Annotated in this window: 782 protein-coding genes, 7 tRNA genes, 3 rRNA genes, 20 pseudogenes and 2 riboswitches (2 of these 814 cut by a window edge); of the genes and pseudogenes, 440 read left to right on the top strand and 372 right to left on the bottom strand. The window is 71.9% G+C overall.

The annotated features are described in order from the left end of the window. From pknB to ABR738_RS20380, 6 genes are all read right to left on the bottom strand, one after another. Window positions 1-630, bottom strand: partial view of a Stk1 family PASTA domain-containing Ser/Thr kinase gene (gene pknB, locus ABR738_RS20405; RefSeq protein WP_350231424.1) — the start only. The gene continues 1401 nt to the left of window position 1, outside the view; the window shows 630 of its 2031 coding nt (coding positions 1-630); its start codon is at window positions 628-630; the stop codon falls past the left edge of the window. Between the two features lie 186 nt (window positions 631-816). Continuing rightward, window positions 817-2280 (bottom strand): penicillin-binding transpeptidase domain-containing protein, encoded by a 1464-nt coding sequence (locus ABR738_RS20400; protein WP_350231423.1) that lies wholly within the window; start codon window positions 2278-2280, stop codon window positions 817-819. Next, window positions 2277-3692: an FtsW/RodA/SpoVE family cell cycle protein gene (locus tag ABR738_RS20395; RefSeq protein ID WP_350231422.1), complete on the bottom strand. Its 1416-nt coding sequence runs from the start codon at window positions 3690-3692 to the stop codon at window positions 2277-2279. The genes ABR738_RS20400 and ABR738_RS20395 overlap by 4 nt, the downstream gene beginning before the upstream one ends. Before the next feature lie 26 nt (window positions 3693-3718). Then, window positions 3719-5200: a Stp1/IreP family PP2C-type Ser/Thr phosphatase gene (locus ABR738_RS20390; protein WP_350231421.1), complete on the bottom strand. Its 1482-nt coding sequence runs from the start codon at window positions 5198-5200 to the stop codon at window positions 3719-3721. 129 nt (window positions 5201-5329) lie between these two features. After that, window positions 5330-5863, bottom strand: coding sequence for an FHA domain-containing protein FhaB/FipA (locus ABR738_RS20385; RefSeq protein WP_350231420.1), 534 nt, complete (start codon window positions 5861-5863; stop codon window positions 5330-5332). 10 nt (window positions 5864-5873) lie between these two features. Continuing rightward, entirely contained in the window at window positions 5874-6740 is an 867-nt protein-coding gene (locus tag ABR738_RS20380) for an FHA domain-containing protein (RefSeq protein ID WP_350231419.1), read from the bottom strand. A 386-nt stretch (window positions 6741-7126) separates the two neighbouring features. Here ABR738_RS20380 and ABR738_RS20375 point away from each other — a divergent pair. The 4 genes from ABR738_RS20375 to ABR738_RS20360 all read left to right on the top strand — a co-directional run bounded on the left by ABR738_RS20375 (window position 7127) and on the right by ABR738_RS20360 (window position 10536). Beyond that, window positions 7127-7209, top strand: a tRNA-Leu gene (locus ABR738_RS20375). A gap of 460 nt (window positions 7210-7669) precedes the next feature. Then, window positions 7670-9142, top strand: coding sequence for a DUF2252 domain-containing protein (locus ABR738_RS20370; protein WP_350231418.1), 1473 nt, complete (start codon window positions 7670-7672; stop codon window positions 9140-9142). A gap of 78 nt (window positions 9143-9220) precedes the next feature. Next, window positions 9221-10147, top strand: a complete 927-nt coding sequence (locus tag ABR738_RS20365) for a J domain-containing protein (RefSeq protein WP_350231417.1) — start codon at window positions 9221-9223, stop codon at window positions 10145-10147. Window positions 10148-10191: 44 nt separating this feature from the next. Then, entirely contained in the window at window positions 10192-10536 is a 345-nt protein-coding gene (locus ABR738_RS20360; protein WP_350231416.1) for a rhodanese-like domain-containing protein, read from the top strand. 129 nt (window positions 10537-10665) lie between these two features. Here the strand turns inward: ABR738_RS20360 and ABR738_RS20355 are convergent, their stop codons facing one another. From ABR738_RS20355 to paaA, 6 genes are all read right to left on the bottom strand, one after another. Then, window positions 10666-11808 carry an acyl-CoA dehydrogenase family protein gene (locus ABR738_RS20355; RefSeq protein WP_350231415.1) on the bottom strand — a complete coding sequence of 381 codons (1143 nt, stop codon included), beginning with the start codon at window positions 11806-11808 and terminating at the stop codon, window positions 10666-10668. A gap of 187 nt (window positions 11809-11995) precedes the next feature. Further along, the gene (locus tag ABR738_RS20350) at window positions 11996-13048 is read right to left on the bottom strand and encodes a 2Fe-2S iron-sulfur cluster-binding protein (protein ID WP_350231414.1); all 1053 of its coding nucleotides are present in this window, start codon (window positions 13046-13048) and stop codon (window positions 11996-11998) included. Then, window positions 13049-13564 carry a 1,2-phenylacetyl-CoA epoxidase subunit PaaD gene (gene paaD / locus ABR738_RS20345; protein ID WP_350231413.1) on the bottom strand — a complete coding sequence of 172 codons (516 nt, stop codon included), beginning with the start codon at window positions 13562-13564 and terminating at the stop codon, window positions 13049-13051. Beyond that, on the bottom strand, window positions 13558-14277 hold the full coding sequence (gene paaC / locus ABR738_RS20340; RefSeq protein WP_350231412.1) for a 1,2-phenylacetyl-CoA epoxidase subunit PaaC: 720 nt from the start codon (window positions 14275-14277) through the stop codon (window positions 13558-13560). The genes paaD and paaC overlap by 7 nt, the downstream gene beginning before the upstream one ends. Beyond that, window positions 14274-14561, bottom strand: a complete 288-nt coding sequence (paaB, locus tag ABR738_RS20335) for a 1,2-phenylacetyl-CoA epoxidase subunit PaaB (protein WP_120722474.1) — start codon at window positions 14559-14561, stop codon at window positions 14274-14276. The genes paaC and paaB overlap by 4 nt, the downstream gene beginning before the upstream one ends. Then, window positions 14558-15649, bottom strand: a complete 1092-nt coding sequence (gene paaA, locus ABR738_RS20330) for a 1,2-phenylacetyl-CoA epoxidase subunit PaaA (protein WP_350231411.1) — start codon at window positions 15647-15649, stop codon at window positions 14558-14560. Before paaA ends, paaB begins: the two co-directional genes overlap by 4 nt. A gap of 558 nt (window positions 15650-16207) precedes the next feature. Between paaA and ABR738_RS20325 the strand changes: the two genes are divergently transcribed. From ABR738_RS20325 to ABR738_RS20315, 3 genes are all read left to right on the top strand, one after another. Next, window positions 16208-16831: a DUF5819 family protein gene (locus ABR738_RS20325; protein ID WP_502964117.1), complete on the top strand. Its 624-nt coding sequence runs from the start codon at window positions 16208-16210 to the stop codon at window positions 16829-16831. Between the two features lie 275 nt (window positions 16832-17106). Further along, a complete protein-coding gene (locus ABR738_RS20320; RefSeq protein WP_502964231.1) occupies window positions 17107-18255 on the top strand; it encodes an HTTM domain-containing protein in 1149 nt (382 codons plus the stop codon). After that, complete coding sequence (locus tag ABR738_RS20315; protein WP_350231409.1) at window positions 18252-18944, top strand: TrmH family RNA methyltransferase; 693 nt, start codon at window positions 18252-18254, stop codon at window positions 18942-18944. Before ABR738_RS20320 ends, ABR738_RS20315 begins: the two co-directional genes overlap by 4 nt. A 38-nt stretch (window positions 18945-18982) precedes the next feature. Here the strand turns inward: ABR738_RS20315 and paaN are convergent, their stop codons facing one another. Continuing rightward, window positions 18983-20647, bottom strand: coding sequence for a phenylacetic acid degradation protein PaaN (gene paaN, locus ABR738_RS20310; RefSeq protein WP_350231408.1), 1665 nt, complete (start codon window positions 20645-20647; stop codon window positions 18983-18985). Between the two features lie 199 nt (window positions 20648-20846). Between paaN and ABR738_RS20305 the strand changes: the two genes are divergently transcribed. Both ABR738_RS20305 and ABR738_RS20300 read left to right on the top strand, forming a co-directional pair. After that, window positions 20847-22391: a 3-hydroxyacyl-CoA dehydrogenase gene (locus ABR738_RS20305; RefSeq protein WP_350231407.1), complete on the top strand. Its 1545-nt coding sequence runs from the start codon at window positions 20847-20849 to the stop codon at window positions 22389-22391. Further along, window positions 22388-22981 (top strand): TetR/AcrR family transcriptional regulator, encoded by a 594-nt coding sequence (locus tag ABR738_RS20300; protein ID WP_350231406.1) that lies wholly within the window; start codon window positions 22388-22390, stop codon window positions 22979-22981. Before ABR738_RS20305 ends, ABR738_RS20300 begins: the two co-directional genes overlap by 4 nt. 83 nt (window positions 22982-23064) lie before the next feature. Here the strand turns inward: ABR738_RS20300 and ABR738_RS20295 are convergent, their stop codons facing one another. Next, window positions 23065-23553 (bottom strand): Lrp/AsnC family transcriptional regulator, encoded by a 489-nt coding sequence (locus ABR738_RS20295; protein WP_350231405.1) that lies wholly within the window; start codon window positions 23551-23553, stop codon window positions 23065-23067. A gap of 185 nt (window positions 23554-23738) precedes the next feature. On the opposite strand from ABR738_RS20295, the gene pdhA (ABR738_RS20290) reads away from it, so the two are divergent. From pdhA (ABR738_RS20290) to ABR738_RS20260, 7 genes are all read left to right on the top strand, one after another. After that, window positions 23739-24863 (top strand): pyruvate dehydrogenase (acetyl-transferring) E1 component subunit alpha, encoded by a 1125-nt coding sequence (gene pdhA / locus ABR738_RS20290; protein ID WP_350231404.1) that lies wholly within the window; start codon window positions 23739-23741, stop codon window positions 24861-24863. After that, window positions 24863-25888, top strand: coding sequence for an alpha-ketoacid dehydrogenase subunit beta (locus ABR738_RS20285; protein ID WP_350231403.1), 1026 nt, complete (start codon window positions 24863-24865; stop codon window positions 25886-25888). Before pdhA (ABR738_RS20290) ends, ABR738_RS20285 begins: the two co-directional genes overlap by 1 nt. Further along, window positions 25888-27288, top strand: a complete 1401-nt coding sequence (locus tag ABR738_RS20280; protein ID WP_350231402.1) for a dihydrolipoamide acetyltransferase family protein — start codon at window positions 25888-25890, stop codon at window positions 27286-27288. The genes ABR738_RS20285 and ABR738_RS20280 overlap by 1 nt, the downstream gene beginning before the upstream one ends. Window positions 27289-27355: 67 nt before the next feature. Next, window positions 27356-28309 carry an NTP transferase domain-containing protein gene (locus ABR738_RS20275; protein ID WP_350231401.1) on the top strand — a complete coding sequence of 318 codons (954 nt, stop codon included), beginning with the start codon at window positions 27356-27358 and terminating at the stop codon, window positions 28307-28309. Further along, a complete protein-coding gene (locus ABR738_RS20270; RefSeq protein ID WP_350231400.1) occupies window positions 28306-29724 on the top strand; it encodes a molybdopterin molybdotransferase MoeA in 1419 nt (472 codons plus the stop codon). Before ABR738_RS20275 ends, ABR738_RS20270 begins: the two co-directional genes overlap by 4 nt. Before the next feature lie 39 nt (window positions 29725-29763). Further along, a complete protein-coding gene (locus tag ABR738_RS20265) occupies window positions 29764-30852 on the top strand; it encodes a potassium channel family protein (protein ID WP_350231399.1) in 1089 nt (362 codons plus the stop codon). A gap of 45 nt (window positions 30853-30897) precedes the next feature. Then, the gene (locus ABR738_RS20260; protein WP_350231398.1) at window positions 30898-31878 is read left to right on the top strand and encodes an NAD(P)H-quinone oxidoreductase; all 981 of its coding nucleotides are present in this window, start codon (window positions 30898-30900) and stop codon (window positions 31876-31878) included. 122 nt (window positions 31879-32000) lie between these two features. On the opposite strand, the gene ABR738_RS20255 is transcribed toward ABR738_RS20260, so the two are convergent. The 3 genes from ABR738_RS20255 to ABR738_RS20245 form a co-directional block, all read right to left on the bottom strand. Then, complete coding sequence (locus ABR738_RS20255) at window positions 32001-32540, bottom strand: bacterial proteasome activator family protein (protein WP_323177967.1); 540 nt, start codon at window positions 32538-32540, stop codon at window positions 32001-32003. 172 nt (window positions 32541-32712) lie between these two features. Beyond that, entirely contained in the window at window positions 32713-33255 is a 543-nt protein-coding gene (locus ABR738_RS20250; RefSeq protein ID WP_350231397.1) for a hypothetical protein, read from the bottom strand. A gap of 224 nt (window positions 33256-33479) precedes the next feature. Beyond that, window positions 33480-35111, bottom strand: a complete 1632-nt coding sequence (locus ABR738_RS20245) for a protein kinase domain-containing protein (protein WP_350231396.1) — start codon at window positions 35109-35111, stop codon at window positions 33480-33482. A gap of 324 nt (window positions 35112-35435) precedes the next feature. Here ABR738_RS20245 and ABR738_RS20240 point away from each other — a divergent pair, with 324 nt between their 5' ends. After that, entirely contained in the window at window positions 35436-37148 is a 1713-nt protein-coding gene (locus ABR738_RS20240) for a protein kinase domain-containing protein (RefSeq protein WP_350231395.1), read from the top strand. Between the two features lie 13 nt (window positions 37149-37161). Here the strand turns inward: ABR738_RS20240 and ABR738_RS20235 are convergent, their stop codons facing one another. The 3 genes from ABR738_RS20235 to ABR738_RS20225 form a co-directional block, all read right to left on the bottom strand. Continuing rightward, window positions 37162-38175, bottom strand: a complete 1014-nt coding sequence (locus ABR738_RS20235; protein WP_350231394.1) for a phosphotransferase — start codon at window positions 38173-38175, stop codon at window positions 37162-37164. A 15-nt stretch (window positions 38176-38190) separates the two neighbouring features. Continuing rightward, window positions 38191-38610, bottom strand: coding sequence for a pyridoxamine 5'-phosphate oxidase family protein (locus ABR738_RS20230; protein ID WP_350231393.1), 420 nt, complete (start codon window positions 38608-38610; stop codon window positions 38191-38193). A 120-nt stretch (window positions 38611-38730) separates the two neighbouring features. Beyond that, window positions 38731-39393 (bottom strand): response regulator, encoded by a 663-nt coding sequence (locus ABR738_RS20225; RefSeq protein WP_350231392.1) that lies wholly within the window; start codon window positions 39391-39393, stop codon window positions 38731-38733. Window positions 39394-39778: 385 nt separating this feature from the next. Here ABR738_RS20225 and pdhA (ABR738_RS20220) point away from each other — a divergent pair, with 385 nt between their 5' ends. From pdhA (ABR738_RS20220) to ABR738_RS20195, 6 genes are all read left to right on the top strand, one after another. Next, window positions 39779-40933 carry a pyruvate dehydrogenase (acetyl-transferring) E1 component subunit alpha gene (gene pdhA, locus ABR738_RS20220; protein WP_350231391.1) on the top strand — a complete coding sequence of 385 codons (1155 nt, stop codon included), beginning with the start codon at window positions 39779-39781 and terminating at the stop codon, window positions 40931-40933. Between the two features lie 2 nt (window positions 40934-40935). Next, window positions 40936-41916 (top strand): alpha-ketoacid dehydrogenase subunit beta, encoded by a 981-nt coding sequence (locus ABR738_RS20215; RefSeq protein ID WP_350231390.1) that lies wholly within the window; start codon window positions 40936-40938, stop codon window positions 41914-41916. A gap of 10 nt (window positions 41917-41926) precedes the next feature. Beyond that, window positions 41927-43312, top strand: a complete 1386-nt coding sequence (locus tag ABR738_RS20210) for a dihydrolipoamide acetyltransferase family protein (protein WP_350231389.1) — start codon at window positions 41927-41929, stop codon at window positions 43310-43312. Window positions 43313-43535: 223 nt separating this feature from the next. Then, on the top strand, window positions 43536-44108 hold the full coding sequence (locus ABR738_RS20205; protein WP_350231388.1) for a hypothetical protein: 573 nt from the start codon (window positions 43536-43538) through the stop codon (window positions 44106-44108). Between the two features lie 82 nt (window positions 44109-44190). Next, window positions 44191-44853, top strand: a complete 663-nt coding sequence (locus ABR738_RS20200) for a GntR family transcriptional regulator (RefSeq protein ID WP_350231387.1) — start codon at window positions 44191-44193, stop codon at window positions 44851-44853. Further along, complete coding sequence (locus ABR738_RS20195) at window positions 44850-46148, top strand: MFS transporter (protein ID WP_350231386.1); 1299 nt, start codon at window positions 44850-44852, stop codon at window positions 46146-46148. The genes ABR738_RS20200 and ABR738_RS20195 overlap by 4 nt, the downstream gene beginning before the upstream one ends. Before the next feature lie 20 nt (window positions 46149-46168). On the opposite strand, the gene ABR738_RS20190 is transcribed toward ABR738_RS20195, so the two are convergent. After that, complete coding sequence (locus ABR738_RS20190) at window positions 46169-46993, bottom strand: maleylpyruvate isomerase family mycothiol-dependent enzyme (protein ID WP_350231385.1); 825 nt, start codon at window positions 46991-46993, stop codon at window positions 46169-46171. Window positions 46994-47158: 165 nt separating this feature from the next. Here ABR738_RS20190 and ABR738_RS20185 point away from each other — a divergent pair, with 165 nt between their 5' ends. Next, window positions 47159-47938: a carbon-nitrogen family hydrolase gene (locus ABR738_RS20185; RefSeq protein WP_350231384.1), complete on the top strand. Its 780-nt coding sequence runs from the start codon at window positions 47159-47161 to the stop codon at window positions 47936-47938. 275 nt (window positions 47939-48213) lie between these two features. Here ABR738_RS20185 and ABR738_RS20180 read toward each other — a convergent pair whose 3' ends face one another. Then, window positions 48214-48705 (bottom strand): LURP-one-related/scramblase family protein, encoded by a 492-nt coding sequence (locus ABR738_RS20180; protein ID WP_350231383.1) that lies wholly within the window; start codon window positions 48703-48705, stop codon window positions 48214-48216. A gap of 77 nt (window positions 48706-48782) precedes the next feature. Between ABR738_RS20180 and ABR738_RS20175 the strand changes: the two genes are divergently transcribed. After that, window positions 48783-50603 (top strand): NHL domain-containing thioredoxin family protein, encoded by a 1821-nt coding sequence (locus ABR738_RS20175; protein ID WP_350231382.1) that lies wholly within the window; start codon window positions 48783-48785, stop codon window positions 50601-50603. 27 nt (window positions 50604-50630) lie between these two features. Here ABR738_RS20175 and ABR738_RS20170 read toward each other — a convergent pair whose 3' ends face one another. The 6 genes from ABR738_RS20170 to ABR738_RS20145 form a co-directional block, all read right to left on the bottom strand. After that, window positions 50631-51401 (bottom strand): DUF4232 domain-containing protein, encoded by a 771-nt coding sequence (locus tag ABR738_RS20170; protein WP_350231381.1) that lies wholly within the window; start codon window positions 51399-51401, stop codon window positions 50631-50633. Between the two features lie 134 nt (window positions 51402-51535). Further along, window positions 51536-54214: an AfsR/SARP family transcriptional regulator gene (locus tag ABR738_RS20165; protein WP_350231380.1), complete on the bottom strand. Its 2679-nt coding sequence runs from the start codon at window positions 54212-54214 to the stop codon at window positions 51536-51538. A 240-nt stretch (window positions 54215-54454) separates the two neighbouring features. After that, on the bottom strand, window positions 54455-54676 hold the full coding sequence (locus tag ABR738_RS20160; RefSeq protein WP_350231379.1) for a DUF6458 family protein: 222 nt from the start codon (window positions 54674-54676) through the stop codon (window positions 54455-54457). A gap of 91 nt (window positions 54677-54767) precedes the next feature. Beyond that, a complete protein-coding gene (locus ABR738_RS20155) occupies window positions 54768-56063 on the bottom strand; it encodes a M18 family aminopeptidase (RefSeq protein ID WP_350231378.1) in 1296 nt (431 codons plus the stop codon). A 584-nt stretch (window positions 56064-56647) separates the two neighbouring features. Further along, window positions 56648-58483, bottom strand: coding sequence for an acyl-CoA dehydrogenase (locus ABR738_RS20150; RefSeq protein WP_350231377.1), 1836 nt, complete (start codon window positions 58481-58483; stop codon window positions 56648-56650). 114 nt (window positions 58484-58597) lie between these two features. Beyond that, window positions 58598-58870: a hypothetical protein gene (locus ABR738_RS20145; RefSeq protein ID WP_502964116.1), complete on the bottom strand. Its 273-nt coding sequence runs from the start codon at window positions 58868-58870 to the stop codon at window positions 58598-58600. 119 nt (window positions 58871-58989) lie between these two features. Here ABR738_RS20145 and ABR738_RS20140 point away from each other — a divergent pair, with 119 nt between their 5' ends. From ABR738_RS20140 to ABR738_RS20115, 6 genes are all read left to right on the top strand, one after another. Then, entirely contained in the window at window positions 58990-59835 is an 846-nt protein-coding gene (locus ABR738_RS20140) for a helix-turn-helix domain-containing protein (protein WP_350231376.1), read from the top strand. 71 nt (window positions 59836-59906) lie between these two features. Next, window positions 59907-60107 (top strand): DUF397 domain-containing protein, encoded by a 201-nt coding sequence (locus ABR738_RS20135; protein WP_350231375.1) that lies wholly within the window; start codon window positions 59907-59909, stop codon window positions 60105-60107. A gap of 44 nt (window positions 60108-60151) precedes the next feature. Next, a complete protein-coding gene (locus ABR738_RS20130) occupies window positions 60152-60613 on the top strand; it encodes an SseB family protein (protein ID WP_350231374.1) in 462 nt (153 codons plus the stop codon). A 195-nt stretch (window positions 60614-60808) separates the two neighbouring features. Beyond that, window positions 60809-61786: a pirin family protein gene (locus tag ABR738_RS20125; RefSeq protein WP_350231373.1), complete on the top strand. Its 978-nt coding sequence runs from the start codon at window positions 60809-60811 to the stop codon at window positions 61784-61786. A gap of 160 nt (window positions 61787-61946) precedes the next feature. Then, the gene (locus ABR738_RS20120; protein WP_350231372.1) at window positions 61947-62447 is read left to right on the top strand and encodes a GNAT family N-acetyltransferase; all 501 of its coding nucleotides are present in this window, start codon (window positions 61947-61949) and stop codon (window positions 62445-62447) included. Window positions 62448-62522: 75 nt separating this feature from the next. After that, window positions 62523-63668: an AI-2E family transporter gene (locus ABR738_RS20115; protein WP_502964115.1), complete on the top strand. Its 1146-nt coding sequence runs from the start codon at window positions 62523-62525 to the stop codon at window positions 63666-63668. Here ABR738_RS20115 and ABR738_RS20110 read toward each other — a convergent pair. Then, window positions 63614-65824 carry a SpoIIE family protein phosphatase gene (locus tag ABR738_RS20110; RefSeq protein ID WP_350231371.1) on the bottom strand — a complete coding sequence of 737 codons (2211 nt, stop codon included), beginning with the start codon at window positions 65822-65824 and terminating at the stop codon, window positions 63614-63616. The two genes, ABR738_RS20115 and ABR738_RS20110, sit on opposite strands and share 55 nt — an antisense overlap. Before the next feature lie 816 nt (window positions 65825-66640). On the opposite strand from ABR738_RS20110, the gene aspS reads away from it, so the two are divergent. Beyond that, complete coding sequence (aspS, locus tag ABR738_RS20105; RefSeq protein ID WP_350231370.1) at window positions 66641-68407, top strand: aspartate--tRNA ligase; 1767 nt, start codon at window positions 66641-66643, stop codon at window positions 68405-68407. Window positions 68408-68506: 99 nt separating this feature from the next. Here the strand turns inward: aspS and ABR738_RS20100 are convergent, their stop codons facing one another. After that, on the bottom strand, window positions 68507-69568 hold the full coding sequence (locus ABR738_RS20100) for an aldo/keto reductase (protein ID WP_350231369.1): 1062 nt from the start codon (window positions 69566-69568) through the stop codon (window positions 68507-68509). A 93-nt stretch (window positions 69569-69661) separates the two neighbouring features. Beyond that, window positions 69662-70470 (bottom strand): IS5 family transposase gene (locus ABR738_RS20095; RefSeq protein WP_502964114.1). Its coding sequence is split into 2 segments (ribosomal slippage): window positions 69662-70122 and window positions 70122-70470, totalling 810 coding nucleotides; the frame shifts between segments, so codons are not numbered across the junction. Window positions 70471-70563: 93 nt separating this feature from the next. Here ABR738_RS20095 and ABR738_RS20090 point away from each other — a divergent pair. Continuing rightward, entirely contained in the window at window positions 70564-71400 is an 837-nt protein-coding gene (locus tag ABR738_RS20090) for a helix-turn-helix domain-containing protein (protein ID WP_350231367.1), read from the top strand. A gap of 215 nt (window positions 71401-71615) precedes the next feature. Here ABR738_RS20090 and ABR738_RS20085 read toward each other — a convergent pair whose 3' ends face one another. From ABR738_RS20085 to ABR738_RS20070, 4 genes are all read right to left on the bottom strand, one after another. Then, a complete protein-coding gene (locus tag ABR738_RS20085) occupies window positions 71616-72125 on the bottom strand; it encodes a GNAT family N-acetyltransferase (protein WP_350234663.1) in 510 nt (169 codons plus the stop codon). 26 nt (window positions 72126-72151) lie between these two features. Next, window positions 72152-72862 carry a class I SAM-dependent methyltransferase gene (locus tag ABR738_RS20080; protein WP_350231366.1) on the bottom strand — a complete coding sequence of 237 codons (711 nt, stop codon included), beginning with the start codon at window positions 72860-72862 and terminating at the stop codon, window positions 72152-72154. 159 nt (window positions 72863-73021) lie between these two features. Then, window positions 73022-73654, bottom strand: coding sequence for a response regulator (locus tag ABR738_RS20075; RefSeq protein ID WP_350231365.1), 633 nt, complete (start codon window positions 73652-73654; stop codon window positions 73022-73024). Then, window positions 73654-74952 (bottom strand): sensor histidine kinase, encoded by a 1299-nt coding sequence (locus ABR738_RS20070; RefSeq protein WP_350231364.1) that lies wholly within the window; start codon window positions 74950-74952, stop codon window positions 73654-73656. The genes ABR738_RS20075 and ABR738_RS20070 overlap by 1 nt, the downstream gene beginning before the upstream one ends. 171 nt (window positions 74953-75123) lie before the next feature. Here ABR738_RS20070 and ABR738_RS20065 point away from each other — a divergent pair, with 171 nt between their 5' ends. Together ABR738_RS20065 and ABR738_RS20060 are read left to right on the top strand one after the other, a co-directional pair. Next, on the top strand, window positions 75124-75861 hold the full coding sequence (locus ABR738_RS20065) for an ABC transporter ATP-binding protein (RefSeq protein WP_350231363.1): 738 nt from the start codon (window positions 75124-75126) through the stop codon (window positions 75859-75861). After that, complete coding sequence (locus tag ABR738_RS20060) at window positions 75855-78311, top strand: ABC transporter permease (protein WP_350231362.1); 2457 nt, start codon at window positions 75855-75857, stop codon at window positions 78309-78311. The genes ABR738_RS20065 and ABR738_RS20060 overlap by 7 nt, the downstream gene beginning before the upstream one ends. Before the next feature lie 132 nt (window positions 78312-78443). Here the strand turns inward: ABR738_RS20060 and ABR738_RS20055 are convergent, their stop codons facing one another. The 8 genes from ABR738_RS20055 to ABR738_RS20020 are packed head-to-tail and all read right to left on the bottom strand — an operon-like array spanning window position 78444 to window position 87020. Continuing rightward, the gene (locus ABR738_RS20055) at window positions 78444-79739 is read right to left on the bottom strand and encodes an NADase-type glycan-binding domain-containing protein (RefSeq protein WP_350231361.1); all 1296 of its coding nucleotides are present in this window, start codon (window positions 79737-79739) and stop codon (window positions 78444-78446) included. A gap of 6 nt (window positions 79740-79745) precedes the next feature. Further along, window positions 79746-80312 carry a phage tail protein gene (locus ABR738_RS20050; RefSeq protein WP_350231360.1) on the bottom strand — a complete coding sequence of 189 codons (567 nt, stop codon included), beginning with the start codon at window positions 80310-80312 and terminating at the stop codon, window positions 79746-79748. Next, window positions 80309-82255 (bottom strand): putative baseplate assembly protein, encoded by a 1947-nt coding sequence (locus ABR738_RS20045; protein ID WP_350231359.1) that lies wholly within the window; start codon window positions 82253-82255, stop codon window positions 80309-80311. Before ABR738_RS20045 ends, ABR738_RS20050 begins: the two co-directional genes overlap by 4 nt. Further along, window positions 82255-82695 (bottom strand): GPW/gp25 family protein, encoded by a 441-nt coding sequence (locus ABR738_RS20040; protein ID WP_350231358.1) that lies wholly within the window; start codon window positions 82693-82695, stop codon window positions 82255-82257. Before ABR738_RS20040 ends, ABR738_RS20045 begins: the two co-directional genes overlap by 1 nt. Before the next feature lie 10 nt (window positions 82696-82705). After that, on the bottom strand, window positions 82706-84640 hold the full coding sequence (locus ABR738_RS20035; RefSeq protein ID WP_350231357.1) for a VgrG-related protein: 1935 nt from the start codon (window positions 84638-84640) through the stop codon (window positions 82706-82708). Continuing rightward, window positions 84637-85362, bottom strand: coding sequence for a CIS tube protein (locus tag ABR738_RS20030; protein ID WP_350231356.1), 726 nt, complete (start codon window positions 85360-85362; stop codon window positions 84637-84639). The genes ABR738_RS20035 and ABR738_RS20030 overlap by 4 nt, the downstream gene beginning before the upstream one ends. A gap of 2 nt (window positions 85363-85364) precedes the next feature. Next, window positions 85365-85802 (bottom strand): phage tail protein, encoded by a 438-nt coding sequence (locus tag ABR738_RS20025; protein WP_267058993.1) that lies wholly within the window; start codon window positions 85800-85802, stop codon window positions 85365-85367. A 48-nt stretch (window positions 85803-85850) separates the two neighbouring features. After that, window positions 85851-87020, bottom strand: coding sequence for a hypothetical protein (locus ABR738_RS20020; protein ID WP_350231355.1), 1170 nt, complete (start codon window positions 87018-87020; stop codon window positions 85851-85853). A gap of 250 nt (window positions 87021-87270) precedes the next feature. Here ABR738_RS20020 and ABR738_RS20015 point away from each other — a divergent pair, with 250 nt between their 5' ends. Continuing rightward, window positions 87271-88245, top strand: coding sequence for a hypothetical protein (locus ABR738_RS20015; RefSeq protein ID WP_350231354.1), 975 nt, complete (start codon window positions 87271-87273; stop codon window positions 88243-88245). Window positions 88246-88305: 60 nt separating this feature from the next. Beyond that, entirely contained in the window at window positions 88306-88908 is a 603-nt protein-coding gene (locus ABR738_RS20010; protein ID WP_350231353.1) for a hypothetical protein, read from the top strand. Window positions 88909-89648: 740 nt separating this feature from the next. Here ABR738_RS20010 and ABR738_RS20005 read toward each other — a convergent pair. From ABR738_RS20005 to ABR738_RS19985, 5 genes are all read right to left on the bottom strand, one after another. Then, window positions 89649-89807, bottom strand: a complete 159-nt coding sequence (locus ABR738_RS20005) for a DUF6760 family protein (protein WP_350231352.1) — start codon at window positions 89805-89807, stop codon at window positions 89649-89651. Beyond that, the gene (locus ABR738_RS20000; protein ID WP_350231351.1) at window positions 89804-90286 is read right to left on the bottom strand and encodes a hypothetical protein; all 483 of its coding nucleotides are present in this window, start codon (window positions 90284-90286) and stop codon (window positions 89804-89806) included. Before ABR738_RS20000 ends, ABR738_RS20005 begins: the two co-directional genes overlap by 4 nt. Then, the gene (locus tag ABR738_RS19995; RefSeq protein ID WP_350231350.1) at window positions 90286-90729 is read right to left on the bottom strand and encodes a phage tail protein; all 444 of its coding nucleotides are present in this window, start codon (window positions 90727-90729) and stop codon (window positions 90286-90288) included. Before ABR738_RS19995 ends, ABR738_RS20000 begins: the two co-directional genes overlap by 1 nt. A gap of 57 nt (window positions 90730-90786) precedes the next feature. Next, window positions 90787-92370: a phage tail sheath family protein gene (locus ABR738_RS19990; protein ID WP_350231349.1), complete on the bottom strand. Its 1584-nt coding sequence runs from the start codon at window positions 92368-92370 to the stop codon at window positions 90787-90789. 347 nt (window positions 92371-92717) lie between these two features. Then, a complete protein-coding gene (locus tag ABR738_RS19985) occupies window positions 92718-92879 on the bottom strand; it encodes a hypothetical protein (RefSeq protein WP_350231348.1) in 162 nt (53 codons plus the stop codon). Between the two features lie 466 nt (window positions 92880-93345). On the opposite strand from ABR738_RS19985, the gene ABR738_RS19980 reads away from it, so the two are divergent. From ABR738_RS19980 to ABR738_RS19970, 3 genes are all read left to right on the top strand, one after another. After that, window positions 93346-96858 (top strand): AfsR/SARP family transcriptional regulator, encoded by a 3513-nt coding sequence (locus ABR738_RS19980; RefSeq protein ID WP_350231347.1) that lies wholly within the window; start codon window positions 93346-93348, stop codon window positions 96856-96858. Between the two features lie 50 nt (window positions 96859-96908). After that, complete coding sequence (locus ABR738_RS19975; RefSeq protein ID WP_350231346.1) at window positions 96909-98501, top strand: peptidoglycan-binding protein; 1593 nt, start codon at window positions 96909-96911, stop codon at window positions 98499-98501. A 229-nt stretch (window positions 98502-98730) separates the two neighbouring features. Further along, window positions 98731-100161 (top strand): hypothetical protein, encoded by a 1431-nt coding sequence (locus ABR738_RS19970; RefSeq protein ID WP_350231345.1) that lies wholly within the window; start codon window positions 98731-98733, stop codon window positions 100159-100161. A gap of 912 nt (window positions 100162-101073) precedes the next feature. Here the strand turns inward: ABR738_RS19970 and ABR738_RS19965 are convergent. The 4 genes from ABR738_RS19965 to metG all read right to left on the bottom strand — a co-directional run bounded on the left by ABR738_RS19965 (window position 101074) and on the right by metG (window position 106619). Then, the gene (locus tag ABR738_RS19965) at window positions 101074-103089 is read right to left on the bottom strand and encodes an AAA family ATPase (RefSeq protein ID WP_350231344.1); all 2016 of its coding nucleotides are present in this window, start codon (window positions 103087-103089) and stop codon (window positions 101074-101076) included. Continuing rightward, complete coding sequence (locus ABR738_RS19960) at window positions 103086-103718, bottom strand: Pvc16 family protein (protein WP_350231343.1); 633 nt, start codon at window positions 103716-103718, stop codon at window positions 103086-103088. Before ABR738_RS19960 ends, ABR738_RS19965 begins: the two co-directional genes overlap by 4 nt. Before the next feature lie 65 nt (window positions 103719-103783). Beyond that, complete coding sequence (locus ABR738_RS19955; RefSeq protein ID WP_350231342.1) at window positions 103784-104461, bottom strand: helix-turn-helix transcriptional regulator; 678 nt, start codon at window positions 104459-104461, stop codon at window positions 103784-103786. A gap of 577 nt (window positions 104462-105038) precedes the next feature. Then, window positions 105039-106619: a methionine--tRNA ligase gene (metG, locus tag ABR738_RS19950; RefSeq protein ID WP_350231341.1), complete on the bottom strand. Its 1581-nt coding sequence runs from the start codon at window positions 106617-106619 to the stop codon at window positions 105039-105041. A gap of 308 nt (window positions 106620-106927) precedes the next feature. On the opposite strand from metG, the gene ABR738_RS19945 reads away from it, so the two are divergent. Beyond that, a complete protein-coding gene (locus ABR738_RS19945) occupies window positions 106928-107200 on the top strand; it encodes a hypothetical protein (protein ID WP_502964113.1) in 273 nt (90 codons plus the stop codon). Window positions 107201-107226: 26 nt separating this feature from the next. Here ABR738_RS19945 and ABR738_RS19940 read toward each other — a convergent pair whose 3' ends face one another. Beyond that, on the bottom strand, window positions 107227-107799 hold the full coding sequence (locus ABR738_RS19940; protein ID WP_350231340.1) for a GNAT family N-acetyltransferase: 573 nt from the start codon (window positions 107797-107799) through the stop codon (window positions 107227-107229). Between the two features lie 462 nt (window positions 107800-108261). Here ABR738_RS19940 and ABR738_RS19935 point away from each other — a divergent pair. Beyond that, a pseudogene (locus ABR738_RS19935) lies at window positions 108262-108438 on the top strand (transposase); the annotation flags it as partial. Window positions 108439-108646: 208 nt separating this feature from the next. Here the strand turns inward: ABR738_RS19935 and ABR738_RS19930 are convergent. After that, window positions 108647-109438 (bottom strand): SDR family NAD(P)-dependent oxidoreductase, encoded by a 792-nt coding sequence (locus tag ABR738_RS19930; RefSeq protein WP_350231339.1) that lies wholly within the window; start codon window positions 109436-109438, stop codon window positions 108647-108649. 109 nt (window positions 109439-109547) lie between these two features. Here ABR738_RS19930 and ABR738_RS19925 point away from each other — a divergent pair, with 109 nt between their 5' ends. After that, window positions 109548-110030, top strand: a complete 483-nt coding sequence (locus ABR738_RS19925; RefSeq protein ID WP_350231338.1) for a MarR family winged helix-turn-helix transcriptional regulator — start codon at window positions 109548-109550, stop codon at window positions 110028-110030. Between the two features lie 403 nt (window positions 110031-110433). On the opposite strand, the pseudogene ABR738_RS19920 reads toward ABR738_RS19925, so the two are convergent. The 3 genes and pseudogenes from ABR738_RS19920 to ABR738_RS19910 form a co-directional block, all read right to left on the bottom strand. Beyond that, window positions 110434-111106, bottom strand: a pseudogene (locus ABR738_RS19920) (NF041680 family putative transposase); the annotation flags it as partial. Further along, window positions 111104-111223: pseudogene (locus ABR738_RS19915) on the bottom strand (IS5/IS1182 family transposase); the annotation flags it as partial. The pseudogenes ABR738_RS19915 and ABR738_RS19920, both read right to left, overlap by 3 nt. A gap of 58 nt (window positions 111224-111281) precedes the next feature. Then, complete coding sequence (locus tag ABR738_RS19910) at window positions 111282-112733, bottom strand: VWA domain-containing protein (RefSeq protein WP_350231337.1); 1452 nt, start codon at window positions 112731-112733, stop codon at window positions 111282-111284. 452 nt (window positions 112734-113185) lie between these two features. Between ABR738_RS19910 and ABR738_RS19905 the strand changes: the two genes are divergently transcribed. Beyond that, the gene (locus tag ABR738_RS19905) at window positions 113186-114379 is read left to right on the top strand and encodes a M23 family metallopeptidase (protein ID WP_350231336.1); all 1194 of its coding nucleotides are present in this window, start codon (window positions 113186-113188) and stop codon (window positions 114377-114379) included. A gap of 541 nt (window positions 114380-114920) precedes the next feature. On the opposite strand, the gene ABR738_RS19900 is transcribed toward ABR738_RS19905, so the two are convergent. Beyond that, window positions 114921-115880, bottom strand: a complete 960-nt coding sequence (locus ABR738_RS19900; RefSeq protein ID WP_350231335.1) for a LysR family transcriptional regulator — start codon at window positions 115878-115880, stop codon at window positions 114921-114923. Window positions 115881-116121: 241 nt separating this feature from the next. Between ABR738_RS19900 and snpA the strand changes: the two genes are divergently transcribed. Then, on the top strand, window positions 116122-116778 hold the full coding sequence (gene snpA, locus ABR738_RS19895) for a snapalysin (protein WP_350231334.1): 657 nt from the start codon (window positions 116122-116124) through the stop codon (window positions 116776-116778). A gap of 20 nt (window positions 116779-116798) precedes the next feature. Beyond that, the gene (locus tag ABR738_RS19890) at window positions 116799-117017 is read left to right on the top strand and encodes a hypothetical protein (RefSeq protein WP_350231333.1); all 219 of its coding nucleotides are present in this window, start codon (window positions 116799-116801) and stop codon (window positions 117015-117017) included. Window positions 117018-117052: 35 nt separating this feature from the next. On the opposite strand, the gene ABR738_RS19885 is transcribed toward ABR738_RS19890, so the two are convergent. The 3 genes from ABR738_RS19885 to ABR738_RS19875 form a co-directional block, all read right to left on the bottom strand. Continuing rightward, entirely contained in the window at window positions 117053-119011 is a 1959-nt protein-coding gene (locus ABR738_RS19885) for an FUSC family protein (protein WP_350231332.1), read from the bottom strand. A gap of 182 nt (window positions 119012-119193) precedes the next feature. Then, complete coding sequence (locus ABR738_RS19880) at window positions 119194-120207, bottom strand: endonuclease/exonuclease/phosphatase family protein (RefSeq protein ID WP_350231331.1); 1014 nt, start codon at window positions 120205-120207, stop codon at window positions 119194-119196. A gap of 45 nt (window positions 120208-120252) precedes the next feature. Further along, window positions 120253-120612 carry a hypothetical protein gene (locus ABR738_RS19875; RefSeq protein ID WP_350231330.1) on the bottom strand — a complete coding sequence of 120 codons (360 nt, stop codon included), beginning with the start codon at window positions 120610-120612 and terminating at the stop codon, window positions 120253-120255. 152 nt (window positions 120613-120764) lie between these two features. Between ABR738_RS19875 and ABR738_RS19870 the strand changes: the two genes are divergently transcribed. From ABR738_RS19870 to ABR738_RS19860, 3 genes are all read left to right on the top strand, one after another. Beyond that, window positions 120765-121175 carry a hypothetical protein gene (locus ABR738_RS19870; protein WP_350231329.1) on the top strand — a complete coding sequence of 137 codons (411 nt, stop codon included), beginning with the start codon at window positions 120765-120767 and terminating at the stop codon, window positions 121173-121175. Between the two features lie 493 nt (window positions 121176-121668). Next, entirely contained in the window at window positions 121669-122694 is a 1026-nt protein-coding gene (trpS, locus tag ABR738_RS19865) for a tryptophan--tRNA ligase (protein ID WP_350234662.1), read from the top strand. A 127-nt stretch (window positions 122695-122821) separates the two neighbouring features. Then, a complete protein-coding gene (locus tag ABR738_RS19860; protein ID WP_350231328.1) occupies window positions 122822-123487 on the top strand; it encodes a transglycosylase SLT domain-containing protein in 666 nt (221 codons plus the stop codon). Between the two features lie 54 nt (window positions 123488-123541). Here the strand turns inward: ABR738_RS19860 and ABR738_RS19855 are convergent, their stop codons facing one another. Continuing rightward, complete coding sequence (locus tag ABR738_RS19855; RefSeq protein WP_502964230.1) at window positions 123542-124678, bottom strand: IS701 family transposase; 1137 nt, start codon at window positions 124676-124678, stop codon at window positions 123542-123544. An 857-nt stretch (window positions 124679-125535) separates the two neighbouring features. On the opposite strand from ABR738_RS19855, the gene ABR738_RS19850 reads away from it, so the two are divergent. Then, the gene (locus ABR738_RS19850) at window positions 125536-126540 is read left to right on the top strand and encodes a helix-turn-helix transcriptional regulator (protein WP_350231326.1); all 1005 of its coding nucleotides are present in this window, start codon (window positions 125536-125538) and stop codon (window positions 126538-126540) included. Between the two features lie 93 nt (window positions 126541-126633). Beyond that, on the top strand, window positions 126634-128121 hold the full coding sequence (locus ABR738_RS19845) for an MFS transporter (protein ID WP_350231325.1): 1488 nt from the start codon (window positions 126634-126636) through the stop codon (window positions 128119-128121). Here ABR738_RS19845 and ABR738_RS19840 read toward each other — a convergent pair. The 4 genes from ABR738_RS19840 to ABR738_RS19825 all read right to left on the bottom strand — a co-directional run bounded on the left by ABR738_RS19840 (window position 128105) and on the right by ABR738_RS19825 (window position 132039). After that, on the bottom strand, window positions 128105-129136 hold the full coding sequence (locus ABR738_RS19840; RefSeq protein WP_350231324.1) for a hypothetical protein: 1032 nt from the start codon (window positions 129134-129136) through the stop codon (window positions 128105-128107). The two genes, ABR738_RS19845 and ABR738_RS19840, sit on opposite strands and share 17 nt — an antisense overlap. After that, on the bottom strand, window positions 129133-130449 hold the full coding sequence (locus ABR738_RS19835) for an MFS transporter (RefSeq protein WP_350231323.1): 1317 nt from the start codon (window positions 130447-130449) through the stop codon (window positions 129133-129135). The genes ABR738_RS19840 and ABR738_RS19835 overlap by 4 nt, the downstream gene beginning before the upstream one ends. 366 nt (window positions 130450-130815) lie before the next feature. Continuing rightward, a complete protein-coding gene (locus ABR738_RS19830) occupies window positions 130816-131526 on the bottom strand; it encodes a helix-turn-helix domain-containing protein (RefSeq protein ID WP_350231322.1) in 711 nt (236 codons plus the stop codon). A 120-nt stretch (window positions 131527-131646) separates the two neighbouring features. Next, on the bottom strand, window positions 131647-132039 hold the full coding sequence (locus tag ABR738_RS19825; RefSeq protein ID WP_350231321.1) for an SH3 domain-containing protein: 393 nt from the start codon (window positions 132037-132039) through the stop codon (window positions 131647-131649). 691 nt (window positions 132040-132730) lie between these two features. On the opposite strand from ABR738_RS19825, the gene ABR738_RS19820 reads away from it, so the two are divergent. Then, entirely contained in the window at window positions 132731-134122 is a 1392-nt protein-coding gene (locus ABR738_RS19820; RefSeq protein WP_502964229.1) for an MFS transporter, read from the top strand. Window positions 134123-134181: 59 nt separating this feature from the next. On the opposite strand, the gene ABR738_RS19815 is transcribed toward ABR738_RS19820, so the two are convergent. Further along, window positions 134182-134679, bottom strand: a complete 498-nt coding sequence (locus ABR738_RS19815) for a hypothetical protein (protein WP_350231319.1) — start codon at window positions 134677-134679, stop codon at window positions 134182-134184. A 361-nt stretch (window positions 134680-135040) separates the two neighbouring features. Here ABR738_RS19815 and ABR738_RS19810 point away from each other — a divergent pair, with 361 nt between their 5' ends. The 3 genes from ABR738_RS19810 to ABR738_RS19800 all read left to right on the top strand — a co-directional run bounded on the left by ABR738_RS19810 (window position 135041) and on the right by ABR738_RS19800 (window position 138035). Beyond that, window positions 135041-135520: a hypothetical protein gene (locus tag ABR738_RS19810; RefSeq protein ID WP_350231318.1), complete on the top strand. Its 480-nt coding sequence runs from the start codon at window positions 135041-135043 to the stop codon at window positions 135518-135520. A 322-nt stretch (window positions 135521-135842) separates the two neighbouring features. Continuing rightward, window positions 135843-137225, top strand: a complete 1383-nt coding sequence (locus tag ABR738_RS19805; protein WP_350231317.1) for a sensor histidine kinase — start codon at window positions 135843-135845, stop codon at window positions 137223-137225. A gap of 66 nt (window positions 137226-137291) precedes the next feature. Next, window positions 137292-138035 carry a response regulator gene (locus ABR738_RS19800; RefSeq protein WP_350231316.1) on the top strand — a complete coding sequence of 248 codons (744 nt, stop codon included), beginning with the start codon at window positions 137292-137294 and terminating at the stop codon, window positions 138033-138035. A 20-nt stretch (window positions 138036-138055) separates the two neighbouring features. Here ABR738_RS19800 and ABR738_RS19795 read toward each other — a convergent pair whose 3' ends face one another. Further along, window positions 138056-138928 (bottom strand): lytic polysaccharide monooxygenase auxiliary activity family 9 protein, encoded by an 873-nt coding sequence (locus ABR738_RS19795; RefSeq protein ID WP_350231315.1) that lies wholly within the window; start codon window positions 138926-138928, stop codon window positions 138056-138058. 310 nt (window positions 138929-139238) lie between these two features. Next, window positions 139239-141146, bottom strand: coding sequence for a GTP-binding protein (locus ABR738_RS19790; RefSeq protein ID WP_350231314.1), 1908 nt, complete (start codon window positions 141144-141146; stop codon window positions 139239-139241). Window positions 141147-141534: 388 nt separating this feature from the next. Here ABR738_RS19790 and cbiE point away from each other — a divergent pair, with 388 nt between their 5' ends. Together cbiE and cobM are read left to right on the top strand one after the other, a co-directional pair. Continuing rightward, on the top strand, window positions 141535-142824 hold the full coding sequence (gene cbiE / locus ABR738_RS19785; protein ID WP_350231313.1) for a precorrin-6y C5,15-methyltransferase (decarboxylating) subunit CbiE: 1290 nt from the start codon (window positions 141535-141537) through the stop codon (window positions 142822-142824). Beyond that, window positions 142821-143564, top strand: a complete 744-nt coding sequence (gene cobM / locus ABR738_RS19780; RefSeq protein ID WP_350231312.1) for a precorrin-4 C(11)-methyltransferase — start codon at window positions 142821-142823, stop codon at window positions 143562-143564. Before cbiE ends, cobM begins: the two co-directional genes overlap by 4 nt. 522 nt (window positions 143565-144086) lie before the next feature. Here the strand turns inward: cobM and ABR738_RS19775 are convergent. Next, window positions 144087-145202: a cobalt-precorrin-5B (C(1))-methyltransferase gene (locus tag ABR738_RS19775; protein ID WP_350231311.1), complete on the bottom strand. Its 1116-nt coding sequence runs from the start codon at window positions 145200-145202 to the stop codon at window positions 144087-144089. Between the two features lie 77 nt (window positions 145203-145279). Between ABR738_RS19775 and ABR738_RS19770 the strand changes: the two genes are divergently transcribed. Next, window positions 145280-146053, top strand: a complete 774-nt coding sequence (locus ABR738_RS19770; protein WP_350231310.1) for a cobalt-precorrin-6A reductase — start codon at window positions 145280-145282, stop codon at window positions 146051-146053. Here ABR738_RS19770 and ABR738_RS19765 read toward each other — a convergent pair. Genes ABR738_RS19765 through ABR738_RS19755 form a run of 3 tightly spaced genes read right to left on the bottom strand, consistent with a single transcriptional unit; the run spans window position 146038 to window position 149542 of the window. Next, the gene (locus ABR738_RS19765; RefSeq protein ID WP_350231309.1) at window positions 146038-147543 is read right to left on the bottom strand and encodes a precorrin-2 C(20)-methyltransferase; all 1506 of its coding nucleotides are present in this window, start codon (window positions 147541-147543) and stop codon (window positions 146038-146040) included. The genes ABR738_RS19770 and ABR738_RS19765 overlap by 16 nt on opposite strands. Then, window positions 147540-148181, bottom strand: a complete 642-nt coding sequence (locus tag ABR738_RS19760) for a precorrin-8X methylmutase (protein WP_350231308.1) — start codon at window positions 148179-148181, stop codon at window positions 147540-147542. Before ABR738_RS19760 ends, ABR738_RS19765 begins: the two co-directional genes overlap by 4 nt. Next, entirely contained in the window at window positions 148178-149542 is a 1365-nt protein-coding gene (locus ABR738_RS19755) for a ferredoxin-like domain-containing protein (protein ID WP_502964112.1), read from the bottom strand. Before ABR738_RS19755 ends, ABR738_RS19760 begins: the two co-directional genes overlap by 4 nt. Window positions 149543-150228: 686 nt before the next feature. Continuing rightward, a riboswitch (cobalamin riboswitch) is annotated at window positions 150229-150333 on the top strand. Window positions 150334-150405: 72 nt separating this feature from the next. On the opposite strand from ABR738_RS19755, the gene cobN reads away from it, so the two are divergent. After that, window positions 150406-154050: a cobaltochelatase subunit CobN gene (gene cobN, locus ABR738_RS19750; RefSeq protein WP_350231306.1), complete on the top strand. Its 3645-nt coding sequence runs from the start codon at window positions 150406-150408 to the stop codon at window positions 154048-154050. Window positions 154051-154124: 74 nt separating this feature from the next. Here the strand turns inward: cobN and ABR738_RS19745 are convergent, their stop codons facing one another. After that, window positions 154125-155834 (bottom strand): sigma-70 family RNA polymerase sigma factor, encoded by a 1710-nt coding sequence (locus tag ABR738_RS19745; protein ID WP_502964111.1) that lies wholly within the window; start codon window positions 155832-155834, stop codon window positions 154125-154127. Between the two features lie 107 nt (window positions 155835-155941). Beyond that, on the bottom strand, window positions 155942-156943 hold the full coding sequence (locus ABR738_RS19740; RefSeq protein ID WP_350234661.1) for a GlxA family transcriptional regulator: 1002 nt from the start codon (window positions 156941-156943) through the stop codon (window positions 155942-155944). Between the two features lie 97 nt (window positions 156944-157040). Here ABR738_RS19740 and ABR738_RS19735 point away from each other — a divergent pair, with 97 nt between their 5' ends. Then, window positions 157041-157682: a cysteine hydrolase family protein gene (locus ABR738_RS19735; protein WP_350234660.1), complete on the top strand. Its 642-nt coding sequence runs from the start codon at window positions 157041-157043 to the stop codon at window positions 157680-157682. A gap of 223 nt (window positions 157683-157905) precedes the next feature. Then, on the top strand, window positions 157906-158967 hold the full coding sequence (locus tag ABR738_RS19730; RefSeq protein ID WP_350231304.1) for a Dyp-type peroxidase: 1062 nt from the start codon (window positions 157906-157908) through the stop codon (window positions 158965-158967). Window positions 158968-158983: 16 nt separating this feature from the next. Here the strand turns inward: ABR738_RS19730 and ABR738_RS19725 are convergent, their stop codons facing one another. From ABR738_RS19725 to ABR738_RS19705, 5 genes are read right to left on the bottom strand one after another with little or no spacing between them, the layout of a single operon-like run. After that, the gene (locus tag ABR738_RS19725; RefSeq protein WP_350231303.1) at window positions 158984-159967 is read right to left on the bottom strand and encodes an ABC transporter ATP-binding protein; all 984 of its coding nucleotides are present in this window, start codon (window positions 159965-159967) and stop codon (window positions 158984-158986) included. Then, window positions 159964-160977 (bottom strand): ABC transporter ATP-binding protein, encoded by a 1014-nt coding sequence (locus tag ABR738_RS19720; RefSeq protein ID WP_350231302.1) that lies wholly within the window; start codon window positions 160975-160977, stop codon window positions 159964-159966. The genes ABR738_RS19725 and ABR738_RS19720 overlap by 4 nt, the downstream gene beginning before the upstream one ends. Beyond that, a complete protein-coding gene (locus ABR738_RS19715; RefSeq protein WP_350231301.1) occupies window positions 160977-161963 on the bottom strand; it encodes an ABC transporter permease in 987 nt (328 codons plus the stop codon). Before ABR738_RS19715 ends, ABR738_RS19720 begins: the two co-directional genes overlap by 1 nt. Then, window positions 161960-162904 (bottom strand): ABC transporter permease, encoded by a 945-nt coding sequence (locus tag ABR738_RS19710; protein WP_350231300.1) that lies wholly within the window; start codon window positions 162902-162904, stop codon window positions 161960-161962. Before ABR738_RS19710 ends, ABR738_RS19715 begins: the two co-directional genes overlap by 4 nt. A 14-nt stretch (window positions 162905-162918) precedes the next feature. Further along, a complete protein-coding gene (locus ABR738_RS19705) occupies window positions 162919-164667 on the bottom strand; it encodes an ABC transporter substrate-binding protein (protein WP_350231299.1) in 1749 nt (582 codons plus the stop codon). 220 nt (window positions 164668-164887) lie between these two features. Here ABR738_RS19705 and ABR738_RS19700 point away from each other — a divergent pair. The 7 genes and pseudogenes from ABR738_RS19700 to ABR738_RS19670 form a co-directional block, all read left to right on the top strand. Beyond that, window positions 164888-165118: pseudogene (locus tag ABR738_RS19700) on the top strand (Scr1 family TA system antitoxin-like transcriptional regulator); the annotation flags it as partial. A gap of 62 nt (window positions 165119-165180) precedes the next feature. After that, window positions 165181-165495, top strand: a complete 315-nt coding sequence (locus ABR738_RS19695) for a DUF5753 domain-containing protein (RefSeq protein WP_350231298.1) — start codon at window positions 165181-165183, stop codon at window positions 165493-165495. Continuing rightward, window positions 165492-165701 carry a DUF397 domain-containing protein gene (locus ABR738_RS19690; RefSeq protein WP_350231297.1) on the top strand — a complete coding sequence of 70 codons (210 nt, stop codon included), beginning with the start codon at window positions 165492-165494 and terminating at the stop codon, window positions 165699-165701. Before ABR738_RS19695 ends, ABR738_RS19690 begins: the two co-directional genes overlap by 4 nt. Window positions 165702-165835: 134 nt before the next feature. Then, on the top strand, window positions 165836-166990 hold the full coding sequence (locus tag ABR738_RS19685) for an NAD(P)/FAD-dependent oxidoreductase (RefSeq protein WP_350231296.1): 1155 nt from the start codon (window positions 165836-165838) through the stop codon (window positions 166988-166990). A gap of 42 nt (window positions 166991-167032) precedes the next feature. Continuing rightward, a complete protein-coding gene (locus ABR738_RS19680) occupies window positions 167033-167347 on the top strand; it encodes a (2Fe-2S)-binding protein (protein ID WP_350234659.1) in 315 nt (104 codons plus the stop codon). Window positions 167348-167486: 139 nt separating this feature from the next. Then, entirely contained in the window at window positions 167487-168962 is a 1476-nt protein-coding gene (locus ABR738_RS19675) for an FAD/NAD(P)-dependent oxidoreductase (RefSeq protein ID WP_350231295.1), read from the top strand. Between the two features lie 79 nt (window positions 168963-169041). After that, on the top strand, window positions 169042-169749 hold the full coding sequence (locus tag ABR738_RS19670) for a GntR family transcriptional regulator (protein WP_350231294.1): 708 nt from the start codon (window positions 169042-169044) through the stop codon (window positions 169747-169749). Window positions 169750-169765: 16 nt separating this feature from the next. Here the strand turns inward: ABR738_RS19670 and ABR738_RS19665 are convergent, their stop codons facing one another. Then, a complete protein-coding gene (locus ABR738_RS19665; protein WP_350231293.1) occupies window positions 169766-171343 on the bottom strand; it encodes a UDP-glucose dehydrogenase family protein in 1578 nt (525 codons plus the stop codon). Between the two features lie 137 nt (window positions 171344-171480). Here ABR738_RS19665 and ABR738_RS19660 point away from each other — a divergent pair, with 137 nt between their 5' ends. After that, entirely contained in the window at window positions 171481-172815 is a 1335-nt protein-coding gene (locus ABR738_RS19660) for a helix-turn-helix domain-containing protein (RefSeq protein WP_350231292.1), read from the top strand. A 104-nt stretch (window positions 172816-172919) separates the two neighbouring features. Here the strand turns inward: ABR738_RS19660 and ABR738_RS19655 are convergent, their stop codons facing one another. The 4 genes from ABR738_RS19655 to ABR738_RS19640 form a co-directional block, all read right to left on the bottom strand. Next, window positions 172920-173795 carry an AraC family transcriptional regulator gene (locus ABR738_RS19655; protein WP_350234658.1) on the bottom strand — a complete coding sequence of 292 codons (876 nt, stop codon included), beginning with the start codon at window positions 173793-173795 and terminating at the stop codon, window positions 172920-172922. Between the two features lie 437 nt (window positions 173796-174232). Beyond that, entirely contained in the window at window positions 174233-174565 is a 333-nt protein-coding gene (locus tag ABR738_RS19650; protein ID WP_350231291.1) for a MerR family transcriptional regulator, read from the bottom strand. A 153-nt stretch (window positions 174566-174718) separates the two neighbouring features. After that, window positions 174719-175027: an SCO5918 family protein gene (locus ABR738_RS19645; RefSeq protein ID WP_350231290.1), complete on the bottom strand. Its 309-nt coding sequence runs from the start codon at window positions 175025-175027 to the stop codon at window positions 174719-174721. 395 nt (window positions 175028-175422) lie between these two features. Further along, window positions 175423-175626 (bottom strand): cold-shock protein, encoded by a 204-nt coding sequence (locus ABR738_RS19640; RefSeq protein ID WP_350231289.1) that lies wholly within the window; start codon window positions 175624-175626, stop codon window positions 175423-175425. A 377-nt stretch (window positions 175627-176003) separates the two neighbouring features. Between ABR738_RS19640 and ABR738_RS19635 the strand changes: the two genes are divergently transcribed. Next, window positions 176004-179159: an ATP-binding protein gene (locus tag ABR738_RS19635; protein ID WP_350231288.1), complete on the top strand. Its 3156-nt coding sequence runs from the start codon at window positions 176004-176006 to the stop codon at window positions 179157-179159. On the opposite strand, the gene ABR738_RS19630 is transcribed toward ABR738_RS19635, so the two are convergent. The 5 genes from ABR738_RS19630 to ABR738_RS19610 all read right to left on the bottom strand — a co-directional run bounded on the left by ABR738_RS19630 (window position 179137) and on the right by ABR738_RS19610 (window position 184311). Continuing rightward, a complete protein-coding gene (locus ABR738_RS19630; protein ID WP_350231287.1) occupies window positions 179137-179931 on the bottom strand; it encodes an ABC transporter permease in 795 nt (264 codons plus the stop codon). The genes ABR738_RS19635 and ABR738_RS19630 overlap by 23 nt on opposite strands. Continuing rightward, complete coding sequence (locus tag ABR738_RS19625; RefSeq protein ID WP_350231286.1) at window positions 179928-180938, bottom strand: ATP-binding cassette domain-containing protein; 1011 nt, start codon at window positions 180936-180938, stop codon at window positions 179928-179930. The genes ABR738_RS19630 and ABR738_RS19625 overlap by 4 nt, the downstream gene beginning before the upstream one ends. Window positions 180939-181277: 339 nt before the next feature. Beyond that, a complete protein-coding gene (gene menC / locus ABR738_RS19620; RefSeq protein WP_350234657.1) occupies window positions 181278-182381 on the bottom strand; it encodes an o-succinylbenzoate synthase in 1104 nt (367 codons plus the stop codon). A gap of 5 nt (window positions 182382-182386) precedes the next feature. Further along, window positions 182387-183190: a GNAT family N-acetyltransferase gene (locus tag ABR738_RS19615; protein ID WP_350231285.1), complete on the bottom strand. Its 804-nt coding sequence runs from the start codon at window positions 183188-183190 to the stop codon at window positions 182387-182389. 38 nt (window positions 183191-183228) lie between these two features. Further along, on the bottom strand, window positions 183229-184311 hold the full coding sequence (locus ABR738_RS19610; protein WP_350234656.1) for a M20 family metallopeptidase: 1083 nt from the start codon (window positions 184309-184311) through the stop codon (window positions 183229-183231). A 267-nt stretch (window positions 184312-184578) separates the two neighbouring features. On the opposite strand from ABR738_RS19610, the gene ABR738_RS19605 reads away from it, so the two are divergent. Continuing rightward, entirely contained in the window at window positions 184579-184959 is a 381-nt protein-coding gene (locus tag ABR738_RS19605; RefSeq protein WP_350231284.1) for a hypothetical protein, read from the top strand. Window positions 184960-185450: 491 nt separating this feature from the next. On the opposite strand, the gene ABR738_RS19600 is transcribed toward ABR738_RS19605, so the two are convergent. Then, a complete protein-coding gene (locus ABR738_RS19600) occupies window positions 185451-187085 on the bottom strand; it encodes a PucR family transcriptional regulator (protein ID WP_350231283.1) in 1635 nt (544 codons plus the stop codon). Between the two features lie 37 nt (window positions 187086-187122). Between ABR738_RS19600 and ABR738_RS19595 the strand changes: the two genes are divergently transcribed. Together ABR738_RS19595 and ABR738_RS19590 are read left to right on the top strand one after the other, a co-directional pair. Continuing rightward, entirely contained in the window at window positions 187123-187977 is an 855-nt protein-coding gene (locus ABR738_RS19595) for an MFS transporter (RefSeq protein ID WP_350231282.1), read from the top strand. 184 nt (window positions 187978-188161) lie between these two features. Continuing rightward, on the top strand, window positions 188162-189109 hold the full coding sequence (locus tag ABR738_RS19590) for a LysR family transcriptional regulator (protein WP_350231281.1): 948 nt from the start codon (window positions 188162-188164) through the stop codon (window positions 189107-189109). Here the strand turns inward: ABR738_RS19590 and ABR738_RS19585 are convergent. Beyond that, window positions 189099-189503 carry an arsenate reductase ArsC gene (locus ABR738_RS19585; RefSeq protein ID WP_350231280.1) on the bottom strand — a complete coding sequence of 135 codons (405 nt, stop codon included), beginning with the start codon at window positions 189501-189503 and terminating at the stop codon, window positions 189099-189101. The genes ABR738_RS19590 and ABR738_RS19585 overlap by 11 nt on opposite strands. Window positions 189504-189668: 165 nt before the next feature. On the opposite strand from ABR738_RS19585, the gene ABR738_RS19580 reads away from it, so the two are divergent. Both ABR738_RS19580 and arsB read left to right on the top strand, forming a co-directional pair. Further along, window positions 189669-189977, top strand: a complete 309-nt coding sequence (locus tag ABR738_RS19580; protein WP_350231279.1) for an ArsR/SmtB family transcription factor — start codon at window positions 189669-189671, stop codon at window positions 189975-189977. Then, complete coding sequence (arsB, locus tag ABR738_RS19575; RefSeq protein ID WP_350231278.1) at window positions 189974-191056, top strand: ACR3 family arsenite efflux transporter; 1083 nt, start codon at window positions 189974-189976, stop codon at window positions 191054-191056. Before ABR738_RS19580 ends, arsB begins: the two co-directional genes overlap by 4 nt. A gap of 116 nt (window positions 191057-191172) precedes the next feature. Here the strand turns inward: arsB and ABR738_RS19570 are convergent, their stop codons facing one another. The 17 genes from ABR738_RS19570 to ABR738_RS19490 form a co-directional block, all read right to left on the bottom strand. Beyond that, window positions 191173-192183: an NAD-dependent epimerase/dehydratase family protein gene (locus ABR738_RS19570; RefSeq protein ID WP_350231277.1), complete on the bottom strand. Its 1011-nt coding sequence runs from the start codon at window positions 192181-192183 to the stop codon at window positions 191173-191175. 7 nt (window positions 192184-192190) lie between these two features. Further along, window positions 192191-192379, bottom strand: coding sequence for a hypothetical protein (locus ABR738_RS19565; protein WP_350231276.1), 189 nt, complete (start codon window positions 192377-192379; stop codon window positions 192191-192193). A 52-nt stretch (window positions 192380-192431) separates the two neighbouring features. Then, window positions 192432-193565, bottom strand: a complete 1134-nt coding sequence (locus ABR738_RS19560; RefSeq protein ID WP_350231275.1) for a hypothetical protein — start codon at window positions 193563-193565, stop codon at window positions 192432-192434. Then, complete coding sequence (locus ABR738_RS19555) at window positions 193562-194263, bottom strand: HAD family hydrolase (RefSeq protein WP_350231274.1); 702 nt, start codon at window positions 194261-194263, stop codon at window positions 193562-193564. The genes ABR738_RS19560 and ABR738_RS19555 overlap by 4 nt, the downstream gene beginning before the upstream one ends. Continuing rightward, window positions 194256-195503 carry an ATP-grasp domain-containing protein gene (locus tag ABR738_RS19550; RefSeq protein WP_350231273.1) on the bottom strand — a complete coding sequence of 416 codons (1248 nt, stop codon included), beginning with the start codon at window positions 195501-195503 and terminating at the stop codon, window positions 194256-194258. Before ABR738_RS19550 ends, ABR738_RS19555 begins: the two co-directional genes overlap by 8 nt. A 177-nt stretch (window positions 195504-195680) precedes the next feature. After that, window positions 195681-198227, bottom strand: a complete 2547-nt coding sequence (locus ABR738_RS19545) for a non-ribosomal peptide synthetase (protein WP_350231272.1) — start codon at window positions 198225-198227, stop codon at window positions 195681-195683. Next, complete coding sequence (locus tag ABR738_RS19540; RefSeq protein WP_350231271.1) at window positions 198224-199846, bottom strand: AMP-binding protein; 1623 nt, start codon at window positions 199844-199846, stop codon at window positions 198224-198226. Before ABR738_RS19540 ends, ABR738_RS19545 begins: the two co-directional genes overlap by 4 nt. Continuing rightward, window positions 199825-201141: an enoyl-CoA hydratase/isomerase family protein gene (locus ABR738_RS19535; RefSeq protein ID WP_350231270.1), complete on the bottom strand. Its 1317-nt coding sequence runs from the start codon at window positions 201139-201141 to the stop codon at window positions 199825-199827. Before ABR738_RS19535 ends, ABR738_RS19540 begins: the two co-directional genes overlap by 22 nt. A 329-nt stretch (window positions 201142-201470) precedes the next feature. Continuing rightward, a complete protein-coding gene (locus tag ABR738_RS19530; protein WP_350231269.1) occupies window positions 201471-204734 on the bottom strand; it encodes a non-ribosomal peptide synthetase in 3264 nt (1087 codons plus the stop codon). Further along, entirely contained in the window at window positions 204731-205981 is a 1251-nt protein-coding gene (locus tag ABR738_RS19525; RefSeq protein WP_350231268.1) for an MFS transporter, read from the bottom strand. The genes ABR738_RS19530 and ABR738_RS19525 overlap by 4 nt, the downstream gene beginning before the upstream one ends. After that, the gene (locus tag ABR738_RS19520; RefSeq protein WP_350231267.1) at window positions 205974-210044 is read right to left on the bottom strand and encodes a non-ribosomal peptide synthetase; all 4071 of its coding nucleotides are present in this window, start codon (window positions 210042-210044) and stop codon (window positions 205974-205976) included. Before ABR738_RS19520 ends, ABR738_RS19525 begins: the two co-directional genes overlap by 8 nt. Next, the gene (locus tag ABR738_RS19515) at window positions 210041-211330 is read right to left on the bottom strand and encodes a MupA/Atu3671 family FMN-dependent luciferase-like monooxygenase (RefSeq protein ID WP_350231266.1); all 1290 of its coding nucleotides are present in this window, start codon (window positions 211328-211330) and stop codon (window positions 210041-210043) included. The genes ABR738_RS19520 and ABR738_RS19515 overlap by 4 nt, the downstream gene beginning before the upstream one ends. Further along, complete coding sequence (locus ABR738_RS19510) at window positions 211323-215957, bottom strand: type I polyketide synthase (protein WP_350231265.1); 4635 nt, start codon at window positions 215955-215957, stop codon at window positions 211323-211325. Before ABR738_RS19510 ends, ABR738_RS19515 begins: the two co-directional genes overlap by 8 nt. Then, entirely contained in the window at window positions 215954-217837 is a 1884-nt protein-coding gene (locus tag ABR738_RS19505; RefSeq protein ID WP_350231264.1) for an amino acid adenylation domain-containing protein, read from the bottom strand. The genes ABR738_RS19510 and ABR738_RS19505 overlap by 4 nt, the downstream gene beginning before the upstream one ends. Beyond that, window positions 217827-219482, bottom strand: a complete 1656-nt coding sequence (locus ABR738_RS19500; RefSeq protein ID WP_350231263.1) for a condensation domain-containing protein — start codon at window positions 219480-219482, stop codon at window positions 217827-217829. The genes ABR738_RS19505 and ABR738_RS19500 overlap by 11 nt, the downstream gene beginning before the upstream one ends. Then, the gene (locus ABR738_RS19495) at window positions 219479-220255 is read right to left on the bottom strand and encodes a thioesterase II family protein (RefSeq protein ID WP_350231262.1); all 777 of its coding nucleotides are present in this window, start codon (window positions 220253-220255) and stop codon (window positions 219479-219481) included. Before ABR738_RS19495 ends, ABR738_RS19500 begins: the two co-directional genes overlap by 4 nt. Window positions 220256-220257: 2 nt before the next feature. Further along, complete coding sequence (locus ABR738_RS19490) at window positions 220258-220872, bottom strand: NADPH-dependent FMN reductase (protein WP_350231261.1); 615 nt, start codon at window positions 220870-220872, stop codon at window positions 220258-220260. Between the two features lie 266 nt (window positions 220873-221138). On the opposite strand from ABR738_RS19490, the gene ABR738_RS19485 reads away from it, so the two are divergent. Beyond that, a complete protein-coding gene (locus tag ABR738_RS19485; protein ID WP_350231260.1) occupies window positions 221139-222188 on the top strand; it encodes an aspartate-semialdehyde dehydrogenase in 1050 nt (349 codons plus the stop codon). A gap of 312 nt (window positions 222189-222500) precedes the next feature. Here the strand turns inward: ABR738_RS19485 and ABR738_RS19480 are convergent, their stop codons facing one another. Then, window positions 222501-223523, bottom strand: a complete 1023-nt coding sequence (locus tag ABR738_RS19480; protein WP_350231259.1) for a LysR family transcriptional regulator — start codon at window positions 223521-223523, stop codon at window positions 222501-222503. 53 nt (window positions 223524-223576) lie between these two features. Continuing rightward, the gene (locus tag ABR738_RS19475; RefSeq protein WP_350231258.1) at window positions 223577-223753 is read right to left on the bottom strand and encodes a hypothetical protein; all 177 of its coding nucleotides are present in this window, start codon (window positions 223751-223753) and stop codon (window positions 223577-223579) included. A 296-nt stretch (window positions 223754-224049) separates the two neighbouring features. Here ABR738_RS19475 and ABR738_RS19470 point away from each other — a divergent pair, with 296 nt between their 5' ends. Next, entirely contained in the window at window positions 224050-224994 is a 945-nt protein-coding gene (locus ABR738_RS19470; RefSeq protein ID WP_350231257.1) for a helix-turn-helix domain-containing protein, read from the top strand. A gap of 648 nt (window positions 224995-225642) precedes the next feature. On the opposite strand, the gene ABR738_RS19465 is transcribed toward ABR738_RS19470, so the two are convergent. After that, entirely contained in the window at window positions 225643-225834 is a 192-nt protein-coding gene (locus ABR738_RS19465; protein WP_350231256.1) for an MbtH family protein, read from the bottom strand. Between the two features lie 239 nt (window positions 225835-226073). Here ABR738_RS19465 and ABR738_RS19460 point away from each other — a divergent pair. Next, a pseudogene (locus ABR738_RS19460) lies at window positions 226074-226622 on the top strand (flavoprotein); the annotation flags it as partial. Window positions 226623-226642: 20 nt separating this feature from the next. Here ABR738_RS19460 and ABR738_RS19455 read toward each other — a convergent pair. The 3 genes from ABR738_RS19455 to ABR738_RS19445 form a co-directional block, all read right to left on the bottom strand. Then, a complete protein-coding gene (locus ABR738_RS19455) occupies window positions 226643-227155 on the bottom strand; it encodes a VOC family protein (protein ID WP_350231255.1) in 513 nt (170 codons plus the stop codon). Window positions 227156-227235: 80 nt separating this feature from the next. Then, complete coding sequence (locus tag ABR738_RS19450; RefSeq protein WP_350231254.1) at window positions 227236-228348, bottom strand: carboxyvinyltransferase; 1113 nt, start codon at window positions 228346-228348, stop codon at window positions 227236-227238. A gap of 2 nt (window positions 228349-228350) precedes the next feature. Beyond that, window positions 228351-228788 carry an ATP-binding protein gene (locus tag ABR738_RS19445; RefSeq protein ID WP_350231253.1) on the bottom strand — a complete coding sequence of 146 codons (438 nt, stop codon included), beginning with the start codon at window positions 228786-228788 and terminating at the stop codon, window positions 228351-228353. 176 nt (window positions 228789-228964) lie between these two features. On the opposite strand from ABR738_RS19445, the pseudogene ABR738_RS19440 reads away from it, so the two are divergent. Further along, window positions 228965-230225, top strand: a pseudogene (locus tag ABR738_RS19440) (helix-turn-helix domain-containing protein). Next, window positions 230222-230779 carry a flavoprotein gene (locus tag ABR738_RS19435; protein WP_350231252.1) on the top strand — a complete coding sequence of 186 codons (558 nt, stop codon included), beginning with the start codon at window positions 230222-230224 and terminating at the stop codon, window positions 230777-230779. The pseudogene ABR738_RS19440 and the gene ABR738_RS19435 overlap by 4 nt, the downstream one beginning before the upstream one ends. 139 nt (window positions 230780-230918) lie before the next feature. Here ABR738_RS19435 and ABR738_RS19430 read toward each other — a convergent pair. Further along, window positions 230919-230992, bottom strand: a tRNA-Gly gene (locus ABR738_RS19430). Window positions 230993-231271: 279 nt separating this feature from the next. Between ABR738_RS19430 and ABR738_RS19425 the strand changes: the two genes are divergently transcribed. The 3 genes from ABR738_RS19425 (at window position 231272) to ABR738_RS19415 (ending at window position 232904) form a co-directional block, all read left to right on the top strand. Further along, complete coding sequence (locus ABR738_RS19425; protein WP_350234902.1) at window positions 231272-231457, top strand: hypothetical protein; 186 nt, start codon at window positions 231272-231274, stop codon at window positions 231455-231457. 362 nt (window positions 231458-231819) lie between these two features. Beyond that, window positions 231820-232395: a dCTP deaminase gene (gene dcd / locus ABR738_RS19420; protein WP_267058858.1), complete on the top strand. Its 576-nt coding sequence runs from the start codon at window positions 231820-231822 to the stop codon at window positions 232393-232395. Between the two features lie 2 nt (window positions 232396-232397). Continuing rightward, entirely contained in the window at window positions 232398-232904 is a 507-nt protein-coding gene (locus tag ABR738_RS19415; RefSeq protein WP_350231251.1) for a phosphoribosyltransferase, read from the top strand. A gap of 91 nt (window positions 232905-232995) precedes the next feature. Here ABR738_RS19415 and ABR738_RS19410 read toward each other — a convergent pair whose 3' ends face one another. After that, window positions 232996-233997 (bottom strand): YIP1 family protein, encoded by a 1002-nt coding sequence (locus ABR738_RS19410; protein WP_350231250.1) that lies wholly within the window; start codon window positions 233995-233997, stop codon window positions 232996-232998. Between the two features lie 206 nt (window positions 233998-234203). Next, window positions 234204-236495 (bottom strand): (Fe-S)-binding protein, encoded by a 2292-nt coding sequence (locus tag ABR738_RS19405; protein WP_350231249.1) that lies wholly within the window; start codon window positions 236493-236495, stop codon window positions 234204-234206. Window positions 236496-236743: 248 nt separating this feature from the next. On the opposite strand from ABR738_RS19405, the gene ABR738_RS19400 reads away from it, so the two are divergent. The 7 genes from ABR738_RS19400 to ABR738_RS19370 all read left to right on the top strand — a co-directional run bounded on the left by ABR738_RS19400 (window position 236744) and on the right by ABR738_RS19370 (window position 243902). After that, window positions 236744-237610: an NAD-dependent epimerase/dehydratase family protein gene (locus ABR738_RS19400; RefSeq protein ID WP_350231248.1), complete on the top strand. Its 867-nt coding sequence runs from the start codon at window positions 236744-236746 to the stop codon at window positions 237608-237610. 14 nt (window positions 237611-237624) lie between these two features. Next, the gene (locus tag ABR738_RS19395) at window positions 237625-238668 is read left to right on the top strand and encodes an MraY family glycosyltransferase (protein ID WP_350231247.1); all 1044 of its coding nucleotides are present in this window, start codon (window positions 237625-237627) and stop codon (window positions 238666-238668) included. Window positions 238669-238723: 55 nt separating this feature from the next. Next, window positions 238724-239494, top strand: a complete 771-nt coding sequence (locus tag ABR738_RS19390; RefSeq protein ID WP_350231246.1) for an FkbM family methyltransferase — start codon at window positions 238724-238726, stop codon at window positions 239492-239494. Between the two features lie 214 nt (window positions 239495-239708). Beyond that, window positions 239709-241562: a molecular chaperone DnaK gene (dnaK, locus tag ABR738_RS19385; RefSeq protein WP_350231245.1), complete on the top strand. Its 1854-nt coding sequence runs from the start codon at window positions 239709-239711 to the stop codon at window positions 241560-241562. Then, window positions 241562-242200, top strand: a complete 639-nt coding sequence (grpE, locus tag ABR738_RS19380) for a nucleotide exchange factor GrpE (protein ID WP_350231244.1) — start codon at window positions 241562-241564, stop codon at window positions 242198-242200. Before dnaK ends, grpE begins: the two co-directional genes overlap by 1 nt. Before the next feature lie 45 nt (window positions 242201-242245). Next, window positions 242246-243433, top strand: coding sequence for a molecular chaperone DnaJ (gene dnaJ, locus ABR738_RS19375; RefSeq protein WP_350231243.1), 1188 nt, complete (start codon window positions 242246-242248; stop codon window positions 243431-243433). Between the two features lies 1 nt (window position 243434). Continuing rightward, entirely contained in the window at window positions 243435-243902 is a 468-nt protein-coding gene (locus ABR738_RS19370; RefSeq protein ID WP_350231242.1) for a heat shock protein transcriptional repressor HspR, read from the top strand. 79 nt (window positions 243903-243981) lie between these two features. Here the strand turns inward: ABR738_RS19370 and ABR738_RS19365 are convergent, their stop codons facing one another. Beyond that, complete coding sequence (locus tag ABR738_RS19365) at window positions 243982-244881, bottom strand: helix-turn-helix transcriptional regulator (RefSeq protein ID WP_502964228.1); 900 nt, start codon at window positions 244879-244881, stop codon at window positions 243982-243984. Between the two features lie 248 nt (window positions 244882-245129). Here ABR738_RS19365 and ABR738_RS19360 point away from each other — a divergent pair, with 248 nt between their 5' ends. Together ABR738_RS19360 and ABR738_RS19355 are read left to right on the top strand one after the other, a co-directional pair. Continuing rightward, a complete protein-coding gene (locus tag ABR738_RS19360) occupies window positions 245130-245384 on the top strand; it encodes a 5'-nucleotidase (protein WP_350231240.1) in 255 nt (84 codons plus the stop codon). Further along, window positions 245381-245713, top strand: a complete 333-nt coding sequence (locus tag ABR738_RS19355) for a (2Fe-2S)-binding protein (RefSeq protein WP_350231239.1) — start codon at window positions 245381-245383, stop codon at window positions 245711-245713. The genes ABR738_RS19360 and ABR738_RS19355 overlap by 4 nt, the downstream gene beginning before the upstream one ends. A gap of 112 nt (window positions 245714-245825) precedes the next feature. Here the strand turns inward: ABR738_RS19355 and ABR738_RS19350 are convergent, their stop codons facing one another. Further along, window positions 245826-246236, bottom strand: a complete 411-nt coding sequence (locus ABR738_RS19350) for a pyridoxamine 5'-phosphate oxidase family protein (RefSeq protein ID WP_350231238.1) — start codon at window positions 246234-246236, stop codon at window positions 245826-245828. Window positions 246237-246367: 131 nt separating this feature from the next. On the opposite strand from ABR738_RS19350, the gene clpB reads away from it, so the two are divergent. Together clpB and ABR738_RS19340 are read left to right on the top strand one after the other, a co-directional pair. Continuing rightward, the gene (gene clpB, locus ABR738_RS19345) at window positions 246368-248971 is read left to right on the top strand and encodes an ATP-dependent chaperone ClpB (protein WP_350231237.1); all 2604 of its coding nucleotides are present in this window, start codon (window positions 246368-246370) and stop codon (window positions 248969-248971) included. 157 nt (window positions 248972-249128) lie between these two features. Next, a complete protein-coding gene (locus tag ABR738_RS19340; protein WP_350231236.1) occupies window positions 249129-249671 on the top strand; it encodes a type III secretion system chaperone family protein in 543 nt (180 codons plus the stop codon). A 16-nt stretch (window positions 249672-249687) separates the two neighbouring features. Here the strand turns inward: ABR738_RS19340 and ABR738_RS19335 are convergent, their stop codons facing one another. Further along, window positions 249688-250815, bottom strand: a complete 1128-nt coding sequence (locus ABR738_RS19335) for a glycosyltransferase family 39 protein (protein WP_350231235.1) — start codon at window positions 250813-250815, stop codon at window positions 249688-249690. A gap of 287 nt (window positions 250816-251102) precedes the next feature. Between ABR738_RS19335 and ABR738_RS19330 the strand changes: the two genes are divergently transcribed. Together ABR738_RS19330 and ABR738_RS19325 are read left to right on the top strand one after the other, a co-directional pair. Further along, a complete protein-coding gene (locus tag ABR738_RS19330; protein WP_350231234.1) occupies window positions 251103-251588 on the top strand; it encodes a prevent-host-death family protein in 486 nt (161 codons plus the stop codon). Then, a complete protein-coding gene (locus tag ABR738_RS19325) occupies window positions 251585-251935 on the top strand; it encodes a hypothetical protein (protein WP_350231233.1) in 351 nt (116 codons plus the stop codon). Before ABR738_RS19330 ends, ABR738_RS19325 begins: the two co-directional genes overlap by 4 nt. A gap of 71 nt (window positions 251936-252006) precedes the next feature. Here the strand turns inward: ABR738_RS19325 and ABR738_RS19320 are convergent, their stop codons facing one another. Further along, entirely contained in the window at window positions 252007-253197 is a 1191-nt protein-coding gene (locus ABR738_RS19320; RefSeq protein ID WP_350231232.1) for a pyridoxal phosphate-dependent aminotransferase, read from the bottom strand. Between the two features lie 111 nt (window positions 253198-253308). Between ABR738_RS19320 and ABR738_RS19315 the strand changes: the two genes are divergently transcribed. The 7 genes from ABR738_RS19315 (at window position 253309) to fbaA (ending at window position 260182) form a co-directional block, all read left to right on the top strand. After that, window positions 253309-253644: a hypothetical protein gene (locus ABR738_RS19315; RefSeq protein WP_350231231.1), complete on the top strand. Its 336-nt coding sequence runs from the start codon at window positions 253309-253311 to the stop codon at window positions 253642-253644. Window positions 253645-254118: 474 nt separating this feature from the next. Continuing rightward, window positions 254119-254643: a DUF2617 family protein gene (locus ABR738_RS19310; RefSeq protein WP_350231230.1), complete on the top strand. Its 525-nt coding sequence runs from the start codon at window positions 254119-254121 to the stop codon at window positions 254641-254643. A 167-nt stretch (window positions 254644-254810) separates the two neighbouring features. Continuing rightward, window positions 254811-256397, top strand: coding sequence for a polyamine aminopropyltransferase (locus ABR738_RS19305; protein ID WP_350231229.1), 1587 nt, complete (start codon window positions 254811-254813; stop codon window positions 256395-256397). A 199-nt stretch (window positions 256398-256596) separates the two neighbouring features. Next, window positions 256597-257505, top strand: coding sequence for an SRPBCC family protein (locus ABR738_RS19300; protein ID WP_350231228.1), 909 nt, complete (start codon window positions 256597-256599; stop codon window positions 257503-257505). A 121-nt stretch (window positions 257506-257626) separates the two neighbouring features. Further along, window positions 257627-258373, top strand: a complete 747-nt coding sequence (locus ABR738_RS19295; RefSeq protein WP_350234654.1) for an aldose epimerase family protein — start codon at window positions 257627-257629, stop codon at window positions 258371-258373. 23 nt (window positions 258374-258396) lie between these two features. Continuing rightward, window positions 258397-258945, top strand: a complete 549-nt coding sequence (gene pyrE / locus ABR738_RS19290) for an orotate phosphoribosyltransferase (RefSeq protein ID WP_350231227.1) — start codon at window positions 258397-258399, stop codon at window positions 258943-258945. Between the two features lie 214 nt (window positions 258946-259159). Continuing rightward, complete coding sequence (gene fbaA / locus ABR738_RS19285) at window positions 259160-260182, top strand: class II fructose-bisphosphate aldolase (protein WP_350231226.1); 1023 nt, start codon at window positions 259160-259162, stop codon at window positions 260180-260182. 467 nt (window positions 260183-260649) lie between these two features. On the opposite strand, the gene ABR738_RS19280 is transcribed toward fbaA, so the two are convergent. Further along, the gene (locus ABR738_RS19280; protein WP_350234653.1) at window positions 260650-262131 is read right to left on the bottom strand and encodes an MFS transporter; all 1482 of its coding nucleotides are present in this window, start codon (window positions 262129-262131) and stop codon (window positions 260650-260652) included. Window positions 262132-262801: 670 nt separating this feature from the next. Here ABR738_RS19280 and ABR738_RS19275 point away from each other — a divergent pair. The 5 genes from ABR738_RS19275 to ABR738_RS19255 all read left to right on the top strand — a co-directional run bounded on the left by ABR738_RS19275 (window position 262802) and on the right by ABR738_RS19255 (window position 267524). Next, window positions 262802-263215, top strand: coding sequence for a DUF3151 domain-containing protein (locus tag ABR738_RS19275; RefSeq protein WP_350231225.1), 414 nt, complete (start codon window positions 262802-262804; stop codon window positions 263213-263215). 345 nt (window positions 263216-263560) lie between these two features. Beyond that, entirely contained in the window at window positions 263561-264358 is a 798-nt protein-coding gene (locus tag ABR738_RS19270; RefSeq protein WP_350231224.1) for a DUF3152 domain-containing protein, read from the top strand. A 114-nt stretch (window positions 264359-264472) separates the two neighbouring features. Further along, window positions 264473-265321: a tryptophan 2,3-dioxygenase family protein gene (locus ABR738_RS19265; RefSeq protein WP_502964227.1), complete on the top strand. Its 849-nt coding sequence runs from the start codon at window positions 264473-264475 to the stop codon at window positions 265319-265321. A gap of 7 nt (window positions 265322-265328) precedes the next feature. Further along, window positions 265329-266564, top strand: a complete 1236-nt coding sequence (kynU, locus tag ABR738_RS19260) for a kynureninase (protein ID WP_350234651.1) — start codon at window positions 265329-265331, stop codon at window positions 266562-266564. Between the two features lie 90 nt (window positions 266565-266654). After that, window positions 266655-267524 carry an alpha/beta hydrolase family protein gene (locus ABR738_RS19255; RefSeq protein ID WP_350231222.1) on the top strand — a complete coding sequence of 290 codons (870 nt, stop codon included), beginning with the start codon at window positions 266655-266657 and terminating at the stop codon, window positions 267522-267524. A 67-nt stretch (window positions 267525-267591) separates the two neighbouring features. Here ABR738_RS19255 and ABR738_RS19250 read toward each other — a convergent pair whose 3' ends face one another. After that, window positions 267592-268788: a GDSL-type esterase/lipase family protein gene (locus ABR738_RS19250; RefSeq protein ID WP_502964110.1), complete on the bottom strand. Its 1197-nt coding sequence runs from the start codon at window positions 268786-268788 to the stop codon at window positions 267592-267594. 56 nt (window positions 268789-268844) lie between these two features. Then, window positions 268845-269414 (bottom strand): TetR/AcrR family transcriptional regulator, encoded by a 570-nt coding sequence (locus tag ABR738_RS19245; RefSeq protein WP_350231221.1) that lies wholly within the window; start codon window positions 269412-269414, stop codon window positions 268845-268847. A 141-nt stretch (window positions 269415-269555) separates the two neighbouring features. Here ABR738_RS19245 and ABR738_RS19240 point away from each other — a divergent pair, with 141 nt between their 5' ends. The 4 genes from ABR738_RS19240 to ABR738_RS19225 all read left to right on the top strand — a co-directional run bounded on the left by ABR738_RS19240 (window position 269556) and on the right by ABR738_RS19225 (window position 273523). Further along, window positions 269556-270053 (top strand): FBP domain-containing protein, encoded by a 498-nt coding sequence (locus ABR738_RS19240; protein WP_350231220.1) that lies wholly within the window; start codon window positions 269556-269558, stop codon window positions 270051-270053. Between the two features lie 197 nt (window positions 270054-270250). Further along, window positions 270251-271558 (top strand): sensor histidine kinase, encoded by a 1308-nt coding sequence (locus ABR738_RS19235; protein ID WP_350234649.1) that lies wholly within the window; start codon window positions 270251-270253, stop codon window positions 271556-271558. Further along, on the top strand, window positions 271555-272217 hold the full coding sequence (locus ABR738_RS19230; protein ID WP_350231219.1) for a response regulator: 663 nt from the start codon (window positions 271555-271557) through the stop codon (window positions 272215-272217). Before ABR738_RS19235 ends, ABR738_RS19230 begins: the two co-directional genes overlap by 4 nt. 85 nt (window positions 272218-272302) lie before the next feature. Next, a complete protein-coding gene (locus ABR738_RS19225) occupies window positions 272303-273523 on the top strand; it encodes a cytochrome P450 (protein ID WP_350231218.1) in 1221 nt (406 codons plus the stop codon). A 512-nt stretch (window positions 273524-274035) separates the two neighbouring features. On the opposite strand, the gene ABR738_RS19220 is transcribed toward ABR738_RS19225, so the two are convergent. Next, window positions 274036-274842, bottom strand: a complete 807-nt coding sequence (locus tag ABR738_RS19220; protein ID WP_350231217.1) for a diacylglycerol kinase catalytic domain-containing protein — start codon at window positions 274840-274842, stop codon at window positions 274036-274038. Between the two features lie 177 nt (window positions 274843-275019). Here ABR738_RS19220 and ABR738_RS19215 point away from each other — a divergent pair, with 177 nt between their 5' ends. After that, on the top strand, window positions 275020-276303 hold the full coding sequence (locus ABR738_RS19215) for an adenylosuccinate synthase (protein ID WP_350231216.1): 1284 nt from the start codon (window positions 275020-275022) through the stop codon (window positions 276301-276303). A 402-nt stretch (window positions 276304-276705) separates the two neighbouring features. Here the strand turns inward: ABR738_RS19215 and ABR738_RS19210 are convergent, their stop codons facing one another. The 3 genes from ABR738_RS19210 to ABR738_RS19200 are packed head-to-tail and all read right to left on the bottom strand — an operon-like array spanning window position 276706 to window position 278464. Continuing rightward, entirely contained in the window at window positions 276706-277281 is a 576-nt protein-coding gene (locus ABR738_RS19210; protein WP_350231215.1) for a GNAT family N-acetyltransferase, read from the bottom strand. Window positions 277282-277319: 38 nt separating this feature from the next. After that, window positions 277320-277631 (bottom strand): DUF397 domain-containing protein, encoded by a 312-nt coding sequence (locus ABR738_RS19205; protein ID WP_350231214.1) that lies wholly within the window; start codon window positions 277629-277631, stop codon window positions 277320-277322. After that, a complete protein-coding gene (locus ABR738_RS19200; protein WP_350231213.1) occupies window positions 277628-278464 on the bottom strand; it encodes a helix-turn-helix domain-containing protein in 837 nt (278 codons plus the stop codon). Before ABR738_RS19200 ends, ABR738_RS19205 begins: the two co-directional genes overlap by 4 nt. 156 nt (window positions 278465-278620) lie before the next feature. On the opposite strand from ABR738_RS19200, the gene ABR738_RS19195 reads away from it, so the two are divergent. From ABR738_RS19195 to ABR738_RS19185, 3 genes are all read left to right on the top strand, one after another. Then, the gene (locus tag ABR738_RS19195; RefSeq protein WP_502964109.1) at window positions 278621-279025 is read left to right on the top strand and encodes a hypothetical protein; all 405 of its coding nucleotides are present in this window, start codon (window positions 278621-278623) and stop codon (window positions 279023-279025) included. 193 nt (window positions 279026-279218) lie between these two features. Further along, complete coding sequence (locus ABR738_RS19190; protein ID WP_350231211.1) at window positions 279219-280367, top strand: SGNH/GDSL hydrolase family protein; 1149 nt, start codon at window positions 279219-279221, stop codon at window positions 280365-280367. 217 nt (window positions 280368-280584) lie between these two features. Continuing rightward, window positions 280585-282219, top strand: coding sequence for a serine/threonine-protein kinase (locus ABR738_RS19185; protein ID WP_350231210.1), 1635 nt, complete (start codon window positions 280585-280587; stop codon window positions 282217-282219). A 205-nt stretch (window positions 282220-282424) separates the two neighbouring features. Here the strand turns inward: ABR738_RS19185 and ABR738_RS19180 are convergent, their stop codons facing one another. Beyond that, the gene (locus ABR738_RS19180; protein ID WP_350231209.1) at window positions 282425-282940 is read right to left on the bottom strand and encodes a potassium channel family protein; all 516 of its coding nucleotides are present in this window, start codon (window positions 282938-282940) and stop codon (window positions 282425-282427) included. A 597-nt stretch (window positions 282941-283537) separates the two neighbouring features. Between ABR738_RS19180 and ABR738_RS19175 the strand changes: the two genes are divergently transcribed. From ABR738_RS19175 to ABR738_RS19160, 4 genes are all read left to right on the top strand, one after another. Beyond that, window positions 283538-284899, top strand: a complete 1362-nt coding sequence (locus ABR738_RS19175; RefSeq protein WP_350231208.1) for an aspartate aminotransferase family protein — start codon at window positions 283538-283540, stop codon at window positions 284897-284899. A gap of 123 nt (window positions 284900-285022) precedes the next feature. Next, window positions 285023-285694 carry a GntR family transcriptional regulator gene (locus ABR738_RS19170; RefSeq protein WP_350231207.1) on the top strand — a complete coding sequence of 224 codons (672 nt, stop codon included), beginning with the start codon at window positions 285023-285025 and terminating at the stop codon, window positions 285692-285694. A 2-nt stretch (window positions 285695-285696) separates the two neighbouring features. Continuing rightward, a complete protein-coding gene (locus ABR738_RS19165) occupies window positions 285697-288117 on the top strand; it encodes a glycosyltransferase (protein ID WP_350234648.1) in 2421 nt (806 codons plus the stop codon). 171 nt (window positions 288118-288288) lie between these two features. After that, window positions 288289-288939, top strand: coding sequence for a putative DNA-mimic protein (locus ABR738_RS19160; RefSeq protein ID WP_350231206.1), 651 nt, complete (start codon window positions 288289-288291; stop codon window positions 288937-288939). A gap of 47 nt (window positions 288940-288986) precedes the next feature. Here ABR738_RS19160 and ABR738_RS19155 read toward each other — a convergent pair whose 3' ends face one another. Next, entirely contained in the window at window positions 288987-289733 is a 747-nt protein-coding gene (locus ABR738_RS19155) for an SLATT domain-containing protein (protein WP_350231205.1), read from the bottom strand. 432 nt (window positions 289734-290165) lie between these two features. On the opposite strand from ABR738_RS19155, the gene ABR738_RS19150 reads away from it, so the two are divergent. The 3 genes from ABR738_RS19150 to ABR738_RS19140 all read left to right on the top strand — a co-directional run bounded on the left by ABR738_RS19150 (window position 290166) and on the right by ABR738_RS19140 (window position 291966). Further along, window positions 290166-290501, top strand: coding sequence for a YbaB/EbfC family nucleoid-associated protein (locus ABR738_RS19150; RefSeq protein ID WP_350231204.1), 336 nt, complete (start codon window positions 290166-290168; stop codon window positions 290499-290501). A 128-nt stretch (window positions 290502-290629) separates the two neighbouring features. Then, window positions 290630-291229, top strand: a complete 600-nt coding sequence (recR, locus tag ABR738_RS19145; RefSeq protein WP_350231203.1) for a recombination mediator RecR — start codon at window positions 290630-290632, stop codon at window positions 291227-291229. Window positions 291230-291306: 77 nt separating this feature from the next. Next, window positions 291307-291966, top strand: coding sequence for a DUF5063 domain-containing protein (locus ABR738_RS19140; RefSeq protein ID WP_350231202.1), 660 nt, complete (start codon window positions 291307-291309; stop codon window positions 291964-291966). A 33-nt stretch (window positions 291967-291999) separates the two neighbouring features. On the opposite strand, the gene ABR738_RS19135 is transcribed toward ABR738_RS19140, so the two are convergent. Further along, window positions 292000-292839 carry a helix-turn-helix transcriptional regulator gene (locus ABR738_RS19135; RefSeq protein ID WP_350231201.1) on the bottom strand — a complete coding sequence of 280 codons (840 nt, stop codon included), beginning with the start codon at window positions 292837-292839 and terminating at the stop codon, window positions 292000-292002. A 267-nt stretch (window positions 292840-293106) separates the two neighbouring features. Between ABR738_RS19135 and ABR738_RS19130 the strand changes: the two genes are divergently transcribed. The 5 genes from ABR738_RS19130 (at window position 293107) to ABR738_RS19110 (ending at window position 298479) form a co-directional block, all read left to right on the top strand. Further along, a complete protein-coding gene (locus ABR738_RS19130) occupies window positions 293107-293649 on the top strand; it encodes an RICIN domain-containing protein (RefSeq protein WP_350231200.1) in 543 nt (180 codons plus the stop codon). A gap of 294 nt (window positions 293650-293943) precedes the next feature. Beyond that, a complete protein-coding gene (locus ABR738_RS19125; protein WP_350231199.1) occupies window positions 293944-295224 on the top strand; it encodes an aspartate kinase in 1281 nt (426 codons plus the stop codon). After that, entirely contained in the window at window positions 295221-296279 is a 1059-nt protein-coding gene (locus tag ABR738_RS19120; protein ID WP_350231198.1) for an aspartate-semialdehyde dehydrogenase, read from the top strand. The genes ABR738_RS19125 and ABR738_RS19120 overlap by 4 nt, the downstream gene beginning before the upstream one ends. A 266-nt stretch (window positions 296280-296545) precedes the next feature. Next, window positions 296546-297214, top strand: coding sequence for a SigE family RNA polymerase sigma factor (locus tag ABR738_RS19115; RefSeq protein ID WP_502964108.1), 669 nt, complete (start codon window positions 296546-296548; stop codon window positions 297212-297214). Beyond that, window positions 297211-298479 carry a hypothetical protein gene (locus ABR738_RS19110; RefSeq protein ID WP_350231197.1) on the top strand — a complete coding sequence of 423 codons (1269 nt, stop codon included), beginning with the start codon at window positions 297211-297213 and terminating at the stop codon, window positions 298477-298479. The genes ABR738_RS19115 and ABR738_RS19110 overlap by 4 nt, the downstream gene beginning before the upstream one ends. Here ABR738_RS19110 and ABR738_RS19105 read toward each other — a convergent pair. The 8 genes from ABR738_RS19105 to tatA all read right to left on the bottom strand — a co-directional run bounded on the left by ABR738_RS19105 (window position 298428) and on the right by tatA (window position 306406). Next, window positions 298428-299276 (bottom strand): SURF1 family protein, encoded by an 849-nt coding sequence (locus tag ABR738_RS19105; RefSeq protein ID WP_350231196.1) that lies wholly within the window; start codon window positions 299274-299276, stop codon window positions 298428-298430. The genes ABR738_RS19110 and ABR738_RS19105 overlap by 52 nt on opposite strands. Window positions 299277-299869: 593 nt before the next feature. Next, entirely contained in the window at window positions 299870-301663 is a 1794-nt protein-coding gene (locus ABR738_RS19100) for a S9 family peptidase (RefSeq protein WP_350231195.1), read from the bottom strand. Between the two features lie 158 nt (window positions 301664-301821). Further along, window positions 301822-302274, bottom strand: a complete 453-nt coding sequence (locus tag ABR738_RS19095) for a hypothetical protein (protein ID WP_350231194.1) — start codon at window positions 302272-302274, stop codon at window positions 301822-301824. Continuing rightward, window positions 302271-302780: a hypothetical protein gene (locus ABR738_RS19090; RefSeq protein WP_350231193.1), complete on the bottom strand. Its 510-nt coding sequence runs from the start codon at window positions 302778-302780 to the stop codon at window positions 302271-302273. Before ABR738_RS19090 ends, ABR738_RS19095 begins: the two co-directional genes overlap by 4 nt. Before the next feature lie 27 nt (window positions 302781-302807). Then, on the bottom strand, window positions 302808-304115 hold the full coding sequence (locus tag ABR738_RS19085) for a hypothetical protein (protein ID WP_350231192.1): 1308 nt from the start codon (window positions 304113-304115) through the stop codon (window positions 302808-302810). A gap of 47 nt (window positions 304116-304162) precedes the next feature. Continuing rightward, a complete protein-coding gene (locus ABR738_RS19080; RefSeq protein WP_350231191.1) occupies window positions 304163-304585 on the bottom strand; it encodes a hypothetical protein in 423 nt (140 codons plus the stop codon). Window positions 304586-305154: 569 nt separating this feature from the next. Next, window positions 305155-306117, bottom strand: a complete 963-nt coding sequence (locus ABR738_RS19075; protein WP_350231190.1) for a threo-3-hydroxy-L-aspartate ammonia-lyase — start codon at window positions 306115-306117, stop codon at window positions 305155-305157. Window positions 306118-306154: 37 nt separating this feature from the next. Beyond that, entirely contained in the window at window positions 306155-306406 is a 252-nt protein-coding gene (gene tatA, locus ABR738_RS19070; protein WP_350231189.1) for a Sec-independent protein translocase subunit TatA, read from the bottom strand. A 172-nt stretch (window positions 306407-306578) separates the two neighbouring features. Between tatA and ABR738_RS19065 the strand changes: the two genes are divergently transcribed. The 3 genes from ABR738_RS19065 (at window position 306579) to ABR738_RS19055 (ending at window position 310430) form a co-directional block, all read left to right on the top strand. After that, complete coding sequence (locus ABR738_RS19065) at window positions 306579-308096, top strand: LCP family protein (RefSeq protein WP_350231188.1); 1518 nt, start codon at window positions 306579-306581, stop codon at window positions 308094-308096. Window positions 308097-308252: 156 nt separating this feature from the next. After that, window positions 308253-309776, top strand: coding sequence for an alkaline phosphatase (locus ABR738_RS19060; RefSeq protein WP_350231187.1), 1524 nt, complete (start codon window positions 308253-308255; stop codon window positions 309774-309776). A 93-nt stretch (window positions 309777-309869) separates the two neighbouring features. Further along, window positions 309870-310430 carry a hypothetical protein gene (locus ABR738_RS19055; RefSeq protein WP_350231186.1) on the top strand — a complete coding sequence of 187 codons (561 nt, stop codon included), beginning with the start codon at window positions 309870-309872 and terminating at the stop codon, window positions 310428-310430. A gap of 33 nt (window positions 310431-310463) precedes the next feature. On the opposite strand, the gene ABR738_RS19050 is transcribed toward ABR738_RS19055, so the two are convergent. The 4 genes from ABR738_RS19050 to ABR738_RS19035 all read right to left on the bottom strand — a co-directional run bounded on the left by ABR738_RS19050 (window position 310464) and on the right by ABR738_RS19035 (window position 314593). Next, window positions 310464-311555, bottom strand: a complete 1092-nt coding sequence (locus tag ABR738_RS19050) for a type III polyketide synthase (protein WP_350231185.1) — start codon at window positions 311553-311555, stop codon at window positions 310464-310466. Between the two features lie 29 nt (window positions 311556-311584). Next, entirely contained in the window at window positions 311585-312790 is a 1206-nt protein-coding gene (locus tag ABR738_RS19045; protein WP_350231184.1) for a cytochrome P450, read from the bottom strand. Window positions 312791-313316: 526 nt separating this feature from the next. After that, window positions 313317-313790: a molybdopterin-dependent oxidoreductase gene (locus ABR738_RS19040; protein WP_350231183.1), complete on the bottom strand. Its 474-nt coding sequence runs from the start codon at window positions 313788-313790 to the stop codon at window positions 313317-313319. Between the two features lie 134 nt (window positions 313791-313924). Beyond that, window positions 313925-314593, bottom strand: coding sequence for a helix-turn-helix transcriptional regulator (locus tag ABR738_RS19035; protein ID WP_350231182.1), 669 nt, complete (start codon window positions 314591-314593; stop codon window positions 313925-313927). A 134-nt stretch (window positions 314594-314727) separates the two neighbouring features. On the opposite strand from ABR738_RS19035, the gene ABR738_RS19030 reads away from it, so the two are divergent. Both ABR738_RS19030 and ABR738_RS19025 read left to right on the top strand, forming a co-directional pair. Further along, the gene (locus ABR738_RS19030; protein ID WP_350231181.1) at window positions 314728-315285 is read left to right on the top strand and encodes a hypothetical protein; all 558 of its coding nucleotides are present in this window, start codon (window positions 314728-314730) and stop codon (window positions 315283-315285) included. Between the two features lie 851 nt (window positions 315286-316136). Next, window positions 316137-318314 carry an NB-ARC domain-containing protein gene (locus tag ABR738_RS19025; RefSeq protein WP_350231180.1) on the top strand — a complete coding sequence of 726 codons (2178 nt, stop codon included), beginning with the start codon at window positions 316137-316139 and terminating at the stop codon, window positions 318312-318314. Here the strand turns inward: ABR738_RS19025 and ABR738_RS19020 are convergent. Beyond that, a complete protein-coding gene (locus ABR738_RS19020; protein ID WP_350231179.1) occupies window positions 318251-320101 on the bottom strand; it encodes a hypothetical protein in 1851 nt (616 codons plus the stop codon). The two genes, ABR738_RS19025 and ABR738_RS19020, sit on opposite strands and share 64 nt — an antisense overlap. A 693-nt stretch (window positions 320102-320794) precedes the next feature. Here ABR738_RS19020 and ABR738_RS19015 point away from each other — a divergent pair. Beyond that, window positions 320795-321109, top strand: a complete 315-nt coding sequence (locus tag ABR738_RS19015; RefSeq protein ID WP_350231178.1) for a hypothetical protein — start codon at window positions 320795-320797, stop codon at window positions 321107-321109. Window positions 321110-321618: 509 nt separating this feature from the next. Here ABR738_RS19015 and ABR738_RS19010 read toward each other — a convergent pair. Then, window positions 321619-321870: a hypothetical protein gene (locus ABR738_RS19010; protein ID WP_350231177.1), complete on the bottom strand. Its 252-nt coding sequence runs from the start codon at window positions 321868-321870 to the stop codon at window positions 321619-321621. Window positions 321871-322344: 474 nt separating this feature from the next. On the opposite strand from ABR738_RS19010, the gene ABR738_RS19005 reads away from it, so the two are divergent. Both ABR738_RS19005 and ABR738_RS19000 read left to right on the top strand, forming a co-directional pair. Beyond that, entirely contained in the window at window positions 322345-322566 is a 222-nt protein-coding gene (locus ABR738_RS19005; RefSeq protein WP_350231176.1) for a hypothetical protein, read from the top strand. A 148-nt stretch (window positions 322567-322714) separates the two neighbouring features. After that, window positions 322715-323557, top strand: coding sequence for a PE-PGRS family protein (locus ABR738_RS19000; protein ID WP_350231175.1), 843 nt, complete (start codon window positions 322715-322717; stop codon window positions 323555-323557). Here the strand turns inward: ABR738_RS19000 and ABR738_RS18995 are convergent. The 3 genes from ABR738_RS18995 to ABR738_RS18985 all read right to left on the bottom strand — a co-directional run bounded on the left by ABR738_RS18995 (window position 323487) and on the right by ABR738_RS18985 (window position 327546). Next, window positions 323487-325133 carry a PE-PGRS family protein gene (locus tag ABR738_RS18995; RefSeq protein ID WP_350231174.1) on the bottom strand — a complete coding sequence of 549 codons (1647 nt, stop codon included), beginning with the start codon at window positions 325131-325133 and terminating at the stop codon, window positions 323487-323489. The genes ABR738_RS19000 and ABR738_RS18995 overlap by 71 nt on opposite strands. 419 nt (window positions 325134-325552) lie before the next feature. Then, a complete protein-coding gene (locus ABR738_RS18990) occupies window positions 325553-326248 on the bottom strand; it encodes a DUF6009 family protein (protein ID WP_350234646.1) in 696 nt (231 codons plus the stop codon). Between the two features lie 452 nt (window positions 326249-326700). Then, window positions 326701-327546: an HNH endonuclease signature motif containing protein gene (locus ABR738_RS18985; RefSeq protein ID WP_350231173.1), complete on the bottom strand. Its 846-nt coding sequence runs from the start codon at window positions 327544-327546 to the stop codon at window positions 326701-326703. A 193-nt stretch (window positions 327547-327739) separates the two neighbouring features. Here ABR738_RS18985 and ABR738_RS18980 point away from each other — a divergent pair, with 193 nt between their 5' ends. Both ABR738_RS18980 and ABR738_RS18975 read left to right on the top strand, forming a co-directional pair. Continuing rightward, complete coding sequence (locus tag ABR738_RS18980; RefSeq protein ID WP_350231172.1) at window positions 327740-328186, top strand: GntR family transcriptional regulator; 447 nt, start codon at window positions 327740-327742, stop codon at window positions 328184-328186. A gap of 11 nt (window positions 328187-328197) precedes the next feature. Next, entirely contained in the window at window positions 328198-328767 is a 570-nt protein-coding gene (locus ABR738_RS18975) for an HD domain-containing protein (RefSeq protein WP_350231171.1), read from the top strand. Here ABR738_RS18975 and ABR738_RS18970 read toward each other — a convergent pair. Together ABR738_RS18970 and ABR738_RS18965 are read right to left on the bottom strand one after the other, a co-directional pair. Further along, window positions 328755-329228 (bottom strand): NUDIX domain-containing protein, encoded by a 474-nt coding sequence (locus tag ABR738_RS18970; protein WP_161244328.1) that lies wholly within the window; start codon window positions 329226-329228, stop codon window positions 328755-328757. The genes ABR738_RS18975 and ABR738_RS18970 overlap by 13 nt on opposite strands. After that, window positions 329225-329995, bottom strand: coding sequence for an XRE family transcriptional regulator (locus tag ABR738_RS18965; RefSeq protein WP_350231170.1), 771 nt, complete (start codon window positions 329993-329995; stop codon window positions 329225-329227). Before ABR738_RS18965 ends, ABR738_RS18970 begins: the two co-directional genes overlap by 4 nt. Window positions 329996-330540: 545 nt before the next feature. On the opposite strand from ABR738_RS18965, the gene ABR738_RS18960 reads away from it, so the two are divergent. The 17 genes and pseudogenes from ABR738_RS18960 (at window position 330541) to ABR738_RS18880 (ending at window position 342871) form a co-directional block, all read left to right on the top strand. After that, window positions 330541-331317 carry a DUF4097 family beta strand repeat-containing protein gene (locus tag ABR738_RS18960; protein ID WP_350231169.1) on the top strand — a complete coding sequence of 259 codons (777 nt, stop codon included), beginning with the start codon at window positions 330541-330543 and terminating at the stop codon, window positions 331315-331317. Between the two features lie 89 nt (window positions 331318-331406). Continuing rightward, on the top strand, window positions 331407-331724 hold the full coding sequence (locus tag ABR738_RS18955; protein WP_350231168.1) for a hypothetical protein: 318 nt from the start codon (window positions 331407-331409) through the stop codon (window positions 331722-331724). Then, window positions 331721-332374 (top strand): GGDEF domain-containing protein, encoded by a 654-nt coding sequence (locus ABR738_RS18950; protein ID WP_350231167.1) that lies wholly within the window; start codon window positions 331721-331723, stop codon window positions 332372-332374. The genes ABR738_RS18955 and ABR738_RS18950 overlap by 4 nt, the downstream gene beginning before the upstream one ends. Beyond that, complete coding sequence (locus ABR738_RS18945) at window positions 332371-333270, top strand: DUF2637 domain-containing protein (RefSeq protein ID WP_350231166.1); 900 nt, start codon at window positions 332371-332373, stop codon at window positions 333268-333270. Before ABR738_RS18950 ends, ABR738_RS18945 begins: the two co-directional genes overlap by 4 nt. Continuing rightward, the gene (locus ABR738_RS18940; RefSeq protein ID WP_350231165.1) at window positions 333270-333656 is read left to right on the top strand and encodes an RRQRL motif-containing zinc-binding protein; all 387 of its coding nucleotides are present in this window, start codon (window positions 333270-333272) and stop codon (window positions 333654-333656) included. The genes ABR738_RS18945 and ABR738_RS18940 overlap by 1 nt, the downstream gene beginning before the upstream one ends. 98 nt (window positions 333657-333754) lie before the next feature. Then, complete coding sequence (locus tag ABR738_RS18935; RefSeq protein WP_350231164.1) at window positions 333755-335956, top strand: cell division protein FtsK; 2202 nt, start codon at window positions 333755-333757, stop codon at window positions 335954-335956. A gap of 140 nt (window positions 335957-336096) precedes the next feature. Continuing rightward, window positions 336097-336348 carry a hypothetical protein gene (locus ABR738_RS18930; protein ID WP_350231163.1) on the top strand — a complete coding sequence of 84 codons (252 nt, stop codon included), beginning with the start codon at window positions 336097-336099 and terminating at the stop codon, window positions 336346-336348. 162 nt (window positions 336349-336510) lie between these two features. After that, a complete protein-coding gene (locus ABR738_RS18925; protein ID WP_350231162.1) occupies window positions 336511-336699 on the top strand; it encodes a hypothetical protein in 189 nt (62 codons plus the stop codon). Between the two features lie 10 nt (window positions 336700-336709). Beyond that, the gene (locus ABR738_RS18920) at window positions 336710-337315 is read left to right on the top strand and encodes a hypothetical protein (protein WP_350231161.1); all 606 of its coding nucleotides are present in this window, start codon (window positions 336710-336712) and stop codon (window positions 337313-337315) included. After that, window positions 337312-337596, top strand: coding sequence for a hypothetical protein (locus tag ABR738_RS18915; protein ID WP_350231160.1), 285 nt, complete (start codon window positions 337312-337314; stop codon window positions 337594-337596). The genes ABR738_RS18920 and ABR738_RS18915 overlap by 4 nt, the downstream gene beginning before the upstream one ends. Before the next feature lie 23 nt (window positions 337597-337619). Further along, window positions 337620-337895, top strand: coding sequence for a hypothetical protein (locus ABR738_RS18910; protein ID WP_350231159.1), 276 nt, complete (start codon window positions 337620-337622; stop codon window positions 337893-337895). Window positions 337896-337977: 82 nt separating this feature from the next. Next, a pseudogene (locus ABR738_RS18905) lies at window positions 337978-338403 on the top strand (DNA cytosine methyltransferase); the annotation flags it as partial. 606 nt (window positions 338404-339009) lie between these two features. Beyond that, window positions 339010-339204: a hypothetical protein gene (locus ABR738_RS18900; protein ID WP_350234901.1), complete on the top strand. Its 195-nt coding sequence runs from the start codon at window positions 339010-339012 to the stop codon at window positions 339202-339204. A gap of 104 nt (window positions 339205-339308) precedes the next feature. Continuing rightward, on the top strand, window positions 339309-340202 hold the full coding sequence (locus ABR738_RS18895) for a bifunctional DNA primase/polymerase (RefSeq protein ID WP_350234645.1): 894 nt from the start codon (window positions 339309-339311) through the stop codon (window positions 340200-340202). Between the two features lie 127 nt (window positions 340203-340329). Next, window positions 340330-341490, top strand: coding sequence for an AAA family ATPase (locus ABR738_RS18890; RefSeq protein ID WP_350231158.1), 1161 nt, complete (start codon window positions 340330-340332; stop codon window positions 341488-341490). Beyond that, complete coding sequence (locus ABR738_RS18885) at window positions 341487-341708, top strand: helix-turn-helix domain-containing protein (protein ID WP_350231157.1); 222 nt, start codon at window positions 341487-341489, stop codon at window positions 341706-341708. The genes ABR738_RS18890 and ABR738_RS18885 overlap by 4 nt, the downstream gene beginning before the upstream one ends. Continuing rightward, window positions 341705-342871, top strand: coding sequence for a tyrosine-type recombinase/integrase (locus ABR738_RS18880; protein WP_350231156.1), 1167 nt, complete (start codon window positions 341705-341707; stop codon window positions 342869-342871). The genes ABR738_RS18885 and ABR738_RS18880 overlap by 4 nt, the downstream gene beginning before the upstream one ends. 79 nt (window positions 342872-342950) lie before the next feature. Here ABR738_RS18880 and ABR738_RS18875 read toward each other — a convergent pair. Together ABR738_RS18875 and ABR738_RS18870 are read right to left on the bottom strand one after the other, a co-directional pair. Then, window positions 342951-343024: transfer RNA gene (locus ABR738_RS18875), tRNA-Pro, on the bottom strand. Window positions 343025-343248: 224 nt separating this feature from the next. After that, window positions 343249-344178, bottom strand: a complete 930-nt coding sequence (locus tag ABR738_RS18870) for a metallophosphoesterase (RefSeq protein WP_350231155.1) — start codon at window positions 344176-344178, stop codon at window positions 343249-343251. 88 nt (window positions 344179-344266) lie between these two features. On the opposite strand from ABR738_RS18870, the gene ABR738_RS18865 reads away from it, so the two are divergent. Next, the gene (locus tag ABR738_RS18865; RefSeq protein ID WP_350231154.1) at window positions 344267-344731 is read left to right on the top strand and encodes a GatB/YqeY domain-containing protein; all 465 of its coding nucleotides are present in this window, start codon (window positions 344267-344269) and stop codon (window positions 344729-344731) included. 106 nt (window positions 344732-344837) lie between these two features. Here the strand turns inward: ABR738_RS18865 and ABR738_RS18860 are convergent, their stop codons facing one another. Then, window positions 344838-347159 carry a transglycosylase domain-containing protein gene (locus tag ABR738_RS18860; protein ID WP_350231153.1) on the bottom strand — a complete coding sequence of 774 codons (2322 nt, stop codon included), beginning with the start codon at window positions 347157-347159 and terminating at the stop codon, window positions 344838-344840. Window positions 347160-347858: 699 nt separating this feature from the next. Here ABR738_RS18860 and ABR738_RS18855 point away from each other — a divergent pair. Then, window positions 347859-348263 carry a WhiB family transcriptional regulator gene (locus ABR738_RS18855; protein WP_350234644.1) on the top strand — a complete coding sequence of 135 codons (405 nt, stop codon included), beginning with the start codon at window positions 347859-347861 and terminating at the stop codon, window positions 348261-348263. A 162-nt stretch (window positions 348264-348425) separates the two neighbouring features. Here ABR738_RS18855 and bagB read toward each other — a convergent pair whose 3' ends face one another. Together bagB and bagA are read right to left on the bottom strand one after the other, a co-directional pair. Continuing rightward, the gene (gene bagB, locus ABR738_RS18850) at window positions 348426-349850 is read right to left on the bottom strand and encodes an ATPase BagB (protein WP_350231152.1); all 1425 of its coding nucleotides are present in this window, start codon (window positions 349848-349850) and stop codon (window positions 348426-348428) included. After that, entirely contained in the window at window positions 349847-350809 is a 963-nt protein-coding gene (gene bagA / locus ABR738_RS18845; RefSeq protein WP_350231151.1) for an ATPase BagA, read from the bottom strand. Before bagA ends, bagB begins: the two co-directional genes overlap by 4 nt. A gap of 135 nt (window positions 350810-350944) precedes the next feature. Between bagA and sp36 the strand changes: the two genes are divergently transcribed. The 4 genes from sp36 to ABR738_RS18825 all read left to right on the top strand — a co-directional run bounded on the left by sp36 (window position 350945) and on the right by ABR738_RS18825 (window position 353504). Next, window positions 350945-351106 (top strand): Sp36 family protein, encoded by a 162-nt coding sequence (gene sp36, locus ABR738_RS18840; RefSeq protein ID WP_003975360.1) that lies wholly within the window; start codon window positions 350945-350947, stop codon window positions 351104-351106. Beyond that, a complete protein-coding gene (locus tag ABR738_RS18835) occupies window positions 351103-351570 on the top strand; it encodes a RidA family protein (RefSeq protein WP_350231150.1) in 468 nt (155 codons plus the stop codon). Before sp36 ends, ABR738_RS18835 begins: the two co-directional genes overlap by 4 nt. A gap of 207 nt (window positions 351571-351777) precedes the next feature. Further along, window positions 351778-352677, top strand: a complete 900-nt coding sequence (locus tag ABR738_RS18830; RefSeq protein ID WP_350231149.1) for an NUDIX hydrolase — start codon at window positions 351778-351780, stop codon at window positions 352675-352677. Further along, complete coding sequence (locus ABR738_RS18825; protein WP_350231148.1) at window positions 352674-353504, top strand: MBL fold metallo-hydrolase; 831 nt, start codon at window positions 352674-352676, stop codon at window positions 353502-353504. Before ABR738_RS18830 ends, ABR738_RS18825 begins: the two co-directional genes overlap by 4 nt. Before the next feature lie 549 nt (window positions 353505-354053). Here the strand turns inward: ABR738_RS18825 and ABR738_RS18820 are convergent. Further along, window positions 354054-354728 carry a Crp/Fnr family transcriptional regulator gene (locus ABR738_RS18820; RefSeq protein WP_017947815.1) on the bottom strand — a complete coding sequence of 225 codons (675 nt, stop codon included), beginning with the start codon at window positions 354726-354728 and terminating at the stop codon, window positions 354054-354056. Between the two features lie 470 nt (window positions 354729-355198). Here ABR738_RS18820 and ABR738_RS18815 point away from each other — a divergent pair. The 5 genes and pseudogenes from ABR738_RS18815 to ABR738_RS18795 form a co-directional block, all read left to right on the top strand. Then, a pseudogene (locus tag ABR738_RS18815) lies at window positions 355199-355267 on the top strand (pentapeptide repeat-containing protein); the annotation flags it as partial. Window positions 355268-355353: 86 nt separating this feature from the next. Further along, window positions 355354-356532: an endonuclease III gene (gene nth, locus ABR738_RS18810; RefSeq protein WP_350231147.1), complete on the top strand. Its 1179-nt coding sequence runs from the start codon at window positions 355354-355356 to the stop codon at window positions 356530-356532. Between the two features lie 359 nt (window positions 356533-356891). After that, complete coding sequence (locus ABR738_RS18805) at window positions 356892-357548, top strand: NUDIX hydrolase (protein WP_350234643.1); 657 nt, start codon at window positions 356892-356894, stop codon at window positions 357546-357548. A gap of 13 nt (window positions 357549-357561) precedes the next feature. Continuing rightward, window positions 357562-358761 carry a MarP family serine protease gene (locus ABR738_RS18800; protein WP_350231146.1) on the top strand — a complete coding sequence of 400 codons (1200 nt, stop codon included), beginning with the start codon at window positions 357562-357564 and terminating at the stop codon, window positions 358759-358761. A gap of 122 nt (window positions 358762-358883) precedes the next feature. Beyond that, window positions 358884-360236 (top strand): 6-phospho-beta-glucosidase, encoded by a 1353-nt coding sequence (locus tag ABR738_RS18795; protein ID WP_350231145.1) that lies wholly within the window; start codon window positions 358884-358886, stop codon window positions 360234-360236. On the opposite strand, the gene ABR738_RS18790 is transcribed toward ABR738_RS18795, so the two are convergent. From ABR738_RS18790 to ABR738_RS18765, 6 genes are all read right to left on the bottom strand, one after another. Then, window positions 360233-360430, bottom strand: coding sequence for a hypothetical protein (locus ABR738_RS18790; protein WP_350231144.1), 198 nt, complete (start codon window positions 360428-360430; stop codon window positions 360233-360235). The two genes, ABR738_RS18795 and ABR738_RS18790, sit on opposite strands and share 4 nt — an antisense overlap. Before the next feature lie 115 nt (window positions 360431-360545). Next, window positions 360546-361493, bottom strand: coding sequence for an alpha/beta fold hydrolase (locus ABR738_RS18785; protein WP_350231143.1), 948 nt, complete (start codon window positions 361491-361493; stop codon window positions 360546-360548). Further along, the gene (locus ABR738_RS18780) at window positions 361490-361966 is read right to left on the bottom strand and encodes a phage holin family protein (RefSeq protein WP_350231142.1); all 477 of its coding nucleotides are present in this window, start codon (window positions 361964-361966) and stop codon (window positions 361490-361492) included. The genes ABR738_RS18785 and ABR738_RS18780 overlap by 4 nt, the downstream gene beginning before the upstream one ends. A 147-nt stretch (window positions 361967-362113) precedes the next feature. Further along, window positions 362114-363508, bottom strand: coding sequence for a Na+/H+ antiporter NhaA (nhaA, locus tag ABR738_RS18775; RefSeq protein WP_350231141.1), 1395 nt, complete (start codon window positions 363506-363508; stop codon window positions 362114-362116). A 240-nt stretch (window positions 363509-363748) separates the two neighbouring features. After that, the gene (gene acs, locus ABR738_RS18770; protein WP_350231140.1) at window positions 363749-365701 is read right to left on the bottom strand and encodes an acetate--CoA ligase; all 1953 of its coding nucleotides are present in this window, start codon (window positions 365699-365701) and stop codon (window positions 363749-363751) included. Window positions 365702-365895: 194 nt separating this feature from the next. Then, window positions 365896-368211: a SulP family inorganic anion transporter gene (locus ABR738_RS18765; protein WP_350231139.1), complete on the bottom strand. Its 2316-nt coding sequence runs from the start codon at window positions 368209-368211 to the stop codon at window positions 365896-365898. A 281-nt stretch (window positions 368212-368492) separates the two neighbouring features. Here ABR738_RS18765 and ABR738_RS18760 point away from each other — a divergent pair, with 281 nt between their 5' ends. Next, on the top strand, window positions 368493-369791 hold the full coding sequence (locus ABR738_RS18760) for a polysaccharide deacetylase family protein (protein WP_350231138.1): 1299 nt from the start codon (window positions 368493-368495) through the stop codon (window positions 369789-369791). On the opposite strand, the gene ABR738_RS18755 is transcribed toward ABR738_RS18760, so the two are convergent. Further along, window positions 369769-370767, bottom strand: coding sequence for an ATP-binding protein (locus ABR738_RS18755; RefSeq protein WP_350231137.1), 999 nt, complete (start codon window positions 370765-370767; stop codon window positions 369769-369771). The two genes, ABR738_RS18760 and ABR738_RS18755, sit on opposite strands and share 23 nt — an antisense overlap. Window positions 370768-370869: 102 nt before the next feature. Between ABR738_RS18755 and ABR738_RS18750 the strand changes: the two genes are divergently transcribed. Beyond that, window positions 370870-371688 (top strand): Fic family protein, encoded by an 819-nt coding sequence (locus ABR738_RS18750; RefSeq protein ID WP_350231136.1) that lies wholly within the window; start codon window positions 370870-370872, stop codon window positions 371686-371688. A gap of 532 nt (window positions 371689-372220) precedes the next feature. Here ABR738_RS18750 and ABR738_RS18745 read toward each other — a convergent pair. After that, a complete protein-coding gene (locus tag ABR738_RS18745) occupies window positions 372221-373054 on the bottom strand; it encodes an HAD-IB family hydrolase (protein WP_350231135.1) in 834 nt (277 codons plus the stop codon). 445 nt (window positions 373055-373499) lie between these two features. On the opposite strand from ABR738_RS18745, the gene ssd reads away from it, so the two are divergent. Further along, window positions 373500-374615, top strand: coding sequence for a septum site-determining protein Ssd (ssd, locus tag ABR738_RS18740; RefSeq protein ID WP_350231134.1), 1116 nt, complete (start codon window positions 373500-373502; stop codon window positions 374613-374615). A 98-nt stretch (window positions 374616-374713) separates the two neighbouring features. After that, a pseudogene (locus ABR738_RS18735) lies at window positions 374714-375556 on the top strand (TadA family conjugal transfer-associated ATPase); the annotation flags it as partial. A gap of 83 nt (window positions 375557-375639) precedes the next feature. Here the strand turns inward: ABR738_RS18735 and ABR738_RS18730 are convergent. After that, window positions 375640-376815 carry a methyltransferase domain-containing protein gene (locus ABR738_RS18730; RefSeq protein ID WP_502964107.1) on the bottom strand — a complete coding sequence of 392 codons (1176 nt, stop codon included), beginning with the start codon at window positions 376813-376815 and terminating at the stop codon, window positions 375640-375642. A gap of 269 nt (window positions 376816-377084) precedes the next feature. Further along, complete coding sequence (locus ABR738_RS18725) at window positions 377085-377297, bottom strand: hypothetical protein (protein WP_350231133.1); 213 nt, start codon at window positions 377295-377297, stop codon at window positions 377085-377087. A 784-nt stretch (window positions 377298-378081) separates the two neighbouring features. On the opposite strand from ABR738_RS18725, the gene ABR738_RS18720 reads away from it, so the two are divergent. Continuing rightward, window positions 378082-378912 (top strand): helix-turn-helix domain-containing protein, encoded by an 831-nt coding sequence (locus ABR738_RS18720; RefSeq protein ID WP_350231132.1) that lies wholly within the window; start codon window positions 378082-378084, stop codon window positions 378910-378912. After that, a complete protein-coding gene (locus ABR738_RS18715; protein WP_350231131.1) occupies window positions 378909-379121 on the top strand; it encodes a DUF397 domain-containing protein in 213 nt (70 codons plus the stop codon). Before ABR738_RS18720 ends, ABR738_RS18715 begins: the two co-directional genes overlap by 4 nt. A gap of 237 nt (window positions 379122-379358) precedes the next feature. On the opposite strand, the gene ABR738_RS18710 is transcribed toward ABR738_RS18715, so the two are convergent. The 4 genes from ABR738_RS18710 to ABR738_RS18695 all read right to left on the bottom strand — a co-directional run bounded on the left by ABR738_RS18710 (window position 379359) and on the right by ABR738_RS18695 (window position 384342). Beyond that, window positions 379359-379541, bottom strand: a complete 183-nt coding sequence (locus ABR738_RS18710) for a hypothetical protein (protein ID WP_350231130.1) — start codon at window positions 379539-379541, stop codon at window positions 379359-379361. After that, window positions 379538-379969: a hypothetical protein gene (locus ABR738_RS18705; protein ID WP_350231129.1), complete on the bottom strand. Its 432-nt coding sequence runs from the start codon at window positions 379967-379969 to the stop codon at window positions 379538-379540. The genes ABR738_RS18710 and ABR738_RS18705 overlap by 4 nt, the downstream gene beginning before the upstream one ends. A gap of 811 nt (window positions 379970-380780) precedes the next feature. After that, window positions 380781-382178: an HK97 family phage prohead protease gene (locus ABR738_RS18700; RefSeq protein ID WP_350231128.1), complete on the bottom strand. Its 1398-nt coding sequence runs from the start codon at window positions 382176-382178 to the stop codon at window positions 380781-380783. A gap of 571 nt (window positions 382179-382749) precedes the next feature. Further along, window positions 382750-384342, bottom strand: a complete 1593-nt coding sequence (locus ABR738_RS18695; protein ID WP_350231127.1) for a recombinase family protein — start codon at window positions 384340-384342, stop codon at window positions 382750-382752. Between the two features lie 49 nt (window positions 384343-384391). Here ABR738_RS18695 and ABR738_RS18690 point away from each other — a divergent pair. The 6 genes and pseudogenes from ABR738_RS18690 to ABR738_RS18665 form a co-directional block, all read left to right on the top strand. Further along, window positions 384392-384703: pseudogene (locus tag ABR738_RS18690) on the top strand (ATPase, T2SS/T4P/T4SS family); the annotation flags it as partial. Beyond that, on the top strand, window positions 384700-385635 hold the full coding sequence (locus ABR738_RS18685; RefSeq protein WP_350231126.1) for a type II secretion system F family protein: 936 nt from the start codon (window positions 384700-384702) through the stop codon (window positions 385633-385635). The pseudogene ABR738_RS18690 and the gene ABR738_RS18685, both read left to right, overlap by 4 nt. A gap of 38 nt (window positions 385636-385673) precedes the next feature. Next, window positions 385674-386435, top strand: coding sequence for a type II secretion system F family protein (locus ABR738_RS18680; protein WP_350231125.1), 762 nt, complete (start codon window positions 385674-385676; stop codon window positions 386433-386435). 321 nt (window positions 386436-386756) lie between these two features. Continuing rightward, the gene (locus ABR738_RS18675; RefSeq protein WP_350234641.1) at window positions 386757-386912 is read left to right on the top strand and encodes a DUF4244 domain-containing protein; all 156 of its coding nucleotides are present in this window, start codon (window positions 386757-386759) and stop codon (window positions 386910-386912) included. Window positions 386913-386958: 46 nt separating this feature from the next. Continuing rightward, window positions 386959-387288: a TadE family type IV pilus minor pilin gene (locus tag ABR738_RS18670; RefSeq protein ID WP_350231124.1), complete on the top strand. Its 330-nt coding sequence runs from the start codon at window positions 386959-386961 to the stop codon at window positions 387286-387288. Continuing rightward, window positions 387285-387743, top strand: a pseudogene (locus tag ABR738_RS18665) (Rv3654c family TadE-like protein); the annotation flags it as partial. The gene ABR738_RS18670 and the pseudogene ABR738_RS18665, both read left to right, overlap by 4 nt. A gap of 40 nt (window positions 387744-387783) precedes the next feature. On the opposite strand, the gene ABR738_RS18660 reads toward ABR738_RS18665, so the two are convergent. Beyond that, window positions 387784-390336, bottom strand: coding sequence for a DEAD/DEAH box helicase (locus ABR738_RS18660; protein WP_350231123.1), 2553 nt, complete (start codon window positions 390334-390336; stop codon window positions 387784-387786). A 79-nt stretch (window positions 390337-390415) separates the two neighbouring features. Between ABR738_RS18660 and ABR738_RS18655 the strand changes: the two genes are divergently transcribed. The 11 genes from ABR738_RS18655 (at window position 390416) to ABR738_RS18605 (ending at window position 407244) form a co-directional block, all read left to right on the top strand. After that, window positions 390416-390769 (top strand): STAS domain-containing protein, encoded by a 354-nt coding sequence (locus ABR738_RS18655; protein WP_053728100.1) that lies wholly within the window; start codon window positions 390416-390418, stop codon window positions 390767-390769. A 104-nt stretch (window positions 390770-390873) separates the two neighbouring features. Next, the gene (locus ABR738_RS18650) at window positions 390874-391320 is read left to right on the top strand and encodes an ATP-binding protein (RefSeq protein WP_350231122.1); all 447 of its coding nucleotides are present in this window, start codon (window positions 390874-390876) and stop codon (window positions 391318-391320) included. Between the two features lie 270 nt (window positions 391321-391590). Then, a complete protein-coding gene (locus ABR738_RS18645) occupies window positions 391591-393984 on the top strand; it encodes a sodium-translocating pyrophosphatase (RefSeq protein ID WP_350231121.1) in 2394 nt (797 codons plus the stop codon). A gap of 178 nt (window positions 393985-394162) precedes the next feature. After that, on the top strand, window positions 394163-394885 hold the full coding sequence (locus ABR738_RS18640; protein WP_350231120.1) for a small secreted protein: 723 nt from the start codon (window positions 394163-394165) through the stop codon (window positions 394883-394885). Window positions 394886-394982: 97 nt separating this feature from the next. Further along, window positions 394983-396482: a DUF7059 domain-containing protein gene (locus ABR738_RS18635; RefSeq protein ID WP_350231119.1), complete on the top strand. Its 1500-nt coding sequence runs from the start codon at window positions 394983-394985 to the stop codon at window positions 396480-396482. A gap of 363 nt (window positions 396483-396845) precedes the next feature. Then, window positions 396846-397073, top strand: a complete 228-nt coding sequence (locus tag ABR738_RS18630) for a hypothetical protein (RefSeq protein ID WP_350231118.1) — start codon at window positions 396846-396848, stop codon at window positions 397071-397073. 198 nt (window positions 397074-397271) lie between these two features. Beyond that, window positions 397272-400112: a type I DNA topoisomerase gene (gene topA / locus ABR738_RS18625; RefSeq protein ID WP_350231117.1), complete on the top strand. Its 2841-nt coding sequence runs from the start codon at window positions 397272-397274 to the stop codon at window positions 400110-400112. Between the two features lie 159 nt (window positions 400113-400271). Then, window positions 400272-403607: a dTMP kinase gene (gene tmk, locus ABR738_RS18620; protein ID WP_350231116.1), complete on the top strand. Its 3336-nt coding sequence runs from the start codon at window positions 400272-400274 to the stop codon at window positions 403605-403607. Between the two features lie 274 nt (window positions 403608-403881). Further along, window positions 403882-405087 (top strand): DNA polymerase III subunit delta', encoded by a 1206-nt coding sequence (locus ABR738_RS18615; RefSeq protein ID WP_350231115.1) that lies wholly within the window; start codon window positions 403882-403884, stop codon window positions 405085-405087. Between the two features lie 428 nt (window positions 405088-405515). Continuing rightward, window positions 405516-407075, top strand: a complete 1560-nt coding sequence (locus ABR738_RS18610; RefSeq protein ID WP_350231114.1) for an alpha/beta hydrolase — start codon at window positions 405516-405518, stop codon at window positions 407073-407075. Window positions 407076-407170: 95 nt separating this feature from the next. After that, a tRNA-Thr gene (locus ABR738_RS18605) sits at window positions 407171-407244 on the top strand. A 250-nt stretch (window positions 407245-407494) separates the two neighbouring features. On the opposite strand, the gene ABR738_RS18600 is transcribed toward ABR738_RS18605, so the two are convergent. From ABR738_RS18600 to ABR738_RS18590, 3 genes and pseudogenes are all read right to left on the bottom strand, one after another. Next, window positions 407495-407785 carry a hypothetical protein gene (locus tag ABR738_RS18600; protein WP_350231113.1) on the bottom strand — a complete coding sequence of 97 codons (291 nt, stop codon included), beginning with the start codon at window positions 407783-407785 and terminating at the stop codon, window positions 407495-407497. A 56-nt stretch (window positions 407786-407841) separates the two neighbouring features. After that, window positions 407842-408518 (bottom strand): annotated as a pseudogene (locus ABR738_RS18595) (UbiX family flavin prenyltransferase). Between the two features lie 78 nt (window positions 408519-408596). Beyond that, the gene (locus tag ABR738_RS18590; protein WP_350231112.1) at window positions 408597-409817 is read right to left on the bottom strand and encodes an alpha/beta hydrolase family protein; all 1221 of its coding nucleotides are present in this window, start codon (window positions 409815-409817) and stop codon (window positions 408597-408599) included. Window positions 409818-409925: 108 nt separating this feature from the next. Here ABR738_RS18590 and ABR738_RS18585 point away from each other — a divergent pair, with 108 nt between their 5' ends. Continuing rightward, the gene (locus tag ABR738_RS18585) at window positions 409926-410528 is read left to right on the top strand and encodes a TetR/AcrR family transcriptional regulator (RefSeq protein ID WP_350231111.1); all 603 of its coding nucleotides are present in this window, start codon (window positions 409926-409928) and stop codon (window positions 410526-410528) included. Between the two features lie 347 nt (window positions 410529-410875). Further along, entirely contained in the window at window positions 410876-411610 is a 735-nt protein-coding gene (locus ABR738_RS18580) for a hypothetical protein (protein WP_350231110.1), read from the top strand. A 381-nt stretch (window positions 411611-411991) separates the two neighbouring features. Here ABR738_RS18580 and ABR738_RS18575 read toward each other — a convergent pair whose 3' ends face one another. Next, on the bottom strand, window positions 411992-412969 hold the full coding sequence (locus ABR738_RS18575) for a LuxR family transcriptional regulator (RefSeq protein ID WP_350231109.1): 978 nt from the start codon (window positions 412967-412969) through the stop codon (window positions 411992-411994). A gap of 491 nt (window positions 412970-413460) precedes the next feature. Here ABR738_RS18575 and ABR738_RS18570 point away from each other — a divergent pair, with 491 nt between their 5' ends. The 3 genes from ABR738_RS18570 (at window position 413461) to ABR738_RS18560 (ending at window position 415389) form a co-directional block, all read left to right on the top strand. Then, the gene (locus ABR738_RS18570) at window positions 413461-413718 is read left to right on the top strand and encodes a hypothetical protein (RefSeq protein WP_350231108.1); all 258 of its coding nucleotides are present in this window, start codon (window positions 413461-413463) and stop codon (window positions 413716-413718) included. Window positions 413719-413747: 29 nt separating this feature from the next. Continuing rightward, complete coding sequence (locus ABR738_RS18565) at window positions 413748-414341, top strand: hypothetical protein (RefSeq protein WP_350231107.1); 594 nt, start codon at window positions 413748-413750, stop codon at window positions 414339-414341. Window positions 414342-414444: 103 nt separating this feature from the next. Continuing rightward, entirely contained in the window at window positions 414445-415389 is a 945-nt protein-coding gene (locus ABR738_RS18560; RefSeq protein WP_350231106.1) for a hypothetical protein, read from the top strand. A gap of 211 nt (window positions 415390-415600) precedes the next feature. Here the strand turns inward: ABR738_RS18560 and ABR738_RS18555 are convergent, their stop codons facing one another. From ABR738_RS18555 to ABR738_RS18480, 16 genes are all read right to left on the bottom strand, one after another. After that, window positions 415601-418330: an AAA family ATPase gene (locus ABR738_RS18555; protein WP_350231105.1), complete on the bottom strand. Its 2730-nt coding sequence runs from the start codon at window positions 418328-418330 to the stop codon at window positions 415601-415603. A 36-nt stretch (window positions 418331-418366) separates the two neighbouring features. After that, complete coding sequence (locus ABR738_RS18550; RefSeq protein WP_350231104.1) at window positions 418367-420394, bottom strand: carbamoyltransferase C-terminal domain-containing protein; 2028 nt, start codon at window positions 420392-420394, stop codon at window positions 418367-418369. A 75-nt stretch (window positions 420395-420469) separates the two neighbouring features. Next, window positions 420470-420802 (bottom strand): YciI family protein, encoded by a 333-nt coding sequence (locus tag ABR738_RS18545; RefSeq protein WP_350231103.1) that lies wholly within the window; start codon window positions 420800-420802, stop codon window positions 420470-420472. Between the two features lie 40 nt (window positions 420803-420842). Next, window positions 420843-423785 carry an NHLP bacteriocin export ABC transporter permease/ATPase subunit gene (locus ABR738_RS18540; protein WP_350231102.1) on the bottom strand — a complete coding sequence of 981 codons (2943 nt, stop codon included), beginning with the start codon at window positions 423783-423785 and terminating at the stop codon, window positions 420843-420845. A gap of 37 nt (window positions 423786-423822) precedes the next feature. After that, window positions 423823-426078, bottom strand: coding sequence for an NHLP family bacteriocin export ABC transporter peptidase/permease/ATPase subunit (locus ABR738_RS18535; RefSeq protein ID WP_350231101.1), 2256 nt, complete (start codon window positions 426076-426078; stop codon window positions 423823-423825). 9 nt (window positions 426079-426087) lie between these two features. Beyond that, window positions 426088-426900, bottom strand: a complete 813-nt coding sequence (locus tag ABR738_RS18530) for a biotin/lipoyl-containing protein (RefSeq protein WP_350231100.1) — start codon at window positions 426898-426900, stop codon at window positions 426088-426090. Then, window positions 426897-428462, bottom strand: coding sequence for a SagB family peptide dehydrogenase (locus tag ABR738_RS18525; RefSeq protein ID WP_350231099.1), 1566 nt, complete (start codon window positions 428460-428462; stop codon window positions 426897-426899). Before ABR738_RS18525 ends, ABR738_RS18530 begins: the two co-directional genes overlap by 4 nt. Beyond that, window positions 428444-430690, bottom strand: coding sequence for a TOMM precursor leader peptide-binding protein (locus ABR738_RS18520; protein ID WP_350231098.1), 2247 nt, complete (start codon window positions 430688-430690; stop codon window positions 428444-428446). The genes ABR738_RS18525 and ABR738_RS18520 overlap by 19 nt, the downstream gene beginning before the upstream one ends. Before the next feature lie 79 nt (window positions 430691-430769). Continuing rightward, window positions 430770-431519: a VOC family protein gene (locus ABR738_RS18515; RefSeq protein WP_350231097.1), complete on the bottom strand. Its 750-nt coding sequence runs from the start codon at window positions 431517-431519 to the stop codon at window positions 430770-430772. A gap of 157 nt (window positions 431520-431676) precedes the next feature. Then, window positions 431677-433065: an NAD(P)/FAD-dependent oxidoreductase gene (locus tag ABR738_RS18510; RefSeq protein ID WP_350231096.1), complete on the bottom strand. Its 1389-nt coding sequence runs from the start codon at window positions 433063-433065 to the stop codon at window positions 431677-431679. Between the two features lie 71 nt (window positions 433066-433136). Next, window positions 433137-434054: an alpha/beta fold hydrolase gene (locus ABR738_RS18505; protein ID WP_350231095.1), complete on the bottom strand. Its 918-nt coding sequence runs from the start codon at window positions 434052-434054 to the stop codon at window positions 433137-433139. An 86-nt stretch (window positions 434055-434140) separates the two neighbouring features. Then, window positions 434141-435145: a Rieske 2Fe-2S domain-containing protein gene (locus tag ABR738_RS18500; RefSeq protein WP_350231094.1), complete on the bottom strand. Its 1005-nt coding sequence runs from the start codon at window positions 435143-435145 to the stop codon at window positions 434141-434143. Further along, complete coding sequence (locus ABR738_RS18495; protein ID WP_350231093.1) at window positions 435142-436455, bottom strand: flavin monoamine oxidase family protein; 1314 nt, start codon at window positions 436453-436455, stop codon at window positions 435142-435144. The genes ABR738_RS18500 and ABR738_RS18495 overlap by 4 nt, the downstream gene beginning before the upstream one ends. Further along, complete coding sequence (locus ABR738_RS18490) at window positions 436445-437644, bottom strand: cytochrome P450 (RefSeq protein WP_350231092.1); 1200 nt, start codon at window positions 437642-437644, stop codon at window positions 436445-436447. Before ABR738_RS18490 ends, ABR738_RS18495 begins: the two co-directional genes overlap by 11 nt. Window position 437645: 1 nt before the next feature. Next, complete coding sequence (locus ABR738_RS18485) at window positions 437646-438521, bottom strand: ABC transporter permease (protein WP_350231091.1); 876 nt, start codon at window positions 438519-438521, stop codon at window positions 437646-437648. Further along, entirely contained in the window at window positions 438518-439459 is a 942-nt protein-coding gene (locus ABR738_RS18480) for an ABC transporter ATP-binding protein (protein WP_350231090.1), read from the bottom strand. The genes ABR738_RS18485 and ABR738_RS18480 overlap by 4 nt, the downstream gene beginning before the upstream one ends. Window positions 439460-439791: 332 nt before the next feature. Here ABR738_RS18480 and ABR738_RS18475 point away from each other — a divergent pair, with 332 nt between their 5' ends. Then, window positions 439792-441117, top strand: a complete 1326-nt coding sequence (locus tag ABR738_RS18475) for a cytochrome P450 (protein WP_350231089.1) — start codon at window positions 439792-439794, stop codon at window positions 441115-441117. Then, complete coding sequence (locus ABR738_RS18470) at window positions 441114-441974, top strand: class I SAM-dependent methyltransferase (protein WP_350231088.1); 861 nt, start codon at window positions 441114-441116, stop codon at window positions 441972-441974. The genes ABR738_RS18475 and ABR738_RS18470 overlap by 4 nt, the downstream gene beginning before the upstream one ends. A 98-nt stretch (window positions 441975-442072) precedes the next feature. On the opposite strand, the gene ABR738_RS18465 is transcribed toward ABR738_RS18470, so the two are convergent. Beyond that, the gene (locus ABR738_RS18465; protein WP_350231087.1) at window positions 442073-442258 is read right to left on the bottom strand and encodes a hypothetical protein; all 186 of its coding nucleotides are present in this window, start codon (window positions 442256-442258) and stop codon (window positions 442073-442075) included. A gap of 471 nt (window positions 442259-442729) precedes the next feature. On the opposite strand from ABR738_RS18465, the gene ABR738_RS18460 reads away from it, so the two are divergent. Beyond that, window positions 442730-443065, top strand: coding sequence for a hypothetical protein (locus ABR738_RS18460; protein ID WP_350231086.1), 336 nt, complete (start codon window positions 442730-442732; stop codon window positions 443063-443065). Window positions 443066-443160: 95 nt separating this feature from the next. Here ABR738_RS18460 and ABR738_RS18455 read toward each other — a convergent pair whose 3' ends face one another. The 4 genes from ABR738_RS18455 to ABR738_RS18440 all read right to left on the bottom strand — a co-directional run bounded on the left by ABR738_RS18455 (window position 443161) and on the right by ABR738_RS18440 (window position 449636). After that, window positions 443161-444447 carry an MFS transporter gene (locus ABR738_RS18455; RefSeq protein WP_350231085.1) on the bottom strand — a complete coding sequence of 429 codons (1287 nt, stop codon included), beginning with the start codon at window positions 444445-444447 and terminating at the stop codon, window positions 443161-443163. After that, window positions 444444-445910 carry a GH1 family beta-glucosidase gene (locus tag ABR738_RS18450; protein ID WP_350231084.1) on the bottom strand — a complete coding sequence of 489 codons (1467 nt, stop codon included), beginning with the start codon at window positions 445908-445910 and terminating at the stop codon, window positions 444444-444446. The genes ABR738_RS18455 and ABR738_RS18450 overlap by 4 nt, the downstream gene beginning before the upstream one ends. A 394-nt stretch (window positions 445911-446304) precedes the next feature. Continuing rightward, on the bottom strand, window positions 446305-448023 hold the full coding sequence (locus tag ABR738_RS18445; RefSeq protein WP_350231083.1) for a bifunctional 3'-5' exonuclease/DNA polymerase: 1719 nt from the start codon (window positions 448021-448023) through the stop codon (window positions 446305-446307). 290 nt (window positions 448024-448313) lie between these two features. After that, on the bottom strand, window positions 448314-449636 hold the full coding sequence (locus ABR738_RS18440) for a LuxR C-terminal-related transcriptional regulator (RefSeq protein WP_350231082.1): 1323 nt from the start codon (window positions 449634-449636) through the stop codon (window positions 448314-448316). Between the two features lie 151 nt (window positions 449637-449787). Here ABR738_RS18440 and ABR738_RS18435 point away from each other — a divergent pair, with 151 nt between their 5' ends. Then, complete coding sequence (locus ABR738_RS18435) at window positions 449788-450693, top strand: NADP-dependent oxidoreductase (protein WP_350231081.1); 906 nt, start codon at window positions 449788-449790, stop codon at window positions 450691-450693. Between the two features lie 70 nt (window positions 450694-450763). Here ABR738_RS18435 and ABR738_RS18430 read toward each other — a convergent pair whose 3' ends face one another. Next, window positions 450764-451444 (bottom strand): GDSL-type esterase/lipase family protein, encoded by a 681-nt coding sequence (locus ABR738_RS18430; protein ID WP_350231080.1) that lies wholly within the window; start codon window positions 451442-451444, stop codon window positions 450764-450766. A 97-nt stretch (window positions 451445-451541) separates the two neighbouring features. After that, window positions 451542-451757 carry a hypothetical protein gene (locus ABR738_RS18425; protein ID WP_350231079.1) on the bottom strand — a complete coding sequence of 72 codons (216 nt, stop codon included), beginning with the start codon at window positions 451755-451757 and terminating at the stop codon, window positions 451542-451544. A gap of 92 nt (window positions 451758-451849) precedes the next feature. Between ABR738_RS18425 and ABR738_RS18420 the strand changes: the two genes are divergently transcribed. Beyond that, window positions 451850-452371 (top strand): DUF6879 family protein, encoded by a 522-nt coding sequence (locus ABR738_RS18420; protein WP_350231078.1) that lies wholly within the window; start codon window positions 451850-451852, stop codon window positions 452369-452371. Window positions 452372-452411: 40 nt separating this feature from the next. Further along, window positions 452412-453221 carry a helix-turn-helix domain-containing protein gene (locus ABR738_RS18415; protein WP_350231077.1) on the top strand — a complete coding sequence of 270 codons (810 nt, stop codon included), beginning with the start codon at window positions 452412-452414 and terminating at the stop codon, window positions 453219-453221. Window positions 453222-453557: 336 nt separating this feature from the next. Here ABR738_RS18415 and ABR738_RS18410 read toward each other — a convergent pair whose 3' ends face one another. After that, window positions 453558-454130 carry a TetR/AcrR family transcriptional regulator gene (locus ABR738_RS18410; protein ID WP_350231076.1) on the bottom strand — a complete coding sequence of 191 codons (573 nt, stop codon included), beginning with the start codon at window positions 454128-454130 and terminating at the stop codon, window positions 453558-453560. A 65-nt stretch (window positions 454131-454195) separates the two neighbouring features. Between ABR738_RS18410 and ABR738_RS18405 the strand changes: the two genes are divergently transcribed. Together ABR738_RS18405 and ABR738_RS18400 are read left to right on the top strand one after the other, a co-directional pair. Next, window positions 454196-455167, top strand: a complete 972-nt coding sequence (locus ABR738_RS18405) for an SDR family NAD(P)-dependent oxidoreductase (RefSeq protein ID WP_350231075.1) — start codon at window positions 454196-454198, stop codon at window positions 455165-455167. Window positions 455168-455551: 384 nt separating this feature from the next. Further along, window positions 455552-456526, top strand: coding sequence for a TolB-like translocation protein (locus ABR738_RS18400; RefSeq protein WP_350231074.1), 975 nt, complete (start codon window positions 455552-455554; stop codon window positions 456524-456526). 111 nt (window positions 456527-456637) lie between these two features. Here the strand turns inward: ABR738_RS18400 and ABR738_RS18395 are convergent, their stop codons facing one another. Then, window positions 456638-457291, bottom strand: a complete 654-nt coding sequence (locus ABR738_RS18395; protein WP_350231073.1) for a DUF4360 domain-containing protein — start codon at window positions 457289-457291, stop codon at window positions 456638-456640. 502 nt (window positions 457292-457793) lie between these two features. Between ABR738_RS18395 and ABR738_RS18390 the strand changes: the two genes are divergently transcribed. Next, window positions 457794-458339 (top strand): EF-hand domain-containing protein, encoded by a 546-nt coding sequence (locus ABR738_RS18390; protein WP_350231072.1) that lies wholly within the window; start codon window positions 457794-457796, stop codon window positions 458337-458339. Window positions 458340-458393: 54 nt separating this feature from the next. Here the strand turns inward: ABR738_RS18390 and ABR738_RS18385 are convergent, their stop codons facing one another. The 3 genes from ABR738_RS18385 to ABR738_RS18375 form a co-directional block, all read right to left on the bottom strand. After that, window positions 458394-460034 (bottom strand): AMP-binding protein, encoded by a 1641-nt coding sequence (locus ABR738_RS18385; protein ID WP_350231071.1) that lies wholly within the window; start codon window positions 460032-460034, stop codon window positions 458394-458396. Further along, a complete protein-coding gene (locus ABR738_RS18380) occupies window positions 460031-461146 on the bottom strand; it encodes a cytochrome P450 (protein ID WP_350231070.1) in 1116 nt (371 codons plus the stop codon). The genes ABR738_RS18385 and ABR738_RS18380 overlap by 4 nt, the downstream gene beginning before the upstream one ends. An 83-nt stretch (window positions 461147-461229) precedes the next feature. After that, window positions 461230-461505, bottom strand: coding sequence for a phosphopantetheine-binding protein (locus ABR738_RS18375; RefSeq protein WP_350231069.1), 276 nt, complete (start codon window positions 461503-461505; stop codon window positions 461230-461232). An 89-nt stretch (window positions 461506-461594) separates the two neighbouring features. Here ABR738_RS18375 and ABR738_RS18370 point away from each other — a divergent pair, with 89 nt between their 5' ends. Continuing rightward, window positions 461595-462323: an SDR family oxidoreductase gene (locus ABR738_RS18370; RefSeq protein WP_350231068.1), complete on the top strand. Its 729-nt coding sequence runs from the start codon at window positions 461595-461597 to the stop codon at window positions 462321-462323. A 106-nt stretch (window positions 462324-462429) separates the two neighbouring features. Here ABR738_RS18370 and serC read toward each other — a convergent pair whose 3' ends face one another. The 7 genes from serC to ABR738_RS18335 all read right to left on the bottom strand — a co-directional run bounded on the left by serC (window position 462430) and on the right by ABR738_RS18335 (window position 469349). After that, window positions 462430-463548 (bottom strand): phosphoserine transaminase, encoded by a 1119-nt coding sequence (serC, locus tag ABR738_RS18365; protein ID WP_350231067.1) that lies wholly within the window; start codon window positions 463546-463548, stop codon window positions 462430-462432. A gap of 470 nt (window positions 463549-464018) precedes the next feature. After that, window positions 464019-465260, bottom strand: coding sequence for a cytochrome P450 family protein (locus ABR738_RS18360; RefSeq protein WP_350231066.1), 1242 nt, complete (start codon window positions 465258-465260; stop codon window positions 464019-464021). Then, window positions 465257-466486, bottom strand: a complete 1230-nt coding sequence (locus ABR738_RS18355) for a cytochrome P450 (protein WP_350231065.1) — start codon at window positions 466484-466486, stop codon at window positions 465257-465259. The genes ABR738_RS18360 and ABR738_RS18355 overlap by 4 nt, the downstream gene beginning before the upstream one ends. After that, entirely contained in the window at window positions 466483-467100 is a 618-nt protein-coding gene (locus ABR738_RS18350) for a GTP-binding protein (protein ID WP_350231064.1), read from the bottom strand. The genes ABR738_RS18355 and ABR738_RS18350 overlap by 4 nt, the downstream gene beginning before the upstream one ends. Next, window positions 467081-467428, bottom strand: coding sequence for a DUF742 domain-containing protein (locus ABR738_RS18345; protein WP_350231063.1), 348 nt, complete (start codon window positions 467426-467428; stop codon window positions 467081-467083). The genes ABR738_RS18350 and ABR738_RS18345 overlap by 20 nt, the downstream gene beginning before the upstream one ends. After that, window positions 467425-467826, bottom strand: a complete 402-nt coding sequence (locus tag ABR738_RS18340; protein ID WP_350231062.1) for a roadblock/LC7 domain-containing protein — start codon at window positions 467824-467826, stop codon at window positions 467425-467427. The genes ABR738_RS18345 and ABR738_RS18340 overlap by 4 nt, the downstream gene beginning before the upstream one ends. Next, window positions 467823-469349 carry a sensor histidine kinase gene (locus ABR738_RS18335; RefSeq protein WP_350231061.1) on the bottom strand — a complete coding sequence of 509 codons (1527 nt, stop codon included), beginning with the start codon at window positions 469347-469349 and terminating at the stop codon, window positions 467823-467825. The genes ABR738_RS18340 and ABR738_RS18335 overlap by 4 nt, the downstream gene beginning before the upstream one ends. 274 nt (window positions 469350-469623) lie before the next feature. Between ABR738_RS18335 and ABR738_RS18330 the strand changes: the two genes are divergently transcribed. Further along, complete coding sequence (locus ABR738_RS18330) at window positions 469624-472500, top strand: FAD-binding and (Fe-S)-binding domain-containing protein (RefSeq protein ID WP_350231060.1); 2877 nt, start codon at window positions 469624-469626, stop codon at window positions 472498-472500. A gap of 157 nt (window positions 472501-472657) precedes the next feature. Next, entirely contained in the window at window positions 472658-473608 is a 951-nt protein-coding gene (locus ABR738_RS18325) for an EamA family transporter (RefSeq protein ID WP_350231059.1), read from the top strand. Between the two features lie 658 nt (window positions 473609-474266). Here ABR738_RS18325 and ABR738_RS18320 read toward each other — a convergent pair. After that, on the bottom strand, window positions 474267-474968 hold the full coding sequence (locus ABR738_RS18320) for a DUF4232 domain-containing protein (RefSeq protein WP_350231058.1): 702 nt from the start codon (window positions 474966-474968) through the stop codon (window positions 474267-474269). A gap of 420 nt (window positions 474969-475388) precedes the next feature. Between ABR738_RS18320 and ABR738_RS18315 the strand changes: the two genes are divergently transcribed. From ABR738_RS18315 to ABR738_RS18280, 8 genes are all read left to right on the top strand, one after another. Continuing rightward, window positions 475389-476213 (top strand): TIGR03084 family metal-binding protein, encoded by an 825-nt coding sequence (locus tag ABR738_RS18315; protein ID WP_350231057.1) that lies wholly within the window; start codon window positions 475389-475391, stop codon window positions 476211-476213. Window positions 476214-476326: 113 nt separating this feature from the next. After that, window positions 476327-477976 (top strand): acyclic terpene utilization AtuA family protein, encoded by a 1650-nt coding sequence (locus ABR738_RS18310; RefSeq protein ID WP_502964226.1) that lies wholly within the window; start codon window positions 476327-476329, stop codon window positions 477974-477976. Between the two features lie 70 nt (window positions 477977-478046). Next, the gene (locus tag ABR738_RS18305; protein ID WP_350231055.1) at window positions 478047-479648 is read left to right on the top strand and encodes an acyl-CoA carboxylase subunit beta; all 1602 of its coding nucleotides are present in this window, start codon (window positions 478047-478049) and stop codon (window positions 479646-479648) included. Window positions 479649-479671: 23 nt separating this feature from the next. Then, window positions 479672-481558, top strand: coding sequence for an acetyl/propionyl/methylcrotonyl-CoA carboxylase subunit alpha (locus tag ABR738_RS18300; protein ID WP_350234640.1), 1887 nt, complete (start codon window positions 479672-479674; stop codon window positions 481556-481558). Beyond that, window positions 481555-482688 (top strand): acyl-CoA dehydrogenase family protein, encoded by a 1134-nt coding sequence (locus ABR738_RS18295; protein WP_350231054.1) that lies wholly within the window; start codon window positions 481555-481557, stop codon window positions 482686-482688. Before ABR738_RS18300 ends, ABR738_RS18295 begins: the two co-directional genes overlap by 4 nt. A gap of 108 nt (window positions 482689-482796) precedes the next feature. Continuing rightward, the gene (locus ABR738_RS18290; RefSeq protein WP_350231053.1) at window positions 482797-484599 is read left to right on the top strand and encodes an AMP-binding protein; all 1803 of its coding nucleotides are present in this window, start codon (window positions 482797-482799) and stop codon (window positions 484597-484599) included. Beyond that, complete coding sequence (locus tag ABR738_RS18285; protein WP_350231052.1) at window positions 484596-485330, top strand: enoyl-CoA hydratase family protein; 735 nt, start codon at window positions 484596-484598, stop codon at window positions 485328-485330. Before ABR738_RS18290 ends, ABR738_RS18285 begins: the two co-directional genes overlap by 4 nt. Further along, entirely contained in the window at window positions 485318-485989 is a 672-nt protein-coding gene (locus ABR738_RS18280) for a TetR/AcrR family transcriptional regulator (RefSeq protein ID WP_350231051.1), read from the top strand. Before ABR738_RS18285 ends, ABR738_RS18280 begins: the two co-directional genes overlap by 13 nt. Window positions 485990-486095: 106 nt before the next feature. Here ABR738_RS18280 and ABR738_RS18275 read toward each other — a convergent pair whose 3' ends face one another. Further along, complete coding sequence (locus ABR738_RS18275) at window positions 486096-486503, bottom strand: rodlin (RefSeq protein WP_350231050.1); 408 nt, start codon at window positions 486501-486503, stop codon at window positions 486096-486098. 169 nt (window positions 486504-486672) lie between these two features. Here ABR738_RS18275 and ABR738_RS18270 point away from each other — a divergent pair, with 169 nt between their 5' ends. Beyond that, window positions 486673-486867, top strand: a complete 195-nt coding sequence (locus ABR738_RS18270) for a hypothetical protein (RefSeq protein WP_350231049.1) — start codon at window positions 486673-486675, stop codon at window positions 486865-486867. 141 nt (window positions 486868-487008) lie between these two features. Here the strand turns inward: ABR738_RS18270 and ABR738_RS18265 are convergent, their stop codons facing one another. Further along, window positions 487009-487419 (bottom strand): rodlin, encoded by a 411-nt coding sequence (locus ABR738_RS18265; RefSeq protein WP_350231048.1) that lies wholly within the window; start codon window positions 487417-487419, stop codon window positions 487009-487011. A gap of 319 nt (window positions 487420-487738) precedes the next feature. Between ABR738_RS18265 and ABR738_RS18260 the strand changes: the two genes are divergently transcribed. The 4 genes from ABR738_RS18260 (at window position 487739) to ABR738_RS18245 (ending at window position 491546) form a co-directional block, all read left to right on the top strand. Then, window positions 487739-488149 (top strand): rodlin, encoded by a 411-nt coding sequence (locus tag ABR738_RS18260; protein ID WP_350231047.1) that lies wholly within the window; start codon window positions 487739-487741, stop codon window positions 488147-488149. Window positions 488150-488434: 285 nt separating this feature from the next. Beyond that, window positions 488435-488659, top strand: coding sequence for a chaplin (locus ABR738_RS18255; RefSeq protein WP_350234639.1), 225 nt, complete (start codon window positions 488435-488437; stop codon window positions 488657-488659). Between the two features lie 157 nt (window positions 488660-488816). Then, entirely contained in the window at window positions 488817-490040 is a 1224-nt protein-coding gene (locus tag ABR738_RS18250) for a chaplin (protein WP_350231046.1), read from the top strand. Between the two features lie 264 nt (window positions 490041-490304). Beyond that, entirely contained in the window at window positions 490305-491546 is a 1242-nt protein-coding gene (locus tag ABR738_RS18245) for a glycoside hydrolase family 26 protein (protein ID WP_350231045.1), read from the top strand. Here the strand turns inward: ABR738_RS18245 and ABR738_RS18240 are convergent. Genes ABR738_RS18240 through ABR738_RS18205 form a run of 8 tightly spaced genes read right to left on the bottom strand, consistent with a single transcriptional unit; the run spans window position 491532 to window position 500907 of the window. Further along, window positions 491532-492665, bottom strand: coding sequence for a GNAT family N-acetyltransferase (locus ABR738_RS18240; RefSeq protein WP_502964225.1), 1134 nt, complete (start codon window positions 492663-492665; stop codon window positions 491532-491534). The two genes, ABR738_RS18245 and ABR738_RS18240, sit on opposite strands and share 15 nt — an antisense overlap. Next, the gene (locus tag ABR738_RS18235; RefSeq protein WP_350231043.1) at window positions 492662-493327 is read right to left on the bottom strand and encodes a YveK family protein; all 666 of its coding nucleotides are present in this window, start codon (window positions 493325-493327) and stop codon (window positions 492662-492664) included. The genes ABR738_RS18240 and ABR738_RS18235 overlap by 4 nt, the downstream gene beginning before the upstream one ends. After that, window positions 493324-494550, bottom strand: coding sequence for a glycosyltransferase (locus tag ABR738_RS18230; RefSeq protein ID WP_350231042.1), 1227 nt, complete (start codon window positions 494548-494550; stop codon window positions 493324-493326). The genes ABR738_RS18235 and ABR738_RS18230 overlap by 4 nt, the downstream gene beginning before the upstream one ends. Then, entirely contained in the window at window positions 494547-495332 is a 786-nt protein-coding gene (locus tag ABR738_RS18225) for a polysaccharide deacetylase family protein (RefSeq protein ID WP_502964106.1), read from the bottom strand. Before ABR738_RS18225 ends, ABR738_RS18230 begins: the two co-directional genes overlap by 4 nt. Then, entirely contained in the window at window positions 495322-496938 is a 1617-nt protein-coding gene (gene murJ / locus ABR738_RS18220) for a murein biosynthesis integral membrane protein MurJ (protein WP_350231041.1), read from the bottom strand. Before murJ ends, ABR738_RS18225 begins: the two co-directional genes overlap by 11 nt. Then, window positions 496935-498254 (bottom strand): O-antigen ligase family protein, encoded by a 1320-nt coding sequence (locus ABR738_RS18215; protein ID WP_350231040.1) that lies wholly within the window; start codon window positions 498252-498254, stop codon window positions 496935-496937. Before ABR738_RS18215 ends, murJ begins: the two co-directional genes overlap by 4 nt. Before the next feature lie 2 nt (window positions 498255-498256). Then, complete coding sequence (locus ABR738_RS18210; RefSeq protein ID WP_350231039.1) at window positions 498257-499690, bottom strand: sugar transferase; 1434 nt, start codon at window positions 499688-499690, stop codon at window positions 498257-498259. A gap of 50 nt (window positions 499691-499740) precedes the next feature. After that, on the bottom strand, window positions 499741-500907 hold the full coding sequence (locus tag ABR738_RS18205) for a glycosyltransferase (RefSeq protein WP_350231038.1): 1167 nt from the start codon (window positions 500905-500907) through the stop codon (window positions 499741-499743). A 623-nt stretch (window positions 500908-501530) separates the two neighbouring features. Between ABR738_RS18205 and ABR738_RS18200 the strand changes: the two genes are divergently transcribed. From ABR738_RS18200 to ABR738_RS18170, 7 genes are all read left to right on the top strand, one after another. After that, window positions 501531-501770: a chaplin gene (locus ABR738_RS18200; protein WP_350231037.1), complete on the top strand. Its 240-nt coding sequence runs from the start codon at window positions 501531-501533 to the stop codon at window positions 501768-501770. A gap of 221 nt (window positions 501771-501991) precedes the next feature. Further along, complete coding sequence (locus ABR738_RS18195) at window positions 501992-502804, top strand: hypothetical protein (RefSeq protein WP_350231036.1); 813 nt, start codon at window positions 501992-501994, stop codon at window positions 502802-502804. A 273-nt stretch (window positions 502805-503077) separates the two neighbouring features. Beyond that, window positions 503078-503386, top strand: coding sequence for a hypothetical protein (locus tag ABR738_RS18190; protein ID WP_350231035.1), 309 nt, complete (start codon window positions 503078-503080; stop codon window positions 503384-503386). A gap of 300 nt (window positions 503387-503686) precedes the next feature. Continuing rightward, window positions 503687-504187 (top strand): DUF5949 family protein, encoded by a 501-nt coding sequence (locus tag ABR738_RS18185; protein ID WP_350231034.1) that lies wholly within the window; start codon window positions 503687-503689, stop codon window positions 504185-504187. A gap of 36 nt (window positions 504188-504223) precedes the next feature. Continuing rightward, window positions 504224-504874, top strand: a complete 651-nt coding sequence (locus tag ABR738_RS18180) for a vitamin K epoxide reductase family protein (RefSeq protein ID WP_350231033.1) — start codon at window positions 504224-504226, stop codon at window positions 504872-504874. Between the two features lie 375 nt (window positions 504875-505249). After that, window positions 505250-505789, top strand: a complete 540-nt coding sequence (locus ABR738_RS18175) for a tyrosinase family oxidase copper chaperone (protein WP_350231032.1) — start codon at window positions 505250-505252, stop codon at window positions 505787-505789. Then, a complete protein-coding gene (locus ABR738_RS18170) occupies window positions 505773-506642 on the top strand; it encodes a tyrosinase family protein (RefSeq protein ID WP_350231031.1) in 870 nt (289 codons plus the stop codon). The genes ABR738_RS18175 and ABR738_RS18170 overlap by 17 nt, the downstream gene beginning before the upstream one ends. Window positions 506643-506748: 106 nt before the next feature. On the opposite strand, the gene ABR738_RS18165 is transcribed toward ABR738_RS18170, so the two are convergent. From ABR738_RS18165 to ABR738_RS18140, 6 genes are all read right to left on the bottom strand, one after another. Beyond that, window positions 506749-507030, bottom strand: coding sequence for a chaplin (locus tag ABR738_RS18165; RefSeq protein ID WP_350231030.1), 282 nt, complete (start codon window positions 507028-507030; stop codon window positions 506749-506751). 54 nt (window positions 507031-507084) lie between these two features. Further along, window positions 507085-507432, bottom strand: coding sequence for a hypothetical protein (locus ABR738_RS18160; protein ID WP_350231029.1), 348 nt, complete (start codon window positions 507430-507432; stop codon window positions 507085-507087). A gap of 161 nt (window positions 507433-507593) precedes the next feature. Continuing rightward, window positions 507594-508550 (bottom strand): glycoside hydrolase family 26 protein, encoded by a 957-nt coding sequence (locus ABR738_RS18155; RefSeq protein ID WP_502964105.1) that lies wholly within the window; start codon window positions 508548-508550, stop codon window positions 507594-507596. Between the two features lie 71 nt (window positions 508551-508621). After that, window positions 508622-508876, bottom strand: a complete 255-nt coding sequence (locus ABR738_RS18150; RefSeq protein WP_350231028.1) for a hypothetical protein — start codon at window positions 508874-508876, stop codon at window positions 508622-508624. A 58-nt stretch (window positions 508877-508934) separates the two neighbouring features. Beyond that, entirely contained in the window at window positions 508935-510215 is a 1281-nt protein-coding gene (locus ABR738_RS18145; RefSeq protein WP_350231027.1) for a cytochrome P450, read from the bottom strand. An 83-nt stretch (window positions 510216-510298) separates the two neighbouring features. Continuing rightward, on the bottom strand, window positions 510299-510577 hold the full coding sequence (locus ABR738_RS18140) for a hypothetical protein (RefSeq protein ID WP_350231026.1): 279 nt from the start codon (window positions 510575-510577) through the stop codon (window positions 510299-510301). Window positions 510578-510742: 165 nt separating this feature from the next. On the opposite strand from ABR738_RS18140, the gene ABR738_RS18135 reads away from it, so the two are divergent. The 3 genes from ABR738_RS18135 to ABR738_RS18125 all read left to right on the top strand — a co-directional run bounded on the left by ABR738_RS18135 (window position 510743) and on the right by ABR738_RS18125 (window position 512492). Then, a complete protein-coding gene (locus tag ABR738_RS18135) occupies window positions 510743-511243 on the top strand; it encodes a hypothetical protein (RefSeq protein WP_350231025.1) in 501 nt (166 codons plus the stop codon). A 77-nt stretch (window positions 511244-511320) separates the two neighbouring features. After that, on the top strand, window positions 511321-511950 hold the full coding sequence (locus ABR738_RS18130) for a hypothetical protein (RefSeq protein WP_350231024.1): 630 nt from the start codon (window positions 511321-511323) through the stop codon (window positions 511948-511950). A 245-nt stretch (window positions 511951-512195) separates the two neighbouring features. After that, on the top strand, window positions 512196-512492 hold the full coding sequence (locus ABR738_RS18125; RefSeq protein WP_350231023.1) for a hypothetical protein: 297 nt from the start codon (window positions 512196-512198) through the stop codon (window positions 512490-512492). 100 nt (window positions 512493-512592) lie between these two features. Here the strand turns inward: ABR738_RS18125 and ABR738_RS18120 are convergent, their stop codons facing one another. Together ABR738_RS18120 and ABR738_RS18115 are read right to left on the bottom strand one after the other, a co-directional pair. Continuing rightward, window positions 512593-512817 (bottom strand): hypothetical protein, encoded by a 225-nt coding sequence (locus tag ABR738_RS18120; protein WP_350231022.1) that lies wholly within the window; start codon window positions 512815-512817, stop codon window positions 512593-512595. A 120-nt stretch (window positions 512818-512937) separates the two neighbouring features. Then, window positions 512938-514074 (bottom strand): citrate synthase 2, encoded by a 1137-nt coding sequence (locus ABR738_RS18115; protein ID WP_350231021.1) that lies wholly within the window; start codon window positions 514072-514074, stop codon window positions 512938-512940. 301 nt (window positions 514075-514375) lie between these two features. On the opposite strand from ABR738_RS18115, the gene pdxH reads away from it, so the two are divergent. Both pdxH and ABR738_RS18105 read left to right on the top strand, forming a co-directional pair. After that, window positions 514376-514999: a pyridoxamine 5'-phosphate oxidase gene (pdxH, locus tag ABR738_RS18110; RefSeq protein ID WP_350234636.1), complete on the top strand. Its 624-nt coding sequence runs from the start codon at window positions 514376-514378 to the stop codon at window positions 514997-514999. Window positions 515000-515457: 458 nt separating this feature from the next. Further along, window positions 515458-516819, top strand: coding sequence for a PAS domain-containing protein (locus tag ABR738_RS18105; RefSeq protein ID WP_350231020.1), 1362 nt, complete (start codon window positions 515458-515460; stop codon window positions 516817-516819). 339 nt (window positions 516820-517158) lie between these two features. On the opposite strand, the gene ABR738_RS18100 is transcribed toward ABR738_RS18105, so the two are convergent. Continuing rightward, the gene (locus tag ABR738_RS18100) at window positions 517159-517914 is read right to left on the bottom strand and encodes an SIS domain-containing protein (protein ID WP_350231019.1); all 756 of its coding nucleotides are present in this window, start codon (window positions 517912-517914) and stop codon (window positions 517159-517161) included. 212 nt (window positions 517915-518126) lie between these two features. On the opposite strand from ABR738_RS18100, the gene ABR738_RS18095 reads away from it, so the two are divergent. Together ABR738_RS18095 and ABR738_RS18090 are read left to right on the top strand one after the other, a co-directional pair. After that, the gene (locus ABR738_RS18095; protein WP_350231018.1) at window positions 518127-518819 is read left to right on the top strand and encodes an iron-dependent transcriptional repressor DtxR; all 693 of its coding nucleotides are present in this window, start codon (window positions 518127-518129) and stop codon (window positions 518817-518819) included. A 625-nt stretch (window positions 518820-519444) separates the two neighbouring features. Next, window positions 519445-520305 (top strand): alpha/beta fold hydrolase, encoded by an 861-nt coding sequence (locus ABR738_RS18090; protein ID WP_350231017.1) that lies wholly within the window; start codon window positions 519445-519447, stop codon window positions 520303-520305. Between the two features lie 685 nt (window positions 520306-520990). On the opposite strand, the gene ABR738_RS18085 is transcribed toward ABR738_RS18090, so the two are convergent. The 3 genes from ABR738_RS18085 to ABR738_RS18075 form a co-directional block, all read right to left on the bottom strand. Then, on the bottom strand, window positions 520991-522583 hold the full coding sequence (locus ABR738_RS18085) for a transporter (RefSeq protein ID WP_350231016.1): 1593 nt from the start codon (window positions 522581-522583) through the stop codon (window positions 520991-520993). Then, complete coding sequence (locus tag ABR738_RS18080) at window positions 522580-523404, bottom strand: ABC transporter ATP-binding protein (RefSeq protein WP_350231015.1); 825 nt, start codon at window positions 523402-523404, stop codon at window positions 522580-522582. The genes ABR738_RS18085 and ABR738_RS18080 overlap by 4 nt, the downstream gene beginning before the upstream one ends. A gap of 115 nt (window positions 523405-523519) precedes the next feature. Further along, window positions 523520-524227, bottom strand: coding sequence for a bifunctional DNA primase/polymerase (locus tag ABR738_RS18075; RefSeq protein WP_350234635.1), 708 nt, complete (start codon window positions 524225-524227; stop codon window positions 523520-523522). 259 nt (window positions 524228-524486) lie between these two features. Here ABR738_RS18075 and ABR738_RS18070 point away from each other — a divergent pair, with 259 nt between their 5' ends. Both ABR738_RS18070 and ABR738_RS18065 read left to right on the top strand, forming a co-directional pair. After that, entirely contained in the window at window positions 524487-525869 is a 1383-nt protein-coding gene (locus ABR738_RS18070; RefSeq protein WP_350231014.1) for an NsdA family TPR-like regulatory protein, read from the top strand. 112 nt (window positions 525870-525981) lie between these two features. Next, a complete protein-coding gene (locus tag ABR738_RS18065) occupies window positions 525982-527781 on the top strand; it encodes a hypothetical protein (RefSeq protein WP_350231013.1) in 1800 nt (599 codons plus the stop codon). Window positions 527782-527847: 66 nt separating this feature from the next. Here ABR738_RS18065 and ABR738_RS18060 read toward each other — a convergent pair whose 3' ends face one another. Continuing rightward, on the bottom strand, window positions 527848-529227 hold the full coding sequence (locus ABR738_RS18060; RefSeq protein ID WP_350231012.1) for an ABC transporter substrate-binding protein: 1380 nt from the start codon (window positions 529225-529227) through the stop codon (window positions 527848-527850). Between the two features lie 173 nt (window positions 529228-529400). Between ABR738_RS18060 and ABR738_RS18055 the strand changes: the two genes are divergently transcribed. Both ABR738_RS18055 and purU read left to right on the top strand, forming a co-directional pair. Then, a complete protein-coding gene (locus ABR738_RS18055) occupies window positions 529401-529847 on the top strand; it encodes an SCO4402 family protein (RefSeq protein ID WP_350234634.1) in 447 nt (148 codons plus the stop codon). 78 nt (window positions 529848-529925) lie between these two features. Continuing rightward, the gene (purU, locus tag ABR738_RS18050) at window positions 529926-530777 is read left to right on the top strand and encodes a formyltetrahydrofolate deformylase (protein WP_350231011.1); all 852 of its coding nucleotides are present in this window, start codon (window positions 529926-529928) and stop codon (window positions 530775-530777) included. 57 nt (window positions 530778-530834) lie between these two features. On the opposite strand, the gene ABR738_RS18045 is transcribed toward purU, so the two are convergent. Together ABR738_RS18045 and ABR738_RS18040 are read right to left on the bottom strand one after the other, a co-directional pair. Continuing rightward, entirely contained in the window at window positions 530835-532214 is a 1380-nt protein-coding gene (locus ABR738_RS18045; protein ID WP_350234633.1) for a zf-HC2 domain-containing protein, read from the bottom strand. Between the two features lie 8 nt (window positions 532215-532222). After that, window positions 532223-532801, bottom strand: coding sequence for a sigma-70 family RNA polymerase sigma factor (locus ABR738_RS18040; RefSeq protein ID WP_350231010.1), 579 nt, complete (start codon window positions 532799-532801; stop codon window positions 532223-532225). Between the two features lie 210 nt (window positions 532802-533011). Here ABR738_RS18040 and ABR738_RS18035 point away from each other — a divergent pair, with 210 nt between their 5' ends. Together ABR738_RS18035 and ABR738_RS18030 are read left to right on the top strand one after the other, a co-directional pair. After that, window positions 533012-533386 carry an STAS domain-containing protein gene (locus tag ABR738_RS18035; protein ID WP_350231009.1) on the top strand — a complete coding sequence of 125 codons (375 nt, stop codon included), beginning with the start codon at window positions 533012-533014 and terminating at the stop codon, window positions 533384-533386. A gap of 115 nt (window positions 533387-533501) precedes the next feature. Continuing rightward, on the top strand, window positions 533502-534050 hold the full coding sequence (locus ABR738_RS18030) for an EF-hand domain-containing protein (protein ID WP_350231008.1): 549 nt from the start codon (window positions 533502-533504) through the stop codon (window positions 534048-534050). Window positions 534051-534092: 42 nt separating this feature from the next. Here ABR738_RS18030 and ABR738_RS18025 read toward each other — a convergent pair whose 3' ends face one another. Together ABR738_RS18025 and ABR738_RS18020 are read right to left on the bottom strand one after the other, a co-directional pair. Further along, window positions 534093-535037, bottom strand: coding sequence for a phosphatidylinositol-specific phospholipase C (locus tag ABR738_RS18025; protein ID WP_350231007.1), 945 nt, complete (start codon window positions 535035-535037; stop codon window positions 534093-534095). A gap of 58 nt (window positions 535038-535095) precedes the next feature. Then, window positions 535096-536631, bottom strand: coding sequence for a class I adenylate-forming enzyme family protein (locus tag ABR738_RS18020; protein WP_350234631.1), 1536 nt, complete (start codon window positions 536629-536631; stop codon window positions 535096-535098). Between the two features lie 131 nt (window positions 536632-536762). Between ABR738_RS18020 and ABR738_RS18015 the strand changes: the two genes are divergently transcribed. From ABR738_RS18015 to ABR738_RS18000, 4 genes are all read left to right on the top strand, one after another. Next, window positions 536763-536885, top strand: a complete 123-nt coding sequence (locus tag ABR738_RS18015; protein WP_350231006.1) for a hypothetical protein — start codon at window positions 536763-536765, stop codon at window positions 536883-536885. Then, window positions 536885-538048, top strand: coding sequence for an acyl-CoA dehydrogenase family protein (locus ABR738_RS18010; RefSeq protein ID WP_350231005.1), 1164 nt, complete (start codon window positions 536885-536887; stop codon window positions 538046-538048). The genes ABR738_RS18015 and ABR738_RS18010 overlap by 1 nt, the downstream gene beginning before the upstream one ends. Next, on the top strand, window positions 538048-538905 hold the full coding sequence (locus ABR738_RS18005) for an acyl-CoA dehydrogenase family protein (RefSeq protein WP_350231004.1): 858 nt from the start codon (window positions 538048-538050) through the stop codon (window positions 538903-538905). Before ABR738_RS18010 ends, ABR738_RS18005 begins: the two co-directional genes overlap by 1 nt. A 437-nt stretch (window positions 538906-539342) precedes the next feature. Beyond that, the gene (locus ABR738_RS18000) at window positions 539343-539864 is read left to right on the top strand and encodes an ATP-binding protein (protein ID WP_350231003.1); all 522 of its coding nucleotides are present in this window, start codon (window positions 539343-539345) and stop codon (window positions 539862-539864) included. Window positions 539865-540137: 273 nt separating this feature from the next. On the opposite strand, the gene ABR738_RS17995 is transcribed toward ABR738_RS18000, so the two are convergent. Further along, window positions 540138-541064 carry a cyclase family protein gene (locus tag ABR738_RS17995; protein ID WP_350231002.1) on the bottom strand — a complete coding sequence of 309 codons (927 nt, stop codon included), beginning with the start codon at window positions 541062-541064 and terminating at the stop codon, window positions 540138-540140. 84 nt (window positions 541065-541148) lie between these two features. Between ABR738_RS17995 and ABR738_RS17990 the strand changes: the two genes are divergently transcribed. The 3 genes from ABR738_RS17990 (at window position 541149) to ABR738_RS17980 (ending at window position 544648) form a co-directional block, all read left to right on the top strand. After that, window positions 541149-542060 (top strand): SDR family NAD(P)-dependent oxidoreductase, encoded by a 912-nt coding sequence (locus ABR738_RS17990; protein WP_350231001.1) that lies wholly within the window; start codon window positions 541149-541151, stop codon window positions 542058-542060. A 336-nt stretch (window positions 542061-542396) separates the two neighbouring features. After that, entirely contained in the window at window positions 542397-543536 is a 1140-nt protein-coding gene (locus ABR738_RS17985; protein WP_350231000.1) for an acyl-CoA dehydrogenase family protein, read from the top strand. After that, on the top strand, window positions 543533-544648 hold the full coding sequence (locus tag ABR738_RS17980) for a Zn-dependent alcohol dehydrogenase (RefSeq protein ID WP_350230999.1): 1116 nt from the start codon (window positions 543533-543535) through the stop codon (window positions 544646-544648). The genes ABR738_RS17985 and ABR738_RS17980 overlap by 4 nt, the downstream gene beginning before the upstream one ends. Here ABR738_RS17980 and ABR738_RS17975 read toward each other — a convergent pair. Next, window positions 544612-545601 (bottom strand): GlxA family transcriptional regulator, encoded by a 990-nt coding sequence (locus tag ABR738_RS17975; protein ID WP_350230998.1) that lies wholly within the window; start codon window positions 545599-545601, stop codon window positions 544612-544614. The genes ABR738_RS17980 and ABR738_RS17975 overlap by 37 nt on opposite strands. 166 nt (window positions 545602-545767) lie before the next feature. On the opposite strand from ABR738_RS17975, the gene ABR738_RS17970 reads away from it, so the two are divergent. Both ABR738_RS17970 and ABR738_RS17965 read left to right on the top strand, forming a co-directional pair. Continuing rightward, complete coding sequence (locus ABR738_RS17970; RefSeq protein ID WP_350230997.1) at window positions 545768-547072, top strand: MFS transporter; 1305 nt, start codon at window positions 545768-545770, stop codon at window positions 547070-547072. A 524-nt stretch (window positions 547073-547596) separates the two neighbouring features. Beyond that, the gene (locus tag ABR738_RS17965) at window positions 547597-547872 is read left to right on the top strand and encodes a hypothetical protein (RefSeq protein WP_350230996.1); all 276 of its coding nucleotides are present in this window, start codon (window positions 547597-547599) and stop codon (window positions 547870-547872) included. Window positions 547873-547917: 45 nt separating this feature from the next. On the opposite strand, the gene ABR738_RS17960 is transcribed toward ABR738_RS17965, so the two are convergent. From ABR738_RS17960 to ABR738_RS17945, 4 genes are all read right to left on the bottom strand, one after another. Continuing rightward, window positions 547918-548508, bottom strand: a complete 591-nt coding sequence (locus ABR738_RS17960) for a flavin reductase family protein (RefSeq protein ID WP_350234630.1) — start codon at window positions 548506-548508, stop codon at window positions 547918-547920. A gap of 68 nt (window positions 548509-548576) precedes the next feature. Then, complete coding sequence (locus tag ABR738_RS17955) at window positions 548577-549386, bottom strand: enoyl-CoA hydratase/isomerase family protein (RefSeq protein ID WP_350230995.1); 810 nt, start codon at window positions 549384-549386, stop codon at window positions 548577-548579. Window positions 549387-549527: 141 nt separating this feature from the next. Next, window positions 549528-551753, bottom strand: a complete 2226-nt coding sequence (locus ABR738_RS17950; protein ID WP_350230994.1) for an acetate--CoA ligase family protein — start codon at window positions 551751-551753, stop codon at window positions 549528-549530. Between the two features lie 1119 nt (window positions 551754-552872). Further along, window positions 552873-554015 carry a flavin-containing monooxygenase gene (locus ABR738_RS17945; RefSeq protein WP_350230993.1) on the bottom strand — a complete coding sequence of 381 codons (1143 nt, stop codon included), beginning with the start codon at window positions 554013-554015 and terminating at the stop codon, window positions 552873-552875. Window positions 554016-554206: 191 nt separating this feature from the next. Here ABR738_RS17945 and ABR738_RS17940 point away from each other — a divergent pair, with 191 nt between their 5' ends. Together ABR738_RS17940 and ABR738_RS17935 are read left to right on the top strand one after the other, a co-directional pair. Continuing rightward, window positions 554207-554659 carry a DoxX family protein gene (locus ABR738_RS17940; protein ID WP_350230992.1) on the top strand — a complete coding sequence of 151 codons (453 nt, stop codon included), beginning with the start codon at window positions 554207-554209 and terminating at the stop codon, window positions 554657-554659. A 125-nt stretch (window positions 554660-554784) separates the two neighbouring features. After that, entirely contained in the window at window positions 554785-555180 is a 396-nt protein-coding gene (locus ABR738_RS17935) for a Zn-ribbon domain-containing OB-fold protein (RefSeq protein ID WP_350234629.1), read from the top strand. Between the two features lie 23 nt (window positions 555181-555203). Here the strand turns inward: ABR738_RS17935 and ABR738_RS17930 are convergent, their stop codons facing one another. The 3 genes from ABR738_RS17930 to ABR738_RS17920 all read right to left on the bottom strand — a co-directional run bounded on the left by ABR738_RS17930 (window position 555204) and on the right by ABR738_RS17920 (window position 557234). Then, a complete protein-coding gene (locus ABR738_RS17930; RefSeq protein WP_350230991.1) occupies window positions 555204-555860 on the bottom strand; it encodes a pyridoxine/pyridoxamine 5'-phosphate oxidase in 657 nt (218 codons plus the stop codon). Between the two features lie 153 nt (window positions 555861-556013). Then, a complete protein-coding gene (locus ABR738_RS17925; RefSeq protein ID WP_350230990.1) occupies window positions 556014-556673 on the bottom strand; it encodes a class I SAM-dependent methyltransferase in 660 nt (219 codons plus the stop codon). Between the two features lie 78 nt (window positions 556674-556751). Next, complete coding sequence (locus ABR738_RS17920; RefSeq protein WP_350230989.1) at window positions 556752-557234, bottom strand: hypothetical protein; 483 nt, start codon at window positions 557232-557234, stop codon at window positions 556752-556754. Between the two features lie 678 nt (window positions 557235-557912). Here ABR738_RS17920 and ABR738_RS17915 point away from each other — a divergent pair. Then, on the top strand, window positions 557913-559094 hold the full coding sequence (locus ABR738_RS17915; RefSeq protein ID WP_350230988.1) for a helix-turn-helix domain-containing protein: 1182 nt from the start codon (window positions 557913-557915) through the stop codon (window positions 559092-559094). Between the two features lie 131 nt (window positions 559095-559225). Here ABR738_RS17915 and ABR738_RS17910 read toward each other — a convergent pair whose 3' ends face one another. Next, window positions 559226-560473 (bottom strand): thiolase C-terminal domain-containing protein, encoded by a 1248-nt coding sequence (locus ABR738_RS17910; protein WP_502964104.1) that lies wholly within the window; start codon window positions 560471-560473, stop codon window positions 559226-559228. Window positions 560474-560613: 140 nt separating this feature from the next. On the opposite strand from ABR738_RS17910, the gene ABR738_RS17905 reads away from it, so the two are divergent. Both ABR738_RS17905 and ABR738_RS17900 read left to right on the top strand, forming a co-directional pair. After that, complete coding sequence (locus ABR738_RS17905; protein ID WP_350230986.1) at window positions 560614-561801, top strand: acyl-CoA dehydrogenase family protein; 1188 nt, start codon at window positions 560614-560616, stop codon at window positions 561799-561801. A 404-nt stretch (window positions 561802-562205) separates the two neighbouring features. Beyond that, the gene (locus ABR738_RS17900; protein WP_502964103.1) at window positions 562206-563693 is read left to right on the top strand and encodes an eCIS core domain-containing protein; all 1488 of its coding nucleotides are present in this window, start codon (window positions 562206-562208) and stop codon (window positions 563691-563693) included. A 36-nt stretch (window positions 563694-563729) separates the two neighbouring features. On the opposite strand, the pseudogene ABR738_RS37770 reads toward ABR738_RS17900, so the two are convergent. Next, window positions 563730-563948: pseudogene (locus ABR738_RS37770) on the bottom strand (IS701 family transposase); the annotation flags it as partial. On the opposite strand from ABR738_RS37770, the pseudogene ABR738_RS17895 reads away from it, so the two are divergent. Next, window positions 563942-564245 (top strand): annotated as a pseudogene (locus ABR738_RS17895) (transposase); the annotation flags it as partial. The pseudogenes ABR738_RS37770 and ABR738_RS17895 overlap by 7 nt on opposite strands. A gap of 374 nt (window positions 564246-564619) precedes the next feature. Here ABR738_RS17895 and ABR738_RS17890 read toward each other — a convergent pair. Next, entirely contained in the window at window positions 564620-565267 is a 648-nt protein-coding gene (locus ABR738_RS17890) for a TetR family transcriptional regulator (RefSeq protein WP_350230985.1), read from the bottom strand. A 349-nt stretch (window positions 565268-565616) separates the two neighbouring features. Here ABR738_RS17890 and kbpA point away from each other — a divergent pair, with 349 nt between their 5' ends. The 3 genes and pseudogenes from kbpA to ABR738_RS17875 all read left to right on the top strand — a co-directional run bounded on the left by kbpA (window position 565617) and on the right by ABR738_RS17875 (window position 569844). Further along, window positions 565617-566402 (top strand): AfsK-binding protein KbpA, encoded by a 786-nt coding sequence (gene kbpA / locus ABR738_RS17885; RefSeq protein WP_350230984.1) that lies wholly within the window; start codon window positions 565617-565619, stop codon window positions 566400-566402. 225 nt (window positions 566403-566627) lie between these two features. Further along, a pseudogene (afsK, locus tag ABR738_RS17880) lies at window positions 566628-569019 on the top strand (protein serine/threonine kinase AfsK). Window positions 569020-569052: 33 nt separating this feature from the next. Continuing rightward, a complete protein-coding gene (locus ABR738_RS17875) occupies window positions 569053-569844 on the top strand; it encodes a putative protein N(5)-glutamine methyltransferase (RefSeq protein ID WP_350230983.1) in 792 nt (263 codons plus the stop codon). A gap of 494 nt (window positions 569845-570338) precedes the next feature. Here ABR738_RS17875 and ABR738_RS17870 read toward each other — a convergent pair whose 3' ends face one another. Then, a complete protein-coding gene (locus tag ABR738_RS17870) occupies window positions 570339-570968 on the bottom strand; it encodes a hypothetical protein (protein WP_350230982.1) in 630 nt (209 codons plus the stop codon). 140 nt (window positions 570969-571108) lie between these two features. Between ABR738_RS17870 and ABR738_RS17865 the strand changes: the two genes are divergently transcribed. Beyond that, complete coding sequence (locus ABR738_RS17865; RefSeq protein ID WP_350230981.1) at window positions 571109-571636, top strand: hypothetical protein; 528 nt, start codon at window positions 571109-571111, stop codon at window positions 571634-571636. 71 nt (window positions 571637-571707) lie between these two features. On the opposite strand, the gene ABR738_RS17860 is transcribed toward ABR738_RS17865, so the two are convergent. The 3 genes from ABR738_RS17860 to ABR738_RS17850 are packed head-to-tail and all read right to left on the bottom strand — an operon-like array spanning window position 571708 to window position 574061. Beyond that, window positions 571708-572481 carry an enoyl-CoA hydratase/isomerase family protein gene (locus ABR738_RS17860; protein WP_350230980.1) on the bottom strand — a complete coding sequence of 258 codons (774 nt, stop codon included), beginning with the start codon at window positions 572479-572481 and terminating at the stop codon, window positions 571708-571710. Next, window positions 572478-572909, bottom strand: a complete 432-nt coding sequence (locus ABR738_RS17855) for a Zn-ribbon domain-containing OB-fold protein (protein WP_350230979.1) — start codon at window positions 572907-572909, stop codon at window positions 572478-572480. The genes ABR738_RS17860 and ABR738_RS17855 overlap by 4 nt, the downstream gene beginning before the upstream one ends. Window positions 572910-572912: 3 nt before the next feature. Continuing rightward, window positions 572913-574061, bottom strand: coding sequence for a lipid-transfer protein (locus ABR738_RS17850; protein ID WP_350230978.1), 1149 nt, complete (start codon window positions 574059-574061; stop codon window positions 572913-572915). Between the two features lie 90 nt (window positions 574062-574151). On the opposite strand from ABR738_RS17850, the gene ABR738_RS17845 reads away from it, so the two are divergent. Continuing rightward, window positions 574152-575732, top strand: a complete 1581-nt coding sequence (locus ABR738_RS17845) for a FadD3 family acyl-CoA ligase (protein ID WP_350230977.1) — start codon at window positions 574152-574154, stop codon at window positions 575730-575732. A 4-nt stretch (window positions 575733-575736) separates the two neighbouring features. On the opposite strand, the gene ABR738_RS17840 is transcribed toward ABR738_RS17845, so the two are convergent. The 5 genes from ABR738_RS17840 to afsR all read right to left on the bottom strand — a co-directional run bounded on the left by ABR738_RS17840 (window position 575737) and on the right by afsR (window position 580328). Continuing rightward, window positions 575737-576006: a hypothetical protein gene (locus ABR738_RS17840; protein WP_350230976.1), complete on the bottom strand. Its 270-nt coding sequence runs from the start codon at window positions 576004-576006 to the stop codon at window positions 575737-575739. Next, window positions 575999-576358, bottom strand: coding sequence for a hypothetical protein (locus ABR738_RS17835; protein ID WP_350230975.1), 360 nt, complete (start codon window positions 576356-576358; stop codon window positions 575999-576001). The genes ABR738_RS17840 and ABR738_RS17835 overlap by 8 nt, the downstream gene beginning before the upstream one ends. A 195-nt stretch (window positions 576359-576553) precedes the next feature. Then, window positions 576554-576709, bottom strand: a complete 156-nt coding sequence (locus ABR738_RS17830) for a hypothetical protein (protein WP_350230974.1) — start codon at window positions 576707-576709, stop codon at window positions 576554-576556. A gap of 194 nt (window positions 576710-576903) precedes the next feature. Then, entirely contained in the window at window positions 576904-577113 is a 210-nt protein-coding gene (locus ABR738_RS17825; RefSeq protein ID WP_350230973.1) for a hypothetical protein, read from the bottom strand. A 203-nt stretch (window positions 577114-577316) separates the two neighbouring features. After that, window positions 577317-580328 carry an SARP-family global regulator AfsR gene (gene afsR, locus ABR738_RS17820; RefSeq protein WP_350230972.1) on the bottom strand — a complete coding sequence of 1004 codons (3012 nt, stop codon included), beginning with the start codon at window positions 580326-580328 and terminating at the stop codon, window positions 577317-577319. A 228-nt stretch (window positions 580329-580556) separates the two neighbouring features. Between afsR and ABR738_RS17815 the strand changes: the two genes are divergently transcribed. Then, window positions 580557-581771: an amidohydrolase family protein gene (locus ABR738_RS17815; RefSeq protein WP_350230971.1), complete on the top strand. Its 1215-nt coding sequence runs from the start codon at window positions 580557-580559 to the stop codon at window positions 581769-581771. 73 nt (window positions 581772-581844) lie between these two features. Here ABR738_RS17815 and ABR738_RS17810 read toward each other — a convergent pair whose 3' ends face one another. From ABR738_RS17810 to ABR738_RS17800, 3 genes are read right to left on the bottom strand one after another with little or no spacing between them, the layout of a single operon-like run. Further along, window positions 581845-582117: a DUF397 domain-containing protein gene (locus tag ABR738_RS17810; protein ID WP_350230970.1), complete on the bottom strand. Its 273-nt coding sequence runs from the start codon at window positions 582115-582117 to the stop codon at window positions 581845-581847. 37 nt (window positions 582118-582154) lie between these two features. Beyond that, window positions 582155-582364 (bottom strand): DUF397 domain-containing protein, encoded by a 210-nt coding sequence (locus ABR738_RS17805; RefSeq protein WP_350230969.1) that lies wholly within the window; start codon window positions 582362-582364, stop codon window positions 582155-582157. Next, window positions 582361-583191 (bottom strand): helix-turn-helix domain-containing protein, encoded by an 831-nt coding sequence (locus ABR738_RS17800; protein ID WP_350230968.1) that lies wholly within the window; start codon window positions 583189-583191, stop codon window positions 582361-582363. Before ABR738_RS17800 ends, ABR738_RS17805 begins: the two co-directional genes overlap by 4 nt. 128 nt (window positions 583192-583319) lie before the next feature. Between ABR738_RS17800 and ABR738_RS17795 the strand changes: the two genes are divergently transcribed. From ABR738_RS17795 to ABR738_RS17750, 10 genes and pseudogenes are all read left to right on the top strand, one after another. Next, entirely contained in the window at window positions 583320-583850 is a 531-nt protein-coding gene (locus ABR738_RS17795; RefSeq protein ID WP_350230967.1) for an ATP-binding protein, read from the top strand. A gap of 154 nt (window positions 583851-584004) precedes the next feature. Beyond that, complete coding sequence (locus tag ABR738_RS17790) at window positions 584005-585102, top strand: FAD-dependent monooxygenase (protein WP_350230966.1); 1098 nt, start codon at window positions 584005-584007, stop codon at window positions 585100-585102. 24 nt (window positions 585103-585126) lie between these two features. Next, window positions 585127-585456 (top strand): annotated as a pseudogene (locus ABR738_RS17785) (PaaI family thioesterase); the annotation flags it as partial. Between the two features lie 191 nt (window positions 585457-585647). After that, window positions 585648-586259 (top strand): hypothetical protein, encoded by a 612-nt coding sequence (locus ABR738_RS17780; RefSeq protein ID WP_350230965.1) that lies wholly within the window; start codon window positions 585648-585650, stop codon window positions 586257-586259. 62 nt (window positions 586260-586321) lie between these two features. After that, on the top strand, window positions 586322-586735 hold the full coding sequence (locus ABR738_RS17775; protein ID WP_350230964.1) for a PaaI family thioesterase: 414 nt from the start codon (window positions 586322-586324) through the stop codon (window positions 586733-586735). A 137-nt stretch (window positions 586736-586872) separates the two neighbouring features. Further along, window positions 586873-587817, top strand: coding sequence for an LLM class F420-dependent oxidoreductase (locus ABR738_RS17770; RefSeq protein ID WP_350230963.1), 945 nt, complete (start codon window positions 586873-586875; stop codon window positions 587815-587817). A gap of 9 nt (window positions 587818-587826) precedes the next feature. After that, window positions 587827-588612, top strand: a complete 786-nt coding sequence (locus tag ABR738_RS17765; RefSeq protein WP_350230962.1) for an SDR family NAD(P)-dependent oxidoreductase — start codon at window positions 587827-587829, stop codon at window positions 588610-588612. A gap of 157 nt (window positions 588613-588769) precedes the next feature. Then, window positions 588770-589891, top strand: coding sequence for an LLM class flavin-dependent oxidoreductase (locus tag ABR738_RS17760; protein ID WP_350230961.1), 1122 nt, complete (start codon window positions 588770-588772; stop codon window positions 589889-589891). Between the two features lie 640 nt (window positions 589892-590531). Next, the gene (locus ABR738_RS17755; RefSeq protein ID WP_350230960.1) at window positions 590532-592271 is read left to right on the top strand and encodes an N-acyl-D-amino-acid deacylase family protein; all 1740 of its coding nucleotides are present in this window, start codon (window positions 590532-590534) and stop codon (window positions 592269-592271) included. Window positions 592272-592303: 32 nt separating this feature from the next. Continuing rightward, on the top strand, window positions 592304-593764 hold the full coding sequence (locus tag ABR738_RS17750) for an aldehyde dehydrogenase family protein (protein WP_350234627.1): 1461 nt from the start codon (window positions 592304-592306) through the stop codon (window positions 593762-593764). A gap of 43 nt (window positions 593765-593807) precedes the next feature. On the opposite strand, the gene ABR738_RS17745 is transcribed toward ABR738_RS17750, so the two are convergent. The 3 genes from ABR738_RS17745 to ABR738_RS17735 all read right to left on the bottom strand — a co-directional run bounded on the left by ABR738_RS17745 (window position 593808) and on the right by ABR738_RS17735 (window position 596445). Then, window positions 593808-594131: a putative quinol monooxygenase gene (locus ABR738_RS17745; protein ID WP_350230959.1), complete on the bottom strand. Its 324-nt coding sequence runs from the start codon at window positions 594129-594131 to the stop codon at window positions 593808-593810. Window positions 594132-594172: 41 nt separating this feature from the next. Then, entirely contained in the window at window positions 594173-594775 is a 603-nt protein-coding gene (locus ABR738_RS17740) for a Uma2 family endonuclease (RefSeq protein WP_350230958.1), read from the bottom strand. A gap of 134 nt (window positions 594776-594909) precedes the next feature. Beyond that, the gene (locus ABR738_RS17735) at window positions 594910-596445 is read right to left on the bottom strand and encodes a CehA/McbA family metallohydrolase (RefSeq protein ID WP_350230957.1); all 1536 of its coding nucleotides are present in this window, start codon (window positions 596443-596445) and stop codon (window positions 594910-594912) included. A 601-nt stretch (window positions 596446-597046) separates the two neighbouring features. Here ABR738_RS17735 and ABR738_RS17730 point away from each other — a divergent pair. After that, complete coding sequence (locus tag ABR738_RS17730) at window positions 597047-599641, top strand: bifunctional FO biosynthesis protein CofGH (protein ID WP_350230956.1); 2595 nt, start codon at window positions 597047-597049, stop codon at window positions 599639-599641. Between the two features lie 193 nt (window positions 599642-599834). Here the strand turns inward: ABR738_RS17730 and ABR738_RS17725 are convergent, their stop codons facing one another. Then, the gene (locus ABR738_RS17725; RefSeq protein ID WP_350230955.1) at window positions 599835-600227 is read right to left on the bottom strand and encodes a hypothetical protein; all 393 of its coding nucleotides are present in this window, start codon (window positions 600225-600227) and stop codon (window positions 599835-599837) included. Window positions 600228-600292: 65 nt separating this feature from the next. On the opposite strand from ABR738_RS17725, the gene ABR738_RS17720 reads away from it, so the two are divergent. Beyond that, window positions 600293-601066 (top strand): class I SAM-dependent methyltransferase, encoded by a 774-nt coding sequence (locus tag ABR738_RS17720; RefSeq protein WP_350230954.1) that lies wholly within the window; start codon window positions 600293-600295, stop codon window positions 601064-601066. Between the two features lie 82 nt (window positions 601067-601148). On the opposite strand, the gene ABR738_RS17715 is transcribed toward ABR738_RS17720, so the two are convergent. Further along, entirely contained in the window at window positions 601149-601622 is a 474-nt protein-coding gene (locus ABR738_RS17715) for a GNAT family N-acetyltransferase (RefSeq protein ID WP_350234626.1), read from the bottom strand. A gap of 166 nt (window positions 601623-601788) precedes the next feature. Here ABR738_RS17715 and ABR738_RS17710 point away from each other — a divergent pair, with 166 nt between their 5' ends. The 3 genes from ABR738_RS17710 to ABR738_RS17700 all read left to right on the top strand — a co-directional run bounded on the left by ABR738_RS17710 (window position 601789) and on the right by ABR738_RS17700 (window position 604381). Then, the gene (locus ABR738_RS17710; protein WP_350230953.1) at window positions 601789-602676 is read left to right on the top strand and encodes a transposase family protein; all 888 of its coding nucleotides are present in this window, start codon (window positions 601789-601791) and stop codon (window positions 602674-602676) included. A gap of 33 nt (window positions 602677-602709) precedes the next feature. Continuing rightward, window positions 602710-603828, top strand: coding sequence for an ADP-ribosylglycohydrolase family protein (locus ABR738_RS17705; RefSeq protein WP_350230952.1), 1119 nt, complete (start codon window positions 602710-602712; stop codon window positions 603826-603828). Between the two features lie 82 nt (window positions 603829-603910). Beyond that, window positions 603911-604381, top strand: coding sequence for a hypothetical protein (locus ABR738_RS17700; RefSeq protein ID WP_350230951.1), 471 nt, complete (start codon window positions 603911-603913; stop codon window positions 604379-604381). Window positions 604382-604456: 75 nt separating this feature from the next. Here the strand turns inward: ABR738_RS17700 and ABR738_RS17695 are convergent, their stop codons facing one another. Beyond that, window positions 604457-605239, bottom strand: a complete 783-nt coding sequence (locus ABR738_RS17695) for an SDR family oxidoreductase (RefSeq protein ID WP_350230950.1) — start codon at window positions 605237-605239, stop codon at window positions 604457-604459. An 81-nt stretch (window positions 605240-605320) separates the two neighbouring features. On the opposite strand from ABR738_RS17695, the gene ABR738_RS17690 reads away from it, so the two are divergent. Beyond that, entirely contained in the window at window positions 605321-606172 is an 852-nt protein-coding gene (locus tag ABR738_RS17690; RefSeq protein ID WP_350230949.1) for a hypothetical protein, read from the top strand. Window positions 606173-606296: 124 nt separating this feature from the next. Here the strand turns inward: ABR738_RS17690 and ABR738_RS17685 are convergent, their stop codons facing one another. The 3 genes from ABR738_RS17685 to ABR738_RS17675 form a co-directional block, all read right to left on the bottom strand. Then, on the bottom strand, window positions 606297-606500 hold the full coding sequence (locus ABR738_RS17685) for a DUF397 domain-containing protein (RefSeq protein ID WP_350230948.1): 204 nt from the start codon (window positions 606498-606500) through the stop codon (window positions 606297-606299). A gap of 195 nt (window positions 606501-606695) precedes the next feature. After that, window positions 606696-607565, bottom strand: a complete 870-nt coding sequence (locus ABR738_RS17680) for a helix-turn-helix domain-containing protein (RefSeq protein WP_350230947.1) — start codon at window positions 607563-607565, stop codon at window positions 606696-606698. A 336-nt stretch (window positions 607566-607901) separates the two neighbouring features. After that, complete coding sequence (locus ABR738_RS17675) at window positions 607902-608645, bottom strand: GOLPH3/VPS74 family protein (protein ID WP_350230946.1); 744 nt, start codon at window positions 608643-608645, stop codon at window positions 607902-607904. Between the two features lie 195 nt (window positions 608646-608840). On the opposite strand from ABR738_RS17675, the gene ABR738_RS17670 reads away from it, so the two are divergent. The 4 genes from ABR738_RS17670 to ABR738_RS17655 all read left to right on the top strand — a co-directional run bounded on the left by ABR738_RS17670 (window position 608841) and on the right by ABR738_RS17655 (window position 615353). Next, the gene (locus ABR738_RS17670) at window positions 608841-611576 is read left to right on the top strand and encodes a serine hydrolase (protein WP_350230945.1); all 2736 of its coding nucleotides are present in this window, start codon (window positions 608841-608843) and stop codon (window positions 611574-611576) included. 222 nt (window positions 611577-611798) lie between these two features. Then, window positions 611799-613763 carry a DUF8823 domain-containing protein gene (locus ABR738_RS17665; protein WP_350230944.1) on the top strand — a complete coding sequence of 655 codons (1965 nt, stop codon included), beginning with the start codon at window positions 611799-611801 and terminating at the stop codon, window positions 613761-613763. Window positions 613764-613820: 57 nt separating this feature from the next. Then, a complete protein-coding gene (locus ABR738_RS17660; protein WP_350230943.1) occupies window positions 613821-615032 on the top strand; it encodes a Shedu anti-phage system protein SduA domain-containing protein in 1212 nt (403 codons plus the stop codon). An 84-nt stretch (window positions 615033-615116) separates the two neighbouring features. Continuing rightward, window positions 615117-615353: a hypothetical protein gene (locus ABR738_RS17655; protein ID WP_350230942.1), complete on the top strand. Its 237-nt coding sequence runs from the start codon at window positions 615117-615119 to the stop codon at window positions 615351-615353. Window positions 615354-615462: 109 nt separating this feature from the next. On the opposite strand, the gene ABR738_RS17650 is transcribed toward ABR738_RS17655, so the two are convergent. From ABR738_RS17650 to ABR738_RS17640, 3 genes are all read right to left on the bottom strand, one after another. Further along, window positions 615463-615538 (bottom strand) — tRNA-Arg (locus ABR738_RS17650). Window positions 615539-615970: 432 nt separating this feature from the next. Then, window positions 615971-616918, bottom strand: coding sequence for a ScbA/BarX family gamma-butyrolactone biosynthesis protein (locus ABR738_RS17645; protein WP_350230941.1), 948 nt, complete (start codon window positions 616916-616918; stop codon window positions 615971-615973). Between the two features lie 749 nt (window positions 616919-617667). After that, window positions 617668-618324 (bottom strand): ScbR family autoregulator-binding transcription factor, encoded by a 657-nt coding sequence (locus tag ABR738_RS17640; protein ID WP_350230940.1) that lies wholly within the window; start codon window positions 618322-618324, stop codon window positions 617668-617670. A gap of 152 nt (window positions 618325-618476) precedes the next feature. Between ABR738_RS17640 and ABR738_RS17635 the strand changes: the two genes are divergently transcribed. Continuing rightward, window positions 618477-619370: an NAD(P)H-binding protein gene (locus ABR738_RS17635; RefSeq protein WP_350230939.1), complete on the top strand. Its 894-nt coding sequence runs from the start codon at window positions 618477-618479 to the stop codon at window positions 619368-619370. A gap of 27 nt (window positions 619371-619397) precedes the next feature. On the opposite strand, the gene ABR738_RS17630 is transcribed toward ABR738_RS17635, so the two are convergent. Continuing rightward, complete coding sequence (locus tag ABR738_RS17630) at window positions 619398-620612, bottom strand: sensor histidine kinase (RefSeq protein ID WP_350230938.1); 1215 nt, start codon at window positions 620610-620612, stop codon at window positions 619398-619400. Window positions 620613-621302: 690 nt separating this feature from the next. Further along, window positions 621303-622007: a ScbR family autoregulator-binding transcription factor gene (locus tag ABR738_RS17625; protein WP_350230937.1), complete on the bottom strand. Its 705-nt coding sequence runs from the start codon at window positions 622005-622007 to the stop codon at window positions 621303-621305. 455 nt (window positions 622008-622462) lie between these two features. On the opposite strand from ABR738_RS17625, the gene ABR738_RS17620 reads away from it, so the two are divergent. From ABR738_RS17620 to ABR738_RS17505, 24 genes and pseudogenes are all read left to right on the top strand, one after another. Beyond that, window positions 622463-623212, top strand: coding sequence for a response regulator transcription factor (locus tag ABR738_RS17620; RefSeq protein WP_350230936.1), 750 nt, complete (start codon window positions 622463-622465; stop codon window positions 623210-623212). Window positions 623213-623486: 274 nt separating this feature from the next. Further along, window positions 623487-624011: pseudogene (locus ABR738_RS17615) on the top strand (acyltransferase domain-containing protein); the annotation flags it as partial. Between the two features lie 136 nt (window positions 624012-624147). Then, a complete protein-coding gene (locus tag ABR738_RS17610; RefSeq protein ID WP_350230934.1) occupies window positions 624148-625902 on the top strand; it encodes an acetyl/propionyl/methylcrotonyl-CoA carboxylase subunit alpha in 1755 nt (584 codons plus the stop codon). Window positions 625903-626637: 735 nt separating this feature from the next. Continuing rightward, the gene (locus ABR738_RS17605; RefSeq protein WP_350230933.1) at window positions 626638-628113 is read left to right on the top strand and encodes an FAD-dependent monooxygenase; all 1476 of its coding nucleotides are present in this window, start codon (window positions 626638-626640) and stop codon (window positions 628111-628113) included. Between the two features lie 45 nt (window positions 628114-628158). Continuing rightward, window positions 628159-628812 carry a TetR/AcrR family transcriptional regulator gene (locus tag ABR738_RS17600; RefSeq protein ID WP_350230932.1) on the top strand — a complete coding sequence of 218 codons (654 nt, stop codon included), beginning with the start codon at window positions 628159-628161 and terminating at the stop codon, window positions 628810-628812. A 32-nt stretch (window positions 628813-628844) separates the two neighbouring features. Next, window positions 628845-629174, top strand: coding sequence for a TcmI family type II polyketide cyclase (locus ABR738_RS17595; RefSeq protein ID WP_350230931.1), 330 nt, complete (start codon window positions 628845-628847; stop codon window positions 629172-629174). 43 nt (window positions 629175-629217) lie between these two features. Beyond that, window positions 629218-630492 carry a beta-ketoacyl-[acyl-carrier-protein] synthase family protein gene (locus tag ABR738_RS17590; protein WP_350230930.1) on the top strand — a complete coding sequence of 425 codons (1275 nt, stop codon included), beginning with the start codon at window positions 629218-629220 and terminating at the stop codon, window positions 630490-630492. Beyond that, the gene (locus ABR738_RS17585) at window positions 630489-631706 is read left to right on the top strand and encodes a ketosynthase chain-length factor (protein WP_350230929.1); all 1218 of its coding nucleotides are present in this window, start codon (window positions 630489-630491) and stop codon (window positions 631704-631706) included. Before ABR738_RS17590 ends, ABR738_RS17585 begins: the two co-directional genes overlap by 4 nt. A 104-nt stretch (window positions 631707-631810) precedes the next feature. Beyond that, a complete protein-coding gene (locus ABR738_RS17580; RefSeq protein ID WP_350230928.1) occupies window positions 631811-632080 on the top strand; it encodes an acyl carrier protein in 270 nt (89 codons plus the stop codon). A gap of 111 nt (window positions 632081-632191) precedes the next feature. Further along, window positions 632192-632977, top strand: coding sequence for a 3-oxoacyl-ACP reductase FabG (fabG, locus tag ABR738_RS17575; protein WP_350230927.1), 786 nt, complete (start codon window positions 632192-632194; stop codon window positions 632975-632977). A 47-nt stretch (window positions 632978-633024) separates the two neighbouring features. Then, window positions 633025-633984, top strand: coding sequence for an aromatase/cyclase (locus ABR738_RS17570; protein ID WP_350230926.1), 960 nt, complete (start codon window positions 633025-633027; stop codon window positions 633982-633984). Between the two features lie 2 nt (window positions 633985-633986). Then, on the top strand, window positions 633987-636377 hold the full coding sequence (locus tag ABR738_RS17565; RefSeq protein WP_350230925.1) for an SDR family oxidoreductase: 2391 nt from the start codon (window positions 633987-633989) through the stop codon (window positions 636375-636377). Between the two features lie 105 nt (window positions 636378-636482). Next, window positions 636483-637904 carry an MFS transporter gene (locus ABR738_RS17560; RefSeq protein ID WP_350230924.1) on the top strand — a complete coding sequence of 474 codons (1422 nt, stop codon included), beginning with the start codon at window positions 636483-636485 and terminating at the stop codon, window positions 637902-637904. 5 nt (window positions 637905-637909) lie between these two features. Next, on the top strand, window positions 637910-638494 hold the full coding sequence (locus tag ABR738_RS17555; protein WP_350230923.1) for an NADPH-dependent FMN reductase: 585 nt from the start codon (window positions 637910-637912) through the stop codon (window positions 638492-638494). A gap of 71 nt (window positions 638495-638565) precedes the next feature. Beyond that, window positions 638566-638970 (top strand): acyl carrier protein, encoded by a 405-nt coding sequence (locus ABR738_RS17550; protein ID WP_350230922.1) that lies wholly within the window; start codon window positions 638566-638568, stop codon window positions 638968-638970. Further along, window positions 638967-639809, top strand: coding sequence for a 4'-phosphopantetheinyl transferase family protein (locus tag ABR738_RS17545; protein ID WP_350230921.1), 843 nt, complete (start codon window positions 638967-638969; stop codon window positions 639807-639809). Before ABR738_RS17550 ends, ABR738_RS17545 begins: the two co-directional genes overlap by 4 nt. Before the next feature lie 34 nt (window positions 639810-639843). Beyond that, complete coding sequence (locus ABR738_RS17540) at window positions 639844-641406, top strand: acyl-CoA carboxylase subunit beta (RefSeq protein WP_350230920.1); 1563 nt, start codon at window positions 639844-639846, stop codon at window positions 641404-641406. Between the two features lie 56 nt (window positions 641407-641462). Then, on the top strand, window positions 641463-642326 hold the full coding sequence (locus ABR738_RS17535) for an NAD(P)H-binding protein (RefSeq protein ID WP_350230919.1): 864 nt from the start codon (window positions 641463-641465) through the stop codon (window positions 642324-642326). Window positions 642327-642385: 59 nt separating this feature from the next. Further along, window positions 642386-643075 (top strand): hypothetical protein, encoded by a 690-nt coding sequence (locus ABR738_RS17530; RefSeq protein WP_350230918.1) that lies wholly within the window; start codon window positions 642386-642388, stop codon window positions 643073-643075. A gap of 5 nt (window positions 643076-643080) precedes the next feature. After that, the gene (locus ABR738_RS17525) at window positions 643081-643857 is read left to right on the top strand and encodes a methyltransferase domain-containing protein (protein WP_350230917.1); all 777 of its coding nucleotides are present in this window, start codon (window positions 643081-643083) and stop codon (window positions 643855-643857) included. A 40-nt stretch (window positions 643858-643897) separates the two neighbouring features. Then, window positions 643898-645532: an MFS transporter gene (locus tag ABR738_RS17520; RefSeq protein WP_350230916.1), complete on the top strand. Its 1635-nt coding sequence runs from the start codon at window positions 643898-643900 to the stop codon at window positions 645530-645532. Between the two features lie 11 nt (window positions 645533-645543). Then, on the top strand, window positions 645544-646176 hold the full coding sequence (locus tag ABR738_RS17515; protein WP_350230915.1) for a DsbA family oxidoreductase: 633 nt from the start codon (window positions 645544-645546) through the stop codon (window positions 646174-646176). A 138-nt stretch (window positions 646177-646314) separates the two neighbouring features. Beyond that, window positions 646315-646563, top strand: a complete 249-nt coding sequence (locus ABR738_RS17510) for an acyl-CoA carboxylase epsilon subunit (protein WP_350230914.1) — start codon at window positions 646315-646317, stop codon at window positions 646561-646563. Beyond that, on the top strand, window positions 646560-647030 hold the full coding sequence (locus ABR738_RS17505; RefSeq protein ID WP_350230913.1) for a nuclear transport factor 2 family protein: 471 nt from the start codon (window positions 646560-646562) through the stop codon (window positions 647028-647030). Before ABR738_RS17510 ends, ABR738_RS17505 begins: the two co-directional genes overlap by 4 nt. 94 nt (window positions 647031-647124) lie before the next feature. Here ABR738_RS17505 and ABR738_RS17500 read toward each other — a convergent pair whose 3' ends face one another. Next, window positions 647125-648003, bottom strand: coding sequence for an SCO6745 family protein (locus ABR738_RS17500; protein ID WP_502964224.1), 879 nt, complete (start codon window positions 648001-648003; stop codon window positions 647125-647127). Between the two features lie 229 nt (window positions 648004-648232). Between ABR738_RS17500 and ABR738_RS17495 the strand changes: the two genes are divergently transcribed. The 3 genes from ABR738_RS17495 to ABR738_RS17485 all read left to right on the top strand — a co-directional run bounded on the left by ABR738_RS17495 (window position 648233) and on the right by ABR738_RS17485 (window position 650999). Further along, on the top strand, window positions 648233-649228 hold the full coding sequence (locus ABR738_RS17495; protein WP_350230911.1) for an alpha/beta fold hydrolase: 996 nt from the start codon (window positions 648233-648235) through the stop codon (window positions 649226-649228). Window positions 649229-649429: 201 nt separating this feature from the next. Further along, window positions 649430-649585, top strand: a complete 156-nt coding sequence (locus ABR738_RS17490) for a hypothetical protein (RefSeq protein ID WP_350230910.1) — start codon at window positions 649430-649432, stop codon at window positions 649583-649585. Window positions 649586-649727: 142 nt separating this feature from the next. Next, entirely contained in the window at window positions 649728-650999 is a 1272-nt protein-coding gene (locus ABR738_RS17485) for an MFS transporter (RefSeq protein WP_350230909.1), read from the top strand. On the opposite strand, the gene ABR738_RS17480 is transcribed toward ABR738_RS17485, so the two are convergent. Continuing rightward, window positions 650927-652405 carry an FAD-dependent monooxygenase gene (locus ABR738_RS17480; RefSeq protein WP_350230908.1) on the bottom strand — a complete coding sequence of 493 codons (1479 nt, stop codon included), beginning with the start codon at window positions 652403-652405 and terminating at the stop codon, window positions 650927-650929. The two genes, ABR738_RS17485 and ABR738_RS17480, sit on opposite strands and share 73 nt — an antisense overlap. Before the next feature lie 371 nt (window positions 652406-652776). Here ABR738_RS17480 and ABR738_RS17475 point away from each other — a divergent pair, with 371 nt between their 5' ends. After that, window positions 652777-653847: an LCP family protein gene (locus tag ABR738_RS17475; protein ID WP_350230907.1), complete on the top strand. Its 1071-nt coding sequence runs from the start codon at window positions 652777-652779 to the stop codon at window positions 653845-653847. 115 nt (window positions 653848-653962) lie between these two features. Continuing rightward, window positions 653963-655663 (top strand): class I adenylate-forming enzyme family protein, encoded by a 1701-nt coding sequence (locus tag ABR738_RS17470; RefSeq protein ID WP_350234625.1) that lies wholly within the window; start codon window positions 653963-653965, stop codon window positions 655661-655663. A 63-nt stretch (window positions 655664-655726) separates the two neighbouring features. On the opposite strand, the gene ABR738_RS17465 is transcribed toward ABR738_RS17470, so the two are convergent. Continuing rightward, a complete protein-coding gene (locus tag ABR738_RS17465; protein WP_350234624.1) occupies window positions 655727-657034 on the bottom strand; it encodes a M6 family metalloprotease domain-containing protein in 1308 nt (435 codons plus the stop codon). A 315-nt stretch (window positions 657035-657349) separates the two neighbouring features. On the opposite strand from ABR738_RS17465, the gene ABR738_RS17460 reads away from it, so the two are divergent. After that, window positions 657350-658006 carry a TetR/AcrR family transcriptional regulator gene (locus ABR738_RS17460; RefSeq protein WP_350230906.1) on the top strand — a complete coding sequence of 219 codons (657 nt, stop codon included), beginning with the start codon at window positions 657350-657352 and terminating at the stop codon, window positions 658004-658006. A 96-nt stretch (window positions 658007-658102) separates the two neighbouring features. After that, window positions 658103-659647 carry an MFS transporter gene (locus ABR738_RS17455; protein WP_350230905.1) on the top strand — a complete coding sequence of 515 codons (1545 nt, stop codon included), beginning with the start codon at window positions 658103-658105 and terminating at the stop codon, window positions 659645-659647. A 55-nt stretch (window positions 659648-659702) separates the two neighbouring features. On the opposite strand, the gene ABR738_RS17450 is transcribed toward ABR738_RS17455, so the two are convergent. Then, the gene (locus ABR738_RS17450) at window positions 659703-660194 is read right to left on the bottom strand and encodes a MarR family winged helix-turn-helix transcriptional regulator (RefSeq protein WP_350230904.1); all 492 of its coding nucleotides are present in this window, start codon (window positions 660192-660194) and stop codon (window positions 659703-659705) included. 417 nt (window positions 660195-660611) lie between these two features. On the opposite strand from ABR738_RS17450, the gene ABR738_RS17445 reads away from it, so the two are divergent. Next, entirely contained in the window at window positions 660612-661637 is a 1026-nt protein-coding gene (locus tag ABR738_RS17445) for a sigma-70 family RNA polymerase sigma factor (RefSeq protein ID WP_350230903.1), read from the top strand. A 123-nt stretch (window positions 661638-661760) separates the two neighbouring features. On the opposite strand, the gene ABR738_RS17440 is transcribed toward ABR738_RS17445, so the two are convergent. Next, window positions 661761-662753: a helix-turn-helix transcriptional regulator gene (locus ABR738_RS17440; RefSeq protein ID WP_350230902.1), complete on the bottom strand. Its 993-nt coding sequence runs from the start codon at window positions 662751-662753 to the stop codon at window positions 661761-661763. A gap of 63 nt (window positions 662754-662816) precedes the next feature. Here ABR738_RS17440 and ABR738_RS17435 point away from each other — a divergent pair, with 63 nt between their 5' ends. From ABR738_RS17435 to pfkB, 3 genes are all read left to right on the top strand, one after another. Then, window positions 662817-664346, top strand: a complete 1530-nt coding sequence (locus tag ABR738_RS17435) for an MFS transporter (RefSeq protein WP_350230901.1) — start codon at window positions 662817-662819, stop codon at window positions 664344-664346. Between the two features lie 192 nt (window positions 664347-664538). Beyond that, a complete protein-coding gene (locus tag ABR738_RS17430) occupies window positions 664539-665300 on the top strand; it encodes a DeoR/GlpR family DNA-binding transcription regulator (RefSeq protein WP_350230900.1) in 762 nt (253 codons plus the stop codon). Further along, entirely contained in the window at window positions 665297-666247 is a 951-nt protein-coding gene (gene pfkB / locus ABR738_RS17425) for a 1-phosphofructokinase (RefSeq protein ID WP_350230899.1), read from the top strand. The genes ABR738_RS17430 and pfkB overlap by 4 nt, the downstream gene beginning before the upstream one ends. 113 nt (window positions 666248-666360) lie before the next feature. Here the strand turns inward: pfkB and ABR738_RS17420 are convergent, their stop codons facing one another. Further along, complete coding sequence (locus tag ABR738_RS17420; protein ID WP_350230898.1) at window positions 666361-666603, bottom strand: hypothetical protein; 243 nt, start codon at window positions 666601-666603, stop codon at window positions 666361-666363. Between the two features lie 131 nt (window positions 666604-666734). On the opposite strand from ABR738_RS17420, the gene ABR738_RS17415 reads away from it, so the two are divergent. Then, the gene (locus ABR738_RS17415) at window positions 666735-666989 is read left to right on the top strand and encodes a hypothetical protein (protein WP_350230897.1); all 255 of its coding nucleotides are present in this window, start codon (window positions 666735-666737) and stop codon (window positions 666987-666989) included. Window positions 666990-667029: 40 nt separating this feature from the next. Here ABR738_RS17415 and ABR738_RS17410 read toward each other — a convergent pair whose 3' ends face one another. The 4 genes from ABR738_RS17410 to ABR738_RS17395 form a co-directional block, all read right to left on the bottom strand. Continuing rightward, window positions 667030-668019, bottom strand: coding sequence for a DUF6227 family protein (locus ABR738_RS17410; RefSeq protein ID WP_350230896.1), 990 nt, complete (start codon window positions 668017-668019; stop codon window positions 667030-667032). Window positions 668020-668176: 157 nt separating this feature from the next. Next, window positions 668177-669475 (bottom strand): L,D-transpeptidase, encoded by a 1299-nt coding sequence (locus ABR738_RS17405; protein WP_350230895.1) that lies wholly within the window; start codon window positions 669473-669475, stop codon window positions 668177-668179. A gap of 112 nt (window positions 669476-669587) precedes the next feature. Then, window positions 669588-670631 carry a P1 family peptidase gene (locus ABR738_RS17400; protein ID WP_350230894.1) on the bottom strand — a complete coding sequence of 348 codons (1044 nt, stop codon included), beginning with the start codon at window positions 670629-670631 and terminating at the stop codon, window positions 669588-669590. Between the two features lie 47 nt (window positions 670632-670678). After that, window positions 670679-671716: a helix-turn-helix domain-containing protein gene (locus ABR738_RS17395; protein ID WP_350230893.1), complete on the bottom strand. Its 1038-nt coding sequence runs from the start codon at window positions 671714-671716 to the stop codon at window positions 670679-670681. A gap of 72 nt (window positions 671717-671788) precedes the next feature. On the opposite strand from ABR738_RS17395, the gene ABR738_RS17390 reads away from it, so the two are divergent. Both ABR738_RS17390 and ABR738_RS17385 read left to right on the top strand, forming a co-directional pair. Further along, a complete protein-coding gene (locus ABR738_RS17390) occupies window positions 671789-672052 on the top strand; it encodes a hypothetical protein (protein ID WP_350230892.1) in 264 nt (87 codons plus the stop codon). Further along, window positions 672052-672252: a hypothetical protein gene (locus ABR738_RS17385; protein WP_350230891.1), complete on the top strand. Its 201-nt coding sequence runs from the start codon at window positions 672052-672054 to the stop codon at window positions 672250-672252. The genes ABR738_RS17390 and ABR738_RS17385 overlap by 1 nt, the downstream gene beginning before the upstream one ends. On the opposite strand, the gene ABR738_RS17380 is transcribed toward ABR738_RS17385, so the two are convergent. The 3 genes from ABR738_RS17380 to ABR738_RS17370 all read right to left on the bottom strand — a co-directional run bounded on the left by ABR738_RS17380 (window position 672253) and on the right by ABR738_RS17370 (window position 674498). Next, window positions 672253-672840, bottom strand: coding sequence for a histidine phosphatase family protein (locus ABR738_RS17380; protein ID WP_350230890.1), 588 nt, complete (start codon window positions 672838-672840; stop codon window positions 672253-672255). Window positions 672841-672999: 159 nt separating this feature from the next. Then, window positions 673000-673281, bottom strand: coding sequence for a hypothetical protein (locus ABR738_RS17375; protein WP_350230889.1), 282 nt, complete (start codon window positions 673279-673281; stop codon window positions 673000-673002). A gap of 56 nt (window positions 673282-673337) precedes the next feature. After that, window positions 673338-674498, bottom strand: a complete 1161-nt coding sequence (locus tag ABR738_RS17370) for a low temperature requirement protein A (RefSeq protein WP_350230888.1) — start codon at window positions 674496-674498, stop codon at window positions 673338-673340. 577 nt (window positions 674499-675075) lie between these two features. Between ABR738_RS17370 and ABR738_RS17365 the strand changes: the two genes are divergently transcribed. The 8 genes from ABR738_RS17365 to ABR738_RS17330 all read left to right on the top strand — a co-directional run bounded on the left by ABR738_RS17365 (window position 675076) and on the right by ABR738_RS17330 (window position 681696). Next, entirely contained in the window at window positions 675076-675822 is a 747-nt protein-coding gene (locus ABR738_RS17365) for a DUF1838 family protein (protein WP_350230887.1), read from the top strand. Between the two features lie 159 nt (window positions 675823-675981). After that, window positions 675982-677109, top strand: coding sequence for an MFS transporter (locus tag ABR738_RS17360; protein WP_502964102.1), 1128 nt, complete (start codon window positions 675982-675984; stop codon window positions 677107-677109). Further along, on the top strand, window positions 677106-679406 hold the full coding sequence (locus tag ABR738_RS17355) for a molybdopterin oxidoreductase family protein (protein WP_350230886.1): 2301 nt from the start codon (window positions 677106-677108) through the stop codon (window positions 679404-679406). The genes ABR738_RS17360 and ABR738_RS17355 overlap by 4 nt, the downstream gene beginning before the upstream one ends. An 8-nt stretch (window positions 679407-679414) precedes the next feature. Further along, complete coding sequence (locus ABR738_RS17350) at window positions 679415-680071, top strand: 4Fe-4S dicluster domain-containing protein (RefSeq protein ID WP_350230885.1); 657 nt, start codon at window positions 679415-679417, stop codon at window positions 680069-680071. Then, a complete protein-coding gene (locus tag ABR738_RS17345) occupies window positions 680068-680721 on the top strand; it encodes a QcrA and Rieske domain-containing protein (RefSeq protein ID WP_350230884.1) in 654 nt (217 codons plus the stop codon). Before ABR738_RS17350 ends, ABR738_RS17345 begins: the two co-directional genes overlap by 4 nt. Beyond that, window positions 680718-681176, top strand: a complete 459-nt coding sequence (locus ABR738_RS17340) for a hypothetical protein (protein ID WP_350230883.1) — start codon at window positions 680718-680720, stop codon at window positions 681174-681176. The genes ABR738_RS17345 and ABR738_RS17340 overlap by 4 nt, the downstream gene beginning before the upstream one ends. A gap of 190 nt (window positions 681177-681366) precedes the next feature. Next, a complete protein-coding gene (locus tag ABR738_RS17335) occupies window positions 681367-681570 on the top strand; it encodes a hypothetical protein (RefSeq protein ID WP_350230882.1) in 204 nt (67 codons plus the stop codon). A 3-nt stretch (window positions 681571-681573) separates the two neighbouring features. Then, complete coding sequence (locus ABR738_RS17330) at window positions 681574-681696, top strand: hypothetical protein (protein WP_350230881.1); 123 nt, start codon at window positions 681574-681576, stop codon at window positions 681694-681696. Between the two features lie 70 nt (window positions 681697-681766). Here the strand turns inward: ABR738_RS17330 and mscL are convergent, their stop codons facing one another. From mscL to ABR738_RS17300, 6 genes are all read right to left on the bottom strand, one after another. Then, on the bottom strand, window positions 681767-682336 hold the full coding sequence (gene mscL / locus ABR738_RS17325; protein ID WP_350230880.1) for a large conductance mechanosensitive channel protein MscL: 570 nt from the start codon (window positions 682334-682336) through the stop codon (window positions 681767-681769). A gap of 123 nt (window positions 682337-682459) precedes the next feature. Then, a complete protein-coding gene (locus ABR738_RS17320; RefSeq protein WP_350230879.1) occupies window positions 682460-682963 on the bottom strand; it encodes a CpaB family protein in 504 nt (167 codons plus the stop codon). A gap of 592 nt (window positions 682964-683555) precedes the next feature. Beyond that, a complete protein-coding gene (locus ABR738_RS17315) occupies window positions 683556-684389 on the bottom strand; it encodes an S-methyl-5'-thioadenosine phosphorylase (protein WP_350230878.1) in 834 nt (277 codons plus the stop codon). Window positions 684390-684464: 75 nt separating this feature from the next. Then, window positions 684465-684776 carry an FmdB family zinc ribbon protein gene (locus tag ABR738_RS17310; protein ID WP_350230877.1) on the bottom strand — a complete coding sequence of 104 codons (312 nt, stop codon included), beginning with the start codon at window positions 684774-684776 and terminating at the stop codon, window positions 684465-684467. Window positions 684777-684844: 68 nt separating this feature from the next. After that, window positions 684845-686116 (bottom strand): MFS transporter, encoded by a 1272-nt coding sequence (locus ABR738_RS17305; protein WP_350230876.1) that lies wholly within the window; start codon window positions 686114-686116, stop codon window positions 684845-684847. 283 nt (window positions 686117-686399) lie between these two features. Further along, the gene (locus ABR738_RS17300; RefSeq protein WP_350230875.1) at window positions 686400-687986 is read right to left on the bottom strand and encodes a potassium/proton antiporter; all 1587 of its coding nucleotides are present in this window, start codon (window positions 687984-687986) and stop codon (window positions 686400-686402) included. Window positions 687987-688245: 259 nt separating this feature from the next. Here ABR738_RS17300 and ABR738_RS17295 point away from each other — a divergent pair, with 259 nt between their 5' ends. Then, window positions 688246-690999: a penicillin acylase family protein gene (locus tag ABR738_RS17295; RefSeq protein ID WP_350230874.1), complete on the top strand. Its 2754-nt coding sequence runs from the start codon at window positions 688246-688248 to the stop codon at window positions 690997-690999. A gap of 63 nt (window positions 691000-691062) precedes the next feature. Here ABR738_RS17295 and ABR738_RS17290 read toward each other — a convergent pair whose 3' ends face one another. After that, the gene (locus tag ABR738_RS17290; protein WP_350230873.1) at window positions 691063-691644 is read right to left on the bottom strand and encodes a 5-formyltetrahydrofolate cyclo-ligase; all 582 of its coding nucleotides are present in this window, start codon (window positions 691642-691644) and stop codon (window positions 691063-691065) included. A 104-nt stretch (window positions 691645-691748) separates the two neighbouring features. On the opposite strand from ABR738_RS17290, the gene galU reads away from it, so the two are divergent. From galU to ABR738_RS17255, 7 genes are all read left to right on the top strand, one after another. Then, window positions 691749-692651, top strand: a complete 903-nt coding sequence (gene galU / locus ABR738_RS17285; protein ID WP_350230872.1) for a UTP--glucose-1-phosphate uridylyltransferase GalU — start codon at window positions 691749-691751, stop codon at window positions 692649-692651. Between the two features lie 6 nt (window positions 692652-692657). Beyond that, a complete protein-coding gene (gene glp, locus ABR738_RS17280; RefSeq protein WP_350230871.1) occupies window positions 692658-693959 on the top strand; it encodes a molybdotransferase-like divisome protein Glp in 1302 nt (433 codons plus the stop codon). Between the two features lie 59 nt (window positions 693960-694018). Beyond that, window positions 694019-694516, top strand: coding sequence for a cyclic pyranopterin monophosphate synthase MoaC (gene moaC, locus ABR738_RS17275; RefSeq protein WP_350230870.1), 498 nt, complete (start codon window positions 694019-694021; stop codon window positions 694514-694516). Between the two features lie 89 nt (window positions 694517-694605). Then, entirely contained in the window at window positions 694606-695112 is a 507-nt protein-coding gene (locus ABR738_RS17270; protein WP_350234621.1) for a MogA/MoaB family molybdenum cofactor biosynthesis protein, read from the top strand. Beyond that, window positions 695109-695744 carry a GNAT family N-acetyltransferase gene (locus ABR738_RS17265; RefSeq protein ID WP_350234620.1) on the top strand — a complete coding sequence of 212 codons (636 nt, stop codon included), beginning with the start codon at window positions 695109-695111 and terminating at the stop codon, window positions 695742-695744. Before ABR738_RS17270 ends, ABR738_RS17265 begins: the two co-directional genes overlap by 4 nt. Before the next feature lie 296 nt (window positions 695745-696040). Next, window positions 696041-697195 (top strand): divisome protein SepX/GlpR, encoded by a 1155-nt coding sequence (gene sepX, locus ABR738_RS17260; RefSeq protein ID WP_350230869.1) that lies wholly within the window; start codon window positions 696041-696043, stop codon window positions 697193-697195. Between the two features lie 75 nt (window positions 697196-697270). Further along, window positions 697271-697344 (top strand) — tRNA-Ala (locus tag ABR738_RS17255). Between the two features lie 194 nt (window positions 697345-697538). Here ABR738_RS17255 and ABR738_RS17250 read toward each other — a convergent pair. Further along, complete coding sequence (locus tag ABR738_RS17250) at window positions 697539-698687, bottom strand: glycosyltransferase family 39 protein (RefSeq protein WP_350230868.1); 1149 nt, start codon at window positions 698685-698687, stop codon at window positions 697539-697541. An 893-nt stretch (window positions 698688-699580) separates the two neighbouring features. Between ABR738_RS17250 and ABR738_RS17245 the strand changes: the two genes are divergently transcribed. Then, window positions 699581-701011: a hypothetical protein gene (locus ABR738_RS17245; RefSeq protein WP_350230867.1), complete on the top strand. Its 1431-nt coding sequence runs from the start codon at window positions 699581-699583 to the stop codon at window positions 701009-701011. Between the two features lie 653 nt (window positions 701012-701664). Here the strand turns inward: ABR738_RS17245 and ABR738_RS17240 are convergent. Then, window positions 701665-701910: a DUF7848 domain-containing protein gene (locus tag ABR738_RS17240; protein ID WP_350230866.1), complete on the bottom strand. Its 246-nt coding sequence runs from the start codon at window positions 701908-701910 to the stop codon at window positions 701665-701667. Next, window positions 701898-702140 carry a hypothetical protein gene (locus ABR738_RS17235; RefSeq protein ID WP_350230865.1) on the bottom strand — a complete coding sequence of 81 codons (243 nt, stop codon included), beginning with the start codon at window positions 702138-702140 and terminating at the stop codon, window positions 701898-701900. The genes ABR738_RS17240 and ABR738_RS17235 overlap by 13 nt, the downstream gene beginning before the upstream one ends. A 280-nt stretch (window positions 702141-702420) precedes the next feature. Between ABR738_RS17235 and ABR738_RS17230 the strand changes: the two genes are divergently transcribed. Next, window positions 702421-703140: a DUF5919 domain-containing protein gene (locus tag ABR738_RS17230; protein ID WP_350234619.1), complete on the top strand. Its 720-nt coding sequence runs from the start codon at window positions 702421-702423 to the stop codon at window positions 703138-703140. A gap of 2 nt (window positions 703141-703142) precedes the next feature. Further along, on the top strand, window positions 703143-703613 hold the full coding sequence (locus ABR738_RS17225; RefSeq protein ID WP_350230864.1) for an NUDIX domain-containing protein: 471 nt from the start codon (window positions 703143-703145) through the stop codon (window positions 703611-703613). A 64-nt stretch (window positions 703614-703677) separates the two neighbouring features. On the opposite strand, the gene ABR738_RS17220 is transcribed toward ABR738_RS17225, so the two are convergent. Further along, window positions 703678-704163: a GNAT family N-acetyltransferase gene (locus ABR738_RS17220; protein ID WP_350230863.1), complete on the bottom strand. Its 486-nt coding sequence runs from the start codon at window positions 704161-704163 to the stop codon at window positions 703678-703680. Between the two features lie 59 nt (window positions 704164-704222). Between ABR738_RS17220 and ABR738_RS17215 the strand changes: the two genes are divergently transcribed. After that, complete coding sequence (locus tag ABR738_RS17215) at window positions 704223-705026, top strand: exodeoxyribonuclease III (RefSeq protein WP_350230862.1); 804 nt, start codon at window positions 704223-704225, stop codon at window positions 705024-705026. Between the two features lie 102 nt (window positions 705027-705128). Here ABR738_RS17215 and ABR738_RS17210 read toward each other — a convergent pair whose 3' ends face one another. Continuing rightward, window positions 705129-705755: a MerR family transcriptional regulator gene (locus ABR738_RS17210; RefSeq protein ID WP_350234618.1), complete on the bottom strand. Its 627-nt coding sequence runs from the start codon at window positions 705753-705755 to the stop codon at window positions 705129-705131. Window positions 705756-706067: 312 nt separating this feature from the next. Between ABR738_RS17210 and ABR738_RS17205 the strand changes: the two genes are divergently transcribed. Genes ABR738_RS17205 through ABR738_RS17195 form a run of 3 tightly spaced genes read left to right on the top strand, consistent with a single transcriptional unit; the run spans window position 706068 to window position 709518 of the window. Further along, window positions 706068-707687: a flavin-containing monooxygenase gene (locus tag ABR738_RS17205; protein ID WP_350230861.1), complete on the top strand. Its 1620-nt coding sequence runs from the start codon at window positions 706068-706070 to the stop codon at window positions 707685-707687. Continuing rightward, on the top strand, window positions 707684-708646 hold the full coding sequence (locus ABR738_RS17200; RefSeq protein WP_350230860.1) for an alpha/beta fold hydrolase: 963 nt from the start codon (window positions 707684-707686) through the stop codon (window positions 708644-708646). Before ABR738_RS17205 ends, ABR738_RS17200 begins: the two co-directional genes overlap by 4 nt. Next, on the top strand, window positions 708643-709518 hold the full coding sequence (locus ABR738_RS17195) for an SDR family oxidoreductase (protein ID WP_350230859.1): 876 nt from the start codon (window positions 708643-708645) through the stop codon (window positions 709516-709518). The genes ABR738_RS17200 and ABR738_RS17195 overlap by 4 nt, the downstream gene beginning before the upstream one ends. Before the next feature lie 401 nt (window positions 709519-709919). Here the strand turns inward: ABR738_RS17195 and ABR738_RS17190 are convergent, their stop codons facing one another. Further along, on the bottom strand, window positions 709920-713525 hold the full coding sequence (locus tag ABR738_RS17190; protein ID WP_350230858.1) for a S41 family peptidase: 3606 nt from the start codon (window positions 713523-713525) through the stop codon (window positions 709920-709922). Window positions 713526-713701: 176 nt separating this feature from the next. Between ABR738_RS17190 and ABR738_RS17185 the strand changes: the two genes are divergently transcribed. Further along, window positions 713702-714277 (top strand): TetR/AcrR family transcriptional regulator, encoded by a 576-nt coding sequence (locus tag ABR738_RS17185; protein ID WP_350230857.1) that lies wholly within the window; start codon window positions 713702-713704, stop codon window positions 714275-714277. A gap of 118 nt (window positions 714278-714395) precedes the next feature. Then, on the top strand, window positions 714396-716621 hold the full coding sequence (locus ABR738_RS17180) for an MMPL family transporter (RefSeq protein WP_350234617.1): 2226 nt from the start codon (window positions 714396-714398) through the stop codon (window positions 716619-716621). A gap of 144 nt (window positions 716622-716765) precedes the next feature. Here the strand turns inward: ABR738_RS17180 and ABR738_RS17175 are convergent, their stop codons facing one another. Further along, entirely contained in the window at window positions 716766-717170 is a 405-nt protein-coding gene (locus ABR738_RS17175; RefSeq protein WP_350230856.1) for an SsgA family sporulation/cell division regulator, read from the bottom strand. A gap of 219 nt (window positions 717171-717389) precedes the next feature. Between ABR738_RS17175 and ABR738_RS17170 the strand changes: the two genes are divergently transcribed. The 5 genes from ABR738_RS17170 (at window position 717390) to ABR738_RS17150 (ending at window position 722441) form a co-directional block, all read left to right on the top strand. Next, the gene (locus tag ABR738_RS17170) at window positions 717390-718475 is read left to right on the top strand and encodes an energy-coupling factor ABC transporter permease (RefSeq protein WP_350230855.1); all 1086 of its coding nucleotides are present in this window, start codon (window positions 717390-717392) and stop codon (window positions 718473-718475) included. A gap of 1 nt (window position 718476) precedes the next feature. Continuing rightward, on the top strand, window positions 718477-719238 hold the full coding sequence (cbiQ, locus tag ABR738_RS17165; protein ID WP_350230854.1) for a cobalt ECF transporter T component CbiQ: 762 nt from the start codon (window positions 718477-718479) through the stop codon (window positions 719236-719238). 95 nt (window positions 719239-719333) lie between these two features. Beyond that, window positions 719334-720074 carry an energy-coupling factor ABC transporter ATP-binding protein gene (locus tag ABR738_RS17160; protein ID WP_350230853.1) on the top strand — a complete coding sequence of 247 codons (741 nt, stop codon included), beginning with the start codon at window positions 719334-719336 and terminating at the stop codon, window positions 720072-720074. Window positions 720075-720429: 355 nt separating this feature from the next. Continuing rightward, window positions 720430-721635 (top strand): serine hydrolase domain-containing protein, encoded by a 1206-nt coding sequence (locus ABR738_RS17155; RefSeq protein WP_350230852.1) that lies wholly within the window; start codon window positions 720430-720432, stop codon window positions 721633-721635. Then, window positions 721632-722441, top strand: a complete 810-nt coding sequence (locus ABR738_RS17150) for an SDR family NAD(P)-dependent oxidoreductase (RefSeq protein WP_350230851.1) — start codon at window positions 721632-721634, stop codon at window positions 722439-722441. Before ABR738_RS17155 ends, ABR738_RS17150 begins: the two co-directional genes overlap by 4 nt. Before the next feature lie 97 nt (window positions 722442-722538). On the opposite strand, the gene ABR738_RS17145 is transcribed toward ABR738_RS17150, so the two are convergent. From ABR738_RS17145 to ABR738_RS17130, 4 genes are all read right to left on the bottom strand, one after another. Continuing rightward, window positions 722539-723825, bottom strand: coding sequence for an FAD-dependent oxidoreductase (locus ABR738_RS17145; RefSeq protein ID WP_350230850.1), 1287 nt, complete (start codon window positions 723823-723825; stop codon window positions 722539-722541). 46 nt (window positions 723826-723871) lie between these two features. Continuing rightward, complete coding sequence (locus ABR738_RS17140; RefSeq protein ID WP_350230849.1) at window positions 723872-724717, bottom strand: EamA family transporter; 846 nt, start codon at window positions 724715-724717, stop codon at window positions 723872-723874. A 105-nt stretch (window positions 724718-724822) separates the two neighbouring features. After that, the gene (locus ABR738_RS17135) at window positions 724823-726463 is read right to left on the bottom strand and encodes a penicillin-binding transpeptidase domain-containing protein (RefSeq protein ID WP_350230848.1); all 1641 of its coding nucleotides are present in this window, start codon (window positions 726461-726463) and stop codon (window positions 724823-724825) included. 134 nt (window positions 726464-726597) lie between these two features. Next, window positions 726598-728415 carry a dolichyl-phosphate-mannose--protein mannosyltransferase gene (locus tag ABR738_RS17130; protein ID WP_350230847.1) on the bottom strand — a complete coding sequence of 606 codons (1818 nt, stop codon included), beginning with the start codon at window positions 728413-728415 and terminating at the stop codon, window positions 726598-726600. Window positions 728416-728513: 98 nt separating this feature from the next. Between ABR738_RS17130 and rsmI the strand changes: the two genes are divergently transcribed. From rsmI to ABR738_RS17100, 6 genes are all read left to right on the top strand, one after another. Continuing rightward, window positions 728514-729401, top strand: a complete 888-nt coding sequence (rsmI, locus tag ABR738_RS17125; protein ID WP_350230846.1) for a 16S rRNA (cytidine(1402)-2'-O)-methyltransferase — start codon at window positions 728514-728516, stop codon at window positions 729399-729401. Between the two features lie 191 nt (window positions 729402-729592). After that, window positions 729593-730006, top strand: coding sequence for a hypothetical protein (locus ABR738_RS17120; RefSeq protein WP_350230845.1), 414 nt, complete (start codon window positions 729593-729595; stop codon window positions 730004-730006). 94 nt (window positions 730007-730100) lie between these two features. Then, complete coding sequence (locus ABR738_RS17115; RefSeq protein WP_350230844.1) at window positions 730101-730973, top strand: TatD family hydrolase; 873 nt, start codon at window positions 730101-730103, stop codon at window positions 730971-730973. 460 nt (window positions 730974-731433) lie between these two features. After that, window positions 731434-732783 carry a resuscitation-promoting factor gene (locus ABR738_RS17110; RefSeq protein WP_350230843.1) on the top strand — a complete coding sequence of 450 codons (1350 nt, stop codon included), beginning with the start codon at window positions 731434-731436 and terminating at the stop codon, window positions 732781-732783. Beyond that, the gene (gene rsmA / locus ABR738_RS17105; RefSeq protein WP_350230842.1) at window positions 732780-733643 is read left to right on the top strand and encodes a 16S rRNA (adenine(1518)-N(6)/adenine(1519)-N(6))-dimethyltransferase RsmA; all 864 of its coding nucleotides are present in this window, start codon (window positions 732780-732782) and stop codon (window positions 733641-733643) included. Before ABR738_RS17110 ends, rsmA begins: the two co-directional genes overlap by 4 nt. 99 nt (window positions 733644-733742) lie before the next feature. Next, window positions 733743-734696: a 4-(cytidine 5'-diphospho)-2-C-methyl-D-erythritol kinase gene (locus ABR738_RS17100; RefSeq protein WP_502964101.1), complete on the top strand. Its 954-nt coding sequence runs from the start codon at window positions 733743-733745 to the stop codon at window positions 734694-734696. A gap of 2 nt (window positions 734697-734698) precedes the next feature. On the opposite strand, the gene ABR738_RS17095 is transcribed toward ABR738_RS17100, so the two are convergent. The 4 genes and pseudogenes from ABR738_RS17095 to ABR738_RS17080 all read right to left on the bottom strand — a co-directional run. Continuing rightward, a complete protein-coding gene (locus tag ABR738_RS17095) occupies window positions 734699-735301 on the bottom strand; it encodes a Uma2 family endonuclease (protein ID WP_350230840.1) in 603 nt (200 codons plus the stop codon). A 101-nt stretch (window positions 735302-735402) separates the two neighbouring features. Continuing rightward, a complete protein-coding gene (locus ABR738_RS17090; RefSeq protein WP_350230839.1) occupies window positions 735403-735702 on the bottom strand; it encodes a DUF397 domain-containing protein in 300 nt (99 codons plus the stop codon). Next, window positions 735699-736360 (bottom strand): annotated as a pseudogene (locus tag ABR738_RS17085) (DUF5753 domain-containing protein). Before ABR738_RS17085 ends, ABR738_RS17090 begins: the two are co-directional and overlap by 4 nt. After that, a pseudogene (locus ABR738_RS17080) lies at window positions 736352-736594 on the bottom strand (helix-turn-helix domain-containing protein); the annotation flags it as partial. The pseudogenes ABR738_RS17085 and ABR738_RS17080, both read right to left, overlap by 9 nt. Before the next feature lie 358 nt (window positions 736595-736952). Between ABR738_RS17080 and ABR738_RS17075 the strand changes: the two are divergent. The 4 genes from ABR738_RS17075 to ABR738_RS17060 all read left to right on the top strand — a co-directional run bounded on the left by ABR738_RS17075 (window position 736953) and on the right by ABR738_RS17060 (window position 743691). Next, window positions 736953-738758 (top strand): ABC-F family ATP-binding cassette domain-containing protein, encoded by a 1806-nt coding sequence (locus tag ABR738_RS17075; protein ID WP_350230838.1) that lies wholly within the window; start codon window positions 736953-736955, stop codon window positions 738756-738758. A gap of 311 nt (window positions 738759-739069) precedes the next feature. Further along, window positions 739070-740794: an outer membrane protein assembly factor BamB family protein gene (locus tag ABR738_RS17070; RefSeq protein WP_350230837.1), complete on the top strand. Its 1725-nt coding sequence runs from the start codon at window positions 739070-739072 to the stop codon at window positions 740792-740794. 63 nt (window positions 740795-740857) lie between these two features. Further along, complete coding sequence (locus ABR738_RS17065) at window positions 740858-742801, top strand: outer membrane protein assembly factor BamB family protein (RefSeq protein WP_350230836.1); 1944 nt, start codon at window positions 740858-740860, stop codon at window positions 742799-742801. 224 nt (window positions 742802-743025) lie between these two features. Further along, window positions 743026-743691, top strand: coding sequence for a helix-turn-helix transcriptional regulator (locus ABR738_RS17060; protein ID WP_350230835.1), 666 nt, complete (start codon window positions 743026-743028; stop codon window positions 743689-743691). Between the two features lie 976 nt (window positions 743692-744667). Here the strand turns inward: ABR738_RS17060 and ABR738_RS17055 are convergent. Next, on the bottom strand, window positions 744668-744952 hold the full coding sequence (locus ABR738_RS17055; protein WP_350230834.1) for a hypothetical protein: 285 nt from the start codon (window positions 744950-744952) through the stop codon (window positions 744668-744670). 30 nt (window positions 744953-744982) lie between these two features. Further along, entirely contained in the window at window positions 744983-746653 is a 1671-nt protein-coding gene (locus tag ABR738_RS17050) for a sodium:solute symporter family protein (protein ID WP_350230833.1), read from the bottom strand. A gap of 246 nt (window positions 746654-746899) precedes the next feature. Here ABR738_RS17050 and galT point away from each other — a divergent pair, with 246 nt between their 5' ends. Genes galT through galK form a run of 3 tightly spaced genes read left to right on the top strand, consistent with a single transcriptional unit; the run spans window position 746900 to window position 750061 of the window. Beyond that, a complete protein-coding gene (gene galT, locus ABR738_RS17045) occupies window positions 746900-747955 on the top strand; it encodes a galactose-1-phosphate uridylyltransferase (protein WP_350230832.1) in 1056 nt (351 codons plus the stop codon). Continuing rightward, window positions 747952-748923 (top strand): UDP-glucose 4-epimerase GalE, encoded by a 972-nt coding sequence (gene galE, locus ABR738_RS17040; RefSeq protein ID WP_350230831.1) that lies wholly within the window; start codon window positions 747952-747954, stop codon window positions 748921-748923. Before galT ends, galE begins: the two co-directional genes overlap by 4 nt. Next, window positions 748916-750061, top strand: coding sequence for a galactokinase (gene galK / locus ABR738_RS17035; RefSeq protein WP_350230830.1), 1146 nt, complete (start codon window positions 748916-748918; stop codon window positions 750059-750061). The genes galE and galK overlap by 8 nt, the downstream gene beginning before the upstream one ends. Window positions 750062-750212: 151 nt before the next feature. Here galK and ABR738_RS17030 read toward each other — a convergent pair whose 3' ends face one another. Continuing rightward, window positions 750213-750686, bottom strand: a complete 474-nt coding sequence (locus ABR738_RS17030) for a GNAT family N-acetyltransferase (protein ID WP_350230829.1) — start codon at window positions 750684-750686, stop codon at window positions 750213-750215. Between the two features lie 264 nt (window positions 750687-750950). Between ABR738_RS17030 and ABR738_RS17025 the strand changes: the two genes are divergently transcribed. Continuing rightward, complete coding sequence (locus tag ABR738_RS17025; RefSeq protein WP_350230828.1) at window positions 750951-751715, top strand: response regulator transcription factor; 765 nt, start codon at window positions 750951-750953, stop codon at window positions 751713-751715. Here ABR738_RS17025 and tamR read toward each other — a convergent pair. Continuing rightward, a complete protein-coding gene (gene tamR / locus ABR738_RS17020) occupies window positions 751674-752171 on the bottom strand; it encodes a MarR family transcriptional regulator TamR (protein ID WP_350230827.1) in 498 nt (165 codons plus the stop codon). The genes ABR738_RS17025 and tamR overlap by 42 nt on opposite strands. 131 nt (window positions 752172-752302) lie before the next feature. On the opposite strand from tamR, the gene ABR738_RS17015 reads away from it, so the two are divergent. Together ABR738_RS17015 and ABR738_RS17010 are read left to right on the top strand one after the other, a co-directional pair. Continuing rightward, complete coding sequence (locus ABR738_RS17015; RefSeq protein ID WP_350230826.1) at window positions 752303-753151, top strand: trans-aconitate 2-methyltransferase; 849 nt, start codon at window positions 752303-752305, stop codon at window positions 753149-753151. A 159-nt stretch (window positions 753152-753310) separates the two neighbouring features. After that, window positions 753311-753673, top strand: a complete 363-nt coding sequence (locus ABR738_RS17010) for a VOC family protein (protein WP_350230825.1) — start codon at window positions 753311-753313, stop codon at window positions 753671-753673. Between the two features lie 71 nt (window positions 753674-753744). Here the strand turns inward: ABR738_RS17010 and ABR738_RS17005 are convergent, their stop codons facing one another. The 3 genes from ABR738_RS17005 to ABR738_RS16995 form a co-directional block, all read right to left on the bottom strand. Beyond that, on the bottom strand, window positions 753745-754176 hold the full coding sequence (locus ABR738_RS17005) for an FG-GAP repeat domain-containing protein (RefSeq protein ID WP_350230824.1): 432 nt from the start codon (window positions 754174-754176) through the stop codon (window positions 753745-753747). A gap of 294 nt (window positions 754177-754470) precedes the next feature. Beyond that, window positions 754471-755190, bottom strand: a complete 720-nt coding sequence (locus ABR738_RS17000) for a TetR family transcriptional regulator (protein WP_469477499.1) — start codon at window positions 755188-755190, stop codon at window positions 754471-754473. Beyond that, window positions 755190-756185, bottom strand: coding sequence for an acyl-CoA desaturase (locus ABR738_RS16995; protein ID WP_350230822.1), 996 nt, complete (start codon window positions 756183-756185; stop codon window positions 755190-755192). Before ABR738_RS16995 ends, ABR738_RS17000 begins: the two co-directional genes overlap by 1 nt. Window positions 756186-756402: 217 nt before the next feature. Between ABR738_RS16995 and ppc the strand changes: the two genes are divergently transcribed. After that, a complete protein-coding gene (gene ppc, locus ABR738_RS16990) occupies window positions 756403-759132 on the top strand; it encodes a phosphoenolpyruvate carboxylase (RefSeq protein ID WP_350230821.1) in 2730 nt (909 codons plus the stop codon). Between the two features lie 304 nt (window positions 759133-759436). Here ppc and ABR738_RS16985 read toward each other — a convergent pair whose 3' ends face one another. The 3 genes from ABR738_RS16985 to ABR738_RS16975 form a co-directional block, all read right to left on the bottom strand. Next, window positions 759437-759907, bottom strand: a complete 471-nt coding sequence (locus ABR738_RS16985; protein ID WP_350230820.1) for a hypothetical protein — start codon at window positions 759905-759907, stop codon at window positions 759437-759439. 76 nt (window positions 759908-759983) lie between these two features. Next, on the bottom strand, window positions 759984-760589 hold the full coding sequence (gene pth, locus ABR738_RS16980) for an aminoacyl-tRNA hydrolase (protein ID WP_350230819.1): 606 nt from the start codon (window positions 760587-760589) through the stop codon (window positions 759984-759986). Between the two features lie 199 nt (window positions 760590-760788). Further along, entirely contained in the window at window positions 760789-761376 is a 588-nt protein-coding gene (locus ABR738_RS16975) for a 50S ribosomal protein L25/general stress protein Ctc (protein ID WP_350230818.1), read from the bottom strand. A 233-nt stretch (window positions 761377-761609) separates the two neighbouring features. Here ABR738_RS16975 and ABR738_RS16970 point away from each other — a divergent pair, with 233 nt between their 5' ends. Beyond that, window positions 761610-762560, top strand: a complete 951-nt coding sequence (locus ABR738_RS16970; RefSeq protein ID WP_350230817.1) for a LysR family transcriptional regulator — start codon at window positions 761610-761612, stop codon at window positions 762558-762560. Beyond that, on the top strand, window positions 762557-763453 hold the full coding sequence (locus ABR738_RS16965) for a serine hydrolase (protein ID WP_350230816.1): 897 nt from the start codon (window positions 762557-762559) through the stop codon (window positions 763451-763453). The genes ABR738_RS16970 and ABR738_RS16965 overlap by 4 nt, the downstream gene beginning before the upstream one ends. A 167-nt stretch (window positions 763454-763620) precedes the next feature. Here ABR738_RS16965 and ABR738_RS16960 read toward each other — a convergent pair whose 3' ends face one another. The 3 genes from ABR738_RS16960 to ABR738_RS16950 form a co-directional block, all read right to left on the bottom strand. Beyond that, the gene (locus ABR738_RS16960) at window positions 763621-764595 is read right to left on the bottom strand and encodes a ribose-phosphate diphosphokinase (RefSeq protein ID WP_350230815.1); all 975 of its coding nucleotides are present in this window, start codon (window positions 764593-764595) and stop codon (window positions 763621-763623) included. A 117-nt stretch (window positions 764596-764712) separates the two neighbouring features. Then, window positions 764713-766161, bottom strand: coding sequence for a bifunctional UDP-N-acetylglucosamine diphosphorylase/glucosamine-1-phosphate N-acetyltransferase GlmU (glmU, locus tag ABR738_RS16955; RefSeq protein WP_350230814.1), 1449 nt, complete (start codon window positions 766159-766161; stop codon window positions 764713-764715). A gap of 227 nt (window positions 766162-766388) precedes the next feature. Next, a complete protein-coding gene (locus tag ABR738_RS16950; RefSeq protein ID WP_350230813.1) occupies window positions 766389-767249 on the bottom strand; it encodes a hypothetical protein in 861 nt (286 codons plus the stop codon). Window positions 767250-767414: 165 nt separating this feature from the next. Here ABR738_RS16950 and ABR738_RS16945 point away from each other — a divergent pair, with 165 nt between their 5' ends. After that, window positions 767415-768725: a sensor histidine kinase gene (locus ABR738_RS16945; RefSeq protein ID WP_350230811.1), complete on the top strand. Its 1311-nt coding sequence runs from the start codon at window positions 767415-767417 to the stop codon at window positions 768723-768725. Between the two features lie 471 nt (window positions 768726-769196). Here ABR738_RS16945 and ABR738_RS16940 read toward each other — a convergent pair whose 3' ends face one another. Then, window positions 769197-769685: an SUKH-3 domain-containing protein gene (locus ABR738_RS16940; RefSeq protein WP_350230810.1), complete on the bottom strand. Its 489-nt coding sequence runs from the start codon at window positions 769683-769685 to the stop codon at window positions 769197-769199. An 88-nt stretch (window positions 769686-769773) separates the two neighbouring features. Continuing rightward, entirely contained in the window at window positions 769774-770430 is a 657-nt protein-coding gene (locus ABR738_RS16935) for a YwqJ-related putative deaminase (RefSeq protein ID WP_502964223.1), read from the bottom strand. 360 nt (window positions 770431-770790) lie between these two features. On the opposite strand from ABR738_RS16935, the gene ABR738_RS16930 reads away from it, so the two are divergent. From ABR738_RS16930 to ABR738_RS16910, 5 genes are all read left to right on the top strand, one after another. After that, the gene (locus ABR738_RS16930; protein WP_350230809.1) at window positions 770791-771777 is read left to right on the top strand and encodes an SMI1/KNR4 family protein; all 987 of its coding nucleotides are present in this window, start codon (window positions 770791-770793) and stop codon (window positions 771775-771777) included. Window positions 771778-771785: 8 nt separating this feature from the next. Continuing rightward, window positions 771786-774704 (top strand): SUKH-4 family immunity protein, encoded by a 2919-nt coding sequence (locus ABR738_RS16925; protein ID WP_350230808.1) that lies wholly within the window; start codon window positions 771786-771788, stop codon window positions 774702-774704. Between the two features lie 216 nt (window positions 774705-774920). Further along, complete coding sequence (locus ABR738_RS16920; protein WP_350230807.1) at window positions 774921-775811, top strand: coiled-coil domain-containing protein; 891 nt, start codon at window positions 774921-774923, stop codon at window positions 775809-775811. An 801-nt stretch (window positions 775812-776612) separates the two neighbouring features. Continuing rightward, window positions 776613-777401 (top strand): ABC transporter ATP-binding protein, encoded by a 789-nt coding sequence (locus ABR738_RS16915; protein ID WP_350230806.1) that lies wholly within the window; start codon window positions 776613-776615, stop codon window positions 777399-777401. Continuing rightward, window positions 777398-779977 carry an ABC transporter permease gene (locus ABR738_RS16910; RefSeq protein WP_350230805.1) on the top strand — a complete coding sequence of 860 codons (2580 nt, stop codon included), beginning with the start codon at window positions 777398-777400 and terminating at the stop codon, window positions 779975-779977. The genes ABR738_RS16915 and ABR738_RS16910 overlap by 4 nt, the downstream gene beginning before the upstream one ends. A 47-nt stretch (window positions 779978-780024) precedes the next feature. Here ABR738_RS16910 and ABR738_RS16905 read toward each other — a convergent pair whose 3' ends face one another. The 3 genes from ABR738_RS16905 to ABR738_RS16895 are packed head-to-tail and all read right to left on the bottom strand — an operon-like array spanning window position 780025 to window position 782482. Next, a complete protein-coding gene (locus ABR738_RS16905; RefSeq protein WP_502964100.1) occupies window positions 780025-781485 on the bottom strand; it encodes a DUF2079 domain-containing protein in 1461 nt (486 codons plus the stop codon). Between the two features lie 15 nt (window positions 781486-781500). Next, on the bottom strand, window positions 781501-781998 hold the full coding sequence (locus ABR738_RS16900) for a hypothetical protein (RefSeq protein ID WP_350230804.1): 498 nt from the start codon (window positions 781996-781998) through the stop codon (window positions 781501-781503). Beyond that, window positions 781991-782482, bottom strand: a complete 492-nt coding sequence (locus tag ABR738_RS16895) for a SigE family RNA polymerase sigma factor (RefSeq protein ID WP_350230803.1) — start codon at window positions 782480-782482, stop codon at window positions 781991-781993. The genes ABR738_RS16900 and ABR738_RS16895 overlap by 8 nt, the downstream gene beginning before the upstream one ends. 768 nt (window positions 782483-783250) lie before the next feature. Here ABR738_RS16895 and mfd point away from each other — a divergent pair. After that, window positions 783251-786784 (top strand): transcription-repair coupling factor, encoded by a 3534-nt coding sequence (gene mfd / locus ABR738_RS16890; RefSeq protein WP_350230802.1) that lies wholly within the window; start codon window positions 783251-783253, stop codon window positions 786782-786784. 254 nt (window positions 786785-787038) lie between these two features. Further along, entirely contained in the window at window positions 787039-787719 is a 681-nt protein-coding gene (locus tag ABR738_RS16885; protein WP_350230801.1) for an HNH endonuclease family protein, read from the top strand. 33 nt (window positions 787720-787752) lie between these two features. Here ABR738_RS16885 and ABR738_RS16880 read toward each other — a convergent pair whose 3' ends face one another. Then, window positions 787753-788508, bottom strand: coding sequence for a hypothetical protein (locus ABR738_RS16880; protein WP_350230800.1), 756 nt, complete (start codon window positions 788506-788508; stop codon window positions 787753-787755). A 208-nt stretch (window positions 788509-788716) separates the two neighbouring features. Between ABR738_RS16880 and ABR738_RS16875 the strand changes: the two genes are divergently transcribed. The 3 genes from ABR738_RS16875 to ABR738_RS16865 all read left to right on the top strand — a co-directional run bounded on the left by ABR738_RS16875 (window position 788717) and on the right by ABR738_RS16865 (window position 793228). Further along, a complete protein-coding gene (locus ABR738_RS16875; protein ID WP_350230799.1) occupies window positions 788717-790927 on the top strand; it encodes an N-6 DNA methylase in 2211 nt (736 codons plus the stop codon). A gap of 148 nt (window positions 790928-791075) precedes the next feature. Then, entirely contained in the window at window positions 791076-791678 is a 603-nt protein-coding gene (locus tag ABR738_RS16870) for a hypothetical protein (protein ID WP_350230798.1), read from the top strand. Window positions 791679-791680: 2 nt separating this feature from the next. Then, window positions 791681-793228 (top strand): serine/threonine-protein kinase, encoded by a 1548-nt coding sequence (locus ABR738_RS16865; protein ID WP_350234615.1) that lies wholly within the window; start codon window positions 791681-791683, stop codon window positions 793226-793228. Between the two features lie 137 nt (window positions 793229-793365). On the opposite strand, the gene ABR738_RS16860 is transcribed toward ABR738_RS16865, so the two are convergent. Next, a complete protein-coding gene (locus ABR738_RS16860; protein WP_350230797.1) occupies window positions 793366-795870 on the bottom strand; it encodes a YfhO family protein in 2505 nt (834 codons plus the stop codon). A gap of 247 nt (window positions 795871-796117) precedes the next feature. Here ABR738_RS16860 and ABR738_RS16855 point away from each other — a divergent pair, with 247 nt between their 5' ends. The 9 genes from ABR738_RS16855 to ABR738_RS16815 all read left to right on the top strand — a co-directional run bounded on the left by ABR738_RS16855 (window position 796118) and on the right by ABR738_RS16815 (window position 805632). After that, the gene (locus ABR738_RS16855) at window positions 796118-796828 is read left to right on the top strand and encodes a SurA N-terminal domain-containing protein (protein WP_350230796.1); all 711 of its coding nucleotides are present in this window, start codon (window positions 796118-796120) and stop codon (window positions 796826-796828) included. 21 nt (window positions 796829-796849) lie between these two features. Continuing rightward, window positions 796850-797806 carry a nucleoside triphosphate pyrophosphohydrolase gene (locus tag ABR738_RS16850; protein WP_350230795.1) on the top strand — a complete coding sequence of 319 codons (957 nt, stop codon included), beginning with the start codon at window positions 796850-796852 and terminating at the stop codon, window positions 797804-797806. A gap of 495 nt (window positions 797807-798301) precedes the next feature. Next, complete coding sequence (locus tag ABR738_RS16845; RefSeq protein ID WP_350230794.1) at window positions 798302-799552, top strand: cytochrome P450 family protein; 1251 nt, start codon at window positions 798302-798304, stop codon at window positions 799550-799552. A gap of 221 nt (window positions 799553-799773) precedes the next feature. Further along, a complete protein-coding gene (locus ABR738_RS16840) occupies window positions 799774-800775 on the top strand; it encodes a transglycosylase family protein (RefSeq protein WP_350230793.1) in 1002 nt (333 codons plus the stop codon). 256 nt (window positions 800776-801031) lie between these two features. Further along, a riboswitch (cyclic di-AMP (ydaO/yuaA leader) is annotated at window positions 801032-801199 on the top strand. A 1-nt stretch (window position 801200) separates the two neighbouring features. Further along, window positions 801201-801923 carry a transglycosylase family protein gene (locus ABR738_RS16835; RefSeq protein ID WP_350230792.1) on the top strand — a complete coding sequence of 241 codons (723 nt, stop codon included), beginning with the start codon at window positions 801201-801203 and terminating at the stop codon, window positions 801921-801923. Between the two features lie 294 nt (window positions 801924-802217). After that, on the top strand, window positions 802218-803504 hold the full coding sequence (gene eno / locus ABR738_RS16830) for a phosphopyruvate hydratase (protein WP_350230791.1): 1287 nt from the start codon (window positions 802218-802220) through the stop codon (window positions 803502-803504). A 126-nt stretch (window positions 803505-803630) separates the two neighbouring features. Further along, complete coding sequence (locus ABR738_RS16825; RefSeq protein ID WP_350230790.1) at window positions 803631-804119, top strand: FtsB family cell division protein; 489 nt, start codon at window positions 803631-803633, stop codon at window positions 804117-804119. A gap of 29 nt (window positions 804120-804148) precedes the next feature. Continuing rightward, entirely contained in the window at window positions 804149-804682 is a 534-nt protein-coding gene (locus ABR738_RS16820; RefSeq protein WP_350230789.1) for a DUF501 domain-containing protein, read from the top strand. Then, window positions 804679-805632 (top strand): Ppx/GppA phosphatase family protein, encoded by a 954-nt coding sequence (locus ABR738_RS16815; RefSeq protein WP_350230788.1) that lies wholly within the window; start codon window positions 804679-804681, stop codon window positions 805630-805632. The genes ABR738_RS16820 and ABR738_RS16815 overlap by 4 nt, the downstream gene beginning before the upstream one ends. Window positions 805633-805766: 134 nt before the next feature. On the opposite strand, the gene ABR738_RS16810 is transcribed toward ABR738_RS16815, so the two are convergent. After that, window positions 805767-806213 carry an ATP-binding protein gene (locus ABR738_RS16810; protein ID WP_502964099.1) on the bottom strand — a complete coding sequence of 149 codons (447 nt, stop codon included), beginning with the start codon at window positions 806211-806213 and terminating at the stop codon, window positions 805767-805769. Window positions 806214-806431: 218 nt separating this feature from the next. Between ABR738_RS16810 and ABR738_RS16800 the strand changes: the two genes are divergently transcribed. The 4 genes from ABR738_RS16800 (at window position 806432) to ABR738_RS16785 (ending at window position 811598) form a co-directional block, all read left to right on the top strand. Continuing rightward, window positions 806432-807700, top strand: a complete 1269-nt coding sequence (locus ABR738_RS16800; RefSeq protein WP_502964098.1) for a helix-turn-helix domain-containing protein — start codon at window positions 806432-806434, stop codon at window positions 807698-807700. A 14-nt stretch (window positions 807701-807714) separates the two neighbouring features. Beyond that, on the top strand, window positions 807715-808080 hold the full coding sequence (locus ABR738_RS16795; RefSeq protein ID WP_350230787.1) for a hypothetical protein: 366 nt from the start codon (window positions 807715-807717) through the stop codon (window positions 808078-808080). A gap of 567 nt (window positions 808081-808647) precedes the next feature. After that, window positions 808648-810057, top strand: coding sequence for an NAD(P)/FAD-dependent oxidoreductase (locus tag ABR738_RS16790; RefSeq protein WP_350230785.1), 1410 nt, complete (start codon window positions 808648-808650; stop codon window positions 810055-810057). Between the two features lie 248 nt (window positions 810058-810305). Then, complete coding sequence (locus tag ABR738_RS16785) at window positions 810306-811598, top strand: class I SAM-dependent methyltransferase (protein ID WP_350230784.1); 1293 nt, start codon at window positions 810306-810308, stop codon at window positions 811596-811598. Window positions 811599-811829: 231 nt separating this feature from the next. Here the strand turns inward: ABR738_RS16785 and ABR738_RS16780 are convergent, their stop codons facing one another. Both ABR738_RS16780 and ABR738_RS16775 read right to left on the bottom strand, forming a co-directional pair. Continuing rightward, window positions 811830-814361, bottom strand: a complete 2532-nt coding sequence (locus tag ABR738_RS16780) for an ABC transporter permease (protein WP_350230783.1) — start codon at window positions 814359-814361, stop codon at window positions 811830-811832. Window positions 814362-814703: 342 nt separating this feature from the next. Further along, window positions 814704-815474 carry an ABC transporter ATP-binding protein gene (locus ABR738_RS16775; protein ID WP_350230782.1) on the bottom strand — a complete coding sequence of 257 codons (771 nt, stop codon included), beginning with the start codon at window positions 815472-815474 and terminating at the stop codon, window positions 814704-814706. A 445-nt stretch (window positions 815475-815919) separates the two neighbouring features. On the opposite strand from ABR738_RS16775, the gene ABR738_RS16770 reads away from it, so the two are divergent. Together ABR738_RS16770 and ABR738_RS16765 are read left to right on the top strand one after the other, a co-directional pair. Beyond that, window positions 815920-816001 (top strand) — tRNA-Leu (locus tag ABR738_RS16770). 153 nt (window positions 816002-816154) lie between these two features. Further along, window positions 816155-817024 carry a Bax inhibitor-1/YccA family protein gene (locus tag ABR738_RS16765; protein WP_350230781.1) on the top strand — a complete coding sequence of 290 codons (870 nt, stop codon included), beginning with the start codon at window positions 816155-816157 and terminating at the stop codon, window positions 817022-817024. A gap of 72 nt (window positions 817025-817096) precedes the next feature. On the opposite strand, the gene ABR738_RS16760 is transcribed toward ABR738_RS16765, so the two are convergent. The 3 genes from ABR738_RS16760 to ABR738_RS16750 all read right to left on the bottom strand — a co-directional run bounded on the left by ABR738_RS16760 (window position 817097) and on the right by ABR738_RS16750 (window position 820270). Further along, window positions 817097-818296 carry a glycoside hydrolase family 64 protein gene (locus ABR738_RS16760; protein WP_350230780.1) on the bottom strand — a complete coding sequence of 400 codons (1200 nt, stop codon included), beginning with the start codon at window positions 818294-818296 and terminating at the stop codon, window positions 817097-817099. Between the two features lie 14 nt (window positions 818297-818310). Beyond that, window positions 818311-819708: a glycoside hydrolase family 16 protein gene (locus ABR738_RS16755; RefSeq protein ID WP_350230779.1), complete on the bottom strand. Its 1398-nt coding sequence runs from the start codon at window positions 819706-819708 to the stop codon at window positions 818311-818313. Window positions 819709-820039: 331 nt separating this feature from the next. Beyond that, complete coding sequence (locus ABR738_RS16750; RefSeq protein WP_350230778.1) at window positions 820040-820270, bottom strand: DUF4287 domain-containing protein; 231 nt, start codon at window positions 820268-820270, stop codon at window positions 820040-820042. A gap of 100 nt (window positions 820271-820370) precedes the next feature. On the opposite strand from ABR738_RS16750, the gene ABR738_RS16745 reads away from it, so the two are divergent. Next, window positions 820371-820697 (top strand): hypothetical protein, encoded by a 327-nt coding sequence (locus ABR738_RS16745; protein WP_350230777.1) that lies wholly within the window; start codon window positions 820371-820373, stop codon window positions 820695-820697. A 169-nt stretch (window positions 820698-820866) separates the two neighbouring features. Here the strand turns inward: ABR738_RS16745 and ABR738_RS16740 are convergent, their stop codons facing one another. From ABR738_RS16740 to ABR738_RS16730, 3 genes are all read right to left on the bottom strand, one after another. Beyond that, window positions 820867-821679: a hypothetical protein gene (locus tag ABR738_RS16740; RefSeq protein WP_350234613.1), complete on the bottom strand. Its 813-nt coding sequence runs from the start codon at window positions 821677-821679 to the stop codon at window positions 820867-820869. 380 nt (window positions 821680-822059) lie between these two features. Beyond that, on the bottom strand, window positions 822060-823280 hold the full coding sequence (locus ABR738_RS16735; RefSeq protein ID WP_350230776.1) for an acetyl-CoA C-acetyltransferase: 1221 nt from the start codon (window positions 823278-823280) through the stop codon (window positions 822060-822062). Between the two features lie 212 nt (window positions 823281-823492). Further along, the gene (locus tag ABR738_RS16730) at window positions 823493-824509 is read right to left on the bottom strand and encodes an SGNH/GDSL hydrolase family protein (protein WP_350230775.1); all 1017 of its coding nucleotides are present in this window, start codon (window positions 824507-824509) and stop codon (window positions 823493-823495) included. 165 nt (window positions 824510-824674) lie between these two features. Between ABR738_RS16730 and ABR738_RS16725 the strand changes: the two genes are divergently transcribed. Beyond that, window positions 824675-826063 (top strand): cystathionine beta-synthase, encoded by a 1389-nt coding sequence (locus ABR738_RS16725; protein WP_350230774.1) that lies wholly within the window; start codon window positions 824675-824677, stop codon window positions 826061-826063. A gap of 1023 nt (window positions 826064-827086) precedes the next feature. Here ABR738_RS16725 and ABR738_RS16720 read toward each other — a convergent pair. Both ABR738_RS16720 and ABR738_RS16715 read right to left on the bottom strand, forming a co-directional pair. After that, window positions 827087-827539 (bottom strand): hypothetical protein, encoded by a 453-nt coding sequence (locus ABR738_RS16720; protein ID WP_350230773.1) that lies wholly within the window; start codon window positions 827537-827539, stop codon window positions 827087-827089. Beyond that, complete coding sequence (locus ABR738_RS16715; protein WP_350230772.1) at window positions 827526-829112, bottom strand: purine-cytosine permease family protein; 1587 nt, start codon at window positions 829110-829112, stop codon at window positions 827526-827528. Before ABR738_RS16715 ends, ABR738_RS16720 begins: the two co-directional genes overlap by 14 nt. A 145-nt stretch (window positions 829113-829257) precedes the next feature. Here ABR738_RS16715 and ABR738_RS16710 point away from each other — a divergent pair, with 145 nt between their 5' ends. Together ABR738_RS16710 and ABR738_RS16705 are read left to right on the top strand one after the other, a co-directional pair. Then, window positions 829258-829512, top strand: a complete 255-nt coding sequence (locus tag ABR738_RS16710; protein WP_350230771.1) for a hypothetical protein — start codon at window positions 829258-829260, stop codon at window positions 829510-829512. A gap of 11 nt (window positions 829513-829523) precedes the next feature. Next, window positions 829524-830363, top strand: coding sequence for a MurR/RpiR family transcriptional regulator (locus ABR738_RS16705; protein WP_350230770.1), 840 nt, complete (start codon window positions 829524-829526; stop codon window positions 830361-830363). A 141-nt stretch (window positions 830364-830504) separates the two neighbouring features. Here ABR738_RS16705 and ABR738_RS16700 read toward each other — a convergent pair whose 3' ends face one another. Next, window positions 830505-831863 (bottom strand): type III PLP-dependent enzyme domain-containing protein, encoded by a 1359-nt coding sequence (locus tag ABR738_RS16700; protein ID WP_350230769.1) that lies wholly within the window; start codon window positions 831861-831863, stop codon window positions 830505-830507. 115 nt (window positions 831864-831978) lie between these two features. Between ABR738_RS16700 and hutU the strand changes: the two genes are divergently transcribed. The 4 genes from hutU (at window position 831979) to hutI (ending at window position 838022) form a co-directional block, all read left to right on the top strand. Further along, a complete protein-coding gene (gene hutU, locus ABR738_RS16695; protein WP_350230768.1) occupies window positions 831979-833637 on the top strand; it encodes a urocanate hydratase in 1659 nt (552 codons plus the stop codon). A 335-nt stretch (window positions 833638-833972) separates the two neighbouring features. Continuing rightward, window positions 833973-835223 carry an allantoate amidohydrolase gene (locus tag ABR738_RS16690; protein ID WP_350230767.1) on the top strand — a complete coding sequence of 417 codons (1251 nt, stop codon included), beginning with the start codon at window positions 833973-833975 and terminating at the stop codon, window positions 835221-835223. Next, on the top strand, window positions 835214-836551 hold the full coding sequence (locus tag ABR738_RS16685) for a formimidoylglutamate deiminase (protein WP_350230766.1): 1338 nt from the start codon (window positions 835214-835216) through the stop codon (window positions 836549-836551). Before ABR738_RS16690 ends, ABR738_RS16685 begins: the two co-directional genes overlap by 10 nt. A gap of 304 nt (window positions 836552-836855) precedes the next feature. Then, window positions 836856-838022 carry an imidazolonepropionase gene (gene hutI / locus ABR738_RS16680; protein ID WP_350230765.1) on the top strand — a complete coding sequence of 389 codons (1167 nt, stop codon included), beginning with the start codon at window positions 836856-836858 and terminating at the stop codon, window positions 838020-838022. Between the two features lie 20 nt (window positions 838023-838042). On the opposite strand, the gene ABR738_RS16675 is transcribed toward hutI, so the two are convergent. Continuing rightward, a complete protein-coding gene (locus ABR738_RS16675) occupies window positions 838043-838363 on the bottom strand; it encodes a hypothetical protein (protein WP_350230764.1) in 321 nt (106 codons plus the stop codon). 287 nt (window positions 838364-838650) lie between these two features. Between ABR738_RS16675 and ABR738_RS16670 the strand changes: the two genes are divergently transcribed. Both ABR738_RS16670 and ABR738_RS16665 read left to right on the top strand, forming a co-directional pair. Next, complete coding sequence (locus ABR738_RS16670) at window positions 838651-840498, top strand: hypothetical protein (RefSeq protein ID WP_350230763.1); 1848 nt, start codon at window positions 838651-838653, stop codon at window positions 840496-840498. A gap of 348 nt (window positions 840499-840846) precedes the next feature. Next, window positions 840847-841263, top strand: a complete 417-nt coding sequence (locus tag ABR738_RS16665) for a hypothetical protein (RefSeq protein WP_350230762.1) — start codon at window positions 840847-840849, stop codon at window positions 841261-841263. An 8-nt stretch (window positions 841264-841271) separates the two neighbouring features. Here the strand turns inward: ABR738_RS16665 and ABR738_RS16660 are convergent, their stop codons facing one another. Next, the gene (locus ABR738_RS16660) at window positions 841272-843314 is read right to left on the bottom strand and encodes a lipopolysaccharide biosynthesis protein (protein WP_502964222.1); all 2043 of its coding nucleotides are present in this window, start codon (window positions 843312-843314) and stop codon (window positions 841272-841274) included. Between the two features lie 859 nt (window positions 843315-844173). Then, window positions 844174-845076 carry an RNA polymerase sigma factor SigF gene (locus ABR738_RS16655; RefSeq protein WP_350230760.1) on the bottom strand — a complete coding sequence of 301 codons (903 nt, stop codon included), beginning with the start codon at window positions 845074-845076 and terminating at the stop codon, window positions 844174-844176. 245 nt (window positions 845077-845321) lie between these two features. On the opposite strand from ABR738_RS16655, the gene ABR738_RS16650 reads away from it, so the two are divergent. From ABR738_RS16650 to ABR738_RS16625, 6 genes are all read left to right on the top strand, one after another. After that, entirely contained in the window at window positions 845322-845690 is a 369-nt protein-coding gene (locus ABR738_RS16650; protein ID WP_350230759.1) for an STAS domain-containing protein, read from the top strand. 63 nt (window positions 845691-845753) lie between these two features. After that, the gene (locus tag ABR738_RS16645) at window positions 845754-846263 is read left to right on the top strand and encodes an ATP-binding protein (RefSeq protein ID WP_350230758.1); all 510 of its coding nucleotides are present in this window, start codon (window positions 845754-845756) and stop codon (window positions 846261-846263) included. A gap of 187 nt (window positions 846264-846450) precedes the next feature. Further along, a complete protein-coding gene (locus ABR738_RS16640) occupies window positions 846451-847152 on the top strand; it encodes a peptidase (protein WP_350230757.1) in 702 nt (233 codons plus the stop codon). A 55-nt stretch (window positions 847153-847207) separates the two neighbouring features. After that, window positions 847208-848158, top strand: a complete 951-nt coding sequence (locus ABR738_RS16635) for a COG1470 family protein (RefSeq protein ID WP_350230756.1) — start codon at window positions 847208-847210, stop codon at window positions 848156-848158. Further along, entirely contained in the window at window positions 848155-849237 is a 1083-nt protein-coding gene (locus ABR738_RS16630; RefSeq protein ID WP_502964097.1) for a hypothetical protein, read from the top strand. The genes ABR738_RS16635 and ABR738_RS16630 overlap by 4 nt, the downstream gene beginning before the upstream one ends. Window positions 849238-849251: 14 nt before the next feature. Continuing rightward, entirely contained in the window at window positions 849252-850697 is a 1446-nt protein-coding gene (locus tag ABR738_RS16625; RefSeq protein ID WP_350234611.1) for a hypothetical protein, read from the top strand. 66 nt (window positions 850698-850763) lie between these two features. Here the strand turns inward: ABR738_RS16625 and ABR738_RS16620 are convergent, their stop codons facing one another. Next, the gene (locus ABR738_RS16620) at window positions 850764-852263 is read right to left on the bottom strand and encodes a peptide MFS transporter (RefSeq protein WP_350230755.1); all 1500 of its coding nucleotides are present in this window, start codon (window positions 852261-852263) and stop codon (window positions 850764-850766) included. Between the two features lie 467 nt (window positions 852264-852730). Between ABR738_RS16620 and ABR738_RS16615 the strand changes: the two genes are divergently transcribed. Together ABR738_RS16615 and ABR738_RS16610 are read left to right on the top strand one after the other, a co-directional pair. Next, window positions 852731-853408: a response regulator transcription factor gene (locus ABR738_RS16615; protein ID WP_100574199.1), complete on the top strand. Its 678-nt coding sequence runs from the start codon at window positions 852731-852733 to the stop codon at window positions 853406-853408. A gap of 13 nt (window positions 853409-853421) precedes the next feature. Then, window positions 853422-854693, top strand: a complete 1272-nt coding sequence (locus ABR738_RS16610; RefSeq protein WP_350230754.1) for a sensor histidine kinase — start codon at window positions 853422-853424, stop codon at window positions 854691-854693. Window positions 854694-854740: 47 nt separating this feature from the next. On the opposite strand, the gene ABR738_RS16605 is transcribed toward ABR738_RS16610, so the two are convergent. After that, complete coding sequence (locus ABR738_RS16605) at window positions 854741-855247, bottom strand: GtrA family protein (protein ID WP_350230753.1); 507 nt, start codon at window positions 855245-855247, stop codon at window positions 854741-854743. Between the two features lie 185 nt (window positions 855248-855432). Between ABR738_RS16605 and ABR738_RS16600 the strand changes: the two genes are divergently transcribed. The 4 genes from ABR738_RS16600 (at window position 855433) to ABR738_RS16585 (ending at window position 859943) form a co-directional block, all read left to right on the top strand. Next, a complete protein-coding gene (locus ABR738_RS16600) occupies window positions 855433-856572 on the top strand; it encodes a 5-(carboxyamino)imidazole ribonucleotide synthase (RefSeq protein ID WP_350230752.1) in 1140 nt (379 codons plus the stop codon). Beyond that, on the top strand, window positions 856569-857108 hold the full coding sequence (purE, locus tag ABR738_RS16595; protein WP_350230751.1) for a 5-(carboxyamino)imidazole ribonucleotide mutase: 540 nt from the start codon (window positions 856569-856571) through the stop codon (window positions 857106-857108). Before ABR738_RS16600 ends, purE begins: the two co-directional genes overlap by 4 nt. A gap of 5 nt (window positions 857109-857113) precedes the next feature. Continuing rightward, on the top strand, window positions 857114-858310 hold the full coding sequence (locus ABR738_RS16590) for a dipeptidase (RefSeq protein WP_350230750.1): 1197 nt from the start codon (window positions 857114-857116) through the stop codon (window positions 858308-858310). Window positions 858311-858782: 472 nt separating this feature from the next. Beyond that, entirely contained in the window at window positions 858783-859943 is a 1161-nt protein-coding gene (locus ABR738_RS16585) for a dipeptidase (protein WP_350230749.1), read from the top strand. Window positions 859944-860013: 70 nt separating this feature from the next. On the opposite strand, the gene ABR738_RS16580 is transcribed toward ABR738_RS16585, so the two are convergent. Next, window positions 860014-861339 (bottom strand): UDP-glucose dehydrogenase family protein, encoded by a 1326-nt coding sequence (locus ABR738_RS16580; protein ID WP_350230748.1) that lies wholly within the window; start codon window positions 861337-861339, stop codon window positions 860014-860016. A 212-nt stretch (window positions 861340-861551) separates the two neighbouring features. Between ABR738_RS16580 and ABR738_RS16575 the strand changes: the two genes are divergently transcribed. Then, on the top strand, window positions 861552-862727 hold the full coding sequence (locus tag ABR738_RS16575; RefSeq protein WP_350230747.1) for an acyl-CoA dehydrogenase family protein: 1176 nt from the start codon (window positions 861552-861554) through the stop codon (window positions 862725-862727). 419 nt (window positions 862728-863146) lie between these two features. Here ABR738_RS16575 and ABR738_RS16570 read toward each other — a convergent pair whose 3' ends face one another. The 7 genes from ABR738_RS16570 to ABR738_RS16540 all read right to left on the bottom strand — a co-directional run bounded on the left by ABR738_RS16570 (window position 863147) and on the right by ABR738_RS16540 (window position 868650). Next, the gene (locus ABR738_RS16570; protein WP_350230746.1) at window positions 863147-863341 is read right to left on the bottom strand and encodes a hypothetical protein; all 195 of its coding nucleotides are present in this window, start codon (window positions 863339-863341) and stop codon (window positions 863147-863149) included. Between the two features lie 229 nt (window positions 863342-863570). Then, complete coding sequence (locus ABR738_RS16565; protein WP_350230745.1) at window positions 863571-863783, bottom strand: hypothetical protein; 213 nt, start codon at window positions 863781-863783, stop codon at window positions 863571-863573. A 90-nt stretch (window positions 863784-863873) separates the two neighbouring features. Further along, entirely contained in the window at window positions 863874-864716 is an 843-nt protein-coding gene (locus ABR738_RS16560; RefSeq protein ID WP_350230744.1) for a helix-turn-helix domain-containing protein, read from the bottom strand. Continuing rightward, window positions 864713-865213, bottom strand: a complete 501-nt coding sequence (locus ABR738_RS16555; protein WP_350230743.1) for a DUF6879 family protein — start codon at window positions 865211-865213, stop codon at window positions 864713-864715. Before ABR738_RS16555 ends, ABR738_RS16560 begins: the two co-directional genes overlap by 4 nt. Beyond that, window positions 865197-865403 (bottom strand): hypothetical protein, encoded by a 207-nt coding sequence (locus ABR738_RS16550; RefSeq protein WP_350230742.1) that lies wholly within the window; start codon window positions 865401-865403, stop codon window positions 865197-865199. Before ABR738_RS16550 ends, ABR738_RS16555 begins: the two co-directional genes overlap by 17 nt. A 356-nt stretch (window positions 865404-865759) precedes the next feature. Continuing rightward, window positions 865760-867052 (bottom strand): LPXTG cell wall anchor domain-containing protein, encoded by a 1293-nt coding sequence (locus ABR738_RS16545; RefSeq protein WP_350230741.1) that lies wholly within the window; start codon window positions 867050-867052, stop codon window positions 865760-865762. 302 nt (window positions 867053-867354) lie between these two features. Further along, window positions 867355-868650, bottom strand: coding sequence for an LCP family protein (locus tag ABR738_RS16540; protein WP_350230740.1), 1296 nt, complete (start codon window positions 868648-868650; stop codon window positions 867355-867357). Between the two features lie 118 nt (window positions 868651-868768). Here ABR738_RS16540 and ABR738_RS16535 point away from each other — a divergent pair, with 118 nt between their 5' ends. Beyond that, window positions 868769-869293 (top strand): acyl-CoA thioesterase, encoded by a 525-nt coding sequence (locus ABR738_RS16535; RefSeq protein ID WP_350230739.1) that lies wholly within the window; start codon window positions 868769-868771, stop codon window positions 869291-869293. A 140-nt stretch (window positions 869294-869433) separates the two neighbouring features. Here the strand turns inward: ABR738_RS16535 and ABR738_RS16530 are convergent, their stop codons facing one another. Further along, on the bottom strand, window positions 869434-870969 hold the full coding sequence (locus tag ABR738_RS16530) for an LCP family protein (RefSeq protein ID WP_502964096.1): 1536 nt from the start codon (window positions 870967-870969) through the stop codon (window positions 869434-869436). An 84-nt stretch (window positions 870970-871053) separates the two neighbouring features. Between ABR738_RS16530 and ABR738_RS16525 the strand changes: the two genes are divergently transcribed. Then, window positions 871054-872070 (top strand): glycosyltransferase family 2 protein, encoded by a 1017-nt coding sequence (locus ABR738_RS16525; protein WP_350230738.1) that lies wholly within the window; start codon window positions 871054-871056, stop codon window positions 872068-872070. A gap of 119 nt (window positions 872071-872189) precedes the next feature. Here ABR738_RS16525 and ABR738_RS16520 read toward each other — a convergent pair whose 3' ends face one another. From ABR738_RS16520 to ABR738_RS16505, 4 genes are all read right to left on the bottom strand, one after another. Next, window positions 872190-874064 carry an LCP family protein gene (locus tag ABR738_RS16520; RefSeq protein ID WP_350230737.1) on the bottom strand — a complete coding sequence of 625 codons (1875 nt, stop codon included), beginning with the start codon at window positions 874062-874064 and terminating at the stop codon, window positions 872190-872192. 74 nt (window positions 874065-874138) lie between these two features. Continuing rightward, window positions 874139-875884 carry an LCP family protein gene (locus ABR738_RS16515; protein WP_350230736.1) on the bottom strand — a complete coding sequence of 582 codons (1746 nt, stop codon included), beginning with the start codon at window positions 875882-875884 and terminating at the stop codon, window positions 874139-874141. A 229-nt stretch (window positions 875885-876113) separates the two neighbouring features. Next, window positions 876114-877355, bottom strand: a complete 1242-nt coding sequence (locus ABR738_RS16510; protein WP_350234609.1) for an LCP family protein — start codon at window positions 877353-877355, stop codon at window positions 876114-876116. 197 nt (window positions 877356-877552) lie between these two features. Beyond that, window positions 877553-878305: a TIGR03089 family protein gene (locus ABR738_RS16505; RefSeq protein ID WP_350230735.1), complete on the bottom strand. Its 753-nt coding sequence runs from the start codon at window positions 878303-878305 to the stop codon at window positions 877553-877555. A gap of 129 nt (window positions 878306-878434) precedes the next feature. On the opposite strand from ABR738_RS16505, the gene ABR738_RS16500 reads away from it, so the two are divergent. The 3 genes from ABR738_RS16500 to ABR738_RS16490 all read left to right on the top strand — a co-directional run bounded on the left by ABR738_RS16500 (window position 878435) and on the right by ABR738_RS16490 (window position 882398). Next, complete coding sequence (locus tag ABR738_RS16500; protein ID WP_350230734.1) at window positions 878435-879733, top strand: peptidoglycan recognition protein family protein; 1299 nt, start codon at window positions 878435-878437, stop codon at window positions 879731-879733. Between the two features lie 108 nt (window positions 879734-879841). After that, window positions 879842-880924: a mannose-1-phosphate guanylyltransferase gene (gene manB, locus ABR738_RS16495; protein WP_350230733.1), complete on the top strand. Its 1083-nt coding sequence runs from the start codon at window positions 879842-879844 to the stop codon at window positions 880922-880924. Between the two features lie 487 nt (window positions 880925-881411). Then, on the top strand, window positions 881412-882398 hold the full coding sequence (locus ABR738_RS16490; RefSeq protein WP_502964095.1) for a DNA-3-methyladenine glycosylase family protein: 987 nt from the start codon (window positions 881412-881414) through the stop codon (window positions 882396-882398). Between the two features lie 66 nt (window positions 882399-882464). Here the strand turns inward: ABR738_RS16490 and ABR738_RS16485 are convergent, their stop codons facing one another. The 3 genes from ABR738_RS16485 to ABR738_RS16475 are packed head-to-tail and all read right to left on the bottom strand — an operon-like array spanning window position 882465 to window position 885226. Further along, window positions 882465-883757: a coenzyme F420-0:L-glutamate ligase gene (locus ABR738_RS16485; protein ID WP_350230732.1), complete on the bottom strand. Its 1293-nt coding sequence runs from the start codon at window positions 883755-883757 to the stop codon at window positions 882465-882467. Continuing rightward, window positions 883754-884710 (bottom strand): 2-phospho-L-lactate transferase, encoded by a 957-nt coding sequence (gene cofD, locus ABR738_RS16480; protein WP_350230731.1) that lies wholly within the window; start codon window positions 884708-884710, stop codon window positions 883754-883756. Before cofD ends, ABR738_RS16485 begins: the two co-directional genes overlap by 4 nt. Before the next feature lie 12 nt (window positions 884711-884722). After that, window positions 884723-885226 (bottom strand): cysteine dioxygenase, encoded by a 504-nt coding sequence (locus tag ABR738_RS16475; protein WP_350230730.1) that lies wholly within the window; start codon window positions 885224-885226, stop codon window positions 884723-884725. Window positions 885227-885954: 728 nt separating this feature from the next. Here ABR738_RS16475 and ABR738_RS16470 point away from each other — a divergent pair. The 3 genes from ABR738_RS16470 (at window position 885955) to ABR738_RS16460 (ending at window position 892208) form a co-directional block, all read left to right on the top strand. Further along, a complete protein-coding gene (locus ABR738_RS16470; protein WP_267052898.1) occupies window positions 885955-886218 on the top strand; it encodes a WhiB family transcriptional regulator in 264 nt (87 codons plus the stop codon). A gap of 591 nt (window positions 886219-886809) precedes the next feature. Beyond that, window positions 886810-890646 carry a glycosyltransferase family 2 protein gene (locus ABR738_RS16465; protein WP_350230729.1) on the top strand — a complete coding sequence of 1279 codons (3837 nt, stop codon included), beginning with the start codon at window positions 886810-886812 and terminating at the stop codon, window positions 890644-890646. After that, window positions 890643-892208, top strand: coding sequence for a DUF5719 family protein (locus ABR738_RS16460; RefSeq protein WP_350230728.1), 1566 nt, complete (start codon window positions 890643-890645; stop codon window positions 892206-892208). Before ABR738_RS16465 ends, ABR738_RS16460 begins: the two co-directional genes overlap by 4 nt. A gap of 50 nt (window positions 892209-892258) precedes the next feature. On the opposite strand, the gene ABR738_RS16455 is transcribed toward ABR738_RS16460, so the two are convergent. Continuing rightward, entirely contained in the window at window positions 892259-892801 is a 543-nt protein-coding gene (locus ABR738_RS16455) for a metallopeptidase family protein (protein WP_388460892.1), read from the bottom strand. 209 nt (window positions 892802-893010) lie between these two features. Between ABR738_RS16455 and ABR738_RS16450 the strand changes: the two genes are divergently transcribed. The 9 genes from ABR738_RS16450 to ABR738_RS16410 all read left to right on the top strand — a co-directional run bounded on the left by ABR738_RS16450 (window position 893011) and on the right by ABR738_RS16410 (window position 902430). Next, the gene (locus ABR738_RS16450) at window positions 893011-893430 is read left to right on the top strand and encodes a DUF3499 domain-containing protein (protein ID WP_350230727.1); all 420 of its coding nucleotides are present in this window, start codon (window positions 893011-893013) and stop codon (window positions 893428-893430) included. A gap of 167 nt (window positions 893431-893597) precedes the next feature. Beyond that, the gene (locus ABR738_RS16445) at window positions 893598-894959 is read left to right on the top strand and encodes a phosphomannomutase/phosphoglucomutase (protein WP_350230726.1); all 1362 of its coding nucleotides are present in this window, start codon (window positions 893598-893600) and stop codon (window positions 894957-894959) included. Between the two features lie 466 nt (window positions 894960-895425). Further along, window positions 895426-895608 carry a Trm112 family protein gene (locus ABR738_RS16440; protein ID WP_350230725.1) on the top strand — a complete coding sequence of 61 codons (183 nt, stop codon included), beginning with the start codon at window positions 895426-895428 and terminating at the stop codon, window positions 895606-895608. Window positions 895609-895688: 80 nt separating this feature from the next. Then, window positions 895689-896816 (top strand): SIS domain-containing protein, encoded by a 1128-nt coding sequence (locus ABR738_RS16435; protein ID WP_350230724.1) that lies wholly within the window; start codon window positions 895689-895691, stop codon window positions 896814-896816. A 59-nt stretch (window positions 896817-896875) separates the two neighbouring features. Then, window positions 896876-898042, top strand: a complete 1167-nt coding sequence (gene manA / locus ABR738_RS16430; protein WP_350230723.1) for a mannose-6-phosphate isomerase, class I — start codon at window positions 896876-896878, stop codon at window positions 898040-898042. 81 nt (window positions 898043-898123) lie between these two features. Then, the gene (locus tag ABR738_RS16425; RefSeq protein WP_350230722.1) at window positions 898124-899083 is read left to right on the top strand and encodes a cation diffusion facilitator family transporter; all 960 of its coding nucleotides are present in this window, start codon (window positions 898124-898126) and stop codon (window positions 899081-899083) included. Window positions 899084-899404: 321 nt separating this feature from the next. Beyond that, window positions 899405-900868 (top strand): adenosylhomocysteinase, encoded by a 1464-nt coding sequence (ahcY, locus tag ABR738_RS16420; protein ID WP_350230721.1) that lies wholly within the window; start codon window positions 899405-899407, stop codon window positions 900866-900868. Window positions 900869-901052: 184 nt separating this feature from the next. Next, entirely contained in the window at window positions 901053-901673 is a 621-nt protein-coding gene (locus tag ABR738_RS16415) for a hypothetical protein (protein WP_350230720.1), read from the top strand. A gap of 112 nt (window positions 901674-901785) precedes the next feature. Further along, window positions 901786-902430 (top strand): dihydrofolate reductase family protein, encoded by a 645-nt coding sequence (locus ABR738_RS16410; RefSeq protein WP_350230719.1) that lies wholly within the window; start codon window positions 901786-901788, stop codon window positions 902428-902430. Window positions 902431-902479: 49 nt separating this feature from the next. On the opposite strand, the gene ABR738_RS16405 is transcribed toward ABR738_RS16410, so the two are convergent. Continuing rightward, the gene (locus tag ABR738_RS16405) at window positions 902480-903559 is read right to left on the bottom strand and encodes an RDD family protein (protein ID WP_350230718.1); all 1080 of its coding nucleotides are present in this window, start codon (window positions 903557-903559) and stop codon (window positions 902480-902482) included. 128 nt (window positions 903560-903687) lie between these two features. Here ABR738_RS16405 and ABR738_RS16400 point away from each other — a divergent pair, with 128 nt between their 5' ends. The 6 genes and pseudogenes from ABR738_RS16400 to ABR738_RS16375 all read left to right on the top strand — a co-directional run. Then, window positions 903688-904695: a stage II sporulation protein M gene (locus tag ABR738_RS16400; RefSeq protein WP_350230717.1), complete on the top strand. Its 1008-nt coding sequence runs from the start codon at window positions 903688-903690 to the stop codon at window positions 904693-904695. A 604-nt stretch (window positions 904696-905299) separates the two neighbouring features. Next, window positions 905300-906825 (top strand): 16S ribosomal RNA (locus ABR738_RS16395). Window positions 906826-907110: 285 nt separating this feature from the next. Next, window positions 907111-910235, top strand: a 23S ribosomal RNA gene (locus ABR738_RS16390). A 90-nt stretch (window positions 910236-910325) separates the two neighbouring features. Next, window positions 910326-910442 (top strand): 5S ribosomal RNA (gene rrf / locus ABR738_RS16385). Together the 16S, 23S and 5S rRNA genes form the textbook arrangement of a ribosomal RNA operon. A gap of 181 nt (window positions 910443-910623) precedes the next feature. After that, window positions 910624-911868 carry a sensor histidine kinase gene (locus tag ABR738_RS16380; RefSeq protein WP_350230716.1) on the top strand — a complete coding sequence of 415 codons (1245 nt, stop codon included), beginning with the start codon at window positions 910624-910626 and terminating at the stop codon, window positions 911866-911868. After that, a pseudogene (locus tag ABR738_RS16375) lies at window positions 911856-911957 on the top strand (DNA-binding response regulator); the annotation flags it as partial. The gene ABR738_RS16380 and the pseudogene ABR738_RS16375, both read left to right, overlap by 13 nt. 174 nt (window positions 911958-912131) lie before the next feature. On the opposite strand, the gene ABR738_RS16370 reads toward ABR738_RS16375, so the two are convergent. The 5 genes in view from ABR738_RS16370 to ABR738_RS16350 are tightly spaced (at most 10 nt apart) and all read right to left on the bottom strand, a layout consistent with a single transcriptional unit that may run on beyond the window. Continuing rightward, window positions 912132-913442, bottom strand: coding sequence for a DUF58 domain-containing protein (locus ABR738_RS16370; RefSeq protein ID WP_350230714.1), 1311 nt, complete (start codon window positions 913440-913442; stop codon window positions 912132-912134). A gap of 10 nt (window positions 913443-913452) precedes the next feature. Then, entirely contained in the window at window positions 913453-914436 is a 984-nt protein-coding gene (locus ABR738_RS16365; protein ID WP_350230713.1) for an AAA family ATPase, read from the bottom strand. Further along, window positions 914433-915617, bottom strand: coding sequence for a DUF4350 domain-containing protein (locus tag ABR738_RS16360; RefSeq protein ID WP_350230712.1), 1185 nt, complete (start codon window positions 915615-915617; stop codon window positions 914433-914435). The genes ABR738_RS16365 and ABR738_RS16360 overlap by 4 nt, the downstream gene beginning before the upstream one ends. Then, window positions 915614-916303 carry a DUF4129 domain-containing protein gene (locus tag ABR738_RS16355; RefSeq protein ID WP_350230711.1) on the bottom strand — a complete coding sequence of 230 codons (690 nt, stop codon included), beginning with the start codon at window positions 916301-916303 and terminating at the stop codon, window positions 915614-915616. Before ABR738_RS16355 ends, ABR738_RS16360 begins: the two co-directional genes overlap by 4 nt. Before the next feature lie 4 nt (window positions 916304-916307). Further along, window positions 916308-916657, bottom strand: the 3' end of a protein-coding gene (locus ABR738_RS16350) for a glycerophosphoryl diester phosphodiesterase membrane domain-containing protein (RefSeq protein ID WP_350230710.1). Its footprint extends 895 nt past the window's final position; the window shows 350 of its 1245 coding nt (coding positions 896-1245); its start codon lies beyond the right edge, outside the window — the gene reads right to left on this strand; the stop codon is at window positions 916308-916310.

Raw genomic sequence — 916657 nt, 5'->3', positions numbered from 1 at the left:
GAGCAGCTCGTACAGCAGGCAGCCGGTCGAGTACAGGTCGCTTCGCGCGTCGACCTGCTCGCCCTTGGCCTGCTCGGGGGAGAGGTACTGGGCGGTGCCGATCACGGCGGCGGTCTGCGTCATCGTCATGCCGGAGTCGCCCATGGCGCGGGCGATGCCGAAGTCCATGACCTTGACCTGGCCGGTGCGCGTCAGCATGACGTTCGCGGGCTTGATGTCGCGGTGGACGATGCCGTTGCGGTGCGAGTACTCCAGGGCCTGGAGGATGCCGATGGTCATTTCCAGGGTGCGCTCGGGCAGCAGCTTGCGCCCGGAGTGCAGCAGCTCACGCAGGGTCGAACCGTCGACGTACTCCATCACGATGTACGGGATGGAGACGTTGTCGACGTAGTCTTCGCCGGTGTCGTAGACAGCGACGATCGCCGGGTGGTTGAGCGAGGCGGCCGACTGGGCCTCACGGCGGAACCGGGCCTGGAAGGACGGGTCGCGGGCGAGGTCGGCCCGCAGCGTCTTCACGGCGACGGTGCGGCCGAGCCGGGTGTCGTGCGCGAGGTAGACCTCGGCCATGCCACCACGGCCGAGCACCTGGCCCAGCTCGTACCGGCCGCCGAGGCGACGCGGCTCTTCCATAGCTAATCCAGCCCTCTCCGTTGTCCCGACCGTACCCATGGGTGGTCCGGCGGTGTGCTGTTCGCGCATACGCTACCGGGCACCGCAAGCCCGTCAGCTCGCGGCCGTTACCTGATACCGGACCGGTACAGGGCACGTGTGATGTTTCACGTGAAACGGACGGCCGTTTCACGTGAAACAGCCCGGTCACTTCTTGCCGTCGAGTACCGCCTTCATGACGCCCCTGGCGATGGGCGCGGCGAGCTTGCCGCCCGCGATGTCGTCACGGGTCGTGTCGGAGCCTTCGATGACCACGGCGACCGCGACCGGGGAGCCGTCCCCCGACTTCGCGTAGGAGATGAACCAGGCGTACGGGTTGTCCTTGTTGTCCACGCCGTGCTGGGCGGTACCGGTCTTGCCGCCGACCGTCACGCCGGGGATCTGGGCGCTGGTGCCGGTGCCGTCGGTGACGACGAACTCCATCATCTTCTGGAGCTTCTGAGCGGTGGCGGCCGACATCGGCTGGCTCATCTGCTCCGGCTGGGTCTTGGAGAGCACGTCAACGTTCGGGGCCTGGAGCGTGTCGACCATGTACGGCTTCATCAGCTTGCCGTCGTTGGCGACCGCGGCGGCGACCATGGCCATCTGGAGCGGGGTCGCGCGGTTGGAGGCCTGCCCGATGCCCGCCATGGCGTTCTGCGGGCGGTTGTCCTTCGGGTAGATGCTGGCTTCGGTGCGCACGGGGTTGAAGATCTGCTTGTTGAAGCCGAACTTCTCGGCCTCGGCCTTCATCTTCTCGTTGCCCAGGTCGGCGCTGATCTTGCCGAAGACGGTGTTGCAGGACCACTGGAGAGCCACCTTGAGCGTGGCGTTCTCACAGGGGATGTTGCCCTCGTTGTTCAGAGGCTTGCTGGCAGTGTCCGGCAGGGTGTAGGGCACCGGCGACTTCGTCGGCTCGTCGATGCTGGAGTACAGGCCGTTCTCCAGGGCCGCGGCGGCGGTGACCACCTTGAAGGTGGAGCCGGGCGGGTAGGTCTGGCGCAGCGCCCGGTTCAGGAGGGGGCTGTTCTTGTCGTCCAGCAGCGTCTTGTAGGCCTGGCTGTCCTTGTTGCTGCTGCCCGCGAACACCGAGGGGTCGTAGGAAGGCGTCGAGGCCAGCGCCAGGATGGCGCCGGTCTGTGGGTTGATCGCCGCGACCGCGCCCTTCTTGTCGCCGAGCCCCTGGAAAGCGGCCTTCTGAGCGGCGCTGTTCAAGGTGGTGACGACGTTGCCGCCCTGCTTCTTCTCACCCGTGAACATCGACAGCGTGCGGTCGAAGAAGAGCCGGTTGTCGGTGCCGGAGAGGATGCCGTCCTCGATCTTCTCCAACTGGGTGGCGTCGAAGACCTGGGAGGCGAATCCGGTGACCGGCGCCCACATGGGGCCGTCCTTCCAGGACCGCTTGTACTTGAAGTCGGTGCCCGTGGTCTCCGTGGAGCCGGTGATCGTCTGGCCGTCGGCCGTGATGATGTTGCCGCGCTCGTGGGCGAACCGCTCGATCTGGACCCGGCGATTGAAGTCGTTGGCGTTCAACTCGTCGGCCCGGACGTACTGGAGCCAGTTGTCGCGGATCATCAGCGAGAGGATGAGCAGCCCGCAGAAGATCGCGATCCGGCGCAGGGGCTTGTTCACGGGCGGACCACCTGAGTCATCTCGGCGTCGGGGGACGGGGCGGGGGCCGGAGCGGGACGACGGGCGGTGTCGCTGATCCGGATCAGGATGCCGATCAGCGCCCAGTTGGCGATGACGGACGAACCACCGGCCGCGAGGAACGGCATCGTCATACCGGTCAGGGGGATCAGGCCCATCACACCGCCGGCCACCACGAAGACCTGGAGCGCCAGGGCACCGGACAAGCCGATGGCGAGCAGCTTGCCGAACGGGTCACGGGCCGCGAGTGCGGTGCGCACGCCCCGTTCCACGATCAGGCCGTAGATCAGGAGCAGCGCCATCATTCCGGCCAGGCCCAGCTCCTCACCGACGGTGGAGAGGATGAAGTCGGCGTTGGCGGCGAACCCGATGAGGTCGGAGTGGCCCTGGCCGAGCCCGGTGCCCAGCGTGCCACCCGAGCCGAACGACATGATCGCGTTACCGATCTGCTCGCAGGCGCCGCTCGTCTTGTAGCAGGCGAACGGGTCCATCCAGGCCGTGACACGCGCCTTGACGTGCGACTCGAAGGAGGCGACGCCGACCGCGCCCACCGCCGACATCAGCAGACCGAACACGATCCAGCTGGTCCGCTCGGTCGCCACGTACAGCATGATCACGAAGAGGCCGAAGAACAGCAGCGAGGTGCCGAGGTCGGTCTCGAAGACGAGGATCAGGATGGACATCGCCCAGACCACGAGGATCGGGCCGAGGTCGCGTCCGCGCGGCAGGTAGATCCCCATGAAACGACGGCTGGCCAGCGCCAGCGCGTCCCGCTTCACCATGAGGTAGCCGGCGAAGAACACCGCCAGGATGATCTTCACGAACTCGCCGGGCTGGATCGAACCGAGCCCCGGAATCGTGATCCAGATACGGGCGCCGAACTTCGCCGGGAAGAACATCGGCAGGATCAGCAGCAGCATCGCCACGAACATGGAGATGTAGGTGTAGCGCTGAAGGACGCGGTGGTCCTTGACGAGCAGCAGCACCCCGATGAACAGGGCCACCCCCAGCGCCGAGAACATCAGCTGGTGGGGCGCGGACGGGCTGAACGCTCCATAGGCCCGCTTGGCCTGCGTGATCAGCCGCGGCGACTGGTCGAGGCGCCAGATGAGGACCAGGCCCAAACCGTTCAGCAGCGTGGCGAGCGGCAGGAACAGCGGGTCGGCGTACTTGGCGAACTTGCGCACCACCAGGTGCGCGACACCCGCCATCATGCCGAGGCCCAGACCGTAACCGAGCATGCCCGAGGGCAGCGAGCCGGTCATGGCGAGCCCCACATTGGCGTACGCGAACACCGGGATGGCCACGGCGAAGACAAGCAGGGCCAGCTCGGTGTTGCGGCGGCTCGGTGCTTCGATCGCGCCAATGGTGGTCGTGTTGGTGACAACGCTCATGATGTGGAAAGGCCCCCTACGGCTGCCTACTGCTTACCGCACTGCGAGACCAGCTTCTGCTCGTCCTCCGAGAGGCTGGGGCCGGGTGTGGGAGATGCGGTGGTGGTGGTCTTGTCGGACGGGGCGCCGGTGGCACCGGTGCCGGGCTTGGAGGTGTTGTTGCCCTCGGCAGCCCGGCGCTCCTCCTCCTTCTTGCAGGCGGACGCCTGCGTCGCGAACTCCTTGATCTTGGCCTGCGCCTTGTCGAGGCTGCTCGCGGCGATGGTCGAGTCGATCTGGTTCTGCTGGTACTGCGGGAGGTACTTGAGTTCGATCTCGGGGTGATCGGTCTCCACCTTGGACAGCTTCACCCACGCCAGGTCCTGGCTGATGCCCCGGTACAGCGCCACATGCGGAGCGCCGTCGCTGTTGGTGCCGATGAAGTACTGCGTCTGCGTCCAGCGGTAGCCGCCGTACAGACCGCCGCCGACGACCGCGAGGGCCAGCACGATGTAGAGGGATCTGCGGATCCAGGGCCCCTTGCCGCGCCGTCGGCTCGGCTTGACGAAGTCCTCGTCCGTGTACGCGCCGAACGCGCCGTCGGGCGGACTGGCATACCCACTGTCCTCGCCGCTGCCGGGCGGGCCGAAGCCGCCCTGGGGCGTCGGCGCGGGGCGGCCGAGCCCGGAGGCGCGGCCCGCAGGGGTCTGCATGGCCCCGCCGTCGTTCAGTTGCAGCTGGTTCTCGGCGACCGCGCCGACGATGACCGGCGTGTCATTGAGCTGGGCCGCCAGGGTGTCACCGGAGTCGACGTCGAGCACATCGGCGATGATCACCGTGATGTTGTCGGGCCCGCCGCCGCGCAGCGCGAGCTGGATCAGTTCCTGAACGGTCTCCTGCGGGCCCTGGTAGCTGGCCAGGGTCTCCTCCATCGTCTGATGGGAGACCACGCCCGACAGGCCGTCGGAACAGATCAAGTACCGGTCGCCGGAACGCACTTCACGGATCGACAGGTCGGGCTCGACGTGATCGCCGCTGCCCAGGGCGCGCATCAGGAGCGAGCGCTGCGGGTGGGTGGTGGCCTCTTCCTCGGTGATGCGACCCTCGTCCACCAGGCGCTGCACCCAGGTGTGGTCCTGGGTGATCTGGGTGAGGACGCCGTCGCGCAGCAGATAGGCACGCGAGTCACCGACGTGCACCAGGCCCAGGCGCTGCCCCGTCCACAGCAGGGCGGTGAGCGTGGTGCCCATGCCCTCCAGCTGGGGGTCCTCCTCGACCATCATGCGCAGCTGGTCGTTGGCCCGCTGCACGGCGGTGCCGAGCGACGTGAGGATGTCGGAGCCGGGAACGTCGTCGTCGAGCGTGACCAGCGTGGAGATCACCTCGGAGGAGGCGACCTCACCGGCGGCCTGACCGCCCATGCCGTCGGCAATCGCCAAAAGACGAGGCCCGGCGTAACCGGAGTCCTCGTTCCCCTCGCGGATCATGCCTTTGTGCGATCCGGCCGCAAAACGCAGGGACAGACTCATGCGCACCTCGCCTGTCGGCTCGGGGTACGGCCGGTCATGTCGAGCCACACTGCCCACCCTCCGGTCGGAAACCCGCCCCGGTCCCTGGGGACCGCCGCGGCTCGCTCGCTCCGCTCGCTCATTGTCGTACTACTTCCGCAGCTCGATGACGGTCTTGCCGATGCGGATCGGCGCGCCCAGCGGAATCGGGGTCGGGGTGGTGAGCCGAGACCGGTCCAGATAGGTGCCGTTGGTGGATCCCAGATCCTCGACGATCCAGTTGCCGTCCCGGTCCGGGTAGATCCTGGCATGGCGGCTCGACGCGTAGTCGTCATCCAGGACGATCGTCGAGTCGTGGGCCCGGCCCAGCGTGATGGTCTGGCCCTGAAGGGCGACCGTCGTGCCGGTGAGGGTGCCCTCGGAGACGACCAGCTTGGTGGGGGCGCCGCGGCGCTGCCGCCCCCCGCCGCTCTGCTGCTGGCCGCGCTGCGGCGGCGGCGTGGCGGCAGCGGCCTGCCTGCCGGTCCCCTGCTGCCGGTTGGCGTCATTGCCCCGGCGCGAACCGCGCTGGGTGACACGTGTGCCGAACAGATCACTGCGAATGACCTGAACGGCCACGATGACGAACAGCCACAGTACGGCGAGGAAACCCAACCGCATGACCGTGAGGGTCAGCTCTGACATTGCCCCCGCTTCACCCTTCGGCTTGCCGGTAAACGATGGTGGTGCTGCCCACGACGATCCGCGAGCCGTCGCGGAGCGTAGCGCGGGTGGTGTGCTGCCCGTCCACCACGATGCCGTTGGTGGACCCGAGATCCTGGATCGTCGGGGGCGTTCCGGTCCGGATCTCACAGTGCCGGCGCGAAACGCCGGGATCGTCGATCCTCACGTCCGCATCGGTGCTGCGGCCAAGGACCAGGGTCGAGCGCGAGATCTGGTGGCGGGTGCCGTTGATCTCGATCCAGCGTCGCACCTGGGCGTGCCCGCCCGGTGTCGGACCCGCGGCCGCCGGACGGCGGTCCGCGGGCGAACCGGCGGGGCGGCCCGGGGGCGGCGCCGCGGGCATGGGCGGCGCGGATACGGCGGCCGGCGGATAGCCGTAACCGCCCCGGCCGCCCTGAGGGGCCGCGGGCGCGGGCCGCTGCGGGCCGCCGGGGCCGGGACCCTGGCCGCCCTGCTGATCGGTGCTGGACGCAAGGGTGCGACTGCGCACCCGGTAGAGACCGGTGTCCAGATCCTCGGCCTTCTCCAGGTGCACCTTGATCGGACCCATGAAGCTGTAACGCTGCTGCTTCGCGTAGTCACGCACCAGGCCGGCCAGCTCGTCGCCGAGCTGGCCCGAGTACGGACTGAGCCGCTCGAAGTCAGGGGCGCTGAGCTCGACGATGAAGTCGTTGGGGACGACCGTGCGGTCCCGGTTCCAGATCGACGCGTTGTTGTCGCACTCGCGCTGGAGCGCGCCGGCGATCTCGACGGGCTGGACCTCGGACTTGAAGACCTTCGCGAAGGTGCCGTTGACCAGGCCTTCGAGCCGCTGCTCGAAACGCTTCAGGACTCCCATGGGGCACCTCCTCCGTCGTTGCCGTCCTGATGATGCTGGCGGCTCAGCTGTGGGCCGCGCTCTTGGTGCTGCTGGTACTGCTTACTGATCGTATCCACGCGTCGGGAAATCGGCTGGTTCCCCTTCTGTGCCCTGTGGACGAGTGTCACCTCTCACACGCACCTCTCGTACGGATCGTAGAGGTGGCTTCCCGACAGTGTCCCGCACCCGGGGTGCACTGAGGAGGAGCGGGTAACGATGCCGGGGGTTGCCTCTCTCTGGTCTGCTCCTCCCCTCCAGAGTCGCCGCAAACAACGGATGTGAATCCACCCTGTCCAGCGTGCTAATCTTCTCGACGTCGCCAGGCAATCGCACCGAAAAGTGAGAGAGCCCAGCACACCACTCTTGCGCGAGTGGCGGAACGGCAGACGCGCTGGCTTCAGGTGCCAGTGTCCTTCGGGACGTGGGGGTTCAAATCCCCCCTCGCGCACTACGGGACACCGATGGTTGGTGTCCGGTGGAAACGACGGAAAAGGTCGGCATCGTTATCACGGTGCCGACCTTTTCTGTGTTTCGGCGCACTGGTCCGGGTTCTGCTCTTCCCCGGTCTGTTCCTCCGCTCCTCCGCGTTCCATGATTTTTGGCGCGATTCACCGTGACCTTCGCGATGTGTGACGTTCCTCCGTTTCGTGCCGACGGGGGTGGAGCACGCGAGGTCGCCTCCTACGGCTCTCCTGTGGCTTCTGCGTTCCTCGCAGTCCCGCTCAGAGAGTTATCCACAAGAGTTGTCCACAGGGCAGGACGGCCTTTCGTCACCGCCTGTACCGTCAGGGGCAGTTGAGCTCTTGCGGACGTCCGGGAGACCGGCCGACGGAGTGCTCGGCGCTTACGACGGCGTCGTACGAGACAGTCGTACGAGTCGGCCGTACGAGACGGGGGAGGTGGACGCCATGGGTGAGATCGACACGGTGGTCCCGGAGCAGCGCACCGGGGCGGAAGGTGGGCGGGGCCGGATTCCGGCCATCCCCGGGTTCGCGCCGGGGCCCCACGCCGCCGACGCGCGAACACGGGGCACCAAGACGACGGGCTCCTCGCCCAAGGCCGAAGGAAAGGCGCTGCGGGACCGCGTGCCGCGCGGCGCGCACGACTCGCTGCTGCTGGCCGCCGACCGGCCCGACGCCGTGGCGGTGGTGGAGGAGTCCAACGCCGGCCGGGTACCGGAGCTCACACCGATACGAGTGGGACGCATGGCCGCAGGCCCCTTCGCGTTCCTGCGTGGCTCCGCCGCCCTCATGGCACACGACCTGGCCGGCACCCCAGTCACAGGTGTCGGCGCCCAGATCTGCGGGGACGCCCACGCCGCCAACTTCGGCCTGTACGGCGACGCGCGCGGCAGCCTCGTCATCGATCTGAACGACTTCGACGAAACGGTGACGGGCCCCTGGGAATGGGATGTGAAGCGGCTCGCCGCCTCCCTGGTCCTCGCGGGCAGAGAGGCAGGCGCCGACGAACACACCTGCCGTGCGGCCGCCTTCGACGCGGTCGGTGCCTACCGCCGCACCATGCGGCTGCTCGCCAGACTCCCGGCCCTCGACGCCTGGAACGCGATAGCCGACGAACAACTCGTCTCCCACGCCGATGCCCACGACCTGCTCGGCACCCTCGAGCGTGTTTCGGAGAAGGCCCGCAACAACACCAGCGCGCGCTTCGCCGGCAAGGCGACCGGACGGGACAAGGACGGCAACCGCCACTTCGTCGACGCGCTGCCCGTCCTGCGCCGGGCCGCCGACGCCGAAGCCGGCGAGGTCGCCGCCTCGCTCGAGCAGTATCTGCACACCCTGCCCGAAGACCTGCTGCCGCTGCTCGCCCGGTACGCCGTGCACGACGTGGCCTTCCGCGTCGTCGGCATCGGAAGCGTCGGAACACGGTCGTATGTGGTGCTGCTCCTCGACCACCGGGGCGAACCGCTCGTGCTCCAGATCAAGGAGGCCAGGCCTTCGGTCCTGCTGCCGCATCTGCCGAAGGGGTTCCAGGCGCCCGACCCCGGGCACGAGGGGCGGCGCGTCGTGCTCGGTCAGAAGCGGATGCAGGTCGTCAGCGACATCCTGCTCGGCTGGACGACGATATCGGAACGGCCATACCAGGTAAGGCAGTTCAGAAACCGAAAGGGCAGCGTCGATCCGGCCGCGCTCGCCCCCGGCGAACTCGACGACTACGGACGCATGACGGGAGCCCTGCTGGCCCGGTCCCACGCGCACAGCGCCGACCCCCGGCTGATAGCCGGGTACTGCGGAAAGAACGAGGAATTCGACAACGCCGTGGCCGCTTTCGCGGTGACCTACGCCGACCGGACGGAGGCCGACCACGCGACCCTGGCCGCAGCGGTGCGCTCGGGCCGGATCGCGGCGGAACTGGGGGTTTGAGGGGGAGGCGGGGAGGGAGGGGGTGGGGGGAGGGGGGAGGCCCCCCACCCCGGCGTTCGGCGCCCGTACGCTGGACTGGTGACGGACGAAGCTGCCGGCGGTACGACTGCCCGGAACGAGAACACGCGGACCACGCCGGCCGGCGTGGGGGGCGAGCCAAGTACGACGACGCTGGACGGTTCGGCCGGGGCGGGTGCGGGGCCCGAGGGTCCCCCCGGCCACGCGGAGGCCGAGCGGCCCGAGGCCCGGCTGGAGCGGGCGGTGCGGGCGGCCGAGCAGGCGTTGATCGAGTTCGAGATCGCGGTGGAGACCTTCCGGGTCGAGGTGGAGAACTTCTCCCGGCTGCACCACCAGAAGCTCGGTCCGATGTACGCCCGCCTGGACGAGCTGGACGCGCAGATTGCCGAGGCGAGGGCGGTGCGCAGCGGCGACCCCGAGGACCTGCGCAAGGCGCGGGAGGCGCGTGCGGCGGTCATGCCCATGCCCGGGGTCGAAGAACTCTTCCACGACTGGATGGACTCCGACGGTCTCTCCCCCGAAGCCGCTTCGATGCTCACCGATCAGCCGGTGCGCCCGCCCAAGCGGGTCCGCCCCAGCGAGGAGGTGCGCAGGCTCTACCGCGAGCTGGCCCGCAAGGCGCACCCGGACCTGGCGCAGGACGACACGGAGCGGGCGCGGCGCGACGAGTTCATCGCCCGGGTCAACGCCGCGTATGGGCGTGGTGACGAGGCGTTGTTGCGGGAGCTGGCCGAGGAGTGGGCGGCGGGCCCGGTGCCGGCCGAGGTGCGGCCCAGCGAGAGCGAGGAGCTGTACGCGCGTCTGGAGTGGCTGAGCCGGCGCAAGGAGCTGCTCGCGCTGCTCGCCCGGGAACTGGAGGACAGCGCCATCGGTTCGATGCTGCGCATGGCCCCGGACGACCCGGACCGGCTCCTCGAGGAGATCGCGGAGCAGTTGCTGGCCGAGGTGGCCGGTCGTGAGGACGAGCTCGCGAAGCTCGTGCAGTAGCGTTTCCAGGACCTGCCGGGTTCGTACGAGAGAAGGCATGACCCATGAATTTCGCCCCGCTGCCCTCGGTGGATGTCGCCGGTGTGCCGGCCGACGCGCTGGTCCTCGATGTCCGTGAGGCCGACGAGTGGGCGGCGGGCCACGCCGAGGGTGCGCTGCACGTGCCGATGAGCGACTTCGTGGCTCGCTTCGGTGAGGTGACGGAGGCCGTCGCGGACGGGCGCCGGGCGTATGTGATGTGCCGCGTCGGCGGACGGTCGGCGCAGGTCACCCAGTACTTGCTGCAGCAGGGGATCGACGCGGTCAACGTCGATGGCGGCATGCAGGTGTGGGAGGCCTCGGGGCGCACGGTCGTCGACGACAAGGGTGCGCCGGGCACGGTGATCTGACCCTCGGGCCGGCCGCGCCCCTGTCCCGAGCGCCTTGAGCGGTCCCTGTCAGCCTTACGCGGCCTGCGTGCGCTTTACCCGGCCTGCTTACCCGGTCTGCGTGAGCCTTTACGCGGTCTGCGTGAGCCTTTACGCGGTCTGTGTGAGGGGGTGGGTGGTGAGGAGTTCGCCGAGGGCTTCCTCGTGGGCGGCGGCCGGGCCGAGCGAGAGCTCCAGCTGTTTGGCCCAGGCGTGGTAGCGGTGCAGCACGTAGTCGGTGTCGGCGCCGAACCCGCCGTGGAGGTGCTGGGCGGTCTGCACGACGCGGCGTACGCCGTCGCAGGCCCAGATCTTGGCGACCGCGACATCGCCGGCGGCCGGCAGGGGGCCCGGGGCGCCGGTGGCGATGCGCCAGGCGGCCTGCCAGAGGGTGGCTTCCATGGCGCGCAGGTCGATGTAACGGTCGGCCGCTTGGACGGCGACGGCCTGGAACGTCGCGATCGGGTGCCCGAACTGCTCGCGCTTTCCGGCGTATTGACTGGTCATGGCCAGCACGGCCTCGCCGAGGCCCAGTGCGAGCGCGCAGGTTCCGGTGGTGAGCAGATCGCGCAGCCATTCCCAGGCACCGTCCGCCTCCACGACTGTGGACGCGGGAAGGCGTACGGCTGCGAGATGGACTTCGGCGAGGCGTTCTCCGCTGGTGGACACCTGCTCGGCGAGGGTGACGCCCGGGTGGTCGCGGGGGACGATGGCGATGAGCGTGCGTCCGTGGGCGGTGTGCGCCGGCACGGCCGTCCGGTCGCAGGTCTGGGCCCAGGGGACGCCGGTCTGGGCACCGTCCAGGACCCAGTGGTCACCGTCCTGGCGTGCGGTGACGGCGAGTTCGGCGCCGTCGTGACCGGTGCGGCCGTGGGCGGCGACGGTGACGGTGATCTCACCCCGTCCGATGCCGGGCAGCAGTTCCCGCCTCAACTGCTCGTCGCCGTAGCGCTGTACGGTCATGGCGGCCGCGCTGGTTTCAAGGAGCGGCAGCCGGGCCAGGACCCGGGCCGATTCGCGCAGTACCAGACACAGTGCGATCGCATCGAGGCCCGCCCCGCCGTACTGGGTGTCGAGGACCAGACTCAGCAGATCCGACGCGGCGGCCTTGGCCCAGAGCGGGCGGTCGAAGTCGTCGGCGACGGCGCCCGCGGTGAGGGCGGGGCTGGGCACCCCGTCGGGGGCGACGCCGGAGAAAACGGCCTTGGCCGCCTCGACGGCTGCCTGCTGCTCCTCGGTGAAGGTGAAGTCCACAGCCCTGTCCTCCCGCACGCACCGGTTCTGCCCCTGGCGGAGTCGCCGCGCGGTGAAGCGCGGGACAACCGAAGGGACCTGACGGAGCGTCAACATAGAACAGGTTCTACGGGAAGTGAATGGGCACACCGCAAGTGCGGCCGGTGGCCTCCGGCGCGCCCCCCGCGCGCGCCGGAGTACCGGGGCCTCACCGGTCGAAGTCGAGCTCCACTTCCGCCGTGGTGGGGTGCGACTGGCAGGCCAGCACATATCCCGCCTCGGTCTCCTCCGGCTCCAGCGCGAAGTTGCGCTCCATCCGCACCTCGCCCTTGACCAGGTAGGCCCGGCACGTCCCGCACACTCCGCCCTTGCAGGCGTACGGCGCGTCGGCGCGGGCGGCCAGCAGCGTTTCCAGCAGGGTGTCGCCTTCGTGTACCTGCCAGTTGCCCGAGCGCCCGTCCAGCGTGGCGGTGAGGGTGGCATGCGCGGGGGCGGCCGCAGCGGCTTCCGGTGCCGGCGCCGCGTCGACGTGGAAGATCTCCTGGTGGATGCGGTCACGGTCGACGCCGAGTCCGCGCAGCGCTCGTTCGGCGCCCTGGATCAGGCCGAAGGGTCCGCACAGGAACCATCCGTCGATATCGGCCACCGGGAGCAGCGCGGGCAGCAGGGCGCTCAGCCGTTCGTGATCGAGCCGGCCCGAGGGAAGGCCGGACTGCTGTTCTTCCCGGGACAGCACGGTGACCAGTTGGAACCGCTCGGGATAGCGGTCCTTCAGGTCGGCCGTCTCGTCGAGGAACATCGTCGACGCCACGCTGCGGTCGCTGCGTATGAGGCAGAACCGTGCTTCGGGCTCACGGGCCAGCAGCGTGGCCGCGATCGACAGGACCGGGGTGATGCCGCTGCCGCCGACGACCGCCGCGAAGTGCCCGTGGCGTGGCGCCAGGACGAAGCGGCCCATCGGCTCCATCACGTCGACCGTGTCGCCCACAGCCAGTTCCTTGCAGGCGTACGTGGAGAACGCGCCGCCGTCCACGACGCGGATGCCGACGCGCAGGACGGGCTCGTCCGGCGCTTCGACGGCTGGGGCGCAGATCGAGTACGTCCGGCGGATCTCCTCGCCGCCCACGCTGCGGCGCAGGGTCAGATGCTGGCCGGGAAGGTGCCGGTAGGCCTCGCGGAGCTCGGGCGGGACGGCGAAGGTGACGGCCACCGCGTCGTCCGTGAGCTGCTCGACCTCGCTGACCCGGAGCGGATGGAACATCTACAACTCCTTGAAGTGGTCAAAGGGTTCACGGCACGATACGCAGCGGCGCAGCGCCTTGCACGCGGTGGAGGAGAAGCGGCTGAGCAGTTCGGTGTCGGTGGATCCGCAGTGCGGGCAGCGCACCGACAAGGTGAGAGCGACGGGCCCGTCGGCCGTGTGGGGGCGCGGGGGCGCTATGCCGAACTCGGCGAGCTTGCGGCGCCCTTCGGCGCTTATGTCGTCGGTCGACCAGGCCGGCGACAGCACGCGCACGACCGAGACCTCCGGGACGCCGTGGTCGTGCAGCACGCGCTCGATGTCCGTGGTCATGGTCTCGACGGCGGGGCAGCCCGTGTAGGTGGGGGTGAGCTCGACCCGTACCCTGCCCGGCGCTTCGACGCGCAGCCCGCGCAGTACGCCGAGCTCGTCCAGGGTCAGGACCGGCAGTTCGGGGTCGGGCACGGAACCCGCGAGGCGCCGCAGCTCGGTCTCCAGGGCGGTGGGGTGGGTGCCGGTGCCGGTGTCGGTCACCATGACGCCCCCGGGTGGCTGCGGTGCAGGTGCTGCATTTCGGCGAGCATCCGTCCGAAGGACTCGGTGTGCAGTCCCTGGCGGCCCGCGCCCGCCGCCCAGGCGCCCGTGCGGGGCCCTTCGGGGACGGTCAGTGTGGCCCGGCCGAGGACCGAGGTCACCGACGCCGTCCAGCGCTCTTCGAGCGAGGCGGAATCGACGTCGAGGCCGGGCACCGGCTGGAACATCTCGCCGGTGAAGCGCCACAGTGCCGCGCAGGCGCGCTGGATGCGCCGGTGGCTCTCCTCGGTGCCGTCGCCGAGGCGCAGCGTCCACTGCTCGGCGTGGTCGCGGTGGTATTCGACCTCCTTGACCGCCTTGGCGGCGAGGGCGCTGAACTCGCCGTCCCCGGCGGCCAGTTCGCCGTACAGGAGGTGCTGGTAGGTGGAGAAGTACAGCTGGCGGGCGATGGTGTGGGCGAAGTCGCCGTTGGGCTGCTCGACGAGCTGGAGATTGCGGAAGGCCCGCTCCTCGCGGAGGTAGGCCAGCTCGTCCTCGTCGCCGGCCTGGGACAGCAGCACCCGGGCCTGGCCGAGCAGGTCGAGGGCGATGTTGGCCAGGGCGACCTCCTCTTCGAGGACGGGGGCGTGGCCGGCCCACTCCCCGAGGCGGTGCGACAGCACCAGGGCGTCGTCGCCGAGAGCCAGGGCGGCGTCCGCCGAGACGATGGCCGTCACAGGTGCTTCACCCCTTCGGGGATCTCGTAGAACGTCGGGTGGCGGTAGGGCTTGTCGGCGGCCGGGTCGAAGAACGAATCCTTCTCGTCGGGCGAGGACGCGCTGATCGCGCTGGACGGCACGACCCAGATCGAGATGCCCTCCGACCTGCGGGTGTAGAGGTCACGGGCGTTGCGCAGGGCCATCTCGGCGTCCGGCGCGTGCAGGCTTCCCGCATGGGTGTGGGACAGCCCGCGGCGCGAGCGCACGAACACCTCCCACAGCGGCCAGTCATGCGTGCTCATGCCGTTGCCTCTCCGTTCGCGTGCTGCCCGTTCGGGTGCTGTCCGTTCGTGCCCTGCGAGGCGATGTCCCGCTGGGCTGCGTCCTGCGGGGTCGTGTCCGGCGCGTCCACGTGAGCGCTTGCCTGCCGCGCCTGTTGCTTGGTGGCGTAGGCGGCGGCCGCCTCGCGCACCCAGGTGCCTTCCTCATGGGCGCGCCGGCGCTGGGTGAGCCGCTGCTCGTTGCAGGGGCCGTTGCCCTTCAGGACCGCCCAGAACTCCGTCCAGTCGATGGCGCCGAAGTCGTGGTGACCGCGCTCCTCGTTCCAGCGCAGGTCGGGGTCGGGCAGGCTGAGCCCCAGGCCCTCGGCCTGGCCGACCGCTATGTCCACGAAGCGCTGGCGCAGCTCGTCGTTGGAGTGCCGCTTGATCTTCCAGGTCATCGACTGCGCGGAGTGCGCCGATTCGTCGTCGGGCGGCCCGAACATCATCAGCGAGGGCCACCACCAGCGGTTCACCGCGTCCTGCGCCATGGCGTGCTGCTCGGGTGTCCCCTTCGACAGGGCGAGCAGCAGCTCGTATCCCTGCCGCTGATGGAAGGACTCCTCCTTGCAGATGCGGACCATCGCGCGGGCGTAGGGGCCGTAGGAACAGCGGCACAGGGGGACCTGGTTGGTGATCGCCGCGCCGTCCACCAGCCATCCGATCGCGCCGACGTCCGCCCAGGTCAACGTGGGGTAGTTGAAGATCGAGGAGTACTTCTGGCGGCCCGAGTGCAGCTTGTCGAGCAGTTCGTCGCGGCCCGTGCCGAGCGTTTCGGCGGCGCTGTACAGATACAGCCCGTGGCCCGCCTCGTCCTGGACCTTGGCCATCAGGATCGCCTTGCGGCGCAGGGAGGGGGCGCGGGTGATCCAGTTCGCCTCGGGCTGCATGCCGATGATCTCGGAGTGGGCATGCTGCGCCATCTGGCGGACCAGCGAGGAGCGGTACTCCTCGGGCATCCAGTCGCGCGGTTCGATCCGCTCGTCGGCGGCGACCGCCGCGTCGAACGCCGCCAGGTGCGACTCAACCGTCTCTGCGGCTGCCGTGGCTGTCGCGGTCACTCCGGTCATTCCGGCCCCCTGCCGAGCTGCTGTGCGGCGGTCTACCAACCGACCGATCGTTCGGTTCAATGACTTCAATGGTGAGTCGACGGCCCGTAGGGTGTCAACCCTGTGGATAACTCAGTGGGTGCCGATCGGGGCGGGATGGATTCGTACAGGGACGGGACCAGAGCCGGGGCCACGGCCGACGGAACGGGATCCGAGCAGGTCAGAGCCGCTGGGAACGAAGCCGGCGACTCGGCGACGAGCGATCGCCGAGCGCCCGTGGAACCCGGTCCTGCTGCGGAATCGGCGCCCACTTCCCACGCGGACGGCGGCGCCGTTCCCCGTCCCGGAGCCGTCCCGGACTCCCGGAACGGACATTCCGCCCTCCGCTCGCCTCACGGCGCTGTCCCCGCCGACGTCGGCGGAGCTGCCACCGCACCCGCCGTCCCTGAGGCCGATGCCGATGCCGACGCCAGCCCGCGAGCCGTCACCGGTGCGGACGCGGGCGCCGGGCAGGAGCGGGTTTCCACCGCGGCGCCCAACCCGCAGGGGATCGCCGGGCTCCCCGTCCGGTTCCAGGTGGTGGCAGCCATCGGGCTCGCCGTCATCGGTGTGGTCGCCTGCGTCCAGGTCGGCATGGTCTTTCTGCACGTCGCGCCGTCCAACACGATCAGCAAGCAGTACGGCAAGGCGGTGGACGACTGGATCTACCCCGAGTTCGAGCAGAACTGGAAGCTCTTCGCGCCCAATCCGCTCCAGCAGAACATCGACATCCAGGCGCGCGCCGAGCTCAAGATGCCGGACGGCTCCACCAGGACCACCGACTGGATCGACTTCTCCGCCCAGGACGGCGCGGGCATCCGCCACAACCCGCTGCCCAGCCACACCCAGCAGAACGAAGTGCGCCGGGGCTGGGACTTCTTCGTGGGGTCCCACACCGACGACAACAAGCCGAACGGCCTGCGCGGCGAGCTCTCGGAGCAGTACATGCGGCGCATCGTGATGCTCCGGCTTGGCGCGCACCGCGACGGCGGAACGGTCGAACGGATCCAGGTCAGGTCCATGACCACATCCGTCAAGAGCCCCCCGTGGAGCGACGAGAAGACCGACACCCGGCCGTCCTACCGGGTGGTGCCGTGGTGGACGGTGACCCCGGTCGACCTGCCCGAGGGCGCCGGTGACGCAGGCACGGAGGCGAAGCGGTGAGCACGTACGACCCCGACGGCCGGACGGCTCGCCCGGCGGACGCCCCCCACCCCGGGGGCGGAACGTCACCGGCGCCGCCCCCGTCACCGGCGGGCGCGGAAGCGGACGCGGCGGGCCCCCCCACCCCGACCCGGCACGCCACCCCAGCCCGGCACGCCACCCCGGCCCCGCACGTCACCCTGCCCCCGCACGCCGCCCTGCCCCCGCACGCCGCCCCGCCCGCGCCAGGCGCCCCTGGTGTCCCGCACGGCGGCGAGACCTGGGCCGCGCGGGCACTGCGGGTGGCTTCGGCTGCCGCTCTCGGTCCGTACCAGAGCGCCGTCGTCCGGATCGGCTTCTCCGCCACCTGGCTGTTCTTCCTGCTGCGCGAACTGCCCAACCGGCACGAGCTGTACGGCCCCGACGGCCCGTGGAGCATGGCGCTCGGCAACCGCCTGGTGTCCGGCAACCACGCCTTCACCGCGCTGCTGTGGTCCAGCAGCACGGCCTGGTTCGAGATCGTGTACGCGCTGGCCATCGTCTCCAGCGCGCTCCTCATGCTGGGCTGGCGCACCCGCGCCATGTCGGTCGTCTTCATGATCGGCGTGCTCTCCCTGCAGAATCGCTCCGTCTTCGTGGGGGACGGCGGTGACAACGTCATCCACCTGATGGCGATCTATCTCGTCTTCACGCGCTGTGGGCAGGTCTGGTCGCTGGACGCGCGCCGGGCCGCCCGGGGTCCGGGTCGCGACCGGGTCGGCCCGGCGCTGTGGGCGGTGTGCGGACTCGCGCTGCTGGCCGGTGCCTGGCGTACGTCCGGGTCCGGTGTCTTCGGCGCGGGTGAGTGGTGGCTGTGGGGCGTGTTCTGGGGCATGTGGGCCCTACAGGGGCTGTGGTGGGCGGCGCGCCGGTTCGGTGACGCCGAATCCCGGGCACTGCTCGACGTGCTCGCCAACCTCACGCACAACGCGGCCATGGTCGTGATCATGGCGGAGGTCTGTCTGGTCTACGCGACCGCCGGCTGGTACAAGATCCAGGGCAGCCGCTGGCAGGACGGGACCGCGCTGTACTACCCGCTCAAGCTGGACTACTTCGCGCCGTGGCCCGAACTCTCCTCCCTGCTGGGCACGAGCGGGGTGATCGTGATGCTGCTCACCTATGGAACGGTCATGGTGCAGGTGGCGTTCCCGTTCACGCTGTTCAATCGGCGGGTCAAGAACGTGCTCCTGGTGGCGATGATGCTGGAGCACGCGGGTATCGCCGTCCTGCTCGGTCTGCCGTTCTTCTCACTCGCGATGATCGCGGCGGACGCCGTGTTCCTGCCGACGCCGTTCCTGCGGGAGGTGGGCGCGCTGGCGGGCCGCCTCGGGCCCGGCGTACGCCGTCTGCGGGAGCGCGGACGGCGGACGGAGGAGGCCGAGCGGCCACGTACGCTCGTGGGGTGAGCAGCACCGAACGGCCGGCCCCGGCCAAGGACGACACCGCCCCGGCCGGCGACCCCATCCAGTACGACGAGGGCTTCGGCCCGGCCGAGGTCGGGGTGGGCCCGCATCCACGGCCCTGGCCCGAGGGCGAGCGCTACGACCCGGAGCTGCTGGCGCACGGCGACCGGCGCAATGTCGTCGACGCCTACCGGTACTGGACGCGGGAGGCGATCGTCGCCGACCTCGACACGCGGCGCCACGACTTCCATGTGGCCGTGGAGAACTGGGGCCACGACTTCAACATCGGCTCCGTGGTGCGCACTGCCAACGCGTTCCTCGCCAAGGAGATCCACATCGTGGGGCGGCGGCGCTGGAACCGGCGCGGCGCCATGGTCACCGACCGCTACCAGCACGTACGCCACCACCCGGACACCGAGTCGCTGACCGCGTGGGCGCTGGCGGAGGGCGTGCCGATCATCGGCATCGACAACCTGCCGGGCGCGGTGGCGCTGGAGCGGACCGAGCTGCCGCGCCGGTGTGTGCTGCTGTTCGGTCAGGAGGGACCCGGGCTGACCGAACAGGCGCGTGAGCACGCCCATATGGTGTGCTCCATCGCCCAGTTCGGCTCGACGCGCTCCATCAACGCGGGCGCCGCCGCGGCCATCGCGATGCACGCGTGGGTGCAGAGGCACGCCGTCGTCCCCGGCTGACGCGCCCCAGCGCCCTCGCGCCCGTGCGCCACACGGCATCAGGCCTGCCTGCGGACCTCCACCACGCGGAACCGGTTGGCCACGAACGCCCCGTCGCACAGGGCCGCGTTGGCAGCCGGGTTGCCGCCTGAGCCGTGGAAGTCGGAGAAGGCGGCCGTCTGGTTGACGTACACCCCGCCCGTCAGGTTGAGCGACAGCTGGGCCGACTCGTCCAGGCAGACGTCCTCCACCGCGCGCTCGACATCGGGCGAGGTCGTGTACGCGCCGACCGTCATGGCGCCCTTGTCGCGGATCGTGCGGCGCAGCAGCTCGACCGCGTCGGCCGTGGAGTCGACCGCGACGGCGAAGGAGACCGGTCCGAAGCACTCCGACAGGTAGACGGCCTCGGCGTCCGGCTTCGCGCCGTCGAGCTTGACGATCACTGGGGTGCGCACCACCGCGTCCGGGAACTCGGGGTTGGCCACCTCCCGCGAGGGCAGGGCGACTTCGCCGAGACCGGACGCTGCTTCCAGGCGGGCCTTCACGTCCGGGTTGACCAGGGCGCCGAGCAGGGCGTTGGCCCGCGCGTCGTCACCGAGGAGGCCGCCGACAGCGGCCGCGAGGTCAGCGACCACCTCGTCGAAGGACTTCGTCCCCGCGTCCGTGGTGATGCCGTCGCGCGGGATGAGCAGGTTCTGCGGGGTGGTGCACATCTGGCCGCTGTACAGGGACAGCGAGAAGGACAGGTTGGCGAGCATGCCCTTGTAGTTGTCGGTGGAGTCGATGACGACCGTGTTGACGCCTGCCTTCTCCGTGTAGACCTGCGCCTGGCGGGCGTTGGCCTCCAGCCAGTCACCGAAGGAGGAGGAGCCCGTGTAGTCGATGATCTTGATTTCGGGGCGCACCGCAAGGGTCTTGGCGATGCCTTCGCCGGGCCGCTCGGCCGCCAGCGCCACCAGGTTCGCGTCGAAGCCCGCCTCGGCAAGGACCTCGCGCGCCACCTTCACCGTCATGGCGAGCGGCAGGACGGCGCGCGGGTGCGGCTTGACCAGCACCGGGTTGCCGGTGGCCAGGGAGGCGAACAGGCCCGGGTAGCCGTTCCACGTGGGGAAGGTGTTGCAGCCGATCAGGAGAGCGATGCCGCGCCCGGCCGGCGTGAACGTCTTGGTGAGCTCCAGGGGGTCGCGCTTGCCCTGGGGCTTGGACCAGGCGGCGCTGCCCGAGGGGGTGCGCGTCTGCTCCTGGTAGGCGTACGCGACGGCTTCCAGGCCCCGGTCCTGGGCGTGCGGGCCGCCCGCCTGGAAGGCCATCATGAAGGCCTGGCCGCTGGTGTGCATGACCGCGTGCGCGAACTCGTGGGTGCGCGCGCCGATGCGGGCCAGGATCTCGACGCACACCAGGGCCCGCGTCTCGGGCCCGGCGGCCCGCCAGTCGGCCATGCCGGCCCGCATCGCGGGCAGCAGCACGTCCAGGTCGGCGTGCGGGTACTGGATGCCCAACTCGATGCCGTAGGGCGAGACTTCGCCGCCCGTCCAGTCGTCGGTGCCCGGCTGGTCGAGGTCGAAGCGGCCGTTCAGAAGCGCGTCGAAGGCCGCCTTGCCGTCTTCGGCGCCCGTCTCCCCGTAGGCCTTGGGGTGCTCCGGGTGCGGCGACCAGTACGCACGCGTGCGGATCGCTTCCAGGGCCCCGTCCAGGGTGGGCCTGTGCTTCTCGGTCAGCTGCATGGCGTGCAACTCCTCGTCGAGTCTTCGAGCTGGGCAGGGAGAGCCGGACACCGTTAGAGTAACCGAACGATCGGTCGGGACAAGAGGGCCCGGGGAAACCTGTGGACAACTGCCGGCCACGCCCGCCGGGGCCCCGCCCATGAGCCCCGGCAGGGGGCCCGCCGGGCCCGTGGGCACGCCGTAGGGGAGGATCGCGTTCATGACCGAAACCGCCAGCGCCCGAGCGATCGCGCCGAGCCGTACCGTTGCCGTCGTGGGCACCGGGACCATGGGGCAGGGCATCGCCCAGGTCGCCCTCCTCGCCGGACACCGCGTACGGCTTTACGACGCCGTCGCGGGCCGCGCGCGCGAGGCCGCCGACGCCCTCGCCGCACGTCTGGAGCGGCTGGTCGAAAAGGGCCGTCTCGACGGTGCGGCTCGCGACGCCGCGCTGGGCCGCCTGCACCCCGCCGACGATCTTGCCGAGCTCGCCGACGCGGCGCTCGTCGTCGAGGCCGTCCTGGAACAACTGCCGGTCAAGCAGGAGCTGTTCACCGCGCTTGAGGCGGTCGTGGCCGAGGACTGTCTGCTCGCCACCAACACCTCGTCGCTGTCGGTGACCGCGATCGCCGGGGCGCTCGGCCACCCCGGCCGCTTCGTCGGCCTGCACTTCTTCAACCCGGCGCCGCTGCTCCCGCTGGTCGAGGTCGTCAGCGGCTTCGCCACCGACGAGGCGGCCGCGGCCACGGCGTACGAGACGGTGAAGGCCTGGGGCAAGACGCCGGTGCGCTGCGCCGACACCCCCGGGTTCATCGTCAACCGCATCGCCCGCCCCTTCTACGCCGAAGCCTTCGCCGTCTTCGAGGAGCGCGGCGCGGACGCGGCGACCATCGACGCGGTGCTGCGCGAGTGCGGCGGGTTCCGGATGGGCCCCTTCGAGCTGACCGACCTCATCGGGCAGGACGTCAACGAGGCGGTGACGCGTTCGGTGTGGGAGGCGTTCTTCCAGAGCCCCAAGTTCACCCCCTCCCTGGCCCAGCGCCGCCTGGTCGAGTCCGGCCTCCACGGGCGCAAGAGCGGGCGCGGCTGGTACGCCTACGAAGTGCCCGGAGCTGCCACGAAGGAGGCGGTGCGCCCCGAGCCGCACACCGCCGGGCCCGCCGAGGCGCCTGCCGCCGTCACCGTCGTCGGTGACCTGGGGCCGGCCCGCGAGCTCGTCGCGATGATGACGGAGGCCGGCATCGACGTCACGAGCGTCAACGAGGGCGGTCCCTACATCGAGCTTCCGGGGGATGGACAGCTCGTCCCGGCCGACGGCAAGACGTCCGTGGAGTTCGCGGACGTCGTCTACTTCGACCTCGCCCTCGACTACCGGGGTGCCACCCGTATCGCGCTCTCCGCGAGTGAGGACACCTCCGAGCGCGCCGTCACCGAGGCCGTCGGCCTCTTCCAGAGGCTCGGTAAGGAGGTCAGCGTCATCGGTGACGTACCGGGCATGATCGTTGCCCGTACCGTCGCGATGCTCATCGACTTCGCCGCTGACGCCGTCGCCAAGGGCGTCGCCACTGCCGAGGACATCGACACCGCGATGAGGCTCGGCGTCAACTACCCGCTGGGGCCCGTCGAATGGCACCGGCGTCTGGGCCAGGACTGGGCATACGACCTGCTCTCGGCTCTCCACGAGCGCTGCCCCACGGGCCGTTACGCGCCCTCGCTCGCGCTCTACCGACAGGCGTACGCCGGCGTGGAGGAGACGGGCTCATGACGACCGCGAAGCGTGACACCTACACGCCCGAGACGCTGCTGACGGTGGCGGTGAAAGTCTTCAACGAGCGGGGCTACGACGGCACGTCGATGGAGCACCTGTCCAAGGCGGCCGGGATCTCCAAGTCGTCCATCTACCACCACGTCACCGGCAAGGAGGAACTGCTGCGCCGGGCCGTGAGCCGCGCCATAGACGGCCTCTTCGGCGTCCTGGACGAGCCGGGGGCCCAGCGCGGGCGCTCCATCGAGCGGGTCGAGTACGTCACCCGGCGTACGGTCGACGTGCTGACGGCGGAACTGCCCTACGTCACCCTGCTCCTGCGTGTCCGTGGCAACACCAGGACCGAACGCTGGGCGATGGAGCGCCGCAGGGAGTTCGACCAGCGCGTCGCCGATCTGCTCAAGGCGGCCGTCGCGGACGGTGATCTCCGGGCAGACCTGGACATCCGGCTGGCGACCCGGCTGCTCTTCGGCATGGTCAACTCCCTGGTGGAGTGGTACCGGCCGCAGCGTGAGGGTGAGGCGGACGGCGCCCAGGTGGCGGACACCGTGGTCAGAATGGCATTCGACGGGCTGCGGAGCGGTCACTGAGCCGCAATGCCGTTGACAGGCGCGCGGCGGCGGATCACCACCCGCGCTCATGGCCGCCTCGCGCGCCGGGCCGGCGGCCGACCCTACGCAGGGTCCAGGTCCGTCTCCTCGAACACCAGCAGCGTGCGCGTCGAAAGAACCTCCGGAATGGACTGGATCCGGGTCAGGACGAGTTCGCGCAGGGCGCGGTTGTCGGGTGTGTGCACCAGGAGCAGGACGTCGAAGTCGCCGCTCACCAGGGCGATGTGGGCGGCGCCCGGCAGCTGTCCCAGCTGTTCGCGCACGGTGCGCCAGGAGTTCTGCACGATCTTGAGCGTGATGTACGCGGCGGCGCCCTGGCCCGCCCTCTCGTGATCCACGCGCGCGGTGAAGCCCTGGATCACGCTGTCCTCGACGAGCCGGTTGATCCTGGCGTAGGCGTTGGCCCGCGAAACGTGTGCCCGCTCGGCGACGGAGCGTATCGAGGCACGCCCGTCGGTCTGGAGGATGCGCAGGATGGCGTGGTCGATCTCGTCCAGCGGGCGCGCCGGCACCTGTCGTGCGTCGCCGGTGGCCATTTGTTCAGCTGCCATGTCCCCCCGCCTTCCTGTTGTGGACGAGGTGTTCCCATCTCAGGCTGTGGAGAACCGTTTGTCCACAGACTGAGGGTGCCTGTAGCCAAAATGCGTCCACGATCGAACAATCGATAGGTGAGGGGCGTCACAGTCGCGCGCCCCCGTCCTGGATGTCCCGCTCCCCGACAAGGAGGTGCATTGGCATGACGGTCCAAGAGCTCCCCGGTGCCGCCGCATATCGGCCGACCCCTCCACCCGCCTGGAGGCCGCGCACCGACCCCGCGCCTCTCCTCCCGGACCCCGAGCCCTTCCGGGTCCTGGGCACCGGGGCCGAGCTCGACCGCGCGCTGATGCTGAAGCTGTACGCGGAGCTGGTACGAGGCCGGCGCTACAACGCGCAGGCCACCGCCCTCACCAAGCAGGGCCGCCTCGCTGTGTACCCGTCCTCGACCGGCCAGGAAGCCTGCGAGGTGGCCGCGGCGCTGGCCCTGGAGGAGCGCGACTGGCTGTTCCCCAGCTACCGGGACACGCTCGCCGCCGTCGCACGCGGCCTGGATCCGACGCAGGCCCTGACGCTGCTGCGCGGTGACTGGCACACCGGCTACGACCCGCGCGAGCACCGCATCGCGCCGCTGTGCACCCCCCTGGCCACTCAGCTCCCGCACGCGGTGGGCCTGGCTCACGCGGCCCGGCTCAAGGGGGACGACGTGGTGGCGCTCGCCCTGGTGGGCGATGGCGGCACCAGCGAGGGCGACTTCCACGAGGCGCTGAACTTCGCCGCCGTCTGGCAGGCCCCGGTGGTCTTCCTGGTCCAGAACAACGGCTTCGCGATCTCGGTGCCGCTCGCCAAACAGACCGCGGCGCCCTCGCTCGCCCACAAGGCCGTCGGCTACGGAATGCCGGGCCGCCTGGTGGACGGCAACGACGCGCCCGCGGTGCACCAGGTGCTCTCGGAGGCCATCGCCCGGGCCAGGCGCGGCGGCGGCCCCACGCTCATCGAGGCCGTCACCTACCGGATGGAAGCGCACACCAACGCCGACGACGCGACCCGCTACCGGGGCTCTGCCGAGGTCGACGCCTGGCGCGGCCACGACCCGATCCGGCTCCTCGAGGACGAGCTGACCGCCCGAGGCATCCTCGACGAGGACGGTATCCGCTCCGCCGCCGAAGCCGCCGAGACCATGGCCGCCACGCTGCGCGAGCGGATGAACGCCGAGCCGGTCCTTGACCCGATGCACCTGTTCACCGACGTATACGCCGAGCAGAACGGCCAACTGCGCGAGCAGACGGCCCAGTTGCGCGCCGAGCTGGAAGCCGAGGCCCACTGATGGCCACCGCCACCGACCAGGTGACCGCCACCGCCAAGAAGCCCGCCACCATGGCTCAGGCGCTCCAGCGCGCGATGCGCGACGCCATGGCCGAGGACCCCACCGTGCACGTCCTCGGTGAGGACGTCGGCACCCTGGGCGGCGTCTTCCGGGTCACCGACGGCCTCGCCAAGGAGTTCGGCGAGGACCGCTGCACCGACACCCCGCTCGCCGAGGCCGGCATCCTCGGTGCGGCCGTCGGCATGGCCATGTACGGCCTCCGGCCGGTCGTGGAGATGCAGTTCGACGCGTTCGCCTACCCGGCGTTCGAGCAGCTGATCAGCCATGTCGCCAAGATGCGCAACCGCACCCGTGGCGCGATGACGATGCCGCTGGTGGTGCGCGTGCCCTACGGCGGCGGCATAGGGGGCGTGGAGCACCACAGCGACTCCAGCGAGGCCTACTACATGGCAACGCCCGGGCTCCAGGTCGTCACCCCCTCCACCGTGGAGGACGCCTACGGGCTGCTCAGGGCGGCCATCGCCTCCGACGACCCCGTCGTCTTCCTCGAGCCCAAGCGTCTGTACTGGTCGAAGTCCGACTGGTCCCCCGAGGACCCGGCGCCGGTCGAACCCATCGGCAAAGCGGTCGTGCGCCGCACCGGGTCCAGCGCCACGCTCATCACCTACGGTCCGTCCGTGCCGGTGTGCCTGGAGGCGGCGGAGGCGGCCCGTGAGGAGGGCTGGGACCTCGAAGTCGTCGACATACGTTCGCTGGTGCCGTTCGACGACGAGACGGTCTGCGCATCGGTGCGCCGCACCGGTCGGGCCGTCGTCGTCCATGAGTCGTCCGGGTTCGGGGGCCCCGGCGGCGAGATCGCGGCGCGCGTCACCGAGCGCTGCTTCCACCACTTGGAGGCGCCCGTGCTGCGGGTGGCCGGATTCGACATTCCGTACCCGCCGCCGATGCTGGAGAAGCACCATCTGCCCGGCGTCGACCGGGTGCTCGACGCGGTGGCGCGTTTGCAGTGGGAGGCGGGGCACTGATGCCGAAGGTCCTGGAGTTCAAGCTGCCCGACCTCGGCGAGGGGCTGACCGAGGCGGAGATCGTCCGCTGGCTCGTCGCGGTGGGCGACGTGGTGGCCGTGGACCAGCCGGTGGTCGAGGTCGAGACGGCCAAGGCGATGGTCGAGGTGCCCTGTCCCTACGGAGGCGTGGTCACCGCGCGTTTCGGCGACGAGGGCACGGAACTGCCGGTCGGCGCCCCGCTGTTGACTGTCGCGGTCGGAACCTCGGCGGACCAGGAGGCGGACCAGGAGGCGGCTGTGGACGCCGACTCAGCCGAGCCCTCGGAGTACTCGGGCAATGTCCTGGTCGGTTACGGGACGGGGGCGGCCACCACGCGCCGTCGCGCCCGGGTCAGGGCCGCCACCTCGTTCGCGGCCCCCGCCGCCGCACCGGCGCGGACCGTCGACACCGCGCGGGCCACGTCGGCGGCCCCGACTTCGACCCCGGCGCAGGTGCAGGCCACGCCGGTGACATCCGCCCCCGCCAAGGCGCCCGGCCCCGTGCCGGTCATCTCACCGCTCGTGCGCAGGCTCGCCCGTGAACACGGCCTGGATCTGCGGGAGATGCGGGGCTCAGGGCCCGACGGTCTGATCCTGCGGGCCGACGTGGAGTCCGCGATGAAGGCCCCGGCGCCCGGGACGGATCCGGCCGCCGACCCGCAGGGCCCCGGGAGCGCCGCCCGCGCCGCCGGAGGGGAGCGGATCGCGCTGCGCGGCATCCGGGGCGCGGTCGCCGACAAGCTCAGCCGCAGCCGTACGGAGATCCCCGACGCCACCTGCTGGGTGGACGCCGACGCGACCGAGCTCATGGCGGCCCGCGTCGCCATGAACGCGGCGGGCGGCCCCAAGGTCTCCGTGCTCGCGCTGCTCGCCCGGATCTGCACGGCGGCCCTCGCCCGGTTCCCCGAGCTCAACTCCAGGGTCGATCCGGCGGCCCGCGAGATCGTGCGGCTGCCCGAGGTGCACCTGGGCTTCGCCGCCCAGACCGAGCGCGGCCTCGTGGTCCCCGTCGTCCGCGATGCCCACACCCGCGACGTCGAGTCGATCGGCGCCGAACTGGCCCGGCTCACCGAAGCGGCCCGCACGGGCACGCTCACCCCCGGCGAGCTGACCGGCGGCACCTTCACCCTCAACAACTACGGGGTGTTCGGCGTCGACGGCTCCACGCCGATCATCAACCACCCCGAAGCCGCGATGCTGGGCGTCGGCCGCATCATCCCCAAGCCCTGGGTGCACGAGGGTGAACTGGCCGTACGCCAGGTCGTGCAGCTCTCCCTCACCTTCGACCACCGGGTGTGCGACGGCGGCACCGCGGGCGGCTTCCTGCGCTACGTCGCGGACTGCGTGGAACACCCGGTGCTGCTGCTGCGCACTCTGTAGGACACCCGGCGGGCCGGACGTGCACGGCAGCGGCGATGAGCGTCCGGCGGCGGCCCATACTCGGAAGATGACCGCGTACGACGCCGCAGCACCGGAGCCCGGGCCCGGCCGGACCTCCGCCGATCGCACGGGCGCCGGGGCCACGCCCGGCGCCGCCGATACCTCCTACGACGCCGTGGTGCTCGCGGGGGGCGCCGCCAAGCGGCTGGGCGGCGCCGACAAACCCGGGCTCAGTGTGGGCGGCCGGGCCCTGCTCGACCGGGTACTCACCGCCTGCTCCGGCGCCGCGACCACGGTCGTGGTGGGCGGACGGCGGCCCACCGCGCGGGCGGTGGCGTGGGCCCGCGAGGAGCCCGCGGGCGGCGGACCGCTGGCCGCGCTCGACGCCGGGCTGCGGCACACCACGGCCGGGAGCGTGCTCGTACTCTCGGCCGACCTGCCGTTCCTGGTCACACCGACCGTCGAGGCGCTGGTGCGCGAACTGCGCCGCAGTGGTCGCGAGGCCGTCCTGTGTGTCGACGCCGACGGCCGTGACCAGCCTCTGGTGGCCCTATACCGGGCCCAACCCCTGCGCCGCGAGCTCGCGTTGCTCGCCCGCGAACACGGCTCGCTCGCCGGGCGACCACTGCGCCTGCTCACCCGCGCGCTCGACTGCGGCCGCCTGGCAGCGGACCCGCTTGCCTCCTTCGACTGCGACACCTGGGAGGACCTTGCGGCCGCACGGGCGCGGATCAGGGACCATGGGGGCGTGCTGGACGAATGGATCACCGCAGTCAAGGACGAACTCGGCATCGAACTGGACGTGGACACCCGCGTCCTGCTCGACCTGGCCAGGGACGCCGCCCACGGCGTCGCCCGCCCCGCCGCCCCCCTCACCACCTTCCTGGTCGGCTACGCGGCGGCCAAGGCGGGTGGCGCGGGCGAGGACGTGGCGGAAGCCGCCCGCAAGGCCGCCGCACTCGCCAACCGCTGGGCGGCCGAGGCCGAGACCTCCGACGGCCCGAAGAACGACGCGGGATGATGGCCGGGACCCCGGCAGCGGACGACGGCTCCGACGAGGCGCTTGCCCTGCTGCGTGACAGCGGCCCCCCGGCACCTAGACGGGACGCCGCGGGCCCGCGACGGGACGAAGCGACCCCCCGACGGGACGCCTCGTCCTCCGGTCGGGACGCGCCGGCGGCCAGGGACCGTGCGGAGCCACCGGCATCCGGCGCCCACCGGACCCCTCATCGCCGCGCCGCCACCTGGGACGAGGCGCGGACCGTGGCCGCGCGGGCGGGCCGTTCCGCGCCGGCCCGCGCCCACCGGGTCACTCTGGACCGGGCCCTTGGCGAGGTCCTGACCGCGCCGCTGACCGCGCTCACCGATCTGCCGTCGTTCGACACCTCCGCCATGGACGGCTGGGCCGTCGCCGGCCCCGGGCCGTGGTCGGTGCAGGACGGGGGCATCCTCGCCGGGTACGCCGCGCCCGCCCCGCTCGGCGACGGCGAAGCGGTCCCCATCGCCACCGGCGCCCGCATCCCCTCCGGTGCCACGGCGGTGATCCGCAGCGAACACGCCCGCACGGACGAGGCGCGCACCCTGCTCCAGGCCGATCGTGTGGTGCTGCACGGCCAGGACATCCGGCCGCGCGGACAGGAGTGCCGCTCGGGCGACGCGCTGCTGCCCGCCGCCGCGCTGGTCACCCCGGCCGTCCTCGGCCTGGCTGCGGCGGCCGGATACGACGAGCTGGACACCGTACCGAGGCCACGCGTCGAGGTGCTGGTCCTCGGCGATGAACTGCTCACGCAGGGGCTTCCGCACGACGGACTCATCCGGGACGCGCTGGGGCCGATGCTCGGCGTCTGGCTGCGGGCGCTCGGCGCCGACGTCATCGGCACCCGCCGCCTGAAGGACGACGCGGGCGCCCTGCTCGCGGCAGTCACCGGCTCCTCGGCCGACGTCGTGATCACCACGGGCGGCACCGCGGCCGGCCCCGTGGACCACGTTCACCCCGTGCTGCTCAAGGCCGGCGCGGAGCTTCTGGTCGACGGGGTCGCCGTACGGCCGGGGCACCCCATGCTGCTGGCGGGGATCGGGGTGGGCAAGCACCTGGTCGGACTGCCGGGCAATCCGCTTGCCGCGGTCTCCGGTCTGCTTACCCTGGCCGAACCGCTTCTCCGTGAACTGGCCTGGCGCACCCGCCCGTTGACCTACACGGCGCCGCTGCGCAACGAGGTGCAGGGGCACCCGCACGACACCCGGCTCGTCCCGGTCGTCCACCGCGCGGAGCACCTCCTGCCGTTGCACTACAACGGGCCGGCGATGTTGCGCGGGGTCGCCGCCGCCGACGGGCTCGCGGTGGTGCCGCCCGGCGGAGCGCGGGCCGGCCAGGAGGTCGAAATCCTGGATCTGCCCTGGTCCCATGTGGGATCGGGCGATGGGTGTTTCACGTGAAACAACGCGTCCTCGCCCGCAACCCCCTGCCCGAAAAGGATGTTTCACGTGAAACTGCCCGGTCATGACGCGATGGCGCGCCAGGCGGGCGAGAATCTGATCACCCGGCGGGTGCAGCTGCCGCGCCGGGTCGTCGACCGGCCCCTGCGCCAGGTCGCCAAGCGGATCCTCATGGCCCTCGCCGTGCTGATACTGACGACGTTCATCGTCTGGATCGACCGCGACGGGTACCACGACAACGCCAATGGCAGGGTCGACTTCCTCGACGCCGTCTACTACGCCACCGTCACGCTCTCCACGACGGGCTACGGCGACATCGTCCCCTTCAGCGACAGCGCGCGGCTCACCAACATCCTGCTGGTCACGCCGCTGCGCGTGCTGTTCTTGATCATCCTCGTCGGAACCACTCTCGAAGTCCTCACCGAACGGACCCGCGAGGAGTGGCGGCTCAATCGCTGGAAGGCCCAATTGCGCGAGCACACCGTTGTCATCGGCTTCGGGACGAAGGGCCGCTCCGCGATCCAGACCCTGTGTGCGCGGGGCCTGAGCAAGGAGCAGGTCGTCGTGGTCGATCCGAGCGCGAAAGTGATCGAGGCCGCCAACGCCGAGGGGTTCGTCGGCGTCGTCGGCGATGCCACCCGCAGCGATGTGTTGCTCCGCGCCGAGCTGGGCAGAGCACGGCAGATCGTCATCGCCACCCAGCGCGACGACACCGCCGTCCTGGTGGCCCTGACGGCCCGGCAGCTCAACCGGGGCGCCAAGATCGTCGCTGCGGTGCGGGAGGAGGAGAACGCCCCGCTGTTGCGCCAGTCGGGTGCTGACGCCGTCATCACCAGCGCCAGCGCGGCCGGCCGGCTGCTCGGTCTGTCCGTGCTCAGCCCGAGCGCGGGCACCGTGATGGAGGACCTGATCCAGCAGGGCAGCGGGCTGGACATGGTGGAGCGGCCGGTGAAGAAGAGCGAGGTCGGGCGTGGGGTGCGGGAGACCGACGACCTGGTGGTGAGCGTGCTGCGGGGGCACAGGCTGCTCGCGTACGACGACGCGAAGGCGAGCCCGCTCCAGCTCACGGACCGGCTCATCACGATCGTACGAGCCGGTGGCGCACCGGTTGAGGGACGGACGGAGTAGCGTCCGGCGCGCCTGTTGTGAGGCGGGCGGAGTAGCGTCGGCCCTATGTATGCGATCACGATTCCTGAGCCGGGCGGTCCAGAGGCGCTGGTCTGGGCCGAGGTCCCCGATCCCGTACCGGGCGAGGGCGAAGTCCTCGTCGAGGTGGCCGCGGCCGCCGTCAACCGCGCCGATGTGCTGCAACGCCAGGGCTTCTACAATCCGCCCGCCGGGGCGTCCCCCTACCCGGGCCTGGAGTGCTCCGGGCGGATCGCCGCGCTGGGCCCGGGGGTGTCCGGATGGAGCGTCGGCGACGAGGTGTGCGCGCTGCTGAGCGGCGGCGGCTACGCGCAGAAGGTGGCGGTGCCGGCCGGGCAGCTGCTGCCGGTGCCCGAGGGCGTGAGCCTCACCGAGGCGGCGGCCCTGCCCGAGGTGGTCTGCACCGTGTGGTCGAACGTGTTCATGGTGTCCCACCTGCGCCCGGGCGAGACGCTGCTCGTGCACGGCGGGTCCAGCGGGATCGGCACGATGGCGATCCAGCTCGGCAAGGCGATCGGCGCCAAGGTGGCGGTGACGGCGGGCGGCCCGGCCAAACTGGAGCGCTGCGCGGAACTGGGCGCGGACATCCTGATCGACTACCGCGAACAGGACTTCGTGGACGAGGTGGCGAAGGCCACGGACGGCGTCGGTGCCGACGTCATCCTCGACATCATGGGCGCCAAGTACCTGGAGCGGAACGTGCGGGCGCTCGCGGTCAACGGCCGCCTCGCGGTGATCGGTCTTCAGGGCGGCGCCAAGGGCGAACTGAACCTGGGCGCGCTCCTCACCAAGCGGGCCGCGGTCACCGCGACCTCGCTGCGGGGCCGGCCCGCGTCGGAGAAGGCCGCGATCGTGGCGGCGGTGCGCGAGCACGTGTGGCCACTCATCACCGGGGGTGGTGGCGTACGCCCCGTGGTGGACCGGACGCTGCCGCTCTCGGACGCCGCCGAGGGGCACCGGGTGCTCGAGTCCTCCCAGCACATCGGAAAGGTCCTGCTGACGGCGTGAACGCGATGAGGGGGGCGCCCTGAGGCGCCCCCCTCACTTCCCTGACGGGTTCGTATGCCCCGGCGCCGCACCGGCCCGCACGGGGGTCGGCCCGCACGGGCCCCGGCGCGGCGGTCGCCGGTTTACAGATACGGGCCCGAACGGGCACCCGCGTGCGGGCCGCCCTCGTCGTCCTCGTCGTGCGACACCCCGGGCGGCAGCGCGCGGCGCATCTGCTCCAGCTGGGCGCGGGCCGCCATCTGCTGAGCGAACAACGCCGTCTGAATGCCGTGGAAGAGACCTTCGAGCCAGCCCACCAACTGGGCCTGGGCGATGCGCAGTTCGGCCTCGGAGGGAATCGCCTCCTCGGTGAACGGCAGGGAAAGACGCTCCAGTTCCTCCACCAGCTCGGGCGCCAGGCCGTCTTCGAGTTCCTTCACGGACGAGGCGTGAATGTCCTTCAGACGTACGCGGCTCGCCTCGTCGAGAGGAGCCGCGCGGACTTCCTCAAGGAGCTGCTTGATCATGCTGCCGATCCGCATGACCTTCGCCGGCTGTTCGACCATCTCCGTCACCGGGACCTCGCGGGACTCGTCGTCTCCACCGCCGATGGCCATACCGTCCTGGCCTACGACCAGGATGTGGGGGCTCTCCGGCGACTTATCGTTCCTCGGCATCTCCATGCCGCCCATTCTCTCGCACACATGCCTCACATCACGTTGTGCCCCCGGCAAGGAGTGATCCACCGCCCGGAGAGCGGCGATTCCCGTCGCGTGGACGGTGTTTCACGTGAAACAGCGCCCGGTATCAGCGCCGGCTGTCCCCGCGTCCCTCGATCGGCGTACCGGCGCCCTTTCACGGCCTGCGCAGGCGCAGGGCCAGAAAGCCGAGCCCCAGCCCGGTCAGCGCCAGGCCCGCCCCCAGCGACAGAACGTGGAAGCGCAGATCGGAGTCGGTGGACAGGGCTTGGGGCGACTGGTGGCGCGGGAGGCGGGGGTGGGCCGGGGCGGCCGTGGGAGTGGGCGCCGGCGGGGGCGGGGGCGAGGGCCGTGCGGTGTCCGTAGCGGGAACGCGGACCGGGGGCTGCGGCGGTGTCTCGTCCAGGGCCGGGGTCAGGGGGTCGGAGGCATCGGCGACGGAGGGGTACTGGGCGTCGATCCGGCCCGGCCGCGTCCGCCCCACGCCCGCCCGGCTGCCCGCGAGGTGCTGGTCGTCGAAGGACACACGCGGTGAGGGCGAGGTCGCGGAGGGGCTGATGGAGGGCGAGGCGCCGACGGACGGGGAGGCGGACGGGCTGGGCGTCGGGTCGCCTACGGCGGCCGCGTGGGGCGGGGGCGTCAGGAGCAGCGCTGCCGTCAGTGACACGGCCGCCGTGAGTGACCGAATCCCTGGAGCCATGGCAGGGGCCCCTTCCCGTACGGATGCGCGAGCCTGAGGTGGCCGAATCAGCGTCACACGGGGCGAGTTGTGCGGCATCCCGGGAGCGGCAGCGGTGCGCCGAACGGGAGGCGCGTCCCGCGCGGCGGGTGCCGCCGGCCGCCGACGCCGCCCGGCGTACTTCGCCGGCACACGACGAGGCCCGGCGCCAGGGGCGCCGGGCCTCGTGCGCGGACGGTGTCCGGTTACTGCCCGGGCGGGTTGCCCGAGGAGATCTGGATCGTGAACTGCGCGTTCTTCTTGTCCACGTCCACACCGGCCGCGGGGAACTGGCTGACGACCACGTCCTGGCCCCACTGCGCGCTGTCGACGGTCTCGGTGTTGACCTTCCAGCCCGCCGCCTGGATGCAGGACTTCACCGACAGGACATCCTTGTAGGAGAAGTCCGGCGCCTGGACCTTGCCCGGGTCGAGCGTGGAGATCTGGGGCGCGGTGCACTTCGCGGCGTCCATCGTGCGGAACCGGTCGGGGCCCTTGTGGTTCGCGGCGTTCGCGGAGCTGCTGGCCTTGGCGTCGCCACCGCCGCCCGAGTTGTCCTTGTTCATCACGACCATGGTGACGAGGCCACCGATCGCGAGCAGCGCCACCGCGATCGCGCCCACGATGACCGGAGTGTTCCCCTTGGAGCCGCCGCCGGAAGAGGCCGGCACGGTCTGGGCCGGGGGCATCGCGTACGGCGGCGGCGTCTGGGAGGCGACCGGGGCGGCCTGCTGCGGGTACCCGTAGGACGGCTGCGCCTGGGGCGTCGGGGCCGGGGTGGGCGGCCCGTAGGGGCTCGCCTGGTACGGCGTCTGCACGCTGCCCGGCAGGCCTTGCGCGGCCTGCGAGTCGAGTGGCGGGAAGACCGTCGCGCCGACGCCCGCGCCGCTGGAGAGGGGGCCGCCGCCGGTGATGACCGGGGCCGCGCCCAGCTGGCCCGACGAGGTGATCCGCAGGATCTCGTCCTGCATGGCCTGGGCGCTCGGGAAGCGCTCGTTCGGGTTCTTCCTCAGGGCGCGGGCCACCAGCGCGTCCATGGCCGGGGTGATCGACCGGTTGACCGAGGAGGGCGCGACCGGCTCCTCCTGGACGTGTGCGTACGCGATCGCCAGCGGGGAGTCCGCGTCGAAGGGGATGCGCCCGGTCAGGAGCTGGAAGAGCATGATGCCGACCGAGTACAGGTCGGAGCGGGCGTCGACGCCCCGGCCGAGTGCCTGCTCGGGCGAGAGGTACTGGGGGGTGCCGACGACCATGCCGGTCTGGGTCATGGAGGTGACGCCGGACTGCATGGCGCGGGCGATGCCGAAGTCCATCACCTTGACGATGCCGCGCTTGGTCATCATCACGTTGCCCGGCTTGATGTCCCGGTGCACCAGCCCCATCTCGTGGCTGACCTCGAGGGCGGCCAGCACGTCCGCGGTCACCTTGAGCGCCTTGTCGGCCGGCATCGCGCCGTACTGCTGGGTGTCGCGGTGCAGCGTCGACCCCAGCGGCTCGCCCTCCACGTACTCCATGACGATGTACGGCATGACGCCGTCACCACCGGCGGTGGAGCCGTTGAACATCACGGTGTCCTCGCCGGTGTCGAAGACGGAGACGATGTTGGTGTGCTGAAGCTTGGCGACCGCCTGCGCCTCGCGGCGGAAGCGCTCGCGGAAGGACTGTTCCCGGCCGAGTTCGGTGTGCAGCGTCTTGATCGCGACCTGGCGGTCGAGCGCGGAGTCGTACGCGAGGTACACCGAGGCCATTCCGCCCTCGCCGAGGAGGTCGCGCAGCTGGTAGCGCCCGCCCGCGATGGAACCGCCCGCATAGCGGCCGTGTGCGCCGTCCTGGCTCATGACTGTGCGTCCCCCTAGGCCCGGTGGCCAGTGCTGATCCTCGATTTTTTCAGGCCAAGTCTGCCCGAGGGGTCAGTCACGTCAAGCCGCATGCCCGTTCCGTGACCGTACGCACGGGAAGAGACTCGCAAGCGTTACAGGAATGGCATCGAAAGCGTACGAGATTTGCATGGGTACACGTGGAACCGATGGGATGGCCGGTCCATCCCGCACCGGGGCCTCGCGCCAACGCTGTAGCGTGCACTACTGCACAACCAGCGGATGAGTACGACGGAAGACCCGTAAGAAGACCGCGGACGCGGCCAGATACGACGGCGAGGACTGATGGCACCCGAACCCGACGGAAACGGCGCCGGGATGGCCGATGGGCAGGACCACGAGTCGTGGGTCGGCGGCCTCGTCGGCGACGGCCGTTACCGCCTCACCCACCGGCTGGGCCGCGGCGGCATGGCGGAGGTGTTCGCCGCGGAGGACGTGCGCCTGGGGCGCACCGTCGCCATCAAGCTGCTCCGCGCCGATCTCGCCGAGGACCCGGTGTCCAAGGCGCGCTTCACGCGTGAGGCGCAGTCCGTGGCCGGGCTCAACCACCACGCGGTGGTGGCGGTGTACGACTCCGGCGAGGACTTCGTGGGCGGCCAGACCGTCCCGTACATCGTCATGGAGCTCGTCGAGGGCCGCACCATCCGCGACCTTCTGATCGACGCGGACGCCCCGCCGCCGGAGCAGGCGCTGATCATCGTCTCCGGGGTGCTCGAAGCGCTGGCGTACTCGCACCAGCACGGCATCGTGCACCGTGACATCAAGCCCGCCAACGTGATCATCACCGACACCGGCGCGGTCAAGGTGATGGACTTCGGCATCGCGCGCGCCCTGCACGGCGCCCAGTCGACGATGACGCAGACCGGCATGGTCATGGGTACCCCGCAGTACCTCTCGCCCGAGCAGGCGCTCGGCAAGGCCGTCGACCACCGCTCCGACCTGTACGCGACCGGCTGTCTGCTGTACGAACTCCTCGCGCAGCGGCCGCCGTTCGTCGGTGAGACACCGTTGTCGGTGGTCTACCAGCACGTCCAGGACATGCCGGTGCCGCCGTCGCAGGTGTCCCATGTCGCGCCGCCGGAACTCGACGGCCTCGTCATGCGTTCTCTGGCCAAGGACCCGGACGACCGTTTCCAGTCCGCCGAGGAGATGCGCGGCCTGGTCCAGTACGGGTTGCAGATGCTCCAGGCGCAGGGCGGCCACACCGGCACCTGGAACACCGGCCCGGTCGAGATGATGCACGAGGGCCCCCGCACCCCGGCGATGGGCATGGCCGGGGCCACCGCGGCCATGAGCCACCCGGTGCACGGGGACACCTCGCAGTTCGGCGGTCCGATCCTGCCGCCGTCCAACCCGGACGACGGCGGGTACGACGGCTATGGCCACGGCGCCCCCAAGCGGGGCGGCTCGGGCAGGATGGTGCTGTTCGTGGTGCTCGCCATCGTCGCGATCGCGGCGGGCGTGGCCTTCGCGCTGAAGGCCACGCAGAACACGGGCGGCACTTCCGGCGGCGGCGGGGGTACGACCTCGAGCTCCCCGAAGACCTCGCCCTCGGCGCCCGCGTCGGACAACCCGCCCACGCCGGACACGCCGGGCACCAGCCAGGGCCAGTCCTACAGCAGCACCAACGGCAACGGCGAGTCGCCCTCGCGCCACCGTTCGCGCTCCGCCTCGCCGTCCCCCAGCAAGTCGCAGGCCTCGCACTCGCCGGGGACCGACCAGGGCACGACGTCGGGAACGAGTGAGGGTACGGACACCGAGGGCACGACCGGTGGCACGGACCAGGGCACGACGGGTACCACCACCAAGGGCACGACGGGTGGCTCCAGCCAGGGTTCCACCAGCAAGGGCACGACGAGCGGTACTGAGGGTTCCACCAGCAAGGGCACGACGGGCAGCACCGACCAAGGTTCCACCACCAAGGGCACGACGAGTGGCGCGGGCGGTTCCACCACCACGGGTACGAATGGCAGTACCACCACCGGTTCCGGGAACTGACCTCGGCCGACCCTCACCCCGCGAACGCCTCGCGCACCGCCTCGTACTCGCGGGTCCACCAGACCGCCAGGGCCGACGCCGCAGGAAACTGCGGGTCGGCCCTGCGGTCGTGCAGCTGGTAGCGCCAGCGCAGGATCCAGAAGTCGTTCAGGCGCTCCCACCACACCCGGTGCACGGCGGCCGCCAGCTCCTCCGCGTCGGCCCCGGCCGCCTGCCGGTAGGCGCGCGCGTAGGCCCGTACCTTGGCCAGCTCCAGCTCGCCCGAGGGGCGGACGAAGAAGATCACGGCGGCCCGTACCGCCTCCTCGGCGCGGGGCTGCACGCCGAGCCGGTCCCAGTCGACGATCGCGGCGGGTTCGGCCGAGCGTCCCTCGCCCCGGTACAGCAGGTTCAGCGGGTGGAAGTCGCCGTGCACCCAGGCGCCGGTGGCGGGGGCCGGCGGGCGGCGGTGGGCGTGTTCGCCCAGCAGCACCCTCCGCTCCAGGAGGCGGTGTTCGGCGAGTTCGTCGAAGGCGTCGCGGGGCCGGTGCCTGCGGGCGCGCGCCACCAGGTCGTCGATGAGCGCGAGGCTGTCGGCCGGGTCGGCGCTGTGGTGTTCGCTCCGTGGCACGTCGGGTTCCATGACCTGGGCCAGGCAGGTGTGGGTGAGGCCGAGCAGCGCGCCGAGCCGGCGGGATTCGACGGCGCAGAGCTGGGCGCCGTCGCGGTGGCGGCCCTGCACCCACGGGTGCAGGGCGTAGCAGTGCCCGCCGATCACCGCGACGGTGTCGCCCTGGGCGTCGGGGACGGGCGGGGCGACGGGGACGCCGAGGCCCTGGAGGCGTTCGGTGGCGCGGTGCTGGCGGGCGATGGCCACGTGGTCGCCGTCCAGGTGGTGCTTGAGGAAGTAGTCGCCGCGGGTGGTGGCGAGGCGGTAGCCCCGGTTCAGCAGGCCCTGGGCGACGCGTTCGCAGGAAAGCGGCTCACCAGGGGCTTCGTAGCGGCGCAGCAGATCGCCCACGGGTGGAGTTGCAGATGAGCGCGGCACTCGTCAGATGTTAGATCACGCAGCGTGTCGGGGCGGACGCTCTGTGGAGTAGTCCAGCGAATGGACGGTGACGAACTGGGGTGCGATACGCATGTACATCGGCTCGAAGGGCTCGCCGTCCGCCGCGCGGGGCGGTGGGCCGAACAGCGCCAGTTCGCCGGCGGTCGGCTCGCAGGGCTCCGCGGTGCCGGTGAACTGCACCGACCACAGGTGCTCGGCGCCGGAGTTGAGGTTGTCCGCGCCGTAGGCGACCACGCTGCCGAGGCAGGCCTGGTGGTAGCCGAAGCCCGCGTGCAGCCGCAGCAGGACCCGGCCGCCGGTGACGACATGGCGGGCCGGGGCGACGAACGGCAGGGCGTGCAGGCTCGTGGCCACCCGGCCGTAGCGGACGCGGCCGAGCAGGTCGATGGCGCGGGCTGCTTCCTCGGAGGACATGCCCCCTACTTTTGCGTGGGCGCGGCGGCCTGCGGAAGAGCTGGGGGCCCGTGCGGCCGGGCCGTAGGTCCCGGAAATCCCTGGCGGGCCGGGGCCCGGAGCCCTCGCGGGCCCGGGCTTTCAGTGCTGCTTCTCCGCCTGGATCCGGGCCACGTAGGCGGCGGCCTGGGAGCGGCGCTCCATGCCCAGTTTGGCGAGCAGCGACGAGACGTAATTCTTGATCGTCTTCTCGGCGAGGTGCAGGCGCTCGCCGATCACGCGGTTGGTCAGGCCCTCGCCGATCAGGTCGAGGATCTTGCGCTCCTGGTCGGTGAGGTTGGCCAGGCGATCGTCCCCCTTGCTGCGGCCCCCGTCGCGCAGCCGCTCCAGGACGCGGGCGGTGGCCACCGGGTCGAGCAGCGATTTCCCGGCCGCGACGTCGCGCACGGCGGACAGGAGCTCGCTGCCGCGGATCGCCTTGAGGACGTAACCCGAGGCGCCGGCCATGATCGCGTCGAAAAGGGCCTCGTCGTCGGCGAACGAGGTGAGCATCAGGCATTTGATGTCCTCGTCCCGGGAACGGATCTCGCGGCAGACCTCCACGCCGCTGCCGTCCGGCAGGCGCACGTCGAGCACGGCGACGTCGGGGCGGGTGGCCAGGATCCGGCTCACGGCCTCGGCCGCGGTGCCGGCCTCGCCGACCACTTCGATGTCGTCCTCGACGGACAGCATTTCGTGGACGCCGCGACGGACCACCTCGTGGTCGTCGAGCAGGAATACGCTGATTTTGCCTGTTTCGAGCACGGAATCAGTCTCACACATTCATCCGAAGCACGCCGAAGGGTGCCATAAGTGACCCCTTCCGGAACCTGCGTGACCGGGATAACGTGCCGTTGTTCCGGCGGACTGCAAGGCTGTGACCAGCGGCTGTTCCCCACTTTCTGGATTTACTTGGAAATCCAAGCAAAATCGCAGGTCAAGTGGGGTTTCGCAGTAATGCGCAGCACTGGGTAACGTGCCTTTGACAGGGCGCTCGCCGGGGCACCTGTCACGCCTGATCCCCGGCCGAGCGCACACACCCCGTGCACTTGAGACGGACAGGCGAGCCTCCCCCAAGCTCCGGACGAGCCGGGGGGACCCCCAGGCTCACCGGCGAACCCGGGAGCCGGACAGACGGAGGAGCACGCACGTGACCGTGGAGAGCACTGCCGCGCGCAAACCGCGACGCAGCAGCAAGCGCACCGCCGGCGCCGGCGCGAAGAAGACGGCCGCCGAGCCCGAGCTCGTACAGCTGCTGACGCCCGAGGGCGAGCGCGTCGAGCACCCTGATTACGACGTCGACCTGAGCGCCGAGGAACTGCGCGGCCTCTACCGCGACATGGTGCTGACCCGCCGCTTCGACGCCGAGGCCACGTCGTTGCAGCGCCAGGGCGAGCTGGGCCTGTGGGCCTCGCTGCTGGGCCAGGAGGCCGCGCAGATCGGCTCCGGGCGTGCGCTGCGGGACGACGACTACGTCTTCCCGACCTACCGCGAGCACGGTGTCGCCTGGTGCCGCGGCGTCGACCCGACGAATCTGCTCGGAATGTTCCGCGGCGTCAACCACGGCGGCTGGGACCCGAACTCCAACAATTTCCATCTGTACACGATCGTGATCGGCTCGCAGACGCTGCACGCGACCGGGTACGCGATGGGTGTCGCCAAGGACGGCGCGGACAGCGCGGTGGTCGCCTACTTCGGCGACGGCGCGTCCAGCCAGGGCGACGTCGCGGAGGCCTTCACCTTCTCCGCCGTCTACAACGCCCCCGTCGTGTTCTTCTGCCAGAACAACCAGTGGGCGATCTCCGAGCCCACCGAGAAGCAGATGCGCGTCCCGCTCTACCAGCGCGCCCAGGGCTTCGGCTTCCCCGGCGTGCGGGTCGACGGCAACGACGTGCTGGCCTGCCTCGCCGTGACCAAGGCCGCCCTTGAGCGCGCCCGGCGCGGTGAAGGACCCACCCTGGTCGAGGCGTTCACCTACCGGATGGGCGCGCACACCACCTCCGACGACCCGACGAAGTACCGGGCCGACGAGGAGCGCGAGGCCTGGGAGGCCAAGGACCCGATCCTGCGCCTGCGCGCCTACCTGGAGAACGCGGGCCACGCGGACGCCGCGTTCTTCGAGGGGCTGGAGACCGAGTCGGAAACGCTCGGCAAGCGGGTGCGTGAGGCGGTGCGCGCCATGCCGGACCCCGAGCCGATGGCGATCTTCGAGAACATCTACGCCGACGGCCACGCGCTGGTCGACGAGGAGCGCGCCCAGTTCGCCGCCTACCAGGCGTCGTTCTCGGACGGGGAGGGCAACTAGCCATGGCCGTACAGAAGTTGCCGATCGCCAAGGCGATCAACGAATCGCTGCGCAAGGCGATGGAGGACGACCCCAAGGTCCTCATCATGGGCGAGGACGTCGGCAAGCTCGGCGGTGTCTTCCGGGTCACCGACGGCCTGTTCAAGGACTTCGGCGAGGACCGGGTCATCGACACCCCGCTCGCGGAGTCCGGCATCGTCGGCACCGCGATCGGTCTGGCCCTGCGCGGCTACCGGCCCGTCGTGGAGATCCAGTTCGACGGGTTCGTCTTCCCCGCGTACGACCAGATCGTGACCCAGCTCGCCAAGATGCACGCCCGCGCGCTCGGCAAGATCAAGATGCCGGTCGTCGTGCGCATCCCCTACGGCGGCGGCATCGGCGCGGTCGAGCACCACAGCGAGTCCCCCGAGACGCTGTTCGCGCACGTCGCGGGTTTGAAGGTGGTCAGCCCCTCCAACGCGTCCGACGCGTACTGGATGATGCAGCAGGCCATCCGGAGCGACGACCCGGTGATCTTCTTCGAGCCGAAGCGGCGCTACTGGGACAAGGGTGAACTCGACACGGAGGCAACCCCCGGCCCGCTGCACGGGGCCCGCACCGTACGCGACGGTTCGGACCTCACGCTGGTGGCGTACGGCCCCATGGTGAAGGTCTGTCTCGAGGCGGCGGCCGCCGCGCAGGAAGAGGGCAAGTCGATCGAGGTCGTGGACCTGCGCTCGATGTCGCCCATCGACTTCGACGCCGTCCAGGCGTCCGTCGAGCGGACGCGGCGCCTGGTCGTGGTCCACGAGGCGCCGGTCTTCTACGGCGCCGGGGCGGAGATCGCCGCCCGGATCACCGAACGGTGCTTCTACCACCTGGAGGCCCCGGTGCTCCGGGTCGGCGGCTACCACGCCCCGTACCCGCCGGCGCGGCTGGAGGAGGAGTACCTGCCGGGCCTCGACCGGGTGCTCGACGCCGTCGACCGCTCGCTGGCGTACTGAGGGAATGGTCGTGACGACAATGACGCAGAACGCAGCCCGCTACCGCGAGTTCAAGATGCCGGACGTCGGCGAAGGACTCACCGAGGCGGAAATCCTCAAGTGGTACGTGCAGCCCGGTGACACCGTCACCGACGGCCAGGTGGTGTGCGAGGTCGAGACCGCGAAGGCGGCCGTCGAACTGCCCATCCCCTACGACGGTGTGGTGCGCTCGCTGCACTTCGAGGAGGGCGTGACGGTGGACGTGGGCACGTCCATCATCACCGTGGACGTGGCCCCCGGCACCGAAGAGCCCCCGGCGCCCGCCCCGGCCGCCGAGCCCGCCCCGGTGGCCGAGGAGGAGGCGCCCAAGGGCCGCCAGCCCGTCCTCGTCGGCTATGGGGTCTCCGAGGCCTCCACCAAGCGCCGCCCGCGCAAGGGGACCCCCGTCCCCGAGCAGGCCCCGGCCGAGGCGCTGCGCGCCGTGCAGACCGAGCTGAACGGCCAGGTGCCCGCGCCCGCCCGTCCGCTCGCCAAGCCCCCGGTGCGCAAGCTCGCCAAGGACCTCGGCATCGACCTCGCCACCGTGGTGCCCACCGGCCCCGACGGCATCGTGACCCGCGAGGACGTGCACGCGGCGGCGACGCCGGAGCCGGCCGAGGCCGCCCCGGTTTCACGTGAAACAACTCCCGCTCCGGCGCAGGTTGTTCAGACCGACGCCCGCGAGACGCGCATCCCCGTCAAGGGCGTACGCAAGGCGACGGCGCAGGCCATGGTCGACTCGGCGTTCACGGCGCCCCACGTCACGGAGTTCGTGACGGTCGACGTGACGCGGACGATGAAGCTGGTCGAGGAGCTGAAGGCCGACAAGGACATGGCGGGCCTGCGGGTCAACCCGCTGCTCCTGATCGCCAAGGCGCTCCTGGTGGCGATCAAGCGCAACCCGGACGTCAACGCCTCGTGGGACGAGGGCAACCAGGAGATCGTGCTCAAGCACTATGTGAACCTGGGTATCGCCGCGGCCACCCCGCGCGGTCTCATCGTCCCGAACATCAAGGACGCCCACACCAAGACCCTGCCGCAACTGGCCGAGTCGCTGGGCGAGTTGGTGTCGACAGCGCGCGAGGGCAAGACCTCGCCGGCGGCGATGTCGGGCGGCACGGTGACCATCACCAACGTCGGCGTGTTCGGCGTGGACACCGGGACCCCGATCCTCAACCCGGGTGAGGCCGCGATCCTCGCGGTCGGCGCGATCAAGCTCCAGCCGTGGGTGCACAAGGGCAAGGTCAAGCCGCGCCAGGTCACCACGCTCGCGCTCTCCTTCGACCACCGCCTGGTCGACGGCGAGCTCGGCTCGAAGGTGCTCGCCGATGTGGCGGCGGTCCTCGAGCGGCCCAAGCGACTCATCACCTGGGCCTGACGCCGGTCCGGCAACACCGTCGCCCCCGGCGCCGGTTGCGCCCGCGGCGCCCGATGCGTACCCGTACGGAACCACCGGCATCCGTACCCGTACCCGCCGGGGGCCGCGGCGCGTCCACCCGGCAGAAGCGATGGCCACGGGTGGACAAGGGGAGGGGGCCGGGCGGACAGTGGGGTGAGGGAACGTGAGCGCCGCTCGGCCGCCCTGTGTCATGGAGTCGTTCATGTCGACCTACGCCCGCACCTCACTGCGCACCCCCCTGCGCGCCGCGATCGCCGCCGCCGCCCTCGCCGGAGCCCTCCTCGCCCCGGCCGCCGCCTGCGCCGCCACCCCGACGGGCGGGGCGCCCGCCGCCACCGCGTCCTCGGCCGCCGGCCGCCACGACCGGGGCTGCACCGTCACCCAGAGCCGTTCCATCGGTGCCGGCACGACCGCCGTGACGAGCATGAGCCCGAGCGGCCCGACCGTCACCTTCCAGGACGGTCCCGGCGCCCCCGTCCCCTCGCTCGGTAAGCTCGACCGCGCGCACCCCAAGCTGCCCGCGTCGGCCGGCATCTACGTCGAGATCCTGAACCCCTACGGCGCCGCCCCGCAGCTCAAGTCCAAGGTGGAGGGCGGCGCGGGAGCCTCGTACGCCATCCAGAAGTTCCCCGCGCTGCCCAAGGGCTGCGCGCTGAACGGCGCCGGGGCCGCCAAGACGCCGTCCTCCGCGCCCTCGGCCGCCGCACCGGGCCAGACCTCGGTCGTGCCCAAGGGCGCCGTCGCGGCGGGCGCCGAGTTCACCACGCGGCCGTAAGGAACCACCGCCTCCAGAAACCACCGTCCCGCGATCCGGACGATGGTTTCTGTTGCACCCCTGTTGTATCTATCCTGTGCGCATGCCTGCTGCCCCCGCCCCCGCCGCCAAGCGGCCCGCCGCTGCCGACCGTGTCTACTTCCACGTCAAGCAGGCGGTGCTCGACCGCCGCTACGAGGGCGGCACGCTGCTCACCGAGGGCGAGCTGGCCGAGGCCGTCGGGGTCTCGCGCACGCCGGTGCGCGAGGCGCTGCTCAAGCTTGAGGTGGAAGGGCTGATCAAGCTCTATCCGAAGAAGGGCGCCCTCGTGCTCGCCGTCTCCGCGCAGGAGACCGCCGACGTGGTCGAAACCCGCCTGCTCGTCGAGGAGTTCGCGGTACGCAGGGCCGTGCCGGCGCCCGGCAGGCTGCTCGCCCGGCTCCAGGAACTGCTCGCCGAGCAGAAGGCGCAGGCCGCCGCCGGGGACCTCGCGGCCCTCGCGGTCTCCGACCGGTGCTTCCACGCCGAGATCGTGCGCAACGCGGGCAACGAGATCCTGGCCCGTCTCTACGACCAGATGCGCGACCGTCAGCTGCGCATGGGCGTCGCCGTCATGCACGCCCAGCCCGACCGCGTGGCCAAGAACATCGCCGAGCACGAGGAGATGCTGGCCGCGATCAGGGACGGCGACGGCGAGCGCGCCGCGCACTGTGTGCGCCAGCACCTGAGCTGGGTCAAGGTCCTGGTCAGGGGGGACGACCGATGAGTTCCGCCGCACTGCCGGCGCCGCAGCCGCTCGGCGGGCGCAGGGCCGCCTTCGTGTGGGGCATAGGCGTCGGCGTCTACTTCGTCGCCGTCATCTTCCGCACCTCGCTCGGCGTCGCGGGCCTGGACGCCGCCGACCGCTTCCACGTCAACGCCTCGGCGCTGTCCACCTTCTCCATACTCCAGCTCCTGGTGTACGCGGGGATGCAGATACCCGTCGGCCTCATGGTCGACCGGCTCGGCACCAAGAAGGTCCTGGTGCTCGGGACCGTCCTGTTCACCGTCGGACAGCTCGGCTTCGCCCTGTCCCCCTCGTACGCCACCGCGCTCGCCTCCCGGGCGCTGCTCGGCTGCGGCGACGCGATGACGTTCATCAGCGTCCTGCGGCTCGGCTCGCGCTGGTTCCCCGCCAAGCACGGCCCGATGATCGGGCAGGTCGCCGCGCTGTTCGGGATGGCGGGCAACCTGGTGTCCACGCTGGTCATCGCCCGCGCCCTGCACGGCGTCGGCTGGACCCAGACCTTCGCGGCCAGCTCGCTCGCCGGGGTCGCCGTCCTGGTCCTGCTGCTGCTCTTCCTGCGCGACCACCCCGAGGGCCACGAACCGCCGCCCGCCCACCACGCCGGAGCGGCCTTCGTACGCCGTCAGATCGCCGAGTCGTGGCGCGAGCCCGGCACCCGGCTCGGGATGTGGGTGCACTTCACCACGCAGTTCCCCGCGATGGTGTTCCTGCTCCTGTGGGGCATGCCCTTCCTCGTGGAGGCGCAGGGCCTGGACCGGGGGACGGCCGGTGGGCTGCTGACCCTGGTGGTGCTCTCCAACATGGTGATCGGCCTCGTGTACGGGCAGCTCATAGCCCGCCACCACGCGGCCCGGCTGCCGCTCGCGCTGGCCACCGTGGGGGCGACCGCGCTCCTGTGGGCCGCCACCATCGCGTATCCGGGTACGCACGCGCCGATGTGGCTGCTCGTCACCCTGTGCCTGGTGCTCGGTGCCTGCGGGCCCGCCTCGATGATCGGCTTCGACTTCTCGCGGCCCGCCAACCCGCCCGAACGTCAGGGCACCGCGTCCGGCATCACCAACATGGGCGGTTTCGTCGCCTCCATGACGACGCTGCTCGCGGTGGGCGTCCTGCTGGACGCGACCGGGAACAACTATCGGATCGCGTTCTCCTCGGTGTTCTTCCTGGAAGCCCTGGGACTCACCCAGATCCTGCGCCTGCGCGCGCGGGCCCAGCGCCGCGAGCGGGACCGGCACGTGGCGAGCCGGGTCGAAGCGGTGCACGTGCCGGTGTAGCGGGCCCCCGCAGCCCCGGCCTACGGCGTGACCGCGAACTCCCGCAGGATGGCGTCGGCCAGCTCCTGGTCGCCCTCCGTCTTGACCCGGTCCACCACCGCGTGCGGACGGACCCGGCCGCACGCCAGGCGCAGGAACGTCTCCCAGTCCATGGCGAGGGTGACGAGCGGGCCGAGCGAGGGCGTGCCGTCGATGGTGCCCCGGCCCTCCGCGTCGACCCGTACCGTACGCAGGAATTCGAGCGGGCCGTGGATGTCGAAGACGACCGCCGAGTTCGGCGGGGCGCCCGCGTTCTTCGCGACGACCTTCGGCAGCGTGTGCAGCAGGATGTCGCGGGCCACGTACGCGCCCGGCGAGTCGAGGTTTCCCGGCTTGTTGAGCGCCCAGCGCAGATCCTGCTCGTGCACCCACACGTCGAAAGCCCGCATCCGCAGCGCGAGTTCCAAGGTCTGCTCGGCGCCGAGCGGCGCGCGCACCTTGGTGTCCGGGTCCCGGTTCTCGTTGCGCAGCTGACGCTGCCGGCGGATGATCGTGTACTCCAGCTCGGAGGTCATCTCCGGCGCCGTGTGGTGGCGGCGCACGTCGACCTGCATCTCCATGTACCGCGCGAAATCGGTCTGTACGTGGAAGAGGTCGCGCGGCAGGCTGTGGATCGGCCTCGGATCACCCAGCTGCTCGCACTCCATGCCGATGATGTGCGACACGATGTCGCGCACCGACCAGTTGGGGCACGGTGTCGCACGGTTCCACTCGCCCTCGACGAGCGGCTGCACCAGCTCCGATATCGCCTCGATGGAGTGGGTCCAGGCATCGGCGTAGGTCTGAAGGCTGGGATGGACGGTCACGGGACCCCTCGGCGGTTCTTTTGTACGCGGGCTGGACTGCGGGACTGCGTGGGAGGCTTGGTCGCTAAGTTACGCTGCCGGGCAGCACCCCGGCAGTGCTTTGGTGTGACGATCGTAGGCTCTTTCCCGGAGTGCTGACGGCTCGAAGGCCAGGACGGTGGTACTGTGCGCGCTTCGCTCATCCAGATCGATGTAAATCCCGACGAATCCATCAATTCCCGTCGTCGGCGCGTGGGTTCGCTGGTCCGGGAGCAACGGGGCGCCGATCTCGTCGTGCTTCCCGAGCTGTGGACGGTGGGCGCCTTCGCCTACGACCTCTTCGCCGCCGAGGCGGAGACGCCGCGCGGCACCACGGCGCAGGCGATGTCCGAGGCGGCCCGGGACGCCGGGGTCTGGCTGCACGCCGGGTCGATTCCCGAGCGGGACGAGGACGGCACGCTTTACAACACCTCGCTCGTCTTCTCGCCCGACGGCGCGCTCGCGGAGAGCTACCGCAAGATCCACCGGTTCGGTTTCGACCAGGGTGAGGCGGTGCTGATGGGCGCGGGTGACCGGCTGGCCACGGTGGCGCTTCCTCAGCTCACGCTGGGGCTCTCCACCTGCTACGACCTGCGGTTTCCCGAGCTGTTCCGGGGGCTGGTCGACGCGGGTGCCCAGGCCCTTGTCGTCTCGGCCGGGTGGCCCGAGCGCCGCCGCTCCCACTGGACGCTGCTTGCCCGGGCCCGTGCGGTCGAGAACCAGGCGTATGTGCTGGCCTGTGGCACGGCGGGGACGCATGGGGGGGTTGCCCAGGCCGGTCACAGTCTCGTGGTCGACCCCTGGGGCGAGGTGCTGGCCGAGGCGGGATCCGGTGAGGAGATCCTGACGGTCGACCTGGACCCGGCCAGGGTCAGTGAGACCCGGGAATCCTTCCCGGCCCTGAAGGACAGGGTGCTGGGGCGGTAGCCCTGGCGGGGCGGGGCGGGCGCGGGTCGGGGTGGTGCCGGCCCGTGCGTGGCCGTCGCGCGGGGTGCCGGTCGGTGTGGCAGGGCTGGCCCGTGCGTGGCCGTTCGCGCAGTTCCCCGCGCCCCCTGGAGGTCCTGCCTTTGTCTGCGGGTCGTGGGTGGCTGGTCGCGCGGTTTCCCGCGCCCCTGGCGGGGCCGGTGTGGGCCCGCCAGGGGCAACCTCAGCCCGCCCCGCGCCCCTTGGCGGGGTGGGCGTGGGTGGGCCGGGCGTTCGGGTCAGTCCTCGCGTTCCTTTTCGTCCATGCGGATTACGCAGATCACCACCGCGATCAGCAGCGCCGCGTCCGCGTCCTCGCGGATCACGTTGACCGCGTACGTCTCGTGGAGGCGGAACCACTTGCGGGAGACGTGCGCAAGCAGTTCGCCCTCGTACTCGACCGTGAACTCGCGGTCCAGGATGCGGCCGCTGACGTCGAGCTCGGTGCCCTCGACCAGGCTGACGCGGTAGTGGTTGCGCAGCAGCGAGAGCCGTTTGCGCCGCACCGTCGCCAGCGTCTGGTCGTCCCGCTGGACGGTCATCGCGTCCCGCAGGCTGAACATCTTCTCCCGCAGCGTGATCAGCACCCGCCCCGCCGGGTCCTTCAGCTCCAGGGTGTCGCGCAGCCGCAGCGCCTTGCCGTCGGCGAGGAACGCCTGGCGCCCGTCCTCGGTCTCGATCCAGTAGTCGTCGCCGATGGCGAAGATCTTGTCCCGCACGAGGTATTTCATGGCTACACCCCTGCCCACCCGCGAGCCCCGCCGAACGACGACACAGCCCGTTCACGACGGGATGGCAAGCTTGAAGGATGAACGATGCTGCCCCGGCGCCCACCCCCGCGCCCGCCCCCCGCAAGCGTGCCCGCGTCCGCGCCCCCGAGCTGGTCGGCAGGGGCGGCTGGCTCAACACCGGAGGCAACGAGCTCACCCTCGCCGACCTGCGGGGCAAGTGCGTTGTCCTGGACTTCTGGACCTTCTGCTGCATCAACTGCCTCCACGTCCTGGACGAGCTGCGCGAGCTGGAGGAGAAGCACCGCGACACCGTGGTCGTCGTCGGCGTGCACTCGCCGAAGTTCGTGCACGAGGCCGAGCACCAGGCCGTGGTGGACGCCGTCGAGCGGTACGGCGTGGAGCACCCCGTGCTCGACGATCCCGATCTGGTTACCTGGAAGCAGTACGCCGTGCGGGCCTGGCCCACGCTCGTGGTGATCGACCCCGAGGGTTACGTCGTCGCCCAGCACGCCGGTGAGGGCCACGCCCACGCCCTGGAGCGGCTTGTCCAGGAGCTGGAGGCCGAGCACGAGGCGAAGGGCACGCTGCGGCGCGGGGACGGCCCGTACGTGCCGCCGGAGCCCGTCGCCACCGACCTGCGCTTCCCGGGCAAGGCGATCGCGCTGCCCGGCGGGAACCTCCTGGTCTCCGACACCACCCGCCACCAGCTGGTCGAGCTCGGCCCCGACGGCGAGAGCGTGGTGCGGCGGATCGGCGGCGAGGGGCAGTTCAAGGAGCCGCAGGGGCTCGCGCTGCTGCCGGACGGCAGGGTCGTGGTCGCCGACACCGTGCACCACGCGCTGCGCGCCTTCGACCCGGTGAGCGGGGAGATCGAGCTGATCGCAGGCACCGGCAGGCAGTGGTGGCAGGGGCAGCCCACCTCGGGCCCGGCCCTGGAGGTGGACCTGTCCTCGCCGTGGGACGTGGCCTGGTGGCGGGGCAAGGTGTGGATCGCCATGGCCGGGGTGCACCAGCTGTGGACGTACGACCCGGCGACGGGGACCGTCGAGGTCGCGGCCGGCACCACCAACGAGGGCCTGGTGGACGGGCCGGGCGCCGAGGCCTGGTTCGCGCAGCCGTCCGGGCTCGCGGCCACCGAGGACCGGCTGTGGGTCGCCGACTCCGAGACGTCGGCGCTGCGCTATGTCGACGCCGAGGGCGCGGTGCACACCGCCGTCGGCACGGGCCTCTTCGACTTCGGGCACCGCGACGGCGACGCGGCGCAGGCCCTGCTCCAGCACCCGCTCGGCGTCACCGCGCTGCCGGACGGATCGGTCGCGGTGTCGGACACGTACAACCACGCGCTGCGCCGCTACGACCCGGCGAGCGGTGAAGTGTCCACCCTGGCAACGGACTTGAGGGAGCCGAGCGACGCGGTCCTGGTGGGGGACGACATCGTCGTCGTCGAGTCCGCGCGCCACCGCCTGACGCGGCTGCGGCTGCCCGATGAGGCCGTACGCGTCGAGGCGGTGGCGCACCGCACACGGCGCGCGGCGACCGAAGTCGCCCCGGGCAGGCTCCAGTTGGACGTGGTGTTCCAGGCGCCCGACGGCCAGAAGCTGGACACCCGCTACGGCCCCTCCACCCGGCTCCTGGTGTCCTCGACGCCGCCCGAACTGCTGCTCACGGGCGAGGGCACCGGCACCGATCTCGCCCGCGAGCTGCGCCTGAACCCGGAGATCGCCGAGGGCGTCCTGCACGTGTCGGCGATGGCGGCGTCCTGCGACGACGACCCGGCGAACGAGTACCCGGCCTGCCACATGCACCAGCAGGACTGGGGGGTGCCGGTGCGGATCGTCGAGGGCGGCGCGGCGCGGCTCCCGCTGGTGCTCGCGGGGATGGACCGGGAGGAGAGCTAGCGCCCGTTGGCGTCGGGCCGCCCCGCCTCAGCCGAATCCCGGCCTGAATGCCTCGACGCGCAGGGCGGGACCGCACACGGACAGCGGGGCCGGGTGCCCGAGCGCGTCCAGGACCGGCACGCTGTTCGCGGTGGCCGAGCCGGGCACGGCCACGCGCACGGCGGTGCCCCGGCAGCCGGGGCGCGCGGTGTAGCGCACGCGCGCCGCGCCGCCCGCGCCGGGGTGCAGCGCGAAGGGCTTCGCGAACGGCTTGGCCGGGATCGCGGGGACCGTGAGGCGCCCGGAGTCGTCGGTGACGGTCAACGTGGGCGTGCCGCGCAGGACGCAGGTGTGCCCGGAGGTGTTGCGGGCCACCAGGACCGCGTCGTCGAGGGCCGGCTCACGCAGGCCGGCGGCGCCGGGCCGAGGGCTCGGTGCGCCGCTCGGGGCGCCCGCGAGACGCAGGACGAAGGACAGCGCGCTGGGTGAGCAGAAGACCCGGGCATCGTCACCGCCGTCGTCCAGGGGGGCGTCCGGTGTCGCCGTGGCCGTGGCGCCGGGCGCGGGGGCGGACGTCACAGAGGCGGCCGGGGTGGCGGGTGCGGCATCCGGTGTCGGGCTCTGACCCGAGGGGCCGGGAACGGGCGCGGTGGCGGAGGGGCCGGGGCGCTCGCGCGCGGTGCTGGGTCGCGGGGCGGTGGAGCCCCGCGTCGGCGTCGCAGAGAGGGGCCCGGACGCGGCGGCCGGGACGCGGTCGCCGTCCGTGCAGGCCGTCAGGGCGAGACACAGCAGAGCGCACAGGACGGCCCCCAGCGCCACGGGCCGGACGGCGGCCCGCCGGCCACCCCGGCACCGGCCGCTGCCCGCACCCCCGCCTCCGCCCCCGCGCATCCGTGTCTCCCGCTCCGATCGGACCTGGGTGCGCTCCGGCGCACGGTCAGACAATAGAACGCTCATCCGGGCGGCAGTGCGGCCAGGCTCGCGCGGGCGCCCGTCGCGCCTTCCTCGTAACCGTGGTCGTCGGCCTCGCGGGCCGCGTCGGTGAGTTCGCGGCGCGCCTGTTCGACCTGCCCGAGCCCGGCCAGCGCCTCCCCGTAGCTGGTGCGCAGCAGGACCCGGCGGGGGATCGCCTCGGGCGAGGGGCCGAGTTCCAGACCGCGCCGGGCGTGGTCGAGGGCGGTCCTGTGCTCGCCCGCGCTCAGGAAGTGCCGGGCCAGGTGCTGGTGGGCGAGCATTTCGGTGGAGCGGTCGCGGACCTGGCCGGCCAGGGTCAAAGCGTGGGCGAACAGTTCGCCGGCCCGCTCGGCCTCGCCGTACTGGGTGAGGATGAGCGCGAGGTTCATGCGCGCGATGGCCTCGCTGGTGACGGCGCCGGCCCGGCGGGCGAGGTCGGGGGCCTTCTCCAGCTGGGCGAGGGCTTCGTCGAAGCGGCCCTCCTCGTGCAGGACCCAGCCGAGCAGGGCGCGGGTACGGGACTGCGCGTCCAGGTCTTGGACCAATTCCGCCGATCGCAGGGCCTGTTCGAGCAGCGGCACCCAGCCGTCGCGGACCCGCCACAGGATGAGCGGCCACTGGAGCAGGACAAGACGCCAGGCCCGCTCGTGCATCCCGGCGTCGATGGCGGCGGCGACCGCGCCGCGCAGGGTGGCCCGTTCGGCCTCGTACCAGGCGAGCGCGGCCTGGCGGTCCTCGAATTCCCGGACGGCGGCGGGGCGCCGGGCGCCGGGGGGCGGGGTGAAGCAGGGCTGACTGCCGGGCTCGGCGGTGGCGGTCGCGACGAGGCCGGTGTGCAGGTAGTGGTCCAGGAGGCGGGTGAGGCCGTCCGGGTCGGCCTCTGCGGCGAGCGCGCGGGCGTAGAGGCGTACGAGATCGTGGAGGGCGTACGCGCCGGGGTGCCCGGGGCCGCGCGGGCCCGACTCGGCCACCAGGTGGGCGGCGGCGAGCCGTTCGAGGGCCGCGGCGGCCTGGTCGGGGGTGCAGCCGGCGAGGGCGGCGGCGCTGTAGCGGTCGAGTTCGGAGCCGGTGTGCAGGCCGAGCGCGCGGAACATGCGGCGGGCCTGCTCGGGCAGGTGCTGGACGGTCAGGCGCAGGGCGGCGGCCACGCCGGTGTCCTCGACCCGCAGCAGGCCCAACCTCCTCTGCTCGTCGGCCAGTTCGTCGGCGAGGGCGGCCAGCGTCCACCGGGGGTGGGCGGCGAGGCGGGCGGCGGTGACGCGCAGGGCGAGGGGCAAACAGTCGCAGAGTTCGGCGAGGCGGGCGGCGGCCTCGGGCTCGGCGGCGACGCGGTCCGCGCCGAGTATGGCGGCGAGCAAGGCCGCGCAGTCGGCGGCGGGCAGTTCGTCGAGGCGGACCGGGCGGGCCGCGTCGGTGGCCACGAGCCCGCCGAGCCGGTCGCGGCTGGTGACCAGGGTGACGCTGTGGTCGCCGCCGGGCAGCAGTGGGCGGACCTGCTCGGAGTCGCGGGCGTTGTCGAGCACGACCAGCATGCGGCGGTCGGCGGTCAGGGAGCGGTAGAGCGCTCCCATGCCGGCCTCGGTCTCGGGTATGCGCCGTACGGGCACGCCGAGCGCGAGCAGGAACTCCCGCAGGACGACGGTGACATGGCGGGCCGGGGTGTCGCTGTAGCCGCACAGGTCGGCGAAGAGACGGCCGTCGGGGAAGTCGCCCCGGCGCTCGTGCGCCCAGTGCGCGGCCAGCGCGGTCTTGCCGACTCCGGCGCCGCCGGTGACCAGCGCGATGGCGCCGAACCGGCCCGCGGTGGCCAGGTCGAGCGCGGTGAGCTCCGCGCGGCGCCCGGTGAAACCACGCGGTCTGCGGGGCAGCAACTCCGGTACGGCGCACGGCACTTCGGGCTCGTCATCGGCGCTCGGGGCGGCCGTGAGGGCGGGCACACCGGCCCGCAGCACGGTGGCGTACGCGTCGGACAGGACGGCTCCGGGGTCCACGCCGAGTTCGTCGGAGAGCAGGCGGCGGGTGCGGTGGAACCATTCGAGGGCGTCGGACTGGCGGCCGGACCGGCTCAGGGCCAGCATCAGCGCCGCCGACAGGGGTTCGCGCAGGGGGTGGGCGACGGCCTCGGTCCGCAGGACGGCGGCGGCCCTGGCGTGCTCACCGAGCTCCCCGTAGGCGTCGGCCAGGGCTTCCACGGCCGCGATCCTGAGCTCTTCGAGGGCGTGGGAGGCGGCGCGCAGGGGCGGACTCGCGACGGTGCCGGTGAGGGCCGGGCCCTGCCACAGGGCCAGCGCCTCGCGCAGCATGAGCACCGCGTCATCGGGTTTGCGCGGGCCCCGCGCGAGGGTGACGAGCTCTTCGAAGCGGTGCGCGTCGATGAGGGTTTCGGGCAGCCGCAGCACATAGGCGGGGCCCTGGGTCGCCAGCTCGATGCCGTACGCCTGCGCGTCGTGCTCGGCCAGCAGCGCCCGCAGCCGCGAGACATGGCCCTGGAGCACGGTGCGGGAGTGCAGGGGCGGTTCGTCGTCCCACAGCGCCTCGGTGAGCCGGTCCACGGAGACGGCGGTGTTGGGCCGCAGCAGCAGCATGGCCAGCAGGCTGCGCCGCTTGGCCGGGCCGAGCGCCAGAAAAGCGCCGTCCTCCGCCGCCACGGCCACCGTTCCCAGGACGCGGAACTCCACGGTGGCAGTACCCCCTAGCTCCCCGTTCCCGGCTGCCCGGACCTTTTCCGGCCTGGTCAGGGCCTGGACAGACGAGGATACGCGGGGTCACAGGGGCGCGGCGAGCTCGGTCGCCGGACGCGGTTGGCGAAGGGTGCCGGACGCGTCACATGAGGCCGTCGTGGTGACGGTTCACAGGCCGTCGTGGTGACGGTTCACAGGCCGTCGTGGTGACGGTTCACAGGCCGTCGTGGTGGCGGGTCACATGAGGCCGTCGTGGTGGCGGTCCTCCTCCACGACGGTGGCTCCCGGCACCACGCGCCGCCTGCGCAGCACGCTGGTGAAGACGGCGACGCCGATGATGCCGACGGCCATCAGGATCAGACCGACGACGTCGAGGTTCACACCGCTCGCGTGCCAGTCCGTCGCGAACGTGAGGATCGCCCCCACCGCGATGAGGATGATGCAACCGCCCAAGCCCATGGATCTCGCCTCCGTGAAAGGTGGTGGACCGTCCGGGTACCCGGGCCCCGGACGGTCAATCCCTCCGCGCGGCGCGGCGGTTCGGGGCGGTTCAGGCAGTGAGGAACGCGGTCAGCGCGCTCGCGAGCAGGAACGGGTCGTCTGCGCCGCACAGTTCACGCGCGCTGTGCATCGACAGGATCGCCACGCCGATGTCCACGGTCTGGATGCCGTGCCGGGCGGCGGTGATGGGCCCGATCGTCGTGCCGCAGGGCATCGCGTTGTTGGAGACGAAGGTCTGCCACGGCACCCCGGCCCGCTCGCAGGCAGCCGCGAACACGGCGCGGCCCGCGCCGTCGGTGGCGTATCGGGCGTTGACGTTGACCTTGAGGATGGGGCCGCCGTTGGCGCGCGGGTGGTGTGTCGGGTCGTGCCGCTCGGCGTAGTTGGGGTGCACGGCGTGCCCGGTGTCGGAGGACAGGCAGACCGTCCCGGCGAAGGCGCGGGCGCGGTCCTCGTACGTACCGCCGCGCGCGAAGACCGAACGCTCCATGACGTTGCCGAGCAGCGGACCGTCGGCGCCGGTGTCGGCCTGGGAGCCGTCCTCCTCGTGGTCGAAGGCGGCGAGGACGGGGATGAAGGGGAGGCCGTCGGCGCCGGACGCGGCGGCCAGGGCCGCGACGCCGGCGTGCACGGAGAGCAGGTTGTCCATGCGGGGGCCGGCCACCAGGTCCTGGTCGCGGCCCAGGTAGGCGGGGGCCTCGACGGAGTGCAGCATCAGGTCCCAGCCGGCCACCTCGTCCTCGGCGAGCCCCGCCTCCTGCTCGACGAAGCGGATCAGGTCGCCTTCGTGCACGTCGTCGCCGAGGCCCCACACCGGCTGGAGGTGGCGCTGGCGGTCGAGCTTGAGCCCGTCGGTGTTCACCGAGCGGTCCAGGTGCACGGCGAGCTGCGGTACGCGCAGCAGCGGCCGGTCCACGTTGACCAGGCGGTGGCTGCCGTCCTTGAGGGTGAGGCGGCCCGCGATGCCGAGGTCGCGGTCGAGCCAGGTGTTGAGCAGCGTCCCGCCGTAGATCTCCACGGCCACCTGCCGCCAGCCGTACGCGCCGGTGTCGGGCTCCGGCTTCACGCGCAGGTTCGGGGAGTCGGTGTGGGCGCCGACGATCCGGTACGGGGTGTGGGGCTCGGCGCCCTCGGGCACGTACCAGGCCACGATGGCGCCGCCGCGCAGCACGTACTTGCCGCCGTGCGTGCCGTCCCACGCCTCCGTCTCCTGGACCTGCCGGAACCCGGCCTTCTCCAGGCGTGCGGCCGCGTTGGCCACGGCGTGGTACTGCGACGGGCTCGCCGCGAGGAAGGTCAGCAGGTCGTCGGTGTGGCCGCGGTCGAAGCGGGGCGGTGTGCTCATGCCCGCCACCCTAACGGCGCCCCGGCCCCGTCTTTGGGCCCCGAGCGTCTTGCCCCGTTTGACCCCGAAGCCTCTGCCCTTGCGCCCCAACGCGGGTCCCTGCCGGCTGCCCACGCGGGCAGGCACCAGTCCCGCCGGGGGTGTGGGGTGGGCCGAGGTTGCGGTTGCGCGCCCGCACCAGTCCCGCCGGGGGCGCGGGGAACTGCGCGAGAAGCGACCACGGCCCGCAGCCGAGGTCCTGGGGCTCCGCCCCAGACCCCGTTCGCGCCTAAAGGGCGCTCGTCCTCAAACGCCGGACGGGCTGAGGTTGCCCATACGGGCCAGCGTCGAGTAGTACGGGCGCGGGGAACTGCGCGAGAAGCGACCACGGCCCGCAGGCAAACGCACCGCCCCCGCCGCTCCGCAGGCAAACGCGACCGCCCCGCCGGCCCGCAGGCAACCGCAACCGCCCCCGCCGCCCCGCAGGCAAACGCGACCGCCCCGCCGGCCCGCAGGCAAGAGCAAGCGCAACCGCCCCCCAGCCCGGGGCAAACGAAAAGGGGGCTCGGGGTGCGACCACCCCGAGCCCCCCCGCACGCCGGAGGCTAGAACGCCGCCTCGTCCAGCTCCATCAACGAGTTGTCCACCGTCTCGGCCAGCGTCCTGGCCATCCCCACCCCCGGCAGCACATTCGCCGCGAAGAACTTCGCCGCGGCGACCTTGCCGGTGTAGAAGGCGACGTCCTTCGCCGAGACGGACCCCGAGGCCAGCTTCTCGGCGGCCACAGCCGCACCCTTGAGGAGCAGGTAGCCCACGACCACGTCACCGGACGCCATCAGCAGACGGGTCGTGTTCAGACCCACCTTGTAGATGTTCTTGACGTCCTCACCCGTCGCCGTGAGGTCCGTGATCATCGTCCCGACGATCGCCTCGAGATCGACCGCCGCCTTGGCGAGCGCGTCGAGCGACCCACCCAGCGCCTCGTTCCCGTTCTGCTCCGCCAGGAACTTCTTGATCTCCTCGGAGAGCGCGTTCAGGGACGCACCCTGGTCCCGGACGATCTTCCGGAAGAAGAAGTCCTGACCCTGGATCGCCGTCGTGCCCTCGTACAGCGTGTCGATCTTCGCGTCACGGATGTACTGCTCGATCGGGTACTCCTGGAGGTACCCGGAGCCACCGAAGGTCTGAAGCGACTCCGACGACAGCTTCTCGTACGACTTCTCCGAGCCGTAGCCCTTCACGATCGGCAGCAGCAGGTCGTTCAGGCCAACCAGCGCCTTCGCGTCCTCGCCCGCCGCTTCCTTCACCTGGATCGCGTCCTGGATGGAGGCGGTGTAGAGCACGAGCGAGCGCATGCCCTCCGCGTACGCCTTCTGCGTCATCAACGAGCGCCGCACGTCCGGGTGGTGAGTGATCGTCACCTTCGGCGCGGTCTTGTCCATGAACTGCGAGAGGTCGCTGCCCTGGACGCGCTCCTTGGCGTACTCAAGGGCGTTCAGGTAACCCGTCGACAGCGTCGCGATCGCCTTCGTGCCGACCATCATGCGGGCGAACTCGATGATCATGAACATCTGGCGGATGCCGTCGTGCTTGTCACCGATCAGCCAGCCCTTGGCGGGCTGCTGGTCGCCGAACGTCATCTCGCACGTGTTGGACGCCTTCAGGCCCATCTTGTGTTCGACGTTCGTCGCGTACACGCCGTTGCGCTCGCCCAGCTCGCCGGTCTCCCAGTCGAAGTGGAACTTCGGGACCAGGAAGAGGGAGAGACCCTTGGTGCCGGGGCCGTGGCCCTCGGGGCGCGCCAGGACGTAGTGGAGGATGTTCTCCTCCATGTCGTGCTCACCGGAGGTGATGAAGCGCTTCACGCCCTCGATGTGCCAGGAGCCGTCGTCCTGCTGGACGGCCTTGGTGCGGCCGGCGCCCACGTCCGAACCCGCGTCGGGCTCGGTCAGGACCATCGTGGAGCCCCAGCGCTTCTCGACCGCGATCTCGGCGATCTTCTTCTGCTGCTCGTTGCCCTCCTCGAAGAGGATGCCGGCGAACGCGGGGCCGGAGGAGTACATCCAGACCGCCGGGTTCGCGCCGAGCAGCAGCTCCGCGTACGCCCAGATCAGGGAGCGCGGCGAAACGGTGCCGCCGATCTCCTCGGGCAGGCCCAGGCGCCAGTACTCGGAGTCCATGAACGCCTTGTACGAGCTCTTGAACGACTCCGGTACCGGAGCGGTGTTCGTGGCCGGGTCGAAGACCGGGGGGTTGCGGTCGGCGTCCGCGAAGGAGTCGGCCAGCTCGTTCTCGGCGAGACGGGCGATCTCCTCGAGGATCGACTTGGCGGTGTCGACGTCCATCTCCCCGAACGGGCCGGTGCCGTACAGCTTGTCGCGTCCGAGTACCTCGAAGAGGTTGAACTCGATGTCGCGGAGATTCGACTTGTAGTGCCCCATGGCGACGGCTCCGTAAGCAGGGTGTCGGTTACATCTACCAGCAAGTAGCTCAGTACTACGATGATGCTACCCACCGGTAATAACGCGCAACCTCTGGCCGAGAACTGTGACGCGTCAGGCAGTGGAACTCTGGGGGGCCTGGTGGGGCCGCTCCGCCCCGCCCGCCGCCCCCGCCGCGTCACCGAGCGCCCTCGTGAGCGCCCGGGCGGTGGCGGTGTTGCAGTTCCCGAGGATGACGAGTGCGGGCGTCCCGAAGTCCCGCCCGAGCGAGGGCAGCGTGATCCCGTGCCCGGCGAGGGCGGAGCGCAACTCCATCACCACGCGGTAGGTGTCGTCACCCGGCGCCTGTGCGGGTGCCTGCGGCGCGCGGGGGGTGGGCTTGCTCATGGGCATGGGTGCCTCCTGTGAGTGCGGTGTGTGACGAAGTGCTCACAGGGTGGGGTGGCCTCGCGTACCTTCGGAAGGGGTTCGAGGTCCACGGCCCGGGTGGTGGAAGGGCGGCAACCATGGCTGTGCGCAAGGAGATTGACGGGTCGGCCGGTGTGCCGGAGTTCTACGGCAAGGAGTTGCGTTATCAGCGCGAGCGGGCCGGGCTCACCCTGGAGGGCCTGGTGGAGGGCAGCTTCTACGGGGTGAGCTACCTCAGCGAGATCGAGCGGGGCCATCGCCGGATGCCGCCGGACCTGGCCAAACATGTGGATGTGCGCCTCGGCACGGACGGCTTTTTCGAACGCTGCTGTGAAGACGTCCGGCGGGCCAGGCAGTCCGGGCATGCCGAGTACTTCGCCGACATGGTGGTGATGGAGCGAGGGGCGCAGACCATCGAGGAGTGGGCGCCCATGCTCGTGCCGGGCCTGTTGCAGACCGCGGATTACGCGCGGGTGATCGTGCGGTCGGCCAGGCCCCGGGCCACGCACGAGCAGGTCGAGGAGAAGGTGTCGGCCCGCACGGCACGGGCCTCGCTCTTCGAGCAGGGCGATTCCCCGGAGTTCTGGGCGATCTTCGACGAGTCCGTGATCCGGCGCCGTGTCCTGCCGCCCCCGCAGATGGCCGACCTGCTGGAGCACATCATCGACGTGATGCACGCGGCGCGCGGCGTTTTGCAGATCGTTCCGGAAGACGCGCCGGTTCACCCGTTCATGAGCGGGACAGCCAGGGTGGCGACCTTTCCGGACGCGCCCCCTGTGACCTACATGGAGTCCATGTACAGCGGTCAACTCATCGATTGCCCAGGGCTCGTGACGCAGTACCGCAAGTCCTACGACCTGCTCAGGGCTGTCGCGCTGCCCCCGCGAGACTCCCTTGCCCTCCTCGAAAGGGCGGCAGAAGGCTATCGGAAGGGTGGGCGGTGACGTTGAACAGGACTCCCGTGGAGCGGCGTTGGCCGTCGCGCCTGTGGGATGGGCCGCGTCCGGGGCGGCGAGTGCCTCTCGGGGCGGCCCGCTGGCGCAAGAGCACCTACAGCAACGCCAGCTCCGGCGACTGCGTAGAGGTCGCCGACAACCTCCCCGGCGTCGTCCCGGTCCGGGACACCAAGGTGCTGGGCGGCCCAGCCATAGTCATCGCGGCCGGGGCCTGGACGTCCTTTGTCGCCGGGGTGAAGGAAGGCATCTTCGAGGGCTGAGATCGCGGTGTCCCCCGCCACTCCACCTCGATAGGCTGACCCCCATGTACGGCTACGACCAGAACCCGGGCGCGCAGCAGCAGTACGCCCCGCCGCAGCAGCAGATGCAGGGCGGATACGGGGAGCAGCCGCTGTACCCGGAGCCGTCGCCGCCCTCGCTCGCGGACGCCGTGCGGGCCTTCACCACCGGGTCGCTCTCCGCCGAGGACTTCCAGCAGATCTTCTCGGGGGCCCGGGTGTACTGCCCGCGCGGCGACAACCCGGGGTTCCTGGCGCTGCACAACACCCAGCAGCCGGTGATCCCGATGTTCACCTCGCTCAAGGAGCTGCGCCGGTACGCCGGCAAGGAGTCCAAGTACTTCGTGATCACCGGCGCCGAGGTGATCGACCTCCTCCCGACCGGGTACGGCTTCGTGCTGGACATGGAGGGCGACCACCGCATGGTCTTCGACGCGAAGGCCGTGGAGCAGATGGTCGACTTCGCGATGCGGCGGATGTACGGATAACCGGACCGCCGAACCGCCGAACCGCCGGACCGCAAGGTCGCCACGCCGTTCTTCGGGCCCGTACCCCCTGGGGGGCGCGGGCCCGAGGTGCGTCCGGGGCCAGGGCCGGGGCGGCCCGGGAATGAACCCGCCCTTGCTAGATGTTCAGCATTCAACTACTTTGAACGTAGAGCATCCCGCAAGGAGGGCCGTCCCATGCCTGCTGTGACCGTCGAAAACCCGCTGACCCTGCCGCGCGTGACCGCGCCGGAGGGCGCCTCCGCGCGGCCCGTCCTCGCCGTGACCACCGCCCCGCAGGGGTTCGAGGGGGAGGGGTTCCCGGTGCGCCGCGCGTTCGCCGGGATCAACTACAAGTACCTCGACCCGTTCATCATGATGGACCAGATGGGCGAGGTGGAGTACGCGCCGGGCGAGCCCAAGGGCACCCCCTGGCACCCCCACCGCGGCTTCGAGACCGTCACCTACATCATCGACGGGATATTCGACCACCAGGACTCCAACGGCGGTGGCGGCACCATCACCAATGGTGACACCCAGTGGATGACGGCGGGCTCCGGCCTGCTGCACATCGAGGCGCCGCCGGAGGCGCTGGTCATGTCGGGCGGGCTCTTCCACGGGCTCCAGCTGTGGGTGAACCTGCCGGCCAGGGACAAGATGATGGCCCCGCGCTACCAGGACATCCGCAGCGGCTCGGTCCAGCTGCTGACCTCGCCGGACGGCGGCGCGCTGATGCGCGTCATCGCGGGTTCGCTGGACGGCCATGACGGCCCCGGCATCACGCACACCCCGATCACGATGGTCCACGCCACCCTCGCACCCGGCGCGCAGATCACGCTGCCGTGGCGGGAGGACTTCAACGGCCTGGCGTACGTGCTGGCCGGGCGCGGTACGGTCGGCGCCGAGCGGCGCCCCGTGCACACCGGGCAGACGGCGGTGTTCGGCGAGGGCGGCTCGCTGACCGTCCGCGCGGACGAGAAGCAGGACGCCAACACCCCCGACCTGGAGGTCGTGCTGCTCGGCGGGCAGCCGATCCGCGAGCCGATGGCGCACTACGGCCCGTTCGTGATGAACACCCGGGACGAGCTGGAGCAGGCCTTCGAGGACTTCCAGAAGGGCCGCCTGGGCACGATCCCGGCCGTCCACGGCATGACCGAGGGCGGGATCACGGCGTAACCGCCGCAGGCGGCGTACCGTCAACTCCCCATGGTCCGGGGGCTGTCAGTCGTCTGGCAGCCCCCGGCCGCGTTGTCGCGTTCCTCTTCGCCGTGGGCTACGCCTCGGACGAGCACCCTGCTCCGGAAGCGCTGCGGCGCCGCTGACTACCCTTGCCCGCATGTCCACGCTCTCTCTGTCTCCGCTTCGTTTCTCCACGGGAGAGATCGCCGAAGTGGTGGATCTCTACGCGAGCAACCCTGAGTACTGCCGCGCCGCCGGCGAGTACGACCCCGAGAACGTCCGGGCCGACCGGGTCGAAGCCGACCTGCGCGAGGAAGCCGGTACCGACGGCTGCGATGTACTGCTCGCCCGCGATGCACAGGGACAGCTCGTCGGGCTCCTGTGCCTGCTCGACCGCCACCCGACGGACGGCTGTCCGTGGATCGGGCTGCTGCTGGTGCACGGCAGCCGGCACCGTAAGGGCATCGGCCGGAGCCTGGTCGGCCTGGTCGAAGACCGGTTCCGTGGCAGACACCGCAACGGCGTCCGAGTCGCCGTCCTGGAGAACAATCCGTCGGCTCTGACCTTCTGGAGTGGCCTGGGCTGGCAGGAGATCGACCGTCGTGCCGACAAACGGCACGGACGCGCCTGCGTGGTCATGCACAAGCAACTGACGTGAGCCTTTGGGAACAACTCGTCCTGTGTGGGTCGTGGGCGGCTCTCAGCGGGGGTCTTGCGGGCGCTTTCTGACGGCATGTCACCCGCGTGGCTCGTACGGGAGGCGGGGCGGGTGTGGTCGTGGTGGGCTGGTGGTGTGGAGACGTCCAGGCATTTGCTGCCCGAAGCCGCCCGCCGGATCGCCGCCTGGTGCGCCGTCGTGCTGCTCGTCGCCGGGGTCGTCGGGGTGGGGGTGTGGTTGTGCGCCGTGTTCAAGACGGCCGTCACGCCCGTGCTGCTCGCCCTGCTCGGCACCGCGCTGCTCGGGCCCGTGCACCGGTGGCTGATCCGGCTCGGGTTGCGGCGCTCGCTCGCGGCCGGGCTCACCTGCGTCGCGCTGGTCGCGGTGGTCGGGGGCGCCGGGTACGTCGTGGTCAGCGCGCTCCTGGACACCGGGGACCAGATCCTCGCCTCGCTCAAGCAGGCCGGGCAGTGGGTGGCCGACCACTTCGGGGTGGCCGGCGGCGACGGCGTCACCAACATCGCGGACAACGCCAAGAAGCTGCTGTCCAAGTTCGGGGCGAGCGCGGCCGGCGGGGTGCTCCAGGGGCTCAGTCTGCTCGGCACGCTCGTCGCCACCAGCGTGCTCGCGCTCCTGCTGACCTTCTTCTTCCTCAAGGACTCCGACCGGGCCGTGGGTCTGGCCCACGCGATCGCGCCGCGCGGCGCGGGCGACACCGTCGAGGCGATGGCGCGGCGCGCCTTCGAGGCGGTCGAGGGGTTCATGCGCGGGACCACGCTCATCGCGCTCATCGACGCCGTCTGCATCACGGTCGGGCTGCTCGTCCTCGGCGTGCCCGGCGCGCTCGGGCTCGGCGCGCTGGTCTTCATCGGCGCGTACATCCCCTACCTCGGCGCCTTCGTCTCCGGCGCGGTGGCGGTGCTCGTGGCGCTCGCCGACCGGGGGTTCGCCACCGCGCTGTGGACGCTCGGCATCGTCCTCGCGGTGCAGCAGCTCGAAGGGCACATCCTGCAACCCGTCATCCAGAGCCGCACCGTGCAGATGCACCCCGCGATGATCATGGTCGCCCTCACGGCGGGCGCCGATGTGGCGGGTCTGGTCGGCATGCTGCTCGCGGTCCCGGTGGCGGCGGCCGCGTTCGGGGTGCTCGGGGAGGTGCGCCGGCGTTACTCCGGGGAAGGGGGCGCCGCGTCCGGGCGGGCGCCGGGTGCCGGCTCGTAGAGCTCGAACCAGATCGACTTGCCGTCGCCGCGCGGGTCCACGCCCCACGCGTCCGCCAGCATCTCCATCAGGATCAGGCCCCGGCCGCTGGACGCCAGTTCGCCGGGGCGGCGGCGGTGGGGGAGCTCGTCGCTGGCGTCGGCGACCTCCACGCGAAGGCGCCGGCTGCCGAGCGGACCCCTCGCCTCCGCCACCAGCAGCGCGTCGCCGTCGGTGTGGACGAGGACGTTGGTGATCATCTCGGAGATCATCAGGACCGCCGAGTCGACCTGCTCGTCGTCCGACCAGTCGTGCAGGAGCTCGCGCAGCTGCCCGCGCGCGCCCGCGATCTGCTGCGGTTCCGCCTGGGCGACGGTCAGGGCGGTGCGCCGGACCACCTCGGGCGGCGCGGTCCCTGCCCCGGCGGACACGTCGTTGCGGCGCAGCAGGAGGAGCGCGATGTCGTCCTCGCGCCGGTCCACGAGCGGGCCCGTGGTGTGGTGCGAGGAGGGTCCGTGCACGGCCTGGACCAGTTCGTCGGCCAGCTGCTCAAGGCTGTCACCGGTGTGCTTCTCCAGGACCGGGCGCAGCCGCGTCCAGCCGCTCGCCATGTCGTGGCCGCCGGTCTCGATCAGACCGTCCGTGCAGATCATGATCGTCTCGTCCGGGTCGAGGACGAGCCGGGTGGTCGGGTAGTCGGAGTCGGCCTCGATGCCGAGCGGCAGGCCGCCCGCCGTCGGACGGATCAGGGCGGTGCCGTCGGCGGTGCGGATCACCGGGTCGGGGTGGCCGGCCCGGGCGATGTCGAGGGTGCCGGTGGCGGGGTCCACCTCGATGTAGAGGCAGGTCGCGAAGCGCGGCGCGTAATCCGTGTGATCCGCGTGGGCCGCGTGTGCCGCGTGGTCTTCGTATCCGTCGCCCGAGGGCTCGGGCAGCCCGTACGACTCGGTGATCCCGTACAGGAAGCGGGAGGCGCGCGAGAGGACCGCGTCGGGGCTGTGGCCCTCGCTCGCGTACGCCCGCAGCGCGATCCTGAGCTGTCCCATGAGGCCCGCGGCCCGCACGTCGTGGCCCTGCACGTCGCCGATGACCAGCGCGAAGCGGCCGCCGCCGCAGTCCGTGCGGGAGCCGCCGCCGGGTAGCGGGATCATGTCGTACCAGTCGCCGCCGACCTGGAGTCCGCCACCGGTCGGCACGTAGCGCGCGGCCACCGTCATGCCGGGGATCTCGGGGCCGAGCGTCGGCATCATGGAGCGCTGGAGCCCGAGCGAGAACTCGCGCTCGTTCTCCGCCTCGCCCGCCCTGGCCAGGGCCTGCGCCAGCATGCGGGCGACCGTGGTCAGGACCGAGCGCTCGTCGGGGGTGAAGGCGACCGGGTTCTTGAACGCGGCCATCCACGCGCCGATCGTGCGCCCGGCCACGATCAGGGGGACGAACGCCCATGACTGGCGCTCGAAGCGCTGTGCCATCGGCCAGGTCGCGGGGAAGCGGCGCCGGTACTCCTGCGGGCTCGGCAGATAGATGGCCCGCCCGTTGCGGACGACGTCGGCGGCGGGATAGTCCGTGTCGAGCGCCATGTCCGTGAACGGTCCGTCGTCGCCGGGGTTGTGCCCGTGATGCCCGATGATCGTCAGCCGCTCACCCGCCACCCCGAACACCGCGAGCCCGTCCGGCGAGAAGCCCGGCATGGACAGGGACGCGGCCACGCGCAGCACTTCGGAGGTCGAGCGCGCCTCGGCGAGCGCGCGGCCCGCGTCGAGCAGGAAGGCCTCGCGTGAGCGGCGCCAGTCGCCGGTGATGGAGGGGTGGGCGGCGGTGGTGCCGGGCTGGGGTTCGGCGACCTCCTGGATGGTGCCGATGAGGAGGTAGCTCGTGCCGTTGAGCATGGGCTTGGAGCGGCTGCGTACGGTGCGCAGGACATGGCCGTGCTCGTCCATGACGCGCAGCCGGACCTCGGCCAGGGTGCCCTCGGCGAGGGCGAGGTGCACAATGCCGTCGACCTCGTTCCAGTCGACGGGGTGGAAGCGGGAGCGGGCCGCTGCCTCGGTCAGGGTCGTGTCGTGCGGGGGCAGGCCGAGGAGCCGGGCGGCCTCGGCGTCGAGGGTGACCGTCCCGGAGGCGTTGTCCCACCGCCACAGGCCAGTCGCGATCGCGGCCAGGACGTCCTCTGTGCGCATCGCCCCTATTTAAGAAGATGTACGCACCGGTCGCCACCGAAGGCGGGGCCGGGGTGGCCCCGCGGGGGTGTGCCGTTTGCGGGGTACGCCCTTCCCGCGCGGGCGGGCGGGGTCCGTTCGCGCGGTTCCCCGCGCCCCGCGTTTGGGGCGAAGCCCCAGGGACCCCGGCTGCGGGCTGTGGGTGGCTGGTCGCGCAGTTCCCCGCGCCCCTTGGCGGGGCTCATGCTGAGGCATACCCAGCCCGTCCGGCGTTTGAGGACGAGGCCGTTCAGGCCGAATGGGGTCTGGGGCGGAGCCCCAGAGGCCCCGGCTGCGGACCGTGCGTGGCTGGCCGCGCAGTTCCCCGCGCCCCTGGCGGGGCTGGTGCGGGCCCGCATGGGCAACCTCAGCCCGTGCCGCTGAGCATTTGGTGCGGGCCTGCATGGGCATACCCAGCCCGTCCGGCGTTTGAGGACGAGCGCCCTTTAGGCGCGATCGGGGTCTGGGGCGGAGCCCCAGGGACCTTCGGGTGCGGACCGTGCGTGGCTGGCCGCGCAGTTCCCCGCGCCCCTGGCGGGGCTGGTGCTGGTCCGCATGGACATCCTGAGCCCGCCCCGCGCCCCTGGCGGGGCTGGTGCTGGTCCGCATGGACATCCTCAGCCCGTCCCGCGCCCCCGGCGGGGCTGGTGCTGGACCGGATCAGCGACCGGAGCCCGGGCTGGTGGTGGCCCGGAGGGGGGTGTGGTGGGCGGTAACCTGGACGGGTTGATTCCCGCCTGTCTCGCGAAGAATCTCGCGAAGAAGTCGCGACCGCGGTCGCGAAGAATTGGATGAGTAATGCACCGGTACCGGTCCCACACCTGCGGCCAGCTCCGCGCCTCCGACGTCGGCACCGACGTCCGGCTCAGCGGCTGGCTGCACAATCGCCGAGACCTGGGCGGCATCCTCTTCATCGACCTGCGGGACCACTACGGCATCACGCAGCTGGTCGCCCGCCCCGGCACCCCCGGCGCCGAAGCCCTGGACAAGCTGTCCAAGGAGACCGTCGTCCGCGTCGACGGCAAGGTCGTCTCGCGCGGCGCCGAGAACGTCAACGGCGAGCTGGCGACCGGCGAGATCGAGATCGAGGTCGGCGAGGTCGAGGTGCTGGGCACCGCGAACCCGCTGCCGTTCACGATCAACGCCGAGGACGGCGTCAACGAGGAGCGCCGCCTGGAGTACCGCTTCCTCGACCTGCGCCGCGAGCGCATGCACCGCAACATCATGCTGCGCAGCGCCGTGATCGCCGCCATCCGCTCCAAGATGGTCGCGCTCGGCTTCAACGAGATGGCCACGCCCATCCTGACGGCGACCTCCCCCGAGGGCGCCCGCGACTTCGTCGTCCCCTCCCGCCTGAACCCCGGCAAGTTCTACGCGCTGCCGCAGGCCCCCCAGCAGTTCAAGCAGCTGCTGATGATCTCCGGCTTCGACCGGTACTTCCAGATCGCGCCCTGCTTCCGCGACGAGGACGCCCGCGCCGACCGCTCGCCGGGCGAGTTCTACCAGCTCGACGTCGAGATGAGCTTCGTCGAGCAGGAGGACGTCTTCCAGCCGATCGAAAAGCTCATGACCGAGCTCTTCGAGGAGTTCGGCGGCGGCCGCCACGTCACCTCGCCCTTCCCGCGCATCCCGTTCCGCGAGTCGATGCTGAAGTACGGCAACGACAAGCCCGACCTGCGCGCCAAGCTCGAACTCGTCGACATCACCGACGTGTTCGAGGGCTCGGCGTTCAAGGCGTTCGCCGGCAAGCACGTGCGCGCCCTGCCGGTGCCGGACGTGGCGGGCCAGTCCCGGAAGTTCTTCGACGGGCTCGGCGAGTACGCCGTCTCGCTCGGCGCGCAGGGCCTGGCCTGGGTGCGGGTCGGCGAGGACGGGTCGCTGTCCGGTCCGATCGCGAAGTTCCTCACCGAGGAGAACGTCAAGGTCCTCACCGAGCGCCTCGGCCTGGTCCCCGGGCACGCGGTGTTCTTCGGCGCGGGCGAGTTCGACGAGGTCTCCAAGATCATGTCGGGCGTACGTGTCGAGGCCGCCAAGCGCGCCGGCCACTTCGAGGAGGGCGTCTTCCGGTTCTGCTGGATCGTCGACTTCCCGATGTACGAGAAGGACGAGGAGACCGGCAAGATCGACTTCTCCCACAACCCGTTCTCCATGCCCCAGGGTGGCCTGGAGGCGCTGGAGACCAAGGACCCGCTGGACGTCCTGGGCTGGCAGTACGACATCGTCTGCAACGGCGTCGAGCTCTCCTCGGGCGCGATCCGCAACCACGAGCCCGAGATCATGTTCAAGGCGTTCGAGGTCGCGGGGTACGACCGGGAGACCGTGGAGCGCGAGTTCGGCGGCATGCTGAAGGCGTTCCGCCTCGGCGCCCCGCCGCACGGTGGCATCGCGCCGGGCGTCGACCGCATCGTGATGCTCCTCGCGGACGAGCCGAACATCCGGGAGACCATCGCGTTCCCGCTGAACGGCAACGCGCAGGACCTGATGATGGGCGCGCCGACCGAGCTGGACGAGTCCCGCCTGCGCGAGCTGAACATCGCGCTGCGCAAGCCGGTCGCAGACAAGTAGGCCGCTCCGCAAGGGAGTTGTTCCCGCTGGGTGGTCGGGGCAGGCGGCCCCGACCACCCAGCTCGGCCCCGGCGTCGGATCGTCAGCGGGGTTGGGTCGTCAGCGGAGTTGAATCGTCAGCTCGCCCCTCGTCGCGCGCCTCATGGGATCGCCGGCCAGCAGCGCGTGCGGGATGCCGGGCTCGATGGCGCCGGCCTCCTCCAGGCGCGCCAGGTGGGCCTCGGTGAGGTCGACGTCGAGGGCGCCGAGGTTGTCCGCCAGCTGGTCGAGTGTGCGGGCGCCGATGACGGAGGCCGTCACGGCCGGGTTCCGCAACGTCCAGGCGAGGCCCACCTGGGCGGAGGTGCGACCGGTTTCCAAGGCGACCTCTCGCACGGCGTCCGCGATGCCGAGATTACGCTCGGTCAGCATGCCCAGGGCGGCGTTGTGGTCCCTGCGGCTGCTCCCGTCCGGGGCGGGGCCCGCGCCGGTCAGGTCGGCGCGGCTGTACTTGCCGGTGAGCAGCCCGCCGCCCAGCGGCGAGTACGGGACCACCCCGAGCCCCATCTCGCGGGCCATCGGGATCAGGTCGCGCTCGCCGGTGCGCTCGATGAGGCTGTACTCGATCTGGAGCGCGACCAGCGGCGCCCAGCCGCGCAGATCGGCGATGGCCTGCATCCGCGAGACCTGCCAGGCCGGCACGTTGGACATCGCCACGTACAGCACCTTGCCCTGCCGGACCAGATCGTCCAGGCCGCGCAGGATTTCCTCGACCGGCGTCGTGAAGTCCCACACGTGCAGATGAAGCAGGTCGATGTAGTCCGTGTTCAGGCGGCGCAGGCTGGACTCCACCGACGCGAAGAGGTTCTTGCGATGCGGGCCACCGGAGTTGGGGTCGCCGGGGCGGCGAAGGGTCGAGTACTTGGTCGCGAGCACCAGGCTCTCGCGGCGGCCGTGGGCGAAGGTGCCCAGCAGTCGTTCCGAGCTGCCCTCGGTGTAGGTGGCGGCGGTGTCGATGAAGTTGCCGCCCTGCTCGGTGTAGCGGTCGAAGAGGCGGCGCGACTCATCCTCGCCGGCGCCCCAGCCCCATTCGGTGCCGAAGGTCGCGGTGCCGAGCGCCAGGGGCGAGACCCGCAGGCCCGATCGGCCCAGCAGCCGGTAGGTGTCGAGAGTGAGCGGCATGGTGTCCTCCTGAGGTCCTGAGCGGACCGTCGTGCGTGATCCGTCGTCGAGGACAACCCTGCGATCTTCGAAAGCCGGGCATAAGAAGCCATCTCATTTGGCGAGTCGGCGGTAGCAGATGAGGGTGCAGGCGAGGCTGGTGAAGGCTAGGAAGTGGTCGGCCTTGCGTTCGTAGCGTCGGTGGAGGCGGCGGCAGCCGGCGAGCCAGGCCATGGTCCGCTCCACGGTCCAGCGATGGCGGCCCAGCCTCTGTGAGGACTCGACTCCCTTGCGGGCGATGCGGTGGGTGATGCCGCGTTCGCGTAACCATTGCCGCAGGTGGGCGTAGTCATATCCCTTGTCGGCGTGGAGTTTGCCGGGCTTGCGCCGTCGCGGGCCGCGGCGCGAGCGGATCGGCGGGATGCCCTTCACGAGCGGGATCAGGGCTTGGCTGTCATGCAGGTTGGCCCCGGAGATGCCGACGGATATGGGCAGACCGGACCGTTCGGTGATCAGGTGGATCTTCGAGCCGTACTTGCCCCGGTCGACAGGATTCGGACCTGTCAGGTCCCCCTTTTCAGGGCCCGCATGTTCACCGAGTCGATCGCGCACCTCGACCAGTCCAACTCGCCGCGGGCGCCGAGTTCGTCGAGGACCAGGCGGTGGAGCTTGGCCCACACTCTGGCCTTCGACCACTCCGAGAACCGCCGGTGGGCGGTCGCTCCGGACGGGCCGAACGACGCCGAAGTCAGCTGCTGCCAGGTACAACCCGACGTAGCCACGAAGACGATCGCGGCCAGCACTTCCCGGTCGCCGTGCCGACGCCGACCACCGCCCTGCGGCCGCGACGGCGCCTCCGGCACCACCCGCTGGAACAACTCCCACAACTCGTCCGGCACCAGCCGCTCAACGATCCCCACCATGACTCACAGAATACCGAGTCACCCAAATGAGATGGCTTCTAAGGGAGGGACGATCCTGGGAACAGCGCTCCTACCCTGGCTGTTGGACCCGGCATGATGACGACCCCGGCCGTGGACGCGACGCAGGAGCTGGCCGCGTTCCTGCGGACCCGGCGCGAACGGCTCGACCCGGGCGACCTGGGCCTGCCGGCGCGCCGGGCGGTGCGGCGGACCCCGGGGCTGCGCCGCGAGGAGGTCGCGGAGCTCGCCGGGGTCAGCGTCGACTACGTCGTACGCCTGGAACAGGCGCGCGGGCTCAGGCCGTCGGCGGACGTACTGGACGCGCTGGCCCGGGCGCTGCGTCTGCCACCGGTGGAGCGCGCCTATCTCTTCGACCTGGCCCAGCGGCGCCCCCGTACCGCCGACGCTCCCGCCACCGCTGCGGCGCCACCGCTGGCCCGGCTGGTGGACGACCTGGCGCCGTTGCCGGCCATGCTCCTGAACCACCGGTACGACATCCTGGCGTGGAACCCTGAAATGGCAGCGCTGCTCGTGGACTTCGCCGCCCTGCCCCCCGCGCGGCGCAACGCGATGTGGCTCTGTCTCGCGCACCCGGAGCTCCGCGCGCGGTACGCCGACCGGGAACGGGTCGTACGGGAAGGCGTGGCCCACCTGCGCGCCGCGTGGGCGGCCCATCCCAAGGACCCGGTCCTGACCGGCCTGATCGGTGAACTGCGCGCGACCCAGGCTCAGTTCGCGGACCTGTGGGCCGAGGGGGACGTCGTGGCGGGCGGCCGGGGCCACAAGGTGATGCGCCATCCCGAGGCGGGCCCGCTGGCCCTCGCCGCCGAAGTGCTGGCGCCGCTGCACGACCCGGACCAGCGGTTGCTGCTGTTCCGCGCGGCGGACGACGCGAGCCGAGCGGGGCTGAGGCGGTTGAGCGGGAGCTGACGCGGGGCTGTGCGTAGGGGCCGGCTGGAGCCGGCGCCCGGGCATCGAGCCGGGCCGCCCGCCCGTGTGGACGCGGCGGCGGCTGACAGACGGCGTACGGGGGCGGACCACCAGCCCGGGTGCCGAGGCTGGGTCCGGGGCGGCCGCGCGGTCGCCCGGGCCGTGTGCGGGCGGACACCGCCGGGCCGTAGCCACGCGGTACGACCGGGACCCCGTCAGGGCGCCGCCGCATAGCACCGGACCGTGACCGTCTGCTCCGGGCTCCACCGCTGTTCGACGGTGGCCAGCAACTGCCAGCCGAGCCGGTCGTACAAAGCCGCCGCCGCGGTGTCGGAGGCCACCACGTCGAGCACCGGATGCAAGCCGCGGTCCTGTGCTTCGGTGGCAGCCCGCGCCATCAGCAGCGCACCGATGCCGTGGCCACGAGCCCACGGGGCGACGAACAGTCGGTTGACCACGGCGGTCGCGTCGGTACTCACCCCTGCACGAACGCTCCACAGACCAGGTGCCGCGTCTCCCGCGTCGCTCCGGGACAGGCCGATATGGCCGGCAACGCGGCCGTTCAGTTCCGCCACCCAGGAAGCGATGAGCAAGGGCGGCGTGAGCCAAGCCTCGGGCAGGTCCGGCCAGTTCACCGGATAGCCGTCCTGCTCATGGACCTCGGCCAGCACCCGCACACAGTCACCGAGATCGCGATCATTGCGCTGCCGGGCTCTCGGGGCCACGTCCGCACCGGACACGCATCGGCTCTTCACTGCTGCATGGAAGCACAGCCCGATGGCTCATGACCAGCGACTTTCGCACCGGGCGACAGGCCCTGGCCCTCCCGGCGCGCGAACAGGACCGCGCCCGGCTGTCGTTCGTCGAGGTCGAGCAGGAACTCCGCCTCGACCGTGAACCCCGCCTCCCCAAGCCACGCCGTGACCCGGTCGGGGCGGCGCAGATGGATGTGGACGTTCATTGGGTGGCCGCCGTAGCCCTGGGTCTTCAGGCGGGTCTCGTCGCCCATGTGGAAGCCGAGCAACAGCGGTGCGCCCGGCGGCGTCACGCGGTGGAACTCGGCGAAAACGGTGGGGACCGCCTCGTCGGGGATGTGGATGAGGGACCAGAAGGCGAGCACGGCGGCGACGGACGCGTCCGCGAGGGGGAGCCGCGTCATGGAGCCCACCGCGAAACCGAGCCCCGGGTGGTCGCGCCGGGCCACGTCGATCATCCCGGGCGAGAGATCGATCCCGAGCGCGTCGACGCCCAACTCCCGCAGGTGTGCGGTCACATGGCCGGGCCCGCACCCCACGTCCGCCACGGGCCCGCCGCCCGCGTCACGCACGAGCTCGGCGAAGAGCACCAGAACCGCCCGCAGATACGGCTCACCCGCCAGCGCCTCACGGAGCTGGTCGGCATAGCTCGCGGCGACCGTGTCGTAGGAGTCCCGGGTGTCCGTCAGCCATGTCTGGGCGCTCATGGGGCAGCACGCTAACGCACCCTCGTGAGGGCCGGTCGGTGTCCAGAGGGGGAAGCGGTGCTTCGGGGCGGGCCCCGAGTCTCGCCGTCAACCGTGCCGTGATGGTGCGAACCAGGCCTGGCGGCTCGATGCCCTCGGCGGATCAGGCCCGCAGGAAGGTCAGGCCCGCAGGAAGGTCAGGACGGCCAGGACCCTGCGGTGGGTCAGGTCCGTCAGTGGCAGGTCCAACTTGGTAAGGATGTTGCCGATGTGTTTGCCGATCGCCGCTTCGGACACCACCAGTTCCTTGGCGATCGCGCCGTTGGACCTGCCTTCGGCGATCAACGCCAGTACTTCGCGTTCACGCGGGGTCAGCTGCGCCAGCGGATCGCGGCGGCGGCGCAGCAGTTGGCGCACCACCTCGGGGTCGACCACCGTCCCGCCGTCCGCCACCTCGCACAGCGCTTCCATGAACTCCTCGATGTGTCCCACGCGGTCCTTGAGCAGATAGCCGACGCCCGATCCGTCCCCGGAGTCCAGGAGTTCGGCCGCGTACGTACGCTGAACGTACTGACTGAGGACCAGGACCGGGAGCGTGGGACGCCGCTCACGCAGTCGCACCGCCGCGTGCAGCCCTTCGTCCTGGAAATCGGGCGGCATGCGTACGTCCGTCACCACGATGTCGGGGGCATGCTCCTCGACCGCGGCGACCAGTGCCCGCGCGTCCCCGACGGCCGACACCACCTCGTGGCCGCAGCGGCTGAGCAGGCCGATGAGTCCTTCCCGTAGCAGCACGCTGTCCTCGGCCAGCACTACGCGGAGCGATCGGCCGGCTCGGGCAATTCGCAAGGAAACTCCACACGTAGAAGAGTCGGCCCACCCGGCGGACTGGTCAGAGCAAGTCTGCCATTGAGGACCGACACCCGGTCCGCGAGACCGGTGAGGCCGCTGCCCGTCGAGGGATCCGCGCCGCCGCGACCGTCGTCGCGTACCTCAAGGAACAGGCGTCCGTCGCGATGTCCACCGCTGACCCGCGCGCGGTTGGCCCCGCTGTGTCTGGCGACATTGGCCAGCGCCTCGCAGACCGCGAAGTACGCCGCGGACTCCACCGGCTGGGACGGACGGCCCGGCAGTTGGAGGTCGACGTCGACGGGGACCACGCAGCGGTCGGCGGCGTCGCTGACCGCGGCCTGAAGGCCGTAGTCCGTAAGGACCTTGGGGTAGATGCCGTGAATGAGCTCGCGCAGTCCCGCGAGCGCCTTGCCCGCCTCCTCATGCGCCTTGGTGAGCTGGTCGGCGAGCGGGCCGGGCCCCGCATCGAGGCGGGCCAGGCCGAGGGCCATCGTCAGTGCCACGAGGTGCTGTTGGGCGCCGTCATGCAGATCCCGCTCGATACGGCGCCGCTCAGCCTCGAAGGCGTCCACCAACCGAGCGCGGGAGCGGGTCAGTTCGACCACCTTGACGCCGAGCTCACCCTCGGGGGAGCCGATCAGCAGCCGGGCCAGCTCCGCGCGAGCGCCCGCCGTGACGCCGAGCATGTATGCGCCGAGGCCCATCAGAAGCAGGCCCAGTACGGCGACGCCGAATGCGGTCGGCCATGTGGTGACCGTCCACTGCTTGAGCACCTTTGCCTCGTGGCCGTCGCCGACCGTGGCCATCAGCAGCGGGGTGGCGACCATGGACAGCGGGACGAGCAGGGCGATCGTGACGGCCAGGGCGTCGAGCGGCCACAGGATCCCGGCGAACAGCAGCGCGTATCCGAACTCCCGCCAAGTCCCCTGTTCACGCAGCCGGGTGGACAGCCAGGCCCACAGTCCCGGCGCGGTCGGCACCTGATGCCGACCGGACACCGGGTCGCGGTCGATCAGGCGCAGCCTGTGCCGCTCCACCCAGGCCAGGGGGATCCCGCTGAGGGCGACCATCATGAGCAGGGGCAGCCCCACCAGGACGAGGGCGAGCACACCGCTGACCGCTGCCGCCGCAAGCAGTGCCACCAAGGTGGCGGCGCCGGTCACGGCGCCGGTGAACAGGTACGCGGCGGCGCGCCAGGGCCAGACCGACAGCAGGTAGCCCGGACGCGACATGGCCTGCCACACATTCCGAGGTCGCATGTGGACGACCGTAAGCGGCCCCACCGACCCGGTGCCATCGGTCCAGGGTCCATACCTGGGGTAGGTCTGGCCCTACCCCAGGTCTCGCTCAGGCCGTACTGCGTCCCGAGCGGCTTTCGCGGTTTCGTGGAGGACCGACGAGCCGAGGAGCAGATACTGGTGGGGCAACATATGAGCAACGACGCGATCCGATTGCGCTCCCTGACTCGGCGGTACAGCTCGGGCGGTGCGTCCGTCACCGCCCTCGACCAGGTGTCGCTGGCGTTCCCGAGCGGGACCTTCACCGCCGTGATGGGCCCCTCCGGATCCGGCAAGTCGACCCTGTTGCAGTGCGCCGCAGGCCTGGACCGGCCCACGTCGGGCTCGGTCACCGTGGGCGACACCGAGCTGACCGGGCTGAGCGAGACCAAGCTGACCCTGCTGCGCCGCGAGCGCATCGGCTTCGTGTTCCAGGCGTTCAACCTGCTGCCCTCGCTGACCGCCGAGCAGAACGTGGCCCTGCCCCTGCGGATGGCCGGCCGCCGCCCCAGGAAGACCCAGGTGCGCGAGGTGCTTGAACAGGTCGGACTCGGCGACCGGACGCGGCACCGCCCGACGCAGATGTCCGGCGGCCAGCAGCAGCGGGTCGCCCTGGCGCGGGCCCTGATCACCCGCCCGGACGTGCTGTTCGGTGACGAGCCGACCGGCGCACTCGACTCGGGGACCAGTCGCGAGGTGCTGACCCTGCTGCGCGGCATGGTCGACCGGGACGGCCAGACGATCATCATGGTCACCCATGACCCCGTCGCCGCCTCCTACGCCGACCGCGTCGTCTTCCTCGTCGACGGCCGTGTCAACGACGAGCTGATCAGCGCCTCCGCCGAGGACATCGCCTCGCGCATGACCAAGCTCGAGGCGGCGCCGTGCTGAGCACCGCGCTGCGCACCCTGCGCACCCGCTGGACCACCTTCGTCGGCAGTTTCGTCGCCCTCTGCCTGGGCGTGGCGCTGATCGCCGTGATGGGTCTTGCCCTGGCGTCCTCGCTGGACGCACCCGGCCGGGGGCCGGAGCGGTTCGCCGCCGCGCCGGTCGTGGTCAAGGGCCAGGACACCCTTGTGGTGCCCACTTCGATCGGCGAGCGCACCCGGAAGCTCGCGCAGCCGCGTGCCGTGCCCGACGACGCGGTCGCGAAGCTGCGCCACCTGGGGACCGTCGTCGAGGACCGGTCGTTCGCCGTGCGGTGCGAGGGCGGGCCCGCCGATCTGGTGGGCCATCCCTGGTCCACCGCGGCCTTCGCGCCGTACCGGCTCGACGCGGGACGCGCACCCGAGGCCGCGGACGAGGTCGTCGTCAGCGGTGACTGGGCTCGTCCGGGGGCCCGGGTGCGGACCGACGGCGGCACCGTACGCGTGGTCGGCTCCGTGGCCGGGCTCGGCTTCGAGAACGCCGTGTTCTACACCGATCCCCGCGCCGCCGAACTGTCGCCGCGCAGCCTCCAGCTCGTGGTCGACGCCGATGCGGCGGCCGTGCGCGGGGCGGTGCGCGGCAGCGAAGGCGTCCAGGTCCTCACCGGGGACGCGCGCCGGTACGCCGACGCCGACCCCGACCGGGACAGCGAGGCCCTGACCGCGATGAACGCCATGTTCGGCACGGCCGGAGGCGTCACCGGGTTCGTGTCGGTGTTCGTGGTGGCCTCGACCTTCGCGTTCGCGGTGTCCCAGCGCCGCCGCGAGTTCGGGCTGCTGCGCACCGCCGGGGCGACCCCGGGCCAGATCCGCCACATGGTCGTCTCCGAAGCACTCGCGGTCGGTGTGCTCGCCTCGGCCGCCGGCTGTGTACTCGGTTCCTACGGGGCTCCCGAGCTCGCCGAGTGGGCGGTCGACAAGAACCTTGCGCCCCGCTGGTTCACCATCGGCGACTACACCTGGCCCTACCACATGGCGTTCTGGACGGGCCTGTTCGTGGCTCTGTGCGGCGTGCTGGCCGCGTCCTGGCGGGCGGGGCGCACCGGTCCCACCGAGGCCCTGCGCGAGGCGGCCGTGGACACCCGGCCGATGACATGGGGCCGTTGGCTGTTCGGCGCGGGCCTGCTGATCACCGCCGCGGTCACGCTGGCCCTGGCCCTGGCGACGAACCCGGGCGGCCTGCTTCAGCGCAAGACGTATGTGAGCCGGCCCATGCTGCTGATCACCGCGGTCGCGCTGCTCGCGCCGGTGCTGGTGCGGCCGCTGGTGAGGCTGATCGCCTGGCTGCCGGCCCAACTGCCCGGCGCCTGCGGGATGCTGGTGCGGGAGAACGCCGCCGCCGGGGTGCGCCGCACCGCCGCCGTCGCGGCGCCCGTGCTGGTCACGGTCGCGCTGGCGGGCTCACTGCTGGGCGCCGCCGCCACCCTCGACGAGGCGAAGGCCACCGAGGTACGCGAGCAGACGGTCGCCGACTTCGTGGTCACCGCGGCGGACGGCGCCGGCTTCGACGAGGCGACGCTGAAACGGCTTCAGGCCGTGTCCGGAGCCGAGGTTTCCGCGAGCTCGTCGAGCGCCGTGTACGTCCTGGAGGACGGCGTGGCGCTCATCAAGTCCGATGCCAGAGCCGCCGAGCCCAAGCCGCTCACGGAAACGGCCCGCCCCCCGCTCACCGCGGGAAAGGTGAGTGACCTGGACGACGACTCGATCATCGTCAACGAGGAGTGGCAGCAGCACACCGTGGGCGAGCGGGTGGACGTGTGGCTGGGCGACGGCACGCGGAAGTCCCTGAAGATCGCAGCGGTGATGACCACCGGCACCGGCAACAACGGCGTCTACGTCACCCCACGCAACGCCCCCGCGGCGCCTGTCGACCGGGTCGACGTACGCCGTGCGGACGGTGCCGGCACGGCCACCGTGGCCGCCGGTCTGCGTCAGGCGGTGCGGGCGTCGGGCGGAGCGGTCCTCACCAGGGACGCCTGGGTGCGGGCGAAGTACCCCGAGACCAACCGGACGACCCGGATGGGCTTCTTCCTGGTCCTTGGCATCGCCCTGCTCTACACCGGCATCTCCCTGGCCAACGCCATGGTCATGGCGACCTCCGACCGGGTCCGCGAGCTGGCTGTGCTGCGGCTGGCCGGCGCCACCAAGTGGCAGGTACTGCGGATGGTGGGCGCCGAGGCGCTGATGGTGGTCGTGGTCGGCGGACTGCTGGGTGCGCTGGTCGCCGGGCTCAACCTGGTGGGCATGTGGAGCGCGCTGGGTGTGCTCTCGGTGCGGACGTCCATCGAGATCCCGTGGGCGGCGCTCGCGGCGGCCCTGGGTGTCTGCGCGGTGCTCGCCGTCGTCTCGGCGGTCACTCCGGCCGGCCTCTCCTTGCGCCGCGGGGCGGTGGAGTTGGCGGGTACGCCGGAGTGACCGCTGATCGGCGCAGGCGAGATCCTGCGCCAAGTGGTTCGGCGCGGCGGGGGTGTTATGGATATGCCGGGCCCCCGCCCCGGCACCTGGGTGCCGGAGACGGGGGCCGGAGTGCCCGAACGGGGCGGTGGGTCAGTTCTTGGAGCGGCTGAAGAACTCCACCTCCGCGATCGCCACCTGCTTGTCCTTCGCCGCGCCGAACGCCGAGCGCAGGATGATGCGGGCCGATGCCGCGTTCCGTACGCGGACGTCGATGCGCTGGACGCCGCCGTCGTTGAGCGACTGGTGCGAGATGTGCTGCTTGCCGCTGGAGTCCGTGACCACCAGGTCGAACTCCTGGGGCCTCGCCTGCTCCGACTGCTGGCCCTGGCGCTTGGAGGTGCCCGGTGTGATCAGCAGCGCGAGCAGGTCCGTCGGCTGCCCGAACGTCGCCTCCAGGTAGGTGCCCTCGGCGTCACCCGCGTACCCGGTGCCCCACCACGTGTTGGAGTAGCTGTCGCCGGCCAGTTCCGCGCCGTGCTTGGGGTCGGAGTGGGACGCCGTCCACGACACCGGGTGCGCGGCCACCCGCTTGGCGAAGTGGTCCTGCACCGCGCGGGCCGCCGGGGGGCCGCCGAACACGCCGCCCACGACCAGGCCCACGACCACCAGCGCCACCAGGGCCCGCGCGATCCAGCGCTTGCGGTCGCGGTGCAGCGGCGGACGCTGGCCCGCGTACGGGCCCGAACCGGTGTCCTGGCGGCGCGGCGTCAGCGGGGTCGCGCAGCTGCGGCAGAAGTTGCGGTGCTGGTGGTTGGCGGTGGAGCAGGCGGGGCAGGGGGTGCCGTTCTCCGGTTCGGGAGCGGGCGTCGCCGTGCGGACCTTGGGACGGGCCGCCTCGGGACGGCCGGGCAGCACGGTGCCGGGTGCCTCGGGGGGCCGGGGCGCCGATGCCTCCTCCACGGGGACGAGCAGGGCGCGCGCGGCGTCCGTCGCGGAGGGCCTGCGCACCTCGGGGAGCGGGGTGGTGTCCCCGGTGTCGTCCCCGGAGGCGTTCGCCGTGGTGTCCCCCCTGGGTCCGTCGAGGGTCTTCGCGGACGCGGCGGACGCGGCGGACGCGGCGGACGCGGCGGGGGCCGGGGGCGTCGCCGGGGCGGCCTCGGGGCGTTCGGGCTCCGGGCGCGCCGCCGCCCGCTCAGGACGGGGCGCGGCCGACTCGTGGCCCACCGTCGGCAGCGGGGTCGTCGTCGCCTCCGGGGTGGTGGCAGGGGACGGCTTGGCGGGGGCGTCGGGGGCGGGCGCGGGCGCGGGCGTGTCGGCCATGGGGACCGACGGGGGCGTCGGCGCCGTCCAGCGCAGGAAGGCTCCGCAGGAGTCGCAGAACGACTGGCCGGTGGCGCGGGCCGGGGTGCCGCAGTCGGGGCAGGGGACCATGGCCGGGGTGGACATGAAAGGTCAGTTCCCTTCGTGGGTAAGGGTTGTGGCGGATACCTCGGCCGTGAAAGGGAGGTGGGCGGGGCGGGCCGCCGCCACCACCGCCTGGAGGCGGTAGGGGTCGACGCTGGAGGGGTCGGAGACCCGGAGGGTCACCCGGAGTGAGGCCCGGGGCTCGCCCGGGAAGGGCCCGAGCGGGCGGGCCGACCAGGACGCGCCGCCGCTCTCGGTGATCTCGGGGCGCACCCCGAAGGCCAGCTCGACGGCGCGCGCCAGGCCCTGCGCGGTGCCGCGCACGCGGTGCAGCGAGACCGCCGTCGCCACGGCGTGCCTGCGCACCTCGATGGACTCGGTGCCGTCGAGTTCCGTGCCGACCCAGGTGGTGAGCCAGTCCACGAAGTCCTCCGGCGCGAGCGCCGGGTCGAAGTAGGCCTCCAGGCAGTCGAGCACGTTGAACAGCGGGGCAAGGACCACGTCGAGGCCCGAGACGAAACGCTGGGCGAAGTCGTCGTCGGCGTACACCGCGGGCAGCTGGGTGCCCAGCGGGTGCGAGGAGCCGAGCCCTTCGATGGTGCCGCGCGCGCTCATCGGGCCTCGATCACGCGGACGCGGTGGTCGAAGGGGAACAGGAGCGCCGAGGGGGACAGCTCGATGCGGTCGGTGGCATCGCCCCTGCGGCCGGTCAGCGGGTCCGCCGGGTGCAGCAGGACCTCGTCGACCAGCTCGACACCCGGCACGCGCTGGAGCGCCGCGAAGATCTCGCCCGCGCGCAGCGGCCGCCCGAAGGGCCAGCCCGTGCCGTGGGCGCCGCCGGTCAGCGGGTCCAGGTAGGAGTAGAGCGCGTTCAGTGCCTCGTCGCGTACGTAGTCGGCCTTGGCGGCGCGGAAGGAGTGCAGGGTCGCCACCACCGTGACGCCCTGGTAGAACGGCGGCCCCACCGCGAGCCGGGTGCCAAGGGGGCGCCGCTCGTCGAGGAAGGACGTGACGCGGCCCAACAGCTCGTCGCCGGGCACCAGTTGCTCGAAGCGCAGCCGGCCGCCCCGGTCCGGCACGGCCTGGGGGACCACGAGGACCCGTACCGCGTTGTCGCCCGACTCGACGTCGTCCGCCGCCAGACAGGCGATGCGGGCCGTCTCGGGCGCGGCCCGGCGGGCCAGCTCCTCGTAGTCGCGGGCGGTCACGGCCCGCTCCTGGGCGCGCAGCGCGATCGGCGCGCGCGTCTTGGCCTCCTCGACGGTCTCGCCGTCCACACCGCCGCGCGCGGCCTCCCGGTTCTCCACGCGGGAGATGTACGGGATGGAGCTGCGCAGCACCTGGATGGCGCCCCGGGCCACATTGCCAAAGCGGCCGCCGCCGGTGCCGTACCGCGACGCGCGGATGGCGGCGCCCTTGATCGGTACGGCGCCGAACTGCCGTACCGAGCCGTCGGGTTGGCGCACAGCGGGGCCGAAGGCTATCTCGCCGGTCGCCGCGTCCAGGGTGAAGTGCCGGTCGAAGGGGGCCGAGGAGGCGAAGTCGCCCACCATCTCCCACTCCTCCCAGCCCTCGCCCGCCGAGATCTCCAGGCGGACGCCGCCGACGACGGGCGCGTGCGCCAGCAACAGCCGCTGCCCGGGGACGCCCTCGGAGTCGCCCAGCGACTCGTCGCGCACGGTGTCGGAGTGCGAGACGCGGGTGGTGCCGCCGATGGTGAAGGCGGAGGCGCCGCGCACGGTCGGCGAGACGCTGTAGAAGGGCTGGCCGGGGGCGGCCTCCACGACCCGGCAGCGCAGCCAGCCCGCGTCGAGGCCGCCCATCCGGGAGACGGCGTGCGCGGCCGGCATGTGCAGGATGACCTCGCCGGGGCGGTTGAGGCCGCCGGTGGAGTCCTCGGCGACCTCGCACTCGGTCCAGCCGTCGGCCGTCCAGGCCTCCCACACCAGCGGTGGCTGGCGCGGGTCGACGCCGACACCGTCGACGCGGCTGTCCAGGCGCAGCGCGGCGGTGCAGTGCGGCAGCGCCGCCGACAGGCCGAAGAGCAGGACGTCGCCGGGGAGCGGGCCGGAGCTGAACACCGACACGTCGTTGCCGCCGAGCACGTCCTGCGAGCAGTCCTCCGGCTTGGACGCGGCGGGCTGGCGCAGCACGTGGGAGAGGCTGCACGGCACGATCGTCAGATCGTCCTCGGAGGCGAAGACCACCGCCTCCTCCGTCTCGGTGCGGCCGGTGGCGACCTCCGTGCCCCGGGGCAGCACGACGGGTTCGGGCTGCGGGGCCGAGAGCCAGAACGTCACCGCCGCGCGGGCCGCCGACGGCGGGAACAGGGTCACGCCCAGCAGGTCGAGGAAGGCCAGCTGGTTCTTCTCGGGCACGCGGTTGAGACGGTAGACGACCTGGTCGGCCATGTGCGCGACGGCCTCGATCAGGGTGACACCCGGGTCGGAGACGTTGTGGTCGCTCCATTCCGGGCAGCGCTGCTGGATGTAGCGCTTGGCGTCGTCGACGAACTGCTGGAAGCGGCGGTCGTCGAGGTGGGGTGCGGGCAGGGCCATCAGTGTCGTTCGCTTTCGCCGGGCGTCGGGCCTGGCTCGTCGCCGCCCTCGGAGGGAATCACATAGAAGGGGAAGACGAGGCTGCGCGGGTTGTTGGTGCCCCGCACCGAGTAGCGCACGTCGATGTGGAGCACGGTCGGCTCGTCGGGCGCCGGGGTCACCGTGACGTCCTCGACCTCGATCCGGGGCTCCCAGCGGTCGAGCGAGTTGCGCACCTCGTAGCGGATGCGCCCGGCGGTGGCGTCGTTGACCGGCGCGAACACCAAGTCGTGGACGGCGCAGCCGAATTCGGGGCGCATCGGCCGCTCGCCCGGCGCCGTCGCGAGCACCAGGCGCATCGACTCCTCGATCTCGCGGTCGCGCCGGGCCAGGGCGATGCCGCCGCCCGGCTCGGTGCGCATCGGGAAGGCCCAGCCGGCCCCGACGAAATGTTCGCTCATCTCGACTCTCCTAGAGGACCGGCATGCCGTTGGCCAGCGGAGGCCCGCCCAGGGAGTTCAGGAGCAGGCCGGCCATGCCGTTGACGATGACGGTACCGCCGTTGATCGTGGTGTTGGCGACCGCGTTGAGGACCACTTCGCCCAGCGCGTCCACCGTCACCACGCCGCCCGCGAGGACGGACGCCTCGCCACCGGCCTTCGCGGTGAACTCGCCCCCCGCGTCGATGTTGACGCCCATGCCGGCGCCGATCTCGATGGCGCCGCCCGCCTTCATGTTGATCATGCCGCCGGCCTTCAGGGACAGGTCGGCGCCCGCCTCGATGTCGACGCTCCGGTTGCCCTTGATCTCGACGCTGCCGTCGCTGTCGATGGTGATCGAGGTCTTCGCCTCGTTCATCTGGATGTGCAGTCGGCCCTTGCCGGTGCGCAGCCGGATGCCGCTGGACAGGCGCGCGGCCCCGCCCTCTTCGAGGAGTTCGACGGTGTGGCCGCTGCGCCCGGTCAGGGAGCGCCAGTTGATCTGCCCGCTGGTCGGGTCGACGGCCGGATAGTTGTCGGGTTCGCGGGTGTGCTTGTCGACGCCGTTGTAGAGCCCGGCGATGACGTACGGGTGCTCGAGGGAGCCGCGGTCGAAGGCGCACAGCACCTCGTCGTTGACCTCGGGCAGCAGCAGCCCGCCGCCGCCCTTGCCGCCGAACTGCGCGACCCGGCACCAGTCGCTCTCGTACGTCGCGGACAGCCACGGGAAGGACAGCCTGACCCGGCCCATGCGCAGCGGGTCCTTGGTGTTGGTGACCAGGGCGACCGCGACACCCGGCATGGGGGGCGCCTGGTCGGTGCCGCCCGCGGCGAGCCCGTACAGCGAACGGAACTGGCGGCCCGAGACGGTCAGCCACGTCGTGTACAGGTCGCCCGACGCGAAGACGTGGCGCACGCCGGTCGCGGTGTACTTGCCCTCGAAGGGGAAGCCCGCGCCCTTCAGGGCCACGGGGGTGCCCGGCGTGAGACTGGGGTTGCCGGTGACGGCGACCTCCAGCTCGGCGAAGGAGCCCGCCACGTCGTCGGCCAGTGCCTGCGAGGCGTGCGTGACCTGCGAAAGCGTGGTGTACGGGACCTGCGTGGCGGTGAGCTCGGAGGCGCCGAAGGGCAGCGTCACCTGGCCCGGGGTCATGTCGGCGGAGATGTCCTTGCTCTGGACCGCGGGCAGGGGCGCCTGGAGCTTCTGCCGGGTGCGCATGTCCCAGCCGCGCACGTTGACCTTCCTGACCTGCCCGGCCGCCGTCATCGTGGCCCGGCTGTGCAGGTTGTTCGCCCCGAAGTCCAGGACGTAGGGGCTCTGCGCGGCCGGGGTGGTGTCGGACGGGGCGCCGGACGCGGGGTCGAGCCCGGCGAAGTTGAGCTTGCCCTCGTTGTCGAAGGACAGCCGCACGTCGTTCTCGGCGGCCAGGCGCGACAGGAAGTCCCAGTCGGTGATGTTGGGCTGGGTCGCCAGGTCGTACACCGTGGACGTCGACTCGATCTTGCCGATCTTCAGGCCGTTCTGCCCGGCGATCTGGCGCACGATGTCGGATGCCGTCATGTTCGGGTAGCCCTCGACGCGGCGGTTGCGCAGCAGCCGGTGGCCGGGATCGTAGCCGCGCACCAGCAGATGGCGGCCCATGCCGGGCTCCGAGTCCATCTCCAGGGCGGTGACCTCGCCGGTCATCATCGGCTCGCCGCGCCGGCCGTCGGTGAACGGGCTGATGACGACCTTCGCCCCGATCTTCAGCATCGGGAACTTGGTGGTGACCTTGCTGTCCTTGTCGCTGAACGTGAGCTGGAAGGCGGCAGGCACGTTCACCGAGGAGTCCACCCAGCCCTCGACGAGCCGCAGCGCGAGCTCGTCGGGAAGGACGGAGCCGCCCAGCTGGACGTGCAGGACGGTGGTGAAAGTCTTCTCGGTCACGCGGTTCCCTCCGAGGAAGCGGGCAGCAGCAGCTCGGTGCCGGGGCGCAGCCGCATCGGATCGTCGATCTCGTTGGCCTCGGCGATGACGCGCCACTGGGTGGCGTCGCCGTACTCGCGCCAGGCGAGCGAGGCCAGGGTGTCCCCGGCGACCGTGCGGTGCACCCGTCGCGCCGACAGCGCGCCCGACGTCGGGTTCTGCCGCTTGGTCTCGCTGGAGACCTCGGTCAGCGCGAGGGTGCAGGTGGCGCGCAGCGGTGTGCCGTTGGGGCTGAACAGGGTGTAGTTGGCGTTGACGCTGGTGACGTACGCGACGAACTGGACCGTCGAGAACGAACCCCAGCTGAACTCCACCCACGGCGGCGACGGCGCCTTCGCGCTGATGCTCTGCGAGGTCACCTCGCAGCACGAGAGCAGCAGCTCCACCTGGCTCTGCACGGTGTTGGAGGTGGGCGTGCCCGACGCGTCGAGGAACACCTCCAGCTGGAGCGAGGCGGGCATGGCGCCGGTGAACTTGGGCGGCGCGCCCCGGTTGTAGGAGATGGCGGGCGTGGTGATCCAGTTGGCGGAGCGGCCCATCTGGACCTGCGACGGATTGAACTGGAACTTGACCTCGCCGATCTTTCCGCCCATCGAGCCGCCCAGGTCGGTGGGCGGCTGGTGGATGGCGAGAGTGGCGCGGGACAGGCCCTTGGCGGCCTTGCCTCCGGTGGGTGCGGCCATGCTCACGCACCTCCCGCGTCGGTGAAGCCGTGGTGGGCGATCTCCAGCGTCTCGGTGGCCACGCTCGGGCTCGCCGGGTCCAGGCTCGGGCCCGTCCAGCGCACCGGAAGCACCTCCACCAGGCCCCACTGCGCGACGATCGAACCGTCGGCGCGCAGCGCGGCGATCTGGGCGGTGGGCCGCGTGATGCCGGTGGCGAGCGAGGAGATCCACGACGCCACCTTGGAGGTGTCGGCGGTCAGCGGGCGCGTCAGGCGGATCGTGGAGAACGTGACGCGGGTGGGCAGCTGCCACACGAACCCGTTGTTGCCGCCCTCCTGGCGCTGCTCCACCTCGACCTCGGACGCGAGACCGTCGCAGCCGTTGAACAGGCCGAGGTTCTGGCCGTCGATGGTCAGTTTGAAGAAGACGGTGGAGCCGGGGTCAAGGGTGGTGGGCATGGGGTGGTCTTCCGTCGGTGGGAGTGGTTACGGGGCAGTCGTGGCGGGTCAGCTGTCGCGCAGCCGACCGATCCGTTCGCGGTCGCCTCGCAGCTCGGCGCGGAGCAGCCGCGACAGCGGGGCGACGAGCCGGCGCGCCAACGCGTCCATGTCGGCGGGCGGTTGGGGCTCCTCTGCGGGCACCGGTACGGCGGCCTGGGCGGCGGCCTGAGCGGTGTTCGGCCCTGGCGAGGACTCGGCGGCGTCCCGCTGGATGAAGGCGGGCGGCGCCGGGGGCGCGGGCGCGGGGGACGGGGGCGCCGGATGCGCGCGGCGTACGGGCACGACGGGGGCCGGGGCCGGAGCGGCGGCCCGCTGCACGGACGGCTGCGCCCGGCCGCCCGAGGCGGCCGGGGTGCGCAGGGGCACGACCGGCCGGCTCTCCTCGACGGCGGGCGCCGCCCGCTTGAGCGGCACGGTCGCGGGCGCGGCGCCGCCCACGGGGCTCGGGGCGTTCTGGTGGCGGGTGGTGAGCGGCCGGGCGGAGGCGAGCGGCGGACCGGCGACCGCCATCCGCTGCAACGGCGCGGGCCCGGGCAGCCGCACCTTGCGCAACGGGGTCGGGGGCACGGCGGGTGCGGCGGGCGGCGCGGGTACGGCGGCACGTTGCACGGCGGGCTGCGCGGGGGCGGCCGGCGCGGGCGCGGGACTCGGCGCGGTGGCGGGCACGGCGCCCGGGGTGATCGGCGCGCCGATGAGCGGCCGGCGCCGGGTTCCGTCCGGGGCGGCGCTCTGGGTCCGGCTGACCCGCCGCACCATGGGCTTGCGCTGCACGGGGGGCGCGGGGGCCGGTGCGGGCGCGACCGGAGCGGGGGCTTGCGGCGCGGGTACGGGCGCGGGCTCCGGCGCGGGTACGGGTGCGGGTGCCTTGGCGGCGGGACGCACCACGCCGACGGGGTCGAGCTGGTACGAGGGCCGCACCGGCCGGGGCGCGGAGGTGAGGGACCGCTGCGTCGCGACCCGTTGAACGGCCGGGACCGGCGCGGGAGTTGACGCGGCGCCCGGCACGGGCCGCGCGCCCTCCATGGCCGCCCGCTGGACGGCGGAACCGGACCGCGCGGACGAGGCCGCGCCGAGGGGGCCGCGCACGGGCAGGGACGCGCCACTCTCTCCGAGGGTGCCGCGCTCGGCGGGCGCGGTCGTGCGGAGGCCGCCCGAGGCGTCAACGGCGCGCCGCACAGCGGAATGTGACGGGTTCGCGGACGGCCCGCCCTCCGTCGCGCCGCCCCGCGCGACGCCGGGGGCCGGGTGGCCCGAGGGGCCGCGCGGGGGCGTCACGGCGCGCTGCACGGCCGGTGGCGTGGTGGTCGGCCGCGGGGTGGTGGGGCCGGGCTCCTGCGCCCGGCGCGCCGAAGCGGCGGAGGGCGCGGGGGGCTGCCCCTGGCCCGGCGCGGGCGTGGCGGCGCGCTGGACGGAGGGAGGGGCAGGGGTGGACCCGCCGCTCACGCCGGGCGAGGGCGTGGTCGGTGACGGTGCGGTCGGTGACGGCGTGGTGGCGCGGCTGCCGGTCGTGGCGGCCCGCTGGATCGGGGCCCCGATCGGGCTGGTCCGCCTCGGCTCGGCCGCCCGGTCGCGTGCGGGCGTCGGGGCGTTGGCGGGGGTTTCGCCCGTGGAGGGACGCACCGGGGGCGCCGTGCGGGGGGCGTCCCCGCGCACGGGCCGCGTGGACGGCGCGTCGGTCCCGGTCGGCGAGGTGGGGCTCACGGGCGTACCCGGGTTGCTCACGGGGTCGATCGGACGCCCAATGGCCCGCTGTACGGCGCTGGTTGGGGCCGGGGCGGCAGGGGTGGCAGGGTCCGGCGTCACGGCGGGACGGTTCGTCGGGCGGACCGGGGACGTGGCGGCGGACCGCTGCACGGCGGAAGGCGCGCTCGGCTCGGCGCCGGGGGTGCTGCTGGCAGCCGACCCCGAACTCGGGCTGCTGGGAGCGGAGTTGGAGGGCGCGGGGCCGCGCGATGCCGAGCCCGGGTTCGCGTTCTGCCGCGTGGTGGCGCGCTGCACGGCGGGACCGTCCGACGCGGGCCGCGCGGGTCCGTCCGCCGAGGGTGCGGTGGGCGTACGGGGGTGGCCGGGCCCGGCCGGGGTGGTGTCAAAGGTGCGCGCGGGCGCGGCGGATCGCTGGACGGCGGGTGGTACGACGGGCGCGGTGGTTGGGGCGCTGTTCCCCTGGCCCGGGCCGGTTGCGGCCGTGGGGCCGGCCGCCGGGATGGTGCCCGGAGTGCGCGGAGGCGTGGCGGACCGCTGGACGACGGGGGGTGCGCCGGGCGTGGTCGCGGGCCCGGACGTGGCCGACGGCGGGACGACGGGGACAGCGGGGACGACGGGAACAACCGGGGACGCGGAGGACGCGCCGGGTCCCGCCGGGGCGGTGCCGGGAGTGCGCCCAGGCGTGGCGGACCGCTGAACGGCCGGGGTGGGGCCGGGGTCGGTCGTGGGCGGGCTGGTCCGCCGGACGGCCGGGGGCGTGCCCGGTGTCGCGGAAGGGCTGCCCGGAGTGGCCCCGGTCGCGGGTGTCGCGGGCCGCTGGGCGGCGGGGGCCGGGGTGGCCCCGGGCGTGGCGGACCGCTGCACGGCCGGGGTGGCACTGGGCGTCGTGTTGCCCGAAGTGGTGTTGCCCGGGGCGGCGCCGGGGCCGGTCGTGGGGCGGGTCGCGGGCGTGCTGGACCGCTGGACGGCCGGGGTACTCCCGGGCGTGGTGTTGCCCGGGGTGGTGCCGGGGTTGGTCGTGGGGCCGGTCGCGGGCGTGCTGGTCCGCTGGACGGCCGGGGGTGTGCCGGGTGTCGCGGAAGGGCGCCCTGGGGTGGTGCCGGTCGCGGGTGTCGCGGGCTTCTGGGCGGCGGGGGCCGGGGTGGCCCCGGGCGTCGCGGACCGCTGCACGGCCGGGGGCGAAGCCGGCGGGGCGGGGGTGTGTCCCGGCCCGGACGCAGGCGTGGTCGAGCGCTGGGCGGCGGGGGAAGGACCGGGCCCGGCCGGGGCGGTGCCCGAGCCGGGTGAGGACGTGACGGACCGCCGCACGGCGGGGCCCGGGGTGTTCGCGGGACCGCTCGGCGCGATGGCGGACCGCTGAACGGCAGGCGGTGTGCCGGGCCCGGCCGGGGTGTTCCCGGAGGCGCGCGCGGGCGTGGCGGACCGCTGTACGGCCGGGCCCTGCCCGGGCGTGGCGGAGTCCGCCCCAGGCCCAACCGGCCGCTGCGTAAAGGAAGTTGGGCCAGCACTGGTGGGGCCAGCACCGGCAGGCGCGGACCCGGCAGGCGCGGACCCGGATGCGCCGCCGCCCGTGGCGCCCGGCGCCTTACCCGGCCCCTTCGCCGACGCGCCGCCCGTCGCGACGGACCGCTGCACCGCGCCCGGCACGGGGGCCGGACCCGGCGCACCGGACGGCCACCCCGCACCCGGATCCGGATCGGCCGGGGCCTCGGCCGCCCGGCCCGCCACCGGAAGCCGCAGGAGCGGCAGCGGCAGCGAGGAGGGGCGGCCCGCGACCGGGGTCACGGCGTTGTGCAGCACGCCGTGGGGCGCCGATGGCGAGACGGCGTGCGTGAGGGGACGGACGACCGAGAGGTCCTGGTGCGCGGCGAGCGTCGAGCCGAAGCCCGCCTCGGCGGTGAGGCGGGGCGCGGCCAGGGCACGCTGGATCGCGGGCGCGGCCGCCCAGCCGCCGTCACCCCGGACGGGCGAAGGCGAAGGCGACGCGACCGACGGATCCGACGGCTCCGAGGAGGCCGACGCTGTCGCGGCGTCCGGGACAAACGCCCCGGCGGCCCCGGCCGGCCGGCTACGCCGGCGCTTGAACAGGCCCATCCCCCGTCACCGCTCCCCTTCGCCTTGTTCCACCAGTGCCGCCACCCGCCGTACGTACGCCCGCCGGTCCGCATGCTCCAGGTCGAGGATGGAGTCCATGTCCCAGTGGAAGTGGTAGGCGAGGTACGCGGTCTCCTCCTCGATCCGGTCAACCGCGTACGTCACGATTCCCCCAGGCGGCTCCCGGCCAGCTCGACCTCGAAGGACTGCTCGCAGTGCGGACAGGCCACGGCCGCCCGGGTATGGCCCTCGGCGTTGATCTGCCGGTAGAAGTCCTGGAGGAAGGCCAGGTCGGAGGCGAACATGTTCTCCACCGTGCCGTCGTGGACATCACCCAGCGTGCCGAGGCGGGTGATGACCCGGCCGAGCAGGACCACCGAGAGGTACGCCGGGTTCTCCCGCACCCGTACGTCCCGCAACGGCAGCAGCTCGTCGCGGGCCGTGGCGAGCCGCATCGAGCCGCGCCGGTGCACGGTGCCCGACTCGTCGACGTACCCGCGCGGCAGCTCGAACTCGAACTCGGTGCGCAGGGTGTCCCGCGCACCCGCCGTCGCGGCCGCCGCGCCCGCACCCGCGACCGGGTGGGACAGGGATTCCGTCCCGACGGACGGTGCGCCGGGAACTCCAGGACCTTCGCGCCGCATTACTCGATGACCAGCTCTTCGAAGGTGATGGTGACCTGCTCGGTCATGGCGGCGGCGTCGCCGGCCTTGACCGCGCTGACCTCGACCTTGGTGCACCAGGCGTTGCGCAGGTGGTAGCGCTTCACCGGGTTGTCCTGGTAGTCCATCATGATGATCGAGGCGTTCTTGCGGGCCGAGCCCATGTCGCCGTCGATGGACTGCTTGATCCACTCGGAGAACGAGGACGAGTGCGTGGCACCGCGCGTCACCGTGCACTCGCCGGCCTTCTTGACGCCGGGCAGCTTCTTGATGACCGGCTTGCCCTCGGCCGACACCTGCTGGTACTCGATGACTTCCTGCTCCATCGAGAGGCTGCTGACCTCCTGCAAGTACTCGATCATGATGCCGTCGATCTGGAGGCCGAAGTTGTGTGTGGTGAGAGCATCACCGGGCTGAAGCGACATGCTGGGTTACTCCTGTTCGTGCGAAATCGGCTGGGGGTGGGGCGAGGGGGCGCGTTCCTACTCCTCCAGCTCGCCGCCGCCGCCCGAGAACTGGGCGAGCCGGAACACGACGAACTCGGCGGGCTTGACGGGCGCGATGCCGATCTCGCAGACCACACGGCCGAGGTCCACCGACTCCGGCGGGTTGGTCTCCTCGTCGCACTTCACGTAGAAGGCGTCCTCGGGGCGCTGGCCGAACAGGGCGCCGTTGCGCCACTCGTTGACCAGGAAGGCGGAGATGTTGCGGCGGATACGGGCCCAGAGCGCCTGGTCGTTCGGCTCGAACACCACCCACTGGGTGCCGATCAGGATCGACTCTTCGAGGTAGTTGAAGTAACGGCGCACGTTCAGGTAGCGCCAGGCCGGGTCGGAGGCGAGGGTGCGGGCGCCCCAGACGCGGATGCCGCGGCCCGGGAAGGCGCGGATGCAGTTGACGCCGATCGGGTTCAGGAGGTCCTGCTCGCCGCGCGTGATCTGGAGCTCCAGGTCGACGGCGCCGCGCACGATCTCGTTGGCCGGGGCCTTGTGGACGCCGCGCTCGGAGTCGTTGCGGGCCCAGATGCCGGCCATGTGACCCGACGGCGGGACGAGCTTGGTCTGGCCCGTGGAGGGGTCGAACGACTTGATCCAGGGGTAGTAAAGGGCGGCGTAACGCGAGTCGTAACCGGCGCCCTCCATCCGCCACTTGCGGATGTCGCGGGCGTTGAGCCCGGGCGGCGGGTCGAGGACGGCCATGCGGTCGCCCATCAGCTCGCAGTGCGCGACCAGACCGAGCTGGACGGCCTTGACCTGCTCCAGGTCGATCAGGCCCTGCTGGTAGGCGGCCATCAGGTCGGGGACCGCGACCATGTTGATCTCGTCGAAGGCCTCGAGGCCACCGAAGCCGGTGCGGTCGGCGGAGTCGCCGATGAACTGGCCGGTCTCGATGCGGGCGACCGTGCCGCCGGCGGGGGCCGGGGCGGGCGCGGGGGCCGGCGGGGCCAGGGTGATGGCCTGCGCGTCCGGCTTGGCCAGCTGGCCGCCGGCCACGGTCTCCTCGACGGAGATCATCTTGGAGCGCTGCTTGACCTGGGTGACGACGAAGTTGCGGGCCGACTTCTTCGCGCTCACGTCGAAGTTCTCGACGACGGTCTCGCCGTCCTTGACGATCAGCTTGAAGCGGTCGCCGGCCGCCTCGCCCTCGGCGTCCTGCACCTCGACGGTGAGCGCGCCGCCGGCCGTGCCGGGCGCGATCGCGGAGACCTTGAAGGTGCCGAGCGCCACGGCCTCACCGGCGGTGATCGCCTGCGGTGCGGGGGCGGCCGCGGCCTGCTGGGTGCTCTGCCCCGAACCGTTGTCGGAACCGCCGACGCGCACGACGTAGGCGGCGGTGCCGCCGTTGTTGAAGAAGCCGTAGACGGAGTGCGCCAGGTAGTACCCGTCCGTGAACTCCCCGAACTCGGCGACGTACTGGGACCAGTTGGTCACCAGCGTCGGCTCGTTGAGCGGCCCGACGGGCGCGAGTCCGACGAAGGCGGCCACCGAGGTGCCGACCCCTTCGATGGGGCGGGATCCGCTGGCGACTTCCTCGACGTAGACGCCGGGGGACAGGTAGTTGGGCACGGGAAGCTGCTCCTTGTTGCTGGGTTACATCCGTTACGGAGGTGTCTGAGGTATCGGAAGTGTCGGCTGGCGCCCGAAGGCGGACGGGCTGTGCGGAGCGCGGGGCGGACGGCTCATCCCGCATCCGAACTGCACACGGTTGTTCCGCCCCCGAAAAACGCTGCTACCGGCCCATTACCGTGCCAGCCTCGCGCGCCGCGACCCGTGCGGGGAGGGGAGAAGGTGCGTGGGCGAGGGCAGCACGAGGTGCCCTTCCGGTCATCGGCGGGCGTTCTTCCGGCCGGATGGGGTACGGGGAAGGGTTGCGCGCCCGGCGGGCCCGGGCGTGAGCGCGGCGCCCGGCGGGGTCAGTTCCCGCCCGCCGGGCCGGCCGCCGGTCCGGCGTCGGACTCCTCCGGCGGCACGGGACGCCCGGTGCTCAGACGGTTCGCCTCGCGGACCTTCTCCAACAGCTCTTCCCTTCGCCTGGCGTCCTCGGCCGCCTGGTCGTCCGCCGTGCTGTCACTCATGCGCGAACCCCCTGGGTTCGTGGGTGGCTCCCCGCGCCGTCCGCCGGCAGTCAGCGTGCGGTGGCTGTCCGCACTCCCAGCAGAGTGCTCCCGTGGCGGCGGCCTGGCCAGGGGTTGTGCCCGCCGAAGAGGCCATGGCGTGAACTCGCCCCGATCGCTGGGCCGCGCGCACCGGTTCTCGCGGGACGGCTCGCGCCCCGCGTCCGCCGTCTCGCGATTCTTGGGGGGCCCGCGAGGGAACGCAGGAGGCGCGGGGCCCGTCTTGGGGGCAGGGAGGGTGCCCTTTTGACCGGTTACCCAGGGGATACAGGGGCAGTTCAAGCCAACTCCCTGTGCGATACATGTGCTGATGCGAGCCATCGGGCGGTCCTGGCGTAGCGTTTCGGTGACCGGACGAACAGGATCCGGGGGCCGAAAGGGCAAACGTCGGGGGACGAATCGGCCGGACGAGCGAGAGGGCGGCGGCGTGGCGGAATCCGGCGGAACGAGCGAGGGCGGCATACCCGGCGGCGTCGGCGGCGTCGCTGACGGGCTGCGGTTCCGCATGCTCGGCCCCGTCGAGGGTGACCTCGACGGCCGGCCCCTGCCGCTCGGCCCACCCCAGCAGCGCGCCCTGCTGGCCGTGCTGCTGCTGCGCGAGGGCCGCCCGGTCTCCATGCCCGAACTGCTCGACGCCCTGTGGGGGGAGCGGCTGCCGCCGCGCGGCGTCGGCACCCTGCGCACCTATGTCTCACGCCTGCGCACCCTGCTGGAGCCGGGTCGTCCCTCGCGGACTCCGGCCAGGCTCCTGGTGTCGGCCGACGACGGATACGCGCTGCGGGTGCCCGCGTCGGCGCTCGACACCGCCGTCTTCGAGGCGCGGCTCGCCGAGGCGGCCCGGCTGCGCGGCGTCGGCGAGACGGCGGCGGCGCACCGCGAGTTGAGCGGGGCGCTCGCGCTGTGGGGCGGCAGCCCGTTGGCCGGTCTGCCCGGGCCGCACGCGGAGCGCGAGCGCGACCGGCTCACCGAACTGTGGCTCTCCGCGCGCGAGGACCACTTCCACGGCGCCCTCGCCCTCGACCGGCACGTGGCGACGATCGCGTCTCTGCGCGCGTTCGCCGCCGAGCATCCCCTGCGCGAGCGCACCCAGGCCCTGTTGATGCTGGCGCTGCACCGCGCGGGCCGCCAGGCGGACGCGTTCGCGGTGTACGAGGCGACGCGCCGCACCCTGGACGCCGAACTGGGCGTACCGCCGGGGCCCGAGCTGACCGCCCTGCACACTCGCCTCCTGACCCGCCCGGCGGACGGCACGGGCCCGGCGTCACCCGGGACGACGGCAGCGCCGCGCCGCCCCGGCCCGGTGGGCGGCCCCCGCGCACCCCGTCCGGCGCGTCCGGCCCGCGTCGAGCCGCGAGCCGCGCGTACGGTCCCGACGCCCAGGTCCGCCCCCCAAGAGCCGCTGCCCACTTGGGAGTTCAAGCGCGACCGCGCGACCCCGACCTCCGCCCCGACGCACCCGGCCTCCGGCCCGACGCACCCGGCCTCCGGCCCGACGCACCCGGCCTCCGCCCCGACGCACGCGGCGTCCGGCGCGACTTACCCGGCCACCGTCCCGACGCACCCGGCAGCCGACCTGACGGCCCGGGCAAAGGACTTGACGCATCCGGCAACCGACCCGGCGCACGACCCGGCACACCTCTCCCCCGACCCGTCACACCCGGCCCCCGACCCCCGCACGCCTCCCCCGGCCACGTCCGAGCGGCGGTCGGTGCAGGCGCGGCCGTCCCAACTGCCGCCCGCCATCGCGGACTTCACCGGCCGCGTCGGGTTCCTCGGTGAGGTGTCGGATCTGTTGCGGGAGGCTTCCGAGGGACGGTTCACCGGGGTGGCCGTGCTCACCGGGCTCGGCGGTGTCGGCAAGAGCGCGCTCGCCGTGCGGGCCGGCCACCGCATGCGCAGGTCCTTCCCCGACGGGCAGCTCTACGTCGATCTGCGCGGCGCGGACGCCGAGCCCGCCGACAGCGCGGACGTTCTGACCCAGCTCCTGCGCTCCCTCGGGGTCGCCGAGTCAGCCGTGCCCGACGAGGCCGGCCAGCGCGGCGCCCTGTACCGCTCGCTGCTGGCCGGCCGCCACGTCCTGATCCTGCTCGACAACGCCCACGACGCGGCCCAGGTGCGGCCCCTGCTGCCCGGCACCCCGGGCAGCGCGGTCCTGGTCACCAGCCGCACCCGGATCGTCGGTCTTCCCGGCGCCCGGCTCATCGACGTCGAGGCGATGAGCGAGCAGGACGCGCTCACCATGTTGGAAACCATCGTGGGCGCCGAGCGGGTGCGCGCCGAACCCGATGCGGCCCGCCGGCTCGTGGACTCCTGCGGCAGGCTGCCGCTGGCCGTGCGCATCGCCGCGGCCCGGCTCACCGCCCGCTCCGACTGGGCGGTGGCCGACCTGAGCGCGCGGCTGCACGACGAGCGTCACCGCCTGGACGAGCTGGAGGCCGACGGGCTCGGCGTCGACGCGGCCTTCCGGCTCAGCTACGAAGGGCTCGCCGGGCCGGCCGCGCGCGCCTTCCGCCTGGCCTCCGCCACCTCCGTGCCGGTCTTCGGCCGCGCGGCGGCGGCCGCCCTGCTCGACGTGGACGAGTACGCCGCCGAGGACGCCCTCGAAGCCCTCGTGGACGCCGGGCTCCTGGAGGCGTGCGGGGTGGACCGCTACCGCTTCCACGACCTGGTGCGGATCTTCGCCCGGCGCGTCCTGGACGATTCGCCCGACGCGGCCGAGCGCCCGGCCGCCCAGCGCAGGCTGCTCGACCACGTCCTGGCCACCGTCCGCAACACCGTGCGCTGTCTGCGCCCGCTCAGCAAGATCCCCGACCTCCTGTACGCCCCCGACGCGCCGGGCTACCGTCCGGCCGACGCCGAGGCCGCGCGGGCCTGGTTGCAGGACGCGCACCCGCTGATCAGGGACACCGCGGAGCAGGCGCTCGGCAAGGGGCCCTGGGCGGACCTGGGAGCCGAGGCGCTGCGCCCCGCCGTCGATCTGCTGACGGGCTGGGCCCACCTGGTGCTCGGCACCGCGCGCCGCCGCGAACTGCACGGCCCGGCCCGGCTCGCGCTGTCCGTCGCGCACTGCCACGGCGACTCCCGCTCGGAGGGCCGCGCGCTGCGGCTGATCGCCGCCGTGCCGCAGCAGAGCACCGACACCTACCGGCGCACCGAGCGCACCCTGCGCCAGGCGCTGCGGTGCGCGGCGCAGGCCGACGACCCGCTGACCGAGTCGGAGGCGGCGCACCAACTGGCCATGATCCTGGCCGCGATGGGACGCCCCGCCGACGCGCTGCCCTTGTTCGAGCAGGCGTACGCGCGCCATGTGGAGCTGGGCAGCAAGGGCGAGGCGGTGCGCGTCCTTGCCCACATCGTGCGCGCCCAGATGCTGCTCGGACACAAGGAGCGCGCCGAGACCAGCGCCGGTGAAGTACTGCGCGCCGCACGGGAGTTGGGGGACCGGGGTACGCTCGGACATGTGCTGTACCAGATCGGCTGCGCGTTGCTCGCGGGCGGGCGGCCGGTGCGGGCGGCGGCTCACCTGCGCGAGTCGCGCCAGCACCACCAGTGGGTGGGCGATCTGCGCTGGGAGGCGATGGCGTGGGCGCGGCTCGCGCACTGCGCGCTGGCGCGCGAGCGGCCGGGGGAGGCGGCGGCCTGTGCCACGCAGGCCCTGTCCATCGAGGGCGACCTCGGGGACCCGTTCTGCCGGGGACTCGCGCTCGCGGCCCGCGGGCGGGCGCTGCTCGCGCTCGGTGAGACGCCCGCGCTCTCCGCGCTGGCCTCGCTGCGGACCGCGCACCGGCTGCTCAGCGCCCGTGGCGCGGCGGAGGCCGACGAGCTGACATCGTTGTTGTGGACGGCGCCGGCGGAACCACGCCGCCCGGGATCTGCGTCGGAGCACCCGGTGGGCCAGGGCCGGGGCGGGGCCACGAGTGCAGCCAGGGCTGCCCTCTGACAGGGTCTTTTGGGCAGGGACGCGTCCGGCGCGCCCTCTAGCCTTCGTCCATGACCATGTGGACGTCTCTGGACCCGGCCGCTGTCGCCGTTGATCCCGGCGGGCGGACCACCGCACGGCTCCGGGTGCGCAATACCGGGGACACTGTCGAGGAGTACCGCCTCTCGATCGTCGGCACGCCCGCCGGCTGGGCCCGCGTGGAGCCCGACACCCTGCGCCTGTACCCGGGCAGCGAGGCCACCGCGGAGATCTCCTTCGCGCCGCCGCGCTCACCCGACGCCCTGGCGGGCCCGGCCGCGTACGGCATCCGGGTGGAGCCCCGTGAGCACCCCGACCTGCGGGATGTGCTCGAAGGGCAGGTCACGGTCGCGCCGTTCACCGAGATACGGGCCGAACTGCTGCCGCCGACCGTGGTGGGCCGCTTCGGCGCGCGGGCCTCGGTCGCCGTCGACAACCTCGGCAACACCGCGCTCACCGCGTCCTTGGTCCTGCGTGATGAGGCCAACCGGCTCACCTACGAGATGGCGCCCAACGCGGTCCAAGTGGGGCCCGGGCGGGCCGCGTTCGCGAAGCTGGCCATCCGGCCGCAGCGGGTGCGCTGGACCGGGGGCGCCGAGCAGCACCGCCTGATGGTGTCGGTGCGCCGCTCGGGCGACGACACCGGGGTGGACCTGGCGGGCGTCTTCGACCAGCGTCCGGTGCTGCCGCGCTGGCTGCTGGTGGCCGGCAGCGCGGCCGTCGCGGCGGCGGTCGCGTTCGTCGCGCTGTGGCTCGCCTTCCAGCCCAAGGTGAACACGGCGGCCGGTGAGGCGCAGGCGAGCGCCGCCGCGCAGCCGGTGCCGCAGGGCGCGGAGACACCGCTGCCGCCCGCGCCCTCCTCCGCCCCGCCGGCCGCGCCGCCCGGCGCTGTGCCGCCGGCCGGTGACGGCTCGGGCGGCGGCGCGGGCGCGCCGCCCGCCGCCGGTGGTGGTGGAGGCGGCGAGGAGTCCTCGCAGGTCGGGGGCGGCCCGCCGGTTCCGCCGCCCGCGCCGAAGCCGGCGCCCAAGGCGGCACCCAACGCGCCTGTCGGGCCGGTCTGGGACGTGGGGTACAAGCCGGACGACATCGTCACGTTCGCGCAGTACCGCCTGGCCACGCTCAAGAACGAGTGTGCCCTCAAGCCCGGCTGGACCGCCGCCGTCATCGACAAGGCCACCCAGGCCTCGCTCGCCTGCTACCAGAAGCACGTCATGGCGGACCAGAAGACCAGCCGCATGCTGACGGCCACCGACAAGAAGTACGGCACCCTCGGCCGGGCCACCCTGACCTCGATGTGGGCCCAGGGGCTCCGTCCCGAGGACGTGAAGAGCGGCACCAACAGCTACAAGGTCAGGATGCTCGCGGCGTCCCTGTGGTGGGCCAAGGAGTCGAAGATCTCCAACGCCGACCTCGACCGGGACCGCACCTTCGCCCTCCAGGGCATCGCCTACTTCCAGGCCCCCGACAAGGGCGGCGAGCCGATGAAGGCGGACGCCGGTCTCACCTCGGCGATCAAGGAGTACCAGCAGGCCGTCGGCCTCAAGCCGACCGGCGTCGCCGACAGCACCACCTTGAACTGGCTGATCGGCGGGGCCGTCGAGGAGCCCGGCAAGACCGGCCGTTAGCGCGGGCGTTAGCGGGCGTTAGGGCCCGCTGATCGCGGCCTGAGAGGCTGCTCGCACCCCAGACTCCCGGGCGGTTGTTCCCCCGCAGCCGCCCGGGGCCACACTCACCGGACCGCTCCCGCCGCCGGCCCCGCGACAGGCGGGGATGGCCGCTCGGGCAGCCAGTCCTGCCCCCGGAACTGCCCCTTCCGGCCCTGTACTTCACCCCCCGGCCCACTTGACTCACAGGGTGAGTATGTGGACTGCCCTGGAGCCCCCCGCCGCCACCGTCGCCCCCGGTGACAGCGTCGGCGTACGACTGCGGGTGCGCAACACCGGGGACACGGTCGAGGAGTACCGGCTCTCGCCGGTCGGCGACCCGGCCGGCTGGGCGAGCGTGGAGCCGGCGGTGCTGCGGCTCTACCCCGGTGCTGAAGGCACCGCCACCATCACCTTCGCGCCACCGCGCACATCGGACGCCGTGGCCGGGCCCTCCCCGTTCGGCATCCGGGTCGAGCCGCGCGAGCATCCGCAGAACGCCGATGTCGTCGAGGGCCGCCTCACCATCGGCCCCTACAGCGAGCTCCGCACCGAGCTGGTCCCGCGCACCGTCCGTGGCCGGCGCCGCGCCAAGGGCCGGGTGGCCGTCGACAACCTCGGCAACCAGCCGCTCACCGCGTCCTTCGCGACCCGCGACAACGGCGACGCCGTCACCGTCGAGACCAACCCCACCGCCGTCCAGGTCGACCCGGGCCGGGCCGGCTTCGCCGAGGTGCAGCTCACCGCGACCAACATCAGCTGGTTCGGCGGGAGGCGCCAGCATCCCTTCACGGTCTCGGTCCTGCGCTCGGGCGAGCCCGCGCCCACCGAGCTGCGCGGTACGTATGTGCAGCCCTCGGTGTTCCCGGCGTGGTTCCTCGCGGTCGGCTCGGTCCTGGTGGCGCTCGCCGTGGCGTTCGTGGTGTTCTGGTTCCAGCACGACATCGGCGTCAAGAGCCAGGCCTCCGAGCAGGCGGCGGCCAAGGAGGAACCGCTTCCGCAGGGTTCCAAGAGCCCGCTGCCCTCCGCCCCGCCGCCCCCCTCCGAGCAGCCGAAGGCGCCCTCCGCGCCGCCCTCGCAGGCGCCCCCGCCCGCCGCCGAGAAGCCGAAGCCGAAGGATCCCCCCGCGGGCGGCAAGCCGGCGGGTGACAGTGGTCCGAAGAAGCCGCAGTACGACTCGACGAAGCTGGTGCGCATCCAGTCCGGGCTCGGTCACTACCTGACCACGGCCCAGGACCAGAAGGCGGAGGGGCGTTACGTCTACACCGCGAACGAGATCCGCAACCAGCCCAACTGGGACCAGTACTGGTACGTCCGTACGCTGCCGAACGACGAGTACGCCTTCACGGCGTCGACCGAGGACTGGGCTGTCGCCGACAACACGCGTGAGGGCAACCAGATCCAGCTGTGGGGCGCGTCGGGTGGCAAACCGAGCCTGACGACCGGGCAGATGACCAGCAACCAGAAGTGGGCGATCGAGCCGATCGAGGGTGCGGACGGGTTCGTGCGGATCATCAGCAAGGACGGGGGCTGGTGCATGTCCGACCTGTTCCCCAACGACCCGGGCCACCTCCAGGTCTCCGAGGTCCGCCCCTGCGGCGCCCTCCCCACGGACCAGCAGCGCTGGCGAGTAGTCCAATAACCCCGCCCCCGGGCACCCGGGACCCCTGGGGCTCCGCCCCAGACCCCGTTCGCGCTGAACGCGCTCGTCCTCAATCTCCCCCAAGGCCTTAAGGGCCAGGGGGGACCCCCATGACGGGCTGAGGGTGCCGCTGCGGGCCAGCACGGACCCCGCCAGGGGCGCGGGGAACTGCGCGAGAAGCGCCCACGGCCCGCACGTGACCACGAGGCATTTAAGGGGCGCGGGGAACTGCGCGACCAGCCACGCGCGGTCCGCAGCCGGGGCTCCTGGGGCTCCGCCCCGGACCCCGTTCGGCCTGAACGGCCTCGTCTTCAATCGCCGGACCGGCTGAAGTTGCCGCTGCAGGCCAGCACAGACCCCACCAGGGGCGCGAGGAACTGCGCGAGAAGCGCCCACGGCCCGCACGCGACCACGAGGCATTTAAGGGGCGCGGGGAACTGCGCGACCAGCCACGCCGCAGCCGGGGCCCCTGGGGCTCCGCCCCGGACCCCGTTCGGCCTGAACGGCCTCGTCCTCAATCGCCGGACGGGCTGAGGGTGCCGCTGCGGGCCAGCACGGACCCCGCCAGGGGCGCGGGGAACTGCGCGAGAAGCGCCCACGGCCCGCACGTGACCACGAGGCAGTTAAGGGGCGCGGGGAACTGCGCGACCAGCCACGCGCGGTCCGCAGCCGGGGCCCCCGGGGCTCCGCCCCGGACCCCGTTCGGCCTGAACGGCCTCGTCTTCAATCGCCGGACCGGCTGAAGTTGCCGCTGCGGGCCAGCACAGACCCCACCAGGGGCGCGGGGAACTGCGCGAGAAGCGCCCACGGCCCGCACGTGACCACGAGGCATTTAAGGGGCGCGGGGAACTGCGCAAAACCACGCACGGCCCGCACTCCGAAGGTATCCGGCGTGCGGGCCGGCCCGGGTTGTCAGGGGCGCCAGGACGCGCCGGTGCCCGGGACCAGGCGGCCGGATTTGACGTACTCGCGCCGCGCACCAACCCGTACGTCCTCCGCCGACACCGCCGCCCCCCGCCCCGCCGCCAGATACCCCGCCGTCACCGCCGCGGAGCGAATCGCCCCGCCCGCCAGCTCGAACTCCTTCGCGCACGCGTCGAGTTCCGCGGCGAGCCCCGGCTCCTGCGGCACCCCCGCGAGGCAACTGCGCCACAGCAGCGCCCGCAGCTCCACGTCCGGGAACGGGAAGTCCACGACCAGGTCGAGCCGCCGCGTGAAGGCCTCGTCGATGTTGGCCCGCAGGTTCGTCGTCAGGACCGCGATGCCGTCGAACGCCTCAAGGCGTTGGAGCAGATACGCGCTCTCCAGGTTCGCGTACCGGTCGTGCGAGCTCTTCACCTCCGACCGCTTGCCGAACACCGCGTCGGCCTCGTCGAAGAGCAGCACGGAGTCGGTCCGGTCCGCCTCGGCGAAGATCTTCTCCAGGTTCTTCTCGGTCTCGCCGACGTACTTGTCGACCACTGACGACAGGTCCACCACATACAGATCGAGCCCGAGCTCCCCCGCGACGACCTCCGCCGCCAGGGTCTTGCCCGTACCGGAGTCCCCCGCGAACAGCGCGACCACCCCGCGCCCGCGCCCGCCGCCGGTCCGAAGGCGCCACTCGCCGAGCACCCGGTCCCGGTGCCGGGCCCGCCCGGCCAGCTCCCGCAGCATCCCGAGCGGTTCGTCCGGCAGCACCAGGTCACCGAACCCGACGGCCGGACGGACCCGGCGCGCGTGCCGGTCGAGCAGCGGCGCCGACAGCAGCCGGGCGCTGTGCTGCACATGGCCGAGGCCCACCGGGACGCCCTCGAACCCGGCGAGGGCCAGCGCACCCCGCGCGGCCCGGCGCACCTGGCCCGCGCCCAGCCGGTAAGGGCCGACGGCCTCGGCCAAGTCGCCCTCGTAGGAGGGAAGTTCCTCGTTCCACGCGGTCAGCGCGTCCGTCTCGACGGAGGTGTCCTCAAGGGCCAGGAGCGCGGCGCCCGGCGCCCACGTGGGGTCGTAGGGCGAGGTCCCGGCGAACACCACGGTCACGTCCGCCGCCGCGAGCTCACGGATCAGCGGCCCGGGCTGCTCGTCCGGCAGCTCCACGACGACCGCCGTACCGGCGCCGCGCAGCCGCGCCTCGCGCAGCAGGGCGCGCGCCGCCGCGTGGTCGGTGTGCTCGGGCCGGTGGCGCAGTACGGCGCGGCCCGCGCCGCGCAGGGCGATGGTCACCGCGTCCGCGCCGCTGCCCGCCCTGCGCTCGCGCAGATGGACCGCGACGGGCCCGGGCGAGAGCGCGATCCGCGCCGCGACCCCGTCGAGGGGTGCCTCCCCGCCGGGCGCCAGGAACTCGACGTCTGCGCCGCCCAGCTGGCCGTCCAAGGTGTCGTCTCCCAGGAGGTGGGCGACCACGCGCTCCGGGACGCGCAGCGCCCGGCCCGGCAGCGGCCGCTCCTCGTCCTCGATGACCACAAGCCCCTTGGCGACCAGCGGCGCGGTGGGATGGAACCGGGCCCGCCCCTCGGGGTCGTACGGTCCGGTCCCGGCGAGTTCCAGGGCGAGGGCGACCGAGGCCCTGCGGCGGCCGACGTCGTCGTTGAGGTAGCCGTACAGCGCCTCGAAGCGGCGGTCCACGTCGGGCGCGAGCGCCGCAAGGAGCACCATCGCGTCGAGCGGCCCGAGCCCGAAGTCCCGGGCGAGCGCGGCGAGACGGTCCTCGGACCCTGCCCCGAACCCGGCGTCCGGGTGTGCCGGTCCGCCGCCCGGTACGGACGCCTCGCCCTCAGCTCCCAGTTCGGGTCCGCGCGCGAGACGGGCAGCCGTCTCCGCCGAGACGTACAGGCCGCGCAGGGGGTCCTGGGCCGTCGGGTCGTCGGCGGAGCGGGCTTCGACGAGCGCCGCGACCGTGGCGCGCAGCGCTTCGACGCGCGACAGCAACGCGCGGGCGGATCCGTTCACTTGGCGCCGCCCTCTCGGTTGGTGCGCATCATGCGCGGCTTGGCGTCGCCCGGCACGCCGTCCCGGCCGCGTACGGTGATCACGCCCTCGGTGACCGGCGGCGCGACGTCGTAGACCGGGGTGACCGGGAACGGCGTCGTGATGACCACGTCGAGCGACGGCTTCAGCTCGCCGCCGAGCGCCGACCAGATGTCGGCCAGCGAACGCGACTCGGCCGGCGGCACCGCGACGGTGAGCGGAATGCTCACGGTGTACGCCTCAAGGGCCGGCGGCACATACTCCTCGGGCAGCATCTCGTGCGGCAGCAGGCACGCCAACGCGCCGGACAGCAGGCGGTGTTCGTCCTCGGGACGGCTGGTCCACGCCGTGAGGAGGTAGGAGAGCCGGTACCAACGGGGCGGCTGGCGCCTGCGCAGGACGACGCCGTTGGCGTCGCGCTCCGCGTAGGAGCCGCGCTCGCGGCGGGCCACGTCCTCACGGATGTCGTACAGATAGGCGTTGAGGGTGGGCGTGTTGCGCCGGGCCGCCCAGTCGCGGGTGGGCGCCTCGAAGACGACGTCCCCCGTTCCCTCGGGCAGCGCCCCGCCGCGCAGGATGCGCCGCAGCGCCTCGTCGATTTCGTGGATCATGGAGCCAATTTCCCAAATCAGTGGGCGTCGCGGGTCGGGCGGGGTGGCGCCGGGCCACCGGGATGCTAGATGTAGCCCTCGCGCAGCGCGTAGGCCACGGCGTGCGCGCGGTTGGTGAGCTGGAGACGGGTCATCAGGGCGTGCAGGATGTTCTTGACGGTGCGCTCCGAGTACGCCAGCTTCTCGGAGATCTGCCGGGTGTCGAGTCCTTCGGCGACGAGCCGCAGCACGTCGACCTCGCGCGGCGCCATCCCGAACAGCGGCGCGGCCGATGAGGATCCGGCGGACGCGGACGTGGTCTCCGAGCGGCGCAGCCGCCCGACCTGGACGAGCAGCCGGCTGATGAGGTCCGGCGGCAGCTCGCCCTCGCCGCGCGCCGCGCTGTGCACGGCCTTCAACAGGCGTTGCTCGGTGGCCTGGTGACGCCACAGGATCGCCCGCACGCCGTACTCGACCACCGTCAGGAGATCGGGTTCGCGCAGTTCGCGGGCGATGAGCACCACGCGCTGCTCGCCGCCGCGCACGACCCGGCGCAGTTCCGCGCTCGCCGAATCGTCGACCTGGTCGACGAGCATGACGGCGACCGTGGGCTCCGAGGGGCGCCCGTCGCTCTCGCGGGGGTCACGGTTCTCCCGCAGGACCTCGACCGTGGGCTGGTGCTGGAGATGGCTGATGACTCCGGCCCGGCTCAGCGGATCGGAGGCGTGAACGGTCACCGTGACGCGATTCGCGAGCAATGGCATAGTCAGTCCTTTTCCTTCCCGTGCGTACCGACGCCTACAGCATGGCGGGGCCCGATCAACAGCGAATCAACAGCCGTTGAATGGGCCACGGATCCAGTCACAAAGCCACGAAAGCCGTCAGAAAAGGCGGCCCGGGCCGGCGCGGACAGCCCGGCCGGCGTGGGCAGTCCGGTCGGCGCGGACGGCCCGGTCGGCGTGGGCAGCCTGGGTGGCCGGGACCGGCGGGACCGCCCGGAGCGCCGGGGTGGCCGGGGCCCCCGGGGTGGCCGGGACCGCCGGGGTAGCCAGGAGTGCCGGGGCGGCTCGGGTCGCGTGGACAGTCCGGGTCGCCGGGCGGCCCGGGCACTCGGGACCCTGGCAGCCGGGGTGCTTCGGAGGGCTGGGGCCGCGCGTGAGGAGCACCGGGGTGGCCGGGACCGCCGGGATGGTCGGGACCGCCGGGGTGGCCGGGACTGCCGGGGCGGCTCGGGTCGCGTGGACAGTCCGGGTCGCCGGGCGGCCCGGGCAGTCGGGACGGTCCCGGCAGCCGGGGTGCTGCGCAGGGCCCGAGCCCCGCTCGGCCTACTCGCGCACTCGGCTACTCGGGCTTTTCCTCGAGGCGCGGGAAGAGCACCGCCCCCTTCGTGACCTTCGCGCCGGCCGGCAGCGCGCCCCAACCGCCCGCCTCCTGGACCCGCTGATCGACGAGCGCGCCCAGCGCGGCCTCGGCGCCGAGCGAATCCCACAGCCTCCCCGAGGTCTCGGGCATCACCGGGTTCAGCAGCACCGCCACGCCGCGCAGCGCCTCCGCGGCGGTGTACAGGATGGTCGCGAGCCGCGCACGCCCCTCGGGCGACTCGTCCTTGGCGACCTTCCACGGCTCCTGCTCCGTGAGATAGCCGTTGACCTGCTTCACGAAGTCGAAGACCGCCAGGATGCCGCCCTGGAAGTCGAGTTCGTCGCCGATGCGGCGGTCGGCCTCCGCCGCCGCCTTCGCCAGCCCCTCCTTGACGGCCTGCTCGGCGTCCCCGTCGGCGGCCGGCGCGGGCAGCTCACCGCCGAAGTACTTGCCGACCATCGCCGCCACGCGCGACGCCAAGTTGCCGTAGTCGTTGGCGAGTTCGGAGGTGTAGCGGGCGGTGAAGTCCTCCCAGGAGAAGGAGCCGTCCTGGCCGAAGGCGATCGCCCGCAGGAAGTACCAGCGGTAGGCGTCCACACCGAAGTGCGAGGTTAAATCCTGCGGCTTGATGCCCGTCAGATTGGACTTCGACATCTTCTCGCCGCCGACCATCAGCCAGCCGTTGGCGGCCACCCGGCCCGGCACCGGCAGCCCGTTGGCCATCAGCATCGCGGGCCAGATGATCGCGTGGAAACGCAGGATGTCCTTGCCGACGAGGTGCACGTCGGCCGGGAAGATCTCCTCGAAGCGGGCGTCGTCGGCCCCGTACCCGACGGCCGTCGCGTAGTTGAGGAGCGCGTCCACCCACACGTAGATCACGTGCTGGGGATCCCACGGCACCGGCACGCCCCAGTCGAACGTGGACCGTGAGATCGACAGGTCCTGAAGGCCCTGCCGCACGAAGTTCAGCACCTCGTTGCGGGCCGACTCCGGCTGGATGAAGCCCGGGTTCGCCTCGTAGAACTCCAGGAGCATCGGACCGTACGCGCTCAGCTTGAAGAAGTAGTTCTCCTCCTTCAGGAGCTCCACCGGCTTCTTGTGGATGGCGCACAGCTGGGCGCCGCCCTCGCCCTCGATCAGGTCGCCGGGCAGCTTGTACTCCTCGCAGCCCACGCAGTACGGGCCTTCGTAGCCGCCCTTGTAGATCTCGCCCTTGTCGTACAGGTCCTGGACGAACTCCTGCACCCGGTCGGTGTGCCGCCGCTGGGTGGTGCGGATGAAATCGTCGTGGGCGATGTTCAGGTGCTCCCACAAGGGCTGCCACGCCTCGCCGACGAGCTTGTCGCACCACTCCTGGGGGGTGACGCCGTTCGCCTCGGCCGTCCGCATGATCTTCTGACCGTGCTCGTCCGTGCCCGTCAGGAACCACACCTTCTCGCCGCGCTGGCGGTGCCAGCGGGTGAGCACGTCACCGGCGACGGTGGTGTAGGCGTGACCCAGATGAGGGGCGTCGTTGACGTAGTAAATGGGCGTAGAAACGTAGTACGTCGGCGAAGGCATGCACGGAATCCTAGCCGCCGGGCCCGGACGGGCCGCCCGGGATGTCCGGATGGCGGACCGCCTGCGCGCGTGCCGTCGCAGGCGCCGTCGCCCCGGCGGTACGGTCACCGCCGGGCCCGGCGCCAAAGGCGGGGCGGCCGTGACCGCACCGCCACCGGAGGGCGCCGGGGCCGGCCAGGACTTGTCCGGTCGATCATGTGACTACTCCGCCCTCCGGTCGTTCAGCACGCGGCCGGCGCCCGCACCGACCCGCCGCCCGCCCCCGCCTCAAAGGGGGCCAAAATTCCAGAACACCAGGGCGAAACCGCGTGGCAGAGCCTGCACGCCCGCCTGGTGGATGTGGTGCGGGAGGCAAGGGCCTGGGCCGCTCGCGCGGCGGGTTCACCAGCAAACTCCACGGGTCACGTGGCGGACGGCCGCCGGGCTTCGACGAAGAGCGGTACAAGAAACGCAACACCGTCGAGCGGGCCATCAACCGGCTCGAGCAGCACCGGGCCGTGGCCACCCGGCACGACAAGCGCCGCTACGTCTACCTCGGCACTACAACCGCGGCAGCCCTCGCCATCTGGCTCCGAACATGACCGGACGACTGAGGTGGCTCCGGGTTTCACGGGAGGGTGAAGCGCCAGTTGTTGCTGGCGTGATGCTGGCCCGGGGGGTATTCGTGCTCCGCTTCCCCGACGAGGGTGAAGCCCACCGCGCGGCAGACCGCGTTCGAGGCCGTGTTTGTCACACGGGGAAAGGCGTGAACCGCCGGGCGGCGGTGCACCGCGGGGAGGGCGGCCAGGTGGGCAAGGAGGGCTCGGACGGAGGCCGTCGCCCAACCTTGGCGCTGGTACTCGGGGAGGACGCCCCAGCCCACTTCGAAGATCGGCTCTCCCTCGTGCTCCTTCGGTGCGAAGGAGACCGTGCCCACGGTGTCCCCCGTCGGGGATTCCACGCGGAACACCCGGCCCTCGTGTGCAGCGTTCGCGCTCATGGCTGTCCAGCGGCGGTGGCGGCCCAGGAGGGCGGTATCAGGTTCGGGGCCGCCGAGATGGGTCGTCATCTCCGAGGTATTGCGCCGCCGGAGCAGCCAAAGGTCGTTGTCCGCCCAAGGGTGGAGACGCACCCATCTCGTCGTGTGCATGTGGTGAGGAAACAGGCTGGGGTCAGCGACGCGCACCGGATTTTTCGACATAGGGGGCAAGCGTTGGGCCGGAATGAACTTTTTAGTCGGCGTCGCTCGCGTCGAACTCAACTTATCGAGCGGGCGCGCGGTCATCACATGATCGATCGGACAGTCCTAGGCGGTGTCCGACGAGTGATGGCGTGTAGGCAGCGGCCGGCTGCTGGGGCGACTCTGCCCTGCTTGGCTCGATGGCCCGACATCCGATTAGCCGTTCATGACCCCAGCGACCTGCGGGGCCCTCGGTCTTGATCGGAGCTAGCGGCTCCCAAGCACGTAAGAGGTAGTCCCCGCAGGGGGCTTGGACCACGATCATCATCGGCGATCAAGTGATCGGCCTCGATGCCGACGGCGAGCGCCGGCACACGTCAGTCTTCTTTGAGGGCTCAAGGCCCGGTCAATGGAGGACGTCGTGCTGACGCCGGCGATCGGCACCGAGGAGGTGCTTCAGCGAGCTCAGCTCTCGCCCATTAGATCAACGGCCGCAAGCGCCACCTCGTGGTCGACACCAAGGGCTTGCCCCTGTTCGTCATGGTCACCCCGGCCGACATGACAGACCGCGACACCGCGAAGGAAGTCCTGTTCCGGCTGCGGCTGATGCACCCCGAGAGCACGATCGCCTGGGCCGGCTCCGGCTATGCCGGACAGCTTACTGATCGGAATGGCGGGGCTGGCCGGCCCCGCCACCCTCGCTCCCCTGCGGCAGGACTTGCGGCTCACTTTCCCACGTCCGCCGGGCTCCGCACTGGAGATCCGGTCACCCCAGGAGATCCGCGAACCGGACCCAGCTGCCCCTGTTCCCATCCTGACCTGCGAAGAATCCGACCGGAGGTCCAGACACAGGCGCTGATCAGTACACCTAGACCATTGCAGTCAGAACGCCTCCGTCGGCTCGGACCGCGGCTCCGTTGGTGGCTGCCGACAGCGGGCTGGCCAGGTAGAGCGCGAGCTGTGCGATCTCGGACGGTTCGATGAAGCGTTGCAGGAGTGTGGTCCGGTTGGCGCCGATGATCGCGGCCTTCATGTCGTCGGCCGGTACGTTTCGGGCCTGGGCGATGCCGGCGACGGTGCGGGCGACGCCGTCTGAGTAGGTGGGTCCGCCGAGGATCGTGTTGACGGTGACCTCGGTTCCGCGCGTGAGCTTGGAGAGGCCGTTGCCGAGGGCGATCATCGCCGCCTTCGTCACTCCGTAGTGCACCATGTCGGCGGGGATGTTCACGCCCGATTCGCTGCTGATGAAGAGGATGCGGCCCCAGTTCCTGTCGAGCATGCCTGACAAGACCTGGCGGGAGAGCCGGACGCCGCTCATGACGTTGACGTCGAAGTAGCGCTGCCACTCGTCGTCGGAGACATCCTCGAAGCGGTCGAGGCCGAAGAGACCGACATTGTTGACGAGGATGTCGAGATCGCCCAGTGATCCCAGCAGATCCCGGACCTGAGCGGCATCGCTGAAGTCGGCGACCCGTCCGGAGATTTCCGCATCCGGCAGCTCGGCGCGGAGCCGCCGCAGGGCGTCCTGGACGCCGGTCTCGCTGCGCCCGTTGATGATCACCGTGGCGCCCTCGCCGAGCAGTGCACGCGCGACGGCGAAGCCGATGCCTTGTGTCGAACCGCTGACGAAGGCGGTCTTGTCTTTCAGTCGCAGATCCATGGCTCTTCTCGTTCCTGTGGTGCCGTTCTGGGCGCTTTTACTTTCCTGAGCAAGTGAAACTAGAACGAGATGACTTTCCTGGTCAAGTCATCAGGGGTAGGCTGGTGCCATGTCACGACTCAGCAGCGACGACCTCGAAACCTGGTCAGCCCTGGCCACCGTCCTGGAATGGCTACCGACTGCCCTCGACGCGCAGTTGCAGCGGGACGCCGCGCTGACGCACTTCGAATACGGCGTGATGTTCGCGCTCGCCCATGCCGAAGACCGCACCCTGCGGATGAGCACCCTGGCCGGCTACTCCAATAGCTCCTTGTCCCGCCTCTCGCGTGCGGTGGGCCGCCTGGAGACGAAGGACTGGATACGCCGGGCGCCTGACCCGACCGACGGTCGCTTCACTCTCGCCATCCTCACCGACGCCGGCGAGCGGAAAGTTGAGCAGGCCACCCCCGGACACGAGGCCACCGTCAACCGGTTGGTCTTCGATTCCCTGACCACAGCCCAGACACGGCAACTGCGCGACATCAGCCGGCGCATCACCACGGCCATCCGCACCCAAGACGGCTGGACGCTGCCCCCCAAGGCAACGCCGTAAGCGGGCCCTCGTCCCGATCGCGGGCCAGGAGCGGAGCGAGGGCCCCGTGATCATCGGGTTGAGTCGACCGAGTAGGAGACGGACCTGCTGCTCCTTGTGGCGATCCAGTCCCTGCACCACGCTCCCGGGTCGACGCGTTCCGCACAACGCCACAACCACCGGGTTCCAGCCCTACAGACCACCGAAGTGGAGAAGTCGAAGGCCTACGCACGCATAGTTGCCCCACTGGACCGCCTGGCGCCCCTGAGACCATGCCGAGCGACCGTCAACCCCCTGTTCGAATCCTGACCTGCGAAGAATTCCGCCGGAGGATGGGGACGGCTTCGCGCCCCGGATTACGCGTCGGACGACTCGTCTCGCCAGTGCTACGGGGCTTGGTTCCTTGCTTGTGGTGCGCGGGTCTGGTGTAGGACTCGCCAGTGGCGAGGGCGCGTCCGACGTCGTAGCGGGTGGCAGGTTGTCGGTTCTTCGAGCCGAGCGGGCGGCCAGGGGGCCGGGCCCTGTGGGTTTCGGTGCAGCGACTGGCGTGCCCGTCTTCGCCCACAGGTTCCTGAACCCCCGCCTCACTCGAGTCGGGGTGAGTCTGTTCGGTTCCGCAGGCCGCTCCCACGGCCGTCGGAGGTCCCTCGCGAGCGGGCGAGCGAGCGAGGCGGAGCTGAGCGTGTGCGGCCAGGACGCGCCAGGTCCAGCGGTCGGCCACGCCGGAGTCCCGGAGCTTGGGGCGGGTCCCTCCGAGGGTCTGCTTGAGCAGCCGAAATGTGTGCTCCACGTCGAATCTTCGCAGGAACGCCTGCCAGCACCGGTCAACGTCGTCCATGGCGCCACCGGTGCCCGACCACCACAGCCAGACAGGCTTGTTCACCCCGCCACTGGGCAGTTTCGCGACCCTCAGCAGTCACGGTGACCGCGGTGGCCTCGCCGCATGTGGCCGAGTCACCGAAGACGAACCCGCCGCCGTGCTTGGGCGGGCGACCACCTTGCGGCGGGCAGATCCACGGGCCGGGGACAGGCTTGCGCATGACCCGCTCCGAACGGAGCCGGCCCAGCACATCGACGGGGAGATCACTCAGGAGGAAGAGGATTCCGTTGATCACTCTGCGGTGGCTCTTCCAACGTCCGCCTCGTCCAACGTTCTTCGTCAGGTGCGGCTCCAGCCGAACCCGCTCCTCATCCGAGAGGTCACCCCACCCCATACTGATCGGAACGATCCCCCCGTTGATCAGTCACCGGACCTGTCGGACAGGCCAGGCCCTAGGGGCGGTAGGAACCGAGCAGACCCCGGTAGACCTCGGCGTCGCTGAGCTCGCGCGGCGCGGGACCGGCGTGGAAGAACCCGACGTGGGCGTGCTCGTCCTGGGCCGTGCGCAGGAAGTCGAACGCCTTGGAGTCCTGCTCGCCGAACGCCACGAACTGCCAGTACAGCGGCTTGTCCGCGACATCGGCGAGCGCCTGGCGCGCGGGCAGCTTGGCGTCCGGGGCGCCGTCGGTCTGGAACACCACGAGCACCGGCCCCTCGTGCCCCGCCTTCTCGACGTGCTCGACGACCTCCTCGACCGCCCGGTGGTAACTGGTGCGGCCCAGGCGCCCGAGCCCGGCGTGCGTCTCGTCGACGACGCCCTCGTACGCGTCCAGGGTGACGTCCACCGAACCGTCGATGTCGGTCGAGAAGAACACGGTGTGCACGGTGGCGTCCTCGTCGAGGTGCGCCGCGAGCGCGAGCACCTGCTCGGCCAGGTTCTGCGCGCTGCCGTCCTTGTAGTACGGGCGCATCGACCCCGACCGGTCGAGCACGAGGTACACCTTGGCGCGGGTCCCGCCGAGCCCCGCCTTCTTCAGCGCGGCCCCGGCCGCCTTGTACGCCCCCGCGAGCCCGGCCGCCCGAGACTTGACCCGAGCGGCGGAAACGGCGGACCTGGCCACCTTGCCCGCTCCCGGCTCGGGTTCGGCTTCGTCGTCCTGCGCGGGCGCGGCGACGGGCTCGGCTTCGGCCCGTACGGGCTCGGGCTCGACGGCTGCGGGTTCCTCGGCCTGTACGGGCTCGGGCTCGACGGCTGCGGGTTCCTCGGCCTGTACGGGCTCGGGCTCGGCCACCCGCTCGGGCTCGGCCACCGTCTCCGGCTCGGCCACCCGCTCCGGTTCAGGCTCCTTCTCCGACTCCGTCTCCGGCTCCGGCTCCGGCTGCGCCTCGGTCCGGGGCTGGGGCACCTCGGCGGCGGCGGGCTCGGGCTTCGGCTCCGGCTCAGCGGCGTCCGCGACCGGGGTGTCCGCGACCGGGGTGCCGACGACCGGGGTGTCCGATGCCGGGGTGCCGGCGACCGGGGTGTCCGATGCCGGGGTGTCCGAGGCCTGGGCGGGCGGGCGCGGGCCGTCGAACGCGGCGGCCACCAGGGCCTGCGCCGGGGTCAGGTCGGCATCCCGGGCCGGGGCCGGAACCGAGGTCGTCCCGGACGTCTCGGTCTCCAGGGTGCGTTCCGTCTGCGACGGTACGGAGGCCGACGACAGCGCCTCGGCACCTTCCGTCTGCGACGGCACGGCAGCAGGCGACGCCACTTCGGCCGCCTCGGCCCCTTCGGTCTCGGACGGCACGGCAGCCGGCGCGGCCTCGGCCCGTTCCGTCTGGGACGGTACGGAAGCCGCCGTCGCTTCGGCACGCTCCGTGCGATCGCGTCCGAACACTTTGCGCAGCAAGCTCCGAATGCCCATGGGCGAGGCCTTTCGCATGAGTTGGGTGCGATACGTACCGCACTGTGCCACGGGTCCGGGGTCTGATCCCTGGCCAGCGCGGACACGTAAGGTTAGCGACCCCGCCGGGGGTTTCCCGGAAAGGGGCCGGGGCAAGTCCGGGTACCCTCAGCCCGCGCTTTGATCGCGCCGCGCGGAATCCGCTGGGCGGGATCGCCGGTGTACACCCAGGGCACCGGGGCGATCCACTCGCCGAGCACACCGATGAGGGCGGCGCCCTCACGGGTGCGCGCGGCGCAACGGGCGCCGTGGGCAAGGCAGTTGAGCTCGGCCGCCCCTCGGCGCGTACCGGCCCCGGCGGGCGCGGCCCCCGGCTTCGCCGGGCTGGGCGCACAACCGTGCGGTGACTCCGCTCGTCTTCCACGTGACGGAGCGCCCCGCCCCGCCACCCGGGACAGGAGGAGCGGCCAACCGTGGAGTCGACGCACCAGGCGGATCACAGCGGGCCGGCCCACGTGCTCGAACGCTTTCTTCTGGCCGCCCCCGAACAGTGGCCGGTGCTCGCGCCTCGTCTGGTGGCGGGGGTGGGGGAGGAGCGTCTGCACGGCGTCCTGACGGCGACGCGCGAACGCGTCGGCGGCTTCACCTCGGTCACCGAGGGGCCCGAGGGGCTGGTGATAGCGGGGCCGCGCGGCCGGGTCCTCGCGTTCGCGCGGGCGGACGCCGAGGGCGAACTCGTGGGCCTCCTCATCGCCCCCGGCCTCCACCGGCCCGCGCGCCGCCGCGTTCTGCTGCCCGCGCGCGTGCGGAGCGCCGTGCTCCGTACGGTGCTGTGCGCGACGCTGGCCCTGCGCGTGGCGGCGTGCTGGCGGGCCCCCACGATGGTGGCCTGGTGCACGGCCGTGTCGGTGATCGGCATCGGCGCTCTGCTCCTGACCGGCTTCTTCGCCCCGGCCCGGCTGCCGCGCTGGGTGCGCAGGACGGCCTGGGCGGCCCTGGCCGTGACGCTCGCGTCCTTCTGGCGCCTGCCCCGGCTGCCGGTCGGCAGGCCCGACCCGTACTTCGTGGCCGGGCTCGTCCTGTTCGCGGGGTGCGCGGGATACCTGGTGTGGGCGCGCCGTTACGACTGGGGCGCGCCGGTGTCCGCGCCGCTGGAGTTCCCGCTGCGTGACGGGGCGTGGCTCATCGTCCATGGCGGCGGGCCCGGCCTCAACCACCACGCGTCCCACCCGGAACAGCGCGGGGCGCTCGACATCATCGGCGTCACGGCGCGGGGGTCGCGCCGTGGGGACGGCGCGGGGCTCGACTCGTACGCGATCTACGGCGCGACGCTGTACGCCCCCTGCGACGGGGTCGTGGTGTCCGCCGTCGACGGCCTCGACGACCAGATTCCCGGCACGATCCGCTACGCGCCGCCGTACGGCAACCACGTGTCCCTCGACACGGGCCACGAGATCGTCACGATGGCGCATCTGCGGCCGGGGAGTGTGGCGGTGTCGGTGGGCGAGCGGGTGCGGGCGGGGCGGGTGATCGGGGCGGTCGGGAACTCGGGCAACTCCACGGAGCCGCATCTGCATGTGCAGGCGGTGCGGGAGGGGGTGGGCCTGGACCTCCGCTTCCGAGGCGTCCCCGGCCCCCTGTACCGCGGCCGCACCGTCCCCACGTAAACCCCGGCCGCGGGCCGTGGATGCCCGCTCGCGCAGTTCCCCGCGCCCCTGAGTGCGTCGTGCCCACGTGGGGCGGAGCCCCAGGGAGCCCGGCTGCGGACCGTGGGTGGCCGGGCGCGCAGTTCCCCGCGCCCCTGACAGGGCTCATGCTGGCCCGCACCGGCATACCCAGCCCGTCATGGGGGCCCCTGACTCACAAGGCCTTGGGGGAGTTTGAGGACGAGGCCCTTCCGGCGCGGACGGGGTCTGGGGCGGAGCCCCAGGGACTCCGGCTGCGGACCGTGGGTGGCCGGGGGCGCAGTTCCCCGCGCCCCTAAGCAGGTCGTGCTGGCCCGCACCGGCAACCTCAGCCTGTCATGGGGTCCCCTGGCCCTCAAGGCCTTGGGGGAGTTCGAGGACGAGCGCCCCTCAGGCGCGACACGGGCCCGGGGGCGGAGCCCCAGGGGGTTCGGCTGCGGGCCGTGGGCGCTCCTCGCGCGGTTCCCCGCGCCCCGGCGGGGTTGGCGCTGGCCCGCGTCCGGGACTCCGGCGCGCGGCGTGGTCATCCCTTCGCGCCGCGTGGCAACCCACGTTGGGTCAGCCACGCCCGGTACAGGGGCGAGGCCGACGCCGCCTCCCAGTACGCCGCCTCCAGATCCGCCCCGACCCCCGCCAGCTCACCCCCGTACGCCCCTTCCCGTACCGCCACCACCAGCCGCACCCCCAGCGGATCCCCCCGCAGCGGCCGGATGGCGAAGTCCGCGCGCGGTCGTGACGTCGGCTGGCACAGGGTCACCACCTCGCCCGTGGCGACCAGACCCGCGGCGGTGAGGTAATCCCCGCGCAGGACACGGGGATTGAGCCCCGCCGCGTGCAGGACGCGCCGCAACCCCTCCCACTCGCCCTCCACGCTGGGGTCGACCATCCACTGGTCGTCGGCGAGGTCGGCCAGGTCCACGACGGGGTGACGCGCCGCGGGATGGTCGGCGGCCAGGCACACGAACTGCGGCTCGCGCTCCAGCAGCGTCCGCAGATCGAGCCCCGGCGGCACCCGCAGCGGACAGCCCTCCACCTCGTGCACGAACGCCACGTCCAGCTCACCCGCCGCCACCTGCCGCAGCAGCGCGGTGGCCGAAACCGCCACCTGGAGCTCGGTCTCCGTACCCGGCAGCCGCTCCCGCAACCGCCGCAGCCACCCGGGTATGGCCCGGCTCGCGGTGGACCCGATCCGCAGCCGCCCCGCCCCGCCGGCCCGGGCGGCCGCGGCCCGCGTCTCGGTGACGAGGGCGGTGAGCGCGGCCAGCAGCGGCCGGGCCCGGCCGACCACGCCGAGGCCCAGCACCGTGGGCACACAGCCGGTCCGCTCACGCGAGAACAGGCGCCCGCCCAACGTCCGCTCGATGCGGCGCAGTTGGGTCGTCACGGCGGGCTGGCTCGTACCCAGCGCCCGGGCGGCGCCGTGCAGACTGCCGGCGTCGGCGATGGCGCACAGCACCCGCAGATGTCTCACCTCCAGCTCCATGCGGCCGAGGTTAAGCGGCGCCAAGTGATCACGCCAGATGGCCAAAACCGCACCGATACGAGGGAGTTATCGCACATCGGCATCATTCCCGTACGTCGCTGTGGCCTCCACAATCACCGGGACGACGCCGCGCCGCGACCCACCCGACCGGGGTGCGCGCGTCGGCCGCTCAGCCTTCACCTCACCCGGGTGCGGCCCACCCAGCCGTACACGGATCCCCCACAACGATTGGTGACCCCCCATGAGACACCCCCGCACCTTCGCCGTGACCGCCGCCCTGGGCCTGGCCCTTGCCGGTTTCGGCGCGATCCCCGCCACCGCCGCCACCCCGGCCACCACCGCGCCCACCGCCGTCGGCGCGCACTTCACGGCTTCCGGCAAGCACTCCGCCGCCCATGAGCAGGCGTTCTACGACGCCGTCATGAAGTCGGTCGCCAAGAAGCGCGCCGCCAACCCGCTCGCCGCGTCCGTGACGGTGTACTACAGCACCGCCAACGCGCCCAGCTTCCGCTCGCAGATATCGCAGGCCGCGCAGATCTGGAACTCCTCGGTGCAGAACGTGCGGCTCGCGGAGAGCTCGTCCGGCGCGGACTTCCAGTACTACGAGGGCGACGACCCCCAGGACGGTTCGTACGCCTCGACCGACGGCCACGGCAACGGCTACATCTTCCTGGACTACGGCCAGAACCAGCAGTACTACTCGGTGCGGGTCGTCGCGCACGAGACCGGCCACGTGCTGGGGCTTCCCGACCACTACTCGGGTCCGTGCAGTGAGCTCATGTCCGGCGGTGGGCCCGGCACGTCGTGCCGCAACGCCTACCCCAACAGCACCGAGAGGTCCCAGGTGAACAGCCTCTGGCGCAACGGCCTCGCCTCGGCGTTCAAGCCCGCCGCGTAGGCCTCTGGCAGCATGGGGGGATGCCTTCCAGTGCGTCTCCTCGCCGGTCCTGCCCGTTCTGCGGTCGTGACGTCGCCGTGGTGGCGGGCAGGTTCGTGCGGCACGATCCGCGTACGCGGGGCGCGGGTGAGCTGAGGCTCTGCCCGGGTTCCAAGCGCGGCGCCCCGGCCCCGCTCACCCAGGCCACCCTGGACGGCTTCACCCTGCCCTCCTTCCCGGGCCAACTGCCCTTGTTCTGACGCCTGACGCCTGACCCCCGCCCCGGACCCCGTTCTCAGGGGGCCGGGGCGGTGATGCCTCGGGCGGCGGCGACCTCCTGGCGCAGGGGGGCCAGGACCCCCTCCTCATCACCCGCGAGCGCCGCCCGCACCCCCACCAGCGTCGCACTGCGCCGCAGCCCCCGCGCCAACTCCCGCAGCTGCGCCGCGATGTCCTCCACCTCACCGGCCGGGGGCCACGCCGCGCCGTGGTTGACCCGTACCCGCGCCGCCGTCGTCGCGTCCACGACCCGCTCGACCGCGACGACCAGCGGCCACCACGCCGCCGCCCGCGCCCCCATCGGCGGGGGTTCCGTCAACGCCCGCTGGAATTCGCTGCGTACCGTCGACAGGTCCCGGTAGAGCCGGCGCCGGCGCCGGGCCCGTTCGGTGCGGTCGTCCTCGGATCCGAAGGCGTACTCCACGTAGTCCGCCGTCGCCGCCACCGCGTCCGCGAGCCGCGCCCCGATCCGGGTGTGCCAGCTCTCGGGCCACAGCAGATACCCCGCGATCAGCGCGATCGCGCAGCCGATGAGGCTGTCCCACAGGCGCGGCAGGACCAGGTCGAAGCCCTGGTGGTTCAGGACGTCCGAGAGCAGCAGGATCACGGGCGTGATGGCCGCGGTCTGGAAGGCGTACCCCTTCGCGGAGAACGCCGGGATGAACGCGGCGAGCAGCAGCATCACCGGCACGTCCCACCACCCGCGCGGCACCTCGGCGAGGACGGCCGCCGCGACGAGCAGCCCGCCCGCCGTGCCGACCGCGCGCGTCAGGGCCCGGGCGAACACCGAGCCGAAGTCGGGTTTGAGGACGAAGACGATGGTCAGGGCGACCCAGTACGAGCGCTCCACCGGCACCACCGACACCAGCGCCTGGGCAAGCCCGATGCACAGGGCGAGCCGTAGTCCGTAGCGCCAGGAGGTGGCGGAGAGCAGGACGTCGCGGGTGGCGCGGCGCGCGCGGATGCGCGGGGCGGCGGGACGGCCGAGCCGGTCGTCGAGGGCGGAGTGCTCGGGGTCGGGGTGGTGCACCACGACGAAGGCGTGCCGCAGGGCGGTGTCCAGGGCGCGTTCGGCCGGGGTCGCGGGCGCGGGCAGTGCGGGTACGACGGCGTCGGTGCGGCCCTCCTCGACCGCGTCCGCCAACTGCCGTACGGCGCGCGGGATCGCGGGGTCCACGCCCCAGCCGCGCAGATGCACGGCGGGCGCCGCCTCGACGATCGGGATCACCACGTTGAGCTGGGCGAGCAGCCGTACGAGCTCGCCCCGGCGCCCGTGTTCGCGGGCCCGGCGGCCCAGGATCAGGTCGTAGGTGGTGTTGAGGGAGTGGGTGAGCGCCTGGCGCCGGTCGTCGTACGCCTCGCTCGCGGCCGCCTCGATGGCGTCGGCGGCCGCGCGGTAGGTGCCCGCGACGGCGCCCCGTTCGGGTTCGGTACGCCGAAGGGGCCAGCCGAGCAGACTCAGGAGCAGCACGAACAGGCCGCCCAGGCTGAGCAGCAGGGGCGCCTTCCACCAGGGCCCCGGCATGGGCAGTCCGGCCCCGACCACGGCGTTGAGCAGGAGCAGCAGCCCGGACACGGAGGCGACCGCGCCGATCGAGGAGATCATCCCGGACACCAGCGCGACCAGGGTGAGCGCGGCCACCGCGAGCCAGCCGTGCCCGAAGACCAGGCTGCCCACGGTCACCCCGAGCGCGCCGAACAGCTGCGGCACGGCGATGTTGAGGACCCGCATCCGGTAGGCGTCCGCGGTGTCGCCGATGACGCCGCTGAGCGCGCCCATGGAGGCCAGCGCGCCGTACGCGCTGTTTCCGGTGGCCATCCCGACGGCGAGCGGGGCGGCCATCGCGATGCCGGCGCGGGCGACGGCCGGCCAGGGGATGGGCGCGGGGGCCGGGCGCAGCCCCCCGATGAGCCATTCCGGGGGCACGGGCCGCCCGCTCCGTCCCCCGTCCCGCTCTCGCTTCTGATCAGCCATGAGCACACGACACCGTAAAAAGATCACTTGGTGCAAACAGGACGGCCAACGGCGTCGTAAATGTTGTCCACAGGCTGTGGATTGTTTTCGGGTTTCCGCGCCTCGCGATCAGTACGGCGCGATCGGTACGGCGTGACCGGTTCGGCGTGACCGGCGCCGCCTGGCCGCCGCCGCTCGATCCGCTACCCGCCGTACAGGCCGAGCCCCACGAGCAGCGCCCGGTGGTCCGTGCCGCGCAGGGTGAGAAAGCGCGCGGAGGCCACCTTGAAGTCGCCGCTCACCAGGACGTGGTCGATCTGGGTGCGCAGCGGTGTGGTGCGGTCGGCGGGCCAGGACCAGGCGCGGGCCTGTCCGGTGAGCCGGGCGCTGTCGTGCAGGGCGCCCTCGTCGAGTACGGAACGGAACAGCGCGTGGTCCTGCGTGGCGTTGAAGTCCCCGGCCAGGATGACCGGTCCGCCCCTGGCCGACTTCGCGAACTCCCTTACCCTGCCCAGCTCTTGATGCCACGCCGTGTCGTTCCCGGGCAGCGGCGGCAGGGGGTGCGCCAGCTGGATCCGTACCTCGCGCCCGCCGATGGTGGCGACCGCGCCCGGCATCGCCATCTGTGACGGGATGCGCGCGACCGGCCGGAGCGGGAAACGGCTCAGGATCGCCGAGCCCGCCGAGCCGTCCTCCCGTACGACATCGCGATAGGGGTAGTCCGAGAGCGGCAGCAGCGCGGCGAGCGCGTCGGAGCAGCGGAAGCCGCACTCCTCCACGAACACCAGGCCGGGCTTCTCGCGCCGGACGGCGGCGATCAAACCGTCCGTCGCCCAGCCGAACTCGGTGTTGGAGGTGAGCACCGTGAACTCGGCGCGTATGGATCCCGCGGGCCGCGTCGTGGCGTCACCGTAGGGCTGGGTGTACCAGCCGGTGACCGCGAGCACCGCCACCCCCCACACCATCCCCGTACGCCACCGCCCGAGCGCCACAAGCGCGAGCCCCGCGCCGCCGGGGACGAGCAGCCAGGGCAGGAACGCGAGCGCCTGCGGCACCGGTGTGACGCCGTCCGAGCCGGCGGCCCTGCACCCCACCACCGCGCTGACCCCGGCGAGCACCAGCGCCCCGGCCCACGCGGACACCACCCGCAAGGGACGCCGGCGGCGGCCGCCGGTCACCTCGTGGTCCGCCAGGGTCCCGGTCTCCAAGGTGTCCAAGGCGGCGTGCCTCCCGCTAGCCGGTCACAGCGTTCGCATCCTCCCTCACGGACGGCCCGGCGGCCGGGACGGTTGCTCAAGCCTTTGCCCGCGCCGGAGCCGGCTTCGGCGGCCACCCATCAGCGGACCGGCGAGCCAGCCCACGAGGGCCAGCGCGAGACCGGACGCGAGCAGGGTCCACGCCGCCGTGCTCACCAGGGCGCTGAGCACGTCGTAGACCGCGCCCGCCGCCGAGGGATCCGAACCGGCGGGAAGCCCGTCGAGCGTGCGGGACCTGCCGACGGCGACCAGCACCCGCAGGGCCGCCGCGCCGGCCGCGAGCCCGACCCCCACCCCGATCAGGGCGCGACGGCAGCGCACCGCGAGGGGCGCCGGTCCGGCCGGAGGGAGGCCGGTGTCTTCCACGGTGTCTTCCACGGAAATCCAATTCGCCGACGCGCGGATTACGGGTACGCGCGCACGCGTCCACGTAATCCCGGGTTGCCCATCGGCGCGCGCGGGTGTGCGCTGGATGGGGGACGCAGGTCCCTGTCCCGGCAAGCGGAAGGAGTGCCGCCATGGCCGCACACGCTTCGGTACCCGCCACGAGCTCGAGCCGCCGCCGCACGGCTCACCACCTCGGCAGAGCCACCCTCGCGGTCCCGGTCGTCCTGGGCGTGGCGTACGGCATCTGGGCCGCCGCCATCCAGCGCAACGGCGGCAGCGGCGTGCTCACCGGCGGCCAGATCGTCCTGGGCGTCGTGTCCGGCCTCGTCCTGATCGTCCTCGGTATCGGGCTGCTGCGCGTCCAGTCCGCGCTGCCCCGCGAGCTCCGCGCGGCCGCCTACGCCACGCTCTTCGGCGGCGCGATGGGCTTTCTGTACAGCCTGGCCGACCACAGCGTCCTGCGCTCGTCCGGGATCGGCGCGATCTGGGGCGGCGCGATGTTCCTCGTCTCGTTCTACGTCTTCTACACACACGAGGACTGAGCGAGCGACGCGAGGACTCAGCCACACGAAGACTGAGCGACACGAGGACGGGGCGACACGAGGACGGGGCGACACGAGTACGGGCGGCAGCGCCCGGCGCGGCACCGGGGTCCCGCCTCGGCACCGCGGCCCGCGCCTCGGCACCGCGGCCCGCGCCTCGGCACCGCGCGGCCCGTCGCCTCGGCACCAAGGCGCCCGGCGCGGCACCAAGGCAGCCGCCTCGGCACCGGGGTCCCGTCGCTCGGCCCTGGGCGTCCGCGCCCTGCCCGGCTACAGTGGAGCCATGTCGTACGCGTCGCGGTGTCGCACCCACCTCTGCTGGTGGCGCTCCTTCTAGGAGCGGCCACGACGCACGTACGCCATCGCCAGCGGGCCGTTCCCTCAGTGGACGGCCCCTTTTTGTTGCCCTCGCCGCAGCCGCAGTGGGCGCCGTCCCGGCCCGCCCCCGCCACCCACTGCCTCCCGAGGAGCCACGATGACCACGACCCCGCAGATGCTGACGTCCCCCACCGCCACCCCCGCCGCCCCGGTCGCCCCCGCCACCCCCGACCGCGTCCTGACCGGCGACCGCCCCACCGGCCCCCTCCACCTCGGCCACTACTTCGGCACCCTGCGCAACCGGGTCCGGCTCCAGAACGAGGGCGTCGACCTCTTCCTCGTCATCCCCGACTACCAGGTGCTCACCGACCGCGACGTCGCCGAGCACCTGGGCGAGCACGTGGAGGGCCTGGTCCTGGACTACCTCGCCGCAGGCGTCGACGCGGACCGCGCCACGATCTTCACGCACAGCGCGGTCCCCGCCCTCAACCAGTTGCTCCTGCCCTTCCTGAGCCTGGTCTCGGTCGCCGAGCTCGGCCGCAACCCCACCGTCAAGGACGAGATCGCCCACTCCCGCCAGGCGGCGGTCTCCGGCCTCATGTACACCTACCCCGCCCACCAGGCCGCCGACATCCTGTTCTGCAAGGCGACCCTGGTCCCGGTCGGCCGCGACCAGGAGCCGCACCTGGAGCTGACCCGCACGATCGCCCGGCGCTTCAACGAGCGCTACGGCCCGGTCTTCCCCGAGCCCCGTACGCTGCTCTCCGAGGCGCCGCTGCTGCTCGGCACGGACGGTACGAAGATGAGCAAGAGCCGCGCCAACTCCCTTGTGCTGAAGGCGACTTCCGACGAGACGGCGCGCCTGATCCGGGGCGCGAAGACGGACGCGACCCGGCTCATCTCCTACGACCCCGAGCACCGCCCCGAGGTGAGCAACCTCGTGCTGCTCGCCGCGCTCTGCCAGGACCGGGATCCGCACGAGGTGGCGGCCGAGATCGGCACGGGGGGCGCCGCCGCGCTGAAGGCGACGGTGACCGAGGCCGTCAACACCTACTTCGCCCCGCTCCGCGCCAGGCGCGCCGAGTACGCCCAGGACCTGGGCCACGTGAGGCAGTTGCTGCGCGAGGGCAACAGGCGGGCGAACGAGGTGGCCGAGAAAACGTTGACGGAGGTCCGCGAGGCGATGGGCACCACCTACTGAGCCGCCCAGCCCCGGACGCTCAGGGGCGCGGGGAACCGGGCGACCAGAGCGCACCCACCCGCGCCCCGCCCGTGGGTTCCTAGACTGGGTGCGCGAGGACCCGGATCCGAAGGACAGGGCGGCGACGATGGCTGAACAGCGCAGGGGCGTGCGCATGCGGTGGCTCGTGCTGCCCGCGGCCGCACTGATGGCCTGGGGATGCGTACGCGGCGGCGGCGCGGGCCCGGGCTCGGCGGGCCCGCCCTCCCGCACCCCCGCCCCCGCCTCCACCGCGTCGGCGAACCCCTCCCCGAGCCCGTCCCCGAACGGCGCCTACGACCCCGCCGCGTTCGCGCCGCAGGTGCGTACGTACGCGAAGAAGGCCGGGATCAGCGCCCAGCTCCTGATGGCCATCCTCTACAACGAGGCCTACAAGCCGCACGACCCCGCCTTCGAGCGGAGCTGGCAGAAGTACAAGCCGGACGCCGCCTTCGGCATCGCGAACATGCACCGGGCCGCCTTCGACCAGACCAAGCGCGGGCGGGACTTCGCCGCCCGCAGCTGGGAGGAGCTGCCCGACGACCGCGCCCTCGCGGTCGAGGCGGCGGCCTGGTACCTGCACGACATGTCCGCGCAGCTGCCCGCGCACTGGCAGGGCCCGTACTCGCGCGAGGAGCTGATGGCGCTCGGCTACAACGCCGGCGGCGGCAACATGGCTGCGTTCGCGCGGGGAGCGAAGCCGGGGAGCCAGGCGTCGGACTATCTGTCTCGGCTGCGGGACAACTGGAGCAAGGCCGGCAAGGCGGTCGGCTAGGGGGCGTCTGGTGGATCAGCGCCGCATCCCCGGCCATGGTCCATCAGGCACCCCCTAGCGCGGCGGCCGCGCGACACCGAGCACCCGCAGGGCGTGGGCGAGCGAGACCATCGTCATGTGGTGGTGCCAGCCACGGAAGGACCGCCCCTCGAAGTCCCGCAGACCCAGCGGCTGAGCGACCTCGGCCAAGTCGCGTTCCACCCGGCGGCCGAGCATCGCGGTGCGGAAGAGCGCGCCCGGCTGCGAGGGGTCCACATTGGTGAGCCAGAACGCGTCCGGCTCCGCCCGGCCGGCTGTCGTCCACGCGGCGAGCAGGGTCAACTCCTGGGTGCGGCCGGACGCTCGTCGGTCCCGCGGAACGGCCGGGGCGACGCCCACCGAGGTGGCGCGCAGCGTGCCGGTGGCGTGGTCGAACCACTCCGCGGGCATCCGGCGTCCGTTCAGCACCGCGAGGAGGCTGGGCCGCCCCGCGCCGCGCGGACCGGTGACCGCCGCCCCGACGCGTACGACAAACGGAAGCTGACGCGCCGTCAACTGCGCGCAGACGCCGTACGGATCGCAGTGCCGCAGATCCATCACGACAGGGCGGGCCCGCAGACCCCACCCTTCGGTCATCTCGGCGAGCGAACCGATCGCGCACCGTTCCGGCGGACAGGCGCCCACCCCGTCCGGTATGGCGGCGCGTTCGCGCAGCCCGGCCTCCTCGCTCCAGCACGCGGGCAGCGCGATGCGCCAGTCGACGGGGCAGCTCGCCCGGTCCGATGCCAGCCAAATGCCGCTGGCGCGCTGGCAGTTGACGACGCGTCCGTACTGCGGCACGAACTGCCGTTGTACGCCCACCGAGTGGCGCCCCTCCTTGGTGATGACCAGGGGCCGCACCACCCAGGCACGCGGCTGCGCCCGCTCGTCGAAGAGCCGGGCCACTTCCGCGCGGACCGGCGCGGAGCCCCACGGGGACTTGCTGATGAACTGGTACAGGCTCTGCTCGGCGCTGCCACCGCCATTGCCGCTTCCGCTTCCGCCTGCGCCCCCGGCGCCGGCGAGCGCCCGCATGGTCTTCTTCCCCTCGACCGAGAGCAGCCCGCGCACATACGCCTCGCCCCAGCGCCGTTGATCCGCGCGCGGAAGGGAGGCGAGCGTACGGCGGAGCAATTTGGCGACGGCATCCGATGAAACCGCTTCCGACGGGATCGCATCCGATGGTTCCGATGACTCCGATGCATCCGATGCATCCGGTGGAATACCGTCGGAAATTCCCTGTCCGGTTCCGGAAACCAAAACGACCATGTCCAGCCCCCTCCACGATAAAGCGGAACGCGTCGAAACCGCGGCGCGGCCGGAGTCCGAACGGTCTCCACGGCACCGACCCGCGTCACACGAATCGACCGGACGCCCCACACCGGCCGATGAGCCACCCGGGCCGCGTCGCGCGGCCCAGGCCGAAGCCAGGGACCGCCAGGACGCCGACCCCGGGGTTCCCCCGGCACCCCCTCGCTCCCCAGGACGGAAAATCCGACGGGCTATCCGACGGGCTATCCGGCGCGGTGACCGGCTGGGTGTCCCGCAGGGGATCCGGCGCGGTGTCCGCCTTGGGATCCGGCGGGGTATCCCGCAGGGGATCCGGCGCGGTGTCCGCCTTGGGATCCGGCGGGGTATCCCGCAGGGGATCCGGCGCGGTGTCCGCCTTGGTGTCCGGCGCGGTGACCGGCTGGGTGTCCCGCAGGGGATCCGGCGCGGTGTCCGGCTGGGCGTCCCGCAGGGAATCCGGCGGCGAGGTATCCGGCAGGGTGTCCCGCAGAGAATCCTGTGGGACGGTATTCGGTCCGGTGGGGACTTTCTTAGCCGTTCCTTGGTTGATATTCATGACGGCCTCCCCTAGGTCCCCTGCTTCTTTCCCTGCCTTCCGTTGACTTCCGTTCCGGAAGGCTCCCCGAGTACCCCGAGCCCCCCGGGCATTTCGTCAGCAGAAGCATCCCGCAGAAAAACACCCGCGCTCGGTTCTCGCTGGCATCATGATTACGCAATGCGAAAACAAGAAGGGGAGGCACATGTGCGGAAATCCTGACATCGCGGCACAAGGCGCTGTGCCGCGCCCCTGCGACTGGGGACTCGAGCGGTACCGCGAGGCGCTGGCCGAGGGGCCCATAGGGGGTGAAATCCCCGCATGCCTGCGGGAGTTGGGCCTGCTGCGTCCACTGGCCGAAACGCCGACGGTGTGGGCGGCGGTGCCGCCGGACATCGCCGCCGGCGCGCTCGTACGCCCCTTGGAGCGTTCGGTGCTCGACCAGCAGCACGCCATCGCGGTGGTCCAGGAGGCCGTCTCGCTCGCCGAGGACGTCTACCGCGACGAGCACCGGGACGCCGCGATCCCGCTGAGGCTGCTGCACGGCGCCGACCTCATCCAGTCCGTGCTGCTGCGGGCCAGGGACGACTGCGTATCGGAGATGCTGACCGCGCAGCCGGGCGGCTCGCGCGATCCCTCGGCGCTCCAGCGCACCCTGCCGCAGGAGATCGCGATGTCCCTGCGCGGGGTCAAACAGCGCACCCTCTACCAGCACACCGTGCGCGCCCACGGACCCACGCTCGCCTACATCGAGCAGATCGCGGCGGCGGGCGCAGAGGTGCGTACGCTCAACGAACTCTTCGACCGACTGATCGTCTTCGACCGCCGGCTCGCCCTGATCCCCGACCCCCGGCACGAGCTCAGGACCACGGCGCTCCTCATCGAGCACCCGGCGGTGGTGGGGTACCTGGTCAAGGTCTTCGACCACGCCTGGGCGCGCGCCGAGCCGGTCACGATGACCGCCGAGCAGGCGCGGCCCCGCCTGATGACCGACGAGACCCGGCGCGCGGTGCTGCGTCTCATGGTCGAGGGGCACACGGACGCGGTCATCGGCACCCGGATCGGCATCAGCACCCGTACGGTCTCCACCCACATCAAGAAGGCGTCGGAGCTGTTCGGCAGCCGCAGCCGGGCCCAACTCGCCTATCTGCTGGCCCAGTCGGGGACCCTGGAGGACGGACCGGCGCGACCCGCCGCGACGACCGTCTGAGGCCAACGCCCCCACCGGGGCCGGGCGCTGGAGGTCAGGAAGTACGTGCCCGATCCTTGGCCGCCGTCCCGACCCGGCGCGACGCTGCCGTCCATGACAACCGAGAGCATCGACGCCACTCCCGTGGCGGCCGCCGGGGCGGCGCGGACCGGGCCACCCGCCGCGCCGCCGCGTACCGCCGGCCGCTTCCTCGGGATCGCGGTCGGCAACTTCCTCGTCCTGATGGATGCGTCCATCCTGAACGTCGCCCTCCCCGACCTGCGCCAGGGTCTGCACGCCTCGACGGGCGCGCTGGCGTGGACGGTCGACGCGTACACCGTCGTCTTCGCGGGCCTCATGCTGGCCTCCGGCTCGTTCGCGGACCGTTTCGGCCCGCGCCGCGTCTACCGGGCGTCCCTGATCGGGTTCGGCGTCGTCTCGCTGCTGTGCGCGCTGGCGGGCTCGGCCGGGCTGCTCATCACGGGCCGCGCCCTGCTCGGCGTCGCGGCGGCGGGCCTCGTGCCGGCCTCGCTGGCGCTGCTCGCCGGGCTCTACCCCGACCCCGCCGGACGGGCGCGCGCGGTGGGCGCGTGGGCGGCGGTCAGCGCGCTCGGCCTGGTCTGCGGGCCGGTGCTCGGCGGCGCTCTGGTCGCGCTCGGCGGCTGGCAGCTCGTCTTCCTGGTCAACCCGCCCATCGCGCTGGTGACCTGGTTCGCCGCGCGTGGCTTTCCCGCCGACGCCAAGCGCCCGCACCGGCCGGTCGACGCGCCCGGCCTCGTGCTGTCCATCGTGGGCCTCGGCACGCTGACGTACGGGCTCGTCGAGGGCGGCACCTCGGGCTGGGGCGGGCCGGCGCCGGTCGTCGAGGTGGCCGTGGCCGCCGTCGCGTTCGTCGCCCTCGCGCTGGTGGAACGCCGGGCCGCGTTCCCCGCGCTGCCACCCGCGCTGCTCGTACGGCCCCGGGTGCGGGCCGCCATGATCGCCGGGGGCGCCGCGTCCTTCGTCTTCTACGGGCTGCTCTACGCGATGACCCAGTGGATGGTCGACGAGCGCTCCCTCTCGCCCCTGCGGACCGGACTCGCCTTCCTGCCGATGACGCTGCCGCTCGCGGTGCTGCCGCTGTTCACGGGCCGGCTTGTGGCCCGGGTCGGCACGCGTCCGCTGATCGTGTTCGGGCTCGTGTGCGGTCTGCTGTCCGGGGTGATCCTGGCGTTCTCGGGCACCGAGACCCCGTTCGCGCTGCTCGTCGCCGCGCAGCTGATGCTGGCGCTCGGCTCCACGACGGCGATCCCGGCCTCGACGGCCGACGTGGCGATGACGGCGCCGGCCGAGTACGCGGCCACGGCACAGGGGGCGCTCAACGCGTCCCGGCAGGCCGGGTCCGCGCTCGGCGTGGCGGTGCTCGGCACGCTGGTCTCCATGCACCGCATAGGCCTGACCGTCGCGTCGTTCGCGACCCTGGCCCTGCTCGCGGTCCTGACCCTCTTCACCCGCGCGAGCCGCGAGAACCCCACGGGGACGGATCAGGCTATGGGGGCTGGAACGAGCCGGGCGACCGCCTCGGCGGGTTCGACCTCCCCGCCGCTCACGCCGCCGCAGTAAGACGAGCTGTCAGGAGGTCTGTCACCCGGGCGTCCAGATCGTAGATGCGCGAGGAGAGCATCCGGCAGCGGTCGAGCGCCGCGCGCGACCAGGACCGGGCGTTCAGGTGGACGCAGCGAGCCAGTGACATGAAGCTGTCCGATGACTCGTGCAGGAGTCGGGCCAGGTTGAGGTCCCGCTCCGGCGCGTACGGCGAGCGTCCTTCGTCGGCCTCTCGTGTCAGAACGCTTGCGAGCAGCCGTCGATCGCCGGCGACCTGGCGTTGCAACGGGCCGGCGACACGCATGTGGAGGTGCCGGGGGTGACGCGACACCTCTTCGATCACCTCCGGCAGGGACTTGATGCCCGCGAGGCCGCGGCCGGCTCCGTCCGGTTCGCCCAGCCGGCGCACCGAGCGGGTCAGCAGCGCGCGCAGCTCGGTGTCCCAATCGGCCGCCGGGGAGGCGACGTCAAAGACGAGCAGGGGAGCCCCCGCCATGCCCTGACGCAGTTCGTCCAGGGGGACCGTGCCCCGGTGCTCCGTGAATCCGGCGCTCTTACGGCTGTTGCGGTCCGCGATCCCCGCCGTGTCCCTGCCGAGGCTGTGCACGATGAGAGTGTGCGGGTAGCCCACGAACGGGACCCGGTAGAACTCCGAATGCCGCATCTCGGACAGGTTGGGGGAAAGGGGAACGGCGTGGCCCCGCTCGAGTTCCGCGCGGACCCGGTCGAGGGCCGCCTCCGGTGCCGGGGACGCGGCGACCCAGGAGGCGGAGAGACCCCGCTGGAAGCTGGGGTTGTGGTAGTCCGTCTCAAGGCCGCCGTACAAGGTCACCACGTTGCCGTCCGCGTCCCGTTCCACGGCGAAGTCCAGTGGCTGAGCCAGTGCTCGCACCGTGTCGTGGAGGCCTGAGGCGTACAGACAGTCGCGCAGACAGTGGAGCCAGCAGGACAGGCGGTGCTGCGAGATGCCCTCCAGGTCGTCGAGCGTGTCCCCGAGGAACGGAAACGCCCTCCGCTCGGTGAGGGCCGTCACGCGGCGGCTGCGGCAGGCTTGCGGGCTCCGGCCACCAGGGGTACGGCCAGGACCGCGACCGGCAGAGCCATCGCCGCCCCGACCAGAATGCCGCTCCAGGCCACACCCACGGCGGCGGCAGCCCCGCCGACGGTCGTGCCGACCACGAGGAAGACGTCGGACAGCGGGACCAGGGTCGCGTAGTAGCGCCCGTTCAGCTCCACGGGAAGACGCTTCTGCACCTCAGCGAAGTACACCACCGAGGCGATGGACTCGAAGACGCCGGCCACGAACAGCAGAGCAAGCGCGACGACGGCGTTGCCCGCCACGCACAACGCGACCCAGCACAGGCCTTCCAGGACGTTTCCGAGAAGGTAGACCAAGCCCTGGTTCCAGCCGCGGAACCGAGCCGCGACCACCGCCCCGACCGCGCCGCCGAAGCCCATCGCGGCCAGCAGGTAGCCGAACATCGCCGGTACCCCGGCGAAGTGCTCCCAGGCGTACGAAGCCAGGAAGGTGCGCCCGAGCCCCAGCGCGATCATGTACGTGAAGGCGGTGAGGGTCAGCGAGGCCAGCCGGGCGTCGCCGCGCACCATCCGGGTGAGGCTCGCGGCGCCCTGAACCAGTGAACGCACCCATATCGCGAGCCAGTTGGCGCGGCCATCGCGCGAGGTGGCCGTGTCGGCCGGCCCGGCGGCGACGGCTCGGGCGGCGCGCGGCAGCCCGACGAGCAGAAGAGCGGCCCCGGCCGCGGTGACGGCTTCCACACCGAACAGCGCGTTCAGGCCGAGTCCCGCGGCAGTGACACCGGCCAGGGCGGGGCCGAGCAGCTTGGGGATGCGCTCGGCGGCGACGATGAGCCCGTTGCCCTCCAGTTCGCTTCCCTGCGGGATCACGTGCGGGCGAAGCGCCATGGTGGCGGGAAAGCTGAACATGTAGCCGACGCCGATGGCCAGCGCCAGGGCCTGGATCTGCCACATGGCCGTGGTGAAGGGGAACAGCGCCGCGATGAGCCCACTGGCCAGGGCGGCCGTCATGGCGACCTTTCGCGGGTCGCGGCGATCGACGATCTGGCCCGCCAGCGGTCCGAGCAGGATGTTGGGCAGGAAACGCACCGCGAGCGTGGCACCTGCCTCGAGCCCGATCCCGTACTGCCGGATCACCAGCAGCGGTAGGCCCACGGTGGTCATCGCCGAGCCGAGTTCCAGAACGAAGAGGGACGCGATGAGCCGCAAGGCGCCGGGAGTTTTCAGCATGTGGATGAAACCGGCCGCAGAGCGCTGCCCGGCGTCTCCGCGCTCCTCTGAAGCACGTTCTGCGGTGTGCGCGGACATGCGTTCCCTTCGTCGTGGTGAAAACAAGGATGGGCCCAGTGGCGGGCACCGGGCCACGCGTTTTACGCGGCGAGACCGGGGGCCTCGGCCGCGGGTGGCGGTCGCTGTTTGCGCAGTTCCCCGCGCCCCTGGCGGGGTTTGTGCTGGCCCGTGGGCTGCCTCGGGGCCAGGGCTCATGCTGGCCTGCGCAGGCAACCTCAGCCTGTCCGGCGATTGAGGACGAGCGCGTTCAGCGCGATCGGGGTCTGGGGCGGAGCCCCAGGGACCCCGGCTGCGGACCGTGCGTGGCTGAGCGCAGTTCCCCGCGCCCCTGGCGGGCTGGGGGCTGGCCCGGGTGGGTATCGCGGCCCTGGCGGGGCTGGGCGGCTAGCCCGGGTGGTGGCCTGTGCACAGGCGGGCGTGGGTGAGGTCCGCGCATGCCTCGGCCGCGCCGGGGTCGGGCGCCACCAGCATCGGGCTCTCCGCGTCCGCCCCCGTCGCGCTGTCCCGCACCTCCGACCAGACCGTGTCGCAGGACGGACTGAACCGGAGCCGCACGGCGTACGACGCCGTCGTCACGGCGCTCTGCGTACGGGCATCCGTACGGCACGGCGAGGTGTCGGGATCGGCGCCCTCGCAGCTCGCCCCCCGGCAGGCGGCGGGCGCGGGAGCCGGCCCGGCCCGGTGCGCGGCGGCCGCCCACGTGGCACTCCCCACCAGGGCCAGCGCGGCCGCGACGGTCACCGTACGCCGGTGCCGCAGCCACCGGCGCGGCACGGACCCGGCCACGACAGACGGCGGCGGCGCGGGCGGAGTCGGCGGAAGCGGCGGCTGCGGGGGCCGGGCCGCCCGGTCCCAGAGTTCGAGCAGACGCGCGTGCTGCTCGGCGCCCCCCAGGGCGCCCAACGCGTCGACCGCGTCACGCGGCGGAAGACCGTCCCCGTTGAGATACCGGTGCCACGCCGACTTGCTGTACGCGGTGCGGGCGCCCAGACCCGCAAGACTCAGGCCCGCCGTCTGCTTGAGGTGCCTCAACTCCTCGACAAGCAGCCGCCTTTCGGGCCGGGTCGACTCGGGCAACGGTCGCCACTGGGCCACGCGGTCCCTCCCAGAAGTCCACAAAGTCCCGTTCGCATGCCATCTGTACCCCTGTGGGGCCGGAACCAAGCTCCGGCCCCACGGCGCGAACGGGCGAAGTCGCGGGAGCTCAGGCGCCGGTCAGCACCACGGCACGTACGCCCCCGCCACCACCCGTACGTAGTGCGCCGAGACGTAGTGGCCCCGGTGCCCGGCCAGCCGGTACCAGACCCGGTTGCCGTGCACCGAGGTCCCGTCCTTCTTGCAGACCAGCGACACCTGGCGTCCCGAGCGCAGGGTGCCGGTGGCCCGGTAGGTGACGCCCGCGCCGGCCCGGACACGCAACGAACGGCCCCGGCTCGTGGCCACCGTGCCCTGCGGCAGGACCTTGTGGTGGTGGGCGACGGCGGTGGCCGCCGCCGTCGGCGCGGCGTTCGGTGCGGCGTTCGGCGCGGCGGCCATCGCGGTCGCCGGGAACAGGGCGAGCAGAGCGGCGACGGCGACGACGCTGGTGCGCACGGTGTTTCGGTTCATGTCTGTCTTCTCCAAGAAGGTGCGGGGTCCCCGAGTAAGTGACCCTGTGTCAGCAAAGGTGTCCGGGGAGCGACGCGCGGATGCGTCCCAGCCGTCCCTGGGACGAATCGGGACGCGCCTCTGGGGGCCCGGAACGCCACGGAGGCCTCGTACGGCCCCGGCGGCCCCGCGTCCCGGCGCGTGACGCCTGCCCCGTTCACTCGCGTGGCGGAACGCCTGGTCCTCACTTAGCGTGAGGAAGGGGCGATCGCCAACGCAGGACCGTCAAACACGACACCGCCAAACGCGACACCGCCGGGCGCGGGAGCACCGACGCGAGATCACCGAGGGAGACGCGCACATGGGCCGTCACACCAAGGACGCCGCCCAGGAGGGACGCGCCCAGCGCATAGCGGCCGCGTCCGAGCGCCTGTCCGCGACGGACGGGCCGACCGGGCCGACCGGATCGACGACCGGGCCGGCGACGGGACCGCCACCCGGCGCACCCCCAACGCCCCCAACACCCCAGGCACCCCGCTCGCCCGGCGCGACCGCCCTCGATTCCGGCCCCGGGCCCACGGCGGGCCACCCCACCCCGCCCCCCGCCGCCGCGTACGCCGGTGACGGCGCGCCCCCGCCCGGCGCGCCGCACACCGGGGCCCGGCACGAGCACCGCTGGCTCGTGCTCGGCGTCATCGCGCTGGCGCAGCTCATGGTCGTACTCGACGCGACCATCGTGAACATCGCGCTGCCCTCCGCACAGCGCGACCTCGGGTTCAGCGACGGGAACCGCCAGTGGATCGTCACGGCGTACGCCCTCGCCTTCGGATCGCTGCTGCTGCTCGGCGGCCGCATCGCGGACCTGGTGGGACGCAAAATCGTCTTCCTGACCGGGCTCGTCGGCTTCGCGCTCGCCTCCGCCATCGGCGGCGCCGCGCCCAACTTCGAGGTCCTGGTCACCGCGCGCGCCCTCCAGGGCGTCTTCGGCGCGCTGCTCGCGCCCGCCGCGCTCTCGCTGCTCACCACGACGTTCACCGACCCGAAGGAACGCGCGAAGGCGTTCGGCATCTACGGCGCGGTCGCCGGCACCGGCGGCGCGGTGGGCCTGCTGCTCGGCGGCGTCCTGACGGAGTACCTGGACTGGCGCTGGTGCCTGTACGTCAATCTCCTCTTCGCCGCGCTCGCCTTCCTCGGCGCCCTGCGGCTGCTGCACCCGGGCGCGCCCGCCGACCGTCCGAAACTCGACATCCCCGGCACCGTGCTGGTCTCGGCGGGCCTGTTCTGCATCGTCTACGGGTTCTCCAACGCCGAGACGCACGCGTGGAGTTCGCCACGGACCTGGGGATTCCTCGCGGCGGGCGGCATCCTGCTCGTGGCGTTCGCCTGGTGGCAGACGCGGGCCAGGCACCCCCTGCTGCCCCTGCGGGTCGTCCTCGACCGGGACCGGGGCGCGTCCTACCTCGCCATGTTCATCTCCGGCGCGGGCATGTTCGGCGTGTTCCTGTTCCTGACGTACTACCTCCAGCAGATCCTGCGGTATTCCCCGGTCAGCACGGGGCTCGCCTTCCTGCCGATGGTGTTCGCGATGATCGTCAGCTCGGTCGTCGCGCAGAACAAGCTCGTACCCCGGCTCGGCGCGAAGCCGATCGTGCCGCTCGGCATGGGGCTCGGCGCGGCCGGGCTCGCCTGGATGACGGCCCTGGACGCGACGAGCGGGTACGTGGGACATGTGCTGCCCCCGCTGCTCGTCATGGGCGTCGGCATGGGCCTGATCTTCGCCCCCGCCATGAGCATGGCCACGGCGGGAGTGGCCGCGCACGACGCGGGTGTCGCCTCCGCGATGGTCAACACCAGCCAGCAGGTGGGCGGTTCGATCGGCACGGCCCTGCTCAACACCTTGGCCACGAGCGCGGCCACCAGCTATCTGGTGGGCCGCCGCCCCACGCCGGGAACGCGGGTCAGGGCCCAGCTGGAGAGTTATTCGACGGCGTACTGGTGGTCGGCGGCCTTCTTCGCGCTCGGCCTGCTGGTCTCGGTCGTCCTCTACCGCAAGGGCCCGCCCCGCCAGGCGACGGGCCCGACGGAGGGACCGGCGCACATGTGAGGCGCGGGCGGCGCGCGGGCCGGTACGCGCGCCGCCGCCCGGCCTGGTACGCGGCCCGCTCACTCCAGGCCCAGCCACCCCTCAAGGACGGCCTCGCGCTCGCGGGAGCGCAGGAGGTGGTCGGGCGGGGTCTCGTTCCACCACCGGGTGAGGACCGACGGCGAGGACTCGCCCCGTACGAAACGGGCGAGCAGCCCGAGCGAGAGGTCGGTCTCGCGCTGGGAGTACGCGATCGCCGCGCCGGAGTACACCCCGACCGTGGCCTGATCCTGCCCCTTCGTGGTGAGCGCCACCGACATCAGGGCGGGATCGCTGGGGGACCACAGGTCGAACACGGCGGCCGCCACGGTCACCGCGTGGATCGTCCACCGCACGGGCGCGGACCGGACCGGCACGTCTTCCACCCGCAGGTCGAGCAGGTCGGGCCAGGGCCAGTCCCGTGGCTCGGGCCCGGTGAGGTGTGCGCCGTCGGGCGTGAGCAGTACGCCCGTGTCCCCGTTGCCGGGGGGCGTGCCGAGGTAGACCTCGTCGGCGGTGATCCAGAAGAGCCCGACCATGCTTCCGGCCCCGTGGTTCGCGGCCGGCGAGGGCGACGAGGGCGATGACGGTGTCGATCGCAAAGCCAACTACTCCTAAGGTCCGTCTGTCCGGCGGGCCGCTGCCCGGCCGCCAAGTGGCCTGTCCGGCGGGCGCTGCCCGGCCGCCGCGCGGCGCACACCCGTGCCCAAAGATCCGAACATAAGACCGCCGCCCCCCTTCGCCGACGAATTCACGCCAGCGCCGAGCGTGCGGTGGCGATGACATTTGTCCTGCGGCAGTCAGGACGCTTCACTCTGCCCCCGCACCCGCCCCCGACGGGAGGATCAGTGGTGTCGGCAAGGGCCGGCGGATCACTGGGAACAGGGTGAGGGGAACGCCATGAGCGCCACGGTCGCGACGGAGATGCCGGTCAAGACGGAGACGCCGGTTCAGGTCGAGGGCCGGACGGCCGCCGCCTGGACGGAGCCGCTGAAGGGTCTGCCGAACTGGTACTTCCCTCTGGTGGGTCTCTTCGCCGGCATCTTCGACATCGCCCGGGCCTACCCGGTCCTGTACGCGCTGATCCCGGTCGTCGCCATCGTCCAGATCGTGCTGGCCTGCACGGTGTTGAAGGCCCGCATCCGCTTCATGAAGTCGCTGTGGAAGAACAAGCGCACCCGGTTCCTGGCGCTCGGCCTCCTGGCGGTCCGTTTCGTCATCCGCTACGGTCTCGGTCTCGCGGGCCTCGCGCTCGGCGCGGCCACCGGCGAACTCACGGTGGGCATCGTGATGGCGGTCATCGGCACGGCGATGGCCTGGGGCGACCAGTGGCTGATCCTGCGCACCCTGCGCCACGCCCGCGCCACGCGAACCGTCTGACCACCCTTGCCGCCAACACACAGGCCCCGGTGCCGGTTTCCTCGGCCCCGGGGCCCGCGCCTGTCCCCTCACCCCGGTACGGGAGAGCTACCCGTACCTCTGGAGAGCGACCGCGGCCGGCCCTGGAGAGCTACGGACGAAGGCACTCTCCAGGGCGACGCCGACGAGGGGACGCGTCCCATAGCCTCGGTGACGGAACACCATCCCCCGCAAGGGCATGCCTCCACCGCCTCGCCGCACACCCGTGCCGACGCCGTCACGGGCAGCCCCGAGCGGGGTACCGCCAGGATGAGGGAGACGTCGCGTGCCTAGGGTGAGCCGGATGGGGACGGGGCGACGAGCACGCGGGCAGGGGAGCGACAGCGCATGGCAGCTGGTGTCCGGTTGGGTGCGCGCGGCGCTGCGCACGGTAAGCCGGGACCTGCTGGGGTCCGAGCGGCCGCCGCGCGGACGCGGACCGGCGGGCGCCGGGCAAGGGTGGCTCGCGTGGCGGCCCGCGATCCTGATGCCGCTGCTGCTCGTGGCGGTCTCGGCCATGGCGGGCGCGGCCAAGGAGTACGCCGAGGACCTCCAACTGGGCGTCTGGGCGGGGACGGTGGCCGCCGTGGTGCAGGCGGGCGCGATGGTCACCGCGCTCTACCGGCCACTGGCCTCCTGGTGGGCGATGACAATCGTGACGGTCGTCGCCGCGCTGTGGGCGGCGAGCCAGGCAGGCCCGGACGCGCTCTACCCCTGGAACGCGGCCGGGATCGCGATGACCGCCGAGGTCCTGCTCCTGGTCTCGCTCACGCACCGGCCCCGGATCGCCGCCGAGACCCTGGTGATCAGTTTCGGGGCGGGGCTGCTGTGCGCCGCCGTGCCCGGCGAGCGCCACACCTCCGTCGGCGTGGGCGTCGCGGCGGTGTGCTTCACGGTCGCCGCGGTGCTGGGGGCGGCGCTGCGCGGGCTCGGGGTGGCCCGTACGCAGCTCGTCGCGCAGGAGGAACTGACCGCGGAGGAGCGGGCCCGGCGCACCCTCCTTGAGGAGCGCGGCCGGATCGCGCGCGAGCTGCACGACGTGGTGGCCCACCACATGTCGGTCATCTCCATCCAGGCACAGGTCGCGCCCCACCTGGTGGAGAACCCGTCGGACGAGTTGAAGGAGAACCTGGCGGGCATACGGCAGAACGCGGTCGAGGCGCTGACCGAACTCCGGCGGGTGCTGGGGGTGTTGAGGGCGGACGGGTCCACGGGGTCGGACGGGTCCACGTGGTCCGGGGGGAACGGGTTGCGGGGGCCGGGGGCGGTCCGGGGCGCGCGGCACACCCCCCAGCCCTCGCTCGACCGCATCGACGAGCTGGTGGCCAACGTGCGGTGCGCCGGCCTGACCGTGACGACCACCGTCCTCGGCACCCGGCGCACCCTGGCACCCGGGGTGGAACTGTCCGCCTTCCGCATCGTGCAGGAAGCGCTCAGCAACGCGATGCGGCACGCGCCGGGCGCGGCGGTGGGGGTGCTGATCGCCTACCACGGGAGGGAGCTCGCCCTGCGGGTCACCAACACCGCGCCGGACCGGCCGGTCGCGCCCTCGCCCGGCGCCGGGCACGGGCTGCTCGGGATGCGGGAGCGGACTGCGATGCTGGGCGGGGAGCTGGCGGTGGGGGCGACGCCGGACGGGGGGTACGAGGTCAGCGCGACCCTGCCGCTGGAGACGTCCCCGTCCTGACCGGGCCCGGACCGCTGGGCTCCGGTGGACCACGAAACGTTGCTGGACGCTGCTGGAGGGCAGGGCATGACGATCCGCGTACTGATAGCCGACGACCAGGTGATGGTCCGTCAGGGATTCACGGTGCTGCTCAACGCGGAGCCGGACATCGAGGTGGTGGGGCAGGCGGTCAACGGCCTGGAAGCAGTGGCGCTCGCGGCCGAACTCGCCCCCGATGTCGTTCTGATGGACATCCGGATGCCGGAACTGGACGGCATCGAGGCGACGCGGCGGGTGCGGGGCGAGGGCGCAGCTGACGGTCCCGGTGACGGAACCGGGGCCGGACCCGGTGACGGTCCCGGTGACGGTCCCGGTGACGGCCCGGGCCGGGGGGTGCGGGTGCTGGTGCTCACCACCTTCGATCTCGACGAGTACGTGTACGAGGCGCTGCGCGCGGGGGCGTCGGGGTTTCTCCTGAAGGACGCGTCCGCCGACGAACTCGCCCACGCCGTACGGGTGGTGGCGTCCGGGGAGGCGCTGCTCGCCCCGAACATCACGCGGCGCCTGATCGAGGAGTTCTCCCGGCTGGCCCCGGCGCCCCGGGACCTCCCGGGGGCCAGGGTGGACGCCTTGACGGAGCGCGAGACGCAGGTGCTGTCCCTGATCGCGCAGGGCCTGTCCAACGCGGAGATCGCGGGGCGGCTGGTGCTGGCGGAGCAGACGGTGAAGACGCATGTCAGCCGAGTGCTGATGAAACTGGGTCTGCGGGACCGCACGCAGGCGGCGGTCTTCGCCTACGAACGGGGCGTGGTCCGCCCCGGCTCCCCGTAACACCCGCCCCCCGCGCGGGGTCAGCCTCGGCGGCGGCGCAGGAGGAGGACGCCTCCTCCCAGGACGCTCGCCGTGGACACCGCCGCCAGCGCCTGCGGAGCCACCGCGTGGCCGGCCGGGGCGGCCTGCCCGGCCTGGGTGGACGGGGCGGCCGGGGTGGCCGGGGCCGGGTCGCCGCCGTGGCCGTGGTGGCTGACCGTGGAGCGCGACGCCCCTGCGGCGATCTTCTGCTCGGTGGGCGCGGCGGCCGAGCTCCCGGCCCCGTACACCACGTCCGAGCAGCTGTAGAACGCCTCCGGGCTGTCGTCCCGCTGCCACACCTTGTAGATGATGTGGCGCCCGGTGCGGGCCGGCAGCGTGCCGGTGAAGTTGTAGTAGCCGTCCGTCGCCGTGCGCGACGTCCGGTACACCGCGACGGGAGTGTCGTCCAGGTCGGACCACTTCAGCGGCTTCGTCGGGTCGAAGCCCTCCTTGGTGATGTAGAGCGTCATCGTGCCCGAATGGGCGGCCGTCACACGGAACTTGAAGGGGAAGGAGCCCGCCGCGACACCGGTGGACGGCCAGTCGGTGCGGGCCCAGTCCAGCGCGCGGTACTTGTCGCGGTTCGCCGAGCACAGTTTGCCGTCCGGGATGATCTGACGGGACTGGCCGTTGGCGTTGGCGATGTTCACCTCGTTCCAGTCGTACAGGGGCTGGGTGCCGGAGTCGGCGACCAGGTCCTTGCAGACCTGCGACACCGGGTGCTCGGGGCCCTCGGCATAACAGGCGGCGATGCGGCTGACGGGGTTGAACATGGTGCCGTGCGCGGACGCGGGGGTGGGCGCCAGGGCGAAGAGGGACAGGGAGGTCGCCCCGAGGACACCCAGGGACGCTGCGGTACGCCGAGCGGACATACGAGTGCTCCTTGATCGTGGGGAGGCGGAACGAGCCGGAACGGCACGCCGGACGGGCCGCGCCAACTCGCCCCGTGGTGGCGGCACTTGAGAGCGTGGCATTGGTCTGGACCAGCCCGCAAGAGGTCTACGCCAACCTGTCGCCCAAGTCCGTCGCTGTCGCCCAAGTCCGTCGACCCGTCCCACAAGTCCGTCGACCCGTCCCACGCTCCGCCGGCCCGCCCCCTCCGAGTCCGCCCGGCCCGCCCCCGGAGGCCGTCGGCCCGTCCCACGAGTCCGCCCGGCCCGTCCCCCAGTCCGCCTGCCCGCCCTACGGGACCATCGGCCGGTCGCCCGCCGGGCGGGTCCACCAGACCCCCTCGCCGTGCGTGAGTCCGGGCAGCCACCGCTCGATGCCAACGGCCCCGCGTGCCGCGACCGTGCCCCGCAGCAGCCACCCCTCCGCCGTGGCCACGGTCTCCTCGATGGCCGCGCCCATCGCCGTGAGCCGGCCGCAGACGGCGGCGAGCGTAGGGGCGGGGGCCTCCAACTCGTAGGCGAGACAGGGCTCGTAGAGCCGCGTCCCGGCGGACCGCAGGGCCCGGTCCAGCACGATCGGGGTCAGCGCGCGGAAATCGCCCGCCGTACTGAACACGCTGGAGAACCCCGAGCGTACGAGCGTGACCACGCAGTCCGAGACCGCCCATCCCCGGGGCCCGGTGCGCAGCCCGTCGTGCACGCTCTCCTCCACCGCCTGGTGGAACGCCCGTGGCAGCGCGCCCAGTTCGGTCTCGTAGCGGAAGGAGTTCCCGTCGCCGTACGGGGCCGGCTCCACACGGAGCCCGACGGTCGCCCAGTGCCCGCCGGGCGCGGGACCCCGGTCCATCCCCTCGGCCGATTCGCCCACCCCGGCGGGACGCTCGACGCACACCGTGCGGCTCGGGTCGAAGACCACCTCGATGCCGTACGTGTCGGCGAGCGTGGCGGCGATGACCTCCTTCTGCACCTCCCCGTACAGGAACACCGAGACGGCGCCCCCCGGTTCGGTGCGGGCGCTGATCAGCGGGTCCTGTTCGGCCAGGTGCCGCAGGGCGGTGTGGAGGCGGGCGGCCGCTGTCGGGCCGGCCTCGCGCGGGCGTACCAGGCTGTGGAGGGTGGGGGCGGCGAAACGGGGGGTGCGGGCGCGGGCGGAGTCGTCCGCGCCGTCCGGGGCCTGGATGCGGTCGCCCACGCGGAACTTGGGCAGACCCCGCAGCCGGCCGATGCCGCCTGCCGTGAGGCGGGTGGCGCCCGGGCCCGCGCCCACCACGTCCAAGGAGGTGAGCCGGCCGGGGTGGGTACCGTGGGGGGAGGCGAACGTGAGGTGCTGCCGTGTACGCACCTCGCCCTGGAAAAGGCGCAGATACGCGGTTTTGGCGCCGGACCGGTCGCGCTTCACGGCGAACACCGTGCCCTGCGGCGGGGCGGTGGTGTCCGGGCCCGGCGCGGGGAACAGGGTCGCTATCGCCTCGATGAGCGCGGGGATGCCCTGACCGCCGATCGCGGAGCCGAAGTAAACGGGGTGGACGAGGGCGGCGGCGGTCTGGGCCGCGAGCCCCTTGGCGAGTTCGGCCGGGGTGGGCGGGGGGCCGTCCACGACACGCGCGAGCATCGCGTCGTCCTGCTCGGCCAGCAACTTGCCCACCAGCGCGGCGTGTTCAGGGTCGGTCCAGGCGCGCGGGACGACGGTGGCGGCCCGGGTTCCCAGGTGGCGCACCGCCGACATGGGGGCGACGCGGGGGGTCAGTTTGCGGCGGATGTCGGCGAGCAGACCGGCCTCGCGGGCGCCCGCACGGTCGACCTTGTTGACGAAGACCAGCGTCGGGAGGCGGGCCTCGCGCAGGGTGCGCATCAGGACGCGGGTCCCTGCCTGCACGCCCTCCACGGCGGACAGGACCAGCACGGCACCGTCCAGGACGCCGAGCGCGCGCTCCACCTCGGCCACGAAGTCGCTGTGGCCCGGCGTGTCGATCAGGTTGACCTGGGTGTCGCCCACGCGGAACGACGCGACGGCCGAGTGCACGGTGATGCCGCGCTGCCGCTCGATGGCATCCGTGTCCGTCTGGGTGTCACCGTCGTCCACGCTGCCGAGGCGCGTGATCGTGCCGGTGTCGAAGAGAAGGCGCTCGGTGAGGCTGGTCTTACCGGCGTCGACGTGGGCGAGGATGCCGATGTTCAGGGTGCGGGTGGGGGTGCGCATGGGTGCGGGGTTCTCCGAAGGGGGCCGTGAGGTCGGGGCTCTGGGCTGTTTCGGAGAGTCGGCGCACGTGATGCTCCCGCAGGGTGAGGTGAGGTCCGGCGGGGACAGGTTAGGACGGTGCGGGCGGGCGGGCGAGGGGTTTTCGGGGTGGGGGCAGGGCCGGGGTGGGGCCCCGGCTGTTCCCTGGGGATCGGCGTTCTCGCGTGCGGGGGAGAGGGGTGCGTACCGGAGGGCCGGGGCCCTGGCTGTTCCCCTGGGGATCGGCGTTCTCGCGTGCGGGTCAGGGGGTGCGTACCCGGAGGGCCCGCTCACCTGGGTGGACAGTAGAGTGCGGGCCGTCCCCATAGGCCCGGCCGGGCCCCCGCGCACACCCCGAGGTACGCACACCGTGAACCCCGCTCGCACGCCCTCCCGTCCTGACGTCACCGTCGTCGGGATCGGGGCCGACGGGTGGGGCGGGCTCGGGAGCCAGGGGCGCGAGGTGTTGCTGGCGGCCGACGTCGTCGTGGGCGGAGCCCGGCAGCTCGCTCTGCTGCCCGAGGAGTGCCGCGGGGAGCGCATCGCCTGGCCGACGCCGCTTCGGCCCGCCGTCCCCGGGATCATCGAAGCCCACCGGGGCCGCCGGCTGGCCGTGCTGGCCAGCGGGGACCCCATGTTCTACGGGATCGGGCGCACCCTCACCGACGTACTCGGCGCCCCGCCCCGCGTGCTGCCGCACCCCTCGTCGCTCTCCCACGCCTGCGCCCGGCTCGGCTGGCCCGTCGAGGAGACCGAGACCGTCACGCTGGTCGGGCGGCCGGCCGGCCGGCTCGCGGCCGCGCTGCACGACGGGCGCAGGATCCTCGTCCTGAGCGCCGACGCCCGCACCCCGGCCGACGTCGCGGCGCTGCTGCGCGACCGCGGGTTCGGGCCCAGCCGGATGCGGGTGCTCGAACAGCTGGGGTCGCCGCGCGAGCGGGTCGTGGAGGGGAGCGCCGAGGCGTGGGACGCCGCGCCCGGTGACGCCCTGAACGTCGTCGCCGTCGAGTGCCGCCGCGCCCCCGGCGCCCTGCGGCTCGGCGCCGTACCGGGGCTGCCCGACGACGCGTACGAACACGACGGACAGCTCACCAAGCGGCACGTCCGCGCCGCCACCCTCGGCGCGCTCGCGCCCGCGCCCGGCGAAACCCTGTGGGACATCGGCGGCGGGTCCGGCTCGATCGCGGTGGAGTGGATGCGTACGCACCCGTCGTGCCGGGCCGTCACCGTGGAGCGGGATCCGGTACGGGCCGAGCGCATCGGCCGCAACGCGGACCGGCTCGGCGTGCCCGCGCTACGCGTCGTCACCGGCGCCGCGCCCGACGCGCTGACCCAACTCCCCGCGCCCGACGCCGTGTTCATCGGCGGCGGGCTCACCGCGCCCGGGCTGCTCGACGCGTGCTGGCAGGCGCTCGCGCCCGGCGGACGCCTGGTCGCCAACACCGTCACGCTGGAGTCCGAGGCGCTGCTCGCCACCTGGTACCGGCGCCACGGCGGCGAACTCGTCCGGCTCGCGGTCGCGCACGCCGTGCCGGTCGGCGGCTTCACGGGATGGCGCCAGGCCATGCCGGTCACCCAGTGGGCCGTCGTCAAATCCGGACCCTCCGGACCCTCCGGACCCTTCGCACCACTCGACACCCCTTCTGGAGCAGCCACATGACCGTGTACTTCATCGGCGCGGGGCCCGGCGCCGCCGACCTGATCACGGTGCGTGGCGCCCGTACGCTCGCCTCCTGCCAGGTGTGTCTGTACGCGGGCAGCCTCGTACCGCGCGAACTCCTCGCCGAGTGCCCCGAGGGCGCCCGGCTGGTGGACACCGCGCGGCTCAACCTCGATGAGATCGTGGGGGAGTTGACGCGGGCGCACGAGGCCGGGCTCGATGTGGCCCGGCTGCACTCCGGTGACCCCTCGGTGTTCAGTGCCGTCGCCGAGCAGATGCGGCGCCTCGACGCGGCGGGGGTGCCGTACGAGATGGTGCCGGGGGTGCCGGCCTTCGCGGCGGCCGCCGCCGCGCTCAAGCGGGAGCTGACGGTGCCCACGGTCGGCCAGACCGTCATCCTGACCCGGATCGCGCAGCGGGCCACGGCCATGCCGGAGGGGGAGGACCTGGCGACGCTCGGGCGGAGCGGGGCGCTGCTCGTCCTGCACCTGGCGGCGGGGTATGTCGACCGGGTCGTGGAGGAGCTGCTGCCGCACTACGGCGCCGACTGCCCCACAGCGGTGGTCGCCTTCGCGTCCCGCCCCGACGAGCTGGTCCTGCGCGGGACGCTGGCGGACATCGCGGAGCGGGTGAAGGCGGCGGGGGTGGTGCGGACGGCGGTGATCCTGGTGGGGCGGGTGCTGGGTGCGTCATCGTTCCGGGACAGCCACCTGTACTCGGCCGAACGCTGCCGGGACTAGCCCCGGCCGGGGCGGACCCTGCCGGCGCCGATGCCGGCCTCGGCTGCGGGCCGTGGTCGCTCCTCGCGCGGTTCCCCGCGCCCCTGAGCATTCGGTGCCGGCCCACGTGGGTGTGTCCGGCCTGGTGGCGCTTGGCAGTGTCGGGCGATGCGGGCCCGTAAAGGCAACCTCAGCCCGTCCGGCGATTGAGGACGAGGCCGTTCAGGCCGAACGGGGTCTGGGGCGGAGCCCCAGGACCTCGGGTGCGGGCCGTGGGCGGCCGGGCGCGCAGTTCCCCGCGCCCCTGGCGGGGTTGGTGCTGGCCCACCCGGCATACCTCATCCCGTCCGGCGATTGAGGACGAGCGCCCTTAAGGCGCGAACGGGGTTTGGGGCGGAGCCCCAAGGCGTCGGCTTTCGGGTGCGGGCCGTGCGTGGCTGGTTGCGCAGTTCCCCGCGCCCCTGGCAGGGCTGGTGCCGGCCCACGTGGGTGTGTTCAGCCCGGCCGCCCCGGCGGGGTTGGTGCCGGCCCGCACCGTAGGGGCTAACGGGGCGTGCTGCGGCCTACTACCGTGCCCGCGCGGTCGACGCACAGGACGTCCACCGCCACCGGCGCACCCCGCAGAACACTCAGCGCCTCGTCCCGGGCCCGCGCCGCGACCACGTCGCCGAGGGGGACGCCGGCCGCCGCGCACAGCTGGAGCGCGGCCAGACCCGTGTTGGCCACGGCCACCTCCGCCGCCAGCGCCTCGCTCGCGCCGCCCTCGCGGGCCAGCGCCGCGAGGAAGGACTTGTCCACCTGGGACCGGCCGGAGTGCAGGTCCAGATGGCCCGCCGCCAGCTTGGACAGTTTGGCGAAGCCGCCGCAGATGGTGAGCCGGTCCACCGGGTGACGGCGTACGTACTTGAGGACCGCGCCCGCGAAATCGCCCATGTCCAGCAGCGCGTCCTCGGGCAGCCCGTACTCCGCCACCACCGTCCGCTCCGACGTGGAGCCCGTGCAGCCGGCCACATGCGTACGGCCCGCCGCGCGCGCCACGTCCACCCCGCGCCGGATCGAGTCGATCCACGCCGAGCACGAGTACGGCACCACGATGCCGGTCGTGCCCAGGATGGACAGGCCGCCCAGGATGCCGAGGCGCGGGTTCCACGTGGAGCGGGCGATCTCGGCGCCGTGGTCGACGGAGATGGTGATCTCCACGTCGGCCGTGGTCCCGTGCCGCCGCGCCACCAGCGTCACATGGTCCGTCATCATGCGGCGCGGCACCGGGTTGATCGCGGGTTCGCCGACCGCGAGGGGAAGCCCGGGCCGGGTGATCGTGCCCACGCCGTCACCGGCCCGGAACACCACCCCGGAGCCGGGCGGAAGCAGCCGTACCGTCGAGCGGATCAGCGCGCCGTGCGTCACGTCCGGGTCGTCGCCCGCGTCCTTGACCACGGCCGCCATCGCCCGACCCGCCCCCAGTTCCTCGGCGGCCAGCGCGAACGCGGGCGTCTGCCCGCGCGGCAGCGTGATCGTCACCGGGTCGGGGAAGTCGCCGGCCAGGAGTGCGGTGTACGCGGCCGTCGTGGCCGCCGTCGCGCAGGCACCGGTCGTCCAGCCGGGCCGCAGACCGGTGTGCTTGAGTTGGGCACCGCGTCCGCCCTTGGGCTCGCTCATGCTCCCCGCCTGATCCGTGCTCGACGGCCTGCCTGCCTCATGACCTTCGGCCTCACTCACGAACGGAACCGGATCCTGTGCACATCTTGATTCTGGGGGGTACCGGCGAGGCCCGTCGCCTCGCGGGCCTGCTGGGCGCCGGCGCGGCCGACGGCCCGCGGGTGACCAGCTCGCTCGCGGGCCGGGTCGCCGAACCCAGGCTGCCACCCGGCGAGGTCCGCGTCGGCGGGTTCGGCGGCGCCGACGGGCTCGCCGCGTGGCTGCGTACGCACGAGGTGGACGCGCTCATCGACGCCACCCATCCCTTCGCCCGGACGATCAGTTTCAACGCGGCGGCCGCCGCCACGCGGGCCCATGTTCCCCTGCTCGCGCTGCGCCGCCCCGGCTGGGTCCCCGGCGAGGGCGACCGCTGGCACCCGGCGGACTCCCTCGACCAGGCCGCGGCGCTGCTGCCGGGACTCGGCCACCGCGTCTTTTTGACCACCGGCCGCATGGGCCTCGCCGCCTTCGCCCCGCTCGACGCCCTGTGGTTCCTGATGCGCTCGGTGGACGCCCCCGAGCCGCCCTTCCCGGCCCGGATGGAGGTGCTGCTCGACCGGGGGCCCTTCACCCTCGAAGGGGAGCGGGAGCTGCTGCGCGCCCACCGCGTCGACGTGCTCGTCACCAAGGACAGCGGGGGCGCCGCGACCGCCCCGAAGCTGGCCGCCGCCCGCGAGGCGGGCATCCCCGTCGTCGTGGTGCGGCGCCCGCCCGTGCCGGCCGGGGTGGCCGTGGCGGCCACCCCCGAGGAGGCGGCCGCCTGGGTGGCCGGCCTCCCCGGCCGGCCCCGCCCGGGTCAGTCCTCCGGATAGCGCCTCGGCGTCCAGACGATCTCCTCGCCGTCGCCGCGCCGTACGGTACGGGTCTGCGAGGAGCCGATCAGCAGGATCGTGCGCATGTCGACCTCGGCCGGCTCCAGATCGGCAAGGCGCACGATCCGGACCCGCTCGCCCGGCCCGCCCACGTCGCGGGCCACCACCACCGGGGTGTCCGGCGCCCGGTGCTCGAGGAGCAGTTCGCGCGCCTTGGCCACCTGCCACGTACGGCTCGCGGAACCGGGGTTGTAGAGCGCGAGGACGAGATCGGCCGACGCCGCCGCGTGCAGCCGCTCGGCGATGACCTCCCAGGGCTTGAGCCGGTCGGACAGCGAGATCGTCGCGTAGTCGTGGCCGAGCGGGGCGCCCGCGCGGGCGGCGGCCGCGTTGGCGGCGGTCACCCCCGGCAGGACCCGCACGGGAACGTCCGCGTACTGCGGCTGCGAAGCCACCTCCAGCACGGCGGTGGCCATCGCGAAGATGCCCGGATCGCCCCCCGACACCACGGCGACCCGCCTGCCCCGCATGGCCAGTTGGAGCGCGAACTCGGCGCGCTCGGACTCCACCTTGTTGTCCGAGCCGTGCCTGCGCTGCCCGGGGCGTTCCGGCACCCGGTCCACGTAGGTGGTGTAGCCCACGATGTCGTCGGCGGCGGCGAGTGCGCCCCGCGACTGCGGCGTCAGCCACAGCGGTCCGGCGGGGCCGGTGCCCACGACCACGACCTCGCCGCGCTCCCGCTCGACGGGCGCGGCGTCGATACGGCTCGGCAGCACCGCGACGGAGAAGTACGGCACCGAATCCGCCTCGATGTCGGCGAGTTGACCCGTGCGCTCGCCCGGCATGGTGGCGCGCTCCACATACCGCGCCTCATCGAGCCGCCCCGAACGCTCCAGCGCCCGGCGCACCTTGGTGAACGTACGCCCCAGCTTCATCACCACCGCCGAGTCGGTGGCGGCCAGGCGCGCGGTCAGCTCCTCCTCCGGCAGCGTGCCGGGCAGGATCGTCAGGATCTCCTCGGCCTCCACCAGCGGCTCACCGAGCCGGGCGGCCGCCGCGCTCACCGAGGTCACCCCGGGGATCACCTCGGTCGGGTAGCGGTGGGCGAGCCGCTTGTGCATGTGCTGGTAGGAGCCGTAGAACAGCGGGTCGCCCTCGGCGAGCACGGCGACCGTGCGGCCCGCGTCGAGGTGCGCGGCGAGCCGGGCCGACGCCTCCTCGTAGAAGTCGTCGATCGCGCCCCGGTAGCCGCCGGGGTGGTCGGTGGTCTCCACCGTCAGCGGATAGACCAGCTTCTCCTCGATGTGGTCGGCGCGGATGTGCTTCGCCGCGATCGAGCGCGCTATCGAGCGGCCGTGGCGCGCCGAGTGGTACGCCACCACGTCCGCCTCCGCGATCGCCTCCACCGCGCGCACCGTCATCAGGGACGGATCGCCCGGGCCGAGCCCGACGCCGTAGAGCCGGCCCGCCGTGCTGCTGTTCTCGTTCATTCCGCCTCGCTCGCGATCGCGTTGAGCGCGGCCGCCGCGATCGCGCTGCCACCGCGCCGGCCCCGTACCACCAGGTGTTCAAGGCCCGAAGGGTGCGCGGCGAGCGCGTCCTTGGACTCGGCTGCGCCTATGAACCCGACCGGTACGCCGATGACGGCCGCCGGGCGCGGCGCGCCCTGCTCGATCATTTCGAGCAGCCGGAACAGGGCGGTGGGCGCGTTGCCGACGGCCACCACCGCGCCGTCCATGCGGTCGCGCCACAGTTCGAGCGCGGCGGCGCTGCGGGTGGTGCCGAGTTCGGCGGCGAGGGCCGGTACGGACGGATCGTTCAGGGTGCAGATCACCTCGTTGTCGGCGGGCAGCCGTTTGCGGGTCACCCCGCTGGCGACCATCCGCGCGTCGCACAGGATCGGCGCACCCGCGCGCAGCGCCTCGCGGGCCCGGGCCACGACGGCCGGCGTGTAGCCGAGGTCGCGGGTCAGGTCCGTCATGCCACAGGCGTGGATCATGCGGACCGCGACCTGGCTCACGTCGGCGGGCAGGCCGGCGAGGTCCGCCTCGGCGCGGATCGTGGCAAAGGACTGGCGGTAGATCTCCGCGCCGTCCTTCTCGTAGTCGAACACTGTGCTCTCGCTCATCTCGTGGTTGTCCCTGTCCCTGTCCCGTACGCCTGCGGCCGGCCACCCCGCGCGCGGGCCACCGCGTCCGCCAACTCGCCCTCGCTCAGCGGCGGTTGCCGTTCCTGTACGCCTCGTACGCCCCGTACCGTCACCGTGTAGTGGCCTTCGGCGGTGGCCGTCACGTCCACCCAGTCGCCGTGCGGGTGGCCGCAGCGCCGCTCGCACCCCGACCAGTGGACGGGCAGGCCGCCCGTGCCCGGCAGGGCGTCGCGGCGCACATCGGCCAGCGCCTTGGCGCACCCGGGACGGCCGGTGCACGCGCCGACCCCGGCCCATGGGGCGTCGGGGCGGGTGGTGAATCCGGCGTCGTCGAGTTCGCGCAGCCGCGCGCGGGCGCCGGGCCCGTCGAAGCCGGGGACGACGAATCCGCGCCACGGGGTGATCCGGACCTCGCCGCCGGGGCCCGGGAGCACCCGGAGCCGCGCGGCGGGGACCCGGCCCAGCGCGGGGGCCACGACCAGGGCGTAGGTGCCGTCGGGGCTCGCGACGATGCCGGGGGTGGGGGCGGTCGTTCGGGCGTCCGGTGCGTCCGGTACGGGGGCGGGGGTGGCCGGGATGCCCGCTCGGGCCAGCGCGGACGCGAGGTCGACGGCGTGGCCCGGGGGCAGGTCGCGCACCCGCCAGGCGCCGGTGCCCGCGGCCGTCTCCAGGAACGCGCGGGCGGCTTCCAGGGCCGCGCGGGGGGCGTCGGACGCGGCCACCCGCAGGGCGCTCGCTCCGACCCGGACGACGACGGTCTCCCGCTCCTGTGCGAGCAACGTCACATCGGCGCCGAGGCCCGCGACGTCGCCGCGGCCGTCGTCGAGCGCGAACAGGAAGCGGCCGGAGAGGGCGGTCGTCCAGTCCTGGGCGCACAGGAGGGCGTCGAGGGCGCGCAGGCGGGCGGTGGCGTGGGCGCCGTCGTGGCCCCGCCCGTCCAGGCCGGCCAGCGGCGACGCGACGATGTTGCGCACGCGCTCATGGGTCTCGGAGGGCATCAGGCCGGTGTGGCGCAGGAGTTCGGCGAGTGCGGTGGCGTGGGGGGCCGCGATGGCGCGCAACTCGGCGTTGCCCCGGGAGGTGAGGGTGAGGTGGCCGTCCGCGTACCGCTCGGCGGCGGTGGCCAGCGCGTGTACCTGACGGGTCGTCAATATGCCGCCCGGCAGGCGGAGTCGGGCGAGATTGCCGTCGTCGGCCTGGTGCAGCCGCAGGGCGCCCGGGCAGGCGTCGCCGCGGTCCCGTACCACGGGGTCGCGGGGGGCTGCTCCCGGGGCGTCCCCTATGGGGGTTTCGCCCTGGTTGTGGGGTGTTGCGGAGGGGCGCGGCATGGCGGCGAGCATACCCAGGTCGCATCCGCGGGGGCCGCCCCCACCGGGTGGGTACCGGGCGCGCTACCGGCGTCCGCGCCGGACCAGGGCCGGACAGGCGCATGCGGGCCGGCACCGGCCCCGCCAGGGGCGCGGGGCACTGCGCGCCCAGCGACGCACGGCCGGCAGCCGGGGCCCCTGGGGCTCCGCCCCAGACCCCGTTCGCGCCTGAAGGGCGCTCGTCCTCAAGCGCCGGACGGGCTGAGGGCGCCCGCACGGGCCGGCGCCGGGTAGTCACGGGCGCGGGGAACTGCGCGAGAAGCGTCCACGGTCCGCAGGCGTCAGCGGGTTTCAGGGGCGCGGGGAACTGCGCGCCCAGCCACGCACGGTCCGCAGCCGGGGCCCCTGGGGCTCCGCTCCAGACCCCGTTCGCGCCTGAAGGGCGCTCGTCCTCAAGCGCCGGACTGGCTGAGGGTGCCCGCATGGGCCGGCGCCGAGTAGTCAGGGGCGCGGGGAACGGCGCGGGAGGCGTCCACGGTCCGCAGATGTCAGCGGGTTTCAGGGGCGCGGGGAACTGCGCGAAACGTGGCCACGCCCCCGCAGGCGGACCCGGGGCGGGCCCCGGGCGGGACCTCGGTGGGCGCGGGGTGGGCCGGGGCCGAGGGGGGACCCGGGTGGGTCGCTACTATGCAGGCGGCAGGCCACCCGGCCCGCCGGCGTCGCCGGACACGGCGACAGGGGAGGAAGCCCGGTGAGATTCCGGCGCGGTCCCGCCACTGTGAGCCCGGACCCGAGCCCCGCTCGACCGGGTGAGTCAGGAACTCCCCCTCCCCGGGCAGGGGAGACCATCCGACACCACCCGGGGCGCGGACACCCCGAGGAAGGCCTGACGCCGCATGCTGCACTCGCCCGGGGAGCCCACGGAGGACCCCCGCCCCATCCTGCTCCTGTCGACGTCCGACACCGATCTCCTCAGCGCCCGCGCCGCGAACGGCCCGGTGCCGTACCGGTTCGCCAACCCCTCCCGCCTCGCCCTCGACGCCCTGCCAGAGCTCCTGGACGGCGTCGGCCTCGTCGTCGTACGGCTCCTCGGCGGCGTACGCGCCTGGCAGGACGGCCTGGACCAGCTCACCGCGAGCGGCCTCCCGGTCGTCGTCCTGACCGGCGAACAGGCCCCGGACGCCCAGCTGATGGCCGCCTCCACCGTCCCCGTCGGCATCGCCGCCGAGGCGCACGCCTACCTCGCGCACGGCGGCCCCGCCAACCTCGACCAGCTCGCCCGGTTCCTGTCCGACACCGTGCTGCTCACCGGCCACGGTTTCGAGCCGCCCGCGCCCGCCCCGTCCTGGGGCCCGCTGGAGCGTACGCCCGGGGCCGCCGACGGCCCCACCGTCGCCGTGCTCTACTACCGCGCCCACCACATGAGCGGCAACACCGCCTTCGTGGACGCCCTGTGCGGCGCGATCGAGGACGCCGGTGCCCGCCCGCTCCCGCTGTACGTGTCCTCGCTGCGCGACCCCGAGCCCGCGCTCATCGACGAACTGCGCGCCGCCGACGCCATCGTGACCACCGTCCTCGCCGCCGGCGGCACCAAGCCCGCCACCGCGTCGGCCGGCGGCGACGACGAGTCCTGGGACGCCGGTGCGCTCAGCGGCCTGGACGTACCGATCCTCCAGGCGCTCTGCCTCACCGGCTCCCGCAGCGCCTGGGAGGACAACGACGAGGGCGTCTCCCCGCTCGACGCGGCAAGCCAGATCGCCGTGCCCGAGTTCGACGGCCGCCTGATCACCGTCCCGTTCTCCTTCAAGGAGATCGACGAGGACGGACTGCCCGCGTACGTGGCCGACGCCGAGCGGGCCGCCCGCGTGGCCGGCATCGCCGTGCGCCACGCCCGCCTCAAGCACATCCCGGCCGCCGACAAGCGCATCGCGCTCGTCCTGTCCGCCTACCCCACCAAGCACTCCCGCATCGGCAACGCCGTCGGCCTCGACACCCCCGCGAGCGCCGTCGCGCTCCTGCGCCGGCTGCGGGCCGAGGGGTACGACTTCGGGCCCGAGGAGGAGATCCCGGGCCTCGTATCCGGCGACGGCGACGAACTGATCCGCGCCCTCATCGACGCCGGCGGCCACGACCAGGACTGGCTCACCGAGGAGCAGCTGGCCGCCAACCCGGTGCGCATCCCGGCCGCCGACTACAAGCGCTGGTACGCCACGCTCCCGGGGGAGCTGCGCGAGAACGTCGAGCGGCACTGGGGCCCACCGCCCGGTGAGATGTTCCTCGACCGCTCCCGCGTGGGCAACGGCGGTGACCCCGAGGGCGACATCGTGCTGGCCGCCCTGCGCCGCGACAACCTGCTGATCCTCATCCAGCCCCCGCGCGGCTTCGGCGAGAACCCGATCGCGATCTACCACGACCCCGATCTGCCGCCCAGCCACCACTACTTGGCCGCCTACCGCTGGATCGCGGCCCCGGCCGCCGACGGCGGATTCGGCGCCGACGCGATGATCCACCTCGGCAAGCACGGCAACCTGGAGTGGCTGCCCGGCAAGAACGCGGGCCTGTCCGCCGCCTGCGGGCCCGACGCCGCGCTCGGCGACCTGCCCCTGATCTACCCGTTCCTGGTCAACGACCCGGGCGAGGGCACCCAGGCCAAGCGCCGTGTGCACGCCACCCTCGTCGACCACCTCGTGCCGCCGATGGCCCGCGCCGACTCCTACGGCGACGTCGCCCGCCTGGAACAACTCCTGGACGAGCACGCCCAGATCGCCGCCATGGACCCGGCCAAGCTCCCCGCGATCCGCGCCCAGATCTGGACGCTCATCCAGGCCGCCAAGCTCGACCACGACCTCGGGCTCGAAGACCGCCCCGAGGACGAGGGCTTCGACGAGTTCATCATGCATCTCGACGGCTGGCTCTGCGAGATCAAGGACGTCCAGATCCGCGACGGCCTGCACGTCCTCGGCAACGCCCCGGCCGGCGCCGACCGCGTCAACCTCGTCCTGGCCATCCTGCGCGCCCGCCAGATCTGGGGCGGCACCACCGCCCTGCCCGGCCTGCGCGAAGCCCTCGGCCTCGACGAGTCCGCCGCCACCCGCACCAGCGCCGACGAAGCCGAGGAACAGGCCCGCGCGCTCGTGCAGTTGATGGACGACGCCGACTGGGACCTCGCGGCGATCCCCGCCGAGCAGCCCCAACAGGTGCGCGCAATCCTGGAGTTCGCCGCCCGCGAGGTCGTGCCGCGCCTGGCCGCCACCACCGCCGAACTCGACCACACCGTCCACGCCCTGACCGGCGGCTTCGTCCCGGCGGGCCCCTCGGGCTCCCCGCTGCGCGGCCTGGTCAACGTCCTGCCGACCGGCCGCAACTTCTACTCCGTCGATCCCAAGGCCGTCCCCTCCAGGCTCGCCTGGGAGACCGGCCAGGCACTCGCCGAATCCCTCGCCAACCGCTACCGCGCCGACAACGGCGAGTGGCCGACCTCCGTCGGGCTCTCGCTGTGGGGTACGAGCGCGATGCGCACGGCGGGCGACGACGTGGCCGAGGCGATGGCGCTGCTCGGCGTGCGCCCCGTCTGGGACGACGCCTCGCGCCGCGTCACCGGCCTCGAACCCATCCCGCTCGACGAGCTGGGCCGCCCCCGCATCGACGTGACCCTGCGCATCTCGGGCTTCTTCCGCGACGCCTTCCCGCACACGATCGGCCTGCTCGACGACGCGGTCCGCCTCGCGGCCTCCCTGGACGAGGGCCCCGACGCCAACCACGTACGCGCCCACACCCAGGCCGACCTCGCCGAACACGGCGACGAACGCCGCGCCACCACCCGCATCTTCGGCTCACGCCCCGGCACCTACGGCGCGGGCCTGCTCCAGCTCATCGACTCCCGCGACTGGCGCACCGACGCCGACCTCGCCGAGGTCTACACGGTGTGGGGCGGCTACGCCTACGGCCGCGAGCTGGACGGGCGCCCGGCCCGGGAGGAGATGGAGACGGCGTACAAGCGGATCGCGGTCGCGGCGAAGAACACCGACACCCGCGAGCACGACATCGCCGACTCCGACGACTACTTCCAGTACCACGGCGGCATGGTCGCCACCGTCCGCGCCCTGCGCGGCACCGCCCCCGAGGCCTACATCGGCGACTCGACCCGCCCCGAGACCGTCAAGACCCGCACCCTGGTGGAGGAGACCTCGCGCGTCTTCCGGGCCCGCGTGGTCAACCCCAAGTGGATCGAGGCGATGCGCCGCCACGGCTACAAGGGCGCCTTCGAACTCGCCGCGACCGTGGACTACTTGTTCGGCTACGACGCCACCACCGGCGTCGTCGCCGACTGGATGTACGACAAGTTGACCGAGACGTACGTCCTGGACCCGGCCAACCGCGAATTCCTTCAGAACGCCAACCCGTGGGCCCTGCACGGCATCGCGGAACGCCTTCTGGAGGCGGAGTCGCGCGGCATGTGGGCCAAGCCCGACCCGGCGGTCCTCGAAGCGCTGCGCCAGGTCTACCTGGAGACCGAGGGCGACCTGGAGGACGAGGGCTGAGCCCGGCGACACACAAGGGCGGGCCCGGGTCGCACGACCCGGGCCCGCCCCCGTTCACCCAGCGCCGCTCCCGGCTAACCCCGGCTGGCGAAGTCCTGCGTCCACCACGGGCCGCCCGACCCGTAGTGCACGCCTATCCCGATCTCCTTGAAGCCGCAGTTGAGGATGTTGGCGCGGTGCCCGGCGCTGTGCATCCAGGAGTCCATGACGGCGGCCGCGTCGGCCTGGCCGCGCGCGATGTTCTCACCGTACGAGCTCCACTGGTACCCGGCGGCCGTGATCCGCTCGCCGGGGCCGGCGCCGCTCGGGTCGGTGTGGTCGAAGAAGTTCTGCGCGGCCATGTTCTCGGAGTGCTTGAGCGCCGCGTCGTACAGCTGGGGATTGCTGGTGAGCGCCGAGCAACCCGCCTTGCTCCGCTCGGAGTTGACCATGTCGAGCACCTGCTGCACGGCGGCGGGCGTGCTCGTGCCGGCGGCGCTCGGAGCCGCGCGCTTCGTGCTCGGCGCGGGCTTCGGCGGCGTGGGGCGCGTGGACGGTTTGGCGGGCGGCGCGGAGTGCTGGGAGGGGCGCGGCGAGGGCGAAGTGCTCGGCTTCTGCGGCGAGTTGGACGCGGAGGGCGACGGCGCCACGGGGAGGGCGCCGATGCCGTCGGCCGCCGCGTCGGTGGTGACGACGGGGGCGTCGGCGACGGCGTGGGAGGCATCGCCGCCGGAGTCCGTGAGGAAGCGGTACGCCCCGCCGGCCGCGGTGACCAGGACGAGGGCCGCGATGACGGCGGCGGTCCTGCGCCGGCGCCGCGCCCGCTGGTCACGGCGGTCGCGCCGGGACGCGGGGGCCCGCCGCTTACCGGCTGCGTGCGCGCCGTGGGCGGTGCGGGGAGCCTGCGCCGAGGCCTGGGTGGCGGCCCCCGGGGCGGCCTGGGTGGTGGCGTCGGCGACGGTGTCCAGGCCGGGACCGTGACCGAGCGACGCGGCGGCCAGAGCGGCCGTGGCCGCCGCCACCGGGACGAGGGCGAGCCCCACGAGCAGGCCCTCGGCGGGTATGAGCCCGCTCCAGTGCCCGGAGCAGACCGCGCATGTGCGGGCGTGCCGGGCTATGCGCTTGCGCCACAGGGCGGACGGCACACCGTCCCAGGACTGCGTCAGCCCGTTCAGCTCGCCGCAGCGCTCGGTCCCCGCGAGGGCGCGCACCACGACCCGGGCGGTCTCCAGCTGGCCCTTCATGCGCTGCACGCGCACGGCGGCGTGCTCGGCGGACAGCTCGAGCGCGGCCGCGACCTCGCCCCGCGTGAGCACACCGGCCGCCTCCAGCCACCACAGCGAGAGCAGCGCCCTGTCGTCGGGCTCCAGCCAGCGGGTGGCCTCGGTGACCTCCTTGCGCTGCCCGGACAGGCCGAGCCGGGCGATGGTGAGGTCCACGAAGTCGGCGCCGGGGTCGGCGATGTCGTAGGCGTCCTGGAGGCCGCTGTCCACGGGCGTACGCCGGTGGCCCTGCCAGTACCGGCGGACCTCGTTCATGGTGACGGCGACCAGCCAGGACCTGAACGCCTCGGGGTCGCGCAGTGAGCCCAGCCCGTCGAGCATCCGCAGCAGGCTCTCCTGCACGACGTCGTCGACATCGGCGTGGCCGTTCAGGGCCCGGCCGACGATGTTGTAGACGAGCGGCAGATACCCCGAGACGAGCTCGTCCCGCGCCCGCTGGTCCCCGGCACGGGCCGCCACGACCACCGCGGCTTCCTGTTCACTGATCACGCCTCGTCCACTCTCCCGCAGCACCGAACCCATCTGACCCGACGTAGAGGAGACACCCCGGCGGTGTCCGGATAACAGAAAACAGCGAACGTTTCCGGTCCACCACCGAACACATTCCGACCAGACCGGTCCCGCGCAGCCTAACCACGCGCGCCCGGGGCGAGTCCCGCGCCCGCCGGGGCGAACGCGGCCCGGTAGGCGCGTGGGCTCGTGGCCAGGCGGGCGCCGAAGTGCTGGCGCATGGTGATCTCACTGCCGAAGCCCGCACGGCGGGCCACCTCCGGCATGGGCAGGTCGGTGCGCTCCAGGAGTTTCTGCGCCCTCGCGACGCGCTGGTCGAGCAGCCACCGCAGGGGCGTCGTCCCGGTGGTCGCCGTGAAGTGCCGGGCGAAGGAGCGCGGTGACATCCGGGCGCGCTCCGCGAGGGCGGCCACGGTCAACGGTTCGTGGAGGTGGTGGAGCGCATACGCGCGTACGTCGGCCAGGGCGTCCATGTCCCGGTCCGTGCGCGGGACGGGATGTTCGATGAACTGCGCCTGGCCTCCCGTTCGAAACGGCGCGGTGACCATCGACCGGGCGATCGTCGCGGCGGTCTCGGCACCGTGCGCGGTCCGTACGAGGTGCAGGCACAGATCGATGCCCGCGGCCGTGCCGGCGGAGGTCCAGATGTTGCCGTCCTCGACGAACAACGCGTTCCGTTCGACGCGTACCCGTGGATGCCGGGTCCGGAGCAGGTCGGCGAGGTCCCAGTGGGTCAGGGCGCGGCGGTCGTCGAGCAGCCCGGCCTGGGCCAGCGTGAGCGCACCACCGCACAGCGCCGCGACCGTGGTGCCGCGGGCATGGGCGCGGCGGAGGGCCGCGAGTACGGGCGCGGGTGCGGGGGTCGTGTGGTCGTCCAGGCCCGGGACGACGATCAGACCGGCACGGTCCAGCCAGGCCAGGGTGCGGTCGGGGGTGAGGGCGAGGCCGCCGCGCATCGGCACGGGCGCCGGATCGGCGGCGACGCGGCGCAGTTCGAAGGCGGGCACGCCCCGGGCGGTGCGATCCGCGCCCCACACCTCGGTGATCACGGAGACGTCGAAGGCCCGGATGCCGGGAAAGGCCAGCAGGGCGACCCGGTGGCCGGCGCCAGAGGGAGCCATCATGTCCGTCACGCTGGCAGTAAACCATCGATCGCTGACTTCTGTACCTCTGGGGCGAGGTGGCCCGTACCGCCAGCATGGGGTCATGACCAGCGATATGAGCAGCAACCACGAGAACGCACCGAGCGAGGGGAGCCCCCGGGCCCCCGAGCGGACCGACCTCGCGCCGAACGCGGCACTGATCGTCGTCGACGTGCAGCGGGGCTTCGAGGAGGAGGAGTTCTGGGGGCCGCGTGACAACCCGGCCGCCGACGAGAACATCGCCGCGCTGATCGACGCCTGGCAGGAGACGGGCCGGCCGGTCGTCTTCGTGCGGCACGACTCGTCGCAACCGGGCTCACCGTTGCGGCCCGGATACGGAGGCAATGACTTCAAGGAGTACGTGCGCAGGCGGCGGGGGCAGGGCACGGGTCCGGAGCTGCTGGTGACCAAGACCGTGAACTCGGCGTTCTACGGGACGCCGGACCTTGGCGCCTGGTTCGATGAGGCCGGGATCCGTCAGATCGTGGTGATCGGGATCCAGACCAACATGTGTGTCGAGACCACGGCCCGGATGGGTGGCAACCTCGGCTACGAGGTGCTGGTCCCCCTCGACGCAACCCACACCTTCGACCTGAGCGGCCCCTTCGGCTGGCACCGGTCCGCCGCCGAACTCGCCCGGGCCACCGCGGTGACCCTGCACGGCGGCGGGTTCGCGCGTGTCGTGACGACGGCGGGGCTTCTCGCGGTGTGCCGATAGGGGACCGGCTTGGGCGCGGGGGCGCCGTACGCCCCGGCGACGTGTGCGGCACGCAACCGGGGGAAACGCCGTGCGCCGACGGGCCCGGTGTATCGTGCGCACCACCTTTCTCATGGAATGTGCTGCTTTGTGCGATGACTTGAGAGCCCCCACACCTCCCGGGATCGGGCGCCGCGCCCTTCTCGCCGGGCTTCCCGCGGCCTTCGCGTTGAGCGGGTGCGCCATGCGTCCGGCGCGGCGTGAGCGGGAGCACGGGAGCGGTCACGGTGCCGTCCCCGAACCGGTGCGCCAGGACGGCGTGGCCGGACAGCGGCAGCCGAGTGTCCTCTTCGTCTCCTACGACCTGCACGCGAACGCTCGGGGCGGCCCGGGCCGGGACGCGGTGCGACGGCTGCTGGCGCGGTGGAGCGAACTGATCGCCGGACGGGGGCACGGTGTGACGGCGACCGTCGGTGTCGGGCCCACCCTGCCGCCGAGGCTCGGTATCGGCGCGCCCGACGGGCTGCGGGAGCTGCCCGCCTTTCCCGGGGAGCGCCCGGAACCCGGGGCGGGCGGCGGGGAGATCGGCGTCCAGATCTGCGGGCCCGGCCCCCGGGCGTGCGAGGCGCTGGCCGGGATGCTCGCGGGCGCCGGGGCCGGGGTGCTGCGTCCGCGCTGGCGCCAGGCCGGGTTCCTCGCGTCCGGGCGGCCAGGGGCGGGGGCCGGGTTCCTCGCGCCACCGGAGGCCGGCGGAACGCCCCGCGACCTCTTCGGCTTCAAGAACGGCACGGCCAACCCCGGGCCGCAGGAGTGCGAGCACTGGGTGTGGCTGCCCGGGCCCGGCCCCTACGCGGACGGCACGTTCCTCGTGGTGCGCCGCATCCGTCTGCGGGTGGAGGAGTTCGGGCGGCTCCCGGTCACCCGGCAGGAGCAGATCATCGGCCGCCGCAAACAGGGGGGAGAGCCGCTTGGGGGCGGCTCCGAGCACGACGCGGGCGACCTCGACGCCCGCGCGCAGGACGGCGGTTACCTCCTGCCGGCCGACGCCCACATGCGCCTGGCGGACCCCCGCCTCGACGGTGGCGCCCGCATGCTGCGGCGCGGCTACTCCTACGAGAACAACGCGGCCGACCGGGGAACGCTCTTCCTCGCCTACATGAGGGACCCCCTGCTCTTCGTGCGGGCACGGCAGCGAATGGCGTCCGGCGACGCGCTCAACGCCTTCACCCAGCCCTACGGCTCCGCGCTGTTCTACGTCCTCCCCGGCTCGCGCCCGGACCGGCCGCTGGGCAGCACGGTCCTGTGACACCGGGGCCGGCCCCTCACGCCGGGCCCGGGAAGTGGCAGGCCGCTTCCCTCGCCTGGCCCGGGCCGGTGATCCGCAGGAGCGGGGCCTCGGTGCGGCAGATGGCGCGGGCGCGGGCGCAACGTGGGTGGAAGGAGCAGCCGGGTGGTGGCGCGGCGGGGCTCGGGGGGTCGCCGAGCAGGGTGATCCGCTCGCGGGCCCGTTCGGCCGCCGGGTCGGGCAGCGGCACCGCCGACAGCAGGGCCTGGGTGTAGGGGTGGGCGGGGTCGGCGTAGACGCGTTCCTTGTCGCCGATCTCCACGACCCGCCCCAGGTACATCACCGCGACCCGGTCGCAGACCCGTTTGACCACGGACAGGTCGTGCGCGATGAAGAGGTAGGCCAGGCCGAGTTCCTTCTGGAGGCGTTCCATCAGGTTGACGATCTGGGCCTGGACGGAGACGTCGAGCGCGGAGACGGGTTCGTCCGCGACGATCAGGGCGGGGTCGAGCGCGAGGGCGCGGGCGATGCCGATGCGCTGGGCCTGGCCGCCGGAGAATTCGTGCGGATAGCGGTCGATGTGTTCGGGGATGAGGCCGACGAGTTCCATCAGTTCGGCCGCCCGCGCGCGTGCGAGGCCGGGCGGGGTGCCGTGCGCGAGCAGGGGGTCGGAGATGATCCGGGCCACCGTCTGGCGGGGGTTGAGCGAGGAGTGGGGGTCCTGGAAGACCATCTGGAGGTCCTTGCGCAGTGGCCGCAGCCTGCGCCGGTTGAGCCGGCTGATGTCGCGGCCCTCGTACGCGATCGTCCCCGAGGTCGGCTCCAGGAGGCGCACGATCATGCGGCCGGTGGTGGACTTGCCGCAGCCGGACTCGCCGACCAGGCCCAGGGTCTCGCCCCGCGCGACGTCGAAGCTGACGCCGTCCACGGCCCGCACGGGCGCCGAGCGGGCACCTCGGCCCGGGAAATGCATCCTCAAGTCCCGTACGGACAACAGGGGTTGGGCGGTGTCGACGCTCATGACGCTATGCCTTCGTATGCGGGGAGGTGGCAGGCGGCCGTGTGCCGGGGTGGCCCTTCGAGCTGGGGCCGTTCGCTCGCGCACCGTGCGCGCAGCTCATCGCTCGCGGCGGCGGCGCGCGGGCAGCGGGGCGCGAACGCGCAGCCGGGTGCGGGGTCGAGCAGGGAGGGCGGGCTGCCGGGGATGGCGCGCAGGGGCTCCTCGTCGCTGTCGTCGAGGCGGGGCAGCGAGTCGAGCAGCCCCCGGGTGTAGGGGTGGACGGGGCCGGCGAACAGGTCGTCCACGGGCGCCTGTTCGGCCGCCCGCCCGCCGTACATCACCAGGACGTCGTGGGCGACGCGGGCCACCACCCCCAGATCGTGGGTGATCATCACGACGGCCAGTCCGTGCTCCTGCTGGATGCGGGCGATCAGTTCGAGGATCTGGGCCTGCACGGTGACGTCGAGCGCGGTGGTCGGCTCGTCGGCGATGAGTACTTCGGGCTCGCAGGCGAGCGCCATCGCGATCATGGCGCGCTGGCGCATGCCGCCGGAGAACTGGTGCGGATACTCCCCGGCCCGCCGTGCGGGTTCGGGGATGCCGACCTCGGCCAGCATCTCCACGGCCCTTTTGCGGGCCTGTCGGCGGCTTGAGTTGAAGTGGACGCGGTGGTGCTCGGCGATCTGTTCGCCGATCGTGTAGTAGGGGTGGAGGCTGGAGAGCGGGTCCTGGAAGATCATCGCGATGCGCCGGCCGCGCACCTGGTTGAGGGCGCGTTCGGGCAGCCCCACCAGTTCGCGCCCGTCCAGCGTGATGGAGCCGGTGACCTCGGCGCCGGTGTGCAGGCCGAGGACGGCCATGGACGTGACGGACTTGCCGGAGCCCGATTCGCCGACGATGCCGAGGGTGCGGCCCCGGTGGACGTCGAAGGAGAGGGCGTCGACGGCCCGCACCGGGCCGCGAGGAGTGGCGAAGGTGACGCTCAAGTCCCGTACCGACAACAGGGGTTGAGGCTCGCTGGTCTGGGTCATCAGAGCCTCACTCGCGGGTCGACGACGGCGTACAGGAGGTCGACGGCCAGGTTGGCGACGACGATGAAGGCGGCGGCGAGCAGCGTCACGCCGAGGATGACGGGCTGGTCACCGGTGGACAGCGCGCCGTAGAAGAGCCGACCGATGCCGGGCAGACCGAAGATCGACTCGGTGATGACGGCGCCGGCGAGCAGCGCGCCCAGGTCCATCCCGAACAGGGTGAGGATCGGGGTCATCGCGGAACGCAGGCCGTGTTTGACGACGACGGTGCGGCGCGGCAGGCCCTTGGCGCGTGCCGTGCGGATGTAGGGCTCCGCCATCGTCTCGATCATCGAACTGCGGCTCTGGCGCGCGTACATGGCGGCGTACATGACGGCGAGCGCGATCCAGGGGAGCAGCAGGTTGGACGCCCAGCGCAGGGGGTCGGAGGTGAGGGAGACGTACTGCGGGTAGGGCAGCAGTCCCGCGATCCTGATCAGTCCGTAGATCAGCATCACCGAGGTGAAGTACACCGGGAGTGAGGCGGCGGCGACCGCGCCGACCATCAGGGCCCGGTCGGTCAGGGAGTCCTTGCGCAGGGCCGCGACGACGCCGGCGCTCAGCCCGAGCGCCAGCCACAGCACGGCCGCGCCGAGCGCGAGGGAGGCGGAGACGGGCAGGCGGTCCATGAGCAGCGACCAGACCGACTCGCTGTTCTCGTAGGAGTAGCCCAGGCACGGGAAGTCGCAGTGCAGGGCGTACTGGCCGGTGCCCATGGTGCGGCCGGTGAAGATCCCCGAGGCGAAGTCCCAGAACTGGCGCCACAGCGGCTGGTCCAGGCCCATGTGGACGCGGATCGCGGCGAGCCGTTCGGCGCTGCACGACTTGCCGCAGGCGGCGGCCGCCGGGTCGGAGGGCAGGACGTAGAAGATGGTGAAGGTGACGGCGGCGATCGCGATGAGCACGCCGATGACGCCGAGGATCCTGCGGGCCAGATAGCGGCTCATGTGCGGCTCCCCCTCGGGTCGAGGACGTCGCGCAGCGCGTCGCCGAGCAGGGTGAAGGCGAGCACGGTCAGGAAGAGACAGGCGCTCGGGATGACGAAGTACATCGGGTCGGTGTCGTAGAAGGACACGCTCTCGGCGATCATCTGGCCCCACGACGGGGTGGGCGGGCGCACGCCGACGCCGAGGTAGCTGAGCGCGGCCTCGGTGGCGATCATGCCGGGGACGATGAGCGTGGTGTACGCGATGACGGGCCCGGCCACCCCCGGCAGGATGTCGCGGGTCAGGATGCGCCAGGGGCCCGAGCCGCCGACGCGGGCGGCGTCCACGTACTCGCGGTGTTTGAGCGAGAGGGTCTGGCCGCGCACCACGCGGGCGATGCCGGGCCAGCCGAACAGGCCGATGACGGCGGTCATCAGCAGGATGCGGTTGACGTCCTTGGCCACCGACATCATCGCGATCATGAAGATGAGGGAGGGGAAGGACATGGTGAGGTCCATCAAGCGGGAGAGGACCGTGTCGGTGCGGCCGCCGAAGTATCCGGCCGCGATCCCCGCCACCGTGCCGGTCACCACGACGATCGCGGTGGCGGTCAGGGCGATGAACAGCGAGACCTGGGCACCATGCACGACGCGGGCGAACAGGTCCCGCCCGGTGATGGGTTCCACGCCGAGCCAGTGCTCGGCGGAGATGCCGCCGAGCGGCCCGAGCGGCTGGCCGCCGAGGTAGGGGTCGATGGCGCTCTTGTCGAAGGCGTCCGGCGACCAGCCGCCGAGCGCGCCGAGCAGGGGGGCGCCGGCCGCCATGACGAGGAACAGCACGACGACGGCGAGGGAGATCTTCACGGAGGTACGGCGGCGCAGCTCGGCCCGGGCCAGCTGCCACGGGCCCCGGCCCGCCACGGGCGCCGACGGCGGCGCCGCGCTCTTCACCAGAGTGGTCATGGTTGGGCGCGCCCTCAATTCCCGCTCGTGGAGGGGTTCTTGAGGCCGATGGTGGCGTAGTCGATCTGGCCGCCGAACGAGGTCTGGCCGTAGGCACCGGCGATGTTCTTGCCGACCACGAGCGGCCAGCGGCGCACCAGGACCGGTATGGCGGGCGCCTTGGCGAGGATGTCGCCGTCGAGTTGCTGCCAGGCCTGGTCGGCGGCCTTGGCGTCGGTCATCGCCGCTATCTCGTCCATCCGCTTCATGGTCGCCTCGTCGCGGAAGATCGAGTGGTTGCCGGAGTTGCCCTTGTCCTTGATGTAGCGCCCGTCGAAGACGAACGGCAGGAACGTGGAGCCGGAGGGGTAGTCGGGGCACCAGCCCGAGTACACGAGGTCGGTGCGGTTCTTGACGTCGCCGATGGCGGCGTAGAACGCGGAGGGGTCGACGGTCTCGATGGTGACCTTGATGCCGGCCTTGGCCAGCGACTCCTGGACGGCCTCGGCGCGGCCCTTGTCACCGGTGGAGACGGTCATCTTCGTCTCGAACCCGCCCGGCTTGCCCGCCTGCTTCAGGAGCTCCTTGGCCTTGGCGATGTCACCGGTGGCCGGGATCTTGAGGGTGTCGGGCTGCTTGCCGCCGAAGAGGGTGGCCGGCATGTAGGCGGTCGAGGGATCGTTGAAGGCGGGCCCGCCCGATGAGGTGAGCACCGCGTCCTTGTCGAGCGCGTACATCATGGCCTGGCGCACCCTGACGTCGGTGAAGGGGGCGCGTCCGGTGTGCATCTGCACCATGTCGGTGCAGTTGGTGGACTCCGCCAGCAGCCGAGAGCGCACCTCGGCCACGGGCAGCACCTTCGGCGCGCTCTCGGGGCGCAGCGCCCCCCAGGACACGGCGGAGGCATCGGCGCCCTGGCTGGCGATCATCCGGTCGTCGATCTGGGTCGCCTTGAGGCCCATCGTCACGACGATGCGGTCGGGGTAGGCCTTGCGGACCGGGTCGGTGCCGGGGGCCCAGTGGGTGTTGCGGACCAGGACCAGCTGTTTGTCGCGCTGGTAGGACTCCACTTTGTACGGTCCGGACGAGAAGGGTCTGTTGTCGTACTTGGGTCCGGTGTCCTGCGCCTTGGGCACGGGGGCGAAGGTGGGCATGACGGTGGCGTTGGGGAACTCCGCGAAGGGCTTGCGCAGTTCGAAGACGATGGTGTGGTCGTCGGGGGTCAGAATCGAGTCGAGGTGCTTGCCCTGCTCGGGGCCCTGGTAGCCCTCGGCGCCGGTGAGGTAGCGCGCCGCGTAGTCGGCGCCGCCGGGCAGGTCGGGCGAGAAGGAGCGCTCCACGTTGTACTTGATGTCCTGCGCGGTGACCGGGGTGCCGTCCTCGTAGGTGATGCCCTGCTTGAGGTGGAAGGTCCAGGTGCGGGCGCCGTTGGAGGACGTGCCGAGGTCGGTGGCCAGGTCGGGCACGAGCTCGCTGCCGCCGGTGCCGGGAGCGGCCTTGTAGGTCACCAGGGTGCGGTAGAGCAGCCGGGTGCCGAAGTCCATGTCGTTCATGACCCAGTTGCGGGCCGGGTCGAGATGGGTGAAGTCCTGGTTGGACAGGACGGTGAGGGTGCCGCCCTTGACCGGGGTGCCGCCGACGGCCTTGCCCACGTTGGCCAGAGCGGGGTTCGCGCCGCCGGGCCCGCCCCCGCTCGCGTGCTTCTCCCCCGAACACCCGACCGCGCCGAGGGTCAGGGCCGCCACCACGGCGGCGGCGAGGGCGGTGCGGATGCGCTTGTTCATCTGTGGTCACTCCGTACGGTGCGGTCAGCCCTGGACGGCTGGAATGTGACCCGTAACATAGTAATGTGAAATTGCACTGACAAGGTGTCGGCAACCTTTTTATCCACGCTTGCCCTGCGGGGCGGCGGGGTGAGGGTGCGCGGGGGCGACTTCGGCGCCATGGAGCCCGCCGTGTTCGCGCCGGGTGCATGGGGCCCTGGCGGGCGCCTGGGGGGTGCACATGGGTGCACCGGCCACCATCCGCGCCGTGCGCCGTCCCGTGCCAACGCGTGCAGAACCCCGTGTTTCCGCGCCGGCCAAGAGCGTCCGCACGTGGCGGACCACGCTGATTCCAGGCTTGCTTCAGACTGCGGCGTACGCCCGCGCGACCATCGACGCCATCAACATGACGACGCCGCCGGACCGCGTGAACGCGCTGGTGGAGGTCCGCACCGCGCGCCAGTCGATCCTCACCCGCCCCGACCCGCCGGAGCTCTGGGCCATCATCCACGAGGTGGCCTTCTATGCCCCCAGTTGGGCGACACGCACGTCATGCGGGAGCAGCTGCAACGCCTCCTGGACGTCACCACGCTTCCGCACGTCTCCGTGCAGGTGCTCCCGCTCACCGCGTCCCCGCACCCGGGGATGTCGGGCCCGTTCACCCTCCTCGGGTTTCCGGAGTCAGCAGATCTGGACATCGCGCACGTGGAGGGCCTGACGAACGCCCTCTACGTCGAAGACCCTGGCGAAGTGGCAATCCGCGGAGCCGCGTTCGAGCGCCTGCGCGCGGCGGCCCTGCCGTTCGACAAGTCGACCGACCTCATCGCTCAACTGAAGGACGCGCCATGACCACTATCCTGACCGCCGCCCAGTCCGGACTCACTTGGACCAAATCGACCTACAGCGACGGCGGAAACAACTGCGTCGAGGTCGCCCACGGTGTCACCGGCGCGATGCCCGTGCGGGACTCGAAGTTCCCCGCCGGGCCGGCGCTGGTGATCCCGGACAGCGTCTGGGGTGTCTTCCTGGACGCCGTGAAGCACCGCGCGATCTGAGTACGGACGTACGTCGGAGCCGTCGCCCCACGGATGGGGTGGCGGCTCCCGCGGCTCCGTCGCGCTGGGCAGCCCCGCGACCCCTTGGCAGGATCAGTGCCATGTGAAATATTACTGACGTGTCCATGAGATCCATGAGAAGCACCCGGGACGTCGCGGACGTCATCGTGGTCGGCGCGGGGGTCGTGGGAGCCGCCTGCGCCTACTACGCGGCCCGTGCCGGCCTGCGGGTCACCGTGCTCGATCGGGGCCCGGTGGCCGGCGGAACCACGGGGGCGGGGGAGGGCAACCTCCTGGTCTCCGACAAGGAGCCCGGCCCCGAGCTCGAACTCGCCCTGCTTTCCACCCAGTTGTGGCAGGAGCTTGCCGAGCTGCTGCCGCCGCGCATCGAGTACGAGCCCAAAGGCGGGCTCGTCGTCGCCCGTGACGAGGCGGGGATGAGCGCACTGCGGGAGTTCGCGGCGGCCCAGACGAAGGCGGGCGTCACCACGCACGAGGTCGCGGGCGACCGGCTGCACGACCTGGAGCCGCACCTGGCGCCGGGTCTCGCGGGAGGCTTCCACTATCCCCAGGACGCCCAGGTCATGCCCGCCCTCGCCGCCGCCCATCTGCTGCGCGCCTCGGGCGCCGAGGTCCGGCTCGGCCAGGAGGTCACCGGACTGCTCACCGGCCCCGACGGCGCGGTACGCGGTGTGCGGACCGCCACCGGGGTGCTGCACGCGCCCCACGTGGTGAACGCGGCCGGCACCTGGGGCGGTGAACTGGCCCGCCTCGCCGGGGTGTTCCTGCCCGTGCTGCCCCGGCGCGGATTCGTCCTGGTCACCGAACCCTTGCCGCGCGTGGTGCGGCACAAGGTGTACGCGGCGGACTACGTGGCCGACGTGGCCAGCGGATCGGCCGCGCTCCAGACCTCACCCGTGGTCGAGGGCACCCCGGCGGGCCCCGTCCTGATCGGGGCGAGCCGCGAACGGGTCGGCTTCGACCGCACCCTCTCCATCGGCGCGGTCAGCCGCCTCGCGGCGGGGGCGAGCGCGCTGTTCCCGGTGCTGGCCGAGGTCCGCGTCCTGCGTACGTACGCGGGCTTTCGCCCGTATCTGCCGGACCACCTGCCGGCGATCGGGGCGGACGCGCGGGTGCCGGGGTTGTTGCACGCGTGCGGGCACGAGGGCGCCGGGATCGGGCTCGCTCCCGCGACGGGGCGGCTGATCGCCGCGTGCCTGGCGGACGAGCAACCACCCCTGGGAGGCGCGGCGTTCGACCCGGGCCGGTTCGAGCGGGCGGCGGTTTGAATGGCGGCGAGCCGAGTTCTGTCCGGAGGAAGGAGACCCATGGTGGCGCGTAGCCCCGGGGAACTGGCCGGGGCGCGACCCGGTCCGGCGTTCGAGATCACGGTCGACGGGCGCCCGGTGTCCGCGCTGCCCGGCCAGTCCGTCGCGGCGGCGCTGTGGGCGGCCGGCATCCTGGCCTGGCGCACCACGCGGGTCGGCGGCCGGCCCCGGGGCGCGTTCTGCGGCATAGGCCAGTGCTACGACTGCCTCGCGACGGTCAATGGCGTCCCGAACCGGCGGGCGTGCCTGGTGCCCGTGGCGGACGGCGACGAGATCACGACGCAGGAGGGGGAGGGGCGTGCGGGCTTTGCCGTCTGAGAAGGGGGGTCCAGGTGCTGGTGGGAGCGGGGACCCCGGGCGGAGCCCTGGCCGTACCGGGCCGGGCGCGCACGTCGCCGCGCCGCTGAGCCCGGGCCGTACCGAGTCCGGCGCGGCCGAACCCCTGACGGAGCCGGGCGTGAAGGCGTCCGGCGCGGCGGGCGGGACGTGGGACCTCGTGGTCGTCGGGGGCGGGCCCGCCGGAGTCGCCGGGGCCGTCGTAGGGGCCGAGTTGGGGCTCCGGGTGGCTCTGGTGGATCTCTCCGAGCAGATCGGTGGGCAGTTCTACCGGCAGCCCGCCGCCGCGCTCGGCGCCCGGCGGCCACAGGCGCTGCACCACGACTGGCGCACCTTCGCCGAACTGCGCGAGCGCCTGACGGCGAGCGGCGTCGCACACCTCGCCCGGCACCACGTCTGGGCGGTGGAGCGCCACGACGACACCCGGTGGACCGTGCACGCCACCACCGGACCCGACGGCGACGGAGCGCTTCCCGTACGGGTGCGCGCGCGAGCCGTGCTGCTCGCGACCGGCGCGTACGAGCGCCAACTGCCCTTCCCCGGCTGGACGTTGCCCGGGGTCGTCGGGGCGGGCGGCGCGCAGGCCATGCTCAAGGCCGGGCTCGTGCTGCCAGGAAAACGCGTGGTCGTCGCGGGGAGTGGCCCGCTGCTCCTGGCCGTCGCCTCCTCGCTGGCCACGGCCGGCGCCGACGTACCCGCGGTGATCGAGGCGTCCGGATACCTCGGCTACGCCCGCAGGCCCGGCGCGCTCGCGGCCAACCCGCACAAGCTGACCGAGGCCGCGGTGCACGGCGCGGCGCTGCTGCGGCGCCGGGTGGCGCTGCGCACCCGCAGCGCGGTGACGGCGGTGCACGGGGCCGAGCGCGTCGAGGCGGTCACCGTCAGCCGGCTCGACCGCGCGTGGCGGCCCGTGCCCGGCACGGAACGCGAGATCGGCTGTGACGCCCTGGCCGTCGGCCACGGCCTGGTCCCCGCGATCGACCTGGCCACCACCCTCGGCTGCGCCACCCGCCCCACCCCCGACGGCTCCCTCGCCCTCGTCCTGGACCGGCGCCAGGAGACGTCCGTACGCGGTCTGTGGGCGGCGGGCGAGCCCGGTGGCGTGGGCGGAGCCCAACTGGCTTGCATGGAAGGTGAGTTGGCCGCGATGGCGATAGCCGCCCGGCTGGGCAGGAACCCCGGGCCCGGCGGGCGCGTACGGCAGTTGCGGAGCCGGCGCACCCGGCTGCGCGCCTTCGCCGAGGCGATGGCGGCCGCGCACGCGCCCGGCCCGGGCTGGCCCGGCTGGCTCGCCGACGACACCGAGGTGTGCCGCTGCGAGGAGGTGCCGGCGGGCCGGATCCGCGAGGCCGTCGAGGAGTACGGCGCCCGGGACGCCCGTACGGTGAAGCTGCTCACCCGGGCCGGCATGGGCTGGTGCCAGGGCCGCATGTGCGGGGCGGCCGTGGCCTGCCTCGCGGGCGGCGGCGAACCCCCGCTGGAACGCCGCCCGTTGGGCGCACCCGTCCCGCTCGGCACGCTGGCCCGACTCGCCCCGCCGGATGAGCCGGACGATCACGACGATCACGACGCGCAGGCGCCGGTGAAGGAGGGCTGAGCCGCCGGGGTCGTTCGCCCGGGCCAGAAAAGCAACGTGACATTGTACTCTGGTTCTCCGCTCGGTACGGAGGAACAGCATGGGACACCTGAAGCAGAGCAAGGTCATCACCACCACCGAGCGACTGCGCGACCAGGTCGCCCACGCCCTGCGCGCCGCGCTGATCTCCGGCGAACTGCGCCCCGGCCAGGTCTACTCGGCGCCCGGCCTCGCCGAGGACTTCGGCATCTCCGCGACCCCCGTACGCGAAGCCATGCTCGACCTCGCACGGGAGGGCCTGGTGGAGCCGGTCCGCAACAAGGGGTTCCGGGTCACCGAGGTCAACGAGCGCGATCTCGACCAGTACACCGAGATCCGGGCCCTGATCGAGGTCCCCATGATCGGGCGGATCACGCGCAGCGCCAACCGCGCCGACCTGGAGGCACTGCGCCCCGTCGCCGAGGAGATCGTGCGCGCCGCCCGCGACCACGACCTCATCGGCTACCTGGAGGCGGACCGCCGCTTCCACCTCTCGCTGCTCGCGCTCTCCGGCAACGAGCGCCTGGTGGAAACCGTCGGCGAGCTGCGCAAACGCTCCCGCCTGTACGGTCTGACCGCCCTGGACCAGCGGGACGAGCTGATCCCCTCCGCCGAGGAACACATCGAACTGCTGGACCTCATGCTGGCCGGCGAGGCCCGGGCCGCCGAGAAGTGCATGACCCGCCACCTCGGCCACGTCCGCTCCCTGTGGGCAAGAAGCGAGGCCGCCGACCCCAAGCCGACCCGGAGGCTCGGCGCGGGCCGCTGACCGCCTGGGGCCCGGTCTATCTCCCGGGCCGGCCGAGCTGGTGGACGGTCCAGCCCGCCGCACGCCAGTCGGCGGCGTCGAGGGTCGTACGGCAGTCGACGAGCACGGGAGTACGGGGACGGTTCACCAAGGCGTGGGGGTCGGCGTCGCGGTACTCGGGCCATTCGGTGGCCAGGACGACGAGGTCGGCGCCGTCCAGGGCGCTCGACAGGTCGTCGCTGTAGTCGAGTTCGGGGTTGCGGATCATCGCAGTGGGTACGGCCTGCGGATCGTGCACGGTGACACGGGCACCGGCCTGCTGAAGGGCGTGGGCCAGTGCGAGGGCCGGGGACTCGCGGACGTCGTTGGTGCCCGGCTTGAACGCCGCGCCCCACACGGTGACCTGGGCGCCCTTGATGGGGCGGTCGCCCAGGGCGTGGGTGATGAGGTCGAGGGCGACGGCCGTGCGCTGCTCGTTGATCACCTCGGCGGCGCGCAGAAGGGCCGCGGCTTGGTCGGCGCCCAGGTGTCGGGCGGAGGCGGTGAAGGCGCGCACGTCCTTGGGCAGACAGCCGCCGCCGTAGCCGATGCCCGGCCGCATGCCTCCGGCGCCGATGCGGGGATCGATGCCGAGGATGTCCACGATCTGGGAGATGTCGGCACCGGCCGCGTCACACATGTCCGCGACCGCGTTGATGTACGAGATCTTCAGGCCGAGGAAGGTGTTCGCGGCGCCCTTGGCCAGCTCGGCGGTCGCCGGGTCGGTGACGAAGAGCGGTACGCCCGCGTCGATGATCCCGGCGTACACCGTACGGATGGCCTTCTCACCCTCGGCGGTGGTGAGACCCGCGATCAGGCGGTCCGGGCGCAGGGTGTCCTCGACGGCGTGGCCTTCGCGCAGGAACTCGGGGTTCCACACCACGTCGACTTTCTCGCGGGCCGGGGCGAGGCGCTGGGCCAGGTCGGTGATCCGGGCGGTGGTGCCCACAGCGACGGGGGACTTGCCGACAATCGTGCACGGCCGGTCGAGGTGCGGGGCGAGCTGGCGGATCGCGCCGAATACCTGCGCGGTGTCGTAGGAGCGGCCGTCGGCGTCGATGGGGGTGCCGACGCCGATGAAGTGCAGCTCGGCGAAGTCGGCGGCCTCGCGGACGTCGGTGGTGAAGCGGAGCCGGCCACTGGCGGTGTGGCGGGCGAGTAGAGGTACAACTGCTGCATGGCCAGCGACGGCGCGGCGGCGGTGTCCACGAGACCGAACTGGTGCCAGTAGTGCACGATGCGGCGTCGGGCGTCTCCTGCGTCTGTCCAGCCGGAGTGGGCGGCGGTCTCCTCCTGCTGGGTGCGCCGCCAGATGCCCTCCTCCACGAAGCGGGGGCGGTCCGCGGTCACCCCGTAGAAGTCGTGCCACTTGCGAAGCTGGTCCTCGTCGAGCTGGTCGATGACTGTGACGGGAAACTGCATGTCGTCTCCTCGAACTCTGGTGAGCGACGGTCTGCCTGTGTGGGGCGGCCGGGTGGGAGAGTTGGCTGAGGGCGGCCACCGCATCCGTGCCGGTGCCGGCGGATGTACTTGTCGAGCACGGCACCGGGGACGCGCTGCTCCTCGGTGTTCTCATGAGACCGCGTCCGCCCCGGCTATCGACAGAGCGTTGTCTCGGCCCGCAAAGGGCCTTGCACGAGGTGCAAAAACAGGTGCACCCTGCCCCAGGGCCCATATCGGGCACGATGGTGAACAACGGACCAGGAGCCGGACATGACGACCGATGCCGGAGACGTCGTACGCCGTGCCCGCAGGCGACTCGGCCTGACCTTGGTCCAGTTGGGCGAGCTCGCCGGCTACTCGGCCGCCCAAGTGTCGCGTTATGAGCGCGGGATCTCTCCGCTGACTGACGTCAACGTGCTGTGGCGGTTCGCGAGAGCGCTCGGCATCGCCCCGGCCGAGCTGGGGTTGTCTCCCAAGCCTTTCGCCGCAGCAGGCTCCGGCCCTACCGGTACGCCAAGCCGCTGGCCACGCCTGCACGTAGCGCGGGCGGGTCGTGGGCATGAGGACGACGGGGACGGGTTCGCGCGGCGGAACGTGCTGGCGGCGGGGCTGGCCATGACGGCCGCCGCCGCGACCGGGATTCCTCTACCGGTGGCGGGCAGTGAGGAACAGGGCCCGATCGAAACCGTCCTCGCGAGCCGCCTCCGAGACGCCATGCTCGGCATCAGCGCCCCGACCGAACCAGTGCGGGCACCGGCCGCGACGGAACTCGACAGGGCGCTGGCCGCCTTCCACCTCTGCGACTACACCAGCCTCGCGCACCGCCTTCCGGCCGCGATCCGTGCCGGCCACGCCCAGGGGGCGGGAGCGGAACGGGAACTCGCCGGGGCGTACATCCTGGCCACACGCATGCTCGTCAAGCTGGACGAGCAGCAGCTCGGGTGGATGGCGGCCGACCGGGCCTGGCAGTACGCCGAGGCCCACGGCGACGTCATGCAGTCCACCGAGGCGGCCCGGCAACTCGCGGTCCTGGCCCGACGCGCCGGCTGGGCACATGAGGCCATGGCTCTGGCCCTCACCGCGGCGGACGACCCACGCCTGCGGGCCGCCGGTTCCGACGGGGCGGCGCAACGCGGGCTGCTTGTACAGTCCGCCGCCTACACCGCGGCCCGTGGCGGCGACGCCCAGGGCATGCGCGATCTCACCAAGGAAGCCGCTGCCATCGCCACCACCCTGCGCAGTACGACCCGCTTGCGCAACCACGGTGGCGGATTCAGCTCCGCCACCGTTCAGTTGCACCTCATCTCCGCTGAGAACTCTGCCGGCGACCCCAGCCGCGCCCTCGCCGCCGCGCAGGCCCTGGCCCCCCAGGAACTCCCCACTGCGGAACGCCGTGCCCGCTACTACACGGACGTCGCCACCGCGTATGCCGCGCGGGGGCGGCGTGACGAATGCGTGCGCGCTCTGCTGGCCGCGGAACGTGTCGCGCCGGAGGAGACGCACGCTCGGCCTGCCGTGAAGTCGATGATCCAGGGGCTCCTCGTATCCGGGCGAACGACGGGGGAACTCAGGGGGCTCGCCACTCGCTCAGGGCTGCGGAACTGAAGGCATCCGGCAGGCGCGGTGTGGGCGTGCTCGGCTTTGGCGTGCGCTTCGTCGGCCCGCGCCCCGGACCCGTCCAGAACTGTGACGCGGACCGGGTCAGGCGCTCAGGCCCCTTCGGACCCCGCTCGTTCGATCGGGATCCACAGCACCGCGTCCGTGGTCTCGCCCACCGCCGACGGGCGGGTGCGCAGGATTTCCGGGCCCGGGCGGCTGCGGTAGGGGTTGGACGGGAACCACTGCGTGAACACGTCCCGCCACATCTCCTGGAGCGCCGCCGGGTAGGGGCCGGTGCTCTCGAAGACCGCCCAGGTGCCGGCCGGCACGGGCAGGGCGTCCAGGTCCTCGGGCGGTTCGGCGGACGTCAACGCGCCGTGCCAGTAGTCGAATTCGGTTCCTTCGGCCCGGCTGGGGTCGAGGCCGTCGCAGGCCGAGACGATGCCGGCCGGCTCCTGGTCGGACAGATGGTGGATCCGCAGTGACGTGTCGGGCCCGATGCCCTGGATGAATTCGGCGATCGCCGGGTTCACCCCCTCGTGCACGAGCGGCACCCGCGCCACCCTGCCCACCAGGTGGAACGCGTCCTTCTCCATCACCCTGTACCGCATGCTGGTGCTCCCTTCGATGACGAGACGGAAGGACATACGGGGCTGGGACCTCAGGGCCGCGCCGGTGCGGCGGGCCTCGCCGGGGCCGACGCCGTGCACGGCACGGAACGCCCGGGCGAACGCCTCACCCGACGTGTAGCCGTAGCGCACCGCGACGTCCAGCAGGGTGCGCCGGCTCTCCAGCACCTCCGCGCCGGCCACCGTCATCCGCCTGCGCCGCACGTACTCCGACAGGGGCATCCCGGCCAGCGCCGAGAAGAGCCGGCGCAGGTGGTACTCCGATGTCGTCGCGATGCGGGCGAGTTCCGCCACGTCGATGTGTCCGTCGAGGTGGTCCTCGATGTGGTCCAGCGCGTCGTTGAGCCGCCTGAGCATGTCGGGCCCCCCTTCCTTCCTTGTGCGTTCCACGCTAGGAGCGTCCCCCTGGCCCGCACCCGACTTTCCCTGCCCGGCCGAGTCGGGTCCCTGGGGCCTTGTGCGCTCGAAGGCGCGGGTGCGGCTTTCTGGGGCTTCGCCCAGGATCCCGGTGGGCCCCTCCCCACCCCTTCCCTGAACCCTCCGGGGGGACAACGACCCTGGGGCCCTGCCCCAGACCCCGTTCGGGCCTGAACGGCCCTCGTCCTCAAACTCCCCCAAGGCCTTGAGGGCCAGGGGGCCTCCCATGGCGGCCCAGATGTATCCGGGGTGAGGTGCCCGCGCGGGCCGGCACCGACGCCGCCAGGGGCGCGGGGAACTGCGCGACCAGCCCAGCACGGTCCGCACCCGAAGGCGAACGGAGCTCTCGGGGGCGCGGGGAGCCGCGCGAATCCGGGTCAGACAGGGGCGTCGGGGTTGGTGGCCGCGCGGTACTCCGCGTTGAGGCGCTGCGCCTCCTCCAGCTGGTCCTCCAGGATGACGATGCGGCACGCCGCCTCCACCGGGGTGCCCTGGTCCACCAGCTCCCGCGCCCGCGCGGCGATCCTCAACTGGTAGCGGGAGTACCGCCGGTGCCCGCCCTCCGACCGCAGCGGCGTGATGAGCCGGGCCTCGCCCAGGGCCCGCAGGAACCCCGGGCTCGCCCCGATCAGCTCCGCCGCCCGGCCCATCGTGTAGGCGGGGTAGTCGTCGTCGTCCAGCCGGCCGCTGAGGGGGCTATCCGCTGTCATGTCACCTCTTTGTGCGAACGCGTCGAGGGACCGGGGATGCCGTACGCCACCAGGGTCCCGAAGAATTCAACACCATCGGGCACACGACGAGGGCCTCACCGGTGTCGGCGGGGCCCTCGGGGTGGCGCGGGCTTACGCGCCCGGCAGCGGTGACTAGGCGAGCGCGGACACGCCCAGCAGCGCGGACGCCTCCTCCATCGGGGTGAGGACCCGGGCGGGCTCGGCCTGGGGCAGCGCCTGGCAGGTGAAGCCGAGGCGGGTCATCGCCCGGCTCACCTCCTGCGCGCTGAAGTCGCGGCGGTCCTGGCGGGTGATGACCTCGCCGACCTGCTTGACCGGGTAGTGGCGGCGGCCGATGAGGACCGACTCACCCACGATGGGCTCGGGCTTGATGCCCTTCATGGAGGCCACCACCCCGCTCTTGGTCAGATCGAACGGGAAGCGGGCGATGACACAGCGCATGATGCCTCACAGGGAGCGGGAGAAGGAATTCCCAGGGGGAAGAGGGGGAAGGCCGGGCAGGTGCGGGGAATCGCGGGAAAGCGGAGAGGTGATTCGCGGGCCCGGCAATAGAGGGGCGTGCGGCGATTGGATTACCCGGCAGAGGCAGAGGCAGAGGGGGAGGGGACGAGGAAGGGGAGGGAATGGGCGGGGGAATGCGGGGAAGGGGAGCGGCGGCGGCGTGTTGTCCTTGCCTGTCCCGAACACTATGCAATCCCTCGTACCCCCGGCCCTTGTCGACCCGCTCGGCGCCCGAGGCCCAAAACCCGGGCCGGGGCGCGTGCACGCGCCCCCAACGCAACGAGCTGGGGCCCGCACCCCAAGGTGCGGGCCCCAGCTGCGGCGGGTGCGTGGCGTCAGGCCAGAACGATGTTCTCGGCCGTCGGGCCCTTCTGACCCTGCGCGATGTCGAAGCTGACCTTCTGGCCTTCCTGGAGCTCGCGGAAGCCCTGGGCCGAGATGTTGGAGTAGTGGGCGAACACGTCCGGGCCGCCACCCTCCTGCTCGATGAAGCCGAAGCCCTTTTCCGCGTTGAACCACTTCACGGTACCGGCAGCCATGTCAATCTCCTTCGGGGCATTTCCCGGAACCCGCACCGTGCGGGCCCCGCGTCACTGCGATGATTACCCCGCCCGGAGAATATGAAGACCGGGACATACAAAAGAGCACCTGTCGGCGCAGAGGCCGACACGGTGGCCCGAAGTTTTGGGAACCACAACTGCAACTGATAACGACCCTAGCACGGTGCACCCGTGAGGGCCGGGTCAATAATTCCGCTCCGCCAGTCGCGTAAGAAATCCTTACGGGGCGTCGTTTCGAATTCTCTCGCGGCGGTGACAGATATTTTTCATCAGGCCATCAGGCATCAGGCCATCAGGCATCAGGCCATCAGGCATCAGGGGGTGGCGCCGGGTGCCGGGCTGACTACGCTGCACGGGTGACCACCGAGTTGACCTTGCTGACGCGTGTCGCCTACCGGGGGCAGGAGGTGACCGCGCCCCGGCTGCGCGGCCTCCTGGCCCTGCTCGCCGAGGACCTCAGGGCCGGATGCAGTACCGGCCGGCTCGTGCGGGGGCTGTGGAGCGAGGAGCTGCCCGAGCGGCCCGGCAAGGCGGTGCAGGTGCTCGTCTCGCGGGTGCGGGCCCAGCTCGGCTCCGACGTGATCGCCAGCACGCCGGCCGGCTACCGCATCGCGCTGGCGGAGGACCAGGTCGACAGCTCCGCGCTGCTGCTGCGCGCGGCGGCCAGCGAAGCGCGGGCCGGGGCCGGTGAGCACGAGCGGGCGCTCGCCGAGGCGGAGGCCGGGCTCGCGCTGTGGGACGGCGTGGTGGACGGTGCCGAGGACCCGCACGACCCCCTCGCGGCGCTGCGCCTGGCGCGCTCACCCGCGTACCGCACCCTGGAACGGTCGAAGGCGCTCGCCCTGGCCCGGCTCGGCCGGCGCTCCGACGCGCTGCGCCCGCTGGTACGCCTGGCCAGGGAACTGCCCCGCGACGAGGAGATCCTGGCGGAGCTGCTGCGCTGCGAGGCGGCCACCACGGGCCCCGCCGCGGCCCTCACCCGCTACGACACCTACCGGCGCGCCCTGCGCGACACCCTCGGCGCCGACCCGGGCGCCGAACTCGCGTCGGTCCACGCGGAGTTGCTGCGGGGCGAGGCACCCCTGGTGCGCCACGGCGTGCTGCACGAACCCAATCCGCTGCTCGGCCGGGACGCCGACGTCGCCGCCGTCACCGGTCTGTTGCGCGCGGCGCGCGTCACCACCGTCGTCGGGCCGGGCGGGCTCGGCAAGACGCGTCTGGCCCACGCGGTCGGCCGGGTGGCCGAGCAGCGGGTGGTGCACTTCGTGCCGCTGGCCGGCGTCACCGCCGACGACGACGTGGCGTCGGAGGTCGCGTCGGTGCTCGGGGTCGGCGCCGTACGCCCCGTGCCCGGTGGCGACGGGCTGCTCACGGGCATCATCGGCGCCCTGGGGACGGGGCCCGCGCTGCTCGTCCTGGACAACTGCGAGCACGTCATCCGGGGGGCGGCCCACCTGGTCGGTTCCCTGGTGGCGCGCGCCAAGGAGCTGCGGGTGCTCGCCACCAGCCGCGCCCCGCTCGGCCTGACCTCGGAGTCGGTGTACGCGCTGCCCGAGCTCGGCCTCGTATCGACCATCGAGCTGTTCTGCCAGCGCGCCCGGGCGGCCCGGCCGGACGTGGACCTCGACGAGGGGGCGGTGCGGGAGCTGTGCCGCCAGCTGGACGGGCTGCCGCTCGCCGTCGAGCTGGCCGCGGCCCGGGTGCGGGTGCTGTCCGTGCCGGAGATCGCCCGGCGTCTTGGCGACCGGTTCGCGCTGCTGCGCGGCGGCAGCCGTGACGTGCCCGAGCGCCACCGCACCCTGCGCGCGGTGGTCGAGTGGAGCTGGAACCTGCTGGAGCCCGACGCGCAGGCGGCCCTGGGGACCCTCTCGGTGTTCCCCGGCGGCTTCACCGAGAGCGCGGCCGAGCGCGTCCTCGACGGCGGGGACGCCCTGTTCCTCCTGGAGCAGCTGGCCGACCAGTCGCTGATCAAGGCCGCCGACACCGCGTCGGGTGTGCGTTTCCACATGCTGGAGACGGTGCGCGAGTTCAGCGCGGCCCGCCGGTCCGAGGCCGGCGAGGAGGAGGCCGTCATCGGCCGATTCCTCGCCTGGGCGCGGGAATTCGGGCGCGCCCACCACGAGGCGCTGTTCAGCGCCGACTCCCTGCGCTCGTGGGAGCTGACCCGCACCGAGCAGGACAACCTCTCCCTGGCGCTGCGCCACGCCCTGGCCCGCGACGACGGCCCCACCCTGGCGGGCCTGACCGCCGTGCTCGCCTCGCTGTGGGCCACCGACTCCAACTACAGCCGCCTGACCGGCCTCGCCGCCGACACCGCGCACCCGCTCTCGCACTTTTACCCGGACCCCGAGGACATCGAGCCCGCCCGCAGCGCCGCCGTGGTGTGTGCGCTCAGCCTGTTCATGGGCCACGGGCCCCACGCCGTACGGGAGTTGGTGACCCTGCGCCGGCTGCCGCCCGCCGAGCCCGACACCTTGATGCGGGCCCTCGGCGTGGTCCTGTGCGCCCTGCCCGATGTGCACCCGCCGCACTACACGGCGCTGCGAGAGCTGTGCGAATCGCCCAACCCGCTGCTCTCCGGCGTCGCCGAGTGCTTCGCCAGCTATGTGTGGGAGTACGAGCGTGACGTGGACCGCGCGCTGGAGTCGGCCCGGCGCGGCCTTGACGCCCTGACCTCGCTGGGCAACCCGGCCACCGAGATGCTGGGCCACGGCCGCATCAGCGAGCTGTGTCTCCAGGCCGAGCGCGGCGAGGAGGCGTACCGGCATCTGCGAGCGGCCCTCGACGTCCTGGAGCGGACCGGGGACTGGGCCGACGCGGCCGGCTGGTACGACATGACGGGGGTGCGCTGGGCGCTGGTGCTCGCGTGTCTGCAACGCGGCGAGATCGACGAGGCGGAACACTGGCTGGAGCTCGCGGCCCTGGAAAAGCCGCCGGAGCCGGCCCAGGCCTTCAGCGCGGAGCTGGGCTCCCGCGCGGAGATAGCCCTGCTCAGGGGGGCGACCGAGGAGGGGCTCGGGCTGTGGCGTACGGCGGTGGCGCAGTTGCGCGAGGCGGACGCGCTCTACCCCGACGACCCGTTCGTGGCGACCTGGGCGATGCAGATCCAGTCGACCGCGGTGGCCGCGCACGCCCGGCACGGACGGCTCGATCAGGTGGCGGACGTCGCGGCCGAACTGCGCGCCCAGGCGGCGGAGTTGCTGGCCCGCTCGCCCGATGAGTCAAGCCCCGTCGAGCTGCCGGTGTCCGGCACGATGCTGCTCGCCATCGGTCTGGCCGAGCTCGCCCGGGGTGAGCGCGCGGGCGTCCGCCTGCTCGCGCTCGCCGAACGGATGCGGGTGCACCGGGACTTCCCCACGATGTCCGCCGCCGGGATCCGGCAGTGGGCCGAGGACGCCGCCGGGGCGGCGTACGCCGACGCGGTGTCGGAGTACGCCGCCCTGGGGCGCCCGGAGCTGGAGGCGGCCGCCTCGGTGGAGCTGCGCGCCATCAGCGCTGGGGCTCGCGGTTGAACGAGGCCTTCGACCAGAAGTAGCCGAGCACGGTCAGGGCGAGGCACCAGGCGACGGCGAGCCAGCCGTTGTTGCCGATGCCGGTGCCCAGGAGCAGTCCGCGCAGGGTCTCGATGGCGGGGGTGAACGGCTGGTACTGCGCGACGGGCTGGAACCAGCCGGGCATCGAGTGCAGCGGCACGAAGGCGCTGGACAGCAGCGGCAGCAGGATCAGGGGCATCGCGTTGTTGCTGGCGGCCTCCGCGTTGGGGCTGACAAGGCCCATGCCGACGGAGATCCAGGTGAGCGCGGTGGCGAAGAGCACGAGCAGCCCGAACGCCGCGAACCATTCCAAGGCGGTGGCGTCGGTGGAACGGAAGCCGATGGCCACGCCGACGGCGCCGACGAGGACCACGCTCAGGATTGACCGCAGGACGCTGCCGACGACGTGCCCGATCAGCACGGAGCCCCGGTGGATCGCCATCGTGCGGAAGCGGGCCATGATGCCCTCGGTCATGTCGTTGGAGACCGAGATGGCGGTGCCGACCACGGTGGAGCCGATGGTCATCAGGAGCAGCCCGGGCACGATGTAGGCGATGTACTTGGCGCGGTCGGGGCCGCCGCCGCCCACGCCCATGCTCATGGTGTCGCCGAAGATGTAGACGAAGAGCAGCAGCAGCATGACCGGCGTGAGCAGCAGGTTCAGGGTGAGCGAGGGGTAGCGCCTGGCGTGCAGCAGGTTGCGGCGCAGCATGGTGGAGGAGTCACGCAGGGCGAGGGAGAGGGAGCTCATCGGACGTTCTCCTTGTGGGTGGTGGTGATGATGGTGGCGGCGGCGGCAGCGGCCGGGGCGGTGGCGCTGTCGGCGGGGTGGCTGGTCAGGGCGAAGAACACGTCGTCGAGGTCGGGCGTGTGCACGGTGAGTTCGTCGGCCTCGACGGCGGCGGCGTCCAGCCGGTCCAGGAGGGCGCGCAGCTCGCGCTGGCTGCCGTCGCTCGGGACGGTCAGGGAGAGCGAATCGTCGTCGCGGACCGCCCCGCGCAGGCTCGCCGCGGCGCTCTCGTACGCCGTCGGGTCGTCGAACCTGAGCCGTACGTGGCCGCCGGGCACCAGCCGCTTCAGCTCGCTCGCGCTGCCCTGGGCGACGAGCTTGCCGCCGTTCAACACGGCGATGCGGTCGGCGAGTTGGTCGGCCTCGTCCAGGTACTGCGTGGTGAGGAAGACGGTCACGCCGTCCGCGACGAGGCCGCGGATGATGTTCCACATGGTGTGCCGGCTGCGCGGGTCGAGGCCGGTGGTCGGCTCGTCGAGAAAGATGATCCGGGGGCTGCCGACGAGTGTCATCGCGATGTCGAGCCGTCGGCGCATGCCGCCGGAGTAGGTGGAGGCGGGCTTCTTCGCGGCCTCGACGAGGTCGAACCGTTCGAGCAGTTCGTTGGCGACGCGGTGGCCTTCGCGGCGCGAGAGGTGGTGCAGGTCGGCCATGAGGAGCATGTTCTCCTCGCCGGTGATCAGGTTGTCCACCGCCGAGAACTGGCCGGTGACGCCGATCGCGGCGCGGACGGCCTGGGCGTGGGTGGCCACGTCGTGGCCGGCGACGCGGATCTCGCCGGCGTCCGCGCCGATCAGGGTGGAGAGGATCTGCACGGCGGTGGTCTTGCCCGCGCCGTTGGGGCCGAGGAGGGAGAAGACGGTGCCGGCCGGCACGGTGAGGTCGATGCCGTCCAGGACGGTCTTGTCGCCGTAGGCCTTGCGGAGGCCGGTGGCCGCGATGGCGAGTGGTGAGGTCGTTGTCGTCATGCCGCAGAGCGTGCGCCCCGGCCGCTTCAACCCGGTTTCAACCCGGTTTCACCGCCCCCTCAGCGCTGGCCGGCCGGGGGAGCGGGTCGTCCGGGCGCGGGCCCGTGCGTAGCTGTTTGCGCAGTTCCCCGCGCCCCTGACTACTCGGCGCTGGCCCGGACCGGGAACTTCAGCCCCCGTCCGGGGGTAGGGCTTGTGCTGGCCCGCATGGGCATAGTCAGCCCGTCCGGCGATTGAGGACGAGGCCGTTCAGGCCGAACGGGGTCTGGGGCGGAGCCCCAGGGGAACCGGCTGCGTGCAGTTCCCCACGCCCCCCGGAGGGGTCCGTGTTGGTCCGGGTTACAGGGGGAGCCATTCCCTGGATGTGGTTACCTCCGTCAGGATGTCCGGGAGGGGCCGCACCCCGAGGCCGGCCCCCGTCGGCACATCGAGGTGGCCGTCCGCCAGGACGAACGGCTCGGTGATGTCGGTGGCGAAGTACCGGCGGGAGCCCGACGTGTCCCCGGGCAGCGTGAACCCGGGCAGCGCCGCGAGCGCGACATTGGCGGCGCGCCCGATCCCGGTCTCCAGCATGCCGCCGCACCAGACCGGGACGCCGTGGGCGCGGGCCAGATCGTGGATGCGGCGCGCCTCCAGGTAGCCCCCGACGCGGGCGGGCTTGATGTTGATGACCGAGCAGGAGCCCAGCGAGATGGCGGCCGCCGCGTGCGCCGCCGATTCGATGGACTCGTCCAGACAGATGGGCGTACGCAGCAGCCGCGCGAGCTGGGCGTGCTGGACGAAGTCGTCGTTGGCGAGGGGCTGCTCGATGAGCAGGAGCCCGAACTCGTCCAGCCTGCCCAGGTGTTGGGCATCCACCAGCGTGTACGCGGCGTTGGCGTCCACCTGGAGCAGCAGGTCGTCCCCGAAGCGCTCGCGCACCGCGCGGACGGGCTCGACGTCCCAGCCGGGCTCGATCTTCAGCTTGATACGGACATAGCCCTCGGCGACATAGCCTTCGACGGCGTCGAGGAGTTCGGGTACGGAGTCCATGATGCCCACCGAGACCCCGCACGGCACCCGGTCGCGCGCGGCGCCGAGGTAGGAGCCGAACGACTCGCCCGCAGCGCGCAGTTGGGCGTCGAGGACGGCGCTCTCCAACGCCGATTTGGCCATGTGGTGGCCGGTGAAGGGTTCGAGGGCGCGGCCCACCCCGGCGGCGTCCACACCGTCCTTGGGCAGCGCCGGGACGAGGAACCTGCGCAGCACGTCCTGGGCCCCGTCGACGTACTCCGAGCAGTAGCGCGGCTCGGACATCGCGGCGCACTCCCCCCACCCCTCGCCGTCCGCCGTGACGACGCGGACGAGCAGGACGTCGCGGCTCGCCTCGACGCCGAAGGAGGTGCGGAACGGCGCGACGAGCGGCATCGCGATCCGGCGAAGCTCGACGCCGGAGATCTTCAACTTGGTCACGGGGTCTCCCTGGTGGTCGGGGTGATGCTGGTGCGGGGGCGGCGGTGGATCACATAGCTGCGCCGGCCGTGCAGACCGAGGACCTGGGCGCCCTCGTCGAGCAGGACGCCGAGGGCGCCACGCACGGCGCGGCGCCAGGCCCCGGCCGCCGCCGGGTCGGTGCGGCGCAGGGCCTCGACGTCGGCGGGCAGGTCAACGAGTACGTACTCGGCGTCCAAGCCGGCCAGTTCGGGCAGGCCTTCGCGGTCGCGTACGGCGTGGACGGCGCCCTCGGGGCGCGCGATTCCCGGGTCGCCGGGGGCGGGCGGCGGCGCGGACAGGTCCCAGGAGGCCAGGACCCGGTCGGACTCGTCGCCGCCGTTGATGGCGTCGTCCATCGCGCCGTAGAAGGAGCGCAGGTACTCCTCGGGCCGGGCGCCCAGTTTGGTGAGGTTGAAGTGGGCGTTGCGGCGGATGAGGGGATCGTAGGTCCACGTGATGCGCTTGAGGCCCCGGGTCAGGGCCCACTGGCGCTGGTGCATCTTGAGGGCGAGGCCCGCGCCCAGACCGGGCAGGGCGCCCGTGATGTGGGAGTGCATGGTGGTGCCGAGCGGTTCGCCGAAGAAGGCGACGGCCGCCCCCACGAGCCGGTCTCCCTCGTAGGCGCCCGCCACGTAGTTCCCGGCGTGGGACAGCGCCCGCATGACCTCGGCGGACATCGGGGCCTGCTCGGGCGGCGTGCCCCAGATGCCGGCGTACAGCAGACTGACGGCTTCGAACTGCGCCATGCCGTGCAGCTCGCGTACCTCCGGGCCGTTCACGGGAGTGATCCGACCGCTCACAGGAGTGTTCCGACCGTTCACAGGAGTGCTCCGACCAGGCCCGCGAGCAGCTGGGCGCGGGGCGCCATCGCGGCCGTCACCACATGTTCGTGGTCGGCGTGCGCGCCGTCGCCGACGGCGCCGAGCCCGTCCAGGGTGGGGCAGCCCACGCCTGCCGTGTAGTTGCCGTCGGACGCGCCGCCGACGGCCGCCTCCTGGAGCGCGCCGAGCCCCGCGCGGGCCGCCACCTCCTGCGCGAGCGCGAACAGGTCGCGGGAGCTCTCGGCGTCCAGGGGCGGGCGGTTGGTCCCGCCGGTCACGTGCAGCCGGGCGTCCGGGTGGCGCGGCGTGAGGGCGTGCATCAGCTCGTCGACGGTGTCCTGCGCCACCGGGCTCGGCACGCGGACGTCCACGCTGAGCTCGGCCCGTGCCGGCACGGTGTTGGTGGTGGTGCCGGCCGACATCACGGTGGGCGTGATGGTGGTGCCCGGTCCGGTGCGGGTGGTGACCGTGTCGCTCATCGCCCCCAACGCCAGGAGCTGGTGGGCGAGTTCGGTGGCCGCGTTGACGCCTTTCTCGGGTTCGAGCCCGGAGTGGGCGGCGCGGCCGTGGACGGTGAGTTCGTAGTGCGAGACACCCTTGCGTACGGTCTTGAGCGCGCCGCCGGCGGCCGACGCCTCCAGGACGAGCGCGGCGCGGCAGGCGCGCGCCGTCTCCTCGATGAGGGCGCGGGAGGTGTCCGAACCGACCTCCTCGTCGCCGGTGACCAGGACGCAGACACCGTCGAGGGACGGCAGCAGGGTGAGCGCGTGGAACATCTGCACCAGGCCCGCCTTCATGTCGAAGACGCCGGGCCCCCGGGCCTCGCCCTCGCGCACCGAGAACGGGTGCGTCTTGAGGGTGCCCGTCGGCCACACCGTGTCGTGGTGGCCAAGCAGCAGGACGCGCGGCGTACCGAAGCTCCACCGCAGATGGCTCACGCCCCCGCTGACCAGGGGCTGCGGCCGCGCGCCCAGCAGCCGGGCGCCCTGCTCGGCCACGACCTGGGCGCTGCGGGCCACGGCGGCGAGGTCGGCGGAGTAGGACTCGCACGTCACGAGGGTTTCGAGGTCGGCGAGCATGGCGTCGAGCGACGGCAGGGGCGACGACGGCGAGGGCGACGGCGACGCGGGGCGGGGTACGGGGCGGGGTACGGGGTCGGCCGGCACGGGGTCCTCCAGAGGTGGGCTGTCCGCCACGCTAAGCACGCCGCGGGACGCGGAGTTGGTGCGTGGGCCACGGCATCGGGAGCGGATTCGTAGCGTGGGACGAAGAGCGGGCCGCCGCGGGCGCCGGGCGGGCTGGGATTCCCGTTTGACGTTCACACGGTCGGATGGTCAGGTCACGACATGCACGACATGCACGACATGGAAGCCGGCACGACCGGTGATCGAGTCCCGGCGGAAGCAGTCGAGCTCCTTGAGGCACTGCTCAAGCGCGACGACCCTGTTCATCGCGCCCTGCGGGCACAGATCCCGCATCTGCGGGTGACCGGGCACTGCACGTGCTCCTGCGCCACCATGGATCTCGGCCTGGACGAAGCCCTGGCGCCCGCCGCGCTCGTCACCGATGGTCCCGTCGTAGCCGAGGCCGAGGTCGTCGACGCCGACGGGCAGCCCGTCGGCGGGTTGCTGGTCTTCGCCCATGCCGGGTACCTGTCCTGCCTGGAGATCTACACCTGGCTCGACGAACAGATCACGCGATTCCCCTCCCCGGACCGCCTCCGCTGACCCCTCCGGCGGAAGGGCCTTGCGGAACGGCCTTCCGCCGCTGACCGCATCCGGCCCGGTACATCGGTATGCGCCAGGGTTCGCCAGGGTGTGCGGGATGGTCCGACGCGCCGGCCGTGGTGTGAGGTGGGGCCAAGGGAAACAGCCATGCGCCCCTCATGTGCCTCCGTGCCTCGATCCATGCGTACGTAGGGACGGTCATGGTCCGTTCGGCCCGGCAGGAAGGCCGAGCGGCAAGGGCACAGTCCTGCCGTCGTCAAGGAGTCCGCCATGTCGTCTGCGCCATCTCGTCGTGAGCCGCCTCAGTTCGAACTCCGCTGCGGGGGACTGCACTTGATCATCCAGCGAGTCCCCGGATGGCTCCTCGCGCTGGTCATGTCAGCCGGAGGTGTCGCGGGGACGTGGTGGATGGGGCGCTGAAGCCGTTGGGCGCGGCCCGGGGCCGAGGATGCCGGCCGGTGGGGTCTGAGGGGTGGGGCCGTTTACGTCCGTCAGGTCTCGCTGTCGTACAGGCCCATCAGGCGCAGCTCCAGCATCGCGGCGAACCGCGCGACGGGGTCGCCCAGGTCGAGTCCGCCGACCTCGGCGACCCGGCGGACGCGGTAGCGGAAGGTGTTGGGGTGCACGAAGACGCTCGCCGACGCGGTGATCGCATCGCCTAAGGCGTCGAGCCACGCCCGCAGCGTCTCCACGAGGTGGGCGTTGTGGCGCCGGTCGTACGCCACCAACTGGGCGAGGGAGTCGGACAGTTCATCGCGGTTGGCGGCGGCGAGGTCGCGCATCTCGATCAGGAGCGCGTCGATGTGGACGTCCCCGATCGCGGCGACCCTGCGGGCACCCGGGCCGGCCGTCAGCACGCGCAGCGCCCGGTCGGCGTTGGCGCGTGAGCGGGCGAGGGCCGCGGGTTCGGGGGCCAGGGAACCGATGCCGATGACGGCGCCCGTGCGGTCACCGGTGCGCTCCAGGAAGTTCGAGGCCACCTGCACGGCCCGCTCGCGCGCGGTCGCCGTCCCGCCCGGGACGGGGAAGAGGGCGTACGCGACGTCCCCGAGCAGCGCGACGGCGGAGCGCGGACGCACGGCGCTCAGGTGGACGGCGAGCGCGCTCGCCAGACGCTGGCGTTCGGCGGTGACCCGCGCGTGGTCGGCGTCCGTACGCGGGGGCAGGCCCAGCGCCATGACCAGGAGGGGTCCGTGGGCGAGCCCGAGCCGGCCCAGCGCCTCGACCGCGCCCGCCCCGCCTTCGAGCGCGGTGGTCACCAGGTCGGCGCGCAGCCGGTACTCGGCGTCGGTGCCGGCGCGCAAGCGCAGCATGTGCAGGGCCACCAGCTTGGCGGCCTCCTGGAACGCCTCCTCCCGCTCGGGGGTGAGGGGGCCGCGCACCGCCGCCCAGACCGAGCCCAGGATCTCGTCCCCGGCCCGCACCGCGATCGCCACCCGGGGCAGCGCGACCTCGTCCCCGAGCGTCGGCGGCGGAATGTGCACCGGCTTCTGGCTGCGGTACAGCTCCTTGAAGACGCCGTGCTCCTCGTGGATGCGCAGATACCGCTCGGGCACCCGGCGGGCCAGGATGCTGGCCACGCGGGCGGTGTCCGCCTCGTCCTGGCGGCCGGAGAAGGCGAGGATGCGTGAGCGGCGGTCCTCGATGGTGATGGGGGCGTCAAGGAGCGTGGCGATCGCGTTGGCCAGCGCGAACAGGTCGCCCGACGGCACCCCGCCCAGGGTCTGCTTGCCGGCGCCTCCGACGTCTCCCTCGGCCAGCAACGTCCGCAGCATGGCGGCGAGTTGGGCCCAGGACGCGCCCCGGGTCAAGGAGAGCAGGGCGACGCCGGAATCGGTTGCCGCGGCCTCCAGGGTGGCGTCGTCCTCGACGGGGCCGCGCACCACGAGCGCGGCGGCGCCGAGCCGTCCGAGTTCGCGCAGGAGCCGGCGGATCTCGTCGCCGCCGTGCACGCCGACCCCGAGCACGATGGCCCGCTCCGGGTAGTGCTGCTCGTCGTGAGGATCGTGGATGCCGACGCCGCCGAGCTCGCCCGGCGCCCGTGGATCGCCGTGCAGCAGATCGAGGAGGGTGGGGCCGAGATCTTCGAGCACCCGGCTCAGGCTGCGGGCGGGGGGCGTCGACATGTGCGGGATCATCTCCGCAGGTTAGGGGGTCACTGGGGTGCGGGTTCGTGGCCGCGTACGAGGTTACGCCGCCGGGTCCGTACGCCGGTACGAACACTCCGGACGGCTCAGCGGCACGGCTGACTATGCCCATGCGGGCCAGCGCCGACCCCGCCAGGGGCGCGGGGAGCTGCGCGAGGAGCGACCACGGTCCGCAGCCGAACTCCTTGGGGCTCCGCCCCAGACCCCGTGTCGCCTGTTCTGGGCGTACACCCTCAACTTGGCGGTGGCGTACGGAGGTTACTTCGGCTACCTCGCCGCCTCCCCGCTGATCTTCGAGAAGATGGGCCTGGCCACCGAGACCACGAGCTACTGCTACATCACCGTCTCGATCGCCTACGTGGCGGGCAACCTCACCTCGCGCGCCCTGGCCCGCAAGCGGCCGGTCAACCAACTCCTGTGGGTGGGCCACGGATTCTTCCTGCTCGGCGCGCTGATGATGCTGGGCCTCGGGCTGAGCGGGGCGGGCGCGCCGTGGGGTCTGCTGGTCCTGGTCTTCATGCCGGTGATGACCTACGGCAACGGTTTCCTGCTGCCGCTGTCGATGAGCGCGGGCGTGACGACGTTCCGTACGACGGCGGGGGCGGCGTCGGGACTGATGGGCGCGCTGCAACTGTTGGCCGCGTCGCTGGGCATCTTCCTGTCCAGCCGGTTGCCCGCAGGCGATCCGTACGCCCTCGGCTGGTTCGTCCTGGGCGCGGCGGGGGTGGGCATAGCGGCCTTCGCCCTGTTCCTCTCCCTGGCGGCGCGCGGGGACGCGAACGGGGACGCGAACGGGGACGCGCGCGGGGGCGGGGAGGGCGAGGGCGTGCGGCCGAGCGCTCCGCAGAAGACCACGGTGGCGCGGCGCTAGCGGTTTCGTCCGCACTCGTAGCAGCCGGAGCAGCCGGTACACCCGGTACACCCGGAGCACTCGGAGCACCCAAAGCCCCGGCCCGGCCGGTGTGCGAGGATGCGCACGTTCGTGGCGGCCCCGGCCCCGGGCGGGACCGTCGCGCTTGCTGGAGAAGGGATCGCCCTCAGCGCCAGGGGGCCCCGTGGAATTGCGCCAGATCCAGTACTTCGTCGCCGTCGCCGACGAGCTGCATTTCGGCCGGGCCGCCGAGCGCCTGCACATCGGCCAGCCGGCCGTCAGCCAGCAGGTGCGCCGTCTCGAACGAGAGCTGGGCGCGCAGCTCTTCGACCGCTCCGGCCGCACCGTCACGCTCACCCCGTTCGGCCGGGCCCTGCTGCCGGAGGGCCGCGAACTGCTGGCGGCGCTGGACTCCTTCACCATCAAGGCCAGGCGCATGGCGACGCGCAGCGCGGCCACGTTCCGCGTCGGCATCAGCTCCGCCCTTGGCCGGCGCCTGGACGACTTCCTTGACGCGCTGCCGCGCCACGGCGCCGATACCCCCTTCGAGTTCCAGACCCTGGACGCGCACACCCGGTTGGAGGACGTACGCGCCGGGCGCCTGGACGCGGCTTTCGTACGAGGCGTCGAAGCCGCCCCGGGCCTGCGGCTCCTCCCCCTCTGGGACGACCCGTTGGTGGTCGCGCTGCCCGCCTCGCACCCGCTGGCCGCGCGCGACCGGCTCGACCTGAGCGACCTGGCCGCGCTGCCCCTGCGCATCGCCCCGCGCGAGGAGAACGCGGTCCTGTACGACACGGTCGTCGCCGCGTGCCGCACGGCGGGCTTCGAACCGGACTTCGGTCCGCCCTCCACCGGGCTCCAGGACACCCTGGGCGGCATCGGAGCGGGCACAGCCGGCTGGACCGTGATTTACCCGACGACCGTCAACTCGGTCTCCTCCCGCCGGATCGCGCTGCTCCCCCTCGCCGGGGACCCCATCACCAGCCGCATGTCCCTGGCCCTGCGCGAGAACGCCGAGCCGGAGCGCCTGGCGTTCCTCACGGCGGCGTGCGAGGAGGTCCGCCGCAAGGTGACGGGGGAGGGGAAGGCGGAGAGGGAGGGGAAGGCGGAGGGGGAGGTGGCTACGCGGTGACGATTTCTGCGAGCAGGCCCTCGACCAGGGCCTTGATCTCGTCGCGGATCGGACGGACCGCCTCGACGCCTTGGCCGGCCGGGTCCGCCAGCTGCCAGTCCAGGTAGCGCTTGCCGGGGAAGACCGGGCAGGTGTCGCCGCAGCCCATGGTGACGCAGACGTCCGACTCCTTGACCGCGTCCACGGTGAGGATCTTGGGGGTAGCGGTGGAGATGTCCACGCCGACCTCCGCCATCGCGGCGACGGCGGCGGGGTTGACCTCCCGGCCCGGCGCCGAGCCCGCCGAACGGACCTCGACGCGGTCACCGGCCAGGTGCGCCAGCCACGCGGCGGCCATCTGGGAACGGCCCGCGTTGTGGACGCAGACGAACAGCACGGACGGCTTGTCGGACATGGCGGGTCTCTTTTCACGACAGGTTTCGCGGCAGATCGCACGACAGGTTTCGCGGCAGGGCTCGCGGTGGAGCTCGCGGCGGGCATCGGCTCCCGGCGGGCACCGGCTCCCTGCGGCATCAGGGCCCGCTGACGTCATTCCCTGCTGATGTGACAGTATCAGTCCATGATGACGTCAGTCGACGCTGACCTGATCCGGGTGCTCGCGGACCCGCTCAGGCTCCGGATCGTGACCCTGCTCGCCCGCGAGACGCTGTGCACCACCCACCTCGTGGAGGAGACCGGGGCCAGACAGACCAACCTCTCCAACCACCTGAAGGTGCTCCGGGAGGCGGGCGTCGTGGAGACCGAACCGTGCGGCCGTTTCACCTACTACCGGCTCAAGGCCGACGTCATCGCCGAGCTCGCCGGTCAGTTCTCCGGCCTGGCCGAGACCGCCCGTACCCACGCCGACACCAAGAGGGCCTGCCCGTGAGCCGTACCGAAACGCCCTCGACTCCCCAGGAGGCCTCGGTCGTCGCGAAGCTGTCGACGCTCGACCGCTTCCTCGCCGTGTGGATCCTCCTGGCCATGGCGCTGGGCCTCGGCCTCGGCCGCGCGGTCCCGGGCCTGAACGACGCGCTGGCCGCGGTCGAGATCGGCGGCGTCTCGCTCCCGATCGCCGTCGGGCTGCTGATCATGATGTATCCGGTGCTCGCCAAGGTCCGTTACGACAAGCTCGACGCGGTGACCGGCGACCGGAAGCTGATGGTGTCCTCCCTGGTCATCAACTGGGTGCTCGGCCCGGCTGTCATGTTCGCCCTGGCCTGGATCTTCCTGGCCGACCTGCCCGAGTACCGCACCGGCCTGATCATCGTCGGCCTGGCCCGCTGCATCGCCATGGTCATCATCTGGAACGACCTGGCCTGCGGTGACCGCGAGGCCGCCGCCGTGCTCGTGGCGCTCAACTCGGTGTTCCAGGTCCTGGCGTTCGGCCTGCTCGGCTGGTTCTACCTGGACCTGCTGCCGGGGTGGCTCGGCCTCGGTGACGGACGGCACCTCGACATCTCCGTGGGGAAGATCGCTCTCAACGTCGTCGTCTTCCTCGGCGTCCCCCTGCTCGCCGGCTTCCTCACCCGCCGCGTCGGCGAGAAGAGGCTCGGCCGCACGCGTTACGAGGCCGACTTCCTTCCCAGGATCGGCCCTTGGGCGCTGTACGGTCTGCTCTTCACGATCGTCGTCCTCTTCGCCCTCCAGGGCGGGACCATCACCTCCCGGCCGCTGGACGTGCTCCGCATCGCGCTTCCGCTGCTCGCCTACTTCGCGCTCATGTGGTTCGGCGCCTTCGGCCTCGGCAGGGCGATCGGCCTGACCTACGCCCGGACCGCGACCCTCGCCTTCACCGCCGCGGGCAACAACTTCGAACTGGCCATCGCGGTCGCCATCGCCACCTTCGGCGTCACCAGCGGACAGGCCCTGTCCGGCGTGGTCGGCCCACTGATCGAGGTCCCGGTCCTGGTGGCGCTCGTGTACGTGTCACTGGCCTGGCGCCGGCGGTTTGGCGCGGCGGCCTGAAACCGGGCCGCGTCGACCGTGTCCGGGCCGCCCTCTCGGGCCCGGGCCGGGCACGGGGGGCGCCCGCACCCGTACCCGCACCCGCACCCGCACCCGTGTCCGTGTCCGGGCCGCCCTCAGGCGCCGGCCGGACCGGATCCCGTGGTCGCGTCCGCCAGTGCCCGCGCCTCTTTCTCGGCCGAAATCCCGTCGGCGAGCGGGGGTTGGCTGTCGGCCGGCAGTGACTGCCGCCAGGCCCAGGTGTCCCGCACCGTGTCCAGGACCGGACGGCAGCGCAGGCCGGACGCCAGCGCCCGGGACACGTCGCCCGCGTGCAGCGCCGCGTGCAGCTCGCTGCCCGGCGGCGCCCAGATCGGCAGCTCGCTCCACGCCTCGACGCCGGCCGCCTCGACGGCCTCGGGCGACAGCCAGCACAGCTCGGCGTCCGACCCGGTGACGTGCACGCAGGCGTCGAGGAGGCCGCCCATCGTGGTGTGGCCCTGCGGACCGACCATGTTGTACGCGCCGTGCAGACCCGCCTCCAGGGCGTCGAGCACCCACGCCGCGAGGTCGCGGGCGTCGACGTACTGGAGCGGGGTGTCGCGCGGCCCGGGGGCGAGCACCCTGCCGCCCCGGGCGACGCGCTCCAGCCACCAGGTCAGGCGGCCGGGCGTCTCGCGCGGGCCGAGGATGAGCCCGGCGCGGGCGATCAGGGTGCGCTTCTCGCCGAACTCGCGCAGGACGGCCAGCTCCGCGCCGCGTTTGTCCGCCGGGTACTCCGTCGCGTCGGCGTCGGGGTCGCCCGCCGCCAGCGGGCCGTCCTCGTCGAGGTCCGCCGGTGCGGGCCACGCGTACACCGAGCGGCTGGAGACGAACACACAGCGGCCGACCCGGCCGGCCAGCAGACGGGCCGCGTCGCGCACGGGGGCCGGGCCGCCCGACCAGGTGTCGACGACCGCGTCCCACTCGCCGGTGGCGAGGGCGGCGAGCCCGTCGGGAGCGGTGCGGTCCCCGTGCAGGACGCGCACACCGTCCGGCGCCGGGTGTTCGCCCCGGTGGAAGACGGTGACCTCCCAGCCCCGGTCGCGCGCGGCCTCGGCGACCGCGCGGCCGCCGAAGTCGGTACCGCCGAGCAGCAACAGCTTCACAGCTTCCCTACGCCTTCTTCGTGGTGGTGGTGGTGGTGATGGTGATGGTGATGGTGGTGGTGTCGGGGGTGGTGGGCCGGGCGCCGGTCGCGGTGCCCGGAGTGGTGTGCCGGCCTCCGATCGCGGCGTCGGGGGTGGCGGGCCGGGCGCCGGTCGCCGTGTCGGTGGTTGTCTGCTGGCCGCCGGTCGCCGTCATCCGGTCGCCGTCATCCTGCCGTCGGCCGCCGTCATCCCGCCGCCCGTTGCCGTCATCCCGCCGTCCGGGCGCGGTACGCCGCGAACCGTTCGCCGATCTCCCGGGCGCGGCCCTCCGCCTCCGACAGTTTCATCTCGGGGCACTCGTACCCGAGTTCCTTGGTCATGATCGCCATGGCGGCCGGCTCGAACACGACGGTGCCGTCCGGGCGTATCTCGCTGATGCCGTCCTGGATCTGACCGGAGACGTTGATGGCGTGGGCCTCCTCCTCCGTCATCCCGTCCGGCAGCGCGGGCCGGAACTTGCCGCCCTCGATCGCCACCGGGAACCCCCCGAGCGCGCCGCCCGCGCCGGGCGCGTGGACGATGGCGTCGCGCCCGTCGGCCAGCGGCTCAAGGACGCTGAGGGCCGAGGCGGCCGTCATGGTCTGCCCCGGCATGCCGCCGGTGCGACGGTACTGGCCGGGCAGCCGGTTCAGCAGCGCCTCGACGTCCAGCTCCGCGGTGATGTCACGGCCGTCGACCCGGATGCCGAGGCCCATGGCGGCGGGGCCGCTGTTGCCGTGGCGCGACAGGCGGTGCGAGACGTAATGATGGGCGACGAGCCGCACGTCCACGTCCGCCGTGCTGCGGCCGAGCTCGTCGGCGACGGCGGCGGTGATGCCGGGGACGTTGTTGGCGACGTTGCCGATGCCGATGTCGGGCGAAAGGCCGATCGCGGCGAGCGCGGGGTGCACGGCGTCCGGGTAGGCGGCGTTGACGACGACGGCCTGCGTGCCGGAGAGCCTGACGGCCTCCATGGCCTTCATCACCGGGACGAGGTGCATCGGCAGCCACGGGCCGTAGTTGGCGGCGTACACGCGCTGGAAGGCGGCCGGTTCGAGGGTGGAGATGACCCACCACGACTGGTAGCTGGCGGCGAGGAAGATGATGTCGGGCGCGAAGGCCGCGATGCGCTCGGCGGTGCGCGCCACGTCCGTCAGGTCCGTGACGGCGTGGCTGACGGTGGGGGCGTAACCGCGCTGCACCGCGCAGAAGCGGGTCAGGTTGGCGGCGCGCAGCACCACTTCCTCGTCCCGGCCGACGAGTTGGACATGCCGGTCGGCCGCGCTGTGGGCGAGCTCGTGGAAGGCGCGGCGGCCGATGTCGCCTGCGCCGAGGACCATGATCTTGCGGGGCTGGTTCACGAGGTACCTCCGAGGTGGGCGGTGGCGAGCGAGGAACGGCCGGTGAGCCGGTGCGCGTCGCGGATGAGGCCGGGCAACTCCCGCATCGCGCTGAAGGCGTGGGCGCCGTCGCGGTGCGCGGGGACGGACGGATCGGCGGTGTACTGGAGGACCCGCATGCCGGCGGCGAGCGCGGCGTCCACGCCGACCGGGCTGTCCTCGACGACGACGCAGTCCTCGATGTCGGCGCCGCACTCGGCGGCCGCCCACAGGAACAGGCGCGGGTCGGGCTTCCATGCCTGGACGTCGTACGCCGAGAACAGCCGGCCCTCGAAGTGGTGCAGGATGCCGGACTTGCCCAGGCGGTCCGCGATGATCTCCGGCGGGCTGTTGGAGGCGACGCACATGCCGGTGCCCGCCACGGAGCCCAGCTGCTCCAGGGCGTACGCGACCCCCTCGATGGGTTCGAGCCAGGAGCCGATCAGCTCATCGCACTTGGCGCGGGCGCGCGCCATGGCGTCGGCGGGCGGCGCGGATCCGGAGATCTCCTCCATCAAGTCGATGCACTCCTGCATCTTCTTTCCCGAGAAGAGCTCGTCCCGCTGCTCCTTGGCCAGGTGAAGCCCCATCAGCTCGCCGATGTACGCGAGCCCGCCGTTCTCGGCGTCCTGGGTGTCGACCAGGACGCCGTCCAGGTCGAAGATGACGAACTCACTCATAGGTGATCCAGTCCACGTTCTCGATGGCGGCGACGGTCGCGGCCAGTTCCAGGTGGTTCGCGGCGGAGCCGATGACGGCCGCCGTGTTGCCGCGCGCGCCGATGCGCCAGTCCGCCGCCGCGCCCGGCTCGGTGAGCACGGTGACGCGCTCCACGTTCGCCAGCCGGCGCAGGGCGGAGACGTTCCTGATCGACTTCACCGTGCGGGCGCCGACGGGCGGCACGATCAGGTAGTGGAAGGCGATCGGGCCGTCCTTCTTGATCTCGGGGGTCTCGTAGGGGCGGCCGAGCGCGGCGGCGACCGCGACGTACGCGGGGTCGCTGGTGCCCGAGCGGACTGCGAGGTCGTCGACCCAGGCGCCGAGGCGGCCGTTGACCTCGATGACCCGAGGGCCCTGGGCGGTCAGTTTGATCTCGACGTCGGCGACGCCGTGGATGTTCAGGGCGCGCACCGCGCGGCACGCCAGGTCGCGCACGGCGCGCTCCTCGTCCTCGGGGACGACGGAGAAGCCGCCGTAGCCGCCGCGTTCGCGAAACGGCTCGGCCAGCGCGAACTTGCTGGTGACGAAGACCGGGCGTACGTCGTCGCCGTCGGCGACGCAGTCCACCGCGATGTAGTCGCCCCACGGCGCCGGGACCTCCCGGCCGACCAGCAACTCCTCCAGCATCACGGCGCTCTCGACGGGGCCGTCGCCCTCACCGGAGAACATCGCGGCGACGGCCGTGCGGCACTCCTCGGGCGTCGTGACGGCCTGAGTGTTGCGGCTCGACGCGCCGATCACGGGCTTGATGATGGCCGGCAGCCCGACGTACGCGAGCGCGTCGTCGGCCTGCTCGGGCCCGGTGATCGTGCGAAAGCGGACGCTGTCGACGCCCGCCTCGGCGAAGCGGACGCGCTGGAGGTCCTTGTGCGTGATCGCCTCGACGTCGGCGGGCCGGTGATAGCGCAGGCCGAGTGCGTCGGCGAGCCGGACGGTCGTGGCGATCTGGAACTCGCTGAAGGTGATGATGCCCGCCGGGGCGAACGCGCGCAGCGCGTCCACGAGTTCGGCCTCGGTGCGGACCTGTGCGTCCACCACGGTGCCCACCGTCTCCAGCGTGGGGATCATCTCCCGCGCGTGGTCGGTGCCGGCCGTCACGAACACCAGCGAGCAGCCGTTGTCCCGGGCGGCTTCCGCCAGCCGGGTCGGCGCGAGGCTCCCCGCGTCGTAGACGACGAGAAGCACCGGCTTGTCACTCATGGGTCAACCTCTGTGGTCCGGGGCCCGCGCAGGGTGGGGGCCTGCGCCGGGGCGGGTGTACGTACGGGTGGTGTCGCTGCGGATTTCGGTGCGTATCGGGGCAAGTCGGCGCGCGAAGGGGTGCGCGGGCCCTGCGGACGGCCGAGGCGGCGGTCCGCGGGGGGCGCTTCGGCCGGGTCAGGCCGCGGGGAACCCGCCGGCGCGGCGCGCCTGGGTCAGGGCCTTCGCGAGCGTTTCGACGGTCGAGCAGGTGAACACCACCTGCACCGGGATCTCCAGACCGAACTCCTCCTGGAGCCGCAGCGCGACCCGGGTGGCGGTCAGCGAGTCGCCGCCCAGCTCGAAGAAGTCGTCGTGGGCCCCGACCTCGTCGGCCCACAGCGCGTCCGCCCAGATCCGGGCGACCGCGCGCTCGGCGGGCGTACGGGGCGCGACGAACTCGGCGTCCAGACCGGTGCGTTCGCCGTCCGGCGCGGGCAGCGCGGCGCGGTCCGTCTTGCCGCTGGTGGTCAGCGGCAGCCGGTCCAGGAAGACGAAGGCGCCGGGCACCATGTAGCCGGGCAGGCTCGCCCCGCACCGCTCGCGCAGGGCGGTGACGCTCAGCGCGCGGCCGTCAACGGGAACGCAGTACGCGACGAGGGCCTTCTCGCCCGGTACGCCGCCGGGCACGTCCTCCCGGACCGTCACCACGCAGGAGGCGACGTCCTCGTGGGCGAGGAGCGCGGACTCGATCTCCCCGAGCTCGATCCGGAAGCCCCGCACCTTCACCTGGTGGTCGAGGCGCCCCAGGAACTCCAGGTTCCCGTCCGCCAGCCACCGCACCAGGTCCCCGGTGCGGTACACGCGCGCCCCCGGGCCTTCGGCGGCGTGCGCGGGGAAGGGGTGCGCGGTGAACCGCTCCCGGGTCAGGTCCGGGCGGCCGAGGTAACCGCGCGCCACGCCCCTGCCGCCGATGAGGAGTTCACCGGGCACGCCGACGGGCACCGGCCGGTCCGCCTCGTCCACGACGTACACCTCGGTGTTCGGGGTGGGCCGGCCGATCGGGACCGGTCCCGCCGCGTCGCGGATCTCGGCGACGGTGGCGTAGACGGTGGTCTCCGTCGGGCCGTAGCCGTTGACGACCCGGCGCCCGGCGCGCAGCATCTTCGCCGCCAGGTCGGCGGGCAGCGCCTCACCGGCGGTGAAGAGGGTGAGTCCGCGCGGCTCGGGCCGGTCGCCGAGCGCGTCGAGCAGGGGCCGCCAGGCCGACGGCGTGGCCTGGACGAGGGTGGCGTCGTGCCGGTCGATCAGGGCGGCCAGCGCGCGGGGCGCGCGGACCTGGTCGCGGTCGGCGCCGATGATCCGGCCGCCGGTGATCAGGGGCAGGAACACCTCGACGGCCGCGATGTCGAAGGTCGCCGACGTGGTGAACAGGACCCGGTCGCTCGCGGGCGCCGGGAAGATCTCCCGCATGCCGAAGAGCAGATCGAGGAGCGAACCGAGGGTGATCGCGACGCCCTTGGGCGTGCCGGTGGACCCGGAGGTGTAGAGGACGTACGCGAGGTGGTCCGGCCCGGCGGCCGGCTCGGGGTCCGCGTCCTGGTGTGCGGCGAGCGCGGCGCGGTCGGTGTCGACGGCGACGAGCACCCGCCCCTCGCCCACGAGCCGTTCGCGCAGCGACTCCTGCGTCACGACGACGGGCGCGGCGGTGTCGCGAAGGACGAAGTCGAGCCGTTCCACGGGGTGTTCGGGATCCAGCGGCACGTACGCGCCGCCCGCCTTCAGCACCGCGAGCAGCGTGACGATCAGCTCGGGACCGCGCTCCAGACAGACACCCACCGGTACGTCCGGCGCGACGCCCAGGGAGCGCAGATGGCGGGCCAGCCGGTTGGCGCGGCTGTTCAGCGCGGCGTACGTCACTTCCTCGTCGCCGAACACGACGGCGAGCGCGTCCGGGGTCCGCCCGGCCTGCGCGGCGACCAGCCCGGCGACCAGACCCGGGACCGAACCCGCGCCCGGGTACGCCGAGGGGCGCGAACTCCACTCGGTGAGCAGCAGGCGCCGCTCGGCCGCGTCGAGGATGTCGAGGTCGCCCGGGTCGGCGCCCGGCGCCTCGGCGACGGCGGCGAGCAGGGTGAGGTAGTTCCCGGTGAACCGCTCGGCGCTCGCCGTCTCGAACAGCGCGGTGCTGAAGTCGACCCGCACCTCGATGTCCGCCGCGCGCTCCTCGAAGACCAGCGCCAGATCGGGCGGGCAGGCGCCGGGGGGCGTGGCGGGCAGGGCGTCCTGGGCGAACAGGGCCTGCACGAGCGGGTGGTGGCCGGCGTCGGCCGCGGGAGCGAGGGCCGCGACGAGGTCCTGGAACGGGACCCGCGGCCGGGACCGCGCCCCACGCAGTGCGGCGCCGGCCCGCTCCACGAGCTCCCCGAAGGACGCGGCCCCGGCCAGGCCGGTGCGTATGACGCTCAGCTCGCCCGCCAGCGGTGTGCCCACGGCCACGTCCGCCCGGCGGCTCCAGCGGCCCAGGAGCAGCTGGTAGGCCGCGAACAGCACGACCGGCAGCGGCGCGCCGTATCCGGCGGCGGCCTTGCGCAGGGCGTCGGCCGTGGCGGCCGGGACGGTGCGGGTGCACCGGGCCGTGCCGGGCTCGCGCACCGAGGAGCGCGGGCGGTCGGCGGGCAGCTCCAGGGGTTCGAGGCCGTCCAGTTCGGCGCGCCACTGGTCCAGCACGGTCGCGTCAGTCATGACCCCTCCGGGGTGCCGAGGATCCGCGCCAGCGCGTTGCGGTCCGTCTTTCCGTTGTCGTTGAGCGGCAGGGCGTCCAGCCGGGTGAGGCGCGCGGGCACCATGTGCAGCGGGACCTGCTCGCGCAGCCAGGCGTCGAACCGCGCGGGGTCCGTCTCGCGGCCCGCGTAGGCGGCGACCAGTTCGGTCTCGCCCTCCGCCGTGGCCAGCGCCACCACCGCGACGTCGACGACCGCCGGGTGGCGGCGGACGACCGCCTCCACCTCGCCGATCTCCACGCGGTGGCCCCGGACCTTCACCTGCTGGTCGAGGCGGCCGCAGTGCACCATCACGTCGCCCTCGCGCCGGACCCGGTCGCCGGTGCGGTACCAGTGGCGGTCGGTGAGCGGCCCGCAGCCGTCGTACACGGCTGCTTGGCCGCCCGGCTCGTACGACAGGAACCGGCCGGTGTTCTCGCGCGGGTCGAGGTAGCCGTCGAAGCGCTGGGGGCCGCGCACGCACAGTTCGCCCTCGTCGCATTCGCGTCCGTCCTCGTCGAGCAGGACGCCCTCCATGCCCGGGTACATCGTGCCGATCGGGACCGTGCCGCCGGTGAACTCGGGCCATGCCGAACTCGGGCCGGACAGAAGGTGGTTGGAGCAGCAGATGACGAGCTCGGTGGGGCCGTACACATTGTGGATCCGCGAGTGCGGCGCCACCTCGTGCCACAGCGCGGCGTGCTGCGCGGTGACCGGTTCGGCGCCGAACAGGCTGTGCTTGAGCGTGACGCAGCGCCCGAGCGGGAGGTTGCCGAGCCGCTGCGCCTCGCGCACCACCGAGGGCACCGAGAACCAGTGGGTCAGCTTCCGCTCCACGATGAAGTCGACCGGCGTGTACAGATCGGCGGCCGACGGCACGACCACGGTGGCGCCGCCGCCCCAGGCCACGAAGAGGTCGAAGGCGTGCGCGTCGAAGGTCAGGCCGAACACCTGCGAGAGGCGGCTGCCCGGAGCGATCTCGTAGCGCGGGATGTTGTGTTCGAGGTACGGGGAGAACTGGCGGTGCAGGATCGGCACGCCCTTGGGCTGGCCGGTCGAGCCCGAGGTGAACAGGATGTACGCCTCGCGGGCGAGGTCCGAGGGGACCGGCGGCAGCGCCTCCTCCAGCGCCTCCTCCAGCAGGTCGTCCTCGGCGCGCTCGTCCTCGGTGAGCTCAAGCACGGTCGGCCGGTGGCGCTCGGGGAGCCGGGTGAACAGCTCGGCGGCCCGCTCCTCCACCAGGGCGACGGTGACCCCGGCGCGCTGGGCGACGTCGAGGTTGCGCTGCTGGGGGTGGTCCGGGTTCAGCGGAACCACGGCCGCGCCGAGCCGCTGGATCGCCAGGTATCCGGCGTACGCGCCCACCGAACGCGCGGCGACCAGCGCGACCCGGTCGGGCACCCCGCCGTGCTTGCGCACGATGCGGGCGGCCAGCACCAGGGCGAGGCGGCGCAGTTCGGCGTAGGTCAGGGCCTCGTCGCCGATCTCCAGCGCGGCGTGGCCGGGCAGCCGCAGGGCCGACTCCTCGAACCACTGGTACATCGTGCGGTGCGGAAGGCGCGGGGTGAGCGGGTCGGGGGTCATCGGTTCCTCGATATCCATGTGCGTTCCAAGTTCTCGACCAGGTCGCTGCTGGTCAGCCGCCTGCACTGCTCCACGGCGTACAGGGCCATGTAGTGGCGGAACACGTCTTCGGGCTCCTCGTGGGCGTGCAGGACGCGGCGGTTGTTGATGACGGCCGGGTGGGCGAGTTCGGTGGCGGCGGCCCGCACGGCCGTGTCCAGCCCGTCGGCGGGGACCACCTCGTCGCACAACAGGCGGCCCTCGGGCGACGCCGCGTCGATCCGGCGGTCGGCGAAGATCGCCTGCCGGGCCAGCCGGTTGCCCCCGACGCGGGGCAGCCGCAGGTTGGCGGCGCCCGGGATGATGCCCTCGCGCAGTGCCGGCAGGGTGAAGTAGGCCTCCTCGGCGGCGATCACCCGGTCGAAGACGAGCAGGATCTGCGCCCCGCCGCCGATCGCGAAGGTGTCCACGGCGGCGATCCACGGCTTCTCGACCGGTTCCGGCAGCCAGCTCGCGCCGTCGTCCGGGGCGCTCAGGCCCCGGAAGATCTTGTTGATGTAGCCGAGTTCGCGGCCCAGGAAGAAGTCGATGAGCGAGATCTCGCCCTCGTACAGGCGAGTGAGGTTGATGCCGGCGCTGAACACCCGGCGCCCGGCGTAGCGGGGGTGCGTCATCGGGCCGCCGCGCATCACCCCCACCCGTACCGAGTCGTCCAGGAGCACGAGGTCGACGGCCGCCTCGAGCGCCGCGACCAGCAGGTCGTCCTCGGCGTTGAGGAACCGCGTGTTGTGCACGGTCACCTCGCCCAGGTCGCCCCGGCGGCGCACCGAGACGAGACCGAAGTCGGCGTGGCCCGTCGCCCGGAAGCCGGACAGCGCGGCCAGCGCCTTCTCCGTCGGCCTGCGCATGGCCTCCATGAGGTGCGGACCCGCCACGGGCGAACGCAGCAGACCCCAGAAGAAGATGCCGTGGTCGCTCTCGCGGCCCTCCTTGTCGCGCTGCGGCCTGCGCCGCTCCTGCTCGTTCTGCTCCTTCGTCGGTACGAGGCCGGGCATCAGCTCGGCCGCGCGCAGGGCGAGGTCGTTCAGACGCAGGAACTCGCGCCGCCCGTCGGTCAGTTCGTCGTACAGACTCTCCGCGTGGCACTCCATGAAGCGCCGCCGGGCGCGGCGCGCCGCCGTGTGCAGGGGGCCCGTCGCCGCGCGGTCCGCGCCGGGGCGCGACAACGCGTCCTCCAGGCGGGCGAGATGGTCGACGGTGGCCGCACGGTCGGCGGCATAGCCCTGCCCGAGTGTGGGCGCCGGTTCACCCGTGGTCGTCGTCGATGTCGTCATGCCGCCCCCGCTTCCAGCGCTGTCCGTGGTCATCGTGTGGTGTGCGTCGTGTGTGGCGTGTGCGTCGTCTGCGGCGTCTGAGCCGGCTGCGTTGCCTGGGCCGCCTGAGCTGCCTGAGCTGCCTGAGTCGCCTGTGTGGCCCGCGTAACCTCGGTGACCTCCGTGACCCTCGTGACCTCCGTGACCCCCGTGACGCCCGTGACCCGCGTCCGGCGCGCTGCCGGTTTCGTATGCGTCGTGCGCGTCACGCGCCGCGTCGTCGCGCGGGCCGCCACCTCCACGCCCGGGCGGTGGCGGTCCGTACGGTCCGGGTCGTCCTTCAGCCGTGGTCATCGCGACCGTCCCGGCGTGCGCTCCCTGGTCCGGGCGCGCAGGGCCCGCAGCCGGGCCTGGCCGCGCTCCTCCGCTCCCGCTCCGGCGGCGGCCGGGGCTCCTGCCGGGCCCGAGGAGCCGTCCGCGCCCTCCCCGAGGAAGGCCGCCATGGCCCGCACGGTGGAGTGCCGGAACAGATCGACCACGTCGACCTCGCACTCCAGCGCGGTCCGCAGCCGGTCGCGCAGCCGGATCAGCAGCAGCGAGTTGCCGCCCGCGTCGAAGAAGCTCTCGCCGTGGCCGACCGTGCGGCCCAGCACGTCCCGCCAGGCGGCGGCGACGCGCTGCTCGGTGGCGCTCGCCGGCGGCCGCTCCGCGTCGCGCGCCGCCCGCGCCTCCTCGGCGATGGCCTGCTCCAGCGCCTTTTTGACGGCGCCGCGGTCCGCCCGGCCGCCGGGCAGCAGCGGCATCCGGGTCAGGACACCGATCCGGGCGGGCCGCGCGTGGCCGGGCAGCAGCTCGCGCAGGTGCCCGCGCAGCGCGTCGGCGCTCAGGGCCGCTCCCGGCCGGGCGGTGACCGCCGCGTCGAGGCCGCCGGACGTCCCGGCCCATACCTGGGCGAGTGCGACGCCGGGATGCCCCATGAGCGCCGCCTCGATGTCGGCGCAGGCCACGCGGACCCCGCGCACCAGGGCCTGCTCCGAGGCCCGGCCGGCGAACACCAGGTGCCCGTCGGGCGTGTGCCGCGCCAGGTCGCCGGTGGCGAACAGGCGGCCGCCCGGCCGCTTCCCGTACGGGTCGGGCAGGAAGCGCTCCGCCGTGCGGCGCGGATCGTTCAGATAGCCCCGGGTGACGGCGGCGCCCCCGATGTGCAGCTCACCGACGACGCCCGGCGCGACCAGGTCTCCGCGCCGGTCGAGGACGTAGGCCGTGCAGCCCGCCGGGAGCCCGAGCGGCACCGGGCGGCCTGTCGCGTCGGAGCGGGCCGGTCCGCCGAGGGCCGGGCCCGCCGTCTCGGCGGCGGTGTAGAGGTGGTGGACCTGGGAGATGCCGGCGGCCCGGGCGGCTTGCAGGGTGGCGGGGGCCAGGAGGCCGCCCCCCACCAGGGCCGCCGTCGGCAGGGCGGCCCCGGCCTCTGCCTCTGCCTCTGCCTCGGCGAGCATGCCCGCGAGTACCGACGGCGCGGCGTACACCGTGGCCGGCGACGCGCCGTCCGGTACCACCGCGCGGCCGCCCGAGGTCAGTGGCGCGAACAGCTCGAACACCGCGCCGGGCGAGTCCGGCGGGCTGAGCTGCGCCACCGCGTCGAGCGCCCCGGCGGGAAGTTCCCGGTGGGCCCAGCGCAGCCGGGAGGCGAGGTTGCGGTGCTCGGCGAGCACCGGCAACGGGTCGCCCGTGGCGCCCGACGTACGCAGCACATAGGCGGCGTCGGCGGACCGCACGGCGGGCAGCGCGAGGGCGGGACCGCCCCCGGCCGCCGCCGAGTCCGCCGAGTTCGCCGAGTTCGCGAGACCCGCCGAGTCCGCCGGTTCCGCGAGGGCGTCCAGCTCGATCACGCGCACCCGCGTGTGGTCGAACAGCGAGGAGGAGCCCGGGTCGGCGAGCACCGTGGTCGCGTCCGCGTCGTCCAGGGCAAGGCGCAGCAGGAAGGCCGGCGACTCCGGGTCCAGCGGCACGCAGCTCCCGCCCGCGGCCAGCACGCCCAGCTGGGCGGCGGCCAGCGCGAAGGACTTGGGCGCGCAGACCCCAACCGGCGCCCCCGGCGCGACGCCGTGCTCCAGGAGGCGCGCCGTCAACTGGGCGGCGGCGCAGCCCAGTTGGCGGTAGGTCCAGGTGTGCGACCCGTCCGCGACGGCGACCGCGTCCGGGGTACGGATGATCTGGTCGGCCACCATCGCGTGCAGCACCCCGCCGTCGGCGTCCGCGTCCGTGTCGTGCGCCGGGTTCCACTCTTCGACGAGCAGCCGCCGCTCGGCGGCGGTCGGCCGCAGCAGCGCGGAGACCCGGGCAGTGGGATCGGCGGCCACCCGCTCCAGCACGGTCCGCAGCCGGACGAGCAGCCGCTCGGCGCTCGCGTCCTCGAAGAGGGCCGTGCGGTAGTCGACCAGGGCGAGCAGGCCCTCGTCGGTCTCGATCGTGTCGATGGCGAGGTCGGTCTTCATGGTCGGCAGGCGCAGCTCCCCGACCGTGAACACCGCGTCCGCCGCCCGCCGCACGGGCGCGGCCGGCTGGTGGGTGTACATGACCTGGTAGAGCGGGTGGTAGCTCGGGTCGCGGGCCACCCCGAGCCGGTCCATGACCTCGTCGACGGGCAGATCCGCGTGGTCCAGCGCGTCAAGGAGGTCACCGCGCACCTGGTGCAGCAGCTCCGCGAACCGCGGGTCGCCGGACAGGTCGGCGCGCAGCACCACGGGCCGCGTGAGGTAGCCGAGGAGCCCGGCGCTCTCGGTGGTGTCCCGGCCGGAGACGGCCATGCCGGTGAGCACGTCGGTGCCGCCGTACTGGCTGAGCACCACGTCGCACGCGGCCTTGAGCACCATGAAGAGGCTGCACCGCTTGGTCCGTGCCAGCCGCCGCAGCGGTTCCACGACGTCGTGGGGGATCACGGCCGTACGCCGCTCTCCCTCGTGGCCGCCCCTCGCCGGGCGGGGCCCGGCGAGGGGCAGTTCCAGTACCTCGGGCGCGCCGGTGAGGCGCTGGGTCCAGTACGCCAGGTTCGCGGCGGCGGCCCGCTCGTCGTCCTCGGTGCGCCGGGCCCAGAACGCGGCGTGGTCGACGTCCGGCTCCGACAGCGGGGAGGGATGCCCTTGCGTGAACGCGTCGTACAGGGCGGTCAGTTCGGAGGCGAAGACGTCCAGTGACGCCCCGTCGAAGACGATGTGGTGGACGCCGACGAGCAGCCGGTGCGTCGTGTCGCCCAACCGCAGCAGCCGTACCCGCAGCAGCGGGCCGCCGTCCACGGTGAACGGCTCGCGGGCGAACGCCTCGGCCAGGCCGTCGGCTTCGCCCGCCGCCTCGACGACGGGCAGCTCCAACGGCCCGGGCGCGGTGACGCGCTGCGCGGGTTCGCCGTCGGCGCCGCGCACGATCCGGGTGCGCAGGGCGGGGTGACGGCGTACCAGCTCCTCCAGGGCGCGCCCCAGGGCCGCCGCGTCGAGCGGGCCGTCGATGCCGATGCTGAAGGGGATGCTGAAGAAGGGGTCGTCGGGGCGGACCTGGGCGAGCGCCCAGAGCCGCCGCTGGGCCGGGGTGAGCGGCAGCGGCCGCTCGGTGGCCGTCATGAGGCCACCTCGGCCGCGGACCGGTCCCTCTGCCTGTTCCTGTCGCGCACCGACGCGGCGGCCAGGACCGCGGCCGCCGGAATCAGGAGCCCGCCGGCCAGGATGATCGAGTCGGCGATGCCCATCAGGTCGGCCACCAGGCCGCCGACGACCACGCCGATGATGGTGAAGTTGACCATCAGGGCGTTGAGCAGCCCGACCCCGCGCCCGCGCAGTTCCTCGGGCAGGTCGCTGATGAGCGTGTTGGCCACCGGCACCTGGAAGAGACCGGAGCCGATCCCCGCCAGCACGCACCAGACCAGGACGACGCCCACGCCCAGCGTGCCGCGCAGCCGGCCGGCCGGGTCGAGCAGCAGCAGCGAGACACCGAACAGCACGATGGACCCGATGAGCAGCCCCCGGTCGGAGAACCGGCGCACCAGAGGCGGACCGGTCAGCGCGCCGACCACGCAGCCCGCGCCGAACGCGGCCTGGGCCAGGCCGAAGTTGAAGGCGGACAGGTCGAAGACGTTCAGGAGCTGGGAGTTGAGGTTGGTGGTGAACAGCCCGAGGACGAGCATCACCGGCACGAGGACGAGCGCGAGGAAGCGCAGCGACGGCACGGCGAGCACCCCGGATATGCCGGTGCCCAGCGACTTCCAGTACGACTCCCGGCCGCTGTCGGGGCCGGGGACGGGCACCTCGCGCAGGACCGCGATGCTGGCAAGGAGCACCGCCGAGATCACGAACGTCACCGCGTCGATGGCGAAGACGGCGGAGACGCTGCCGAACGCGAGGAGCAGACCGCCGAGCGCCGGACCCACCAGGTTCAGGGTGTGGTTGGTGGACTGGAACAGCGCGACCGCCGTGGGGATGCTGTGGCCCCGCACGATGAGCGGGATCGCGGTGATGCGGGCCGTCTCGAAGAACGCCTTGGCGATGCCGGAGAGCAGGATCAGGACGAGCAGCAGCAGCGGCGAGTCCCGGACCGGGATCATGGCCAGGACCAGCGCCACCCGGACCAGGTCGGCGCCCACCATGAGGCCGCGCGCCGGGAACCGGTCGGCCAGTGGCCCGACGAAGGCCCCCAGCACGCCGGAGGGCAGCAGCTGCGCGATGATCACGAGGGAGACGTACAGGACGGGGTTGGAGGTCTCGGTGGCCACCACGTAGATCAGGGTGATCTTGGTGATGGCGTCACCGAGGAAGGACGCAACGACAGCCACCCAATAGCGGATGTACGTACGGTCTTTGAGCAGTTCAAGCACGGTCGACCACCTCGTTCAAAATCGCGGCGACGCCCTCGATGAAGGGCCGGCGCATCATCGTGTAGTGATTGCCGTCGACCACCCTGACATCGACCTCGCCGCCGGTGGTCAGCGCGCGCCACGCCTCGGTCGAGTCGTACGTCTCCTCGGCCGCGCGGATCAGCGTGACCGGGCCGCTGACGCGCAGGGGGCGGAAGTTCCAGACGAGCCGCAGGTTGGCGACCCACAGGTCGAGGATGTCGCGGACCTGCTCGCGTCCGGCGTCCGGCGGCAGGTAGTCGGACGCGCGGGCGATGGCGAGGAGGTAGTCGAGGTGTTCGTCGGGGGTCATCCCCTTCAGCTCCTCGACGGACTTCAGCGCGTCGCCGTAGTCCCACTGGAGGTTCGCCGCGATGGCCTCGACGATCTCGGCCGGGTCGGGTTCGGAGCCCTCGGGGACCTCGGCGGGCGGGTGCGAGTCCATCATGACGACGGACACCCGCGCGCCGGTCTTCTCCAGCTCGCCGGCGACGGCGAAGGCGTTGGTGCCGCCGTAGCACCAGCCGGCCACGGTGTACGGGCCCTCGGGCTGCGTCGCGCGGATCAGCTCGGCGTACGCCGCGGCGCGCGCCCCGAAGTCGGCGTAGGGCAGGGCCCCTTCGACCGGCGGCGGGGATGCCAGGGCGTACAGCGGCCGGTCCTTGCCGGCCATGAGCCCGGCGAACGGCATGTAGCAGACCACCTCGCTGCCGGCCGGGTGGGCGAAGAAGACGGGGGAGCCGGTGCCGGAGCCGATCTCCACGAGGTGGACGTCCGCCTCGTCCTGGTAGCCCTCGCGCAGCATCCTCGCGAACCGCTCGACGGTGGCGCCCCGGAAGATCGCGGCCATCGGCAGCTGCTGCCCGAACCGCTTCTCGATCTCGGCCATCAGCCGCAGGACGAGCAGGGAGTGGCCGCCCAGGTCGAAGAACCGGTCGTGCAGACCGATCGGCCTGACCCCCAGCACCTCCTCCCAGATGTGGGCGACCTCCAGCTCGACCGCGTCACGCGGCGGCACGTAGCTCGCCGCGTCCCGCTCGACGACGGGCTCGGGCAGGACCCGGCGGTCGATCTTGCCGCTGGTGTTGAGCGGGAAGGCGTCCAGGGTGACGAAGGCGGCCGGGACCATGTAGTCGGGCAGGAAGCGGCGCAGGTGCTCGCGCAGCTCCTCGGCGCCAAGGGCGGCGCCGTCCGCCGCCACGACGTAACCGGTCAGCCGCTGGTCGCCCGGCCGGTCCTCGCGCACGAGGGCGACCGCGCGGCGCACCGCCGGGTGCTCCTCCAACCGGGCCTCGATCTCGCCCAGTTCGATGCGGAAGCCGCGCAGCTTGACCTGGCCGTCGTCGCGGCCCAGGAAGACGAGCGTGCCGTCCTCGCGCAGCCGCGCCTTGTCCCCGGTGGCGTAAAGGCGCGCCCCGGGCCGGTTGCCGAACGGGTCGGGTATGAACCGCTGCGCGGTCAGCGCGGGCCGGCCGCGGTAGCCGCGCGCGACTCCCGTGCCGCCGAGGTAGAGGTCACCGGGCATGCCGACCGGCACCGGCTCCAGGCGCTCGTCCAGGACGTACACCTGGGTGTTGTCCAGCGGGCGGCCGATGGAGATCTGCTCGGCGCCGCTGTCGAGCCGGTGCGCGGTGGACCAGATGGTGGTCTCGGTCGGACCGTAGACGTTCCAGGTGCGGCCGGGCTCGCGGACGAGCCGTTCGGCCAGCGCCGGGGGCAGCGCCTCGCCGCCGACCAGGACCTTCAGCGAGCCGTCGTTGCTCCAGCCGGCCTCCACCAGGAGCTGCCAGGTGGCCGGGGTGGCCTGCATGACGGTGGCGCCGGTCTCGGCGAGCACGGCGGCGAGCCGGCGGCCGTCGACCGCTTCCTCCTTGCGCACCACGTGCACCCGGGCCCCGCTGATCAGCGGGGCGTACAGCTCGAGACCCGCGATGTCGAAGGTGACGGGGGTGACGGCGGTGAGCGTGTCACCGGCGCCAAGGCCCGTCTCGGCGGCCATCGCGAGCAGCAGGTTGGCGAGGTTTTGGTGGGTGACCTCGACGCCCTTGGGGCGGCCGGTGGACCCGGAGGTGTAGATGACGTACGCGAGCCGGTCCTCGCCCGCGGCGTGCGGCGCGGGCACGGCGGGGGCGGCGGCCACGGCCCCGGCGTCGGTGTCCAGGCAGATCCGCTCGCCGGGGCACTCCCCGAGGCTTTCGAGCAGCCCCGACCGGGTCAGCAGGAACCTCGCGTCCGCGTCGTGGGTCATGTCGGCAAGGCGCTGCGCGGGGTGTCCCGCGTCCAGCGGCAGGTACGCGCCGCCGGACATGACCACGCCGAGCAGCGCGACCACCAGGTCGAGTGAGCGGTCGAGGCAGACGCCGACGACGGTCTCGGGCTCAACGCCCTTGTCCTGGAGGTACGAGGCGAGCCGGCCGGCCCGCTCAAGGAGTCCGGCGTACGTCAGGTGCTCATCGCCGCAGGAGACGGCGACCGCGTCGGGTGTCGCCTCGGCTTGGCGCCGTACCAGGACGTCGAGGCAGGCGCCCGGTTCGCGGGCCGCCTCGGTGCGGTTGAAGTCGACGAGCAGCGTGCGGGCCTCGTCGGGGCCGAGCAGCGACAGGTCGCGCACCGCGCGGCCGGGGTCCTTGGACATCTGCTCCAGAAGACGCACGATCTGCCGGGCCATCCTGGCCATCGTGCTCTCGTCGAACAGGTCGGTGTTGTACTCAAGCAGCCCGTGGAAGTGGTCGTCCGCGAGCGCCGGGTCGTCGAAGAAGCCCAGCATCACGTCGTCCTTGGCGGTGGCGTTGTCGAGCATCAGCTCCTCGACGGTCAGCCCGGCCATGGGGGTCGCCTCCTCGTGGAGGAAGTCCACGAGGATGAACGACGTCTGGTAGATCGGCGTGCGGCTCGGGTCGCGGTCGAGGTCGAGCTCGTCGAGCAGCGTCCCGAACGGGATGTCGTGGTGGTCGAAGGCGCCCATCATCGTGGTGCGGGTCGCCTGGAGCAGTTCCCGTACGGTCATGGCCGGCCGGACCGTGGTGCGCAGCGGCAGCATGGTCAGGAAGTAGCCGATCATCGGCTCGGTCTCGGGCCTGCTGCGGGTCGATGAGGTGGTGCCGACCACGATGTCCTGCTGCCCGGTGAGCCGGTGCAGGATCAGCTGCCAGGCCGCGAGCAGCGCGATGTTGACGGTGACGTCCTCGCGCTTGGCGAGGTCGCGGATGGCCTGGGTCAGCTCCGGGGTGAGCGGGAACTGGTAGCGGGCGCCGTTGGCGGTCTGGAGCGGCGGGCGGGGCCGGTCGGTGGGCAGCTCGAGCACCAGGTCGGCGCCTTCGAGCTGCTTCTTCCAGTACGGCAGGTGCTTGCGCCGCACCTCCTCGCGCAGCCACTGCGGCTGCCACTCGCAGTAGTCCGGGTAGTGCACGTCGACGGGGGGCAGTTGAGGCGCCCGGCCGGTGGCGAACGCCGTGTAGAACTCGGCGATCTCGGCGTTGAAGATGCCCATCGAGCCGCGGTCCCAGACCAGGTGGTCGACGGTGCCGACCAGGACGTGCTCGTGCTCGTCCAGGCGGAGCAGGGCGATCCGCAGCAGCGGCCCCTTCACCAGGTCGAACGGCTTGCGCAGCTCCTCGGCGGCGAGCCGCGTCATCTCCTCTTCGCGCCGCTCGGCCGGCACGCCCCGCAGGTCCTGGTGGACCAGCGGCACCTCAAGGGTGGCGTGGATCACCTGGACGGGGGCGTGCCCGTCCTGCTCGAACGTGGTGCGCATCGCCTCGTGGCGCGCCACGAACGCGTTCACGGCGCGCTGGAGCGCGTCCGTGTCCAGCTCGCCGCGCAGCCGCGAGGCGAAGTACACGTTGTAGGCGGGGTCTTCGGGGTCGAACTGGTGGATGAGCCAGATGCGTTCCTGGTCCACGGTGAGTGGCACACGGTTCGCGCGCTGCCTGCGCGCGATGGGCGCGGTGGTGACGGCGCTGGTGCTGCGCTCGCGCATCCGCCGGTCGAGCAGGGCGCGCTGGGCGGGGGTGAGGCCGGCCAGCCGGTCCGCGAGTCCGGTCACGACTGGTCTCCTTCGGTCTCGCCCCGGTGCCGGTAGCGGTCCTTGAGTTCGGTGAGGTGGTCGAGGCCCTTGAGGACCTGGCCCGGGTCGAGCCCGAAGTCGACGAGGCAGGCGACCTCGTCGACGCCGATGTCCACCAGGTCCTCGATGAGGGATTCGCACTTGTCGGGCGTGCCGAGCAGCGCCAGCGAGTCGAAGTAGCGCTCGAAGGTGGCGTTGAGCATGACGTCGCGCTCGGCGTCGTTCAGCTTGGAGAACTCGCTGCCGAAGCTGTCCTGTTGTTCCAGGAACGTCTTGAGGTACGCGGTCAGCGGCCCCCGTACGGTCTCCCTGGCCTCGTCGTCGTCGGAGCCCACGTAGGTGTGGACCATCGCGGTGACCCGGCCCTTCGCCGGGTCGTGCCCGGCCCCGGCGAGCGCTTCGCGGTAGGCGACGATCTTGTCCTTCAGATCGGCGGGGCGCTGCGCGACAAGCCCGGTCAGGACGTACGCGCCGATCTCCCCGGCCCGTACGAACGTCTCGACGCTGCCCTGCGCCGACACCCACACCGGAAGCGTCGCCTGGAGCGGGCGCGGAAGGGTGCGTACGGACTGCGAAGTCCCGTCGGCGCGCGGGAAGTCGACGCTCTCGCCCGCCCACAGCCGCTGGACGGCGTCGATCGACTCGAACATCTCGTCCTTGCGGCGCGGGTAGCGCCGCTGCCCGTCGCCCGGCGCGAGGAGGAAGTCGTCCGGGTGCCAGCCGGAGGCCGCCGAGATCGCGGCCCGCCCGCCGGACAGGTTGTCGACGACCGCCCACTCCTCGGCCACCCGCACCGGGTGGTGCAGTGGCAGCACGCAGCTGCCGGCGCGGATCTGGATGTGCTCGGTCAGTACGGCGATGGCGGAGGCCAGCAGCGAGGGGTTGGGGTAGAGGCCGCCGAAGTCGACGAAGTGGCGCTCGGGCACCCAGATGCCGTCGAAGCCGTTGGCGTCGGCGTGCCGGGCGCTGTCGAGCAGCAGCTGGTACTTGCCGGGGCCCTTGGCCGTGCCGTCGCCGGAGAAGAAGAACAGGCTGAAGTCCATGGTGCTGTCCGGCCTGCGGGTGCGCCGGGGCGTCCCGGTCCTCGCCGCCGTCTTGGCACCGGCGTCCACGGCGGCCGGCGCCTTGACGTTGCGCTCGCGCAGGGACCGCTCAAGGACGGCGCGCTGCTCGGGGGAGAGCGAGGACAGCCGCTCCTTCAATTTGCGCGCGACCTCGAAGTCGTCGGCGTCGTCGGCGTCGGTCCGTGACCGCTCGTCAGACATGGTCGTCACCCTTCAGCTTTGCCTCGGCCTCGCCGGCGGAGAGGCTTTCGACCTCGCGCAGCAGTGCCTCGAACTCGTCAAGACCGATCGATTCGGCCTGGTGGGAGCGGATCGCGGCGGCGAGTCCCGGGACGGTCGGCGCCTCGAAGACCGCGCTCATGGGGAAGTCGCCGTGGGCCTGCCGCAGCCGGCCGACGATCTGGATGGCGAACAGCGAGTTGCCGCCCAGGTCGTAGAAGTCGTCGTCGGGTCCGATGGGGAAGACGCCGAGCATGTCGTGCCACACCCGGGCCACGGACTGGGCCAGTTCGTCGTCCGGCCACACCGTGGCCGGGTCCCAGTCCTCGTCGCCGCGCCCCCGGCCGCCGCCGAGCGAGTCGGTGAACGAGGTCGCCGTAAGACCGGACTGGTCGGCCAGGACGTCCTGGAAGTCGGCCCGGGAGACCACGACCTGCGCAAGACCGCCGGACAGGGCCGCGCGGGCCAGGGCAATGCCGTCGGCGGCCGGGACGCCCTGGGACAGACGCAACCGCTCGTACAGCTCCCGTACCTGCGGCAGCCCCGCCATCTGCTGCTCGAACCAGTCGTCCCAGTCCCACTGCGACCAGTCGACGGTGACGGTGGGCCGGCCGGCGGCGGTGGCCGCCTGGGCGAAGGCGTCCAGGAACACCGACGCCGCGCAGTTCTCGGCCTGGCCGAAGCCGCCGACGATGCCGGTGGTGGCGGAGGCGGTCAGGAAGAAGTCGAGCTCGTCCCCGGCCAGCAGCTCCTCCAGGAGCAGGGTCGACCTGACCCGCGCCGCGAGGACGGCGTCGAAGTCCGCGCGGGCCTTGAGCGCGGTGAGGCCCGAGCCCCGTGCGTCGGCGAGGTGCAGTACGCCGTTGACGGCGCCAAGGACGGCCCGCGCCTGTTCGACGGCGGCGCGTGCCTGTTGCGGGTCGGCCAGGTCGGCGGCGCGGTAGACGACGGTGTCGGGGTGGGCGGCGCGCAGCGCGGCGAGCCGGGCGACCCGCTCGCGCACCCGCTCGTCGTCACCGGCGGCGCCCGAGCGCCAGGCCTCCCACTCGCTCTCGGCGGGGAAGTCCGGGTCGCCGACCAGCACGGCCCTCGCCCCGCCGGCGACGATCTGCTCGGCGAAGAGCAGACCGGTCTCGCCGGACGCGCCGGTGACGAGGTACCCGGCGCCCTCGCGCCAGGCCCGGCCGGTGGGTACGGGGTCCAGCTCGACCGGCGCGAAGGCCCGCAGGAGGCGCTGGGCGCCCCGGTAGGCGACCAGGTTCTCCCGGCCGCCGCCGGCGAGTTCGGCCCCGAGCCGCGCGGTGAGACGGGTGCGGTCGGCGTCGGTGGCGGGCAGCACGACGTCGACGGCGCGGCAGGTCAGCCACGCGTACTCCTGCGGCAGCACGGTGACCGCGCCGTACAGGGTCGCGCGCTCGGGCCGCACCACGGCGGTGCCGTACGCGTCCTGGAGGCTGTCGGTGAGGACGTCGATACGCACCGGGCGGTCCTCGCCGCTCTCGCCGAGCGCCTGGGCGAGGGAGACCAGGCTGTGGAACCCGTTGTCCAGGCCGGTGGCGTAACGGCCCGCCGCGTCCTTGCCCGCCCCATCGTCAGGGCCGCCCGTGACGGCCCAGGCGTGCACCACCCGGTCGGGGGCCGCGCCCGCCTGCCGCAGCTCGCGGACGATGTCGCCGAGGTGGCCGGCGTTGGAGGGGTCGGCGTCGAAACCGTGCGCGGAGGTGCGGGCGTAGGACGCCGCCCTGCGCACGGTGGTGACGGTGTGGCCTTGCTCGCGCAGGTCGGCGGCCAGGGCCTCGGTGAGACCGGTGTCGTCCTGGAGGACCAGCCAGCTGAGCGGGCCCTCACCGGCGTCGGCGGCGCGCGGGAGCGGCGCGGGATGCCAGACCGGGGCGTACGTCCACCGCTTGGGGTCGGTGCGCACGTTCCCCGCGGCGTCGGCCTCCGGCTTGGGCAGCAGGTAGGAGCGGCCCTCGAAGGGGTAGGCGGGCAGCGGCACCCTGCGGCGGGCCCGGCCGCCGTGCAGGGCGGCCCAGTCGATGTCCACGCCCCGGCGCCACAGCTCGGCGAGGCCCGCACGGACGGTGCGGGGCTCGGCGGGGTCCTCATCGCCGCGCGGCTTGCGCAACAGGGTGACGACGGGTGACGCGTCCGGGTGGGTGCGCACGAGGCCGCTCAGCTGGCTGCCGGGACCGGCCTCGACGAGCACCGCGTCTTCGAAGGCCGCCCCGCGCTCGACGAGCGTGGCGACGCCGTCGGAGAAGCGGACCGGCGCACGGGTGTGGGACACCCAGTAGGCGGGGTCGGTGGCCTGCTCGTCGGTGATCCAGGTGCCCGTCACGTTGGACAGGAACGGGATGCGCGGCGGGCTCAGCCGCACCGGGCGCAGCGCCTCCGCGAGGCCCGGCAGCGCCGGCTCGACCAGCGCGGTGTGGAAGGCGTGCGAGGTCTCGAGTTCCCGTACGGACACCCCCTGGGCCTCCAGGACGCGGCGCGCCTCGGCGACCTCCTCGGGCGGGCCGGCGACGACGCAGGAGGCCGGCCCGTTGACGGCGGCGATCGTCACTCCCAGACCGTCCACGGCCCGGGTTAGGGCCGCCTCGTCCAGCAGGACCGACAGCATCCGGCCGGGCGCCAGGTCCTGCATGAGGGCGGCGCGCCGGGCGACCACGCGCAGCGCGTCCTCCAGCTCGAACACCCCGGCCAGGGTGGCCGCCACGAGCTCCCCGAGGCTGTGCCCGGTCATCGCGGCGGGGCGCACGCCCCACGACATGAGCAGCTGGGCGACGGCGTAGTCGACGCTGAAGACGGCCGGCTGTGTGTAGCGGGTCTGGCGCAGCCGCTCCTTCGACTCGTCGGTGGCGAAGGCCACGTCGCGCACGTCCCAGCCGAGGTGGGGCAGCAGGATCTCGGCGCAGCGGTCGAGCGCGGCGCGGAAGACCGGCTCGGACCGGTACAACTGCGCGCCCATGCCGGCGTACTGGGCGCCCTGGCCGGGGAAGACGAACACCACGTCCGGGGCCTGCTCGGGCGCCGGCGCCCCGGCGGCGGCGGGCCGCTCCAGCGCGGCGGCCGCTGCGGCGCGGTCGCTCGCCACGACGGTACGGCGGTGGGGGAAGGCCGCGCGGCCGAGCTGGAGGGTGTACGCGGCGTCGGCGAGGGCGGACTCCTGTGCCGTGAGGGCCCTGGCCAGACGCGCGGCGGCGGCGTCGAGCGCTTCGGGCGTACGGGCCGAAAGGGGCAGCACCTGCCAGTCGGCGTCGTCGCTCTCCTGCGCCACCGGCGGGAGCACGGGGGCCGCTTCGAGGACGACGTGCGCGTTGGTGCCGCCGATGCCGAAGGCGCTGACACCGGCGCGCGGCGGCTGCTCCGTCGCGGGCCACGGCATGCCCTCGGCGTCGACAGTGAAGGGTCCCTTGTCGAGGGCGAGCCGGGGGTTGGGGGCGCGGAAGTGGGCGGTCGGCGGTATGAAGCGGTGTTCCAGCGCGAGGGCCGCCTTGATGAGGCCGGTGACTCCGGCCGCCGCGTCCAGGTGCCCGACGTTGGACTTCACCGAGCCCAGGTGGACCGAGCCGGCGGGCACGTCGGGGCCGAACGCCTCGGTGAGCGCCTGGACTTCGATCGGGTCGCCGAGCGGGGTGGCGGTGCCGTGCGCCTCGACGTACTGGACGGTGCGGGGCGCGACCCCGGCGACCGCAAGCGCCTCGGTGATCACCTCGGCCTGGCCGTGCGGGGACGGGGCGGTGAAGCCGATCTTCGCGGAGCCGTCGTTGTTGACCGCGCTGCCCCGGATCACCGCGTGGATGTGGTCACCGTCCGCGACGGCGTCCTCGAGCCGCTTGAGGACGACGAGGGCCACACCGTCGCCGGAGGCGGTGCCGGAGGCGTCGGCGTCGAACGGGCGGCAGTGGCCGTCCGTCGAGAGGATCGCCCCCTCCTCGTACCGGTAGCCGCCCGGCTCGAACGCGCGCACCGCGACGCCGCCCGCGAGCCCCAGATCGCACTCGCGGCTGAGCAGGGACTGCACGGCGAGGTGGACCGTCACCAGCGACGAGGAACACGCGCTCTGCACGGTGAAGCTGGGCCCGGTCAGACCGAGCTTGTAGGAGACCCGCAGCGCCAGCATCCCGGGGTCGTTGCCGATGGCGACCTGGATGTCGTCCGAGATCCGGCTCTGCGCGCCGCCGCTCGCGATCCGCTCCCGCAGGTAGCCGGCGCCCGAGGTGCCGGCGAACACACCGGTGCGCCCCTCGAAGGTCCGCGCCGGGTAGCCGGCCCGCTCCAGCGCCTGCCAGGCGGTCTCCAGGAGCAACCGGTGCTGGGGGTCCATGAGTTCGGCCTCGGACCGGGTCACGCCGAAGAAGTCGGCGTCGAAGCGGTCGAACCCGTCCACCGGAAAGCCGGACTTCACATAGGCCGGGTCGCTCAGCAACTCCTCGGGCACCCCGGCGGCGGCCAGCTCCTCGTCGGTGTAGGAGGTGCGTCCCTCCTCGCCCGCCACCACGGCGCGCCACAGCTCGTCGACGTCCGCGGCGCCCGGGAAGCGGCCGCTCATCGCGATGATGGCCACGGCCTGCTCGGGCAGCGGCAGATCCGTCTCGTACGTCATGCGTTCTCCCCGTGCGGGTGGGATGCGGACCGGCTGTCGGCGCCGGTGTCGTGCTGTGCGGCGAGCAGGTCGTCCAGGGCGCTCGCGAGTTCCCGTACCGTCGGCCGGTCGAAGAACAGGCGCAGCGTCGCGGCGACGCCGAGCCGTGCCTTGGTGAGGGCGACGGCCTGGGTGGCGAGCATGGAGTGGCCGCCGAGTTCGAAGAAGTCGTCGTCGAGCCCGACCCGGTCGATCGAGAGCACGTCGGCCCAGATGTCGGCGACGGCCTTCTCGACGGGGGTGCCGGGCGCGGCGAACTCCGCCTCAAGGTCGGGGCGTACGGCCTCGGGCGCGGGCAGCGCGCGCCGGTCGACCTTGCCGTTGGCGGTCAGCGGCAGTACGTCGAGCGCCACGTACACGTTGGGCAGCATGTACTCGGGCAGGGTCGGGGCCAGGTGCTCGCGCAGTTCGGTGGGACCGGCCGCGACTCCCGCGGCGGCCACCCAGTAGGCGACCAGGCGCGGATCGCCCGCCGCGTCCTGGTCGACGGTCACGACGGTGTCGCGGACGGCGGGGTGGCGGGTGAGGGCGTTCTCGATCTCGCCGAGTTCGATGCGGTAGCCCCGGATCTTCACCTGGTGGTCGAGGCGGCCCAGGTAGGCGTGGTCGCCGTCGGCCGCGCGCTGTGCGCTGTCGCCCGAGCGGTAGCGCCGGGCGCCGGGCACGGCCGCGTCCGGGTCGGGCAGGAAGCGCTCGGCCGTCAGGGCGGGGCGGCCGAGGTAGCCGCGCGCCACGCCCGCGCCGCCGACGTACAGTTCGCCGGCCTCGCCGTCCGCCGCCCGCTCGCCGTCCGCGCCGAGCACGTCCATGCTCCAGCCGCCGATCGGGCCGCCGATCATGCTGCCCGTCGCGCCGTCGAGGTCGGCCGACGTCATCCGGCGGTAGGTCGAGTGCACGGTGGTCTCGGTGATTCCGTACATGTTCACCAGGGCCGGCAGCTCGTCACCGTGGCGCGCGATCCACGGCCGCAGCGTCTCGGGCGCCAGCGCCTCTCCGGCGAACACCACCAGGCGCAGGGCCAGTTCGGGCGGCGCGCCGGGGCCCGCGTGCTCCTCCTCGTACCGGACGAGCTGGCGGAAGGCGGCCGGCGTCTGGTTGAGGACGGTGACGCCCTCGCGGCGCAGCAGCGCGTGCAGGTCCTGCGGGGAGCGGCGTACGTCGTCGGGCACGACCACCAGGCGGCCGCCGTGCAGCAGGGCGCCCCACATCTCCCACACGGACACGTCGAACGCGGCCGACGCGCACATCGACCACACGTCGCCAGGACCGAACCCGAACCGGCTGCGCACCCCGGTGAGCAGGCCCGTCACATTGCGGTGCTCGACCATGACGCCCTTGGGGGTGCCGGTCGAACCGCTGGTGTAGATGACGTACGCGAGACTCGCCGGGCCCGTGCCGGGATCCTCCGGCGCGGTTTGCGGGTACGCCGACAGATCGGCGCCGCCGGGGCCGGTCAGCACGGTGTGCTCGGCGCCCAGGCCGCGCGCGGCGTCGTCGGTGAGCACAACGCGGACCCGCGCGTCGCGCACGGTGAAGCGCAGCCGCTCATCGGGGGCCGAGGGGTCGAGCGGTACGTACGCGCCGCCGGCCTTGAGCACCGCGAGCACCGCCGTCACCAGGGACGCGGTGCGCTCCAGGCACACGGCGACCGGTACTTCGGGGCCGACGCCGAGGGTGCGCAGGTGGTGCGCGAGCCGGTTCGCGTCGCGCTCAAGCTCGCCGTAGGTCAGGCGGCCGTCGCGGCCGGTCACGGCGACCGCGTCGCCCCGCTGGGCCGCCTGCCGCGCGAACCACGCGTCGATGGTCCCCGGTACGGCCGCTGCCATGGTGTCAACGCTCATGGTGGGTGTTCCTCTCAGGGCCGGACGGGAACCGGGCCGAGGTGAGTTCGAGCACCGGGGTGTCCGGGCGGGCCGTCGCCTCGCGCAGGGTCCGCTCGTAGGCGGCCAGCAGGGTGGCCGGGGTGTCCGGCCCGAACAGGTCGGTGTCGTATTCGAGGGTCAGCGCGAGACCCGCGCCTTGTTCCTGCGCGTACAGGCTCAGGTCGTACTTGGCCGTGTCCTGGGGGCCGGTGAGGTCGAGGGAGCATCCGTCGAGACCGGCGAAGACGGGCTGCGGCCGCTCCTTGAGGAAGCTGAACATCACCCGGAAGACCGGCAGGAAGTCACGGGCGCGCCGGGACACCAGCGCCTCGACCAGCTTGTCGAAGGGCAGCTCCTGGTGGGCGGAGGCGTCGAGCACCGCCGAACGGACGCGCCCCACCAGCTCCCGGAAGCCGGGGGCGCCGTCCAGCCGGACCCGTACCGGCACCATGTTGATCAGGCAGCCGACGAGCTCCTGTAGCTCGGGCCGGTCCCGGCCCGCGACCGGGGTGCCGACGGTGATGTCGCTCGCCCCCGACCAGCCGGCCAGGAGTGTGTGCAGCCCGGCGAACAGGGTCATGTACAGCGTGACGCGCTCGCGGCGGCTGAACTCCCGCAGCTGCGCGGCGAGTTCGGGCGAAAGCTCGCGTGTCGCCACGGCGCCCCGGAAGCTCCGCGTGGCGCCGCGTGGCCGGTCGGTCGGCACCGCGAGCGCCTTCGGGTCGTCCCCGAGCACCCCGCGCCAGTGCTCGACGAGCGCGTCCAAGGTCCTGCCCTGGAGCCGTTCGCGCTGCCAGGCCGCGTAGTCGGCGTAGTGCGGTGTCACATCGGCGAGGGTGTCGCCGCCGTAGAGCCGTCCCAGTTCGCGGAAGAAGATCTCCACCGACCAGCCGTCGATGGCGATGTGATGGAACGTCACCATCAGGCGGTAGGCCTGAGCGCCGGTCCGCACCAGGTGGGCCCGTAGCGGCAAGTCCACGGCCAGGTCGAAGACCGTCGCCGCCTGTTGGGCCGCGAGGCGCCGCGCCTCGTCCGCCGGGTCGGCGGCGCCGCTCAGGTCCGTGTACGCGAGTTCCAGCGGCTCCGGGTCCCGGATCACCTGGTACGGGCGGCCGGACGGCGCGTCGTACGTCGTCCGCAGCACCTCGTGGCGGGCGACGAGCGCGTCCAGGGCCCGGCCCAGGGCCGCGCGGTCCAGATCGCCGCGCAGGTGCAGCACGGTGGGTACGTTGTAGAGGGTGGTCTCGGGGTCGATCTGCTGCATGAACCACAGCCGCTGCTGGGCGAAGGACAGCTCGGGCCTCTCCGGCCGGGCGCAGGCCCGGGGGCCGGCCGGCGCCGGGCCGGACGCGGGCCGGTCCGCCCGGGCCCCCGCCATGGCCCGCTCCATGGCCGCGCGCACCAGGCGGGCCATGCCCGCGAGCGTGTCCGCGTCCAGCAGGGCGTCCGCCTCGACGCGTGCGCCCAGTTCGTCGTCGATACGGCCGGCCAGGAGCCGCGCGGTGTCCGCCCCGCCGCCGAGTGCGGCGAACCCCGACTCCAGGCCGGGCGCCGCACCGGCGGTGTCCAGCAGCTCCGCCCACATCTGGGCGAGCTCTTCTTCCACGAATCCCATGGTGGTCATGCGAGTGAGTTCTCCGGGCGAGAGGTGCGCGCAGTTTCCTGGAGCAGGTCGAGAAAGGCTTGCGGCTGGTTGCCGAGGTAGAAGTGGTCGCCCTCGAAGAGGTGCACCACTGCCCCCGCGGAGGTGTGGTGCTCCCACAACCCGGCCTCGGACACCGGGACTTCGAGGTCCTGGTCGGCGACGAACACGGTGACCGGGCAGCCGACGACGGCGTCATCGGGCGCCCGGTAGGAATCGAGAGCGGCCAGGTCGGCGCGGATCGCCGGCAGCACGAGCTCGATCAGCTCCGCGTGCTCGCCGACATCCCGGGCGGTGCCTCCCAGGCCCATGATCCGCGCAAGCACCGCGCCATCGGGCTCCTCGTCGGCGGCGACGCCCAGCGGCGAACGGTTCGAGGGGGCCGAGCAGGCGGAGGCGACGAGCCCACGGGGGGCGGGGCCACCGGCCCGCTCCAGCCGCCGGGCGACCTCGAAGGCGACGATGGCTCCCATGCTGTGCCCGAACAGGACGGGCCGCCGGTCGCCGAGCCGGGCGCCCAGCACCTCGGCCACGGCGTCCGCCAGCGCCTCGACCGAGGCCACCGGCTCCTCGAAAAGCCGGTTCTCGCGGCCCGGGTACTGGATCACCAGCATCTCGATGTCCGGGCCCAGGGCGGCCGACAGACCGTGGTAGTAGCTCGCGGAGCCGCCCGCGTGCGGGAAGCAGACCAGGGTGTGCGCTGCCCCGGGCTTCGGGTGGAAGCAGCGGATCCAGCGGCTCGTAGCGTTGTCCACGCTCATCCCGCCTGGAGCGCCGTGGCCCGCGTGGCCCGGTGCGCCCGGTGCGCCCGGGCGAAATCGACGACCTGGCCGGCCATCGCGGTCAACTGCCCCTGGATGTGCGGGTCGTCGCACTGCCCGTCCGCGGTGAAGCCGGTGGTCGCGCTGTTCATCGCCACACCCAACGGGGTGCTCCACCCCCGCAGCGCGTGCACGACGTCGCGCAGCGCGCCCAGGGTCGTCACCGCGCCCTGCCAGCCCTGCCCCACCGCCAGGCAGCCGACGGCCCGCCCGGTGAGGTAGGGCCTGCTGTCCCCCCGCAGTTCCTCGGTGTAGTCCAGGGCGTTCTTCAGCAGGCCCGACAGCGTCCCGTGGTACGCCGGACTCGCCAGGACCACACCGTCGGCGGCGGTGATCGCGGCCAGCAGGCGGTGCGCCTCGGGCGAGCGTGACACGGCGCGAGGGTCGTACAGCGGCATGACCAGATCGGCGCCGCCGATCAGCTCGACGTCCGCGCCGAGCCGGGCCGCTTCGGCCAGCACGACATGAAGGCCCCGCTCCGCCGTGGAGCCCGGCCGGGAGGACCCCCCGATTCCAACGACCTTGACGGCCTGCTGCATGAACCCACCCATTCGCTCGGCGTACTCCGGTCACCCGGAGCCGTTGCGCCCCCAACCCTTCGTCACGCCAAACGTCGAATCAACGGTGTGCCGAAGGGCAGTTCCGATCGTCGGCTTCGGTGTTTCCGATCGCCTCGGGCCGATCGGAACGGCCGATGGCGGCTATCGGCCATCCGCTCCGGCGCTGATTGCCGCTCGGGTGCGGCGCGGCGATAATTCGTGCCACCTCCAGGATTCCGGTCGCCGCACGGGCACGCACCGGCTCTACTCGATCGGCGATGTCCATGCCCCTGGTCGACGACCCGCTCGCTCCGCGCATCGCCGTCGTCGGCGCGACCGGCGCCGTGGGCGGCACGCTGCTCGAACTCATCGAGGACCGGGGACTGCGCTACCGGCAACTGCACTTGGTGGCCTCCGCCCGCTCGGCCGGGCTCGACATCCGGGTGGGGGAGCGGGACCACCGGGTCACCGACCTCACCGCGTTCCACTTCGGCGACGCGGACGTCGCGTTCTTCTGCGCGGGCCACGCGGTCAGCCGCGCCTGGGCCCCGGTCGCGGTCGCCCACGGCACGCTGGTGATCGACCACTCCTTCGCGTTCCGGATGAACGCCGAGACCCCGCTGGTCGTCCCGCAGGTCAACTCCGCCCTACTGGAGCGCCGTCCGCCGTCCGGTGTGATCGCCAGCCCCAGCGCCGCGACGATCCCGCTGGTCCGCGTCGTCCACGACGTCGAGCGGCGCTGGGGGGTGCGCCAGATCGTCGTCAGCACGTACCAGGCCGCGTCCGGCTGCGGCCACGCCGGCATCGAGGAGCTTCAGGAGGCGTCCCGGCTCGCCCTCCAGGACCCGCAGGCGGAGATACCGGCCAAGGAATTCACCCCGGCGCTCGCCTTCAACGTGGTGCCCCGAATCGGCCAGGTCCTGGACGGCGGCTCCACCCTCCAGGAGCACAAGCTCCTCCAGGAGTCACGCAAGATCCTGGACCTGCCCGGCCTTGACGTGTCGGCCACCTGCGTCCGGGTCCCGGTGGTCAACGGCCACTCGGCGGCGCTCTGGGTCGAGTGCCTGGCGCCGGTCGAACAAGGGGAGTTGAGCGCGCTGCTCGGCTCCCTCGCGGACGTGACCGTCCACGACGACGGCACGCACGGCGACGTCCCGACGCCCACCACGCTGGGCGACCCGAACCACATCCACGTGGGCCGCATACGGGTCTCCCCCACCAATCCCAAGAGCTTCCTGCTCTGGCTCGTCACCGACAACCTGCGCGTGGGCGCGGCCCTCAACGCGCTCCAGATCATGGAGGAACTGGTGGCCAGGGGCCACCTGTGAGCGGTCCCGGGTCCGCGCGTGGGGTGCGCCCGTGTGTCCGCCGGTGCCACGTCGTGGCGTGGGCCGGGTCCGCGCGTGGGGTGCGGCCGTGAATCCGCCGGCGCCATGACGCGGCGCGCGCGGGGTCCGCGCGGGGCGCGCCCGCGTACCCGCCGACGCCACGTCGCGACGCGCTCCGGGCCCGCGCATGGGGTACGCCCCGTGTGTCCGCCGGCGCTACGTCGCGAGGCGACGCCCGGCCGGGAACACGCGGCCGCCGGTACGTCATCGACGTACCGGCGGCCGGACAACGGCCCGGTCTCGGGCCTGCCCTCAGCCCACCAGCTGAAGCTGCTCGCGCTGCGGCGTACCCGCGTGCGGTTGCGTCCTTGCCTGTGCCTGCGCATTTGCCTGTGCCTGCGTCCTCGACTGCGCCTGCGTCCTTGCCTGCGGACGTGCCGGGAGCCGGTCGTCCTGGGCCATGAACTGCGCCATGTGGTCGACGAACACCCCCATCTCCCGGGTGTACTGCCTGCCCCGGCGCCACGCGATCTGCGTGAACACCTCGAACGGCGGCTCCCAGTCGAGGACCGCGAGCGTTGTGGCGGCGACCGCGTCGGCCACCGCCATGGCGGGCAGCACACTCACGCCGAGCCCGGCCGCGAGCCCGCGCTTGACGGACTCGATGTTGCCGAACTCCAGCAGTTCCACGGGCCGGCCCGCGCTGTCGTTGAGTTCCGCCTCGAACAGCCCCCGGTACACCGACCCGGCCTCGGGCGCCAGGACGCGCGCCGCGCGCAGATCCTCGGTGCTCACGTGCCGCAGCGCCGCGAGGGGATGCCAGGGCGCGGCGACCGCGACCAGCGGCTCGCGCCCCAGCACCTCGGTGCGCAGCCCCGGGTGCTCCGTCCGCGCCGCCATGAGGAACCCCATGTCGAAGGCGCCCTGGCGCAGCGCCTCGCACGTCTGGGCACACTGGCTGGGACGCGGCGCGAGCTGGAGCAGTGGGTAGCGGTGGTGGAAGTACTCAAGTACCGGCGGCATGCGGTACGACGTGAGGCTCTCCGGCATGCCGATGGTGAGGACCCCCGAGGGCTCCGCCCAGCCGGTGGTCTTGTCCCGGGCCTCCTCGACCAGGGAGAGGATCTGCTCCGCGTACGGTACGAGCCGTTCCCCGGCCGGGGTCAGCCGGATCCGTCCGCGCAACCGCTCGAACAGCTCGACGCCCAGGGCCACTTCGAGCCCCTTGACCTGTGCGGTGACGCTGGACTGCGCGTACTTCAGCTCGGCCGCCGCCCGGGTGAAGCTCAGCAGCGTCGCGACGCGGTGGAAGGTGGTCAGCTGTCTCAGGTCCACACCGGCTCCCGACGGTCCGGGCGGCCGGCGCGGGGTACGACGGCCATCAAGTGTCACTGCCAGCCCATGTCCTGCTGGGACACCTGGCCGGGCGCGATGCCCTGCCCGGCGGGCGCGGCCGAGGCGACCGCGACGGCGGCCGGCCCGGGGGCGGCGCCGGCGGCCACGGCGGGGGCGAGCAGCGCCGCGGCGGTGAGTGCGACGGCCTTGGCGATACGGGCACTGAACATGTCCGGCGTCCTTTCGGGACGTAAAACCATGGCGAGGAGTCACGGCTGAAAACTTGTTCCTGGCGGAGTCGTCCGCCTCGGAAGTAGCATCACCGCTGGTGATCCTTGGGGGAAGGAAAACGGCGGGCCGCATTGGGTCATGACCCAAAGTGGCCACCGTGTCACCGAACGGCCCGACGGTGGGCCGCCCCCGCGCCTGGAGAAGGACGTTGGAGCAACACACCGCCGGATCGGGGGACTGAGCGATGCTGGAACTACTGGGACTGGATACGCCAACAGAAGCGGTGTACCGGGCCATGCTGGATCGGCCTCAGGACGACGTCGCCGCCATCGCGCGCCGCGTGGACCTAGCCGAGGACGCCGTCCGGGCCGCCCTGGACATGCTGACCGAACTGTCCCTCGTCCAGCCGTCCGCGGGCTCCGCGCAGCCGCCCCGGGCGGTCAGCCCCGAGCTGGGGCTCGACTACCTGCTGGCCCGCAGGCAGGCGGAGTTCGCCCTTCAGCGCCAGCGCATCGCGGAAGCCCGTACGGCTGCTTCGCAGTTGATATCGGAGTACGCCGGCCGTCATCCCGTGAGCGGCCCGGTGAGCATGGAGCACCTGGCCGACGTGGCGCAGATCCGTGCCCGGCTGGCCGTACTCACCGACAACGTGCGCCGGGAGGTGATGGCCTTCGCCCCGGGAGGCGCGCAGACCGAGGAGAACATGGCGTCCGCGCGGCCGCTGAACGAGCGGCTGCTGGGGCGCGGGGTGGTGATGCGCACGATCTACCTGGAGAGCGTGCGCGGTTGCGCGGCGAGCGTGGCGCACGCGAACTGGCTCACCGCGATGGGCGGCCAGGTCCGCACGGCCGGGGAGCTCCCGCTGCGCATGACGCTCCTTGACCGTACGACGGCCGTGGTCCCCCTCAACGACGAGGACAGCAGCGAGGGCGCCGTCGTCATCACGGGCAAGGGCACGCTGACCGCGCTGTGCACCCTCTTCGAGACGGTCTGGGAGAACGCGAGCCCGCTGAGCGTCAAGCCCCGCCGCGACGCCGACGAACTCGACCGGCAGGAGGCGGCGACCCTGCGGCTGCTCGCCGAGGGCCACACGGACGAGGGCATAGCCAAACGCCTCGGCGTCTCACACCGCACGGCCCGCCGCATAGCGACGGGCCTGATGGACCGCCTCGGGGCCCGCAGCAGATTCGAGGCAGGCGTAAGAGCGGTCCAACGCGGCTGGCTCCCTCACGACGCGTGACGCCGGCGGCGGGCGGGGCGGCGAACAGTCCGTGCGGGCCACGCGGGTTGCGCCGCGGGCGGCGGGTCACGCGAGCGGTGCGGGTGCGCGGGTTACGCGGGGCGGGCGGGTTACGCGGGCGCGCGGGACACGTAGGCGCGTGACCGGGCGTGGCCCGAAGCGCTGGCGCCGGCGTCGGAAGGCGCACCACGACCTGAACCGTTGGCGCCCCGGTCCGCCGACGGCGTGCGCCGGGGTTGGTTCGGCAACCGGGCCGACTCGGCATCCCGGGGCGGGCTCGTTGGCCGAGGCCGACCAGGCAACCGGGGCGGGCTCGGCCACCGCAGTCGCCGGCTCGGCAGCCGGGGCGGGCTCGCCACCACAACCGACCAGCTCGGCAGCCGGGCCGGACCGGCACCCGGGGCGGGCTCGTTGGCCGGGGCCGACTCAGCACCCGGGGTCAGCGCGGCGGCCGAGGCTGGCTCGGCCACCGCACTCGATCCGGCTCGGCCACCGCGCTCGATCCGGCTCGGTAACCCGGGCCGGATCGGCAACCGCAGCCTGCCCGGCAACCGGGGCCCCGGGGGCTCCGCCCCCGACCCCGTTCGGGCTGAAAGGCCCTTAACCGGCCCGACGGACACTCACCAGCGGACACTCACGAGCGGACACTCAACGGCGCACACTCAGGGGCCGCTGGTCGGTCCAGACGTCCTCCACATGCGCCAGGCACTCCTCGCGGGACCCGCTGACGCCCACACCCCGCCACCCCGCCGGTACGTCGCGCCCCTCCGGCCAGATCGAGTACTGCTCCTCATCGTTGATCACAACGGTGAAACGGCTCTCTTGGTCGTCCTGGACCACGACCCACCTCCACGGATTGCTAGGTCTGCACGGACCAGCCTCTGCGGCCGCGCCCTCCGCCACAACACCCCGCCGATGCAAGCTCCCGAACCCCCACATCGACAGATCCGATGCCCGCCACCGAACGGACCGCCGACCAACTCACCGGCGCCAAGCTCTCACCTGCGTTCGAGCAGAGGAGACCCCGTCCGTACTCTGCCGGAGCCGCACCACTTCAGCCGTCGACTGGGAGCCTGCGCATGAGCGATCAGCTCGATCAACCGGATCAGCCCGACCAGCAGAGCAAGAAGCCCTTCCTGTACGTCGTCGTGTGCGCGGCCGCGATCGCCGGTGACGTCGGGAAACTGATCACCGCTGCCCAGGAAGAGACCTGGGATGTGGGTGTCATCGCCACCCCGCAGGCCCTCGGATTCATCGAGGCCGAGGCAATCGGAGCTCAGACGGGATACCCGATCCGTTCGGCGTGGCGCTCGCCTGGCGATCCGCGTCCTCTGCCGCCCGCGGACGCCATCGTGGTGGCTCCGGCGACCTTCAACACGATCAACAAGTGGGCGGCGGGGATCTCCGATACCTTGGCCCTGGGCATCCTGTGCGAGGCGCACGGCTTCGGCATCCCCACGGTTGTCCTCCCGTACCTGAACGCGGCCCAGGCCGCCCACCCGGCGTACAGCCGGAGCCTGGACCGGCTGCGCGAGATGGGCGTCCTCATCGGCTCGTACGAGCCGCACAAACCGAAGGCGGGCGGCGGCGGCGACCGTTTCCGCTGGGACGAGGCCCTGGACCTTGTTGGTGCGCCGGCCGGCCAGGTTCACCGGGTGAGTGGTGACCGGTTCCGCATGGGGGTCGGGGTTGGTGCCGAGTGTGGATCGGCGAACCAGCTGTCGCGGGCGGCGCTCAAGCCGTCTGCCGGCGGGTCGGGGAGCAGTTCGAAGACCTTCCATGCGTACCCGTAGGGATCAAGGCACTCGAAGTACCGCTCGCCCCACGGCGCGTCGAGGGGACCGGTGGTGCCGGTGCACCCGGCCAGACGGCAGTAGACGGCGGTCGCGTTGGCGTCGTCCACCTCGATGCCGATAACCACGCCGAGACCCCGTGGCCCGGTCTTCGTCATGCGTTCGCGGTCGTTGTCGGGAAATGGCATGCCTACCAGCGCGTCGACGAGTAACTGGAACTCACCGCGGCGCAGGATCGCCATGACCGTCGAGCCGTCCGGTCCCGGTATCGCTCCGATCGGCTCGAATCCGAGCCCCTGGTAGAACCTGGCCGCTTCGGTGACGTCTGGGACGCGAAGCCCGACCCGGAAGAAAGCCTCATCGGCCATTTCGCTCTCCGTTCAGCATGTTGGTCACTACCGACACGATGCGTCAACGCGGGGAATGGCGGCCAGTAGGTGTGGACTGCTCACACTGCTTGCGTCCGGGGTCGGCCACGGCGGCGCTGGTGTTCGATGCGGATGCGGGCGCGTCCGGGGTTGACGGTGTCGGCGAAGAGGTGTGTGCCGGGCAGGCCCAACGTCAGCGCCATCAGCGGGGGCTCGAAGTCCGCGTCCAGGCCGCCGGGCGAGAGCGAGGCGATGGCACGTAAAGGGTGATGGGTGGGGCGCATGTCGGCGGCGTGGACGACGAGGGCATTCTCGTGGGCCGCGACGGGCACGCCGAGCAAGCGCAGAGCTGCGACCATCGGTGCGACATCTTCGCTGCGTACGCCCTCGATGCGGCCATCGCCGCGCGTGGTGGCGAGCGCACACGCCAGGGTGCCGGCCTCGATCTTGTCGCCGGGGACCATCCAGACCCCGGGTTCTTGCGGGCCAGCCACGGGCGGGACGAGGGCGATGAGGTGCTCGGTGGCCTGGGCCGACCAACCGGCCGTCCGAAGCGCCTCAAGAACGCTGATGACTTCGGGGGACAGGTTCGGCTGCCCCAGCCGGAGAGGGCGCTCGGCGATCACCGCCCGGAGAATCGCCGCGATGCTGGCGCCGCGCGAGCGGAAGGGCAGCACGACCGACACTGAGCCGGTGTGCCAGCGCCCAGCCTCGACGTCGTATCCGTGGTCGTCGACTGCGAAGCGGTCGCCGAAGGTCTCGTAGACCCGGAAGTGCTGTTCCATGCCGCGCTCCCCGATCCGGCAGCCACCTGGCCAGGGCAGCGAGGCCCGGCCGTGCGCGGCGAGGAGAGCCGGCACCAGGTAGTACGAGGCGCGGATGCGGGCGGCGGCTTCGAAAAGCTCCGGGGCGATGCGAGCGCCGTCGCTGGGGAGGACCAGGACTGTGTTCGGCTCGCCGACCGGGCGGGCGATGCGGTGTCCGGCGTACTGGAGCAGCGTGAGCATGGCCTGCACGTCCGCGTTGGCCGGGACGTTGGCCAGCTGGACGGGCCGACGCAGGGCGGCAGCCGCCGCGAGCAGGGGGAGCGCGGCATTCTTGGAGCCGTCGACGGTCACTGTCCCGGCGAGCGGCGGTCCGGGACGGATCGCGATCACCTCCGACGTCACAGCCGCAAGCTGGGTCGTTGTCACAGTCATCTCCTCGGAAGCGGAACGTGCAGCGACGAATGGGGAGTTGGCTCGTGCTGTACGGGGATTTCGGCCCAGCACCGCTTGCCCGACTCGGTCGTCTCGACGTCGTGCCGGACCGCGAGCGCGGCCACGATGAACAGCCCCCGGCCGTGCTCGTCGTCCCCAGTCGGGAGGCTGAGCGTGGGGAGGGCGGGGCTGGAATCGCTGACTTCGACGCGTACGGTGTCGCCCTTCAGCCGGGCGGCCACCGAAATGGGGCCGTCTCCTGCGTGCTGCACGGCGTTGGTCAGCAACTCGCTGGTCACCAGCGCCACGGTCTCCACGACGCTGCTGCCGACCGGAAGTCCCCAGCCGCATATCCCAGCGACGACCCGGTGCCGTGCGTGCGCGACGGCGACCGCTGTGCCGGGTACAGAGAAACTGAGGTGCTGCGATTCCACGGGCTGCCTCCCAAGCGAGTGCGGCCCCACCAAGGAACCGGCTCGGGCAGGGGACGGGCCAGCTCAGGTGCCGGTGCTGCATCGCTTATGCAGGAGGCGCATGAACTCCAAGTGCGGTTCATCTACGCTCGGTTGGGCAGGCAGGATCGGCGACGGCGGAAGGAGCCGTGGCGCAGATGGCCGATGCGCACGACGAAGCGAGACGGCTCGGCGAAGTGATCCGCCGAGCCCGCGTGCTCGCGAAACGCTCCCAGGCGAACGTCGCCGCAACCCTGGGCTACCACCAGTCCAAGGTGAGTCGCCTCGAACAGGGCAAGGGCACCGAAGACTCCCAGGTGTTACGTGCCATCGCGCTGGAACTGGGCATTCCGCTGCCCACCGTCGGCCTCGCCGCCATCCCTGACGGCAACACCTGCGACCCCGAGACAGAAGACATGCACCGCCGTACCTTCCTCGCCGCGAGCCTCGCCGCGATCGCGACGCCCGCCCCGCCGACCGCCGGCCACCGCGACCTCATCCACTCCCTCCTGCCCGGTCCCATTCCGCCTGCGGGCGAGGGAGCGCAGGACCTTACGGAGCTGGGCAGCCGGGTTTCCACGGTCCGCCGCCTCTTCTGCACCTGCGACTACGCCGAGCTGGAGCGGACCCTGCCGCCGCTGATCACCGATCTCCGCCACGCGGCGGCCGGCTCGGCTGACGCGACGGGGCTGCTGGCCACCGCGTACCAGACCTCCGCCAGCCTGCTCCTCAAGCTCAGCGACCACGGCAATGCCTGGCTCGCAGTCGGCCGCGCCATGGCCGAGGCCGAACGCTGCGGCGACCCGGTCATCCTCGCCTCCAGCGTCCGCGTCCACGCCCACCTGCTGGCCCGCGAGAAGCACACCACACAGGCCGTCACCCTGGTCCGCCACACCGCCGACCAGCTCACCGGCGCCTACGACCAGCGCTCCCCGCGCTACCTCGCGGCCCTGGGCCTCCTGCTCCTGCGCGGCGTCACCGCGGCCAGCAGTGGCGGGGACCGCTCTGCGGCCAAGGACTTCCTGACCGAGGCGACGGACGTCGCCCGCTACGTGGCCCTGGACCGCCCCGACGCATGGGCCAACTTCAGCCCCACCAACGTCGCCCTGCACGCCGTCAGCGCGGCCAACGCTTTCGGTGACGCGCGCGTGGCCCTGGAAACGGCCGGCCCCCTCATGCGGCGCCACATCCCCGCCCCCGAGCGGCGGGCAGCCCTCTGGGTGGAGGCCGCCCGCGCTTACAACCAGCAAGGCCGCCTCGCCGACGGCTACCAGGCCCTCCGCATCGCCGAGAGCTGCGCGGCCCAGGACGTCCGCCGCCCGGCCGTCCGCGAATTGGTCGCCCATGGCCGCCCGCGACCGCCGCCGTACCCTGCCGGAACTGCACCACTTCAGCCGTCAACTGGGAGTCCCCGCGTGAGCGAACAGCCCGACCAGCAGACCAAGAAGCCCTTTCTCTACGTCGTCGTGTGCGCCTCCGGGATCGCCGGCGATGTCGGGAAGCTGATCACCGCGGCTCAGGAGGCCAACTGGGACGTGGGTGTGGTGGCCACTCCGCAGGGCCTCGGCTTCATAGACGCCGAGGCGGTCGCGGCCCAGACCGGCTACCCGATCCGCTCGGCGTGGCGCTCACCGGGCGACCCGCGTCCGCTGCCGCCCGCAGACGCCATCGCGGTCGCTCCGGCCACCTTCAACACGATCAACAAATGGGCGGCAGGGATCTCCGACACCCTCGCCCTGGGCATCCTCTGCGAGGCGCACGGCTTCGGCATCCCGACGGTAGTGCTGCCGTACCTGAACTCGGCGCAGGCCGCCCACCCCGCGTACAGCCAGAGCCTGGACCGGCTGCGCGAAATGGGCGTCCTCATCGGCTCGTACGAGCCCCACAAGCCGAAGGCCGGTGGCGGTGCCGACCGTTACCGCTGGGAGGAGGCGCTGGAACTGCTCACCCCGGTGATCGCTGACCGCGACTGATCGGCGGTGTGGAGTCGGGGAGGGCTTGCGTCGCGCAATCGGCGCGGTAATCGGTCCCTTATGGCACGCGAATGGCACGCGGCGCCAAATTGGTCTAGACAACAAACAACCCCCAGGTCGCTGACCTGGGGGTAAAGGATGGAGCGAGTGACGGGAATCGAACCCGCGCTCTAAGCTTGGGAAGCTTATGTTCTACCATTAAACTACACTCGCAAGATCGTTCCCGATGCGGGAGCGGTCGTCGCTCACTCTACCTCATGCTCGGCCCTCGGTGGGTTCACCGAGGGCCTTCGTGCTGTCGGGGGGCTTTGGCGGGGAGGGATACCCGTGCCGGGGGCGGGAGTTGGGGCGTACCGTGGAGGGGGTGCGCGGGGGCGGAGTGCCGCGTGAGGTCCCGTCTTGTTCATCCCCTAATGTGGTGGTTTCTCCGTCCGTGGTTCGTTGAGCCCTGGCGCGCCCGTCGGCGTCTGCTGGGCTTGTTGGGGAAGGGACTTGAGCGACTTGATGGACTCGTTGGAGCGCACCGTCGTCCGTTGCGCCGAAGGGCATGTCTTCACCACCGATTCGTTTCCGATGCAGCAGCTCGGCGCCGAGCGGATCGGGCCGGGCCGGCTGATCCGGTGTCCTCGGTGCGCGCGGCTGCGGCATGCCGTGCCGGTGCCGGTCGGCCGCGGCTAGGACCAATGCCGGTGACTTAGGTTCTGTCGTGCCGGGTGATGGTGACGGTGTCTGGTGCGGGTGGTGTCCCGTTGCGGTGCTCGGTCCGTTTGAGCGGCCAGTTGGACATCTTGCGTTTGATGACTCGGGGGCAGGTCCGGTGGCGGCGTGGAGGCAGCAGGCGTTCGGTGATCTCAGCCAGGGTGCGGGTCAGTGCCCGGGTGAGTCTGCCAGGGCCGCCGGGGCCAACCAGCCGCACACGGCCGCACACGGCCGCACACGGCCGCCCGGGGTCGCCCGGGGTCGCCCGGATCAGCGGTGGAGTGCAGGCGCGCGGGTCGTCCGATTGGGGCGGGGCCGCGCGCCTTGCGTATCCTCGGGGCGTGCTTCTCTCAGACAAGGACATCCGGGCCGAGATCGACTCCGGGCGGGTACGGATCGATCCCTACGACGAATCCATGGTGCAACCGTCCAGCATCGACGTGCGCCTCGACCGCTTCTTCCGGGTGTTCGAGAACCACCGCTACCCGCACATCGACCCGGCGGTCGAGCAGGCCGACCTCACCCGGCTCGTGGAGCCCGACGGTGACGAGGCGTTCATCCTGCACCCCGGCGAGTTCGTGCTCGCCTCGACGTACGAGGTCATCTCGCTCCCCGACGACCTCGCCAGCCGTCTGGAGGGCAAGAGCTCGCTGGGCCGGCTCGGGCTCGTCACGCACTCCACCGCCGGGTTCATCGACCCCGGCTTCTCGGGGCACGTCACCCTTGAGCTCTCCAACGTCGCCACGCTGCCCATCAAGCTGTGGCCGGGGATGAAGATCGGGCAGCTGTGCCTGTTCCGGCTGAGCTCGTCGGCCGAGGAGCCGTACGGCTCCGAGCGGTACGGCTCGCGTTACCAGGGCCAGCGCGGGCCGACCGCCTCGCGGTCCTTCCTCAATTTCCATCGGACCCAGGTGTGAGCATGAGCGACCAGAACGACGTACGCGAGAACCTGACCTACGAGAAGTTCGGCGGGGCCATCCGCGAGCTCGCGCAGACCATCGCCGACGACGGGTACGAGCCCGACATCGTGGTCTCCATCGCGCGCGGCGGTGTCTTCGTCGCCGGTGGTCTCGCCTACGCGCTGGACTGCAAGAACATCCACCTGGTGAACGTCGAGTTCTACACCGGTGTGGGCACCACCCTGGAGATGCCGGTCATGCTGGCGCCCGTGCCCAACGCCATCGACTTCTCCGGCAAGAAGGTGCTGATCACCGACGACGTCGCCGACACCGGCAAGACGCTCAAGCTCGTCCACGACTTCTGCGTCGAGCACGTCGCCGAGGTCCGCAGCGCCGTCATCTACGAGAAGTCCCACTCGCTGGTGAAGTGCGAGTACGTCTGGAAGCGCACCGACGACTGGATCAACTTCCCCTGGTCCGTCGAGCCGCCCGTCGTGCGGCGCGAGGGCCAGGTGCTCGACGCCTGAGCCCCGTCAGGTACGGGAGAAGGGGCCTCGCCGGTCGTCCGGTGGGGCCCCTTCGTGCGCGTACGTCCGCGCCCGGATCGGGCGCCCGCGCCTAGATCGTGCCGAGCTTGATCAGCGAGAGCAGCCCCACCAGCTGGATCGCGGACGCGCCGAGCGCCTTGGGCCAGGGCAGGTCGTGGGACTTGCTCACCATCGACGTGAACAGGGCGCCCGCCGCGAGCCAGGTCGCCCAGCCCAGGACCTGCACCACGCCGTTGTCGCCGCCGAGGAACACCGCGAGCAGCAGACGCGGCGCGTCGGTGAGGCACATGATCAGCATGGAGAGGCCGACCGTCGGCTGCCACGCGCCGTCGCCGCCGAGCTGGCGGGCCATCGTGTGCGTCACCGCGCCCAGGATCAGGCCGCCCACCACGAACACGACGCCGGTCATGAGGACCACTGGGACGGCCGTGCCCAGCTTGGTGCTGATGACGTCCTCGCGGGCCTTGTCGAAGCCGAAGATCGCCAGCATGCCGTAGAGGAACGTGACGATCAGCGCGGGGCCCCACACCGGGTGGTCCCGCATCTGCCAGAACGTCGGCCCCGGCCGCGTCACGATGCCGGACAGGAGCTCCTTCCAGTGCAGACGGGGGCCGCTCGGCGGGGCCGCGACCGCGCCCGCGCGGTAGGTGGCGCCGTCGCCGTAGGGGTCCTCACCGATGCTGAACGCCTGGGTGTGGCCCGGGTTGTTCGCGTACGGGTCCTGATCCGGGGGGTAGCCCTGGGGGCCGCCCTGGCCGGGGTAGTAGGGGTCGCCGAAGTACTCCGGCTCCTCCTGCTGGGGGTGCGGCGGCCGCTGGTGGCGCGGCTGCTCGTTTCCGTACGGTGGCCGCTCATTTCCGTACGGCGGCCCCTCGTCGCCGTAGCGCGGCGGCTGCCCCTGTCCGTACCCGTGAGGTCGCTGCTGTCCTTGCCCCTGCCCGTACCCGTACTGCGGCTGCTGCTGGGCGCCCGGCCACTGCTGTGCCGGCGCCTGCTGCTGCCCTTGCTGTCGCGGTTGCCGCGGGGGGCGGTTGGTGTCCCGGCCGCCGCGTCCCATCCTGAATCCAGCCACGAATCGAACGTACCTGTTCCGTCGGTGCCCCAACCCGGGGCGGCCGGAACCGGGCGCCTTTGCGGCTGACCTGTGACATCCCCTAGGGGACTGCCGGGGGCGGCGGTGCCGTGCCTCGCGGGCCGGACGAGAGTGCTGGGGACCACGCGAAGCGGCCGGGTCCGCCCTGGGGCAGAACCGGCCGCTCGTGTCGGGGCTCGGGGCCGTTACTTCACCGGCTCGGGCTCCGGCGCGTTCTCCGTCTCGGCCGTGCCGGCCGGGTCCACCGGCGTCTTCACCGAGTCGAGGAGCAGCTGCGCCACGTCCACGACCTGGAGGTTCTCCTTCGCCTTGCCATCGTTCTTCTTGCCGTTGACGGAGTCCGTCAGCATGACCAGGCAGAACGGGCAGGCGGTCGAGACGATGTCCGGGTTGAGGGAGAGGGCTTCGTCCACGCGCTCGTTGTTGATGCGCTTGCCGATCCGCTCCTCCATCCACATCCGCGCGCCGCCGGCGCCGCAGCAGAAGCCGCGCTCCTTGTGGCGGTGCATCTCCTGCTGGCGCAGGCCCGGGACGGCCGACATGATCTCGCGCGGGGGCGTGTAGACCTTGTTGTGGCGGCCCAGGTAGCACGGGTCGTGGTAGGTGATCAGACCGTCCACCGGGGTGACCGGGACCAGCTTGCCCTCGTCGATGAGGTGCTGGAGCAGCTGGGTGTGGTGGATGACTTCGAACTCGCCGCCCAGCTGCGGGTATTCGTTCGCGATCGTGTTGAAGCAGTGCGGGCAGGTCGCGACGATCTTCTTCGCGGACTTGGGCTTGCGAGTCGCCGGGTCCTCCTCGTCCTCGCCGTACGCCATGTTCAGCATGGCCACGTTCTCCTGGCCGAGCTGCTGGAACAGCGGCTCGTTTCCGAGGCGGCGGGCCGAGTCACCGGTGCACTTCTCGTCGCCGCCCATGATCGCGAACTTGACGCCCGCCATGTGCAGCAGCTCAGCGAAGGCCTTGGTGGTCTTCTTCGCCCGGTCCTCCAGGGCGCCCGCGCAGCCGACCCAGTACAGGTAGTCGACCTCGGTCAGGTCCTCGATGTCCTTGCCGACGATCGGGACCTCGAAGTCGACCTCCTTGGTCCACTCCACGCGCTGCTTCTTGGCGAGGCCCCAGGGGTTGCCCTTCTTCTCCAGGTTCTTGAGCATCGTGCCCGCCTCGGACGGGAACGCGGACTCGATCATCACCTGGTAACGGCGCATGTCGACGATGTGGTCGATGTGCTCGATGTCCACCGGGCACTGCTCGACACAGGCGCCACAGGTGGTGCAGGACCACAGGACGTCCGGGTCGATGACGCCGCCCGCGGCGAAGCCGCTGTCAGATGCAGCTTCGAGGGTGCCGATCAGGGGGCGCTCCGCCTCCGCGAGGGCGGCCGCGGGGACGTTCGCCAGCTGCTCCGGAGTCGCCTTCTCGTTCCCCTCCATGTCCTTGCCGCCGCCCGCCAGCAGGTACGGGGCCTTGGCGTGCGCGTGGTCGCGCAGGGACATGATCAGGAGCTTGGGGGAGAGCGGCTTGCCCGTGTTCCAGGCGGGGCACTGCGACTGGCAGCGGCCGCACTCGGTGCAGGTGGAGAAGTCGAGGATGCCCTTCCAGGAGAAGTGCTCGATCTGGGAGACGCCGTAGACGTCGTCCTCGCCCGGGTCCTCGAAGTCGACCAGCACGCCGTTCGAGGCCATCGGCTGGAGCGCGCCGAGCGCGACGCCGCCGTCCGACTCGCGCTTGAAGAAGATGTTCGGGAAGGCCAGGAAGCGGTGCCAGGCCACGCCCATGTCGGTCTTGAGCGCGACGGTGATCATCCAGATGAAGGACGTCGCGATCTTCAGGCCGGCGAAGAAGTAGGTGAGGTTCTGGAGCGTGGACAGGTCCATGCCGCGGAACCAGGCGACGACCGGGTACGAGACGAAGAACGAGGCCTCGTAGCTGTCGACGTGGTGCTGGGCGCCCTCAAGGGCGTGCAGAGTGAAGATGCAGACGCCGACGATGAGGATGACGGCCTCGACGAAGTACGCCTGTCCCGTGTTCGAGCCCGCGAACCGGGACTTGCGGCCCGGGCGCCCCGGCCGGTTCAGCTGCCGGATGGCGATCAGCGTGAGGATGCCGAGCGTCGTCATGGTGCCGAGGAATTCGACGAACATGTTGTACGGCGGCCAGTCGCCGATGACCGGCAGGATCCAGTCGGCCTGGAAGAGCTGGCCGATGGCGTTCACGATCGTCAGCAGCAGCGAGAAGAAGCCCACGGCGACGAACCAGTGCGCGACGCCGACGATGCCCCACTTGTTCATGCGCGTATGGCCGAGGAATTCCTTGACCACGGTGATCGTGCGCTGCGTGGGATCGCCCGTGCGCGTACCGGCCGGCACGTTCTGGCCGAGGCGCACGAAGCGGTAGATCTGCACGATGGCACGGCCGAACAGCGCTACGCCGACCGCGATTAGGACCAGCGACACGATGATCGCGGCGAGTTGCATGAGGGGGCTCCTCGGGCCTGCGAGGTGGGTACGGGGACGGGCTCGAAACGATTACTAAGCAGTAACTTATCCAGTCCACCTGAGCGTACCCATTTATGACGCCGCACTGTAGCCGCGCAGGCGGTGATCTGTGTCGCTCGAAGTGCCCGGAGGTGCGGCCGGATATCCATCGTGTTATTCACCACATATAGGGACATAACAAACTAACTTGGTGTCGGCCACGACGATCGAACCGAATGGGCGTCCCCATGCCAGCTCCCGCCACGTACCTGGTCACCGGTGGTGCCGGATTCATCGGCTCGCACCTCGCCGACGCGTTGCTCGGCCGGGGGCACACCGTGGTCGTGCTCGACGACCTGTCCACCGGCGCCCGCGCCAACCTCGCCGCCTCCTGGTCCGATCCCCGGCTGCGCTTCGTACGCGGCTCGGTCCTGGACGAGCCGCTGGTCGACGAACTCACCGCGCGCTGCGACGCCGTGGTCCACCTCGCGCCGGTGGCCGGCTGCGTCGGCGCCGCGGCCCTGCGGCTCGGGCGCGCCCTGCTCGTCGCGGCGGCCGACGCCCGGGGCGAGGCGGCCTCGGGGGCTGTCGTCGTCAGGTTCGGCGACACGGTCGGGCCGCGCCAGTCGCCCGTGCACGCCACCGCCCTGACCCGGCTCGTACGCCGGGCGGTGGCGGGCGACGCCCTCGCGGTGCACGGCGACGGCACCCGCGCCTGCCGCTTCCTGGACGTCACCGACGCGGTCGCCGCGCTGCTCGCCCTGCTGGCCCACCCCGGCGCGGCGGGCGGCGCGTTCGACATCGCGGGCGCCGAGGAGACGACCGTGATGGCGCTGGCCGAGCGCGTCATCGCCCGCTGCGGCGGCGCGTCCACGATCAGCCACTTCCCCTACGTCGTGGACCGCGTCCCGCACGAGACGTACGCCAGGATCCGCGGCGAGGCGGCCCGCCCGTTCGACACCGCGCCGCTGCGCGAGCTGACCGGCTGGCGGCCCACGCGCGGCCTCGACGACATCCTCGACGCGGCGATCGCCCGGGCCCGCGCCGAGGCACCCGTCGTGCTGCCCGGACTCCGAGCGCCCGCCGCCGCCCCGGCCGGGCAGCACCGCGCCTGAGAGGACGGATCCCCATGCTGCACGGGCTCGCGGCCGCCACGACCGCCCTCGTCCTGACCGCGACGCTCGCGGCGCTGCTCCGGGCCCTCATGCTCAGGTTCGGCCGCGCGGGTGACGCCACCCCCCACCTCGGCGGCGTCGCCGTGGCGCTCGCCACCCTCGGGGTGGCCTGCGCGGGACCCGTGCTCGGCGTCGCCGAACTCGGCCCCGGCGTGGCGCCGCTGCTCGCCGCCTCCGGTGGGATCGCCCTGGTCGGCCTCGTCGGCGATGTGCGGCCGCTCGGCGTACGGGTCAGGCTCGTGGCGCAGGCGGCGGCCGCGATCGCCGTGGTCACGCTCGCCGGGCTGACGCCCGGGGCGGGTGCCCTCGCCGTGCTGTGGATCGTGTTCGTCACCAACGCCTTCCAGTTCCTCGACCACTGCGACGGCGTGATGGGCGCGGTCGCCGCCGTCACGGCGCTCGGCCTCGCGGTCTGCGCGATCGCCGGGGGCCACCCCGGCAACGGGCTGCTCCTGAGCGTGCTCGCCGCCGCCCTGACCGGATTCCTGCTGCACAACTGGCACCCGGCCCGCATTCATCTGGGCCACTGCGGCGCCCTGTTCACCGGATTCCTGCTCGCCTCCTCCGCCGTCACCGTGCACGCGGGGGAGCCCGGCGGGCGCACCACCGCCGAACTCTTCGCGCTCACCGTGCTGGTGCTCACCGACACCCTGCTCGTCCTGCTCTCGCGCCGCCGCGCGGGACGCCCGGCGCTGCGCGGCGGCGGCGACCACATCGCGCACCGGCTGCGGGCGCTCGGCCTCACCACCCAGGGCTCGGCCGTGGTGCTCGGCCTCGCCTCGCTCGCCTGCACGCTCATCGCCCTGCAAATCCACGACGGACGACTCGCCCCTGTCGCGGCGGTGCCGCTCGCCCTCGTGGTGCCCGTCGCGGTGGTGCTGTTCCTGCGCGTGCCGGTGTACGGACCCGCCTCGCGCCGCCGCCCCCCGCGCGCCCGCACCCCCTCGGGCCCCGCCCCGCACACCGCCTCCGTCGACCTCGCCGGCGGCCGGGGATGACCCGCCCCGTCCACCCGCCGACACCCCCCTTCCACCCGGGAGCAGCACAGACGTGATGACGACCCTTGCGCGCCACCTGCGCCGCGCGGTGCGCCGCCTCGGCATCGACGTGGTCCGCCACCGCCCGGCGGGCCAGGACCTGGTGCGCCTGCTGCGGCGGTACGAGATCGATCTGGTCCTCGACGTGGGGGCGTACCGGGGCGACTTCGGGGCGCTGCTTCGCGAGGCGGGCTACCAGGGCCGCATCGTCTCCTTCGAGCCGCTGCGCGAGCCCCGCTGCGAGCTGCGCCACCGGGCCGGACTCGACGACGCCTGGAGCGTGCTGCCGTACGCGCTCGGCGACCGCGCCGGGACCGCCACCCTCAACATCTGCGGCGACGCGGGCCCCGCGAGCTCCTTCCTGCCGATGCTGCCGCGCCACCGCGCCGCGGCCCCCGGCGCCGCGTACACCGGCGACGTCATCGTGGAGACCCGGCGCCTGGACGAGGTGTGGAAGCAGGTCACGGCGCCGGGCGAGCGGGTCTTCCTCGCGCTGGACGTGCAGGGGTACGAGGCCCAAGTCCTGGACGGCGCGGGGGAGTTCGCGGATGAGATCTGCGGGGTGCGGATCGGGGCGCCGCTGGTGCCGCTCTTCGAGGGCGGCCGGCTCTTCGACGACCTGCTCGCGCTGGCGCGCGAGCGGTTCGGCCTGACCCTGATGTCGCTCACGCCGGACTTCACCGACCCGCGCGACGGACGGCTGCTCCACTGCGGCCTGGTGCTGCTGCGCGAGGACGCGCCGGCCCCGGGCGAACAGGTGCCCGCGCAGGTGGCCGCAGTGGTGTGAGAGCGGTACGGGAGCGGTGCGGAAGCGGTCTCCTGGGCGTACGACGACGCGGCGCCCCGCACGCAAAACCACCTCTGACCTGCACTGATGGCATTCATTGCAGATAAGTGCAGGATAAAACTTGAGTCGGCCGGACTCAGCTCTGTTGACGTGATGCGGGCCGTCATGCATCCTTGAGCCAGTTCCACTCAAGTAGTCAGTTGGAGGAATCGAAATGGCACGTGCGGTCGGCATCGACCTGGGCACGACTAACTCCGTCGTCAGCGTTCTTGAAGGCGGCGAGCCCACCGTCATCACCAACGCAGAGGGCGCCAGGACCACGCCGTCCGTCGTCGCCTTCGCGAAGAACGGCGAGGTGCTGGTCGGCGAGGTCGCCAAGCGCCAGGCGGTCACCAACGTCGACAGGACCATCCGGTCGGTCAAGCGCCACATGGGCACCGACTGGAAGATCGAGCTCGACGGCAAGAGCTTCAACCCGCAGCAGATGAGCGCCTTCATCCTCCAGAAGCTGAAGCGCGACGCGGAGGCCTACCTCGGCGAGAAGGTCACCGACGCGGTCATCACCGTGCCGGCGTACTTCAACGACTCCGAGCGCCAGGCCACCAAGGAGGCCGGCGAGATCGCGGGCCTGAACGTCCTGCGCATCGTCAACGAGCCGACGGCCGCCGCCCTGGCGTACGGCCTCGACAAGGACGACCAGACGATCCTCGTCTTCGACCTCGGTGGCGGCACCTTCGACGTGTCCCTCCTGGAGATCGGCGACGGCGTCGTCGAGGTGAAGGCCACCAACGGTGACAACCACCTCGGTGGTGACGACTGGGACCAGCGCGTCGTCGACTACCTGGTGAAGCAGTTCCAGTCCGGTCACGGCGTGGACCTGTCCAAGGACAAGATGGCCCTCCAGCGCCTGCGTGAGGCCGCCGAGAAGGCCAAGATCGAGCTGTCCTCGTCCACCGAGACCTCGATCAACCTGCCCTACATCACGGCGTCCGCCGAGGGCCCGCTGCACCTGGACGAGAAGCTGACGCGCGCCCAGTTCCAGCAGCTCACGTCCGACCTCCTGGAGCGCTGCAAGACGCCGTTCCACAACGTCATCAAGGACGCGGGCATCCAGCTCTCCGAGATCGACCACGTCGTTCTCGTCGGCGGCTCCACCCGCATGCCGGCCGTCGCCGAGCTCGTCAAGGAGCTGACCGGCGGCAACGAGGCCAACAAGGGCGTCAACCCGGACGAGGTCGTCGCCATCGGCGCGGCCCTCCAGGCCGGTGTCCTCAAGGGCGAGGTCAAGGACGTCCTGCTCCTCGACGTCACCCCGCTGTCCCTCGGCATCGAGACCAAGGGAGGGATCATGACCAAGCTCATCGAGCGCAACACCACGATCCCGACCAAGCGCTCCGAGATTTTCACCACGGCCGAGGACAACCAGCCGTCCGTGCAGATCCAGGTCTACCAGGGCGAGCGCGAGATCGCGGCGTACAACAAGAAGCTCGGGATGTTCGAGCTGACGGGTCTGCCGCCGGCCCCGCGTGGCGTCCCGCAGATCGAGGTCGCCTTCGACATCGACGCCAACGGCATCATGCACGTGACCGCGAAGGACCTCGGCACGGGCAAGGAGCAGAAGATGACCGTCACCGGCGGCTCCTCGCTGCCGAAGGACGAGGTCAACCGCATGCGCGAGGAGGCCGAGCAGTACGCGGAGGAGGACCACCGCCGCCGCGAGGCCGCCGAGTCCCGCAACCAGGGCGAGCAGCTGGTCTACCAGACGGAGAAGTTCCTCAAGGACAACGAGGACAAGGTCCCCGCCGACGTCAAGACCGAGGTCGAGACCGCCGTCGCCGAGCTGAAGGAGAAGCTCAAGGGCGAGGACTCCGCTGAGATCCGCACCGCCACCGAGAAGGTCGCCGCCGTCTCGCAGAAGCTGGGCCAGGCCATGTACGCCGACGCCCAGGCCGCGCAGGGTGGCGCCGCGGGTGAGGGCGCCGAGCAGGCCCACGCCGCGCACGGCGAGGACGATGTCGTGGACGCCGAGATCGTCGACGACGAGAAGCCGAAGGGTGGCGCCGCCTGATGACGGAGGAGACCCCGGGCTTCGAGGAGAAGCCCGACGTCCCCTCCGGCGCATCGGAAGACGCCGAGCCGAAGGCCGCCGACTCCTCGAAGGAGGAGAAGGCGGCCCCGGCCGGGGACGCAGCCAAGGACATCGCCCTTCAGGCCCAGCTGGACCAGGCCCAGACGGCGCTCACCGAGCGCACCGCGGACCTCCAGCGCCTCCAGGCCGAGTACCAGAACTACCGCCGCCGCGTCGAGCGGGACCGCGTCACGGTCAAGGAGGTCGCCGTCGCCGGTCTCCTGACCGAGCTGCTGCCCACGCTCGACGACATCGGCAGGGCCCGGGAACACGGCGAACTGACCGGCGGCTTCAAGTCGGTGGCCGAATCCCTGGAGACGGTCGCCGCCAAGATGGGCCTCCAGCAGTTCGGCAAGGAGGGCGAGCCCTTCGACCCGACGGTCCACGAGGCCCTGATGCACAGCTACGCGCCGGACGTCACGGAGACGACCTGCGTGGCGATCCTTCAGCCCGGGTACCGGATCGGCGAGCGTACGATCCGCCCCGCGCGGGTCGCGGTGGCCGAGCCCCAGCCGGGCGCGGCCGCCAAGGAAGAACAGTCGAGCGACGAGGAGAGCGGTGGCCCCGACAAGGGCTGACGCGGCGGTCATCGAAGAAGTGATCGTCCGGAAGGAGGGACGTCGATGAACACGAAGGACTTCGTCGAGAAGGACTACTACAAGGTTCTCGGCGTCCCCAAGGACGCCACCGACGCGGAGATCAAGAAGGCGTACCGCAAGCTGGCGCGCGAGAACCACCCCGACGCCAACAAGGGCGACACCAAGGCGGAGGAGCGCTTCAAGGAGATCTCCGAGGCCAACGACATCCTCGGCGACCCCAAGAAGCGCAAGGAGTACGACGACGCGCGCGCCCTCTTCGGCAACGGGGGCTTCCGGGCCGGTCCCGGCGCGGGCGGCGGCAGCTTCAACTTCGACCTGGGTGACCTGTTCGGCGGGCAGCAGCCCGGCGGGGGCGGCGCGGGGGCGGGCGGCTTCGGCGGCGGCCTCGGCGACGTGTTCGGCGGCCTGTTCAACCGGGGCGGCGCGGGCGCCGGCCAGCGCACGCAGCCGCGCCGGGGCCAGGACCTGGAGTCCGAGGTCACGCTCAGCTTCACCGAGGCGGTCGACGGCGCCACGGTCCCGATCCGGCTCTCCAGCCAGGCGCCCTGCAAGGCCTGTTCGGGCACCGGCGACAAGAATGGCACGCCCCGGGTGTGCCCGACCTGTGTCGGCACCGGCCAGGTCTCGCGCGGCTCGGGCGGCGGTTTCTCGCTGACCGACCCGTGCGTGGACTGCAAGGGCCGGGGCCTGATCGCCGAGAACCCGTGCGACGTCTGCAAGGGCAGCGGCCGGGCGCGTTCCTCGCGCACCATGCAGGTCCGCATCCCGGCCGGGGTCAGCAACAACCAGCGCATCCGCCTGCGCGGCAAGGGCGCGCCGGGCGAACGGGGCGGCCCTGCGGGCGACTTGTACGTGGTGGTGCACGTCGACGCGCACCCGGTGTTCGGGCGCAAGGACGACAACCTCACGGTCACGGTGCCGGTCACCTTCACGGAGGCCGCGCTGGGAGCCGAGGTCAAGGTGCCCACGCTCAGCGGCCCGCCGGTCACCCTGAAGCTGCCCGCGGGCACCCCCAACGGCCGTACGATGCGGGCCCGCGGCAAGGGCGCGGTCCGCAAGGACGGCACCCGGGGCGACCTGCTCGTCACGGTCGAGGTGGCCGTGCCCAAGGAGCTGGACGACAAGGCCCGCGAGGCCTTGGAGACCTTCCGCGACGCCACCGCGGGCCAGGACCCGCGGGCCGAGCTGTTCCAGGCCGTGAAGGGAGCATGAGATGGACCCCCGCCAGCGTCGCCAGCCGCCCTTCGGCGGCCGGGCGTACGAGCTGACCGACGAGACCCCGGTGTACGTCATCTCGGTGGCGGCCCAGCTCTCCGGTCTGCACCCGCAGACCCTGCGGCAGTACGACCGCCTCGGCCTGGTCTCGCCCGACCGCACGGCCGGGCGCGGTCGGCGCTATTCGGCCCGCGACATCGAACTGCTGCGTACGGTGCAGCAGTTGTCGCAGACCGAGGGCATCAACCTGGCGGGCATCAAGCGCATCATCGAGCTGGAGAACCAGGTCGCGGCGCTCCAGGCGCGGGTGGCGGAGCTGGCCGGCGCCGTCGAGGGCGCGGCCGTGGCGATGCAGCAGCGCGAGGCCCAGGTGCATGCCTCCTACCGGCGCGACCTCGTGCCCTATCAGGACGTCCAGCAGGCCGGCGCGCTGGTCGTGTGGCGGCCCAAGCGGACGTCGGAGTAGTCGGGGTAGCCGCAGGGCTCTCCGGGGCCCCAGCGCCCCCTGTGAGGCCCGTCGTTCCCCTTGTGGGGGGCGGCGGGCCTCAGGCGTCCTGGTCCAGGATGCCCGACTGGGCGATGAGGAAGCCGAGTTGGGCCCGGCTGCCGCTGCCGAGCGCGGCGGCGAGCTTGGCGATGTGCGCGCGGCAGGTGCGTACGTTCATCCCGAGCCTGCGGGCTATGGCCTCGTCCACGTGGCCCTCCACCAGGAGCTTGGCGATGGAGCGCTGGACGCCGGTGATGCCGGCCGTCTCCAGGTGGTAGGGGACCTCGTCGTCCCAGGGCACGGCGGACTGCCAGAACTGGTCGAAGACGCCGACCAGATACTGCACGAGCCCTTCGTGGCGCAGTTCCAGGGCGACTTGGCGGTCGCTGCGGGCCGGGATGAAGGCGATCTTCCGGTCCATGATGATGAGCCGGTCGATGATCTCTTCGAGGGTGCGCACCTCGAGCCCGTACGGCGCGATCCGTTCCACGTAGCCGATGGTGGCGGAGTGGTGGCGGGCGGTGTGCTGGTAGAGGGTGCGCATCTCGACGCCGCGCGCCACCAGGGGTTCGATGCGGCGCAGCCCCGCCTCGAAGCTCTCGGGCCTGCGTCCGCTGCCGGGCTGGATGACCAGGAGCTCGTCGGTGCACTCGTCGATGACGCGGTCGAGGGTCGCGTTGATCAGTTCGAGGCCTTCGAGGACCGTGATCGCGTGGGTGCCGGAGCGGTCGGGGGTCGCGATCGCCATGAACGGCTCGAACGTGCCGGCCAGGGCGATGGAGAGTCTTCTGCGCTCCTCGATCTCCCGTTCCAGGGGCTGCGTCAGCGAGTTGAGCACCACCGTGGGGGGAACCGGGCGCAGCAGTTCGGCGTCGTCCGGATCGGGGCGCAGCAGGGTGAGGTCGGTCAGGCACGGGGCGGCCTCGGCGTCCGACCGGGAAATCCCGCCCGTACGCAGGGCGAGGGCGTACAGCGCCGTCCCCGTCTCGCACAGATCGACCGGGCCGTGATCGTGTCCTATATGCCCCTGTTTCAACCTAGTTGCACCCCCCTCATGCTTTTGAATTACAGGAACATGATGCCTGGCCGCGCTGGTGCAAGTGGTCGGAGTGAGCCATCGTCGTATCCGCGGGGGGAGGTAATGATCAAAAGAGGTGGAGATCGGCCATGAGCAGGATGGTTCGAGCACTAAGCACGACAGCCGTTGTGGCGGCTGCTCTCTGCGCTCTCTCGGCGCCTGGGGACATCACTTGGGAGTCCCACCCCGCGAAGGCGGATGTCACGACCGCGTCGGACATCACCTGGGAGATCGCACCCAAGGTCGCGACCATAGCCGGTGACATCACCTGGGAGGTGGCGCCCAAGGCCGCGCCCGGTGACATCACCTGGGAGACCGCGCCCAAGGGTGCGGCGCCCGGTGACATCACCTGGGAGGACGCTCCCGCGGGTGCTGTCGCATGAGCTTCCCGCCTGACGACCGTACTTTTCGTCGCGAAATGGCCACGGCCTACCGCTCTGGGTGGCATTTCATCGACCTCGCCACAGCAGTCCCCCACCGTGGCGATTCGTTGATGGTCACCCTGCTCGGTGAGCCCGTCCTGATCGCCCGTGAGGACGATGAAGACGTCCGTGCCTACCGGTGCCTGCGCCGGCCGCGCGGGGCGCCGCAGCCCATCCGCTGCGTGGTCCGCTACGGCATGGTCTTCGTCAACCTCGACCAGCGTGACCATCAGCTTTTCGAGTCGGAGGCTCAACCCGATTCATCCACCGCCACCCCCCGCAGTGCCTGACGCGATCCCCCGTCGTTGTACATCGCGCAGGTGCTTCCCCCACACAGCGGCGCCATCGTGGACCTGAACACGGTGGCGCCGCTGTGCTGCCCGGGCCCGGCCCGCGGCCCTCTCAGGCGTTGCCCATGGCCCGGGTCAGCCTGATCTCGATCAGCACCCGCTCCGGGTTGACCCGGGGCGTGCGGTAGCGCTCCGCGTACCGCGCCTCCGCGTCCGCGATCAGCTCGGGCTCCGTGCGCACGAACGCCCGGCCCTCCAGGGTCGCCCAGCGCGCGCCCTGAAGCTGGCAGAGCGCCACCCGCGCGCCCAGCGGGTCCGCCGCCGCGGCCGCCGCCACGTTGGCCGCCTTGCGGCTGGTCCCACTCGTGATCACCCGCGCGATGCCCGCCTCCGGGTCGTAGGTCGCCCCGACCGGCACCACATGCGGCGAGCCGTCGGGCCGGTGCGTCGTCAACGTGCAGATGTGGCGCTCGCGCCAGAAGCTGAGATAGCCCTCACCGGGCATGCGTACATCGATGGCCATGGGGTGAAACCTAGCCCCCGCGCACCCCGCTCCCTGCCTTGAGCGGAATGGACTCAACTTTGTGTACGTTGGAAGGGTCATAGGCAGGGCCGTCATGACCGACGACGTACGACGAGGAGGAGCGAACGCACGTGGACGCCGAGCTGACCAACAAGAGCCGGGACGCGATCAACGCCGCGAGCAGCCGGGCCGTAGCCGGGGGCCACCCCGATCTGACCCCCGCGCATCTGCTGGTCGCGCTCCTGGAAGCCCAGGACAACGAGAACATCACCGACCTGCTGGCCGCCGTGGACGCCGACCAGTCCGCCGTGCGCGCAGGCGCCGAGCGGATCCTGGCCGCGCTGCCCAGCGTGACCGGCTCCACCGTCGCCCCGCCGCAGCCCAACCGCGAACTGCTCGCCGTCATCGCCGACGCCGCGCAGCGCGCCAAGGAGCTCGGCGACGACTATCTCTCCACCGAGCACCTGCTGATCGGCCTCGCGGCCAAGGGCGGACAGAGCGGTGAGACCCTGTCCCAGCAGGGGGCGAGCGCGAAGAAGCTCCTTGAGGCGTTCGAGACGAGCAGGGGAGGGCGCAGGGTGACCACACCCGACCCGGAGGGTCAGTACAAGGCGCTGGAGAAGTTCGGTACGGACTTCACGGCGGCCGCCCGCGAGGGCAAGCTCGACCCGGTGATCGGCCGGGACCAGGAGATCCGCCGGGTCGTCCAGGTGCTGTCGCGCCGCACCAAGAACAACCCGGTGCTCATCGGTGAGCCCGGCGTCGGCAAGACGGCCGTCGTCGAGGGCCTGGCCCAGCGCATCGTCAAGGGCGACGTGCCCGAATCGCTGAAGAACAAGCGGCTCGTCTCGCTCGACCTGGGCGCGATGGTGGCCGGCGCGAAGTACCGCGGCGAGTTCGAGGAGCGCCTGAAGACCGTCCTGTCCGAGATCAAGGAGAGCGACGGACAGATCATCACCTTCATCGACGAGCTGCACACCGTCGTCGGCGCGGGCGCAGGCGGCGACTCCGCCATGGACGCGGGCAACATGCTCAAGCCGATGCTGGCGCGCGGCGAGCTGCGCATGGTCGGCGCCACCACGCTCGACGAGTACCGCGAGCGCATCGAGAAGGACCCCGCCCTGGAGCGCCGCTTCCAGCAGGTCCTGGTCGCCGAGCCGAGTGTCGAGGACACCATCGCGATCCTGCGCGGGCTCAAGGGCCGCTACGAGGCGCACCACAAGGTGCAGATCGCCGACAGCGCCCTGGTGGCCGCGGCGACCCTCTCCGACCGCTACATCACCTCCCGCTTCCTGCCCGACAAGGCCATCGACCTCGTCGACGAGGCCGCCTCCCGGCTCCGTATGGAGATCGACTCCTCGCCCGTCGAGATCGACGAACTCCAGCGCTCCGTCGACCGGTTGCGCATGGAGGAGCTGGCGCTCAAGAACGAGACGGACGCCGGCTCGCTCCAGCGCCTGGACAAGCTGCGCAAGGACCTCGCGGACAAGGAGGAGGAGCTGCGCGGGCTCACCGCGCGCTGGGAGAAGGAGAAGCAGGGCCTCAACCGGGTCGGTGAGCTGAAGGAGAAGCTGGACGACCTGCGCGGCCAGGCCGAACGCGCCCAGCGCGACGGCGACTTCGACACCGCGTCCAAGCTCCTGTACGGCGAGATCCCGGGCCTCGAGCGGGAGTTGGAGGAGGCCGCCGAGGAGGAGGCCGAGCAGGAGAAGTCCAAGGACGCCAAGGACACGATGGTCAAGGAGGAGGTCGGCCCCGACGACATCGCGGACGTGGTCGGCGCCTGGACCGGCATCCCCGCCGGTCGTCTCCTGGAGGGCGAGACGCAGAAGCTGCTGCGCATGGAGGGCGAGCTGGGCAAGCGCCTCATCGGGCAGACCCAGGCCGTCCAGGCGGTCTCGGACGCGGTGCGCCGCACCCGGGCCGGCATCGCCGACCCCGACCGGCCCACCGGCTCGTTCCTCTTCCTCGGGCCCACCGGCGTCGGCAAGACCGAGCTCGCCAAGGCGCTGGCCGACTTCCTCTTCGACGACGAGCGGGCCATGGTCCGCATCGACATGAGCGAGTACAGCGAGAAGCACTCGGTGGCTCGCCTGGTCGGGGCGCCCCCCGGTTACGTCGGCTACGAGGAGGGGGGCCAGCTCACCGAGGCCGTCCGGCGCCGCCCGTACTCGGTGGTCCTCCTGGACGAGGTCGAGAAGGCCCACCCCGAGGTCTTCGACATCCTGCTCCAGGTCCTGGACGACGGACGCCTGACCGACGGACAGGGCCGCACCGTCGACTTCCGCAACACCATCCTCATCCTCACCTCCAACCTGGGCAGCCAGTACCTGGTGGAGCCCTCGACCAGCGAGGAGGAGAAGAAGCAGCAGGTCCTGACCGTGGTGCGGGCGTCCTTCAAGCCCGAATTCCTCAACCGCCTCGACGACCTGGTGGTCTTCTCCGCCCTCACCAAGGACGAGCTGTCCCACATCGCCGGGCTCCAGATCGGCCGCCTGGCCAAGCGCCTGGCCGACCGGCGCCTCACCCTGGACGTCACCCCGGCCGCCCTGGAATGGCTCGCCGACGAGGGCAACGACCCGGCGTACGGGGCGCGCCCGCTGCGCCGTCTGATCCAGACCGCCATCGGCGACCGGCTCGCCAAGGAGATCCTGGCGGGCGAGGTCAAGGACGGCGACACGGTGCGGGTGGACCGCTTCGAGGACGGGCTGATCATCGGGGCCGGACCCCGCTGACGGCGGCTTCCGCGGCCCGGCGCCTTCCCGCCCCCGGGCACATCCGGCCACCCGGGTCCGATTGAGTCAGCCGGGAGCGGATACCCGGGGACGGGGCTTGCCAGTCCTGCCCCGGCATGGGGGAGGATGACCGGAACCGTACGAAGGAAGATTCACGATGACCATCGACCCGTCCTCGATTCCGAATTTCGGGGCTCAGCCCGGCCCGCAGCCCGGCGCCCAGCCGTCCGGCCCCATCGTTCCCGACCAGGACCTGGTGAAGCAGCTCCTGGACCAGATGGAGCTCAAGTACGTCGTGGACGACGAGGGTGACCTCGCCGCGCCGTGGGAGGATTTCCGTACGTACTTCATGTTCCGCGGCGAGGACGACCAGCAGGTCTTCTCGGTGCGGACGTTCTACGACCGGCCGCACAGCATCGACGACAAGGTCCAGATCCTGGAGTCGATCGACGACTGGAACCGCCGCACCCTGTGGCCCAAGATCTACACGCACACCCACGACGACGGCACCGTGCGCCTCATCGGCGAGGCGCAGATGCTGATCGGCACCGGGGTCGCCCTGGAGCACTTCGTGTCCTCCACGGTGAGCTGGGTGCGCGCCTCGATCGAGTTCGACAAGTGGCTCGTCGAGCAGCTGGGCCTGGAGAAGGACGTCGACGGCGGCGAGGGCGAAGCGCCCGGGGCGGCCGACGCGGAGTGATCCGGCCGCCGGCGCCTCACAGCGCCATCGTGGCCAGCGTCAGCAGATAGGCGCCGTAGCCGAACGAGAGCCCGGCCAGGGCGACGGTCACCGCGACCGCGGCCCTGGGCCGGGCTCTCGTCAGCGCGAGCGCCACCGGCAGGAGCAGCGGGAAGGCGGGGAGCAGGAAGCGCGGTTTGGACTCGAAGTAGCCCGCGCCGCCCACCGCGATCACCACCAGGACCGCCGAGTACACCGCGAGCGGCAGCGAAGGCCGGTCCAGGACGTACAGCGCGAGGAGCACCGCGAACACGCCGGTGATCAGCGCGGCCATCGGGAACCCCAGATCGTGGGGGACCCGCGTGAGCCGTTCGACGAAGGCCAGCGAGCCCGCGCCGAAGTCGAACCGGGACGTCCAGCCCGCCTGCACCGCGAAGTAACCGCCGAACACATCGCCCTCGCGCGCCCCCACCCACAGCACGTAGCCGCACCAGCCGAGCGGCGCGAGCAGCGCGCCCGCCCACGGCCGCCGGGCCCGCCACCCCCTGCGCCACAGCTCCCACCCCGCCGCCGCCATGACGGCGGCGGCGACCGCGACCGCGTTCGGCCGGGACAGGCCCGCCAGCAGCGCGAGCGAGCCCGCCCACACCCAGCGGCGCGTCACGACCGCCCACAGCGACCACGCGGCGAACGCGGTCATCACGGGCTCGGTGTAGGCCATCGTCAGGACGACGGAGTGCGGGAGCAGCCCCCACAGGAGCACCAGCACGGTGCCCACCCGCCGCCCGTACAGGCGCTCACCGAGCAGATAGATCCCGCACGCGGCCGCGGCCGCCGCCGTCCAGGACACCAGCAGGCCCGCCGTGCCGCCGGTGACCGGAAGGACGGTGGTCACGGCGCGGATCAGGGCCGGATGGAGCGGGAAGAACGCCAGGTCGCTCTGGACCGTGCCGTCCGGCCAGAACAGGGTGCGGCCATAGCCGTGGGCGGCGATCCGGGTGTACCAGTCGGCGTCCCACGCGGTGGCGAGGCGCGCACGCGGTGAGATGCCCCGGTGGTGGGCCGCCGCCACGAGCACGAGCAGGCCGCTCAGCCGCGCCGCGGCGAAGAGCCCGAGCGCGGGCGCGGCCCGGCGCAGCGCGGCAATCCAGGGCGCCGCGCCCATGCTCCCGAGGGTCCCGGCGGCGGCGGGGGCGGGGATCTCGGCGGACAGGGGGCACCTCCGGGCGCGCGTGGTCGGTCCGGCCGGCCGCCCACGGGGCACCCGAGGGCGCGTGGCCGGTCAGACCGACCCTCCGCGCGGATCGCACCCGGCGCGACCGCAGCGCCCCCGACCGGGTGGTGGCACGCCCCACCGGGCGGTGCGGGCGGGGCGCGGGTGGCGCGCCGGCGGGCCGGCGCCTGAGCCAGACAAAGCTGGCGATCAGAACGTAATCTGAGTACAGTCTGAGCATGAGCCTTGCTTACCTGGGAGCCGAGCCCGAGTCGGTCTCGTTCACCGACTTGTCAAGAAATCCGAAGGCGGTGGCCGCCCGGGCCGCCGCCCTCGGTGCTCTGCGTGTCACGCATCGGGACGCCCCCGACATGGTGCTGACGACCGCCCTGCATGCGGAGCGCACGGAGGAGAATCTCGCGACGGCGTCCCGGCTCTTTCTCGCGCTGATGAAGCACGATGACGGAGCCCGGTCGCTCCTGTTGGCGCTGCCGGAGGTCTTCCCCTGGGTGCGGCATCTCGATGCCGAAGAGATGCGCGCGTTCACCGTGGAGCTTCTGGGAGCGCTTTCCGATGCGGCGGAGCTGGGTGCCAGGGAGGCCGTGCACCGTGCGCTCGTCTCCTGGAGGGCGACTGCTCGCATCTACGCTGATCCGGACCAGTTCAAGGAAGCGCTGCGCCCCCTCGACGGGGAGGACCTGGGACCGGTCGAGGCGGGCGGGTGAGCCCGAAGAAGGGCGACCGTGTCAGCGTTCCACCCCTGAGCGGGTGGAACGTGGTCTTCGGGACCACGGAGGCGGTGACGGGTTGGGAGGAGCTGTGCCGCGCGGCGCTGCCTAGTGCCCACCGATGTCTGGAGGCGTTGCGCACCGACCCACTGTCGCGTGAGAACTGGAATCGCCAGCATCAGCTCCGCGGGAAACTCGCCACGAAGGAGTGGAAGGGATCCGCGCTGGACCAGTGGGAGTTCGAGGTCACGAGCGGCGGACGGGTGCGCTACCTGATCAGTCCCGAAACTTCGACCGTCATCCTGGTCTACGCGTCCCTTCGGCACCCCAAGGACACTGAGTAGACCGTCGTACCCGTGCAGGCCGGGGCCCGGTCGAAAAGCCTGGCCCCGCGTCCACACGTCCATTCGACGCGCTAGCCGGCCAGCGCCTTGAGGCGGCCCACCGCGTCCTCCAGGACCTCCGTCCGCTTGCAGAAGGCGAACCGGACGAACGGGGCGCCCTCGTCGCGGTGGTCGTAGAAGACCGCGTTGGGGATCGCCACCACGCCGCAGCGCTCGGGCAGCGAGCGGCAGAACGCCACGCCGTCGCGCTCCCCGAGCGGGCGCACGTCGGTGGTCACGAAGTACGTCCCGGCCGGCCGGAACACCGCGAACCCGGCCGCCGCGAGCCCGTCGCTCAGCAGGTCCCGCTTGGCCTGGTGGTCGGCGCGGAAGGCCTCGAAGTAGGCGTCGGGCAGCCGCAGCGCCTCGGCCACGGCGTACTGGAAGGGCCCCGAGGCGACGTACGTCAGGAACTGCTTGGCCGAGCGGACCGCGGCCACGAGGGCGGGCGCGGCCGTCACCCAGCCGACCTTCCAGCCCGTGAACGAGAACGTCTTGCCCGCCGAGCCGATGGTGACGGTGCGCTCGCGCATGCCGGGCAGCGAGGCGAGCGGGATGTGCTCGGCCCCGTCGAAGACCAGGTGCTCGTACACCTCGTCCGTGATCACCAGCAGATCGCGCTCGCACGCCAGCTCCGCGACGGCGGTGAGCTCGGCGCGGGTCAGGACCGTGCCGGTCGGGTTGTGCGGGGTGTTGAGCAGGAGCAGGCGGGTGCGGGGGGTGACGGCGGCGCGCAGCTCGTCCAGGTCCAGGACGTAACGTCCCTCGGCGGGGCGCAGGGTGACGGGCACCCGGGTGCCGCCCGCCATCGCCACGCACGCGGCGTAGGAGTCGTAGTACGGCTCGAGGGCGATGACCTCGTCGCCCGGTTCGACCAGGGCGAGCAGGGCGGCGGCGATCGCCTCCGTGGCACCGGCGGTGACCAGGACCTCGTGGTCGGGGTCGTAGGACAGGCCGTAGAAGCGTTCCTGGTGCGCGGCGACGGCGGCACGCAGTTCGGGCACGCCGGGGCCCGGCGGGTACTGGTTGCCCCGGCCCTCGCGCAGGGCCCGGACCGCCGCCTCCCGGATGGCCTCGGGGCCGTCGGTGTCGGGAAAGCCCTGGCCGAGGTTGACGGACCCGGTCCGCTGGGCAAGGGCGGACATCTCGGCGAAGATCGTCGTCCCGAACTCGGCGAGGCTGCGGTTGAGGAGAGGGCGCGCGCTGGAGGTCATGACGGCCATCCTGCGGGCAACCTCTGGACTTGCTCAAGTGTGCTTTGGCGCCGGACGGTGAGGGGCATCTCCCTCCCACGCGGGCCACGGGGGGCCGCGGTCACGGAAGGACGGTGGGGGATGGCAGTCGTGATCGGGGTGGGGTTCTTCGTATTGGTGGCGCTCGTCGTCCTGGCCACCGCGAAGGCGGGCGGCAGCTCGCGCGGCCGTGGCCGGGGGCGCAAGCGTTCGGCGGCCTCGGCGGCCGGCGGCACCAGCTGGTGGGCGGGGGGCGGCTCGGACGGGGGCAGCACGTCGTCCTGCGGGAGCGGGAGCGGTGGCCACCACCACGGGGGCGGCGGGGGCGGCGGCCATCACGGCGGCCACTCCTGCGGGGGCGGTCACTCGTGCGGCGGGGGCGGCCACTCCTCGTGCGGCGGCTCGTCGTGCGGGGGCGGCGGCTGCGGTTCGAGCTGACCGGCCCGGTCGATGGGACCGGCCGGCCCGGGCGACGGGACCGGCCGGCCCGGGCGACGGGCCTCGACGGGCCCGGCCGACAGGCCTGCCAGGGCTGGTCGGCGGCGGCCCGTGGGGCGCGCCCCACGGGCCGGGAGCGACGGGCGGACCGGTGCGGGGCGGGAGCGGCTGACACGGGGCAGCCGATTCCACCGCCGGGTCCGCCCGTTGTGCGCCCGGACGGTCACGGCCGGCCGGGAGCCCTTTTTCGCGCCGGTAGTTGAACGTTTGAACCCAAGGGCCCCCGAGGGGATGGAAACCCCATCAACTTGGGTAAAAAAGCTGTGAGTGCCGCACACTTCGTGATTCCCTCGCAGAGAAACCGCGCGGCATGTGGACTCCGGGTGATCAGGGAGCGGTCGCCCGTCCCTTCGTTGCGGTCCGAGTCGACACCGGTCATCCACCCGCCACATGTGTGTCTTGCGGAGCCCACCCATGCTCACGACCCTGAAGACCGCCTACACCGACACGCGCGCCGCCGACCTCGCCTGGGCGCTCGGCCGCGAGCCGCTGCCCGCCCTCGCCGTGCTCGACCTCGAACTCTCGGGCGCCAAGCTCCAGTTGAGGCTCCTGGGCGCCTCCCACCAAGTGCTCCTCGACGAGGAGCGCGGCACCTGCTCGGAGACCGTCGCCTGCATGCCCGGCAGCAGTACGCCGCTGCCGCTCGGCGTGGCGAAACGGCTCGGCGAGTGGGACTACGAGTTCGCCGCGCGCGTCGAGACGCTGTCGCGCGGCTCGTTCGCGGGCCGAGCCCAGGAACTCCTCGCCCTGGTCTGCGACCACCCCAATGGACTGGCCGGGACGTTTCCCGGCTCCCCGCACGCGTTCACGGCGATGCTCGCCCAGCGCGGCGAGGGCCAGGTGTGGTGGCGTACCTGGCACGCCTATCCGCAGGAGGGCCAGCTGGTGGTCACCCGCACCCGGGTCGGCCTGCGGGTGCCCGCGGCGGCCGGACTCTGAGGCCCGGGAGGCGCGCGCCGAGTGCGCCGACGGGCTTCGCGGCACGCGCCGTGGGCCTCGGCATGCGCGCCGTGGGCCTCGCGGTGCGCGCCTCCACCGTCGGCAGGCTCCAGTTGCACCCGTGTGGGTGACAAGATGCGAACGGACAGTCACGTAGCGTTCGCATCATGATCGAACCGCTTCCCGCTCCCGTGAGTAGTCCGCGGTCGGGCCGGTTCCTCGTCCTGGCCGTCGTGTTCCTCTGCGCCGCCTGCGGGCTCGTGTACGAGCTCGAACTGGTCGCCCTCGCCTCGTACTTGATCGGGGACTCGGTCACCCAGGCCTCGGTGGTCCTGTCCGTGATGGTCTTCGCGATGGGGGTCGGCTCGCTGCTCGCCAAGCGGCTGCGCTGCCGGGCCGCCGTCGGCTTCGGCCTGATCGAGGCCGCGCTCGCCCTGGTCGGCGGCTGCTCGGCGATGGTCCTGTACGCGACGTTCGCCTGGTCCGGCGGCTCGCGGTACGCGCTCGTCGCCTTCTCGCTCGCCATCGGCATGCTGATCGGCGCCGAGATCCCGCTCCTGATGACCCTCATCCAGCGCGTCTCGCGGGGCGCGGACGGTGACGCGAGCGGCACGGTGGCCGACCTGTTCGCCGCCGACTACGTGGGCGCGCTCGTCGGCGGCCTCGCCTTCCCGTTCCTGCTCCTTCCCCAACTGGGCCAGCTGACCAGCGCGTTGCTCACCGGCGCCGTCAACGCCGTCGCGGGCGGCTCGCTCGTCCTGCTGCTCTTCGGCCGCGATCTGTCCCGGCGCGCCCGCTGGACGCTGCTCGGCGCCAACGCCCTCGTCCTCGTCGTGCTCGCCCTGACCACCGCGATGGTCGGTGACTTCGAGCACGCCGCCCGCCGCGCGGTGTACGGCGGCCAGGTGCGCGTGGCCGTCCAGACCCACGTCCAGGAGATCGTCCTGACCGGCAGGTCCGGCGCCTCCCTCGGGCTCTTCCTCGACGGGCGGCTGCGTGTCGACGGCCGCGACGAGTCCCGCTACCACGCGGCCCTGGTGGACCCCGCGCTCGCCCGGGGCCCGCACGGCCGGGTCCTGATCCTGGGCGGCGGCGACGGGCTGGCCGCCCGCGAGGTGCTGCGTCGTCCCGGGGTGCGCGCGGTGACCCTGGTGGACGTGGACCCCGAGCTGGTCCGCCTCGCGCGCGAGGACCCGGCGCTGGCGTCCCTGAACGCCCACGCCTACCGGGACCCCCGGCTGCGCGCGGTGGCCGGCGACCCCTTCGGCTGGCTGCGCGGCGACGTGCGGACGCTGGGCACGTACGACGCGGTGATCTGCGATCTGCCCGACCCCGGCATCACCGCCAGCACCAAGCTCTACTCGCAGGAGTTCTACGGGCTCGCCTCCCGCGTCCTTGCCCCCGGTGGCCGTCTTGTGGTGCACGCGGGCCCGGCCGGTGGCCGGCCGCGCACGTTCTGGACGGTCGCCTCGACGATCCGCGCCGCCGGTCTGACGGCGTTCGCCTACCGCGCGGGCGGGCGCGCCCCCGGCGTCCCCGCCGGCCCCGGCCGCGCGCACGGCCCGGCGGCCGCCCCTCACGACTGGGGTTTCGTCCTGGCCACCCGGCCCGGCCCGGACCCGTCGGCGGCGGCACCGGGCCCCGCCGCCGGCCCGGGGGCGGGGCTGCCCGCCGGAAGCAGCCCGCTGGCCCCGCCACCGGGCGCCACCGGCCTGCCACCGTCGACGCTCGTGCATCCGAGGTACGCGGGCTGAGGGGCGCGGACTGAGGCGCGGGCACGAGCACGCGCGCGCGGACGGCCACGGGCAGCGGACGGCCACCGGTACGCGGACAGGAGCGCGGGGTGTCGGTGTCGGGGCCGGACGTCCGCGAGGGGCCCGGCGGGGATCGGCGCCGCGTTGGCGCAGACGATCGGGCCGGCGCTGAGTAGGCTCGGTGGCTATGGAGCATGAGGTGTTCGTTCCGGTTGAGGCCCAGGCACTCCGGCAGGCGCTGCGCGACCCCGCCCGGGTCGCGTGCTGTGTGCCGGGGCTCCAGCAGGACGCGGGCGAGCCGCCCATCACGGGCCGGCTGAGGGTCCGCCTCGGCGGGAGCACCATCACCTACCGGGGCTCCCTGCGCGTCACCGAGCAGAGCCCGGACGTGTTCGCCCTGGAGGGCGAGGGCGTGGAGGTGCGCGGGGCGGGCGCGGCCAAGATCGCCCTGACCGTGACGCTCGAAGAGGCACCGGGCGGCGCCATGCTGGCCTTCGCGGGCACGGCGCTCGCGGAGGGCCGGGCGGCCGACGTGCCGCACGAGACCGCCACCGCGTCCGCGCTGCGTCTGCTCGACCGGTTCGCGGCGGAGCTGGCCCGGCCGGCCGGGCCGGAGCGGCCCGGGGCGGACGACCGTCTCGCGGCGGCGCCCGACGAGCAGGTGGCCCCGGCAAATCCGTCGGACACGGACCTGAACACCGACCTGAGCACCGGTCTCCCCGCGGCGCGGGACACCGACGGCACACCGCGTGGCGCGGGCGCCCACGACGACATCGACGGCGACGCACACGACGACACCCACGACGAGGACTTCACCTCCGTGTTCGACGCCGAGGTGCCGCCGCCGTCCCTCGACCGGCTCGCCGACGACGACTTCGTCATCGAGGTGGGCGAGTCGATGCCCGCCGAGGCCGCGCACGCCCGCCGCACGATGATCGGCCGCAGCGCCGAGGAGGTCGACCACGCGCCGCCGCGCGGCCGGTACGCCCCGGTGCCCGCGCCATCGGGCGGCAACGCCGGCGCCACCCTGCGCTGGGTCGCCCCGGCCGCGGCCCTCGCCCTGGCCTCGGCGGTCGTGGTCGGGCGCGCGCTGCGCCGCCGCCGCTGACGACACGGTGAGAGCGCGCCCCACCGGCCGGAAGCCGGAGACCGGGTGAAACGACGGCCCAGCGGCTAGGGTCGAAGCCGTGAGCAGTGACCAGATCAAATTGGGCGTCGGCGCCGTGCACATGACCGTCGACGCGGGCAACGGCTGCCGGATCAGCAGCCTGGTGATCGACGGCACCGAGGTGCTGCGCCAGGGCGAGAAGTACGGCTGCTTCCCGATGGTGCCGTGGTGCGGCCGCGTGGAGAACGGCCAGTTCCGTGATGGCGGGGTGAAGTATCAGTTGCCGCTCAACTCGCCGCCGCACGCCATCCACGGCACCGTCCGCGACCACGCGTGGGAGACCGCGCGGGTCTCCGCGACGGAGGCGGTGTTCACGCAGGAGCTGACCGAGCCCTGGCCCTTCACCGGCAAGGTCACCCAGATCTTCGAGCTGACCCCGGACGCGCTGACCGTCCGGATGGGCGTCGAGACGTACGACAACTCCTTCCCGGCGCAGGTGGGATGGCATCCCTGGTTCGTCCGGGAGATCGACGGCAGCCGGGTCGAGCTGGCCTTCGACGCGCAGTGGCAGGAGGAGCGCGGCGAGGACCATCTGCCCACCGGACGGCGCATCCCACCGCTGCCGGGCCCCTGGGACGACTGCTTCGGGATGCCCGACGGCGTCGATGTCACCCTCACCTGGCCCCAGCGCCTCGAGCTGAAGGTGACCAGCCCCACCGAGTGGGTGGTCGTCTATGACGAGCAGGAGGAGGCCGTGTGCGTGGAGCCGCAGTCCGGCCCGCCCAACGGCCTCAACACGCTGCCCCGTCAGGTCACCCCGATCGACCCGCTGGAGCTGACGACGACCTGGGCCTGGCGCCGCCTGTGACCGGGGCCCTTAAGCTCATGGGCATGACTGACGTACGCGCTGACCTGCTCCAGCAGATCAAGGACAAGGCCGTGGTGCACGGCAAGGTGACCCTCTCCTCGGGGATCGAGGCCGACTACTACGTGGACCTGCGCCGGGTCACCCTTGACGGCGTCGCCGCGCCGCTGGTGGGCCAGGTGATGCTCGACGTGACCGCGGAGTTCGACTTCGACGCGGTGGGCGGCCTGACCATGGGCGCCGACCCGGTGGCCGGCGCGATGATGCACGCGGCCGCCGCCCGTGGCCGCTCGCTCGACGCCTTCGTGGTCCGCAAGGCGGCCAAGGCGCACGGGATGCAGCGCCAGGTCGAGGGTCCGGACATCAAGGGCCGCCGGGTCCTGGTGGTCGAGGACACCTCGACCACCGGCGACTCGCCGCTGACCGCCGTCGAGGCGGTCCGCGCGGCCGGCGCCGAGGTCGTGGCCGTGGCGACGATCGTGGACCGGGCGACCGGCGCCGCCGAGAAGATCACCGAAGGCGCGGGCGTGCCGTACGTGACCGCGTTCTCGTCGACGGACCTCGGGCTGGCCTGAAAAGCGTGACGCGGGTCCCGGCGCTCGGGCCGGGCGAGCCTGACCTGCGCGTTCCTTGAGGGGCGGGCTGTTTCACGTGAAACAGCCCGCCCCTCGGACGTCCACGGGGTGGAGCCGCTGTCAGAGTCTGGAAAGATGGGCCGCGACGATGACGTCGCCCCCAGGTCAGGGCCAGCACATATCGCACACCCCGCACATCACAAGGAGCGGACAGATGCCCATCGCAACCCCCGAGGTCTACAACGAGATGCTCGACCGGGCGAAGGCAGGCAAGTTCGCCTACCCGGCCATCAACGTGACCTCGACCCAGACCCTGCACGCTGCGTTGCGCGGCTTCGCGGAGGCCGAGAGCGACGGCATCATCCAGATCTCCACCGGTGGTGCGGAGTTCCTGGGTGGCCAGTACAACAAGGACATGGTGACCGGCGCGGTCGCCCTGGCCGAGTTCGCGCACGTCGTCGCCGCCAAGTACGACATCACCGTCGCGCTGCACACCGACCACTGCCCGAAGGACAAGCTGGACGGCTACGTCCGCCCGCTCATCGAGGTGTCCGCCGAGCGCGTCGCCCGGGGCCTCGACCCGCTGTTCCAGTCCCACATGTGGGACGGTTCGGCCGAGACCCTGGCGGACAACCTGGCCATCGGTCAGGAGCTCCTGGCCAAGGCCGCCGCCGCGAAGATCATCCTCGAGGTCGAGATCACCCCGACCGGCGGCGAGGAGGACGGCGTCAGCCACGAGATCAACGACGAGCTGTACACGACCGTCGACGACGCGCTGCGCACGGCTGAGGCGCTGGGTCTCGGCGAGAAGGGCCGCTACCTGCTGGCCGCGTCCTTCGGCAACGTCCACGGCGTCTACAAGCCGGGCAACGTCGTGCTCCGCCCCGAACTGCTCAAGGACCTCCAGGCGGGTGTCGGCGAGAAGTACGGCAAGCCCTCGCCGTTCGACTTCGTCTTCCACGGCGGCTCGGGCTCCTCGGCCGAGGAGATCGCGACGGCGCTGGAGAACGGCGTCGTGAAGATGAACCTCGACACGGACACGCAGTACGCCTTCACGCGGCCCGTCGCGGACCACATGTTCCGCAACTACGACGGTGTCCTGAAGGTCGACGGCGAGGTCGGCAAGAAGTCGACGTACGACCCGCGTACGTGGGGGAAGCTGGCCGAGGCGGGGATGGCCGCGCGGGTGGCTGAGGCGTGTGCGAATCTGCGGTCTACCGGCACGAAGCTGAAGTAACCGGTTCTCAGCGCACAACCCTGGGCCCGACGCCCCCCTCCCGGGAGCGCCGGGCCCTCCCATATCCGGGCCGCGTGCCGTCCGGCGGGGGCGGGCTTCCGGGATGCGAGCCGTTTGCGCGGCGGCTTCCGAGTGCGGGCCGTATGTGCCTGGTCGCGCAGTTCCCCGCGCCCCTGGGTATCCGGTGCGGGCCTGCATGCGGGTGGCTGGCCGTTCGGCCGGGGTGGTTTTTCGGGTGCCGGTTGTGCGTGGCTGGTTGCGCAGTTCCCCGCGCCCCTGGCGGGGTCGGGGATGGTCCGCGTCGGGAGTCGGGCGCGGGTTTTCCGTGGCCCGGGGCATCCGGTGGCGGCCCGCGCGTGGGTGGCTGGCCGTCCGGCCGGGATCGGTTTTCGGGTGCGAGCCGTATGTGGCTGGTCGCGCAGTTCCCCGCGCCCCTGACGGGCTGGTGCCGGCCCGCGTGGGGATCTTCAGGCCGTTCCGCGAGGGGATTCCGGGTGCGGGTCGGTGGGGCCGTGGTCGGGCTCGATGGCTGGGCCCGGGAGGCCGGACTGCATGCGGCACTCGGGGGTCACCCCGACGACAGGGCGGCGTACGGTCACGAACGCCACCACGGAGGCCAGCGCCAGCGCCCCCGCACACATCGGCATGGCCCGCCGGAACGTGGCCCCGAACTCCGCGGCGGACCGGTACGCCTCCGGCCCCATCCCCGCGGCCAGCGGCAACGCGGCAACCGCGATCAGCCCCGCCGCACGCGCGGCGGCGTTGTTGATGCCGCTCGCGATCCCCGCCCTCCCCTCGTCGACCGACGCCAGCACCGTCGCGGTGAGCGGCGCGACCAGCGTGACCATGCCGAGTCCGAGTACGAGCAGCGCGGGCAGGACGTCCCGTACGTACGACGCGTGCTCACCGGCCCGCAGCATCAGCAGCATCCCGGCCGCGCACAGCAGCGGTCCGACCGTGAGCGGGACGCGCGGCCCGACGCGCCGGCCGAGTTCGCCCGAACGGGCCGAGAGCAGCAGCATCAGGACGGTCGTGGGCAGCATGGCGGCGCCCGCGCCGAGCGCCGAGTACCCGACGACGACCTGGAACTGGAGCGCGGCTAGGAAGAAGAACCCGCCGAAGGCGGCGTACACGCAGATGGTCACCACGTTGACCGCGGTGAAGATCCGGGAGTGGAAGACCGAGGGCGGCAGCATGGGGTCGGGCAGCCGCCGTTCCCGCCGTACGAACGCCGCTCCGAGCCCGAGTCCGGCGACGGCCGAGCCGACGACCAGCCGTGACGCGCCCTGTCCTGGTGCCTCGATCAGGGCGTAGGTGACCAGCGCGAGGGCCAGCGCGCCGAGCGCCGCGCCCAGCACGTCGAAGCGGCCGGTGTGGGTGCGCGGGTCGCGGGACTCGGGTACGTGGCGCAGGGCGACGCCCACGCAGAGCGCGGCGAGCGGCACGTTGATGAGGAAGACCCAGCGCCAGCCGGGGCCGTCCACGAGCCAGCCCCCGAGGAAGGGCCCCACGGCGGCGCCGACGCCGCCGAGCCCGGACCACACCCCGACGGCGCGGGCCCGGTCGTCCGGGTGGAAACCGGCCTGGATGAGGGCGAGGGAGCCGGGCGTGAGCAGGGCGCCGCCGATGCCCTGGAGGGCGCGGGCGGCGATGAGCACCCCGGCGTCGGGGGCCAGGCCGCACAGCAGGGACCCGGCGGCGAACCAGATCACGCCGGTCACGAAGACCTTCCGCCGGCCGTAGCGGTCGCCCAGGGCGCCGCCGAGCAGGATGAGGCCGGCCAGGGTGAGCATGTAGGCGTTGACGGTCCATTGCAGGACGGCCATGTCGGTGTCCAGGTCGGCGCCGATGTGGGGCAGGGCCACGTTGACGACGGTGGAGTCGAGCAGGGCCATGCCGCTGCCGAGGACGGTGGTGAGCAGCAGCCGGCGCCCGGGGCCGGTACCCATGCGTACGTTGTCCGCCACAGCACGACTGTCCCCCACCCCACCGCACCCCAAAACCCACACGCCAGGCTGACCCTCCCGACGCGGACCAGCTCCGCCCCGCCAGGGCCGCGGGGAACCGCGCGCCCAGCCACGCACGACCGGCACCCGAAAGCCCACCCCCGTCGGACGGCCAGCCACCCGCGCGCGGGCCGCCACCGGATGCCCCGGGCCACGGAAAACCGCGCGCCCGACCCCCGACGCGGACCATCCCCGACCCCGCCAGGGGCGCGGGCAACTGCGCGCCCAGCCACGCACAACCGGCACCCGAAAGCCCACCCCGGCGCGGACGGCCATGGCACCCGCATGCGGGCCCGCACCGGATGCTCAGGGGCGCGGGGAACTGCGCGCCCAGCCGCGTACAACCCGGCACCCGAAAGCCGATCCCGGCCGAACGGCCAGCCACCCGCATGCGGGCCCGCACCGGATGCTCAGGGGCGCGGGGAACTGCGCGCCCAGCCACGCACAACCGGCACCCGAAAAAGACCACCCCCGCCGGACGGCCATGGCACCCGCGCAAGGCCCGGCACAACCCCGCCACGGGGTTGTCAGGGGCGCCGGCACCCGCCCCCGGCCCGGGCCGGGAAGGAGTGGCCACCCCCGACCCCCGGCGGGCTTTGGCACACTGGCCCGCATGTCCCTTCACGAAAACCTCCTCGGCGGCCCCGCCCCCACCCTGCTCCCCGACGACCCGGAGCCCCGCGACCTGCTCGCCGCCGGCACCGCCCCGGCCGACGTCGCCGCGAAGTACCCCACCTCCTCCCTCGCCTGGGCGCAGCTCGCCGACGACGCGTTCGACGCCGGCCGCACCGTCGAGTCGTACGCCTACGCCCGCACCGGCTACCACCGCGGTCTGGACTCGCTGCGCCGCGCCGGGTGGAAGGGCCACGGCCCGGTCCCCTTCGAGCACGAGCCCAACCGGGGCTTCCTGCGCGCCCTGCACGCCCTGGCGCGCGCCGCGCAGGCGATCGGTGAGGAGGGCGAGTACGAGCGCTGCACGACCTTCCTGCGGGACTCCTCGCCGCTCGCCGCAGACACCCTGGGCTGACCCGGCGCCACCCCGTACCGGGGCCGAAGTCGATCACTCGCGGTCCGGAGGGAACGTCCGGGCCGCGAGTGGCATCTGTATGTCTGACACGGACGGCCCCGACGCGCGCGCGAACACCACGATCGCCCGCCGTCCGGCCGCATCGACAGGCTGGCGCAGAGGCCCCACTCCTCTCCCCCCAACTCCAGCCGGGGAACAGGGGAGAGCTCTGTCTTGGGCAAGCGAGGCGCCCGCCGCAACACGAGTGGATCCAGCACGGCAGGCCCGGCGGGCGCACCCCGGCCGGGCCGTCGCCAGGACCGGGGCGGACGCGGGCGCCCCGGACGACGGCGGACGCGTTCGCGCGTGCTGCTCGTCGCCGGGGCGCTGATCGCGGCCACCCTGGCCGGCGGGGTCGCCGTCGCCCAGTGGCCGGGCCGATCCACGTCCGGCGTGGAGGGCGGCAACATCGCGGCGAGCCCCCCGCGCGAGCAGTCCCCCCAGCCCGCCGAGGCCCAGCTCAAGCCGCCCCCGCCGAGCAAGGACCCGAGCGGATCGCCGGACCCGAGCGGATCGGGCGCCCCCAAGACGGACGACGTCCCGCAGTCGGGCCCTGGCACCTTCACCGCCGCTAAGGCATCCGGCAAGGTCGTCGGCGCCGGCGGCCCGCTGCGCCGCTACCAGGTGCAGGTCGAGGACGGCGCGGATGTCTCCGCCGCCCAGGCCGCCCTCGACATCCAGACCATCCTGTCCGACCCGCGCAGCTGGGCCGCCCACGGCAAGGGCCGCTTCCAGCTGGTATCCAGCGGCGCCGACGTCGTCATCAAGATCGCCACTCCGAAGACCACCGACAAACTCTGCGCGGCCGTCGGCGACACCGGCGGCGAGCTGAACTGCGAGGTCACCGGCGGTGTCGTCGTCAACCTCAAGCGCTGGGTCACGGGGTCGCCGCAGTACGACGGGCCGCCCGCCGAGTACCGCCATCTGATCATCAACCACGAGATAGGCCACCTCATCGGCTACCACCAGCACATGGCGTGCCCGGGGCCCGGCAAGACCGCCCCGGTGATGATGCAGCAGATCAAGGGCCTCAACGGCTGCAAGTCCAACGCCTGGCCCTACACCGCGCAGGGAACGTTCATCACGGGCCCCTCGGTGCCCTGACGCGCCGGACAGAACCGTGCTTATGATGCCGGTGGGGACCGGGGCTCCGATGCCGACCAAGGAAGGGGCGGACCGCTACCCGGACACATCGAGGAGACAGCGATGTCATCAAAGATGTCCGAACCGGTCACACCGCCCGAGCGGGGCGACGAGCCGGAGACCCCCAACCTGGACTTCGCGGGCACCACCCCCTACGAGGACTACGTCCAGGCCGACGTCCTCACCCACCTCCAGCACCCGCTCTCCGACGACCCGGGCGAGATGGTCTTCCTGGTCACCACCCAGGTCATGGAGCTGTGGTTCACGGTCATCGTGCACGAGTGGGAGACCGCGTCGCGGGCCCTGCGCGCGGATGACGTGCGGGTGGCGGTGGACGCCCTGAAGCGTTCGGTACGGGAACTCGAGGCGCTGAACGCGTCGTGGACGCCGCTGGCGCAGCTGACCCCGGCCCAGTTCAACTCCTACCGGTCCGCGCTCGGCGAGGGCTCCGGGTTCCAGTCGGCGATGTACCGGCGGATGGAGTTCCTGCTCGGCGACAAGTCGGCCTCGATGCTGGTGCCGCACCGGGGCGCGCCGCGCGTGCACGCCGAGCTGGAGAAGGCGCTGGGCGAGCCGAGTCTGTACGACGAAGTGCTCGCGCTGCTCGCGCGGCGCGGGTACGCGATCCCCGCGTCCCTCCTCCAGCGCGACCTGACCCGCAAGTACGAGCCGTCCACCGAGGTCGAGGCGGTCTGGTCCGAGTTGTACGCGGGCGACCAGAACGCCGAACTGGTGCGCCTGGGCGAGGCGTTGACGGATGTCGGCGAGCTGGTGTGGCGCTGGCGCAACGACCACCTGGTGGCGACCCGGCGGGCCATGGGCACGAAAGTCGGCACCGGCGGCTCGGCGGGCGTGGCCTGGCTGGAGAAGCGCGCCACCAAGAACGTGTTCCCCGAGCTGTGGACGGCGCGCAGCCATGTCTGAGCGCCCGATGAAGACCGGGTCCTCGGCCGCGCCCGGGCGCGCGACCCCGACCCCGCCCGACGCACTGGCCCGCAAGGCCGCCGCCCTTGACGCCGCCGACGAACTCGCCCGCCACCGCGACCTGTTCGCGCTCGACGACGACGTGGTCTACCTCGACGGCAACTCGCTGGGCGCGCTGCCCCGGCACGTGCCGGCCCGTATGCAGGACGTCATCACCCGCGAGTGGGGCCGCCTGCGCATCCGCTCGTGGGAGGAGAGCGGGTGGTGGACCGCGCCGGAACGCGTCGGCGACCGGATCGCGCCGCTCATCGGCGCGGACCCCGGCACGGTCGTGGTCGGCGACTCGACGAGCGTGAACGTCTTCAAGGCGCTGGTGGGCGCGGTGCGCCTGGCGGGGGATGACCGGGACGAGATCCTGGTCGACGCCTCGACGTTCCCCACCGACGGGTACGTCGCGGAGTCGGCGGCGCGCATGACGGGCCGCCGGGTGCGGGCCCTTGCCCCCGCCGACATCCCGGCCGCGCTGGGCCCGCGCACGGCCGCCGTCCTGGTCAACCACGTGGACTACCGCACGGGCCGCCTGAACGACCTGCCGGGCACGACCGCCGCCGTCCACGCGGCGGGCGCCCTCGCGGTGTGGGACCTGTGCCACAGCGCGGGCGCGCTGCCGGTGGGACTCGGCGCGCACGGCGTGGACTTCGCGGTGGGCTGCACCTACAAGTACCTGAACGGCGGCCCGGGTTCACCCGCGTACCTGTATGTGCGCGCCGACCACCAGGACCGCTTCGACACCCCGCTGCCCGGCTGGAACTCGCACGAGGACCCCTTCGGGATGCGGGCGGCGTACGCGCCGGGCAAGGGCGCGGCCCGTGGCCGGGTCGGCACCCCGGACATCCTGTCGCTGCTCGCCCTGGAGTCCGCGCTCGACGTGTGGGACGGCGTCTCCATCGAGGCGGTCAGGAGCAAGTCCCTGGCCCTGACGGACTTCTTCCTGGAGTGCGTCACGGCGTACGTACCGGCGGGCAGGGTCACCTCGGTGACGCCCGAGCCCGCCGCCGAGCGCGGCAGCCAGGTGTCGCTGCGCTGCGAGAACGCGGGTGACGTGATGCGCGCCCTCATCGCGGCGGGCGTGGTGGGCGACCACCGCCGCCCCGACGTCCTGCGCTTCGGCTTCACGCCGCTGTACGTGGGCTTCGCCGACGCGCACCGGGCGGCGGTGCGCCTCGCGGCGCTTCTGTCCTGAGCCACCGGACCGCGAAGGTGCCCCGTACGCCCTGGTAGCGTCCGGGGCACCCGGGTGATCAACCGGCTTGGCCTGGCGAAAGGTTGGGGAATGACGGATCCCGCAGAGCGTGACGCGGCCGAAGAGGCATCCGCCTTCTCCCATCCCGCCGTCGCCCCCGACGCCACCGCTGCCTACGGCGACCACCCCGATCAGGTGGTCGACTTCTACGCCCCGAGGGGCGCCCGCGCCGGCGCCCCCCTGGTGGTGCTGCTGCACGGCGGTGCCTGGCGCGCCCCGTACGACCGCGCGCACCTCAGCCCCCTCGCGGACTTCCTGGCCCGGCGCGGGTTCGCGGTGGCCAACGTCGAGTACCGGCGCGGGAGTCTGCTGCCGCAGCAGGGCGGTGCGGGCCCGGTTGCCGGGCGCTGGCCCGACACGTTCGACGACGTGGCGACGGTCCTGGACGCGCTGCCCGCTCTCGTACGCGACGCCGTGCCCGGCGCCGATCCGCGCCGCACCGTTCTGGCCGGGCACTCGGCGGGCGGCCAGCTCGCGCTGTGGGCGTCGGCCCGGCACGTGCTGCCGCCCGGCTCCCCGTGGCGCACCCCGGCCCCCGCCGCCCTGCGCGGCGTGGTGGCCCTCGCCCCGATCGCCGACTTCGCGAGCGCGGTGGAGCTCGACGTGTGCTCGGGCGCGGTCACCCAACTCCTGGGTGGCGCCGCCGAGTTGGCCGCAAGGGCCCCGCACGCCGACCCTGCGGCCCTGCTCCCCACCGGGATCGCCACGACCGTGGTGCAGGGCCGCGAGGACATCGTCGTACCCCGGGCGGTGGCGGAGGCGTACGTGGACGCGGCGGCGAAGGCGGGCGAGATGGTGGGCCTGACACTCCTCGACGACGTCGGGCACTTCCCGCTCATCGACCCCTCGGCCGACGCGTGCGCGGTGGTGGCCGAGGAGATCGCCCAGCTGGCGTACTGAGGCGTACTGGGCGCTGGGGCGTCCTGGGCGCGCTGGGGCGTCCTGAGGCGACCGGCCGCCGTCCCGCTCAGCGGCGTGCGGTCGCGAACGCACCGTGCCCGAAGGCCAGTTGGGCGAACCGCTCGCCCATGCGGCGGTGGGTCGCGGCGTCCGGGTGGAGGGCGTCGGGCAGCGGCAGCTCCTCGGCGTCCCGCTCGCCGTAGAGCGAACGGCCGTCCAGGTAGTGGAGGTTGGGGTCGTACGCCGAGCGGGCCGCCACCAGCGCCGCCAGCTCCTCCCGGATCACGGACAGCGTGAGCTTCCCGCTCGCCCGCTGCGCCGGGTCGCCCGTCGCCAGGAACCGAAGGCGTCCGGCGGCCAGTTCCGCGAGGTCGGGCGCGCAGGGGCCCGGGGTGTCCTCGTGGATGGGGCACAGGATGGGCGAGATCACCAGGAGCGGGGCGCCCGGGTGCCCGTCCCTGATGGTGTCGAGGAAGCCGTGCACCGCCGGGACGAAGGCGCGCAGCCGCATCAGGTCGGCGTTGACCACGTTGATCCCGATCTTGACGCTGATCAGGTCGGCGGCCGTGTCCCGCATGGTCCGCGCGGTGAACGGGTCGAGCAGCGCGCCGCCGCCGAATCCGAGGTTGACCAGCTCGGCGCCGCCGAGCGAGGCGGCGAGCGCGGGCCAGGTGGTGGCGGGGCTCGCGGCGTCGGTGCCGTGGCTGATCGAACTGCCGTGGTGCAGCCAGACCGCGCGGCCCCGGCCGGGGACCGGCTCGACGGGTGCGTCGGTGCGCAGCGCGACGAGCTCGGTCGTCTCGTTGTGCGGCAGCCAGATCTCGACGTCCTTGATGTCGGGCGAGAGGCCGGTGAAGCGCACGGTGCCGGGCTCGCCCGGCCGGTACTCGGTGGCGCCCGTGGTCATGTCGATGGCGAGCGTGTTGCCGCAGGACACGCTGCCTTGCGCGACGCGGCGGCCGTCCACGAGCAGGTCGTAGAGCCCGTCGGGGCGCGCCGGTGTGCCGACGTACACGCGCTTGGTGGGCAGCGTGTCCAGTTCGATCGCGGTGGCCCGGGTGCGCAGGGCCAGGCGTACACCGGAGGGCTGGGACTCGGCCATGAGCAGCTGTGCGTCGGCGCCCTGGGCGCGGGCCCGCGCGGGCAGCCGGTGCGGCAGCAGTCCGTGCTCGGTGCGTTCCAACTCGACGGCGCCGCGCAGAAGTTGGGCGGTGATGGGGGTGTGCACGGGGTGCGCGATCGGCGTGTGGGGCGGCATCGTCATCGGGTCGGTGTTCCTGTCGGGTGGGGTGGCCGGGTTCCCGTGCGCGTCGGGGCCGCTCATGCCGGGGGCCAGTTGCGCAGCAGGGCGTCGAGCGCGTCCAGGGTCCGCTCCCAGGTCTGCTGGGTGTCGGGGGCGCTGTGGCTGAACCCGCCGCCCATCTCCAGGCTGATGTAGCCGTGGAAGACGCTGCCGAGCAGCCGTACGGCGTGGGTCGCGTCGGGTTCGGTGAGGTCGTAGCCGCGCAGGATCGCCCGTGTCATCCCCGAGTGCCGGGCGCCCGCGCTCGCGGCCGCCGCCTGCGGGTCGAGGCGCAGCTGGGCGGCGGCGTAGCGGCCGGGGTGCTCGTGGGCGTAGTCGCGGTAGACGTTGCCGAGGGCGGCGAGCGCGTCCTTTCCGGAGCGGCCCGCCACCGCGTCGGCGGCCCGGTGCGCCATCTCCTCGAGGGCGAGCAGCGCGAGCCGGGTCCTGAGGTCCTGGGAGTTCTTGACGTGCGAGTACAGGCTCGCGACCTTCACGTCGAACCGTCTGGCCAGCGCCGAGACGGTCACCTGCTCGAAGCCGACCTCGTCGGCCAGCTCGGCGCCCGCCCGGACCAGCCGTTCAGTGGTGAGCCCCACGCGTGCCATGCCCGGCCCTCCTCTTCCTCGCGTCCCTCGCGCCCGTATATGACCGACACATCCCGCACACCCGACGAGTCCGACGCATCCGATCTGCCTGAACCAATTATGCGTTTGCCTAAAGCCTTTAGGCAAATTACCGTGACGCTTATGAAGCCGCTCACCGAACGAGACATCCGTACCGCCTTCGTGAACTGCACCAAGGGCGAGGCCAAGCGCATGGCCGTGCCGCACGACCTGGCCGAGCGGCCCTGGGAGGAGCTGGACTACTTCGGCTGGCGCGATCCGCAGGCACCCGACCGCGGCTACCTCGTCATCGAGCTGGACGGCCGCCTCCAGGGCCTGGCGCTGCGCTGCTCCGGCGCGGTCTCGGGCCGCCAGCGCCGCAGCATGTGCTCGATGTGCCTGACCACCCACGCCGGCGGCGTGTCCCTGATGGTCGCCCCGAAGGCGGGCAGGCCCGGCAAGCAGGGCAATTCGGTGGGCGCCTACATCTGCGCCGACCTCGACTGCTCGCTCTACGTACGCGGAAGGAAGACGGCGGACGCCGGCTCGCGGCTGCACGAGACGCTGACGGTGGAGGAGAAGATCGAGCGGACGGTCTGGAACGTCGCGGCGTTCGTCGCGAAGGTGACGGCGGACGCCTGACGCCACCGGGTGGGGGAGGGCGCGGGCGCGGTGTAGTCCCTGAGGCGGACCCCGAGAGATCCCCATCCAGCCGGACGCCTCCGCCGGGGCCGCCGCCTACCGTGGTGTGCGTGAACGAGACGAACAGAGCCCGGCAGGGCAGCGGCAGCACGGCAGCGGGCGGCGGCGCCGGGCGCACCCCGGAATTCCGGTTCGCGATGGACGCGTACGGAGGGCTGCGCCGGGACCTGTTCCACGACGCGTTCGCCTACCGGCCGCTCCCGCCCCGCCGGACGGACGGCGCGATAGCGCGCCACCTGCCGGGACGCCTGCGCGAGACGGCCGCCTGGGCGCCGCACGCGGTGGTCTGCTTCCTGGCGTTCCTCACGACGCTGTTCGGCTACACCGCTCTGAGCGCGTTCGACGGCGGCCGCGCCTTTCTGCTGAGCGGGCTGATCGTGGCGGTGCCGGTGGTCATGACGCTGGTACGCCCCATCGGCGCGTTCTGGCTCTCGTGCGCGGTGATCGTGGTCAGCGGGATGCTGGGGGACCACGGCGGCATGAGCCCGTGGACGCCAGGGACGGTGTTCATGCACCTGAGCGTCCTGGCCGTGGTGGCGCTGCGCACCCGGCCCCGGGTGGCGGCCTGGATGTGGGCGGTCACGCTCGCCATCAGCGTGGTGCTGAGCACCATGAGGGGCCGCACGGACTCCCTGGGCAGCGTGCAGATGGCTGTCTTCTACGGCACGGTCCTGCTCGTCATCTCCGTGGTGCACATCCGCAAGGACGCCGAGCGGCAGGTCAGCGCGGAGAAGTCGGTCACCGCCGTCGAGCGGGACCGGCGCACGGTCCTGGAGGAGCGCACCAACATCGCCCGCGAGCTGCACGACGTGGTGGCACACCACATGTCGGTGGTCGCCATCCAGGCCGAGGCCGCGCCCTACCGGGTCGAGAACACCCCGCCCGAGCTCACCCAGGCCTTCGCCACGATCCGCGAGAACGCGGTGGCCGCGCTCACCGAACTGCGCCGGGTGCTCGGTGTCGTACGCGCCGAGGACTACGAGGCGCCGGACGCCCCCCAGCCCACCCTCGCCGACCTGGACAGCCTCCTCGCCAACGTCCGCGAGGCCGGGCTGCCCGTGGAGAAGGTCATCACCGGCGCGGTGCGCGAACTCCCGCAGGGCGTCGAGCTGTCGGCGTACCGGATCATCCAGGAAGCGCTCAGCAACACCCTGCGGCACGCGCCGGGGGCCGGGGCGCGGGTGGAGATCGGGTACGTTCTGGGCGGGCTCGGCCTACGCGTCGTCAACGGGCCCGCGACCTCGCAGGCGGGGCCGTCGCAGGGGTCGGGGCACGGGCTCACGGGCATGGCGGAACGGGTGGCGATGCTCGGCGGTGTGATGACCGCCGAGCGGACGGCCGAGGGCGGCTACGAGGTCACCGTCTTCATCCCGGTCGCCCCGGTCGCCCCGGCCGAGCCGGCGTCCACCGTGGACCTGGCCAAGGAGACAGGAGAGCGGGCGTGACGATCAAGGTCCTCATCGTGGACGACCAGATGATGGTGCGCGAGGGGTTCTCCGTCCTGCTCGGCGCGCAGCCGGACATCGAGGTCGTCGGCGAGGCGGTCGACGGGCGCGAGGCGGTGGCGCAGGTCCGGGCGCTCCGCCCCGACGTGGTCCTGATGGACATCCGCATGCCCGGCATGAACGGCATCGAGGCGACGCGGGAGATCGTCGCGGCGGACGGCTCATCGAAGGTGCTCGTCCTGACCACCTTCGACCTCGACGAGTACGTCTACCAGGCGCTGCGGGCCGGGGCGTCCGGGTTCCTCCTCAAGGATGCCTCGGCGCGCCAACTCGCCGACGGTGTACGGGTGGTGGCGTCCGGGGAGGCGCTGCTCGCCCCCTCGGTGACCCGGCGCCTGATCAACGAGTTCGCCCGGGTCCTGCCGGCCCAGCGGGCGTCGTCGCCGACGGGTGAGGTCGAGGAGCTGACCGACCGCGAGACGGAGGTGCTGGTGCTGATCGCGGGGGGTCTTTCCAACCAGGAGATCGCGGAGCGGCTTGTGGTGGCGGAGTCGACGATCAAGACGCATGTCAGCCGGGTGCTGGTGAAGCTGGGCCTGCGCGACCGCACGCAGGCGGCGGTCTACGCCTACGAAACCCGCCTGGTCACCCCGTCCTGACCCCTGACCCCTGGGCCCGGCCCCGGCCCCGGCCTCCGCGTGGATTCGCGGGACAGGAGGGGCGGCCGGGGTTCATCCTCACCGGATGGACCACACCCCGTTCCGCCCCGACGCCCAGGACTTCGTGACCGACCCCTACCCCGCCTACGCGGAACTCCGCGCGGCCGGGCGGATCCACCACCACGCGCCCACGAACCAGTGGCTGATCCCCCACCACGCCGACGTGTCCGCGCTGCTCCGGGACCGGCGGCTCGGCCGAAGCTATCAACACCGCTTCACGCACGAGGAGTTCGGCCGTACGCCGCCGCCTCCCGCGCACGAGCCCTTCCACACCCTCAACGACCACGGCATGCTCGACCTGGAGCCCCCGGACCACACCCGCATCCGCCGACTCGTCTCGCAGGCGTTCACCCCACGCACCGTCGAGCGGCTCGCTCCGACCGTGCGCCGTCTCGCCGCCCGGCTCGTGGACGACTTCGTCGCGGCGGGCGGCGGCGACCTCGTCGCGGAGGTCGCCGAACCCCTGCCCGTCGCCGTCATCGCCGAAATGCTCGGCATCCCCGCCGCGGACCGCCCTCTGCTGCGCCCCTGGTCCGCCGCGATCTGCGGCATGTACGAGCTGAACCCGAGCGAGGAGACCGCGGCCCGCGCCGTACGCGCCTCGCTCGAATTCGGCGGTTACCTGCGGGAGTTGATCGCCGAGCGGCGCACGAGTCCCGGGGACGACCTGATCTCCGCGCTCATCGCGGCGTACGACGACGAGGGCGCCGGCTCCCGTCTGACCGAGCAGGAGATGATCTCCACGTGTGTCCTGCTCCTGAACGCGGGGCACGAGGCGACCGTCAACACCACCGCGAATGGCTGGTGGGCGCTGCTGAGCAACCCCGGGCAGCTGGCCGCGCTCCGTGCCGCGCCGGAGGCCCTGCTTTCCACGGCCGTGGAGGAGCTGATGCGCTACGACACCCCGCTCCAGCTCTTCGAGCGGTGGGTGCTGGAGGACATCGAGTTCGCGGGGCAGGTTCTTCCGCGCGGCAGCGAGGTGGCGCTCCTCTTCGGCTCCGCCAACCACGACCCGGCCCGGTTCTTGAACCCCGCCGTCCTGGACCTCGCCCGCGCGGACAACCCGCACATCTCCTTCGGCGCGGGCATCCACTACTGCCTGGGCGCGCCGCTGGCCCGCCTGGAACTCCTGGCCTCCTTCGGAGAGTTGCTGGCGAAGGCGCCGCATCTGCGTTTGGCGGCGGAGCCGGGGCGGGGGCCGGGGTTCGTCATCCGGGGCCTGACGGAACTCCAGGTCCTTTGCTGACGCCTCAGCGGGGTTGCTCGCGCGGCTTGGCTGCCCGGTGCGGGCCTGCTTGCGCGGCTTGGCTGCCCGGTGCGGGGCGGCGTGCACGTCCTGGCACCTGGCGCGCAGTTCCCCGCGCCCCTTGGCGACTCGATGCCGGGCGGCGTGCACCTCCTCAGCCCAGCTTGCGCAGTTCCCCGCGCCCCTGAACTACTCGGTGCCGGGCAGCACAGTCAGCCTGTCCGGCGATTGAGGACGAGCGCCCTTCAGGCGCGAACGGGGACTGGGGCGGAGCCCCAGGATCCTGTACCTCAGCCCCACTCTCACCCCCGGAGGGTTTCGGGAAGGGGCGGGGTGGGGCCAGTCCCCGGGGTCTGGGGCAGAGCCCCAGTAACCCCGCTTTCGTCTGCGGACCGTGCTGGGTCACCCGCGCAGTTCCCCGCGCCCCTGTAGGGCACCCGGGGTCGCAGGGCTAAGGCCCTGTAGGGCGCGAGCCGGAGCCGAGACCGGGCCGGGGCCGCGCGGGGGCGGGGCTAAGTTGGGAGGATCAGCTCCCACGCCCCCGGGCGTACCGTCCACGTACGCGTGCGTACAGGCCCCGCCGCCACCCCATCCGCGCGGTAGCGAAACCCACCCACCGGCCCGGAGATCGTGACCGCCCGCGCCGACGCCCGCACCCACTCCCCCGCACACCCCCGCACCGCGACCTGCGCCAGCCCGTCCGCGGAGGCGACGGACACCCCGGCCACCGGCAGGTCGAGGTCGCTCAGGAGCACCCCGTCCGCCTCCACCCGCAACCGGTGCGCCACCGCCGCCGCGACCGGCGCGGGCGCCCGCACCAGGGTGCGTACGAGGGAGCGCGCCGCCCCCCACACCGTCGGCGAGGCGGCCCGCGCCCGCGCCGGCCCGAGCGCGGGCACCCGCAGCGCCCCGAGCACCACCTCGTCGCAGTCGTCGACCAGCAGGTCCAGCCGGCGCCCCGCGCCCTCCAGGACGGCCCGCGCGGCCGCCACCGCCCCCATCGGCACCCCGAGCGAACGCGCGAGCCGCAGCGAGTCCGCCGTGCCCACCGGGACCAGGGCCAGTTCGCCCCGCCCGAGCTCACGCTCCTTGTGCAGCAGCGTCACGGTGCGTAGCAGCGCCTGGTCGTCGCCGACCACCACCGTGCGCCGCCGACCCCGCCGGGCCAGCGCACGCGCGAACTCCTCCGGCCCCTGTGGCCAGCAGATTTTCGCCTGTGCTCCCGCACACAGCACATCTTTCGCGATCCGCACGGACTCGCCGTCAATACGGCGGGCGACCGGGTCGATGAGCACGACGAGCTGGTGCGCAGCCGACACCTCGGTCCTTCCTCGGGTAGCATCTTTGTGCAAGAGCCCCTTGCGCTATTGCGCCAGGGGCTTCGTCTATTCCGGGGCAACCGGTTCAACGGATCAGGCCCATGGTGTACGCACCCATGTAGGGAACGCGTATGCCCCTGACCTTGGACATGCCCCGCCCGGAAGGGGTGTACGCCTGTGCCCGCACTTGTGCTGCTCGGTGCTCAGTGGGGTGACGAGGGCAAGGGAAAGGCCACCGACCTCCTCGGTGGATCCGTTGACTATGTGGTGCGCTACCAGGGCGGCAACAATGCCGGCCACACCGTCGTCGTAGGCGACCAGAAGTACGCGCTGCATCTTCTCCCTTCCGGAATCCTCTCACCGGGGTGCACCCCGGTGATCGGTAACGGAGTCGTCGTCGACCCGGCGGTCCTGCTCTCCGAGCTGAGCGGGCTGAACGAGCGCGGCGTCGACACGTCCAAGCTCCTGATCAGCGGAAACGCTCACCTGATCACGCCGTACAACGTCACGCTCGACAAGGTCTCCGAGCGCTTCCTCGGCAAGCGCAAGATCGGGACCACCGGCCGCGGCATCGGCCCGACCTACGCCGACAAGATCAACCGCGTCGGCATCCGCGTCCAGGACCTCTACGACGAGTCGATCCTGGAGCAGAAGGTCGAGGCGGCTCTGGAGGGCAAGAACCAGCTGCTCGCCAAGGTCTACAACCGCCGCGCGATCGAGGCCGGCAAGATCGTCGAGGAGATGCTCCAGTACGCGGAGCAGCTGAGGCCGTTCGTCGCCGACACCACGCTGATCCTGAACCAGGCGCTCGACGACGACAAGGTCGTGCTCTTCGAGGGCGGCCAGGGCACCCTGCTCGACGTCGACCACGGCACGTACCCCTTCGTCACCTCCTCGAACCCGACGGCGGGCGGCGCCTGCACCGGCACCGGCGTGGGCCCGACGAAGATCAGCCGCGTCATCGGCATCCTGAAGGCGTACACGACCCGCGTCGGCGCCGGCCCGTTCCCGACCGAGCTGTTCGACGAGGACGGCGAGGCGCTGCGCCGCATCGGCGGCGAGCGGGGCGTCACCACGGGCCGCGACCGCCGCTGCGGCTGGTTCGACGCGCCGATCGCCCGCTACGCGACCCGCGTCAACGGCCTGACCGACTTCTTCCTCACCAAGCTGGACGTGCTGACCGGCTGGGAGGAGATCCCGGTGTGCGTCGCGTACGAGATCGACGGCAAGCGCGTCGAGGAACTGCCGTACTCGCAGACCGACTTCCACCACGCGAAGCCGATCTACGAGAAGCTGCCCGGCTGGTCCGAGGACATCACCAAGGCCAAGACCTTCGCCGACCTGCCGAAGAACGCGCAGGCCTATGTGAAGGCGCTTGAGGAGATGTCGGGCGCCCCGATCTCCGCGATCGGCGTCGGCCCCGGCCGCACCGAGACGATCGAGATCAACTCCTTCATCTAGTACGGCCATTCAGTACGGCCATTCAGTACGGCTGTCCCGTACGGCTGTCCCATGCGGCCATCCCGTACGGCCGGACCGGCGCCCGCCCGGCGCCGGTCCGGACGAAGCCCCCCAGCGCATGCTCCCCAGCGGGCGCCGGGGGGCTTCGCGCTGCCCTGCGCGGCGCGGGGGGCTGAGCCCCTACTCCACCCCGGCCGGCCGGGACGAGCGGGGAGACCCGCGCCGGTTCCTTCGACGACAAGCCCATCGTGGACACCGCGCCCGTCCGCATCGCCGTCCAGAACGGCACCACCCGGTCCACCACCCAGATCCGGACCGGCGGCTACGGCGCGCCCAGCCTCACCGCCCGGGCCGGGCGGCTGTACGCCCTCTTCATCCGAGCGCGCCGGGTGGCCCTCCGCGTCACCAGAGTCTGTCGACCGTGCCCGGATACAGCGCGATCCGGGCACCCCGCAGCGACGGCCTGGCGGCGCGGGCGGCGGGTGTGAAGAAGGCGGCCAGCGTCACCTTGTCGAAGCCCGCCCCGTCGCTCGGGAACGGCGCGTCGGGCGTGCCGCCCACCACGACGGCGCCGGGCAGCTCCCGCCAGCCCGCCCGCTCGTAGAACGCGCGCAGCGGCCGGTCGCACGTGAAGAGGCCGAGGTCGATCCCGTACGAGGCCATCGCCTCCCGGGCCGCGCCCACAAGTCGCCGCCCGTACCCCTGCCCCCGTTCGGTACGCCGCGTCACCACCGTGCTCAGGCCGCCCGCCCGCAGCCGGTGTCCCGCGTGCGTGAGGTCCTTGCGCAGGATGGCGAGGGCGGCGAGCACGGTGCCGTGTTCGTCGGTGAGCAGCATCGAGAGCGGGTCGAGCCCCGGATCGTGGCTCGGCCCGCTGCTCGGTACGTCACCCGGCGGCCAGGCCTCGTCCTGGAGGGCGAGCACCTGGGCGCGCAGCGGGGGCGGTGTGTCGGCCTCGGGGTAACTCAGGATGGGCATCCGGCGATTATGGCCCCGCCGGCCGCCCCCACCCGGGGTCACCGGGCCGGGGACGCCGCCTTCCACCCGAGGAACGCGGTCCAGGTCCCGGGCGCGACGGCGAGCGAGGGCCCGTCGGTGGCCTTGGAGTCCCGTATGTGGACGGCTTCACAGCAGGCGGCCACCTCTACGCAGTCGCCGCCGCTGTCGCTGCTGTACGAGGATTTGCGCCAAGGGAGGGCGACTTCTACGCAGTTACCGCCACCACTGTAGCTGTACGAGGACTTGCGCCACGTGAAGGTCGTCTCTAGGCAGTCCCCGCCGCTGGAGCTGCTGTAGCTGGACTTGAACCACCGGAGGTTGTTGCTCATCTCTGCTCTCCCGCCAACTCCTCGATGAGGCCCAGTGATGCGCGAGGATCCAGGGCCTGTGCTTGGATCTTCGCATAGCGCTGAGCGTACGTACTCACCTTTGTAGCATCGGAAAGCAGCAGACTTTCGTCCTGCGGCTCCAGGTAGGCCAAGCGGTCGTACGCCGGGGTTTCGAGGAGGTTGATGTTGCCCCGAGCGCCGGGGTGTTCGCCGCCCAATCCGCAGTCCATCGGCAGCACTTGAAGCGTCACGTTCCTCCGGCGCGCGCACTCCGCCAGGTGCAGCAACTGCCCCCGCATGACCTCCGCGCTGCCGATCACCCGTCGCAGTACGGACTCCTCCAGCACCACCTCGATCAGCGCGACGGGCTCGCGGTCGAAGAGGGCCTTGCGTGCCATCCGCACCTCGACCAGTTCCTCGACCCGCTGCTCGGAGAGCGGAGGGTAGCCGCCGCCGATCAGGGCGCGGGCGTACTCCTCCGTCTGGAAGAGGCCGTGGACGACCAGGGTGGCGTACAACCGCAGCACTACCGCCTTTTCCTCCAGGGGCGCGTAGTCCTGGAACTGCACCGGATACTTCTCCAACCGGACGAACGGGCGGGCCTCCTCGAAGATGCCCATGTCCTCCCCGAGAACCTTCTCCAGCGCGACGAGCATGTCGTCGGACGCGGGCTGGGCCAGCGTTTCCATCGCGCTCACCGCCCCGGCGGAGAAGCCGAGAAGCTTTCCCAATTTCTCTTGCGACCACCCTTTTCGCAGCCGCAATCGGCGGGCGAGTTTGGCGACCATCTGGGCGGTCGGACCCGCCGTCTCCTTGTTTTCTGATCGTGCCATGTGCGATCACGCTCCGACTCAACCGGTCTCAACCGGTCACGACTCAGCCTCGGTGAATTCGACCCGGTACAAGGGGAGTTGAGGCTGGTCAACGCCTCCCCGACCATCCCCGTATGGCCATGGAAAACGCTAGCGGGACGGACCGAGACTGTCCCCGTGAACGCGCAAATCGACGAAGCGAACCCTGACTGGATTCCACTCTCCGGGGTCCATCTCAGAAAAGCGGGCGTGCAATTCGACGCCGTACGGATCAATGGGCCCATCGGGCGGTGCGTGGCAGACGCCATGGAGGAGCTGACCGGGGGCGACCCGGGGCCGATCGTGGCGGACGAACGCGGGTGGCGGCCGGTGTACTTCCTGGTGCCGCCGCGCAGTACGTCGCACCGGGCGTGGCCGGTCGTGGCGACGACGTTCAACTCATATGGCGGCGCCGTGAGTTACGTACCCGTGCCGGCGTTGAGGGGGCGTACGTGGCCGCTGTCGTGGCGGTGCCCGCCGTCGGGGCCGGACCGGTTCGTGCACACGCCGCTCCTGAACTCGGTGGTGCACCGGCTGGAGTGAGCGGGCAGGGACCGTCCCCGTCCTGGTCAGGGGCGCGGGTGCCGGCCCCTGACCGGTCCGCCGAGCCGAACCTGACGGCGCGGGCGCTCCAGCGATCAGGTGAATCACCGTGGAGACCGTGGCGCGCGGACCGTCCGCCCTGCACACTCTCCGTGATCGAGCCCGCACGGATTGCCACCACTGAAGGAGTGGGATGCGTCTACGTCCGCTTGCCCTGAGCGTCACCCTTGCCGCCGGTATCGCCGCCAGTCTGCTGGCGAGCCCGGCCACCTCCGCCACTCCGGCGGTGGCCCGGCACGCGACCGTTAACGCGGCCGCGTCGGCGGTGAAGGCGCGCCAGCGCGCCGACGAGCCTTTGAAGTGGACCGCGCTCGGCGACTCCTACAGTGCCGGCGCCGTCATCCCCGCGTGGGACTCCTCCGACGGCTGCGCCCGGTCCAACCACAACTGGGAACGCCAGCTGACCCGGCGGCTGAACGACGAGAGTGCGAGCGGGGTCCAGCTCGCCGACGTCACGTGCGGCGCCGCCGAGATCGACAAGGGCATCCTGAGTCCGCAGACCAGCGACATGCTCCTGGGTCCGCCGTTCAACCGTGACCCCGGCGCATGGCCGGACAGGCCCGCGCAGATCGACGCGCTCAACGGCGACGAGGACATCGTCACCGTCGGCATCGGCGGCAACACGCTGGGGTTCGGCAACATCCTGACCAAGTGCCTGGAGCTCGGGGTGGAGCAGGGAGATCCGCCGAGTCTGGGCCCGGGCTGTAGTGGCTACTACGAGAACGGTGAGGGCCGGCAGTGGCTGGCGGACAAGTTCGCCACGCTGACCCGCCAGTACAGCGCGATGATGGGGCAGATCCACGAGCGCGCCCCGCACGCGAAGGTGTTCGTGCTCGGCTACCCCACGGTCATCTCCCGGCCGTTCAACCAACTCACGTGTTACTGGGGCAACTTCAAGCGGCTTGGCACCCTCCGCCTCGGTGTGGACGGCGACTTCGTCATGGGTCTGGAGGAGCGGCTCAACGACGTGATCGAGGGGCAGGCGCAGGACAACCCCGAGTGGGCCACCTACGTCGACACCTACCGGTCCAGCCAGGGCCATGGTGTGTGCGCCACGGGCACCGACCAGTGGATGTACGGGGTGTTCGACGACCTGGTGATCCCGCAGGGTGAGACCAAGCCGGCCGACCCGGCCGAGTACCAGTGCCCCCAGCGCGACGAGCTCCCGGCAGACGTACCCAAGGGCGAGGCGTGCACCTTCGTCCACCCCAACGTGCGGGGCGCCAGGAACCAGGCCGACCAGGCGTACGCGGCCTTCAGGGAGGCGGGCCTGGCGACGTAGCACCGCTCCATCGCACGACGCTGAACAGCGAGAACACCGCGTGAATGCCCCTGGACCGAGCCCGGTCCGGGGGCATTGGCATGGCCGCGCCCGCACGCGGTCGCCACCCGGCCCGGACCGCGCAGGATGGCCGGTGCGGCCCCCGCCCCCCGACCTCGCGGCGCGCGCCCCACTATTCTCGGCCCGGTCAGCAATCCCGAAGAGAGGCGCGGCAGACGTGGGCACGGGCAGTACGCAGCGTCTCGAACCGGGCGACCCCGAGCGAATAGGGACGTACCGCCTCCTGGGCCGGCTCGGGGCGGGTGGCATGGGCCAGGTCTACCTCGCCCGTTCCGACGGTGGCCGCACGGTGGCCGTGAAGCTGGTCCGGCCCGACCTCGCCGCGCAGGAGGAGTTCCGGGGCCGCTTCCGCCAGGAGGTACGGGCCGCCCGCCGCGTCGGGGGCCTGTGGACGGCCCCCGTCCTGGACGCCGACACCGAGGCCGCCGCACCGTGGATCGCGACCGGCTATGTCGCGGGGCCCTCCCTCCAGTCCGTGGTGAAGGGCCCGCACGGCCCGCTGCCCGAGCACTCCGTACACGTCCTGGCCCGTGGCCTCGCCCTCGCCCTGAAGGACATCCACGGGGCGGGGATCGTGCACCGGGACCTGAAGCCGTCCAATGTCCTGGTCACCATCGACGGCCCGCGCGTCATCGACTTCGGTATCGCCCGCGCCCTGGAGACCGGCACGGACGGGGGTCTCACGCGGACGGGGGCGCTCGTCGGGTCGCCCGGGTTCATGGCCCCCGAGCAGGTGCGTGGCGACCGGATCACCCCGGCGTGCGACGTGTTCTGCCTGGGCTCGGTGCTGGCGTACGCGGCGAGCGGGCGGCTGCCGTTCGGGGAGGCGTCGAGCGGGGCGCACGCGCTGATGTTCCGCATCGCGCAGGAGCCGCCGACGCTGGACGACGTGCCCGCGTCCCTCCAGGACCTGATACGCGACTGCCTGCGCAAGGACCCGGCCGCGCGTCCGGGCCTGGACCACATCCTGGCCCGGGTCTCGGCCCACCACCCCGACCCGTGGCTGCCCGCGCCGCTGGTGGCCCAACTGGGCAGCCACGCGGCGCGGTTGCTGAACGTGGAGGCTCCTGGGGGCGCGGGCGGGGACACGGTCGGGGGCGCGGCTGGGGGTGTCGCCGGGGACGCGGCCGTCACCGAAACGACCCCGCCCGCGCCGCGGGTGACCGGCGCTACGCCCGTGCCCCACGCCCCGGTGGATCCCGACCCGTACGACTACCCGCCCTCGCTCTCCACCGCGTACACCGAGACGGCCCCGCCGCCCCGCAGCACCAAGTCCACCGTGGCCCTGATCGCCGTGGCCCTGGTGGTGGCGGTCGGCGCGGGTGGCTCGGTGTACGCGTTCATGCGGGGCGACTCCCCGGGGAAGGGCCCCCGTACGTCAACGTCCGCCAACCCGCCCTCAGGGCAGGGGAGTTCAGGCCCGCCCGCGACCGACGCACCGTCCGGTGGCGTACCGGAGCAGTACCTGGGCAGCTGGTCGGCCACCCTCCCCACCGGGCACGGTGACGACCCCCGCCATCTGGTCATCCGCCAGGGCGGCCCCGGCGACACGGTCCTCACCCTCACCGCCGACGGCAGCGGCTACCACTGCGTCTTCCAGGCCCGCCTGACCACGGCCCCGGCCGTCGGCGCCCCCCTCGCACTGGGCCCCTCCGAGGTGGGCCCGGGCTCGACGGGTGCGTGCCTGCCGGGTAAGCCGAGCACCATCAGCCTTCTGCCGGACGGCCGCCTGCACCGCCTGACGACGGAGACGGGGGACTACCTGGACTACACGAAGACGAGCGGGGGCTGAACGAGCCCCCGCCCAGGGCGACGTGCATGGCCTACCGGCGCCGGTATACGGCGACGCGTCGACCATGGACGCTCGTGTCCGACACACGGTAGGCGCGGTTGGTAACTGAGAACCTGCTCAAAGAGCGAGGAAGCGCCGGCCGGGGGCCGCATGGCGGAACGGGGCGCGTCGGGGGCCCGTACCGCACTGGCATCGGGTGACGTCCTCAGCGGCCGGTGTTCTGTGCACCGCCCGTGTGGGAACCGGACGTCACGGCCGTGACGACGATCCGGGTGGCGACGCCGATCAGGATGAGATTGCCGGTCACCTGCGCCATCGTGACGATCCGGGCGGCCTCGCTCTGGGCGGTGATGTCGCCGTATCCCACGGTGCTGAAGGTGACGAGCGAGAAGTACAGGGCGTCGGTCCTGGTGAGTGGTTCGCTGAAGCTGCCGGGACTCGCTCGCTCCAGCAGGTAGTAGGCGGACGCGAAGAGCAGCAGGAACAGCTGGATGGTGGTGGCGAGCGCCTGGACCCCCCGAAGCTGCGGGGTGGGCGAGCGAATGACGCAACGGATCTGCCACACGAAAAGCGCCACCAGCGCGGCGAGTCCGACGACGAGGGTCACCACCACCCTCTCTGAGGGCTTCTGTTCCATGGGAAGCAGGAAATAGCCGGTCAGGATTCCCGTCGCGGTGAGCAGGAGCCGGGCGACGGCGGACAGCACTGTCGCGCGTCCCACGACGGGTTGACGCGGGCCCTCGGTCGTCGGGCGGGGGCCGCTCTCACCCATCGGCGTTGCCGACTGCCGCGCGGCGGGTGGTGGTCCGCACAGGGGTCACCTCGGTTTCCCCGTACTGCGCGAGGGGATTGCTGGGGATCTTCGCGACCGAAAGGCGATGCTTACGGATGTGGCGGGCAGCCGGCGAGGTGCTGACCACGATGTGCCTCCGGTAGTTCGAGCGGGCATTGAAGGGTGGCGGCTGGGTCCCTCCACAGCAGGGGATGAACTACGTATATCGGATACCCGTCGCACTTGCCGGGCTCCGTCTCGCATTGCGGCCTGTCCGCCTGCCACGAACGACCGTCCGTCCACTTTCACGCCCGCGTCGGCATCGCCCTGATCCGCCACCGAAGACTCACCGAATGGGATGACCTTCGGGGTCGGGTGCGGGTCGTGCGTGGCCGCCGGCGCAGTTCCCCGTGCCCCTGGCCGGGTCGGTCCCGGCTGGGGCCGGATGGGTGGGCCCGGCTGGGACGACATCTTGCCGAGGTGGGGTGGGCAGGGTGGACAGGATGGCCATGGCTGGGGCGGGGGCGGGGTATTTACGCTGGGCCCATGACCCCTCAGCGCACTCCCGACCCGCAGACCGGCGCCGCAGTCAAGGCCGCCGACCGCGCGCACGTGTTCCACTCCTGGTCCGCCCAGGGCCTGATCGACCCGCTCGCCGTGGCCGGCGCGGAGGGATCGTACTTCTGGGACTACGACGGCAACCGCTACCTCGACTTCACCAGCGGGCTCGTGTTCACGAACATCGGCTACCAGCACCCGAAGGTCGTCGCCGCGATCCAGGAGCAGGCCGCGACGATGACGACCTTCGCGCCCGCCTTCGCGGTGGAGGCGCGCTCGGAGGCGGCCCGGCTGATCGCCTCGCACACCCCGGGCGACCTCGACAAGATCTTCTTCACCAACGGCGGCGCCGAGGCCGTCGAGAACGCCGTCCGCATGGCCCGGCTGCACACCGGCCGCCACAAGGTGCTGAGCGCGTACCGCTCGTACCACGGAGGCACGAACACCGCGATCAACCTGACGGGGGACCCGCGCCGGTGGGCGTCCGACAGCGGGTCGGCCGGGGTCACGCGGTTCTGGGCGCCGTTCCTGTACCGCTCGCCCTTCCACGCCACCACCGAGGCGGAGGAGTGCGCCCGGGCCCTGCGCCACCTGGAGGACACCCTCGTCTTCGAGGGCGCCGCCACCGTCGCCGCGATCATCCTGGAGTCCGTGCCGGGCACGGCCGGGATCATGACGCCCCCGGCCGGCTACCTGCCGGGCGTGCGCGCGCTCTGCGACAAGTACGGCATCGTGCTCATCCTGGACGAGGTCATGGCCGGGTTCGGCCGGACCGGCACGTGGTTCGCGTGCGAGCACTACGACGTGGTGCCGGACCTCATGACCTTCGCCAAGGGCGTCAACTCCGGATACGTGCCGCTCGGCGGCGTCGCCATCAGCGCGAAGATCGCCGAGACCTTCGAGCACCGCCCCTTCCCCGGCGGCCTCACCTACTCCGGACACCCGCTGGCCTGCGCCGCCGCCGTCGCCACCATCAACGTGATGGAGGAGGAGGGCATCGTCGAGCAGGCCGCCCACATCGGCCGCGCCGTCCTGGAGCCGGGCCTGCGCGAGATCGCCGAGCGGCACCCCTCGGTCGGCGAGGTGCGCGGCACCGGCGTGTTCTGGGCGCTCGAACTCGTCAAGAACAAGGAGACCCGCGAGCCGCTGGTGCCGTACAACGCGAGCGGCGCGGACAACGCGCCGATGGTCGCGTTCGGCGCCGCCTGCAAGAAGAACGGCCTGTGGCCCTTCATCAACATGAACCGCACGCATGTCGTCCCGCCGTGCAACATCTCCGAGGCCGAGGCCAAGGAAGGCCTCGCCGTCCTGGACGAGGCCCTGACGGTGGCCGACGAACACACTGTGTGACGCGCCGGCGCACTGGCGCACCGACGCACCGGCGCGCGCATCACGCGACGAAACCCCCACTCCTTTGTTCGGTTTCCGGCGCACCCCATAGGGTGTGCCGGAGCCGGAGAAGGGGAGCGAGCCATGCCCGCGAGCGGAGCGGTCACCCGCAGCACCCTTCGACAACAGATCGCGGACGCGCTGCGTGACGAAGTGCTCGCGGGGCGTATGCGGCCCGGCGAGGAGTTCACGGTCAAGCAGATCGCCGAGCAGTACGGCGTCTCCGCCACCCCTGTGCGCGAAGCACTCGTCGATCTGTGCGCGCAGGGCCTGCTCGACTCCGACCAGCACCGGGGCTTTCGCGTGCGGGTCTTCTCGGTCGAGGACTACAAGGGCATCGTGGAGGCGCGGGCCCTGGTGGTCGACGGGATATTCCGGCGGGCCGCGCTCCCCGGCTGCCCGCAGGCGCACGGCCCGGCCCTGGTGTCGGTGCGCCGGCGCGGCGAGGAGGCGGCGCGGGCGGCGCGCGGCGGCGACCTGAACATCCTGGTCGGCTACGACCTGCGGTTCTGGCGCGAGCTGTGCGCGCTGGCCGGCAACGCCTACATCTCCGACTTCCTGCACCGCCTGCGCATGCAGAGCTGGGTCTTCGCGGTGCCCCACCTGCGCGGCGCCGACGACATCAGCGCGTGCCTGTGGACCGGCCACGACGAGGTCGTCTCGGCGCTCGGCGTGGGCGACTTCGAGGCGGCGCGGGTCCTGATCGCCGCCTACAACGACGACTCCCTGACATGGGCGGAGCGGTTGCCCCGGTGACGATGACCACCCCGGCCGGACCGGTCGAACTGAGCGTTGTCGTCCCCGCGTACAACGAGGAACACCGCCTCGCGCCGACCCTCGACGCGATCCGCGCCCACCTCGGCGACAGCTGCGCCTGGGAACTGATCGTCGTCGACGACGGATCGGACGACGAGACCGTACGGGTCGCGAAGGAAGCCGCCGCGCGCGACGCGCGCATCCAGGTCGTCGTCAGCGACGTCAACCGGGGCAAGGGCCACGCCCTGCGCCTTGGGGTACTCGCCTCCTACGGCCGCCGCGTCCTGATCACGGACGCCGATCTGGCCACCCCCATCGAGGAGTTGGACCGGCTCGACAAGGCGATGACCGAGGGCGAAACGGCCGCCGCGATCGGTTCGCGCGCCCACCCCGACGCCCGCATCGAGGTCCACCAGAGCCGTCTGCGCGAGTACCTGGGACGCATGGGCAACCGGCTCATACGGGCCGTCGCCGTGCCCGGCGTCCACGACACCCAGTGCGGCTTCAAGCTGTTCGACGGCGAGAAGGCGCGTGCCGCGTTCGCCGACGCCCGCCTCGACGGCTGGGGCATCGACGTGGAGATACTTCAGTTCTTCCGCCGCCGGGGCTGGGCGGTCGCCGAGGTGCCGGTGCGCTGGTCGCACCAGGAGGGGTCCAAGGTGGGCGCGGCCGACTACGGCAAGGTGCTGTGGGAGCTGGCCCGCCTCAAGGCGCGTGCGGTGCGCCGCGTCGACCTCGTGCTCGGCGCCCTGTTCCTGCTGGCGTCCGTCCTGCTCTACAAGAACCTCTGGCACGGCCTCGGGCGCAGCTACCTCACCGACTCGGGGCAGGACCAGAACCAGTGGGAGTGGTTCTTCGCGGTCACCGCGGACAACGTGGCCCATCTGCGCGACCCCCTGTTCACCACCGTCCAGAACTTCCCCGACGGCGTGAACCTGATGGGCAACACCCCGATGCTGGGCCTTTCGGTGCCGCTGGCGCCGGTCACGCTCGCGTTCGGGCCGAGCCTGACGTGGGCGCTCGTCCTCACCCTGGGGATCGCGGCGACCGCGTACGCCTGGTACTGGCTCTTCGCCCGCCGGGTGACCGAGAACCGCTGGGCGGCCGGGCTCGGCGGGGCGCTCGCCGCGTTCGCGCCGCCGATGATCTCGCACGGCAACGCCCACCCGAACTTCTGCGTCCTGTTCATGCTCCCGCTGATCATCGACCGCGCGCTGCGGCTGTGCGAGGGCCGCGACGTGCGGCGCGACGGCATCGTCCTCGGCGTGTTCACCGTGTACCAGATCTTCCTCGGCGAGGAGGCGCTGCTGCTCGCCACCCTCGGCATGGCCCTGTTCGCCCTGTCGTACGCGCTGGCCCGCCGCGATGTGGCGCGCGCGGCGATCCGGCCGCTGGCCACGGGAGCGGCGTACGCGCTCGGGATCTGCCTGGTCCTCGTCGCCTACCCCCTGTACTGGCAGTTCGCCGGGGCGCAGAGCTACCACAGCGTGCTGCACGGCGACAGCGCGGGCAACTCACCGCTCGCGCTCGTCGAGTTCGCGGGCCGCTCGCTGTTGGGTGACGACGCGACCGCCGACAAACTGGCCCTCAACCGCACCGAGCAGAACGCCTTCTACGGTTGGCCGCTCCTGGCGCTCGCCTTCGCGCTCGTCGTACGCCTGTGGCGCCGGCCCCTGGTGAAGGCGCTGGCGTTCACGGGCGTGGCGGCCGCGGTGCTCTCGCTCGGCCAGAAGATCCGTATTCCGTACACGGACGTCGTCCTGCCCGGACCCTGGAAGCTGCTCGCCCACAAGCCGCTCTTCGAGTCGGTGATCGAGGGCCGGGTCGGGATGATCTGCGCGCCGGTGCTCGGCGCGCTGGTCGCGCTCGGCGCGGACCGCCTCGCGCACAGCGGGGTGCGGCTGAACCGGGCGGCCGGGTTCACCGCGATCGCCCTCGCGCTGCTGCCGATCGTGCCGACGCCGTTCCCGACCAACGCGCGCCCTGAGGTGCCCGAGTTCATCGCGTCGGGGATGTGGAAGAAGTACGTCGGGCCGGGGGAGTCCCTGGTCCCGGTGCCGCTGCCCGACCCCGGCTCGGCACAGGCGCTGCACTGGCAGACGGAGACCGGCCTCGCCTTCCCGGTGCCCGGCGGCTACTTCAACGGGCCCTGGGGGCCGGACCGGATCGGCATCTACGGAGCCTCGCCGCGCTGGACGTCCAACCTGTTCGGCGACGTACGCTCCGGCAAGCCGGTCCCCGACATCGGCACCGACTGGCAGAACCAGGCGCGGGCGGACCTGGCGTACTGGCGGGCCGGCGTGCTCGTTCTTGAGCCGCAGCCACGGGCGCCCGAACTGTACGAGACGGTGGCGCGGCTGCTCGGCCGTCCCGGCACGAAGGTCGGCGGCGTGTGGATCTGGGACGTGTCCTCGGTGCGCTGACGCGCTCAACCGGGCGTAAGGGCCCGGCTGGTGGGTAAACCCTTGCGACCGGGGCGCGCGGGGGGATCCGGTCACCTCGCGCCGGGAGTCGCCGGGCACTCTTCGCGCCGTGTGCCCTGCGCACTACGCTGTTGCGACCATCGCGCGAAACGAGTTGAGAGCGAGCCCGTCTTGGCCTGTGACCTGTGGCTGGTCCCCCTCGTCGACGTGCTGTGCCACAGCCCCGACAACCCCTTCGCGCAAGAGATCGCCTCCTACGACAAGGCGCTCGGCGACGCCGGGCTCCCGCCCGTGCCGGTGTTCTCCTACATGCCGGGCCTGTCCGGCGACGTGGCTCCGGTGGCGGGATTCGACTACGACGCGCTGCACTTCTTGCGCCGGGCCTACCTGCTCCAGCTGTGCGGGCTCGCGGTGACGCCGGTCGACGAACTCGGCGGCGACTACGAGCAGCTGCTCGAGATGTTCGAGGCGACCGCGCAGCAGTCGCATCTGGTGTGGCACTACGACCACGCGGGGGCGTACGTCCCGGTCGACTTCACGGTGCCGCTGTCCAACGAGGAGCTGCTGGCGGGCGGTGGTCCGCTCGGGTCCGCGCAGGGGCTGCTGCGGGAGCTCCAGTTCGTGGCGCCGGCCATCGGGATAGATCCGGCCAACCCGCCGTCCGCGCCCGCGCCGCCGGCCGGGCCGACCTCCCTTGAGGAGCCGGCCGGGCCCATCCCGTACGACGCGAGTCCCTTCGCACGGGAGCGGCACGTGTGGCTCGGGCTGCACGCGGCGGCGACGCGGAGCCTGGCGCAGGGCTCGATGATCATCTTCAGCTGACGCGTGCCGCCCCGGTTCGCGCCCGCGCCCGCGCCCGCGCGCGTGGGTCAGCGAGGGCTCTCCGGGGGCCGCTGGCGCGGCATGTTGGGACGGGGGGAGGGGGGTAGCGGGAAGCGGCCGGGTCCGGGCGGGCCGTCCGTGCGCGGGGGCGGCGCGCTCAGGGTCTGGGTGACCAGCGGGGCCGGGCCGGACCGGAACTCCACCATCCAGTCCGCCGTCTCGGAACGGATCAGCTCCGTCACGTCCTCGGTGAACCGGCGCAGCACCGACAGACAGCGCTCCGCCGCCTCGCTCGCCGTCCCGTCGGTGGGCCCGAGCACCTCGCGCACGCTCTCCGACGCCCAGTCGAACTGGAGCGTCTGGAGCCTGCGCTGCACGGCCTGCGCGGTGGCGACGTCGCGCATCCAGCCCGAGGTGAGCCCGAAGTAGCGGTCGCACGCCAGGCAGGCCGCGCCGAGCAGCAGGGAAAGACCGCCCCAGCCGGCCGCGCCCGCCAGGGCGTGCGTCAGATCGAGCAGCGCCAGGACGGCCCCCGCGACCGCGCCGGCCGCCGTCCCGCAGCGCAGCACGCGCGCGCCCCGGCGCTTGCGCAGCCGGTCGGCGAGGTACCAGTCCGCCGTGCGCAGGGCGCCCGCCTCGACCCACTGGTACAGCTCGAAGAGCCGTTCGGCGGGCTCGCCCCAGTCGCCGAGCGGGAACGGCCGCCCGGTCAGATCGGCCCCCTGGCCAGACCCGCCCTCGTCCCGCCGGGCCCGGCCCGGGGGCCCCTCGGGCTGCATGTCAGGCTGGCTCACCCGGCCGCTCCCTCCGCACTGCTGGCTGTGACCCCCGGTGACACCGTGTGGCGCCCGGGCACCTGGACGCGTGGCGGGCCGGTCACTGGTTGTGGCCCTGGCCGTGGTCAGTGGCGTGGCTGCCCGGTGGATACGCGCGGTGCGTGGGTGTTCACGGACGCCCGGTGAGGCGTCCGACCGACATTCCTACCGCCGAATGGAGGGCCCCGGACGGCGATATCCCGGCATTTCGGCCCGGAAGCGGCCGTTGATCAGGTATAGGAGCACCCACCGCATCACTCGAAAGAGTCGCGCGGCAGGGCGCCTTTCGACCACGTAGGCTCGGAGTGCCGGCCTGGGCAGCGGGATGACCGCTGTCCCGCCGCACCCGCCGTGCCGGACGGACGTGTCCGGCCCGGCAGCCGAACCGTCTAGCGAAACCCGGAGTGCACCGTGATCCCTGGTGGTGGCCAGCCCAACATGCAGCAGCTTCTTCAGCAGGCCCAGAAGATGCAGCAGGATCTCGCCCTTGCCCAGGAGGAGCTTGCGGCGACCGAGGTCGAAGGCCAGGCCGGCGGCGGCCTCGTCAAGGCGACCGTGACCGGCTCGGGCGAGCTGCGCGCCCTCGCCATCGACCCGAAGGCGGTCGACCCGGACGACACCGAAACCCTCGCGGACCTCGTCGTCGCGGCCGTGCAGGCCGCCAACGAGAACGCGCAGCAGCTCCAGCAGCAGAAGCTGGGCCCGCTGACCCAGGGCCTCGGCGGTATGCCGGGTCTGCCCTTCTAGGACCGTCCGCCCGGACCGTCCCGGCCGCGCGTGCCCCGGTCGCGCGGAGCCCGCTGTGCGCCTGCCCTACTGAGGCGGACGCACAGCTACTACCGTAGGCATCAGAGCAACCCACGAGAGGCGTTCCGTTGTACGAAGGCGTGGTTCAGGACCTCATCGACGAGCTGGGCAGGCTGCCCGGCGTCGGTCCCAAGAGCGCGCAGCGGATCGCCTTCCACATCCTCCAGGCGGAGCCGGCCGACGTGCGCAGGCTCGCGCACGCCCTGCTCGAAGTGAAGGACAAGGTCCGCTTCTGCGCGGTGTGCGGCAACGTGGCGCAGGAGGAGCGGTGCAACATCTGCCGCGACCAGCGGCGCGACCTCACCGTCATCTGTGTCGTGGAGGAGCCCAAGGACGTGGTGGCGATCGAGCGGACACGCGAGTTCCGCGGGCGCTACCACGTGCTCGGCGGCGCCATCAGCCCGATCGAGGGCGTCGGCCCGGACGACCTGCGCATCCGCGAACTGCTGGCTCGTCTCGCGGACGGCACGGTCACCGAGCTGATCCTGGCCACCGACCCGAACCTGGAGGGCGAGGCGACGGCGACGTACCTCGCCCGCATGATCAAGCCCATGGGCCTCAAGGTCACCCGCCTCGCCAGCGGCCTGCCGGTCGGCGGCGACCTCGAATACGCCGACGAGGTCACCCTGGGCCGGGCCTTCGAAGGAAGGCGGCTGCTCGATGTTTGACGCCCAGGCGGACGACGCTCAGGCGGACAACGCCCAGGAGGACAACGCCCACGCGGGCCACGAGGAAGGTCAACTCGATGTCTGACGCAACGCTGCACGCGACCACGCAGGACCCGGACTCCTTCGCGGTCCAGATCGCCGACCAGGTCGAGTCCTTCATCGTCGCGGTCACCGAGGTGGCCAAGGGCGACGAACCCGACAGCGCGGTGCCGTTCCTGCTCCTTGAGTTCTCCCAGCTCCTGCTGGCCGGCGGCCGGCTCGGGGCACACGAGGACATCGTCCCCGACGAGCGCTACGAGCCCGACCTCGGCCCGGAGGCGGACGCCGACGAGCTGCGCGAGCGCTTCGCCCGGCTCCTGGAGCCGATCGACGTGTACTCCGAGGTCTTCGACCCCTACGAGCCGCGCAAGGCGCCGGTGCCGTGCCGGATCTCCGACGACCTCGCCGACGTCGTCACCGACCTGCGCCACGGCCTGGCCCACTACCGCGCGGGCCGCACCTCCGAGGCCCTGTGGTGGTGGCAGTTCTCCTACTTCTCCAACTGGGGCTCGACGGCCTCCGCCGCCCTGCGCGCCCTCCAGTCGCTCGTCGCCCACGTCCGCCTCAACCAGCCGCTGGCGGAGCTGGACGGCTTGGACACGGACGAGGAGCTGACGGAGGACGCCCTGGAGGAGGCGGCGGGCCGCGTCATGGCCGAGGAGCTTGCGGGCCCGCTGGGCCTCGGCGAGGTCGAGTAGCCCCCGTTATCAGGGCGTACGCCTCGGGCCCGTTCAGGCCGGCTCCCATACGGGGGAGTCGGCCCGGCTCCGGGTGGACCAGTTCAGCGGGACGGCCGGCGTCTGGGTCGGGGTCAGGCCCGTCGTCGCCTTGAAGACGTGGTTGTAGTGGGCCTGGTCGTGGAAGCCGCAGCGCTCGGCGACCAGGCACGGCGGCAGCCCGCTGTCCCGCAGCCGCAGCGCCGCCCTGAATCGCAGGATGCGGGCGATCGCCCCGGGGGAGCGCCCCACCTGCTCGCGAAAGCGCCGCTCCAGATGGCGCACGCTGCAATGCGTGGCGGCCGCGAGGTCCCGCACGGTGACCCTCCCCCGCCGCAGCTCCAGCTCCCGCCACGCCCAGTCGACCTCCGCGGCCGTGCGCGGGCCTTCGCCGCCGAGCAGGCGGCCGAGCTGTTCGTCCAGGATCCGGCACTGCTCAGGCCAGCCGGGCGCCGCCTCCAGCCGTTCCGGAAGGTGGCGCAGGGCGTGCGGCAGGAGCTGGACGGGGTCCAGATGCGGTACGTCCCATTCGTGCATCGCCACCCCGAACAGGCGGTGGGCGCCCATCGGCGTCATCCGCACCGCGACGCCCCGCACCCCGCCCTGGTGGTGCCCCAGGAGGGCGGTGGTGAACGGGAGATCGGCCCGCGAGCGGCAGCTCACCGTACGGACGGGCTCGACCAGGCCCACGATGTGCACGGGTGCGTCGAACCCGAAGACGACGGTGCTCGCCGGGTCGGGGAAGAGCAGTCTGCGCTGGGGGCTGCGCGGGGGGTAGTGGTAGCCGAAGTAGCCGAGGACGTGCGGCCGCAGGCGTGCGCCGGGCGGTCTGAAGCGGAGTGGTGGTGCGCCCATGGGGGGACCCCTTCGCGAACCTTCCTGTGGTTGTCCGGACGCGGAGATGGTCCTCGCGTCACCGCCGTCCCGCAACGGACTCGCGCGCCATTTACGGCAGTTGGTGAAGTGAGCAGGCCTTGTACGGCAAAGGACCCGTTAGCTCCGGTTCGTGTCGCCTCCGTACAAAGACGGGGGGTGCCCGGCCGGGGCAGGGTGGGTGACCGCCGCACCGGAACGGCTCACGGCAGCGGCCTCGTGCGTCCGACCTCCCGACTGGAGACGACCATGAACCTCGCTCGACACATCCCCTACCGCGCGGCCCGGATCGCCGGAGCGCTCGGCGCCGCCGCGGCCCTTGCCCTCATGGGCACCGGCGCCGCGTCGGCCGCCACGCCCGTTCCGGCCCCGCCGGCCCACTCCGCCAAGATCCTTCCCGGCACCCAGGCCGCCCGCGCCCTCGACTCCGGCGCGCTGCGCAACCTCAACACCGGCCGCTGTGTGGACGACAGCGGCGCCTACGGCCTGCGCGCCTTCGGCTGTAACGGCATGAACTACCAGTACTGGGGCCTGTACGGCCAGTCCAACGGCAACTGGGTCCTGAAGAACGGCAACACCGGCCGCTGCATCGACGACAGCGGCGCCTACGGACTGCGCTCCTTCGGCTGCAACGGAATGAACTACCAGCGCTGGGCGCTCTACTACAACAGCAACGGCACGCTGACCTTCCAGAACGAGAACACCGGCCGGTGCATGGACGACAGCGGCGCCTACGGCTTGCGCTCCTTCAGCTGCAACGGGCTCAATTACCAGCAGTTCGTGGGCCAGTAATCCGCACGGGCGACAGCGCCACCGAGGGGCCCGGGGCAGCGTCCCCGGGTCCCTTCCGCGCGAGGGCTACGATCGGGTCGCCGAGCCCGACAGCGCGGGACGCGCCCCCTGTGAGCCCGGACACATGCCGCGTATCCGGCGGGGCCCCGGGCAGGCAGTCCGTGCGAGCGGTGCCGGTGGCCGCCCGGTGTCATGCAGTGAGCGGGACATCTCACGAAGTGATACGGGGCCGGCGAATCCGGCCCGCTCGTTAAACTGAGCCGACCGCAGTAATGGAATGAGCTAGGAGCGCACGTGGGCCTTGTCGTGCAGAAGTACGGAGGCTCCTCCGTTGCCGATGCCGAAGGCATCAAGCGCGTCGCCAAGCGGATCGTGGAAGCCAAGAAGAACGGCCACCAGGTGGTCGTCGTGGTTTCCGCGATGGGCGACACGACGGATGAGTTGATCGAGCTCGCGGAGCAGGTGTCTCCGATGCCCGCCGGGCGGGAGTTCGACATGCTGCTGACCGCCGGAGAGCGGATCTCCATGGCGCTGCTTGCCATGGCGATCAAAAGCATGGGCCACAAGGCCCAGTCCTTCACGGGCAGCCAGGCCGGTGTCATCACCGACTCGGTCCACAACAAGGCGCGGATCATCGACGTCACCCCCGGCCGCATCAGGACCTCGATCGACGAGGGCAACATCGCCATCGTCGCCGGGTTCCAGGGTGTCAGCCAGGAGGGCAAGAACATCACCACGCTCGGGCGCGGTGGCTCGGACACCACGGCCGTCGCGCTGGCCGCGGCCCTGGACGCCGAGGCGTGTGAGATCTACACGGACGTCGACGGCGTCTTCACGGCCGACCCCCGCGTCGTGAAGAAGGCGAAGAAGATCGATTGGATCTCCTTCGAGGACATGCTGGAGCTGGCCGCGTCCGGCTCCAAGGTGCTCCTGCACCGGTGCGTCGAGTACGCCCGGCGCTACAACATCCCGATCCATGTGCGGTCGTCCTTCAGCGGACTCCAGGGCACCTGGGTCAGCAACGAACCACGTACCAAGGCGGAGGGTCAGCAGGTGGAGCACGCCATCATCTCCGGAGTCGCCCACGACGTCTCCGAGGCGAAGGTCACGGTTGTCGGGGTGCCCGACAAGCCCGGTGAGGCCGCGGCGATCTTCCGCGCCATCGCCAACGCCGAGATCAACATCGACATGGTGGTGCAGAACGTCTCCGCCGCGTCGACGGGGCTGACCGACATCTCGTTCACGCTGCCCAAGGCGGAGGGCCGCAAGGCCATCGACGCCCTGGAGCGGATGAAGCCCACCATCGGCTTCGAGTCGCTGCGCTACGACGACCAGATCGCCAAGATCTCGCTGGTCGGCGCCGGCATGAAGACCAACCCGGGTGTCACGGCCGGCTTCTTCGAGGCGCTGTCCGACGCGGGCGTCAACATCGAGCTCATCTCGACCTCCGAGATCCGTATCTCGGTCGTCACCCGCGCCGACGACGTCAACGAGGCCGTGCGCGCGGTGCACTCCGCCTTCGGTCTCGACTCCGACAGCGACGAGGCCGTCGTCTACGGGGGCACCGGGCGATGACCCGCAGACCGGCGCTCACGGTCGTCGGAGCGACCGGGGGCGCCGGTGCGGTCATGCTCCAGATCCTGTCCCAGCACGCCGACGTGTGGGGCGAGGTCCGCCTCGTCGCGTCCGCGCGCTCGGCCGGGCGCAAGCTGCTGGTGCGGGGCGAGGAGTGCGAGGTCCTGCCCCTGAGCGAGGAGGCCCTTGACGGGGCCGACGTCGCCGTCTTCCTCGTGCCCGCCGACGTCGCCGCCCAGTGGGCGCCGGTCGCGGCCGCCAAGGGCGCGGTGGTGGTGGACAGTTCGGCCGCCTTCCGCATGGCCGAGGACGTACCGCTCGTGGTGCCCGAGCTCAATCCCCATGCCGTACGGATGCGTCCGCGCGGCATCGTGGCGAGCCCGCACGCCACCACGCTGGCCATGAGCGTGTCGCTCGGCGCACTGCACGCCGAGTTCTGCCTGAGCGAGCTGGTGGTCTCCACCTACCAGGCCGTCAGCGGCGAGGGGCAGGCCGGCGTCGAGGCGCTGCGCCGGCAGATCGCGATGGTGGCCGGCACCGAACTGGGCACGAGCCCCGGCGATGTGCGCAGGGCCGTCGGCGAAGGCCTCGGCCCGTTCGCCGCGCCCGTCGCTTTGAACGTGGTGCCCTGGACCGGCGAACTCGCCGCCGACGGCTGGTCCTCGCAGGAGCTGGGGATCCGCGACGAACTGCGCAAACTGCTCGGCCTGCCGCGCCTTCCGGTGGCGGCCACCTGCGTGCGGGTCCCCGTGGTGACCACGCACTCCGCGTCCGTGCACGCCCGCTTCGAGAACGAGGTGGAGGTGGCGCGGGCCCACGAGATCCTGGCGACCGCGCCCGGCGTGGTGCTCTTCGACAACCCCGCCGCCGGAGACTTCCCCACCCCCGCGGACGTGGTCGGAACCGACCCCACCTGGGTCGGCCGGGTGCGCAGATCGCCGGACGATCCGCACGTACTGGAACTTTTCGTCTGCGGCGACAACCTCCGCAAGGGCACGGCCCTGAACGTGGCCCACATCGCCGAACTGGCGGCCCGCGAATTCACCGGACGCTGAGCCTTCCCGTTTGTAGGATTTGTGAACGCTCTGTGAGCAAGTCGCTGGTCTGTACCACTTGAACTGCCCCAACGGCTTGTTACACGATTCATTTCCGTGTCCCTGCAACCGCAGTCCGGCATGGAGCGTCTATGCGGTCGCCCCTCAAGGTGCCGTATAAATCGGGGCATTGGGGAAGAGCGGGTACGGATGAGGGCATGTGTCGCACCGCCAAAAACAGTGTCGTACGCGTACAACCCTGACGGGGAGGAACGTGTCCAACAGGCGTGGCAGAGGTACTCGACTTCAGAGCGGTACCGGCGCGTGGCATGGCGGTCCGCCCGCGCCGGCGGTCCGGTGTGCCCGGTGGCATGCCGGTGATCGCGCCGATGCCCGCCACCCGTCCGGCCCGCGTACCGTCCCAGGTGACGTCGCGCGAGAACGCTGACGAGGCCATGGCGGCCGGCACCACCGTCGATCACCTCACCGAGACCTACCGGGCGCACTACCGCTCCCTGCTCGGCCTCGCCGCGCTGCTCCTGGACGACACCGCCTCCTGCGAGGACGTGGTGCAGGAGGCGTTCATCCGCGTCCACTCGGCGCGCGGCCGGGTGCGCGAGCCGGAGAAGACCCTCGCCTATCTGCGCCAGACGGTCGTGAACCTGTCGCGTTCCGCGCTGCGCCGGCGCATCCTCGGGCTCAAGCTGCTCTCCAAGCCGATGCCCGACATGGCGAGCGCCGAGGAGGGCGCGTACGACCAGCTGGAGCGCGACGCCCTGATCAAGGCGATGCGCGGGCTCCAGCGCCGCCAGCGCGAGGTGCTTGTGCTGCGGTACTTCGCCGACATGACCGAGGCGCAGGTGGCCGAGACGCTGGGCGTATCCCTGGGGTCGGTCAAGGCGTACGGGTCCCGAGGCATAGCCGCCCTGCGTGTCGCCATGGAGGCGACGGCATGAAAGCGCCCGACGGCAACGACAGATGGCCGGGCAAGCGGAGAGAGAACGGCAAGCACCAGAGGAACCAGAGGAACCAGAAGCACGGGAGTCACGGGGACTACGGGAAGTACGGGTCGGACCAGCGGCCCGGCCATGACCTGAACGACCTGACTGGATACGGATTCGTGGACACAACGCCGGAAAAGAACAGCGCCGGCACCCCTCCGTTCGGCCTCTCGCCCGAGCCGGGCGGCCTCGACGCGGACGGCGAACGCGCGCTGCGCGGGCTGCTGCACGGCGCGGTCGACGAGCTGAAGCCGTCGGAGGGAGCGCTCGAACACCTGCGGGCGGCGGTGCCCCTGCGGCGCGCCCGCAAACGGCAGGCCGTCGTGGGTTCGGTCGCGGCCGCCCTCCTGGTGGCGACCGCCGTACCGGCCTTCCTCCACGTCGCCAACAGCGCGAGCAGCACCGACGAGCAGCCGGCCGTCGCCGGGCACGGCCGGCGGACGTACGGCACGTCGGGCGGGGCCTCGGGCACGCCCGAGGGGGTGCCCGACGGCGGCCGCGCCACCGGGGCGGGCCCCCAGGCCGGCGCGACGCCCGACGGCAAGGGCGCGACGAAGGAGCCCACCAAGCAGGCCACCGGTACCGCGGGGAGCGTCGTGAGCGTGCCCGGCGGCGGTCCCGTCCAGGCCAACTCGCCGGCGTGCGCGGCGGGCGAGTTGAGCGTCAAGTCGGCGAGCGTGGGCAAGCCGGACGCGACGGGCAAGGTCTACGGCGCCTTCCGCGTCGTCAACGCGTCGGACAAGCAGTGCGCGATCGGCGGGGTCGGCACGTTCGACGTCCACGCGCAGGGTGCGGCGGACCCCGCGAAGATCACCGTCGTCGAGCACGCGGCGGGCGATCCCGCGCCGGGTCTTCCCGACCCCGCCAAGGACGCCACCCGCCTCGTCCTCAAGCCGGCCGCCGCCTACGAGGTGCGGTTCGCCTGGGTGCCCTCGGACACCTGTCCCAAGGCGACGCCCTCACCCGACCCGAGCCCGTCCGGCAACCCGGCGAGCAGCAGCGGCATCACCGCGCCCGCCAAGTCCGGTGGCGCCCAGAGCCCGCAGCACACGGCGGACGGCGGGCCCCGGGCCGCGACGGAGGACGGCGCGGTCGCCGTCACGCACGTCGCGGAGCCGGGCGCGCCGACGGCGGAGGCGAAGATCCCGAACGCGTGCGCAGGGACGATCTACAAGACGGGCGTCCTCGACGCGGGCTCGGCCACACCCTCGGCGGGCTGAGCCGGGGCGAGCTCCGGCTCGGCCTCCTTCGCGACCGTCTCGCCCGAGCCCTCCGGGGCGAGCCCCAGCTCGGCGTCCTCCAGGGCCTCGGCCTCGCGGCGCACCAGGCGGAACCACATGAAGACCACGAACCCGGCGAAGACGAACCACTCGCCGGTGTAGCCGAGGTTCTGGAACGCCTTCAGGTCGAGCCCGCTGTTCTGCGGCGCGCTGGCCGGGACCGGGGTCAGACCGGCGTCCGCGTGGGGCAGTGTCACCCACGCGTCGTACACCGGATACGGCACCAGGTTGACGAGGGCCGCCGCGCTGATCACGCCGACCTGGCCGCGCGGCAGTCCGCCCTGGGCCCGCACACCGTCCGACCCGGCGGTCTCGGACGCCTGGAGCGCGCCGGTCACGGTCACGTCACCGGCCGGCGCGGCGGGGGCGGTGGCGCCCTTGGGGATCCAGCCCCGTACGACGGGCAGGGCCTTGCCGCCGTCGGTGCGCAGCAGGGTCAGCACATAGCTGCCCGACTTGCCGTCGACCTCACGGCCCGGCACCAGGAACTGCTCGGCGTAGTGCCCTCGGGCCCGCGCGGGCCGGCCCGAGGTGCGCTGGTCCACCGGGAGCAGCGAGTCGAGCGGCTCGGCCTCGCGGGTGGCGGGGTCGGGGGCCTTCTCGGCGGCGTCGTGGGACTGCACGCGGTCCTCGAAGCGGCCCAGCTGCCAGGAGCCCATGAAGACGCAGACGGGGATGGCGAGCAGGACGAAGGCGTGGATTCCCCACCAGCGGGGTGTGAGCAGGAACCGGTACACACCCCCACGGTACGGAATCCCGCCGGGGGTTTGGGCGGGGGGTCAGCTTTCGGCCCCGGTCCCGTGGGTGCCCGTCCGGCGTCCCGGGCGGAGCCCCTGGGCCCTCGGCTGCGGGCCGTGGGTGCCCGGCCGCGCAGTTCCCCGCGCCCCTGACGGGGCTGACGCCGGCCCGCGCCGCCGCTTTCAGCCCGTCCGGCTGCGGGCCGTGGGTGGCTGGTCGCGCAGTTCCTCGCGCCCCTGACGTGGCTGACGCCGGCCCGCGCCGCCGCTTTCAGCCCGTCCGGCTGCGGGCCGTGGGTGCCCGGCCGCGCAGTTCCTCGCGCCCCTGGCGGGGCTGGCGCCGGCCCGCGCAGGCATGTTCAGCCTGTCGTGGGGGTCCCCCCTGGCCCTTAAGGCCTTGGGGGAGATTGAGGACGAGGCCGTTCAGGCCGAACGGGGTCCGGGGCGGAGCCCCGGGTTTTTGACCCCCGGAGGGTTTCGGGGAGGGGCGGGGTGGGGGCTCCTCCGGGGCCGGGGCGAAGCCCCAGGCCCCCGCGCCCCCGGAGGCATCCGGCGCCGCCCCGCACCGGCCCGCACAGACCGCCCCGGCCCCCTCAGCCCGCCCGGCGACCGAGGTGCCGCGCGGCGAAGTCGAGCTCCTGCCGCACCTGCTTCACACGTTCCTCCACCACCAACGACCCGTGCCCCGCGTCATACCGGTACACCTCATACACCGCCCCCCGCGCAGCCAACCGCTTCACATAGTTCTCCACCTGCCGAATCGGACAGCGCGGATCATTGACCCCGGCCGAGATGTAGACCGGCGCCGTCACCGCGTCGACGTACGTCAGCGGCGAGGACGCCCGGAACCGGTCCGGGACCTCCTCGGGCGTGCCGCCCAGCAACGTCCGGTCCATGGCCTTCAGCGCCTCCGTCTCGTCGTGGTACGCCGTGACGTAGTCCGCGACCGGCACCGCCGCGAGCCCGAGCGCCCACGCGTCGGGCTGGGTGCCGAGCCCGAGCAGGGTGAGATAACCGCCCCAGGAGCCGCCCGCGAGGACGAGCCGCGCCGGGTCGGCGAGACCCGAGGAGACGGCCCACTCGCGGACCGCCGCGATGTCCTCCAGCTCGATGAGCCCGACCCGGTGCTTGAGCGCGTCGGTCCACTGACGCCCGTACCCGGTGGAACCCCGGTAGTTGACCCGCACCACCGCGTACCCGTGATCGACCCAGGCCGCGGGCCCCGCGGCGAACGCGTCGCTGTCGTGCCAGGTCGGCCCGCCGTGGATCTCGAACAGGGTCGGGAAGGGCCCCTCGCCCTCGGGGCGCTGCACCAGCGCGTGGACGCGCCCGCCGGGCCCCTCCACCCACACGTCCCGCACCGGCACGGACCCGGGCGCCTTGAAACCGGGCGGATCCAGGACGACCTCGCCCGTCGTGGAGCGCACCTCGGAGGGCCGGGCCGCCGACGACCACAGGTACTCCACCGTGCCGTCGGGCCGCGCCGTCGCCCCCGACACCGTCCCCGCCGGGGTGTCGATCTCGACGAGCTGACGCGTGGCGAGGTCGAAGCGGAAGAGCCCGCTGCGGGCCTCGAAGCTGTGGACGACGAGCAGCCCCGAACCGTCCGGGTACCACTCCGCCGAGACGTCGCCGGGCAGATCCAGCGCGAGATCGGTCTGCTCGCCGGACGCCACGTCCCAGATCATCGGCTCCCAGCGGCCGCGCCGCTGGTGCGCGACGAGCAGCCGGGAGTCGCCCGCGAGCGGCGCGAACCCGAGCACTTCGAGCCCCAGCTCCTCGGTGCCGCCCTTGGTGTCGTCGAGTTCGGCGACCGGCGTGCCGTCCAGGCGCGTCACCCGCAGTGCCGAGTGCATCGCGTCGCCGTGCTCGGTGTGCTCGAGCGCGATCAGCGTCCCGTCGTGCGAGAGGTCACCGACCCCCGCCGACTCGCGGTGCCGGTAGATCTCGACCGGCGCCGACCCGGGGCGTACGACGTGAATCGTGGAGCCGTCGTCGTCGGTGGAGCGGCCCACCACCGCGGTGCCGTCGCGGCCCAGGGCCAGGCCCGCCGGGTAGGACGGGGCGAGCCCGGGCACGCCCGGCTCGTCCGGGCCGCCGCCGAAGGGCTGGCGCCGCCACACGCCGAACTCGTCGCCGTCGGTGTCGTCGAACCACCAGATCCACGCGCCGTCGGGCGTCAGGACGCCGTCCGTCGTGCCGTTGGGTCGGTCGGTGGCCCGGCGCTGCTCCCCGGTGGCGCGGTCCCACGCGTAGAGCTCGTACGTCCCCGTCGCGTTCGACACGAACAGGGAGCGGTCCGGAGCGTCCTCCGCCCAGTCGGGAAGCCCCACCCTCGGAGCCCTGAACCGCTTCTCCCAGTCCGGCATGGCTGCGTCAGTCGTCATGCCCCCATCCAACCTGATCACCTGACCAGCCACGCGCGGGATCCGGAAGCGCGAACCGGCGTGTTCTCTTCCGCGCCTTCACTCGGGAGCAGGTCGGCCCGTGGTTGACCGAGCTCATGAATGAAAGGGATGTGCCGTTGCCAAAGAGCTCTCCGAAGTCAGAGCTTGATCACGCCCCGCCACCTCCACCCAGCGCGCAGCACCGCGACCTCAAGAGGGGTCGTGACCTGCCGGGTGTCGAACCGGAACACCACGTCGAGTCGCTTACGCCCGTCGTTTCCCAGCACGGTCCTCTTCTCCGTGAACACCGAGCGGGCATGGCCGCGTCCGTACTCCACTCTGGCGTGACCGGCGGCAGGGCTCACCCACCGCTCGTGGACGACCCGCACCTCGTGCTTCTCTGGGACCAGCCGCATGCTGATCTTCATACGCAGCCCTACCCGCTTCAGGTCGCACTCCGCCACCAAGTCGGGCTTCTCCCCGTCTCCCCCCACGCGGACGGTGTAGAGCGCGTCGGGATGGTTCAGCGCGAGCAACGCCTCACGGACCGCTGTTGCCGGTTTCTTGGTGACGTGGCTGCCGGGGACCCTCGTGCCGGTCCACTTGCTCAAAAGGCCCATGGCTGTGCTCGCGTCCCGGAGTCGGAGTGAACTGAGCGGATGAGGTCCTGGAAGTCTTCCAGGACCTCGTCGTGTTGAGCCGCGGTGGCGGTCAGAGCCAGACGGATCACCACGTGGCTCGCCGGATCCTCGATGCCCGGCAGTGACATGTACGCCTGCGTCTGGACAAGCTCGCGGTGGATGCCGTTGACGGTGGCGGAGAAGGTGAGGCGCTGAGTCAGAGCCGGTGCGCCGGCAGCGCCCGCTTCACCGCGCTGCTCCACCTCGACGCCGCCGACGGCTTCACGCAGCCGCCCGACCGACTCATCAGCGATGTCGACGAGCGTTGTCGATGACTCGGCGAGCACCTCGCCGGCGATGGTGATGTTCGCGGCGAACCCAGCATCCGGCTGCGGGTGCACTGCTGCGAAGGCCACATCCTCGGCCAGCTCGGGGCGGGCGGGAACCCAGCCCTCCGGCAATCGGAATTCGATGGGGATCGGCAGTGGTGTCGGCACCTCCTGCTCTCCTTTCTGAAGGGTTGGTCAGTCGAGCCAGCCGGTGATGGTGTCCTTGAGAGAGGTGGCTCCGTGTCCGACCGCCTTTGCCCCGTCGCCGACCGCATCGGCTAGATCGCCGGCAGATTCACTCAGCTTGTGCGGGTCGACCGTGATCTCAAACCCGAGCGATCCACCGATGAGGGGAGAAGCACCGGCATCCGCGTCAAGACGGTAGACGCCGTTGTCGTCCTTCTTCCAACCACCCCAAGCCTCGAACCCGGGGCCGGCCCACCCCTCGGCCGTTCCGCCGATCCCAATGCCGGCGACCTCGAAGCCCGTAGCGCCGCCGATCTTGCCCCCGGCGAACGCCTTCGCCTTCACCAGGACCTCTTCCTTGGTTACCTTGCCAGTGGCGCCCACTTCACCGCCCACGAAGCCGTCACCCCGTACGTACCCGCCGATCCAAGGGCCGTACTCGGCACGGCCTTCGGTCAGACCGCGCACGCCCAAGGACACCTCACCCTTGCCGACAACGCCCTGGTCGGTGAACCCGTAGTTCGCGGTGGCTCGGCCTCCGCCGTAGACGTCGCCGACCCACGCAAGCTTCATGTCGCCCTCGGTGAGGGTTGCCTTGCCGGTCTCGTGGAACACGTCCATGTACGCCTTGAGAGAGCCTTCTTTGCCGTACTTGGCTCCCGAGACGGAGAAGCCCATCTTCGGCCACCCGTCTGTCTTGGTGCTCTCGTCCTTGCCCTGGTTCTGGGCAATGTATCCGTGAGCCTGCCCGTTGAACCCGGTCACGGTGCCGTCCAAGACATCGCCGTCCATCACCACGTTCTGCAGTGCGGTCTGCACGTCCTCGTCAGCCTTGTCCGCGTCCTTGAGACACTGATTGATGACCAGCTGCCAGGAGGCGACGGTCTCATGGATGCCGTTGCGGTAATCGGGGTCGTGAATCATGGCCATGTGCTCGGCCTCGGTCAGCTTGGAGGCGTCGAAGGAGACCTCGCCCTGGTCGGAGACCTTCATGCCCGCTTTGATGGCATCGTCACAGGCGTGCTCAAGCTGCTTGCGCAGACTCGTGAACCCTGAGTGCGCTTCGCGCAGTAGCGAGGCGACGGCCGTCGCCTCGGTCTGGGCCTTCTGGAATTCCGTGAGCGTGATGTCGAACCGCTTGCTGGCTGCCTGCGCGCTGAGCCCGGTCCATGTGCTGCCCATCGTTATCCCGTGCACGTCACGGCGGTACACGCCTTCCAGATCGTGGAATTTCTTGGTCGCCATGTGCTCCCACTGCTCGGCAGCCGTGGTGAGCGTGGACAGGTCGGTCGTAAGGAACTCGTGGTAGGTCGGCATGGGGTCCCCGTTGGATACCGCGGCACTGTTGGTCGAAAGGGCAAGGCTCAGAATGAGTCGAGCGAAGACGAAGCACGGACCCCGGATCTGACCGAAGCATCCGTGCCCGTCAGCGTGGCGTTACTGCCGCGCAACGCGTCCTTCTCCGAGGACAGCCGGCGCACGAGGTTCCGCACCTGGTCACCCCAGACTGCCTGAGCCTTCGCCATACCTTTGGACATGAGCCATCCATGCCCGTCCTTGGGCCCGAAGGCCTTCACGACTTCTTGGCTGACGGTGTCGGCCGAATTTCCCGCGTCCGTGGTGTCGGGCTCGATGTGATCTTGAATGGCTTGGGCCGCAGCACGCTTCTGAGTGGGCGACGACGCCAAATCCGGTTGGCCGACCGCCGGTTGGCCCCCGCCCCCGTCGGCCGGGATCTGATTCAGACGCGTGCCGGTAGAACCGGCTGATCCTTCGGCATCTCTCACGGTTCCCCCGTCCAGTCATGGGCTCGCCAGCTGATTTGCACGTCATGTACGTGCCGTGTGTGGCACGTCCGTACGATCGCTCGAATTCGGGTCTGAGTATCTGCGGTCGGACGCGCGCCGCGAGCCCGGAACACCTGAGCCGGATCTTGGGGTGGCTCAATACGGTCGGTGCTGGTCCTGCGGGTTCGTGCTGGTCAACCGGCACGCCGGTGCGGGTCCGTACGCGGCACGGGGACGGGCGAGCTGTCCGGATATGGCCGCCTGATTCCGGCGCCGTGCGGTGGCGAATCCGGCCACCGTTGCGATGACGACGAGGTCACCTGGCCCCGCCTACGGTGCCCGGCGTTGCGGCCGGATACATACCCCAGGCATCCATCCTCGACAGTGCGCAGTTGACCCATGCCGCGAAATACGCATCCGACCAAAGGACTGTCGATCTCCGCAGGCCTCGGGAAGGGCGGTGACCAGGGTGACTCGGTCCGACAGCTCCTTCGGGGCTGGCAGTGGCAGCGCCGGTGCTGAGTCCGGCTTTGCGGGCGCCGGGGCCCGGCCCGCACGGCCGCCCCCGCTCACCCGCCCACCAGCCGCGCGAAGCGGTCCAGGTCCACGTTGCCGCCGCTGATGATGACGCCCACCCGCTTGCCCCGGTAGCGCTCGGCAAGGGCGCGGGCGCCGGCGAGCCCGAGGCATCCCGTCGGCTCGACGACCATCTTCATGCGGGACGCGAACAGCCGCATGCCGTCGACGAGTTGGGCGTCGGACGCGGTGAGGATGTCGCTCACGTGGTCGCGGATCAGCGGGAAGGGCCGGGTGCCCAGGTGCTGGGTCTGGGCGCCGTCGGCCAGGGTGTCGGGGGTGCCGATGTGCACGATGTGGCCCGCCCGCAGCGACTGGCGGCCGTCGTCGCCGGCCTCGGGCTCGACCCCGTACACCGCGCAGTCGGGCGCGAGGGCGCCGGCGGCGAGCAGGGTGCCCGACAGGAGGCCGCCGCCGCCGAGCGGCACGAACAGCGCGTCGAGCGGGCCCGTCTCCTCGAAGAGTTCCTTGGCGGCGGTGCCCTGGCCTGCCATGACATCGGGGTGGTCGTAGGGCGGTACGAGGGTGAGGCCGCGCTCCCTCGCGAGCGCCGCGCCGATCTCCTCGCGGTCCTCGCTCCACCGGTCGTAGGGGACGACCTGAGCCCCGTACCCCCGGGTCGCGGCCAGCTTGGCGGCGGGCGCGTCGTGCGGCATGACGATGGTCGCCGGGATGCCGAGCAGGGCGGCACTGAGCGCGACGGCCTGCGCGTGGTTGCCGGAGGAGTAGGCGACCACGCCGGCCCGCCGCTGTCCCGCGTCGAACCGCGACAGCGCGTTGAACGCGCCACGGAACTTGAAGGCCCCCATGCGCTGGAGGTTCTCGCACTTGAAGTACGCGCTCAGGCCGAGCTCCGCGTCGGTGAGCCGGGAGGTCAGGACCGGGGTGCGGTGGGCGTGCGGGGCGATCCGCTCGTGCGCGCGGACCACGTCGTCGTACGTCGGCAGCTGTTCCATGGCCGCCGAGCGTACGGTGAGCGAGTTACCGGGCGGGTTACGGGGCCGGGTGCGCCGGGGTCTCCGCGGGGGCCGGGGCCGGGGCCGGGGTGACGTGGGCGACCGGCGCCGCGGCGGTGGCCGGAGCCGAACCGTCCTCGCGCATCGCCTTGGTCTCGCTCTTGAGGATGCGCAGGGACTTGCCGAGCGCGCGTGCCGTGTCGGGCAGCTTCTTCGAGCCGAACAGCAGGATCAGTACTACGGCCACGATCAGCAGGTGCCAGGGTTCGAGCCCGTTGCGCAGGAACATCCCGCGGTCCTCTCTCGTTCGCGTCCTACAGCCGTTGTCGTCCGCCGGATTCTCGCCCGGCTGGGGCTGATGGCTCTTAATGAGACTTGCTACATTGCGCAACTGTACAACCAGACCGTACGACTCACCGTCTCCTCTACAGAAGAGGCGCGAATGAGGGATGAGGGGTCCGATGGCCGGGAGCCACAAAGCGGGAGCGGCAAGCAGGCGCGAGGGTGAGGAACCGGCCGCGCCGAGGCGCGGCAAGAAGCGCAGCCGCGCGCGCCTCATCGGCATCACCAGTCTCTCCGTGGTCGTCCTGGCCGTCGCGGGCGGCGGCTGGATCTACTTCCAGCTGAACGGCAACATCAAGACGTTCGACGACGGCGGCGTCTCCGCCAACCGGCCCGCGGCCTCAAGCGCGGGCTCGAACGTCCTGATCCTCGGCTCCGACACCCGCTCGGGCGACAACGCCGAGTACGGCCACGGCAAGGGCGACATCGGCCGCTCGGACACCGCGCTCCTGCTGCACGTGTACGCGGACCAGAAGCACGCGGTCGCCGTCTCCATACCCCGCGACTCCCTGGTCGACATACCCCCGTGCAAGCTCCCGAACGGCAGCTGGACCAAGGAGAAGCACAACGAGATGTTCAACTCGGCGTTCGAGGTGGGCGAGACGGTCGAGGGCAACCCCGCGTGCACCCAGAACACCGTCGAAAAGCTCACCGGGCTCCGCGTGGACCACACGATGGTGATGGACTTCGTGGGCTTCGCGAAGATGACCGAGGCCGTGGGCGGCGTCGAGGTCTGCGTCCCCAACAACGTCTACCAGGGTGACCTCAATCCGAAGCTCGGCCACAAGGGCAGCCTGATCTTCACCAAGGGCCCGCAGAAGGTCTCCGGCCAGAAGGCGCTGGACTACGTGCGCATCCGGCACGGCATCGGCGACGGCTCCGACATCGGCCGCATCAAGCGCCAGCAGGCGTTCATCGGCAGCCTGATCAAGCAGGTCAAGGGCAACGGCCTCGACCCGACCTCGCTGCTCCCGCTCGCCAACGCGGCCACCAAGTCGATGACCGTCGACCCGGCCCTCGGCTCCGCCAGCAAGCTGATCTCGTTCGCGATGTCGATGAAGGCCATCGACCTGCACAACACCAAGTTCGTCACCCTGCCCTGGCGCTACGAGGGCCCGCGCGTGGCCGTCGTGAAGCCGGAGGCGGACGCGCTGTTCGCGGCGCTGCGCGCGGACAAGACCGTGGACGGCCAGGACGCGGGCGCCAAGGGCGCGAGCCCCACGCCCGCCGCCTCCGCGTCGCAGGCGGCCCCCGAGTCCGGCAAGGGCATCGCGGTCGCCGTGTACAACGGCACCACCGCCAAGGGCCTGGCGGGCACCGCCGCCGAGTCGCTGAAGAGCGCGGGCTTCACGGTGACCGGCGCCACCACCGCCGCCACGCAGGACTACACGCACACCGTCATCCAGTACGGCCCGGGCGAGGACGCCAAGGCCAAGACGCTGGAGACGCACTTCCCCGGCGCGCTGCTTCGCCAGGGCAAGAAGCCGGGCCTGAGCGTGATCCTGGGCACGCAGTACAAGGAGAGCGCTGGGGGCGCCTCGCCCAGCGCCAGCACCCCCGCCGCGGTCCCCTCCTCCGTCGTGGACGCCGCCCGCTCGGCCGACGACAACATCTGCTCCAACCTCTCCTACGGGTGAGACGGCGCTGATACGACGCTGAGACCGCGCCCGCGCGAGAACCGGAGCAGGAGGTAAAGCGCGGGGGCGGAAACGTTATAAGGAAGGCAAAGGCGTTCGCGTCGGCGTCGCCCGGTCCTTGTGGTCCGTTCACTTACGGCTCATAGCTTCGCGGCCATGAGACACACCACCTTGAAGGTGCTCGCGGTGTTCGCGGCGGCCTCCGCGGTCGCCGCCTCCACGGCCGTCACCGCCAGCTCCACGCCCCGGCACGGGCACGGCGGCGACGGCGGCCGCGAGATCCACAACGTCATCTACCTGCTCGGCGACGGCATGGGCCGCACGCACGTCACCGCCGGCCGCGAGCGCTACTACGGCGCCCAGGGCAAGCTGAACATGGAGAAGCTGCCCTACACCGGCGCGGTCGCCACCTACGCCGTCGAGAAGGGCAGCGACCGTCCCGCCCTGGTGACGGACTCGGCGAGCGCCGCGACCGCCTGGGCCTCGGGCGTCAAGACGTACAACGCCGCGATCGGCGTGGACAGTTACGAGAAGAAGCGCGCCACGCTCATGGAGCAGGCCAAGGCGGCCGGCTTCGCCACCGGCAACGTCTCGACCGCCGAGGTCACCGACGCCACGCCCGCCGCCCAGTTCAGCCACGCGCTGCTGCGCGGCTGCCAGGGCCCCACGTACTCCGACGCGGCGTGCCTGCCCAAGAACGCCGACGGTGGCTACGAGAAGGCGCCCGCGGACAAGACGCTGATCACCCCGATCGCCGAGCAGATCGCCCGCAACGGCACCGCCGACGTGGTGTTCGGCGGCGGCCTCGCCCGCTTCGAGCCCGACGACCAGCAGGCGCTGGTCAAGCAGGGCTACCAGGTGCTCGGTTCCTTCGGCGACCCCAAGTCGCCCACGCAGAACGCCGGTACGCAGCGGGTGGCGACCCGGGCCGACCTCGACAAGGCGCGCGGAAGGAAGGTCGTCGGCCTCTTCAACCGGGGCAACCTCACCGTCGAGGCCGCGAAGGCGGCGCTGCCCGCGAACGCCCCGCAGAAGCAGGAGCCCACCCTCGCCGAGATGGCGAAGAAGTCGATCGACCTGCTCGACGGCCGCTCCCGGAAGGGCTTCTTCCTCCAGATCGAGGGCGCCCAGGTCGACAAGCGCTCGCACGCCAACGACGCCGCGCAGACGCTCGCCGAGGTCAAGGCGTTCGACGACGCGGTCAAGGCGGCCACCGACTTCGCGAAGCGGGACGGCCACACCCTGGTCGTCGTCACCGCCGACCACGAGTGCGCGGGCTTCAACATCGTCGAGAAGGGCACCTACACCAACGCCGAGGCGGCGGCGCCCCCGTCCAACACGGACTCCGGCAACCCGGCTAACAACTCCCTTCCCTCGCGCGCCACTTCGGGCGAGAAGGACCGGGCCCGCTCGGGCGGCCCCGTCAACGGCGCGGGTGCGGGCGACGCGAAGAACTTCGCCCCGGCCACCTTCCGCACCCCCGACGACCCCAAGGACGTCAAGGACGGCAGCCCCGAGGCCGGCCTGTGGCTGACCTATCTCTCCGGCAACCACACCGGCGCGGACGTGCCGATCTTCGCCTACGGCCCCGGCGCCGGCCGGTTCGCGGCGAGCCAGCTCAACACCGACCTGTACGGGAAGATGTACGGCTCGCTGTTCGGCCGCGCACCGCGCGCCTGACCGCCCGCGTCCCGCCCGCCGCACCCCGCCCGCCGCGTCCCGTCCGCCGCGTCCCGAACGTCCCGTCCGAGCACCGCACAGGAGTCGTACGTCATGAGTCCGAGCCGCATCACGGCCCCCGCCGTCCTGGCCGTCCTCGCCCTCGCCCTGGTGACCGGATGCGGCGGCGGGTCCGGCGACGGGCGGACCGAAGGGGCGGCGGAGCCCGGCCCCGTCCCCTCGGTGAGCTTCACCGCGCCGCGCCAGGCCGCCGCGCCCGCCGCTTACCAGAAGCTCACGCGGGGTGAAGTGCGCCTGGAACAGGGGCCGTTCAGCGATCGCGTGAAAGTCACGGGGGCGGCGATCGGCGCGCGGTCGACGGTGACCGGGCACCTCGCCGTCACCTCGGACGTCAGCGAGCTGATCGCCCTTGAGCTGCGCGCCGCCTACTACGACGCCGACGGCAAGCTCCTCGGCACCGGCTCCTACCACTACGCCGAAGAGGGCCACGAAGGCCACGAGGGGCAGGAGGGCCACCAGGGGCAGGGGGCGCGCGGGGCCGGCCAGGTGCCGCCTGCCGAGGGCGCGGGCATCGACTTCGAGATCGTGCCCGCGTCCCTGGGCGCCACGCCGGCCGGCGCGGTGCTCTCCATCCCCGTACTGGTCAACGAGTAGGCGGGGTGCGACCCGCCCTGTTCGGGGGCGGGTTCAGACCCGGGCGGCCAGCGCGCTGAGCTCTTCGTCCAGATGCGGGCCCGCGTTCCAGCTGCCCACGCCGATCTCGGCGGTGATGCCGGGCCCGAATCCGGCGATGAGGCCCCGGGCGCCGTCGTCCATACCGCCCTCGTCGAAGAGCCGGGCCAGCGCGTCGAAGACGACCGAGCTCGCGATGTTGCCGCGCTCGGTGAGGGTGCTGCGGCTGAAGCGGAACATCTCCGGGCCGAGGTCGAGGAAGTGGCACAGGTCGTCCAGGATGCGCGGCCCACCCGCGTGCACGATGTAGAAGTCGAGCGCGCCGACGTCCCAACTGTGCTGCGCCACAAGCGTTTTGAGGGCGGGCGCCAGCATCTCCATGGTGCCAGGTACCCGCTTGTCGAGCTGGAAGTGGAAACCCGTATCGCGCACCGCGTAGGAGATCCAGTCCTCGGTGTCCGGCACCAGGTGGGAGCCGTTGCGCTCGATCCGCATGCCGACGCCGCCCTCACCGCGTACCACGGCGGCCGAAAGGGCGTCCCCGAACAGGCCGTTGGAGAGCAGCGAGCCGACCCCGATGTCGGTGGGCTGGTAGAGCAGCGAGCAGAACTCGCACGACACGATCAGCACGTTGGAGCCCGGGTAGGCCGTGATGAAGTCGTGCGCCCGGTTGATCGCCGCGCCGCCCGCCGCGCAGCCGAGCTGGGCGATGGGCAGCTGGCGGGTGTCGGAGCGGAACCCCATCGTGTTGATCATCCAGGCGGTCAGCGAGGGCATCATGAAGCCCGTGCACGACACATAGACGATCAGGTCGATGTCGGCGGGCTCGACCTCGGCGTGGGCGAGCGCCCGCCGCACCACGTCGGGCACCCGCCGTTTGGCCTCTGCCTCGTACATCCGGTTGCGGATCTCGAAGCCGGGGTGGGCCAGCGTCTCCTCGAGCGGCTGGACGAGGTGGCGGGTCAGGACGCCGGTGTTCTCGATCAGGCGCAGGACAAGGCCGAGTTGGGGGTGGTCGGCGTGGGTCTCGCGGGCGATCGCCAGGGTCTGTTCCTGGGTGATGACATGGTCGGGTACGGCGACCGCCGGTCGGCACAGGGTGGCCATCTAACTGCCCTTCAGTTGGTGGGGGTCGGTCACCAGGCGACCGGAAGGCTGAGCGGGTGGCGCCAGATGGAGTGGGTGTTCCACGGCACGTCGGTGGGGGCGCCGGCCAGGCGGAGGCCGGGGAAGCGGGTGAGCAGGGAGGTGAACGCCACCTCCAGTTCCATCTGGGCGAGCGGGGCGCCGAGGCAGTGGTGCGCGCCCCAGCCGAACGTCATGTGCGGGACCGCGCCCCGCTCGAGGTCGACCTCGTGGGCCCGGTCGAACTTGAGGGAGTCGCGGTTGGCGGTGAGATAGGAGACGTGGACGATGTCCCCGGCCCGGATGAGCACCCCGCTCAGCTCGATGTCCTCGGTGGCGACCCGGGGGATGCCGACGCCCTTGCGGAACGGGATGAAGCGGAGCAGTTCGTCGAGGACCAAGGGGAAGCGCTCCGGGTGCGTGCGCAGGCCATCGAGGATGTCCGGCCTGGTCAGGAGCGTGTATGCGATGTTGCCGAGCTGGTAGGTGGTGGTGTCCTGGCCGGTGATGAGCAGGACCATCGCCATCACGGCGAGCTCCTGGTCGTCCAGGAGTTCATCGCCGTCGCGGGCGGTGGCGAGGGTGGAGATCAGATCGTCGCCGGGGGCACGGCGGCGGGTGGCGGTGAGGTCGGTGAAGTACGCGCGCAGTTCCGCCTTGGCCCGCACGGCGGCCTCCCGCCCGGCGGCCCCGATGTTCATCATGGTCAGCGCGTGGGCGCGCAGCCAGTCCCGTTCGCCGTCCGGGATGGCCAGGACCTCGCAGATGGTGACGAGGGGGAGCGGCGCGGCGATGTGCTCGACGTAGTCGGCGGGTGAGCCGTGCGCTGCCATCGTGTCGAGGAGTCCGTCGACCACGCGCTGGGTGCGCTCGCGCATCCGCGCCACGTGCTTGGGGGCGAAGCTCTTGGCGACCAGGCTGCGCAGCCGGCTGCTGGCCGGCGGGTCCATGAGGTTGATCGACTCGTCCTGCACGATGGGCTCGGGCGTCATGCGCGGAAAGTCCCGGCCGATGACGGCGCTGCGGCTGAAGCGGCGGTCGGTGGTCACCGTGCGCACGTCCTCATAGCGGGTGACGAGCCAGGCCTCGCCCTCCCCGTACGCCATCCGGATCCGGGCGACCGGCTCCTCGGTCAGCATCCGCTGGAGCTGTGGGTCGAATTCGAGTGCGTCGGCGTAGTCGAAGGGGCAGCTCCACACGGTGTCTGTGGTCTCCACGAGGCGAACTCCGGGGTGTCAGGGACAGGCTGGACGGGTCACCAGCCGTGTATCCCCGGACGCCGTCATGGGCATGTCCGTGAACAACCTAATTAACCGATTAGAGGGAGAGCCGCCCGGCGCGCGTCCCGTCACCGGGCGCCCCCGCGCGCGCCGTCTCCCGTGGGGTACGAGGCGGGGGTGTTCGGCGACCCGGTCGAGGAGCGGGGCGAGCGCGGCCGGTGAGGTGATGGTGCCCGGGGCGGGCGCGGTCAGCTCCGTACGGCCGAGCAGCGCCTGCTTTCGCGGCCCGGCCGGCATCAGCCGTGGGGCGGGCGGGAGGAGGGGGCCGTCGGGGCGCACGTATCCCATGTGGGCCAGGCGCCGCGATCCGGGCGGTGGGGGAACGGGCGCGCTCGCGCGGCAGCGGGCCGACGGCTTCGGCGGGGCCGGCACTCATGGGGCTACGGTCCCGGGTGCCCGGGCGGCGCACGCGGAGCTGCGCGAGAGCGAAACCGGTGGGGTTTGCGCGAGTCTGAACCCTGGTTCAGCGGGCGGGTCCCTCCGGCCGGGCGTACGTACCGAGGCGCACCCGGGTGATGCCGCTGATGCAGCGCGCCCCGCAGCGGTCGGACGGCACCACCAACTGGGCGCCCGCGCCGTCGAGTCGGGCGCCGTCCAGTGCGGTGGCGAGCAGGACCGGCGAGTCGCCGAAGTCCTCGTCGATCTCCGCCCAGGACAGCACCGTGGTGTGACCGTCCTCGCCGGTGACCTCCAGGAGGAAGCGGGAGCGGTCCTTGCGTCGGGCGGGGTCGAAGCCGGGCCCGGCCGCGGTGACCACGTCGCGCAGCAGCGGCCCCGTGAAGGTGTGGGCCCGGGGGCCGCTGGTCGCGCAGTCGAAGGTGACGGCGGCCGTGCGCTGCGGCCAGCGCTCACGCAGCTCCGCCACGCTCAGCAGGGCCGGCCGGTCCACCGCACCCACCACCGCCACGTGCCGTTCCGCGCCGCGTTTATGCGTCATACACAGAGTATGGCTCGCGTTTGCGTTTTTGCGCCGCCCCGTGCGCGCACCTCATTGGAGCCGGCCCACTGGCCCCGCACCCCCGTCCGGCCGCACCTTCAGACCTGGTCACCCTCAGACCTGGCCTGGTCACCTCACACCTGGTCGTCCACCAGCTCGCGCGCGCGGAGTCCCGCCTGGAACCGGGAGGTGGCGCCGAGCGCGTCCATCACATCGGCGACCCGTCGCCGGTACGTACGCAGCGACATGCCGAGGTGCCGGGCCGCCGCCTCGTCGGTGTGCCCCGACCCGAGCATCCGCAGGATCCGCCGCCCCTCCGGGCCCAGCGCGGCGGGAGGCCGACGCAGATGGTCGTGGAGGTCGAGAGAGGTCGTCCACGCGGCGTGGACGAGCGTCCTGAGACCCGCGACGACATCGGGCGAACGGATCACCGTGTACGTGCGGGCGCCCCGGCTGGGGACGCCCGCGAGGATGGCGACGCGCCGGTCGAGCACGATGGTCTCCTGGACCAGCGGCGCCGGGGAGATCCGGATCTGCGCGCCCCTGGCGGCCATCCTGGTCAGCCGCAGCTCGGCGCGCGCGTCGGCAAGCGCCTGCGGGGTGTAGAGCTTGCGCAGGGCCACGCCGCCCGGCTCGGTGGTGGGGCGCAGCCCGGCGGCGAAGGCGGTGCGCACCCCGGCCGACCAGGTCACCGGGTCGGCGGCGGCCACAAGGAACTCCCGCCGTGCCCCCGCGAACAGATGCCCGGCCCGGTCGATGAGCGCGCGCTCGCCGTGGAGGGTCACGATCGGTTCGTCGTTCATGGTCCGGCCAGTGTCCGGGGCACGGGAGATCGGGTCAACGCGCGGCGGCGGCACGGGGGGAGCGGGCGCCCCACCCGCCGCACCCATCGCTCCGGCCTGTTCCGCGAACCGCTTTGACCTGCCACGCTGTTGCGATGACAGAGGTGTTCTTGCGGCGGCTGTCGCGATGGCAGGCCGAGCAGCAGCGGGAATCCGTCGCGGATCTGTACGTGGCGGCCTACGAGAACGTGCCCTCCGCGCCCGGCGCACCCGGCATGCCGGGCGGGTTCCTGGGCCGGGACGGCTTCCTGCGCCGCTTCGCGCAGGATGTGCAGCGGCCCGGCTTCGACATGGTCATCGCGGGGGACCCGTTCCTGCTCGGCTGCGCGTACGGCTACCCGCCGGGCCGCGAAGGCGAGTGGTGGCACGGTTTTCGCGGGGCGGCGACCGACGGCGACGAGGAACTGGCCGCGTCCGACCGGGTGTTCGCGCTCGCCGAGCTCATGGTGCTGCCCACCCGCCGCCGCGCGGGCGTCGCCACCCGCCTGAAGGAAAGACTCCTGGAACGCCAGGAGGCCGACCTGCTCACGGCCCTGATCACGCCCACGAACACGGCGGCCGCGGCGGCCTTCACGTCCTGGGGCTGGACCCGTTCTCCCCAGCCCACCCCCACCCCACCCCTGACCGCCTGGACCCACCGCCCCAGCCCCTGAACCCGGCCCCCAGGGCTTCGGAGAGCCGTCAGCGATCAGTCCGCTCGTGGGAGGCGGGGCCCGACATGTTGAAGGTGAGGGCGGAGACGTCCCGGCTCTGGACCACGGTGGCGCCGCTTTCGACGTTGCCCCCGATGCTGTTGTGCACGTCGCCGCCCGAAGAGCCGGCCTGAGCCCGTTGCCACCACTGGTCCAGCAACGTGCGGAACTCGCCGTCCAGGGCCGCGCGTACACCGAGGGCAGTGGCCAGCGCCTGAGCGCGCAGTGGGTCGGCCGGCTCTCCCTCCAGCGCGGCGACTTCGAGTTCGCCGGAGCTGATCAGGGGTGCTGTGGCGTCGTCCGCCCCCTGCGTCGCGGCACGCCCGAACGGCCGCCGTACCAGCGCGACGAGTCCTTGCCATGCGTGACGTCCCGCTTCGCCGCCGACTCCGCCGGCCAGCGCGGCGAGGGCCGCTGCGGTGGCGGGTCCATACTGGGCTCCCTCGTTGGCTGTGTCGGGCGACGGATCCCCTCAACCTTAGGCCGAACGTCCCGCAGAGGGAGCAGTTCCGCTACGCCGGGTCCGGTCTCCGCCCCCCACGGCGTCCGGATCGTACGCGTCGTCATGTCCTTTGTGAGCCACCACTGTTGGGGCATGGCGTGCCGCTGTGCTCTCGGTGTCCGACGCGGCGAGGAGACGAGGATCCGGCCCAGTGTCGGATCACCGACCACGACAGCACGGGACTCCGTCGCGGGGCCGTTGGTCGCCCGCGAAGACCGGTTCCTGATCGTGGCGGGCTCGGAACCCCTCCCTCCTCGCCCCGGGTCCAGTACCGTGACTACGGGCTGGAGATCCCGGGAGGCGGTGGTTCGTGAGCGTGCAGGACGGTCCGGAACGCCCGGGGCAGCCAGGGATCAGGAATGACCTCTCCGGCAGTGTGCGGGGGCAGCTGGCCCAGGCCGGCGTCGTCCACGGCGGCATCACCTTCAACTACCACCACACGGGGCAGGAGACGGCGGCACCCGACCGACGTCCCGACCAGGTCCCCCGGCCGCCGCGTGGCTTCGTCAACCGCCAGGAGCCGCTGGCCGAGCTCGACGGCTTACTCGCGTACGGCGGCTCCGCCGACTGCCCGATCGGCGTCTTCAGCGGGCTGCCCGGGATCGGCAAGACAGCCGCTGCCTGCCAGTGGGCCCACAACAACAAGCCGCGCTTCCCGAGCGGACAGATCTTCATCGACTTCGCGGGCCTGCGCGGCGGCACCGGCGGGGACGTCTCCGAAGCCCTTGCCATCTGCTTGCGCGCCCTCGGCGTGGGCGACCAGTACCTCCCCGCGGGACTCGCCGACCGTACGGCTCTCTACCGGGACCTGTCCGCCAAGCACCAGATGCTGGTGGTACTGGACGACGTGACGCATCCGGCACAAGTGAAGGCCCTCGTCCCACAAGGGCCCGGCAGCGCCGTACTGGCGACCAGCACATGGCGCCTCGGTGAGCTCGTGCTCGACGGCGCGTCCCTGTTCCAGCTCGAAGTCCTCGGGACCGACAGCTCACTGGAGCTGCTGTCGGTCCTCTGCGGTCCCCGACGGATCGCCGACGAAGCCGAGGCCGCGGCCCGGTTGGCCGACCTCTGCGGCGGCCTGCCGCTCGCCCTGCGCATCTGCGGTGCGCGGCTGCTCACACAGCGCCGCCTCACGATCGGCGCGCTGGTCACCGAACTCTTCGACGAGCAGAGCCGCCTCAGTCGCATCGCCGTGTCCTCACCCCACGAGGAGCGCACCGTGTCCGCAGCCCTCGAACTCGCCTACCGGGACCTCCCCGAGTCCGCCGCCCACGTGTACCGGGTCCTCGGCCTGCTGCCCGGCCTGAGCTTCGACACCGCCGTCGCCGCGGCGGCCGCCGGGCCGGACACCGCGGACCGGGTCCAGGAAGCCCTGGACGTACTGGAGGCCGCGAGCATGCTCGCGGTAACGGAAGACGGCAGGTACACCCTGCACGGCCTGGTCCGGCTGCACGCCCGGGACACCGCCCGCGCCCTCGACCCGGCCGACGCGGAACGCGACACGGTCCGGCGGGTGGCCGGTCACTACCTCGCGCTGACCGTCGCAGCGGATCTCGCGGTCCGGGCCGATCGTCTCCGGATCGTCCGACTCGCCCGTGACGCCGGTACGTCAGGCCCCGGCACCGGCGGGCCGTTCGCCGGGGGGACCGACCCCGGCCGTGACGCCATCAGCTGGCTGGAAGCCGAACGCGCCAACGTCCTCGCCGTGCTGCGGGCGGCAGCCGCCTTCGGGCTGGACCGCACCGTCTGGCAGACGGCCGAGGCGTTCACCGTGCTCTTCCTCCACCACCGGCACCTCGCGGACTGGCGGGAGTCCCTTGAAATGGGCGCCGAAGCGGCCCGGCGGGACGGCAACGCGGCTGCGGAGGCCCGGCTGCGCAGCCTGCTGTCCCGGCCACTGCTCGACCTGGGGCGGGACGAAGAGGCCAAGGCACAACTCGACCTGGCCGAGCAGCGCGCCGTGGAGTCGGGACACCTGGTGCTCCAGGCCTCGGTTCAGGAGTTCCTGGGCCGTTACTGGGACGTGCACGACCCGGCCCGGGCGGTGGACGCGTACCGGATGTCGCTCGCCCTCAACGCCGAGGCCGGGGAGAAGCGCGGGGAGGCTCTTGCCCGCCATTTCCTGGGCTGCGCGCAGAGCGCGACCGGTGATCATGCGGCGGCCCTGACCGCTCTCGACCGGGCTCGGGAGGCATTCCTGGCCCTGGGCGACGGCCGGATGGCGGCGCGGTCGCTGGCCGACACCGGCCGGGTCCTGGCCCGTACCGGTGCGCGCGCGGAGGCAGCGGGCGCCCTGTCCAGGGCCGCCGACGACCTGCGCGCCGCCGGGGCCTCGCACTATGAGGCCCTTGCCCTGGAGGACCTGGTGGACCTGCTGGCCGACCCGGTGCAGGTCAAGAGCTGCCTGCGCCGAGCGCTGGCGGTCTACGAAGAGGGCGGCAGCCCCCGCGCGACGGCGGTCCTGGCCCGGCTCGCAGCTGTCGGCTGATCCGTCGCCGGCGGCACCGAACGGAGCAGTAGCCGCTGCCGTCGCGCGCCGTGAGCCACGAGCACAGTGGTGTCTTCGAGGGGGAGATCGAGCCGAAGGCACGCGTAGACCACTGCGGCGGCCGTGCCGGGATCGGTACCCGCCCCCTCGGCGCCACGGACGTGGATCAGCCGCCCGTCGCGCATCCCGACGGTGCAGCCGGCCACACCGGGCAGCGCCGCGATGCGGGCTCCGGGGAAGTCGTTCAGGAGGGCAACGACGCGCTGCCGCCCCGCCTCCGTGGCAAGGACCTCCGAGGCAAGGACCTCCGAGGCAAGGACCTCCGAGGATGAGCAGATGACCGCGGCGCTCTCGATGAGACGGGTATCCGGCTCGTCGACCTCGCAGGCCAGGTGCCAGAAGGCGGTGTCGGTCTCAGCCGTGCCCTCTGCCAGCGCGGCGGGGAATCGGCGTATGTCCACCAGGAGTTCGCCCCCGGCGTCGCGCGTGACGGAGGTGTTCACCATCAGGGACCGGGCCATTCCGGCGTCCGGGGCCGGGACCGGGAAGGCACGCGGACCGCGGCCGGGCTGGTGCGGCTGGTTGGGCTGCGTCGGCGGCGTCGGCGGCGTCGGCGGCTTCGGGTGCGTCCGCTGCTTCGGGTGCGGGAGTTCGAGAAGGTCGTAGACCAGCTCACGGAGCTTCGGCAGCGCCTGGCCGGGTTCGGCGAAGGCCGCCGCGGTCACCGCGGCGTACCGGTCCGGTCGGTGGTCGGCCACCGCCGTCGCCACCTGCGCGAGCAGCGGCCGGTCCGCGTCCAGCCGTCCCGCTGCCGTGCGCAGCGCGCTCCCGGCCGTGCCCGGAACGGCCTCCGACCCGAACGCGCCGAGCAGTACGGGGCGTTCGAGCGCCGCCCCGTACAGGGTCACGGACCCGTGGTCCCCGATGACTACGTCCGAGGCCACCAGGGCTTGCTGCCAGCCGTCCGTGGGATCGGCGACGATCAGGCCGGCCTCCAGGGCGCTCTGCTGCACGACCCGGATCTGCCAGGCACCGTGGCCCGCCCAGACGTTCGGGTGCAGCACCAGCGCCACCCGGAACTCGTCCGCCGGCAGCTGGGACAGCAGGTCGGCCGGAAGGCCCGGCCACGTCCCGGCCAGCGACTCCTCGCCCCAGGTCGACGTCACCAGGACCAGCCGCTGGCCGGGCCGCACGCCCAGGGCGGAGCGGTAGCGCCCCCGCCACCGCACGCTCGCCTGTAGCCGGTCGAGACACGGATCGCCGACCAGCACCGTGCTGCCAACGGTGCCGGGATGGGCGGCGGCCAGCTGGGACTCCTGGTCCGGGTGGGAGATGGCGAGCCGGGCCCGCCCGGCCGCCAGCAGGTCATCGTGGACCAGTCCGGACAGGCGGGTGCCCGGGCCGGCGGAATCGGGGACCTGCTTGTGGAAGCCGACCCCGTGCGGGAGCACCAGGACCGGGTAGTCGCCGGGCGGGACCTTGATGTTCTCGGAGGCGGAGACGAGCAGGTCGGGCTCGATCTCGGCGAGCTGGGGCCAGGGGAGAGTGCGACAGCCCAGCGTCCGGAGCAGGTCGAGAACGCCGTTGTTGAAGGCGGAGGTGGGGTCGTATGCGAAGACGATGGCGATCCGCGGGTCGTCGTGGACGATCTCGGGTACCACGTCGAGTACGCGTACCAGCGACGTCACCGTCCGTGCGGCGACCACGATCGTGCGTTCGCCACCGAAGGTCCGCCAGCGTGCGGCGTCGCGCCCCACCGGGACGAGAATGCGCTCGTCGGACTCCATCGCGTACCTCCGCCCGAGGGCAGGATCGCACACAACCAGGTCAGACGGCCTTTCGGCTCCCGGCTCCCGGCTCCCGGCTCCCGGCTCCCGGCTCCCGGCTCCCGGCTCCCGGCTCCCGGCTCCCGGCTCCCGGCTCCCGGCTCCCGGCTCCCGGCTCCCGGCTCCCGGCTCCCGGCTCCCGGCTCCCGGCTCCCGGCTCCCGGCCAGCGTTTAGCACGCCCATGGCTGATCGGCAACCGTTCCACCACCTTCGTTCCGCGACAGGCTACTTGCCCTTCGGGCGCTGACGCAGCGGAAGCCGCTATTCGTTCAGCGACTTGGCGGGTCCCCGCAGGGGGCCGTGGGTTTCGGCCCTTCGGCGGTGGTCGACGACCGCGCGGTCGCCCCTCTGGCGGGTCGTCGGCGCCATACCAGAGGGGCGGCAGCCTTTCGATGGCGCGCCTATTGATCTCGGATCCGGCCGACCCGCGCCTCCCGGGAGTGGGAGCGCTGACGGTGTAAGGCCAGACCACGCCGCTGACAACGCCCGTCGTTCCAGGCGCAAGCCGCGCGACTCGCCCGGGTCACCTCAGGAGTGAGGCCCGCTCAGGACGAGAACCGGCATGCCCGCGTAGCGCGTGGTGTGTGCCGAGGCTGGCGACGCCCACGTCGCCTACCAGACTGCACCGTCTCCCTATTTTTGGAGCGCTTCAGATGACGACCGAGACCGGCACGAATAGCGATAACTCCAACCAGCGGACGTCTGGCTCTGCCGCGGCCCAGCCGGACAGCAAGGAGCAGCGCGACCGCGTCGTCCCGGCGGCCGAGTACGCCTGGCTCCAGGCGGCGGCCGAGCTCTACGTCTTCGCCGAGCAGCGAGGGCTTCGACTGCTCCGCGCCGACGGCCCCAACAGGCAGCTGCTGACGCAGGCGATGGTGGTCGACAGCGTCCTTCTCCTCCCGCCGGGCCGGCACCCGAAGGACGTTCTGCAAGACGTCGGGCGCGGGGCACTCGCCCGGCCCCACTGACACGACGCCATGGAAACCGCTCGGCACCCGCCAACGGCTCGCCCGATCCGGCTCCGAGCTCACGACCCTCTCCCTGGCTCGTCGGCGAGCACGGGTGCCCGAGTCGGCGTGGAACTCAACGGACTGTGAAAGCCGGCCGATGCGGTCCCGCGCCCTGCAGGGAGTCTACGAAGCAACTGCGCCGCATGCTGACGGCGTTGGGCGGCCCGGCGGGCGTGCTGCTCGGGGAGGACGCGCAGTCCTCCGCACCCGGTTGACGGGGCCATTGGTTGCCCTGCGGCGGTACGGCGAGCGCCTGCTATGAAGCGCCTCCTGCTCGGTCTGTCCGTGCGGTGGGGAGAAGCGCTCGACGCCCGGTTCGCGATGTGCTCCGCGTCGCCGGTGCGCGTGCTCAACGGGCTCTGCAATCGCGCAGGACCGCTCTCCACGGCGTTACCTAGACCCAGTTGGGCCCCTGGCTGCCGGACGGGGCGAGTCCGGCAGCCAGGGGCCCGCGCCACGGCCCGGCCTTACTTCCGGGTGCTGACGCCCCGTACCCAGGATCCGGGGGAGGAGATGAGGACGATACCTGCTTCCTCGTGGCCGGTCAGGGAGAGGAGCACGCCGGCGGTCCAGCAGGCTGCGGACAGCCCGACTGCGGCCCACGCGAGGGCGTTCCGTGAGTGCGGATGCTCCGCAGGGGTCTCGTCCGGCGTGTGCGGCTCGGTCGGCGGCGTTCCGTTCGGCTGCGGGTCATCCCAGTGGTCGTTTGTGGTGGGCATGGCAAGTCTCCGTTTTTCGAGCGTGCGGCAGCACGCGGTGAATGGGTGAAGGGACCTTGGACCGGCGGCGGGTTAACCGCGCAAGTCCGGCCGTCGTGTCCGGTGGCGCCCCCGGACATGGAAGAGACCGCACCGCGTGGGGAGCCGATTCGAGTTCTCGCGAATTTGCGGACAGCCGCTGAGGTGGTCCTCCAGCATGTGCTGCTCGCTGCCCTGTCCGGAGCTTCTGACCTGCCACTTTGCGAGTGCCGACGCCGAACCGGTCGGGCGGCGTCGCTACGAGCCAGACTTTTCGCAGCTGCTTGAGTCAGCCCGATCGTGCTGTTACACCCATCGGCGGCATACCGCTGCCTCGTGCACGCCGTGGCTCTCGCATACAGACCTGGTTCTTAGTCACGCAACCGCTATGACCAGCCAGTTCGGGTTCCTCGCCAGCCGCCAAAGGCGGGGACGAGGGCAAGGTCAGGGCAGCCGGTGGTTGAGAACGTTCCGGGCCTGGAGGCGGCTAAGAACATCGTCCTGATGCACGGGACAGGCATCGACGCTGACTGCCGCAACGGCATTTCGGGACGTCGCGCCTACGGCACTTCCGGCATACGCGGGCTCCTCGTGCTCGGCCTGACCGAACAGCGGGAGTCAGCACCCGGCATCCGCTTTCCGATGAGTTGGACCTCACGAGAGCGCGTACTCAGCTAACTCCTGTGCGCGCGGAGAGCCGGTGTGTGCCGGTAGAGCACTGATGCCTCACTGGAGCGCCCGCGTCGTCAACCCAGTGCGGTCAGCGTGCTCTGGAAGTTGGTCGAATGACCAGTGTCGGGACCAACAGACCTGGCTCAATAGGCGTATGGAGATTGGCGAGCACTGGGCGTACCGCGTGAGGCCGAAGGATCTGGGTAGCGCCGTGCGCCAGGTGGAGGTCGTTCGAGTGGGCGGCTCTGGCAGGTCTGGCTGGATCCACGTGCGGTTCCTCGAAGGCGATGCCGCGGGTCTGCAGGAGTGGGTTGGCCCCGGCTCTCTCGTAGCGCTATGGGCGGATGTCGACTCGTTCCGCGCGGACGACGCGGCAGAGTTGGCACTGGTGGATTCCTCTCGCCATGTCCGGGGCAGCGAGGAGTTTGAGGCCGCTCGGATGATCCTCGGATTCGTTCGCCCGAAGAACAGGCTGCGACTGCGCCGAACGGTGGCGGACGCGGGCGTCCTGGAGCTGGGCTGCCTCGACGACACCGCCCCACTCATTGGCATGGACGCCGCCGAACTGCGCAGCGACACCATGGTGTTCGAGAACCGCCACGGCATGTGCCTGGCCGGGTGGCCGGTCACCGAGCGCATCGCCCGCCACGTGGCCGGACGGCTCGCCGACGAGATCCTTCCGGAGGTGGACCGCAAGCAGCTGGACATCGAGCAGGAGCGTGCCCAGTCCTCCTGGTACTCCTACGGTCGGCGAGACGACCGCAAGCTGGACGCGGAGGCGGCAGTCCTGCGGACTGTTCGTGAGTGGTGCGGCCAGGACAAGGCTGAGCGCTATGACGAGTTGGTTGCCCTGCGCGCCGAGGTCATCAGGCTTGGGGAACTCGTCGAGAAGGCGGTCAAGGCCCTACGCGACCGTGGTCACGGCGTCATCGCCTCCACCATTGAGCGCGACCTTGGCGTCCATATCGCCACCCTTGATCCTGACGTGCGCCGATGACACCGTGCCACGGATCCGGATCCGGATCCGGCTTGGGCGGCGCGGGCTGTGCCGGAGGCTTCTCCTTCTCCGGCCGGTCCGGGTGCCACCCGTCGAGGAACGGCCGCAGTTGCTTCTTCGTCGGCTCCGCGTGGAAGTCACGGGCGGCCAGGCCCTTGCCGTTCGTCGTAGGGTCGAGCTGATCGGCCTCCGTGTTTCCCCAAGCCGACCACTCACGCAGCCTCTCAGCTTCGGGGGCATCTTCCGACGCGGCGGCGACTTCGTCCAGCGCGGCGCAGAACGCCCGGATCTCACCCGCGGCCCGCCACTGTTCCAGGGCCGTGCCGAAGTGCTCGGCCCGTAGCGCGTGAACTGCCTCGACCGAAGCCTCACTTACCGCGGCCTGCCACTCCCGCCGCTCGCGCTCCTCCTGCTCCGCCGCCAGTCGCAGGCGCTCGGCCTCCTGGCGCTCACGCTCCTCTCGCAGACGCCGCTGCTCCGCCTCTCGTTCCAGCCGGGCCCGCTCCTGCTCCTCCGACCGCGCCTTCAACGTCCGGAAGATTGAGGCGATCTGCTCCTCCAGCGCCTTCTTGGCGGTGTCGGCCCATTCCTTCTTCCAGCCGTGGTGGTAGCTGTAGCCCGAGTTCTCGCTGACCAGCAGCTCCAGTTCGCCGGACGGCTCGGACTTGTGGGCTGGGGTGACCCGTTGCCAGTCGTACGTGCGTCGGCCCGGCTGCTTGGGCACATACCGGACCTGCTTCTGCCGCTCACGGAAGCCGATCTCGTACGTCCTGCCGTGGACGGTGAGCAGCGGCCTCGGCTGCCTGCGCTTCTTGGACACCGCGATCTCGCCGTGGCGTACGACGGCCTGTTCAGCGAGGAGCCGGATCAGCGCGAGCACCCGGGGCAGGACCTCGTCCGAGATCTCGAACGCGCTGTGATCCGAGCTGACCGCCGCGATCACGTCCTCGACATCAGTGATCACCCGGCTGCGCGCGAGCCGGATCCGGTTCCACTCGGTCTCGTCCTCGCCGGTCACCCGCAGCAAGCCGAGGAAGAAGTCGCCTTTTGCCCGCCCGCTGTACTTGAGGTGGTACCCGTCAGGAGCGCACTGCCGGGCGGCGTCGAAGGCTCGGCGATACCGGGCTCGCTCCGCGTCGCTGGGGTCCGGGATCCGAAGGAATCGTCCGGCTTCCTGCACTTGCTCGATCAAGGCCGGTCCGATCGCCGCCGGCGACGGGCGCGGGGGCTTCAGGATCCGCTGTGGGGTTGGCTTCGTCTCGGATGGGGGAGCGGCGTCCTGCTGCGGACGAGAGGCAACCGGCTCCTTGGCCGCATGTGCCGCCGAACGAGGTTTGCGCGGGGCCGGCTCCGGCCGGTCCGGATGATGGCCGTGCTCCAGGTAGAAGCGTCCAGCGTCATTGATCTCTGCCTGCCACTTCCCATCCTGCTTGGGCATGGTGATCAGGCGCCGCTCCCTGAGCGCGCGGGCGGTCGGAGCGAGCTCGGGGCTGTCCGACGTGACGGGGTCGGCTCCGCCTCCGATGCGGGTGAGGAGCGCGAGCTGCCGGTCATTCAACGGAGACCATCGGTGCATGTCGATCGTCGTACCGCCTGCGGGCTCCCCAGCACAAGCCATGGGGTGACCCTCGCGGGGCGCACGGCGTGTTCGGCGTGTCGGAGGCGGAACGCCACTTACCGGCAGCCAACGGGGAGCCGCTCCCGGGAGTCGGCATCCCCGGCGGCTCCCACAATGCCCCCCAACGCAAATCAGACCCGGTACTGATCCCTCAGTACCGGGCCTGACCTGGTGTTACAGCTGTCGGGGTGGCGGGATTTGAACCCACGACCTCTTCGTCCCGAAGCAATTCGGCCGGTTGTTCGATCTGGCATGGTGGTGTCGCTGACCTGCGGTGAAGGTCCGCGAGCGTCCGTAGACGTCCGTGAGAGTGTGTCGGCGTTGTCACTCAGTTAGACACGCAACTCTGCGGTGTGGCTGCGCTTCGGCGGTCAGCCCTACTCCCCGCTACGCGACCCTTCGTCGTCTGCGGGCGGTGGCACCTGGGGAAGCGCAGCACGCTTGGCTACAGCCTCAGCGATGGCCTGTGTCAACTCCTGAGAGTTTGCCCGGAGCCAACGTGAGAATGCTTCCTCAGCGGCTGCGCCGATCTTCTCTGGGACGCTCACGTCGCGGAAGTGCAGCCAGTCGGCAAAAGCCTCCTTGACCCCTTGCCCAATGGCGGCCGGCTGCTGGGATGCCGTACCTGTCTCAGACGACGCCTGTGAGCGGCCAGCACTCTGTGGTCGCTTTGCAGCAGCGCGCTTCTTGGAGGAAGGGGCGCCAGGGGTGAGCGGTCCGCCCCATGCTCGCTCTGTCAGCTCGCCACAAATGCCGGGGGCCACGGTTCGGGGGTCGACCGCTTCCGTCGGTGCGCCGGAGCTGTAAGGCCCGCTCGGCTGCTCGGATCGATCGTGCTCCTTCACCCAGAACACGCGCCGCGCGAACATGCCGGGCGCGTCGCGGTCACTGGGCGCTTCCGCCTTGAGAACCGCGTAGCCGACTCGGCGTCCTACTTGACCACGCCAGGAGACGGGACGCCGCCGCGTGCCAACGCCGTCCACTAAGGTCTCGCGGACGTAGTCGAACGAGCTGACGTCCTCGGTCCAGACGATTTCGTCTTCGTGCTTGATGTCCTCAGGCCGACTTGGCATGTTGCGCCCCTCCCGCAGGTCTCTGAGGACGCAGCTTGCCCAGCCTGGCGCCGCTTTAACCGGACAGCCCGGACACATCCCTTTGGAGCTGTCCGGGCTGTTCTTGCTGGTCAACGCTTCCACCGGACAGCCGGACACCTCGGACAGTGCCCATGGGGCCGTTGCCTCAAGCCCGGACAGACCGTCCGGGCTTCCCTTGCCCCACGCTTTCCAACTGTCCGCGTGGCTGTTCGGGGGCATTCATAGGGGTTCACGCGGCAGGTCAGGCAGGGTGCGCGCACGGGAGCGAACGGTGGTGGCTGTCAGTGCACCGGACAAAGACCAGGACAACGATCAGTGCTACCGAGCCTTGCTGACCAGCAGCACTCACCGCTGTCGATTCACGGTGCGGCGAGTCCGTAGCGCGGTGCCCTGATGCGCCCCCCTATGAGCGGGTCGTACAGCATGTGGCGCTAGTACCGGTTGCCCATGTTGTCTGCGGCTCGTGCAGCTGTGTCTGCTGCTGCTTGGAGGAGCCGAGCGTTGTCTGGAAGGCCGCTAAGACTATCCATCAGCTTGCCTGCTGCTCGATCGGCCCTGACTGCCGCCTGGTGGAGGATTGATGCCTCGTCAGCGAGACCCACGAGGTCATGGGCGGCATCAGCGAGGGTGCTCGCGGTGTCCTGTAGATGCGACAACTTGTGAGAAGCATCAACCAGCAAGAAGGCGGTGTCTTGGAGGTGGGAGAGGCCATCGGAGGCCCGACTCAGGGAACTAATCTCGTCTTCCGACAGACCAAACCCATGGATGCGAGGGTTTGCGAGCTCCTTAAGAGTGACCTTCAGCAGTGCAGCAAGCTCAGGAGCCGTCTTCGCGAATTCATCCAATGCTGGCCCGACACGATCGACCAGTGATGTCTGAGCTTCGCTGATCATCTCGCCGAGTCGCTGCTCCGTGAGGTCGCCCAAGCCGGCCAGAGCGTTGAGCCCGTCAGCCTCGCGTTCCTCCTTCCACCCCTCCAACCGCTCCACCGGGTAGTCATCGCTGTCCGTCCCGTCAATCTCGGAGTGGTGCGGGTGACAAAGCAGGATGAGGTTCGCGAAGCTGTTGCGCTCGCTGATCGACCAGTCCGGGGCATAGCGCTTGCCACCCTCTTCGAAGGCCCGGATGTGCGCGATTTCCAGGTTTAGGCGCGGCGCTCCATTGATCATTCGAACGGTCGGCACGCCACAGTCCGGCCAGTAACAGCCCCCTCGGGCGAGCGTCATCAGTCCTGCGATCGTTGCGTTGCTGTAGCTGCGCCGCGGTGTGGTTGCCACGAGCCCCCCTGGTGTTGATGACCAAGAGGGACCGTCCCACGAGCAGCCTCGTAGCACAGGAAGAGTTCCGGCCAGTCATGGGAGCCGGACCCGGACGCGGGAAGGAGGGCGATACACAACGCTGGCCTGATGCCTGACTGAGGACCGTGGGACGCTTGCAAGAGAGCAAAGAGTAGACGTGAGAGGAGCCGAAGTGTCGGAGGCCAGTCCGCGTGGAACCTACCTGGTCATCTCGGAGGTGCTGCGGAAAGGGATCGAAGAGGGCGAGATCACTGGCCCCCTGCCATCTGAGGCTGACCTCATGCGCTCGCACGGTGTCGCCCGCAACACGATCCGTCGTGCACTCAAGGTGCTCGAAGCAGAAGGGGCTCTTGAGTCCGCGCCCGGGGTTGGCTGGCGTGTCGCCCGCGAGGGGGACCGTCGCTCTCTCGCTGAGCGGATGACCGACTTGATCGTTGAGGACGCTCTCGCGATTGGCGACACGTACCCGTCCGAAGCCAAGCTCTGCGCACGGTTCGACGTATCGCGCACGGCGGTGCGTCGCGTGCTCGCCAACATGGAGGGAACCGGATTGCTCGCCACCGTGCACGGCAAGGGGCGCACGGTACGCGCCCTCCCGACGACCGCCGGCCGGTCGTAGCCTTGGCCGCCATGGGACTAAATGAGTGGGCGTATTCAACCGCCGAGTCACTGCTGGCCGAACCGCTGCCTCGAAGGTGGGTGCACTCTCTAGGGGTGGCTAAGTGTGCTCGTGCGCTGGGCCCGATCCTGGGGGACGATGCCGAGCTGCTGGAAGCGGCGGCAGTGCTGCACGACATCGGCTATTCGCCGCGCATCGCCACCACCGGCTTTCACCCCCTGGACGGGGCGCGCTTCCTTCGTGACCAGGAAGGGGCCGACGGACGGGTCGTGCGGCTCGTAGCCCACCACTCCTGCGCTCTGCTAGAGGCTGAGGAGCGAGGGATTCGGCATGAGCTTGAGAGCGAGTTCGAGCTGGAGCGTCCCGGCCTGGTTGACGCGCTGGTGTTCTGCGACATGACGACCACGCCGGATGGGGAGCAGACCACGCCTGCCGATCGGGTTGGTGAGATCGTGCAGCGTTACGGGCCCGACACGATCGTTGGCCGGTTCATCCAACGGGCAGCGCCTGAGATCTACGCCGCCGCCGACAGGGTGGAGAGTCGCCTAGCCGCGGCGGCTGCTGGGCTTCAGCCGATGTAGGGCTGCTGCCGGGAGTCGTCCAGGCCATGCCGGATGCGCAACCGCATCGACGGATGGATGTTCAGGTCATCGAGGTCCGCTGGGTCAACCCAACGGACCTCTTTCGATTCGCTGCTGGTGCGCAGAGCCCCGCCGGTCGGGTGGGCCCGGAAGCAGATCGAGAACTGTTGTCGCACCTCTCCGTCGTCATACGCCAAGACGTGTTCAGGGTTGGTGTAGAGCCCCACGACGCTGTCGATCTCGACTGTTATGCCTGTTTCTTCCAGCACCTCCCGAACGACCGTGTCGCTGATGCTCTCACCGATGTCATGGCCGCCGCCCGGGAGCGCCCAAAGGTCGTTGTCCGTCTTGTGGATGATCAGAAGCCGTCCGTCATCGTCGCGGACGACTGCCGTGACGGACGGCACGACGGAGTTGGCCGCGGGGGCGTTCGGGTCACGGAAATAGTCGATTCGGCTCACGCGTGCAGACCTCCGCAATCGGCGGGTGAAGAGATGGGCCTGGCCGACTCCCAGACCCGTTCAACGCTCTCAGCGTACGCATCGAACAGTTCGCCCCCTGGCACGCGTTGGAGATGCAGTACAGGGGCCATGTACGCCCCGACCCCGTACAGGTGGCCATTGGCCAGCATCTCCTCATCGGCCCGGTAGATCGAGTTGTAGAGCGTCGTGTTGTGCAGCCGGAACTCAACTCCGGGGAGCCCGAAGAATGAGCCGTAGTTGATGAGGGCATTTCGAATCTTGCTGGCCATGGCCGGGCCGATTCCCTCATCCTCACCACGCACGGCCACGGCGGGGCTGTCCGGGTCCCCGAGCATGAAGCGGACGCGGACGCCGGCCGCTGATTTTTCCTTGACGACTTTGTGGAACGCAGGGTCCTCAGTGAGCCAGAAGCCCGAGTAGACGAGCACGTCGAAGTGCTCGCGCGCTTGCGCGTAGAGCTGTGGCCACAACCGGTTCGGAACGACCGACCTGTGGGGGTACAGCTTGATCAGCTCAGCGTTTCCCGCCTCGGTGACCTCTGCTGATGTCCGTTCCTCCGGCCACAGGTAGGACACTTCACATTGCAGTAGCGAGGCAGCGGCGTACTGGAAGCGCCGGTAGGGCTTGCGTTTTGGGTCACCGATCCAGCGCTCGACCGTCTTGGCCGACACTCCTAATCGCGCGCCCACTTGATCGAGCGTCATGCCGCTCTCAACGATCGCGCCTCGAAGCCTCTCGTTGGCCATGTCGTGCTCTCCCCCGGCTGGGACGACTTGGGACGACTTCACCGTAGCCAAGTCGTGCACAGGTCGTACAGGTGCGGGGTCGATCGTCTTCGCTGCTGAGGCCAAGCTGGAAGCACATCGACAGCGAGGGACTCGCAGAACCGAAGAGCCGAAGGGCTTGACGGGGCGAATCTCTCTCTGCATGATGAGGGACATGTAACACATGTTCCTCCAAGTTTAACGCCCGCCTGTACCGGCGGAGCTGACCAACCGCAGTACCCGCACCAGCTGGAAGACCTGGGAAAGGCGACGTTGTCGCACGCCAACGGGCTGTGAGCGGCCGTTCCTTGAGAACTGAACAGTGTGCCAAGAACGAGTGATTTTGGCGGCTGGCGCCTCCGTCTTCGGGGGCGTCAGCGGCCATGACCACTCGTCTTTGACGAGCGGTCGCCGTGGCTCCGGGTTCCGGGGGCGCGGCTCGCTCAGCACGTCCTTGCCGGGTGGTCGTCTCTCGCCAAAGACCGCGACCGCCCGGCCCCGTCCTTCGCGAATCAAGGAGATCCGCAATGACTGAGCGCACCTTCGTTTCCACCTCCACCGGCCCGGTCGTTCTGGGCCTGGACCTGCCGATGGGCAGGGTGCACGTGCAGGTTCTCGACAGCCTCACCCACGCCCGGGTGACGCTGCGGACCGCCGACACGTCGGGCCCGGCCGCCGACGTGGTGAACGCGGCCCGCATCACTGAGAACGGCCAGACCATCGCGGTGGAGATCCCCGCGATCCGCGGCAACGTGATGATGCAGAGCGTCCGGGGCAACCGGATCACCCAGAGCATGGGCACGGTCTACGGATCGGTCACCGGCGTGACCATCATCAACGGTCGCGTCGTGACCGGCGGTGGCACGGACACCGTGGCCCGGGTCAGCGAGATTGAGGCCCGGGTTTCCCTGCCGGCGAACTCCTCGCTCGCGGTCGTCTCCCAATCCGCCGACGCTGTCGTGGACGGTGAGGTGGACCGCCTGGAGTTCCGCTCCACCTCCGGTGACTTGCAGGTCGACGGGGCCCGCGCCGTGACCGCCTCCACCACCTCCGGTGACCTGACCGTCTGGCGCGTGGCCGAGCAGATCGCAGCCCGCTCCGTCTCCGGTGACATCGCCGTGGACCTGTACAGCGGCAGCAGCGCAGAGCTGGTCACCACGTCCGGCGACGTGAGCGTTCACGCGACGCTCAAGGCGTCCGGCGCCGTGCGCGCCAACAGCGTTTCGGGCGACGTGACCGTCAGCGGCGGTCGCGACCTGAACGTCAGTGCCCGCAGCGTCAGCGGCCACGTCCGCACCCGCTGACCACAGACCTTCCCTCCCTGCCGGGGTGGCCGCCTCTCGCCAAAGACCGAGGCTGCCCCGGCTCCCTTCGCCTTTCAGGAGAGATCCTCATGCGTACGTACATCGGTAGCCACCAGGCCTTGAACGCGATCGAGTTCGAAGAGCTGGCCTTGGGCTTCGACGAACTGCCCCTGGGCCTTGACCGGGGCCTGTTCCGCGGCCCGCTCACCCCGGAGTCGCCCGAGGAGCGGGCGGCCCGTCTGGACGTGGCCCGTGAGGTCATCGCGGAGCTGGCCGCGCAGGGCGAGGGCGGTGACGAGATCGCGGCGTGGGACGCGCTGTACGCCGACGCGCTCACCCGCACCGTGCCGTTCCTGCGTGCCGCCCGCTCCGCCGGCCGTTTCGCCGGGACGGAGGAAGCGGCATGAGCGAGATCCTGACATCCCTGGCCGCTGCTCTGCCGCTGGCGTCCGGCTGGTCGATCCACAGTCTGTGGATGCACCGCCGGATCGAGTCGGCCCGGCGTGACCCGCTGACGGGTCTGCTGAACCGGGACGCGTTCGAGGAGCGGGCCAGCAAGTTCCTGCACGGTGGTCCGCGGGCGGTGTACTTCGTGGACCTCGACCGGTTCAAGCAGACCAACGACACCCACGGCCACGCGGCGGGGGATGCGGTCATCCGCGCCACCGGTCATCGCATGCAGCAGTGGGCCACCGAGAACGGCGGTCTCGCAGCCCGGTTGGGCGGGGACGAGTTCGTGGCGGTCACCAGCGTCTACAGCGCGGGTGAATTCGACTGGACCCTGTATGAGCTGTCCGACCGGTTGGAACGGCCCGTGGACTTCGAGGGCACGCAACTCGCCGTGACCGCGTCCATCGGCACGATCCGGATCGACCCGCGCGCGGAGCTGGCCGACCTGTCCGCGCTGCTGCGGCGCGCGGATGAGGAGATGTACAAGGCCAAGCAGGAGGAGGCCGGTTGGAGTGTCGCCATGAGCGTCGCCCCGACCCTGGGGACGGTCAACGGCCGCCGGGCCGGACGACGTGGCACCGCCGGTGGAACGGGGGCGGCGGCGTGAATCGCCCCGCGAAAATCCTGCTGGTCGCTGCTCTGGTCGGCGTGGTCGGCATGGCCTTCCGCGTCTCGTGGAACGCGCAGCGGGACGTGGCCCGGACGGTCGGGGCGGACGGCACGGCGGCTCTGCTCTACCCGTTCGTGGTCGATGGCCTGATGGCCCTGGCACTGGTCGCCACCCTCGTACTCACCGGCCGGGACAAGACGTTCGCGCTGTGGGTGCTGGCCGGGTACGCAGCTGCGTCGCTGGTTCTCAACTACGTGCACGGGCTGGTGCCCGAACTGCACGGCGGGGGACAGCGAATGCAGTTGGCCCACTGGGCCCCCGCGAACTGGGTCCTGGTGCTGCTCGCCACGTCGCTGCCGGTCGGGTCGATTTTCTTCGGTTCGGACCTCGTGGCGAAGGTGCTGCACCACCGAGCACCCGCAATCACAGATCAGGATGAACCAGCCGAGTCCGCAACAAATCGGTTGGGGTCTGACCTGCACGAGTCGGCCCCCGAGACCCCGCCCGAGGTGACCGAACTCCTGACCCCCGAGGCGGCCGACCCGGCACCGGTCATCGACCCGGTTCCGCCGGTCGAACCCGTGCCGGTAGTCGAGCCAGTCGAGGCCATCGAGTCGGTTCCGGTGAAGGCGGTCGCTGCGGTCGAGTCGGCCCCTCGTAGGGCGACCGGTCGGGTCCCCGAGTCGGCCCGCACGCGCCGCCCGACGCGCACGCCGGATGCACTGCTTGCCGAAGCCCGGTCGGTCACGGCCGACTGGCCGGATGCTGAGCTGACGGCAGAGGCGATCCGTAAGGCGGTGCGTACGTCGTCGGCCAACGGCCGACTGCTGCGCGACACGCTCAAGGCCGAGCGCTCAGCACCGGATGCCGGTGCTGAGGCGACCGCCGCGTAATGGCCGCCCGCTTCTTCGACCCGACCGGAGCCCGCTACGGCGTCCCCACGTTTCCGTGGCGGATGGCTCCGGACGGGTTGGCGACCCGCCGTCAGCTCCGTGCCCGCGGCCTGCGTCCCGGCGGGCAGGACGTGGCCGCACAAGTCCTCTGGTTCTCCCGCCGCTACCGGCGCAAGGGCACCAGCCCGATCCGCGTCGCCTACCTCTACCGCCTCGACCGAGCGAAGCCGGTCCGGCCGATGACGCCCGCGAAGTGGGCCGCGCTCGCCAAGGCGAACGCCGCTCAGCGGGTCTGCACCGAGTGCCGGCGCGATGCCGGATACCGCATCCCCACCTCACTCGGCATGTGCGTGACCTGTGCGGACGCCCCACAACTCGCTGCCTGAACCCGCACGACTTCGCTCAGCGGAGCCCGGATGGTCGGCCTACCAAAGCGCCGCCCCGGGCCCCTTCCAGCACCTCCCGTTTTCGGAAGGAACCAGCAGTGAACCACGACGACGAAAACGAACTGTTCAACCGGCTCGAAGCCGACATGGCCACCGACCCGGACACCGACTCGGGTGCGGAGGTGGTGGACCTGGACAAGGCCCGCTCCGCCCGCGAGTCGACCACTCCGACCACTCCGGAACCGTCCACGGACACCGAGCCGGACCCAGCCGCCCGCGTCATGGTCGACGGCCCCGCCTCACAGAAGGGACCCGGCTACCTGGGTCGGCTGGCCGGTGCTAAGCGCCGCCAGGTCGTCCCCGAGTGGCTGAAGTCGACGGCTGAGCTGAAGACGGCAGCCGGTTGGGTGGCCCGGCACTACGGCCACATGGCCGGGTACCACGCCTTCCGCTCCCCGGCCTACGCCGCGCGGCTGGCCCTGCAATCCCCGCGGGGGGCCGCGAAGTTCGTCGGCGGCGCTATGCGGTGGGTGGCCGACAAGGAGGGCGAGCCGGTACGCCTGGCGATGGTGGAGAAGGAGGACGCGGCCACCTATCTCAAGCTGTCCCGTCAGCGTGACGGCCGCGTTCGGCTGCGCACCCTGGTCATGGTCCTGGCGTCGTTCATCGGTCTGGGCGCAGCCCTCGCGATGTATGTGCTGGCCCCGGCCTGGCTCATGACCGTCTCCGTCAGCGCCGTGCTGCTGGCGCTCGGCTATGCCGGGGAGTCGCCGGACGCCCCGGTCATCAACCGGGCGGTCGAGCTGCCCAAGGCGCAGAAGCTGACCAGTGACATCGTGCTGCGCGCGCTCGCGGCCTTGTCGATTTCGCAGATCAACCAGGCGGTGGCCAAGGGGCGGGACGGGTTCGTGTTCAGGGCGCCGATCACCCGGGACGGTCCGGGCTGGCGGGCCGAGGGCGATCTCCCGTACGGCGTGACTGTGTCCGATGTGATGGACCGCCGTGACCGGCTCGCTTCCGGTCTGCGCCGCCCGCTGGGCTGCGTGTGGCCTGAGGCGGTGCCGGATGAGCACACCGGGCGGCTGGTGCTGTGGGTCGGGGATCAGGACATGTCCAAGGCCAAGCAGCCCGCATGGCCGCTGGCCAAGGCGGGGTCGGTGGATCTGTTCAAGCCCACGGCGTTCGGCACGGACCAGCGCGGACGCTGGGTCGAGCTGTCGCTGATGTACATCGCGGGCATCGTCGGAGCGATCCCCCGCATGGGCAAGACGTTCTTGCTCCGTCTGCTGCTCCTGATCGCCGCTCTCGATCCGCGTGCGGAGCTGCACACCTACGACCTCAAGGGCACCGGCGACCTGGACCCGGTGGGGGAGAAGTGCTCCCACCGCCACCGCGCCGGTGAGGATGACGAGGACATCGAGTACGCGATCCAGGATCTGCGCGCGCTGCGCGAAGAGCTCCGCAGGCGGGCGAAGATGATCCGCTCCCTGCCCCGCGACATCTGCCCGGAATCCAAGGTCACCTCCGAGCTGGCCAGCATGAAGAAGTTCGGTCTGCACCCGATCGTGATCGGGGTGGATGAGTGCCAGGTGTGGTTCGAACACCCCAAGTACGGGGCGGAGTTCGAGGAGATCTGCACTGACCTGGTCAAGCGCGGCCCGGCCACCGGGATCACGCTGCTGCTGGCCACCCAGCGCCCGGACTCCAAGTCCCTGCCGACCGGGATCAGCGCGAACGCCTCCACCCGGTTCTGCATGAAGGTCATGGGCCAGATCGAGAACGACATGGTCCTCGGTACCGGCTCCTACAAGCGCGGGGTGCGGGCCACGATGTTCGCCTGGGGTGACAAGGGCATCCACTACTTCGTGGGTGAAGGCAGTGACGCCCGCATCGTTCGCTCGGTATACGTGGACGCGGTCATCGCCGAGGTCATTGCCTCGCGGGCCCGCAAGCTGCGCGAGGACGCCGGCACCCTCACTGGCCATGCCGCCGGGGAAACGCCCGAGGCGGACCCGGCAGCGAGCTACGACCTGCTGCGCGACCTGCTGGCCGTGGTCGCGCCGGAGGAGCCGAAAGTGTGGAACGAGGTCGCCGTTGCGCGGCTGGCCGAGCTGCGTCCGGAGGTCTACGGCGGCTGGGAGCCGGAACAACTCACGTCCGCGCTCAAGCCCTACGGCGTCCCCACGGGCCAGGTGTGGGGCAAGACCGAGGACGGCAAGGGCGCCAACCGGCGCGGCTTCGAACGCGCCAAGCTCACCACCGCGATTGCGGAGCGTGACGGAAAGCGGGATGCGGGCTAGCCGCACCCGTCCGCTAGACCTAGCGGGCACCCCCGCTAGGTCTAGCACCCCCGCTAGCACCCCAAACAATGCCTGATCAGCCCGCTAGTCCCTAGCGGGCTGCCCCTCGCACGCCCCGAAACCGCCCTGGGAGGCCCCTGGTGACCCTCATAGCCGCCGCTAGCCTGCTGACCTCGTTTTTTACGCTCTGTTACGTCGGGCTGTGTGCGTCCAGCCCGTTCGGCAACTGCCGCAAGTGCAAGGGCTTCGGCTACGCGCTCAAGAAGGACCGCCGCGGGCGCCTCAAGCCTGGCAAGACCTGCCGCCGCTGTCACGGCGACCGCAAGCGCATCCGCGTGGGGCGGCACCTGTTCAACGTCGCCATGCGCATCCACCGCGACGGCACCCGCTGACCGGTCCGCGCATACGTCCGGCGACCGCCCGCCATGAGGCGGACCCCGCTCCGTGCAGGAGCTAGGTGGGCGCGGTCGCCGGTCCCTGGCCCCAAGCTTGCGAGCACCCGGGGCCCCTCGAACGTATCCGAACGTCATCCGATCCCGGAAGCGAGTTTTCCCATGGCTGTGACCGTCTCGCTGGTCTTCCTGTTCGGCCTGGTCCTGTTCTTCCTCCTGCGCTCCAAGTCCCTCGGCTACGGGGCTGCGTTCATCGCCGTGATGTTCGGGTTCTACCTGGCGTCGACCGGCGCCGCGGGCCCCGTGAACCAGCTCTCCACGGCTGTCGTGGAAGCCGTCCGCAACCTCTGAGGAGCCTGCCGTGAACGAACCGATCGTCGCCCGCCACTGGCTCGCTTTCGTGGCCCCCAAGGCCGCCCCGGCTGTGGCCACGTCCACGGTGCTGATCCTGGGGCGGATCTGGAACGCCAACGGCGCCGAACACAGCGTGGGCAACGCTGCGTTGATGGTCGTGCTGGCTGCCGGGGCCGCGACCGCCGGCGCTTTCGCCTCGGCCGGTCTCGCCGGTGACCCGGTCATCGCCGGAGCCGCGTTCGCCACCTCCGGGGCCCTGGCCCTGGCCGGGGTCGCCGGGTACTCCGACGGGGCGTCGCTGCCTTTGCTGCTGTGGGCGGTGGCCACCGCCGTGGCCTACGGCCTGGCCGCCCGCTACTGGCGCACCGACCGCCGCGACACCGTCGCCCACGAGCGGCACATGACCGCGCAGCACACCGAGTACGCCCACGTCGAGCGCGTCGAAGCCCTGCGCGCCGGAGCCCAGATCGAATCCGCCCGCGCCGGTGCTGCCTACGCCGAACAGCTCGCCACCGCCCTGATCACCCGCGCCACCCTGCCCGGCTTCGACCCTGCCCAGCTCACCCGGGCCGGGCTGCCCGAACTGCCCGCCACAGAAAGGAAGTCCCCGTGAACCGCCGCTACCGGCCTCGACTACGCGTCCAGCGCGCGACGTGGCCCCGCCCGGCCCTGATCCTCACCGACACGCCCCGCCCCGGCTGCCGCGACTGCGACGGCATCGGCGGCATCGAGCACCCCTACGGCCACCCCGAGACCGGCGAATACGAGGACTCCGACTGGGAGCCCTGCCACTGCTGGAACGAGGCCCTGCGGTGGGTTCTGCTGCCGCTGCCCCGCCTGCCCCAGCGCTGGCACCGCCAGCCCACCGGCTACAGCGACGAACCCCCGTTCTGATCCCCGAGAAAGGACCACGCGCCATGCGCACCCACACCAGCACCGCGACCCTGCTCACCATGGTCGACGGCCGTAACTGCCGCCCCGAGCCGATCAGCCTGTACGCGGCCTTAACCGGCATCCGCAAGGCCCGAAAGAGCCCCACCACGGTGGACGCGGTGAACGTCTACGCCTTCACCGACCGCAACGGCACCCCGCTGCACGTCGCCTACATCCACCACACCCCGGGCCGCTGGTCGAACGTCGCCGAGGTGATCGACGTGTACGAGATCCCGACCGACCTGCTCACCGACCTGTAGCTGTGCCCGAGGCGGTCGCCTCTCGCCAAAGACCGCGACCGCCTCGGTTCTCCGTCCCTTCGCAGAAACAGGAGATCCCTCCATGAGCCCTCCCACGACGCTGCGGCTCGGCTCGCTGTGTACCGGGTATGGCGGCCTGGACATGGCCGTCAGGCAGGTGTTCGGCGGCTCGCTCGCGTGGGTCGCGGACAACGACCCCGGCGCGGCCAAGATCCTGGCCCATCACTATCCCCAGGTGCTGAACCTGGGTGACATCACCGCCACCAACTGGACGGGGGTTCCGCCGGTCGACGTGGTCCTCGGGGGCTATCCGTGCCAGCCGTTCAGCACCGCCGGCCGCCGGAAAGGAACAGCGGATGAGCGCCACATCTGGCCCCACATCTCCCGTGCCCTTGGGGTTCTACGACCCCGACTCGCGATCTTTGAAAACGTCGCAGGGCACCTTTCTCTCGGATTCGACACCGTCCTCTCCGACCTTGCCGCCCTCGGGTTCGATGCGTGCTGGTGCACTGTTCGCGCGTCCGACGTCGGCGCTGCCCACCAGCGCAAGCGGCTGTTCTTCCTCACCTGGCCTTCCGACCCCACGGGCGAGGGACGCGAAGGGCAAGGGGTATTCGGACGGCCTGCCGCACGTCGCCTCGCTGCTGCCGACCCCCTCGACATCCGAGGCGACCGGTACCGGGCACACGGCACAGGGCGGGATGAACCTGCGGCACGCCGTTTCCCTCCTGCCGACACCAGTGGTCGGGGACTCCAAGGGCGCCCGACAGTCAACGGCCCCGAATCCACGCAGCAGTTCACCGACACTGACGGACCTGTCTTTCAGCGGGGCGCTGCTACCCACCCCCAGGGCGTCCGCGAACGAGAACCGGCAGACCAAGCGCACCCCCTCGCAGGAGAACGGAACGCACGGCCGCTGCCTGGCCGCGGAAGTCTGCTCCCTGCTGCCGACCCCCAGGGCATCGGACGGGGAGAAAGGCGGTCCGAACCAGCGGGGGAGCAAGGGGGATCTGACCCTTCCCTCGGCGGCGCACCGCATTGGGGTGAGTACGGCCCCGCAGTCGCCCGCTGGGAGCGCGTCATCGGACGGGCAGCTCCCGGGCCAACTGACCCTGTGGGACGGCTGAACCCCACCTTCGTGGAATGGCTCATGGGTCTGCCCGCAGGACACGTCACCGACGTACCGGGGCTCTCCCGTACAGCACAGCTCAAGGCGCTCGGCAACGGCGTGGTCCCGCAACAGGCCGCTCACGCCCTGCGCTCCCTGCTCGCCTCGGCAGGCGCCGAACGAGGCGTCACAGCCGCGTAGATACGCCCGAGGCGGTCGCCTCTCGCCAAAGACCGCGACCGCCTCGGTTCTCCGTCCCTTCGCAGAAACAGGAGACAATCAGCATGACACCTAACCGCAAGACCATGCCGCCTCGCGGCGTGACGCCTGCCGGTGACCCACTACGAATCGCCCTGAAGCTGGCCGCAGCCGGGGTACCGGTCCTCCCGCTGCGGGCGGGGAAAGTGCCGTTCGGGAACTGCCGTGCATGCATGGATGGCGCCTGCGGCGGGCGCCCTCACATGAAGAGCGCGGGCGTGTGCCGCTGCCCCGGCGTGTGTCATGGCTGGGCAGCGGCGACCGCCGACGCGGCCGTACTGACCTCCCTGGCATGGGCGACGATGTGGCGCGAGGCTCAAGCGGTCGCCTACTACCCCGCAGGGGCCGGGCTGACCGTCGTGGACTTGGACGACGCGGCTGCTGTTACTTGGGCGCGCGAGAGCCTGCCGCCCACCAGGACCGTCCCCACGACCCGTGGGGAGCACTGGATCTACCGGGGCGCCATGCGGTCGGCCAACTCGGTACGGGCAGGCGTGGACATCAAGTCGCGTATGTCCTACGCCCGTTGGCTGGGCCCCGGCATCGGCGCGATGGCATCCCTGCCGCCTGTCGTCCTGGCGTTGGTCGAGAGGAAAGAGACCACCCCCGCCCGGGGGAGGGTGGTCTCTTCCGTCCGGGAGCGCGCGGCGTGGGATGCGACCGTGGCCACGGGATGCCGGCACACCGAGCGCTACGTACGTACCGGCCTTGAGCGGGGCCTGACCCTGGTGCGTTTTCGCACCGAATCGGGTGCCGGATCGCAGGCGTTCGGCGTGGCCCAGTTCCTGGCGAAGCAGCACGCGCAGTGTCCCGGCCCGTGCGGTCTCGATGCCCTGGGGTGGCAGATCGTCGCTGCGGCCGTCTCCGTGGGCGTCCCTGAGGCGTACGCGGAACGCGCGGTCGACAACGGCCTCAACAGCGTTGTGGGGAGGGCGGCATGACCACCCCCGACACGCCGCACGACGCCACGCGACCCGCGCTGGTGACGGTCGTGGGCGCGAAGGTCGCCGCCCGCCAGGGCGTCCTTTCAGCGGTTGGTTCTGACTCGCAAGACGACGGGACAGCAGCATGAGTGTCAACCCGATTCCGCCGCTGCACCTGTACTCCGTCCCGAGCGATCAGCCCGCCCCGACGGAGGCGCCGCCGAAGCGAGAGCGCCCGCGAACCGCGTGGACTGCCGATCAGCTCATGGCAGCGGACTTCCCCGAGCCGAAATGGGCCGTGCCCGGCATCCTCGCCGAGGGTGTGAGCCTGCTCGCCGGACCGCCGAAGGTGGGCAAGTCCTGGTTGTCGCTCGGTCTCGGCCTCTCGGTCGCGGCCGGGGGCAACGCCTTCGATTCCGTGCCCGTCCAAGGCGGGCCTGTGCTCTACCTCGCCCTGGAGGACACCCCGCGACGGTTGCAGACCCGCATGGGGAAGCTCCTGGGAGGCCAGAAGGCGCCGGCCGGTCTCACGCTCGTGACGGAGTGCCCGCCCTTCCCGCAGGGCGGGGTTGAGGCAATCGCCGGTTGGCTCGACCGCAACCCGGACGCCCGCATGGTGGTGATCGACGTCTTCGCCAAGATGCGTGGTCAAGCACCTCAGGGAGCGTCGGCGTACGACGCGGACTACGTCGCCGTCGGATACGCCAAGCGCCTCGCGGACCACTACGGCATCGCCGTCGTCCTGGTCCACCACGTCCGCAAGATGGCCTCCGAGGACTTCCTCGCCGAGGTCTCCGGCACGAACGGCATCGCGGGCGCCGCAGACGCCACGCTCGTACTCAAGCGGGCTCGTGGGCAGGCTGACGGGATTCTCCACGTCACCGGCCGCGACGTAGACGAAGCCGAGTACGCCCTCCAGTTCCAAGCCGCCTCGGGTGCCTGGCATTTGCTCGACGGGCCCGTCACCGACCACACCGTCGGGGACACGCGAGCCGCCATCCTCAAGTTCGTCCGCGCCAACCCCGGGGCGAAGCCGAAGGACATGGCGCCTGCACTCCCCAACGTCGATGCCGACACCATCCGCCGCACCTGCTCGCGCATGGCCTCCGACGGACAGCTCACGAAGGACGCCAGCGGCCGGTACTTCCCGGACACCCAGAGCCGGACACAGGGCACCCCGGACGTGTCCGAGCTGTCCGACTGTCCGGTCACCCCGTCTGACCAGCCCGAACACCCCGGACAGTCGGAATTCGACCTGTCCGGGGTGTCCGGTCGCCCCTCGCCCGACAACCGGAGGACCCCGTGACGCTCGCTGTCCCCGAGCCGGGCTCGCTCGCCGAGCCCGTTCTCTACCGAGTTCAGGACGCCACACGAGTCCTGCGCATGAGCCGCACTGTCATCTACGACCTCATACGCACGGGCCGACTTCGCACGGTGAAGGAGGGCCGCGCGCGGTTCATCCCGGCATCCGCCATCAACGAGTACGTCGCGCTGCTGGAGCGCGAGGCAGGAGAGCACGAGTGACCACGCGCCGCAGCAAGGGAGACGGCGGTCTGCACTGGGACGAGAAGCGCCAGCGCTGGATCGCGACCGCTCACCTCGGTTACGACCCGAGCGGGAAGCGCCTCGTGAAGCGGGGTAGCGGCAAGACCAAGACCGAGGCCAAGAACAAGCTCAAGGAGGTTCTGCGGGACCATGAGGACGGCCTCGCCATCGCCCCCACCAACTACACGGTGGAGAACGCGGTCAACGACTGGCTGATGTACGGGCTGGCCGGTCGCGACAAGGGCACCCTGGACGCCTGCACGTCGCTCAGCCGCAACCACGTCATTCCTGCCCTGGGTGCCCGGAAGCTCCGCGAGCTGAGCGGCGAAGACGTTGACAGGTGGCTCGCTGAGAAGTCCAAGACGCTGAGCACGCGGACCTTGCAGGGTATCCACTCGTGCCTGAACCGCGCGGTCAAGCGGGCCATGGTGCGAGACAAGGTGAAGCGGAACATCGTCGAGCTGTGCGCCATCCCGACCGGCCAGCCCGGCCGGCCGTCGAAGGCGCTCACCCTCGCCCAAGCCGAGGCGGTCCTTAAATCCGCCGCCGGTACGTCCGCGCACGCGTACATCGTGCTGGCCCTGCTCACTGGCGCCCGTACGGAGGAGCTGCGCGCGCTCACGTGGGACCACGTCTTCCTGAAGGGAGACCCAGACGCGAGCCCTCCCGTCCCGCCGCACATCGCCGTGTGGCGGTCGGTCCGGACCGGCGGCGACACCAAGACGAAGAAGTCCCGACGGACGATCGCGCTCCCGGCACGCTGCGTGGACGCGCTCTGGCAGCAGCGGGAGGACCAGGGCTGGGACCGGCTCGCAGCGGGGGAGAAGTGGGAGGAGCACGGACTCGTCTTCTCCTCCGCCACGGGCACGGAGCTGGACTCCACCAACGTCCGCCGGGCCTTCCGGCAGGCCATCGCCGACGCAGAGGGAGTGGAGGCAAAGGAGTGGACACCGCGTGAGCTACGGCACAGCTTCGTGTCGCTGCTCTCAGACAAGGGCGTACCGCTCGAAGAGATCTCGCGGTTGGTCGGACACTCCGGTACGGCCGTCACCGAGGAGGTCTACCGGAAGCAGATCCGTCCCGTGATCCAGACGGGGGCGACCGTGATGGATGGCATCTTCAAGCAAGATCAGAAGCCGTAGTCACGCAGATAGACACGCACGCAGAAACAGGTCAACCACCTACAGTTTCCGGTAGGTGGTTGACCTGGTCTTACAGCTGTCGGGGTGGCGGGATTTGAACCCACGACCTCTTCGTCCCGAACGAAGCGCGCTGCCAAGCTGCGCTACACCCCGATTGTCTCCGCTTGTCGCGGCGACGTCGTTTACTTTAGCCCACTGGCGGCTGGAGACGAAATCCGGTTTTCGGGGGTGCTCGGGGAGGGGTGGAGGGGGCCACGCCCGGCCTGGCCCGGCCCCCTCGGCGGCGTTCAGCCGGGTCTGCCCCGGTCGGCCGCAGGTTACAGCCCGGGGCGAGGCGGGGCCGGACCGCCTTCCCGCCCCCGGCCCGGCTCGCGGCTCTACCCCTGCCGCCCCACCAGCGTCAGCAGCGTCGCCTCCGGGGGGCAGGCGAAGCGGATGGGGGTGTAGCGGTTGGTGCCGCAGCCTGCTGAGACGTGCAGGTAGGCGCGGTTTCCCTCGGCCGTGTGGGTGGACAGGCCCTTCACCCGGTCCGTGTCCAGGTCGCAGTTCGTGACCAGCGCCCCGTAGAACGGGACGCACAGCTGCCCGCCGTGCGTGTGGCCGGCCAGGATCAGGGGGTAGCCGTCCGCCGTGAAGGCGTCCAGGGAGCGCAGGTACGGGGCGTGGACCACCCCGATCGACAGGTCGGCGTCCGCCTCGGGACCGCCGGCCACCCTCTCGTACCGGTCGCGCTTGATGTGCGGGTCGTCCAGGCCCGTGAACGCCAGCTCCATCCCGTCCAGCTTCAGGCGGCCCCGGGTGTTGCTCAGGTTCACCCAGCCCGCCGCGTCGAACGCGTCCCGCAGGTCCTCCCAGGGGTTGTGCACGGCACCCACCGCCGGCGCGTTGCCGTTCAGGCCGTGCTTGCCTTGCGCCTTTTCGAACAGGTATCGGGCGGGGTTGCGCAGTTTCGGTCCGTAGTAGTCGTTGGAGCCGAAGACGTACACCCCGGGGAACTCCATCAGCGGGCCCAGCGCGTCCAGTGCCTCCGGGACGCCCTCCGGGTCCGACAGGTTGTCCCCGGTGTTCACCACGAAGTCCGGCCGCAGGCCCGCGAGCGATTGCAGCCACGCCCGCTTCTTGCGCTGGCCGCTCACCATGTGGATGTCCGAGACCTGGAGTACGCGCACGGGGCGCGCCCCCGGCGGCAGGACCGGTACCGTCACCCGGCGCAGCCGGAACGACCTCACCTCGAACCCGGCCGCATAGGCGAGACCGGCGGCCCCGACCGCCGTGATACCCAAGGGAATTCCGTATCGCGCGCGCATACGCCCATCGTCGCAGACGCCGGCCGCGCCGGGCCACGGGGCCAGAATCGGCGGGCGGAGACCGCTGTGCACCTGACACACTGGACCCATGACCACGCTCAAGGCCCGACTCAAGGACGACCTCACCACCGCCATGAAGGCGCGCGACGAACTGCGCTCGTCCACGCTCCGGCTGACCCTCACCGCCGTCGCCAAGGAAGAGGTCGCCGGCACGGCCGCGCGTGAGCTCTCCGACGACGAGGTCGTCAAGGTGATCGCCAAGGAGGCGAAGAAGCGCCGCGAGGCCGCCGAGGCCTTCGATAAGGGTGGCCGGGCCGAGTCCGCCGCGCGTGAGCTGGCCGAGGGCAAGATCCTCGACGCGTACCTGCCCAAGCAGCTGTCCGACGACGAGCTCGCGGCCATCGTCGCCGACGCCGTCGCCGAGGCGAAGGCCGCAGGTGCGGAGGGGCCGCGCGCCATGGGCGCCGTCATGAAGATCGTGAACCCGAAGGTGGCGGGTCTGGCCGACGGGGGCCGTGTCGCCGCCGCGGTGAAGCAGCAGCTCGCGGGCTGACCCCGCCCCTACGCCCGCGTCGCCGGCAAGCCGTACGAAAGGGCGCCCCAGGAGTGATCCCGGGGCGCCCTTTCTCGTGCGGCGCTGTTCCATCCGCCCCGCAGGGCTACCGCGGCCAGCCGCCCGTGTCGCCGCCCACCACTCCCGGCGGGAGCGGGATGCCGGGGATCGACGGGTCGCCGCCCTGGCCCGGGGGCTTGTTGTCGCCGCCCGGCTTCGGCTTGTGCTTGTTGCCCCGGCCATTCCCGTTCCCGTTGCCGTTCCCGGCTCCGTTCCCGTTGCCCTTGTTCTTGCTCTTGTTGCTGTCGTTGTTGCCGCCGGCGGGCGCCCCGGCCGTCGCGTCCTCCGTCTTCTGGCCCGCGTCGCCCACGTTGACGCTCGTGAACGGCGCCGACGTCTGCCCCTGGAGCGCACCCGTCATGGCGTCGCGCCAGATGGGACCGGGGACCTGACCGCCGTACACCTGCTCCTGGAACTGGCCGCCGATGGTGATGTTGTTCATCTCGACGCGCTGCGAGGGGCTGCCGACCCAGACCGCGCCCGACAGGTTCGAGGTGTACCCGACGAACCAGGCGTTCTTGCGGGCGTCGGTGGTACCCGTCTTGCCCGCGTTGTCGCGGTCCTTCAGCCCGGCCTCGGCACCGGTACCCGAGTCGACCACGCCGCGCAGCAGGGAGTTGATGCTGTCGGCCGTGCTTTGCGACATCGCCTTCGAGCAGGCGGTCTTCGGAACCGGCACCGATGAACCGTCGGTCTTCTTGACGGACTCGATGGCGATCGGGCTGCAGTACGTACCCCGGTTGGCGAAGGCCGCGTACGCGGTGGCCATCGTCAGGGGCGAGATACCGGTGGAGCCGAGGGTCAGCGCCGACGGCACCATGGGCAGCTTCTCACCGTTGCCCTGACGGACGTTCAGCTTGTCCGTCATCTGCGAGACGGGGCACATGCCGATGTCGCCGAGCATCTGCACGAAGTACGTGTTGACCGACTTGGCCATCGCCTCCTTCAGCGCGAAGGGGCCGATCTCGTTCTCGTTCTCGTTCTCCAGGTGCGCCGGGTGCTTGGGGTCGTTCACCCACGGCTTGCCGCCACACGTCTGGACGGAGGCGGGATAGTCCATCTCGTACGGCGAGGGGTACTGCTGGGTCGGCGGTTTGCCACCCTCGATCGCGGCCGCGGCCAGGAACGGCTTGAACGTCGAGCCGACCGGGAAGCCGTAGTTGGAGCCGCCCATCTGCCGGTTCACCGAGAAGTTGATCTGCGTCTCGTTGTCCCCGAAGCCGTACGGCTTGGACTGGCCCATCGCCAGGATCTTGCCGCTGCCCGGCTGGACCATGGTCACCGCGGTGGCGACCGAGTCCTTCTGGTAGACGTGCTCCTTGATCGAGGCCTGCGCGGCCTTCTGGCTCTGCGGGTCGAGCGTGGTCTGGACGGTGAGCCCGCCCTGGTTCCAGAGCTTGGCCCGCTCCTCCTTGGTCTTGCCGAAGACCGGGTCGGACAGGAACACCTCGCGTACGTAGTCGCAGAAGAACCCGGCGCCGTCGACCGCCGTGATGCAGCCGTTCTTCGGCTTGCTCACGTGCAGCGTGATCGGGGCCTCCTTGGCCTTGTCGGCCTCGCCCTGCGAGATGTCCTTCATGTCGACCATCCGCTGAAGCACCGTGTTGCGGCGTTTCTTCGCCTCCGTCGCGTCATTGACGGGGTCGTACCGGGTGGGCGACTGCACGATGCCCGCGAGCATCGCCGACTCGTCCAGGGTCAGATCCTTGGCCGGCTTGGAGAAGTACCGCTTGGCCGCGGCCTCGATGCCGTACGCCTGCTGTCCGAAGAACGTGATGTTGAGATAGTTCTCCAGGATCTTCTTCTTGCCGAGCTCTTCCTCGACCTGGATCGCGTACTTGAGCTCCTTGACCTTGCGGCCGATCGTCTGCTGGGTGGCCTCGGCGACCTTGTCGGGGTCGTCGCCCGCCTCCTCGACGAAGACGTTCTTCACGTACTGCTGCGTGAGAGTGGACGCGCCCTGGGCGACACCGCCGCTGGTCGCGTTCTTGTTCATCGCGCGCAGGACGCCCTTGAGGTCGATCGCGCCGTGCTCGTAGAAGCGCGAGTCCTCGATGGCGACGATCGCCTTCTGCATGTACGGGGAGATGTCGGCGAGCGGCACCACGGTGCGGTCGCGCGAGTAGACCTGGGCGATCGTGCCGCCCTTGCTGTCCAGGATGGTGGTCCGCTGGCTCAGCGGCGGGGTCTTCAGATTGGCCGGGATGTCGTCGAACCCCTCGACCGTGCCCCTGGCCGCGAGCCCCAGCGCGCCGGCGGCGGGGAGGGCGATTCCCGCGAGCACCGCACCTGCCAGCGCACTCACGCCCAGAAACTTGGCCGCCTGCTGAGTCCCGGTCAGGCCTCCGCCCGATCGCTTCATTGCCATGAGAGGCAGCCTAATCCCTAGTCAGGGGCGCTCCCTGTAAGCGGATCAGTCGTGGGGTGTACGCGTACGTGATCGTGACATCCGGCCGTGCGGGCATCCGGCATCCGGGCATCCGGGGAATGGCGAGCCGGTATTTGCCTGGAGGGGGACTTGGCTCCGGACTCGGCGGGCCTGGCGAGGCCGGGTGCCTTTGCCACGGCAAGGGGGGCGGCTTCGGCATGGCGGCGCGAGGGGCCCAGGTTCTCAATCGCCGGACATGAGGGAAGGCTCTGGCCTAAGCTGGTCCTACCCGTCACAGCGGTTGTGGCCGCGCGTGCCGTTCTCGGCCGTACGGGGAGCGTTTTTCCGCCGTACTCGTACCAGGTTCCGCCGCCCCCGAATCCGGATGGAATCGACTCGGTTGACGTCTCGCAGGCGTTCGATCGGGCCTCCGTACGGTGTCCGGTTGCACCTCATGTGTCGCCCCGTGTCCGTTCTGGCTCGCCCCATACATCCCGCTATATCGGATTCGACACACATGTCCTCCGGTCACTCCGTTGGGTGATCTGCCGCGTACGCATAGTCCGTTCGGACCATTCAAGATTGGGCCCGACGGGGGTGTTGCGGTGTGCCCACCTTCCGTAACGTCCTCAACTGGCAGCGGTGAATATGCCGCTGCCGCCGTGGGGGAGCCTCGATTCGGGAGAGGACGGCGCCGGCATGGGCTGGGTAACCGACTGGAGTGCGCAGGCAGCCTGCCGCACTACCGATCCGGACGAACTGTTTGTACAAGGCGCAGCGCAGAACAGGGCCAAGGCGGTGTGCACCGGTTGCCCGGTGCGGACCGAGTGCCTGGCCGACGCGCTCGACAATCGCGTCGAATTCGGCGTGTGGGGCGGAATGACGGAGAGGGAGCGGCGCGCACTTTTGCGCAGGCGCCCCACCGTCACCTCTTGGCACCGCCTCTTGGAGACCGCGCGCACCGAGTACGAGCGCAGCACGGGAATTCTGCCCGTGTGCGCGGAGGACGTGTGCGTGGACGGCGTGTGCGTGGAGGAGGAGTCGGAGACGGGCTACGACTACCGGCATTCCTTCGGAGACGAGGCGTACGCGGCGGCGGGCTGAGGCGACCGCCACCGAAGGGTGGCCGGCGTCGAGCATGGATGGCCGCCGTCGAGCATGGGTGGTCGGCAGAGCTCTGCACGTCGCCGAGTCGGCACGTAGGGCCAGGATCAGGGGCGCAAGCCAGTGGTCGAGGGCCAGGGGCGAAGGCCAGGGGTCGGAGGGTCAGGCAACTCCGCCCGGGGAAGCGCCGGCCGCGAGCCGGTCCCCGATGGCCCGCAGTCCCGCGAGGTCGTGAACGTCGCCCGGCAGGGCGGGCACTTCGGTGACAGCGACCTCGGGGTGGAGCGCGGCGAAACGGTCGCGCGTCCGCTGTTCACGCGCGAGCACGCGCATGCGCTCGGCATGCAGCCGCAGCAATCCTGCGGTCAGCCGGTCGACATCGTTCTCGGCGAGGTCGGCAGAGTCACCGGGGTGGACTGCCTCGGCGGGGTCGGCCTCGGCGGTGTTGGCGGCCTCGTCAGCGTCGGGAGAGGAAACGCTGGGGCCACGATCTCCAGCCTTCCCGGCCTCCTGATCCACAATGCGACGGCCGTCAAGATTTTTCACACGAATTCCCGTTGCGATTTCAACGGAGTCACCAACGAGGTCGCCGACGGTGTCCTCGTCTTCAACCAGGCCGTCAATCGGGTCCTCAACCGGGTCCTCAACCGGGTTTTCCGCGAGGCTTTCCGCTGCCGCCAGGGCGCGTTCGGCCGAGAGCTGGGCGGCGGCGCTGCCATGTACGCGGTTGAGCACGAGCCCGGCCAGAGGCATGTGGTCGGCGGCCAGGCGCTCCACGAAGTACGCCGCCTCGCGCAGCGCGTCCCGCTCGGGCGCCGCGACCACGAGGAACGCGGTGCCCGGCGCCTGGAGGAGCCGGTAGGTGGCGTCCGCCCGGGTCCTGAACCCGCCGAACATCGTGTCCATGGCCGCCACGAAGGTCTGCACATCGTTCAGGAACGGCCCGCCGAGGAGCTTGCCGAGCGTGCCGGTCATCATCGACATGCCGACGTTCAGGAACTTCATCCCGGCCCGGCCGCCCATCTTCGCCGGCGCCATGAGCAGCTTGATGAACTTGCCGTCGAGGAAGGAGCCGAGCCGCTTCGGCGCGTCGAGGAAGTCGAGTGCCGAGCGTGAGGGCGGGGTGTCGACCACGATCAGGTCCCACTCGTCCTTGGCCCGCAGCTGGCCGAGCTTCTCCATCGCCATGTACTCCTGCGTGCCCGCGAAGCCGGCCGACAGGGACTGGTAGAACGGGTTGGTCAGGATCGCCCTGGCCCGGGCCGGATCCGCGTGCGCCTCGACGATCTCGTCGAAGGTCCGCTTCATGTCGAGCATCATCGCGTGCAGCTCGCCCTCGCCCTGGACGCCCTTGACCCGGCGCGGGGTGTTGTCGAGCGAGTCGATGCCCATCGACTGGGCTAGCCTGCGGGCCGGGTCGATGGTGAGCACCACGACCTTGCGGCCCCGCTCGGCGGCCCGAACTCCCAGGGCTGCGGCGGTTGTTGTCTTGCCCACGCCGCCCGAGCCGCAGCACACGATGATCCGGGTGCCCGGATCGTCCAGCAGGGGATCGATCGCCAGCGGCTCGACCGCGTCCAAAGTCACTCACCCACCCCGAGCTTGCGCAGTTCGGCAGCCAGGCGGTAGAGCCCGGCCAGGTCCATTCCCCCGCCGATCAGCGGGAGTTCGTACGTCGGTATCCCCAACTCGCCCAGCACCGACCGCTGTTCACGTTCGAGCTCCACCCGCTCCGCGTGCTCGGCGGCCTGCTCCAGGAGTGGCGTCACCAGCTTGGCCGAACCGGTGAGACCGACCCGCGTCAGCGCCTTGGCGACCTCCTTGCGCCGGTCTCCCGTGACTCCGCGCACGGCTGCCTCGTCCAGGACGTGCGGGCGGACCATGTTCACGATGACCTTGCCCGTCGGCAACTCGGCGCCGCGCAGCTCGCCGATGCCGTCCACCGTCTCCTGTACGGGCATCTCCTCGAGCAGCGTCACCAAGTGCACCGCCGTCTCCGGCGACTTGAGGACCCGCATGACCGCCTGTGCCTGGTTGTGTATCGGCCCGATCTTCGCGAGCCCGGCCACCTCGTCGTTCACGTTCAGAAAGCGGGTGATGCGCCCGGTGGGAGGCGCGTCCATGACCACGTGGTCATACGCGAACCCGCCCTGCTTGTTCTTGCGGCGCACCGCCTCGCACGCCTTGCCGGTCAGGAGCACGTCTCTGACGCCCGGCGCGATGGTGGTCGCGAAGTCGATCGCACCGAGCTTCTTGAGGGCGCGGCCCGCACCGCCCAGCTTGTAGAACATCTGGAGGTAATCCAGGAGCGCCCGTTCCGCGTCGATGGCCAGGGCGTACACCTCCCCGCCACCGGGCGCGACGGCGATCTTGCGCTCCTCGTACGGAAGGGCTTCCGTCTCGAAGAGCTGCGCGATGCCCTGTCTGCCCTCGACCTCGACGAGGAGCGTGCGCTTGCCCTCTGTCGCGAGGGCGAGCGCGAGTGCTGCGGCGACCGTGGTCTTGCCGGTACCGCCCTTGCCGCTGACGACCTGGAGCCTGCTCACACCTTCGAGCCTAACCAGTCCGCCCGCGGTGTACGCATGTGGTCCGCGTAAGGCGCCCGCGTCCGGCGCCCGCACCAGGTGCCCACGCCGGGCGCCCGCGTCAGCAGGTGGTGCCCAGCGGCTACAGTCGGGCCCATGACCAAGTGGGAATACGCGACCGTGCCCCTTCTCGTGCACGCGACCAAGCAGATTCTGGACACCTGGGGCGAGGACGGCTGGGAGCTGGTCCAGGTCGTCCCGGGTCCGAACAACCCCGAGCAGCTGGTGGCCTACCTGAAGCGGGAGAAGCAGGCATGAGCGCCGTGGAAGCCAAGCTCGCCGAACTCGGCCTGACCCTTCCGTCGGTCGTCCCGCCGCTCGCCGCGTACCAGCCCGCCGTGCGCTCCGGGGCGTACGTGTACACGGCCGGCCAGCTGCCGATGGTGGACGGCAAGCTGCCCGTCACCGGCAAGGTCGGCGGCGAGGTCACCCCGCAGGAGGCCAAGGAACTGGCCGCCACCTGTGCCCTGAACGCGCTCGCCGCGGTCAAGTCCGTCACGGGCGACCTCGACCGCATCGCGCGCGTCGTGAAGGTCGTCGGCTTCGTGGCCTCGGCCCCCGACTTCACCGGCCAGCCCGGCGTCATCAACGGCGCCAGCGAACTCCTCGGCGCCGTCCTCGGCGACAAGGGCGTTCACGCGCGCAGCGCGGTCGGCGTCACGGTCCTGCCCCTGGACGCGCCCGTCGAGGTCGAGATCCAGGTGGAACTCGTCGAGGACTGATCCCTCCAGGACAAACCTCCTCTCGTCGAGGGCCGGCCTCAAGGGGCCGGCCCTTTGCCGATGCCAGTCACCGGCGGTGCCCGGCGTGGGGCAGGTGGGCCAAGCCGTCGGCCGTCCGGGCCGTGCGGACGTGCCGTCGTGTGTCGAAGGGATGTCACCTACACGCACCCCCTCGAACATCCGCACGCCACCCCGTAGCATCCGCCCATGCCCAATGGTCAGTGGTACCCGCCCGAGTGGCCGGACCGCATCCGTGCCCTAGCCGCAGGCGAGCTCACCGCGGTTGAGCCGCGGCGCGCCGCGACGGTGATGCTGCTACGGGACGCCGAGGCCGGCACGGACAGCGGCCCCCGCGTGCACATGCTGCGCAGACGGACCTCCATGGCGTTCGCCGGGGGCGCGTACGCGTACCCGGGTGGCGGCGTGGACCCGCGCGACGCCGAGGACGCGCGGCTGGGCTGGGCCGGCCCCACCCGCGACGCCTGGGCCGCGCGCCTCGGTACGGACCCCGCATCCGCCCAGGCCATCGTCTGCGCCGCGGTACGCGAGACCTACGAGGAGGCAGGCGTACTCCTCGCCGGGCCCGACGCCACCACCGTCGTCGGCGACACCACCGGCGACGACTGGGAGACCGACCGCCAGGCCCTGGTGACCCGCGACCTCAGCTTCGCCGACTTCCTCGACCGGCGTGGCCTGGTGCTCCGCTCCGATCTGCTCGGCGCCTGGGCACGCTGGATCACCCCCGAGTTCGAGCCGCGCCGCTACGACACGTGGTTCTTCGTCGCGATGCTGCCCGAGGGCCAGGTCACCCGTAACGCCTCGACCGAGGCCGACCGGACCGTCTGGATCCGGCCCGCCGAAGCCGCCGCCGGCTACGACAGGGGCGAGCTCCTGATGATGCCGCCGACCATCTCCACCCTGCGTGACCTCCTTCCGTACGCGACTGTCGCCGACGTCCTCGTGGCCGCGGCCGAACGTGATCTGAGCCCGGTGCTCGCGCAGGCCCGCCTGACCGGCGCCGGCGAACTCGTCCTGAGCTGGCCGGGCCACGACGAGTTCACCAAGCACATCCCCGCAGGGGACCGGGCCTGCGGAGGTGCCCTGTGACTGACGCCGCCGCACTCCCCGGGCAGCCGCGCGGCGGGGTCCTCACGGGCCCTGCCACCGACCGCGCGACCAATGTGCTCGCGCCCAACGCCTCCGCGATGACGCTGGACGGCACGAACACCTGGATCGTCTCCGAGCCCGATTCCGACTTGGCCGTCGTCATCGACCCCGGACCCCTCGACGACGGCCACCTCGGCCGGGTCGTCGCGATGGCCGAGAAGGCGGGCAAACGGGTCGCGCTGACTCTGCTCACCCACGGCCACCCCGATCACGCCGAGGGCGCGGCCCGCTTCGCGGAGCTGACCCGTACCCCCGTGCGTGCCCTGGATCCGGCCCTGCGCCTGGGTGACGAGGGTCTTGCGGCGGGCGACGTCGTCACCATCGGCGGCCTGGAGATGAGGGTGGTGCCCACCCCGGGCCACACGGCGGACTCGCTCTGCTTCCATCTGCCCGCCGACCGGGCCGTCCTGACGGGTGACACGGTCCTCGGGCGCGGTACGACCGTCGTGGCCCATCCCGACGGGCGCCTGGGCGACTATCTGGACTCCCTTCGCAGGTTGCGTTCGCTGACTGTCGACGACGGCGTGCACACGGTGTTGCCGGGGCACGGTCCGGTGCTCGACGATGCGCAGGGTGCCGTCGAGTTCTATCTGGCCCACCGCGCGCACCGGCTGGCCCAGGTGGAGACGGCGGTGGAGAACGGACACCTCACGGCGGCCGAAGTGGTGGCCCTGGTCTACTCGGACGTCGACCCGTCGTTGTGGCCGGCGGCCGAGCTTTCGGTGCGCGCGCAGCTCGAGTATCTGCGCGAGCACGGCCTGATCTGACGCGACCAATCCGGCCCGCCGGACCGGTCGGAGCGATCGTCTCCGGCCGGGGCCGGCGTGGTCCGGGCCTGTCTGCACGGGCCGGCTCCGGGCGCGTCCGCGTTGCCGGCCGTGACCGGCTTTCCATGGCGGGGTGAAAGGGCGTCCCGCAGCGGAGAGTTGGATGGGGCGGCTTTCAACTCTCGTACGGGCGCGGCGCGTTGACGCGTCGGGTTGGGACCGCGCGGCGTTCGGCGGCGGGGCACGGTCCGAGATCTTCTGGCTCCTGCGGTGTACATCGTGAAAACGTCCCGCTCCGCGCCCGGGTTCCCGGCCGGCCAAGAAAATTTTCCTCGTCTCTCCAGCCCGGACCGGCCCGAGGCCTTGCCCGCGTACGCGCCCGCACCGCGCGTACGGGTGCGCGCATGGGTGCGCGCATGGGTGCGCGCACGCGAGAGGGGCCGGTCCCAACGGACCGGCCCCTCAGGCGTACGAACCGACGGCCACGGCTGGCCAGGCCCGGCGAACGCGGCTCCCGGCGACGGGCGCGGCGTTCGAGAGCCGGGTGGATCAGCGCGAGCGCTTCGCCAGCCGCTCCACGTCGAGCAGGATGACCGCGCGGGCCTCAAGGCGCAGCCAGCCGCGCTGGGCGAAGTCCGCGAGCGCCTTGTTGACCGTCTCGCGGGAGGCGCCGACCAGCTGGGCCAGCTCTTCCTGCGTCAGGTCGTGCACGACGTGGATGCCCTCCTCGGACTGCACGCCGAAGCGGCGCGACAGGTCGAGGAGCGCGCGGGCGACCCGGCCCGGCACGTCGGAGAAGACCAGGTCGGACATCTGGTCGTTGGTCTTGCGAAGGCGCCGGGCGACGGCACGCAGCAGGGCCGTGGCGACCTCCGGGCGGGCGTTCAGCCACGGCTGAAGGTCGCCGTGGCCCAGGCCGAGCAGCTTGACCTCGGTCAGCGCGGTCGCCGTGGCGGTGCGCGGGCCCGGGTCGAACAGGGACAGCTCGCCGATCAGCTCGCCGGGGCCGAGCACGGCCAGCATGTTCTCGCGGCCGTCGGGCGAGGTGCGGTGCAGCTTCACCTTGCCCTCGGTGACCACGTACAGGCGGTCACCCGGGTCGCCCTCGTGGAAGAGCGCGTCGCCTCGGGCGAGCGTCACCTCACTCATCGAGGCGCGCAGCTCCGCGGCCTGCTCGTCATCGAGCGCCGCGAAGAGCGGGGCGCGCCGCAGAACGTCGTCCACGAATCTCTCCTTGTGACCGGTTTCAGGGGATCCAGCTCCCCATTTTGCCGGACGGTATAAACAGTGCGATCAATCACAGGATGACGTACTGGAGTGCCGGACCGTGAGTCAGGGGGCCGATTGGGGCGCTGATTCGCTGTGCTCGGGGCGGATGTCGGTGCCGGGCCTTAGGCTGGCCGGGTGTCCAATTCGCCGGTGAGAGCGCAGGCCAGGGGGGCTGAAGGAGTGTCCGCGCAGAGCGATTCAGCCGTGGGCGAACAGCCCGCGTCCGAGCCGAAAGGCACCGCGAAGAAGGCCGCGCGGGGCGTTCGAGCCGCCACATCGGCGCGGGGTGGTGCGGGCCCGGAGCGGGGCGGCGCGCGCGCGGCGGCGGCGTCCGGTGCGGCGTGGTCGGGGGTGGCGGTGTCCGCCCCGTGAAGGCCGCCCCGCTGAGCCCGCCTCCGTGCAGCCCGGCGTCATGAAGCCAAGCCCGCCTCCGTGAAGCCCACCTCTGTGGGGCCCGCCTCTGTGAGGCCCGCCTCCGTGAAGCCCGGTGCTGACGAAGGACCCTCGGTCGGTCCGGGAAGCGTCGGTCCAGGAAGCGTCGATCTAAGAAGCGTCGGTCAAGAAAGCTAAGGACAACACTGTGCCCGAGTCCCAGAGCGCACCCAAGGCCACGCGCGCGGCCAAGACCCGGCGCGCACCCGAGGCCGAAGGCGCCGCCACGGCCGAGAGCGCGCCACAGGGCGGCTCCGAGGCCGTTCCCGCGTCGGCTCCCGCGTCGGCCGCGCCCAAGAAGCGAGCCGCCGCCAAGGGGGCTGCTGCCGCCAAGAAGCCCGCCGCGCCCAAGAAGCCGGCCCCCGCGAAGGAACAGCCGGCCCCCGCGAAGGAACAGGCGGCGGCCTCCGAGAGCGCCGTCCGGGCCAAGCGGGCCGCGAAGTCCGACGCCGCCGCCCCCAAGCGCGCCGCCAAGCCTCGCGAGGCCGCCCCCGCCGGGTCGGCCGCCCCCGCCAAGTCGGCCGCCGCGCCCAAGGTGGGGCGCGGAGCTGCTGGGGGCAAGCCCGAGTCCCGGGCCGCGATGGTGCGCCGGGCCCGGCGGATAAACCGGGAGCTCGCCGAGGTTTATCCGTACGCCCATCCCGAGCTCGACTTCCGCAACCCCTACGAGCTGCTGCTCGCGACCGTCCTGTCGGCGCAGACCACGGACCTGCGGGTCAACCAGACGACGCCCGGGCTCTTCGCCGCGTACCCGACTCCGGAAGACCTCGCGGCGGCCAACCCCGAGGAGGTCGAGGCGATCATCCGGCCGACCGGGTTCTTCCGGGCCAAGGCCAAGTCGATCATGGGGATCGCCGTAGCCCTCAGGGACGAGTTCGGCGGCGAGGTCCCGGGTCGGCTGGAGGATCTGGTGAAATTGCCCGGCGTGGGACGGAAGACGGCAAATGTCGTGCTGGGCAATGCTTTTGGTGTCCCGGGAATCACCGTGGACACCCACTTCGGCAGGCTGGTGCGGCGTTTCAAATGGACCGAGCAGGAAGACCCGGTGAAGGTCGAGGCGGAGATCTGCGCGATCTTCCCCAAGAGCGAGTGGACGATGCTCTCGCACCGTGTCGTCTTCCACGGCCGCCGCATCTGCCACTCCCGCAAGCCCGCCTGCGGTGCCTGCCCGATCGCGCCGCTGTGCCCCTCGTACGGCGAGGGCGAGACCGATCCCGAGAAGGCGCGCAAGCTCCTCAAGTACGAGAAGGGCGGCTTCCCCGGCCAGCGGCTGAGCCCGCCGCCGGACTATCCGGGCCTTCCCGCGCCGCCGCTGGGGGGCGCCTGACGTCACCCGGAAGACGGACGCTGGGGCCGGGCTGGAACGAATACGACGGGGCCAGGCGTTGTGGACGATGAACGACGGGGGTGCAGATGACGCACACGAGCGAGACGTACGACGATGATCTGAGCGACATCGGCGGGCGGGGCCGCACCGGCGGCCGGGCAGGCAGCGTGGACACCGACCGCGTCGGCGGCCGGGCGAGCCGCGTCGACGCCGTGCGCGATCCCAGCGGTGGCCGTGCGGGTGGCGTGGACACCGACCGGGACGCCGGCCCGGCGAGCCGCGTGGACACGGTGCACCGCCGTGCCGAGCACCACCGTGCCGCCCACCACCAAGCGCCCGGCGTCGGGCACGGCCTCGTCGTGTCTACGGACGGCCTGCCCGACTGGCTGGAGCCGGTCGCGCGGGCGGCCCGGGACGTCGAGCCCGAGCAGATGAGCCGGTTCCTGCCGCCGGAGAGCGGCGACGGGCGGCAGTCCGCCGTGCTCGTGCTCTTCGGTGACGGCCCGCGCGGGCCCGAGCTGCTGCTCATGGAGCGGGCGAGCCAGCTGCGTTCGCACGGGGGCCAGCCGTCCTTCCCCGGTGGCGCCCTCGACCCGGAGGACGGCGATCCGGCCACTACGGGCCCGCTGCGGGCCGCGCTGCGCGAGGCGGAGGAGGAGACCGGGCTCGATCCGGCCGGCGTCCAGATCTTCGGCGTGCTGCCCCGGCTCTACATCCCCGTGAGCGGGTTCGTCGTGACGCCGGTCCTCGGCTGGTGGCACGAGCCGACGCCGGTGCGGGCGGTGGACAGCGGCGAGACGGCCCGTGTCTTCACGGTGCCCGTGGCGGATCTCACGGACCCGGCCAACCGAGCGACCGCCGTCCACCCCCGGGGCCACACAGGCCCGGCATTCCTGGTCGAATCGGCGCTGGTGTGGGGCTTCACAGCGGGCGTGATCGACCGGATCGTGCACTACGCCGGCTGGGAGCGCCCATGGGACCGAGCCAAGCGGGTGCCGCTCGACTGGCACGCGTGACAGGCTGGGGCCCGTGAACGTGCTGGACATCCTGTTGCTGGTCGCCGCCGTATGGTTCGCGATCGTCGGCTACCGCCAGGGCTTCGTCGTCGGCATCCTGTCGGTGATCGGGTTCCTCGGCGGTGGTCTCGTCGCCGTGTACCTGCTCCCCATCATCTGGGATCAGGTGACCGACGAACCCCAGGTCTCGACGACGGCTGCCGTCATCGCCGTCATTGTCGTGATCGTCTGCGCCTCCGTGGGCCAGGCCCTCACCACCCATCTCGGCAACAAGCTGCGCCGGTACATCACGTGGTCGCCGGCGCGCGCCCTCGACGCCACCGGCGGCGCCCTCGTCAACGTGGTGGCGATGCTGCTCGTGGCGTGGCTGATCGGCTCGGCACTGGCCGGCACCGCCCTGCCGACCCTGGGCAAGGAGGTCCGCAACTCCAAGATCCTGCTCGGCGTCTCGAAGGTGCTGCCCTCCCAGGCACCGACCTGGTTCGGCGACTTCTCCTCGACCCTCGCGCAGAACGGCTTCCCGCAGGTCTTCACGCCGTTCTCGAACGAGTCGATCACCGAGGTCCAGGCTCCCGACCCCAAGCTCGCGGGCAGTCCGGTCGCGGCCGCCGCCAAGAAGTCGATCGTCAAGGTCGTCGGCATGGCGCCGAGTTGCGGCAAGCGTCTGGAAGGGACCGGCTTCGTCTTCGCGGACCGCCGGGTCATGACCAACGCGCACGTGGTGGGCGGGGTGGAGGAGCCGACCATCCAGATAGGCGGTCAGGGGCGTACGTACGACGCGAAGGTCGTGCTCTACGACTGGCGGCGTGACATCGCGGTCCTGGACGTGCCGGATCTCAAGGCGCCTGCGCTCCAGTTCACCCCCACCGATGCCCGCACCGGCAACAGCGCGATCGTGGCCGGCTTCCCCGAGGACCATCCCTATGACGTGCGTTCCGCCCGCATCCGCGGCCGGATCAGCGCCAAGGGCCCGGACATCTACCGCCGCGACACGGTCCGCCGCGATGTGTACTCGCTGTTCACCACGGTGCGTCCCGGCAACTCGGGCGGGCCGCTCCTGACCCCCGAGGGCAAGGTGTACGGCGTCGTCTTCGCCAAGTCGCGCGACGACGCGGAGACCGGGTACGCGCTGACCGCCGACGAGATCCAGTCCGACATCCAGCAGGGCCGGTCGGCCGATCAGCAGGTGGACAGCCAGCAGTGCGCCCTATGATCCGGCCCGACGCCGACGCCGACGCCGACGCCGACGCCGACGCCGACGCCGACCCCCGTGACCGGCTTCCGAAGGACCGGCCCCCGGCCCGGCACCTGTGACCTCCTGACGAGAAGGCTGCGATGCGACTGACGATCCTCGGCGGTGGCGGCTTCCGGGTCCCGCTCGTGTACGGCGCTCTGCTGCGCGACCACGCACCCGGGCGCGTCACCGAGGTGGTCCTGCACGACCTGGACGCGGCGCGGCTGCACGCCATCGGCCGCGTGCTCGCCGACCGGGCGTACGGGATCGAGGACGCCCCCCGGGTGCGTACCACCACCGACCTGGACGAGGCGCTGCGCGGCGCGGACTTCGTGTTCTCCGCGATCCGGGTCGGCGGCCTCGAAGGCCGGGCCGCCGACGAGCGGATCGCGCTCGAGCAGGGGGTCCTGGGCCAGGAGACGGTCGGGGCGGGCGGCATCGCGTACGGCCTGCGCACCGTGCCGGTCGCCGTCGAGATCGCACGCCGGGTCAAGGCGCTCGCCCCCGAGGCCTGGGTCATCAACTTCACCAACCCGGCGGGGCTCGTCACCGAAGCCATGGCCGAGCACCTGGGCAACCGCGTCATCGGCATCTGCGACTCGCCTGTGGGCCTGGCCCGGCGTGTGGCCCGGACGCTGGGCGCCGACCCGCAGGACGTGCGCCTCGACTACGTGGGCCTCAACCACCTGGGGTGGCTGCACGGCCTGTACGAGGGCGAGCGGAACATCCTGCCCCGTCTGTTCGAGCAGGGCGACGAGCTGCTGACCTCCTTCGAGGAGGGCAAGCTGTTCGGCGCCGACTGGCTCCGTTCGCTCGGCTCCGTGCCCAATGAGTATCTGCACTACTACTACTTCAACCGCGAGGCGGTGGCCGCCTACCGGGGCGCCGAGCGGACCCGGGGCGCCTTCCTCAGGGACCAGCAGGCACGTTTCTACGCCAGCGCGGAGACGGTGCCGGACGCCTCGGTGTGGGCGGCCTGGGACGGCACACGGGCCGAGCGCGAGGCCACGTACATGGCGGCGAACCGTGACGTCTCAGGGGCGGGCGAACGCCACGCCGACGACATGGAGTCGGGCGGGTACGAGCAGGTGGCGCTCGCCCTGATGCGGGCCATCGCGCGCGACGAGGCGACCACGCTCGTCCTGAACGTGCGCAACGGCGACGCGCTGCGCGTGCTGGACGAGCGGGCCGTCATCGAGGTCCCGTGCTTCGTCGACGCGGGGGGCCCGCACCCGCTGCCCGTCTCGCAGCTGACGGGCCATGAGGCGGGCCTGGTCGGCTCGGTGAAGGCGGTCGAGCGCTGCGTCCTGGAGGCGGCCGCGAGCGGGTCGGCGCGGGCGGCCGTCAAGGCGTTCGCCCTGCATCCGCTGGTCGACTCCGTCCAGGTCGCCCGAAGGCTCCTGGACGGCTACCGCGGCGCCCACCCCGGCCTCGGCTACCTCAGGGCCGACTAGGTCCGCGCATGCCGCAGCCGGGCCGAGACCCAGCGGGCCCGGCGCCGCAGGATGCGCGGAATGCCCACGTCCCGCGGGTCGGGGGAGGGGTGTTGCGGCCCTTGCCCCTGCGGGCCGCCCCTCTCGTATGTGACCGGCCCTGCGGCCGTTCGGCGGTTGCGTGCTGCGTCACCGTAGTCGTGCGTCCAGCCCATACCCCGACGTGTGCCCGGGGCCCATGGTCGGTAACCGCCTCGGAGGGGGCCAATTGGCCTATGCGCCGGGCATTTGGCTGTTCGTAGGACAAGCGTTCGCCCGGCTGGGTGGAACTCAACGGTCCGGTTCGGGATCCTTCAGCCAGTTCACGAGTTCGGTGGAGAAGGCCACCGGGTCCTCCTCGTGCGGGAAGTGGCCGAGACCGTCGAACAGCCGCCAGCGGTAGGGCGCTTCGACGTACTCACCGGAGCCCGCGGCGCTGCGGGTGCGCATCACCGGGTCGAGCGAGCCGTGCAGGTGGAGGGTGGGCACCCGGACCGGCCGCTTCATCCGCCGGTTGAACTGGATGCCGTCGGGCCGAGCCATCGAGCGCACCATCCACCGGTAGGGCTCGATCGAGCAGTGCGCGGTGGAGGGGATGCACATGGCGCGCCGATAGGTCTCCACGGCCTCGTCCTCGGGCCGGCGCGGGCCAGACCAGTCCCGTACGAGCCGGCCCACCAAGGCGCCCTCGTCCGCCACCAGCTGACGCTCCGGCAGCCAGGGGCGCTGGAAGCCCCAGACGTAGGAGCCGGCCGCGGTCTGCTTGTAGTCCGCGAGCATCGCCGAGCGCCAGCGGCGCGGATGCGGCATCGACGACACCACGAGGCGGCGCACCACCTTGGGGCGCATCACGGCCGCCGTCCACGCCAGATAGCCGCCCAGGTCGTGCCCGACCAGCGCAGCGTCGGGCTCGCCGAGGGAGCGTACGACGCCCGTGATGTCCAGCGCGAGGTTGGCCGGGTCGTAGCCGCGCGGGGTGCGGTCGCTGCCGCCCACGCCGCGCAGGTCCATCGCGACCGCGCGGTAGCCGGCGTCGGCCAGCGCGGTCAGCTGGTGGCGCCAGGTCCACCAGAACTGCGGGAAGCCGTGGAGCAGCAACACCAGGGGACCGTCGCCGAGTTCGGCGATGTGGAAGCGCGCCCCGTTGGCCGCCACGTCCCTGTGGACCCAGGGACCATCGATGCGGACGGGGCTGCCGGTGCCTCCGGGGCTTCCGGTACCGGGCTCGGGTGCGGTCATGCAGACGAGCGTGCCACAGTGGCGCCGGTGTCCGTGACCGTCACCTCGACCGTGGCCGGGCGCGGGTGCGGCTTGACGCCTTGCAGGGCCGCCGCCGTCGCCTTGGCCGACGCGATGGACTTCTCCGGCGGCTTGACCTTCTTGAACTTGGTCACGGCGAGCACCGCGAGCAGGCCGGCGAGCACCAGGAACGCGCCGCCGACGATGAGGAACGACCAGGCGAGCCCGAGCCCCAGGTTGTGGATGCCGTACGCCGCCGCGAAGCTCAGCACGGGCAGCGCGAAGACCGCGAGCACCCCGGCGGTACTGATGGCGAGGCCACCGATCGCCCCGCGCTTGACGTCCTGCCGCAGTTCGGCCTTGGCCAGCGCGATCTCGTCGTGGACAAGCGCGGACATCTCGGCGGTCGCGGAGGCGACCAGCTGGCCGAGGCTGCGCTCGGCGCTGCCGGCGTTGTGGCTGGGGTCGCTCATCGCTGACTCCCTCATCTCTTCTCGGTTGCCGACGGGTCGAACAGGTCCCGCGGGTCCAGCAGGTCCGGCTGGGCCAACAGGTCCGGCAGGTCCGGCGGGCCCAGGGGGTCCAACACGTCGCACACGTCTAACACGTCCGTGGTCAGATCATGCCGGACGGTCGGCGTCGTCGCGCCCCGCCCCCGCCAGTTGAGCCAGTCTGCGGTGCTCGGCCGCCTTGGTGTCGTAGATCTCGGCCATCCGCAGGTGGTACTCCGGCTTGCCCAGTTCGTACACGTCGGGGATGCCGTCCTGGTCCTCGTCGCGCTCCTCGTCCTCGACGAGCTGCTTGTACTTGCGTACGCGCATCTTGAGCAGGACGGAGGACAGGACGGCGGCGGTCAGGGAGCCGACCAGGACGGCGGCCTTGACCTCGTCGGTCAGCGGGCCCTGGCCGTCGAAGGCGAGCTCGCCGATGAGCAGCGACACCGTGAAGCCGATGCCGGCGAGCGAGGCGACGGCGAAGACGTCGGGCCAGGCGAGGTCGTCGTTGAGCTCGGCCTTGGTGAAGCGGGCGGCGAACCAGGTACCGCCGAAGATGCCGACGGCCTTGCCGACGATCAGGCCGAGGACGACGCCGAGCGTTTCGGGCCGGGTGAAGACATCGGCCAGGGTGGAACCGCTGATGGCGACGCCGGCGGAGAACAGCGCGAAGAGCGGCACCGCGAGTCCGGCCGAGAGCGGGCGCACCAGGTGCTCGATGTGTTCGCCCGGGGAGTGCTCCTCGCCCTCGGTGCGGTGGCAACGGAGCATGAGGCCCATGGCGACGCCCGCGATGGTCGCGTGGACGCCGCTGTTGTACATCAGGCCCCAGATGACGAGCGCGAGCGGAAGGTGGACGTACCAGCCCCGTACGCCCTTCCTGAGCAGCCACCAGAACAGGACGAGCCCGGCGAAGGCGCCGCCGAGCGCCAGGAAGTTGAGGCCGCCGGTGAAGAAGACGGCGATGATCAGGATGGCGAAGAGGTCGTCCACGACGGCGAGCGTGAGCAGGAAGGCGCGCAGCGCCGAGGGCAGTGAGGTGCCGATGACCGCGAGCACGGCGAGCGCGAACGCGATGTCTGTAGCGGTCGGTACGGCCCAGCCGTCAAGGGAGCCGTTGCCGACAAGGTTGACCAACGTGTAGACGAGCGCGGGAACGGCCATGCCGCACAGCGCCGCGATCACGGGCAGCGCGGCGGCCTTCGGGTCGCGCAGCTCTCCGGCCACAAGTTCACGTTTGAGCTCGATACCGGCGACAAAGAAGAAGATGGCGAGGAGACCGTCGGCCGCCCAGTGCTGGATGGAGAGGTCGAGCCCGAGCGAGCCGACGCCCAGATGGAAGCCGCGCACCGCCTCATAGCTCGCGCCCAGCGTGTTCGCCCACACCAGGGCGGCGATCGCGGCTACGAGCAGCAGCACACCGCCGACCGTCTCGGCGCGCAGCGCCTCGGCGACGAAGTTGCGTTCGGGGAGCGAGAGCCGGCCGAGGAACTTCTGCTTGGTGGGGGTGGGCGTGGCCACGAGGGCGACCTCCGGTCGGTGCGGCGGGCATGACTGAGCACGTTGCCGACCAGACTTCCCGGCGCACCTGACTTTCTTGTCGCGTCGTTGACGCTTTTCTCACTTTACCTAACTTTACGGAGCGGCGCATGCGGCGGGGTGCGTCCAGTGATCATCACTTTAGGGGCATACCGGGCATGCGGCGCGCGAAAGGGCCCGGCCGCACTCCGCGGCCGGGCCCCTGGACGACGGATCGCCCGCTCAGTCCTCGCTTGCGGCGCTCGGCAGCTTGGTCTGGATCAGCGCCATGACCGAGGAGTCGGTCAGCGTCGTGACATCGCCCAGCTCGCGGTTCTCGGCGACATCGCGCAGGAGGCGGCGCATGATCTTGCCCGAGCGGGTCTTGGGCAGCTCCGCCACCGGCAGGACGCGCTTGGGCTTGGCGATCGGGCCGAGCGCGGAGCCGACGTGCGCCCGCAACTCCTCGACCAGGGTCTCGGTCTCGGCCGCGGAGCCGCGCAGGATCACGAACGCCACGATGGCCTGCCCGGTCGTCTCGTCGGCGGCGCCGACCACGGCGGCCTCGGCGACCGAGGGATGCGAGACGAGGGCCGACTCGACCTCGGTCGTGGAGATGTTGTGCCCGGAGACGAGCATGACGTCGTCCACGCGGCCGAGCAGCCAGATGTCGCCGTCGTCGTCCTTCTTGGCGCCGTCACCCGCGAAGTACTTGCCCTCGAAGCGGGACCAGTAGGTGTCGATGAAGCGCTGGTCGTCGCCCCAGATGGTGCGCAGCATGGAGGGCCACGGCTCGGTCAGGACGAGGTAGCCGCCCCCGCCGTCCGGGACCTCGTGGGCCTCGTCGTCGACGACGGTCGCGCTGATGCCGGGCAGCGCGCGCTGCGCCGAACCCGGCTTGGTCGCGGTGACGCCGGGCAGCGGCGAGATCATCATCGCGCCGGTCTCGGTCTGCCACCAGGTGTCCACGATGGGGCACTTGTCGGCGCCGATGTGCTTGCGGTACCACATCCACGCCTCGGGGTTGATCGGCTCGCCGACCGACCCGAGGACCCGCAGGCTGCTCAGGTCGAACTTGGCGGGGATGTCGTCGCCCCACTTCATGAACGTACGGATCGCGGTCGGCGCGGTGTAGAGGATGCTCACGCCGTACTTCTGCACGATCTCCCAGAACCGCCCCTGGTGCGGGGTGTCGGGGGTGCCCTCGTACATGACCTGGGTCGCGCCGTTGGCGAGCGGGCCGTAGACGATGTACGAGTGCCCGGTGACCCAGCCGATGTCGGCGGTGCACCAGTAGACGTCGCTCTCCGGCTTCAGGTCGAACACCGCGTGGTGGGTGTACGCGGCCTGGGTGAGGTAGCCGCCGGAGGTGTGCAGGATGCCCTTGGGCTTACCCGTCGTACCCGACGTGTACAGGATGAACAGCGGGTGCTCGGCGTCGAAGGCGGCCGGGGTGTGCTCGGCCGGCTGGCGGGCGACGATGTCGTCCCACCACACGTCGCGGCCCTCGGTGAACGCGGTGTCCTGGCCCGTGCGGCGCACCACCAGGACGTGCTCGACCTGCGGGCAGCGCGCGACGGCGTCGTCGATGGCGGGCTTCAGGGCGGACGGCTTGCCGCGCCGGTAGCCGCCGTCGGCGGTGATGACGAGCTTGGCGTCGGCGTCCTGGATGCGCGAGGCGACGGCGTCGGCCGAGAAGCCGCCGAAGACCACCGAGTGCGCCGCGCCGATCCGGGCACAGGCGAGCATCGCGACGGCCGCCTCCGGAATCATCGGCAGGTACACCGCGACGCGGTCACCGGCCTGGACGCCCAGCTCCGTCAGGGCGTTGGCGGCCCTTGACACCTCGTCCTTGAGCTCGGCATAGGTGATCGCGCGGCTGTCGCCGGGCTCGCCCTCGAAGTGGATCGCGACCCGGTCACCGTGGCCGGCCTCGACATGGCGGTCCACGCAGTTGTACGCGACATTGAGCTTGCCGTCGGCGAACCACTTGGCGAAGGGCGGATTCGACCAGTCAAGGGTCTCGGTCGGCTCGGTGGCCCAGGTCAGGCGCCGGGCCTGCTCGGCCCAGAACCCCAGCCTGTCCGCATCGGCCCGCTTGTACGCCTCCGCCGTCACGTTGGCGTGCGCGGCCAGTTCGGAGGGCGGCGCGAAGCGACGCTCCTCTTTCAGCAGATTGGCCAGCTCGTTGCTCACGACATCTCCCTTTCCCAGGGCGTCCTCAGTGCGTATGTGTCCCGGCCCTAGCTCATCAGGCCAGGCGTCGGGTGACAAGGGGCGCAAGGAAATTGGTTTAGACCTGTAAAGGTTTCCTGGTCACCGGCGTGGCTCGCGAACGGCCTCTCCCTTGGGAGGAGAGGCCGTTGACGGGCTGTGCCGGCGAGGCGGGATCAGGCGGGTGTGTCCTCCAGGATGTTGACGCCGACGCTTTCGAAGACCTCTTCGTGGTCGTTCGCGGAGAGCAGATAGGCCTGCGCCTCACCGACGTGGAAGTACATGCCGTGCAGGGCGAGGGTTCCCTCGGCGAGCGCCCGGGCCACCGACTCGTGCCGGCGCAGATGCTCCAACTGCTGGACGACGTTGGTCAGGCACAGCTGCTCCACGGCGTCCGCCGGCAGCCGTCCGGCGATCCGGGTCCAGGCGTGGCTGCGGCTGGCCATCCGTTCCAGGCTCGGCCCGCCGTGCCGCAGCCAGCGGCGCAGCGGCGTCATCGGCGCGCCGGGCTTGGTGGCGAGCAGCGCCGTCATCGCGCCGCAGCCGGAGTGCCCGCACACCGTGATCGACTGGATTTTGAGGATGTCCACCGCGTACTCGATGGCGGCCGCCACCGACTCGTCGCCGCCCTCCTCGCCCGGCGGCGGCACCAGGTTGCCGATGTTGCGCACGGTGAACAGATCACCCGGACCGCTTGAGGTGATCATGCTGGTGACCAGGCGGGAGTCGGCGCAGGTGATGAAGAGCTGCTGGGGGCGCTGGCCCTCGCGGGCGAGCCGGGCCAGCTCGTCGCGCACCAGGGGCGCGGTGTTGCGCTGGAACGAACTGAGCCCGCTCACCAGGTGGTGCCCGTGGGAGCGCTGGGGCGGCTGGTCCTGGCAGTGGTGGTTGCGCCACGGCGTCCACGGCCGGCAGCAGGTGCCCGCGGGGGAGGCGGGCTCGGGGGTCCTTGCCCCGGTGCGCGAGGTGACCCGGACGGTCCCGCCCCGCGCGCGATGCGCGTCCTGCCAGCCCTGCAACGCCTCGAAGGCGGCGTGATCCATGAACGATCCGTCCAACTCCACGATGGTGTCAGCTCCTTGAGGTACATGGCCGAGCGTCCGGGTCAGCCGGGGCACGGCGAGGAACGTCAACTGCCCACGGGCGCGCACCAGGCAGGTGCCGTCGGCCTCCTGCTGGGCGGTGATCCGGGTACGGGACAGCCGGTGCAGCGCGACCGCGACCGCCACCGCGACCCCCAGGACCACTCCTTGCAGGACGCCCAGGACGAGCACTCCGCCGACGGACGCCACATAAACCAGGAACTCGCGATGCTTGTGGACGTTACGGATGTGCGCCAAGTTGACCATCTGGATGCCGACCATCATGACGAGGGCGGCGAGCGCGGCCAGCGGGATCCACTCCAGTACGGAGACGAGCAGCCCGGCCGCGAGCAGCACCCACACGCCGTGCAGCACGGTCGAGGCGCGGCCGGTCGCGCCGGCGCGGACGTTGGCGCTGCCGCGCACCGCGCCGCCGGACACGGGCATGCCGCCGAGCAGTCCACACACGGCGTTGGCGATGCCCTGGCCGCGCAGTTCGCGGTCGAGGTCGACGCGCGGGACGGGGCTGCCCGGCCGCTCGGACGCCAGCCGGTCGACGGCGACGGCGGACAGCAGCGACTCCAGGCTCGCGACCAGCGTCACCGTGAGCACCGCGGCGGCGATCCCGAGCGCCGGGCCGTGCGGCATCCCGGGCAGCACATGCGCGTCCCAGGACGGCAGTTGGACCCGGGCGATCCTCGGCGCCGTGACCGCCGCGACGCCTGTGGCCACCACCACGCAGACGAGCGCGGCAGGGACGCGGCGCAGGGCCTTTCCGGCCCGCCCCGGCATGCGTGGCCACAGCAGTAGTACGGCGAGCGTGAGGGCGCCGATGAGCGGTTCCGCCGGGCCGACGTGGGTCAACTGGCCGGGAAGCGCGAGGGCGTTGTCCACGGCGGAGCTCTGCGGAGAGCCACCGAGGACGATGTGGAGCTGGGCCAGCGCGATGGCGGCGCCGATGCCGGCGAGGGTGCCGTGCACGATGGCGGGGCTGACCGCGAGCGCGGAGCGCGCCGCCTTCAGGGAGCCGAGGACGACCTGGAGCAGACCGGCGCCCACGGTGATGACGCAGCTGGTGCGCCAGCCGTAGGTCTGGATGATCTCGGCGGACACCACGGTCAGCCCGGCGGACGGGCCGCTGACCAGCAGGGGCGAACCGCCGAGCAGCCCGGCGACGATGCCGCCGACACCGGCGGCGATGAGGCTGGCCTCCAGAGGCGCGTCGATGGCGACGGCGAGGCCGAGCGACATCGGGACGGCGAGCAGGAAGACGGTGATGGACGCCGACAGGTCGGCGCCGCGGATCCGGAATCGGCTGGGCTCCTCGCCCGGGGAGGACGGCCGGCGGGGCCGGCGGAGGCGGGGCGGGGGAGCTGGAGTCGTGGCGTGAGTGGGTGCGCAAGCAGGCATGGTTCCCGTCTCCTCCGGGGCAGCGCGGTCGCGGAACGTGGGGTCGCGGCCGTGGGTCACGGCAGTGCAGCGGCGGGATCTCAACTCTCGGTAAACGAATGGTAATGCAGGGTAAAGCCTCTTACTTCGCATTTAAGGCAAATAGGGCAGTGATTCACTCTCTGGGGTGAATAGGCAGCTTTTCGTTCGGCTTGTCGTCCGGTTGTCCTTCCTTCCGCGTGCGACTTTTGCGGCGCCGTGACGGCATTCAACGCACAGGACCGCAAGGAAGAGGTGGGCGGATGATCGCCGCCACGCACGCCACGAAGAGGATCGCTGCCGGCGTCATCGCCGCGGCGCTGGCCGTGGGAGCCGCGGGCTGCTCCGCCGGCTCCGGCCCGGACAAGCCCGCGCCCGTGGGCCGCCAGGGCGCCGCCCCCAACACCGCGCCGCATCTCATCGGGGACGGCTCGACCGCGTACACCGGGCCCCAGCCGCACCTGCTCAAGGCGCAGAAGCTGAAGCCGGGTCAGCGTCCGCCGCAGTTCGTGGTGTTCTCCTGGGACGGCGCGGGCGAGGACAGCCAGAAGCTCTTCTCCCACTTCCGCGAGGTCGCCAAGGAGTCCAACGCGACCATGACGTACTTCCTGAGCGGCGTGTACATGCTCCCCGACGCGAAGGCGAACCTCTACACCGCGCCCAAGCACGCCCCGGGGCAATCCGACATCGGCTTCAACGACCTCAAGGGGATCAAGGACACCGCCACCCAGGTGCGCGCGGCCTGGAAGGAGGGCAACGAGATCGGCACCCACTTCAACGGCCACTACTGCGGGCCCGACGGCGGCGTCGGTACCTGGTCGGTGGCCGAGTGGAAGAGCGAGATCGCCCAGGCCAAGTCCTTCGTCAAGAACTGGAAGACGAACTCGGGCCTCAAGGCCGAGGCGCCGCTTCCCTTCGACTACGACAAGGAGCTCGTGGGCGGGCGCACCCCTTGCCTCGAGGGCCAGAAGAACTTCGTCAAGACGGCGGGCGAGCTCGGCTGGCGCTACGACACCAGCGGTGTCAACGACCAGGTGTGGCCCAAGCGCAACCCCAACGGCGTCTGGGACCTGTCGATGCAGCTGGTGCCGGTCCCCGGCCGGGACTTCCAGACCCTGTCCATGGACTACAACTTCTACATGAACCAGTCCAACGCGATGACCGGTGACGCCGATCAGCACGAGTACTGGGGCAACCAGATGCGCGACGGCCTCCTCCAGGCCTTCGACCGCTCCTACGACGGCAACCGTGCGCCGTTGATCATCGGCAACCACTTCGAGTCGTGGAACGGCGGCGTCTACATGAAGGCCGTCGAGGAGACGGTCAGGACGGTGTGCGTCAAGCGCGACGTCCACTGTGTCTCCTTCCGCCAGCTCGCCGACTGGCTCGACGCCCAGGACCCGGCCGTGCTCGCCAAGTTCCACTCGCTGAAGGTGGGCGAGGCGCCGAAGGGCGGCTGGGCGGCGCTCGAGGCCGCCCAGCCGGCCGCCCCGGCGAAGCCCGTCGCCCCGCTGCGGCCCGCGGCGCCCCAGCCCGCCGTCAGGCAGGCTGCGGCTCGCTGACCTCCGCGATCAGCCGCTCGCTCAGGACGAAACCGGGGTCCACCTGCGCCGCCAGGTCGGCCCCGGTCTTCGCGTTGCCCCAGCTCTGCGCGTTCTTCAGATGGAAGTGCACCATCTGGCGCGTGTAGCGGTCCCAGTCGCGGTTCCCATAGGAGTCGTCCGCCGCGTTCTGCAACGTCTGGAGGGCGAGCCGGTTGTCGGCCTCAAGGAGCTCGAAACGCGAGGGGCGGCCCTTCTCCATGGCGCGCACCCAGTCGGAGTGGCCCACCGTGACCAAGAGGTCGTCGCCCACCTCGGCGCGCAGAAAGTCCACGTCGTCCTGGCCCTGCACCTTGTTGCCGACGACCTTGAGCGCGACCCCGTAGTCCCGGGCGTACTCCTTGTACTGGCGGTATACGGAGACGCCCTTACGGGTCGGCTCGGCCACCAGGAAGGTCATGTCGAAGCGCGTGAACATGCCGGAGGCGAACGAGTCGGAGCCCGCCGTCATGTCGACGACGACGTACTCGTCCATGCCGTCCACCAGGTGGTTCAGGCACAGCTCCACCGCGCCGACCTTCGAGTGGTAGCAGGCCACGCCCAGGTCGGACTCGGTGAAGGGGCCGGTCGCCATCAGGCGGATGTCCCCGTCGTCGAGCGCCACCCGCCGGGCGCACGCCTCGTACACCGGGTTCGCCTCGCGCACCCGCAGCAGGCGGGAGCCGTGACCGGGCGGCGTTGTCTTGATCATCGACTCGGTGGAGGCGATGCGCGGATTGGTGCCCCGCAGGTACTCCTTGATGAGCGGCAGATGGGCGCCCATGGCGGGCAGCGCGGCGGCCTCCGCCTCGTCGAGCCCGAGCGCGGCCCCGAGGTGCTGGTTGATGTCGGCGTCGACCGCGACGACGGCGGCCTCGTTGGCGGTGAGATGACGGATGAAGAGCGAGGACAGCGTCGTTTTCCCGCTGCCGCCCTTGCCCACGAAAGCGATCTTCATGTTCACCAACGGTAATCGTATGGTGGCGGTAAGTGTGCGAGGCGAGTGAAGAAGACCACTCGAAGGTGGGGTGCGGCTTGCGGACGCGTAGCCTCCTTACCTATGAGTACGAACGCCGCTGACCCTCTTGTCGCCCTCGGCGGGCTGCCGGGCGTCCCGGATGCCGTGGACCGGGTGCGCAAGGCTGTGGACCGGGTCTACGGGCACCGTGTGATGCGGCGCCGCAGCAACGAGATCACCTCGGAGGCGGCGCTGCGCGGAGCCCGCGGCAGCGCCGCCCTGTCCGGTGCGGACTGGGCGCTGGAAGAGGTGCGGCGGCGTACGGACTTCGCCGCCGATCCCGAGGCGCGCACGGTGGGCGCCGCACTGCGGCTGACCGCCGAGGCGGGTCAACTCCTGTCCATCTGGCGGCAGTCGCCGTTGCGGGTGCTCGCCCGGCTGCATCTGGTGGCGGCGGCGGACGCGGGCGAGACGGTGGGACGGCCCCGCCAGGGCGGCGAGAGCGTCGACGAGCCCCTGATCGAGAGCGTGCTGCCGGGTGCGGACGAGGTGGCCGGCCGCCTCGACGGGCTGTCCCGGCTGATCATCGCGGGCGGCGAGGCGCCCGCTCTGGTCACCGCCGCCATCGTGCACGGTGAACTGCTCGCGCTGCGGCCCTTCACCTCCTGCAACGGGCTGGTCGCCCGCACCGCCGAGCGGATCGTGCTCATCGGCAGCGGCCTCGACCCGAAGGCGATCTGCCCGGCCGAGGTGGGCCACGCCGAGCTGGGGCGCGCGGCCTACGCGGCGGCCTTCGAGGGCTATCTGTCCGGCACCCCGCAGGGGATGGCGGCCTGGATCACCCACTGCGCCGACGCGGTCGAACTCGGGGTGCGCGAGTCGACGGCGGTGTGCGAGGCGCTTCAACGCGGCGCGGCGTAGCGCGGCGTTCTGGCGGGAACTCCCGGCGGGACAAGGGTTGCGGCGGTATCGGAGACCGGTACCGCCGCTGGCATGTCCCGCGCGGCGTAGCGCGGCGTTCTGGCGGGAACCCCCGGCCGGACAAGGGTTGCGGCGGTATCGGAGACCGATACCGCCGCTGGCATGTCCACCGTGTTACCAAGCGTCCTCGAAGGTTGCCCATCAGGCCGGGATTCTCTGCCCGTTCACCTGGTGCGGCTGGCCCGTAATCGACGGGTCGACGTCGCGTGGGTGCTCGATGTCCATGCGCGGTCCGTGGGGCCTTGCTGCGTAGAAGGTGATCCTCTCGGATGTCCCAGGTCTCGCGGGCCGTTGAGTCCTTTCTACTCCGGTACGGCGAGAAGCGAAACCCCTACTCACAGTTCTTTACTTTTAGGTTCAAACAGGACTAAATCGGACTACCGTTTTCGGCGGGCGTCCGCCAACCCGTGTCGGCGGGCGTTCACCAATCCTTGGGGCACGCCCCGTTAGGCCGGCTTATCCCGGCCGCGCCTCAGGCGGAGACGGAGCCGCGCTTGCGGGCCGTGTACCAGACGATGCCTGCCGTGGCGGCGGCCGCGCCGACGGCTGCCGCCAGCAGCGCGGACCGGGGCGGCATCGGAATGACGGGCAACCGTTGCTTGAGCCTGACCGGTCGGTTGAAGACGAGAACCGGCCAGTCTCTGGCGGCGGCCTCGCGGCGCAGCGCCCGGTCCGGATTGACCGCGTAGGGGTGGCCGACCGACTCCAGCATCGGGACGTCGGTCGCCGAGTCGCTGTAGGCGTAGCACCGCGTCAGGTCGTAACCCTCGGACGCGGCCAGTTCCTTGACGGCCTCGGCCTTGGTGGGCCCGTAGGCGTAGTACTCCACATCCCCCGTGAAGCAGCCGTCCTCGCCGACCACCATCCTGGTGGCCACCACCCGGTCCGCCCCCAGCAGTTCACCGATCGGCTCGACGACCTCGGCGCCCGAGGTCGACACGATCACCACGTCCCGGCCGGCCGCGTGGTGCTCCTCGATGAGCGAGGCGGCCTCGTCATAGATGATCGGGTCGATCAGGTCGTGCAGCGTCTCGGCGACGATCTCCTTGACCTGCTGGACGTTCCAGCCCTTGCACAGGGCGGACAGATACTCCCGCATCCCTTCCATCTGATCATGGTCGGCCCCGCCGGCGAGGAATACGAACTGCGCGTACGCGGTGCGCAGTACGGCGCGGCGGTTGATCAGCCCTCCTTGATAGAAGGACTTGCTGAAGGTCAACGTCGACGACTTGGCAATGACAGTCTTGTCCAAGTCGAAGAAGGCGGCGGTACGCGGCAACGAGTGGTTTTCCACGAGACCGAGCATAGGCGCCCACCATTCGGCGTAAGCTGGGGCGCGTGGGTTTGCCTGAGAAGGCTCTCGGGTACACCATGGAAGTCACGGATCGTTCGCGACCGTGCTAACCCGGTCCGACTCCTCCCCCCCGAGTCGACCGTGGGGACGACCCCCGCTCTCCCCCCCGGCGGGGGTCGTCGCATGTCCAGACGCGTTTTCGGCCTCGGACGCCTTCCTCGCCCCTCCCCTCGGCTCCGCCGCGCACGTTCCCGTCGCGCCCTGTCTCGGTAACTGTGTGTAGTGGCTATGCTGCGCTGGGGAAAGTCACCGGTATAGGTGAACGGGATATTCACAACGCGAGTAGTTGTCCACAGATTTCGACCAAGATCCACATTATTTCGGGCCGCCCTCCACCGTGATTCCAGATCGCGAAGTACGCGAACACGGGGAATCGCAGGGAGAGGGGGCGGAAATCATGGACGGATCCATGGCTTCCGAGAGGCCGCAGGGCGCGGAGGGGCGCCGTGGCGGGCCGCTGATCGTGACCGAGGACGAGGACCTGCTCGATGATCTGCTGCGCCTGTGCGCCGCGGCGGGCACCGAGCCCGAGGTGTGCCACGGGGTGCCCGGCCGCGAGGGCGGCTGGGAGAGCGCGCCGCTGATCCTGGTCGGCGACGACGCGGCGCCCCGGCTGCGCGGTGCCTCCCGCAGACGCGGGGTGCTCCTGGTGGGCCGGGACCAGGACGACCCGGGCGTGTGGCAGGCGGCGGTGGAGCTCGGGGCTGACCATGTGCTGCGGTTGCCCGACGCCGAGCCATGGCTGGTGGACCGGATCGCGGACGCCGCGGAAGGTGTGGGGCGGCCCGCTCTGACCGTCGGGGTGATCGGCGGCCGCGGCGGTGCCGGCGCCTCGACGCTGGCGTGCGCCCTCGCGGTGACCGCCGCGCGCTCCGGGCGTCGCACCATGCTCATCGACGGCGATCCCCTCGGCGGCGGCCTGGACGTACTGCTCGGCGGGGAGCACACCGACGGCCGGCGGTGGCCGGATTTCGCCGCTTCGCGTGGACGCGTCGCAGGCGGCGCCCTGGAGGAGTCGCTGCCACGCCTGCATCAGTTGAGGGTCCTCAGCTGGGACCGGGGGGACAGCGTGGTGATCCCGGGGGAGGCGATGCGCGCGGTGCTCGCGGCGGCCCGCCGACGGGGCGGAGTGGTCGTCGTCGACCTGCCGCGCCGCATCGACGACGCGGTGGTGGAAGCGCTGGCGCAGCTGGACCTCGGACTGCTCGTGGTCCCGGCCGAGCTGCGCGCGGTCGCGGCGGCGAACCGGGTCGCCTCGTCGGTCGGCATGGTGCTGCGCGACCTGCGCGCGGTGGTACGGGGCCCCTGCGCGGCCGGGCTGGACGAGCAATGGGTGGCCACCGCCCTCGGCCTGCCCCTTGCCGGTGAACTACCGCTGGAGCCGGGCCTTTTGGAGGCTCAGGAGGGCGGGGCGCCACCGGGAAGCGCTGCGCGCGGACCGCTGGCCCGATTCTGCGCGGCCTTCTGGGACCAGGCGCTGGCCGGCGGCCTCGCCGGGGAAGCGCTCTCGTGAACGGCCTGCCGGACAGGGGCCGGCCGACTCAGACAACGCCCGGCCCCACCGCCGGGGCGCGGCCCTCGGGTCCGCACGCGTGGAGCGCCGGGCCCCCGCTGCTCGACGCCGTACGGCAAAGGCTCGCGCAGAGCGGCGCCGAGCCCACCCCCGCCAGGGTCGCGGCCGCGCTGCGCGCCCAGGGGCGGCTGCTGGGGGACGCCGAAGTGCTGGGCGGCGCCGAGGAGTTGAGGTCCGAGCTGGTGGGCACGGGCCCGCTCGAACCACTGCTCGCCGACCCTGACGTCACCGACGTCCTGGTCTCCGCGCCCGACCGGGTATGGGTGGACCGGGGCGGTGGTCTCGAACTGACCGGGATCCGTTTCGCCGACGCGACGGCCGTACGGCGCCTCGCACAGCGCCTCGCCGCCGTGGCGGGCCGCCGGCTCGACGACGCCAGGCCCTGGGTGGACGCGCGACTGCCGGACGGCACGCGGATGCACGCCGTCCTGGAGCCGGTGGCCGTCGGCTCGGCCTGTCTTTCGCTGCGAGTGGTGCGGCTGAAGGCGTTCTCGCTGGCCGAACTCACGGCTGCGGGCACGGTGACGCCGGACGGCGATCAGTTGCTGCGGGCGCTCATCGAGGCCCGGGTGTCCTTCCTGATCAGTGGCGGTACCGGCACCGGCAAGACCACCCTCCTGTCGACCCTGCTCGGCCTGGTCGGCCCGGGGGAGCGGATCGTCCTGGCGGAGGACTCCGCCGAACTGCGCCCCGACCACCCCCATGTCGTACGCCTCGAAGCGCGCCCCGCCAATCAGGAGGGCGCGGGCCTGGTGACGCTGCGGGACCTGGTGCGCCAGGCCCTGCGGATGCGCCCGGACCGACTGGTCGTGGGGGAGGTGCGCGGCGCCGAGGTGACCGACCTGCTGAGCGCCTTGAACACAGGACATGAAGGCGAGTGCCTGGCGTAACCATACATAGACGCCAAGGGCCCCGCCCATGCGCCACAAGGGCGAAGCACAGACGGGGCCGCTGGTTCAGCGGTTCAGACTGGCCAGGACTCGGCGGGATCGTCCAGCCACGCGCGCTGACCATCCCCCGAGACCGTGAGCCCGAAGCGCTTGTGTCCCGGCTTGCCCTTCTCCATCCACCATCGGTAAGCCGCTTCGGCTTCGTCCCATAGTCGGCGGGGGCCGGATTGCCACACCTGCGCTTCGTCGCCGTCACGGAACATGACGCACGCCCATGATCGGTCCGTGAGTCCGTAGAACCACACGGGCCGTTCCCCGTCGCGCTTGTCGGCCACGACGTGAACGCAGTTGCGGACCTTGAGGCCCATTGCGAACCGCTGGGGGCTGAACTGGGCCCCCATGAAGGCGTCTTCCGTGATCGTGGTGGACGACTTGTCACGGTCGGCCACGCTGCCGCTGACGTACTCAGCGTGCACGACAGTCGAAAGGCGTTGGGCTCGCGCCTTCATGAACTCCACCGGCCCCGTAAACGACCCCGTGGCGCTCTGTCCGTCGTCCGCGACGACCAACCGGGCCACGGCGTCACCGTTGCCGTAATGAGTCCCCCACGGGGCGACAATGACCGCGCCGGGTCTGCTCTGCTCAACCCATGTGAACGGGATGGACCGGAAACCGCACGTGGCAATGATCCGGTCGTACGGCCCCCCTTCCGGGTAGCCCTTGAGGCCATCGCGATTGATGACCAGAGCACCAAGCCCGAACGCGTTCAGGGCCGTGCGTGCGTCGGCGGCAACGACCGGATCAAGTTCCACGGTGACGACGTTCTCAGACCTCAACCGGTGCGCCAGCAATGCGGCGTTCCATCCGGTGCCCGTGCCGATTTCCAAGACACGGTTACCGGGCTTCACGTCTAGATCACTGAGCATCCGGAACACGACGGACGGCATAGAAGCCGAAGACGTGGATACTTCCCCAGGTTCAGTACCGGTGTGCTTGCCGTCGTCCCATTGGGTCACAACGGGAACGTCAGAGTCTGCGTACCCGAACCAGAGATCCGGATCTTCCGACCGTGACACGGGAACGCTCTGCCCCGTCTTCATGTCGAACGGCCAAATGAGGTCCGGCAGGAATGAGGCACGGGGGACCGCAGCGAACGAGGGGGCCCAATCCGAAGTGAGCGCGCCCCCAGACATGAGGACGCGCCCCAGCTCAGTACGGCTGGGGCGCTCCTGGTGTGCGTTGGTGGTCACTGGTTAGGCGGCCTTCGGCGGGTTGGGAACGCCGGGGCCACCGTCCGGGGTGGGAGGCGGGGGCGGCGGGGCAGGCTCGCCGGGCAATCCGTCTCCGCCGTTGGCCTCATAGATCCTGATCATTGGCTTCCCTTTCGTAGTGCTTCTCTTGAACCATTCGGTTGCCGACCGTCACGCGAGCAACCAAACGGGCTTAGCCCCACCCCTGCCAGGAATCCGACCCGAGTACGGGGGAGCCTCGAATTCGGCACGTCCGGCAGGGGCGGGAGTCATGTGGTGGCGAGGCAGCGCGGGCAGTTCACGGCGCGAGCCCATACGTCTTTCTCGTCGCTGGCCTTACCGGCGCCGCATACCGCTTTCAACTCCCGAGTGCGGCGGGCGTCTTGCAGCGGTCCGGTGAGCTTGTGCACGGTCATAACATCCTCTCCAACCGTGCCCGCTGCCCATTCCGTGGCTGCTTCGGGTCGCGTCTTCGTGCTCATGCCCTGCCCTTCCTCCGTTGCCTGTGAAGCCTGCCGACCGCTACCAGTTGCCGTTGCTCCCACTCAGTCGCCGGGCGGAGCCTGCGGTAATGGACGCGCCACGCGAGACCAGTCGGACGAATCATTTCGATGAAAGGTGCGTCCACACCCCGGACCGTGCCGGGCATTTCATAGTCGCGATCGAAGATGACCATGCCGACTTTGATTGCTTCCGGCCCAGGGAATGCAGGCTCACGCTTCACGCTTCGTGGCGGCTTCGCGACGGGGTTCTTAGCCCTCATTCCCTGTCGGCCCTTCGGTGCGGGTGGTTCGCAATCTCCTCGTTGCAGCTCCTGACCGTGACGGGGCTTCCCATGGTTCGGGCCGTCTCGCGCTGCCGGGCAAGGGCCGCGCACACGTCGCAGCCGTCCACGGGTACGGGCTCAAGGTCGGGGCCGCGAAGCGCTGCCGCTGCCGTCGTCGTGGTCTGAGCGCTCACCGTTCCAACCGCCTTCGTAGTCCGGCCTCAACATCCTTGAGAACGCCCCGAGTTGGCGACGCGTAGCCGGTACGCGGTACCCACTCCGGAACCAGCCGCCAGAACCCACCCGCCTCTATGAGCGCGGCCAGCTCGTCCACCTCGTCCGTGGGCTGGGGGGTCTGCGGTGCCTGGTCCATTGCTGGGGTCCTTCGTGCCGTCGTAGTGCGGTGCAACCGGAACTACACCCACAGTGACCCGGCAGGCGTACGCTCAAAAGGTCTGGAGCCTTTCCAACGCATTTGGAAAGAGTGGGGAGTTGGACACATGACCGAACTGCCACCCGATCAGCGCAGCGAGCCCGCCAACGGCCTTGAGTGGTTCGGGCGGGAGCTAGAGGCAGCCCTGATCCACAAGGAAGCTAGCCAGCGCGAACTAGCCGACTTCACCGGCTACAAAGAGCCCTACGTCAGCAAGGTCAAGAACGGCAAGGCCATGCCGTCCCCAGCCTTCGCCGAAGGCTGTGACCGCTTCTTCAACACCTCGGGGTACTTCGCCCGGCTTCTCGTCCGGATCAGCGAAAACGGTCACCCTGGCTGGTTCGTCCCGTACATCAACTTGGAGAAGCAGGCCAGCCAGATTGAGGACTACTCCAACGGTCTGATCATGGGCATGTTGCAGACGTGGGAGTACGCCGAGGCCACGTTCCGGGCGACTTTCCCGTACGAGACTGGCGACCAGATCAAGACCAGGGTGGAAGCCCGGTTGGCCCGGCGTGAAGTCTTGGAGCGGGAGGCGCCGCCTCTGCTCTGGGTGATCCTTCACGAAGCGACCTTGCGCACGGTGGTCGGGAGTCGAGCCGTCATGGCTACCCAACTCCGCCAGCTTGCCGCCGACGCAGGAAAACCCCACGTCACGCTTCAAGTTCTTCGCTCCCGGACGGGTGCCCCCGCGTCAGGTACACCCTTTACGCTGCTTACACCAGACGACGGGGCAACAGTCCTGTACACAGAGGCCATGGGGCAGGGGCACGTGACGGACTCCGCGCAATCGGTGAACCACGGACGTGCAACGTTTGAGCGTCTGCGGGCATCCGCACGTGACCCCGAAGAGTCCGTGGCTCTGATTCGTGAGATCGCGGAGGAGTACGACAGATGAGCAACACGCACGGCCCCCGGCCTGACCAGTGGGTCAAGAGCACGTACAGCGACGGAAACGGCGGCCAGTGCATCGAGTGGGCCCCGGAGTACGCGGCCGTCACGGGTGAGTTCCTGGTCCGTGACTCCAAGGACCCGAACGGGCCCCACCTGAACCTGAGCCGCGAAGGCTTCGCCGGACTGGTCGCCTTCGCCAAGTCCCACGGCTGACCAGCCGACCCGCGCCACCGACCTGAGCCCCGCCACTCCACCCCCTTCGGAGCGGCGGGGCTCTTCGATTGGCTCGATCACGGAACGTAGCCGCCATTTCAGCCGGCTGGGCCCCAGGAAATATGGACATTACAGGCTCAATCCATCGCCTTGCCGACTGGTCCACAACTTAGCGTTATGAAACGCAAGAAAGCCCGGCACCGACCCGCAGCGATGCGAGTAGGTACCGGGCAGGGGTCAGAAGTGGCACGGGCAGACCATGCAGGCGAACAGGTCCGTAGGCAGTGGAGCCCGACCCAGCTCCGCCGCGAAGAGCGCCGCGAACGGGACCCACAGGGGATGCGTCGGCGGGTCGGTCGTATCGCCCAACCGGCAGGCCAGCGAGGCGAGTTCGGGACTCACGGGGTGTTCAACGATCACGTGGTGTGCTCCGCGTCGTAGTCGTCCAGAGCTTGCCGGGCAAGGCGCTGCATCTGTTCGAGCGGGCTTTCCGCGCTGCCGGACTCCGTGCCCGTCTCAAGGTCGCGCATCGCAGAGTGCAGCGCAGAGAAGTACCTCAGCGCCGGATGCGCGACCGGAAGCCCGCTGGCACCGATGACCATGAAGCCGTCAGCGGCCACCTGGCGTATCAGAGCGCCCCAGAGCGCCCGTACGTCATCGAACCGTTCCGGGGCGCTCTCAGGGGCGCTCAGGGCCGTCACGGTGGCAAGCCTGCCGATCGGTGCCGTTGCCTTGCGGGCGCGTGACGCGGCGACTCGACAGGCAGCGCCGCAGTAGCGCTGTCTCGCGTCGGCGTTCTTGCCGAACGGCTTTCCGCACGGCTTGTGTTGGCAGGTGGTTACCTTCAAGGGGTTACCTCCTTTCGGGGAAGACGAACAACGGCGAAGGGCGTGTTTGTTACGCAGAGAGGTTTCGAGCTTGGGCCGGGATCGCCAGCGGGTACGCGCCGGGAACTTCCGACGCGCCCCGCCCACCCCGTGACCACTAAAGGCAGGCGATTGCGTCCCTCGTAGGAGGACTGGCCTTGCGAGCAATTGCAGCGCCGTGAGGAACGCTCAGGCCGTCATGCCTGCCGATCTCTCGCCAGCAACCGCCGCACGCCATACGAATGTTGTGACGCTCGCGCTTCCCACCCGACCGAATGGGCAGCGCCCAAGCCAACACCACTGCCGACGCTGGCCCGTTGCCGTCGCAGTAGTCGCACCGCAGAGGTATCCCGCGCCTTCCTATACCAGCCATGCGCGCTGCCGTCTCGACTAGTAGGGGCTCAAGCTCAGCGGGTACGGGCCGGATGATCGCCGCCCACCGAATCAGTCGCTCACGGGTTCGGTCGCTAATCAACCAGGAACACCCCCGCCCAGTGAAGTGCGCTTTGGCACTCCTTGCACGCAATGGATAGGCCCGACTTCTTAGCGGTCGGAATCCTCACGCCGCACCGTTCGCGGACCAATTGCGGGTCCACAACGTCCACATCTTCCGGCGCGTGATACCGGATGGCGTCACCAGTGCGGCACTCGCCAACGAGACAGGGCAGAAGTCCGGGAAAGCCCGCAGCCGTCGCCTTGTCGGCCACGCGCTCCAAGAAGCTGGATTCCCGTTCCCTGCGGGATTCCGCCTCTTCCCGACGTAGACGCGAACATGATGCGCACTGACAGGCCACTACTTGCCGACCTTGAGGACCTGAACACGGGCAGCGTCAGCCAAGGTGACAGAGGAAATGCGGGAACGACCCGCAATGAAAGCGCGGTCCCGTTCAAAGGCTTCCGGCGCTGTCTCAGTCTTGAATATCTCAAGGTTCTTTCGCAGTGCCACGGCGACGGAGGAGAGATCAGCGACCAGGACCGTACCGGCAGGAATGCCAACTGTGCCGTCCGCCAGATCAGGAATGCTGATCAGTTCAGGGAGCTTGTCCAGCTTGTTGCCGTCCACCTTCTTCTTGACCCCGGCAATATCGGTAGGACGACCGATAATCGCAGTCGCCACGCCGCCGGAATCCTCGATTCGGGCAATGGCATCGGCCAGCGAGTCAAAGTCGATCGCCGTAACGGTGGTGGCCTTCCCGTCCGCGAGCATTCCGGTAACGGTCACGTCGCCGTCTGTCCCACCATTGATGAGTACGTGATCCATCCGCTGACCAATTGCGGCAGCAAGAGCGGTATTCGTAGCCGCCTCAGTCGGAGGGATATCGACAAGGGTGTCTTTGTCAATGCTCACCATGGCCGACACCTTGACCGCCGCAAAATCCGGGGCCGTAACCTCGTTTTGAATGAAGGTTGCCGCCTCATTTCGCGGCTGGATAACGGCCGTCACCCTGGGAGCGATCGGCACATAGCCGCGCTGGCGATTGAATGGGAAAGAGGTAACCTTGTCAATGAGCTTTGATCCCTTGCCCGCAGCAACGAGGATTTCCGGCGCATATGCCGTTGCCTCTGCCTTGATCCAATCGCCGTCCCGCAGCTCAGAAAGAGCCCGACCAAAGAGCTTGACATCATCACGGGAACGCTTGGCGTCATCATCGGTGATAATGCCAATCGCGCCGGTCGGGAAAGTGTCGGTCATGGAATCACTCTTTTCGGCGGTGAAGGCAGCGCGGGAAATTCCTGCGTTACGCATGGAGCGCACGGCAACGCTGGTGTCGGGATAGGCGGGATTGAGGACGGGTCCCAGTTCGAGCACGCGCATTCGCGTGACAGTCCGCAGGGGTGTTCCGTCCGGAGCTTTCGACCATTCGTCATCGTCGGCACGGAACGTGAACGAGCAACCTGGGATGTCGCCACGCTGAACCAGGGCGAACACGTCCCGCCCGGCAGCGGTATCGGGCAGGTCGCATTCAAACCAAATGCCGGTCTGGTCAGCGCCAAGCCGTAGCGTCCCCGAGGAACGGCGACCCAGGTAATTCCTTGTGTCATGGTCGAACGTACACAGAACGTCCGTCGCATCATGTTCTGGTGACCAGGCAGCGGGGCTGATCTGCTCAATGAACGGCGGATTCCCCAACGGCGCAGATGGAGAATTGAATACGATGCCGTAACCGCGAATCGTGAGGGTCGCGCCCAAGCTTCGCGCTGATAGGGCGCGTACGAGTGCGCGTGTCTCGGTGGCGCTATGCATGGGTGCCCCCTAGTTAGAATGAAGATCATCACCGACTCACGTGAGTCGGTGATGGGTATGAGAAAAGCCCGGATTCCTTGCTCAACCGTGGCAGCGGTCGCTCAGCAAGGAATCCGGGCTTTGAATCAGGGGAACGCACTGCCATGCGTTCTTGGGAGTTGCGCGGGCGACCGGCACCGGAGTTCTCCTCAACGGCTGGCCGGTCGCCCCGCGCTTCCATCCCGCAATTACTAGAGCGCAAGGGTTGCCTGAACTTCGCGTGGTGGCGCTGACTGGGCTTGCTGCGGTGAAACGGTGGTTTGAGGGTTGTTTCTGTTTTCCTTGTGACTTTCTCAAGGGATATCGAAAACAAGGTAAGAACCACCGTTCCACCGCACTGCGCTGGTTGAAACGCCGTTCCGCAGGGGCGGGGGCTCTGGTATCTACGACTCAGCGCCCCTCTGTGCCCCGCAGGCACGCGAACGGCCCGCCAGCGGGGGGAATCCAGTGGCGGGCCGTCAGCGGCGTTCAGGCGGGCTTACGAAGCTTTCTGGTGTTCTCTCTCAACGTTGGCGAGAGCGGCAAGTTCCGCTGCCGCCGGATCGTCGCGGAACCATGCCGGGCCTTCGAACTCAACCGACACTCGTGACGGGTCGAACCGTCGCGGCGCTCCGGGCGTTGCGGGCCGGACCGTAACGCGCGCCCCCAGGTCAGCCAACAGGCTCCGTCGGCCTTCATCAGTGCGTCGCTGCCATTCGTCCGCCACGGTGCCCCCGGCGTCTACCCAGCGGCCTTCGGAGTGGTCGGCTTCCGCGCGCAATTCAGCTTGCCGGTTTTCCAGGGCGGCAATTTGCGTAATGGCTACCCGCGCTGCCGTTCCGTTCGGGTCGAGTTGTGACAGATTCCCGGCAAGGCGTTCAATCTGCGTTGTCACTTCGGAGAGTTGTAGTACGGCGCTGCCGTCAGGCTCCATCCAGCGCATGAGCGTGAATGAGCCGAAGCGCTTCAAGTAGTCGGCGGAAACGAGTTCATCAAGGTAGTGCGCCGTGATGACGTTGGGGCGGTGAATTCCCTGCTTACCGACCCCGGCTCGGCATACGTACGTGCTGTAATCCTTGCCGCTGACTTCACGGCGCTGCCGGTAAAGGGGCCCGTCGCATTCGGAGCACAGCGCGACGTGTAGCAGAAGAGCCTTGCCGCTGCGCTCCACTCCGCGCCCCTTGGACTTACCGTCAATGATTGCGCGTACTGCTGCCCAGGTTTCACCATTGAGGATTTCGGGCCCAGTTGAAATGGGCCGCCCTTCTGCGTCAAGGACGGGTTGGTTATGGATCGCTCCGCGCTTCTTGCCAGGTACAGACTGCACCAGCCAGCCGCGAAGGGCAGGCGTGTAAAGAACATCCCGCAAGGTCGTGGTGTACCAACGCTGGGGTTCCTTCTTACGTCCGCCGCGTCCCTCGTGCTCGTGGGCTAGTTTGCGTCCGTCTCGCTGTCGTGCGTGATCCGCAGGGGGAAGGATTCCACGCTCATTCAGTTCGCGCGCAAGGCCCGTGAGCGTTGCGCCGTGGTTGATGAGCTTGTCGGCACAGTCGCGGAGAACCGCAGCGGCAGTTTCGTCAATGATCCAGCGCTTGTCATTGATTGGACCGGTGACCGCGTATCCGTAAGGGGCGAGTCCACCCAGGTGGTTGCCACGTGAACGGAAGTGCTTCTTGCTGTCCGTGATTCGCGCCGTAATCATGTCTCGCTCGTACTCTGCGAAAGCAGCAAGAACGTTGATGATGATGCTTGCGTTTTCCGGGCTTACAACGCCATCCGCTGTGATGACCGTCGTTCGGGTCGATTTCGCAGCATCGAGAAGCCGTTGGAATTCCAGAACGCTTCGCGCATAACGATCCAGCTTCGCGGCAATGACGTAGTCAACTCGCGGAAGCCAAGAGAGCACTTCTCGCATACCGGGCCGGTCTTCGAGCTTGCTTGCTCCGCTGACGTTCGTGTCAGTGGCGACGTGCACCACCTTCCAACCACGCTGTTCGGCGTACGCACGACACGCGGCAATGCGGTGGTCGGGGGCTTCCTCGGCGAAGAGGCGGGACAGGCGGTCATAGATCACGCAGGTGGGCTGTTGCATGGGAGTCCCTAGAGCGCGCCGGTTCCCTGAACCCATGGAGGGTTAGGGAGGGCACTCGGGGGGGATCGGGACAGTCCATGCCAATTCCGCGGCCGATGTTCCGGCCCGTCTCGAAGCGCTGGGCACCGCGGCCGGGCTCGACCGTGCCGCGCTGCACAGCCAGTTGGCGGCCGCTCTGTCGGTGGTGGTCCATCTCGTACGCGACCGGGCGGGCCGGCGCCGGATCGCGGAGGTGCGCGTCCTGGAACGGAACGCGTCCGGTGTGGTCGTGGCGGTGCCCGCGGTGCGGTGGAGCGAGACGGGATGTGTGCGCGAATCGGGCTGGGAACGGCTCCGGGCGCTGATCGGGGGTGAGTCATGACGGATCTTCGGATGGGTCTGCCCGCGTGGGCGGCGATGTGCGCCGGAGCGGCCGCGTGGATGTGGGCCGGCCGGGATCAGGGGATGCGACGGGCCCGGCTGATGTTCGCGGGCGCGGGCATGGGCGTGGGAGGCGCAGTGACGGCAGGAGCGGCGGCGGGAACCGGCGCCGCGAGCGATGGCGGGGCGGGGGTGGCTTTCCGGGCGTCACCCTTGGGGCGCCGGCTGGAGAAGGCGCGGGAGGGGGAGCGCTGGCGCCTGGAGTGGCTGTGCCTGCCGCTGGGGCTCGTGATCGCCCTCCTGGGCGGCTCGGTGCTGCCGCTGGTGGTGGCCGCGCTCGCGGTGCCCTTCGTGGGGAAGCGGCTGCGGGCCAGGGAGCGCGAGCGGGCCTGTGCGCGGCGGGCGGACGAGGTGATCACCTGGTGCGCCGCCGTCGCGGGAGAGCTGCGGGCGGGCCGGCAGCCCGGGCAGGCACTGGCCGTCGCGGCGCGGGCCACGGCGGCGCTGGGCGCGGCGGCGGCTCCGGTGGTGGCGGCCGCGCGGTTCGGCGGAGACGTGCCGGCGGCGTTGCGCGCGGCGGCGCGGGAACCGGGCGCGGAAGGCCTGGCCGCGGTCGCGGCGTGCTGGCAGGTCGCGGTGGACGGCGGGGCGGGCCTCGCGTCCGGCCTTGAGCGTCTGGAGAGCGCGCTGCGCTCGGAACGGGAACAACAGGAGTCGCTGCGCGCCGAGTTGGCCGGGGCCCGCACCACCGTGCTGCTGCTCGCGGTCCTGCCGGCGCTCGGCATCGTGCTCGGTACGGCGATGGGGGCGAGTCCGTTGCGGGTGCTGCTGCACAGCCCGGCGGGGTTCGGGTGCCTGATGGTGGCCGGGGTCCTCGAGGCCGCCGGCGTGTGGTGGGCGGCGCGGATCGTACGGGCGGGGGAGGGCCGGTGAACCCGGTGGGAGCGGAGGTTTTCCACAGGCTGGGGGCAGTGCTGGGGGTGGTCGCCCTCGCGCTGTGGACGGTCCTGGCGGTGGCCGGGCGCCGGCAGGAGCGCGGGATGCGGCGGCGAGTGGCGGCGCTCCTGGCCCTGGAGGCGCTGGCGCCGCCTCCGCGAAGGATCTGGAAGCCGGCGTGGACGGCGTGCGCCAAGCGCGCGGGAGCGCCACTGGGGGCGCTCGCGGCGGGCTACGTGCTGGTCGGCGGGGTCGCGGGGTTCCTGGCCGGCCTGGCGGCGGCGTACGGAGCCTGGGTGTGGGGGCGTCGGCGCCGGGTGCCCGGAACGGGGGCCGAGGCGTCCGCTTCCGCTTCCGGGGTGGCCCGGGAACTGCCGCTCGCGGCCGACCTGTTGGCCGCGTGTCTGGCCGCCGGGGGCGGCCCGCGTGAGGCGGCGGGGGCGGTCGGAGCGTGCCTGGAGGGACCCGTCGGAACCCGGCTCGGCCAGGTCGCCGCCGAACTGCGGATGGGCGGTGAGCCCGGCGAGGCATGGGGAAGGCTCGGCGCGATACCGGGCGCGGCCGAACTGGCCCGCTGTCTGGAGCGGGCGGCCTCCTCGGGGGCGCCCGCGGCAGGCCCCGTCGCACGGGTCGCGGAGCGTTGCCGGGCCGAGCGGATGAGGGACGCCTCGGCGCGGGCCCGACGCGCGGGCGTACTCATCACCGGCCCGCTGGGCCTCTGCTTCCTGCCGGCCTTCCTCGCGGCGGGCGTCGCACCGGTCGTGATCGGCCTCGCGGGCGGGCTGCTCAGGCGGTGAGACCCCGGATGCGCGACCGGCCCGGGCCCGGCCGAGCCACGCAATGAATTCACCAATTACGTCAACGTCCACACGCGACTGCGTCGCATGTCCATCTGTCACTCAACAACCATCAGTCAACAGCCATACACAGGACTGGAGTTGGACGCCATGAACGCGATCTCGAACCGCCACGTGAACTACGCGAACGCGAACCACGCGAACGCGAACCACGCGGACCACGCGAACGCGAACCACGCGGACCGCGCGGACCTCATGAACCCCTCGGAGCGCCCCGCGCGGTGCCGGCGGCCGGCGCTGGCGCTCGCGCTGAGGCGCCGGATGCGTGACGACAGCGGGATGACGACCTCCGAGTACGCCGTGGGCACCATCGCGGCGTGCGCCTTCGCGGCGATCCTCTACAAGATCGTCACCAGCGACGGCGTCGTGACGGCGCTCACCCAGCTGATCACCAAGGCACTCGATGTGCAGTTCTGAGCCCAGGGGCGCGACCGGTGCGCGCCCTTGGGGTGACCGGGGGTTCGTGACGGCCGAGACGGCCGTGGCGATTCCGGCCCTCGTGGGGTTCGCCCTGGCCCTGTTGTGGGCGCTGACCGCGGCCTCGTCCGAGATCCGCTGCGTGGACGCGGCCCGGGCCGGAGCCCGCTCGGTGGCCCGCTCCGAACCGGAGGCCGTCGCGGTGGCGGCGGCTCGGGAGGCCGCGCCCAAGGGGGCCACGGTCACCGTGCGGCGCACGGGGGAGATGTGGCGGGTCCGGGTGGAGTCCGCCACGCCCGGGCCGCGCCGCCTGGCCCTGACGCTGAGCGCCGAGGCGGCCGCGCTGGCCGAGGACGCGGCGGGGGTGACGCCATGAACGAACGGGTGCGGGACTTCGTGGTGCGACGGGAGGGGTCCAGGGCGTGGCCCGCGTGGGGGCGCCGGATACGGCCCCACGTCGACCGGCGCACGACGGACGGTGGGTGCGACGACCAGCGCACGCCGCACGGTAGGTCTGACGAGCACCGCACGCCGCGCGGTAGGCCCGACGACCCGCCCACGCCGCGCCTTAATGGCGGCGACCGGGGCTCCGCCACCGTGTGGGTGGCGCTCACGGCCGCCACGATGGGCGCCGTGTTCGCGGCCGTGCTGTACCTGGGCCAGGCCGTGGCCGCGCGGCACCGGGCCGGCGGGGCCGCCGACCTGGCCGCGCTCGCGGCGGCCGACCAGGCCCGGTGGGGGTCACCGGACGCGTGCGTCAAGGCCGTCGAGGTGGCCAGGGCTCAGGGCGCGGAGCTGGTGCGGTGCACGATCCTCGGGGAGATCGCGGACGTACGGGTGCGGGCGAGGTTCGGGCCGTACGCGCCCAGCGTCAGGTCCCGGGCCGGGCCGCCCCTGGCCGAGCCGGGTCCTCGGATTCCGGCGGGGCCGGGGGCCGTATCGCAGCCGCGGTCGGCCTCGGGTCGGGGTCCGGGTCCGCCGGGGCTCCCCGTAGCAGCTCCGTGAGGAGGCGGACCGCGCCGCGCTTGTGCAGGGGATCGTTGCCGTTGCCGCACTTGGGCGACTGGATGCAGGACGGGCAGCCGGACTCGCACTCGCAGGACGCGATCGCCTCGCGGGTCGCGGTCAGCCAGCGCGCGGCGGTGTGGAAGGCACGTTCGGCGAATCCGGCGCCACCGGGGTTGCCGTCGTACACGAAGACCGTCGGCAGCAGGGTGTCCGGGTGCAGCGGGATGGAGACGCCGCCGATGTCCCAGCGGTCGCAGGTGGCGAAGAGCGGAAGCATCCCGATGGAGGCGTGCTCGGCGGCGTGCAGGGCGCCGCCAAGGATCTCCGGGCCGACGCGGGCGGCGTCGAGCTGGTCCTCGGTGACCGTCCACCACACGGCCCGGGTGCGCAGGGTGCGGGGCGGCAGGTCGAGTTTGGTCTCGCCAAGCACCTCGCCGGTGATGAGTTTGCGGCGCAGAAAGGAGACGACCTGGTTGGTGACCTCGACGGAGCCGTAGCAGAGGCGGCCGGCTCCCCATGGGATCTCGGTGTCGGTGGTGAGGACGGAGATGGAGGTGGTGTCCCTGGCGACGGTCGAATAGGGCGGGCTCGCCTCCTCGACGAGGGCGGCGGAGTCCTCCAGGTCCAGGTGCCGCACCAGGTACGTACGGCCCTGGTGCAGGTGGACGGCGCCGTCGTGGACGGCGGTGTGGGCGGCGGACGCGTCGACCGTGCCGAGCAGCCGTCCCGTCGAGGCCTCGACGACCTGGACCGGGCGGCCGCCGCCGCCCCGGATGTCGGTGAGGTCGGCGGCCCGCTCGCGGCGGGTCCAGAACCATCCGCTGCTGCGGCGCCGCAGCAGCCCGGCCCGTTCCAGCTGCGGCATGAGCCCCGGGCTCGCCGGGCCGAAGAGCTCCAGGTCGGCCTCGGTGAGCGGGATCTCGGCCGCCGCGGCGCACAGATGGGGAGCCAGCACATAGGGGTTGTCGGGGTCCAGCACGGTGGCCTCGACGGGCTGCTGGAACAGCGCTTCGGGGTGGTGGACGAGGTAGGTGTCCAGCGGGTCGTCACGGGCGATCAGGACAGCGAGCGCACCCTGACCCGAGCGGCCGGCCCGGCCCGCCTGCTGCCACAGGGAGGCCCGGGTCCCCGGGTAGCCCGCGATCAGGACGGCGTCGAGGCCCGAGACGTCGATGCCGAGTTCCAGGGCGGTGGTGGCGGCCAGGCCAAGGAGCTCGCCGGAGTGCAGGGCCTGTTCGAGGGCGCGCCGTTCCTCGGGCAGGTAGCCGCCCCGGTAGGCGGCGACACGCCGGGCGAGGGTGCGGTCCACCTCGTGCAGGCGCTCCTGGGCGATGACCGAGATGAGTTCCGCGCCGCGCCGGGAGCGGACGAAGGCGACCGTGCGCACCCCCTGCACGGCGAGGTCGGTGAGGAGGTCGGCGGTCTCGGCAATCGCCGTGCGGCGCACCGGCGCGCCCTTCTCGCCGGGCAGCTCGGTGAGGGGCGGCTCCCACAGGGCGAAGACCAGCTCACCGCGCGGCGAGGCGTCGTCGGCGACCTCCACGACGGGCAGCCCGGTCAGGCGGCCCGCGGTGACGGCGGGCTCGGCCGCCGTGGCCGAGGCGAGCAGGAAGACGGGCTCGGAGCCGTAGCGGGCGCACAGACGGCGCAGACGGCGAAGTACCTGGGCGACGTGGGAGCCGAAGACGCCGCGGTAGGTGTGGCACTCGTCGATGACGACATAGCGCAGGGCGCGCAGGAAGGAGGCCCACCTGGGGTGGGAGGGCAGGATGCCCAGGTGCAGCATGTCCGGATTGGTGAGGACGTAGTTGGCGTACTGCCGCACCCACTCGCGTTCCTCGACCGGAGTGTCGCCGTCGTACACGGCGGGCCGGATCGCGTTGCCCAGGGGGGCCGCGAGGGCCTTCACCGAGCGGCGCTGATCGGCCGCGAGGGCCTTGGTGGGGGCGAGGTAGAGCGCGGTCGCGCCGCGGCCGTTCGGAGCCTCGGAGCCGTCCAGGAGCGTGCTGAGGACGGGGGCCAGATAGGCGAGCGACTTGCCGGACGCGGTACCGGTGGCGATCACCACCGACTCGCCGTTCAGGGCGTGCTCGGCGGCGGCGGCCTGGTGGGCCCAGGGGTGCGCGATGCCGGCGTCCTGGATGGCGCTGATCACCTCCGGGCGGATCAGGTGCGGCCACACTGCATGACGTCCCGCTCGCGGGGGCAGGTGCTCCGTATGAGTGATGCGCGCAGCCCGGCCTGCCCCGGTGGCGAGCCGGTCGAGGACCGTGCCGGGGTCGGGTCGTTCACCCGTGCTGTCGGCGGGTGTTCTGGGGCGGTGATTCCTGGCCATCGGCACCGAGTGTGTCACTGGCGTAGCGGACAATGGTCCCAAGGCGTCGTGCATGGCTGCCGGTAAGTGATTGAATGCCATCGCGGCTGGCGATCCGTTCTCTGGCTCCGCCGGGGAGACACAGGGGGCGGCCGCTCGATAGCAAGGTGCTGGAGGATCCGTGGACCTGTCCCTGTCGACTCGCAATGTGTCCGGACCTGGTGGCGACCGTACGGTCGTCGAGGTCGGTGGCGAGATTGATGTGTATACCGCGCCCAAGCTGCGCGAGCAGTTGGTCGAGTTGGTGAACGACGGCAGCTACCACCTGGTCGTCGACATGGAGGGCGTGGACTTCCTCGACTCCACGGGCCTGGGTGTCCTGGTGGGCGGGCTCAAGCGCGTGCGCGCGCATGAGGGCTCGCTGCGCCTGGTCTGCAACCAGGAGCGCATTTTGAAGATCTTCCGGATCACGGGGCTCACCAAGGTGTTCCCGATCCACGGCTCGGTCGACGAGGCCGTCAACGCGACCGACTGACGGCAGCCGTCCCTGGACGGCTCCGGAGGAAGGACAGGGGCGCCGGGCGGCGATATGGCCCGGGGCCCCTGAGAGGTATGCCCGTACGTTCGAGGGGGATCACCATGGCCACCGTTGAACTCCGTTTCAGTGCCCAGCCCGAACACGTCAGGACGGCCCGTCTGGTGGCGGCCGCCGTGGCGCGCCGGGCCGGAGTCGATGAGGCAGTGCTCGACGAGGTCAGACTCGCCGTGGGCGAGGCGTGTAGCCGCGCTGTCGGGCTGCACCGCGCGCACGGCATCGACGCCCCCGTCCACGTCGTCCTGATCGAGGAGGAGAAGCTGTTCTCCATCGAGGTCGGCGACGGCGTGCCGGGCTCGGGCGGCGGTGCGGCGGCGGTGCCGGGCGTGCGCGGTCCGGCGCCCGACGACGAACTCGACGACGGCGCGGAGGACGAAATGGGCCTAGCTGTCATCAGCGGGCTTGTGGACGACGTGGAAGTCGTCTCCGGCGACGCGGGGGGTGTCATTCGCATGAGCTGGCCCACCACACCGTCCGAGGTGCTTCCCTGATTACCTTTTTATGCGACGGGACTGGCCCTGCTGAGCAGGGCCTTTTTCATGTCTTGAGCCAGATTTCCGGCCCGTCCGCCGGACGTTTCCTAGATCACCGATCAAGCGTCAATGCTTTTGCCCCATTACCGCTTTCGGGGGCACTTTCGTGACCGGATCTCTCTCTGGTGGGCCGAAGAAGGTCAATTCCATTTGCGGCGCCCTGTTTTGATCGTGTTCCGCTACCTACAATCCGTCCACATCTTGAGCTCTGAGCGTCAAGGAGGACGAATGGCGGGGCTCTTCAACCCAACGGAACTCGACCACCCCACATCCCTGGCCGCCGCGGTACTGACCGACGGCAACCGGACGATCGTGATCGTCATCGCGGCGGTCGCGATCGCGGCCCTGATCGTCGCGCAATTGCTCGTACGCCAGGTCCTCGCGGCCGGCGAGGGCACCCAAGCGATGAAGAAGATCGCGGCAGCCGTGCAGGAAGGCGCGAATGCCTATCTGACCCGGCAGTTGCGCACCCTCGGCGTCTTCGCCGTCGTGGTGTTCTTCCTGCTGTTCCTGCTGCCGGCCGACAACTGGTCGCAGCGTGCGGGCCGTTCCGTGTTCTTCCTGATCGGCGCCGTCTTCTCGGCGACGACGGGATACATCGGGATGCGTCTGGCCGTGCGCGCGAATGTGCGCGTCGCGGCGGCCGCCCGAGAGGCGACTCCTGCGGAAGGCGAACCTGAAAGGGATCTCACCTCGGTTTCCCACAAGGCCATGAAGATCGCTTTCCGTACGGGCGGCGTCGTCGGCATGTTCACGGTGGGCCTCGGCCTGCTCGGTGCCTCCGTCGTCGTGCTCGTGTACGCGGCCGACGCGCCCAAGGTCCTTGAGGGCTTCGGGCTCGGCGCCGCGCTGATCGCGATGTTCATGAGGGTCGGCGGCGGCATCTTCACCAAGGCCGCCGACGTCGGCGCCGACCTGGTCGGCAAGGTCGAGCAGGGCATCCCCGAGGACGACCCGCGCAACGCCGCCACCATCGCGGACAACGTGGGCGACAACGTCGGCGACTGTGCCGGCATGGCGGCCGATCTGTTCGAGTCGTACGCCGTGACCCTGGTGGCGGCGCTCATCCTCGGCAAGGCGGCGTTCGGCGACTCGGGCCTCGCCTTCCCGCTGATCGTCCCGGCGATCGGCGTGGTCACCGCGATGATCGGCATCTTCGCGGTCGCCCCGCGGCGCGCCGACCGCAGCGGAATGTCGGCGATCAACCGGGGCTTCTTCATCTCGGCGGTGATCTCGCTCGCCCTGGTGGCCATCGCGGTCTACACCTATCTGCCGTCCTCGTACGCCAAGTTGAACGGCGTCACCGACCAGGTGATCAAGTCCCACGACGGCGACCCGCGGATCCTCGCGCTCGTCGCCGTCGCCATCGGCATCGTCCTGGCAGCGCTCATCCAGCAGTTGACGGGGTACTTCACCGAGACCACCCGGCGTCCCGTCAAGGACATCGGCAAGTCCTCGCTGACCGGCCCCGCCACGGTCGTCCTGGCCGGCATCTCCATCGGCCTCGAATCGGCCGTCTACACCGCCCTGTTGATCGGTCTCGGCGTGTACGGGGCCTTCCTGCTCGGCGGCACCTCGGTCATGCTCGCGCTGTTCGCGGTGGCGCTCGCCGGTACCGGCCTGCTCACCACGGTCGGCGTGATCGTCGCCATGGACACCTTCGGCCCGGTGTCCGACAACGCCCAGGGCATCGCGGAGATGTCCGGCGACGTCCAGGGCGCGGGCGCCCAGGTGCTCACCGACCTGGACGCCGTGGGCAACACCACCAAGGCCATCACCAAGGGCATCGCCATCGCCACGGCCGTGCTGGCCGCCGCGGCGCTCTACGGCTCCTTCAAGGACGCGATCGCCACGGCCGTCGGCGACGTCCACGCCAAGGCGAACGAACTGACCTTGAGCATGGACATCTCACAGCCCAACAACCTGGTCGGCCTGATGCTGGGCGCGGCGGTCGTCTTCCTCTTCTCGGGGCTCGCGATCAACGCGGTGTCCCGGTCGGCCGGAGCCGTGGTCTTCGAGGTGCGGCGGCAGTTCCGCGAGCACCCCGGGATCATGGACTACAGCGAGCAGCCGGAGTACGGGCGCGTCGTCGACATCTGCACCAAGGACGCGCTGCGCGAACTGGCCACCCCCGGCCTCCTCGCGGTGCTCGCCCCCATCGCGGTCGGCTTCACGCTCGGCGTCGGCGCGCTCGGCTCGTATCTGGCGGGCGCGATCGGAACCGGCACCCTGATGGCGGTGTTCCTCGCGAACTCGGGCGGCGCGTGGGACAACGCCAAGAAGTTGGTCGAGGACGGCCACTTCGGCGGCAAGGGCAGCGACGCCCACGCCGCGACCGTCATCGGCGACACCGTGGGTGACCCCTTCAAGGACACCGCGGGGCCCGCGATCAACCCGCTGCTGAAGGTGATGAACCTGGTCGCGCTCCTGATCGCGCCGGCCATCGTCAAGTTCAGTTACGGCGACGACGCAAACCCGCTCGTTCGAGGGATCGTGGCGGCGCTCGCCATCCTCGTCATCATCGGCGCGGTGTACGTGTCCAAGCGGCGCAGCGTGGCCGTGGGCGACGACGGAACCAGCGAACGGGTCGCGAAGTCGGCTGATCCGGCGGTGGTTTCGTAGCCGTACGCGCAGCAAAGGGCGGGCGGACGGTGGGGTTTGACACACCGTCCGCCCGTTTCGCTTGGTGCAAATGGCTGCAAATAGCCGCAATGCAAGGCACATCACACGGGCGGCAAGCGATTGTCGCCCACTTGGCGTGTATGTTCCGGGGCCGAGAGCCTTGGAAGGGACCAAACCGGTGAACAAGAAGCTTGCGGCCGCACTGTCCGGCGGTGCGGTACTGATGCTGACGTTGTCGGGCTGCAGCGACGACTCCAGCAAGAAGGTCGACAGCTGGGCGAAGACCTTCTGCGACACGGCCCAGCCCCAGTTCAAGAAGATCACTGACGCCAACGCGGCCATTCAGGCGCAGACGCGCGACGACAGCAAGCCCGCCGACGTGCAGAAGACCGACTCGACTGCCTTCCAGCAGATCTCGGACGCCTACAAGGCGCTGGGCGCGGCCGTCGACAAGGCCGGCGCTCCGCCGGTCAAGGACGGCGCCGCCACCCAGCAGCAGGCCGTCAAGGACCTGAACGCCTCATCCGTGGCGTACGCGAACCTCAAGAAGAAGGTCGACGCGCTCGACGCCGGGGACCAGGCCGGGTTCGCCAAGGGCCTCCAGGACATCGCGACCGAGTTCGGCAAGACCAGCTCGACGGGTGATGAGTCCCTGAAGAAGCTGGAGGCCGGCGACGTCGGCAAGGCCATGCGCAAGCAGCCTTCCTGCCAGAAGCAGACGCCGTCCTCCCCGGCGCCCTCCGGTTCGGGCGCGGGAGCGCCCGCCGACAAGTCCGCCGCGCCCTCCCAGTCGGCGTCCCCCTCGGGTTCGGCGTCGCCCGCCGCTTCGGCCTCCCCGGCCGGTTCCGCCTCCCCGGCCGGTTCCGCCTCGCCTTCGGCGTCGCAGAGCGCCAAGTCGTAGTCCTCGGGCGCCTTCCGCCGTGGCCCGGTCCCCCAGCGGGGGCCGGGCCACGGCCGTTGCGGGGGTGATTGTCAGAGCCAGCGGCGACAATGGCCGGGTGAGTACGACCAGCCTTCCCGCGTCCGGTCACGCAGCCCGCCTGCGCGACGCCCTGCTCGCCGCCGCCTTCACCGCCGACGGCCTGCTCGACCTGCTCGGCGCGCCCGCGTACGCCGCGCTGGCCCGCAGCGAGACCGTCCCCGCCCTGCGCGCGACCCGCGGCGGGGCGCCGCTCGACACGCTGGTGCGGCTCTTCCTGCTCCAGCGGCCCGTCGCGGCCGAGAGCGCCCGCGCCGCCCTGCCGCTGGACGAGGCGCTGACGGACGGCTGGGTGGTCCGGTCGGGCGACGAGGTGCGGGCCACGGTCGATGTCCGGCCCTACGGCGGCCCCGAGGGGCAGGACTGGTTCATCGTCTCCGACCTGGGCTGCGCGGTCGGCGGCGCCGGAGGGGCGAGCGGTCGCGACGAGGCCATGGTGCTCGGTGTCGGCGGCGCCTCCACGACGCTGGCCGGCATCACGGTCCGCCGGCCCGTGGGCTCGGCCCTCGACCTGGGCACCGGCTCCGGCATCCAGGCGCTGCACGCCGCCCAGCACGCCACCCGGGTCACCGCGACCGACCTGAACCCCCGAGCCCTCGGCTTCACCCGGCTCACCCTCGCCCTGTCCGGCGCGCCGGAGGCCGAGCTGCTGACGGGTTCGCTGTACGAGCCGGTGGGTGAGGAGCGGTACGACCTGATCGTCTCCAACCCGCCGTTCGTCATCTCCCCCGGCGCCCGGCTCACTTACCGCGACGGCGGCATGGGCGGGGACGATCTGTGCCGCACCCTCGTTCAGCAGGCGGGGGAACGGCTCAACCCCGGCGGGTACGCCCAGTTCCTGGCCAACTGGCAGCACGTCGAGGGCGAGGAGTGGCAGGACCGCCTGCGCTCGTGGGTCCCCAGCGGGTGCGACGCCTGGATCGTGCAGCGCGAGGTCCAGGACATCACCCAGTACGCCGAGTTGTGGCTGCGCGACGCGGGAGACCACCACAGCGACCCGGCGCGCTACGCGGAGCGGTACGAGGCGTGGCTCGACGAGTTCGAGGCACGCAAGAGCAGGGCGGTCGGCTTCGGCTGGATCACCCTGCGCCGCACCGACAGCGAGCGGCCGTCCATCGTGGCCGAGGAGTGGCCGCACCCGGTGGAGCAGCCGCTGGGCGAGACCGTAAGGGCCCACTTCGAACGGCACGACTATCTGCGCCGGCACGACGACGCGGCGCTGCTGGCCGACCGGTTCCGCCTGGCCGAGGAGGTGGTGCAGGAGCAGGTGGGTCTTCCGGGCGCCGAGGACCCGGAGCATGTGGTGCTGCGGCAGAACCGCGGCATGCGCCGGGCCACGAAGGTGGACACGGTCGGCGCCGGATTCGCGGGTGTCTGCGACGGGGAGCTGCCCGCCGGGCGGATTCTGGACGCGATCGCCCAGCTGATCGAGGAGGACCCGGTGCTGCTGCGCGATCGTACGCCGGACTCCATCCGGACCTTGGTGGAGCAGGGGTTCCTGGAGCCGGTGGGGGAGTAGCGGCAGGGCAAGCGCGCGGGCGGGGGTGGGGGCGGCGCATCGCCTCCCTCACCCGGACCCCATGCCCGGGTTCGCCGTCGGGCCGGTGTCCGGGCGTCCGGGTCGGCGTCCGGGCCGGTGCCTGGTCCGGGGTCCGGGCTCCGTACCCAGGCCCTGCCCGGCTCGCCACGGCATGGGCGGGTTTGGGTGTGACGCTCGACGCGTCGGCCGACCGCCTCCGACCGCCTCCGGCCCCGTCCGGCAGCCTCCGGCGGGGGAGATCTGGCTGAAATGCGCATGGTCGGGTGACCCTTCACCCGGCGTTCGCCCCGATGCGGTCCCCGCTCTGCCCCGGGGCGTCGCGCGGTGGCCAGGATCGCGCCCATGAACGCACTGGGAGGGACCGAGACGGGGCCGGCCGTCTTCGCGGGAACGGTGTTCGTGCTGTTCGGGGGCGTTCTGCTGCTGTGGACCGCGTCCCGCGCGCGCCGCCGCGAGCCGGTCGCGGACGGCACCCCACCGGTCGCCTCCGCCGTGCTCGCACTCGCCTTCGGTGTCGGATTTCTCCTGCTTGGAGTCTGGTGCTTCACTCGCATCCAGGGAACGTCCTAGCCCGAAACGGGATGAAACGCCGTTCGGAAGGCTTCCGAACGGTCCGGGCGGCAGGATCGCGGTAAGTCGGGTTACCGTTCGAGTGGCCGCTGCGGGCTTTTGCTGTTTGACACGGGGGCGGGTTGTACCGTCACACTCCGCAGCGTCACGTACTGAAACGTGTTGAAACCCGAGTGCCGACCGGAGAGAAGAGCGAAGTTGTCCCCGACCAGCGAGACCGCAAAGGGCGGCCGCCGACTCGTCATCGTCGAGTCTCCTGCCAAGGCGAAGACGATCAAGGGCTACCTCGGCCCCGGTTATGTCGTCGAGGCGAGCGTCGGGCACATCCGCGACCTGCCGAACGGCGCCGCCGAGGTGCCCGAGAAGTACACCGGCGAAGTGCGCCGGCTCGGCGTGGACGTCGAACACGACTTCCAGCCGATCTATGTCGTCAACGCCGACAAGAAGGCGCAGGTCAGGAAGCTCAAGGAGCTCTTGGCCGAGTCCGACGAACTGTTCCTCGCCACCGATGAGGACCGCGAGGGCGAAGCCATCGCGTGGCACCTTCAGGAAGTCCTGAAGCCCAAGGTCCCCGTCCACCGGATGGTCTTCCACGAGATCACCAAGGACGCCATCCGGGACGCCGTCGCCAACCCCCGCGAGCTCAACCAGCGCATGGTCGACGCCCAGGAGACCCGCCGCATCCTCGACCGCCTCTACGGCTACGAGGTCTCGCCGGTCCTGTGGAAGAAGGTCATGCCGCGGCTGTCCGCCGGGCGCGTCCAGTCGGTGGCCACCCGACTTGTCGTGGAGCGGGAACGCGAGCGCATCGCGTTTCGTTCTGCTGAGTACTGGGACCTGACCGGGACGTTCGCGACCGGCCGGACGGGCGACGCCTCCGACCCGTCCACGCTGGTGGCCCGGCTCAACACGGTCGACGGCCGGCGCGTCGCGCAGGGCCGCGACTTCGGTCCCGACGGACAACTCAAGAGCGATGTCCTGCACCTGGACGAGGCCAACGCGCGAGCCCTGGCCGCCGCGCTCGCCGACTCCTCCTTCGCCGTGCGCTCGGTGGAGTCCAAGCCCTACCGCCGCTCGCCGTACGCCCCGTTCCGTACGACGACGCTCCAGCAGGAGGCCTCGCGCAAGCTGGGCTTCGGTGCGAAGGCGACCATGCAGGTTGCCCAGAAGCTGTACGAGAACGGCTTCATCACCTATATGCGTACGGACTCCACGACGCTGTCCGACACAGCCATCACGGCCGCCCGGGCCCAGGTGACTCAGCTGTACGGCGCCGACTACCTGCCGGACAAGCCGCGTACGTACGCCGGGAAGGTCAAGAACGCGCAGGAGGCGCACGAGGCGATCCGTCCTTCGGGTGATCGTTTCCGCACCCCGGCCGAGACCGGTCTGACCGGCGACCAGTTCCGGCTCTACGAGCTGATCTGGAAGCGGACCGTCGCTTCCCAGATGAAGGACGCGGTCGGCAACTCGGTGACCGTGAAGATCGCGGGCCGGGCGAGCGACGGCCGGCAGGCCGAGTTCAGCGCGTCCGGCAAGACGATCACCTTCCACGGCTTCATGAAGGCCTACGTCGAGGGCGCGGACGACCCGAATGCCGAGCTCGACGACCGCGAGCGCCGGCTGCCGCAGGTGGCCGAGGGCGACGCCCTGTCGTCCCAGGAGATCTCGGTGGACGGCCACGCGACCAAGCCGCCGGCCCGCTACACCGAGGCCTCACTGGTCAAGGAGCTGGAAGAGCGCGAGATCGGGCGTCCTTCCACGTACGCCTCGATCATCGGCACGATCCTGGACCGCGGCTATGTCTTCAAGAAGGGCACGGCGCTCGTCCCGTCCTTCCTGAGCTTCGCCGTGGTCAACCTCCTGGAGAAGCACTTCGGGCGGCTCGTCGACTACGACTTCACCGCCAAGATGGAGGACGACCTCGACCGCATCGCGCGCGGCGAGGCCCAGGCCGTGCCGTGGCTGAAGCGCTTCTACTTCGGCGAGGGCGACGCGGCCACGGCCGGCGCCGCCTCCTCCGCGGGCAACGGCGACGGCGACCACCTGGGCGGGCTCAAGGAGCTCGTCACCGACCTCGGCGCCATCGACGCCCGTGAGATCTCCTCCTTCCCGGTCGGCGAGGGGATCGTGCTCCGCGTCGGGCGCTACGGCCCCTATGTCGAGCGCGGCGAGAAGGACGCCGAGGGCCACCAGCGTGCCGACGTCCCCGAGGACCTGGCGCCCGACGAGCTGACCGTCGCGTACGCCGAGGAGCTGCTCGCCAAGCCGAGCGGCGACTTCGAGCTGGGCGTGGACCCGGTGAGCGGCCACCAGATCGTCGCCAAGGACGGGCGCTATGGCCCGTACGTCACCGAGATCCTGCCGGAGGGCACGCCGAAGACGGGCAAGAACGCGGTCAAGCCGCGTACCGCCTCGCTCTTCAAGTCGATGTCCCTGGACACGGTGACCCTCGACGACGCCCTCAAGCTGATGTCGCTGCCGCGCGTCGTCGGTGTGGATGCCGAGGACGTCGAGATCACCGCGCAGAACGGGCGCTACGGCCCGTATCTGAAGAAGGGCACCGACTCGCGCTCCCTGGAGAGCGAGGACCAGCTCTTCTCCATCACGCTCGAAGAAGCCCTCGCGATCTACGCCCAGCCCAAGCAGCGTGGGCGCGCGGCCGCCAAGCCCCCGCTCAAGGAGCTCGGCGTCGACCCGGTCAGCGAGAAGCCGGTCGTGGTGAAGGACGGCCGCTTCGGCCCGTACGTCACCGACGGCGAGACCAACGCGACGCTCAGGACCGCCGACAGCGTCGAGGAGATCACGCCCGAGCGCGGCTTCGAGCTGCTGGCCGAGAAGCGGGCCAAGGGCCCGGCCAAGAAGACGGCGAAGAAGGCTCCGGCCAAGAAGACCGCCGCCAAGAAGGCCACCACCGCCAAGAAGGCCCCGGCCAAGAAGACGGCGGCCGCGAAGAAGACGACCACGGCCAAGACGGCCGCGGCGAAGAAGGCCCCGGCCAAGAAGGCGGTCGCCAAGAAGGCCGCGCCGTCGGAGTAGACGCAGGGGACCGGGCTGTTGACGGGGGGTCGGGGCACTCGCCCCGGCCCCCCGTTCCGCTTCGGCCCCGGGGCGGCCCGGGCCACGGCGCCCGCGGGCGCCCGCCCATATGTTCGGGCACCCCCGCCGGGACCGGGGCGCTCCGGATAGGCTGGGCGGATGACGCGAGGAGCCGAGCAGCACCCAAGCTCTGAAGGATCAGGGGGAGTGAGTCCCATCTCCGAAGCCCTGGCAGCGGATTCACGCGAACGGGCGGTACGCGCCCTCTTGCGCATCCCCACGCTGCGGCGATTGTGGAGCGCGCAGCTCGTGGGCGGGATCGGCGACGTGCTCGCCGTGCTCGTCACGCTGCTGCTCGGGTTGCAGGCCGCGCTGGCCCAGCAGTCCTTCGGGGGTGGTTACCGGGGGGCGGCGTTCGCCGTCGCCGCGGTGCTGGGAGCCAGGGCGCTCGCGACGGTGCTCTTCGGCGCCGTGCTGCTCGGCCCGGTCTCCGCGCTCACCGCGCCGAACGGCCCGCTCGACCGGCGCTGGACCATGGTTGGCGCCGACGGCGTCCGGGCCGCGCTCCTGATCGTCGCCCCGCTGTGGATCGACTGGACGCCGTCCCACGCCCTGCTCCTCATCCTTGTCACCGCCTTCCTCGTGGGCGTCGCCGAACGGCTCTGGACGGTCACCAAGGAGAGCGCGGCGCCCGCGCTGCTGCCCGCGCCGCCCCTGGAGGGCGCCGCCGTCCGGCCGTTGCCCGACCATCTCGGCGCGCTGCGGCGCCTGTCACTGCGTACGGCCTTCGTGGCGATCCCCCTGGGCGCGGCGGCCCTGCTCGTCGCGGCCCTCATCAGCAACCTGCTGGGCACGGGCGTCGACTGGTTCAAACTGCACCAGGCCGCGCTCGCCTCCTACCTCGCCGCCGGGCTCTTCGCCGCGTCGATCTCCGTCGTCGCCCTGCTCGAACTCCCGGACACCCAGACGCCGCGCGCCCGTTCACCTCTGGAGGGGCTGCGCAGGCCCAGTACCGGCAACGGCCCCGACAAGGGACGCACCGGCGCGCTGCCGCTTCTGGTGCTCGCGTCCGCCTCGGTCGCCGGCGCCATCGCCGCGGCCGCGTCCGTGGCCGTGCTGCACGCCGTGGACCTGGGCGGCGGCCCGGCCGCGTTCGCCCTGCTCGTCCTCGCCCTGACCGGCGGCACGGTGCTCGGCATCCGTGGCGCCGCCAAGGTCCTTCCAGTGCTCTCGCGCCGACGGCTGCTGTCGTTCGCCGTCACGGTCACCGGGGTCGCGCTGCTGGCCATGGGCCTGGTGCCCGACCTCGCGACGGTTTTGTTCATCGCGCTGGTCGCGGGCGTCGCCGCCGGTGTCGCCGCCAACACCGGGCACGTACTGATCGACCAGGAGACCGAGGAGTACCGCAGGGCGCGCGTCGGCGACCACCTCCAGGCGGTCGTACGGGTCTCGGTCGGACTCGGCGCCATCGTCGCGCCGCTGCTCGCCGCGGCCATCGGCAGCCACCGGGTCGAGTCGGGCTCATTCGTCTTCGCGCACGGCGGCGCCGGGTTCACACTCATGCTGGTCGGCGCGTTGCTGTTGCCGCTGGCCGCCGTCGTGCTCGCGAAGGCGGACGACCGCCAGGGCGTGCCACTGCGACGCGATCTGGTGGACGCGCTGCGCGGTGCCGACCCCGAGCAGCTTCCGGCCGCGACCGGATTCTTCATCGCCATCGAGGGCGGCGACGGGGCGGGCAAGTCCACGCAGGCCGAAGCGCTCGCCGAGTGGATCCGTGCCAAGGGCCACGAGGTCGTGGTGACCCGCGAGCCCGGCGCCACGCCGGTGGGCAAGCGGCTGCGTTCGATCCTGCTCGACGTGTCGTCGGCGGGCCTGTCCAACCGCGCCGAGGCGCTGCTGTACGCGGCCGACCGCGCGGAGCACGTCGATTCGCTGGTGCGCCCCGCCCTTGAGCGTGGCGCCATCGTCATCTCGGACCGCTACATCGACTCCTCCGTCGCCTACCAGGGGGCCGGTCGTGATCTGTCTCCGACCGAAATCGCCCGGATCAACCGGTGGGCAACTGGCGGTCTTGTACCGAATTTGACCGTTCTGCTCGATGTTTCGCCCGAAGCGGCTCGTGAGCGCTTCACCGAGGCGCCCGACCGGCTCGAGTCGGAGCCGCCCGAGTTCCACGGCCGGGTCAGGTCGGGCTTCCTCACCCTCGCCGCAGCCGACCCCTCCCGCTATCTGGTGGTCGACGCGGGCCAGGAGCCCGAGGCCGTCACCACGGTCGTACGCCACCGGCTCGACCGGATGCTGCCGCTCTCCGAGGCCGAGATCAGGGCCCAGGAGGAGGCGCGCAAGAAGGCCGAGGAAGAGGCCAGGAAGCGCGCCGAGGAAGAGGCCGCGCGCAAGGCGGAGGAAGAGCGTCTGGAGCGCGAGCGCCAGGCTCAGCTCGCCAAGCTGCGCGCCGAGGAAGAGGAGCGCAAGCGGCGCGAGCTGGAGGAGGCGCGTCGCTTGGAGGAGGAGCGCAAGGCGGAGGAGGCCCGCCGACGGGCCGAGGAGGCCAGGCGGCTCGCCGAGGAGGAGCGGGTCAGGCGCGAGGCCGAGGAGAAGGCGCGCGAGGCCGAGCAGGAACGCCTGCGCAAGCAGGCGGAGGAAGAGGCGAAGCTGCGGGCCGAGGCGGAGGCGCGCCGCCTGGAGAAGCAGCGCAAGGCCGAGGCGGCGCTGCTGCGTGCCGAGGAGGCCCGTCGCCTGGCGGAGTCCGCCGCGGCGGCGGCGGCCAAGGCGGCCGCCAGGGAGACCGGGGCCGGCGCGACGACGGCGTCCCGTTCGACGGGCCCGGCCGGCTCGGGTTCGCGGGGTCCGGCCGACGGGACAGGCGACGCCGGCCCGTCCGGCCCGGCGTCCGAATCGGAGTCCGAGGTCACCGTGACCACTCCGGTCATCAGCCCCAACGAGGTGACCCAGCCGGTGCCGGTCGCCGAACCCGACGAGGTCACCCAGCCCGTGCCGGTGGCCGAGCCGGAGCCGCGCGACGCGACGGGCGCCGCCGGGGCCCCGGCCGGACGCGGCAGCGACGCCGAGGAGACCACCGTGCTGCCGTCGGTGCAGGACCCGGCGGCGGGCAGGGCGCGCGGCACCGGCCGGAACACGGACCGGAACGCCGGGCGCCGGGCCCCGCGCGACGCCGAGGAGACGGCGGTGCTGCCTCCGGTGCGCGACGCCGAGGAGACGACGGTACTGCCCGCGGTGCGCGGCGGCGATCCGGCGGACCGGGTGCCGCCCGGCCTGTTCCGCGACGAGCACGGCGCGGGCCACCACGATGACGGAGGCAACGAGCGCACCCGCGAGCTGCCCCAGATCGATCCGGCCACCGGCAAGGAGCGCCCGCGCCCCCGTCCGGAGTGGGCGGAGGAGACCCCTCTGGATGACCTGCCCTCGCTGGCGGACGAGCTCCTGGGTCCGCACGAGGGCGACGAGGACAACCCGCGGGGCGGGCGGCGCCGCTGAGCTGCCGGCGCCGCTGAGCTGGCGGCGCCCCTGAGCGGGGCGGCCCTCGCCCGGCGAGGCTGCCCGTACGCCGGGCATTCGTGCTGGCACGCAGACCACATTGCGTGCCAGCACGATCGTTTTGGGCCCCCGGATTTTCTACAGTTTTCAGTGCCACGCCAAGGCGGCCGACCCATCGCCCGTCCGACCTGCGGCGTTCCGCGCTCTGGCGCCCGCTGTCAGTGGGGTGGCGCACAATGGGCGCAGCAGTGACGGAGGGACGGAGGGGCAGCGGATGACCGTGTGGGACGACCTGGTGGGCCAGGAACGCGTGCAGGAGCAGCTTGGTGCCGCCGCCCGGGACGCCGACGCGCTCGTCACCGCCGAGCGTTCCGGTCAGCCACGCCCCGAGGCGTCGAAGATGACGCACGCCTGGCTGTTCACCGGCCCGCCCGGCTCCGGCGGCCCCACCGCCGCCCGCGCCTTCGCGGCCGCCCTCCAGTGCGTCAGCCCGGACCGCGCGCTCGGCGGCGTACCGGGCTGCGGATTCTGCGACGGCTGTCATACGGCTCTGATCGCCACCCACGCCGATGTCACGGTGGTCACCACCGAAGGCCTCACCATTGGTGTCAAGCAGACCCGTGAGCTGGTGCGCGGTGCCCAGATGTCGCCGTCCGGCGGCCGCTGGCAGGTGATCATCGTCGAGGACGCCGACCGCTTCACCGAACAGGCGGCCAACGCCGTCCTCAAGGCCGTGGAGGAGCCCGCCCCGCGCACGGTGTGGCTGCTCTGCGCGCCCTCCCTGGAGGATGTGCTGCCCACCATCAAGTCCCGCTGCCGTCACCTCACCCTGCGCACACCGCCGGTCGAGGCGGTCGCCGATGTGCTGATCCGGCGCGACGGCATCGAGCCGGGGGCGGCGTACGCGGCGGCCCGTGCCACCCAGGGGCACATCGGCCGGGCCCGCCGCCTGGCCACCGACGCCTCGGCCCGGGCCCGGCGGGCCGCGGTCCTGAAGGTGCCGCTGCGGGTCGACGACGTGGGCGGTTGCCTCAAGGCCGCGCAGGAGCTGGTGGACACCGCGGCGGAGGATGCCAAGCAGATGGCCGAGGAGGTCGATGTCAAGGAGACCGAGGAGCTCAAGGCGGCGATGGGCCAAGTCGCCGGCGGGCGCATGCCACGGGGCACGGCCGGCGTGATGAAGGAGCTCGAGGACAAGCAGAAGCGCCGCAAGACCCGCACCCAGCGCGACAGCCTGGACCTCGCGCTCACCGAGCTGACCGGCTTCTACCGCGACGTTCTCGCGCTGCAACTGGGCACGGGGGTGGCGATCGCCAACGAGGACGTACGGGACGCGGTCGACCGGGTGGCCCGCGCCTCGGGCCCCGAGCGCACCCTGCGCCGCATCGAGTCGATCCTGGCCTGCCGCGACGCGCTCGACCGCAATGTGGCCCCTCTCCTGGCGATGGAGGCGATGACCTTGTCCCTCAGAACGGGCTGACCGAGCGGGCAGAACGGGCTGACCGAGCGGGGCTGAGCGAGCGGAGTTGACCGAGCGGGGTTGACCGAGCGAGCTGAGCGAGCGGGGGTTGCGAGAGCGGACGGGCCGAGCGAGATGGGCCGACCAGGACGGGCCGAGCGGGGCGGGCCGACCCGGCCGGTCAACCGGGGGAACTGACCGACGCGGTGGACCGAGCAGCTGACCGAGCGCCCCGGTTGGCCGCCGAGCGCCGCTGTGGGCTGGCGAGTGCCCCGGTCGGCCGTGGCCGGTCCGATGCGCCCAACGCGCGCAGGCCCGACGGCCGCTGCCCCGCCCCGCCCCGACGGCCGCTGCCGCCCCGGCGCCCGACGGTGAGCCCGGGTCGACGGGTTCACCCGTACGAGCCGCGCACGGCGTGTAACGCGTCACCGGACGGCTACGCTCCGGAGATGGACTCCAGGCGCCTGCTCCGTACTTCAGCCATCGCCGTCGCGACCGCCGGGCTGCTCATCTCCGGCTGTTCGTCGGGCAGTTCGTCCACGTCCGCGAACGCCTCGGGGCACGCCGCCATCAAGGCGGGCCCGGCCGACGCGCCGTCCGCCGAAGACCTCGCCCCCTACACCACGCAGAAGCTGACGTGGCGAGCGTGCGGGGTCGCCAAGTTCGAGTGCGCCACGATGAAGGCGCCGCTGGACTACGCCAAGCCGGCGGGTGCCTCCATCAAGCTCGCGGTGGCCCGCGTGAAGGCGACCGGCCCGGGCAATCGCATCGGATCGCTCATGGTCAACCCGGGCGGCCCGGGCGGCTCCGCCATCGGCTATCTGCAGTCGTACGCGGGCCTCGGATACCCCGCGCCGGTACGGGCCCAGTACGACATGGTGGCCATGGACCCGCGCGGCGTGGCGCGCAGCGAGCCCGTCGAATGCCTCACGGGCCCGCAGATGGACGCGTACACGGAGGTCGACCAGACCCCCGACGACGCGGCCGAACAGGCCGCCCTGACCAAGGCGTTCAAGGACTTCGCGCACGGCTGCGAGACCAAGTCCGGCACGATTCTGCCGCACGTGTCCACGGTCGAGGCGGCCCGCGACATGGACATCCTGCGGCAGGTGCTCGGGGATCAGAAGCTCCACTACGTGGGCGCCTCGTACGGCACCTTCCTCGGCGCCACCTACGCCGAGCTCTACCCGGCCCGCGTCGGCCGGCTCGTCCTGGACGGCGCGATGGACCCCTCGATCTCGTCCCTGGAGATGAACCGCGACCAGACCGCGGGCTTCGAGACGGCCTTCAAGTCGTTCGCCGCCGACTGCGTCAAGCAGAAGGAGTGCCCGCTGGGCACCGAGTCCGTGGAGGACGCGTCGGACCGGCTGCGGACGTTCTTCAAGTCCGTGGACGCCAAGCCGGTCCCCACCGGCCAGAGCCGACAGCTCGGTGAAGCCCTGGCCACCACGGGTGTGATCGCCGCGATGTACGACCAGGCGGCGTGGCCCGAGCTGCGGACCGCCCTGGCCCACGCCATGAACCGCGACGGCGCGGGCCTGCTGGCGCTGGCGGACTCGTACTACGAGCGCGACGCGAAGGGCAAGTACGCCAACCTCATGTTCGCCAACGCGGCCGTGAACTGCCTGGACCTGCCGCCGTCCTTCGCCGGCCCGGCCGAGGTGACGGCGTCCCTGCGCTCCTTCGAACAGGCCTCGCCGGTCTTCGGCGAGGGCTTCGCGTGGTCGAGCCTGAACTGCGCGTACTGGCCGGTCAAGGCCACCGGGTCGGCCCACCGCATCGAGGCGAAGGGCGCCGCACCGATCCTGGTCGTCGGCACCACCCGCGACCCGGCCACCCCGTACAAGTGGGCCGAGTCCCTGGCGGGCCAGCTCTCCTCCGCCACCCTGCTCACCTACGAGGGCGACGGCCACACCGCGTACGGCCGAGGCAGCGACTGCATCGACACCGCGATCAACACCTACCTCCTGGACGGCACCCCGCCGGCCAAGGGAAAGCGCTGCTCGTAGCCGGTGCCGCCCCCGCCCCGGCCATGGTCAGGACCACTCCAGAAACTGTGTAGACTTGGCGACGCTGCTGCTCGCACCATGGTGCGCAGAGCGGTGCCGCCTTAGCTCAGTTGGCCAGAGCAACGCACTCGTAATGCGTAGGTCTCGGGTTCGAATCCCGAAGGCGGCTCGGATCAGCCCCAGGACTCACTCGCCGTGACCTGGGGCTTTTTCCATTCCGTGACCTAACTCCTGTCGGTGTGTCAGTCCAGGGGTTCCCCCAGGTGGCCCACGGTGGCCGACCTGTGGCCAGACGTGCAAATGGCCTGCAGCGGCGGTGGCCGGGAGCTTCGTCGGGGCGGGCGGATGGCGGCTTCGTTGTTGTTCCGTCCCTGCAATCCTTCGGCCGGCATTGCCGGCTGGTAGGGCTTCGGTCGGATTCACGGCGCCGATCTCACCGCGCCTGGTGCGGGTGACGAAGTCGAGGCGTCGGTAGAACGCGTGCAGCCGGTCCAGATCGCGCCGAAGGTGTCGCTCGGGCTAGGCGTCATCGCTACGCCAGGCAGGCCGGCCGCCGCAGTGATGTGATCCATGACGCGGGTGCCGAGCCCCTGCGGCGTGAGAGCCGTGCGGAAGTACGTTCCTGCCCGCAGGACGCGGGCCAGGGTCGCGGCGCTGCGCGCCTGCTGGGGTTCCCGGTGGGCCGCCGTACGCTCCACCTCCTCGCTCATGTCCCGCACGGTATCCGTGCGGCTCTCAACAGGGCTTTTGGCACCTGGTGCACTCCTCAGCGCAACCTCGCGATGTGCTCCCGGAGATCCTTGTGGTGGTTCATGGGTGTGGTTCCTTCGCTGGTCCGGCGCTGGTTCCGCTGGAGGGCCGGCGGGCGCGTGGTGGCTGCGGCATGCATGCCTTCCCAGCGCCGGGCCCGTGTCGAGTCGATGGCGAACTGGTCGCAGATCCTCGCCACGATGTGATCGACGATGTCGTCCACGGTGGCGGGGTGGTTGTAGAAGGCGGGCATGGGCGGCACGATGGCGGCGCCCATGCGGGCCAGGCTGAGCATGTTGTCCAGGTGGATCTCGCTCAGTGGAATCTCGCGGGGGACGAGGACGAGCTTGCGGCGCTCCTTGAGCGTGACGTCCGCGGCACGGCCACCAGGCCGTCGGCGTACCCCGTGCGTATCTGGGCGAGCTTCTTCATGCTGCACGGGACGACCACCATCCCGTCGGCGGGGAACGAACCGGAGGCGATGGACGCCCCCTGGTCGTCGGGGGAATGGGTGACGTCGGCCAGAGCCGCGACGTCGCGGGCACTCATCCCGGTCTCCAGCTCGACGGTGGCCCGCGCCCAGCGCGTCAGCACCAGGTGCGTCTCCACATCGGGATGGCGCCCAAGTTCCTGAAGGAGCCGGACTCCCAGTACGGAGCCGGTCGCTCCCGTCATTCCGACGATCAGACGCACTTCTGTCTCCCCATGTGTGCCATCAGTCGATGGATGGTCCGCGGGCCGGGCCCCGTCACGGCGCCGGGTCGTCCGCTCTCAGGCGGTCGCCCTGAGGGTGGTGTCGAGCCAGTCGTAGACGCGGGCCTGGGACAGGCGCATGGCGCCGGGGTGACAGTGGGCGCCGGCCCCCTCCTCGGCGGTGAACACCATGAGGGTCTTGGGGCAGGTGAGGTGGTCGTAGAGCTGTTCGGGCTGGCCCTTGAAGAACATGTCCTCCTCGGCGTCACAGACGAGGGTGGGGCACTGGATCTGTTCGGCGATGCCGCCGGCGAGGGTGTAGTCGAGGTAGGAGGCGTTGAAGGCCCGGGGGGTGTCGACGCCCATGACGTACATGCCGTGGTTGATCGCCCAGCGTGCGATCGGGTCCGCGGTCATGAGCTGCGCCATGGCGGCGTCGAGTTCGGGAGCGGACCGCGCGCGAAGGAGCCGCTCGGCCTCCTCGCGGGTGCCGGGGATGTTGCGCGCGGAGGTCTCGCCGAGGTCGTAGAGGCCGTCGACGGCGACCAGCGCGGCCAGACGGTGCTCGAACGCGGCGGCCCTGGGCGCGAGGACCCCGCCCATGCTGATACCGAGGAGCGCGATACGGCTGTTGTCGACTTCCGGGAGGGTTTCGGCGAAGTCCACGACGGGGGTGATGACGTTCTCCCAGTCGGGGCGGAAGACCAGACCCTCGTGGTGGCGCGGCCCGGGCATGCCGGGGCCGTCGAAGACCAGCACGGTGTAGCCGCGCTCGACACCGGCCATCGCCCCGAAGAAGTGCAACTCCTCGGCGGTGCCGTCAAAGCCGTTGTGCATGATCAGCGTCGGCCGCGGTGTCCCGGAGTCGTCGACGCGGTAGAGGTAACCCGGCAGGGTGGTGCCCTCGTACGGGATGGAGATCGGCTCGATGACCGGGGTGAACAGCGCCGCCGCCGCCCGGTAGCAGGCCGCACTGCGGTCGTAGGCGTCGTCGTGGCGGGGGTCGCACGGGTTGCCGTGCAGAAAGAACTCCGCCGAGCGGTAGTAGTTCGACGCCCGCAGGAACCCGTCCCGTGCGCTGATCTCGTGGCCGGCCGCCAGCGCCTTCTCGGCCTCGGCGGACACCCGGTCCGCGGTGGCCGCCCACTCGGTGTACCAGCTGTCGTAATCGCCCTCGGTGATCCGCTCACCGGTCGAGACGACCTCGCCGAAGTCCGCGCCGCCATAGGCGATGTGGCTCATCGACCGCAGGGTCTCGTACCAGAACTGGATGTTGTTCGGAAACAGCAGCTGCTTCATCGCACACACTCCGCTCGCCGTAAGCACTGATCTGTGCTTACGGCGGGAACTGTAGACCCATCAGAGGGCGCGAAGCAAACATCTGTGCTTAACGCTTATGATGGGAAGGTGACTGCGAAACCACCCGTCGAACGCATCCGCAAGAGCCCCGCGCAGGTCCGCACGGCCGTCCACCAGGCGGTCATCGACCTGCTCTGCGACCCGGAGGGCGAGGACCTCAACATCCCCGCGATCGCCCAACGCGCCGGCGTCAACCACAGCAGCGTCTACCGGCGTTGGGGCAGCCTCGACGCGCTCCTGGCCGACATGGTCACCACCCGCCTGGAGCGCGACTCACCGCTGACCGACACCGGCACCCTGCGCGGCGACCTTCTCGTATGGGCCGAAGCCAGCGCCGCGAGCATCCGCACACCCGAAGGACGCGCCCTCGTGCGCGCCGTCATCCTGTCCATGCCGAACAGCACCCAGGCCCAGGCCGAGCGTGCGCAGCACTTCCAGCGCCGAATGCACTCCATCGAGCAGATCCGCCGGCGCGCCACGGCCCGAGGCGAGAACCCGCCGCCCCTGGAGCAGATCCTCGACCAGCTGATCGCGCCCTTCTACATCCGGGCGATCTTCGGCATCGACCTGCCCGCCACCGGCTACTCCGAACTCCTCGTCGACCGCCTGCTCAGCACCGGAAGTGGTCCCGGCCCGGGTGCGTCGACCTGACGGATCCGTTCCGTGGTCGGTGGTGGTGACGCTACGTCCTCATGGGGCGGGGTGCGGCGGAAACCGATGCCGGGTGGGTGGCCGCAGACGGCTGGAACGGGGCGTGGACATGCCGCGCACCTCCGCCGCAACAAGACCGTAGGCCCTCCAGTACTATCCGCTCGACAAGCGAAGGGAACACTGCTCCCGTTCTGTGCATCACGCCGTTCGGGACGGCGCTGCACAGTCATGCCGTTCATGGGCAGGACGCGGCGGTGCGCAATGGATCCCTCTGCGCCCTCATGGTCGCGGTTCGTCCTCCAGCCTCTCCGGCCGGGCACATCTCTCATAGCCTCAGAAGGTTCTCCATGCGTTGGATACCCACTACCGCTGCCCTCCTCGTCGTCGCGGCGCTTCCGCTGTCCCTGACCGCCTGTTCGTCGGGCAGCTCGGCGTCCGCGGGTGCCGCGAAGCCGGCCACCCCTCCAGGGACCCCCAAGGCCGCCGAGGACCCCAACGCGGGCCTGGCGACCGGCAGTCAGCTGAAGGAGGCCCTGGCCCCCGCTTCGTTCTTCGGTGCCGGCTACGCGGTGGACGGTGCCGGGGTGCGCGACTCGGGGCCCATGTACCAGGAGCCGAGCAACTCGCCGGTCTCTCCGAGCAAGCCGGACTGCACCAAGTTCTCCGGTACCGGCTGGATAACCGTCACCGGAGACGGCGGTGTCTCCTTCGCCCAGAACGACTACGCGAACAAGAACACCTCCGCCGAAATCGCCCAGGAGATCGACGTCTTCAGGGGAACGAACGCCGCGACCGTTCTCCAGCACCTGGCGAAGGCAACCGCTGCCTGCCCGACCTTCAAGGACACCGACACGAAGACGATGGTCAAGGTCAAGGGCGCGGCGACCACCGGCCTCGGCGACGAGGCGTACACCGTGACGCTCACCGACCCGGCCTGGCAGAACGGTTCGACATTGATCGCGGTGCGCCGGGGCACGGCCGTGGTGACGGTCTTGTCCACGGCCGGCCACGACAACGGCCTCGCGACCGCGAAGAAACTGGCAGCGCGGGTTACGGGCGCGCTGGGCACCGAAAAGGGCTAGAAACAGGCAGCGCTCTGCCGGCTTTCCACTTCCAGGGAGGCAATGTCCACCATCCTGCTGGCTGCGGCGTCCGTCTCGGCGACGTGGAGCGGAGCGCTGAGCGCGGCACGCAGGGCCGACTCCACCGCGTAGGTTGCCGGGCGGTGTCAGGACGGCCTCCCAGTCCGGGCGGAAGACCAGGTGTCCAGTAGAGCGGGTCGGCGAGAAGGCCGGGAGCGAGTTCACGGTCTCGGCGAGGGGGGGCGGCCGAGGCCACGGCCGGCACTACCGGAACCAGGACGAACGCGACGGGCAGCCAGGACAGGCCGCCCCTTGGCGCTCGGGGGCTGGGGCAGTAACCGCACCGGCCCCTCCCCAGCCCCCGCGTAGGTCCCGCGTCCCTCAGATCCAGCCCGCTCGCGCCGCCTTCGCGCCGAACTCGAAACGGCTCGACGCGCCGATGCGGTCGGCCAGTTCGGCCACCATGCGGCGTTCCGTGCGCAGGCCGATGCCCAGGGTGCGGGCGATCGCGTCGTCCTTCGCGCCCGATGCCAGCAGGCGTACCAGCTCGTGCTCCTGCGGGGTCAGGCCGCCGTTGCGGGGCGGGGCGGGTGTGCCGAGCCGGGTGGCGTGTTCCCAGTACGACTCGAACAGCGCCGTCATCGCCGCCACGATCGCCCGGTTGGTCAGCACCAGCGCCGTCGGCCGGCCCCCCTCGAACCCCTCGCCGACCACCGCCGAGACACCGTCCACGATCAAAAGCCGCATCGGCAGGGACGGCGCGGTACGGATCTCCCCGCCCCGCTCCTTCACCCAGCGGACGTACTGCAGAGTGGCCCGCTCCTTGCTGATGCTGTCCAGGTAGATGCTGCGGAAGGTGACGCCGCGGTCGAGGGCGCGCTGGTTGAGCGGCTGCGCCGCCTCCGTGCCCTCGACGGAGAGCACATTGCTGGGGTGGAAGGCGAGCGCTTCGGCGCGGCACTCCTGCGACAGCATCTCCAGACGGGTACGGATCTGGTCCATCCCCACCAGGCGTTCGGTGCCGGTCAGGCCGCCGGACGCGCCCTGCGCCGAGTACTCCGCGGCCAGCGCGGCGAGCGCCGACCGGTGCTGCTCGATGCGCCACTGCCGGGCGGCCAGTTCGCGTTGTTCCGCCTGGACCAGGACCTCGAGGCCGAGCGCCGGGCTCACCGCGCGCAGGCTGCCGGGCCGGTCCCAGGAAGGTTTGAGGAGCGTCAGGGCGATCAGCCGGTCCACCGCGTTCGTGACCCGCTCCTCGGGCATCGCCAGGTACTTGGCGAGCTCGGGCACCGCTTGTTCCTGATGGAGCAGGATCGCGCGGTAGACCGCCAGCGAATCCTGATCCAGCTCAGCAGGCATCCCCACAGTGCAACCCCTGTCCCCGGCCGTCGACCCGACGGACCCGCCCCCTGGCCCCGCCGGTCCGCGGCACCACCCATCTGCGCGTTCGCGGACCGTCGCGTCCCGCCCGCCGCGGGACGTTCCCCGGCCGCGCAGGACGCCCCGGTTCCGGGCGGCCGCAGGATCGACGGCCGTGCCCGACCTCGAGGTCGGGCAATGCTAGTACGAAATCCGCTGATACGAGCCCGAGTTGGCGTGGTTGCCGCTTGCCCGAGGGGCGCGCAGGACCCCACGCGCCCCGCTGCCCTCCCTTCCGGCAGCTTCATGCCCGGCAGCTTCCTGGCTCGCCGGAGCCGGGCCTGAATAACCGGCTCCGGTGTTTTCTATGGGTGTCGCCAGACGCCGGGCCGTTGAGTTCCGGCCGGCGCGCGGGGCGACACGATCCGAGGCGAAGCACCGGCAGGGGCCGGCGACCGCCACCGCACCCGCGAGGAACCAGGGGGATTCACATGCGTAACCGGTCCACCGCACGCCACGCCGCTGCCCAGCTCACCGCCATCGCCTGCACGGCGGCCGTCCTGTTGCTGGGCCTCGTGCTCGGAGCGTCGTCGCTGTTCGGCGGCGGCCACCACGATGCCGGCCCCGCAGGCCGTGACACCACCGCGAGACGGACCGTCGACGCCGCGACCGCCGGGCAGTCCGGCCGGTCCACCGTCGTCGACGTGGACTTCCGCTGGGACGGCAAGCCCACCGCCGTACGCGACTGATCCGCTCCGCCTACCCGAGGGAAGCACCAGTGCCGCACCCCTTCTCCATCTCCCCGTCGGTCCTGGTCGCCAGCGCGGCGACCAGGACCGCGCGGGACGTCACGGCGAGCCTGGGCAACCTGGGCGCGACGGTGGCGGTCTGCGCGCCCGAACCGGTGAGCGCCGCCTATCTGTGCCGCGACCTCACGGCGTCCGGGGTGCTCGCCCTGCCCTTCCACAGCAGGCCGGGCGACATCGAGGACATCGCGAGGCTCCTCGTGGACCTCGCCACCGACGTGGGGCCGCTGGACGCGCTGGTCGATCTCTCGCCCGTCGACGCGGCCGAACTCGCCGCGTTACCGGCCGACCCGGACGCCCCGTGGCCCGGCGTGCCCACCTCGCTCCGGCTGACCTGGGCCGTAGCCCAGTCCATGCGGGCCACCGGGCGGCCCGGCCGCGTCGTGCTCCTCGGGGGTCCCGGCGCGGCGGGCGCCGTCCGGCCCGGCGTGCGGCTGCCGCCCGCCAGCCGCGTCGAGCTGCACGTCGTGGAGCCGGCCGACCCCACGGACTCCAAGGGCGCGGGCGACGGCGTCGATCCCTACCCGGCCGAGGCGATCGTGCGCCTGCTGTGGCCCAAACCCTGAACACCACCCCGGCCGTACCCGGTACCGGACCCGGTCACCCACCGGATACCGGGCCGGGTCACGCATACCCGGAGCCGGACGCCGGACCGGACAGGAGAGCGGCATGAAAATCACCGGTGGGGAATCGCTGTGCGCCGAGTTCTTCGGCATCGGGATCACGGTCACCGCCGCTTCCCAGCTCGCCGCCCTGCGTTTCCGCTTCGCCCCGCATCTGATCCCCGAACCGCGCGGCGCCGACCGGCTCCACGTCGACCTCGGGCCCGAACGCCCGGACGGCGCGGCCCAGTTCGTGGTGTCCGGCGCGAACGGTACGCCCATGCTGCGCCGTACCTTCCGGGCCTGGACCAACGTGCCGCCGCCGGTGCCGCCCTTCGCCGCGCTGGCCCGGCGGTTCTGGATCGCCCCGGCCGTGGTCCTGGCGAAGGGGCCGGCCAGCGTCGCGCTGCTCGGCAGCCCCTACGCGCCGCGCGCCGAGGTGGCCCTCGCGCTCGCCCAGCGTTCCTGGCAGTTCGTCTCGGGTCAACTCCTCGTGGTGGACCGGATGGTGGGGCACACGATGCCGTACCTGGTGCCGCTGGAGTTCTACGGTGCTTCGGCGGCCGCGGTGAACACGGACGCGCTGCCCGAGGGGACCTGGCACCGGCGCCCGTCGGCCATCAGCGACGGGGTGCTCCAGGTGCGGCCCGAGCGTCTGGGCGCGGTGGTGCCCGTGCGGGCCAGGCTCGGGCCGCCGGCTCTGGTGCGGCTGTGCCGGGCGCCGGGTGAGACGGTCCGGGTGGCGCCCGCGCACGAGGGGCCTGCCGTCTGGCCGCCGGAGGCCGCCGCCGAGACGGCCGCGCTCACCTCCTTCCGCGTCGACATGCCGGGCTCGGGCGGCGCCGAGGAGGCGGCCTGGCTGATCGACGACCAGGTGACGGCTTCGGCGTCCGCCGGCTTCGACGCGGGCGCCGGCTTTGACGCGTCCGCCGGCTTTGACGCGGGTGCGGCTGCGGGTGCCGGTGCCGGTGCCGTGGGCCGGGCGCGGGCGATGGACCCCCTCCGCATCTGAGCGGCCCCTCGCCCCGGCCCGCGTGGGCATACTCGGCCTGTCTGCGGGCCGCCTTCATGTGCGGGGGCGCGTGGCTGGGCGCGCAGTTCCCCGCGCCCCTGGACGGGACTTGTGGCGGCCCGGGTGACCTTCATGTGCGGGGGGCGCGTGGCTGGGGGCGTAGTTCCCCGCGCCCGTGAACGGGACTTGTGGCGGCCTGCGTGGGGCGTCTTCAGGCGGGGTTCGTGGGGTCGTTCAACTCCCTTAGCGCCTGCGCCAGTTCGGCCCGGCCCCGGATCTCCAGTTTGCGGTAGATCCGGCCCAGGTGGGTGTCGACCGTCCGCTTGCTGAGGAAGAGGCGTTCGGCCACCTCCAGGTTGCTGAGCCCGGTGAGCACCAGATCCGTGACGCGCCGCTCGCTCGCGGTCAGGCCCGCCCTCCGCTTCATGCCGTTCCCGATGCCCGGCGCGTGGGCGGACGGCGTGCTGCCAGGGCCACCCCGGCCGTCCTCGGGCGGCTCACCCGGCCCCCCATCGCCCGACCCGGGCGCACCCGCGAGCCCAGCCCCTCCAGGCCCGGCCCCACCGGACCACGTGGCCGCACCAGTCCCAGCGGCCACACCCGAGCCCGCACCGCCCGCACCCGCACCCCCCGCACCCCCCGGCCGTACCCCCACCGGCTCCGCCTCCGCGATCGCCAGCGCGGCCTCCGGTTCGCCCAGTTCCTCGTACGCGCGCCGGGCGTCGGCCCGCCACCGTACGCACTCCGGGTTGGCCATGCCGCGCGCGGCCAGCGCGTGGCCGCACTCCAGGAAGAGCTGCAATGCCTCCCCGTGCGCGCCCCGGCCGGCCGCCACCAGTCCCCGCGCCTGGAGGAACTGGGCCCGGATCAACGGGTGCGCGCCGGCCGGGAGCGGCGAGCCGGCCAGCACCTTGGCCGCCGCCTCGTGCTGCTCCCTGCGCACCAGGGCGCGGGCGGTGCAGGCGGCGGCCGCGGCCGCGAGACCCGCCGCCCGTACGGATTCGGCGAGCCGCAGCGCTTCCCTGGCGTCGCCGAGAGCCGCCGCCGTACGGTCCAGGCGCAGCGCGATGTCGGCGCGCACGATCAGAGCGAGCGCGAGTTCCCCGGGGCGGGCGGCGCCGCGCGCGGTCAGGACGGTCCGGTCGGCCAGCGCGGCGGCGTCCGGGGCGCGGCCGGTCCAGGCGAGCGCGAGGGCGGCGCCCGGCGCGCCGGTGTCGACGCCGATCAGCGCGGCCGCGTCCGCGCACCGCTCGGCGAGCCGCTGGGCCCGGCGCGGGAAGCGGCCGCCGGCCGCCGTGAGCGCGGCGAGCGCACCGAGGAATGCGGGCGCGGCGGTGTGCGTGTCCGGTGAGCGGCGCAGCGCGGCCAGCGTGCGGTGTGCGGTGCCCCGGTGACCGGCCAGCAGGGCCTGGGTGGCGAGCGGCAGCCGCAGGGCGAGCGGTGCCTCACCGCCGTGACCGGCCTCCAGAGCGGTGGCGGCCTCGACGAAGGAGTGGGCGGCCATCGAGGAGTCCAGGGTGAGGACCGGGCCCGCGAACGGCAGCAGGGCGCGGGCCCGTTCGGCCGGGGGGCGGATCGAGGCGGCCACGGTCGCGGCGTAACGCGCGCAGGCGGCCACGTCGCGGTGCAGTTCGACCGCGCCGAGCTGGCCGGTGACGGCGAGGACGACCTCGGGGTCGGCTGACTCGGCCAGCGCCCGGCGCAGATAGCGGGCGGCATTGGTCCAGTCGGAGCCGGCGGCGGCCTCGCGCGCGGCGGTGCGCAGGATGGGCAGCGCCCAGGCCCGGCCGCTCGCGCCCACCGACATCAGGTGCTCGGCGGTCTGCGCGGCCGGGGCGCCGAGCCGCAGCAGCAGCGCCGCCGCGCGGGCGTGCAGGTCGAGCCGGGTCTTCGGGTCGATGCGGGAGAGGATCGCGGTGCGCACCAGCTCGTGCCGGAAGCGCTGCGGCGGACCCGGGTCGATGAGCCCGCTGCGGCGCAGCTCCTCGCCGGCCAGCGCCGACTCGAACTCGCCCTGGTCGGCGAGGGCCGCCGCCGTCGCGATGTCGGCGCCGGGCCCAAGCACGGCCAGGTTGGCGAGGAGGTCCACGGCCGCGGGGTGGCGCCGGCTCAGCCACTCCACCGTGGTGTCCGACAGCGTGGCGGCGCCGATCTCCAGGACGGCGCTCTGGTCGGGGGAGCCGGCCGAGACACCGGCCGCGAGCAGCCGGTCGGTGAGCTCCCGAAGGACCAGCGGGTTGCCGAGCGAGAGGGTGTGGCAGGCGGCGGCGAGCTCGGTGTCGAGGGGCGCACCGAAGGCCCCCGCCATCCACTGCGCGGCGCAGCTCTCGCACAGCGGCCCCGGCCGCAGCAGCCGGGTGTGCGCGGGCGCGCCGGACTCGGCGGGCGCCGCGTCGTGCGCGTCCGGGTCGGCCGTGAAGACCAGGGCGAGCGGGAGCCCGTCGAGGCGGCGCACGATGTAGGAGAGCCAGGCCAGCGACTCCTGGTCGGCGAAGCCCAGATCGTCCACCGCGATCACCACGGGCTTGCCGTCGGACAGCGAGCGGGCCGCCTGGAAGAGGTCCTGGAGCTGTTCGTGCACCTCGGCGCCGCCCGCTCCCGCGCGGGCGGCCGGGCGCAGTTCGAGGCCGCCGGGCCCGGTGCGCCCCGGCCGGGTGAGCAGCCGGTCGAAGAGCTGGCGCACCACGCCGTAGGGGAAGCCCCGCTCGCTCTCGTGGCAGCGGGCCCGCAGGACGACCGCCTGGCCGGGCACCCGGGCGAGCGCGGCCCGCAGCAGCGCGGTCTTGCCGATGCCGCGCGGGCCGTGGATGGCCACCACCGACGAGCGCCCTTCGGCGAGTTCGGCCATGGTCCCGTCGAGCAGGTCCAGCTCCTCGTCCCGGTGCAGCAGTCCCGCCGGTCCCCGCGGCCCGCCTTTGGCTCCCCCGTCGACTGCTACCACGTCCGCCCCCGTCAGTGAGGTCAACAATGAGTCCAATTATGCGGAACTTCCGCCCTTTCGCAGGGTGTTGATGACACCGAAGGCGCCGGTCAGCGTCGAGGGGTCGGTGAACGAGGCGCCGGGGCCGTGGGTGCGCCGGAAGTTCTCGGCGAGACCGGCGAACGACGGGTCGACGGTGGCGCGGTATCCGGCGAGCAGGTTGACGCGTTCGGGCGTGGCGAGCTCCCCCTCGGCGCGCAGTTCGGGGGAGCGGGCGAGCAGGAACATGCCGGGTACGGTGTAGCCCTGGTCCAGCCACTCCTGCCAGATCGTGTCCCGGTCCTCCTCCTGGCCGGTGAAGAACCCCACCGCGCGCGGACGCGGCCCTTCCGGCACCAGGGCGTCCAACTCCGGATCCCCGACGCGCAGTTCGACGCGGCGCCCGCACAGGTAAAGGACCTTGATGCCCTTGCGCACGCAGAAGGTGAGCGCTTCGGCGGCGGTGTCCACGATCGCCTCGCCCCGGTCGTTGAGCGAGGTGTTGCACAGGATCGGCACCCCCGTCGCGTCCCGGAAGGCCGAAAGGGCCCGGTGCAGCAGGGGGTTGGTCTCCCGGTGCACGACCTGGTGGCGGGCGGAGCCGTCCAGGTGCAGGATCGCCGGGACCCGCCCGGCCACCTCGGGGCGTACCTGGACCGCCTCCAGCATGTACGGCGAGTCGCGGTCGCTGGAGAACCACTCGCCCACGTGCTCGGCCAGCACCACCGGCGCCACCGGCCGCCACCACTGGCGCTGCTTGTGGCCGTTGAGCAGGTCCTTGACCTCGGTGGAGCGCGGGTCGCCGATGAGGCTGCGGTGGCCGAGCGCGCGCGGCCCGATCTCGGCGCGCCCGTCGACCCAGGCGAGCACCGAGCCGGACACGTCGGCCACGAAGCGGTCCTCGTCGAAGGGTTCGTCCGAGACGATCCAGGGCGCGAACTCGGCGAGCGCGTCCCGCACGCCGCCCACCTCGCGCCCCACGTACGCCGACTCCACCCGCAGGTCCGCCTCGTCCAGGACGCCGGTGCCGTGCAGCCCGAGCAGGCCGAGCCCGATGCCCTGACCCGAGTCGTTGGCGCAGGGCGGGGTGAGCAGGCCGCGGAAGCCGAAGCGGTCCATCAGGAGCGTGTTGGTGGGGCAGTTGAGGGCGTAGCCGCCACTGGTGGACAGATAGCACTCCTCGGCGCGCAGGCCGCCGAGGGCGAGCAGGTGCTCCACATTGCGTACGGCGACCAGCTCCGAGCAGCGCTGCACCACCTTCATGGCGGCGCTGCGCAGGTTCTCCTCGCGTGAGAACGCGGGGTCGAGCCGTACCGAGCCGAGCTGGGCCTCGGCCGCCTCCACGACGGACCGCACCAGGGCGAAGGCCTCCTTCCACGGCTGCACCTGGCCGCCGTACAGGGCGATCCGGGCGACCGCGGCCTCGGCGTCGAAGCGGATCTCGGTGGTGCTGGCCGACGCGAGTGCCATCAGGGTGCCGGGTTCCTGCCCGAACAGGGTCTCGGCGGCGGTGTAGAGCGGGGCCGGGGACTCGACGGGGGCGAAGGTGAGGGCGCCCCGGTCGGCGACGGCGCCCGCGTACCAGTAGCGGGTCGGGCCGCCGTCCTGGACGTAGTCGGGCAGCGCGTCGATCGCCATCGCGACGATCTTCTCCCGCCTGAACAGCGCGGTGTCCGTCATCAGGCCGCTGAACAGGTGCGCGAGGCTGTGCACGGGGAAGTCACCGGCGCCGGGGGGCACCGGCACGGGCCGCGCGGCCGGCAGGCCGGGGGTGCCCCAGCTGACGGAGATGTCGGCGAGGGTCAGGCCCTCCTCGGCGAGGAGCGCGCCGAGGAACGCCTCGGCGCGCGCGGCCGTGTACAGCGGCCAGAAGTGGTGCTTCTGCCCGCTGACGCGCTCCAGTTCCCAGACCCGTACGAGCTCCACCGTCGTCCCGCGGCGGCGCCACAGGGCCACGTTCTGGTCGTGCCGGACGGAGAAGACCGCGCCCGGGCCCGGCGGGGTCAGATAGCAGGACAGGTAGTGGGTCGCGGGGTGTTCAGCCATGGTGCGTTCCCTTCAACTCGCTTGCTGCACAGGTAGGTTGGCGCCGCTCCGGCCATCGGGCGGGCCGGGGCGCGGTCAGGGGCCGGCCGGGCCCGGCCGGTCGCAGCGGCGCACCTCGACCCGGTTGCCGGGTCCGGCCGGCACCTTGGCGCCCCACTCCAGGGCCTCCTCCTCGGTGGCCACCTCGATCAGCCACAGGCCGCCGAGCTCCAGGACGCCCTCACCGGACCTGGCCTCGCCCTGAAGGACGTCGGGGCGGGCGAGCCGGGCGCCGTAGCGCACGCTCACCCCGGCCTCGGCCAGCGCCCGGCCGAACGCGCGGTTGGCGGCGAACCGCTCCGCGCGCTCCTGCTCCGGCATCCGGTCCCAGCTCTTCTCCTCGCCGAAGATGAGCAGCGCGAATTCCACGGGATCTCCTCAGGTCAACCAGTAGGAAATGCGGGGTCGTTCAGGACATCTGGCGCTGGGCGAGCCGGGCGAAGAGGCCGGCGGAGTCGGCGAGCAGTTCCTCGTACCGGCCCTCCTGGACCACCCGGCCGCCGTCCATGACGACGATCTTGTCGGCGTCCGCGACGGTGGAGAGGCGGTGGGCGATGACGACCCGGCTCGCGTTGAGCCGGCGGGTGGACTCGGCGACCATCTTCTGAGTGGGGTTGTCGAGCGCGCTGGTCGCCTCGTCGAAGAAGACGATGCGGGGCCGTGCCACCAGCGCGCGGGCGATCATCAGGCGCTGGCGCTGGCCGCCGGACAGGGTGCTGGTGCCCTCGGAGAGCACGGTGTTCATGCCCATCGGCATCGCCTCGATGTCGGCGGAGATCCCGGCCATCTCGGCGGCCGCCCAGGCGTCCTCGACGGTGTAGCTGCCGCTGCCGACGATGTTGGTCTTGATGCTGCCCGCGAGCAGCGCCCCGTGCTGGAGCACCACCCCGCACTGGCGCCGCACCGCCGAGACGTCGAGCTCCGCGAGGTTCTGGCCGTCGTACAGGACCGAACCGGCGCTCGGCTGCTCGAAGCCGAGCAGCAGCCTGAGCACCGTCGACTTCCCGCTGCCCGAGGGCCCGACCAGCGCCACGAACTCACCCGGTTCCACCGTCAGGTCGACGTCGTCGAGGACCAGCGGCCCGTCCTCCTTGTAGCGGAACGTCACATGCGAGAGCGCGACCCGGCCCGAGAGGTCGCCGGGGTCGGCCTGGACGTCGTTGACCTCGGGCTCGGCCTCCAGGATGGGCCGCAGCTCCTCCAGCATCGGCACCACGCCCATCGCGACGATGGCGGCGGCGGTGAATTGCAGGGAGGCGGCGAGCAGCAGGTTGAACGCGGCGAAGAAGGACAGGAAGGCGGCGACCGGCACGCTGCCACCGAGCGGGCCGCCGACCACGGCGAACAGGATGGCTGAACACAGCACCGGGTAGGCCGCGTTGAAGGTGGTGACCATGTTCTGTACGCGGCGCGCGGAGGCGGCCTGGGAGCGGCCCTTGGTGAACTGCTCCGCCCACACGCCGAACACCCGCTCCTCGGCCGCGGTCACCCGCAACTTCGGTATGGCGGTGAGGAGTTGGAACACCCGCGAGGACATGCGCTGCTCGTGCTGGTAGAGGCGGCGCTGCCAGCGCACCTCGAAGTACCCGGCGACCATGGCGAACGCCCCGCCGGCCAGGACGAGAGCGGTCGCAAGGAGTGCGAGCCACACGCTGTAGAAGTACACGAGGGCCAGGTTGGCCAGGCCTGTGAGCAGCCCGAGGGCCGCCGTGGTCGTCATCCCGGACAGCATCTCCTGGGCGGTGCTGATGCCGAGGACGGTGGTGCCGAGCTCGCCCGTGGAGTAGCGCGAGAAGAACGACGCGGGCAGCGAAAGCAGCCTGGTCCACATGCCGACCTGCATCGCGGCAGTCGACCGGCTCTCGATCCGCAGGACGGCGATGTTCTGGAGGATGGACAGGGCGGCCACCACCAGGGCGGAGGCGATCACCACGCAGGCGCCCTGGACGATCAGGTCGCGCCGGGCCTCGGCGACGAACGTGCCGAGCACCGCGCCCGTCATGATGGGCACGAGCAGCCCGATCACGGAGACGGCGACGCCCATCACGGCGAAGGTCCACAGATCGCGGCGGTTGTTGCGGAAGCCGAAGCGCAGCAGAGCGCCGATCGTCTTCACCGTCGCGGGCAGCGGCCGGTACAACACCGTTGCCTGGTTGGTGAGTTCGTCGGCCGCCTCGCGGGTGAGCGGGGTGACCCGGGCCCCCTCGGCGACGACGTAGCCCCGGCCGATCGGCAGCAGCGCCACCGGCACGTCGCCGATCTTGCGGAAGCCGATCATCGGGCCGAGGTCCTGCTTCCACCAGGTCCCGTCCAGCCGGACCGTTCGGGTGCGCACGCCGGAGGCGAGCGCGATGGCCTGGAGCTCGGTGGTGTCCCGGCCGTGTCCGCTGCCCGCGACCGGCGCCCTGACGGTGAAGCCCTGGTGGGACGCGACCAGACGGGCGGCGGCCAGCGTGGTGGGATCGGCGGCCACCTCGGCCAGTTTGATACGGGCCTCGGTGTCGCGGATGACGGACTCGAAGCCAAGAGCGGCGCGCGCCATGGTGGACTTGTCCCGCGCGCGCCGGCGCTCGAGCGCCTCGCGCTCGGCGAGCCGTCCGCGCTCCACCCGGCGGTCGATCACATACAGGAGCCGGGCCGCGTGGGTCACCCAGCGGCCCCACAGCTCCCCGTTGGACAGCAGCTCCTGCACGGAGCGCGAGCGCAGCCGGGTGAAGCCGTGGGCGATGAGCCAGTCGCGTTCGGTGACGCAGATGTCGGTGCCGGGGCCGATCTCGCCCGCCACCCCCTCCACCATCTCGACGTGGCCCTCCTCGATGAGGACCCAGCGCACCCCGTCGACCGACCGGATCGCCTCGCCGTCGGCGGCCTCGGTGGCGGCGCCGGTCGCCAGCGGTACGAACTCACGTGGCGGCAGCACCCCGCGCAGCGCCTCGGCGAGGGCCACGATGCCCTGCTCGACGCCGCGTACGAACTGCTCGACGGTGGCCCGGAACTCGGCCTCGGGCAGCGCCTGCCCGGCCGGTCCCGACAACGACTCGACGTGCGAGAACGGCAGGTGGGACAGGCGCGAGCCGAGTACCGGGCGGCCCACGATGCGGTGGTGGGGGCCATAGGGCGTGCCGATCAGGATGGCGCCGCGCTCGACCCGGTTCAGATAGGTCCAGCGCCCCCGTGGCACGCCGTCACGCATCTCGACCGCGAACAGATCGACCGCGCCCGACTCCACCACGACCACCCGGCGGATGTCGTCGAAGCGCAGGAAGCGGTCGGCCGTCAGCTCGACGGGGGTGGCCCGCTCGGTGAGGAACGGCATGAGCTCGGCGCCGGCCGGCGGCGGGGCGATGGTCATGCTGCCTCCTTGGGGCGGCGGACGAAGGACGCGGGTCTCATGCGGCGTCCTTCGTGCGGCGACTCGACTCGATGAGGGCGGCGTACTGGCCGCCGAGCGCCAACAGCTCCTCGTGGGTGCCGCGTTCGGCGATGCGGCCGCCGTCGAGCACGATGATCTCGTCGGCGTCGCGGACCGTGGAGAGGCGGTGCGCGATGGTCAGGCAGGCGCAGCCGCGCCGGCGCAGGTTGTCCATGATGAGCCGTTCGGTCTCCGGGTCCAGGGCGCTGGTGGCCTCGTCCAGGATCAAAAGGGTGGGTTGCAGGGCGAGCGCGCGGGCCAGTTCGAGGCGCTGGCGCTGGCCGCCGCTGTAGTTGCGGCCATCCTCGTCGACGAGGCTGTTGATGCCGCCGGGCCGGGCGGCGACCGTGTCGAAGAGCGCGGCGTCACGCAGGGCCGCGATCACGTCGTCGTCGGGGATGTCGGTGTTCCAGAGCGTCAGGTTGTCCCTGACCGTGCCCTCGAACAGGGAGATGTCCTGGTCGACGTAGGCGACCGAGGAGGCGAGACGGCTGCGGGAGACCTCCTCGCGCGGCTGCCCGTCGAGCAGGATCTGCCCCGACCACGGCTGGTGCAGGCCGGTGACCAGGCGCCCCAGGGTGGACTTGCCGCTGCCCGAGCTCCCCACGACCGCCACCCGCCGCCCCGGCACCAGGCTCAGGCTGAGGTCCTTGATCACGGGTTCGGCCAGCGGGCTGTAGCCGAACCGCACGTCCTTGAACTCCAGATAGCCGTCGAGCCGGCTCACCTCCCCGTCGTCGGGCAGGTCGAACACGGTCGCCGCCGGGTAGCGCTCCACGTCGTACAGGCGCTTGATGTCGGCGGTGACCTCCTGGAGGCGGCTGCCCAGGTTGGTGAGCTGGGTGACGGGGCGGCTGAGCGCGGCGAGCAGGGTCTGGAAGGAGACCAGGATGCCGACGCTGATCACGCCGTCCACCACCCGTTCGCCGCCGACGAGCAGGATGAGCCCACTGTTGAGGGCCGCGAGCATCGCGGGCACCACGGTCAGGACGGCCGTCGGCGGCCCGAGGCGCTGCTTGGCGGTGATCACCTTGGCCAGGAAGCCGGCCCAGCGGGTGAACGCGTCCGGCTCGGAGCCGGTCGCCTTGACCGTCTCGATCAGGCTGAGCGTGGTGAAGGTGGTGGCGGTCAGATTGCCCCGGTCGGCGCGCAGGGCGACCACCGCGTCGGTGCGGGCCCGCGAGACCCAGCGCAGCACCGCGATGTTGAGCAGCGCCATCCCGATCCCGATGACACCGAGCAGCACGTCGTAGCGGATGAGGACGGCCGCGTAGAAGGTGACGAGGACCAGGTTGATGACGGAAAGGGCGAGGTCGCGGGAGAGGATTTCGGCGACCACGTCGTTGCCGGACACCCGCTTGGCGACCTCGGCGGGCCTGCGCTGGAGGAAGAAGTCCACGGGCAGCCGCAGCAGGTGCCGGAAGAAGCGGGCCGAGCTCGCGAGGCCGAGGCGTATCTCCAGGCGCAGCAGATAGTGCCGCTGTACGGAGGTGAGGATCAGGATGCCGAGCGCGGTCGCCGTCATCGCGATGACCAGGGGCAGCAGATAGCTCCGCTGTCCGCCGGCGAGCACCCGGTCGATGAAGACCCGGCTGAAGGCGGGCGCCGCGATGCCGGGAAGGACGAGCAGGGCGCTGGCCAGGAGCACCAGCGGCAGCGCCCGGCCCGATGGCAGCCGGCGTTGCAGGAGCGCCGCGCCGACCTTCGTCTCCTTGCCGCCGGGCCGGAAATCGGGTCCCTTCTCGAAGGACAGGACGATCCCGGTGAACCCGGAGTCGAATTCCTCCCAGTCCATCAACCGGGGTCCCGCGGCTGGGTCGTTGACCGCGACGACGGTCCTGCCCAGCCGGGTCCGTACGCCTTCCACCACCATGAAGTGCTGGAAGGCCCAGAAGATGATGACGGGCGCGGAGAGGTCCTTCAGGGTCTCCGCCTCGGCCTGGTGGCCCTTGGCGATCAGGCCGTGGGCGCGGGCGGCGGCGAGCACCGTGGAGGCCTTCGCGCCGTCGCGGGACACCCCGCACAGGCCGCGCAGCTCCTCCAGGGGCACGAAGCGGCCGTGATAGCCGAGGATCATGGCCAGGCTCGCGGCGCCGCACTCCACCGACTCCATCTGGATGACGGTGGGCACCTTGTGCCGCCAGCGCGCCGAGCGTCTGCCCGGGGTGAGCGCCGCGGGCCGCTCGACGGGGTCGGGCGCGGGGCGCGGCGGGGTGTCGACTGTCTGCGTCATCGCTCCACCTCAGCGTCCGAGAATCAGGCTGAACGGTGTCTGGCTGCCGAGGTTGATCGTCGCCTGAACGGAGACCTGGGTGTCCAGCGCGTGCGGCGGCCCGTCAGTGGTCGACCAGGCGTATCCCGACCGGGTGGTGGTGGAGCGGACCAGGTCGACGACGACCAGGCGGGGCGCGCTCGGCGCGGCGTAACTCCTGGCGGCGAGGTCGCCGCCGACCAGGCCGGTCAGTTCGCCGGAGGTGAGCGGGTAGGGGCTCACCGAGGTGATCCTGCCGCGCAGCAGCCCGAAGGTGCCGGCCGGGGCGCTCGACACCGACAGGTCCACGGGCCGGCCCGGGACCAGGCCGACCGCGCGGGCGGCCGGCACGAAGACCATGGCCACGATCCGGTCGTCGGCGGCGTCGGTGCGCTCGACGGTGGCGAGGGTGAAACCGGCCGGTATGACCTGTCCCTCGCTCACCCCCAGACCCACCACATGCCCGGCGAAGGGGCTGGTGACCGGTGAGGACGTGCCGTCGGCCGACCGCACCCGGGCGACGGGCTGCCCGGCGGTGACGCTGTCGGTGGCGCGCACGAGCAGCTGGGTGACCGTGCCCGGCACCGGGCTCTGCACCTGGGCGCTGCCGAGCGGCCGGGTCAGCAGGCCGGGCGCGGAGACGCTGATGGGCAGACTGCCCCGGAACGCCCAGAGCGAGGCACCGGCCATGATGATCATGACGACGAAGACGGCGATCCAGCCCCGGGGCGCGGCGAGCAGGGTGGGGGAGTCCAACTCGTCGGGCTCCCGCATGCGTTGCAGCGCCTTGTAGCGGAAGTTCATCGTCTCTCCTCGGCGGCGAAGGCCCCCGCGTGGGGCGGCGCGCCGGGGCCGGCCGAAGGGGCGCCGGCGGTCAGGGGCGGCACGGCGAAGGGGTGTCGCAGGCGCGCGGGCCTGCTGCCGACGACCAGTTCGCCGACGCCGCCCTCGCCCAGCGGGTCGAGCCCCGTGGCCGCCGCGAAGTCGGCCGCGTCGCCGCCGCCGAGCCCGCACACCGCGAGCCCCATCGCGGCGCCGACCAGATACACGGTCTGGTAGAACACCCCGACGTGCTTGAGCAGCAGCGGATAGGCGACCGTCTCGTACTTCCACATGACGCGCCCGAACCGCGCCGCCACCAGCAGCACGACCTGGGGGTCGTCCGTCATCAGGGCCCCCTCGCGGGCGCCGTGCACCAGCGCGGCGGTGGCGGGGCCGGGCTCCGCCACGTGTTCGAGCTCGTGCCGGTCGGTGCGGTAGTGCCACAGGCCCGGCTCGATGCCCGCGCAGGCGGTGACGAGCGGATAGATCTCCAGCTCGTGCACGGCGCCACCGCTCGGATAGGGCCGGTCGGCCAGCTCCTGCCCGTCCCCGCCGGTGAACGTCTGGCGGCAGCGGGCCGTGCGGTAGAGGAGTTCACCGAGCTGTACGTCGGTGAGGGGCGCGGCGGCGTCGTGCTCGCGGACCGAACGCCGGCTCTCCAGGACCTCGGTCAGCGAGGGGTCGGTGCGGGCGATGGCCGTCAGGTCCGGGACGGGCAGGGCCACGCGCCGGGTGCCGCGGGCGGGCGGCGCGGCGGGCAGCGGCGCGAAGTGGTCGCGGCCCGGGTAGGTGCCGCCGTATCCGGCGACCGTGCGCGGGTTGCGGCTGCGGGCGTGCAGCCACAGCTCGGCCGGCGCCCACTGGGCGGCGGGCAGCGCGGTGTCCTCCAGATCCTGGCCGGGCGCGCCGGGGGCGAGCAGTCCGGCGGCGTGCAGCAGCCGCAGCGTCGCGTCCGTGCCCGGCAGCCCGAGCCGTTCCCCGGCCGCCTCGGGCGTCGTCCAGTCGGCGAGCACGCCGAGCAGCGCGGACGCATCGGGGCAGAGCGTGACCGTGAGGTGGCTGCCCGGCGCGGCCAGGGTCAGCCGTCCGCCGCCGACCTGGGCCAGGGCGAAACGGGAGAGCTTGACGGGCCGGCCGGCCAGAGGCGCGGGGCCGAGCCCCGTGCGTCCACGACCGACCGGGGACAGCCGCGCAAGCTCCGACTCGCCGCTGAGGACGGCGTGTTCGAGCAGCCCCTCCTCGTCGAGCCGACCCACCGCGAGCCGGAGCCGCAGCAGCGCCCGCATGCCGTCGGCGGCGACGACCCGGGCCCCGAGCGCGTCCAGATCCTGCCATCCGGTCGCGAGCAGGGCGATCTCCGACCGTACGCCGAGCGGAAGTTGACGCAGCGTCAGAGTGGATCGCGGTCCGGTGATCCGCAGCTCGCCGTCGCCGGGCGTGGTCAGCCGCGCGTCGGGGCGCAGCCGCGAGGGGGTCGTGACCGGGGCGGCGGCCAACGGCGCGGCGGGGGCCGGCGCCGGGACGGTCAGAAGAACACGTTCCACGGATTCACCTCTTCCTCGCGCGTCGCCTCCGCCAGGAGCCCGAGCTGTACGGGTACGTCGTAGAGGCGGCCCGGGCCGAGCCGGCGCCAGAAGTGGCGCATGCCGGGGGCGATCACCTTGACCACGTGCAGATCCAGGTCGGGCTGGGTCTGGTCGAGCACGATCACCTCGATGCCGGCGCGGTCCGCGCGGGCCACGCACTCCTCGATGTGGCCGGCCAGATCGTGCCCGGCGAAGTTCTGGTGGCTCGCGAGGGTGGTGGGGGGCAGCGCGGGGTCGGGCAGCAGCCAGGGCTCGTCGGCGAGCCTGGCCGTGCGGCACCACTTCAAGGTCTCGACGTCGTCGGTGCGGTACTCGGTGTTGCCGTCGGCGTCCCTGCGCTCCACGAACGGCAGGAACTGGTTGACCTCGGTCAGGGCGCGCATCGCGGCGATCGCGGGGTCGGGGTGGGCGCCGAAGCCGACCATGATGTCCTCGACCTCGTGGCGTCGGTGAGAGAGCGCGGCGAACGTCGGGATGCCGAGGTCGCTGGTGAGGTCCAGGACCCACAGGTCGCGGTCCATGCCGGCGTAGAAGCGGCGCAGCGAGTCGATGTAGGGGTCTTCGAGCGAGTCCAGGTCGAAGGCGGGCCTGCGCAGCCGGTTGTACCACCACAGGGCGACCGCGTCGCGCTCGACGACCTCGCAGAAGCCCTGGAGGACCGCCTCTTCGAGGGTGTTGCCGCTGGCGCCGCCGTTGGAGTCGCCCACGCAGTAGAAATGCCGGGCCAGATCAGGGTGTCCGTAGTAGGCGTAACCGGTCGGCACCAGGCGTTCGGTGGCGTGGGTCAGGGACCAGGCGGTGGACCAGTCGAGCGGCAGATCGGTGCGGAAACGTTCCGGCACGAGGTGGATGCGGTGCTCGGGATCGGCGTTCCAGGCATCGCGCCCGGCGAACTGGGCGGGCGAGAAAAGCAGCAGCTGGTCCATGTGCAGGGCCACGGAGGGATCGAGGTCAGCGTATGAGGCGCGCCGCACCGGCTCACCGCCGCGCCACACCGCCGAATATCGCTCGATCGCCTCGCAGAGCGCGCTGACTTTCGCCTGTATCTCCGACCTTCCTTTTCCTCCGCTCTGCCCGCGCATATTGCGGCGCAAAAGATCCATGTTGTCGTTGACCATGGCGAAGTTGTGGCCGGCCGTGAAGGCGTAGGTGATTCCGTTTCCGATGTCGTCGTGCGCGCCGAGTTTGGTGATCGCGCCCAGCTGCGGACTGACGTGGTGCTTCAGGCGCTCGTAGGTCAGCTGCGGGGGCAGGGTGCGGTAGCCGCCGTCGGTGGTGTGCCGGGCGGCGCCGGGGGTGAGGACGACCTTGGGGCTCCGGTGCGCGGTCAGGCCCGGGTCCCCGCAGGAGGGGCACTGCGGGCGGCGCACCAGGGTGTGGCCCGTGGTGGCGAGCCCGGCCAGATCCAGGGTTACCATCCGTCCCGCCAGGGCCTTTGACTCACCCGTGGCCAGGAAACGCGCGGCCTCCGTCGCGAGCAGCCCGGCGAGGGCCTGATGGCCGCCGGGGTGCGCGGCGATGGTGGTGCCGCGTGGTACGCGGTCGCCGCGCTTGCCGCTCAGATAGCGCTCGACCTGCCGGTTCTCGAAGATCCGCTGGGCCATACAGGACCAGCAGCCGCTCTGCCCCGGCAGGAGGAGCGGGCCGAGCCAGGCGGTGACGCCGACGGGCCTCGCCAGCAGCCAGGGCCGCCCGTCGGCGAGCCGTTCGCGGTTGACCGACTCCAGCTCCGGATCCAGGTAGTCCGCCACCAGGACCACCTGGAGGGCGCCGTCCTCGCCGACCCGTATCCCGCTCGAGCGCAGCGCCTCGGTGACCGGCGCCGGGTCGGCGCCGCCCAGCGCGGTCAGGCGCACACCGCGGGCGCCCGCCTCGATCACGGCGTACGGGTCGATGCCCTGCGCGTCCCAGAACGCGAGGGCGCGCTCGTCGAGGCCGGGCCGGCCCTCGGCGAGGTGGCCCGCGGCCTCGTAGCGCCGCAGCGCGGTCAGGGTCTGGGGGATCGAGAGTTCGCCGTGCAGCGCCTGGACGATCTCGCCGACCGTCTTGCGGCCGTCCAGATGGGGCAGTACCGCCACCGCGCCCCGGCCTTTGAGCAGATAATGCTGATCGTCGGCGACCAGGAATACCCGGTCGCCGTCGACGATTTCCGCGCCGAAGTGTGCTTTGAGACGAGGACGTTCCAAAATTCAGCCCCCCAGGAGAATGACCCCGAATTCGAATGCGGGATCAGTCAAGCATGAGGGGAATGCGCTCGAACATACTTCAGTTTTTGGCCGGGATGCGTATGTTCCGGGGCGGCCCCGCGTACGTATCGGGTTCGGCCGGGAGGGGCGCGGCGGCGCTCAGGCCGAACCGGGCGCCGCCCGCGTCGCGCAGCACCACCCGGCCCCCGGCGCCGGGGCCGACCGGACGCGCCCCGGCCAGCAGGGCGGCGCCCGCCGACGCGATCGGGGAGTCCACGCCGAAGTACACCAGCCAGTGCGGCGGGGCCGAGCGGTCCTGGACGATCCGGAAGGAGCCGCCCGGGCCGTCCCCGGCTGTCGGGTGCGCGCCGAGCCCACGGTAGAAACCGGCCACCGCCGAGGGGTCGGGCACCCGCAGCTCGTACCCGCGGGCCGCGCCCGTCTCGTCGGCCAGGACCACGCCCCGCGCCCGCGCCCCCTGCCAGCAGCCCGTCAGGGTGCCCGCCGGGTCGGTGGCGAGCAGCAGCCGGCCGTTCGGCCCGGCGTCCACCGGCCCCAGCACCACGCGGCCGCCGAGCCCCGCGATCCGCGCCGCGGTGGCGTCCACGTCCTTCGCGGCCAGATACACCGTCCACGACTCCAGGGGCCCGGGCGCCGAGCCGAAGCCCGCGACCAGCTCCCCGGCAAGCCGGGCCGTGCGGTAGCCGCCCTCCTCGGCGTACGTCCAGCCGAACAAAGCGGCGTAGAAGGCCTCCGCCGTCTCGGGCCGGGCCGAGATCCGGTCGATCCAGCACGGGTCCCCGGCCGCATAGGTGGTACGCACAGGCATGATGTCCCCCTGGAATTGGGCGTGTTGACGTGCCGATGGGGGGCGCGGCATGCCGCGCCCTCTGAGAGCGGGGTGAGCGGGACGGGGTGAGCGGGACGAGGTGAGCGGGGCCGGGTGAGCGCGGCGGCGGCCGGGCGCCGGCCCCCGCCGCGCCGGGTCAGGCCCGGTGGATGCCGAGGCGGCCCTGCGTCCTCAGATGGAGTCCGGAGGCGGCGTCGTACAGATCGCCCGGGTCCAGCTTCATGGGGGCGCTGGTCACCCCCGAGGCGCGCCGTCCCTCGGCGACGCGCCCCTTGGCGAGTCCCGCCGCCTCGATCAGGCCGAGCGCGGGGGCCACGCCGCCCGTCGTGGTGGCGTCCCGCAGATCGGTGAGCCCGGCCACGATCGCGCCGAACGCGCTGTCCGGCTCCTCGTCGCCGGCGTCCCGCAGCAGGGTCTGGGCCAGCCAGAAGTAGTGCTTGCGTCCCTGGTACTTGCGGTACATCCCCGACACAAGCGCCAGCATCCGCGCGTAGGAGTCGCGGTACAGCGTCTCGTAGAAGCCCAGCGCCTCCGCCTCGCTGACATCGCGGTACTCGATCGCGTTGATGGAGGCCGCCGACAACATGCCGCTGTACATGGCCAGATGGACACCGGTGGACAGCAGCGGGTCCAGGAAGCAGGCCGCGTCGCCCGCCATGAAGTAGCCGGGGCCGCAGAACCGGTCGGCGACGTAGCTGAAGTCCTGCTCGACCCGGACCCGCCCCTCGTAGGCGGCGCCCGCCACCAGATCGCGCACCGTCGGCGACTCGGCCACCAGCGCCCGGAACATCTCCTCCAGCGAGGCGAACTTCGGGCGGCGCTGGGCGAACTGGGTCTGGTGGGTGACGAATCCGACGCTGTACTCGTCGTCCTTCAACGGGATCACCCAGTACCAGCCCTGCGGCGAGGAGATCACGTCGATGCCGCCCGACGGCGTGTCCGGCAGCAGCTCGGCGCCCCGGTAGTAGCCCCAGATGGCGACGTTGCGGAAGACGTCGTGGCGCTCGCGATTCTTGAACTGTCGCGCCGAGAGCAGACCGGCGCGCCCCGAGGCGTCCACCACGTGATCGAACTCCATCCGGTTCACGCGGCCTTGGTGCTCCCAGTCCGCCGCGACCGCGCGCCCGCCCTCGAAGTGGATCTGCTTGACCGCCGCCTCCTGCACCACCCGCGCGCCCTGTTCCCCGGCGTGGTCGAGCAGGACCTGGTCGAAGTCGGCGCGGTCGACCTGCCAGGAGCGGATGTCCTCGCCGAACATGTCGCGCCAGTCCACCGACCAGTCCTTCTCCGCGCCCCAGCGCAACAGCACGCCCCGCTTGACGGGGTAGCCGCGCGCCTCGACCTTCTCGGCGACCCCGGAGTACTCCATGATGGCGCGGCAGGACGGGGCGATGGACTCGCCCACGTGGTAGCGCGGGAACCGGTCGCGCTCAAGGAGCGTGACGCGGTGGCCGGCCCGGGCGAGCAGGGCCGCGCTGGTCGAGCCGGCCGGCCCGCCTCCGATGACGAGCACCGTGCCTGTCATGTCTTCTCCTTAAAGATCCTCGGTGACGCGGGGCGCGCCGGGGGCGCGGTACGGGAGCGGCGGTTCAGGGTTCAGGCCAGATGGGCCGCGAGGGCGGTGGCGACCGCGTCGGGGCGTTCGAGCAGCGGAAGGTGACCGGCGCCCGTGACCGTGCGTACCGAGCAGTGCGGCACGGTGGCGCCGAGCAGCCGGGCGTTGGCGGTGAACGTCGGCATGTCCTCGTCCCCGACGACGACCAGGGTGCGTGCCGCGATCCGGGCGAGGTGCGCGGGGGAGTGGACCTGGGTGGTGAGCCCGCTCATCGCGCCGTCGTCGAGCTCTTGCCACGCGTGGCGGCCGATCACCTGACGGAGGCGGGCGTGGAGCTCGGGGTGCCGGGAGGCGCCCCGGAAGATGTCGGGGGGCGAGCTCATCCACAGGTCGGCCAGCGGCGCGGCGTTCCCGGCGAGCCGTCTGAGCATCACCAGTTCCTGGTAGCGCCGCTTGGCGTGCGGTTCGGCGGGCGCCCCGCCCAGCGTCGGCGCGGCCAGCACGAGCCGCGTGAGCAGGGCGGGTTCGTCGATCGCCAGCTGGGTGGCGGCGAGCGACCCGAAGGAGAGGGCGACCATCCGCACCGCGCCCTCGCGGCGCGCCAACTCCCCCAGTGCCGCCGCGAGTTCGGCCAGGCCGAGCCCGGCGGGGATGGGCCCCGAGCGGCCGTGTCCCGGCAGGTCGACGCCGACATGACGAAAGCCGGGAAGCAGCTCCCACAGCGGGCCCCAGGTGCTGGAGTCCATGGTGTAGCCGTGGATCCACAGCACGGTGGGGCCGCTGCCGTACGCGGTGGTGGCCAGAGCCGGACACCTGCCGCCGGGTGCGGGGACGGCGGGGCGCGCGGAGGCGGGCGGGCCCGGGTCTATCGGGTCCTTCGGAGGTCGGCCCGGGTTCCTTGGGTCCTTCGGGAGCCGGCCCGGGTTCATCGGGTCCTGCCGAAGCGGTCCCGTGTTCATTTGGTCCTCCGGAAGCGGGCCCGGGTTCATCCCGTCCTGCCGAAGCGGTCCCGGGTTCATCCGGCCCTCCGGGAGTCGGCCCGGGTTCATCCGGTCCTCCCGAAGCCGGCGCAGAACGCGCGGAACGCGAGTACCGGGCCATCGCCCGCGTCGTAGTGGGGCTCGGCGGTGTGGTCCAGGTTCTCCCAGATGGAGATGTCCTCGCCGATCGCCTTGTGGCTGCCCTCGATCAGCATCCCCAGCTCCCCCTCGTGGCCCGCCGACACGCCGATCGCGACCCGGGCCACACAGCCCGTAGCCGTCGCCGACGCGGCGGTGACGATGACATGGGTGCGCCCGGGCGGCCCGAATTCCGTGACCACCACCCCGGGGCTGAAGGCACGGGCCAGGAACCGGGGCCGGTAGTCCCAGCGGACCACCCCGGTGCGCACCGCCTGCCAGCGGACCTCTTCCTTGGCCCGGTCGTCCTGCCAGGGCGAGGTCTGCATGAGGAATTCGCCCTCGATCACCAGCTCACCGGCCTCGCCGGTCCGCGCCTGCATCCCGGTCACCTTGGGCACCTTGTGCAGGGCGGTGAAGTGGTCGCCGTCGAAGGCGTTCTCGACGATCAGGTCGGCCGGGGCGGCGATGGCCCGGGTGAGCGCGGGCACGAGCGGATGGGTGGCGGCGAAACGCGCCAGAGCCTCGGGGAACCCCCGCTCCTCGGCGTCGTCGGACCCGAACCGGGTGAACAGCGCCTGGCCCCAGCGCAGTACGGGGTACTCCCGCACGGCCCAGCGCCTGTTGGCGCGGTCGCCCAGGGCGATGCGTTTGCCGTGGAAGGGGCAGATCACGCAGTCACCGTCGAGCGTGCCGCCGATCCCCAAGTGGGCGCCCCGGTGCGGGCAGTTGGCGTCGAAGAGCCGCACCCGCTCGTCCTGTTCGACGGCGATGAGCCGGCGCGGGCCGATGGCGAGCGGAGTGAGGCCGCCGGTCAGCTCGGACAGGAAGGCGAACAGGTGCCATCCGGTGTGCGGGGCGGGCGCCACGGCGCGAGGGGCGCTGGCGGCGGTGGAAGGGGTGGTCGCCGCGTCACGGTCCTGGTGTGTCATGGGCGTACCGCCGCGAGGATGTCGTGGGCCGCTCGCAGGCCGCTGTCCAGGGCGCTGTGCAGCCAGGGAAGGCGGCGACCGGCCGCCGTGGCCTCGCCCGCGAAGAAGAGGGTGTCGCCCAGCGGCGCGGACCAGGAGGCGGCGGCGGCTTCGGCGCCCGGCCCCGCGTGGGTGAAGGCGCCGAGGCTCCAGGGCGAGGCCCCCCAGTCCGCCACCGTGACCCCCCGCACCTCGGCCCGCGCGGTCCACGGCAGGGCGGGCGCGAGCAGCCTGCCAACGCTGTCGGGGGAGTCGGCGGCGGCGCGGACCACGTCCGCGGCCCCCGCCTTGGCCACCACGAGCACTTGGGGCCGGCCTGGGCGGCTGGTCACGAAGCCGCGTGCGCCGTCCGCGTCGAAGACCACCGTCGGCGTGGCGCGGGTGACGGGCGCCGGCCGGGAGTAGGTGACCGCGAGGCAGCAGGCGTCGCCCGCCGGCAGCCGGGCCGCCGCGTCGCTCTTCGCCGCGGGCAGGCCGGCGATCTTCAGGTGGCCCGTGGCGACGACGGCGGGCGGCGCCGTCACGACGAGCGCACGCGCCGTCAACTCCCCTTGGTCCGTACGCACTTGAACGCGTCCGGGTGCCCACTCCACGGAGCGCACCGGCGTGCCGAGCCGCACGTCGAGCCCGGCGGCGAGACCGGCCGCAAGCCGGTCGAGGCCGCCCGGCAGCGCGTACTCACCGTCCCCCACACCGTCGCCCCGATGTGCCGCCGCCACCGCGCGGGCGTCCAGGCGCGCGGGGTCCACGGCCCAGTGCTGGGCGAACCACTCCCTCGTCGCCCGCGTCTCGGCACGGCTCAGGCGGTGCGTGACGAGCCAGTCGGCGACCGAGCCTTCAAGGGCGCCGGAGGCCGTGGCGAGGCGGTGCTGGAGCGCCCAGGGGGCCCGCCCGTCGTGCCCGAGCGCGGCGAGTCCGGCGAGGCGCCCTTCGGTGACGACGCGGGCGTCGGCGGTGCGGGGCACGGCGTCCAGCGGTCCGGCCAGCGCGTGCACGGGGCTCGCGGCGCCGTGCACGACCTGGGCGCCGAGTTCCAGCGGGGGGCCGCCGTCGTCGGGGCGGAAGGTGCGGATGCGGCCGCCGATGCGGCGCCGGGCCTCAAGGACCAGTACGGCCACCCCCGCGTCGGCCAGCGTCCTGGCGCACATCAGCCCGGCCGCCCCCGCCCCCGCCACGATCACCGCGTGCGGTATCGGCCCGTCCCCTTTCCGCTCGGCGGCTTGCTCAGCGGGCCGCGCGGCGGCTTGTTCGGCGTTCTGCTCAGTGGACATCGGCGCTCCCTGTCGTGACGGGGCAGCCGAGCAGCCGCCGGGGTAGGGGTCGTGGGTCCCAGTCGAGCTCACCGGACGGCTGCGCCAGGGAGAGCGAGGGGTGGCGGCGCACCAGCCGGGTGAGCAGCAACTCCAGGCATACGCGCACCAGTTGGGCCGCCAGACAGAAGTGGGTTCCGGCGCCGAACGCGAGCTGGGGGTTGGCGGCCCGGCCGGGCACCAGCTCGTCGGGGCGCTCGAAGACGGCCGGGTCGCGGTTGGCCGCGCCGATGATGATCAGGACGCGGCCGCCCCGGGGCACGGTCCCGCCGGGCAGCGCCACCTGTGCGCGGGCGACCCGGGCCGTGAAGGGGATGGGCGCCTCGAGGCGCAGCAGCTCCTGGACGAGCAGCCGGGCGTCGTCCGCGTCGCCCTCGCGCAGCAGGGCGACCGCGTCGGGCCGGGGCAGCAGCCAGTACAGGGCGTTGCCGACGGCCTCGGCCAGGGGCTGCCAGCCGCCGACGACGGCCAGGCCGAGTATGCCGGTCCGCTCGCGCTCGGTGAGCCGGGTGTCGGCGCCCAGCCGGGCCAGCGGCCCTTCGGTGACGGTACGGGCGTGGGCGGTGAGGAAGCGGCTGAGCTCGCCCATCGCGGCCCGGCCCGCCATCGCCACGGCGGGCCCGGCCAGCGGATCGAGGTTCACCGACGCGGCGCGGGCCAGCGCGGCGAAGGTCGCCCAGTCGGCGCGGGGCAGCTGGAAGAGCCGCCCGAACACGGCCGTGGCGAACGGCGCCCCCACATCCTCGACGCCGTCCGCCCGGGGCGCGAGCCCGTCCACCAGGGCGTCCACGTCCGCGCCCAGGACGTCGGCCAGGGCACGGATCGCGGCGGGCCCGAGCAGCGACTGCCCCGGCGCGCGCAGGCGTTGGTGCTCGGGCGGGTCGGTGGTCAGCATGGACGGCGGCAGCGCGTCGCTCCTGGCCCGCTCCCGCTGCCCGGCTGCGGCCGAGAGCCCGTCCGCGCGCAGCGCGGCCGCGCAGTCGGCGTGGCTGGTGAGCCACCACATGCGGGAGAACGGGTCGTAGTGCACCGGGTCGTGGGCCCGCAGCCAGCGGTAGGCGGGCCCCGGGTCGGCGCGGCCCGCCGGTGAGAAGGGGTGCGGCAGGTGGGCGGGCAGCCGCACCCCGGCCGTCTGGGGGCTGGTGGTCATCTCAGTTCACCCGGGGCCCGCGCCAGCGGAACGTCAGCGCCGAGAGCACCGCCCCGCCCAGCGCCCACAGGGCCAGGACCAGGGCGATGCGGCCGAGCTCCCAGGAGCCCGCCGGTTCCACGACCGCGAAGGAGTCCGGCAGGAACACCGAACGGAAGCCCTGCGCCATCCACTTGACGGGGAAGAGCGCCGCCACGCCCTGCATCCACGACGGGAGCTGGTTGAACGGGAAGAAGACACCGGAGATGAACTGAAGGACCATGAACACCGGCGTCACGATCGCCGCCGCCGACCGGCTGTTGGGGATCAGGGCGCTGTAGGCCACCGCGATCAGCGAGCAGGCGATGGTGCCGAGCCCGAGGTCCCAGCCGAGCGTCGCCCAGCGCGTCGCGGTGCTCGGCAGCGGCAGACCGAACAGCAGGACCGCGATCCCGACGAGCAGCACCGTCTCCAGGACGGCGGTGACGATGACCCGGATCAACTTGCCGATGAAGTAGGCCGACTTGGGCATCGGCGTGATGCCCAGGCGCCGCACCGTGCCGGTGTCGCGCTCGATGGCGATGCTGATGGCGAGGCCCGAGAACGCCGTGCTCATCACGCCGGCCGCGATGATCCCGGCCATGAACACCTGCTTGACGTCGGTCCCGGTGCCCTTGACGGTGCCGGAGAAGATCGAACCGAACACCAGGAGCAGCAGGACCGGGAAGAGCAGCGTGAAGATCAGCGACTGCTTGTTGCGGAAGAATGCCTTGAGTTCGACGGAGCTCCTGGCGAGCCCCGCCCGCCACATGCCAGGCATCGGGCGCTGGGTCGCCGGGTCCCTGCGGGCGGCCGTGGCCGGGCGGCCCGACGCCGACGGCTCGGTGGTGGTGGTCATGACGCCCCCAGTTCGCTGTTGCGCCGGATCAGGTCCAGGTAGATCTCTTCGAGGCTGGGCCGGTGCACCCGCAGATCGGGCAGCTCCGGCACGTTCGCGGCGTCCGCCCACGCGAGCAGGATGCGCAGCACCTGGCTGGGCTGCTCGGTCAGCACGCTCACCGCGCTGCCGTGCTCCTCGGCCCGCTCGCCCGGCGGCAGGCCAGGCAGCGCCAGGCCGTCCAGGGCGGCCGGGCGCTGGAAGGAGACGGTGGCCGGGGTCCGCGCGCGGTCGCCGAGCTGGTCCAGCGGCCCGACCTCGACGACCCGGCCCTCCACGATGACGGCGGCCCGCTGGGCCAGTGCCTCCGCCTCGTCCAGATAGTGCGTGGTGAGCACGGTGGTGGTGCCCCGGTCGGCGAAGAACCGCACCAGGTCCCAGGCCTCGCGGCGGGCGACCGGGTCCAGGCCCGTGGTCGGCTCGTCCAGGAAGATCAGCTCGGGATCGCCCACGATCCCCACGGCCACGTCCAGGCGCCGCTGCTGACCGCCGGAGAGCGCCAGGCTCTGCTTGCGCTGGTGCTTGGTGAGCCCGACCATGTCGATGACCTGGTCGACGGGGAGCGGCGCCGGGTAGAACGCCGCGAAGTGCGAGACCACCTCACGGACCGTCAAGTCCGGGTAGCTGCCGGTCGTTTGGGGCACCACGCCGATCCGGGCCCGCCAGGAGCGCCGGTCGCGGTTCGGATCCTCGCCGAGCACGGTCACCTCGCCCCCGCTGCGGTGGCGAATTCCCTCCAGAATTTCGACCGTGGTGCTCTTTCCGGCGCCATTCGGACCGAGCAGTGAAAAGATCTCACCGGGAAATACATCAAGGTCCACGCCGCGCACCGCTTCGTGGTCTCCGTATTGTTTTCGAAGTCCTCGTACGGTGATGGGGTTGCCCTCGTCGACGATCACCAGGCTGCTCCTCTTCCACTGAATCCTGATCCCTCCGGCAGCCTGCCACGGGGCCCGTACCAGGCCAATACTTCACTTCTGGGCGGCAGTACCGACGTATTGAACCCGTTGACCCGACCGCGCTAGATTGCGGCGCCCGGCCCCGCCGGACGCAGGTGCGCCGTACGTATCGAGCCCCGGTGCCGTACGTATCAGGGCCCGCGACGTTACGTATGCGCGGCCCTTGTTCTTACGTATCGCGAAATGTTTGCGCGTACGTATCGGCGTCCCGTGGCCCCTCCCGCGTACGCGCGGAAATCACCGACCCCTACCCAGGACAGGCGGTCCGTCCCATGCCCGAGCAACTGACCCTGCCGCCCGGCCCGGCGGACCAGGTCGATCTGGAGCGGATGCGGCAGGCTCCGCTCGCCTTCGTCACCGAACTGGCCCGCGATTACGGCGATGTGACGTGTCATCGGGCCGACGGGGACACCGTGTACCTGCTCAACCGGCCCGACCTGGTCCGCCACGTCCTCAAGGACAACGGCGCCAACTACAGCAAGGAGCGGACCCCGGACGACCGCATGCTGCGCCCGCTGCTCGGCAACGGCCTGCTGACCAGTGACGGCGAGGAGTGGGCCCGCCAGCGCCACCAGTGCGCGCCGGCCTTCAGGCCCGGCGCGGTGAAGGCCTTCGACACGGTGATCACCGACGCGGCCCGCACCCTGATCGACCAGTGGGAGCCGGCCATCGCGGAGGGCACCCCGCTCGCCGTCGACCACCACCTGGCGGCGCTGACCCTGACCATCGTGACCCGGGCGATCCTCGGCGCCGACCTCACCGGCATCGGCGAGGGCTTCGGCGAAGCGGTCGACGCCGTCAACCGGTGCATCGGCCACTACGTACCGCCCGACGATCCCGACCCGGACGACACCGCCCGCAGGCAGCGCGACTTCGCCCGGGCCCGCGCCTTCCTCGGCCTGGTCACCACCACCCTGATAGGCGCGCGCCGGGTCGCGGGCGGCGCCGACGGTGCCACCCTGCTCGACGCCCTGCTCGGCGGCCCGCACCCGCTGAGCGAGCGGGAGCTGCGCGACGAGGTGCTGACCCTGATCATGGCCGGGCACGAGACCACCGCGAAGTCGCTGACCTGGACCCTGTACCTGCTCGATCAGCACAGGGCCGAGGCGGATCTGGTCCACGAGGAGGTCGACCGGGTGCTCGGCGGCCGTACCCCGACCGCCGCCGATCTGCCCCGGCTCGTGCACTGCAAGCGGGCCGTGCAGGAGGCCATGCGGCTCTACCCGCCGGTGTGGCTCACCACCCGGCGGGCCCGCGCGGCCGACGTGATCGACGGCTACGACGTCGCGCCCGGCACCCTGGTCTGCGTCAGCCAGTGGGTGCTGCACCGCGACCCCCGCTACTGGGAGCGGCCCGATGCGTACATCCCGGCCCGGTTCGCAGGACCCGTGCGGCCCAGCCACCTCTACCTCCCCTTCGGCGGCGGCGACCGGGTGTGCATCGGGCAGCACTTCGCCCTGGTGGAGGCGGTCCTCGTCCTCGCGACGCTGGCCCAGCGGGTCCGCCTGGAACTGGTCGAGGGCTTCCCGGTGGAGCCGGAGGCCCTGGTCACCCTGCGCCCCAAGCACGGCATGCGCATGATCGCGAGATCCCGATGAGCGCCCCCGCCCGCCCCGCCGGGTCCTACGACCCCGCGCACACCACCGGTGGCGGCCTCGGCGGCGAACTCGCCCGCCTGGAGGCCCAGGCCTGCCTGTCCTTCCCCGAAGAGCTGGGCGTACTGCGGCAGTTGGGCCTGCCCGAGCATGGCGTGCTGCTCGAACTGGGCGCGGGTCCCGGCGCGGTCACCCGGCGGCTGCGGACCGCGCTGCCCGCCCTCGACGTCGTCGCCCTGGACATCGACGAGACGCTGCTCGGACACAACACCGCGAAGGGCGCGGCCCGGGTGGTCGGGGACGCGGGCCGGCTGCCGCTGCGGGACGCCTGCGTGGACGCCGTACTGCTGCGGTACGTGCTCCAGCACCTGCCCGAACCGGGAGCGGCCCTGGCCGAGGTGGCCCGCGTCCTCAAGCCGGGCGGCAGGGTCATCACCATCGAGGTGGACAACGGCTGCTGGGGTCTTGCCGAGCCCGTCTATCCCGAACTCGGCCCCATCCACGCCGCGTTGGCGGCAGCGCAGCGCGGCGCGGGCGGCGACCGCACCGTCGGCCGCCGGATGACCAGGATGCTGCGCGCGGCCGGATTCGACGAGGTGGCCCTGCGGCTCTTCGCCACCAGCAGCGACGAGCGCCCGGTCGCCGACTTCGCCCCCCACCTCGGCCCCCAGCGCCTCGAACCGCTGGTCGCCGACGGCCGCCTCCCGCTCGCCGCGCTCGCCCTGGCCGCCGACCGCTGGCGGCGCTTCCAGGAGGACCCGGAGGCGTGGGTGATGCTGGTCGGCTTCGTCGCGACGGGCACGGCGGCCCGGGCGGGCGGGGGCGGACCGGAGGAAGGCGCCCGGCCCAAGGCCCCCTGAAACGCCGAGGACCACGGCGCCGGGTCAGCGCACCGTGGTCCTCGGGTCCGGCCGGACGGCCGGGTCCGGCAGCGGGGCCCGGGGCCCCGTGGCCGGGGTCAGTAGCGCGGCTTGCGGGTGAGCGCCACACCGCCCAGCAGGAACACCACGCCGATCACGCCCGCCACGATGGCCGTGGTCGACTCCACCGGCTTGTGGATCGCCGCCGTCACCGCGCTGAACAGGCCCGCCACACCGCTGATGTAGCAGAAGATGGTGATGAAGATCTTGAGGTTGGGATTCACCGGAAACTCCTTTGCGGAAATGCGTACACCACCGGATCGACACGTATCCCCGTACCGCTCGCCTGGCGGCACTACGTATGCAAAATGGCTCCGTTGCGAGAATGTACCGGAACCCCTGATGCCGCTCAATGCTTAACAATTGGGGGCGGGTTGGCGGGCCTTGACGCCGTTGTGGGACGCCGGCGCGAGCGCGGCGCACTCCGCCTCGTACGTATGCGTACACCTGGGCGGGAGGCCTCCGCATCGCATTTTAGGTCTTGGCGCCGGGGCGAACGCGTGTCAGATTTATGGACGTCGCCAAGGAAACAGTTCGACCGGCCGACAGAAACGCTTCGGCAATTGTCTCGGCAACTGTCGACCCGCACCGCTCACCCGCCCCCAAGGCCTTAAGGACCAGGGGGGACCCCCTTGTTCATCCGCTCTGCGAAGGAGAATTCCGTGGCTTTGGATCCCCGTGCACGTGCTGAATTCGTGAATGGTTACACCCGGGCACTGATCACCGCCTGGTCGAGCGAGACGTTCGCGGCGAAGCTGGGCAGCGACCCCCGTTCGGCGCTGGCCGAGGCGGGGCTCACCGTCCCGGAGGGCGCCGAGATCGTGGTCGTCCGCACCGTCCCCGAGGGGCAGGCGGACGGCGACTTGGAGGTCCAGGTCCAGCTGTGGGAGGCGGGTCTCGCCTCGGGCCGCTTCGAGTTCCACATCCCCCAGACCCCGCAGATCGACATGGCGGAGCTCTCCGAGGGCGACCTGGCCGACGTCGCCGCCGGTGGCACCTCCTGCTGCTGCCCCTGCTCCTGCTGCACCTGATCCCCTGGCAGCAGAGCGACGGACGCCCCGGACCCCGTGGTCCGGGGCGTCCGCCCGTGTCGCCCCAAGGCGCTTCCCCCTGGGTCGGCGTGGGCTCAGCGCACCGACCGGATGCGGCCCACGAGCAGCGATCCGGCGAGCCCGATCGCCCCGGCGAGCGCGTACAGGACGCCGTATCCGCCGAGCCGGGTCACCACCGGCGCGGCGATCGCGGGGGCCAGGACCTGGGGGAGCGCGTTGGCGATGTTGATGACGCCGAGGTCGCGGCCCCGGTCGGCGGCGCTCGGCAGGACGTCCGTGAGCAGGGCGAAGTCGACGGCGGTGTACACCCCGTAGCCGACGCCGAGCACCAGCGAGGCCACCACCGCGCCGGTCCATGTCTGCCAGATGGCGAGCAGCAGCGTCGCCGCCGAGATGACGAGCCCGGACCGGACGACGAAGACCTTGCGCCGGCCCGTGCGGTCCGACCAGACGCCGGCGATCACGACGGTGGCCAGCAGCGTCACCGCGTCCAGCGCGGTCAGGATGAGCACCCCGGTGTCGGCGTCGCCCGAGTAGTGCACCGCGTCCGTCAGGTAGTACAGCAGGTACATCGTGCTGATGGAGTACGAGAGGTTCATCAGGAACCGGGTCAGCCACGCCCACCCGAAGTCGGGGAAGCGCCGGGGGTCGATCCAGAACCCGGTCATGAACTGACGTATGGAGAACGGCACTTGCGCGTCGGGCGGCAGCGCGGTGTCCCGGCGCATCGCCACATAGGGGACGACGGCGAGGAGTGAGAACGCCGCGCAGAGCGCGTATCCCAGGGCGATGCCGCCCGCCGCCGTCGCAAGCGCCGTGCCCACCAGGACGCCGCCGACCTGGGACACCCCGAGCCAGCCGCCGGCCATGCCGCGCCGCCGGTGGGGCACCTGGTCGGGGACGGCGGCGGTCAATGCGGCGAAGGAGGCGTTCAGGGCGAGCTGCACCAGGCACCAGCCCGCCGTCATCACGGCCACGTCCGGCGCCCACGCCAGCACGAGCAGTCCCGCGGTCCCGCCCACCGCGCCCGCCACGACCCACGGGACGCGCCGCCCCACCCGCGCCGTCGTCCGGTCGGACAGTGCCCCGAACACCGGGTTGGCCACCAGGGAGACAGCGGCGCCGATCCCGGTGACCAGCGCGAGCGTCGAGGCCTTGTGGCCGGGGGTGAAGTGCTGCGCCTGGCGGGCCAGCAGCAGTTGCAGCGGGCCGAACCAGCCCACCCACACCCCGAGATTGGCCAGCGCGAGCGCCCCCACCCAGCGCCCGCCGGCCCAGGGTTCACCGCCTTCGCAGCCCTGGCCGCCTCGACCGCCCCGCTCGGCGGCGCCCGGGGCTCCGGCCCCGGGCCCGACCGTCACCGGGCGGCCCCCGCCGCGCCGGGATCCGCCTTCCCGGGCTCCGCAGTGCCGGGGTCCGCCGACCCGGAATCCGCCGCGCCGGGATTCGTGCCCGCGATGACATCCCGGTACCAGGCGTAGGAGTCCTTGGGGGTGCGCGCCAGGGTCTCGTAGTCGACATGGACGAGCCCGAAGCGCTGCCGATACCCCTGCGCCCACTCGAAGTTGTCCAGGATCGACCAGATGAAGTAGCCGCGTACGTCGACGCCCTCGGCCATCGCCCGGCGCAGGGCGCGCAGATGGCCGTCGTGGTAGGCGATGCGCCGGGCGTCGGCGACGCGGCCCCCGCGCGCCGGGTCGGGCCCGTCCCCGTAGGAGCAGCCGTTCTCGGTGATGTACAGCGGGGGAAGGGCCTCGCCGTAACGGGAGCGGAAGGCGACCAGGAGCTCGCGCAGCCCATCGGGCACCACCGGCCAGCCGAAATCCGTCCGTTCGTGGCCCTCGATCTCGTACACGCCGAACGGCAGGTCCGGCGGGAGCGCGATCCCGGCCACGCTGGTGGCCGCGTCCGGCCTCGGCGCCCCGACCAGCGCCGGGTTGTAGTAGTTGATCCCGTACCAGTCGAGCGGGGCGGAGATGACCTTCAAGTCCTCGGCCACCGGGCCCGGCATCAGCGCGGCCCAGTCGTCGGGGTAGGCGCCGGTGAGGACCGGGTCGGCGAAGAGGTGGTTCATGAGGGTGTCGTAGAGCGCGGCCGCCGCGCGGTCCTCGTCGGTGTCGCCCGCCGTACGGACCGGACTGTGCGAGGCGGCGATGCCTATCTCGCGCGCCCCGGCCGCACGCAGCGCCTCAACCGCCCTGCCGTGGGCGAGGAGTTGGTGGTGGGCTGCGGGCAGCGCGTCGAAGACCAGACGCCGGCCGGGCGCGTGCTCGCCGAGCCCGTACCCGAGCAGGGTGACCTCGGCGGGCTCGTTGAGGGTGATCCAGCGAGGCACCCGGTCGACCAGGCGCTCACCGACGAGCGCGGCGTACGCGGCGAAGCGTTCCGCCGTGTCCCGCTGAAGCCAGCCGCCGCGCTCTTCGAGGGCGAGCGGGGTGTCCCAGTGGAACAGGGTGGGCACGGGGGCGATGCCGGCGGCGCACAGTTCGTCGACGAGCCGGTCGTAGAAGTCGAGGCCCTTGGGGTGGGCGGGGCCGGTGCCGGTGGGCTGGACGCGGGGCCAGGAGACGGAGAAGCGGTACGCGCCGACGCCGAGCCCGGCCATCAGGGCGACGTCCTCGCGGTAGCGGTGGTAGTGGTCGGTGGCCACGTCCGCGTGCGAACCGTCCTTGACGCGCCCGGCCTCCTTGGTGAACGCGTCCCACACCGAGGGCCCCCGCCCTTCGGCGTCCACCGCCCCCTCGATCTGGAACGCGGAGGCGGACACCCCCCACAGAAAGCCGGGCGGAAAGGCGGGCAGCGGCGTGCGCGGCGGCGGCGTCATGGGGGAACCTTTGGGCCCGGGGGCGGCTCCTGTCAATGGAAAGTGAACAAGTTTCAGGTTTTGCGGTCAGGGAGCCTGGCCCTGGGGGCCCTGGGGGCCCTGGGGGCGTTGGGGTGCTGGGGGTGCTGGGGGTGCTGGGGTGCTGGGGTACTGGGGTACTGGGGGAGCTCGACAACGAGGGTCCGCACCAGCCCTGCCAGGGGCGCGGGGAACTGCGCGCCCGGCCACGCACGGCCCGCACGTGAGACTCCGGGCCCGCGTGCCCAGCCCCGCACGGCCCGCACGTGAGACTCCGGGCCCGCGTGCCCAGCCCCGCACGGCCCGCACGTGAGGCCGGGCCCGCGCACCCGGGCCGCCGCACCCCGGCCCGCGGCACCCGGGCCGCCGCACCCGGTCACTTCGCATCCGAGTAGCGCTCCACCACCGCCGTCGTGAACGGAAACCGCACCGGCGTGTCCCCGAAGGTGAGGCGGCCGGCGAGTTCGCCCGCCTCGCGGATCGCCCGCGTCACGGTGGCGGCCTCGTCGGCGGGGCAGTGCACGATCACCTCGTCGTGCTGGAAGAAGACCAGCTCGGCCCGGAGCCCGGCGGACGCGATCGCCCGGCGCAGGGCCGCGAGCATCAGCAGCGCCCAGTCCGCGGCGCTGCCCTGCACCACGAAGTTGCGCGTGAATCGCCCGCGCGCACGGGCGTCGCTCGAAGCGTAACCGTACGTGAACTCGCCCCCGGGCCCGCCGAGTTGGGCATCCGGCTCCTGGGGCATGCCCGCCTCTTCGGTCTCGCCCGCGCCGGTCGCCGGCGGGCTGGTGCGGCCAAGCCACGTACGCACGAGACGGCCCTCCTGGCCGGCCCTGGCCGCGTCGTCCACGTACGCCACCGCGAGGGGGAACCGGCGGCGCAGCGCGGCCAGGTTCTTCAGGCCGTCGCCCGAGGTCTGGCCGTAGATGGCGCCGAGCAGCGCCAGCTTGGCGTGGTCGCGGTCGCCGGAGAAGGCCCGGTCGGACAGCGAGGTGTACAGGTCGCCGTCGTGGCCCGCCACCTCCATCAGGCCGGGGTCGCGGGAGATCGCGGCGAGCACCCTCGGCTCCATCTGGTCGGCGTCGGCCACCACCAGGCGCCAGCCCTCGTCGGCGACGACCGCCTGCCGTATCACCTTGGGGATCTGCAACGCGCCGCCGCCGTTGGTCGTCCAGCGGCCGCTGACCGTGCCGCCCGGGGTGTACTCGGGACGGAAGCGGCCCTCGCGCACCCAGTCCTGGAGCCAGCTCCAGCCGTGGGCCGTCCAGATCCGGTACAGCTTCTTGTACTCGATCAGCGGCTCGACCGCGGGATGGTCGAGCTCGGCCAGCTCCCAGCGCCGGGTGGACTTCAGGCGCAGCCCGGCCTCGCCGAACGCCTTCACCACGTCGGCCGGCAGGTCGGGCCTGACCCGGCGGCCGAACGCCGCCGACACCTGCTCGGTGAGCTCGGCCAGGCGGCGCGGCTCGCCTCCGCCGCCGGTACGCGGCGACCCGCTCGCGTACCGCTCGCCGAGCAGCGTCTCCAGCAGCGCGCGGTGCACATCGGCCCGCCACGGCAGCCCCGCCCGGCGCATCTCGGCGGCCACCAGCATCCCGGCCGACTGGGACGCGGTGAGCAGCCGCATCCGGTCGGGGTGTTCGGCGCGCTCGTGGCGGCGCTGCTGGTCCGCGTACACCTCAAGGAGCGCGTCGAAGGGCACGTTTGTGGCGCCGTGCGGCTCGAAGAGCGAGGACTGCGCGCCGGGCTCGGCCGCCCGCGCGGGTGGGTCCGGCGGCACGGGACGGTGGTGCAGGCGGGCCCAGGCGGCGGCCGCCGAGCGGGGCTCGCCGTGCCGCCCCTCGTGGCCGAGCAGCAGCAGCTCGGCGTCCTCGATGTCGTAGCACCGCTCGACGCGGACGCCGGCGGCGAGCAGCCGGGGGTAGATGTCGGCGCTGGAGCGCCACACCCAGCGGGCGGCGCCGGGCCGCGCGCGGACCGCCGCCACCAGGTCGGCCTCCTCATGGACGCCGCCAAGCGGCAGCCCGTCGTCCCCGAGGGCCGCGAGCCGTGCGCCGCCGCCCTCGGTCGCCTCGATGGCCCACCGTTCGTTCACGCGATCGAGTCTGGCACCCGCCACTGACAACGGCACCGCGCCGCGACCGGCCACGCGCCCCGGCCCGCCACCACACCCGTCTTGACCCCGGTGGTGCCGCGGCCCGGCCGGCCCTGCGACCCCGGTGGCCCGATGAGCCGGGTGGCGCCGCGACGCCGGTGGCTCCGCGACCCGGGTGGCCGGGTGGCCCGGGTGGCTCCGCGACCCCGGTGGCCCCGCGACCCGGGTGGCCGGGTGAACCGGGCGGCTCCGCGACCCGCGTGGCCCCGCGCCCCGCTGGCGCCTCGGCCTCACGCCACCGCGTGCAGCACCGCCGCCGCCTCGCCCCGTGAGCTCACCCCCAGTTTCGCCAGGATGTTGGCGACGTGGAACTTCACCGTCGACTCGCTGATGTGCAGCTCCTGCGCGATCGTCCGGTTGCGGTGCCCCTGGGCGAGATGGCCCAGCACCTCCGCCTCGCGCGGATGCAGTGCGGCCAGCGGATCGACGCGCGGGGCCGGCGCGGTGTCCAGCGGCAGGGTCACGGTGGCGGTGGTGCCCCAGCCGGGCAGCGCGTCCACGGCCAGGACCCCGCCGAGCGCGGCCAGGCGCTCGGACACCTGGTGCGTGCCGAGCGTGCCGAGCGTGGCGTGCCCCAGCTCGCCGGGCCCGTCGTCCCGTACCGACACGACCAGTTGGCGGTGGTCGAGCCGCCAGCGGACGTGGATGCGGCGCACGCCCTGCTGCCCGGCCATCGCGAGCACCAGCGTGCGTACCGCGGCGCGCGCCAGGTGCGCGATCTCGGCGGGCAGGGACACCTCGGCGGTCTCGGCCTCCGGCGGCGAGAACTCCAGGCGCACCTCGCAGTGGCGCGTCAGCGGGGTCAGGGATTCGGTGAGCCGGGTGAAGGCCTCGGCGGCGGGTTCCCGCGTGAGTTCCTGGTCGCGGTCGGCCACGGCGCGCAGCGCGACGAGGGCGGACCCCGCGATGTCGACGGCGCGGGCCCGTGCGTCGCGGTCCTCAAGGCCCTTGCCGCGCAGCACGCCCAACAGCGCGAGGAGCGTGGCCTCGTGGGCCTCACCCAGTTCGGCGATCACCCGGGCCCGCTCGGCGGCGGTCGAGCGCGACTGGGCGAGCGCGCCGGGCACCGCCTCGATCGCGATGCGCGCCCGGTGGCCGGTCACCAGGTCCCACAGATCCTGGACGGTCCTCGCGTCCGCCGGCGCAAGCACCTCCCCCGGCGAGGCGCGGACAAGGACCAGCAGCGGGGGCCGCACGGCCATCGGCGCGGCCTCGCTCGCGACCGCGACCACGGTGTGCTCCTCGCCGCCGACCATGGCCGTGCCCTGCCACGGGCGGCCCGGTTCGACGAGCGGGCCGAGCGCCTGGAGATCGGAGACGCCGACCCGCGGGCCCGCACCGGTGACAGCGTGCACCTTGAACGGCGAGTGCGCGCACTGCCCCGACAACTCGGCGGCCACCGTGTGCGCGACCAGCGGGGCGACGGCTTCGCACAGGAGCGGCAGGATCCGGTCCATGGGGGAGCGCACCAGCTCGGCGGCGCGCCCGAGCGCGAAGGCGATGGGCGCCGAAGCGGCGTCGGCGGGTGTGCTGCGGATCGTGCGGGGCTCCATCGCCTCAGCGTACGGCCCGCGCGGGCCCCGGCGCCCCGCCTTCCGGCCAGGTCGAACCGGCCATAGGACGGGCCGCTTCGGGCTGCGGGCCGATGGAGGCTTGTCCCACGACGCCGAGGACGGCGGATGAACAGATGCGAGGAGCGCGGCGATGGAAGCGATCGTGTACGAACGGTTCGGCGGACCCGAGGTGTTGACGCTCACCACGGTGGACAAGCCCCGGCCGGGCCCGGGCCAGGTGCGGGTCAAGGTGGTCCTCGCGGGCGTCAACCCGGTCGACCACAAGATTCGCGGCGGCACGATGGAGCACTTCTTCCCGGTGGCCTTTCCCGCGGTCCCGGGCCTCGAACTGGCGGGCATGGTGGACGAGTTGGGGCCAGGTGTCACGGACTTCGCCGTCGGCGACGAGGTGTTCGGGCAGGCCGACACCGGAGCGTACGCCGCGTACGCCCTGGCCACCCACGTCGTGCCCAAGCCGGCCGGACTGACCTGGGAGCAGGCCGTCGCGCTGCCCATCGCGGGCGAGACGTCCGAGCGGGTCCTGAACCTGCTCGAACTGGGCGCGGGCGAGACGCTGTTGGTGCACGGCGCGGCGGGTGTGACCGGATCGGTCGGCGTGCAGCTCGCGGTGGCGAGGGGCGCCACCGTGATCGGGACGGCGTCCCCGGACAACCACGCCTTCCTGCGCGAACTGGGCGCGATCCCGGTGGCGTACGGCGCCGGTCTCACCGAGCGGGTACGCGCCCTGGCACCACAGGGTGTCGACGCGGTCTACGACGCGGCCGGCCAGGGCGCGCTGCCCGACTCGATCGAGCTGCGCGGCGCCACCTCCCGCATCGTCACCATCGCCGACCCGAGGGCCGCCGAGTCCGGCGTCGTCTTCAGCGGCGAGGTCACGCCCGACCCCCGGCCCGTCTTCACCGCCCACGCGCAGCTGGCCGCCGCGGGCCGGCTGCGGGTCCGGCACGCCGGGACGTTCCCGCTCGCCGACGCCGCCAAGGCCCAGGAGCTCAGCGAGGGCGGGCACGTCCGGGGCAAACTCGCCCTCGCGCCGTGACGTCCTGGGGGCTCGGGGGGTGCGCGGTACGCCGCGAAGAGGCCCGTTCCGTGATCCGGGAGCGGGCCTCCTACAGCGCGTAGCGGCCGCCCAGTTCCCACGCGCCGTGCAGCGCCCCGGCGAAGGCGGCCGCCAGTTTGTGCTCGCCGGTGGGGCCCGGATGCGTACCGTCGTAGGTGTCCGCGTGGATGTCGTACGTGTCGGGGACCGTGGCCAGCAGCAGCGGTGAGGCGGCCGTGTCGAGGTCGGCGACGCCCTTGGCGAGCAGCACGTTGAAGCGGTCCACCTCGGCGGCGAACGCGGCGTCGTCGCGGGCCCTGATGTTCGGGATGACGGGCAGACAGACGATGCGTACGCGGGGGTTGGCGGCGCGGGCGTTGGCCACGAACGCGGCGAAGTTCGCGACGGTCTGGTCGGCGTCCGTGTAGAACCCGAGGTCTATCAGGCCGAGCGAGACGAGCAGCACGTCGGCCCGGCTCTCGGCGACCGCCGGGCCGATCAGCGGCGCCATGTGCAGCCACCCCTCGCCCCAGCCGGCCAGGTGCCGTCGGGAAGCGGGCGGAAAGGCGGGATCGGCGTAGGCGTCCGAGACGGCCGCCCCGGCCGCCGGATCGTACAGCGCGGTGCGCGGCCCGACGATCTCGTACGGCCCCTCGAAGGACGCCTCCAGGTGGCGCCACATGCGGTAGCGCCAGGTGAAGTCGCCGGGGCATCCGATGGTCATGGAGTCACCGACGAAGAGAAAACGCATGGGGGTCATCATTACCGATCGGTACGCCGGGGGCGACGTGACGGTGAACACCCTGGCCGCCCCGGCGGGATCCGTGGACGAGGAATGGTCCATTCACTCAGGTCCTGTATTCCAGCTCCGTCAACGCTTCCTTGATGACGGTTGGAGCGGTCCCGATCAGGTCGAGGACCTGCTGCAAGTACTTCACCAGCTCTTCGCGCACCGCGCCGAGTTGATGCACCAGCGCCTCCCCACCCAGCCGGCGGGGGAGGACGATGCGACGAAAGTCCTCCAGGGCGATGGCGCCGGCGAGCAGCTTCTCCGCGAGCCACAACTGCGTGCGTTCCCGGATCGCGAACGTCAGGTGGGATCGGACCAGGTGGGCTCGGCCGAGACCCGCGATCGCAGCCCTTCTGGAGGACCCTCGTGGAGCTGATCTCCAGCGCCGAGCGCAACCAGCTCTTTGAGTCCTTCGCGCGCGATGCCTTTCGCCTGGAGCTGAGGGACGACTACTCAGTTCCTCTGGAGGAGGGTCCGTACGAGAGGTGGCTCGCGGGAGTGGTCGACAACACCTTCATGGACTCGTGGCTTTCGATGATTCGGCAGCTCACTCAGGCGGGCAGGACAGTCCGGCGCGTCCGCGTCGCGACCCAACCGCATACCCCGTACATCCGCTGGGAGCACGAAAGCACTCACCTCAACGAGGAGGCCGGCGAGCAGATTCGGTGGCTTCGGCGCCATGAGCTTCCCCAGGGCCTCTCTTTTCCGCTCGGCGGTAAGGACTGGTGGCTCTTCGATGACAAGCTTCTGGCCGTAGGCCACTTCGATGACGCAGGCAGGGCCCTCGGGTCCGAGGTGATCGGCGATCCGGACACGGTCGCCGAATGCGCCCGGGTGCGGGACCTGCTCTGGAACTCCGCGACGCGGCACTCCGAGTACAAGCCCTGACTGATCAGTGAGTAACAGAGCACAGGCGACACGAGAGGCGTTGGGCGCCCGGCTGCGTGGATATCGCAAGGACGCGGGATTCGCCAGCGGCAAGGCTTTTGCCGAGGCCACGGGGTGGGCGGAGTCCAAGGTCTCTCGGATTGAGACGGGCAAGCAGAACGCGAGCGAGGCCGACCTCCGCATCTGGTGTGAGAAGACTGGGCGGGAGGTCGTCCTCGGCGACCTCGTCGCTCCCCTTCGCCACATCGATGAGCTGTGGCTGGAGTGGCGTCGCCAGCTCCAAGAGGGCGCCGAGAAACGGCAGACGAGGTCGCTGTCGCTTTACAAGCGCACCAAGGTCTTCCGGATCTGGGAGCCCAACGTCATCCGGGGCGCCATCCAGACTGCTTCTTACGCCGAGGCCATCTTCGAAAAAGCGGCCAACCTGTACGGAACGCCGGCAGACACGGAAGCCGCCGTGGCGAAGCGGCTTGAGCGCCAGGTGTACCTGTCGGCGGGGAACCGCATCTTCACCGTTGTCCTCGGCGAGCAGGCCCTCTACTCGAACCATGGAGGGGCGGGAGTGATGCGAGGTGCGCTCGACCGGCTGATGAACGTGATGTCGCTCCCGAGACTGAGCCTGGGCATGGTCCCCCGCGATGCCCCGCTCGGAATCTGGATCGGACATGGCTTCGCCATGTTCGACGACAAGCTCGTCATGGTCGAGACCTATTCCGCGGAGATGAGCGTCACGGCACCGGGTGGGATCGAGACCTATATGAAGACGTTTGAGCTGCACAGGCGGAACGCGGTGTACGGCCGACCTGCGAGAGAGATGATCCAGGCCGCATTTGACCACTTCAACCGCTGAAAGCGCTTCACGTCCGCAGCCGGCCCGACGTGCCGGTGACGACGCGCACGGCGCGGGTAGGGGGCCGGGTGAGCCGAAGCACGGTAGTTGTCACATAGGCAGGCTGGTTGTCACCGTTGGTGCGAGCGGTTGTCGATTGCCTTGGCCACGTGTCCTGTCGCATGACAGATGGCGGATTCTCACCGTTTCGCGTGCCGGGCAGGGCCTTGTGCCTCGCTCAGGTGGTTTGGTCTCACTTCGTAGGCCGCGTTCTCATCGTTCCTGCCGCGGGCGCTTGCGGCTGTACGCGAGGGCCGGAGGTACCGGCCCTGGGCACAAGCGGTACGCCGCATGCCTTCAGTGCACCAGGAGTTCGATGGCTACCTTCAGGCGCTCGAGGTAGGACTCCCGCGTTGCGGCCTGGTGCTTGAGGCCGATCGATGCGCTGATCATCGTCTGTGCGACGGGGGCGGCCGTCTCTTGTCCTGACTCAACGGCGATCGCATGCGTGATCAATTCCTCGAAACGTCGTGGAGCGGTCTGTGCGATCTCTCCGAGGAGGTTGGGGTTGTCCGCTATGACCAGGGCGACATCGCGCGCCAGCGGGCCGACGTAGCGGCCCGCCCATTGGTCGAAGGCTTCGACGAGGCGTTCCGGAAGAGGACGGTCGGCATCGGCCAGGACGTCTTCGACCACTGCGATGTCGCGTTCCAGGGCCTGGGTCGCGGCAGCACGGAACAGAGCCTCTTTCGAGGAGAAGAGGAAGTAGAGCCCGGGGCGGGAGATGTGCGCAGCCCGTGCCACTTCCTCCATCGAGGTCTTCCGGTAGCCGAATCGAGCGAACGTCGCGAGAGCGGAGTCCAGGATCGTGGTCCGACGGTCGGTATCGGTGCTTGGCGACGACAGGGGGCCGGCCTCGGGGCTGCTCATGGGGGCGAGCATAGGAGCGGGATCCTAGCTATACAAGTACAGTTTAGTGTGTATAGCCTCGCTGTATGACGGCTCGCGAACCTCTCTCCACGTCCTTCACTGCCTCCAGCACGGCGGACGAGGTGGTGCGGAGCGTTGACCTCACCGGCATCCGCGCGATCGTGACGGGAGCTTCCTCCGGGATCGGAATCGAGACGGCTCGCGCGTTGACCGCAGCTGGGGCACAAGTGACGCTCGCCGTGCGGAACACGGCTGGGGGTGTTGCCGTCGCCGGAACGATCGAGAGCTCGACCGGAGGGATCCGCCCCGGAGTCGTCCGTCTGGACCTCGCCGACAGGGCCACCGTCACGTCGTTCGTCGACGCGTGGAGCGGCCCGCTTCACCTGCTGGTCAACAACGCGGGCGTGGTCACCGGCGGCCTCGAACGAACCTGCGAGGGCTGGGAGTTGCAGTTCGCGACGAACCATCTGGGTCACCTCGCACTCGCCATCGGGCTGCACCGCGCCCTGGCCCTCGGAGCGTCCGAGCGCGACGGGGCACGGATCGTCTCGGTCAGTTCAACGGCGCACATGCGTTCCGGCATCGACTTCGACGACCTCCACTTCGAGCGGCGCAGCTATGACCCGCAGATCGCCTACGCTCAGTCGAAGACGGCGAACTCCCTGTTCGCCGTCGAGGCGACCCGCCTGTGGGCGTCCGACGGCATCGTCGCCAACGCGGTGAACCCCGGCGGCGTCGCGACGGGTCTGCAGCGGAACTTCACCGCGCAGCAGAAGCAGTCACTCGATGCAGCCGAGGCCGCCGGAGTCTTCACGTACAAAACGGTCCAGCAGGGAGCCGCCACCACCATGGTCGCGGCCGTCGCCCCGCAGTTCGCCCACTCCGGAGGCCACTACCTCGATGACTCGCAGGAGGCCTACACCGTGCCGAACGACGCCGACCTCGCGCAACACCCGCATGGCGTCAAGGAATGGGCGCTCGATCCCGCTGTCGCCGTGCGCCTGTGGGCGGTCTCGACCGACCTGCTCCGCACCTGACCTCCCGGCGCCACGACCCCCCGCGCCCGACTGCCCAGGCAGCGACGAGCCCACCGCCCCCGGATTCCGCGGAAGCCAGGCGCACTGAGAATCCCGCGTCAAGCCTTCTCATTCCACCTGGCAACCCCGCAGCTCACCACAAGATCCACGGACAGACTCAACGCGACGGGACAGTTCGAGTCCATCGCTGGCCAGAGCTCTGACGGCTACCTCAGGTGGTGACAACAAGGCTGCAACTTCGGCGTCGGTGACAACAACAGTGCCTCGTTGGTGACAACCATCCTGCTTCGTGCCGCGTTCAGTCCCAGTCGGCGGGGCCGTGACGGTGACAACTATCGTGCTTCGGCTCACCGGGGTGTCGGTGAGGGCGGGGACACTGGGGACATGCGTTCGCTTCTGAGGGTGTGCGGGACGGCCGGGCTCGTCCTGGTGTGTGCGGCGGGGCCCGCCGTGGCCGACGACGGCGGGTTCACCATCAAGGACCCCCGGATCAAGGAGTCCAGCGGGCTCGCCGCGAGCCGCGCCCACCCGGGCGTCTACTGGACGCACAACGACAGCGGCGACGGCCCCTATGTGTACGCCGTGGACGCGAAGACCGGGCAGACCCTCGCGCGGGTCACGATGGAGGGCGTGGGGCATCCGCGCGATGTGGAGGCCATCTCGATCGGACCCGACGGCGACCTCTATGTGGGCGACATCGGCGACAACCTGGACGGTGCCTGGAGCCACGTGTGGATCTACCGCTTCCACGAACCGGCCCGCCTGGAGGACCAGACGGTCAAGGCCACGCAGTACGTCGTCCAGTACGCCGACGGGCCGCGCAACGCGGAGGCGCTGATGGTGCATCCGAAGACCGGCCGCGTCTACATCGCCTCCAAGCGCGAGAGCGGCGGCAACCTCTACGAGGGCCCGGCCACGCTGTCGGCCTCCGGTACGAACGTCTTCCGCAAGGTCGGTGAGGTGCCCTGGGTGACCGACGGCGCGTTCTCGCCCGACGGGACGAAGCTCGCCCTGCGGGGCTACTTCGCGCTGGCCGAATACGCCTGGAAGGGCGGGAGCGGGGTCCCCCTGGGCGACTGGCACGCGGTGCCGGGCACGCCGGTGCAGCGCCAGTCCGAGTCGGTGACCTACACCCCCGACGGCGCCGCCCTCATGGTCGGCTCGGAGGGCGAGAACAGCCCGGTGGCGCGCGTCCCTCTTGAAGAGGGCGGCGCCAAGTCGCCTTCGGCGGGCGCGAGTTCCACCGGATCGGGTGATGGCGGCGGGACGGGGAACTTCGCGCTCGGCGCGATGGTTCTGGCGCTGGCCACGGCGCTCTGCATGGGCGCGAAGCGCGTGCTGCGGCGGCGCGGCGCCTGAGGGCCGGGAGTGCCGGAAGTGCCGGAAGTGCCGGAAGCCTGGAACGCGGGCGGCCTGTTGGGGCACGCCGCCGAGGGGCCCACGCGTGGGGCGCGGGCCCCCCTCGTGCGCTCAGCGCTGTCCGGGGCACTCCTTCCACGCCAGGTGGTAAATGGTCTGGATGTCGCCGTCGGTGGAGTCCATGGTGATGAAGCTGTTGGTGTGCGGGTCGGAGGTGCCGGCGCTCGCGCGCAGCTCGGTGTTGATGTTGAAGTTGCGCTGCACGCCGCACGGGGCCCAGACCAGCTGGCCCCAGTCGGTGGAGTCGGTGGCCTCCCAGTTGTCGTCGTAGGGGCCGGTGAAGGGGTGCGATCTGCTCGCCGTGTCCGGTGAGCCCTGGAAGTAGTACGAGGCCTTCTGGATGGCGCTCGCCCCGCTCTCCAGGTGGGCGTAGCCGCGGTAGTCGGCGCTCGCGACGGCGTAGGTGAAGCCCGATGGGACGTGCACGATCAGGTTGAGCTGGCAGTTCTTGCGGAAGTCGGTCGGCTTGGAGCCGGTGCCGACCTGTGCGAGGTACTGGCTGTAGGTGACGGTGAAGGCCGTGTTGTCCGGCGAGACGGCGACCGCGGCGGTGCCGAGCGGACAGCCCGAGCCGTTGACGGTGGCGATCTCGATCACGATCTTGTCGGGCGGTGCGGTGATGCCGGACGCGGCGGGTGTGGCGGTGAAGAGCGAGGACGCGAGGAAGGCCGCGGTCGCGGCGCCCCCGAGAAGTGCACCGGGCATGATGCTCCGATCGGTTGTCGATGTCGGTGGCCGTGCGTCAGGTGGGGGGTCCAGCCGCATGTCCCTGCCGTCGCTGTGACCCAGTGGTCCAGTTGAGGCATGAACATGTCAAACGTCGTCGATCGGTCCGGCCCGTGGTGCGGAGCGCGCCGGATCGCTTTGGATGGTAGGGACCAAGGGGCGTACGCAATAGAGCGGTTATCGGCCGTGACGCGGGGCCCGGCGCGGGGCGCGACGGTGCACCGGGGGCCGGGTGCCGGGTGTGACGCGCGGCACGACGTGCGCGACGCGGAGCTCGCGATCGATGCGGCGGTGAACGTGGCCTTCCCGTGCGGCACCGGCCACGCCGCCCATGACGTTGACGCCCTCGGGCAGCCGTGGTGTCCGCGCCGGGGCGGCCGGTTCCGGGCGGCGGTCCGCGAATTCCCGTGCTGACGCTACGCGTTCAGACGTGTACGCTGCGTGATGTCCTGGTTTGTTTCCGCAGCAAGGAGAGCGTTCTATGTCCGCTGACGTCTTGACCCGCAAGATCTCCCGGCACTTCGACCTCATCGACACCAATGGTGACGGCAGGATCAGCCAGGAGGACTTCGACCTGATCGTCACCCGCATGGGGAAGGAGTTCGCGCAGACGCCGCAATCGCCGAAGTACCGCGCGCTGAGCGACGCCTACCGGGCCCTGTGGGAGGGGATGAGGCAGAGTCTCGACGCGGACGGTGACGGTTCGGTCAGCCGCGAGGAGTACGTGACCGGGCTGCGCTCGGACGCGGCGAAGGGGGAGAGCTACCGTCAGCTCATCGAGCCGGTGGCCAAGGCGATCATCAGGCTGTGCGACACCAACGGCGACGGCAAGCTCGACGGTGAGGAGCTGGCCAAGGCGCACACCGGTCTGGGCATGGGGGACAAGGACCACAAGGCCGCGATGGCGCGCATCGACCTCGACGGCGACGGATACGTCAGCGAGGCCGAACTGGCGAAGGCCATCGAGGAGTTCTTCCTGAGCGAGGACGAGGACGCCGGCGGCAACCACCTCTTCGGCAAGATCTGACGCCCTGTGCCGTAGTGCTGCGCCTGCCGCTCATGCGGCAGGCGCAGCGGTGTCTCACTCCTTCGCCGCTTCCCCGGCGACGAGTGCGCGGGCCAGGCCGCGCTGCCATTTGCCGCTGGTGGTGCGGGGAAGGCGGCCGGGGCGCAGCGGGTGGACGCGTACGGCGGCCAGGCCCAGGTGGTCGGAGAGCATGCGATGGATCTGTCCGGTCACGGTGGCGGGATCGCCGCCCGGGGTGATCTCGACGGCGAGGGTGAGGTGTTCACCGGTCGTGTCCGCGTAGGCGACGCACCGGCCCTGGTGTACGCCGGGCTGTTCGCGGGCCAGGTTTTCGGCGTCTTCGGGAAAGTGGTTCTGCCCGTTCACGATGATCATTTCCTTGCGGCGTCCGGTGACGAAGAGGTCGCCGTCGAGCTGGAGTCCGAGGTCGCCGGTGCGCAGCCAGCTGCCGTCGAAGGCCTCGGCGGTGGCGGCCGGGTCCCCGTAGTAGCCGGTGGTGACCGCGGGCCCGGCGATCTGGATCTCGCCCAGCCGGCCCGGCTCGCACACCGTTCCGGCCGCGTCCACCAGCCGCAGCCGCATGCCCTGGACCGGCCGGCCCACGCTGACCAGGGACTTCGCCCGGGGGTGGTCCGCTGGCACGGCTACGGCGAGCCGGTCGTCGGCCAGATGACGGCGGTCCAGGTGCACGGTACGAGGGGCGGTGCCGGGGGGTGGGAAGGTGATGGCCAAGGTGGCTTCGGCCATCCCATACACGGGGTACATCGTCGAGGGGGCGACGTGTGCCGGTGCCAGGCGGGTGGTGAAGGTGTCGACGGTGTCGGCCCGGACGGGTTCGGCTCCGTTGAAGGCCAGCCGCCACCGTGACAGGTCCAGCTGTGCGGCGAGTTCGGGGGGGGCCGCGGCGGCGAGGCGCTGGTAGGAGAAGTTCGGCCCGGTCAGCAGGGTGGCGCGGGTCTGGGCCAGCAGGCGCAGGACGTTGCCCGGGCGACGGACGAACTCAAGCGGCGAAAGCACGTACACGCTGCCGCCCGCGGCGAGGACCGCCAGGGGGCCGAAGAGGCCCATGTCGTGGAAGTGCGGCACCCAGGTCACCATCACGTCGTCGGCGTTCATCCGCGCGGAGGCGGTGATCGCGCGCAGCCCGGCCAGTACGGTGGCGTGCGTGAGCATCACCCCCTTGGGCGCCGAAGTGCTGCCCGAGGTGAACTGGACCACCGCGAGATCATCGGGCGCGACGGGCGGCAGGGGCCCGGCGGGGGCCGGCCCGCGAGGCGTGTCGGTGTCCAGCACGGTCAGCGCGGGGCGCAGGTGCTTGAGGGCCTGCGCCGTGTCCGCGCAGTCCGGGTGCACGACGAGGTGGCGCATCCGGGCGGTGTCGACCGCGGGGGCCAGCCGCTGGGCCTCGCGCTCGGGCACAGCACCGGTGGTCGGGAACAGGCTGGCCGCGGCCCCGGCGCGCATGATGCCCAGCAGACCCGCAAGGACCTGGGGGCCGGTCGGGGACAGCAGGCCCACGACGTCCGCGGGGCGTACCCCGGCCGCCACCAGGCGGTGTGCGACCTGTGCCGAGGCGGTGTCGAGGCCGGTGGCGTCCAGCCGTTCGCCGGTGCGCGGGTAGACCACCGACGCCTGGGGGGCCAGGGCGCGCAAAGCGTCGCAGAGGGTGGGGTGGTCGAGCGTGTTCATGGTCATCCGCAGATCCGGTCGAGCCGGGCCAGGAGCGGCGCGGCGGGGGTGACAGTGGAGCCGTTGGAGGAGAGGTCGCCGATGTAGGGGCCGGGCGCGGCACTGAGCCGGAACTCACGGACCGTGCGGGAGACGATCAGTTTCGTCTCCAGGGTGCCGAGGTGGATGCCGACGCAGATCCGCCGTCCGGCGCCGAACGGCGTGAGCGCGAAACGGCCGTGCCGCTCGCCGTCGGCGAAGCGCTGGGGGCGAAAGGCATGCGGTTCGGCGAAGAGGTCCGGATCACGCTGGGTGTCTGTGACGGAGTAGAAGGCCTCGGTGCCGGCCGGGATGCGCGTGGCGCCCAGGACGAGATCGGCGGTGGCCCTGCGGGGCAGCCAGGCCAGCGGCGGGTGCAGGCGGGCCGCCTCCTGGAAGGCCGCGTCCAGCCGCGGCGCAGCCGAAGGGTCGCCCGGCTCCGCGCGGATGGCCTCCTGCTCCCCCGGATGGCGGGCCAGCAGCCACAGCAGCCGGGCGCTGAGGTATCCCGTGGTCTCGTACCCCGCGAGGATCAGGATGGCGATGTTCTCCCCGATCACGTCGTCCGGCGGCGGATCGGGCAGTGCGCGCAGCCGCCGCACCGGCCCGTCGGTGTGCTCCAGGCGGCCGACAGCACCGCGCAGCAGTTCGCGCACCCGGCGCCGCGCACGGCCCACCCGGCGGGCCGCGGCGTTCCCGCCGGGCGTGCCGAGATCCCCCGCAGGCGGTGTCCGCAACTGGCCGAACAGGCCGTGGAGTTCCTGGGCCTCGTCCTCGTCCATCCCGGCGAACACGCGCGCGGCGACCTTGAAGGCCAGCAACTGGGTGAAGGCGTGCAGGTCCACCGGCGTGCCCAGGGGCAGCGACAGCAGCGAGCGCTCCAGCAGTTCCGTGATGGTTCCCTGATGGCAGGTCACCGTGTTGCGGCGCAGCAGCGGCACGAGGGCCTGCCGGTAGGCACGGTGAGGTTCACCGTCGAGATTGAGGACACCCCGGCCGAACCTTCCGCCGAAGACCACGTCCCAGCCCTGCGCGTGGGACAGCTCGTCGTCCCCCGCGCCGAAGAACCGCTCCGCCGGCTCGGTTCCGCGCAGGTACACCCGCCGCTCGCTGCGGGGGCACCCTCCCCCGGGACCGGTCCGTTCCTCGCCACCCCCGGCGGGGGCGGTCACCGCCGCGGACGTCACGGGCAGACGTCCTCAGTGACCACGATCTGCTCGACCAGGGCATTGATGGTCGCCGGCGTCATGAAGATCCTCGGGTCCACCTCGTCCTCGATCCCGAACTCCTCCTCCAGCACCACCAGCAGCTCCACCCGGGCCACCGAGTCCAGCCCCAGTTCGGCGCTGAGATGCTCGTCACCGGTGAGCGCGAGCTCGGCGAACTCGGGCTTCAGCTCCCGCACGGCGTCCACGAGAACGGCCCGGACCGCCGTCCTGCTCATCCGTCGATCGCTCAACGCGCGCTCCCCGTCCGTGGATTGTCCCGACCCCACGAATGCTACTCTACGCAACTCTAGGTCAACGCAGTGTAGTTGGGTGGGGTGTCATGGGAAGCCTGCAAGGGCGTACGGCCCTGGTCACGGGCGGCTCGCGTGGAATCGGCCGGGCCATCGTGGAACGGCTCACCACCGACGGCGCCCACGTGGCCTTCGGCTACCACCAGGCCGAACAGGACGCGAAAGAGGCGGCGGCCGCCACCGGCGCGTACCCGGTCCGCGCCGACCTCGCCGACTCGGCCCAGGTGGCCCGGCTCTTCGCCGAGGCGGAACGCGTCACGGGCGGCCTCGACATCCTCGTCGCGAACGCGGCGGTCTGGCTCCCCGACGCACGCATCGAAGAAGCCAGCGAGGAAACCTACGACCGCGTGATGGCCGTCAACACCAAAGGCACCTTCCTCGCTCTCCAGCACGCCGCCACCCGCCTGCGCGACGGTGGCCGCGTCATCACGATGTCCTCCATCGGTGTACGCCGCCCCACCCCCGGCAACGCCGTCTACGCTGCCAGCAAAGCCGCCGTCGAACAGTTCACCGCAGTGGCGGCCCAGGAATTCGGCCCCCGCCGCATCACCGTCAACTGCGTCGCGCCCGGCGCCACCGACACCGCGATGCTGCGGCAGTCCCTGCCCCCGAGGCTCCTCGAACGCGCCGCCCGCAACACCGTCCTCGGCCGCCTGGGCACCGGAGGCGACATCGCCGGCATCGTCGCCTTCCTGGCCGGCCCCGACTCCGGCTGGATCACCGGACAGACCATCTCCGCCACCGGAGGAATGCTCTAGCGTCCCCGCCAGAACCTCTGCCCGACCGCGCAACCTGCCAAGAGGCACGACACGTCGGCGTACGCGCGGATCCGCTCGCGGCCCTCCCTCGCGTACGCCGAGATGCCTACAGCTGCTCGATGACGTAGTCCACGCAGGCCGTCAGGGCTTCGACGTCCGCCGGGTCGATCGCCGGGAACATCGCGATACGCAGCTGGTTGCGGCCCAGCTTGCGGTACGGCTCGGTGTCCACGATGCCGTTGGCGCGCAGCACCTTGGCGACCGCGGCGGCGTCGACGCCCTCCGCGAAGTCGATCGTGCCGATGACCTGCGAGCGCTTGGCCGGGTCCGTCACGAACGGGGTGGCGTGCTTGGAGTCCTCGGCCCAGCCGTACAGGGCCTGGGAGGACGCGCGGGTGCGGCCCGTCGCCCAGTCGAGACCGCCCTGGCCGTTGATCCACTTCAGCTGCTCGTTGAGCAGGAACAGGGTGGACAGGGCGGGGGTGTTGTACGTCTGGTTCTTCAGCGAGTTGTCGATCGCGGTCGGCAGCGAGAAGAACTCCGGCACGTGACGCCCGCTCGCGTGCACGCGCTGGGCGCGATCGAGGGCGGCCGGCGAGAACGCGGCGAGCCACAGGCCGCCGTCCGAGGCGAACGACTTCTGCGGGGCGAAGTAGTAGACGTCCGTCTCGGTGATGTCGACGGGCAGGCCGCCGGCGCCGGAGGTCGCGTCCACCAGGACGAGGGCGCCCTCGTCGGCGCCGGACACGCGCTTGATGGGGGCGGCGACACCGGTGGAGGTCTCGTTGTGCGTGAACGCGTACACGTCCACGCCCGCTTCGGCCTTCGGGTCCGGGTGGGTGCCCGGGTCGCTGCTGATGACGGTCGGCTCGGCCAGCCAGGGGGCGGCCTTGGCGGCCTTGGCGAACTTGGAGGAGAACTCGCCGAAGTTCAGGTGCTGGGACTTGTTCTCGATCAGGCCGTGCGTCGCGACGTCCCAGAACGCGGTGGAGCCGCCGTTGCCCAGGATCACCTCGTAGCCCTCGGGGAGGGAGAAGAGGTCCCGGATGCCCTGGCGCACCTCGCCGACCAGGTTCTTGACCGGGGCCTGGCGGTGGGAGGTGCCGAGGAGGGAGGTGCCGGTGGCGGCCAGGGCGTCCAGCGCCTCCGTACGCACCTTGGAGGGGCCCGCGCCGAAACGGCCGTCGGCGGGCTTCATGTCAGCGGGAATCTGGATCTCAGCCACGTGCGCGAGCGTAGCGGGTCCTGACGGCCCCGGTCCCCCGGGTCCGCCCGATGAGACGGCCCCCACAGCCCCCGGCTGCCCGGTGCCGGGTGCCCTGCTTGGGGGCGCGGGGAACTGCGCGGGTGCCCCAGCACGGTCCGCAGACGAAAGCCGGGGTTACGCCGGGGTTACTGAGGCTCCGTCCCGGACCCCGGAGATGACCCCACCCCGCCCCTTCCCGAAACCCTCCGGGGGCGGTGAGGGAGCTGAGGTCCAAACACCTGCGGCTCTGCCCCAGACCCCGTTCGCGCCTGAAGGGCGCTCGTCCTCAAACTCCCCCAAGGCCTTGAGGGCTGGGGGGACCCCCGTGACGGGCTGAAGATGTGCGTGCCGTCCGGCATCGAGTGGTTCAGGGGCGCGGGGAACTGCGCGGGTGCCCCAGCACGGTCTGTTGACGCCCCGGGATGCCCCACCCCGCCCCCGTACACCCGTCAGGTCAGCCGGACCGGAAGGTCGAAAAGGTCGTTCTGGGTGACGATCGGCTTGTTGCGGAGTGAGGTCGCCGGGACCGCCAGGGTCAGGGAGGGGAAGCGGGCGTACAGGGCCGGCAGCGCGACCCCCGCCTCCAGGCGGGACAGGGCCGCCCCGGGGCAGACGTGCGGGCCGTGGCCGAAGGAGATGTGGCGGTTCGGGGTGCGGGTCACATCGAAGTCGCCCGCCGTCGGCCCGTGCTGCGCCTCGTCCCGCCCGATCGCCCCGAAGGAGACGATCAGCGCCTCGCCCGCCGGCAGCACCCGGTCACCCACCGGCACATCCTCCGTCGCGAAGCGGAACAGGACGTGCGACGTCGGCGTCGACCAGCGCAGGGTCTCCTCGATGACGTTCTCCCACGCCACCTTCCCCGCCAGCACCAGTTCGCGCTGCTCGGGATGCGTCTCCAGAGCCAGCACCGCGTTCACGATGAGGCTGATCGTCGTCTCATGACCCGCCGCGACCATCAGCTGGAGCGTGTTGGTGATCTCCTCCGTGGTGAGGTGGTCACCGTCCTCGGACGCCGCGATCAGCGCGCTCGTCAGGTCGTCGCCCGGCGCCCGCCGTTTGGACTCCACGATCCGCCCGAACAGCTCGCCCAGGTCCGCCATCATCCCCGGCACCTCCTCCGGCGGCGTCTGCGTGGAGAAGAACTTCTCGAACAGGGCCTTCAGCCGCGGGTGGTCGGCCGCGTCCACACCCATCAGCTCGCTGATCACGTTCATGGGGAGGGGGTAGGCGAACTCCGCCTTCAAGTCCACCACTTCGCCCTCGGGGAGGGTCGCGAGGCGGTCCAGCATCGACGTCGTCAGCGCCTCGATGCCCGCCCGCAGCCGCTCCACCCGCCGCACGGTCAGCGCCTGCGCGACCAGGGTGCGCAGCCGGCGGTGCTCATCGCCGTCGACGGTCAGCATCGAGCGGCCCGGGTTGGCGAGCCCGATCAGGGGCCAGTCCAGCGGGATCTCGCCGCGCCCCCAGGCGCCCCAGCTGTTGATGTCCTTCACCAGGCGCGGATCGGTCAGCAGTGCCCGGGCCTCGGCGTGGTGCGTCACCGAGTAGCAGCCCACCCCGCCCGGCAGCACGACCCGTACCAGCGGCCCCGCCGCGCGCAGCGCCGCGCTCTCCGCGTCCAGGTCGCCGACGAACGGGTCGAGGGAGATGGCACCGCTGTGGTCCACGGGGCACTGCGACGGTCTGCTCATCTGGCTGCTCCAAGGGCGGGAGTGGGAGTGAACGTGACGGGAAGCTCGGACAGGCCGCGCAGCCACGGGGACGGGCGGCGCGCCAACTGCCCCTCGGGAACGGCGAGATCGACGTCGGGCAGGCGGTCGAGCAGCACCTCGATCCCGGTGCGCGCGATGACCTCGGCGACCTCCTGCGCGGGGAAGGGGCAGCGGTGCTCCCCGTGCCCGAACGAGAAGAACGCGCTGTTGCCGCCGGTCAGGGCACCCGCGTCGGTGCGTATCTGGGGGTCGCCGTTGGCCGCCGCGAGGCCCAGGAGCAGCAGGTCGCCTGCGCGGATGTGCTGACCGCCGAGCCGGGTGTCGCGGGCGGCCCAGCGGCCCGCCACGTTCTGCGTGGGGGTGTCCTCCCACAGCACCTCGTTCATCGCCTCGCCGACGCTGTGCCGCCCGCCCGCGAGCGAGGCCGCGAACCGGTCGTCGGTGAGCATCAGACGCAGCGAGTTGCCGATCCAGTCGGCGGTGGGCTGGTGGCCTGCGGCCATCATCACCATGAGGTCCTGGCCGACCTCCTCGACGGTGAAGCCGTACGGGTTGGCGAGCATCCGCGACGCCACGTCGTCGCCCGGCTCCACCTGCTTGGCGGTGAGCAGCGCGTACATCGACTCCGCGAGGTGGCGCTGGCCCTCGAGGGCGCCCTCCCGGCCGTTGATCATGTCGTTCATCGCGGTGACCAGGCCGGGACCCTGCTCGTCGGCGAACCCGTACAGGCGCGCCAGGACGCGGACCGGCAGGAGCATGGCGTACTGGCCGACGATGTCGCAGCTGCCCGCGCCGCACAGCGCGTCGATGAGTTCGTCCGCGAACCGCTCGGCGTGGCGGCGCAGTTCGAAGGGGTCGACGGCCTCAAGGGCCTCGGAGACCATCGCCGCCCGCTCGCGGTGGCGCTCGCCGACGGTGTAGAGGATCGACGGCTGCTTGCGGCCGATCATCGGGAGCAGCGGCCAGTCGGCGGGGATGCGGTCCCACTGGTTCCACAGGTCGGAGTCGCGCGAGAAGAGCATCGGGTCGCTGGTGACCTGGTGCAGTTCGCGGTAGCCGAGCACCAGCCACGCCGGTACGTCGCCGTCGAGCACGACGGGCGCCACGGCACCGTGGTCGCGCCGCAGGTCGCGGTAGAGCGCGTTCGGGTCGGTCTGGAAGCGGGGGCCGCTCAGCGGGACGGGGGCGGGGATCGGGCACGTCACGGTATGAGCTCCGGTGCTTGTCGCAGGCGCGCGAGATGTTCCACGAGGGTGATCAGGACGGTCTTGCTCGACTCGCGCGAGCGGGCGTCGCAGCGCAGCAGCGGCACCTCGGGCGGCAGATCGAGCGCTTCGCGCACCTGCGCCTCGGTGTGCGCGGGCCCGCCGAAGTCGTTGCAGGCCACGACGAAGGGCGTGCCGTGGTGCTCCAGGCGGTCGATGGCGTACCAGGAGTCCGCCAGGCGCCGGGTGTCCACGAGGACGACCGCGCCGAGCGTGCCCGCGAACAGCCGGTCCCACAGGAACCAGAACCGCTCCTGTCCGGGCGCGCCGAACAGGTACAGGACGTTGTGCGCGTCCAGGGTGATGCGCCCGAAGTCGAACGCGACGGTGGTGGCCGTCTTGGTGCGCACCGCGTCGAGGTCGTCGACGGCCTCGCCCGCCTTCGTCATGGTCTCCTCGGTGTTCAGCGGACGGATCTCGCTGACCGAGCGCACCATGGTCGTCTTTCCGACGCCGAAACCACCGACGACGACGATTTTCAGGCCGTTGTCCGCGGTCCCCGCGAGGGCGGGCCGTTCGGAGCGTGCGGGCCGTTCAGAGATTTCGGAGGCCAACGAGCACCTGCTCCAGGATGTCGGAATCGGGAAGGCTGTGGCCGGAGCGCGGATGGCGGGCGCTGATCCGGCCGGTGTCGTGCAGGTCGGCGAGCAGGATGCGGACCACCGTGACGGGCAGGCGCAGCTCGGCGGCGATCTCCACGACCGCCGTCGGAAAGCGGCACATCCGCAGGATCGCCGCGTGCTCGGACTGCATGCCGGGCGCCGGGTCCGACTCGGTGACCACCAGCGTGACCAGGTCGAAGGCGGCCGAACCGGAACGGCTGCGTCCGCCGGTGAGCGTGTAGAGCCGGTCCGGCGAGTCGTCCCGGCCCGGCCGGCTCATGCCCGCGGCTCGGCGCTGAGGTATTCGCCGAGCTGTTCCACCAGTTCGGACATGTTGTGCCCGACGAGCCCCGCGTCCGCGTCCTCGGCGGCGACCACCGCGAGATGGGCGCCCTCCCCGGCCTCGACGATGAACAGGATGCCGCCGTAGAACTCCGCCATCGCGGAGCGCACCCCGCCGCTGCCGTCGCCGAACTCCATGGACGCCCCGTGCGACAGGCTCTGGATGCCGGCGGAGATGGCGGCGAGCTGGTCGGCCTGGTCGACGGAGAGCTCGGGGGTGCGGCACAGCTTGAGGCCGTCGCGCGAGAGCACGAGGGCGTGGCGGGCGCCTGGGGTGCGCTGGAGCAGGTTCTCCAGCAGCCAGTTGAGCTTCTCGTCGGTGGTGGTGCCGGTCATTCTGTGGTGCCTTCCGGGGAGGGGGACTTCGCGCGTACGGCCTGGCGGAAGCTGCTGAAGCGGGCGGCGGCCTCGGACGCCGGGGCCGCCGTGGCGCGGGCCGGGGCGCCGGGTGCGCCCGGTGCGCCGGGTCCCTGGGGATGGGCCGCGGCGAGGGCGCGGCCGCGCTTGCGCTTGGGCAGCCCGCTCTCGCCGAACTGCGGGAACTCACCGCTGGTCTCGGAGCCGGAGCCGGAGCCGGAGCCGGAGCCCGAGCTCGAGCCCGAGCGCGAGTCCCAGCCCGGACCGGACCCGGGGGCGGAGGCGGATTCGGCTGCGGCCTCCGCGGCGTCCGGGGCGTTTGCCGGGGGCGCGGCGGTGACGGGCTCGGCGGCCGTCTCGTGCGTGGCCTCCGGCTCGGTGGAGCCGGTCCGCGCCGCGCGCTGTGCCGTCGCCAGGTCGTGCGGTACGTCGAGGACGGGCGCGACCGGCGCCGGCGCCGGCGCGGCGGTGACGTGCGAGATCAACTCGTGCGGCAGCAGCATCAGGGCGCCGGTGCCGCCGCGCGCGGAGGGCCGGAACGACACGGTGAGCCCGTGCTTGCGGGCCAGCCGCCCCACGACCGCGAGCCCGAGCCGGGTGCCCGAGAGCCCCGCCAGGTCCAACGACCGCCCCGACACGGCCTGTTCGGCGCGGCGCTGCTGCACCTCGCTCATGACAAGGCCGCTGTCCTCGACGGTGATGATGACGCCGGCCGGCACTTCCTCCACGTACACATGGACCTCGGCGGTCGGCGGCGAGAAGTTGGCCGCGTTGTCGAGGAGTTCGGCCAGGGCGTGCATGACGCCCTCGGCGGCGTGACCGGCGACGGCCGCGTCACTGGTGGAGTGCAGCCGCACCCGCTGGTAGCCGCCGATGCGCCCCATGGCGCCGCGCAGAATGGACTCCATGACGATGGGCCGCGACCAGCGCCGGCCCGAACGCGCCCCGGTCAGCACGGCGATGGAGTCCGCGAGCCGGCCCGCCTGCGCGGTGCGGTGGTCCAGGTGGAGCAGGTCGCCGAGCACATCCTCGTCGGCGTGCCGGTGCTCCATCTCGCGCAGGTCGGCGAGCATGCCGGTGGCCAGCGCCTGCATGCGGCCCGCCGCGTTGGCGGTCGCGGCGAGGGCGGCGGCCCGGGCCGACTCGGCGCGGCGCAGCTCGGCGGCGTGGGCGGCGACCAGAGCCTTGCGCTCGGCGGCCCTGGCCGCGTCGAGGCGTACCGCGTCGGCGCTGCGCCGGGCGGCGTTGGCCTCCTGGGCGCCGATCTGGGCGTTGAGCGCGGCGAGCCGGTCGCGCAGGACGCGGTTGCGCAGCGTGGTGTACGTCATGGCGTACGCGCCGGCGCTCAGCAGGACGGCCGCGGTGGCGAGGCTCCAGCCGACCAGGGCGCGGGAGGCGGGCTCGGCCGAGACCACCGCCGCCACGCAGAACGCGCCGGTGACCACCGCGGTGATGAGCAGGGCCAGCGCGGAGGGGCGGGTGGGAGAGGGCGACGCCGTCATTGATCAATGCCTTACAGCGCTTATGGCGGGCGAAGGGGGCGGGGTCGAGGGGCGGGCGAGGGGTGGGCGAGGGGGAAGGACGCATTCCCGTTCACGGGGAACGAGGGGCAACTATAGGAGAGTTGGTGATCGAATTGGATAGTTCTTGGTGAACATTCCCGCTCATTGGGAGCGTTGAACAGTCGCATTCAGGTCAACAAGGCTTTTTCAGGACACGTTGGAGACAGTATCGCGACACCGTCCCCTTCCCTCACGGCAGGGGCATCCTGGGTCCATGGCTAAGGGTGCGCAGGGCCGAGGAAGCGATCGTGAGCTGTCCCGCGAGCTGGGGCGTGAGCTGTCCCGTGCGGTGCGCGGCCGGGTGGACCTCGGGGTCACCGCCCGCGCCCTGACCACCATGGACGCCTCCAACTACCGCCGGGTGCCGCTGGGTGTGGTGGCCCCGCGCGACGCCGACGACGTGGCGGCGGTCCTCGCGGTGTGCCGGGCCCACGGGGTGCCGGTGGTGCCGCGCGGTGGCGGGACCTCGATCGCGGGCCAGGCCACCGGCGCCGGGATCGTCCTCGACCTCACCCGCTTCATGCGGTCGCTGATCGCGGTGGACGCGCGGGCCCGAACCGCCGTGGTGCAGCCGGGACTTGTGCTGGACGTACTGAGGGAGGCGGTGGCGCCCCACGGGCTCACCTTCGGGCCCGACCCCTCCACCCACAGCCGCTGCACGCTCGGCGGGATGATCGGCAACAACGCGTGCGGGGCGCACTCGGTGGCATGGGGGACGACAGCTGACAACATCTGTGATCTGAAAGTGGTCAGCGCACAAGGCAAACTTCACCATCTGTCACGCGGCTGGCAGAACTCGACAGCGCCCGAAGGCCTGCGCGCCTTCGTCGACCGCCACCTCGCGACGCTGCGCACCGGATACCCGCAGGACCTGCCGCGCCGCATCTCCGGCTACGCGATGGACGCCCTGCTCCCCGAGCGCGGCGCCGATCTGGCACGGGCGTTCTGCGGCGGCGAGGGGACCCTCGGCGTGGTCACCGAAGCCACCGTACGCCTGGTGGAGACGCCGCGCGCCCGGGCGCTCGCGGTCCTGGGCTACCCCGACGAGGGCGCGGCGGCCGAGGCCGCGCCCGGCCTCCTGGCGTACCGGCCGCTGACCGTCGAGGGCATGGCCGCCGATCTCGTACGGGTACGGGGCGGGGCCGGGCTGCCGCGCGGCGGGGCCTGGCTCTTTGTCGAGACCGGCGGGGCGACGGAGGCCGAAGCACGCGCCAGGGCGGCCGAGTTGGCGCGCGCGGGCGCCGCCCAGGACACCGCCGTGGTCGGCGACGTCGCCGGGATGCGCGCGCTGTGGCGGATCCGCGAGGACGCGGCGGGCACCGCGACCCGGATGCCCGACGGCACCGAGGCCTGGCCCGGCTGGGAGGACTGCGCGGTGCCGCCCGCCCGGCTCGGCGCGTATCTGCGGGAGTTCCGCGCCCTGCTGGCCTCCCATGGGCTGCGCGGCATCCCCTATGGGCACTTCGGTGAGGGCTGCGTCCACGTGCGCGTCGACTTCGACCTGGTGAGCGCGCCCGGCGTCGCGCGTTTCCGCGCGTTCTCCGAGGACCTGGCCGCTCTGGTGGTGGCGCACGGCGGTTCACTCAGCGGCGAACACGGCGACGGCCAGGCCCGCGCGGAACTGCTCCCGAAGATGTACGGGCCCCAACTGGTGGAGCTGTTCGGCCGGTTCAAGGACGTGTGGGACCCGGACGGCCTGCTCAACCCCGGCATCCTGGCCCGGCCTGCGCGGCTCGACGAGAACCTGCGCTTCGAGGCGCTGCCGAAGCGTGCGGTGGACGTGGCGTTCGGCTACCCGCACGACGGCGGCGACTTCAAGGCGGCGGTGAGCCGGTGCGTGGGGGTCGCCAAATGCCGTACCGCGAGCGGTGGTTCGGCCGATGTCATGTGCCCGTCCTTCCGGGCCACGGGGGAGGAGGAGCACTCCACGCGCGGCCGGGCCAGGCTGCTGCACGAGATGCTGGCGGGCGAGGTGGTCACGGACGGGTGGCGCTCGCGCGAGGTACGCGACGCGCTCGATCTGTGCCTGTCCTGCAAGGGCTGCCGCAGCGACTGCCCGGTCGGGGTGGACATGGCCACGTACAAGGCGGAGTTCCTGCACCACCACTACCGGGGGCGCCCGCGCCCGGCCGCCCACTACGCCCTCGGCCGGCTCCCCGAGTGGCTGCGGCTGGCCGCGCCGCTTGCGGGCCCGCTGAACGCGGCCGCACGCGTCCGCCCGCTGGCGGCGCTGGCGAAACGGCTCGCGGGGATCGCGCCGGAGCGTACGATCCCGCCGCTCGCGCCGCGCACGTTCCTGGCCGGTCTCAAGAACCGGCCGGAGCCCGACGCGGCGGCGGTACTCCTGTGGCCGGACACCTTCACCAACCACCTGTCCCCGGAGGTCGGCCGGGCCGCGCTGCGGGTGCTCGCGGACGCGGGCGTGAGCGCGGCGCTCCCCTCCGGGCGGGTCTGCTGCGGGCTCACCCATGTCACCACCGGCCAGCTCGACCGCGCCAAGGCGGTGCTGCGCCGCACCCTGGACGTCATGGAGCCGCACCTGCCCGACGCAGGCGGCCCCGGTGTTCCCGGCCGTCCCGGTGTTCCCGGTGGCCCCGGTCTTCCCGTCCTCGTACTCGAACCGAGCTGCGCGGCCGCCCTGCGCACGGACCTGCCGGAGCTGCTGCCCGGCGACCCGAGGGCCGCTCGCCTCGCGGCGTCGGTACGCACCTTCGCCGAGGTCCTTGAGGAGTGCGCGCCGCACTGGACGCCGCCGCGCCTGGACCGCCCGGTGGCCGGGCAGACCCACTGCCACCAGCACGCGGTCCTCGGTGACGCCGCCGAACGCCGCCTGCGCGAGCGTGCGGGTCTGACGGGTGAGCTCAGCGGCGGGTGCTGCGGTCTGGCCGGGAACTTCGGCTTCGAGCGCGGCCACTGGGAGGTGTCGCTGGCCTGCGCGGAGGACCAGCTGCTCCCCTCGGTACGGGCCGCGGCGCCCGGTACGGAGCTGCTTGCCGACGGTTACTCCTGCCGTACGCAACTGGCGCAGCTGGCGGGCCGGGAGGCCAGGCACCTGGCGGAGGTGTTGGCGGAGGGGCTGGGACGGTCATGACGTCCGCAGGGGTGAGGGGCAGCGGGCGCGGACGCCGCTTACATTGGATGGACTGAGGTATTCCGGTTGGGGCGGGAAAGTGCTTGCGCGCGGCGAGCGCGGTGCAGAATACTGACCCTGGAAGTCCAATGAATTGATCTGACGGAGGTGGACGCCGGTGAATCCGGTCCAGGGCACGGGTGCGGCCGAACCGGTCGCGGCGGCCGCCGTCGCCGTACCGGAGGCGGCCGGCGCGCTGAAGGGGCCGGGGCGCGGTGGGCGCCGGGCGGCGTTCGCGCCGGTCGCGCTCGTGGTGGCGGGCGGCATGTCGGTGCAGTTCGGCGCGGCTCTCGCGGTGACGCTGATGCCGCGGGCCGGCGCGGCCGGAGTGGTGACGCTGCGGCTCGTCGCGGCGGCAATCGTCCTGCTGTTGATCTGCCGGCCCGGGCTGCGGGGGCACTCGCGGGCCGACTGGGGCACGGTCGTCGCGTTCGGCGTGGCGATGGCCGGCATGAACGGGCTCTTCTACCAGGCGGTCGACCGCGTTCCGCTCGGTGTCGCCGTCACGCTTGAGGTCCTCGGCCCCCTGACGCTGTCCGTGTTCGCCTCGAAGCGGCTGGTCAACGTGGTGTGGGCCGGGCTCGCCCTGGCCGGTGTCATCCTCCTGGGCGGCGGCGGCTTCGGCGGCCTCGACCTGGTGGGCGCGGCCTACGCCCTGGGGGCGGGGGTGTGCTGGGCGGTGTACATCCTGTTCAGCGCGCGTACGGGGCGCCGGTTCCCGCAGGCGGACGGGCTGGCGCTGGCGATGGCGGTGGGCGCGGTCGTCTTCCTGCCGATCGGCGTCGCGCAGGCCGGTACGGCGCTGCTCGTGCCCTCGACGGTGGCGCTGGGCGCGGCCGTCGCCGTCCTGTCGTCGGTCCTGCCCTACACCCTGGAACTCCTGGCCCTGCGGCGCCTGCCCGCCTCCACCTTCGCGATCCTGATGAGCCTGGAGCCGGCGATCGCGGCGGCAGCGGGCTTCCTCATCCTGGACCAGTCCCTGTCCTGGCCCCAGGCGCTCGCGATCGGGCTCGTGATCGGGGCGAGCGTGGGGGCGGTGCGGACGCAGATCCGGGTTGGCAGGGGGTAGGTGCTGCGCGGGCGCGGCCGGGCGAGGTGGCTCCCTGACCCTGGGGGTTGCGCTTGGCCCGGGTTGGAGGGTGCGAGTGCCTGGCCCTTGACCCTGGGGGTTGCGCTTGGCCCGGGTTGGAGAGTGCGGGTGCCTGGTTGCTCGCGGCCCGGGTTGGAGAGTGCGGGTCCCTGGGGCTTCGCCCCAGACCCCGGGGTTTTCCCGCCCGCCCGCCCGTGCGGCGGGGTTGGAGAGTGCGAGTCCCCGGGGCTTCGCCCCGGACCCCGGGGGGTTGCCTCTGGCCCGGGTTGGGGGGTTCCGTCCCCGAGCCCCTGACCCTGGGGGTTGCTCGCGGCCCGGGTCGGAGGGCGTGGGTCCCTGGGGCTGCCCCAGACCCCGGGGTTTTCCCGCCCGCCCGTGCGGCGGGGTCGGAGGGCGCGGGTTCCTGGGGCTGCGCCCCGGACCCCGGTTGGCGGGTTCCGCCCCGGGGCCGCGTTCCGCCCGCCCCGGGCCGCGCGGGCTCCCCCCGCCGGGCCACGCGGGCACCCGCCGGGACGGGCGCCGGGATGCGGGCGCGGTCCGGGGTCGCGAAAAGGGGCCGGGGCTTCTGCCCCGGCCCCTGATTACCCGGCCCCTGATTACCCGGCCCCTGATTACCCGGCCCCCACTTGTGCGGGGCTCAGTTCCCCTGGCCCGCGCTGCCGATCGGGCCGACCTTCACCTGGGACGTGGTGTCGTCCGTCACGGGCAGGGTCGCCTCGCCCGGCCAGGGGAGCGAGACGGTCTTCGTGTCGCCGGGCGGGGTCACCAGGAGGCCCGTGACGCGGACGCCCGAGCCGCCCGTGTCGTTGTGCGGGTAGGTGACCCCGAAGTACACAGACTTGCCGTTCTTGAGGGTGTAGGGGCCGGCCGGATCGCCCGTGCGCTTGGCCGGCAGGGTGCCCTCGGCGAGCTTCAGGTCGACGCCCGCGAAACCGGCCACCGAGCAGTCGTGGCCGCTGACGTTCTTGAACTCCACCGCCACCGTGCGGTCCTTGTCACCGCCGACCGTGGCGTCCGTCGCCGAGATCTTCAGGTCCGCCGCGGTGCACTTGCCACCCTTGGCGCCGCTCCCCGAGCCCCCCGAGCCCCCCGTGCCGCTCGACCCCGTGCCCGCGGTCGTGCCCTTGCCGCCCGTGCCCTTGCCGCCGCTCTGGGCGCCGCCCGTACTCGTACCCGTACCCGCGTTCGCGCCCGCCGAGCCCGAACCGCCTCCCGTCGACGCGCTGGAGGCGGACGACGGGTCGCTCTGTGCCGTGGAACCGTCGTCGTTCTGGCAGGCCGTGAGCGAGAGGCCCGCGGCGACGGCCAGGGCGGCGAAGGTGAGCTTGCGAACGCGCATCGGTTCTTCCCTCAGGATCGGTTGGCGGTGCGGGCCGCTCGGTACGGTCCGGCACGAGCGGGCGTCGGTATGACCATCAGGACCTCATGGCCCGGTGAACCGTTCCTCCCCGGCGCGCCCCAGGACATTCCTGTTACACGCACAGGCGGCGCACAGCGAGCCGCGCCCCCGGCCGCACTCCCGTCCAGCCGTGCCCGGGCCCGCCGGGGCGCCGGTTGCCGTGTCCCTGACGGCCGGCCGGGCGCCCACCGTCCGCCGGTACAGACCCGTGACGCCGGGGGCCTTGACCGAACCAAGTCCCGCAGCCCCGCAGTCCCGCAGCCCCGCAACGGCCAGAAAATACATGCAAGCACGCTTGCTTGTTTTCCGCGCCGCTGCCATGCTCCGTGGCACACCCGCTGTCCCGGAGGGGAGCGCACCGTGTCCGAACCGGCCGGTCCGACCGACGCCGTACTCGACGTGCTGGACGACCTGCGCGCGGAAGGGGGTGAACTGGACGTCGCCATCGGCGAGTTGAGCCCCGCGCAGTGGGCCACGCCGACCGCCGCGCCGGGGTGGACCATCGCCCATCAGGTCGCCCACCTCGCGTGGACCGACACCGCCGCCCTGCTCGCCGTCACCGACCCCGAGGCCTTCGCCGCCGAGGCCGAGAAGGCGGCGGCGGCCCCGGACCGCTTCGTGGACGACGGGGCAGAGGCGGGCGCGCTGCTGCCGCCCGCCGAACTGCTCTCGTGGTGGCGCGACAGCCGCGTACGGCTCCAGGAGGAGTTGCGGGCCGCGCCGGCCGGGGCGCGTTTTCCCTGGTACGGGCCGCCCATGTCCACCGCGTCGATGGCGACGGGCCGGCTGATGGAGACCTGGGCGCACGGGCAGGACGTGTTCGACGCCCTGGGCCGCACCCGCAGGCCCACCGCCCGGCTGCGCCACGTCGCCCGCATCGGCGTCCGCGCCCGCGGCTACGCCTTCGCCGTACACGGACTCGCGGCGCCGGACGAGGAGTTCCGGGTCGAGCTGACCGCGCCCGACGGCGACGCGGTGTGGACGTACGGTCCCGAGGGCGCCCAACAGCGCGTCACCGGGCCCGCGTTGGACTTCTGCCTCCTGGTCACCCAGCGGCTGCACCGCGGCGACACCGCGGTACGGGCCGAGGGCGCCGACGCCGACCGCTGGCTCGACATCGCTCAGGCCTTCGCCGGCCCGGCGGGACCCGGCCGCCCGCCCCGCGCGGCCGAGGACGCCTCATGAGCCGGGGCGGTCCGACGGACCGGGCGGACCGGGAGGACCGGGCGGACCGGGCGGACCGGAGCGTGCTGCGCGTCGGGAACGCCTCCGGGTTCTACGGCGACCGCTTCGACGCGATGCGCGAGATGCTGACCGGCGGCCCCCTCGACGTCCTCACCGGCGACTACCTCGCCGAACTCACCCTGCTCATCCTCGGCCGCGACCGGCTGCGCGACCCGGGGCTCGGGTACGCCAAGACGTTCCTGCGCCAGTTGGAGGAGTGCCTGGGGCTCGCGCGTGAGCGCGGGGTGCGGATCGTGACCAACGCCGGAGGGCTCAACCCGGCCGGACTGGCCGGCGCCATACGGCAGTTGAGCGACCGGGTCGGCGTTCCGGCGCGGGTCGCGCACGTCGAAGGGGACGCGCTCGCGCTGCCCGAGGGCGCCCTCACCGCCAACGCCTACCTCGGCGGCGGCGGCATCACGGCCTGCCTGCGGGCCGGCGCGGACATCGTGGTCACCGGACGCGTCACGGATGCGGCGCTCGTCACCGGCCCGGCGGCGTGGTGGTTCGACTGGGGGCCCGAGGAGTACGACGCGCTCGCGGGCGCGGTCGTGGCCGGGCACGTCCTGGAGTGCGGCACCCAGGCCACCGGCGGGAACTACGCCTTCTTCACCGACTTCGCCCCCGGCGACCTGCTGCGCCCGGGCTTCCCCCTCGCCGAGATCCACGCCGACGGCACGAGCGTCATCACCAAGCACCCCGGTACCGGCGGGGTCGTCGACACGGGCACGGTCACCGCGCAGCTCCTGTACGAGACCTCCGGCGCGCGGTACGCGGGGCCCGACGTCACCGCGAGGCTCGACACCGTACGGCTCGACCAGGACGGGCCGGACCGGGTGCGGATCAGCGGGGTGCGGGGCGAGGCGCCGCCGCCCACCCTGAAGGCCGGGATCACCCGGATCGGCGGGTGGCGCAACGAGGTCGTGTTCGTGCTGACGGGGCTCGACGTGCGGGAGAAGGCCGCGATGGTGCGGGAGCAGGTCGAGGCGGCGCTCGGGCGGGCCAAGTCCCGGCCGGAGTCGGTGCGTTGGGAGCTGGCCCGGACCGACCGGGCGGACGCGGACACGCAGGAATGCGCCAGTGCCCTGCTGCGTCTCGTCGTGCGGGACGCCGATCCCGAGGCTGTGGGGCGGGTGGTGAGCGGCGCGGCGGTCGAGCTGGCGCTCGGCAGCTACCCCGGCTTCCATGTCACGGCGCCGCCGTCGAAGGGGGCGCCGTACGGGGTGTTCTCGGCGCGGTACGTGGACGCGGGGGGCGTGCGTCAGGTGGCCGTGCTCCCGGACGGCGTACGGGAGTCGATACCGCCCGCGCCGCGCACATCGCCTCTGCGGCCCGTTCCGGAGCCGGTGCTGTCCGCGTTCGACGCGGCGGCGCCTGGTGCGGGTGGGGTGGTTCGGCGGGTGCCCTTGGGGGCGGTGGCGGGGGCGCGGAGTGGGGACAAGGGTGGGGACGTGAACGTGGGGGTGTGGGCGCGGTCGGAGCGGGTGTGGGGGTGGCTGGCCGGGACGCTGACGGTTGGGCTGTTCCGTGAACTCCTGCCGGAGTGCGGGGAGTTGCGGGTCACGCGGCATGTGCTGCCGAACCTGCGGGCGTTGAATTTCGTGGTGGAGGGGTTGCTGGGGGAGGGGGTTGCGGCGCAGGGGCGGTTCGATCCTCAAGGGAAGGGGGTGGCCGAGTGGTTGCGGAGTCGGGTGGTGGGTGTGCCGGTGGGGTTGCTGGGGTGAGTTTTCGCCCCACCCCGCCCCTTCCCGAAACCCCACGCGATTCACCCATCCCTCCCAAGGAGCGCGTCCCATGTCCACTCTTCCCTCCGCTCTCGACCCCACCGCCCCCGCGTTCCGCCGGGCCGCAGAGGCCATGCGGGGAAAGCTCGACGAGCTGGCGGCCGAGCATGCCCGTGCCATCGCCGGCGGGGGTGAGAAGTACACCGAGCGCCACCGGCGGCGCGGCAAGCTCCTGCCCAGGGAGCGCGTCGAGCTGCTGATCGACGAGGACACCCCGTTCCTGGAACTGTCGCCGCTCGCCGCCTGGGGGAGCGACTACCCCGTCGGCGCCTCGATGGTGACCGGCATCGGCACCGTCGAGGGCGTGGAGTGCCTGATCACCGCCAACGACCCCACCGTCCGCGGCGGCGCGTCCAACCCCTGGACGCTGAAGAAGGCCCTGCGCGCGAACGAGATCGCGTACACCAACCGCCTCCCCTGCGTCAGCCTCGTGGAGTCCGGCGGCGCCGACCTGCCCTCGCAGAAGGAGATCTTCATCCCGGGCGGCGCGATCTTCCGGGACATCACGCGGCTCTCCGCCGCCGGCATCCCCACCGTCGCTGTCGTCTTCGGCAACTCCACGGCCGGCGGCGCGTACATCCCCGGCATGTCCGACCACACCGTGATGATCAAGGAACGGTCCAAGGTGTTCCTCGGGGGGCCGCCGCTCGTCAAGATGGCCACCGGCGAGGAGAGCGACGACGAGTCGCTGGGCGGCGCCGAGATGCACGCCCGTACCTCCGGGCTCGCCGACCACTTCGCCGTGGACGAGCAGGACGCGATCCGCCAGGCCCGCCGCATCGTCGCCCGCCTCAACCACCGCAAGGCGCACCCCGATCCGGCGGGGATCGCCGAGGCGCCGAAGTACGACGAGGAGGAACTGCTCGGCATCGTTCCCGAGGACCTGAAGACCCCGTTCGACCCGCGCGAGGTCATCGCCCGGATCGTGGACGCCTCCGACTTCGACGAGTTCAAGCCGCTGTACGGGACGAGCCTGGTCACCGGCTGGGCCGCGCTGCACGGCTATCCCGTCGGCATCCTCGCCAACGCCCAGGGCGTGCTCTTCTCGGCCGAGTCGCAGAAGGCGGCCCAGTTCATCCAGCTCGCCAATCAGCGGGACATTCCGCTGCTCTTCCTGCACAACACCACCGGCTACATGGTCGGCAAGGAGTACGAGCAGGGCGGCATCATCAAGCACGGCGCGATGATGATCAACGCGGTGTCCAACTCCCGGGTGCCGCATCTGTCCGTCCTCATCGGCGCCTCCTACGGGGCCGGGCACTACGGGATGTGCGGGCGCGCCTACGACCCCCGGTTCCTGTTCGCCTGGCCCAGTGCCAAGTCCGCCGTGATGGGGCCCCAGCAGCTCGCCGGCGTCCTCTCCCTCGTGGCGCGCGCCTCCGCGGGGGCCAAGGGGCAGCCGTACGACGACGACGCGGACGCCGCGCTGCGCGCGATGGTGGAGCAGCAGATCGAGACCGAGTCGCTGCCGATGTTCCTGTCCGGCAGGCTCTACGACGACGGCGTCATCGACCCCCGTGACACCCGGACCGTGCTCGGCCTGTGCCTGTCCGCGATCCACACCGCCCCCGTCGAAGGCGCCCGTGGCGGCTTCGGCATCTTCCGGATGTGAGGGCCATGACCGAACCGAAGGCCATGATCAAGTCCGTACTCGTCGCCAACCGGGGCGAGATAGCCTGCCGGGTCTTTCGCACCTGCCGTGAGCTGGGCATCGCCACGGTCGCGGTCTTCTCCGACGCCGACGCGGGTGCCCTGCACGTGCGGGAGGCCGACGTCGCCGTACGGCTGCCCGGGTCCACGCCGGGCGAGACGTATCTGCGGGCCGGCCGCGTCGTCGCGGCGGCGCTGGCGGCGGGCGCCGACGCCGTGCACCCGGGGTACGGGTTCCTGTCCGAGAACGCGGATTTCGCCCGGGCGGTCGCCACCGCCGGGCTCACCTGGATCGGGCCGCCCCCCGAGGCGATCGAGGCGATGGCCTCCAAGACCCGCGCCAAGGAACTCATGGGCCTCGCGCCCCTGGAGCTCGCCGACGTCACGCGGAGCGATCTGCCGATCCTCGTCAAGGCGTCGGCGGGCGGCGGCGGGCGCGGCATGCGTGTGGTGCGCCAACTGGACGTGCTGGAGGGCGAGTTGGCGGCCGCCCGCGCCGAGGCGTTCGGGGCGTTCGGGGACGGGGACGTGTTCGTCGAGCCCTACATCGAGGGCGGGCGCCACGTCGAGGTGCAGATACTCGCCGACGCCCACGGCACGGTCTGGGTGCTCGGCACGCGCGACTGTTCCCTCCAGCGCCGCCACCAGAAGGTCATCGAGGAGGCCCCCGCGCCCGCGCTCGACCCCGAGACGGAGGCCGAGCTGTACGCCCTCGCCGTGCGGGCCGCGAAGGCCACCGACTACCGGGGCGCGGGCACCGTGGAGTTCCTGGTCGCCGGCGGCACCGTCCACTTCCTGGAGATGAACACCCGCCTCCAGGTCGAACACCCCGTCACCGAGGCCGTGTTCGGCATCGACCTTGTCGCCCTCCAGCTGCGGATCGCCGAGGGCGACGCCCTCGCGCCGGCCCCGCCCGCGCCGCGCGGCCACGCCATCGAGGCCCGCCTGTACGCCGAGGACCCGGCCGACGGCTGGGCGCCCGGCACCGGCACCGTGCACCGTCTGGCCGTCGACGGGGTGCGCCTGGACCGGGGGTACGCAGACGGCGACACCGTGGGCGTTCACTACGACTCCCTGCTTGCCAAGGCCGTCGCCCACGCGCCGACCCGCGCCGAAGCCGCCCGCAGGCTCGCCCACGCCCTGGAACGTGCCCGCGTCCACGGCCCTGCCACCAACCGCGACCTGCTCGTACGCTCCCTGCGCCACCCCGACTTCACCGAGGGCCCGGCCCAGGGGCGCCTGGACACCGCCTTCTACGATCGCAACCTCGCCGAGCTCACCGCGCCCCTGCCGGGCGCCCACCACGCCGCGCTCGCCGCCGCCCTCGCGGACGCCAGCGCGCGGGCCGGACGCCTGGGCGGCGGCTGGCGCAACGTGCCCTCGCAGCCCCAGATCAAGCGGTACGGCGACCACGAGGTCCGCTACCGGCTCACCCGCCGCGGCCTCGAAGCCGAGGGCCACCCCGGCGTGCGCCTCGTGGCCGCCGCGCCCGACCGCGTACGGCTCGAAATCGAGGGCGTGGTACGGGAGTTCGCGGTGCGCCGTCATGGCGACACCGTGTACGTCGACTCCGCGCCCGGGTGTCACGTCCTCGCCGTCCGCCCCCGTTTCACCGACCCCGGCGATCTGGTCGCGCCCGGTTCGCTGCTGGCTCCCATGCCGGGGGTCGTCGTGCGGGTGGCGGACGGGGTCGAGGAGGGCTGCCGCGTCGTCGCGGGGCAGCCGCTGCTGTGGCTCGAGGCCATGAAGATGGAGCACCGCGTCACCGCTCCGGCCTCCGGCACGCTCACCGCGCTCCACGCCGTCCCCGGCCGCCAGGTCGAGGTCGGTGCCCTGCTCGCCGTCGTCACATCGGAGGCCGAAGAAGCATGAGCGGTGTCATCGAAAGCCAGGAGAACCAGGACCTGCGGGCCGCCGTCGCCGCGCTCGGCGCGCGTCACGGACGCGCCTTCGACCGTCCGGCGCTGTGGGCGGAGGCCGCCAAGCTCGGCTACCTCGGCGTCAACCTGCCCGCCGAACACGGCGGCGGAGGCCGCGGCATGGCCGAACTGTCCATCGTCCTCGAGGAGTTGGGCGCGGCGGGCTGTCCGCTCCTGATGATGGTGGTCTCGCCCGCCATCTGCGGCACGGTCATCGCCCGCTTCGGCACCGAGGAGCAGAAACGCACCTGGCTGCCGGGGCTCGCCGACGGCACCCTCACGATGGCGTTCGGCATCACGGAGCCCGACGCGGGCTCCAACTCGCACCGCATCACCACCACCGCGCGGCGCGACGGCGACGACTGGATCCTGAACGGCCGCAAGGTCTTCGTCTCCGGCGTGGACATCGCGGACGCCACCCTCATCGTCGGCCGCACCGAGGACGCCCGTACGGGCCGCCTCAAGCCCTGCCTGTTCATCGTTCCGCGTGACACCCCGGGCTTTGGGCGCTCGCTGATCGACATGGAACTCCACGCGGCCGAGAAGCAGTTCGAGCTGGTCCTCGACGAGGTCCGGCTGCCCGCCGCGTCCCTGGTCGGGGACGAGGACGCGGGTCTGCTCCAGCTCTTCGCCGGGCTCAACCCCGAGCGGATCATGACGGCGGCGTTCGCGATCGGCATGGGCCGCTACGCGCTCGCCAGAGCCGTCGAGTACGCCACCACCCGTCAGGTGTGGAAGCAGCCCATCGGCGGTCACCAGGCCATCGCCCACCCCCTCGCCCAGGCCCACATCGAGCTCGAACTGGCCCGTCTGATGATGCAGAAGGCGGCCGCGCTGTACGACGCCGGCGACGACGCCGGGGCGGGCGAGGCCGCCAACATGGCCAAGTACGCGGCGGCCGAGGCGTGCGTGAAAGCGGTCGACCAGGCCGTCCACACCCTGGGCGGCAACGGCCTGACCCGCGAGTACGGTCTGGCCGCGCTCATCACGGCCGCCCGGGTGGCCAGGATCGCGCCGGTCAGCCGCGAGATGATCCTCAACTACGTCTCGCACCAGACCCTGGGGCTTCCGAAGTCGTACTAGGCCGGGGCCCGAGCCGTCGCCCCGTGCGCGCCGGCCGTGCGCGGGGCTCCCGCGCCCGCGCCCTCGCGCCCTCGACAAGTCCTGTCCGTCGTACTAGGAGACCCCTGCATGGACTCCCCTGACGTTCCCGCGCCCCGAGCGCCCCGTGTCCACCGCAGTGAGTACACCGACGTGCCCGTCCTCGACCTGCCCATCCACGAGGCGGTCCTCGCCCGCTCCACCGCCACCCACCCCGACGCCGTCGCGCTCATCGACGGCACCGATCCGACCGGCACCGCGACGATCACCTACGGCCAACTCGACGCCCGGCACCGGAGGTTGGCGTCCGCGCTCGCCGCCGCCGGGGTGCGCAAGGGCGATGTGCTCGCCCTGCACAGCCCCAACTCGATCCTGTACCCCGTGGTGCTCTACGGCGCGAGCCGCGCCGGGGCCGCCGTCACCACGGCCCACCCGCTGTGCACGGCCGAGGAGTTCGCCCGGCAGCTCACCGACTCCCGCGCGCGCTGGGTCGTCACCGTCGCCCCGCTCCTCGCGACCGCCCGGCGGGCCGCCGAGCTCGCGGGCGGCATCCGGGAGATCTTCGTCTGCGACCGGGCGCCGGGGCACCGCTCGGTCGTCCACGACCTGCTATCCACGGACACCCACACGGATGCGGGCACCCGCACGGATGCGGACACCCCCACGGATGCGGACACCCCCACGGACGTGGACACCCCCACGGACACCGGCACCCCCACGGACACCGGCACCCCCACGGACACCGGCACCCCCACAGGCGCGGGCGCCACCGCCGGCCCCCGCGTCCCGATAGCCCCCCGCGTCCCGATCGACCCCGCCGAGGACATCGCCGTCCTGCCCTACTCCTCCGGCACGACCGGCGTCCCCAAGGGCGTCATGCTCACCCACCGCGGCATCGCCACCAATCTGGCGCAGCTCCACCCGCTGGTCCCGATGGCACCCGGCGACCGCATCCTCGCGGTACTCCCGTTTTTTCACATTTACGGGATGACCGCCCTCATGAACGCCCCGCTGCGGGCCGGCGCCACCGTCGTGGTGCTGCCCCGCTTCGATCTCGACCTGTTCCTGCGGGCCATCGAGAAGCACCGCGTCACCGGCCTGTACGTCGCCCCGCCCATCGTGCTCGCCCTGGCCAAGCACCCCGCCGTCGCGCGCTACGACCTGTCCTCGGTCGAGTACGTCCTGAGCGCGGCCGCTCCGCTCGACCCCGTCCTGGCGCAGGCCTGTTCGGACCGGCTCGGGCTGCCGCCGGTGCGCCAGGCGTACGGCATGACCGAGCTGTCACCGGCCACCCACGTCGTGCCCCTGTCCGCCCCGCACCCTCCGCCCGGCGCGGTCGGCAAACTGCTTCCCTCCACCGAGCTGCGGATCCTGCGCCTGGACGACCCGGCCCGCGACGCGGAGCCCGGCGAGGCGGGCGAGATCGCGATCCGGGGGCCGCAGGTCATGAAGGGCTATCTGGGCCGGCCCGATGCGACCGCCGAGCTCATCGACGCGGACGGCTGGGTGCACACCGGCGACGTCGGGCGCGTCGACGAGGACGGCTGGCTGTACGTCGTCGACCGGGTCAAGGAGCTCATCAAGTACAAGGGCTTCCAGGTCGCCCCGGCCGAACTGGAAGCGCTGCTGCTCACGCACCCGGCCATCGAGGACGCCGCGGTCATCGGGGTCACCGACACGGACGGCAACGAGGTACCGAAGGCGTTCGTGGTGCGCGCGCCCGGGGCGGGGGAGCTCGACGCGGACGAGGTGATGGCGTACGTCGCCGAGCGCGTCGCCCCGTACAAGAAGGTCCGCCGGGTGGGGTTCGTCGAGCAGGTGCCACGGGCCGCGTCGGGCAAGATCCTCAGACGCGAACTGCGCGTACGCGACCAGAAGGAGAGCCAGGCGTGACACTCGTCAAGGACACCCACGAGCGGGGCGTCACCACGCTCGTCCTCGACTCGCCCGCCAACCGCAACGCCCTGTCGGCGGACCTCGTGGCCGAGCTGGGCGCGGCGCTCGCGCGGTGCGCGGAAGATCCGGGCGTACGGGCCGTGCTGCTCACCCACACCGGTGGCACGTTCTGCGCGGGCGCCGACCTGAAGGCGCCGCCCGACCCCGAGGCCTTCGTCGCCCTGATGCGGGCCGTGGTCGACCTGCGCAAACCGGTCGTGGCGCGGGTGACGGGACATGTCCGTGCGGGCGGCCTCGGGCTGCTCGCGGCCTGCGACATCGCGGTCGCGGGGCCGGCGTCCACGTTCGCGTTCACCGAGGCACGCCTCGGTCTCGCGCCCGCCGTGATCTCCATGCCGGTCCTGGTGCGCATGGACCCGCGCGCCGCGAGCCGCTACTACCTGACGGGGGAGCGGTTCGACGCCGCGGAGGCGGCCCGCACCGGTCTTGTCACGGTGGCCGCCGACGACGTCGACGCGGCGCTCGCCCCGGTCCTCGACGGGCTGCGCAGATCCTCGCCCGAGGGCCTGGCGGCGTCGAAAGCTCTGGTCACGGCTACCGTGTCGGAGACCTTCGACCGCTGGTCGACGGAGCTGACCGCCCGCTCGGCGTCCCTCTTCGCCTCCGCCGAGGCGCGGGAGGGAGTGACGGCCTTCCTCGAACGACGGGACCCCGCATGGGTGTTGTGACCCCACCGAATACGCCCGCGCCCCCGCCGGCCACCCCAGAGCCCCCACCGAATACGCCCGCGCCCCCGCCGGCCACCCCCAAGCCGCCGCCGAAGACCCCGAAACAGGACCGCAGCCGGGCCACCCGGCAGCGCCTCCTGGAGGCGGCCGTCGCGTGTCTGGCCGAGCACGGCTGGGCGGGCTCCACGGTGTCGGTGGTCGCCGAGCGCGCCGGGGTCTCGCGGGGCGCGGCCCAGCACCATTTCCCCACCCGCGAGGACCTGTTCACGGCGGCGGTCGAGTACGTCGCCGAGCGGCGCTCCCACGCGCTGCGGGCCCTGGATCGCAGTGACCGCCGCGAGGTGGTCGGGGCCCTCGTCGGGCTCTACACGGGCCCGCTGTTCCGAGCCGCGCTCCATCTGTGGGTCGCCGCGTCCAACGAGCCCCAGCTGCACGCGCGGGTGACCGAGCTGGAGGCGCGGGTGGGCCGCGAATCGCACCGGATCGCGGTGGAGCTGCTCGGCGCCGACGAGTCCGCGCCGGGCGTGCGCGAGACGGTGCAGGGCCTCCTCGACATGGCGCGGGGTCTTGGCCTGGCCAATGTGCTCACCGACGACGCGGCGCGCCGGGAGCGGGTCGTGGCGCAGTGGGCGGTGCTCCTGGACGAGGCGCTGCGCTGAGCCTGCCGCTCGGGGCCGGCCACGCGAAACGACGGCCACGCGAAACGGCCGGACGCGCGAAACGGCCGGCCCCGGGTGACCCGGGACCGGCCGTCGAGGGGACTGCTCAGCTGCCGGAGGCGCCGTTGCCCGAGAGGACCGGGATGTCGTCCAGGATGTGCGACAGGGCCTCGTCGCGCTTGGCCTGGGTGGAGTTCTCGGTGCACTGCTGGGTCTGCGGCGAGGACAGGACGGGGATGTCCTGGACGCCGACGTTGACCAGGGCGACGATGTTCTGGATGTCTGCCTTGGCCGGGAGGCCGACACACAGCTTGTTCAGGGAGCCCTGGACCAGGGTCATCTGGGGGCTCATGTCGCCGTCGGTCTTCGAGTTGCCGAAGGCCTGCTCGGCGCCGTTGCCGCTGAGCGACGTCGTGCCGCTGTCGTTGCCGATGGCCATCGCCTGCGGCGCGGCCATCATCGCGACACCGGAAACGGCGGCGGCGACGGCTGCGGCCGACCACAACTTCTGCATGTCTACTCCTGTTGGTCTGATTCCACTGATGGGGATCTGTGAAGAGAACGGTAGGAAATTCTTTTGGTTGCGCCCTGTCCCCCGGACAGAGCATTGCGGAATCGACTCCGCCCGGCCGTGGTAATGCCTTGTTAATGAGGCAGTGACCGCGGACCGATGGTGAGGAAACATGACCGAGACGCAGGGCGCCTGGCGCCGGGAGGCATTCGTCCCGATCACTCGGCGACGATTCGAGAGCCAGGCGGCGGCCGAACCCGTCTACGCGGACCTGGTGCGTTCCTGGGCCGCGGAAAAGCGTACGGTGCCTGGCCGGCCCGACTGGGAATGGAATGCGCTGGTCAACGGTTTTCACTGGCCGGACTGAAAAGCCGCGACGTCACCTCGGCGGGTGGCGGGCGTGGAAAAGCCGGATCGTCGGAGTGCGCCGGCGATCCGGCCGAGGACATCAGGGCGTCGGACCCCCGAAGGGATTGACAGCGGCCCGGCCGTCCTGAAATCCCTGAACTCAGCTGTGCGCGGCGCCGTTCCCCGAGAGGACCGGGATGTTGCTCAGGATGTGCGACAGCGCCTCGTCGCCCTTGGCCTGGGTCGAGTTCTCGGTGCACTGCTGCGTCTGCGGCGAGGACAGGATCGGGATGTCCTGGATTCCGACGTTCACCAGGGCAAGGATGTTCTGCACGTTGGCCTTGGCGGGCAAGGCGATGCAGGGCTTGTTGAACGAACCCTGGATCAGTGCGATCTGCGGGCTCATGTTGCCGTACGTGGCGGAGTTCCCGTACGACTGCAACGCGTTGTTGCCGCTGACCGACGTGGTCCCGCTGTCGTTGCCGATCGCCATCGCCTGCGGCGCCATCGCCGCGGACGCGCCGACCACGGACACGCCGACGGCCGCTGCCGCCATAGCCTTCTTGATCACGCTGGTCCCTTTCTGGTGGATGCCCCAGACGGAGCCTCCTGACCAACGGCCCGCACGGCGGATCGGTTTCTTCCCTTCACTCTTTCGGCCGTACGAAAATAGGGCCGACCACGTCCCTGCGCCCGTGCGGGTTGGGATTGTATGGAGATCCTATGACGGCGTGCGCGGCGTGGTGTTCGGCATTCTCCGTCCCGCCTGAGAACCGTTCGGGTGATGTGGCGGAACCAAACCAGTTCGGTGAAGTTGACCAGGCAGTAGTACGGCGCAGTGGATATGGGCGCGGTACTGCACGTGCTCTCCACCAAGAAAAGGGAAGACCATGCTCAAGAAGGTTATGGCCGCGTCCGCCGCCGCCGTTTCGATTGTGGGCGCCACCGCCATGCTGGCCCCCCAGGCCATGGCCATCGGCAACGACACCGGCACGACCTCGCTCAGCGGCAACGGCGCGAAGCAGGCCTTCGGCAACTCGAAGACCGAAGGCGACATGAGCCCGCAGCTGTCGCTGGTCCAGGGCTCCCTGAACAAGCCGTGCATCGGCCTCCCGCTCAAGGCCGACATCCAGAACATCGTCGCCCTGGTCAACGTCGGCGTCCAGGACATCCCGATCCTGTCCTCGCCGCAGACCCAGCAGTGCACCGAGAACTCCACCCAGGCCAAGCGCGACGAGGCCCTGTCGCACATCCTGGACGACATCCCGGTCCTCTCCGGCAACGGCGCCTCCGGCAGCTGAGTCCCTGCCGCCGCTCGGGCCGCCGCGGTCCTCACGTTGGGGCTGCGGCGGCCCGGTTCTTCGGCGCGCATCGCACGACGGCCGAGGGGGCGTGGCGCGAACAGCTGGTGCTCCTGCCATTTGGGTGAGGAAAGCGGCAGTGATGTTCCGTTTCGGTTTCCTTTGCCGGAATCAATCGTTACCAAGTCGTCAGCGGCTCCTTGGGCGAAAGCTCTGGCAACGCGCCGTGAGCAACGACTGGTTGCGCGACTTTTTGACTGAGGGAAGGAAAACCACGTGAAGTACATGAAGACCGCGACGGTTCTGACCGGCCTTGTCATCGCCGCGGGCGGTGCCGCCCCGGCGTTCGCCGACGCCGGTGCCGAGGGTGCCGCTGTCGGCAGCCCGGGCGTGCTGTCGGGCAACCTGCTCCAGGTCCCGGTCCACGTCCCGATCAACGTCTGCGGCAACACCATTGACGTCATCGGGCTGCTGAACCCCGCGTTCGGCAACACCTGCATCAACAAGTGATGTAGCGCCAGGACTCTCCACTCTGATTTTGGGGCGTGCCCATGGCACGCCCCAAAGTCGGTTTCCCCCACTTTTCTCCGCGACGGAAGACAGTCCATTGCGCCAGGTCCTCAGTAAGACCCTGTTCACTGCCGTGGCAGCCACGAGCGTCCTTTCGATGAGCGCGAATTACGCGCAGGCCGCAGGCGCCGAATCCGAGAACGTGGGCTCGCCAGGTATCCTTTCGGGGAACACGATCTCGGCGCCCGTGGATGTCCCGGTCCAGGCGTGCGGGAATTCGGTGAACCCGGTCGGAGCGCTCAACCCGACCTTCGGGAACAACTGCGAGACGGTCTCGTCGCCCGCCGAGCGCGCGGCCGACCACGCGGGCGAGGGCGCCGACGACGGTCCGGGCGAGGACGCGGGGCGCCCCGGTGCCCCGTCGCAGGAGGCGTACGGCGACTTCCACGCGCGGGAGTACGCCGAGGCGTACGCCCCCGAGCGCCACCACCATCACCACGCGGCCGGCAGTCAGGCGCACAGCGTGACCAGCGGTTCCCCGGGTGTGGTGTCCGGCAACTCCGCCTCGGCGCCGGTCGATGTGCCCGTGCAGGCGTGCGGGAACACGGTGAACGTGGTGGGCCTGCTCAACCCGGCGTTCGGCAACCACTGCGCGACGCGGCCCGAGACCCCGCCCATGCACCGGTCCCACCAGGCGGCCCCGCCGGCCCACCGCGCGGCCCCGCCGGTTCACCGCGCGGCCCCGCCGGTTCACGCGGCCCCGCCCGCGCACCAGGCTCCGCCGGTCCACCACGCACCCCCGGTCCATGCGGCCCCGCCCGCGCACCACGCGGCCCCGCCGGTCCACGCGGCCCCGCCGGTCCTCGCGGCCCCGCCGGTCCACGTGGCCCCGCCCGTTTACCAGGCCCCGCCGGTGCACCACGCGCCCCCGGTGCACCACGCGCCCCCGGTGCACCACGCGCCCCCGGTGCACCACGCGCCCCCGGTGCACCACGCGCCCCCGGCGCACCACGCGCCCCCGGCGTACGAGGCGGCTCCGCCCGCCCACCATGTGCTGCCGCCCCACCACTGCCCGCCGGGCCACGAGGTGCACCACGCGCCTCCGGAGCGGCACCTTCCGCCGGTTCACCAGGTCCCGCCCGTGCACCACGCGCCCCCCGTCCACGCGGCGCCCCCCGTGCACCACGGGACCCCGCACCACGCGCGGCACGCCGTGCCCGCGCAGCCCGTCGCCCGGGTCGTCGCGCCCGTGGCCGCCGCGCATCTGGCCGACACCGGGGCCGACCCCGCGCTCCTCGCGGCGGCCGCCGCCGGGGCTGCCGGGCTCGTGCTCGGCGGCGGCGTCCTCTACCGGCGCGGCCGGGCGATGGCCAAGGCCTGACCCGAGGCGTCCACCAGGACACCCGCACTGCGGCACGTGACGGCCAAGGGCTCGGCTCCTCTCCAGGAGCCGGGCCCTTCGGTGTTCCCGCACGCACGCCGACAGCGCCCCCTGATGGCCCATCAGAGGTTGTTCCCGCAGCGGCACATGGCGTACGGCCGTTCGGGGGGCTTCCGGCGTGGGCTGCTTAGCTTCCCTATCGGCGCAATAAGAATATTTTCCAACCGGGAACCCGGGGAGGTCCTTCGAACCAAGGGAGCGCGCATGCGTCGACGACGTCATCGAGCGGCCACCTTCACGACGAGCGTTCTGGTGGCGGGTGCTCTCTTCAGTCTCGCTCTGGCGCCCACGCCCACCCCCGACGCCACCGGGACCGGGACCGGCGACGCCCCGCCGCCTGCCCACCCCTCCGTCCAGAACTTCGGCGCGTTCCTGGACTCCGGCATCCTCGGGGTGCGCCGGATCGCGGCTCTGGAGCAGTGGCTCGGCGGAGTGGACATCCGGGTCGGGCACACGTATCTGCCCGGCAACACCTGGAACGACATCGAAGGACGGGCCGGGTTCCTCGACGCCTGGGCCTCCTGGCGCAGGGAGCGCGACGACCGCACCCTCGTCCTGAACGTGCCGATGCAGGCGCTCAACGAGGCCGGGGTGCCCGACGTGCGGGTGCGGCGGCTGCTGGCCATGGGCGCGGAGGGGCAGTTCGACGAGCACTTCAAGCGGCTGGCCCAGCGGCTGGTCGACCTCAAGATCCCCGACACGGTGATCGTGCTCGGCTGGGAGATGAACGGCACGACGTACACCCATCGCTGCGGCCCCGACCCGGCGGCGTGGAAGGCGTACTGGAAGAACGCCGTGGCCGCCATGCGGTCGGTCCCGGGCCAGAAGTTCCGCTTCGACTTCGCGCCGAGCCGGGGCCGGGACGCGGTGCCGTGGACCGAGTGCTACCCGGGCGACGACGTCGTCGACATCATCGGCATGGACTCCTACGACCAGCCGCCGGGCCAGGACTTCGACCGGCAGATCAAGGAGCCCTACGGCCTCCAGGAACACGTGGACTTCGCCGCCGCGCACCACAAGCCCATCTCGTATCCGGAGTGGGGGCTCTTCCGCAACGGCGACAACCCCGAGTACATGCGCCGCATGCTGGCCTGGATGGACGCGCACAAGCCCGTCTACAACACCATCACCGACTACTGCCCGCACGGCGTGTGGGAGTGCGAGGACAACCCCCGTTCCGCCGAGGTCTACCGCACGCTCCTGTACGGCCGCCCCGCCACCACGCAGCCTTCGGCGCCCGTCAGCCCGCAGCCCGCCGCCCCCGTGAGCCCGCCCTCGGCGCCGGCCAGCCCCCTGCCCTCGACCGCGCCGAACGCGAAGCCGGCCGCGCCGACGGCCCCCGAGGCGCCCGCGAAGTGCGCGCCGGTCGATCTCGGGTCGTGGGCGGAGTACTGGATCGGGGGCAAGCTGTGCCTGCGCTTCGACTGGTTCTCACGCAGGAGCTGAGGACCCCGCGGCGGGGCGGCTCCGCTCGTCCCGCCGCCTGCGCCAGGCGCGCGCCGCATCGCCCGCGCGGCGCCGCAGCCCCGCGTGCAGCGCGGCGGCCCACAACAACGCGACGGTGCGCCGCCGGGCGAGCAGGAAGCGCTGGTTGACCCGGGCCTCGGGCCGCCAGTGCTGTTTGTACGGTTCGTTGCCGCGCAGCATGCTGAGCGCGCTCCGGCCGCTGCCGTCGACGCGCCGGGCGCCCGCTCGCAGCAGCATGGTGGCCACGTCCACCTTGCGGCCGCGCAGATCCGGGTGGGCCCCGTACAGATAGCCGCCCGCGAGCGCGGGCGAGAGCAGGGTCAGATCGGATGCGACGACCTCGCCGTCGAGGCGGAACTCGGTGACCACCGCGTCCCCGTGCCGGGTCATCTCGCCCACCGCGCGCGCCAGGTGCTCCTCGAAGCGCGGGCGGGTGTGCTCGCGGGTCACCCCGCGCCCCTGCCACTGGAGCCCGTGCAGGGCGAGCAGGGTGCGCAGGGCGCCGGGCACCTCGTCGGCCGGCACCTCGCGCTGCTCGATGCCCAGCGCGTCGATCTTCCGCAGCTTGGCGCGGGCGCGCTGGGCGCGGTTGGCGGGCAGCCGGGAAAGGAGGACGTCCATGCCGGCGGCGGGCAGTTCGAGACAGCCCGAATCCGTCAACCGGCGCTTGGGGCCAGGCCAGTTGGCGTGGACGCGTTCGGCTCCGGCGCCCTGGCGGACCTCGCCCAGGTCGATCAGGGCGCCCCGGGCCGAGCGCGTCAGGGACTCGGTGAGAGCGGCCGCGGCCTCGTCGGCGTACGCGTCGTGCAGAAGGACGTCCGTGAAGTCGGAGATGGGACCGCCGAGCGGCACCAGGGCGGGCAGCGGGCGCAGCACCCGCATCAGCGGCGCCGCGCCGACCAACTCCTCGCCCCGGTACACCAGATGGACCCGCAGGCGCCCCGGCGTCCCGTACGAGAGCCACCACGAGTGCAGCCAGGCGTGACTTTGGAAAGGTGTCGCGGAGGAGCAACCGCGGTGCAGGCTAAGCCAGTTGGGCGCAAGGTCGGCGAAGGGCAGCTCCCCGGTGCACACCTCCACGCGGAGCTCGGGCACTATCCGACCTCCTGCGGTACGCAGGCCGCGCCGGCCGGCCCCGGTACCGACGCCATGAGCCCGGGCCCGGTGTCGTCGCGACGGCGGGGCCTGGTCAGCAGCGCGAGCCCGCCGAGCAGGCCGCCCGCGCAGCCGCCCACCAGGGCGGTGAGCGAGGCCGGGGGGGAGGAGGGGGCGAGCGGCTTGGCGGCGCGCGAGAACTGCACCACGCGGACCCCGGTCTGCGCCTGGTTGTGCGTGCCGTTGACGCTCAGGGCGCGGGCCACCGCGTTGGCGATGCCCGCGGCGTTTGTGGCGCGCTCCGACGTGGCGGTGATCGCGATCATCGGCGCGTCGGGCGAGGTCGCCGTCTGCACGCTGTCGCGCAGGGTCGCGGCGCTGACCCCCGCCCACACCTGGGCGTCCCCGATGAGGGCTACCTCGGTCGCGACGCGTCCGTAGGCCTGCGCGAAGCCGAGCGCGACCGAGGGGTCCGCCTTCTGCGCGGGGGTGACCACGACATAGCTGGTCGCGCTGTACTCGGGCGTCTTCACCAGGCCGTACACGCCGCCCGCCGTCACGCCGAGCAGCGCGCACACCGGCAGCGGCCACCAGCGGGGCAGCGACCGGGCGCGCGGTCGGCCGCCGGTGCCGTGCGGCTGGCGCGGGCCTAGGGCTTGGCTCATCGGGTCTCTTCTTTCTCCGAGGTGTTCGTCATGGGGTGCGCCGCGCCGGGAGCGGGCCCGGGCGCCGTGTCGTACGCCGTGTCGTACGCGGGGCGGGGCAGCGGCACGCGGGCCGCCGCCGCCTCGTACACCCGCACCAGTTGGGCGGAGGTCGTGGTGACGCAGTAGCGGCGCACCGCGTCGGGCACGGGCAGCCGGCCGGGGCCGGCCCGGCGCAGCTCGCGCAGGGCGCCGGCGAACGCGGCGGCCGTGCGCCCGGTGCGCAGGGCGCCGGGCACGGATCCGGCCGGCAGGTCGTCGACGGCCGGGCAGGTCACGTACGCCACCGGGAGCCCCGCGGCGATCCCCTCCAGGACCGCGAGACCGAACGCCTCGTCGCCCGAGGGCGATGCCAGGCAGTCCACGGCGCTGAGCAGCCCGGGCAGGGCGGGGCCCGCGCCCCCTGGGCCCGTGTCGTCCTGGGGGCACTCGCCCGCGAAGACCACCCGGCCGGCCACGCCGAGCCGGTCGGCGCGGGCCCGCAGGGCCTCTTCCTGGTCGCCGCCGCCCGCCAGCACCAGCCAGGCGTCCGGGAGCTCGGCGAGCGCGTCGAGCAGGACGTGGAAGCGCTTGCCCGGCGCGAGCCTGCCCACCGCGCCGATCACGAACACCCCGTCGGGCAGGCCCAGTTCACGGCGTACGGCCGTGCGCGCGGCGGGATCGAAGGCGAAGCGCGCCGCGTCGATGCCGTTCGGCACCACCTGGACGCGGTGCCGGGGCACGCCCCAGCGGGCCAGGCGCCGGGCGATGGTGGGGGAGACCGCGACGGTCGCCGTGCCGAGCCGTTCGCTCGCCAGGTAGAGGCCGCGCACGCCGGGGCCCAGCGGGCGGCCCTCCATGCGGGTCTCGCCCAGGGAGTGCTCGGTGGCCACGACGGTACGCACCCCGGCCAGCCGGGCCGCGAGGCGCCCGTACAGGCAGGCCCGGTACAGATGGGTGTGGACGACGTCGTAGCGGCCGCCCGCGATGAGCCGGGTCAGCCGGGGCAGCGCGGCCAGGTCGCGGTTGCCCGCCATGTCCAGGTCGCGCACCCGGCCGCCGTCGGCGACGACGGCGCGGGCCACGGCGCCGGGGTTGGTGAGCGTCACCACGTCCGCCTCGTAGGGCAAGTGCCGTAGCAGCAACCGCAGTTGGTGCTCGGCGCCGCCGACGCCGAGGCCGGTGATGACGTGCAGGACCTTCACGAGCCCTCCGGCAGGTCGGCGGGGTCCTCGCGGCGCCAGCGGTGCAGCCCTCGCTTGAGGCGCAGCCGCCAGGCGGTGTCGCGTTCGCCGACGTGGACGCGGGGCAGCGCGTAGCGGCCGGTGAGCGGGCCCGGGTCGATGGCGCAGGCGTACCGGTAGCCGGCCGCGCGGACCGCGTCGATGGCGCGTACGTCGACCGCGCCGTAGGGGTAGCAGAAGCCCGTCGCCTCCTGCCCGGTGAGCTCCCCGAGCAGCCGGCGGCTGAGCTCGACCTCGCGGCGCAGGCTCTCCTCGTCGATGTCGGTCAGGTCGAGGTGGCGCAGGCCGTGCGAGGCGACCTCCATGCCCCAGGTCGCGGCCCGCTGGATGCCGCGCTCATCGAGCAGGGGGCGGCGCGGGCCGAGCGGGTCCCATTCGTTGGTGGCGCCGAGCAGGCCCGGGAGCACGAACACCGTGGCCGTGTACTCGTAACGGCGCAGCAGCGCGAGGGCGTCGCCGGCGAAGTCGGCGTACCCGTCGTCGAAGGTGAGGCCGACCAGGCCCCGGGCGGCGCCGGCGGCGCGGGCCCGCAGCAGTTCGGCCATGCTCACCCCCCGCAGGCCCCGGTGGCGCAGCCAGCGCAGCTGGCGCTCGAAGCGGGGCGGCGAGACGGTGATGTGGTACGGATCGTCCGTGGTGTGGGACACCGAGTGGTACATGGCCACCCACAGCGGCGATGCGGGGCGGGGTCTCGAACCAGTCAGTGGACCCCGTGGGTCGCCGACTGCCGTGTCAACGGGCATGCCAGAGCTTTCGTGTGACGGGACGGAACAGCAGACAGAACTCCCTGACCCGCAGCAGACGGGCCACGACGGCGAAGGTGAGGACGGCGGCCGGCGCCCCGAGAGCGAGCGCGGCCAAGGGGTCGGACGAGACGGACGCGCCCCACCAGCAGGCGGCGGTCGCGCCGCACGCGGCCACCAGGAGACGGGCGAGTCCGCCGCCCACCCGGCGCACGGACAGAGCCGTACGGCGCCGCCCGCTGCCCCACAGGAGCAGCAGCGCGGTCAAGGTGATGCCGAGCGCGTTGGCGGCGGCGATGCCGGGCGCGCCCCACGCGGGGACGGCGAGCGCGCCGGCCACGGCGGTCGAGGCGAGGCCTGCCAGCATCGCGCAGGCCGGGAACCACAGGGGACGCGCCTCGGAGAAGTAGGAGCGCGCCAGGACCCCGACGAGGGTCTGGCCGAGCAGACCGAGCGCGTACACCCGCATCACGGCGGCGGTGGCCGCGGTGTCGTGGGTGGTGAACGCGCCGCGCTGGAAGAGGAGATGGATGATCTGCGGCGCGCAGGCCACCACCACGGACGCGCCGGTCAGCACGATGGTGCCGGCCACGACCAGGTCGCTCTCCACGCGGCGCCTGGCCCGTTCGGTGTCGCCGGCGGCCAGGGCGCGCGCGATGACGGGGAAGGTGACCGTGCACAGCATCAAGGAGAGCACCATCGGCATCTGCGCCACCTTCTGCGCGTAGTTCAGATGCGAGATGGCCCCGGCGGGCAGCGGCGCCGCGAGGAAGCGCTCGATGAGGACCTGCGTCTGGCGGCTGAGCGCGAACACCACCACGGGCGCGACCAGCGCGAGCCGCAGCGCCCGCGCGGCGCTGTCGCCGGGCTCGCGGCGCGCGGCGGGCACGGCGGGCGGGCGCTCGCGGCGGCGCCAGCTGCGCCACAGCGCCGGGAGCTGTACGAGGACCATGAGGACGCCGCCGAGCGCGACCCCGGCGGCGGCGGCCCGCACCCCCCACACCCCGCCGAGCAGCAGGAGCAGCGCGATGATGCCCACGTTGTACGCGACGTAGATCGAGGCGGGCGCGAGGAAGCGGCCGTGGCCGCGCAGGGCGGCGCTCGCGTAGCCGGTGAGTCCGAAGGTGAACACGCAGGTCGCGGTCGCGCGGGTGCAGTCGACGGCGAGGTCGGCGCGGGGCAGTCCCGGCGCGAGGACCGCCACCACGGCGGGCGCGGCCGCGATCAGGGCGGCGGCGCCCACCGTGAGGGCGAGGGTGAGCCGGGGCAGGGTCGCAGCGACCAGGGCGCGGACCGGATCGGGCCCGGGCCGCCCGCGCCGGACCAGGGCGAGGCTGAAGGCGGGGACCAGGACGAAGGCGAGCCCGTCCTCGATCAGCAGGGTCGCGGCGACCTCGGGGATCGTCCAGGCGACCAGGAAGGCGTCGGTGTCGGTGTCGGCGCCGAAGACGTGCGCGAAGGCCTGGTCGCGCAGGAGGCCGAGGACGGCCCCGGCGACGGTGAGGGCGGCGGTCAGGAACGCGGCCCGCGCCAGCAGCCGCCCCGACGCGCCCGGTTCGGGCGGCGCGGCGGGCGCGGGAAGCAGAGGGGGAGCGGTCTCCGTCACGGCCGGGCCGCCCCTCGCGCCGCGAGCGCCCACCAGGCGGCGAGGCCGAGGACGAGCGCGGTCAGGGCGGTGGAGGGGCCGCCGATGTCCCCGTAGAAGAAGTCCACGAGGAGCCAGGCCAGCAGGCCGGTGGCGACGAGCGCGCAGTCCAGCGGGGCGCCGTCGCGGCGCGCCCGGAGCAGCCGGCGCACCCCGGCGATCAGGAGCGCCGCCCAGCCGCCGACCAGGGTGACGACGCCGATGAGGCCCTGCTCGCTGAGGACCAGGAGGTACATGTTGTGCGGCGAGAGCAGGGGCTGGCGTTTGAAGGCGGCGCCGGCGCCCGCGGTGTCGCTTCCGGAGGACAGGGCGAGCGAGGAGTTCGCGTCGCGATGGGCGGGAAAACCCTTCAACCCGACGCCGGTGAGCGGGGAATGACGCCACATCAGTTCCGCCGCCGCCCACATCGTGTACCGGTCGGTGACGGACTGGTCGGGGGCGCTCTCGACCTGGGTGATGCTGGAGAGGCGTTCTTGGAGCATTTGGCTGCCCGGGCCGCTGGCGCCGACGAGGACGACGGTGGCGGCGGCGAGGGACGTGAGGACGACGAGGGCGCGCCGGGCGCCGGAGAGGAACAGCATCGCGCAGGACGCGAGGGCCGTGGCGATCCAGGCGCCCCGGCTGAACGACACGGCGAGCGGCAGGAGCAGCAGCGCGGCGCAGCCGAGCGCGGCGCCCCGGTGGGCGCGGCCGGCGCCGGGGGCGGGGTCGAGGGCGAGGCCGACCGCGCAGAGCAGCCCGCAGGAGACGACGGTGGCCATGCCCATGATGTCGGAGGCGCCGAAGGTGCCGACCGCCCTGATGTCCTCGCCCATGTAGGAGGCGCCGGTGGACGTCAGGTATTGCTGGACGCCGAGGCCGCCCTCGAACAGGGCGAGCGCCACCACGGCGCGGGCCGCGAGGCGGAAGTCGTCGCGGTCGCGCAGCAGGAGCAGCACGGCGAGCGGGACGAGCACGAAGATCTGGAGGTAGCGGCCGAGCCCGGCGACGGCGGTGGAGGCGTCGGCGGCGCCCGTCGCGGCCACGCAGATGCCCGTCACAGGGAGCCCCATGACGAGCGCGGCCCGCCGGCTCAGTGGCCGCTCGCCGGAGCGGACGACCTGGACGAGCGCCCACACCACGAGGACCCCGCACGCGGCGTCGGCGGCCGTGGCCGAGCCGTCGCCGCCCAGCGGGGGAGTGGCGAGCAGGGCGATCACGGCGAGCAGGGGCAGCAGGCGCACGGCCCGGCGCGGGATCCTCGGCGAGAGCGGCGGCGCGGCCGCGAGGGCGTACACGCTCAGCTCCCGGTGGGACGGACGAGGCAGGCGGCGGTGCGCAGCAGGATGCACAGGTCCTGCCAGAGCGACCAGTGGTCGATGTAGTAGTTGTCGTAGCGGGCCCGGTCCTCGATGGAGGTGTCGCCGCGCAGCCCCTGGACCTGGGCGAGCCCGGTGAGGCCGACCGGCATCCGGTGGCGGGCCGCGTAGCCGGGGTGTGCGTTGCTGAACTGGGCGACGAAGAAGGGCCGTTCGGGGCGGGGGCCGACCAGGCTCATGTCGCCCCGGATCACGTTCCACAGCTGGGGCAGCTCGTCCAGGGAGGTGCGCCGCATGAACTGCCCGGCCCGGCTCATCCGGTGGTCGTCGGCGATGTTCCAGCGGGTGGCGGCCTCGTGCACGGTGTCGGGGCGCAGCGTACGGAACTTCAGGAGCGTGAACGCCTGCCCGCGCAGTCCGATGCGTTCTTGGCGGAAGAGGACTCCGGGCCCGTCGCTGCGGCGCAGCACCAGGGCGCACACCAGCAGGACGGGCGCGGCCGCGATCAGGGCGGGCACGGTGAGGGCCAGGTCGAGCAGGCGCTTGAGGCCGAGACCGACGGCGCCGGCGGGGCTGCTGGTGAGCGGCCGGCAGGGGAAGGCGGCCACTTCGTCGGTCTGCGTTCCGGGCGCGGTGTGGCCGGGGGCGCGGGTGTCGAGCTGCCACAGCGCGCAGCCCATGGCCTCAAGGAGCGCGGGCGCCACGGGAGTCGGCCCGCCCGCCTCGACGGCGTACGTGAGCAGGCAGTCCCGTACGCCGTTCTGGATGACGGCGCGCTGGACCTCCTCCACGCTGCGCAGGACCGGCACAGGGCCGGCCTCCACGCCCGTCTCGGACGGCGGCACGACGACGCCGACGGGACGGATGCCGCCTCGGGCCTGGCGCACCAGGGCGGCGCTGACGCGTACGGCGGTGGACGCGGGGCCCACCACCAGGGCGGGGCGCGGCCTGCGGGCCGCCTTGCGCCGCCGCAGCCACAGCGCGGCGCCGCGCCCGGCGCAGCTCGCCAGGATCTGTACCGCGCACCCGGCCGCCACCGCCGAGACCGCGAGCGGCACGTCGTCCGGCTCGCGCACGAGGACGCTCCGCTGGGTGAGCACGGCGGCCAGGACGCACCAGCCGGTCAGGGCGCGCGCGCAGAGCGCGGGCACGTCGCCGAGCACACCGCCCGCCATCACCGGCCGGTAGAGCCCGGCCTGGGCGTTGAGCGCGAGCACGGTGGCCACGAGCAGCCCGGCGGGCCCGGGCGGCAGTCCGGAGAAGGGCAGGACGAGGATGCCGAGCAGTCCGGCGGCGCAGTCGACGGCGAGCAGGACGGACACGAACGTGCCGCCCGTGCGCGGCCGTCCGGCCGGGGGGACGAAGTGGTCCGGCGCCTCGCGGGGCGTGACCACCGAGACGGTTCCCGTTGACATCCCGGTGCCGTGGGACGGCCCCCCGGCGGACGGGACGATGCTTTCCGCGGTCACTGGCTGATGGGTTCCCTGTGCTCGAAGTGGAGCGGGGCGGCCACGTCGCGGTACACCTGCGCGATGCTCCGGGCCGTTCGCCGCACGTCATGGGTGGTGGTCACGTGCTCGTGCCCCTGGCGGGCGAGGCCGGCGCGCAGCGGGGCGTCCGTGAGCAGGCGGGTCAGGGCGCGCGCCAGCGCCCCCGGATCCTCTGGCGGTACGAGACAGAGCGGGGCGTGGCCCGGCGCCAGGCTCTCGGCGGAGCCCCCGACGTCGGTGACCACCACCGGCGTGCCGCACGCCATCGCCTCAAGCGGGGCCAGCGCCATCCCCTCCCAGCGCGAGGGCAGCACCACCAGGTCGGCCGCGCGGTACCAGGCGGCGGTGTCGGTGACCGGACCGACCAGGGAGACCGAGCCGGGCGCCGCCGCGCGCAGCGCCGCCAGGTCGGGGCCGTCGCCGACCAGGACCAGATGGGCGCCGGGCACCGCGCGGTTCACGTCCCGCCAGGCCCGCAGCAGGACGTCCTGTCCCTTCTGACGGCACAACCGCCCCACGCACACCACCAGGGGCGCGTCCGTGGCGGCGCGCGCCGTCTCGGGGGCGCGGTAGTGGTCGAGGTCGACGCCGTTGGGGACGACCGCGAACGACGCGAGGACCCCGGCGCGCTCCCCGGTGGCCCGCTCGCCCTCGCTGACGCACACCACGCGCGAGGTCCAACGCACCGCCGCCCGCTCCCAGCCGCGCGAGAGCCACGCGGTGAGGCCGCCGACCGCCTCGAACGACCAGGCGTGCGGCTGGAAGACGGTGGGGACGGCGCCGCGCGCGGCGAGACGCCCGGCGACGCCGGCCTTGGCGCTGTGCGCGTGGATCACATCGGGGCGCACCCGCCGGATGAGCCGGGCCGCCCGCCATGTCTCGCCGAGCAGCGCGGGACCGGGCGAACGCGTGGCGCGCCAGGCGCACACCCGGGCGCCCAGGCGCGACAGTTCGGTGCTCAACGGGCCTCCCTCGGGGCATGCCACGGTGACCCGGAATCCGCTGCGCAGCTGGTCCCGTACCAAGTCCGTGACGACTCGGGCTACGCCCCCTTCAACGGGCTGGACCAGGTGCAGGACACTCAAGTGGTCTGCGGGCCCCGGCCCATCGGGTCCGCCGGGGGCGTTGGCTCTCGTGGGCATGCGCGGTCACTCCGGTCCTCGCGCTCGAAATGAAAGCTGGACAAAAGCCTGACAAAGCTGGCAAAGGTGCTGTGGGACTCACGCGCAGAGCGGTCCCGCTCTTGAATTCCGCTTTACCGGTCGTGCGGTTGCCGCGCAGTCACCGGGGGCCCCACGCGTCGAACGGCCCCGGGGCGAGGAGCACTGTAACCGTATTTACGACCCGGTCCTGTCATGAATGCGTGAACCGGAGTGTCCCTTCGGGCGATCTGCCGTATCTCATTGACGACCGGCTCGTTGTATCGGTGGCCGCTTTTCTAGCCGGAATCTTTATTCGAATAGGAAAGGGCGGCACAGGGCATGGCCGGGCCCGCTCAGGCGGCGTCCTGGCGGGCCGGCGCCCCCCGGCAACACCCGCGTGAAGAGATGACCCGAAAGGGTGAAGTCCGCGGCGGGGACCGCCATCCGTGGGTCCGGTACGAAACAAGGCTCATGACCATCTTTTCGCCACCGGAAACCCGGGTTCACCCGTTGGGGGCAAAACCGGGCGCCTGGGGGCGCGTTGAGGTGTAGGTCGAGTGACACCACCCGGTCAGTGCCTTGCTCCCAAGGCCCATGACTTCCCGAACTAGGAGTGCTTCTCCATGTCGCGTACCGCGAAGGCCCTGGTCCTGTCCACCGCTGCCGTTGCCGCCATTGCCGGCGGGGCCGGCGTCGCCGCCGCCGACGCCGGCGCGCAGGGCGCGGCCACCAACTCCCCCGGCGTGCTGTCCGGCAACATGGCGCAGGTCCCCGTGCACGTTCCGGTCAACGTCTGCGGCAACACGATCAACGTGATCGCCCTGCTGAACCCGGCCTTCGGCAACACCTGCGTCAACAAGTAGTAACCGCCACGGCCCCGGCCGCCCCCGCCAAGGGGTTGCCGGGGCTCTGTGCTGCCCGGATGGCGCAGCGCGTGCGACCGCGCCCGCGCCCGGGGTTGTGCCAGTTCCACGCGGCGCGTCGCGCGTGGCCCGGGCGCACAGAGCGGCCGTGCGGTTGCGGAGGGTGATGAGCCCACGCACGGTGAAAGGACCGCCTGTCCCAGCGAAGGAGAGACCCTTTCATGCGCGCACGCACACCGCGGCGGCTGGCCGCAGTGGCCCTGTCGACCGCGATCGTCATCGCCACGGCCGGGTCGGCCGCGGCCGCCGACCCCGCGCCGCCGTCATCGGCCGCCACCCAGAAACCGGCGCAGGGCACCGGTGCACTGCTCCAACAGGTCACGGCGCTGGCCGGCCTCGGGGGCGTGCTCAAGCCCGTCACCGATCTGCTGTCCGGTGTGCTGGGCGGCAAGTCGGCGTCCGACGTCTCGGCGCTCGCGGGCAAGGCGACGGAAGCCCTGGACGCCTCGAAGACGGCCACCCCGGCCATGATCGTGCCCTCCACCCCGGCCGTGCCCTCCACCCCGGCCGTGCCGTCCACCCCGGCCGTGCCGTCCACCCCGGCCGTGCCCGCGAGCCCGGCCGCGCACGCCAAGCCCGCCACACCGGCCGTCCCCGCCGTCCCCGCGACGCCCGCGACCCCGGCCAAGCCCGCCGCCCCGGCCGCCCCGGCCGTCCCCGCGGCCCCGGCCACTTCCGTGCTCTCCACCCGGCCCTCGGCTCCGCTGGGCGGGCCCGAGGAGGCCGCCGGTCCGGCGGACGTCAGGGCCGAGGCCGTGTCCGCGCTCAGGAAGTCCGTCGACGACCTGGTCAAGGCGGCCACGAGCACCGACGCCGCCCGTGTCGTACCGGCGGCGAACTCCGTGGTCAGTGGCCTCGTCGGTGTCGTCGTCGCCACGGTGCTCGGCGCGGGGCTGCCCGTGCCCGACCTCCCGGGCCTGCCCGAGCACCCGGCGAGCGCACAGCCCGCGGCGCCGCCCAAGCTGCCCGCCTGAGCCGCGCCCGCCTGAGCCGTACCGCACAAGCGCCGGACCGGAAACGGATCCGGCGCTTTCCGTTGTGCGGGCCCATACGGAAATCGACGAACGTACGCCAATGAGAACTGTCGGGGAATCCCGCCCCAATCCGGGCCGAAAGGGTTTCCCGACCGTGTGGGAGTCGTTACCCAGGGCGAAGCATCGCAAAGCGATCAGGGATACGTGCGGCACCGCCAAGGCGCGTGTCATACGGCCGATTCGGCGATCGAACTCGCCGCGGAAGGATTGATGATGAAGTCGATGAAGGTGGCCGCGGCGGTTGCCGGTTCCCTCGCGGTCATGGGCGCGGCGGCTCCGGCCTTCGCCGCCGGCGCCACGCCCCCCATGCCTCCCATGAGCCTCAACGGCGGGCTCGACGCGCTGACCGCCCACATGGCCAACGACCCCCTGGCCGACGCGGCCCCCGTCCAGACCAACCTGCTCGACCCCAAGTCGGACGGCTCGCTGCTGCACTCGGCGGCCGGCGCCGCCAAGGACCTCAACAAGACCAATGGCCATTCCGGGCCCGGCAAACTGCTCGGCGGCCTGCCCATCGGCTAGCCGACGCCACCCGAACCACCGGTTGGCGACGGCGAGTTGCGCCTGAGCCATAGGGAAGGCAGCACAGGTGCCCTCGCAGCCCGCGTCATGTGCTGGGCGGCTCCGGGGAGTTGGGGTCTCCCTGGGCCGCTCGCGCGTGTCCGGGCCCGGCCGTGGCCGCCCGGCGCTCCAAGGGGCTTCCCCGTGACCCGCCGCGCCCTGCGGCGTCCCGCCGCGTCCCACCGCGCCCCGCGAAGGGTGTTTCATCCGGATGAGTGACAGCTGCGAAGGGCTCGGCCCGTCATGTCCTAGAGTCCCGCCATGACTTCATCCACCAGTGCCGTACAGCCTTCCAGGGCCGCCCTGTTGGGCTCGCTCATCGTCATCGCGTGGAGCGGCGAGCACCCCGACGAGTCCGGCGACGTGCCCTTCCTCATGGCGTACCCCCTCGGCGACGGCGTCCAGGGCCCCGAGGGCGCCGAGGTCGCGGCGCGGTCGTTCCTCGACGAGATCGGCATGCCGGCCGGCAGTGTGGTCGACCAGAGTCACGGCGGCTCGTTCCCGCTGACCCTGATCGTGCAGGCCGGCCGGGCCGTCCTGACCCTGCCGACCATGACCGTCCAGTGCCCCGTGCCGCCCGAGTGGCTGGTGGCCGCCGAGGCGCGCGGCACCGTCCAGTTCATGTTCGCCACCCGCTCCTGGCCCGAGGCCGTGCCGGGCGTCGCCGTCAGTGACGAGCAGTTGAGGGCGTTCGCGGGCGACGAGGCCACCATCACCACCGCGGGCCACTGCCTGCTCCCCATCCGCCGCCTGCGCGGCTGAGCCCCGCCGGACGAGAACGGAACGGAGACGACACCGATGCCCTTCCCCGGGACGCTCCAGGAGCCGGCGGCGGTCACCGACTCGTCCGGCCCGCCGTCACCGGCCGGCGCCGCCTTCGGTGCCGGCCGCGGCTTCGCGTGGCTGGTCGTGCTCACCGGCGCGGCGGGCCTGCTGGCCTCGTGGGTGATCACGCTCGACGAGTTCGAGCTGCTGCGTGACCCGGGCTTCGTCCCCGGGTGCAGCCTCAACCCGGTGATCTCCTGCGGCAACATCATGAAGAGCGCGCAGGCGTCCGTCTTCGGGTTCCCCAATCCGATGCTGGGCCTGGTGGCGTACGGGATCGTGTGCTGCGTGGGCATGAGCCTGCTCGGTGGTGGCCGGTTCGGACGCTGGTACTGGCTGACGCTGAACGCGGGGGCCGCCCTCGGCGTCGTCTTCGTCAGCTGGCTCCAGTTCGAGTCGCTGTACCGCATCGACGCGCTGTGCCTGTGGTGCTGTCTGGCGTGGGTCGCCACCATCGCGCTGTTCTGGCGGGTCACCACGCTCAACGTCATCAAGGGCGCGCTGCCCGCGCCGAGTTGGGCCCGCGGCCTGTGCGCCGAGTCCGGCTGGGCGGTGCCGGTGGTGCACATCGGCGTGGTCGCGATGCTGATCCTGACCCGCTGGTGGGACTTCTGGACGGGCTGAGACGGGCTGAGACGGCATGGGATGCCACGAGAGGGGCCGAGACCGCGCGAGAGGGGCTGATCCGGGCCGGCAGGAACGTTGGGCCAAGCGCGTGAAACAGGTCCCGCCCCCGACACGCGTGCCCACCTTGGGCGTTGACCCCTGCGACCAGTCGCATGGTTGAAGCCTCCCCGGGCCGTGCGCCCAGTACCGGCCCGGGGAGCGCCGGCGGCGCCGATGAGCGCGCGACGGCCGTTTCCTGCGCCGGGGGTCCTCGTTGAACCCGGCATCGGACAAGGAGAGCGGACGCTCGGACGGGCCCCGGAACCAGGACGGTTTCCGGGGCCCACGCATGTGCCGGCCCCGTCCGCGCGAGCGAGCACGAGGGAGACGCCCATGAACGACGCGACACACTTCTGGCGCGCACGACGGGCCGGCCGCACCCGCCCCCGGGGCCGCGCCCCCGAGCCCACGAGGCCCGGCGCGCCCCCGCCCCGTACCACCTGGCGCATCGCCCGGCGCGGTCTGCTGCGCGCCCTGTTCGCCTCGGCGGCCGTCGCCTTCACCGGCGCCGCGCTCTCCCGCATCCCCTCCGCCGCCACGGTCGGCGCCACAGCCGACGCCACGGGCCCCGGGTCCGCCGCCCCGGTGCCCGAGGGGACCCTCTTCGACGAGATGCACGCCGGCCACCGCATCCAGGGCCGCCCCCTCCAGGCGGACGGCTCCGAGGTCGCCGTGTTCGTGGACGACCGCCGGCTGATGCTGATGCGCCGCGCCGACGGCAGCTATCTGAGCTCCGTCGACCACTACGAGTCGTACGCCACCGCACGCGAGGCCGCCCGCGCCGCCGCCGCCGAGCTGGGCCGCGCCCGGCTGGCGGCGGTGCCCGTGCACGCGGGCCACGAAGGGGGAGCCGTCCGTGGTGTACACGCGTAAGAACCAGCGGAACCTGACGAGCGCCGAACGCAAGGCCTTCGTGAACGCCGTGCTCGAACTGAAACGGCGCGGCGAGTACGACGCGTTCGTACGGACGCACATCGACTTCTACGTCTCGGACGGCGACCGGGGCCTGCGGGTGGCGCACATGGCGCCGTCCTTCCTGCCCTGGCACCGCCAGTTCCTGCTGGAGTTCGAGCGGGCGCTGCGCAAGGTCGACCCCCGCGTCACCGTGCCCTATTGGGACTGGACCCGCGACAGTTCGCCCGCGTCGTCGCTGTGGGGCGAGGACTTCATGGGCGGCAACGGACGCCGCGGCGACCTCCAGGTGATGACCGGCCCCTTCGCGCACGCCCACGGCGCCTGGGACGTCACCGTCAATGTCACCGAGGAACGCTTCCTGACCCGGGACCTGGGCCGCCCCAAGGACCCCATCAAGCTGCCCACCGCCGCCGACGTGGCCCACGCGCTCGCGGACCCCGTGTACGACGTCTCGCCCTGGAACTCGATGAGCGGGACCGGGTTCCGCAACAAGATCGAGGGCTGGACCAACGCGTCGGGCAACGCCCGCTTCCGTACGCACAACCAGGTGCACCGCTGGATCGGCGGGCTCATGCTCGGCGGCGCCGCCGTCAACGACCCCGTGTTCTGGCTCCACCACGCCTTCGTCGACAGCCTGTGGTCGCGCTGGCAGGCCGCCCACCCCCGCTCCAAGCGCTATCTGCCGGACGCGGCGCCGCCGTTGGGCGATCTCCAGCACGGCAGGGTGGCGGCCCTCCACGAGCCGATGCCGCCATGGAACGTGGCGCCGGCGGCGCTCTTGGACCACAGCCGCCTCTACCGGTACGCCTGACACGGCGACGGCCTCCCGGGGGGAGAAGTCCGGGAGGCCGCAGGCACCGTTGGATCAAACGCCCGGCCGGGCCGTCACGAGAACGGCCGGCCGGGGCCAAGAGGCGTCAGCCCCCGTAACCGCCACCGTGGTGGTGGTGGAGGAGGTGGGAGTCGTTGACGCAGGTGGTGCCGAACACCGGGTTGAGCAGCCCGATGACGTTGATCGAGTTGCCGCAGAGGTTGACCGGGATGTGCACCGGCACCTGGAGCACGTTCCCGGAGAGGACACCGGGGGAGCCGGACGCGACGGCCTCGGCGCCGGCGTCGGCAGCGGCCATACCCGCACCGGCCAGCGCCACCGCGCCCGCTCCGGCGACGACGGCGGCCGTCTTCGCGATACGAGACATCAAAGTTCTCCTTGAATGGACACGCGACCGCAGACACGCAGTCGTCATGTCACTTCAACGTGTCGATCGGCCATAGGTAACGGACACCAAGGAGCAAATCGGTTCCTCCGTGAGCGGAACCGGGACCGGCCGCCGCGCGTCCGGCCGAGCGCTGTGCTCCCCGCCGTACTTCCCGCGTGCGGCGCGCCGGGACAGCGCGACCGCTGCCGCCCCCGTGACGACCGCGCCCACGCTCAGGGCGCCGAGCAGCGAGGCGTTCGCGTCGGCGCCGGTGTCGGCCAGGGTGGGCCGCGGCGGCGCCTCGCGGTGGCCCGCGGCGTGCGCCGTGTACCCCGTGCCCAGCGTGGCGACCAGCCCCGCGACGACGGCGGCCCGCGCCACGGGACCTGAGAGCTTGTCCATGCCTGCGACCCTTCAACAGGAAATCCAAAGGGGGATCAGATGCTGATACGCATAATTGGGATCCGCCTCCCGGGGATGCCCGGGCCACGCGAGCCGCACCGCGGGGACCACCCGTCCGGCCCACCCCCGCGCCCCCGCACGGCCCAGCGCGCGGCCCGCGCTCACCGCGCCCGGTAGGCGCGCGCCGCGTCGGGATGGCCGGGGCACTCCCACACGCCGTGCGGGCAGTAGTCGGTCAGGGTCTGGTAGACGGGCCGGTAGCGGCGGAACCAGGCCGTCATCCCGCGTACGTACCGCGCGTCGTCGCCGTTGCGGAAGAGCCCCCACTCCGGGTAGGACACCGGCTTGCCGTGCCGGGCGGCGAAGTCGACCTGGGCGCGCAGCCCGTACGGCTCCTCGACCTGCTCGCGGAAGGACATGCCGGCGGGCTGGTCGTAGGAATCCATGCCGAGGATGTCGACGAAGGCGTCGCCGGGGTAGCACGTGGTCCACGGCACGGCGTCGCGGCCCCGGTTCGGGGCGAAGTCGAAGCGGAAGCGCTGCCCGGCCACCGAGCGCATCGCGCTCACCACGCGCCGCCAGTACGCCCGCCACGCGGCGGGGTCGGGCGCGCATCGGTGCGTATAGGTGACGCCGTTCATCTCCCAGCCCAACACCACGACGGTGTCGGGGAGCTGGAGGGCGACAAGGCGCGCGGCCAGCGCGGTGAAGTGGCCGTCGAAGGCACCCCGCGCCCCGCGCCCGAGCAGGTCGCGCACCTCGGTGTCGGGCAGGCCGTCCTCGTTGCGGGCCAGCATCGGCACGTTGAGGACGAAGACCCGGTCGGCGCGCCCGTGGCGCCAGCGGGACCAGGGCGCGAGCAGCTGCGGCGGGCCCTCGATGCCGCTCCAGGTGTCGCCCGGCAGATAGGTGTGGCCCGCGCGCAGCTGTCCGTGGCCGCGCCACTTCTCGACCGCCGCGAGCTTGCCGATGCCCTCGCTGCCGGAGCCGGTGAAGACGCCCGCCGCCGTCCTGGCGCCGGTCGGCATCGGTCCGTGCGGCCGGTCGCCCGGCAGCTGGACGAGCGCGGAGACCAGCAGCACGAGCGCGCAGAGCGCGGCCTTCCACGAGGTCGGCAAGCAGCGGGGCGCCGCACCCGCCCGGGCCCGGCGCCCGGGGGCGGCCCCGGCCGGCCGGCGCGTCCTGGCCGTCAGCGGCCCCCGGCCGCGCCGTCGTGCTGGAGGGCTTCGCCGAGCGCGGCGACGCCGGAGGTGAGCGTCTGGGCGATCTCGCCCTGCCCGCCGAGCACCTTGGGCCGGCCGTACTCGCTGGAGCTGCCCTCGCCCGCGCCCGTGCCGGCCGCGGCGATCCCGGGCGCGGCGAGGAGCAGGAGGGATGCCGCGGCGGTGGCGGCCCGCAGGCGGCGCCGTGTGTGCTGTGTGTGCCGGGTGTTGATGGCGTTCATGCCCGGTACAACGCCGCTCGCGCGAGGAGGGTACGCGCGCGGGACCGGGCGTCCGGACTCAGCGCCCCGGCACATCGAACGCGAAGTGCTGCCTGCGGACGCGGTGGTCGAAGTTGGACGTGCCGAGTTCGGGCTCACCGAGCGCGCGTACGGCCAGCGGGCGGGTGAGCAGTTCGCGCAGGACGGCCTTGATCTCCAGGCGGGCCAGATGGGCGCCGAGGCAGTAGTGCGGGCCGCCGCCGCCGTACCCGAGGTGCGGATTGGGGTCGCGGGTGATGTCGAAGGCGTCCGGATCGGTGAACACCGACGCGTCACGGTTGGCGGAGGCGTAGAGCAGCATCACCTTGTCGCCGGGCAGGAAGGTGTGGCCGGAGAGGGTGTAGCGCGTGGTGACGGTGCGGCGGAACTGGATGATGGGTGTCGAGTGCCGCACGATCTCGTCGACGGCGCCGTCCGCGTACCGCTCGAAGTCATCCACGAGCAGGGCCAGTTGATCCGGGTTGCGGGTCAGGAGCGCGAGCGCGTGGGCGATGGCGTTGCGCGTCGTTTCCACGCCGGCGACGAGCAACAGGGAGAAGAACGAGCCGAGTTGACGGTAGGACAGCGCCTGTCCGTCCATGTCGGCGCTCACCAGGGCCGAGATGAGGTCGCCGGTGGGGCGTCGGCGCCGCTCGCGGCCGAGCCGCGCCACCGTCAGCTCCATCCGGGCCAGCGCCCGCAGCCCCTTGCCGGGGCTCAGCAGACGGGCGCCGAGACCACGCCGTACGCCCGCGTGTTCGGAGGCCCGGTCGATCTGGCGGGCGATGCGGCGCCGGTCGGCGTCGGGCACACCGAGCATCGCGCAGATCACCTCGAACGACATCCGGGAGGCCACCGACGAGACGAACTCGTCGGGCCGCTCGGCGACCATGTCGTCCACGATGCGTACGGCGAGCTCGCGGATGTGCGTCTCGGTGGCGGCCAGCAGGCGCGGGGTGAAGGCCTGCTGGACGATGCGGCGCAGCCGCGCGTGGTCGGCGCCGTCCAGGTTGACCATCGAGTCCCCGAACAGGGCCCGCACCCAGCGGGCCGGCTCGGGCGAGGTGACCCCGGGCGCGCTCGCGAACACCTTGGGCAGCCGGCTCGCCTTGAGGACGTCGGCGTGCCGGACCAGCGCGTAGAAACCCCGCTCGGGGCGGCGCCGGGTGGCCCGGCGTTCGGCGAAGAACACCGGGCGCGGCTCATGCCTCAACTCGGTGAAACGCGCCAGGCGTTGGGCGGCGGGCAGCCGCCAGAACGCCGGGTCCGCGAGGTCGGCGCCGGCGCCGCTGGGGGCCGGGGCCGTCGGGGTGTGGGTCACGCTCGCACCGTCCTGACCGCCGCGCGGCTCTCGGTTGACGCTGTTGACGCTGGGGGATGACACGCCCGGGCAGGGGCGGGCGGTCAGCTCATCAGGTCGTGCCCCGCCTTGACCGCGTCCTTGGCGGCCTTGACCGCGTCGCGGCCGGCCTTCACGCCGTTCTTGACGGCGGTGACCTTCTGGTTCAGCTTGTCCCCGACGACGCTCTCGGCGGCGGGCTTGACCTGGGCACCCACGGCACTGGTGGTGGTGGCCGCCTTGCTCAGGGTGCCGCCGAGGTCGAGGGCGTGCGCGGAGGGGGACAGAGCGGCGGCGAGCGCGGTTCCGGCTGCGGCGGCGGCGAAGTATCGGCGTACGTTCATGTCGGCTACAACGCACGAGCCGGGCCGAGGGCACGCCCGGGGGGCGCGCGCCGCGCGGACGGGCTCCAGGTTGCTGCAAGCAGGGGAACTTTGCAGTGATACCGCCGCCGGGATCGTTCTAGCAGGACGACACGGCCGAAGAGGCCAGGGAAGGAAAGAACATCCATGGGAATCACCTCACGCGCGGGCCTGGCGAGCGTACTGACCTGCATCGCGACGGCGGCGGCTGTGGCGCCGGCCGCGGCCGCCCCGGCCGTCCCGGTCGACCTGCCGCTCGGCGGTCTCAACACCGTCCTTCCGTTCGACGCCCCGACCGTGCACACCGGTATGCCGCTGCCCGTCCCCGGCACCCCCGACGGCCCGCGTTACGTCAAGGGCAACCTGCTGCCCCACAACATGGTCCCCGCGATCCCGGTCGAGACCGCGCTGCCCGACACCCACATCGGTACGCCGCTGCCCGACCCGCTGAGCCCCCGCAACCTCGGCACCCCCGACCTGGTCGCCCCCGGCACCGGGCTGCACGCCGTCACGCCCGGCGCCGACCTCGGCGCCCCGCTGAGCCAGCCGCGCGCCGCGCTGTTCGGGCTGCCCGCCGTCACCCTGCCGGAAGCGGGCCTGACCGCGCCCGAGGTCCAGGGCGCCCCGGCCGCCATCGCGACCTTCTGAGCCGAGCGCCCGCCCAGGGCGCCGCGCCCCGCCACGAGGACGCGGCCCACGCTCCTCATCCGTCCAGGAGTTGATCGATGTCCCGTACGTCAGGGAACGCCCTCGCCGGCTCGCCGCCCGGCCGGGTGCTCGCGGCGCTGGTCGCCGTCGCCGCCGTCACCGCGCTCGCGGCGCAGGGCGCGAGCGCGGCCCCCGGCCGCCTCGACCCGCACGGGCCGGGGGCGGGCCAGGGCGCGCCGCCGTGGCCCGCGCCCGCCGACCCCGAGGCGGCGGCCGGCGCCGCGGGCCTGGAGATGATGTCCGCGGAGGGCATGGTCCAGCACACCCACACCCACCTGGACGTCCTCGTCGACGGCCGGGCCGTCACCGTCCCCGCCTCGATCGGCATCGACGCGCCGCGCGGGCTCATCAGCCCCCTGCACACCCACGACACCAGCGGCGTGATCCACGTCGAGTCGCCCAAGCGGGCCGACTTCACGCTCGGCCAGTTCATGGCCGAGTGGGGCGTCCCGCTGAGCGCCGACCGCGTCGGCGGCCTCCACGCGGGCGCCGGACGCCGTCTGAGGGCGTACGTCAACGGCCGCGCGGTCGCCGGGAATCCGGCGGCGATCGTGCTGCGCGAGCGCGACGAGATCGCCCTCGTCCTCACCCGGGACACCGACACCCGCCCGGCGCCCGCGAGCTACGCCTGGCCGAGCGGACTCTAGGGCGCCGTCGGCACGCACGGGGGCGCCGGGAGGGCGGGCAGAACGTTTCTCCGTACGCGTACCGGCCCCTGCGCGACAGGATCCGTGCCGTGGCACGGACAGCACGCCGGCAGCTCCTGTCCAGGGATCTACTCCCCCCGGACAGGGGCTGCTGCCCTGTGCGGCCGGGACGGCGGCCAGGTACGCCTGTCGGGTGAGAGCGGGAGGCGGCCGTGTCCGGCGCCGCCGCTCCCCGTTGTGCAGGCGTGATCTCAACACGACGCATCGCCACTGTCCTCGCCGTCGCCGCCGGTGTCTCGGGCCTCGCCGTCTCGTCGGCGAACGCGGTGGGCCCCCTGGACCACCTGGGCGGCCACCCGATGAACCCCATCAGCGAGCTCGACAACCTCGCCGCCAGCAACATCCCCGCCCCGTACGCGGCGCAGCTCCCCGGCGTCAAGAGCCAGCTGGCCGGGCTCAACCACCTCAACGACCTCAACCAGCTGCACCAGGTGGTCGACCCGGTCGCCCCGGTGCTCAATCTCGTACCGGTGGCGGGGTAGCGGGGCAGGCGGCGTCCGGCGCCAGACACGGATGCGCGCCCGGAACCCTGGGGTCCCGGGCGCGCACCCGTGCGTCTGTGGTCCGGTCCTGGGTCCTCGGTCAGAGGAGGATCAGGAGCAGGCTGGTCAGCAGACCGTAGTGACGGTGCCCGTTGTTGCCGTTGTTGCCGTTGTTGCCGTTGTTGTAACCGTTGCCATAGCCGTGGCCGTCGTGGGCGACGACGCCCACGGGCGTGCGCGGGGCGGCCTGGGCGGTCGCGGAGGCGGGAACGATCACGGCGGCGGCCAGTGCGGCCACAACGGCGGCGCGGCGGATGAGGCTCACAGAGAACTCCACATTCTGGGGGAAATAGGGCGATTGCGACCGTAGATCCCTCTCCGTACGCCGTGTGTTCGACGCGCGCAATCACCAGTCGAGATTGCGCCATCCGCCACGCGCCCGGCCTCAGCCTGCCGCGTCGGCGCCGCCCGGCCTGCCTGAGATGTCCGTAATATCGGCGGCCCCCTCGATCGACCGCGGGTCGCGCGAGCCGGGCCCCACATACCGTGCCGAGGGGCGCACCAGACGGCCCGTGCGCTTCTGCTCCAGGATGTGCGCCGACCAGCCCGCCGTGCGCGCACAGGTGAACATCGAGGTGAACATGTGCGCCGGCACCTCGGCGAAGTCCAGCACGATCGCCGCCCAGAACTCCACGTTGGTCGCGAGCACCCGGTCGGGCCTGCGCGCGTGCAGCTCTTCGAGCGCCGCCTTCTCCAGGGCCTGCGCCACCTCGAAGCGCGGCGCGGCCAGCTCCCGCGCCGTGCGCCGCAGCACCCTCGCGCGCGGGTCCTCGGCGCGGTAGACGCGGTGGCCGAAGCCCATCAGGCGCTCGCCGTTGTCGAGGGCGCGCTTCACGTACGCCGTCGCGTCGCCGGTCCGCTCGATCTCCTCGATCATGCCGAGCACGCGCGAGGGGGCGCCGCCGTGCAGCGGGCCCGACATCGCGCCGACCGCGCCCGACAGGGCGGCCGCGACGTCCGCTCCGGTGGAGGCGATCACGCGGGCGGTGAACGTCGAGGCGTTCATGCCGTGTTCGGCGGCGCTCGTCCAGTACGCGTCGACCGCCTTGACGTGCTTGGGGTCCGGCTCGCCGCGCCAGCGGATCATGAACCGCTCGACGACGGACTCGGCCTTGTCGATCTCCCGCTGCGGCACCATGGGCAGGCCCTGGCCGCGCGCGGACTGGGCGACGTAGGACAGCGCCATGACGGCGGCGCGGGCCAGGTTGTCGCGGGCGGTGCGCTCGTCGATGTCGAGCAGGGGCTTGAGCCCCCACACCGGCGCCAGCATGGCCAGCGCGGACTGCACGTCCACCCGGATGTCACCGGAGTGGACCGGGATGGGGAAGGGCTCGGCCGGCGGCAGGCCGGGGTTGAACGCCCCGTCCACCAGAAGGCCCCACACGTTCCCGAACGAGACGTGGCCGACCAGGTCCTCGATGTCGACGCCCCGGTAGCGAAGGGCGCCGCCCTCCTTGTCCGGTTCGGCGATCTCCGTCTCGAACGCGACGACTCCTTCAAGTCCGGGTACGAAGTCGGACATCAGGCGGCTCCTCAGGGTGGATGCGACGGGGTACGGGCGGGCCGTGCCGCCCCGGGTCCCACGGTCATGCCCCGTACGACGGCCGGGAATCCCGCCGGGGGCCGGCCGCGTGTAGGGAGGCCACAGCGGCCCAGCCGAGAGTTTGGCGGGTCCCGACGGCGCGGGGAAGCGTGACATCCGGCACACTGCCCCCTTTCGGCGGCGCGGGGTTGGCTCCCCGCCGTCGCGGGCAGACTGGGGCCCCGGCGGGCCGGCGCGGTGCGGCAGGATGGGGTACGTGACCGACCTGGACCCCGCAGCGATGCGTGAGCAGTACCGCACCACTGTCCTCGCGGAGGAGGACCTGGCCCCCACGCCCATCGGGCAGTTCGCCCGCTGGTTCAAGGACGCCGTGGCCGGCGGCCTGCACGAGCCCAACGCGATGGTCGTCGCCACCGCCACCCCCGAAGGGCGCCCCTCCACCCGCACCGTGCTCCTGAAGTCCTACGACGAGCACGGCTTCGTCTTCTTCACCAACTACACCTCGCGCAAGGCCGCCGAGCTCACCGCGAACCCGTACGTCTCGCTGCTCTTCCCCTGGCACCAGCTGGCCCGCCAGGTCATCGTCACCGGCACCGCGTCCCGTGTCCCGCGCGAGGAGACCGAGCGCTACTTCCGCAGCCGCCCGCACGGCTCGCGGCTGGGCGCCTGGGCCAGTCCGCAGTCCGCGGTGCTCGCCTCGCGGGACGAACTGACCGCACGGTACGAGGAGTTGGCGGCCCGCTATCCCGAGGGCAGCGATGTGCCGGTGCCCGATCACTGGGGCGGGTTCCGGGTCGCGCCGGGGAGCGTGGAGTTCTGGCAGGGTCACGAGAACCGGCTGCACGACCGGCTGCGGTACGCGCCGCAGGGCTCCGGCTGGCGCGTGGAGCGACTGGCACCCTGACCGCGGGCGCCGCCTCCGGCCCCGGCGTCTCCCGGGCACCCGTTGCGGGCACGCAGAAACCCGCGGGCTCGGGTTCCTCCGGAGAGGAGCCGGCCGGACGTACCGGCGAGCCCGCGGGTCGGTGACTGCTGGAGATTGGCCGGCGCCAGGCCGGCACCGCACAAAGAGTGCGACTGGGGCGTCAGCCCGCAGCCACCTCACGCGTCCGGTTTGCGTACATCTGTCAAACCACCTCCCTTCTCGTGTGCCCCACACATTAGGCAGCGCTCCGACACCCCTCAACCCATTTATTCGCCCCCCGGAACGCCGGGTCGAAGTGGCCGGTTGGCGACGTTGGCCGGAAGGGATTTCCGCGAAGCCTGTGTGGGCTGCGTCACGTTCGAGTTGAATGATCCGACGTGCGTGACTGAGCGCGTAGGCCGCGTCATGCGGCGACGACGTCCTGTAGGGGGTCCAGGATGACTGCTTCCCGGAGCGAGACCACCAGGATGACCGGCCCGGACGGGCCGGGCGCGGAGCCCGGCGGACCGCCCCTGCCCGGACCCGGCGACGACCTGCTGGCCGCGCTGCTCGACGGGATGGACGCCGCGCTCTGCGCCTTCGACGCGGACGGCGTTCTCACCCACTGGAACCGCGAGGCCGAGCGGATCCTCGGCTGGCCGGCCGAGGAGGCCGTGGGCCGGCACGGGTTCGCGGGCTGGGCGGCGCGGGCCGCCGACGCCGAGGACATCCACGGGCGGCTGATGGCGGTGATGGACGCGCCGGGCCGCCAGGTGCACGAGTTCGCGCTGCTGCGCAAGGACGGCGGCCGGGTCCTGGTCCGTACGCAGTCGGCGGCCGTGTGGGACGCGGACGGGGCGGGCGCCGGGGTGTACTGCGCCTTCGGCGAGGTGCACGCGCAGATCGACCTGGAGCGGTCCATCGCACTGAGCGAGGCCCTGTTCGAGGACGGGGCCTGCGGGGTCGTCCTCGTCGACGTGGACCTGCGCCCCACCGTCGTCAACGCCCGCGCCGCCCGGGCGCTCGGCGCCGCGCGCGCGAGCCTGCTCGGCCGCCCGCTCGGCGAGCTGATCGCGCAGGGTGTGGAGGATCTGGAGGGCGCGCTCCAGCACGTACTGTCCGAGGGCACGCCGGCCGGGCCCGTCGAGGTGTGGGTGACGCTGCGCACCGCCGAGGGTGAGCGGCGGCGCTGCTGGCGCAGCGGCTTCGTGCGGCTGTCCTCGCCGCTCGCCGAGGAGCCTGTGCCGCTGGGGGTGGGCTGGCTCTTCCAGGACGTGACCGACCAGAAGTGCGCGGAGCAGGAGGCGGACCGGCTCCGCTTCCGCTCCAGCCAGCTGCACCGGGCCGCGTGCAACGCGGCGGAGTACGAGGATCCGATGGAGGCGGTGACCTGCCACCTGGACTACGCCCTGGCAGGTTTCGCCGACCACGCGCTGGTCGACCTGGTTGTGGGGGAGAGGTTGGTGCGGGCGGCCGAGACACCGTCCGACGCGCCGGGGCCGACGGCGCTGGTGGCGGGCGGGGGCATCCCGGTGCGCTATCCCCCGGGCCACCCCGCGCTCCAGGCGGTCGACAGGACGGGGTCGGTGCGGGCCAGTGCGCGGGGGGAGGGGGACGGGTGGGCGCGGGAGCGGCAGTGGCCGTCGGATGCCGCGCACGCGCTGTGCGTGGTGCTGCGCAGCCGTGGCCGCACGCTCGGCGTCCTGACCTTTTTGCGGGGTCCGTCCCGGCCGGCCTTCGAGCGTCCCGACGCGACGTACGCGGAAAGCGTCGCCTCCAGAGTGGCCACCGCCACCGACCTGGCCCGGCTCTCCCCCTGACCCCGCCTTCCCGTTCGGGCCCGGCGCGGGGTGCGCTTTCGCCTGCGAACCGTGCCGGCTTGGTCGCGCAGTTCCCCGCGCCCCTGAGTACTCGGCCCTGGCCAGGACCGGCAACCTCAGCCCGTCCGGCGATTGAGGACGAGGCCCTTCAGGCCGAATGGGGTCTGGGGCGGAGCCCCAGGGAGCTCGGGTGCGGACCGTGCTGGGTTGGTCGCGCAGTTCCCCGCGCCCCTAACAGGGCTCATGCTGGCCCGCATGGGCATACCTCAGCCCGTCCGGCGCTTGAGGACGAGCGCGTTCAGCGCGAACGGGGTTTGGGGCGGAGCCCCACGGTGGGGGTCAGTGGCGGAAGAAGATGCGGTCCGCGTACTCCGTCATGACGCGGCCATTCCACTCATGCCCCCCATCGACGTTCCCCGAACGAAGAAGCGGCGGCTCGATCCCCCGGGCAACCAGCGCCTCCGCCGCCGCGGCCATCACCGCCTGCACCACCGCACTCGTGACCACCGTGGACGCCGGCGCGAACGGCGCCTCGATCCCGTCGTGGGTCAACTCCGCGTCCCCGACCCCGATCTTGCTGTCGAGCACGATGTCGCAGTGGTCGCGCAGAAACGTACCCGAGACGTGCCGCGACCGCGTCCCCTCCGCGTACGCCACCGACGTGACCCCGATGACCTTGAGCCCGAGCGCCCGCGCGTTCATCGCCATCTCCACGGGCAGCGCGTTGCGCCCGGACAGCGAGATGATCACGAGGGCGTCACCGGGCTTGGCGGGGCTCGAGTCGAGGACCGCGCCGGCCAGCCCGTCGACCCGCTCGAGCGCGGAGCCCAGCGTCGCCGGCATGACGTCGACGCCGACCACGCCCGGCACCGCGAGCAGGTTCATCAGGGCGAACCCGCCGGCCCGGTAGACCACGTCCTGGGCCGCGAGCGAGGAGTGCCCGGCGCCGAAGGCGAACAATCGTCCGCCCGCCTCCACGGTGTCGGCGATCACCGCGCCGGCGGCCGCGATGTTCAGCGACTCCTCGTCCCGCACCCGCCCGAGCAGCCCGATCGCGGCGTCGAAGAACTGACCGGCCAGCTTGCTCTCGCTCATCGCCGAGGACCCTTTCCGGGGTGGGGGAACGACCGTGCGCCGATCACGGTGCGGTCTGTACCTTTCCCCTGTCAATACGGTGTCCACGCGCGACCGGTCAAGCCGTCGGGACGGCGAACGCTCGCCGGGGCACGGTTGTCAGTCCGATGCGTCAGAATTGGACCCAGGGCCAGCGGCACGACGTTTTTATGTCACAGCATCGAGGGGCACGTATGTCCGGACTGATCGACACCACGGAGATGTATCTCCGCACCATCCTCGAACTTGAGGAGGAGGGTGTGGTCCCCATGCGCGCCCGCATCGCCGAGCGGCTCGACCAGAGCGGCCCGACGGTGAGCCAGACGGTGGCGCGCATGGAGCGCGACGGCCTGGTGCAGGTGGCAGGGGACCGCCACCTGGAGCTGACCGACGAGGGGCGCCGCCTGGCGACGCGCGTGATGCGCAAGCACCGGCTCGCCGAATGCCTGCTGGTCGACGTGATCGGCCTGGAGTGGGAGCAGGTGCACGCGGAGGCCTGCCGCTGGGAGCACGTCATGAGCGAGGCGGTGGAGCGCCGCGTGCTGGAGCTGCTGCGCCACCCGACCGAGTCTCCGTACGGCAACCCGATCCCGGGCCTTGAGGAGCTGGGCGAGAAGGCCGAGGCGGACGCCTTCCTGGAGGACGGCATCATCAGCCTGGGAGAGCTCGACCCGGGCCCGGAGGGCAAGACGGTGGTGGTGCGCCGGATCGGCGAGCCGATCCAGACGGACGCGCAGCTGATGTACACGCTGCGACGGGCGGGCGTGCAGCCCGGCTCCGTGGTGAGCGTGACGCAGTCGCCGGGCGGGGTCCTGGTGGGCAGCAGCGGCGAGGCCGCCGAGCTCGCGGCCGACGTGGCCTCGCACGTCTTCGTGGCGAAGCGCTGAGCGAACGGTTGGCGGGAGCGGGATCACCAGCCTTTACCCACGCGGGAGTTGACGCCTGCGGGTGAAGGAGGCGGAAGCTTGCGGGAAAGGCCGGTTTCCGGCCGGAATGGCAGCGGCCGGGCGGATCGCGTGCGAGGCTGTGGCTCGAGGCATATGACCGTACGGGCGAGCGCACGGGTGAACGCACGAGTGCGCGGCAGGGGAGGGGCGGCAAGGCATGACGCCTTTCGGACCACGCGTCGGACTACGCGCACCACGTGTGCCACTCGCACGACGCGTACCACTCGCACCACCGTCGGCGCCCCGGCGTGCCCGGACGCCGCGGCCCGCCGGCTCACCCGGAGAGAACGAGGGCCCCGGCGCCTTCCGGCGCCGGGGCCTGTCCTCCCCGGTGTCGACCCGGAGCCCCGAGCTCCCAGGGTCGACCCCCGCGGACCGTCTTCCCCGAGCGGCCCGCCTCCCGCAGAAGATCTCCCCTCGGCGTGAGACGTCAATCCTTGAGCGTGGTCACTCGAACGAGCGGTGTTGCCGGAGACACGTGAGTTTTCGAATAGGGGTTCGATACTCTGCCGTCAACTGACCACGCAGTGGGAGCCGTCGGGGGCTGAAGGGGGTGCCAGGGCACATGGTGCGGCGCATCGATGTGACGGGGGCCGGAGGGGTCCGCCTCGCGGCCTGGGAGTTCGCGGAAGCGCCCAAGGGCCGCGCGGAGGCGGACGGCGCGCCCGGGGTCCTGCTCCTGCACGGCCTGATGGGCCGCGCCTCGCACTGGGCGTCCACGGCCCGCTGGCTCGCCGAACGGCACCGCGCGGTCGCCCTCGACCAGCGGGGCCACGGCCGCAGCGACAAGCCGGCGGACGGGCCGTTCACGCGGGAGGTCTACGTGGCCGACGCGGAGGCCGCCGTCGAACAGCTGGGCCTGGCGCCGGTGACGCTCATCGGCCATTCCATGGGCGCGCTCACCGCCTGGCAGCTCGCCGCCAAGCGGCCCGATCTGGTCCGCGCCCTGGTCATCTGCGACATGCGGGCGTCCGCGCTGGGCGCGGCGTCGCAGCGGGAGTGGGAGGACTGGTTCGCGTCGTGGCCGGTTCCGTTCGCGACGCTGGCCGACGTACGCAAGTGGTTCGGCGAGGACGACCCGTGGGTGGAGCGGCCGAGCCCCGCGCGGGGCGAGTTCTTCGCGGAGGTGATGGCCGAGCGGGCGGATGGCTGGCGCCCGGTCTTCTCGCGCCGCCAGATGCTGACGTCCCGGGAGACGTGGGTGCACGACGCGCACTGGGAGGAACTGGCCCAGGTCGAGTGCCCAGCGCTCGTCGTCCGGGGCCTGGACGGGGAGCTGGGCCGCGCGGAGTCCCAGGAGATGGTCCGGGTGCTGCCGCGTGGGCGGTACGCGGAGGTGGCGGATGCGGGGCACCTGGTCCACTACGACCAGCCCGCCGGCTGGCGCGAGGCACTGGAGCCCTTCCTGACCACGCTGGCCCCGTAGCCCGCCGGCTTCGGCTTGCACGGCGCGGGCCGTGACCCCTCCTCGCGCAGTTCCCCGCGCCCCGGTGCTGGCCGGCATGACCCCGTTGGCCCCGTAGTCCGTCGGGGTCCGGCTTTCACAGCGCGGGCCGTGGCCGCTCCTCGCGCAGTTCCCCGCGCCCCCAACCACTAGGCGCTGGCCCGCCCCGGCCACCTCAGCCGGTCCGGCGCTTGAGGACGTCCCTGGGGCGGAGCCCTAGGGCCCCGGCTGCGGGTCGTGGTCGCTTCTCGCGCAGTTCCCCGCGCCCCCTGGCAGGGCTGGTGCTGGCCCGCACCGGCACCCTCAGCCCGTCCGGCGTTTGAGGACGAGCGCCCTTTAGGCGCGAACGGGGTCTGGGGCGAAGCCCCAGGGGGCGCGCCTCTTCACCCGGTGTACGGGCGGGCGGGTGGGCAACCGCGCGACCTGGGGCGGAGCCCCAGGGACCCTGGCTGCGGGCCGTGCGTGGCTGGGCGCGCAGTTCCCCGCGCCCCTGGGCGGGGTTGGTGCTGGCCCGCATGGGCATACCTCAGCCCGTCCGGCGATTGAGGACGAGGCCGTTCAGGCCGAACGGGGTCCGGGGCGGAGCCCCAGGGGCCCTGGCTGCGGGCCGGGGGTGTTGGGGGCGGAGCCCCTGGCCGGGTTGGAGGGGCCGGGCACCTCTGGGATGTCAGCCCGTGCTGACGGCCGCCAGAATCTCCGGCAACCGCCCAGCCATCCGCGGCGCGGCCACCCGCAACCCCACCCAGCACACCAGCCCCCCGTACTCCGCCCCCAGCGGCAACAGCAGCCACAATGCCCCGTGCTGCCCCGCCGTATGCAGCCAGATCGCGAGCAGAATCATCGGTGCGCACAGCAACGTCCCCACCACCACTCCGCCGAGCATCGACAGGAACGCGATTCCCCCCTGCCCCGGCGCGACGTTCCTGCGGCTGTCCTGCGGGATGGAGTACGCCAGCGTCGCCGACGCCACCGCACCCGTCGCCAGCATCGCGCCGAGCAGGGAGAGCGCGAGCCCGACGACCTCAGGCAGCGCCTCCCACGCGCCGAGCATCCCGGCCGTCACCGAGGCCACGAGCACCGTGTACGGAAGCGTCACGAGCAGCAGCGCCAACGCCCGCGCCCGCAGCTCCAGATAGGCGTCCCGGGCCGAGGTGATGGTCAGGAGCACCATCCAGAACGCCGAGGTGTCCTGCCCGAACTGGTTGTACATCTGCATGCCGAGCATGCCGGTCGCGAAGCACGCGAGGTAGACCGTGCCGACGCCCTGCAAGGCGTTGAAGACCGGCACGATCAGGCCGATCGCGAGCGAGGTGATCCACGCGGCCTTGGTCTTGGGGTCCCGCCAGGCGTACCGCAGCGTACGCAGCATGACGGTGCCGGTGCGGCCCTCGGGCAGCAGCGAGCCGAGCCCCCGGCGCCCGGACTTGTCGCGGGAGGCGTCGGCCGCGGCGAGCGTCGATCCGTCCGGCGTGGTCATCAGCTTCACGAGCGAGCGCTGCCAGGCGTACAGGAGCAGCCCCAACGCGGCCAGTGCGATGAGGAGTTGGGCGGCGGCGCGCCCGTACGCCCCCTCGCTCGCCGCGTCCACCGCGCCGATCGCCGAGGCCGGCGGCAGCCAGCGCACCACGTCGCCGGCCGGCTGGAGCGCGGACAGACCGCCGGAGTCCCCGAGCCGCCGCATGCCGAAGTTCACGAACTGCATGCCGACCGCGACGATCAGGCCGCTCAGGACCGCCAGGTCACGCCCCTTGCGGGAGGTCAGCAGCCGGGTGTTGGCGGCGGCCACGGCCCGGGCGAGCGCGACGCACACCAGCAGCGCCAGCGGCACGGCGAGCACCGCGACCAGGACCGCGCCCGCCCCGTGCGCGACCGCGAGCACCGAGCCGAGTACCAGGCAGAGCGTGAACAGCGGCCCGATCCCGACCAGGGAGGCCACGAGCAGCGCGCCGACGAGCGGACGCGGCCGCAGGGGCAGCATGACGAGCCGGGTCGGATCAAGCGTCTCGTCGCCGCTCGGGAAGAACAGCGGCACGACCGCCCAGCCCACCGCGACCAGGGCCACGGCGAGCACCGCGAGGGTGGCGGCGTTGGGGTTGCCGCGCAGCATGACAAGGCCGAGCAGCTGGAGCGCCGCGAAGAGCAGCGCGAGGACGGCGGAGGTGATGAAGGCGGCTCGGCGGCCGCCGGACTGGCGCAGCCCGTTCTTCAGGAGCGACAGTTTGAGCCGGACGACGACCGGGGTCAGGGCGGAGGCGTTCATCGGCTGCCACCGCCGAGCCAGTCGAGGGAGGCGCCCGCGTCGCGGCCGCGCGCGCCGACGAGTTCGAGGAACGCGCTCTGCAACGAGGAGGCGTCCCCGCGCACCTCGGCCAGGGTGCCCTGGGCGCGGATGCGGCCCGCCGCCATCACCGCGACCCAGTCGCACAGCGACTCGACGAGCTCCATGACGTGGCTGGAGAAGACGACGGTGGCGCCGGAGCCGGTGTAGCGCTCAAGGACGCCGCGGATGGTCTGCGCGGACACCGGGTCCACGCCCTCGAACGGCTCGTCGAGGAAGAGGACTTCGGGGTTGTGCAGCAGGGCTGCGGCCAGCCCGATCTTCTTGCGCATGCCGGTCGAGTAGTCGACGACCAGTTTGTGCTGGGAGCCCGCGAGGTCGAGGATGTCGAGGAGCTGGGCGGCCCGCTTGTCGACCTCGGCGCCGGGCAGTCCGCGCAACCGGCCGCAGTAGCCGAGCAGTTCACGCCCAGAAAGCCGCTCGAACAGGCGCAGGCCCTCCGGCAGTACGCCGATACGGGACTTGACCGCGACCGGGTCGCGCCACACGTCGTGCCCGACGACCTCGACCTTGCCCTGGTCGGGCCTGAGCAGCCCGGTCACCATGGACAGCGTGGTGGTCTTGCCCGCTCCGTTCGGCCCGACCAGACCGATGAACCTGCCGGCGGGCAGCTCCAGATCGACGCCCGCGACCGCGACCTGCTCCCCGAATCTCTTCCACAGCCCCTGAACGCGGACGGCGGGCGGCGCCGTCCGCGCTCCGCCCGCCGTGTCCGCCGTTCCCGCTTCCGACTGGTCCGGCATGGTGATGCCCCTTCGTCCCCGTGATGGTGTCTTCCCCACCATAGGAGCCGGGGCGCCGTCCGCCCTAGGGAGTGTCCCCGTCGGCCGGACGGGACTTTGAAGAGTTTTTCACGCCCTAGGGCCGACGGTCCCTGGCGTCGGCGGCCTCGCGTCCGCAGGCGTAGGCGAGCGGGCTGATCAGCTCCTCCGCGTCCAGCAGCCAGCGGTTGGCGGGGGTGGGGCGGCACGCCCACTGCACCGCGCCCGATCCTGCGACCCGGGTCGGCGGCGCCGCCACGTAGTCGCCCTCGCCCCGGGTGACCAGGTCGACAGAGGCGGGCGACCACCCCAGCCTCCGTACGAGATCCGGCACTTTGGCGCCCGCGCCCGGCAGCACGAAGAACAGCATCCGGCGCTCGGGCGTGCGGGTGACCGGGCCGAGCGTGAGCTCCATCCGCTCCATGCGGGCCAGGGCGAGGAACCCGGCCGACTCGGACACGTCGATGGCGTCGAAGGTGCGCCCGGTGGGAAGCAGGATGGAGGCCTTGGGGTGCTTGGACCACATGCGGCGGGCGGCGACCGCGCTGCCGGTGGCCTGTGTCGCCCAGTCGGGCCGCGCGGGGTGCGCACCCGGCTTCGGGCACGCCGTGTCACCGCAGGAGCAGCGCTCGACCCCTTGGTCGGCCTCCAGGAAGGTGCCGGGGAAGACGTCCCAGTGCCGCTCCTCCGCGTACCGTACAGCGCTGTCCAGGAGCTGTTCGCCGCGCTGTTGGGGGATCCGCGCGGATTCCGTGTCCGTACCCGTTCCCGTTCCCGTACCCGTGCCTGTGCTGGTTTCTTCCACGACGCACTCAACTGTGGCCACCACCGCGGGTTACGGGCGTGGCGACCGTGGGATCAGCGGTGTCGCTCCCGCATACGGGGCGCATGGGTGCATGGGCGGGGGCGCGCGTGCGGCTCCGCATCGGTGGCAGGGTAGCCATATGCGGGGGAAGCAACCGGGAATGGTGGCAATGACGCCATATTCCGGATTCCCCTCGTTTCTCTGCATATTCGCAGGGCAAAGATCAGGGTGCTGATCACAGCCGCACCAGGGGGTTCACATGGCAGCCAGGCCTCTCGTCGCCCGCCAGCCCAACGAGCGACTCCAGACGCTCATTCAGGAAGCCGGATGCTCCAACGCCGGTCTCGCCCGCAGGGTGAACATGGTCGGCGCGGAACGCGGTCTCGACCTCCGCTACGACAAGACGTCCGTGGCACGGTGGTTGCGCGGACAGCAGCCCAGGGGGAGGGCGCCCGGCATCATCGCGGAAGCGCTCGGCCGCAAACTGGGCCGTACGGTCACGATCGACGAGATCGGGATGGCCAACGGCAAGAACCTCGCGTCGGGGGTGGGGCTCCAGTTCTCGCCCACCGTGCTCGGCGCGATCGAGCAGGTCTGCGAGTTGTGGCGCAGCGACGTGGGGCGCCGCGACTTCCTGTCCGGCTCCACCGTGGCGGCCTCGGCGCTCGTCGAGCCGAGCCGCGACTGGCTGATCACCGGCACCGACAGCCAGGTCGCGCGCAGCGCGGGGCAGCGGGTCGGCGGGGCCGACGTCGAGGCGGTCAAGGCGATGACGTCCGCGCTCGTCGACCTGGACCACCGGTTCGGGTCGGGGCATGTGCGGCCGGTCGTCGTCCACTACCTCAACAGCGTCGTGTCGGGGCTGCTCGCCGGGTCCTACCGGGAGTCCGTGGGGCGGCAGTTGTTCGCCGCGGTGGCCCGGCTCACCGAACTCGCGGGGTACATGGCCATCGACACCGGCCAGCCGGGCCTCGCCCAGCGCTACTACATTCAGGCGCTGCGGCTCGCCCAGGCCGCCGACGACCGGGGTTACGGCGGCTATGTGCTCGCGGCCTCCATGAGCCACCTGGCCGCCCAGCTCGGCAATCCGCGCGAGATCGCCCAACTGGCGCGCGCCGCACAGGAAGGAGCGCGCGGCCGGGTCACACCGCGCGCCGAGGCGATGTTCTACGCTGCCGAGGCACGCGGGCACGCCCTGCTCGGCGACGCGCGCACCTGCCAGGCCGTGGCGGGCCGCGCGCTCACCGCGCTGGAATCGGCGGACCCGGACTCGGGCGACGACCCGCCCTGGATCGCGCACTTCGACCACGCCTACCTCGCCGACGAACTCGCCCACTGCCACCGGGACTTGGGGCAGGCGGACGCGGCGGCCCGGTGTGCGCGGGAGTCGCTGGCCGGCCACCCCGAGACGCGCGCGCGGCGCCGCGCCATCGGGCTCATCCTGCTGGCCACCGCGCAGGTGCAGCAGCGCGAGGTCGAGCAGGCGTGCGCGACGGGCACCCGGGCGGTGGACCTGCTGTCCACACTGCGCTCCAACCGGGGCGCCGACTATCTGGAGGACTTCCAGGAGCGGCTTGAGCCGTACGCCAACGAACCGGCGGTGCGGGAGTTCGGGGAGCGCCTGGAGGTGCAGGCAGCCTGAGCGCGTGACGTCAAGGGCACCTGAGCAGGGGGTTGTGGGAGGGCTTGGCAAGGGCGTGGGGGGACCCGGTAGCGTGAACCGACGATTCCTAGGTCCACGTACAGGAGTTCCGGTGACGCAGCAGAGCCGACAGGGTGACGAGCCGCAGCATCCGGCTGTGCGGCCCGTGCACGAGGGTGTCGTGCTGCCCGCCGACCAGAGCGTCCCCCGCGCCGGGGAGCCGCTGCCCGCGCCGACCGGAGCCCAGTCGTGGGGGCAGCCCTGGGGCCCCCGGGGCCAGGCCTCGCCGCCGCCGCCCGCCGCGCCCCCTCGGGGGCCGGCCACCTTCGGGCAGCCGCTGCCGCCCGAGAGCGGTGGCCGCGACGCGGAGGCGACGCGGTTCATCGCGCCGGTGCCGGGTGGTCACGGCGGTTCGGGTGACGCCACCCAGTACCTCGCGCCGGTCCCGGCGGGGCCGGGGGATTCCGAGGCGACGCAGTACATCGCTCATGCGCCGGGCGGAGCCGGGGCCGGGGATTCCGAGGCGACGCAGTACATCGCTCATGCGCCGGGCGGAGCCGGGCCCGGGGATTCCGAGGCGACGCAGTACATCGCTCATGCGCCGGGCGGCGCCGGGCCCGGGGATTCCGAGGCGACGCAGTACATCGCCCACGCGCCGGGCGGCGCCGGGGCCTTCGGCGGTGAGGCGACGCAGTTCATCGCGCCCGTGCCGGGTGGTCACGGCGGCCACGGCGGCCACGGCGGTCACGGCGGCTCAGGTGACGCCACGCAGTACATCGCGCCGGTCCCGGGCGGTTCCGGGGACTTCGAGGCGACGCAGTTCATCGCGCCGGTGGCGGGCAGCGGAATCGGCGCCCCGGGCGGTCCGGGCAGTGAGGCCACGCAGTACCTCGCCCCCGTCCAGGGCGGCGCGGGCGCGCTGCCGCCCGAGCACTCCGGCGGCCCTGCCCACTTCCCCGGCGCCCAGGGCCCCGGCCGTGGCGCGGACCCCACCCAGGTCATGGCGCCCGTGCCGGCGGCCCCGCAGGACGCCCCGTACGGGATACGGCCGGGCGAGCCGGGCGAGCGGCAGCCCCCGGCCGAGTTCGACAGCCTCTTCCGGGCGGACGGCTCGCCCCAACAGGGCGCGGAAAGCGCCCAGTTGCCCCGCTTCGGCCCCTCCGTACCCCTCAACCGGCAGCAGCAGAGCCCCCACCAGTCGCCGCAGGCGCAGTTCGGCGCGCAGCCGCCGCAGCACGACCCGGCCGGGCAGCACTCCGCGTACGAGCCGGATCCGCCCCGGCGCAAGGTGCCGGTCGGGCTGATCGCCGGTGTGGTCGTGGGCTGCGCCGTCATCGGGCTCGGCGCGGGCGCCCTCCTGAGCGGCGGCGACACGAAGGACGACAAGCAGCCCGCGGGCGTCAGCTCGCCCGTCAACGGCGCCACCGGCGCCAAGGGGGACGACGCCGACCCCGCCAAGGCGCAGGCCCAGGCTCTCGACAAGGTGCTCGCCGACAGCGGCAGCAGCCGCGACGCGGTGATCGGCGCGGTCGCCGACATCCGCAAGTGCGACAAGCTCGACCAGGCGTCCTCCTCGCTGCGCGGCGCCGCCAAGCAGCGCGGCGACCTGGTGACCCGGCTCGGCGCGCTCTCCCTGGACAAGCTGCCCGACCACGACAAGCTGGCGGCGGCGCTCAGCAAGGCCTGGCAGTCGTCGGCCGCCGCCGACAACCACTACGCGGCGTGGTCCGACGCGGTCGCCGCCGACAAGGGCAAGGGCTGCAAGGACGGCCACGCCAAGCGCACCAAGGACGCGGGCGAGGGCGACAAGGCGAGCGGCGAGGCGACGAAGTCCAAGCAGGAGGCCTCCGGGCTCTGGAACGCGATCGCCACCAAGTACGGCCTCACCAAGCGCGGCGCCACCCAGCTCTAGGCTGCCGCCCACCGCCCGGGCGCGCGGACCACCGCCCGGGCGCGCGGACCACCCGCCCCGCCCGGCTCAGCCGTTGGCGGCGGACGCCTCCAGGGTCGAACTCACGTCGGTGAAGCCCTTCTTGACGGCGACCAGCCGCCCCTCGCGCACCACCTGGAAGGTCACCTGGCGGTTGATGATGCGCGGGAAGTCCGCCGCCGCGAGCATGTCCTCGAAGCGCCAGCGCAGCACGGGCGTGAGGCCACCGGTGTCCACGGTGACGCCCTTGTTGAGCGCGCGCACCAGATCGACGGCCCGCACGGAGTCCTTGTGGAGGGACTCCACCACCGTCTTCAGAGCGGTGTAGGCGATCCACGTCGTCTGCACCCCGGCGTCGGCGGCGTCGATCGCGTCGTCCCCGAAGGCGTGTTCCCTGATGACCTTCTTCATCGGCTCCCAGCGCGGGTCGTCGGACTCCGGGTACCAGCCGGTGACGTACGCGCCCTCGAAGGGGCCGTCCTTGCCGCCGGTGCGGTCGAGCAGCGGCTGGCCGACCGAGCCGATGACGGACGCCACCCGCACCTTCTCCCCGTCGCTCGCCACCCGCCGGAAGGAGTCGAAGAACGTCTCGGTGCGGTCGCCGAGCACCGCCGTCACACAGCCCCTGCCCGCCTTCTGCCCGGGCCCCTTGCGTCCGGCGCCGCTGTCCGCCGCCCCGGCCCGATCGAGCGCCCGGCGCGCCTCCGCGGTGTAGTCGCCCGCGTCCTCGGCGGTGCGGATGTCGACGGCCGCCTCGTGGTGCGCGGCGAGCAGCCCGGCGTTGAGCAGTGTGGGCAGGACGTCGCCGGCGAGGGTGTCGGGCCGTACCAGGGAGACCTGCCCGCACTCGGCGGCGAGCTGCTGCCCGCTGCCCGCGATGAGTGCGGCCTGGCCGCCGTTGACGGGGTAGGAGAGGGCGCTGGTGAACTCGCGGTCGGAGATGCCGTATCCCCCGAGGTAGGGGATGCCGGCGACTTCGAGCGGGGGGATGAAGGCGTTGTCGTACTGACTGTAGGAGCCGACGACGGCGACCGCGTGCTCCTTCACCGCGCGCCGCGCGCAGTCGGACGCGCCGTTGTCGGTGTTGTGCTCGTTGCAGGTGAGCACGGTGAGCCGGTGGCCGTCGATGCCGCCGGCCGCGTTCACCCAGCGCGCGAACGCCTCGGCCATGGCGGGCATGCCGGGGGCATTGGTGGCGGAGGTGCCGTCGGGGGCCCAGGTCATGACGGTGATGGGCTCCCTGGAGCCCCCCGAGACCCCAGGGAGCACACCGCAGCCGGCCAGCAGGGCGGCGCCCACCGCCGAGCACGTGGCGAACACGGTGGCCGTCGTGCCGGACGAACGCGCCGGGCCCGGCCGGGCCGACGAGCTGATCGAGCGGCGGGGCCGGTCCGGACCCCCACGGCGCCGCCATCCGTAACCGGTCATGGGCCCGCACCCTTCCGGGCCAGGGGTAACGCAGTTGTGAGCATGCCTCAACGCAGGGTGAGGAACGGGTGAATTGCGGGGGCCGATCGAGCGGACGTCGGGGGGAACGTACGATCGAAAACGTGCAGCAAGGTTCAGCAGGCTCTTCCCGTCGCGGCCGTCGCTCCTCCACCATGGGCGGCATGCCGTTGAATGACATGCCGTGGTGGCGCTGGCGTACTCACGTACGGTCCGCGCTGCACATGCTCTCCGACCCCGTCTTCCACGAGGAGACCTGGCTGGCCGGGCGCGAAGGGTTCGGGGACGTCACCGACGCCGTGTACCGGCTCGTCGAGGACACCTGGCTGGACAACTGGTCGGCGGAGAAATACGTCGGCACGATCTTCCGCGACTCCGGTGAGGCGGCTCTGGTGGACGCCGCCGTGCTGCGGGTCCTGCGGATCATGCACCAGGTCGGCGCGGACGCCCCGGTCTCCGCCTACCTCGCCCACGAGGCATGGCCGGAGGCCGTGCGGGCGGCGCGCGAGGCGCACGTACGGCTCGCGGAGAGCGACGGCGAGGACCCCGACGCGCCGCCGCGCTCGCTCGAAGTGCTGAGGATCCTGACCCGCTCGGCCTGATCCGTTCCGCCCGGGGCCCGTGGGTCCGGATCCTGGTCGGCCAGGAGCCGGAGGGCGCTGGTGTGGCATCCTTCCTGGATGACTGACCAGTATGTCCTCACGCTCTCCTGTCCGGACAAACAGGGCATCGTGCATGCCGTGTCGAGCTATCTGTTCATCACGGGCTGCAACATCGAGGACAGTCAGCAGTTCGGCGACCGTGACACCGGTCTGTTCTTCATGCGCGTCCACTTCTCGGCCGAGGCCCCGGTGACCGTCGACAAGCTGCGCGCCAGCTTCGCCGCCGTCGGCGACTCCTTCCAGATGGAGTGGGGGATCCACCGCCCCGAGGAGCGGATGCGGATCATCCTGATGGTGTCGAAGTTCGGACACTGCCTGAACGACCTGCTGTTCCGCGCGCAGTCGGGCGCGCTGCCCGTGGAGATCGCGGCGGTCGTCTCCAACCACACCGACTTCGCCGAACTCGTCGCCTCCTACCACGTGCCCTTCCACCACATCCCGGTCACCAAGGACACCAAGGCCGCGGCCGAGGCGCGCCTGGTGACGCTGGTGCGCGAGGAGCGGGTGGAGCTGGTGGTGCTCGCCCGGTACATGCAGGTGCTCTCGGACGACCTGTGCAAGCAGCTCAGTGGCCGGATCATCAACATCCACCACTCGTTCCTGCCGAGCTTCAAGGGCGCCAAGCCCTATCACCAGGCGCACGCGCGCGGCGTGAAGCTGATCGGCGCGACCGCGCACTATGTGACGGCCGACCTCGACGAGGGGCCGATCATCGAGCAGGAGGTGGAGCGCGTCGGGCACGACGTCACTCCGGCCCAGCTCGTCGCGATCGGCCGCGACGTGGAGTGTCAGGCCCTCGCGCGGGCGGTGAAGTGGCACGCCGAGCACCGCATCCTGCTCAACGGGCGCCGTACGGTCGTCTTCGCCTGACGCGGTGCCCGGCGGGGGCGGACGGGCGCGGCCTTCGGCCCCGGGCCGCGCCCCCGCTCACAGCCGGCTCAGTGACGCGGCCGCGAACAGGACGTCGCTGATGGCCTCGCGGTCGCCCAGCTGACCGGCCGCCGCCTCCTCGGGCGGTACGTGGCCCGCGGCCAGCTTGCAGAACTCCACGCCGTCCAGGGCCACATGGGCCACCTCGTGCGCGGGGGAGGCCAGGGCGGCCGGCGAGTCGAGCGCGATGTGCCAGTCGCCGCCGCCCACGCCCTCGATCTCCAGACGCAGCGAACGCCCCGGGGAGCCCGCCGCGACAAGCCCGCGCGGCGGCGAGGCGAGCCCGGCCCTGCGGCGGCCCGCGAGCGTGGCGGGCAGGACCCGTACCGCCAGGTCGATCATGCGGTGCAGATGCGCGCCGGACGGCGGATCGTAGGGATAGTCCACGGCATCGGCGATGTCACCCGCGTGGATCCAGCACTCGAAGGCCCGGTCCAGCATCGCGTCCCGCACCGGCAGGGCGAACTCCCCGCACGCGACGTCCAGTTCGGCCGAACCGCCGCCCGCGAAGGACACCGTGCGGATCAGCGTGTGGGACTGCTCGCGCCAGGGCTCGCGGACCGTGCGGGTCAGCGGGTACCGCGCGGCCCGCCACAGCGCCTCGGTCCGCGCGGTGGGCCCGGCCGCCGATGCGGCGTCCTCGGGGTCCATCCGCACCGGCTCGTCCAGACCGAGCGCGGTGGCGACCATCGCGTCGACGGTCATCAGATGCCCGATGACCCCGGCGACCGTCGTCCTGCGGCTGGCCGGACGGTCGTCCTCGAACCATTTCAGGCGCACCGGCGCGTGCCATTCGGCGTCCCCGAAGTCGTTGAGCAGCGCGTCGAGCCGGGCGGTCTCGGCGTCGTACGGCGCCGCCCAGGCCGGCACCGGGATGCGGGCAGGACGCCGGCCCAGGCAGTTCTCCAGGACGCGGGCGCGCAGCATCGGGTCCAGATCGAGGCTGCGCTCGGCCTGGAGCAGGCCCACCGCGTCCCGCAGCCGCAGCGCCTCGTCCGCGCAGGGCGCGCACTCGGTGAGGTGCGCTTCCACGGCGTCGGTCTCCTCGGCGGAACACGCGGCGAGCGCCCAGGCCCCGAGCAGCGATTTGAGCACGGTGTGCGAGGGCGGCCCCTGCCCCACGCCCGGGCTCCCGGCCCGGGTCCCGGCCCCGATCTCGGCGTCGGCCACGCCCCCGGCATCCGCCCCGGCCCCGGTACCCGCCCCGGCCCCGATCCCGGCATCCGCCCCGGCCCGGGCATCCGCCCCCGCCCCGGCGTCCGGATCGCGCGGTGCGGGGACGAACGTGCCGGGGCCCGTGAGGTCGTCGCCGGCCGAGCGCGGTGCCGGTATGCGCGGGGTGTGCTCGTCGTCGGGCACCGGCTCGCCCTGCTCCATGGGCCCGCTCACAGCGCCCGTCCGTATCCGGGCGGCGCCGCTCCCTGCGGCGGCCGGGTGTTGGCGGAGGAGAGCAGCTGGAGCCCGAGCCGCAGGCGCCGGCGCGCCTCGTCCTCGGTGATGCTGAGATCGGCGGCGGCCTGCCGGTAGTCGCGGCGCTGAAAATAGGCCAGCTCAAGGGCGGCACGCAGCGGCGCGGGCATGGACGTCACGATGTAGTCCGCGCGCGCCGCCGCCGACGCGCGCCGCACCTTCAGCTCAAGCTCCTCCGTCGAGCACCCGCCCTCGCCGCACGAGGACGCCTCCGCCTGGCGCAGCCGCCGCACGGCCTGGCGCTGGGTGAGCTTGGCGACCCAGGACCGCATCGAGCCGAGCTTGGGATCGTAGGCGTCCGGGTTCTCCCAGACGTAACCGAAGACCTCGCGGGTGATCTGGTCCGCCGCGTCCTCGTCGCTGAGCACGCGCTGGGCGAGGCTGTGCACCAAGGAGGCGAACCGGTCGTAGAGCTCACCGAGCGCGGCCGCCTCGCCGCGCGCGAGCCGCTGCTGCATCCGGCGGTCCCACCGAGGTGGCGCGTCCTTCGGCATAGGCTCCCCCACCCTGTCGTTCCCCTGCTGTGCCCCTGTGCGCCCGTCTGTGCGTACCTACGAATGTAATGCGACGGGCTGACAATGCGCGGAGGTTTGCGCCAAGTGCGCCCCCGACGAGCCAGTTGGTGGTAATGGCCGCGTTTCGCGTGGGTGGGCATGGGCAGCCGCGCCTGGGGGGACAGGGCAGCACAGAGAGGGACCAGTGGCGTGACGCTGAGAGTGGACGAGTCCGAGCAGGGCACGTGGACGGTGCTGCGGGTCAGCGGTGAGCTGGATCTGGTCACCTCGCCCCGGCTGCGCCGCCAGGTGCACGAGGCGGTCGCCGAGGGCCGCAGGGATCTGGTCCTCGACCTGTCGGGGGTGCGTTTTTGCGATTCGAGCGGTGTGGGCGTGCTCATCGCGGCGCGCCGTCTGATGCGCTCCTGCCAGGGCCGGCTCCGCCTGATCCTGCCGGCCCGCGGCGCCCTGGACGGCAGCCATGTGAACAAGGTGCTCGCCGCGCTGGGTGTACGCCGGCTGTTCGCGGTGTATGGGGATGTGAACTCCGCATCCGACGACCTGGCCGAACCCCTCTCCGCGTAAGACGGACGCGGCGACGCGGGCCCACCCCCCAGCGCCGCAGCGCCGCCGTCCCCCGCCCGTGGCACACGTCGCCGTATCCCCCGCGCGCGGGCATCAGGAGTCGTACGCTCTCGCCATGGCCAGTATGGACAGCCCAGACAGCGCAGCCGGTCCCGACAGCGGCGAGTACGAGCGGAGGGTGGCGGCCCGCTTCGCCTCCTTCGACCAGGACGGCAACGGCTGGATCGACCGCGAGGACTTCTCGACCGCGGCGGCGGCCCTGCTCGCCGAGTTCGGCACGACCGCCCGCTGCGACAAGGGGCAGGCCCTGTACGGCGGCGCGGAGGCGCTGTGGCAGGGGCTCGCCGGGATCGCGGACGTGGACGGCGACCAGCGGGTCACGCGCAAGGAGTTCGTGGGGGGCGCGCTCAAACGGCTGCGGGACCGCACCAGTGGCTTCACCGAGATCGCGCGCCCCTTCCTGCACGCCGCCTTCGCGGTGGCCGACACGGCCGGCGCCGGCACGGTGGCCGTGGCCGACGCCGAGCGCGCGCTGCGGGCACTCGGCGTCGAGCCCGGGGTCGCGGCGGAGGTCGCCGTGACCCTGGACAAGGATGCCGACGGCCGCGTCACGGAGCCGGACGCGGTGGCCGCCTTCGCCGCCTACTTCACGACGATGCCCTGAGCGCGGCCGCGCCCGGCTCGGCCCGGACCCGGGGCGCGGGGGTCAGTGCCAGTTCCAGTCGATCAGGGTGCGCAGCGTGTCCGCGTGGAAGTCGGGGAAGTCCATCGGGACGACGCCCAGATGGGTCCGCTCGCTCAGGCGCGCGTTCAGATAGCCCTGCACGCCCGGCATGATCGCGTCCGCGTTGACCTTGGGCCAGCCGCCGCCCGCGTAGCTGGTGAAGTTGATGTACAGCTGGGCGGAGTCCTGGTCGTAGAAGGCGTTGTCGAACTGCTGGGTGACCTTGGCGGTCTTCTTCGACGGCCAGGACAGGCCCTGGTAGACGTCCTGGAGCTTGATGTACTGATTGGACAGGAAGTCGTTGTCGCCGCCGGGCCATTGGAGCACCGGCCAGTCGTTGTCGAACTGGGCGATGAGGACGATCTTCCCGCGTGCCTCGCCGAGCGTGGGCACCCGGTCGGTGAGCAGGAAGCGGGAGCGCCAGCCCTTCTGGTCCAGATAGACGTTCAGTACGTTCTTGAAGTTGGCGCCGACCTCGTTCTTGGTCCCGCTCTCCTTCTTCAGCCGCATCAGCAGGACTTCACCGGGGTGGCTGTCGAGGAAGGCCGCGCTCTGGGTCAGGACGTCGCCGAACGTCATGCCCTGGTAGTAGCCGGCGTGGTAGATCCCGAACGCGTCGTCGAGGTGGCCCTGGAGCCCGTTGGCCCGGATGTCGAAGAACCGGATGCCCTCCTGCAACTGCTGGGTCAGACCCCAGTTCTGGGTGTGCGACCACTCGGTGCCGTTGTTCGGGTCGGTGCAGCACGAGTCGTGGGTGCCGGGGATGGTCATCCGCAGCAGGGAGAGGCTGTCGGGCAGCGCGGCCATCCAGTGGGCCGGGTCCGCGCTCGCGCGGGGGCGCACGGCGGCGCGCGCGGTGCCGGGCAGGAGCGCGGCGGCGGAGATCGCGCCGGCGCCGAGTATGAGGTGTCTGCGGGTGAGTTCCATGAGTCCGTCCTTGGGGGAGAGCGGCAGGGCCACACCAGAGGGGTGGCGGGCCCCTGGGTCATGCCCCGCCGAACCGCTGGCGCAACGTGGATTTCACCACCTTCCGCAGTGTCTCGTTTCTCGGCAGCGCCTCCACCACCTCAAGCCGCTCGGGCAACTTGTGCGCCGAGAGCCCCTGGGCCCGCAAGTGCGCCGTGATCCCGGCGAGCGTCAACTCCCGTGCGCCCGGCGGCTGTTCGACGACCGCGCACACCAATTCCCCCCGCTCGGCGTCCGGCAGGCCGATCACGGCGGCGTCCCCCACGTCCGGGTGCGTGTGCAGCAGGTCCTCGATCTCCTTCGCCGAGATGTTCTCCCCCTTGCGGATGATGATGTCCTTGATCCGCCCGGTCAGGACGAGGTGCCCCGACTCCCGCACGTGCCCCACGTCCCCGGTGATCAGGAACCCGTCCGCGTCGAAGGCGGCCCTCGACTGGGCGGGGTCGAGATAGCCCCGGCACACCGCGTCGCCGCGCAGCCGCACCTCGCCGTCCACCCCGGGCGCGAGCGGCCCGCCCGCCCGGTCGGTGACGCGGATCTCCATGCCCGCCGGGGGCCGGCCCTCGGTGGTGGCCAGGTTCTCGGGGGTGTCCTCGGGGTCGCCCATGGTGATCATCGGGACCTCGGTCATGCCGTACCCGTGGGTGAGCTGTACGCCCATCTCGCGCACGACCGCGTGGTAGACCTCCGGCGGCTTCGGCGCCCCGCCGCCCGCGAGCAGCCGGAGGGTGGGGATGATCCGCTCACCGGGCCGCTTGCGCTGCTCGGCCAGGAACATCGAGTAGAACGCGGTCGAGCCGCCGGCCACGGTGACGCCGTGGCGCCGGTACTCCGCCAGCGCGTCCGGCAGCGCGAAGTGCTCGAACAGCACGGCGGGGAAGCCGTGGAGCAGCAGCATCACGGTGTAGTCGGACCCGGCTATGTGGGCGAAGGGGAACGCCATGGAGCCGACGTCGGCCTCCGACAGGCGCAGGGCGCCCGCCAGGCACGAGCCGCCCGCGATCAATGAACGGTCGGTGTGCAGCACGCCCTTGGGGTCGGACGTCGTCCCCGATGTCCAGTAGATCCACCGCACGGACGTACCGTCCCCTGGCGCCGGCGGCAGCACCCCCGGATCGCCGTCGGGCAGGTGGTCGTACGCCTCGAACACGCCCCGCGCGCCGAGTCGGCGCGCCATCGCGGTGTGGTCGAAGCCGCGCCAGACGCCGGGCACCGCGAAGAACTCCGCACCGGACTCCCGCAGCGCGAAGCCGGCCTCGCGGTCGCGGGAGAAGGGGATCAGGGGCGACTGCACCGCGCCGAGCCGGGCGAGCGCGAACGACAGGATCACCGTCTCGATACGGGTCGGCAGCTGCCAGGCCACCACGGTCCCGGGCCGCACCCCCATGCCGTACAGGCCTGCCGCCGCCCGCTCGCAGCGCTCGCGCAGGGCGCCGAAGGTGAGGACGCGGTCGCCCTGGAGCAGAGCCGGACGCCGAGGGGTGAGCGCGGCGCGGCGTTCGGTCAGCTCCCAGAGCGTGCGCGAGGACTCCAGTGCCTGTGCGGTGCCGGTCATGACGCTCATGTCCGCCCCTAACTGACGTACCGTCAGATCTGCGCAGAGCGTAGGCCCCCACTCCTTGCTGGTCCAGAGGCGCGGAGGCTAGCCTGCTGTCTGACGGCCCATCAGGTGTGGAGGAAATCCCCATGACTGAACTGCCCGAACCGGCTGAACGGCCCGAACCACCCGCACTGCCCGAACCGCGCCTGTCCGGACTGCCGCGCGCCACCGCCACCGCCACCGCCCCCGGCCCCGCCCACGCCCGCTGATGGACCTCACCTGTACCGAGGAGGAAGAGGCCTTCAGGTCCCGCCTGCGTGACTGGCTCTCGAAGGCGCTGCCCCGGCTGCCGCCCAGGCCCGACCCGTCCGACTGGCCGGCCCGCAGGGCGTACGACACGGGCTGGCAGCGGATGCTGTACGACGCCGGGTACGCGGGGCTGCACTGGCCCGTGGCGGCCGGGGGGCGGGGCGCCACGCCCACGCAGCACCTCATCTACCTGGAGGAGACCGAGAGGGCGGGCGCCCCCTACGTGGGAGCGAACTTCGTCGGGCTGCTGCACGCGGGCCCCACCATCGCCGCCGAAGGCACCCCCGAACAGCGGGCCCGCTGGCTGCCGCCGGTGCTACGCGGCGACGAGATCTGGTGCCAGGGCTTCAGCGAACCCGACGCGGGCTCCGACCTGGCCGCGCTGCGCACCCGGGCGGTCCGCGACGGCGACGACTACGTGGTGACGGGGTCGAAGATCTGGACCTCGCACGCGGAAGTCGCCGACTGGTGCGAGCTGTTGGTGCGCACCGCGCCCATCGACGCGTCCGTGCCCAAGCATCGGGGCATCACCTGGCTCGCCCTGCCGATGGACGCGCCCGGCATCACGGTCCGTCCGCTGCGCACCCTGGCCGGCTCGGCGGAGTTCGCCGAGGTGTTCCTCGACGAGGTGCGGGTGCCGGTCGCCCACCGGGTCGGTGCGGAGAACGACGGCTGGCGGGTCACCATGGTGACGCTGGCCTTCGAACGCGGCACGGCCTTCGTGGGGGAGGTGGTCGCCTGTCGCAGGACGCTGACCGAACTGGCCGCGACCGCCAGACGCAACGGCGCCTGGGACGACGACGAGACCAGGCGCCGACTGGGCGCCCTGAACGCCGAGTTCACGGCGTTGTGGCGGCTCACCCAGTGGAACGTCAGCGCGTCCACGCGCGGCGGCGGCGCCCCGGGGGTCGGCGGTTCCGTCTTCAAGCTCCGCTATTCGCACGCACGTCAGGAGCTGTACGAAACCGCGGCCCGCGTCCTTGGGCCCGACGCGCTCGACCTCGGCCGCGCCCTGATCCTGGACCGGCTCTCCTCGCTCTCCTACACCATCGCCGCCGGCACCTCGCAGATCCAGCGGAACATCGTCGCCGAGCGCATCCTCGGCCTCCCCAAGGGGCGCTGATGGACTTCCAGCTCACCGCGGACCAGAAGGCGTTGCGGGCGGCCATGCGCGATCTCCTGGCGGCGCGCCTGGACCGTGCGGCGCTGCGGGCGGCCGTGGAGCGGCCCGCGCTCGACCGGGAGCTGTGGCGGGCGCTGGGCGAGGCGGGCTTCTTCGCCCTGCGGCTGCCCGAGCGCGAGGGCGGCGTCGGCCTCACGCTCGCCGACGCGGCACTCGTGTTCGAGGAGGCGGGACGGGCCCTGCTGCCCGGCCCGCTGGTGGCGACCCACCTCGCCGCAGGGACCGAACCGGGCGCGGCCACGGGGGAGTCCGTGGTGACCCGGGTCGACGGCCCCCTCGTCGGCTGGCTCGCGGAGGCCGATTACGTCCAGGGGGACGCCGAGGGCGCCGTCGCGCTGCGCTCGGTCGACCCGCTGACCCCCCTGCACCGTACGCGCGGAACCCGTACGTACGTGCCCGAAGCGGCCCTGCTCGCCGCCGCCGAACAGGTGGGCAGCGCGTCCCGCAGCACCGAGCTCGCGGTGCAACACGCCAGGAGCCGCGCCCAGTTCGGGCAGCCGATCGGCGCTTTCCAGGCCGTGAAACACCTCTGCGCCGACATGCTCGTACGCACCGAGGTGGCGCGTGCGGCGGTGTACGCGGCGGCCGTCACCCAGGATCCGTGCGAGATCGCCGGGGCCAAACTCCTCGCCGACGAGGCGGCCGTGCGCGGCGCGCGCGACTGCCTCCAGGTGCACGGCGGCATGGGTTTCACCTGGGAGGCCGAGGTCCATCTGCACCTCAAGCGGGCCTGGGTGCGGGCCGAGCAGTGGCAGTCGGCCAAGGAGGCGGCCGAAGTTCTGGCGGCGGCCCTGTAGGGCGCCCGCAGGCGCCGGGAGCCGGGTGCCGGCGCCGTCCGGCTGCGTACGGTGAGCGGTCACGGTGCGTGGGCGGCCGGGGGCCCGGAGCACTCGTCACGAGCCGGAGCCGGGGCGCTCTCCGGTACTCTCCGTGGGATGCGAGTGGTGGTGTGGCGCGGTTCTCCCGGTGGTGCCGGTGCGGCGGCCCCGGGCCTGGGAACGCACGCCGCAGACACCGCGCGGAGGCGTCCCGCGCGCCCCCGTTCGGTACCCCGCGACGTGAGCCGCACAGTATGCACCACGCATACTCCTTCGCGCTGGAATATGCCCGAAGCGCTTGTTGCGGTGACTGTACGTCAACCATGCTGTCTCGCACGGGAATCACGTTCCGTGACCCCGTTGGTGGTCCTGTGAGGCGCGAGGCGATGTGTCCGCCGGTTCGGATGGTGTGAACGGTGCAGGTGCTTCAGGTTCAGTTGGAGGTCGGTCCCGATCCCGCCGAGGTGGGCCGGGCCCGCAGGTGGGCCCGCTCACGGCTGGCGGGCTGCGGTATAGGGCTCGACGAGCCGGTCGCCGAGACGTTGATCCTGCTGATCTCGGAACTCGTCACCAACGCCGTGGTGCACACGGGCCGGCCGGCGGTGCTGCGGATGCGGCTGGGTCCCGCCGAGTGCGGCACCGTAAGGGTCGAGGTGTGTGACGTCAGCTGTCGGCCGCCCGAGCCGCGCCACGCGCAGGGCGACGACACCAACGGGCGCGGCCTCGAACTCGTCGACGGGCTCGCCGACCGGTGGGGCTGGCGGCCCGAGGGGGTGGGCAAGTCCATCTGGTGCGAGGTGGACCGCGCCACGCCCGGCAGACAGCCGGGTCCGGAGCTTTCGAGGCATTCGGGGCTCAAGGAGCACACGGGGCGCACGGACGGGGCGTGCGAGAACGTGACGTATGTGCCCCCGCGCGCTGTCACCAATAGGGCATAAGTGGTGAAGTGCCCGGCAGGTGTTGACGGGTGGTGGCACTCTGATCACCCTGGGATGAGCGATTCGACGCGAGGGGACGCCGAGGACTCCGCACGGCCTCGGCGAGTGCGGGTCGCGGCACGGCGTCGGCTCCACCAGGGCGAGGCTCCTCGCGCAATGTGGGGAGCGGAGCCGGTCCGCCGGTGCCGGGGTGGCGGCGTCGGTGCCGTGCTCGGGGCGCGCACCCGCCGCCGCCACCCGTGAAGGCCCCGCCCCGGCCGTCGGGGAGCCCGGCTACAGGATGGCCACCGGGGCGACGGGGGTCCCCGTGCCGCCGACGAACGGCTCGGGCATGGCGCTCAGCAGGAAAGTGTGGCGCGAGGCCTGCGCGCAGGCCCGTGACAGCTCCTCCAGGTTCCAGTTCTGGCCCTGCGGCATGCCCATCTCGACCAGGTCGAGCGCGTGCACCGGCAGCCACAGGTCCTCGATCTCCGGCGGGAAGATCTCGAACGTGAGGGTGTCGTTGGCGACCGCCGCGACATCGCGCGCGTGGAACCACTCGGGCGTGCGCACGGAGAGCCCGGGCGAGGGGTAGCCGTACCCGTGCCGGTCCCCGGCCAGATACACCTGGATCTGCCCGGTCCGTACGAGGACGATGTCACCGGCGCGCACCGTGACCCCCGCGAACTCCTCCGCCTCGGCCAGGTCCTCGGGGGTGACCGCGTGGCTGCCGTCCAGGCGGTCGAGCCCCTTGGCGCGGGCGACGTCGAGAAGCACCCCGCGCGAGACGACGGGGCCGAACTTGTCGATGCCGCTGAACTCGGCGCCGCCGTGCGCGGTGATGGTGGCGGCGGGGCGGCCGTTGTAGAGCTTGCCCGAGTGCGAGACGTGGGTCAGCGCGTCCCAGTGCGTGGCCGCCTGGAGCCCGAACGTCACCGCGTCGTCGCTGCACGCGACGGTGCCCGGGCCGAAGAGTTCCTGGTTGATCTGCACCATGGTGTGCAGCGGGTTGATCCGGCCCGGGATGACGCCGGTCTGCACGCCGTCCTGTCGCAGCGGCAGCGCGAGCGGGACGCGTCGCCCGTCGCGCACGCCCGCGACGGCCTCGCGCACGACGGCGTCGGTGATGAGGTTGAGCGTGCCCATCTCGTCCTCGGCCCCCCAGCGCCCCCAGTTGTTCACGCGGCGGGCGATCTCGTGGAACTCGGGCGGCAGTGGCATACGCGTCCCTCCCGGGGGTTGTGGTGGGGTGTCCGGCCGGTCAAGAATCTAACGGGCCGTCAGAAACCGCGGGAAGGGGCCGGCGTGGGGAACTTCTTGGCAGGCGGGGTCGTCGCCGTGACGGGGGCGGGCCGGGGCATCGGGCGCGCCGTCGCGCTCGCCGCGGCCGCCGAGGGGGCGAAGGTCGTCGTCAACGACTACGGCGTCTCGGTCGAGGGCGGCGAGCCCAGCAGTGAGGTGGCCGACGCGGTGGCGAAGGAGATCGTCGCGGCGGGCGGCCGGGCGGTGGCGGTCGCCGACGACATCTCCACGATGGCGGGCGGCCAACGGGTCGTGGACACCGCGCTCGCCCAGTACGGGCGGATCGACGGGGTGGTCTGCGTCGCGGGCATCCTGCGCGAACGCATGCTGTTCAACATGTCCGAGCAGGAGTGGGACCCGGTCATCGCCACGCACCTGAAGGGGACGTTCACCGTCTTCCGCGCGGCCTCGGCGGTCATGCGGCGCCAGGGCTCGGGCACGCTGATCGGCTTCACCAGCGGTAACCACCAGGGCAGTGTGGCCCAGGCCAACTACAGCGCGGCGAAGGGGGGCATCATCTCGCTGGTCCGCAGCGCCGCGCTCGGGCTGCACAAGTACGGGGTGACGGCCAACGCGGTGGCGCCCGTCGCCCGCACCCGGATGTCCGCGAACGTGCCCATGGAGCTGGCGGAGATCGGGTCGCCCGAGGACGTGGCGGCGCTCGTGGTGTATCTGCTGTCCGCCCGGGCCCGCGAGGAGGGCATCACCGGGCAGGTGTACACCGTCGCCGGGCCCAAGATCGCGGTGTGGGCGCAGCCGAGGGAGCTTCGTGCGGGGTACGCGGACGGGGGCTGGACCCCGGAGCGGATCGCGGAGTTCCTTCCCGGCACGGTCGGGACGGACCCGATGCCGATGCTGGCCCACCTGGACCGCATGGCCCGGGCCGCGGCGTCAGGCTCCCGCCCCAACACGTAACCCCCTGGGGCTCCGCCCCAGACCCCGTATCGCGCTGAAGGCGCTCGTCCTCGATCTCCCCCAAGGCCTTAAGGGCCAGGGGGGACCCCCATGACAGGCTGAGGTTGCCGCTGCGGGCCGGCACGAGCCCTGCCAGGGGCGCGGGGAACTGCGCGACAAGCCACGCACGGCCCGCACCCGCAAATGACGGCTCCGCGCTGGCCGGCCGGGGTTGAACGGGGCGCGGGGAACTGCGCGACAAGCCACGCACGACCCGCACCCGCAAGCAACGGCTCCCGCGCCGGCCGGCCGGGGTTGTGAGGGGCGCGGGGAACTGCGCGAAGACTGGAGGCAACCGTGGACTTCCGATTCGGCCCCGCCGACACCGCCTTCCGCCAGGAGGCCCGAACCTGGCTCACCACGCACCTGTCCGCCCAACCGCCCGATTGGGAAAGGGCGTTGGGGGCGGGCGGATGGATCGGCCTGGGCTGGCCGGACCGGACGTATGGCAACCGCACAGCCACCCTCACCCAGCAGGTCGTCTGGGCGGAGGAGTACGCCCGCGCCGCCGCCCCGCCCCGCACCGGCCACATCGGCGAAAACCTCCTCGCCCCCACCCTCCTCACCCACGGCACCCCCGCCCAGAAGGACCGGTTCCTGCCCCCGATCGCCCGGGGCGAGGAACGCTGGTGCCAGGGCTACAGCGAACCCGGCGCCGGCTCCGACCTCGCCGGCATCCGCACGGCCGCCCGCCGCGAGGGCGACACCTACCGCGTCACGGGCCAGAAGATATGGACCTCCCTGGCCCACGAGGCCGACTGGTGCTTCGTCCTGGCCCGCACCGAACCGGGCTCCCGGCGCCACCACGGCCTCTCCTTCCTCCTCGTGCCGATGGACCAGCCCGGCAGGATCGAGGTCAGGCCGATCCGCCAGCTGACGGGGACCAGCGAGTTCAACGAGGTGTTCTTCGACGGCGCGACGGCCCGCGCCGAGCACCTGGTGGGCGGCGAGGGCAACGGCTGGGCGATCGCCATGAGCTTGCTCGCCCTGGAGCGCGGAGTCTCCACTTTGGCCCAACAGATCGGGTTCGCCGCCGAGTTGGAGCAGGTCGTCGCCCGGACCCTGGCGGACCCCGCGCCCCTGGACCCCGCCCTGCGCGCCCGTATCGCCACCCAGTGGGCCGAGCTGAAGGTCATGCGCTGGAACGCCCTGCGCACCCTCGGCAGCGCCCAGGACCCGGGCGCGCCCAGCGTCGCCAAGCTGCTGTGGGGCGGCTGGCACCGGCGGCTCGGGGAGCTCGCGATGGCCGTACGGGGCGCATCGGCCACCGTGACGTCCGCCGACTGGGACGCGTCGAAACCGTACGGACTCGACGCGTTCCAGCACCTGTTCCTGTTCTCCAGGGCCGACACGATCTACGGCGGCTCGGACGAGATCCAGCGCACCATCATCGCCGAGCGCGTGCTCGGCCTGCCCAGGGAGGTCCGGGTTCCGTGAGAGGTGTCCTTTTCGACGGAGAGCGGACCCAGGTCGTGGACGACCTGGAGATACGGGCCCCGGGCCCCGGGGAGGTGCTGGTGGCCGTCGCGGCGGCCGGGCTGTGCCACTCGGACCTGTCCGTCATCGACGGAACGATCCCCTTCCCCGTGCCGGTGGTGCTCGGGCACGAGGGTGCGGGCGTGGTGGACGCGGTGGGCCCGGGCGTGACGCACGTGGCGCCGGGCGACCACGTCGCGCTCTCCACGCTGGCCGGCTGCGGCGCGTGCGCGGAGTGCGACCGGGGCCGGCCCACGATGTGCCGGGAGGCGATCGGCAGGCCGGGCCGCCCGTTCACGCGCGCGGGCCGGCCGGTCCACCAGTTCGCCGCCAACTCCGCCTTCGCGGAACGCACCCTGGTCAAGGCCGTCCAGGCGGTGAAGATCCCCAAGGAGGTGCCGCTCACCTCGGCGGCCCTGATCGGCTGCGGGGTCCTGACCGGCGTCGGCGCCGTCCTCAACCGGGCCCGGGTGGACATCGGCGAGAGCGTCGTCGTCATCGGCACCGGCGGCATCGGGCTCAACGTCATCCAGGGCGCTCGCGTCGCCGGCGCCTCGGTGATCGTCGCCGTGGACACCAACCCGGCGAAGGAGCCGCTGGCCCGCCGGTTCGGCGCGACCCACTTCCTGCCCTCGGCGCAGGGCGTACGCGACATCCTGCCCACCGGCGCCGACCACGCCTTCGAATGCGTGGGCCACCCCGCCCTGATCCGCGCCGCCGTCGACCTCCTCGACCGGCATGGCCAGGCCGTTCTGCTCGGCATGACCGCCCCCGGCACGGAGGCGTCCTTCCTGCCTGCCGCGCTCTTCCTCGACAAGTCCATCCTCGGCTGCCGGTACGGGAGTTCACGTCCTCAGCGCGACATCCCGCGCTACTGCGAGCTCTACCTCAAGGGCGCCCTGCTCCTGGACGAACTGGTCACCAGGACCTACTCCGTGCAGAACTCCGACGACTTCGCCGAGGCGGCGCGGGACCTGCGCGAGGGGCGGGTGGCACGCGGGGTGCTGACCTTCCAGGCCACCGGCGCGGGTCCCGCTCAGCCCGCCGCCCCGGCGCGGAAGGTGCGGCGGTAGGCGGTCGGCGGCACACCCAGGGCGGCCTGGAAGTGCTGGCGCAGCGACGTCGCCGTACCGAATCCGGCCGCGCGGGCCGTCGCGTCCACCGACAGATCGGTCGTTTCCAGCAGTTGGCGCGCGTGCTCCACGCGCTGCTGGGTGAGCCACTGGCCCGGGCTCAGACCCACCTCCTCGCGGAAGCGACGCGTGAAGGTGCGCACCGACATGGCCTCGCGCTCGGCCATGTCCCGCAACTGGATCGGCTCGTGCAGCCGTCCCAGCGCCCAGGCGCGCGCGGCCGTCGTGGTCGCCAACTGGGGCTCGGGTACCGGCCGTTGGATGAACTGCGACTGGCCGCCGGCCCGGTGCGGGGGGACCACCATGCGCCGCGCCACGTCGTTGGCGACGGCCGCGCCGTGGTCGCGCCGCACGATGTGCAGGCACAGGTCGATCCCGGCGGCCACCCCCGCCGACGTCAGCACGTCACCGTCGTCGATGAACAGCACCTCGGGATCCACGTCCACGCTGGGATGCAGACGCTGGAAGTGCTCGGCGTGGGCCCAGTGCGTGGCGGCGCGACGCCCGTCGAGATATCCGCCCGCCGCCAGCACGTACCCGCCCGTACAGATGGACACCAGACGGGCGCCGGGGCGCACCAGGGCGAACGCGGCGGCCAGTTCGGGGGTGAGGACACCCTCTTCGAAGACCGGGCCCAGCTCGTACGAGGCCGGGACGACCACCGTGTCCGCGCCGGCCAGCGCCTCGGGCCCGTTCTCGATCAGGACCGAGAAGTCCGCGTCGGTACGCACCGGACCCGGCGGCCGCACCGAGCAGGTGACCACCTCGTACAGCGGCCCGCCCGCCGGGCCGTTCGCGCGGCCGAATATCCGCTGGGGGATGCCGAGCTCGAAGGGGAGCAGCCCGTCGAGGGCGAGCACCACGACGCGGTGGCGGGTGCGGTGGGCGTTCATCCTGGCGCTCCATGGGCGGGGGTGGGCGGCGCTGCGGTCCTGTGACGCACAAGTCCGGACCCGCGCGTGACATTCCCGCGCGGCCCGGGATCCCTGGCCCGATTCCTGCGAAGGGTGACCTCCGGGCCACTCGTACGCCCGTCGGTATCCGGCCAGTCTGGGTGACGTGTCCCAGACAACCAACCGGCCCGCAGGGCCCGCCCGGCCGCGTCAGGCCGCACCCCGCATCCACCGCGCCTGGTCCGTGGCGGCCGTCGCCTTCGTCACGATCATCGGCGCCGCCGCCTTCCGCTCGCTGCCCGGACTGCTCATCGACCCCCTGCACCAGGAGTTCCAGTGGTCGCGCGGCACCGTCGGCGCGGCGGTCTCGGTGAACCTCGCGCTGTACGGACTGACCGCGCCGTTCGCCGCCGCACTGATGGACCGCTTCGGCATCCGCAAGGTCGTCGCGGTCGCCCTGACCGTGATCGCGGCGGGCTCCGGGCTCACCGTGTACATGCACGCGGCCTGGCAACTCATGCTGTACTGGGGCCTGTTGGTGGGTCTTGGCAGCGGCTCGATGGCGCTCGCGTTCGCCGCGACCGTCACCAACCGGTGGTTCACCGAGCGCCGCGGCCTGGTCACCGGCATCCTCACCGCCGCCTCCGCGTCCGGCCAACTGATCTTCCTGCCGCTGCTCTCCTGGCTGGTGGAGGCGCACGGCTGGCGCCCGGCCGCCATCACGGTGGCCCTCGCCGCGCTCGCCGTCGTCCCCTTCGTCTGGCTGCTCCTGCGCGACCACCCGGCGGACGTGGGCCTCGCGCCGTACGGGTCGGACGCGCCCGTGCCCAAGCCGGCCCCCGTCACGGGCGCGGCCCGCCGGACCCTGACCGTCCTCGTCAAGGCCGCGCGCACCGGGCCGTTCTGGCTGCTCGCGGGCACCTTCGCGATCTGCGGCGCCTCCACCAACGGCCTCGTGCAGACCCATTTCGTGCCGGCCGCCCACGACCACGGCATGCCGGTCACCGCGGCCGCCGGGCTCCTCGCCGTCGTCGGTGTCTTCGACGTCGCCGGCACGATCTTCTCGGGCTGGCTCACCGACCGCTTCGAATCGCGCCGCCTGCTCGCCACGTACTACGCGCTGCGCGGCGTCTCGCTCCTGTTCCTGCCGATGCTGCTCGCGCCCGCCGTGCACCCGCCGATGATTTTCTTCATCGTCTTCTACGGGCTCGACTGGGTCGCCACCGTGCCGCCGACCATCGCCCTGTGCCGCCGCCACTACGGCGAGGACAGCGCGATCGTCTTCGGCTGGGTGCTGGCCTCCCACCAGGTCGGCGCGGCCGTTGTCGCCTTCCTCGCGGGGGTGGCCCGCGACGCGTTCGGCAGCTACGACGTGGTCTGGTACGCCTCGGGCGCGCTGTGCGCGGCGGCCGCGCTGATGGCGCTGGTCATCCGGCGCGTGGGCCCCGGCGGGGAACCGTTCGCCGCGTGACCGCCTCTTCCTGTGCGGGGAACGCTGTTCCCGTACCGGGAGGTCCCCCGGCACACCGAGGGGGAGTGTCCGTGAAACCGAACGACAGACGGGGCGCCGTCCTGGTGGCGGCCCTGCTCTGCGCCATCGTGACCGCGTGCGGCACGGCCCGCCCGGGCGACGCCCCGCCCAGGCCGGCGGCCGCGTCGACGGACAACTGCGCCGACCGCGCGACGGAGCGCCCCGGCCCCACCGGCACGACCCCGGCAACGGAGGACGATCCAGGCACCCCGGGCCCGCCGACGGATGCGGATGCGGGTACTCCGGGTCCGCCGACGGACGCGGACCCCGGCACTCCTGGCCCGCCGACGGATGCGGACCCCGGCACTCCTGGCCCGCCCACGGACGCGGACCCCGGCACTCCTGGCCCGCCGACGGATGCGGATGCGGGTACTCCGGGTCCGCCGACGGACGCCGATCCCGGCACTCCTGGCCCACCCACCGATGGCAGCGCCGCGCCCTGTCTTCCGGCCGGGTGGTTCGACATGACCCGGGACTTCACCGACTACTACGCCCACCACCTCACCAAGGCGGACGACGGGATGTGGCCCTCGGTCGTGGCGGTGCGCGTGCGCAAGCACCGCGAGGCCGAGGAGGCCGTGGTGACGGTCGCCTTCGACCCGCCGCCGGGTACCAGCGACTGGGAGGGCCGCCGGGTGGCCGAGGTCTTCGCCGACTGGCGCCGCGAGGTGTACGACGACCGGGGAAGGGTGCGGGTGGAGACCAGGGGCGCCCGGCTCATCACCGCGTCGTCCTGGTGAGCGCCCCGGCGCACGCGGTACGCACGCCCCAGGGCCCGGGCCGTCTCAGTCGCTGAGGCGCCCGAATCCGCCCCGGTGGAAGAGGAGCGGGCCGGTGTCGCCGGTGGCGCCCAGCGCCTCGACGCGGCCGACCACGATCAGGTGGTCCCCGCCGGTGTGCACGGCGTGGACGCGGCAGTCGATCCACGCCGGTACGCCCGCCAGGAGCGGAGACCCGGTCACGGGCGCCGGACCATGGGCGACCCCGGCGAACTTGTCGGCCCCGCTGACCGCGAACCCCCGGCACAGCGGGCCCTGTTGTTCTCCCAGCACATTCACGCAGAACACCCCGGCGCGGGCGATGCGCGGCCAGGTCGTCGACGTACGCGCCACCATGAACGCGACCAGGGGCGGATCGAGCGAGAGCGAGGCGAAGGACTGGCAGGCGAAACCGGCAGGACCGGCCGCGTCCTCGGTGGTGACGACCGTGACCCCGCTCGCGAACTCCCCGAGCACACGCCGGAATTGGGCCGGGTCGACGGGTGCCCGCTCGTCGTCCCGTACGGCCCGCAGGTCCGGCCGGGGCAGGAACTCGACGGGTTCGGCTGCCGTGGCGGCGCCGACGGACCTGAGGTATCGGACGACGGTGGCCGCCATCCCTGCGTGTCCCATCACACCCGTCATTGAACCTGACGGTGCATCAGATAGGAAGAAGCCCAAGTCCCTCACAACCCCCGGTATCGGGGGGTGCGGCGCGCCACGAAAGCGGCGACGCCCTCGTTCGCGTCCTGGGTGGTCATGTTGATCTCCTGCGCCCAGGCCTCGGCGGCGAAGGCGGTGGCGCGGTCGCTGTCGAGGGAGGCGTTCACCAGGTGCTTGGTGAGGGCGATCGCGCGGGTCGGCCCGGCCGCAAGCCGCTCGGCCCACTCCTTGGCGGTGGCGGCCAGGTCGGCGTCGGCGACCACGCGGTTGACCAGACCCATGCGCTCGGCGTCGGCGGCCGTGAGCGCGTCCCCGAAGAACATCAGCTCCTTGGCCCGCCTCGGCCCCACCAGGCGGGACAGCAGATAGGCGCCCCCGCCGTCCGGCACGAGACCGCGCCGTACGAACACCTCGATGAACCGGGCGGATTCGGCGGCCAGGACCAGATCGCAGGCGAGCGCGAGGTGGGCGCCGAGACCGGCGGCGGCGCCGTTGACCGCCGCGATGACCGGCTTCTCGCAGTCCAGTACGGCGCTGATCAGGCGTTGGGCGCCGTGCCGTATGACGCGGGCGACGTCGCCGGCGACGCGTTCGCTGCCGGACGCCGCCGCCGACGACGCCGCGCGCAGGTCGGCGCCCGCGCAGAAACCCCGGCCGGTGGCGGTGATCACGACGGCCCGTACGGCGGGGTCGGTACCGGCCGCTTCCAGCAGGGAGATGACGCGTTCGCGCTGGTCAGGGGTGAGGGCGTTCATGGCGTCCGGCCGGTTGAGCGTGATCCACGAGACGCCGTTGTCAGTGGCGTGCAGTACCAATGAGTGCAGGGGGTCCATGGCGGGCTCCAGGCGGGACGCGGCGGTGGCGCGGGCGTGTACGGGCAGGTGTGCGTACGGGTACGGGGGTGAGCGGTGGACGGCGCGGGTGCGGGCGCGGGTGCGGACGGTTCGACGGCGGGCGGCTCAGCGGCGGAGGCCTCAGCGGCAGACGGCGAGGGCGTCGAGCGCGACGGCGCCCTGCCCGCGCGGCAGCACCATGATCGGGTTGATGTCCAGCTCGGCGAGGTCGTCGCCCAGTTCCAGAGCCATGCGCTGCACGCGCAGGACGACCTCGACGAGCGCGTCCACGTCCAGCGGGGGTCCGCCGCGTACGCCGTCCAGGAGGGCCCGCCCCCTGAGCTCGCCGAGCATGTCCCGCGCCTGCCGCTCGCCGAAGGGCGGCACGCGCACGGCGCAGTCGCCGAGCACTTCCACCAGGACCCCGCCGAGCCCGACGGTCACGGTGGGCCCGAACAGCGCGTCGTGGGTGACGCCGACGACCATCTCGACCCCGCGCTGGACCATCTGGCAGACCAGGATGCCGTCGAGCTCGACACCTTCGTAGCGGGCGATGTCGGTGAGTTCGCGGTAGGCGTCCCGGATCTGGCTGGCCGAGGTCAGTCCCACCTTGACCAGCCCGAGGTCGCTCTTGTGGGCGATGCGCGTGCCGGAGGCCTTCATGACGACGGGGTAGCCGACGAGCCCCGCCGCGCGCACGGCGGCCGCCGCGCTGGTCACCAGCTGCTCGCGCGGCACGCGGATGCCGTACGCCCGCAGGAGCTGCTTCGCGGCGTGTTCGCTGAGCTGCTGGCCGGGGCGCATCAGGGCCCGCGCCTTGCGGAAGGAGGGCGAGGGCACGCGGGGCGCCTCGTCGAAGGGCGAGCGGTAGCCGGTGGTGAACCGGTGGTGGGAGAGGTGGGCGCGGACGGCGGCTATGCAGTTGGCGAACGTACGGAAGGTGGCGACCCTGCTGGAGCCCAGCAGCGTCTCGCGGTAGGCGGCCTCGGTGCCGAGCGGGGAGCCCCACACCACGCACACCAGCTTGTCGGTCTGCTCCGCCGCGTCCACGAGGTCGCGCGCGAGCTTGTCGCTCATGGGCGGGAAGGGCCCGGTGATCGGGCAGATCAGCACGCCGACGGCGGGATCGGCGAGGATCGCGTCGATGATTTTGCGCCCGCGCCAGTCGCCGACGGGGTGTCCGCCGTTGTCCACGGGGTTGGCGACGCTGAGGTAGGGCGGTATCCACTCGTGGAGCTCGGCCTGCTTGGCGGCGGACAGGACGGGCAGGTCCAGCCCGGCGGCGGTGGCCAGATCGCAGAAGTGCGCCCCGGTGCCTCCGGAGATCGAATACACCACGACGCCCTCGGCGCGGGGCGGCCGGGCGCGCGCCAACAGGGCGGCGGTGTCCTGGAGTTGGTCGAGTCCGTCGACGCGGATGACGCCGTACTGGCGCATGGCCGCGTCCACGACGTCGTCGGCGCCGGTCAGTTTGCCGGTGTGGGAGGCGGCCGTGCGCGCCCCGGCCTCGGTGCGGCCCACCTTGACGGCCACCACGGGGACGCCGGCGCGGGCGGCGCGGTCGGCGGCGAGCAGGAAGGACCGGCCGTCCTTGAGCCCTTCCACGTAACAGGCGATGGCGCCGACCTCGGGCCGTTCGGCGAAGTAGGAGATGAAGTCGGCGGTTTCGAGGTCGGCCTCGTTGCCGGTGGGCGCCCAGTGCGACAGCCGCACGCCCAGCTCCTGAAGGGTGAACACGGGCCGTCCCTGGTGCCCGGACTGCGTGATCAGCGCGATGGCGGGCCCTTCCAGGTCGTCCCGGAAGTTCTCGAAGGCGTTGAGGTTGGTGTTGGGCCCGAGCAGTCGCAGCCCGGACCGCTTGACGGCGGCGGCCAGCTGTTCCTGGGCGGCGGCGCCGCGCTCGCCGGTCTCGGCGAACCCGGAGGCGAAGGCGACGGCGAACTTCACCTTGGCCTCGGCGAGCTGTTCCACGACGGGGAGCGGGTCTCCGACGAGCAGCACGGCGAGATCGACCTGTTCGGGGAGGTCGGCCACGGCGGCGACGCACGGCAGCCCGAAGACGGTGTCCCGGGTGGGGTGGACGGGGTGGACGCGGGCGCCCACGCGCCGGGCCCAGTCGATGAGCTGGCGGGTGATGCCGGTGTTGGGCCGGCCCTCGGCGTCGGAGGCCCCGACGACGGCGACGGACTCGGGCCGGAAGAACCGGTCCAGGTCCGGTACGTCGGCGTACAGCGGGCGGCCACTGACGTCCAGGTCGCCCTGACCCGCCGTCCTGCTGTGCACGGCGCCGGGTCCCGGCTGCTCGCCGCAGGCGACCACCCGTGCGCGGAAGTCGGTCGTGAGGGTGCCGTGAGTCGATCCGAGCATCGTTCCGCCCGCCCCTGGTCGATGGCCAACGTGACTGAGCCGTACCGGTGGTAACTGACGCATAGTCAGATTACAGAACTGACGGCCTGTCAGGAACCGGCGTGCGGGCAAAGCCTGGGCCCTGCGGGGCGAGCGGGGTATCGACCCCGGCCCCGCTCTCCGGGGGTGCGCAGGACCTGCCCACCCCCGGCCCCCCTCAAAACGCCCCCTTCCAGCCATCCCCGGCAGGCCGAGGGCGCCAGTGCGGGCCGGCACCAGCCCCGCCAGGGGCGCGGGGAACTGCGCGAGAAGCGACCACGGCCCGCAGCCAAGCTCCCTGGGGCTCCGCCCCAGACCCCATTCGGCCTGAACGGCCTCGTCCTCAAGCGCCGGACGGGCTGACTATGTCCATGCGGGCCGGCACCGACCCCGCCCAGGGGCGCGGGGAACTGCGCGAGAAGCGACCACGGCCCGCAGCCAAGCTCCCTCGGGCTTCGCCCCGGACCCCATTCGGCCTGAACGGCCTCGTCCTCAAGCGCCGGACGGGCTGAGGTTGCCGGTGTGGGCCGGCACCGACCCCGCCCAGGGGCGCGGGGAACTGCGCGAGGAGCGACCACGGCCCGCAGCCAAGCTCCCTGGGGCTCCGCCCCAGACCCCATTCGGCCTGAACGGCCTCGTCCTCAAGCGCCGGACGGGCTGACTATGTCCATGCGGGCCGGCACCGACCCCGCCCAGGGGCGCGGGGAACTGCGCGAGAAGCGACCACGGCCCGCAGCCAAGCTCCCTCGGGCTCCGCCCCAGACCCCGTTCGGCCTGAACGGCCTCGTCCTCAAACGCCGGACGGGCTGAGGTTGCCGGTGTGGGCCGGCACCGGCCCTGCCAGGGGCGCGGGGAACTGCGCGAGGAGCGACCACGGCCCGCAGCCGGGGTTCCTGGGGCTCCGCCCCGGACCCCGTTCGCGCCTGAAGGGCGCTCGTCCTCAAGCGCCGGACGGGCTGGGTATGCGGATGAGGACCCGCACCGGCCCTGCCAGGGGCGCGGGGAACTGCGCGACCGGGCACCACCGGGCACCCGCGGCCCGCACCTGGATCACGCGCCGGCGCAGGCGGACCGGCCGGGGCCGTGGGCGGTCCGGGTTGGTCAGGGGGACAGGGCTCGGGCGATGCGGGGGGCGTCGCGGCGCAGTTCGCGCAGCATCCCACTGATGGGGTTCGAGAACCCCGTGAAGTACAGCCCCCCAACCCCCGCAACCACCCGCTTCCCATGGGCCCGAGGCCGCCCCCACGCATCCAGCACCCCCAAATGCCCCACCATCCCCTCAAGCCCCCGCCGATACCCCGTCGCACAGATCACCGCGTCCGGCGCCACCCGCGTACCGTCCGCGAGGACCACCTTGCCGTCGTCGAAGGACTCGACCGCCGCCACGATCTCCACCCGCCCACGACGGACCGCGTCGATCAGCCCCACGTCCTGCACCGGAATCGCCCCCTCCCGCACCCGCGAGTACAGGCCCTTGGCCGGCCGGGGCAGCCCATAGGGGGTGAGGTCCGGCACGAAGAGGCGCGCGGTCAGGGAGGCCGCCGCGTCCACGAGGCGTACGGGGAGCCGCCGCACCAGGATGCCCGTGGCCTGCGCGGGCCACCCCGCCGTGGACCGGCGCACGATGTGCGGCGCGGTGCGCACCGCGAGCCGCACCCGCGCGGCCCCGCCCTCGGCGAGGTCCGCGGCGATCTCCGCCCCGGTGTTGCCGGCCCCGACCACGAGCACGTCCCGCCCCACGTACGACCCCGGGTTGCGGTACAGACCCGCGTGCACCAGCTCCCCGGTGTACGTCTCCACCCCGGCCCACTCGGGAACGTACGGCGTGTGGTTGTACCCGGTCGCCACCACCACCGCCCGCGTACTCAGCCGGCGCCCACCCGTCGCGTACAGGACCCACCCCTCACCCCCGGGCCCGCGTTCGACGCGCTCGACCTCGACCCCCGTGACGATCTCCAGCTCGTGGAAGGCGGCGTACGTCTCCAGGTACCGCACCACGTCGTCGCGGGCCACCCACCGCCCGAACCGGCGGGGGATCTTCAGCCCGGGCAGCGCGGAGAGGCGCCGCGTGGTGTGCAGGCGCAGCCGGTCGTAGTGGCGCCGCCAGGAGGCGGCCACGGCGTCGGACTTCTCCAGTACGACGACCCGTACGCCTCGCGCGCGCAGGCACGCGGCGACGGCGAGGCCGCCGGGCCCGGCGCCGATCACATAGACGGGGCTCGCGGGATGGGTGGTGTCGGCCATGAACGCTGAGCGTAACGGCGTGACCACTTGATGGGTCTCGGTCAAGCCGGGAATGGATTCCGATCTGATCACGCGGACGGCCCGCCCCCTCGGTCTCTCCCCGGGGACGGCCGTACCCACCCCTTGCGCGCGACCCCCCGATCCGCTGAACTGACGTACCGTCAGAAACGTGGAAGCGGAAGGAGCCCGGCGTGGACTCGATCTGGCTCAGCGGCGCCGAGTGGCTGGCCGTCCTGCGCGTCGGGCTCGGCCTGTGGTGGCTGGAGAGCTGGCGCCACAAGGACAAGAAGGACTGGTTCGAGCACGGCACCGGCATCGCCTGGGCCGACGACATCGCCGCCAGGCACAAGTGGCGCGTGGTCCGCAGGGGCTACGACACGGTGGTCCGGCCGCGCCCGCGAGTGATGGCGTACGTGGTCGTCTACGCCGAACTGGCCCTGGGACTCGGTCTGGTGGCCGGGTTTCTCACACCCGTCGCCCTCGTGTGCGGGCTCCTGCTCAACCTCATCTACCTCGTGCTGATGATCCACGACTGGGCCGAGCAGGGCCAGAACGCGATGATGGCGCTCATCTCGCTGGTCGCCCTCGGTGCCATGTCCTGGGGGACCTGGTCGCTCGACGACGCGCTGGGCCTTTTCACATGACCGGCCCGGGGGACGGGACGGGGCCCGGCGCCCGGCCGGGTGTCCCGACAGCGGCCGGGGCGCGGCCGGGTGCCCGGACGGCGGCGGCGCCCGGGGCCCGGCGCCCCGACGCGGCCACGCCCGACATCGACGCCTTCACCCGTACCTACTGGGACGCCGCCGCCGAGGGACGCCTGCTCATCCGGCAGTGCGCCGCGTGCGCCCAACCACACCACTACCCGCGCGAGTTCTGCCCGTACTGCTGGTCCGAGGACGTCACGTGGCGTCCCGCGAGCGGCCGCGCCACCCTGTACACCTGGTCCGTCGTGCACCGCAACGACCTGCCGCCCTTCGATGACCGCGTGCCGTACGTCGCCGCCGTCGTCGACCTCGCGGAGGGGCCCCGGATGATGACCGAGATCGTCGGGTGCCGGCAGGACGAACTGCGGATCGGGATGGAGCTGGAGGTGGCGTTCCGGCCGGGCTCCGAGGGCGGCGTGACCGTCCCGGTGTTCGCCCCGCTGCCCCGGGCCGACGCCTGACTCCCCACCGCGGCCTTTCCCCGTCAGGGCCACAGAAGTTCCCGGGTCCAGGCGGCGGCGGAGCCTTCGCACCGGTAGCGCAGCCGTACGTGCCTGCGGCGAGCGTCGCCCTGGAAGAACTCGACCTCTGCCGGGGCCAGGACGTACCGGGTCCAGGTAGGCACCGGGGCGTCCGGCTCGGCCCGCGCCCGCTCCCAAGCGGCATCCGATGCCACCTCCAACTCCCCCCTGGACTTCAGCACTTCACTCATCCCGCCGGTGAGGGCCGCCGCCAGGGCGCCCGTCGAGCGAGCGTGCAGATCGGCCTGCGACACCTCCTGCCCTGCCGGGGTGACGGCCCCGCGCACCCGCACCTGCCGACCCACCGCCGGCCAGTAGAACCCGAGCGCGGCAACCGGGTGCTCGGCGAGCTGACGCCCCTTGGCGCTGGTGGAGTGCGAGGCGAAGTGCCAGCCCGCGTCGTCGGCGTCGTGCAGCATGAGCGTGCGGATGTCGGGACGACCGTGGGAGTCGACCGTCGCCAGCGACATGGTGTGCGGTTCGAGCTGCCCGGCCCCGGCGGCGTGGACCAGCCAGGACTGGAAGAGGGGGAGCGGGGCGTCGGGTGCGGTGTCCGGGTCGAACGGGGGCAGGGGCGTGTCCCAGACGCGGAGAGTATGCAAAAACGCACGGAATTCCATCCCCCCATCCTCCCGCCCCGGCCCGCCCCTGCGGGTGGCGCGGCACGTCCGGACGCCCCCGGACCCCGGACCACCCGATCCCCCGCGCCGATTGAGGCTCCCCCTCAGCCAGCGCCTCCGCCCACTGGCAACCGGACCGAGTACGGCCCCTCCTCACAGAGCCGCACGCACCACCAGCGTGCCGATGTGTCCGGGCTCGGGGGCGGCCAGGATCGTCGCGTCCACGTCGCTGAACCCGGCCTTCAGCAGCAGGTTCCGCCACGTGCGCGGAGTATGGCTGTAGCGATAGCTGAACATCGCCTTCCCGGCGAAGCCGCCCTTGTACATGCCCTGCGGTCCGTACGCGCCGGGGATGGCCGGCGGATGGGAGAACACCAGAACGCCACCTGGGTTCAGCCGCGCGGCGATCAGCGGGAGCAGTTTCTCCGGAGGGGTGAACCACACAGCTCCGAAGATCGAGTAAACGGCGTCGTACGTGTCCGTGCTGCCGCTCAGGTACTCCAGCACTTCGGCGCAGATGAAGCGGGCCCCCAACGGGCCCCAACGCCGGCTGGTGTTGGCGACCATGACGGGTGAGAGGTCCACACCCGTCGCCTTCACTCCCCGTTGCGCGAGGAAGGCGAGCGCCCGCCCGGTTCCGCATCCGATCTCCAGCACGCTCGCGGGATCGCCCAGCAACTCGGGTCCTGGCCCGTGCCCGGAGTACTGGGTCCAACAGAAGGCGGGTTCGGAGCCGAACACCTTGTCCTTGGCACTCTCGGCGAAGGTGTCCCAGAGTTCGCGTTCGCTGTCGATGTCGTGGCGTGCGGGCAACTGGTTTCCTCCGCGTCAGGACGAGCGTGCCCCCGCCCCTCCCTCTGAGACTGGGGGCGGGGGCACTCTACTGGTGGGTCAGTGGCTGTCGGGGACCTTGTTGTCGCACGGCGAACAGTCGGACGCGTCCACCGCCCACAGCTCGTCGTCGACGGTGAACCCGTTCGTGCGCAACAGCTGGGCCGTGCGCAGAACGGTGCCGTCCCGGCGGCGCTCGATCAGCGGGGCGTGATGCTTGTACCGGCCGCCGTTGTACTCCTCGCACAGCGCGAAGTAGAGAGGGGTGTCGAGGATGAGCTGATGGACCCCCGCATCCACGGTCTTGCCGACGCCCATGTCCACGCCGGGGCATTCCATGGCGGTGATCAGGTACGCGATGCCCTGGCCGAGGATGCGTCCGGCCAGGCTGGGAACCTCCACGCTGTCCCGGAGCAGGAGCGCTACCTCCCGCTCCCAAAGGTCTGTCACCCCTACGTCCGTGACGAGGTGCGGGACGCGGCGCTGTACGGCGTTGAGGATGATGCGCGGGTCGCGGGTCCGCGTCTGGACTGCTGTGCTCATGGGTGCGTCTCCTCCTGTTGCTGTGGAGTGGTGCGCTGCACTTGCTCGCCCGATCGGCTCTCACGCTTGCTGCCGGGTACCTGGTCGGGCGTACATACCCGCTTCCTTCCGGGGTGCTCCACCGGTTGGTAGTGGGAACTCATGGGTTCGGGGGCGCAAGCCTTCCGGCGGCTGCCAGGGCGAGGAGGGCGACAGCCGTTCCCCACGTCAGCACAGCCAGGATCCCGCCCCAGAAGGCCTTTCCCGGGATGCTCCTTCGGCCGCGCAGTCGGCTCATCTCCTGCTGCCGATGGCGGAGAGCGCTCGCGCGTTGCGGCTGTGCCTCGCCAGCGCCTTGAGCTGGAGCAGTTCCCTGTCCGTTGCTGCACGAATCGCAACAGCGCGAGTGTCCCAACGGAGTCCGGAGGGTCGTTTCAAGGTCACCCTGGATCCTTGCTGCTCTTGTACGACAGCGACCATCTGACTACCGCTGTCGAACACCGCAGTACCGGGCACCCACTTCGACGCCTGTCTCATCGCTTCCACCCTGTCCGCATCATCGGCGACTGACTCGGTTCGAATACAGTCAACGCCCGTAGCAGCCAAGGGACTTGCACAGAGTTTGCACACAGAAAGTGCGGGCAGAGTTATCGCTTGTGACCATGGATTGGTGACCATCGTCCGAGGAAGAATGAACCCATGAGCACGACGGAACTCCCGCCCGGAGCCAACCTCGCTGTACTACGCAAGGCGCGCGGATGGTCCCAGGCGTTCCTCGCGCGGAAGGCAAGCGTCTCTGTCTCCCTGCTGTCGAAAATCGAGGTAGGGGACAGGACCCTGACGCCTGCCGTTGCCGCAGCCCTTGCCAGGCCTCTTGGGCTGACCATGGCGCAAATCCTGGGCAGGGCCGATATGACCCAGGATGCGGAGGCCCACCTGTCAGCCTTGCGTTCGGCTGTGCGGGACTACGACCTGCCTGGCCGGCCGGCCGTGCGGGAGGAGCAGGTCGCGGCCGCCCTGGAGACTGCTGGGCGCCTTCGTGACGACGTACAGATGTCCCGGCTCGTCAGAATGCTGCCGAAGCTGCTCAGGGACGCCACGGTTCACGCTCACGCTGCGAATACCCCGGCCGCCTGGGCGACACTCTCGGATGTGTACAGCACGGTGTACTGGCTTGCCGCGCGGCACCGCTGGATGGACATGGCGGAGCTGGCAGTCACTCGTCAGCGCTGGGCCATTGAGCAGCAGACGAATCCACTCGGCGCGGCCCTCGCCGCACGGGATCGGGCGGGTACGTATCTCAACGACGGAGATTTCGAGAGTGGACTGATCATCGTCGACCGCGCCATCGCTGCCGCTCAGACGGCCCTGTCGGGTCAGGAGCGCGCCTTCGCGGTGGGGGTACTGAATCTACGCGGCATGACGCTCGCGGGTCGTCTTACGGACAAGGCAGAGGGGCGGCGAGAGGCGGAGCGGCACATCGCGTCAGCCAGTGTTGCGGCCGAGTGGTTCGATCGCGACTGGAACCGCCATCACATGATTTTCGGTCCGCAGAACACGGCGACGCACGTGCTGGCTACCCGTTTGGACCTGGGCGAGCCCCACGAGGCGCTGAGCGCAGCCGAGGGCATTGACGCGGTATTGCGGGGGTTGCCACCGACACGAATTGCTCCAACACGAATCAACATGGCGCGGGCGCAGCTTGACGTGGGCGACCGTGACGCGGCGTTGGAGAATTTGACGATGGCGTGGGAGGCGGCACCGCAGATGGCTCGCATTCACCCCATGGGGCGAGAGGTCTTCCGGGTCGTATCGTCCCTGCACCGACGCAGCAATCCTGAGCTGCTGCGTTTGTCGAAGCTGTCCGGGATCGCTCTCTGAATCGCGCCCCTGCGCGTCCCCGGTGCGCGAGCGGGGACGTCGGTGAGCTGTGCGGCGCCCTTTTCGCAGAACAGGACGAGGCTGCAAGAGAAGTGGATGCGGGTGCGAGTGCGGTAACCCCGCAGGGCCCCTCACCCCCGCCCCAGCACCACCGTCCCGGAGGAGCAGAACCAGCCCCCCGTGCCCGACGCCACCGCGATCTCCGGCAGCGCGCCGCCCGGTCTGCGTACCTGGCCCGCGCCTCCCTCCCCGCGCAGCTGCCGTACCGCCTCCACCAGCAGGAACAACCCCCGCATCCCGGGATGGCACGCCGAGAGGCCGCCGCCGTCCGTGTTGACCGGCAACGCCCCGTCCCGCAGCAGCCGGCCCTTCTCCACGAACGTGCCCCCCTCGCCCTTCGCGCAGAACCCCAGATCCTCCAGCGTCACCAGGGTCATATAGGTGAACGCGTCATAGATCTCGGCCAGGTGCACGTCGCCCGGCCGCACCCCCGCCCGCTCGAAGGCCAGGCGTCCCGACACCGCCGCAGGTGACACCGTGAAGTCCGGCCACTGCGACATCGTCGTGTGCGAGACCGATGTGCCCGAACCCAGCACCCACACCGGCGACTTGGCCGTGTCCGGTACGTACTCCTCGGCTGCGAGCAGCACCGCGCACCCCCCGTCGGAACGCACGCAGCAGTGCAGCTTGGTGAACGGGTCCGCGATCATCGGGCCGGACAGCACCTCGTCCACCGTGATCGGGTCGCGGAACATCGCCTGCGGATTGGTGGCCGCGTTCGCCCGCGCCTGCACCGCCACCTCCGCCAACTGCTCCAGCGTCGTGCCGAATTGGTGCATGTGGCGGCGCGCGGCCATCGCGTACTTGGCGATCAGCGTGTGACCGTATGGCACCTCGAACTGGAGCGGGCCCCGGCTGCCGAAGGAGAGGTTCGCCGTGCGCCGGCCCGCCTTGATGTCGGCGCGCGCGGTCGACCCGTACACGAGAAGCACGGCGCGCGCGTGGCCCGCCGCGATCGCCTCGGCGGCGTGCGCGGCCATGACCTCCCAGGTCGCGCCCCCGACGGCGGTGGAGTCCACCCAGGTCGGCCTGAGCCCCAGGTACTCGGCGACCTCCACCGGCGCGAGGGTGCCGAGCCCGGCCGAGCCGAACCCGTCGATGACGCTCCGGTCCAGCCCCGAGTCGGCGAGCGCGCGCCGGGCGGCCTGGGCGTGCAGGGCGTACGGGGTCGCGTCGTCCACCCGCCCGCTGTCGGACAGCGCGACACCCACGATGGCCACCTTGCGCGGGTGGCGCGCGACGCGGGGCGGTGGCGGTGATGAGGGTGGCGATGGCCGTGGCGGTGGTGGGAGCGTTGGTTGTACTGGTGGCCGAGACATGGATCTGACGGTACGTCAGGTCGCGGCGGGTACGGAAGCGGGCGGCCAACCGCCGTTCAACCCTGGGCATTTGGGTTTGGCACCCCTAACATGACGGCCCGTCAGAGCAGAGGCGTTGCCTCTGGGGGAGGAGCCCGCCGATGGACGCCGCCTTCACCGCGGAGCAGGACGAGATCCGCCGCACCCTGCGTGAAGTGCTCGCCAAGCACTGCGGCCCACAGGACGTCAAGAACGCGGTGCGCACCCCGGCCGGTCATGACGCCGCGCTCTGGAGACGGCTCTGTGGTGAGCTCGGGCTCGTGGGGCTCGCGCTGCCCGAGGAGTACGGGGGAGCGGGGTGCACGCCGACCGAACTCGCCCTGGCCTGCGAGGAGACGGGCCGCGCTCTGCTGCCCTCCCCGCTGCTCGCCACCGCCGTGCTCGCCGCGCCGCTCGTCGCGGCCCTGGGGAGCGGGGCCCAGAAGGCCGCCCTGCTCCCCCTGATCGCCCGGGGCGAGCGGACCGCCACCCTCGTGGTGCCCGGCGCCGGGCTCGCGCCGGCGCTCGGCCTGACCGGCGGGGGCGCGGACGGCGCGTGGGCCGGGGGCGGCCGGGCCGGTGGCATCCAGGCCGGGCGGTCGCCGGACGGCGGCTGGCGGCTGTACGGGGAGGCCACGCAGGTGCTCGACGGGCACAGTGCCCAGTTGCTCGTGGTCGCCGCGCACGCCGGCGGATACGCCCGCAGCCGCATCCTGTTCTTCGTCGTACCCGGCGACGCGGCCGGCCTGCGCCGCATCCGCCAGACCACTGTGGATGAGACACGTACCCAGGCGCGGGTACAGCTGCGGGAGGTTGAGGGTGAGTTGCTGGGCGGCGCGGACGGTCCCGATCCCGCCGTCGCGCTCGCCGGCGTCGGGCGCACCGCCGCCGCCTGCCTCGCGGCCGAGGCCGTCGGGGCCGCGAGTGAGGCGCTGGAGCGGACGGTGGCGTACGTCAAGGAACGCGAACAGTTCGGGCGGGCCATCGGGTCCTTCCAGGCGGTCAAGCACCGGCTCGCCGACCTGTACGTCCAGGTGCAGGCGGCGCGGTCGGCGGCCTACTACGCGGCCTGGGATCCCGACGCGGGCGCTCTCGCGCTGGCTCAGGGGCTGGACGCGTCGCGGTCGGTCGCGGCGGAGGCCGTGCAGTTGCATGGGGGGATCGGCTTCACTTGGGAGCACGAGGCGCACCTCTACTTCAAGCGGGCTGCGGCTGACGACCTGCTCTTCGGGCCGGCCCACCGTCTGCGCGGCCACGCCGCCGAGCGGGCGGGCCTGTTCGACGGGGGCGCGCGCCGCCGGGCGGGCTGAGGTATGCCGGGTGGGCCAGCATGAGCCCTGTCGGGGGCGCGGGGAACGGCGCGAGAAGCCTGGACCCGACCGGGCAAGGGCCGGCGCCGCTGGACGATGCGCTGGAAGGCGCCCCCGAACGCCTTCCAGAGTGCCTTCGATGGCCGCCTCACCCCCACTGACCAGCGATGACTCAACAACCAGGATCAGCCGTCAAGTTGACACACCCGGGGGTCGGTTGCGGTGCTGTTCGAGGGCGCAGGCATTGGCGTAACGGGCACGGATCGTGTGGGAGTGCGCCGAAGGCCACTCCTCATGGGGGTGTCGCGTCGGCTGAAGGTCGCGCCGGACACGGCCCGTACACGCACGTCCTTCTGCCTTCAACTCTGCCCTTGCGTACCTGACCTGGGCGGCCACGGGCACGTATGCAGGGGGAGGAAACCACCGCTCAGGAAGAGAGACCCGTGCACAGCCACGACCCAGCGCAGTCACACGCTGCAAAGACCCGGCGTCCCCCGGCCCACGAGCGGGTTCCGGCCAAGGGCAAGGAAACGGCCCCGGGTGCCCTCGCGCTCCAGAGCACGGCCGGTAACGCGGCAGTGGTCCAGATGCTCCGCCAGGCCGGGCACTCCTGGGCGCGGGAAGAGCACCAACACGGTGCCGGATGCGGGCACCAGCAGGCTGAGCGGCCCGCGGTGCAACGGGCTGCCGTCCAGGACGTCCTGCGCACCAGCGGCAAGCCCATGGACGAGGCGACGCGCACCGAGATGGAGACCCGTCTGAGGGCCGACTTCTCCGACGTCCGCATCCACAACGACAGCGCCGCCAAGGCGTCCGCCACTGAGATCGGCGCTCGCGCGTACACCTCGGGCAACCACGTCGTCGTAGGCTCCGGCGGCGCGGACAAGCACACCCTCGCTCACGAACTCACCCACGTCATCCAGCAGCGCAAAGGGCCCGTCGCAGGCACCGACAACGGGTCCGGGCTGAAGGTGTCCGACCCGTCGGACACCTTCGAGCGGGCCGCAGAGGCCAACGCCACCGCGGTCATGCGGGCGCCGCTGGCGCGGCAGGATCGGACCGCCGCGGCGGGGCAGACCGGGCACGGCGCGGCGCGAGCCGAATTCTTCGTGCAGCGCGCCGAAGAAGAGAACACGGTGCCCTTCTTCGATGCCTACGGAGAGATCTACACGACATCGGACGCGAAGCAGGAGGTCACCACGGAGGACGGCTTCAGCCTCACGGTGAACCAGGGAGACCTGGAGTACTACGACGAGACCGGCTCGTCGTACGCGTTGTGGTATCAGGGGAGCGTGGTCAAAAAGGCAGACGTCCTGTGCACACCGGATGGAAAGCTGGTCCACAGGACGACCGGCGGCAGGATCCCCAAGACGACGCCCGACGCCTACGAGAGGCGGACCGAGACCACCGCCGCGCTCCTTGAGCAGATCGGCTCCCCGCGCATCGTCTCCGTGGCCGGAGTGCATTACAAGTCGGTCCTCCGCTCTCGCCAGGCGGGATGGGGCGAAGGAGCCGGACGGAACTTCTCGATCGGCGATTCCCGCGCGGAGGATGGCTGGAGGGGCATGTACCTGGCGACGACACAAGCCCATGCCCGCGGCTATCTGAATCCGGGAGGCGTGCTGCTGGAGATCGCCACGCCCAACATGCGCGCGTACGACCTGACCGGCATCGACTACGCGGCGCTCGGGTTCGCCTCGCCTTTGGCGTCAGCGCGCCTGGTGAAAGCGCATCTCGGCTTGGACCCGAACCAGGACCTCATGGCCGCCCTCGCCAGCAGGAACATGGTCCTCCGGTCGGGCGAGCCGGGAGGCGAGGTCGAAGTCATCGTTCCCTATGGCATCGCCAACGCGCACTGCCGGGTGACCGCCGAACTGGAACACCGCGACTAGCGGTGGTTTGCTGACGGCGGACTGGGGCGGTAGAGATCAAGTGGTCTGCCGGTGGCGACGGCGTTGAGTAGGTCGCGACGTTCGGTGGGCGGGGGTTTCGTCGACCACGCTCGCCAGTAGCGTTGCGGCGTGGCCCAAGGCGTCAGCCAGCCACGCACGTCCCGGAGAGCCCGGGGCCGGCAAGCCGGCTGGGGCTGCCGGGGCTCCGGTTCTCCCCCTCTTTGCCCTCCCTGATGACGTGTCAGGTCCAGGCGCGGCCGGGCTCGAAGCACCACGTATTGACCGATGGCCCGCGGCATTCCGTTGGGCGTCTCCCTGACCGGCGGGCAGCGCAACGACGTTACTCAGCTCCTGCCGCTGGTCGACGCACCTCCACGGGTGCGCGGCAAGCGGGGTCGGCCCCAGGGCAAGCCCCGCACGTTATACGCCGACCACGGCTACGACTACGACATCTACCGTCGTCGGCTGCGCGAGCGCGGCATCGCTCCGAAGATCGCCCGGCGCGGCGAGCCACACGGCTCGGGCCTGGGCCGGGCCCGCCGGGTCGCCGAGTCCGCCGGCATCCTGAAAGGGCCCCTTAAGGGCCAGGGCGACCCCCATGACGGGCTGACTATGCCCATGCGGGCCGGTACGGACCCCGCCAGGGGCGTGGGGAACTGCGCGAGAAGAGTTCAGGGTTGGCGCCCGGGGCGCCGCGCGCAGGCAGCGCGGGGCACGGGAACGCCGACGGCGGTCGCGCCCCGGCCGGGGGCGAACCACCGTCGGCGCGACAGGACTTGCCGGGCGAACGGCAAACGGCCAGCGGTCGGCTGCGAACGGTCAACAGTCAGTGGGCGACGGGCGACGGGCGACGGGCGACGGGCGACGGGCGACGGCGACGACCAACGGGCGCCGATGACGGCCAACGGCGTTCGCGCGTAACGCAGTTACTTCGTCGGCTTCTTGCCCGTAATGCCCAAGTGCACCAACAGCGCCAAATTGGGCCGCAGTTCCGCCTGCTTGACACCCCAGGTCTGGAACCCCTTCTGGTGCGACGCCACCGACGCGAGCATCGCGACGAGGGAACCGGCCATCGCCGCAGGGCTCACGTCCTTGTCGACCTTGCCCTTGGACTGGAGCTCGGTGACCGCGTCCGTAAGGGAGTTGGTGACGGAGTTCAGGATCTTCATGCGGATCTTGTAGAAGCGCTTGTCGCCCTCGGCGGCACCCAGATCGACGACCCTGAGGATCGCGTCGTTCTTGCGCCAGAAGTCGAGGAAGCCCTCCACCAGCTCCTCCGCCGTCTGCCAGCCGGCCCGCCCGACCCAGGAGCGGCCCTCGACCAGCGTGGTCAACCCGGCGCCCTCCTTGGCCATTTCTTCCGCGATCTCCAGGACGGCGCCCTCGACGTCGGGGAAGTACTGGTAGAAGGTCGCGGGTGAAGTGCCCGCCTTCCGGGCCACGTCGATGACTTTTACGTCCCGGTAGGGCGACGAGCTGAGCATGTCGCTGAGGCAGTCGAGCAGCTTCTGCCGTGTCGCCTGGCCGCGTCGGCCGGCCACGCGGCCGTCGACGGTGCGTACTTGTCCTGTCATGCCGTCAGCTTACCGAGGGGTGATCGGAGCGCTATTCGGCCGAGTGCAAATGGGGGCCGGGGCGTGAGCCCTGACCGGCGCCGCCCCGGCGGTCTCCTCGGTGGCCTGATCTCGTCCACCACCCGAATGGTGTTATCAACAGCCTGTGGACAACTTTGGTGGACAAGCCGTGCGGGGCCTGGGCTCGGCGACCGCCCCCGTGCCGGAAAAGCGGCATATCCGCGCATTGTCCGCCCGCGCCGGACCCGACGCGGCATTAATTTGACCCCGACGCGGTGCGAGGCGGCCCCGCGCCGGAACGACTCGGGGGGAAGCCCTCGGCGAGACACCTCAGGAAGGAAGCAGGCGCATGGGCGGATATCCGGAAGGCGCGCCATGCTGGGCCGACGTCTCGCTGTCCGACGTCGCGGCCGGCAAGCGGTTCTACGGAGGACTTTTCGGCTGGACCTTCGACGAGAACACCGGCGACTGGCGCCGGGGGCAGTACACCAACGTCTACCTGGACGGCCGCCGCGTCGCCGCGCTCCAGCCCAAACGGGACGGCCGGATGCCGACCACCTGGACCGTCTACTTCGCCACCCCCGACATCCGCGCCCTTGCCGCCCGCATCCGCGAAGCCGGCGGCCAGATCATCACGGCGCCGATGCCGGTGGGGCCGCACGGGATGATGGCGGTCGCAGCCGACCCCGGCGGCGCCGTCTTCGGCGTGTGGCAGGGCGCGGCACACGCCGGTTTCGAGCGGGTGCGCCGCCCCGGGTCCTTCTGCTGGACCGAGGTCTACACCCGCGACAAGGACCAGGCCGACGCGTTCTACGCCGCCGTCTTCGGCTACCGGGGCACCGACGCGGGCAGTGACGCGGGCCTCGGCGCCGACATCCGCTCCTGGTCGCTGCCCGGCGCGGAGCCCGGCCCCGAGAGCGCGGTCGGCGCCCGCAGCCTCATGTCGGACGCCTTCCCCGCAGCCCTGCCCGACCACTTCCTCGTGTACTTCCTCGTCGAGGACTGCGATGTGACGGCCGCCGCCTGCGTCCGCCTGGGTGGCCGGGTCACGACCGAACCGTTCGACATCCGTTACGGGCGGGTGGCCGTCCTCGTCGACGACCAGGGCGCCACTTTCGGGGTGCTGAGCACGTAGGCGGGCGGCGCCGGGCCGGGGGGCTCCGGCCTCCCCCGACCCCGCCCGGCCTGCCCCGCCCGGCCTCCTCCACCCCCGCCCGGCCTGCCCTGGTCCGCTATGAGACATCCCGTTCTGGGCCCGGGTTGGCCACCGGCCACCTCCGGCAGGGAGAATCGGGGTGCCGCGTGAGACGCTGCACGGGGCCGCATTCATGCACGGCCCGTACGGGGAGGTGGCAGGCAAGTGGAGCAGCTGACGCAGCACGACCCGAGGCGGATCGGGCCCTTCGAGGTGCTGGGACGGCTCGGCGCCGGCGGCATGGGTCTGGTCTATCTGGCACGCTCGGCCTCGGGGCGCCGCGTCGCCATCAAAACGGTGCGCACCGAGCTCGCCGAGGACCAGCTCTTCCGGGTCCGCTTCACGCGCGAGGTCGAGGCGGCCCGCGCGGTCAGCGGGTTCTACACCGCCGCCGTCGTGGACGCCGACCCGCGCGCCCCCGTCCCCTGGCTCGCCACGGCCTATGTGCCGGCGCCCTCGCTCGAAGAGATCGTGAACGAGTGCGGGCCGCTCCCGGCGCAGGCGGTGCGCTGGCTGGCGGCGGGCATCGCGGAGGCGTTGCAGTCCATCCACGGCGCGGGCCTCGTGCACCGCGACCTGAAGCCGTCCAACGTCCTCGTTGTCGAGGACGGGCCGCGCGTGATCGACTTCGGTATCGCGTCAGGGGTCTCCAACACCCGTCTGACCATGACGAACGTGGCGGTCGGCACCCCCGCGTACATGTCGCCCGAGCAGGCCAAGGACTCCCGCAGCGTCACCGGGGCGTCGGACGTCTTCTCGCTCGGCTCGAACCCTCGTCTTCGCGGCGACCGGGCACGCGCCCTTCCACGGCGCCAACCCCGTCGAGACCGTGTTCATGCTGCTGCGCGAGGGCCCGGACATCACGGGCCTGCCCGACGAGCTGCGCCCGCTCATCGAGTCCTGCATGCAGATGGAACACCCGAACCGGCCCACCCCGGAGGACTTGCAGGCCCAGCTCGCGCCCCACCTGTTCGCCTCCGGCTCGGACGACAGCGGCACGGCCTCGGCCTGGCTGCCGCCCCGTTCCGTCGCCATGATCGAGCAGCGCAGGGGCGGCGGCCGCATGCAGCTCCTCGCCCCGCCCGCCGACCCCGCGCCGAACCGGAACCCGAACCCGAACCGGAACCCGAACCCGGCCCCGCGCTCCGGCGGCCCCACCGCGCCGCGCCGCCCCGCCGACCCTCCCCCCTACGCACCCCGGCACGGCGGCTCCTCCGTCACCTATCCGCCCGCCCACACCGACGACCCGGTCCGGCTGCCGGGCGCCAAGGTCCCCATCGGGCCGGGGCCGCGCGTCGCCGACGCCGTACGCGTCTCCGTGGACGCCGGGTCCGCCACCGGCTGGATCCGCAGGCCGAGCGGCCCCGCCGCGACCGGCGCGCAGGCCGCGCCCGTACCGCCGCCCGCCCTCCCACCGGAGGCGCCGGGCCGCTGGCGGCCCTGGCGTTTTCGCATGTCCAACGACGTGTGGGGCACCCCCGCCGTCGCGGGTGACCTGCTGTACGTGACCTCCTTCGAGGTGCACGCCTTGGATGTCGGCACCGGCCGCCGCCAGTTCAAGACGCGGGACGTCGCCTGGGCGATGGCCATCGAGGCCGGCCGTATCCACGCCTCCGACGGACCCACCCTGTACGCCCTCGACGCGAGCGACGGCGGTGAGCTGTGGCGCCTCCAGGCCGACGCCTGGGTGTACTCCCTCAAGGCCGACCGGGGCACCGTCGTCACCGGCACCAGGGGCGGCGGCGTACAGGCCTGGGAGGCGGCCAACGGCGAGAAGCTGTGGGAGATCTCCGGCGCCCAGAGCGACTTCGAGACCCCCGAGGCCGGGCCCCTCGTCCACGACGGCACGGTCTACGTCTGGCAGGACGCCCGGCTGCGCGCCCTCGACGCCCGCACCGGCGTCGAGCGCTGGACCTACCCGATCGGCGACGCGGCCTCCTGCGGCGGCGTCCCGGTCCGCGTCGCGCCCGCGCGGGACGGTTTCGTGTACGTCTGCGCCGGCACCCGCGTCCTCGCCATCGACATCGCATCGGGCCATGTGCGCTGGCACTTCGAGGCCCCCGCCGTCTTCCTGTGCCCGCCCACGTTCGCGCCGGGCCCGGCGGTCGCGGGCGGCGGGGTGTACCTCGCCGACTACCTCGGCACCGTGTACGCCCTGGACGCCTCGACGGGCAAGGACCGCTGGCGCATCGCCACCGAGGCCCGCAACTCCGTCGAGCCGGTCCTGGTGGCCGACGGCAACGTCCACGTGGGCAGCGGCAACGCGCTCTACACCCTGGACGCGGTCACCTCCACCCCCAAGTGGCGCTTCGCGGCGGGCGGTCCGGTGGTCGGCACCCCCGTCGTCGCCGACGGCCGCATCCACTTCGGCTCGGCCGACCACTGCCTCTACACCCTGGACGCGGCCGGCGGCCAGCTGCGCTGGAAGCTCGCCACCGGCGGCGAGATCAGCGGATCTCCCGTGGTACGCAACGGAGTTGTGTACGCGTGCAGCAAGGACCGCTGCGTGTACGCTCTGGACGCGGTGAAGGGAACGGCCACGTCGGGCGGCCGGTGAGGGCCCTTCGGCTCCCGAAAGGCCGCGTATTCCATGACAGTTGAGCCGCTTTCCCCCGCCACGGTCGTGACCCGGCTGCGCGCCGCCGGGTGCGTGTTCGCCGAGGACGAGGCGGAGCTTCTGCTCACCACCGCGCGGGATCCGGCCGAACTCGCCGCGATGGTGGAGCGCAGGAGTTCCGGTCTTCCCCTCGAACACGTCCTGGGCTGGGCCCGGTTCCATGGTCTGCGGATCGCGGTGGACCCCGGGGTCTTCGTCCCGCGCCGGCGCACCGAGTTCCTGGTCCAGCGGGCGCTGGCCACCGCCGACGCGTCCCGGCCGGTGGTCGTGCTGGACCTGTGCTGCGGCTCGGGGGCGCTCGGCGCGGCCCTGGCGTCGGCGCTGCCGCTCGCCGAACTGCACGCCGCCGACATCGAACCCGCCGCCGTGCGCTGCGCTCGGCGCAATGTGGCCGCGCTGGGCGGCCGCGTCCACGAGGGCGACCTGTTCGACCCGCTCCCGCCCGGGCTGCGCGGCCGCGTGGACATCCTGGCCGCGAACGTTCCCTACGTACCCTCTGGCGAGGTCGCCCTGCTGCCGTCGGAGGCGCGCGACCACGAGCCGCTGGTGGCCCTGGACGGCGGGGCGGACGGGCTCGACATCATGCGCCGGGTGGCCCGCGCGGCGCCCGGCTGGCTCGCTCCCGGCGGCACGGTCCTGATCGAGACCAGCGAGCGCCAGGCGCCGGGTGCGCTGTCCGCGCTGGAGGCGGCGGGCCTTGAGGCGGCCCTGTTCACCTCCCCCGCCCTGCACGCCCACGTAGTGACCGGAACCCACACCCCCTGACACTTCGTCGTCAACGCCGGACAGGCTGACTATGCCCGTGCGGGCCAGCACCGCCCCGCTTCGTCCCCAACGCCGGACAGGCTGAGGTATGCCGGGTGGGCCAGCATCAGCCCCGCCAGGGGCGCGGGGAACGGCGCGCAACGCCCAGGCGCCCGCACGCCGGCCCACACCGGATGCTCAGCGGCACAGGGCTGGCTGAGGTTGCCCATGCGGGCCGGCACCAGCCCTGTCAGGGGCGCGGGGAACTGCGCGAGAAGCGCCCACGGCCCGCACCCGAGCTCCCTGGGGCTCCGCCCCAGACCCCGTTCGCGCCTAAAGGGCGCTCGTCCTCAATCGCCGGACGGGCTGACTATGCCCATGCGGGCCGGCACCAGCCCTGTCAGGGGCGCGGGGAACTGCGCGTAACGCCCAGGCACCCGCACGCGGGCCCGCACCAGATGCTCAGGGGCGCGGGGAACTGCGCAAAGCCCCAGCCACCCGTACCCCGACCCGCCCTACCGCCGGTGGGGCGCCCCCGGGGCAGGCGGCGGCGCATCCGGGGGAGGCCCACCCGGGTCGGGCTCACCCGGGGGCGGGCCCTCGCGCACCCCCTCCTCACGCCACCCCTCGGGGCCGGGCCCAGGACGCCCATGCCGGGCCCGGTGCCCAGCCGGATACCCCCGCTCACCCGGCGCCCCACCCGCAGCGCCCGCCGCACCCCCACCCCGCCGCGAAGCCATCAGCGCCGCCCCAAGCAGCATCACAAGACCGCCGCCCAGCGCGAGCCCGACCCCCTGGCCCAAACCCTTGCCGGACGAGTCCACGGTCAGACTCCCCGCCGCCTGCCCCTGCCGCACCATCCACAGCGCGGTGAAACCGAGCACGACGAGACCCGCGACGATCACCAGCGCGCGCGAGCGCAGCACCAGGCCGACCAGCGTCACCAGGGCCGCGAAGGCGAAGGGGAGCAGCATCGAACCGGCCACCTCCGCCTTGTCGGCGGAGATGCCGGAGAACAGGTCGTCGATGCGGTACGCGCTACCGTGACGGCCGTCGTACCAGGCACGGAAGGGGCTCCAGACGGCGGCCGCCGCTCCGATGAGAGCGAGGATCGACCCGAGGACACCACGGACATCTCGCACCATCTCCGGCCCTCCTCACAGACGGCTCTCGCTGCCGACGCTACGCCCGGTGCGGGCCCTCCGCTACCCGTAGCCCACTGGCCCGGCCCACCTCCTACGTGGACCGCTGTTAGGGTGTCGGCCGGTATCCGGAGGGGGGCGACGTGCTGCGTCGCGGGATGAAATGCGCGGCCGTACTCATAGGTACGGTGCTCGCGCTGACGGGGTTCTCCAGTCACGGCGGTCAGGGCAATAGCCACCACGCGAGTTCGGGCGGCGGTTGCTCCAACTCCCGTAAGGGCAACGACGATTCGGGCAGCGGAGGCAGTACGTCCGCCACCGGATCCGCCACCGGCCCCGCCACCGGCAACCCCACCGGCTCCACCCCGGGTTCCAGCCGTGGCTCGGCCTCGGGGACGACCACCGCTACCACCTCGGTCGTCACCACGTGCGCCTCCGCCGCCCAGAACGTCACGAGCTCCACCGTGCACGTGACGGTGAGCAGCGGTTCCGGCAGCCGGCGCTACCGCGTGGAGGTCGCCTTCCGCGACGCGGCCGAAGCCGTCGTCGACGAGGGATCCACCGCGGTGAACCTGGGCCCCGGCGCCTCCCGGGACATCACCGTGCCGATGGACCACCCCGAGCTGATCGCCCACGTGGACCACTGCGAAGCCACGGTCCGGCTCGCCTAGCGGCCCGCCGCCGGCACGGTACGCCGTCGCCCAGCCCAGCCCAGCCGAGCCGCCGCCCCCGCCCCCCCGGCTCACCGCGTCCGGAAGTCCTTCGAGCGGCGCGCGCCGAACAGCTCGGCCTGTCGTGGCGGCGGCAGGTTCCCGAGCGCGACGAACGCGGGCGCGCGGGAGTGGGCCTGGGCGAGGGCGGCCTCCTGCGCGGCCCACACCGACCGCACGGTCCCCTGCACGGCCTCCGTCGGGAACGAGGCGATCGTCTCCGCGCAGCGCACGGCCGCCTCCAACTCCGCCCCGGGAGCCGTCACTTCGCTGACGAAACCGATCTCGTACGCCCGCCGCGCACTCATCCGCTCGGCCGTGCCCATGAGAGTGAGCCGGGCCGCCTCGCCGTGCGGCATCCGCAGCGCCAGATACATCGACTCGTACGCGCTGACCATGCCGTAGGTGGTGTGCGGGTCGAAGAACGTGGCGTCGTCGGCCGCGACCACGAACTCCGCCTCGCCGAGCAGGTAGAACGCCCCGCCGCAGGCCATCCCGCGCACGGCCGCGATCACCGGCTTCCACAGGTCGTTGGCCTTGGGTCCGATCGTGAGCAGGGGATCGTCGGTCGAGTACGGCGACGCGGGCTGCGCCACCTGGGCCGCGCGGTCGATCCCGGTGCAGAAGGCGCGCTCGCCCGCCCCGGTCAGGACGACCGCGCGTACGGCGTCGTCGAACCGCAACTCGCGCCAGATCGCGGCCAGTTGGGAAGCCGTCTCCAGGTCGATCGCGTTCAGGCGCTCGGGCCGGTCCAGGGTGACGACCGCGACGCCGCTCTCCCGGTCGCGCGCCACCAGGACGTTCACGCCCGCTCCAGGAGCCAGCGCGGCACGCTCACCCCGTCGACCTCGGTGAACGCCACCTGTACCCGGGCCCCGATCCGCAGCCGGGCGGGGTCGACCGAGTCCAGCGGCGCGTCCGGCTCGGCGACCACGTTGCCCACCAGCCGGATCAGCGGGTCCTCGGCGAGCTCGACGATCACCGTGTTGTAGGGGGCCACCGCCGCGTAGTCGGGCAGCAGTGGAGGGTGGGGCAGGACGTAGGACCAGAGGCGGCCGCGTCCGCAGACGCGGCGCCACTCGCTCGCGAAGGATCGGCAGTGCGGGCAGCACGGCCGGGGCGGGAAGCGGAGGCGGCCGCAGCCGGGTGCGGCGCAGGCCTGGACGCGCAGCTCGCCTCGGGCCGCGTACTCCCAGAACGGCGCGCCGTCGTCGTCGGGTACGGGTGTCAGCATTCCTCAACTCCTCAGCAGAAGGGCGGAGGTGGGCACGCCCTCACCGGCGGTGACCAGGCAGGTGGCGGCGTCGGGGACCTGGGCGGTGCCGGCTCCGCGCAGCTGTTTGACGCCTTCGTTGATGAGGTTGAAGCCGTGGACGTAGGCCTCGCTCAGGCCGCCGCCACCGGTGTTGAGAGGCAGCCGTCCGCCGATCTCCAGGGCGCCGCCCTCGGTGAAGGCGCCGCCCTCGCCGCGCCCGCAGAAGCCGTAGCCTTCGAGGGAGAGTGGGATGAGCGGGGTGAACGCGTCGTAGATCTGGGCCACGTCGATGTCCTCGGGGCCGAAGTCGGCCTGTTTCCACAGGTGGCGCGCGGCGGTCCAGGCGGGCCCGGTCAGCGGGTCGTCGTTCCAGTAGTTGACCATGCCGTGGTGCTGGGCGGGCAGGCCCTGGGCGACGGAGTGCACGTACACGGGCCGCTGCCGGCAGTCGCGGGCCCGCTCGGCCGAGACGACGACGCACGCCAACGCCCCGTCCGTCTCGAGGCAGTTGTCGAAGAGGCAGAGCGGTTCGCTGATCCAGCGCGAGGTCATGTACATCTCGCGGGTCAGTGGGCGCTCGTACATGATCGCGGCCGGGTTCTGGTTGGCGCGGTTGCGGCAGGCGAGGGCCACGTTGAAGAGGTGGTCGCGGGTGGCGCCGTACTCGTGGAAGTAGCGCCGGGCCAGCATGCCGATCTCGTCGGCGGGCCTGAGCAGCCCGAAGGGGCGGGTCCACTGGGCCGGGGTGGGAAGCTGGGCCGCGGTGTTCCTCCACGGCCTTGGCCCGCTGCCGCGCTTGCGGGAGCGCCAGGCCACCCCGACGCCCGCCTGCCCGGTGGCGATCGCGGCGGCCAGGTGTCCCACGGTCGCGCAGGACCCTCCGCCGCCGTAGCCGACCTTGCTGAAGAAGGTCACGTCCCCCGCGCCGATGGACTTGGCGACCTCGACCTCGTCGGTCTCCTCCATCGTGTACGAGGCGAACGCGTCCACCTCCGACGCCTCGATGCCCGCGTCGTCGAGGGCGGCGAGGATCGCCCGGCACGCCAGCGTCTTCTCGGATTCGGGCAGGCGCCTGGCGAACGGCGTCTGCCCGATCCCGACTATGGCTGTCGCGTCCTTCAACGTGGCCATGGCCCCACCTCCACGAGCGTCACCCGTACTGACAGCGCAGGAGGCTACAGCTAATCTGACGGATAGTCAGCTGGCCTGGGGAGGGTTTCGATGCGCGGGGACCTGGAGTGGGGCACGATCGCGAATCTGGTACGGAGCGCGGCCGGGCGCCACGGCGAGCGGGAGGCGGTCGTCGAGGGCCGGAGCCGGATCTCCTACGCGGAGCTCGGCGAGCGCGTGGAGCGCGCGGCGGCCGCGTGCGTGGCGGCCGGGGTGGAGCCGGGCGACCGGGTCGCGCTGTGGGCGCCCAACACCGCCGACTGGATCGTCGCGGCGCTCGGCGCGGTGAGCGCGGGCGCGGTGCTCGTGCCGCTGAACACCCGGTTCAAGGGCGCGGAGGCGGCGTACGTCCTGCGCAGTTCCCGCGCCAGGCTCCTGTTCATCACCGGCACCTTCCTCGGCACCTCCTACGTCGCCTCGCTGCGCCGCGCCACGGCCGAGGGCCCCGGCACCGGCCCGCTGCCCTCGCTGCCGCATCTGGAGCAGGTGGTGGTCCTCGCCGACGACGCGCCCGACACCTTTCGCACCTGGAAGGACTTCCTGGCCGGCGGGGAGGGTGTGGCGGTCGACGAGGTGGCGGCGCGCGCGGACGCCATCGCCACGGACGCCCCCTGCGACATCGTCTACACCTCCGGCACCACCGGTCGCCCCAAGGGCGCGGTGATCACCCATGCCCAGACCCTGCGCTGCTACGCGATCTGGGCCGAGCTCGCGGGCCTGCGCGAAGGCGACCGCTATCTGATCGTGAACCCGTTCTTCCACACCTTCGGCTACAAGGCGGGCGTCATCGCCTGCCTGATGCGGGGCGCGACGATGGTTCCGCAGCCGGTGTTCAACGCCGAGACCGCCCTCGCCAACATCGCCGCCGAACGCGTCTCGGTCCTGCCCGGCCCGCCCACCCTGCACCAGGCGCTCCTGGACCACCCCGCCCGCGACCAGTACGACCTGAGCGCGCTGCGTCTGGTGGTGACGGGCGCTGCGGTGGTGCCGCTGCGCCTGGTGGAGCGCCTGCGGGACGAGCTGGGCGTGGGCACCGTCCTGACCGCGTACGGGCTCTCCGAGGCGAGCGGGATCGTCACGATGTGCCGCCGGGACGATCCGGCTGAGGTCATCGCCTCGACGTCGGGCCGCGCGATCCCCGGCACCGAGGTGCGGGTCCTGGCCGCTGAGGGCGAACCCGGCGAGATCGAGGTCCGTGGCTTCCATGTGATGCGGGGCTACTTCGAGGACCCGGCGCGCACGGCCGAGGTGATCGACGAGGACGGCTGGCTGCGCACGGGCGACATCGGCGTCCTGGACGGCGCGGGCAACCTGCGCGTCACCGACCGGATCAAGGACATGTTCATCGTCGGCGGCTTCAACGCCTACCCCGCCGAGATAGAGCGACTGCTCGGCCTGCACCCGGCGGTGGCCGACGTGGCGGTCATCGGCGTCCCGGACGCGCGCCTGGGCGAAGTGGGCCGCGCCTATGTGGTGCGGCGCCCCGGCTCACCGGCGACGGCCGACGACCTCATCGCCTGGTGCCGCCGCGAAATGGCCAACTACAAGGTGCCGAGGGAGGTCGAGTTCGTCCCCGAACTCCCGCGCAACGCGAGCGGGAAGGTGGTGAAGGGGGAGCTGCGGGGTCGGTGAGGGGTCAGAGGGGCGAGGCGGTCACTTGGAGGACGTACACGCACTGGTGCCGTGCGATGGTCAGGTACAGGAACATCCCGCCCGGGACGAAGGCGGTCTGCACTCCCTCACCCACCCCTTGGTAGCGCGTGCCGTCCAGGTGAAGGGCCGACGCGGCTCGGACGATTTCGGCGGCACGCTGCTCCACCTCCGCGACGAGCTCCGAGGGCGGGGGCGTGGCACCGCCGACCACATGTGTCTCGTCGGGCTCGTACTCCCAGCGCCACTCACTCACCCGCGAGCGACTCCCGGGCCGTCCGATACGCGGTCCGGATCTCCTCCATGGCCGTCCCCCACGCCGGATCAGCGCGGTCGAGGACCTGTGCCGCGTACTCGGCGGAGTGCAGACGCGCGGCGGCGGCGGGAAAGCGCGCGATCTCGATGACGACGGCCCAGGCTTCCAGGAACTGTACGACCGGGCCGAGGGAATCTGTCCGCGCCGCAAGGGCGATCGCTTCGTCCTTCTGCTGCTCCATCTCGGCCAGCCGATGCGGCGCCACCTGGGCCAGAGCCACGCGGAGTGCCGCAGGGCTCCGTTCCGGGCGCGGGATGAGAGGCCCGCCGGGCTCGGTGTGCTGTGCGCTCATCCTGATCCCTCCTGAGGTTCCAGGGGCCACAGTACGACAGGGGCGCGGCACGATGCCGGGCCTTCGGACGGCATGGCCCGGAGGGGGTGTGCTGGGCTTGCGCTGAGTCCATCACCCAGGGCCCGGGAGGAGGGCCGATCGCTTCCGCGTCATCGCGGCCAGGGCCAGTACCCCTCCCGCGCCGCCGTGGCGGGCTCAGGTGGCGTGGATGTCCTGCGGCGTGATCACCGTGGCGTGGATGTCCAGGGTGCCGGCCGCGACGCGCGGGGCGGCGAGGGCGGGGGCGGCGGCGCCGACCGCCGCCGTTATGACGACGGCGAGCGTGGCGAGCAGGCGGGTGGCGCGGGTCATGGCAACTCCAGGTGCGGTACGGGGCGTTGGCTGTGTGTGGCGTCGGTGTCGACCGTATGAATGATCGCCGGTCCCGGCGGGCAAGGACCGGCGAATGCCCGGACCGGTGGGCGCGGAGCGAGCCGGTCCTGGACATGCGGCGGCCGCGACGGCTCCCCCTCCGCGCCGTCGCGGCCGTCCCCCGCTGAGAAAAGTCAGTTGACCGGTTCCGCCGTGGCGTGGACGTCGTTCGTCGAGGCCGCGCCGGTGGCCGTCGCGTGGACGTCCAGGGGCTTGACGGTGCCGGCGCCCCCGACGCCGGTGGCGTGCACGTCCAGCGGCGTGAACGTGCCGTCGTCGGCCGTGGTCGTGGCGTGGACGTCCAGTGGCTTGATGACCGGTTCGGTGCTCTTGATGTCGCCCATGGTGACTCTCCCGTTGGCGGTGCTGATGGAGCGGAACGGACCCGCCCGGCCGCTCCCCCGATGGTGTCCGGACGGGTCCCTCGGAGCCGCTGAGACTAATACTGCGGCTCTCAGCCCTTCCGCCGGCCCCCCGGCTCCACGGAACGACTGAGTAGAAGAGTGCCGGACGGCGATAAACGAACGATGAACGGCCAGCCCCGCGCCTATGCGGCGCGCGCGGGAGCGAGCAGGGCGCGGACGGTCACGGCCTCCGGCGAGCCCAGCGCGTCGAACAGTTCCAGCGACTCCCGCCAGCAGACCTGGGCCCGCCCGCTCTGGCCGATGGCGTCCAGCGCCCGGCCCAGCACCGTCAGGACGTTGCCCCGGCGCCAGTCGCCCCCTATGCCGCGCAGGCGGGTCAGCGCCATCTCCGCGTTCGCCGCCGCCTGGGCCGGGCGCCGGGCGGCGAAGTCCACCTCGGCGAGGCGGAACAGGGCCATGCCCTCCCACAGGTGCTGGCGGCTGTCGCGGAACACCTCAAGGGCCTCCCGCAGCCGACGGACCGCCTCGGCGTACTGTCCGTCCTTCGCCAGGGCGAGCCCCAGCGCGTAACGGGCGTTGGCGCCCCGCAGTGAATTGCCGAGCCCGTCGTAGATGTCGATGCCGTTCTGGGCGAGGGCCACCGCGCTGGCCGTGCGGCCCATGGCCAGATGGATCCGCGACAGGTTGCACAGCGCGCTTGCCTCGCCGGGCCGGTCCCCGCCCCGGGAGTAGTTCTCGATCGCCGTCGTCAGGTGCTGCTCGCCCTCGGCGTACCGGTTCTGGTAGAGCGCGACGACGCCCCGGATGTTGGGGGCCCAGCAGCCGGGCAGGGAGTCCCCGGCGAGCTGGGACAGGCGCATGCCCTCCGCCGCGTCGAGGTCCGCCTGGTCGAACCCGCCCGCCGTGTGACGGGCGTTGGCCAGCGCGGTCAGGACGCGGCCCTGCGCCCGTACGTCCCCGCAGGCGTGGGCGGCCGCCTGGAGCGCGGCGCCACTGGCCACGTACTCCTTGGAGTTGGTGCCCGACTCCGCGAGGTCGAGGGCGGCCCACAGGAGGTCCCCGGCCCGGCGCAGGAAGGCGGGACGGCTCGCCGCCTGCCGTACGCAGGCCAGGAGCGGGACGGCTTCGGCGTACATCCAGTCCTGGGCGGCGTGGGGGTCCTCGAAGCGCACGCCGTCGCGTCCGGTCGGCTCCAGGTGGTCCACCAGGCGATCGCCCGGGCGTTCCAGCGCGTACACGCCCGAGGCCGTCGCCAGATAGAAGTCCAGCAGCCGCGACAGCGCCAACTCCCGCTCCTGCGGCCGCTGTTCGTCGCGCTCGGCGCACGAGCGGGCGTACAGCCGCACCAGGTCGTGGTAGCGGTAGCGGCCCGGCGCGGCGGACTCCACCAGGGACGTGTCGACCAGGGACTCCAGCAGATCCTCGGTCTCCTGCTCGGGGAGGTCGAGGACGGCGGCCGCCGCGGCCAGGGAGATGTCGGGCCCGTCGGGCAGGCCGAGCAGGCGGAAAGCGCGGGCCTGGGCGGGCTCCAGCTGGCCGTAGCCGAGCTCGAAGGTGGCCTTGACCGCGAGGTCACCGGCCTTGAGCTCGTCCAGGCGGCGCCGCTCGTCCGCGAGCTTCGCGGCCAGTACGGAGACCGTCCAGGTGCGGCGCGAGGCGAGGCGGGAGGCCGCGATACGGATGGCGAGCGGCAGGAAGCCACAGGCGGCGACCACGTCGAGGGCCGCCTCGCGCTCCGCGCAGACGCGCTCGGCGCCGACGATCCTGGTGAAGAGCTGCAACGCCTCGTCGGGGGACATCACGTCCAGGTCGACGAGGTGCGCGCCGGCCAGGTCGACCATCCGGTTGCGGCTGGTGACGAGGGCGGCGCAGCCCTCGGTGCCCGGCAGCAGCGGCCGGATCTGCGCCGCGTCCCGGGCGTTGTCGAGCAGCACCAGGACCCGGCGGCCGTCGAGCGTGGAGCGGAACAGGGCCGCGCGCTCCTCCATCGAGTCGGGGATCGCCGGATCCGGCGTGCCGAGCGCGCGCAGGAAGGCGCCGAGAACCGTCTCGGGTTCGGTGGCCTGCGCGCCGGCGCCCTGGAGGTCGATGTAGAGCTGTCCGTCGGGGAAGTGCGGGCGGGCCGCGTGGGCGACGTGCACGGCGAGGGTGGTCTTGCCGACGCCACCGATGCCGGCCAGCGCGGAGACCGCCATGACCGTGGTCTCGGCGCTGGCGAGCCGCGAGGTGAGCTCGCGCACGAAAGAGGCGCGCCCTGTGAAGTCCGGTACGGAAGCAGGGAGTTGAGCCGGGCGGACCGGGGCCGGGGCGGAGGTGGGCGCGTCGGCGGGAGGCCGGGCCAGGTCCTCGTCCGCGCGCAGGATGCGGTGCTGAAGCCGGGCGAGCTCGGGCCGGGGGTCCACGCCGAGCTCGTCGGCGAGCAGCCGCCGGGTGTCGGCGTACACCGCGAGCGCTTCGGCCTGGCGGCCGCTGCGGTACAGGGCCAGCATCAGCAGTTCGCGCAGCCGCTCGCGCAGCGGGTGGGCGGCGGTCAGCGCGGTCAGCTCGGAGACGGCCTCGGCGTGGCAGCCCGCCTCCAGGTCCAGGTCGAGCCGCGTCTCGGTGAGCTGGAGGCGCCACTCGGACAGCCGGGTGCGCTGGTTCTCGGCGTACGGGCCCGGCACGTTGGCCAGGGGTTCGCCGTCCCAGTGCGCGAGCGCCCTGTTCAGGAGCGCGCGGGCGCGGCCCTGATCGCCGCCGGTCCGCGCCTTCTCGGCGGCGTTCGCCAGCTCCTGCGCCTCGTTGAGGTCGAGGGTGGCGGCGCCGGCCCGGATCGCGTAACCGCCGGACTCGCTGACCAGGACCCCGGGGTCCAGTACCTTGCGCAGCCGGGAGGCGTACGTACGGAGCGCGGCCAGGGCCTGGGAGGGCGGGTCCTCGCCCCAGATGGCGTCGATGAGTTCGGCCGCGGTGGCGGTGTGGCCGTCGCGCAGGAGCAGGGCGGCGAGCAGGGCGCGCTGCTGCGGAGAGCCGGACGGCAGGGCCTGCTCACCCCGCCACGCCCGTACCGGTCCGAGTACGCCGAAGCGGAGCCCGGCGCCGGACGCCGCCGGGCCGTGCTCGTCCGCCGCCTGGACGAGGTCCCCCCTCGCGCGCTGCGGCGGCGGTACTGGAGCGCGCTGCTCCGGAACGCGCGTCCCGCCGTCACGGTCCATAGCTCCCCCTGTACCCCCGTACTCCTGGATTGCTCCCCGCCAGTCTGCCCTGTCCGGAGGGGTCGCGTCAGCAGCGGGTGACCCTCTGCACAAGGCTTCGACACATGCCCTGCACACTCATCGCGAGCGCTGTCCCCCGCGATCGGTGCGGGACGCGGCGGCCCGGACCGGGCGTGAAGCGTGCGCGGGTAGCTGACGGATCGTCAGATCAGCTCTACCGTAGAAGACATGGAGACCTTCCCGAAGATCATCTCGGTGGACGACCACACGGTGGAGCCCCCCAACGTCTGGCGGGATCGCCTCCCGTCCAGGTACCGGGAGAGCGGCCCGCGCGTCGTCCGGGCCCCGCTGAAGGAAATGACCTTCCTGGGCGGTAAGTTCGCGCCGGTCATGGGCGCGAAGGGCGACGACGGGCCGATCGGCGACTGGTGGGTGTACGAGGACCTGCACCGCCCGCTGACCCGCCTGGACACGGCCGTCGGCTACGACCGGGACGAGATCCGGCTCGAAGTCATCACCTACGAGCAGATGCGACCGGGATCCTACGACGTCGCCGCGCGCCTGGCGGACATGGACGTCAACCACGTCCAGTCCGCGCTCTGCTTCCCCACCTTCCCGCGCTTTTGCGGCCAGACCTTCACCGAGGCGCCCGACCGCGAACTCGCGCTGCTCGCGGTGCGCGCGTACAACGACTGGATGGTGGAGGAGTGGTGCGGCCCCGATGCCCACGGCCGCCTTGTCCCGCTCACCCTGATCCCGCTGTGGGACGCCCACCTCGCCGCCGCCGAGGTCCGCCGCAACGCCGCGCGCGGGGTACGCGCGGTCGCCTTCTCCGAGATACCCCCGCACCTGGGCCTGCCCTCCATCCACGCCGACGCCTGGGACCCCTTCCTCGCCGCGTGCGACGAGACAGGGACGGTGATCGCCATGCACATCGGCTCGTCCAGCAGGATGCCCTCCACCTCCCCGGACGCCCCGCCGGCCGTCGGCTCCACCATCACCTTCGCCAACTGCTGCTTCTCGATGGTCGATTGGCTGATGAGCGGCAAGTTCGAACGCTTCCCCAACCTCAAGGTCATGTACGCGGAGGGCCAGATCGGCTGGATCCCGTACATCCTGGAGCGCGCGGACGTGGTGTGGGAGGAGAACCGGGGCTGGGGCGGCGTGGCGGACAAGGTCCACCGCCCCCCGTCCGAACTCTTCGCGGACCACGTGTACGGCTGCTTCTTCGACGACGCGTTCGGGCTGCGCAACCTGAACGCGATCGGCGTGGGCAACGTCCTGTACGAGACGGACTACCCCCACTCGGACTCGACGTGGCCCAAGTCGAAGGAGGTCGGCGAGGCGCAGATGGGACACCTGGCGCCGGATGTGGTGGACCGGATCGTACGGGGCAACGCGATTGCCCTGCTGGGGCTTACGGGGGAGGGGTTGTGGGCGTAGACCCGGGCGGTGCCCTGCGGGGCTGACGGGGGGTGGGGGTGTAGCCCGGGCCCACGGGGCCCGGGCCCGACCCCTAGCCTGCGGCCGCGTAGGTGACGAATGCGGCCCAGGTGCCCGGGGGGACGCAGAGGAGGTCACCGTCGGGGTACTTGGAGTCGCGGATGTGGATGGTGCGGGGGGTGGCGGCGACTTCTACGCAGTCCTCGCCGTTGTTGCTGCTGCTGTAGCTGCTCTTGGACCAGGTCGTGGCTACCTCGATGCAGTCGTTGCCATCGCTGCTGTCGCTGTAACTGCTCTTGAACCAGGTCAGTTCGGTGCCGTAGACGGCGGAGGATTCGTCCTTCACGATTCGCTTCTCCCGTCACGCGTTGTGGGATGCGGGCTCAGTGGCTGGCCGCGTAGGAGACGAAGGCGTCCCAGGTGCGCGGGGTGACGCCGAGGCGGCTGCCTTCGGGGGTCTTGGAGTCGCGGATGTGGATGGTGCGGGGGGTGGCGGCGACTTCTACGCAGTCCTCGCCGTCACTGCTGCTGCTGTAGCTGCTCTTGAACCATTCCAGCTCGGTGCCTTCGCTAGCGGCGGCCTTGCGGATCATGTCTCTCCCAGCACTCGCTCGATGAAGACCCTCGACTCCTCTGGAGTCAGAGCCTGGGCCCGGATAATGCCATAGCGCAGTTCCAGGATACGAAGCTGGCCCGGATCTGAGATCGGTCGACCGCCGAATTTGCCATCCCCCCGTCCCAGAGCCGAACCGTTTCCGAACTTCAATACCTCGATCAAGCCGGCCGTCCCGGGATGGTCACCGCGGCACGTCGGCATCACCTGAAGCTCTACGTTAGGCAACTCGCTGACCTCCAGCAGGCGTTGAAGCTGCTGCCGGAGCACCGAAGCTCCTCCGATCGGGCGCCGAAGCGTAACTTCCTCCTGTACGAAGCTGAGCTCGGGGCCCGAAGAGCGATCGAAGACCGAGCTCCGGGCCATCCTTGCGGCGACCATCCGTTCCAGCTCGCCTGATGAGTACGCGGGTCGGCGCGTCCGGAGCAACGCCCGGGCGTACTGCTCCGTCTGCAACAGCCCGTGAATGTTGTGGTTGGCGTACATGCCCAGCTCCACAGCTTCCGCTTCCAGCTTGGCCAAGTCACGCACCTTCTTCGGATACCGGGCGACGGCCACGTCCTCCTTCATGGCCGCCAGGCGGCCCCCCGCGTCGAGGACGTGCTCGGCCTTGTCCAGGTACTCCGGGCGGGGAATCCGGCGGCCGCCCTCCACCTTGAAGACCAGGTCCTCGCCGTAGCCGATCGCCGCGCCGAACTCCGCCGCCGTCAACCCGGCGGTCTCCCGCCAGAGTTTCAGCTGGCGCCCGACCGCCGTCGCCACCGCACATGCCTCGTCGTCCGGGTCCACGCCCCAGTCGTCACTCATCCGCACCCACCTCCGAGCGTGCCGTACCCCAGGACGGCCGGGACTCCACCGGACAGAACCGGGACAGAAACTCTCTGTACTCACTCGATCACTGGTCAGGGTAAACGGGTGTGGCCACGCTGAGTGACGTGACAGAAGAAACGCCCTCAGGGGTACGTGAGTTCAGTGTCCAGCTCTCCTGTACGGGGCGCGGCGCCCGCATCGCCCGGGTGCTGGCGGTAGAGCAACTGCGCAGGTGGGAGCGGGAGTTCGAGGACGCGCAGTACGTCGTGGGTGAGCTGGCAGCCAACGCCGCGCTGCACGGGCGGGTGCCGGGCCGGGACATGCGGCTGGTGCTGAGGGACGACGGGGCGACGCTGCGGATCGAGGTGGTGGATGCGCAGGGTGACCGGCTGCCCGTCGCGCGGGCGGAGTCCTGGGCCGAATCGGGCCGGGGGCTGCTGCTCGTGGCGGCGTACGCCGACCGCTGGGGCGTCCTCGCGGGGCCGGGCCCGTGCAAGACGGTGTGGGCGGAGCTGTCGATGCCCTGCGGGCGGGGTGGTGAGGGCCTGCCTTCGGGTTCAGGCGGCGCGCCCCCGCCCGGACCGACGGCGTCGCGGTCGAACGGTGGAGCCCTGCGGGGGGCGGCTCGGCCGGGCAGCGGCGTCCGTGACGCATAAGTGTAATCGTTAGGAAAAGCTAACCGTTAGTGTTACGTTCCCTGGGTGAAGAGAGCGAGCTTGGCCGCGTCCGGCAGGCGGGCGCCTGGTTGGCCTTCCTCCCAGTCGTCGGCGCATCTCGCCACGGCGGTACTGGATGGCAAGGGGAGGAACGATGCGCACTGTGATCGTGGGAGCGGGCCTGGTCGGGCTCACCACCGCGGCCTCGCTGCGGCTGATCGGGCATGAGGTCATCGTGCTGGAGCACGCGCCGCAGGTGCGGGCCGCCGGGGCCGGCATCGCCCTGTGGCCCAACGCGCTGCGGGAGTTGGACGCTCTGGGCGTCGGCGACGATGTCCGGCGCATGGGTGAGACCGTCGAGGCCCGTTTCCTTGACGCGGCCGGGCACCCGATGCGCGCGGCCGGCTACGATCCGGCCGCCCACCGGTTCCTGATGGTGCCGAGGCCGGAGCTGAACAACCTCCTCGCCGACACCGTCGGCAGGGACCGGATCAGGCTGGGGACACACGTCACCGGCTTCACCGAGCACGACACACATGTGGAAGTGCACCTCGCCGACGGTGCGCCGCTGCGGGCGGATCTGCTCATCGGTGCGGACGGTGTGCACTCCGACGTGCGCACCGCTCTCGCGCCCGGCAGCGCGGCAGTCGCGCAGGCCGGCAACTTCGCCTGGCGCGCAGTGCTGCCCTCCGGGGACGAGCGGCCGGAAGGCACGTTTGTCACCATCGGGCACGCGCGGACCCGAGGCGGCTACACCCGGGTCGCACCGGGCCAAACCATGTGGTGGGTGGGCCAGTTCGACGCCGGTGAACTGGTCGGCGGCAAGAGGGACCGGGCACTTCTCCGGGCCCGCAACGTGGCCGAGTCCGGCTGGCACGACGAACTCCTGGAGATGATCGCCGCGACGCCGGAGGAATCCATCCTGGAGAACCAGATCATGCTCGTCCCCGAACTGCGGCGCTGGACCACGGACCGGGTCGCCCTGATCGGGGACGCCGCACATGGCCTGTCCCCGCACATCGCCGCGGGCGGCACCCTGGGCATGGAGGACGCCGGAGTGCTGCGCGCCGAGTTGGCGGGGGAATCCGCCACGGCTACCGCCCTCGCCCGTTACGAGAGCGTACGCCGGGCCCGGTTCGAAGAGGTGCGTCAGCACTCCGCCGCGATCGAGCATGCCGACGGAGCTGCCGAGTCCGCCGAGCGCTACGCCGCCTTCACTCACTGGATGATCACCACCGCGCCCGCTGCCTGATCCCGGCGCAAGAGCGAGCTGGCGCTGCGGTCGCCGGGGTCCGGGCGGTTGGTCCGGGACGGTGGCGGGCTCAGCGGGCAGGCGCTGATGGCCGCCGCCGACACCGCCACCGTGATCGCGGTGGCCGCCGCGCGCGGGGCGTACGGGCCGATGACGACCGTGCAGCAGTCCACGAGTTTCATGCGTCCGGTGACCGGCGCCGACGTACTGATCGACGCCCGCGTCACCGAGCTGGGGCGGCGCATGGCCTTCGCCGAGATCACCACGACGGGCGAGGGCGCCGAGGAACCGGCGGCCCGGGCGACCACGGTGTACGCGTTGCTCGGTGGAGGCGAGGCAGCGACCGCGCGCTGATCCGGACGCGGGAGTTCAACGTGCGAGGTGGCCGCGCTCCCGTGCCGGACCGCCGGGTAAGTCCTTCCTTCCCGCCATCTGAACGAGGGCGTACCGGCTCTGGTGTTTGAGTACGCGTACTCATGAGGGGCCACCCCGCTCCCTTTAGCGTGACGCTGGCAGAGACGAGGCGCACGAGGGGGAGGGGACGGGTGAGTTCGTTCGAGGCGGAGTGGGCCCAGCTCAAACGGGACGCCGTGGGCCGGGCGGCGATCACCGGCCCGATGAGGGCGCCGTCCCGAGCCCGGGCCTTCCTTCTGTGCGTTGCCCTCATGGCCCTGACCGGATGCGGTACGGGCGGCTTCACGGGTTCCTCGGAGACCCCCTTCGCGGGCATCAGCACGACTTCCGACGCGGCCGATGCGATGGAGAGGGTGTCCAGCGAGCTCTACGACCTGATCGGTCTCCAGGGAAGGGCCTCCAGCACACAGCCCGGCGTCATGGAGTGCGAAGGCAGGGACCGCGACACGTACTTCACGATCTTCCATCCCTGGGACCTCATTCCGGCTTCGACTTCGACGGCCGAGCTTGAAGGTGTTGTGAAGCGGCTCAGGGATGAGCTCCCCCAGCATGGGTGGAAGGTGGTCGAGTACGGACGGGACAGCAGCAAGAACAACAACCTCAGTCTGACGGCCGACAACGACACGAAGAAGGTCAGCGTCAAGCTCGGCGCCTACGTCAAGAACAGTCCACCCTCGCTGGGCTTCATGGTGGTGTCCGGCTGCTACCGGATCCCTGACGGGAAGAAGATCGAGCGCTTCTGAGATCGCCGTCGCGGCCGATCGGGGCGCTGACAAGGGGCCGGGGCGCCGTCACCATGGGGCGCATGACGTTGAGCCCTGCTGAAGCAGAGAAGATCCTCGCCGACAACTTCGCGCCCTGGGTGCTCGGTCTCGGACTGCGCGTGGAGGAGACGGGGGAGCGGCACGCGGTGTTGCGTCTGCCGTGGAGCGACGCGCTCGCCCGGGACGGTGGCGGGCTCAGCGGGCAGGCGCTGATGGCCGCCGCCGACACCGCCACCGTGATCGCGGTGGCCGCCGCGCGCGGGGCGTACGGGCCGATGACGACCGTGCAGCAGTCCACGAGTTTCATGCGTCCGGTGACCGGCGCCGACGTACTGATCGACGCCCGCGTCACCAAGCTGGGGCGGCGCATGGCCTTCGCCGAGATCACCATGACGGGCGGGGGCGCCGAGGAACCGGCGGCCCGGGCGTCCACGGTGTACGCATTGCTCGGCTGAGCCCAGCCCCCGGGCCTTTTTCGCCCGCGTCACCGCCCGACCCGCGCTCACGCACCTCTTGTCTGATGGGGCGTCAGCTATGACGATGGTGCGCAGCCCGTGAACTGACGGGCCATCAGAATGGCGTGGAGGGCGCGGTGTCGATACTGCCGAACGGGCGTCTCGCGTACGGGATGCAGCTTCCCGTCCAGTCGCAGAGCACCCTCTACGCCGAGCGCTGGGAGGCCGATGCCGGGCCGGGTGAACTCGTCGCGATCGCGCGGGCCGCCGACCGGGCCGGGTTCGCCTACCTTGCCTGCTGCGACCACATCGCCATTCCGCGCCGGCTCGCCGGGGTCATGAGCACGGTCTGGTACGACCCCGTCGCCACCTTGGCGCACTTGGCCGCCGTCACCGAGCGGGTCCTGCTGATGAGCCATGTCGCGGTCGTCGGGCTGCGCCATCCCCTCGTCACCGCCAAGCAGTACGCGACCTTGGACCACCTCAGCGGCGGGCGGCTGATCCTCGGGGTCGGGGCCGGGCATGTGCGCGAGGAGTTCGACGCGGTCGGCGCGGACTTCGCGCGCCGGGGAGCCGTGCTCGACGAGACCATCGACGCGCTCCGGGCAGCGCTCGGGCCGGAGGAGTACCCAGAGTTCCACGGCGAACGGTTCTCCTTCGGTGGGCTCGGCCAGCGGCCGCGGCCCGCGCAGCGACGCGTGCCCATCTGGGTGGGCGGGTCGTCACCCGCAGCCCTGCGGCGGGCGGCGCTGCGCGGGGACGGGTGGCTTCCTCAAGGGGGTACGCGGCAGCAACTGCGCGCCCAGATAGGCCAGTTGCGGACGCTTCGGGAGCGGGGCGGCGTGGTCGAACCCGTCACCATCGGCGCGATCACTGAGGCGCTGTACGTCGGTGAGCCCGGCTGGGACACCGGGCGCCGCACCCTCACGGGCAAGCCCGAGGCGCTCGCGGCGGCGCTACGTGCGTACGGGGAGATGGGCGTGGACCAGATCCAGGTGCGGTTCCGTTCGCGTGGACGCGACGAACTCCTCGACCAGATGGCCGCGTTCGGGGCCGAGGTCGGCCCACATCTCAACGACTAGGAGTCGACGATGGGCAAGCTGGACGGTCGGGTCGTCTTCATCACCGGGGGCGCGCGGGGGCAGGGGGAGCAGGAGGCGCGGCTGTTCGTGGCCGAGGGGGCCAAGGTGGTCGTCGCCGATGTACTGGACGAGCAAGGGGAGGCCTTGGCCAAGGAACTGGGGCATGGCGTCGCCCGGTTCGCGCATCTCGACGTGAGCCGCGAGGAGGAGTGGGTCGCCGCCGTCGCGGCCGCGAAGGACGCCTTCGGCAGGATCGACGGGCTGGTCAACAACGCCGGGATCCTGCGGTTCAACGCGCTCGTGGACACGCCGCTGGATGAGTTCATGCAGGTGGTGCGGGTCAACCAGGTGGGGTGTTTCCTGGGGATCAAGGCGGTCGCGCCCGAGATCGGCGCCGCGGGGGGCGGAACCATCGTCAACACCGCCTCGTACACCGCGATGACCGGCATGGCGGCGGTGGGGACGTACGCCGCCACCAAGCACGCCATCCTCGGACTCACCCGGGTCGCCTCGCTCGAACTCGCACATCTGGGGATCCGGGTCAACGCGGTGTGCCCGGGCGCCATCGACACCGCCATGTCCAACCCCGCGCAGCTCGACCCGACGGCGGACGCCGCCGAGACCTCGGCCGCACTCGACGAGCTCTACCGCAAGCTGGTGCCGCTCGGCCGGGCGGGACGGCCCGAGGAGGTGGCCGTGCTCGCCCTGTTCCTGTCCTGCCAGGACTCCTCGTACATCACGGGACAGCCCTTCGTGATCGACGGTGGGTGGCTCGCCGGGGTGTCCCTGTTCTGAGTTCCCCGGAGCGACTTCCGGACCCGGGCTCCTCCGGGGGCTCCATTTCCTGACCATGCGTCAGGTATTGACCGTGTCGGCGGCCGGTGGAACAGTCGAGCCGTCACCACCTGACGGTGCGTCAGAAACACGTGATACGTCATGAAGGAGAAGTCCCGTGGAATTCGGACTCTTTGTGCAGGGATACGTGCCGGCGGCACGGTCAGCGGTCGACCCCATGGCGGAGCACAAGGCGCTCATGGAGGAGACGGAGTACGTCATCCAGGCCGACAAGTCCGGGTTCAAGTACGCCTGGGCCTCCGAGCACCACTTCCTGGAGGAGTACTCCCACCTCTCCGCGAACGAGGTCTTCCTCGGCTACCTCGCCCACGCCACCGAACGCATCCACCTCGGCTCGGGCATCTTCAACCCGCTGGCCCAGGTCAACCACCCCGTCAAGGTCGCCGAGAAGGTGGCCATGCTGGACCATCTCTCCGAAGGACGCTTCGAGTTCGGCAGCGGACGGGGTGCCGGGTCGCACGAGATCCTGGGGTTCATACCGGGCGTCACCGACATGAACCACACCAAGGAAATCTGGGAGGAGACCATCGCGGAGTTCCCCAAGATGTGGCTCCAGGAGGAGTACCAGGGGTTTCAGGGCAAGCACTGGTCGCTGCCGCCCCGGAAGATCCTGCCCAAGCCGTACGGGGCGTCGCACCCGGCCATGTGGTACGCCGCCGGGTCGCCCTCCTCGTACGCGATGGCGGCGCGCAAGGGGCTGGGGGTGCTCGGGTTCTCCGTGCAGAAGGTCTCCGACATGGAGTGGGTCCTGGAGCAGTACAAGACGGCGATCCGGGACGCCGAGCCGGTCGGTGCGTTCGTCAACGACAACGTGATGGTGACGTCCACGGCCATCTGTGCGCCGACGCACGAGGAGGCGGTGCGGATCGCGGTCGGGGGTGGGCTGAACCGGTTGCAGTCGTTGGTGTTCCGCTACCACGACACGTTTCCTCGGCCCGAGGGGATTCCGGAGTGGCCGGAGCTGCTGCCGGAGTACAGCGCGGAGATCATCGAATTGCTCATCGCGGAGGAGCTGATGATCTGTGGGGATCCTGATGAGGTGACGGCGCAGTGCAAGCGGTGGGAGCAGGCGGGGGCGGATCAGCTGTCGTTCGGACTGCCGATCGGGGTGTCGTTCGACGACACGATGCAGACGATCCGGTTGATCGGGGAGCATGTGATTCCGGTCATCGACACGGATCCGGTTCACCGGACCTCTCGCTTCCGCGCGGCATCCTGACCCGGTGCGCCCCAGCCCCCTGGGTCTCCGCCCCAGACCCCGTCCGGCCTGAACGGCCTCGTCCTCAATCTCCCCCAAGGCCTTGAGGGCCAGGGGGGACCCCCATGACGGGCTGGGGATGCCTCTTCGGGCCCGCACCGAGACCGCCAGGGGCGGCGGGCTGTGTGTGCGGGCCGGCACCAACCCCGCCAGGGGCGCGGGGAACTGCGCGACCAGCCCAGCACGGTCCGCAGCCGGGGTGTCTGGGGCTCTGCCCCAGACCCCGTTCGCGCCTTAAGGGCGCTCGTCCTCAATCGCCGGACGGGCTGGGTATGCGCATGCAGGCCAGCACCAGCCCTGCCAGGGGCGGATGGGCTGAGGATGCGGATGCGGACCCGCACCAGCCCCGTCAGGGGCGCGGGGAACTGCGCGACCAGCCACGTACGACCCGCACCCAACGAACCCCCGGAGGGTTTCGGGAAGGGGCGGGGTGGGGGAAATCCCGGGCCGGCCCGGACCAGCCCCCAACCAGACCCGAGGCGGCGCCTTCCCGGACCGCCGTCTCGTAACCACCCCCGGCCGGAGGCCCACCGCGGCGCCTCCCGGCCGGGGGCGGCCCCACCCGGGTCCACACCCACCCCGCACCCCCGGAAGGCATCCCATGCTCGACCACCTGATCAAGGGCGCCACCCTCGTGGACGGGACCGGCGCCCCCGCTCGCCGCGCCGACGTCGGGATACGCGGCGGGCGGATCGCCACCGTCGCCGCCCCCGGGGCCGTCACCGAGGACGCCGCCACCCGCGAGGACGCCACCGGTCTCGTCCTCGCGCCCGGGTTCGTCGATCCGCACACCCACTACGACGCCCAGCTCTTCTGGGACCCCTACGCCACGCCGTCCATGAACCACGGCGTCACCACCGTCGCCGGCGGCAACTGCGGATTCACCCTCGCCCCGCTCCACCCCGACCGCCCCGAGGACGCCGACTACACCCGGCGCATGATGTCCAAGGTGGAGGGGATGTCCCTCAAGGCCCTTGAGGAGGGGGTGAGTTGGGGGTGGAGCAGCTTCGGGCAGTACCTGGACGCCCTCGACGGGCGGATCGCCGTCAACGCCGGGTTCATGGTCGGGCACTGCGCCCTGCGGCGCCACGCGATGGGCCCCGACGCGGTCGGCGGGCAGCCGAGCCCCGCGCAACTCGGCACCATGCTCGCGCTGCTCCACGACGCCATGGACGCCGGCGCCTGGGGGCTCTCCACCACCCAGTCCTCCACCCACTCCGACGGTGACGGCCAACCCGTGGCGTCCCGGCACGCGCTGCCCGGCGAGCTGATCGCGCTGAGCGAGGCCGTCGGACAGCACGAGGGTACGCAGCTCGAAGCGATCGTCGCCGGGTGCCTTGACCGGTTCGCGGACGACGAGATCGACCTGCTCGTCGAGATGAGCGCCGCCGCCGGGCGCCCGCTCAACTGGAACGTGCTGACCATCGACGCCGCCGTACCCGAACGCGTACCGCGCCAGCTCCTCGCCAGTGAGCGCGCGCGCCGGGCCGGGGGGCGGATCGTCGCGCTGACCATGCCGATCCTCACCCCCATGAACATGTCGCTCGGCACCTTCTGCGCCCTCAATCTGATCCCCGGCTGGGGCGACATCCTCGGCCTGCCCGTGCCCGAACGCATCGCCAGGCTGCGCGACGCCGGCGTACGGGCCGAGATGCTGCGCCGCGCCGAGAGCAAGGAAGCCGGGATCTTCCGGCGGCTCGCGGACTTCGGGCGGTACGTCATAGGCGACACCTACAGCCCCGAGAACGAGGGCCTTACGGGGCGGGTGGTCAAGGACATCGCCGCCGAGCGCGGAATCGACCCCTTCCGCTGCCTCGTCGAGATCTGCGCCAACGACCGCCTGCGGACGGTCCTGTGGCCCATGCCGACCGACAACGACCCCGCCACCTGGGCGCTGCGCCGCGAGACGTGGGAGCACGAGGACGTGCTGCTCGGCGGCTCCGACGCCGGGGCGCACCTGGACCGGATGTGCGGCGCCCCGTACACCACGCGTTTCCTCGGGGACTGCCTGCGCGGGCGCCGGCTCGTTCCGCTGGAGCGGGCCGTGAAGATGCTCACCGATGATCCCGCCCGCCTGTTCGGGCTGCGCGGGCGCGGCCGGATCGAGGAGGGGTGCCGCGCCGACCTCGTCCTGTTCGACCCGGAGCGGATCGAGGCCGGGCCCGCCACGCTCGTGCACGACCTGCCGGGCAGCAGCCCCCGGCTCGACTCCAAGGCCATCGGTGTCGTCTCGGTCCGGGTCAACGGCGTCGAGACGTTGCGCGATGACCGGGTGACGGGCGCGGTGCCCGGCACGGTGCTGCGCTCGGGCCGCGACACCAGGACGGTGAGCACCAAGTGAGCCAAGTGGGCCAAGTAGACCCGGCGGGCCAAGTGGGCCAGGGGGAGCGGGAGTTGTTCATTGGTGGGGCCTGGGTCGTGCCTGACGGCGGGTACTACCCCGTGCTCGACCCCGCCACCGAGGAGGTGGTGGGGTTCGCGCCCGAGGCGAGCCGTGCGCAGGTGTACGGGGCGGCGGCGGCCGCGCGGGAGGCCTTCGGCGCCTGGTCGCGCACGCGTCCCGAGGAGCGGGCCGCGATCCTGGACCGGGCCGCCGACCTCATGCGGCGCGACTTCGTGTCCAACGCCGAGCTGGCCCGCGCCGAGACCGGCGCCACCGCCGCCACCGCGCGCGGCATGCAGGTCGGGGTGGGGATCTCACGGTTCAGGCGGTACGCCAGGGGCGCCCTCGAGCCGGTGGAGCGGGCGCTCGTGCCGCAGGTCAACGAGGCCGGGCCGATGGGAGGGGCGGGGGTGCTCGGGGCGCTCGCCGTGCGGCAGCCGGTCGGGGTGGTCACCTGCGTCACCTCGTACAACAACCCCTGGGCCAACCCGGCGGGCAAGGTCGCGCCCGCGCTCGCGATGGGCAACACGGTGGTGGTGAAGCCCGCGCCGCAGGATCCGCTGTCGGTGTTCAGGATGGCGGCGGCGCTGGAGGAGGCGGGGGCGCCGCCCGGAGTCGTCAACGTGGTCACCGGGTCCGCGTCGGCGGTCGGTGAGGCGGCGGTCGACTCGCCCGACGTCGACATGGTCTCCTTCACCGGCTCCACCGCCGTCGGGCAGCGCATCGCCGAGGTGTGCGGGCGCGCCATGAAGCGGCAGCTGATGGAGCTGGGCGGCAAGGGGGCCGCGATCGTCTTCGACGACGCCGACCTGGCGTCGGCGGTCCAGGGCATCGGCACCACCTTCGCCTTCTACAGCGGGCAGATCTGCACCGCGCCGACCCGGGTCCTGGTCCAGCGCGGCGTCCACGACCAGCTGGTGGACCGGCTCGCGGCGTACGCGGGATCGCTGAAGGTGGGGGATCCCACCGCGCGGGACACGGTGGTCGGGCCGGTGATCTCGGCCGCCCACCGCGACCGGGTGGAGTCCTATGTGGAGCTGGGGCGCAAGGAGGGCGCGACGGTCCTCGCGGGGGGCCAACGCCCTTGCCTGGAACGGGGGTTCTATGTGGCGCCGACCCTCCTCGCGGGGTGCACCAACGACATGCGGGTGGCCCGCGAGGAGATCTTCGGCCCGGTGGTCGTCGTCATCCCCTTCGACGACGAGGAGGAGGGCGTCGCGCTGGCCAACGACAGCGAGTACGGGCTGCTCGACTACGTGTGGTCACGGGACGTGGCCCGCGCCTTCCGGGTCGCCCGACGGCTGCGCGCGGGCGGGGTCGGCGTGAACACGATCGGCCGCAACATGGAGGCGCCGTTCGGCGGCTTCAAGAAGAGCGGGGTGGGCCGGGACGTCGGCTCGTACGCGCTGCACGCGTACAGCGAACTCCAGTCGATCGTCTGGCCCGGCTGACACCCGGCACGCGTTGCCTGGGCTGGAGCTACTTGGGCTGGAGCTACTTGGGCTGGAGCTCGGCCATCTTGTTCCAGCCCTGGCCTGGCACCTGCACGTTGATGATGTCCGGGGTGGCGGCGATGGCGCCGGCCATGGACTCCATCCCGGCCCTGAAGTGGTCGGAGTCGACGTGCGCCGCCCCGGCCGCCTCGTCGGCGAAGGCTTCCAGCAGGGTGTACTGGGTGGGGTCGTCCACGCTGCGCGACCAGTCGTAGAAGAGGTTGCCCGGCTCGGCGCGGGTGGCCTGGGTGAAGTCGTCGACGATGGTGAGCCAGTTGTCGGCGTGCTCGGGGCGGACGGTGAACCTGACGGCGATGAAGATCATGCCTCTACCGTGCCGGTCGGATTGTCCCGTTGCAAACCGGGTCATTCCCGGGGGAACTCGTCCGTCGTGAGGACGAGGCCGACGACGGTCCGGGTCAGGTCGATGTCGGTCCCGAAGGACACCTGGAGCTCGCTGGTGTAGTCCCCCTCCTTGGGCTCGGTGTAGAGGTGGCACTTGCCCTGGTACGGGTCGGCGATCAGGTACACCGGGATCTCGGCCTCGGCGTACGCGGTCCGTTTCGGGCCGTAGTCGTTGGCGCCGGTCCCCTTCGAAACGACCTCGGCGACGAATTCCACGTCGTCGTGGACGAAGCGCCGCGTGCCGTGCTCGACGGCCGCTGCCGACACAAGGGTGATGTCGGAGCAGAAACCGTTGAGATGCCCGGGGTAATCGATCCGGACGTCGGAGAGGATCCGATTCCGGGCGAATCCTGTCCTCAGCTGTTCGAAGATGTTCGCGATGACGTCCCAGTGGACCCTCCGCTGCGGCGTCATGAAGATGGCCCCCTGGACGATGTCGATCCGGAAACCCTCGGGGGCGGTCCTTTCCAGCCACGCGAACAGCGTGTCGAGCGTGTGCTCGCTGTCCCTGTGCTCGGCCATCTCGATCCTGTCGTCAGTGTTCCGGTCGTCGACAACGGTCATCGTGGCGCTCCTCCCCGGCCGCGTCCCGAACGAACACGGCCGCGTCCCGAACGAACACGGCCGCGCGGACAACGGTACGCACGGTGACGACGTCAGCCGGGCACCGGGGCAGGTGCCCGGGCGCGGGGGCCGCGTCATCCGCCCAGGAACACCGGGTTGGTGAACGCGGTCAGGGGGCCCGGCAGGCCCGGGGCGGGCGGGGGGTGGCGGACCTCGGCGCGGAGGTAGGCGGCGTTGGCAGGGGTCGTCTGCCAGGTGGCCGTGCCGGTGCCCGACTCGGGCAGCCGGGTCGTGTACAGGGTGCCCTGGTCGGTGACGAAGGCGACCGTGCAGCCGGGGGCGCCGCGCACTTCGAGGCGGGCGGTCACCTGCTCGTCGGGCGCGGCCCGCAGGCGTTCGCCGATGCCGGCGTGCCCGCCGCGGCCTCCCGAGACGCCGAAGGACAAGGAGACCTCCGCCGACTCCGCCACGTACGAACGCCCCGCCCTCAGGCCCGCCTGGATCGCCCGGGTCGTCAGGTCGTCGGCCAGGACCACCGTCTGGGGGCCGCCGACGCGGTCCGGGTCGCGATGGGCGTCGCTGTTGCCCATCGCGGGCAGCCACGGCCGTCCCGAACGGGTTGTCGCGACAAGGGAGTTGTCCCATTCGAGCAGGGTCACCTCGTCGTCGGGGGTGTACGGGCCGTTCCACACCTCCACCACGTCCGCCTCGCCGAAGCCGAACTTCCAGTTGCAGCCGACGCACGTGGCGTGCGGGTGGGCCGGGACCACCAGGCCGCCCGCCGCGCGGACCTCGCGCGCGAAGTGGCCGAAACGGTTGTCCCTCGCCCGGTAGCGCCAGTCGATGAAGTGGCCCGGCTCGGTGCCGAGGGCGACCACGTGACCGTTGCGGGTGGTGATCTCCTCACCCGTCATGATCAGCAGGTCGTCGCCCCACAGGCCCTGCCAGGCCCGGTGGCCCGATGTCGTGTTGTGCTCGGAGGTGTTGATGAAGTCCAGGCCCGCCGCGCGGGCCAGCGCCGCGATCCGGTCCGGGGTGCGGCCGCCGTCGGAGTGGACCGAGTGCAGATGGCAGTCGCCCCGGTACCAGGCGCGGCCCCGGCCCTTGGCGCGGGGCGGGGGGTAGACGGGCGCCGGCGTTGCGCCGGGCTCGCCGTACTTCAGCGTGATCGTCACCGTGTAGGGCAGGCCCTGCGGGGCGACCGTGTACGGGCCGAGCGCGATGTGCCAGGTGCCCGGGCGTATGGGGCCGCGCAGATAGCCCGGGGTGGCGTCGTCGGCCCGGATGAAGAACTCCGTGCGCGCCCCGCCCGACCAGCCCCTGAACCCGGCTCCGCCGAGTGCCGTGCCGCGTTCGTCGAAGACGCCGATGTCGAGGGCGTTGTTCTGGGTGCCGGCCGGGACGCTCGCCTTCTCGTACGCGTACGAGACCGCCAATTCGCGGACGCCGCGCGGCACGTGCACGGGCAGGTAGACGAAGTCCGGGGACCCCGGTGGCAGGGTGCCGCGCACTACTCCGGTCTCGTCGGGGCGGGGTCCGGCGCCGGCGCCGGTGCGGGGTGCCGCGTCCGCGAAGGTCACGGGCCCCAGGGTGAGCGCGGCGGCGGCGCCGGTCGCGAGGAGTCCTCGTCTGCCGATGGTGCCGGGTGCGGTCGGTCCGTTCTCGGTCATGGGGTGAGCTCCCAACGGGTCGGGTGGGGGGCGCTGGTCCCAGTGTCATACCCCCGGATGAACGCCGGGGGGTGGGGAGTTGAGGCGGGGTGTCCGATTCCGAGTGCGGGGCGGTGGGGGCGGTGCGGGTCGTGGTCGCTTCTCGCGCAGTTCCCCGCGCCCCTGGCGGGACTGGTGCTGGCCCACTGGACATACCTCAGCCCGTCGCGCGCCGCTGATCATCCGGTCCTGGCCCACTCGGCATACCTCAGCCCGTCCGGCGATTGAGGACGAGGCCGTTCAGGCCGATCGGGGTCTGGGGCGGAGCCCCAGGAGTCCCGGCTGCGGATTGTGCTGGGCTGAGCGCGCAGTTCCCCGCGCCCCTAATGGGGCTGGTGCTGGCCCGCATCGGCATACCTCAGCCCGTCCGGCGTTTGAGGACGAGCGCGTTCAGCGCGAATGGGGTCTGGGGCGGAGCCCCAGGGACCTCGGCTGCGGACCGTGCTGGGCTGAGCGCGCAGTTCCCCGCGCCCCTGGCCGGGGTTGGTGCCGGCCCGCATGTGCATGCCTGCCCGTCAAGGGGGCGGACGGGACCGGGAGAGGTGGCTCGTATGCTCGGTGGATGAGCACCCGCGCGGGGACCCCGCAGGCAGACGGCCCGACCGCCAACGCGACGCGGCGCGCGCTGAAACGCGCGAGGGACGGCGTCGCCCTCGACGTCACCGAGGCCGCCGTCCTGCTCCAGGCCCGCGGCGCCGACCTCGACGACCTCACCGCCTCCGCCGCCCGGGTCCGCGACGCGGGCCTCTCGGCGGCCGGCCGGCCCGGCGTCATCACGTACTCCAAGAGCGTGTTCATCCCGCTCACCCGGCTGTGCCGGGACACCTGCCACTACTGCACCTTCGTCACCGTGCCCGGCAAGCTGCGCCGCGCCGGTCACGGCATGTTCATGTCCCCCGACGAGGTGCTGGACGTCGCGCGCCGAGGCGCGGAACTCGGCTGCAAGGAAGCCCTGATCACCCTCGGCGACAAGCCCGAGGACCGCTGGCCCGAGGCCCGCGAATGGCTCGACGCGCACGGCTACGACGACACCATCGCCTACGTACGCGCCATGTCCATCCGCATCCTGGAAGAGACGGGACTGCTCCCGCACCTCAACCCGGGTGTTCTGTCCTGGACCGACTTCCAGCGGCTCAAGCCCGTCGCCCCCTCCATGGGCATGATGCTGGAGACCACCGCGACCCGCCTGTGGTCCGAGCCCGGCGGCCCCCACTACGGCTCCCCGGACAAGGAACCGGCCGTGCGGCTGCGGGTGTTGGAGGACGCGGGCCGCTCGTCGGTGCCGTTCACCAGCGGACTGCTCATCGGCATCGGCGAGACGTACGAGGAGCGCGCCGACTCGCTGTTCGCGCTGCGCCGGGTGGCGCGCGCCTACCACGGCGTCCAGGAACTGATCATCCAGAACTTCCGCGCCAAGCCGGACACGGCGATGCGCGGCATGCCGGATGCCGAGCTGGACGACCTGGTGGCGACGGTCGCCGTCGCCCGGCACATCATGGGTCCCGCAGCCTGCCTCCAGGCGCCGCCGAACCTGGTGGCGGGGGAGTACGGGCGGCTGATCGGCGCGGGCATCGACGACTGGGGCGGGGTCTCGCCGGTCACCATCGACCACGTCAACCCCGAGCGGCCCTGGCCCCGGATCGAGGAGCTGGCGCTGAAGTCGGCGGCGGCCGGGTTCGTTCTGCGGGAACGGCTGTGCATCTACCCGGAGTTCGTCCAGCGCGGCGAGCCCTGGCTCGACCCCCGGCTGCTGCCGCACGTGCGCGCGCTCGCCGACCCGGAGACGGGCCTCGCCGACGCGGACGCGGAGGTGCGCGGGCGGCCCTGGCAGGAGCCCGACGAGGGTTTCACCGGCACCGGCCGCACCGACCTGCACCGCACCATCGACACCGAGGGCCGCACCGGCGACCGCCGCGAGGACTTCGACTCCGTGTACGGCGACTGGGCGGCGCTGCGTGAGGCGGCCGCCCCCGGCATGGTGCCGTCCCGCATCGACGCGGACGTACGCCAGGCGCTGGCGACCGCCGCCGACGACCCGACCCGGCTCACCGACGAGGAGGCGCTGGCGCTGCTGCACGCGGACGGCGACGCGCTCGACGCGCTGTGCGCGGTCGCGGACGACGTCCGCGCGTCGGTGGTGGGCGACGACGTGACGTACATCGTCACGCGCAACATCAACTTCACCAACGTCTGCTACACCGGCTGCCGGTTCTGCGCCTTCGCGCAGCGCCGCACGGACGCCGACGCGTACACGCTGTCCCTGTCCCAGGTCGCCGACCGGGCCCAGCAGGCGTGGGACGTGGGGGCGGTCGAGGTCTGCATGCAGGGCGGCATCCACCCCGACCTGCCCGGCACGGCCTACTTCGACATCGCGCGCGCGGTGAAGGAGCGGGTGCCGGGGATGCACGTCCACGCCTTCTCGCCGATGGAGGTGGTGAACGGCGCGACGCGTACCGGGATGTCCATCCGCGAGTGGCTGACCGAGGCGAAGGCGGCGGGCCTGGACTCGATCCCCGGCACGGCGGCGGAGATCCTGGACGACGAGGTCCGCTGGATCCTGACCAAGGGCAAGCTGCCGACGGCCACGTGGATCGAGGTGATCAGGACCGCGCACGAGCTGGGCATCCGGTCCTCCTCCACGATGATGTACGGGCATGTCGACCAGCCCCGGCACTGGCTGGGCCACCTGCGTACGCTGGCGCGCGTCCAGCAGGAGACGGGCGGGTTCACGGAGTTCGTGACGCTGCCCTTCATCCACACCAACGCGCCGGTGTATCTGGCGGGCATCGCGCGGCCCGGACCCACGGACCGCGACAACCGGGCGGTCACGGCGATGGCCCGTCTCCTGCTCCACCCCCACATCCCCAACATCCAGACCAGCTGGGTGAAGCTGGGCCAGGAGGGGGCGGCGCAGATGCTGCGCTCGGGCGCGAACGATCTGGGCGGGACGCTGATGGAGGAGACCATCTCCCGTATGGCGGGCTCCAGTTACGGTTCGTACCGTTCCGTCAAGGACCTGGAGGCGATCGCGCGGGCGGCGGGCCGTCCGGCGCGTCCGCGCACGACGCTGTACGGTGACGTGCCGCCCGAGCGGATCGCGACGGCCCACACGTCGGACGGCCATCTGCCGGCCCTGCTTCCCGTCCTGGACACGTGACGCGGCGACGTGCGTCCGCTTGAGGGCGCGGGTCGTGCGTGGGTGGCCGCTTCCGCGTGCGGGCCGGTGGGCGGCTGGTCGCGCAGTTCCCCGCGCCCCTGACTACTCGGTGCTGGCCCGCGTGGGCATGCTTGCGACGCGGGGAGCGATTGAGGTCGGGGCGTCGCGGCCCGGCGTTTGGGCTCTGGCGCGATCAGCAGGCCGTTGGGCCGGCCAGCACCAGTTCGGTGCTGGCCTCGCAGTGGGTGGCTCGGCGGGCCGAACGGTCGCAGAACAGACCGGCGATCGAGGCCTGGGTCTCGGCAAAATCCTCGCGGCTGCCGCTGTAGCGCTGCATCGGTCGCCGCTGTTTGTACTCGGCGTTGGCGTGTTCCACGCAGATCCGCACCGAGGACTGCCGGCGTCGGGCTTTCGGGCCAGCTCCTTCGGAGCGCCGCCGATCGCCACCACGTCGCAGGGTTAGAGCCGATTCCTGCCGCGCCTCCCTCTTCGGGGCCAGTTCAACAACAAGCTTGCCAAGATGATCCCGGCCGATACCGGACAGGACAGGATGGGCGAAGGCTGCGCCGGCCCACGATTTCGTCACACAGAGCCAACCCGCGCAGCCATATTCACGTTACGGCGGCAGATCGTCAGTTGTAGCGTTCCGCCATGGCCTCCCACTCTGCGCAGGACTTCTACGATCAGCTTGCCGAGGACTACCACCTGATCTACGCGGACTGGTCGCTGTCGGTATCGCGGCAGGGGAATGCCCTGGACTCGTTGGTCCGGCGGTATCTGGACGGTGCCGAGCCGCTGGAGGTCCTGGACTGCTCATGCGGGATCGGGACGCAGGCGATCGGCCTGGCCGAGCACGGGCATCGCATCGTGGGCAGCGATCTGAGTCCGGCTGCCGCGGTTCGAGCGGCAGCGGAGGTGCAGCGGCGTGGATTGGCGGCAGCGACGTTGGCGGCGGACATGCGCTCGCTGCCGTTCGCCGACGCCTCGTTCGACGTCGTGCTGAGTGCGGACAACTCGCTGGCGCACCTGCTGACCGAGGACGACGTCCGCCATGCGGTGGGCGATATGCGGCGAGTCATGCGAGACAGCGGGCTGCTGGTGCTCTCGGCGAGGGACTACGGCGACGCCCGACAAAGGCAGCGGCAGTCCACAGTTCCGCAGGTGACAAACAGCGACGCCGGGCAGGTGGTCACGTTCCAGTTATGGCACTGGCACGACGACGGCGTCTACGACTTCGATCACGTGCAACTGCTGCCGGATGGCAATACCTGGCAGGTCCTGGTCCGGCGGGCGACCTCGCGGGCCTGGGCGCTGGAGGAGCTGACGGAACTTGTGCGAGAGTGCGAGTTCGGCAACGTCACATGGCACGGTGTCGAGGAGACGCACTTCTTCCAGCCGGTGTTGACCGCGCGACCTGTGGGCTGACCCGCACACCCAACGCCCCCCTCGCGTCAGGGCCGCAAGCCGCTGAACTATCGCTCCGCGATTCGTTACGGGGTGGGGAAAATTATCCGTCCAACCGCAACACCAGCTCGTCGATCTCCGCTCCCCGCGCGTTCGCGAAGCCCCGGTCCTCTCCGACGGCCTTGAAGCCGCACTTCTCCAGGACCCGCACCGATCCGGTGTTGTCCGCCGCCGCCCGGGCGAGCAGCGGGCGTTCGGGGACCTCGGCGAGCAGCCCCCACAGCGCCGCGGTCGCGATGCCCCGCCCCCAGTAGCAGCGATCGATGAAATACGTAACTTCCCGCTCGCCCGGCTCGCCGTACACGGCCGCGTGCCCGACCACATCGCCGTCCGCGAGCACGGTGCGGGTGACGATGTCGGGCGAGGCGAGGATGCGCTTCCAATGCGCGTCGAAGCGGGCCCGGTCCGTCGGGTCCTCGGCGGTGAAGGCGGCCATCCGATTCGACTCGGGGTCGCTCATGTGCCGGAAGAACACAGGCAGATCGCTGGGGTGCACGGGACGCAGGGAGACATCTATGGAAGCCATGGGCCCGACCCTAACGACCTTGAGGGGAGGGCGGGAGTGAGTCGGCCGTGACACGGGAAGGGCTCTACGGGTTGGGCGAGTTGTGAAGCTGACCTGGTCCCGTACGGCCTGCACCCATCCTGCCTAGTCCGGGGTCCCCCGCGCACATTTCGGGGAGTTGCTCGAAGAACTCGCCCCGCCCTGGGCGGCGGCCCGTGCGTCGGCCCTGCACGTGATGAGGGGCGGGCCCCGCAAGCGGGCCGAGGGTGCCGGACGCAAGCCGCGCCTGGTGTTCGCCGACCGGCTCGCGGCCACCCTGGTCCACCTGCGGCTCGGGCTGCCACATGCCGCCCTGGCCGAGTTGTACGGGGTGAACCGCTCCACCGTCTCCGCCGCGATCCGCGAGGTCAGACCCTTGCTCGCCGCGCGGGTCTTTGCCATCCCCGGCCGCCCCTGTCTGCGCATCCGCACCCTGGACGACCTGTTCGCCTACGCAGATGCCGAAGGCGTCGACACCCGGTTCGACGGCACGGAAGTCCAGGTCCGACGCCCGCGCGCGGGCCGCCCCGGACGCAAAGCCTTCGTCTCGGGCAAGAAGAAGCAGAACACGATCAAGACCACCACATTCAGCGACCACCAGGGCCGCACCCTGTTCTCCGGCGTCGTCCGCCCGGGCCGCATGCAAGACCAGACCGCTGTGCGTACCGAGGGCAGCGCCGAACAGTTCCGCCTCCACCCCGATGTTCACGCCGAGGTCGACTCCGGCTACCAAGGTCTGGCCAAGGAGTTCCCGTCCCAGGTCAGCGCCCCGCCGAAGAAGCCGGCCCAGGGCGCTCCCGACGGCGACAAGCGTGCCTGGCGCGAGGCACCAAGGTCGTTGGCCCGTCCGGCGTTTGAGGACGAGGGCCGTTCAGGCCGATACGGGGTCTGGGGCGGAGCCCCGGGGATTTCGGCTGCGGACCGTGCGTGGCTGGCCGCGCAGTTCCCGTGCCCCTGGCGGGGCTGGGGCCGGCCCGGGTGGGGGTGGTCGGCCCGGCCGGGGTTTGAGGAGGGCCGGCGCTCTTAAAGGGGCGCATTCGTTCGGGTACCGTGCTGCCGCATGAGCGCAGCCGCATCCGCACCCATATGGGGCCGGGCCGAACAGCAGGACTTCCGTAGCCGGGTACGGGGCTGTCTGCTGGGCGGGGCGATCGGGGACACCCTGGGCGCGGGCGTCGCCGGGCTCGCGCTGAGCGAGATCCGCGAGCGGCACGGCCCGGACGCGCTGAGCGACCTTGCCCCGGCGCACGGCCGCACGGGCACCGTGACCGCGGCCACCCAGCTCACCCTGTTCACCGTGGACGGCCTCATACGCGCCCAGGTCCGCCGCGACACCGGCGCCTGGCACCCGCCCACCGACGTGCACCGGGCACATCTGCGCTGGGCCGCCACCCAGCGCGACTGGGGGCCCGACGAGCGCCGCGAGGACAACGGCTGGCTGGCCCGCGAGGAATGGCTCTACGCGCGGCGCGATCCGGCCAAGGCCTGCCTGGTCGGGCTCGGCGACGACATCATGGGCACCCTGGAGCAGCCCAAGAACCCGGGCGCCGACGACCCCGCCGCCCTCACCCGCTCCGCGCCGTTCGGCCTGCTCGTGGGCTGGGAACCGCAGCTGGTGCTGCAACTCGCCGTGGAGTGCGCCGCGCAGACCCACGGCGACCCGGCGGCATATCTCTCGGCCGGCGCGCTCGCCGTCGTCGTGCACGGGCTCGCCCGGGGCGAGTCCATGGACGGCGCCGTCCAGCGGACCCTCGCGCAGCTCGCCGTGCGCCCGGGCCACGAGCCGGTCACCGACGCGCTGCGGCACGCGCTCGGCGCCGTACGCCAGGGCATGCCGAGCCCGGCCCTCGTGGCCACCCTCGGCACCGGGCACCGCGCCCCGGAAACGCTCGCGATCGCCGTGTACTGCGCGCTGGTCGGCGAGGACATCCGGCACGGGCTGCTGCTCGCCGTCAACCACGACGGCCCCTCCGACGCCACCGGCACCGTCTGCGGCAGCCTGCTCGGCGCGATGCACGGCGAGACCGCGCTGCCGCCCGCGTGGCTCGCCCAGCTGGAGGGCCGCGCGACCATCCTGGAACTCGCCGACGACTTCGCGATGGAGATGACCCAGGGCCCCGCCCTGCACGGCCCGGCCGTCAACACGGCGGGCTGGCTGCTGCGCTATCCGAGGGGCTGAAACCACTCGTACGGGCGAAGGAACCGCGCCGATGCCGCGTGTCCCTCGCGCGCGTACCGTGTCCTTCGTCAGGGTCGTTCCCATGACCCCCCTTCCCAGGGCCCGCACCACGCACGCCCGCCGTACCCTGCCGGCCCGCTGGTTCACCGGCCCGCTGGTCGCCCTCGCGCTGCTCGGGTGCGCGGCGGTCCCCGCCTCAGCCGCCCCGGCCGACGACGCCGCCGGTCAGCAGAGCTACGCCCAGAACGAGACCGAGCCCGCCGTCACCGACCCCTCGGCCCGTGAGGGCGAACTCCCCCCGTACGACGCCCGCGACGCTCAGCAGGCCGTCGACGACATGGTGATGGACGAGGAGGCGGCCCAAGAAGAGGAAGCGGAGGGGGCGGAAGGGGCGGGTCGGCACTGTCCGACGGACGCCGAGGACCGTGCGGCCGGCTACGAGCGCTGGGGCACGCACCGCGACGACGCCTACCCGCGGAGCGGCGGCGACGGCCAGGACACCCCGGCGCGGCCCGCGCCGGGCCAGGGCGACGACGCGCAGATCGTCGGCTGACCCCGCCCGCGCCGGACCGGCGCGTCCCGGGGCAGCGGAGACCAGGCACGTCGGGGCCCCTCCCCACGACGGCGTTCACCTCATCAGCTCGCCCGCGTTCACCAGGAGCGACTGGCCGGTGATCGCGCGGGCCCGGTCGGAGGCGAGGAAGGTCACCGCCTCCGCCACGTCCCGGTCCGTGGCGAGGTCCGGCAGGGCCATGCGCTCGGTGAGCCGGCCCAGCACCTCCTGTTCGGACACGCCCTCGGCGGCCGCCGTGAACTGGACGTACGCCCGCACCGGCGGCCCCCACATCCAGCCGGGAAGCACCGTGTTGACCCGGATCCGGTCCGGTCCGAACTCGCGCGCCATCGAGTACATCGCGGACGTCAGCGCGCCCTTGGACGCCGCGTACGCCGCCTGCCGCACCTGCGAGGGCGCCGCCACCGCCGACTGCGTACCGATGATGACGACGGAGCCGCCGCGCGCCCTGAGCGCGGGCAGGCAGGCCCGGGTCATGCGCAGGGTGCCCAGCAGGTTCACGTCCATGACCTGCTGCCAGGTGGCGAGGTCCGCGTCGGCCACGCCGCCGAAGTAGCTGTCCCAGGCGGCGACATGGACGACCGCGTCGATGGCGCCGAACCGCTCCACGGCGAGCGCCGCGAGGGCCTCGCACTGGGACGCGTCGGTGATGTCGGTGGGCAGCAGGGCGGTGCGGGCGCCGCCCGGGTCGATCTCGGCGGCGCACTGCGCGAGGTTGGCCTCGGTGCGCGCGCCGAGCACCGCGTTGCCCCCTTCGCGCACGACGGCCGCGGCGACCTGGTGCCCGAGCCCGGCCCCCACCCCGGACACGATGACGGTCTTCCCACGCAGCTGCATCCGGTCATCTCCCGCCTCTGGCACATCTTCTGACGGAGCGTCAGAGTAAGTCCGTCCGGTGACGGAGGGAAGGGATGCGGCATGAGCGAGGACGGGCGCCCCGAGGCGTACGAGGAGCTGGCGTCGGCGGGGCCCTACGGGGTGCGCCCCGGGCACGCGCTGATCACCATGGTGGAGCCGCACCCGGGTCATGAGTACGCCTACAACCGCTGGTACGAGGACGACCACTACTACGCGGGCGCCATGGCCATGCCCTGGATGTTCGGGGGGCGGCGCTGGGTGGCCACCCACGACCTCCAGGACCTGCGCTACCCCGAGAAGTCCGCCGTCGCCCAGCCGGTCGGCGCGGGCTGCTACCTCTCCACGTACTGGATCACCGAGGGCCGCTACGACGAGCACATGAGGTGGACCGTCGGCATCAACCGGCGCCTCAACCGCGACGGCCGCGTCCACCAGGAGCGCACCCACGTCTTCACCGCCTTCCACGACCACGAGGCGACCGTCTACCGGGACGGAGCGGCCGGCCCCCGAGACCACCACGCCCTCGACCATCCGTACGCGGGTCTCGTCCTGGAGGTCATCGACGCCGAAAGTCCCGAGGCGCGCGGGGAGTTGCTGGAGTGGCTGCGCTCGCGCCGCCTGCCCCGGCGCCTGGCCGGAGGGCCCGCCGCGATGGTGACCGTCTTCCGGCCCACCCCGCTGCCGGGCGACCGCATGACGTATGTGAAGCAGGTCGAGGGCGTCGGCACCCGGCTCACCCTGCTCTGGTTCCTTGAGCGGGACCCGAGGGAGGTCTGGGCGGACCACTTCACCGGGCTCGACACCGATCTCGTCCGCGCCGGCCTCGGCCGCGTGGAACTGGTGGCCCCGTTCATCCCCACCGTGCCGGGCACCGACCGCTACGTGGACGAACTCCGCCGGCGCGAGGCCTGACGGCGCGAGGCCTGACGGCGCGAGGCCTGACGGCGGACATGGCCGAGCCCCCTCGGCCGGGACGGCGGGCCAGTCGAGAGGGCTCTTGACGGTCGTGCGGGTATCACGATGGCTGGAGGCGTGGTCAGACGAGGGAATCCCGGGTCACCTCGGCCACGAACGCGCTCCACGCGCCGGGGGCGAAGGAGATCGAGGGGCCCTCGCAGACCTTGGAGTCCCGTACGGCGACGGTCTCCATGACGGGGGACTTGACCTCAACGCATGCGCCGTTTCCGGTGGAGTACGAGGACTTGGTCCAGGTGTCCGTGGCGCCCTGAAGAATTGCCATGTTCGCTCCGGTTCTCGCGAGTTGGTCGTTCTCGGCCAGCGGTTTCCGTTGGCGTGATCGACGCTACTCGCAGCCTCCGGGCTGCGGGACGGCCATTCACTCGACCGGATGGCATATTCCGGCTGGGTCTTCCACCGCGGTACGCGCGGGGTGTACCGTGCCGCGCTTCAGCGCCGAGTCGGCCGATCCCGGCGCTCAGCAGGCCGTTCCATCGGCGTACTCCTTGGCGATCGCGGTGATGAATTCCCGGGTCTGGTCCACATTCAGGGCCTGCGCCCGCAGATGCTCGTACATCACGCTGTATTTCTGGACATCATTGGCCTTCTCCAGATACAGATCGCTGGTGACGCCCTCGATGTAGACAACGCTGGAGTCCGACGCGTCCGGGAATTCCAGGATCGCGTACTGGCCGTTGATTCCCGGATGCGCGCCCATGCTGAACGGCAGTACCTGCACGGTGACATGGGGCAGCCGGGACTGGTCGATGAGGGATTCCAGCTGGTCGATCATCAGCTGCTTGCCGCCGATCGTGCGGCGCAGCGCGGCCTCGTCGATGACCACCCACAGGCGCAGCGGGTTCTCGGTCGCCTTCACGCGCTCCTGGCGCCGCAGCCGCACGTTCACCCGCTTCTCGACGTCCGCCGGGACCGTCTCGGGGAGCGCGCCCGCGATCAGCGCCTCCGCGTACTGGGGGGTCTGGAGCAGGCCGGGCACGACCTGGGGATCGTAGACGCGCAGGCTCGCCGCGTCGGTCTCCAGGCCGATGTAGACGCTGTACGGAATGTCGCCGAAGGCGTGCCACCAGCCCTGCTGGCGGGAGTCCTTGGCCATTTGCATCAGCGAGTCGACGATACGGTGGTCCTCGACCTCGTACACCCCGCACAGATCGCGCACGTCGCGCTGACTGATCGAGCGGCGGCCGTTCTCGAGGCGGCTGATCTTCGACTGGGACACCAGCAGGCGCTCGGCGACCTCCTCGGCCGTCATGCCCTTCAGCTCGCGGAGTCTGCGCAGCTCCTGGCCCAGTCGGCGCCGCCTGACGGTGGGATTGACATTGGACGCCACGGGTAACGCACCTCCGGCTCACGGCTTTTCTGTTCTTCTGCTCAGCAGACTGCCACCAACCTCCGGGCGCGCGCTGGAAAACGGCCACACACAGCGACAATGCGAACGCGCGGGGCTGTCGAGACAGCCCCGCGCGATCTTGGGTGCGGCTCCCGAACCGGGTCATGGGGACGACGGTGCGGCGGTGGTGCGACTGGGCGGTACGGGCGTTGGTACGGGTGTTGCTGGTGTTGCTGGTGATGCGGGTATTGCGCCACCGGTGCGGGTGTTGCCCCAGTGGGGCGGGTGTCTGCGCCAGTGGTGCGGATGTTTTTCGCGCCAGTGGTGCGGGTGTCGCTAGTGGTGCACCACGGCCCTGGCCATCGACCCGAGATGCGGCTGCATCGGGACGCCGGCCGCCGTAGCGTGGCGGCTCGGGTTGTCCGGCGTGGTGGCGTTGGCGCGGCGCGGCTGAGCGGCCACGCCGTTCTGGACGTCCATCACGGCGTGCGCGACGAGGCCGCCCATCGGGTCGTGCCTGATCAGATCCCGTAGACGGGAGCGCGATGACCGCCCCTCGTTGCCGGGATACAGGTGCTTGCCGAGCCCCACCGCGTGGGCGAGCGCGGCCAGCGCCGCGGTCCGCGGGTCCGGCGGTACGCCGGTGCGGATCGCGCTGTCCAGCCGGGCCCTGATGTCCCGGCTGATCGCCGTGTCCGTCGCCTGGTAGCGAGTCGTCGGCAGCACCCCGCACATCTGGCCCGACACGGCATGGACCATGCCGCACCGCTCCAGGTGCGCGAGGTAGATCTGACGGAGCCCGAGACGGGGCCCGCCGATCCAGTGGACCGCCCGAACCGGACTGCCGCGCCTGCGCAGCAGTTCCAGTGCGGAGTCCAGTGTCGGATCTCCTGTCGGCCGTGCCATCACCACGGCGATACGATCCCCGTCCGGGGCTATCCGTCCTGCCAGAGCCAGCTCCACTAGCTGAGCTCCGGCGAGGCCGAGGTCGAGCGACTGCGGCTGCGCTGTGGTACCCGTGGCCGGGTCCAGAGCGAGCAGCAACAGCTCTTCCGGAATCGTTCTGCGGCTCCTGCCCATCCATGCCTCCCCGCGTGGATGAATGACAGGGTGACCCCTCTCACATTCATCTGTCGAGAGCGCCTGGGTGGTTCGTACGGGAACCAACTGGTATGTCGTTCTCGTCTAGCCGGGGGGTCCTACCCGGCACACAGGACACTGGTACATGGTTCGGGCAGTTTCGGATGACGCCAGCGGCGTCTGGAGGAGGCATCGGTGGCGGGCGAGTCCCCCGACAAGTCGGAGCAGAAGCAGTCGTCGGGGGAGACGGCTACGAGCGAACGCGATCCGCGTCTCGCGCTCTCCCACTCCCCGTCCCCCTCCGGGGCTCCTTCCGGGTCCCCGTCCGGCGAGGAGAAGGACGGCGCGAAGGCGGTGAACGGTTCCGGTTCCGGTTCCGGGGAGAGCTCCGGCTCCGGTTTCGGTGAGGGTTCCGAAGCGGGTACGGGGTCCACGGGGTCCACGGGCGCTCCGGTCGACCAGGCGACGGCGGTCTTCCGGACCCCGCGCCAGGAGGATGGCGACACGCGGCTGCGCGCGGCGGTGGCGGCGTGGGTGGACCAGGAGGGCGAGGACGCGGAGTCGAGCACGGGCGCGGGCGCGGGCGAGGACGCCGGTGAGGGTGCGTCCGGGCGGGGCGGCGCCAAGCCGGCGGCTCCGGACGGCGACGAGGCCAAAGCGGGCGCGATAGGGGCCGCCGGGTCAGGGGCGGCCGCCACGAATGTCATCCCGGCCGTCGAGCCGGATGCGTCCAAGGACGCCGAGAAGGCCGCGGCCGGGTCCGAGGCTGCCACCCCTGACGTCGCGACTGCGAAGAAGTCCACGGACGCCGCCGAGCGGGGTGCGAAGGGCGACGCGGACGCGTCCGCCGCCACGGACGCCGAGGCCGACGACGACGCCGACTCCGGCGCACGCGCCGCGTCCTGGGGCGCCGCCAAGAGCACCCCGGCGGCCGAGCCGGACGAAGCCGACGCGGACGCGGCCCCCTCCGGCACCAAGGCGGCCCCCTCCGGCACCAAGGCGGCCCCCGCCGAGTCCGGCGACGGTAAGTCCGATGACGACAAGGCCTCCGGCACCAAGTCCAGCGACGCCAAGTCCGGCCCCGCCAAGTCCGGCGAGGGCAGCGGCGACGCCGAGTCCGATGCCGACAAGGCCCCCGGCGTCAAGGCACGCCGCGCCCAGTCTGGCGACGCCGAGTCCGGCGAGGCCAAGTCCGGCGACGACAAGTCCGGCGACGACAAGGCCCCCGGCACCAAGGCAGGCCCCGCCGAGTCCGGCGAGGCCAAGTCCGGCGACGCCAAGGCCACCCCGGACGCCGAGCGCGGAATCGATCAGCCCACCACCACGTTCAAGCCCGTCGTCGCCGCCCCGGCCGTCGACCAGCCCACCGCGATGCTCAAGCTCCCCGCGCCCAAGCGGGAGCCCGACGTCGAGCGGGCAGGCGAGCGGGCCGGTGAGCGGGCCGAGCGGTCCAGCCAGTTCGTGCCGCTGCGCTCGGACGACGCGGCCGCCGGCGCCGCCGCCGGCAAGCCCGAGGCCCCCGCCAAGCGGCCCGAGGCCCCCAAGGTGACCCCGCCGCCCCCGGCCCCCGGCGCCCCAATCGGCACCGCGACCGGCGCGGCCGTCCCCGAGCGTGCCGAGCGCACCAGACAGCAGCCGCTGCCGCCGAAGCCCCCGCTCGACCTCCTGGCCGAGCTGACGAACACCCCGCCCCCGGCGCAGACCGCGGTCCGCTCCACGGTGCGCCGGTTCAAGATCTGGACCCCGCTGGTCCTGCTGCTCCTGGTCGTCTTCGCGGTCGTACAGATCATGCGGCCGCTCCCCGCGCCGAAGCTGGACCTCACCTCGTCCGCCACGTACACCTTCGAGGGCAGCGGCCTCGACCTGCCCTGGCCCTCCGACGGCCAGTCGGCCATCACGGTGGACGGCGTGGGCAGCCTCGGCACGCACGGGGAGCAGAAGCCCGCGCCGCTGGCGAGCGTGGCCAAGACGATGACGGCGTACGTGATCCTCAAGGGCCACCCGATCTCCGGGAAGCAGGAGGGCGAGAAGATCACGGTTGACCAGCAGGCCGAGGACGACGCGAAGAAGCCCGACGAGTCGACGGCGCCGATCCGCAAGGACCAGCAGTTCACCGAGAAGCAGATGCTCGAACTGCTGATGATCCCGTCCGGCAACAACGCCGCGCGCCTGCTGGCCCGTTGGGACGCCGGGAACGAGGAGGCCTTCATCGCGAAGATGAACGCCACCGCCAAGGAACTCGGCATGACCAACTCCACGTACACCGACCCCAGCGGTCTGAAGGAGACCACGGTCTCCACGCCGACCGACCAGCTCAAGCTGGCGCAGGCCGTCATGCAGAACGACGTGTTCCGCGAGATCGTCAACACGCCCCAGATCAAGATCCCGGGCGTTCCCACGATGATCTACAACAACAACAAGATCCTGCTCAAGCCGGGGGTGAGCGGCATCAAGACCGGCTCGTCCACGCCGGCCGGCGGCAACCTGCTGTGGGCGGCCGACACGGTCATCGACGGCAAGAACCAGCGGATCTACGGCATCGTCATGGGCCAGCGCACCGGCACCACGCTCGACGCCAAGCTGACCTCCGCGATCAACAACAGCTACAAGCTGATCCAGGCGGTGCAGAAGGACGTCACCTCCGCGACGGTCGTCAAGAAGGGCGATGTCGTCGGGTACGTGGACGACGGGCTCGGGGGCCGTACGCCGCTGGTCGCCGCCAAGGACCTCAAGGCGGTCGGCTGGCCGGGTCTGAAGGTCGACGTCAAGCTCGGCGCGGCCGGCAAGCCGGTCCCGCACTCGGCGAAGGCGGGCGACGTGGTGGGCGAGCTGTCCATCGGCTCGGGCAACGGCAGGCTGACCGCCCCGGTCCAGCTGAAGAGCGCGCTCGCCGAGCCGGGCGTGGGCGCCAAGCTCACCCGACTGGGCTGACGGCCCCGATCGCGTCGAGGGCGCCCCGGCCCATGGGGCGCCCTCGTGCTAGCTTCGGGCAACCGGGGGCGCGGGGGACGGCGTCCTGAGGAACGGGGCAGAATCGAATCCTCCCGTTCACAGCAGTACGGGCCGGACCGGGCGGCCCCCCGCGCGCCGTGTGCGACCGCACACGGCAGCGCGTTTTCCAGCTGAGAGACAGCGTGAGGCGGGAGAGCCGCAGTGACCACCGCTGAGCCGACGCCGACCCGCGCCGACGGCAGCACGAGCGCAAACCCGGCCGCGGGTGCGGGCGCGGGCGCCGACACGCCCCGCAGGGACGCGAGCGCGCCCCGGGCCACGCCCAAGACCCCGGCGGCCTCCCAGCCCCCGGCGGCGCCGTCCGTACCCGGGTCCGAGGCCACCCCCGAACCGTCCACTGGACCTTCGGCCGCCTCCGGGCTTGGGGCGCGAATACGGGGGTTGTGGCCGGGGCCGAGCTCCTGGTCGAGGCGTCATCCCGTCGCGTTCATGACGATCGCCGGGGCCGTCACCCACATCCTGTGGTTCTTCCTCTTCGCCAACAGCGGCGGCGACCTCGCGGCCCAGGACGCGTGGACCGAGTTCGTGGGCCGCAACCCGGAGTCCGCGTACAACCTGGCCTGGTACGGCGGGATGCACCCGGTCTCCTACAGCGTGGTCTCGCCGTATCTGATGGCGCTGCTCGGCGTCCGTACGACGATGATGATCGCCGGCACGGTCTCGGCGGGCCTCACCGCGCTGATCCTGGTGCGCGTGAAGTCGGTCCGCAACCCGCTGGCCTGCTCGTTCGCCGCCCTCTTCGCGTTCCTGTGCAACGCGATGTCGGGCCGGGTCACCTTCGGGCTCGGGACGATGTTCGCGCTGGGCGCGGTGGCCGCGGTGTTCTGCTGGCCGCACAACAAGCGCGAGAACCGCTGGCCCAAGGCGGCCGTGGCCGCGCCCTGCGCCGCGCTGGCGACCGCGAGCAGCCCGGTGGCCGGCCTGTTCCTCGGGCTCGTCGCGGCCGCGCTGTTCCTGAACAAGCGCCGCCCGGGCGCGTACGCGATCGGCCTGCCGCCGGTCGCGGTGGTCGCCCTCTCGGCGTGGCTGTTCCCGTTCTCCGGCACGCAGCCGATGTCGCTCGCCACCACGTCGGGACCGTTCCTGTTCGCGGTCCTCATCCTCTTCCTGGTGCCCAAGGACTGGCGGACGGTCCGCACGGCGGCGGTGGTGTACGGCGTCGCCGTGCTGCTGTGCTTCGCGATCCAGTCGCAGATCGGCTCGAACATCACGCGGCTCGCGATGCTGTTCGCCGGCGTGGTGCTGCTCGCGGCGCTCCCGTACGCCGTCCCGAAGACCTTCAAGTGGTACGCCATCGTGCTGGCCTTCGTCGGCCTCAACGGGTGGATCGGCTTCAAGTCGGTGGACGACATCGTGCACACCGCACCCGCCGCGACCTGGGCCCGCGACTTGGCGCCGCTGGTCGACCAGTTGCAGGGGCTGGACGCCTCGACCGGGCGGGTCGAGGTGGTCCCGGCGTCCAGCCACCGCGAGGCGTCGGCGTTCACCCCGTACGTGAACCTGGCCCGTGGCTGGAACCGGCAGGCGGACATGGAGCGCAACCCGCTCTTCTACGACGACACCCTGAACGCGGACAACTACCACGCCTGGCTGAACCGCTGGGCGGTGCGGTACGTGGTGCTGCCGCTGGGCCCGGCGGACCGCAACGGCGCCGTGCAGGAGGGCAAGCTGATCGAGCAGGGCCTGCCGTATCTGAAGCAGGTCTGGTCGAACGAGCACTGGCGGCTGTTCGCGGTCGAGAACCCGACCCCGCTCGCGGACCCGCCGGCCACGGTCAAACACGCGGGCGAGGGCGAGCTCACGGTGGACGTCCGCACGGCGGGCACGGTCCTGATCCGGATCCCGTACTCGCCCTGGCTGAAACTGGTCGACGACCAGGGCAAGGGCCTGGAGGCGCCGCAGGAGACCCCGGCGTCGAAGCTGCGGGGCCACGGCCCCAGGACGTACACCAACGTCAACGGCTGCCTGCGCAAGTCCCCGCTGAACGCCTCGGGCGACGAGTGGACGGAGCTGGTGGCCCCGAAGCCCGGCACGTACCGCGTGGCGGCCCCGTACAGCATCCCCCGAGGCACGGGCTGCCCCCAGGGCACCCTGGTCAACCCGTAGGCCCCGGAACAGATTCCGCCAGGCGTGGCTGTCAGTGCCCGGACCTAGGGTGCGCACGTGACGACATTTCGATCCGGCTTCACCCTCTGGCAACTGGTCCGGAAGGCGAGCGAGCTCACCGCGGACGAACGCGTCCGGGGGCGCATCGACACGGTGCTGGGCATCATGGGCGGCCTCGGTGGGACGTACGGCAAGGGCAGGTCCCTGGTGGACGCCCTGGAGGACGTGGCCCAAGAGGCCATTCTCCACGGTGACTTCGCGCTCGCCCAGCGCTTCCAGCGCTTCGCCGCCTATGCCGGCGGCGACCTTTACCTTGAGGTCCTGGAGAATTACTACGACGACGAAGCCCGGCAGCGCAGTGAGGAATCCTTGCGGAGGATGACTGCCATGGGTGCCGAGAGGGCGGTCGCCGCCCTGGACGTCCTGTGCGCCGACCGGCCCGACGCGACCGCGGCCGACGCTCGTGACCTCTTCCGCGGCATAGCCCGGTCCGCCGACTGCCTGGGCCTTGGGGACGGCGAGGGCGGGATCCGGCTTTCGACCCGGGAGGCGAGGCGGCTTCAGCAGTACGGGCACATGGAGATGGTCCTGCGCGACCTGCCGCGGCCCGCCTCCCGCGAGGCCGCGCGGATGATGAACGACGTCCTGGCCGACGTCGACGCGGGCACGCTGGCGCAGTTGCTGGAACTGCGCGCCAGGCAGGCCGGCTTGGCGGCCCTGCGTGCCGTGGTGGAGGAACCGGACAGCTCAGAGAGCGCCCTCCACGCCCGCCTGAAGGACCAGGAATGGATCTTCGGCGGGGCTTACGTGACCGAGCTGGCACGCCGCCAGTACACCCCGGAAACCATCCTCGACATCCCTCTCCTGCGCGGCGACGGCTCTCTGCACGTGGTGGAGCTCAAACGAGCCAACATCAAGGACCTGGTCATACGGCGCTCCGGCCAGCTCATGCTGGGTGCCGCCGCGCACCGCGCGGTCTCCCAGGCGCAGAACTACCTCCGCGCCATGGACGAGCACCGTTCGAGCATCCTGGCCGAGTATGGGGTCGACACGCGCCGGGCCTCCGCGACGGTCGTGATCGGACACCCGCGGTACGTGACAGGGGACGTGACCTCTCGCGAACTGGCGGAGACGCTGCGTACGTACAACGCGCACCAGACACGCATAGAAGTGATCACTTACGAGACCCTGCTGGACTCGGCCTCGCGCATGCTGGCCCTGTCATCGGCACGGCAGGACGCCGACCCGGACGAGGAGCCCGCCGCATGACCGACGCACCGCCCGCGATCGAACCGCTTCTGGCCCGCCTGTGCGGCGGTGAGATCACCAACAGGGACTACGTCGGGTGACTTCATGAATGAGCACGGAGAGGAACTCGTGTTCGCCCAGAGACGGGGCGACAAGACAGCCCGGCTCTGGCACAGCGACGCGGACTGGGAGATGTTCCGCGTCGGTGACCATTCGATCCGGCTCGACGGCCCGCTGGACGGGATGATCACCGTCACCGGCCTGATCATCAACCGCGAGGAGGCAACCTGGCTGTCCTCCTGCCTCGCCTCCTCCCGCCACCTGCGCCAGAAACGCCCCTGACCACCCCCTGAAGCCCAACGGCCACCAAAGCGGCGGCGGCTGAAAGCGGACGACCCCAACTGCGCACACGCCGAAGGCCCCGGACCAAGACCGGTCCGGGGCCTTCGCATGGTGCCCCCGGCAGGATTCGAACCTGCGACACCCGCTTTAGGAGAGCGGTGCTCTATCCCCTGAGCTACGGAGGCGAGGGCCTGTGGCACGTCGGGGGAGGGCCCAGTGCGGGGGTCCTCGGTCTCGGTGTACAAGCCCGCTGGTCAGGGGGGCCTGCGGATGCTCGCGCCGGTTTCCCGGGCGGGCATTGCGCGTGGCCTGGCCGCTGACGTGAACAGCGTAGCGGATGGGCGTGGAGCGGCGGGGCGCGGTACGGGGGCTTCCGCTGTTCCGGGGTGGCTGAGCTGCGTTGCCGCGTGGTCAAGAGGCCGGGGTGAGGCTTCGCGGCTCAGTTGTCTGCGGCCTGCGGCCTGCGGGGCCCCGGGTCCCCGGCCATCCGGGCTCAGGGCCTCGTGGTCTGCGGACTGCGGGCTGGGGCACCTAGCGGGCAGTTCAAACCGGCGCGTCGGTTTCCCGGGGCTCCCAGGACCCTCCACGGGTGCGGGAGGGGCCTGGGGGCGGGCGGTTCAGATGTGGTCGGCGGTGGCCGTCGGCTTTTCCAGGAGGCAGGTGAAGACCGACTTGCCGTCCTGGACTCCCGTCACCTTGACCCGGGTCGAGGAAGGCGCGGGCAGGACTTCTGCCCGGATCAGGCACGGGGAGGTGAGCTCGGCGTAGCTCTGGAAGCCGATCAGGCCGGCGGCCGGGACGTAGGAGGCGGGGCCCGTCAGGACCGTCGCGGCCTGGCGGGCTGCCTCCAGGAGCAGCATGCCGGGGATGTGGTCGTTCGGACGCTGGAACAGGGTCGGGTGGCTGGTGTCGGCGCGCAGCAACCACTCCTGCGGGCCCTCACCCGGGCTGAGCATCACGTCTCCGGGGCTGTCCCTGCCCACGAGCGTGGGGGAGAGGGCCGGCCCCGGCCGGACGGGGGCCAGCGGCGGCTGCGCCCCGTTGCGCAGTCGTCGGTAGACGCGCGGGTCGGTGAAGCGGGCGCGGGCACCCCCGGTGGCCACGACGGCGCCGGCCCGCCGCAGCGCCCACTCGCAGCGCAGTCTGCTCGGCCGTCCCGCGCTGTACTGGATCTCCGGGACGAATACGTCGAGCTCCATCGTGGCCATGCCCGCGGCCACCCGCAGAAGTTCGGGGCGGCAGGAGAACTCCAGGTCGGACAGCATGAAGTGGTGACCGAGGGGGACGCCGACCCCGGCGTGACTCACCACGTTCGACGACTGCCGCATGGTCTCCACGAGCAGCAGCGGGTCGTAGGTGCCGTCAGGGGTCGGCGGGTAGAAGGGGTGGTCGTGGGGGAGGCGTACCTGCAAGCGGAAGTGCTGGGCCCCCAGTTGCGTCCAGGCGTGGACGAAGGTGTCCGCCGGGCGTGTGCGATGCGTCAGCGCCATGGGCGCGGGGACGTATCTGCTGCTCGGACCGGCATCCGTGACGCGTTTATGGGCAGGACGAACCGCTGTAGTCATGAGGCCCCCCTCGGGATCGGTGTGGTTGCGCCTGTTTCAGCCGCACCCCGCCCCTGTAAGATACAGACCAAGCGGTTTTCTTAAAAGTGATCCGGGGAAGAAGTAATCACGCGGTTTCGAGGGGGAGCGCTCGACGCGGGGTGCGGGGCGGGAAGACGGCCGTTCTGGCGTGGCGCGCGAGGGGTGGCCAGGGACGGGTGGACGCGGCGCCCTCGCAGGCGGGACCGGTCACCAAGAAGCCCAGGTCCGGGCAGGTGTAAGGGTGCTTCGTGGGCCGACGGGCGGACGGCGGGGCCCGGGGCTCGCGCTGCCTGGCGTCACCCGCAGGCGTGGGTTCCGGCGGCGGTGCATCCACCGGAATGGAGCCATGTCACAGAGTGCGTTGTCACAGGGTGCGTACGGCCACACGGGGCCCGAGGAGGGGGCCGTCGCCCTCAACAGCGTCTGTTCTCAGCCAGGTTCAGGACCGGCGTCCTGGCCGAAGTCCGCTTCCGGGGGAGGGCGGACGACGCAGCGCCGCTCGATTCGACGAGCGGTACGGCCCGGTGGCGTGCACGGCGGTACGTCCCAAAGGTGCGGCGCGGCGGTGCGTCGCGGTCGTACGCCGTCGAGGCGAGCCGGGCGGCCGGGCGGACACCCGGGTTGCGCCCCGGCAACGGGAGCGGGAGTGCGCGGCATCCGAGGCCCGGAGACGCGCGGACCCGGGCCGACGCCCGCGCCCTCGGGCCAACGCCTCCCGGGCGAACCGCCTACTCCGCCGCCGCGCCCTCAAACGCCTGGATCTCCGCGAAGACCACCGCGCCCCGGTCGACGGGGTAGTCGAGCGCGGCCAGCACCGACGGCACGACGGCGGCGGGCAGCAGATAGCGCAGCAGGGACCTGGCGCGCTCGGAGAGGTCCGCGTAGTTGGTGAGCGTCTCCGACATCGCCTGGACGCCGGCGAACGAACCGACCAGGATGTCCGAGGCCTCGGCGATGTCCACGTGCGGCAGCAGCTCGCCCTGGTCCTTCGCGGCGGTGAGGATCTTCCGGCAGACCTCGCCGAACTCCCGGAAGGGGCCGGTGCGGTCGAGGCCGTACGCGTGCGGGTCGAGGGTCAGCCGGACGGAGGCGCGGACCAGGGGGTCGGTCTGGAGCCGGTGCGCGTGCACCATCACCGCGTCGACCAACTCCTGGACTTTGCTGGGCCGGGCGGGAAGACTCCACGCCTGTCCCTGTTCGGCGAGTACACCGTGCGCGAGCTCTTCCTTGGAGCTGAAGTGGAAGTACAAGGCCCCCTTCGTCACGCCGGCCTCCTTGAGGATCTGGGTGATCGTCGCGGCCTGGTACCCGTTCTCCTCGAAGACCCGCGCCGCTGCGGCGATGATCGTCTGCCGCGTTCGAATCGCCCTGTCCTGCTTGGCCATACCGACTCCTCTGCCCCCCGAAGCTTGCTGTTACGTCCGCAGAGCGCCCACCCTTGACTCCGCAGGGAAACCGTCCAGTCTGTATTTTACATGCTAACGGTATGTTCTTGACCGCCCCGTACCCGTACCGGGCGGAGTGACGGGAAATAATGATGATTCTGGTAACAGGTGCGACCGGCACGGTCGGTCGCGAGGTGGTCGGCGAACTCTCCGGCCGTGAACAGCTGCGCGTCATGGCCCGCGATCCCCGGCGCGTCACGTGCGCCGGCGCGTCCGACGAGGTCGTCGCGGGTGACTACGCGGACCAGGAGTCCCTGGTGCGTGCCCTGCGCGGCGTACGTGCGGCCTTCGTCGTCACCACCCGTGTCGGCGGCGGGGACGACGCCGCGTTCGTGACGGCGGCACGGGCCGCCGGTGTACGTCATCTGGTCAAGCTTTCGGCCGCCGCGGTCCGTGATCCGCTCGCCGACGACTTCATCACCACGTGGCAGCGCGACGCGGAGGACACCATCCGTGCCTCCGGGCTCGACTGGACGTTTCTGCGTCCCCGGTCCTTCATGTCCAACACTCTCTCCTGGGCGCCGACGATCCGGGCGGAGGGCGTCGTCCGGGCCTTGTACGGTAACGCCCCCAACGCCGGTGTCGATCCCCGCGACATCGCGCGGGCGGCGGCGGTGGCCCTCACCGAGCCCGGGCACGAAGGCCGCGCCTACACCCTGACCGGCCCCGACGCCCTCAGCGCCGCCCAGCAGACGAAGCAGCTCGCCGAGGTGCTGGGAAGGCCCGTCGAATTCGAGGAATTGGGGCCCGACCGGGCGAGGGAGCACTGGGCGAGCCGTTATCCCGGCCCCGTCGTCGAGGCCCTGCTGCACAGTGCCGAGCGTCAACTGGCCGGAGCGAAGCGGGAGGTGGACGACACGGTGCACCGACTGACGGGCCGCCCGGCGACCTCGTACGCGACCTGGGCACGGGACCACGCCGGCGCGTTCGCGCCCCAGGACGCGCCCCAGGACGCGCCCCAGGACGCGCCCCGGGACGCGCACTAGGACGCGCCCGCCGGGCCGGGCCGCCGGCTACGGGCGTACACGCAGAGGTACGTGCAGGTCAACGCGCGTGCCCTGCCCCGGGGTGCTGACCAGGGTGAAGCGGCCTCCCAGATCCTCGACCCGCTCCGCGGCGCTCCGCAACCCCTGCCCCTGCTCGCGCGAGGGCGCGGTGGTCACGAAGCCGACCCCGTCGTCCGTGACGCTGACGTGCGTCCATTGACGCGTGACGCGACTGGTGACGGTGATCGTCCGCGCTTGTGCGTGGGCGAAGCAATTGCGCAGGCATTCGCGTACGGCGAGGAAGAGTTCGCGCCGCCAGGCATCGGGCACCAGGCTCTCGTTGCCCGTGGCGCTGAAGGTGACCCGGGCGCCGCCGGGTGCGGCCTGCGCGGCGAAGGCCTCGACGGCCTCCCGCAACGGCGGCACGGCCGTCTCCTCGCGCAGACCGGTGATCAGATCGCGGGTGTGGCCGAGCGCCGAGCGGACGCTGGCCGCGACGACCGTGAGATGCCCGGTCGGGTCCTTGGCGTGGCCCGTCTCCATGGTGAGGTGGTGCAGCGCCAGGGACAGATGGGCGCCGAGCTCGTCGTGCATCTCCTGGGCCAGCCTGCGCCGTTCACGCCACACCGCGTCGTGCGCGCTCGGGGTGCCGGCCGATGCCGCGCTGTGCCGCCGAAGGGCCTCCCCGAGCGACTGGACGAGCGCGGACATGTGGGACCCGGTCGCCGCCGGACCGGAGCGCGCGAGGGTGTGCTGGACGGCGCATTCGATCAGCAGGGTGCCGACGGCCGCGGTCAGCGACGGGGCGAGGGAAGGCAGGCCCGGGCCGAGCGGGGCGGGCGAGACGGCCCGGCCGCCCGCGATCTCCCGGGCGTCCGCGAGGACGCGCCGGGCATACGCCAGACAGGCGGCGCGCGCGGCCGGACTGTCCGGATCGAGAACGTGGCCCGGCTCGGCCAGGGTGAGCAGCCGTTCCTCGAAGCGGCGCAGGATGGCGCCGGCCTCGGGCAGCGTCGGAACTCCGGGGGTGCCGTCGCGGGGCGGGCCGGAGTGGACGCCCTCGACCGGACCGGCCGGGCGGTGCGCGGCCTCCGCGCGTCTTCGCGTGCCGCGTGCGGCGCCGCCGTGCGGAGAGGCCGTACGGCTCAGGCCGTCCTGGAGGGCGGCGGCGAAACCCTGGCCTACGACGGCCTCCAGCAGCCCGAGGCCGGGCTGACCGGCCGGCCGGGTGGATGTGTCCATGGTTCAGCCTCACTCGTGTGCTGACGGAGTGCTGCGGCCCGGCGGTCGGGCCGGATTGCCGGGTGGCCGCCGAAGCAGGGCTCGAAGCGGCAATGAAAATAACAAACCGGCCGGACTGTTTGTCAAGGGTTTTCGTGCAGCCGCACCCCTGGGCAGGGGGAATACCGGGGCAGACGGGGTCAGTGGGGAGGTGGGCGGGATGCGGGAGGGGGCCGGTGCGGCCCCGTGGCCGGGCTGGCTTGAACCCTTCGGTTGGTTTCGTGGCCACCCGTGGGACACCTCCGGCCGTGTCCGGGGCCATGCCACGGCCCGGCGCCTGCCACGGGGGGTGAATGCCGGCCACGTAGGCCGGGGAGTCGGCCCGGGAGGTGCGGGCGCCGGCCACGTAGGCCGGGGAGTCGGCCCTGATGGTGCGGGCGCCCAGACGTGGAGGGGCGGCACCGGCCGCGTAGGCCAGGGCGCAGGCCCGGGAGGTTCGGCCACCGCTCAGGTGGGCCAGGACGTCGCCCGGGCGACCAGGGCATCGACCCGGGCGGTCAGGGCGCCGACCCGGGCGGTCAGGGCGCCGACCCGGGCGGTCAGGGCGCCGACCCGGGCGGTCAGGGCGTCGACCCGGGTGGGTCAGTGCGGCGGTCGCCAAAGCCCAGGTTGTTGCCTCCCCGCGGGCGTGGCCGGGGGTGGGCGGTCCGGTCAGAGTGTTGCCTCGTGCGGGTCGGCGGGGGCGCTGCGGGCCGGGGTGGGCCCGTACTGGCGGGGGATCGACGCCAGCTTGTCGAGGACGGCGTCGGTCCCGTTGGGGTCGGTGCTCGCCTGGGCCCCGGGGGTGGCCACGGCGCTGAGCAGCTGCCGCCAGAACCCCGTGAGCGAATAGCGCGAGAGCCACGCGCTGTTGCGCCAGCTGAGCACTTCCAGGCCGGTGGTGGTGGCCACCACGGTCGTCACCAGCGCCTCCTGGCTGGCCTCGGGCCTGAGCGAGCCCTCGTCCGCGGCGAGACCGGCCAGCTGCTGGACGCAACTCTGCCACTGCTGACGGAGGTTGAGCCCGGAACGCAGGTCGGCGTTGCAGTTGAGCCGGTAGCCGGCCCGTACGACGACATCGTCGTTCATCAGGTACGCGAAGCTGTGCGACATGTCGATCATGGCCTGAAGCGAGTTGTCCTGGCTCTGCGAGGCCTGCCGCGCGGCGCGGCGCAGGGCCCGGATGGCGACGTCCTCCACCGCGCCGGACACGGCGGCCTTGGTCTCGAAATGGAACGTCAGCGCCCCCCGGCTGACGCCCGCACCCGCACTGATCTCGGTGAGCCCTGCCTTCAGGTAGCCGCGCTCTTCGAACAGTCTGGCGGCGGAGTGGATGAGGGCGGCGCGGGTACGGGTGGCCCGCTCCTGTTTGGTCACAAGTGGCTCCCGATGCCGTCTTGTTCCGTGGACCGGCGTGTCCGGTCTCGGCGCTTGGGCGGCTCTCCCCGGGCGAGCTGCGTGTAAATATCAAACCAACACCCCGGTATTTCTTCCACCGTCAGATCCGAGTTGTCCGGATTGTGACCCGGGTGATTTGTGTGGCGCTCAACCCCGGCAGGGGCGGGAGCAGCGCAGGTGGGGCCCCCAGGGCTCATCCCCGCCTTGCCCGAGTGGCCGATTTCCGCCTTCGATCAGGCGCTCCATGGAGAGCCGTGCGACGCCCGGCGGCACTCGGTTGACCCTTTGACAAACCGGCATTCCGGTTTGTAATCTCGGGCCACCTACTCGCTAGGCGCGCTCAGCGTGGACATGGGGGAGATCAGATGTCTCGGTCGTCAACGGAGGTACTCGCGCCCGCGGGGTCCCGTCCGCACGGTTTCCGGGAGGTCCCGGTGCGGCAGGTGGCCTCGGCCCTGTTCCCGGCGGAGCGCGCCGTGCCGACGGGGCGGGCGGATCCGGGAATCCACCCGCGCCGTGAGTCCCTGTCCGTACTCGTGGTGGAGAGCGAGACCCGCGCCGCCGATTCGTTGGTGCAGGGGTTGCGCCGCCAGGGTTATCAAGCCGACAGCGTCGCGACCGGAGCCAAGGCGCTCCAGTCCTACCGGAGCGCGGATCTGGTGGTCCTCGACCTCGATCTGCCCGACATCGACGGCCTGGAGGTCTGCCGCAGCATCCGTGCCATGTCCGACACCCCGGTCATCGCGCTCACGGCGCGCAACTCCGAACTCGACCGGGTGCTCGGCCTCCAGGCCGGCGCCGACGACTACATGGTCAAGCCGTACGGTTTCCGGGAGCTGGTGGCCCGCATGGAGGCCGTCATGCGCAGGGTCAGACCGCAGCAGATCCTCGAACAGGTCATCACGCACGGCCCGTTGCGCATAGACGCCGGCACCCGCGAGGTCCTTCTCGACGGGCAGCCCGTCGAGATGACCCGCAAGGAGTTCGACCTGCTGCATCTGCTCGCCTGCCAGCCGGAGACGGTCATCTCGCGCAAGCAGGTGATGACCCAGGTCTGGGACGACTCCTGGTCACGTCCGGGGCGCACCATCGACACCCATGTCAGCAGCCTGCGCAACAAGCTCGGGTCGAGCACCTGGATCATCACCGTCCGTGGCGTGGGGTTCCGCCTCGGACACCCGTGAGGCCCCGAGCGCCCGCACCGTCACACATCACGACCGCCCTCGCGGGCCCGGGGGGAGAAACAGTCATGCTCAGGTCCGAACTGGAGAAGGTACGCCCCGGGTCGGGGGCCCGCGAGGAGGCGGTTGGTCCGTCGCTTCCCGCGCTTCCCTACGTACTGTCCGCCCCGAGGCTGGAGGCGCTGCGCTCCCGCGCCGGTCAACGGGCCGCCGAGGAACGGGCGTTCGGTCCGGAGCCGGCCCGCTCGCTGCGACCCCAACCTGCCACGAACAACACCGCGCCGTTGTGGTGGCGGCTGGGCGGGACGAGCTGGCGTCGGGCCTCGCGTCGGTCGCGGGGGCGGAGGGAACAGGCCGGTCGGTTTTTCAGGGCCGTACGGCCTTCCTGTTCACCGGGCAGGGATCCCAGCGGGCCGGCATGGGGCGCGAGCTGTACAGGACCTTTCCGTCCTACGCGCCGGCCTTCGACGAGGTGTGCGCGGCAGTCGGTCCGGTCGGCGGGCGCGACCTGCGGGACGCGGTGTTCGGCCATGACGAGAGCCTGCTCGGCCGGACGGAGTGCACACAGCCCGCGATCTTCGCGCTCGAAGTGGCGCTGTTCCGTCTGGTCGAGTCGTGGGGTGTGCGTCCGGACGTGCTGGCCGGGCACTCCATCGGGGAGATCGCGGCGGCCCACGCGGCCGGGGTGATGTCCCTCGGGGGCGCCGCGCGGCTGGTGGCGGCCCGTGGGCGGCTGATGCAGGCCCTGCCGTCGGGTGGGGTCATGGTGGCGGTGATGGCTTCCGAGGAGGAGGTCGGGCCGCCGACGCGTCGGTACGTCTGAACAGGTGCGCCCCGGGCTCGAGTTGACCAAGCTCTGTATCCGGTGGCGTTGACCCCTGAAGTTCCGCGCGGTCAGGATGCCTCCAGGTTTCGACCCTCAGGAGAAGTGACTTATCGTGCGCAAGGTGCTCATCGCCAACCGAGGCGAAATCGCTGTCCGTGTTGCCCGGGCCTGCCGGGATGCCGGGATCGCGAGCGTTGCCGTTTACGCCGATCCGGACCGGGACGCTCTGCATGTCCGGGCAGCGGACGAGGCATTCGCCCTGGGCGGTGACACCCCGGCGGCCAGTTATCTCGACATCGCCAAGGTGCTCGCGGCCGCGGCCGACTCGGGGGCCGACGCGGTCCATCCGGGATACGGATTCCTTTCCGAGAACGCCGAGTTCGCCCAGGCGGTCCTGGACGCGGGCCTGACCTGGATCGGCCCGCCCCCGCAGGCCATCCGCGACCTGGGGGACAAGGTCGCGGCCCGTCACATCGCCCAGCGCGCCGGCGCGCCTCTGGTCGCGGGCACCCCCGACCCCGTATCGGGCTCGGACGAGGTCGTCGCGTTCGCCCGCGAACACGGCCTGCCCATCGCGATCAAAGCGGCCTTCGGCGGTGGCGGACGCGGCCTGAAGGTCGCCCGCACCCTGGAGGAGGTCCCCGAGCTGTACGACTCCGCGGTGCGTGAGGCGGTCGCGGCGTTCGGGCGGGGGGAGTGCTTCGTGGAGCGCTACCTCGACAAGCCCCGGCACGTGGAGACGCAGTGCCTGGCCGACACCCATGGCAACGTGGTCGTCGTGTCCACCCGGGACTGCTCGCTCCAGCGCCGCCACCAGAAACTGGTCGAGGAGGCCCCGGCACCGTTTCTGAGCGAGGCGCAGAACGCGCAGCTGTACGCCGCGTCCAAGGCGATCCTGCGCGAGGCCGGGTACGTCGGCGCGGGCACGGTGGAGTTTTTGGTCGGCGCGGACGGCACGATCTCCTTCCTTGAGGTCAACACCCGTCTCCAGGTCGAGCACCCGGTCACCGAGGAAGTCACCGGCATCGACCTGGTGCGGGAGATGTTCCGTATCGCCGACGGTGAGGAACTGGGCTACGGCGACCCGGTCATGCGCGGGCACTCCTTGGAGTTCCGGATCAACGGCGAGGACCCGGGCCGTGGTTTCCTGCCCGCGCCGGGCACCGTGACGCTGTTCGCGCCGCCCTCGGGGCCGGGTGTGCGTCTGGACGCGGGCGTGGAGTCCGGCTCGGTCATCGGCCCCGCGTGGGACTCCCTGCTGGCCAAGCTCATCGTGACCGGCGCGACGCGTGAGCAGGCGTTGCAGCGGGCCGCGCGGGCGCTGGCGGAGTTCACGGTCGAGGGCATGGCCACCGCCATCCCCTTCCACCGCAAGGTGGTCACCGACCCCGCCTTCACCGCCGACCCCTTCACCATCCACACCCGGTGGATCGAGACGGAGTTCGTCAACGACATCCCCGCGTTCACGGCCACCGCCGACACGCGAGGAGATGAGGAGCCGGGACGCGAGACGGTCGTCGTCGAGGTCGGCGGCAAGCGCCTCGAGGTCTCCCTGCCGTCCTCGCTGGGTATGACGCTGGCCCGTACGGCCGCGGCGGGCGGCGCGAAGCCGAAGCGGCGGGCGGCCAAGAAGGCCGGCTCCGCCGCGTCCGGGGACACCCTGGCATCTCCCATGCAGGGCACGATCGTCAAGGTCGCCGTCGAGGAGGGCCAGGAGGTCAAGGAGGGCGACCTCGTGGTGGTCCTGGAAGCGATGAAGATGGAACAGCCCCTCAACGCCCACCGGGCCGGCACGGTCAAGGGGCTCGCCGCGCAGGTCGGAGCGTCGGTCTCATCCGGCGCCACCATCTGCGAAATCAAGGACTGACCCCCCCTTAACGGAGCCCCGGCCCACCCGCCGGCCCGGGGCTCCACCCCACCCCATGGACCGAGGCCGCCGGTCCGGGCCGGCACCAGCCCCGTCAGGGGCGCGGGGAACTGCGCGACCAGCCACGCACGACCCGCAGACGCCCTGGGGCTTCGCAGACGGTGACTTCTGGCGGCCGTACGAATTGGCGTACAACACCGTAACCCCCATGAGCATGCGCCGATTCACGCAGGGCCGGCCCAGAACAACAACGCCGAGGCCAACGCCAACGCCAACGCGAACGCGAACGGTGGGGAACTCCCCGAACAATCCGCGCCGGCGCCTGGAATTGTGCGGGAAATCGCGAGGGGCGGAAGAAAGACTGTTTCCCGAAAGGGCGGCAGAAATCCGGCCCGCGATTTACTCGGCGCACACATCCTTGACGCAGGGTGTTTTCCTCCCGCTCCGGGGCAGGGTCAGGGAGCGGGGCGCGGGCTCGGCCCGGGTTCTGGGGTGGGGGCCGGGAGTTCTGTACTTCTCATGACGTTCCCCGGACGTATCTGTGGGCGCACCACCAATGCGTGAAGAAACACCGCACCGTCTTGAACGGGCGCCCCTTGAACTCCCTTTGCCGGGCGAAGAAGCTCATTCCTAGCTTCCGCGGTTGTGTGTTGGACCGCGTGTACTCCCCAGGTGCGTGACGCGTTTTCGTCGCGGCGCCCTTGCAGGAATCCCTAGATGGCCAAGGAGAGGTACATGGACGCTTCGGTGATTGTCGTGGGCGCGGGCCCCGCCGGAATGATGCTGGCGGGCGAACTGCGGCTCGCGGGGGTCGAAGTCGTCGTCCTGGAGCGCCTGGAGAAGCGCACCGGGGAGTCCCGGGGGCTCGGCTTCACCGCCCGCACGATGGAGATCTTCGACCAGCGGGGCATCCTGCCGCGCTTCGGGGACGTCGAGACGAGCGACCTGGGGCACTTCGGGGGGCTGCCGATCGACTTCTCCATCCTGGAGGGCGCCCGGCAGGCCGCGAAGTCCGTTCCGCAGTCGGCCACCGAGACGCATCTGGAGGAGTGGGCCACCAGCCTGGGCGCGGACATCCGGCGCGGCCACGAAGTCCTGTCCATCACCGACAAGGGCGAAGGCGTCACGGTGAAGGTGCGCGGCCCCAAGGGTGAACACACCCTGCGCGCCCCCTACTTGGTGGGCTGTGACGGCGGCCGCAGCCTGGTCCGCAAGGCGGCGGGCTTCGACTTCCCCGGCACCCCCGCGACGATGGAGATGTTCCTCGCCGACATCAAGGGCGTCGAGCTCAAGACGCGCATGATCGGCGAGACGCTGCCCGGCGGCATGGTCATGGTGGGCCCGCTGCCCGGCGGCACCACCCGCATCATCGTCTGCGAACGCGGCACCCCGCCGCAGCGCCGTGAGGTCCCGCCGTCCTGGCACGAGGTCGCCGACGCCTGGAAGCGTCTGACCGGGGAGGACATCTCGGCGGCGGAGCCCGTCTGGGTCAGCGCCTTCGGCAACGCCACGCGTCAGGTCACCGAGTACCGGCGCGGCCGCGTCATCCTGGCCGGCGACGCCGCGCACATCCACCTGCCGGCCGGCGGCCAGGGCATGAACACCAGCATCCAGGACGCCGTCAACCTGGCCTGGAAGCTCGCGGCCGTCGTCAAGGGCACCGCCCCGGAGACCCTGCTCGACACCTACCACAGCGAGCGGCACAAGGTCGGCGAGCGGCTTTTGATGAACACCCAGGCGCAGGGCCTGCTCTTCCTCAGCGGCCCCGAGGTCCAGCCGCTGCGGGACGTACTGAGCGAGCTCATCAAGTACGACGACGTCGCCAAGCACCTGACGGCCATGGTCAGCGGCCTGGAAATCACCTACGACGTCGGATCCGGCAGCCACCCGCTGCTCGGCAAGCGCATGCCGCACCTGGAACTGACCACGGCCAGGCGCACCACGTCCAGCACGGAACTGCTGCACGCCGCCCGGGGCGTACTGCTCGACCTCGACGACAACCCGAGGCTGCGGGCCCGGGCCGCCGGCTGGTCCGACCGGGTCGACATCGTCACCGCGAGCACCGGCCCGCTCTCCCATGCGAGCGGCCTCGCGGGCACCACCGCCGTGCTGATCCGCCCCGACGGATACATCGCCTGGGCGGCGCCCGGCAGCAACCACGACCTGCCGATGGCCCTGGAGCGCTGGTTCGGCCGGCCCCTGGCCGACTGACCGGCCCGACACCGTCCGACCAGCACGTCAACGGAGGAACACACCATGGCTACGCCGCAGGCAACCATCGCGCCGCCCCAGGCAGGGCCGGCGGAGGAGCGCAGGGACGTCGTGCGGGCGGCCCGCGCCGTCTTCGCCCGCGAGGGCTGGAACCACACCACCATCGAGGACATCGCCCAGGAGGCCGGACTCGAACCGGCCACCGTCACCCACTACTTCAAGGACAAGGAGCAGCTGCTCCTGTCCGTCCTGCTCGAGAGCGCCGCGTCGGTCGCCGCCGCGGGGACCGTCATCGCGGAGGACCATCTCGCCGATGTCACCGACCTGGTGGCGGACCTCACCGCCCTGGGCCGGGCCTGGCTGACCCCGCTCGCCGATTTCCCCGAGCACTTCGCCATCGTCCGCCACCTCGGCGCGGAGGCCACCCGCCTGCCGGCCGGCGTGCTGGAGATGTGGCAGACCGCCGGCCCGCGCCAGGCGCAGCGCGAGCTGGCCCGACGGCTGCGGCGGCTCGCCGACGCGGGGCTGCTTGACATCCCCGACGCGGACCACGCCGCCGGCCGGTTCACGCAGCTGGTCGCGGGCAGCGTCGTCCAGCGCTCGTTCCACGGCGCCCTGCCGCTTGCGGACTTCGAGATCGACGAACTGATCGCGGCGGGCGTGGCGGACTTCGTCCGCCTCTTCGCCCCCGCCGCCTGACAGCGCCCCACACCCACGGAAGAGGAAAGACATTGCACAGCACCCTGATCGTGGCCCGCATGGACGTCGAGTCCAGTGCCCAGGTCGCCAAGCTCTTCGGCGAGTTCGACCAGACGGAGATGCCGCACCGCATGGGCACCCGGCGCCGTCAGCTGTTCTCGTACAACGGCCTGTACTTCCACCTCCAGGACTTCGACGGCGACAACGGCGGAGAGCTGATCGAGGAGGCCAAGACGGACCCCCGGTTCGTGGGGATCAGCCAGGACCTCAAGCCGTTCATCGAGGCCTACGACCCGGCCACCTGGCGCTCGCCGGCCGACGCCATGGCCACCCGCTTCTACGACTGGACGGCCTCGCGGTGATGCCGTCCGCCACCGACATGACCACTGACACGAGAGGAGGCCTTTGCTCGTGGGCCGCCGAGTAGTAATCACTGGGGTGGGAGTGCTGGCGCCGGGCGGGATCGGCGCCAAGAACTTCTGGAGTCTGCTGAGCGAAGGACGCACGGCGACCCGGGGGATCACCTTCTTCGACCCGTCCTCCTTCCGTTCCCAGGTCGCGGCCGAGGCCGACTTCGACCCGGAGCTGCACGGGCTGAGCCCGCAGGAGATCCGCCGCATGGACCGCGCCGCGCAGTTCGGCGTGGTCACCGCCCGCGAGGCGCTGGCCGACTCCGGTCTCGACCTCGCCGGGTTCGACCCGCACCGCACCGGGGTCACCATCGGCTCCGCGGTCGGCGCCACCACCGGTCTCGACGACGAGTACCGCGTGGTCAGCAACGACGGCAAGCTGAACGAGGTCGACCACACCTACGCGGTGCCGCACCTGTACAACTACTTCGTGCCGAGCTCGTTCTCGGCGGAGGTGGCCTGGGCGGTCGGGGCCGAGGGCCCGGCCACCGTCGTCTCCACCGGCTGCACCTCCGGAATCGACTCGGTCGGCCACGCCGTCGAGCTGATCCGCGAGGGCACCGCCGACATCATGATCACCGGCGCCACCGACGCCCCGATCTCGCCGATCACCATGGCGTGCTTCGACGCGATCAAGGCGACCACGCCGCGCAACGACGACCCCGAGCACGCCTCCCGCCCCTTCGACGGCACCCGCAACGGCTTCGTCCTCGGCGAGGGCAGCGCCGCCTTCGTCCTGGAGGAGTACGAGAGCGCCAAGAAGCGCGGCGCGCACATCTACGCCGAGATCGCCGGCTACGCCTCGCGCTGCAACGCCTTCCACATGACGGGTCTGCGTCCGGACGGCCGCGAGATGTCGGAGGCGATCAACGTCGCCCTGGCCGAGGCGCGGATGAACCCCGAGCAGATCGACTACATCAACGCGCACGGCTCCGGCACCAAACAGAACGACCGCCACGAGACGGCCGCGTTCAAGCTGAGCCTCGGCGAGCACGCGTACCGCACTCCCGTCAGCTCCATCAAGTCGATGGTGGGGCACTCGCTGGGCGCCATCGGCTCCATCGAGATCGCCGCGTCGATCCTCGCGATGGAGAACAACGTGGTACCGCCCACCGCGAACCTGCACACCCCCGACCCGGTGTGCGACCTGGACTATGTGCCGCTGACCGCGCGGGAGCACCGTACGGACGCGGTCTTGACAGTCGGCAGCGGATTCGGCGGTTTCCAGAGCGCGATGGTGCTGGCCCGCCCGGAAAGGAGCGCGGCATGAGCGCCAAGGCAGTGATCACCGGCATCGGCGTGGCCACCCCCAACGGGCTCGGCGTGGACGACTTCTGGGCCGCGACCCGGGTCGGCAAGAACGCGATCGACCGGATCACGCGGTTCGACGCCTCGTCCTACCCGTCCCAACTTGCGGGTGAGATACGCGGCTTCGAGGCCTCCGAGCACCTGCCCAGCAGGCTGCTGCCCCAGACCGACCGGATGACCCGGCTCGCCCTGGTCGCCGCCGACTGCGCCTTCGAGGACGCGGGGGTCAGGCCGGACGACATCCCCGAGTTCGACATGGGCGTCGTGACCGCGTCCACCTCGGGCGGCTTCGAGTTCGGCCAGAACGAGCTGCAAAAGCTGTGGAGCCAGGGCAGCCAGTACGTCTCCGCGTACCAGTCCTTCGCCTGGTTCTACGCCGTGAACAGCGGCCAGATCTCCATCCGCAACGGCATGAAGGGCCCCAGCGGCGTCGTCGTCAGCGACCACGCCGGCGGCCTCGACGCCATCGCCCAGGCCCGTCGCCAGATCCGCAAGGGCAGCAAGCTGATCTTCTCCGGCGGCTTCGACGCGTCGGTCTGCCCCTGGGGCTGGGTCGCGCAGATCGCCGGCGGCCGGATGTCCACCAGCGACCGGCCCGAGCGCGCCTACCTGCCCTTCGACAAGGACGCCAACGGCTATGTGGCAGGTGAGGGCGGCGCCCTGATCATCCTGGAGGACGAGCGGACGGCGCGTGAGCGCGGGGCAGGGAACATCTACGGCGAGGTCGCGGGCTACGGCTCGACCTTCGACCCGAAGCCGGGCAGCGGGCGCGAGCCCGGACTGCGCCGCGCCATCGAGGTCGCGCTCGCCGACGCCGGTGTCTCGGCCGACGAGGTGGACGTGGTCTTCGCCGACGCGGCCGGCACGCCGAGCCTCGACCGCGAGGAGGCCGACGCCATCATCGCGGTGTTCGGGCCGTCCGGTGTCCCGGTCACGGCGCCCAAGACCATGATCGGCCGCCTGTACTCCGGTGCCGCCCCGGTCGACGTCGTCTCCGCCGTCCTCGCCATCCGCGAGGGCCTGATCCCCCCGACCACCAACGTCGAGCTGTCGCCCGAGTACGACATCGACCTGGTCACGGGCCAGCCGCGCACCGCGTCGGTGCAGACCGCGCTGGTGCTCGCCCGTGGCGTCGGCGGCTTCAACTCCGCCGTGGTCGTGCGCTCGCTCGACTGAGCCACCGCACCTGCCAGGACGCCGGCCCGCAGCCGCGGGAGGCGCCCCCCCCATTTGCCGTCGCACCCGCGCACCCGGCGCGAACACTTCACGAAGGAGACCCCATGTCCGCCCAGGAATTCACCATCGACGACCTCAAGCGCATCCTGCTGGAGGGCGCCGGCGCCGAAGAGGGCGTCGATCTCGACAGCGACATCCTCGACACGGACTTCGAGGAGCTGGGTTACGAGTCGCTGGCGCTCCTTGAGACCGGTGGCCGTATCGAGCGCGAGTACGGCATCTCCCTCGACGACGACGTCTTCGCGGAGAACCCCACCCCGCGCACCCTCGTCGCCGCGATCAACACCTACCTCGGGGACCTCGTCGGCGCCTGAACCGCTCCGCCGGCGCCGGGACGGCACGACGATGCGTGCCGTCCGGCGGCCGGGGGCTCTCTGCCCCCTTCCCCCCTCCTTATTTCTCTCTGTCCATTGGAGAAGCAAGCCATGTCGCAGCAGGACAAGCGCGTCGCCCTCGTCACCGGCGCCACCAGCGGGATCGGCCTGGCCGTCGCCCGTCTTCTGGCCACGCAGAACCACCAGGTGTTCATCGGCGCCCGCAACGCGGACAACGTCGCCGAGACCGTCAAGCAGCTCCAGGACGAGGGCCTTGAGGTGGACGGCACCACCCTGGACGTCCGTTCCTCCGACGACGCCCGAGCCTTCGTACAGGCGGCCGTAGACCGCTTCGGCACCGTGGACGTGCTCGTCAACAACGCCGGCCGCTCGGGTGGCGGCGTGACCGCCGACATCGACGACGAGCTGTGGCACGACGTCATCGACACCAACCTCAACTCGGTCTTCCGGCTGACCCGCGAGGCTTTGACCACCGGCGGCCTGCGCCACAAGGACCGCGGCCGGATCATCAACATCGCCTCCACCGCAGGCAAGCAGGGCGTCGTCCTCGGCGCCCCGTACTCGGCCTCCAAGCACGGCGTCGTCGGCTTCACCAAGGCGCTCGGCAACGAGCTGGCGCCGACCGGCGTCACCGTCAACGCGGTCTGCCCGGGGTACGTCGAGACGCCGATGGCCCAGCGGGTGCGCCAGGGGTACGCCGCCGCCTACAACGCCACCGAGGACGCCATCCTCGAGAAGTTCCAGTCGAAGATCCCGCTGGGCCGCTACTCGACGCCCGAGGAGGTCGCGGGCCTCGTCGGCTACCTGGCCTCGGACACGGCCGCCTCGATCACCGCGCAGGCCCTCAACGTCTGCGGCGGCCTCGGCAACTTCTGATCCGTCCGCCGCCCTCAACTCACCCTCACACACAAGGAGTTACCAGCATGTCGCAGCCCGGCCTGCGCGAGGTGGAGCACGAGATCACGATCTCCGCTCCGGCCGCCGCCGTGTACCGGCTGATAGCCGAGGTGCAGAACTGGCCCCGGATCTTCCCGCCGACGATTTACGTCGACCACGTGGAGCGCTCCGCCACCGAGGAGCGCATCCGCATCTGGGCCACCGCCAACGGCGAGGCCAAGAACTGGACCTCGCACCGAACCCTGGACCCCGAGCAGCTGCGGATCACGTTCCGCCAGGAGGTCTCGGCGCCGCCGGTCGCCTCCATGGGCGGCACCTGGATCATCGAGCCGGTCTCGAAGACCGACTCCCGTGTGCGGCTGCTGCACGACTACCGGGCCATCGACGACGACCCCGAGTCGCTGAAGTGGATCGACGAGGCCGTCGACCGCAACTCGCGCTCGGAGCTGGCCGCCCTCAAGACCAACGTCGAGGCCGCGCACGCCGCCGAGGACCTGACGTTCTCCTTCGAGGACACCGTCCAGATCGTCGGCTCGGCCAAGGACGTCTTCGACTTCGTCAACGAGGCCCAGCTGTGGCCCGAGCGCCTGGCGCACGTGGCCACCGTCCGCTTCGAGGAGCCCTCCCCCGGCCTTCAGGAGCTGGAGATGGACACCCGCGCCAAGGACGGCTCGGTGCACACCACCAAGTCCTACCGCGTGGCCTTCCCGCACGAGAAGATCGCGTACAAGCAGGTGACGCTGCCTGCGCTGATGACGCTGCACACCGGTTACTGGACGTTCGCCGAGAACGCCGACGGCGTCGCCGCCTCCTCGCAGCACACCGTCACCCTCAACACCGCGAACATCGCCAGGATCCTGGGCGCCGACGCCACCGTCGAGGACGCGAGGAAGTACGTCCACACCGCGCTGAGCACCAACAGCCGCGCCACGCTCGGCTACGCCAAGGACTACGCCGAGAACATCGCCCAGAACAAGGCGGCCTGACCATGGCCGGGGACCACACCGAGACCCAGGTGATCGTGGTGGGCGCGGGCCCGGTCGGGCTGTTCCTCGCCGGTGAGCTCCGGCTCGCGGGCGCGGACGTGGTGGTCCTCGAACGGCTCACCGCGCCGACCACCGAGTCGCGGGCGTCCACCCTGCACGCCCGCACCATGGAACTCCTGGACGCCCGCGGTCTGTTGGCGCCGCTCGGGGACATTCCCAGCGACGTGATGGGCCACTTCGGGGGCATCCCGCTCGATCTCACGCTTCCCGGCCCCCACCCGGGCCAGTGGAAGGTCCCGCAGACCCGCATCGAGGAGCTGCTGGGACAGTGGGCCAAGGACCTGGGCGCGGACATCAGGCGCGGTCACGAGGTGACCGGACTGACCGTGACCGAGGAGTACGCCGAGGCCGAGGTGCGCACGGCCGAGGGGAGGACGGAGTTCTTCCGGGCCAAGTGCGTCGTCGGCTGCGACGGCGAGAACAGCGTCGTGCGCCGGCTGGGGGGCTTCGACTTTCCCGGCGCCGACGCGAGCCGCGAACTGCTGCGCGCCGACGTGGCGGGCATCGACATCGCCAACCGCCGCTTCCAGCGGCTGCCGCGAGGACTGGCCATCGCCGCCCGGCGTCCCGATGGAGTGACCCGGGTGATGGTGCACGAGTTCGGTGCGGTGCCGCGCGGCGCGCAGCCCGAGTTCGCGGACGTCGTCGGCGCCTGGAAGCGCGTCACCGGGGAGGACATCGCCGGCGGCACCCCGCTGTGGGTGAACTCCTTCGGTGACGCCTCCCGGCAGGCCGCCACCTACCGCGACCACCGGCTCTTCCTCGCCGGCGACGCGGCCCACCAGCAGATGCCGATCGGCGGGCAGGCTCTCAACCTGGGCCTTCAGGACGCCGCCAACCTCGGCTGGAAGCTCGCCGCGCAGGTCACCGGGCGCGGGCCGAAGGGGCTCCTGGACAGCTACGACGGCGAACGGCGGGCCGTGGGACAGAAGGTTCTGAGCAACATCAGGACCCAGGCCCTGCTGCTGCTCGGCTCCGCGGAGGTCGACGCCACCCGCGAGGTCTTCGCCGAGCTGATCGGCGGATGCGAGAACGTGAGGACCCACCTGGCCGGAATGATCTCCGGCCTCGACATCCGCTACGACGTGGGTCCTGACGGCGTGGGTCCTGACGGCGTGGGTCCGGACGGCGTGGGTCCGGGCAGCCACCCGTTGCTCGGCCTGCGTCTGCCGCACTGGCAACTGGCGACGCCCGAGGGGGAGTTGACCACCGCCGAGACTTTGCGCGGCGGGCGGGGCGTGCTGCTGCTCCTGCCCGGTGACGCCGCGCGCGGCGCGGAGCTGGCCGCCGCCGCCGCGCCGTGGGCGCCGCTGGTGCGCACGGTGCACGTGAGCGCCCTGACCGGCGCTCCCGCGCCGGACACCGGCGCCCTCCTGGTGCGCCCCGACGGCTATGTCGTCTGGGCCGACACCGACACCGACACCGACAGCGGCCCCGACACCGGCCCCGGCACCGGCGACACCCGGGCAGCCGGCCTGCCGCGAGCGCTGACCCGATGGTTCGGCGACCCGGCAGGCACCACCAGGACGACGACGCCGGCCACCGCGCCGGCCAAGAAGTGGAGTACAGACATGGGCAAGCTCACCGGCAAGACGGCGCTCGTCACGGGCTCCAGCCGCGGCATGGGGCGCGCGACGGCGATCCGCCTCGCGCGGGAGGGCGCGCTCGTCGCCGTCCACTACACCGCCAACAAGGACGCGGCCGACGAGGTCGTCGAGATCATCGAGAAGGACGGCGGGCGCGCCTTCACCGTGCGGGCCGAACTCGGCGTCCCGGGCGACGCGCACGAGCTCTTCCTCGCCCTGGAGAGCGGCCTGCGCGAGCGCACGGGTACCACCGACCTGGACATCCTGGTCAACAACGCCGGTGTGATGGGCGGCGTCAAGCCCGAGGAGACCACGCCGGAGAAGTTCGACGAGCTCTTCGCGGTCAACGCCAAGGCCCCGTTCTTCCTCATCCAGCGGGCACTGAAGAACATGCCCGACGGCGGCCGCATCATCAACATCACCTCCGGCCTCACTCGGTTCGCGAACCCGGACGAGATCGCGTACGCGATGACCAAGGGAGCGGTGGACCAGCTGGCGCTGCACTTCGCCAAGCACCTGGGGCCGCGCAACATCACCGTCAACTCGGTGGCGCCCGGCATCACCCGTAACAGCAACCCCGTCTTCGGCATCCCCGAGGCGGTGGAGGCGATGGCGGGGATGTCCGCCTTCAACCGGGTGGGCGAGCCCGAGGACGTCGCCGACGTCGTGGCCTTCCTCGCCACCGACGACGCCCGCTGGATCACCGGCTCGTTCGTCGACGCCACCGGCGGCACCCTGCTCGGCTGAGGCCGGGCCCACGCACCGGGCCGGCCGCGGCGCTTCCCCCGACCGCGGCCGGTCCCACGGACCCCACCCACCGATACCCCACGACCCCTGCGGAGCGAGATCACGATGCTCTCGACACCCACGCGCCCCGACCGGGCCGGCACCCGCTTCACCCCCGCCCAGTGGGGGCTGCTGTCCGTGCTCGCCGGCAACATGCTCATCGACGCCCTGGAGGTGTCCGTCGCGCTGGTCGCGCTGCCCTCCATCGGCGACGATCTGGGCCTGGCGACGGCCGGACTCCAGTGGGTGGTCTCCGGGTTCGCCGTCGGCTTCGGCGGGCTGCTCCTGTTCGGCGGCCGCCTCGTCGCGATCCACGGCCGGCGCCCCGTCTACCTCGCCGCGCTCCTGGTGTTCGCCGCCGCGTCACTGGCGGGCGCGCCGGCGACGAGCGCGGCGCTGCTGATCGCCACCCGCTTCGTCAAGGGCTTCTGCGCCGCGCTGACCGCGCCCACCGGGTTCGCGATCATCGCGTCCGTCTTTCCCGAAGGTCCCGCGCGCAGAGGGGCGTTGTCGGTGTACTCGCTCTTCGGCGCCAGCGGCTTCTCGGCCGGACTGCTGCTTTCCGGCGCGCTCACCGAGCTCAGCTGGCGCTGGACCTTCGCCTTCCCCGCGCCGGTCGCACTGCTGCTGTTCGGCGCCGCGCTGCGGCTGATCCCGCGCGATGAGCCGGGTGCCGGAGCGAAGGCGCCGCGCCGCTACGACGCGGCGGGCGCGTTGGCCCTCACCGGCGCGATGCTGGCGCTGGTGGCCGCGCTCACCTGCGGCGCAGGGCGCGGCTGGGACGCGCCGGGCACCGTCGTCCTGTTCGTGCTCGCGGCGCTGCTCGCGGCCGTCTTCGTCCGCGTGGAACTGAGCGCGCCCGAACCCCTGTTGCGGCTCGACCTGCTGCGCCACGGGCCGCTCCTTCGCTCCGCGCTCGGCGCCGGCGCGCTCAACGGCTCGTACCTGGGGCTGCTCCTGGTGGTCACCCTCCGGATGCAGCGACAAGCCGGCCACGGCCCCTGGTTCACCGGCCTCGCGTTCCTGCCGGCCGCCGCGCCGCTCGCCGTCACCGCGCTGCTGTCGGGCCGGCTCGTCGCCCGCTTCGGGCCGCCCCGGCTCATCGCGGCGGGCGCGGCGTCCGCGACCCTCGGGTACGCGCTGTACGCGGCCGGGGACCAACAGTCCTACGTACGCGACCTGTTGCCCACGCTGGTGCTCGTCGGCGTCGCGTTCGTGCTGGCCTTCACCGCCTTCCACGTCCAGGCCACCAGTTCCGTGGCCCCCGCCGACCAGCCCGCGGCCGGCGGCCTCTACCAGACCTGCGTACAGCTGGGGGCGGCCGTCATGACCGCCCTGTGCGCCGCGGTGCTGCCCTCGGGGCAGCGCCCGGTCCTGTACCTGATCACGGCCGTGGGACTCCTCGGCCTGGTCGTCGCACTCCGTGGCCTCGCGCCCGGGCGGGTGGCGCGCGGCGCCGCCCAAAAATCCCCCGAAGATGAAAGGTGAAAGACATGTCGAACGAGCCCCTGCGGCTTGCCGTCATCATCAGCAGCGTCCGCGAGGGCCGGTTCGGACCGGTCATCGGGGAGTGGTTCGCCGCTCAGGCGAAGGAGCGCGCCGACCTGGAGGTCGACGTCATCGACCTGGTCGACCACGAGCTGCCGTACGCGCACTCCTTCAGCCCCGCCGGTGAGGCCGCCGACATCCTCGCGAAGATCTCGCCGCGTCTCGAGGCGGCCGACGCCTACGTCGTGGTGACGCCGGAGTACAACCACAGCTACCCGGCCTCGCTCAAGCACCTCATCGACTGGCACTACACGCAGTGGCGCGCCAAGCCCGTCGGCTTCGTCTCCTACGGCGGCCTGTCCGGCGGTCTGCGCGCCGTCGAGCACCTGCGTCCGGTCTTCGCCGAGCTGCACGCGGTGACCGTCCGCGACGCCGTCAGCTTCCACAGCCCCTGGGGCACGTTCGACGACGACGGCAAGCCCAAGGACGAGACCGCTCCGGCCGGCGCGGCCAAGGTGCTCCTCGACCAGCTCACCTGGTGGGGCACCGTGCTGCGCGAGGGCCGGGCGAAGACCCCGTACCAGGCCTGACGCCCGGCTCCTCGGGGGAGCGCGGCGCACCGCGCTCCCCCCGGGGAGCAGGACATCCATCGGAAAGGGACATGACTGTGAACCGCACGGGTCGCTCCGCCCGTACGTGCGGGGCCACCGCCAAGGCCACGGCGGCACCGGCCCCCGACCCGGCCCGCCTCGCCCGCGTCGGCCACGCCGAACGCACCCGCGTCCTCGACGCCTACGTACGTCAGGAGCTGGGCCGCGTCCTGGGCATCAGCGCGCACCAGGTGGACACGACCGGCCGGCCGATGCGCAGCCTCGGGGTCGGCTCGATCGCCGGGCTCGAACTCCAGCACCGGATGGAGCAGGCCCTGCGGGTCGAACTCGACTTGCAGATGCTGCTGCTGGCCAACAGCGCGGCCGAACTCGTCGCGTGCCTGGCCGGACAGCTGGGGCCGCGCCCGGCCCGCCCGCACGACAGCGCGGTCCACGACAGCGCGGTCACGGCATGAGCGACGCCCGCGCCAGGAGCCACGCCGTCACCCCCGAGCCGTCGCCGTGCCGGGCGGACGAGGAGTTCACCCTCGGCGACGGCGCGCTCGACCTCTGGCTGATGCGCAGCCCGCACCCCGACCGCGCGCACCTGCTGGACCGGTCCGAACTCGACGCGGCCGAGCGTCGCCGCGCCGATTCCTTCATCCGTCCCGCCGACGGCCTGCTGTACGCGACGGTCCACGTCGCGCTGCGCCGGCTGCTCGGCCGCTATCTGGACACCGCGCCGAAGGACGTGCGTTTCACCCGCGAGCCGTGCCCGGGCTGCGGCGAGCGCCACGGCCGCCCGGCCCTCGACCTGCCCGCGCCGCCCCTGCACTTCTCGCTCTCGCACAGCAGCACCGTCGCGTTCATCGGCGTCGCCACCACCCCGCTCGGCGTGGACGTGGAGCGGCTGCCCGGCGCCGAGACGATCGACGTGTGCGTCGGGGCCCTGCACCTGGACGAGCAGCGCGAACTGGCGGGGTGCGCGGCCGGGACCGAGCGGGCGGCGGCCTTCGGCCGGATCTGGACCCGCAAGGAGGCCTACCTCAAGGGCATCGGCACCGGCCTGAGCCGTTCTCCCGCCCAGGACTACCTCGGGGCGCGGGCCGAGCGCCATCCGGCGGGCTGGACCGTGCTGGACGTGCCGTGCGGCGCCACCCACGCGGCCGCCGTCGCCGTGCGCGGCGGCGCCCCGCTGAGCACCCGGGTGCGCCTGCTGGAGGAGGAGTGGCTGCGCGCCGGCCCCCCCGGCCGGCCCGGCCTCGCCCGCCAACTGGCCCCGACCGAGAGCGCGTTGGCGCCTGGCGTCGTCTGACCGACTTTTTTGACCAAGGAGAGTGGGAACCATCATGTCCGCGAGCGACCAGTCGATACGTGCCCGGGTCGAGGAGCTGTCGGAGCTCAAGGAGACGGTGCGCGACGGCGACGCCGGCGCCACCGAACGCCAGCACGCCAAGGGAAAGCTCACCGCGCACGAGCGCATCGAACTCCTGCTGGACAAGGGCTCGTTCAACGAGGTCGAGTCGTTGCGCCGCCACCGTGCCACCGGCTTCGGCCTTGAGCACAAGCGGCCGCACAGCGACGGCGTCGTCACGGGCTGGGGCTCCGTGCACGGCCGCACCGTCTTCGTGTACGCCCATGACTTCCGGGTCTTCGGCGGGGCGCTCGGCGAGGCCCACGCCCAGAAGATCCACAAGATCATGGACCTCGCGGAGGCGGCCGGCGCCCCGCTGGTCTCCCTCAACGACGGGGCGGGCGCCCGCATCCAGGAGGGCGTCACCGCGCTCGCCGGCTACGGCGGCATCTTCCAGCGCAACACCCGTGCCTCCGGCGTCATCCCGCAGATCTCCGTGATGCTCGGCCCCTGTGCGGGCGGCGCCGCCTACTCCCCGGCGCTCACCGACTTCGTCTTCATGGTGCGCGAGACCTCGCAGATGTTCATCACGGGTCCGGACGTCGTCAAGGCGGTCACCGGCGAGGAGATCACGCAGAACGGCCTGGGCGGCGCCGATGTGCACGCCGGCACCTCGGGCGTGGCGCACTTCGCCTACGACGACGAGGAGCACTGCATCGAGGACGTGCGCTACCTGCTGTCGCTGCTGCCCGCCAACAACCGCGAACTCTCTCCCGTTCAGCACTCCGGCGACCCCGCCGACCGGATCAACGAGGCGCTGCTCGACCTGGTCCCGGCCGATCCCGGCCAGGCCTACGACATGCGCAAGGTCATCGAGGAGGTCGTCGACGACGGCGAGTACTTCGAGGTGCACCCGGCCTGGGCGCCCAACATCGTCTGCGCGTTCAGCCGCCTGGACGGCCACGTGGTCGGCATCGTCGCCAACCAGCCGGCCGCCATGGCGGGCGTCCTGGACATCGAGGCGTCTGAGAAGGCCGCGCGTTTCGTCCAGTTCTGCGACGCGTTCAACATCGCGCTGATCACCCTCGTCGACGTGCCGGGCTTCCTGCCGGGCGTCGACCAGGAGCACAACGGCATCATCCGGCGCGGCGCCAAGCTCCTGTACGCGTACTGCAACGCCACCGTGCCACGGATCTCGCTGGTGGTGCGCAAGGCGTACGGCGGCGCCTACATCGTCATGGACTCCCGTTCCATCGGCGCGGACCTGGCCCTGGCCTGGCCCACCAACGAGATCGCCGTCATGGGCGCCGAGGGCGCGGCCAACGTCGTCTTCCGCCGGGAGATCAACGCGGCCGACGACCCCGACGCCGTACGCCAGGCGCGCATCCAGGAGTACAAGGACGAGCTCATGCACCCCTACTACGCGGCCGAGCGCGGCCTGATCGACGACGTGATCGACCCGCGTGAGACGCGCTCGGTGCTCATCCGCTCCCTGGACATGCTCCGCGCCAAACACGCCGAACTGCCCTCGCGCAAGCACGGCAACCCGCCCCAGTGAGCCCCCGCGCCCACATCCCGCTCCCCTCTCGACCGCTTGACCTAGGGAATGCAACGATGCCGAAGAAGAACACCGTCCTGGTCACCGCCGCCACCGGCAACGTCGGCCCGCACGCCGTGGCCCAGCTGCTCCAAGCCGGCGCCGACGTGCGCGCCCTGGTGCTGAAGGACGACCCGAACATTGGCCGGCTGCCCGCGGGCGTCGAGCTGTTCGAAGGCGACCTGGCCGACCCCGACAGCCTGGACGCGGCCCTGGACGGCGTCGACGGCGTCTTCTTGATGTGGCCGTTCTTCACCACCAGCGTGGAGACCGCGCCCGCCGTCGTGAAGAAGATCGAGGCCCGGGCCCGCAGGGCCGTCCTCGTCTCCTCCATCGGCGTCCACATCGGCCTGGAACGCGTCGACAACAACTGCCACGCCTATCTGGAGGAGCTGCTGGAGGCGACCGCCCTGGAGTGGACGTTCCTGCGCACCACCGGCTTCCAGGCCAACGCGCTCGGCTTCGCCCAGCAGATCAAGGACGGGGGAGTGGTCCACTTCCCCTACGGCGCCGCCACCCGTACCTCGGTGCACGAGGCGGACCTCGCCGCCGTCGGCGTGGCCGCGCTCACCGAGGACGGGCACGCCCACCAGAAGTACCTGGTGACCGGGCCCGAGGCGCAGTCGCAGGAGGAGCAGGTCCACATCATCGGTGAGGTGCTGGGCCGCGAGCTGGGCTGGCAGGACGTGGAGCACGACGCCGCCCGCGCCGCGATGGTCGCGACCGGCTGGCCGCCCTCGTACGCCGACGGCGCGCTGGACTACTTCGCGGCGCTCACCAAGGAGCCCGAGCTGGGCTCGACCGTGGTCCAGGACGTCACGGGCAGGCCGGCCAGGACCTTTCGGAGCTGGGCCGAGGAGCACGTCGAGGCGTTCCGCTGAGCGAGGCCTCGGACGCCGTCGAAGGCCTCAAGTCACCGCAGTCGCAACGGAGTTGTCGTATGTCAATCGCAGTCGAGCGGGCAGCCGCGCCGAAGGCCGGGTTCGTCACCTTCGGTGTCCTGCGCGTGGACGGACCCGAGACCGCCGCGTCCCTGGTGCGGATCCTCACCGACGAGGTGGGTTCCTGGGTGCGCCACACGGAGGGGTTCATCTCCTCCCGCGTCCATGTCAGCGCCGACGGCACCACCGTGATCAACCGCGGTGAGTGGACCGGCGAGGCGGCCTACCGCACCTCGTTCGGGACCAACCCGGCCGGGGGCGTGCTGCACGCGCTCGGCACCCGCCCCGGCGTGCTCGCCGCGACCGTCTTCAGCGGCGCCCCCGCCGAGGGCGCCATCGAGGGGCCCGCCGTCGGCGAGCGGCCCGGGGTGGTCGTCGTGGCCACCCGGCACCTGGGCGGGCCCGAATCGGCCCGCCGGCTGCTGGACCTGCTGGCCCGCAGCGGCGAGTGGAAGCGGGACTTTCCCGGACTCATCTCGGTGACGCCCTACCTCAGCGAGGACGGCACCGAGTTCGTCAACTACCCGATGTGGGTGAGCGAGGTGGCCTACAGCAGCTGGATGGCCGACCCCCGCATCCTGGAGGGCCAAGAAGAGCTCGCCCGGCTCGAAGTGGCCCCGCCCCAATACGTGTTGTGCTCCGTCGCCGCTCAGGTCGACGCGGCCGCGCGCACCGAACAGAAGAGGTGACCCGCATGACCACCACCGCACAGGACTCCGACACCGCGTCGGTCGAGGCCGCGCTCAGCGACCTGTGGGAGTCGATCTACGACCCGGGCAGCCGCGCCATCATCGAGCAGCTGCCCATCGGCCGCACCTGGCGGATCCTCGAACTGGGCGCGGGCGCGGGCTCGATGGCGTACTGGCTGGCCGAACGGGCCGACCAGGGCTCCGTGCTCGCCGTCGACAGCGACACCAGCGCCCTCGACCCGGACCGCCGCCCCAACCTGGAGGTCACCCGGCTCGACATCGCCGAGGCCGACTTCGAGCCCGGCTCCTTCGACCTGATCTTCGCCCGCGCCGTCTTCGAGCACCTGGAGCGGCCCGAGGAGGTGCTGCGCCGCGCGGTGACCTGGCTGGCGCCCGGCGGGCACTTCCTGGTCGAGGACTTCTACTTCCTGCCCAGCGAGCACTGCGCGACGGCCGTGGGCCGCGCCCTGGTCGGCGCCTACCTCAAGGGCTGGGAGGCGGCGGGCGCCGACATGCACTGGGGCCGCAGGCTGCCCGCGACCCTGGCCCGCGCCGGGCTCGGCTCGGTGGACCTGCGGGTGACCCCGCTCGGCCCGGGCCAGCACGCCGCCGACAACGAGCTGATGCGTCTGCGCATGAAGCTCCAGGGGGCGGGCCTGGTCGAACGAGGCCTGGTCGGCGCCGAGGACCTGGACCGGTTCGTGGCGAACCTGGACGACCCGACCGCCCGTGACGTGACCACCCTGCTCTTCTCCGCCTGGGGGCGGAAGGACACCGAGTGAGGCGTCCGGCACGAGCAACGCGTACCACCAGAGAGGCATCATGACTGCTGCGAAGCACCCACCGAAGGACAAGGGGCAGGGCACCACCCTTGTGCTCGTCGGCACCCTGACGATCATGGCGGGCGCCACCGTCGCCCCGGCGATCCCGGGGATCCGCGAGGCGTTCGCCGACTCCGCCAACGTCGATCTCCTCGCCCGGATGATCACTACGACGCACGCCCTGGCCATCGTGCTGTTCTCCCCGCTGGCGGGCCGCGTCGTGGAACGCCTCGGGCGCAAACGGGCCCTGATCACCGGCCTGTTCGCGTTCGGCATCGGCGGCAGCTCGGGGGCCTACCTGCCGGACCTGTACAGCCTGCTGGTCGGCCGCGCCGTGCTCGGCATCGGCGTCTCCCTCATCATGACCAGCAGCATGGCCATGATCGCCGACCTCTACGAGGGAGCCGACCGGCAGCGTCTGCTGGGCCGGCAGGCGGCGGCCGGGTCGTTCGGCGGCGTGGTGCTGCTGCTCGGCGGCGGGGCGCTGGCGGGTCTCGACTGGCGCGTGGTGTTCCTGATCTACCTGCTCGGCGGACTGCTGCTGGTGCCCGCGCTGATGTTCCTGCCCGGTGGCCGCACCATCGCGGCGCCCCGTGAGCCGGGCGCGCCACGGCCGGCCGGGAGCCGCAAGGTGCCCGGCGGCATCGTGGCCGCGCTCGCCGCGATGCTGCTCGGCCAGGTCGCGTTCTACTCGGTGCCCGTGCAGGTGCCGTTCCTCGTCGAGGACCACTTCGACGCCCCCTCGGTGGTCGCCGGCGGCGTCATGGCGGTGCAGACCTTCACCACGGGCATGGTCGCGATGCGGTTCGCCTTCTTCCGCAGGCTGGCCGGTGAGTTCACGCTCGCCGCGCTCTCCTTCCTGGCGATCGGCATCGGCTATCTGATCCTCGCGGTGGCGCCCAACGTCGCCGTCCTGGTCGTGGCCCTGCTGGTGATGGGCACCGGCCTCGGTTTCCTCATGCCGAACCTGAACAACTGGGTGCTCGCCGAAGCGCCCGCCGAGGTACGGGCCCGCTACGCGGGACTGCTGACCACCGCCCTCTTCCTCGGCCAGTTCCTCGCGCCCGTCATCACCCAGCCCATCGTCTCCGCGCTCGGCATCCAGCCGACCTTCGCCGTCGTCGCGTGCGGCGCGCTGGTGGTGTCGGTGGCCTACTACCTGGGCGGCCGCGCGCAGCACAAGGAGCCCGCCGCCGGGCGGGACGCCGGTGAGGTGCGGGAGCTGACGGAGCGCTTCCTGGCCGGCCTGCGCACGCCGGAGCCCGGCAGCGAGCCGGCCTGGGCGCGGTCCGTCTTCACCGAGGACGTCATGTTCAGCTACCCCGACGGCACGGACCGGGGCATGGAGGGCTTCGAGGACTTCCACCGCCAGGCCCGGGCCGGCTGGGGCCCGCTGGAGCGCCTGGACGCGGATTACGCCGTGGACGTGGACGGCGACCGGGCGACGGTGACGGTGCGCCAGCAGGCGACGCACGAGCCGGGCGCCACGGCCACGGACACGGACACCCGGGTCGACATCGAGGGCCACTACGAGGCCCGTGCGGTGCGCACCGCCGAAGGATGGCGGTTCGGCTGGTTCCAGGTCCGCTCCGTGACGGCGCGGCCCCCGCACTCCGGCGTATCCGCCACGCACTGAAAGGCCTTCTCATGCCCCCCGCGACGCAACACCCGCCGCTGCACGTCGAGATCGCACTCGACCTGACCTGCGTCCACTCCTGCATCGGCTTCGCCCGCTTCGAGCGCGCCGCCGACCGCCACCGGGCGGCCGGACACGTCCTGGACGTCGCCTTCCTGCCGTTCCAGGTCACGCCCGACGCACCGGCCGGGGGTGTCCCGCTGGACCAGGTGCACCTCGGCTTCTTCGGCGGCAGGGCCGAGATGGAGCGCGCCAGGTCCGCCATGGCGGCGGTCGGTGCGGGCGCCGGCCTGGACCTCCGCTTCGACCGCGCCGTGCATGTGAACACCTTCGAGGCGCACCGCCTGCTGGCCCGCGCCGCCGCCCAGGGGCTGGGCGAGGCCATGGCCGAACGCCTCTTCCGCGCCTATCTCACCGATGGCCTCAACATAGGCGAGCGCGCCACCCTGGACCGGCTCGCCGCCGAGACCGGGGTACGCCCCGGGGAGGATCCGGACGAGGCGGAGCGGCTGCGCGACCGGCTCGCGCGGACCCGGGGCCTGGGCATCCGCTCGGTGCCGGTCTTCCGGATCGGCGCCGCCACTGTCACGGGGGCCCAGGACGAGGACGTCTTCGACCGCGCCCTCACCGCCGCTCTCGCCTGAACCACCCCCGCGTCCCGGATGCCGTCGCGCCCCGTGGTGCGGCGGCATCCGGTCTTTCACAACCCCACGCCCCACGGCGGCCGGCTCCACCTGCCGACGCCACCGACGGAGCGGTCTTCATCAACGGAGGGAAACGACATGAGCACGTCCGCCATGAACGGCGAGACCCTGGTCCGGGTCGAGAAGGGCAACCCGACCGAGGCCGAACTCGCGGCGCTGGCAGCGGTGTTGCTGTCCCGGGCCGCAACAGCCGGGGACGACGCTTCGGCGGGGCCCGACGCGGCGGCCCGTGCCACCGCGCGGTGGCACCGCCTGGAGCGTTCGGCCGCGCACCGGCCGCCGCGCAGCTGGCAGGGCGGGGCGGGGCGCAGGGGCACGGGAGCGTGAGCGGGGAGCGCACCGCGACGCGGGACGCCGCCGACCGGGCGGAGCTGCGGGAACTCTTCGACCGCTACGTGGTGGCCCTGGACTCGGTGGCCGAACGCGACCTGGACGACGACTGGTTCCGTACGGTCTTCACCGAGGACGTCGAGCTGTCCTTCCCGATCGGCTCCCACCACGGAGTCGCGGGCTACGCCGCCTTCCAGCGCACGGCCCGGGCGTGGTGGCGCGCCACACACCACATCAGCGGCCCCCACGCGGTGGACGTCGACGGCGACGGGGCACGGCTGCGCGTGCACCAGCTGGCCACGCACGTGCATCTGGACGCCGACGCCGGGCTGTTCGAGGTCGGCGGCCACTACGAGGCCCACGCGCTGCGCACGGCGGACGGCTGGCGGCTTGCCCGGATCGTCTTCCACGTCGACTGGACGAGGGGGCGGCGTCTTGCCGCCTTCGCCGACGCCCCGTTCTGAGCGGCCGGCCGGCCCGGGCGGACGGACGGCTCCCCGGGCCGCCGCCCGGACCGCTCCCCGCGCCGCCTCCCGGGCCGACCCTCCGCCCCCGTACTCAGACCGGCAGGAAGAGCTGGCGCAGATGGGCGGGGTAGGCGCCCGCGTCGGCCGCCGCCCGCACGAAGGACTCGGTCAGTTCGGTCAGACGGGCCACCCCCTCGCCGCCCAGGTGCTCGAACGGCGCGGCGTCCAGGCGGTCGGTCTCGTCCTCCAAATCCTCGCGCAACTTCCGCCCTTGCTCGGTGAGTTGGTTTTCCGGGTCGAGCAGGCCGCGCGCCCGCAGGCGGCTCTCGGCCTCCTCCCACTCCCGCTCGCTCCAGCCCTGTCCGGCGATCACCGCGTCCTTGGGTACGCCCTCGCCGGTGGCGGCGTGCAGGACCAGCGCGTCGAGTCCGGCGACACCGGCGCCGACGAGGACGCAGAGATGGCCGTCACCCCGGTACTCGCGCAGCAGCGTGGCCGCGTACCAGAGCGCCAGGTGCGCGGGCTGGGGCTCCTTCACGTCGGCCAGGGCCGCGTACATGGGGCGCCCCTGGGGGACGCAGGCCCCGGTCGCCCGCAGGGCGAGCCGTGCCGCCTCGGCCATCTCCGGGGAGGCGAGGGTGTCGTCCCCGAGCAGCCGGCGCAGGGTGCTGTCCGCCGCGGCGAACCGCAGTTCAAGGACCTCGGCCGGGGTGATCCGCTCCCAGACGTGCGGCAGGTGCCGGGCGAGGAGGCCGTGCCCGATGCCGCCGAGCGCGGCGCTCGCGGTGCCGGGGCCCACGGCTCCCAGGGCCGCCGTCTTCGCCGTCAGGTGCGCCGCGGCCGGGTCGGTGATGCCGCGCGCGGCCAGCGCGTCGGCGAAGTCGGCCGTGAAGTAGGCCGTCGAATGCAGGGAGTTGAGCATGCGCTGACAGCGACGGACCGCATGCTCCGGAAGAGAAAGAGTAGTCATGTTCATGACATATACGGTATGCCCTGAACGATCACGGATGGAAGATGTTTCGTGGCTGATGTGACGTACCGACTCCCCGTCGGTCAGGCGCCCCGAGCGCCCGAACTCGCCCTGCACACCCTCGTACGGCGCCGCGTCACCTGGTGCCTGCGCGCGGCCCGGTGCCGCACCGCCCCCCGTGGCGAGGTCATGGATCCTGTCCCGAGCAACGCCTGGAGCGCTGATAGTCATGGCACAACCCTCGAACGCCGCTGAGCCGCAGGTCCGCGAGATCACCCTGGACGCCGCCGGCATCACCCTGTCCGGGCTGCTCGCCGAGCCCGCGGGCGTCCGGCCCAGAGCCGTGCTGGTCGCCATCCACGGAGGCGGTATGCGGGCCGGATACTTCGACAGCCGGGCCCGTCCGGGCCTGTCCCTGCTGACCACGGGAGCCGGACTCGGCTACACCGTGCTCGCCATCGACCGCCCCGGGTACGGCAGTTCGGCCACGGCACTGCCCGAGGGCCTGAGCCTGTGCGAACAGGCCGCCACCCTGCACGCGGCCCTCGCCGCGTTCGCGCGGGGCCACGACACCGGCGCCGGGTTCTTCCTCGTCGCGCACTCCAACGGCGGCAAACTCGCCCTGGCCTCGGCCGCCGACGACAGGACCGGGCTGCTCGGACTCGACATATCGGGCCTGGGCAGCCGGTTCGCGGTGGACCCGCACCAGCTGCCCGGCCCGGCCGGCCACGGCGCGTGGCGCAGGCACTGGGGCGCGCTGCGCCTGTACCCGCCGGACGCCTTCCGGCTCGGGCGCGCGCTCGTCTCGCCGGTCCCGGCCCGGGAGGCGCTGGAGGGGCCCCTGTGGCCCGAGCTCTACCCGGGCTTCGCCGCCCTGGTCCAGGTCCCCGTGCGGTTCACCTTCGCCGAGCAGGAACAGTGGTGGCACTTCGACGAGGAGGCCATCGCCGCCCTGCGCGCACCGCTCGCCGCGCCCCGGGTGTCCGTCGACCACCAGCCCGACGCCGGACACAACATCAGCCTCGGCTGGGCGGCCCGCACCTACCACCTGCGGGCGCTGGCCTTCCTGGAGGAGTGCCTGCTGGCGCACGACGCGGCGCCGCCGAGGCCGGCGCGGCGCGAGGCAGCCGCACCCGGCGGCACCGGATCCGTCGGCGGCTTCGACGAGGACCCCGATCGCCACGGCGCCCTCGCGACCGCCCTCGCGACCCCCCGCGTCGCCTGACCGCACACCGCACGGCACCGCACCGCACCGCAAACCGCACACCGACCCCCGCGCCCACGACCCCGCTCCGACCGACCCCCGCCCCGACCGACCCCCGCCCCGACCGACCCCCGCGCCCGCGACCCCGCTCCGACCGACCCCCGCGCCCACGACCCCCGCCCCGACCGACCCCCGCCCCGACCGACCCCGAAAGGCCCCGGTGTGACTTCAGACCTGCTCGACGACGACGACCTGACGACCTTCGAGTTCTTCGGCACCATGCCCATCGCGGCGGGACCCGTCCCCAAGCGCCCGGCGCTGCTCGCCGGCGAGGACCGGGAGACGCCGGACCACCACATCTTCCGTGGCACCGACTGACCGGCCCGGCCCGGGCGACAGGGACCTGACACGCGCATGACCCCGCTCTGAAGGTGTCCCTCCTAGGCTCGCCACCCGTGCGCGTATCCACGTCACGTACGCAGCGATGAGAGGGATCCGTGAAATCCGACCGGAGCGCCGCATGAGAGGCATGCTCGCCGGCACCTTCCAGTCCCTGACGATCCGCAACTTCCGGCTCTTCGCGGCCGGCCAGCTGGTGTCGGTCGCCGGCACCTGGATGATGGTCGTCGCCCAGGACTGGCTCGTGCTGTCCCTGACCGGCGACTCGGGCACCGCCCTGGGGGTGGTGACGGCGCTACAGTTCGCGCCGCTGCTGCTGCTCACCCTGTACGCGGGCGGGCTGGCCGACCGGCACGACAAGCGCCGGCTGCTGATGGCGGTCAATCTCCTGGCGGGCGTCCTGGCGCTGGCGCTCGCCGCGCTGGTCCTGACCGGGCAGCCGCGCCTGTGGCACATCTACCTCTTCGCGCTCGGGCTCGGCACCGTCAACGCCGTGGAAGTGCCCACGCGCATGTCGTTCGTCAGCGAACTCGTCGGCGCCGAGCTGCTGCCGAACGCGTCCGCGCTGAGCGCCGCGTACTTCAACTCGGCCCGGGTCGTGGGCCCGGCCATCGCCGGCCTGCTGGTCGCCCGGCTGGGGCCGGGCTGGGTGATGCTCCTGAACGCGGCCAGCTATCTGGCCACCGTGGGCGCGCTGCGCCTCATGCGCCCCGGTGAGCTCCTGCGCGGCGGACCCGGCCGCGCGGGAGCCGGCGTCGCGCACGGGATCCGCCACCTGCTCTCCCGGCGTGACCTGCTGCTGCCCATGGTCCTCGTCGCGGTGACGGGACTGTTCGGCTTCAACTTCCAGGTCACGCTGCCCCTGCTCGCCAAGACCGTCTTCCATGCCGACGCGGACGCCTTCGGGCTGCTCACCGCGTGTTTCGGCGCGGGCTCCCTCGTGGCGGCGTTCGCCACGACGCTGCGCCGTGGCCGTCCGGCGTTCGGCCTCGTCGTCGTGGCCGCGGCCGTGTTCGGCGGGCTGGAGTGCCTGGCGGGCCTGGCCCCCGGCTACGCGGCGGCGGCCGTGCTGCTGACACTCACGGGCTTCGGGTCCATCTACTTCGCCCAGGCGGCCAACCACCACATCCAGCTCGGCACCGATCCCGCCTACCGGGGCCGGGTCATGGCGCTCTACACGCTGGTGTTCCAGGGCACGACCCCGTTCGGCGCGCTCCTGGTCGGCAGGCTGAGCGAGGACCTGGGCGCGCGCTCGGGCCTCGTCGTCGGCGGCGCGTGCTGTCTGCTCGCCGCCGCCGTCGTCCTCGTGCCGCACCGGCGTCAGCGCGGCTCGCCGAACCAGCCGCGCAGCGCCCCCGTCAGCTCCTCGCCGTCCGGTGCCCACGCCACATAGCCGTCCGGGCGCACCAGCACCGCCGAGGGTTTCCCGTGCGCGGACGCGGCGGCGCGCACCGTGCGCAGCACGGGCGCCCAGGCGGCCGCCCCGGCCGGTACCTCGTACGCGTCGCCGAGCACCAGCAGCAGCGGGCGGCCGTCGCGCAGCAGGGTGATCACATCGAGCGGGCCGTCCTCGGTCTCCAGGGTCTCGTTGTCGAGGAAGCGTCCTTCCCACGCGGAGGAGTGGTCGGCGCGTGGCGGGTAACACAGGCCCTGGGCGCTGACCATGCCGCCGATCAGGCGACCGCCCTCGTCCTGGGAGAGGAGGCTGTCGAAGAGACCGCGCAGCGGGTCGAGGTCCGAGTCCGGCCGCATCAGGGTGAGTTGGGCCAGCGTGTTGTCGACGACCTGCTGGGCGACGGGCCTGCGCTCACTGTCGTAGGAGTCGAGCAGCCCTGGGCCCGCCGTGCCGCGCAGGAAGAAGGCCAGCTTCCAGGCGAGGTTGAGGGCGTCCAGGAGGCCGGTGCTCAGACCCTGGCCGCCGATGGGGAAGTGGACGTGGGCGGCGTCGCCCGCGAGGAAGACGCGGCCCTGGCGGTAGCTGTGGACGATACGGGTGAAGTCGCTGAAGCGGCTGAGGCTTTGGGCGTCGGTGAGCGGCACCTCGTGGCCGCTGATCCGCGACAGCTGTTCCTGCAATTCCGTTTGGGTCAGCGGGGTGTGGCGGTCGGGGTGGGGGGCGCTGAGGTCCAGGACGCGCACCAGGTGCCGTCCGTCCGGCAGGGCGCGCGCCACGGTCCAGCCGCGCGCGGTGCGCCGCCAGCCCTCCGCCAGCGCGCCCGGCTCGCCGACCCGCACGACGCCCATCGAGGCCGAGACCGTCGGCTCGCGCACATCGGCCGGGAAGGCGGACTGTTCGCGGACCGTGCTGCGGGCACCGTCGGCGCCGACGACGAAGTCGGCGCGGAACTCGACGGTCCCCTGCGGGCCCTCGGCCACCACCACGGCGTGGTCCGGGCTCTGTCGCACCTTGACGACGCGATGGCCGCGCAGGACGCGGGCCCCCTTCTCCAGCGCGCTTTTCTCGAAGTCCCGCTCCAGGTCGGCCTGGGCGCGCTTGAGGAGCGCGGGGGGCTCACAGGCGGGCGTGGTGATGGACAGGCCGGTCAGGCCGCCGAAGTGGAACGGCGTCGTCACCGTGCCCGAGCGGGTGCCGGACACCGGCAGGTCCAGATAGCCCCGCCGGACGAGCCCCTGCACGGTGCGCGCGTGCAGGGTGTTGGCCTTGGGGTGTTCGTCGATCGTGGTCTTCGACTCCAGTACGACGGTGCCGATGCCGTAACCCGCGAGTTCCGCGGCGACCACCATGCCGACCGGCCCCCCGCCGACCACGACGACGCGCGTCGCGACAACCTTGTGCATCGAGCCCTCCCCCTTGCGCCCGCACGCCCGTGCGATCCGGGCCAGCGCGAACCTAACACAGGCGCGGACGGCGAGGATCGGGGGAAATGGCTGATCACCGACCGTCGCGTCCGGGCCGGGCCGCCCTCGTACGGCACCGCCCCGCCCACCCCGGTCCCGGGCCGCCTGGGCCATCCGGGTGACCCCGGAGGACAGGCCGCCGTGAGCCGCCCGCGCCCGGCATCCCCACCGGCGCGGACCCACCCGGGACGCGTCCCCTCCGGGAGCCAAACTGCCCGTTATGCGGAAGTATGTACCTTTCAAACCGGGTGCGGCAGCGCCCTGTGTGTACGCATGCGCAGCCGTGGGGCGCCGACGGACGGAGTCGAGGGATGATGCACGGACCTCGCGGGGGCCGCATACCCCGGGTCGGCCGGACCGCCCGCATCGTGCTCTGTTCGCTCCTCGGGGTGCTGCTGCTCATCGGCGGCGCGGCCGCCTACACCTGGCACCGGCTGAACCGGAACATCTCCGGCGTCGAGCTCGGCTCCCTGCTCACCCCGGCCGCCTCCGCCACGTCCGACCTCAACATCCTGATCGTCGGATCCGACTCGCGGGCCGGCAAGAACGCCACGCGCGCGGGTGGCGGCGACGCCACCGGGCGCTCCGACACCACGCTGCTGCTCCATGTGTACGGCGGCCGCAAGAAGGCGGCGCTCGTCAGCATCCCGCGCGACACCATCGTCGACCGCCCCGCCTGCACCACCGCGTCCGGCACCGAGCTGGCGGCGCGCGAAGGCGTCATGTTCAACTCCGTGTACGAGACGGGCGGCGCCCCCTGCGCGGTCGCGGCGGTGGAAGCGCTGAGCGGCGGGCTGCGCGTGAACCACTACGTGGAGGTCGGCTTCAACGGCTTCGCGGAGCTGATGGACGCGCTCGGCGGGACCGACATCACCCTCGCCAAGCCCATCGACGACCAGCAGAGCGGACTCCATCTCCCGGTGGGCAAGCATCACTTGAACGGGCAGCAGGCCCTCGACCTGGTCCGCACCCGGCACGGCGTGGGCAACGGAAGCGACCTCGGTCGCATCCAGCTCCAGCACCAGTTCCTCACCGTGTTGATCGGGCGGCTCACGGGCGGGCGGCTCCTGTCCGACCCGGCCAGGCTCTTCGAGGTGGCCGACGCCGCGACGAAGTCCCTGACCACCGACTCCTCCCTCGCCCACGTCGGCGACCTCGCGTCCCTCGCCTACTCGATGCGGGGGCTGACCGCGCGGGACATCCAGATGGTCACGCTGCCGGCCCAGCTGGAGCAGGGCGACGAGGACCGCCTGGTGCCGGACGCGGCCAAGGCCCCCAAGGTCTGGGACGCGCTGCGGGGCGACCGCCCGGTCCCGGACGACGCCCTGTCCGGCACGGCGTCGGGACCGAACGGAATCGGCCAGGTCGTGTTGCCGGGCTGAGCGGGTATGTCCCCGTCCCGGGCCGTTGTGTTCTACACCGACCTTGACCGGAGCCGGGGAGGGGCATAGCGTCGTGCCGCACATACTGAGCGGACGCTTAGGAGGGCATCCCGTGGTGACGACAGGGGAGCAGGACGGTGGGGCGCGTATCGAACCCGGCCCGGCCGAGGCGCTGCTCACCGCGCCCGGCGCGCCGTTCGCCGTCGTCCGGGGCGAGAGCGGCGCTCTGGAGTACGCCACCGGGCCGCGCACGCTGCGGGAGTTCGCCGAGACGGTCTGGGCCTTCGGCGAGAGCCCCTTCCTGATCGCCGAGAGCCGCACCTATTCCTACGCCGAGTTCTTCGCCGCCTCCTGCGCCCTGGCCCGCCGCCTGGCCGGCACCTACGGGCTGCGCCCCGGTGACCGCGCGGTCATCGCCCTGCGCAACCACCCCGAGTGGCAGATCGCCTTCTGGGCCGCCCAGTTGGCGGGCCTGGTGGCCGTGCCGCTGAACGCGTGGTGGACGGCACAGGAGTGCGCGTACGCCCTCGACGACTGCGACCCGGGGGTGCTGCTCGTCGACGGCGAGCGCCTGGACCGGGTGGCCGGATGGGCCGGTGCGCGCGGGGTGCGCGGCCTGGTCTTCCACCACGCGGGCGTGCTGCCCGACGGCTTCGAGCGGTACGCCGACCTCGCCGAGCTGACCTCGCCCGACCCGGCCGCCGGGCCGCCGGACGTCCATGTCTCCCCGGACGCGGACGCCACCATCATCTACACCTCCGGCACCACCGGCCGCCCCAAGGGCGCCGTCGCCACCCAGCTCGCGCAGGCCGGCGCGGTCATGAACCCCCGCTTCCAGGCGGCCATGTCCCTGCTCGGGCGCGGTCTCGTCCCGGGGCAGGGGCCCGCCCCGGTCACGCTCATGACCTTCCCCTTCTTCCACGTGGCCGCGTTCACCTCGGTGTACGCGACGATGTCGGCGGGCGGTGCGCTGGTCCTGATGCGCAAGTGGGACGCGCGCCGGGCCCTCGCCCTGATCCGCGAACACCGGGTCACGGCCTACGCCGGTGTCCCGGCGACTGCCCTCCAACTCCTGGACGCTGCCGATGAGTTGGGCGACGGGCTCGACACGCTGACCGCGCTCAACACCGGCGGCGCGCCGGCCCCGCCCGGCCTGGTGAGCGGGCTGAGCGCGCGGTACGGCTCGCGGGTCGAGCCGCGCAACGGGTACGGGCTGACCGAGACGAGCGGCGGGGTGCTGGCCAACTTCGGCGCGGAGTACCGCCAATGGCCCGGAAGCGCCGGGCGGCCCACACCGGCGACGGAGGTGCGGATCGCCGGGGTGGACGGCGCGCCGCTCGCCGAGGGGGAGACCGGCGAACTCTGGCTGCGCGGGCAGTCGTTGGTGCGCGGGTACTGGAACGATCCGGAAGCCACCCGGCAGGCGTTCTCGGCGGGGTGGTTCAGGACGGGTGATCTCGCGGTGGTGCGCGAGGGGCGGGTCGGGATCGTCGACCGGATCAAGGACATGGTGATCCGGGGCGGCGAGAACGTGTACTGCGTGGAGGTCGAGGGGGTCCTGCACGACCATCCGGCGGTGCTGGACGCGGCGGTGCTCGGAGTGCCGCATCCGGTCCTGGGGGAGGAGGTGGCGGCGGTGGTGCAGGTGCGGCCGGGCGCGTCGGTGTCACCGGACGAGCTGCGGGCCCATGTGGCCGGGGTGCTGGCGGGGTTCAAGGTGCCGGCTCGGGTGATGGTGGGCGAGGACGCGCTGCCGCGCAACGCGACGGGGAAGGTGCTGAAGCGGGAGCTGCGGGAACGGTGGGAAAGCGCTTGAACCAGCGCTGAAAAGCGGTGAGTTCGGCACCAGTCGCCGGAGCCGGATCCGGAGCCGGAGCGGTCAGGAGCGGGTCACCTTCACGTGGTAGTTGCCCATGCCGTCCACGCCCGTCACCGCGATCCGGATTCCGTTGGTCCGGTCCGTGAAGGATTCGCCCGTGGTGTACGGCGCGTCGGAGAGTTCCGCGTTGACGTTGGGGCGCCGGGTGCAGCCCCCCGCCGTGGGTTCGGCGTCCGAGACGCTGATGGGGCCGCGGCCGGTGTCGACGCCCGCGTCCACGCGGTAGATCAGCACCCCGGGCTTGCAGACCACCTCGTCGTTGCCGGCCTGGGTGCGGACCTCCACCGCGTACCCGCTCTCCTTGGTGACCGGCACGAAGACCAGCTTGGGGCCGCCCTCGGTGGCCAGCGGGGTCAGCGCGTACTGGCTGTCGCCGGTCCCGGTCGCGCAGGACACCTGGCTGTTGTCGAGCCAGCCCAGCTTCCACTTGTGCCAGCCCAGCATGTCGTTGTTGGCCCCCCAGTCCTCGGACATGATGTCCCAGTGTCCGACGGCGCCGCCGCCCTGCGCGGTGTAGAGGTCGGGCAGCCCGAAGACATGGCCGTTCTCGTGCGGCAGCACCCGGTAGCCGGTCTGCCCGTACGATCCCGACCCGTCGTCCTGGCGGCTGTAGACGAACGAGGTGTTGGACAGCGGGACCCCGTCGGCGTACGGCGCGTCCTCGTTGCCGGAGAACGTCACCGACAGGACCGTGTCCAGCGCGGAGGGGCCCGCGTTCGGGGTGACCAGCACGTTCACCAGGTCGTACTTGGAGAAGTTCACCCGGGGGCCCGCCGCCGCGACCATGTCCTGGACCAGCCGGTGGTAGCCCGGCTCATAGGGGGAGCCCCGGTCGATCCCGTACGCCGAGAAGGCCTTCGGCATCCGCAGCCACTGCGGGATGGGCGCCTCGGGCCGGTAGTCGAGGCGGCCGTAGGAGGCGTTGCGGAACCAGTTGCTGGTCTGCGGGAAGAACTCCTGGTACCGGCTGAGCGCGGTCCCGCTGCCCGGCGCGTCCGGGAAGTCGATCATCAAAGTGAGGGCCCGGACGATCCCGGTGGAGTGCGCGTACCCGGGGGGCGTCGGCATCCCCTCCGACATCTGGACGCCGAGCGTGGCCGGGATGCGGCAGGGGTCGAGCGGGGACTCGCCGGGTGCGGCCACCGGCCCGGCGGAGGCGCGGGTGGCGACGGTGAGCGTGGTGGATCCGGTGGTCAGCGCGGCGAGCGCGACCGACGTGAGGGCGGCGCCGAAGAACGTGCTCCGGCGCCGGGTGCGTATCCGGCGTCCCGGCGCCCGGTCCGGGCGGGACTGGCTGACGTCCTGCATGCGCACGCCCTCGCCTTCGGGTACGCGGCAGCTGGCCGGTTCCTCGCTGCGCTCGTCTGATCACCCTGTGTCGGAGGGGTCGGGGGCGCGCGCTGGGTGGCCCGAATGTGGGTTTTTCCGGACATGGGCGGAAGTGGCGCAGGTCACATTCAAGGCGGGAAATAAACGGGGACGCTCTCCCCGTTTGAACCGGTGTCCCCGCGAAACGGGGAGTGCTTCTCCGCTTGGGTCGGATCCCGGCGGAACCCGTCCACCGCGCTCGCCCTGAACAGGCGATCGCCCCCCGTACCCCGGTCAAGAAGAAGGAGCAGAGCCGTGTCGACTGCCGCCGCACCCGTCAGCGCTCAGCCGCGCCGCGCCCCGCGTCCGCGGGCCGACGCCCTGCGCAACCGGGAGCGGATCATCGCCGCCGCGCGGGAGATGTTCGTCGAGTTCGGCGCCGAGGTGCCGCTGGACGAGGTCGCCCGCAGGGCCGGCGTCGGCAACGCCACGATCTACCGCCACTTCGCCGACCGCACCGAGCTCATCACCAGCGTGGTCCTGTCCGTCATGGACCGCGTCGCCGACCGGGCCGAGGCGGCCGCCGCCGAGGAGGCCGACCCCTTCGACGCGCTGCGCCGCTTCGTGCACGCGGCGGCGGACGAGCGGATCGGCGCGCTCTGTCCGATGCTCTCCGACACCTTCGACCAGGACCACGCCGAGCTGAACGCGGCAAGCGACCGCCTCGAACGCGACGTGGAGGGGCTGATGGACCGCGCCCGCGCGGCCGGCCGCCTCCGCACCGACGTCGCCGTGGGCGATCTCATGGTCGCCCTCTCCCAGTTGACCCGGCCGCTGCCGGGCACGCCCTGCCTGAACATCGACCAGTTCGTCCACCGTCATCTGCAACTGTTCCTCGACGGGCTTCAGGCCCCGGCGCGGTCCGAGCTGCCGGGCAGTGCGGCGACCCTCGAAGACCTCCGGAGGGGTTGACCGCCTTCTTGGTTCAACTCCCCGTTCACATCCTGTAGTTGAAGCGCAGTTACAAACACTTTTCTCGGTAATCCGCGTCCCAAGGTGGCTACCCCCATGTCTCAAACAGTCGGTCTGGACAAGCCGGACCAGCTCTCCCTCGTCCCCGACCCCAGTCGCTGGAAGGCGCTCGCCTTCATAGCCCTGGCCCAGCTGATGGTCGTGCTCGACGCGACGATCGTGAACATCGCGCTGCCCTCCGCCCAGCACGCGCTGCACATCAGTGACGCCAACAAGCAGTGGGTCATCACCGCTTACGCCCTCGCGTTCGGCGGCCTGCTCCTGTTCGGCGGGCGCATCGCCGACCTGTGGGGCCGCAAGCGCACCTTCGTCGTCGGTCTGCTCGGCTTCGCCGCGGCCTCCGCGCTCGGCGGCGCCGCCACCGGCGAGGCCATGCTGCTGGGTTCGCGCGCGCTCCAGGGTGCCTTCGGCGCGCTGCTGGCGCCGGCCGCCCTCTCGCTGCTCGCCGTGATGTTCACCGACGCCAAGGAGCGCGCCAAGGCGTTCGGCATCTACGGCGCGATCGCCGGTGGCGGTGGCGCGGTGGGCCTGATCCTCGGCGGCTTCCTCACCGAGTACCTGAACTGGCGCTGGACCTTCTTCGTGAACATCCCGTTCGCGATCGTCGCCGCACTCGGCGCCTACCTCGTCATCCGTGAGCCGGCCGGCACCCGCAACCGCTCGCCGCTCGACGTCCCCGGTGTGCTCCTGTCCACCACCGGCCTTGTCGCGCTCGTCTACGGCTTCACCCGCGCCGAGTCGGCCGGCTGGTCGGACGCCGTGACGATCACGATGTTCGTCGCGTCCGCGGTGCTGCTCGCCGCCTTCGTCACTCTTGAGGCCCGGGTGCGCCACCCGCTGCTGCCCCCGCGTGTCATCACCAACCGCAACCGCGGCGGCGTCTACCTCTCGCTCGGCCTCGCCATCATCGCGATGTTCGGCCTCTTCCTCTTCCTGACCTACTACCTCCAGGTCGTGAAGGGCTACTCGCCGGTCAAGACGGGCTTCGCGTTCCTGCCCATGATCGCGGGCATGATCACCGGCTCCACGCAGATCGGCGCCCGCCTGATGACCCGGGTCGCACCGCGCCTGCTGATGGGTCCCGGCTTCCTGACCGCCGCGGCCGGCATGCTGATCCTGACCCAGCTGTCCGTCTCGACCTCGTACGCCGCGGTGATCCTGCCGGCGCAGATCCTGCTCGGCCTCGGCATGGGCACCGCGTTCATGCCCGCCATGTCGCTGGCCACCATCGGTGTCGAGCCGCGCGACGCGGGGGTCGCCTCCGCGATGGTCAACACTTCGCAGCAGGTCGGCGGCGCGATCGGCACGGCGCTGCTCAACACCATCGCCGCCTCCGCGACGACCGCGTACGTCACCGGGCACATGGCCCTCGGCGCCACCAACCCCGAGCTCCTGAGGCTCCAGGCCATGGTGCACGGCTTCACCGCCGCCATCTGGTGGGCGGTCGGCATCCTGGTGACCGCCTCCGTCATCGCCGTCACCTTCATCAACACCGGTCGCCCGGGCGGTACTTCGGTCGCCGGGACGGGCGCCGGTGAGGATGTCGAGGACGAGGTGCGCATCCCGGTGGTCGCCCACTGACCGCCCGCGCCCGGTAGCACCCCGGACGCACCGACCTGCCCTGGCCCCGCTCGACTCAGCGGAGCCAGGGCAGGTCCGCTTTGGTGTCGGTGGGCTGGAGCCCCTGCGCCATCACCCGCATGATCTCGCCGAGCTGGTCCACCTGCTCGGGGGTGAGCCGGTCGAACAGGGCCTGGCGTACAGCGGCGACATGGCCGGGCGCCGAGCGCTCAAGGACCTCGTACCCGGCGTCGGTCAGGGTGGCGAGCTGGCCCCGCTTGTCGGAGGGGCAGTCCTCGCGCCGCACCCAGCCGTTCTTCTCCAGGCGCGTGATCGCGTGGGAGAGCCGGGAGCGGGTGATCTTCGCGTTCTTGGCGAGCTCGGTCATCCGCAGCCGCCGCCGGGGCGCCTGCGAGAGCTGGACAAGCAGCCCGTAGTAGACGTGCGGCATCCCGGCGTCGCGCTGGAGCTGTCGGTCGAGGTGGTCTTCGAAGAGCCGGGTGGCGTGGAGGTAGGCGCGCCAGGTGCGCTGCTCCTCGTCGGTGAGCCAGTTGGGTGCCGAGGTCATACATCTACTGTACGGACGCTCCTTGAATGTTTAACTAGCTCTCGTCCCGCGCGGAGTCCGGCAAATCGGTCATCGCGAGCAACCACACCGGGGCTCGGGCCGTCTAGAGGAACGGGAGCGCGGTCGCGGGCGGTGCTCTTCGGGGGTGAAGGGGATCACATCACCTGTGATGGCGGTCTCAGGGATGAAGGCGCCATAAAGACCGGCAAACGCCCCCGGTCCGCCCTCGCCACCCGCTCTGACCTGCGCCTCTGTACGGATTCGCGGTCCCTGTCACCCGCTCGCGGCGCGACAGGGTACTGCATGATCACGAATATGGAGGGCCCGGTCGGGAATTCTGTCCGGATTCCAGCCGTTGTTTCCATCGGATGCAGGGCACCCGGGAGGGTGTCGCGACCACTCAGTAAGGGAGCACGCATGGCAACCCGCGCCGTCGCCCGCCGACAGTCCGCCTCTGGCGGTTCGGATTCGGGAAGCAGGGTCCGCGCAGTCAGCAGCGGTGAGATCGCCGACCGCGACCTGGTCGGTATGTACCTCGACGAAATCGCGCGTACGCCGCTGCTCGACGCCGCCAAGGAGGTCGAGCTCTCGCAGACCATCGAGGCCGGTGTGTACGCACGCCAGATCCTCGACGGCGCGGCGACATCGGACGCCTACGCGCCGGGGTCGAGCAAGGCGGCCGGAGCCACCCGCGAGGAGCTGGAGGCGCTGTACGCCGAGGGGGAGCGCGCCAAGGACCTGTTCATCCGATCCAACCTGCGCCTGGTCGTAGCCGTGGCCCGGCGCTACCCGAGGGCGGGTCTGCCGCTGCTCGACCTCATCCAGGAGGGCAACGCCGGCCTGGTGCGCGCGGTCGAGAAGTTCGACTACGCCAAGGGATTCAAGTTCTCCACGTACGCGACGTGGTGGATCCGACAGGCCATCACCCGCTCCATCGCCGACCAGTCCCGCACCATCCGCCTCCCCGTCCACCTCGTGGAGGAGCTGGGCCGCATCCGCCGGATCCAGCGCGAGTTCAACCGGGAGAACGGCCGCGATCCCGAGCACACGGAGATCGCCGCCGAGCTGGGCTCCACGCCCGAGCGCGTCGGTGACGTGCTCGACTGGGCGCGGGACCCGGTCTCCTTGAACATGCCGGTCGACGACCAGGGCGAGACCCAGTTCGGCGATCTGCTGGAGGACACCTCGGCCGTCTCGCCCGAGCAGTCGGTGCTCACCCTGCTGCGCAGCGAAGAGCTCGACGACCTGATCGGCAAGCTCGACCAGCGAACCGCCTCGATCATCAAGATGCGTTACGGCATTGATGACGGTCGAGAGCGTACGCTGACAGAAGTAGGCAAGGAACACGGACTGACCCGTGAGCGCATCCGGCAGATCGAGAAGCACGCGCTGCTCGAGCTGAAGAAGATGGCGCGCGACACGGGCTTCGACGCGGCGGCCTAGGCCCCGCCCCCCAAGACGAGCTCCGGCACCCTCCCCCCCCTGGTGCTGGGGCTCCCGGCCCCGGCACCTTCCCCCCCTGGTGTCGGGGCCCCTCTCTTTTGTCTCCTCTGTTCTCCCTCTCGTTCACTCCTCCGGCGCAGCCGGGGCCGCCCGGATCAGACGCTCGCCCAGATCGCGCAGATACGCCGTCATCACCGGTGGCTGGTGGACGGTGAATTCGCAGTCCACCAGGGCGAGCCGCAGCGCCACCCACTCCAGGGAGTCGGTGCACGAGGCGCGCAGGCGGCAGCGCCCCTCCTCCAGCGGCTCGGGCACGCCGAGGACGCCGGGCAGGCGGGCGGTCACGAAGTCGGCCGGGGCCTCGAAGGTGATGTCGAGATCCAGGACGGGCAGGACGGGCCTGAGCCGCTTCATCGAGGCGCGCACGAACTCCGCCGCGTTCGCCTCCGGCAGCTCACGCGGGGCGAAGCGCGCCCCGGTCGCCAGCGGCTCGGTGATCCGGTCGACCCGGAACGTACGCCAGTCACCGCGTTCGATGTCGTACGCCACCAGGTACCACCGGCGCCCCGTGGAGACCAGGCGATAGGGCTCGGCCAGGCGCTTGGTGGCGGTGCGGTCGCCCGAGACATAGCCGAAGCGCACCCGCTCCTCACCGGTGACGGCCGAGGCCAGCGTGGTCAGGGTGCGCGGGTCGACGGTGGCGCCGTCCCCGCGCCAGGCCCCGGACAGCGGCATCGTGGCGGCCTGGAGGTTCGCGACGCGGCGGCGCAGACGTGAGGGGAGCACCTGCTCCAGCTTGGCCAGCGCCCGCACCGAGGCCTCCTCCACCCCGTCCACCGCGTGGCCCGCGCCCGCACGCAGGCCCACCGCGATCGCCACGGCCTCCTCGTCGTCGAGGACAAGCGGCGGCATCGCCTTGCCCGCGACGAGCCGGTACCCGCCGTCGGCGCCGCGCGCCGCCTGCACGGGATAGCCGAGCTCGCGCAGCCGGTCGATGTCGCGCCGCACCGTGCGCCGGGACACCCCGAGCCGGTCCGCGAGCTCGCCGCCGGGCCATTCGCGCGGGGTCTGGAGCAGGGAGAGCAGTTGCAGCAGCCGTGCCGGGGTGTCGGTCATGCCGTCCAGGATGCCGCGCCAAAGAGGACACGGTGTGACCTAAAGGCGGTCTACTTTCCTCCCATGTCTTCCACCACGACCAGTAGCACCCCTGGGACCGCGGCGAGCGCCGCCGCCGACCGCCGCCGGTGGTTCGCCCTGGCCATCGTGATGACCGCGGCCTTCATGGACCTGGTCGACGTCACGATCGTCAACATCGCCATACCCTCCATCCAGCAGGACACCGGGGCGAGCTTCTCCTCGATCCAGTGGATAACCGCCGGCTACGCGCTCGCGTTCGCCGCGGGCCTGATCACCGGCGGCCGCCTCGGCGACATCCACGGCCGCAAGAAGCTGTTCCTCATCGGCATCGGCGGCTTCACGCTCGCCTCCGCGCTGTGCGGCTTCGCCGCCAACCCCGAGATGCTGGTCGCCTCCCGCATCCTCCAGGGCGCGATGGCCGCGATGATGGTCCCGCAGGTCCTCTCGATCGTCCACGCCACCTTCCCCGCGCACGAGCGCGGCAAGGTCTTCGGCCTGTTCGGCGCGATCGTCGGCCTCGGCGCGGTCTCGGGACCGCTGCTGGGCGCGCTGCTCACGGAGTGGAACCTGTTCGGTCTCGAATGGCGTCCGATCTTCCTGATCAACCTGCCCGTCGGCATCGTGGGCCTGATCCTCGGCACCAAGTTCATCGGCGAGTCCAAGGCGCCCAAGGCCCTCAGGCTCGACCTGCTCGGTGTCGTCCTGGTCACGCTCGGCCTGCTCATGCTGCTCTACCCGCTCACCCGCGGCCGCGAGCTCGGCTGGCCGCTGTGGGGTTACGTCTCGATGGCCGGCAGCGTCGTGGTCTTCGCCGCTCTGATCACCTACGAGCGCAGGAAGGCGGCCAGGGACGGCTCGCCGCTCATCGAGCTGTCGCTGTTCAAGGTGAAGAGCTTCGCCGCGGGCATCGCCGTGCAGGCCACCTTCGGTGTGGGCCTGGGCATCTTCTTCCTGGTGTGGACGCTCTACATGCAGATGGGCCTCGGCTGGAGCGCGCTGCGCGCCGGTCTGACCGGGGTGCCGTTCTCCATCGCGGTCTCCGTGGCGGCCGGTCTGTCCGTGCAGAAGCTCGTGCCCCGCTTCGGCCGCAAGGTCCTCCAGGGGGGCGCCCTGACGATGGCCGCCGGACTGCTGATCTACATCTGGGAGGCGGGCCACTACGGCATGGACATCGCCCCCTGGCAGATGGCGCTCCCGCTGGTCGTGATGGGGCTCGGCATGGGTCTCATCGTGGCCCCGCTCACCGACGCGGTGCTCTCGGAGGTCCCCAAGGAGCACTCCGGTTCCGCGTCCGGGCTCATCAACACCGTGCAGCAGATGGGCAACGCGCTCGGCCTCGGCCTGGTCTCGGTCGTCTTCTTCGGCTCGATCGGCGACGACCTCGCGCCGCCGCGCCTGAACCAGGCGTTCGTGGCAGGCTTCCAGCACTCGCTCTGGTACGTCGCAGGCGTCCTCGCGGTGATCTTCCTGGTGATGTTCGCGCTGCCGGCTCGCCCCCGGCTGCACGTCGAGGGCGCGGTGGACGAGGCCTCGGCGCCCGAGCCGGCCAAGGAGGCGCAGCCGGTCGGCTGATCCCCGGCTTCCGCACGGCCCGCGACGGCCCCCAGGTCATCGGACCCGGGGGCCGTCGCGCCGTGGGCAAGATCACCGGAGCCCGGGCCCGTTTGTGCCCGCCGGGTGCCCGGAACGACGTACGAGAAGCGCTCACGGTCGTAACCTGACAGGGCAACCACAAGTTCGGGCAGGGAACGGACGTAACCAAACGTGTACGCACCGGAGCGGCAGCAGGAGATCCTACGGATCGCGCGGGAGAGCGGGCGCGTGGACGTGCTCACGCTCGCCGAGACCTTCCAGGTCACCGCCGAGACCGTACGGCGCGATCTGAAGGCACTCGACCGGGCCGGCCTGGTGCGCCGGGTGCACGGTGGCGCCATCCCGGCCGGACGGCTCGACTTCGAACCCGACCTCGCCGAGCGCGAGTCCACCGCCGCCGACGAGAAGCACCGCATCGCCCGGGCCGCCCTCGCCGAGCTCCCCACCGAGGGCAGCGTCATCCTCGACGCGGGATCGACCATCGCCCGGTTCGCCGCCGAGCTGCCCCTGGAGAGCGGGCTCACCCTCGTCACCCACGCCCTGCCCGTCGCCGCCCGGCTCGCCGACCACCCCGCCATCGACCTCCACCTCGTCGGCGGCCGGATCCGCCACCGCACCCGGGCCGCCGTGGACGCCTGGGCGCTGCGCGCCTACGGCGAGATCCGCGCCGACGTCATCTTCCTCGGCGCCAACGGCTTCTGTGCCGCCCACGGCCTGACCACCCCCGACCTCGCCGAGTCCGCCGTCAAGCGTGCCGCGATCGGCGCCGCCCGCCGGGTCGTCCTGCTCGCCGACTCCACCAAGCACGGCCAGGAGCACTTCGCCCGCTTCGCCGACATGGCCGACGTGGACGTCCTGATCACCGACCGCGGGCTCGCCCCCGAGGACGCCGCCGCCATCGAGGCCGCCGGCACGGACGTGATCACGGTATGAACATCCTGACCGTCACGCCCAACCCCAGCCTCGACCGCACCTACGAGATCCCGGGCCTGCGCCGGGGCGAGGTGCTGCGGGCCGGCCGGGAGCGGGTGGACCCCGGCGGCAAGGGCGTCAACGTCTCGCGCGCCGTCGCGGCCGCCGGGCACCGCACGGCGGCCGTCCTGCCGCTGGGCGGCGCCCCCGGCGACCTGCTCGCCGAACTGCTCGCCGCCGAAGGCATCGAGGTCGCCGCCGTCCCCGTCGCCGGCCGCACCCGGTCCAACATCGCGCTCGTCGAAGCGGACGGCACCCTGACCAAGATCAACGCGCCGGGCCCCGAACTGAGCGCCGCCGAGAGCGAGTCGCTGCTCGCCGCCGTACGGGAGCACTCCGCGCGGGCCGACTGGATCGCCTGCGGCGGCAGCCTGCCGCTCGGCCTCTCCCCCCAGTGGTACGCAGGCCTCGTCGCCCGGGCCCACGCGGCGGGCGCCCGGGTCGCCCTTGACACCTCGGGCGCCTCACTCGTCGCCGCCCTGCGCGAGCGCCCCGACGTGGTCAAGCCCAACGCGGAGGAGCTGGCCCAGGCCGTCGGCCGCCCCCTGGCCACGATCGGCGACGCGGTCAAAGCGGCGGAAGAAGTACGGGAGTCGGGGGCCGGAGCGGTGCTCGCGAGCCTGGGCGTGGACGGCCAGCTGCTGGTCACCGCGTCCGGCATCTACTTCGCGCGCGCCTCCGTGGACGCCGTACGCAGCAACGTCGGAGCCGGTGACGCCTCGCTCGCCGGGTTCCTCATGGCGGGCGGCGAAGGCCCCGAGGCCCTGGCCGCCGCCGTCGCCCACGGCGCGGCCGCGGTCCGCCTCCCCGGCAGCGTGATGCCGGCCCCTGCCGACCTCGCCCCGGCGTCGGTCACGGTCACGCAAGCGGTACCGCTGGACCGCCCGCTGAGGTCACCGGCGTCCTGAGCCGGCCCCGAACTGCCGTCGCCCGAGCGCGAGTTGGTGGGGGAGAGTTGACGGGTGGGAGCTGCCGCGGTGGGGCCGGAGCGTGCGGCAGACCCTCACGGGGTCCGGACCGGTTACCGGGTCAGCCGGTTGCCGGGGCCGTCGGGCCCGGGGTAGTCCGGATCGTCCTCACCGCTGGGCAGCGGGCGGTGGCCCTCGGACCAGTCATTGGTCCAGCCGCACACCCCGCAGGCGTAACGCCCGTCGAGACCCGCGACGCGGGTACCGCATTTACGGCAGTCCGCCTCGGTGATCTCCGGGGTGAACACGGGCTCGGGTTCGGGCAGTGGATCGAGCTCCGGCGGCCAGGGACTCATGCGGGGAGCGTACCGGTAGGGCCGAAGGGGCGGGGCGTCTTCGGATGTCATGACGTGACATGTACCACTTGGGGACCAAAGTCCCCGCAGCCCCTGCCGCAAGTCCCGGCCGGTGTTGTCTACTGGGGCCCGTGGCTCAGAACCTTACGATCATTCAGCAGATAGGCCTTTCCGTCCTCGCTGCGGCGAGTGTCGCCTGGGTCGTCGGACTGGTCCGCGTCCTGCGCCGTGAGCGCGTCGACCGGGCGCGGTGGCGCGCGGTGCGGCCGCTGCGGGCGGTCGGGCCGCAGGCGGGGCCGCCCGCCCGGGAGGCGGTGGCCCTCACCGAGGCCGAGCGCGACGCCTTCGCCGGCCTGGTCCGCCAGCTGGATCCCCGCCGGTCCTGACCGCGCGCGTACGCGGCCGGGCCCTGGGCGGGCCCGGGCCTCAACTCACGTGCGCGCGGCGCTCCATGGCGGTGCGCGCCGCCTGCTCGCTCCCGTACACCTCGCACATGTGGCGGCCGTCCGGCGTCGCCGTGTGCTCGACCTCCCACAGGCTCAGTTCGCTGCCGTCGAGCAGCAGGAACGCGTGCTCGTACAGCGTGAAGGCGGCCTCGTGGCCGCCCGCGCGGCTGTGGCTGCCGAACGCCTGGGTGATCCAGTGCGCGCGCGCCGCCCGCAGTCGCAGCGCGGTGTGGTGGCCGGGCCGGTCGCGGTTCTCGGCGCGGCGCAGCAGCCGGCGTGCGTGGTCGGCGGAGTCGTCGGGGGCGTACGGCTGCGGGCGTTCCGCGCCCGGCGCGGTGCGGGGGTGCTCCGCGAGGGCGTCCGGGCCGAGCCCCGACTCCCAGGAGGCGTCGAAGCCCTGGAGCTCGGCGAAACCCCTGAGGTCTCTGAGGTCCTGGAGACCTTGGAGGCCTTGGAGGCCTTGGAGGTCCTGGAGCCGGGCGAGCGGCGAGTCGAGGAGCGGGTCGAGAAGCGGGGGCGGGTCGAGAAGCGGGAGCGGGTCCGCCAACTCACCTTTTTGGCGAGCGAGTTCGTCGGCATCCGTGGCCCCCGCGTCCGCCGGGAGCGCCTTGCGGCGCAGGCGGGCCGCGGCGATGCGGGCCTCGTCCTCGGCCGCGTACACCTCGTGGGCGTACTCGCGGCCGTCGTGATGGGTCACTTCCCACAGGGTGACGGTGGTGCCGTCCAGGAGCAGATAGCAGTGCCGGTAGGTCTCGCGGCTCAGGCGGTGGCCGGCCGTGCCCGCCGCCGACGTGTGCAGCGAGGAGTGGAGCGAAGTGGTGTGCGCCATCGCGGAGTCGAGGCGTTCGACGAGCTCGTCCGGCAGGTCGAAGGAGTTCAGGGCCCGCCCCAGGAGCGCGGCCAGCTGGGCCTGCGCCGTTTCGTCGCCGGGGCCGCGCTCGCCGTCGAGCGGGTGGGGCACATGGAGCACCAAGGTTTCTCCTGGCCGTCGCTGTTGGTCACGTAGAAGGTGCTCAACGTAGCTCCTGGGGGCCGATCGCGCAGCGGGGATGGCCGAAACTTTTCCGGCCGGCACCCCACGAAGGGGTTACCGGCCGGTGAAGTTCCGCCTACGGGACGGGAGTTGGTCAGGAGGCGCTGTCCGCCGTCCACTGGGACCAGGGCAGGTTCCAGCCGTTGAGGCCGTTGTCCGGGGCGATGGTCTTGTCGGGCGAGCCCTTCACCACGACGACGTCACCGACGAGGCTGTGGTCGAACATCCACTTGGCCGGAGTGTCGCCGCCGGCGCCCTGGACGTCCTTCATGCCGACGCAGCCGTGGCTGGTGCCGTCATTGCCGAAGGGGTCGCCCTTGTACCAGTAGTTGCCGTGCATGAAGGTGCCGGAGCTGGACAGGCGCATCGCGTGCGGCACGTCCTTGATGTCGTACTCACCGCCGAAGCCCACGCTGTCGCCGTTCATGCGGGTCTGCGTGAACTTCTCCGATATCACCATCTGCCCGTTGTAGGTGGGGTGTTCGGCGCTGCCGGTGGAGACGGGGATCGTCTTGATGGTCTTGCCGTCCTGCTGGACGGTCATCTCCTGCGTCTTCACGTCCACCGTGGAGACCTGGTTGCGGCCGATGGTGAAGCTGACGTCCTTCTTCTGGACGCCGTAGACGCCCTTGGCGCCCTCGACCTTGTCCAGGTCAATCTTCATCGTCACCTTGGACCCGGCCTTCCAGTAGTCCTCGGGGCGGAAGTCGAGACGCTGGGAGTTGAACCAGTGCCCGACGACCTGCTGCCCGCTGCTGCTGGCGACGGTGATGTGGGAGAGGACGTCCTTCTTGTTGGTGATCGGCTTGTCGAAGGTGAAGGAGACCGGCATGCCGACGCCCACCGTGGAGCCGTCATCGGGGGTGTAGGTGCCGATGAAGCTGTCCTTGGCCGACACGGTGGTGAACTGGGAGTTCTCCGTCGCGGCCCGGCCCTTGTCGTCCTTGCCGTTCGCGGTGATCTTGTACTGGGTGCCGCGCTCGACCTTGCCGGTCGGCTTCCAGGACAGACCGTCGGCCGCGAGCTGGCCGGGCACGGCCTTGCCGCCCTGCGCCTCGGTCATCGTCACGTCGGAGAGCTTGCCGCCCTCCGCCTTGACGGCGACGTCGTTGATGGAGGCGTTGGCGGAGCCGTCCTTCGCGGAGATGGTGATCTTCAGCGTGGAGGCGTCCTTGGCGGCCGCGGCGTCCGAGCCCTTGCCGTTCTTGCCGTCGTCGTTGGCCTTGGCGTCCCCGCCGCAGGCGGTCAGCGCGAGCGCGCCGACCAGAAGTCCGGCGGCACCCGCGATCAGCCGGACGCGGCGCCGGGCCTGCCCACGCGAGGGGCGCGCGGTGCCGTACTGCTGAGGGTGCGCTGCGTTGTCCGACGCCGGCGGTGTCACGGGCTGCTCCATGTCTGCGTTATGTACTGCGAATTGAATCCAGTACGGGCATAGAGCACCCAAATGGGCCACCCGGTTGCGGGTGGCGATTGTGGCGGCGGTCACATTGACGCGCGGCGGAGCCTCAACTCCCGTACAGATCCCTATAAGAGGGGAATGTCCCCCCGGGTCCTTCGATGCTTGTCGCGGCCCGCACCCCCCGGACGATGGCCCGCGCCACGACGTCCGCCCCGGCGGCCAGGACGTGGTTCAACTCCGCCGGGCTCAGCGGGCCGGGCGCGGCGCCGCCGTCCGCACCGTGCGTCCCGGTCGCCAGGGCGAACACGGTGTCGCCGTCGTGCATCAGGTGGACGGGGCGGATCGCGCGGGCCAGCCCGTCGTGCGAGGTCCCGGCGAGCTTGCGGGCCTGCGGCCGGCTGAGCGGGGCGTCGGTGGCCACGACGGCCAGCGTGGTGTTGAGCGGCGGAAGCCCCATCCGCTCCCGGGCCTGGGCGATCCGCGCCTGGGCCGCCAAGTGGGTTACGTCGGAAGGCGGTTGGAGCGGCCCGGTCCCGTACTCCCCGTACAGGATCCCGGTGTGCGGGTCGATGGGCGAGCCGACGGCGTTCACGACGGCCAGCGCGGCGACGGTGACCCCCGAGGCGAGCCGGACACTGGCGGTGCCGACCCCGCCCTTGATCCCCCCGACCACCGCCCCGGCCCCTGCCCCCACATTGCCCTCGGCGACCTCACGCCCGGCGCTCCCGGCCGCCTCTGCGGCCGCCCGGCCCACCGACGCGTCGGGCCGGGCCCGCCAGTCGCCGCCGCGCCCCAGGTCGAACAGACAGGCCGCGGGCACGACCGGGACCACCTGGTACGGCTCGGGGCCCACCCGCACCCCGCGCCCCTGCTCCTCCAGCCACGCCACGACCCCGCCCACGGCGTCGAGCCCGTACGCGCTGCCGCCGGTCAGGACCACGGCGTCGATCCGCTCGACGACGTTCTCCGGGTCGAGCGCGTCGGTCTCCCGCGTGCCGGGCCCGCCCCCGCGCACCGCGACGGCGGCCACGGCACCACCCGGCGGGGCGAGGACGACGGTGGTCCCGCTCAGAGCCCCGGGCCCGCCCACGACCGCGTGGCCGACGCGGAACCCGGGGACGTCGGTGAGGGAGTCGCGGGGGGTGTCCATGCCTACCAGGGTGCGCCCCCGACGCGGCTCCGGTAAAGGGAAGTGGGCTAGCCCTTGAACCCGGCTACGAACGTCGCCCAAGCGGCCGGGGTGGTGGTCAGAGTGGGGCCGCCTCGGGAGCCGTGTTTGCTGTCGCGGACCGGGATGATGCCAGGGAGGTTCGTGGCCACCTCGACGCAAGCGCCTTCGTTGTTGCTGTGGGTGGACTTCCGGAAGTCGGCTCCGGTCACATCGTGCGGCTGCGTCCTGCTCATCTTGGTCATGTCCTCCTGTGCAAGTCGGATCATCGCCACCGACTCACTGGGTGTAAGAGCAAGTGCTTGCAGGTAATCGTAGACCAGCCCGAATCGGGCGACTTTGGTTGGTTCCTCAAAGAGCTGGCCGATAGAACTGCCCTCCAGGTAGGCCACGTTCGCGCGATCGGGCAACGCCAGCAGAATCAGCGAACCTCCCAGAGCGGGATGCGCCCCGATGGTCTCCGGGAGCACTTGAATATGCACTGCGGGGTGGTCTGCCATTGCCGCGAGATGGCCGAGTTGCTCCGCCATGAGGAGCGGCCCGCCAACGGGGCGGCGCAGCAAAGACTCCTCCAGGATGAACCAGAGGGCGGGTGACGCGGCGCGTTGGATGATCTCCTGCCGCTGTAGGCGAGTGGCCAGCTGAGCATCCACGCCGCCAGTCGGTGAGGGCTTGCGGATGAGTCCTGCCGTCAGGACAGTGCGGGCGTAGTCGGGGGTCTGCAACAAGCCGGGCACGTGCATAGGGGCGTACTCGCTGTAGCTGACGGCCCGGCTTTCGAGGTCGATGTACAGGGCCAGCCAATCCGGAACGGCGGGACGGTTGTCCACCAGGACCATCAGGCGTTCCAGGATCCCGTCCGTCCCCAGCGCCGCGTCGAGGTCTCTGGCGTTGTCGAGGGTCGCGGGAATCGTCGCGTTCTCGATCTGCCCGATCCGGGACACCGCCATATGGGCCTTCTCCGCCAACTTGGCCTGCGGCCAGCCCAGAGCGCGGCGCAGCCGCAGGACTTCCTGCCCCAGAAACCACGCTGGGGAGAGCTCCGGTTCAGGCCGGGTGTTCGGCACGGGCCACCGCCCCTCTCTAATTCCTGCTCTTAGAGCCCTGACCACTCCCAACGTAGCCACTAGGAGGGCAAGTTGAGGGTCGTCAAGAAAAACGACCCCGAACGAGGGGCGGAGCGCAGCGTGGAGGCGAGCTATATGCGGAGTGGACGGTACGCGGTCGATATGGACACCGGCAGTGTGGGGGAGATCGTCGGCCGGTATGCCGGGTCGGTGTTTCTGCGGCCCCCCGGAGGCGGCCGGGAATGGGTCGTCGCACCCCACCGCCTGCGTCCGCCCACCGAACCCGAACTTCGGCGCGCCGAGATGTACGGCACCCCCATCGGCGGTGAACGCTGATGTGGGCCGTGCAGCCCTCGGCGGGGCTGGACGCGTGGCTCTACCGGGCCGACCCCGTGGAGGGATGCGACGGCTGCGCCCGGGCCATGCTGCGGCTCGCCGCGGCGGAACGGGCGGGCCACCAGACGGCACGGTACGAGGCGTCCCGCGACGTGCGGGCGCACCCGCGTCACGCGGAGGATGCGGCGCAGGACCTCTGACTACGGAACGTTCCAGGCGGCGATGACCGGCTGGTCGTCCTCCGTCGCGAGGAAGCTGAGCGTCCCCGGATGCGGGTGGCCCAGGAGGCGGCTCGCGGACGGGGGCAGGCCGAGCCAGCGCACGGTGAGGACGCGCGCCAGGTGGCCGTGCGCGACGACGGCCACGTCGCCCTCGCCCAGGAGGGGCCGGACGCGGTCGAGCACCGCGTCCGTGCGCGCCGCCACCTGCGCGAGCTGTTCGCCGGGGTGGTCCGCGTCGCCGGGGATCACGCCGTCGCGCCACAGGTCCCAGCCCGGGCGCGTCGCGCGGATCTGGTCGGCGGACAGGCCTTCGTAGCCGCCGTAGTCCCACTCCAGCAGATCGGGGTCGGGTTCGGCGCCGGTCAGGCCGGCCAGCTCGGCCGTCCGCGTGGCCCGGCTCAGCGGGCTGCTGAACACGGCGACCAGGCCACGGGCCGCCAGCCGGGGAGCGAGGGCGCGGGCCGCCGCCTCGCCCGCCCCGGTCAGGGGGACGTCGGTGCGTCCGGCGTGCTGCCCGGTCAGGCTCCACTCGGTCTGGCCGTGCCTGATCACTATGAGTTCACCCATGGCCGGGCAGGTTAGTCGATCTCGCGGTCCCGGTCCGGGGGTGCTGCTGACCCCTCGTGCCCAGCCCGTCGTACCTGGCCTTGACCCGTCGCGCCGAGCCTTGTGCGTTCCCGCCGAAATCGGAGCACCGGCTGCGTCCCGGGCCGAGACGGCGCCCCGCTACGAACCGGATCCATCAATGGCACTTTCTGTGGCGGCCGCCGACTCGGCGAGTGCGCGGACGACGAGGAGAGCTGTCGCCTCGTCACGAATACCCGTGGCCTCTCCCTGCTCCATGATCATGTGCGCCGCTCCGTACGCGGTGGCCTGAGCCAACGGGTATTCCCCCAGGACCAGATCCCGCCCGATGATCTCGATGATGGTGTCGAGGTCGGGCACGACGTCGTAAAGGTTCTTGCCGTCTGCCCACACGGCTTCTCGGGCTCTCGGCTCTTCAGTCATGAACGAGATCTTCGCACCGGCTGGACGGCAGTTCCGCGAGGGAGTGGGGAGGCACTTCACGGCGTGGCCGGGGCTTCGGGGCGGCGGCGGTTGAGGGTCCAGCCGACCGCCACCGTCAGCGCGGCCACCGCGCCGGCCAGTGGCACCGCTGCGCGCCCCGCGAACGTGCAGGCCACGATCGCCAACGCGGCCACTGGCAGCACCAATTGCTGAGCGGCGCCCCGCTTGAAGTGGCGGGAGTGCAGGAGCCATACCGTCAGCAGGAACAGGGCCGCCGGAACCGTCACGGCGGAGGCGGCCGCGTGCGAGGAGATGTGGGCCTTGCCGACGGTCTGCTCGATCGCGACCTCCATGCCCGCGCCGATCGCCGCGGCCGAGGCGAACACCATGTAGTGGCCGTAACCCCACACCAGGGCCCGCCGGTTGGACGTCAGATGGTCGTGGATGGGTACCGCGAAGTAGATCCACCACGCGGCGAACACGATGAGCAGACCGCCCGCCGCGAGCGGCAGTAGATCACCGAGCTCGTCGTGCTCGTCGAGGGCTTCCTGTACGGCGATGGTGGCCGCCGACACCGTCTCGCCGAGCACGATCAGCGTGAACAGGCCGTACCGTTCGGCGATGTGGTGTGGATGCCAGGTCGTGGTGTGCCGGCGTTCGGCGATCATCGGGACGCTCAGTTCGGCGAGGGCGAGCAGCGGAAAGAGCCAGGTGCGGGTGGAGTCCGGTACGAACAGCACGCCGACCCAGCCGAGCTGGCACACCACGAGGCCGGCGGCGTAGCGCAGGCACGTCTGGCGTTCGTCCGGTTCCTGGCTGGTCAGCGCGGCGCGCAGCCACTGGCTTGTCAGCGCGAGCCGCATCACGATGTAGCCGACGACGGCGATCGTGAAGTCCCCGGCGTCGAAAGCGCGCGGGACGCCCGCCGCGAGGATGAGTACGCCGGTGATCTGGACGAGGGTCACCACGCGGTACAGGGCGTCGTCCGTGTCGTACGCGGAGGCGAACCACGTGAAGTTCATCCAGGCCCACCAGATGGCGAAGAACACCGTGGCGTATCCGGCGAGGCCCGCCAGTACGTGGCCTTCGGCCAGGGCGTGGACCAGGCGGGCGCCGGCCTGGGCGACGGCGACGACGAAGCAGAGGTCGAAGAACAGCTCCAGCGGGGTCGAGGCGCGGTGGTGTTCGTGGCGGTTGCGGGCGGTCATGCGTGGCATGGGGTCAGCGAACCAGACCGGGCGGGGCGGGGTCGCCCTCAACGCGGTGGGCCTCGCGGATTGCCACGGATGCCACGACCTCCCCACGGGGCCCACCCCCAGCCCCGGCCCCACCGGGCAGGCCGAGCGTGTCGCGTGCCGGCCCCCACCGGATGCCCAGGGGCGCGGGGAACTGCGCGCTCAGCCACGCACGGCCCGCAGCCGAAAGCCGACGCCTTGGGGCTCCGCCCCAAACCCCGTTCGCGCCTGAAGGGCGCTCGTCCTCAAACGCCGGACGGGCTGACTATGCCTATGCGGGCCAGCGTCGACCCTGTCAGGGGCGCGGGGAACTGCGCGACGAGCCCGCACGGCCCGCAGCCGAAAGCCGACGCCTTGGGGCTCCGCCCCAAACCCCGTTCGCGCCTGAAGGGCGCTCGTCCTCAAACGCCGGACGGGCTGACCATGCCGATGCGGGCCAGGATCGGACGCCTCAGGGGCGCGGGGAACTGCGCAACCAGCCCCGCAGGCCAGCGCGTACCCTCGGCCACGCGTCACGCGCCGAGGTTTCCCCGCCGCGCCGGCGCGCAGAGTAACCCGTATGACCACACCCGCCGAAAGCCTCCGCCAACTCGCCCGCACCCGCGCCTCCTTGGACGGCGAGGAAGTCACCTACTGGTGGTCGGGAGACGTGTACTCCTGGGCCCCGGACGAGCCCTACCAGCGCCTCTTCGGGTTCGAGGGCGTCAACGTCGCCCGGCTCGTCCAGGACGACGACGCCGCGCCGGACGCGTACCAACTGCTCACCCGCGAGGCCGCGTTCTATCTCGACCCCGTCACCCGCAAGATCCTCGACACCTGGCAGGACCTCCCCGTCACGCACATCTGGAACGACCCCGCCAACCAGAAGTGGCGTCCCTTCCCGATCCCGACCACGGAGCTCGGCGGCCAGATCTGCTTCAGTCTGGAGATCCCGCTCTCCTACCCCTCGCCGCTGCCGGTCGCGCAGTACCCCGAGCACTCGGCGGGGGACACCTACCAGGCGCTGGAACTGTTCCAGTTCTTCGCCGACCGCGTCGACTTGGCCGGCCCCGCGCCCAGCGTCCCCGCCACGATGTCGTGGACCCGCATGTCACCGTGGGTCCCCTGGATGGCCCGGGGCCAACGGCCCGGCGGGCTCGCCTACCACTGCCGCGGTCGCAAACTCGCCTCGTACGCCGAGGTCCCCGAACGCACCCGCGCCCACATCGCCGACCACCACCCCGAGTTCGCCCACGCACCCGAGAAGTGGAGCGAGCCGAACGAGACCAGCTGGACCTACTTCCGCAAGCACAACCCGCCGGCGTAGACCCTGGGCCGGTCGCCGCACGAGCCGGCTACGGCTGCCCCGGCTTCGGTTGCCCCGGACACGGTTGCCCCGGACACGGTTGCCCCGGACACGGAGGCGACTCACCCTGTTGATCCCTAAAACAGGGGGTTCAAGGGGGAACGTCCCTACTGTGAAGGAGTGACCGAGCCACCCGCACCCCCCGCGGCGGCGCCGGACGCGTCCTCGCCGGACGTGTCGCGCACGACGCCACCGGGACCCGCGACGCCCCGCGCCCGCGCCCCCCGCTCCGTCGCGCTGCGGGCGACACTGGCCGGGACAGTCGTCTCCGTGCTGCTCGTGCTGGCCATCGTGTTCGGCAGCAGGCTGCTCAAGGACTTCGACTCCGCGCTCCTTCCCTACGCGGTCGCCACCGTGTTCCTGGCCTTCGGTGTCGCCTACCGCTACACCGTGTGGATCTCCTCTCCTGGCGCGCGCCGCCTCTTCCGGCAGGGGTGGCGCAGCCTGTTCTCGGCCGCCAATTTCCGCAAGGCGCCCACCGCCCTGCCGAGGATGATCGCCACCTACCTCGGCTTCCAGAAGTTCCTCGGCGCCCGCTCGCACGCCCGGTGGGCCGCGCACCAGTTGATCTTCTGGGGCTGCCTGCTGGCCGCCGCGATCACCTTCCCGCTGACCTGGGGCTGGTTCACCTTCACCGGGGACTCCGGCGCCGGCCCCGGATATGAGATGCGGATCTGGGGGTTCAAGATCCTCGGTTTCGACTCGCTGAGCGTGCCGGGCTGGCTGATGTTCCACGGCCTGGACATCGCCGCCGTCCTGGTGATCCCCGGCGCCTCGTACTTCCTGTGGCGCCGGATGAAGGACCGCGGAGCCATCACAGGACAGCGCTTCGGATATGACCTCCTGCCGCTGATCGCGCTGATCGTGATCTCCGTGACGGGGCTGCTGCTCACCTTCTCCTCGATCTTCCTGCACGGCGGGGGCTACGAGTTCCTGGCCGTCCTGCACATGGTGTCGGTGGTCTTCACGCTCATCCACATCCCCTTCGGCAAGTTCTTCCACATCGTGCAGCGGCCGGCCGGGGTCGGCATGCAGCTCTTCAAATACACCTCCCGTCAGGACGAGCGGGCCTTTGCGTGCAAGCGCTGCGGCGAGCCGATCGACACGGTCGCCTATGTCGAGAACCTGCGCGGCACCATGCGCGACCTGTCGCTCGACTTCGACGCCTGGGCCGCCTACTGCCCGCGCTGCAAGCGGGTACTGCGCGGTTCCGCCTACCTCAGCCACGTCAAGAAGGGCTTCAAGTGAGCAGCCGGCCCCTTCCGCTCGACCCCTCCATCGCACCGCCCGGCACCCGCGACTTCCGGGACGCCGGCGGCATCCCGGCCGACCGGTGGCACGCCGACCAGAACGGCGAAACCCTCGTACCGACCCACTGCTGCTTCTGCGGGGTGCAGTGCGGCATGTATCTGCGGGTGGACCGGGCGGGCAAGGTGTTCGGGGTGGAGCCGCGCAACCACGACATCAACCGGATGCGCCTGTGTCCCAAGGGCATCAACGCCTATCAGCAGGTCAACCACCCCGACCGGCTGACCGCCCCGCTCATGCGCCGCTCCCGCGACGAGCCGTTCCGCGAGGTCTCCTGGGAGGAAGCGCTCGACTTCACCGCCGCCGAGGTCCGCCGCATCCAGGGCGCCCACGGCAACGACGCGTTCGGGCTGCTCGGCGGGGCGAGCCTGTTCTCGGAGAAGACGTACCTGGTCGGCAAGTTCGCCCGGGTCGCGCTCAAGACGCGGCACGTCGACTACAACGGCCGACTGTGCATGGTCTCGGCGGCCGGCGCCAACAAGCTCGCCTTCGGCATCGACCGCGCCGGCAACCCCTTCTCCGACATCCTGCTCACCGACTGCCTCCTGATCGCCGGGTCCAACGTCGGGGAGTGCTTCCCCGTGATGACCCAGTACCTGTGGGGGGCCCGGGACCGAGGCGCCACCCTGATCGTGATCGACCCGCGCGAGACGGCCATCGCGCGCACCGCCGACATCCACGTCGCCCTCAAACCCGGCACCGACGCGGCCTTCTTCAACGCCGTACTGCACGTCGTGATCGAGGAAAACCTCGTCGACGAGGAGTTCGTCGCCGCGCACACCACCGGGTGGGACGAGGTGCGCGCCGCCGTCGCCGACTGCACGCCTGAGACGGCCGGTGACATCTGCGGGGTCCCCGCCTCGCAGGTCGTCCAGGTCGCCCGGGCCTTCGCGGGCGCGGGCCGGGCGATGGCCTGGCACGCGCGAGGCATCGAACACCATTCGCAGGGTGTCGAGAACTGCCTGACCGTCATCAACCTGTGCGCGGCCACCGGCAATCTCGGCAGACCCGGAGCGGGGTACGGCACCATCACCGGCCAGGGCAACGGGCAGGGCGGACGCGAGCACGGCCAGAAGTCCGACCTGCTGCCCGGCGGACGTTCCATCTCCAATCCCGAACACCGCCGCCAGATCTGTGAGATCTGGGGAATCGAGGAGACCGAACTCCCACCGGCGGGCACCTCGATGATGGAAATGGTCTGGCAGATGCAGCGCCACGAGATCCGCGGCCTGATCGGCATCTGCAACAACCCGTTCGTCTCCCTCCCCAACTACACGACGGTGAAATCCGGTTACGACGCCCTCGAGTTCCACGCTCAATTCGACTTCTTCCTCTCCGAGACCGCCGCCAACGCGCACGTGGTCCTCCCCGTGACCACCTGGGCCGAGGACGAGGGCGTGATGGCCAACGCCGAGGCCCGGGTGGTCAAGCACAACAAGGCCCAGGAGCCGCCCGCCGGGGTGCGCACCGACACGTGGGTGATGTGTCAGCTGGCCCAACGCCTGGGCGCGGGCGCCAAGTTCGCCTATCAGGGCTCCCGCGATGTCTTCGAGGAGCTGCGGCTCGCGTCGGCCGGAACGGTCAACGACTACTACGGCATCACCTATGAGCGGCTTGAGGAGACCGGCGGTATCGCCTGGCCCTGCCCCTCGACCGACCATCCCGGCACGCCCCGGCTGTTCGAGGACGGCAGGACCGCGCACCCCGACGGCAAGATCCATATGCAGGTCGTGGAGTGGCACCCGCCGATGGACCCGTACGACGAGGACCACCCGATGTCGCTGACCACGGGCCGCACCGTGGCGCACTTCCTGTCCGGCAACCAGACCCGCCGGCTCGGCGCGCTCGTCGAGCAGACGCCGCGCCCCTGGGTGGAGGTCCACCCCTCGCACGGCTTCCGCAACGGCGACCCGGTACGGGTGGTGACCCGGCGCGGCAGCGAGGTCTTCCCGGCCCTGGTCACCGCGGCCATCCGCCCCGACACCGTGTTCATCCCGTACCACTGGCCCGTCCCCACGGCCGCCAACGCGCTCACCATCGACGCCCTCGATCCGCGCTCGAAGATTCCCGAGTACAAGGTGTGTGCCTGCCGCATCGAGGCCGCCGAGCGGGTCGACGAGGTGCCAGCGCCACCGGTCGCGCCGGGGCACGTGGCGTATCCGGCGGCCCAGGTCTCGCGCACCGACCCCCTGCCTCCCACAGCTCCGCAGGGCCGTGGCACCGCGGAGAGGAGCTGAGGAACGCCATGATGGGCAGAACGATCTTCATTGACCCGGGGCGCTGCATCGGCTGCCAGGCCTGCGTGTCCGCGTGCCGCGAGTGCGACTCGCACCGGGGCAAGTCCATGATCCATCTTGATTATCCCGACGAGGGTCACTCCGTCGCCTCCCTTCCCACGGTCTGCATGCACTGCGAGGACCCGGTCGCACCCTGCGCCGAGGTGTGTCCCGCCGACGCGATCCTGGTGACCGCGGACGGTGTGGTGCAGCAGGCCGACACCACCCGCTGCATCGGCTGCGCCAACTGCGTCAACGCCTGCCCCTTCGGCGTACCGAAGATCGACCTCCAGGCGAAGCTCCAGATGAAGTGCAACCTCTGCTACGACCGCACCTCCTACGGTCTGGCCCCCATGTGCGCCACGGTCTGCCCGACCGGCGCGCTCTTCTACGGCACCGTCGACGAACTGCGCGCCGAGCGCCCCGGGGTCCAGGTCGCCGACTCCTTCACGTTCGGCGATGTGGTCGTCTCCACCGGCGTGGCCATGGTCGTGCCCGCCGACAAGGTCCAGTGGCCGGTGCCCGGCGGCCTGCCGATCGTCGAGGTGAACGGAAGAGCCGTGGACCAAGCCGACTCCGACCGGGGCGGCGGGCGACGCGCGGGCGGGATGGACGGCACCCGATGAGCGTCACCGACCAGACCCCGGCCGCCCCCGACCCCGCCGCCGACCCGGCCCAGGCCGCCCTTCACGACCGGATCGCCGCCGACTCCCTCACCACCCGCCGCGACTACCTGCGCATCGTCACCACCGTCTCGGGCGGCCTTGCCGTCGGCGGCCTCGCCGTCGCCGCCGGCGTACTGCACCGGCACGGCGACGGCGACGGGCCGCCCGATGCCAAGCAGGTGGCGCGCGTCCTCGCCCCCGGCGAGTCCGTCGCCTTCCGCTTCCCCGGAGAGGACGACCGCGCGGTCGCCGTCCGCCTCAAGGACGGCACCCTGGTGGGTTACTCCGCCGTCTGTACGCATCTGGCCTGCGGCGTGCTGTGGCGCGAGGACCGGGGCGCCGAGGGTGAGTTGTACTGCCCCTGCCACGAAGGTGTCTTCGACGCCCGCACCGGAGAGGTGACGGCGGGACCTCCGCCGCGTCCGCTGCCCAAGGTGCTCCTGGTGGAGCAGGACGACGGAAGCGTCTGGGCGGTGGCCACGGCGCGATCCGGCGAGAGCACCAAGGACGCCGTCTGCCGGCAGTTCGCCGACCAGCGCCCCGACCTGGCGGCCCGCCTCGGCTGCTCCGCCGCGAACGCCCGGGCGGCCGAAAGGAGTGAGCGGACATGAACCCTGACGCGGAAGGGGACGCGTCCCGGCGGCTCGGTGGGAGCCCTGATGGCAGGGCCCCGGGCGGCGGGGACACCGCTGGGCCCGGCGAGGGGCACGCCGTGCCCGTGCGGCCCTCGTACACCCCCGGCTCCGCGCAGCCCCGGCTCAACCGGCCGGTCCACGAGCGCTACCCGCAGATCCGCCCGACCAGCGGCTATGGCGATCCCCGCGTCCGGCACACCGGGGCGGGGCCCGGCGCCGGCAGCGAGCAGGAGCCGGAACGCTCGTCGAAGCTGACGGCTCGCCTCGTCCTGGCGATCACCGTGGTCATCGGTCAGCTGTGGGGCCTGACCGTGGTGGTGAACGAGTGGATGCGGGGCAACACCGGCACCGCCTGGTGGGGTGCGGGCTTCCTGTGTCTGTCGTTCCTGGTGGTCTTGGGCCTGTGGGCGCTCGATCCCAAGGACCGTTGATTTCCATGGTCGTTGGGCTTGCTGGGGTTGTTGGGGTTGGTGTCCGGGGCGAGGCCGACCCCGGGGAGTGCGGGGCCGACCGTGCGCGTACGGGCAGGACCACCGCTCCCAGCGCCGGCCGCCGCTGCCCCTCCGCCCCCGGGACCGTCTGCCGGGCGGAGGGCGCCGTCGCCCGCCGTACCCTGGAGGCATGAGCACCGCCCCCGCCCCCGGTCCCCGCGACCGGGACTCAGTGTCCAAGGAGCCGGCCAAGCCGAGGCTCGTCTTCGACGACCCGCTGGACCAGCAGTCCGCCGACGACACCGACCGTGGCTGGGGCGAACGCCCCGCCTCCCCGGACAGCGCCGCCGACCTGGCCCGCTTCCTCGACGAGAAGCCGCCCCACCACATCTGACGCGTGCGCGGTGTGCGGGTGCGGGTCGCCGCCGGTGTCCGTGTCGCGTGCGGCGCGCCGGCCGCACGCCGCCACCATGACGTCTGCGACGAGTGGGTCGCCCACCGCGTCGTCCGCGACGAGTAAGTCACCCACCGCGTCCGCGCCCCGCGCGATGTGTGGTCCGGACGCCGTTCTCGCGTCGTAGGGGACGGTCCTAGAACCCTGCGGGGCCGGAGCCGGGGCCCGTTCCAGGCGTGGTGCCCGGAGCGGTGCCGGGGGCGGAGCCGGGGCCCGCACCGGAGCCAGGGCCCGAGCCCGAGCCCGAGCCAGAGGCCGGCCCGGAGCCGGGGCCGCGCTGGGCGACCAGGACGTCGCGGATCTCCTTCAGCACCTCCAGCTCGCTGACCTCCATCGTCTCGCGCACCCCCTCCTTCGCCTTGTCGTGCATGGCGCGCTTGGCCAGGATCCTGGCCATCGGCAGCACCATCAGGAAGTAGACGACGGCTGCGGTGATGAAGAAGCTCAGCACGGCGCTGAGCACCCCGCCCCAGAGGATCTGGATGCCCGAGTCTCCCGTGCACGGGCCCTTCAGGCAGGAGTGGTAGCTCTCCAGGTTCTTCGTGCCGAACGCGCCGACGAGCGGGTTGATCACGCCCTTCACGACCGAGTTCACGATGTTGGTGAACGCGGCGCCGATCACCACGGCGACGGCCAGGTCGATCACGTTTCCACGCATCAAGAAGGCCTTGAAGCCGGCCATCACGCCTGTCTTGTCCTCGCTCACCAATGAGCCTTTCCTCGCGTGTGCAGGGGGCGGAGCGAACTCCTGCGCCACCTTGGACAGCGCGGACGCGCGCTGTCCAATCCGCGCACGCGAACCGGTGACTTGCCCGTTCGCCCGTGCGAATCAGCACAGGGTCACCGCCAGCCGGGACGTGGTGCCCGCGCCCGCCAGCGCCCTGGCGGTCTCGCGCGGTACGGCGAGGATGACGAGAGCCCCGGTGTCCGACGCGGCCTGCCTCGGGGCCGGAACTCCCTTGACCCTGGCGTTCGTTGCCACCACGCGTGCCTCGCCGGCCGCGCCCGAGGGCGAGTTGACGGACGCGATCACATCGACCCGGTCGCCGGGCCTCAGCAGCCGTACGGTCTCCGCGTCCGCGATCCGTACCGGGGCCGACACGAGCTCGGCCGTCGCCACCGGGGCCGGTCGCGCGGGCCCGCGTTCGCGTGGCGCCGGGGCCGTGGCCATGGCTTCGGCCGGACGAGGCCGCTCGGCTGCCTGCGGGCTGGAGACCGCGAGGGCCGCCGCCGTGACCGCGAGCCCCGCCGCCAGGGCCCGCCGTCGCTTGCGCATCACGCGGCGCAGCGCGTTCTTCCCGCCGCGCACCCGCAGCGGCGGGAAGAACGGCACACTGCCGGGCTCCGGCGCAGGCAGGGGAGGCAGGTAGGGGAGGGGCGAGGGACGGCGAGCACGGGCGGAGGTGAAGGAGGAGCTGGGGGTGTGGGTGTGGCTCTGGGAGTGAGCGGGTGCGGGCGCGGGCCTGGGCTCGGGTGCCGTCCCGGGCCCGGACGTGCGGATCGCCTCCGGCCTGGACGCGGACGCACGTACATGCGGGTGCAGGGGCGGGAGCCCGGGCCTGGACGCGGTCGTGCCTGCGGGCGCGGGCCCCGGCGGAGGTGTGGACGCGGGCATCGTGGGCTGTGCGGGCATCGTGAGCTGTGTGGGCATCGTGCGCTGTGCGGACATCGTGATCACTGCCGATCGTGGAGTGCCTGTGCTGCTCTGACGCTCCTCACGATCCCCCGTCCCGCGCGATCTCGCCGGGGCCTGTGGACCACCCTCCGCTTGTGGACAACTCGCTCACCCGAACGGGGAGTTCAGGCCCAAAACCCAAACCTCGCACCCCGAACCCGGGCCCGCGCCCGCCCCGCCGTCACGCCCACACCCGCCCCGACCCCTCGTCCACGCCCGCCCCGCCCTCAAGCCCGCCCCGCTCCCCACCTCACGGCAGCTCGATCCCCAGGTCCCAGCCGTCGTGTGCGTGCGTGCACAGGCAGCCGCGGTCCTCCGTCGCCGGAAGGGCCGCGACCGCGTCGAACAGGACCTCGCGCAGGCGCGCCACGTTCTCACCGAACACCTTCAGGACCTCGGTGTGCGAGACGCCGTCGCCGGTCTCGGCGCCTGCGTCGAGGTCGGTGACGAGGGACATGGACGTGTAGCAGAGGCCCAGTTCGCGGGCGAGGACGGCCTCGGGGTGCCCGGTCATGCCGACCACCGACCAGCCCATCGCGGCGTGCCACCGCGACTCGGCGCGGGTGGAGAAGCGGGGCCCCTCGATGACGACCATGGTGCCGCCGTCCACGGCCTGCCAGCCGTGGCCGTCGGCGGCGGTCAGCGCGGCCGCACGGCCGACGGGGCAGTAGGGATCGGCGAACGTGGTGTGCACGACGTTGGGGATCGTGCCGTCCGGCAGCGGCACACCGTCGAAGAAGGTCCCCGTGCGCGCCTTCGTACGGTCCACCAGCTGGTCCGGTACGAGCAGCGTGCCCGGCCCGTACTCCTGGCGCAGGCCGCCGACCGCGCACGGGCCCAGGACCTGGCGTACCCCTACCGAGCGCAGCGCCCACAGGTTGGCGCGGTAGTTGATGCGGTGCGGCGGCAAGTGGTGGCCTCGGCCGTGGCGGGGGAGGAACGCCACCTTCCGGCCGGCGATCTCGCCGAGGAAGAGTGAGTCGCTTGGGGCGCCGTAGGGAGTGTCCACCTGGACCTCGGTGACGTCCTCGAGGAACGAGTAGAAGCCCGAGCCGCCGATGACGCCGATCTCTGCGTTGGTCATGCCGGTCACACTAACGGGGGCCCCGAACGCGAAAACCCCCGCCGTGGAACGGCGGGGGTGATGCGCTGCGGTGGGTCAGGCGGCCGGGCTCGCGCTCGATGAGGTCGACGCAGAGGTGGAGCTCGTCGACGCGGCGGGCTTGGAGTCCGAGCTCGACGACGTCGAGGTCTTGGACGCCGAGCTGGACGCGGGGGAGCTGCTGGACGACGAGCCACGGCTGTCGTTGCGGTAGAAGCCCGAGCCCTTGAAGACGATGCCGACCGCCGAGAACACCTTCTTCAGGCGTCCGTCGCAGTTCGGGCAAACGGTCAGGGCGTCATCGGTGAACTTCTGCACCGCCTCGAGGCCCTCGCCGCACTCGGTGCACTGGTACTGGTAGGTCGGCACTTGTCTTCCTCCTGGCACTCTCACTCGATGAGTGCTAACGACGGTCCATAGTGACGTATTCCTCGGGATCAGTCCACTGCGACGGGGACACGGTGACCGACGCCACGCGCCACGGTACGTGCCGGAGCGGGCGGGGTGAGCCGCGAGCGCAGGGCGTAGAGCGTGATCAGAGCCAGCACCGTGCCCCCCATCGGCACCAGGAATCCGGCGGTCGAGCCGTGGGCGTCGGTCAGGCGTCCCGCGACGGTGACGGCGGCGGCCTGGCCGAGGGCCACCGCGCCGGTCAGCCAGGTGAAGGCCTCGGTGCGGGATGTGGCCGGGACCAGGGTCTCGACGAGCGTGTAACCCGTGATCAGGGCGGGGGCGATGCACAGACCGACGATCAGGCCGAGGCCGCCGAGCAGCAGGGCGGAGTGCGCCGCCCACAGTCCGGACGCCGCCAGGGCGAGCGCCGTGTAGCCGGCGATCAGGCGGGTGCGAGGGGCGGACTTCCAGGCGATGGCGCCGCACGCGATGCCCGCCAGCATGTTTCCGGCGGCGAAAATGCCGTAAAGGACGCCGTTGATGCCGGGGTTGCCGATCTCTTCCGCGAACGCGGTCAGCGAAACCTGCATGCCGCCGAAGACCGAACCGATGCCGAGGAAGGCCATCGCGAGGACGCGGACGCCCGGGATGGACAGCGCGGAGGTGTGCTCGCTCCGCTCGTGGTCGGCGGCGCTGCGTACCGGCGGCTGCGTACCGCGCCGGGCGGCGAACAGGAGGCCGCCGACGAGGGTCAGCGACGCCTCGGCGATCAGACCGGCCGCGGGGTGGACGCTGGTGCACAGGGCGGTCGCGAGGACGGGACCGATGACGAAGGTGAACTCGTCGGTCACCGACTCGAAGGCCGCAGCGGTCGCCATCAGCGGGGAGCCGTCGAGCCTGCTGGCCCAGCGGGCCCGCACCATGGGGCCGACCTGCGGGACGGAGGCGCCGGTGGGCACGGCAGCGATGAACAGGGCCCACAACGGCGCGCCGGCCAGCGCGAGCGCGGTCAGCGCCGACACCGAGGCGGCGTGGACGAGCACGCCCGGCACCAGGACCGCGCGCTGTCCGAAGCGGTCCGCGAGCTTGCCGCTCTGCGGCGCGAACAGGGCCATGGAGACGCCGGTGAAGGCGGCCACGGCGCCGGCACCGCCGTAGGAGCCGGTGGTGTGCTGGACGAGCAGCAGAATGCCGATGGTGAGCATCGCGAAGGGCTGCCGGGCGGCGAAGCCGGGCAGGAGGAAGGACAGTGCGCCGGGTGTGCGCAGCAGCTGCCCGTAACCGGGCCGCTGGTCAGAAGTGACCGTGGATGCCACGGCCCCTTGCCTTTCTGCCGCCTGGTAGCGCGCCCCATGCACGGATTGTGGGTGCGGGCGTTGCCGAGAGCTGTCCTCTTGCGCGGAACTGCGGTAGATGCCGGGGGCTGCCGCAGGGAGCTCCCGACCGCCATACGGTCGCGCCAGCTCTGCGTCAGGCAGAGTTGGTCGATCAGTGGTGTGCCTTCATGATACAGAGGTTTGGCACTCCGTGCCTGTGATTCCGCACGGAGTGCCAACCGTCGCCCTCTGTTTATGCTGCCGTCGCACGGTTAACAGGGCGTTACGCGTCCTGGCGTCCCGTTCGCCTTGTCTTCACCGGCTTCGCGCCGGGCGCGGAGGCCTTGTCGTCCCCGGCGCCGAGCCAGCCGGCGAGCTTGCCGCCCTGGCCGACGGCGCGCAGCCGGGACTCGGCGGCGTCGCGTACCGGGTCGGTCGCGACCACCAGGAGCTCGTCGCCGCGCCGCAGCATCGTCGTGGGGCCCGGCACGAAGCTCGCGCCGTCGCGGACCACCAGGGTGACGGCGGCGCCGGGCGGCATCCTCAGTTCGTGCACCTCCACGCCGTGCATCCGGGACTTCGCCGGGATGGCCACGGAGAGCAGATGGCCGCGCAGCCGCTCCAGGGGGGCGGACTCGACGCCGAGGTCGGCGGCCTCGTCGGCGTCGGAGAGCTGGAGCTTACGGGCGAGCCATGGCAGCGTCGGCCCCTGGATGAGGGTGTAGACGACGACCAGGATGAAGACGATGTTGAAGATCTTCTCGCTGCCCTTGATCCCGGACACCATCGGGATGGTGGCGAGGATGATGGGGACCGCGCCGCGCAGCCCCGCCCAGGACATCAGAGCCTGCTCCTGCCACGGCAGCTTGAACGGCAGCAGACTGAGCAGGACCTCCACCGGCCTGGCCACCATCGTCAGGACGAGGCCGATGATCACGGCGGGCCAGAAGTCGGCGGTCAGGTTGTGCGGGGTGACCAGGAGTCCAAGCAGGACGAACATGCCGATCTGGGCGAGCCAGCCGAGTCCGTCGGCGAAGCCGCGGGTGGCGGCCCAGTGGGGGAGCTTGGCGTTGCCGAGCATCATGGAGGCGAGGTACACCGCGAGGAATCCGGAGCCGTGTGCCATCGCGCCGGCCGCGTAGGCGCTGACCGCGATCGCCATCACGGCGATCGGGTAGAGGCCGGAGGCGGGCAGCGCCACATGACGCAGCCCGTAGGAGCCGAGCCAGCCGACCGCGAGCCCGATCGAGGCGCCGATGGCCAGCTCCAGGGCTATCTTCCCGACCAGGAGGTACCAGGAGTCGACCGGGCCCGGGGTGGAGAAGGCGACGACCAGGATGACGACGGGGGCGTCGTTGAAGCCGGATTCGGCCTCCAGGACGCCTGTGATGCGTGAGGGCAGCGGCACCTTGCGCAGCACCGAGAAGACGGCCGCCGCGTCCGTGGAGGAGACCACCGCGCCGATGATGAGCGACTGGCGCCATTCCAGGCCCACCAGATAGTGCGCGCCCGCCGCGGTGATTCCCACGCTCACCGCGACGCCGACGAGCGAGAGCACCATCGCCGCCGGCAGCGCCGGTCTGATCTCTTTCCACTTGGTGCCGAGGCCGCCCTCGGCCAGGATCACCACGAGCGCGGCATAGCCGATGACCTGCGTCAGCTCGGCGTCGTCGAACCGGACGTCGAAGAGGCCGTCCTGGCCCATCACGATGCCGATGCCGAGATACAGGAGCAGGCTGGGGAGCCCGCTGCGTGAGGAGACGCGCACCGCCGCCACGGCGATGAGCAGAACGAGCGAGCAGATGAGCAGGAGTTCGTTGAGCTGGTGGACAGTCAGTGGCCGATCCTTCCCCTCAGGCGCCGCAGGCACCCCCTGAAAATCGTGCATCCCCGAGCGCCTGATGCGCATCCGGGAGCCCCGGGGGCCACACCAGTCGCACCGAGTGAAACGTTCCTGCGCCCCAAGGTACTTCGTTACCTTACCTAATCTTTGACGCTTTCTTTACGCGCGTGCTCCTTTGTGCGGTGTCCCCGCGGGCGAACGCGGACACCGCGTCCGGGGCTGTCAGCGGCTGCGCCTATGGTTGCTCCCAGTACTCCTGGACCACCCTGCCCCTCGAAGGACAGCGATGCCCGCCACCACAACCGCCCCTTCCGCCGGTACGAAGGCCGGCAAGACGACCAGGAAGAGGGGACGCCGCTTGCGGCTGTTCGTCGTCGTCCTGGTGCTGGCGCTGGTCGCGGGCGTCGCCTACGGCGCGTACTGGGGCGTCAGTACCGTGCGCGCCTCCTTCCCGCAGACCACCGGCACCCTCAAGGTCCCCGGCCTCCTCGGCCAGGTCGAGGTCAAGCGCGACGACTACGGCGTTCCGCAGATCTACGCCGACAACGACGCGGACCTGTTCATGGCCCAGGGGTACGTCCAGGCGCAGGACCGCTTCTGGGAGATGGACGTGCGCCGCCACATGACGTCGGGCCGGCTCTCGGAGATGTTCGGCGGCGGCCAGGTGGACACCGACGCGTTCCTGCGCACCCTCGGCTGGCGCCGGGTCGCGCAGCAGGAGTACGACACCAAGCTGTCGACGGCCACGAAGCAGTACCTCCAGGCGTACTCGAAGGGGGTGAACGCGTACCTCAAGGGCAAGGACGGCAAGGACATCTCCGTCGAGTACGCGGCGCTCAATCTCACCAACGACTACAAGCCGGAAGCCTGGACGCCGGTCGACTCGGTGGCCTGGCTCAAGGCGATGGCCTGGGACCTGCGCGGCAACATGCAGGACGAGATCGACCGTTCCCTGATGACGAGCCGGCTCAGCCCGCAGCAGATCAAGGACCTGTACCCGGCCTACCCGGCCGCCACGCACCGCCCCATCGTGGACGAGGGCTCGTACAACAAGGCGACCGGGAAGTTCGACCCCCAGCGCGCCGCCACGGCCTCCGACGGGGCGTCAGGCACCGCCCAGGGCGCACTCCAGGGCACGCAGAGCCAGCTCGCGTCGCTCTCCGACACCCTCGACAAGATCCCCTCACTGCTCGGCCCCAACGGCAGCGGCATCGGGTCCAACTCCTGGGTGGTGTCGGGCAAGTACACGACGACCGGCATGCCGCTGCTCGCCAACGACCCGCACCTCGCGCCGATGATGCCCTCGCTCTGGTACCAGATGGGCCTGCACTGCCGGAAGCTGTCCAGCTCGTGCACCTACGACGTGGCGGGGTACACCTTCTCCGGGATGCCCGGCGTGGTCATCGGTCACAACCAGGACGTCTCCTGGGGCTTCACCAACCTCGGCGCCGACGTGACCGACCTGTACCTGGAGAAGATCTCCGGCTCCAACTACCTCTACGACAACGAGGAGAAGCCCCTCGTCACGCGCGAGGAGGTCATCAAGGTCGCCGGCGGATCCAGCAAGACCATCACCATCCGTGAGACCAACAACGGCCCGCTGGTGTCCGACCGCGACGACGAGCTGGAGACGGTCGGCCAGAAGGCGCCCGTCAACACCGCCGCCCCCGACCGGGGATCGGGCTACGCGGTCGCCCTGCGGTGGACGGCGCTCGACCCCGGCAAGTCCATGGACGCCGTGTTCGCGCTCGACAAGGCCAACGACTTCAAGTCCTTCCGGCTCGCGGCCAAGGACTTCGAGGTCCCCTCGCAGAACCTGATCTACGCCGACACCAAGGGCCACATCGGCTACCAGGCGCCGGGGAAGATCCCGGTCCGCGCCGACGGTGTCGACGGCACCATGCCGGCTCCCGGCTGGGACTCGAAGTACACGTGGAAGAAGAACTACGTCCCCTTCGACGCGCTGCCCTACGAGTACGACCCCCAGCGGGGCTTCATCGTCACCGCCAACCAGGCCGTGATCGACGAGAAGAAGTACCCGTACCTGCTGACCAAGGACTGGGGATACGGCACCCGCAGCCAGCGGATCAACGACCTCATCGAGTCGAAGATCAAGGGTGGCGGCAAGATCTCCACCGAGGACATGCAGAAGATGCAGATGGACAACAGCAGCGAGATCGCCGCGCTCCTGACGCCCGCCCTGCTCAAGATCGACGTGTCCGACCCCTCGGTGCGCGAGGCGCAGAAGCTCCTGGAAGGCTGGGACTACACCCAGGAGAACGACTCGGCGGCAGCCGCCTACTTCAACGCGGTGTGGCGCAACGTCCTGAAGCTGGCGTTCGGCAACAAGCTGCCCAAGGAGCTGCGGCCCAAGGGCGAGTGCCTGTACGTGACGCCGCCGGCCGGCACGGGCCCGGTCGACGACCCCGACAAGAAGGTCCTGGAGTGCGGCGAGCGCGACGGCGACTCGGCGCAGCCCGACGGCGGTGACCGCTGGTCCGAGGTCGTCCGCAAGATCTTCAACGACCAGAACAACAGCTGGTGGAAGTCGCCCGCGACCCGTCTGGACAAGGCCACCACGACCCGCGACCAGCTGCTCGCGCGCGCCATGAAGGACGCCCGCTGGGAGCTGACGGCCAAGCTCGGCAAGGACACCACCACCTGGACGTGGGGCCGGCTGCACCAGCTGACGCTGGAGAACCAGACCCTCGGCAAGGAGGGCCCCGGCGTCCTGCGGTACATCCTCAACCGCGGCCCGTGGAACCTGGGCGGCGGCGAGGCCGCGGTCGACGCGACCGGCTGGAACGCGGCGAGCGGGGACTACGGAGTCACCTGGGTCCCCTCGATGCGGATGATCGTCAACCTCAAGGACCTCGACAAGTCCAAGTGGATCAACCTCACCGGCGCCTCGGGCCACGCCTACAGCGCCCACTATTCGGACCAGACCGAGAAGTGGGCCAAGGGCGACCTCCTGGACTGGTCGTTCAGTCAGAAGGCGGTCGACGCGTCAACCGTCGACACGCTGAAGCTCACGCCGTAGTACGGCTGAAGCCCACGCTGTAGTACGGCTGAAGCTCACGCCGTAGTCGGGCGACATGAGCCCTCAGTCGCCGAAGCGCGTCACCCCGCAGGGGGTGACGACCGCTCGCACGGGGTGGTCGTGCGGTTCCTCCGGGACCCGCGCGACCACCTCGTTCGCGTACAGGAGCACCACAAGGGCGGGCGCGCTTCCCGCCGCCTCGACGCGGGCGAGCACCCGGTCGTAGGAGCCGCCGCCGCGCCCCAGCCGCATCCCGCGCGCGTCCACCGCGAGTCCGGGCAGCAGCACGGCGTCCGCGCCCGTCACGGCGCTCGGGCCGAGCCGTTCGCCGTCGGGCTCCAGGAGCCCGCGTCCGGCCGGCAGCAGGTGCTCGGGTCCGGCGTAGACGGCCCAGTCCAGGTCGTTGTCCGCGAGCAGCACCGGGAGCAGCACCCGTACACCCCGGGCACGCAGCGCGTCGATGAGCGCACGGGTCCCGGGCTCGCGGCCCACCGAGACGTACGCGGCGACCGTGCGCGCCGCGGCGAGTTCGGGCAGCGCGAGGGCCCGTTCGGCGAGCGCCAGGGAGGCGGCGCGCAGCTCGTCCTGGTCCAGCCGCTTCCTGGCGTCGAGGAGGCCGCGCCGCAAGAGGGCCTTTTCGGACATGTGATCACTCACCGTATTTCTGCAATCCCCTCAAATGCTCGGGTAAGAGAGCGAATTCACCGGAGAATAATCTTCTGCCCATACGCAGCGGATAGGGTGCCCGCATGACTCAGTCGCCTCCTCGGATCACCAAGGCTGTCATCCCCGCCGCCGGTCTCGGCACCCGGTTCCTTCCGGCCACCAAGGCCACACCGAAGGAAATGCTGCCGGTGGTGGACAAGCCGGCCATCCAGTACGTGGTGGAGGAGGCGGTGGCGGCGGGCCTGTCGGACGTCCTGATGGTGACCGGACGCAACAAGCGTCCCCTGGAGGACCACTTCGACCGGAACTACGAACTGGAGTCGGCGCTGACCCGCAAGGGCGACGCGGACCGGCTGGCCAAGGTGCAGGAGTCCAGCGACCTGGCTGCCATCCACTACGTACGCCAGGGCGACCCGCGCGGTCTGGGACACGCCGTCCTGTGCGCGGCCCCGCACGTGGGCGAGCAGCCTTTCGCGGTGCTCCTGGGCGACGACCTGATCGACGCCCGTGACCAGCTGCTTTCCCGGATGGTGGAGATCCAGGAACACGAGGGCGGCAGCGTGATCGCGCTCATGGAGGTCGACCCCGAGCAGATCCACCTCTATGGTTGCGCGGCCGTCGAAACCACCGCCGAGAGTGATGTCGTGCGGGTCACCGGCCTGGTGGAGAAGCCCGAGGCGGCCGAGGCGCCCTCCAACCTCGCCGTCATCGGCCGCTATGTGCTGGACCCGGCCGTCTTCGGCGTGCTGCGCACCACCGAGCCCGGCCGGGGCAACGAGATCCAGCTCACCGACGCGCTTCAGCACATGGCCGCGGACGAGTCGATCGGCGGCCCGGTGCACGGCGTCGTCTTCAAGGGACGCCGCTATGACACCGGCGATCGCGGAGACTACCTGCGAGCCATTGTCAGACTGGCATGCGAACGTGAAGACCTGGGCCCGGACTTCAAGGCCTGGCTTCGCCGGTACGTCACCGAGGAGATGTAGGCACCCGTGAGCAACACGATCTGGTCGGTGGACGAGCACCTGGACGACATCCTTGCCGCTGTCAGGCCGCTCGAGGCCATCGAGCTGCAACTGCCCGACGCCCAGGGCTGCGTCCTGGTCGAGGACGTGATGGTGCCCGTCGCCCTGCCGCCCTTCGACAACAGCTCGATGGACGGGTACGCGGTGCGGGTCGCCGATGTGGCGGGCGCCAGCGAGGAGTTCCCCGCCGTGCTCACGGTCATCGGTGACGTCGCGGCCGGCAGCAAGCACCTCCCCACCGTCGGCCCCGGCCAGGCCGCCCGGATCATGACCGGCGCCCCGCTGCCGCCCGGCGCCGAGACCGTCGTCCCCGTGGAGTGGACCGACGGCGGCAGCGGCCTGGGAGCCGCCACCGGCATGCGCCCGGCGGGAGCCTCCCCCGAAGGGGCGAGCGGCGAAGTGCGGGTGCACCGGGGGGCCGAGGAGCGCGCCCACGTCCGCGTCCGGGGCAGCGACGTCCAGGCGGGCGACCTCGCGCTTGCGGCGGGCACCGTGCTCGGGCCGCCGCAGATCGGGCTGCTCGCCGCGATCGGCCGCGGCACGGTCACCGTCCGGCCGCGCCCGCGCGTGGTGGTGCTGTCCACCGGGAGCGAACTGGTCCAGCCCGGCGAGGCGTTGGGCGACGGCCAGATCTACGACTCCAACAGCTTCGCGCTCTGCGCCGCCGCGCGGGACGCGGGCGCCATCGCCTACCGGGTCGGCGCGGTCACCGACGACGCGGCGGTGCTGCGCGACACCATCGAGGACCAGCTGATCCGCGCCGATCTGCTGGTCACCACCGGAGGCGTCAGCGTCGGCGCGTACGACGTCGTCAAGGAGGCGCTGTCCTCGGTGGGCGACGAGGACCAGCCGGGCAGCGGCATCGACTTCCGCAAGCTGAAGATGCAGCCGGGCAAACCCCAGGGCTTCGGCTCGATCGGCCCCGACCACACCCCGCTGCTCGCACTGCCCGGCAACCCGGTGTCCTGCTACGTCTCCTTCGAGCTGTTCGTACGCCCCGCCATCCGCACCCTGATGGGTCTGGGGGACGTCCACCGGCCCACCGTCCGCGCCACTTTGAAAACCGGCAAGGCGCTCACCTCGCCCGCCGAGCGGCGCCAGTTCCTGCGCGGCACCTACGACGCCGACGCGGGCACCGTCAGCCCCGTGGGCGGCTCCGGATCGCACCTGATCGCGGCCCTCGCGCTCGCCGACTGCCTCATCGTGCTCCCCGAGGACACCACGTCGGCGGAGCCCGGCAGCGAGGTGGAAGTGATCCTGCTCGGCTGAGTGTCAGCGGGTGGGGGTACGGTGTCTGCCCACAGAAGCCGTACCGGGAGCGCCACCGAATGAGTACGACGCAAGGCAGGCTCACGCACATCGACGAGGCGGGCGCGGCCCGCATGGTCGACGTCTCCGACAAGGACGTCACCGCGCGCACCGCCCGGGCGAGCGGCCGCGTGCTCGTCACGCCGCGCGTGGTGGAGCTCCTGCGCGGCGAGGGCGTGCCCAAGGGTGACGCGCTGGCCACCGCGCGCATCGCGGGGATCATGGGCGCCAAGCGCACCCCCGATCTCATCCCGCTCTGCCACCCGCTGGCCGTCTCCGGTGTGAAGCTCGACCTCGCGGTCACCGACGAAGCGGTGGAGATCCTGGCCACGGTCAAGACCACCGACCGCACAGGCGTCGAGATGGAGGCGCTGACCGCCGTGTCCGTGGCGGCGCTGACCGTGGTCGACATGGTCAAGGCCGTCGACAAGGCGGCCGTCATCACCGACATCCGGGTCGAGGAGAAGACCGGCGGCAAGTCCGGCCACTGGCACCGGACCGAGGAGGCCGGAGCATGACGTCCCCGCAGGCGGGCCCCGTCCCGTCGCGCCCGGGGCCGCAGCAGGCGGCGCCCTTCCCGCCCGGCGGCGAAGACCTCGGCCGGGCGCTGCTCGCGCCCTACGCGGCGCTCGTCGTCACCGCCTCCAACCGCGCGGCCGCCGGGGTGTACGCGGACAAGGGCGGCCCGCTGCTCGCCGAGGGCCTGAGCGCGCTGGGCTTCGCCGTGGACGGCCCGCTGGTCGTGCCGGACGGGGATCCCGTGGAGCAGGCGCTGCGCGCGGGCGCGGCCGCCGGGTACGACGTGATCGTCACCACCGGCGGCACCGGGCTCTCGCCCACCGACCGCACCCCGGAGGCCACCCGCGCCGTCCTCGACCACGAGGTTCCCGGCATCGCCGAGGCCATCCGCGCCGAGGGCCTGGCCAAGGTCCCCACCGCGGCCCTCTCCCGAGGCCTGGCCGGAGTGGCCGGCGGGCGCACCCTGATCGTCAACCTGCCGGGCTCCACCGGCGGCGTGCGCGACGGAATCGCCGTCCTGGAGCGGATCCTGCGGCACGCCGTGGACCAGATCCGTGGCGGCGACCACCCCAGACCGTCGGGGAGCCCGAGCTGAACGTTCCTTCGTGGCCGGTCGAGCTGGCGGAGGGCGATGTGGTCCTCCGTCCCATAAGGGTGCGCGACCAACGGGCCTGGCGCGAGGTCAACCGGCGCAACCGCGACTGGCTGCGCCCCTGGGAGGCGACGATCCCGCCGCCCGCGCCCGGCGCGCCCTTCCCGCAGCGCCCCACCTACCGCCAGATGGTCCGCCACCTGCGTACCGAGGCGAGCGCGGGCCGCATGCTGCCCTTCGTCATCGAGTACCAGGGCCAGCTGGTGGGCCAGTTGACGGTCGCGGGGATCACCTGGGGGTCGATGTGCTCGGGCCACGTCGGGTACTGGGTGGACCGCGAGGTGGCGGGGCGCGGCGTGATGCCGACGGCCGTCGCGCTTGCCGTCGACCACTGCTTCCGGGTGGTCGGGCTGCACCGCATGGAGGTGTGCATCCGCCCCGAGAACGGGCCGAGCCGCCGGGTGGTGCAGAAGCTCGGGTTTCGCGAGGAGGGGCTGCGGCCGCGCTATCTCCACATCGACGGGGCGTGGCGCGATCACCTGGTGTACGCGTTGACCGCCGAGGAGGTCCCCGAGGGCCTGCTCGCCCGCTGGCGCCGGGCCAGGCAGCCCCACCCGGGGCACCCCGGGCAGTGACCCGGGGGCAGGAGGGGCAGACCGGGGCGGCCGGCGCGGTTTTCGGGGGCAGCCGGGCCGCAGCAGAGGGCACCCGAAACTGCCCGCCCAGCCCCACGCCCGCCTCACCCGACCGGAAAATGAAATAAACGTTCGAATTCGAGAGGCATCTGTTCGAATCTGTTCGACTTCTACCCGCCATCACTCGTCGAACGATCTGAGAAATCACAAAAAAAGCCGGTGATATCAGCCAGATCGTGCGACACACCGGCTCAATTGGCGTATCCCCGCGCGCCAGCCCCTCTACGGTGTGGTGTGTGAGCAGCAGCGGCCTCATTTACGCAGTCATCGTCGGGGCCTGGGCCGCCTACTTGGTGCCGATGTGGCTCCGCAGGCAGGACGAGCTCAACGAGGCACGCCCGACGGAACGCTTCAGCACCGCCATCCGGCTGCTGTCCGGCCGGTCGGCCATGGAGCGCCGGTACGCCAAGGAGCTGCGCCAGCGGGCCATCGAGGAGGACGCGCCCGGGGCCGAGCCCGGCCATTCGGCGGACGCCCTCACGGAGCCCCTGGCCGCCCCGGGGGAGTCCACGGGCCACCGCGAGTCCGCCGTGCCCCGGGCCCGCGACAGGCGCACCGCGCCACACGAGCGGCCGGACGCCCCGGAGCAGCGCGGGGAACGCCCCGAGCGCCGCGAGCCCCCGGTGGGGGAGCCCCGGCGCGAGCGTGGGGCGCGCCCTGGGGGAGCGGGAGCCGTGGCCTCGGCCGAACGGGCCCGGCGCGCCCAGCGCAGCGCCGTGCTCGCGCGCCGTCGGCGCACCACCGTCATCCTCTTCCTCGCCTTCACGCTGGGCGCGATCGTCGCGGCGGTGGGCGGCCTCGGTTTCCTGTGGGCGCCGGCCGTACCGGCCGCCCTCCTGAGCGCGTACATCGTCCACCTCCGCGTCCAGGAGCGGCGGCGCTTCGCGTTCACCATGGACCGCCGTCGCGCCGAGGCGGCGGCGCAGCGGCTGCGCGAGAGCCGGCCGAGGGCCCGGGCCACGGCGCCGGGCACCGAGCCCGACGACGAACCGGAAGCCCACCACCTGGCCCCCGTGCCCGAACCCGCGCCCGCGCCCGCCCTCTCCCCGCAGGAGGCCGGACGGCGCGCGCTGGTCGAGCAGACCGACCACGCGGAGTGGGTCGACCAGCAGCGCGAGCGCGGCCCCGAGCGCGGCGCGAGCTGGGACCCGGTGCCGGTCCCGCTGCCAACGTACGTGACCGCGCCGGTCGCCCCGCGCGCCACGGGCAGCATCGACCTGGGCGCCCCCGACACCTGGTCGTCCGCCCGCTCCTCGACGGCGGACCCGGCCCCGTCCCCCGAGCCCGCCGCCGAGGAGCCCCCGCGCCGGCGCGGGGGCGCAAGTCGCCGCCGGACGCCCCTCTTCGACCAGTACGCGGACGACGACCGCCCCCGCGCCGCCAACGAATGAACCCGCCGCCGCTGACCAGCGGGGACCGGATTTCCAACCACTCCCATCCGGGTGCTAAGGTTTCACTCGTTGCAAGGGCCTGTGGCGCAGTCCGGTAGCGCACCTCGTTCGCATCGAGGGGGTCAGGGGTTCGAATCCCCTCAGGTCCACAACAGGTCAGAGCCCCTGTCGGAGAAATCCGGCAGGGGCTCTTTCTGTGCGTCCAGCAGCGAAGTACAGCGACTGCTTCCGAGCTCGCTTGGCCGGTCGACCCGCTGAGCCCGCGCGCCGCCCGGGCAAGCAAGGCGGACGCGGGCTCAGGCCGAACACGCACGCCCCGGCCCGGGTCCGGCGCTGTGGCCCCCTACGGGGAGTGGGTCCACACCATCGTCAGGTATCCGCTGTAGAGGGCGGAGGCGATGGCGGTGCCGGTGAGGACGGCGTAGACGGTGGTGGTGCGCGCCCGGGCGAGAGCCGTGGCCAGGGGGAAGAGGAGAGGGAAGGCGGGGAGGAGGAAGCGGGCCTTCGCGTGGAAGAAGCCGGCGCCGCCGATGGTGATGAGGACCAGCGCGGCGGCGTATATCCAGACGCTGAGGGGCGGCCGGCGCAGCGCCAGGCTTGTGAGCAGAACGACCGCCGTGATGGCGGTAGCGGCAACCACGACGTAGTCGAGGGAGAGTTGGGGCTGAGTGAACAGGTCGCGCAGGCGCTGGATGGTGAAGGTACCGCCATCAAGCGTGGACCCCCACAGTCGCTGCTCGACGAAGTAGCCGTCCCAGCGGCGCATGCGGTGCCCGACCCAGAGGACGAAGGCGATCCAGCCGAGGGGCGCCAGGGCCACGGCGCCGTACAGCCGGGCCGTAGGGCGTCCGGGCGCGTGCCCGCCCGGGAGGGGCAGCGGCTCAGTCGATCGCCCGCCGGTCGTGGACCACAGGTGCCAGGCCGCGCCAAGGGTGACGGCGGCGATGACGGCGAGACCGGAGGGCCGGGTGGCTCCGGCGAGCAGAGCCAGCGTGCCGGCGGTGAGCCAGGCCCGGGTGAGCACCGCGTACAGGGCCCAAGCGGCCAGCGCGGTGAAGACCGGTTCGGTGTACGCCATGGACTGCACGAGGGCGTGCGGCACGACCGCGTACAGGGCGACGGCGAACAGAGCGACCCGTGCGCCGTACAGCTTCTCGGCGACGGCGAAGATCCCCCACGCCGCCAGGAGTGAGGCGGCCAGCGCGACGCTCCAGGCGGCCCAGCCGGCCGGGAGCCCGGTGACGGTGTGAACGGCCCGTATCAGAGCGGGGTACAGGGGGAAGAAGGCGAGCTTGCACGTGGGGCCGCCCAGCTGGCAGGCGGGGACCATGTGGCCGCTGTAGCCGTGCTCCGCGATGTTCAGGTAGTAGACCGAGTCCCACCGCGTCGCCAGGATTTCGTACAGGCCGAGTCCCTTGCGGTGCCCCCATGCGCCCACCATGGCGATGCCGACCAGGCGCAGTGCGCAGTGCAGCAGCAGCGCCGCCCGCACGCGCCGCCACGACGCGGCCAGAGCGCGCAGAGCCGGCCGCGCGTGCCCGGAAACAGGCGTCGAGCCCCGGCCTCCTCGGCTGCGAGGCGGGGCGGTGTGTATCTGAGTCCCTGTCACATTTCCGTCCAAAGGTCAATCAAGGTGCTCCCCGTGCATGGCCGCCTCCCGTGTCGCCCCGGCGGCGCGTTACACCCCGGGGTGCGAAAGGGCGGGGGAAGGCGGGCTGTACTGGCGGGGCGGAGTCCGCGCGCTGGGGCGTCGACGCGGCTTCAGCGGTGCGTTCGTATGACCTCTGCGACGCTCCCCGCTCGCGCGGCGGCGTGTCGATCATCGGTCACGTCGCGGCTCGGCGCCAGGGGCGGCCGTCTCCGGGTGTCAGGTACCCCCGACGAGAAGGCCCCGCCGACGGTCGTGGCCCCCGAGCCGCTTGCGGCAGATGCGTATGAAATATGGAATCAGCTGATTCATGCGCGAAAAGCTGCGTCCGGGCTGTTTCGGTTACTCGGTGCGTTAGTCAATGCGAAGTAAAGAATTGTGATGCCTCGCGGTCCGACGAGGGAGGTTCGGCGGGCTCGGCCGCGCCTCACCATGGCCGGAAGCTCTTCCTCGAAACGCCTTCTTCCGGGGGGTGTTCGGCATGTCGTGACGATCCCGATCGGCTGGAATCGGTTGCCGGCCGTGCGGAATCTCGGGCCGGGGCCGCCCTGTTCCGGCGAGGGGAAACTGTTGACCTGCGGCGTTGGCATTGCGTTTGATGCGCTCACTTGTGTCATTTCTGTGTTGTTCCTGTGGGGGGAGCGTCAGTGCGGGGTGTGGACGGCCGACGTGCCGTGAGACGGAGACCGAGCCGTGGGGTGGCGGTGCGGCAAGCGGTGTTGGCCGTGGTGTCGGGGTTGTTGTTCGCCACGGCCCAGCCCTTGGCGGCCGTCGCGGACTCGGCGGCTCCGGGTGAGGGCGCCGCGTCGAACAGCGCCCGTTCCGGTCAGGGGGAGACGCCGGAGTCGCTGGCCGTCGCCGAGGCCAGACGTAGCGGACGGGATGTGAACGTCCCCTCGCTGGAGAACGAGACGAGCGAGGTGGTGGCCAAGCCGGACGGCCGCCTGGCCGCAACGGTTCACACCAAGCCGGTGCGCACCCGTAAGGCGGGTGCCTGGCGCGACATCGACACCACTCTGCACACCACCGGCGGCGGGACGATCGCCCCGGTGGCCACCGTGACGGACCTGGAGTTCTCCGGCGGCGGTACGCGGCCGCTGGTGCGGATGTCCAGCGCGGGCAAGGAACTGAAGCTGACCTGGCCGACCCCGCTGCCCGCGCCGGTGGTCAGCGGGAACACCGCCGAATACCGTTCGATCCTGCCGGACGTCGATCTGCGGATGACCGCCACCGACTCCGGGTTCACGCAGCTGATCGTGGTCAAGACGCCGGAGGCGGCCAAGAACCCGCAACTGGACCAGCTGAAGCTCGGGATGACCAGCGCGGACCTGACGGTGCGCAAGGAGACGGACGGCTCCTTGTCCCTCGTCGACAAGGCGGCCGGCGGCACGGTGTTCCAGGCTCCCAAGCCGATGATGTTCGACTCGTCGCCGGGCCTGGCCGACGGTTCGGGGATGCCCGCGCAAGCGCCCGCCCAGCCGAAGCAAGCCCCGGCCGCACCCAAACAGGCCCCCACCGCACCCAAGCACGCCCTGGCCGCCGTTGAGGCGGCCGCCGCTCCCTCGACCCACGCGGCACCCGTGGAGGTGGCGGTACCGAAGGACCAGAAGTCGCTCGTCCTGACCCCGGACCAGAAGCTCCTCGACGCGCCCGACACCGTGTTCCCGGTGATGATCGACCCGGATGTCCGCGCGCCCCGCGCGGCGGGCTGGGCCGGGATCTCCCGGTACTGGGACACCCAGTCGTTCTGGAAGTTCTCCGGAGACTTCGGCATGGGGTACTGCGGCGACCAGGGCCGGTGCGTGCCGGCCGACGTGAAGCGGGTGCTGTACTCGATCCCCGTGCAGGGCCAGGCGTTCGTCGGCAAGCACATCCAGGACGTCAAGTTCCGGGCCTGGGAGGCACACGCCTGGAGCTGTACCCCGCAGCCGGTCGACCTGTTCGTGACGGGCGGCATCAACTCCCGTACCACGTGGAGCAATTCCAGCGGGGTGGGATCCTCCTCGTTCTGGAAGGAATATCTGGCGACCCGGAACGACGCACGCGGCCCAGCGTCTTCGACCCCACCGACACCTCCAAGGCGCCCAGCACCACCCCTGCGGCCACTCCCCGCACCACGAGCACCGTCTACACCCCGGCCACCGGACGGCCCACCAAGATCGCGGTGACCGGCCCGCCCGCGACCGTCGGCAACGCGGCCACGGCCCAGACCACCACGTCCTACCTCGACCTGATGCGCGGGCTGCCCTTCATCAGCACCGACGCCAACAACCTGCGCACCGACCTCGAATACGACGCGCTCGGGCGTCCGTCGAAGATGTGGCTGCCCAACCGGTCCAAGGTGAACAACCAGTCGCCGAACCTCCAGTTGCGCTACACCAACGACGACAACGCGATTCAGTCGGTGGCCGCCCTCACGCTGAACAACGACGGTTCGTCCGACACCAGTTACACCCTGTTCGACGGCCTCGGCCGGGTCCGCCAGACACAGTCGCCGGGACCCGACGGCGGTCGCCTGCTGACCGACACGTTCTACGACGAGCGCGGCCAGGTCCGCCTCGCGTACGCCCCGTACCACAACACATCGGCGCCCACCGGCACCCTGTTCACGGTGGTGGACGCGGACGGCATCGAGACGCAGACCGCCACGGAGTACGACGGATGGCCGTGCTCAGAGGTTTCACAATCATGGTCACGGCACGAACGGGGGGCCGTCCCTGCCGGGGCTGACGAGGACGGGGGAGCCTCGAAGGGATGCGCCTGGCAGGGACGGGAGCGGGGGTGGGTCAGCGCGGTGCGGCGCCTGGACGAGCGAGGCGGGTCACGTCTGGCGCCAGGTCCGCCAGGGGCGGGTGATGGTCTCCCGGTAGGTGTGGTGCGACGGGTTCTGGCCGCAGTGCCGCAGGACCCAGTCCTGTGGGTCGGCGAAGTCCTCGCTTGTCGGGGACGTCTCGCCGTCAACGGCGCACTGCATCGCGTACAGGACCGGCTCCGCGTCCGGCTCGCGGTCGGGCTGGAGCGTCCAGGTCTCGTAGCGCAGGACCGAGCGCGGGGTCACCGTCCCCACCTCCGGTTGGCCACGGCCACCTTCGCGCTCAACTCCTCCGTCGGAGTCGGCGAACGTACGTCCTCGGGCGGCACGTCCCATTCCTGGCCACCGCGCGGCGGCCGAAGCTGCACGTACGTCCCCACATGGCCCATCACCACGCCCACCTTGCCGTTCCGCCGGTCGACCACCAGGGCGCCGACATCGGGCGGGACGGTGTGCCCGTCGGTATCGGGGGTGCGGGCCGTCATCGTGACCTCCCCGGCAAGGCGGTCCGCGACCGGGCATCCAGTCGTACGGCCGGAACACAAGTGGTGGTGCACTTAGGCACGTTGACACTCCTCAGCGGCGTGAACCGTGCCCGGGCATTATTGGTGCCGCACGGTCGGCACCGATCTTCCCGCCGGTCGCCGGGACGAAGGAACCTCCGCCAAACCCCACTTCGGGACGTCCCGCACCCTGTAGAACGTCCCTGGTGCCGTCCTGAGACGAAGGGTGAGACTCGTGCCGAACGAGAGACTACGAGCCGTCATGGCGGCGGGAGGCTGGACGTACGCCGCACTCGCTCAGCAGGTCGAGGTCGACCCCAAGTCGGTCGAGCGCTGGGTGAACCTCGGGCGTATCCCACGCAGTGCCACCGCCCTCCAGGCGGCCAAGGCCCTGGGAGAAGACGTGCACGCACTCTGGCCGGCGCTCCGCCAGGCCCGCCCCGCCCGCGCCATCAGCCCCGAACTGGTCGCGCTCTACCAACAGCGGGCCGACATCCCCGTCTCGACGTTCACCGACCTCTTGACCCAGGCCCGGGAACGGATCGACATCCTCGTCTACGCGGCCGTCTTCCTCCACGAGGCTTACCCGAGGCTGAACGAACTCCTCACCGAACGCGCCTCCCAAGGCTGCACCGTCCGCATCGCGATCGGGGACCCCGACAGCGGCACCATCCAAGCCCGCGGCCAGGAGGAGAGGTTCGGCCACGGCATCGAATCCCGCTGCCGCCTCGCACTCATGCACTACAGACCGCTGGCCGGCACCCTCGGCATCGAAGTCCGCACCCACGTAACCACGCTTTACAACTCCCTCTACCGCGCCGACGACCAGCAGCTCGTCAACGCCCATGTCTGGGGCGTCAACGCCTACGCCGCCCCGGTGTGGCATCTTCGCCGACACGAGACAGGCGGCTTGTTCGGCACCTACGCCGAGAGCTTCGACGCGGTGTGGGCGACGGCAACTCCCGTACGAGAGGGAGGCTGACCGTGGCCCGCACCGAGTACTACGACGACCCGAACGCCCCCGAGCCGAACAGCATGGTCGTCGCCGCATCCGCCGTCGTCACCGACGGCCACGGGCGCATCCTCCTCCAGCGCCGCCGCGACAACGACCTATGGGCCCTGCCCGGAGGCGGCATGGACCTCACCGACTCCCTGCCAGGCACGGCCGTCCGCGAGGTCAAGGAAGAGACCGGCCTCGACGTCGAGATCACCGGCCTGGTCGGCACCTACACCGACCCGAAACACATCATCGCCTACACCGACGGCGAGGTCCGCCGCCAGTTCAACGTCTGCTTCACCGCCCGCATCACCGGAGGGCGATTGCAAATCTCCGACGAGTCCACCGAACTCCGGTTCGTGCCACCGGAAGAGATCGAGCAGCTGCCCATGCATCACACCCAACAGCTCAGGCTCCAGCACTTCCTGGAACAGCGCGAAAAGCCGTACCTGGGCTGAACCGCCTGACGGCGGTTGCGACGGCAACACCGCGGTACGTCCGACGGGCAGTGCCTGGGGCGGGTCAGGGATTGCGCAGCGGCTTCGCGAAGCAGCGGCTGGATTCGTAGGTGCGGTAGTGGCCGAACTTTTCGCACGGTTCGTAGCCCGTCGACATGTACAGGGCTATCGCCTCCGGCTGCTTGTCGCCGGTTTCCAGGACCATGCGGGTGCGGCCGGCCGCGCGGGCGTCGGCTTCCAGGGTGGCCAGGATGCGGCGGGCCAGGCCTTGGCCACGGGCCTCGGGGATGACGTACATCCGCTTCAGCTCCGCGTCGCCGTCGCGGTAGTTCTCCTCGTTCGCCTCCTGGCCGCGCCAGCCGCCGGTCGCCACCGGGCGGTCCTCGGCGTCGTATGCGATCAAGTACAGGCCGCGCGGCGGCAGGAACATCGTGGGCTCAAGGAACGTGGCGTCGCCGCCGTCCCCGTACCGCTCGATGTATTCGAGCTGCACCTGGTCGTTGAGCTTCAGCGCGTCGGGGTGATCGTACGAGAGGCGGCGGATATTCATGCGCTAGATCGTACTTCTATGCGGGCGGGGTGGGTCCCGCGGGTCGGTAGGGTGCCGGGATGCTCACTGTTACCTCTGTGAATGTAAACGGGCTCCGGGCCGCCGCCAAGAAGGGCTTCGTGGAATGGCTCAGGGGCAGCGAGGCCGACGTCGTCTGCCTGCAAGAAGTGCGGGCCGAGCCCCACCAGCTGCCCGCCGAGGCCGGGGCGCCCGAGGGCTGGTTCGCCGTGCACGCCCCCGCCGCCGCCAAGGGCCGCGCCGGTGTGTCGCTGCTCACCCGGCGCGAGCCCGACCGGGTCCGTACGGGGTTCGGGAGCGCGGAGTTCGACGGCAGTGGACGGTACGTCGAGGCGGACCTGCCCGGCGTGACCGTGGCCTCCCTCTATCTGCCCTCCGGCGAGGTCGGCACCGAGCGGCAGGACGAGAAGGTCCGCTTCATGGCCGAGTTCATCGCATACCTCAAGGAACTGCGGGTGCGGGCCGCCGCCGACGGGCGTGAGGTCGTCGTCTGCGGGGACTGGAACATCGCCCACCAGGAGGCCGACCTCAAGAACTGGAAGGGCAACAAGAAGAACTCCGGCTTCCTGCCCGAGGAGCGGGAGTGGATGACCCGGGTCTTCGACGCCACCGACGGCGGGTACGTCGATGTCGTGCGCGCTCTGCACCCCGGCGTCGAGGGCCCGTACTCGTGGTGGTCCTACCGGGGGCGCGCCTTCGACAACGACACGGGCTGGCGCATCGACTACCAGGTCGCCACGGCCGGGCTCGCCGAACGCGCGGTCAAGGCGTACGTCGAACGGGTGGCGACGCACGGGGAGCGGTGGAGCGACCACGCGCCGGTGACGGTGGTGTACGACCTGTAGGCCCGGCTCAACCCGGGGGCGGGCACCCAAAAAAGCGCCATCCGGCCCCCGCGCCCCGGCCCCCCGGCACCTCGGCCCCCGCGCCGCGTCACCTCCGCGCCCCTACTCCTCCCGCTCTCCCGACAGCCGCCGGTCCAGCGCCAAGGACAGTTCCGCGTCCACCACCGCCTTCGCCAGCGGGCGCAGCCGCTCCGTGTCCTGCGGTGACGCGTGGGTGCGCAGGAGGTCGGTGAACAGCGCGGCCAGCGCGTCCGCGTGCTCACGGACCTCGCGGCCCGCCGCCAGGACCGCGGCCAGCGGTACGCCCTCGCGCACCAGGGACGCCGAGACGTCCAGCAGGCGGCGGCTGATGTGGACGATCTCCTCGCCCGACACCGCGAGGTAGCCGAGGTCGAGCGCGGCCGCCAGGTTCTCCGGGGTGACCTGGCCCGCGAAGTGGTCCGCCAGCGCTTCCGGCGTCAGGCGCACCGGGGTCTCCTCGGTGGGTTCGACCAGGCCGAGCGCTTCGCCCGCGTTGCGGCCCGACTCGAACGCCGAGGTCAGGTCGGCGATGCCGGAGAGGGTGTGGCCGCGTTCCAGGAGTGCGGTGATGGTCCGCAGGCGCGCCAGGTGGTGGTCGTCGTACCAGGCGATCCGGCCCTCGCGGCGGGGTGGCGGGATCAGGCCGCGCTCGCGGTAGAAGCGCAGGGTGCGTTCGGTGATGCCGGCTTCCCGGGCCAGCTCCGACATGCGGTACTCGCGGGTGCCGTGGACGCCGTCCCGTCCCGCCGCCCCGCTGTCGCGCCCGCTGTGCGTGCTGTGGGTGCCCTTACGCGCCTGGTCGTCTGCCACGCGGCTCAGCCTATGCGCTGGGCGTACGCCGCCGACCGCCCCCAAGTTCCGGCATCCCGGCCCGCCTCGTGGGCCGGGACGCCCACCCGTACGTACCCCCGGTAACTTTCGCGGCCGCCCCCCTACCGCTCGGTATGTGTCTGCTCTACTCTCCCAACAGTGCCAGTGATTGCTGGCAGTATTGAGGGAACCGATCGTGGAGGCAGTGGCATGGCCCAGCACGAGGACGAGCACGGACATGAGGCCGCACCCGGGCGGGCGGCCGGGCGCGGGGACCGGCGCGAGCACGTGCGGGTCGCGGTGGTCGGGTCGGGGTTCGGCGGGCTCGGCGCGGCGGTCCGGCTGCGGCGCGAGGGGATCACCGACTTCGTCGTCCTGGAGCGGGCCGGATCCGTCGGCGGCACCTGGCGCGACAACAGCTACCCCGGGTGCGCCTGCGACGTACCCTCGCACCTCTACTCCTTCTCCTTCGCGCCCAACCCCGACTGGCCCCGCACCTTCTCGGGCCAGCGGCACATCCGCGCCTACCTGGAGCACGTCGCCGACACCTTCGGGCTGCGCCCGCACATCCGCCTCGACCACGAGGTGACGATGATGCGCTGGGACGCCGAACGGCTGTGGTGGGAGATCGAGATCGCGGGCGGCGCCTCGCTCACCGCCGACGTCGTCGTCTCCGCCACCGGGCCGCTCTCCGACCCCAAGATGCCGGAGATACCCGGGCTCGGCACTTTCCCCGGCAAGGTGTTCCACTCCGCGCGCTGGGACCACGACTACGACCTGCGCGGCAAGCGCGTCGCCATGGTCGGTACGGGTGCCTCGGCCATCCAGATCGTGCCCGCCATCCAGCCCGAGGTCGCGCGCCTCACCCTCTTCCAGCGGACGCCGCCGTGGGTCATGCCGCGCATGGACCGCGCGATCAGCGGCGCCGAACGCTGGCTGCACCGCCGGCTGCCCCTCACCGGCGCCGCGCGGCGCGGACTCCTCTGGGGCATACGGGAGTTGCAGGTCAGCGCGTTCACCAAGCGGCCCAACGAACTCGGGCTCGTCGAGTCCATAGCCAAGGGGAACATGGCGCGCGCCATCAAGGACCCGGCCCTGCGCGCCAAGCTGACGCCCGACTACCGCATCGGCTGCAAGCGGATCCTGCTCTCCAGCTCGTACTACCCGGCGCTCGCCCGGCACAACGTGGACGTGGTCGCCTCCGGGCTCGCCGAGGTGCGCGGCTCCACCCTGGTGGCGGCCGACGGCACCGAGAGCGAGGTCGACGCGATCATCTTCGGCACCGGGTTCCACGTCACCGACATGCCGATCGCGGACCGCGTCGTGGGCGCCGAGGGGCACACGCTCGCCGAGTCGTGGAAGGACGGCATGCAGTCGCTGCGCGGCGCGACGGCGGCCGGGTTCCCCAACTGGATGACCATCATCGGGCCCAACACCGGCCTCGGGAACTCCTCCATGATCCTCATGATCGAGTCCCAACTCGCCTATATGGCCGACTACTTGAGGCAGCTGAACGTGCTGGGCGGGCGGGCCGCGCTCACCCCGCGCCCCTCCGCCGTCGGCGCCTGGAACCGGCGGGTGCAGGAGCGCATGAAGCGCACCGTGTGGAACACCGGCGGCTGCACCAGCTGGTACCTCGACGCGGCCGGCCGCAACACCACCGTCTGGCCGGGCACCACCAGTGAGTTCCGCCGCGCGACGCGTGAGGTCGATCTGGGCGAGTACGAGGTCGTACGGGCCCGGGCCGCCGGGACGGAAACCGGGGCCGGGGCTGAATCCTCGGGGGCCTCGGGGGCCGGCGTCGCAGGCGCGACGGCGGTGTCCGCGTGAGCCGGGCCGGCGCCGGGGCCGTCCGGCGCGGGGTGTACGCCCCGCCCCTGCCCGACCGCGTCCTGACCGCACACTCCGCCGACGGCACCCCGCTCCACGTCGAGGTGCACGGGCCCGCCGGCGCGCCCGCCGTCGTCCTCGCGCACGGCTGGACGTGTTCGACGGCGTTCTGGGCGGCGCAGATCCGCGCGCTGGCCGGCGAGTGCCGGGTCATCGCCTACGACCAGCGCGGGCACGGGCGGACCGCCGCCGCCGAGGTCTGCTCCGCCGACGCGCTCGCCGACGACCTCGAAGCGGTGCTCGACGCGGCGCTCGCACCCGGCGAGCGTGCGGTGCTCGCCGGGCACTCCATGGGCGGCATGACGCTCATGGCCGCCGCCGGGCGCCCGGGCCCGCGCGAGCACGCCGCCGCCGTCCTGCTGTGCAGCACCGGCGCCTCGCGTCTGGTGGCCGAGTCGCGGGTGGTGCCCCTGCGCGCCGGGCGGCTGCGGACCGCGCTGACCGGGCGCGTCCTTTCCTCCGGCGCGCCGCTCGGGCCGGTCACACCGCTCGCCAAGAAGGTCCTGCGATACGCCACGATGGGGCCGGGCGCGGCCCCGGACAAGGTCGAGGCGTGCGCCAGGATCGTGCACGCCTGCCCGCGCGGGGTGCGTCAGGCCTGGTCCCAGGTGCTGGCCGAGCTCGAAGTGAGCGCGTCCGTGCGGGAGTTGGCGGTGCCCACGGCCGTGGTGGTGGGCGAGGTGGACCGGCTCACGCCGCCCGTGCACGCGCGGCGGATCGCGGACGCGCTGCCCGACTGCCGCTCGCTCGACGTGCTCACCGGCGTCGGGCACATGACGCCCATCGAGGCGTCCGAGTTCATCACCGGGAAGATCCGCGCGCTGGTGGCCGCGCATCTGGCCGCGCCGGCCGCCCCGGGTTCGTTCGCCGCCGTCGACGCCGAGGAGAGTGCCGTATGAGCAGGGCCGTACTGGAAGGGCAGGTCGCCGTCGTCACGGGCGCGGCCCGGGGGGTCGGCGAACTCCTCGCGCGCAAGTTGTCCGCGCGCGGGGCGAGGGTCGCGCTTGTCGGGCTCGAACCCGATGAGCTGAAGCGGGTCGCGGCGCGGCTCGGCACCGACGCGGAGTCCTGGTACGCGGACGTCACCGACCACGAGGCGATGGCGCGGGTCGCGGCCGAGGTCAAGCAGCGGTTCGGCAAGGTGGACATCGTCGTCGCCAACGCGGGGGTCGCCTCCGGGGGGCCGTTCGTCGACTCCGACCCCGACGCGTGGCGCCGGGTCATCGAGGTCAACCTCATCGGAGGGGCGGTCACCGCGCGGGCCTTCCTGCCCGTCCTGATGGAGTCGCGCGGCTACTTCCTCCAGATCGCCTCGCTCGCGGCGATCACGCCGGCGCCGATGATGACGGCGTACTGCGCGTCGAAGTCCGGGGTCGAGGCGTTCGCGCACAGCCTGCGGGCGGAGGTCGGCTACAAGGGGGTGCGGGTGGGGGTCGGGTACCTGTCGTGGACCGACACCGACATGGTGCGCGGGGCGGACCAGGACGACGTGATGCGTGAGCTGCGCTCGCGGCTGCCGTGGCCGTCGAACCGGACGTATCCGCTCGGGCCGGCCGTCGATCGCATCGTCGCCGGGATCGAGCGGCGGTCCTCGCATGTGTACGCGCAGTGGTGGCTGCGGGGGATGCAGTCCGTGCGTGGATATCTGCCCGGGGTGATCGGGGCCGTGGGGGCGCGGGAGATGCGGCGCTTCGAGCCGAGGCTGGGGTCGGTGGGGCGGGGGTTGGTCGGGGCGGGGGGTGCGGCGGACGAGCGCCGCGGGCAGGTTTAGCGATGGGGTGCGGGCCCCCTTCGACCCCGCCAAGCGGCGCGGGGTTGGCCCGACCCTGCCAGGGGCGCGGGGAACTGCGCGCTCAGCCCAGCACGGTCCGCAGCAGGGGTCCCTGGGGCTCCGCCCCAGACCCCGTTCGCGCTGAAGGCGCTCGTCCTCAATCGCCGGACGGGCTGAGGGTGCCGGTGTGGGCCAGCGCCAAGTAGTTAGGGGCGCGGGGAACTGCGCGATCAGCCACGCACGGTCCGCAGCAGGGGTCCCTGGGGCTCCGCCCCAGACCCCGTTCGCGCTGAAGGCGCTCGTCCTCAATCGCCGGACGGGCTGAGGGTGCCGGTGTGGGCCAGCGCCAAGTAGTTAGGGGCGCGGGGAACTGCGCGATCAGCCACGCACGGGTCGCCGGGTCAAGGGCGGGACGGTCTTGGGGGGAGTGGGGGGCGGCGGCGGGTCGGGGTGGTGGTGTAGCCGGGTGGGGTGGACGCGGGGCGGGTGGTCAGGAGGTCCAGGGCCAGCTGGACCGCGTCGTCCAGCTGGGCATGGCGACCCTCCGCCCAGTCCAGCGGGGTGCGCAGGATCTCCAGATCCGGCTCCACCCCGTGGTTCTCCACGGACCACCCGTACGCGTCGAACCACGCCGCGTTCATCGGCACGGTGATGACGGAGCCGTCCCCCAGCGTGTGGCGGCCCGTCATCCCCACCACCCCGCCCCACGTGCGCTGGCCCACCACCGGCCCCAGTTTCAGGAGCCGGAACGCCGCCGTGATCATGTCGCCGTCCGAGGACGTCGCCTCGTCGGCGAGGGCGACCACCGGACCCCGGGGCGAGTTGGAGGCGTACGACACCGCCTGCGCGTCCCGCGTCAGGTCCCAGCCGAGGATGCGCCGGGTCAGCTTCTCCACCACCAGCTCGCTGATGTGCCCGCCCGCGTTGCCCCGTACGTCCACGATCAGGGCGGGGCGGCTGACCTCCAGGCGCAGGTCGCGGTTGAACTGGGCCCAGCCCGAGCCGCCCATGTCGGGGATGTGCAGATAGCCGCACTTGCCGCCGCTCAACTCCCGTACCACCTCACGGCGTTTGGCCACCCAGTCCTGGTAGCGCAGGGGCCGCTCGTCGACCAGCGGAACCACCGCGACCCGGCGCGACCTGCCCTCGCTGCCCGCCGGACGGAAGGTCAGCTCGACCGTCGTGCCGCCCGCGCCCGCGAGCAGGGGATAGGGCCCGGCCACCGGATCGACGGGACGGCCGTCCACATGGGTGAGGACCGCGCCCTCGCGGATGCCCGCGCCCGCGAGCGGTGAGCGCGCCTTGGAGTCGGACGAGTCGCCGGGCAGGATCCGCCGGACGACCCAACTCCCCTCCCGGCACACGAGGTTGGCGCCGAGCAGACCCTGGGCCCGCTGGTAGTGCGGAGGGCCCTCGTTGCGCCGCGCGGCCGTGACGTACGCGTGGGAGGTGCCGAGCTCGCCCAGCACCTCGCGCAGCAGATCGCCGAACTCGTCCGGGGACGCGACCCGTTCCACCAGCGGCCGGTACTGGTCCAGCACGTCCGGCCAGTCGATGCCGCACATCTTCGGGTCCCAGAAGTAGGAGCGGATGATGCGGCCCGCCTCGTCGAACGCCTGGCGCCACTCCGACCCCGGATCGACCTCGTGCAGGATGCGCCGCAGGTCCAGATAGACCGTCGAGTCGTTGTCGCCCGGCTCGGTGGCCGGCACCGCGCGCAGCTCGCCCTCGTCGACCACCACGAGACGGCTGGCGTCGCCGCTGATCGCGAAGTGGTCGAGGTGGTCGACCAGTTCGGTCCTGCGGGCCTTGGAGATGTTGAAGTGCTCAAGGGTGGGGCGGCCAGAGGTGTCGGCCGGGTTGGCGAAGGTCTCGCCGAGTGCGCCCGAGATGGGCCAGCGCAGCCACACCAGACCGCCTCCGGCGACCGGGCGCAGCGCCGAGTACTTCGACGCGGACACCGGGAACGGCGTGACCCGGCTCTCCAGACCCTCCATCTCCACCGTCACGGTGGCGTCGCCCGAGTCGTCCAGCGGGTCCAGGCCGCCCGCCGCGGGCCGCCCGTCCGGGGAGAGCGCGAACGGGGAGGGCGTCGCCGAGTTGAGCGGTACGAGGTAGGGGCGGCAGCCCAGCGGGAAGGAGAGGTCACCGGTGTGCACGTCGTACACCGGGTCGAAGCCGCGCCAGGACAGGAACGCCAGATAGCGGCCGTCGCTGGTGAACACCGGATTCTCGTCCTCGAAGCGGCCGTTGGTGACGTCGACGACGGTGTGCGGGCCGGGGCCCGCGATCCGGGCCATCTTGATCTGCCGCAGGGAGCGTCCGATGCCGGGGTGCGACCAGGTCAGCCACGCCCCGTCGGGCGAGAAGGCGAGGTCGCGGACAGGTCCGTTGACGGAACGGATCAGCTCCGTCACCTCGCCCTCGCCGGTCACGGTGGCGGACGCGGGCGGCACGGCCGCGGCGCCCGAGCCGGGGGGACTGCCCGCCGCCCCGGCACCGGAGCCCGCCCCGGCACCGGAGCCCGCCCCGGCACCGGAGCCCGCCCCGGCACCGGAGCCCGCGTCGTCCTGGCCTGGGTCCGCCTGGCCCGCATGCGTTCGGCCCGCGTCCGCGCTCGATCCCGGCGCGTCCCCTCGCGCGCCCGCGCCGGAGTCCGCGGCGCCACCCCGGTCGTCCGTCGCCCCGCCCGGTTCTGGGTCCGACTCCGGCTCCGGCTCCGTATAGCGGCGCAGCCGTGTCGCGCCGGTCGGTTCCGCGACGGCCGCCGCCTCCTCCGCCACGTCGAGGAGCAGGAGCCGGCCGTCGTTGGAGGCGATCGCCAGGCGTTCGCCCTGCGGGTCGGAGACCATCTCCTGCACCCGGCCGAGGCGCCCCGCCGCGAGGCGGCGCGGGCGGCGCTCGCCGCTGGCGCGCGGCAGGAAGGCGATCTCCACCGCGTCCTCGCCGTCCGCGTCCGTGATGTAGGCGACCTGGCCGCCGCTGCCCAGCATCTCGGGCAGCCGCACCCGTACGCCGGGGGTGTCGGCGATGGTGCGCGCGGGCCCGTCGCGATGGGTGAGCCAGTACAGACTGCCGCGCACCACGACGGCGCTGGCCCGTCCCGTGGTGTCCACGGCCAGCGCGTCCACGTGGTTGGCGGCCGGGACCTGATAGGTGCGCCGCCCGGCGCGCGGCCCGCCCAGGCGTACGTCGAGTTTGCGCGGCACCGAGTCGGGGGTGAGCGCGTCCACGATCCACAGGTCGCCCGCGCACTGGTAGACCACCCGGCGGCCGTCGCTGGAGGCGTGCCGGGCGTAGAAGGCGTCGTGGTCGGTGTGGCGGGTCAGATCGCTGCCGTCGGGCCGGCAGGAGTACAGGTTGGCGACGCCCTCGTGGTCGGAGAGGAAGGCGATGCGGCCGTCCACGAACATGGGCGAGTCCAGATGGCCGCCGATGTCGGCGAGCAGCCGCTCGCCATGCAGCCACAGACGACCGGTGGCGCCGCCCCGGTAGCGCTTCCAGGCGGCCGGTTCGTGCGGCGGCTTCCCGGTGAGCAGCAGGGTGCGGCGCTCGCCCGCCAGGTCGGCGACGGCGATGTCGGAGACCGGGCCCCAGGGCAGCTTGCCGCCGGGGCAGCCGTCGGTGTGCAGGCTGTAGGCCCAGGAGAAGTACGAGAACGGCTGCCCGTGCGAGGACACCGCGAGGATGTGCCCGTCCGGCGACCAGCCGCAGACCCGGGCGTCGGATGAGCCCCAGTAGGTGAGCCGGCGCGCCGGTCCGCCGTCCACCGGCGCGAGGTGGATCTCCGGATCGAGGCTGCGCCAGGTCGTGTACGCGATGTGGCGGCCGTCGGGCGAGAAGCGCGGATGGCCGACCTTGGTGCGGTCGACGGTGACCCGCCAGGCGCGCGAGGGGCTGTGCCCGGCCGGCACCAGCGGGGCGACCCAGAGGTCGTCCTCGGCGGCGAAGCAGAGCAAGTCGTCGTGCAGATGCGGGAACCTGAGGTACGCGGCGTCGTCACTCACCCCCCAATGCTTTCCGCGGGGGAGGGGTGCGGCAACTTGTGGGAGGGGTTAATTCCGCTTCGGCGGCCGCTTATTCCGTTCCGACACCTGTGGCCGAGAACACAAGCGAAACGGTTTCGTTTCGCTTCGCGCCGAGGTTACCTTCGTACGGTAAGCAAAAGGAGAGGAGGTCGGACATGGCGGGCAGACTCACCCCGGAACGCGCGGCTGAGCTCTACGAAGCCGTGCTCGACCTGTTGCGCGAGGTCGGTTACGACGCCCTGACCATGGACGCCGTCGCCACCCGCACCCGTGCCAGCAAGGCCACCCTCTACCGCCAGTGGGGGAACAAGCCGGAGCTGGTCGCACGGGCGCTGCGCCACAACAAGCCGGTCGGTCTCGCCGAGATCGACACCGGCTCGCTGCGCGGCGACTTCCAGGCGATGGTCGCCCGCGAGGACGACTGTCAGATGGAGAAGGACTCCGCGCTGATGCGGGGTCTGATGCGGGCCGTTCACGACCACCCCGAGCTCCACAAGGCGCTGCGCGAGGTGCTGATCGAGCCGGAGATCACCGGTCTCGACACGGTGCTGCGGCGCGCGGTGGACCGCGGTGAGGTCAGTGCGGACAACCGCGCCCTCCCCTACGTCGTGCACATGATGGTCGGCGCCTTCGCGGCCCGGCAGTTCATCGAGGACCGGCCCGTCGACAAGGCCTTCCTCGCCGACTACTTCGACGCCGTGGTCCTCCCCGCCCTCGGCGACCCCCGCTAGGCACCCCGCCCGGCACTCCCCACGCGGTACCCACTCCACCTGACGTACGCCGCTCTCGTCGTCGGGCTGGTTCCCCATGCCCTGCTCTTCCATACGACTCGACCGGGAGTACGCCCTCGTGGCCACGTTCCTCTACCGCCTCGGCAGGTTCGCCTTCCGGCGCCGCCGCTATGTCGCCCTGGTGTGGGTGGCACTGCTCGCGCTCGCCGGGTTCGGTGCCGCCTCCGCCACCACCGCCACCTCCTCCTCGTTCTCGATCCCGGGCACCGAGGCGCAGCGCGCCTTCGACCTGCTCAAGGAGCGGTTCCCGAACCAGACCGCCGACGGGGCCACCGCCCGCGTCGTCTTCAAGGCGCCGGCCGGGCAGAAGATGGCCGACCCCGCCAACAAGGCCGCCGTCGAGAAGACCGTGGCCGGTCTGAAGTCGGGCTCCGACCAGGTCGCCAAGGTCACCGACCCGTTCGCCGCGGGCGGCGTCTCGCACAGTGGCCAGGGTTCCGTCGCCTACATCCAGGTCTCCTACAAGGCCAACGCGATGCAGCTCACCGACGCCACGCGTGACGCGCTCAAGAAGAGCGGCGAGGACGCGAAGAAGGCCGGGCTCACCGTGGAGATCGGCGGTGACGCGCTCCAGGCGATGCCGGAGACCGGCGCCGGTGAGATCGTCGGCGTGGTCATCGCGGGCCTCGTCCTGGTGATCACCTTCGGCTCGCTGGTCGCGGCGGGGCTGCCGCTGCTGACCGCGCTGATCGGCGTCGGCATCGGCGTCTCCACCATCACCGCGCTCGCCAACGTGCTGGACCTCGGCTCCACCACCTCCACGCTCGCGATGATGATCGGCCTCGCCGTCGGCATCGACTACGCGCTGTTCATCGTCTCGCGCTACCGGGCGGAGCTCGCCGAGGGCCGCGAGCGCGAGGAAGCCGCGGGACGGGCCGTGGGCACGGCCGGGTCCGCCGTCGTGTTCGCCGGTCTGACCGTGGTCATCGCCCTGGTCGGCCTCGCCGTCGTCAACATCCCGATGCTCACCAAGATGGGTGTGGCCGCGGCCGGCACGGTCGTCATCGCCGTCCTCATCGCGCTGACCCTCATACCCGCGCTGCTCGGCTTCGCCGGCAAGCGGGTGCTCGGCCGCAAGGCCCGCAAGGCGCACGAGCGGGGCGAGCGCGCCGCCGACGCCAAGCCCAACATGGGTACCCGCTGGGCGAGCTTCGTGCTGCGCAAGCCTGTGTGGGTGCTGCTGGCCGGCGTCATCGGTCTCGGCGCGATCGCGCTGCCCGCGAGCTCGCTCCAGATGGGTCTGCCCGACGACGGCTCGCAGCCGACGTCCACCACCCAGCGCCGCGCCTACGACGCCCTCTCGGAGGGCTTCGGACCCGGCTTCAACGGGCCGCTCATGGTGGTCGTGGACGGCAAGGGCGCCGCAGGGGGCGTCAAGGGCGCGGCCGACGCCACGGTCGCCGCGATCAAGAAGCTCCCGGACGCGGGCCCGGTCATGCCGCCCGCGTACAACAAGGACTCCGGCAACGACACGGCGACCATCACGGTCATCCCGAAGTCCAAGCCGTCCTCCACGCAGACGGAGGACCTGGTCCACTCGATCCGCGACACCGGTGCCTCGCTCAAGGCCGACACCGGGGCCAAGCTCCTGGTGACCGGCTCCACCGCGATGAACATCGACTTCTCGCAGAAGATGAACGACGCGCTGCTGCCCTATCTGGCGCTCGTCGTCGGCCTCGCCTTCCTGCTCCTGATGGTGGTCTTCCGCTCCGTCCTGGTCCCGCTGAAGGCGGCCCTCGGCTTCCTGCTCTCGGTCGTCGCGGCCCTGGGCGCGGTCGTCGCGGTCTTCCAGTGGGGCTGGCTCGGCTCGGTGTTCGGCGTGCAGCAGACCGGCCCGATCATGTCGATGATGCCGATCTTCATGGTGGGCGTGGTCTTCGGTCTCGCGATGGACTACGAGGTCTTCCTGGTCACGCGGATGCGCGAGGCGTACGTCCACGGCGAGCGGCCGGGACAGGCGATCGTCACCGGGTTCAAGCACGGCGCCCGGGTGGTCACCGCCGCCGCCGTCATCATGATCGCGGTCTTCTCCGGCTTCATCGGCTCCAGCGAGCAGATGATCAAGATGATCGGCTTCGGTCTTGCGATCGCGGTCTTCTTCGACGCGTTCATCGTCCGCATGGCCATCGTGCCGGCCGTGCTCGCCCTGCTCGGCGCGAAGGCCTGGTGGCTGCCGCGCTGGCTGGACAAGGCGCTGCCGAACGTCGACGTCGAGGGCGAGGGCCTGCTCAAGCAGCAGGGGGCAGGCGACGCCGACGGCGACCGTGAACTGGCGCGGGTCTGACCCCGCCCCTTGAACGCCGGGGCTCTCCGTACCGAGCGGCCGAGAGAGCCCCGGCCGACGCGGGCGGCCTGTGGGGACGGGACCGCCGGCGCCAAAAGGCCCCTCGCGCACCACGCGCGGGGGGCCTTCGGGCTGTCCGGGGCCTCAGCGGCCGGAGCCCGTGGGGGACGGCGCGGCCCGGGCGTCGGTGGCGTAGGTGTGGCGCAGGAAGCGCACCAGGGGCGAGCTGTCGAACTGGACGACGGCCACTCCGTCGGGCGAGTGAAATTCGAGGACCGTCTGGGCCCGGCCGCAGGGCCAGACGCTCACATCGCCCCGGCTGGCGGGAGCGCGAAGGCCCGACTCCAGGAGCGAGCGCGGAAAGATCCACTCGTTGCCGCCGGGGAAGGCGAAGCAGACCGCTCCGGAGGCGTCGGCGGGGTCGTAGCGCAGGGCGACCGGGACGGGGCTGGACAGCGGGGCGTCCGTGACGACGCGGGCCCGCGCGTGTTCCTCCACCGCGCGTCCGGCGGGATGGTCCTCGGCGTGGTCCTCGACTGCGGGGGACATCGATCGCTCCTCACCCTGGTGCTGTCGGATACCGAACTTCCGGTTCGCGCTATTTGTTCTCCAATGTCCCATATTTCCGGGCGAAGCCCCCAGCGAGTCGGCTTGTCACCTGTTGTTCGTACGCTTTTGCAAGAGGTTCGCAACAGGGCACTATCATCAGACGGTTCTGCGCACGCCCGCGCAGGGAAGAGGGCGCCCACGGGAAAACGGAGTCCACCCATGCATGTACCCGATGGATTCATCAACGCACCTGTATCGGCGGTCACAGGCGTGGTCGCCGCCGCCGCCGTCGCCGTCAGTCTGCGCGGCGCGCGCCGCGAGCTCGGGGGCGCCTCGAACGCGCTGAGCGGCGGAGGAGAGAAGACCGCGCCGCTCGCGGGCCTGGTCGCCGCGTTCATCTTCGCGGTGCAGATGCTGAACTTCCCCGTCGCGGCCGGCACCAGCGGGCACCTCCTCGGCGGCGCGCTCGCCGCGATACTCGTCGGGCCCTACACCGGCGTGCTGTGCGTGTCCGTGGTCCTGCTCATGCAGGGCATCCTCTTCGCCGACGGCGGCCTCACCGCGCTCGGCGTCAACATCACCGACATGGCGATCACGACCACCGTCGTCGCCTACCTCGTGTTCCGCGCGCTGGTCAAGGTGCTGCCCCGCACCCGCCGCTCGGTGACCGCCGCCTCGTTCGTGGCCGCGCTGCTGTCCGTGCCGGCCGCCGCCCTGGTCTTCACCGCGATCTACGCGCTCGGCGGCACCACCGACGTACCGATCGGCAAGGTGCTCACCGCGATGGTCGGCGTGCACGTCCTGATCGGCATCGGCGAGGCCGTCATCACCGCGCTCACCGTGGGCGCCGTCATCGCCGTACGCCCCGACCTCGTGTACGGCGCCCGGGGCCTGAGCGCGCCGCTCAAGCTGCGCGTCGGCGGCGAGCTCATCGATGCGCCCGCCGCCCCCGTGGCACCGGCCGCCCCCGCCCGCGCCGGCTCCACCCGCAAGGTGTGGGGCATCGGCATCGTCACCGCCCTGCTGCTCGCCGGCTTCGTGTCGTTCTACGCCTCCGCAAGCCCCGACGGCCTGGAGAAGGTCGCCCACGACAAGGGCATCGACGCCAAGACCACCCAGCACGCCAGCTCCGAATCGCCGCTCGCCGACTACTCCGTCAAGGACATCGGCGACGCCCGGCTGGCCGGCGGCCTCGCCGGAGTGATCGGCGTCGGCGCCACGGTCGCGGTGGGCAGCGGCGTGTTCTGGGTCGTCCGCAGGCGCCGGACGCGGCCCGCCGACGAACGCACCCCGGAAACGGTCTGACGTGGGCGCGGGCCACTCCCACCGGCTGTACCGGCACGACCACTCGCCGGTCCACGAACTGCCCCCGCACTGCAAACTCGCGGCGGTGTTCCTGTTCGTGCTCGTCGTGGTCTCCACGCCGCGCGAGGCGATGTGGGCCTTCGCGCTGTACGCCGTGCTGCTCGCCGCCGTGGCGGGAGCGGCCCGCATCCCCGCCGGCTACCTGCTCAAGCGGCTGCTCATCGAGGTCCCGTTCGTGGCGTTCGCCCTGCTCATGCCGTTCGTCGTGCCCGGCGAGCAGGTCCACGTCCTTGGCCTCTCGCTCAGCGAGAGCGGCCTGTGGGGCGCCTGGAACGTGCTCGCCAAGGGCACGCTCGGCGTCGCCGCGTCCGTGATCCTCGCCTCCACCACCGAGCTGCGCTCGCTGCTGCTCGGCCTCCAGCGCCTCAGGCTGCCCCCGCTCCTGGTCCAGATCGCCTCCTTCATGATCCGGTACGGGGACGTCATCACCGACGAGATGCGCCGCATGTCCATCGCCCGACGCTCGCGGGGCTTCGAGGCGCGGGGCGTGCGCTCCTGGGGCGTCCTCGCCAAGTCCGCCGGCGCGCTGTTCATCCGCTCCTACGAGCGGGGCGAACGCGTCCATCTCGCGATGGTCAGCCGTGGTTACGCCGGGACGATGCCGGTGATCGACGAGGTCACCGCGACGCGGGCCCAGTGGACCCGGGCGGTCGCCCTGCCGGGGGCGGCGCTGGTGGTGTGCCTGCTGGGCTGGACCCTGTGAAGCGGGCGGCCGGGCCGGACCCCGTGAAGCCGTCCGCCGGGCCGGACCCCGCGCAGACCGAACTCCGTACCACCCCTACGACCGCTGAGGCCCCTGTGAACGTCCCGTCCCTCGAAGTGTCCGGCCTCGCCTTCGCCTACCCCGACGGGCATCAGGCGCTGTTCGGTGTCGACCTGACCGTGGGGCGCGGTGAACGGGTCGCGCTGCTCGGCCCCAACGGCGCGGGCAAGACGACGCTCGTCCTCCACCTCAACGGCATCCTCGAAGGCGGCGCGGGTTCGGTGACCGTGGCCGGGCTGCCCGTCGCCAAGCAGAACCTCGCGGAGATCAGGCGCAGGGTCGGCATCGTCTTCCAGGACCCCGACGACCAGCTCTTCATGCCGACGGTCCGCGAGGACGTCGCCTTCGGCCCGGCGGCGTCGGGGGTGCGGGGGGCGGAGCTGGAGGAACGGGTCATGGGGGCGCTGGCTCGGGTGGGGATGGCGGAGTACGCCGACCGGCCGCCGCACCATCTGTCCTTCGGGCAGCGCCGCCGGGTCGCCGTCGCGACGGTGCTGGCGATGTCCCCGGAGATCCTGGTCCTTGACGAGCCCTCCTCCAACCTCGACCCGGCGTCGCGGCGTGAACTGGCGGACATCCTGCGGGGGTTGGACGTGACGGTGCTCATGGTCACGCATGACCTGCCGTATGCGCTGGAGCTCTGCGAGCGGGCGGTGATTCTCAGTGACGGGGTCATCGTGGCGGACGGGGCGACGGGGGACGTGCTGTCCGACGCGCCCCTGATGCACACGCACCGCCTTGAACTCCCGTTCGGCTTCAACCCCGCCGCGCGCTGACGCGGGCCCTGTTCGCCGAGTGCGGGTCGTGCGTGGCTGGGCGCGCGGTTCCCCGCGTGCCTGGCGGGGTGCGTGCTGGTCCGCATGTGCATGGTCAGCCCGTCCGGCGTTTGAGGACGAGCGCGTTCAGCGCGATAAGGGGTCTGGGGCGGAGCCCAGGGCCCCGGCCGCGAACCGTGCGTGGCTGGGCGCGCGGTTCCCCGCGTGCCTGGCGGGGTGCGTGCCGGCCCATGTGCACATCCCTAGGCCGTCCGGCGTCTGCCCCTGGCGGGGTCGATGCCGGCCCGCATGGGCATACCTCAGCCTGCCCGGCGATTGAGGGTGGCGTTCAGGGGTGAGGGGGGTGTGGGGCACCATGGGGCATGGGGGGACGGGGCTAGTGGTGAGGGAGTTGGGCGTGGTCGACGTACGGGGTGCCATCACACCGGGCTACGAACCCGTCCAGGACGCCTTCGTACGCAACTTCACCCACCGAGGCGAACACGGCGCCGCCCTCGCCGTGTACCGGCACGGCCGCAAGGTCGTCGACCTGTGGGCCGGCACGAAGGACGTGCATGGCACGGCGGACTGGGCCCTGGACACCGCCCAGATCGTCCGCTCCGCCACCAAGGGCGTGGCCGCCGCCGTCCCCCTCCTCCTGCACCAGCGCGGCCGCCTGGACCTGGACGCCCCGGTGTCCACGTACTGGCCGCAGTTCAAGGCCGCTGGCAAGGACCGCACCCTGGTCCGCCACCTCCTGGCCCACCGCGCCGGCGTACCCGCACTGGACCGCCCGCTCACCCCCGCCGAAGCCGTCGACGGCGAGTCGGGCCCGGCGGCGGTGGCCGCGCAGGCCCCGGCCTGGGAGCCCGGCACCGCGCACGGCTACCACGCGCAGACCTACAGCTGGCTCGTCGCCGAACTGGTCCGGCGGGTCACGGGCCGCACCATCGGCCGCTGGTTCGCCGAGGAGGTCGCGGGCCCGCTCGGCCTGGACTTCTGGATGGGCGTGCCCGCCACCGAGGCGCACCGGGTCGGCCGCGTCGGCCCCGTGGAGCCGCCCGAGGAGGGCGCGGGCGGCCTGCGGCTGCGCCCCAAACGCGCCGTCGCCGACGCCTACGCCGACCCGGAATCCCTGACCCGCCGTGCGTTCGGCGCGATCGACCCGCTGCCCGACGAGAACGACCCCGCCTACCGCGCCGCCGAACTCCCCGCGTCCGCCGGCATCTCCACCGCCCGCGCCCTGGCCCGCTTCTACGCCGCCACCATCGGCGAAGTGGACGGCGGGCAGCGGCTGTTCGCGCCCGCGACGCTCACCCTGGCCCGCACCGAGGAGAGCGAGGGGCCCGACCGCGTGCTCGTCGTCAACACCCGCTTCGGGCTCGGCTACATGCTGCACGGCCCGGCGTCCCCGCTGCTCGCCCCCGGCTCCTTCGGCCACCCCGGCCGTGGCGGCTCGCTCGGTTTCGCCGACCCCGAGTCGGGCATCGCGTTCGGCTACGTGACCAACGGCCACCAGCGGAACGTCACCGCCGATCCCCGCGCCCAGGCTCTGGTGCGGGCGCTACGTTCGACCCTATGACGCATCCTGAGAAGAACGCCTCGCACCTCGCCCGCTTCCAAGGACACATCGCGTTGGTCACCGGCGCGGGCCGCGGCATCGGCGCCGCCGTCGCGCGCAGGCTCACCGCCGAAGGCGCCCAAGTCCTCATCGCCGACGTCGACTTGGCGGGCGCCGAGGCCACCGCCGCCGAGCTGAAGGGCGCCGTGGCCCGGCACTGCGACGTCGCCGACCGGGCCTCGGTGGAGGCGGCGGTCGCCTTCGCCGTCGAGGAGTTCGGCCGCCTCGACATCCTGGTCAACAACGCCTACTCCTGCCACGCGGACGCCGACCGCTTCGAGGACGAGGACGACGAGGGGTGGGCCCGCGACCTCGACATCACCCTCACCGGCGCCTTCCGCTGCTCGCGCGCCGCCCTGCCGCACCTCGCCGCCTCCGGCCGGGGCGCCATCGTGAACATCGGCTCGGTCAACGGCGAGCAGGACTTCGGCAACCACGCCTACAGTGCCGCCAAGGCGGGCCTGGCCTCCCTGACCCGTACGCTCGCGGGCGACGCGGCGGCGCGCGGGGTGCGCGTCAACCTCGTCCACCCCGGCACGATCCGCACCCCCGCCTGGGCCGACCGCGCGGACCAGCTGGACCGGCTGGCAGCGGCCTACCCGCTGGGCCGGGTCGGTGAGCCCGACGACATCGCGGCGGCCGTCGCCTTCCTCGCCTCCGCCGACGCGTCCTGGGTCACCGGCACCACGCTGCGCGTCGACGGCGGACTGCTCGCCGTCAACACCGGCTTCCAGCACGTGACCGGCGGTGGCGCGCAAGGATCGTAAGGCGCGCAAGGATCGTAAGACGCGCAGGGATCGTAAGGCGCGTAACGGCAGTTGACGGGCGCCTCAACCCGAACCGACGGCAACGGAGTTGGCGCCGCTACTCGCCGAAGTCCCGGAACACCGCCGCCCGTACCCACCCGCTGTGCGCAGCCGTCCGCAGCGCGCCGCGCAGCAGCGTCCGCGCCAGGCGGCTCTCGGAGGTCGCCGAGCGGGTGGCGCGCAGCGATCTGGCGACCGCGTCGAAGCCGTAGGAGCGCATCTCCGACTCGTACGCCCCGATCGCCTGCACCGGGTCGCGGCGCCGGGCCAGCAGGCCGCTCAGGAGGCGGGCGTCGCGCAGGGCGGTGGTGGCGCCGGTGCCGCCGAGCGCGGGCATGCCGTGGATGGCGTCGCCGAGCAGCGTCACAGGACCGGGCGGCCACGGCTCGACCGGCCGCATGCCGAGCATCCGTACCGCCACGACGCTCTCCGGGTCCGCCTCCGCGACCAGACGCACCAGGTCCGGGTGCCAGCTCTCGATCCGCCCGGCCACCTCGGCCCGCAGCGCCTTGCCGTCGAAGTGGCCCACGTCCCTGGGGTAGGTGGCGGTCCGCGCGACGTACGTCCACAGCACGTGGTGGCCGGGGCGGGCGAGCAGCGGACCGTCCGCAGGCCCGGGGTCCGCGCCCGCGCGGCCGCGCCGCCCGGCCGCCGAGGTGAGCCCGGCCGCGCAGAACATCGCGTCCGAGCGCGGGGTGAGGACGGACGTCGAGGCGGTGACCAGGATCTCCGGCAGCTCATCGGTCCGCGCCCCGGCGAGATCGAGCCTCCCGCTCACCGCGAGCACATGGGTGTCGGCGCGCACCGCGTGCGGCAGCAACTGGCGCCGTACCCGGGAGTCGGCGCCGTCCGCGCCCACCAGCAGGTCGCCGTGGGCGGTGGCGCCGTCGGCGAAGTGCGCGCCGATCCGGCCGTCGCCGGTCCGCTCGTACCCGGTGAACTCCCGGCCCCCGTGCACCAGATGACCGTCGAGCCCCGACATCAGGAGCCGGTGCAGGGCGCTGCCGCTCGCGCGGTGGTGGGTGTGCTGGGGTGTTGTGCCGGCGGTCGGCTGGGGCAGGACGAGCAGTTCCCGCAGCTGCTCGGTCACGAACGCGGACCGGCCCCCGCCCTCGGCGCACGCGGTGAACTCCTCCCACGCCTCGGGCGGCAGGCACTCGTACAGGGCCCGCGCGCCCTGCGGCCCGATGCGCACGCGCTGGTCCTGGAAGCGGTCCTGCTCCAAGCCCCGCACGTCGTCGCGTTCGTACACCGCGAAGCCCAGACCCGCCTTGCGCAGCCCCTGGGCCAGACACAGCCCCCCGAGGCCGCCGCCGATGATCAGGACGTGCGGTATGCCGGTCATGGCGCCCCCTTCGTCGAGGCGCAACCTAGTGGTGGGCGGCCGGGTGTCAACCCGCCCGCAGCATCAGGCCGATGCCCACCACGAGCAGGCCCGCCGCGGCGATCCGGGGCGCGCCGAAGCGTTCCTTGAAGAAGACCGCGCCGATCGCCGCGCCCACGATGATCGAGGATTCGCGCAGCGCGGCGACCGGCGCGAGCGGCGCTCTGGTCTGCGCCCACAGCACGAGGGCGTAGGCGCAGACGGACAGCGCCGCGCCGAGCAGGCCGCGTGCGGCGAACGGGCGCAGCTGGGCGGCGAGCGCGGGTCCGCGCGTGTACCGCGCGCAGGCGGGGATCACGAGCCCCTGAAGGAGCATCAGGCAGGCGATGTAGCCGAAGGACGATCCCGACGCACGCACCCCGACGCCGTCGACGACGGTGTATCCGGCGATGGCGAGCCCGGTGGCGAGGGCCGCGAGGATGGCGGCCCAGTGCGGCCGCGAGCCGCGCAGGCCCCACAGCGCCACCCCGACGAGACCGGCGCACGAGACGGCCACGCCAGCCGCCTGCCAGGCGTTCGGCGTCTCGTGCACGAACAGGGCGGCGAGCACGGTCACCACCAGCGGCGCGGTGCCGCGCGCGATGGGATACATCTGGCCGAAGTCGCCCAGCGTGAACGACCGCATGAGCAGCAGCATGTAGACGACGTGCAGCGCCGCCGACACCACCAGGTACGGCCAGGCGCCGGCGGCGGGAAGCGGCACGAACGGCAGCGCGAGCAGGCCGATCAGGGCGCCGCCGCCCCCGATCAGGGTGAAGGAGAGCAGCTGGTCCTTGAGATGGTGGGCCAGCGCGTTCCACCCGGCGTGTGTGACGGCGGCGAGCAGCACGGCGCACGTGACGGTCACGGTCACGGGCGCCGCCCGCCCCGGCCGGCGAGCTTTTCCACAACGTTCATGGCCCGCACGCTAGTAGTGCGTGTACGCGCCAACAGATCCGGGGGCGGGCGCCGGCCGACGTCAGCCCGCCTTGAGTACCTGCGCGACGATGGGGCCCGCCGCGTCCCCGCCGTGGCCGCCGGACTGCACGAGGCCCGCGGCGGCGAGCCCGTTGCCGTATCCCGTGAACCAGCTGTTGGCCTTGCCCTGCTGGTCCACCTCCGCCGATCCCGTCTTGGCGCCCTTGGGGCCGGGGACCTGGGCCATGGCCTGGACGGCCGTGCCCTCGCCGACGGTGGCCGCGCGCATCATCTGCTGGAGCTGGTCGGCGATCGGGCCCGGCAGCGGCTTGGCGGTGGCGATCGGGCGGTTGTCCAGGTCCTTGGGCACCAGGATCGGCTGGTGGAAGCCGCCGTTGACCACGGTGGCGGCCACCGAGGCCATGTCGAGCGGGCTCATCTGGACCTTGCCCTGTCCGATGTAGGAGGCGGCCGTCTCCACGCCGGACGACGGCGGCACATTGCCGTCGAAGGACGACACCCCGCCGATCTTCCAATTGTTCTGCCCGAGCCCGAAGTAGTCACGGGCGGTCTGCCCGAGGGCGGTGTCGGCGATGCCCTTGTCGTCGAGCGGCTTCACCGGCTTGATGAACGCGGTGTTGCAGGATCTGGCGAAGGCCCGGGTGAGCGTGGCGTCCGTGAGCGAGAAGTCGTTCAGATTGTGGAAGGTGTACCCCTTCCACTGCACGGTCGAGGGGCACTCGGCCTTCTCGTTGGCCCCGCCCAGACCGTTGTTCATGATCATCGTGGCCGTGATGATCTTCATGGTGGAGCCGGGCGCGATGGCGGCCTGCAATGACGCGGGGAACTTGTCGGAGCGGTTGTCCGCGACCGCCCGTATCTCACCGGTGCTGGGCTTCACGGCGACCACCGACGACTCGCCGAAGCGCTTGACCGCCGTCTCGGCCGCGGCCTGCACGTCCGCGTCCAGCGTCGTCCTCAGCTTGCCGGGGGAGCCCTTCTGGAGCGTGATCAGCGTGCGCGCCGGGGTGCCGTTGCCCTGGATCTGGAGCTCGACGCCCGCCGTGCCGTTCACCTTCGCGCCGTACTTCTCGCGCAGCCCGTCCAGGATCGCGCCGAGCGAGGGGTACTTCTCCTTGGTCAGCGGGCGGTCCTTGTAGTCGACGGCCTCGATCTCGGGGTTCTGCGCCCCGCCCGTCACCAGGCGCTCGCCCGTCTTCAGCTGCGGGTGCAGGACGGCGGGCTGCCAGTCGACCAGCGGCTTGAACGTGGACTGGCCGCGTACGACGGTCAGTTGGGAGGAGTAGGACAGCGGAGCCGTCTTTCCCTCGAAGGAGACCTGGGCCTTCACCGTGTACGGCACGACGGCTCCGGTGGGCGCGCCCGCGGTGATGGTCACGTCGGCGATGTGGGCGTCGTCGCGGTATCCGCCCAGCGCGGTCGCGGCGACGGCCTGGTTGTTGGTCAGGGCGGCGGCAGCGGCCGCGTCGCCCTTGGCCCACGCCTGGAGGAAGGCGGCGGACGTCTGCTTGATCTCGTCCGCGCCGAGCGGCCCGGTGCGGGCCGGCGCCCCCTGCGTACGGTTCTTGGCGGGCGAGCTCCCCCCGTCGTCACTCACCAGCGTGTACCCCCCGTACGCCACGCCTCCGGCGACCACTACGAACACTCCGCCCGCGATGGCGACCTTCGCTCCACTGCGCATCCCGCAGTTCCCCTCCCCAGGAGACCCCCGAACCCCCTGAACGTGTTCAAGGGGTTACTTGCGGGTGACTCTACGGGACAGGGGTGACAGCCGAGCTCGCAGTTGTCCGAACGGTTACCGGAACGCGATACGCCTCACACCCAGCTGTCCAGCCACATCCGGCCGCGCCAGGCGTCGAGGGGGATGGGGGTACCGGTGTAGATCGGCCAGAAGTAGATGAAGTTCCAGATGATCAGGAGTACGAGGACCCCCGCGCCGATCGCCCCCACGGCACGGCGCCGCTCTCCGGCGCCGAGCCCCGGCTCGGCCGGAACGGCCCCGCCGCGCGCCCCTTGCGGTGGCCCGATCATCGCCCCGATCATCATCGCCACCGCCAGACACAGGAACGGCACGAACACGACCGCGTAGAAGTAGAAGATCGTCCGCTCCTGGTAGAGGAACCAGGGCAGATATCCCGCGCCGATGCCGCACGCGATCGCGCCGGCCCGCCAGTCGCGCCGGAAGATCCAGCGCCACAGGACGTACAGGAGCGCGAAGCAGCCGGCCCACCACAGGAGCGGGGTGCCCAGCGCCAGGACTTCGGAGGCGCACTTGGCGCCCGCGCCGGAGGGGCAGCCGCCGGTGCCGGGGCTCGGGCTCTCGTAGTAGTACGAGACGGGCCGGCCGTCGACCATCCAGCTCCACGGGTTGGACTGGTAGGTGTGGCCCTCGGTGAGGCCGACGTGGAAGCTGTACACCTCGGTCTCGTAGTGCCAGAAACTGCGCAGCGAGGCCGGCACCCAGCTCATGTCGAACTGCGGCAGGTGGCTGACCGTGCCGATGACGGGCAGCTTGATGTGGTCGGGGGACAGGCCCGCGCGGCCGTCCGCCCAGTGCCGTCCGTATCCCTTGTCGGTGAGGAACCAGCCCGCCCACGTGACCATGTACGTGACGACGGCGACCGGCACGGTGGACAGGAACGCCCAGAGCGCGTCCCGGCGCAGGACCGCGCGGTAGGGGCTGACCGCGCCCGCCGTGCGCCGCGCGCCCGCGTCCCACAGGACCGCCATGACACAGAAGAAGACCAGGATGTAGAGGCCGTTCCACTTGGTGGCGCAGGCCAGGCCCAGCATGAGTCCGGCCGCGATCCGCCACGGCCGCCACCCGAAGCGCAGGCGCGCCGCGATCTCCGCGTCCGGGCGCAGCCGCCCGTCCTCGTCCTCGGGCAGCGCGGCCGCGAGCCTGGCTCTCGTACGGTCGCGGTCGACCAGCAGGCAGCCGAAGGCGGCCACGACGAAGAACATCAGGACGGTGTCGAGCAGCGCGGTGCGGCTCATCACGAAGTGCAGCCCGTCCACCGCGAGCAGCGTCCCCGCCAGGCAGCCGAGGAACGTGGAGCGGAACAGACGCCGCCCGATGCGGCAGATGAGCAGCACCGAAAGGGTGCCGAGCACCGCGACCATGAAGCGCCAGCCGAACGGCGTGAAGCCGAACATCTTCTCGCCGATGCCGATCACGTACTTGCCGACCGGCGGGTGCACCACATAGCCGGGCGCGGTCGGCACCGGAATGAGACCCGGGTTGGCCAGAATCGACTTGTCGATGTCCTTGGGCCAGTCGCCCTCGTAGCCGTGGTTGATGAGCGCCCAGGCGTCCTTGGCGTAGTACGTCTCGTCGAATATCACCGCGTGCGGGGAGCCCAGGTGCCAGAACCGCATGATCCCCGCGACCAGCGTCACCAGGAGCGGCCCCGCCCACGCCGACCAGCGCACCAGGCGCGCCGCCCACAGCGGCGGGATGCCGAGCACCCGCCACAGCTGCCTGGACGGCCCGGTGTACGGCGGCACCAAACGCTCGCGCAGTCCGGTTCTTGGCCGCACGACATGGCCGAACCGGCGCATGCGGTGCTGCCAGGAGGGCGGATCTTCTCCGGCTTGGTGGCCCGGCAGGGTCGGTGGCGCAGTACTGGTCACGGCGCCATCGTAGGGAACGCGCCTATGGGAGTCCCGTGGCCCGGCCCGGCGGCGGGGCAGCGCGGGCCCGGCCGACGCGGCGCCGCGGGGCTGCGAGGATGGTCGGTGTGACCGGAACACTCGTACTCGCAGGCACCCCCATCGGCGACACCGCGGACGCCCCGCCCCGGCTCGCCGCCGAACTGGAGCGGGCCGACGTCGTCGCCGCCGAGGACACCCGGCGGCTGCGCCGGCTCACCCAGGCGCTCGGCGTGCACACCCAGGGCCGGGTCGTGTCCTACTTCGAGGGCAACGAGTCGGCGCGCACGCCCGAACTGGTCGAGGCCCTTGAGGGCGGCGCCCGGGTGCTGCTCGTGACGGATGCGGGCATGCCCTCGGTCTCCGACCCCGGATACCGCCTGGTCGCGGCCTGTGTGGAGAAGGACATCAAGGTCACCGCGGTGCCCGGCCCCTCGGCGGTGCTGACCGCGCTCGCCCTCTCCGGGCTCCCCGTGGACCGCTTCTGCTTCGAGGGCTTCCTGCCGCGCAAGGCGGGCGAGCGCCTTGGCCGCCTGCGCGAGGTGGAGGGCGAGCGGCGCACCCTGGTCTACTTCGAGGCCCCGCACCGCCTGGACGACACCCTGGCGGCGATGGCCGAGGTGTTCGGCGCCGAGCGGCGCGCGGCGGTGTGCCGGGAGCTGACCAAGACGTACGAGGAGGTCAAGCGCGGGCCCCTGAAGGACCTGGCGGCGTGGGCCGCGGAGGGGGTGCGCGGCGAGATCACCGTCGTCGTCGAGGGCGCGCCCGAGACCGGGCCTGCCGATCTGGACGCGGCCGAGCTCGTGCGGCGCGTACAGGTGCGTGAAGAGGCGGGGGAGCGGCGCAAGGAGGCCATCGCGGCCGTCGCCACCGAGACCGGTCTACCCAAGCGCGAGGTCTTCGACGCGGTGGTGGCGGCAAAGAACGCGGCACGTCAGAGCCCCGTGGACGGTAAAGGACTATCGTAAAAAGTAAAACGCAGGCCGCGCACCAGGGTGAACAAATGCACGCAGGCCTAGGAAAGGCCAAGACCGCACCAACTCTCGACAGCACCTGATGCGTTTTGGCAGCGAAAGGCGTCTCCTGGATCGGGGACCTTTCGCCCCCGCTCGCAAGAGCGCTCGCAAGAGCTTGTCCAGCGGACAAGAGGAGCCGGCACATGAGTGAGATCGCTGAGACCACGGCACACGAGGCGTATGCCTTCGCGTGCATGAGGTGTGGACACGGCTGGGAACAGGCGTACGAGATAGAGCACCACGTAGACGCCTCGGGCCAGGCATTCGTCGTGTACAAGGCCGACGGCGACCGGGTGCCTTCCCCGCTGTCCGCCCCCACCTGCCTCAACTGCGGCGGACACGTGGTGCGCATCATGCGCGCCGGACGGGTGTCGTCCGCGCAGCAGGGGATGATCCAGCACCGCGCGCCCGCGCCGGGACAGCCGTCCGCCCCCCGTGGCGGGAACGCCGCCCACCCGGACGGGGAGGCGCCGGCCCAGGACGGGGCCCACGCCGCCGTGAAGCCGGAGCACCACTGGCACCTGTCGGACCTGCTCCACCCCTTCCACCGCAAGTGAGCCGCACTGAGCCGCCAGTGTTCCGAGGGCTCCACCGGGGGTGAGCGGGCGGCGCGCGCGCGAAGGCGCGCGCGCCTTTCGTAGGATCGGCCGTATGAGTGCCGCCAAGGATGCCCCGCCCCCGCTGCCCGAGCCCCTGGGCGTCGAGGTGGCCGATTCCCACACCCACCTCGACATGCAGGACGGCACGGTCGAACAGGCCCTGCGCAAGGCGGCGGCCGTGGGCGTCACCACCGTGGTCCAGGTGGGCTGCGACCTCAAGGGTTCGCGCTGGGCGGCCGAGACCGCCGAGGCGTACGACGCCGTCCACGCGTCCGTCGCCCTGCACCCCAACGAGGCGCCCCGCATCGTCCATGGTGACCCTGATGGCTGGTCGCGCCAGGACGCGCGCGGCCCCGGCGGCGAGGGCGCCCTGGACGAGGCCCTGACCGAGATCGACCGGCTCGCGGCGCTGCCCTGGGTCAAGGCCGTCGGCGAGACCGGCCTCGACTACTTCCGCACCGGGCCGGAGGGCAAGGACGCCCAGGAGCGGTCCTTCCGGGCCCACATCGAGATCGCCAAGCGGCGAAACCGGACGCTCGTCATTCACGACCGTGAGGCGCACGCGGACGTGCTGCGCGTTCTGCGCGAGGAAGGCGCTCCCGAACGAACCGTCTTCCACTGTTATTCCGGCGACGCGGAAATGGCTCAACTCTGCGCGAAAGCCGGGTACTTCATGTCCTTCGCGGGAAACGTGACCTTCAAAAACGCGCAACCGCTGCGGGACGCTCTCGCGGTCGCGCCGCAGGAACTCGTTCTCGTGGAGACGGACGCGCCGTTCCTCACGCCGGCGCCCTACCGCGGTCGGCCCAATGCGCCGTATCTCATTCCGGTCACAGTGCGCGCCATGGCGGCCGTGAAGGGTGTCGGTGAAGATGTGCTGGCCGCGGCGATCGCGGACAACACCGCGCGTGCGTTTGATTACTGAGGGATAACGAAATCCGGCCGCTTTGAGGCGGCATACAGGGAAAGGTGACGACACCCCGTAGTCGATCCGCTTTGGAGAGTGACCGCCGCTCCGCTAGTGTCCCGGCCCGCACCATCGGACCGGACCCTGGAGCGTCGTGAGCAATTCGCAGGGCAGTCACCGCGCCGCACGCGGCGGCCATCGCGCCGCGACCGTCACGGCACCGCCGCCCCACACCTCCGCGTACGCCGACCACGAGACCCTGACCGCCCCGGTCCCCGAGCCGCGCGGCTCGGGATGGGGCGGGTCGGGTTGGGGCGGGTCCGGGTGGGACGCGTTCGGGCTGGACGGGGCCGGGTCGGGCGCGGTCGGGGCGCCGGGTTCAGGGGCGGGCGCGACTGGGATGCCAGGGCCCGGGGTGGACGGCGCACCGGGGGTGCCGGGGTTCACGGCACCCGGATCCATGGCGCCCGGATCCGCAGTGACCGCACCCGCAGTGGACGGGTCCGGAGTGACCGCACCCGACGCGGACGAATCCGGAGGCGACAGATCCGGAGGCGACGGATCCAGGGCTCCCGGGCCCGAGGTTTCGCGCCAGGGCCAGGGCCAGGTCCAAGACCAGGTCCAGGGCCAGGTCCAGGTCCAAGACCAGGACCAGGGCCAAGACCAGGGCCGCCCAAGCGGGGGCGGGCGGGCCGGGGCGCGCCGGGCCGCCCGGCGCCGCAGATCCGCCGGCCCCCCCGAGGCCCTGCGCCGCCTGCTCCCGCAGGCCCTGGTCGTGGCCTTCCTCGCGGGCGGCACCTCGGCGTTCCTGGCCAGCGACAAGGCGGTCAGGCTCACCGTCGACGGCGCCCCGCGCACCATGCACACCTTCGCGGGCAGCGTCGAGGAACTGCTCGCCGACGAGCACGTGCCGGTCGGCGCGCACGACATCGTGGCGCCAGGACCCGGCGCCGAACTCACCGGGGGCGACGAGGTCGTGGTGCGCTACGGCCGCCCCGTCCAGCTCACCCTGGACGGACAGCGCCGCCAGGTGTGGACGACCGCCCGCACCGTGGACGGCGCCCTGCGCCAGCTCGGCGTGCGGGCCGAGGGCGCCTACCTGTCGGCGTCGCGCTCCTCGGAGATCGGCCGCGCGGGCCTCGCCCTCGACGTACGCACCGAACGCTCGGTGACCTTCCTCGCGGACGGCCGCGCACGCACCCTGCGCACCAACGCGGCCACCGTCGCCGACGCCCTGGAGCAGGCCGGGATCTCGCTCCAGGGCCAGGACACCACCTCGGTGCCCCCGGCCTCCTTCCCGCGCGACGGGCAGACCGTCACCGTGATGCGGATCAGCGGCACCAGGGAGGTACGCGAGGAGGCCATCCCGTTCCGGGTCGAGAAGACCAAGGACGCGACGCTCTTCGCGGGCACCCACGTGGTGTCCCGGCAGGGCAGGCCCGGCGCGCGCCGGGTCACGTACGCGCTGCGGACCGTCAACGGGGTCAAGCAGAGGCCGAAGAAGATCGCGGAGGAGGTCGTCCGCGCGCCCGTCACCCAGCAGGTCAAGATCGGTACCAAGGTGCCGCCGCCGTCGGTGGGCGGCGCCGACCACCTCAACTGGAGCGCGCTGGCCCACTGCGAGTCCGGCGGCCGCCCGGGCGCGCTCGATCCGTCGGGCACCTACGGGGGGCTCTACCAGTTCGACCCGAGCACCTGGCACGCGCTCGGCGGCACCGGGCGGGCGGAGCAGGCGCCGGCCGGCGAGCAGACGTACCGGGCGAAGAAGCTGTTCGTGAAGCGGGGGTCGAGCCCGTGGCCGCACTGCGGCCGTAGGCTGTATCGGTGAGCACCACTGAGCCCGACGCACTCCTTACCCCCGCCGACGTCCGTGAACTGGCCGCAGCGCTTGGCGTACGCCCCACCAAGCAGCGCGGCCAGAACTTCGTCATCGACGCCAACACGGTCCGCCGGATCGTGCGGACCGCCGAGGTCCGCCCCGACGACGTGGCGGTGGAGGTGGGGCCGGGTCTCGGCTCGCTGACCCTGGCGCTCCTGGAGGCGGCCGAGCGGGTCGTGGCGGTCGAGATCGACGACGTGCTCGCGGCCGCGCTGCCCGCGACGATCGCGGCGCGCATGCCCGCGCGGGCCGACCGCTTCTCCCTGGTCCACTCCGACGCGATGCAAGTCCAGGAGCTCCCGGGCCCGCCCCCCACGGCGCTCGTCGCGAACCTCCCCTACAACGTGGCCGTCCCCGTACTCCTCCACATGCTGGACCGCTTCCCGAGCATCGAGCGCACCCTGGTCATGGTCCAGGCGGAGGTCGCCGACCGCCTCGCGGCGAAGCCGGGCAACAAGGTGTACGGGGTGCCCTCGGTCAAGGCCAACTGGTACGCGGACGTCAAGCGCGCCGGGTCGATCGGACGCAACGTGTTCTGGCCCGCGCCGAACGTGGACTCGGGCCTGGTGTCGTTGGTGCGCCGCGCGGCCCCGGTGGCGACGACCGCCACGAAGTCCGAGGTGTTCGCGGTGGTGGACGCGGCGTTCGCCCAACGCCGCAAGACCCTGCGGGCGGCGCTGTCGGGCTGGGCCGGCTCCCCCGCGGCGGCGGAGGCGGCACTGGTGGCGGCCGGGGTCTCCCCCCAGGCCCGGGGCGAGGCACTGACGGTGGAAGAATTCGCCGCCATCGCCGAAAACCACCCGGGGTAACCCGAGGGCCCCCCTCAGGCGGCGACCCTGCGGGGGCGGGCTGCGCTCAGGGGGTATGCAACCTCCGTTGGGTCTCGGCGAGGGCCGGGGTGGGGGAAAATGGGCCCGCCCGCACCCGAAGGAGCCCGCCCCGTGAACCCCGGCACCCCCACCGCCCCCCGCACCGTCACCGTCCGTGTCCCCGCCAAGGTCAACGCCCAGCTCGGTGTGGGTCCCGTCCGGGCCGACGGGTTTCACGATCTCGCCAACGTCTTCCTCGCGGTCGGGCTCTACGACACCGTCACCGTGACCCCCGCCGACACCCTCCGCGTCACCTGCGCGGGCCCGGACTCCGCCCAGGTCCCCCTCGACCGGACCAACCTCGCCGCCCGCGCCGCCGAGCTCCTCGCCGCGCGGCACGGTGTCACACCCGATGTGCACATCCACATCGACAAGGACATCCCCGTCGCGGGTGGCATGGCCGGCGGCAGCGCGGACGGCGCGGGCGCGCTCCTCGCCTGCGACTCGCTGTGGGGTACGAACGCTACCCGGGCCGAACTCCTCGACATCTGCGCCGAGTTGGGCAGCGACGTCCCCTTCAGTCTCGTCGGGGGCGCCGCGCTCGGCACCGGACGCGGTGAGCGCCTGGCCCCCCTGGAAGTCGGCGGCACCTTCCACTGGGTCTTCGCCGTGGCCGACGGCGGCCTTTCCACCCCGGCCGTCTACCGCGAGTTCGACCGGCTCACCCCGGACGCCACCGTCCCCGAGGCCTCACCCGCGCTGCTCGAAGCACTCCGAACCGGTGACGCGAAGGCCCTCGCCGGCGCCCTCACCAACGACCTCCAGGCCGCCGCCCTGTCCCTGCGCCCCTCCCTCGCGGACACCCTCGCGGCGGGCACGGCTGCGGGCGCCCTGGCCGCGCTCGTCTCGGGCTCGGGCCCGACCACCGCGTTCCTGTGCGCCGACGCCGACGCGGCCCGCGCGGTCGCGTCCGCCCTGACCACCTCCGGCACGTGCCGGACGGCAAGGGTGGCGTCATCCCCGGCCCCGGGAGCGACGGTCCTGCCGGCCTGAGGTCAGAGCTCGCGAACGCCGCCGAGGTCGATGTCGATGGCGTACGGCTTGTCGACCTTGAGCCGGTCGCGCTGCATGCCCACGTGCACGTACGCCATGGTGAGCGGGTCCAGCTCGTACACGTGGACCACCGGCTCGCCGCCGTCGCCGCCGCGCTCGACCCGCCAGAAGTTGGGGATCCCGGCGGCGGCGTATTTCTGCGGCTTGGTCGTGCGGTCCCGGGACTCCGAATCCGGAGAGACGACTTCGACGGCCAAAAGTACGTCCTGCGGGCGGAAGCTCATCTGGTCGGGCCCGGTGATCGCCTCGGCACGCACCACGCTGACGTCGGGTGCGAGGCCGTTGCGGTCGTCAAGGACGACGGTCATGTTCCGGGTGCCCTTGAACGCGGCGGGCCGGTCACGCCGGACGCCGTCGAGCAAGAGGTCGACGACGTCGGCGTGGAACACGCTCTGCGGGCTCGCGAAGACCAGGCTCGCGTCGATCAACTCGGTACGGGAAGGGAGTTGGGGCAGCGTGAACAGGTCCTCCACGGTGTAGCCGTCCTGCGGCGGCCGGGGCCACTCCCGCTCGACGGCTTCAACGGCTGTCTCGGCTTCTTCCATGCGCGCGATTCTTCGGCCCGCCCACCCACAGCGACCGCCACTTTCCGATCAGGTCACCACGAAGGGTGACCCGGCCGTGTCCTGTTCGACTCTGCCGGACCTCAGCCCCGGTGCTCCGCGACGAACGCGGTCCACGCTTCGCTGGAGAGGGCGAGGGTGGGGCCGTGCCGGTCCTTGGAGTCCCGTACGTGCACGGCGGCCGGGCAGACGGCCACCTCTACGCAGCTGTCGCCCTCGGTGCCGCTGTGGCTGGACTTGCGCCAGCCGAGGGCCACCTCTACGCAGTTGTCGCCCTGGGCGCTGCTGTAGCTGGACTTCTGCCAGTCCAGGGCTACTTCGACGCAACTGTCGCCGTCCGGGCTGCTGTAACTGGACTTGAACCAGGCGAGTTCGGCGCTCATATGGCTCCTCGGATTCGCTCCAGCAGGCTTCGTGAGTCAGCGGGGTTGAGAGCCTGCGAGCGCAGTGTGGCATACACCCGGTACAGCAGGGCCACCTCTTTCCCGTCCGAGATCAACCGGCCGGTCTTTTGCCCTTCGGAGTAAGCGCGCCGCCGCCCATCGGGCAACTCAACCAGCTGCACGGCCCCTCCAAGGCACGCATGCCCGAGCGTTTCCAAGGGCATGATCTGGAACACCACGTTGCGCGGCTCTGTGAGGGCCAATACATGGCTCAGGAGGCCCCTTGTGACCTCCGGTCCACCGAGTCCGCGCCGGAAGACGTGCTCCTCGACGATGAAGTGGTACGACGTGTGCGGACGGTCCCGCAGGAGGACCTGACGTTGGAGCCGTGCCGCCACCTTCCCTCCAACTCCCCGTCGGTCAAGGGGGGAAGCGCGTTACCGAAGGCAACCCGCGCGTAGGCCTCCGACTGCAACAAGCCCGGCACCAACCGGCACTCGTAGGTGTCCAGGCCGACCGCGAGGCGTTCCAGGCGCGCCCACTCCCGAAACCACGCCGCAAGTCCCGGCTGCCGGGTCACATGCTCATACGCCCGCCGGAGCGCACCCGTATTGCCAAGCGCAGCCTCCGCTCGTTCCACGAACTCCTCGTCCGGCATGCGGCGGCCCAACTCCACCGATTCCACCGTGTGTTTGGAGAAGCGGACCAGCTTCGCGAAGGCCTCGCGGGTGAGGCCCGCGTGTTCGCGCAGGCCCTGTACGAACGCCCCGAACGTCTTCAGGCTGTCGGACGGCACGGGCTCGCCCGAACCCGAACCCGTAGGCGCGCCCGAACCCGCCCCCGCACCCGTACTCCCCGCGCCGCCCCCGGCCCGCTCGCCGTCGTCGGTCATGTGCCGCCACCTTCCGGTGAGGTGATCTCCCCGCTCAACTCACCCAGGGTGACCGCTCGCGACCGTACCGTCCACCCTCCGTGTCCGTACGCTCGCTCAGCGTGCGGGCGGGCGGCACCCGCTAACGGGGCCCGGACGCGGGGTTAGGCAAGCGTTGGCGCCGGCCGGGACACTCGTGCATCGCCCCCTGGGGGCGCGTGGCCGATCCGCATGTCGGCCGCGTGCCCCGGGCCGTGCCCGCGACAGGGCCCGACGCACGCCGACGACCCGGCCCGGGCCTTGATCATCCACCGCGCGCCGTCCGGGTGCCCGCGGCGACTACCCTGGATGACGATCCATCCCCGCGCTCAGGAGTGAAATGGCCGTCAACCTGGTCAATGTCGAGGCAGTCAGCAAGGTGTACGGGACCCGTGCCCTGCTCGACGGGGTGTCCCTCGGCGTCTCCGAAGGGGACCGGGTCGGGGTCGTCGGGCGCAACGGCGACGGCAAGACCACCCTGATCCGGATGCTGGCGCAGCTGGAGGAGCCGGACACCGGGCGCGTCACACACGTGGGCGGGCTGCGGCTCGGCGTACTCACTCAGCACGACTCGCTCGACCCTCAGGCCACCATCCGGCACGAGGTCATCGGCGACCTCGCCGACCACGAGTGGGCCGGCAACGCCAAGATCCGCGACGTCCTGACGGGGCTGTTCGGCGGGCTCGGTCTGCCGGGGTTCGCGCAGGGCCTGGACACCGTCATCGCGCCGCTGTCCGGTGGCGAGCGGCGCCGCATCGCGCTGGCCAAGCTGCTGATCGGCGAGCCCGACCTCATCGTGCTCGACGAGCCCACCAACCACCTCGACGTCGAGGGCATCAGCTGGCTGGCCCGCCACCTCCAGGCGCGCCGCTCGGCCCTCGTCTGCGTCACCCACGACCGCTGGTTCCTCGACCAGGTCTGCACCCGCATGTGGGACGTGCAGCGCGGCTCGGTCTTCGAGTACGAGGGCGGTTACTCCGACTACGTCTTCGCCCGCGCCGAGCGCGAGCGCATCGCCGCCACCGAGGAAGTCAAGCGGCAGAACCTCATGCGCAAGGAGCTGGCGTGGCTGCGCCGGGGCGCCCCGGCGCGCACCTCCAAGCCGCGCTACCGCATCGAGGCCGCCAACGAGCTGATCGCCGACGTGCCGCCGCCGCGCGACACCAGCGAGCTGATGAAGTTCGCGGGCGCCCGGCTCGGCAAGACCGTCTTCGACCTGGAGGACGTGACCGTACAGGCCGGTGAGAAGCTGTTGCTCAAGCACCTCACCTGGCAGCTCGGCCCCGGCGACCGTATCGGCCTGGTCGGGGTGAACGGCGCGGGCAAGACGTCGCTGCTTCGCGCGCTCACCGAGGCCTGGAACACCGGGGGCGAGACGCAGCCCGTCGCGGGCAAGGTCGTCGTCGGCAAGACCGTCAGGCTCGCCTACCTCTCCCAGGACGTGGCCGAACTCCCGCCCGCGCTGCGGGTGTTGGAGGCCGTCCAGCAGATCCGCGACCGGGTGGACCTCGGTAAGGGCCGCGAGATGACGGCGGGTCAGCTCTGTGAGCAGTTCGGCTTCTCCAAGGAGAAGCAGTGGACGCCGGTCGGTGACCTGTCGGGTGGCGAGCGGCGGCGGCTCCAGCTGCTGCGCCTGCTCATGGACGAGCCGAACGTCCTCTTCCTCGACGAGCCCACCAACGACCTCGACATCGAGACCCTGACCCAGCTCGAAGACCTCCTCGACGGCTGGCCCGGCTCCATGGTCGTCATCTCCCACGACCGGTTCTTCATCGAGCGCACCACCGACCACGTGTGGGCGCTGCTCGGCGACGCCACGCTGCGGATGCTGCCGCGCGGCATCGACGAGTACCTGGAGCGCAGGCGGCGAATGATCGAGGCGGCTCCCGCGCCGGTCGCGGCCCCGGCCGCCAAGGCCGCGCCCGCCGTCTCCGCGCAGGACGCGCGGGCCGCGAAGAAGGAGCTCCAGAGGGTGGAGCGGCAACTCAACAAGATCAACGAGCGCGAGACTAGTCTGCACGCGCAAATCGCCGATAACGCCACGGACTTCGGGAAGGTGGCGAAGCTGGACACGGAGCTGCGCGAACTGATCGCCGAGCGGGACGAGTTGGAGATGCGCTGGCTCGAACTCGCCGAAGAGGCCTGAGTCAGGCCCGGGCCACCTGCCCGTACGGACGTCCTGCGGGGCTTGCGTAGAGACGGCGTACAGAGTCCATAACGGCGGCATCACGGGCCGGTTCTCCCTTGGGAACAGGGGCGGACCGGCCCGTGGTACGTCGTGCTCCGAGTGATAGAAAGTAGCTCCGTTCGACTGACGTAAAGACGTAAAGACGCAAATTCGGGGGAGATCTCGCTGTGACCCAGCCACCCAGTTCTCAGCCACCGCAGGGGGGCTTCGGGGCACCGCAGGACAAGCCTCAGGGACCGCCTGCTCAGCCGCCGGGACCGCCGCCGCAGATGCCGGCCGCGCCGCCCACCGCGCCCGCGCAGCCGCCGCAGCCGCCGTCGGCCTCGCCGCAGCCCGGGTACGGCTATCCGGGGACGCCCCCGCCGGGGCCCGGGTACGGCTACCCCCAGACGCCGCCGGCTCCCGGCTACGGCTACCCGACGGTCCCGAGCGGGCCGGGCGCGCAGGACAACCCGTACGCCCAGACGCAGCAGGGCGGTTACGGCTACCCGGGCCAGCCGCAGTACCCCGGGGCGCCGGTGGCGCCGGGGGGCGGAGGCGGCAAGAGCCCGTTCAAGGGCAAGCCCCTGATGATCGTGGCAGCCGCGGTCGCGGGCCTGCTGGTCATCGGCGGCGGCGTGTACCTGGCGACGAGCGGGGGCGGCGACGACAAGAAGCCCGTCGCCGACAAGAGCCACAGCGCGGCCCCCAGCGGCGCCCCGACGGTCGACCAGGGCGACGGCAAGGGCGACGGACGCACCGGCAGCGACGACATCAACTCCGGCGCCAAGGCCGGCGACGCGCGGGCCTGGCTGCACGAGAACGAGACGCCGCTGCCGCAGAACGGCGCCACCCAGTACGGCCCCTGGATCGTGGGCGACACCGTCGTCAAGGCCATGTACAAGGAGATCGTCGGGTACGCGGTGGCCGACGGCAAGCAGAAGTGGTCGGTGGCGCTTGACACCCCGCTGTGCGGAGCGCCGCCGAGCCCCACCGCCGACGGCAAGACCGTCTTCGGTGTCCAGGACGGCAACACCGAGAACGCCAAGTGCAACCAGCTCCAGTTCGTCGACCTCGCCGCGGGCAAGGCCGGCTGGAAGTCCCAGGTCCCGGCGGAGGGCCTGTTCGACAGCATGATCAGCTTCCAGATGTCGATCACGGGCAACACCGTCGCCGTGGCCCGTGACATGGGCGGCGCGAGCGCGTTCTCCCTCACGGACGGCAAGAAGCTCTTCGGCACCCCCAAGACCGGTCATTGCAGCGCCGGCGCCTTCGCCGGCGGCCCCAAGCTAATAGCCGTCAGCCAGTGCATGGACCCGGGCGCCGACCTGGACGCGCCCGAGTCGGACCTGCTCCAGGAGCTCGACCCGACCACCGGCAAGCCCAAGTGGGGCTTCCAGTACGACAAGGGCTGGGCCGTCAGCCGGGTCTACTCGATGAACCCGCTGGTCGTGTACGCGACCAACAAGGACAAGAAGGCGTGGAACATCTCGACCTTCACCGCCGACGGCAAGCTCCAGTCGGCGGTCAAGTCCCAGGCCTCGCTCACCGCGAACTGCCCCGGTCTGAGCCTCGACCGCCAGCTCCAGGGCTGCTGGGGCACGGTCGTCGACGGCAACACCCTTTATCTGCCGACCAAGAGCACGGACAGCGGCGAGCTCGGGGTGGGCCGCACCAACGAGATCGTCGCCATCGACCTCGCCACCGGCGCCGAGAAGTGGCACGCGGCCGCGCCCAAGGGCCGCGTGATGGATCCGCTGGCCGTCGAGAACGGCAAGCTCTCGGTCTATGTGGAGCCGGGCGTCGACGGAGCGGCCGCGGTCGCGACGCTGCCGCTGACCGGCGGCGCCCCGCAGATCACCCTCCAGAGCCCGTCGACGGCGGCCGGCACCGAGCGCTCCTTCTTCGACCCGGTGGGCGCGTGGGCCGGCGGACGGTTCTTCCTCATGAACAGCCGGGTGAGCAGCCACAAGGACGGCTCGAAGGACAACTCGATCCTGTCCTTCGGCAAGTGACGTGCCCACTCCCCTTTCTCGTAGGTCTCCCGTACGCGACGTGAAGTCAGAGGTCTCCCCGGCATGAGCCAGCCACCCCAGCCCCAGCAGCCGCCCGAGCCGCCGAGTCGCCCCCAGAACGCGCCCCAGGGCTTCGGCGCCCCGCAGGAACCCGCGGCGCCCGGTTTCGGCGCCCCGCAGGACCCCCCGGCGCCCGGCTTCGGCGCGCCGCAGGACCCCCCGGCGTCCGGCTTCGGCGCGCCCCAGGAGCCGCCGGCCGGCGGCTTCGGTACGCCCACCCCGCCGCCGCCCGCCGGGCCGCCGAGCACCCCGCCGCCCTCGGGGCCCCCGGCCTACGGCTACCCGCACACCCCGGAACCGCAGCCCGGGTACGGCTACCCGAACACCGCGCCCCAGCAGCCGGGTTACGGCTACCCGGGTCAGCCGGGTCAGCCCGGTTACCCCGGCCAGCCCGGTTACCCCGGTCAGCCCGGTTACGGCTACCCCGGCCAGCCGCCGACCCAGCCGGCGCAGCCGCAGTACGGGATGCCGGGCGCGCCCGGGCCCGGCGGACAGCCCGGCGGCAAGAAGCCGAACACCCAGATGCTGATCATCATCGCGGCGGTCGTCGCGGTCGCGCTGATCGTCGGCGGCGGCGTGTGGTACGCGACTGGTAAGGACGGCAAGGACACAGCCAAGACCGGCGACACCGGCGGCACCACGGGCGGCGCGAGCGGCGGCACCGGTGGCGGCGGCAAGGAGAAGGCGCCGGCCAACACCGCCGCGAAGGTGCTCTTCCAGTCGCCCCAGCCCGCGGTCACCGACCTCACCTCGGTGCTGGGCTCCTGGCTCACGGACAAGGTGTACGTCAAGACCGGCGTCAAGGAGATCGTCGGCTACGACCTCGTCAAGGGCACCCCGGTCTGGAAGCTCCCGCTGACCGGAAACGTCTGCGCGGCCACCAAGCACGTCTCCTCGGACAACAAGACCGCGTTCGCCTTCGAGACCGTGCCGGACGGTTCCAAGTACCCCTCCTGCACCGAGGCCGCCGCCCTCGACCTCAACACCGGCAAACTGCTGTGGCAGGCCGACGTCAAGGGTGGCGACGGCGACCGCAAGACGCAGTTCGAGGAGATCACCCTCGGCGCGGGCACCGTCGCGGCGGGCGGCATCAGCGGTGGCGCGGCCTGGGACCTGAACACCGGCAAGGAGCTGTGGAAGCCCACCGCCAACACCGACCAGTGCGAGGACGCCGGATACGGCGGCGGTGACGCGCTCGTGGCCGTCCGCAAGTGCGGTGACTACGACAAGCCCACCGTCAGCGTGCAGACCCTCGACCCCAAGACCGGCCAGCCCTTGGCCACGTACAAGATGCTGCCGGGCATCCAGTACGCGCACATCGTCTCGACCAAGCCGCTCGTGGTCGCCGCCGACGTCGGCGACACCGCGCGCGACGGCAGCGGCATCTCGGACTTCTTCTCCATCGACGACAAGACCGGAAAGCTGCTGGCCCGCATCCCGGCGCCCGGCGCCAAGTACTCGGCCGCCTGCGACGGCACCTCCGTCGAGAAGTGCTCGATGGTCGTCGCCGGCAACGGCAGGCTGTACGTGCCGACGGAGGCGCACGACAACGCCGGCGGGACGAGCGTGGTCGGACGCACCAACGAGATCCTCGCCTTCGACCTGGCGACCGGCCAGGCCGTGCCCGGCCGGGCGGACGCGGGTGACGGCTACAAGATGTACCCGCTGCGCATGGACGGCAACAACGTCATCGCCTACCGAGAAGGCCCTTACGACAAGGGCAGCGAGGTCGTCAGCATCGACGGCGGCAGCCTCAAGGCGACGCTGCTCATGGAGAACCCGGCCGAGCGGTCGGTGCGGGAGGCCATGTCGCAGTTCCTGCCGCAGTACTCCGACATGGACTACGCCAACGGCCGCCTGTACTTGGGGGCGACGCGCCTGAGCAAGCCGTACTCGAACGACGACTCCGAGAAGAAGTTCCTGTTCATCGCGACCGGTACGGGCTGAGCCCGGGCCGCGGCCGCGTCTTCGGGGCCCCGGTGGTGGATCTCCTTCCGCCGCCGGGGCCCCGCCCTTTGTGCCCGCTTGCCCTTTCGCGTACTTCCTCAACTGGGCCCGCATGCCGGAGAATTCGGCATTCCGTGGGCTTCTCGCCGGTAAGCGGCACGCGGCGTCGAACAAGCGTGTAGCTTGCCGGGGCAAGAGGGGCCGGGGGGATGGGGGGTAGCTCGATGGGCGTGCGGCTCATGGTGGTCGACGATCACCGGCTGCTCGCCGAGGCACTTGCCTCGGCGCTGAAACTGCGGGGACACCGGGTGCTCGCCGCGACAGCTCCGGTCGCGGGCGCCGCGGAGCTCGTCGTGAGCCGGGCGCCCGAGGTGTGCCTGCTCGGCACGGCCGCGCCCGCCGAGCCCGGGGTGTTCGACCCGATCGTGCGGATCAAGCAGGAGCGGCCCCAGGTCGCCGTGGTGGTGCTCGGGCCGGTGCCGAGTCCTCGGGGGATCGCGGCGGCGTTCGCGGCCGGGGCGTCCGGGTATGTGCGGCACGACGAGCGCATAGAGGGGGTCGAGCGGGCGATGGTCAAGGCGCGGGCCGGGGAGTCGGCGGTCGCCCCGCAGCTGCTCCAGGGTGCGTTCGCCGAACTCCTCAACCCTGCGGCTCAGCCCCATGACGAGGGGCAGCGCCTGCTTCAGCTGCTGACGCCGCGGGAGGTGGAGGTGCTGGTGCGGGTGGCTGACGGGGAGGATACGCGGGTGATCGCGGCGGGGATGGGGATCGCGCCGTCCACGGCACGCACGCATGTCCAGCGCGTGCTGATGAAACTCGGCGTCGGCTCCCGCCTGGAGGCCGCCGCCCTGGCCGCCAGAACTGGCCTCCTGGCCCGCGCCACCCCCTAACCCCCGGGGCTCCGCCCCAGACCCCGCCCGCGCTGAACGCGCTCGTCCTCAATCGCCGGACGGGCTAGGTATGTGCATATGGTCCAGGGCCGAGTGGCCAGGGGCGCGGGGAACTGCGCGCCCAGCCACGCACGGTCGGCAGCCGGGGCCCTTGGGGCTCCGCCCCAGACCCCATTCGCGCTGAAGGCGCTCGTCCTCAATCGCCGGACGGGCTAGGTATGTGCATATGGTCCAGGGCCGAGTGGCCAGGGGCGCGGGGAACTGCGCGCCCAGCCACGCACGGTCGGCAGCCGGGGCCCTTGGGGCTCCGCCCCAGACCCCGTTCGCGCTGAAGGCGCTCGTCCTCAATCGCCGGACGGGCTGACGTTGCCGCTGCGGGCCAGCACCGACCCCGCCAGGGGCGCGGGGAACTGCGCGACCAGCCCCGCACGGTCCGCAGCCGGGGTCCCTGGGGCTCCGCCCCAGACCCCGTTCGGCCTGAACGGCCTCGTCCTCAATCGCCGGACGGGCTGAAGTTGCCGCTGCGGGCCAGCACCGACCCCGCCAGGGGCGCGGGGAACTGCGCGACCAGCCCCGCACGGTCCGCAGCCGGGGTCCCTGGGGCTCCGCCCCAGACCCCGTTCGGCCTGAACGGCCTCGTCCTCAATCGCCGGACGGGCTGAAGTTGCCGCTGCGGGCCAGCACCGACCCCGCCAGGGGCGCGGGGAACTGCGCGACCAGCCCCGCACGGTCCGCAGCCGGGGTCCCTGGGGCTCCGCCCCAGACCCCGTTCGGCCTGAACGGCCTCGTCCTCAAACGCCGGACGGGCTGGGTATGCCTGTGCTGGCCAGCACGCACCCCGCCAGGGGCGCGGGGAACTGCGCGCCCAGCCCAGCACGGTCGGCAGCCGGGGTCTCTCGGGCACCGACCCCGCCAGGGGCGCGGGGAACTGCGCGTACCCCGGGCTGGGGCGGACCCGGGTCCCCGGTTGACCGGGTCAGTTGTTCTGCGGGACCGGCGGAGCCGTGGGGCGGAGTTTCAGCCAGGTCAGGAAGAACAGCCCCAGCGCCAGCATCCCCAACCCCGTCCACAGGTTGATGTTGATCCCCTGCGCCTTCTTCAGGTCCGCGTCGGACGCCATCACCCCGGCCACCGTCACGATCACCCCGTACAGGGTGAACAGCCCCCCAATGATCCGACGGATGTCGAACAGCCGCGCCGCGGACGCCGACTTCCGCTCCAACTCCGTTACCTCGTCCCGCACTTCGGGCGATTCGGGCATGGTGTGACTCCAGTCGTCAGTCGTCAGTCGTCAGAACGAGTAGGGGACGTAACACAGCGCGGCCAGCACGATCGCGCCCCAGCCCAGCAGCGCCGGCCGCCGGTACCACGCACTGTCGCCCTCGGCGGGCGGCTCCTCGACGCCGGGGGACTTCGTCCCGTACACCAGACCCGCCAGCTCCGCCGCCGGCTTCGGCGCGGTGAAGAGCGTGACCGCGACCATCACCACCGCACCCGCCACGAATCCGACGATCGCGGAGACGAAGTTGGCGCCCTGGTCGGTCGGGATCGAGATGACGCCCTGCTTGTAGATCCAGAAGTAGTTGACCATCGCGGCGGACGTACCCGCGACGAGCCCCCACACCCCGGACTTCACCGACGCCCGCTTCCAGAACATGCCGATCACGAAGACCACGAACATCGGCACGTTGAAGAAGGAGAACAGCGTCTGGAGGTAGCCCATGATGTTGGAGAAGGAGGAGGCGATGAACGCGGTGCCGATGGAGGCCAGGACGCCTATCGCCGTGATCAGTCGGCCGAAGCGCAGGTAATACGCGTCCGGCTTGTCCTTCTTCACGTACTTGGCCCAGATGTCGTACGTGAACACCGTGTTGAAGGACGACACGTTCGCCGCCATGCCCGCCATGAACGCCGCGAGCAGCCCGGTCACGGCGATGCCGAGCACGCCGTTGGGCAGCAGCTCCTGCATGAGGAGCGGAATCGCGTCGTTGTAGGTGAGGGACGAGCCCGGAGTGCCGATCTTGGGGACCAGGACCGCCGCGACCAGGCCCGGGATCATCACCAGGAACACGATGAACATCTTGGGGAACGCCGCGATCAGCGGGGTCCGGCGGGCCGCGCTCAGGTTCTTGGCGGACAGGGCGCGCTGCACCTCGGCGAAGTTGGTCGTCCAGTAGCCGAAGGAGAGCACGAAGCCGAGCCCGAGCACGATGGTGAGCCAGTTCGCGCCGAGCGGGTTGGCCTCGCCGATGCCGGTGCCGCCCCACGCGGAGAGGAAGTTGTCGCCGTGGCTCGCCTTGAGCGAGCCGGTCAGCCCGTCCCAGCCGCCGACCCGCTTGAGGCCGAGGATGGTCAGCGGAATCAGCGCGGCCAGGATCACGAAGAACTGGAGCACTTCGTTGTAGATCGCCGAGGAGAGCCCGCCGATGGTGATGTACGCGAGCACGAAGAGCCCGGCGACGACGATCGCCACCCACTGCGGCCAGCCGAGCAGCGCCTCCACGACGATCGACAGGGCGTACAGGTTGACGCCCGCGATCAGCACCGCCGCGAACGCGAACAGCGCCGAGGCCAGCAGATGCGCCGACTTGTCGAACCGCTGGAGCAGGAACTCCGGCACCGAGCGCACCTTGGAGCCGTAGTAGAAGGGCATCATCACCAGGCCGAGGAAGACCATGGCCGGGATCGCGCCGATCCAGTACCAGTGCACGACCGCCACGCCGTACTGCGCGCCCGTCGCGGACATGCCCAGGATCTCCGTGGCGCCCAGGTTGGCGGCCACGAAGGCGAGGCCGGTCACCCACGCCGGCAGGGAGCGGCCCGAGAGGAAGAAGTCGAGGCTGGTCTTCACGCTGGCGCGTGCGGCGAAGCCGATGCCCAGGACGACGATGAAGTAGATCGCCAAAATCGTGTAGTCGAGCCCATTGGTGGGGAGCCGGAGCCCCGCGGCCAGAGATTGCATGCGTACCCGCTTCGTCGCGCTTACTGATCCGGACATGCCGATCCGGTCGTACCGGTCCGGGACGGGAACCTACGCCTCGATGTTCAGAAACTGAACACTTTTGATGAGATTGTTTGTTTGATTGTGATCGTGCCCGACACCCACTCCGCTCCCGCGCCTCTTGGCGCGCCCTGGCGCGGGGTCATTGACGGGCGCTGTTGGCTTGTGGTTTGTTGTGTGCGGTTCTGTTGGATGGTGGAGGTTCAGGTGAAGAAGACGTCGACCCGGCTCGCCGACGGTCGGGAGCTGCTCTACTACGACGCGCGGGACGACCTCGTACGGGACGAGACCGACCGGCGCCCGCTCGACCCGGTCTCCACCGCCTCCCAGCTGCGCCGCGACCCGCTGCTCGGCGACACCGTCGTCGTCGCATCGCACCGCCAGGGCCGCACCTATCTGCCGCCCGCCGACGCCTGCCCGCTCTGCCCCTCGCGCGAGGGCCGCGACAGCGAGATCCCGGCCGACGACTACGACGTCGTCGTCTTCGAGAACCGCTTCCCCTCGCTCGCCGGCGACTCCGGCCGCTGCGAGGTCGTCTGCTTCACTCCCGACCACGACTCCTCCTTCGCCGACCTCACCGAGGAACAGGCCGCCCTGGTCCTTGAGGCGTGGACCGACCGCACCGCCGACCTCGCCGAACTCCCCCAGGTCCAGCAGGTGTTCTGCTTCGAGAACCGGGGCGCGGAGATCGGCGTCACCCTCGGCCACCCGCACGGCCAGATCTACGGCTACCCCTTCACCACCCCCCGCACCGCCCTCATGCTCCGCTCGCTCGCCGAGCACCGCGAGCGCACCGGCGGGCGCAACCTCTTCGACGACGTGGTCCAGCGGGAACTCGCCGACGGCGAACGGGTGGTCCTGGAGGGCGAGCACTGGGTGGCGTTCGTGCCGTACGCGGCGCACTGGCCCTACGAGGTCCATCTGCACCCCAAGCGGCGCGTCCCCGACCTGCGGGCCCTCGACGAGGGCGCGCGCACCGAGTTCCCCCGGATCTACCTGGAACTCCTGCGGCGCTTCGACCGGATCTTCGGCCCCGGCGAGCCGCCCACCCCCTACATCTCCGCCTGGCACCAGGCGCCGTTCCGGGGCGAGGGAGCCCTCGACCGCGAGGAGTTCGGGCTCCATCTGGAGCTTTTCACCATCCGACGTACTTCCGGCAAGCTGAAGTACCTCGCGGGTTCCGAATCCGGCATGAACGTGTTCATCAACGATGTGCCGCCGGAGACCGCGGCCGAGCGACTGCGAGAGGTGGCGGCTGAATGAGCAAGTACCTGGTGACGGGCGGCGCGGGGTATGTAGGCAGCGTGGTGGCGGCCCATCTGGTCGAGGCCGGCCACGACGTGACCGTCCTCGACGACCTCTCCACGGGCTTTCGCGCAGCCGTCCCGGCCGGCGCCTCCTTCATCGAGGGCCGCATCCAGGACGCCGCCCAATGGCTCGACCCCTCCTTCGAAGCCGTGCTCCACTTCGCCGCGTTCTCGCAGGTCGGTGAGTCGGTCGCCGTTCCTGAGAAGTACTGGGCCAACAACGTCGGCGGCACCATGGCGCTGCTCGCGGCGATGCGCGACGCGGGCGTGCGCCGCCTGGTCTTCTCCTCCACGGCGGCCACCTACGGCGAACCCGTCTCGGTCCCCATCACCGAGACCGACCCGACCGCGCCCACCAGCCCCTACGGCGCCTCCAAGCTCGCCGTCGACCACATGATCGCGGGGGAGTGCGCGGCGCACGGCCTCGCCGCGGTGTCACTGCGCTACTTCAACGTGGCGGGCGCCTACGGAACGTGCGGCGAACGCCACGCGCCGGAATCCCACCTGATCCCCCTCGTCCTCCAAGTGGCCCTGGGGGAGCGGGAGTTCATCTCCGTCTACGGTGACGACTACCCCACCCCCGACGGCACCTGCGTGCGCGACTACATCCACGTGGCCGACCTGGCCGAGGCCCATTTGCGCGCCCTCGACGCGGCGACGCCCGGCGAGCACCTGGTGTGCAACCTGGGCAACGGCAACGGGTTCTCGGTCCGTGAGGTCATCGAGACCGCCCGCAAGGTCACCGGGCACGAGATCCCCGAGGTCGTCGCGGGCCGGCGCGGCGGCGACCCGGCCGTCCTGGTCGCATCGGCGGCGCGCGCCCACGACCGGCTCGGCTGGGCGCCCTCGCGCGCGGACCTCGCAGGGATCGTGGCCGACGCGTGGACGTTCGCGCGTGGCCTGCGGGGAGCCGGCGATGAGTGAAGTGGCCGCCGGATTCCGGGAGTTGTACGGCTATGAGCCGGACGGGGTGTGGGCGGCGCCCGGCCGCGTCAACCTGATCGGCGAGTACACCGACTTCAACGAGGGCTTCGTCATGCCACTCGCGCTGCCGCACACGGCGGTGGTGGCGGTGGCCCGGCGCGCCGACGGCGTCCTCAGGCTGCACTCGGCGGACATCGAAGGGCCCGTCGTGGAACTGCGGTCCGACGCGCTCGCGCCGCTCTCCGGCGCGGGCTGGGCGGCGTACCCGGCGGGCGTGGTGTGGGCGCTGCGTGAGGCGGGGCACGCGGTGGGCGGCGCGGACGTCCACCTCGCCTCGACGGTGCCGACGGGCGCGGGCCTGTCGTCCTCGGCCGCCCTTGAGGTGGTGACCGCGCTCGCCCTGCGCGATCTGTACGAACTCCCCCTCTCCGCAGGGGAGTTGGCGGCGCTCGCCCAGCGGGCGGAGAACGCCTTCGTCGGCGTCCCGTGCGGGATCATGGACCAGACGGCGTCGGCGTGCTGCGTCGAGGGCCAGGTGCTGCACCTCGACGCCCGCGACCTGTCCCGGCGCCAGATCCCCTTCGATCTGCCCGCGCACGGCCTGCGGCTGCTGGTTGTCGACACCCGCGTACAACACGCGCTCGGTGACGGCGCGTATGCCGAGCGGCGCGCCGGGTGCGAGCGCGGCGCGCGGGAGCTGGGGGTGCGGACCCTGCGCGAAGTGCCCCACGCGCGACTGGCCGACGCGCTGCGCGAGCTGTCCTCGCCGGTGGTGCGGGGCTGTGTGCGGCACGTGGTGAACGAGAACGCGCGGGTCGAGCGGGTCGCCGCGCTGCTGGCGGCGGGGGACGTACGGGGGGTGGGGCCGGTCCTGACCGAGGGGCACGCCTCCCTGCGGGACGACCTGCGGGTGTCCTGCGCGGAGCTGGACCTGGTGGTGGAGACGGCGGTGTCCGCCGGCGCGCTGGGGGCGCGGATGACGGGCGGGGGGTTCGGGGGCTCGGCGATCGTGCTGGTGGAGGAGGCGGGGGCGGACCGGGTCGCCAAGGCGCTGGCGGTCGCCTTCGAGACGGCGGGCCTTGCGGCGCCCCGCCTGTTCGAAGCGACCCCCTCGCCGGGCGCCCGACGCATGCGTTGATCCCCCACCCCGCCCCTCCCCGAAAACCGCCGGGGGTGCGAGGGGCGGGTGCGGGGCGTACGTGGCTGGTCGCGCGGTTCCCCGCGCCCCTGGGTATCCGGTGCGGGCCCGTGTGAGCACGGTCGGCCTGTCATGGGGGTCCCCCTGGCCCTCAAGGCGCGAACGGGGTCTGGGGCGGAGCCCCGCTCAGGGGCTTGGTCAGGGTGTATTCCGTGATGCCGGGCGGATAGTCGGGGATCGTGGCCACGATTTCGTAGCCCCGGGCGCGGTAGAAGTCCGGGGCCTGGAAGTCCCACGTCTCCACCCGGGCGTACCGGCAACCGCGCTCGCGACTGGCCAACTCCTCGGCACGGGCGAGCAGTTGCGTGCCGAGGCCCGCCGCGCGCACACCCGGATCGACCCACAGGAGGTCGACGTGGAGCCACCCGGCCCACGTGCGCCCCACCAGCCCCCCGGCCATCAGCGCGTCCTCGGTCAACCCCCAGACCTGGAGCGGCACTTCCTTCTCCGCCGCCGTCCCCCGCATCGCCCGCAGCACCGGCGACCGCTCGGTGTTCGTGTCCCGTAGCCGCCGATGGAGCTGCACCTGACGGTCCTTGTCCATTTCTGTCTCGATACGAAACATGGTGCTCACCTTAAACATTCGTGTACGCCACGTAGCCGTCCGGGTTCAAACAGTTCGGCAAAGTGCCTTCCCCTCACGGCTCCCGGCCCTACGCTGATGCACAGCACCGGTGGGGGCCGGTGTTGATCAGGGGGCGAGACAGTCGGGTACGGCGCCCGGGGGCGGGGTAGTACACAGCGCGTGGCGGCGGCCGTGCGTCCGTGGTGCTCCCGGCTCCGGGCGCCGTATCCGTACCGGTCCGTCCTGTGAGCCTGGGGGTGTCACTTGGTACGGATCCGAGTTCTGGTGGTGGACGACCACCGCATCTTCGCCGAGTCGCTGGCGGCGGCCCTGGCGGCGGAGCCCGACGTGGACGTCGCGGCGGCCGGCAGCGGCCCCGCCGCGCTGCGCTGCCTGGAGCGGGGCGCGGCCGAGGGGCGCCGCTTCGATGTGATGCTCGTGGACGCGGACCTCGGCGCGTCGGCCGCGGTCCCGGTGGCCCGGGCGGTCCCCGAGGGCGGCGCGGAGGGCCTGGTGGACGGCATCTCGCTGGTCGCGGGCGTACGCGCGGGCCAGCCCGCGGTGCGTACGGTCGTCCTCGCCGAGAAGGACGACCCGGCCAGGGCCGCCCTCGCGCTCGGCGCCGGCGCGAGCGGCTGGGTCGCCAAGGACTGCTCCCTGCAACGGCTGCTCGCCGTCATCCGGGGCGTCCTGCGCGACGAGACGCATCTGCCGCCCGCGCTGCTCACCGGCGTGCTGCGGGAGCTGATGGCCGCGCGTAAGCACCGCACCGAGTCGGAACGGCTGGTGGAGTCGCTGACCCCGCGCGAGCGCGAGGTGTTGCGCTGCATGGTGGCCGGGCTCGGCCGCAAGGCGGTCGCGGAGCGGCTGTTCCTGTCCCCGCACACCGTGCGCACCCATATGCAGAACGTGCTGGGCAAGCTGGGCGTGCACTCCACGCTCGCGGCCGTCGCGCTGGCCCGCAGGGCGGGCGTCGGCCCGGTCGACCTAGCCGGGGATGTTGTCGAACGGGGCGGTCAACTGGCGTAGCAGGGCCGCCAGTTCGCCCCGCTGGGCGCGGCTGAGCTCGCCGAGGATGGCCCGCTCCTGTTCGAGGAGTCCGGCGAGCGCCTGGTCGGCCCGGTCGCGGCCCTCGGAGGTGAGCCGCACCAGCACGCCCCGCCGGTCGCTGGGGTCGGGAAGCCGCTCGACCAGGCCCTTCTTGGCGAGCCTGTCGATCCGGTTGGTCATCGTGCCCGAGGTGACCAGGGTCTGGGTCAGCAGCTGCCCCGGAGAGAGCTGGTAGGGGGCGCCCGCGCGCCGAAGCGACGTCAGGACGTCGAACTCCCAGGGCTCCAGGCTGTGCTCGGCGAAGGCGAGTCGGCGGGCCCGGTCGAGATGGCGCGCAAGGCGGCTGACCCGGCTCAGGACCTCAAGCGGCTCCACGTCGAGGTCCGGGCGCTCTCGGCGCCATGCTGCCACCAGTCGGTCGACCTCGTCCTCCATGTCGATCAGTGTAAAGGGTTCCTCGACGTGAAGTCTCTTGACGTCAAGATATATATCGAGCCACCATTGGGCATGGAGGGGCCGGGACTCTGTTCCGCTTCGCTCAGCCGCACCTGCAAGGGGGCTCGAACATGCATTCCGATTCGTCGTCGACCACACCGGCCGGGCCGCCGGTCTGGGATCCACAGCAGTATCTGCGCCACGCCGGGCACCGCACCCGCCCGTTCCTCGACCTGCTCACCCGCATACCCGACCTGCCCACGAGCGGGGGCCTCTCGCCCCGGATAGCCGACCTCGGCTGCGGCCCCGGCAATGTCACCGCCCGCCTCGCCGACCGCTGGCCCGACGCCCGCATCACCGGCTTCGACCTCTCCCCGCAGATGCTCGCCCAGGCCGACAAGGACTACGCGGGCACCACCCCGGGCGGCGGCTGGCTCGATTTCCAGGTCGCCGACGCCACGCACTGGGTGCCCGGCGAACCGTACGACCTGATCGTCTCCAACGCGGCCCTGCAATGGGTGCCCAATCACCCCGATTCCTTCCCCGCCTGGATCGACGGCCTCGCCCCCGGCGGCACCTTCGCCTTCCAGGTGCCGGGCAATTTCACCTCACCCAGCCACGCCATCCTCGCCGAGCTGTGCGAATCCCCCCGCTGGCGCACCCGCCTCGGCGACCACGGCCGCCGTTACGTCCATGTCCTCGAACCCGCCGACTACCTCACCAAGCTCGCCGACCTCGGCTGCGAGACCGATGCCTGGGAAACCGTCTACTGCCAGCTGCTCACCGGCCAGGACCCCGTCCTCGACTGGGTGAAGGGCACCGCCCTGCGCCCCGTGCTCACCGCGCTCGACGGCGACCAGCAGGCCGTGGACGCGCTGCTCACCGAATACCGCGACCGCCTGCGCGAGGCCTACCCACCGGGCCCCCACGGCACGGTCTTCCCCTTCCGCCGGATCTTCGCGGTGGCCCGCAAGAAGTAGCCCGGGAGACCCGGAAGACCCGGAAGACCGGAAAGACCCGGAAGACCGGAAAGACCCGCCAGGCCCGTGCGGCCCGTGCGGCCCGTGCGGCCCGTCAGGCCCGTGAGACCCGTGAGACCCGTGAGGCCCGTGCGGCCCGAAGGAAAGGAGACCCCGGCGATGCTCGCCGCCGTCGACCATGTTCAGCTCGCCGCCCCGCCGGGCAGCGAGCCCGCGCTGAGGTCGTACTACCAGGACGTGCTCGGCATGACCGAGATCCCCAAGCCGCCGCCGCTCGCGGCCCGTGGCGGCTGCTGGTTCCAGTACGGCAGTGTCCAGCTCCACCTGGGCGTGGAGGAGGACTTCCGGCCCGCGAAGAAGGCCCACCCCGGTCTGCGCGTCACCGCGATCGAGGCGTACGCCCGCCGGTTGGCGGAGCGCGGCGCCACGGTCGTCTGGGACGACAACCTGCCGGGCCACCGGCGGTTCTACTCCGAGGACCCGGCCGGCAACCGGCTGGAGTTCCTGGAGCCATTGGCGTAACCGGCCGCAGGAACGGGGGAGCGCCCTGCCCCTCGCGTGGGGGACAGGGCGCCGGGCGGTGCTGGGGCCGCCTAGTAGATGCCGTACTTGTAGGTGTTCCAGCCCCAGCCGATCTTCACCGGGCTCTTGAACGTGCCCGTGCCGTCGGCGTCGTAGCGCCACAGGGTGCCCGCCGAGTCCACCGCGACCAGGTCCGAGCGGCCGTCGCCGGTCAGGTCGCCGGGTGCGGCGATCTTGCTGCCGCTGTACATGTCCCAGCCGGGACCGATCCGTACGCGGCTCTCGAACGGAGTCGAGGCGTGGCCGGTGCCGGCGTAGAAGTACAGATCGCCGCCGGGCGTGCGGGCCAGCAGGTCGTTCTTGCCGTCCCTGCTGACGTCCCCGGCCGCGATGACCTTGTTGTACATGTTCCAGCCCGAACCGGACCAACTGCCGGTCCCGAGGCCGCTCATGGTGACATCGGCGTACAGCGTCAGGATCCCGGTCGGGGACAGGTCCAGCACCTCGGGAGCGCTTGAGCCGCGGAGGTCACCGGGGGTGGCGAGGTCCTTGTAGGCGCCCAGGCTGTTGGCGAACGTCTGGGCCGGCGTGCCGTTGTCGAGAGCGACGTACAGCTCGGCGCCGGGGGGGGGCGTGCGTCCGGCTCCTGGCGGGGGCCGGGATCGTGCGGTCGGCCCCTGGCCGGGGCCGGGAGGTGGTGCGGCGGTCGGCGTTCGCCTGGGGCCGGGAGGTCGTGCGGCCCGCGCCCGCCTGGGGCCGGGGGGTCGTGCGGCCCGCGCCCGCCCGGGGGCGGGGGGTCAGGACTTGCGGTGTCCTATGAGGCGCGGCTTCTGCTCCATGCCGTCCAGGCCGTGCCAGGCCAGATTCACCAGATGCGCCGCGACTTCCGCCTTTTCGGGCTTGCGGGCGTCGAGCCACCACTGCCCGGTCAGCGCCACCATGCCGACCAGCGCCTGCGCGTAGAGCGGCGCGAGTTTCGGATCGAATCCCCGCGCCTTGAACTCAAGACCCAGAATGTCCTCGACCTGGGTGGCGATGTCGGAAATCAGCGAGGCGAAGGTGCCGGTCGACTGGGCGACGGGGGAGTCGCGCACAAGAATGCGGAATCCGTCCGTGTACGTCTCGATGTAGTCGAGCAGCGCGAACGCGGCCTGCTCGAGGAGCTCCCGGGGGTGGCCCGCGGTCAGCGCTCCGGTCACCCCGTCGAGCAGCGAGCGCATCTCCCGGTCCACCACGACCGCGTACAGCCCCTCCTTGCCGCCGAAGTGCTCGTACACCACCGGCTTGGAGACGCCGGCCTTCGCCGCGATCTCCTCGACGGAGGTGCCCTCGAAGCCCTTCTCGGCGAAGAGCGTGCGACCGATGTCCAGCAGCTGCTCCCGGCGCTCGGCCCCGGTCATCCGGGTCCTGCGGGTGCGCCGGGGCTTGTCGGCGGGACCGGAGGCCCCGGCGGAGCGGGAGGAACCAGTGGTGCTGGTGGTGCGGGTGGTGCTGGAGTCGGTCGCCACGTCGTCCATCATGCCGCCTCGGCGGCCTTCTCCTTGCGCCGGGACCGGCCGCCCTCATTCCGCTTGGAGTCGATCCGGGCCGCGCTCGGCCAGCGCACGTCGTGCGCCAGACCCAGCTGCTCGCACCAGCGGATGATCCGGGCACTGGAGTCGATCTGCCCCCGCATCACACCGTGCCGGGCCGACGTCGGGTCCGCGTGGTGCAGGTTGTGCCAGGACTCCCCACAGGACAGGACCGCAAGCCACCACACATTGCCGCTGCGGTCACGCGACTTGAAGGGACGCTTGCCGACCGCGTGGCAGATCGAGTTGATCGACCACGTCACATGGTGCAGCAGCGCCACCCGGACCAGGGAGCCCCAGAAGAACGCCGTGAACGCGCCCCACCACGACATCGTCACCAGACCCCCCACCAGCGGGGGGATCGCCAGCGAGAGCACCGTCCAGTACACGAAGTCGCGCGAGACGCGGCGGATCGCCGGGTCGGCGAGGAGATCCGGCGCGTACTTCTCCTGGGACGTCTGCTCCTCGTCGAACATCCACGCGATGTGCGCCCACCACAGGCCCTTCATCAGCGCGGGCAGCGTCTCGCCGAAACGCCACGGCGAATGCGGGTCGCCCTCGGCGTCGGAGAATTTGTGGTGCCTGCGGTGGTCGGCCACCCAGCGCACCAGCGGCCCCTCCACCGCCATGGAACCCGCGATCGCCAGCGCGATCCGCAGCGGCCGCTTCGCCTTGAAGGCGCCGTGCGTGAAATAGCGGTGGAAGCCGATCGTGATGCCGTGACAGCCCAGGTAGTACATGAAGACGAGCAGCCCGAGATCGAGCCAGCTCACCCCCCAGCCCCAGGCGAGCGGCACCGCCGCCAGGAGGGCCACGAAGGGCACCGTGATGAAGAGCAGCAGGGCGATCTGCTCGATGGAACGTTTGTTCTCGCCGCCCAGCGTGGCGGAAGGAAGGGGTTTCTCGTCCGCGGACTTGAGCAGATCGGGACTGGTGGTCATGGGGAGTACCCCCGGCAGGGTGAGGAAAATGAGCGGAATCGCCCGGCTACGGTCGCGTAACCTACGGCAACGTAAGTATGGCAGTGCCGTGGCCGGGGACAAGAGCCCGTGACGGCGGGGCGGAATGGGACACCTATCCTGTCTGTCGTCGGACAGCGCGGTCCGCAAGCCTCCAGAACCCTCCAGACGTGCTCAAACACTGCAAGGAGCCGCACCTGTGAGCAGTGCCGACCAGACCCCCGCCGCCAGCAACGAGCTGCGTGCCGACATCCGCCGACTGGGTGACCTCCTGGGCGAGACCCTCGTCCGGCAGGAGGGCCCGGAGCTCCTTGAGCTCGTCGAACGGGTCCGCGCGCTGACGCGCAGCGACGGCGAGGCCGCCGCCGATCTGCTCGGCGGCACCGAAGTGGAGACCGCCGCCAAGCTGGTGCGCGCCTTCTCCACCTACTTCCACCTGGCCAACGTGGCCGAACAGGTCCACCGCGGCCGCGAGCTGCGCGCCCACCGCGCCGCCGAGGGCAGCCTCCTGGCCCGCACCGCGGACATGCTCAAGGACGGTGACCCCGACCACGTACGCGCGAGCGTCAAGAACCTCAACGTACGGCCGGTCTTCACCGCCCACCCCACCGAAGCCGCCCGCCGCTCCGTCCTGAACAAGCTGCGCCGCATCGCCGAACTCCTGGAAACCCCGGTCATCGAATCCGACCGGCGCCGCCACGATCTGCGCCTGGCCGAGAACATCGACCTGATCTGGCAGACCGACGAACTGCGCGTCGTACGCCCCGAACCCGCCGACGAGGCCCGCAACGCCATCTACTACCTCGACGAGCTGCACGCCGGCGCCGTCGGGGACGTACTGGAAGACCTCGCCGCCGAACTGGAGCGGGTCGGCGTCGAACTGCCGCCCGGCACCCGCCCCCTCACCTTCGGCACCTGGATCGGCGGCGACCGCGACGGCAACCCCAACGTGACGCCCAAGGTCACCTGGGACGTGCTGATCCTCCAGCACGAGCACGGCATCAACGACGCGCTCGACATGATCGACCACCTGCGCGGACTGCTCTCCAACTCCATCCGGTACGCCGGCGCCACCGAAGAGCTGCTGTCCTCGCTCCAGGCCGACCTCGAAGCGCTCCCCGAGATCAGCCCCCGCTACAAGCGCCTCAACGCCGAGGAGCCCTACCGGCTCAAGGCCACCGCCATCCGCCAGAAGCTCGTCCACACCAAGGACCGCCTGGCCAAGGGCACCACCCACCAGCCGGGCCGCGACTACCTCGGCACCGCCGAACTGCTCGCCGACCTCACCCTCATCCAGACCTCCCTGCGCGAACACCGCGGCGCGCTGTTCGCCGACGGGCGTATGGACCGCCTGATCCGCACCCTCGCCGCGTTCGGCCTCCAACTGGCCACCATGGACGTACGCGAACACGCCGACGCCCACCACCACGCGCTCGGCCAGCTCTTCGACCGGCTCGGCGAGGAGTCCTGGCGCTACGCCGACATGCCGCGCGAATACCGCCAGAAGCTCCTCGCCAAGGAGCTGCGCTCGCGCCGCCCGCTCGCGCCGACCCCGGCCCCGCTGGACGCGGCAGGACACAAGACCCTCGGCGTCTTCGCCACCATCACCGAAGCGTTCGAACGGTTCGGGCCCGAGGTCATCGAGTCGTACATCATCTCCATGTGCCAGGGCGCCGACGACGTGTTCGCCGCCGCCGTCCTGGCCCGCGAGGCCGGTCTCATCGACCTGCACGGCGGCTGGGCCAAGATCGGGATCGTGCCGCTCCTGGAGACGACCGACGAACTGCGCGCGGCCGACGTCATCCTCGACGAGATGCTGGCCGACCCCTCCTACCGGCGGCTCGTCTCCCTGCGGGGCGACGTCCAGGAGGTCATGCTCGGCTACTCCGACTCCTCCAAGTTCGGCGGCATCACCACCTCGCAGTGGGAGATCCACCGCGCCCAGCGCCGGCTGCGTGACGTCGCGCACCGCTATGGGGTGCGGCTGCGGCTCTTCCACGGCCGGGGCGGCACCGTCGGGCGCGGCGGCGGCCCCTCCCACGACGCGATCCTCGCCCAGCCCTGGGGCACCCTGGAGGGCGAGATCAAGGTCACCGAGCAGGGCGAGGTCATCTCCGACAAGTACCTCATCCCCTCGCTCGCCCGGGAGAACCTGGAGCTGACCGTCGCGGCCACGCTCCAGGCCTCCGCGCTGCACACCGCGCCGCGCCAGTCCGACGAGGCGCTGGCGCGCTGGGACGCGGCGATGGACACCGTGTCCGACGCGGCGCACTCCGCCTACCGGCGGCTGGTGGAGGACCCCGACCTGCCGGCGTACTTCTTCGCCTCCACCCCCGTCGACCAGCTCGCCGAGCTGCACCTGGGCTCGCGGCCCTCGCGCCGCCCGGACTCCGGGGCGGGCCTCGACGGGCTGCGCGCCATCCCGTGGGTGTTCGGCTGGACCCAGTCCCGGCAGATCGTGCCCGGCTGGTTCGGCGTCGGCTCCGGGCTCAAGGCGCTGCGGGAGGCCGGGCTCGGGGAGGTCCTGGAGGAGATGAGCGAGCGGTGGCACTTCTTCCGCAACTTCCTCTCCAACGTGGAGATGACGCTCGCCAAGACGGACCTCAGGATCGCCCGGCACTACGTCGACACGCTCGTGCCGGACGAGCTGAAGCACGTGTTCGCGACGATCGAGGCGGAGCACGAGCTGACGGTGCGGGAGGTTCTGCGGATCACGGGGGGCGATGAACTCCTAGGTGCGCACCCGGTGTTGCAGCAGACCTTCGCGATCCGGGACGCGTATCTGGACCCCATCTCCTACCTCCAGGTCGCCCTGCTGGCCCGACAGCGGGCGGCAGCCGACCGGGGCGAGGCCCCGGACCCGCTGCTTTCGCGTGCGCTGCTCCTCACGGTGAACGGGGTGGCCGCGGGCCTGCGCAACACGGGCTGACCCCCCAGGCGGAGCCCCACCCGGGGCTCCGCCCCAGCCACGCCCGGTCCGCAGCCGAGGTCCCTGGGGCTCCGCCCCAGACCCCGTTCGGCCTGAACGGCCTCGTCCTCAATCTCCCCCGGGGCCTCAAGGGCCAGGGGGGACCACCATGACGGACTGGGGGTGCCGGTGCGGGCCGGCGTCGAGTAGTCAGGGGCGCGGGGAACTGCGCGAGCGGCCAGCCACGGTCCGCAGCCAAACGCCGGCCAGGGTGAGGATGCCGGTGTGGGCCGGCACCAGTGCTGCCAGGGGCGCGGGAACCGGGTCAGCGTAGGGTCAGGAACGTTGCGGTCAGGGCCGCCGTCGCGGTCGCCGCCAGCGTCCAGGCCAGGCGCGGCATGCGCAGCCCCCCGGCCACCAGCAGCGAGGCCAGCAGCAGGGCTCCGGAAAGAGGGAGCCACGCGTACAGGAACCCCGCCACCCCGGTGCGTACCGCGTCGTCCGTGCCGGGCTTGAGGACCACCGGCAGGTGATCGCCCGGCCCCGCCGCCACCGACTCGGCGATCGTCACCCCCGCGTGCGGCCCCGCGTCGCCCACGGGCGAGAAGGACCCCGCACACACCCCCTGCGCGCACCCCGTCACCGTCAGCCTCCCGTGCTCGCGGCCCCTGGCCAGGACCACGTGCTGGGCCGTGCCCCACGACGACCAGAACCCGGCGACCACGAGCAGCGCGACGACCAGGCCCGACGCGGCCCGCCGCGCGAACACCAGGAAGGTACGGCTCCGCTTCGTCATGGGGCGCGATCCTGACGCCCATGACCGCGAACGGTCAAACCCGGGCCCGCGGTTCGCCCCGTAAGCGACGCCCTTGTCAGGAGTTGTACGTCGACTGCGCCCGCTCAAGCCCCTCGATCACCAACGCCTCCGCCGCGTCCGCCGCCCGGTCCACGAAGTAACCCAGCTCCTTGCGCTCCGTGGAGGAGAAGTCCTTCAGGACGAAGTCCGCCACCTGCATCCGCCCCGGCGGACGCCCGATCCCGAACCGCACACGGTGATAGTCCGCGCCCAGCGACTTCGTGATCGACTTCAGACCGTTGTGCCCGTTGTCCCCGCCGCCCAGCTTCAGCCGCAGCACCCCGTAATCGATGTCCAACTCGTCGTGGATCGCGACGATGTTGGCGACCGGCACCTTGTAGAAGTCGCGAAGCGCCGTCACCGGACCGCCCGACAGGTTCATGTACGACAGCGGCTTCGCCAGCACCACCCGGCGGTTGAGCGGCCCCGGCGGGCCGATCCGCCCCTCCACCACCTGCGCCCGCGCCTTGTGCGCCTTGAACCGGCCGCCCATGCGCTCCGCGAGCAGATCCACCGTCATGAACCCGACGTTGTGCCGGTTCGCGGCGTACTCGGGACCCGGATTGCCCAGGCCCACGATGAGCCAGGGCGCGTTCGCGCTGTCGGTCGTGGTCGTCGTCATGGGGGCTGCGTCTCCTCGGTCACGTATAGCGGCACGTACAGCGGTCACGTACAGCGGTCAGGTACAGCAGTCACGTACAGCAGTCACGTACAGCGGGAACTCCACGTACACAGACGAACGGGGCGGCGGGCCACGTGTGGCCCGCCGCCCCGTTCAAAACCCGCGCCCGCCGGCACGGATCTCAGGCAGAGCGTACGGCTCAGGCCTCGGCGCCTTCGGCGGCCTCGGACTCGGCGGCCGGCTCCTCGGCCTGCGCGGCCAGGATCTGGATGACGACGGCCTCGGGGTCGGTGGCCAGGGTGGTGCCCGACGGCAGCGCGACGTCCTTCGCGAGGATCGCGGCGCCGGCCTCAAGGCCCGCGATGGAGACGGTGACGGAGGTCGGGATGTGGGTGGCCTCGGTCTCGACGGAGAGCGTGTTCAGCACGTTCTCCACCAGGAAGCTGCCCGGGGCCAGGTCGCCCTCGGTCTCGACCGCGACCTCGACCGTGACCTTCTCGCCCTTCTTGACGAGCAGCAGGTCGACGTGGACCAGGAAGCCCTTGATGGCGTCACGCTGGACGGCCTTCGGGATGGCGAGCTCGGTCTTGCCGTCGACGTCCAGGGAGAGCAGGACGTTCGGCGTACGCAGCGCGAGCAGCAGCTCGTGGCCCGGCAGGGTCACGTGGACCGGCTCGGTGCCGTGACCGTAGATGACACCGGGAACCTTGTTCTCGCGGCGGATGCTGCGGGCGGCGCCCTTGCCGAAGCTGGTACGGACGTCGGCGGCGAGCTTGACCTCGGACATGTGCACTCCTCGTAGAAAGGTGAACCAGAAAAACCAAAAAGGGTGGTCACCCGGCCACGACTGGCCTGCTACGAAGAGCGCGTCGATAACGGACCGCCGCACCCATGGTGCGGCCTCCCTCGCCGAGCAACTGCCCCAGACTACCCGGCGTCCCCCCGGCCGCCCAATTGGATCAACCCGGGACCCCGGCCATGATGGCCGCTTCCATAGGCGTCCGCCTATTCTTGCTGCTCATGGACCTGCTGCTGCACCTCAGGTACTTCCGCGCCGTCGCCGAGGAACAGCACTTCGGCCGCGCCGCCGAACGCCTGCGCTTGGCGCAGCCCTCCCTCTCCCAGCGCATCCAGCGCCTCGAACGCGAACTCGGCGTCCGCCTCCTCGACCGCGGCCGCGCCGGGGCCACCCTCACCCCCGCGGGCCGCCTCGTCCTGGCCGAAACCCACACCCTGCTCGACGCCGCCGACCGGCTGCACGCCCTCGTCCAGCGCGTCCAGGGCGGCGCCGCCGGCACCCTGCGCGCCGCCGTACCGCCCCAGCTCGGCGGCGCCACCGTCGCAGCCCTCCTCACCGCCTACCGTGAACGCAGCCCCGGCGCCACCCTCGACCTGCGGGAACTCACCACCGCCGAGCAGACCGCCGAACTCGCCGCCGGCACCCTCGACGCCGGCATCGTCCGCCACCCCTGCCCCGCCACCGGCCTCGGCTTCGGGCCCCAGCTCCACCAGCCGCTCGGCGCGCTCCTCGCCGACGACGACCCCCTCGCCCACCAACCCGAACTCCACATCCACGACCTCGACGGCCGCGAACTGCTGCTCTTCCCGCGCGCCACCGCCCCCGCCCTCCACGACGAAACCCTCACCGCCTGCGCCCGCCACGGCTGCACCCCCGGCGCCGTACGCGAAGTCACCGGCACCGAGTTCACCCACGCCCTCATCCTGTCCGGCACCCGCGTCGTCGCCCTCGTACCGCGCACCGCGCCCGAACCCGGCGCCACCTGGCGGCCCCTGCGCGGCCACCCCCTCACCTGGCGCACCTCCACCGCCTGGCCCGCAGGACGCGACGGACCCGCCGTCCGCCTGTTCACCGACACCGCCCACGACGTCCTGCGCGAACACGCCGGGCTCGTCCCCACCGCCCCCCAGCGGCGCCTGTTCCCCCGCCCCGCATCGGAGTTCCCGCTGTGACCGCGAACATTCCCGGCCCCGTACGCGGCCGCGTCACCGCCGCCTTCACCGACGCCGGGGTCACCGGAGCGCTCTGCGCCACCGACATCGACACCGGCGCGGCCATCACCCTGGGCGCCGACACCCCCGTCTGCACCGCAAGCGTCCACAAGCTGTGCCTCGTCGCCACCCTCTACCGCGAAGCCGCCGCCGGACGCGTCGACCCCACCACCCCCCTCGACATCCCCGCCCAAGGACGCACACCCGGCCCCACCGGACTCGCCGTCATGCGCGACGCCGCCCGCCTGTCCCTGCGCGACCTCGCCTCCCTGGCCATCGCCGTCAGCGACAACACCGCAGCCGATCTCCTCTGGGACCACCTCGGCCTCGACACCGTCAACGCGGCCATGCGCGACCTCGGATTGACCCGCACCGTCGCCGTCCACAACCAGGCAGGGCTCTACGCGACGATGCTCACCGACGCGGGACCCGGCGGGAGGACCGCCCTCGTCGACCCCGCCGCCGTCGCCCGCCTCAGCGTCCTCGACCCGGCCCGCACCAACCGCTCCACCCCGCGCGAGATCGCGGCGCTGCTCGGCGCGGTGTGGCGCGACGAGGTCTGCGCGGGGGACTGGGGCGACGAACTCCGCGCGGTCCTCGGCGTCCAGGCCTGGAGCCACCGGCTCGCCTCCGGCTTCCCCTTCGACGACGTACGCGTCAGCGGCAAGACGGGATCGCTGCCGACGCAGCGGCACGAGGCGGGGGTGGTCGAATATCCCGACGGCGGTCGGTACGCCGTCGCCGTCTTCACCCGGGCGGCGTCCACGGCGGCGACGTTGCCGGGGGCGGATGCGGTGGTCGGCCGTGCGGCGCGGGTCGCGGTCGACGCGCTGCGAGCGGCCAACACCCCCTGACCCCAGCCCGGTTCAGCCTCCCGCGAGCCCGGCTGCGGGTCGTGGGTGGCTGAGCGCGCAGTTCCCCGCGCCCCTGAGGCATCCGGTGCCGGCCCGCACCGGCAACGGGGTGTGGCGAAGGGCCGCGTCCCGGGGTGGGGGCGGCCCTTCGTCGGCGTACGTATCCGCTAGTTCTCCTCGAAGAGACTCGTCACCGAGCCGTCCTCGAACACCTCACGCACCGCCCGCGCGATGGACGGAGCGATCGACAACACCGTGATCTTGTCGAGCTCCAGATCCGAAGGATCCGGCAGCGTGTTCGTGAAGACGAACTCGCTCACCTTGGAGTTCTTCAGACGGTCCGCCGCCGGCCCCGACAGGATGCCGTGCGTGGCCGTCACGATGACGTCCTCCGCACCGTGCGAGAACAGCGCGTCCGCCGCCGCACAGATCGTGCCGCCCGTGTCGATCATGTCGTCCACCAGGACGCAGACCCGCCCCTTCACGTCACCGACGACCTCGTGCACCGTCACCGTGTTCGCGACGTCCTTGTCACGGCGCTTGTGCACGATCGCCAGCGGCGCGTCCAGACGGTCGCACCAGCGGTCGGCGACCCGCACGCGGCCCGCGTCCGGCGAGACGATCGTCAGCTTCGAACGGTCCACCTTCGCGCCCACGTAGTCCGCGAGGACCGGCAGCGCCGTGAGGTGGTCCACCGGACCGTCGAAGAAGCCCTGGATCTGGTCCGTGTGCAGATCGACGGTAAGGATGCGGTCCGCGCCCGCCGTCTTCAGCAGGTCGGCCACCAGACGCGCCGAGATCGGCTCACGGCCCTTGTGCTTCTTGTCCTGACGGGCATAGCCGTAGGACGGAATGATCACGGTGATGGATCGCGCCGACGCCCGCTTCAGGGCATCGATCATGATCAGCTGCTCCATGATCCACTTATTGATCGGAGCCGTGTGGCTCTGGATCAGGAAGCAGTCCGCACCACGCGCCGACTCCTGGAAACGAACGTAGATCTCACCGTTCGCGAAGTCGAAGGCCTTCGTCGGCACGAGGCCCACACCCAGCTGGTGCGCGACCTCCTCGGCCAGCTCGGGGTGGGCGCGGCCGGAGAAGAGCATCAGCTTCTTCTCGCCGGTCGTCTTGATCCCGGTCACAGCACAGTCTCCTCAGACAAGTTCGATGCTGCTGCACCCGCGCGGTCCCTTTCGCGGCGAGCCAGCCGAATATGTGCACCTATCACGGTAGCCCGTGAAAGACGCACCCGAATCCGGTCAGTTCTCGCCGGCCGACTGCCCGGCCGCAGCCTGAGCGGCCTGCGCGGCGGCACTTCCCGGACGCTTGCGCTCCACCCAACCCTCGATATTCCGCTGCTGGCCCCGGGCCACGGCCAGCGAACCCGCCGGCACATCCTTCGTGATCACCGAACCCGCGGCGGTGTAAGCACCGTCCCCCACTGTGACGGGCGCAACAAACATGTTGTCCGAACCCGTCTTGCAGTGTGAGCCGATCGTCGTGTGGTGCTTGGCCTCACCGTCATAGTTCACGAACACACTGGCCGCGCCGATGTTCGTGTACTCACCGATCGTCGCGTCCCCCACATACGACAGATGCGGAACCTTCGTCCCCTCACCGATCGTCGCGTTCTTCGTCTCGACGTACGTACCGATCTTGGCCTTCACGCCGAGCCGCGTACCCGGACGCAAATAGGCGAACGGACCCACCGTCGCCCCCTCGCCCACCTCGGAGTCGTACGAAACCGCGTTGTCCACCCGCGCCCCCGCACCCACGACCGTGTTCGTCAGACGGGAGTTGGGGCCGACCTCCGCACCGGAAGCCAGGTGCGTCGTCCCCAGGAGCTGCGTCCCCGGATGCACGACCGCGTCCTGCTCGAACGTCACCTGTACGTCCACGAACGTCGTGGCCGGATCCACCACCGTCACACCCGCGAGCATCGCCCGCTCCAGCAGACGGTCGTTCAAAAGCCGACGCGCCTGCGCCAACTGCACCCGGTTGTTGATCCCCAGGATCTCCCGGAAGTCCGCCGCCAGCGAAGCACCCACCCGGTGCCCCGCCTCACGCAGAATCCCCAGCACGTCCGTCAGGTACTCCTCGCCCTGACTGTTGTCCGTACGCACCTTGCCCAACGCGTCCGCGAGCAGCGCCCCGTCGAACGCGAACACACCGGAGTTGATCTCACGGATCGCGCGCTGCGCCTCGGTCGCGTCCTTGTGCTCGACGATCGCGGTGACCGCGCCCGACGCGGCGTCGCGCACGATGCGGCCGTAACCGGTGGAGTCGGCGACCTCGGCGCTCAGCACGGTCACCGCGTTGCGGTCGCTCTCGTGCGTACGGGTCAGCTGGGCCAGCGTGGCGCCGGTCAGGAGCGGGGTGTCGCCGCAGACCACGACGACCGTGCCCTCGATGGACTGGCCCAGCTCCTCCAGCGCCATCCGCACCGCGTGCCCGGTGCCGTTCTGCTCGTACTGCACGGCGGTACGCACTCCGGCGTCGACCGCGCCCAGGTGCGCGGACACCTGCTCACGGGCGTGGCCCACGACCACGACCAGGTGCTCGGGATCCAGTTCACGTGCGGCGGCGACGACGTGGCCGACGAGCGAGCGCCCGCAGATCTCGTGCAGAACCTTGGGAGTGGCCGACTTCATGCGGGTGCCCTCACCCGCGGCGAGGACGACGACGGCGGCCGGGCGGGTTGCGCTCACGGAGGTGCCCTTCGGCTTCGGGGGGTGGACAACCGAAGGATACCGGGGGGCTTGGGGGGTGAACTCGGGGTGGGGGCGGGGGAAACGCGGCGGGTCCTGACCAGTGCGGTCAGGACCCGTGTCTGGGCTCCCCCATCAGGATTTGAACCTGAACAGACGGTACCAAAAACCGTAGTGCTGCCTGATTACACCATGGGGGATTAAACCCGACTAAACCGGACATTGGGTCAGGTCGCCGGATCGGCACCCAACACTATGCCGTACCAAGTGCCCTCCATGCGACGGTAGAGGTCAGCGCTTTTGGTCACGTAGACCACCAGGCAGCCTCTGTAGCCCTCAGCCACGTTCTTTCGCGTAGTGCGCGGATTGTGCTTCTTGAGTGTGGCCCGCTGGAAAGTGGCCGGGTCGACTCCGGCCAGATCGGCCCAGAACTGCTCGGCCCCGGCGACATCCGCCGACTCGTGGATGCTGACCCGGAAGTGCATCCGCTCCCGTGGGACGCCCAGGAGCTCCAGCCAACGCAGGTACACCTTGATCATGTCGGGGTCGCTGTTGATGAAGTGCAGGCGCTCGCTGCGGCGGTAGGTCTTGTCCTTGGCCCCCTCGGCCCAGTACAGGCCGGCGCCGACGAGAAGGAGCTCCCTGTCCGAGAGCCTTCCGACCTGGTCGCTCGCGGCGGCCTTTGTCGCGCGCCGCTCATCGTCCTGGCCGGCGCGGAGCCGGGCAAGGCCCTCGTTCATGAGGGCGCGCTGCTCGGCTTCCGTATAGCGGGGCCCGGGGTTGGGAAGGTCGCGCACCCAGAGCGATATCGAACTCTTCGAGCAACCCAGCTCGACCTGGATCTGGTCGTACGTCATGCCCTGCGCGCGGAGCTCTCTGGCCCGATCGCGCAGGTCGTCCTTCGCGTTTGGGCGCTTGGTCCACTCCGGCGGAGGCTCGCCTTTCACCAGGCGGTGGAGGAGGTCGTTGTTGTCGACGTGGAGCCGGTCGCGGATCTGGCGCAGGCTGAGTCCTTCGCGGCGCAGGGCGATCGCCTGGCGGCGCAGGTCTTCGAAGTCGGCGTATTTGCCGGGTGTGGTCGATGTCATACGGACACGCTCGTCCGGAATGCGGACGTCCGGTCGAAGAATCGGTCGATTCACTACATCGTGGGATGGAGGCGGATTCCTGGCGTGTTCGAGGTGATTTCGTGCTGCCCGGGGTGAGCGAAAGCGGCAGGAAGAGCGTTCGCGGGCGCCCGTAGGCTGGGAGCCATGACCGTAACGGGGGCATACCAGGAAGCCACGGGGTTGACCTCCCGTGGCTGGTGGTGGTGGGAGCGCAGGCGCAGCGCGGTGCTGGACGTCTCGCTCGGGGTTTTCTCCGCGCTGGAGTGCGCGTTGGAGGGGGTGGGGTTCGCGGGGGACGCGGGGCTGCCGGTGCCGGCGGGGGTGGTGCTCGGTCTGGTGGCGGGGGCGTCGCTGACGCTGCGTCGGCGGTGGCCGATCGCGGTGGTGCTGGTGTCGATCGCGGTGACCCCGGCGAGCATGGGTTTTCTGTTGAGCGTGGTGGGTCTGTACACGCTGGCCGCGTCGGAGGTGCCGCGCCGGATCACGGCGGCGCTGGCGGGGATGTCGGTGGTGGGGACGTTCATCGTGACGTTCGTGCGGATGCATCACAGCGTGGCGGGGGGTGATTACGACTCGGGGCTCTGGTACGTGCCGGTGATGTCGGTGGTGATGTCGCTCGGGATATCGGGTCCGCCGTTGTTGTACGGGCTCTATATAGGGGCGCGGCGGCGGTTGATGGAGTCGCTGCGGGAGCGGGCGGATTCGCTGGAGCGGGAGTTGTCGCTGCTTGCGGACCGGGCGGAGGAGCGGGCGGAGTGGGCGCGTACGGAGGAGCGGACGCGGATCGCCCGGGAGATGCATGACGTGGTGGCGCACCGGGTGTCGTTGATGGTGGTGCACGCGGCGGCGTTGCAGGCGGTGGCGCGCAAGGATCCGGAGAAGGCGGTGAAGAACGCGGCGCTGGTGGGGGACATGGGGCGTCAGGCGTTGACGGAGTTGCGTCAGATGCTCGGGGTGCTGCGGGCGGCGGATGAGCCGAGGGCGGCGGCGCGGGTGGAGTCGGTGCCGTTGGCGGCGGTGGGGGCGGCGGCGGCCGCGGCGGCTGCGGCGGCGGAGGAGGGGCCGTGTCTGGCGGACATCGAGGCGTTGGTGGGGCAGTCCCGGGAGGCCGGGATGGTGGTGGAGCTGATGGTGCAGGGGGAGGCGCGGGGGTGTGACGCGCTGGTGGAGCAGACGGCGTACCGGGTGGTGCAGGAGGCGTTGACCAATGTGCACAAGCACGCGGCGGGCGCGAAGGTGATGGTGCGGCTCGGGTACCGGGTGGACGAGGTGGCGATGCAGGTGGAGAACGGGCCGGGGGACGGGGTCACGGCGGATGCGGGGTTGCCGAGCGGCGGGAATGGGCTGGTGGGGATGCGGGAGCGGGTCTTGGGGTTGGGTGGGGTGTTTGTGTCGGGCGTGACGGATGAGGGTGGCTTCCGCGTCTCAGCCATCCTCCCGACCGCGCCCCGCTGACCCCGGCGCCAGCCCCTGCCGGGGGCGGGGCGGGCTGAGTACGCCCATGCGGGCCGGCACCAGCCCCTGCCGGGGCCGGGGCCGGGCTGAGGATGCGCATGCGGGCCGGCGCCAGCCCTGCCGGGGCGGGCGGGCTGAGGTTGCCCATGCGGGCCGGCACGCGCTCTGTCAGGGGGCGCGGGGAACTGCGCGACCAGCCATCCGCGGTCCGCAGCCGGGGTACCTGGGGCTGCTGCGCCCCGGGCCCCGGTCGGCCTGAACGGCCTCGTCCTCAAACGCCGGACGGGCTGGGTGTGCCCGCACGGGCCAGCGCGGACTCTGCCAGGGGCGGGCGGGCTGGGTATGCCTATGCGGGCCGGCACCAACCCTGCCGGGGAGCGGGGCGGGCTGAGGTTGCCCATGCGGGCCGGCACGCGCTCTGTCAGGGGCGCGGGGAACTGCGCGACCAGCCCGGCACGCCCCCGGGCAGGGTCACGCCGGGGTGAGGCGGGTGGGCTGAGTGCCGGTGAGGAGGGTGTTGAGGGCCGCGTCGATATCGGCCCCCACATACCAGTCCCCGGTGTGGTCGAGCGCGTACACCCGCCCCACCGCGTCGATCGCGAGCACAGCCTGCTGATCCCCCTCCTCCCCCAGCGGCGCGATATCCGTGTCCAGCGCCCGCCCCAGGTCCGCCAGCGTGCGGGCGAGGTGGAGCCCCGCCAGGGGGTCGAAGCGCAGGGCGGCGGGCGCGTTGCGGCGGCCCGGACCCGGCGCGGTGAGGCGCAGCCCCCCGAACTCCGCCCACGCCTCGACGGCGGCCGGAAAGACGGTGTGGCGGTGTCCGGCGGGCGAGGTGTGGCCGCGCAGGACGTCGGCCCACGCCTCGGCCTGGCGGATGTCCCAGCGGCCGGGCTGCCAGCCGGCGGTGCGCAGGGCGGCGTCGACGGGGACGGGGAAGCGGGTGGTGGAGATGTCCGGCATCGGCCGCGGCCTTTCCGTGCGGTGGGGGCGGTGGGCGGTGTGGGGAGTTGCGGTACGGGGTGTTGCGGTGCGGGCTGTGAGGGGTTGTTTACGGCTCCACGCTGCGCACGCCGAAATGGGCGAGGAGCGCGGTGCAGGAGCGGCAGGGCGGGGCGTAGCTGCCGTGCAGCGGGTCGCCGTCCTCGCGTATGCGGCGGGCGGTGAGTTTGGCGTGCTTGAGCGCGCGGCGGGCCTCGCCGTGGGTGAGGGGTTTGCGCTGGGCGCGTTTGGAGCGTCCCGACTCGACGGCGGTCAGGTGCCGGGAGAGCAGGATGGCTTCGGGGCAGCGGCCGGTGAAGCGTTCGCGCTGGGCGCTGGTGAGGGTGTCGAGGTAGTCCTGGACGAGGGTGTGCAGGACCGGCGGCTGTTCGCCCTTGCCGGCGGTACAGGTGAGGGTTTCGCCGCGGACGGACAGCGCGGCGGCGATGGCGGGGAGGATGCCGTCGCGGCGGTGTCTGAGTAAGGGCGCGGCGGCGGTGGCCGTGGCGCTCCAGGTGAGACGCGGGTCGCCAAGCGTGAGGTGTGCGTCGCCCGGTGCGAGACGTGCGTCGCCCGGCGTGAGACGTGCGTCGCCGGGCGTGAGACGCGGGTGTCCTGGCGTCAGGCGTGCGTCGCCCGCCGCGAGACGTGCGTCGCCGGGCGTGGGACGCGGGTCGCCCGCGAGGCGTGCGTCGCCCGGTGCGTGGCGTGCGTCGCCTGGCGTCAGGCGTGCGTCGCCCGGTGCGTGGTGCGGTCCGCCCGGTGCCGGGTGTGGTCCGCCCGGCCCCCCGCTCATGGCCGGTGTCGTGGATGTTTCGCCTGGTGCGGTGTGCATGGTGCTGGTGTTCCTCCCACTGGCGACGGCTTCAGCCGCACGTGTCAGCGCCCCCGAGTCTGCGGGGACAGCCTGCCAAATGTGAGTGCTGGTACGGAAGCTGGGGCGCGATAAGCCACGTATGACGGGCGCAGGGTGATATGGGCGTGACGGTTGGTGACCGGATCGCGGGGCCGGTGGCCGCTCTTGCCGTACCGCATACTCTGGTCCCCACCAGCCGGACGCAGGAGCACGCAGCAGGGGGCAACCGCCATGACGACAGGTCGGCTCGGGCAGCACGCCGCGCCACCGAACGCGGCCTACGCCGGGCAGGTCGTGCACTTCCCGGACCCGGTACGGGCCGCCCGGCATCCCCGGGGGGTGCGGATGGACGAGAACGGTTTCCCGGTGTTCTCCCCGTACGCCAGGGTGGCGGTGGAGATCGCCGAGCCGCCCGAGGGGTTCGGGGTGGACGAGCTCCGGCTGACCGACTACGTGTCGGCGAACGCGGCGCTCGCCGCGGCGGGCCACGAGCTGTGGGACACGGTGCCGGCGGTGGCGACCCCGCACGGCTGGACGTGGCACCACGTGGCCGGCGGCCGCCGTCTCGAACTGGTTCCGGTAGAAGTGAAGGCGCTGCTGCGGCACTACGGCGGTCTGGCGACGGCGCGGGTCGAGCACGACAAGCGCGGTACGCGTCCGTTGCAGGAGACGCGGCCGGCGCACTTCGGTCTGCCGAAGGGTTCGGTGGCGGTGTCGGAGTCCCAACTCCTCGGCGTCGAGGAGGACTTGGGGTACCGGCTGCCGGGTGCCTACCGGTCGTTCCTGAAGGCGGCGGGTGGCTGTGCTCCGGTGGGCGCGGCGCTCGACGCGGAGCTGGGTCTCCTGGTGGACCAGCCGTTCTTCACGGTCCGTGAGGAGGCGGCGGTCAATGACCTGGTGTACGTCAACAAGTGTCTGCGGGACCACCTGACGAAGGACTATCTGAGCGTGGCGTTCGCGCAGGGTGGGATCCTGGCGGTGAAGGTGCGTGGTTCCGGGGTCGGTTCGGTGTGGTTCTGCCCGTACGACGACGCGCGTGACCAGGACGGCCTGAGCGTGCACGAGCGGGTGGAGCGGCTGCTGCTGCCCTGCGGTGACGATTTCGACGCGTTCCTCGCCCGGCTCGCGGGCAATCCCCCGGAGCTGGAGACCGTGGCGAACCTGATGGTGGACGGCGGATTCGTGCGCGTCGTCGAGACGACCTCGGTAGGGGAGTGAGCCGGCCGATGGTGACTTTCGCTCAGGCGCAGGAGCGCGCGGAAGAGTGGATCAATGGCGATGTGCCCGCGTATCAGCACCGTGAGGTGCGGGTGCGGGAGTTCGAGCTGGGTTTCGTGGTGTGGGCCGAGGACCGCGAGAACGGGCCCGCGGTCGATGGCGGCGCGCAGCGTCTGGTGATCGCGCGGGACAGCGGCGACGCGTCGTTGTGGCCCGCGTTGCCGGTGGGTGAGGTGATCCGCCGGTACGAGGAGGAGTACGGGGTGCCCGAGGCCGCGCCGGCCGCGTCGCCCGAGCCGCCGGCCCGGATCGACCTGAACCAGACGTCGTTCCTGCTGAGTCCGCCCGAGTGGTTGCAGGACGCGGCGGACCGGATGGGGATTCCCGACCGGCGGGGAGAGAGTGCGAGTGCGCGTGCCTCCGACGTTGACGGTGGCGTCGGTGTTGGTGCTGGTGCTGGTGCTGGCGGCGGTGGTGGTTCGCGTACGGGGTCACCGGCTTCCGCCGAACCCGTGGGAGCCGCCGGACCCGTGAGCCCCGCCGAGCCCGTGGCGCCGGCGTGGCCGGCCGCCGGGGGCGCCGGGCGGGACCAGGACGCGGACGGGGGTACGCCCTGGGCGGGCACGGATACCAACGCGGGGTCGGACGACGGCTCGGTGCCGCTGCCCGCGACGGTGTTCGCGCCCGCGCTCTCGGGTTCGGACGATGAGCAGACGCCGCCGAAGGTGATGCCCGAGGCGAAGACGGCGCTGATGCCGGGGGGCAGCCGGCTTCCCCCGACGGCGCTCGCGCCCGCGTACGACCCGCAGGGCACGTCGGCGCCGGAGGCGCGGCCGCCGGGCGGTCCTGGGGCGGACGCGCGAACGCCGGGTGCACCGGTGCCGGACGCGGGCATGCCGGGTGCGCAGGCGCCGGGTGCGCCGGTGTCGGGTGGGTCCGGGTTGGATGCGCGGCTGCCGGACGCGGGCATGCCGGGCGCGCCAACTCCGGGTGCGCCGACGCCGGGTGGGTCCGGGCTGGATGCGTGGGTGCCGGGTGCGTCGGCGCCCGGAGGTCGCACGCCCGGGGGGCCCATCTCCCACGGCGCGCCTGACGCCGCGTCAGGTCACGCGTCCTCGGGCGCGGAGGACATCGCGGACGCCGCGACCAGTAAGGCATCCGGTCCGCCGCCGGGTGCGCGGGCCGCGCGGGGCGCGGGTTCGGTGACACCGCCGCCGCCGGGCGCGCCGGGGACCCCGGGTGCCCGGCCAGGCGTGCCGACGGCCGGTCCGGTGCCGGGCCCCACTCCGCCGCCGGGTGCGGTGCCCGCGGGGGCGACGCCGCCTGCGGGTGCGTCCTTGGGCGGTTATCTGCCCACGCAGCTGGTGTCGCAGCTGGGTCCTGACGGGCCCCAGCCCCCCGGCGCGCCGACGCCACCGCCCGCGCGGGGCGATGTGCATCAGGCCGCGACGATGTTCGCGGACCCGAGTCAGGGCGGTCAGGTCCGCCTTGGCCCGCCGGTGCCGCCGGGCCCACCCGGTGCGCCCGGCGCCCCGGGGGCGCCTATGCCTCCGCGTGCCCCTGGTGCTCCTGGTGCTCCTGGTGCGCCCATGCCGCCCGGAACGCCCGGGGTGGCGCCCGGCGCCGTGCATCAGGCCGCGACGATGTTCGCCGACCCGAGCCAGGGCGGTCAGGTCCGCCTTGGCCCGCCGGTGCCGCCGGGCCCACCCGGTGCGCCCGGCGCTCCGACACCGCCCGGTCCGCCCGGTGCGTCGCCCGCCGGTCCCGGTGCGCCGCCCGGTGGGGTGCACCAGGCGGCGACGATGCTGGCGGGGCCCGCGCAGATGGGTCCCGGTGGCGCCGTGCCGCAGCCGCCCGGGCCGCCCGGTATGCCGCCGGGTGGCGCCGTGCCGCAGCCGCCGCCCGCGTACGGCTATCCCCAGCAGCCCCCGGCAGGACTGCCGACGGTGGGCCCCGGCTACCAGGCGGTGCTGCGCTACCGCGCGCCCGACGGGTCCGAGCAGCAGCTCATCCGGCGTTCGGCGCCGGGCATTCCGCATCCGGAGTGGCAGATCTTCCACGAGCTGCGGGCGATGAACGTGCCCGCCGACCACGTGCTGGAGCTGCACACGGAGCTGGAGTCGTGCGAGCTGCCGGGCGGTTACTGCGCGCGGATGATCCGTGAGCAGTGGCCGCAGGTGCGGATCACGCATGTGGCCCCGTACGGCAAGGACCACGGCTCGCGCCGTCAGGGTGTGCGGCATCTGCTCACGCACCAGGGCGAGTTGGCGCAGGTCGCGGACGGCCCGGCGAGGCCGCAGCCGGTGCGGGCGCCGATTCCGGCCGTGCAGCCGGTGCCGCCGCTGCCGCCGGAGGGCGTGGCGCACGAGCTGGCCGGCGCGTTCGGGCCGCAGGGCGTGTTCCGCTTCGACCAGCGCGCGGTCTCGCGCCAGGGTGTGCCGGAGGTCGTGGCGGTCACGCTCGTGTGGGCGGGGCTTCCGGTGGACTTCGGGCCGTTCTTCTGGGCGCAGGCCGCGCCCGGGCAGCCGGTGCCCACGCTGGCGGAACTCGCGCAGCAGCGCGGCGTGCAGCCGGCCGCCGACGCGGGCTCGTACCTGGTGATGGGCTCCGACTTCGGGCGGGCGATCTGTGTCCAGTACGGGACCGCGAACATCGTGGCCGTGCCGGTGGAGGCGGGGCCTTCGGCGGGTGGGCACGCCCAGTCGGTGCCGCCGCAGTTCGTGAACTCGGGGCTGCCGGAGTTCGTACGCTCCCTCGCGCTGCTCGGCCGGATGTGGCGGCTGCGGTTCGGGCTCAACCCGGAGCAGGCGGGCCGCTGGACGGTCGACTTCCAGGCGCAGCTGGCGGCGCTCGACCCGGCGGCGCTTGCGTCGCCGGAGAGCTGGTGGTCGGTGCTGCTTGAGCAGATGTGGGACGGGCTGCTCTAGGCGCGGCCCTCGTCGTGCCGTGGCGCTCACCGTGCGGGTCGCGGTGGGCGCCTCGGCAGTTCTGCCTCCGAAGCTCCCAAGCTCCGAAGCTCCGAAGCCTCCGGCTGCCGACTTCTGTCCTGGATTGGCGCATCCTTGAACGGGCGATGTGCACACGTGTCGTCACATGGGCACTTCACTCCGGTTTCACTTGGCGCGGGAGAGAGGGCTTGAGGGATGAGCGCAGCATCGGTGCCGCCGTCGGGGCGGCCGTTCGGGACCGGCAGGGGCCGGGGCTACCGTCCCGAGCAGGTCGACTCCGCCGTGGCCCGGCTCGCGCGGGAGGGGCGGGCGGCCCGGGAGGAGGAGGCCCGGCTCGTCGCCCTCGCGGCGGAGCTCGAGGAGGACGTCGCGCGGCTGCGTGCGCGGGTGGCCGGGCTCGCGCCGCAGACGTACGAGACGCTGGGCGGGCGCGCCGGGGCGCTGTTCGCGCTGTCCGTGGAGGAGGCGGACGCGGTGCGGGCCTCGGCGCGGGAGGCGGCGGCGGAGCGGGGGCGCGCGGCCGAGGAGGCGGGCCGCGCGGTCAAGGACGCGGCGCGGGCGCACAGCGAGGCGGTGCTCGCGGACGCGGAGGAGTGGGTGGAGCGCAGGCTGCTCGCGGCCCGTACGGAGGCGGACGAACTGCGGGGCGCGGCTCGTGCCGAGGCGGATGCGCTGCGCGAGGAGGCGGCGGACGGGCTGGCCTCGACGCGTCGGCGTTGCGCGGCGCGGCTGGCGGACCTGGACCGGGAGCAGGCCGGGGCGCGGGAGGCGGACGAGCGCGAACGGGCGCTGCGCGAGGGCGAGTTGGATGCGCGCCTCGCCGGCCTGACGCGTGCGGCCGAGGCGGCGCTGGCCGAGGCGCGGCGCGGGTTCGCGGAGGCCGAGGAGGGCGCCCGCAGCGCCGAGGAGGCGGCGCAGGCGCGGGCGGCGGGCCTGCTGGCGCAGGCGCGGGCCGCCGAGGAGCGGGTCGTGGCGGACACGGATCGGGTGGTACGCGATGACGACGCGGCGCGTGAGCGTTTGCGGGCCCACATGGACCACATCCGAACCGCGCTGTCCACGCTGACGGGTCACCAGCGCCCCTGACCAACCCGGCCCGCCAGGGGCGCGGGGAACTGCGCGCCCAGCCCCGCACGGTCGGCAGCCGGGGTCCCTGGGGCTCCGCCCCAGACCCCGTTCGCCCTGAACGGCCTCGTCCTCAATCGCCGGACGGGCTGGGTATGCCCGTGCTGGCCAGCGCCAAGTGGTCAGGGGCGCGGGGAACTGCGCGCCCAGCCACGCACGGTCGGCAGCCGGGGTCCCTGGGGCTCCGCCCCAGACCCCGTTCGCCCTGAACGGCCTCGTCCTCAATCGCCGGACGGGCTGGGTATGCCCGTGCTGGCCAGCGCCAAGTGGTCAGGGGCGCGGGGAACTGCGCGCCCAGCCACGCACGGTCCGCAGCCGGGGTCCCTGGGGCTCCGCCCCAGACCCCGTTCGCGCTGAAGGCGCTCGTCCTCAAACGCCGGACGGGCTGAGGTTGCCGGTGTGGGCCAGCACGAATCCCGCCAGGGGCGCGGGGAACTGCGCGACCAGCCGTGTGCCGGGCGCGGCCGGAACGTAACTCTCCACTCCGCGAAGCCAAGGGGTCTCCTCCCTGCGGGGTGGGCCCAGGGGTGGAGACCCCTAGGGGGTGGGCCCTACTTCGGGGCGGGGGGCGTTCGTCCCGGCGGAGGACGCCCCGCCCCCCACTCCCTCCTTACCTTGGACTTACGTCGTGACGCGGGGTCACGGGGGTGGGGAAAACCCCACCGTGAAGACTGCGCCGGGCACCAGGGCGTGAAGCGCAACCCTGGCGGACACTCAAGGCGTACGTCGGCGACTGGCTGAAATTGACCTAGGAGAACTACCGTGACAACCGCTGTGACCATTCCCAGGCACGGGGACACCGGAGGGCGTGCGACGGTCGCGGCTCGGGCGCGCCAGGTCGTGAAGGCGTACGGGTCGGGGGAGACCCGGGTCGTGGCGCTCGACCACGTCGACGTCGACATAGCCCGGGGCCGGTTCACCGCGATCATGGGCCCGTCGGGTTCCGGCAAGTCCACGCTGATGCACTGCCTGGCCGGCCTGGACACGGTGACGGGTGGCCAGATCCATCTGGACGAGACCGAGATCACCGGCCTCAAGGACAAGAAGCTCACGCAGCTGCGCCGGGACCGGATCGGGTTCATCTTCCAGGCGTTCAACCTGCTGCCGACGCTGAACGCGCTGGAGAACATCACGCTGCCGATGGACATCGCGGGCCGCAAGCCCGACGCCCAGTGGCTGGAGCGCGTGGTGGAGACGGTGGGCCTGGCCGGGCGGCTCAAGCACCGGCCGACCCAGCTCTCCGGCGGCCAGCAGCAGCGGGTCGCCGTGGCGCGGGCACTGGCGGCCAGGCCGGAGATCATCTTCGGTGACGAGCCGACCGGAAACCTGGACTCGCGGGCCGGCGCCGAAGTGCTCGGCTTTCTGCGCCAGTCCGTCGACGAGCTGGGCCAGACCATCGTGATGGTCACCCACGACCCGGTGGCCGCCTCCTACGCCGACCGCGTGCTCTACCTGGCCGACGGCCGCATCGTCGACGAGATGCTGCGCCCGACGGCTGAGGCGGTCCTGGACCGCATGAAGGACTTCGACGCGCGGGGGCGTACGTCATGACCGTGCTCAAGACCTCGATGCGCAACTTCCTCGCGCACAAGGGACGGATGGCGCTCTCGGCCGTCGCGGTCCTGCTGTCGGTGGCGTTCGTGTGCGGCACGCTCGTCTTCACCGACACCATGAACACCACCTTCGACAAGCTGTTCGCGGCGACCGCGTCCGACGTCACGGTCAGCCCCAAGTCCGCCGACGACAAGCAGGACGACGGGTCGCGGACCGGCAAGCCCGACGCGCTGCCCGCCTCCCTGGTCGAGCGGATCGCCAAGGCGCCCGGCGTGGGCACGGCCGAGGGCGGGGTGAGCAGCCCCAGCGTCACCGTCGTCAACGGCAAGAACGAGAACATGGGCGCCAGCACCGGCGCCCCCACCATCGCGGGCAACTGGACCGACAACGACCTCAAGGCGATGGAGATCTCCTCCGGCCGTGCCCCGCGCGGGCCGACGGAGATGATGATCGACGCCGACACCGCCGACAAGCACCATCTGAAGATCGGTGACGAGCTGCGCACCATCGCAGTCACCGGCGACTTCACCGCGAAGATCACCGGCATCGCCACCTTCAAGGTGACCAACCCCGGCGCGGCCATCGTCTACTTCGACACCGCCACCGCGCAGCGCGAACTGCTGGGCGGTACCGGGAAGTTCACCCAGATCAACGTGACCGCCGCGAGCGGGGTGAGCGACACGCGCCTCAAGCAGGACGTGGCGGCCGCGCTCGGTTCGGACACGTACAAGCTCCAGACGGCGAAGGAAGCCGCCGACGCCAACCGTTCCAGCGTCGGCTCGTTCCTGGACGTGATGAAGTACGCGATGCTCGGCTTCGCCGGTATCGCCCTCCTCGTCGGCATCTTCCTGATCATCAACACGTTCTCGATGCTGGTCGCCCAGCGCACCCGGGAGATCGGCCTGATGCGCGCCATCGGGTCGAGCCGCAAGCAGGTCAACCGCTCGGTGCTCGTCGAGGCTTTCCTGCTCGGCGTGTTCGGTTCGGTCCTCGGTGTGGCGGCGGGCGTGGGTCTGGCCGTCGGCCTGATGAAGCTGATGGGCTCCATGGGGATGGAGCTGTCCACCAGTGACCTCACCGTCAAGTGGACGACGCCCGTGATCGGCCTTGTCCTGGGGGTCGTGGTGACCGTGGTCGCCGCGTATGTGCCGGCCCGGCGGGCCGGGAAGATCTCGCCGATGGCCGCCCTGCGGGACGCCGGCACCCCCGCCGACGGCAGGGCCGGCGCGATCCGCGCCGGCATCGGTCTGGTCCTGACGGGCGCGGGCGTGGCCGCCCTGCTCGCCTCGGCCAACGCCGCCAAGGCGTCGTCGGGTTCGGCCCTGCTCGGGCTCGGCGTCGTCCTCACCCTGATCGGCTTCGTCGTGATCGGCCCGCTGCTCGCGGGCGGCGTGGTGCGGGTGATCAGCGCGCTGGTGCTGCGGATGTTTGGTCCGGTGGGCCGGATGGCCGAGCGCAACGCGCTGCGCAACCCCCGGCGTACGGGAGCGACGGGCGCGGCCCTGATGATCGGCCTGGCCCTGGTGGCCTGTCTGTCGGTGGTGGGCTCCTCGATGGTCGCATCGGCCACCGATGAGCTCGACAAGTCGGTCGGCGCGGACTTCGTCGTGTCCTCCGGCTCCGGGCAGCCCATCGTGCCGCAGGCCGCCCAGGCGCTGGAGAAGACCCCGGGCATCGAGCACGTCACCCACTACCGGCCGGTGGCCGCCAAGCTGACCGCGCCGAACGGCTCGTCCGAGAACACCCAGGTCACCGCCGCCGACCCGACCTACCCGCAGGACCTGCGGCGTACGACCGTCGCGGGCGACCTGACGGCGGCGTACGGCCCGAACGCCATGTCGGTCGGTGACACCTACGCCACGGCGCACGGCGTCAAGGTCGGCGACGAGATGACCGTCGCCTTCAAGGGCGGCAGGACCGCGAAGCTGAAGGTCGCGGCCATCACCTCGGACGACACCAGCGTCGACAAGGGCGTGATGTACACGAGCATCACGACCGCCGCGCGGTACGTGCCGGCCGACGCGATGCCCAAGGACCAGCTGATGTTCGCCAAGGCCAAGGACGGCAAGGCCAAGGACGCCTACGCCGCCCTGAAGGAGTCGCTGAAGGCCTATCCGCAGTACAAGGTGCAGAACCAGGCCGACTTCAAGCAGAACCTGAAGGACCAGATCGGCCAGCTCCTGAACATCGTGTACGGGCTGCTCGCGCTCGCCATCATCGTGGCGGTGCTCGGTGTCGTGAACACCCTGGCCCTGTCGGTGGTCGAGCGGACCAGGGAGATCGGCCTGATGCGCGCGATCGGTCTGTCGCGCCGCCAGCTGCGCCGGATGATCCGCCTGGAGTCGGTGGTGATCGCCCTGTTCGGCGCGATCCTCGGCCTCGGGCTCGGCATGGGCTGGGGCACCACGGCGCAGAAGCTGCTCGCCCTGGAGGGCATGGGCATCCTGGAGATCCCCTGGCCGACCATCCTCACCGTGTTCGTGGCCTCGGCGTTCGTGGGTCTGTTCGCCGCGCTGGTACCGGCGTTCAGGGCCGGCCGGATGAACGTCCTGAACGCGATCGCGACGGACTAGCCGGCACACGGGGGCGGGCCGGTACGGGACGGGGGTCCGTGCCGGCCTCACCCCTGGAGGCGCAGCACCACGTAACCCCCTGCCACCCCGGCGACCGTGTAGCGGGCGCCGGGGTGCAGGGCCGCGGCGTACTCGACGGGGTCGCCCGCCCAGCCGTCGGTGTTGTTGATCGCGATGTAGGACGGTGTCACCGGACGCGCGCCGCCCACCCAGAAGACCCGGCAGCGCGATGTGAGCCGGGCGATCGGGTCGATGTCCGCCTCCACCGTCGCCCCGTCCGGGATCCGCGCGAACAGGGCCTCGGCGGCGCTCACTTGGGGGCTCCTGCGGTACGTCGCCGGTTCGGTGAGGGCGGCGAGCGGCATCGAGGGGGTGAGCGCGAGGGCGGCGACGGCTGCGCACAGCGGCAGCCTCGGCGCGTACGCGCGCAGCCAGGCGTGGGGGCTGTGGCGCGCGGTGGCCACGGCGTCGGCGAGGGCGAGCATGACGATGGGCATGAGGACGGCGCTGTAGTGCCAGTCCGTGGACCAGTAGTGGTCGTCGGAGGACAGGAAGCGCCAGGCCAGGGTGGGCAGGGCGGCCAGCAGCAGCGGGGAGCGCAGGGCGAGCAGACCGGTGGTCGGGAGCAGGATCCAGGTCAGGGTGCGCAGCTTGAGGTGCCAGGCCGTCCACGGTCCCGCCGCGTCCTTGCCGCCCACCTTGCTCCAGTAGTCGTAGCCGCCGGTGGTGTTGAAGGCGGGGATGACGGCGGTGAGGGTGACCAGGGTGGCCACCGCGCCGAACGCGGCCACGGCCAGCGCCCACCGCATGGCCACCGGCGAGACGCGCCGGGCCCGGACGGCCACGACGACGGCGAGCGCGGCGGTGGTCAGGCCGAGGTCCTCCTTCACCAGGACCAGGGGCAGCGCGTACAGCAGGGCCGCCCGCCACCGGGCGCGCACCACCGCCTCCAGGCTGAAGGCGATCAGCGGGACGGCGAAGCAGATCTCGTGGAAGTCGAAGTCGGCGGCGCGCTGGATCCCCCACGACAGCCCGTACGCGACCCCGACCGCGAGCCCCGGGCCGCGCCCGAGGAGCCGGGCCGAGGCACGGGTCACCGGGACGGCTGCCAGCGCGAACAGGGCGGCCTGGGCGACGAGCAGGGTGACGGGGGTGGGGAAGAGCCGGTAGAAGGGGGCGAGCAGGGCGGTCACCGGGCTGAAGTGATCACCGAGGATGTTGGTGCCCGGGCCCTTCAGGTCGGCGATCGGCGCCTGGAGGTGGGCGTAGGCGCGGACGACCTGCTCGAAGATCCCGAGGTCCCAGGAGCGGGTCTCCATGCGCCGGTAGCGCTCCACCGCGAGGGTGGTGTACGCGGCGAACAGGGCGGCGGCGAGCAGATAAGGATCGGCTGCCCGCCGCGGGAGTATTCGCCGCCAGGGGTTTTCGGGTGGCCGCTGTTCGCCGGGCGCGCGGGACGGCCCGGGGGCGGTCCTGGCGCCGGGCAGCTTGAGGAGGACTCCGGACACGTGCGGCTCCTTGGGTCAGCGGACGGTGGCGGAGGTGACGGAGCCGGAGGCGTTCTGGTCCGTGCGGCGGGGCAGGGCGGGGTGGGTGCTCGGCGGCGGGGACTGCGAGGGCGTGGCGGAGGGCGTCCCTCGGCCCGGCACGGGGGACGCGGAGGGCGTGTCCCGCGCGGAGGACGCCGAGCCGGAGCCCTGGGGGCCGGTGGCCGGTGAGGGCGAGCCCTGGTCGGTGGGGGGCGCGGGGGAGCCGGGACGGGTCACGGGCGGGACGCCGGCCGGGGTGCTCGCGGGCGGCGCGGGGGCGCTCTCCTGGAGCCGGGCCGCGAGGGTGGCGCCGGAGCCCGCGAGCAGGCACACCGCGCAGGCGGCGAGCGCGGCGAGGTTGCGCCGGCGCCGGCGCAGGCCGCGCCGGGCGACCCACGCGGCGGGCGCGGGCACCGTGTGCCGGGCGCCCGCGTCTGCGGCCCGCTTCAGGGCGCGGGCCAGGGACTCCTCGTCCCGGTGGGCGTCAGACACCGTGTTCCTCCTCCAGGAGACGGGGCGCGAGGGCGGCCCGGGCGCGCGACAGGTGGGTCTTGACGGTCCCGGCGGAGACGCCGGTCTCCCGTGCGATCCGTTCCACGCTCAGATCGCAGACGTAATGCAGTACGGCCGCGCGGCGCTGGCGCTCGGAGAGGGCGCGCAGGGCGTGTACGAGGGCGACGGTGCCGGGGTCGGGTTCGGGGGCGGGGACGGTGTGGGCGCGGTTGTGGCGGCGCCAGGCCTCGGTTGCCCTGCGGGCGCGGCGCCAGCGGCTTATCGCCAGGTGCCAGGCCGTGGTGCGCACCCATGCGTCCGGGGTGGCGTCCTTGTCCAGACCCGCTCGGCGCGACCAGGCCCTGACGAAGGCCTCCTGGACCACGTCCTGGGCCTCCTGGAGGTCGCCCGTCATCAGGTACAGCTGGCCTACCAGGGGTTTCACGGTGTGCGCGTAGAACTCCTCGAACTCCTCGTCGGTCAATGCGGCTCCCGTGGCTGGATAGGTCTCACGGGGTATACGCCTGGAACCCCCCTCCCGGTTGACACCCCACCCCAACTTTCCCCCACGCCGCCGGTCCCCCCACGAGGCGGCCCCCTCCCCACCCCTTCCCCAAACCCTCCGGGGGCGAAATCACCTGGGGCTCCGCCCGGACCCCGCTCGGCCTGAACGGCTTCGTCCTCAAACTCCCCCAAGGCCTCAAGGGCCAGGGGGGACCCCCATGACGGGCTGAGGCATGCCGACGCGGACCAGGGCCGAGTGGTCAAGGGCCGCAGCCGAGCCCCTGGGGCTCCGCCCCAGACCCCGTATCGCCCCTCAAGGGCGCTCGTCCTCAAACTCCCCCAAGGCCTTAAGAGCCGGGGGGCCCCATGACAGGCTGAAGATGCCGATGCGGGCCAGCACCAACCCCGCCAGAGGCGCGGGGAACTGCGCGAGAAGCGCCCACGACCGGCACTCGACGTCGAAGGCGATCAAGGGGCGCGGGGAACTGCGCGAAAAGCGTCCACGAACCCGCACCCGATGTCCGAAGCCATTAAGGGGCGCGGGGAACTGCGCGAAAAGCGTCCACGAACCCGCACCCGATGTCCGAAGCCATCAAGGGGCGCGGGGAACCGCGCGGACACCTTCGGGAGGGGGGCCGGGGGCGGCCGGGGCGCATGGGGGGACGGGGCGTCGTACGCTGGACGGACCCCGGCCCGTACGACGTGTCGGGCGGTTCGCGTTGCCCACTCCCCGGGATGGATGCCCTTCATGAGCCTGCACGGTCTGCTGGACGCCGTTGTACGAGACCCCGCGCTCGCCGAAGCGGTGAAGGCCGCCACCGACGGACACCGCCCGCACGTCGACCTGGTCGGCCCACCCGCCGCCCGCCCCTTCGCCGTCGCCTCCCTCGCGCGCGAGGCGGGCCGCACGGTGCTCGCCGTGACCGCCACCGGCCGCGAGGCCGAAGACCTGGCGGCGGCGCTGCGCGCGATGCTGGCGCCCGACGAGGTCGTCGAGTACCCGTCCTGGGAGACGCTGCCGCACGAACGCCTGTCGCCGCGCAGCGACACCGTGGGCCGGCGCCTGGCCGTGCTGCGCCGCCTGGCCCACCCGAGCAAGGACGACCCGGCGGCCGGCCCGGTCTCGGTCGTCGTCGCGCCCATCCGCTCCGTACTCCAGCCGCAGGTCAAGGGGCTGGGGGACCTGGTCCCCGTCTCCCTGCGCACCGGGCAGAGCGCCGACCTGGGTGAGATCGTCGAGGGCCTTGCGGCCGCCGCGTACGCCCGGGTCGAACTCGTCGAGAAACGAGGGGAGTTCGCGGTCAGGGGCGGAATCCTCGACGTGTTCCCGCCCACCGAGGAGCACCCCCTTCGCGTGGAGTTCTGGGGCGACGACGTCGAGGAGATCCGCTACTTCAAGGTCGCCGACCAGCGCTCGCTCGAAGTCGCCGAGCACGGCCTGTGGGCGCCGCCGTGCCGCGAGCTGCTGCTCACCGACGACGTGCGCACCCGCGCCGCCGCTCTGGCCGAGCGCCACCCCGAGCTGGGCGAACTGCTGGGGAAGATCGCCGAGGGGATCGCGGTGGAGGGCATGGAGTCCCTGGCTCCGGTCCTCGTCGACGAGATGGAACTGCTCATCGACGTGCTGCCCAGGGGCGCGATGGCCGTGGTGTGCGACCCGGAGCGGGTGCGTACCCGCGCGAGCGACCTGGTCGCGACCAGCCAGGAGTTCCTTCAGGCGTCCTGGGCGGCCAGCGCCGGCGGGGGCCAGGCGCCCATCGACGTGGACGCCGCGTCCCTGTGGGGCATCGCCGACGTACGGGAGCGGGCCCGTGAGCTCGGCATGATGTGGTGGTCCATCTCCCCGTTCGCCGCCGACGACGCGGAGCTGGACGAGGGCACCCTCAAGCTGGGCATGCACGCCCCCGAGACCTACCGGGGTGACACCCAGCGGGCGCTCGCCGACACCAAGCAGTGGCTGGCCGACGGCTGGCGCACGGTGTACGTGACGGCCGGCCACGGCCCGGCGTCGCGCACCGTGGAGGTCCTGGGCGGCGAGGGCATCGCGGCCCGCCTGGACGCGGACCTGACCGAGCTGACGCCCTCGGTCGTCCAAGTGACGTGCGGGGCCATCGACTTCGGGTTCATCGACCCCGCGCTCAAGCTCGCCGTCCTGACCGAGACCGACCTGACCGGCCAGCGTTCCGCGACCAAGGACCTGGGCCGGATGCCGGCCAGGCGCCGCAAGACCATCGACCCGCTCACCCTCGAGGTGGGCGACTACATCGTGCACGAGCAGCACGGCGTGGGCCGCTACATCGAGATGGTGCAGCGCACGGTGCAGAACGCGACCCGCGAGTACCTGCTCGTGGAGTACGCGCCCGCCAAGCGCGGCCAGCCGGGGGATCGCCTCTACATCCCCACCGACCAGCTGGAACAGGTCACCAAGTACGTCGGCGGCGAGGCCCCGACGCTGCACCGGCTCGGCGGCGCCGACTGGACCAAGACCAAGGCGCGCGCCAAGAAGGCCGTCAAGGAGATCGCCGCCGACCTCATCCGGCTCTACAGCGCGCGCATGGCCGCGCCCGGGCACGCCTTCGGCGCGGACACCCCCTGGCAGCGCGAGCTGGAGGACGCCTTCCCGTACGCGGAGACCCCCGACCAGCTCTCCACCATCGCCGAGGTCAAGGAGGACATGGAGAAGACGGTCCCGATGGACCGCCTGATCTGTGGCGACGTCGGCTACGGAAAGACGGAGATCGCGGTGCGCGCCGCGTTCAAGGCCGTACAGGACGGCAAGCAGGTCGCGGTCCTGGTGCCGACCACGCTCCTGGTGCAGCAGCACTTCGGCACGTTCACCGAACGCTATGCCCAATTCCCGGTCAACGTACGGGCGTTGAGCCGCTTCCAGACCGACACCGAGGCCAAGGCGACGCTCGAAGGGCTCATGGACGGCTCGGTCGACCTGGTCATCGGCACGCACCGGCTGTTCTCCTCCGAGACCAAGTTCAAGGACCTCGGCCTGGTCATCGTGGACGAGGAGCAGCGCTTCGGCGTCGAGCACAAGGAGCAGCTGAAGAAGCTCCGCGCCAACGTGGACGTCCTGACCATGTCCGCCACCCCCATTCCCCGTACGCTGGAGATGGCCGTCACCGGCATCCGCGAGATGTCGACGATCACCACCCCGCCCGAGGAGCGCCACCCCGTCCTCACCTTCGTGGGGCCGTACGAGGAGAAGCAGATCGGCGCCGCGATCCGGCGCGAGCTGCTGCGCGAGGGCCAGGTCTTTTACATCCACAACCGGGTCGAGTCCATCGACCGCGCGGCGTCGCGGCTGCGCGAGATCGTGCCCGAGGCGCGCATCCGGACCGCGCACGGGCAGATGGGCGAGAGCCAGCTGGAGCAGGTGGTGGTCGACTTCTGGGAGAAGAAGTTCGACGTGCTGGTCTCCACGACGATCGTCGAGTCCGGCATCGACATCTCCAACGCCAACACCCTCATCGTGGAGCGCGGCGACAACTTCGGCCTCTCCCAGCTGCACCAGCTGCGCGGCCGGGTGGGCCGGGGCCGCGACCGCGGTTACGCCTACTTCCTGTATCCGCCGGAGAAGCCGCTGACCGAGACCGCGCACGAACGCCTCGCCACCATCGCCCAGCACACCGAGATGGGCGCGGGCATGTACGTGGCGATGAAGGACCTGGAGATCCGGGGCGCGGGCAATCTGCTCGGCGGCGAGCAGTCCGGGCACATCGCGGGTGTCGGCTTCGACCTGTACGTACGCATGGTGGGCGAGGCGGTGGCCGACTACCGGGCGCAGATGGAGGGCGGGGAGCAGGAGGAGGCGCCGCTGGAGGTCAAGATCGAGCTGCCGGTCGACGCGCACGTCCCGCACGACTACGCGCCGGGTGAGCGGCTGCGCCTCCAGGCCTACCGGGCGATCGCGTCGGCCAACTCCGAGGACGACATCAAGGCGGTCCGCGAGGAGCTGACCGACCGCTACGGCAAACTGCCCGAACCGGTGGAGAACCTGCTCCTGGTCGCGGGCCTGCGCATGCTGGCCCGTGCCTGCGGCGTCGGCGAGATCGTGCTCCAGGGCGCCAACATCCGCTTCGCACCGGTGGAGTTGAGGGAGTCGCAGGAGCTGCGGCTCAAGCGCCTCCACCCCCGTACGATCATGAAGGCGGCCACCCGGCAGATCCTGGTGCCGCGTCCGACGGCGGGGAAGATCGGCGGCAAGCCGGTCGTGGGCCGGGAACTGCTGGCGTGGACGGGCGAGTTCCTGACCACGATTCTGGGCTCCTGAGGCGGGGCGGGGTTCTGAGGCGGGGCGGGGTTCTGGGGTCCTGAGGCGGGGGCCTCGGCTCCCGAGACGGGGCGGGCGGCGCCACGCGGGTGGCGCCCGTCCTTCTTCGCGCCCCGACGCGGGCTCATGGGGCGGCGGACCGGGGGGTAGGAGTACCTAGGATTGCGAGCTTCCGCCACCAGCTGTCAGGACGGCCCGCCTTGATGCGTACTCACCGAACCCGCCGGTTCCCCCGCGTGACCAGCACGTCCCGCATGCGTTACTTGCCCCGCGTGGCCCTGCCCGCGACGGCGCTCGCGGCCTCGCTCGTCCTCACCGGGTGCGGGGGCGACGGCGCGAAGAAGAGCCCGGCGCCCGGGCCAAGGGGCGCGGCCGGCTCCGCGCTCGGCGCGGTCGACTCGCTCCCCGTCAAGGGGCGCGCGCCGAAGACGGGTTACAGCCGGGACCAGTTCGGCAAGGGCTGGACCGACACCGACCACAACGGCTGCGAGACCCGCGAGGACATACTGAAACGGGACCTCAAGGAGGTGAAGCTCAAGGACAAGTGCGACGTGTCCTCCGGCACGCTCGTCCACGACCCCTACACCGGGCAGTCGATCACGTTCACGCGCGGCGCCAGCAAGATCGACATCGATCATGTGGTCGCACTCTCGGACGCCTGGCAGAAGGGCGCGCAGCAGTGGGACAAGCAGAAGCGGGCCGCGTTCGCCAACGACCCGCTCAACCTGATCGCCGTCGACGCGAGCGCCAACCGCCGCAAGAGCGACGGCGACGCGGCGACCTGGCTGCCGCCGTACAAGGCGTACCGCTGTACGTATGTGGCGGACCAGGTGGCCGTCAAGAAGAAGTACGGCGTGCGGCTGACCGACGCGGAGAAGACCGCGATGAAGTCGGTTCTGGACGGGTGCCCCGATCAGCGGCTCCCGGCGGGGTGAGCGGGGCTTCGGCCGGGAGCCGGGCGGCTGTCGTCAGCCCGAGGCGAGCTGGGACTTCGGCGGGGCGACGGCGTGGACCGGCCGGCCGAAGTCCGAGAAGTCGAGAGTTCCGGGCTGGTCGCCGCCCACGGTGACCAACTTCAGGAGGTAGGGCTTGCCCGAGGTCGCCACGTAGGCGGTGAAGTGTTCTTTGCCCTCTTGGTCGGTGAGGGTGATGGCGGGCTGTCCGTCCACGGTGGTGGTGGCGCCCTTCATGGCCTTGGTGTCGACGGTGTCCCTGCCCGGGGTGGCGAGATAGCCCTTCAGATCGCATACCTGAGCCATGCCCTTGCCGTCGGCGGACGAGGTGGGCACCTTCGCCCACGTGCGGGCGCCCGCAGGCCGCAGATAGATGGTCTTGCCGGCCTTGATCATGGAGATGGGGCCCTGTTTCGGCTGGACGGTACCGGCGCAGTCGCCCTTCGCGTCCATGGCCACGTCCGCCTTGGTGGGGCCGTCCTTGGCGTCGTTGATGTCGGCCTTGAGGCGCAACGAGGGGGAGGCGAGGTCCTGCTCCACCGCGTCGTTGAATATCTGCCCCGCGCTGCGGCCGGCCAACGGTGCCTGTGAGGCGGCCGCGGTCGGGGCGGCCGACACGGTCGCGCCGGCCGACGCGGGTCCGGTGGCCGACGGCGAGCTTTTGGTGGCCGCCGGGGTGGCGGAGCCGGAGCCCGATCCCGAACAGGCCGTCAGGGCCGTGGTGGCGCAGACGAACAGGGTGGCGGTGGCGAGGACGGTGCGGCGGCGCATGGTGGCGAACTCCCCCTGAGGGCAAGGCGGTACGGGGTGGTGGTGCGGGGCCGGGGGTTGGCGGGTGTGGCGGCCCGCCGCACATCAGAGCAGAGGGTTGTGAACCGAGTCAACGCAAAACATTGGATCGTTACCGTTCACGGTGTGTACGGGGTTTGCTGGATCCGTTCGGTAGTCTCGATGCTCCGAGGACGAAGGGGGCGGCCAAGTGCCGGAGCACGCAACGGAGGTGACCGCGGCCACCATCGCCCGGCTCGCGGGGGTGGGCCGCGCGGCGGTCAGCAACTGGCGGCGGCGGCACGCCGACTTCCCCCAGCCGGTCGGCGGCACCGACACCAGCCCCGCCTTCGCGCTGTGCGAAGTCGAGCAGTGGCTGCGCGATCAGGGCAAGCTCGCCGAAGTCCCGTTGCGCGAACGGGTCTGGCAGCAGCTCACCGGCCACCCCGGGGGCGCCGTCACCGCCCTGGTGCACACGGGCTGCGTCCTGCTGGTGCTGCGCCACCGGCCCGAGCTGTGGCGGGAGGTGTCCCCGCTGGCGGACGCGGCCCTGGCCGAGCGGCTGCCGGACGTCCTGGACGCGGTCCTGGCCGAACGCTTCGGACGGGGCGGCCGGGACGGCCGGGATTGCTGGGATTGCCAGGACGGCCGGGTGGGCCAGGGCGGTCAGGATGGCCGGGAGGGCCAGGGGCAGCCGGGGCCGGGCGGGCGCCCTGTTCACCGCCGCACGGTGAACACCCCCGGCGCCGCCGAACTGGCCGCGTCCGTAACCCTGTTGCGCGCCGTCGCCGAGTTCGCGGCGGACGCGGGAGCGCAGGACGCCTTCGAGTTCCTGCTCGGCCGTCACCTCGACGCCAACCCCCGCCAGTACACGCTCACCCCGCAGGGCCCCGCCGATCTGATGGCCGCGCTCGCGGGTCCCGCCGCCACCGCCCTCGATCCGGCCTGCGGCACCGGCACCCTGCTGCGCGCGCTGCCCGGGGCCGGGGCGCGGCACGGTCAGGACGCCGACCCGGACCTGGCCGCCCTGACCGGGCTGCGGCTCGCCCTCGCCGGGCCGGCCACCGTCCGCACCGCCGCCGCCGACTCCCTGCGCGCGGACGCCTTCCCCGAGCTCGCCGCCGACGCCGTGCTCTGCCACCCGCCGTTCAACGAACGGGCCTGGGGCCACGACGAACTCGCCTACGACCCGCGCTGGGAGTACGGCCTGCCCGCCCGCACCGAGTCCGAACTGGCCTGGGTGCAGCACGCGTTGGCCCGGCTGCGTGAAGGCGGCACGGCCGTCCTGCTCATGCCGCCGGCCGCCGCGTCGCGCCGCTCGGGGCGCCGGATCCGCGCCGATCTGCTGCGGCGCGGCGCGCTGCGCGCGGTCGTCGCCCTGCCACCCGGCGCGGCGCCCCCCTACGGCATCCCGCTGCACCTGTGGGTGCTGCGCAAGCCGGGCGTCACCACCCGCCCCGCCGGTGAACTCCTGCTCGTGGACACCTCCGGCGTCGAGGGCGCGGCGGTGGACGGCGCCCGCGACCGGCTGCCCTGGCCGGCCCTGCACCGCGCCGTGCTGGACGCGTGGACCGCGTTCGACCGCGACGCCACCCTCACCGGGCAGCCCGGGGTCAGCCGGTCGGTGCCGGTCATCGAACTCCTCGACGCCGACGTCGACTTGGCGCCCGCCCGCCACCTGCCGCCGCCCGCCGCCGAGGGCGGCGCCGCCGCGCTCGACGCCGTACGCGAACGGCTCGACTCCACCCTGCGGACGGCCGCCGGGCTGACCCCGGCGGCCCCCGCGCCCGCCCCGGGCGCCCGCTGGTCACTGACCACCGTCGGTGAACTCGCCCGCGCGGGCGCCCTGTTGCTGCACCCGGGCGGCGCGGGCACCTCCGATGACGCCTCGCCCGCCGTGCTCACCGAGCACGACGTCCTGGCCGGCACCGCGCCCTCGGGCACCCTGCCCGAAGGGCCACCGGAGGAGCCGGTGCTCATCCGGGCCGGCGACGTCGTGGTGCCGGTGCTGGGCGGCGGCGCGATCGCCCGGGTCGCCACCGAGACCGACGCGGGCGCGGCGCTCGGGCGCAACCTCCAGCTGCTGCGGCCCCAGCCCGGCGCGCTCGACCCGTGGTTCCTGGCCGGCTTCCTGCGCGGCACCGCCAACCACCGCCAGGCGAGCAGCCACGCCACCACCGCCTCCCGCCTGGACGTACGCAGACTGCGGCTGCCCCGGCTGCCCCTTGCGGACCAGTTGCGCTACGGCGAACACTTCCGCGCGCTCGCCGCGTTCGAGGACGCGCTGCGGCTCGCGGGACGCCTCGGTGAACAGCTGGTGCGCGGCCTGCACGACGGCTTGACGGACGGCACCCTCGACCCGGGCCCACGGAAGGGCACGGAAGAAGGGGACGCCGGGCAGGCGCGGGCCAGTTCGGGGTGACGGCCAGACACCGGGTGACAGTTGGATACCGGGTCGGGTAGCGGCGGGGCGGGTGTCGGTGGCGGTGTATACGCTCATGACATGGGGTCGGCTCGCTCGTATCGGCCCGACTGAATCCGTCCGGCCCGACCCAGTTCCAGGAGCAGCGATGCACGGCCCCGGCTATGGACCGCCGCAGCCCCGATCCGCGGGGCCGGTGGCGATGGTGCTGCGTGTGCTGTTCGCCCTGGTGCCGCTCGTCAGCTTCGGGCTGCTGTCGTGGGCGGCGCCGCTGAGGCTCGCGATCGTGACACGGCGCCGGGCCCACTGGGTGGCGTTCTGGGCCCAGCTGACCGTGTTCGTCGTCTTCTTCTCGTTCGTCGTCGCGGCGGACGACGAGAACGGCGTCACCATGGACATCGGCATGATCGGTCTGCTCTCCCTGGCCGTCCTCACCACTGCCCACTTCCTGTACGCCGACATCCGGCACGCGATCGGCGTGCCGTTCACGCCGAACCCGTACGGCCCGCCCCCCGGATACGGACCACCGCACATACCGGCGGCGCCGGCCCCCGGGTTCGGTCCCTACGCCCATCCGTACGCCGACACCCCCGCGCCCGGCGCGCCCGCCCCGCACGTGCCCGCCGCCCCGGTGCCGCCCGCGCCCCCGCAGCCGCGTACCCCGGCCGCGCCCAGGATCGACCAGGTCAGGGCCGAGCTCGACGAGCTGTCGCAGTATCTGCGCAAGGAAACCGGGGGCGAGGCCCGGTGACCGTGGGGCGGGTGATCGCCGGACGGTACGAGCTGGCGGCGCTCCTCGGCCAGGGCGGCATGGGCCAGGTGTGGACGGCGTACGACCAGCGCCTCGACCGCCGGGTCGCGGTGAAGCTCCTGCGCCCCGACCGGGTCGGCTCGGAAAGGCCCGAGGAGGCGGAGGAGCTGCGGCGCCGCTTCGTGCGCGAGTGCCGGGTGACCGCGCGGGTCGACCACCCCGGGCTCGTCACCGTGCACGACGCGGGCAGCGACGGCGACGACCTGTACCTCGTCATGCAGCACGTCGAAGGCGCCGACCTCGCCGACCATCTCGCCGAGCACACGCCCTACCCGTGGCCGTGGGCGGTGGCCGTCGCGGCCCAGCTGTGCGCGGTGCTCTCGGCGGTGCACGCGGTGCCGATCGTCCACCGCGACCTCAAGCCGCGCAACGTGATGGTGAAGCCGGACGGCACCGTGACCGTGCTCGACCTCGGAGTCGCCTCCGTCCTCGACTCCGACACCACCCGGCTCACCCACACCGGTTCACCCATCGGCTCGCCCGCCTACATGGCGCCCGAGCAGGCCATGGGAGGTGCCGTCGGGCCGGGCACCGATCTGTACGCGCTGGGGGTGCTGCTGCACGAAATGCTCAGCGGCGACGTGCCGTTCGCGGGGTCCACGGCGCTCGGCGTCCTGCACCGCCACCTGTACGAGCCGCCGGCCGCCGTGCGGGGCGTGCGCCCCGAGGTGCCCGAATCCCTCGAAGGGCTCGTGCTCCGCCTGCTCGCCAAGGACCCGCAGGACAGGCCGGGTTCGGCGCGGGAGGTCTACGAGGTGCTCGCGCCGCTGCTGCCGGCGCGGGGCGGCCCCTGCCCTCGTGGCCCACTCGATCCGACCCGCCCCTTCCTGCGCCCGCACGCGCCCTGGCCCGACCGCGCCGCCGCGCCGGGGCCTGCTCCCGCTCCCGCTCTCGTGATCCCGCCCCGGCCCGCGGCCGCGCCGCGGCCCGATGTGGCCGGCGCCGTCGACGAGGCGAAGCGGCTGCTCGGCGAGGGCCGCATCACCCAGGCCGTCGACGTCCTGGGCTCGATCCTGCCCGCCGCGGCGGCCGAGCACGGCGAACGCTCGCCGGTGGTGCGGATCCTGCGCAAGCAGTACGCGGCGACGCTGATGGACGACGGCCAGTACCGGCGCGCCCTGCCCGAGCTGCGCCGGCTCGCCGCGGACCGGGCGGCCGACGCGGGTCCCACCGACGCGCAGGCCCTCGACTTCCGCCACGACGTGGCGCAGTGCCTCGAACAGCTCGGGGACGCGGCGGGGGCGCTCGCGGAGTACCGGGCGGTGCTGCCAGGGTTCGAGGCGCTGTACGCCGGGTCCGACCCGTCCCGCCCCTTTGCCGTGCGGCACCGGATCGGCGACCTGTTGCTCGCGGTGGGTGACCACGGGGCCGGGCATCAGCAGTTGGCGGGGCTCCTGTGGGACGCGGAACGGGTGTACGGGGCGCAGCACCCCTACCCCGGTGAGCTGCGCCGCGCGCTGGCCCGCCAGCGGGAGGTCCGCGGCGTATAGCCTGCGGCGCTCCGGCGAAGGGGCACGCACGCGTACGCCGAGCCCCAGTTCGCGCAGTTCCCCGCGCCCCTGGCGGGATCGGTGCCGGCCCACTTCGGGGCGGAGCCCCAGGGGCTTTTCTTCAACCCCCGGAGGGTTTAGGGGAGGGGCGGGGTGGGGTCCTCCGGGGTGTGGGGCGGAGCCCCGCGCCGGCGGGCGACGCGGCGGCCAAGGCGGGGCCGGCACCCCACGCCCAGGAGGGCCAGCGCGGACAGACCGCCCACCGCCGCGCCTGAGCGCAACCCCGGCGGCCGGAAGCCGCACTCCACGGTGTGCGTACCCGGCGGCACGGGCACAGCCGTGAGCCCGAGGTAGTCGGCCGCCGGAGCCGCGTCCAAGCCGTCGACCCGGCAGGACCACCCCGCGATGCGCGGCATGGCGAACACCGCCATACCTCCCGCCCCGCCCGGCAGTTCTGCCCGTACCGAGCTGTCCGAGACGGACACCCGGGTCGCCCCCGACGCGCGCAGGTGCTCCACCGCGCGGGCCAGCGCCGCCCGGTCCAGACAGCCCAGTTCCGCGTCGCGGTCCGCCGGGGACAGCGTCACGTGCGAGGCGCGCCCCGGTCCCGCCGAGGTGCCGAAGGGGATGAGCGGGGCCCGCCGGCTCGGCGCGCCGCCGCGCATCTCCACGACCGGCCCCCCGCCGAGCCGCGCCGTGCCGAAGTGCTCGGGCGCCCACAGGAAGATGCCGGTCCCGGCGGGGCAGCCCTGGGTGAGGGTGCGGGTCGTGTAGACGCGGGCGCCGAGCAGGAGTTCCTGGTTGCGGAAGGGGTTCGTGCCGTACGACAGGGGCGGCCCGGCCGGCCGGAGCGTGACCAGAGGCGGCGTCGCGGCGGCCCGCACCAGGCTCGGCGCGCCGTCCTTGCCCGCGACCCGCACCCGCGCCCCCACGCCGAAGAGCGCGTCGGTCACCGGGTTGTCCAGGCTCTGAAGCGCCCGCCCGCGCGAGGTCCAGCCGCCGCCGAGCGCGGTCATCGTACGGTTCAGGACCTCGGGGGTGAGGCTGGAGTAGTACGCCCCGCCCTCCCCGCCGAGCAGCATGGGGTCGTTGTTGGTGATCTGCCGCTGCCCGGGGTCGGTGCGGACACCGGGCCCGCCCGACGCGTCCGCGATGAGCGCGGCCCGCTCGGTGTGGGCGGGGCCCCAGGCGGGGTAGCCGTCCATGCGGGCGGCCCGCTCCTTGTCCCCGTACGCCTGCTCCACGCCCGCCTGGGCGATCTGCGCCCCGGCGATGAGGACGAGCGCGGCGACGGTGAGCCCGCGCCGGCCCCGGCGGGCCAGGAGCAGCCCGCCGGCCACGGCGGCGACGCCGAGGGCGAGCAGGGGGTAGGTCCACGCGGAGATCAGGTCGCTGAAGGCCGCGCCCGCAGCGATCAGGGCGAGCACCCCGCCCCCGCCGAGCAGCGCCCGGCGCCCGGGAAGCCCGTACGACAGACAGACCCAGGCGGCGATCACGAGGATGCCGCACAGGATGAACGTCTGGCGGTAGGGGCTGCCGTTGGGGGTGACGAAGGCGTGCCAGGCCAGATGGGTGGGTTTCCACTGGAAGGAGAGCGCGACGGCCGCGGCCAGCCCCGACCAGGCGTACCGCTCGCGGCGCGGCACCGCGCGGTGGAAGACGAGCGCGCAGGCCAGAAGCAGGGCGCCGGTGCCGAGGAAGAGCGCGGGGGAGGAGAAGGAGTAGGTGGCGGGCAGGGTGCGGGCCAGGTAGTCGGGCCAGGACACCGGCGCGAACTCCCGCACCCAGCCCGGGTGGGCGTGCTTGGTGCCGAGGTAGACGGTGAACAGGACGGGCGCCGAGAGCCCGATGCCGAGCACGACCGACCGCGCCGCCACGAGGGTCGCCCGTATCCGCCCGCGCGCGTCGGCGTCGCGGTCCACGTACAGCAGGAGGAGCAGCACGAGGCCGGCCCCGATGGTGGCCATGTACGCGGTGTAGAAGTTGGCGGTCCAGGCGAGCGCCACGACCAGCGGGCCGAGCACCGGGCGCCGCCGGGTCCTGGCCCAGTGCCCCACCAGGCACAGCAGCGGGAAGGCGATCAGGCCGTCGAGCCACATCGGGTTGTACGTGGCCTCGAGGACCGACCAGCCGCACAGCGCGTACGAGGCGCCGAGCACCCCGGCCGCCCAGCGGTGGCGCACCCCCGGGCGCAGCGCGAGCAGCAGCACCGTCATCGCGACGGCCGCGGCCGCCGTCTTCAGCACGGTGATCACGTATACGGCCAGGTCGATCCGGTCGCGCGGGAAGAGGGCGACCAGGAGCGCGAAGGGGCTGCTGAGGTACGTACCGAGGTCGGGCAGGAACGAAGTGCCGTACCCTGACTGCCAGTTGAGCAGGAGCCCGCCCTCGGCGCGGCCGTGCAGCAGGTCCCACAGGTGGGCGTGGAAGGGGACGAACTGGTTGCCCAGGTCGTTGATGCTGCGGGTGTGGCGCTGGAGGGAGCCCAGCGGGATCACCCCGGCGACGGCGTCCGCGCCGCACACCGAGATCAGGGTGATCAGTGCGGACAGGGCGGCGGCCCCGGCGCGGGGGCGGCGGCGGGCGGCCGGCGCCCTGTCCTGGGCCTGCGGTGGGGCGGGGGCGGCTTCGAGGGTCGGCATCGGGGTCCTTTGCTGTGCGCTGCCTCGAATATGCCGGACCACCGCCACCAACACGGCCGGTGCGGACGTCAGTTCACGTGATGGACGGCGCGGCTTCATCCGGCTTCACCCCCGCGACCGATGGGGGTCGCGAATCGTTGGGCGAATCAGTGGCCCCGGCCCCGCCGACTGCCTAACATCGATCACCGCAAGGTCTTAGCAAGGTCCGTCGCCACGCCGCACGTATCTGCTCCGCCGGGAGGCCCCTTTGCACCGCCGTCGTCGTACCGCGCTCTCCGTCTCTGTCGTCCTGCTCGCCGCGGGTCCCCTTCTGACCGCGTGCGGCAGCACGGCCCACCCGGGGGCCGCGGCCGTCGTCGGGGGCGAACGGATCGAGGTCTCCGCGTTGCAGGCCGAGGTCAAGGACGTACGGGCGGCGCAGCAGCAGGCCCCGCAGTCCGCGCAGCTGATCAAGGACTCGGGTCAGCTCGGCAAGGTGAAGCTCAGCAACATGATCTTCGACCGGGTGCTCGCGCGCGCCGCCGGGCAGGCCGGGGTGAGCGTCAGTCGCAAGGAGACGCAGGACGCGCGGGCCGCGATGGTCCGGCAGGCCGGCGGCGAGGACCAGCTGCGCGAACAGGCCCTCACCAATGGGGGGCTCGCGCCGGACCAGATCGACACCTACGTCCAGCGGCAGGTGACCGAGCAGAAGCTGGCCGCCAAGATCGGCGCGCGCACCCAGCAGGATCTGCTGCCCGTCCTGGTCAAGGCGTCCAAGGACCTCCAGGTGGACGTGAACCCCCGCTACGGCAGCTGGAACGCGAGCCAGATCCAGCTCGCCGACTACCAGGCGCCGTGGATCGCCCGGGCCAAGCCGGCGGCGGGGCCCCAGGGCGCGCCCCAGGGTGTGCCCCAGGATCAGCAGGGCCCCGCCCCCGACCAGCAGGACAACCCGGGGGACGCCGCCTCGACCGGCTGAGCCTGCGGGTAGGTTCGACGGGTGACTGCTGTCGAAGAACCCGGCCGAATCGTTCTGCTCACGGCGAGCCACCGGGTCGCCCCCGGGCTCCTGTCGTGGCCCGCGTGGGAGACCCTGCGCGCCGCCGACCTCGTCCTGTGCCCCGACCCCGGGCATCCGCAGCTGCCGTATCTGCGCGAGGCGGGCATCGAGGCCGAGCTCTCCGTGCCGGACGCGGCGGAACTGGTCGCGGCGTGCGCGGGGGGCCGCACGGTGGTCGTGCTCCCCTCCGGCGAGGGCGACCAGCGGCTCACCGACGGCCTCGCCCGCCTGGCCGGGTCGGGCCGGGTGAGCATGCCCGACCTGGAGCTGCTGCCCGGCTCCTACGATCTGCCGGGCGCGCGCCTGCTCGACCTGGTCCAGGTCATGGACCGCATCAGGCGCGCCTGCCCCTGGTCCTCGCGGCAGACCCACAAGGGACTCGCCAAGTACGCCCTCGAGGAGGCGTACGAACTGGTCGAGGCGGTGGAGGAGGGCGACAGGGACGAGCTGCGCGAAGAGCTGGGCGATGTGCTGCTCCAGGTCGTCTTCCACGCGCGGATCGCCGAGGAGGACGAGGAGGAGCCGTTCTCCATCGACGACGTCGCGGCCGGGATCGTGGAGAAGCTCATCCACCGGCATCCGCATGTGTTCGGCTCCGAGTCGGCCGAGACGCCGGAGGAGGTCAAGGAGCACTGGCTGCGGATGAAGGCGGTCGAGAAGCGGCGGGCGTCGGTGACGGACGGGGTGCCGCTGGGCCAGCCGGCCCTCGCCCTCGCGGCCAAGCTGTCCGGGCGGGCGCGGGCGGGTGGCCTGGATGTCCCGCTTCCCTCCGGGGAGGGGGTGGGCTACCGGCTGCTCGGCCTCGCGGTGGAGGCGGAGGCGGCGGGGGTCGATCCGGAGGCCGCGTTGCGCGCGGCGGCGCGGACGTACCGCGAGGCGATCCGGGCGGCGGAGTAGCCCCGCCGAGCGGCGGATGCGCAGGTCCGCTTGGGGGTGCGGGCCCGTGGGTGCCGGCCGCGCAGTTCCCCGCGCCCCTGGCGGGGCTGGTGCGGGCCCGGGCGGGGCAACCCCGGGCAGTGCTTGTGCTGGCCTCCAGAGGCAGCTTCAGCCCGTCCGGCGTTTGAGGACGAGCGGCCCTTCAGGCGCGAACGGGGTCTGGGGCGGAGCCTCTGGTGCCTTGGCCGCGGACCGTTCGTGGCTGGCCGCGCAGTTCCCCGCGCCCCTGGTCACTCGGCTCTGGCCCGTACCGACAATCTCAGCCTGTCCGGCGTTTGAGGACGAGCGGCCCTTCAGGCGCGAACGGGGTCTGGGGCGGAGCCCCTGAGGCATCCCGTGCCGGCCCGCACGGGCAGAGTCAGCCCCCCCCGGCCCCCGGCAGGGTCGGTGCCGGCCCGCACGGGCGGAGTCAGCCCCCCGGCCCCCGGCAGGGGCGGCGCGGGATACGTTCGGGGGGTGCAGGACGACGCCCCACTCACCGCCGGTCCGGAACTCTTCACCTGGGAGTTCGCCACCAACCCCTACCCCGCCTACGCCTGGCTCCGCACGCACACCCCCGTGCACCGCACCCGGCTCCCCAGCGGCGTGGAGGCCTGGCTCGTGACGCGGTACGGGGACGCCAAGCAGGCCCTCGCCGACCAGCGGCTCTCCAAGAACCCGGCGCACCACGCCGAGCCCGCCCACGCCAAGGGCAAAACCGGCATCCCGGGCGAGCGCAAGGCCGAGCTGATGACGCATCTGCTCAACATCGACCCGCCCGACCACACCCGGCTGCGCCGCCTCGTGTCGAAGGCGTTCACACCTCGTACGGTCGCCCAATTCGCGCCCCGCGTACAGGAGTTGACCGACCAACTCATCGACGCGTTCGCGGCGAACGGCGAGGCCGACCTCATCCACGAGTTCGCCTTCCCGCTCCCCATTTACGCCATCTGCGACCTCCTCGGCGTACCCCGCGAGGACCAGGACGACTTCCGCGACTGGGCGGGGATGATGATCCGGCACGGCGGTGGCCCGCGCGGCGGCGTCGCACGTTCGGTGAAGAAGATGCGTAACTACCTCGCCGAGCTCATCCACAAGAAGCGCGAGAACCCCGGCGACGACCTCATCTCGCGGCTCATCGAGGCCAGCGACCACGGCGAGCACCTGACGGAGAACGAGGCCGCCGCGATGGCCTTCATCCTTCTCTTCGCCGGGTTCGAGACCACCGTCAACCTGATCGGGAACGGGATGTACGCCCTGCTGGGCAACCCCGGGCAGCGCCACCGCCTCCAGGCCTCGCTCGCGGCCGGCGAGAGCGCCCTGCTGGAGACCGGCGTAGAGGAACTGCTGCGCTACGACGGGCCGGTCGAGCTCGCGACCTGGCGGTTCGCCACCGAGGCGCTGACCCTCGGCGGCCAGGACATCGCACCCGGCGACCCGGTCCTGGTCGTCCTCGCCGCCGCCGACCGCGACCCGGAGCGCTTCGACGATCCCGACACGCTCGACCTCGGCCGGCGCGACAACCAGCACCTCGGATACGGCCACGGCATCCACTACTGCCTCGGCGCGCCGCTGGCCAGGCTGGAGGGACAGACCGCCCTGGCGACCCTGCTGCGGCGCCTGCCGGACCTGCGCCTGGCAGCGGAACCGGAGGAGTTGCGCTGGCGCGGCGGCCTCATCATGCGCGGACTGCGCACGCTGCCGGTCGCGTTCACCCCGCCGCGCTGAGGCGGCGTACCGGACACCTCGCACGGAGCGCGACTGACACGCCGTCAGGACTGTGACTTTTATGTGATCGTGAGTCCATCGACTTGTGACAGACGTTCGAGTACGGCTACGTTCACCGTTCATTCGGCTCAGCAGTCACACGGAAGGCCTTATCCATGCGCTCCGGGAATGGACGGCATCGTCGACCCCGCCAGGCACCCGCCCTCGTCGTAGCGGCGGGAGTGACCGGATCGGCCATCGCGCTTCCCCTGCTCGCCGCGACCGGCGCGCACGCCGCGGACGCCGGCACCTGGAACCAGGTCGCCTCCTGCGAGTCCGGCGGGCAGTGGAGCGCCGACTTCGGCAACGGTCTGTACGGCGGGCTCCAGTTCTCGCAGGCCACCTGGGAGGCGTACGGCGGCAACGAGTACGCCCAGCGCGCCGACCTCGCCAGCCGCGCCCAGCAGATAGCCGTCGCTGAGAAGGTGCTCGCGGCCAAGGGGCCCTCGGCGTTCGCGAACTGCGGCGCCGGCGCCGGCCTCACCAAGGGCGGCGGCTCGGCGGACGTCGATCCGGGCGTGCCCGACACCTCGGGCTCCACCGCGTCGCCCGCGCCGTCGGTTCCGGTCACCCCGGCGACCCCGGCCACCCCCGCCACCAAGACGCCCGAGGACGCCGCCACTCCGGGCGGCACGGCGGCCACCCCGGCCCCGGACGCCACCCGGCAGGACGGCCCGGCCAACTCACCGGCGCCCTCCGCCTCCACCCCGTCCAGCTCCGGCAAGCACCGGGGCACCCCCGCGCCGGAGGGCGGCGCCGGCGCCAAGCCCGGGTCCACCGCGCCCGGCGCCGAGGCCGGCCGGCCCGACCCCGCCGCCGGCGGCGGCACGGGCGCCCCGGCCGGCGAGGACCGCGACGCGGGGCAGCGCGCCTCGCGGGGTGACGGCGCCTCACGGGAGGGCGGCAACACCCCTGACGCGAGCGGCGCCTACACCGTCCGCCCCGGCGACAACCTCTCGGTCATCGCCGACGCGCACAAGGTCGAGGGCGGCTGGCCCGCGCTCTACCACGCCAACGAGCGGCTGATCGGCACCGACCCCAACCTCATCCTGCCTGGCCAGAGCCTGGACCTGAAGGGTGTGACCGCCGCTCCCGCGGCCCCCGCGACCCCGAGCGCGACCTCGTCGGCCACCGCGTCGGCGGCCCCGTCCGCCACCCCGAACTCGGCTCCGCAGCAGGGCTAGTTCGGGCTGTATGTCCGTTGTGTGCAAGTGAGACATGGGTCTCTTCGCCTCAACTGGCGTGTCCCGTCTGCCCGGTCCGTCCGCCCCGCCCCTCACCTGCGGAAACATCCCTTCTGTGGCCGCAAGTAAGGGGGTTTTCTCCCCGATGTGCCTCTTTGAACATTGGCGGGGCGTGTGTTTTCGTCGGACTCGCTCGTCACCGCGAGCCCCTTCGACCGAGAACGCCGAATCCTGCCGTCGGCCGATGGGAACAGTCGACGCTTATGCGCCGTAGGCAGGAGCGGGGGACCCAAGGTAGGCGCCGGTCCCGGCAGTTCACACGGACTGCCGACCGGCTTGGGGTGAAGACGGACGCACGACGTCCGGCCGGGCAGCTCACGCCCGAACCCGACAGCTCACCTCGCAGGCGTCGGTGAGGAGAACTCATGCTGCTTTCCGGCAAGGGCAAGCACCGCCGCCCGTCCAAGGCCGTCCGTGTCGCCACGCTCGCCGGTGTCGCCGGTGCCGCGGTCGCCGCTCCGCTGATGGCGGCCGGCAACGCCTCCGCCGCCTCCGTGCAGACCTGGGACGCCGTCGCCCAGTGCGAGTCCGGCGGCAACTGGTCCATCAACACCGGCAACGGCTACTACGGTGGCCTCCAGTTCTCGCAGTCCTCCTGGGCCGCCGCCGGCGGCACCAAGTACGCCTCGCGCGCCGACCTGGCCACCAAGGGCCAGCAGATAGCCGCCGCCGAGAAGCTGCTCTCCATCCAGGGCCCGGGCGCCTGGTCCTGCGCGGGCGCCGGCAACCTGAGCTCCGGTGGCGCCAAGGCCGATGTGGACACCTCCGGTTCGTCCTCTTCCTCTTCGAAGTCGGCCAAGCCCTCGAAGCCGAAGCAGCGCGTCCAGCCCCAGCAGAAGACGCAGCAGAAGTCGCAGCAGACCGAGCAGCGCACCGAGGCGGCGCCGAAGGCCAGCCGCAGCGAGCAGCGCACCGAGCCGGTCAAGCAGGGCGACGGCGAGTACACCGTCAAGTCCGGCGACACGCTCGGCAACATCGCGACCGTCAACCACACCCAGGGTGGCTGGCAGAAGCTGTTCGACCTGAACAAGGACATCGTCAAGGACGCGAACCTGATCTTCCCGGGCCAGAAGCTGCACCTCGGCTGAGCCGGCCGGCCCCCAAGGCAGGCCCCCTCCCCAAGGTCGGCCCGCCCCCAAGGCAGCCCCGGCCCGGCGCGCGTTCCCCCGTACGCGCCGGGCCGGGGTTTTCGCCGTTACCGGGCAGTAGTGTTGTGGGCCTTTGTCCGGGAATCAGGGTCATTGGGCCCTTTTTCGTCCCAGGACGCGGGCACTCGGCCGGCTGGACCCCCGGAGCCGGTTAGGCTCTTGTCGCAAGGCGAAGCGACCCCGCGGGTCCCTTGCACCGCCTGCGTCACATCTAGCGTCACATCCCAGAAGGAGATGCTCGTGCCGTCCATCGACGTCGTCGTAGCCCGGGAAATCCTGGACTCCCGAGGCAACCCCACGGTCGAGGTCGAGGTCGGCCTCGACGACGGCAGCACCGGCCGTGCTGCCGTCCCGTCCGGCGCCTCCACCGGTGCCTTCGAGGCCATCGAGCTTCGCGACGGCGACCCCAACCGCTACGGCGGCAAGGGTGTCGAGAAGGCCGTCCTCGCCGTCATCGAGCAGATCGGCCCGGAGCTCGTCGGCTACGACGCCACCGAGCAGCGCCTGATCGACCAGGCCATGTTCGACCTGGACGCCACGGACAACAAGGGCTCGCTCGGCGCCAACGCCATCCTCGGCGTCTCGCTCGCCGTCGCGCACGCCGCCTCCGAGGCCAGCGACCTGCCGCTCTTCCGCTACCTCGGCGGCCCGAACGCGCACCTGCTGCCCGTTCCGATGATGAACATCCTCAACGGTGGGTCGCACGCCGACTCCAACGTCGACATCCAGGAGTTCATGATCGCCCCGATCGGCGCGGAGTCCTTCTCCGAGGCCCTTCGCTGGGGTGCCGAGGTCTACCACACGCTCAAGGGCGTCCTGAAGCGCAAGGGCCTGTCGACCGGCCTCGGCGACGAGGGCGGCTTCGCGCCGAACCTGGAGTCCAACCGCGCCGCCCTCGACCTCATCCTTGAGGCCATCAAGGAAGCCGGCTACGCCCCGGGCAAGGACATCGCGCTCGCGCTCGACGTCGCCGCGTCGGAGTTCTACAAGGACGGCAAGTACGAGTTCGAGGGCAAGTCCCGCTCGGCCGCCGAGATGACCGAGTACTACGAGGAGCTCGTCTCCGCGTACCCGCTGGTCTCCATCGAGGACCCGCTGTTCGAGGACGACTGGGCCGGCTGGAACACCATCACCTCGCGCCTCGGCTCCAAGGTCCAGATCGTCGGTGACGACCTGTTCGTGACCAACCCCGAGCGCCTGGCCCGCGGCATCGAGGAGGGCTCCGCCAACGCCCTGCTCGTCAAGGTCAACCAGATCGGTTCGCTGACCGAGACCCTGGACGCCGTCGAGATGGCCCAGCGCAACGGCTTCAAGTGCATGATGTCCCACCGCTCCGGCGAGACCGAGGACGTCACCATCGCCGACCTCGCCGTCGCGGTGAACTGCGGTCAGATCAAGACCGGCGCCCCGGCCCGCTCGGACCGCGTCGCCAAGTACAACCAGCTCCTGCGCATCGAGGAGATCCTGGACGACGCCGCCGTCTACGCCGGCCGCAGCGCCTTCCCCCGCTTCAAGGACTGAGCACCGGCCGCTCGCTGAGCCGAGCGGCCCAGGCGGCTGAGCCCCAGCCAGTCGTCCCCGCGTCCCCGGCCACGGTCCCGTACCGTGTCCGGGGACGTATGTGTGCGGCGGGGAGGCGGGAGAGCGATGGGCAACGACGCCAAGGTCAAGGACCGCGACCGGTTCTCCACCGCGGCCCGGCTCAAGGTGCTCGGCGAGCAGACCGCGGCCCGCGTCTACCGCTCGCAGAACAAGCGCCAGGCCCGCCGCTCCCGCCTCACCGGCCGCGCGGCGCTGCTCGCCCTCGTGCTGTGCTCGCTGATCGTGGCGCTCGCCTATCCGATGCGCCAGTACGTCTCGCAGCGCGCCGACATCTCCGACCAGCAGCGCAAGGCCGCCGACGCGCGCCGGTCGGTCGAGCGGCTGCGCGACGAGAAGGCACGGCTCCAGGACGACGCGTACATCGAGCGCCTGGCCCGCGAGCATCTGCACATGCAGTTCCCGGGCGAGAGTGCCTTCGTCGTGATCGACCCGGGCGCGGCGGACAAGCACCGCGAGAACAAGGGCGCCACCGGCCGCGCCTGGCACTCCAACCTCTGGGACGGCGTCGACAGGGCCGACCGTTCCGCCAACTGACCACCGCTAGCGAAGAGACAGACCCAGGCATGGAAACGCCCCCGCCCCAGACCGACCGCACCGAGCCCACCGACGCGGACATCGCCGCCTTCAAGGAGCAGTTGGGCCGCCCGCCGCGCGGTCTGCGCGCGATCGCGCACCGCTGCCCCTGCGGCAACCCGGACGTCGTCGAGACGGCCCCGCGCCTGGAGGACGGCACGCCGTTCCCGACGACGTACTACCTCACCTGTCCGCGCGCGGCCTCCGCGATCGGCACCCTTGAGGCCAACGGCGTCATGAAGGAGATGACGGAGCGTCTGGCGAGCGATCCCGAGCTCGCGGCGGCCTACCGGGCCGCGCACGAGGACTACATCGCGCGCCGCGACGCCATCGAGGTCCTTGAGGGCTTCCCGAGCGCGGGCGGCATGCCGGACCGGGTCAAGTGCCTGCACGTCCTGGTGGGCCACGCGCTGGCCGCCGGCCCCGGTGTGAACCCGCTGGGCGACGAGGCGATCGCGCTGCTGCCCCAGTGGTGGTCCAAGGGCCCGTGCGTGACGCCGTGCGGCGAGGGGGACGAGAAGTGACCCGGGTCGCCGCCATCGACTGCGGTACGAACTCGATCCGCCTGCTCGTCGCGGACGCGGACCCGGCCACCGGAGAGATCACCGACCTGGACCGGCGCATGACGATCGTGCGGCTCGGCCAGGGCGTGGACCGCACCGGGCGCCTGGCCCCCGAGGCCCTTGCGCGGACGTTCGCGGCGTGCCGCCAGTACGCCGAGGTCATCAAGGAACTGGGCGCCGAGCGCGTCCGTTTCGTGGCGACCTCCGCCTCGCGCGACGCGGAGAACCGCGACGACTTCGTGCGCGGGGTCCTCGACATCCTGGGCGTGGAGCCCGAGGTGATCTCCGGCGACCAGGAGGCCGCGTTCTCCTTCACCGGCGCCACCAAGGAACTGGACGGCGCGGGGGAGTACTTGGTCGTCGACATCGGCGGCGGCTCCACCGAGTTCGTGGTCGGCTCCACCGCCGTCGAGGCCGCCCGCTCGGTGGACATCGGCTGCGTACGCATGACGGAACGTCACCACCCGGGCGATCCCGCCACCCCCGAGCAGATCGCCGCGATCCGCGCCGACATCGAGGCGGCCCTGGACCTGGCCGAACAGAGCGTGCCGCTGACCGGCGGGCGCACCCTGGTCGGCCTGGCGGGCTCGGTGACCACCGTCGCCGCGATCGCGCTCGGCCTCACCGCGTACGACTCGGCCGCCATCCATCATTCACGTATCCCTTACGAGGACGTCGCCGCCGTCACCGCGCGCCTGCTCGCCTCCACCCACGAGGAACGCACCCGCATCCCCGTCCTGCACCCCGGCCGCGTGGACGTGATCGCCGCCGGAGCACTGGTCCTGCTCGCCATCATGGAGCGCACCGGGGCCCGCGAAGTGGTGGTCAGCGAACACGACATTCTGGATGGCATCGCCTACAAAGTGGCAGAAGAGACCGAGAAAGAGAAAACACGGCCTGAACTGCGGTAACGCGGGCAGGGCTGGGGCCGTTCCGGGACTGTGCCTCCGGGGCGGCCCTCTCTCATGCCGTTCCGCGACCGTGTGCGCCCGCGTCGCCGGTGATCAAGCCCGGGCCCGGCGAGGGATGGCGGTGGCCGTTGTGGTCATCTCGCCTCCACCTCCGCCCACACGGACTTGCCGAACGGGATGTCGGTGACGCCCCAGGCGCCTGGACACAGGGCGTCGAGAATGATCAAGCCGCGCCCACGGTCACGCGCCTCGGACTCGGGGCGGACACGAGGGCGGCGGCGTACCGGGTCGTGGACCTCGACGCGCGTGCGGATGTCGTTGGCGTCCAGGACAAGCCGCAGTATGTCGCCGGGCTCGGTGCCGTACCGGATCGCGTTCGTGACCAACTCGGAAGTGATCAGAACGGCTGCGGCTACATGGTCGTCGCCGGCATCCGCGAGGCCGTTGGTGACATGCGCCCGCACGAATTCACGTGCCAACGCCGCCGATCGGGCTTCGCCAGGCAACAGCAGGGACCGCGGCGCGCCCGGTTGCGGCGCACAGTTGTCCGGGCCGGCCTCTCGTCGTTCCGGAAGGCTCACCCCGCGCTACTTTCCGGCGGCCGTGGCCAGCCACCTCTCAGGGGCCGTGTGATGGTCGTCCTTGTCATGCCCTGCACCTCTGTCGGCTCTGGTGTCGCGCGGTTTGGCGACGCACTCAAGGGAACCGCGCCGAAGCAGGGGGCGGCCACGGCGTGGATGAGGCAGTCTTGATGCAGATCTGTGCGTGAGTGCGTCGCTGATGTCGCGCTCGTGGGCGCGTGAAGGATGGCGAAGTGAGCCTCGCGAGGCGTCGTAGGGTCCTGGGTTTCAGTCAGGAGTCCTTGGCTGTGGAACTCGGCGTCGACCGCACGACTGTTGGCCGGTGGGAGAGAGGAGCGGTCGAGATTCAGCCGTCCTTGCGCCGGAAGTTGGCAAGGGTGCTGGGAATCGACCTCACGACGCTCGACTCCCTGCTGTCGAAGCCGTCGGAGCCCCCTGCGGACTCTGTGAGACCGTCGTCGTGTGACGCCCACCGTTCGGGGGATGACGACGACATGATCCGGCGTGATTTCTTGCGCACCATAGTTGTCACTGGCGCTCTCGCAGCCCTGCCGACCGAGGAAGCTGAGGCGTTGGTGCAAGGGGCCTCACGGGGTGATCCGTCCGCCCTCCTGCGTATGAACGAGCACCTGTGGCGGGTTTATCAACTGGCACGAAGCAAAGCGGCTGTTCACCCGATGGTGCGTGAACAGCTGTCATCGCTGACTGCGTGCCTGGCGAGCCGGTCCGGAGCGACAGATCAGCTGTGTGTGGCGGCCGGCGACCTGTTTCAACTTGCTGGTGAGCTGGCCTTTAACGCGAACCGCCACACTGACGCTGCGGCGTCCTATTCGCTGGCGGCCTCGGCGAGCAAGGAGTCGGCGGCCTTCGACCTCTGGGCTTGTGCACTGGTGCGTCATGCCTACGTCGAGATGGCCGGCGGGGGCTATGGCGAGGCCACCGGTCTTCTGCATGCCGCAGGGCAACTGGCCATGCGTGGAGACAGTTCATTGTCGACGCGTCAATGGGTGGCCTCGGTGGAGGCCGAGGCCTACGCGGGGCTGGGGGATTTGCGTGCCTGTGAACGCGCGCTCGCCGAGGCGGAGAAGGTGTTGGATCTCGATGACCACGGTCACAACGCGGGGTGGCTGCGGTTCGACGGTTCGCGGTTGGCCGAGGAACGTGGGGCGCGGTACGTCCGGCTTGGACGGCTGGACCTCGCGGAGGCAGCCCTGCTGAGCGCGTTGCGAGAAGGAGCTTTGGCGCAGGGCCAGTCGCTTCGGCGACGAGGCGCGGTACTGGCCGATCTCGCCGCGATCGGCGCCAGGCGCCACGATCCTGAGCAGGTGGTCGCGTATGGAGGCGAGGCTGTTCGGCTCGCGCGAGAGTCTTCGTCCGGATACGTCGCCCGTAGACTCCGGGGGCTACAGGTTGAGATCGGCGCCCTTGCCAAGGATCACCGCGTTGCCGAGTTGGGCGTCGACATCGCCGCACTGAGCACGACGTGACGAGAGGGGATGCCGTGTCGCAGACCGACGGCGCTCAGCTGTTCCGGGAAGCGTGGATCGCTGGCGTGCGCAAGCACTTCCCAGGTGAGCCGAAAGCTGGATACGTAACGCCCTGGGAAGACACGCCTGATTGGGAGCGGCAGGCCGCAGAGGCGGTGTACCAGCAGGTACGGCAGTTCCTGGACCTGAGCGGCGGCCACGCCTCGCGGCTGGGACGGGCGCAGAAGAGCCGTTTCGTGGCGCTGTGCTGGACGGCACAGATGTACAAGCACTTCGAGGACCCGAAGCCCGGGTACGTGGCGGACTGGTCGGAGCTGCCCGAGTGGCAGCAGGAGACCGATGCTGATGTCTTCGAAGCGATCGCCGAGTCTTTGAACTGACAGAGGCGGGATGCCCCTGCTCCGGTGCGATGCCGGAGCAGGGGCATCGTGCCTCCGACCGAGGGAGGGGTCGTCGGGCGGTGTCTTTCGCTCGCGGGTAACGGTCCGCGTATCGGGGCGTGCGAGCGGGCGGACGGTGCCGCCGGCGGCCGCTGTTCGGCGGACATTCTGGACGGAATCGCTTGGTCCGCAGCCTGATCGCGACCCCGGGGCGGCCCCTCGGACGGGTCACCGAAGAAAGTTCGTGAAGTTCTTCACAAGAGAAAGCGGTCCGCGAGCCGAGGTTTCTGGTTCCAGGGCCGCTTTCCGAGGTCCGAGGGCCCCTCGCGGGGGCATTCCCCACGGTGCTTCGTGCGTCGCGCCTGCGTTTCCTACGGCAGTGGTCCACCGTGCGCCGGGCGGGGGAGGCCAGTTCAGGAGGGGTGAACAACGTTCCCCTCGCCCTCATGGTTCCCCCGTGCCACCATGACCTCGCTCACGTGGGCCGCGCAGTGTAGCAGAGCCACCTGCGAACCTTGTGAAGGGGCGCACGAGCGGGGGTACTCCGTCAGGTGGATACTCGATGGCATGAGCACCACGGAGCGTCCCAGGATCCTCGTAGTAGGTGGCGGGTACGTAGGCTTGTACGCAGCGCGGCGCATTCTCAAGAAGATGCGCTACGCGGAAGCGACCGTCACGGTCGTCGACCCGCGCTCGTACATGACGTACCAGCCCTTCCTCCCCGAAGCCGCCGCAGGCAGCATCTCGCCGCGCCACGTCGTCGTCCCGCTGCGACGCGTCGTGCGTGGAGCCGAGGTGCTCACCGGCCGGGTCACCAGCATCGACCAGGACCGCAAGGTCGCCACGGTCGCGCCGCTCGTCGGCGAGGCCTATGAGCTGCCCTTCGACTACCTGGTCATCGCGATGGGTGCGGTCTCGCGCACCTTCCCGATCCCCGGCCTGGCCGAGCAGGGCATCGGCATGAAGGGTGTGGAGGAGGCCATCGGCCTGCGCAACCACGTCCTGGAGCAGCTGGACAAGGCCGACTCCACCACGGACGAGGACGTCCGCCGCAAGGCGCTCACCTTCGTCTTCGTGGGCGGCGGCTTCGCCGGCGCGGAGACCATCGGCGAGGTGGAGGACATGGCCCGCGACGCGGCCAAGTACTACACCAACGTCAAGCGCGAGGACATGCGTTTCATCCTCGTCGACGCCGCCGACAAGATCCTTCCCGAGGTCGGCCCGGAGCTGGGCCGCTGGGGCAAGGAGCACCTTGAGGGCCGCGGGGTGGAGATCTACCTCTCGACCTCCATGGACTCCTGCGTGGATGGCCACGTCGTGCTGAAGAACGGCCTCGAGGTCGACTCCAACACGATCGTGTGGACCGCCGGCGTCAAGCCCAACCCGGCGCTCTCCCGCTTCGGCCTCCCGCTCGGCCCGCGCGGTCACGTGGACGCCCAGCCGACCCTCCAGGTCACCGGCACCGACTACATCTGGGCCGCCGGCGACAACGCCCAGGTTCCCGACCTCGCCGCCCGCAAGGCCGGCGTCGAGAACGCCTGGTGCCCGCCGAACGCCCAGCACGCGCTGCGCCAGGCCAAGGTCCTCGGCGACAACGTGGTCTCCGGCATGCGGGGCTTCCCGCAGAAGGAGTACGCCCACGCCAACAAGGGCGCGGTGGCCGGTCTCGGCCTCCACAAGGGCGTCGCGATGATCGTCATGGGCAAGATGAAGATCAAGCTCAAGGGCCGTCTCGCCTGGTACATGCACCGTGGCTACCACGGCATGGCCGTGCCGACGTTCAACCGCAAGATCCGCGTCCTGGCCGACTGGACCCTCGGCATGTTCCTCAAGCGCGAGGTCGTCTCCCTCGGCGCGATGGAGACCCCGCGCGAGGAGTTCTACGAGGCGGCCAAGCCCGCCCCGGCTCCCGCCGCCGAGGCCAAGCCCGCTGAGGCCAAGCCCGCCGAGGCCGGGGCGAAGGCCAAGGCCTCCTAGCACCGTCCGCTTCTCTCCCGAAGGGGTCGTCCGCCATCCGTGGTGCGGGCGGCCCCTTCGGCGTATCCGGGCAGCGGGGCGGGTACGGATGGGCCTGGCGCCCGCGCGCCCCGGGGCCGGTTTCCGGCCAGAAAGATGGTGTATACAGACATCCTGGCGCCTCCACGCGCCGTAGCGGGATTGCCTGGCACCCGGGCAGTGTTGAGCGGGGTGCTGAGACATTTCTGCGAGGCACGGAGGTGCGCACGATGGCCGACGCGGCGCTGCGGCTGACCGCTCTAGCCGAGGAATTGCTGGGGGAGCCCCTTCCGGTACGGATCCGGGCCTGGGACGGCAGCGAAGCGGGTCCGCCGGACGCGCCGGTTCTCGTCGTACGCCACCGGCGCGCCCTGCGCCGGCTCCTGTGGAAGCCGGGCGAACTCGGCCTGGCCCGCGCCTGGGTGGCCGGGGAGCTCGATGTCGAGGGCGATCTGTACGCGCTGCTGGACCGGCTGGCGGGGCTGATCTGGGAGCGGGACGAGGAGACAGGCGCGAGCGTCCACCCGGTGCGCGACCCGAGACTGCGGGCCGCCGCCAGGACGCTCCTGAAGATGGGCGGCGTCCTGCCGCCGCCGGCCCCGCCCGCCGAGGAGATGCGCCGCCGCACCGGCCGCCTGCACACCAAGCACCGCGACAAGGAGGCCATCAGCCACCACTACGACGTCGGCAACGACTTCTACGAGCTGGTGCTCGGCCCCTCGATGGTCTACTCGTGCGCGTACTGGCCCAGCCCCGACGCGACGCTGGCCGAGGCCCAGCGCGACAAACTCGACCTGGTCTGCCGCAAGTTGGCCCTCAAGGAGGGCGACCGGCTGCTCGATGTCGGCTGCGGCTGGGGCTCGATGGCCATCCACGCCGCCCGCGAGTACGGCGCCCACGTCGTAGGCATCACGCTCTCGCGCGAACAGGCCGCCTACGCCCGCAAACGGATCGCGGAGGAGGGGCTGACCGACCGCATAGAGATCCGCGTCCAGGACTACCGGGACGTCAAGGACGGCCCGTTCGACGCGATCTCCTCGATCGGCATGGCCGAGCACGTCGGCTCGGTGCGGTACGCGCAGTACGCCGACATCCTCCACGGGCTGCTCAGGGACGGCGGCCGGCTCCTGAACCACCAGATCGCCCGGCGCCCCGAGCGGAACGAATCGGCGTACCACGTCGATGAGTTCATCGACGCGTACGTCTTCCCCGACGGTGAGCTCGCACCGCTCGGGCGCACCCTGGCAGCCCTGGAGGAAGCCGGGTTCGAGGCGCGCGACGTGGAACCCATCCGGGAGCACTACGCGCTGACGCTGCGTCAGTGGGTGGCGAACCTGGAGTCGGACTGGGCGCGCGCCACGCGGTACACCAGCCCCGAGCGGGCCCGGATCTGGCGGCTCTACATGGCGGCCTCCGCGATCTCCTTCGAGCGCAACCGGATCGGGGTCAACCAGATCCTCGCGGTGAAGACGCCGGTGGGCGGGGCGTCGGGGATGCCGCTGCGGGCGCGCACCTGGAACTGAGGCGGGGCGCGGGGCGGCGAGCGGGAACCGGCCAGGCCCCGCACGCCGAAGGGCCCCGCACGCCGAAGGGGCCCGCACGCCGAAGGGGCCCGCACGCCGAAGAGCGCCGCACGCCGAAGGGCCCCGCACGCCGAAGGGCCCCGCACGCCGAAGGGGCCCGCACGCCGAAGGGCCTCGGAGGTCACTCCTCCGAGGCCCTTCAACCGCCCTGTCCTGCCGGTCGGTCGGCGCCTACTCGGTCTTGATCGCGGTCAGCATGTTCAGCCTCGCCGCGCTGCGGGCCGGCCACATCGCGGCCAGCACGCCCACCAGGGCGGCGAGCGCCAGGAACAGCGCGATCCGGTCCCACGGCATGACCAGCGCGTAGCCGGGGATCGAGCCCTTGATGGTCTGGCCGATGGCCCAGGCCAGGAACGAGCCGAGGCCGACGCCGATCACCGCGCCGAACAGCGAGATGACCACGGCCTCCAGGCGGATCATGGTCTTGACCCGGCGGCGGTCCAGGCCGATCGCGCGCAGCATCCCGATCTCCTGCTGGCGCTCGAACACCGACATCGCCAGGGTGTTGACGACACCGAGGACCGCGATGATCAGGGCCATCGCGAGCAGCCCGTACATGATGTTGAGCAGCGTGTTGATCATGCCGCCGAACGCGTTGCGGATGTCCTGCTGGTCCATGATGCTGATCGCCGGGTTGTCACCGAGCGCGTCGACCAGGGCCTTCTCATGGGCGCTCGTGGCGCCGCCGTCCACCTTGACGAAGACCTGCGGGATGTAGGGCTTGGTGCCGTGCGGGTCGAGCAGCGCGGTCGGGGCGAGGACGGAGTCCAGGAACTCGTTCTCCTTGTACGTCGCGCCGATGGTCAGCTCGGTCTTCTTCTTGTCCTCGAATTCGACGGGGACCCGCGAGCCGGCCTTCCAGCCGTGCTTGGCGGCGGTGGTGTCGTCGACGGCTATCTGGTTCTGGCCCAGGGTGGCGAGCGAACCCGACACCGGCTCCACGGCGAGGACCTTCTCGATGTCGCCGGGCGTGACGCCGGCCACCGACTGCTCGGTGCCGCCGATCTTCAGATACGAGGACTGCTTCGGGGAGACCGCCGTGACGCCGGGTGCCTTGCGCAGCGCGGAGACCACGTCGTTGTCGAGCCCCGAGCGGCCGGACGCCATCTGGACCATGTAGTCGGCCTTGATGTTGTCCGTGGTCACCTTGTCGATGGCGGCGCCGATCGTCACACCCAGCACCGAGAGGCCGGTGACCAGGGTGAGACCGATGGCGAGCGCCGACGCGGTGGCGCCGGTGCGGCGCGGGTTGCGCACCGCGTTCTGGCTTGCGAGCTTGCCGGAGACGCCGAACACCTTGGCGATGGCGGGGCGCACCAGCGCGATGACCGGCCGCGAGAGCAGCGGGATCAGGATGATGACGCCGACCAGGGCGAGGAAGGCGCCGAGACCGATGAGGTACTTGCCGTCCTTGCCGGCGGCGGCGCCCGCCACGATGGCGGCCGCGCCGCCGAGCGCGATCACGCCGCCGATGGAGTTGCGTACGACCAGGGACTTGGTGGTGGCCACGCCGTGCACGCTGTTCATCGCGGCGACCGGCGGGATCTTGGCCGCGCGCCAGGCGGGCAGCAGGGCGGCGAGCAGCGTGACGAACACACCGACGGCGAGCGCGGCGACGACCGGGGTCGCGGACACGATCATCGGGCCGGCCGGCAGCTTGGCGCCGAAGGAACTCATCACGGACCGCAGCCCGGCCGCCAGGGCGAGCCCAAGGCCGAAGCCGATGGCGGAGGCGATCACACCGACCACCAGCGCCTCGGTCAGCACCGAGCGGCGCACCTGGCCGCGCGAGGCGCCGACGGCACGCATCAGGGCCAGCTCACGGGTGCGCTGGGCGACCAGCATGGTGAAGGTGTTGGAGATCAGGAAGATCCCGACGAAGAGCGCGATGCCGGCGAAGCCGAGCAGCATCTGGTTGAGGCCGCTCAGCCCCGTCTCGATGTTCTTGGCCTCCTCGTCGGCGAGCGCCTTGCCGGTCTTGGCCTCGGCGTTCTTGGGGAGCAGCGGCTCGATGCCGGTGAGGATCCTCTGGGCGTCGGCGCCGGGGACGGCCGTCACGTTCGCGTTCTGGAAGTAGCCCGGCTTGAGGTAGAGCTGCTGGGCGACGGGGGTGTCGAACAGCACCAGGCTGCCGCCCGCGTTCACCGCGCCGTCCTCGGTGGTGAAGATGCCGGTGAGCTTGTAGGACTTGACGGGGCCGTTGGTGGCGACCCGCACGTTGTCGCCGACGGTGTAATCGCCCTTGGCGGCGGTGTCCTTGTCGAGCGCGATCTGGTCGTCCCTGGCCGGGCCGGAGCCCTGGGCGAAGGTGTACGAGGGGTCCTTGCCGTCCTTGCCGGGGGCGAAGTTGCCGCCCTTGTTGGCCCAGCCCTGCCCGATCAGCCTGCCGTCGGTGCCGGCCACCCCGGCGAAGCCGTCGAGACGGCCCGTGACGGAGGCGACGCCGTCCAGCTTCGCCATCTTCTGGAGGGTCTGCTCGCTGATCCCGGCCTCGCGGTCGGTGTCGTCGGCGCTCGCGTACGTGGTGACGGCGACGGCCACCTTGTCGTAGTTCTTGGCCGACTGGTGGCGGAAGGCGTTGCCGAGGGTGTCGGTGAAGATGAGCGTGCCGGACACGAAGGCGACGCCGAGCATGACGGCGAGCACCGTCATCAACAGCCGGGCCTTGTGCGCGAGCACGTTGCGCAGGGCGGTTTTGAACATGGGTTTCTACTCAGTCCTGGTGAGATACGACGACGCGAGGGAGGGGGCGGGGGCTTCGGCTTTCGGGGCGCGCCCGGAGCACTTGGGGCTTCGGGCGCTGCCGGGGACTTCGGCTTTCGGGGCGAGAGCCGGGCACTTCGCCCCGCGGGGCGCGCCCCGGGCACTTCAGCCCCTCCGGCGTTTGCGGAGCGGGGGCCTGGGGGCGGCGCCCCAGCGGTACCGGGTGCGAATGCGGGGCCCGGGGGCCACGAACCTGGGGGGTCTGGGCGTCGCCCCCAGCGGCACCGCGCACGCCGGGGGCGGACCCAGGGGGTTCGGGGGCAACGCCCCCGGTGGCTCGGGTCAGCTGGTGCGGCCCTTGGCGTCGAACGCCTTCATCCGGTCGAGCACCCCGTCCGCGCTGGGCCGCAGCATCTCGTCCACGATCCGCCCGTCGGCGAGGAATATGACCCGGTCCGCGTAGGAGGCCGCGACCGGGTCGTGCGTCACCATGACCACGGTCTGCCCCAGCTCCCGCACCGAGTTGCGCAGGAAGCCGAGGACTTCGGCGCCGGAGCGCGAGTCCAGGTTTCCGGTCGGCTCGTCACCGAAGATGATCTCCGGCTGGGAGGCGAGCGCGCGGGCCACGGCGACGCGCTGCTGCTGGCCGCCGGAGAGCTGGGTGGGCCGGTGGCCGAGCCGGTCGGCGAGCCCCACCATGGCGATGACCTGGTCCAGCCACTGCTTGTCGGGCTTGCGGCCCGCGATGTCCATCGGGAGCGTGATGTTCTCCAGGGCGGTCAGCGTCGGGAGCAGGTTGAACGCCTGGAAGATGAAACCGATCTTGTCGCGGCGCAACTGCGTGAGCTGCTTGTCCTTGAGGGAGCCGAGCTCGGTCTCACCGATGCGGACCGAGCCGGAGCTGAAGGAGTCGAGGCCCGCGACGCAGTGCATCAGGGTGGACTTGCCGGAGCCCGAGGGGCCCATGATCGCGGTGAACTCGCCCTGGCGGAAGTCGACCGTGACCTGGTCGAGGGCGACCACCTGGGTCTCGCCCGTGCCGTAGACCTTCGACAGTTCGACGGCGCGGGCGGCCACCGCGGTCGCGCGGTGTGCGGTGGGGATGGTGGTCACGGGGTACTCCTGTCGAGCGGATTGCGGGGACGTGTTCCATCCTCGCGGCCCGAGGACGCCGCCTCGTCACCCGCTGTGCCCGTTTTCCTGGCCCTCTTGAGTCGGACGGGAGGCCCCCGCGCGTCCTCCTGAGGTATGACGGCACCCCTGAGGCGCGCGCGTGAGCCACCGGGACGCGGCACTCACGCGGGCCGGGCTCCCGCGGGCTGCGCGAGGATCGGCTGCGGGGCGCACACGGGCATCGACTTTCCGTCATTCCGCAGGCGCATATGGGGGTACCCCGGACGCCCTGCCAACCGCCTCCGGCATGTGCCAACACCGTATTGAGCTGTGCTGACGCACCCTCAGGCGTCAATAAAATAAGACAACATCGACTGGTTGTTCCGCTGTTCGGGGGATGCGTCGGGCTAGGCTCGTGCCGCGAAACGCGGAGCCGCGCGCCCTGGCCCGGATGGTGGAACGCAGACACGGCGAGCTTAAACCTCGCTGGCCTTCGGGCCGTGCCGGTTCAAGTCCGGCTCCGGGCACTCCAGCACAATCCGGTCTCCCGCGCGTCGGGTGCCGGACCCTTGCACACTTCTCATCCCCGCGTGAAGATCCTCCTTAGGCAGTACGAGGATTCTTTGCGCGCCCATTACCCTGGACGGCAAGGCCGCGCACGGTGGCCATGGAGGAGTGAGATGAGGAGCAGCAACCCGGTCTTCTCGCGACGGGGCTTCAGCCGCGACACTGGCTACGCCGGATTCAACACCGCGCAGCAGCCGCAGGCCGGGGGCAACCCGTACGCGCAGGCACCCGCCAACCCGTACGCGACCAATCCGTACGCACAGCAGGACACGCAGTTCGGTGCCCCGCCGGCCGCCGCCGGCAACGTCATGACGATGGACGACGTCGTCACCCGCACCGCCATCTCGCTCGGCCTGGTCGTCGTCGGCGCGATCCTGGCGTGGGTGATGCTGCCCGTCGACGCCGACAACATCCGCACGTCGATCGGTGTCGCCTTCGCGGCGGGCCTGGTCTCCATGGTCCTCGGCCTCATCCAGGCCTTCAAGCGCAAGCCGGTCCCGGCGCTGATCCTGGCGTACGCCGCCACGCAGGGCGTCGCGCTCGGCGTGATCAGCAGCGTCATCAGCACCTACGTCGCCGCCGGCGCGGTGCCGCAGGCGGTGCTCGGCACCATGGCGGTCTTCGGCGGTGTGCTCATCGCGTACAAGACCGGCCTGATCCGGGTCAACCGCCGGTTCCAGGGCTTTGTGGCGGCCGCCGCCATCGGCTTCGTCCTGCTGATGATCACCAACTCGCTCTTCGCCGTCTTCGGCGGCGGCGACGGCCTCGGCTTCCGCAGCGGCGGTCTCGGCATCCTCTTCGGGATCATCGGCGTCATCCTCGGCGCCTGCTTCCTGGCGCTCGACTTCAAGCAGGTCGAGGACGGCATCGCCTACGGCGCGCCGCGTGAGGAGTCCTGGCTCGCGGCCTTCGGCCTCACCCTGACCCTGGTGTGGATCTACCGCGAGATGCTGAACATCATCGCGATCATCCAGGGCGACTGACCCACGCGACACCCTGAGGGGCCCTGCCCGGCGCTGCTGCCGGGCGGGGCCCCTCGCCGTGTCCGGGGCCGCTCACCAGCCGATCGACAGGGTCACCTCCGTCGGCGCCTGCGCGTTGCCCAGGATCTGCACGGAGGACTGGTCGTTGATGTCGTCGTACGGGAAGCCGTACGCGCGCCCCGCGAGGCCCACCGTGTGGAAGAAGGCCGCGTAGTCGTTCTTCGGGGCCGTCCCCCGGTAGTACGCGGACGGGGTGTGCCACAGCGAGGTGTCCTCGGCCACGCCCCGGTTGAACGCGGCGCAGAACTCCGCGCCGAGCCGCTTCTCCACGTCGCCGCCCGAGGCGAGCGCCCCCGAACAGGCCATCACCTCGCGCGAGGTCGGCTTGTTCAGGGTGAAGGGCCCTGCCCCGTTCCTGGTGAAGGTCAGGGTGGAGCCCGTGACGCGCCCGGAGAACGTCTCGCCCGGCGCGCTCAGGGTGAAGGGGTGCGTGGCGTAGTAGCTCCACGCCCGGTCGATGGCCGAGGTCAGGTAGTCGGCGGGGAAGGCGGCCGCCGAGCGCGGGGCCACGATCCGGTACGCGGACCGGAGCGGCCTGAACGCCGCCCCGACGTTCGCCGCGTACCCGGCCATGACCTCGGCGCGGGACTTCGTGATGCCCCGGGTGGTGTCGTAACCGCTGGACGTCTGGCGCACCCGGGCGGTCATCGGGAAGCCGAACTGGTCGACCTGGGTGGTGTTCCCGCCGTACGCCGCCTGGCCGTTGACGAAGGTGTACTCGTACCAGTCGTAGTACACGTCGGCGTTGGGGTCGGAGGGGTTGTTGGGGTCGGGGCCGCCCCAGCCCTGGTCGTCGGGCGAGACGGGGATGTACAGCGGCGAGCCGAGGGAAAGGTAGATCCGGCCGCCCCGGATCGAGGACGGCGACGGCACCCGCCCTCCCGCCCGGTCCAGCGTGAACGACATGTTCGGGTAGTTCACACCGTGCTTGGAGAGGTGGCCGGGCGCGTTCGCGTCGAGGTGGCTGATGTGCGCGCTCGATCCGTCGGGCCGCAGATAGGACCACTGGCCCGGGGTGATCTGGCCGAGCACGGTGACGTAGATCTGTGAATCGGCGTACGCGCCATGGGTGTTGTTCTGGAACACGATCGGGAAGCCGGCCGGGTCGGCGGCGGGCGGTGCGCCGGCGGCCGTCGCCGTCGCCCCGGACGTGCCGGACAGCAGCAGGGCGCTCACGGTCGCGGCCGCAAGGAGGAGCCGTACGGATCTCATCTCTGCCCGTCCCCTCAGTGGCCGAAGCCGAACCAGTTGACGTTCACGAAGTCGGCGCCCTGGCCGCTGGTGAAGGTGAGGTAGACGTCATGGGTGCCGGTGGTGGCGCCGATGTTGGCGGGGACGGTGCGCCAGCTCTGCCAGCCGCCGGTGTTGGCCACGGCGAAGCTGCCGATGGGCGCGTTGCCCGGGCTGTCCAGGCGTACCTCCACCAGACCGCTGACCCCGCCGGCCGCGCCGCTTGCCACCCTGGCGACGAACTGGCGGGCCGCGTCCGTACCGAAGTCGACGCCCTTGTAGAGCGCCCAGTCGCCGTTGGCCAGCGAGCCGATGTCCTGGCCGCCGCCGCTGTCGGTGGTGGCCTCCTTCACCACGCCGGACTGCTGATCGTACGACTCGGCCTGGAGGGTGCCGTACGCGTCACGGCTGCCCGAGGGCGGAGTGGTGGGCGGGGTGGTGCCGGAGCCCCCCGACTGCCGCACGGTGACGTAGTCGACGACCAGGGGATGGCCGGGCTCGGTGCCGGCGTCGGGGCCGCCGCCGAACGCGCCGGGGAATCCGCCGCCCATGGCCACGTTCAGAATGACGAAGTAGCCGTGGTTGGTGGCGTTGGTCCAGGTCGCCGCGTCCATCTGATTCTGGCTGACGGTATGGAAGTTGACGCCGTCCAGGTAGAAGCGCATCTGCTCGACGGGCCCCGAGCGGTCCCATTCGACAGCGTACGTGTGGAAGCCGCCCTGGCAGGTGGTGCCGTCGCAGGCCCGCTGGCCGCCGATGCCGGTGGTCTCGTTGCACGGCCCGCCGGGGCTGGTGCCGCAGTGCATCGTGGACCAGTTGTTGTTGAGGCCCTGGACGTTCTCCATGATGTCCAGCTCGCCGATGCCGGGCCAGTTCCAGTAGTTGCCCCGGAAGGGCGCGCCGAGCGCCCAGAACGCGGGCCAGTAGCCCTTGGCGGCGGCGCCCGTCACGTTCGGCATCTGGAGGCGCGCCTCGATGCGGAGTTTCCCGCCGGCCGGGGGCTGGAAGTCGGTGCGCCGGGTCTCCACGCGGCCCGACGTCCAGTGGCCCGAGGCGTCGCGCTGGGGGGTGATGCGCAGGTTGCCCGCGCCGTCGAGGGCGACGTTGGAGGTGTCGGAGGTCATCGTCTCGACCTCGCCGGTGCCGAAGCCGGCCGGGCCTCCCGGGTAGCTGGTGCCGGTCGTGTACTGCCAGTTGGCCGTGTTCAGGCCCGAGCCCGCGGGGCCGTCGAAGTCGTCGGTGAACACGGTGGTCCAGCCCGCGGGGGGCGGCGGGGCGGAGGCGGTGGCGGGCAGGGCGACGGCGGCGGCCGAGGCCGCGGCGAGCCCGAGGGTGCAGAGCACGGCGGTGAGGGCGCGGCGCGCGGGTCCGCCTCTGGGAGCTGTGGGGCGCATGTGGGGGGCCTCTCTCGGAAAGAGAGCGCTCTGAGAGCGCTCTCAACGATGGGCTGCGCGGCCACTGTGCTCTTCGGCGCCGGGAGCGTCAAGAGGTGCAACAGTGAAGGGCCTTGGCGGGGAGGGGAGTTCACCTTCTGAAGGGGCGCGGCGGGTCTGCGGGTTCGCGCAGGGGCCGCTCGCTGGGGGCCGCTCGGCGGGACGCGGTGCCGGTTCGTGCGGGGCCGCTCGGCGGGGCGCGGCGCGACGCCCCGTCGGCGGGGGCCGGCGGGGCGAAGGGGTATGCGCTTTTCTCGGTGGACTTCAAGAGCCGGACGCGTCCGGGGCGGAACTAGAGCAGGCGGCGCGCGGCCCGCCTCAGGTCGTACTCGTGGATGATCGCCTTGGCGTGCCCGTAGGTGAGATCGTGCTCGCTCCGGAGCCAGCTGACCTTCTCCTCGAAACGGAAGAGGGAGGGGCCTTCCTCGACGGTGCGGAGCCAGTCGGACACTTCACGACCGGTGCAATGGGGGATGCGGGAGAGCAGGTTGCGGTGGGTCTCTTCGGAGAAGACTTGGGACATCGGCGCCTCCGGAGGCATTGCGCTGCGTGGTCCTTCACTGCACCGTGCCTGAGTGTTCGCGTATTGGCAACAGTGCGGGACGGGCGCGTAGGGTCGCGGCGTGCTCGATGTGAACCCCTTGCTCCTGGCCGTGGACCGTTTCGCCGACCGCCTTCGCGCCGCCCCCGAGAGCCGCCTTCGGCGCGGGGCGGCGACCGAAGGGCTGGCGCTCGCGCGGGAGTTGGCCCTCAGGGCGCAGCGCGTAGAGGACCCGGAGCGCGAGCCGCTGCTCATGCCGGACGCGGGGATGTTCTGCGTCGCGGATCAAGTCATGGTCGCCGGAAGGGACTTGGCGCAGGCCCTGTACACGGCGAAGGCCCCGCCCGGCGGGGAGCCGGAGGGGGCCGTGGAGCTGGTGGAAGCGGCGGCGGTACGGGCTTTCGGCTAGCGCCGGGCGGTGGGTCCGGTGAACCGGGCTGCCGTTCGCGCAGTTCCCCGCACCCCTGGTGGGGTTGGTGCTGGCCTGCGCAGGCCTACCCAGCCCGTCATGGGGGCCCCTGCCCCTCAAGGCCTTGGGGGAGCTTGAGGACGGGCAGTTGGGGCGGAGCCCTGGGGGTTCAGAGTGAGGCGATGACCCGGTCCGCGAGGATGTACACGCTTTCCTCGCCGCACGAGAAGGTCAGCGCGTACGCCCCGGACACGCCCGAGCCGCCCAGCAGGACAGGGCTCCGGCCCTCCCGCAGCGCGCCCGCAAGGCGCTCCGAGGTCTCCCGGTGGCCCGGGGTCATGCAGAGCGTGGTGCCGTCGGCGAAGACGTACACGTCCAGCGTGCCGAGCGGGCCCGGGCGCACGTCCGCGAGCGCCGTACGGGACTCGGCCAGCTCCTCCAGGCGCGAGACCGTCGCCTCGTGGTCGGCCGCGACCGGCGCCTGGACCGGCACGAAGTCCGGGTGCGAGGGGTGGCGACGGCGGGCCGCGGCGAGCTCGGGGGAGTCCTCGGGGAACTCCTCCGTCGTCTCCAGGGCCTCGGCCATCTCCAGCGCCTCGGCGTCGAGGCCCGCGAAGTCCGCCTGGCGGGGCAGGAAGAACGCGGCGTCCTCGCCGAGCCCCGCGAGCCCGCCCAGCATCGGGGAGGGCGCGTCGGCGGCGTCCCTGGCCTCCTGCGCGGCCCAGAAGGCGCGCGCCTCGGCCAGCTCGCGCTCGCGCTCCTCGGCCAGGGCCTCGGCGACGGCGGCCCGTATCTCGGCGGCCGGGGTGGCGGCGGAGCGGGCCTGCTGGGGCAGGCTCACGTAGCCGTCGGTGGGGTCGGTGCCGTGTTCGCGACGGGTGGCTGCCAGGTCTTCGCGCAGGGCCACCACCTGCTTGCGCAGCCCGTGGGCGGCGTGCAGGGCAGCGGCGCCCACGGCCGTGGCAGCGGCCGTGGTCAGCAGCAGGGCAAGAGGCATGGCGCTCACTGACGTTCTCCCGGATTCAAACGGTTCCCCGACTTCCTACCTCAGCTTGTCGTGAGCCCGCCCCCGGCGTCAGTGCATTACGTCACGAAATGGACAGGTCTTTGGGCCCCGCGCTTCCGGGTGGAACGTACCTGACCTGCGAAAATACTCCCCCAGCGGGAGATACGTCACATCCTGGGGGAGATTCGGTCACGGTTAGGACGCGGAAGGATTGGCTGTGAGCGCCCTGTGGGATACGAGATCCCTGGTCAGGGGGCCAGGAAGGGGACTTGGCGTGCGGCCGGTGGCGGCCGGGGCGTCAACTCCGCGTCGACAGGCGGTCAACGCAGCGCTCCGGCCGCCGAAGGGGGCGCTCGTCAGCTGAGGCGTTCGATGACCATGGCCATGCCCTGGCCGCCGCCGACGCACATGGTCTCAAGGCCGAACTGCTTGTCGTGGAACTGGAGGCTGTTGATCAGCGTGCCGGTGATGCGGGCGCCGGTCATGCCGAAGGGGTGGCCCACCGCGATCGCGCCGCCGTTGACGTTCAGCTTGTCCAGCGGGATGCCGAGGTCCTGGTAGGACGGGATCACCTGGGCGGCGAAGGCCTCGTTGATCTCGAAGAGGTCGATGTCGTCCACGGTGAGCCCGGCCCGCTTGAGTGCCTGACGGGACGCCTCGACCGGGCCGAGGCCCATGATCTCGGGCGACAGGCCGGTGACGCCGGTGGAGACGATGCGGGCCAGCGGGGTCAGGCCGAGCTCGCGCGCCTTGGTGTCGCTCATGATCACGAGGGCGGCGGCGCCGTCGTTGAGCGGGCAGCAGTTGCCCGCGGTGACGAGCCCGTCGGGACGGAAGGCCGGCTTGAGGCCCGCGACGCCCTCGACGGTGACGCCCGCGCGGGGGCCGTCGTCCTTGCTGACCACGGTGCCGTCCGGGGTCGTGACCGGGGTGATCTCGCGCTCCCAGAAGCCGTTCTTGATGGCTTCCTCGGCGAGGTTCTGCGAACGGACGCCGAACTCGTCCATCTCGCGCCGCGAGATGCCCTTGAGCCGGGCCAGGTTCTCGGCGGTCTGGCCCATCGCGATGTACGCGTCGGGGATCAGGCCGTCCTCGCGCGGGTCGTGCCAGCTCGTGCCCTCGCGCTGCGCGACGTCGGCGGTGCGCGCCTCGGCGTCCGCGAAGAGCGGGTTGTGGGTGTCGGGCAGGCCGTCGCTGCTGCCCTTGACGGAGCGCGACACCATCTCGACACCGGCCGAGATGAACACGTCGCCCTCGCCGGCCTTGATGGCGTGCATCGCCATCCGGGAGGTCTGGAGCGAGGAGGAGCAGTACCGGGTGATGGTGCAGCCCGGCAGGTGATCCATGCCCATCTGCACGGCCACGATGCGGCCCAGGTTGTGGCCCTGCTCGCCGCCGGGCAGGCCGCAGCCGAGCATCAGGTCGTCGATGTCGCGCGGGTCGAGGCCGGGCACCTTGGCGAGGGCGGCCTCGATGATCGTGGCGGTCAGGTCGTCCGGGCGCAGGTCCTTGAGGGAACCCTTGAAGGCGCGGCCGATGGGGGAACGGGCGGCAGAGACGATCACGGCTTCGGGCATCACGGCTCCAGGGGATGGGAAGGCAGGACTCTCTGGGAAGTTACCCGTACGTACTGGATTGGTCATCCGGGGTGGCGTGTGATGCGGGACTCTTTTCTAAGCGGTTGCTCAGGCCGGGCTCGGGCCGGGCTCGGGCCGGGCTCGGGTCTGGCTCAGGTCTGGCTCAGGTCGGGTGGGCCGAGGCGTCTGGGCGACGTGTCAGGGGCGACGTGTCAGGGGCGGGTGGGGGAGCTGTCGGGGGCGGTGCCGTTGGGGGTCGTGCCGTTGGGGGCCGGCTCCACCGGCGTCGGCAGGCGCCGGCGGCGGCGGTACTTGAGCAGGGCCCACGGCGCGCGGGCCCCGGTGACCTCCGTGCCGGCCTGCGCCGCCGCGGCGGACGCCGCCTTGGCCACCGGCAGGATGTCCTCGTTGCGGGCGGCGTCGGGGTGGTCGGACTCGGGCCACAGGCCGAGCGCGGCGCACAGCGTCGGCAGCACCGCCATCGCCGCCGTCGCGTACCCCTCGGCCGATGGGTGGTAGTTGTCGGGCCCGAACAGCTCGCGCGGGTTGGCCGCGAATTCGGGGCCCAGCAGATGGCCGAGCGACACGGTACGGCCGCCCTGCTCCACCACCACGATCGTCTGCGCCGCCGCGAGCTGGCGCGAGACGCGGCGGGCCAGCCAGCGCAGCGGCTGGTAGACCGGCTCGATGGTGCCGAGGTCGGGGCAGGTGCCGACGACCACCTCTGCGCCCGCCGTACGCAGCCTGCGTACGGCGGTGGCCAGGTGGCGGACCGAGGTGGCGGGTGCCGTTCCGCTCGTCACGTCGTTGGCGCCGATCATGATCACGCAGACGTCGGGGGTGCGGGCGGGGTCGTCGAGCAGCAGGGACACCTGGCGTTCCAGGTCCTCCGAGCGGGCGCCGGGCAGCGCCACGTTGCGCAGGGTGACCATGCGTTCGGCGACCGCCGCGAGCCCCGACGCGAGCAGCGCGGCCGGCGTCTGGCCCGCCCGGCGCACGCCCTGGCCGGCCGCCGTGGAGTCGCCCAGCATGCCGAGCCTGAGCGGTGGTGTGCCGTCGGCGTAGGCGGTCCCGTACAGCCCGTCCGCGTTGGGGGCCTGCGGGGAGCCGCCGCCCACCGTGCGTTTGGCGAGGGCGAGCTCGGCGAGCACGACACCGACCGCGGCCCCGGCCAGCAGCCCGATGCCGCCACCGCCGAACGCCGCGCCCGTCGCGATCCGCCGTGCCACCCTCGCTCTCGACAGAGTCCCCGCCACCGGCCACCTCCCAGGAGCTTGCAGACGTACATGAGCTAACTGCCCGGTGACGGGTGTCGCTCAATCCCGCGCAACGGTGAACACCCCCGCGCGATCCGCATACGCTGGCAGTACCTAATCGGAGACCCGGAGACAACGGTGCGATTCCACGACTCGATGATCAGCCTCGTAGGCAACACCCCGCTGGTGAGGCTCAACAGCGTGACCCAGGGCATTCAGGCGACAGTCCTGGCCAAGGTCGAGTACTTCAACCCCGGCGGCTCGGTCAAGGACCGGATCGCCGTCCGCATGATCGAGGCGGCCGAGCAGTCGGGCGCGCTCAAGCCCGGTGGCACCATCGTGGAGCCGACCAGCGGCAACACGGGTGTCGGCCTCGCCATCGTGGCCCAGCAGAAGGGCTACAAGTGCATTTTCGTCTGCCCTGACAAGGTCTCCACGGACAAGATCAACGTGCTGCGCGCGTACGGCGCCGAGGTCGTGGTCTGCCCGACCGCCGTCGACCCCGAGCACCCGGATTCGTACTACAACGTCTCCGACCGCCTGGTGCGCGAGACGCCGGGGGCCTGGAAGCCGGACCAGTACAGCAACCCGAACAACCCCCGTTCGCACTACGAGACCACCGGTCCCGAGCTGTGGGAGCAGACGGCGGGGAAGATCACCCACTTCGTCGCGGGCGTCGGCACGGGCGGCACCATCACCGGCACCGGGCGCTACCTCAAGGAGGCCAGCGACGGCAAGGTGCGGGTCGTCGGCGCGGACCCGGAGGGCTCCGTCTACAGCGGGGGATCCGGGCGGCCCTACCTGGTCGAGGGCGTCGGTGAGGACTTCTGGCCGACCGCCTACGACCGTACGGTCACCGACGAGATCGTCGCCGTGTCCGACAAGGACTCCTTCCAGATGACCCGGCGCCTGGCCAAGGAGGAGGGGCTTCTGGTCGGCGGCTCCTGCGGCATGGCCGTCGTGGCCGCGCTCAAGGTCGCCGAGGGCCTCGGCCCCGACGACGTGGTCGTCGTGCTGCTCCCGGACTCCGGCCGCGGCTACCTCTCGAAGATCTTCAACGACGAGTGGATGGCGGACTACGGCTTCCTGGAGGAGGGCAGCCACTCGGCGCGCGTCTCCGACGTGCTCGGCTTCAAGGAGGCCGGTCACCTGCCCTCGCTCGTGCACATGCACCCCGAGGAGACGGTCGGGCAGGCCATCGAGGTGTTGCGCGAGTACGGCGTCTCGCAGATGCCCATCGTGAAGCCGGGGGCGGGGCATCCCGATGTGATGGCCGCGGAGGTCATCGGCTCGGTCGTCGAACGCGAGCTGCTCGACGCGCTGTTCGCGCAGCGCGCGCTGCTCGACGATCCGCTGGAGAAGCACATGAGTGCGCCTCTGCCGCAGGTCGGTTCGGGCGAGCCCGTGGGTGACCTGATGTCGGTCCTGGGCAAGGATGACGCGGCGATCGTCCTGGTCGAGGGCAAGCCGACGGGTGTGGTCAGCCGCCAGGACCTCCTGGCCTTCCTGGCCCGCACCGCCAACTGACCCCACCCGGCGGGTCCCGCCCCACCCCGGCCCCGCCCAAGCCCCGGGGCTCCGCCCCAGACCCCGTTCGCGCTGAAGGCGCTCGTCCTCAAACGCCGGACGGGCTGGGTATGCCCATGCGGGCCCGCGCCAGATGCTCAGCGGCACGGGCTGAGGGTGTCGGTGCGGGCCCGCACGAGCCCCGCCAGGGGCGCGGGGAACTGCGCGACCAGCCCCGCACGGTCCGCAGTCGGAGTCCCTGGGGCTCCGCCCCAGACCCCGTTCGCGCTGAAGGCGCTCGTCCTCAAACGCCGGACGGGCTGGGTATGCCCATGCGGGCCCGCGCCAGATGCTCAGCGGCACGGGCTGAGGGTGTCGGTGCGGGCCCGCACGAGCCCCGCCAGGGGCGCGGGGAACTGCGCGACCAGCCCCGCACGGTCCGCAGCCGGGGCCCCTGGGGCTCCGCCCCAGACCCCTTTCGCGCTGAAGGCGCTCGTCCTCAAATGCCGGACGGGCTGAGGTTGCCCGTGCGGGCCGGCGTCGCCTCCTGCCAGGGGCTGAGGGTGCCGATGCGGGCCGGCACGGACCCTGCCAGGGGCGGAGCGGCTTGAGGTTGCCCATGCGGGCCAGCATCGACCCCACCAGGGGCGCGGGGAACTGCGCGGGCGGCCCCGCACCCTTCGCGGCCCAGCGCGGCGCCCCCCGCCGCCGCCCAACCGGCACGCCCCCGTCACACCCCCGCAGCACCCCCTTAACGCGCCGCAGGCACAGTGGTGGGTGTCGGCGGGGAACCCGGGCAGGGGCACCCGTCCGATGCCACCAGTGGCGTCAGGAACCCCGGAGCGGCTCCCGGAGCTCCGAAGGCGCCCAGGACGCGAACCCCGGCACACGCCGGCACCGTGTCCGCGCGGGAACCGCCGCCGTCCCGACCCCGGGCGACCGGGGGTGCGGCGGCTCCCGCGCCACCTCTCTCAACCAGGCCCGCCCAGGCGGCAGTTGACCTCAGTCGTCAGTCCTCAGTCCTCAGTCCTCAGTCCTCAGTCCTCAGTCCTCCTCCCGACGGCGCCGGGGCAGGAGGTGCCACGGCCATCGGTGTGCCGCGTGCACCGCGTTCACCGCGACGATGCCGCACCACGTCACGAACAGGCCCTTCAGACCCCCGTTGACCCCACCGATCGCGGACAGCGGGATCGCCAGGATCAGCGAGACCATGGCGAAGCCGAAGCGTTCGCCGAAATGGTGATCCGTGCCCGCGCCCTCGCGGCCGGGACGGCCCCCGCGGGCCACGACCATCTGCTGCTCCGCGAGCTGACGGCGCACCCGCCGGTCCACCGAGCCGTCCACCCGCTGTTCGACCTTCTCCAGGAAGGAGTCGACCAGCGCGGACTCGTAGTCGGGGCCGAGCTCCCTGCGGGCGTGCAGGGTGGCGTCGAGTTCCTTCTTGAGCTCGGCGTCCTTGACGAGACTGGACCGGGGCTCGGTGTCACGGGCATCCATGCGGTTCACGGTACGGAGCCGACGCCCCCGGCGCAGTGGGGGTATCCCCCGTATTCCTCCTGCGTGCCAGCACGAAGAAGAGCGCCGCCGGCACCACGAGCCCCACCATCCAGGAGACGTCGGCGCCGCCGAGCCGGGCCACCAGCGGCCCGGCGTAGAAGCTCGTGGCCAGGAAGGGCAGTTGGGCCAGCACGCCGACCACGTACACCGACAGCGCGTCCCAGCGCCAGGCCCCGTACCGGCCAGTCGGGTCGAAGAGGGCGGGGATGTCGTAGCGCTCGCGGGAGATCAGGTAGTAGTCGACCAGGTTGATCGCCGACCAGGGCGTGAAGAAGGTCAGCAGGAACAGCAGGAAGTCCTTGAACGAGGTCAGGAAGGAGTCCTTGCCCGCGAGGGCAACCGCCGTGCCGGCCAGCATGATGCCGCCGACGCAGAGGGCGCGGGCGCGCGGCCCGACCGTCTTCTGCGCCCGGAAGCCGCCGATGCCGGTCACCAGTGACATGAACCCCCCATAGGTGTTCAGGACGTTGATGGTCAGCTTGCCGAGCGCGATCGTGAAGTACAGGAACGAGGCGGCAAGGCCCGCGCCGCCGAGCCCGACGACGTACCCCACCTGGTCGTCGAGGAAGGCGTCGCCCGCGGTCGCGGCCACCAGGACGCCGAAGGTCATCGAGAACTGCGAGCCGAGCGCGGAGCCGCCCAGCGTCCACCAGAACGTGGCGCGGGCGCTGGTCGTACGGGGCAGATAGCGCGAGTAGTCCGCGACGTAGGGCCCGAACGCCAGCTGCCAGGACGCCGAGAGCGACATCGCCAGCAGGAACATCGGGACGTGGAAGGCGCGGTCGTGCAGGACCGTCGTCAGGTCGATCCGGTCCAGCAGACGGATGACGAGGTAGACGAGGGCCGGCGCGCAGATCACGCTCGCCACCCGGCCGAGTATGTGGATGACGCGGTAGCCGATCGTCGCCGCCACGGCGGTGACCAGGGCGAAGACGAGGATGCCGGGGGTCTCGCCGAGGTGGGTGAGTTCGCCGACCGCCTGGCCCGCGAGCACGGTGCCGCTCGCGAAGAACCCCACGTACATCACGATCACCAGAAGCAGCGGCACCACCGCGCCCCTCACCCCGAACTGGGCCCGCGAGGAGATCATCTGCGGCAGCCCCAGGCGCGGGCCCTGCGCCGAATGCAGGGCCATCACGGCGCCGCCCAGCGCGTTGCCGGCGACCAGGCCGATGAGCGACCAGAACGCGCCGCCGCCGAACACCACCGCGAGGGCGCCGGTCACGACGGCGGTGATCTGGAGGTTGGCGCCGAGCCAGAGTGTGAACTGGCTGAAGGCGGTGCCGTGGCGCTCGGCGTCCGGGACGAGGTCGATGGACCGGCGCTCGACGAGGAAAACGCCGCGCGCCGGTGGTTCGTCCCGTCCGGTGGGCGCGGCGGGTTCGGTGGCGGGTCCCGCGGTTTGCCCTGCGGGTTCGGTGTATGCGGCGGGATTGGTTGGCTCGGCTGGTCCGGCTGGTCCGGCTGGTCCGGCTGATTCGGCTGGTTGGGCTGGTTGGGCTGGTTGGGCCATGGGGGAATGTGCTCCTTCGCGGGGAGGAGGCGCGCGGGCTTGCCCGGCTGTATATCTTCATGCAGAGTTCTTGGTGGCTGAATAGCTTGTCAATGGCTCGGGCCGGAGCCGTACGTTCCGCGTCCGGGAATGGTGGTGTTCGCGCATGTTGTCGTCCCACGTCGTGGACGGCGATCTCCGGGCCTTCGCCGCGTCGGTGTCGTTCGGGCACGCTGTACTCTCTCGGGGCGCCGAGGAGCGGGCCGGCTTCGGCCCGCTCGCGGTCCGCCGCACGGCGCGGCCCGGCAGGGCGCCGCGCCGGGTGGTGGGGCGTGAACCGGGCGCGGTGGTACGGGAGTTGGCGGCGCGCCGACGGGGTCCGCGCCCAGGACCGGACCGGTTCAAGGACGTGGACGTATGAAGGGGGACGGCATGAGCGAAGGCCCTGCCGCACGGCTGCAACAGCTCTTCGAGGGGCGTCGGCTGACCCCGACGCAGCGGCGCATCGCCCACTGCATGGTGCGCCGGGCCGCCGACGTGCCGTTCCTGTCCAGCGTGGAGCTGGCCGAACTCGCGGGCGTCAGCCAGCCCTCGGTGACCCGGTTCGCGGTCGCTCTCGGCTTCGACGGGTACCCCGCGCTCCGGCGTCACCTGCGCGAGGTGGCGCCCGCGCCGGCCGACGCGGTGGCCGAGACGTCCTTCAACGAGTACCAGCAGGCGGTGCGGGCCGAGATCGAGAATCTTCAGCATCTGGCGGGGCTGCTCGCGGACCCGGGGCCGGTCGAGCACGCGGGCCGACTGCTCGCGGCGTCCCGGCCGCTGCCCGTGCTCGGCCTGCGCGCGGCCTCGTCGCAGGCCCGTGGTTTCGCCTACTTCGCGGCCAAGGTCCACCCCGATGTACGCCTGCTCGACGAGGGCGGCACCATGCTGGCCGACCGGATCGACGCGGCGGTGCGGGCCGGGGCATCGGCGCTGCTGTGCTTCGCGCTGCCGCGCCATCCGAGGGAGGTCGTGGAGGCGCTGGCGTACGCGCAGGCGGCCGGGCTCACCGTGGTCACGGTGGCCGACTCGGCGTTCGCGCCGGTCGCCAAGTACAGCGATCTGCTCATTCCGGCCGCGGTGGGCACGGGGCTCGCCTTCGACACGGCGTGCGCGCCGATGCTGCTGGGGCGGGTGCTGCTGGAGGCGATGTGCGACGGGTTGCCGGACGCGCAGGCCAGGTTGGAGGAGTTCGACGCGGGGGCGGCGGCGCGCGGCCTGTTCGTCGAATAACCTCGCCCCCGACCAGATAGTCAGGGGCGCGGGGAACTGCGCCGAACAGACTGAAGTCGCCGTGCGGGCCCGCACCAACCCCGCCAGGGGCTGCGTGCTCAGCCACGCACGGCCCGCGCTCGAAAAGCAACCGGCACCGGGTCAGAGCAGGGCGTCCGCGTGGGCGCCGCCCGCTTCCCTCACCAGGTCACCCAGCGGCTGCGGACCCCGCACCATCGCGAATCTCACCCCTTGCGGCGTGGCCGTGAAGCCGTAAACGCCGGGCCGGGCAAGGGAGTTGTAGGAGTAGTGGTGGGCGAAGTAATACGCCCCGGTGTCGAGCACCGCCGCATAGTCGCCCTGTTCCAGCCTCGGCAACGGCCGGTTCTCCGCGAGCAGGTCCCCGGCGAAGCAGGCCGGCCCCGCGACGTCCTGCGCGACGGCAGGACCCGTCTTGGGGCGCCCCTTCGCGTCGTACGCCTCGATCCGCAGCGGCCAGGACGCGGGCGCGTACACGGTGCGCGCGGCGATCTGCACCCCGGCGTGGGTGACCGCGATGGGCCGCCCGCCCGACACCTTGGCGTACTCGACCCGCGCGAGCACCGTGCCGTGCTTGGCGAGCAGTGCGCGGCCGAACTCCGTCACCAGCGCGTACCGCCCGTCGAACAGGCCCGGCGCCGTTTCCTTCAGGACGCGCGCGTAGGCGGCGTACGTCGGCGTCTCCTCGTCCGAGCCGAAGTTGACCGGGAGCCCGCCGCCGATGTCGAGCGTGTCGACCTGGCGCCGGCCGACCGCCGCGTTGATCTCCTCGGCGAGCTCATAGGCGGCCAGGACCCCCTGGGCCATCAGGGGCAGCGCCACGCCCTGCGAGCCGGTGTGGGTGTGGAGCCGGGTCAGCCAGGGGCGCTCGGCGTACGCCTTGACGACCCAGTCGCGCGCGCCGTCGTCCAGGAGCGCCACCCCGAACTTGGAGGTCGCCGTCGCCGTGGACAACGCGTCGATGGACCCCGCGCCCACCTGCGGGTTGACGCGCAGGCCGAGCGGCGAGGAGGTCGCCCCCGACTCCACCAGCGCGTCCAGGCGGGCCAGTTCCTGGGGGTTGTCCGCGTTGACCGCGATCCCGAGGGCCAGCGCCTCGCGCAGCTCGGCCGGGGTCTTGGCGGGGGAGTCGAGCACGGTGTGGGCGGGGTCGAGCCCGGCGGCCCGCGCGAGGGCCAGCTCGCCGGGGCTTGCGACCTCGGCGCCCAGGCCCTCGGCGCGAAGCAGCCGCAGCACCGGGACCAGCGGGCAGGCCTTCACGGCGAAGGCGTGCAGCACGGGCGCATCGGTGACCTCGTCGAACGCGGCGCGCAGGGCGGCGGCGCCGGCGCGGATGCCGACGGTGTCGAGGAGGGCCACGATGGGCGCGTCGGGCCCCGCGAGGCCCTGCTCCACGGCGGCCCGTACGGCCTGTTCGCGCCGGCGCGCCGCAGCGGCGGGGGCGGCGGTGCGGGCGGTGGGGGACGGTGCCGGGGACGTCATGCGAACCAGCCAATCACCGGGCGCGCGCGAGCGCAGGACCGCGCCATGTATTGACTAGTTCTATTCAGTGACCCAGGATGTGAATATCTGGATCAGGTCACGAGGAGGCATCGCCATGTCAGGACCCCGCCCCGTACGGGCACCGCGCGGTACGGAACTGAGCGCCCTGGGATGGCAGCAGGAAGCCGCGCTGCGCATGCTCCAGAACAACCTCGACCCCGAGGTCGCCGAACACCCCGACCAGCTCGTCGTCTACGGCGGCACCGGCAAGGCGGCCCGCGACTGGCGCTCCTTCGACGCGATGGTGCGTACGCTGCGCACGCTCAAGCAGGACGAGACGATGCTCGTCCAGTCCGGGCGTCCCGTCGGTGTCATGCAGACCCACGAGTGGGCGCCGCGCGTCCTGATCGCCAACTCCAACCTGGTGGGCGACTGGGCGAACTGGGAGGAGTTCCGCCGCCTTGAGCAGCTGGGCCTGACCATGTACGGCCAGATGACCGCCGGGTCCTGGATCTACATCGGCACCCAGGGCATCCTCCAGGGCACGTACGAGACGTTCGCCGCGGTCGCCGCCAAGAAGTTTGGCGGCACGCTGGCCGGGACGATCACCCTGACCGCCGGTCTCGGCGGCATGGGCGGCGCCCAGCCGCTCGCCGTGACGATGAACGACGGCGTCGCGATCTGTATCGACGTCGACCCGCGCGCCATCGAGCGCCGCATCGAGCACCGCTACCTGGACGTCAGGGCCGACTCTCTTGAGCACGCGCTCCAGCTGGCCGTCGAGGCGCGCGACGCCCGCCGTCCGCTCTCCATCGGCCTGCTCGGCAACGCGGCGGAGCTGCTGCCGCGCATGCTCGCCGAGGGCGCCCCGATCGACATCGTGACCGACCAGACCTCGGCCCACGACCCGCTGGCCTACCTGCCCGTCGGTGTCGCCTTCGACGACATGGCGGCGTACGCGGCGAAGGACCCGGCGGGTTTCACCACCCGCGCCCGTGAGTCCATGGCCCGGCACGTCGAGGCGATGGTCGGCTTCATGGACGCCGGTGCCGAGGTCTTCGACTACGGCAACTCCATCCGCGGCGAGGCTCAACTGGCCGGTTACGAGCGGGCGTTCGCCTTCCCCGGGTTCGTGCCGGCCTATATCCGGCCGCTGTTCTGCGAGGGCAAGGGCCCCTTCCGCTGGGCGGCGCTTTCGGGCGAGGCGTCCGACATCCACAAGACGGACAAGGCGCTGCTCGAGCTCTTCCCGGAGAACGAGTCCCTGCACCGCTGGATCAAGATGGCCGGCGAGCGCGTCCACTTCCAGGGTCTGCCGGCGCGGATCTGCTGGCTCGGCCAGGGCGAGCGCGACAAGGCGGGCGACATGTTCAACGACATGGTCGGCAACGGCACCCTCGCGGCGCCGCTCGCCATCGGCCGCGACCACCTCGACTGCGGTTCGGTGGCCTCCCCGTACCGCGAGACCGAGGCGATGCTCGACGGCTCCGACGCGATCGCCGACTGGCCGCTCCTGAACGCCATGGTCAACGTCGCCTCCGGCGCGTCCTGGGTCTCCATCCACCACGGCGGCGGGGTCGGCATGGGCCGCTCCATCCACGCGGGCCAGGTCTCGGTGGCCGACGGCACGAAGCTGGCGGGCGAGAAGATCCGCCGCGTCCTCACCAACGATCCCGGGATGGGTGTCATCCGGCACGTCGACGCCGGCTACGACATCGCCGAGCGGGTGGCGGACGAGAAGGGCGTACGCGTCCCCATGCGGGAGAGCAAGTGACCACCAACCCCGGCCCGGGTCCGTCCTCAATCGCCGGACGGGCTGAAGACGCCGGCCCGGGCCAGGACGGGATGCCTGGGGCGCTGCCCCAGACCCCGTCCGCGCCTGAAGGGCGCTCGTCCTCAATCGCCGGACGGGCTGAGGTCGCCGCTGTGGGCCAGGGCGGGATGCTCGGGGGCGCGGGGAACTGCGCGACCGGCCCCGCACGGTCCGCAGCCGGGGTCCCTGGGGCGCCGAGCGCCGGACGGGCTGAGGTTGCCCCTGTGGGCCAGGACGGGATGCCCGGGGGCGCGGGGAACTGCGCGACCGGCCCCGCACGGTCCGCGGACGTACCCATGCCCCCGGAGGGTTTCGGGAAGGGGCGGGGTGGGGGAGAGCCCCCCTCGTTCCAGGAGATGTGGCGCGAGCTCACCCCCATCGGCCGCGACAGCGACACCCGTGGCTACCGACGCCACGCCTGGACCGCCGCCGACGCCGACTGCCGCGCCTGGTTCAAGGAGCAGGCCGAGTCCCGGGGGCTCACCTACGAGCTGGACCGCAACGGCAACCAGTGGGCCTGGGCCGGCGACCCGGCGGCCGGTGACGCCGTCGTCACCGGCTCGCACCTCGACTCCGTCCCCGACGGCGGCGCCTTCGACGGCCCCCTCGGCGTGGTGTCGTCCTTCGCCGCGCTCGACGAACTACGGCGCAGGGGCGCCGAGTTGACCCGCCCACTCGCCGTCACCAACTTCGGGGACGAAGAGGGCGCCCGCTTCGGCCTCGCCTGCGTCGGCTCCCGGCTCACTGCGGGACAGCTCACCGTCGAGGCCGCGCACCGCCTGCGCGACCAGGACGGGACCACCCTCCCGCAGGCGATGGAGCGGGCCGGGTACGACCCGGACACCATCGGCCCCGACCCCGAACGCCTCGCCCGCGTCGGCGCGTTCGTGGAGCTCCACGTCGAGCAGGGCCGCGCCCTCGACCTCAGCGGCGACGCCGTCGGCATCGCCTCCGCCATCTGGCCCCACGGCCGCTGGCGGTTCGACTTCGCGGGTGAGGCCAACCACGCCGGCACCACCCGCCTTGCCGACCGACGCGACCCGATGCTGACGTACGCCGAGACCGTGCTCGCCGCCCGCCGCGAGGCCGAACTCGCGGGCGCCGTGGCCACGTTCGGCAAGATCTCCTGCGAGCCCAACGGGGTCAACGCCATTCCCTCGATGGTGCGCGGCTGGCTCGACTCGCGCGCCGCCGACCAGTCCACCCTGGACACGGTCGTCGCCGCGATCGAACGGGCCGCCAAGGAGCGCGCCGAGCGCGACGGCGTGGACCTCACCGTCGTACGGGAGTCCTTCACGCCCGTCGTGGAGTTCGAGCACGCCCTGCGCGACGAGATCGCCAAGATCCTGGGCGGGCGCACCCCGGTCCTGGGGACCGGCGCGGGACACGACGCCGGAATCCTCTCCGGTTCGGTCCCGACCGCCATGCTGTTCGTACGCAATCCCACGGGCGTCTCGCACTCCCCGGCCGAGTTCGCCGGTGAGGACGACTGCGTCGCCGGGGTGCTCGCACTCGCCGATGTACTGGAGGGCCTGGCGTGCAGGTGACGTACTGGCTGGAACACGCCTGGCTGGACCCCGAGGTCGAGCCGGGCGTAATCGTGGAGGTCGCGGGCGACGGCCGGATCGCCGCCGTCCGCACCGGGATCGAGGCGCCGCCGGCCGGCGCGGTGGTGCTGCGCGGGTTCACGATCCCCGGCCTCGCCAACACCCACTCGCACGCCTTCCACCGCGCCCTGCGCTCCACCGTGCAGGTCGGCTCGGGCACGTTCTGGACCTGGCGCGAGACCATGTACGAGGTCGCGGCCCGGCTCACCCCGGACTCCTACCACGCGCTCGCCCGCGCCGTGTACGCGGAGATGGCGCTGGCCGGGATCACCGCCGTCGGGGAGTTCCACTACCTGCACCACGCGCCCGGCGGGGTCCCCTACGCCGACCCCAACGCGATGGGCGAGGCGCTGATCGCCGCGGCCGCCGACGCGGGGATCAGGATCACGCTGCTCGACACCGCCTACCTCTCCTCCGGCTTCGGCGCCGCCCCCGACCGCCACCAGCTGCGGTTCTCCGACGGCACCGCAGAGGCGTGGGCGGAGCGTTGCTCGGCGCTCAAGGAGCGCGACCACGCGCGGATCGGCGCGGCCATCCACTCCGTACGGGCCGTCCCCGCGCGGGAGTTGGGCACGGTCGCCCAGTGGGCCCAGGCGCGCAGGGCGCCGCTCCACGTCCACCTCTCCGAGCAGACCGCCGAGAACGACGCCTGCCTGGACGCGTACGGGATGACGCCCACGCGGCTGCTCTTCGAGCACGGGGTGCTCGGCGCGCGGACCACCGGCGTCCACAACACCCACCTCACCGACGAGGACATCGCGCTGCTCGGCTCCACCACCACCGGCACCTGCATGTGCCCCACCACCGAACGCGACCTCGCCGACGGCATCGGGCCCGCGCTCGCCCTCCAGCGCGCTGGGTCGCCGCTCTCGCTCGGCAGCGACAGCCACGCCGTGATCGACCTGCTCGAAGAGGCGCGCGCGATGGAGCTGAACGAGCGGCTTCGGTCGCGGACGCGGGGGCACTGGACGGCGGCGGCGCTGCTGCGGGCGGCGACGGTGGACGGGCACGCCGCGCTCGGGTGGGGTGAGGCGGGGCGCATCGAGCCGGGCGCGCCGGCCGATCTGGCCACGATCGCGCTGGATTCCGTCCGGACGGTGGGGGCGGTGCCTCGGCTCGCCGCGGAGACGGCCGTTTTCGCGGCGGGGGCCGCCGATGTGCGGCACGTCGTGGCGGGCGGGCGTCAAGTCGTGCGGGACGGCGCCCACACCCTTCTCCCTGACGTCCCGTCCGCCCTCTCCAAGGCCCTGACCACCCTACGATCCTGACCCCCTGGGGCCAGGCCCCGAAAGCCCCCGCCCCGCCCCTTCCCTGAACCCGCCGGGGGCGAAAAACCCTGGGGCTCCGTCCCAGACCCCGTTCGCGCCTTGCAAGGGGCGCCGTCCCCAAACTCCCCCAAGGCCTCAAGGGCCAGGGGGGAACCTCCATGACGGGCTGAAGATGCCGGTGCGGGCCGGCAGGGAGTAGTCAGGGGCGCGGGGAACTGCGCGACCAGCCCCGCACGGTCCGCAGTGCCGAATCCACCCCCGGCGGGACTCGGAAAGGGGCGGGGTGGGGGATAGAAAGGAAGCCATGCGCACCACCCTCGTACGGAACATCGCCACCCTCGTCACCAACGACCCGGAACGGGACGACGGCCCCCTCGGCCTCATCCAGGACGCCGCCCTCGTCATCGAGGGCGAGCGGATCGCCTGGGCCGGCCGCACGGCCGACGCGCCGGACGCCGACCACGCCGTCGACGCGCGGGGCCGAGCCGTCATCCCCGGCTTCGTCGACTCCCACTCCCACCTCGTCTTCGCGGGCGACAGGACCCAGGAGTTCAACGCCCGCATGAGCGGCCAGGCCTACGCCGCCGGCGGCATCCGCACCACCGTCGCCGCCACCCGCGCCGCGAGCGACGAGGCGCTTGGGGCGAATGTCGCCCGCTACCTCGCCGAGGCGCTGCGGCAGGGCACCACCACCCTGGAGACCAAGTCGGGCTACGGCCTGACCGTCGAGGACGAGGCCCGCGCCCTGCGCGTCGCCGCCGAGCACACCGACGAGGTCACCTACCTGGGCGCCCACATCGTCGCCCCCGAGTACGCCGACGACCCGGCCGGATACGTCGCCCTGGTCACGGGCGAGATGCTGGACGCGTGCGCCCCGTACGCCCGCTGGATCGACGTGTTCTGCGAGAAGGGCGCCTTCGACGGGGACCAGGCGCGGGCGGTCCTGACGGCGGGCCGGGCCAAGGGGCTGCTGCCGCGCGTGCACGCCAACCAGCTCACCTACGGGCCCGGCGTCCAGCTCGCCGTGGAGCTGGAGGCCGCCTCCGCCGACCACTGCACCCACCTCACCGACGCGGACGTCGACGCGCTCGCCAACGGCACCACGGTGGCGACATTGCTGCCCGGCGCCGAGTTCTCCACGCGGGCCCAGTGGCCGGACGCCAGAAGGCTGTTGGACGCGGGCGCGACCGTCGCGCTGTCCACCGACTGCAACCCCGGCTCGTCCTTCACGTCCTCGATGCCGTTCTGCGTCGCGCTCGCCGTACGCGACATGGGGATGACCCCGGACGAGGCGATCTGGTCGGCGACCGCCGGCGGCGCCGCCGCCCTGCGGCGCAGCGACATCGGCCGCCTCGCGCCGGGCGCCCGCGCCGACCTGGCGTTCCTCGACGCCCCCTCGCACGTCCACCTCGCCTACCGGCCCGGCGTCCCGCTGGTGAGCGAGGTCTGGCGGGCGGGCCGCAGGGTCTGACCGCGCCCCTCAGCGGGCGTTCAGGAGCCGGCCAGCCGCTCGATCTCGGCGGTGTCGCCGGTGGCGAGGAGCCCGAACAGGCGCAGCACCTCCTCCTTGGAGACCCCGGACAGCTGGCGCGGCGACGCGTCGGGATCGTCGGCGTGGTCGAGGTTCTCCCACAGGAGCCACAGCAGCTCGCCGCTCGGGAACGCCCTCAGCGACCAGCCGTTCTCGTGGGTCAGGGAGACGTCGGGGTGCTCGTCGTCGGCGTCGGCGAGGCCGTCCAGGATCGTACGCATCGTCGCTTCGTCGGGTTCCTCCACGTAGGTGCCCGACAGGTCGGTCATGAAGTAGCTCATACGGTGCATTAGCTCACGCGGGCCCCTGCCGCACCAAGGGGAGCGGCCGGCGCTCCGGGCCGTTCGCGGTGTAGCCACGCGGGCGCGAAGCGTGTTCCCATACCTTCGCAGCCAGGAGACGGCGGCGTGACGGCCGCGACCACATCCGTGGGGGGAGTCGCACTGTGCGGGAACGTGGGCCCACGCCGGTCACAACAGGGGGGCAGTGGCCCCCCGACGACGCGGCGGGGGAACGGGCTCCGGACGCGCCGACGCGGACCGCGCGAAACGGCGGGAGCCGCCGCCGGATGCCTTTCCCGCATCACCTGATACACCCTCAACTCCTCCTCACCTGGCTCCCGTTGGCAGCCGCCACGGCCCTGTGGATCTACGCGCTGCCACGCATCGACTACCGGCACATGGGCGACTGGGGCCTGCTCGACAAGCTGCCCGCCGCCTTCTACCTCTCCCTCGCCGTCCTCACCGGCGGCTTCGTCGTCAGCCTGCGGCGGGCCGGCACCGCGCCCTGGTGGCCCGGGCTCTACAGCGTCGTCCTGCTCTTGGCCCTGAAGGCGCCCACCGCGGTCCTGTACAACGCGGTGCGCTACCCCTGGGCGTCCAAGCACGACGCGGTCGTCAGCCATCTGCTCGCCAACCAGGAGCTGCGCCCGGGCGTCCCGCTCTCCGGCAACATGGCGGCGTACGACCAGTGGCCGGGATTCTTCACGCTCAACGCGGGGCTCGTACGGGCCTTCGGCGTCGACACCGCCGCCTCCTACCTCAACTGGGCGCCGATCTTCTACGGCGTCGTCCTCATCCCGGTGCTCGTCCTGATCTACCGCACCTTCGCCGAGGACTGGCGGCTGGTGTGGACCGGCGTGTGGATCTTCGAGGTCGCCAACTGGGTCGGCCAGGACTACTTCTCGCCCCAGGGTCTCGCGCTGATCCTGCACCTGGCCGTACTCGCCGTGGTGTTCCGGCACTTCGTACGCCCCGGGTCGGCGGGGCGGCTGCGCTCGCGGGCCGAACTCGACCCGGCGGCGGCCGGGGTCCCGCCGCCCACCACCGCGCGTCAGCGGGCCGTCTGCGTCGCGGTCCTCGTCCCGATGATCGCCGCGATCAACTTCACCCACCAGCTGACCCCGGTGATGCTGTGCGTCGCCCTCGGCGCGCTCAGCCTCACCCGGCGCTACCGCAACCCCGGGCTGCTCGCCGTGACCGCCCTGATCATGCTGGTCTGGGACCTCACGATGGGGCGCCCGCTCTTCGTGGAGACGCTGGCCTCCCTGAAGGAGTCGGTGGGCAACCTCCTGCACAACTCGCGCGCCGGATACGTCGGTGAACTCACCGGCCCCGGGCCCGTGTTGCAGGGACGGGCCGACGTCGTGATGGTGCTCGTGGTCGCGGTGCTCGCCCTTGTCGCGGTCGTACTGCGACGCGCGCTGACCCGCAGTGCGCTGCCGCTGCTTGTGGTGTCGGTGGCGCCGGTGCCGCTGTTCGCCGTCAACGACTACGGGGGCGAAATGCTCTTCCGGGTCTATCTGTTCGGGCTGCCGGGCGCCGCGTTCTTCGCGGCGGCGGCGCTGGTGCCCGCGGCGGGGCGGGCGGTGGCAGGGGTGAAGGTGGTGGGGGCCGGGGCGAAGGCGGGGCGGGTGTCTTCCGTGGCGCGGCGGCGGATGGGGGCCGTGGCGCTGCCGCTGGTGCTCGTGCTGCTGGTCGGGGGGTTCGTGCCGGCCTACTACGGCAAGGAGCGCATGTACTACACGCCGCCGGCCGAGACGGCGATGGTGACGCGGGTGATCGACAACGCGCCCGAGGGGTCGATGATTCTCGCGGTCACCGGGTCGTTTCCGCAGGCGCTGCGGCGGTACGACCAGCTGGAGCACTGGTTCGTGGCCGAGCAGGAGGAGCCTCGCAACGTGGCCATGCTGCGGGATCCTGTGGGGTTCCTGGAGCCGCAGTTGCCCAAGGACGGGCGGCCCGTGTACTTCCTCTTCACGCGGACGCAGTACGTCTACTCGGCGGGGGAGGGGTTGCTTCCCGTGGGGGGTTTCCAGGAGCTGGAGGCCAAGCTTGAGGCGTCCGCGCGGTTTCGGGTGATCGACCGCACGTCGTACGGAACGGTCCTCCAGTACGCGCCCCCACGTCCCCCGTGACCCGGTTTCGGCCCCTCCCCGCCCCTTCCCTGAACCCGCCGGGGGTGAAAGACCCTGGGGGCTCCGCCCCAGACCCCGTTCGCGCCTTAAGGGCGCTCGTCCTCAATCGCCGGACCGGCTGGGTACCCCGGCGCGGGCCAGCACGAACCCCGCCAGGGGCGCGGGGAACTGCGCGAGAAGCGCCCACGACCGGCACCCGACGACGAAGGCCATTAAGGGGCGCGGGGAACTGCGCGACCAGCCACCTACGGACCGCGCCCGAAAGGCAACCGGAGTGTCAGGGGCGCGGGGAACTGCGCGAATGGCCGTGTGTTGCGGCGGACGAACCACTTGGAGGAGACCCGCACCATGACCCGTACCCGTACCCGTACCCGCACATACGGCCGCCTCGCCGCCGCGCTGTCCGGCTGGCTGACTCTCGCCGCCACCGCACTACCCCCCGGCCCCGCCCGCTGGATCCCCGTCCTCCTCTTCGTCTCCCTCGGCCCCGGCCTCGCCCTGCTCCACCCCCAGCCGACCCCCCTGCGCCCCGGCGCCCGCCTGGAGGCCCTGGCGCTGGCCGCGCCGCTGAGCCTGTCGCTCGGGGCGCTGGTGTCCACCGCCCTCTTCCTCGTACACGGCTTCTCCGCGACCGCGTTCCTCGTCTCTCTGGCCGCCGTCGCGACCCTCGCCTCCGCCTTCCCCGGCCTGCCGCTGCCCGCCGCGACCCGGGGCGCGGCCGAGCGCGGGGCCGAGCGCGGGGCCGAGCGCGGGGCCGGCCGCTGAGCCACGCCTCACACGGCCCGCCCGCCCCGCCCGGCCCGTCTGAGGCGGGCGTACGTCACCGAGGCGGCCGTCGCCACGCACAGGCCCGTGAAGACCGGCAGCGCCACCGCCGCGAAGGTGTGCCGGCCCGCCCAGGCCGTGATCGCCAGGAGCCACACCAGCACCGCCGTGAGGCGCCAGTGCGCGCCGAGGGCACGCAGCAGCACCGCGGCCAGGGCCAGGCAGAGCGGGTGCAGAGCGAGCGGCAGCCAACGGGCCACGCCGTCCGGCGCGCTGAAGCCGGCCGTCTCGGACAGGAAACGGACGAACGGGGTGTGCCAGGGCCCGGACAGCGCATCGGGAGGTACGCCGAGGATGAGCGGCGCGGTGTGCAGGCCCGCGACCGTCACCCCCAGGCCCGCCACCAGCAGCCCCGGGGCGGGCCGGTAGAGCGACACCGCCCCACTGCACACGACGATGAGCAGCACCCCGCCGGTCAGGCTCACCGGCGGCAGGGCGCGCAGCAGCCCCGCGCCGTCGAGGCCGCCGCCCGCCGGGGCCGCCGCACGCGAAAGGGGCACCCAGAACAGTCCCGCCGCGAGGCCGAGCAGCAGCCACAGGGTGGTCGTCAGCCACGCCTCGTCGCCGTCGCCGTCGCGCTCGGGGGCGGCGGGGCCGCGCGGCGGGCGCGGGGCCGCACCGGCCGCCGGGGCCGGGCCCGGGTCCACGCCGGCGCGCGGATACGTGGTCGGCTCGGCCCAGCGCGTCCCGTACTCCGGATCCGTATCGGCCCGCGCGAGGGCCCAACTGGTGCCGAGCTCCCGCGCGTTGGGTCCGCCCGGCGCGCGGAGGGCGGCGCGACCCGCGAGCGCGCCCCGCAGGCCCGGCACGCAGCACAGGGCGATCACGCTCATCGCGCACAGCTGCGCCCAGCCCGCGCCGGAGATGCCGAGCGGGCCGAGCAGCACCCCGGCGCCGCCGAGGACCAGGGCGCACATCGCGCCCTGGAGGAGCGCGAGCACCCCGGTGCGCCCCTGGACGCGGAGCACCCCGATGTACAGCTCGACGGCGACCCGGGGGATCGCGGCCAGGGACAGCAACCGCAGGACCAGCGTGCCGTGTTCGGCGTAGTCGCTCCCGAAGGGGCCGAGGATCCGGGGCGCGGCCACGAGCAGGAACAGGACCACCGGGATGAGCAGCAGCGCCATCCGGCGCAGCGACCCGCGCACCCCGTCGGCGAGCCTGCCGGGGCTGTGCGAGGAGTGCGCGGTGAGCGACGAGGCCATGTTGACGGCCAGGAACTCCATGGTCCCGCCGACGGAGTACGCGATGAAGAAGAAGCCGTTCTGGTCGGCGGGGAAGCGCACGGCGACCAGCACGGGGAGCAGGTTGATCATCGCGAGGGAGAACAGCGCGCCGATCGAGTCCCCGGCCAAAAAGCGGCCGATCTCGCGCGGCTCGGGGACGGGACGGTCGTGGTCGGCCCGGGCCTGCGCGGGAATGAGATGGCAGAAGACCAGCCAGCCGAGCGGCACGATGGACAGGGCCGACGCGGCCGTCCAGGACACGAAGACCCCGAGCGGGAGCGCCGAGAACGCGGCGAGCAGGAGCAGTTTGCCGAGCGAGAACACGGCGTTGCCGACCGGCACCCAGACCGCCTTGCGCAGGCCGGTCAGGACACCGTCCTGGAGGGTCAGGACCGCCCAGGCCACCGTCGCCACCGTGAAGAGCGTTCCGGCGGCGGGCCCGGACAGGGGCGCGTACGACGGGCCCCACAGGGGCAGCGTGCACAGGAAGACGACGCAGGCCACCGCCACCACGACGGCGCTTGCCAGGTAGGCGCGCCGTACGAGCGGCCCCGTCGAGCGCCCGGCCCGTGGCACATAGCGGACCACCGCGCCGATCAGTGTGGCGGCGGTGACCGAGGCGAGCAGCTTCATCGCGGCGATGGCCGCCGAGCCCTGCCCGACCGCCTCCTCGCTGTAGTAGCGGGCCGCGACCAGCCAGAAGCCGAGGCCGAGCGCGGCGGAGACGGCCGTGGAGAGCATCAGGGCGTAGGCGTTGCGGAACATCGAGTCGCCCCCGGTGCCGGCGCCGTCCGCGTCAGACACCGAAGGGGCCGCCCCGCGCGGGCCCGACGCGCACGGCCCGCAACGGGCCGACGGACAGGGCGGGTCGGGCGAACCGTCGGCCGGCCGCCACCCGGGTCACGCGGCGGTCCGCCCCGAGCGGGGCGCGCAGGTCCGCGTGGTGGGCGCCTGAAGCGGCCAACGCTGGTCCGGGGCAGGCGGGTTCAGCGCGCTGCGGGCCCGCGCGGTGGCCGCCGGATGCGACCAACGCCCTTTCGGAGCAGGCGGGTTCGGCGCTGTGCGGGCCCGTGCGGTGGGCGTCTGGTATGCCCAACGCCGGTCCGGGGCAGGCGGGTTCAGCGCGCTGCGGGCCCGCGCGGTGGCCGCCGGATGCGTCCAACGCCCTTTCGGAGCAGGCGGGTTCGGCGCCCTGCGGGCCCGCGCGGTGGGCGGGGGGATCGGTCCGGGCACAGGAGCAGAAGGGGGCGGGGCCGGGCGCCACCCGCAGGGCGCGGGGCCGCTCGTCTGGGCGCGGCGGCACCGGGGTGTCCTCGCGTTCCCGGTGCCCGGGCAGGCGAAGGGCGGCCCGCACGGCGGGCACCGGGCATGGTCCGGGCGCGACGGGCCAGTGCCCCGGCGCCACATACGAGCGGCGTCGGCAGGACGGCGCGACCGGTCGCGCACGGCCCGGCCGGTCGCGTGCCGGCCGGTCGCGCACCGGTCTTTCGACCGCGTCGTACGCCATGAAGTCCCCCCAGACCTCCCGCGGCCCCAGCGCTCAATGTGACCCCGGCCACGGCGCTTCGTCAACAACGCCGAGCGGCCCGTTCCTTGACGGAACGGGCCGCTCGGCGGCGGTGCGTCACTCCTCGACGGTCAACCCCTTGCGGAGCACCCGCAGGGTGCGCGAGAGCAGGCGCGAGACGTGCATCTGGGAGATGCCCAGCTCCTCGCCGATCTCGGACTGCGTCATGTTGGCCACGAAGCGCAGCGACAGGATCTTCCGGTCCCGCGCGGGGAGCCGGGCGATCAGCGGCTTCAGGGACTCGATGTACTCGACGCCTTCGAGGTCGTGGTCCTCGTAGCCGATGCGGTCGCTGAGCGCGCCCTCGGTGTCGTCCTCCTCGGGCTGGGCGTCGAGCGAGCTCGCGGTGTACGCGTTGCTCGCCGCCATGCCTTCGACGACTTCTTCCTTGGTGATGCCCAGGCGTTCGGCGAGCTCGCCCACCGTGGCCGAGCGGTCAAGCTGCTGGGCGAGTTCGTCGCCCGCCTTGGCGAGGTCCAGGCGGAGCTCCTGAAGTCTGCGCGGGACCCGCACGGACCAGGAGGTGTCGCGGAAGAAGCGCTTGATCTCGCCGACGATGGTCGGCATCGCGAAGGTCGGGAACTCCACGCCCCGGTCGCACTCGAACCGGTCGATCGCCTTGATCAGGCCGATCGTGCCGACCTGGACGATGTCCTCCATCGGCTCGCTGCGGGAGCGGAAGCGCGACGCGGCGAACTTGACCAGTGCCAGGTTCAGTTCGACCAGGGTGTTGCGTACATATGAATGCTCGTGCGTGCCCTCTTCGAGCGCGTCCAGGCGGGCGAAGAGCGTCTTCGACAGCGCCCGCGCGTCGACGGGGCCGACCTCGGCGAAGGGCGGGATCTCGGGGAGGCCCTGGAGTCCTTCTGGTGCGTGCTCTCGTGCCCGCGGGGGGCGGATGTCCTGCTGGTCCTGCTTGATCGACGTATCCGCCGGCGATTCGTCGAGCCGGGGTGACATGGGTCTCCTCCATCGTTCTCGGCATATGGCTGCCGATGCCCATATGTGTTGTCCGCGGTGTGCGGCGCCTCCGTGGCCGGTCGTGTTGAATAACTGTCGCTACTACCCCTACCCGCATTGTGTGGGCACTTGCAAGGCTTCTTTGTCCCCATATGTCCACTTTGCGGGGTTGTTTGACTTTCAGATGTCGCAGGGAAGGCGTAGTGTTCTTGAGAAGTTACGACGAATCGGCGAAGAGGGACGGCATGGACCGCGGCACGGTCGGCAGCACGAATCGGGGCCGGCTCCGGGTCGGAGTCCGTACCGAGGGCGGCAGCGAGATCCTGACTCCGGCGGGTGAGCTTGATCACCACACGGCGGATCTGCTCAGGGAACCCTTGGAAGGGGCCATCGCCCAAGGGCGTATCCGGCTCGTCGTGGACTGCTCGCAGCTGGAATTCTGCGACTCCACCGGATTGAACGTGCTGCTCGGCGCCCGCCTCAAGGCGGAAGAGCTGGGAGGGGCGGTCCACTTGGTGGCGATGCAGCCGGTGGTTGCGAGAGTTTTCGAGATCACCGGCGCGGAGGCAGTCTTCACTGTGCATGATTCGCTCGATACCGCTCTGCGTGACTGACCCCGATTCGTCCGGGCAGGAGATGCAGACAAGACATTGGCGAATCGGTGAGGTGAAGCGCTGATGAGCACCACCCGGGAGCAAGCTCCGGGCGACCGCGGACCAGAGCCCCGTGGGGGCGGGTCCGCCGCCGTGCCGTCGGATTCCGACGGCGCGGGCTCCGTCACGTCCTCGCGCGTTCTCGCGCTCACCGGAGCGAGCGGCATCGTTCCGATGGCACGTGACTTCACCCGGCAGGCGCTCTACGACTGGGGCTGGCTTCCGGCGGCGACGGCCGAGGGCCGCGCCGCCGCCGAGGACGTCCTGCTCGTGGTCTCCGAGCTGGTGACCAACGCGTGCCTGCACGCCGAGGGGCCCGAGGGGCTGAAGGTGTCGCGCACCGCCAAGGTCCTGCGTCTTGAGGTCAGCGACCTCGGGGCGGGCCAGCCGGCGCCGCGCACTCCGCACCGCGCGGGCCGTCCCGGAGGGCACGGCATGTTCATCGTGCAGCGGCTGTGCCTCGACTGGGGCGTGGTGCGCACGCCGGGCGTGACCGGCAAGACGGTCTGGGCGGAACTCGCGGCACCCGCGTAACTCCCGTTCGCGGCCCCCTTCGTGGTTACCGGCGGTTCGAACCGCCGGGCCACTGGCATGTCCGGACCTCGATCCGCCCTGTTCTGTGTCTTCCCTCGGCAAGGGCCCCGGCGTACCTTGCGCCCTATCTGATGTGCCGTCAGGAACGTGGCGGCCTCCGGCAGGACCGGCATGAGGGGGATTCGAGGTGTCGTACCCGAAGCGGACAGCTCTCGCGCTGGCGGCGGCGGTCGCGGGCTCGGTGGTGCTGGTCGCCGCCCCGGTGGCCCAGGCCTCCGTCGTGGACGTCAACTATGACTGCAAGACGCCGATCGGTGCGAAGAGCGCGGTGTCGCCCATCGACATCAAGGCGGTCCAGAACGGCGGTTCCTACCAAGTCACCATGTCGTTCCAGAAGGGCGTCTCCTCCAGCCCGGTCGCCCTCGGCCCGGGCGCGATGAACCCGAGTGCCACGATCACCCTCGGCGGCGCCGACAAGGGCACGGTCGCGGTCTCGGGCCCGGCCAACTCCGCCGAGATCCCGGCCAACTCCCCCATCAAAATCAGTGACTTGTCGGGCACCTATGTCCCGAAGGCCAACGGCAAGGTCACCTTCACGGCGGGCGTCCTCACCATCAAGGCGCTCGGCACCACCACGACCTGCACCGCGAGCAACAGCCCCGGCCCCTCCCTCGAACTCGACGTCACCGGGGCCACCGGCTCGGGCGCCACCGGCTCAGGGGCGACCGGCTCGGCCGCCACCGGCTCGGGCGGCACTCCGGGGCCCTCCGCCCTGCCCAAGACGGGCCCACTCGACTCGGCCGTAGCGCTCGGCACCCTCGGCGGCACCGTCGTCCTGGTGGGCGCGGCCGGCGTGCTCTGGCTCACCCGGCGCGGCCGGCGGGCCTGACCCCACTGCCTACGCCCCCGGCACCCCCGCACCCCGCGCGTCCGAGGAGCCGCCGATGCGTCCGATCAGCCCGGTCCCCCCGGTCCTCGCGGTCCTGGCCCTGCTGCTGTGCGCGCTCTCGGCGCCCGCCGCGCGGGCCGCGCCGTCGGCCGACAAGGAGTGGACCGCCGCGCCCGCGTCCGGCGGCGCCTCCCGCCCGAGCGCCGACGGCAGGCCCTGCTTCTACCTGGAGGGCGCGCCCGGCACGGTCCTGGAGGACAGGCTCTCGCTCACCAACCCCACCGGCGCCGCCCTCACGGTCGGGCTGCGCGGGGCCCTGGCGTACAACAACGCCGATGGTTCCTTCGGCGCCCGCGCGACGCCCGATCCCTGGATCGCTCTGGCCGCGCCCGACGTGCGCGTCCCGCCGGACACCCGCGCCGACGTGCCCTTCTCGGTCACCGTCCCGGCCGGCGCGCGGCCCGGCGACCACCCGGCGGCCCTGGTCGCCGTCGCGGGCGGACGCGAGGTGGACATCCGCCTCCAAGTCCGGGTCGCGGGGCCGACGTTGAGCGCGCTGACCGTCGAATCCGTACGCGTCGACAAGCGCCACCACGTGATCCGGTACGTCCTGGTCAACCGGGGCAACACCGCCCTCACCCCGAGGCTCGCGGTCCGGGGCGACGGGGTGTTCGGGCGCGCCCTGGACCGCGCCCGGCGCGCCCTGCCGGTGGAGCTCCTGCCCGGGCAGCGCGTCGAGCTGACCGAACCCTGGCCGCATCCGCCCGCTCTCGACCGGGTCGAGGTGCGCCTGGACGTCACGGCGGGCGGCGGCGCCCGGTCGAGCGCCACGGTGGACGTCACGTTCGTGCCGTGGGGAGCGGCCGCCGGCGCCGTCCCGGTGCTGCTCGGTGGCGCGGCCGCCGCGTGGCTCGCGGTCCTGCGCAGACGGCGGACGCGCGCGCTCATGACGCCCCGAACGCCGTCGCCGGAACGTGAGTTGGCGCAGACAGGAGCGCGACAGTGAAGCCGCACCTGAGGGGTCGCGCGTCGGCGTTCGCCCGCTGTGTCCTGCTCGGCCTCCTCGCGCTGCCGGTGGCGGCCCTCGCCGTCCTGCCGGCCTCGGTGCCCTCGTACGCGGACGGCGGGAAACCGGCGGTCACGCTGTCCACGGCCGAGGCCGCCAAGGGCGCCGACGTCACCGTCACCGGCAGCGGCTGGCGGCCGGGGGCGCTGCTCATGCTGCTGGTCTGCGGGCAGTCCGACCCCGCCCGGGGCGTCATCGGCGGCACCAACTCCTGCTCCAACGCGGACGGCCAGGCCGTCACCATCGACGCCGGTGGCTCCTTCAGTAAGGTGCTCACGGCGGCGCCACCGCCCAAGCCATGCCCCTGCGTCGTCCATGTGGCCACCGTGCAGGGCGAACCCGTCCTCGTGGACACCGAGCTGAAGATCTCGGGGCATCCGGTGGCGCCGCTGCCCGACCAGGCGGGCGACGGCAGACTCGCCGTGCTGGCCGAGCCCCGCCTCGACGGCGCGAGCTCCGTGCTGACCTGGTTCGGCGCGCCACCCGCGCGCACCCTGGTCCTCACCGTCGGCAACCTGGGCTCCGCCCCGGTCAAGGATCCGGTCTTCCAACTCGGCACGTCCCACGACGTGTTCGCGCCGCAGTGGGAGGACCGCCAGTGGAAGGGCACCATCGAGCCCGGCAAGAAGACCGAGATCAAACTCGACGTCGAGCTGTCGGCCGGTGCCCACGGCGACTACCAGGTCTCGCTCCAGTACGCCAAGAAGCTGCTCGCCACCGAGCCCTGGGGCGTCGGCCGGCCCTGGGGCGTCACGCTCTTCTGGCTCCTGCTCTGCCTGGTGGTGCCCGCCGCCGTCTTCCGCATCGGCATGGCCGTCGTCGACCGCGTCCGCCCGCGTGCTGGCAAGCGCGGGACGCCGCCCGCCGCGCCCGGCCCGGGCCCCGAGCCCGCCCGGGCCACCACCACGGCCGCACTGCCCTGGTTCACACCTGACTCCGCACCGTTCACCCCTGACTCCGCACCGTCCAAGAACCACCCCACCCGTCCGAACGGCCCCACGACGAAGGGAAATTCGTGACCACGCAACGGAGGATGAGCGCGGCCGGTATCGCGCTGATGCTCGGCGGCGCGGGGATCATGCTGGCCGCAGGCCCCGCACAGGCAGCCGAAGTCTCGTACGCCACCGAGTGCATACCGCCGTCCATCTCCGGCCTTCCGCCGGTCGAGGGGACGACGAAGGTGCAGATCACCGCGCCCGCCACGGCCAAGGTGGGCGACGAGGTGGACGTCGTCTGGAAGTTCACCCAGGCCGCGTCGAACAACCCCAATGTCCTGGACCTCAACAAGGACGTCGTCCAGCCGACCGGAACCCTCAAGGCGGCGGGCGCGCAGAGCGCCGACATCGCCATGAAGGGCCCCCGGAGCAATCCGCCGATCCCCAAGAACAGCCCGATGGTCCTGTCGGACATGACGGCCAAACTGAAGCTGACCAAGGCCGGTGACGTCACCCTGACGCCCGACGCGTACAACATCAACGTCAACCAGATCATGTCGACCGACACCAAGTGCACCCCGAAGGCGACGGTCGGCGTCGGCGCGACGATCAAGGTCACGGACGCGGGCGGCACCACCGGGGGGACCTCGGGCGGCTCGACGACCGGGGGCACGACCGGGTCCACGACGGGCGGCGCGACTTCCGGCGGCACCAGCGGCTCGACCACATCGGGCTCCACGGCGTCCGGGGGGACCACCGGGGCGACCACGTCCGGCGGCGCGGCGTCCGGTGGCGCGGCGTCCGGCGGCACCAGCGGCTCGACGGCCTCCGGCGGGAGCACCGGCGGTGGATCCGCGTCCGGCGGGAGCACCGGCGGTGGTGACGGGCAGAGCGACTTCCCCGGTAAGGAGGTCGCCGTCGACTTCGCCTGCACCGCGCCGGGGCCGGCCAGTATCCAGTCCAAGGTGACCATCAACGCCAAGAAGAGCGGCGGGAGTTACGCCCTCACCGTCAAGACGGCCAAGGGCGTCATGAACAGCCCGGCCGACCTTCCGGCGGGCGCGCTCAAGCCGTCCATGCAGGTCACCGTCGGCGGCGCCGACAAGGGCACGGTGGCCGTCACGGGCCCCGCCAACCCCGACCCCGTCAAGGCGGGCGCCCCGGTGAGCCTCAGCGACATGACCGGCACCTACAAGCCGGGCGCGTCGGGGAAGTCCACGCTGAGCCCCGGTGACCTGTCCATCGACGTCACCCTGGGCGGCGCGCCCATCCACATCCCGTGCAAGGTGTCCGGCTCCGCGCCGGTCTCCCTGGAGCTGGACACGTCCGCCCAGCCCGGCGGCGCGGCCGGCGGCAGCGGCTCGGCGACCACTGCGGGCTCTGGGGGCGCGGCGTCCACCTCCACCTCCGGCGGTCTCGCCCAGACCGGCGCGAGCGGCACGGGCGCCCTGCGCGCGCTCGGCCTGGTCGCGGGCACCGTCGTCCTGCTCGGCGGCGCGGTCTTCACCTTCACCCCCTGGCGGCGGCTGCGGGGCCGGTCCTAGGGCCGGGAACGGCGAAGGGCCGCCGCACCCAGGGGTGCGGCGGCCCTTCGCCGTGGTGGGGCGGTGCTAGTGCACGCCGCCCATGAGCGGCTGGACCTTCTTGCGGTACATGAAGATCGCGACACCGGCGAGGACGGCGAGGCCGCCCTGGCTGGCGAACCAGTACGAGGAGTCGGTCGGCGCGCCGACCAGCTGGAGCAGCGCGATGACCGAGTCGCCGGCCGTGACGGCCAGGAACCAGACACCCATCATCTGGGAGGCGTACTTCTCCGGCGCCAGCTTGGTGGTCAGGGAGAGGCCGACCGGGGAGAGCGTCAGCTCACCGACGGTCTGGATCAGGTAGACCATGCACAGCCACAGCGGGGTGACCTTGACGCCGCCGGAGGAGGCGGCCTGGGCCAGCATCATCACGAAGAACGACAGGCCGATGAGCGTGAGGCCGAAGGCGAACTTCGACAGCGTGCTCGGCTCCTGGCGGCGCTTGTTCAGGTAGACCCAGAGCCAGGCGAAGACCGGGGCCAGAGCCATCACGTACAGCGGGTTCAGGGACTGGAACCAGCTGGAGGGGAAGTCCAGGCCGAACAGGCTGTTCGCGGTGTTGTTCTGCGCGAACACGCTCAGCGTCGAGCCGGTCTGGTCGTAGATGCCCCAGAAGACGGCCGCGGCGACGAAGAACCAGACGTACGCCGACATCCGCGACTGCGAGACCTGGTCGAGGTCCTTGTCCCGCTTGATGCGCACCAGGTACCAGGCGGGGATGACGAGGCCCGCGATGGTCAGTGGCCAGATCGCCCAGTCCACCGTGAAGTGGCCCGAGACCGCGAGGGCGCCGTAGGCGACGACCGCGACGGCCAGCCACAGCAGGATCTTCTTGATGACCGAGGCGCGCTCGGACTCGGACATCGGCGTCGGGACGACGTCGCTGTCCGCCGACATGTGGCGGGTACCGAGGAAGAAGAACAGCAGACCCAGGGCCATGCCCACACCGGCGAGGGCGAACCCCAAGTGCCAGTTGACCTTCTGGCCGACGGTGCCGATGGTCAGCGGGGCGGCGAAGGCACCGAGGTTGATGCCCATGTAGAAGACCGTGAAGCCACCGTCGCGGCGCGGGTCGTTCTTGTCCGGGTAGAGGTGGCCGACCATCGTGGAGATGTTGGCCTTCAGCAGACCCGAACCGAGCGCGATGGCCGCGAGACCTATGAAGAAGGAGATCTCGACCGGCACGGCCAGGAGGAAGTGGCCGATCATGATGATCGTGCCGCCGACGGCCACGGTCTTGCGGGCGCCCCAGGCGCGGTCGGCGAGCCAGCCGCCCGGCAGGGCGAGCAGGTACACCATCGCGTTGTAGACCGAGTAGATCGCGGTGGCCGTGGCCATGTTGAACCCGAGCCCGCCCTGGGACGCCGGGGCGACCAGGTAGAGCACGAGCAGGGCCCGCATGCCGTAGAAGCTGTAGCGCTCCCACATCTCCGTCATGAAGAGGTTGGCCAGGCCGCGGGGGTGGCCGAGGAAGGTCTTCTCGGTGCCAGTGATACTGGCCGAGTCCTTCGTCAGGCTGGACGCCATGGTCGATCCTTGCTTGCTCGGGACGCGCGCTTCGTGAGCGTTGAACCGCGCCCGGTGGGGGAAGGCCGGCACCGGCATGGCGACTGTCCACCCAACGCCTTTGGGGCCCGGCTCCGTGGGGGAGACCGGGAAGGACAGACCACACCGGGATCCACGCCCCGTGCGCTGGTCGCGCTGGGGCCCGGCCCGTAGGTCATTCACTGATCTCAGGACTGGCCAGGCCGGTCCTGTGCAAAAAACGGACCCTTGGCGCGCCAACGGGCCAAAGGTCCATGAGTAGTGCTATAGGCGTCGGGACACCATACGTCACCACAGTGGCGCATATGGAAGGACTTGAGACATGGATCACAGGTATCCCTGGAACCGCTCGCCCTGATTCGAAGGTGTTGAACAAGATCGCTCCGTAGACCCGCAGGGCGGGTGGATCACCTGACGCATTGTCGCCGCTGCGGACTACCATCACCCCCATGACCCGTGTACTGCTCGCCGAGGACGACGCGTCCATCTCGGAGCCACTGGCCCGCGCCCTGCGCAGGGAGGGTTACGAGGTCGAGGTCCGCGAGGACGGCCCGACCGCCCTCGACGCCGGACTACAGGGGGGCGCCGACCTGGTCGTGCTCGACCTGGGGCTTCCCGGCATGGACGGCCTCGAAGTCGCTCGGAGGCTGCGCTCCGAGGGACACACCGTCCCGATCCTCGTGCTCACCGCCCGCGCCGACGAGGTGGACACCGTCGTCGGCCTCGACGCGGGCGCCGACGACTACGTGACCAAGCCCTTCCGCCTGGCCGAACTGCTCGCCCGGGTCCGGGCGCTGCTGCGGCGCGGCGCCACCGAGCCTGCGCCCCAGCCCGCCACCCACGGCGTGCGCATCGACGTCGAGTCGCACCGGGCCTGGATGGGCGACGAGGAGCTTCAGCTCACCGCCAAGGAGTTCGACCTGCTCAGGGTCCTGGTGCGGGACGCGGGCCGGGTCGTCACCCGTGACCAGCTGATGCGCGAGGTCTGGGACACCACGTGGTGGTCCTCGACCAAGACGCTCGACATGCACATCTCGTGGCTGCGCAAGAAGCTCGGCGACGACGCGGCCAACCCGCGCTACATCGCCACCGTCCGCGGAGTCGGCTTCCGCTTCGAGAAGAGCTAGAGCACCGGGGCACATGCGCCGTCGACTGATCAACTCCACACTCGCGGTCGTTCTCGTGGTGATCGCGGTCTTCGGCGTCTCGCTCGTCATCGTCGAGACCCGGACCATCAGCAGCAGCGCCCAGGAGAGCGTCAACTCCGAGGCGCTGCGGCTGGTCTCCGTCATCGACAGCCGCACCCTGGCGAAAGAGACGATCAACCCCCAGGTCCTGAGCGACCAGATCGACCCCAAGCGCTACGCCCGCGTGGAGATCCCCGGCCGCCCGGTGATCGAGCTCGGCGAGAAGCCCGAGGGCACCGTCATCAAGGGCGCCGAGACCGGGGAGCGCGGAGAGTCCGTCCTGGTCGAGGAGGACCGCTCCACGGTGACCAGGGAAGTGGGCCGCACCCTGCTGATCATCGGCGCGGTGGCCCTGCTCGCCATCGTGTCCGCCGTACTGCTCGCCGTGCGCCAGGCCAACAAGCTGGCCTCCCCGCTGACCGACCTCGCCGAGACCGCCGAACGGCTCGGCTCCGGCGACCCGCGCCCGCGCCACAAGCGGTACGGAGTGCCCGAGCTCGACCGGGTCGCCGATGTGCTCGACTCCTCGGCCGACCGGATCGGCCGGATGCTCACCGCCGAGCGCCGGCTCGCCGCGGACGCCTCGCACCAGCTGCGTACGCCGCTGACCGCGCTCTCCATGCGCCTGGAGGAGATCGCCCTCACCGACGACATCGACACGGTCAAGGAAGAGGCCACGATCGCCCTCACCCAGGTCGAGCGGCTGACCGACGTGGTGGAGCGGCTGCTCACCAACAGCCGTGATCCGCGCACCGGTTCCGCCGTGGTCTTCTCGCTCGACGAGGTGGTCAAGCAGCAGCTGGAGGAGTGGCGGCCCGCCTACCGCAGCGCGGGCCGCGCCATCGTGCGCTCGGGCAAGACCGGACTGCGCGCGGTCGGCACGCCGGGCGCGGTCGCCCAGGTGCTCGCGGCGCTGATCGAGAACTCCCTGATGCACGGCGGTGGCACGGTCGCGGTGCGGACCCGCGTCACCGGCAACCAGGCCGTGGTCGAGGTCACCGACGAGGGGCCCGGGGTGCCGCCCGACCTGGGCGCGCGGATCTTCGAGCGGACCATCAGCGGCCGCAACTCCACGGGCATCGGCCTCGCGGTCGCCCGCGACCTCGCCGAGGCCGACGGCGGCCGGCTCGAAATGCTCCAACAGCAGCCGGCGGTGTTCGCGCTGTTCCTGAGCCGGGAGGCACGGGGGCGCAGGGAACCCCAGAGCACGACCACGATCCGCTGATCCGCCCCGAAGGGGGCGGCGGGCCGGCTCAGCGCCCGGGCGGGCGGTCAGCGCTTGGCGGGGACGGCGGCGGGCCGGGTGGAGTCGAGAAACGATTCCGCCGTCTGGACCGCCTCCCTGGCCGGCAGCGCGCGGAACACCCAGGTGCGGTAGGACCAGAACCGGAACAGCGTGCCGAGGCCGATGCCGAGGAACTTGAAGAAGTTGTTCTGCCACGGACTGTTCCACTCGAACCCGTACGTGGCCACGTAGAGGATGCCGTTCTCGATCACCGCGCCGACCACGCTGAACAGCAGGAACAGGGTCAGCTCGCGGGCCCGGCCGCTCTTCTCGCGGTCACGGTAGGCGAAGTAGCGAAACCCCACGTAGTTGAAGGCGATCGCGATCCCGGTGGCCAGCAGGCTGGCGCGCACCACCTGGAGGTCGGTGGAGTGCCGCAGCAGGTTGAAGGCGCCCATGTTGACCAGCACCCCGAGCCCGCCGACGGCGCCGAATTTGGCGACCTCGCGTACGAGCAGCCGCAGTCGCGAAGGCGACGCGCCCTGTGCACTCATGGTGATCGCCGGCCCCGTCCGAGTAGATGTGCTTGTCACTTCAGCCGTGTGAATGGGCTGCTTGTCGTGTCGGTCAACCCGCCCATGCTAACCACCCCCTCGCCGTCGTGCCCCGCGCGAGCCCCACAAGCCCGGCGCGACCCGGCCCCTACGGGCGCCCCGGCGGCGCCCGATACCCTGGGGGTGTGACGTTCCCGGTAGTCGGCATGGTCGGCGGCGGTCAGCTCGCCCGCATGACCCACGAGGCGGGCATCCCCCTCGGCATCAGATTCAAGCTCCTCAGTGACACCCCCCAGGACTCGGCGGCCCAGGTGGTGAGCGAGGTCGTCGTCGGCGACTATCGCGACCTGGACACGCTGCGTGACTTCGCGCGCGGCTGCGACGTGATCACCTTCGATCACGAGCACGTACCCACCGAGCACCTGCGGGCCCTGGAAGCGGACGGCGTCGTCGTCCGGCCGGGGCCCGACGCGTTGGTGCACGCCCACGACAAGGGGGTGATGCGCGCCAGGCTGAGCGCCATCGGCGCCCCCTGCCCCCGGCACCGCGTTGTGGCCGATCCGGCCGATGTGACGCGGTTCGCCGATGAGGGCGACGGCTTCCCCGTCATCCTCAAGACGGTGGTGGGCGGCTACGACGGCAAGGGCGTGTGGTTCGTACGCTCCGAGGCCGACGCGGCGGACGCCTTCAAGGCGGGCGTGGACGTGCTGGCCGAGGAGAAGGTGGACTTCGTACGGGAGCTGGCGGCCAACGTCGTGCGCTCGCCGCACGGCCAAGCGGTGGCCTACCCCGTCGTGGAGTCGGTCCAGGTCGACGGGGTGTGCGACACGGTGATCGCGCCGGCGCCCGACCTCGACGACGACCTGGCGGGCGAGGCCCAGCAGCTCGCCCTGCGCATCGCCTCCGAGCTCGGCGTCGTCGGCCACCTCGCGGTCGAGCTGTTCGAGACGCGCGACGGGCGCATCCTCGTCAACGAGCTGGCGATGCGCCCGCACAACTCCGGCCACTGGACCCAGGACGGCGCGATCACCTCGCAGTTCGCCAACCACGTCCGCGCCGTCCTCGACCTGCCCCTGGGCGACCCGCGCCCTCGGTCGAAGTGGACCGTGATGTGCAACGTGCTGGGCGGCGACTACCCGGACATGTACTACGCGTACCTGCACTGCATGGCCCGCGACCCGCAGCTCAAGATCCACATGTACGGCAAGGAAGTGAAGCCCGGCCGCAAGGTGGGCCACGTCAACACCTACGGCGACGACCTCGCCGACGTCCGCGAGCGGGCCCGCCACGCGGCCGACTACCTCAAGGGAACGATCACCGAATGAGCAGCGCTTCTGTCAGCGGTCCCGTCGTCGGCATCGTCATGGGCTCGGACTCCGACTGGCCGGTCATGGAGGCCGCGGCCAAGGCCCTGGAGGAGTTCGAGATCCGGTACGAGGTCGACGTGGTCTCGGCCCACCGCATGCCGCGCGAGATGATCGCGTACGGCGAGAACGCCGCCGGCCGCGGCCTCAAGGCGATCATCGCGGGCGCGGGCGGCGCGGCCCACCTCCCGGGCATGCTGGCCTCGGTGACCCCGCTCCCGGTCATCGGCGTCCCCGTGCCGCTGAAGTACCTGGACGGCATGGACTCGCTGCTCTCCATCGTGCAGATGCCGGCGGGTGTGCCGGTGGCCACCGTCTCGGTGGGCGGCGCGCGCAACGCGGGCCTGCTCGCGGCCCGCATCCTGGCCGCGCACGACCCCGAACTCCTCGTCCGCATGCGGGAGTTCCAGCAGGAGCTCAACGACCAGGCGACCGAGAAGGGCAAGCGGCTGCGCACCAAGGTCGAGGGTTCGGGCGCCTTCGGATTCGGAAAGTGAGCGCCATGAGCACGGGCCTGCCCCATCTCGACGAAGCCCGCGCCCTGCTCGCCCGCCACCCCGTGGCCGACGGCCACAACGACCTGCCGTGGGCGCTGCGCGAGAAGGTCCGCTACGACCTGGACCGTTGCGACCTCGCGAGCGATCTGCGCGGCCGCACCCACACCGACATCCCCCGGCTGCGGGCCGGCGGGGTCGGCGCGCAGTTCTGGTCCGTGTACGTGCGGACCGACCTGGCGGGTGACGAGGCGGTCAGCGCGACCCTGGAGCAGATCGACTGCGTCGACCAGATGCTGGCGCGCCACCCCCTGGACCTGGTGCCCGCGCTCACCGCCGACGACATGGAGGCGGCGCGCGCCGAGGGCCGCATCGCCTCTCTGAAGGGCGCCGAGGGCGGCCACTCGATCAACGAATCCCTCGCCACGCTCCGAGCGTTGTACGCCCTCGGCGTGCGCTACATGACGCTGACCCACAACGACAACCTGGCGTGGGCGGACTCGGCGACGGACGAGCCGAACGTGGGCGGGCTCTCGCCCTTCGGCCACGAGGTCGTCCGCGAGATGAACCGCATCGGCATGCTGGTCGACCTCTCGCACGTCGCGGCGACCACGATGCGGGACGCGCTGTCCACGTCGGTGGCGCCGGTGATCTTCTCGCACTCCTCCGCGCGGGCGATCTGCGACCACCCGCGCAACATCCCGGACGACGTGCTCGCCCTGTTGCCCGGCAACGGGGGCGTGGCCATGGCCACCTTCGTCCCGAAGTTCATCCTGCCGGAGGCGGTGGCGTGGACGCGGGCGGCGGACGAGAACCTGCGCGCGCACGGGCTGCACCACCTCGACACCTCGCCGAAGGCCATGGAGCTCCATGAGGCCTTCGAGGCAGCGAACCCGCGGCCGGTCGCGACGGCGGCGACGGTGGCGGACCACCTGGACCACATGCGGGAGGTCGCAGGGGTGGACCACATCGGGCTCGGCGGCGACTTCGACGGCACGGCGTTCACGCCGTCCGGCCTTGACGACGTCTCGGGCTACCCGAACCTGGTGGCCGAGCTGCTGTCCCGTGGCTGGTCCTCCGCGGACCTGGCGAAGCTGACGTGGTCGAACGCGGTGCGGGTGCTGCGGGACGCGGAGTCCGTCTCCCGCGAACTCCGCCCGCTGCGGGGCCCGTCCAACGCGACCCGGGCGGCCCTGGACGCGTAGGGCTCCGCCTTGGGGTGCGGGTAGGTGGGGGGTGGTCGGGCCTTGCCTGCGCGTGCGGGCAGGTGGGGGCTGGTCGCGCAGTTCCCCGCGCCCCTGGCGGGGCTGGTGCTGGCTCACTCCGGCATCTTTTAGACTGTCCGGCGTTTGAGTCTCCGGTGCTGGCCCGCACAGGCATACCCAGCCCGTCCGGCGATTGAGGACGAGCGCGTTCAGCGCGATACGGGGTCTGGGGCGGAGCCCCAGGAACTTCGGGTGCGGATCGTGCGTGGCTGGTCGCGCAGTTCCCCGCGCCCCCGGCGGGGCTGGTGCTGGCCCGCACAGGCATACCCAGCCCGTCCGGCGATTGAGGACGAGCGTGCTTTCGGCTGAACAGGGTTCGGGGGGTCCCCCGAACGGACCGTTCGTCGCGACCCCGCCGCGCCCACGTGAAACCGTGACGCTACTGCCGTCACCGCCGACCCGGGAGCCCGTCATGGCAGATCTGCAGGACGACCCCCAGAACACCTCGGCGGTCGGCGACCTCGATTCGCCGACCTCCACCCCACCCCAGCCGATACCCCCCGCGGAGTCCGGCGACGAAGGCCTCGACCGCGCCCGGGCACTGCTCGCCGCGCACCCCGTGGCCGACGGGCACAACACCTTGGCGAAGGCGCTCGCCCAGACCCCCTGGCACGACCTGGAGGTCGGAGAGAGCGCGCTGGACACGGACATCCCCCGGCTGCGGGCCGGCGGGGTGGGTGCCCAGTTCTGGGCGCTGACCGCCGACACCGACGGAGCCGACCCGGCCGGCGTCACCCTGGAGCGCCTTGACCGGATCCGCTCGCTCATCGCCTCCTGCCCGCAGTGGCTGCGCCTCGCGCTGACCGCGGGCGACCTCGCCGACGCCCGCAACTGCGGCCGCATCGCCTCGTTCCTCGGCCCGGTGGCCGCGCACGCGATCGGCGATTCGCTGGGCACGCTGCGCTCGTACCACTTCCTGGGCGTACGGGCCCTCGCGCTGGGCCCGGGCACCCGCTGGACCGAACCGGGCCTCACCCGCTTCGGCCTCGAAGTGGTGCGCGAGGCGAACCGGCTCGGGATACTGCTCGACCTGTCGGGAGCCACCGAGGGCACCTGGCGCCGCACCATCGACGCCTCCGCGGCGCCCGCCCTGCTCTCGCACTCGGCGGCCGCCTCGCTCACCCCGCATCCGCTGAACGCGAGCGACGAGCTGCTGGCCGAGCTCGGCGCGCACGGCGGGGTGTGCCTGGTGAGCTTCGCCCCGGAGCAGATCGCACGCGCCGGCGCGCCCGTCTCCGTGCAGGACGTGGCCGACCACATCGAGCGGGTACGGGACCTGGCAGGACCGGGTCACGTGGGGCTCGCGGGAACGTACGGTCTGGTCACGGGCGCCCCGCGCGCCCAGGGCCTGGAAGACGCCTCGTGCTATCCGACCCTGATTGTGGAACTCCTCGAAAGAGGCTGGACCGAAGCCGAGGTCGCGGCGCTGACCTGGGAGAATCTGGTCCGGGTCGTACGGGACACGGAGTTCACGGCCCGCGCCACCGCCCCGCGCCGCGCACCTTCGAGCGCGACGATCGAGGACCTGGACGGCCCGTCGGCGCCCGAGGAACGCCCGGCGGCCGGTCGCTGAGGAACGCGGCGCCGGGCGGTGGCCGCCCCGCACGACGGCCCGGCGCCCGGGGCGTCACGCGTCCGGCGCGTCAGGCGCGCGGGCGGCCCATCGCGCGGTAGGTCCAGCCCGCCTCGCGCCACTTGACCGGGTCGAGCGCGTTGCGTCCGTCCAGGATGATGCGGGAGGCGGCGGCCCCGGCCAGCTCGGCGGGGTCGAGGTCGCGGAACTCGCGCCACTCGGTCAGGTGCAGGACCACGTCGGCGCCGCGTACGGCCTCGACGGCGGAGGCGGCGTACCCCAGCGTCGGGAAGAGGCGGCGGGCGTTGTCCATGCCCTTGGGGTCGTACACGGTGACCTGGCCGCCCTGGAGGTGGATCTGCCCGGCGACGTTGAGCGCGGGCGAGTCCCGTACGTCGTCGGAGTCCGGCTTGAACGTGGCGCCGAGCACCGCGACGCGCTTGCCGAGGAACGTCTCGCCGCCGACCGCCTCGCGGGCCAGCTCCACCATGTGGCCGCGACGGCGCATGTTGACCGAGTCGACCTCGCGCAGGAAGGTCAGCGCCTGGTCGGCGCCGAGCTCGCCGGCCCGCGCCATGAACGCCCGGATGTCCTTGGGCAGGCAGCCGCCGCCGAAGCCGATGCCGGCCCGCAGGAACTTCTTCCCGATGCGCTCGTCGTGGCCGATCGCCTCGGCCAGCTTCACCACGTCGCCGTCGGCGGCCTCGCACACCTCGGCCATCGCGTTGATGAAGGAGATCTTGGTGGCGAGGAAGGAGTTGGCGGCGGTCTTGACCAGCTCGGCCGTCGGGAAGTCGGCCACCACGAAGGGCGAGCCCTCGCTGATGGGACCCGCGTACACCTCGCGCAGTATCTTCTCGGCGCGCTCGCTCTCGACGCCCACCACGATCCGGTCCGGGTGCAGGGTGTCGTCGACGGCGAAGCCCTCGCGCAGGAACTCCGGGTTCCACGCCAGCTCCACGCCCTCGCCGAGCATCGTGGAGAGCCGGGCCGCCGAGCCGACCGGCACGGTCGACTTGCCGACGACGAGCGCCCCGGCCGCCAGGTGCGGCGCGAGCGAGCCGAAGGCGGACTCCACGTAGCTCATGTCACAGGCGTACTCGCCGTGCTTCTGCGGGGTGTTGACGCAGACGAAGTGCACATCGCCGAACGCGCCGACCTCCTGCCAGGAGGTGGTGAAGCGCAGCCGGCCGCTGGACCCCTCGATGCCCGCCACGTGCTTGCGCAGCAGCTCCTCGAGGCCCGGTTCGTACATCGGGACGCGGCCCTGCGCCAGCATCTCGATCTTCTCCGGCACCACGTCGAGCCCCAGCACCTCGAAACCCAGCTCCGCCATGGCCGCGGCATGGGTGGCGCCGAGGTATCCGGTGCCGATCACGGTGATCTTGAGGGCCATGCGGTGCTCCTGGAGGTGCGGGCTCGGTGGACGGGCCCGAAAAAAAATGGACGGGCCCGGCGCGGGCGGCAAACGCGCTGACCGAGCATAGTCCGAGGCGGGACCCGGGCCCCAGAGGGGCTGTCGCCAAACTCACGTATGCCTGCGGCGGTCAAGCCCTCTAAAATTAGGTTACTTAACGGTAGTTAGCATCCCTTGGGGAGTGAGTGACCTTGGCCGGAACGGCTGGAAACGCAGGAAACGCAGGGTTCGACCTGTACCGCCCGTCCGAGGAGCACGACATGCTCCGCGACGCCATCCGCTCGCTCGCCGAGGCCAAGATCGGCCCGTACGCGGCCGAGGTCGACGAGCAGGCCCGCTTCCCGCGCGAGGCGCACGACGCGCTGGTCGCCAACGACCTGCACGCCGTGCACGTCCCCGAGGAGTACGGGGGCGCCGGCGCCGACGCGCTGGCGACCGTCATCGTGATCGAAGAGGTCGCGCGGGTCTGCGCCTCCTCCTCGCTCATCCCGGCCGTCAACAAGCTCGGCTCGCTCCCGGTGATCCTCTCCGGCTCCGAGGAGCTGAAGAAGAAGTACCTCGGCCCGCTCGCCAAGGGCGAGGGCATGTTCTCGTACTGCCTCTCCGAGCCGGACGCGGGCTCCGACGCCGCCGGCATGAAGACCAAGGCCGTGCGCGACGGGGACTTCTGGGTCCTCAACGGCGTGAAGCGCTGGATCACCAACGCCGGGGAGAGCGAGTACTACACGGTCATGGCCGTGACCGACCCGGAGAAGCGCTCGAAGGGCATCAGCGCCTTCGTCGTCGAGAAGTCCGACGAGGGCGTCTCCTTCGGCGCCCCCGAGAAGAAGCTCGGCATCAAGGGCTCGCCGACCCGCGAGGTCTACCTCGACAACGTCCGCATCCCCGCCGACCGCATGATCGGCGAGGAGGGCACGGGCTTCGCGACCGCCATGAAGACCCTGGACCACACCCGCATCACCATCGCGGCCCAGGCCATCGGCATCGCGCAGGGCGCCCTGGACTACGCCAAGGGTTACGTCCAGGAGCGCAAGCAGTTCGGCAAGGCGATCGCCGACTTCCAGGGCATCCAGTTCATGCTGGCCGACATGGCCATGAAGCTGGAGGCGGCCCGCCAGCTCACCTACGCCGCCGCCGCGAAGTCCGAGCGCCTGGACGGCGACCTGACGTTCTTCGGCGCCGCCGCCAAGTGCTTCGCGTCGGACGTGGCCATGGAGGTCACCACCGACGCGGTCCAGCTCCTCGGCGGTTACGGCTACACCCGCGACTACCCGGTCGAGCGGATGATGCGCGACGCGAAGATCACGCAGATTTATGAGGGTACGAATCAGGTCCAGCGGATCGTGATGTCGAGGAACCTGCCGTAGCGGGGGCTTTTCGCGAGTCAGTGGCGCTTTCGAGCGGCCCGGGAGGCGTGATCGGCTGCCGGCCCGCTCGGGCCCGTTCGGGCCCGTTTCTGGGGGGCATGCTGGGGAAATCCTGGGCTGACACGTGCTGGAAACCGTCTCCCACCTGCACAAACATAACGGCCCCCGGCGTGACGCCGGGGGCCGTTCATGTGTGCTCTTCTGAGGCGACTTAGGTTCGCACTGCGCTCATCGTGCCTATCCCTTCGTCATGCCTGCGGTGAAGCGGTTCCCGCGCCGTCATGCTGGGTGCTTCGGCTTCCCCGGGGTCCGTAGCGGCTTGCCCTAACTGCCCAGGGCAGGGCCCTCCGTTGGGGCCGGGCTGGGGCGAGAGCCTGAGCACGTCAGATCATGGAAGGAGCGGGAGTATCAGGTGCACATCAGGTCAGGGGTGACAGACGAATCGTGCCCAATCGACGTGCCTCGGCCATGAAGGCATAGGGGCCAAGACCTCGGGCGCCGGTCGTGATGACGGAGCCGTTTTGGGCGGCGATGCTCAAGGCGAGCCGATACAGAACCGCAAGCGACTCGTCCGGGCTCAACTCCTCGGGCGTGTACGGCGCAAGCTCGCTCATGACTGACCGGTGCGGTCGAGGCTCCCGGCCCGGATCACCTCCGCGACCTTCTCGGCCAGGTGCGCGGGGAGCTGGCCCACGTCAACCCACGCCGTTCCCTTACAGCTCACCGTGGGCCGCAAGTGCGATGTCTGTGTGACCCCGGCTCCCATGCCGTTCAAGGCTTCTCTGAGCGCGTCCGTCGCGTACTGGGCGCGCGTCCAGGCATCGCGCCATTCCTGCATCTCCACTACCTCACCCGATTCCGGTGGGGGTGGTTGCGGACCTCCGTCGCTGCGTCGTACGCCGCACTCCACTTCTTGGCCGCCTTGGCCTCTTCCAGCTCTCTCACGAGCGCCGCGCACACCCCGCAGCCATCGGCCGGTGCGCAGCCGTACAGGTATGCCTCCACCGCCCCGGCCAACTCCACTGGGGGTCGCGGGTACTTGAGCGGACTAGTCATGGCTTCCTCTCGTCGGCGTCTTTGGCGGCTCGACGAGTGTCTTCTGCGAAGCGGCAACTCCATAGTTTTATGCCTGTGTTGGACTAAAGATCATTCCGGTGAATTCCTGAGCCGGTCTGCGAGGTCTTGGAGCATTCCCCGGGCGGACTGGCCAAATTGGGCTCGCTCCTCGTAGGTTGCGAACTCTTGCAGATGGGATGCAACGTCCCGCGGGTCCCTGAACACCATGACTCCTGTGGAGATCTCCACTGTCGCTATGCGCTCGTCGTAGACCGTGAACGTGTTGAGCGGTGCGGGGCCCACCTGGCTGTCCAGCGGGATCACACCGAGTCTGACGTTCGTCAAATGGGTCAGCGAAGCAAGGTGGTCGATCTGTACGGCTAGCGCGTCGGACCGCACGAGGGGCCAGAGAATGGCCTGCTCGGTCAGGAGGAACGTGAATCGCTTGGAGCGGTCGTACAGGACCTGTTGCCTGTCCAGCTTCTTGGCCACGGTCCGGGAGTGGTCACCAGGGATGTGCGCCAGGCTGGCACGGATGTACTCAGGGGTGGAGAGAAGCCCCGTGATCATCGAGAGCAGGAAGAACCGGAACTCTGTGGAGGTCTTCTCCAGTCCGGCCAGCTCAAGCTGTTTCTTGTCCAGGCCTTTCCGGCGCAGCCCCCGCGCGCCCTGCCACTCGGTCGCTGCGAGCCGGGCCAATGCCATGGCTTGGGCAAGCAACTCCGCAGGCGCCTCACAGGCTCGGAAGATCTGTTCCACGTCCACGAGGGACGCGCGCACTCGTCCGCTCTCAAGTCGGCTCACCTTCGACTGAGACATGTTGCAGCGGGCAGCGACCCGGACCCCGGAGAGCCCGGATCGCTTGCGTACCGCTTTCAGAAGGGCCGCCAGTTCCTCGCTGGACCGGCCCATCTCTTCAGGCTCGACACTCACCCGGCGATGTACTCCAGGAACGGCAGAGACGCCTCCAGGGCTGTCTTCTGGTACTCGATGAACGGGGCAGGGTCGCCCTCGTACAGTTCGCGGCTGATCTGCTTACCGTCAGGCTGGTAGTGCATGAGCACGATCGTGGTGCGGTCGAACATCCAGAAGTCGCCCACGTGGTCCGGCAGCGGACTGGGGCGGTCCGTCACGTCGAGGATGCGGATGTCTTCTCCGGCGGGTGCTTGGTGCTGGTAGTACCGATCGAACTCGAACCGCAGGTAGTCACTGAGCGGCTGCCGGACGATGTGCACGCGTCCTACCTTGCGGGTGCGCACCATCTCGATCCATGAATCCTCGTACGGCCCAGGGAACCGGGTCCCTGCCTTGAATGCCGCGAACTCTTCCGCTTCCTGCGGTACGAGGTACTGGGGCAGGGTCTCAAGCCGCCACGCTTCCTGTCGGAAGTCGCGGAACTTGGCCGCCCACTCCTCACCATCCAAGAGCACGAACGGCCTCCCTCAGCGTCTCCTCAGGGATCTCTACCAGCCCTTCACCTGTGGGCGGGGTGAATGCTGCCGAGAGGCCCCCCTGAACTACGAACGTGCCTCGGGCGGTGCGGTAAACGTTTGGGCAGTCCCCCTGCCCGCACTCGCCGTTTCCGTTGCCTGTCAGTCGGGTCAGTTCGTCACGAGCCATAGTGTGAACTCCCTCTTCCCGGCCGCCTGCGGGCCGCTCGGGTCGACGGTACGAGCGGGGCGGGCGGGGCGTCTATGCAAGCACGCGACTATGCACGTCTTGGCATAAAGAGGTCCCCTCACTGGTCGTCTGCCAGAGCGGCGACGGGGACGGTTGGTCGCGTGACCAACGCATGACCAACAGCGATCCGAAACGGCCAGGCTCGGCGACCCCTTGATGCACGCAAATCTACGAGGGCACCAACCAGGTCCAGCGCATCGTGATGTCCCGCAACCTGCCGTAACGGCACGCGAGTTGGGGAAGGGCCCGCATCCGGCACATGCCACGGATGCGGGCCCTTGGGCTCTGCGGGAACGTCAGGTGCGGTCGGCGGCCTTGCGGCGGCGGGTCAGGACGACCGCGCCGGCGCCGAGGACCACGGCCGCGCCGCCCGCGAGGGCGAGCTTCGGCATCGCGGAGGACGAGCCGGTGCTGGCCAGTGCCCCCGTGGCAGGGGCGGGGGAGGCCGTGGTGTTCAGCGGGGTGGCCGCGGCTCCGCCCTGGGCGGTGGGCGTCGAGCCGCCCCCGGCGGGCTTGGCGGCCGGCTTCGGGCGGTCCTTGTCGTCGACCGGCTGCGGCTTGGCGGTGTCGCCGTCCGTCTTGCTGCCGGCGGGCAGCACCTTGAACTTGTAGCCCTTCATCGGGCCGTGGATGCACGGGTTGTACGCGTCGGAGGCGTCACCGGCGATCAGGGCGTCACCCTTGGCATCCGTGGCGTTGGCGTCGACCGTCAGGCGGACCTTCACCTCGATCGCGGAGCCGGGCTTCAGACCGTTCGTGGCCCCGACCCGGGAGGAGCGGTCGGTGGCGAGTGCCTTCCATACCGACCCGTCGAGCCACTGCGCCTTGGCCCCCTTCGCGGTGACGAGGAACAGCGGGTCCACATCGAGCGTGCGGTCGGTGCCGTTGGTCACCTGGAAGGAGAAGTCGACCGAGGTGCCGGCCACGACCTGGGCCGGCAGCCCCTTCAGCTGCGAGGAGAGCTCCGGCAGCCAGACACACTTCCCGGCGGCCTCGAACGCGGCGGCCGCGTCCTTCTTGGCCTTCTCGGCGGCGTTCTTGGCCTTGGACAGCTCGCCGCCCTTGCGCAGGGCGGCCGCGCGCAGCTCGTAGAGGGCGTCGTCCTCGCTCTTCTCCTTGGCGTCGGCAGCCGTCGACGCCGCGGCGGCCTCCTTGGCGGTGGCCTCGGCGTCGGTGACCGCCGTCCGCGCGGCCTCCTTCTGCTCGGCGCTCGCGGTCTCGGGGAGCCCGTCGACCTTGGCCTTCGCGTCGGTCACGGCCTTGTCGGCGGCAGCCTTGGCAGCCTTGGCCTTGTCGGCGGCGGCGCTCGCGTCCCGGAAGGCCTTGGCCTCGGGGGCATCGGTCGCCATCAGCTTGTCGAGGAGGGCCTGCTGGTCGTTGTGGGCCTTCAGGGCCACGTCATAGGCCTTGGCCGCGTCGGCGGCGGCCTTCTTCAGGGCCGCGTAGGTCGGCGTCTGCGCGTGCGTCTGCTTCTGCGTCGAAGAAGAGGGAGTGGTGTCCGCGGCGAACGCGGGGGACACCGAGAGCAGCACGGCCGGGGCGGTCACGGCGGCGGCGACGGTGGTGGCGAAAATGCGACGGATATTCAAGTGAGCCCTTTTCTGGGTCCGAAAAGCTGAGTCGTCAGCGCCGCGGTGTCATCACGCCGCGCGACGGCAGTGATCGTATGGCCGCAATTGTGGGCGGGAAAGGCAGTTGTCGGGCGGGGAGAAAGTGGTAGGCGGCGCTCCGTGGGAATTAATCCGCGCAAAACGGGACAGTTGCTCCCGGCCCCTGTGCTTTTCCTGTGAGGCATGTCATGGGGGAGTGCCGGGTGCGCCGCGCGCACGAGAAAGCCCGGCCTGCCGCATCGGAATGCGGCGGGCCGGGCCCAAATGCCGTGCCGCGTGGCTTACTTGACGGTCACCGCATCGTCGTTCTTCAGCTCGTTCACCAACTGCGTGACCTTGCTCTTGTCCCACAGCAGCGAGGTCTGGGGGCCGTCGCCCGCCACCGGCATGTTCATCGAGATGCCGTCGCCGCTCGTGATGCCCTTCATCGCCCAGAACATGGAGCCCAGGTCGAACAAGCTCATGTCCTTGTCGACGATCAAGGTGTCGAGGCCCGCGCCCATCACCGGATACAGCTTGAAGGGATTCAGGACGGTCGAGGGCGTCGCCGTCTGGCTGGCGAGCGCGGAAAGGAACTTCTGCTGATTCTTCGTACGCTCCAGGTCACCGGCCGCGTAACCGTGCCGGTTGCGCACGAAGGCGAGCGCCTGCTGACCGTCGAGGGTCTGCTTGCCCTTCTTGAAGTCGGCCCCGGAGTCCTTGTCCTTGATGTCCTGCGGGATATCGATTTCCACGCCGCCGACCGCGTCCACGATGTTGGCGAACCCCGCGAAGCCGATCTCGGCGTAATGGTCGATGTGCAGACCCGTATTCGCCTCGACGGTCCGCACGAGCAGTTCGGGGCCGTCGATGGAGAACGCCGCGTTGAGCTTGTCCTTGCCCTTGGACGGGAACGACTTTCCGGAGTCGGACCCCTTGAAGCTCGGGATCGTCACCCACGAGTCGCGCGGCAGCGAGACCATCGTGTTCCCGTTGTCGCCCGTGTGCAGCAGGATCATCGAGTCCGTGCGCTTGCCCTCGGCCGAGCCGGTGTGCAGCTTCTTCTTCTCGTCGGCGGACATGCCGTCGCGCGAGTCGGAGCCGACGATCAGGTAGTTGGTGCCCTTGCCCTCGTCGGGCCGGTCGATGACCTTGGACAGGTCCACCTCGCGGCGCACCTTGCCGTCCGCCCAGAAGTACGTGGCGACCGAGGTCACCAGGAGCACGCCGACCAGGGTCAGCACGCCGATGGTGATGCGTCTGCGCCAGTTCGGCGCGGCGCCCGGCCGGCGCCCGGCGCCCCGGCGCGGCCCGCCGGGTCCGGCCGGGCCCCGGCCTCCCGGGCCGCCGCCACCGCCGTAGACATGGCCCTCGCTGTAGCCGCTGTCGTACGAACCCTGTCCCGGCACACCGCCGCGCCGGCTGCGCGGGGGCTGCCCGTAGCCGTCGTCGTGGGCGGGCTGCTGCTGGGGGACGGGACGCTGGACGTGCCGCATCCGGCGCGCGCCCTCGGGCCGCGCGGCGGAGCTGCCGCGCCCGTAGGCGTCGCGCTCACCGCTTCCGCGGGCGTTGCCATTGCCGTCGGGCCAATCGTTCATGCCGTCCAGCATGCACGGCCACCCCGCGGGCCCGACAGGGCAGGGGGGAATTCGCAGCGGGGCTGTTGCACAGCTGATGCAATGAGCCGGTCATCGTACGGCGCCTAAAGTAGTACGCATGACTGATCTTCCGGGCAAGCCGACCTCGGCCTCCCGAACCACCCTGAGCCACATCATGACCACCCACGACACCAACCTCCTTGGCACGGTCCACGGTGGCGTGATCATGAAGCTGGTCGACGACGCGGCCGGCGCGGTGGCCGGGCGGCACTCGGGTGGGCCGGCCGTCACCGCGTCGATGGACGAGATGGTCTTCCTCATGCCGGTCAGGGTCGGTGACCTGGTGCATGTGAAGGCGCAGGTCAACTGGACGGGACGGTCCTCCATGGAGGTCGGCGTGCGGGTGCTCGCCGAGCGCTGGAACGAGTCGACCCCGGCCCAGCAGGTGGGCTCCGCCTATCTCGTCTTCGCGGCCGTCGACGCCGATGGCAAGCCACGCCCGGTGCCGCCGGTGCTCCCCGAGACCGAGCGCGACGAGCGCCGCTACCAGGAGGCGCAGATCCGCCGCACCCACCGGCTCGCCCGCCGCCGCGCGATCATGGACCTGCGCGAGAAGCGGGCGGCGGAGGGCCTGGACGACTAGGGGGTGTCTGGTGGATCAGGGTCGCCCCCGGCCATGGTCCACCAGACACCCCCTAGCGACCGGGCCGGCGAAGAGGCCCGGGCGAGGAGCCCGGGCGGCCGGCGGCGGTCCTCCCCGGCCGGGGGCGGACCACTCGCCCGTCAGGGGCAGACCACCCGGTCGCCCGTGACCGTGCCGAAGTCGCCCTGCGGCGCGTCCTCGACCCGTACCGGCACGACATCCTTGAAGTCCGCGCCCGCCGTCACCTTCAGCGTGGCGCCGAGCCCCTTGACCGGGCGCAGTTCGCTGCCCGGCAGGGCGACCGCGAGCGACTTGGCCGAGCGGTCCCAGCGCGGGTCGTACTCGATCAGGGTGCGGTGCGTCTCCAGGTTCGCGCTCGCCCGGGGGGCGCGGCTGGTCCGGAAGCCCGTGGCGTGCAGCGCGTCGTCCACACGGCGCCCGAGCCCGTCGGTCCGCGTCCCGTTGAAGACCTGCACCCGGATCTGCTCGGGCGCCACCTCGACCACCGCGCCCGGCTCCTTGTGCGGCGCCTTGGCGTCCTTGGCGGCCGGTGGCGCGGCGGGGACCACGGGCTTCGGCGGGGCGTGCGGGGCGAGCGGCTTGTCGTCGTGCAGCAGCCGGAACAGCTTCTTCGCCTTCGGCTCGTCCCACTTGACCGTCGACCCGACGCCCTTGACCTGCATGCCGAGCTGCCCGAGCGGCACGGTCGTGAAGTCCGACGACGAGGGCGAGAACCCCTTCATCGCGGAGGTGAAGCTCAGCATCTCCGCCGTCCCGAAGCCCTCGTCGGCCCGTACCGAGGAGAGCAGGGACGAGGCGACCTCGCGGAACTTCACCGGGTTCAGCAGCACGCCGTTGCTGGTCGCCTTCTCGATGAGCGCGGCCAAAAAGCGCTGCTGGCGCTGCATGCGGCCGAGGTCGGCTGAGCCGTCGGTGTGCCGGGAGCGCACGTATTGCAGGGCCTCGCCGCCGCCCAGCTGGTGGGTGCCGGCCGCGAGGTCGAGCCCGGTGTAGGAGTCCTTCATGGGGCGGGCCGTGCAGATGCGTACCCCGCCGACGACATCGACCGTCTTCATGAAGCTGGTGAAGTCGACCTCCACGTAGTGGTCGATCTTCAGGCCCGTCATGCTCTCCACCGTGCGCACCGTGAGCGAGGGCCCGCCCTCGGCGTACGCCGCGTTCAGTTTCACCGGGTGGCGGGGGTGCTTCTCGCCGGTCGTCGAGTCGGTGTGTTCGGGCACCTCCGCGTAGGAGTCACGGGGCAGGCTCACGACGCTGACCCGGTCCCGGGCCGCCGACACGTGCACCATCATGATCGTGTCGGTGCAGTGGCAGGGGGCGCCGCCGAGCCGGTACTTCTGCTTCTCCTCCGGCGTGATCCTGTCCCGCCCGTCGGTGCCGACCAGGAGGATGTTGGTGCCAAGGCTGCCCTGCGGCCGGTTCTTCATGTCGCGGAACGGGTCCACCCGGCCCATCCCGCCGTCCAGACTGGTCACCACCGCGTGCCCGACGCCACCCGCGCCGAGCACCAGGACGGACAGCGTGGTCGCCAGCCGCATGCCCCAGCGCGGGCGCTCGTCCTGCTGTCTGCTGCGGGGCTTACCGGGTTGTACGGGGCGCGGGCGGGGCGGCGTGGGCACGGGGACCTCCGCGGGTGACAGGGGGATCGTGAGCACCGTAGGCCCATACGATCAGCTACCCCGGGCACCGCCCCGGCCGCCGCGCGACCTTGTCCCCCGTTCGCGGTAACGTGACCACCGATGAACGCCACGCCTGCTGTTTCCGTGATCATGCCGGTCCTCAATGAGGAGCGGCATCTGCGCAACTCGGTCCGACACATCCTGGAACAGGAGTACGCGGGGGAGATGGAGGTGGTGATCGCGCTCGGTCCTTCCAGCGACCGTACGGACGCGATCGCCGCCGAGCTGGTGGCCGAGGACCCGCGCGTCCACACGGTCCCCAATCCCACCGGGCGCACGCCCGCGGCTCTGAACGCCGCCATCAAGGCCTCACGCCACCCGATCGTGGTGCGCGTGGACGGCCACGGCATGCTCTCGCCGAACTACATCGCCACCGCCGTACGCCTCCTGGAGGAGACCGGCGCGCAGAACGTCGGCGGCATCATGCACGCCGAGGGCGAGAACGCCTGGGAGGACGCGGTCGCCGCCGCGATGACCTCCAGGATCGGCGTCGGCAACGCGGCCTTCCACACCGGAGGCGCGGCGGGCCCCGCCGAAACCGTGTATCTGGGTGTCTTCCGCCGCGAGGCGCTTGAACAACAGGGCGGCTACAACGAGGAGTTCATCCGCGCCCAGGACTGGGAGCTGAACTTCCGGATCAGGGAGGCCGGGGGCCTCATCTGGTTCTCGCCCGAGCTCAAGGTGCAGTACCGGCCGCGCCCTTCGGTCAAGGCGCTCGCCAAGCAGTACAAGGACTACGGGCGTTGGCGCCACGTGGTGGCCCGCTACCACGAGGGCTCCATCAACCTGCGCTACCTCGCGCCGCCGAGCGCCGTCTGCGCGATCGCGGCCGGTGTCGTGGTGGGCGCGCTCGTCACGCCGTGGGGCTTCGTCGTCCCGGCCGGCTATCTCGCCGCGATCGCCGCGGGCTCGCTGCCCGCCGGCAAGGGGCTCTCGCTCAAGGCCCGCGCCCAGATCCCGGTGGCGCTGGCCACCATGCACATGTCGTGGGGCTTCGGCTTCCTGACCAGCCCGAAGGCGCTGGCTCGCAAGGTCATCGCGAGCCGCCGCCCGGCGGTGCGGACCACGTCCGTCTGATCCGTACGCGCGGATTTTCGCCCAAGGGCGCCAAGGGGGCGCCCGGTGCCGATGAGCACCGGGCGCCCCCTCGTGTCGCGTACGCGGACCGGTCTGGACCGGCCCGGGCCGGACCGGACCTAGAAGCGGTAGGGCGCGTACACCTCCATGCAGGCGCCCTTGTCGGCTCCGTTGACCGTCTCGGTGTCCTGGAGCGGGTCGGTGGCCTTGGGGTCCTGCGCGGGGTAGCTCGCGCCGGTGCGCCAGTCGCCGCCGACCACCAGGGTCAGGCCCAACACGTCGGACGTCCTGACCGCGCCGGCGGGCAGGCCGAGGGCCGCCGCGACCGACTCGGCGTCCGCCTTGCCCTGGGCTCCGGCGGCCTTGGGGTAGTCGACCTCACTGGTGGCGGCGGGCCTGCTCGTACCCGTGGCGGCCTTGGTGAAGCCCTTGTCCTTGAGCGCCGAGACGACCTCGGTGGCGCGGCCCTTGGCGGCGACGCGGCCGTCGGTGCCGGTGCCGTTGACCACGCTCACCGCGAGCGTGCCGGGGGCCGCGGCGGCCGGACCCGTGGGCGACCCGGACGGATCGGCTGAGGGGCCGGCGGAAGGCTTGGCGTCCTTCTTGCCGTCGCTCTTGCCGTCCAGCGGCTTGTCGTCCCGCAGCATCGCCCACAGCGCGTCGGCCTTGCTCCTGTCCGGCACCACGTGCGCGTCCGGATCCTTGGGGTCCGGCAGGCGCGGCATGGTCAGCATGTTGATGCGGTCCATGGGGATGTCCTTGAGCTCCATGCCCAGGTCGAACAGCTTCTTGACGGTGCCCAGTTCCTCGGAGACCTGGAGCGACTTGGTCGCTGTCTCGGCGATGCCCATCAGGCGGCCCGTGTCGGTGAACGCGTTCTGGTCCTTGAGGTTGCGGATCACCGAGTTCATGTACATGTGCTGGGCCTGGGAGCGGCCGATGTCGCTGCCGAAGGCGTGCCGGGTGCGCAGCCACTGAAGGGCCTGCTCGCCCTTCACGGTGTGGTTGCCGGCCGTCAGGTGCAGGTGCGAGCCGCCCCTTTGGAGCTTGGTGGGGTGGTCGTCGATGTTCTGCTTCACGCAGACGTCGGCGCCGCCCACCGCGTCGGATATGGCCACCACGCCGGCGAAGTCGACCATCATCCAGTGGTCGATGTATATGCCGGTGAGCTTCTCCCAGGTGTCCAGGACACAGCCCGCACCGCCGCGGCCCAGCGCCTCGTTGATGACGTCGTTGGTGGCCGCGTTGGTCTTGTGGGTGTCGGGGTCCTTGCACTCGGGGATGTCCACCCGGGTGTCGCGCGGGATGCTCACGACCGAGGCGTTCTTGCGGTCGGCGGAGACGTGCAGCAGCATCTGTACGTCCGCGTGCGGGGCGCTGCCCCGGTTCTCCTTGGCGCCGCCGAGCGCGACGTTGGCGTCGCTGTTGCGGCTGTCGGAGCCGATCAGGAGGATGTTCAGAGGGGTCTGGCCCTGGGCGTTCGGGGCGGTCCTCTTGGCGTCGCTGCCACCCGCGCTGCGGTCGCCCTTGCGGATGTTGTTGTTGAGGTGCTGGTAGTACAGGTAACCGGCGGTGGCCGTCCCGACTATGAGCACCGCGAGCGTGATCGCGCCCCACTTCAGGACGCGCCGTCCGCGGGTGCCCCGTCTGCGTCGGCCGCCCTTGCCCCGGCGCCCGTCGCCGGACGCCGCAGCCGATGCCGATGCCTCCCCCGCGCCGTCGGAACCGCCCGGCGCGGCGGGCCCGCCGGAGCCGGCGGGCGTGCGGGTGCCCTCGGACCTGCCGGTGCGGCCGGGCGCGGCAAAGTTCCCCGGTCCGCTGCCGGGTGCCGAGGACCGGCCGGGCGGTCCGTCCGTCGCGGGTCCGTCCGTCGCGGGCCCGTGCGGCGCGGGTCCGGCCGGCCGGTCCTCGTACAGGCTCTCGTCCCAGCCGAGTTCGTCCGCGCGCTCGACCCTGCCGTGCGTCCCCTCCCCGCGCACGCTGTTCTTCCCCACCCCTGTACCCCTCTGTCTTTCAGGCTCTCAGACTCCCCCTGAGGCCCGGCCGGGCCATGAGTCTGGTGCTTTGGCTACTTGGCGCAGACCGGTTTGTCTGCTTCGACCTTCTGGATGCCTTCCGGCGCCTTGGCCGGGGCGGCGACGGGCGTGCCCGCCTGCTGGAAGTCGGGGCCGAGGGTCAGCACCATCGCCTCCTTGCCCACGGCGTCCTTCGTGCCCGGCTTGAGCGCCGAGGCGGCGAGCCCGAGCAGATCCGCCAGCTTACGGGCCTGGTCGGCCTGGTTCGGCGCGTAGGCGAGGACGGTGGCGGGCACCTTCTGCGGGGCGTTCGCGCCGTTGCTCGACTTCAGGACGCCCTGCTGGTTCTGGAGCCAGGTGACCAGGTCACCGGCCGAGCCCGCCTTCGCGCCGCCGTTGAGCACGGTGATACGTACGTCGGAGGACTTGGCGCGGGGTCCTTCGAGGCGGGCGGCCTCCTCGGCGGCGGCCGCGCTCTTGGCGTCCGCCTCCTTCTTCTTCACCTCGGTGAGCGAGGTGTCGGCGCGCATCATCGCGAACAGCGCGTCGGCCTTCGTCGGGTCGGGCACCACGGTGACGTGCTTCTTGCCCTCGGCGGGGTTGTCGATGACCGGCAGCGTGGCGAAGGTGATGTTCTTCGCGTCGATCTTGCCGAGCACCTGGGCGAGATCGGTCAGCTTCTTGATACTGCCTATCCCCGAGTCGACCGTGAGCGCCTTGGTCGCCGCGTCCGCAAGGCCGTACAGCTTGGTGGGGCTGCCCAGGGTGTCGTCCGACTTCATCTGCCGGATCATCGAACCGATGAACTGCTGCTGCTGCTTGATGCGGTCGAGGTCGCTCTCGTGGCCGAAGCTGTGCCGGGTGCGGACGAAGGCGAGCGCCTGCTCGCCCTTGACGACGCTCTGACCCGCCGGGAGCTTCAGATGTGACTTGGGGTCGTTGACCGGCTTCTCCAGGCAGACCTTGACGCCGCCGACAGCCGTGGACAGCTCCTTGACGGCGTTGAAGTCGGCCATCATGAAGTGGTCGACGGTGAGCCCGGTGAGCTGCTTGACCGTCCGCATGGTGCAGCCGGGGTCGCGGCCCTCCTGCCCCAGGCTCTCGTTGAACCGCACGTGCTTCGTGCCCGGCACCGTCTTGGTGGTGCCGTCCTTCTGCTTGGTCGGGCAGGCGGGAATGTCGGTGATCATGTCGCGGGGGATGGACATCGCGGTCGCGTTGGTCCGGTCCGCCGAGACGTGGAAGAGGATGTTGGTGTCGGCGTGGCCCTCGCTGCCGGCGTCGCCGTACCCCTCGTTGCCCGCGCCGGTGCGCTTGTCGGTGCCGATGACCAGGATGTTGAAGGCTCCGTCGGGCACCGAGCTCTTGTTGCCCGCGTCGCCGACGTCGACGGTGTTGATGTTGCCGTTGAAGTGCTGGTAGAGCCAGTAGGCCCCGCCCGCGCCGACGACGAGGACGAACCCCATCACGCCGCCCGTCCACAGCAGGGCCTTCTTCTTGCGGGCCGGCTTGGGCTTGCGCTTGCGGCGGCCCAGCGCGTCGGGGGACTCCTCGGCGGGGGCCTTGCCGGCCCGGCGGTTGCGCTGTCCGGGCACCTCGCGGCCTCCGGTACGCCCGGACTGCCCCGGCTGCCCGGACCGCCCGCCCGGGGCGCTGCCCGTGGATGACCGGTCGCGGCCCGAATTCGACCGCGTTCCGGAAGGGTTCAGTCGCAATTCGTAAGTGCCGGTGTCCGGGTTGAGGACCCACTGGTCTGCGGGGTCGACTTCATCGGCCCGCCCACGGCTCTGCGCATCCACGGTTGCTTCGGTCCTCCGTCGGTGCCGAGTCGCTTCCCCCAAAGCGCTCAATCAATCGCTCCTGCGGTGCGCGGCCGTCGGCCGGTCGCACCGGATCGCGTCACACTATCTGGCCAGTTCGGCCAAGAGCGACGGCCGTGACAAATTCCACCCCTTTTATAACCGGGCATTTGGCCCCAATCCGCAGCCGCGCACGTGGAATTCACGGGTCGGTCACGCCGGCCCGCCGCTACCCGCACATGCCCGACGCCGCGTCCGTTCCGGGGTAGACGGGGGGCGCCGACGCGCTGGGCGAGGGGGTCGGATCGTCGGGCTTGTCGTCACCGCCGGAGCCCTGCGCGCCCTCCTTGGACTTCGCCACGTCCGCGGCGGGCGCCACCTTGATCGGCTGGTCCTGGCGCAGCTGGGTGAAGAGCCGGTCCGCGTCCGGCTGCACGAGTTCGTCCCGGTTGCGGTCGTACGCGTACGGCTGGCGCGGAACCGTGAGGAAACGGATGTTCTCGGTGGGAATGCCGCGTACCGAACTCACCAGGTCGTACAGGTCCTTGAGGCTGTCGAGGCCGGGGTCCGTGGTGAGCGACTTGGTGGCCGCGTCCAGGACCGGGTAGAGCCGCGCCGGATTGAGCAGCACCCCGTTGCTCTGCACCTTCTTGATCAGCGAGCCGAGGAACTGCTGCTGGCGGTCCATGCGCTGGGTGTCGCTGCCGTCCCCGAAGCCGTGCCGGGACCGTACGAACCCCAGTGCCTGCTCCCCGCGCAGCAGTTGGCGCCCGGCCGGCAGCTTGAGGTGTGCCTGCCGGTCCTCGACCGGCTCCTTCAGGCAGACCTCGACGCCGTCCACCGCGTCGACCATGTCCTTGAACCCGCTGAAGTCGACGACCATGTGGTGGTCGATCCGCACGCCGGTCATCTTCTCGACCGTACGGATGGTGCAGGCCGCGCCGCCGATGTCGAACGCCGAGTTGAACTGGGCGAATTGGGGCTTGGACGTGGTGCCGTCCGGCTCCCCGCAGGCGGGCAGGTCCGCCATGAGGTCGCGCGGCAGCGAGACGGCGGTGGCGCTGCGCCGGTCGGCGGCCAGGTGCAGCAGGATCGTGGTGTCCGAGCGCTGGCTGCCGCCGTCGTCCCTGCCGTAGGAGGCGTTGTTGCCCGCGCGTGAGTCCGAGCCGATGAGCAGCAGGTTCTCCGCGTCGTGCACGACCGACGCGGGCCGGTCCCGGGCATACTTGTCGAGCTCGTGCGCGGCGGAGGTGTCGGTATGGATGTTGCCGTCGAGCTTGCGGTAGAACCACCAGCCGGTCCCGGCGGCGACGAGGACGACGCCGGATACGCCGAGCGCGGTCCAACGCAGCCAGCGGCGACGGGTTTTGGGGTCCGCCGGGGTGGCGGTGGCCGGTAGCCGCGGCTCGTCGCCGGCCGGGGGCTCCGGTTCGGCGGGCGTGCCAGCACTGTCGCTCACGTCGGCGTCCATCCTCACGGGCACGGGCCATCACGGGGGTCGGCGGCGCACTGCGCCGCCGGGGCACCCCGGTAGACGGCCGAACCGCGCGCTTGGTTGTGTGCGCGGCCGATCATGTGGCGGGGCGCCGCCGGAGCCCGGGGGCCGGGCCCCCGGGGACGGGTGACGAGGGCGGGGGCCGGTACCGGGTCATCGCCGGACCCGGACGCTCACAACGAGCGGTGTGTGACCCGCTCGCTCTCGGCCCGCTTGTCGAGCCCGCCCTCGGCCAGTTGGGCCAGATTGCGGCACAGGACGACCGAACCGCCCGAGGCGAGCGGGGCGTACAGACCGCTCGCCAGCCCGCGCCAGCTGTCGTACCCGAGGCCCGAGAGCAGCCGGGCCCCCGGGGCAAGACCGAGCGCGGCCGCTTCCTCGCGGGCCCGCGTGACCAGTTCGGCGGCGCTCAGCTCGGCGCCGTCCACCACGAGCGCGGGGCCTTCGGGGTCGACGGGCGCGTACGGCGCGAACCGGTCGCCCTGGCTCGGCACCTCGACGGCGTAGTCGGCGAAACCGGCCGGGGGCTGCGGGAAGCGGCCCCCGAGCGGGCGCAGCGCGAGCGCCACCCGCTCGCCGGAGCAGGCCCGGGCCTCCTCAAGCGTGTCGGGGCCGCTCACCACGAGATCGGCGACTGCCGGGTCGCCGCCGATCTTTGCGGTTACGCCCATGGAGTGGCAGGCCATCAGCCACACGGCGCTCTGCCAGTGCGCGGGAAGGAGCAGGGCGAGCCGGTCGCCGGGCTCGGCCGCGAGATCGCCCTGGAGCAGGTTCGCGGTCTTGGCCACCCAATTGGCGAAGGTGGCGACGGACAGTTCCACGCGTTCGCCGGTGGCGTCGTCGTAGAAGGTGACGAGGGGGCGGCCCGGGTCCGCGGCGAGCGCGGATCGCAGCAGGTCGGCAGGGGTGCGGTCGCTGGCGTTCACGCGGGCAAGGCTACGTGGCCCGGCGCGGTGGCACCGGCCGCGATAACCCGGGTGCGTACACCGGTTTGGGCGACGGGCCATCAGTTCACCATTGGACAGATTTGTACGGGTATGACCAGGATCGTCAACATGCGTAGCTTCCTTGCGTCTTCGATCGGCGTCGCCGCTGTCGCGGCCCTCACTCTTCCTTCCGTGGCCACAGCCGCCACGACGACCGCCTCGGCCCCGGCGGCGGCCGCGGAACCCGCGGGCTCCACCCAGTCGCTGCCGCTCGCGCCGCTGCCCGGCGCCAATCGCGTGGGGGGCGGCTCCTCCCAAGAGGGTTTGGCGGCACGGGAGGTGCGGCCGTTCTCCCTCGTCGGCGTCGTGTGGGACAACGCGCGGGACGAACTGCGCGGCAGCGTCCAGGTCCGCACCCGGGCCCGCGCCTCCGGTGCCTGGTCGGCCTGGCAGGACCTGGAGACCCACAACCAGGACCACGGTGCCGACCCGGGCACCCCCGAGGCGGCCCGGCCCCTGCGCGGCTCCACCGCGCCGCTGTGGGTCGGTGACTCGGACGCCGTGGAGGCACGTGTGGACGCGGAGCCGGCCGGGGACGGGCAGGACGCGGCCCCGCTCCCGGGCGGGCTGCGCCTGGATCTCGTCGACCCCGGGGCCGGGCCCGCCGAGGGGGACGCGGGCGAGAACACCCGGGCCGTCGAGACCCCCGATGTGCTGCCCGCCCTTGACGAGGCCGCGACCCGGGCCGAGGCGGCCGAGGTGACGGGCGCCGGGATCGAGTCCGCCGACGTGGCGGGCGCCGACAGCCTGGCCCGTCCCCCCATCGGACCCCGGCCGCGCATCATCACGCGCCGGGGCTGGGGCGCCGACGAGCGGCTGCGCGAGCGCGGCTTCGTCTACACCAAGTCCGTCAAGGTCGCCTTCGTCCACCACACCGCGACCGGCAACGGATACAGCTGCGCCCAGTCGGCCTCCGTGCTGCGCGGCATCTACCGCTACCACGTCAAGAGCAGCGGCTGGCGGGACATCGGCTACAACTTCGCGGTCGACAAGTGCGGAAACATCTACGAGGGGCGCGCCGGGGGCGTGGCGAGGGCCGTGATGGGGGCGCACACGCTGGGGTTCAACACCAACAGCACGGGCATCGCGGTCCTCGGCACCTACAACAGGACCAACCCGTCGGGTGCCGCACTCAGGGCCGTCGAACAGCTCGCGGCCTGGAAGCTCGGTCTGTACGGGCTCAACCCCAAGGGCAAGAGCACGCTGGTCTCGGGTGGCGGCAACCGCTACAAGAAGGGCCGCAGCGTCCGCTTCAACGCCATCGCCGGTCACCGCGACGGATTCGCCACCGACTGCCCGGGGGCGCGCCTGTACAGCAGGCTCGGCACCGCCCGGGTCGCCGCCGCCCACTACCAGGGCCGGCGCTGACCGGCCGCGAAGGCGCTCGGGGGGTCTGCATAAACTGGCCGGCCGGGAGTTCCGCCGAACGTGCGACGGAATCCGAAGGCCGGCCCCAGCAGGAAGCAGAGACGACAGGTGACAGAAGCGATCCTCCTGGTCGGCGGCAAGGGCACCAGGCTGCGCCCGCTCACGGTGCGCACGCCCAAGCCGATGGTTCCGGCGGCGGGCGTCCCCTTCCTCACCCACCAGCTGGCCCGGGCCCAGGCGGCCGGGGTCGACCACATCGTCCTGGCCACCTCCTACCTGGCCGAGGTGTTCGAGCCGTACTTCGGTGACGGCTCGTCGCTCGGCCTCAGCATCGAGTACGTCACCGAGGTCGAGCCCCTTGGCACGGGCGGCGCCATCCGCAACGTGGCCTCGCGGCTGCGGTCCGGGCCCGACGAGCCGGTCCTGATCTTCAACGGCGACATCCTGACGGGCCTGGACATCCGCGCCCTCGTGGACACCCACCGCACGTCCGGCGCGGACGTCTCGCTGCACCTCACCCGGGTCGACGACCCGAGGGCGTTCGGGCTCGTCCCCACGGACGCGACCGGGCGGGTCACGGCGTTCCTGGAGAAGCCCCAGACGCCCCAGGAGATCGTCACTGACCAGATCAACGCGGGCGCGTATGTGTTCCGGCGCTCGGTCATCGACAGCATCCCGGCGGGCCGGCCGGTGTCGGTGGAGCGCGAGACCTTCCCCGGCCTGCTGGCCCGCGGCGCCCACCTCCAGGGCATGGTGGACTCGACGTACTGGCTCGACCTCGGCACCCCGGCGGCCTTCGTACGCGGCTCGGCGGACCTGGTCCTCGGCCGCGCCCCTTCCCCCGCCGTCCCCGGCCGCTGCGGCGACCGCCTGGTCCTGGCGACGGCGAAGGTCGCCCCCGACGCGAAGCTGACCGGCGGCACGGTGGTGGCAGAGGGCGCGGTCATCGGCGCGGGGGCGTGCGTGGAGGGCAGCGCGATTTTGGCGGGTGCGGTCGTCGAGGCGGGGGCGGTGGTGACGGATTCGCTGGTGGGGGCGGGTGCGCGGATCGGCGCGCGGACGATCCTGGACGGCGCGGTGGTGGGGGACGGCGCGGATGTCGGCGCCGACAACGAGCTGCGGTGCGGGGTGCGGGTGTGGTGCGGGGCCGCCCTGCCGGCGGGGGCGGTCCGCTTCTCCTCGGACCAGTAGGAGCCCCGTGGGGCGGCCTTTCGTGCGCGGGCCGTACGTAGCTGGTCGGGCAGTTCCCCGCGCCCCTGAGCATCCGGTGCTGGCCGGCACGGGCAACCTCAGCGTGTCTCCGCGCCCTTGGCGGGGTCGGTGCTGGCCACAGCGGCATCCTCAGCCTGTCATGGGGTCCTCCCTGGCCCTTGAGGCCTTGGGGAGTTTGAGGACGAGCGCGTTCAGCGTGAACGGGGGTCTGGGGCGGAGCCGCAGGGGCCTTGGGTGCGGGTTGTGGGTGGCTGGGCGCGCAGTTCCCCGCGCCCCTGAGGCACCCGGTGCGGGCCGGCATGCGCATACCCAGCCGGTCATGGGGGTGCCCCCTGGCCCTTGAGGCCTTGGGGGAGTTTGAGGACGAGCGCGTTCAGCCGCGGAGCCCCAGGGGGCTTGGGTGGGGGCCGGTTCGCGGTTGAGGGGGCGTACTCTCGGAGGGAACCCACCCCTTCGAGGACCACCCGTGGCAGGACGATTCACCCCCCGCACCCACACCCCCGGCCGACCGCCACGCGCCACCGCCCCGCGGCCGCGGCCGGCCACGCGAACCCGCGTATGGGTCACGTCGAAGGGCCCCCTCGACCTCCCCCTCGTCCTGGGCCCCCTCAGACGCGGCCCCGCCGACCCCACCTACCGCACCACCCCCGACGGCGCGGTATGGCGCACCTCACGCACCCCCGCCGGCCCCGCCACCCTCCGCGTGACCGCCACCAGGGACACCGCGCACGCCGAGGCGTGGGGCGAGGGCGCGGAGTGGATGCTGGACCAACTCCCCGCGATGCTGGGCGAGTTGGACAACCCGGAGGCCTTCGAACCCCGCCACCGCCTCGTCGCGGAGACGCACCGTACCCGCCCGGGCCTGCGCCTGACCCGTACCGGCCTCGTCCTGGAGTCCCTGATCCCCTCCGTCCTCGAGCAGAAGGTCACCGCGATCGAGGCGTACCGCGCCTGGCGGCTCCTGGTGCGCGGGTTCGGCGAGCCCGCGCCGGGCGGGGCCCCCGAGGGCATGTACGTCATGCCGGACGCCAGGGCGTGGGCGATGATCCCGTCCTGGGAGTGGCACCGCGCCGGCGTCGACTCCAAGCGCTCGGACACGATCATGCGCGCGGTGCGGGTGGCCCGCCGCATGGAGGAGGCCGTCGCGATGGACCAGGAGGCGGCCGCCGCGCGGCTCAAGCTCATCCCGGGCATCGGCCCCTGGACGGCCGCCGAAACTCTGCAACGGGCCATCGGCGCACCCGACTTGGTGACGGTAGGCGATCTCCATCTGCCCGGCATCATCGGCCACGCCCTGGCCGGCAACCGCCGCGCGGACGACGCCGAGATGCTGACCCTGCTCGCGCCGTACGCGGGCCAGCGCCACCGGGCCGCCCGCCTGATCCTGCTCAGCGGCCGCACCCCGCCGCGCCGGGCCCCGCGCTTCCAGCCGAACAACATCGCCCCGCTGTAGCGACGCCGCACGCGCTCATGCCCGCACGCGCGAGCGCCGTCCCGGGCGCGCCCCGAAGCGGTGACCTCAGCGCACCTCGATGAACGCCGAGGCGTCCCGCGCCGGCCGCTCCCTGGGGGGTTCGGCCGCACGGCCGACCGCGATCGCGCCCATCGGGTCCCACTGGGCGGGCAGCCCGAGGACGTCGCGTACGACATCGCGGCAGAACATCGTGGACGACACCCACGCCGAGCCGAGCCGTTCGCCCGCGAGGGCGACCAGGAAGTTCTGCACGCCCGCGCCCATGGCGACCACGAACATCTCGCGCTCGGCGCCGTCGCGCCGGGCATCGCCGTAGTGGTGCGCGCCGTCCATCACCAGGCAGGGGACCACCAAGTACGGCGCGGCGCGCAGCACTTCGCCCCGCGCGACCCTCTTGGCGATGGACACCTCGGACCTGCCGTCGCGCCGCAGATCCGCGATCCAGGCGTCCCGCATGGCGTCGAGCAGCCGGGTGCGGGACTCCTCGGACTCCAGGAGCACGAAGCGCCAGGGCGTGGTGTGGTGCGGGGCCGGCGCGGTCACCGCGGCCGCCACCGCGCGCCGCACGGCGCCCGGGTCGACCGGGTCGTCCGTGAAGGCCCGTACCGTACGCCGCTGGGTGACCGCCTCCCGTACCGCCTCCGAGGTGCCCAGGCGGAACATGTCGTCGTCGGCGGCGCGCACCATCTCGCGGGCCGAACCCTCGCCCGCGAGGTGCCCAAGGCCCCGCACCACCGCGACCGGAAGGCCACCCGCCTTGCCCTTGACCAGGTCACCGGCGGCGGCCAGCTCGTCGGCGAGCGCGACGACGGTGGCGCTCAGCGGGTTGCCGTGCTTGTCCGTACTGCCGCGCAGGTCGTCCAGGACGCGTACGCCGGCGGCGCCGATCGCCACGTCGGTCAGGCCGTCGCGCCAGGGCCGCCCGAAGGTGTCGGTGACGATGACGCCGACCTCGACGCCCAGCGCGTCCCGCAGTCCCGCGCGGATGGCGGCCGCCGAGGCGTCCGGGTCCTCGGGGAGCAACAGGACGGTACCGGCGGGGGTGTTGGAGGCGTCGACCCCGGCGGCGGCCATGACCAGGCCCTGCCGGTTCTCCACGATGCGCAGGGAGCCGCGCCGTGCCACCACCCGTACCGTCTCGGCGTCGATGGCCGCCTCACGGTCGGCGGCCTCGGTGATCCGGCCCTCCGCCTTGGAGACGATCTTCGAGGTGACCAGCAGGATGTCGCCGTCGGCGAGGCCGGGCTCGGCCGTCGCGATCAGCTTGGCCAGGTCGTCGCCCGGCTGGACCTCCGGCAGCCCGGGGACCGCCCACACCCGGAAGGAGGCGGCGCTCACGCGCGGACCTCCTCGGCCAGCGTCAGCGCCTCGCGGGCCATCGCGGCCGTCGCCTCCAGGTCCGTCATCATCAGCGGCACGGCGCGGCAGCGGATGCCCGCCTCCTCGATCCCGGCGACGGAGGCCGCGTCCACCGTGTCGACCAGCCAGCCGTCGAGCAGGCCCGAGCCGTAGTGCTCGGCGACCGCCGCCGCCGTGGACTCCACGCCGACCGCCGCCAGCACCTTGTCGGCCATGCCGCGCACCGGAGCGTCGCCGACGATGGGGGAGAGGCCCACCACCGGCACGCCCGCCTCGGCGATCGCCTCACGGATGCCGGGCACGGCCAGGATGGTGCCGACCGAGACGACCGGGTTGGACGGCGGGAAGAGGATGACGTCGGCCGCGGCGATCGCTTCGAGGACGCCCGGGGCGGGCTTGGCCTGCTCGGCGCCGACCGGCACCACCGCGTGCGCGTCCAGGGAGGCGCGCAGCTTCACCCAGTACTCCTGGAAGTGGATCGCCTTGCGTTCGCCGTCCACCTCGACGGCGACATGCGTCTCGACGCGGTCGTCGGACATCGGGATGAGACGGACGCCGGGCTGCCAGCGGGCACACAGGGCCTCGGTGACGGCGCTGAGCGGATAGCCCGCGCCGAGCATCTGCGTACGGACGATGTGGGTCGCGAAGTCGCGGTCGCCGAGCCCGAACCACTCGGGCCCCACCCCGTAGGCGGCCAGCTCCTCCTTGACGGTGAAGGACTCCTCCGTACGCCCCCACCCCTGCTCCTCGTTGATGCCGCCGCCCAGCGTGTACATCACCGTGTCGAGGTCGGGGCAGACCTTCAGGCCGAACAGATGGATGTCGTCGCCCGTGTTGCCGATGACGGTGATATCGGCCTCGGGGGCGGCTGACTTGAGACCACGGAGGAAGCGGGCACCACCGATGCCGCCTGCCAGAACCACAATGCGCATACGCAGAGTCTGTCAGGCGGGTACGACATCCTGGGCTGCCGGGGCGGACCGGGCGGGGTGCATCGGCATGTCGGTCAGGCCCGGGTAGTACACGTGCAGGCTCACCGCCGGCTCCAGGGAGTCGTTGACGACCTCGTGGACGTAGCCCGGAGCGAACACTCGCTGGGATCCGGCCGCAAGGGGCCGCGCGCCGCGTTCGGTGTGCTCGGTCAACGTGCCGTCCAGGACGGTCAGTACGCCCGACGACGCGCCGTGGTCGTGGACGCCGCTGCGCTGGCCGGGCACCCAGGACAGGAGCCAGACCTCGTAGCCGGGCCCGGTGCGCAGGCGGTGGTACCAGCGGGAGGCCGCGTCGTACTGGACCAGGGGGGCCCACTGGGAGGGGTCGGCGGCGAGGGAACGGGCGAGTCCGGCGAACTCGGCGACCGTGGCGGGGTGCTCGCGGGCGGGCTGGAGGAGGTGCTGGACCTCCAGGATGTCACCGGCGATCTGGAGGTCGCTGTGGCTGCTGTTCATGGTGCGGGGGTTCCTCGGCGGGAGTGCTGGGGTGTCGCAGATGAAAGGGGGGTCTCGCGCAGGGGGAGACGGCGGCCGCCCGCAGTGGACGCGAGGCGTCTTGGGGGAGGCGAGGGGAGAAGCTGGATCGCACGGGAAGCAAGCGGTGCGGGATCAACAGCTGGAACAGCAGCAGCGCGCCTGGACAGCGCTGCGGAACCCACGGACGTGGGTCGCTCGGTGCGCTGTGGTCACTGACATGCGATCCAGAAGAGCGGGTCGGTGGGGTCGCTGTCAACCCAATGACCGGTTTGGCCGCAATGTTTCACCTTATCCGGTTGCTGTGGCCGGAGAAAGGTTTGTGCAGTCGGGGGGCGGGAGATGTGGCGCAGCAGGCGTGCACTCAAACACCGCCACCTTCTCGTGATCCGAATGTGATCCGGGCCGCTTTCTGGGTACGGGCGCAACAAGATCAATAGTCGTCTCGTCCTCGTCTGTGGTCACGGTCGAGCGGGAGTCGAGTGGGTCCCTGCGGAGAGGCGGTGGCGTGCGCCAGTGGCATGTGTCAGGTTTTTGCCGATTTGAACACTTTCCGCATAGCCTTGGTTCCGCAGAGTGAATACGGGGCCCAATAGCAGATCTCGGCTTGACTCGCCCGGATCCACACACTTGTAATTTCACTCGTGTCGTTCGGCCGGATTCGGTAACGGCAACATCACGGGGCAGCAAAAGACAGACGAGGGGCGCACATGACCGAGCTGTTTCAGGAACTGCTGGTCGACGAGGCCGAAGAGGAGCTCGGCTGGCAGGAACGGGCCCTCTGCGCCCAGACCGACCCCGAATCCTTCTTCCCCGAGAAGGGCGGCTCCACCAGAGAGGCCAAGAAGGTCTGCCTCGCGTGTGAAGTCCGGTCCGAATGCCTTGAGTACGCACTCGCCAACGACGAGCGGTTCGGGATCTGGGGCGGCCTGTCCGAACGTGAGCGCCGCCGCCTGAAGAAGGCCGCGATCTGACACCCGGGCCGCCCCAGGGCCCGGGCCCCTCAAGAGCCCGGGCCGGCCCGGGGCCCGGACCGCTCAAGGACCCGGGCCGCCCAGCGGCTTGACGGGGTCGCGGGCCCCGATAGGAACCCGGCCGCCCCACGGCGGGGCTGCGCCGCCGGTCGAGGGCGTCCTTGACTACTGCGCTGCGGACCGGCGTCACTTGGTTGCGTCCGGCTTCCATCACCCTGCTGTGGGGCACCTCCGCTGCCGGCCTGCGACGGGCCGCTGCCCTGGTCGCCGGTGGCCGTCGCCCGGACCCACCCCGGCCACCCTCGCCCGGCCCGGGTGACGGCAACCCCACCCCGGCGACCGTCCCCGCCAAAACCCGGCGGACGCCCGCCCCGTCCCCGCGCAAACCGTCCGACTCCGTACACAACCCGTACACAACCAACCGCCCACCCCCGGCGCCCCATCCGCGGGCGGCGGACCGGTTGGGCGGCAGACGTTAGTGTGGGGCGCTGTCCACGGCACTCCGGTCACGTCAGAGCCCGTCTCGCACCACCGGCCGCGCCGACCGCAGTCCGCACAGCAGCCTTCCGGGGCGGAGGGGCCCGTACCTCGATGTCCGTGCACAGCCAGTCGACGGCCCCGTACGAGGCGGCCGTGACTCCCGAATTCCCCCGCCATGTGGTGACCGCCGTCGTCGTCTCGCACGACGGCGCACGCTGGCTCCCCGACGTCCTGGCCGGACTGCTCGGCCAGGAACGCCCCGTACAGAACGCGTACGCCGCCGACACCGGCAGCGCCGACGACTCCGCGCGCCTGGTCGCCGAAGCGCTCGGCGACGAACGCGTCCTGCACCTCGCCCGCCGCACCGGCTTCGGCGCCGCCGTCGACGAGGCCGTCCGCGCCGCCCCCGTGCTGGGCCCCGACGACCTGCCCTATCTCAAGCGTCCCAGCGGCTGGGACCCGGTCTCGCGCAGCTGGCGCGACGACAGCTACGACCTGCCCGAACTCCCGCACGGCGAGCCCGTGCAGTGGCTCTGGCTGCTCCACGACGACAGCGCGCCCGACCCCGGCGCGCTGGCCGAACTGCTGCGGGTCGCCGACGCCGGCGCGGACGCGGGCATCATCGGGCCCAAGCTGCGCGGCTGGTACGACCGTAAACAACTCCTCGAAGTCGGCGTCTCCATCGCCCACAGCGGCCGCCGCTGGACCGGTCTCGACCGGCGCGAACAGGACCAGGGCCAGCACGACCAGGTCAGGCCCGTCCTGTCGGTCTCGTCCGCCGGCATGCTGATCCGCCGCGACGTGTGGGACGAACTCGGCGGCTTCGACCGGGCGCTGCCCCTGATGCGCGACGACGTCGACCTGTGCTGGCGCGCGCACGCGGCAGGACACACCGTCCTGGTCGCCCCCGACGCCACGCTCCGCCACGCCGAGGCCGCCGCCCGCGAACGCCGCGCCGTCGACTGCGCGGGACGCTCCGTCGTCAACCCCCACCGGGTCGACAAGGCCGGCGCCGTCTACACCATGCTCGTCAACTCGCGTCCCGCGCTGCTCCCTTACGTGGTGCTGCGCATCGTGATCGGTACCCTGCTGCGGACCCTCGCCTACCTGGTGGGCAAGGTGCCGGGCCAGGCCGTCGACGAGGTCATGGGCCTGTCGGGCACCCTGCTGCGGCCGGGCCGGATCCTCGCGGGACGTAAGAAGCGCGGCAGGAGCGCCGTCGAGTCGAGCGAGCTGCGCCCCCTGTTCCCGCCGCCCGGCGCCACCATCCGCGCCACCGTCGAATCGGTCGCGGCGAGCCTCGGCGCGGGCACCGAGGACACCGGCGGCTCCCGGCACGGCGCCGTCGAATCGGGGCCTGGCGGCGACGACGCCGACTTCCTGGAGATCGAACAGTTCGCCCGCCTCAAGAAGATCGCCCGCAAACCCGCGCCGGTCCTCTTCGCGCTGCTCCTGATCGTCTCGCTCGTCGCCTGCCGCGGCCTGTACGGCGGCGGCTCGCTCATGGGCGGCGCCCTGCTGCCCGCGCCAGGAAGTACCGGCGCCCTGTGGGCCCGCTACGCCGACGCCTGGCACCCCATCGGCGTGGGCGGCACCCAGACCGCGCCGCCCTACCTCGCGATCGTCGCCGTCCTGTCCGCACTGTGCTTCGGCTCCACCAGCTTCGCGCTGACCCTGCTGCTCGTCTGCTCGGTCCCGCTGGCCGGCCTCACCGCCTACTTCGCCGCGCGCCCGCTCCTCGCCTCCCGCCAGCTGCGCGCCTGGGTGGCCATCGCCTACGCCTTCCTGCCCGCCGCCACCGGCGCGCTCGCCGCCGGCCGGCTCGGCACCGCCGTCCTCGCGATCCTGCTGCCGCTGATCGCCCGGGCCGGGGTGTCCGCGGCCGGACTGCGCGGCACCGAGGCACGCGGCAGCTGGCGCGCCACCTGGACGTACGCGCTGCTCCTGACCGTCGCCATGGCGTTCACGCCCCTGGTGTGGCCGATCGCGGTGCTGCTCGGCATCAGCGTGCTCGCGCTGCGCAGGGGCGACATCACGGCGTACGGTCTGCGCTTCCTGGCCGCCGTCGCCACCCCGCTGCTGATGCTCGCGCCCTGGTCGCTCACCCTGCTGACCAGCCCCTCCGGGTTCCTCAAGGAAGCGGGCCTCGCGTACGGGAACGGCTCGGCCGGCGCGCTCGACCTGCTCGGGGCGAGCCCCGGCGGACCCAAGGCCGTCGGCGGGCTGCTGCTCATCGGCATCGTCGCGGCCGCCCTCGCCGCCCTGCTGCGCGAACACCGCGCGTTCGCCATCCGCGCCGCCTGGGCGGTCGCGCTCATCGGGTTCCTCTTCGCGATCCTGTCCAACCGAGACGCCTGGGCGGGCCCGGCGACCCTCGTGTACGGGCTCGCGCTGCTCGCCGCCGCCGCGCTCGGCGCCGAATACGGCCGCACCCGCGTCGCGGGCCACGGCTTCGGCTGGCGCCAGCCGGTCGCCGCCCTGATCGCGCTCGCCGCCGTGCTCGGCCCCCTGTACTCCGCCGCGCACTGGATGATCGGCGGCGCCGACGGCCCGCTGGAGCGGCGCGACCCGGTGCAGGTGCCCGCGTTCGTCGCCGAGGAGAGCGGCACCCGCGACCAGGCCCGCACCCTGGTGCTCGGCGGCACCTCGCCCGCCAAGGTCGCGTACACACTGGTACGCGGCTCGGGCGGACAGCTCGGCGACGCCGAACTCGCCGCGTCCGGCGGCGACGACGCCCGGCTCGGCAAGGTCGTCGCCAACCTCGTCGCGGGCTCCGGCGCCGACCAGTCGAGCCAGCTCAGCGGATTCGCGGTGCGCTATGTGCTGGTGCGCGACGGCGCGCCCCGCGCGTTCGCCCGCACCCTGGACGCGACGCCGGGCCTGAGCCGGCTCAGCCAGCTCGACGGCAGCGCGCTGTGGCGGGTGGACCGCCAGGTCGCCCGTGCGGTGATCGTGCCGGCCAAGGGCGGCGAGAGTCTGCCGGTCGCGGCCGACCCCGTCGACATCCACACCAAGATCCCGGCCGGCACGGCGGGCCGGGTCCTGCGCATCGCCGACAAGGCCGCCCCCGGCTGGAGCGCGAGCCTCGACGGCAGGGCGCTGAAGAAGACCACCGTCGACGGCTGGGCTCAGGGCTTCGAACTGCCCGCCGAGGCGGGCAGGTTGGACGTCACCTACGACGCCCCCCTCATCCACACCCTGTGGATCTGGGTCCAGGCCGCGCTCGCCGTGGTCCTGCTGGTGCTCGCCCTGCCGGGCCGGCGCCGCCGGATCGACGACGATCTGCCCGACGCGCAGGAGGCGGTGGCGGCCGTCCCGGCGCAGCCCGTCGAGGGCGAGGGCCGCCGGGCCCGCCGGCTCCGCGCGCAGGCCGACGCCGAGGCCGAGACCCCCGCCGACGAGCACGCGACGCCGGGGGCGGACGTGCCGCGGCAGGCCGCGTACGGGGAGTGGGACGCGGCCCAGTACGCCACCGCCTCCCCGGCCGCCGGCGCCGCCGAGCACGACCAGCAGGCGGGGCAGCAGTACGACCCGTACCAGCAGCAGTACGCCGGCTATCAGCAGTACCCCGAGGGCGGCCAGCCCGGTGGCCCCTACCCCCAGCCCGCACATCCCGAAGTGCCGGACGCCGAGGGCCAGTTCGGTGAGGGACAGTACGGCGCGGGCCAGTACGCCGAGGGGGCCTACAGCGCCGGCCCGTACGGCGGCGAGCCATACGGCGACGGCCAGTACGCGGACGGCCAGTACGCGGACGGCCAGTACACCGACGGCCAGTACACCGACGCGCAGGGCCGGCAGCACCCGTACGACCCCTACCAGCAGCAACCGCACGCCTCCCAGCAGGCACCGGAGGGGCAGTACGACCCGTACGGCTACGGATACCCGCCCGAGCACCCCGAGCACCCCGAACAGCAGCAGCCGCACCGCCCCGACGGGAGTCAGCAGTGAAGCGCACCACCCTCTCCCTCGCGTCGGGGGCCGTCGCGCTCGTCGCGCTGACCGGATTCGCCTCGCTCACCGCGCCGGGCGGCCCGGCGGACACCGGCCCCAAGAACCCGCTACGGCTGCCCGTCGAGCGGACGAGCCTGCTGTGCCCGGCGCCCAGCAACTCCGACCTCGCCCAGACGACGTACACCGCGTTCACACCCAAGGGCGCGGCCCAGGGCGCGTCGCAGAGCAAGCCGGGCACGGCGGCGCTGTCCGCGGCGGTGCCGTCGTCCCCCGACGCCGGCGCCTCCGCGCCCGCCACCACGGGCAAGGACGCCAAGGACGCCAAGGGCACGAAGGCGACCGGCAAGACCCCCTCCGGCCAGCCCGTCCTCACCCTGAAGGAGCCGGGCAAGCCGGTCACCGCGACCGCCAACGGCTCGGACGCGCCCGCGCTCGCCGGCTCGGCCGACGGCCTGCTGGCCCCGGGCTGGACGGCCCAGCAGACCACCCAGATCACCGGCGGCGTCGGCCGCGCGCTGCTCGGCACCGGCTGCACCACGCCGGACGCCGACTTCTGGTTCCCCGGCGCGTCCACGGCCAAGGACCGTCAGGACTACGTCCATCTGACCAACCCCGACGACACCGCGGCCGTCGCCGACATCGACCTCTTCGGCGCGGACGGTCCCCTCAAGGCCGACACCGGCGAGGGCATCACGATCCCCGCCAAGTCGAGCGTTGCCGTTCTCCTCTCCACTCTGACCGGCACGGTGGCCGACGATCTGACGGTGCATGTCACCACCCGGGCGGGGCGGATCGGCGCGGCGGTCCAGGCCACCGACGCGAAGGCGGGCGCGGACTGGCTGCCCGCGTCGGCGGACGCGGCGCCCTCCCAGGTGTTTCCGGGCATCCCGGGCGACGCCACCGACGTACGCCTTGTCGTGTACGCCAAGGGCTCGGACGACGCGGACCTCAAGGTGAAGCTGGCGAGCAAGGGAGGCAGCTTCACCCCGGCGGGGCTGGACTCCGTGCACGTGAAGGCGGGGATGACGGCGTCCTTTGATTTGAAGAACGTCACACGGGGCGAGCCGGGTTCCCTTCTGCTCACCCCGGATGCGGACGACGGCACTCCGGTCGTCGCGGCGCTGCGCGTGGTGCGCGGCACCGGAGACAAGCAGGAGATCGCCTTCATCCCGGCGGCCTCACCGGTCGGCGCCCGCGCGACGGTCACCGACAACCGCGACAAGGCGGCCACCCTCGCCCTGACGGCGCCGGGCACCAAGGACGCCACCGTGAAGGTCACCTCGTCCCCGGGCACCGAGGGCGGCGACCCGCAGTCCAAGACGTACACCGTGAAGGCGGGCACCACGCTCGCCGTCGATCCGCCGGCCCCCTCGGGCCTCAAGGGCTCCTACGCCCTGACCGTTGAGCCCGACCCCAACGGCGGCGCGGTCTACGCCTCGCGCACGCTGGCCGTCACCCAGGACGGCGTCCCGATGTTCACGGTGCAGACGCTGGCGGACGACAAGGGCACGGTCGCGGTCCCGGCCGCGGCGCAGGACCTGACGGTCCTGGAGAAGTGACGCGGCGCAGGATTTCACCGTCCTGGAGAAATGACGGGACGCGGGCGGGGTCAGTCCTGTCCGTACCGGGGGTCGACCGACTCCGGCGCCAGGCCTAGGAGTTCGGCGACCTGCTCGACCACGACCTCGTGCACGAGCAGGGCGCGCTCGTCCCGGTTCTTGGTGCGGATCTCGACCGGCCTGCGGTAGACCAGGATCCGGGCCGGGCGGTCCTTGCCCGCCGCGACCGCACGGCCGAGCGGCACGGCCTCGTCACTCCAGGACGACCCGTCCACCTCGTCGTTCACCGTGCCGGGTGACTCCTTGAACGGCACGTCGGCCACCAGGAACTCCACCTCCTGGAGCTGCGGCCAGCGCCGCTCCAGGCGTTCCACCGAGTCCAGCACGAGATCGCGGAAGGTCTCCGCCCTGCTGGCCGAGAGCGGCACCTGGGGCGGCGCCACGGGCCCGCGCATGCCGCGGCCGTGCCGGTCGCGGCGCCGGGGCCCCGAGCGGGAGCCAGTACCTTCGGCTGAGTGGGAGCTGTCCATCACTGACGCAGCGTAGCCCTCCGGGACGGATGGCGATCGCGGCAACGGCGCGCGCGGCCGCATGTCGCCCGATGACCATTTCGGCCACGAGTGAGAGCGGTTGCCCGGCTGTCCGGACCCGGGATTGCGTGCCTTTTGACCGAATCGTTCCCAAGTGGCGGGCGCCAGAAGGGCGGTAGCCGCCCGTGGTCCGCTGTTCCCGCGCAGGTCAGCGCAGTTGCTCCAAGGGGGCGTGTGCCCGAGCTCACACCGCGACACGGTGGAGTGAGCTGGTGGAGAGTCGTCGCGGCCCGGTCAAGAGTGCGGTACCGTCCAACGTCGTGAGCCCTGTACGTCGCTGTTCGCGCACCGCGTGCGGTCGCCCTGCCGTCGCGACGCTGACGTACGTCTACGCGGACTCGACCGCAGTCCTCGGTCCGCTCGCCACCTATGCCGAGCCCCACTGCTACGACCTGTGCGCCGAGCACGGCGAGCGCCTGACCGCGCCCCGTGGCTGGGAGGTCGTGCGCCTGACGGACGGCTCCGCTCCGGCCCGCCCCAGCGGCGATGACCTGGAAGCGCTTGCCAATGCCGTACGGGAGGCCGCGCGTCCCCAGGAGCGCGCCGCCGAGGCCGGTGGAGCGCGCGCCGCGGACCCGGTGGAAGTCGGCCGCCGAGGTCATCTGCGCGTGCTGCGCTCACCCGAATCCTGAGGGCGACCGCAGCGCGCCCTCAACCCCACCGCCTATTCGGCCGAGTTGGCGCGGTCATGCGCCCGGCCGCCCGCGCCATGTCCTGTGTCCCCGCGGCGGCGGGTAGTTTGGGAGCCCGGCCGGCGCCCGCCAAGGGCATCGGCGACGCCGTCAAGGAAGGTTGGGTCGTGGCTGCTGATCTGTCGCAGATCGTGAAGGCGTACGACGTCCGCGGAGTGGTGCCGGATCAGTGGGACGAGGCCCTCGCCGAGCTGTTCGGCGCCGCCTTCGTCACCGTGACGCGGGCCGACGCCATCGTCGTCGGCCACGACATGCGACCCTCCTCGCCCGGTCTCTCCGCGGCTTTCGCGCGCGGCGCGGCAACGCTCGGAGCGGACGTCACCCTCATCGGACTGTGCTCCACCGACCAGCTCTACTACGCGTCCGGCGCCCTCGACCTGCCGGGCGCCATGTTCACCGCCTCGCACAACCCGGCCAAGTACAACGGCATCAAGATGTGCCGCAAGGGCGCGGCGCCGGTCGGCCAGGACACCGGCCTCGCCGAGATCCGCGCGCTGGTCGAGCAGTGGTCGCGGCAGGGCGCGCCGGCCCCGGCCGCGAAGGCGGGCACGATCGTCGAGCGCGACACGTTGACCGACTACGCGGCCCATCTCCTGGCCCTGGTCGACCTCTCCGCCATCCGCCCCCTGAAGGTCGTGGTCGACGCGGGCAACGGCATGGGCGGGCACACCGTGCCCACCGTGTTCGACGGCCTGCCCCTCGACCTGGTCCCGATGTACTTCGAGCTCGACGGCACCTTCCCCAACCACGAGGCCAACCCGCTCGACCCGGCCAACATCGTGGACCTCCAGGCCCGCGTCATCGCCGAGGGCGCGGACCTGGGTCTCGCCTTCGACGGCGACGCCGACCGCTGCTTCGTCGTGGACGAGCGCGGTGAGCCGGTCTCGCCGTCCGCGATCACTGCGCTGGTCGCGGCCCGCGAGCTGGCCCGCCACCCCGGCGGCACCGTGATCCACAACCTCATCACGTCCTGGTCCGTGCCCGAGGTGGTCCGCGAGAACGGCGGCACGCCCGTACGCACCCGGGTCGGCCACTCCTTCATCAAGCAGGAGATGGCGGCCACCGGGGCGATCTTCGGCGGTGAGCACTCCGCGCACTACTACTTCGCCGACTTCTGGAACGCGGACACCGGCATGCTGGCCGCGCTCCACGTCCTGGCGGCGCTGGGCGGCCAGGAGGGCCCCCTGTCCGCGCTCGTCGCGCAGTACGACCGTTACGTGGGCTCCGGCGAGATCAACTCCACGGTGGACGACCAGTCGGCCCGGGCGGCGGCGGTCCGCGACGCGTACGCGGACCAGGACGGCCTCACCCTGGACGAGCTCGACGGCCTGACCGTCACCGCCCAGGACTGGTGGTTCAACCTGCGCGCCTCCAACACCGAGCCCCTGCTGCGCCTGAACGTCGAGGCCCGTGACGAAGCGACGATGGCGAAGGTCCGCGACGAGGTTCTGACGCTGGTACGCGGCTGAGGAGCGAGGCGCGGCGCCGAGGTGGCGCCGGGGCGTCGCGCTGGGCCGTCGAGCCGGTCCGCCGTGCCGGGCCATCACGCCGCCGTGACTGGGCGGGGTGCGCCCCGGGCCGCGAATGGGCCCGGGCCGTTCGCGCCCCGGGTCAACGCGCCCCGCTCGCCGCGTTCAGAGCGCAGGGCGCGCCCCCCGTCACCCACCCCGTCCGGCCCGTGCGCTGTGCGGCCTGGACCGTTGCGGCCCGGGCCGTTCGCGCCCCGGGTCAACGCGCCCCACTCGCCCGCTTTCAGAGCGCAGGGCGCGCCCCCGCCGCCCACCCCGCCCGGCCAGGGCGTCGGTGCAACCCCCGCGCTCCCGCACCGGCTTGCTCGGCGGGCACGCAGCCCGCTCACCCCGGCGGTAGGCTGATCAGGCCCCCCTGGTGCGCACCCGTACGCGCACCAGGACACAGCACGCCGAAGGGAATCTCATGCCGCTCGAAGCCGGCCTCCTCCAGATCCTCGCCTGCCCGGCGTGCCACGCCCCGCTCAGCGACGCGACCTCGGCGGACGAGCCCGAGCTGACCTGCACCGGCAAGGAGTGCGGACTGGCCTACCCGGTGCGCGACGGCATCCCGGTCCTCCTGGTCGACGAGGCCCGCCGACCCGCGTGACGCGCCACGGGCACCCAGCGCGCGCCCAGACCAGGTAACCCGTCCCGGTAACCCGCCCAGTACAGCCGGAGGCCGACCCCATGCTCGACGAGTCGCTGCTCGACGCACCGGAAGCCCTCGCCCGGGCCGATCACCGAGGGCTGCTGCGCGGCGCGGCGGAGGCGGGCGCACGCGTCCGTACCGCGGCCCGGCACGCGGTGGAGGCCGGCATCGCCGAGCTGAAGCCCGAGGGCCGGCCGCGCTCCGTGCTGATCGCGGGCCCCGGCACCGCGGCGGCCGGCGTCGCCGACCTGATCACGGCGCTCGCGGGCGCGTTCGCGCCGGTCACCCGCCTGGAATCCACCGGCGTCGCCCCCGCCGCCGGCGCCCTGCGCTGGACGCTGCCGGGCTGGGCGGGCTCCGTCGACCTGCTGCTCATCACCACCACGGACGGCTCCGAGCCCGGCCTCGCCCTCCTGGCCGAGCAGGCCTACCGCAGGGGCTGCAACGTCGTCGCGGTCGCCCCCCAGCGCTCCCCGCTCGCGGAAGCCGTGGACGGGGTGCACGGCCTCGTCGTCCCGCTGGCCGCGGGCCCCTTCGAACCCGACGGGGCGGAGATGTCCGCCGCGAGCCCGGGCGCCCTGTGGTCCCTGTTCACCCCCCTGCTCGCGCTGCTCGACCGGGTCGGCCTGCTCAGCGCGTCCCCGGAGACCATCGAGAAGATCGCCGTACGCCTGGACCGCACGGCCGAGCGCTGCGGCCCCGCCATCGCGACCTACAGCAACCCGGCCAAGACCCTGGCCTCCGAGCTCGCCGAATCGCTGCCGCTGATCTGGACCGAAGGCGTGGGCGCGGCACCGGCGGGGCGCCGGTTCGCGGCTGTGCTCAGCGAACTGTCTGGCCACCCCGCGCTCGCCGCCGCGCTCCCCGAGGCGCTGCCCGTCCACGGCGTGCTGCTCGCGGGCTCGCTCGCGGCCGGCGCCGACCCCGACGACTTCTTCCGCGACCGCGTCGAGGAGCCGGAGCGGCTGCACGCCCGGGTCGTCCTGCTGCGCGACCGGCCCGCCGGCGGTCTCTCGGCCCTGCCCGCCGCCCGCGAACTGGCACTGAGCCACGACGCCCCGGTCAGCGAACTCGAGCCCGAGGAGGGCAGCGAGCTCGAATGCCTCGCCGAACTCCTCGCCATCGCCGACTTCGCCACCGTGTACCTGACGATCGCGTCCGCCTGACCCCGCCCGCACACCCGGCCGGAGCCCGCGCCCGGCAGCCGAAAGAGAACACAGGACTCATGGACCGTCTCACCAACACCATCCGTCCCTATGCCTGGGGCTCCACCACCCTCATTCCGGAGCTGATGGGCGCCGCCCCCACCGACGAGCCCCAGGCCGAGATGTGGATGGGCGCCCACCCCATGGCCCCTTCACGCCTCGACCGGGGCGCCGGTCTGACATCGTTGTCGGACCTGATCGCGGCGGACCCGGCGGCCGAACTCGGCCGCGCCGCGGTGGCCCGGTTCGGGCCGCGCCTGCCCTTCCTGCTCAAGCTGCTCGCCGCCGACGCCCCCCTCTCGCTCCAGGTCCACCCCGACATCGCCCGGGCGAAGGAGGGGTACGAGGCCGAGGAGCGGGCCGGGATCCCGCTCGACGCGCCGCACCGCAACTACAAGGACGCCAACCACAAGCCCGAACTGATCTGCGCGCTCACGCCGTTCGAGGGGCTGTGCGGCTTCCGCGCCCCCGAGGAGGCCGCGCGCACGCTGGAGGCGCTGGAGGTCGACTCCCTCAAACCGTACGTCGATCTGCTGCGCGCCCACCCCGTCGAGGCGGCCCTGCGCGAAGTCCTCACCGCCGTGCTGGGCGCCGACCGCGAGGAGATGGCGGCGACGGTCACCGAGACGGCCGCCGCCTGCGCCCGCCTGGGGGGCGCGCAGTACAGCGCGTACGCCTCGCTCGCGCACCACTACCCCGGCGACCCCGGCGTCCTCGCGGGCATGTTCCTCAACCACGTCCAACTCCAGCCCGGCGAGGCGCTGTTCCTCGGCGCGGGCGTGCCGCACGCCTATCTCGGCGGCCTGGGCGTGGAGATCATGGCCACCTCCGACAACGTCCTGCGCTGCGGCCTGACCCCCAAGCACGTCGACGTCCCCGAACTGCTCAGGGTCGTACGCTTCGAGCCGACCGACCCCGGTGTGCTGCGCCCCGAGGCGTCGGTGACGGGGGAGGAGCTGTACGAGACCCCGATCGACGAGTTCCGCCTGTCCCGTTTCGTACGGGCCGAGGGCGCGGCCCCCACCGACCTGACGGCGCCGACGCCGCAGATCCTCCTGTGCACGGCGGGCAGCCCCGCGGTCGGCGGACTGACCCTGACTCCGGGCACCTCCGTCTTCGTACCGGCGGGGGAAATGGCCGAACTGTCCGGTACGGGAACGGTGTTCCGCGCCACCGTCGTCGCCTGATGCGACAATGTGCCGCCGCGGGGTCCGGGCACGGGCCGGGTCCCCGCCGATGGCAACCGACGAAGGGAAGACGGCACCTCCATGAGCGCGTCAGGCGGAACCAAGGCCATCGTGGCGGCGCTGAGCGCCAATCTCGCCATCGCGGCCGCGAAGTTCGTGGCGTTCCTGTTCAGCGGTTCGTCGTCGATGCTCGCGGAGAGCGTCCACTCGCTGGCCGACTCCGGCAACCAGGGCCTGCTGCTGCTCGGCGGCAAGAAGGCCCGACGTGAGGCGACACCCCAACACCCCTTCGGCTACGGGCGCGAGCGCTACGTCTACGCCTTCCTCGTCTCGATCGTGCTGTTCTCGGTCGGCGGCATGTTCGCCGTGTACGAGGGCTACGAGAAGATCAGGCACCCGCACGCCATCGAGGCCTGGTACTGGCCCGTCGGCGTCCTCGTCTTCGCCATCGTCGCGGAGGGCTACTCCTTCCGTACGGCGATCAAGGAGTCGAACGTCACCAGGGGCCAGCTCTCCTGGAAGGAGTTCATCCGCCGCGCCAAGGCACCCGAACTCCCCGTGGTCCTCCTTGAGGACTTCGGCGCGCTGGTCGGCCTCGCCCTCGCCCTCGCGGGCGTCGGCATCGCGGTGGCGACCGGCAACGGCGTGTGGGACGGCATCGGCACCCTGTGCATCGGCGTCCTGCTGATCCTCATCGCCATGGTCCTGGCCGCCGAGACGAAGTCGCTGCTGCTCGGCGAGTCGGCGGGCATGGAGGAGGTCGAGAAGATCAAGGCGGCGATCGTGGACGGTGACACGGTCACCTCGGTCATCCACATGCGCACCCTCCACCTCGGCCCCGAGGAACTGCTGATCGCCGCCAAGATCGCCGTCCAGCACGACGACACGGCCCGCGAGATCGCCGCCGCGATCAACGAGGCCGAGGCGCGCGTCCGCGCGGCGGTCCCGATCGCCCGGGTCATCTACCTGGAACCGGACATCTACAGCGCCGAAGAAGCAGCGGCGGGCCCCGACCCAGCCGCCACCCCGGGCGGCCGCTGAGCCCATGTCCGTGGGGGCCCGGCCCGGCTCCCGCCGTCGGGCCCGCACGGAGTACGGCCGCCGGACCGGGCCCGCTGGGGGCGGGAGCAAGCCGTTCATCAGGCGCACTGGGGTCCGCTGGGCCGATCGGTGTAGATTCGTGACCAGAGCCAGACGTCGCTGCTGATGGCGGTCGGTCGGTTGTCCCCTGTGGACCCGGCCGAGGGAGAGAGGGCCTCCGACGGACTGCGCTGCGAGCGCGTTCGGGCACTTTTCTGCCTGCCGCCGCCCGCAGATCAGCCGTACCCACCCTCGACACCGACCCACGAGGAGCAGCTCCCCATGACGACTGACGCCACCGGCGCCGGCCAGGACTTCAAGGTCGCCGACCTCTCCCTCGCCGCCTTCGGCCGCAAGGAGATCAATCTCGCCGAGCACGAGATGCCCGGCCTGATGTCGATCCGCAAGGAGTACGCCGCCACGCAGCCGCTGGCCGGCGCACGCATCACGGGCTCCCTGCACATGACCGTGCAGACCGCCGTGCTGATCGAGACCCTGGTCGCGCTCGGCGCCGAGGTCCGCTGGGCCTCCTGCAACATCTTCTCCACCCAGGACCACGCGGCCGCCGCCATCGCCGTCGGCCCGAACGGCACCCCCGAGGCCCCCGCGGGTGTCCCGGTCTACGCCTGGAAGGGCGAGACCCTCGAGGAGTACTGGTGGTGCACGGAGCAGGCCCTGACCTGGCCGAACACCCCCACCGGCGGCCCGAACATGATCCTGGACGACGGCGGCGACGCCACCCTCCTGGTGCACAAGGGCGTCGAGTTCGAGAAGGCCGGCGCGGCCCCGGACCCCTCGACGGCGGACTCCGAGGAGTACGCCCAGATCCTCACCGTGCTGAACCGCACTCTGGGTGAGAACCCCCAGAAGTGGACCCAGCTGGCCTCCGAGATCCGCGGTGTGACGGAGGAGACCACCACCGGTGTCCACCGCCTGTACGAGATGATGCGCGACGGCGACCTCCTGTTCCCGGCGATCAACGTGAACGACGCCGTGACCAAGTCGAAGTTCGACAACAAGTACGGCTGCCGCCACTCCCTGATCGACGGCATCAACCGCGCCACCGACGTCCTCATCGGCGGCAAGACCGCGGTCGTCTGCGGTTACGGCGACGTCGGCAAGGGCTGCGCCGAGTCCCTGCGCGGCCAGGGCGCCCGCGTGATCATCACCGAGATCGACCCGATCTGCGCGCTCCAGGCGGCGATGGACGGCTACCAGGTCACGACCCTGGACGAGGTCGTCGACAAGGCGGACATCTTCGTCACCACGACGGGCAACAAGGACATCATCATGGCCGCCGACATGGCCAAGATGAAGCACCAGGCGATCGTCGGGAACATCGGCCACTTCGACAACGAGATCGACATGGCCGGCCTGGCCAGGATCCCGGGCATCGTCAAGGACGAGGTCAAGCCCCAGGTGCACACCTGGACCTTCCCCGACGGCAAGGTGCTGATCGTCCTGTCCGAGGGCCGCCTGCTGAACCTCGGCAACGCGACCGGTCACCCCTCCTTCGTCATGTCGAACTCCTTCGCGGACCAGACCCTGGCCCAGATCGAGCTCTACACCAAGCCGAACGAGTACCCGACCGACGTGTACGTGCTGCCCAAGCACCTCGACGAGAAGGTCGCCCGCCTCCACCTGGCCTCGCTCGGCGTCAAGCTCACCGAGCTCCGCCCGGAGCAGGCCGCGTACATCGGCGTCGAGGTCGAGGGCCCGTACAAGCCGGACCACTACCGCTACTGATCCCCGAGCGGTCCGCCACCGGGCAACACCACCCCGGCGGCGGGCCGGCCGCACAACGCGCGGCAGGGTCAGCTGCCCGACTGGCCGACCGGTACCTGAGCAGGCCCCCGCACCCCCGTGCCGGGGGCCTGCCCCGTACCGCCCCACCGAGTCAGCGCCCGATCCCCAAGGACTTGCCGATCCCATGCCCCGTGGCCGCTATTCGCTGCACGACCCGCACGACCACACCCCTCTCGGTGACGAACACTTCCACTGCGCCCCCGGGCCATCCGGTTGGCGTTACGTCTCCCAGCTCACCACCCCCTCCGGAGACCAGGCGGGCTCCGTGGACCTCGCGCTCGACGAACTCGGCCGTCCCATCCGCCTCGAACTCCATGCCGGCGGCTGGCAGGTACGAGGCGCCGCCCTCGACGGCGTCACCTGGGTCCGTACGGACCCGTTCGGGATCCACGCGAGCGAAGGCACCGTCCGCGCCCACGCCTTCACCGCAGGCTCCCCCGCGTTTCTCGTCGCCACCTCCCGTCTGCTGCGCCTCACCCCCCAGTCGCCGACGACGCGCGTCCGCCTCGTCCTGTTCACGGATCCGGTCCTCGCACCCCGCACGATCGACCAGTCCTGGGCCCTGCTGAACAGTGAAGCGCACGCCACTGACAGTGGCCCCCTGATCGTGGACGAATACCAGGTCAACGCCCTGGACACGGGGGAGCAGTACGCCGTCCACATCGCCGGCGACGTCGTGCTCGCGGCCCCGGGGATCGAGCTGGAAGCCCTGGAGACCCCGCCCTCGACGTTCCCCACGCCGTAGCCCCGGTGCCGGATCCGCGCGCCCCTGTCGAAATGGCCCCGCTCCGTTCGACGTGTTGATGTGCGGCGCTCCCGCCGCACGACGACGCGCGACAGGATCGGACGGGAAACCCATGAGTCAGCTGCTGAGAGTCATGAACTTCAACGTCTCCAGCGACGGCATCGCCGCCGGGGAGCACCAGAGCCTCGACCGGCCGTTCGGACTCGACCATCCCGAGCGGCTTTTCGCCTGGGCCGGAGCCACCGCCAGCTGGCCCATGCGCACCGAGCCCGGCGGCAGCCGGGGCCTCGACGACTACTTCACCCGCGACTTCGCCCGCGACATCGGCGCCGAGATCATGGGACGCAACAAGTTCGGGCCCCAGCGCGGCCCCTGGTCGGACCACGAATGGCTTGGCTGGTGGGGAGCGGAACCCCCGTTCCGTACACCGGTGTTCGTGATGACCCACCACGAGCGCCCGTCGTTCACGCTCTCCGACACCACGTTCCACTTCGTGGGCGGCGACCCGGCGTCGGTCCTCGCGCGGGCACGCGAGGCGGCGCGGGGCAAGGACGTCCGGCTCGGCGGCGGGGTCACCACCATCCGGCAGTTCCTCGACGCCGACCTCGTCGACACCCTGCACGTGGTGGTCTCGCCGGTGAAGCTCGAATCCGGGCTACGGCTCTGGGAGTCCCCCGAAGAGCTGCGCGACCGGTTCCACCTGGAGGTCGTGCCCAGCCCGAGCGGCGTGACGCACCACCTGTTCTGGCGAAGGTGACACGCGGGCGGGCCGCCCGTCGCGCTTTTCGACCCGGGGCGGGGCAGTGCTAGCCGGGCGGCGCGAACCCCGTGGAACGCGCTGCGGCCTCTGCGTCGCGCGCCCCCGAGAAGGTCTGCTCGCCGACGCCCGTGGCCGGGGCGGCACCGGCCGAAGCGGAAGGCCCGGCCGACCGGGCGGCCACCCCCGCGTCGGGAGCCGCGTCGGGGGCTGCGTACGAGCCGTGGACCGGACCCGGGCCGGACGCCGAACCCTGATCGACCGCCGCCCCGGGCACCCAAACGGAACCGGCTCCCGGACCTCCGCCGGGGCCCGCGCCGAAACCTCCGCCAGAACCCGCGCCGGGGCCCGCGCCGGGACCCACGGGCAACCCGGCGCCCGCCCCGGCGAAGGCCCGCCGTGCGTCGCGGGCCTGGCGTTCGCTCACCACCGCCGCCAAGAACGCGGCCGGCGGCACCCCTTGCGGAAGCCGCGCCCCGGTACGCCCCGCCACGTCCTCCGCCAGACGCGTCGCCATCGCCCAGCTCACCTGCGGATCGAGCTGCCGCATACGCGTCAGGTACTGGCGCACCGCGAGCCACAGTTCATCCGGCACACGCGAGAGATCAAGCCCCGCGAACCGCCCGACCAGCCACGGCGGCGGAGGCGGGACAGCCACGCCCTGCCCCGACGGGACCCGCTCCCGTACGACGAGCGTCCCCGCGAACACGTCACCGATGCGCCGCCCCCGCTCGGAGACCAGCGACGACACACAGGCCACGACACCAAAGGTCATCAGAACCTCGACGACCCCCATGGCCCCGCGCACCAACGCGTGCCGGAAACGTATGGGGCCGCCGTCATCCCGCACCACCCGCAGTCCGCACGCCATCTTGCCCAGCGACCGTCCGTGCGTCAGCGTCTCGACCGCGATGGGAGCCCCGACCAGCACCAGCAGGAACAGGGCCACGGCTATCGCGGCCCGGGCCGCGGCGTCCAGGGAGGCGGTCGTCAGCATCATCACCATCGACACCGCGATGTACGCCGCCCACACCACCGCCAGGTCGATGGCCAGCGCCAGCGCCCGGCTCGGCAACCGAGCAGGCCGCAGCCCCAGTACGACCGCATCTCCCGTGACCAGCGCGCTCACCGAATACCCCACCCTCACAGAACGACGACCTTCCACACCCCTCGAGCCCCCCAGTCTGCCAAGCTGGCCCGCAACGCGCCGCAGTAGTACGGATCGTCCGCCCCCAGTGCCTGGAGCAGCAGCAGAACATGGACCTCGACGTCTTCATCACGGCCCACCGCGCGGAGTGGGACCGCCTGGAACACCTCGTGCGCCGCAGCCGCCGGCTCTCAGGCGTGGAGGCGGACGAACTGGTGGCGCTCTACCAGCGCACGTCCACCCACCTCTCCCACATCCAGTCCACTGCCCCGGATCCCTTCCTGACGGCCCGGCTGACGCAACTGGTGGCCCGCGCGCGCTCAGCGGTCACGGGCACCCGCCGCGCGACCTGGCGCGATGCCGTGCGCTTCCTCACGGAGGGCTTCCCGGCGGCGGTCTACCGCTCGCGACGTTGGTGGATACCCGCCGCGCTGGTCTCCGTCGCGGTCTCAGCCCTCATCGGCTGGTGGATCGGCGTCCACCCCGAGGTCCAGTCGGCCATCGCGGCCCCTGACGCCCTTCGGCAGATGACCCGCCCGGGCGGCGAGTACGAGACGTACTACTCCAGCCATCCCGCCGGCTCCTTCGCGGCCGAAGTCTGGACGAACAACGCGCAGGCCGCGGCCATCTGTCTGGTCCTCGGCGCATTCTTCGGCATCCCGGTCCTGTGGATCCTGTTCCTCAACATGCTCAACCTGGGCGTCGGCATCGGCCTCATGTCGTCCGCCGGACGCCTCGACACCTTCCTCGGCCTGGTCCTGCCGCACGGTCTCCTGGAACTGACCGCGGTCTTCGTCGCCGCCGGTACGGGCATGCGCCTCGGCTGGACGGTCATCGACCCGGGTCCCCGCACCCGCCGCGCGGCCCTGGCGGAACGCGGCCGAGCGGCGGTCGGCATGGCCATCGGCCTTGCGCTGGTGCTGTTCGTCTCGGGCCTGATCGAAGGCTTCGTCACCCCCTCCGGCCTCCCGACCTGGGCCCGCATCAGCCTCGGCGTCGTCGCGGAACTGGCCTTCCTCGCGTACGTGTACGTCCTGGGCGGCCGTGCCACACGAGCGGGGGAGCTGGGCGACGTCGAGGCGAGCGCCCGCAGTGCCGAACTTCCGACGGCCGCGTGATGTGCGTGCAGCCCCTCTGGCCTGCTACTCTCCTCTTCGCCCACAAAAACCGTTGACACGGTTCGCGTGGGGAGGTAGATTCAAACGGTTGCCTCGAACTGGACAAGTTCGGGATCACTGGTTAACATCTCTCTCGCTCTCACCGGAAATTCCATTTCCCAGTGATGAGCCATTCCGAATCACCATTCGAAGCCAAAGAAGTCGATTCGATCGGCCGAAATGCTTCTGATAGAGTCGGAAACGCCGAAAGGGAAACGCGAAAGCGAAGAACTCGAAGCTAACCCCAATTCGACGGGGAATCGGACACGAAAGAGTCTGATAGAGTCGGAAACACGAAATACCGAAGGGAAGCGCCCGGAGGAAAGCCCGAGAGGGTGAGTACAAAGGAAGCGTCCGTTCCTTGAGAACTCAACAGCGTGCCAAAAGTCAACGCCAGATTGACAACCCCGTCTCCACTTCGGTGGGACGAGGTTCCTTTGAAAAGTCCTGCCGGCCCTCGTGGTCGTCAGGCAACAACACAGCGAGGACGCTGTGGACGGGCCGCCTTATTCCGGTGGTTCCGTCCCGCTCTTACGTGATGTGTGCACCCGATTACGGGTAAACATTCATGGAGAGTTTGATCCTGGCTCAGGACGAACGCTGGCGGCGTGCTTAACACATGCAAGTCGAACGATGAAGCCCTTCGGGGTGGATTAGTGGCGAACGGGTGAGTAACACGTGGGCAATCTGCCCTTCACTCTGGGACAAGCCCTGGAAACGGGGTCTAATACCGGATAACACTCCTCAGGGCATCTTGAGGGGTTAAAAGCTCCGGCGGTGAAGGATGAGCCCGCGGCCTATCAGCTTGTTGGTGGGGTGATGGCCTACCAAGGCGACGACGGGTAGCCGGCCTGAGAGGGCGACCGGCCACACTGGGACTGAGACACGGCCCAGACTCCTACGGGAGGCAGCAGTGGGGAATATTGCACAATGGGCGAAAGCCTGATGCAGCGACGCCGCGTGAGGGATGACGGCCTTCGGGTTGTAAACCTCTTTCAGCAGGGAAGAAGCGAAAGTGACGGTACCTGCAGAAGAAGCGCCGGCTAACTACGTGCCAGCAGCCGCGGTAATACGTAGGGCGCAAGCGTTGTCCGGAATTATTGGGCGTAAAGAGCTCGTAGGCGGCTTGTCACGTCGGATGTGAAAGCCCGGGGCTTAACCCCGGGTCTGCATTCGATACGGGCTAGCTAGAGTGTGGTAGGGGAGATCGGAATTCCTGGTGTAGCGGTGAAATGCGCAGATATCAGGAGGAACACCGGTGGCGAAGGCGGATCTCTGGGCCATTACTGACGCTGAGGAGCGAAAGCGTGGGGAGCGAACAGGATTAGATACCCTGGTAGTCCACGCCGTAAACGTTGGGAACTAGGTGTTGGCGACATTCCACGTCGTCGGTGCCGCAGCTAACGCATTAAGTTCCCCGCCTGGGGAGTACGGCCGCAAGGCTAAAACTCAAAGGAATTGACGGGGGCCCGCACAAGCAGCGGAGCATGTGGCTTAATTCGACGCAACGCGAAGAACCTTACCAAGGCTTGACATATACCGGAAACGGCTAGAGATAGTCGCCCCCTTGTGGTCGGTATACAGGTGGTGCATGGCTGTCGTCAGCTCGTGTCGTGAGATGTTGGGTTAAGTCCCGCAACGAGCGCAACCCTTGTTCTGTGTTGCCAGCATGCCCTTCGGGGTGATGGGGACTCACAGGAGACTGCCGGGGTCAACTCGGAGGAAGGTGGGGACGACGTCAAGTCATCATGCCCCTTATGTCTTGGGCTGCACACGTGCTACAATGGCCGGTACAAAGAGCTGCGATGCCGTGAGGCGGAGCGAATCTCAAAAAGCCGGTCTCAGTTCGGATTGGGGTCTGCAACTCGACCCCATGAAGTCGGAGTTGCTAGTAATCGCAGATCAGCATTGCTGCGGTGAATACGTTCCCGGGCCTTGTACACACCGCCCGTCACGTCACGAAAGTCGGTAACACCCGAAGCCGGTGGCCCAACCCCTTGTGGGAGGGAGCTGTCGAAGGTGGGACTGGCGATTGGGACGAAGTCGTAACAAGGTAGCCGTACCGGAAGGTGCGGCTGGATCACCTCCTTTCTAAGGAGCACAGTACCGATTGCAGACACATGTTCTGCACGGTCAGCTCATGGGTGGAACGTTGACTATTCGGCACTTCCGGTCGACTCGGGCCGCTAGTACTGCTCTTCGGAGTGTGGAACGCGACACGGGGCGATGGGGAGGGCCGGGCACGCTGTTGGGTATCTGAAGGTACGGCCGAAAGGCTGCCTTCAAGTGCCGGCCCCAGTGCACTCACCAGGTTCTGGTGGGGTGATGGGTGGTTGGTCGTTGTTTGAGAACTGCACAGTGGACGCGAGCATCTGTGGCCAAGTTTTTAAGGGCGCACGGTGGATGCCTTGGCACCAGGAACCGATGAAGGACGTGGGAGGCCACGATAGTCCCCGGGGAGCCGTCAACCAGGCTTTGATCCGGGGGTTTCCGAATGGGGAAACCCGGCAGTCGTCATGGGCTGTCACCCATACCTGAACACATAGGGTATGTGGAGGGAACGAGGGGAAGTGAAACATCTCAGTACCCTCAGGAAGAGAAAACAACCGTGATTCCGGGAGTAGTGGCGAGCGAAACCGGATGAGGCCAAACCGTATGCGTGTGATACCCGGCAGGGGTTGCGCATGCGGGGTTGTGGGATCTCTCTTTCACAGTCTGCCGGCTGTGAGGCGAGTCAGAAACCGTTGGTGTAGGCGAAGGACATGCGAAAGGTCCGGCGTAGAGGGTAAGACCCCCGTAGCTGAAACATCAACGGCTCGTTTGAGAGACACCCAAGTAGCACGGGGCCCGAGAAATCCCGTGTGAATCTGGCGGGACCACCCGCTAAGCCTAAATATTCCCTGGTGACCGATAGCGGATAGTACCGTGAGGGAATGGTGAAAAGTACCGCGGGAGCGGAGTGAAATAGTACCTGAAACCGTGTGCCTACAAGCCGTGGGAGCGTCGCGCGCTGAGTTTACTCAGTGCGTCGTGACTGCGTGCCTTTTGAAGAATGAGCCTGCGAGTTAGCGGTGTGTAGCGAGGTTAACCCGTGTGGGGAAGCCGTAGCGAAAGCGAGTCCGAACAGGGCGATTGAGTTGCACGCTCTAGACCCGAAGCGGAGTGATCTAGCCATGGGCAGGTTGAAGCGGCTGTAAGAGGTCGTGGAGGACCGAACCCACCAGGGTTGAAAACCTGGGGGATGACCTGTGGTTAGGGGTGAAAGGCCAATCAAACTCCGTGATAGCTGGTTCTCCCCGAAATGCATTTAGGTGCAGCGTCGTGTGTTTCTTGCCGGAGGTAGAGCACTGGATAGGCGATGGGCCCTACCGGGTTACTGACCTTAGCCAAACTCCGAATGCCGGTAAGTGAGAGCGCGGCAGTGAGACTGTGGGGGATAAGCTCCATGGTCGAGAGGGAAACAGCCCAGAGCATCGACTAAGGCCCCTAAGCGTACGCTAAGTGGGAAAGGATGTGGAGTCGCAGAGACAACCAGGAGGTTGGCTTAGAAGCAGCCACCCTTGAAAGAGTGCGTAATAGCTCACTGGTCAAGTGATTCCGCGCCGACAATGTAGCGGGGCTCAAGCGTACCGCCGAAGTCGTGTCATTCCAGCATATAGGGCCAACGCCTGCTGGGATGGGTAGGGGAGCGTCGTGTGCCGGGTGAAGCCGCAGCGGAAGCTAGTGGTGGACGGTTCACGAGTGAGAATGCAGGCATGAGTAGCGATACACACGTGAGAAACGTGTGCGCCGATTGACTAAGGGTTCCTGGGTCAAGCTGATCTGCCCAGGGTAAGTCGGGACCTAAGGCGAGGCCGACAGGCGTAGTCGATGGACAACCGGTTGATATTCCGGTACCCGCTTTGAAACGCCCAATATCGAATCCATTAATGCTAAGGCCGTGAAGCCGCCCTGATCTCTTCGGAGTTGAGGGGAGTGGTGGAGCCGCTGACCCAAGGTGGTAGTAGGTAAGCGATGGGGTGACGCAGGAAGGTAGTCCAGCCCGGGCGGTGGTTGTCCCGGGGTAAGGGTGTAGGACGTGCGGTAGGCAAATCCGTCGCACATATAGTCTGAGACCTGATGCCGAGCCGATTGTGGTGAAGTGGATGATCCTATGCTGTCGAGAAAAGCCTCTAGCGAGTTTCATGGCGGCCCGTACCCTAAACCGACTCAGGTGGTCAGGTAGAGAATACCGAGGCGTTCGGGTGAACTATGGTTAAGGAACTCGGCAAAATGCCCCCGTAACTTCGGGAGAAGGGGGGCCATCACCGGTGATGAGATTTACTCTCTGAGCTGGGGGTGGCCGCAGAGACCAGCGAGAAGCGACTGTTTACTAAAAACACAGGTCCGTGCGAAGCCGTAAGGCGATGTATACGGACTGACGCCTGCCCGGTGCTGGAACGTTAAGGGGACCGGTTAGTGACCTTTCGGGGTTGCGAAGCTGAGAACTTAAGCGCCAGTAAACGGCGGTGGTAACTATAACCATCCTAAGGTAGCGAAATTCCTTGTCGGGTAAGTTCCGACCTGCACGAATGGCGTAACGACTTCTCGACTGTCTCAACCATAGGCCCGGTGAAATTGCACTACGAGTAAAGATGCTCGTTTCGCGCAGCAGGACGGAAAGACCCCGGGACCTTTACTACAGTTTGATATTGGTGTTCGGTTCGGCTTGTGTAGGATAGGTGGGAGACTTTGAAGCGGCCACGCCAGTGGTTGTGGAGTCGTCGTTGAAATACCACTCTGGTCGTGCTGGATGTCTAACCTCGGTCCGTGATCCGGATCAGGGACAGTGTCTGATGGGTAGTTTAACTGGGGCGGTTGCCTCCTAAAGAGTAACGGAGGCGCCCAAAGGTTCCCTCAGCCTGGTTGGCAATCAGGTGTTGAGTGTAAGTGCACAAGGGAGCTTGACTGTGAGACCGACGGGTCGAGCAGGGACGAAAGTCGGGACTAGTGATCCGGCGGTGGCTTGTGGAAGCGCCGTCGCTCAACGGATAAAAGGTACCCCGGGGATAACAGGCTGATCTTCCCCAAGAGTCCATATCGACGGGATGGTTTGGCACCTCGATGTCGGCTCGTCGCATCCTGGGGCTGGAGTCGGTCCCAAGGGTTGGGCTGTTCGCCCATTAAAGCGGTACGCGAGCTGGGTTTAGAACGTCGTGAGACAGTTCGGTCCCTATCCGCTGCGCGCGCAGGAACATTGAGAAGGGCTGTCCCTAGTACGAGAGGACCGGGACGGACGAACCTCTGGTGTGCCAGTTGTCCTGCCAAGGGCATGGCTGGTTGGCTACGTTCGGAAAGGATAACCGCTGAAAGCATCTAAGCGGGAAGCCTGCTTCGAGATGAGTGTTCCCACCTCCTTGAGAGGGTAAGGCTCCCAGTAGACGACTGGGTTGATAGGCCAGATGTGGAAGCCCGGTAACGGGTGGAGCTGACTGGTACTAATAGGCCGAGGGCTTGTCCTCAGTTGCTCGCGTCCACTGTGTTTGTTCTGAAGCAATGAACTCCCGCATGCCCTTTGGGGTGTGTGCTGGTCGAGTTCAACTTCATAGTGTTTCGGTGGTCATAGCGTTAGGGAAACGCCCGGTTACATTCCGAACCCGGAAGCTAAGCCTTTCAGCGCCGATGGTACTGCAGGGGGGACCCTGTGGGAGAGTAGGACGCCGCCGAACAAATTGTGGGAAAAGCCCCGCACCCGATCGTAGGAATACGGTCGACGGTGCGGGGCTTTTTCGCGTTTGATGCTGTAAGTGCGCAGGCCGAGATCAAGACCTACAGCTGGTACTAGGTTCACCATGAGCTCGGATACAGGTTTCATGGCACCGTCCTGCCGGGGTGCCATAGCGTCGTGCCATGACGCTTCCAGCCGGCCTGAGACGCACGGTCCTGCGGGCGCAGCGGGACATCGGCTTTTTAGGCGCGGGTGTACCGCCGCACCTGGCGCTGGTGCCCGTGTGGTCCTGGGCGGCGACTACCGCCAGGACGGGGAACTGGCTCCTTACGGTTTGCCTGTCGGCCACCTTGGTCCTGCTCGGCACCCCGGTGGTGACGGCCGCTCAGCGGGCTCGCTACCGGGCGCTCATTGGCGTGGACGTCCCCCGGTTCACTCCCACCGCACCGGAAAAATGGACGTGGGCCTCGACCGCCCGGTGGCTCGCGGCGACGCGGCCTTGGCGCAAGATCGGCTACCACCTCCTCCTTGGCCCGCTGCTCGCGCTGCTGGAGCTGCTGGTGTTCGCGGTGGCGGCGGCGTCCCTGGCGGGCGTCGCCGCCTACGCCTGGGCATGGGCGCTGCCGTCCGGAATCCGCCAGGACTGGTTCGGCTACCTGACCCAGCTGCCGGTCTACACAGCGGCTGGGCTCCTCCTCCTGTGCAGCCTGCCCTGGACCGCGCGGGCAGTAGCCCGAGCCGAGACGCGGCTGGCGTTGGGCCTGCTCGGCCCCAGTCGGGCGCAGCGGCTACAGGAGAGGGTCGACCAGCTGGCCGTGAGCCGGATCGACTTGATCGAGGCCGTCGACGCGGAGCGCCGCCGGATCGAGCGCGACCTGCACGACGGCACCCAGCAGCGGTTGGTGTCTCTCGCGGTCAACCTGGGTCTGGCCATGGCCACCCGCCCGGACCTGGCGAATGATGCCCGCGACGTGATCGCGAGAGCGCACCTGGAGGCGAAGGAGGCGATCGCCGAGCTCAACGACCTGGTACGGGGGCTGCACCCGGCCGTGCTCGAAGACCGGGGTTTGGACGCGGCGCTGTCCGGACTGGCTGCCCGCACGCCCCTGCCGGTGCGGCTGCGTATCAATCTGGAGGGGCGGTTGGCGCCCAAAGTGGAGGCAGTCGCGTACTTCGTGATTTCTGAGGCGCTGACCAATGCGACGAAGCACGCCAACGCGATGCGTGCGGAGGTGGTAGTCCGCCAGGTCGGCGAGGTACTGCGCGTGCGCGTGACCGACGACGGGCTGGGCGGTGCCGACACCGCGGCCGGCACGGGGCTGACGGGGCTGGCCAAGCGGGTCGGCTCCCTCGACGGGGTCTTCCACGTCAGCAGCCCCGTTGGCGGGCCCACCACCATCACTGCGGAGCTGCCGTGCGCGCAGTGATCGCCGCGGATTCGGTGTTGTTGCGGGTCGGCCTCATCAAGGTGCTGGGGACGCAGGGGTTCCAGGACGCCGCAGAAGCTGGTGACGCGGGCACGCCCCTGGCCCCGTAGGTCGTCGCCCAGTCGCTCTCGCTGCGCTTCCCTAGCCTGACCTTCCCATCCGTGATCACGGTCTATGGCTGGAGTACTGAGGGGGTGCAGAGGGCCGCCCCCTGTCTTCTCAGGAGGCGCCCCGTTCGCCCCTTGCCCCACTCGATGGCATTTCTACAGGCGGCCCGCCGCCTTCAGTTCGAGATAGGCGTCCGCCAGGGCCGGGGCCAGCGCGTCCGGGGCGGCATCGACGACTGTGGCTCCGTGACGCATCAGCTTCTCCGCCGTGAGCCGGCGCTGTTGCTGGGTCTGCCCCGCCGCCGCTGACTCGTACACCGCGTCGATGTCGCCCCGGCCCTTGGTCATGTGCGCGATGCGAGGGTCGGCCACGGAGGCCACCAGCACCGTGTGGCGCTGGGTGAGCCGGGGGAGTACGGGCAACAGGCCCTCCTCCGTGGCGGCGGTGTCCAGGCCGGTCAGCAGGACGATAAGGGACCGGCGTGGGGCGTGCGTCAAAGCGGCCGCGCTGAGGCCGCGCGCGTCGGTTTCGACCAAGGAGGGTTCCAGCGGGGCCATCGCGTTGACCAGCGCAGGCAGGAGTTCGCCCGCGGCCCGGCCCTGGACCTGCGTACGTACCCGGCGGTCGTAGGCGAGGAGGTCGACGCGGTCGCCGGCTCGGGAGGCGAGGGCCGCGAGCAGCAGTGCCGCGTCCATCGCCGCGTCGAGCCGGGGCACGTCGCCGACGCGGCCTGCCGAGGTCCGGCCCGTGTCCAGGACGATGAGGACGTGGCGGTCGCGCTCGGGGCGCCAGGTGCGGACAGCCACGTTGCCTTGGCGGGCGGTGGCACGCCAGTCGATGGAGCGGGTGTCGTCGCCCGGTACGTACGCGCGGAGACTGTCGAATTCCGTGCCTTCGCCTCGGGTCAACACGCTGGTACGGCCGTCGAGTTCGCGGAGCCGGGCCAGCCGGGACGGCAGATGCTTGCGGCTGGTGAACGGCGGCAGCACCCGCACGGCCCACGGCACCTCGTGCCGGCCCTGGCGGGCGGCCAGGCCGAGCGGGCCGTACGAGCGGACGGTGACGCGGTCGGTGTGGCGGTCGCCGCGCCGGGTCGGCCGCAGCACCGTGGTGAGGCGGGTGCGTTCGCCGGCCGGGATCGTGACCTGGTGGCGGGAGGCCGCCTGTTCCGCGTCCGCCGGCCAGCTGCTGGGCGGCCACGCGTCCCTGAGCTGGGCTCGCAGGCGCCGGTTCGACGGGTTGGTGACGGTGAGGCCGACGTCGGCCCGGTCGCCGAGTCGAACGGATGTATCACCACTTCGAGTGAACTGAAGCTTTCGGACTGGCGCCGCGCAGGCGTAGTCGCACAGAATTGCGAGTGCAAGGGGAGCGTTGACCGCCAGCATCCCGGTCCAGCCCGGGGCGAAGACGCCCACCGGGATGGAACCGAGGGCGGCCAGGAGTGCGGAGCGTCCGGTGATGGCCATGGCGTCGCCTTCAGCGGGGCACGGGGACGTGGGCGAGTACCGAAGTGATGACGGAGTCGGCGGTGACACCCTCCATCTCGGCCTCGGGGCGGAGTTGGACGCGGTGGCGAAGAGTGGGGAGTGCCAGGGCTTTCACATCGTCCGGGATGACGTAGTCGCGGCCGGTGAGCCAGGCCCAGGCCCTCGCCGTGGAGAGCAGGGCGGTGGCGCCTCGGGGGGAGACCCCGAGGCTGAGCGAGGGGGATTCACGCGTGGCACGACAGATATCGACGACATAGCCGGTGATCTCCGGCGAGACCGAGGTCTTGGCGACGGCCGCGCGAGCTGCTTCGAGGTCGGCCGGGCCGGCCACGGGGCGCACGCCGGCCGCGTTCAGGTCGCGGGGGTTGAAGCCGTTCGCGTGCCGGGAGAGTACGTCTATCTCGTCCTGGCGTGAGGGCAGGGGCACGGTCAACTTCAGCAGGAACCGGTCCAGTTGGGCCTCGGGCAGGGGGTACGTGCCTTCGTACTCGACCGGGTTCTGCGTGGCGGCCACCAGGAACGGGTCGGGCAGGAGCCTGGGGGTTCCGTCGACCGTGACCTGACGTTCCTCCATCGCTTCGAGAAGGGACGACTGGGTCTTGGGCGGCGTCCGGTTGATCTCGTCCGCCAGCAGCAGATTGGTGAAGACCGGGCCGGGCTGGAAGGAGAACTCCGCCGTGCGGGCGTCATAGATCAGGGAGCCGGTGACGTCGCTCGGCATCAGGTCGGGGGTGAACTGGACGCGCTTGGTGTCGAGTTCGAGGGACGCCGCCAGGGCGCGCACCAAGAGAGTCTTGGCGACGCCGGGTACGCCTTCGAGCAGCACGTGGCCGCGGCAGAGGAGTGCTACGACGAGGCCCGTGACGGCGGAGTCCTGGCCGACCACGGCCTTGGAGATCTCGGCGCGCAGGGCTTCCAGGGAAGCGCGGGCGCTGTCCGGGTGCGCTGCGGTCTCCGGGGTGCGGTCGCTCATGAAGTGCGTACCTCTCTTTCGAGGGCGTCCAGGTCGTCCGCGAGGCGGACAAGTGCGGTGTCGTTGGCCGGTGTTGGGCCAAAGAGCAGGGAAAGGGGGTCGCGGCCGGCTGCGGGGAGCCGGGCGGATACGGCCGGCACCAGGACCTCGGGGGAGTGCGCCGCCGAAGCGGACACGCCGAGGAGCGGAGCCAGGCGGGCGCGGGTGCCCGAGCGCAATGTGTCGGCGGCGCGGTCGCGTGCGTTGGCCTTGCGGTAGAGACGGGCGCGTCCCTCGGTCGTCTCGGAGGCGCGGATGGCGACCGGTAGGTGCTCGGTGACGAGCGGGCCGAGGCGGCGGGCGCGCCAGAGGGCGGCGAGCACGGCGGCCAGGGCGAGTTGGAGGGTGCCCCAGCGCCATCCGGCCGGGATCAGATCGAAGAAGGAGCGTTGGCCGCCGTCGGTGGCCGATGTGTCACCCAGCGAGGGGAGGTACCAGACCACATGGGCGCGTGTGCCGAGCAGTTGAAGGGCGAGGGAGGCATTGCCCTCCTCGTCGAGGCGGTGGTTGAGGAGGATGTCGGGGGCGCCGAGCAGGACGGTGTCGCCCGGTCCGGGGGCCGGGACAGTCAAGAGCGTGGGCAGGCCGGCGGCCCGGTAGCAGCCGTCGGTGTGCGCGCCGGAGGACGCGTAGCGGATGCCGCCGGTGTCGGCGCGGCCCGCGCGGGTGGCGGCGTCGTCGGCGCAGCGGGGATCGCGCGGCTCGACCGGGACGGGGCTTTCGGCGCGTATGCCGGGCGCGAGGGTGCCCAAGGACGGCTCACCGGGGGCGATGAGGACGGTGCGCCCCCCGGAGCCGGCGGTGGCGGCGCGCAGTTGACGCTGCTGGCCCCCGGTCAGGAGGTCGGGGACGGTGATCAGGAGGGTGGTGTCGGGGCCGGCGGACGCGGTTGCCTCGTCGAGCGTGGTGACCACGCGCGTGGAGACCCCCTGTGCCTTCAGGAGCTCGGCCACGGCGCGACTGCCGTACTGGTCGGCGGAGCGCGGATCGAGGCTGCCGTGCTGGGCGTCGGAGTGCATCGCGGCCAGGGCGACAGCGCCCCCGACCAGGATGACCAGGGCGATGAGGAGGCCGCGGGCGCGGGTCCACACATGGCGGGGCGTGAGCGACGTGGACGTGGTGGCGGCCGTGGTGGCGGTCATCCGGCGACTCCCTGGGCCGCGTCGCTCAGCGCGGGCTTGGTGCGTTCGAGGTCGCGGTCGAGATCGCGCAGGCGCAGGTACGCCGCCTCGTCGGCGGTGCGGCCGCCGTATGTGACGTCGTCGAACGAGCGGGCGGCGGCGCGCAGCCGGTCCGCGTGGGCGGGCAGGGGGAGTCCTGCTTCGGCGGCGGCCTCGTCGGCGGTGCGGCCGGGGCGCGGGTCGAGCAGGGCGCGCTCCTCCAGGGAGCGGACGATGGCGCGCATCCGTTCCTGGACGGCCTCGGTCCAGCGGTGTGCGGCGGCGTGTGCCTCGGCCGTGGTGCGGTGTTCGGCGGCGCTGCGCGGGCGGTCGTCGAAGACGGCGCCGCTCGTGGTGAAGGCTCGCTGCGGTGTGCCGAGCCGCCACCACAGCGCGCCGATCAGCGCGAGGACGACGAGCACGATGACGACCAGGCCGAGCCAGCCGCCGGGGGTGCCCCCGGACGCGGCGTCGAAGAGCGAGCCGATCCAGTCCCAGAGCTTGTTGACGGCGCGCTGGAGCAGACTCGGGTCGTGCTGGTGGTATGCCGGGTCGGACAGTTCGCGCCGGGCCGCCTCACGGGCCGCGTCGCGCGGAATGTCCACCGGCGGTCCGCCGGATGCCGCGATGAGCGGCCGTGCCGTTATGAAGCCCCCCGCTTCTGACACTGCATCAGCTCCTGGGTGTTTCGTGGCCGGGAACGCCTGCGGCGCGGGCCAGTTCGAGGTCGAGCGCCTCGCGGCGGATGCGCTGGTCGATGTAGAGCAGCGCGGTGACGCCGCCGAAGAGGGGGTAGGTGATCGCCGACGCGATCACGCCCCCGATGCCGGAGATGATCAGGTAGGCCCATCCGAAGTCGGGGGCGGTGCCGTTGATGACGTCGCCGAAGGAGGTGCTGTCCACGGCCATCGCCAGCACGCCGAAGGGCAGCTCGATGATCATCGCGACGATCACCGTGAGGAGCAGCGCGAGCAGGGTGATGCCAAGGACGCGCCACCAGGAGTTACTGGTCAGCTTGGCGG

This window comes from Streptomyces sp. Edi4 (assembly GCF_040253615.1).
Classification (GTDB): domain Bacteria; phylum Actinomycetota; class Actinomycetes; order Streptomycetales; family Streptomycetaceae; genus Streptomyces.
The sequence above is the reverse complement of the archived record's forward strand: the minus strand, read 5'-3'. Positions and strand labels throughout refer to the sequence as shown.

What these genes read in the sequence shown, in the direction of transcription:
- ABR738_RS17215 (WP_350230862.1), top strand. Translation starts at nt 704,223, where the DNA reads ATGCTCACTGTTACCTCTGTGAATGTAAACGGGCTCCGGGCCGCCGCC.
- ABR738_RS19350 (WP_350231238.1), bottom strand. Translation starts at nt 246,236, where the DNA reads ATGGCCATCGATGTACGCATGCCCGGTGAGGGCTATCTCAGCTTCTGG.
- ABR738_RS20155 (WP_350231378.1), bottom strand. Translation starts at nt 56,063, where the DNA reads ATGAGCACACCGCCCCGCTTCGACCGCGGCCACACCGACGACCTGCTG.
- ABR738_RS16715 (WP_350230772.1), bottom strand. Translation starts at nt 829,112, where the DNA reads ATGGCCCAACCAGCCCAACCAGCCCAACCAGCCGAATCAGCCGGACCA.
- ABR738_RS18305 (WP_350231055.1), top strand. Translation starts at nt 478,047, where the DNA reads ATGTCCACTCTTCCCTCCGCTCTCGACCCCACCGCCCCCGCGTTCCGC.
- ABR738_RS20050 (WP_350231360.1), bottom strand. Translation starts at nt 80,312, where the DNA reads ATGAGCGCGCGCGGCACCATCGAAGGGCTCGGCTCCTCGCACCCGCTG.
- ABR738_RS19065 (WP_350231188.1), top strand. Translation starts at nt 306,579, where the DNA reads ATGGCCGGGAGCCACAAAGCGGGAGCGGCAAGCAGGCGCGAGGGTGAG.
- paaA (WP_350231411.1), bottom strand. Translation starts at nt 15,649, where the DNA reads ATGACCGGAGTGACCGCGACAGCCACGGCAGCCGCAGAGACGGTTGAG.
- ABR738_RS17775 (WP_350230964.1), top strand. Translation starts at nt 586,322, where the DNA reads ATGACGTTGAGCCCTGCTGAAGCAGAGAAGATCCTCGCCGACAACTTC.
- ABR738_RS17920 (WP_350230989.1), bottom strand. Translation starts at nt 557,234, where the DNA reads ATGAGCACAGCAGTCCAGACGCGGACCCGCGACCCGCGCATCATCCTC.
- ABR738_RS20180 (WP_350231383.1), bottom strand. Translation starts at nt 48,705, where the DNA reads ATGAAATACCTCGTGCGGGACAAGATCTTCGCCATCGGCGACGACTAC.
- ABR738_RS20300 (WP_350231406.1), top strand. Translation starts at nt 22,388, where the DNA reads ATGACGACCGCGAAGCGTGACACCTACACGCCCGAGACGCTGCTGACG.
- ABR738_RS16930 (WP_350230809.1), top strand. Translation starts at nt 770,791, where the DNA reads ATGACGACAGGTCGGCTCGGGCAGCACGCCGCGCCACCGAACGCGGCC.
- ABR738_RS16655 (WP_350230760.1), bottom strand. Translation starts at nt 845,076, where the DNA reads ATGTCACCCCGGCTCGACGAATCGCCGGCGGATACGTCGATCAAGCAG.
- ABR738_RS16710 (WP_350230771.1), top strand. Translation starts at nt 829,258, where the DNA reads ATGTTGTCGTCCCACGTCGTGGACGGCGATCTCCGGGCCTTCGCCGCG.
- ABR738_RS19845 (WP_350231325.1), top strand. Translation starts at nt 126,634, where the DNA reads ATGACAACCGAGAGCATCGACGCCACTCCCGTGGCGGCCGCCGGGGCG.
- ABR738_RS16870 (WP_350230798.1), top strand. Translation starts at nt 791,076, where the DNA reads ATGCACGGCCCCGGCTATGGACCGCCGCAGCCCCGATCCGCGGGGCCG.
- ABR738_RS19670 (WP_350231294.1), top strand. Translation starts at nt 169,042, where the DNA reads ATGGGACACCTGAAGCAGAGCAAGGTCATCACCACCACCGAGCGACTG.
- ABR738_RS19885 (WP_350231332.1), bottom strand. Translation starts at nt 119,011, where the DNA reads ATGGCTGATCAGAAGCGAGAGCGGGACGGGGGACGGAGCGGGCGGCCC.
- ABR738_RS16985 (WP_350230820.1), bottom strand. Translation starts at nt 759,907, where the DNA reads ATGACGAAGCGGAGCCGTACCTTCCTGGTGTTCGCGCGGCGGGCCGCG.
- dnaJ (WP_350231243.1), top strand. Translation starts at nt 242,246, where the DNA reads ATGAACACGAAGGACTTCGTCGAGAAGGACTACTACAAGGTTCTCGGC.
- ABR738_RS18300 (WP_350234640.1), top strand. Translation starts at nt 479,672, where the DNA reads ATGATCAAGTCCGTACTCGTCGCCAACCGGGGCGAGATAGCCTGCCGG.
- ABR738_RS16660 (WP_502964222.1), bottom strand. Translation starts at nt 843,314, where the DNA reads ATGTTCCGCAACGCCTACGCCCTGATGCTCTCCACGGCCGTCTCCGCC.
- ABR738_RS20160 (WP_350231379.1), bottom strand. Translation starts at nt 54,676, where the DNA reads ATGGGCTTGGGCGGTTGCATCATCCTCATCGCGGTGGGGGCGATCCTC.
- ABR738_RS16380 (WP_350230716.1), top strand. Translation starts at nt 910,624, where the DNA reads ATGACGCTTCCAGCCGGCCTGAGACGCACGGTCCTGCGGGCGCAGCGG.
- ABR738_RS17850 (WP_350230978.1), bottom strand. Translation starts at nt 574,061, where the DNA reads ATGGCCACGTTGAAGGACGCGACAGCCATAGTCGGGATCGGGCAGACG.
- ABR738_RS18650 (WP_350231122.1), top strand. Translation starts at nt 390,874, where the DNA reads ATGGCCACCGTTGAACTCCGTTTCAGTGCCCAGCCCGAACACGTCAGG.
- ABR738_RS19665 (WP_350231293.1), bottom strand. Translation starts at nt 171,343, where the DNA reads ATGAGAACACCGAGGAGCAGCGCGTCCCCGGTGCCGTGCTCGACAAGT.
- ABR738_RS17230 (WP_350234619.1), top strand. Translation starts at nt 702,421, where the DNA reads ATGGCGGCGGGAGGCTGGACGTACGCCGCACTCGCTCAGCAGGTCGAG.
- ABR738_RS16435 (WP_350230724.1), top strand. Translation starts at nt 895,689, where the DNA reads ATGCTCGACGAGTCGCTGCTCGACGCACCGGAAGCCCTCGCCCGGGCC.
- ABR738_RS20240 (WP_350231395.1), top strand. Translation starts at nt 35,436, where the DNA reads ATGGCACCCGAACCCGACGGAAACGGCGCCGGGATGGCCGATGGGCAG.
- ABR738_RS19800 (WP_350231316.1), top strand. Translation starts at nt 137,292, where the DNA reads ATGACGATCCGCGTACTGATAGCCGACGACCAGGTGATGGTCCGTCAG.
- ABR738_RS20125 (WP_350231373.1), top strand. Translation starts at nt 60,809, where the DNA reads ATGCCTGCTGTGACCGTCGAAAACCCGCTGACCCTGCCGCGCGTGACC.
- ABR738_RS19000 (WP_350231175.1), top strand. Translation starts at nt 322,715, where the DNA reads ATGGAGATTGGCGAGCACTGGGCGTACCGCGTGAGGCCGAAGGATCTG.
- ABR738_RS20280 (WP_350231402.1), top strand. Translation starts at nt 25,888, where the DNA reads ATGCCGAAGGTCCTGGAGTTCAAGCTGCCCGACCTCGGCGAGGGGCTG.
- tamR (WP_350230827.1), bottom strand. Translation starts at nt 752,171, where the DNA reads ATGGAGGACGAGGTCGACCGACTGGTGGCAGCATGGCGCCGAGAGCGC.
- ABR738_RS17540 (WP_350230920.1), top strand. Translation starts at nt 639,844, where the DNA reads ATGTCCGCGAGCGACCAGTCGATACGTGCCCGGGTCGAGGAGCTGTCG.
- ABR738_RS16940 (WP_350230810.1), bottom strand. Translation starts at nt 769,685, where the DNA reads ATGCCGGACATCTCCACCACCCGCTTCCCCGTCCCCGTCGACGCCGCC.
- ABR738_RS19755 (WP_502964112.1), bottom strand. Translation starts at nt 149,542, where the DNA reads ATGCTCGCCGCCATGCCGCGCCCCTCCGCAACACCCCACAACCAGGGC.
- ABR738_RS18020 (WP_350234631.1), bottom strand. Translation starts at nt 536,631, where the DNA reads ATGACCGGCACCGCACAGGCACTGGAGTCCTCGCGCACGCTCTGGGAG.
- ABR738_RS17015 (WP_350230826.1), top strand. Translation starts at nt 752,303, where the DNA reads ATGCATTCCGATTCGTCGTCGACCACACCGGCCGGGCCGCCGGTCTGG.
- fbaA (WP_350231226.1), top strand. Translation starts at nt 259,160, where the DNA reads ATGCCCATCGCAACCCCCGAGGTCTACAACGAGATGCTCGACCGGGCG.
- ABR738_RS20000 (WP_350231351.1), bottom strand. Translation starts at nt 90,286, where the DNA reads ATGCGGCGCGAAGGTCCTGGAGTTCCCGGCGCACCGTCCGTCGGGACG.
- ABR738_RS17450 (WP_350230904.1), bottom strand. Translation starts at nt 660,194, where the DNA reads ATGACCTCGGCACCCAACTGGCTCACCGACGAGGAGCAGCGCACCTGG.
- hutI (WP_350230765.1), top strand. Translation starts at nt 836,856, where the DNA reads ATGCGCACCACCCTCGTACGGAACATCGCCACCCTCGTCACCAACGAC.
- ABR738_RS19685 (WP_350231296.1), top strand. Translation starts at nt 165,836, where the DNA reads ATGAGAAGCACCCGGGACGTCGCGGACGTCATCGTGGTCGGCGCGGGG.
- ABR738_RS17995 (WP_350231002.1), bottom strand. Translation starts at nt 541,064, where the DNA reads ATGCCACTGCCGCCCGAGTTCCACGAGATCGCCCGCCGCGTGAACAAC.
- ABR738_RS17440 (WP_350230902.1), bottom strand. Translation starts at nt 662,753, where the DNA reads ATGACCGACACCCCGGCACGGCTGCTGCAACTGCTCTCCCTGCTCCAG.
- ABR738_RS18995 (WP_350231174.1), bottom strand. Translation starts at nt 325,133, where the DNA reads ATGCACCGATGGTCTCCGTTGAATGACCGGCAGCTCGCGCTCCTCACC.
- ABR738_RS19455 (WP_350231255.1), bottom strand. Translation starts at nt 227,155, where the DNA reads ATGGCCGATGAGGCTTTCTTCCGGGTCGGGCTTCGCGTCCCAGACGTC.
- ABR738_RS19640 (WP_350231289.1), bottom strand. Translation starts at nt 175,626, where the DNA reads ATGGCTGCCGGTACCGTGAAGTGGTTCAACGCGGAAAAGGGCTTCGGC.
- ABR738_RS19765 (WP_350231309.1), bottom strand. Translation starts at nt 147,543, where the DNA reads ATGAACGAGAACAGCAGCACGGCGGGCCGGCTCTACGGCGTCGGGCTC.
- ABR738_RS18695 (WP_350231127.1), bottom strand. Translation starts at nt 384,342, where the DNA reads ATGCAACAGCCCACCTGCGTGATCTATGACCGCCTGTCCCGCCTCTTC.
- ABR738_RS17835 (WP_350230975.1), bottom strand. Translation starts at nt 576,358, where the DNA reads ATGAGCGCACAGCACACCGAGCCCGGCGGGCCTCTCATCCCGCGCCCG.
- ABR738_RS19250 (WP_502964110.1), bottom strand. Translation starts at nt 268,788, where the DNA reads ATGACGATGCCGCCCCACACGCCGATCGCGCACCCCGTGCACACCCCC.
- ABR738_RS20090 (WP_350231367.1), top strand. Translation starts at nt 70,564, where the DNA reads ATGATGACGACCCCGGCCGTGGACGCGACGCAGGAGCTGGCCGCGTTC.
- ABR738_RS19295 (WP_350234654.1), top strand. Translation starts at nt 257,627, where the DNA reads ATGACCGTCGACGCGGGCAACGGCTGCCGGATCAGCAGCCTGGTGATC.
- galE (WP_350230831.1), top strand. Translation starts at nt 747,952, where the DNA reads ATGAGCAAGTACCTGGTGACGGGCGGCGCGGGGTATGTAGGCAGCGTG.
- ABR738_RS17560 (WP_350230924.1), top strand. Translation starts at nt 636,483, where the DNA reads ATGCTCTCGACACCCACGCGCCCCGACCGGGCCGGCACCCGCTTCACC.
- ABR738_RS17655 (WP_350230942.1), top strand. Translation starts at nt 615,117, where the DNA reads ATGAATGAGCACGGAGAGGAACTCGTGTTCGCCCAGAGACGGGGCGAC.
- ABR738_RS17455 (WP_350230905.1), top strand. Translation starts at nt 658,103, where the DNA reads ATGTCTCAAACAGTCGGTCTGGACAAGCCGGACCAGCTCTCCCTCGTC.
- ABR738_RS18410 (WP_350231076.1), bottom strand. Translation starts at nt 454,130, where the DNA reads ATGAGCAGCCCCGAGGCCGGCCCCCTGTCGTCGCCAAGCACCGATACC.
- ABR738_RS18275 (WP_350231050.1), bottom strand. Translation starts at nt 486,503, where the DNA reads ATGCAGAAGTTGTGGTCGGCCGCAGCCGTCGCCGCCGCCGTTTCCGGT.
- ABR738_RS16705 (WP_350230770.1), top strand. Translation starts at nt 829,524, where the DNA reads ATGAGCGAAGGCCCTGCCGCACGGCTGCAACAGCTCTTCGAGGGGCGT.
- ABR738_RS17525 (WP_350230917.1), top strand. Translation starts at nt 643,081, where the DNA reads ATGACCACCACCGCACAGGACTCCGACACCGCGTCGGTCGAGGCCGCG.
- ABR738_RS16365 (WP_350230713.1), bottom strand. Translation starts at nt 914,436, where the DNA reads ATGAGCGACCGCACCCCGGAGACCGCAGCGCACCCGGACAGCGCCCGC.
- ABR738_RS18175 (WP_350231032.1), top strand. Translation starts at nt 505,250, where the DNA reads ATGAACGACGCGACACACTTCTGGCGCGCACGACGGGCCGGCCGCACC.
- ABR738_RS19630 (WP_350231287.1), bottom strand. Translation starts at nt 179,931, where the DNA reads ATGAGCTCCCTCTCCCTCGCCCTGCGTGACTCCTCCACCATGCTGCGC.
- ABR738_RS16945 (WP_350230811.1), top strand. Translation starts at nt 767,415, where the DNA reads ATGACCGTAACGGGGGCATACCAGGAAGCCACGGGGTTGACCTCCCGT.
- ABR738_RS18890 (WP_350231158.1), top strand. Translation starts at nt 340,330, where the DNA reads ATGAGTGTCAACCCGATTCCGCCGCTGCACCTGTACTCCGTCCCGAGC.
- ABR738_RS20395 (WP_350231422.1), bottom strand. Translation starts at nt 3,692, where the DNA reads ATGAGCGTTGTCACCAACACGACCACCATTGGCGCGATCGAAGCACCG.
- ABR738_RS18725 (WP_350231133.1), bottom strand. Translation starts at nt 377,297, where the DNA reads ATGAGCACGAAGACGCGACCCGAAGCAGCCACGGAATGGGCAGCGGGC.
- metG (WP_350231341.1), bottom strand. Translation starts at nt 106,619, where the DNA reads ATGCCTTCGCCGACGTACTACGTTTCTACGCCCATTTACTACGTCAAC.
- ABR738_RS16500 (WP_350230734.1), top strand. Translation starts at nt 878,435, where the DNA reads ATGCGTAGCTTCCTTGCGTCTTCGATCGGCGTCGCCGCTGTCGCGGCC.
- ABR738_RS19725 (WP_350231303.1), bottom strand. Translation starts at nt 159,967, where the DNA reads ATGAGCGTCGACACCGCCCAACCCCTGTTGTCCGTACGGGACTTGAGG.
- ABR738_RS19760 (WP_350231308.1), bottom strand. Translation starts at nt 148,181, where the DNA reads ATGAGCGAGAGCACAGTGTTCGACTACGAGAAGGACGGCGCGGAGATC.
- ABR738_RS19890 (WP_350231333.1), top strand. Translation starts at nt 116,799, where the DNA reads ATGCCTTCCAGTGCGTCTCCTCGCCGGTCCTGCCCGTTCTGCGGTCGT.
- ABR738_RS19135 (WP_350231201.1), bottom strand. Translation starts at nt 292,839, where the DNA reads ATGGGCGCACCACCACTCCGCTTCAGACCGCCCGGCGCACGCCTGCGG.
- ABR738_RS19815 (WP_350231319.1), bottom strand. Translation starts at nt 134,679, where the DNA reads ATGGTCGGGCTCTTCTGGATCACCGCCGACGAGGTCTACCTCGGCACG.
- ABR738_RS17185 (WP_350230857.1), top strand. Translation starts at nt 713,702, where the DNA reads ATGGCGGGCAGACTCACCCCGGAACGCGCGGCTGAGCTCTACGAAGCC.
- ABR738_RS17210 (WP_350234618.1), bottom strand. Translation starts at nt 705,755, where the DNA reads ATGTCGGAGCTGGCCCGGGAAGCCGGCATCACCGAACGCACCCTGCGC.
- ABR738_RS16925 (WP_350230808.1), top strand. Translation starts at nt 771,786, where the DNA reads ATGGTGACTTTCGCTCAGGCGCAGGAGCGCGCGGAAGAGTGGATCAAT.
- ABR738_RS17480 (WP_350230908.1), bottom strand. Translation starts at nt 652,405, where the DNA reads ATGCACAAGGTTGTCGCGACGCGCGTCGTCGTGGTCGGCGGGGGGCCG.
- ABR738_RS18855 (WP_350234644.1), top strand. Translation starts at nt 347,859, where the DNA reads ATGGGCTGGGTAACCGACTGGAGTGCGCAGGCAGCCTGCCGCACTACC.
- ABR738_RS16785 (WP_350230784.1), top strand. Translation starts at nt 810,306, where the DNA reads ATGGCCGACGCGGCGCTGCGGCTGACCGCTCTAGCCGAGGAATTGCTG.
- ABR738_RS20130 (WP_350231374.1), top strand. Translation starts at nt 60,152, where the DNA reads ATGTACGGCTACGACCAGAACCCGGGCGCGCAGCAGCAGTACGCCCCG.
- ABR738_RS18580 (WP_350231110.1), top strand. Translation starts at nt 410,876, where the DNA reads ATGCGTTGGATACCCACTACCGCTGCCCTCCTCGTCGTCGCGGCGCTT.
- ABR738_RS20390 (WP_350231421.1), bottom strand. Translation starts at nt 5,200, where the DNA reads ATGAGTCTGTCCCTGCGTTTTGCGGCCGGATCGCACAAAGGCATGATC.
- ABR738_RS16610 (WP_350230754.1), top strand. Translation starts at nt 853,422, where the DNA reads ATGCGCCGTCGACTGATCAACTCCACACTCGCGGTCGTTCTCGTGGTG.
- ABR738_RS18645 (WP_350231121.1), top strand. Translation starts at nt 391,591, where the DNA reads ATGGCGGGGCTCTTCAACCCAACGGAACTCGACCACCCCACATCCCTG.
- ABR738_RS16950 (WP_350230813.1), bottom strand. Translation starts at nt 767,249, where the DNA reads ATGACATCGACCACACCCGGCAAATACGCCGACTTCGAAGACCTGCGC.
- ABR738_RS20380 (WP_350231419.1), bottom strand. Translation starts at nt 6,740, where the DNA reads ATGGGAGTCCTGAAGCGTTTCGAGCAGCGGCTCGAAGGCCTGGTCAAC.
- ABR738_RS18630 (WP_350231118.1), top strand. Translation starts at nt 396,846, where the DNA reads ATGAACGCACTGGGAGGGACCGAGACGGGGCCGGCCGTCTTCGCGGGA.
- ABR738_RS17060 (WP_350230835.1), top strand. Translation starts at nt 743,026, where the DNA reads ATGGGCGTGCGGCTCATGGTGGTCGACGATCACCGGCTGCTCGCCGAG.
- ABR738_RS17500 (WP_502964224.1), bottom strand. Translation starts at nt 648,003, where the DNA reads ATGACTACTCTTTCTCTTCCGGAGCATGCGGTCCGTCGCTGTCAGCGC.
- ABR738_RS20260 (WP_350231398.1), top strand. Translation starts at nt 30,898, where the DNA reads ATGTATGCGATCACGATTCCTGAGCCGGGCGGTCCAGAGGCGCTGGTC.
- ABR738_RS17630 (WP_350230938.1), bottom strand. Translation starts at nt 620,612, where the DNA reads ATGGACACATCCACCCGGCCGGCCGGTCAGCCCGGCCTCGGGCTGCTG.
- ABR738_RS16790 (WP_350230785.1), top strand. Translation starts at nt 808,648, where the DNA reads ATGAGCACCACGGAGCGTCCCAGGATCCTCGTAGTAGGTGGCGGGTAC.
- ABR738_RS16465 (WP_350230729.1), top strand. Translation starts at nt 886,810, where the DNA reads ATGTCCGTGCACAGCCAGTCGACGGCCCCGTACGAGGCGGCCGTGACT.
- ABR738_RS18925 (WP_350231162.1), top strand. Translation starts at nt 336,511, where the DNA reads ATGGCTGTGACCGTCTCGCTGGTCTTCCTGTTCGGCCTGGTCCTGTTC.
- ABR738_RS17435 (WP_350230901.1), top strand. Translation starts at nt 662,817, where the DNA reads ATGTCTTCCACCACGACCAGTAGCACCCCTGGGACCGCGGCGAGCGCC.
- purU (WP_350231011.1), top strand. Translation starts at nt 529,926, where the DNA reads ATGACTGACCAGTATGTCCTCACGCTCTCCTGTCCGGACAAACAGGGC.
- grpE (WP_350231244.1), top strand. Translation starts at nt 241,562, where the DNA reads ATGACGGAGGAGACCCCGGGCTTCGAGGAGAAGCCCGACGTCCCCTCC.
- ABR738_RS17070 (WP_350230837.1), top strand. Translation starts at nt 739,070, where the DNA reads ATGCCGGCCGCGCCGCCCACCGCGCCCGCGCAGCCGCCGCAGCCGCCG.
- ABR738_RS18950 (WP_350231167.1), top strand. Translation starts at nt 331,721, where the DNA reads ATGAGCGAGATCCTGACATCCCTGGCCGCTGCTCTGCCGCTGGCGTCC.
- ABR738_RS18390 (WP_350231072.1), top strand. Translation starts at nt 457,794, where the DNA reads ATGTCCGCTGACGTCTTGACCCGCAAGATCTCCCGGCACTTCGACCTC.
- ABR738_RS18975 (WP_350231171.1), top strand. Translation starts at nt 328,198, where the DNA reads ATGGGACTAAATGAGTGGGCGTATTCAACCGCCGAGTCACTGCTGGCC.
- ABR738_RS19165 (WP_350234648.1), top strand. Translation starts at nt 285,697, where the DNA reads ATGACCACCCCGGCCGGACCGGTCGAACTGAGCGTTGTCGTCCCCGCG.
- ABR738_RS18270 (WP_350231049.1), top strand. Translation starts at nt 486,673, where the DNA reads ATGACCGAGACGCAGGGCGCCTGGCGCCGGGAGGCATTCGTCCCGATC.
- ABR738_RS19825 (WP_350231321.1), bottom strand. Translation starts at nt 132,039, where the DNA reads ATGAACCGAAACACCGTGCGCACCAGCGTCGTCGCCGTCGCCGCTCTG.
- ABR738_RS17570 (WP_350230926.1), top strand. Translation starts at nt 633,025, where the DNA reads ATGTCGCAGCCCGGCCTGCGCGAGGTGGAGCACGAGATCACGATCTCC.
- ABR738_RS20255 (WP_323177967.1), bottom strand. Translation starts at nt 32,540, where the DNA reads ATGGAGATGCCGAGGAACGATAAGTCGCCGGAGAGCCCCCACATCCTG.
- ABR738_RS16475 (WP_350230730.1), bottom strand. Translation starts at nt 885,226, where the DNA reads ATGAACAGCAGCCACAGCGACCTCCAGATCGCCGGTGACATCCTGGAG.
- ABR738_RS18100 (WP_350231019.1), bottom strand. Translation starts at nt 517,914, where the DNA reads ATGAGCGAGAGCAAGCTGGCCGGTCAGTTCTTCGACGCCGCGATCGGG.
- ABR738_RS18755 (WP_350231137.1), bottom strand. Translation starts at nt 370,767, where the DNA reads ATGAAGATCGCTTTCGTGGGCAAGGGCGGCAGCGGGAAAACGACGCTG.
- paaB (WP_120722474.1), bottom strand. Translation starts at nt 14,561, where the DNA reads ATGAGCACGCATGACTGGCCGCTGTGGGAGGTGTTCGTGCGCTCGCGC.
- ABR738_RS16670 (WP_350230763.1), top strand. Translation starts at nt 838,651, where the DNA reads ATGCCTTTCCCGCATCACCTGATACACCCTCAACTCCTCCTCACCTGG.
- ABR738_RS19355 (WP_350231239.1), top strand. Translation starts at nt 245,381, where the DNA reads ATGAGCTTCCCGCCTGACGACCGTACTTTTCGTCGCGAAATGGCCACG.
- ABR738_RS16565 (WP_350230745.1), bottom strand. Translation starts at nt 863,783, where the DNA reads ATGACTAGTCCGCTCAAGTACCCGCGACCCCCAGTGGAGTTGGCCGGG.
- ABR738_RS20370 (WP_350231418.1), top strand. Translation starts at nt 7,670, where the DNA reads ATGGGTGAGATCGACACGGTGGTCCCGGAGCAGCGCACCGGGGCGGAA.
- ABR738_RS17520 (WP_350230916.1), top strand. Translation starts at nt 643,898, where the DNA reads ATGACTGCTGCGAAGCACCCACCGAAGGACAAGGGGCAGGGCACCACC.
- ABR738_RS18190 (WP_350231035.1), top strand. Translation starts at nt 503,078, where the DNA reads ATGAAGTCGATGAAGGTGGCCGCGGCGGTTGCCGGTTCCCTCGCGGTC.
- ABR738_RS19515 (WP_350231266.1), bottom strand. Translation starts at nt 211,330, where the DNA reads ATGTCTGACGAGCGGTCACGGACCGACGCCGACGACGCCGACGACTTC.
- ABR738_RS18280 (WP_350231051.1), top strand. Translation starts at nt 485,318, where the DNA reads ATGGGTGTTGTGACCCCACCGAATACGCCCGCGCCCCCGCCGGCCACC.
- ABR738_RS18090 (WP_350231017.1), top strand. Translation starts at nt 519,445, where the DNA reads ATGGTGCGGCGCATCGATGTGACGGGGGCCGGAGGGGTCCGCCTCGCG.
- ABR738_RS18780 (WP_350231142.1), bottom strand. Translation starts at nt 361,966, where the DNA reads ATGAGCGACCCCAGCCACAACGCCGGCAGCGCCGAGCGCAGCCTCGGC.
- ABR738_RS17960 (WP_350234630.1), bottom strand. Translation starts at nt 548,508, where the DNA reads ATGGCGGCCACCGTCGTCCGATACCTCAGGTCCGTCGGCGCCGCCACG.
- ABR738_RS20040 (WP_350231358.1), bottom strand. Translation starts at nt 82,695, where the DNA reads ATGAGCGAACATTTCGTCGGGGCCGGCTGGGCCTTCCCGATGCGCACC.
- ABR738_RS16650 (WP_350230759.1), top strand. Translation starts at nt 845,322, where the DNA reads ATGGACCGCGGCACGGTCGGCAGCACGAATCGGGGCCGGCTCCGGGTC.
- ABR738_RS19330 (WP_350231234.1), top strand. Translation starts at nt 251,103, where the DNA reads ATGAGCCTTGCTTACCTGGGAGCCGAGCCCGAGTCGGTCTCGTTCACC.
- ABR738_RS20250 (WP_350231397.1), bottom strand. Translation starts at nt 33,255, where the DNA reads ATGGCTCCAGGGATTCGGTCACTCACGGCGGCCGTGTCACTGACGGCA.
- ABR738_RS17370 (WP_350230888.1), bottom strand. Translation starts at nt 674,498, where the DNA reads ATGCCACGCATGACCGCCCGCAACCGCCACGAACACCACCGCGCCTCG.
- ABR738_RS16765 (WP_350230781.1), top strand. Translation starts at nt 816,155, where the DNA reads ATGAGGAGCAGCAACCCGGTCTTCTCGCGACGGGGCTTCAGCCGCGAC.
- ABR738_RS17405 (WP_350230895.1), bottom strand. Translation starts at nt 669,475, where the DNA reads ATGGAGCAGCCCGTGACACCGCCGGCGTCGGACAACGCAGCGCACCCT.
- snpA (WP_350231334.1), top strand. Translation starts at nt 116,122, where the DNA reads ATGAGACACCCCCGCACCTTCGCCGTGACCGCCGCCCTGGGCCTGGCC.
- ABR738_RS17700 (WP_350230951.1), top strand. Translation starts at nt 603,911, where the DNA reads ATGACCCCCCTTCCCAGGGCCCGCACCACGCACGCCCGCCGTACCCTG.
- ABR738_RS19860 (WP_350231328.1), top strand. Translation starts at nt 122,822, where the DNA reads ATGGCTGAACAGCGCAGGGGCGTGCGCATGCGGTGGCTCGTGCTGCCC.
- cofD (WP_350230731.1), bottom strand. Translation starts at nt 884,710, where the DNA reads ATGCGCATTGTGGTTCTGGCAGGCGGCATCGGTGGTGCCCGCTTCCTC.
- ABR738_RS17695 (WP_350230950.1), bottom strand. Translation starts at nt 605,239, where the DNA reads ATGCAGCTGCGTGGGAAGACCGTCATCGTGTCCGGGGTGGGGGCCGGG.
- ABR738_RS18570 (WP_350231108.1), top strand. Translation starts at nt 413,461, where the DNA reads ATGCGTAACCGGTCCACCGCACGCCACGCCGCTGCCCAGCTCACCGCC.
- ABR738_RS18085 (WP_350231016.1), bottom strand. Translation starts at nt 522,583, where the DNA reads ATGAACGCCTCCGCCCTGACCCCGGTCGTCGTCCGGCTCAAACTGTCG.
- ABR738_RS18060 (WP_350231012.1), bottom strand. Translation starts at nt 529,227, where the DNA reads ATGACCGGTTACGGATGGCGGCGCCGTGGGGGTCCGGACCGGCCCCGC.
- ABR738_RS16535 (WP_350230739.1), top strand. Translation starts at nt 868,769, where the DNA reads ATGACTGATCTTCCGGGCAAGCCGACCTCGGCCTCCCGAACCACCCTG.
- ABR738_RS16400 (WP_350230717.1), top strand. Translation starts at nt 903,688, where the DNA reads ATGGACCTCGACGTCTTCATCACGGCCCACCGCGCGGAGTGGGACCGC.
- fabG (WP_350230927.1), top strand. Translation starts at nt 632,192, where the DNA reads ATGTCGCAGCAGGACAAGCGCGTCGCCCTCGTCACCGGCGCCACCAGC.
- ABR738_RS17145 (WP_350230850.1), bottom strand. Translation starts at nt 723,825, where the DNA reads ATGACCGGCATACCGCACGTCCTGATCATCGGCGGCGGCCTCGGGGGG.
- ABR738_RS19310 (WP_350231230.1), top strand. Translation starts at nt 254,119, where the DNA reads ATGCTCACGACCCTGAAGACCGCCTACACCGACACGCGCGCCGCCGAC.
- ABR738_RS17220 (WP_350230863.1), bottom strand. Translation starts at nt 704,163, where the DNA reads ATGAATATCCGCCGCCTCTCGTACGATCACCCCGACGCGCTGAAGCTC.
- sp36 (WP_003975360.1), top strand. Translation starts at nt 350,945, where the DNA reads ATGACCAAGTGGGAATACGCGACCGTGCCCCTTCTCGTGCACGCGACC.
- ABR738_RS16510 (WP_350234609.1), bottom strand. Translation starts at nt 877,355, where the DNA reads ATGGACGCCGACGTGAGCGACAGTGCTGGCACGCCCGCCGAACCGGAG.
- ABR738_RS19580 (WP_350231279.1), top strand. Translation starts at nt 189,669, where the DNA reads ATGATGACGTCAGTCGACGCTGACCTGATCCGGGTGCTCGCGGACCCG.
- ABR738_RS19850 (WP_350231326.1), top strand. Translation starts at nt 125,536, where the DNA reads ATGTGCGGAAATCCTGACATCGCGGCACAAGGCGCTGTGCCGCGCCCC.
- ABR738_RS20110 (WP_350231371.1), bottom strand. Translation starts at nt 65,824, where the DNA reads ATGCGCACAGAGGACGTCCTGGCCGCGATCGCGACTGGCCTGTGGCGG.
- ABR738_RS18745 (WP_350231135.1), bottom strand. Translation starts at nt 373,054, where the DNA reads ATGCTCGGTCTCGTGGAAAACCACTCGTTGCCGCGTACCGCCGCCTTC.
- ABR738_RS17290 (WP_350230873.1), bottom strand. Translation starts at nt 691,644, where the DNA reads ATGTCCGAAAAGGCCCTCTTGCGGCGCGGCCTCCTCGACGCCAGGAAG.
- ABR738_RS18965 (WP_350231170.1), bottom strand. Translation starts at nt 329,995, where the DNA reads ATGGCCAACGAGAGGCTTCGAGGCGCGATCGTTGAGAGCGGCATGACG.
- ABR738_RS18895 (WP_350234645.1), top strand. Translation starts at nt 339,309, where the DNA reads ATGCCGCCTCGCGGCGTGACGCCTGCCGGTGACCCACTACGAATCGCC.
- ABR738_RS16580 (WP_350230748.1), bottom strand. Translation starts at nt 861,339, where the DNA reads ATGGCCCTCAAGATCACCGTGATCGGCACCGGATACCTCGGCGCCACC.
- ABR738_RS16590 (WP_350230750.1), top strand. Translation starts at nt 857,114, where the DNA reads ATGAGCACGGGCCTGCCCCATCTCGACGAAGCCCGCGCCCTGCTCGCC.
- ABR738_RS18910 (WP_350231159.1), top strand. Translation starts at nt 337,620, where the DNA reads ATGCGCACCCACACCAGCACCGCGACCCTGCTCACCATGGTCGACGGC.
- ABR738_RS19040 (WP_350231183.1), bottom strand. Translation starts at nt 313,790, where the DNA reads ATGACGCATAAACGCGGCGCGGAACGGCACGTGGCGGTGGTGGGTGCG.
- manA (WP_350230723.1), top strand. Translation starts at nt 896,876, where the DNA reads ATGGACCGTCTCACCAACACCATCCGTCCCTATGCCTGGGGCTCCACC.
- ABR738_RS17535 (WP_350230919.1), top strand. Translation starts at nt 641,463, where the DNA reads ATGCCGAAGAAGAACACCGTCCTGGTCACCGCCGCCACCGGCAACGTC.
- ABR738_RS19320 (WP_350231232.1), bottom strand. Translation starts at nt 253,197, where the DNA reads ATGGCCGTCATGACCTCCAGCGCGCGCCCTCTCCTCAACCGCAGCCTC.
- rsmI (WP_350230846.1), top strand. Translation starts at nt 728,514, where the DNA reads ATGGTCGGTGTGACCGGAACACTCGTACTCGCAGGCACCCCCATCGGC.
- ABR738_RS19035 (WP_350231182.1), bottom strand. Translation starts at nt 314,593, where the DNA reads ATGAACGACGAACCGATCGTGACCCTCCACGGCGAGCGCGCGCTCATC.
- ABR738_RS20030 (WP_350231356.1), bottom strand. Translation starts at nt 85,362, where the DNA reads ATGGCCGCACCCACCGGAGGCAAGGCCGCCAAGGGCCTGTCCCGCGCC.
- ABR738_RS17515 (WP_350230915.1), top strand. Translation starts at nt 645,544, where the DNA reads ATGCCCCCCGCGACGCAACACCCGCCGCTGCACGTCGAGATCGCACTC.
- ABR738_RS17400 (WP_350230894.1), bottom strand. Translation starts at nt 670,631, where the DNA reads ATGGACACCCCCCGCGACTCCCTCACCGACGTCCCCGGGTTCCGCGTC.
- ABR738_RS16835 (WP_350230792.1), top strand. Translation starts at nt 801,201, where the DNA reads ATGCTGCTTTCCGGCAAGGGCAAGCACCGCCGCCCGTCCAAGGCCGTC.
- ABR738_RS18430 (WP_350231080.1), bottom strand. Translation starts at nt 451,444, where the DNA reads ATGCGTTTTCTCTTCGTCGGTGACTCCATGACCATCGGATGCCCCGGC.
- ABR738_RS19705 (WP_350231299.1), bottom strand. Translation starts at nt 164,667, where the DNA reads ATGAACAAGCGCATCCGCACCGCCCTCGCCGCCGCCGTGGTGGCGGCC.
- ABR738_RS19315 (WP_350231231.1), top strand. Translation starts at nt 253,309, where the DNA reads ATGGCAGTCGTGATCGGGGTGGGGTTCTTCGTATTGGTGGCGCTCGTC.
- ABR738_RS19910 (WP_350231337.1), bottom strand. Translation starts at nt 112,733, where the DNA reads ATGGGCATTCGGAGCTTGCTGCGCAAAGTGTTCGGACGCGATCGCACG.
- ABR738_RS16885 (WP_350230801.1), top strand. Translation starts at nt 787,039, where the DNA reads ATGCGTTACTTGCCCCGCGTGGCCCTGCCCGCGACGGCGCTCGCGGCC.
- ABR738_RS16675 (WP_350230764.1), bottom strand. Translation starts at nt 838,363, where the DNA reads ATGAGCTACTTCATGACCGACCTGTCGGGCACCTACGTGGAGGAACCC.
- ABR738_RS18290 (WP_350231053.1), top strand. Translation starts at nt 482,797, where the DNA reads ATGGACTCCCCTGACGTTCCCGCGCCCCGAGCGCCCCGTGTCCACCGC.
- ABR738_RS19960 (WP_350231343.1), bottom strand. Translation starts at nt 103,718, where the DNA reads ATGATCCACGAAATCGACGAGGCGCTGCGGCGCATCCTGCGCGGCGGG.
- ABR738_RS19740 (WP_350234661.1), bottom strand. Translation starts at nt 156,943, where the DNA reads ATGGCTCCCTCTGGCGCCGGCCACCGGGTCGCCCTGCTGGCCTTTCCC.
- ABR738_RS20150 (WP_350231377.1), bottom strand. Translation starts at nt 58,483, where the DNA reads ATGGGGCACTACAAGTCGAATCTCCGCGACATCGAGTTCAACCTCTTC.
- ABR738_RS19055 (WP_350231186.1), top strand. Translation starts at nt 309,870, where the DNA reads ATGAGTCCGAGCCGCATCACGGCCCCCGCCGTCCTGGCCGTCCTCGCC.
- ABR738_RS19370 (WP_350231242.1), top strand. Translation starts at nt 243,435, where the DNA reads ATGGACCCCCGCCAGCGTCGCCAGCCGCCCTTCGGCGGCCGGGCGTAC.
- ABR738_RS16860 (WP_350230797.1), bottom strand. Translation starts at nt 795,870, where the DNA reads ATGCCGACCCTCGAAGCCGCCCCCGCCCCACCGCAGGCCCAGGACAGG.
- ABR738_RS19745 (WP_502964111.1), bottom strand. Translation starts at nt 155,834, where the DNA reads ATGGGTTCGGTGCTGCGGGAGAGTGGACGAGGCGTGATCAGTGAACAG.
- ABR738_RS16470 (WP_267052898.1), top strand. Translation starts at nt 885,955, where the DNA reads ATGACCGAGCTGTTTCAGGAACTGCTGGTCGACGAGGCCGAAGAGGAG.
- ABR738_RS17420 (WP_350230898.1), bottom strand. Translation starts at nt 666,603, where the DNA reads ATGAGTCCCTGGCCGCCGGAGCTCGATCCACTGCCCGAACCCGAGCCC.
- ABR738_RS19715 (WP_350231301.1), bottom strand. Translation starts at nt 161,963, where the DNA reads ATGAGCCGCTATCTGGCCCGCAGGATCCTCGGCGTCATCGGCGTGCTC.
- ABR738_RS19400 (WP_350231248.1), top strand. Translation starts at nt 236,744, where the DNA reads ATGCCAGCTCCCGCCACGTACCTGGTCACCGGTGGTGCCGGATTCATC.
- ABR738_RS18675 (WP_350234641.1), top strand. Translation starts at nt 386,757, where the DNA reads ATGCGTGACGACAGCGGGATGACGACCTCCGAGTACGCCGTGGGCACC.
- eno (WP_350230791.1), top strand. Translation starts at nt 802,218, where the DNA reads ATGCTCGTGCCGTCCATCGACGTCGTCGTAGCCCGGGAAATCCTGGAC.
- ABR738_RS19930 (WP_350231339.1), bottom strand. Translation starts at nt 109,438, where the DNA reads ATGGATCTGCGACTGAAAGACAAGACCGCCTTCGTCAGCGGTTCGACA.
- ABR738_RS17485 (WP_350230909.1), top strand. Translation starts at nt 649,728, where the DNA reads ATGAGAGGCATGCTCGCCGGCACCTTCCAGTCCCTGACGATCCGCAAC.
- ABR738_RS18505 (WP_350231095.1), bottom strand. Translation starts at nt 434,054, where the DNA reads ATGAACACGGGACCGCTTCGGCAGGACCCGATGAACCCGGGCCGGCTC.
- ABR738_RS16975 (WP_350230818.1), bottom strand. Translation starts at nt 761,376, where the DNA reads ATGTCCGAGGTCAAGCTCGCCGCCGACGTCCGTACCAGCTTCGGCAAG.
- ABR738_RS17380 (WP_350230890.1), bottom strand. Translation starts at nt 672,840, where the DNA reads ATGGGTGAACTCATAGTGATCAGGCACGGCCAGACCGAGTGGAGCCTG.
- ABR738_RS17640 (WP_350230940.1), bottom strand. Translation starts at nt 618,324, where the DNA reads ATGGCCAAGCAGGACAGGGCGATTCGAACGCGGCAGACGATCATCGCC.
- ABR738_RS20115 (WP_502964115.1), top strand. Translation starts at nt 62,523, where the DNA reads ATGTCACCCGCGTGGCTCGTACGGGAGGCGGGGCGGGTGTGGTCGTGG.
- ABR738_RS17010 (WP_350230825.1), top strand. Translation starts at nt 753,311, where the DNA reads ATGCTCGCCGCCGTCGACCATGTTCAGCTCGCCGCCCCGCCGGGCAGC.
- ABR738_RS17030 (WP_350230829.1), bottom strand. Translation starts at nt 750,686, where the DNA reads ATGTTTCGTATCGAGACAGAAATGGACAAGGACCGTCAGGTGCAGCTC.
- ABR738_RS18225 (WP_502964106.1), bottom strand. Translation starts at nt 495,332, where the DNA reads ATGCCCGTTGACACGGCAGTCGGCGACCCACGGGGTCCACTGACTGGT.
- ABR738_RS16700 (WP_350230769.1), bottom strand. Translation starts at nt 831,863, where the DNA reads ATGACGTCCCCGGCACCGTCCCCCACCGCCCGCACCGCCGCCCCCGCC.
- tmk (WP_350231116.1), top strand. Translation starts at nt 400,272, where the DNA reads ATGACGCGAGGAGCCGAGCAGCACCCAAGCTCTGAAGGATCAGGGGGA.
- ABR738_RS16615 (WP_100574199.1), top strand. Translation starts at nt 852,731, where the DNA reads ATGACCCGTGTACTGCTCGCCGAGGACGACGCGTCCATCTCGGAGCCA.
- ABR738_RS17555 (WP_350230923.1), top strand. Translation starts at nt 637,910, where the DNA reads ATGTCGAACGAGCCCCTGCGGCTTGCCGTCATCATCAGCAGCGTCCGC.
- ABR738_RS18210 (WP_350231039.1), bottom strand. Translation starts at nt 499,690, where the DNA reads ATGTCAACGGGAACCGTCTCGGTGGTCACGCCCCGCGAGGCGCCGGAC.
- ABR738_RS18510 (WP_350231096.1), bottom strand. Translation starts at nt 433,065, where the DNA reads ATGACAGGCACGGTGCTCGTCATCGGAGGCGGGCCGGCCGGCTCGACC.
- ABR738_RS19540 (WP_350231271.1), bottom strand. Translation starts at nt 199,846, where the DNA reads ATGGATATCGAGGAACCGATGACCCCCGACCCGCTCACCCCGCGCCTT.
- ABR738_RS18095 (WP_350231018.1), top strand. Translation starts at nt 518,127, where the DNA reads ATGTCCGGACTGATCGACACCACGGAGATGTATCTCCGCACCATCCTC.
- trpS (WP_350234662.1), top strand. Translation starts at nt 121,669, where the DNA reads ATGCTGACGTCCCCCACCGCCACCCCCGCCGCCCCGGTCGCCCCCGCC.
- ABR738_RS18515 (WP_350231097.1), bottom strand. Translation starts at nt 431,519, where the DNA reads ATGCCTGTGCGTACCACCTATGCGGCCGGGGACCCGTGCTGGATCGAC.
- ABR738_RS17115 (WP_350230844.1), top strand. Translation starts at nt 730,101, where the DNA reads ATGAGTGCCGCCAAGGATGCCCCGCCCCCGCTGCCCGAGCCCCTGGGC.
- ABR738_RS19020 (WP_350231179.1), bottom strand. Translation starts at nt 320,101, where the DNA reads ATGGAGTCCGACGAGCGCATTCTCGTCCCGGTGGGGCGCGACGCCGCA.
- ABR738_RS16605 (WP_350230753.1), bottom strand. Translation starts at nt 855,247, where the DNA reads ATGAGTGCACAGGGCGCGTCGCCTTCGCGACTGCGGCTGCTCGTACGC.
- ABR738_RS16910 (WP_350230805.1), top strand. Translation starts at nt 777,398, where the DNA reads ATGACCGTGCTCAAGACCTCGATGCGCAACTTCCTCGCGCACAAGGGA.
- ABR738_RS20265 (WP_350231399.1), top strand. Translation starts at nt 29,764, where the DNA reads ATGTTTCACGTGAAACTGCCCGGTCATGACGCGATGGCGCGCCAGGCG.
- ABR738_RS17050 (WP_350230833.1), bottom strand. Translation starts at nt 746,653, where the DNA reads ATGCAATCTCTGGCCGCGGGGCTCCGGCTCCCCACCAATGGGCTCGAC.
- ABR738_RS20275 (WP_350231401.1), top strand. Translation starts at nt 27,356, where the DNA reads ATGACCGCGTACGACGCCGCAGCACCGGAGCCCGGGCCCGGCCGGACC.
- ABR738_RS18750 (WP_350231136.1), top strand. Translation starts at nt 370,870, where the DNA reads ATGAGTACGAACGCCGCTGACCCTCTTGTCGCCCTCGGCGGGCTGCCG.
- ABR738_RS18160 (WP_350231029.1), bottom strand. Translation starts at nt 507,432, where the DNA reads ATGGACAAGCTCTCAGGTCCCGTGGCGCGGGCCGCCGTCGTCGCGGGG.
- ABR738_RS19305 (WP_350231229.1), top strand. Translation starts at nt 254,811, where the DNA reads ATGATCGAACCGCTTCCCGCTCCCGTGAGTAGTCCGCGGTCGGGCCGG.
- ABR738_RS17845 (WP_350230977.1), top strand. Translation starts at nt 574,152, where the DNA reads ATGCGCGGGGACCTGGAGTGGGGCACGATCGCGAATCTGGTACGGAGC.
- ABR738_RS19900 (WP_350231335.1), bottom strand. Translation starts at nt 115,880, where the DNA reads ATGGAGCTGGAGGTGAGACATCTGCGGGTGCTGTGCGCCATCGCCGAC.
- ABR738_RS17235 (WP_350230865.1), bottom strand. Translation starts at nt 702,140, where the DNA reads ATGACGGCCCGCACCCCCGATACCGACGGGCACACCGTCCCGCCCGAT.
- ABR738_RS20295 (WP_350231405.1), bottom strand. Translation starts at nt 23,553, where the DNA reads ATGGCAGCTGAACAAATGGCCACCGGCGACGCACGACAGGTGCCGGCG.
- ABR738_RS17340 (WP_350230883.1), top strand. Translation starts at nt 680,718, where the DNA reads ATGAACCCTGACGCGGAAGGGGACGCGTCCCGGCGGCTCGGTGGGAGC.
- ABR738_RS18500 (WP_350231094.1), bottom strand. Translation starts at nt 435,145, where the DNA reads ATGACACACCAGGACCGTGACGCGGCGACCACCCCTTCCACCGCCGCC.
- ABR738_RS19475 (WP_350231258.1), bottom strand. Translation starts at nt 223,753, where the DNA reads ATGTTCAGTGCCCGTATCGCCAAGGCCGTCGCACTCACCGCCGCGGCG.
- ABR738_RS19050 (WP_350231185.1), bottom strand. Translation starts at nt 311,555, where the DNA reads ATGGCCACCCTGTGCCGACCGGCGGTCGCCGTACCCGACCATGTCATC.
- ABR738_RS17755 (WP_350230960.1), top strand. Translation starts at nt 590,532, where the DNA reads ATGCTCGACCACCTGATCAAGGGCGCCACCCTCGTGGACGGGACCGGC.
- hutU (WP_350230768.1), top strand. Translation starts at nt 831,979, where the DNA reads ATGTCAGGACCCCGCCCCGTACGGGCACCGCGCGGTACGGAACTGAGC.
- ABR738_RS18550 (WP_350231104.1), bottom strand. Translation starts at nt 420,394, where the DNA reads ATGGCTGAACACCCCGCGACCCACTACCTGTCCTGCTATCTGACCCCG.
- ABR738_RS20055 (WP_350231361.1), bottom strand. Translation starts at nt 79,739, where the DNA reads ATGTCCACCCCGGCCATGGTCCCCTGCCCCGACTGCGGCACCCCGGCC.
- tatA (WP_350231189.1), bottom strand. Translation starts at nt 306,406, where the DNA reads ATGTTCCTGCGCAACGGGCTCGAACCCTGGCACCTGCTGATCGTGGCC.
- ABR738_RS17565 (WP_350230925.1), top strand. Translation starts at nt 633,987, where the DNA reads ATGGCCGGGGACCACACCGAGACCCAGGTGATCGTGGTGGGCGCGGGC.
- ABR738_RS17910 (WP_502964104.1), bottom strand. Translation starts at nt 560,473, where the DNA reads ATGTCTCGGCCACCAGTACAACCAACGCTCCCACCACCGCCACGGCCA.
- cobM (WP_350231312.1), top strand. Translation starts at nt 142,821, where the DNA reads ATGACCGTGTACTTCATCGGCGCGGGGCCCGGCGCCGCCGACCTGATC.
- cobN (WP_350231306.1), top strand. Translation starts at nt 150,406, where the DNA reads ATGCTGCACTCGCCCGGGGAGCCCACGGAGGACCCCCGCCCCATCCTG.
- ABR738_RS17905 (WP_350230986.1), top strand. Translation starts at nt 560,614, where the DNA reads ATGGACGCCGCCTTCACCGCGGAGCAGGACGAGATCCGCCGCACCCTG.
- ABR738_RS18200 (WP_350231037.1), top strand. Translation starts at nt 501,531, where the DNA reads ATGTCGCGTACCGCGAAGGCCCTGGTCCTGTCCACCGCTGCCGTTGCC.
- ABR738_RS16550 (WP_350230742.1), bottom strand. Translation starts at nt 865,403, where the DNA reads ATGGCTCGTGACGAACTGACCCGACTGACAGGCAACGGAAACGGCGAG.
- ABR738_RS19415 (WP_350231251.1), top strand. Translation starts at nt 232,398, where the DNA reads ATGAGCGACCAGAACGACGTACGCGAGAACCTGACCTACGAGAAGTTC.
- ABR738_RS18785 (WP_350231143.1), bottom strand. Translation starts at nt 361,493, where the DNA reads ATGACCGCACCCGAGCCCGGTACCGGAAGCCCCGGAGGCACCGGCAGC.
- ABR738_RS16780 (WP_350230783.1), bottom strand. Translation starts at nt 814,361, where the DNA reads ATGTTCAAAACCGCCCTGCGCAACGTGCTCGCGCACAAGGCCCGGCTG.
- ABR738_RS19555 (WP_350231274.1), bottom strand. Translation starts at nt 194,263, where the DNA reads ATGAGTGAGTTCGTCATCTTCGACCTGGACGGCGTCCTGGTCGACACC.
- ABR738_RS17800 (WP_350230968.1), bottom strand. Translation starts at nt 583,191, where the DNA reads ATGAGTGACGACTGGGGCGTGGACCCGGACGACGAGGCATGTGCGGTG.
- ABR738_RS17055 (WP_350230834.1), bottom strand. Translation starts at nt 744,952, where the DNA reads ATGCCCGAATCGCCCGAAGTGCGGGACGAGGTAACGGAGTTGGAGCGG.
- ABR738_RS17065 (WP_350230836.1), top strand. Translation starts at nt 740,858, where the DNA reads ATGAGCCAGCCACCCCAGCCCCAGCAGCCGCCCGAGCCGCCGAGTCGC.
- ABR738_RS16570 (WP_350230746.1), bottom strand. Translation starts at nt 863,341, where the DNA reads ATGAGCGAGCTTGCGCCGTACACGCCCGAGGAGTTGAGCCCGGACGAG.
- ABR738_RS20205 (WP_350231388.1), top strand. Translation starts at nt 43,536, where the DNA reads ATGTCGACCTACGCCCGCACCTCACTGCGCACCCCCCTGCGCGCCGCG.
- ABR738_RS19820 (WP_502964229.1), top strand. Translation starts at nt 132,731, where the DNA reads ATGGTCGTACTCGACGCGACCATCGTGAACATCGCGCTGCCCTCCGCA.
- paaN (WP_350231408.1), bottom strand. Translation starts at nt 20,647, where the DNA reads ATGCAGCTGACCGAGAAGCACAGGCCCACCCTGGACGGGGCCCTGGAA.
- ABR738_RS19975 (WP_350231346.1), top strand. Translation starts at nt 96,909, where the DNA reads ATGACCATGTGGACGTCTCTGGACCCGGCCGCTGTCGCCGTTGATCCC.
- ABR738_RS19720 (WP_350231302.1), bottom strand. Translation starts at nt 160,977, where the DNA reads ATGACCCAGACCAGCGAGCCTCAACCCCTGTTGTCGGTACGGGACTTG.
- ABR738_RS20200 (WP_350231387.1), top strand. Translation starts at nt 44,191, where the DNA reads ATGCCTGCTGCCCCCGCCCCCGCCGCCAAGCGGCCCGCCGCTGCCGAC.
- ABR738_RS19130 (WP_350231200.1), top strand. Translation starts at nt 293,107, where the DNA reads ATGAACCTCGCTCGACACATCCCCTACCGCGCGGCCCGGATCGCCGGA.
- ABR738_RS19405 (WP_350231249.1), bottom strand. Translation starts at nt 236,495, where the DNA reads ATGCAACTCGCCGCGATCATCGTGTCGCTGGTCCTAATCGCGGTCGGC.
- ABR738_RS18105 (WP_350231020.1), top strand. Translation starts at nt 515,458, where the DNA reads ATGACTGCTTCCCGGAGCGAGACCACCAGGATGACCGGCCCGGACGGG.
- ABR738_RS19225 (WP_350231218.1), top strand. Translation starts at nt 272,303, where the DNA reads ATGGACCACACCCCGTTCCGCCCCGACGCCCAGGACTTCGTGACCGAC.
- ABR738_RS18575 (WP_350231109.1), bottom strand. Translation starts at nt 412,969, where the DNA reads ATGCCTGCTGAGCTGGATCAGGATTCGCTGGCGGTCTACCGCGCGATC.
- ABR738_RS19805 (WP_350231317.1), top strand. Translation starts at nt 135,843, where the DNA reads ATGGGGACGGGGCGACGAGCACGCGGGCAGGGGAGCGACAGCGCATGG.
- ABR738_RS20065 (WP_350231363.1), top strand. Translation starts at nt 75,124, where the DNA reads ATGAGCAACGACGCGATCCGATTGCGCTCCCTGACTCGGCGGTACAGC.
- ABR738_RS19395 (WP_350231247.1), top strand. Translation starts at nt 237,625, where the DNA reads ATGCTGCACGGGCTCGCGGCCGCCACGACCGCCCTCGTCCTGACCGCG.
- ABR738_RS18790 (WP_350231144.1), bottom strand. Translation starts at nt 360,430, where the DNA reads ATGGGCTGGACGCACGACTACGGTGACGCAGCACGCAACCGCCGAACG.
- ABR738_RS16645 (WP_350230758.1), top strand. Translation starts at nt 845,754, where the DNA reads ATGAGCACCACCCGGGAGCAAGCTCCGGGCGACCGCGGACCAGAGCCC.
- ABR738_RS18235 (WP_350231043.1), bottom strand. Translation starts at nt 493,327, where the DNA reads ATGAGCCAAGCCCTAGGCCCGCGCCAGCCGCACGGCACCGGCGGCCGA.
- ABR738_RS17730 (WP_350230956.1), top strand. Translation starts at nt 597,047, where the DNA reads ATGAGCACCCGCGCGGGGACCCCGCAGGCAGACGGCCCGACCGCCAAC.
- ABR738_RS16370 (WP_350230714.1), bottom strand. Translation starts at nt 913,442, where the DNA reads ATGGCCATCACCGGACGCTCCGCACTCCTGGCCGCCCTCGGTTCCATC.
- ABR738_RS19390 (WP_350231246.1), top strand. Translation starts at nt 238,724, where the DNA reads ATGACGACCCTTGCGCGCCACCTGCGCCGCGCGGTGCGCCGCCTCGGC.
- ABR738_RS17705 (WP_350230952.1), top strand. Translation starts at nt 602,710, where the DNA reads ATGAGCGCAGCCGCATCCGCACCCATATGGGGCCGGGCCGAACAGCAG.
- ABR738_RS18765 (WP_350231139.1), bottom strand. Translation starts at nt 368,211, where the DNA reads ATGCCTGCTTGCGCACCCACTCACGCCACGACTCCAGCTCCCCCGCCC.
- ABR738_RS18025 (WP_350231007.1), bottom strand. Translation starts at nt 535,037, where the DNA reads ATGGAACTCACCCGCAGACACCTCATACTCGGCGCCGGCGCGATCTCC.
- ABR738_RS18340 (WP_350231062.1), bottom strand. Translation starts at nt 467,826, where the DNA reads ATGACCGGCACCACCACCGACGAGAAGCTCAACTGGCTGCTGGAGAAC.
- ABR738_RS17645 (WP_350230941.1), bottom strand. Translation starts at nt 616,918, where the DNA reads ATGACTACAGCGGTTCGTCCTGCCCATAAACGCGTCACGGATGCCGGT.
- ABR738_RS17530 (WP_350230918.1), top strand. Translation starts at nt 642,386, where the DNA reads ATGTCAATCGCAGTCGAGCGGGCAGCCGCGCCGAAGGCCGGGTTCGTC.
- ABR738_RS17090 (WP_350230839.1), bottom strand. Translation starts at nt 735,702, where the DNA reads ATGAGCGCCGAACTCGCCTGGTTCAAGTCCAGTTACAGCAGCCCGGAC.
- ABR738_RS17375 (WP_350230889.1), bottom strand. Translation starts at nt 673,281, where the DNA reads ATGACTGAAGAGCCGAGAGCCCGAGAAGCCGTGTGGGCAGACGGCAAG.
- ABR738_RS19075 (WP_350231190.1), bottom strand. Translation starts at nt 306,117, where the DNA reads ATGGAACAGCTGCCGACGTACGACGACGTGGTCCGCGCGCACGAGCGG.
- ABR738_RS17580 (WP_350230928.1), top strand. Translation starts at nt 631,811, where the DNA reads ATGTCCGCCCAGGAATTCACCATCGACGACCTCAAGCGCATCCTGCTG.
- ABR738_RS18045 (WP_350234633.1), bottom strand. Translation starts at nt 532,214, where the DNA reads ATGGAGCAGGGCGAGCCGGTGCCCGACGACGAGCACACCCCGCGCATA.
- ABR738_RS17510 (WP_350230914.1), top strand. Translation starts at nt 646,315, where the DNA reads ATGAGCACGTCCGCCATGAACGGCGAGACCCTGGTCCGGGTCGAGAAG.
- dnaK (WP_350231245.1), top strand. Translation starts at nt 239,709, where the DNA reads ATGGCACGTGCGGTCGGCATCGACCTGGGCACGACTAACTCCGTCGTC.
- ABR738_RS19730 (WP_350231304.1), top strand. Translation starts at nt 157,906, where the DNA reads ATGCGTCCGGCGCGGCGTGAGCGGGAGCACGGGAGCGGTCACGGTGCC.
- ABR738_RS16970 (WP_350230817.1), top strand. Translation starts at nt 761,610, where the DNA reads ATGGACCTGCTGCTGCACCTCAGGTACTTCCGCGCCGTCGCCGAGGAA.
- ABR738_RS20080 (WP_350231366.1), bottom strand. Translation starts at nt 72,862, where the DNA reads ATGAGCGCCCAGACATGGCTGACGGACACCCGGGACTCCTACGACACG.
- ABR738_RS19500 (WP_350231263.1), bottom strand. Translation starts at nt 219,482, where the DNA reads ATGACCACCATGGGATTCGTGGAAGAAGAGCTCGCCCAGATGTGGGCG.
- ABR738_RS19645 (WP_350231290.1), bottom strand. Translation starts at nt 175,027, where the DNA reads ATGCGCTGTGTCATCGCCCGCTTCCCGTTCGATCTGACCAAGAGCGGG.
- ABR738_RS17890 (WP_350230985.1), bottom strand. Translation starts at nt 565,267, where the DNA reads ATGACAGGACAAGTACGCACCGTCGACGGCCGCGTGGCCGGCCGACGC.
- ABR738_RS18870 (WP_350231155.1), bottom strand. Translation starts at nt 344,178, where the DNA reads ATGCGCGCGCGATACGGAATTCCCTTGGGTATCACGGCGGTCGGGGCC.
- ABR738_RS19205 (WP_350231214.1), bottom strand. Translation starts at nt 277,631, where the DNA reads ATGAGCAACAACCTCCGGTGGTTCAAGTCCAGCTACAGCAGCTCCAGC.
- ABR738_RS18990 (WP_350234646.1), bottom strand. Translation starts at nt 326,248, where the DNA reads ATGCCAAGTCGGCCTGAGGACATCAAGCACGAAGACGAAATCGTCTGG.
- ABR738_RS17155 (WP_350230852.1), top strand. Translation starts at nt 720,430, where the DNA reads ATGGGGCATGGGGGGACGGGGCTAGTGGTGAGGGAGTTGGGCGTGGTC.
- aspS (WP_350231370.1), top strand. Translation starts at nt 66,641, where the DNA reads ATGCACCGGTACCGGTCCCACACCTGCGGCCAGCTCCGCGCCTCCGAC.
- ABR738_RS18245 (WP_350231045.1), top strand. Translation starts at nt 490,305, where the DNA reads ATGCGTCGACGACGTCATCGAGCGGCCACCTTCACGACGAGCGTTCTG.
- ABR738_RS18395 (WP_350231073.1), bottom strand. Translation starts at nt 457,291, where the DNA reads ATGCCCGGTGCACTTCTCGGGGGCGCCGCGACCGCGGCCTTCCTCGCG.
- ABR738_RS17805 (WP_350230969.1), bottom strand. Translation starts at nt 582,364, where the DNA reads ATGATCCGCAAGGCCGCCGCTAGCGAAGGCACCGAGCTGGAATGGTTC.
- ABR738_RS16455 (WP_388460892.1), bottom strand. Translation starts at nt 892,801, where the DNA reads ATGCGGCCGCGCGCGCCGTTGCCGCGATCGCCATCCGTCCCGGAGGGC.
- ABR738_RS16920 (WP_350230807.1), top strand. Translation starts at nt 774,921, where the DNA reads ATGAGCGCAGCATCGGTGCCGCCGTCGGGGCGGCCGTTCGGGACCGGC.
- ABR738_RS19060 (WP_350231187.1), top strand. Translation starts at nt 308,253, where the DNA reads ATGAGACACACCACCTTGAAGGTGCTCGCGGTGTTCGCGGCGGCCTCC.
- ABR738_RS16540 (WP_350230740.1), bottom strand. Translation starts at nt 868,650, where the DNA reads ATGAACGATTGGCCCGACGGCAATGGCAACGCCCGCGGAAGCGGTGAG.
- ABR738_RS17855 (WP_350230979.1), bottom strand. Translation starts at nt 572,909, where the DNA reads ATGCTGACACCCGTACCCGACGACGACGGCGCGCCGTTCTGGGAGTAC.
- ABR738_RS18540 (WP_350231102.1), bottom strand. Translation starts at nt 423,785, where the DNA reads ATGACCATCGCCCCGCCGCCGGCCGGCGCCGAGCTCATGCCGTTCCTC.
- ABR738_RS19010 (WP_350231177.1), bottom strand. Translation starts at nt 321,870, where the DNA reads ATGCCCACCACAAACGACCACTGGGATGACCCGCAGCCGAACGGAACG.
- ABR738_RS16625 (WP_350234611.1), top strand. Translation starts at nt 849,252, where the DNA reads ATGAGCGCGGCCGGTATCGCGCTGATGCTCGGCGGCGCGGGGATCATG.
- pth (WP_350230819.1), bottom strand. Translation starts at nt 760,589, where the DNA reads ATGACGACGACCACGACCGACAGCGCGAACGCGCCCTGGCTCATCGTG.
- ABR738_RS18165 (WP_350231030.1), bottom strand. Translation starts at nt 507,030, where the DNA reads ATGTCTCGTATCGCGAAGACGGCCGCCGTCGTCGCCGGAGCGGGCGCG.
- ahcY (WP_350230721.1), top strand. Translation starts at nt 899,405, where the DNA reads ATGACGACTGACGCCACCGGCGCCGGCCAGGACTTCAAGGTCGCCGAC.
- ABR738_RS19870 (WP_350231329.1), top strand. Translation starts at nt 120,765, where the DNA reads ATGGCCGCACACGCTTCGGTACCCGCCACGAGCTCGAGCCGCCGCCGC.
- ABR738_RS18310 (WP_502964226.1), top strand. Translation starts at nt 476,327, where the DNA reads ATGCGCGAGATGCTGACCGGCGGCCCCCTCGACGTCCTCACCGGCGAC.
- ABR738_RS17930 (WP_350230991.1), bottom strand. Translation starts at nt 555,860, where the DNA reads ATGGAATTCCGTGCGTTTTTGCATACTCTCCGCGTCTGGGACACGCCC.
- ABR738_RS16665 (WP_350230762.1), top strand. Translation starts at nt 840,847, where the DNA reads ATGACCCGTACCCGTACCCGTACCCGCACATACGGCCGCCTCGCCGCC.
- ABR738_RS20140 (WP_350231376.1), top strand. Translation starts at nt 58,990, where the DNA reads ATGGCTGTGCGCAAGGAGATTGACGGGTCGGCCGGTGTGCCGGAGTTC.
- ABR738_RS19505 (WP_350231264.1), bottom strand. Translation starts at nt 217,837, where the DNA reads ATGAGCGTTGACACCATGGCAGCGGCCGTACCGGGGACCATCGACGCG.
- ABR738_RS17315 (WP_350230878.1), bottom strand. Translation starts at nt 684,389, where the DNA reads ATGACCAACGCAGAGATCGGCGTCATCGGCGGCTCGGGCTTCTACTCG.
- ABR738_RS19735 (WP_350234660.1), top strand. Translation starts at nt 157,041, where the DNA reads ATGAGCAGCAACCACGAGAACGCACCGAGCGAGGGGAGCCCCCGGGCC.
- ABR738_RS18795 (WP_350231145.1), top strand. Translation starts at nt 358,884, where the DNA reads ATGCGACTGACGATCCTCGGCGGTGGCGGCTTCCGGGTCCCGCTCGTG.
- ABR738_RS16820 (WP_350230789.1), top strand. Translation starts at nt 804,149, where the DNA reads ATGGAAACGCCCCCGCCCCAGACCGACCGCACCGAGCCCACCGACGCG.
- ABR738_RS18040 (WP_350231010.1), bottom strand. Translation starts at nt 532,801, where the DNA reads ATGCCGAAGGACGCGCCACCTCGGTGGGACCGCCGGATGCAGCAGCGG.
- ABR738_RS19085 (WP_350231192.1), bottom strand. Translation starts at nt 304,115, where the DNA reads ATGCCGACCTACCACGAGTTCCTTACGACCGACCTGTCCACGCTCACC.
- ABR738_RS18715 (WP_350231131.1), top strand. Translation starts at nt 378,909, where the DNA reads ATGAGCAACACGCACGGCCCCCGGCCTGACCAGTGGGTCAAGAGCACG.
- ABR738_RS20360 (WP_350231416.1), top strand. Translation starts at nt 10,192, where the DNA reads ATGAATTTCGCCCCGCTGCCCTCGGTGGATGTCGCCGGTGTGCCGGCC.
- ABR738_RS16760 (WP_350230780.1), bottom strand. Translation starts at nt 818,296, where the DNA reads ATGAGATCCGTACGGCTCCTCCTTGCGGCCGCGACCGTGAGCGCCCTG.
- ABR738_RS19490 (WP_350231261.1), bottom strand. Translation starts at nt 220,872, where the DNA reads ATGGGTGGGTTCATGCAGCAGGCCGTCAAGGTCGTTGGAATCGGGGGG.
- galU (WP_350230872.1), top strand. Translation starts at nt 691,749, where the DNA reads ATGACTCAGTCGCCTCCTCGGATCACCAAGGCTGTCATCCCCGCCGCC.
- ABR738_RS19835 (WP_350231323.1), bottom strand. Translation starts at nt 130,449, where the DNA reads ATGTCCGCGCACACCGCAGAACGTGCTTCAGAGGAGCGCGGAGACGCC.
- ABR738_RS16825 (WP_350230790.1), top strand. Translation starts at nt 803,631, where the DNA reads ATGGGCAACGACGCCAAGGTCAAGGACCGCGACCGGTTCTCCACCGCG.
- ABR738_RS20195 (WP_350231386.1), top strand. Translation starts at nt 44,850, where the DNA reads ATGAGTTCCGCCGCACTGCCGGCGCCGCAGCCGCTCGGCGGGCGCAGG.
- ABR738_RS18590 (WP_350231112.1), bottom strand. Translation starts at nt 409,817, where the DNA reads ATGAAGCAGCTGCTGTTTCCGAACAACATCCAGTTCTGGTACGAGACC.
- pdhA (WP_350231404.1), top strand. Translation starts at nt 23,739, where the DNA reads ATGACGGTCCAAGAGCTCCCCGGTGCCGCCGCATATCGGCCGACCCCT.
- ABR738_RS19790 (WP_350231314.1), bottom strand. Translation starts at nt 141,146, where the DNA reads ATGCGCACCCCCACCCGCACCCTGAACATCGGCATCCTCGCCCACGTC.
- ABR738_RS18610 (WP_350231114.1), top strand. Translation starts at nt 405,516, where the DNA reads ATGGACTCCAGGCGCCTGCTCCGTACTTCAGCCATCGCCGTCGCGACC.
- ABR738_RS18250 (WP_350231046.1), top strand. Translation starts at nt 488,817, where the DNA reads ATGAGCGCGAATTACGCGCAGGCCGCAGGCGCCGAATCCGAGAACGTG.
- ABR738_RS16755 (WP_350230779.1), bottom strand. Translation starts at nt 819,708, where the DNA reads ATGCGCCCCACAGCTCCCAGAGGCGGACCCGCGCGCCGCGCCCTCACC.
- ABR738_RS20245 (WP_350231396.1), bottom strand. Translation starts at nt 35,111, where the DNA reads ATGAGCCAGGACGGCGCACACGGCCGCTATGCGGGCGGTTCCATCGCG.
- ABR738_RS17765 (WP_350230962.1), top strand. Translation starts at nt 587,827, where the DNA reads ATGGGCAAGCTGGACGGTCGGGTCGTCTTCATCACCGGGGGCGCGCGG.
- ABR738_RS18345 (WP_350231063.1), bottom strand. Translation starts at nt 467,428, where the DNA reads ATGAGCCGGCCGGGCCGGGACGACTCGCCGGACCGGCTCTACACGCTC.
- ABR738_RS16410 (WP_350230719.1), top strand. Translation starts at nt 901,786, where the DNA reads ATGAGTCAGCTGCTGAGAGTCATGAACTTCAACGTCTCCAGCGACGGC.
- ABR738_RS18005 (WP_350231004.1), top strand. Translation starts at nt 538,048, where the DNA reads ATGGACTTCCAGCTCACCGCGGACCAGAAGGCGTTGCGGGCGGCCATG.
- ABR738_RS19470 (WP_350231257.1), top strand. Translation starts at nt 224,050, where the DNA reads ATGCTGGATCGGCCTCAGGACGACGTCGCCGCCATCGCGCGCCGCGTG.
- ABR738_RS18335 (WP_350231061.1), bottom strand. Translation starts at nt 469,349, where the DNA reads ATGACGGCGTCGCCCTCTCCCACCCGCCCCTCCGCGCTGGCCCTGCTC.
- ABR738_RS17465 (WP_350234624.1), bottom strand. Translation starts at nt 657,034, where the DNA reads ATGCAGGACGTCAGCCAGTCCCGCCCGGACCGGGCGCCGGGACGCCGG.
- ABR738_RS19550 (WP_350231273.1), bottom strand. Translation starts at nt 195,503, where the DNA reads ATGAGTGACAAGCCGGTGCTTCTCGTCGTCTACGACGCGGGGAGCCTC.
- ABR738_RS18185 (WP_350231034.1), top strand. Translation starts at nt 503,687, where the DNA reads ATGACTTCATCCACCAGTGCCGTACAGCCTTCCAGGGCCGCCCTGTTG.
- ABR738_RS18470 (WP_350231088.1), top strand. Translation starts at nt 441,114, where the DNA reads ATGAGCGCCCCCGCCCGCCCCGCCGGGTCCTACGACCCCGCGCACACC.
- ABR738_RS17350 (WP_350230885.1), top strand. Translation starts at nt 679,415, where the DNA reads ATGATGGGCAGAACGATCTTCATTGACCCGGGGCGCTGCATCGGCTGC.
- ABR738_RS18475 (WP_350231089.1), top strand. Translation starts at nt 439,792, where the DNA reads ATGCCCGAGCAACTGACCCTGCCGCCCGGCCCGGCGGACCAGGTCGAT.
- ABR738_RS18195 (WP_350231036.1), top strand. Translation starts at nt 501,992, where the DNA reads ATGCGCGCACGCACACCGCGGCGGCTGGCCGCAGTGGCCCTGTCGACC.
- ABR738_RS17635 (WP_350230939.1), top strand. Translation starts at nt 618,477, where the DNA reads ATGATTCTGGTAACAGGTGCGACCGGCACGGTCGGTCGCGAGGTGGTC.
- ABR738_RS18720 (WP_350231132.1), top strand. Translation starts at nt 378,082, where the DNA reads ATGACCGAACTGCCACCCGATCAGCGCAGCGAGCCCGCCAACGGCCTT.
- ABR738_RS20305 (WP_350231407.1), top strand. Translation starts at nt 20,847, where the DNA reads ATGACCGAAACCGCCAGCGCCCGAGCGATCGCGCCGAGCCGTACCGTT.
- ABR738_RS19775 (WP_350231311.1), bottom strand. Translation starts at nt 145,202, where the DNA reads ATGAGCGAGCCCAAGGGCGGACGCGGTGCCCAACTCAAGCACACCGGT.
- ABR738_RS18490 (WP_350231092.1), bottom strand. Translation starts at nt 437,644, where the DNA reads ATGACCACCAGCCCCCAGACGGCCGGGGTGCGGCTGCCCGCCCACCTG.
- ABR738_RS16525 (WP_350230738.1), top strand. Translation starts at nt 871,054, where the DNA reads ATGAACGCCACGCCTGCTGTTTCCGTGATCATGCCGGTCCTCAATGAG.
- ABR738_RS20230 (WP_350231393.1), bottom strand. Translation starts at nt 38,610, where the DNA reads ATGTCCTCCGAGGAAGCAGCCCGCGCCATCGACCTGCTCGGCCGCGTC.
- ABR738_RS19235 (WP_350234649.1), top strand. Translation starts at nt 270,251, where the DNA reads ATGGACGCGTACGGAGGGCTGCGCCGGGACCTGTTCCACGACGCGTTC.
- ABR738_RS19600 (WP_350231283.1), bottom strand. Translation starts at nt 187,085, where the DNA reads ATGTCGACGCCCCCCGCCCGCAGCCTGAGCCGGGTGCTCGAAGATCTC.
- ABR738_RS18435 (WP_350231081.1), top strand. Translation starts at nt 449,788, where the DNA reads ATGGAAGCGATCGTGTACGAACGGTTCGGCGGACCCGAGGTGTTGACG.
- ABR738_RS17745 (WP_350230959.1), bottom strand. Translation starts at nt 594,131, where the DNA reads ATGATCTTCATCGCCGTCAGGTTCACCGTCCGCCCCGAGCACGCCGAC.
- ABR738_RS20025 (WP_267058993.1), bottom strand. Translation starts at nt 85,802, where the DNA reads ATGCCCACCACCCTTGACCCCGGCTCCACCGTCTTCTTCAAACTGACC.
- ABR738_RS19275 (WP_350231225.1), top strand. Translation starts at nt 262,802, where the DNA reads ATGTCCCTTCACGAAAACCTCCTCGGCGGCCCCGCCCCCACCCTGCTC.
- ABR738_RS19265 (WP_502964227.1), top strand. Translation starts at nt 264,473, where the DNA reads ATGTCCGAACCGGTCACACCGCCCGAGCGGGGCGACGAGCCGGAGACC.
- ABR738_RS18130 (WP_350231024.1), top strand. Translation starts at nt 511,321, where the DNA reads ATGTCCCGTACGTCAGGGAACGCCCTCGCCGGCTCGCCGCCCGGCCGG.
- ABR738_RS19100 (WP_350231195.1), bottom strand. Translation starts at nt 301,663, where the DNA reads ATGACGACTGACGCAGCCATGCCGGACTGGGAGAAGCGGTTCAGGGCT.
- ABR738_RS17740 (WP_350230958.1), bottom strand. Translation starts at nt 594,775, where the DNA reads ATGACCGTTGTCGACGACCGGAACACTGACGACAGGATCGAGATGGCC.
- ABR738_RS20270 (WP_350231400.1), top strand. Translation starts at nt 28,306, where the DNA reads ATGATGGCCGGGACCCCGGCAGCGGACGACGGCTCCGACGAGGCGCTT.
- ABR738_RS17915 (WP_350230988.1), top strand. Translation starts at nt 557,913, where the DNA reads ATGAGCACGACGGAACTCCCGCCCGGAGCCAACCTCGCTGTACTACGC.
- ABR738_RS19660 (WP_350231292.1), top strand. Translation starts at nt 171,481, where the DNA reads ATGACGACCGATGCCGGAGACGTCGTACGCCGTGCCCGCAGGCGACTC.
- ABR738_RS19340 (WP_350231236.1), top strand. Translation starts at nt 249,129, where the DNA reads ATGACCATCGACCCGTCCTCGATTCCGAATTTCGGGGCTCAGCCCGGC.
- ABR738_RS18180 (WP_350231033.1), top strand. Translation starts at nt 504,224, where the DNA reads ATGCCCTTCCCCGGGACGCTCCAGGAGCCGGCGGCGGTCACCGACTCG.
- ABR738_RS18330 (WP_350231060.1), top strand. Translation starts at nt 469,624, where the DNA reads ATGGCTAAGGGTGCGCAGGGCCGAGGAAGCGATCGTGAGCTGTCCCGC.
- ABR738_RS16735 (WP_350230776.1), bottom strand. Translation starts at nt 823,280, where the DNA reads ATGCCCGAAGCCGTGATCGTCTCTGCCGCCCGTTCCCCCATCGGCCGC.
- ABR738_RS19655 (WP_350234658.1), bottom strand. Translation starts at nt 173,795, where the DNA reads ATGCTCAGGCGGCTCAACGACGCGCTGGACCACATCGAGGACCACCTC.
- ABR738_RS18115 (WP_350231021.1), bottom strand. Translation starts at nt 514,074, where the DNA reads ATGTCCGACTTCGTACCCGGACTTGAAGGAGTCGTCGCGTTCGAGACG.
- ABR738_RS20285 (WP_350231403.1), top strand. Translation starts at nt 24,863, where the DNA reads ATGGCCACCGCCACCGACCAGGTGACCGCCACCGCCAAGAAGCCCGCC.
- ABR738_RS19245 (WP_350231221.1), bottom strand. Translation starts at nt 269,414, where the DNA reads ATGGCACGCGTGGGGCTCACCACTGAACGGCTGGTCCGGGCGGGCGCC.
- ABR738_RS18320 (WP_350231058.1), bottom strand. Translation starts at nt 474,968, where the DNA reads ATGCGCGTTCGCAAGCTCACCTTCGCCGCCCTGGCCGTCGCCGCGGGC.
- ABR738_RS16620 (WP_350230755.1), bottom strand. Translation starts at nt 852,263, where the DNA reads ATGGCGTCCAGCCTGACGAAGGACTCGGCCAGTATCACTGGCACCGAG.
- ABR738_RS19690 (WP_350231297.1), top strand. Translation starts at nt 165,492, where the DNA reads ATGACCACTATCCTGACCGCCGCCCAGTCCGGACTCACTTGGACCAAA.
- ABR738_RS20350 (WP_350231414.1), bottom strand. Translation starts at nt 13,048, where the DNA reads ATGTTCCATCCGCTCCGGGTCAGCGAGGTCGAGCAGCTCACGGACGAC.
- ABR738_RS18295 (WP_350231054.1), top strand. Translation starts at nt 481,555, where the DNA reads ATGAGCGGTGTCATCGAAAGCCAGGAGAACCAGGACCTGCGGGCCGCC.
- ABR738_RS18055 (WP_350234634.1), top strand. Translation starts at nt 529,401, where the DNA reads ATGGGCGGCATGCCGTTGAATGACATGCCGTGGTGGCGCTGGCGTACT.
- ABR738_RS17685 (WP_350230948.1), bottom strand. Translation starts at nt 606,500, where the DNA reads ATGGCAATTCTTCAGGGCGCCACGGACACCTGGACCAAGTCCTCGTAC.
- ABR738_RS18140 (WP_350231026.1), bottom strand. Translation starts at nt 510,577, where the DNA reads ATGAACGTACGCCGATACTTCGCCGCCGCCGCAGCCGGAACCGCGCTC.
- ABR738_RS16585 (WP_350230749.1), top strand. Translation starts at nt 858,783, where the DNA reads ATGGCAGATCTGCAGGACGACCCCCAGAACACCTCGGCGGTCGGCGAC.
- ABR738_RS17345 (WP_350230884.1), top strand. Translation starts at nt 680,068, where the DNA reads ATGAGCGTCACCGACCAGACCCCGGCCGCCCCCGACCCCGCCGCCGAC.
- ABR738_RS19510 (WP_350231265.1), bottom strand. Translation starts at nt 215,957, where the DNA reads ATGACGTACGAGACGGATCTGCCGCTGCCCGAGCAGGCCGTGGCCATC.
- ABR738_RS20120 (WP_350231372.1), top strand. Translation starts at nt 61,947, where the DNA reads ATGTCCACGCTCTCTCTGTCTCCGCTTCGTTTCTCCACGGGAGAGATC.
- ABR738_RS17000 (WP_469477499.1), bottom strand. Translation starts at nt 755,190, where the DNA reads ATGGACGACGTGGCGACCGACTCCAGCACCACCCGCACCACCAGCACC.
- ABR738_RS18255 (WP_350234639.1), top strand. Translation starts at nt 488,435, where the DNA reads ATGAAGACCGCGACGGTTCTGACCGGCCTTGTCATCGCCGCGGGCGGT.
- ABR738_RS19795 (WP_350231315.1), bottom strand. Translation starts at nt 138,928, where the DNA reads ATGTCCGCTCGGCGTACCGCAGCGTCCCTGGGTGTCCTCGGGGCGACC.
- ABR738_RS19565 (WP_350231276.1), bottom strand. Translation starts at nt 192,379, where the DNA reads ATGACGGCGACCGGCGGCCAGCAGACAACCACCGACACGGCGACCGGC.
- ABR738_RS17095 (WP_350230840.1), bottom strand. Translation starts at nt 735,301, where the DNA reads ATGGAAGAAGCCGAGACAGCCGTTGAAGCCGTCGAGCGGGAGTGGCCC.
- moaC (WP_350230870.1), top strand. Translation starts at nt 694,019, where the DNA reads ATGAGTACGACGCAAGGCAGGCTCACGCACATCGACGAGGCGGGCGCG.
- purE (WP_350230751.1), top strand. Translation starts at nt 856,569, where the DNA reads ATGAGCAGCGCTTCTGTCAGCGGTCCCGTCGTCGGCATCGTCATGGGC.
- ABR738_RS18830 (WP_350231149.1), top strand. Translation starts at nt 351,778, where the DNA reads ATGCCCAATGGTCAGTGGTACCCGCCCGAGTGGCCGGACCGCATCCGT.
- ABR738_RS18940 (WP_350231165.1), top strand. Translation starts at nt 333,270, where the DNA reads ATGGCCGCCCGCTTCTTCGACCCGACCGGAGCCCGCTACGGCGTCCCC.
- ABR738_RS19335 (WP_350231235.1), bottom strand. Translation starts at nt 250,815, where the DNA reads ATGGGCGCGGCGCCCTGGATTGCCGCGCTGCGCCGGGCCGCGCCCGCG.
- ABR738_RS19650 (WP_350231291.1), bottom strand. Translation starts at nt 174,565, where the DNA reads ATGACAGCGGATAGCCCCCTCAGCGGCCGGCTGGACGACGACGACTAC.
- ABR738_RS18205 (WP_350231038.1), bottom strand. Translation starts at nt 500,907, where the DNA reads ATGCCCACGAGAGCCAACGCCCCCGGCGGACCCGATGGGCCGGGGCCC.
- ABR738_RS19625 (WP_350231286.1), bottom strand. Translation starts at nt 180,938, where the DNA reads ATGACGACAACGACCTCACCACTCGCCATCGCGGCCACCGGCCTCCGC.
- ABR738_RS19585 (WP_350231280.1), bottom strand. Translation starts at nt 189,503, where the DNA reads ATGTCCGACAAGCCGTCCGTGCTGTTCGTCTGCGTCCACAACGCGGGC.
- ABR738_RS19955 (WP_350231342.1), bottom strand. Translation starts at nt 104,461, where the DNA reads ATGCCATTGCTCGCGAATCGCGTCACGGTGACCGTTCACGCCTCCGAT.
- kynU (WP_350234651.1), top strand. Translation starts at nt 265,329, where the DNA reads ATGAAGACCGGGTCCTCGGCCGCGCCCGGGCGCGCGACCCCGACCCCG.
- ABR738_RS17950 (WP_350230994.1), bottom strand. Translation starts at nt 551,753, where the DNA reads ATGCTCGGATCGACTCACGGCACCCTCACGACCGACTTCCGCGCACGG.
- ABR738_RS18535 (WP_350231101.1), bottom strand. Translation starts at nt 426,078, where the DNA reads ATGACGCAGACAGTCGACACCCCGCCGCGCCCCGCGCCCGACCCCGTC.
- ABR738_RS20070 (WP_350231364.1), bottom strand. Translation starts at nt 74,952, where the DNA reads ATGCGACCTCGGAATGTGTGGCAGGCCATGTCGCGTCCGGGCTACCTG.
- ABR738_RS16635 (WP_350230756.1), top strand. Translation starts at nt 847,208, where the DNA reads ATGCGTCCGATCAGCCCGGTCCCCCCGGTCCTCGCGGTCCTGGCCCTG.
- ABR738_RS17815 (WP_350230971.1), top strand. Translation starts at nt 580,557, where the DNA reads ATGGAGACCTTCCCGAAGATCATCTCGGTGGACGACCACACGGTGGAG.
- ABR738_RS17335 (WP_350230882.1), top strand. Translation starts at nt 681,367, where the DNA reads ATGAGCACCGCCCCCGCCCCCGGTCCCCGCGACCGGGACTCAGTGTCC.
- ABR738_RS20175 (WP_350231382.1), top strand. Translation starts at nt 48,783, where the DNA reads ATGAACGATGCTGCCCCGGCGCCCACCCCCGCGCCCGCCCCCCGCAAG.
- ABR738_RS20100 (WP_350231369.1), bottom strand. Translation starts at nt 69,568, where the DNA reads ATGCCGCTCACTCTCGACACCTACCGGCTGCTGGGCCGATCGGGCCTG.
- ABR738_RS19940 (WP_350231340.1), bottom strand. Translation starts at nt 107,799, where the DNA reads ATGTCGAAAAATCCGGTGCGCGTCGCTGACCCCAGCCTGTTTCCTCAC.
- ABR738_RS17075 (WP_350230838.1), top strand. Translation starts at nt 736,953, where the DNA reads ATGGCCGTCAACCTGGTCAATGTCGAGGCAGTCAGCAAGGTGTACGGG.
- ABR738_RS17150 (WP_350230851.1), top strand. Translation starts at nt 721,632, where the DNA reads ATGACGCATCCTGAGAAGAACGCCTCGCACCTCGCCCGCTTCCAAGGA.
- ABR738_RS19535 (WP_350231270.1), bottom strand. Translation starts at nt 201,141, where the DNA reads ATGACGACATCGACGACGACCACGGGTGAACCGGCGCCCACACTCGGG.
- paaD (WP_350231413.1), bottom strand. Translation starts at nt 13,564, where the DNA reads ATGGTGACCGACACCGGCACCGGCACCCACCCCACCGCCCTGGAGACC.
- galK (WP_350230830.1), top strand. Translation starts at nt 748,916, where the DNA reads ATGAGTGAAGTGGCCGCCGGATTCCGGGAGTTGTACGGCTATGAGCCG.
- ABR738_RS17550 (WP_350230922.1), top strand. Translation starts at nt 638,566, where the DNA reads ATGACTGTGAACCGCACGGGTCGCTCCGCCCGTACGTGCGGGGCCACC.
- ABR738_RS17475 (WP_350230907.1), top strand. Translation starts at nt 652,777, where the DNA reads ATGATGCACGGACCTCGCGGGGGCCGCATACCCCGGGTCGGCCGGACC.
- ABR738_RS18135 (WP_350231025.1), top strand. Translation starts at nt 510,743, where the DNA reads ATGGGAATCACCTCACGCGCGGGCCTGGCGAGCGTACTGACCTGCATC.
- ABR738_RS18955 (WP_350231168.1), top strand. Translation starts at nt 331,407, where the DNA reads ATGCGTACGTACATCGGTAGCCACCAGGCCTTGAACGCGATCGAGTTC.
- ABR738_RS17175 (WP_350230856.1), bottom strand. Translation starts at nt 717,170, where the DNA reads ATGTCCCCCGCAGTCGAGGACCACGCCGAGGACCATCCCGCCGGACGC.
- ABR738_RS17675 (WP_350230946.1), bottom strand. Translation starts at nt 608,645, where the DNA reads ATGGGCAGGAGCCGCAGAACGATTCCGGAAGAGCTGTTGCTGCTCGCT.
- ABR738_RS16440 (WP_350230725.1), top strand. Translation starts at nt 895,426, where the DNA reads ATGCCGCTCGAAGCCGGCCTCCTCCAGATCCTCGCCTGCCCGGCGTGC.
- ABR738_RS18835 (WP_350231150.1), top strand. Translation starts at nt 351,103, where the DNA reads ATGAGCGCCGTGGAAGCCAAGCTCGCCGAACTCGGCCTGACCCTTCCG.
- ABR738_RS19545 (WP_350231272.1), bottom strand. Translation starts at nt 198,227, where the DNA reads ATGACTGACGCGACCGTGCTGGACCAGTGGCGCGCCGAACTGGACGGC.
- ABR738_RS18530 (WP_350231100.1), bottom strand. Translation starts at nt 426,900, where the DNA reads ATGAACTTCCGCTACAAGGCGCTGCAACGCATGCGGGAGCCCGACGAG.
- ABR738_RS17830 (WP_350230974.1), bottom strand. Translation starts at nt 576,709, where the DNA reads ATGACCCGCGCCACCCGCCTGCTCGCCACGCTCGCCGTCGTCATAACG.
- mfd (WP_350230802.1), top strand. Translation starts at nt 783,251, where the DNA reads ATGAGCCTGCACGGTCTGCTGGACGCCGTTGTACGAGACCCCGCGCTC.
- ABR738_RS20045 (WP_350231359.1), bottom strand. Translation starts at nt 82,255, where the DNA reads ATGGCCCTGCCCGCACCCCACCTCGACGACCGCCGCTTCCAGCAGTTC.
- ABR738_RS18485 (WP_350231091.1), bottom strand. Translation starts at nt 438,521, where the DNA reads ATGACCACCACCACCGAGCCGTCGGCGTCGGGCCGCCCGGCCACGGCC.
- ABR738_RS19190 (WP_350231211.1), top strand. Translation starts at nt 279,219, where the DNA reads ATGCGTCTACGTCCGCTTGCCCTGAGCGTCACCCTTGCCGCCGGTATC.
- ABR738_RS17945 (WP_350230993.1), bottom strand. Translation starts at nt 554,015, where the DNA reads ATGGCCGACACCACCCATCCCGCGAGCCCCGTCTATGTGATCGGCGCC.
- ABR738_RS16995 (WP_350230822.1), bottom strand. Translation starts at nt 756,185, where the DNA reads ATGACCACCAGTCCCGATCTGCTCAAGTCCGCGGACGAGAAACCCCTT.
- pdxH (WP_350234636.1), top strand. Translation starts at nt 514,376, where the DNA reads ATGCGTGAGCAGTACCGCACCACTGTCCTCGCGGAGGAGGACCTGGCC.
- ABR738_RS17295 (WP_350230874.1), top strand. Translation starts at nt 688,246, where the DNA reads ATGCCCGCCACCACAACCGCCCCTTCCGCCGGTACGAAGGCCGGCAAG.
- ABR738_RS19175 (WP_350231208.1), top strand. Translation starts at nt 283,538, where the DNA reads ATGACCCCTCAGCGCACTCCCGACCCGCAGACCGGCGCCGCAGTCAAG.
- ABR738_RS17790 (WP_350230966.1), top strand. Translation starts at nt 584,005, where the DNA reads ATGCGCACTGTGATCGTGGGAGCGGGCCTGGTCGGGCTCACCACCGCG.
- ABR738_RS17955 (WP_350230995.1), bottom strand. Translation starts at nt 549,386, where the DNA reads ATGGACCCCCTGCACTCATTGGTACTGCACGCCACTGACAACGGCGTC.
- ABR738_RS19485 (WP_350231260.1), top strand. Translation starts at nt 221,139, where the DNA reads ATGTCCATGCCCCTGGTCGACGACCCGCTCGCTCCGCGCATCGCCGTC.
- ABR738_RS18150 (WP_350231028.1), bottom strand. Translation starts at nt 508,876, where the DNA reads ATGAACGCCATCAACACCCGGCACACACAGCACACACGGCGCCGCCTG.
- ABR738_RS17690 (WP_350230949.1), top strand. Translation starts at nt 605,321, where the DNA reads ATGAGCGAGGACGGGCGCCCCGAGGCGTACGAGGAGCTGGCGTCGGCG.
- ABR738_RS19110 (WP_350231197.1), top strand. Translation starts at nt 297,211, where the DNA reads ATGAAAGCGCCCGACGGCAACGACAGATGGCCGGGCAAGCGGAGAGAG.
- ABR738_RS16360 (WP_350230712.1), bottom strand. Translation starts at nt 915,617, where the DNA reads ATGACCGCCACCACGGCCGCCACCACGTCCACGTCGCTCACGCCCCGC.
- ABR738_RS17365 (WP_350230887.1), top strand. Translation starts at nt 675,076, where the DNA reads ATGACCACACCCGCCGAAAGCCTCCGCCAACTCGCCCGCACCCGCGCC.
- afsR (WP_350230972.1), bottom strand. Translation starts at nt 580,328, where the DNA reads ATGGACCGTGACGGCGGGACGCGCGTTCCGGAGCAGCGCGCTCCAGTA.
- ABR738_RS20145 (WP_502964116.1), bottom strand. Translation starts at nt 58,870, where the DNA reads ATGAGCAAGCCCACCCCCCGCGCGCCGCAGGCACCCGCACAGGCGCCG.
- ABR738_RS19710 (WP_350231300.1), bottom strand. Translation starts at nt 162,904, where the DNA reads ATGACCACTCTGGTGAAGAGCGCGGCGCCGCCGTCGGCGCCCGTGGCG.
- ABR738_RS17870 (WP_350230982.1), bottom strand. Translation starts at nt 570,968, where the DNA reads ATGGTGCGAGATGTCCGTGGTGTCCTCGGGTCGATCCTCGCTCTCATC.
- ABR738_RS18360 (WP_350231066.1), bottom strand. Translation starts at nt 465,260, where the DNA reads ATGAGCAGACCGTCGCAGTGCCCCGTGGACCACAGCGGTGCCATCTCC.
- ABR738_RS19210 (WP_350231215.1), bottom strand. Translation starts at nt 277,281, where the DNA reads ATGCCCATCCTGAGTTACCCCGAGGCCGACACACCGCCCCCGCTGCGC.
- ABR738_RS17195 (WP_350230859.1), top strand. Translation starts at nt 708,643, where the DNA reads ATGAGCAGGGCCGTACTGGAAGGGCAGGTCGCCGTCGTCACGGGCGCG.
- ABR738_RS18495 (WP_350231093.1), bottom strand. Translation starts at nt 436,455, where the DNA reads ATGTCCACTGAGCAGAACGCCGAACAAGCCGCCGCGCGGCCCGCTGAG.
- ABR738_RS17100 (WP_502964101.1), top strand. Translation starts at nt 733,743, where the DNA reads ATGGGCCCGCCCGCACCCGAAGGAGCCCGCCCCGTGAACCCCGGCACC.
- ABR738_RS18010 (WP_350231005.1), top strand. Translation starts at nt 536,885, where the DNA reads ATGGACCTCACCTGTACCGAGGAGGAAGAGGCCTTCAGGTCCCGCCTG.
- ABR738_RS17120 (WP_350230845.1), top strand. Translation starts at nt 729,593, where the DNA reads ATGAGTGAGATCGCTGAGACCACGGCACACGAGGCGTATGCCTTCGCG.
- ABR738_RS18960 (WP_350231169.1), top strand. Translation starts at nt 330,541, where the DNA reads ATGACTGAGCGCACCTTCGTTTCCACCTCCACCGGCCCGGTCGTTCTG.
- ABR738_RS17585 (WP_350230929.1), top strand. Translation starts at nt 630,489, where the DNA reads ATGAGCGCCAAGGCAGTGATCACCGGCATCGGCGTGGCCACCCCCAAC.
- ABR738_RS16880 (WP_350230800.1), bottom strand. Translation starts at nt 788,508, where the DNA reads ATGCGCCGCCGCACCGTCCTCGCCACCGCCACCCTGTTCGTCTGCGCC.
- pyrE (WP_350231227.1), top strand. Translation starts at nt 258,397, where the DNA reads ATGACTGACGTACGCGCTGACCTGCTCCAGCAGATCAAGGACAAGGCC.
- ABR738_RS18660 (WP_350231123.1), bottom strand. Translation starts at nt 390,336, where the DNA reads ATGGCATTCAATCACTTACCGGCAGCCATGCACGACGCCTTGGGACCA.
- pfkB (WP_350230899.1), top strand. Translation starts at nt 665,297, where the DNA reads ATGAACATCCTGACCGTCACGCCCAACCCCAGCCTCGACCGCACCTAC.
- ABR738_RS16750 (WP_350230778.1), bottom strand. Translation starts at nt 820,270, where the DNA reads ATGTCCCAAGTCTTCTCCGAAGAGACCCACCGCAACCTGCTCTCCCGC.
- ABR738_RS19120 (WP_350231198.1), top strand. Translation starts at nt 295,221, where the DNA reads ATGACCCGCAGACCGGCGCTCACGGTCGTCGGAGCGACCGGGGGCGCC.
- ABR738_RS19995 (WP_350231350.1), bottom strand. Translation starts at nt 90,729, where the DNA reads ATGTCGCTTCAGCCCGGTGATGCTCTCACCACACACAACTTCGGCCTC.
- ABR738_RS17975 (WP_350230998.1), bottom strand. Translation starts at nt 545,601, where the DNA reads ATGAACGCCCACCGCACCCGCCACCGCGTCGTGGTGCTCGCCCTCGAC.
- ABR738_RS19810 (WP_350231318.1), top strand. Translation starts at nt 135,041, where the DNA reads ATGAGCGCCACGGTCGCGACGGAGATGCCGGTCAAGACGGAGACGCCG.
- ABR738_RS18015 (WP_350231006.1), top strand. Translation starts at nt 536,763, where the DNA reads ATGACTGAACTGCCCGAACCGGCTGAACGGCCCGAACCACCCGCACTG.
- ABR738_RS19255 (WP_350231222.1), top strand. Translation starts at nt 266,655, where the DNA reads ATGACGGATCCCGCAGAGCGTGACGCGGCCGAAGAGGCATCCGCCTTC.
- ABR738_RS19200 (WP_350231213.1), bottom strand. Translation starts at nt 278,464, where the DNA reads ATGGCACGATCAGAAAACAAGGAGACGGCGGGTCCGACCGCCCAGATG.
- ABR738_RS18440 (WP_350231082.1), bottom strand. Translation starts at nt 449,636, where the DNA reads ATGGAGCCCCGCACGATCCGCAGCACACCCGCCGACGCCGCTTCGGCG.
- ABR738_RS17965 (WP_350230996.1), top strand. Translation starts at nt 547,597, where the DNA reads ATGACCCGGGACTTCACCGACTACTACGCCCACCACCTCACCAAGGCG.
- ABR738_RS18080 (WP_350231015.1), bottom strand. Translation starts at nt 523,404, where the DNA reads ATGCCGGACCAGTCGGAAGCGGGAACGGCGGACACGGCGGGCGGAGCG.
- ABR738_RS18385 (WP_350231071.1), bottom strand. Translation starts at nt 460,034, where the DNA reads ATGACCATGAACACGCTCGACCACCCCACCCTCTGCGACGCTTTGCGC.
- ABR738_RS16415 (WP_350230720.1), top strand. Translation starts at nt 901,053, where the DNA reads ATGCCCCGTGGCCGCTATTCGCTGCACGACCCGCACGACCACACCCCT.
- ABR738_RS17545 (WP_350230921.1), top strand. Translation starts at nt 638,967, where the DNA reads ATGAGCGACGCCCGCGCCAGGAGCCACGCCGTCACCCCCGAGCCGTCG.
- ABR738_RS17135 (WP_350230848.1), bottom strand. Translation starts at nt 726,463, where the DNA reads ATGCGCAGTGGAGCGAAGGTCGCCATCGCGGGCGGAGTGTTCGTAGTG.
- ABR738_RS16690 (WP_350230767.1), top strand. Translation starts at nt 833,973, where the DNA reads ATGCCCCCGGAGGGTTTCGGGAAGGGGCGGGGTGGGGGAGAGCCCCCC.
- ABR738_RS17875 (WP_350230983.1), top strand. Translation starts at nt 569,053, where the DNA reads ATGACAGTTGAGCCGCTTTCCCCCGCCACGGTCGTGACCCGGCTGCGC.
- ABR738_RS18405 (WP_350231075.1), top strand. Translation starts at nt 454,196, where the DNA reads ATGACGGCTCGCGAACCTCTCTCCACGTCCTTCACTGCCTCCAGCACG.
- ABR738_RS18370 (WP_350231068.1), top strand. Translation starts at nt 461,595, where the DNA reads ATGGGAAGCCTGCAAGGGCGTACGGCCCTGGTCACGGGCGGCTCGCGT.
- ABR738_RS20215 (WP_350231390.1), top strand. Translation starts at nt 40,936, where the DNA reads ATGGCCGTACAGAAGTTGCCGATCGCCAAGGCGATCAACGAATCGCTG.
- ABR738_RS18760 (WP_350231138.1), top strand. Translation starts at nt 368,493, where the DNA reads ATGATCGCCGCCACGCACGCCACGAAGAGGATCGCTGCCGGCGTCATC.
- ABR738_RS18450 (WP_350231084.1), bottom strand. Translation starts at nt 445,910, where the DNA reads ATGACGCCGCCGCCGCGCACGCCGCTGCCCGCCTTTCCGCCCGGCTTT.
- ABR738_RS18860 (WP_350231153.1), bottom strand. Translation starts at nt 347,159, where the DNA reads ATGGCAATGAAGCGATCGGGCGGAGGCCTGACCGGGACTCAGCAGGCG.
- ABR738_RS18030 (WP_350231008.1), top strand. Translation starts at nt 533,502, where the DNA reads ATGGCCAGTATGGACAGCCCAGACAGCGCAGCCGGTCCCGACAGCGGC.
- ABR738_RS19140 (WP_350231202.1), top strand. Translation starts at nt 291,307, where the DNA reads ATGTCTGACGCAACGCTGCACGCGACCACGCAGGACCCGGACTCCTTC.
- ABR738_RS19610 (WP_350234656.1), bottom strand. Translation starts at nt 184,311, where the DNA reads ATGCTCGCCGACCTCGAAACCCTCGTGACGTGCGAGTCCTACTCCGCC.
- ssd (WP_350231134.1), top strand. Translation starts at nt 373,500, where the DNA reads ATGGACGGATCCATGGCTTCCGAGAGGCCGCAGGGCGCGGAGGGGCGC.
- ABR738_RS17170 (WP_350230855.1), top strand. Translation starts at nt 717,390, where the DNA reads ATGCATGTACCCGATGGATTCATCAACGCACCTGTATCGGCGGTCACA.
- ABR738_RS17825 (WP_350230973.1), bottom strand. Translation starts at nt 577,113, where the DNA reads ATGGGCGACATCAAGAGCACCGAACCGGTCATCAAGCCACTGGACGTC.
- ABR738_RS16720 (WP_350230773.1), bottom strand. Translation starts at nt 827,539, where the DNA reads ATGGATGCCCGTGACACCGAGCCCCGGTCCAGTCTCGTCAAGGACGCC.
- ABR738_RS17600 (WP_350230932.1), top strand. Translation starts at nt 628,159, where the DNA reads ATGGCTACGCCGCAGGCAACCATCGCGCCGCCCCAGGCAGGGCCGGCG.
- ABR738_RS18070 (WP_350231014.1), top strand. Translation starts at nt 524,487, where the DNA reads ATGGCAGCCAGGCCTCTCGTCGCCCGCCAGCCCAACGAGCGACTCCAG.
- ABR738_RS19240 (WP_350231220.1), top strand. Translation starts at nt 269,556, where the DNA reads ATGAAGCCGCTCACCGAACGAGACATCCGTACCGCCTTCGTGAACTGC.
- ABR738_RS17720 (WP_350230954.1), top strand. Translation starts at nt 600,293, where the DNA reads ATGGCCTCCCACTCTGCGCAGGACTTCTACGATCAGCTTGCCGAGGAC.
- ABR738_RS19015 (WP_350231178.1), top strand. Translation starts at nt 320,795, where the DNA reads ATGACGACCGAGACCGGCACGAATAGCGATAACTCCAACCAGCGGACG.
- ABR738_RS20385 (WP_350231420.1), bottom strand. Translation starts at nt 5,863, where the DNA reads ATGTCAGAGCTGACCCTCACGGTCATGCGGTTGGGTTTCCTCGCCGTA.
- ABR738_RS18865 (WP_350231154.1), top strand. Translation starts at nt 344,267, where the DNA reads ATGACCACGCTCAAGGCCCGACTCAAGGACGACCTCACCACCGCCATG.
- ABR738_RS17735 (WP_350230957.1), bottom strand. Translation starts at nt 596,445, where the DNA reads ATGACCGAGAACGGACCGACCGCACCCGGCACCATCGGCAGACGAGGA.
- ABR738_RS16425 (WP_350230722.1), top strand. Translation starts at nt 898,124, where the DNA reads ATGAGCGCGTCAGGCGGAACCAAGGCCATCGTGGCGGCGCTGAGCGCC.
- ABR738_RS19170 (WP_350231207.1), top strand. Translation starts at nt 285,023, where the DNA reads ATGCCCGCGAGCGGAGCGGTCACCCGCAGCACCCTTCGACAACAGATC.
- ABR738_RS19925 (WP_350231338.1), top strand. Translation starts at nt 109,548, where the DNA reads ATGTCACGACTCAGCAGCGACGACCTCGAAACCTGGTCAGCCCTGGCC.
- ABR738_RS18600 (WP_350231113.1), bottom strand. Translation starts at nt 407,785, where the DNA reads ATGAGCGAGGAGGTGGAGCGTACGGCGGCCCACCGGGAACCCCAGCAG.
- ABR738_RS18400 (WP_350231074.1), top strand. Translation starts at nt 455,552, where the DNA reads ATGCGTTCGCTTCTGAGGGTGTGCGGGACGGCCGGGCTCGTCCTGGTG.
- ABR738_RS19985 (WP_350231348.1), bottom strand. Translation starts at nt 92,879, where the DNA reads ATGAGTGACAGCACGGCGGACGACCAGGCGGCCGAGGACGCCAGGCGA.
- ABR738_RS17205 (WP_350230861.1), top strand. Translation starts at nt 706,068, where the DNA reads ATGGCCCAGCACGAGGACGAGCACGGACATGAGGCCGCACCCGGGCGG.
- ABR738_RS18560 (WP_350231106.1), top strand. Translation starts at nt 414,445, where the DNA reads ATGAAAATCACCGGTGGGGAATCGCTGTGCGCCGAGTTCTTCGGCATC.
- ABR738_RS17385 (WP_350230891.1), top strand. Translation starts at nt 672,052, where the DNA reads ATGTGGGCCGTGCAGCCCTCGGCGGGGCTGGACGCGTGGCTCTACCGG.
- kbpA (WP_350230984.1), top strand. Translation starts at nt 565,617, where the DNA reads ATGGGCGGATATCCGGAAGGCGCGCCATGCTGGGCCGACGTCTCGCTG.
- ABR738_RS18260 (WP_350231047.1), top strand. Translation starts at nt 487,739, where the DNA reads ATGCTCAAGAAGGTTATGGCCGCGTCCGCCGCCGCCGTTTCGATTGTG.
- ABR738_RS19030 (WP_350231181.1), top strand. Translation starts at nt 314,728, where the DNA reads ATGACAGAGGTGTTCTTGCGGCGGCTGTCGCGATGGCAGGCCGAGCAG.
- ABR738_RS17605 (WP_350230933.1), top strand. Translation starts at nt 626,638, where the DNA reads ATGGACGCTTCGGTGATTGTCGTGGGCGCGGGCCCCGCCGGAATGATG.
- ABR738_RS17900 (WP_502964103.1), top strand. Translation starts at nt 562,206, where the DNA reads ATGCAGGGGGAGGAAACCACCGCTCAGGAAGAGAGACCCGTGCACAGC.
- ABR738_RS18615 (WP_350231115.1), top strand. Translation starts at nt 403,882, where the DNA reads ATGACCGTGTGGGACGACCTGGTGGGCCAGGAACGCGTGCAGGAGCAG.
- ABR738_RS17445 (WP_350230903.1), top strand. Translation starts at nt 660,612, where the DNA reads ATGGCAACCCGCGCCGTCGCCCGCCGACAGTCCGCCTCTGGCGGTTCG.
- ABR738_RS17495 (WP_350230911.1), top strand. Translation starts at nt 648,233, where the DNA reads ATGGCACAACCCTCGAACGCCGCTGAGCCGCAGGTCCGCGAGATCACC.
- ABR738_RS19280 (WP_350234653.1), bottom strand. Translation starts at nt 262,131, where the DNA reads ATGGGTACCGGCCCCGGGCGCCGGCTGCTGCTCACCACCGTCCTCGGC.
- ABR738_RS19530 (WP_350231269.1), bottom strand. Translation starts at nt 204,734, where the DNA reads ATGACGGCCACCGAGCGGCCGCTGCCGCTCACCCCGGCCCAGCGGCGG.
- ABR738_RS18685 (WP_350231126.1), top strand. Translation starts at nt 384,700, where the DNA reads ATGACGGATCTTCGGATGGGTCTGCCCGCGTGGGCGGCGATGTGCGCC.
- ABR738_RS19605 (WP_350231284.1), top strand. Translation starts at nt 184,579, where the DNA reads ATGCACGACATGCACGACATGGAAGCCGGCACGACCGGTGATCGAGTC.